The 922746-nt window shown below is 45.8% G+C and carries 833 protein-coding genes, 4 tRNA genes, 1 other RNA gene, 3 pseudogenes, 2 riboswitches and 1 other annotated feature (2 of these 844 running past the window's edge); of the genes and pseudogenes, 682 read left to right on the forward strand and 159 right to left on the reverse strand.

The window, feature by feature from the left end; all coding sequences use genetic code 11:
* The 4 genes from MHB85_RS08715 to MHB85_RS08730 form a co-directional block, all read left to right on the forward strand.
* On the forward strand, positions 1 to 668 hold the 3' end of the coding sequence (locus MHB85_RS08715) for an ABC transporter ATP-binding protein (protein WP_341072779.1). The gene continues 871 nt to the left of window position 1, outside the view; the window shows 668 of its 1539 coding nt (coding positions 872-1539); the start codon falls outside the window, past its left edge; the stop codon is at positions 666 to 668.
* The gene (locus MHB85_RS08720; RefSeq protein WP_036610168.1) at positions 661 to 1740 is read left to right on the forward strand and encodes an ABC transporter permease; all 1080 of its coding nucleotides are present in this window, start codon (positions 661 to 663) and stop codon (positions 1738 to 1740) included. The genes MHB85_RS08715 and MHB85_RS08720 overlap by 8 nt, the downstream gene beginning before the upstream one ends.
* A complete protein-coding gene (locus MHB85_RS08725; RefSeq protein WP_091014847.1) occupies positions 1741 to 2703 on the forward strand; it encodes an ABC transporter permease in 963 nt (320 codons plus the stop codon).
* 217 nt (positions 2704 to 2920) lie between these two features.
* Positions 2921 to 3310: a hypothetical protein gene (locus MHB85_RS08730; protein ID WP_047842246.1), complete on the forward strand. Its 390-nt coding sequence runs from the start codon at positions 2921 to 2923 to the stop codon at positions 3308 to 3310.
* 6 nt (positions 3311 to 3316) lie between these two features.
* Here the strand turns inward: MHB85_RS08730 and MHB85_RS08735 are convergent, their stop codons facing one another.
* Positions 3317 to 3760 (reverse strand): GNAT family N-acetyltransferase, encoded by a 444-nt coding sequence (locus tag MHB85_RS08735; protein ID WP_237176231.1) that lies wholly within the window; start codon positions 3758 to 3760, stop codon positions 3317 to 3319.
* A gap of 604 nt (positions 3761 to 4364) precedes the next feature.
* Here MHB85_RS08735 and ilvB point away from each other — a divergent pair.
* The 4 genes from ilvB to MHB85_RS08755 all read left to right on the forward strand — a co-directional run bounded on the left by ilvB (position 4365) and on the right by MHB85_RS08755 (position 9530).
* Positions 4365 to 6116, forward strand: a complete 1752-nt coding sequence (gene ilvB / locus MHB85_RS08740) for a biosynthetic-type acetolactate synthase large subunit (protein ID WP_036610160.1) — start codon at positions 4365 to 4367, stop codon at positions 6114 to 6116.
* On the forward strand, positions 6113 to 6595 hold the full coding sequence (gene ilvN, locus MHB85_RS08745) for an acetolactate synthase small subunit (RefSeq protein WP_024628317.1): 483 nt from the start codon (positions 6113 to 6115) through the stop codon (positions 6593 to 6595). The genes ilvB and ilvN overlap by 4 nt, the downstream gene beginning before the upstream one ends.
* A gap of 261 nt (positions 6596 to 6856) precedes the next feature.
* Positions 6857 to 7849: a ketol-acid reductoisomerase gene (ilvC, locus tag MHB85_RS08750; RefSeq protein ID WP_036669754.1), complete on the forward strand. Its 993-nt coding sequence runs from the start codon at positions 6857 to 6859 to the stop codon at positions 7847 to 7849.
* A gap of 139 nt (positions 7850 to 7988) precedes the next feature.
* Entirely contained in the window at positions 7989 to 9530 is a 1542-nt protein-coding gene (locus MHB85_RS08755) for a 2-isopropylmalate synthase (protein WP_017689653.1), read from the forward strand.
* A 260-nt stretch (positions 9531 to 9790) separates the two neighbouring features.
* Here MHB85_RS08755 and MHB85_RS08760 read toward each other — a convergent pair whose 3' ends face one another.
* On the reverse strand, positions 9791 to 10771 hold the full coding sequence (locus MHB85_RS08760; RefSeq protein ID WP_105597944.1) for an aldo/keto reductase: 981 nt from the start codon (positions 10769 to 10771) through the stop codon (positions 9791 to 9793).
* A 233-nt stretch (positions 10772 to 11004) separates the two neighbouring features.
* Between MHB85_RS08760 and leuB the strand changes: the two genes are divergently transcribed.
* The 14 genes from leuB (at position 11005) to MHB85_RS08830 (ending at position 31680) form a co-directional block, all read left to right on the forward strand.
* Complete coding sequence (gene leuB / locus MHB85_RS08765; RefSeq protein WP_017689651.1) at positions 11005 to 12090, forward strand: 3-isopropylmalate dehydrogenase; 1086 nt, start codon at positions 11005 to 11007, stop codon at positions 12088 to 12090.
* 277 nt (positions 12091 to 12367) lie between these two features.
* Positions 12368 to 12907 carry a peroxiredoxin gene (locus MHB85_RS08770; protein ID WP_036610146.1) on the forward strand — a complete coding sequence of 180 codons (540 nt, stop codon included), beginning with the start codon at positions 12368 to 12370 and terminating at the stop codon, positions 12905 to 12907.
* Positions 12908 to 13263: 356 nt separating this feature from the next.
* Positions 13264 to 13680 (forward strand): hypothetical protein, encoded by a 417-nt coding sequence (locus MHB85_RS08775; RefSeq protein ID WP_017689649.1) that lies wholly within the window; start codon positions 13264 to 13266, stop codon positions 13678 to 13680.
* A gap of 447 nt (positions 13681 to 14127) precedes the next feature.
* Positions 14128 to 15234, forward strand: coding sequence for a PAS domain-containing sensor histidine kinase (locus tag MHB85_RS08780; RefSeq protein WP_091014840.1), 1107 nt, complete (start codon positions 14128 to 14130; stop codon positions 15232 to 15234).
* A gap of 121 nt (positions 15235 to 15355) precedes the next feature.
* Entirely contained in the window at positions 15356 to 16321 is a 966-nt protein-coding gene (locus MHB85_RS08785) for an AAA family ATPase (protein WP_017689647.1), read from the forward strand.
* 4 nt (positions 16322 to 16325) lie between these two features.
* On the forward strand, positions 16326 to 17441 hold the full coding sequence (locus tag MHB85_RS08790; protein ID WP_341072781.1) for a DUF58 domain-containing protein: 1116 nt from the start codon (positions 16326 to 16328) through the stop codon (positions 17439 to 17441).
* Complete coding sequence (locus tag MHB85_RS08795) at positions 17438 to 18751, forward strand: DUF4129 domain-containing protein (RefSeq protein ID WP_341072782.1); 1314 nt, start codon at positions 17438 to 17440, stop codon at positions 18749 to 18751. The genes MHB85_RS08790 and MHB85_RS08795 overlap by 4 nt, the downstream gene beginning before the upstream one ends.
* An 83-nt stretch (positions 18752 to 18834) precedes the next feature.
* Positions 18835 to 19791 carry an aldolase catalytic domain-containing protein gene (locus MHB85_RS08800; protein ID WP_047842252.1) on the forward strand — a complete coding sequence of 319 codons (957 nt, stop codon included), beginning with the start codon at positions 18835 to 18837 and terminating at the stop codon, positions 19789 to 19791.
* 287 nt (positions 19792 to 20078) lie between these two features.
* The gene (locus MHB85_RS08805) at positions 20079 to 22205 is read left to right on the forward strand and encodes a bifunctional diguanylate cyclase/phosphodiesterase (RefSeq protein ID WP_091014835.1); all 2127 of its coding nucleotides are present in this window, start codon (positions 20079 to 20081) and stop codon (positions 22203 to 22205) included.
* A gap of 159 nt (positions 22206 to 22364) precedes the next feature.
* Positions 22365 to 22435, forward strand: a tRNA-Gly gene (locus MHB85_RS08810).
* A 520-nt stretch (positions 22436 to 22955) separates the two neighbouring features.
* Entirely contained in the window at positions 22956 to 24848 is a 1893-nt protein-coding gene (gene abc-f, locus MHB85_RS08815) for a ribosomal protection-like ABC-F family protein (RefSeq protein ID WP_341072784.1), read from the forward strand.
* A gap of 414 nt (positions 24849 to 25262) precedes the next feature.
* Positions 25263 to 26297 carry a phenylalanine--tRNA ligase subunit alpha gene (pheS, locus tag MHB85_RS08820; protein WP_017689641.1) on the forward strand — a complete coding sequence of 345 codons (1035 nt, stop codon included), beginning with the start codon at positions 25263 to 25265 and terminating at the stop codon, positions 26295 to 26297.
* Between the two features lie 82 nt (positions 26298 to 26379).
* A complete protein-coding gene (pheT, locus tag MHB85_RS08825; protein ID WP_192134676.1) occupies positions 26380 to 28833 on the forward strand; it encodes a phenylalanine--tRNA ligase subunit beta in 2454 nt (817 codons plus the stop codon).
* Between the two features lie 138 nt (positions 28834 to 28971).
* Positions 28972 to 31680 (forward strand): hypothetical protein, encoded by a 2709-nt coding sequence (locus MHB85_RS08830; protein WP_341072786.1) that lies wholly within the window; start codon positions 28972 to 28974, stop codon positions 31678 to 31680.
* Between the two features lie 104 nt (positions 31681 to 31784).
* Here MHB85_RS08830 and MHB85_RS08835 read toward each other — a convergent pair whose 3' ends face one another.
* Positions 31785 to 32177, reverse strand: coding sequence for a cytochrome c oxidase subunit II (locus MHB85_RS08835; protein WP_047842258.1), 393 nt, complete (start codon positions 32175 to 32177; stop codon positions 31785 to 31787).
* Positions 32178 to 32397: 220 nt separating this feature from the next.
* Positions 32398 to 32757 carry a phage holin family protein gene (locus MHB85_RS08840; RefSeq protein WP_036610114.1) on the reverse strand — a complete coding sequence of 120 codons (360 nt, stop codon included), beginning with the start codon at positions 32755 to 32757 and terminating at the stop codon, positions 32398 to 32400.
* 188 nt (positions 32758 to 32945) lie between these two features.
* On the opposite strand from MHB85_RS08840, the gene MHB85_RS08845 reads away from it, so the two are divergent.
* The 4 genes from MHB85_RS08845 to MHB85_RS08860 all read left to right on the forward strand — a co-directional run bounded on the left by MHB85_RS08845 (position 32946) and on the right by MHB85_RS08860 (position 37833).
* On the forward strand, positions 32946 to 35312 hold the full coding sequence (locus MHB85_RS08845) for an endonuclease MutS2 (RefSeq protein WP_047842259.1): 2367 nt from the start codon (positions 32946 to 32948) through the stop codon (positions 35310 to 35312).
* A 50-nt stretch (positions 35313 to 35362) separates the two neighbouring features.
* The gene (locus MHB85_RS08850) at positions 35363 to 35803 is read left to right on the forward strand and encodes a DUF350 domain-containing protein (RefSeq protein WP_082219034.1); all 441 of its coding nucleotides are present in this window, start codon (positions 35363 to 35365) and stop codon (positions 35801 to 35803) included.
* 119 nt (positions 35804 to 35922) lie between these two features.
* Complete coding sequence (locus tag MHB85_RS08855; RefSeq protein WP_036669791.1) at positions 35923 to 36489, forward strand: hypothetical protein; 567 nt, start codon at positions 35923 to 35925, stop codon at positions 36487 to 36489.
* Positions 36490 to 36618: 129 nt separating this feature from the next.
* A complete protein-coding gene (locus MHB85_RS08860; RefSeq protein WP_076252435.1) occupies positions 36619 to 37833 on the forward strand; it encodes an MFS transporter in 1215 nt (404 codons plus the stop codon).
* Between the two features lie 95 nt (positions 37834 to 37928).
* On the opposite strand, the gene MHB85_RS08865 is transcribed toward MHB85_RS08860, so the two are convergent.
* A complete protein-coding gene (locus MHB85_RS08865; protein WP_341072787.1) occupies positions 37929 to 39149 on the reverse strand; it encodes an NAD(P)/FAD-dependent oxidoreductase in 1221 nt (406 codons plus the stop codon).
* A gap of 97 nt (positions 39150 to 39246) precedes the next feature.
* Between MHB85_RS08865 and MHB85_RS08870 the strand changes: the two genes are divergently transcribed.
* The 7 genes from MHB85_RS08870 (at position 39247) to MHB85_RS08900 (ending at position 43513) form a co-directional block, all read left to right on the forward strand.
* The gene (locus MHB85_RS08870; RefSeq protein WP_341072788.1) at positions 39247 to 39480 is read left to right on the forward strand and encodes a hypothetical protein; all 234 of its coding nucleotides are present in this window, start codon (positions 39247 to 39249) and stop codon (positions 39478 to 39480) included.
* Positions 39481 to 39525: 45 nt separating this feature from the next.
* Complete coding sequence (locus tag MHB85_RS08875) at positions 39526 to 39921, forward strand: spore coat protein (RefSeq protein ID WP_047842263.1); 396 nt, start codon at positions 39526 to 39528, stop codon at positions 39919 to 39921.
* Positions 39922 to 40081: 160 nt separating this feature from the next.
* On the forward strand, positions 40082 to 40582 hold the full coding sequence (locus tag MHB85_RS08880) for an Lrp/AsnC family transcriptional regulator (RefSeq protein ID WP_024628343.1): 501 nt from the start codon (positions 40082 to 40084) through the stop codon (positions 40580 to 40582).
* A gap of 13 nt (positions 40583 to 40595) precedes the next feature.
* Positions 40596 to 41804 carry an aminotransferase class I/II-fold pyridoxal phosphate-dependent enzyme gene (locus MHB85_RS08885; protein WP_341072790.1) on the forward strand — a complete coding sequence of 403 codons (1209 nt, stop codon included), beginning with the start codon at positions 40596 to 40598 and terminating at the stop codon, positions 41802 to 41804.
* Between the two features lie 187 nt (positions 41805 to 41991).
* The gene (locus MHB85_RS08890) at positions 41992 to 42213 is read left to right on the forward strand and encodes an aspartyl-phosphate phosphatase Spo0E family protein (protein ID WP_176872852.1); all 222 of its coding nucleotides are present in this window, start codon (positions 41992 to 41994) and stop codon (positions 42211 to 42213) included.
* A 168-nt stretch (positions 42214 to 42381) separates the two neighbouring features.
* Entirely contained in the window at positions 42382 to 42933 is a 552-nt protein-coding gene (locus tag MHB85_RS08895; protein ID WP_307414228.1) for a hypothetical protein, read from the forward strand.
* A 37-nt stretch (positions 42934 to 42970) separates the two neighbouring features.
* The gene (locus MHB85_RS08900; protein WP_017689625.1) at positions 42971 to 43513 is read left to right on the forward strand and encodes a bifunctional adenosylcobinamide kinase/adenosylcobinamide-phosphate guanylyltransferase; all 543 of its coding nucleotides are present in this window, start codon (positions 42971 to 42973) and stop codon (positions 43511 to 43513) included.
* A gap of 85 nt (positions 43514 to 43598) precedes the next feature.
* Here the strand turns inward: MHB85_RS08900 and MHB85_RS08905 are convergent, their stop codons facing one another.
* On the reverse strand, positions 43599 to 44210 hold the full coding sequence (locus MHB85_RS08905; RefSeq protein WP_074094303.1) for a DedA family protein: 612 nt from the start codon (positions 44208 to 44210) through the stop codon (positions 43599 to 43601).
* A 148-nt stretch (positions 44211 to 44358) separates the two neighbouring features.
* Here MHB85_RS08905 and MHB85_RS08910 point away from each other — a divergent pair, with 148 nt between their 5' ends.
* From MHB85_RS08910 to MHB85_RS08945, 8 genes are all read left to right on the forward strand, one after another.
* Positions 44359 to 44934: a cob(I)yrinic acid a,c-diamide adenosyltransferase gene (locus tag MHB85_RS08910; RefSeq protein WP_036610088.1), complete on the forward strand. Its 576-nt coding sequence runs from the start codon at positions 44359 to 44361 to the stop codon at positions 44932 to 44934.
* Complete coding sequence (locus MHB85_RS08915; RefSeq protein WP_341072791.1) at positions 44931 to 45914, forward strand: RluA family pseudouridine synthase; 984 nt, start codon at positions 44931 to 44933, stop codon at positions 45912 to 45914. The genes MHB85_RS08910 and MHB85_RS08915 overlap by 4 nt, the downstream gene beginning before the upstream one ends.
* Positions 45915 to 46317: 403 nt before the next feature.
* The gene (locus tag MHB85_RS08920; RefSeq protein WP_091014717.1) at positions 46318 to 46683 is read left to right on the forward strand and encodes an arsenate reductase family protein; all 366 of its coding nucleotides are present in this window, start codon (positions 46318 to 46320) and stop codon (positions 46681 to 46683) included.
* A gap of 139 nt (positions 46684 to 46822) precedes the next feature.
* On the forward strand, positions 46823 to 47716 hold the full coding sequence (locus MHB85_RS08925; protein ID WP_253507003.1) for a 5'-3' exonuclease: 894 nt from the start codon (positions 46823 to 46825) through the stop codon (positions 47714 to 47716).
* Positions 47717 to 47721: 5 nt separating this feature from the next.
* Positions 47722 to 48828 carry a phosphodiester glycosidase family protein gene (locus MHB85_RS08930; protein WP_301291341.1) on the forward strand — a complete coding sequence of 369 codons (1107 nt, stop codon included), beginning with the start codon at positions 47722 to 47724 and terminating at the stop codon, positions 48826 to 48828.
* A gap of 30 nt (positions 48829 to 48858) precedes the next feature.
* A complete protein-coding gene (locus MHB85_RS08935; protein WP_341072792.1) occupies positions 48859 to 49545 on the forward strand; it encodes an MOSC domain-containing protein in 687 nt (228 codons plus the stop codon).
* Between the two features lie 72 nt (positions 49546 to 49617).
* Positions 49618 to 50496, forward strand: a complete 879-nt coding sequence (locus tag MHB85_RS08940) for an ROK family protein (RefSeq protein WP_047842269.1) — start codon at positions 49618 to 49620, stop codon at positions 50494 to 50496.
* 177 nt (positions 50497 to 50673) lie between these two features.
* Positions 50674 to 51675 carry an HRDC domain-containing protein gene (locus MHB85_RS08945; protein ID WP_076252426.1) on the forward strand — a complete coding sequence of 334 codons (1002 nt, stop codon included), beginning with the start codon at positions 50674 to 50676 and terminating at the stop codon, positions 51673 to 51675.
* 70 nt (positions 51676 to 51745) lie between these two features.
* Here the strand turns inward: MHB85_RS08945 and corA are convergent, their stop codons facing one another.
* A complete protein-coding gene (corA, locus tag MHB85_RS08950) occupies positions 51746 to 52681 on the reverse strand; it encodes a magnesium/cobalt transporter CorA (RefSeq protein WP_047842270.1) in 936 nt (311 codons plus the stop codon).
* 451 nt (positions 52682 to 53132) lie between these two features.
* A riboswitch (SAM riboswitch) is annotated at positions 53133 to 53256 on the forward strand.
* Positions 53257 to 53492: 236 nt separating this feature from the next.
* Between corA and metA the strand changes: the two genes are divergently transcribed.
* From metA to MHB85_RS08980, 6 genes are all read left to right on the forward strand, one after another.
* Positions 53493 to 54410: a homoserine O-acetyltransferase MetA gene (metA, locus tag MHB85_RS08955; protein ID WP_036610071.1), complete on the forward strand. Its 918-nt coding sequence runs from the start codon at positions 53493 to 53495 to the stop codon at positions 54408 to 54410.
* 24 nt (positions 54411 to 54434) lie between these two features.
* The gene (locus MHB85_RS08960) at positions 54435 to 55622 is read left to right on the forward strand and encodes a PLP-dependent transferase (protein ID WP_036669806.1); all 1188 of its coding nucleotides are present in this window, start codon (positions 54435 to 54437) and stop codon (positions 55620 to 55622) included.
* Positions 55619 to 56791, forward strand: coding sequence for a trans-sulfuration enzyme family protein (locus MHB85_RS08965; protein ID WP_036669808.1), 1173 nt, complete (start codon positions 55619 to 55621; stop codon positions 56789 to 56791). Before MHB85_RS08960 ends, MHB85_RS08965 begins: the two co-directional genes overlap by 4 nt.
* Positions 56792 to 57032: 241 nt before the next feature.
* Positions 57033 to 58169: a cyclic dehypoxanthinyl futalosine synthase gene (gene mqnC, locus MHB85_RS08970; RefSeq protein WP_036611015.1), complete on the forward strand. Its 1137-nt coding sequence runs from the start codon at positions 57033 to 57035 to the stop codon at positions 58167 to 58169.
* A 233-nt stretch (positions 58170 to 58402) separates the two neighbouring features.
* Entirely contained in the window at positions 58403 to 59380 is a 978-nt protein-coding gene (locus MHB85_RS08975; RefSeq protein WP_341072793.1) for an aldo/keto reductase, read from the forward strand.
* Positions 59377 to 60390 (forward strand): zinc-binding alcohol dehydrogenase family protein, encoded by a 1014-nt coding sequence (locus MHB85_RS08980; RefSeq protein ID WP_341072794.1) that lies wholly within the window; start codon positions 59377 to 59379, stop codon positions 60388 to 60390. Before MHB85_RS08975 ends, MHB85_RS08980 begins: the two co-directional genes overlap by 4 nt.
* 85 nt (positions 60391 to 60475) lie before the next feature.
* On the opposite strand, the gene MHB85_RS08985 is transcribed toward MHB85_RS08980, so the two are convergent.
* From MHB85_RS08985 to MHB85_RS09000, 4 genes are all read right to left on the reverse strand, one after another.
* On the reverse strand, positions 60476 to 61381 hold the full coding sequence (locus MHB85_RS08985; protein WP_051447155.1) for a YitT family protein: 906 nt from the start codon (positions 61379 to 61381) through the stop codon (positions 60476 to 60478).
* Between the two features lie 113 nt (positions 61382 to 61494).
* Complete coding sequence (locus MHB85_RS08990) at positions 61495 to 62733, reverse strand: cation:proton antiporter (RefSeq protein WP_036610060.1); 1239 nt, start codon at positions 62731 to 62733, stop codon at positions 61495 to 61497.
* Positions 62734 to 62737: 4 nt separating this feature from the next.
* Complete coding sequence (locus MHB85_RS08995) at positions 62738 to 63232, reverse strand: cation:proton antiporter regulatory subunit (protein WP_192134686.1); 495 nt, start codon at positions 63230 to 63232, stop codon at positions 62738 to 62740.
* 294 nt (positions 63233 to 63526) lie between these two features.
* Positions 63527 to 63931, reverse strand: coding sequence for a hypothetical protein (locus MHB85_RS09000; protein ID WP_091014699.1), 405 nt, complete (start codon positions 63929 to 63931; stop codon positions 63527 to 63529).
* 171 nt (positions 63932 to 64102) lie between these two features.
* Here MHB85_RS09000 and MHB85_RS09005 point away from each other — a divergent pair, with 171 nt between their 5' ends.
* The 16 genes from MHB85_RS09005 to MHB85_RS09080 all read left to right on the forward strand — a co-directional run bounded on the left by MHB85_RS09005 (position 64103) and on the right by MHB85_RS09080 (position 82353).
* Positions 64103 to 65056 carry a putative sporulation protein YtxC gene (locus MHB85_RS09005; RefSeq protein ID WP_091014698.1) on the forward strand — a complete coding sequence of 318 codons (954 nt, stop codon included), beginning with the start codon at positions 64103 to 64105 and terminating at the stop codon, positions 65054 to 65056.
* 414 nt (positions 65057 to 65470) lie between these two features.
* Entirely contained in the window at positions 65471 to 67408 is a 1938-nt protein-coding gene (thrS, locus tag MHB85_RS09010; RefSeq protein ID WP_091014697.1) for a threonine--tRNA ligase, read from the forward strand.
* Between the two features lie 177 nt (positions 67409 to 67585).
* The gene (locus MHB85_RS09015; RefSeq protein WP_341072795.1) at positions 67586 to 68377 is read left to right on the forward strand and encodes a 3D domain-containing protein; all 792 of its coding nucleotides are present in this window, start codon (positions 67586 to 67588) and stop codon (positions 68375 to 68377) included.
* A 111-nt stretch (positions 68378 to 68488) separates the two neighbouring features.
* Complete coding sequence (locus MHB85_RS09020; protein WP_091014696.1) at positions 68489 to 68704, forward strand: hypothetical protein; 216 nt, start codon at positions 68489 to 68491, stop codon at positions 68702 to 68704.
* A gap of 198 nt (positions 68705 to 68902) precedes the next feature.
* Positions 68903 to 69931 carry a cell wall-active antibiotics response protein LiaF gene (gene liaF, locus MHB85_RS09025; RefSeq protein WP_192134689.1) on the forward strand — a complete coding sequence of 343 codons (1029 nt, stop codon included), beginning with the start codon at positions 68903 to 68905 and terminating at the stop codon, positions 69929 to 69931.
* Between the two features lie 3 nt (positions 69932 to 69934).
* Positions 69935 to 70960, forward strand: a complete 1026-nt coding sequence (locus MHB85_RS09030) for a HAMP domain-containing sensor histidine kinase (protein ID WP_091014695.1) — start codon at positions 69935 to 69937, stop codon at positions 70958 to 70960.
* Between the two features lie 18 nt (positions 70961 to 70978).
* The gene (locus MHB85_RS09035; protein ID WP_192134691.1) at positions 70979 to 71641 is read left to right on the forward strand and encodes a response regulator; all 663 of its coding nucleotides are present in this window, start codon (positions 70979 to 70981) and stop codon (positions 71639 to 71641) included.
* Positions 71642 to 71789: 148 nt separating this feature from the next.
* Entirely contained in the window at positions 71790 to 73454 is a 1665-nt protein-coding gene (locus MHB85_RS09040; protein WP_091014685.1) for a S1C family serine protease, read from the forward strand.
* A gap of 176 nt (positions 73455 to 73630) precedes the next feature.
* Positions 73631 to 74320, forward strand: coding sequence for a response regulator transcription factor (locus MHB85_RS09045; protein WP_091014684.1), 690 nt, complete (start codon positions 73631 to 73633; stop codon positions 74318 to 74320).
* Between the two features lies 1 nt (position 74321).
* Positions 74322 to 75782, forward strand: coding sequence for a sensor histidine kinase (locus MHB85_RS09050; protein WP_105598005.1), 1461 nt, complete (start codon positions 74322 to 74324; stop codon positions 75780 to 75782).
* Between the two features lie 67 nt (positions 75783 to 75849).
* The gene (locus MHB85_RS09055) at positions 75850 to 76803 is read left to right on the forward strand and encodes a 4-hydroxy-3-methylbut-2-enyl diphosphate reductase (protein WP_076327038.1); all 954 of its coding nucleotides are present in this window, start codon (positions 75850 to 75852) and stop codon (positions 76801 to 76803) included.
* 290 nt (positions 76804 to 77093) lie between these two features.
* Positions 77094 to 78158, forward strand: coding sequence for a 3-deoxy-7-phosphoheptulonate synthase (gene aroF / locus MHB85_RS09060; RefSeq protein WP_036610039.1), 1065 nt, complete (start codon positions 77094 to 77096; stop codon positions 78156 to 78158).
* 413 nt (positions 78159 to 78571) lie between these two features.
* Positions 78572 to 79996, forward strand: a complete 1425-nt coding sequence (gene glnA, locus MHB85_RS09065; protein ID WP_091014681.1) for a type I glutamate--ammonia ligase — start codon at positions 78572 to 78574, stop codon at positions 79994 to 79996.
* A 239-nt stretch (positions 79997 to 80235) separates the two neighbouring features.
* On the forward strand, positions 80236 to 81324 hold the full coding sequence (serC, locus tag MHB85_RS09070) for a 3-phosphoserine/phosphohydroxythreonine transaminase (protein WP_105598007.1): 1089 nt from the start codon (positions 80236 to 80238) through the stop codon (positions 81322 to 81324).
* A 139-nt stretch (positions 81325 to 81463) separates the two neighbouring features.
* Complete coding sequence (trmL, locus tag MHB85_RS09075; protein ID WP_017689589.1) at positions 81464 to 81931, forward strand: tRNA (uridine(34)/cytosine(34)/5-carboxymethylaminomethyluridine(34)-2'-O)-methyltransferase TrmL; 468 nt, start codon at positions 81464 to 81466, stop codon at positions 81929 to 81931.
* Positions 81932 to 82098: 167 nt separating this feature from the next.
* Positions 82099 to 82353, forward strand: coding sequence for an AbrB/MazE/SpoVT family DNA-binding domain-containing protein (locus tag MHB85_RS09080; RefSeq protein WP_036610032.1), 255 nt, complete (start codon positions 82099 to 82101; stop codon positions 82351 to 82353).
* Positions 82354 to 82453: 100 nt separating this feature from the next.
* Here the strand turns inward: MHB85_RS09080 and MHB85_RS09085 are convergent, their stop codons facing one another.
* A complete protein-coding gene (locus MHB85_RS09085) occupies positions 82454 to 83371 on the reverse strand; it encodes a serine hydrolase domain-containing protein (protein WP_192134695.1) in 918 nt (305 codons plus the stop codon).
* A gap of 473 nt (positions 83372 to 83844) precedes the next feature.
* On the opposite strand from MHB85_RS09085, the gene MHB85_RS09090 reads away from it, so the two are divergent.
* The 6 genes from MHB85_RS09090 (at position 83845) to MHB85_RS09115 (ending at position 91511) form a co-directional block, all read left to right on the forward strand.
* A complete protein-coding gene (locus MHB85_RS09090) occupies positions 83845 to 84609 on the forward strand; it encodes an alpha/beta hydrolase (protein ID WP_091014675.1) in 765 nt (254 codons plus the stop codon).
* Positions 84610 to 84620: 11 nt separating this feature from the next.
* On the forward strand, positions 84621 to 85580 hold the full coding sequence (locus tag MHB85_RS09095; protein ID WP_017689585.1) for an ABC transporter permease: 960 nt from the start codon (positions 84621 to 84623) through the stop codon (positions 85578 to 85580).
* Between the two features lie 18 nt (positions 85581 to 85598).
* Entirely contained in the window at positions 85599 to 86501 is a 903-nt protein-coding gene (locus MHB85_RS09100) for a carbohydrate ABC transporter permease (RefSeq protein ID WP_036610027.1), read from the forward strand.
* Positions 86502 to 86554: 53 nt separating this feature from the next.
* Complete coding sequence (locus MHB85_RS09105) at positions 86555 to 88150, forward strand: ABC transporter substrate-binding protein (protein ID WP_192134697.1); 1596 nt, start codon at positions 86555 to 86557, stop codon at positions 88148 to 88150.
* A gap of 98 nt (positions 88151 to 88248) precedes the next feature.
* Entirely contained in the window at positions 88249 to 90417 is a 2169-nt protein-coding gene (bglX, locus tag MHB85_RS09110) for a beta-glucosidase BglX (RefSeq protein ID WP_192134699.1), read from the forward strand.
* 77 nt (positions 90418 to 90494) lie between these two features.
* Positions 90495 to 91511, forward strand: a complete 1017-nt coding sequence (locus tag MHB85_RS09115) for a LacI family DNA-binding transcriptional regulator (protein ID WP_091014664.1) — start codon at positions 90495 to 90497, stop codon at positions 91509 to 91511.
* Positions 91512 to 91813: 302 nt separating this feature from the next.
* Here MHB85_RS09115 and MHB85_RS09120 read toward each other — a convergent pair whose 3' ends face one another.
* A complete protein-coding gene (locus MHB85_RS09120; RefSeq protein ID WP_192134701.1) occupies positions 91814 to 92878 on the reverse strand; it encodes a phosphodiester glycosidase family protein in 1065 nt (354 codons plus the stop codon).
* Complete coding sequence (locus MHB85_RS09125) at positions 92875 to 93285, reverse strand: uroporphyrinogen-III C-methyltransferase (RefSeq protein ID WP_091014659.1); 411 nt, start codon at positions 93283 to 93285, stop codon at positions 92875 to 92877. The genes MHB85_RS09120 and MHB85_RS09125 overlap by 4 nt, the downstream gene beginning before the upstream one ends.
* Positions 93286 to 93724: 439 nt before the next feature.
* Between MHB85_RS09125 and MHB85_RS09130 the strand changes: the two genes are divergently transcribed.
* The 3 genes from MHB85_RS09130 (at position 93725) to MHB85_RS09140 (ending at position 96559) form a co-directional block, all read left to right on the forward strand.
* A complete protein-coding gene (locus MHB85_RS09130) occupies positions 93725 to 94381 on the forward strand; it encodes a response regulator transcription factor (RefSeq protein ID WP_091014657.1) in 657 nt (218 codons plus the stop codon).
* Positions 94382 to 94517: 136 nt separating this feature from the next.
* Entirely contained in the window at positions 94518 to 95741 is a 1224-nt protein-coding gene (locus MHB85_RS09135; RefSeq protein WP_036610015.1) for an aminotransferase-like domain-containing protein, read from the forward strand.
* Between the two features lie 191 nt (positions 95742 to 95932).
* Positions 95933 to 96559: an FMN-dependent NADH-azoreductase gene (locus MHB85_RS09140; RefSeq protein WP_091014655.1), complete on the forward strand. Its 627-nt coding sequence runs from the start codon at positions 95933 to 95935 to the stop codon at positions 96557 to 96559.
* Positions 96560 to 96672: 113 nt separating this feature from the next.
* Here the strand turns inward: MHB85_RS09140 and MHB85_RS09145 are convergent, their stop codons facing one another.
* Positions 96673 to 97518, reverse strand: a complete 846-nt coding sequence (locus MHB85_RS09145) for a DUF2161 domain-containing phosphodiesterase (RefSeq protein WP_192134703.1) — start codon at positions 97516 to 97518, stop codon at positions 96673 to 96675.
* A gap of 361 nt (positions 97519 to 97879) precedes the next feature.
* Between MHB85_RS09145 and MHB85_RS09150 the strand changes: the two genes are divergently transcribed.
* From MHB85_RS09150 to MHB85_RS09170, 5 genes are all read left to right on the forward strand, one after another.
* Positions 97880 to 99775, forward strand: a complete 1896-nt coding sequence (locus MHB85_RS09150) for a PrkA family serine protein kinase (RefSeq protein WP_036610009.1) — start codon at positions 97880 to 97882, stop codon at positions 99773 to 99775.
* Positions 99776 to 100019: 244 nt separating this feature from the next.
* A complete protein-coding gene (locus MHB85_RS09155) occupies positions 100020 to 101027 on the forward strand; it encodes a globin-coupled sensor protein (RefSeq protein ID WP_091014650.1) in 1008 nt (335 codons plus the stop codon).
* 129 nt (positions 101028 to 101156) lie between these two features.
* A complete protein-coding gene (locus MHB85_RS09160) occupies positions 101157 to 102161 on the forward strand; it encodes a LacI family DNA-binding transcriptional regulator (RefSeq protein ID WP_091014649.1) in 1005 nt (334 codons plus the stop codon).
* Between the two features lie 273 nt (positions 102162 to 102434).
* The gene (locus MHB85_RS09165; RefSeq protein WP_192134705.1) at positions 102435 to 105257 is read left to right on the forward strand and encodes an endo-1,4-beta-xylanase; all 2823 of its coding nucleotides are present in this window, start codon (positions 102435 to 102437) and stop codon (positions 105255 to 105257) included.
* 265 nt (positions 105258 to 105522) lie between these two features.
* Positions 105523 to 108003 (forward strand): EAL domain-containing protein, encoded by a 2481-nt coding sequence (locus tag MHB85_RS09170; RefSeq protein WP_192134707.1) that lies wholly within the window; start codon positions 105523 to 105525, stop codon positions 108001 to 108003.
* Between the two features lie 136 nt (positions 108004 to 108139).
* On the opposite strand, the gene MHB85_RS09175 is transcribed toward MHB85_RS09170, so the two are convergent.
* On the reverse strand, positions 108140 to 109576 hold the full coding sequence (locus MHB85_RS09175) for a SpoVR family protein (protein ID WP_192134708.1): 1437 nt from the start codon (positions 109574 to 109576) through the stop codon (positions 108140 to 108142).
* Positions 109573 to 110742 carry a sporulation protein YhbH gene (gene yhbH, locus MHB85_RS09180; protein ID WP_036609998.1) on the reverse strand — a complete coding sequence of 390 codons (1170 nt, stop codon included), beginning with the start codon at positions 110740 to 110742 and terminating at the stop codon, positions 109573 to 109575. The genes MHB85_RS09175 and yhbH overlap by 4 nt, the downstream gene beginning before the upstream one ends.
* A 310-nt stretch (positions 110743 to 111052) precedes the next feature.
* On the opposite strand from yhbH, the gene MHB85_RS09185 reads away from it, so the two are divergent.
* The 10 genes from MHB85_RS09185 to MHB85_RS09230 all read left to right on the forward strand — a co-directional run bounded on the left by MHB85_RS09185 (position 111053) and on the right by MHB85_RS09230 (position 121270).
* Positions 111053 to 112387, forward strand: coding sequence for an MFS transporter (locus tag MHB85_RS09185; protein ID WP_192134710.1), 1335 nt, complete (start codon positions 111053 to 111055; stop codon positions 112385 to 112387).
* Between the two features lie 423 nt (positions 112388 to 112810).
* Positions 112811 to 114079: a sulfotransferase family protein gene (locus MHB85_RS09190; protein WP_105598019.1), complete on the forward strand. Its 1269-nt coding sequence runs from the start codon at positions 112811 to 112813 to the stop codon at positions 114077 to 114079.
* Positions 114076 to 116007 carry an asparagine synthase-related protein gene (locus MHB85_RS09195; RefSeq protein WP_091014639.1) on the forward strand — a complete coding sequence of 644 codons (1932 nt, stop codon included), beginning with the start codon at positions 114076 to 114078 and terminating at the stop codon, positions 116005 to 116007. The genes MHB85_RS09190 and MHB85_RS09195 overlap by 4 nt, the downstream gene beginning before the upstream one ends.
* A gap of 65 nt (positions 116008 to 116072) precedes the next feature.
* On the forward strand, positions 116073 to 116207 hold the full coding sequence (locus MHB85_RS09200) for a paeninodin family lasso peptide (RefSeq protein ID WP_105598020.1): 135 nt from the start codon (positions 116073 to 116075) through the stop codon (positions 116205 to 116207).
* A gap of 53 nt (positions 116208 to 116260) precedes the next feature.
* Positions 116261 to 116398 (forward strand): paeninodin family lasso peptide, encoded by a 138-nt coding sequence (locus tag MHB85_RS09205; protein ID WP_174806426.1) that lies wholly within the window; start codon positions 116261 to 116263, stop codon positions 116396 to 116398.
* A 138-nt stretch (positions 116399 to 116536) separates the two neighbouring features.
* Positions 116537 to 117484, forward strand: a complete 948-nt coding sequence (locus tag MHB85_RS09210) for an aldolase (protein WP_192134712.1) — start codon at positions 116537 to 116539, stop codon at positions 117482 to 117484.
* Positions 117481 to 117780 (forward strand): lasso peptide biosynthesis PqqD family chaperone, encoded by a 300-nt coding sequence (locus MHB85_RS09215; RefSeq protein ID WP_017689560.1) that lies wholly within the window; start codon positions 117481 to 117483, stop codon positions 117778 to 117780. Before MHB85_RS09210 ends, MHB85_RS09215 begins: the two co-directional genes overlap by 4 nt.
* 4 nt (positions 117781 to 117784) lie before the next feature.
* Entirely contained in the window at positions 117785 to 118267 is a 483-nt protein-coding gene (locus tag MHB85_RS09220; RefSeq protein ID WP_091014637.1) for a lasso peptide biosynthesis B2 protein, read from the forward strand.
* Positions 118268 to 118319: 52 nt separating this feature from the next.
* Positions 118320 to 119453, forward strand: coding sequence for a nucleotidyltransferase domain-containing protein (locus MHB85_RS09225; protein WP_244661066.1), 1134 nt, complete (start codon positions 118320 to 118322; stop codon positions 119451 to 119453).
* 20 nt (positions 119454 to 119473) lie between these two features.
* On the forward strand, positions 119474 to 121270 hold the full coding sequence (locus MHB85_RS09230; protein WP_223199905.1) for an ABC transporter ATP-binding protein: 1797 nt from the start codon (positions 119474 to 119476) through the stop codon (positions 121268 to 121270).
* A 173-nt stretch (positions 121271 to 121443) separates the two neighbouring features.
* Here the strand turns inward: MHB85_RS09230 and cysC are convergent, their stop codons facing one another.
* Positions 121444 to 122082, reverse strand: a complete 639-nt coding sequence (gene cysC / locus MHB85_RS09235; protein WP_091014633.1) for an adenylyl-sulfate kinase — start codon at positions 122080 to 122082, stop codon at positions 121444 to 121446.
* Positions 122083 to 122289: 207 nt separating this feature from the next.
* Between cysC and MHB85_RS09240 the strand changes: the two genes are divergently transcribed.
* Positions 122290 to 122700 (forward strand): hypothetical protein, encoded by a 411-nt coding sequence (locus MHB85_RS09240; RefSeq protein ID WP_091014632.1) that lies wholly within the window; start codon positions 122290 to 122292, stop codon positions 122698 to 122700.
* Between the two features lie 96 nt (positions 122701 to 122796).
* Positions 122797 to 123576, forward strand: coding sequence for a delta-lactam-biosynthetic de-N-acetylase (gene pdaA / locus MHB85_RS09245; RefSeq protein WP_192134714.1), 780 nt, complete (start codon positions 122797 to 122799; stop codon positions 123574 to 123576).
* Between the two features lie 191 nt (positions 123577 to 123767).
* Here the strand turns inward: pdaA and MHB85_RS09250 are convergent, their stop codons facing one another.
* The gene (locus MHB85_RS09250) at positions 123768 to 124616 is read right to left on the reverse strand and encodes a DegV family protein (protein ID WP_192134716.1); all 849 of its coding nucleotides are present in this window, start codon (positions 124614 to 124616) and stop codon (positions 123768 to 123770) included.
* Positions 124617 to 124721: 105 nt separating this feature from the next.
* Positions 124722 to 125192 carry a hypothetical protein gene (locus tag MHB85_RS09255; protein ID WP_091014627.1) on the reverse strand — a complete coding sequence of 157 codons (471 nt, stop codon included), beginning with the start codon at positions 125190 to 125192 and terminating at the stop codon, positions 124722 to 124724.
* 328 nt (positions 125193 to 125520) lie between these two features.
* Between MHB85_RS09255 and MHB85_RS09260 the strand changes: the two genes are divergently transcribed.
* Positions 125521 to 125907, forward strand: a complete 387-nt coding sequence (locus MHB85_RS09260) for a DUF423 domain-containing protein (RefSeq protein WP_091014626.1) — start codon at positions 125521 to 125523, stop codon at positions 125905 to 125907.
* 124 nt (positions 125908 to 126031) lie between these two features.
* Here the strand turns inward: MHB85_RS09260 and MHB85_RS09265 are convergent, their stop codons facing one another.
* Positions 126032 to 126604, reverse strand: a complete 573-nt coding sequence (locus MHB85_RS09265) for a hypothetical protein (protein WP_091014625.1) — start codon at positions 126602 to 126604, stop codon at positions 126032 to 126034.
* 269 nt (positions 126605 to 126873) lie between these two features.
* On the opposite strand from MHB85_RS09265, the gene MHB85_RS09270 reads away from it, so the two are divergent.
* The 15 genes from MHB85_RS09270 to MHB85_RS09340 all read left to right on the forward strand — a co-directional run bounded on the left by MHB85_RS09270 (position 126874) and on the right by MHB85_RS09340 (position 144914).
* Entirely contained in the window at positions 126874 to 129594 is a 2721-nt protein-coding gene (locus MHB85_RS09270) for an RNA dependent RNA polymerase (protein ID WP_192134718.1), read from the forward strand.
* Positions 129591 to 130349: a hypothetical protein gene (locus tag MHB85_RS09275; RefSeq protein WP_192134720.1), complete on the forward strand. Its 759-nt coding sequence runs from the start codon at positions 129591 to 129593 to the stop codon at positions 130347 to 130349. Before MHB85_RS09270 ends, MHB85_RS09275 begins: the two co-directional genes overlap by 4 nt.
* A gap of 146 nt (positions 130350 to 130495) precedes the next feature.
* Positions 130496 to 131257 carry a hypothetical protein gene (locus MHB85_RS09280; RefSeq protein ID WP_192134722.1) on the forward strand — a complete coding sequence of 254 codons (762 nt, stop codon included), beginning with the start codon at positions 130496 to 130498 and terminating at the stop codon, positions 131255 to 131257.
* A 20-nt stretch (positions 131258 to 131277) separates the two neighbouring features.
* Entirely contained in the window at positions 131278 to 131820 is a 543-nt protein-coding gene (locus MHB85_RS09285; RefSeq protein WP_192134724.1) for a hypothetical protein, read from the forward strand.
* A 64-nt stretch (positions 131821 to 131884) separates the two neighbouring features.
* Positions 131885 to 132505, forward strand: a complete 621-nt coding sequence (locus tag MHB85_RS09290; protein WP_192134806.1) for a hypothetical protein — start codon at positions 131885 to 131887, stop codon at positions 132503 to 132505.
* Positions 132506 to 132538: 33 nt separating this feature from the next.
* A complete protein-coding gene (locus MHB85_RS09295) occupies positions 132539 to 133111 on the forward strand; it encodes a hypothetical protein (protein WP_192134726.1) in 573 nt (190 codons plus the stop codon).
* Between the two features lie 4 nt (positions 133112 to 133115).
* Positions 133116 to 133802 (forward strand): hypothetical protein, encoded by a 687-nt coding sequence (locus MHB85_RS09300; protein ID WP_192134728.1) that lies wholly within the window; start codon positions 133116 to 133118, stop codon positions 133800 to 133802.
* A 2-nt stretch (positions 133803 to 133804) separates the two neighbouring features.
* Complete coding sequence (locus MHB85_RS09305; protein ID WP_192134730.1) at positions 133805 to 135982, forward strand: discoidin domain-containing protein; 2178 nt, start codon at positions 133805 to 133807, stop codon at positions 135980 to 135982.
* Positions 135983 to 136047: 65 nt separating this feature from the next.
* Complete coding sequence (locus MHB85_RS09310) at positions 136048 to 137358, forward strand: laminin G domain-containing protein (RefSeq protein WP_192134731.1); 1311 nt, start codon at positions 136048 to 136050, stop codon at positions 137356 to 137358.
* Between the two features lie 59 nt (positions 137359 to 137417).
* On the forward strand, positions 137418 to 138584 hold the full coding sequence (locus MHB85_RS09315; RefSeq protein WP_192134733.1) for a discoidin domain-containing protein: 1167 nt from the start codon (positions 137418 to 137420) through the stop codon (positions 138582 to 138584).
* A gap of 59 nt (positions 138585 to 138643) precedes the next feature.
* Positions 138644 to 139882, forward strand: coding sequence for an SPRY domain-containing protein (locus MHB85_RS09320; protein ID WP_206759577.1), 1239 nt, complete (start codon positions 138644 to 138646; stop codon positions 139880 to 139882).
* 261 nt (positions 139883 to 140143) lie between these two features.
* The gene (locus MHB85_RS09325; RefSeq protein ID WP_341072796.1) at positions 140144 to 142018 is read left to right on the forward strand and encodes a hypothetical protein; all 1875 of its coding nucleotides are present in this window, start codon (positions 140144 to 140146) and stop codon (positions 142016 to 142018) included.
* An 11-nt stretch (positions 142019 to 142029) separates the two neighbouring features.
* A complete protein-coding gene (locus tag MHB85_RS09330) occupies positions 142030 to 143988 on the forward strand; it encodes a DNRLRE domain-containing protein (RefSeq protein WP_341072799.1) in 1959 nt (652 codons plus the stop codon).
* A 139-nt stretch (positions 143989 to 144127) separates the two neighbouring features.
* On the forward strand, positions 144128 to 144397 hold the full coding sequence (locus MHB85_RS09335; RefSeq protein ID WP_146117065.1) for a hypothetical protein: 270 nt from the start codon (positions 144128 to 144130) through the stop codon (positions 144395 to 144397).
* A 214-nt stretch (positions 144398 to 144611) separates the two neighbouring features.
* Positions 144612 to 144914 (forward strand): YunC family protein, encoded by a 303-nt coding sequence (locus MHB85_RS09340; RefSeq protein WP_341074213.1) that lies wholly within the window; start codon positions 144612 to 144614, stop codon positions 144912 to 144914.
* 127 nt (positions 144915 to 145041) lie between these two features.
* Here the strand turns inward: MHB85_RS09340 and mtnA are convergent, their stop codons facing one another.
* Together mtnA and mtnK are read right to left on the reverse strand one after the other, a co-directional pair.
* Positions 145042 to 146115 (reverse strand): S-methyl-5-thioribose-1-phosphate isomerase, encoded by a 1074-nt coding sequence (gene mtnA / locus MHB85_RS09345; RefSeq protein ID WP_341072801.1) that lies wholly within the window; start codon positions 146113 to 146115, stop codon positions 145042 to 145044.
* Between the two features lie 23 nt (positions 146116 to 146138).
* Positions 146139 to 147356, reverse strand: coding sequence for an S-methyl-5-thioribose kinase (mtnK, locus tag MHB85_RS09350; protein ID WP_210107625.1), 1218 nt, complete (start codon positions 147354 to 147356; stop codon positions 146139 to 146141).
* A gap of 296 nt (positions 147357 to 147652) precedes the next feature.
* Here mtnK and MHB85_RS09355 point away from each other — a divergent pair, with 296 nt between their 5' ends.
* The 10 genes from MHB85_RS09355 to MHB85_RS09400 all read left to right on the forward strand — a co-directional run bounded on the left by MHB85_RS09355 (position 147653) and on the right by MHB85_RS09400 (position 157222).
* Positions 147653 to 148114 carry a Dps family protein gene (locus MHB85_RS09355; protein WP_017689542.1) on the forward strand — a complete coding sequence of 154 codons (462 nt, stop codon included), beginning with the start codon at positions 147653 to 147655 and terminating at the stop codon, positions 148112 to 148114.
* 124 nt (positions 148115 to 148238) lie between these two features.
* Positions 148239 to 148814, forward strand: a complete 576-nt coding sequence (locus MHB85_RS09360; RefSeq protein WP_017689541.1) for a DUF1802 family protein — start codon at positions 148239 to 148241, stop codon at positions 148812 to 148814.
* Positions 148815 to 149182: 368 nt separating this feature from the next.
* Complete coding sequence (gene sufC / locus MHB85_RS09365) at positions 149183 to 149965, forward strand: Fe-S cluster assembly ATPase SufC (protein WP_036609931.1); 783 nt, start codon at positions 149183 to 149185, stop codon at positions 149963 to 149965.
* Positions 149966 to 149990: 25 nt separating this feature from the next.
* The gene (gene sufD / locus MHB85_RS09370) at positions 149991 to 151295 is read left to right on the forward strand and encodes a Fe-S cluster assembly protein SufD (RefSeq protein ID WP_091032628.1); all 1305 of its coding nucleotides are present in this window, start codon (positions 149991 to 149993) and stop codon (positions 151293 to 151295) included.
* A complete protein-coding gene (locus MHB85_RS09375; protein ID WP_091014616.1) occupies positions 151292 to 152512 on the forward strand; it encodes a cysteine desulfurase in 1221 nt (406 codons plus the stop codon). The genes sufD and MHB85_RS09375 overlap by 4 nt, the downstream gene beginning before the upstream one ends.
* Entirely contained in the window at positions 152502 to 152933 is a 432-nt protein-coding gene (sufU, locus tag MHB85_RS09380; RefSeq protein ID WP_017689537.1) for a Fe-S cluster assembly sulfur transfer protein SufU, read from the forward strand. The genes MHB85_RS09375 and sufU overlap by 11 nt, the downstream gene beginning before the upstream one ends.
* Positions 152934 to 152953: 20 nt before the next feature.
* Positions 152954 to 154351 carry a Fe-S cluster assembly protein SufB gene (gene sufB / locus MHB85_RS09385; RefSeq protein WP_036669904.1) on the forward strand — a complete coding sequence of 466 codons (1398 nt, stop codon included), beginning with the start codon at positions 152954 to 152956 and terminating at the stop codon, positions 154349 to 154351.
* Between the two features lie 299 nt (positions 154352 to 154650).
* Positions 154651 to 156003: a jacalin-like lectin gene (locus tag MHB85_RS09390; RefSeq protein ID WP_341072803.1), complete on the forward strand. Its 1353-nt coding sequence runs from the start codon at positions 154651 to 154653 to the stop codon at positions 156001 to 156003.
* 208 nt (positions 156004 to 156211) lie between these two features.
* Positions 156212 to 156931, forward strand: coding sequence for a M23 family metallopeptidase (locus MHB85_RS09395; protein WP_341072805.1), 720 nt, complete (start codon positions 156212 to 156214; stop codon positions 156929 to 156931).
* A gap of 150 nt (positions 156932 to 157081) precedes the next feature.
* On the forward strand, positions 157082 to 157222 hold the full coding sequence (locus tag MHB85_RS09400) for a hypothetical protein (protein ID WP_017689533.1): 141 nt from the start codon (positions 157082 to 157084) through the stop codon (positions 157220 to 157222).
* Between the two features lie 132 nt (positions 157223 to 157354).
* Here the strand turns inward: MHB85_RS09400 and MHB85_RS09405 are convergent, their stop codons facing one another.
* Complete coding sequence (locus MHB85_RS09405; RefSeq protein WP_091014614.1) at positions 157355 to 158404, reverse strand: HD-GYP domain-containing protein; 1050 nt, start codon at positions 158402 to 158404, stop codon at positions 157355 to 157357.
* 123 nt (positions 158405 to 158527) lie between these two features.
* Positions 158528 to 159274 (reverse strand): molybdenum cofactor biosynthesis protein, encoded by a 747-nt coding sequence (locus MHB85_RS09410; RefSeq protein WP_341072807.1) that lies wholly within the window; start codon positions 159272 to 159274, stop codon positions 158528 to 158530.
* A 120-nt stretch (positions 159275 to 159394) separates the two neighbouring features.
* Here MHB85_RS09410 and MHB85_RS09415 point away from each other — a divergent pair, with 120 nt between their 5' ends.
* The 8 genes from MHB85_RS09415 to MHB85_RS09450 all read left to right on the forward strand — a co-directional run bounded on the left by MHB85_RS09415 (position 159395) and on the right by MHB85_RS09450 (position 166619).
* Positions 159395 to 160825 carry a bifunctional metallophosphatase/5'-nucleotidase gene (locus MHB85_RS09415; protein WP_341072810.1) on the forward strand — a complete coding sequence of 477 codons (1431 nt, stop codon included), beginning with the start codon at positions 159395 to 159397 and terminating at the stop codon, positions 160823 to 160825.
* A 73-nt stretch (positions 160826 to 160898) separates the two neighbouring features.
* Positions 160899 to 162020: an HD domain-containing phosphohydrolase gene (locus tag MHB85_RS09420; protein ID WP_192134750.1), complete on the forward strand. Its 1122-nt coding sequence runs from the start codon at positions 160899 to 160901 to the stop codon at positions 162018 to 162020.
* A gap of 220 nt (positions 162021 to 162240) precedes the next feature.
* On the forward strand, positions 162241 to 163377 hold the full coding sequence (gene yfkAB, locus MHB85_RS09425) for a radical SAM/CxCxxxxC motif protein YfkAB (RefSeq protein ID WP_091014610.1): 1137 nt from the start codon (positions 162241 to 162243) through the stop codon (positions 163375 to 163377).
* A gap of 46 nt (positions 163378 to 163423) precedes the next feature.
* Positions 163424 to 164776 carry a hemolysin family protein gene (locus tag MHB85_RS09430; RefSeq protein ID WP_192134752.1) on the forward strand — a complete coding sequence of 451 codons (1353 nt, stop codon included), beginning with the start codon at positions 163424 to 163426 and terminating at the stop codon, positions 164774 to 164776.
* A gap of 171 nt (positions 164777 to 164947) precedes the next feature.
* Positions 164948 to 165187: a spore coat associated protein CotJA gene (locus tag MHB85_RS09435; protein WP_091014608.1), complete on the forward strand. Its 240-nt coding sequence runs from the start codon at positions 164948 to 164950 to the stop codon at positions 165185 to 165187.
* Complete coding sequence (locus tag MHB85_RS09440) at positions 165177 to 165452, forward strand: spore coat protein CotJB (RefSeq protein WP_091014607.1); 276 nt, start codon at positions 165177 to 165179, stop codon at positions 165450 to 165452. Before MHB85_RS09435 ends, MHB85_RS09440 begins: the two co-directional genes overlap by 11 nt.
* Positions 165453 to 165546: 94 nt before the next feature.
* Positions 165547 to 166116: a manganese catalase family protein gene (locus MHB85_RS09445; protein WP_091014606.1), complete on the forward strand. Its 570-nt coding sequence runs from the start codon at positions 165547 to 165549 to the stop codon at positions 166114 to 166116.
* Between the two features lie 194 nt (positions 166117 to 166310).
* Positions 166311 to 166619 carry a hypothetical protein gene (locus MHB85_RS09450; RefSeq protein ID WP_105598047.1) on the forward strand — a complete coding sequence of 103 codons (309 nt, stop codon included), beginning with the start codon at positions 166311 to 166313 and terminating at the stop codon, positions 166617 to 166619.
* A gap of 161 nt (positions 166620 to 166780) precedes the next feature.
* Here MHB85_RS09450 and MHB85_RS09455 read toward each other — a convergent pair whose 3' ends face one another.
* The 5 genes from MHB85_RS09455 to MHB85_RS09475 form a co-directional block, all read right to left on the reverse strand.
* Positions 166781 to 167842 (reverse strand): YrpD family protein, encoded by a 1062-nt coding sequence (locus MHB85_RS09455; protein ID WP_192134754.1) that lies wholly within the window; start codon positions 167840 to 167842, stop codon positions 166781 to 166783.
* 295 nt (positions 167843 to 168137) lie between these two features.
* Positions 168138 to 169130, reverse strand: a complete 993-nt coding sequence (locus tag MHB85_RS09460; RefSeq protein ID WP_192134756.1) for a 3-oxoacyl-[acyl-carrier-protein] synthase III C-terminal domain-containing protein — start codon at positions 169128 to 169130, stop codon at positions 168138 to 168140.
* Positions 169131 to 169184: 54 nt separating this feature from the next.
* Entirely contained in the window at positions 169185 to 169535 is a 351-nt protein-coding gene (locus MHB85_RS09465) for a hypothetical protein (protein ID WP_036609902.1), read from the reverse strand.
* A gap of 187 nt (positions 169536 to 169722) precedes the next feature.
* Complete coding sequence (locus tag MHB85_RS09470) at positions 169723 to 170091, reverse strand: carboxymuconolactone decarboxylase family protein (RefSeq protein WP_192134759.1); 369 nt, start codon at positions 170089 to 170091, stop codon at positions 169723 to 169725.
* 12 nt (positions 170092 to 170103) lie between these two features.
* A complete protein-coding gene (locus MHB85_RS09475; protein WP_341072813.1) occupies positions 170104 to 171735 on the reverse strand; it encodes a thiamine pyrophosphate-binding protein in 1632 nt (543 codons plus the stop codon).
* A gap of 411 nt (positions 171736 to 172146) precedes the next feature.
* Between MHB85_RS09475 and MHB85_RS09480 the strand changes: the two genes are divergently transcribed.
* Positions 172147 to 173118 carry a Gfo/Idh/MocA family protein gene (locus MHB85_RS09480; protein WP_341072814.1) on the forward strand — a complete coding sequence of 324 codons (972 nt, stop codon included), beginning with the start codon at positions 172147 to 172149 and terminating at the stop codon, positions 173116 to 173118.
* Between the two features lie 179 nt (positions 173119 to 173297).
* On the opposite strand, the gene MHB85_RS09485 is transcribed toward MHB85_RS09480, so the two are convergent.
* Positions 173298 to 175016, reverse strand: a complete 1719-nt coding sequence (locus MHB85_RS09485; protein WP_341072817.1) for a methyl-accepting chemotaxis protein — start codon at positions 175014 to 175016, stop codon at positions 173298 to 173300.
* Positions 175017 to 175308: 292 nt separating this feature from the next.
* On the opposite strand from MHB85_RS09485, the gene MHB85_RS09490 reads away from it, so the two are divergent.
* The 8 genes from MHB85_RS09490 to MHB85_RS09525 all read left to right on the forward strand — a co-directional run bounded on the left by MHB85_RS09490 (position 175309) and on the right by MHB85_RS09525 (position 185311).
* The gene (locus MHB85_RS09490; RefSeq protein ID WP_341072819.1) at positions 175309 to 175995 is read left to right on the forward strand and encodes an HAD family hydrolase; all 687 of its coding nucleotides are present in this window, start codon (positions 175309 to 175311) and stop codon (positions 175993 to 175995) included.
* Between the two features lie 207 nt (positions 175996 to 176202).
* Positions 176203 to 177093: a carbohydrate ABC transporter permease gene (locus tag MHB85_RS09495; RefSeq protein WP_091014599.1), complete on the forward strand. Its 891-nt coding sequence runs from the start codon at positions 176203 to 176205 to the stop codon at positions 177091 to 177093.
* Positions 177094 to 177115: 22 nt separating this feature from the next.
* Positions 177116 to 177985, forward strand: a complete 870-nt coding sequence (locus MHB85_RS09500) for a carbohydrate ABC transporter permease (RefSeq protein ID WP_076327005.1) — start codon at positions 177116 to 177118, stop codon at positions 177983 to 177985.
* Between the two features lie 104 nt (positions 177986 to 178089).
* Positions 178090 to 179841, forward strand: a complete 1752-nt coding sequence (locus MHB85_RS09505) for a sensor histidine kinase (protein ID WP_341072821.1) — start codon at positions 178090 to 178092, stop codon at positions 179839 to 179841.
* A gap of 11 nt (positions 179842 to 179852) precedes the next feature.
* Complete coding sequence (locus MHB85_RS09510) at positions 179853 to 181457, forward strand: helix-turn-helix domain-containing protein (RefSeq protein ID WP_341072823.1); 1605 nt, start codon at positions 179853 to 179855, stop codon at positions 181455 to 181457.
* Between the two features lie 134 nt (positions 181458 to 181591).
* A complete protein-coding gene (locus tag MHB85_RS09515; protein WP_105598053.1) occupies positions 181592 to 182989 on the forward strand; it encodes an ABC transporter substrate-binding protein in 1398 nt (465 codons plus the stop codon).
* 67 nt (positions 182990 to 183056) lie between these two features.
* Positions 183057 to 183392, forward strand: a complete 336-nt coding sequence (locus tag MHB85_RS09520; RefSeq protein ID WP_036669940.1) for a cupin domain-containing protein — start codon at positions 183057 to 183059, stop codon at positions 183390 to 183392.
* Positions 183389 to 185311, forward strand: a complete 1923-nt coding sequence (locus MHB85_RS09525; RefSeq protein ID WP_341072826.1) for an alginate lyase family protein — start codon at positions 183389 to 183391, stop codon at positions 185309 to 185311. Before MHB85_RS09520 ends, MHB85_RS09525 begins: the two co-directional genes overlap by 4 nt.
* A 63-nt stretch (positions 185312 to 185374) precedes the next feature.
* Here the strand turns inward: MHB85_RS09525 and MHB85_RS09530 are convergent, their stop codons facing one another.
* The 5 genes from MHB85_RS09530 to MHB85_RS09550 are packed head-to-tail and all read right to left on the reverse strand — an operon-like array spanning position 185375 to position 191737.
* The gene (locus MHB85_RS09530) at positions 185375 to 186553 is read right to left on the reverse strand and encodes a YheC/YheD family endospore coat-associated protein (protein WP_341072827.1); all 1179 of its coding nucleotides are present in this window, start codon (positions 186551 to 186553) and stop codon (positions 185375 to 185377) included.
* Between the two features lie 35 nt (positions 186554 to 186588).
* Positions 186589 to 187695, reverse strand: a complete 1107-nt coding sequence (locus MHB85_RS09535; protein WP_341074214.1) for a YheC/YheD family endospore coat-associated protein — start codon at positions 187693 to 187695, stop codon at positions 186589 to 186591.
* Positions 187695 to 189068, reverse strand: coding sequence for a YheC/YheD family endospore coat-associated protein (locus MHB85_RS09540; RefSeq protein ID WP_339183650.1), 1374 nt, complete (start codon positions 189066 to 189068; stop codon positions 187695 to 187697). Before MHB85_RS09540 ends, MHB85_RS09535 begins: the two co-directional genes overlap by 1 nt.
* Before the next feature lie 60 nt (positions 189069 to 189128).
* Entirely contained in the window at positions 189129 to 190319 is a 1191-nt protein-coding gene (locus MHB85_RS09545; RefSeq protein WP_341072829.1) for a YheC/YheD family endospore coat-associated protein, read from the reverse strand.
* Positions 190320 to 190369: 50 nt separating this feature from the next.
* Complete coding sequence (locus MHB85_RS09550) at positions 190370 to 191737, reverse strand: YheC/YheD family endospore coat-associated protein (protein ID WP_074094376.1); 1368 nt, start codon at positions 191735 to 191737, stop codon at positions 190370 to 190372.
* A gap of 236 nt (positions 191738 to 191973) precedes the next feature.
* Between MHB85_RS09550 and MHB85_RS09555 the strand changes: the two genes are divergently transcribed.
* The 3 genes from MHB85_RS09555 (at position 191974) to MHB85_RS09565 (ending at position 194299) form a co-directional block, all read left to right on the forward strand.
* Positions 191974 to 192321 (forward strand): YlbF family regulator, encoded by a 348-nt coding sequence (locus tag MHB85_RS09555; protein ID WP_036609862.1) that lies wholly within the window; start codon positions 191974 to 191976, stop codon positions 192319 to 192321.
* 113 nt (positions 192322 to 192434) lie between these two features.
* Positions 192435 to 192719 carry a hypothetical protein gene (locus MHB85_RS09560; protein WP_085981456.1) on the forward strand — a complete coding sequence of 95 codons (285 nt, stop codon included), beginning with the start codon at positions 192435 to 192437 and terminating at the stop codon, positions 192717 to 192719.
* Between the two features lie 245 nt (positions 192720 to 192964).
* The gene (locus MHB85_RS09565) at positions 192965 to 194299 is read left to right on the forward strand and encodes a DRTGG domain-containing protein (RefSeq protein WP_341072831.1); all 1335 of its coding nucleotides are present in this window, start codon (positions 192965 to 192967) and stop codon (positions 194297 to 194299) included.
* A 143-nt stretch (positions 194300 to 194442) separates the two neighbouring features.
* Here the strand turns inward: MHB85_RS09565 and MHB85_RS09570 are convergent, their stop codons facing one another.
* The 3 genes from MHB85_RS09570 to MHB85_RS09580 all read right to left on the reverse strand — a co-directional run bounded on the left by MHB85_RS09570 (position 194443) and on the right by MHB85_RS09580 (position 195706).
* Positions 194443 to 194784 carry a YtpI family protein gene (locus tag MHB85_RS09570; RefSeq protein WP_091014581.1) on the reverse strand — a complete coding sequence of 114 codons (342 nt, stop codon included), beginning with the start codon at positions 194782 to 194784 and terminating at the stop codon, positions 194443 to 194445.
* An 82-nt stretch (positions 194785 to 194866) separates the two neighbouring features.
* Complete coding sequence (locus tag MHB85_RS09575; RefSeq protein ID WP_017689500.1) at positions 194867 to 195355, reverse strand: hypothetical protein; 489 nt, start codon at positions 195353 to 195355, stop codon at positions 194867 to 194869.
* A 21-nt stretch (positions 195356 to 195376) separates the two neighbouring features.
* The gene (locus tag MHB85_RS09580; protein WP_026081169.1) at positions 195377 to 195706 is read right to left on the reverse strand and encodes a YtrH family sporulation protein; all 330 of its coding nucleotides are present in this window, start codon (positions 195704 to 195706) and stop codon (positions 195377 to 195379) included.
* A gap of 266 nt (positions 195707 to 195972) precedes the next feature.
* Between MHB85_RS09580 and MHB85_RS09585 the strand changes: the two genes are divergently transcribed.
* The 8 genes from MHB85_RS09585 (at position 195973) to MHB85_RS09620 (ending at position 206291) form a co-directional block, all read left to right on the forward strand.
* Complete coding sequence (locus MHB85_RS09585; protein ID WP_341072832.1) at positions 195973 to 200106, forward strand: DNA polymerase III subunit alpha; 4134 nt, start codon at positions 195973 to 195975, stop codon at positions 200104 to 200106.
* 312 nt (positions 200107 to 200418) lie between these two features.
* The gene (locus MHB85_RS09590; RefSeq protein WP_036609851.1) at positions 200419 to 200910 is read left to right on the forward strand and encodes a phosphatidylglycerophosphatase A family protein; all 492 of its coding nucleotides are present in this window, start codon (positions 200419 to 200421) and stop codon (positions 200908 to 200910) included.
* A gap of 284 nt (positions 200911 to 201194) precedes the next feature.
* Positions 201195 to 201383, forward strand: coding sequence for a hypothetical protein (locus tag MHB85_RS09595; protein ID WP_017689496.1), 189 nt, complete (start codon positions 201195 to 201197; stop codon positions 201381 to 201383).
* 405 nt (positions 201384 to 201788) lie between these two features.
* Positions 201789 to 202682: an acetyl-CoA carboxylase, carboxyltransferase subunit beta gene (gene accD, locus MHB85_RS09600; protein WP_036609844.1), complete on the forward strand. Its 894-nt coding sequence runs from the start codon at positions 201789 to 201791 to the stop codon at positions 202680 to 202682.
* On the forward strand, positions 202683 to 203714 hold the full coding sequence (locus MHB85_RS09605; protein WP_210107639.1) for an acetyl-CoA carboxylase carboxyltransferase subunit alpha: 1032 nt from the start codon (positions 202683 to 202685) through the stop codon (positions 203712 to 203714).
* 105 nt (positions 203715 to 203819) lie between these two features.
* On the forward strand, positions 203820 to 205247 hold the full coding sequence (gene pyk, locus MHB85_RS09610) for a pyruvate kinase (RefSeq protein WP_017689492.1): 1428 nt from the start codon (positions 203820 to 203822) through the stop codon (positions 205245 to 205247).
* 101 nt (positions 205248 to 205348) lie between these two features.
* Positions 205349 to 205885, forward strand: a complete 537-nt coding sequence (locus tag MHB85_RS09615) for an acyl-CoA thioesterase (protein WP_105598058.1) — start codon at positions 205349 to 205351, stop codon at positions 205883 to 205885.
* A 7-nt stretch (positions 205886 to 205892) separates the two neighbouring features.
* On the forward strand, positions 205893 to 206291 hold the full coding sequence (locus MHB85_RS09620; RefSeq protein ID WP_091014578.1) for an FxsA family protein: 399 nt from the start codon (positions 205893 to 205895) through the stop codon (positions 206289 to 206291).
* A 101-nt stretch (positions 206292 to 206392) separates the two neighbouring features.
* On the opposite strand, the gene ytvI is transcribed toward MHB85_RS09620, so the two are convergent.
* Positions 206393 to 207511: a sporulation integral membrane protein YtvI gene (gene ytvI, locus MHB85_RS09625; RefSeq protein ID WP_341072834.1), complete on the reverse strand. Its 1119-nt coding sequence runs from the start codon at positions 207509 to 207511 to the stop codon at positions 206393 to 206395.
* A 530-nt stretch (positions 207512 to 208041) separates the two neighbouring features.
* Here ytvI and citZ point away from each other — a divergent pair.
* The 4 genes from citZ (at position 208042) to MHB85_RS09645 (ending at position 212112) form a co-directional block, all read left to right on the forward strand.
* Complete coding sequence (gene citZ / locus MHB85_RS09630) at positions 208042 to 209154, forward strand: citrate synthase (RefSeq protein ID WP_017689488.1); 1113 nt, start codon at positions 208042 to 208044, stop codon at positions 209152 to 209154.
* Positions 209155 to 209301: 147 nt separating this feature from the next.
* Entirely contained in the window at positions 209302 to 210594 is a 1293-nt protein-coding gene (gene icd, locus MHB85_RS09635) for an NADP-dependent isocitrate dehydrogenase (protein WP_036609828.1), read from the forward strand.
* Positions 210595 to 210609: 15 nt separating this feature from the next.
* Positions 210610 to 211551 (forward strand): malate dehydrogenase, encoded by a 942-nt coding sequence (mdh, locus tag MHB85_RS09640; RefSeq protein WP_036609827.1) that lies wholly within the window; start codon positions 210610 to 210612, stop codon positions 211549 to 211551.
* 135 nt (positions 211552 to 211686) lie between these two features.
* Positions 211687 to 212112, forward strand: coding sequence for a hypothetical protein (locus MHB85_RS09645; RefSeq protein ID WP_017689485.1), 426 nt, complete (start codon positions 211687 to 211689; stop codon positions 212110 to 212112).
* A gap of 268 nt (positions 212113 to 212380) precedes the next feature.
* On the opposite strand, the gene MHB85_RS09650 is transcribed toward MHB85_RS09645, so the two are convergent.
* On the reverse strand, positions 212381 to 213940 hold the full coding sequence (locus tag MHB85_RS09650) for a histidine kinase N-terminal 7TM domain-containing diguanylate cyclase (protein WP_341072836.1): 1560 nt from the start codon (positions 213938 to 213940) through the stop codon (positions 212381 to 212383).
* 406 nt (positions 213941 to 214346) lie between these two features.
* Between MHB85_RS09650 and MHB85_RS09655 the strand changes: the two genes are divergently transcribed.
* The 12 genes from MHB85_RS09655 to MHB85_RS09710 all read left to right on the forward strand — a co-directional run bounded on the left by MHB85_RS09655 (position 214347) and on the right by MHB85_RS09710 (position 227491).
* Entirely contained in the window at positions 214347 to 215219 is an 873-nt protein-coding gene (locus MHB85_RS09655) for an SDR family oxidoreductase (protein WP_210107641.1), read from the forward strand.
* A gap of 252 nt (positions 215220 to 215471) precedes the next feature.
* On the forward strand, positions 215472 to 215819 hold the full coding sequence (locus MHB85_RS09660) for a cupin domain-containing protein (RefSeq protein WP_341072837.1): 348 nt from the start codon (positions 215472 to 215474) through the stop codon (positions 215817 to 215819).
* A 43-nt stretch (positions 215820 to 215862) separates the two neighbouring features.
* Positions 215863 to 217683 carry a two-component system histidine kinase PnpS gene (gene pnpS, locus MHB85_RS09665; protein WP_091014573.1) on the forward strand — a complete coding sequence of 607 codons (1821 nt, stop codon included), beginning with the start codon at positions 215863 to 215865 and terminating at the stop codon, positions 217681 to 217683.
* Positions 217684 to 217799: 116 nt separating this feature from the next.
* A complete protein-coding gene (locus tag MHB85_RS09670) occupies positions 217800 to 218528 on the forward strand; it encodes a response regulator transcription factor (RefSeq protein WP_091032528.1) in 729 nt (242 codons plus the stop codon).
* Positions 218529 to 218680: 152 nt separating this feature from the next.
* Positions 218681 to 219862 (forward strand): methyl-accepting chemotaxis protein, encoded by a 1182-nt coding sequence (locus tag MHB85_RS09675; RefSeq protein ID WP_091014572.1) that lies wholly within the window; start codon positions 218681 to 218683, stop codon positions 219860 to 219862.
* Positions 219863 to 220089: 227 nt separating this feature from the next.
* Positions 220090 to 220845 (forward strand): phosphate ABC transporter ATP-binding protein PstB, encoded by a 756-nt coding sequence (gene pstB, locus MHB85_RS09680; RefSeq protein WP_076209092.1) that lies wholly within the window; start codon positions 220090 to 220092, stop codon positions 220843 to 220845.
* 63 nt (positions 220846 to 220908) lie between these two features.
* A complete protein-coding gene (gene phoU / locus MHB85_RS09685; RefSeq protein WP_017689478.1) occupies positions 220909 to 221568 on the forward strand; it encodes a phosphate signaling complex protein PhoU in 660 nt (219 codons plus the stop codon).
* 234 nt (positions 221569 to 221802) lie between these two features.
* Positions 221803 to 224457 carry a DNA polymerase I gene (polA, locus tag MHB85_RS09690; protein WP_341072838.1) on the forward strand — a complete coding sequence of 885 codons (2655 nt, stop codon included), beginning with the start codon at positions 221803 to 221805 and terminating at the stop codon, positions 224455 to 224457.
* Between the two features lie 118 nt (positions 224458 to 224575).
* On the forward strand, positions 224576 to 225403 hold the full coding sequence (gene mutM, locus MHB85_RS09695; RefSeq protein WP_341072839.1) for a DNA-formamidopyrimidine glycosylase: 828 nt from the start codon (positions 224576 to 224578) through the stop codon (positions 225401 to 225403).
* 142 nt (positions 225404 to 225545) lie between these two features.
* A complete protein-coding gene (locus MHB85_RS09700) occupies positions 225546 to 226325 on the forward strand; it encodes a manganese efflux pump (RefSeq protein WP_262928150.1) in 780 nt (259 codons plus the stop codon).
* 9 nt (positions 226326 to 226334) lie between these two features.
* Positions 226335 to 226931, forward strand: a complete 597-nt coding sequence (gene coaE / locus MHB85_RS09705; protein ID WP_091014566.1) for a dephospho-CoA kinase — start codon at positions 226335 to 226337, stop codon at positions 226929 to 226931.
* Positions 226928 to 227491, forward strand: coding sequence for a lytic transglycosylase domain-containing protein (locus tag MHB85_RS09710; protein ID WP_062833563.1), 564 nt, complete (start codon positions 226928 to 226930; stop codon positions 227489 to 227491). Before coaE ends, MHB85_RS09710 begins: the two co-directional genes overlap by 4 nt.
* An 82-nt stretch (positions 227492 to 227573) precedes the next feature.
* Here MHB85_RS09710 and MHB85_RS09715 read toward each other — a convergent pair whose 3' ends face one another.
* The gene (locus MHB85_RS09715) at positions 227574 to 227795 is read right to left on the reverse strand and encodes an alpha/beta-type small acid-soluble spore protein (protein ID WP_017689472.1); all 222 of its coding nucleotides are present in this window, start codon (positions 227793 to 227795) and stop codon (positions 227574 to 227576) included.
* Between the two features lie 115 nt (positions 227796 to 227910).
* On the opposite strand from MHB85_RS09715, the gene nrdR reads away from it, so the two are divergent.
* Positions 227911 to 228378 carry a transcriptional regulator NrdR gene (nrdR, locus tag MHB85_RS09720; protein WP_091014564.1) on the forward strand — a complete coding sequence of 156 codons (468 nt, stop codon included), beginning with the start codon at positions 227911 to 227913 and terminating at the stop codon, positions 228376 to 228378.
* A 185-nt stretch (positions 228379 to 228563) separates the two neighbouring features.
* A tRNA-Ala gene (locus MHB85_RS09725) sits at positions 228564 to 228636 on the forward strand.
* A gap of 219 nt (positions 228637 to 228855) precedes the next feature.
* On the opposite strand, the gene MHB85_RS09730 is transcribed toward MHB85_RS09725, so the two are convergent.
* Positions 228856 to 232485 (reverse strand): S-layer homology domain-containing protein, encoded by a 3630-nt coding sequence (locus MHB85_RS09730; protein ID WP_341072841.1) that lies wholly within the window; start codon positions 232483 to 232485, stop codon positions 228856 to 228858.
* A 473-nt stretch (positions 232486 to 232958) separates the two neighbouring features.
* Between MHB85_RS09730 and MHB85_RS09735 the strand changes: the two genes are divergently transcribed.
* A complete protein-coding gene (locus MHB85_RS09735) occupies positions 232959 to 241238 on the forward strand; it encodes an immunoglobulin-like domain-containing protein (protein WP_341072842.1) in 8280 nt (2759 codons plus the stop codon).
* A gap of 104 nt (positions 241239 to 241342) precedes the next feature.
* On the opposite strand, the gene MHB85_RS09740 is transcribed toward MHB85_RS09735, so the two are convergent.
* Positions 241343 to 242281, reverse strand: coding sequence for an FAD:protein FMN transferase (locus MHB85_RS09740; protein WP_341072844.1), 939 nt, complete (start codon positions 242279 to 242281; stop codon positions 241343 to 241345).
* Between the two features lie 9 nt (positions 242282 to 242290).
* The gene (locus MHB85_RS09745) at positions 242291 to 243220 is read right to left on the reverse strand and encodes a LysR family transcriptional regulator (RefSeq protein ID WP_341072846.1); all 930 of its coding nucleotides are present in this window, start codon (positions 243218 to 243220) and stop codon (positions 242291 to 242293) included.
* 182 nt (positions 243221 to 243402) lie between these two features.
* Between MHB85_RS09745 and MHB85_RS09750 the strand changes: the two genes are divergently transcribed.
* Both MHB85_RS09750 and MHB85_RS09755 read left to right on the forward strand, forming a co-directional pair.
* Entirely contained in the window at positions 243403 to 244017 is a 615-nt protein-coding gene (locus MHB85_RS09750) for an NADPH-dependent FMN reductase (RefSeq protein WP_341072848.1), read from the forward strand.
* Positions 244018 to 244032: 15 nt separating this feature from the next.
* The gene (locus tag MHB85_RS09755) at positions 244033 to 246459 is read left to right on the forward strand and encodes a flavocytochrome c (RefSeq protein WP_341072850.1); all 2427 of its coding nucleotides are present in this window, start codon (positions 244033 to 244035) and stop codon (positions 246457 to 246459) included.
* A gap of 153 nt (positions 246460 to 246612) precedes the next feature.
* On the opposite strand, the gene pdxR is transcribed toward MHB85_RS09755, so the two are convergent.
* Positions 246613 to 248028 carry a MocR-like pyridoxine biosynthesis transcription factor PdxR gene (gene pdxR, locus MHB85_RS09760; RefSeq protein WP_192132524.1) on the reverse strand — a complete coding sequence of 472 codons (1416 nt, stop codon included), beginning with the start codon at positions 248026 to 248028 and terminating at the stop codon, positions 246613 to 246615.
* A gap of 152 nt (positions 248029 to 248180) precedes the next feature.
* Between pdxR and MHB85_RS09765 the strand changes: the two genes are divergently transcribed.
* The 6 genes from MHB85_RS09765 to MHB85_RS09790 all read left to right on the forward strand — a co-directional run bounded on the left by MHB85_RS09765 (position 248181) and on the right by MHB85_RS09790 (position 256501).
* A complete protein-coding gene (locus tag MHB85_RS09765; RefSeq protein WP_197997738.1) occupies positions 248181 to 249230 on the forward strand; it encodes an LLM class oxidoreductase in 1050 nt (349 codons plus the stop codon).
* 461 nt (positions 249231 to 249691) lie between these two features.
* Positions 249692 to 250501 carry an alpha/beta hydrolase gene (locus MHB85_RS09770; RefSeq protein ID WP_341072852.1) on the forward strand — a complete coding sequence of 270 codons (810 nt, stop codon included), beginning with the start codon at positions 249692 to 249694 and terminating at the stop codon, positions 250499 to 250501.
* Between the two features lie 46 nt (positions 250502 to 250547).
* Complete coding sequence (locus tag MHB85_RS09775) at positions 250548 to 251075, forward strand: MarR family winged helix-turn-helix transcriptional regulator (protein ID WP_192132521.1); 528 nt, start codon at positions 250548 to 250550, stop codon at positions 251073 to 251075.
* Positions 251076 to 251266: 191 nt separating this feature from the next.
* Complete coding sequence (locus MHB85_RS09780; protein WP_341072854.1) at positions 251267 to 252616, forward strand: FAD-binding oxidoreductase; 1350 nt, start codon at positions 251267 to 251269, stop codon at positions 252614 to 252616.
* A gap of 185 nt (positions 252617 to 252801) precedes the next feature.
* On the forward strand, positions 252802 to 255489 hold the full coding sequence (locus MHB85_RS09785; protein WP_341072855.1) for a LuxR C-terminal-related transcriptional regulator: 2688 nt from the start codon (positions 252802 to 252804) through the stop codon (positions 255487 to 255489).
* Positions 255490 to 255580: 91 nt separating this feature from the next.
* Entirely contained in the window at positions 255581 to 256501 is a 921-nt protein-coding gene (locus MHB85_RS09790) for an NAD(P)-dependent alcohol dehydrogenase (protein ID WP_341072857.1), read from the forward strand.
* A gap of 210 nt (positions 256502 to 256711) precedes the next feature.
* On the opposite strand, the gene MHB85_RS09795 is transcribed toward MHB85_RS09790, so the two are convergent.
* The 3 genes from MHB85_RS09795 to MHB85_RS09805 all read right to left on the reverse strand — a co-directional run bounded on the left by MHB85_RS09795 (position 256712) and on the right by MHB85_RS09805 (position 258203).
* Positions 256712 to 257008 carry a putative quinol monooxygenase gene (locus MHB85_RS09795; RefSeq protein WP_192132513.1) on the reverse strand — a complete coding sequence of 99 codons (297 nt, stop codon included), beginning with the start codon at positions 257006 to 257008 and terminating at the stop codon, positions 256712 to 256714.
* A 97-nt stretch (positions 257009 to 257105) separates the two neighbouring features.
* The gene (locus MHB85_RS09800) at positions 257106 to 257756 is read right to left on the reverse strand and encodes a nitroreductase family protein (protein ID WP_341072859.1); all 651 of its coding nucleotides are present in this window, start codon (positions 257754 to 257756) and stop codon (positions 257106 to 257108) included.
* Between the two features lie 27 nt (positions 257757 to 257783).
* On the reverse strand, positions 257784 to 258203 hold the full coding sequence (locus MHB85_RS09805) for a MarR family winged helix-turn-helix transcriptional regulator (protein WP_017689456.1): 420 nt from the start codon (positions 258201 to 258203) through the stop codon (positions 257784 to 257786).
* A 419-nt stretch (positions 258204 to 258622) separates the two neighbouring features.
* Here MHB85_RS09805 and MHB85_RS09810 point away from each other — a divergent pair, with 419 nt between their 5' ends.
* The 11 genes from MHB85_RS09810 (at position 258623) to MHB85_RS09860 (ending at position 269796) form a co-directional block, all read left to right on the forward strand.
* Positions 258623 to 260644, forward strand: a complete 2022-nt coding sequence (locus MHB85_RS09810; RefSeq protein ID WP_091017619.1) for an AraC family transcriptional regulator — start codon at positions 258623 to 258625, stop codon at positions 260642 to 260644.
* A gap of 51 nt (positions 260645 to 260695) precedes the next feature.
* On the forward strand, positions 260696 to 262297 hold the full coding sequence (locus tag MHB85_RS09815) for a helix-turn-helix domain-containing protein (RefSeq protein WP_091017618.1): 1602 nt from the start codon (positions 260696 to 260698) through the stop codon (positions 262295 to 262297).
* A gap of 108 nt (positions 262298 to 262405) precedes the next feature.
* Positions 262406 to 263386, forward strand: coding sequence for an ABC transporter substrate-binding protein (locus MHB85_RS09820; protein WP_091017616.1), 981 nt, complete (start codon positions 262406 to 262408; stop codon positions 263384 to 263386).
* On the forward strand, positions 263387 to 264199 hold the full coding sequence (locus MHB85_RS09825) for a hypothetical protein (protein ID WP_091017614.1): 813 nt from the start codon (positions 263387 to 263389) through the stop codon (positions 264197 to 264199).
* Positions 264200 to 264434: 235 nt separating this feature from the next.
* Entirely contained in the window at positions 264435 to 264956 is a 522-nt protein-coding gene (locus tag MHB85_RS09830) for a TetR/AcrR family transcriptional regulator (protein WP_076318384.1), read from the forward strand.
* A gap of 119 nt (positions 264957 to 265075) precedes the next feature.
* A complete protein-coding gene (locus MHB85_RS09835; RefSeq protein ID WP_192132564.1) occupies positions 265076 to 266029 on the forward strand; it encodes an NAD-dependent epimerase/dehydratase family protein in 954 nt (317 codons plus the stop codon).
* Positions 266030 to 266379: 350 nt separating this feature from the next.
* A complete protein-coding gene (locus MHB85_RS09840) occupies positions 266380 to 266814 on the forward strand; it encodes a hypothetical protein (RefSeq protein ID WP_192132505.1) in 435 nt (144 codons plus the stop codon).
* A gap of 35 nt (positions 266815 to 266849) precedes the next feature.
* The gene (locus MHB85_RS09845; protein ID WP_192132503.1) at positions 266850 to 267074 is read left to right on the forward strand and encodes a hypothetical protein; all 225 of its coding nucleotides are present in this window, start codon (positions 266850 to 266852) and stop codon (positions 267072 to 267074) included.
* A gap of 111 nt (positions 267075 to 267185) precedes the next feature.
* Positions 267186 to 267425 carry a DUF896 domain-containing protein gene (locus MHB85_RS09850; protein ID WP_192132501.1) on the forward strand — a complete coding sequence of 80 codons (240 nt, stop codon included), beginning with the start codon at positions 267186 to 267188 and terminating at the stop codon, positions 267423 to 267425.
* Positions 267426 to 267745: 320 nt separating this feature from the next.
* A complete protein-coding gene (locus tag MHB85_RS09855) occupies positions 267746 to 269176 on the forward strand; it encodes an NAD(P)-binding domain-containing protein (protein WP_192132500.1) in 1431 nt (476 codons plus the stop codon).
* A gap of 170 nt (positions 269177 to 269346) precedes the next feature.
* Complete coding sequence (locus MHB85_RS09860) at positions 269347 to 269796, forward strand: hypothetical protein (RefSeq protein WP_192132498.1); 450 nt, start codon at positions 269347 to 269349, stop codon at positions 269794 to 269796.
* A 148-nt stretch (positions 269797 to 269944) separates the two neighbouring features.
* Here the strand turns inward: MHB85_RS09860 and MHB85_RS09865 are convergent, their stop codons facing one another.
* Positions 269945 to 270628 (reverse strand): G1 family glutamic endopeptidase, encoded by a 684-nt coding sequence (locus MHB85_RS09865; RefSeq protein WP_192132496.1) that lies wholly within the window; start codon positions 270626 to 270628, stop codon positions 269945 to 269947.
* 191 nt (positions 270629 to 270819) lie between these two features.
* Here MHB85_RS09865 and MHB85_RS09870 point away from each other — a divergent pair, with 191 nt between their 5' ends.
* The 4 genes from MHB85_RS09870 to MHB85_RS09885 all read left to right on the forward strand — a co-directional run bounded on the left by MHB85_RS09870 (position 270820) and on the right by MHB85_RS09885 (position 275526).
* Complete coding sequence (locus MHB85_RS09870) at positions 270820 to 271566, forward strand: DeoR/GlpR family DNA-binding transcription regulator (RefSeq protein ID WP_017689448.1); 747 nt, start codon at positions 270820 to 270822, stop codon at positions 271564 to 271566.
* Positions 271567 to 271568: 2 nt separating this feature from the next.
* Entirely contained in the window at positions 271569 to 272480 is a 912-nt protein-coding gene (gene pfkB, locus MHB85_RS09875; RefSeq protein ID WP_192132494.1) for a 1-phosphofructokinase, read from the forward strand.
* 90 nt (positions 272481 to 272570) lie between these two features.
* The gene (locus tag MHB85_RS09880; protein ID WP_192132492.1) at positions 272571 to 274538 is read left to right on the forward strand and encodes a PTS fructose transporter subunit IIABC; all 1968 of its coding nucleotides are present in this window, start codon (positions 272571 to 272573) and stop codon (positions 274536 to 274538) included.
* A 199-nt stretch (positions 274539 to 274737) separates the two neighbouring features.
* Positions 274738 to 275526 (forward strand): class I SAM-dependent methyltransferase, encoded by a 789-nt coding sequence (locus MHB85_RS09885; RefSeq protein WP_192132490.1) that lies wholly within the window; start codon positions 274738 to 274740, stop codon positions 275524 to 275526.
* A 142-nt stretch (positions 275527 to 275668) separates the two neighbouring features.
* On the opposite strand, the pseudogene MHB85_RS09890 reads toward MHB85_RS09885, so the two are convergent.
* The 4 genes and pseudogenes from MHB85_RS09890 to MHB85_RS09905 form a co-directional block, all read right to left on the reverse strand.
* Positions 275669 to 276808, reverse strand: a pseudogene (locus tag MHB85_RS09890) (zinc-dependent alcohol dehydrogenase).
* A 79-nt stretch (positions 276809 to 276887) separates the two neighbouring features.
* Positions 276888 to 278051: an oxalate decarboxylase family bicupin gene (locus MHB85_RS09895; RefSeq protein WP_091017597.1), complete on the reverse strand. Its 1164-nt coding sequence runs from the start codon at positions 278049 to 278051 to the stop codon at positions 276888 to 276890.
* A 170-nt stretch (positions 278052 to 278221) separates the two neighbouring features.
* Positions 278222 to 278341 (reverse strand): FCD domain-containing protein, encoded by a 120-nt coding sequence (locus MHB85_RS09900; RefSeq protein ID WP_192132562.1) that lies wholly within the window; start codon positions 278339 to 278341, stop codon positions 278222 to 278224.
* A gap of 43 nt (positions 278342 to 278384) precedes the next feature.
* A complete protein-coding gene (locus MHB85_RS09905; protein ID WP_091017595.1) occupies positions 278385 to 279263 on the reverse strand; it encodes an SDR family NAD(P)-dependent oxidoreductase in 879 nt (292 codons plus the stop codon).
* A 172-nt stretch (positions 279264 to 279435) separates the two neighbouring features.
* Between MHB85_RS09905 and MHB85_RS09910 the strand changes: the two genes are divergently transcribed.
* The 6 genes from MHB85_RS09910 to MHB85_RS09935 all read left to right on the forward strand — a co-directional run bounded on the left by MHB85_RS09910 (position 279436) and on the right by MHB85_RS09935 (position 286973).
* Entirely contained in the window at positions 279436 to 279870 is a 435-nt protein-coding gene (locus MHB85_RS09910; protein ID WP_047842344.1) for a MerR family transcriptional regulator, read from the forward strand.
* A 244-nt stretch (positions 279871 to 280114) separates the two neighbouring features.
* The gene (locus MHB85_RS09915; protein ID WP_341072861.1) at positions 280115 to 282718 is read left to right on the forward strand and encodes a tetratricopeptide repeat protein; all 2604 of its coding nucleotides are present in this window, start codon (positions 280115 to 280117) and stop codon (positions 282716 to 282718) included.
* Positions 282702 to 283385 (forward strand): DUF1266 domain-containing protein, encoded by a 684-nt coding sequence (locus MHB85_RS09920; protein WP_179198561.1) that lies wholly within the window; start codon positions 282702 to 282704, stop codon positions 283383 to 283385. The genes MHB85_RS09915 and MHB85_RS09920 overlap by 17 nt, the downstream gene beginning before the upstream one ends.
* A 4-nt stretch (positions 283386 to 283389) precedes the next feature.
* Positions 283390 to 284292: a LysR family transcriptional regulator gene (locus MHB85_RS09925; protein ID WP_192132486.1), complete on the forward strand. Its 903-nt coding sequence runs from the start codon at positions 283390 to 283392 to the stop codon at positions 284290 to 284292.
* Positions 284293 to 284415: 123 nt separating this feature from the next.
* Positions 284416 to 285192 (forward strand): spermidine synthase, encoded by a 777-nt coding sequence (locus MHB85_RS09930; RefSeq protein ID WP_197997737.1) that lies wholly within the window; start codon positions 284416 to 284418, stop codon positions 285190 to 285192.
* A 269-nt stretch (positions 285193 to 285461) separates the two neighbouring features.
* The gene (locus MHB85_RS09935) at positions 285462 to 286973 is read left to right on the forward strand and encodes a sensor domain-containing diguanylate cyclase (protein ID WP_341072863.1); all 1512 of its coding nucleotides are present in this window, start codon (positions 285462 to 285464) and stop codon (positions 286971 to 286973) included.
* 50 nt (positions 286974 to 287023) lie between these two features.
* Here MHB85_RS09935 and MHB85_RS09940 read toward each other — a convergent pair whose 3' ends face one another.
* Together MHB85_RS09940 and MHB85_RS09945 are read right to left on the reverse strand one after the other, a co-directional pair.
* Complete coding sequence (locus tag MHB85_RS09940) at positions 287024 to 287386, reverse strand: winged helix-turn-helix transcriptional regulator (protein ID WP_017689435.1); 363 nt, start codon at positions 287384 to 287386, stop codon at positions 287024 to 287026.
* Between the two features lie 223 nt (positions 287387 to 287609).
* The gene (locus tag MHB85_RS09945; protein ID WP_192132482.1) at positions 287610 to 288602 is read right to left on the reverse strand and encodes a Gfo/Idh/MocA family protein; all 993 of its coding nucleotides are present in this window, start codon (positions 288600 to 288602) and stop codon (positions 287610 to 287612) included.
* A gap of 222 nt (positions 288603 to 288824) precedes the next feature.
* Here MHB85_RS09945 and MHB85_RS09950 point away from each other — a divergent pair.
* Positions 288825 to 288909, forward strand: a tRNA-Leu gene (locus MHB85_RS09950).
* Between the two features lie 106 nt (positions 288910 to 289015).
* Here MHB85_RS09950 and MHB85_RS09955 read toward each other — a convergent pair.
* Positions 289016 to 289201 carry a hypothetical protein gene (locus MHB85_RS09955; protein WP_036609735.1) on the reverse strand — a complete coding sequence of 62 codons (186 nt, stop codon included), beginning with the start codon at positions 289199 to 289201 and terminating at the stop codon, positions 289016 to 289018.
* Positions 289202 to 289359: 158 nt separating this feature from the next.
* Between MHB85_RS09955 and MHB85_RS09960 the strand changes: the two genes are divergently transcribed.
* Positions 289360 to 290514: a sn-glycerol-1-phosphate dehydrogenase gene (locus MHB85_RS09960; RefSeq protein ID WP_341072866.1), complete on the forward strand. Its 1155-nt coding sequence runs from the start codon at positions 289360 to 289362 to the stop codon at positions 290512 to 290514.
* Between the two features lie 223 nt (positions 290515 to 290737).
* Here MHB85_RS09960 and MHB85_RS09965 read toward each other — a convergent pair whose 3' ends face one another.
* Positions 290738 to 291334: a helix-turn-helix domain-containing protein gene (locus tag MHB85_RS09965; RefSeq protein ID WP_017689431.1), complete on the reverse strand. Its 597-nt coding sequence runs from the start codon at positions 291332 to 291334 to the stop codon at positions 290738 to 290740.
* A gap of 448 nt (positions 291335 to 291782) precedes the next feature.
* Between MHB85_RS09965 and MHB85_RS09970 the strand changes: the two are divergent.
* The 10 genes and pseudogenes from MHB85_RS09970 to MHB85_RS10015 form a co-directional block, all read left to right on the forward strand.
* Positions 291783 to 292166 (forward strand): annotated as a pseudogene (locus tag MHB85_RS09970) (phage holin family protein); the annotation flags it as partial.
* A 285-nt stretch (positions 292167 to 292451) separates the two neighbouring features.
* Positions 292452 to 292739: a Dabb family protein gene (locus MHB85_RS09975; protein ID WP_017689429.1), complete on the forward strand. Its 288-nt coding sequence runs from the start codon at positions 292452 to 292454 to the stop codon at positions 292737 to 292739.
* A 173-nt stretch (positions 292740 to 292912) separates the two neighbouring features.
* The gene (locus tag MHB85_RS09980) at positions 292913 to 293374 is read left to right on the forward strand and encodes a DUF86 domain-containing protein (protein WP_076318399.1); all 462 of its coding nucleotides are present in this window, start codon (positions 292913 to 292915) and stop codon (positions 293372 to 293374) included.
* 10 nt (positions 293375 to 293384) lie between these two features.
* On the forward strand, positions 293385 to 294299 hold the full coding sequence (locus tag MHB85_RS09985; protein ID WP_341072869.1) for a DUF4261 domain-containing protein: 915 nt from the start codon (positions 293385 to 293387) through the stop codon (positions 294297 to 294299).
* 185 nt (positions 294300 to 294484) lie between these two features.
* Positions 294485 to 294862, forward strand: a complete 378-nt coding sequence (locus MHB85_RS09990; RefSeq protein WP_341072870.1) for a YtxH domain-containing protein — start codon at positions 294485 to 294487, stop codon at positions 294860 to 294862.
* A 219-nt stretch (positions 294863 to 295081) separates the two neighbouring features.
* The gene (racE, locus tag MHB85_RS09995) at positions 295082 to 295891 is read left to right on the forward strand and encodes a glutamate racemase (protein WP_076209504.1); all 810 of its coding nucleotides are present in this window, start codon (positions 295082 to 295084) and stop codon (positions 295889 to 295891) included.
* Positions 295892 to 296118: 227 nt separating this feature from the next.
* Positions 296119 to 297330 (forward strand): M14 family metallopeptidase, encoded by a 1212-nt coding sequence (locus MHB85_RS10000; RefSeq protein ID WP_105598100.1) that lies wholly within the window; start codon positions 296119 to 296121, stop codon positions 297328 to 297330.
* Between the two features lie 196 nt (positions 297331 to 297526).
* On the forward strand, positions 297527 to 297784 hold the full coding sequence (locus MHB85_RS10005) for a hypothetical protein (RefSeq protein ID WP_036670081.1): 258 nt from the start codon (positions 297527 to 297529) through the stop codon (positions 297782 to 297784).
* A gap of 142 nt (positions 297785 to 297926) precedes the next feature.
* Entirely contained in the window at positions 297927 to 298229 is a 303-nt protein-coding gene (locus MHB85_RS10010) for a heme biosynthesis protein HemY (protein ID WP_036670085.1), read from the forward strand.
* Positions 298230 to 298250: 21 nt separating this feature from the next.
* The gene (locus MHB85_RS10015) at positions 298251 to 298472 is read left to right on the forward strand and encodes a DUF1450 domain-containing protein (RefSeq protein ID WP_017689421.1); all 222 of its coding nucleotides are present in this window, start codon (positions 298251 to 298253) and stop codon (positions 298470 to 298472) included.
* A 100-nt stretch (positions 298473 to 298572) separates the two neighbouring features.
* Here the strand turns inward: MHB85_RS10015 and MHB85_RS10020 are convergent, their stop codons facing one another.
* Positions 298573 to 298971, reverse strand: a complete 399-nt coding sequence (locus MHB85_RS10020; protein ID WP_091017569.1) for a hypothetical protein — start codon at positions 298969 to 298971, stop codon at positions 298573 to 298575.
* Positions 298972 to 299121: 150 nt separating this feature from the next.
* On the opposite strand from MHB85_RS10020, the gene MHB85_RS10025 reads away from it, so the two are divergent.
* Positions 299122 to 299403, forward strand: coding sequence for a hypothetical protein (locus MHB85_RS10025; protein ID WP_091017568.1), 282 nt, complete (start codon positions 299122 to 299124; stop codon positions 299401 to 299403).
* A 179-nt stretch (positions 299404 to 299582) separates the two neighbouring features.
* The gene (locus MHB85_RS10030; RefSeq protein ID WP_091017566.1) at positions 299583 to 300413 is read left to right on the forward strand and encodes an aldo/keto reductase; all 831 of its coding nucleotides are present in this window, start codon (positions 299583 to 299585) and stop codon (positions 300411 to 300413) included.
* A gap of 352 nt (positions 300414 to 300765) precedes the next feature.
* On the opposite strand, the gene MHB85_RS10035 is transcribed toward MHB85_RS10030, so the two are convergent.
* The 4 genes from MHB85_RS10035 to MHB85_RS10050 all read right to left on the reverse strand — a co-directional run bounded on the left by MHB85_RS10035 (position 300766) and on the right by MHB85_RS10050 (position 305444).
* Positions 300766 to 301491: a DsbA family oxidoreductase gene (locus MHB85_RS10035; protein ID WP_341072871.1), complete on the reverse strand. Its 726-nt coding sequence runs from the start codon at positions 301489 to 301491 to the stop codon at positions 300766 to 300768.
* 84 nt (positions 301492 to 301575) lie between these two features.
* Complete coding sequence (locus MHB85_RS10040) at positions 301576 to 302001, reverse strand: cytidine deaminase (protein WP_341072873.1); 426 nt, start codon at positions 301999 to 302001, stop codon at positions 301576 to 301578.
* A 74-nt stretch (positions 302002 to 302075) separates the two neighbouring features.
* Positions 302076 to 304076 carry an LTA synthase family protein gene (locus MHB85_RS10045; protein ID WP_341072875.1) on the reverse strand — a complete coding sequence of 667 codons (2001 nt, stop codon included), beginning with the start codon at positions 304074 to 304076 and terminating at the stop codon, positions 302076 to 302078.
* A 213-nt stretch (positions 304077 to 304289) separates the two neighbouring features.
* The gene (locus MHB85_RS10050) at positions 304290 to 305444 is read right to left on the reverse strand and encodes a THUMP domain-containing class I SAM-dependent RNA methyltransferase (protein ID WP_091017560.1); all 1155 of its coding nucleotides are present in this window, start codon (positions 305442 to 305444) and stop codon (positions 304290 to 304292) included.
* Positions 305445 to 305683: 239 nt separating this feature from the next.
* Between MHB85_RS10050 and MHB85_RS10055 the strand changes: the two genes are divergently transcribed.
* A complete protein-coding gene (locus MHB85_RS10055) occupies positions 305684 to 306316 on the forward strand; it encodes an O-methyltransferase (protein WP_341072877.1) in 633 nt (210 codons plus the stop codon).
* A gap of 187 nt (positions 306317 to 306503) precedes the next feature.
* On the opposite strand, the gene MHB85_RS10060 is transcribed toward MHB85_RS10055, so the two are convergent.
* The gene (locus MHB85_RS10060) at positions 306504 to 307715 is read right to left on the reverse strand and encodes an asparaginase (RefSeq protein ID WP_289391907.1); all 1212 of its coding nucleotides are present in this window, start codon (positions 307713 to 307715) and stop codon (positions 306504 to 306506) included.
* 486 nt (positions 307716 to 308201) lie between these two features.
* Between MHB85_RS10060 and MHB85_RS10065 the strand changes: the two genes are divergently transcribed.
* Positions 308202 to 309404, forward strand: a complete 1203-nt coding sequence (locus MHB85_RS10065; protein ID WP_091017556.1) for a cytochrome P450 — start codon at positions 308202 to 308204, stop codon at positions 309402 to 309404.
* Between the two features lie 100 nt (positions 309405 to 309504).
* Here the strand turns inward: MHB85_RS10065 and MHB85_RS10070 are convergent, their stop codons facing one another.
* Positions 309505 to 310716, reverse strand: coding sequence for an MFS transporter (locus tag MHB85_RS10070; protein ID WP_091017554.1), 1212 nt, complete (start codon positions 310714 to 310716; stop codon positions 309505 to 309507).
* A gap of 204 nt (positions 310717 to 310920) precedes the next feature.
* On the opposite strand from MHB85_RS10070, the gene hemE reads away from it, so the two are divergent.
* From hemE to MHB85_RS10100, 6 genes are all read left to right on the forward strand, one after another.
* The gene (gene hemE, locus MHB85_RS10075) at positions 310921 to 311985 is read left to right on the forward strand and encodes a uroporphyrinogen decarboxylase (protein WP_074094433.1); all 1065 of its coding nucleotides are present in this window, start codon (positions 310921 to 310923) and stop codon (positions 311983 to 311985) included.
* Positions 311978 to 312928 (forward strand): ferrochelatase, encoded by a 951-nt coding sequence (gene hemH / locus MHB85_RS10080; protein ID WP_036609705.1) that lies wholly within the window; start codon positions 311978 to 311980, stop codon positions 312926 to 312928. Before hemE ends, hemH begins: the two co-directional genes overlap by 8 nt.
* Positions 312928 to 314352 carry a protoporphyrinogen oxidase gene (gene hemY / locus MHB85_RS10085; protein ID WP_091017551.1) on the forward strand — a complete coding sequence of 475 codons (1425 nt, stop codon included), beginning with the start codon at positions 312928 to 312930 and terminating at the stop codon, positions 314350 to 314352. Before hemH ends, hemY begins: the two co-directional genes overlap by 1 nt.
* A gap of 181 nt (positions 314353 to 314533) precedes the next feature.
* Positions 314534 to 315949, forward strand: coding sequence for a CapA family protein (locus MHB85_RS10090; protein ID WP_091017549.1), 1416 nt, complete (start codon positions 314534 to 314536; stop codon positions 315947 to 315949).
* A gap of 24 nt (positions 315950 to 315973) precedes the next feature.
* The gene (locus MHB85_RS10095; RefSeq protein ID WP_091017547.1) at positions 315974 to 316726 is read left to right on the forward strand and encodes a glycerophosphodiester phosphodiesterase; all 753 of its coding nucleotides are present in this window, start codon (positions 315974 to 315976) and stop codon (positions 316724 to 316726) included.
* Positions 316727 to 316772: 46 nt separating this feature from the next.
* Positions 316773 to 317405, forward strand: a complete 633-nt coding sequence (locus MHB85_RS10100; protein ID WP_105598105.1) for a fumarylacetoacetate hydrolase family protein — start codon at positions 316773 to 316775, stop codon at positions 317403 to 317405.
* A gap of 123 nt (positions 317406 to 317528) precedes the next feature.
* Here MHB85_RS10100 and MHB85_RS10105 read toward each other — a convergent pair whose 3' ends face one another.
* Positions 317529 to 317936: a hypothetical protein gene (locus tag MHB85_RS10105; protein WP_105598106.1), complete on the reverse strand. Its 408-nt coding sequence runs from the start codon at positions 317934 to 317936 to the stop codon at positions 317529 to 317531.
* A 384-nt stretch (positions 317937 to 318320) separates the two neighbouring features.
* Between MHB85_RS10105 and MHB85_RS10110 the strand changes: the two genes are divergently transcribed.
* The 9 genes from MHB85_RS10110 to MHB85_RS10150 all read left to right on the forward strand — a co-directional run bounded on the left by MHB85_RS10110 (position 318321) and on the right by MHB85_RS10150 (position 327773).
* Positions 318321 to 318878, forward strand: coding sequence for a MarR family winged helix-turn-helix transcriptional regulator (locus MHB85_RS10110; RefSeq protein ID WP_105598107.1), 558 nt, complete (start codon positions 318321 to 318323; stop codon positions 318876 to 318878).
* Positions 318879 to 318937: 59 nt separating this feature from the next.
* Positions 318938 to 320386: an aryl-sulfate sulfotransferase gene (locus MHB85_RS10115; protein WP_105598108.1), complete on the forward strand. Its 1449-nt coding sequence runs from the start codon at positions 318938 to 318940 to the stop codon at positions 320384 to 320386.
* A gap of 12 nt (positions 320387 to 320398) precedes the next feature.
* The gene (locus MHB85_RS10120; protein WP_105598109.1) at positions 320399 to 321454 is read left to right on the forward strand and encodes an ABC transporter substrate-binding protein; all 1056 of its coding nucleotides are present in this window, start codon (positions 320399 to 320401) and stop codon (positions 321452 to 321454) included.
* A 27-nt stretch (positions 321455 to 321481) separates the two neighbouring features.
* The gene (locus tag MHB85_RS10125) at positions 321482 to 322258 is read left to right on the forward strand and encodes an ABC transporter ATP-binding protein (protein ID WP_074094443.1); all 777 of its coding nucleotides are present in this window, start codon (positions 321482 to 321484) and stop codon (positions 322256 to 322258) included.
* Positions 322259 to 322275: 17 nt separating this feature from the next.
* Positions 322276 to 323049, forward strand: a complete 774-nt coding sequence (locus MHB85_RS10130; RefSeq protein ID WP_091017536.1) for an ABC transporter permease — start codon at positions 322276 to 322278, stop codon at positions 323047 to 323049.
* A 228-nt stretch (positions 323050 to 323277) separates the two neighbouring features.
* Positions 323278 to 324087, forward strand: coding sequence for a DUF92 domain-containing protein (locus MHB85_RS10135; RefSeq protein ID WP_105598110.1), 810 nt, complete (start codon positions 323278 to 323280; stop codon positions 324085 to 324087).
* 12 nt (positions 324088 to 324099) lie between these two features.
* The gene (locus tag MHB85_RS10140; protein ID WP_017689402.1) at positions 324100 to 324678 is read left to right on the forward strand and encodes a TetR/AcrR family transcriptional regulator; all 579 of its coding nucleotides are present in this window, start codon (positions 324100 to 324102) and stop codon (positions 324676 to 324678) included.
* Positions 324679 to 324738: 60 nt separating this feature from the next.
* Positions 324739 to 326670 carry an ABC-F family ATP-binding cassette domain-containing protein gene (locus tag MHB85_RS10145; protein WP_105598111.1) on the forward strand — a complete coding sequence of 644 codons (1932 nt, stop codon included), beginning with the start codon at positions 324739 to 324741 and terminating at the stop codon, positions 326668 to 326670.
* A 164-nt stretch (positions 326671 to 326834) separates the two neighbouring features.
* Positions 326835 to 327773: a hypothetical protein gene (locus tag MHB85_RS10150; protein WP_105598112.1), complete on the forward strand. Its 939-nt coding sequence runs from the start codon at positions 326835 to 326837 to the stop codon at positions 327771 to 327773.
* A gap of 109 nt (positions 327774 to 327882) precedes the next feature.
* On the opposite strand, the gene MHB85_RS10155 is transcribed toward MHB85_RS10150, so the two are convergent.
* From MHB85_RS10155 to MHB85_RS10175, 5 genes are all read right to left on the reverse strand, one after another.
* The gene (locus MHB85_RS10155) at positions 327883 to 328923 is read right to left on the reverse strand and encodes a M42 family metallopeptidase (protein ID WP_105598113.1); all 1041 of its coding nucleotides are present in this window, start codon (positions 328921 to 328923) and stop codon (positions 327883 to 327885) included.
* Positions 328924 to 329036: 113 nt separating this feature from the next.
* Positions 329037 to 329417, reverse strand: a complete 381-nt coding sequence (locus MHB85_RS10160) for a LapA family protein (RefSeq protein WP_105598114.1) — start codon at positions 329415 to 329417, stop codon at positions 329037 to 329039.
* Between the two features lie 133 nt (positions 329418 to 329550).
* A complete protein-coding gene (gene pepF, locus MHB85_RS10165; RefSeq protein WP_091017526.1) occupies positions 329551 to 331341 on the reverse strand; it encodes an oligoendopeptidase F in 1791 nt (596 codons plus the stop codon).
* Between the two features lie 213 nt (positions 331342 to 331554).
* Positions 331555 to 331740: a hypothetical protein gene (locus MHB85_RS10170; protein ID WP_036609669.1), complete on the reverse strand. Its 186-nt coding sequence runs from the start codon at positions 331738 to 331740 to the stop codon at positions 331555 to 331557.
* 3 nt (positions 331741 to 331743) lie between these two features.
* Complete coding sequence (locus MHB85_RS10175; protein ID WP_017689395.1) at positions 331744 to 331977, reverse strand: hypothetical protein; 234 nt, start codon at positions 331975 to 331977, stop codon at positions 331744 to 331746.
* A gap of 162 nt (positions 331978 to 332139) precedes the next feature.
* Between MHB85_RS10175 and MHB85_RS10180 the strand changes: the two genes are divergently transcribed.
* Positions 332140 to 332337 (forward strand): cold shock domain-containing protein, encoded by a 198-nt coding sequence (locus tag MHB85_RS10180; RefSeq protein WP_017689394.1) that lies wholly within the window; start codon positions 332140 to 332142, stop codon positions 332335 to 332337.
* Between the two features lie 154 nt (positions 332338 to 332491).
* On the opposite strand, the gene MHB85_RS10185 is transcribed toward MHB85_RS10180, so the two are convergent.
* Both MHB85_RS10185 and MHB85_RS10190 read right to left on the reverse strand, forming a co-directional pair.
* A complete protein-coding gene (locus tag MHB85_RS10185; protein WP_074094449.1) occupies positions 332492 to 333664 on the reverse strand; it encodes an MFS transporter in 1173 nt (390 codons plus the stop codon).
* A gap of 40 nt (positions 333665 to 333704) precedes the next feature.
* Positions 333705 to 335045 (reverse strand): multi antimicrobial extrusion protein MatE, encoded by a 1341-nt coding sequence (locus tag MHB85_RS10190; protein ID WP_105598115.1) that lies wholly within the window; start codon positions 335043 to 335045, stop codon positions 333705 to 333707.
* A 179-nt stretch (positions 335046 to 335224) separates the two neighbouring features.
* On the opposite strand from MHB85_RS10190, the gene MHB85_RS10195 reads away from it, so the two are divergent.
* Both MHB85_RS10195 and pfkA read left to right on the forward strand, forming a co-directional pair.
* Positions 335225 to 336304, forward strand: a complete 1080-nt coding sequence (locus MHB85_RS10195) for a tetraprenyl-beta-curcumene synthase family protein (RefSeq protein ID WP_017689390.1) — start codon at positions 335225 to 335227, stop codon at positions 336302 to 336304.
* A gap of 53 nt (positions 336305 to 336357) precedes the next feature.
* Entirely contained in the window at positions 336358 to 337329 is a 972-nt protein-coding gene (pfkA, locus tag MHB85_RS10200; RefSeq protein ID WP_036609663.1) for a 6-phosphofructokinase, read from the forward strand.
* 77 nt (positions 337330 to 337406) lie between these two features.
* Here the strand turns inward: pfkA and MHB85_RS10205 are convergent, their stop codons facing one another.
* From MHB85_RS10205 to MHB85_RS10220, 4 genes are all read right to left on the reverse strand, one after another.
* The gene (locus MHB85_RS10205; RefSeq protein ID WP_105598456.1) at positions 337407 to 338759 is read right to left on the reverse strand and encodes an MATE family efflux transporter; all 1353 of its coding nucleotides are present in this window, start codon (positions 338757 to 338759) and stop codon (positions 337407 to 337409) included.
* 203 nt (positions 338760 to 338962) lie between these two features.
* A complete protein-coding gene (locus MHB85_RS10210) occupies positions 338963 to 340144 on the reverse strand; it encodes a putative glycoside hydrolase (protein WP_105598116.1) in 1182 nt (393 codons plus the stop codon).
* Positions 340145 to 340307: 163 nt separating this feature from the next.
* Positions 340308 to 340496, reverse strand: a complete 189-nt coding sequence (locus MHB85_RS10215) for a hypothetical protein (RefSeq protein ID WP_029880762.1) — start codon at positions 340494 to 340496, stop codon at positions 340308 to 340310.
* Between the two features lie 174 nt (positions 340497 to 340670).
* A complete protein-coding gene (locus MHB85_RS10220) occupies positions 340671 to 341492 on the reverse strand; it encodes a YitT family protein (protein WP_091017520.1) in 822 nt (273 codons plus the stop codon).
* Positions 341493 to 341797: 305 nt separating this feature from the next.
* On the opposite strand from MHB85_RS10220, the gene MHB85_RS10225 reads away from it, so the two are divergent.
* The 4 genes from MHB85_RS10225 (at position 341798) to MHB85_RS10240 (ending at position 345243) form a co-directional block, all read left to right on the forward strand.
* Positions 341798 to 343393 (forward strand): DEAD/DEAH box helicase, encoded by a 1596-nt coding sequence (locus MHB85_RS10225; RefSeq protein ID WP_091017518.1) that lies wholly within the window; start codon positions 341798 to 341800, stop codon positions 343391 to 343393.
* Positions 343394 to 343612: 219 nt separating this feature from the next.
* Positions 343613 to 344425 carry a YesL family protein gene (locus MHB85_RS10230; RefSeq protein WP_017689383.1) on the forward strand — a complete coding sequence of 271 codons (813 nt, stop codon included), beginning with the start codon at positions 343613 to 343615 and terminating at the stop codon, positions 344423 to 344425.
* A gap of 51 nt (positions 344426 to 344476) precedes the next feature.
* Positions 344477 to 344668, forward strand: a non-coding RNA gene (ssrS, locus tag MHB85_RS10235) — 6S RNA.
* Positions 344669 to 344850: 182 nt separating this feature from the next.
* The gene (locus MHB85_RS10240) at positions 344851 to 345243 is read left to right on the forward strand and encodes a DUF1499 domain-containing protein (RefSeq protein WP_017689382.1); all 393 of its coding nucleotides are present in this window, start codon (positions 344851 to 344853) and stop codon (positions 345241 to 345243) included.
* Positions 345244 to 345314: 71 nt separating this feature from the next.
* Here the strand turns inward: MHB85_RS10240 and tpx are convergent, their stop codons facing one another.
* Positions 345315 to 345833, reverse strand: a complete 519-nt coding sequence (tpx, locus tag MHB85_RS10245) for a thiol peroxidase (protein ID WP_091017517.1) — start codon at positions 345831 to 345833, stop codon at positions 345315 to 345317.
* Positions 345834 to 345981: 148 nt separating this feature from the next.
* Here tpx and MHB85_RS10250 point away from each other — a divergent pair, with 148 nt between their 5' ends.
* Both MHB85_RS10250 and MHB85_RS10255 read left to right on the forward strand, forming a co-directional pair.
* Positions 345982 to 346608 carry a rhomboid family intramembrane serine protease gene (locus tag MHB85_RS10250; protein ID WP_036609651.1) on the forward strand — a complete coding sequence of 209 codons (627 nt, stop codon included), beginning with the start codon at positions 345982 to 345984 and terminating at the stop codon, positions 346606 to 346608.
* 70 nt (positions 346609 to 346678) lie between these two features.
* Positions 346679 to 347590, forward strand: a complete 912-nt coding sequence (locus MHB85_RS10255; protein WP_062833647.1) for a LysR family transcriptional regulator — start codon at positions 346679 to 346681, stop codon at positions 347588 to 347590.
* A gap of 36 nt (positions 347591 to 347626) precedes the next feature.
* Here MHB85_RS10255 and MHB85_RS10260 read toward each other — a convergent pair whose 3' ends face one another.
* Complete coding sequence (locus MHB85_RS10260; RefSeq protein ID WP_036609646.1) at positions 347627 to 348307, reverse strand: zinc metallopeptidase; 681 nt, start codon at positions 348305 to 348307, stop codon at positions 347627 to 347629.
* 28 nt (positions 348308 to 348335) lie between these two features.
* The gene (locus tag MHB85_RS10265; RefSeq protein ID WP_017689377.1) at positions 348336 to 348764 is read right to left on the reverse strand and encodes a MerR family transcriptional regulator; all 429 of its coding nucleotides are present in this window, start codon (positions 348762 to 348764) and stop codon (positions 348336 to 348338) included.
* A gap of 351 nt (positions 348765 to 349115) precedes the next feature.
* On the opposite strand from MHB85_RS10265, the gene MHB85_RS10270 reads away from it, so the two are divergent.
* From MHB85_RS10270 to MHB85_RS10280, 3 genes are read left to right on the forward strand one after another with little or no spacing between them, the layout of a single operon-like run.
* Positions 349116 to 350516, forward strand: coding sequence for an ammonium transporter (locus MHB85_RS10270; protein WP_074094452.1), 1401 nt, complete (start codon positions 349116 to 349118; stop codon positions 350514 to 350516).
* A gap of 41 nt (positions 350517 to 350557) precedes the next feature.
* Positions 350558 to 351643 carry a DUF294 nucleotidyltransferase-like domain-containing protein gene (locus MHB85_RS10275; protein ID WP_397376328.1) on the forward strand — a complete coding sequence of 362 codons (1086 nt, stop codon included), beginning with the start codon at positions 350558 to 350560 and terminating at the stop codon, positions 351641 to 351643.
* Positions 351640 to 352377 carry an exonuclease domain-containing protein gene (locus MHB85_RS10280; protein WP_091017513.1) on the forward strand — a complete coding sequence of 246 codons (738 nt, stop codon included), beginning with the start codon at positions 351640 to 351642 and terminating at the stop codon, positions 352375 to 352377. The genes MHB85_RS10275 and MHB85_RS10280 overlap by 4 nt, the downstream gene beginning before the upstream one ends.
* Here MHB85_RS10280 and MHB85_RS10285 read toward each other — a convergent pair.
* Positions 352363 to 352854 (reverse strand): M67 family metallopeptidase, encoded by a 492-nt coding sequence (locus MHB85_RS10285; protein WP_105598118.1) that lies wholly within the window; start codon positions 352852 to 352854, stop codon positions 352363 to 352365. The two genes, MHB85_RS10280 and MHB85_RS10285, sit on opposite strands and share 15 nt — an antisense overlap.
* 226 nt (positions 352855 to 353080) lie before the next feature.
* On the opposite strand from MHB85_RS10285, the gene MHB85_RS10290 reads away from it, so the two are divergent.
* Entirely contained in the window at positions 353081 to 353632 is a 552-nt protein-coding gene (locus tag MHB85_RS10290; protein WP_105598119.1) for a TlpA family protein disulfide reductase, read from the forward strand.
* 119 nt (positions 353633 to 353751) lie between these two features.
* Here MHB85_RS10290 and cimA read toward each other — a convergent pair whose 3' ends face one another.
* A complete protein-coding gene (gene cimA, locus MHB85_RS10295; protein WP_105598120.1) occupies positions 353752 to 355371 on the reverse strand; it encodes a citramalate synthase in 1620 nt (539 codons plus the stop codon).
* A gap of 531 nt (positions 355372 to 355902) precedes the next feature.
* Between cimA and MHB85_RS10300 the strand changes: the two genes are divergently transcribed.
* The 3 genes from MHB85_RS10300 (at position 355903) to MHB85_RS10310 (ending at position 359223) form a co-directional block, all read left to right on the forward strand.
* On the forward strand, positions 355903 to 357204 hold the full coding sequence (locus tag MHB85_RS10300) for a DNA polymerase IV (protein WP_091017506.1): 1302 nt from the start codon (positions 355903 to 355905) through the stop codon (positions 357202 to 357204).
* Between the two features lie 117 nt (positions 357205 to 357321).
* Positions 357322 to 357564, forward strand: coding sequence for a ferredoxin (locus MHB85_RS10305; RefSeq protein ID WP_017689369.1), 243 nt, complete (start codon positions 357322 to 357324; stop codon positions 357562 to 357564).
* A gap of 216 nt (positions 357565 to 357780) precedes the next feature.
* Positions 357781 to 359223 (forward strand): L,D-transpeptidase family protein, encoded by a 1443-nt coding sequence (locus MHB85_RS10310; protein WP_105598121.1) that lies wholly within the window; start codon positions 357781 to 357783, stop codon positions 359221 to 359223.
* 41 nt (positions 359224 to 359264) lie between these two features.
* On the opposite strand, the gene MHB85_RS10315 is transcribed toward MHB85_RS10310, so the two are convergent.
* Positions 359265 to 359402, reverse strand: coding sequence for a hypothetical protein (locus MHB85_RS10315; RefSeq protein WP_017689367.1), 138 nt, complete (start codon positions 359400 to 359402; stop codon positions 359265 to 359267).
* 255 nt (positions 359403 to 359657) lie between these two features.
* On the opposite strand from MHB85_RS10315, the gene MHB85_RS10320 reads away from it, so the two are divergent.
* The 3 genes from MHB85_RS10320 to MHB85_RS10330 all read left to right on the forward strand — a co-directional run bounded on the left by MHB85_RS10320 (position 359658) and on the right by MHB85_RS10330 (position 362175).
* Positions 359658 to 360755 (forward strand): quinone-dependent dihydroorotate dehydrogenase, encoded by a 1098-nt coding sequence (locus tag MHB85_RS10320; protein ID WP_192132460.1) that lies wholly within the window; start codon positions 359658 to 359660, stop codon positions 360753 to 360755.
* 135 nt (positions 360756 to 360890) lie between these two features.
* A complete protein-coding gene (locus tag MHB85_RS10325) occupies positions 360891 to 361706 on the forward strand; it encodes a GTP pyrophosphokinase (protein WP_036609636.1) in 816 nt (271 codons plus the stop codon).
* Positions 361693 to 362175 (forward strand): DUF309 domain-containing protein, encoded by a 483-nt coding sequence (locus MHB85_RS10330; RefSeq protein ID WP_192132458.1) that lies wholly within the window; start codon positions 361693 to 361695, stop codon positions 362173 to 362175. Before MHB85_RS10325 ends, MHB85_RS10330 begins: the two co-directional genes overlap by 14 nt.
* A gap of 217 nt (positions 362176 to 362392) precedes the next feature.
* Here the strand turns inward: MHB85_RS10330 and MHB85_RS10335 are convergent, their stop codons facing one another.
* Positions 362393 to 362941 (reverse strand): thioredoxin family protein, encoded by a 549-nt coding sequence (locus tag MHB85_RS10335; protein WP_047842389.1) that lies wholly within the window; start codon positions 362939 to 362941, stop codon positions 362393 to 362395.
* A 221-nt stretch (positions 362942 to 363162) separates the two neighbouring features.
* On the opposite strand from MHB85_RS10335, the gene MHB85_RS10340 reads away from it, so the two are divergent.
* The 6 genes from MHB85_RS10340 to MHB85_RS10365 all read left to right on the forward strand — a co-directional run bounded on the left by MHB85_RS10340 (position 363163) and on the right by MHB85_RS10365 (position 370058).
* Positions 363163 to 364860 carry an RsmB/NOP family class I SAM-dependent RNA methyltransferase gene (locus tag MHB85_RS10340; RefSeq protein ID WP_105598124.1) on the forward strand — a complete coding sequence of 566 codons (1698 nt, stop codon included), beginning with the start codon at positions 363163 to 363165 and terminating at the stop codon, positions 364858 to 364860.
* Complete coding sequence (locus MHB85_RS10345; RefSeq protein ID WP_091017495.1) at positions 364857 to 365603, forward strand: pseudouridine synthase; 747 nt, start codon at positions 364857 to 364859, stop codon at positions 365601 to 365603. Before MHB85_RS10340 ends, MHB85_RS10345 begins: the two co-directional genes overlap by 4 nt.
* 422 nt (positions 365604 to 366025) lie before the next feature.
* Complete coding sequence (locus MHB85_RS10350) at positions 366026 to 366829, forward strand: Cof-type HAD-IIB family hydrolase (protein ID WP_192132454.1); 804 nt, start codon at positions 366026 to 366028, stop codon at positions 366827 to 366829.
* A gap of 97 nt (positions 366830 to 366926) precedes the next feature.
* Positions 366927 to 367967, forward strand: a complete 1041-nt coding sequence (locus MHB85_RS10355; protein ID WP_105598128.1) for a hypothetical protein — start codon at positions 366927 to 366929, stop codon at positions 367965 to 367967.
* Positions 367968 to 368075: 108 nt separating this feature from the next.
* Positions 368076 to 368624, forward strand: coding sequence for a GNAT family N-acetyltransferase (locus tag MHB85_RS10360; RefSeq protein ID WP_105598129.1), 549 nt, complete (start codon positions 368076 to 368078; stop codon positions 368622 to 368624).
* 303 nt (positions 368625 to 368927) lie between these two features.
* Positions 368928 to 370058 carry a glycosyltransferase family 4 protein gene (locus MHB85_RS10365; protein WP_091017490.1) on the forward strand — a complete coding sequence of 377 codons (1131 nt, stop codon included), beginning with the start codon at positions 368928 to 368930 and terminating at the stop codon, positions 370056 to 370058.
* Between the two features lie 129 nt (positions 370059 to 370187).
* On the opposite strand, the gene MHB85_RS10370 is transcribed toward MHB85_RS10365, so the two are convergent.
* Positions 370188 to 371243 (reverse strand): YkvI family membrane protein, encoded by a 1056-nt coding sequence (locus MHB85_RS10370; protein ID WP_192132452.1) that lies wholly within the window; start codon positions 371241 to 371243, stop codon positions 370188 to 370190.
* A gap of 204 nt (positions 371244 to 371447) precedes the next feature.
* Between MHB85_RS10370 and MHB85_RS10375 the strand changes: the two genes are divergently transcribed.
* The 4 genes from MHB85_RS10375 to MHB85_RS10390 all read left to right on the forward strand — a co-directional run bounded on the left by MHB85_RS10375 (position 371448) and on the right by MHB85_RS10390 (position 373267).
* Positions 371448 to 372029 carry a xanthine phosphoribosyltransferase gene (locus tag MHB85_RS10375; RefSeq protein ID WP_036609617.1) on the forward strand — a complete coding sequence of 194 codons (582 nt, stop codon included), beginning with the start codon at positions 371448 to 371450 and terminating at the stop codon, positions 372027 to 372029.
* Between the two features lie 97 nt (positions 372030 to 372126).
* Positions 372127 to 372456 (forward strand): hypothetical protein, encoded by a 330-nt coding sequence (locus tag MHB85_RS10380; protein ID WP_036609615.1) that lies wholly within the window; start codon positions 372127 to 372129, stop codon positions 372454 to 372456.
* A gap of 119 nt (positions 372457 to 372575) precedes the next feature.
* Positions 372576 to 372794 (forward strand): hypothetical protein, encoded by a 219-nt coding sequence (locus tag MHB85_RS10385; protein WP_091017488.1) that lies wholly within the window; start codon positions 372576 to 372578, stop codon positions 372792 to 372794.
* 143 nt (positions 372795 to 372937) lie between these two features.
* Entirely contained in the window at positions 372938 to 373267 is a 330-nt protein-coding gene (locus MHB85_RS10390; protein ID WP_091017487.1) for a carboxymuconolactone decarboxylase family protein, read from the forward strand.
* A 75-nt stretch (positions 373268 to 373342) separates the two neighbouring features.
* Here the strand turns inward: MHB85_RS10390 and MHB85_RS10395 are convergent, their stop codons facing one another.
* Positions 373343 to 373807 (reverse strand): C40 family peptidase, encoded by a 465-nt coding sequence (locus MHB85_RS10395; protein WP_036609611.1) that lies wholly within the window; start codon positions 373805 to 373807, stop codon positions 373343 to 373345.
* 5 nt (positions 373808 to 373812) lie between these two features.
* A riboswitch (cyclic di-AMP (ydaO/yuaA leader) is annotated at positions 373813 to 373944 on the reverse strand.
* A gap of 398 nt (positions 373945 to 374342) precedes the next feature.
* On the opposite strand from MHB85_RS10395, the gene pelA reads away from it, so the two are divergent.
* Together pelA and MHB85_RS10405 are read left to right on the forward strand one after the other, a co-directional pair.
* A complete protein-coding gene (gene pelA, locus MHB85_RS10400) occupies positions 374343 to 375305 on the forward strand; it encodes a pectate lyase (protein ID WP_341072879.1) in 963 nt (320 codons plus the stop codon).
* 173 nt (positions 375306 to 375478) lie between these two features.
* Positions 375479 to 375562 (forward strand) — tRNA-Leu (locus MHB85_RS10405).
* A gap of 138 nt (positions 375563 to 375700) precedes the next feature.
* Here MHB85_RS10405 and MHB85_RS10410 read toward each other — a convergent pair.
* Entirely contained in the window at positions 375701 to 377395 is a 1695-nt protein-coding gene (locus MHB85_RS10410) for a carbohydrate-binding protein (RefSeq protein ID WP_197997732.1), read from the reverse strand.
* A 454-nt stretch (positions 377396 to 377849) separates the two neighbouring features.
* Between MHB85_RS10410 and MHB85_RS10415 the strand changes: the two genes are divergently transcribed.
* Positions 377850 to 378644, forward strand: coding sequence for a divergent polysaccharide deacetylase family protein (locus tag MHB85_RS10415; protein WP_445739056.1), 795 nt, complete (start codon positions 377850 to 377852; stop codon positions 378642 to 378644).
* Here the strand turns inward: MHB85_RS10415 and MHB85_RS10420 are convergent.
* Positions 378619 to 379362, reverse strand: a complete 744-nt coding sequence (locus MHB85_RS10420) for an N-acetylmuramoyl-L-alanine amidase family protein (RefSeq protein WP_341072881.1) — start codon at positions 379360 to 379362, stop codon at positions 378619 to 378621. The two genes, MHB85_RS10415 and MHB85_RS10420, sit on opposite strands and share 26 nt — an antisense overlap.
* 195 nt (positions 379363 to 379557) lie before the next feature.
* On the opposite strand from MHB85_RS10420, the gene MHB85_RS10425 reads away from it, so the two are divergent.
* The gene (locus tag MHB85_RS10425) at positions 379558 to 379776 is read left to right on the forward strand and encodes a YqzE family protein (protein ID WP_036609606.1); all 219 of its coding nucleotides are present in this window, start codon (positions 379558 to 379560) and stop codon (positions 379774 to 379776) included.
* Between the two features lie 134 nt (positions 379777 to 379910).
* Here MHB85_RS10425 and MHB85_RS10430 read toward each other — a convergent pair whose 3' ends face one another.
* From MHB85_RS10430 to MHB85_RS10440, 3 genes are all read right to left on the reverse strand, one after another.
* Positions 379911 to 380861 carry a hypothetical protein gene (locus MHB85_RS10430; RefSeq protein WP_341072883.1) on the reverse strand — a complete coding sequence of 317 codons (951 nt, stop codon included), beginning with the start codon at positions 380859 to 380861 and terminating at the stop codon, positions 379911 to 379913.
* Between the two features lie 221 nt (positions 380862 to 381082).
* Positions 381083 to 382276 carry a YqhG family protein gene (locus MHB85_RS10435; RefSeq protein ID WP_341072885.1) on the reverse strand — a complete coding sequence of 398 codons (1194 nt, stop codon included), beginning with the start codon at positions 382274 to 382276 and terminating at the stop codon, positions 381083 to 381085.
* Positions 382277 to 382279: 3 nt separating this feature from the next.
* The gene (locus MHB85_RS10440) at positions 382280 to 384043 is read right to left on the reverse strand and encodes a DEAD/DEAH box helicase (RefSeq protein ID WP_091017478.1); all 1764 of its coding nucleotides are present in this window, start codon (positions 384041 to 384043) and stop codon (positions 382280 to 382282) included.
* Positions 384044 to 384606: 563 nt separating this feature from the next.
* Here MHB85_RS10440 and MHB85_RS10445 point away from each other — a divergent pair.
* Positions 384607 to 387246, forward strand: coding sequence for an adenosylcobalamin-dependent ribonucleoside-diphosphate reductase (locus MHB85_RS10445; RefSeq protein ID WP_341072888.1), 2640 nt, complete (start codon positions 384607 to 384609; stop codon positions 387244 to 387246).
* 81 nt (positions 387247 to 387327) lie between these two features.
* On the opposite strand, the gene catA is transcribed toward MHB85_RS10445, so the two are convergent.
* Positions 387328 to 387975: a type A chloramphenicol O-acetyltransferase gene (catA, locus tag MHB85_RS10450; RefSeq protein WP_341072890.1), complete on the reverse strand. Its 648-nt coding sequence runs from the start codon at positions 387973 to 387975 to the stop codon at positions 387328 to 387330.
* A 231-nt stretch (positions 387976 to 388206) separates the two neighbouring features.
* Between catA and MHB85_RS10455 the strand changes: the two genes are divergently transcribed.
* The 9 genes from MHB85_RS10455 (at position 388207) to MHB85_RS10495 (ending at position 401390) form a co-directional block, all read left to right on the forward strand.
* Positions 388207 to 388767 (forward strand): flavin reductase family protein, encoded by a 561-nt coding sequence (locus tag MHB85_RS10455; RefSeq protein ID WP_076318443.1) that lies wholly within the window; start codon positions 388207 to 388209, stop codon positions 388765 to 388767.
* Between the two features lie 574 nt (positions 388768 to 389341).
* On the forward strand, positions 389342 to 391435 hold the full coding sequence (locus tag MHB85_RS10460; RefSeq protein WP_341072893.1) for an acyltransferase family protein: 2094 nt from the start codon (positions 389342 to 389344) through the stop codon (positions 391433 to 391435).
* A gap of 257 nt (positions 391436 to 391692) precedes the next feature.
* A complete protein-coding gene (locus MHB85_RS10465) occupies positions 391693 to 393006 on the forward strand; it encodes an extracellular solute-binding protein (RefSeq protein WP_338593681.1) in 1314 nt (437 codons plus the stop codon).
* 101 nt (positions 393007 to 393107) lie between these two features.
* Positions 393108 to 393989, forward strand: coding sequence for a carbohydrate ABC transporter permease (locus MHB85_RS10470; RefSeq protein WP_091017467.1), 882 nt, complete (start codon positions 393108 to 393110; stop codon positions 393987 to 393989).
* A gap of 15 nt (positions 393990 to 394004) precedes the next feature.
* Positions 394005 to 394880, forward strand: a complete 876-nt coding sequence (locus MHB85_RS10475) for a carbohydrate ABC transporter permease (protein ID WP_091017465.1) — start codon at positions 394005 to 394007, stop codon at positions 394878 to 394880.
* A 30-nt stretch (positions 394881 to 394910) separates the two neighbouring features.
* Positions 394911 to 396692 carry a cache domain-containing sensor histidine kinase gene (locus MHB85_RS10480; RefSeq protein ID WP_192132444.1) on the forward strand — a complete coding sequence of 594 codons (1782 nt, stop codon included), beginning with the start codon at positions 394911 to 394913 and terminating at the stop codon, positions 396690 to 396692.
* Positions 396689 to 398275, forward strand: a complete 1587-nt coding sequence (locus tag MHB85_RS10485; protein ID WP_192132442.1) for a helix-turn-helix domain-containing protein — start codon at positions 396689 to 396691, stop codon at positions 398273 to 398275. The genes MHB85_RS10480 and MHB85_RS10485 overlap by 4 nt, the downstream gene beginning before the upstream one ends.
* A 91-nt stretch (positions 398276 to 398366) precedes the next feature.
* Positions 398367 to 400943, forward strand: a complete 2577-nt coding sequence (locus MHB85_RS10490) for a beta-mannosidase (RefSeq protein ID WP_192132440.1) — start codon at positions 398367 to 398369, stop codon at positions 400941 to 400943.
* Positions 400944 to 401162: 219 nt separating this feature from the next.
* Entirely contained in the window at positions 401163 to 401390 is a 228-nt protein-coding gene (locus MHB85_RS10495; protein ID WP_192132439.1) for a hypothetical protein, read from the forward strand.
* A gap of 118 nt (positions 401391 to 401508) precedes the next feature.
* On the opposite strand, the gene MHB85_RS10500 is transcribed toward MHB85_RS10495, so the two are convergent.
* Positions 401509 to 402624 carry an FAD-dependent monooxygenase gene (locus tag MHB85_RS10500; RefSeq protein WP_192132437.1) on the reverse strand — a complete coding sequence of 372 codons (1116 nt, stop codon included), beginning with the start codon at positions 402622 to 402624 and terminating at the stop codon, positions 401509 to 401511.
* 271 nt (positions 402625 to 402895) lie between these two features.
* Between MHB85_RS10500 and MHB85_RS10505 the strand changes: the two genes are divergently transcribed.
* Entirely contained in the window at positions 402896 to 403378 is a 483-nt protein-coding gene (locus tag MHB85_RS10505) for a MarR family winged helix-turn-helix transcriptional regulator (protein WP_036609579.1), read from the forward strand.
* A 96-nt stretch (positions 403379 to 403474) separates the two neighbouring features.
* On the opposite strand, the gene MHB85_RS10510 is transcribed toward MHB85_RS10505, so the two are convergent.
* Positions 403475 to 403774, reverse strand: a complete 300-nt coding sequence (locus MHB85_RS10510; RefSeq protein ID WP_192132435.1) for a hypothetical protein — start codon at positions 403772 to 403774, stop codon at positions 403475 to 403477.
* A 403-nt stretch (positions 403775 to 404177) separates the two neighbouring features.
* Between MHB85_RS10510 and MHB85_RS10515 the strand changes: the two genes are divergently transcribed.
* The 5 genes from MHB85_RS10515 (at position 404178) to MHB85_RS10535 (ending at position 409127) form a co-directional block, all read left to right on the forward strand.
* Positions 404178 to 406202, forward strand: coding sequence for a Na+/H+ antiporter (locus MHB85_RS10515; protein WP_149846505.1), 2025 nt, complete (start codon positions 404178 to 404180; stop codon positions 406200 to 406202).
* 108 nt (positions 406203 to 406310) lie between these two features.
* Positions 406311 to 407249 (forward strand): aldo/keto reductase, encoded by a 939-nt coding sequence (locus MHB85_RS10520; protein ID WP_149846506.1) that lies wholly within the window; start codon positions 406311 to 406313, stop codon positions 407247 to 407249.
* A 66-nt stretch (positions 407250 to 407315) separates the two neighbouring features.
* Positions 407316 to 408104, forward strand: a complete 789-nt coding sequence (locus tag MHB85_RS10525) for a polysaccharide deacetylase family protein (RefSeq protein ID WP_105598146.1) — start codon at positions 407316 to 407318, stop codon at positions 408102 to 408104.
* Between the two features lie 214 nt (positions 408105 to 408318).
* On the forward strand, positions 408319 to 408525 hold the full coding sequence (locus MHB85_RS10530) for a YwbE family protein (RefSeq protein ID WP_026081155.1): 207 nt from the start codon (positions 408319 to 408321) through the stop codon (positions 408523 to 408525).
* A gap of 2 nt (positions 408526 to 408527) precedes the next feature.
* Positions 408528 to 409127 (forward strand): DUF4269 domain-containing protein, encoded by a 600-nt coding sequence (locus tag MHB85_RS10535; RefSeq protein ID WP_341072895.1) that lies wholly within the window; start codon positions 408528 to 408530, stop codon positions 409125 to 409127.
* Between the two features lie 23 nt (positions 409128 to 409150).
* Here the strand turns inward: MHB85_RS10535 and MHB85_RS10540 are convergent, their stop codons facing one another.
* Positions 409151 to 410593, reverse strand: a complete 1443-nt coding sequence (locus MHB85_RS10540; RefSeq protein WP_192132431.1) for a hypothetical protein — start codon at positions 410591 to 410593, stop codon at positions 409151 to 409153.
* A gap of 342 nt (positions 410594 to 410935) precedes the next feature.
* On the opposite strand from MHB85_RS10540, the gene MHB85_RS10545 reads away from it, so the two are divergent.
* The 20 genes from MHB85_RS10545 to MHB85_RS10640 all read left to right on the forward strand — a co-directional run bounded on the left by MHB85_RS10545 (position 410936) and on the right by MHB85_RS10640 (position 440447).
* Positions 410936 to 412735, forward strand: a complete 1800-nt coding sequence (locus MHB85_RS10545; RefSeq protein ID WP_192132429.1) for a sensor histidine kinase — start codon at positions 410936 to 410938, stop codon at positions 412733 to 412735.
* Positions 412710 to 414323, forward strand: a complete 1614-nt coding sequence (locus MHB85_RS10550) for a response regulator transcription factor (RefSeq protein ID WP_192132427.1) — start codon at positions 412710 to 412712, stop codon at positions 414321 to 414323. The genes MHB85_RS10545 and MHB85_RS10550 overlap by 26 nt, the downstream gene beginning before the upstream one ends.
* Positions 414324 to 414503: 180 nt before the next feature.
* Positions 414504 to 415490, forward strand: coding sequence for an ABC transporter permease (locus MHB85_RS10555; protein WP_179198557.1), 987 nt, complete (start codon positions 414504 to 414506; stop codon positions 415488 to 415490).
* Positions 415491 to 415507: 17 nt separating this feature from the next.
* Positions 415508 to 416416: a carbohydrate ABC transporter permease gene (locus tag MHB85_RS10560; RefSeq protein ID WP_017689303.1), complete on the forward strand. Its 909-nt coding sequence runs from the start codon at positions 415508 to 415510 to the stop codon at positions 416414 to 416416.
* A 133-nt stretch (positions 416417 to 416549) separates the two neighbouring features.
* On the forward strand, positions 416550 to 418082 hold the full coding sequence (locus tag MHB85_RS10565) for an ABC transporter substrate-binding protein (RefSeq protein WP_192132425.1): 1533 nt from the start codon (positions 416550 to 416552) through the stop codon (positions 418080 to 418082).
* A 176-nt stretch (positions 418083 to 418258) separates the two neighbouring features.
* Positions 418259 to 418957: a hypothetical protein gene (locus MHB85_RS10570; RefSeq protein ID WP_192132423.1), complete on the forward strand. Its 699-nt coding sequence runs from the start codon at positions 418259 to 418261 to the stop codon at positions 418955 to 418957.
* Positions 418958 to 419256: 299 nt separating this feature from the next.
* Positions 419257 to 421011, forward strand: a complete 1755-nt coding sequence (locus tag MHB85_RS10575; protein WP_091017437.1) for a sensor histidine kinase — start codon at positions 419257 to 419259, stop codon at positions 421009 to 421011.
* A 73-nt stretch (positions 421012 to 421084) separates the two neighbouring features.
* The gene (locus tag MHB85_RS10580) at positions 421085 to 422713 is read left to right on the forward strand and encodes a response regulator (protein ID WP_192132421.1); all 1629 of its coding nucleotides are present in this window, start codon (positions 421085 to 421087) and stop codon (positions 422711 to 422713) included.
* 123 nt (positions 422714 to 422836) lie between these two features.
* The gene (locus MHB85_RS10585) at positions 422837 to 424522 is read left to right on the forward strand and encodes an extracellular solute-binding protein (protein WP_091017433.1); all 1686 of its coding nucleotides are present in this window, start codon (positions 422837 to 422839) and stop codon (positions 424520 to 424522) included.
* Positions 424523 to 424711: 189 nt separating this feature from the next.
* On the forward strand, positions 424712 to 425602 hold the full coding sequence (locus MHB85_RS10590) for an ABC transporter permease (RefSeq protein ID WP_074094500.1): 891 nt from the start codon (positions 424712 to 424714) through the stop codon (positions 425600 to 425602).
* 29 nt (positions 425603 to 425631) lie between these two features.
* Positions 425632 to 426510, forward strand: a complete 879-nt coding sequence (locus MHB85_RS10595; RefSeq protein ID WP_091017431.1) for a carbohydrate ABC transporter permease — start codon at positions 425632 to 425634, stop codon at positions 426508 to 426510.
* Positions 426511 to 426542: 32 nt separating this feature from the next.
* A complete protein-coding gene (locus MHB85_RS10600) occupies positions 426543 to 427628 on the forward strand; it encodes a glycoside hydrolase family 53 protein (RefSeq protein ID WP_341072897.1) in 1086 nt (361 codons plus the stop codon).
* Positions 427629 to 427719: 91 nt separating this feature from the next.
* Positions 427720 to 429792, forward strand: coding sequence for a beta-galactosidase (locus MHB85_RS10605; protein ID WP_274599261.1), 2073 nt, complete (start codon positions 427720 to 427722; stop codon positions 429790 to 429792).
* A gap of 210 nt (positions 429793 to 430002) precedes the next feature.
* The gene (locus tag MHB85_RS10610; RefSeq protein WP_091017428.1) at positions 430003 to 431442 is read left to right on the forward strand and encodes an NAD-dependent malic enzyme; all 1440 of its coding nucleotides are present in this window, start codon (positions 430003 to 430005) and stop codon (positions 431440 to 431442) included.
* Between the two features lies 1 nt (position 431443).
* On the forward strand, positions 431444 to 432166 hold the full coding sequence (locus tag MHB85_RS10615; protein ID WP_222215546.1) for an HD domain-containing protein: 723 nt from the start codon (positions 431444 to 431446) through the stop codon (positions 432164 to 432166).
* A 299-nt stretch (positions 432167 to 432465) separates the two neighbouring features.
* A complete protein-coding gene (locus MHB85_RS10620; RefSeq protein ID WP_017689291.1) occupies positions 432466 to 433533 on the forward strand; it encodes an FUSC family protein in 1068 nt (355 codons plus the stop codon).
* A 355-nt stretch (positions 433534 to 433888) separates the two neighbouring features.
* Positions 433889 to 434350: a pyridoxamine 5'-phosphate oxidase family protein gene (locus MHB85_RS10625; RefSeq protein ID WP_222215547.1), complete on the forward strand. Its 462-nt coding sequence runs from the start codon at positions 433889 to 433891 to the stop codon at positions 434348 to 434350.
* A gap of 244 nt (positions 434351 to 434594) precedes the next feature.
* Positions 434595 to 436970, forward strand: coding sequence for an RNA polymerase recycling motor HelD (gene helD, locus MHB85_RS10630; protein ID WP_341072899.1), 2376 nt, complete (start codon positions 434595 to 434597; stop codon positions 436968 to 436970).
* Between the two features lie 311 nt (positions 436971 to 437281).
* Positions 437282 to 439141, forward strand: a complete 1860-nt coding sequence (locus MHB85_RS10635) for an adenine deaminase (protein ID WP_192132411.1) — start codon at positions 437282 to 437284, stop codon at positions 439139 to 439141.
* 385 nt (positions 439142 to 439526) lie between these two features.
* The gene (locus MHB85_RS10640) at positions 439527 to 440447 is read left to right on the forward strand and encodes a hypothetical protein (RefSeq protein WP_192132409.1); all 921 of its coding nucleotides are present in this window, start codon (positions 439527 to 439529) and stop codon (positions 440445 to 440447) included.
* A gap of 167 nt (positions 440448 to 440614) precedes the next feature.
* On the opposite strand, the gene MHB85_RS10645 is transcribed toward MHB85_RS10640, so the two are convergent.
* A complete protein-coding gene (locus MHB85_RS10645) occupies positions 440615 to 441535 on the reverse strand; it encodes an AraC family transcriptional regulator (RefSeq protein WP_192132407.1) in 921 nt (306 codons plus the stop codon).
* 172 nt (positions 441536 to 441707) lie between these two features.
* On the opposite strand from MHB85_RS10645, the gene yicI reads away from it, so the two are divergent.
* The 5 genes from yicI to MHB85_RS10670 all read left to right on the forward strand — a co-directional run bounded on the left by yicI (position 441708) and on the right by MHB85_RS10670 (position 449230).
* Positions 441708 to 444026, forward strand: a complete 2319-nt coding sequence (yicI, locus tag MHB85_RS10650) for an alpha-xylosidase (protein ID WP_105598160.1) — start codon at positions 441708 to 441710, stop codon at positions 444024 to 444026.
* Between the two features lie 75 nt (positions 444027 to 444101).
* The gene (locus MHB85_RS10655) at positions 444102 to 445112 is read left to right on the forward strand and encodes a phosphotransferase family protein (RefSeq protein WP_105598161.1); all 1011 of its coding nucleotides are present in this window, start codon (positions 444102 to 444104) and stop codon (positions 445110 to 445112) included.
* Between the two features lie 19 nt (positions 445113 to 445131).
* Positions 445132 to 445326 (forward strand): glycoside hydrolase family 3 N-terminal domain-containing protein, encoded by a 195-nt coding sequence (locus MHB85_RS10660; RefSeq protein ID WP_192132401.1) that lies wholly within the window; start codon positions 445132 to 445134, stop codon positions 445324 to 445326.
* On the forward strand, positions 445292 to 447769 hold the full coding sequence (locus MHB85_RS10665) for a glycoside hydrolase family 3 C-terminal domain-containing protein (RefSeq protein ID WP_341072901.1): 2478 nt from the start codon (positions 445292 to 445294) through the stop codon (positions 447767 to 447769). The genes MHB85_RS10660 and MHB85_RS10665 overlap by 35 nt, the downstream gene beginning before the upstream one ends.
* 159 nt (positions 447770 to 447928) lie before the next feature.
* Entirely contained in the window at positions 447929 to 449230 is a 1302-nt protein-coding gene (locus tag MHB85_RS10670) for an MFS transporter (RefSeq protein ID WP_105598163.1), read from the forward strand.
* 164 nt (positions 449231 to 449394) lie between these two features.
* Here the strand turns inward: MHB85_RS10670 and MHB85_RS10675 are convergent, their stop codons facing one another.
* Positions 449395 to 450738 (reverse strand): MFS transporter, encoded by a 1344-nt coding sequence (locus MHB85_RS10675; protein WP_105598164.1) that lies wholly within the window; start codon positions 450736 to 450738, stop codon positions 449395 to 449397.
* A gap of 30 nt (positions 450739 to 450768) precedes the next feature.
* Positions 450769 to 451191, reverse strand: coding sequence for a MarR family winged helix-turn-helix transcriptional regulator (locus tag MHB85_RS10680; protein ID WP_017689281.1), 423 nt, complete (start codon positions 451189 to 451191; stop codon positions 450769 to 450771).
* 255 nt (positions 451192 to 451446) lie between these two features.
* On the opposite strand from MHB85_RS10680, the gene MHB85_RS10685 reads away from it, so the two are divergent.
* The 3 genes from MHB85_RS10685 to MHB85_RS10695 all read left to right on the forward strand — a co-directional run bounded on the left by MHB85_RS10685 (position 451447) and on the right by MHB85_RS10695 (position 453386).
* A complete protein-coding gene (locus MHB85_RS10685) occupies positions 451447 to 451920 on the forward strand; it encodes an RbsD/FucU family protein (protein ID WP_036609525.1) in 474 nt (157 codons plus the stop codon).
* A 267-nt stretch (positions 451921 to 452187) separates the two neighbouring features.
* Positions 452188 to 452688 (forward strand): GNAT family N-acetyltransferase, encoded by a 501-nt coding sequence (locus tag MHB85_RS10690; RefSeq protein WP_091017402.1) that lies wholly within the window; start codon positions 452188 to 452190, stop codon positions 452686 to 452688.
* Positions 452689 to 452765: 77 nt separating this feature from the next.
* Positions 452766 to 453386, forward strand: a complete 621-nt coding sequence (locus MHB85_RS10695; RefSeq protein WP_244660935.1) for a TraX family protein — start codon at positions 452766 to 452768, stop codon at positions 453384 to 453386.
* Positions 453387 to 453501: 115 nt separating this feature from the next.
* Here the strand turns inward: MHB85_RS10695 and MHB85_RS10700 are convergent, their stop codons facing one another.
* Both MHB85_RS10700 and MHB85_RS10705 read right to left on the reverse strand, forming a co-directional pair.
* On the reverse strand, positions 453502 to 457176 hold the full coding sequence (locus MHB85_RS10700; RefSeq protein ID WP_197997759.1) for a non-ribosomal peptide synthetase family protein: 3675 nt from the start codon (positions 457174 to 457176) through the stop codon (positions 453502 to 453504).
* 79 nt (positions 457177 to 457255) lie between these two features.
* Positions 457256 to 458998 (reverse strand): methyl-accepting chemotaxis protein, encoded by a 1743-nt coding sequence (locus tag MHB85_RS10705; RefSeq protein WP_091017767.1) that lies wholly within the window; start codon positions 458996 to 458998, stop codon positions 457256 to 457258.
* 509 nt (positions 458999 to 459507) lie between these two features.
* On the opposite strand from MHB85_RS10705, the gene rpiA reads away from it, so the two are divergent.
* The 13 genes from rpiA to MHB85_RS10770 all read left to right on the forward strand — a co-directional run bounded on the left by rpiA (position 459508) and on the right by MHB85_RS10770 (position 473621).
* Positions 459508 to 460179 (forward strand): ribose-5-phosphate isomerase RpiA, encoded by a 672-nt coding sequence (gene rpiA, locus MHB85_RS10710; RefSeq protein WP_091017399.1) that lies wholly within the window; start codon positions 459508 to 459510, stop codon positions 460177 to 460179.
* 25 nt (positions 460180 to 460204) lie between these two features.
* A complete protein-coding gene (locus MHB85_RS10715; RefSeq protein WP_244660934.1) occupies positions 460205 to 460804 on the forward strand; it encodes a GNAT family N-acetyltransferase in 600 nt (199 codons plus the stop codon).
* 15 nt (positions 460805 to 460819) lie between these two features.
* A complete protein-coding gene (locus tag MHB85_RS10720) occupies positions 460820 to 461281 on the forward strand; it encodes a MarR family winged helix-turn-helix transcriptional regulator (RefSeq protein ID WP_091017397.1) in 462 nt (153 codons plus the stop codon).
* Positions 461282 to 461562: 281 nt separating this feature from the next.
* Entirely contained in the window at positions 461563 to 462657 is a 1095-nt protein-coding gene (locus tag MHB85_RS10725; RefSeq protein WP_105598167.1) for a cobalamin B12-binding domain-containing protein, read from the forward strand.
* 15 nt (positions 462658 to 462672) lie between these two features.
* A complete protein-coding gene (locus MHB85_RS10730; RefSeq protein WP_244660953.1) occupies positions 462673 to 464382 on the forward strand; it encodes an ATP-binding protein in 1710 nt (569 codons plus the stop codon).
* A gap of 36 nt (positions 464383 to 464418) precedes the next feature.
* Positions 464419 to 465396 carry an alpha/beta hydrolase gene (locus MHB85_RS10735; RefSeq protein ID WP_105598169.1) on the forward strand — a complete coding sequence of 326 codons (978 nt, stop codon included), beginning with the start codon at positions 464419 to 464421 and terminating at the stop codon, positions 465394 to 465396.
* Between the two features lie 127 nt (positions 465397 to 465523).
* Positions 465524 to 466237, forward strand: a complete 714-nt coding sequence (locus tag MHB85_RS10740; protein WP_105598170.1) for a class I SAM-dependent methyltransferase — start codon at positions 465524 to 465526, stop codon at positions 466235 to 466237.
* A gap of 68 nt (positions 466238 to 466305) precedes the next feature.
* Positions 466306 to 467292, forward strand: coding sequence for a BadF/BadG/BcrA/BcrD ATPase family protein (locus tag MHB85_RS10745; RefSeq protein ID WP_341072902.1), 987 nt, complete (start codon positions 466306 to 466308; stop codon positions 467290 to 467292).
* A gap of 63 nt (positions 467293 to 467355) precedes the next feature.
* The gene (locus tag MHB85_RS10750) at positions 467356 to 467793 is read left to right on the forward strand and encodes a GNAT family N-acetyltransferase (RefSeq protein ID WP_091017388.1); all 438 of its coding nucleotides are present in this window, start codon (positions 467356 to 467358) and stop codon (positions 467791 to 467793) included.
* Between the two features lie 219 nt (positions 467794 to 468012).
* Positions 468013 to 468471, forward strand: a complete 459-nt coding sequence (locus MHB85_RS10755) for a MarR family winged helix-turn-helix transcriptional regulator (RefSeq protein ID WP_091017386.1) — start codon at positions 468013 to 468015, stop codon at positions 468469 to 468471.
* The gene (locus tag MHB85_RS10760) at positions 468468 to 471635 is read left to right on the forward strand and encodes an MMPL/RND family transporter (protein WP_091017384.1); all 3168 of its coding nucleotides are present in this window, start codon (positions 468468 to 468470) and stop codon (positions 471633 to 471635) included. The genes MHB85_RS10755 and MHB85_RS10760 overlap by 4 nt, the downstream gene beginning before the upstream one ends.
* Positions 471636 to 471840: 205 nt before the next feature.
* Positions 471841 to 472467 (forward strand): GDSL-type esterase/lipase family protein, encoded by a 627-nt coding sequence (locus MHB85_RS10765; RefSeq protein WP_017689264.1) that lies wholly within the window; start codon positions 471841 to 471843, stop codon positions 472465 to 472467.
* A 92-nt stretch (positions 472468 to 472559) separates the two neighbouring features.
* Positions 472560 to 473621, forward strand: a complete 1062-nt coding sequence (locus tag MHB85_RS10770; protein WP_192132389.1) for a phosphotransferase — start codon at positions 472560 to 472562, stop codon at positions 473619 to 473621.
* Positions 473622 to 473734: 113 nt separating this feature from the next.
* Here the strand turns inward: MHB85_RS10770 and MHB85_RS10775 are convergent, their stop codons facing one another.
* The 4 genes from MHB85_RS10775 to MHB85_RS10790 form a co-directional block, all read right to left on the reverse strand.
* Positions 473735 to 474412, reverse strand: a complete 678-nt coding sequence (locus tag MHB85_RS10775) for a tetratricopeptide repeat protein (protein WP_091017381.1) — start codon at positions 474410 to 474412, stop codon at positions 473735 to 473737.
* A gap of 14 nt (positions 474413 to 474426) precedes the next feature.
* Complete coding sequence (locus MHB85_RS10780) at positions 474427 to 476187, reverse strand: translation factor GTPase family protein (protein WP_341074215.1); 1761 nt, start codon at positions 476185 to 476187, stop codon at positions 474427 to 474429.
* 4 nt (positions 476188 to 476191) lie between these two features.
* Positions 476192 to 476416, reverse strand: coding sequence for a GTP-binding protein (locus MHB85_RS10785; protein ID WP_341072903.1), 225 nt, complete (start codon positions 476414 to 476416; stop codon positions 476192 to 476194).
* 141 nt (positions 476417 to 476557) lie between these two features.
* Positions 476558 to 477433, reverse strand: a complete 876-nt coding sequence (locus tag MHB85_RS10790; RefSeq protein ID WP_192132385.1) for an AraC family transcriptional regulator — start codon at positions 477431 to 477433, stop codon at positions 476558 to 476560.
* Between the two features lie 191 nt (positions 477434 to 477624).
* On the opposite strand from MHB85_RS10790, the gene MHB85_RS10795 reads away from it, so the two are divergent.
* Both MHB85_RS10795 and MHB85_RS10800 read left to right on the forward strand, forming a co-directional pair.
* Positions 477625 to 479142 (forward strand): tagaturonate reductase, encoded by a 1518-nt coding sequence (locus MHB85_RS10795; protein WP_192132383.1) that lies wholly within the window; start codon positions 477625 to 477627, stop codon positions 479140 to 479142.
* On the forward strand, positions 479139 to 480653 hold the full coding sequence (locus MHB85_RS10800) for a UxaA family hydrolase (RefSeq protein ID WP_192132381.1): 1515 nt from the start codon (positions 479139 to 479141) through the stop codon (positions 480651 to 480653). Before MHB85_RS10795 ends, MHB85_RS10800 begins: the two co-directional genes overlap by 4 nt.
* Before the next feature lie 101 nt (positions 480654 to 480754).
* Here MHB85_RS10800 and MHB85_RS10805 read toward each other — a convergent pair whose 3' ends face one another.
* From MHB85_RS10805 to MHB85_RS10815, 3 genes are all read right to left on the reverse strand, one after another.
* A complete protein-coding gene (locus tag MHB85_RS10805; RefSeq protein WP_192132379.1) occupies positions 480755 to 481441 on the reverse strand; it encodes an AlkZ-related protein in 687 nt (228 codons plus the stop codon).
* A gap of 34 nt (positions 481442 to 481475) precedes the next feature.
* Complete coding sequence (locus MHB85_RS10810; protein ID WP_192132377.1) at positions 481476 to 482432, reverse strand: helix-turn-helix transcriptional regulator; 957 nt, start codon at positions 482430 to 482432, stop codon at positions 481476 to 481478.
* 438 nt (positions 482433 to 482870) lie between these two features.
* The gene (locus tag MHB85_RS10815; RefSeq protein ID WP_192132374.1) at positions 482871 to 484898 is read right to left on the reverse strand and encodes a beta-galactosidase; all 2028 of its coding nucleotides are present in this window, start codon (positions 484896 to 484898) and stop codon (positions 482871 to 482873) included.
* A 128-nt stretch (positions 484899 to 485026) separates the two neighbouring features.
* Between MHB85_RS10815 and MHB85_RS10820 the strand changes: the two genes are divergently transcribed.
* From MHB85_RS10820 to coaD, 17 genes are all read left to right on the forward strand, one after another.
* Positions 485027 to 485860 carry an AraC family transcriptional regulator gene (locus MHB85_RS10820; RefSeq protein ID WP_192132373.1) on the forward strand — a complete coding sequence of 278 codons (834 nt, stop codon included), beginning with the start codon at positions 485027 to 485029 and terminating at the stop codon, positions 485858 to 485860.
* A 143-nt stretch (positions 485861 to 486003) separates the two neighbouring features.
* The gene (locus MHB85_RS10825; RefSeq protein WP_192132371.1) at positions 486004 to 486792 is read left to right on the forward strand and encodes an alpha/beta hydrolase; all 789 of its coding nucleotides are present in this window, start codon (positions 486004 to 486006) and stop codon (positions 486790 to 486792) included.
* Positions 486793 to 486876: 84 nt separating this feature from the next.
* Positions 486877 to 487542 carry an SGNH/GDSL hydrolase family protein gene (locus MHB85_RS10830; RefSeq protein WP_047842445.1) on the forward strand — a complete coding sequence of 222 codons (666 nt, stop codon included), beginning with the start codon at positions 486877 to 486879 and terminating at the stop codon, positions 487540 to 487542.
* A 12-nt stretch (positions 487543 to 487554) separates the two neighbouring features.
* Positions 487555 to 488436 carry an SMP-30/gluconolactonase/LRE family protein gene (locus MHB85_RS10835; RefSeq protein ID WP_192132368.1) on the forward strand — a complete coding sequence of 294 codons (882 nt, stop codon included), beginning with the start codon at positions 487555 to 487557 and terminating at the stop codon, positions 488434 to 488436.
* Between the two features lie 265 nt (positions 488437 to 488701).
* A complete protein-coding gene (locus MHB85_RS10840) occupies positions 488702 to 489040 on the forward strand; it encodes a VOC family protein (protein ID WP_192132552.1) in 339 nt (112 codons plus the stop codon).
* Positions 489041 to 489359: 319 nt separating this feature from the next.
* Complete coding sequence (locus MHB85_RS10845) at positions 489360 to 492428, forward strand: X2-like carbohydrate binding domain-containing protein (protein ID WP_445739031.1); 3069 nt, start codon at positions 489360 to 489362, stop codon at positions 492426 to 492428.
* 271 nt (positions 492429 to 492699) lie between these two features.
* Entirely contained in the window at positions 492700 to 494247 is a 1548-nt protein-coding gene (locus tag MHB85_RS10850; RefSeq protein ID WP_091017361.1) for a response regulator transcription factor, read from the forward strand.
* Positions 494248 to 494265: 18 nt separating this feature from the next.
* Positions 494266 to 496035, forward strand: coding sequence for a cache domain-containing sensor histidine kinase (locus MHB85_RS10855; RefSeq protein WP_341072904.1), 1770 nt, complete (start codon positions 494266 to 494268; stop codon positions 496033 to 496035).
* 352 nt (positions 496036 to 496387) lie between these two features.
* The gene (locus MHB85_RS10860) at positions 496388 to 497671 is read left to right on the forward strand and encodes an extracellular solute-binding protein (RefSeq protein ID WP_223199980.1); all 1284 of its coding nucleotides are present in this window, start codon (positions 496388 to 496390) and stop codon (positions 497669 to 497671) included.
* Positions 497672 to 497812: 141 nt separating this feature from the next.
* Positions 497813 to 498703, forward strand: coding sequence for a carbohydrate ABC transporter permease (locus tag MHB85_RS10865; protein WP_036610887.1), 891 nt, complete (start codon positions 497813 to 497815; stop codon positions 498701 to 498703).
* Positions 498696 to 499526, forward strand: a complete 831-nt coding sequence (locus MHB85_RS10870) for a carbohydrate ABC transporter permease (RefSeq protein ID WP_036609483.1) — start codon at positions 498696 to 498698, stop codon at positions 499524 to 499526. Before MHB85_RS10865 ends, MHB85_RS10870 begins: the two co-directional genes overlap by 8 nt.
* 157 nt (positions 499527 to 499683) lie before the next feature.
* Positions 499684 to 502731, forward strand: coding sequence for a glycoside hydrolase family 2 TIM barrel-domain containing protein (locus MHB85_RS10875; protein ID WP_341072906.1), 3048 nt, complete (start codon positions 499684 to 499686; stop codon positions 502729 to 502731).
* Between the two features lie 171 nt (positions 502732 to 502902).
* Positions 502903 to 503208, forward strand: a complete 306-nt coding sequence (locus MHB85_RS10880; RefSeq protein ID WP_017689244.1) for a hypothetical protein — start codon at positions 502903 to 502905, stop codon at positions 503206 to 503208.
* A gap of 116 nt (positions 503209 to 503324) precedes the next feature.
* On the forward strand, positions 503325 to 503600 hold the full coding sequence (locus MHB85_RS10885) for a hypothetical protein (protein ID WP_341072908.1): 276 nt from the start codon (positions 503325 to 503327) through the stop codon (positions 503598 to 503600).
* A 126-nt stretch (positions 503601 to 503726) separates the two neighbouring features.
* Positions 503727 to 504161, forward strand: coding sequence for a hypothetical protein (locus MHB85_RS10890; RefSeq protein ID WP_192132366.1), 435 nt, complete (start codon positions 503727 to 503729; stop codon positions 504159 to 504161).
* Between the two features lie 302 nt (positions 504162 to 504463).
* Positions 504464 to 505072, forward strand: coding sequence for a 16S rRNA (guanine(966)-N(2))-methyltransferase RsmD (gene rsmD, locus MHB85_RS10895; protein ID WP_210107767.1), 609 nt, complete (start codon positions 504464 to 504466; stop codon positions 505070 to 505072).
* 1 nt (position 505073) lies between these two features.
* Entirely contained in the window at positions 505074 to 505580 is a 507-nt protein-coding gene (coaD, locus tag MHB85_RS10900; protein WP_341074217.1) for a pantetheine-phosphate adenylyltransferase, read from the forward strand.
* On the opposite strand, the gene MHB85_RS10905 is transcribed toward coaD, so the two are convergent.
* The gene (locus MHB85_RS10905) at positions 505558 to 506904 is read right to left on the reverse strand and encodes a nucleoside recognition domain-containing protein (protein WP_091017349.1); all 1347 of its coding nucleotides are present in this window, start codon (positions 506902 to 506904) and stop codon (positions 505558 to 505560) included. The two genes, coaD and MHB85_RS10905, sit on opposite strands and share 23 nt — an antisense overlap.
* A 313-nt stretch (positions 506905 to 507217) precedes the next feature.
* Here MHB85_RS10905 and MHB85_RS10910 point away from each other — a divergent pair, with 313 nt between their 5' ends.
* Positions 507218 to 508258 (forward strand): SepM family pheromone-processing serine protease, encoded by a 1041-nt coding sequence (locus MHB85_RS10910; protein ID WP_091017346.1) that lies wholly within the window; start codon positions 507218 to 507220, stop codon positions 508256 to 508258.
* A gap of 337 nt (positions 508259 to 508595) precedes the next feature.
* Here MHB85_RS10910 and MHB85_RS10915 read toward each other — a convergent pair whose 3' ends face one another.
* Positions 508596 to 509828 (reverse strand): nucleotidyltransferase, encoded by a 1233-nt coding sequence (locus MHB85_RS10915; protein ID WP_091017345.1) that lies wholly within the window; start codon positions 509826 to 509828, stop codon positions 508596 to 508598.
* A 218-nt stretch (positions 509829 to 510046) separates the two neighbouring features.
* Positions 510047 to 511282 (reverse strand): NO-inducible flavohemoprotein, encoded by a 1236-nt coding sequence (hmpA, locus tag MHB85_RS10920; RefSeq protein ID WP_091017343.1) that lies wholly within the window; start codon positions 511280 to 511282, stop codon positions 510047 to 510049.
* A 463-nt stretch (positions 511283 to 511745) separates the two neighbouring features.
* On the opposite strand from hmpA, the gene MHB85_RS10925 reads away from it, so the two are divergent.
* From MHB85_RS10925 to MHB85_RS11025, 21 genes are all read left to right on the forward strand, one after another.
* Positions 511746 to 512252 (forward strand): YceD family protein, encoded by a 507-nt coding sequence (locus MHB85_RS10925; RefSeq protein ID WP_341072910.1) that lies wholly within the window; start codon positions 511746 to 511748, stop codon positions 512250 to 512252.
* 67 nt (positions 512253 to 512319) lie between these two features.
* A complete protein-coding gene (rpmF, locus tag MHB85_RS10930; protein WP_017689233.1) occupies positions 512320 to 512493 on the forward strand; it encodes a 50S ribosomal protein L32 in 174 nt (57 codons plus the stop codon).
* Between the two features lie 372 nt (positions 512494 to 512865).
* Positions 512866 to 513414 (forward strand): transcription factor FapR, encoded by a 549-nt coding sequence (gene fapR, locus MHB85_RS10935; protein WP_047842457.1) that lies wholly within the window; start codon positions 512866 to 512868, stop codon positions 513412 to 513414.
* Entirely contained in the window at positions 513411 to 514406 is a 996-nt protein-coding gene (gene plsX, locus MHB85_RS10940) for a phosphate acyltransferase PlsX (protein WP_017689231.1), read from the forward strand. Before fapR ends, plsX begins: the two co-directional genes overlap by 4 nt.
* 8 nt (positions 514407 to 514414) lie before the next feature.
* Positions 514415 to 515404: a beta-ketoacyl-ACP synthase III gene (locus tag MHB85_RS10945; protein WP_036610885.1), complete on the forward strand. Its 990-nt coding sequence runs from the start codon at positions 514415 to 514417 to the stop codon at positions 515402 to 515404.
* Positions 515405 to 515429: 25 nt separating this feature from the next.
* Positions 515430 to 516362, forward strand: coding sequence for an ACP S-malonyltransferase (fabD, locus tag MHB85_RS10950; RefSeq protein WP_091017342.1), 933 nt, complete (start codon positions 515430 to 515432; stop codon positions 516360 to 516362).
* 37 nt (positions 516363 to 516399) lie between these two features.
* The gene (gene fabG, locus MHB85_RS10955; RefSeq protein WP_017689228.1) at positions 516400 to 517149 is read left to right on the forward strand and encodes a 3-oxoacyl-[acyl-carrier-protein] reductase; all 750 of its coding nucleotides are present in this window, start codon (positions 516400 to 516402) and stop codon (positions 517147 to 517149) included.
* 152 nt (positions 517150 to 517301) lie between these two features.
* Positions 517302 to 517535 carry an acyl carrier protein gene (gene acpP / locus MHB85_RS10960; RefSeq protein WP_024630176.1) on the forward strand — a complete coding sequence of 78 codons (234 nt, stop codon included), beginning with the start codon at positions 517302 to 517304 and terminating at the stop codon, positions 517533 to 517535.
* A 177-nt stretch (positions 517536 to 517712) separates the two neighbouring features.
* Positions 517713 to 518951 (forward strand): beta-ketoacyl-ACP synthase II, encoded by a 1239-nt coding sequence (gene fabF, locus MHB85_RS10965; protein WP_062833763.1) that lies wholly within the window; start codon positions 517713 to 517715, stop codon positions 518949 to 518951.
* A gap of 13 nt (positions 518952 to 518964) precedes the next feature.
* The gene (gene rnc / locus MHB85_RS10970) at positions 518965 to 519669 is read left to right on the forward strand and encodes a ribonuclease III (protein ID WP_036670338.1); all 705 of its coding nucleotides are present in this window, start codon (positions 518965 to 518967) and stop codon (positions 519667 to 519669) included.
* A gap of 218 nt (positions 519670 to 519887) precedes the next feature.
* Positions 519888 to 523457: a chromosome segregation protein SMC gene (smc, locus tag MHB85_RS10975; RefSeq protein ID WP_091017340.1), complete on the forward strand. Its 3570-nt coding sequence runs from the start codon at positions 519888 to 519890 to the stop codon at positions 523455 to 523457.
* 108 nt (positions 523458 to 523565) lie between these two features.
* Positions 523566 to 524579 carry a signal recognition particle-docking protein FtsY gene (gene ftsY, locus MHB85_RS10980; protein WP_091017338.1) on the forward strand — a complete coding sequence of 338 codons (1014 nt, stop codon included), beginning with the start codon at positions 523566 to 523568 and terminating at the stop codon, positions 524577 to 524579.
* Positions 524580 to 524725: 146 nt separating this feature from the next.
* Positions 524726 to 525373 (forward strand): PAQR family membrane homeostasis protein TrhA, encoded by a 648-nt coding sequence (gene trhA, locus MHB85_RS10985; protein ID WP_017689222.1) that lies wholly within the window; start codon positions 524726 to 524728, stop codon positions 525371 to 525373.
* A 261-nt stretch (positions 525374 to 525634) separates the two neighbouring features.
* The gene (gene ylxM / locus MHB85_RS10990; protein ID WP_017689221.1) at positions 525635 to 525985 is read left to right on the forward strand and encodes a YlxM family DNA-binding protein; all 351 of its coding nucleotides are present in this window, start codon (positions 525635 to 525637) and stop codon (positions 525983 to 525985) included.
* A gap of 63 nt (positions 525986 to 526048) precedes the next feature.
* Positions 526049 to 527425 carry a signal recognition particle protein gene (gene ffh, locus MHB85_RS10995; RefSeq protein ID WP_062833767.1) on the forward strand — a complete coding sequence of 459 codons (1377 nt, stop codon included), beginning with the start codon at positions 526049 to 526051 and terminating at the stop codon, positions 527423 to 527425.
* Between the two features lie 53 nt (positions 527426 to 527478).
* Positions 527479 to 527751, forward strand: coding sequence for a 30S ribosomal protein S16 (gene rpsP, locus MHB85_RS11000; protein ID WP_017689219.1), 273 nt, complete (start codon positions 527479 to 527481; stop codon positions 527749 to 527751).
* Between the two features lie 23 nt (positions 527752 to 527774).
* Positions 527775 to 528005 carry a KH domain-containing protein gene (locus tag MHB85_RS11005; RefSeq protein ID WP_024630185.1) on the forward strand — a complete coding sequence of 77 codons (231 nt, stop codon included), beginning with the start codon at positions 527775 to 527777 and terminating at the stop codon, positions 528003 to 528005.
* A 340-nt stretch (positions 528006 to 528345) separates the two neighbouring features.
* Entirely contained in the window at positions 528346 to 528858 is a 513-nt protein-coding gene (gene rimM, locus MHB85_RS11010; RefSeq protein ID WP_091017336.1) for a ribosome maturation factor RimM, read from the forward strand.
* A gap of 1 nt (position 528859) precedes the next feature.
* The gene (trmD, locus tag MHB85_RS11015; RefSeq protein ID WP_091017334.1) at positions 528860 to 529627 is read left to right on the forward strand and encodes a tRNA (guanosine(37)-N1)-methyltransferase TrmD; all 768 of its coding nucleotides are present in this window, start codon (positions 528860 to 528862) and stop codon (positions 529625 to 529627) included.
* A 188-nt stretch (positions 529628 to 529815) separates the two neighbouring features.
* Positions 529816 to 530190: a VOC family protein gene (locus tag MHB85_RS11020; protein ID WP_091017332.1), complete on the forward strand. Its 375-nt coding sequence runs from the start codon at positions 529816 to 529818 to the stop codon at positions 530188 to 530190.
* A gap of 151 nt (positions 530191 to 530341) precedes the next feature.
* The gene (locus MHB85_RS11025) at positions 530342 to 531589 is read left to right on the forward strand and encodes a hypothetical protein (RefSeq protein ID WP_091017330.1); all 1248 of its coding nucleotides are present in this window, start codon (positions 530342 to 530344) and stop codon (positions 531587 to 531589) included.
* A 3-nt stretch (positions 531590 to 531592) separates the two neighbouring features.
* On the opposite strand, the gene MHB85_RS11030 is transcribed toward MHB85_RS11025, so the two are convergent.
* Complete coding sequence (locus tag MHB85_RS11030; RefSeq protein WP_091017328.1) at positions 531593 to 532558, reverse strand: polysaccharide deacetylase family protein; 966 nt, start codon at positions 532556 to 532558, stop codon at positions 531593 to 531595.
* Between the two features lie 349 nt (positions 532559 to 532907).
* Here MHB85_RS11030 and rplS point away from each other — a divergent pair, with 349 nt between their 5' ends.
* From rplS to MHB85_RS11080, 10 genes are all read left to right on the forward strand, one after another.
* Positions 532908 to 533249: a 50S ribosomal protein L19 gene (rplS, locus tag MHB85_RS11035; RefSeq protein ID WP_017689212.1), complete on the forward strand. Its 342-nt coding sequence runs from the start codon at positions 532908 to 532910 to the stop codon at positions 533247 to 533249.
* Positions 533250 to 533606: 357 nt separating this feature from the next.
* A complete protein-coding gene (gene lepB / locus MHB85_RS11040) occupies positions 533607 to 534227 on the forward strand; it encodes a signal peptidase I (protein ID WP_047842465.1) in 621 nt (206 codons plus the stop codon).
* A 30-nt stretch (positions 534228 to 534257) separates the two neighbouring features.
* Complete coding sequence (gene ylqF / locus MHB85_RS11045; protein ID WP_036670353.1) at positions 534258 to 535121, forward strand: ribosome biogenesis GTPase YlqF; 864 nt, start codon at positions 534258 to 534260, stop codon at positions 535119 to 535121.
* 465 nt (positions 535122 to 535586) lie between these two features.
* Positions 535587 to 536288, forward strand: coding sequence for a ribonuclease HII (locus MHB85_RS11050; RefSeq protein WP_091017327.1), 702 nt, complete (start codon positions 535587 to 535589; stop codon positions 536286 to 536288).
* Positions 536289 to 536333: 45 nt separating this feature from the next.
* Positions 536334 to 538376, forward strand: a complete 2043-nt coding sequence (locus tag MHB85_RS11055; RefSeq protein ID WP_341072913.1) for a DNA ligase — start codon at positions 536334 to 536336, stop codon at positions 538374 to 538376.
* A complete protein-coding gene (locus MHB85_RS11060; RefSeq protein WP_091017323.1) occupies positions 538373 to 538684 on the forward strand; it encodes an EscU/YscU/HrcU family type III secretion system export apparatus switch protein in 312 nt (103 codons plus the stop codon). The genes MHB85_RS11055 and MHB85_RS11060 overlap by 4 nt, the downstream gene beginning before the upstream one ends.
* Complete coding sequence (locus tag MHB85_RS11065; protein ID WP_091017321.1) at positions 538678 to 539076, forward strand: YraN family protein; 399 nt, start codon at positions 538678 to 538680, stop codon at positions 539074 to 539076. The genes MHB85_RS11060 and MHB85_RS11065 overlap by 7 nt, the downstream gene beginning before the upstream one ends.
* Before the next feature lie 321 nt (positions 539077 to 539397).
* Positions 539398 to 539559, forward strand: a complete 162-nt coding sequence (locus MHB85_RS11070) for a paeninodin family lasso peptide (protein WP_139331839.1) — start codon at positions 539398 to 539400, stop codon at positions 539557 to 539559.
* A 60-nt stretch (positions 539560 to 539619) separates the two neighbouring features.
* Positions 539620 to 540804 carry a carboxypeptidase-like regulatory domain-containing protein gene (locus MHB85_RS11075; protein ID WP_192132345.1) on the forward strand — a complete coding sequence of 395 codons (1185 nt, stop codon included), beginning with the start codon at positions 539620 to 539622 and terminating at the stop codon, positions 540802 to 540804.
* A 285-nt stretch (positions 540805 to 541089) separates the two neighbouring features.
* A complete protein-coding gene (locus MHB85_RS11080) occupies positions 541090 to 541641 on the forward strand; it encodes a nitroreductase family protein (RefSeq protein ID WP_105598201.1) in 552 nt (183 codons plus the stop codon).
* A 250-nt stretch (positions 541642 to 541891) separates the two neighbouring features.
* Here the strand turns inward: MHB85_RS11080 and MHB85_RS11085 are convergent, their stop codons facing one another.
* The gene (locus tag MHB85_RS11085; protein WP_341072915.1) at positions 541892 to 543502 is read right to left on the reverse strand and encodes a YifB family Mg chelatase-like AAA ATPase; all 1611 of its coding nucleotides are present in this window, start codon (positions 543500 to 543502) and stop codon (positions 541892 to 541894) included.
* Between the two features lie 479 nt (positions 543503 to 543981).
* Between MHB85_RS11085 and MHB85_RS11090 the strand changes: the two genes are divergently transcribed.
* The 105 genes from MHB85_RS11090 (at position 543982) to MHB85_RS11610 (ending at position 651453) form a co-directional block, all read left to right on the forward strand.
* Positions 543982 to 544437: a MarR family winged helix-turn-helix transcriptional regulator gene (locus MHB85_RS11090; protein ID WP_036609387.1), complete on the forward strand. Its 456-nt coding sequence runs from the start codon at positions 543982 to 543984 to the stop codon at positions 544435 to 544437.
* Between the two features lie 242 nt (positions 544438 to 544679).
* Positions 544680 to 545840, forward strand: coding sequence for an ADP-forming succinate--CoA ligase subunit beta (sucC, locus tag MHB85_RS11095; RefSeq protein ID WP_036609384.1), 1161 nt, complete (start codon positions 544680 to 544682; stop codon positions 545838 to 545840).
* A 63-nt stretch (positions 545841 to 545903) separates the two neighbouring features.
* Positions 545904 to 546833 carry a succinate--CoA ligase subunit alpha gene (sucD, locus tag MHB85_RS11100; RefSeq protein WP_192132343.1) on the forward strand — a complete coding sequence of 310 codons (930 nt, stop codon included), beginning with the start codon at positions 545904 to 545906 and terminating at the stop codon, positions 546831 to 546833.
* Positions 546834 to 547077: 244 nt separating this feature from the next.
* Positions 547078 to 548208 (forward strand): DNA-processing protein DprA, encoded by a 1131-nt coding sequence (gene dprA, locus MHB85_RS11105; RefSeq protein WP_192132340.1) that lies wholly within the window; start codon positions 547078 to 547080, stop codon positions 548206 to 548208.
* 116 nt (positions 548209 to 548324) lie between these two features.
* Positions 548325 to 550424 (forward strand): type I DNA topoisomerase, encoded by a 2100-nt coding sequence (gene topA / locus MHB85_RS11110; RefSeq protein WP_047842473.1) that lies wholly within the window; start codon positions 548325 to 548327, stop codon positions 550422 to 550424.
* Positions 550425 to 550480: 56 nt separating this feature from the next.
* Positions 550481 to 551824, forward strand: coding sequence for an FADH(2)-oxidizing methylenetetrahydrofolate--tRNA-(uracil(54)-C(5))-methyltransferase TrmFO (gene trmFO / locus MHB85_RS11115; RefSeq protein WP_370511405.1), 1344 nt, complete (start codon positions 550481 to 550483; stop codon positions 551822 to 551824).
* A 26-nt stretch (positions 551825 to 551850) separates the two neighbouring features.
* Positions 551851 to 552393 carry an ATP-dependent protease subunit HslV gene (gene hslV / locus MHB85_RS11120; protein ID WP_076208907.1) on the forward strand — a complete coding sequence of 181 codons (543 nt, stop codon included), beginning with the start codon at positions 551851 to 551853 and terminating at the stop codon, positions 552391 to 552393.
* A 116-nt stretch (positions 552394 to 552509) separates the two neighbouring features.
* On the forward strand, positions 552510 to 553910 hold the full coding sequence (gene hslU, locus MHB85_RS11125) for an ATP-dependent protease ATPase subunit HslU (RefSeq protein WP_036609375.1): 1401 nt from the start codon (positions 552510 to 552512) through the stop codon (positions 553908 to 553910).
* A gap of 980 nt (positions 553911 to 554890) precedes the next feature.
* Positions 554891 to 555298 carry a flagellar basal body rod protein FlgB gene (gene flgB, locus MHB85_RS11130; protein ID WP_076208905.1) on the forward strand — a complete coding sequence of 136 codons (408 nt, stop codon included), beginning with the start codon at positions 554891 to 554893 and terminating at the stop codon, positions 555296 to 555298.
* A gap of 6 nt (positions 555299 to 555304) precedes the next feature.
* Positions 555305 to 555754, forward strand: a complete 450-nt coding sequence (flgC, locus tag MHB85_RS11135) for a flagellar basal body rod protein FlgC (RefSeq protein WP_017689191.1) — start codon at positions 555305 to 555307, stop codon at positions 555752 to 555754.
* Between the two features lie 58 nt (positions 555755 to 555812).
* On the forward strand, positions 555813 to 556124 hold the full coding sequence (gene fliE, locus MHB85_RS11140; protein ID WP_017689190.1) for a flagellar hook-basal body complex protein FliE: 312 nt from the start codon (positions 555813 to 555815) through the stop codon (positions 556122 to 556124).
* 137 nt (positions 556125 to 556261) lie between these two features.
* Positions 556262 to 557845 carry a flagellar basal-body MS-ring/collar protein FliF gene (gene fliF / locus MHB85_RS11145; RefSeq protein WP_091017304.1) on the forward strand — a complete coding sequence of 528 codons (1584 nt, stop codon included), beginning with the start codon at positions 556262 to 556264 and terminating at the stop codon, positions 557843 to 557845.
* Between the two features lie 11 nt (positions 557846 to 557856).
* On the forward strand, positions 557857 to 558873 hold the full coding sequence (fliG, locus tag MHB85_RS11150; protein WP_047842476.1) for a flagellar motor switch protein FliG: 1017 nt from the start codon (positions 557857 to 557859) through the stop codon (positions 558871 to 558873).
* Complete coding sequence (locus tag MHB85_RS11155) at positions 558866 to 559729, forward strand: FliH/SctL family protein (protein WP_192132338.1); 864 nt, start codon at positions 558866 to 558868, stop codon at positions 559727 to 559729. The genes fliG and MHB85_RS11155 overlap by 8 nt, the downstream gene beginning before the upstream one ends.
* The gene (gene fliI / locus MHB85_RS11160) at positions 559716 to 561035 is read left to right on the forward strand and encodes a flagellar protein export ATPase FliI (RefSeq protein WP_036609365.1); all 1320 of its coding nucleotides are present in this window, start codon (positions 559716 to 559718) and stop codon (positions 561033 to 561035) included. The genes MHB85_RS11155 and fliI overlap by 14 nt, the downstream gene beginning before the upstream one ends.
* An 11-nt stretch (positions 561036 to 561046) precedes the next feature.
* A complete protein-coding gene (gene fliJ, locus MHB85_RS11165; protein ID WP_036670362.1) occupies positions 561047 to 561499 on the forward strand; it encodes a flagellar export protein FliJ in 453 nt (150 codons plus the stop codon).
* Positions 561500 to 561542: 43 nt separating this feature from the next.
* A complete protein-coding gene (locus MHB85_RS11170) occupies positions 561543 to 562484 on the forward strand; it encodes a MotE family protein (RefSeq protein ID WP_192132336.1) in 942 nt (313 codons plus the stop codon).
* A gap of 39 nt (positions 562485 to 562523) precedes the next feature.
* A complete protein-coding gene (locus MHB85_RS11175; RefSeq protein WP_192132334.1) occupies positions 562524 to 563912 on the forward strand; it encodes a flagellar hook-length control protein FliK in 1389 nt (462 codons plus the stop codon).
* Between the two features lie 19 nt (positions 563913 to 563931).
* A complete protein-coding gene (locus tag MHB85_RS11180) occupies positions 563932 to 564489 on the forward strand; it encodes a flagellar hook capping FlgD N-terminal domain-containing protein (RefSeq protein WP_192132332.1) in 558 nt (185 codons plus the stop codon).
* A complete protein-coding gene (locus MHB85_RS11185; RefSeq protein ID WP_047842481.1) occupies positions 564486 to 564869 on the forward strand; it encodes a TIGR02530 family flagellar biosynthesis protein in 384 nt (127 codons plus the stop codon). Before MHB85_RS11180 ends, MHB85_RS11185 begins: the two co-directional genes overlap by 4 nt.
* A gap of 81 nt (positions 564870 to 564950) precedes the next feature.
* A complete protein-coding gene (gene flgG, locus MHB85_RS11190) occupies positions 564951 to 565766 on the forward strand; it encodes a flagellar basal body rod protein FlgG (RefSeq protein WP_091017297.1) in 816 nt (271 codons plus the stop codon).
* Between the two features lie 68 nt (positions 565767 to 565834).
* Positions 565835 to 566056, forward strand: a complete 222-nt coding sequence (locus MHB85_RS11195) for a flagellar FlbD family protein (RefSeq protein WP_017689179.1) — start codon at positions 565835 to 565837, stop codon at positions 566054 to 566056.
* On the forward strand, positions 566056 to 566517 hold the full coding sequence (locus MHB85_RS11200; RefSeq protein WP_091017295.1) for a flagellar basal body-associated FliL family protein: 462 nt from the start codon (positions 566056 to 566058) through the stop codon (positions 566515 to 566517). Before MHB85_RS11195 ends, MHB85_RS11200 begins: the two co-directional genes overlap by 1 nt.
* A gap of 40 nt (positions 566518 to 566557) precedes the next feature.
* Complete coding sequence (gene fliM, locus MHB85_RS11205; RefSeq protein ID WP_074094566.1) at positions 566558 to 567556, forward strand: flagellar motor switch protein FliM; 999 nt, start codon at positions 566558 to 566560, stop codon at positions 567554 to 567556.
* Entirely contained in the window at positions 567546 to 568820 is a 1275-nt protein-coding gene (fliY, locus tag MHB85_RS11210; RefSeq protein ID WP_341072918.1) for a flagellar motor switch phosphatase FliY, read from the forward strand. The genes fliM and fliY overlap by 11 nt, the downstream gene beginning before the upstream one ends.
* Before the next feature lie 28 nt (positions 568821 to 568848).
* Positions 568849 to 569214: a response regulator gene (locus MHB85_RS11215; protein ID WP_017689175.1), complete on the forward strand. Its 366-nt coding sequence runs from the start codon at positions 568849 to 568851 to the stop codon at positions 569212 to 569214.
* 11 nt (positions 569215 to 569225) lie between these two features.
* The gene (locus tag MHB85_RS11220; RefSeq protein WP_091017292.1) at positions 569226 to 569762 is read left to right on the forward strand and encodes a flagellar biosynthetic protein FliO; all 537 of its coding nucleotides are present in this window, start codon (positions 569226 to 569228) and stop codon (positions 569760 to 569762) included.
* Entirely contained in the window at positions 569759 to 570514 is a 756-nt protein-coding gene (fliP, locus tag MHB85_RS11225; RefSeq protein ID WP_036609355.1) for a flagellar type III secretion system pore protein FliP, read from the forward strand. The genes MHB85_RS11220 and fliP overlap by 4 nt, the downstream gene beginning before the upstream one ends.
* A gap of 25 nt (positions 570515 to 570539) precedes the next feature.
* Entirely contained in the window at positions 570540 to 570809 is a 270-nt protein-coding gene (fliQ, locus tag MHB85_RS11230; protein ID WP_017689172.1) for a flagellar biosynthesis protein FliQ, read from the forward strand.
* 10 nt (positions 570810 to 570819) lie between these two features.
* Positions 570820 to 571608 (forward strand): flagellar biosynthetic protein FliR, encoded by a 789-nt coding sequence (fliR, locus tag MHB85_RS11235; protein ID WP_017689171.1) that lies wholly within the window; start codon positions 570820 to 570822, stop codon positions 571606 to 571608.
* Between the two features lie 23 nt (positions 571609 to 571631).
* Entirely contained in the window at positions 571632 to 572714 is a 1083-nt protein-coding gene (gene flhB, locus MHB85_RS11240; RefSeq protein WP_188310541.1) for a flagellar biosynthesis protein FlhB, read from the forward strand.
* A 25-nt stretch (positions 572715 to 572739) separates the two neighbouring features.
* On the forward strand, positions 572740 to 574773 hold the full coding sequence (gene flhA, locus MHB85_RS11245; RefSeq protein ID WP_091017288.1) for a flagellar biosynthesis protein FlhA: 2034 nt from the start codon (positions 572740 to 572742) through the stop codon (positions 574771 to 574773).
* On the forward strand, positions 574770 to 576122 hold the full coding sequence (gene flhF / locus MHB85_RS11250; RefSeq protein ID WP_091017286.1) for a flagellar biosynthesis protein FlhF: 1353 nt from the start codon (positions 574770 to 574772) through the stop codon (positions 576120 to 576122). Before flhA ends, flhF begins: the two co-directional genes overlap by 4 nt.
* The gene (locus tag MHB85_RS11255) at positions 576119 to 577006 is read left to right on the forward strand and encodes a MinD/ParA family protein (protein ID WP_091017284.1); all 888 of its coding nucleotides are present in this window, start codon (positions 576119 to 576121) and stop codon (positions 577004 to 577006) included. Before flhF ends, MHB85_RS11255 begins: the two co-directional genes overlap by 4 nt.
* Positions 577007 to 577038: 32 nt before the next feature.
* Positions 577039 to 578481, forward strand: coding sequence for a protein-glutamate methylesterase/protein-glutamine glutaminase (locus MHB85_RS11260; protein WP_091017282.1), 1443 nt, complete (start codon positions 577039 to 577041; stop codon positions 578479 to 578481).
* Positions 578482 to 578513: 32 nt separating this feature from the next.
* Positions 578514 to 580586: a chemotaxis protein CheA gene (locus MHB85_RS11265; RefSeq protein ID WP_192132329.1), complete on the forward strand. Its 2073-nt coding sequence runs from the start codon at positions 578514 to 578516 to the stop codon at positions 580584 to 580586.
* Positions 580587 to 580627: 41 nt separating this feature from the next.
* A complete protein-coding gene (locus MHB85_RS11270; protein ID WP_036609340.1) occupies positions 580628 to 581089 on the forward strand; it encodes a chemotaxis protein CheW in 462 nt (153 codons plus the stop codon).
* Between the two features lie 10 nt (positions 581090 to 581099).
* A complete protein-coding gene (locus tag MHB85_RS11275; protein ID WP_091017763.1) occupies positions 581100 to 581720 on the forward strand; it encodes a chemotaxis protein CheC in 621 nt (206 codons plus the stop codon).
* Positions 581713 to 582210 (forward strand): chemotaxis protein CheD, encoded by a 498-nt coding sequence (locus tag MHB85_RS11280; RefSeq protein ID WP_017689162.1) that lies wholly within the window; start codon positions 581713 to 581715, stop codon positions 582208 to 582210. Before MHB85_RS11275 ends, MHB85_RS11280 begins: the two co-directional genes overlap by 8 nt.
* A 4-nt stretch (positions 582211 to 582214) precedes the next feature.
* Positions 582215 to 582658: a hypothetical protein gene (locus tag MHB85_RS11285; protein ID WP_091017278.1), complete on the forward strand. Its 444-nt coding sequence runs from the start codon at positions 582215 to 582217 to the stop codon at positions 582656 to 582658.
* A gap of 15 nt (positions 582659 to 582673) precedes the next feature.
* Positions 582674 to 583462, forward strand: a complete 789-nt coding sequence (locus tag MHB85_RS11290; protein WP_017689160.1) for a FliA/WhiG family RNA polymerase sigma factor — start codon at positions 582674 to 582676, stop codon at positions 583460 to 583462.
* 62 nt (positions 583463 to 583524) lie between these two features.
* Positions 583525 to 584934: a DUF342 domain-containing protein gene (locus MHB85_RS11295; RefSeq protein WP_192132327.1), complete on the forward strand. Its 1410-nt coding sequence runs from the start codon at positions 583525 to 583527 to the stop codon at positions 584932 to 584934.
* A gap of 52 nt (positions 584935 to 584986) precedes the next feature.
* Positions 584987 to 585301: a hypothetical protein gene (locus MHB85_RS11300; RefSeq protein WP_036609332.1), complete on the forward strand. Its 315-nt coding sequence runs from the start codon at positions 584987 to 584989 to the stop codon at positions 585299 to 585301.
* Positions 585302 to 585366: 65 nt separating this feature from the next.
* A complete protein-coding gene (locus MHB85_RS11305; RefSeq protein WP_192132325.1) occupies positions 585367 to 585951 on the forward strand; it encodes a hypothetical protein in 585 nt (194 codons plus the stop codon).
* Between the two features lie 3 nt (positions 585952 to 585954).
* Positions 585955 to 586581 carry an endolytic transglycosylase MltG gene (locus tag MHB85_RS11310; protein ID WP_192132322.1) on the forward strand — a complete coding sequence of 209 codons (627 nt, stop codon included), beginning with the start codon at positions 585955 to 585957 and terminating at the stop codon, positions 586579 to 586581.
* A 294-nt stretch (positions 586582 to 586875) separates the two neighbouring features.
* On the forward strand, positions 586876 to 587574 hold the full coding sequence (rpsB, locus tag MHB85_RS11315; protein WP_047842496.1) for a 30S ribosomal protein S2: 699 nt from the start codon (positions 586876 to 586878) through the stop codon (positions 587572 to 587574).
* 115 nt (positions 587575 to 587689) lie between these two features.
* Entirely contained in the window at positions 587690 to 588340 is a 651-nt protein-coding gene (gene tsf, locus MHB85_RS11320) for a translation elongation factor Ts (protein ID WP_036609326.1), read from the forward strand.
* Positions 588341 to 588572: 232 nt separating this feature from the next.
* Entirely contained in the window at positions 588573 to 589301 is a 729-nt protein-coding gene (gene pyrH / locus MHB85_RS11325) for a UMP kinase (protein WP_017689153.1), read from the forward strand.
* The gene (frr, locus tag MHB85_RS11330) at positions 589301 to 589855 is read left to right on the forward strand and encodes a ribosome recycling factor (protein WP_017689152.1); all 555 of its coding nucleotides are present in this window, start codon (positions 589301 to 589303) and stop codon (positions 589853 to 589855) included. Before pyrH ends, frr begins: the two co-directional genes overlap by 1 nt.
* A gap of 89 nt (positions 589856 to 589944) precedes the next feature.
* Positions 589945 to 590712 (forward strand): isoprenyl transferase, encoded by a 768-nt coding sequence (locus MHB85_RS11335; protein ID WP_192132320.1) that lies wholly within the window; start codon positions 589945 to 589947, stop codon positions 590710 to 590712.
* 16 nt (positions 590713 to 590728) lie between these two features.
* Complete coding sequence (locus tag MHB85_RS11340; RefSeq protein ID WP_047842497.1) at positions 590729 to 591523, forward strand: phosphatidate cytidylyltransferase; 795 nt, start codon at positions 590729 to 590731, stop codon at positions 591521 to 591523.
* 70 nt (positions 591524 to 591593) lie between these two features.
* Positions 591594 to 592733, forward strand: coding sequence for a 1-deoxy-D-xylulose-5-phosphate reductoisomerase (locus MHB85_RS11345; protein WP_105598216.1), 1140 nt, complete (start codon positions 591594 to 591596; stop codon positions 592731 to 592733).
* Positions 592734 to 592846: 113 nt separating this feature from the next.
* Positions 592847 to 594118 carry an RIP metalloprotease RseP gene (gene rseP, locus MHB85_RS11350; protein ID WP_091017268.1) on the forward strand — a complete coding sequence of 424 codons (1272 nt, stop codon included), beginning with the start codon at positions 592847 to 592849 and terminating at the stop codon, positions 594116 to 594118.
* Between the two features lie 62 nt (positions 594119 to 594180).
* On the forward strand, positions 594181 to 595635 hold the full coding sequence (gene proS / locus MHB85_RS11355) for a proline--tRNA ligase (protein WP_091017266.1): 1455 nt from the start codon (positions 594181 to 594183) through the stop codon (positions 595633 to 595635).
* Between the two features lie 151 nt (positions 595636 to 595786).
* On the forward strand, positions 595787 to 600106 hold the full coding sequence (locus tag MHB85_RS11360; RefSeq protein WP_192132318.1) for a PolC-type DNA polymerase III: 4320 nt from the start codon (positions 595787 to 595789) through the stop codon (positions 600104 to 600106).
* A gap of 256 nt (positions 600107 to 600362) precedes the next feature.
* Complete coding sequence (gene rimP, locus MHB85_RS11365) at positions 600363 to 600824, forward strand: ribosome maturation factor RimP (RefSeq protein WP_091017262.1); 462 nt, start codon at positions 600363 to 600365, stop codon at positions 600822 to 600824.
* Positions 600825 to 600947: 123 nt separating this feature from the next.
* Positions 600948 to 602045 (forward strand): transcription termination factor NusA, encoded by a 1098-nt coding sequence (gene nusA, locus MHB85_RS11370; RefSeq protein WP_062833827.1) that lies wholly within the window; start codon positions 600948 to 600950, stop codon positions 602043 to 602045.
* 25 nt (positions 602046 to 602070) lie between these two features.
* Positions 602071 to 602376 (forward strand): RNase P modulator RnpM, encoded by a 306-nt coding sequence (gene rnpM, locus MHB85_RS11375; RefSeq protein WP_017689143.1) that lies wholly within the window; start codon positions 602071 to 602073, stop codon positions 602374 to 602376.
* Positions 602369 to 602698, forward strand: a complete 330-nt coding sequence (locus MHB85_RS11380) for a L7Ae/L30e/S12e/Gadd45 family ribosomal protein (protein WP_017689142.1) — start codon at positions 602369 to 602371, stop codon at positions 602696 to 602698. Before rnpM ends, MHB85_RS11380 begins: the two co-directional genes overlap by 8 nt.
* Positions 602691 to 605276 carry a translation initiation factor IF-2 gene (infB, locus tag MHB85_RS11385; protein WP_192132316.1) on the forward strand — a complete coding sequence of 862 codons (2586 nt, stop codon included), beginning with the start codon at positions 602691 to 602693 and terminating at the stop codon, positions 605274 to 605276. The genes MHB85_RS11380 and infB overlap by 8 nt, the downstream gene beginning before the upstream one ends.
* Before the next feature lie 25 nt (positions 605277 to 605301).
* Positions 605302 to 605661: a 30S ribosome-binding factor RbfA gene (gene rbfA / locus MHB85_RS11390; protein WP_017689140.1), complete on the forward strand. Its 360-nt coding sequence runs from the start codon at positions 605302 to 605304 to the stop codon at positions 605659 to 605661.
* Positions 605662 to 605680: 19 nt separating this feature from the next.
* Positions 605681 to 606658 (forward strand): DHH family phosphoesterase, encoded by a 978-nt coding sequence (locus MHB85_RS11395; protein ID WP_192132314.1) that lies wholly within the window; start codon positions 605681 to 605683, stop codon positions 606656 to 606658.
* Positions 606652 to 607575, forward strand: coding sequence for a tRNA pseudouridine(55) synthase TruB (truB, locus tag MHB85_RS11400; protein ID WP_192132312.1), 924 nt, complete (start codon positions 606652 to 606654; stop codon positions 607573 to 607575). The genes MHB85_RS11395 and truB overlap by 7 nt, the downstream gene beginning before the upstream one ends.
* A 70-nt stretch (positions 607576 to 607645) precedes the next feature.
* Positions 607646 to 608584, forward strand: coding sequence for a bifunctional riboflavin kinase/FAD synthetase (locus tag MHB85_RS11405; RefSeq protein ID WP_062835982.1), 939 nt, complete (start codon positions 607646 to 607648; stop codon positions 608582 to 608584).
* A 47-nt stretch (positions 608585 to 608631) separates the two neighbouring features.
* On the forward strand, positions 608632 to 608766 hold the full coding sequence (locus tag MHB85_RS11410) for a hypothetical protein (RefSeq protein WP_256719971.1): 135 nt from the start codon (positions 608632 to 608634) through the stop codon (positions 608764 to 608766).
* Positions 608744 to 609013, forward strand: a complete 270-nt coding sequence (gene rpsO / locus MHB85_RS11415; RefSeq protein ID WP_036609297.1) for a 30S ribosomal protein S15 — start codon at positions 608744 to 608746, stop codon at positions 609011 to 609013. Before MHB85_RS11410 ends, rpsO begins: the two co-directional genes overlap by 23 nt.
* 259 nt (positions 609014 to 609272) lie before the next feature.
* Positions 609273 to 611375, forward strand: coding sequence for a polyribonucleotide nucleotidyltransferase (pnp, locus tag MHB85_RS11420; protein WP_091017255.1), 2103 nt, complete (start codon positions 609273 to 609275; stop codon positions 611373 to 611375).
* 175 nt (positions 611376 to 611550) lie between these two features.
* Positions 611551 to 612546 (forward strand): polysaccharide deacetylase family protein, encoded by a 996-nt coding sequence (locus MHB85_RS11425; RefSeq protein ID WP_192132310.1) that lies wholly within the window; start codon positions 611551 to 611553, stop codon positions 612544 to 612546.
* A gap of 99 nt (positions 612547 to 612645) precedes the next feature.
* Positions 612646 to 613929 carry a M16 family metallopeptidase gene (locus MHB85_RS11430; protein WP_105598220.1) on the forward strand — a complete coding sequence of 428 codons (1284 nt, stop codon included), beginning with the start codon at positions 612646 to 612648 and terminating at the stop codon, positions 613927 to 613929.
* On the forward strand, positions 613889 to 614335 hold the full coding sequence (dut, locus tag MHB85_RS11435; protein WP_017689132.1) for a dUTP diphosphatase: 447 nt from the start codon (positions 613889 to 613891) through the stop codon (positions 614333 to 614335). The genes MHB85_RS11430 and dut overlap by 41 nt, the downstream gene beginning before the upstream one ends.
* Before the next feature lie 157 nt (positions 614336 to 614492).
* A complete protein-coding gene (gene dpsA / locus MHB85_RS11440; RefSeq protein ID WP_076208873.1) occupies positions 614493 to 615392 on the forward strand; it encodes a dipicolinate synthase subunit DpsA in 900 nt (299 codons plus the stop codon).
* A complete protein-coding gene (locus tag MHB85_RS11445; protein WP_062833836.1) occupies positions 615389 to 615985 on the forward strand; it encodes a dipicolinate synthase subunit B in 597 nt (198 codons plus the stop codon). Before dpsA ends, MHB85_RS11445 begins: the two co-directional genes overlap by 4 nt.
* Positions 615986 to 616361: 376 nt before the next feature.
* A complete protein-coding gene (dapG, locus tag MHB85_RS11450; protein ID WP_017689129.1) occupies positions 616362 to 617579 on the forward strand; it encodes an aspartate kinase in 1218 nt (405 codons plus the stop codon).
* A 47-nt stretch (positions 617580 to 617626) separates the two neighbouring features.
* Entirely contained in the window at positions 617627 to 618505 is an 879-nt protein-coding gene (gene dapA, locus MHB85_RS11455; RefSeq protein WP_091017250.1) for a 4-hydroxy-tetrahydrodipicolinate synthase, read from the forward strand.
* A 475-nt stretch (positions 618506 to 618980) separates the two neighbouring features.
* Positions 618981 to 620660 (forward strand): ribonuclease J, encoded by a 1680-nt coding sequence (locus tag MHB85_RS11460; RefSeq protein ID WP_076208870.1) that lies wholly within the window; start codon positions 618981 to 618983, stop codon positions 620658 to 620660.
* A 221-nt stretch (positions 620661 to 620881) separates the two neighbouring features.
* Entirely contained in the window at positions 620882 to 621655 is a 774-nt protein-coding gene (locus MHB85_RS11465; protein WP_146117090.1) for a ClpP family protease, read from the forward strand.
* The gene (locus tag MHB85_RS11470; RefSeq protein ID WP_192132308.1) at positions 621652 to 621882 is read left to right on the forward strand and encodes a YlzJ-like family protein; all 231 of its coding nucleotides are present in this window, start codon (positions 621652 to 621654) and stop codon (positions 621880 to 621882) included. The genes MHB85_RS11465 and MHB85_RS11470 overlap by 4 nt, the downstream gene beginning before the upstream one ends.
* A gap of 90 nt (positions 621883 to 621972) precedes the next feature.
* On the forward strand, positions 621973 to 624708 hold the full coding sequence (locus MHB85_RS11475; protein ID WP_192132306.1) for an FtsK/SpoIIIE family DNA translocase: 2736 nt from the start codon (positions 621973 to 621975) through the stop codon (positions 624706 to 624708).
* 198 nt (positions 624709 to 624906) lie between these two features.
* Positions 624907 to 625734, forward strand: a complete 828-nt coding sequence (gene sleB / locus MHB85_RS11480) for a spore cortex-lytic enzyme (RefSeq protein ID WP_091017245.1) — start codon at positions 624907 to 624909, stop codon at positions 625732 to 625734.
* A 126-nt stretch (positions 625735 to 625860) separates the two neighbouring features.
* Entirely contained in the window at positions 625861 to 627141 is a 1281-nt protein-coding gene (gene yfmF / locus MHB85_RS11485; RefSeq protein ID WP_192132304.1) for an EF-P 5-aminopentanol modification-associated protein YfmF, read from the forward strand.
* 3 nt (positions 627142 to 627144) lie between these two features.
* Positions 627145 to 628425 carry an EF-P 5-aminopentanol modification-associated protein YfmH gene (yfmH, locus tag MHB85_RS11490; RefSeq protein ID WP_192132302.1) on the forward strand — a complete coding sequence of 427 codons (1281 nt, stop codon included), beginning with the start codon at positions 627145 to 627147 and terminating at the stop codon, positions 628423 to 628425.
* A gap of 1 nt (position 628426) precedes the next feature.
* Positions 628427 to 629197 (forward strand): elongation factor P 5-aminopentanone reductase, encoded by a 771-nt coding sequence (gene ymfI / locus MHB85_RS11495; protein WP_036670413.1) that lies wholly within the window; start codon positions 628427 to 628429, stop codon positions 629195 to 629197.
* Positions 629198 to 629360: 163 nt separating this feature from the next.
* A complete protein-coding gene (locus MHB85_RS11500) occupies positions 629361 to 629624 on the forward strand; it encodes a DUF3243 domain-containing protein (protein ID WP_017689119.1) in 264 nt (87 codons plus the stop codon).
* A 197-nt stretch (positions 629625 to 629821) separates the two neighbouring features.
* Entirely contained in the window at positions 629822 to 630589 is a 768-nt protein-coding gene (locus MHB85_RS11505; protein WP_036609270.1) for a DUF3388 domain-containing protein, read from the forward strand.
* Positions 630590 to 630655: 66 nt separating this feature from the next.
* The gene (locus MHB85_RS11510; RefSeq protein ID WP_091017240.1) at positions 630656 to 631717 is read left to right on the forward strand and encodes a helix-turn-helix domain-containing protein; all 1062 of its coding nucleotides are present in this window, start codon (positions 630656 to 630658) and stop codon (positions 631715 to 631717) included.
* 37 nt (positions 631718 to 631754) lie between these two features.
* Positions 631755 to 631955 carry a hypothetical protein gene (locus MHB85_RS11515; protein ID WP_133384340.1) on the forward strand — a complete coding sequence of 67 codons (201 nt, stop codon included), beginning with the start codon at positions 631755 to 631757 and terminating at the stop codon, positions 631953 to 631955.
* Positions 631956 to 632110: 155 nt separating this feature from the next.
* Complete coding sequence (locus tag MHB85_RS11520; RefSeq protein ID WP_047842512.1) at positions 632111 to 632602, forward strand: YajQ family cyclic di-GMP-binding protein; 492 nt, start codon at positions 632111 to 632113, stop codon at positions 632600 to 632602.
* 320 nt (positions 632603 to 632922) lie between these two features.
* Entirely contained in the window at positions 632923 to 633510 is a 588-nt protein-coding gene (pgsA, locus tag MHB85_RS11525; protein WP_017689114.1) for a CDP-diacylglycerol--glycerol-3-phosphate 3-phosphatidyltransferase, read from the forward strand.
* 107 nt (positions 633511 to 633617) lie between these two features.
* The gene (locus MHB85_RS11530; RefSeq protein ID WP_192132300.1) at positions 633618 to 634874 is read left to right on the forward strand and encodes a competence/damage-inducible protein A; all 1257 of its coding nucleotides are present in this window, start codon (positions 633618 to 633620) and stop codon (positions 634872 to 634874) included.
* 242 nt (positions 634875 to 635116) lie between these two features.
* Positions 635117 to 636181 (forward strand): recombinase RecA, encoded by a 1065-nt coding sequence (gene recA / locus MHB85_RS11535; protein ID WP_091017235.1) that lies wholly within the window; start codon positions 635117 to 635119, stop codon positions 636179 to 636181.
* 296 nt (positions 636182 to 636477) lie between these two features.
* On the forward strand, positions 636478 to 637215 hold the full coding sequence (locus MHB85_RS11540) for a regulatory protein RecX (RefSeq protein ID WP_091017233.1): 738 nt from the start codon (positions 636478 to 636480) through the stop codon (positions 637213 to 637215).
* A gap of 310 nt (positions 637216 to 637525) precedes the next feature.
* Positions 637526 to 639067, forward strand: coding sequence for a ribonuclease Y (gene rny, locus MHB85_RS11545; protein ID WP_036670418.1), 1542 nt, complete (start codon positions 637526 to 637528; stop codon positions 639065 to 639067).
* A gap of 154 nt (positions 639068 to 639221) precedes the next feature.
* The gene (locus MHB85_RS11550; protein WP_017689109.1) at positions 639222 to 640016 is read left to right on the forward strand and encodes a TIGR00282 family metallophosphoesterase; all 795 of its coding nucleotides are present in this window, start codon (positions 639222 to 639224) and stop codon (positions 640014 to 640016) included.
* A gap of 117 nt (positions 640017 to 640133) precedes the next feature.
* Positions 640134 to 640394 carry a stage V sporulation protein S gene (locus MHB85_RS11555; RefSeq protein ID WP_007430104.1) on the forward strand — a complete coding sequence of 87 codons (261 nt, stop codon included), beginning with the start codon at positions 640134 to 640136 and terminating at the stop codon, positions 640392 to 640394.
* An 86-nt stretch (positions 640395 to 640480) separates the two neighbouring features.
* Positions 640481 to 641482, forward strand: coding sequence for a dipeptidase (locus tag MHB85_RS11560; protein ID WP_445739032.1), 1002 nt, complete (start codon positions 640481 to 640483; stop codon positions 641480 to 641482).
* Between the two features lie 193 nt (positions 641483 to 641675).
* Complete coding sequence (gene pduL, locus MHB85_RS11565; RefSeq protein ID WP_017689107.1) at positions 641676 to 642248, forward strand: phosphate propanoyltransferase; 573 nt, start codon at positions 641676 to 641678, stop codon at positions 642246 to 642248.
* 311 nt (positions 642249 to 642559) lie between these two features.
* On the forward strand, positions 642560 to 644116 hold the full coding sequence (gene miaB / locus MHB85_RS11570) for a tRNA (N6-isopentenyl adenosine(37)-C2)-methylthiotransferase MiaB (RefSeq protein ID WP_091017231.1): 1557 nt from the start codon (positions 642560 to 642562) through the stop codon (positions 644114 to 644116).
* Between the two features lie 306 nt (positions 644117 to 644422).
* The gene (locus MHB85_RS11575) at positions 644423 to 644836 is read left to right on the forward strand and encodes a RicAFT regulatory complex protein RicA family protein (RefSeq protein ID WP_197997748.1); all 414 of its coding nucleotides are present in this window, start codon (positions 644423 to 644425) and stop codon (positions 644834 to 644836) included.
* Between the two features lie 209 nt (positions 644837 to 645045).
* On the forward strand, positions 645046 to 645450 hold the full coding sequence (locus MHB85_RS11580; protein ID WP_091017230.1) for a PaaI family thioesterase: 405 nt from the start codon (positions 645046 to 645048) through the stop codon (positions 645448 to 645450).
* Between the two features lie 78 nt (positions 645451 to 645528).
* Positions 645529 to 646332 (forward strand): NUDIX hydrolase, encoded by an 804-nt coding sequence (locus MHB85_RS11585; protein ID WP_036609248.1) that lies wholly within the window; start codon positions 645529 to 645531, stop codon positions 646330 to 646332.
* A gap of 67 nt (positions 646333 to 646399) precedes the next feature.
* Entirely contained in the window at positions 646400 to 646957 is a 558-nt protein-coding gene (locus MHB85_RS11590) for a cysteine hydrolase family protein (protein ID WP_091017228.1), read from the forward strand.
* A 199-nt stretch (positions 646958 to 647156) separates the two neighbouring features.
* Positions 647157 to 648611: a nicotinate phosphoribosyltransferase gene (locus MHB85_RS11595; RefSeq protein WP_091017227.1), complete on the forward strand. Its 1455-nt coding sequence runs from the start codon at positions 647157 to 647159 to the stop codon at positions 648609 to 648611.
* A 428-nt stretch (positions 648612 to 649039) separates the two neighbouring features.
* The gene (locus MHB85_RS11600) at positions 649040 to 649693 is read left to right on the forward strand and encodes a hypothetical protein (protein ID WP_192132298.1); all 654 of its coding nucleotides are present in this window, start codon (positions 649040 to 649042) and stop codon (positions 649691 to 649693) included.
* Between the two features lie 111 nt (positions 649694 to 649804).
* Positions 649805 to 650824, forward strand: coding sequence for an oxidoreductase (locus MHB85_RS11605; RefSeq protein ID WP_192132296.1), 1020 nt, complete (start codon positions 649805 to 649807; stop codon positions 650822 to 650824).
* A gap of 116 nt (positions 650825 to 650940) precedes the next feature.
* Positions 650941 to 651453 (forward strand): hypothetical protein, encoded by a 513-nt coding sequence (locus MHB85_RS11610; protein ID WP_192132294.1) that lies wholly within the window; start codon positions 650941 to 650943, stop codon positions 651451 to 651453.
* Positions 651454 to 651521: 68 nt separating this feature from the next.
* Here the strand turns inward: MHB85_RS11610 and MHB85_RS11615 are convergent, their stop codons facing one another.
* Positions 651522 to 652040, reverse strand: a complete 519-nt coding sequence (locus MHB85_RS11615) for a MogA/MoaB family molybdenum cofactor biosynthesis protein (protein ID WP_091017221.1) — start codon at positions 652038 to 652040, stop codon at positions 651522 to 651524.
* A 171-nt stretch (positions 652041 to 652211) separates the two neighbouring features.
* Here MHB85_RS11615 and MHB85_RS11620 point away from each other — a divergent pair, with 171 nt between their 5' ends.
* The 7 genes from MHB85_RS11620 (at position 652212) to MHB85_RS11650 (ending at position 659042) form a co-directional block, all read left to right on the forward strand.
* Positions 652212 to 653330 (forward strand): CobW family GTP-binding protein, encoded by a 1119-nt coding sequence (locus MHB85_RS11620; RefSeq protein ID WP_192132292.1) that lies wholly within the window; start codon positions 652212 to 652214, stop codon positions 653328 to 653330.
* A 73-nt stretch (positions 653331 to 653403) separates the two neighbouring features.
* Positions 653404 to 653739: a four-helix bundle copper-binding protein gene (locus tag MHB85_RS11625; protein ID WP_036609230.1), complete on the forward strand. Its 336-nt coding sequence runs from the start codon at positions 653404 to 653406 to the stop codon at positions 653737 to 653739.
* Between the two features lie 179 nt (positions 653740 to 653918).
* Positions 653919 to 654211, forward strand: a binding site (T-box leader).
* A gap of 64 nt (positions 654212 to 654275) precedes the next feature.
* Entirely contained in the window at positions 654276 to 656006 is a 1731-nt protein-coding gene (argS, locus tag MHB85_RS11630) for an arginine--tRNA ligase (RefSeq protein WP_091017218.1), read from the forward strand.
* Positions 656007 to 656011: 5 nt separating this feature from the next.
* The gene (locus tag MHB85_RS11635; RefSeq protein ID WP_192132290.1) at positions 656012 to 657067 is read left to right on the forward strand and encodes an ATP-binding cassette domain-containing protein; all 1056 of its coding nucleotides are present in this window, start codon (positions 656012 to 656014) and stop codon (positions 657065 to 657067) included.
* Entirely contained in the window at positions 657064 to 657774 is a 711-nt protein-coding gene (locus MHB85_RS11640) for a hypothetical protein (protein ID WP_192132288.1), read from the forward strand. Before MHB85_RS11635 ends, MHB85_RS11640 begins: the two co-directional genes overlap by 4 nt.
* A gap of 99 nt (positions 657775 to 657873) precedes the next feature.
* Positions 657874 to 658419, forward strand: a complete 546-nt coding sequence (locus tag MHB85_RS11645; RefSeq protein WP_053061520.1) for a hypothetical protein — start codon at positions 657874 to 657876, stop codon at positions 658417 to 658419.
* A complete protein-coding gene (locus MHB85_RS11650) occupies positions 658416 to 659042 on the forward strand; it encodes a YdcF family protein (protein ID WP_192132286.1) in 627 nt (208 codons plus the stop codon). The genes MHB85_RS11645 and MHB85_RS11650 overlap by 4 nt, the downstream gene beginning before the upstream one ends.
* A 184-nt stretch (positions 659043 to 659226) precedes the next feature.
* On the opposite strand, the gene MHB85_RS11655 is transcribed toward MHB85_RS11650, so the two are convergent.
* Both MHB85_RS11655 and MHB85_RS11660 read right to left on the reverse strand, forming a co-directional pair.
* Positions 659227 to 661317 carry an ABC transporter ATP-binding protein gene (locus MHB85_RS11655; protein WP_192132284.1) on the reverse strand — a complete coding sequence of 697 codons (2091 nt, stop codon included), beginning with the start codon at positions 661315 to 661317 and terminating at the stop codon, positions 659227 to 659229.
* A 12-nt stretch (positions 661318 to 661329) separates the two neighbouring features.
* A complete protein-coding gene (locus MHB85_RS11660; RefSeq protein ID WP_105598235.1) occupies positions 661330 to 663075 on the reverse strand; it encodes an ABC transporter ATP-binding protein in 1746 nt (581 codons plus the stop codon).
* Between the two features lie 485 nt (positions 663076 to 663560).
* On the opposite strand from MHB85_RS11660, the gene MHB85_RS11665 reads away from it, so the two are divergent.
* Together MHB85_RS11665 and MHB85_RS11670 are read left to right on the forward strand one after the other, a co-directional pair.
* Positions 663561 to 663857, forward strand: coding sequence for a HesB/YadR/YfhF family protein (locus MHB85_RS11665; RefSeq protein ID WP_036609218.1), 297 nt, complete (start codon positions 663561 to 663563; stop codon positions 663855 to 663857).
* Between the two features lie 56 nt (positions 663858 to 663913).
* The gene (locus tag MHB85_RS11670) at positions 663914 to 664363 is read left to right on the forward strand and encodes an NUDIX domain-containing protein (RefSeq protein ID WP_105598236.1); all 450 of its coding nucleotides are present in this window, start codon (positions 663914 to 663916) and stop codon (positions 664361 to 664363) included.
* Between the two features lie 98 nt (positions 664364 to 664461).
* Here MHB85_RS11670 and MHB85_RS11675 read toward each other — a convergent pair whose 3' ends face one another.
* From MHB85_RS11675 to MHB85_RS11685, 3 genes are all read right to left on the reverse strand, one after another.
* Positions 664462 to 664974 carry a hypothetical protein gene (locus tag MHB85_RS11675; RefSeq protein ID WP_036609214.1) on the reverse strand — a complete coding sequence of 171 codons (513 nt, stop codon included), beginning with the start codon at positions 664972 to 664974 and terminating at the stop codon, positions 664462 to 664464.
* A 192-nt stretch (positions 664975 to 665166) separates the two neighbouring features.
* The gene (locus MHB85_RS11680; RefSeq protein WP_036609212.1) at positions 665167 to 665610 is read right to left on the reverse strand and encodes a DUF441 domain-containing protein; all 444 of its coding nucleotides are present in this window, start codon (positions 665608 to 665610) and stop codon (positions 665167 to 665169) included.
* A 5-nt stretch (positions 665611 to 665615) separates the two neighbouring features.
* Positions 665616 to 666614 (reverse strand): YpdA family putative bacillithiol disulfide reductase, encoded by a 999-nt coding sequence (locus MHB85_RS11685; RefSeq protein WP_192132282.1) that lies wholly within the window; start codon positions 666612 to 666614, stop codon positions 665616 to 665618.
* A gap of 178 nt (positions 666615 to 666792) precedes the next feature.
* Between MHB85_RS11685 and MHB85_RS11690 the strand changes: the two genes are divergently transcribed.
* The 6 genes from MHB85_RS11690 to MHB85_RS11715 all read left to right on the forward strand — a co-directional run bounded on the left by MHB85_RS11690 (position 666793) and on the right by MHB85_RS11715 (position 672291).
* On the forward strand, positions 666793 to 667386 hold the full coding sequence (locus MHB85_RS11690) for a DUF2087 domain-containing protein (RefSeq protein WP_076249781.1): 594 nt from the start codon (positions 666793 to 666795) through the stop codon (positions 667384 to 667386).
* 447 nt (positions 667387 to 667833) lie between these two features.
* On the forward strand, positions 667834 to 668943 hold the full coding sequence (gene rsgA / locus MHB85_RS11695; protein ID WP_192132280.1) for a ribosome small subunit-dependent GTPase A: 1110 nt from the start codon (positions 667834 to 667836) through the stop codon (positions 668941 to 668943).
* A gap of 56 nt (positions 668944 to 668999) precedes the next feature.
* A complete protein-coding gene (locus MHB85_RS11700) occupies positions 669000 to 669338 on the forward strand; it encodes a L,D-transpeptidase (protein WP_091017202.1) in 339 nt (112 codons plus the stop codon).
* 371 nt (positions 669339 to 669709) lie between these two features.
* On the forward strand, positions 669710 to 670249 hold the full coding sequence (locus MHB85_RS11705) for a GNAT family N-acetyltransferase (RefSeq protein ID WP_192132278.1): 540 nt from the start codon (positions 669710 to 669712) through the stop codon (positions 670247 to 670249).
* 169 nt (positions 670250 to 670418) lie between these two features.
* A complete protein-coding gene (locus MHB85_RS11710) occupies positions 670419 to 671894 on the forward strand; it encodes an aldehyde dehydrogenase family protein (RefSeq protein WP_091017198.1) in 1476 nt (491 codons plus the stop codon).
* A 244-nt stretch (positions 671895 to 672138) separates the two neighbouring features.
* Entirely contained in the window at positions 672139 to 672291 is a 153-nt protein-coding gene (locus MHB85_RS11715; RefSeq protein WP_164783094.1) for a hypothetical protein, read from the forward strand.
* A gap of 122 nt (positions 672292 to 672413) precedes the next feature.
* Here MHB85_RS11715 and MHB85_RS11720 read toward each other — a convergent pair whose 3' ends face one another.
* Positions 672414 to 672653 (reverse strand): hypothetical protein, encoded by a 240-nt coding sequence (locus MHB85_RS11720; protein WP_074094612.1) that lies wholly within the window; start codon positions 672651 to 672653, stop codon positions 672414 to 672416.
* 422 nt (positions 672654 to 673075) lie between these two features.
* Here MHB85_RS11720 and MHB85_RS11725 point away from each other — a divergent pair, with 422 nt between their 5' ends.
* The 11 genes from MHB85_RS11725 to MHB85_RS11775 all read left to right on the forward strand — a co-directional run bounded on the left by MHB85_RS11725 (position 673076) and on the right by MHB85_RS11775 (position 688330).
* Positions 673076 to 673396: a hypothetical protein gene (locus MHB85_RS11725; protein WP_074094613.1), complete on the forward strand. Its 321-nt coding sequence runs from the start codon at positions 673076 to 673078 to the stop codon at positions 673394 to 673396.
* A 54-nt stretch (positions 673397 to 673450) separates the two neighbouring features.
* Positions 673451 to 677455 (forward strand): type VII secretion protein EssC, encoded by a 4005-nt coding sequence (gene essC, locus MHB85_RS11730; protein ID WP_341072921.1) that lies wholly within the window; start codon positions 673451 to 673453, stop codon positions 677453 to 677455.
* A gap of 16 nt (positions 677456 to 677471) precedes the next feature.
* The gene (locus MHB85_RS11735; protein ID WP_091017195.1) at positions 677472 to 678302 is read left to right on the forward strand and encodes a hypothetical protein; all 831 of its coding nucleotides are present in this window, start codon (positions 677472 to 677474) and stop codon (positions 678300 to 678302) included.
* A 6-nt stretch (positions 678303 to 678308) separates the two neighbouring features.
* Positions 678309 to 678857 carry a WXG100 family type VII secretion target gene (locus tag MHB85_RS11740; RefSeq protein ID WP_017689072.1) on the forward strand — a complete coding sequence of 183 codons (549 nt, stop codon included), beginning with the start codon at positions 678309 to 678311 and terminating at the stop codon, positions 678855 to 678857.
* Positions 678858 to 679043: 186 nt separating this feature from the next.
* Positions 679044 to 679319: a WXG100 family type VII secretion target gene (locus MHB85_RS11745; RefSeq protein ID WP_017689071.1), complete on the forward strand. Its 276-nt coding sequence runs from the start codon at positions 679044 to 679046 to the stop codon at positions 679317 to 679319.
* Between the two features lie 158 nt (positions 679320 to 679477).
* Entirely contained in the window at positions 679478 to 681553 is a 2076-nt protein-coding gene (locus tag MHB85_RS11750; RefSeq protein ID WP_192132275.1) for a hypothetical protein, read from the forward strand.
* Between the two features lie 32 nt (positions 681554 to 681585).
* The gene (locus tag MHB85_RS11755; RefSeq protein ID WP_017689069.1) at positions 681586 to 682338 is read left to right on the forward strand and encodes a vWA domain-containing protein; all 753 of its coding nucleotides are present in this window, start codon (positions 681586 to 681588) and stop codon (positions 682336 to 682338) included.
* A gap of 10 nt (positions 682339 to 682348) precedes the next feature.
* Positions 682349 to 683191, forward strand: a complete 843-nt coding sequence (locus MHB85_RS11760) for a protein phosphatase 2C domain-containing protein (RefSeq protein WP_091017192.1) — start codon at positions 682349 to 682351, stop codon at positions 683189 to 683191.
* Positions 683192 to 683376: 185 nt separating this feature from the next.
* Positions 683377 to 684183, forward strand: coding sequence for an SDR family oxidoreductase (locus MHB85_RS11765; protein ID WP_091017190.1), 807 nt, complete (start codon positions 683377 to 683379; stop codon positions 684181 to 684183).
* 153 nt (positions 684184 to 684336) lie between these two features.
* On the forward strand, positions 684337 to 686856 hold the full coding sequence (gene hrpB / locus MHB85_RS11770; protein ID WP_341072924.1) for an ATP-dependent helicase HrpB: 2520 nt from the start codon (positions 684337 to 684339) through the stop codon (positions 686854 to 686856).
* A gap of 868 nt (positions 686857 to 687724) precedes the next feature.
* Positions 687725 to 688330 (forward strand): general stress protein, encoded by a 606-nt coding sequence (locus MHB85_RS11775; RefSeq protein ID WP_017689064.1) that lies wholly within the window; start codon positions 687725 to 687727, stop codon positions 688328 to 688330.
* 177 nt (positions 688331 to 688507) lie between these two features.
* On the opposite strand, the gene MHB85_RS11780 is transcribed toward MHB85_RS11775, so the two are convergent.
* Positions 688508 to 688900: a YidH family protein gene (locus MHB85_RS11780; protein ID WP_341072926.1), complete on the reverse strand. Its 393-nt coding sequence runs from the start codon at positions 688898 to 688900 to the stop codon at positions 688508 to 688510.
* A gap of 72 nt (positions 688901 to 688972) precedes the next feature.
* Between MHB85_RS11780 and MHB85_RS11785 the strand changes: the two genes are divergently transcribed.
* The 7 genes from MHB85_RS11785 (at position 688973) to MHB85_RS11815 (ending at position 695263) form a co-directional block, all read left to right on the forward strand.
* Positions 688973 to 690121, forward strand: coding sequence for an acyltransferase (locus MHB85_RS11785; RefSeq protein ID WP_341072928.1), 1149 nt, complete (start codon positions 688973 to 688975; stop codon positions 690119 to 690121).
* A 384-nt stretch (positions 690122 to 690505) separates the two neighbouring features.
* On the forward strand, positions 690506 to 690880 hold the full coding sequence (locus MHB85_RS11790) for a helix-turn-helix transcriptional regulator (RefSeq protein WP_036609188.1): 375 nt from the start codon (positions 690506 to 690508) through the stop codon (positions 690878 to 690880).
* Positions 690881 to 690882: 2 nt separating this feature from the next.
* Positions 690883 to 691890 carry a Gfo/Idh/MocA family protein gene (locus tag MHB85_RS11795; RefSeq protein ID WP_076318555.1) on the forward strand — a complete coding sequence of 336 codons (1008 nt, stop codon included), beginning with the start codon at positions 690883 to 690885 and terminating at the stop codon, positions 691888 to 691890.
* 263 nt (positions 691891 to 692153) lie between these two features.
* Positions 692154 to 692594, forward strand: a complete 441-nt coding sequence (locus MHB85_RS11800; RefSeq protein ID WP_341072931.1) for a ribonuclease — start codon at positions 692154 to 692156, stop codon at positions 692592 to 692594.
* A 14-nt stretch (positions 692595 to 692608) separates the two neighbouring features.
* Complete coding sequence (locus MHB85_RS11805) at positions 692609 to 692884, forward strand: barstar family protein (protein WP_105598244.1); 276 nt, start codon at positions 692609 to 692611, stop codon at positions 692882 to 692884.
* A gap of 261 nt (positions 692885 to 693145) precedes the next feature.
* Positions 693146 to 694435 (forward strand): MFS transporter, encoded by a 1290-nt coding sequence (locus MHB85_RS11810; RefSeq protein ID WP_341072933.1) that lies wholly within the window; start codon positions 693146 to 693148, stop codon positions 694433 to 694435.
* Positions 694436 to 694570: 135 nt separating this feature from the next.
* Complete coding sequence (locus MHB85_RS11815) at positions 694571 to 695263, forward strand: ArsR/SmtB family transcription factor (RefSeq protein WP_091017179.1); 693 nt, start codon at positions 694571 to 694573, stop codon at positions 695261 to 695263.
* Between the two features lie 192 nt (positions 695264 to 695455).
* On the opposite strand, the gene MHB85_RS11820 is transcribed toward MHB85_RS11815, so the two are convergent.
* Positions 695456 to 696022 (reverse strand): TraR/DksA C4-type zinc finger protein, encoded by a 567-nt coding sequence (locus MHB85_RS11820; protein ID WP_091017177.1) that lies wholly within the window; start codon positions 696020 to 696022, stop codon positions 695456 to 695458.
* A gap of 199 nt (positions 696023 to 696221) precedes the next feature.
* Between MHB85_RS11820 and MHB85_RS11825 the strand changes: the two genes are divergently transcribed.
* From MHB85_RS11825 to MHB85_RS11950, 26 genes are all read left to right on the forward strand, one after another.
* Positions 696222 to 696599 carry a DivIVA domain-containing protein gene (locus tag MHB85_RS11825; protein WP_017689054.1) on the forward strand — a complete coding sequence of 126 codons (378 nt, stop codon included), beginning with the start codon at positions 696222 to 696224 and terminating at the stop codon, positions 696597 to 696599.
* A gap of 42 nt (positions 696600 to 696641) precedes the next feature.
* Positions 696642 to 697076 (forward strand): Rrf2 family transcriptional regulator, encoded by a 435-nt coding sequence (locus MHB85_RS11830; RefSeq protein WP_149846528.1) that lies wholly within the window; start codon positions 696642 to 696644, stop codon positions 697074 to 697076.
* 34 nt (positions 697077 to 697110) lie between these two features.
* Positions 697111 to 697608 carry a metallophosphoesterase family protein gene (locus MHB85_RS11835; RefSeq protein WP_341072935.1) on the forward strand — a complete coding sequence of 166 codons (498 nt, stop codon included), beginning with the start codon at positions 697111 to 697113 and terminating at the stop codon, positions 697606 to 697608.
* Positions 697609 to 697863: 255 nt separating this feature from the next.
* Positions 697864 to 698778 carry a sugar phosphate isomerase/epimerase family protein gene (locus tag MHB85_RS11840; RefSeq protein ID WP_341074218.1) on the forward strand — a complete coding sequence of 305 codons (915 nt, stop codon included), beginning with the start codon at positions 697864 to 697866 and terminating at the stop codon, positions 698776 to 698778.
* Entirely contained in the window at positions 698775 to 699947 is a 1173-nt protein-coding gene (locus MHB85_RS11845) for a Gfo/Idh/MocA family protein (protein ID WP_192132262.1), read from the forward strand. Before MHB85_RS11840 ends, MHB85_RS11845 begins: the two co-directional genes overlap by 4 nt.
* A 62-nt stretch (positions 699948 to 700009) precedes the next feature.
* Positions 700010 to 701107, forward strand: a complete 1098-nt coding sequence (locus tag MHB85_RS11850; protein ID WP_192132260.1) for a Gfo/Idh/MocA family protein — start codon at positions 700010 to 700012, stop codon at positions 701105 to 701107.
* Positions 701108 to 701409: 302 nt separating this feature from the next.
* Complete coding sequence (locus tag MHB85_RS11855) at positions 701410 to 701913, forward strand: NUDIX domain-containing protein (protein WP_105598251.1); 504 nt, start codon at positions 701410 to 701412, stop codon at positions 701911 to 701913.
* 264 nt (positions 701914 to 702177) lie between these two features.
* The gene (locus MHB85_RS11860) at positions 702178 to 702687 is read left to right on the forward strand and encodes a GNAT family N-acetyltransferase (RefSeq protein WP_192132259.1); all 510 of its coding nucleotides are present in this window, start codon (positions 702178 to 702180) and stop codon (positions 702685 to 702687) included.
* A 176-nt stretch (positions 702688 to 702863) separates the two neighbouring features.
* Entirely contained in the window at positions 702864 to 703586 is a 723-nt protein-coding gene (locus MHB85_RS11865) for an alpha/beta hydrolase family protein (protein WP_341072936.1), read from the forward strand.
* Between the two features lie 516 nt (positions 703587 to 704102).
* Positions 704103 to 704489, forward strand: a complete 387-nt coding sequence (locus MHB85_RS11870) for a hypothetical protein (RefSeq protein WP_341072938.1) — start codon at positions 704103 to 704105, stop codon at positions 704487 to 704489.
* 473 nt (positions 704490 to 704962) lie between these two features.
* The gene (locus MHB85_RS11875; protein WP_192132252.1) at positions 704963 to 705340 is read left to right on the forward strand and encodes a hypothetical protein; all 378 of its coding nucleotides are present in this window, start codon (positions 704963 to 704965) and stop codon (positions 705338 to 705340) included.
* Positions 705341 to 705534: 194 nt separating this feature from the next.
* Entirely contained in the window at positions 705535 to 705774 is a 240-nt protein-coding gene (locus MHB85_RS11880; protein WP_192132250.1) for a hypothetical protein, read from the forward strand.
* 99 nt (positions 705775 to 705873) lie between these two features.
* Positions 705874 to 706065, forward strand: a complete 192-nt coding sequence (locus MHB85_RS11885; RefSeq protein WP_341072940.1) for a hypothetical protein — start codon at positions 705874 to 705876, stop codon at positions 706063 to 706065.
* A 386-nt stretch (positions 706066 to 706451) separates the two neighbouring features.
* Positions 706452 to 707006: a hypothetical protein gene (locus tag MHB85_RS11890; protein ID WP_179198553.1), complete on the forward strand. Its 555-nt coding sequence runs from the start codon at positions 706452 to 706454 to the stop codon at positions 707004 to 707006.
* Positions 707007 to 707290: 284 nt separating this feature from the next.
* Positions 707291 to 707917, forward strand: coding sequence for a Type 1 glutamine amidotransferase-like domain-containing protein (locus tag MHB85_RS11895; RefSeq protein WP_192132245.1), 627 nt, complete (start codon positions 707291 to 707293; stop codon positions 707915 to 707917).
* Between the two features lie 214 nt (positions 707918 to 708131).
* Complete coding sequence (locus MHB85_RS11900) at positions 708132 to 708911, forward strand: Cof-type HAD-IIB family hydrolase (protein ID WP_341072941.1); 780 nt, start codon at positions 708132 to 708134, stop codon at positions 708909 to 708911.
* Positions 708912 to 709111: 200 nt separating this feature from the next.
* A complete protein-coding gene (locus MHB85_RS11905) occupies positions 709112 to 709870 on the forward strand; it encodes a nucleotidyltransferase (RefSeq protein WP_192132241.1) in 759 nt (252 codons plus the stop codon).
* 37 nt (positions 709871 to 709907) lie between these two features.
* A complete protein-coding gene (locus MHB85_RS11910) occupies positions 709908 to 710372 on the forward strand; it encodes a VOC family protein (protein WP_192132239.1) in 465 nt (154 codons plus the stop codon).
* Positions 710373 to 710562: 190 nt separating this feature from the next.
* The gene (locus MHB85_RS11915) at positions 710563 to 711195 is read left to right on the forward strand and encodes a hypothetical protein (RefSeq protein ID WP_192132238.1); all 633 of its coding nucleotides are present in this window, start codon (positions 710563 to 710565) and stop codon (positions 711193 to 711195) included.
* A 136-nt stretch (positions 711196 to 711331) separates the two neighbouring features.
* Positions 711332 to 712132, forward strand: coding sequence for an inositol monophosphatase family protein (locus MHB85_RS11920; RefSeq protein WP_192132236.1), 801 nt, complete (start codon positions 711332 to 711334; stop codon positions 712130 to 712132).
* A 217-nt stretch (positions 712133 to 712349) separates the two neighbouring features.
* On the forward strand, positions 712350 to 712925 hold the full coding sequence (locus MHB85_RS11925; protein WP_192132234.1) for a dihydrofolate reductase family protein: 576 nt from the start codon (positions 712350 to 712352) through the stop codon (positions 712923 to 712925).
* Between the two features lie 115 nt (positions 712926 to 713040).
* Positions 713041 to 714087: a phosphotransferase gene (locus MHB85_RS11930; protein ID WP_192132231.1), complete on the forward strand. Its 1047-nt coding sequence runs from the start codon at positions 713041 to 713043 to the stop codon at positions 714085 to 714087.
* Between the two features lie 107 nt (positions 714088 to 714194).
* The gene (locus MHB85_RS11935) at positions 714195 to 714740 is read left to right on the forward strand and encodes a GrpB family protein (RefSeq protein ID WP_192132229.1); all 546 of its coding nucleotides are present in this window, start codon (positions 714195 to 714197) and stop codon (positions 714738 to 714740) included.
* 172 nt (positions 714741 to 714912) lie between these two features.
* Entirely contained in the window at positions 714913 to 715143 is a 231-nt protein-coding gene (locus tag MHB85_RS11940) for a hypothetical protein (protein ID WP_244660932.1), read from the forward strand.
* Positions 715124 to 715570, forward strand: coding sequence for a lysozyme inhibitor LprI family protein (locus MHB85_RS11945; RefSeq protein WP_244660931.1), 447 nt, complete (start codon positions 715124 to 715126; stop codon positions 715568 to 715570). The genes MHB85_RS11940 and MHB85_RS11945 overlap by 20 nt, the downstream gene beginning before the upstream one ends.
* Before the next feature lie 245 nt (positions 715571 to 715815).
* Positions 715816 to 716307 (forward strand): GNAT family N-acetyltransferase, encoded by a 492-nt coding sequence (locus MHB85_RS11950; RefSeq protein ID WP_192132227.1) that lies wholly within the window; start codon positions 715816 to 715818, stop codon positions 716305 to 716307.
* 40 nt (positions 716308 to 716347) lie between these two features.
* Here the strand turns inward: MHB85_RS11950 and MHB85_RS11955 are convergent, their stop codons facing one another.
* A complete protein-coding gene (locus tag MHB85_RS11955) occupies positions 716348 to 716602 on the reverse strand; it encodes a hypothetical protein (RefSeq protein WP_244660944.1) in 255 nt (84 codons plus the stop codon).
* Between the two features lie 57 nt (positions 716603 to 716659).
* Between MHB85_RS11955 and MHB85_RS11960 the strand changes: the two genes are divergently transcribed.
* From MHB85_RS11960 to MHB85_RS12025, 14 genes are all read left to right on the forward strand, one after another.
* Complete coding sequence (locus MHB85_RS11960; protein WP_192132225.1) at positions 716660 to 716881, forward strand: helix-turn-helix domain-containing protein; 222 nt, start codon at positions 716660 to 716662, stop codon at positions 716879 to 716881.
* 185 nt (positions 716882 to 717066) lie between these two features.
* Complete coding sequence (locus MHB85_RS11965) at positions 717067 to 717468, forward strand: GNAT family N-acetyltransferase (protein WP_192132223.1); 402 nt, start codon at positions 717067 to 717069, stop codon at positions 717466 to 717468.
* A gap of 120 nt (positions 717469 to 717588) precedes the next feature.
* The gene (locus MHB85_RS11970) at positions 717589 to 717990 is read left to right on the forward strand and encodes an NUDIX hydrolase (protein WP_105598261.1); all 402 of its coding nucleotides are present in this window, start codon (positions 717589 to 717591) and stop codon (positions 717988 to 717990) included.
* Between the two features lie 664 nt (positions 717991 to 718654).
* The gene (locus MHB85_RS11975) at positions 718655 to 718921 is read left to right on the forward strand and encodes a DinB family protein (protein WP_341074219.1); all 267 of its coding nucleotides are present in this window, start codon (positions 718655 to 718657) and stop codon (positions 718919 to 718921) included.
* 34 nt (positions 718922 to 718955) lie between these two features.
* The gene (locus MHB85_RS11980) at positions 718956 to 719351 is read left to right on the forward strand and encodes a VOC family protein (protein ID WP_192132221.1); all 396 of its coding nucleotides are present in this window, start codon (positions 718956 to 718958) and stop codon (positions 719349 to 719351) included.
* A 52-nt stretch (positions 719352 to 719403) separates the two neighbouring features.
* Entirely contained in the window at positions 719404 to 719991 is a 588-nt protein-coding gene (locus tag MHB85_RS11985; RefSeq protein ID WP_341072943.1) for a helicase, read from the forward strand.
* Positions 719992 to 719997: 6 nt separating this feature from the next.
* Complete coding sequence (locus tag MHB85_RS11990) at positions 719998 to 720654, forward strand: DUF4367 domain-containing protein (protein ID WP_341072945.1); 657 nt, start codon at positions 719998 to 720000, stop codon at positions 720652 to 720654.
* A 30-nt stretch (positions 720655 to 720684) separates the two neighbouring features.
* Positions 720685 to 721167 carry a DinB family protein gene (locus MHB85_RS11995; protein WP_192132215.1) on the forward strand — a complete coding sequence of 161 codons (483 nt, stop codon included), beginning with the start codon at positions 720685 to 720687 and terminating at the stop codon, positions 721165 to 721167.
* Positions 721168 to 721221: 54 nt separating this feature from the next.
* Positions 721222 to 721761: a phosphotransferase-like protein gene (locus tag MHB85_RS12000; protein WP_091017117.1), complete on the forward strand. Its 540-nt coding sequence runs from the start codon at positions 721222 to 721224 to the stop codon at positions 721759 to 721761.
* Between the two features lie 143 nt (positions 721762 to 721904).
* The gene (locus MHB85_RS12005) at positions 721905 to 722279 is read left to right on the forward strand and encodes an AAC(3) family N-acetyltransferase (protein ID WP_091017115.1); all 375 of its coding nucleotides are present in this window, start codon (positions 721905 to 721907) and stop codon (positions 722277 to 722279) included.
* A gap of 28 nt (positions 722280 to 722307) precedes the next feature.
* Positions 722308 to 722640 (forward strand): AAC(3) family N-acetyltransferase, encoded by a 333-nt coding sequence (locus MHB85_RS12010; protein ID WP_179198550.1) that lies wholly within the window; start codon positions 722308 to 722310, stop codon positions 722638 to 722640.
* A gap of 35 nt (positions 722641 to 722675) precedes the next feature.
* A complete protein-coding gene (locus MHB85_RS12015) occupies positions 722676 to 723155 on the forward strand; it encodes a DinB family protein (RefSeq protein WP_179198549.1) in 480 nt (159 codons plus the stop codon).
* An 85-nt stretch (positions 723156 to 723240) separates the two neighbouring features.
* Entirely contained in the window at positions 723241 to 724176 is a 936-nt protein-coding gene (locus MHB85_RS12020; RefSeq protein WP_091017110.1) for an acetamidase/formamidase family protein, read from the forward strand.
* Between the two features lie 48 nt (positions 724177 to 724224).
* Positions 724225 to 724806 (forward strand): HAD-IA family hydrolase, encoded by a 582-nt coding sequence (locus MHB85_RS12025; protein ID WP_179198548.1) that lies wholly within the window; start codon positions 724225 to 724227, stop codon positions 724804 to 724806.
* Positions 724807 to 724819: 13 nt separating this feature from the next.
* On the opposite strand, the gene MHB85_RS12030 is transcribed toward MHB85_RS12025, so the two are convergent.
* Positions 724820 to 725269 carry a DUF1569 domain-containing protein gene (locus MHB85_RS12030; protein ID WP_091017106.1) on the reverse strand — a complete coding sequence of 150 codons (450 nt, stop codon included), beginning with the start codon at positions 725267 to 725269 and terminating at the stop codon, positions 724820 to 724822.
* Positions 725270 to 725426: 157 nt separating this feature from the next.
* On the opposite strand from MHB85_RS12030, the gene MHB85_RS12035 reads away from it, so the two are divergent.
* The 7 genes from MHB85_RS12035 (at position 725427) to MHB85_RS12065 (ending at position 730534) form a co-directional block, all read left to right on the forward strand.
* Entirely contained in the window at positions 725427 to 726203 is a 777-nt protein-coding gene (locus MHB85_RS12035) for a class I SAM-dependent methyltransferase (RefSeq protein ID WP_179198547.1), read from the forward strand.
* Between the two features lie 119 nt (positions 726204 to 726322).
* Positions 726323 to 727072: a methyltransferase domain-containing protein gene (locus tag MHB85_RS12040; protein WP_256975162.1), complete on the forward strand. Its 750-nt coding sequence runs from the start codon at positions 726323 to 726325 to the stop codon at positions 727070 to 727072.
* A 90-nt stretch (positions 727073 to 727162) separates the two neighbouring features.
* Positions 727163 to 728023 carry a hypothetical protein gene (locus MHB85_RS12045; protein WP_091017100.1) on the forward strand — a complete coding sequence of 287 codons (861 nt, stop codon included), beginning with the start codon at positions 727163 to 727165 and terminating at the stop codon, positions 728021 to 728023.
* 143 nt (positions 728024 to 728166) lie between these two features.
* Complete coding sequence (locus MHB85_RS12050; RefSeq protein ID WP_341072947.1) at positions 728167 to 728994, forward strand: phosphotransferase family protein; 828 nt, start codon at positions 728167 to 728169, stop codon at positions 728992 to 728994.
* A gap of 167 nt (positions 728995 to 729161) precedes the next feature.
* A complete protein-coding gene (locus tag MHB85_RS12055) occupies positions 729162 to 729608 on the forward strand; it encodes a GNAT family N-acetyltransferase (protein ID WP_341072949.1) in 447 nt (148 codons plus the stop codon).
* Between the two features lie 45 nt (positions 729609 to 729653).
* Positions 729654 to 729971, forward strand: a complete 318-nt coding sequence (locus tag MHB85_RS12060; protein ID WP_210107841.1) for a hypothetical protein — start codon at positions 729654 to 729656, stop codon at positions 729969 to 729971.
* A 38-nt stretch (positions 729972 to 730009) separates the two neighbouring features.
* A complete protein-coding gene (locus tag MHB85_RS12065) occupies positions 730010 to 730534 on the forward strand; it encodes a GNAT family N-acetyltransferase (RefSeq protein WP_210107842.1) in 525 nt (174 codons plus the stop codon).
* 452 nt (positions 730535 to 730986) lie between these two features.
* On the opposite strand, the gene MHB85_RS12070 is transcribed toward MHB85_RS12065, so the two are convergent.
* From MHB85_RS12070 to MHB85_RS12080, 3 genes are read right to left on the reverse strand one after another with little or no spacing between them, the layout of a single operon-like run.
* Positions 730987 to 731952, reverse strand: coding sequence for a sugar ABC transporter substrate-binding protein (locus MHB85_RS12070; RefSeq protein WP_341072951.1), 966 nt, complete (start codon positions 731950 to 731952; stop codon positions 730987 to 730989).
* Positions 731945 to 733534, reverse strand: a complete 1590-nt coding sequence (locus tag MHB85_RS12075; protein ID WP_341074220.1) for a response regulator — start codon at positions 733532 to 733534, stop codon at positions 731945 to 731947. Before MHB85_RS12075 ends, MHB85_RS12070 begins: the two co-directional genes overlap by 8 nt.
* 5 nt (positions 733535 to 733539) lie before the next feature.
* Positions 733540 to 735351 (reverse strand): cache domain-containing sensor histidine kinase, encoded by a 1812-nt coding sequence (locus tag MHB85_RS12080; RefSeq protein ID WP_341072953.1) that lies wholly within the window; start codon positions 735349 to 735351, stop codon positions 733540 to 733542.
* Between the two features lie 242 nt (positions 735352 to 735593).
* On the opposite strand from MHB85_RS12080, the gene MHB85_RS12085 reads away from it, so the two are divergent.
* The 32 genes and pseudogenes from MHB85_RS12085 to bglB all read left to right on the forward strand — a co-directional run bounded on the left by MHB85_RS12085 (position 735594) and on the right by bglB (position 763954).
* Positions 735594 to 736616, forward strand: a complete 1023-nt coding sequence (locus tag MHB85_RS12085) for an ABC transporter substrate-binding protein (RefSeq protein WP_341072955.1) — start codon at positions 735594 to 735596, stop codon at positions 736614 to 736616.
* A gap of 85 nt (positions 736617 to 736701) precedes the next feature.
* Positions 736702 to 738213, forward strand: a complete 1512-nt coding sequence (locus MHB85_RS12090; protein WP_341072956.1) for a sugar ABC transporter ATP-binding protein — start codon at positions 736702 to 736704, stop codon at positions 738211 to 738213.
* A gap of 4 nt (positions 738214 to 738217) precedes the next feature.
* Complete coding sequence (locus MHB85_RS12095; RefSeq protein ID WP_341072958.1) at positions 738218 to 739261, forward strand: ABC transporter permease; 1044 nt, start codon at positions 738218 to 738220, stop codon at positions 739259 to 739261.
* Entirely contained in the window at positions 739251 to 740225 is a 975-nt protein-coding gene (gene yjfF / locus MHB85_RS12100; protein ID WP_341072960.1) for a galactofuranose ABC transporter, permease protein YjfF, read from the forward strand. The genes MHB85_RS12095 and yjfF overlap by 11 nt, the downstream gene beginning before the upstream one ends.
* A gap of 108 nt (positions 740226 to 740333) precedes the next feature.
* A complete protein-coding gene (locus MHB85_RS12105; protein WP_341072962.1) occupies positions 740334 to 741389 on the forward strand; it encodes an ABC transporter substrate-binding protein in 1056 nt (351 codons plus the stop codon).
* Between the two features lie 220 nt (positions 741390 to 741609).
* The gene (locus MHB85_RS12110; RefSeq protein WP_091017077.1) at positions 741610 to 742674 is read left to right on the forward strand and encodes a polysaccharide deacetylase family protein; all 1065 of its coding nucleotides are present in this window, start codon (positions 741610 to 741612) and stop codon (positions 742672 to 742674) included.
* Positions 742675 to 742865: 191 nt separating this feature from the next.
* Positions 742866 to 743426, forward strand: a complete 561-nt coding sequence (locus MHB85_RS12115) for an AAA family ATPase (protein WP_341072964.1) — start codon at positions 742866 to 742868, stop codon at positions 743424 to 743426.
* Positions 743416 to 743901 carry a GNAT family N-acetyltransferase gene (locus tag MHB85_RS12120; protein ID WP_341074221.1) on the forward strand — a complete coding sequence of 162 codons (486 nt, stop codon included), beginning with the start codon at positions 743416 to 743418 and terminating at the stop codon, positions 743899 to 743901. The genes MHB85_RS12115 and MHB85_RS12120 overlap by 11 nt, the downstream gene beginning before the upstream one ends.
* Before the next feature lie 12 nt (positions 743902 to 743913).
* Positions 743914 to 744444: an AAA family ATPase gene (locus MHB85_RS12125; protein ID WP_341072966.1), complete on the forward strand. Its 531-nt coding sequence runs from the start codon at positions 743914 to 743916 to the stop codon at positions 744442 to 744444.
* Between the two features lie 73 nt (positions 744445 to 744517).
* Positions 744518 to 745060 carry a GNAT family N-acetyltransferase gene (locus MHB85_RS12130; protein ID WP_341072968.1) on the forward strand — a complete coding sequence of 181 codons (543 nt, stop codon included), beginning with the start codon at positions 744518 to 744520 and terminating at the stop codon, positions 745058 to 745060.
* A 116-nt stretch (positions 745061 to 745176) separates the two neighbouring features.
* A complete protein-coding gene (locus MHB85_RS12135) occupies positions 745177 to 745665 on the forward strand; it encodes a DUF2691 family protein (RefSeq protein ID WP_341072971.1) in 489 nt (162 codons plus the stop codon).
* A gap of 474 nt (positions 745666 to 746139) precedes the next feature.
* Positions 746140 to 746827, forward strand: a pseudogene (locus MHB85_RS12140) (methyltransferase).
* A gap of 37 nt (positions 746828 to 746864) precedes the next feature.
* A complete protein-coding gene (locus MHB85_RS12145; protein WP_091017067.1) occupies positions 746865 to 747242 on the forward strand; it encodes an NIPSNAP family protein in 378 nt (125 codons plus the stop codon).
* A 4-nt stretch (positions 747243 to 747246) separates the two neighbouring features.
* Positions 747247 to 747747 carry a GNAT family N-acetyltransferase gene (locus MHB85_RS12150; protein ID WP_223199920.1) on the forward strand — a complete coding sequence of 167 codons (501 nt, stop codon included), beginning with the start codon at positions 747247 to 747249 and terminating at the stop codon, positions 747745 to 747747.
* 2 nt (positions 747748 to 747749) lie between these two features.
* On the forward strand, positions 747750 to 747974 hold the full coding sequence (locus MHB85_RS12155) for a GNAT family N-acetyltransferase (RefSeq protein WP_341072973.1): 225 nt from the start codon (positions 747750 to 747752) through the stop codon (positions 747972 to 747974).
* Positions 747971 to 748540 carry a hypothetical protein gene (locus tag MHB85_RS12160; protein ID WP_341072974.1) on the forward strand — a complete coding sequence of 190 codons (570 nt, stop codon included), beginning with the start codon at positions 747971 to 747973 and terminating at the stop codon, positions 748538 to 748540. Before MHB85_RS12155 ends, MHB85_RS12160 begins: the two co-directional genes overlap by 4 nt.
* A complete protein-coding gene (locus MHB85_RS12165; protein WP_341072975.1) occupies positions 748534 to 748995 on the forward strand; it encodes a GNAT family N-acetyltransferase in 462 nt (153 codons plus the stop codon). Before MHB85_RS12160 ends, MHB85_RS12165 begins: the two co-directional genes overlap by 7 nt.
* A gap of 153 nt (positions 748996 to 749148) precedes the next feature.
* Complete coding sequence (locus MHB85_RS12170; protein WP_341072976.1) at positions 749149 to 749616, forward strand: NUDIX domain-containing protein; 468 nt, start codon at positions 749149 to 749151, stop codon at positions 749614 to 749616.
* Positions 749617 to 749995: 379 nt separating this feature from the next.
* A complete protein-coding gene (locus tag MHB85_RS12175) occupies positions 749996 to 750511 on the forward strand; it encodes a GNAT family N-acetyltransferase (protein ID WP_317451998.1) in 516 nt (171 codons plus the stop codon).
* Positions 750508 to 751143 carry a hypothetical protein gene (locus tag MHB85_RS12180; protein ID WP_105598303.1) on the forward strand — a complete coding sequence of 212 codons (636 nt, stop codon included), beginning with the start codon at positions 750508 to 750510 and terminating at the stop codon, positions 751141 to 751143. The genes MHB85_RS12175 and MHB85_RS12180 overlap by 4 nt, the downstream gene beginning before the upstream one ends.
* A 50-nt stretch (positions 751144 to 751193) precedes the next feature.
* Entirely contained in the window at positions 751194 to 752222 is a 1029-nt protein-coding gene (locus tag MHB85_RS12185) for an alpha/beta fold hydrolase (RefSeq protein ID WP_341072978.1), read from the forward strand.
* Positions 752223 to 752248: 26 nt separating this feature from the next.
* Complete coding sequence (locus MHB85_RS12190) at positions 752249 to 752665, forward strand: hypothetical protein (protein WP_341072979.1); 417 nt, start codon at positions 752249 to 752251, stop codon at positions 752663 to 752665.
* A gap of 207 nt (positions 752666 to 752872) precedes the next feature.
* Positions 752873 to 754060, forward strand: coding sequence for a glycoside hydrolase family 5 protein (locus tag MHB85_RS12195; protein ID WP_149846550.1), 1188 nt, complete (start codon positions 752873 to 752875; stop codon positions 754058 to 754060).
* A gap of 204 nt (positions 754061 to 754264) precedes the next feature.
* Positions 754265 to 754804: a GNAT family N-acetyltransferase gene (locus MHB85_RS12200; protein ID WP_149846551.1), complete on the forward strand. Its 540-nt coding sequence runs from the start codon at positions 754265 to 754267 to the stop codon at positions 754802 to 754804.
* A 163-nt stretch (positions 754805 to 754967) separates the two neighbouring features.
* On the forward strand, positions 754968 to 755243 hold the full coding sequence (locus MHB85_RS12205; RefSeq protein ID WP_149846552.1) for a hypothetical protein: 276 nt from the start codon (positions 754968 to 754970) through the stop codon (positions 755241 to 755243).
* An 11-nt stretch (positions 755244 to 755254) separates the two neighbouring features.
* On the forward strand, positions 755255 to 756055 hold the full coding sequence (locus MHB85_RS12210) for a phosphotransferase (RefSeq protein ID WP_317451999.1): 801 nt from the start codon (positions 755255 to 755257) through the stop codon (positions 756053 to 756055).
* Between the two features lie 235 nt (positions 756056 to 756290).
* A complete protein-coding gene (locus MHB85_RS12215) occupies positions 756291 to 757172 on the forward strand; it encodes an AraC family transcriptional regulator (RefSeq protein WP_036609061.1) in 882 nt (293 codons plus the stop codon).
* A 22-nt stretch (positions 757173 to 757194) separates the two neighbouring features.
* Complete coding sequence (locus tag MHB85_RS12220) at positions 757195 to 758466, forward strand: ABC transporter substrate-binding protein (RefSeq protein ID WP_341072981.1); 1272 nt, start codon at positions 757195 to 757197, stop codon at positions 758464 to 758466.
* Positions 758467 to 758557: 91 nt separating this feature from the next.
* Complete coding sequence (locus MHB85_RS12225) at positions 758558 to 759463, forward strand: carbohydrate ABC transporter permease (RefSeq protein WP_105598307.1); 906 nt, start codon at positions 758558 to 758560, stop codon at positions 759461 to 759463.
* Positions 759464 to 759468: 5 nt separating this feature from the next.
* The gene (locus MHB85_RS12230; protein ID WP_373419856.1) at positions 759469 to 760287 is read left to right on the forward strand and encodes a carbohydrate ABC transporter permease; all 819 of its coding nucleotides are present in this window, start codon (positions 759469 to 759471) and stop codon (positions 760285 to 760287) included.
* A gap of 5 nt (positions 760288 to 760292) precedes the next feature.
* Positions 760293 to 762848, forward strand: coding sequence for a hypothetical protein (locus MHB85_RS12235; RefSeq protein WP_341072982.1), 2556 nt, complete (start codon positions 760293 to 760295; stop codon positions 762846 to 762848).
* Between the two features lie 35 nt (positions 762849 to 762883).
* Positions 762884 to 763954, forward strand: coding sequence for a beta-galactosidase BglB (gene bglB, locus MHB85_RS12240; protein ID WP_091017036.1), 1071 nt, complete (start codon positions 762884 to 762886; stop codon positions 763952 to 763954).
* A 59-nt stretch (positions 763955 to 764013) separates the two neighbouring features.
* Here the strand turns inward: bglB and MHB85_RS12245 are convergent, their stop codons facing one another.
* A complete protein-coding gene (locus MHB85_RS12245) occupies positions 764014 to 766263 on the reverse strand; it encodes an FAD-dependent oxidoreductase (RefSeq protein ID WP_091017034.1) in 2250 nt (749 codons plus the stop codon).
* A gap of 152 nt (positions 766264 to 766415) precedes the next feature.
* Between MHB85_RS12245 and MHB85_RS12250 the strand changes: the two genes are divergently transcribed.
* The 12 genes from MHB85_RS12250 (at position 766416) to MHB85_RS12305 (ending at position 779203) form a co-directional block, all read left to right on the forward strand.
* Positions 766416 to 767183: a helix-turn-helix domain-containing protein gene (locus tag MHB85_RS12250; RefSeq protein ID WP_091017033.1), complete on the forward strand. Its 768-nt coding sequence runs from the start codon at positions 766416 to 766418 to the stop codon at positions 767181 to 767183.
* Between the two features lie 210 nt (positions 767184 to 767393).
* Complete coding sequence (locus tag MHB85_RS12255) at positions 767394 to 769214, forward strand: cache domain-containing sensor histidine kinase (RefSeq protein WP_091017031.1); 1821 nt, start codon at positions 767394 to 767396, stop codon at positions 769212 to 769214.
* Between the two features lie 23 nt (positions 769215 to 769237).
* Positions 769238 to 770089: a response regulator transcription factor gene (locus MHB85_RS12260; RefSeq protein ID WP_091017029.1), complete on the forward strand. Its 852-nt coding sequence runs from the start codon at positions 769238 to 769240 to the stop codon at positions 770087 to 770089.
* A gap of 168 nt (positions 770090 to 770257) precedes the next feature.
* Positions 770258 to 771574: an ABC transporter substrate-binding protein gene (locus MHB85_RS12265; RefSeq protein WP_091017027.1), complete on the forward strand. Its 1317-nt coding sequence runs from the start codon at positions 770258 to 770260 to the stop codon at positions 771572 to 771574.
* Between the two features lie 208 nt (positions 771575 to 771782).
* A complete protein-coding gene (locus MHB85_RS12270; RefSeq protein ID WP_341072983.1) occupies positions 771783 to 772664 on the forward strand; it encodes a carbohydrate ABC transporter permease in 882 nt (293 codons plus the stop codon).
* A gap of 17 nt (positions 772665 to 772681) precedes the next feature.
* Positions 772682 to 773578: a carbohydrate ABC transporter permease gene (locus MHB85_RS12275; protein ID WP_223199923.1), complete on the forward strand. Its 897-nt coding sequence runs from the start codon at positions 772682 to 772684 to the stop codon at positions 773576 to 773578.
* Positions 773579 to 773764: 186 nt separating this feature from the next.
* Complete coding sequence (locus MHB85_RS12280) at positions 773765 to 774313, forward strand: glutathione peroxidase (protein ID WP_091017021.1); 549 nt, start codon at positions 773765 to 773767, stop codon at positions 774311 to 774313.
* Positions 774314 to 774378: 65 nt separating this feature from the next.
* The gene (locus MHB85_RS12285; RefSeq protein WP_223199924.1) at positions 774379 to 775242 is read left to right on the forward strand and encodes an AraC family transcriptional regulator; all 864 of its coding nucleotides are present in this window, start codon (positions 774379 to 774381) and stop codon (positions 775240 to 775242) included.
* Between the two features lie 136 nt (positions 775243 to 775378).
* Complete coding sequence (locus tag MHB85_RS12290) at positions 775379 to 775633, forward strand: hypothetical protein (RefSeq protein ID WP_091017016.1); 255 nt, start codon at positions 775379 to 775381, stop codon at positions 775631 to 775633.
* Positions 775634 to 775779: 146 nt separating this feature from the next.
* The gene (locus MHB85_RS12295; protein ID WP_036670536.1) at positions 775780 to 776379 is read left to right on the forward strand and encodes a nitroreductase family protein; all 600 of its coding nucleotides are present in this window, start codon (positions 775780 to 775782) and stop codon (positions 776377 to 776379) included.
* A 93-nt stretch (positions 776380 to 776472) separates the two neighbouring features.
* A complete protein-coding gene (locus MHB85_RS12300) occupies positions 776473 to 778104 on the forward strand; it encodes an S-layer homology domain-containing protein (protein ID WP_223199925.1) in 1632 nt (543 codons plus the stop codon).
* Between the two features lie 181 nt (positions 778105 to 778285).
* On the forward strand, positions 778286 to 779203 hold the full coding sequence (locus MHB85_RS12305; RefSeq protein WP_091017013.1) for an NAD(P)/FAD-dependent oxidoreductase: 918 nt from the start codon (positions 778286 to 778288) through the stop codon (positions 779201 to 779203).
* A 121-nt stretch (positions 779204 to 779324) separates the two neighbouring features.
* Here the strand turns inward: MHB85_RS12305 and MHB85_RS12310 are convergent, their stop codons facing one another.
* Positions 779325 to 779534 (reverse strand): hypothetical protein, encoded by a 210-nt coding sequence (locus tag MHB85_RS12310; protein ID WP_091017011.1) that lies wholly within the window; start codon positions 779532 to 779534, stop codon positions 779325 to 779327.
* Positions 779535 to 779781: 247 nt separating this feature from the next.
* Between MHB85_RS12310 and MHB85_RS12315 the strand changes: the two genes are divergently transcribed.
* The 5 genes from MHB85_RS12315 to MHB85_RS12335 all read left to right on the forward strand — a co-directional run bounded on the left by MHB85_RS12315 (position 779782) and on the right by MHB85_RS12335 (position 783156).
* Positions 779782 to 780135: a DUF3243 domain-containing protein gene (locus MHB85_RS12315; protein ID WP_091017009.1), complete on the forward strand. Its 354-nt coding sequence runs from the start codon at positions 779782 to 779784 to the stop codon at positions 780133 to 780135.
* 293 nt (positions 780136 to 780428) lie between these two features.
* Entirely contained in the window at positions 780429 to 780995 is a 567-nt protein-coding gene (locus MHB85_RS12320; RefSeq protein WP_036609022.1) for a hypothetical protein, read from the forward strand.
* 157 nt (positions 780996 to 781152) lie between these two features.
* Complete coding sequence (gene cyoE / locus MHB85_RS12325) at positions 781153 to 782010, forward strand: heme o synthase (protein WP_047842615.1); 858 nt, start codon at positions 781153 to 781155, stop codon at positions 782008 to 782010.
* A gap of 426 nt (positions 782011 to 782436) precedes the next feature.
* Complete coding sequence (locus MHB85_RS12330; protein WP_105598317.1) at positions 782437 to 782919, forward strand: tetratricopeptide repeat protein; 483 nt, start codon at positions 782437 to 782439, stop codon at positions 782917 to 782919.
* A 30-nt stretch (positions 782920 to 782949) separates the two neighbouring features.
* The gene (locus tag MHB85_RS12335) at positions 782950 to 783156 is read left to right on the forward strand and encodes a hypothetical protein (RefSeq protein ID WP_091017005.1); all 207 of its coding nucleotides are present in this window, start codon (positions 782950 to 782952) and stop codon (positions 783154 to 783156) included.
* A 37-nt stretch (positions 783157 to 783193) separates the two neighbouring features.
* Here the strand turns inward: MHB85_RS12335 and MHB85_RS12340 are convergent, their stop codons facing one another.
* Positions 783194 to 784069 (reverse strand): LysR family transcriptional regulator, encoded by an 876-nt coding sequence (locus MHB85_RS12340; RefSeq protein ID WP_307543201.1) that lies wholly within the window; start codon positions 784067 to 784069, stop codon positions 783194 to 783196.
* A 165-nt stretch (positions 784070 to 784234) separates the two neighbouring features.
* Between MHB85_RS12340 and MHB85_RS12345 the strand changes: the two genes are divergently transcribed.
* The 10 genes from MHB85_RS12345 (at position 784235) to MHB85_RS12390 (ending at position 796239) form a co-directional block, all read left to right on the forward strand.
* Positions 784235 to 785182 (forward strand): DMT family transporter, encoded by a 948-nt coding sequence (locus MHB85_RS12345; RefSeq protein WP_091017003.1) that lies wholly within the window; start codon positions 784235 to 784237, stop codon positions 785180 to 785182.
* Between the two features lie 189 nt (positions 785183 to 785371).
* Complete coding sequence (locus MHB85_RS12350) at positions 785372 to 786403, forward strand: LacI family DNA-binding transcriptional regulator (protein ID WP_341072984.1); 1032 nt, start codon at positions 785372 to 785374, stop codon at positions 786401 to 786403.
* A gap of 246 nt (positions 786404 to 786649) precedes the next feature.
* Entirely contained in the window at positions 786650 to 789199 is a 2550-nt protein-coding gene (locus MHB85_RS12355) for a beta-mannosidase (RefSeq protein WP_341072985.1), read from the forward strand.
* Positions 789200 to 789365: 166 nt separating this feature from the next.
* A complete protein-coding gene (locus MHB85_RS12360; protein ID WP_341072986.1) occupies positions 789366 to 789809 on the forward strand; it encodes a stalk domain-containing protein in 444 nt (147 codons plus the stop codon).
* Between the two features lie 77 nt (positions 789810 to 789886).
* Complete coding sequence (locus MHB85_RS12365; protein ID WP_017688950.1) at positions 789887 to 790591, forward strand: response regulator transcription factor; 705 nt, start codon at positions 789887 to 789889, stop codon at positions 790589 to 790591.
* The gene (locus tag MHB85_RS12370) at positions 790588 to 791628 is read left to right on the forward strand and encodes a sensor histidine kinase (RefSeq protein WP_091016995.1); all 1041 of its coding nucleotides are present in this window, start codon (positions 790588 to 790590) and stop codon (positions 791626 to 791628) included. Before MHB85_RS12365 ends, MHB85_RS12370 begins: the two co-directional genes overlap by 4 nt.
* A 34-nt stretch (positions 791629 to 791662) precedes the next feature.
* Positions 791663 to 792388 (forward strand): cytochrome c biogenesis CcdA family protein, encoded by a 726-nt coding sequence (locus MHB85_RS12375; protein ID WP_223199926.1) that lies wholly within the window; start codon positions 791663 to 791665, stop codon positions 792386 to 792388.
* Between the two features lie 18 nt (positions 792389 to 792406).
* On the forward strand, positions 792407 to 792988 hold the full coding sequence (locus MHB85_RS12380) for a redoxin family protein (RefSeq protein WP_341072987.1): 582 nt from the start codon (positions 792407 to 792409) through the stop codon (positions 792986 to 792988).
* Between the two features lie 16 nt (positions 792989 to 793004).
* Complete coding sequence (gene msrB / locus MHB85_RS12385; RefSeq protein ID WP_341072988.1) at positions 793005 to 794093, forward strand: peptide-methionine (R)-S-oxide reductase MsrB; 1089 nt, start codon at positions 793005 to 793007, stop codon at positions 794091 to 794093.
* Between the two features lie 235 nt (positions 794094 to 794328).
* Positions 794329 to 796239 carry an AraC family transcriptional regulator gene (locus MHB85_RS12390; protein ID WP_341072989.1) on the forward strand — a complete coding sequence of 637 codons (1911 nt, stop codon included), beginning with the start codon at positions 794329 to 794331 and terminating at the stop codon, positions 796237 to 796239.
* A gap of 134 nt (positions 796240 to 796373) precedes the next feature.
* On the opposite strand, the gene MHB85_RS12395 is transcribed toward MHB85_RS12390, so the two are convergent.
* Positions 796374 to 797045, reverse strand: coding sequence for a hypothetical protein (locus MHB85_RS12395; protein WP_341072990.1), 672 nt, complete (start codon positions 797043 to 797045; stop codon positions 796374 to 796376).
* A gap of 44 nt (positions 797046 to 797089) precedes the next feature.
* Positions 797090 to 797611 (reverse strand): hypothetical protein, encoded by a 522-nt coding sequence (locus MHB85_RS12400; RefSeq protein ID WP_341072991.1) that lies wholly within the window; start codon positions 797609 to 797611, stop codon positions 797090 to 797092.
* A 228-nt stretch (positions 797612 to 797839) separates the two neighbouring features.
* Between MHB85_RS12400 and MHB85_RS12405 the strand changes: the two genes are divergently transcribed.
* From MHB85_RS12405 to MHB85_RS12425, 5 genes are all read left to right on the forward strand, one after another.
* The gene (locus tag MHB85_RS12405; RefSeq protein WP_036608866.1) at positions 797840 to 798517 is read left to right on the forward strand and encodes an SOS response-associated peptidase; all 678 of its coding nucleotides are present in this window, start codon (positions 797840 to 797842) and stop codon (positions 798515 to 798517) included.
* A gap of 206 nt (positions 798518 to 798723) precedes the next feature.
* A complete protein-coding gene (locus tag MHB85_RS12410) occupies positions 798724 to 799854 on the forward strand; it encodes an NADH-dependent flavin oxidoreductase (RefSeq protein WP_341072992.1) in 1131 nt (376 codons plus the stop codon).
* Positions 799855 to 799991: 137 nt separating this feature from the next.
* On the forward strand, positions 799992 to 800759 hold the full coding sequence (locus MHB85_RS12415; RefSeq protein ID WP_105598331.1) for a DeoR/GlpR family DNA-binding transcription regulator: 768 nt from the start codon (positions 799992 to 799994) through the stop codon (positions 800757 to 800759).
* Positions 800760 to 800779: 20 nt separating this feature from the next.
* Entirely contained in the window at positions 800780 to 801238 is a 459-nt protein-coding gene (locus MHB85_RS12420) for an OsmC family protein (RefSeq protein ID WP_192132148.1), read from the forward strand.
* 58 nt (positions 801239 to 801296) lie between these two features.
* Positions 801297 to 801887 (forward strand): DUF2062 domain-containing protein, encoded by a 591-nt coding sequence (locus MHB85_RS12425; RefSeq protein WP_036670565.1) that lies wholly within the window; start codon positions 801297 to 801299, stop codon positions 801885 to 801887.
* On the opposite strand, the gene MHB85_RS12430 is transcribed toward MHB85_RS12425, so the two are convergent.
* Positions 801865 to 802794, reverse strand: coding sequence for an AEC family transporter (locus tag MHB85_RS12430; RefSeq protein WP_105598333.1), 930 nt, complete (start codon positions 802792 to 802794; stop codon positions 801865 to 801867). The two genes, MHB85_RS12425 and MHB85_RS12430, sit on opposite strands and share 23 nt — an antisense overlap.
* A gap of 215 nt (positions 802795 to 803009) precedes the next feature.
* Here MHB85_RS12430 and MHB85_RS12435 point away from each other — a divergent pair, with 215 nt between their 5' ends.
* The 13 genes from MHB85_RS12435 to MHB85_RS12495 all read left to right on the forward strand — a co-directional run bounded on the left by MHB85_RS12435 (position 803010) and on the right by MHB85_RS12495 (position 819024).
* Complete coding sequence (locus MHB85_RS12435) at positions 803010 to 804092, forward strand: lactonase family protein (protein ID WP_192132146.1); 1083 nt, start codon at positions 803010 to 803012, stop codon at positions 804090 to 804092.
* 386 nt (positions 804093 to 804478) lie between these two features.
* The gene (gene hxlA / locus MHB85_RS12440) at positions 804479 to 805111 is read left to right on the forward strand and encodes a 3-hexulose-6-phosphate synthase (protein ID WP_036670570.1); all 633 of its coding nucleotides are present in this window, start codon (positions 804479 to 804481) and stop codon (positions 805109 to 805111) included.
* A gap of 4 nt (positions 805112 to 805115) precedes the next feature.
* Entirely contained in the window at positions 805116 to 805679 is a 564-nt protein-coding gene (gene hxlB, locus MHB85_RS12445) for a 6-phospho-3-hexuloisomerase (RefSeq protein WP_105598336.1), read from the forward strand.
* A gap of 259 nt (positions 805680 to 805938) precedes the next feature.
* Positions 805939 to 806298, forward strand: coding sequence for a winged helix-turn-helix transcriptional regulator (locus MHB85_RS12450; protein WP_062833989.1), 360 nt, complete (start codon positions 805939 to 805941; stop codon positions 806296 to 806298).
* A 499-nt stretch (positions 806299 to 806797) separates the two neighbouring features.
* Positions 806798 to 808600: an oligoendopeptidase F gene (pepF, locus tag MHB85_RS12455; protein ID WP_192132144.1), complete on the forward strand. Its 1803-nt coding sequence runs from the start codon at positions 806798 to 806800 to the stop codon at positions 808598 to 808600.
* A gap of 136 nt (positions 808601 to 808736) precedes the next feature.
* Positions 808737 to 809225 (forward strand): DUF2500 domain-containing protein, encoded by a 489-nt coding sequence (locus MHB85_RS12460; RefSeq protein ID WP_341072993.1) that lies wholly within the window; start codon positions 808737 to 808739, stop codon positions 809223 to 809225.
* Positions 809226 to 809460: 235 nt separating this feature from the next.
* On the forward strand, positions 809461 to 810954 hold the full coding sequence (locus MHB85_RS12465; protein WP_091016971.1) for a rhamnulokinase: 1494 nt from the start codon (positions 809461 to 809463) through the stop codon (positions 810952 to 810954).
* A gap of 1 nt (position 810955) precedes the next feature.
* Positions 810956 to 811717, forward strand: coding sequence for a DeoR/GlpR family DNA-binding transcription regulator (locus tag MHB85_RS12470; RefSeq protein ID WP_341072995.1), 762 nt, complete (start codon positions 810956 to 810958; stop codon positions 811715 to 811717).
* Positions 811718 to 811820: 103 nt separating this feature from the next.
* The gene (locus MHB85_RS12475) at positions 811821 to 812549 is read left to right on the forward strand and encodes a (Fe-S)-binding protein (protein WP_017688927.1); all 729 of its coding nucleotides are present in this window, start codon (positions 811821 to 811823) and stop codon (positions 812547 to 812549) included.
* Complete coding sequence (locus tag MHB85_RS12480) at positions 812546 to 814066, forward strand: LutB/LldF family L-lactate oxidation iron-sulfur protein (RefSeq protein ID WP_341072997.1); 1521 nt, start codon at positions 812546 to 812548, stop codon at positions 814064 to 814066. The genes MHB85_RS12475 and MHB85_RS12480 overlap by 4 nt, the downstream gene beginning before the upstream one ends.
* Positions 814056 to 814781, forward strand: coding sequence for a LutC/YkgG family protein (locus MHB85_RS12485; RefSeq protein ID WP_091016967.1), 726 nt, complete (start codon positions 814056 to 814058; stop codon positions 814779 to 814781). Before MHB85_RS12480 ends, MHB85_RS12485 begins: the two co-directional genes overlap by 11 nt.
* 215 nt (positions 814782 to 814996) lie before the next feature.
* Positions 814997 to 815551, forward strand: coding sequence for a glutathione peroxidase (locus tag MHB85_RS12490; protein ID WP_341072998.1), 555 nt, complete (start codon positions 814997 to 814999; stop codon positions 815549 to 815551).
* Positions 815552 to 815850: 299 nt separating this feature from the next.
* Positions 815851 to 819024, forward strand: a complete 3174-nt coding sequence (locus MHB85_RS12495) for a bifunctional cytochrome P450/NADPH--P450 reductase (RefSeq protein WP_341073000.1) — start codon at positions 815851 to 815853, stop codon at positions 819022 to 819024.
* A gap of 199 nt (positions 819025 to 819223) precedes the next feature.
* Here the strand turns inward: MHB85_RS12495 and MHB85_RS12500 are convergent, their stop codons facing one another.
* A complete protein-coding gene (locus MHB85_RS12500) occupies positions 819224 to 819646 on the reverse strand; it encodes a hypothetical protein (RefSeq protein ID WP_091016962.1) in 423 nt (140 codons plus the stop codon).
* Between the two features lie 124 nt (positions 819647 to 819770).
* On the opposite strand from MHB85_RS12500, the gene MHB85_RS12505 reads away from it, so the two are divergent.
* Positions 819771 to 820115: a hypothetical protein gene (locus MHB85_RS12505; RefSeq protein ID WP_341073001.1), complete on the forward strand. Its 345-nt coding sequence runs from the start codon at positions 819771 to 819773 to the stop codon at positions 820113 to 820115.
* A gap of 171 nt (positions 820116 to 820286) precedes the next feature.
* On the opposite strand, the gene MHB85_RS12510 is transcribed toward MHB85_RS12505, so the two are convergent.
* The 7 genes from MHB85_RS12510 to MHB85_RS12540 all read right to left on the reverse strand — a co-directional run bounded on the left by MHB85_RS12510 (position 820287) and on the right by MHB85_RS12540 (position 829972).
* Positions 820287 to 821942 carry an MGH1-like glycoside hydrolase domain-containing protein gene (locus tag MHB85_RS12510; RefSeq protein WP_341073002.1) on the reverse strand — a complete coding sequence of 552 codons (1656 nt, stop codon included), beginning with the start codon at positions 821940 to 821942 and terminating at the stop codon, positions 820287 to 820289.
* Positions 821943 to 821971: 29 nt separating this feature from the next.
* Positions 821972 to 823300 (reverse strand): ABC transporter substrate-binding protein, encoded by a 1329-nt coding sequence (locus tag MHB85_RS12515; RefSeq protein WP_210107891.1) that lies wholly within the window; start codon positions 823298 to 823300, stop codon positions 821972 to 821974.
* 39 nt (positions 823301 to 823339) lie between these two features.
* The gene (locus MHB85_RS12520) at positions 823340 to 824179 is read right to left on the reverse strand and encodes a carbohydrate ABC transporter permease (RefSeq protein WP_341073003.1); all 840 of its coding nucleotides are present in this window, start codon (positions 824177 to 824179) and stop codon (positions 823340 to 823342) included.
* A 5-nt stretch (positions 824180 to 824184) separates the two neighbouring features.
* Entirely contained in the window at positions 824185 to 825099 is a 915-nt protein-coding gene (locus tag MHB85_RS12525; RefSeq protein ID WP_341074222.1) for a carbohydrate ABC transporter permease, read from the reverse strand.
* Between the two features lie 116 nt (positions 825100 to 825215).
* The gene (locus MHB85_RS12530) at positions 825216 to 826772 is read right to left on the reverse strand and encodes a response regulator (RefSeq protein ID WP_341073004.1); all 1557 of its coding nucleotides are present in this window, start codon (positions 826770 to 826772) and stop codon (positions 825216 to 825218) included.
* The gene (locus MHB85_RS12535) at positions 826747 to 828564 is read right to left on the reverse strand and encodes a sensor histidine kinase (protein ID WP_341073005.1); all 1818 of its coding nucleotides are present in this window, start codon (positions 828562 to 828564) and stop codon (positions 826747 to 826749) included. The genes MHB85_RS12530 and MHB85_RS12535 overlap by 26 nt, the downstream gene beginning before the upstream one ends.
* A 118-nt stretch (positions 828565 to 828682) precedes the next feature.
* Positions 828683 to 829972 carry a Gfo/Idh/MocA family oxidoreductase gene (locus MHB85_RS12540; protein ID WP_091016948.1) on the reverse strand — a complete coding sequence of 430 codons (1290 nt, stop codon included), beginning with the start codon at positions 829970 to 829972 and terminating at the stop codon, positions 828683 to 828685.
* A 127-nt stretch (positions 829973 to 830099) separates the two neighbouring features.
* Here MHB85_RS12540 and MHB85_RS12545 point away from each other — a divergent pair, with 127 nt between their 5' ends.
* The 18 genes from MHB85_RS12545 to infC all read left to right on the forward strand — a co-directional run bounded on the left by MHB85_RS12545 (position 830100) and on the right by infC (position 849847).
* Positions 830100 to 831002, forward strand: coding sequence for an AraC family transcriptional regulator (locus tag MHB85_RS12545; RefSeq protein WP_341073006.1), 903 nt, complete (start codon positions 830100 to 830102; stop codon positions 831000 to 831002).
* A complete protein-coding gene (locus MHB85_RS12550; protein WP_091016945.1) occupies positions 830999 to 831445 on the forward strand; it encodes a RidA family protein in 447 nt (148 codons plus the stop codon). The genes MHB85_RS12545 and MHB85_RS12550 overlap by 4 nt, the downstream gene beginning before the upstream one ends.
* 8 nt (positions 831446 to 831453) lie before the next feature.
* Positions 831454 to 832044 (forward strand): GNAT family N-acetyltransferase, encoded by a 591-nt coding sequence (locus MHB85_RS12555; protein ID WP_091016943.1) that lies wholly within the window; start codon positions 831454 to 831456, stop codon positions 832042 to 832044.
* A 116-nt stretch (positions 832045 to 832160) separates the two neighbouring features.
* Positions 832161 to 832391, forward strand: a complete 231-nt coding sequence (locus tag MHB85_RS12560) for a phosphotransferase (RefSeq protein WP_091016942.1) — start codon at positions 832161 to 832163, stop codon at positions 832389 to 832391.
* Positions 832392 to 832433: 42 nt separating this feature from the next.
* Positions 832434 to 834656 carry a class I SAM-dependent methyltransferase gene (locus MHB85_RS12565; RefSeq protein ID WP_341073007.1) on the forward strand — a complete coding sequence of 741 codons (2223 nt, stop codon included), beginning with the start codon at positions 832434 to 832436 and terminating at the stop codon, positions 834654 to 834656.
* Complete coding sequence (locus MHB85_RS12570; RefSeq protein ID WP_341073009.1) at positions 834656 to 835231, forward strand: histidine phosphatase family protein; 576 nt, start codon at positions 834656 to 834658, stop codon at positions 835229 to 835231. The genes MHB85_RS12565 and MHB85_RS12570 overlap by 1 nt, the downstream gene beginning before the upstream one ends.
* A gap of 59 nt (positions 835232 to 835290) precedes the next feature.
* On the forward strand, positions 835291 to 835953 hold the full coding sequence (locus MHB85_RS12575; RefSeq protein WP_210107897.1) for a 3'-5' exonuclease: 663 nt from the start codon (positions 835291 to 835293) through the stop codon (positions 835951 to 835953).
* Positions 835954 to 835975: 22 nt separating this feature from the next.
* Entirely contained in the window at positions 835976 to 836350 is a 375-nt protein-coding gene (locus tag MHB85_RS12580) for a hypothetical protein (RefSeq protein WP_091016937.1), read from the forward strand.
* A gap of 179 nt (positions 836351 to 836529) precedes the next feature.
* Positions 836530 to 837534 carry an ABC transporter substrate-binding protein gene (locus tag MHB85_RS12585; protein WP_341074223.1) on the forward strand — a complete coding sequence of 335 codons (1005 nt, stop codon included), beginning with the start codon at positions 836530 to 836532 and terminating at the stop codon, positions 837532 to 837534.
* A 294-nt stretch (positions 837535 to 837828) separates the two neighbouring features.
* Positions 837829 to 839307 carry an AraC family transcriptional regulator gene (locus MHB85_RS12590; RefSeq protein ID WP_341073011.1) on the forward strand — a complete coding sequence of 493 codons (1479 nt, stop codon included), beginning with the start codon at positions 837829 to 837831 and terminating at the stop codon, positions 839305 to 839307.
* A gap of 131 nt (positions 839308 to 839438) precedes the next feature.
* Positions 839439 to 839759: a hypothetical protein gene (locus MHB85_RS12595; protein ID WP_192132113.1), complete on the forward strand. Its 321-nt coding sequence runs from the start codon at positions 839439 to 839441 to the stop codon at positions 839757 to 839759.
* A gap of 183 nt (positions 839760 to 839942) precedes the next feature.
* Positions 839943 to 841037: a fibronectin type III domain-containing protein gene (locus MHB85_RS12600; RefSeq protein ID WP_341073012.1), complete on the forward strand. Its 1095-nt coding sequence runs from the start codon at positions 839943 to 839945 to the stop codon at positions 841035 to 841037.
* 262 nt (positions 841038 to 841299) lie between these two features.
* Entirely contained in the window at positions 841300 to 843672 is a 2373-nt protein-coding gene (locus tag MHB85_RS12605) for a putative PEP-binding protein (protein ID WP_192132111.1), read from the forward strand.
* A gap of 115 nt (positions 843673 to 843787) precedes the next feature.
* Positions 843788 to 845725 carry an LTA synthase family protein gene (locus MHB85_RS12610; RefSeq protein WP_192132109.1) on the forward strand — a complete coding sequence of 646 codons (1938 nt, stop codon included), beginning with the start codon at positions 843788 to 843790 and terminating at the stop codon, positions 845723 to 845725.
* A 234-nt stretch (positions 845726 to 845959) separates the two neighbouring features.
* Complete coding sequence (locus MHB85_RS12615; RefSeq protein WP_091016929.1) at positions 845960 to 846967, forward strand: LLM class flavin-dependent oxidoreductase; 1008 nt, start codon at positions 845960 to 845962, stop codon at positions 846965 to 846967.
* Between the two features lie 99 nt (positions 846968 to 847066).
* Positions 847067 to 847819, forward strand: coding sequence for a metallophosphoesterase family protein (locus tag MHB85_RS12620; RefSeq protein ID WP_091016927.1), 753 nt, complete (start codon positions 847067 to 847069; stop codon positions 847817 to 847819).
* A gap of 483 nt (positions 847820 to 848302) precedes the next feature.
* Positions 848303 to 849235 (forward strand): manganese-dependent inorganic pyrophosphatase, encoded by a 933-nt coding sequence (locus tag MHB85_RS12625; protein WP_091016924.1) that lies wholly within the window; start codon positions 848303 to 848305, stop codon positions 849233 to 849235.
* A 120-nt stretch (positions 849236 to 849355) separates the two neighbouring features.
* A complete protein-coding gene (gene infC, locus MHB85_RS12630; protein WP_192132107.1) occupies positions 849356 to 849847 on the forward strand; it encodes a translation initiation factor IF-3 in 492 nt (163 codons plus the stop codon).
* 185 nt (positions 849848 to 850032) lie between these two features.
* Here infC and MHB85_RS12635 read toward each other — a convergent pair whose 3' ends face one another.
* Positions 850033 to 850857, reverse strand: coding sequence for a protein-glutamine gamma-glutamyltransferase (locus MHB85_RS12635; RefSeq protein WP_341073013.1), 825 nt, complete (start codon positions 850855 to 850857; stop codon positions 850033 to 850035).
* 272 nt (positions 850858 to 851129) lie between these two features.
* On the opposite strand from MHB85_RS12635, the gene MHB85_RS12640 reads away from it, so the two are divergent.
* A complete protein-coding gene (locus MHB85_RS12640; RefSeq protein ID WP_179198542.1) occupies positions 851130 to 853877 on the forward strand; it encodes a PAS domain-containing hybrid sensor histidine kinase/response regulator in 2748 nt (915 codons plus the stop codon).
* A 49-nt stretch (positions 853878 to 853926) separates the two neighbouring features.
* On the opposite strand, the gene MHB85_RS12645 is transcribed toward MHB85_RS12640, so the two are convergent.
* Both MHB85_RS12645 and MHB85_RS12650 read right to left on the reverse strand, forming a co-directional pair.
* Positions 853927 to 854139: a hypothetical protein gene (locus MHB85_RS12645; protein WP_017688899.1), complete on the reverse strand. Its 213-nt coding sequence runs from the start codon at positions 854137 to 854139 to the stop codon at positions 853927 to 853929.
* Between the two features lie 119 nt (positions 854140 to 854258).
* Positions 854259 to 855014, reverse strand: coding sequence for a DUF3153 domain-containing protein (locus MHB85_RS12650; RefSeq protein ID WP_206759550.1), 756 nt, complete (start codon positions 855012 to 855014; stop codon positions 854259 to 854261).
* A gap of 606 nt (positions 855015 to 855620) precedes the next feature.
* On the opposite strand from MHB85_RS12650, the gene MHB85_RS12655 reads away from it, so the two are divergent.
* From MHB85_RS12655 to MHB85_RS12725, 15 genes are all read left to right on the forward strand, one after another.
* A complete protein-coding gene (locus tag MHB85_RS12655) occupies positions 855621 to 857315 on the forward strand; it encodes a M3 family oligoendopeptidase (protein ID WP_341073014.1) in 1695 nt (564 codons plus the stop codon).
* 250 nt (positions 857316 to 857565) lie between these two features.
* Positions 857566 to 858717: an iron-containing alcohol dehydrogenase gene (locus tag MHB85_RS12660; protein WP_091016916.1), complete on the forward strand. Its 1152-nt coding sequence runs from the start codon at positions 857566 to 857568 to the stop codon at positions 858715 to 858717.
* 565 nt (positions 858718 to 859282) lie between these two features.
* Positions 859283 to 860452, forward strand: a complete 1170-nt coding sequence (locus MHB85_RS12665) for a glucose-1-phosphate adenylyltransferase (protein ID WP_274599260.1) — start codon at positions 859283 to 859285, stop codon at positions 860450 to 860452.
* 26 nt (positions 860453 to 860478) lie between these two features.
* On the forward strand, positions 860479 to 861582 hold the full coding sequence (glgD, locus tag MHB85_RS12670; protein WP_341073015.1) for a glucose-1-phosphate adenylyltransferase subunit GlgD: 1104 nt from the start codon (positions 860479 to 860481) through the stop codon (positions 861580 to 861582).
* Positions 861583 to 861940: 358 nt separating this feature from the next.
* Positions 861941 to 864373 (forward strand): glycogen/starch/alpha-glucan phosphorylase, encoded by a 2433-nt coding sequence (locus MHB85_RS12675; RefSeq protein WP_341073016.1) that lies wholly within the window; start codon positions 861941 to 861943, stop codon positions 864371 to 864373.
* Positions 864374 to 864638: 265 nt separating this feature from the next.
* On the forward strand, positions 864639 to 865508 hold the full coding sequence (locus tag MHB85_RS12680; RefSeq protein ID WP_091016912.1) for an effector binding domain-containing protein: 870 nt from the start codon (positions 864639 to 864641) through the stop codon (positions 865506 to 865508).
* A gap of 41 nt (positions 865509 to 865549) precedes the next feature.
* Positions 865550 to 866008: a VanZ family protein gene (locus tag MHB85_RS12685; RefSeq protein ID WP_091016910.1), complete on the forward strand. Its 459-nt coding sequence runs from the start codon at positions 865550 to 865552 to the stop codon at positions 866006 to 866008.
* A gap of 330 nt (positions 866009 to 866338) precedes the next feature.
* On the forward strand, positions 866339 to 868030 hold the full coding sequence (locus tag MHB85_RS12690) for a glycoside hydrolase family 13 protein (protein WP_341073018.1): 1692 nt from the start codon (positions 866339 to 866341) through the stop codon (positions 868028 to 868030).
* A gap of 96 nt (positions 868031 to 868126) precedes the next feature.
* On the forward strand, positions 868127 to 868819 hold the full coding sequence (locus tag MHB85_RS12695; protein WP_341073020.1) for a metal-dependent hydrolase: 693 nt from the start codon (positions 868127 to 868129) through the stop codon (positions 868817 to 868819).
* Between the two features lie 238 nt (positions 868820 to 869057).
* Complete coding sequence (gene dctA, locus MHB85_RS12700; protein ID WP_192132021.1) at positions 869058 to 870413, forward strand: C4-dicarboxylate transporter DctA; 1356 nt, start codon at positions 869058 to 869060, stop codon at positions 870411 to 870413.
* Between the two features lie 365 nt (positions 870414 to 870778).
* The gene (treC, locus tag MHB85_RS12705; protein ID WP_192132023.1) at positions 870779 to 872500 is read left to right on the forward strand and encodes an alpha,alpha-phosphotrehalase; all 1722 of its coding nucleotides are present in this window, start codon (positions 870779 to 870781) and stop codon (positions 872498 to 872500) included.
* 28 nt (positions 872501 to 872528) lie between these two features.
* Positions 872529 to 874547, forward strand: a complete 2019-nt coding sequence (gene treP / locus MHB85_RS12710) for a PTS system trehalose-specific EIIBC component (protein ID WP_192132025.1) — start codon at positions 872529 to 872531, stop codon at positions 874545 to 874547.
* A 222-nt stretch (positions 874548 to 874769) separates the two neighbouring features.
* On the forward strand, positions 874770 to 875618 hold the full coding sequence (locus MHB85_RS12715) for a chemotaxis protein (protein ID WP_091016899.1): 849 nt from the start codon (positions 874770 to 874772) through the stop codon (positions 875616 to 875618).
* A 79-nt stretch (positions 875619 to 875697) separates the two neighbouring features.
* Entirely contained in the window at positions 875698 to 875976 is a 279-nt protein-coding gene (locus MHB85_RS12720) for a YkgJ family cysteine cluster protein (protein WP_192132026.1), read from the forward strand.
* Positions 875977 to 876052: 76 nt separating this feature from the next.
* On the forward strand, positions 876053 to 876256 hold the full coding sequence (locus tag MHB85_RS12725) for a hypothetical protein (protein WP_017688872.1): 204 nt from the start codon (positions 876053 to 876055) through the stop codon (positions 876254 to 876256).
* An 85-nt stretch (positions 876257 to 876341) separates the two neighbouring features.
* Here the strand turns inward: MHB85_RS12725 and MHB85_RS12730 are convergent, their stop codons facing one another.
* From MHB85_RS12730 to MHB85_RS12740, 3 genes are all read right to left on the reverse strand, one after another.
* Positions 876342 to 876701, reverse strand: coding sequence for an AbrB family transcriptional regulator (locus MHB85_RS12730; RefSeq protein ID WP_192132028.1), 360 nt, complete (start codon positions 876699 to 876701; stop codon positions 876342 to 876344).
* A 4-nt stretch (positions 876702 to 876705) separates the two neighbouring features.
* Positions 876706 to 878016 carry an MFS transporter gene (locus MHB85_RS12735; RefSeq protein ID WP_341073021.1) on the reverse strand — a complete coding sequence of 437 codons (1311 nt, stop codon included), beginning with the start codon at positions 878014 to 878016 and terminating at the stop codon, positions 876706 to 876708.
* 77 nt (positions 878017 to 878093) lie between these two features.
* Entirely contained in the window at positions 878094 to 878798 is a 705-nt protein-coding gene (locus tag MHB85_RS12740; protein ID WP_341073022.1) for an O-methyltransferase, read from the reverse strand.
* Between the two features lie 138 nt (positions 878799 to 878936).
* Here MHB85_RS12740 and MHB85_RS12745 point away from each other — a divergent pair, with 138 nt between their 5' ends.
* On the forward strand, positions 878937 to 879833 hold the full coding sequence (locus MHB85_RS12745) for a LysR family transcriptional regulator (protein WP_192132032.1): 897 nt from the start codon (positions 878937 to 878939) through the stop codon (positions 879831 to 879833).
* A gap of 127 nt (positions 879834 to 879960) precedes the next feature.
* Here MHB85_RS12745 and MHB85_RS12750 read toward each other — a convergent pair whose 3' ends face one another.
* A complete protein-coding gene (locus MHB85_RS12750) occupies positions 879961 to 880677 on the reverse strand; it encodes a YoaK family protein (RefSeq protein WP_192132035.1) in 717 nt (238 codons plus the stop codon).
* 85 nt (positions 880678 to 880762) lie between these two features.
* Positions 880763 to 881641: a prolyl oligopeptidase family serine peptidase gene (locus MHB85_RS12755; RefSeq protein WP_091017721.1), complete on the reverse strand. Its 879-nt coding sequence runs from the start codon at positions 881639 to 881641 to the stop codon at positions 880763 to 880765.
* Positions 881642 to 881886: 245 nt separating this feature from the next.
* Between MHB85_RS12755 and MHB85_RS12760 the strand changes: the two genes are divergently transcribed.
* Positions 881887 to 882630, forward strand: a complete 744-nt coding sequence (locus MHB85_RS12760; RefSeq protein ID WP_105598476.1) for a GTP pyrophosphokinase — start codon at positions 881887 to 881889, stop codon at positions 882628 to 882630.
* 6 nt (positions 882631 to 882636) lie between these two features.
* Positions 882637 to 883872 (forward strand): multidrug effflux MFS transporter, encoded by a 1236-nt coding sequence (locus MHB85_RS12765; protein WP_192132037.1) that lies wholly within the window; start codon positions 882637 to 882639, stop codon positions 883870 to 883872.
* Between the two features lie 138 nt (positions 883873 to 884010).
* On the opposite strand, the gene MHB85_RS12770 is transcribed toward MHB85_RS12765, so the two are convergent.
* Positions 884011 to 884619, reverse strand: coding sequence for a hypothetical protein (locus MHB85_RS12770; RefSeq protein WP_341073023.1), 609 nt, complete (start codon positions 884617 to 884619; stop codon positions 884011 to 884013).
* Positions 884620 to 884914: 295 nt separating this feature from the next.
* On the opposite strand from MHB85_RS12770, the gene MHB85_RS12775 reads away from it, so the two are divergent.
* The 6 genes from MHB85_RS12775 to MHB85_RS12800 all read left to right on the forward strand — a co-directional run bounded on the left by MHB85_RS12775 (position 884915) and on the right by MHB85_RS12800 (position 892863).
* Positions 884915 to 885886, forward strand: a complete 972-nt coding sequence (locus MHB85_RS12775; protein WP_341073024.1) for an iron-hydroxamate ABC transporter substrate-binding protein — start codon at positions 884915 to 884917, stop codon at positions 885884 to 885886.
* 165 nt (positions 885887 to 886051) lie between these two features.
* Positions 886052 to 886672 (forward strand): flavin reductase family protein, encoded by a 621-nt coding sequence (locus tag MHB85_RS12780; RefSeq protein WP_341073025.1) that lies wholly within the window; start codon positions 886052 to 886054, stop codon positions 886670 to 886672.
* A 241-nt stretch (positions 886673 to 886913) separates the two neighbouring features.
* Positions 886914 to 888068, forward strand: coding sequence for a type III polyketide synthase (locus MHB85_RS12785; protein WP_341073026.1), 1155 nt, complete (start codon positions 886914 to 886916; stop codon positions 888066 to 888068).
* Between the two features lie 113 nt (positions 888069 to 888181).
* Positions 888182 to 890428 carry an MMPL family transporter gene (locus MHB85_RS12790; protein ID WP_341073027.1) on the forward strand — a complete coding sequence of 749 codons (2247 nt, stop codon included), beginning with the start codon at positions 888182 to 888184 and terminating at the stop codon, positions 890426 to 890428.
* A gap of 191 nt (positions 890429 to 890619) precedes the next feature.
* Positions 890620 to 891639, forward strand: coding sequence for a dienelactone hydrolase family protein (locus MHB85_RS12795; protein ID WP_341073028.1), 1020 nt, complete (start codon positions 890620 to 890622; stop codon positions 891637 to 891639).
* 108 nt (positions 891640 to 891747) lie between these two features.
* Positions 891748 to 892863: a rhamnogalacturonan acetylesterase gene (locus MHB85_RS12800; RefSeq protein ID WP_341074225.1), complete on the forward strand. Its 1116-nt coding sequence runs from the start codon at positions 891748 to 891750 to the stop codon at positions 892861 to 892863.
* Positions 892864 to 892991: 128 nt separating this feature from the next.
* On the opposite strand, the gene mnhG is transcribed toward MHB85_RS12800, so the two are convergent.
* Genes mnhG through MHB85_RS12830 form a run of 6 tightly spaced genes read right to left on the reverse strand, consistent with a single transcriptional unit; the run spans position 892992 to position 898900 of the window.
* Positions 892992 to 893384 carry a monovalent cation/H(+) antiporter subunit G gene (gene mnhG, locus MHB85_RS12805; protein ID WP_074094788.1) on the reverse strand — a complete coding sequence of 131 codons (393 nt, stop codon included), beginning with the start codon at positions 893382 to 893384 and terminating at the stop codon, positions 892992 to 892994.
* Entirely contained in the window at positions 893368 to 893652 is a 285-nt protein-coding gene (locus tag MHB85_RS12810; protein WP_017688855.1) for a Na(+)/H(+) antiporter subunit F1, read from the reverse strand. The genes mnhG and MHB85_RS12810 overlap by 17 nt, the downstream gene beginning before the upstream one ends.
* Positions 893652 to 894128 carry a Na+/H+ antiporter subunit E gene (locus tag MHB85_RS12815; protein WP_105598383.1) on the reverse strand — a complete coding sequence of 159 codons (477 nt, stop codon included), beginning with the start codon at positions 894126 to 894128 and terminating at the stop codon, positions 893652 to 893654. The genes MHB85_RS12810 and MHB85_RS12815 overlap by 1 nt, the downstream gene beginning before the upstream one ends.
* A gap of 6 nt (positions 894129 to 894134) precedes the next feature.
* Positions 894135 to 895613: a Na+/H+ antiporter subunit D gene (locus MHB85_RS12820; RefSeq protein ID WP_341073029.1), complete on the reverse strand. Its 1479-nt coding sequence runs from the start codon at positions 895611 to 895613 to the stop codon at positions 894135 to 894137.
* On the reverse strand, positions 895606 to 895944 hold the full coding sequence (locus MHB85_RS12825) for a Na(+)/H(+) antiporter subunit C (RefSeq protein WP_036670645.1): 339 nt from the start codon (positions 895942 to 895944) through the stop codon (positions 895606 to 895608). Before MHB85_RS12825 ends, MHB85_RS12820 begins: the two co-directional genes overlap by 8 nt.
* 1 nt (position 895945) lies before the next feature.
* Complete coding sequence (locus tag MHB85_RS12830) at positions 895946 to 898900, reverse strand: Na+/H+ antiporter subunit A (protein ID WP_105598477.1); 2955 nt, start codon at positions 898898 to 898900, stop codon at positions 895946 to 895948.
* A gap of 301 nt (positions 898901 to 899201) precedes the next feature.
* Here MHB85_RS12830 and MHB85_RS12835 point away from each other — a divergent pair, with 301 nt between their 5' ends.
* Both MHB85_RS12835 and MHB85_RS12840 read left to right on the forward strand, forming a co-directional pair.
* The gene (locus tag MHB85_RS12835; protein ID WP_192132056.1) at positions 899202 to 900842 is read left to right on the forward strand and encodes a sensor domain-containing diguanylate cyclase; all 1641 of its coding nucleotides are present in this window, start codon (positions 899202 to 899204) and stop codon (positions 900840 to 900842) included.
* Positions 900843 to 900913: 71 nt separating this feature from the next.
* A complete protein-coding gene (locus MHB85_RS12840) occupies positions 900914 to 901435 on the forward strand; it encodes a hypothetical protein (protein WP_192132059.1) in 522 nt (173 codons plus the stop codon).
* Positions 901436 to 901537: 102 nt separating this feature from the next.
* Here MHB85_RS12840 and MHB85_RS12845 read toward each other — a convergent pair whose 3' ends face one another.
* The gene (locus MHB85_RS12845; RefSeq protein WP_192132061.1) at positions 901538 to 902677 is read right to left on the reverse strand and encodes a GGDEF domain-containing protein; all 1140 of its coding nucleotides are present in this window, start codon (positions 902675 to 902677) and stop codon (positions 901538 to 901540) included.
* Between the two features lie 232 nt (positions 902678 to 902909).
* Here MHB85_RS12845 and MHB85_RS12850 point away from each other — a divergent pair, with 232 nt between their 5' ends.
* The 7 genes from MHB85_RS12850 to MHB85_RS12880 all read left to right on the forward strand — a co-directional run bounded on the left by MHB85_RS12850 (position 902910) and on the right by MHB85_RS12880 (position 914764).
* Complete coding sequence (locus MHB85_RS12850; protein WP_105598388.1) at positions 902910 to 909620, forward strand: DUF7507 domain-containing protein; 6711 nt, start codon at positions 902910 to 902912, stop codon at positions 909618 to 909620.
* Positions 909617 to 911308 (forward strand): DUF11 domain-containing protein, encoded by a 1692-nt coding sequence (locus MHB85_RS12855; RefSeq protein ID WP_192132063.1) that lies wholly within the window; start codon positions 909617 to 909619, stop codon positions 911306 to 911308. Before MHB85_RS12850 ends, MHB85_RS12855 begins: the two co-directional genes overlap by 4 nt.
* Before the next feature lie 153 nt (positions 911309 to 911461).
* Complete coding sequence (locus MHB85_RS12860) at positions 911462 to 911719, forward strand: YolD-like family protein (RefSeq protein WP_036608707.1); 258 nt, start codon at positions 911462 to 911464, stop codon at positions 911717 to 911719.
* 100 nt (positions 911720 to 911819) lie between these two features.
* Entirely contained in the window at positions 911820 to 911939 is a 120-nt protein-coding gene (locus MHB85_RS12865) for a hypothetical protein (protein ID WP_017688846.1), read from the forward strand.
* A gap of 156 nt (positions 911940 to 912095) precedes the next feature.
* On the forward strand, positions 912096 to 912599 hold the full coding sequence (locus tag MHB85_RS12870) for a ferritin (protein ID WP_036608705.1): 504 nt from the start codon (positions 912096 to 912098) through the stop codon (positions 912597 to 912599).
* A gap of 471 nt (positions 912600 to 913070) precedes the next feature.
* Positions 913071 to 913811, forward strand: coding sequence for a polysaccharide deacetylase family protein (locus MHB85_RS12875; protein WP_192132065.1), 741 nt, complete (start codon positions 913071 to 913073; stop codon positions 913809 to 913811).
* A gap of 44 nt (positions 913812 to 913855) precedes the next feature.
* A complete protein-coding gene (locus tag MHB85_RS12880; RefSeq protein ID WP_192132067.1) occupies positions 913856 to 914764 on the forward strand; it encodes a hypothetical protein in 909 nt (302 codons plus the stop codon).
* Between the two features lie 151 nt (positions 914765 to 914915).
* On the opposite strand, the gene MHB85_RS12885 is transcribed toward MHB85_RS12880, so the two are convergent.
* The 3 genes from MHB85_RS12885 to MHB85_RS12895 form a co-directional block, all read right to left on the reverse strand.
* Entirely contained in the window at positions 914916 to 915515 is a 600-nt protein-coding gene (locus tag MHB85_RS12885; protein ID WP_036608692.1) for a response regulator transcription factor, read from the reverse strand.
* Positions 915512 to 916660 carry a sensor histidine kinase gene (locus MHB85_RS12890; RefSeq protein ID WP_105598392.1) on the reverse strand — a complete coding sequence of 383 codons (1149 nt, stop codon included), beginning with the start codon at positions 916658 to 916660 and terminating at the stop codon, positions 915512 to 915514. Before MHB85_RS12890 ends, MHB85_RS12885 begins: the two co-directional genes overlap by 4 nt.
* An 87-nt stretch (positions 916661 to 916747) precedes the next feature.
* Complete coding sequence (locus tag MHB85_RS12895) at positions 916748 to 917806, reverse strand: fatty acid desaturase (RefSeq protein ID WP_091016855.1); 1059 nt, start codon at positions 917804 to 917806, stop codon at positions 916748 to 916750.
* 374 nt (positions 917807 to 918180) lie between these two features.
* On the opposite strand from MHB85_RS12895, the gene MHB85_RS12900 reads away from it, so the two are divergent.
* From MHB85_RS12900 to MHB85_RS12915, 4 genes are all read left to right on the forward strand, one after another.
* Positions 918181 to 919020, forward strand: coding sequence for a YitT family protein (locus MHB85_RS12900; protein ID WP_062834072.1), 840 nt, complete (start codon positions 918181 to 918183; stop codon positions 919018 to 919020).
* Between the two features lie 537 nt (positions 919021 to 919557).
* Positions 919558 to 920769: an ROK family transcriptional regulator gene (locus MHB85_RS12905; protein WP_105598394.1), complete on the forward strand. Its 1212-nt coding sequence runs from the start codon at positions 919558 to 919560 to the stop codon at positions 920767 to 920769.
* 36 nt (positions 920770 to 920805) lie between these two features.
* On the forward strand, positions 920806 to 921864 hold the full coding sequence (locus tag MHB85_RS12910; protein WP_105598395.1) for an ROK family protein: 1059 nt from the start codon (positions 920806 to 920808) through the stop codon (positions 921862 to 921864).
* A 43-nt stretch (positions 921865 to 921907) separates the two neighbouring features.
* Positions 921908 to 922746, forward strand: partial view of an MFS transporter gene (locus MHB85_RS12915; RefSeq protein WP_223199933.1) — the 5' portion only. It continues 385 nt past the right edge of the window; the window shows 839 of its 1224 coding nt (coding positions 1-839); the start codon lies at positions 921908 to 921910; its stop codon lies beyond the right edge, outside the window.

Raw genomic sequence — 922746 nt, forward strand, 5'->3', positions numbered from 1 at the left:
TCGCAGGCGTGGATGGTAACGGTCAAAGCGAACTGATTGAAGCCCTTACCGGACTTCGTAAAGTCGACAGTGGTTCAATTCTTTTGGAGGGCAAGGAGCTGTCCAATCATTCTCCGCGCCATATCTCGGAGTCGGGTGTAGCCCACATTCCGGAAGATCGACATAAACACGGACTTGTACTTGATTTTTCAGTGAGCGAAAATATCGTTCTGGAATCGTATTATAAAGCACCATACACCCGTAAAGGGTTCCTTAACTTCGATGCCATCAAACAGCAGGCGAAGCGGCTTGTTGAGGCATTTGACGTGCGTACACCAAGCATCGAGACCAAAGCTCGGTCCTTGTCCGGAGGAAACCAGCAAAAGGCCATTATCGCCCGTGAGGTAGATAAAAACCCTGAACTGCTTATTGCTGCGCAACCAACACGTGGTTTGGATGTAGGGGCTATTGAGTTCGTGCAAAAGCAACTGATTGCACAGCGCGATCAAGGGAAGGCTGTTCTGCTGATTTCATTTGAGCTTGATGAGATTATCAATGTATCTGACCGAATTGCTGTTATTTATGAAGGCCAGATCGTTGGCGAGGTGCTGCCGGAAGAAACCAATGACAGGGAGCTCGGCTTGATGATGGCGGGCAGCACCCAAAAGAGAGGTACTGCGCATGAATAACGTATTGAAATGGTTTACCCGAGATTCATTTATTTTGCCTGTAGTAGCTATTATTATGGGTCTTATTCTCGGTGGAGTTGTCATGCTGATTGGTGGCTACAATCCAATTGAAGCCTATGGTGCACTGTTCACCAAGGTATTTGGTGACATGTACAACTTTGGTGAAGCAGTACGGGAAATGACACCACTAATTATGACTGGACTTGCATTTGCATTTGCATCCCGTGCAGGGTTGTTTAATATCGGGGGAGAAGGTCAATTTCTCGTTGGTATGACCGCTGCAACATTTGTTGGTGTTAAATTTGCAGGTTTGCCGATCTACCTTCATGCGCCACTGGCTTTGATTGCCGGTGCATTGTTTGGTGGTCTGTGGGCCGCTATTGCTGGTTATCTGAAGGCGGCACGTGGGGTCAATGAAGTTATCAGCAGTATCATGTTGAACTGGATTGGTCTATATCTCGCCAACCTTATCGTTCGCCAATTCTTGCTGTTGAAGGGCGAGAATCGTTCCGTGGATATCAGCGAATCGGCTTCGATTAGTTTGACATGGCTTTCTGAGCTGATGGGCAATTCCCGTGTACACATGGGGACGTTGATTGCCCTTGTGATGGCTGTGCTCTTTTATATCTATATGTGGAAAACAAAACAAGGTTATGAAATCCGTGCGGTAGGTTACAACCCTAATGCGGCTGAATATGCAGGTATGCATGTTAACCGGAATATCGTAAAAGCGATGTTTATCAGTGGTATGCTTGCCGGTCTTGGTGGTGCATTCCAGGTTCTTGGTGTGTTCCAATACCAAACCGTAATGTCGGGTTCACCAGGAACAGGCTTTGACGGAATTGCAGTTGCCCTGATTGGTTTGAATCATCCGTTTGGGGTGTTATTGGGGGCAGTGTTGTTTGGTACCCTCACGTACGGATCTGCAGGTATGAGTTTTGCTGCGGATGTTCCGCCTGAGATTATTCGGATTGTGATCGGTTCGATTATCTTCTTCATTGCGGCACAAGGCATCGTGCGCTGGATACTTAAACCGTTCTATTCGAAGCGTAAGAAAGAGAAGGTGTTGTAGATGGACTTGTTGACAATTGGGCAAATTATCAATACGACGCTTGTCTTTGCTACGGCATTGATTTTTGCATCACTCGGCGGAATTTTTTCGGAAAAATCAGGTGTAACCAACCTTGGACTTGAAGGTTTTATGGTCTTTGGTGCCTTTGCAGCTGGAATCGGGGCGCATTATGCTCAAGAAGCGGGCATGGGAGGAACGACATCGGCCTGGATGGGGGTTTTGCTTGCGATTGTATTGGGCGTACTGGTATCTCTGATTCATGCCGTTGCGTCTATCACATTTAAGGCAGACCAGATTATCAGTGGTATCGTCATTAACTTTTTGGCAGCAGGAAGTACGTTGTACTTGGTTAAACTGTTGTTTGAAGGTTCTGGTGATTCACCGTTGGTTCAAGGCTTCAGCAAGTTTGATGTGCCATTGTTGAAAGACATTCCTTTGCTTGGAGAAGCCTTCTTCAAGAACGTATATCCAACGACATATCTGGCCATTCTGTTCGTATTCCTGACGTATTACATCATGTTCAAAACGCCATTTGGTCTGCGCCTTCGTTCTGTAGGTGAACATCCAAGTGCGGCTGATACGGTTGGTGTTAAAGTGCTTCGTTATCGCTATATTGGCGTTATGATCAGTGGTGCGCTTGCGGCCATTGGTGGAGCTGCGATTACGTTGACGACTACGGGTACATTCTCACACAATACGGTTTCCGGCCAAGGTTATATTGCCATTGCAGCTATGATCTTTGGTAAGTGGAATCCGATTGGTGCCTTTGGTGCGGCTGTCTTCTTTGGATTCTCACAAGCGATCCGAAATTATGTACAGTTGTTTGAATGGTCACAAAGTATTCCCCAGGAAATTATTTTTATGTTGCCTTACCTGCTTACCATCATCGTTCTCGTTGCAGCGGTTGGACGTTCTTCGGCTCCGTCTGCACTCGGTGAAGCATATGATCCGGGTAAAAGGTAACAACCTTTTCCATATCAGTTTAGCTATTCAGAGTTTTGACAAAGGGCCCGCCTTATGCGGGCCTTTTTTTGTTTTCTTGAGCGTCACAAAGCCGCTTTTTGACGTTTAACTTGGTTCTCGTGCAGATACCCATATTTTCAGGTAGGGACAAAGAAACAGGCGAATTCAGTGATGGACGAATACACTGTTTTGAACGATCCGAGGAGGAGGGGAAAGTATGAAACAACAAGTTACGCGTGATGAAGCGATGAAATTAATAGGCAAAAATATTGTTGCAATCAAAAAAGACGGCACTCGGGTTACGGGAAAGCTGTTGAAAGTATCGGGCAACAAACTGGTACTCAAGCGTTTGAATGGCAAAAAAGTACGTACAAAAGCGATTCTGCCACTGGTATTGTTTGATCTGCTCGCTATTGCCACACTGCCTTATGCTTATGGAGGTGGTCCCGGCTTCGGTCCCGGATATGGACCTGGACCAAAACCAGGCCCTGGATATGGTCCAGGCTACGGACCGGGATATGGACCTGGAGGACCTGGTGGCGGATATGGACCTGGTCCTGGATTCGGCCCTTATGGTCCAGGTCCACGCCCACCAGGATTTTTCTAGGACATTCTATAATGTTTTTTCCAATTCGTAGCAGCGGCTGATCATGATGTATCGAATCGCGCTGTATCCATTTTTTTGATAAAACTGAAGTCCTTTGGTATTTCCCTCATCCACCATCACTTTAGATCTTCGACAACCCCTGGATGCCGCAAAGCTCTCTGCTTTGAGCAACAAAGTTTGCCCGTATCGTTTGCGTTGTTCTTTCGGACTAACGGCCATCATATCGACATATAGCAATTCCCCATGCATGAGAAAATGGATGAATGCCACAGCAGCTTTGTCTGGCTCCGGCGAGACAACAAAGGTCATGCCCCTGTTCATTCGCAGGGGTATTTCTTTGCGGATTTTATTTATTTCCTTTTCGCTCATATGGGATAAAGGAACAAGTTGAGTGTCAATCAGCTTCATGATGGCGCCATCATCCAGCTTGGATGTGCGTTGCCGAATCACCATGCGGAGCCTCCTTTCAGGACCAGTCGTGCTGCTCGTATATCCTATGCCCGAAGCAAGATAAAAGGTGACTGAATGAAGCGCTGGGATTAGGGCAACCTTATAGGCTGGAGAGGGAGGAAGGAAGGTTCTCTGAATTTTTATGCAAAACAGGTATTGACTTATCGGTTGGAGGAATCATATAATGTTCCTAACATTTAACGAGAATATTTCATCGGCTATGAAGAGGACGAAGTTTTAAGGGCTCTTTTGCTCAGAGAGTGGCTGGAATTGCTGAAACCACCACCATTATCCCTTATATACGAGCTCACCTCGGAGCTGTTTTCCTGAAAAGCACTGGATGTCACTCCTTTCGCGTATTAGGGAAAATCGTATGTCTGCGTTACAGACAACAGGTATGGGAAACGACTATGTTCGTTTGAGCTATTCGTTTTGTTGTACCTGGTAAGGTCCGTTATTGCGAAATTTCGGGCAAAGTTGGGTGGTACCACGGAAGCGATAACCTTTCGTCCCTCGCAAGCATGAACTTGTTTGCAGGGGATGGAAGGTTTTTTTTGTAACTTTAAATGTCAGAATGGTGTAAATTCCGAGAGGAGGATGACTAATGGGAGCTCAAATTCCAGAAGTACGATCGACAGATGAATTACGTGAAAAATGGATGAAGCCGGAGGTCATTAGCGGTTCCGAGATTCTGCTGAGAAGCTTGTTGCTTGAAGGTGTGGATTGCGTATTTGGTTACCCGGGTGGCGCGGTGTTGTACATTTACGATGCAATGTATGGTTTCGAGGATTTCAAACACGTCTTAACCCGTCACGAACAAGGTGCAATTCATGCAGCTGACGGATATGCACGTGCAAGCGGCAAAGTTGGTGTTTGTATCGCTACCTCCGGGCCGGGAGCAACCAATCTGGTTACTGGAATAGCCACGGCATATATGGATTCTGTGCCGCTGGTTGTCATTACGGGAAATGTTAATTCCAGCCTGATCGGCTCGGATGCTTTTCAGGAAGCGGATATTACCGGGATTACAATGCCGATCACCAAACACAGCTATCTGGTAAAAGATGTTAAGGATTTGTCGAGTATCATTCATGAGGCGTTCCATATTGCCAACACTGGCCGTAAAGGTCCTGTACTGATAGACATCCCGAAAGATGTATCAGCCAACAAAACCTTGTTTGAACCAAGTACTGAACCTGTTACATTAAGAGGGTACAATCCACGGACAGTACCAAACAAACTGCAGGTTGACCGTTTGGCTCAGGCCATTCAGGAAGCAGAACGTCCAATGATTCTGGCTGGTGGCGGTGTGGTATACTCGGGAGGACATGAAGAACTGTTCGAGTTTGTTGAGAAGACAGGCATTCCAATTACGACTACTCTCCTTGGTCTAGGCGCATTCCCAAGTGGGCATGAACTATGGACAGGGATGCCAGGAATGCACGGAACATACACATCCAACCTGGCCATCCAACAGTCGGATCTGCTGATTAATATCGGCGCACGATTCGATGATCGGGTAACAGGCAAGCTGGACGGATTCGCTCCACATGCCAAAATCGTTCATATCGATATTGATCCGGCTGAGATTGGTAAAAACATTGCAACTGATATTCCAATCGTTGGTGATGTGAAGACCGTACTTGAAATAGCCAACAAAGAAGTTGGACGTGCAGAGCGTGCAGATGCATGGAGAGACCAGATCAAACAGTGGAAACAAGAGAAGCCGTACAGCTATACGGATTCAGACGAAGTGCTGAAACCGCAGTGGGTTGTTGAAATGTTGAATGATACAACCAAAGGTGAAGCAATTGTGACTACGGATGTGGGACAACATCAGATGTGGGCGGCACAGTATTACAAGTTTAATCAACCACGTTCATGGGTAACTTCGGGTGGTCTCGGAACGATGGGCTTTGGATTCCCTTCTGCAATTGGTGCTCAGATGGCCAATCCGGACAGACTCGTTATCTCCATTAACGGTGACGGCGGAATGCAGATGTGTTCCCAAGAACTCGCAATCTGTGCTATTAACAATATACCGGTAAAAATTGTGATCATTAACAATCAGGTACTCGGAATGGTTCGCCAATGGCAGGAACTCATCTATGAGAACCGGTACAGCCACATTGATCTGGCAGGAAGTCCGGATTTTGTAAAACTGGCTGAAGCATATGGTGTGAAAGGATTGCGTGCAACGAATAAAGAAGAAGCAGCGCGTGCTTGGCAGGAAGCTTTGGATACACCAGGACCAGTCGTTGTAGAATTCGTAGTACGCAAGGATGAAAATGTGTACCCAATGGTTCCGCAGGGAGCAACAATTGATCAAATGCTGATGGGGGATGCTGACGAATGATTAGACATACGATTTCAATATTGGTAAACGATCAGCCAGGCGTCCTTCAGCGGGTATCAGGGTTGTTCGGTCGACGCGGATTTAACATTGAGAGCATTACAGTAGGTCAATCGGAAGAACCTGGACTCTCCCGGATGGTTATTGTCACCATTGGTGACGATAAAACGCTGGAGCAGATAGAGAAACAATTGTACAAAATCATCGATGTTATTAAAGTGGTTGATTTCAGCCTGAAACCGATGGTAGCCCGTGAACTTGCTTTGATTAAAGTGAAAGCAGAGCCTTCCGAGCGTCCTGAAATTCTGGGTGTGGTAGAAACATTCCGCGCATCGGTTGTAGATGTTGGTCCAGGCAGCCTGATCGTACAAGTAGTCGGAGATACGGACAAAATTGATGCTATGATTGAATTGCTCAAGCCATATGGCATTCGCGAATTGTCCCGTACAGGCATTACTGCATTGGTACGCGGCAACGTATAAAGCTATAATGAATGAAGAGGGACGGCGGTTAGCTAACATATACAGTTGATCTTATGTGAGTGTCAGTCCCTTTACAGTTGTAATTTAACATTTTAGTGATGTAACGCTTGAAAATATAGCTACATTCCCGCATTAATGGGCGGGTGTCTGAACGGATCGGATCAGACCAGAGATGCTTTTGACACTCCAAGCGAGTCGGTCCCTTGAGACACCCGCTCATTAATGAAGGGTTCTTTACAATACAAAGGAGGACTTATAAACATGCCAGTAACTACTTATTATGAACAGGATGCAGAGCTTAACGTATTGAAAGGAAAAACGATCGCGGTAATCGGTTATGGTAGCCAGGGCCACGCCCAAGCTCAAAACCTTCGTGATAGCGGATTGAATGTAGTCATCGGACTTCGTGAAGGTAAATCCTTCGACACTGCAAAAAATGACGGATTTGAAGTTCTGTCCCCGGCTGAAGCAACAAGCCGTGCAGATGTAGTTCAAATCTTGCTGCCAGACGAAACTCAAGCTTCTGTATACAAAAACGAAATCGAACCAAACCTGAAAGAAGGCGCTGCATTGCTCTTCTCACACGGTTTCAACGTTCATTTCGGTCAAATCGTTGCTCCAAAAAACAGCGATGTATTGCTGGTAGCTCCTAAGTCCCCTGGTCACATGGTACGTCGTACTTATGTGGAAGGTTTTGGTGTACCAGGCCTGATCGCGATTGAGCAAGATGCAACGGGTAAAGCTAAAGAAATCGGTTTGGCTTATGCTAAAGGTATCGGTTGTACACGCGCAGGGGTTATCGAAACTTCCTTCCGTGAAGAAACAGAAACAGATCTTTTCGGTGAGCAAGCTGTTCTGTGTGGTGGCGTGAGTGCATTGGTAAAAGCTGGATTCGAAACATTGACAGAAGCGGGTTACGCTCCTGAAATGGCATATTTCGAATGTCTGCACGAGCTGAAGCTGATCGTTGACATGATGTATGAAGGCGGACTTTCAAGCATGCGTGATTCCATCAGTAACACAGCTGAGTACGGTGACTATGTAACTGGACCTCGCGTTGTAACTGAAGATACGAAGAAAGCAATGAAAGAAGTGCTGACGGATATCCAACAAGGTAAATTCGCACGCGACTTCATTCTGGAAAACCAATCCGGACGTGCATTCCTGACAGCAACTCGTCGTAACGAAGCTGAACACCCAATCGAAGTGGTTGGCGGACAATTGCGTGAGATGATGCACTGGATCAAGAAGTAAGCATTAACTTCTAGAACATGCATTTTAAGGTATTCAAGTAAACTTAGAGCTTTAACTGGGAATAGCGGCCGTGCTTATGCGTGAGCCGCTATTGCTGGTTCAGAGAAACATATAATAACAAGTACAGGAGGTGCGAAGCGTGCGTAAAATCTATGTATTTGACACAACGCTGCGTGATGGAGAGCAATCCCCGGGAGTCAATCTGAACACTCGTGAAAAGGTGGAAATTGCCCATCAGCTCGAGCGGCTTGGCATTGACCGGATGGAAGCGGGTTTCCCGGCGGCATCTCCAGGTGACCTGGCAGCTGTCAATGCAGTAGCAAATGCGGTCAAAAATGTGACTGTAATTGGCTTGTCCCGTTCCAGAGAGCAAGACATTGATGCGGTTAAGGAAGCACTTAAAGGTGCACAGGACCCGTGTATTCACGTTTTCCTGGCAACTTCACCTATTCACCGCCAACATAAATTGCGCATGGACAAAGCTCAGGTACTGGATACAGCTCGTTCCGCAATTCGTTATGCGAAGAAAACATTTTCGAAGATCGAATTCTCCCTTGAGGATGCAGGTCGTACCGAGTATGATTTCCTCGTGGAAATGGTGAATATGGCTGTTGAAGAAGGTGCAGCCGTCGTGAATATTCCGGATACGGTTGGTTACCTGAGCCCATATGAATACGGAAACATTTTCAAACATCTCAAGGAGAATGTACACGGTATTGAAAAGGTACAGCTGAGTGCCCACTGTCATAATGACTTGGGTATGGCGACGGCCAATACACTTGCTGCCATTCTCAACGGAGCCGATCAGATCGAAGGTACGATCAATGGCATCGGTGAACGTGCGGGGAACACGGCGATCGAGGAAATTGCTATGGCACTGGAGACACGTCAGGAATTTTTCCAGGCAAAAACATCGCTGCAGCTGTCTGAAATTGCACGGACCAGTCGTTTGGTTAGTCGTTTGACAGGTATGGTTGTGCCTGGAAACAAAGCCATTGTTGGGGCAAATGCCTTCGCACATGAATCCGGCATTCACCAGGACGGCATGCTGAAGGAAAAAACAACGTATGAGATTATGACTCCAGAGTCCATCGGTCTGAAGGAAAGCAAGCTTGTACTGGGTAAACATTCTGGTCGGCATGCCTTCCGTGAGCGGTTGATTGATCTGGGATATGAGCTGGAAGAAGAAGCATTGAATCGGGCTTTCGCCCAGTTCAAAGATCTGGCTGATAAGAAAAAAGAAGTTACTGACGAAGATCTGCTTGCCGTAATCGAAGAGAAATTGCAGGATGCACCTGAGGTGTATAAACTGGAATCCATCTTCGTAACGTACGGAGATGAATCGGTACCAACGGCCAAAGTCCGCATTGCAACGCTTGACGGGGATACGCTTGAGAAGCAAGCAGAGGGTAATGGATCGGTAGATGCAATCTACAATGCGATTGACCAAGTGAGTGGGGAAGACGTAACGTTGTCTGACTACTCCATCAAATCGGTAACGCATGGTAAGGATGCATTGGGTGAAGTACATGTTGTGCTGACTCAGAATCAGGTTTCGGTACAAGGACGCGGCGTAAGCACAGATATATTGGGTGCAAGTGCACGTGCCTATGTAGACGGCCTGAATCAATTGATTGAGAAGCGCAAGACATATACGAACCGTGTAAACGTTAACCTGTAGGCTCCGATGCAAGAAGCACGCACCCTTCATTGAACTGAACTATAAGCCGAGACACATGTATGCTGCTAGAATAATCAATCTTTAATTTAATTGATTTAGTAGATCGTTTCGGCTTACTTTGCTCCGTTCAGTGAGGGACGTAAAGAGTCTGACTCTCCTGTGGAGGGTCAGACTCTTTTGCTTGTATTTATATAATTATGGCAGTGAAACACAGTGAATATTTTACGGTTATCATCACATTGACTTACGCTATCAAGCTATTACCACGCGTATGCATTAGGTGCATGTCCACCTGGACCTGGGAAAATCTCATCCAGACGTTTGAGCACAGCTTCATCCAATGTCACGTCCAGACATTTGAGTGCGGTCTCAAACTGCTCCAGCGTACGTGGTCCGATAATCGGGGCGGTCACTGCAGGATTGGCTGCAACCCATGCTAAAGCCACCGTATCCTGTGGTTCACCGAGATCACGACACAGTGTGGCAAAGTCTTCAAGCTGAGTTTGCTGCTGCTCGATCCGTCCAGCGATCCCCCCGCTGCGTGTTCCTTCCACCTTCTGCAGAGCGTTACGTCCCAGTAAACCACCATCCAGTGGACTCCATGGAATGACGCCGAGGCCCAGCTCTTTGGCAGCGGGCAGTACTTCCAACTCAGGCAAACGACAGTTGAGACTATATTTATGTTGTTCGGAAACCAGGCCGAGGAAATGACGATTTTTGGCTTCGCTTTGAGCGATTGCAATCTGCCATGCAGCAAAGTTACTTGATCCTACATAACCGATTTTACCCTGATGAACGGCATTCTCGAACGCACCCCACAGCTCATCCCATGATATGGCAGGGTCTACATGATGCATCTGGTACAGCTCAATATGATCGGTCTGTAAGCGGCGGAGGGAACCCTCGAGATGCCGTCTGATTTTGTAGGCGGAGAGGCCAGCTTCGTTGTTGGGACCATCTGTATCATCATGCATGGAGCCGTAGACTTTGGTGGCCAGAACGACTTTCTCACGTCTGCCACCACCCTGGTTGAACCAGCGTCCGATAATTTCTTCGGTAAGACCGGAATTCTCACCCCAGCCATAGATGTTAGCGGTATCAAAAAAGTTCACGCCTGCATCAAGTGCTGCGTCCATAATTCGAAAAGCTTCTTTTTCATCTGTAGCAGGCCCAAAATTCATGGTACCGAGACAGATTCGGCTGACCTTGAGGCCTGATTTACCCAAATACGAATATTGCATGTTGCTTATCCCTCCTGCGTACCTGATTTGAATTCAGCTATATTTTAACCCAGCCGGGAGGTCAGAACAACTTGGAAAGGCCAATCTCTATTGGCTTATAGGTAAAATCTATTAAAGTCATAGATTGTATATCTTGGTCAAATGACCTTGGAATATGATACAAAAGAGAGAGTTAATATGAGACGTTACTTTATGAATAATTAATGAATGAAATATAAGGAGTGGACAACCCAATGGCAGACGTAAAAAAAATTGCAGTTATTGCAGGTGACGGAATCGGCCCTGAAGTCGTAGCTGAGGCTGAGAAAGTTCTTAAACGTACGGAGGAAGTATTCGGTTATCGTTTTGAGACAGAGCATGCCCTGTTTGGTGGAATCGCGATTGATGAGAAGGGTACACCTCTTCCTGAAGAAACACTGAGCGTATGTAAAAGTGCAGATGCAGTTCTGCTTGGAGCGGTTGGTGGTCCTAAATGGGATAACAACAGCAAAGAGCTTCGCCCGGAAACAGGCCTGCTGGGTATTCGAAAAGCACTTGGATTGTTCTCCAATCTGCGTCCGGCTGTTGTATTTGATTGCCTGAAGGATGCTTCAACTCTGAAGCCTGAAGTACTGGAAGGTACAGATCTGATGGTGGTACGTGAATTGACAGGTGGGATCTACTTCGGAGAGAAGTTCAGACGTGAAAGTGCACAGGGCGAAGAGGCTGTGGATACATGTGCATATAATGTAACAGAAGTGGAGCGGATCGTTCGTCAGGCATTCGAAATTGCGCAAGGACGTCGCAAAAAGCTGGCTTCTGTAGACAAAGCCAACGTATTGGAAACTTCCCGTCTCTGGCGTGAAGTTGTGAACCGGGTAGCACCGGATTATCCGGATGTTGAATTGGAGCATGTACTGGTAGACAACTGCGCAATGCAATTGCTGCGTCGTCCGTCCAGCTTCGATGTCATCGTAACGGAAAACATGTTTGGAGATATCTTGAGTGATGAAGCAGCTATGCTGACAGGTTCCATCGGTATGCTTGCATCTGCTTCACTGGGAGAGGGCAGCTTCGGACTCTATGAACCGGTACATGGTTCCGCACCGGATATCGCAGGTCAAGGCCTCGCTAATCCGATTGCAACCATTCTCTCTTTGGCGTTGATGTTCCGTACAACCTTTGGTTATGCAGAAGGTGCGGATGCCATTGAAGCAGCTGTGTCGGATGTATTGAACGCAGGACACCGGACAAGTGATATTGCTGTAGACAAGAGCACAGCGATCAGCACGACCGAAATGGGCGATTTGATCGTGGCGGCTATTCAGAAACAGGCGTAATTATATTACCAACTACAGGCAGCCCTTTGTTTCCAGTTATGGAATGTACAGAGGGCTGTTCATTTATCATTTTTGCCACGTAAAATCCTTATTTATAATGATTATAAAAAAATAATGTTTATAATCTTGACTTTGGGAAGTCCGGATGATAACATTTTACTTGTACTTGTTATCAAGGTTCAAATCATTTTAATTACAGGAAAAGCGTACGCGTTTTTCTTGATGATGAGCAATCCGCAAGGTTGCTTACATAATCCCAAAGGAGGAATTTTTAGTTATGGCAGAACGTTTGGTAGGTAGACCAGCACCGGATTTCGCAATGGAAACAGTATCGGGAGACGGACAAGACTTTGGTTCCGTTAAACTGTCCGATTATCGTGGCAAATGGCTTGTATTCTTCTTTTATCCTTTGGACTTCACATTTGTGTGCCCAACTGAAATTACAGCTTTGAGCGTTGCTTCCGAGCAATTCAAAGCTTTGGATACAGAAATCCTTGGCGTGAGCGTAGACTCCGTACACAGCCACAAAGCATGGATCAACACACCTGTAGACAGCAATGGTCTGGGCCAATTGAACTTCCCATTGGCTTCCGATATCACGAAGCAAGTGGCTAAAGATTACGGCGTTCTGATCGAAGAAGAAGGCGTAGCATTGCGCGGTTTGTTCATCATCGATCCAGAAGGCGAATTGAAATATCAAGTGGTTAACCACAACGATGTAGGCCGTAGTGTTGAAGAAACACTTCGCGTACTGCAAGCACTGCAATCCGGCGGATTGTGTGCAATGAACTGGAAACCAGGCGACACTAACCTGTAAGCCAGATTAACTTGAACGGTTTTTGTTCAAGCCCTCATCCCGTTAGGGATTGAGGGCTTTTTGCACCCTTTTGGCTGAAGTTATCACGAAGTTAATTAAAAGTGTTTGAACAAGCAGCTAAGCGTGTTAATAATATATTAGAAGAAAGTCTTCTTTTTATCTGTTGAAAGAGGAATTGATGGCCTTTAAGGCGAATAGGGTATGGAAACCCGGTAAATATTCCGGTGCTCTGCATTTATAATCTGTACATGAATGTGATACACTGATGGAACTATTCCTTTTCGGAAGTGCTGTAAGTGTACGGGATGGCATTTTAACAAAAAAGTCCCGGCACGTAATAAGGAGGGTGAACAAAAATGAGTTACTGTTGTGGGGCAAGTATGGTTGGAACGAAGGGCACGCTGAAGCATTACCGCACCCAGGTTCATAATGTTCCCCTGCTGTTTTGCCCGGTGTGTCACCGGGTCGAGGTGCATTATAAAGTGGAAAACGAATACGAAATTCTGGCTGAATATGCGCATGGAGACGGTGCATCCGAGATCGACTTTCAAGATTATGTTACAGAAGATGAGGATGCCATTTTCGAAAACTGTGTAAACCGTGAGAGCGAGGATGCCATGGTCATTGTACAGCGCCAGATTGATATGGCTCTGGACCTGCTCAGGCTCGCCAAGGAAACCAAAGACGAGAAGTGGGAAAGCGAACTTAAACGTCGATTAGCTGTGATGAGTCAGCGCAGACTGAAAATTCAGCATAATAAGACCGGACTATAGATGATCTCGGATATATCACCAATTAAAGATATTAAAAACGAAGCTGATTTGCCTATTGGGTGAAACGGCTTCGTTTTTGTGCTGTATTCTGGAACTAATTCGAGGTTTTTTTTAAAATAATTTCCATTCGACACTTTCTCCGATTGACTCTCTTCTATAAACTTGTCTATGATAAAAACAGACTTGCAAAAGAGGCGGAGCAAAAAATGTTCGTGTTTGGGAATAGGAGAAGGTCAGAATGGGACAAACGTATATGATTTTCCGGATCGACTGTTGGTTACCGGGAATAGACCAGCTTGAGTTCCGGCCATGCCATCCATATTTTCGGCTCAGCCCCCCAACGAAAGGGCACCGGTAATGAAAAATAAAATCGGCCCTTCCTGTTTCTGTGATGATATGATGTCCGAATGGCAAGTTTATCATTTACGTGAAAAGGAGGAACCTGACATGATTAGTGAATTTCAGGATACAGTGCCTCAACCAACGAATGGATTCCCGCCTGTGCATCTGGATAACAACAAGTACGAGAATGTACTGGAACATCTGGATAGCGGTATTATGTTGTTTGACAGTCACGGTGTATTGACGTTTATTAACGTTCAGATGGCAAAGTTGTTGGAACTTCCAAGAAGTCTGTTGAGCGGCTGCACCCTGATGCAAATGCTGCATCATCCACAGATGAGCCGATTCAAGAAAAAGAAAATTTTACGTATCTATCGGGAAACTATTTTTCACCGTAAGCGCTATCATGAATTGATTGATGAATACGGAAGGCATTGGCTGGTTACTGTGACGTACGGTGATCAGATGGATGGCGACTTCTTGTTCAGCGTCAAAGATGTATCTGATTATAAACAAATTGAACAGACCGCTTATCAAAATGACAAACTTGCGATGCTGGGGCGAATTTCAGCATCTATTGCTCATGAAATTCGTAATCCGTTGACTGCAATCCGTGGGTTCATCCAACTGCTCAGGCCCCATTTGCTGCAGCTCGGCAAAGACGAGTACGCTCGAATCATACTGACGGAGATTGATCGGGCGAATGACATCATCTACGAATTTTTGAATTCTTCCAAACCGTCAGCTCCACAGAAGACCGTGATATCCGTCGACTCTTTGCTCAAAGAGGTGGTCTTGCTGACCGAAAGCGAAGGTTTGATGAAGGGATGCGAGATCGTACTGGATGAAGGGGATGCCCCGTTGAATGTATCCATTGATGTCAAACAGATTAAGCAGGTTATTTTGAATATGGTGAAAAACGCAATGGATGCCATTGAGGAAGTCGGCGAAGAACATACGGGTCTAATTCGAATATCTACCGCCACGGAAAACAAGTTCGTGCAGATCTCCATCGCGGATAACGGTCATGGAATGGACCATAATACGCTTGTACGTCTGTTTGATCCATTCTTCACGACCAAGGAGAGCGGAACGGGGCTTGGACTTTCGGTGAGTTACCGAATCATCAAGAACCATGGAGGCACCATCTCTGTGGATAGCAAAAAGGGCGAAGGCACGCGGTTTATAATTATGTTACCCTTGGTATATTGAGAAAAGCGTGGAGTTAAGGAGTTGGCCATTTGCCAACTCCTTTGTTTTATGTTGCCAATAACGGTTATAGTTAGTAATGAATGCGAATACATAAGCTCCATAACGGAAGGATGAGATGCAGATGGAAATCCAAGGAATGGAACGAATGAATCAACAACTGATGGATCACGTGGGAAAAGTGATTGTGGGAAAAGAGCATACGATAGAGCTGGTAATGACAGCGATCATAGCGTCAGGACATGTGCTGCTGGAGGATGTGCCGGGTACCGGAAAAACGATGCTTGCCAAATCGGTAGCCTCTTCATTGGACTGCACATTCCAACGGATACAGTTTACACCGGACTTGCTGCCCTCGGACTTAACAGGGATTCATTTTTTTAATCAAAAAGAAGGGGATTTTGAATTTCGACCCGGCCCCTTGTTTGCCAATCTTGTACTAGCCGATGAGATTAACCGGGCTACACCGCGTACACAATCAAGTTTGCTGGAGTGTATGGAAGAGCGCCAGATCAGTATCGATGGTTCAACGAGACAGCTGGAACGGCCATTCATCGTTATCGCCACCCAGAATCCTGTAGATAACCAGGGGACTTTTCCGCTACCTGAAGCGCAGATGGATCGTTTTATGATGAAAATTCGCATGGGTTATCCAAGCAGTGAAGAGAGTGTAGAAATTTTGAGACGTACGGTAGCCAGTCGTTCTGTTGATGATCTCTCGGCAGTGATCAGTCGTGAAGAACTTTTGAAGGCGCAGGATACGTATAAAACAGTGCAAATCAACGAAGATTTGCTACGATATATCATTCAGTTAACCGAAGCAACAAGGCAACATCCCGAGCTCTCGCTTGGCGTAAGTCCACGAGGGGCTCAGGCATTACTCAAGGCAAGTCAGGCATGGGCTGCACTGCATGGCAGAGACTTTGTGTTGCCTGATGATATTAAAGTACTGGCGGAACCTGTGCTGGCGCACCGACTGGTATTCCGTAACCGGATTAGACAACAAGAGGGCTTGGCGGAGCGTATCATCCAGGAACTTCTGAATCAGACAGAAGTGCCTACGGAGAATCTCGCTACAAGCGGGCGTTAATCTTATGGCATTATTATGGCTTGTCCTTGTTGGAGGCATTGTCGTTGTTATACATGGTGTGTGGTTTGGACGACCTGCACTGCGAAAACTCAGGTACAGCAGACAATTCAGCAAGCTGCGTTGTTACGCTGGAGATGAACTTGAGATGGTGGAGACGATATCAAATGAGAAACGAGTCTCCGTACCTTGGCTCAGACTTGAATCGATGATGCCAGTGTCGTTTGTATTTCGTTCCGGTTCAGGTATGGATATTAGTCAAGGCGAAATCTATCAGAACCATAAGAGTATTTTTACGTTAAAACCGTTTACTCGTATTACGCGCAAGCATCCTTTTACATGTACTCAGCGTGGGATTTATCCATTAAATACAGCAACGATGACAGGTGGGGATCTCTTTGGTGTGTGGCGTTCCACCAAACCGATTCCTTTGCAAATGTCTATGATCGTGTATCCTTCATTAGTGAATACAGAGGATCTTCCTGCAATTTATCAGGTATGGCAGGGAGAAGTGGAAGTATCACGATGGATCGTTGAAGATCCTTTCTTGATCCTGGGTGTTCGGCCTTATGGTGCAGGCGACCCCATGAATCGTATTCACTGGAAAGCGAGTGCACGTACAGGTGAATTACAAGTCTACAAGCAGGGATGGACGGCTGATCCGCAATCCTGGATTGTAGTCAACATTCAGGAATCTGCAGATATGTGGAGTGTTGTTACTCGACCGGAAAAGATTGAACGGGCACTTCGTTACGCTGCCACGGCTGCAGTGGATGCCATCGGTAGAGGGTTGCCAGCAGGTTTCGCCCATAATGGTTATCATGTGGGTGGAGGCCGCGATACCCTTCGGATTGAGCCGGATTATGGCACCCCCCATCTGGAACGGTTACTGGAAGCTATGGCTGAGACAGAGTTGAAATGCATGGTGCCCATGGAGCAATTCCTGAATGATGAAGTACGTCTGAATGAAGAAGCACAGCAAATCCGCAGCTATCTGCTGATTACATCCTATGTATCTGCCGCTATGGAGCACGAGATTGCACGTCTGCACGAACAAGGACATCGTGTAACAATTCTCCCGGTAGAGGACGTGAAGGGTAATACAAAGGCGGTGAGTGCATGAGGAACAGAACGGTAGCGACGACCACAGGACTCATAGCGATGCTTGCCGTCTTGATGTCTGGCATATACCTTTTTCCGATATTTACGCTTGCTTCATTCTACGCAATGGAACATTTGCCGTACACATTATTCATCCTGGTTGTTCTTGTAGGTTGGTTGGGACAGTTCATTCAACATAAAATTCCAGGTTTTAGCGAGAAAAGTACACTCATTCGTGGACTAGCGGCACTCGTCATAGGATTTCTCTTCGCACTCGTTGTTGGGATGAGCCTTATTCTCCCGTTGCCGGATATCATCACATTGGTACTGTGTGGAGTCATCTCGGCTTATGCAGGTCTGACCTTCCAGCCAGTCTTTCATTCTGTGTTGTTATGGCGCTTGCAGATTATGGGCGTAATCAGTGCAATCGTGCTTATGATTGCTTCGAATTCGTTGGAATTCATGCAGCCGATACAAACCTACACTGTATGGATCTATATTGCGGGAGTGATCAGCTTTGCCTTTTGGCTGGTTGGACGATATATGCTGCAACTGGATCAGGCCATACTCAATGATGACAAGAGAAGATTGGTATTAAGAGATTTTGCACGTGCGAATCATCAGCGGTTCATGTGGATGTTTATTGTTATCGTTGCGATTGGTGCTTTCCCAAGTCTGGCTGCCTGGCTGGGGCCGCTGCGTGACAGCTTGCTCGCATGGATCAGGGGATGGTTTGGTCCGATTTCCGGCGAGGAGCCACGATTACCAATGGACAACCCCAATCAGCCGCTAAATATACCGAATGACTGGAGAGAGCCGCCATCCGAGCCCTCAGTCTTCTGGAACATCCTCGGGTGGGTAGTGATGTGTGCTGTAGCCGGAGCAATCCTGTGGCTGCTTCTGAGGTTGGGTCAAAAAACGATAAACAGACTTATGGATCGATTCAAGGGGATGTTACAACCAGGTGAAAAGAAGGCAGAACCACGGACGGAGTATATCGATGTCAGTGAGACACTTGATGCGCCAGCAAAAGTCCGAAAGAATTGGTTTCGGAAGAAAGAAGCGCCACCTGCACAGGATGCTGAACGTGTTCGGTATTACTATCGGACTTGGATTGAAAGAGCCGCTCATCGAGGCGTGGAAATACAGGGGACGCACACTCCGCTGGAGGTTGCACAGACTATTATTCAGAATGGTATGAAGGTAGAAGAAGATGAGCTGTCTGCGAGACTGCCAGATACGTATAATGCCGTTCGTTATGGAGAGAAAGCTCCCGATCGTTCCGATATGGTTGAGATTGACCGAATCTGGAGATCTTATCGAAGTAAATAAGTCCGGAATCCCTTTACTTTTCTTGTCACGTTCAAGTATCATGAGAGGAATACACAAGTTGGTCAGAAAAGGAGCAGACATTAATGAAGACAAATCATTGCAAAATTGTAGATTGTACGATCCGTGATGGCGGATTGGTGAATAATTGGGACTTTAGCGTGGACTTTGTTCAACAGCTGTATGCTGGATTGAATGAAGCTGGCGTTGATTATATGGAAATTGGATATAAGAACTCTCCGAAGTTGCTTAAAGGTGCCGAGGAAGCAGGACCGTGGCGTTTCCTGAACGATGATTTCCTGCGTAAAGTTATTCCTCAAAAAGGAAATACCAAACTGTCTGCACTGGTTGACGTTGGACGTGTGGACGAAAATGATATCTTGCCTCGTAGTGAGAGCATGCTGGATCTGATCCGGGTTGCCTGCTACAGCAAAGATGTGGACAAGGCACTTGCACTGGTTCAAACATTCCATGATCGTGGATATGAAACTACACTTAATATTATGGCACTCTCCAATGTTATGGAGAATGAATTGCTGGAAGCATTTGAATTGATCAAAGAAAGCGCTGTGGATGTTGTTTACATTGTAGACTCCTACGGTAGCTTGGACCATAATGATGTGAAATATCTGGTAGAGAAGTTCAAGACTCACTTGCCTAACAAACGTCTTGGTGTTCACACACATAATAATATGCAACTTGCGTTTTCTAACACATTGGTTGCGGCAGAACTTGGCGTCGAACTGCTTGATGCTTCTGTGTATGGTATGGGCCGTGCTGCTGGAAACTGTCCAACCGAATTGCTCGTAGCTCATCTGAAAGGAACAAAATACAATCTGCGTCCAGTACTTGGTGTATTGGAACAGTTGATGGTTCCACTGAGAGAAAAAGAAGAATGGGGTTACATTCTGCCTTACATGATTACAGGCGCGTTGGACGAGCATCCACGTTCAGCGATGGCGATTCGCTCATCGGAAGACAAGGATAAGGTTGTTGATTTCTATGATAAATTAACAACACCAGAAGTGAATTTTGATAAGTAATATAGTCTGAAATACAGTTGCGAAATAGGAAAACATGGACTCTAACTGGAGATCCATGTTTTTTTAGTTCTTAATGCCTTGTTTTTCTCTATATTTATGAATAAATATTCCTAGGAGTAACTATTTTTTAGTTCACGTATACAAAATTAAATGTTATTATGTACCAGATAGCATGTGTATGCATGTGAATTGAACGTTGGTTAATATTTTTTTGTCGAATCGTGTAGTAAGCTGTTAAGTTTGGTTAATGTAATTCAGGATAGGTGATCCCGGGAAGGAAAACACGCATGAAGGTTAATCTGCAAGATCAGAGAAAAATAAGTTGGGTCGCTGTATGCGGCTTATTGTGTTTCCTCGCAAGTCAATGGTTTCGTTCTTCTTCAAGCTCTGATCTGACCATATCGGGTTACCCGGTTTTGACACTCTTGGGTGGATTTGCTGCGGCAGCAGCTTGTATCGGCATCTATAATCAAAGCTGGTTGTTTCGGACACAGAAGCTAACCCTTCGGAGGACAGTATTGACCACACTTTTTTTATTGATTGGTCTGTTTGAACTGGTTCATATCGTTTCATTTGCAGAAGAGATTCCAAATGGAGCCATGATGGAATCGGATTTCTCCTTAATGATGTCAACCATGGGATCTTTGGTATGTTCTGTAGGTTTACTGCTCGTGTATACCTTAAATGAGAAAGAAATTGCATTACCACGCAAATTCTTACTGTTCAGTGGGACATTGGGTACCTTTGTTATTTTGTACATACTGGCTATTCAGGAATGGAGTATGTTGCCAAGTATGCTTGATGGAGATGTGCTTGGTGGAATCTTCACCCGCGTTCATTTTATGGTTGGATTGCTCTATGGCATTATTGCAGTTCTTTTGTTTGTACAATGGAAAAAAACCAAAGATGGTGATCTACCAACCATTCTGTGTGGCATTCTGTGTTTCTTTTTTGGTGAATGTTATTTTGTTTCAGCAACTGGGGTGAACGATCTCAATTTGCTGTTAGGATTGCTGAGTAATTGTATGGCCTATTTTTTCATTCAAAAAGGGCTGTATACGTCCGTAGTGGACACGCCTTTCCTGCAACAGCAGGTCGCGGAAGCCAAGATGAACTATATTGCTCATCATGATGATGTAACGGGACTTCCAAACCGTCGTCGCCTTTCACAGCGGTTGAAAAAGATGATGGATGATGCCGTGGTGGAGGAACAGCTTGTTGGTGTACTGGTCCTGAATATTAATCGGTTCAAAACCATTAATGATTCGCTCGGACAGCAAGCAGCTAACCGGGTTTTGCGTCAGGTAGGCCAACGACTGAAACATTTGTCACTTCCAGGAGAAGAAGTCTTTGGATTGGGCAGAGATGAGTTTGCATTAACGATGACAGATTTCAGTTCAACCGATACAGCATTGCGTCGGACAAGATCCATATTGCAACTTTTTGAGAAGCCGGTCTTGGTTGATGGCAATGAGTATCATCTTACACTTGGAATCGGGATGGCCATTTTCCCACATGATGGCGAGTCACCACTGGAGATTATTCAGAATGCCGATACGGCTTTGCACAGTGCTAAGGAACAAGGAATGGAACTGAATCGTTTTGCCCATGCGATGCAGATGAAGGCACAGGAGCGTTTGCAGCTTGAGAATGATCTGCGCAAGGCGTTGGATCGAGGTCAGTTCTACCTGGTTTACCAGCCGCAGGTTAATCTGCAAAGTGGGCTAATCGTTGGCATGGAAGCCTTGGTGCGTTGGCAGCATCCGCAGCGAGGCCCGGTATCTCCGGCGGAATTTATTCCTCTGGCAGAAGAGAGTGGGCTCATTGTGCCACTTGGCGAATGGGTGCTTCGTGAAGCGTGTGCACAGAACAAACAGTGGCAGGAAGCCGGTTATCGTAAACTGTGTGTTTCGGTGAATCTGTCGATGAGACAATTCAGGCATTCCCATTTGTTGGACAATATCAATGGCATTCTCAAAGAGACGGGACTAGAGCCTGTATGGCTTGAACTGGAGATTACAGAGAGCATGACATTTGACAAAGACCGGTCATTCGAACAGTTGCGCAAAATCAAAGAAATTGGTGTGCATATCAGTATTGATGATTTTGGAACGGGATACAGCTCGTTGCACTATCTGAAGGATCTGCCGATTGATCGACTCAAAATTGACCGTTCATTCGTGAATGAAGTCATGGAGGACAGCAATAACGCCGCGATCGTATCTACCATCACTTCAATGGCACATCATTTACAACTGAAAGTCACAGCTGAGGGCGTGGAGAACGAAGATCAGATGGTCTTTCTTCGCAATCAACACTGTCACGAGGCTCAGGGTTATTTCTTCAGCAAACCGATTAAAGCCGCTGAATTTGAAAAGCAGTTTTTGAGAGATGTGGATAAGCCTACAGGCTAGGGAACAGCGGGGGTGCGAGGGTGCTCCTGCTTTTTTTGATGGATTCGTAATGAAAAAAATGGGAAATATGACTTGCATGCTATAGAGGATCATGGTATATTATTATTTGTAAAATCACTGTTAAATTCCTAAGGAACTTAACAATAAATCTTCAATCATGCGGGTGTAGTTCAATGGTAGAACTTTAGCCTTCCAAGCTAATAGCGTGGGTTCGATTCCCATCACCCGCTTAACGAAGCAGTACCGGAGTCCTTGCGATGCAGGGGCTTTTTTCTATTGCGCTAAAGGAAATCTCGTCGTAATAACGAGTAGAAGGTTGTTTTGTCATCGGAGTGGCGAGTAAGTAAGTATTCTTTAGTTTAATTTATATAACCTTTGCTTTTTTACAATGATCTGGTACAATAACGGAGAAATTGATACTACACATGAATGAGAGGTAACCATACGTCCCATGAAGTAAAACACATGAATTGAACCCCAGTTAACTGCAGACGGTTTTATGACGCAGTCAGCCAGAGCGGCTGAGCAATGAGGGGATTCGTGTGTCCAAATTCAGCTATGGGAAAAGGTATGGAACAAGTAAGCCTTGAAGGTTTACGTGTACCCTGTGTTTGGGGTTTCTTTGTTCATGCCGTAGCTTACCTTAGATCTGTCTTTGAATGCTTGATCCAACCCTGAATTGCCAAACCGCCGGCTGATGCCAGCGGTTTTTTTTATTCAGCAAAAAGGATGCAGGAAGGATGAGGCCTCATGATGACATTGGTACGCTTACATGAAGTATCAAAAGAGTGGAACGGTAATGAATTGTTTACAGGATTGAATTTGGAGATTAATGAGGGCGAGCGACTCGCTATTTTGGGTCGCAACGGATGCGGCAAGACAACGTTGTTACGCATCATTTTGGGTGAGGAGCATGGTGGTGGACGGATTGAACGTCATATCCCTCAGCAGGAATGGGGGTTCATGCGCCAGCGCTCGGAGATTGGGGCCGGGATGAATGTACTGGATGCGGTCCGGCGTGAGAGCGGTCAGATCTATGAAGTAAAACGGAACTTGGAAGAACTGGAACAACGTCTGAGCATCAGCACTGAAGCGGATGAAGAGCTGCTTGCAGCTTATACACAAGTGATGGAGCAATATGAACAGTTGAACGGTTATATGTGGGAGACTGAGGTAGAGAAAGTACTGACTCGCCTTGGATTATCTGCAGAGCATTGGAGTAGATCCTATCATTCCTTGAGCGGTGGACAAAAAACAAAGGCTCGTTTGGCGGGACTGCTTGTCAGCAAACCCAGATTCCTGATTCTGGATGAACCGACGAATCATCTGGATGAGGGAAGCATGCGCTGGCTTGAAGAGTGGTTATCCTCATATGAAGGTACGCTGTTATTTGTATCACACGATCGTACGTTTATTGATCAGGTAGCAACAGGAGTCATTGAGTTCAGTCCAGATGCATTGACCAAATACAAGGGCGGATATTCCGACTACAAGCTCCACAAAGAGCGAGAATTACGCGAACAGGAAACGATCTACCGCAGGCAGGAATTGGAACGTAAGGCGCTGGAAGAAACGATTCGGAATTATCAGGAATGGTTCCATAAAGCGCATAATTCGGCAACCGATGTGGAGGTGAAGATCACCCAGAGCTTCTACAAGGCCAAAGCCAACAAAAATATTTCACGATACCATGCGAAACAAAAACAGCTGGAACGTTTGGAGCGGGAACGGGTGGATAAACCTCGTGAAGCTGCAAAGTTGAACATGGAATTACAGATGAATCCACTGGCTGCACGCCAGCTTCTTGCGCTGGAAGAAGTGAGTTTTTCATACACGGGTAATGAGCCAGTGCTTCGCAACCTTCGAATCACTGTTGAACGTGGAGACCGTCTTGCCGTAAGAGGCCCCAATGGAACAGGAAAAACTACACTGTTGAAGCTGATGATTGGTGAGCTGGAACCTTCGCAAGGCAAGGTCACACGGCATCCACAGCTGAGAATCGGTTACTTTTCACAGGAACTGGAGGGACTTCCCGAGCATCTGACCCTGCTGGACAGCTTGCTTACCCTTCCATCCATGACACAAAGTGCGGCACGGACCATTCTGGGATGTTTTCTGTTTTCCAGAGATGATGTGTTCAAGCGCATTGGGGATTTGAGCATGGGAGAAAAGTGCAGAGTGGCATTTTTGAGATTGTATTTTGGCGGAGCAAATCTGCTAGTGCTGGACGAACCGACGAACTATCTGGACATTGATACCCAGGAAGTCATGGAGAATGTATTAAAACAGGCTTCAGGTGCTTTGGTGCTTGTATCCCATGACCGGATGCTGACAAAGACACTCGCGAATCGATTGTGCGATCTGGAGGCTGGAGGCACAACAACTTTGTTTGAAGGAGGCGTGTCGGATTGGGAGCAGTCAAGCAAACTTCGGAAGCATGCGCTGGAGACCCGGGAATTCGATGACGAGAGGTTGCGATTGGAGATGCGCCTGTCGGAGTTGCTGTCTCCTGTGAGCAATGCTGGAAAAGACATTCTGACACAGCGCGAGCAATCGAATGAGCGAGCAATCGAGGCAGCTGAGATTCGCGAAATCCAGCAGCGCCTAAAACAATTGAAAGATAAGGGTGCAAGCATAAATTAGAACATGGACGGCTTGCTATTTCGATCTATTTTGCATATAATTATGAACGATCATCGATGATTATATCGATATGGGTTTAACTAACAAGTAAACGTGATGATGGAGATAAGTAAGCAGTGCCTCTGGACAGGGAGGAAGCGCCGTAGATTGAGAGCGTTTCTGTAGAACAAGGCTGCCGAAATTCACTCCGAAGCGGTTCCCTGAACCTGTTTGTGTGCAGACACAGAGGCAACAGTAGGGGCAAACGGTTAACGGTCGTTATTCCGTACAAAGTGAGACAGAACCGGTTGCAGGCCAGAAGGGCCACGCAGCAATGGATGTCTAACAAGGGTGGTACCACGGTCTTTTCGTCCCTTCAGGGGAGAGAAGGCCTTTTTTTGTTGCAAAAACACCACAAAAAGGGGGCAATTACACATGAAAGAACGATTAGAGGCATTGAAGATCGAAGCGCTGGAGCAGTTGTCTGGTGTGAATGATCCGCAGACGCTCGGTGATCTGCGTGTAAAGTATTTGGGGAAAAAGGGTGCATTAACTGAAATTTTGCGCGGTATGGGTGCACTTAGTGCGGAGGAACGTCCAGTTATTGGTCAAGTAGCCAATGATGTTCGGGCTGCCATTGAGGAAGTCATCGACAGCAAGCAGGATCAGTTCCAGAAGGAAGAGACGGCGAAGCGTCTGCAATCCGAGAAAATTGATGTGACTCTGCCAGGACGTCGTGGACGTCAAGGCGGACTGCATCCACTGACCAAAGTGGTACAGGAGATCGAAGATATTTTCATCGGTATGGGATACCGCGTTGCGGAAGGTCCTGAAGTCGAAATGGATTATTACAATTTTGAAGCATTGAATCTACCGAAGAATCACCCGGCGCGCGATATGCAGGATTCCTTCTATGTTACCGAAGACTTGTTGATGCGTACCCATACATCGCCGGTTCAAGTACGTACCATGCAGAGCATGAAGGGCGAAGTGCCTGTCAAAGTCATCTGCCCAGGTAAAGTATACCGCCGTGATGACGACGATGCGACGCACTCTTTCCAATTCAACCAGGTTGAAGGGTTGGTCATTAGCGAAAACATTCGTATGAGCGATCTGAAAGGGACCCTGCTGCAATTCGTGCGCGAAATGTTCGGTTCCCACACGGAAATTCGTCTGCGTCCAAGTTTCTTCCCGTTCACAGAGCCAAGTGCGGAAGTGGATGTAACCTGTGTACAATGTGGCGGCAGCGGCTGTCGCGTATGTAAGCAAACAGGCTGGCTTGAGATTTTGGGGGGCGGTATGGTTCACCCGAAAGTACTGGAAATGGGTGGTTATGATCCGGAGAAATACAGTGGTTTCGCATTTGGTATGGGCGTAGAGCGTATCGCGATGCTGAAGTACGGTGTTGATGATATCCGTCACTTCTACAATAGCGATCTGACCTTCCTGAAGCAATTCGGACGGCTATAACTTTAAGACAAGAAAGATTAACCATATAGAGCAAGCAAATGAACTGGGAACACCAATTTATAGATGAAGGAAGTGAACGTCCATGAGAGTATCGACAGATTGGCTGTCTGATTATATTTCCCTTGAAGGTGTGACGCCACAGGAATTGGCGGAGAAAATCACCCGTGCGGGTGTCGAAATTGATGTAGTGGAGAACCGCAACAAGGGCGTGAATAAAGTTGTTGTAGGTTATGTGAAGAGCAAGGAGAAACACCCGGATGCAGACAAACTGAATGTATGTGTCATCGATGCCGGCCAGGAAGAAGATCTGCAGATCGTGTGTGGTGCGAAAAATGTGGATGCAGGCCAAAAAGTAGTCGTAGCACTGGTTGGAGCGAAGCTCCCTGGTGGAATGGATATCAAAAAAGCCAAACTGCGCGGTGTTGTCTCCCTTGGCATGATCTGTTCCGCCAAAGAGCTGGGCATGAACGACAAATTGCTTCCCAAAGATCAGCAGGAAGGTATTCTCGTTCTGCCGGAACAAACGGAGGTTGGCACGCCAATCAGCCAGGTTCTTGGTCTCGACGATCATGTGCTTGAACTGGACCTGACACCGAACCGTTCCGACTGTCTCAGCATGCGTGGTGTTGCCTATGAGGTGGGTGCCATTCTGGGTCGTGAAGTGAAGCTGCCAAGTCCCAAAGACCAACTGGTTGAAATTGGTGATGTAGCCGCGAATCATATCTCTGTAGAGATTAAGGCACAGGAGCAATGCAGTCACTATGCAGCTCGTTATGTAACTGGCATTAAGCTGGTTGCTTCCCCGCTGTGGATGCAAAACCGTCTCATGGCGGCAGGTGTTCGCCCAATCAATAACATCGTTGATATCACGAACTATGTCATGCTGGAATACGGTCAACCGCTACATGCATTCGATGCGGATAAGCTGGAAAAGGGCCATATTGAAGTGCGGATGGCCAACGAAGGCGAAACGATTGTTACGCTGGATGGACAGGAGCGCAAGCTGGAGCCGCACATGTTGCTCATCACGGATGGAGTGAAACCTGTAGCCATCGCTGGGGTTATGGGTGGCGAGAATTCCGAGGTATCGGAAGGCACGGTGAATCTGCTCTTGGAGTCCGCCAAGTTCGACGGCGGGACCGTTCGGAAAACGTCGCGCCAACTGGGGCTGCGTTCCGAAGCAAGCATGCGTTTTGAGAAGGAAGTAGACCCGGGTGCGGTGATTACGGCTTTGGATCGTGCGGCTGAACTGATTCAGCGTTATGCTGAAGGTGAAGTGCACCAAGGAATCGTGGAAGCTGGAGCAGAAGCTGCGGAGAAACGTGTAATTCAATTGTCGCTGGACCGACTGAATCGTTATCTGGGAACGGATCTGTCTTTGCTTGAGGTAAAAACGATCTTCGCTCGCTTGCACTTTGCATGTGGTGATGCTGATCAAGGATTGCTGGATGTGGAAGTGCCAACACGCAGAGGGGACATTACGCTCGATGTAGACTTGTTTGAAGAGATTGCACGCCTGTACGGATACGACAACATTCCAACCACATGGATTGAAGGACCCACGACTCCAGGGGCATATACACGCTCTCAAGCGATGCGTCGCACGATTCGTGGATTGCTCTCAGGCAGTGGCTGGCAGGAAATGATCAGTTACTCCTTTGTGCACCCGGATAAAGCGACCCTGTTCCCGGCGTTGACACAAGGAAGTAAAGCCGTGAAACTCGCGATGCCTATGAGCGAGGACCGCAGTGTGCTTCGTACGAGTATTTTGCCACAAATGCTGGATGCAGCGGTGTATAACATGAACCGTAAACAGGATTCACTGGCTGTATTTGAAGTGGGCAATGTGTTCTTCACCGAAGAAGATCAGTTGACCAAACAACCGCATGAAATCCCAGTACTGGGGCTGCTGCTCACCGGGAATCGTGCAAGCCAGCAGTGGAATGTTGGAGCGGAGAAAGTAGACTTCTTCGATCTGAAAGGTGCTCTTGAGCATCTGTTCGCCTATGTGGGGCTTGAACAACGCATTCGCTTGGTAGCAAACAGCCCTGAAGGATTCCATCCGGGACGTTCCGCATCGGTTTACCTGGAAGGTAAGGATGGCGGGGAAGGCACATTGATCGGTACATTGGGTCAATTGCATCCGGAACTGCAACAGCAGTATGATCTGAATGATGTGTACATCGCAGAGATTGCACTTGAATCGATCTACAGCGAAGCAGACGCTGACATTCGTTATCGTGAGCTTCCGCGTTTCCCAGCCATGGAACGTGATATCGCGGTTGTTGTGAATGAGGATGTTGAAGCTGGAGATATGCTGCGCGCCATTCGTGAATCGGCGGGTGAATTGTTACAAAACGTACAGGTATTCGATGTGTTTACTGGCAGTAAACTGGGTGAAAACAAGAAGAGCGTGGCGATGGCACTGGTATACCGGAATCGTGAACGTACACTCACCGATGAGGAAGTTACTGAAGTTCATGCCCGTGTAGTGGCTCGTCTGGAAGAGCAATTCGGAGCGGAATTGCGTAAATAGGACAAAAGAAGATTTTTTGAACAAAGATTAGCAGGAATTGTTTGAAGTCACATCGAATCCTTAGCATTAGAGGATCGATGTGACTTTTTTGTGATTACAGCTTAGAATCAACATACAGACTTGAAGGAGGGCACAACTGTGACTACACCTGATCGTACACGCGTCACCGTAGAGATCTACGGGACTTCCTATAAACTGGTTGGCAGCAGTGCCGACTATATGAAACAAGTAGCTAACCTGGTAGATGAGCGTATGGGCGCAATCTCCAAGCAAAATTCCCGTCTGGATACTCCGCGTATTGCGGTACTGGCGGCTGTACATATGGCTGAACAGTCTCTTCAGACTCAGGAAATCCGTAATGAACTGAAGATGCTTACTGGAGAACGTACAGAACTGAGAAACGAATTGAATCGGTTAAACGCCATACAAAATGAACATCAACAAGAATTGGAACGTCGTGACCAGGCTCTTGCTGATTTGCAACAGCTGAAGATTGAAGCAGAGCAGGCGTTGCAAAAGTCCGAATCGGACAAAAATTCAGAGATAGCCAAGTTGAATAAGCTGCTGGAGCAAGAACGCGCTCAAGCAACGGAGCGAGTGCAGAAATTGCAGGCCCAAGCGACAGCACAACTGAAGGAAGCAGAAGCCAAGGGAACGAAACAGCTGAAGGAAATGGAAGAGAAAGCGGCTAACCAGCTTAAAAATGCACAGGCACAGGCTGCTTCCCAGCTCAAAGAAGCTCAGAACCGTTCTGCAGCCGAATTGCAGCAGGCGCAGGCCAAAGCTGCGGCGCAATATAAAGAGTTGCAGGACAAGACTGCAGCTCAATTAAAAGAAGCCGAAAGCCGTGCCGTTGCAGAACGTCAACAGATTGAAGCCAAGGCTGCGCAGCAGGTCCAGACAGCCAAGGAAGAAGCCGAGTCGGCCATTTTGTCCGAGTTGGAGCAGGCAGAGAGCAATCTGAAGAAAGCTCAGGAAGAAGCAGCGCTGCAATATAACGAACTTCAGCAACAGATGGAACTTCGTCTTCAACAGGCTGAAGAAAAAGCGCTGCAACAGACACAAGAGCTCACGGATCAGGCGAATCAGGAACGGTCTGCCATACAGGAACAAGCGGAGCAGAAGCGCCTGACTGAGATAAATCAGTTGAATGCGGAGTTCAAGGCGTTATCCGAGCAGTTGGAACTCGAATGGATGGAGAAAGAAGCAGCCTTCGAGGAACAATTGCAGCAAGCCAAGGAAGCAGCAGCGTCCCAAGCGAAAGAAGCCGAAGCGGCGGCAGAGGCCTTGTTGCAAGAAGAACAGGGCAAGCTCAAACAGCAACTTGAGGAACAACGTAAACAGGCGGAGACTCGACTATTAGATGTCGAAGAGCAATTAGAAGAAGTGATGACCCAGCTCATCAGTGCACAGGACATGGTTGCAGAGCAAGAACAGCAGCTTCAGCATGAGCGTGGTCAATTGGAATCGTTACGTCATGAGCATGGGGTCCGTAAACAGGAACAGGAAGTTCAGACTCGCCGAATTACGGAACTGGAGCAACAACTGGAGCAGTTGAAAGAGGACCGTTCCCAGTTGCAGGAGCTTCTGCGTGAAACGGAACAGGCTGCCCAGCAATCCCGTGATTCACAGGAACAATGGAAGCAGAAGTATAATGAAACTGTGGATAGAGAAACCTCTCTCACAGCACAGCTACGCAAACTTCAGGAGCAACATGCACAGCTTGAACAGGAAGCCCAAAAGCTTCGTGAGGCTGAAGTGAAGTCGGAAGAGGAACAGCGCAGACTGCATAAAGTGCTTGAACAGGCTCATGCTGCGGTGCGTACATTGCAGAATGAGATCGGCACGCTTACGGAACGTGAGCAGTCCTTGAAGGATCTTGCTGAGCAGCGATTGGCTGAGATCGGAGACCTGGAGAATCAGATTCTTGAAGTTGCTGAACAAAATGAAACGTTGGAGTCTGGTGTGCAATCCCTTCATGATGAATTGTCCGTGGTGAAGGAAGAGTCTCGTTTCAACCATGAAGAGGCTGTGCAATACCAGAAGGATGCAGAGCTTTTGGAAGAGAAACGCAATCAGCTTGAAGGTGAGCTAAATGTTGTTCGGGAAGAGCTGAATCGACTTCAGGATAACTATAAACAAATCCGTAATGATTACAGTGATGCATTACAACGTGAAGAGAATTACAGTTCCAAGCTGGATGAACTGAGCAAGGAGAAACAGGAGATTGTGAACGCACTTGAAGAAGCAAGTCAATCTTCAGCTAAACTTTCCGAGCGTTACTCTGAGCAAGAGAACCGGCTAGCCCAGACTGAGGAAGAAGCGTTGGAGTGGCAGATCAAATACGAAGAGCTGTCAGCCGAACAGGCCGAGTTGGCATCCCGTCTGGAACAGTTGACGAGACGTGAAGAAGAACTTCGCTCAAGTGTTGAACAAGCAGAGCAGAACGACCAGGTGTGGCAACGCCGTGCAGATGAATGGGCGGCTCAGGAACAATCCTGGCAGGAACGCTGGGCTGCACTTGAGAATGAACTGACGGTTTGGAAGAGAGAAAGTGCGGCAAGTAGTGAGTTGCTGGAGGGACTGGAGCAAGAACGACAGCAGCTGGACAAGTTACGTGCAGAAGCGACCCAAGAGAAAGAGATCATGGAAACTGAACTGCTTGAGATGGGGGAGCGTTACGAACTAGCGGCCAATCAATTACGTTTGTTACAGGTTGAACGTGAAATGGAGCAGGAGAAGGCAGAGCAGCTGAACACGGAATATCGTCAGTTGCATGATGAATATACGAAATTGCAGACGGAATATAACGAATGGATTGAATTGATTGAACAGGACCAGACCTAGCGGAATGAATGCAGCAGAACTGGCTCGTGGGCAACGTACTCTGGTACAATTTGTTATACTAAAGAAGGAGCTCCCGTCGCTGCGGGGGCTCCTTGTCTTGAATACTATTCTTCAACGATAATTTTGGAGATCATGCTGCTGTGTCCTGAACCGCAGAAGACAGAACAGGACATTTCAAACTCACCAACTTTGTCCGGGGTTATGACTTTGGAGCTATTTCTGGTATCCAGTTGAAGATTCAGCTCAGGCACCAGGATACCGTGATTTCCGTTTTCATTTTTATAAACAATGTTAACGGGAACGCCTTTTTTAAGATGGTACTCAGGTTGATCGAATTCATAGTTACTCGCCTTGATGACCAATTCTTCACTGGCTGTAACTCCAGCATCAGCATCGGATCCATTGCTGCCAGATTCTGCGGACTGTTTCACTCCTCCACATGCAGTGAGGACCAGAATTAACATACAGGCAGCAAGCCATGTTATGCCTTTCTTCATCATGTGCCTCCTTAAAGCGTGATATGGATAAAATTTGAATGATTGCTCCAGTCATCATACCGCAATATGTGGATGCCTGTACACGCTGCGTATGTCGTTTTTTTGAAAATTGTACGTGTACGGCAGAGCGTGTGCACTGCCTGAATGAAATAAACCCCTTCCGGCCCAGGGCCTTCAGAGGTTTAGGAGAATACATGGGGACGTTAAGGTGAAGTGGAGATTAACTTTTGGAGCTTCGTCCGGCATCAAAAGGGGTGGATACCGGGATGAAGAGATCGATAATCCCGATAACCAGCGCAGCGAGAATGGCACCGAGCAGGCTGACTTCAACATGATCTACAACATATTGACCAAGCCAAATCACCAGTGCGCTAACGATAAATCCGACAATACCGCGACCAAACGGGTTGACTCTTTTGCCGAAGATACCTTCAACGATCCAGCCGAGCAGGGCAATGACAAGAGCAAGCAACAGAGCGCTCCAGAAGCCACCAACGGCGAATCCGGGAACGATCCAGCTGACCACCATTAATACAATTGCAGCGATGACAAATCGCACGACATGTCCCAGGAAATTCATGGTGTTTACCTCCTTTTATTCGGATTGAACTGAGCAGGGCAACTCCAAGGGGGATGGAGAGGTTGCACAATCCTGACACCTGTAGTTTGTGGTGTTATGGTTGAAGTTATGTGTGGAAGGATTCGTTAAATAGCGTAAGAAAGTTTCTTTCGTTATAATACAGATATAGTTTGGAAGGAGTTGTACACTTGGACACGAAAATTTTACACACACTGGAATATCGCAAAATTTTAAATACATTGCTTAGCTTTGCCCAGACGACCATGGGAAAAAAGAAAGCGGAGCAACTTGAACCAAGCAGTGAACTTGAAGAAGTGAAGCGGTTGCTGCAGCAAACCGATGAAGCCTTCACATTTGATCGCCTGAAAGGCTCACCGTCGTTTGGGGGAATTGTAGATATTACGGCTTCCATCAAACGTGCTGAAATTGGAGGCACACTTAACCCTCACGAACTTTTGGGAATATCCAATACAACCTTTGCAGCGCGGCGATTGAAACGTCAGATTGGTACTTTGCATGAAGATGAGCCCATCGAATCATTGTTCTATATCAGTGATCAACTGTCAGAGCAAAAAACGCTTGAGGATGCCATCAAAATCTGTATTGACGACAATGCAGAGGTTGCCGACAGTGCAAGCGTAACGTTGGCGCAGATTCGTCGTGAGCTGCGAGGCGGAGAAGCGCGGATTCGCGAAAAACTGGATTCCATGATTCGATCCTCTACCGTATCCAAGATGCTTCAGGATCAGCTCATCACCATCAGAGGAGACCGTTTTGTTATCCCGGTGAAAGCTGAATATCGTTCGTACTTTGGCGGGATTGTGCACGATCAATCCGGTTCGGGTGCGACATTGTTCATTGAGCCGGAATCGATTGTTGCAATGAACAACAAATTACGTGAAACCCGGATTCGGGAAGAACGCGAAATAGAAATTATTTTGCAGAAATTGACGGCACTTGTCAGTGAGCAGGGAGAGTGGCTGTTGTATGATGTCGACTTGCTGGGATCACTTGATTTTATCTTTGCCAAAGCACGTCTGGCTCGTGAACTGAAAGCAACATTGCCTCGCATGAATGACCGCGGGTTCCTGAAGCTCAAGAAAGGCCGTCATCCACTGATTCCGATTGAAAACGTAGTTCCAATTGACATAGAGTTGGGCAATGATTATACATCCATTATCGTGACAGGTCCCAATACGGGTGGTAAAACGGTAACGCTCAAAACAATTGGATTGCTGAGCCTGATGGCCATGTCCGGTTTATTTGTTCCGGCTGAGGATGGCAGTCAGTTATGTGTATTTGATGCGATCTATGCAGACATTGGGGACGAGCAGAGTATCGAGCAGAATCTGAGTACTTTCTCCAGTCATATGACCAACATCATTCGTATTCTGAAAAACATGACACCAAAAAGTTTGGTATTACTCGATGAACTTGGCGCAGGGACAGATCCGGCTGAAGGTTCCGCACTGGCGATCTCCATGCTGGAGCATATGCACCGGACGGGATGTCGCATGGTTGCAACCACTCACTACAGTGAACTGAAAGCATACGCATATGAGCGTAAAGGTGTCATTAATGCCAGCATGGAATTTGACATCAACACACTGAGTCCAACCTATCGCCTTCTGGTGGGTGTACCTGGACGAAGTAATGCATTTGCCATTGCAGAGCGACTGGGACTGCCGGGTTACATTCTCGACTACGCCCGTGGCGAAGTGAAGGAAGAGGATCAACGGATTGAACACATGATTGCTTCTCTTGAAGAGAACCGTCTTACGGCTGAACAAGAGCGTGAGAAGGCAGAGAGCTTGCGCCAGGATATGGAGAAATTACGCAGTCGTCATCAGACCGAACTGGAGAAGCTGGAACAGCAGCGTGATCGCCGGATTGAAAAAGCAGAAGAAGATGCACGCAGCATTGTGGACAAGGCTCGCGCGGAAGCTGAGAAGATTATAGCAGATCTTCGCCTGTTGGCTATGGAAGAAGGTGCTTCTGTGAAGGAGCACAAACTCATTGCTGCCCGCAAACAGCTGGACGAGGCTGAACCGGAGAAACGCAGAAAAACGGTCAAAAAAACGGCAACAGCGCCGAAGACTCGTGCTATCGGTCCTGGTGATGAAGTGCTTGTCTACAGTTTGAATCAAAAAGGCCATGTTGTAGAGATGGCGGGCAGCAAAGACGCTATGGTACAACTGGGGATTATGAAAATGAAAGTGTCCCTGGATGACTTGGAACTGCAGCAATCGGCTCCCGCAGCCAAACCAAAGCAAAAACCGGTAACGGGTATGAAGCGCACACGTGATGACAATGTGAAAAGTGAATTGGATCTGCGTGGTACCAACCTGGAAGAAGCCCTGATGGAGACAGACCGGTTCATTGATGAAGCTTTCCTTGCCAACCTGGGCCAAGTTTATATTATTCATGGTAAAGGTACAGGAATTTTACGTTCCGGTATTCAGGATTACCTGCGTAAGCATAAACATATAAAAAGCTACCGGCTGGGCAATTACGGAGAAGGCGGTAACGGTGTGACCGTCGCAGAATTGGAATAGCCGGTCCATGAATCAATGATATTCTGCGACCTTATTCATGAAGGTCGCAGATGGGGAGAGGGGAACGGTGCGTGATAGAAAGCATTGACCAATTGCTGTCTCATCCCTTGGGGATGGTACTCGGTTTTTTCTCGGTAGCGATTATGGAGCTGCTCGTATTTCTGGCTTGTTTCGAACTGGTGACTAAGTATAAATGCTGGACGGAGATCAAGAAGGGCAATGTGGCCGTTGCGATGGCTACAGGAGGTAAGATCTTCGGGATCTGCAACGTATTGCGGTTCTGCATACAAGCGAAATCTTCGGTGTATGAAGCCATGACGTGGTCATTTGTAGGGTTTATCCTTCTGCTCATTGCCTACTTTTTGTTCGAATTCCTGACACCCGTGTTCTCCATTGATAAGGAGATCGAATCGGATAACCGAGCTGTCGGATTGATATCCATGATTATTTCAGTCTCGCTGTCGTTTGTAATTGGCGCGAGCATTATCTAGGGGGACCGGTCATGAAGATATTGATACGAATTCTGTTTGCGGCATCGATCGTGTTTTTTGCCATCGGTGTCATCTATGTAATGAATACATGATTATATGAAAGAGAAAGGTTGATCAATATGGAAACAACAGTATGCCCTTGGTGTCAGACGGAGATTGTATGGGATGAGGAGCTCGGTCCTGAAGAAGAGTGTCCTTATTGCCACAATGAGTTAAAAGGATACCGTACACTCAACATTAACATCGATGATGAAGAGAACGATGAAGCTGAGGACGACATCTATGATGTAGACGATGTAACGAACGAGAAACAGACTACGGATCTTTCGGATCTGTGGGGGGATGAAGTTGAACTCAAATTGCCGGAGTTGCGAACGTTAACCAAATACGCGGATGAAGGTAATGATCTCATTCAGTATGAACAAGGTGTACAGAAGCAACTTGATCATCAGGAAGAAGTACCAGAGTGCCCGAATTGCCGCGAATTCATGATTCTCGCAGGTACACAAGCTGCAACGCAGGATAACTTCACACCAGTTGCTAACGCAGCTTCAGGCGAAGGGTCACTATTGGCATCACCGTTTAAAGTATTGACCTATGTATGCTCGGGATGTTTCCAAGTTCAATACAGTCTGTCTGAGGAAGATCGTCTGCGTCTGATCAAGAACCTGAGTACGCAGGAATAAACATTTCGGAGATTCTAACCAATTTCATAGCAATCCTGAAGATTCATCATGTTTTCCTCTTGCTTGGGGCACGTTAACCCTAAGACCTACCTGTACATAGTTCACTTCAGGTGGATGAAGGAGGAGCAGATGAAGATTACTTTAGGCCGACAATCCATTCTGCTTTTGGGCGTGAATGGATTGTTTGCGTTAGCCGGAGCGCTGTCGGGAACCTTTTTGAATGTGTTTCTGTGGAAAAGCCGTCCGGATTATGCCATGTTGGGGTGGTTCACTCTCAGCCAGCAATTGGCCATTGGACTGACATTCTGGCTTGCTGGCAAATGGGTCAAGGAACACAATAAAATGAGTGCACTACGACTAGGTACTGCGCTGTCCGGCATATTTTATATGATAGTCCTCTGGGCTGGGTCCAAAGCTGTAGACTGGATATGGCCTCTGGGTATGCTACTAGGTTGTTCCTTGGGGTTATTCTGGATTGCATTTAATGTTGTGTATTTTGAAATAACGGATCGGGAAAACAGGGATCTATTCAATGGCTGGGTCGGGTTACTTGGTTCGATGACAGGAATTATAGGTCCATGGTTCTCCGGTCTGATTATTACTCGCATGACAGACAACACAGGATATCGGCTCATCTTCACGGTATCACTCGTTATTTATGTCATAGCAGTAGTTTTTAGTTTTTTTCTGAAAAAAAGAAAGGTGAGCGGTACATACCGCTGGTCGGAACCTTGGATACAGTTATCCAAGCGGGATAGTCCCTGGAGGACCTTAGGTTTGGGTTTATTCGCTCAGGGTGCACGTGAAGGTGTCTTTGCCTTCCTGATTGCACTGCTTGTATATTTGGCTACCGCACAGGAGTACAAATTGGGGCAGTTCTCACTCATCACTTCTGCTGTGGCACTAGTAAGTTATTGGGCAGCCGGGAAATGGTTCAAACCACAGTATAGATCAAAAGGCATGTTCATTGGAGCCCTCATTCTGCTTGTTGTGCTTCTTCCTCTTCTCTGGAAAGTGACCTATGGGACGCTGTTAATCATGGGGATTGGGAGTGCTGTTGCGATGCCGTTATATGTATTACCGATGATATCAGCGGGATTCGACATGATGGGCACAAGTGGCGAAAATGTGGAGAAAAGGGTTGAACTTGTCGTTTTGAGAGAGTTATGCCTGATGCTTGGCAGACTATGTGGGTTGGCCATATTTATTGTGACGGTCTTAAATGCTCCGTCTCTACGCATGTTAACCTGGCTTATTATTGTCCTCGGTGCTTCTCCGCTAATTGGATGGATCTTTATGCGCAAGTTATTGAACCGAACGGAAGGGCAAGAGCCCACGGCTTAGCAGGCTTCCCAATATATAAACAGGGTACAGCGACGGGAAAAGAGAACTTTCCGTGTGCTGTACCCTATTTGTAGTTGTATTGATTCAGTTGTTGGTTATACAGGAGATGGTTTACTTGTACGTGTGAGAGAGAACAGATCCATATCAGGGTTTTGTTTGCCAGTAATAGCATCCACAATTAAGGAAGCAGCAATCATGCTGTATACGGTTCCGTTACCTCCATATCCTTCTACAAAATATGAATGCGGATAATCGGGATGTGTACCGATCAGGGGGAGGCCATCATTCGTATTACCAAACACAGCGCCCCAGGCATAATCGACTTCAAGATCATCTAAAGGGAAATAGGAACGGACCTCTTCCAGGAGTGTATCTCCCCGGTGTTTTGAACGTATTTCACGTTGATCCTCTCGAGGTGTTTCTTCATCCAAACCGCCTGCGATGATTCTTCCGTCCGGTGTTGTTCGCATATACAAATATGGGCGAGCTGTCTCCCAAATCATGCTGTGTTCAAACCATTCACTAAGATCAGACAACGGTTTGGTAGCAATCGCGTAGGTCGTTTTCAGATAGGCTCCGCGATCCTTTTTGATGTCCTGTGTCTCGTAACCGGCAGCAAATATGACTTTCTTGGCACGGATTTTACCGTTGGCAGTGTGGCAGACTACACCATCTTCATCGTATTCACAGTGTATCATCTCCGTCTGACCATAGATTCGAGCGCCACGCTTATTGGCGGATTCAAACAAGGCATGAACAAAACGATAGGGGTTCACTTCCGCATCTCCCATGGTGTACAGTGCAGCGGGTTTGCTGAAGGGGAAATGCTGGCTTATTTTGTCGGCATCCCACAGTTCAGCTTCAAAACCATAACGCTTCAAGGTCTGATATTCTTCCTCCAATAGGGCCACATCATCTTCACTGCTCGCAAAACAAAGACTTGTTCGTGGGATAAACCAAGGGTCTGTATCCAGGCTGTCTGCAATTTGAGCAAGTTGTTTCATGGCTTCACGACAAAGCTCATAAAAACGTACGCCTTTTGCTTCACCAAAAGTGTGGATACATGAGGTTAGTGTCTTGTCATTGGTGTATTGTAAAAGACCTGTATTGGCAGAACTGCTGCCGTTGGCAATGTCTCGCTTATCAATCACAACAGTGTTAACACCCTGTTCCGTGAGTAGTTTAGATGTCAATGCGCCCCCCATGCCCCCACCAATGATGAGGCAGTCACAAGAGATGTCTTCTTGCAGAGCAGAATAATTAAATGTTGAATTGAAAGTGGAGGGCCAGAAAGGTGTGCCATAGACCAGATCCATTAGAAACATCTCCTTTATAATTTAAATTTGTATACTTTTGTGTGACCGGGTTAACAATAATTGCGCATAAACTTTATGCCGAGGAGGCCATCGAAACATGCAGAATCATACTATGCAAGCGCTGAGTCCCAAGGAATTGAACTACATTGCGGATTCTATCACCAATGAAGAACTGCTGATTAAGCAGTGTGCAGCCACAGCTTCCATCACACATAATCCGCAAATTCAACAGGCGCTGAATCATTATGTTCGCTCACATGAGCAGCATCTGAATACTCTTGTCAATGCGTTACAGCAACATCAATCTCTTGCACCAGCGCAATCACAGTAAAGTTCAAAACATGACAAGTTATTTCAAAGTATAGGAGGAAAATACGTGTACACTCAATCTTTGTCATCTGGTGGAAATTTTATGCAGGAGCAGGATCTGCTGAAGTCGATTCTTGCAGATTTAAGACGAACCTCACGCGAATATACGACTGCGACAACGGAAGCTTCCTGCCCCATGACACGTCGAATGTTCACAGACCTGACGAACGATACCCTAAGATTACAAGGGGAACTGTTCAATCTGATGCAGCAAAACAACATGTATTCTGTCTCATCCAAGGCACTTCGTCAGGATGTGGACAAGCAAATTCAGTCCGCCCACCAGACCCAACAAAAGTGTCAGCAGTTCATTCAGGAAAAGAATACGCAGAACAGTTCATATAGCCAAGCTCCTAATGTGCCTCAGCATCAACCGAATTACGGTAACCCTTATTACATGTAACCTTTGCAAAAGAGGTTTGAAGCACCTAATGGTAAAGGACCATACCACCGCTTGCCTGAATTCAGGGCAGGCGGTCTTTTGTCTATGCATCAACGTCAAATTCATGTAATATAAGTATTAATTCATTTTCAGGAACCTGGATGATGCTGGAGGGAAAACCATGAAAGATTTGAACGATCTGCAATTAAAAGTTCTGGATCTGCTGAAGGAAGACGCGAGAAGGACTCCCGCACTGCTGTCGACGCTGCTGGGGGAGTCGGAAGACAAGATTAAGAACGCCGTGGCACAGCTAGAACAAGACCACGTCATCGTGAAATACGCAACCGTCGTGAACTGGAGTAAAATAGATGATGAGAAAGTAACGGCCCTGATTGAGGTGCAGATCACGCCGGAGCGTGGTCGTGGTTTTGAAGGGATTGCCGAACGCATTTATCTCTATCCGCAAGTGAAGTCCGTATATCTCATGTCTGGTGCATACGATCTGCTCGTTGAAGTGGAAGGTGGCAACCTGCGTGAAGTCGCTAATTTTGTGTCGGAGAAACTGTCTCCGATAGACTCTGTACTTTCAACCAAAACGAATTTTATTCTTAAAAAATATAAGCAGGACGGGATTATCTTTGAAGACCATCAGGAAGACAACCGTCTCATGATCTCGCCGTAAAGGAAGATGTGTCATGATAGTGAATGAACAGACAACCGGGAACAACAAGAAAATGACATCTTATCTGGCACCCCTCGTGCAGCAGATACCTCCATCCGGAATTCGTAAATTTTTTGATCTGGTTGGAGACAACAAGGATATTATCACTTTGGGTGTGGGTGAACCTGATTTTGTTACCCCTTGGCATATGCGTGAAGCTTGTGTATACTCGCTGGAAAGAGGTATGACCAGTTACACATCCAACGCAGGTATGCCGAAGTTGAGAGAAGCCATTAGTGAATATCTGGATGCTCAGTTTGATACCAAATACGATCCCAAGGATGAGATTATTGTTACCGTGGGTGGCAGTGAAGCGATTGACTTGGCTTTGCGCGCATTAATCGTACCTGGCGACGAGATTCTCATTCCTGAACCTTCGTACGTGGCGTATTCACCAATCGCTTCAATCGGTGGCGGTATACCAGTTGGTGTTGATACCTATGCGAAAGATCAGTTCAAGTTAACGGCCGAAGCACTTGAAGCTGGTATCACACCGAAGTCGAAAGTGGTTATTCTGTGTTATCCGAGTAATCCCACTGGAGCCATCATGACGTATGAAGAGTGGCTGCCTATTGCTGAAGTGATTAAAAAGCATGATCTGATTGTGATCGCGGATGAAATTTACGCTGAATTGACGTATACGCAAAAACATGTTAGCTTTGCAGCTATCCCTGACATGAAGGAGCGGACCATTCTCGTAAGCGGGTTTTCAAAGGCTTTTGCAATGACAGGTTGGCGGATTGGGTACATGTGTGGTCATCCTGAGCTTATTGCAGCCATGCTCAAAATCCATCAGTATACGGTAATGTGTGCGCCGGCCATGGGTCAGGTTGCTGCACTTGAGGCGTTGACGAATGGTTTGGGTGAGAAAGATCGGATGGTAGAATCGTATAATCAGCGTAGACGTTTAATTGTGCAGGGATTCAGGGATATTGGACTTGATTGTCATGAACCTCAGGGAGCATTCTATGCATTCCCGAGCATTCAAAAGACGGGTATGAGTTCCGACCTGTTTGCTGAGCGATTGTTAACGGAAAATAAAGTGGCTGCTGTTCCGGGTAATGTTTTTGGCCCTCAGGGTGAAGGCTTCTTGCGTTGTTCTTATGCTACTTCTGTAACCCAATTAAATGAAGCTTTGGAACGAATCGGAAACTTTGTTTACAAATTGCAAAAAGAGGGTTAATACTAAAGTAGAATCTTTTTACAAATGTGACATTTTTATTATTGAAAAAAATAACTTTCTTTTACAAAATAATGTGATATAATTTCAATTTGAAATAAGTTTTCATAAATTTGGAAACCATTTTTCCAAGGAGGGGTTAGCTTTGTTTTGTGTTGAATATGATTTACCGACGAATCGTGGGCACTATCTGGCAGAAGGCGATCATGGCGACCGATGGTCGGTGAAACCCGATAACGCATCTTTGCATGACATTTCCTTGGAAGATGAAATTCATATGCTTCGTCGCAAGATGGAACAGATCTTCCTCGAAGAGAAATCATTCACATCCGATATTGTAATTGAAATCAGCAGTTTGCTGGATTTAAAGATTAATGAATATATGAAGGCTAACCCGATTAAAGGAAAATAACGTTTATGCTGTAGTGAAACGTTTCATTAATCGAATTCGAAAGGGAGACCTGAGAGGGTCTTCTTTTTTTGTGTGTAAAGGCAGGGTGATCCCCCGATAAGGCAGGTTATTTTTTTGCGTGGAACAATTGTGATATATTGGACATAGGAGACTAAAGGGGGAACTGGAATGAAGAGATTTTGGGGGCTTACTGCAATCATTTCTATCGTTTTTCTGCTTGCTGGTTGTGGAGGTAAAGATGGTTTTTCCATTTTCATCATTGATAACCAAGGAAATCCATCTGTAATCTCAGAACAGTTACAGGCCAATCTGCAACAGAAACTGGGTGAGGAACCCAAGGTGGAAGTGATCACCAGTGCGATGTATGATGTTCAGAAAATTATGGTAGAGTATGCGGCTGGAGGACATGATATTTTCATTTTGCCTGAGTCCGACATGAAACAATACGGAAGTAATGGCTCCAATGTTCCGCTGGATGATACCTTTGATCCCAAGATGTTTGAACGGGGTGTATTTGAGGGTGGAGTATTGGTAGAGAAGGGTGAAGGAGATGAAGGTTCAGACATCAAGCAAGAATCACATCTTTACGGCATTCCACTTGAAGATATGAAAATGTTTAAAGATGTAGAATATGCTGCGAGCAATTTGTTCGCCACCATTCCAGTGTCATCTTCCAATGTCGAAGAATCCAAAAAAGTGCTGAAGGCGCTGACAGAGTAAAGAAAATTCAGAATGGCTATGGAAGGAGGGAAGCGGATTGCTGATTACGGTCACAGGCGGCATAGGTAGTGGTAAAACCCGGTTTGCCCTCAAGTACGCAGCCGGGATTAGCCGGGAGGGTGTATATTTATCCACCGGTGATCATGATCCCGTTATTCCCGAATTGCCATCCGCTCATTATCGTGCCATTCATGCCGGGAACGGTCAGCATCTGACAGAGGTGATCACCCAGATTAATCGGGAATCCAATCTGTTTTTGGCGGATCAGCGAATTGTAATTGTAGACAGTCTGACCTCCTGGATGGCTGCCGGTTTCAGGGCAACAGAGGATCTGGATCATCAGCGTTCAGAGACACAGCTTTTGCTTGATGCATTATTGTCTTATCAGGGGAAGTTGCTTGTGATTACCAATGAAATGCATGGTACATTGCATCCTACCGAGGAAGAACGAATATTTACAGCGAGAATGGCTTCGGTTAATCGGATGCTGCAGATACATGCTGAAAAGATGTACTTGCTGGTATCTGGTCTGGCTATCGATCTTAAGAGTCAGGGCATGCGAAATGAAGATGAACGATAGCGAGATGACATAAACGGGTGACATAAAGAAGCCTCCTTAACCACGAATTGGTGGCGAGGAGGCTTTATTTATTAAGCTATCCTTTTTATTTCTGCTTTTTGCTACGTCTGATCCACCAGATGATACATCCGATGACAATGATGGCCAGAATGACATACACTACAATGGAATAGACGTCCATAAAGTGCAAAATGCTCTCCCATGATGCGCCAAGCGCAGCACCAACGCAGACAAGAATGACATTCCAGATCAATGTACCAATGGTTGTAAAGAGAAGGAATAAACCAAATTTCATATTGGACATGCCTGCGGGAATGGAGATAAGACTACGAACGAGGGGAACCATTCGGCAGAATAATACGGTCCACATGCCATATTTGTCAAACCATGCGTCGACACGGTGAATATCCTCTTTTTTGATGCGCAGAACATGTCCCCAGCGTTCCACAATTTTCTCAAGGCGTTCGACGTCAATGAGTAGACCAATACCATACAGGATCACAGCACCAAGGACAGAACCAATAGTTGCAGCGATAATAACTCCTGGAATAGTGAGACTGGTATAGGTGGTCATGAATCCGCCAAACGGCAAGATGATTTCGGATGGAATCGGGGGAAATACGTTCTCAAGAGCAATAATGAGTGCAATGCCTATGTAGCCGTATTGTTCCATGAAATCGGTTATCCAGTTTTGCATAATCGTCTCCTTTACTTTTGGTTTCCTTTGATTTGTCGTATACTCGGCAGAGCACACCAATTCTTATATACGTGTAAAGCGATAGACGGGTTTCTGAAAAAATGGCATTCCCGTATTCATTATTATATTACCAATTGGAGGGATAACGATGGGCATATATACACGAACAGGTGACGAAGGACAGACTTCGGTCATCGGTGGACGCGTCATCAAGGATGATGACCGGGTTGAGGCTTATGGCACGATTGATGAGTTGAACTGTTTTGTAGGCCAGGCGATCAGCCTTATTGACTCGGCTCAAGGGGAATTTGAAGATCTGCGTGAACATCTGCTGGAAGTTCAGCAGGAACTGTTTGATTGCGGATCGGATCTGGCCTTTGTGAAGATTAGTGAGACCAAATATAAGGTGAGAGATGAAATGGTCACACGTCTGGAACAATGGATCGACCAGTATGATGCAGAGAATCCAAAAGTGGAACGATTCATTATTCCAGGTGGCAGTCAGCTGTCCTCTGCTCTTCATGTGTGCCGTACTGTATGTCGTCGCGCAGAGCGTCGCACGGTAACACTTGGACAACATACAGATATTAATCCGTCTGTACGACGGTATCTAAACCGACTGTCTGATTACTTCTTCGTGGTTGCACGGACAGCCAACGCGAGACAACAGGTGGCGGATATTGAATATGTGCGGAGCAAAAAAGTCTTCCGCCGCAAAGAATGAGCCAGTATTATTCGCCGATTGTCTACACGGTGACCGAACAAGAAGATGGCTGGCTGCTGAAGACCGTGCTTCAGCGCCGGCTGCTGGTGTCGCGTAAGCTTTTGTCCAAAATTAAGTTGACGGAGCAAGGTGTCATGCTTAATGGAGAGCGCGTGTACATTAGCGTCAAGGTAGCTGCGGGTGATGTCGTTGAAGTTCGGATGGAGCAAGAGGAATCGGATGATATTTTGCCTGAGCCTATTCCCTTTACCGTTCTGTATGAAGATGAGCACTTGCTTATTGTCAACAAGGATGCGGGCATCATCGTTCATCCGACACATGGACATTATACAGGTACTTTGGCAAATGGCGTTGTTCATTACTGGAAAACCAAGGGCGAGCGCTTTCGGTTTAGACCGATTCATCGCCTTGATCAGGAAACGTCAGGTGTTCTCGCCATAGCCAAGAACCCTTATGTCCATCAACATGTCTCTGAACAGATGATTGCAGGAACAGTGGACAAGAAATATATTGCACTTGTGCACGGCAGTCCTGTCCCGGAACAGGGGGCAGTAGATGGCCCGATCGATCGCGATCCTGAAGAGCCACACCGCCGAATCGTAACACCTGATGGCTACGCTGCAAGAACGTTGTACACGACCGTAACACGTTGGTCAGGGGGCAGCGCCAGTGCGATAAGCCTCAAGCTGGAAAGTGGCAGAACCCATCAGATCAGGGTACATATGACGTCCATCGGCTGCCCGTTGATAGGTGATCGAATGTACAAGACACTACCTGTGCATGAGATCGATGAGCAGACCATGGCTGTTCGAGAAGAACGGGACAGCTGGATCGAACGCCAGGCATTACATGCCTGTGAGCTGACGTTTGAACATCCCATTCTACAGGAACGCATAACGTTCCAAGCTCCTTTCCCAGCAGATATGGCCGCGCTAGAGAAGCGTTTGAATGATGAGGCAGCTCCCAGAGAAGAACTGTAGGAAGCTGCGACGGGGCTCTTAGTTTTGCACCTCGTAGCGCAGTTTCCTGCACGGCCTGTCCTGTTTGGAGTTCAACGCTGTTTGTCTTACCCTTGTGAGGGATGCTTAATGCACCCGAACAACATGCCGTAGGCTAATCTTTATGGTTCTATGGTTAATGTATTGATGTTTACCAATTTGATGTTAAATATTTCAAGAATTCAAATCTCAAAAGTTTTTAAGGATACAAAAGCTGTAAGATTTTGATCCGAAAAAATATAGCCGAATGTGAGTTTTTGATCTCATTCGCAAAAGTCAGTAAAATTACATGGCGATGGTATCGATTTGGAGCGACTTTTGGATTTGCGAAGCAAACCAAGGGAAGCGAGAAGTCGATACCGGAGCATTTGGAGGAACACATACCATGAGTAACTTAAAAGTATATCAATATGCCAAATGCGGCACATGCCGCAAAGCTGTAAAATGGCTTGAAGCTCAAGGACATGAGCTGGAGTTAATCCCTATTTTTGACTCACCGCCATCAGAATCTGAACTAACAGAACTCATCCAAAAGAGCGGGCTGGAAGTGAAAAAGTTCTTTAATACGAGTGGGGAAGTATACAAAGAACAACAATTGAAGGACAAGCTTCCAGGCATGTCCGATGATGAACAGATTCGTTTATTGGCTTCCAATGGTCGTCTGATCAAACGTCCGATCGTTACGGATGGAGAAAAGGTGACGGTTGGATTCAAGGAAGAAACGTACGAGCAGGAATGGAATAACGCATAAACGCGCTGAATATCAGCCTTGAATTGTTCAAAATTCAGGGCTTTTTTGGCTGAACGATGGTTGGCGGAACTATGCTATAATGATAGAATTAGTTTCGATATTTTATATGCTAGATTTAGATAGGAGAGAACAAATTCAAGTGAATCAACGTAATGAACCTACTTTGTTGCTGGTAGACGGTATGGCGGTGTTGTTCCGTGCTTTTTATGCGACATCTGCAAGCGGATATATCAGACGTACAAAGGCAGGAGTGCCTACCAACGCAGTCTACGGATTTATCCGTTATTTCTGGGATGCGGTTCAGACTTTTGGGCCAAGTCATGTCGTATGTTGTTGGGATATGGGCGGTAAGACGTTCCGCGGTGAAGAATATGCAGCCTACAAAGGCAACCGGGCCGAAGCTCCGGATGACCTGATTCCCCAATTTGCTCTGATTCGTGAAGTCATGGATAGCCTGGGTATTCCGAATATAGGTGCACAAGGATTCGAAGCCGACGATTGTATCGGGACGCTTGCGAAGTATTATACCGAAGAGACCGATATGAATGTTATGGTACTGACGGGTGACCACGACATGTTGCAACTGATTAATGACCGCACAAGTATCATTATTATGAAAAAAGGCCATGGCAACTACATGGTGTACAACCCTGAAACGCTCATGGCAGAGAAACAACTGACACCTCGTCAAGTGATTGATATGAAGGGTCTGATGGGAGATGCCAGCGACAATTATCCCGGAGTACGGGGAATTGGTGAGAAAACAGCGTTGAAGCTTGTACAGGAATACGGCTCCATTGAAGGGATTTTGAGCAACATGGATAAACTGACCCCTTCGGTGCGTAACAAGATTGAGAATGATCTGGACATGCTTCATCTGTCCCGCAAACTGGCAGAGATTCATTGTGCTGTTCCGGTTGCCTGTGCGCTGGATATCTGTGAATTGCGTCTTGATCCGGATATGGTGATGGACAAGTTTGAACAACTTGAGATGAAGAGCCTTGGCTCTTGGATGGGAGTGGCAATAGGGTGAGCAACATGAAGAACGTACGAACAGGCAAAAAGTGGTGGACAGGGGCTATGGCCCTTGTCCTGGCCTTGCCCGTAATTCTTTCGGGAGCAGTAAGTGCACCACAGACAGTGGATGCCAAAGCAGCAATTAGCACCAAAGTACAGAAAGTAAAAGCAGCAGGACGTAATTTTACCGTACAGACCGTTTCGATTCCAAAGGGAACACCGGTTACCGTGGGACTAGCGAAGAAGCAAGTTGGCCAGACGGCAACATTGCCATCGATTGTGAAAGCCTATGGTGCGCAAGCAGCCATTAACGGAGCATTTTTTGAAGCATACAACGGAGCACCAGATCCATACGGTATGTTAATAGCAAATGGTAAGGTCATACATATTGGAAGATACGGAACATCCATCGGATTTAAGGAAGACGGCTCGGCGATCATGGATTCACTTCAGGTGAGTTTGACAGGTAAAGTAACGGATACAAAAGGTAAATCACGCAGTTGGTATGCAACCTTTATTAATCGAACACCTTCAGCGAACGCAAGCATTACGATGCTGTATACGCCTGAACGAGGTGCCACAGTCGGATTCAAAGGTGGCACTGCGGTTGTCATGGAGAAAGGTATCGTGACCAAAAAAGTGCCCAATACCAATGTAGCGATCCCTAAGAATGGCTCGGTACTGGTCTTCACAGGTAATCAGAAGTCTTCTTCGGACCGTTTCACCGTTGGTTCGACCGTAGAAATGAATTATAAGTATACGAACGCAGCAGGCAAAGAGATCCCTTGGCAAGATGTAGTGACTGCTGTTGGGGCAGGACCCCGTCTGGTAAAAGACGGTAAGGTAGCTGTCAATCCGACGAGCGAAGGTTTCAAGGATGCCAAGATTCTTAATGCTTCCGGAGCCAGAAGTGGTATTGCGATCATGGCGGACGGTTCTGTTATGCTGGCTACCGTTTCCGGAGCAACAATCAAGGAGTGGGCAGCGGTGATGCAGAAGCTTGGCGCCAAACAGGCCATGAATCTGGATGGCGGTGCTTCCTCGGGTATGTATGCCGGGGGCAAAATGCTGACTTCTCCAGGTCGGCTCTTGAGTAATACACTCGTATTTGGCGGCTCTGTGCGTTAAAAGAAAGTGATTATAGGAGGTATGACGCAAATGACACTCACATCTGATCGAAAGCCAGGGGAGGGCAATACAGCTGTTCTGGCCATTAATGTAGGACTGCCGCGGCCGCTCCCTGGGCAGAAGCGTGAAGTGCTGAGCGGCATTGTGAAACATCCTGTATCCGACGCGGTTTTCCTGTCATTCACTGGAATGACAGGGGACGCGCAGGCGGATCTGGTGCATCATGGCGGCCCTGACAAAGCCGTTTGTGTATACGATTACAGTCGTTATCCGGTGCTCGAACAACTGATGGATCGCAAGCTGGATTGGGGAGCTTGTGGAGAAAATCTGACGGTTGAAGGCTGTGCCGAAGAAGACGTACGGATTGGTGATGTGTACGAGTTGGGCGAAGCCACAGTGCAGGTCAGTCAGCCCAGACAACCTTGCTTCAAGCTGGGTGCGAGGTATGACTATAAGGAGCTACCTGTTTATTTTCAGGAGAGTGGATATACCGGCTTTTACTTTCGTGTACTGCAAGAAGGTGAGGTAAGGCCTTCATCGATATTTCGACGGATCAGCACCGATCCAGCCTCAATGACGGTTCTTGAAGCCAATCGAATCATGCATCAGGGGAAAGAAAATGTCGAAGGTATTCAGACGTTGCTGGCCATTCCTGCGCTGTCAGACAGCTGGAGGCAAACGTTAATGAAACGATTGTCCAAGCTGGAGAACAAGTAGCAGGGTAATTATCGTGTCATCAAGTAAAGCAATTCGAATTCCTTTTTAAACTAACTTGGGAGTGTGACTAACATGACGATCTTAGGCGCAATTGAAGCAGGCGGAACCAAATTTGTATGTGGTATTGGCACAGAAAACGGAGAAGTTCTGGAACGCGTAAGTTTTCCAACAACAACACCGGAAGAGACCATGGCTCAAGTGATTTCATTTTTTGAAGGCAAAGGCATTGAAGCTCTGGGTGTAGGTTCATTCGGTCCGATTGATCCGATTGAAGGAAGCCCAACATATGGCTATATCACAACAACACCTAAACCACATTGGGGACAGTATAACGTGATTGGCAAGCTCAAGGAGCATTTTGATGTGCCGATGACATTTGATACGGATGTGAATGGTGCGGCACTTGGAGAAGCAACCTGGGGCGCTGCACAAGGTCTTGAGAGCTGTCTGTATATCACTGTGGGTACAGGTATTGGTGCAGGTGCTGTGGTTGGCGGTAAAATGGTCCATGGATTGTCACATCCAGAGATGGGACATATCATTGTACGCAGACATCCGGAGGATACATACGAGGGTTTCTGTCCGTATCATGGTGACTGCCTCGAAGGCCTTGCAGCTGGCCCAGCTATTAACAAACGTTGGGAGCAACCGGCTTATGAACTGCCTGCAGATCATAAAGCTTGGGAGATCGAAGCACATTACCTGGCACACGCCCTGATGAACTATGTTCTGATTCTCTCTCCGCAGAAAATTGTCATGGGTGGCGGAGTAATGAAGCAGGAGCACCTGTTCCCGATGGTTCGTAGCAAACTGCAGGAGTTGCTGGCTGGATACGTTCAGCATCCGGCACTTCAATCCGACATTGACCAGTATGTTGTTTCACCAGGACTTGGTGACAATGCGGGTCTGTGTGGTTCACTGGCGCTTGCCAAGTTGGCATTGAATAAGTAGGTCATTAGGGATTGACGAATTTTACCATTGTGGTATGATATGGGCAACAGCATAGTACGGTTAATGAGGAAGCACCTCTCTTGCATGGATTTTGCAGGAGGGGTGTTTTTTTTTGTGCTGCCTATAGGTAGCATCTTTAACTCGTATAAGCTGAATATTCAAAGGGAGGGAACGAAAATGGAAGTCATTTTCATGAACAGATTGTCCAGAATGTCAGATCAGAATGCAGAGTATGCACAGTTATGGATTGGGGAAGAGGAAGATAGTTGGCAGCTGGGATGGAGTCGCTACGAGGAAGGAGAGCGTGAGGACAGCATCTGGTATGAAGGGACTTCTTGGGAGGAGCTGCTTCATATTTACCGTCATCAGCTTGCCATACAGATGAGTGAGGGGTACCGACCGCAGTTGCAGGGGTTATTTCATGAGAATGATGATCTGAAGTCACGCAGTTATGGTGGACAGCGGCTCCATTGTTACAGTGAGTTATACGGCAATGAGCAATTATATACGGATCTGTGCACATGGCGCAGGAAGAGAGCTGTGTCTGACCGGAAGGCGCCGTATTTTATTGCAACGAATCGTCTGTTGCGTTTGATCAGTGCCTTTGTTCCGCAATCGCTGGATGAACTGATGCAACTTCCGGGCGTAGGAGAGAGCAAAGCAACTGAGTATGGTACGGAATGGATGGAGATTACAACCGGACTGGAGCGTTCAACGACATTCCCGCTGGACTGGGTATACACGGCGCTGAAGGAAGAAGAGTATGAGAGTTGGTTATACAAGCAGAGAGAGCAGAAGTATAAGCAGGAACTTGATAAGTTCACCACGCGTAAGCAGGTGCTTGAAGGCATGAAGGAAGGGTATACGTTAGAGGAGATTGTTAATCGATCCGGATTATCCCGACGCGAGTTGGTTGAGCTGTTAGAGGCACTGGATCATGAAGGTTATGACACCGATTGTCTTCTTGATGTGGAGCTGGCAGTGATGCCAGAGAACGAACAAGAGGCCGTATGGAGTGCGTATGAGGAGCTGGGAGATACGTTCCTGAAGCCAGTATTACATAAGGTGTATGGAGGAGAGAAACCCGATGGAGGAAGTCTGGAGCAGGTCTATGAAAGGCTGCGCATGATTCGAATCCGCTTCCGTCGGCACGCAGAGACAGAGAAGAATGTTGGTTAATAATCAGAAATGAAAAAAGACGAGGCGTTTCTCCCGGAGGAGCGCTTCGTCTTCGTTATTTCATACGAGTTCATACCCAGTCTTTCTTGCGGAAAATGAAGAACATGCTCAGGCCCAGGGTAACCATTAGGCCAATCACAACAAAATAGCTGTATTTCCAGTTAAGCTCTGGCATATTCGTAAAGTTCATGCCGTATATACCGGTAATGACCGTCAGCGGCATGAAGACCGTGGTAATGGCGGTAAATACACGCATGATTTCATTCGCCCGGTTCGCAATACTGGATTGGTAGGCTTCTCGCAAGTTGCCCATCAGGTCGCGATAAGTCTCAAAGGTTTCAGATATTTTTACAGCATTCTCATAGATGTCACTGAAATACTTTTGCAGTTGATCATCGATGAGACGCAGATCTTTTTTGTTCAAGGTGTTAATGACCTCTTTCTGAGGTCCAAGGACTTTTTTCAGCCACAGAATCTCACTGCGCAGCCCGATGATCTCATTCAGATGTGACTTTTTGGTATGCATCAGAATGTCTTCCTCAAGCTTCTCGATCCGTGCTTCAATTCGGTCACCTACGGTGAAATAATTATCAACAATCAAGTCAACCAGCAAATAAAGCAGACGATCCGGTGTACTGATTTCCTGTTCCCACAGGATGGGTTTCAGTGTGCGCAATTCGCTTACCTTGTGCTTGGTAACACTAATAATGAAATGTCTGCCGAGGAATAAGTTGACCGCACGTAGAAATATCTCTTCATCATCAAAACGGATGCTATTAATCACAATAAAATAATGGTTCTCATAAATTTCAATCTTCGGACGTTGTTCTTCGTCACTAAGACAGTCTTCCACAGCCAGATCATGCATCAAGAACAGCGGCTGAAGTACCGCCAAATCGTCTACGTCTGCATCAATCCAGTAAAATCCTTCCGCTGGTGGAGTCAGCGCCTGCTGAATATCGTCCACCGGAATAAATACACCGTTGTTTACCAACCGGATTTTCATCGTTAATCTACTCCTTCTGCACCCGCCAACTTGGCGGATATTATCATTATGGGCGCAAAAAGAACAAATCAGCCGGTCGGCAGCGGAGCCTGGAGATCAGGGCTGCGTTCACTATATAATCAAACGGAAGTCACGTCCCGCTGCCGGCATGCTGATGTCAATTCTCTATGCAGTTTGTCGGAATTCGGCTGCCAGTCAGGCCTCGGGTCGCCATCCATTTAATATGTCACCTCTCACATAAGGGTTTATAACACCTTGTTTAGTATACCGCTGGTACAAGGTGCTTTCAAGCGCAAAAATGTGTCTATTTCGCGCCCTGAGGCAGTGTATGACAACGGATGATGAACGGTTCCGATCTGGGAAGCAGACATCGAACTGCATCTTGACGTGAGGGCATTAATGTAATAAAGTAGACGGTGAACCATATTTAATTACAATCTAATACAGCGAAATCTTATCAAGAGTAGGTGGAGGGACTGGCCCGATGAAACCCGGCAACCGGCGGTATACCGCACGGTGCTAATTCTTGCAGCGACTAAGTGTCAAGTGGCACTGTTGTAACTGAGAGATGAGAGAGGCGCATATCTTTTTTACATATGACCTTTCTCGAAATCCGAGGAAGGTCTTTGTTATATGCCCCGACTTCTCAGCAGTGATTTTCGCTAAGGAACTTGAGGTTGTTTGTAACGTTGGATGAAAGAGCAATTCAATGTTTTTACAAGCTCAAGGCAGTCTATAACTGTATTGATGTGAAGACATCAAGCCAGGGGTGGCTGCATCTATCTATGCACAAGGAGGAGTTAGACTTACTATGCCAATCAAAATACCCGATACTCTACCAGCAAAAGAAGTACTTGAAGGAGAGAATATCTTCGTCATGGATGAAACTTCTGCATATCAGCAGGATATTCGTCCACTCCGTATCGCTATATTAAACCTGATGCCCACAAAGGAAACGACCGAAACACAATTGCTTCGTCTGGTGGGAAACACGCCTATTCAGGTGGATGTCGTTCTCGTACATCCCAAATCCCATACGTCGAAGAATACGTCTCAGGAGTATTTGGATCTGTTCTATAAAACCTTTGATGAGATTGAGCACCGCCGTTTCGATGGAATGATTATTACGGGTGCCCCGGTGGAACAAATGGATTTCGAAGACGTGAACTATTGGAATGAAATCCAGGAGATCTTCGAATGGACCAAAACCAATGTGACTTCAACCCTCCACATATGTTGGGCTTCCCAGGCAGGTTTATACCATCATTTTGACGTACCCAAGGTTGCACTTGATGAAAAGTGTTTTGGCGTTTTCCCACATACCATCAATAAACCACATGTTCCATTGTTGCGTGGATTCGATGAAGTATTCAACGTTCCACATTCCCGTCATACGGAAGTGAGACGCGAAGATATTGAAAAGAATGAGAATTTAGAGATTTTGGCTGAATCCGAGGAAGCGGGGATCTTCCTGGTTGCTACCAAAGACGGCAAACAGATTTTTGCCACAGGACATGCCGAGTATGACCCGTTCTCATTAAAGTGGGAGTATGACCGGGATGCAGCCAAAGGTTTGGATATCGCATTGCCTAGACATTATTATCCGAATGACGACCCTTCCCGTGTGCCACCAGCTACTTGGCGCGCTCATGCCAACTTATTATTCTCTAACTGGCTCAATTACTATGTGTATCAAGAAACACCTTACGATATTGGCCCGCAAATCTAATCGAGATTACAGGAGGATGCAGCAATGGAAGACAACAACAAGTTGAAAATCGAAAGCCGCTTAGCACAAATTGGGTCCATCAATGAACCGGTAACAGGCGCCATTAACTTTCCGATCTATCAATCCACTGCGTTTCGCCACCCGAAGCTTGGACAAAGCACGGGGTTTGATTATATTCGTACCACTAATCCAACCCGTAAAGTGTTGGAAGAAGCCGCTGCAGCGCTGGAGTCCGGTGATGCAGGGTTTGCCTGTAGCTCGGGAATGGCCGCGCTGCAAACGATCTTTGCCATGTTTGGTCAAGGGGATCATCTGATTGTATCGCTGGATCTGTATGGTGGAACCTATCGTCTGCTGGAACGTATTCTGTCCCGTTTCGGCGTAACTGCTAGTTATGTGGACACGAATGACCTGGCAGCACTGGAGAAGGTTCGTCAACCGAATACAAAAGCTGTATTTATTGAGACACCAACCAATCCACTGATGATGATCACCGATGTGGAAGCCGTTGCTTCCTGGGCGAAAAGTTACAACCTGTTGACCATTGTTGACAACACGTTGTTGACTCCATTTTTCCAACGTCCGATTGAACTGGGTGCCGATATCATCATTCATAGCGCTACCAAATATCTGGGCGGACATAATGATGTGCTCGCCGGACTAATTATTACCAAAGGTGAGGCGTTATCTGCTGAGATGGCGTTCCTGCATAATTCCATTGGAGCGGTATTATCTCCAAGTGACTCCTACCAGTTGATGAAAGGTATGAAAACGCTGGCTCTTCGCATGGAGCGTCATGAGCACAATGCACTTACTATTGCCAAATACTTGCTTGAGCACCCAGCGGTGGTTGAAGTGTATCATCCAGGTCTATCCGATCATCCGGGGTATGAGATACAGAACAAACAATCCACGGGTAACACAGGTATCTTCTCTTTCAAAGTGAAGGATGCACGTTATGTTGAACCGTTGCTACGTCATATCCAACTCATTGCTTTTGCCGAAAGTCTCGGCGGAGTTGAATCACTCATGACTTATCCGGCAGTACAGACTCATGCGGATATTCCGCTTGAAATTCGTGAAGCCGTAGGTGTGGATGACCGTCTGCTCCGGTTCTCCGTAGGCATTGAACATGCAGATGATCTGATTGCAGATCTCGGCAATGCTCTGACAGCTGCACAACAGGAAGTGGAAGGAGGAGTGCACTCATGAGTGAGTCCAACAACAAGCCCAATTCCGAGTTGAAATTTGATACCAAGTTACTCCATTTTGGCGATGAGATTGACAAAACGACTGGAGCCTCCAGTGTACCGATCTATCAAGCATCAACATTCCATCATTTTGATATCTTCAATCCGCCTCAACATGATTACAGTCGTTCGGGTAATCCGACACGTCAGGCTCTGGAAGATTACATCACATTGCTGGAGGGCGGCGCACGAGGCTTTGCCTATTCTTCGGGGATGGCTGCGATCTCAAGCGTGTTCATGATGTTCTCCGCAGGGGATCACATGATTGTAACGGAAGATGTATATGGAGGTACGTATCGTTTGCTTACTTCCATATTAAGCCGTATGCAGATCGAGACAACCTTTGTAGACATGACCAATATAGATGAAGTAAAAGCGGCACTCAAGCCAAACACCAAGGCAGTTTATATGGAAACACCGTCCAACCCTACACTGCGAATTACGGATATCGCTGCTGTAACTGACTGGTCGAAGGAACATGACCTGATCACAATTCTGGATAACACCTTTATGACACCGTACTATCAGCGTCCAATTGAGCTTGGTGTGGACATCGTCGTACATAGTGCTACGAAGTTTCTCGGAGGTCACAGTGATGTACTGGCAGGGTTAGCCGTTGCTCGCACGGAATCACTTGGCGTACAACTAAAACAGTTGCAAAATGGACTTGGAACTGTACTCGGGGCACAAGAATCCTGGCTTCTGATGCGCGGGATGAAAACCTTGGGGGCTCGCATGGCTCATAGTGAACGGAGTACAGCCAAACTGGCGGCATGGCTTAATGAACGCAGTGATATTACCGCTGTCTTTTATCCTGGACTGGAGGATCATCCGGGCCGTGAGGCACATGAGCGCCAGTCCACAGGATATGGAGCTGTCGTTTCTTTTGACGTCGGTTCAGGTGATCGTGCAAAAGCAGTTCTTAACCGGGTGAAGCTCCCCATTGTTGCTGTAAGCTTGGGAGCTGTGGAGAGTATTCTGTCCTACCCAGCGATGATGTCTCATGCGGCAATGCCGGCTGAGGTTCGCCGTGACCGTGGCATTACAGATGGGTTGCTGCGCTTCTCCGTAGGTCTGGAAGATATCGAAGATCTGATTGTAGATTTGGAGCAAGCACTTCAGGAATCCTAACAAAAGTGGATGCCCGAATACGCCGATGCGTATCACTTAAGTTCGAACTAATTCTTTTCCATATGTAAAAATTTTTACTTATTTTTAAAGCACCTGTACATAAGGTGCTTTTTTTCACATGTAACCTGTGTTACGATATGTGGAGTACAGAAATACGATGTTGCCACCAGAACTTGCTTCTCTTGAACAAGTTGGGACGGATCGTTATATAATTTCTCTTCATGAGGGAGGCTTTTTTACGATGAGTACGGTAGACCGTATCTTAGATAAAGCCCTTCGGGGCGAACGTTTGGACTTGGAAGACACGATTCAGTTATTTGAATCCAATGAAGTGGACAAAATCGGGGCAGCTGCTAATGTCATTATGAAACGCATGCACCCTGAACCATACAGAACATTTGTAATTGGGCGTAACGTCAACTACACAAACGTGTGTGATGTGTACTGCCGTTTTTGTGCTTTCTACCGCAGACCTGGTTCGGATGAAGGTTATGTGCTTCCGGACGAAGTGATTTTCCAGAAGATTCAGGAAACGGAAGATGTGAATGGTACCGAGATTTTGATGCAAGGTGGAACGAATCCAAACTTGCCTTTCAGCTATTATACAGACCTGTTGAAAGCCATCAAAGAGCGTTTCCCAAACATCACGATGCACTCTTTCTCCCCAGCGGAGATTATGAAAATGGTTGAAGTATCCGATGGCCTTACATTGGAAGAAGTTGTTCGTGCCATTCACGAAGCTGGACTGGATTCCTTGCCTGGCGGCGGCGCTGAAATTCTGGATGACCGCACACGTCGGAAGATCAGCCGCTTGAAAGGTTCATGGCGTGATTGGATGGACGTTATGCAAACTGCACACCGCATCGGTATGAACACCACGGCAACGATGGTTATCGGACTTGGTGAATCGATGGAAGAGCGTGCATTACACTTGCTCCGTGTACGTGAAGCTCAGGACGAATGTATTGCGAACAAGTATGACTCCGAAGGTTTCCTGGCATTCATTCCTTGGACCTTCCAGCCAGACAATACCAACCTTAAGCTGGAGCGTCAGACTCCGGAAGAGTACTTGAAGACTGTAGCCATCAGCCGACTGGTGCTGGATAATATCAAGAACATTCAATCCTCTTGGGTAACCATGGGTCCTGAGATCGGTAAGAAGTCGCTTGAATTTGGTTGTAATGACTTCGGTAGCACGATGATTGAAGAGAACGTTGTATCTGCTGCTGGTGCAACTTACAAAGTTAACATTGAATCCATTCTGCGTTTGATTCGAGAGTCCGGTTATATTCCGGCACAACGTAACACCCGATACGAGATTGTGCGCATGTTCGACGAAGAAAATGCCGTACATGAAGATTTCGTAATGCAGAACTAATTCTAATTAATTCAATACTACTCTTTATAAACTTTGATCGTTAGATAAGTATTTATGAAGCCAAGCCCGCTGACTACTCCGTTTGGAGAGACGGCGGGTTTTTTGATTTCTTTCTGCGGTTCGAGGTCATCAAACAGTACATGTTACGCAATTGGCGATATTTTATATTGAAATTGAACTGTTACAATGAAAGGGAACTTGTGTAGTCAGACACGCTGGAAGGGGTTAAACCGATGAAGAGAAGAATACTTGGCAAGACGGAACTGGACGTACCTGTATTGAGTTTTGGAGCATCCTCACTCGGTTCTGTATTTCGTAACATTGACCGGGACGAAGGGATTCGCACTGTACATGCGGCCGTAGATGCGGGGATGAATTACATAGACGTTTCGCCTTACTACGGGCTGACAAAAGCGGAGTCCGTGTTGGGTGAAGCCATCCATAGCTTGCCGCGCAGTTCATATATGTTATCAACCAAAGCCGGACGGTATGGGGAAAATGAGTTTGATTTTTCACGTCAGCGGATTCTGGATAGCGTGCAAGAGAGCCTGGATCGACTGCATACAGACTATATCGACATTCTGTTCCTGCATGATATTGAATTTGTGCCAGCAGAGATCATCGTAGAAGAAGCCTTTCCAACGTTGCTGCGTCTGAAAGAGCAGGGAGTTATACGACATGCGGGCATTTGTGGATTGCCCTTACCGTTGTTCGAGAAGGTTCTGCCACAGATCGATGCGGATGCAATCATCTCGTATTGTCATTATTCATTGAATGATACCTCATTATTATCGTTATTGCCCCTGTTGGAAAAAAAAGAAATTGGCCTCGTCAATGCTTCGCCTCTTTCTATGGGCTTGTTGAGTACCCGAGGGGCTCCTGCCTGGCATCCGGCAGATGATCGGGTGAAAGAGCTCTGCCTGAAGGCTGCCCGCTTCTGTGCAGAACAAGGCAGTGACATTGCCAAGTTGGCCGTGCAATTCTCCACGTCGAATCAACGAATTCCGACAACACTGGTGAGCAGTGCCAGCCAGCGCAATATCCTCAATAATGCAGCCTGGATAGAGGAACCGATGGATCAGAGCCTGCTGGATGAAGTGCTGCGCATTCTGGCTCCATTGCATAACGAGACGTGGTCAAGCGGAAGACCTGAATATAATACGAAGCCAAGCAACACGACAGCAGAAGCATCTAAGGGGGAACTACGATGAGAGCCATTGTATGTGAAGAAATAGATCAATTGAAGCTCCAGGACCTGCCTCAACCGGAACGAGCAGAAGGAGAGGCGTTGGTTGCCATTCGGCGGATTGGGATCTGTGGAACGGATCTGCATGCGTACAAAGGCAACCAGCCATTCTTTACCTATCCTCGTGTTCTGGGTCATGAACTGGCGGCTGTTATTGAAGAAATCGGTCCGAACGAGGCAGGATTACAGCCTGGGGATCAGGTAAGTATTATTCCGTATCTGCACTGCGGTCACTGTATTGCATGTCGCAGTGGAAAAACCAATTGTTGTGCGTCCATGCAAGTCATGGGTGTGCACGTAGACGGAGGCATGAGAGAAAAAATCAGCGTGCCTGTCTCACATCTGCTCTCAGCAGAAGGTTTGACGCTGGATGAGACGGCAATGGTAGAACCATTAAGCATTGGAGCCCATGCCGTCAGAAGAGCAGGAATTAAACCTGGTGAGCATGTGGTTGTGATTGGAGCTGGCCCCATTGGATTGGGTGTGATGGCATTCGCCAAACAGGCTGGAGCGCGTGTTATTGCCGTTGATCGTAATCTGGACAGGCTGGAGCTTAGCCGGACTTGGGCTGGAGCGGATGACCTAGTACAGGCCAATGAACATACTGTACAACAAGTGGCTGAAATTACGGGAGGCGACTATGCTACAGCTGTCTTCGATGCAACAGGTAACGTGAATTCCATGAATGAGGCCATTCAATATGTGGCGCATAGTGGTCAACTCATTTTTGTTGGACTGGTGAAAGCGGATATTACCTTTCATGACCCCGAATTTCACAAGCGGGAGATGAGTATCCTGGGCAGTCGAAACGCAACCCGTGAAGATTTTGAACAGGTCCTGTCGACCTTGCGTCAAAAGAAACTAAGTATGGATGGGTACATCACACACCGAGTGGAATTTGATGAGTTACCTACTGCAATAGATCAATGGTTATTGCCAGATTCACATGTAGTCAAAGCCATCGTTGAGCTATAATAACAAGTAAGTCTGATAACAGAAAAAAACGCTCTCTGACCTTGTTGAACAAAACTGTTCATCCATAGGGTAAGAGAGCGTTTTTTTATTTTTCCGGATTCGTTACAATACCCGCATGTGGATCAATGTGACGCACAATGGACTTTAACCAGATCATCTCCAGCACATGTACCTCATAATAAAGTGCACCCGGGATTTGCCTGATCCATCCTTCCGCCATCGCGAGTTGTGTTGAGTCAGAAGTGGCTTCCAGAATTCCAGGTTCACGGCGTAGCCGTTTGCGTACAGCTTTTTCAACTTGAGAGCTTTGTGTGGTCAATATGCATACTTTGCGTTTGGAAGAGAAGCCCCTGAACGCAATGTACACCATTTCATAAGCAATAAGATAGGCGATTACAGAATACATCGCTTGGTCCCAGCCAAAGACAACACCAGCGGCTGTCAGTATCAACAAGTTAAGCAGCATGATTATTTTTTCGATAAGCATCCGTTTTCCGCTAAATACACGTTCAGGTGGGCGGGAAGACGGATCACCGATTTCCAGCGTATCCAGTGTCCCGCCATACCGTACGACGAGCCCAATTCCGAGTCCGAGGCATAATCCGCCAAACATGGCGGCAGCCAGCGGATGCTCTACAAGTGGCGGCATGGGATGAAGCACAATGGCACCGATCGAAAAGACAACCAGACCTAGAACAGTAACCAGTACAAATTTCTTCTGCACAATCTTGTAAGACAGAAATATAAACGGCACATTGAATAAAAATAGGAACAATCCAATCCTCATTTCGGTCCAGTGGGCGAAGAGTGAGGAAATGCCTGTAATGCCTCCAATAATAATCTTATTGGGGTGTAAGAACAATTCAAGTCCCACGGAGGCCAGAATTCCGCCCGCAATAACGAGAAACAGGTTTAACCAGCGGCGGGTAGACGATATCCTGGTCTTGGCGGTGTTTGGCACCGGATTAGCCGATATCAGAGGTGCTTTCATAGGTCATCCTCCTTAGTGCGGCTTTCGAGCCATTCTCCCTGGGTTAGTCACAGAAAGATCGGCGTAAGAGCCGCGAAGTACGTTAGTATGTCTGTTCTGTACAGACATAGGTGTTATCCTTCTTTCTGCAGCACCTTTGGTTCTTCTTTCTTTTTCCGAGGATCTTTGAACTTGAATATTTTATCCAATAAACGGAATACATGTTTGGACTCTTTGGTTAATAAAGGACCCAGAATGGCCAGAATTAGGACATACAGCGCGGCAAACGGTTGAATCATTGGTAACAGTCCCCCGGCTTTACCCATGTTGGCCAAGATGATGGAAAACTCACCCCGTGACACAATGGTTAATCCAATATTCGCCGATGCTTTGGGTGATAGTCCTGCACTGCGCCCGGCCAGCATACCCGCCAGGAAGTTACCGAACAATGTAATAACAACTGCAATCAGAGCTAACCATACGGCATCGCCACCCAAGGACAACGGATCAATGGACAATCCAAAGCTGAAGAAGAAGATGGCTCCGAAGAAGTCACGGAACGGTAGAATCAAGTGCTCAATCCGTTTTGCATGTTCTGTTTCAGCAAGCACCAGACCAACCAGTAATGCACCAATCGCTTCGGCAACATGAATAGTTTCAGAGAAACCAGCTACCAGGAACAAGGCTCCGAATACAACGAGAGAGAATAGCTCATTCGAGCGAATTTTAAGCAATTTGTTTAGTAGCGGTGTTGCTTTGCGTCCAAGGATAATCACGATAAGCATGAATCCGAGGGCAATAAGTGCAGACATGATGACGCCTCCGATGGAGGATGAATCACTAAGCACAAGTCCGGACAAGATCGAGATATATACAGCGAGGAATACATCTTCGAACATGATAATACCCAATATCATCTCTGTTTCCGGATTGGCCGTTCGTTTCAAATCAACGAGTACCTTGGCCACAATGGCACTGGAAGAGATGGTAGTTATACCTGCGATAATAAGTGCTTCTGCAACTGGGAAACCGGACACAAAACCGAATATTAATCCCAGCGTAAAGTTAATGCCGATGTAGATCGAGCCGCCAACTGCAATAGAGCGACCCGATTTAATTAAACGACCTACCGAGAATTCAAGTCCAAGGTAGAAGAGAAGGAACAGGATACCGATCCGACCCATAAATTCAATAAAAGGCTGACTCTCAATAAAACGGAAGTCCAGATGCCAGATTTTCATGGCATGTGGCCCCACGGCCATCCCGATCAGAATATAAAATGGAACGACCGAAAATCTTAGTTTTGCCGATAAAAGGCCGGCTGCTGCAATGAGAACAAGGGCCAGACCTACTTCGAATATCAAATGATCCATCTATTTACCCCCTTCCAGTCAGGAGGAGGGATTTAAACAGTTTCTGCTGATTGCGTTCGCCAACGGCTACCACCGTGGATTCTGCACTGATAACTACCTCCGGACCTGGGCTGATATGTTTTTTGTGATTTTTCTCTACAACGGCGATAACCGTTGCCCCAGAGTTTTGACGTACGTCCAATTCACCGATGGATTTACCGATACTTCCGAAGGAGGGTTCGATTTTGTACCACTCGATAATCAGGTCGTTAAACGTTACTTCAATATTTTCAAGCTGCTTTGGTTTGTAAGTTAATCCGCCAACAATAGCAGCAATCTGTCGTGCTTCGTAATCGTCAAGTGTGATCATCGAGATGCTTTGATCGGGATCATCATACTCAAAGTGGTACATTTCCCGGCGACCGTCATCGTGAATAATAATGACAATTTTATCACCGCTGCTTGTTTCAATCTGAAATTTTTTGCCGATTCCCGGCAAGTCTGTTTCGCGTACATCCATGGATTGTTGCCTCCTTATAATTAGGGGCTGGCCACAGAAGACAGGCTTATTTCCCGAAAATGATTAATCTGCTGCTCAAGGGAACATCAAAAGATACGGGTAAACAGAGCCAGAAATTCCTGACACAGCCATATGATTTGAATTTGTCGGTGTGGGTACAACAAAAATAGGTACTGTTATAAACATGGGTTTATCTAACGTGTGCTAAAAGGGTTATAAGTTATGCACAAGCACACCGTCTTTAAATACAGAGGTGTCTCCATGCAAAAGCAACCTGTAAATACGTCGCAACGGCTAGTGAAGAGCGTTCACGTACTTAGGTGCTATAGGGGTGAGGGATACATACATGCTGGTAAACTTAATAGGTAGCAGAAATAATTTGCGTTTAAACAGACAATACCACGGTTTAAAGGACAGACCCGTTGTAGGGATTCGCAGCATCAATAACAATGCGAGGACAAGAAAGACAGGCTTATTATGCGTAACCGCAATCAGCTTGGACATGACTTGTGGGTATTTGCGAATGACAGATTTCTGCTGGGATTCGGGTATTTGCAACAGCACTTCCTTGTTGGAAGTTGCTTCTACAGACACCCCAACGGCAGATTCGGTCTGCATTGGAATAGGGAAGCACAAGGCTTGGAAAACGCACAAAATGATAATGATAGTGTAGTGGAGTATTCTAGGTTGTTGTCTCATTTTGGCTTCCCTCCTTTCCCGTGAAACATACTGTTATTAAAATAATAACACATTTTTGTCTTAACTCCAAACCTCTTCATAATATACTGAGAAATCATGACACGCTTTCCATCAATCCGCTTCGTATATCCCCATCGGCCTTGCCATATACTTTGAACAGGAAGGAAAGGAGTGATTCTTGTGGAACTGTTTGCTGTATGGACCGATGTATCGGGGCAAGAGGAAGCGGATCAATTTTATCGTTGTGTCAAGGAAAAAACCAAAGGTTTACATATAAGTAAAAGAGGATTTCGGCTCACCTTCAAACATAATGATGGAAGAGCAACCTGGGTGTGCAGAGGGAATGAGAATCACGAAGACTTCCAGCAATGGCTTCCCCGGATCAGTGATCTGCTCTCCCTTGGACTCGCCGACTTCATTATGGAGACACAAGAACGGAGCATGGTGGAGGATATGATCGCCAAGGCGTGTTCTGTCATGGATGAGCATGAAGTGGAAAAGGTCAATCGAATCTGCATGCCACTTCTATTAAATGGTGATCTGGATCAGCCCGGACTTCGGGAGCGCCGCCGTACTACGTTAGCCAGTGGACTACGGCAGGATCTGGAGGATGTTCACTTTTTTCACCTTGAAGGCATTATCAATTTCCGTATACGGCCATATAAGCAGGAACTTCAGGAGTTAGTGGAGTATGCGCTGGATGAATTTTGGATGGATCGGCAGTATGAAGAGTTTATGGGACTGTTAAAATATTTTGTGTTTTTTCAAGAAGCCAAAGTACCTCTGGTTCATCTTGTACACAAGGGAATGCATGAATTTCAGGTGCTGGATGCTGGACTTAATCTGTTACCCGTGCAAAAGGATGAACAGGTTGTTGTTGAAATGCCGGGTCTGGAACTGGAGATGGATATCGAAGATATGATTGTAAGTACACTCATCTCCATCTCTCCTGAGAAGGTCATGCTCCATACAAGCACCCCGGATCTGCCAATCATCTCGACCATATGCCAGATCTTTGAAGACAAAGTGCAAATATGTCATCATTGCCCGGAATGCGAAGTGCTGCGCTCAGGATTGTTGACAGGTCTTGACGCAAGTGATCTCGGCAATTATAATAACTGTTGATCCATGAATTTTTTATGTGAACCATTGAACCAAAAGCGTTGACAAAGACAACAACCACACGCAAGATCGGTGCAGAGAGAGGAACCAAGGCTGAAATTTCCTCCGGATATCACGTATGGTTTACCCCTTTGTAGCTGCAATTTTGAAAGTGGAGTTAGAATATCGCCTTTATTGGGATTATCCGCGAGTAAGGATCTGCCGGGTCATGCCCGTTATCGTCATGCCAATGAGGGCTGTATTTCCGAATATGGATGAATCAGCTGAATTAGGGTGGAACCACGAGTATATATCACTCGTCCCTTTGCCGGGACGGGTGTTTTTTGCGTTCCTTTGCAAAATGACTGGAATAGCAATAGATAATCAGTCCATAAATATCTGGACACGAAGGTTACATTAACAGGAGGAATGAGACAAATGGCAGTGAACATTAAATTACCGGATGGTTCGGTACGTGAGTACGCGGATGGCAGCACGATTGAGGACGTAGCCGCTTCAATTAGCAGCGGATTGCGCAAAAATGCCGTAGCCGGCAAGTTGGATGGTATCGTGGTGGACTTGTCCACAACACTTCATGAGGGAGCATTGGTGGAGATCGTAACTCTGGATTCACCAGAAGGACTTGAAGTGATGCGTCATAGTACAGCTCACTTGATGGCTCAAGCAGTGAAACGTTTATATGGTAACAAAGAGGTACGCCTCGGTATCGGCCCTGTCATTGAAGATGGTTTCTACTATGATATGGACCTCGAACATGCGCTCAATCCTGAAGATCTGCAAAAGATCGAGAAGGAAATGGAACGTATTGTGAATGAGAACTTGCCAATTGTACGTAAGGAAGTTAGCCGCGAGGACGCGATCAAAACGTTCGAAGAAGTGGGCGATCCTTACAAACTTGAGTTGATTCGTGATTTGCCAGCGGACAGCGTGATTACGATTTATGAGCAAGGTGAATTCTTCGACTTGTGTCGTGGTCCTCACGTACCATCAACTAGCAAAATCAAAGTGTTCAAACTGATGAATGTAGCGGGTGCTTACTGGCGTGGAGATAGCAAAAACAAAATGCTTCAACGTATCTATGGTACGGCTTTTGTGAAAAAAGCACAGCTGGACGAGCATCTGCACTTCCTCGAAGAAGCTCGCAAAAGGGATCACCGTAAGTTAGGTAAAGAGCTGGAAATGTTCACATTCTCCCAACTGGTCGGTCAAGGCCTGCCAATCTGGTTGCCTAACGGTGCGAAGCTGCGCCGTACTCTGGAGCGTTATATTGTGGATCTGGAAGAAAGCCTGGGATACCAGCATGTATACACACCGGTTCTAGGTAACGTGGAATTGTACAAAACATCTGGCCACTGGGAGCACTACCAGGAAGATATGTTCCCAAAAATGGTTATGGATAACGAGGAACTCGTTCTCCGTCCAATGAACTGTCCTCACCATATGATGGTGTACAAGTCCAGCATGCACAGCTACCGTGATCTGCCAATCCGTATTGCAGAGCTTGGTATGATGCACCGTTATGAAATGTCGGGGGCATTAACAGGTCTGCACCGCGTACGTGCAATGACACTGAACGACTCACACATTTTTGCACGCCCGGATCAGATCAAAGAAGAGTTCGCTCGTGTTATCGAGTTGATTCAAACCGTGTACAAGGATTTCGGTATTAACGAATACCGTTTCCGTCTGTCCTATCGCGATCCGAAGGATACCGAGAAATACTTCCAGAACGACGAGATGTGGGAGATGTCCCAACGCATGCTGCGTGAAGTTGTGGAAGAACTTGACCTTCCTTTCTATGAAGCTGAAGGTGAAGCGGCGTTCTACGGTCCGAAACTGGATGTTCAGATCAAAACAGCCCTGGGCAAAGAAGAGACATTGTCTACAGTTCAACTGGACTTCCTGTTGCCTGAGCGCTTTGAACTTGAATATGTGGGAGATGACGGACAGAAACATCGTCCGGTTGTTATTCACCGGGGTGTAATTAGTACAATGGAACGTTTCACAGCATTCTTGCTGGAAAACTTTGCAGGAGCTTTCCCATTGTGGTTGTCTCCGGTACAGGCAAAAGTGATCCCGGTATCCGGAAACTTCGACGATTATGCGCGTGAAGTGGAAGCGAAGCTGAAACGTGCGGGAATCTCTGCGGAAGCCGATCTGCGGAATGAGAAGCTTGGATATAAAATCCGTGAGGCGCAGCTTGAGAAAATGCCTTATATGTTTGTTGTCGGTGAGAATGAGCGTAATGCAGAAGCAGTATCCGTACGTAAGCGTGGAGAAGGCGATTTGGGCATGAAACCGGTCGATGAAATTATCGCTCAACTGAAAGAAGAAATTGCAACACGTTTGGTATAAAATGAACAAATGATCTATTAGATAACCAGTGCATAAATTGTGCTGATCACTCTGCATAACGCCTGGATAACATGGGATTGACCTATGTTATTCAGGCGTTTTTTCGTAGTGTTTGCAGTAAAAAGTATAGATTAATTGCTTTTTGGAAAACCTTTGCAGTGAGGGGGAGGTTATACAATGAAAAAGCAATTCTCAATTCAAAAGAAACATATACGGGGTTTATTGGTTAGCTGTGCGATGTTCGCCGGGATGATGATTAACCTGAATCAGGCGGATGCCTATACATTTGAAGAGGAAAGTACAGTACTGCATGTCGAGAGTCAGAGCAGCGGCAGTGAAGTCCTGATTAATGAAACTTCGAACAAGTCTGATCAAAAATTTCCAGAACAGGTCAGCCATCAATACAGCGATGAGGCCCAGCTGACTACCATGGTGTATATGGCTTTATTGTGGTCACCACAACCAATGGTCATTCCAAGACGTGAGCTTCCAGAGAAACAAGTGGCAGATCCGTCTATGCCGGTGCTTGCTCCGCGGTCAGAACAAATCCTGGGTACACAAAAGGTTACAGCAACGGGATATACGGCAGGTGTAGAGTCTACAGGAAAAGGACCAAAACATCCTCAATACGGAATTACGTATTCTGGTGTAAAAGTACGTCGTGATAAAGAAACAGTTTCCACGATTGCAGCTGATCCAAAATTGTTCCCGATGGGTTCCATTCTGTACATTCCGGGCTATGGTTACGGAATTGTTGCAGATACTGGTTCAGCGATCAAAGGCAATAAAATCGATCTGTATTTCCCGACAACCAAGCAAGTGTACAAAGAGTGGGGCAAAAAGGATGTGGAGGTACAGGTGATCAGGCAAGGCGCTGGAAAGTGTACAGAAAAGATGCTCAGCGAGTTGGCCGATGCAATCGACGTGTACAAATCCGTACCGGATTCGTGGTTGGACAAGGCCATTTAATTTCACATGGTCAAATGAATAACTGAAGTGCTCTCTCCACATAATACTGACTGGGGACGAACCCCGCGGTGCAGCAATGCATCGTAAATATGAAGAGAGAGGTGATTCGTTGTGGCTAAAAAATCACAAGGGTTCCAAACGCCAAACGAGAAGTACAATGCAGAGTTTGGAGAAGAGAATGCAGCAGCAAAAGTGAAGCAATCCGCTCAAAACAAAGTACAAGATAATTTCCAAACACCTGATGAAAAATACAATGCCGAGTTCGGTGTAGAAAACACAGGCCAAACTGGCCAAGGTCAAGGCAAAGCATCAAAATACAAAAAATAATTGAAGATTCATTAATCAAATGATGATTCAGCACCCTGGAGCACCAGCTCCGGGGTGTTTTACATATGCGAAGTTTTTTACATTAATATCCTCCCATCTCAGTCTCGAGACCGAGATGAATTCCACCTGCCGCCGCTGTTCTCATTGTCTTGTCTGAGTTACACTGGATACATAATACAGACAAAGGAGACATGGGTGATGAAACGATCGACGCGTGACCGCTGGTGGGTTGGCATACCTCTTATTGCTATTGGTGCGATGATCTTGTTCAGACAATTGGGATATGACATTGATGTAGGATATATTTTCAGAACATATTGGCCGTTATTTCTAATCTGGTGGGGGGTCAAAGGAATCTCCGAGATTCGTCGCAACGGGGGTTACGCCTTTATTGGACCCGTAATTGTACTGGCGATTGGTGGTTACTTTCTTGCCCGTAACCTGGGATGGATTGATTACTCCATGGGAGAGTTCATTCGTTATCTGATCCCGGTTATGCTGATTGGCGGAGGATTGTTTGTACTGATTGGGCCACGACGTCGTGATCGGAAACATCATGACAAGATGCAGCCACCTCCAGCACCTGAGCAACCTTATAAACCGTTGGCTCCGGAGGATCTGGAGATGCCGTCATCGTTTGACGAACAGTTCGAGAAAACATTTGGCAAACCAAAACAGGAACAGAAGAATGATGCACATGGCCCTCATTTCACAGGATCAACGGATTCATCATCACAAGAGCATCAATATAAGAAGAAACATCAATCGTATAACTCTAATGATACCGGATATGGAGAACATTATGATGATGGCTACGGAAATGGTTATGGGGATTATGGCAATGGCAATACCATTAACAAATCGGCTTTCATCGGGGATCTGTACATGGGGCAGGAAGTTTTCTCGTTAAAACCAATGAACATCTCGGCTTTTATCGGAGATACCGTAATTGATTTGACCAAAGCACAGATTCCATACGGTGAGACAAAGATTGTTATTTCTTCATTTATTGGGGATGTGAAAGTATTTGTTCCAGAAGATATGGATCTGGGTGTGACGGTGACGACAAATTCCTTCATTGGAGATATGTCACTGTTGAACCAGAAACGTGGCGGATTCCTGAGTAGTGCCCAGGCTGAAACTGCCCATTACCATGAAGCAAGCAAAAAGGTACGGATTATTGTAAGTGTGTTTATCGGAGACGTCAAAGTGAATAAGGTGGGTTAACGCATGATTCGAACAATTCTCAAAGCTAATAAATGGGAACTGATGATGTATTTTGCGCTAACTGGTCTGATTACGCTGGGCGGATTCTATCTATTGTATGGAGAGGTGTTGATGGGGGCTGGTCGTCAGCGGGCATGGACCTATGTGGCCGTTGTTGTGCTGGCCACCGTTATCACCGGATATATCGCTGCATTACGACTTCAGCGCAAGATCGACCTGCTTGATCTCAACATGTTGAAAGTGTCCAAGGGTAATCTGGCGGTGCGCATGCCTGAAGCGGATGACGCTTCGTTTGGTCGTGTCTACCAGGAGTTCAATGTCATGATGGATTCGATTGAGAAAAAGATGAGACTGCTTCAGCGTCTCGGTGAGCAGGAAGTCATTGAGAAGGAGCAAGCTTCGGAGCAGGCTGTGCTTGAAGAGCGCAAACGAATGGCAAGGGACCTCCATGACACGGTTAGCCAGCAGCTGTTTGCCATGCATATGTCGGCTTCGTCTTTACCTCGTCTGCTGGAGATGAATCCGGAACATGGTGGTAAAGTACTGGACCAGTTAATCCAGATGTCACATATTGCACAGCGTCAGATGCGAGGACTGATTGCTCAGCTTCGACCGGTGGAGCTGGAAGGGCGTGACCTCACCGCAGCACTGGATAGCTGGTTTCCTGATTATTGCAGGCAGAATGGTCTTAAAGGTGTTAAAGAGCTGGAACTGGATGGCGGAATCTCGGATGCCATTGAGCACCAGCTGTTTCTTGTTATTCAGGAGGCAGTTGCCAATGTCGTGAAGCATGCAGAGGCAGGGGTGGTCAGTCTGTCCATACGGGAAAGTGAACATCAGATTAGCATGAGCATCAGCGATGATGGTCAGGGATTTTTGCAGCAAGCGGAGCGTCCGGGTTCATACGGGTTATCTACCATGCGTGAACGGGCGGAGAAGCTTGGGGGGCAAGTTCAGATTATATCGAAACCGGGAGCGGGAACGACGGTGCGGGTATTGATCCCGAAATTCCCGAACGTTCCTGAGTGAACCAGAGGGGGAGACTGAATGAGTGGTAAAGTAAACGTGATGATTGTGGATGACCATGATATGGTGCGCATGGGGTTGAAAACATATCTGATGCTGGAACCAACTTTTCATGTGATGGGAGAAGCGGGCCACGGGAAGGATGCGCTTGATCAGTTACGTAAGTTAAATGATAGTGAAATGCCGGACCTGATCCTGATGGATCTGATGATGCCGATAATGAATGGCGCTGAAGCAACAAAAGCCATCATGACTGAATTTCCAGGGATGAAAATTGTAATGCTCACCAGTTTCCTGGAGGATGATCTGGTTGTGCAAGCGATTGAAGCGGGTGCGGTAAGTTATGTACTGAAGACAGTCTCTGCTGAAGAACTGATCTATGCTCTGCAAGGGGCCTATAGAGGCATGCCTGTTATGACAGGTGATGTGTCGCAGGCGTTAACCCGGGGAATCAGACAACGTACAGCAAGAGAGAGTGAATCCGGTCTGACTGAACGGGAGAAGGAAGTGCTGCTGCTTATTGCAGAGGGAAAGACCAACAAAGATATCGGAGAAGAATTACATATCAGTATCAAAACCGTCAAAACACATGTAAGTAACCTGCTGATGAAATGTGAAATGGACGATCGTACACAATTGGCCATCTATGCGCATCGTCAGGGTTGGGTGAAAACGAAAGGGTAAAATGCTGTCGTGACGGGGAACAGAGTCTATTCTTACGTGCTTTTATCTCCTTTTTAATTGTTTTTAAGGTACGGTTAAGGTTTAAAGTACAAAATAAGGACAGTTAAAGAATATCTCTTGGGAATAAGAGATTGGGAGGTAGAGAGGCATGGACGAACGCAACTATAGATCGAACCGTCAAGACGAGGAAAACGAAACCAAACAAACGGAGAACCGCAATTCTTCCGGAACGGACGAATCCTCCTATTATTATTCTTATGGACCTTTTCAGTCCGTGAATCAGGAAGATACAGCAAATCACATGGGAAGCAATAATCAACGTGAAGAAGGAAATGTAGAGATTACAAAACCTGATCCGGTGAGACCCGTACCTACTTACTATAATAGTGAATCATCTGAACAAGCGAAGAGATCATCAGCAGGCGGTGGAAACGGCTCAGGTAACGGTGGAGATCAAGGGAATGGCGGCAAAGGCAACTGGAACTATAATAACCGCAAACCGCGTTCTTCCGTAAGATCACTTCTATTTTCCTTTATTGCCGGTATGCTGGTCATCACCGTTCTCATGTACACAGCTGACAGAACAAACATGTTCACACCGGAGACGGCACTTACGAACACGGACAATCAAAGTTCAGGACAGGAAGCATCCACAAACACAGGCGGAGGCAACAATGTCACAGCGTCGTTACTGCCAACAGGCAAAGAAGATGTTTCTTCCGTAGTGACGAGTACAAGTCCAGCAGTCGTCAAAATCGAAACACTCGCGAAGCAGTCCTCACGTACAGGATTGGGTCAGGGTGGATCAAACACAAGTGATCCGTTGTACCAATACTTCTTTGGTAATGGCGGTGGAACGGAAGGCAATCAAGGCCAAAGCCAGCAACCACAAAGTAGTAATCAGCTTGTACCTATGGGCATTGGTTCCGGGTTCATTTTTGACAAAGAAGGATATATCCTGACGAATCAACACGTTGTTCAGGGTGCAGACGTAATCCAGGTAACCCTGGAGAACAACAGCAAGCCTTATGAAGCTAAACTGCTGGGAAGCAGCTTTGATCTGGATTTGGCTGTATTGAAAATTGAGAAAAACAGTGGTGACGATGCGTTCCCTGTAGCTCCACTGGGTGATTCCAACAGTACCCAAGTCGGTGAATGGCTTGTAGCTATTGGTAACCCGGAAGGATTTGAACACACCGTTACAGCAGGTGTACTGAGTGCCAAAGAACGTACAATCAGCATTCCAGATGAAGAAACAGGAAAAACACGTGAGTACAGCCATTTGCTGCAAACCGATGCTTCGATTAATCCGGGTAACTCCGGTGGTCCGTTGCTTAACCTGAATGGGGAAGTTATCGGAATGAACGTTGCAGTAAGCGCAGATGCACAGGGAATTGGTTTTGCAATCCCATCGAGCGTCATCTCTGAAGCCGTTAAATATCTCAAAGAGAACAAAGAAGTTCCCAAAGAGCCAGTACCATTTATCGGCGCGTCTCTGATGGCTCTTACGCCTGAAGTTGCTAAACAAATGGGAACAGATGTTACCGAAGGTTCAGTGGTAGCCAGCACGATCTTCCAATCACCGGCTTACCAAGCAGATCTTCGTGCATATGACATCATCACAGGTGCCAACGGTACGCCGTACGCCACAAGTCAGGATCTGATTGATTTTATCAAGAAACAGGAAATCGGCAGTGAAGTTACACTGAATGTGGTGCGTGATGGTAAGAAAATGGATCTGAAAATCAAAATCGGCAACAAAAATGATTTTGATACTTCACAAACAACAGATACACAACAGCAGCAACCATAAATATCGGGCAAGGATTAACAGAACGGAAGGGATTGAAGGCCCTTCCGTTTTTTTGCCCTGATTGAGCAAGGTTACAATGGACCAGTACGGATTGGAGACCGCCTACTTGAAGATGCAGATTGTGCTTCTGCCTGTTACAATGGGATAAAACGTTAGGAAAAAGGAGAAAGACCACCATGCGCTCAACTATTTTGATTGTCGATGATGACGAAAAAATTGTGTCCATGCTTCGCCGGGGGCTGGCTTTTGAAGGATATGAGGTACAGACGGCTTCCAATGGAGCCGAAGGCCTCAGCAAACTGATGGACAAGGAACCGGACATCGTTGTGCTGGATGTGATGATGCCGCAGATTGACGGATTTGAGGTATGTCGCAGATTGAGAGAAGCAGGCAGCAAAGTGCCTGTGCTAATGCTGACGGCCAAGGATGAAGTACAGAGCCGGGTGACCGGACTGGACACAGGAGCCGATGACTACCTTGTAAAACCTTTTGCGCTGGAAGAATTATTGGCACGTGTCCGCGCATTGCTCCGCCGAAAGTCTGATAGTGGGGGCACGCCGGACAACCGCTTAATGTATGAAGATATCATTTTGGACAATGACTCACGCGAAGTTTTGCGAGATGGGCAGCGTCTGGAGCTGACTGCCAAAGAATTCGAGCTGTTGAATCTGTTCATGCAAAATCCAAGACGGGTCCTATCTCGCGATCTGATTATGGATAAAATCTGGGGTTATGATTACAGCGGCGAATCTAACGTGCTCGAAGTGTACATTGCCATGCTCAGACAGAAGACCGAAGAATACGGTGGCAAGCGTCTAATCCAGACCATCCGGGGAGCCGGCTATATCCTGAGAGGTGACTCCTGATATGTCCATCCGGTTAAGACTAACCGCATGGTATTCTGGCATTTTGGCGGCTGTGCTTATTTTTTGGGGCGTTGTAATCTATGCCTTTGTGTATTTTAACTCCTATCAGGAAGTCGAACAGCAACTGAAAGTGAAGAGTACCCGGATTACGGAGCAGATCGGTGTTAATCCTCTTTCACAGTCGTTGGATCTGGACCCATTTACAGAGAGTCAGCTTCAGGAGGCACAAATCTATATTCAACTCTGGGATTATCAGAGTCGCTCAGGCAGAATTTCGGGTAATATGGAGAAACTGCAGATTCAGTTTCCGGTATTAAAAGCCAATGAGATACTTAAAAAGCGAGGCATATCCAAGATCTATGTGGATGGAACGCCGTTTCTGGTGAATCAGCTCCCCCTTTCTCTTCAGGGAACCAATGAAGTACGTGGAATTCTTCAGGTTGGTGCGAATGTAAGTTCACAAGAGCGCTTGCTGGAAGCGTTGCTTAATATTTTAGTTTTTGGCTGGCTGGTAGCGATGGCATTGGCTATAACCTCAGGCCTTGTGCTGGCCCGCAAGTCGATGCGTCCGCTCGTGACTGTCATTGATGCCGCCAATCAGATTCAATCTGGAGATGACTTAAGTGTACGTATTCAATATGCTGGGCCGAAGGATGAGATTGGGCGTCTGATTGAAACGGTGAATAATATGCTTGAACGTACAGAATTGTCATTCCGTGGTTTGGAGGAGACAAATGCTGCCCAGCGCCGCTTTGTATCCGATGCATCGCATGAACTGCGTACGCCGCTGACCACCATTCGCGGGAACGTAGACTTCCTGAAGAAGCTGTGGGATCAGGAGGGAACCGACCGACCGAATCTGGATGAGGAGACTGTCAAGCAAATGTCGCTGGAAGCCATTGAAGACATGGCGGACGAGGGAAAACGTATGAGCAGGCTGATCAGCGACATGTTATCGCTGGCGAGAGCGGATACGGGTCAGAAAATTGAACTGAATCCGATCCCGCTGCAGATACTCGTACAGGAAGTGGCACGCAGAGCACAATTTCTGGATCGTCAGGCAGACTGGCTTCCAGGAGATTTTTCCATCCTTAACGGCATTTATGTGAACGGTAGCAAGGACTATCTGCAACAGATGTTGTTTATTTTCATTGAAAATGCGTTTAAATACACACCTGAAGGCTCTGTGACGCTGGATGCCGTATTATACAAAGGTCAGGTGGGACTACGCATCAGCGACACCGGTATTGGGATGGATCGGGACGAAGTGCCGTTCATCTTTGATCGCTTCTATCGGGCAGACGAATCCCGCGGGGCTACACCGGGCATAGGTCTGGGACTTTCGATTGCGAAGTGGATTATTGAGGAACACCATGGATCGGTTGAGGTTGTGACCAGACGTGGAGAAGGAACCACCTTTATTATCTGGTTGCCGGTTGTCTTTGCTCCGCCTATCGAATAAAGGTATAATAGACAGGACTGCAATTACATCGGCAACGTTGCCGAGAAAGAAAGCGGGTGGCAACCAAGTGGAAGTACTACGAATTTCGCCGCGGGGATATTGTTACGGCGTTGTGGATGCGATGGTGCTCGCGCGTCAAGCGGCACGCAATCTGGATTTACCACGACCTATTTATATATTGGGTATGATTGTGCATAACCAACATGTGACGGATTCCTTTGAAGATGAAGGTATTATTACATTGGATGGTCCGAACCGGATGGATATTTTGAGCCAAGTGGAGAGTGGCACGATTATTTTCACAGCTCATGGTGTATCTCCTGAAGTGCGCAAGTTGGCACGGGACAAAGGATTGACAACAGTGGATGCAACATGCCCTGATGTCACCAAGACCCATGATCTCATTCGGGAGAAGACGGCAGAGGGTTATCAGATCATCTATATCGGCAAAAGGAATCATCCTGAACCAGAAGGTGCCGTTGGTGTTGCACCAGATCTTGTTCATCTGATCGAGAAGGAAGAAGAGATCGAAGAACTGAACGTATCTCCAGGCAAAATCCTTATTACGAATCAGACCACGATGAGCCAGTGGGATATCAAACACATCATGAGCCGTCTGCTAGAGAAGTTTCCGGGCGCAGAGATTCATAATGAGATTTGCCTTGCAACTCAGGTTCGTCAGGAAGCTGTCGCGGAACAGGCAGGTCAAGCGGACCTGGTTATCGTGGTGGGTGATCCTCGCAGCAATAACTCTAACCGTCTGGCACAAGTGTCGGAGGAGATTGCGGGTGTTACGGCCTACCGTGTATCTGATGTTTCCGAGATTCAGCAAGAATGGCTCAAAGGTGTAAATAAGGTGGCGGTTACTTCGGGTGCATCAACACCAACACCGATCACGAAGGAAGTCATCCTTTACCTGGAGCAGTATGAACATGACAAGCCGGAGACGTGGGAGATCAAACGTACCGTGAACATGAGCAAACTGTTGCCTCCAGTTAGAGAAAAAACACGTACACCTTAGGGCAAAGGAAATGTAAAAGTAAGTCTAAGTGTATGTGAGTTAAAAACGAGATGTGAATGAGAAGAATCCTGTTATGCAGATCCGAATGTCGGAGCCTGTGGAGCAGGATTCTTTTTGTATATGGATAAGGAATGTGTACCTTGACGCAATAAGATAACTATGGTATATTCACTTTAACGGATAAAAGCTTAAAAGCGAACAAGCGTTTAAGCGCGACAGAGTTTTTATGTTTAATCAGACGCACGTTAAGAAATTATGGTGCTCTCATACAAGGAAGGATGGGAATTAATATGATCGTTATTGCAGGCAAAGCTACACCGGAGGAACAGATTCAGGATATCGTTGCAGTTATTGAAAAAGAAGGGCTTCAGGTGCATATCTCTCGCGGAGAGGATCGTACTATCATTGGTTTGATTGGCAAAGTTGAACCTAAAATGCAAGAGCATCTTCGCCAAATGAAAGGTGTCGAGAATGTTGTGAAAATCTCGAAATCCTACAAATTGGCAAGCCGTGACTTCCATCCGGAAGATACGGTGATCTCCATCAAAGGTGTGGATATCGGCGGAAAAGAACTTGTCGTCATGGGTGGACCATGTGCAGTTGAATCCGCTGCGCAGATTGATGAGATTGCGGGGCTTGTGAAAGCTGCTGGTGGGCAAGTGTTACGTGGTGGTGCATTCAAGCCGCGTACAGGTCCTTACAGCTTCCAGGGAACGGGCGTAGAGGGATTGATCATGATGGCGGAAGCAGGCAAGAAACATGATCTGCTGACCATTACAGAAGTCATGACACCTGAGTATGTGGATATTTGCGCCGAGTACGCAGATATTCTGCAAGTAGGTACACGTAACATGCAGAACTTTGACCTGCTCCGCAAATTGGGCGAGTGTGGCAAACCGGTATTGTTGAAACGTGGCTTCAGTGCGACATACGATGAATTGTTGAATGCGGCTGAATACATTCTTGCGGGTGGTAACCCAAATGTCATGCTGTGTGAACGTGGTATTCGTACGTTTGAATCCTACACACGGAATACGCTGGATCTGTCCGCGATCCCTGTTCTGCAGTCTCTCAGCCATTTGCCGGTTATTTCTGACCCGAGCCATGGTACTGGACGACGTGAACTGGTGGAACCGATGACAAAAGCTTCCGTTGCTGCGGGTGCCAATGGCCTGATCATTGAAATGCATACCGATCCGGATAACTCCATGACAGGAGACGGTGTGCAATCCTTGTTCCCTGACCAATTCGCCAACCTGTTGCAGGATCTGGAGAAATTGGCACCAATCGTGGGTAAATCATTCAGCACAGCCAAACAACCGGCAGAATTTTTCCCGGCACGTGTAGGCGTGTAATAAGAATTTCATAGTCAAGGTCTGGATTATCATCCGGGCATCTCATCTGGTCTCGTTCATTGCAACGGAAACAGATAGATGCTCGGTTTTTTGCATATTTTGCAGTTTTGAACGTATTTATTAATCAATAGTGATAAGAAACATTTATGATGTGAAGTTTTTTCCATGATTTAGGATAAAAAAGGGGTCGCTTTACCGCATTAAACCAGTTAAATGTATATGAAACTAGTTGTTATATGAATTTTTGTTATTTATAAAATGTGAGTATAGCTAACATACTCGCAAAAAATACCTTACATAAGTATTGACGATGTCAGGTTTTAAAATTTATAATGACGACAGAAAAAAATTCGAATTTAGACATTTTCTTAGTGGGGTTGTTTAATGTTCGGAATATTTGGGAGGACGAATACATGTCGGTTGAAAACGTATTGAAATCAATTCAAGAGAACAACATCGAGTGGGTAGATTTTCGTTTTGTAGATTTAGCTGGTCGTGCACATCACATTTCCTTGCCAGCTTCGGCTGTTGATGCAGACACGTTCGCAAATGGAGTAGCTTTTGACGGTTCTTCTATCCAAGGTTTCCGCGGAATTGAAGAGTCCGATATGGTTATGATGCCAGACCCTGAAGCGACTTATGTCGATCCGTTCACTGCACACCCTACATTGAATGTTATGTGTGATATCTTCACTCCGGATGGCGAGCGTTATGAGCGTGACCCACGCAGCATCGCTGTTAAAGCAGAAGCTTATTTGCAAGAGAGCGGTGTAGGTACAGCGGCATTCTTCGCACCTGAATCCGAGTTCTTCATCTTCGACGATGTACGTTATGAGAGCGGCACGAACAGCTCCTCTTACTATGTAGATTCCGAAGAAGCTTCATGGAACACTAACCGCAAAGAAGAAGGCGGAAACCTGGGTTTCAAAGTTCGCACTAAAGGTGGATATGTTCCAGTAGCGCCAGTGGATACACAACAAGATATTCGTAGCGAAATGTGTCGCCTTTTGGAAGAAGCAGGCCTGTCGATTGAGCGTCATCACCATGAAGTGGCGACAGCGGGTCAAGCTGAAATCAACTTCCGTTTTGATACACTGAAGAAAACAGCAGATAACCTGCTTGCATACAAATACATCGTGCACAACACTGCACGTCAATATGGTAAAGTAGCAACATTCATGCCAAAACCATTGTTCGGTGATAATGGTAGCGGAATGCACGTTCACCAATCTATCTTTGATGGCGATTCCCCATTGTTCTATGACAAAGCGGGATATGCTAACCTGAGTGAAATGGCATTGCACTACATCGGAGGTATCTTGTACCATGCTCCGGCACTGATCGCTTTGACTAACCCTAGTACAAACTCATTCAAACGTCTTGTACCTGGTTACGAAGCACCAGTTAACCTGGTTTACTCCAAAGGTAACCGTTCCGCAGCAGTTCGTATTCCGGTTGCAGCTGTGACACCAAAAGGTTGTCGTATCGAGTTCCGTACACCAGACTCCACAGCTAACCCATACTTGGCATTCTCCGCAATGTTGATGGCTGGTCTGGATGGAATCAAACGCAAAATCAACCCAACTGAGCTTGGATATGGTCCGCTCGATAAAAACATCTATGACCTGTCTGATGCAGATAAAGAAAACATCCGCAGTGTGCCAGCTTCCCTCGAAGAAGCACTTGATGCATTGGCAGCTGATAACGAGTTCTTGACTGAAGGCGGCGTATTCACAAAAGAATTCATTGAAAACTACATCAACCTCAAACGTGATGAAGCGAAAGCAGTAGCGATTCGCATTCATCCGCACGAGTACAGCCTCTACTTCGACTGCTAATCGGTCGGGGTCGGAACAGTTTTTGTTCCAACTTAAAGCCTCCGGGACACGCTCTCGGAGGCTTTTCCTTGAATTAAACAATGTAGTGCTTTAACTTTGCAGGGTGATAAAGGAATTTGATGACCTGAATTCAACACTTCAGTGCATATTGCCCTTGAAGCAGATAGAGAATACTGATATCATAGCGATAATATTCACCTAATATGTCAGAGTTACGGATGGAAAGGGCGGGGGACTTTGTGACAAAAAGAGCGTATAATTTTAATGCAGGACCTGCGGCGTTGCCACTTGAGGTACTGGAGCGTGCACAGGCGGAATTTGTAGATTTTCGTAATACAGGCATGTCGATTATGGAGATGTCTCACCGTGGAGCGGTGTACGAGTCTGTACATAATGAAGCTCAGGAGCGCTTGTTGTCGCTTCTAGGCAATCCAAAAGGATACAAGGTTCTCTTTCTGCAGGGCGGTGCAAGCACTCAGTTCGCGATGTTGCCAATGAACCTGCTCGGTGCAGGGCAGACTGCAAGTTACGTGATGACTGGCAGCTGGGCCAAAAAGGCTCTGTCTGAGGCGAAGTTGATCGGCGAGACACATGTTGCTGCATCTTCAGAAGCAGAGAAGTTTATGAAATTGCCGGACGTTTCGAATCTGAGTTTGCCAGAACGTACGGCTTATGTACATCTGACTTCCAACGAAACAATTGAAGGTACGCAATTCAAGTCGTTCCCGGATACCGGTTCAGTACCTCTGATTGCGGACATGTCGAGTGATATTTTCTGTAAACCATTTGATCTTAATCAGTTCGGCATGATCTACGCGGGTGCACAGAAGAACCTGGGTCCATCCGGAATTACGGTTGTAATTGCTCGTGAGGAACTGGTGAGCGATTCGCCTAAAACGATTCCAACCATGCTTCGTTACAGCACACATGTAGATAACAACTCCCTGTACAATACGCCGCCATCCTTCTCGGTATATATGGTGAATGAAGTATTGAAATGGATTGAAGAACAGGGCGGACTGGCTGGTATTGAGCAAAAAAATACGAAAAAAGCGGAATTGCTCTATAACACAATTGACGCTTCCGGCGATTTCTACCGTGGTTGTGTGGAAACAGAAGATCGTTCCCTGATGAATGTAACCTTCCGTCTTGCTTCTGAGGAACTGGAGAAAAAGTTCATCAAGGCATCAGAGGAAGAAGGATTTGTAGGTCTGAAAGGACATCGCAGTGTGGGTGGTCTCCGTGCCTCCATTTATAATGCTGCTCCTTATGAGAGTGTTAAGGCACTGACAGACTTTATGAGCCACTTCCAGAAGATAAATGGATAATTAAGTATAGGTACGGTGTAATGGACCTTCGTGTCTAATCCTGTGTCTTACCAGAGCCTTCCACATTGACGTGTGGAGGGCTTTTCTTTAAGATTAGAGGGTTGTCGTCAACATGAAATGAAAAGGAGATTGAACACATATGGCTTTACACATCGTTCTGGTTGAACCAGAGATTCCGGCGAACACAGGCAATATTTCGCGTACTTGTGCGGCAACCGGTACCCATCTGCATCTCGTACGTCCACTTGGATTTCGAACAGATGATGCTACATTGAAACGTGCAGGGCTGGACTACTGGCATGCTGTTCATATTGAATACCACGACTCATTTGCTGAGGTTCAGGAAAAATATCCGGAAGGTCGTTTCTTCTACGCAACTACGAAGGCCAAGAACCGATACAGTGATTTTAATTTTCAGGATGGAGATTTCCTCGTGTTTGGTAAAGAGACTAAAGGCCTGCCACCTGAATTAATTGCTGCGAATCCCGATACATGCATGAAAATGCCAATGACTGGTGACGTTAGATCATTAAATCTGTCCAATTCGGCAGCAATTATTGTATATGAAGCGTTGCGCCAGCTCAATTTCCCGGGGTTAGAAGGATAAATTGAGGTTATAAATGACGGCTAGAATTCGGTAAAAAAACATTTTTCAAAAAAAAGGACAAAAAATGTTTATTTCCAGCAGGATTCGACAAAATCTTGGCGAATCTATAAACATAGTACAAATGTACCTAGAAATTTAGAGTAAGATAGGAGAGGTGTGCCGTAGCTATGAAGCCAGCTGGAGTAGTTCGCAAAGTTGACCAATTAGGTAGGATCGTATTGCCTAAATCTTTGCGTAAAAGGTATCAAATGAATGAGGGAGATCCTGTAGAAATCTTAGTACAAGGGGACCATATTATCTTGGAGAGATATCGTCCAAAATGTATTTTCTGCGGATCCATCGAGGAAGTCAACGAGTTCAAAGAGCGTTACATATGCGCACAATGTTTAGATGAAATGACTCAGCTTCCACAACACGGATAAGAAATAACGTCATGGGGTCCATTGACCCCGTGGCGTTTTTTTTGTTTTATTATCAATTGGATGGCATAATTGCAAATTGAAAAAAGATAAAATAAGTAGACTAACGCTGGGTGTAAAGGGGTAAAACCTCATTCCAGACGGCATTCAGGATGCCTTGCATATTTTCTTCCTCACTATTAATACATATGACAGCTTCCTTTGAGGGAATTACGATACACAACTGACCATAGGCGCCATCGGCGCGGTAAGCATCATGGGAACACATCCAGAACTGATACCCGTAACCTTTTCCCCAATCACCGTCTCCAGTCGTTTCGATCTGCTGGGACGTAGCCTGTCGAATCCAATCCGCAGGAACAAGCTGTCTGCCCTCCCAAAAGCCCTCCTGCAGCAGTAACTGTCCAAATCGACTCAGTTCCTCATTACTTATCCAAAGACCTGCACAGCCAAGTGTTACGCCGAGTGGAGAGGTTTCCCACTCTACATCATGGATGCCAAGTGGATCAAATAACCGTGGAGTCAGGTAATCTTTCACGGTTTGGCCGGTAGCAGCCTGTAGCATGGCTGAGATCATAAATGTATCCCCACTGCTATAGGTAAATTGTTCTCCAGGTACCCGGTCCAGAGGCAGAGACATATAATATTTCGCCCAGTCCTTTTCGGTCAATGAAGCTCGCTCATCAGCCCAAAGAGGGGGAGAGTCATGACCCGAAGACATTCGGAGAAGATCACGTAGTTTCAATTCCTGCGGCGATGGGAGATTGCGCTGTGCAGAGGGTACCTGATCATAAGAGAAATAATCACCAAGTGTCGCATCCAGATGTATCAGACCTTCTTCAAGCGCAAGACCAACGGCCATACACGTGAAGGATTTACTGATGGAATGTTGTACCCTGCGCTGATCCTTATCCCGGTCCCAATGGGCAAGCAGATGCCCTTTTTGTAATATACGAATGGAAAAAACGTTCAATTGTTGCTCCGTAATCGAATGAATGAAACCTTTGAGTTGCTCAGACATATTAACCTCCCTAATATCAGGTGAAACCTGAGTAAAATCGGTTGGTGAAACGTTTCCGTAATTTGAATGCAAAATCAGAACCCATGTTAGTATAAACCTGGTTTGGTGTCAATTAAAGTTGTAATAGCACTTACTAAATTTTCATATTTTCGTAATAATAGTGTCTTTGGACGCAAATTTAGACTTAAAAGAGCATTTTTTCGAGAAAAAAACGCGAAATTTGTAAAAAGGTTATTGACAGGATTTACTCATCGGGCTTATGATTTATTCGAAACGATTCGAAGAAATCGCTTCCACATTAAAAGTGTTGTAATGAAGTCCATGTGAATCAACGTTGGCTATGTTTTGAAACGATTCGAGAAAATCGTTTCGATAACCCATCGTAATACAAGGGAATCTACAACAGCCTGCAATCCAACGCCAGAGAAACGAATGAGTAAAGACAGCAGGCGATGATGAGAGGGGTTACATTTATGGCACATATAACGATCGAAACTGGATCGCCAACCTTATGCATGAATACCAGCATACATGTTGTGTCCAGTGACTCCGGAGAGACTTCAGGCGGTACACTATATCTGTTGCACGGGGCAGGCGATAATGCGAGTACCTGGCAGCGGTTAACCACAATTGAGATGTATGCAGCGCAATATGGCTGTACTATCATTATGCCGGAAGCGAATCGAAGCTATTACACCGATATGGAATACGGCCTGAATTACTTCCACTACATCACTCAGGAGTTACCTGAAATATGCAAGCGTCTGCTCAATCTGAATCCTGATCCGGAGAAAACATACGTCGCCGGTTTATCCATGGGTGGATATGGTGCACTGAAATGTGGACTAACTTATCCAGAGCGATATCGCAAAGTAGTGTCCCTATCCGGCGTAACGGATATCCAGACACGACTCCATGATCCCCATATGCCAGCGACCATGATCAAGGAAATGAAAGCGGTTTTTGGAGAATGTTTACAGGTAAAAGCCGATCAGGATATTTACGCACTGTCGGCCAAGCTGCTTGAACAGGGTGTTCCTTTACCGGATATCCTCAGTTGCTGTGGCGATAGTGACCCCTTCGTAGAGATGAATCGCGACTATGCGAGATACATGCAAGGGACTGCCTTTGATTTTCGGTATGTGGAGACGCCGGGGGCTCATGAATGGAAATTTTGGGAGCACCACCTGAGAACAATGTTTGATTTTCTGTACAACGACAAGACCATAGTAGAGTGAGGAGATGCAATGTGAAACCTGCAGCCGAAGGACCTAGCAAAAAGCTGAAGGGAAACGTGAAGGGCAATTCGCTCTGGACTGAAATCTGGAAGCACCGAATGACATACACCCTGCTTATTCCGGGGCTTGTCTGGCTAATTCTGTTTGCCTACATGCCGATGGGTGGCCTGTCTCTGGCATTCAAAGATTACAAGGCCAACCTGGGCATCTGGGGAAGTCCATGGAGCGGATTCGAGAATTTCAAATATGTTTTCCGTGATCCAACCTTTATCGATGCAGTATGGCGTACGCTGTACATCAATATTCTGAAACTGATTATTCAGTTCCCGTTCCCGATCATTCTGGCGCTGTTGCTGAATGAATTGCGGATGCGCAGAGGGAAAAAATTGTTCCAAACCGTTCTTACATTCCCGCACTTCCTGTCCTGGATCATCGTATCCGGGGTAGTCATCAATGTGCTGGCATATGACGGACTGGTAAACAGCGCGCTCGGATTACTCGGATTGCCAACGATTAACTTCCTGGGGTCTGAATCCAACTTTGTACCAATGTTGCTGTTAACTGATATTTGGAAATCAAGTGGATGGGGCGCGATTATATTCCTGGCTGCCATTTCCGGTATTGATCAGGATCAGTATGAATCAGCACAGATTGACGGGGCTTCCCGTATGCAACAGATGTTCAAAATTACTTTACCGAACATCCTTCCAACCATCACAATCATGTTTATTCTCTCGGTTGGTGGATTGATGTCTTCCGGGTTTGACCAGATCTTCAACTTGGCAAATGCCGCTACCAAAAATGTATCGGAAGTACTCGATGTATATATCTATCGGATTACGTTCCAGTCATCTACCGATTTCTCATTCTCGACAGCGGTCAGCTTGTTCCGTTCCCTGGTGAATATGGCCTTGCTGCTTCTTGCTGACAGATTTGCCAAGTGGCTTGGCGGAGACGGTTTGTTCCGATAAGAGAGGAGGAAAAATGAGATGAGCAAGAAAGCTAACAAAAAACCGAGAATTGGTACAGAAAAAATGACACTTCTCGATTACATTATTTTCGCCGTATTATTAGTGCTTGCCCTGATGATCCTGATTCCGTTCTGGAATGTCATCATGATTTCATTTGCGACACAAAAAGAATATGCTGACAATCCATTTTTGATGTTCCCTAAAGAATGGACATTGGATTCCTACAAGGCATTGTTCGCTGACGGAACGATTCTGACGGGGTACAAAAATACAATTATATTGCTAGTCATCGGCTTGCCACTCAGCTTGTTCCTGACAACAAGCATGGCATATGGCCTTAGTCGCAACAAATTTCCGTTTAAGAAGTTTCTCTTTTTCCTGGTATTGTTCACCATGATCTTTAATGGTGGTATCGTACCGCTGTACCTGATCATGAAATCACTTCATCTTACAGGTACGCTGTGGTCCGTTATCCTGGCGGGAAGCTTCAGTGCGTTTAACATGATTCTGATGATGAACTACTTCTACACCTTGCCTGAATCGCTGATGGAATCGGCGAGACTGGATGGAGCAGGAGAGTGGAGAATTTTGTTCTCCGTTGTTCTTCCGCTTGCTACACCAATTATGGCTACAATCACGTTGTTCTACGGTGTGGCTTACTGGAACAGTTGGTATGATGCGATGATATTCCTTCGAAAAGCGGATCAGTTACCGCTCCAGAATGTACTCCGAAATATTATCGTGACATCTACGACGAATGCATCCAATGCATCCAGTGTGGATGCTGCCCAGGCAAGCAACTTCTCAATGGGCATGAAGATGGCGGCCGTATTTGTCACCATGGTACCAATTATGTGTTTCTTCCCAATGCTGCAAAAACACTTTGCCAAAGGGGTATTAACAGGGGCAATCAAAACCTGATATACGTATAGGATTTTGTATCAAAATTCAACACAAAAACATGGGGGTAAAACATGAAAACGAAGAAAAAGTTGTCAGTAAGAGCTCTCTTTGCCATCACGCTTAGTGTAGTTATACTGATGGTGACCGCTTGTTCCAGTCAAGGAGCTTCAGGTGGTAACGAAAAAGATGCAGAGGGAAATTACAAAGACAACCTGACCATCTCTGTAGCTAACCTGACAGAAATCAAAAACGGGAACCTGGATAATGACTTCCACAAGTTCTGGACAGACAAATTTAATTTAACATGGGACTACAACTATATCGATTGGGATTCATGGGGCGAGAAGCTTCGTCTGTGGATCAACTCTGGCGACTTGCCGGATGTAGCGGTATGGAACTACGTACATGGCGATGCCATTAACAGCATTGAACAAGGTTTGTTCTACAAATTCCCGGATGACTGGAAAGAACGCTGGCCTAACGTGGCAGCAGCTTACAATTTGACGGGTCTTGGAGACAAGTTGGAAGAATTGACAGGTGGAACATATGTCCTGCCTAGACCAATCTATTTCGAGAACAAACCGGCTGACCCACTCACGAACCAAATTGGTGTCATTGCGCTTCGTAAAGACTGGGCTGAAGCAGTTGGTTTTGAACTGAAAGATGCTTATACAACAACCGAATTGAACGAATATGCTGCGCTAGTGAAAGAAAAAGATCCAGGCAAAGTGGGTAACAAACTTGTACCTCTGTCCTACAATGCGGCAGATGCCATGACAAACATGATTATGCCAAACAGTGTGCATGCCATGACTGACTCTCCGTTCTACAAAGGTGAAGATGGTAAGTTTCACTGGGGACCAGCAGATCCTGAAACGCTGACAGGACTTAAATTGATGCAAAAAGCCTATAAAGATGGACTGCTCAATCCTGAGTTCTACACATGGAAAAACAATGAAGGTCAAAACAACTTCAAAGTAACAGGTACAGCTGCTGTAACAAGTCTGGGCGGACTGGCTTCGTACAGACAAGGTCTGGATTCCGATATGAAAAAAAATCTGGGTGTAGATAGTGATGAACTGGTACACACAGCAATCGTAGTAGGCGATGACGGTAAATACCGTAACATGGAGCAAGCCAACTTCTGGTCGGCATTGATCTTCAATCCAGAAATTAGTGACGAGAAATTCGAACGGATCATGGATCTGATCGATTACTCCGCAACAAAAGAAGGACAGTTGCTCATCAACATGGGCTTTGAAGGAAAAGATTGGAAATATGATGAAAACAACGAACTCGTTAGCTTGTTGCCAGAAGGAACGGTATTGGAAGATAAATATCCAGCACGTTTCGAAGGTCTGTATCTGCTCGGTGACGACTTCAGTGTTGTAAACCCTGCAATCAAAAAAGATTACCGTGATAGAGCCGTTAAATTGTTCGAAGAAAAAGCAAAACTTGGTACAGAAGGCAAATCGCTTGCACCATACGATTGGGATGTCAACCTGTACGATTCCAAAGCTAAGAGTCAGGCTTCATTCGACTACCAGAATGAATATGCCAACTTGATCCTCAAAAACGGAGATCTAGAGGCAAACTGGAAAGAATGGGTAAACAGTAAAATGTCCCTGGTTCAACCTTATCTGGATGAGCTAAACGATAAATTCTAGTAATCATTCAGTAATTAATTTTGAACCCGGTGCGCGGTCTCTCCCCGAACGCAGCCGGGTTCTTTATTTCAACAACTTGTAGTGGAGGATATGATCAGATGAATAACGAGCAGTTGTTAGACCTGGTAAAACAGATGACGTTGGAGGAAAAAACAGCTCAGCTTCTTCAGTTAACTGCCAACTTCTATGAAGGAACAAATGTTGAAGGTCAGATCACAGGGCCGATGGAAGAGATGGGAATTACGGAGCAGTCCGTGGATGCCAGTGGGTCCATTCTGGGATTGTCGGGTGCGCAGGCCATCATTGATGTACAGCAAGCTTATATGAAAAAAAGCCGTTTGGGCATTCCGCTTTTGTTCATGGCTGACGTAGTTCATGGATTCAAAACCATTTTCCCGATTCCATTGGCGATCGGTTGTTCATGGGACACAGAACTGGCTGAGAAAAGTGCTGAAATTGCAGCACGTGAATCAGCTGTATCCGGTTTGCATGTTACCTTTGCACCGATGGTGGATCTGGTTCGTGACCCGCGCTGGGGTCGTGTGATGGAAACAACAGGAGAAGACCCTTATCTGAACAGCTTGTTTGCGGCTGCGTTTGTACGTGGATATCAGGGCGACAGCTTGAAGGATGAGCCAGATCGTCTTGCAGCCTGTGTTAAACACTTTGCGGCTTATGGAGCGGCTGAGGGTGGTCGGGATTACAATACGGTGGACATGTCTGAGCGTAACTTGCGTGAGTACTATTTGCCGGCGTACAAAGCAGCGTTGGATGCGGGTGTGGAGATGGTCATGACTTCGTTCAATACGGTTGACGGTATTCCGGCAAGTGGCAATGAGAAGTTAATGCGCGGCATTTTGCGTGACGAGTGGGGCTTTGATGGTGTATTGATCTCGGACTGGGCTTCCATTCGCGAAATGATTGCGCATGGTGCTGCGGAAGATGATCGTGAAGCGGCATATCGTGCCATTCGCGCAGGAGTAGATATGGAGATGATGACACCTTGTTATGTGCATCATTTGCCTGAACTGATTGAGAGTGGTGAAGTGGATGAGAAACTCATTGATGAAGCCGTTCTGCGAATTCTGCAACTGAAAGAAAAGCTGGGATTGTTTGATAACCCACTTCGTGCAGCTGATCCTGAACGTGAACGTGAGATTGTATTCTCCAAAGAGCACCGTCAGGTATCGTACGAACTGGCAACAAAATCAGCTGTTCTGTTGAAGAATGATGACAGCGTGCTTCCACTTCAACCTGACGCTAATGTAGCCCTTATTGGTCCTTTTGCACAGAGTCCTGATATTCTGGGCTGGTGGTCCTGTGAAGGAGTTAAGGAAGATGCAGTCAAGCTCGGAACAGCTCTGCAAGAACGCCTGACGAAGGATGGAAAAGTTCAATTTGCTCAAGGCAGTAATGTTCATACGATTACAGCTGAGCAGATTGCGGAAGCCCTTGAAGTGGCAAGCAAAGCAGATCTGATTGTCCTCGCTCTTGGTGAAGACTCCGAGATGAGTGGAGAAGGTGGATCACGCACGGATATTCGTCTGCCAGCAGCCCAATTGGAATTGGTTAAACAGCTCAAAGCAGCGGGAAAACCGATTGCCAGCGTTATTTTCAACGGCCGTCCATTGGATCTGCATGGTGTAATCGATGAATCGGATGCCGTTCTTGAAGCCTGGTTCCCAGGTAGTGAAGGCGGAGCAGCAATCGCAGATGTTCTGACAGGTGTAGTGAATCCATCTGCACGTCTGACGATGTCTTTCCCGCAGTCCGTAGGTCAGATTCCGGTCTATTACAACCATTTCAATACAGGTCGTCCGCTGAACCCGGAGAAGACGGAAGAACGTTATGTCTCCAAATACATTGACAGCCCGAATGAACCTTTGCTTCCGTTCGGTTATGGTCTCTCATACACTTCGTTCTCTTATGGTGATCTTGAAGTGTCAAGTAACGAGATGACTGCCGAAGAGTCCCTGAGCATTCAAGTACGTGTAACGAACACGGGTGAGCGCGCAGGCGTGGAGACCGTTCAGTTGTACGTTCGTGATGTAACGGGTGAAGTCGTTCGTCCTATGCGTGAGCTGAAAGGATATGTGAAACTTGCACTGGCGCCAGGCGAGAGTGGTACAGCCACGTTTACGTTAAATGAAGAACAGCTTCGTTATCACCATTCTGACTTAAGCTACCGCAGTGATCGAGGCGAGTTCCATATTCTCGTGGGTGCAAACAGTCGGGATACTCAGAAGAAATCATTCAGACTTGTTTAATCCGATGAATGGAAAGAGTAATGTGTCAGGCCTTTTGTTATGGAAGGCCTGATGAACATAACAGGGGAGCGAAAAATGTGGTCAGTATCAAGGATATCGCCAAACAGGCGGGAGTTTCCATCTCTACTGTGTCATATGCGCTGAATGGCAGCAACAAAGTGACCGATGAGACGAGTTCCAAAATTTTGGCCATTGCCAAAGAACTGAACTATGTTCCAAATGCCGCAGCAAGAACACTGAAGAAGAGGGAATCCAAAATTCTAGGTGTATTCTTGACCGATTTTAGAGGAGATGTGTATGGGGACTTGCTGAGTGGCATGAAATCCGTATGTAATGCTCAAGGTTATGACCTGATCGTGTGCAGTGGTAAACAATCCCATCGCATGCTTCCAGAGAGGATGATTGATGGTGCGATCATTCTGGATCATACGTTTGCAAGTGAGGAACTGATGCAGTACGCCGATCGTGGGCACAAAATCGTTGTATTGGACCGTGAGATGGATCATCCCAACATTAATCAGGTTCTGCTGGATAACAAAGCCGGGGCGACACTTGCGATGGAACATCTTATTGAACAGGGACATAAGAAAATCTATGTGGTGACAGGGCCGGAAGGTTCGTTTGACTCTGTGCAGCGGTTAAAGGCTGTGAGACAGGTTGCGGAACGTGAAGCCGATGTGGAATGGATTGAGATCACGGGAGATTTTGAGAAGAGTGGTGGAGAACAAGCCGCAGAACAGATTGTACAGGTGTATGATGGACCCGCAGCGGTATTCTGCCTCAATGATGAGATGGCTATTGGCTTGTGTGATCGTCTGGCAGACAGTGCACTTGGTATTGGTCAGGAGATTGATGTCATCGGATTCGACAATATTGAATTGAGCAAATACGTCCAGCCGAGATTGGCAAGTATTGATTATTCCAAGCGCAAGTGGGGATCGCTCGCTGCTGAACAATTGATCAAAATTATTGCTGGAGAACCCGTCGATCATGAACGAATTTATGTGACATTAGTTGAGGGTGGGTCGGTGAGTGGGCCTATTCCGTCTGATTCGGTTATATCCATGCGGAATGACCGGGCGGTTAGCTATTGATCCCGAATACAGCAAGAGACAAGGCTTAGAAGAATCGAATCATTCTTTTAAGCCTTGTCTCTTGCTATTTCGAGGATGAAGCAATAGAAAGAAAAAGCCTCTCCAGAGAGAGGCTTGGCCTTTACAAGCCTTTTGTTTTGTCATTGTTGTAGGATGAAGTGAGAATGCCTGTAATGAAGAGAGTCAATACGATTGCAATAATCCAGAATGTCAGTGAAAATGACATGCCCTTCGCACCTCCTGCACAAGCTCATTTTCTTCTATTATAACCATTATAGGTAGAAAAGAAATGCTTCACCCTATTATTTGTAAAATAAAAAGTGTGTGGGCACCGGTCTGAGGTTGCCATCTGAAGGGTTATTCACAACCCGATTATTCAGAATAAGCGAGGATGATCCGCCGCCATCCAGATTATAGGCGTCGATCACCCCAAGCTTGTACAACCGCCCTTGCAGCTCTTCAAGGGTAGCACCGGAACTTCCGCCCTCATTATATCCGTCAACTACAATAATCAATAACTGATCATCCTTATAATTGCCAATGACTGTACGTGGTGCTCGTTTGGGTGATACTTTCCATTTGGCAGGAATTGTGGTTTTACGCCCATTCTTTAGCAGCACCGGAACAAACGTAGCCCCAAATTGCGGTTGCAGGCGATCCAGTGAGTTTTTGTCGAAGAACTTGCCTCCGACCAGTTTGCCGGTATCGTTAAGTCCTACAAAAAACAGATCTTTGAAACTGGCCTGGAAACCGTTCACGTACTTCCCGTCCATGACGGTTGTGCTAAGTGGATAACGTTTGCCGCCACTGTCAGCAAATCCACCTGCGTTAATTCCGGCAATTGCACCGTTACGCTTCACAGCCTGCATGGTCGTCTCAGAACGCCCAGGTTCACTGTCTAGAGCCATCTGCATGGCTGTAGGGTCTTTTAGCTTGATCTTCATGGCATAGCCCTTATAGCTGCCAGGATTCACTCTGTACATTTCAATCGTTAGCCGGTCACTGTCTACCCGTTCAAATGGAACGCCAAGCTTGGATGAAATCCGTTTGTTGTAAATCGTTTCCGGACGATCCGCCTGGGCAGAAGCCTTCTGCACAAGTGTAGACATCGTACTTGTTGTTTTATTATAGAGCTGTGTCGTTCTTTTAATAGAAGAAGAAGTCTGGACAGCAGCATCTTTTGCCCCCGCAAGCTCTTGGCTAATTGCTTGGGTCCGGGGTGTAATCGTATCCTTTGACAGTTCGGTCGGCGTCAAACCTCCGGGTTCAAGTGGAGGACGAAGCAGCAGCAGGCATATTATCAATCCAACAAAAGGAGCGAGTGCAAGCATAAAAAAACGATTAACCTGTTTGACGGGTGTAATCATTTGAGCAGGTCCATCTTTTTCTGGAGTGTCTCCAGTTGTTTTTTGACTTCGCTCAGCTGGGTATACAGTTTGTTGCTGTTATCCGTTTTGTCACTTGCATTATCCTTGGTGAAAGTCAGCAATTCATTAAAGGATTGAACCTGTCCCTGCAGGTTTTCTACTTCCTTTGATATCGTTGTTAGCTGATTTTCGTAGTCGGTTTTTAGCGCTGCGATCTGCTGCTGATTATGGGCTTGAAGCTGATTAATCATCTGTTGCTGGAGATGGTTACTATAATAGTAGGTTCCAACGACTCCTAGTGCAATGAGAACAATCCACATTACCAGAAACAGCTTGATTGAAGATCCAGCCTTGCCTTTGGCGCTCCGGGTGTGATGGATGTCAGAGGACGGGGCAGATGGTTTCATATCATCACTCCTGGTCATTAATAGGTACAAAAAAATTTCCAGTCCTCATTCTATCATGCCCCTATTGATTACGCAAAAATGAAATTCTTTACTTAATAGAGTAAAAAGAGATTGCATCGGAAGGAAGTCCTAGGATACAATTTCTTATAGATGCAATAAGTAGGAACTTTGGGCAGGTTTTTCGACTTTTTTAGATAGAAATGCAGGAAGTTTATACTATATTTTGACCTTTCCGGGGATGGGAAGATGGACGTTATGGTGTTTTTATAACAAAATACAGTGAAAATAGAGCTTTTTTATCGGCTGCCTCCTGTATTTTTCTGTTTTTCGACATAATCCGACCTATGCTTCTTCTATACTCGGATTGTCGCATAGACGATGAAATCATCATGGCAGAATTTAAAAGTTATTTGTCCAATACATAACAGGGGGAACAACAATGAAAAAAGTATGGCAGGTGGTCATCATAGATATCCACCCCACCAGCATGCTCGGTACAAAATTGATTTTGGAAGAGCAGCAAGATCTGACGGTACGTGGCATGACTTCGACCGGAACAGAAGGGCTCGATCTGGTGAATATTCACCAGCCTGATCTGATTCTGATGGATTATCGTCTTCCAGAGGGACAGGCAGATCAATATATTGCCCAGATGAAGAATCTGTCACCTCACAGTCACATCATCATTCTGACGGATGAAGACAATGTGAAGCTGTTTCGTCATCTGATGAGTCTTGGTGCAAGCGGCATGTTATCCAAACAGGCTTCCCCTAGCCAGCTGATTCATCTGATCTCTGGGTTACGTGAGGGTCATGTGTCCATTCCATTGGCGTGGTTAAACAGTGCGGAGTGGGCGCAACCTGTGGAATCTCCGACAGAATCACGTGTCATTGAATTAACAGAAACCGAAACTTTTATCATGGAAAGAATTGTTCAGGGTGTAACCTATGATAAAATAGCGAATGAGATCAACGTTAGCAGACGTTCCATTGATAATTACCTGCGTAAAATATACGTGAAGCTGGAAGTAAGCAGTAGAGCGCAGGCCATTGAACGTTATGCCTTGCACGCAAGACAAGTGAAGACGGGATCCTGACGAAACAGGTTTGTTCTTCCCATGATCACAACAGTTCGGTATGCATCCGGTCATATTCGATGGCGAGCAGGAATAGGTTGTAGGGCTGCGGACTGCGAGTACAGTTTCGGAATAGGGATGAAAGGGGAACGGATCGATGAAATATTTCTTTGCTTCCCGTACCAACAGGCTTTTGTCGTCACCACTGAGGGATATACGTGAGATGTCTGGCAGGGATTATTTCATTTCTCTGGCAGAAGAATTGCCTGCGGAGGAGTTGTTTCCTTTCAAATTGTTGGAAGAAGCAGCGGTGTCTGTCTTTAGTTCAGGCCCCTCCGCATTGCAATATGGAGAGCCAGCAGGCTACACACCCCTAAGAGAGTGGTTGAACAAAGACTGGAATGCACGCAAAGGCATACGAACGGTACCCGAGCAGATTCTGTTGACCACTGGTACCCAGCAGGCCATCGATCTGGTGATGCGTCTATTGCTTGAGCCAGGAGATTCTGTACTGGTTGAACATCCCACATCTCCAGGCTGTCTTGAGGTTTTGGAGATGCAAGGAGCCAAGATTGTGCCCGTAATGGGTGATCGGGACGGCATACTGCCAGACCTTTTGGAGCATCACATGCAGCAGGTTAGACCGAAGCTGCTTTTTGCTGCACCCAGTTTCTCAAATCCGACCGGTGCTTTGTGGAGTATGGAGCGGCGGGAGGCTGTCCTTGAGCTGTGTTCGCGCTATGGTGTACTGCTTGTGGAAGATGATTCTTACGGAGAGCTCCATTTCGATGGCCTTGAGCCAACGGAATTCTATCGTAAATATCCTTCACTCTTTGCACTGGATACTGCCGATCAGGGTGGACATGTTCTCTACATTGGTTCATTCAGCAAAACAGTAGCGCCCGCTCTTCGAACCGGATGGGCCGCTGGACATCCTGCGCTGATTCAGGCAATGGCCTCGGTTAAACGAATTGCAGATGGTCAGTCCAGTCCGATGAATCAGCGGCTGTTGTATCAATTGCTTGCTCATTCCCCTTTTCGTTGGAGTGATCACTTATCCATGTTGAATCGGGAGTACAAGACAAGGCTCAAGCTGATGCTTGAACTGTTGAAAAGACCGGGCTGGAAAGGGTGTCAGTACAACATTCCAGAGGGCGGAATGTATCTATGGGTACAGTTGCCGGAAGGATTGGATAGTGGCGCTTTGCTTAAAGCGGCTTTGCCCAAAGGTGTATCTTTTCTTCCTGGATCACTATGCTCCACAGGTGTACAGGATCAACGTTACATCCGATTGAACTTTAGCCATCCGGGCAGGGATGAATTGCTTCTTGGCATGAACCTGATTAGTGAAGCCATTTCCGAATTTACGGCTCGTAGCTAAGTCAGATCAAAAATAGATTTTGTAGCAAAAATAAAAATTGGTTCATGACCAAAGTGATTACGTTATTGCATCCACTAACATTTTTATATATAATATGAATTAATGAGTTGTTGGTTTCTTTATATAAGCTACAATGGTGGCCAGTTCAGGAAAAGCACTCATATATTTTATCTAACGGGGGAAAATTCAACATGTCTAATATTTTATTTGTTAAAGCAAATGACCGTCCTGCAGATCAAGCAGTCAGCGTTAAATTGTACGATGCATTCTTGAGCGCATACAAAGAGTCCCACCCAGGTGACACAGTTACTGAGTTGGATCTCTACAATACAGAATTCCCATTCTATGGTAACACTGCTATCACAGGTACTTACAAAGCAGCTAACGGTTTTGAACTGACAGCTGACGAGCAAAAAGCAGCTGCACTTGCAACACAATTGCAAGATCAATTCCTGGCAGCTGACAAAGTTGTATTTGCATTCCCACTGTGGAACTTCACTGTTCCAGCTCCATTGGTAAACTACATTGCTTACCTGAGCCAAGCTGGTAAAACATTCAAATACACTGCTGAAGGTCCTGTAGGACTTGCTGGCGACAAAAAAGTAGCTTTGCTTAACGCACGTGGTGGCGTTTATTCCGAAGGCCCAATGGCAGCTGCTGAAATGTCCCTGAACTTCCTGAAAACAGTTCTCGGCTTGTGGGGCATTCAAAACCCTGAAGTAGTTATCGTTGAAGGACATAATGCTTCTGCAGATCGTGCTGAAGAAATCGTTACTGCAGGTCTGAAATTGGCTTCCGAAGTAGCAGTAAAATTCTAATAACAATCTTCTATATAGAACACATCAAAACACCTGTAGTCTCCAGTGGAGATTACAGGTGTTTTTTTTGCATTCTCATTTTTTTCACATCCGTTACTTCAGATGATTCCAGTTTAGATCCTGCCTGTATTTTTTAAGTAAAACTCCGCTGATTCAGCAATGTGTGCAAGGTCGTCCTTATTTTCACCAGATACAGAATACGTTACATCGAGTTCATTAATGGTTCGTTCAATCATATCATTATCCTCAAGCATGTGTGCATGCTCGGTTAACGCCTGTACTCCCTTAATTGTCAGAATATACTTTCCACGGGAGAGGCGTTCAAACCAGCCATAATAGTTTTTTTGCAGAATAGCTGCTGCAGACCCTACGCCTGTCTGTCTGGCAAGGTTGGCCGGAGAGGCTTCTCCGTTTGTCCGCAGAGCGGATGCGACACGTAAAGCCTTCTCACGATATGCTGTGACCAGCTGTCTGCGTGTGCTGCCTCCCGTATTGTAGTCTCCACTGCGTTCGTCGAATTCCTTGAGCAATCGTTTCCGTCGAACGCCGCTTTTGCGGGCAACTTGATTGGCGCTAGTAGGGGGCGTCTGGGCGGAAGGTTCGCACAGTACATCAATCAGGGGAGCTTTGGTTTTGTAAAATGTGACAGTCAGCAGCCCCAGACCAAGTTGTCTGCATAGTGCAGCCAGTTCGCTCCAGCGCTGGTTCACAGCTCCGCGTTTACTGCGATTGCGCTCGACGGCCAGATACACGAACGGGCTAAGCTTCAAGCGCTGCATACCCTGTAACAACAGGGAGAGGTTAAATGTTTTTTTCATCTCCACAATGAGTGGTTCGTCCTGGTCCGATCTGACCCCTACGAGGTCACAATGTCTGACTTCCGCTTTGACGTCGAAGCCACGCTGCTCGAAGAAAGCCTTCACAGGCGAATATAATTCGGTTTCGTATTTTACTGCCATCGTCCGTGCTCCTTTCCAGAAGTGGCCTGTCTCTGACCAGGTGTTGTCCGTTATCCTGAATTTAGAACCCTCATTATATCATATTCGTTCTTTTTTTTCTGAAGGCACAAGATGTCTGATAGAACAGGGAAAAGCCAAAATTCGAAGCGGTTGATTGAAAAAAAGAGGTCAACTTATCCGAATTGCCGCATAGGTATGTAATACACTTTTCACAACAAAACAAGACGTTTGGACAGAGGGTGGCGGGACTACACAGGACCGCAAGATTGGTATTCAAGCAGGAGCCGCAATTCTATTGATTTCTTCATACCATTCGGAATGGTTGACAATCACACTAAAGGAGCCATGGGAGGTACCAAGCATGAATATTTTTGAACGCGTTGCGGAACATCGGGCAGAGAGTGACCGTTTGACATGGAACGGAACATTTGAAGATTATATTGCACTGCTGAGAGAGGACCCGACTCCGGCAATGACGGCTCACGCCAGAGTGTATGAGATGATTGAATCGTTTGGCGTGGAAGAAGTAGGTGGGCATAAGCGGTACAAGTTTTTTGAACAGGAGATCTTTGGACTGGATCGTTCGATTGAAAAGCTGGTTGAAGAATACTTCCACTCGGCTGCACGTCGTCTGGATGTACGTAAACGGATTTTGCTCCTGATGGGTCCCGTAAGTGGAGGGAAATCGACGCTGGTGACGCTGCTGAAGCGGGGGCTTGAACAGTTCTCGCGGACAGAGAAAGGTGCCATATACGCCATTGATGGATGCCCGATGCATGAGGAACCGCTGCATCTGATTCCACTGGAGCTTCGTCCTGAAGTGGAAAAGGAAATTGGAGTCCGTATTGAGGGTAACCTTTGCCCATCCTGCCAGATGAGACTGCGTACCGAATACGGTGGTGATATCAGCAAGGTGCCGGTGGAACGGGTCATTGTTTCCGAAGATAATCGCGTGGGAATAGGAACGTTCAGTCCATCCGATCCGAAATCACAGGATATTGCCGATCTGACGGGGAGTATCGACTTCTCCACCATTACCGAGTTTGGTTCCGAATCCGATCCACGTGCCTATCGTTTTGATGGGGAGTTGAACAAGGCAAACCGTGGACTGATGGAGTTCCAGGAGATGTTGAAATGTGATGAGAAATTCCTCTGGAATCTACTGTCGCTCACGCAGGAAGGGAACTTCAAAGCAGGACGTTTCGCCTTAATCAGTGCGGATGAAATGATTGTGGCGCATACGAATGAATCGGAGTATAAGTCTTTTATCTCCAACAAGAAGAATGAAGCACTGCAATCCCGGATGATTGTCATGCCGATTCCGTACAATCTGAAAGTGTCCGAGGAAGAGAAAATCTATGCCAAGCTCATTCAGCAAAGTGACATGAAGCATGTTCATATTGCACCGCATGCACTGCGGACTGCAGCCATTTTTTCCATACTTACCCGCTTGAAGGAAACGAAAAAACAAGGCATGGATCTCGTTAAAAAGATGCGCATGTATGATGGTGAAGAAGTGGAAGGATACAAAGAAGCCGATCTTCGGGAGATGCAAAATGAGTATTTGGATGAAGGAATGTCCGGCATTGATCCACGGTATGTCATTAACCGGATCTCCAGTGCTTTGATCAAGCAAAATCTTCAGTGCATTAACGCGCTGGACATTCTGCGGGCGATCAAGGATGGTCTGGACCAGCATGCCTCGATCACGAAGGAAGAGCGGGAGCGTTATCTGAACTTTATCGCTCTTGCACGCAAGGAGTATGATGAATTGGCCAAGAAGGAAGTGCAGAAAGCATTTGTGTACTCATTCGAGGAATCCGCAAGAACATTATTCGAGAATTACCTCGATAACATCGAAGCATTCTGCAACTGGTCCAAGATTCGTGACCCGCTCACGGATGAAGAGATGGACCCGGATGAGCGTCTGATGCGATCCATTGAGGAACAGATCGGGATCTCCGAGAATGCAAAGAAAGCGTTCAGAGAAGAGATTCTGATCCGAATCTCGGCATACTCCCGCAAGGAGCGCAAGTTCGAATACAGCAGCCATGACCGTTTGCGTGAAGCGATTGAGAAGAAGTTGTTCACCGATCTGAAAGACATCGTCAAGATCACAACCTCAACCAAAACACCGGATGCAACACAATTGAAACGTATGAATGAAGTCATTAAACGCTTAATTGAGGAACATGGATATACCGCAGCCAGCGCGAATGAACTGTTACGTTATGTGGGCAGTTTGCTTAATCGCTAATCGGCAACAAACCATTCCGGATCAGGCTCCTGATGTCTGCTGTGAGGCTCCTTCACAGCAGGGTCAGGGCCTTTTTAATTACATGAAGGTCCATATTAGTCTAAAAAGCTGACAAATAGGGTTAATTTTAAAGAGAATTAGTTCTAATGGTATATGTATATTTAGGTATTTTAGTCTATAATCAATACATATATTTACAATTTAAAGTAATTTAGTGTTTATTAAGGAGCTGACTGAACCAGATATGAGTAGTATTTCCGCAACAAGACAGAAGCAACTTGATTACATGGGATTAACCGCAGGGGATCTAAAACTGCTTGCCGATCATCGGCCTGTTTTTAAAAAAGTCGTTAATGAAGTAGTAGATCATTTCTACAATCATGTGGGAAATTATCCTGAATTGGTAGATCTGATCGCTCGATTCTCTACCATTGATCGTCTAAAAGAAACACAGAAGATGTACTGGTTATCGATGACAGATGGAATCGTGGACGACGCATATATTGAGCAACGGATTGCAATTGGGCTAGTGCATTCCCGTATTGGCCTGTCCGAAGATTATTATCTGGGTACCTATATGGTATACCTTGATATTGCAACGAGCATATTCCAACAGGTTATCCCTGATTCCTGGCATCTTGTTATTCAGGCGCTCAGCAAAATGTTTAATCTGGATTCACAGCTTGTCCTTGAGGCATATGAGAAGAAAGAAAAAGAAAAGTTACATCAGCTTGCCGATGACCAACAGCATACATTGCACGCGATTACGCAGATTACCCAAGAGCTTACAGGCATGATTAGTGAATTAAATGAGAGTGCAATGGCTATATCGAGTGTAGCCAAAGAAACAGCGGCTTCTCAGGATCAGGCCCAAGTTCTGCTCACCGAATTGACAGGGGAGATCCAGCAGATTGGAAAAATGGGTGAACTCATTCGCGAGATATCGGATCAGAGTCATCTTGTCGGTCTGAATGCAGCGATTGAAGCTGCTCATGCAGGAGAGTTCGGACGTGGCTTCGAAGTAGTCGCTAGTGAGGTGCGCAAGCTTGCAGCCAGTTCCCGGGATGCCCAGGGGAAGATTCAGTCTAATCTGGAGCAGATCATGAAGAAACTGAGCAGTGTGCAGCAGGAGTCGGATCATACGTCCAGAGGGGCACGTAGCCAAGCTTCACGCTCGGCTGAACTCGCTGTATTCGCAACAACAATGGAGAAACTGTCTCTGGATTTGAAGAATCTGGAACAGCAGGAATAGAGCTTAAAAGCATTAGGAACCTTCCATACCGTTTCAGGCTGTTTTAAGCTATAATGGGTAGACAAACCTGCCGATGTTATAGAAAATGCAGCCGGAGACAGGGGATTCGAAAGAGGTTGAGGTGATCAGATGGCTTCTATCCATGATGTAGCCAAGGAAGCGGGAGTATCTGTTGCAACCGTTTCCAAAGTAATAAACGATTATCCTGATGTAAGTGAAAAAACACGCAAAAAAGTCAATATAGCCATCGAATTATTGAAATATCAACCCAATGTGGTCGCACGTGGACTTGTCAAACGCCGTTCATGGACGGTGGGAGTGCTGTTAACAGTTCCGTTTACGAACCCTTTTGTGTCGGAGTTGCTGGAAGGGATCAAGACAGCGCTGGAGAACAGTGGATATGACCTGGTCCGGTTGTCTACTCGATTCGATGATCCGGCGTACTCGTTTATCAAACATTGCCGCAGTCGTAATGTGGATGGCGTTGTGGTATTCGGGGAAGGCAGAGAAAACGCGAGTATTCAGGAACTGGTGGATGCAGAAATTCCAACGATGTTTGTTGATACGGACATGTTGGGCAAACGTGCTGGTTACATTACTACGGATAACGCGAACGGGATCTCGATGGGTGTCAAACATCTGCATGAGCTTGGGCACCGCAAAATTGCCTATATCTCAGGGACACTTGGACCTGCAGTAGCCAATCTGCGATTGGAAGGATATCGGGAAGGGCTGCGAGAATGCGGCATCCCATATTCTACGGTATATCTGGAAGTCTGCGATTACTCATTCGACGGGGGGAGCAAGGCTGCCCGGAGATTGCTGGCACTTCAGGACCAACCAACGGGAATTGTCTGTGCTTCAGACATGTCTGCCTTTGGTGCGATTCATGAAATTGAAAAGCATGGACTGAGTGTACCAGAAGATATCTCGGTTGTCGGGTTCGATAACACGTATTATGCTGAGGTATTCAAACCGGGGTTGACCACGGTGAATCAGAATATCTATTCTATTGGCATTAAGTCCATCGAATATCTGATTGCCATGATCGAGAATCCATCTTATTCTCCTCCTGTGGTGACGGAACCTTCCAATCTGGTCGTCCGTCAGACGACAGCACCCTTAAAATCCTAAAAATGTAAATAGTAAAGATGTTTACGCGAAGCACAGCTAATAAGCTGTGCTTTTTGTCGTTCTATATCTAACTTGGAAACATATGGTTAATGGAGTGATGCAAGTCCTATAGTTTAACGGGTAAACAAAGTTTACTGGCAATCGTATAATGAAAGTGCTTACAATTTTCTGTCCATTAGCATCTATCCATCCTGAATAACGATCTTGTAAAAGGCTGGCACATGGCAGAGCAAAGGTTATTCTTCACAAACAACGAACCAAGGAGGAGATCGGATGCATTTGAGAAAATGGTGGAGCTTGTGCTTGTCGGCTGTATTGATCTTCAGTTTGTTCCCAAGTGTGGGAACAGGAGGGACACGTGCTGCGGCTGCGGACGTTAAGACTGGCGATGATGGAGTACTGTTCGAGGCTAATTTTGAAGATGGTGTGTTGGGACAATGGCGTCCACGTGCGAGTGAAAAGCTTGATATCGTAGCGCAAGCAGGTCACGACAGTACACGCAGCCTGAGAACCTCTTCCCGTACCGAAACGTTCCATGGACCCTTAATTGAAGTCATAGACCATGTACAGAAGGGCAGCACGGTTCATATTTCGTTTTGGGCCATGTACGATGAAGGACCGGACAGTCAGGTCATCAACGGTTCACTGGAGAAAGAGTACAATAACGACGCTTCAAGTCGAGAATATGCTACGTTTGCCTCTGCAACTCTGAACAAGGGACAGTGGAAAAAAATCGAGGCAGATGTGGTGATCCCTGGAGAAAATAGCGGCATCACCGGATTCCGCATGTATGCAGAGACACCTTGGAAGACGTCAGCGGAAGTGACGCCGGCGGATACGATTACTTTTTACGTGGATGATGTACTGATCACGGAAGCCGAAAAAATTGAAATAGAGCCGAACATTCCGAATCTAGTGGATGTTGTGGGACAACACTATGCAATGGGAGCGGCAATCGACCAGTCTGCACTGGATGCGGAAGATCCGCATTCCCAACTGTTGACGAAACATTTTAATAGTATTACAGCTGGAAACTTTATGAAAATGGATGCGATGCAACCTCAGGAAGGACAGTTTGTCTGGTCAGAGACAGATCGCCTGGTGAAGTTTGCCGAAGCAAATGATATGGAAATCAGAGGTCATACGCTGTTATGGCATAGTCAGGTGCCGGACTGGTTCTTTACCGATCCGAATGATGCTTCCAAACCTGCCACGCGGGAACAGTTGCTTGCACGGATGAAAACCCATATTCAAACCATCGTTACCCGGTACAAAGGAAAGGTTCATACATGGGATGTCGTCAATGAAGTCATCGCGGACGGAGGCGGCTTGCGGAATGAGGCCAGTAATTCCAAGTGGAGAGATATTATTGGGGATGTAGATGGCGACGGAGATGACAGTGATTACATTGAGCTGGCTTTCCGATATGCACGTGAGGCTGACCCTGATGCTGTACTGGTTATTAATGACTATGGAATGGAGGGCAATGGAAACAAGGTGAATGATATGGTGAAGCTTGTAGAGAAGCTGCTTGCCAAAGGAACACCGATTGATGCGGTTGGATTCCAGATGCATGTGTCGATGTACGGACCGGATGTAAAGCTCATTCGTGAGGCTTTTGAGAAAGTGATTGCTCTTGGTGTGAATGTACAGGTTACGGAGCTGGACGTTTCGATCTATTCAAGTAATTCTGAACTGGAGATGCCTGTCACAGATGAATTAATGTTGCAACAAGCTTACCGTTATCGTGAACTGTTCGACCTGTTTGACGAGTTGGGAAAACGCGGCGTAATGGACAGTGTTACCGTTTGGGGACTTGCGGATGATGGTACATGGCTTGACAACCATCCAGTTAAAGGACGCAAAGATGCACCATTGTTGTTTGATCGTAAATTGAAAGCAAAACCGGCCTATTGGGCACTGGTGGATGCTACCACTCTTCCGATCTATCGTAATGAATGGACAGCATTGAAGGCCAGCCCTTCTTTCCCGAATCACAAAGGACAGGAAGATATTCTTTGGGGTGCTGTGAAAGGACTCGAAATTAATCACCTGGCAGATGGTACATCTGCGGTTACGGGTGAGGCTCGTATGATGTGGGATGCGAAAAAGGTGAATTTACGAGTGGAAGTGAAGGACACCACACGTCGCAAAGGGGATCAGGTGCAGGTTTTCCTCGCGGAAGAAGTCAAGGGGACAGGCGCTGCAACTGCTGAAGCTGATCTGTCAGCCAAGAAGAAAAATCCGCCGTCTGCAAATGGTCAATATACATTTAAACGGGATGGCGGTAAAGGCAAAGATAAAAATACTTACAACGTACAGGAGACAAAAACCGGTTATGTTGTATACGCATCACTGCCTATGTCAGCTGCTTTACTTACCGAAGGCCAGGTCTTGTCTCTGGATTTTCGGATTACGGATGAATATGCTGCTGGAAAGACAGCGACCATTGTTTGGAATGATATTTCCAATCAACAGCCCGACAAACCAGCCAACCGGGGCAAACTGAAGCTCGGTTCTGTCTTGAAACAAACCAAGGTCACTTATGGCAAACCTGTAATTGATGCGAAAAAGGATAACGTCTGGAAAAAGGCTGCATCTGTTAAAACGGATGTCTGGGTGGTCGGAAACTCCGGTGCAACGGTGACTGCACAACTGTTATGGGATGAGAAATACCTGTACGTATTGGCAGATGTGAAAGATCCTTTGCGAAGCAAATTAAGCTCTAATGCACATGAGCAGGATTCGATCGAGATTTTTATCGACCCGAGCAAAGATCAGACAACATTTTATCAGGAGGATGACGCCCAGTACCGGGTCAATTTTGATAATGAGACTTCTTTTGGAGGAAATGCACGGAAAGAAAGTTTCAAATCAGCTACCCGATTAACAAGCGGAGGGTATACAGTTGAAGTGGCAATCCCACTAGATAGCGTTCGTGCTGAAGAGCAAAGATGGATTGGGTTTGATCTTCAAGTTAATGATGATGGCGCGGGAGATGGCAAGCGAAGCAGTGTGTCCATCTGGAGCGATTCATCAGGTAATTCTTATCAAGATACTTCCGGTTTTGGCAGTCTGTTACTGACTCGTAAATAGAATATTTAGTTGCGAATTAGAATATGAGAATGTTAGCTATTCAAGATTGTATATCTGGAAATAAGTGTTGATTTTAAAGGCTGGGACGTTTAGACTATATACATTCAAATAAACGGGTTCCAATGTATGATAACGGCTTCAACTAAGTCTGTTGTCACGAGTCAAATGATGCGGAGGGAGTGCCTGTCATCCAGACAGCGCACTCGCTTCTTTTTTACATTTTTGCATACATACGAAGCATTTCCCGGTTGAAAGGACAGAGTGAGTGGAGCACCTACATGGTACGTACAACTTAGAACTTGTTATTTTATCCTATATTATTGCATCGTTAGCTTCGTACGCAGCCCTTGACCTTGCAGGCCGTGTAAGTCAGGCTAGCGGAATGGCGCGGAATGTATGGCTTACCTGCGGTGCATTCTCAATGGGGCTGGGAATCTGGTCCATGCATTTCGTAGGTATGCTGGCTTTTGTTCTGCCTACGCAAGTCTCCTATTCTACCGGTAAGGTTGTTTTATCTGTTCTACTCGCTATTGTTGCATCGGGGGTGGCCTTGAACATTGCGGGTAGACAAACGGGCAGGATAAGCAAGCTGATGATTGCTGGAGTACTGATGACAGCAGGGATCAGCTCGATGCATTATGTGGGAATGGCAGCGATGTCAACTCCGGTTACGTATGAACCAGGCAGAGTGGTATTATCCATTCTGATTGCAGCACTTGCTTCCTTTGCGGCATTGTGGCTCATGTTTTACTTCCGTTATCATCAATCAAGACATACCTGGGTTTACAAGATGGGCAGCGGTCTCATTATGGGTATTGGAATCTCTGGCATGCATTATACCGGGATGTCAGCCGCACATTTCCATCATTCACATGGCTCGATGGTAAGTTCAGGGATGCAGATTGAGCCAGGCATTCTCGCCTATTTGATCGCATCGGGCACATTTATTGCTTTGGGCTTGACGTTGTTCGGCATATTTATCAATCAGCGAATGTCACAGAAAGATCGACGGATTCATGAGAATGAGCAATGGTATCAGGCCCTGTATCATAACCATTCGGATGCCATTATTTCAGTGGACAAGGAAGGTATTGTCAAAGGTATTAATGCTGCGGTAACAACAATCACCGGTTATCCTGAAACAAGGGTCATGGATCGCTCCATTGATGAAATTGTTCAGCAGATCGATATAGAATGGATCAGTGAATTCGATTCAATCGATTGGGATGATCATAAGCTGGAGCAGGCGCATTATATGGCTAAGATGAGAGATATACAGGGTGAACTTCTGGATCTTAGTATTGTTGTGGTTCCTGTAGTCATTGATGGTAACCATGTGGGAAGCCACATTCTGATCAAGGATATTACGGAGGAGAAACAGGCTCAGGAGAAGATTCGTCACCAAGCTTTGCATGATCCGTTGACGGGGTTGCCCAATCGGCGCAAGTTGGATGATGTGCTGGCTTGTACGATTAACGATTCAGCAGAAAAAGGGAATTCTTTTGCGGTTATGGTGATGGATATAGATCGTTTCAAGATGATTAATGACTCGTTGGGACACTCCATTGGAGATGTATTTCTAAGAGAAGTCAGCAACCGGATCATGAAAGCCATAGAATCTTCGGATCCCTTAGCTATGGAGAATGTCATGCTGGCCCGGATGGGCGGGGACGAGTTCACACTCGTTGTGACCCAGGATCAAGCGACAGAAGTAAGAGTGGCAGAACTTGCAAAACAGATTGTTGAAGCCATTCAGTTACCTTATCGACTGAAGGAGAATGATTTTTACGTAACCGCCAGCATTGGAATTGCGATGTACCCGGATCATGGAGTTGGCGTGGATGCTTTGCTGAAACATGCGGACTCCGCCATGTATGAAGTGAAGAAAAACGGTAAAAATGGTTTCCAATTCTACACTGCCCAACTGGATTCGGAACTATATGAACGCATTGAGCTGGAGGGTTATCTTCGTAAAGCGTTGGAACGCGATGAGATGGTCCTGTACTATCAACCACAGATTCGTACCGAGGATAGCCGCATGATTGGTGTGGAGGCTCTTATACGTTGGAACCATCCACTCAAAGGACTGCTCGCACCCAATGTGTTCATTCCGCTTGCAGAAGAGACAGGTATGATCTATGAGATTGGCAAATGGACGCTGCGCGAAGCATGCAGGCAGATGAAGCTCTGGCATGCCAGCGGTGGGCCGCTCATTCCGGTATCGGTAAACTTGTCCAGCCAGCAGTTCCATCAATCGAATTTGGTAGAACAGGTCAAGAACGCACTCTTGGAGACAGGGCTGGAGGCACGGTACCTGGAGCTGGAGATTACAGAGAGCATGATGATGGATGCCACGGTCTCTACGGCAATTCTGAATGAACTTAACGCACTGGGTGTCAAGATCAGCCTGGATGATTTCGGGACGGGATACAGTTCACTGAGTTATCTGAAGCATTTCCCGATTCACAAGCTCAAGATTGATCGTTCGTTTGTGACGGACATTACAGAGAGTCACAGCGATCAAGCCATTGTGGCGACCATTATATCGATGGCACAGAATCTCAAGATGGAAGTCATTGCGGAAGGCATTGAGACGAAAGGCCAACTGGATATTCTGATGCAGAATGATTGCCGGGAGATTCAGGGATATTATTTCAGTCGCCCACTGCCGGCAAGTGAAGTGGAGCATGATTTTTTTGTACCGCTGCGATTGCAGGGGAATGGTGCACCACCGGTACCATCCTAATTTTATGTATGCCAAGCGGCAAGTCCCCGTGTATGTCGGGAGCTTGCCGCTTTTTTTGTTTTTTTATGGTATGTCGCCATTCTTCATACGTGATACGAAGGTTCTCTTTTTTAAAAAGGAAAGGATTGTTGGAACCTCACATAAACTTGCGGTGGTGTTTCTTGCCATCATACGTAAACCAGATCGGTTTATCCTCGACACGTGTCTCCACATGTACGGTACGTCCCCAGAGGCGATACAGATAAGGCAGGGTGCGTTCCATATATTTCAGATCCAACTCAATGCCTTCATATTGATGTTTCAGCACGAGTTCCCCTGTCCGCAGATAATCGGCATCCTGTACAACCAGATAGGGTGATCCCCCGTTGACACGTGAAAATACGAGCTGATCCCGTATGTTTTCCCAGGACTTGTCGGTGATTTTCCAGTCCGGTCCTTTTTTCTCAAATACGTAGAGGTCCAGATCCTCGGTTAATTGCTTGGTCATGTAGTTGCGGATAAAGGAGGTATCGGAATCGAACTCACGCACCTCGAACATTTTGGCACGACCTTGACCGGGTTTACGGCCCCAACGATCCTGTTCTTCCCGGGTTGGGTTATCCCAGCGCCGTTCAATATCCTCGAAAATCTTCAGTCCCAGATAATACGGATTCAGACTTTGTTTGGATGGCTGCACCACGGAGGAGTTAAGTTTGGCAAATTCGATCGTATCCTCACTGTTCAGATCGAGCTCACGTATAATGCGTTGATGCCAGTAGGATGCCCAGCCTTCATTCATGATTTTCGTTTCCATCTGTGGCCAGAAATAAAGCATCTCTTCACGCATCATACTCATGATATCCCGCTGCCAGTCGGTCAACACTTCCGAGAATTCCTGAATAAACCACATGACATCCTTCTCCGGTTCAGGGGGAAAGTGATGGACCTGTATGCCTTCGGCCGGTTTTTCTTCGGTCTTCACATCATCAAGCGACCATAAATCATCATAGCGGCCTTCCGGCTTGGGTGCTTTCTCACCGCGCTGCTCCCGCATTTTCATCTCCATATAACGTTGTTTGTCCAAATGGCGGGGTTTAATCAGCTGTGGGTCCACATGTTCCTGAATTGCGATCACGGCATCGATAAAGGCTTCAACCGCTTCCGTTCCGTACTCCATCTCATAATTGCTGATCCGATCCGCCGTAGCAGCCATACTTTCGACCATATTACGGTTGGATTTGGAGAAGCGGGCATTGTTTTTGAAAAAATCGCAGTGTGCCAGGACGTGGGCTACGATCAATTTGTTCTGAATCAGGGAATTGCCATCCAGCAGGAAGGCATAACAAGGGTTGGAATTGATGACAAGCTCATAAATTTTGCTGAGCCCAAAATCGTACTGCATTTTCATCTTATGAAATGTTTTACCAAAGCTCCAGTGACTGAATCTGGTAGGCATGCCGTAGGCTCCAAATGTATAAATAATATCCGATGGGCAGATTTCGTACCGCATGGGGTAATAGTCCAGACCAAAACCATTGGCAATCTCCATAATCTCGGCAATAGCGTATTCTAGGTCGCGGATCTCATCTGTCATCTAACGCTGCCTCCTTCCCGTTTCTGGAAAAAGCTGCGCAAAGCTTTGTACACTTCGCCTTTTTCTTTGATCACATAATACATGAACTGATCCATTTTGATATGACGATAAGCCGACATCAGTGTACTGCTGCGGTTGTACTGATTCACTTCGCCGTATCCAAACATATTGCTACGCTTCATTAACTCCCCGATCAGCTTCACACACCGTTCGTTATCCGAGGTCAGATTATCCCCATCAGAGAAGTGGAAGGGGTAGATGTTGTAGCTGGAAGGTGGATATCGGCTGTCAATAATATCCAGCGCCTTCATATATACAGAGGAGCAAATCGTACCTCCGCTCTCGCCACGGGTAAAGAATTCTTCTTCGGTAACTTCCTTGGCTTCTGTATGATGGGCGAGGAAAACAATCTCAACTTTCTCATACTGACGGCGTAGAAAACGGGTCATCCAGAAGAAAAAGCTGCGCGCGCAGTATTTCTCAAAAGAACCCATGGACCCGGATGTATCCATCATGGCAATGATAACGGCATTGGATTGTGGAATGATTTTGTCTTCCCATGTCTTGTAGCGCAGGTCATCCGGACTGATGTGATGGATACCTGGCGTACCGGTCGTTGCATTGCGACGCAGATTCTCCAAAATGGTACGTTTCTTGTCAATATTGGACTGCATGCCTTTTTTGCGAATATCGTTGAATACCACCGTATGTGTCTCAATCAGGTCTTTGTCTTTCTGCTTCAGATCGGGTAATTCCAGCTCAGCGAAGAGCATATCTTCCAATTCCTCAATACTCACTTCGGCTTCCACAATATCATGACCAGGCTGATCGCCAGCTTTTTCGCCTTTGCCGGGTTTCTGAGAAGCAGAGGGATCACGACCGATGACGTCTCCGACCTGACTGTCACCGTCTCCTTGACCAACATGTTTTTGCTTCTGGTAGTTATACACAAAACGGTACTCATCCAGACTGCGGATTGGTACCTTGATGATTTGTTTTCCATCAGACATGATGATGTTTTCTTCCGTAATCAGATCAGGCAGATTCTGTTTGATGACATCTTTCACCTTTTGCTGATGGCGTTGTTGGTCCTGGTACCCTTTGCGGTGAAGCGACCAATCTTCCTTCGACACGACGAACGAGTAAGGCTGGTGTGAATTTGACATGTAGGCACCCCCATTGATTACGCGGCACAGTTTGGCCTGTCGGTAATTAAGTATATTCACGGGCGAGGACGATATGTGATGAGAGTGGATATAAAATGATACAATTACGCAAGTTCACCTCAGAGGTAAGGTGAGTCGTAAGAACAGAATTGCTCCATTTTTTACAGAAACAGTGAACAAGTGTGATATCCTTCCTATACAATAGGAGAAGTACATCTACTCCATTTCTAGCTTCATTCCTTTTCTCGATACTGAAAACCAGATTTCATGAACACGATCCAATAGAGATGCATGTAAAGGAAGGATTCATGTGAATAAAAAGGCGATCAAGGCTTGGATTATGTATGATTGGGCCAATTCGGCTTATGCGACAACTGTACTGGCGGCAGTACTGCCCGTATTCTATGCTTCGGTGGCTGCCGCAACGCTGGATACGGATACCGCGGCTTCCTATCTGGCCTATACCCATTCCATTGGCATGTTGTTCGTAGCTCTGCTAACACCGTTGCTAGGCACACTGGCTGATTTGTCAGGACGGAAAGGCGACTTCCTGCGTGTATTTGCAATTATAGGCGTCCTTGCTACATTGGGATTCAGCGCAATCGGTGAAGGGGACTGGTTCCTTGCTTCCGCGTTGCTGGTCATATCTACGATCGGTTTTGCAGGTGGTAACACCTTTTACGATGCAATGCTGCCGGATCTGGTACCCGTGGAACGAAGGGACATGATATCCTCCAAAGGTTATGCCTATGGTTATATTGGAGGAGGTTTGTTGCTTGCGGTGAACCTGCTGATGATTCAGCAACCGGGCTGGTTCGGGATGAGCAGTACACTGGCAGGCACAAGACTTGCGTTTATCTCCGTCTCGTTGTGGTGGTTGCTGTTCTCCATACCGATCTTTCGCCATGCTCCGAGACGGCCTGCTTCACCGGACATGCCCGGCTCGTGGAGAAGGTATACTGCGGTGGGCGTGCGCAGACTGCGGCAGACCTTTCGTCAGATGCGGCGTTTTCCCCAGTTAATCCGCATGCTGGTGGCTTTCTGGTTTTTTAATGACGGTATTAATACCATCATTCTGATGGCTACCATCTATGGAACAAGTATAGGCATAGGCACAGCCGACCTGATGCTCGCGCTACTGTTAACCCAGTTCATCGGTTTCCCATGCACTTTGTTACTGGGAGCGTGGGCACAGCGTTGGGGAGCAAAGCAGGTATTAATCGTTAGCTTATCGGTCTACATATGTATTGTGATTCTAGGTTATTTCATGACACAAGCGATCCACTTCTATGTACTCGCCGGGTTGGTTGGTGTCGTGCAGGGTGTGAGTCAATCCACAGCGCGTTCCCTGTTTAGCAATCTGATGCCGGCAGGCAGAACAGGAGAGTATTTTGGTTTTGTGAATATTACAGGCAAATTCTCTGCGATCTTTGGTCCATTTGTGTTTGGTTATGTTGGGCAGATCACGGGTTCCACGCGTTGGGGTATTCTGTCGCTCATCTTCTTTTTCGTCGCGGGAATTGCTGTATTGTTAACCGTGAAGGTACAGAAGGGGATGCAGGATGCTACACAGGCAGATCAGGAAGAAGAGCGAAATGGGAGTGTTGGAGCTCCTGGGAAAAGTTCAAATGTAAGGTTTACCTGATGGTTGTTCACCCGGTTTCATATTAAGTTTCTCAACGGATTACGTATGGCTTCAGGCATTGTTCCTCACAGAACATGTCTGGAGCTTATTCGCGTTTGTGCAATCAGAACATAATTGATCATGAATAAGTGCTTAAATGACAGACAACAGAATACAGTGAAAGAGTATGAATTTATGAAAAGGTGAAAATAAAAGATTGACATGATACATTTTGTATCATAGAGTAAAACTATAAATACATATTGTATCTGAGAGTTGTCGAATGTAACCAAGTGTTTTGCTTCATTCCCGGGTGAACTTTCGACGGAGTATTGCAAAACGCTGACCTATAGCGTGCATATTACTCGTTTTGCCAAACACAAAGGTAGAGTCTGGTCTATCCCAGCTACATATTTATACTAATGAACAGAGGAGAGGCTGCCATTGATCGATGCTCAAGGTAACGGACTTGTTTTCTTACTATGTGTTCCCCGCAGTGGTAGTTCCTTATCCACCGTCATGCTGCAAAATCATAGTCGTATATTTGCCACCCAGGAAATGTGGTTTCTGATGAATCTTGTCGATTTGAACAAAGCTGATTCACGTGCTTATGGTGGCAGCTCCATCATTCGTCAGTTCTACAATGCCATGGTATCTGAGGATGTCTTCGAAAAGGCGTGCAGAAGTTTTGCTCTTGAGATCTATAATGGATTCCTGGAAGGGAGCGGAGCAGACTTCATCGTTGATAAATCTCCACGATACTATTACATGCTGGAATGGCTGGATCGTCTGTTCCCTCAGTCCAAGCGCATTCATCTCCAGCGTAATCCTCTGGCCATAGCAGCATCATTCAAAAAGGTAAACCGCCACACAGGAGAAGGATTCGACCTGACTCATAGTCTGCAGAGCCCCAAATTAAATATGAAATCTGTAGATCTTACACTGGGTATGCTCCGCTTGAATGAGTATTTTGCCGAACCACATTCCAATGCATATGAATTGCAATATGAACGATTGGTTTCCAATCCTCAGGAAGAACTCGAGAAACTATGCGCGTTTCTGGGAATTCGATATGAACAGGGTATGGAGCAGTATGGACAGTTTCTGGACAGTGCCAAGTCTGACATGTTCTACAGTATGGGCGTGGGTGATCCATTCCTCTCTTCGCATCAAAAGGCACATCAGGGTTCTGTTAACAACTGGAAAAACATATTAGAACCGCATGAAGTTGAACTGTATTGCCGTGTGATGGGGGCAGATCTGTTCCACCGGATGGGATACAGTGAACAGCTGGCAGAAGCCGAACAATGGACGGGTGTACATTATGATGCAAGTCCGGATCAAGAGGTCATTGATCGAATCACGCATCAGTTGACAGCAGCGACAGGTTGCCAGTGGCAACCGCAATACCGAATGCAACCGGCAGATTCTGTCGTACATGATCCGCTTGGCAATCTTAATGACCAAGTTGTCGAGGAACCGGAAAAGATAGATCCCACACTGGCTGCACTGGCAACGATCAGACAGCTGCAAGCCGCATTACGGGCGGCGGATCATCGTCTTGAACGGGGTTACAGTGAGCGAGAACGCTTGAAAGTCCAGCTGGCTTCTGCTCAAAGCAAAATACAGCGTATCAAATCATGGGTACCATTTGGTCACCAGATCAGCGCCTGGGCTTCACAGCGCAAGATTCTACGGGGAGGCAAGTCATGAGCGCCATAGCAGGAATTGTACACAACGATGGTCAGCAGGCGCTATGGGAAGACAGCTGGCGTCTGTACGCAAGCCTGGGGCATGTCCCTGCGGATACAACAGGGGTGTGGAAAGGCAACGAGGCGTTCCTCAGCTGTCATGCCCAATGGATTACACCGGAATCGGTTAGCGAGAAGTTGCCTTTATATGATGAGGAAAGTGGTCTGACCATCACGGCAGATGCCATTCTGGATAACCGGGAACAACTGGCTGATCAACTACAGATATCCAGAGCTGAACTGGCAATGTTGGCGGATAGTGAACTGATCCTGCGTGCCTATCAACGCTGGGGAGACGATGTGGCTGTCCGATTGCTGGGGGATTTTGTATTCGCGATATGGGATGAGCGGAATCGAAAACTGTATGCAGCGAGAGACATTACAGGCATGAGAGCTTTTTATTACCGACATGATGGTTCACGTTTTGCTTTCTGCACACTCATGAATCCGTTGCTTGGGCTTGAAGGGGTACATAAAGAACTTGATGAGACTTGGCTGTCCGAATTCCTTGCCATTCCTGACATGCATGATTCAGCAGATATCAATTCGACCGTATATCGGGGAATAAGCCAACTGCCTTCTGCACATACACTTGTCTTTCGGGATGGGAGACTGGAACTGAAGCAATATCATCGCTGGAATGAAGTCGAACCTCTGAGGCTTAAATCCGATGGTGAGTATGTAGAAGCGTTTCGGGAGGTCTTTGGGCAGGCGGTTGGATCGCGATTGCGAACTCACAGGCAGGTGGCTGCTGCTTTAAGTGGCGGACTGGACTCGGGAGCCGTGGTTGGTTTTGCTTCCGGAACACTGAGAAGTCAGGGCAAACGGCTGCAGGCCTATAGTTATGTTCCCGTACCGGATTTCACAGATTATACGTCGAAAACGTTGCTCGCAGACGAACGGCCCTTCATACGTTCAACCATTAATCATGTCGGCAATATCACAGAGAACTACCTTGATTTTGAAGGCAGAAGTCCACTCAGTGAAGTAGATACCTGGCTCGACATTATGGAAATGCCCTATAAATACTTTGAAAATTCATTCTGGATTCGCGGATTCTATGAAAAAGCGAGCCAGCAAGATGCAGGCATCCTGCTCACAGGCGCACGTGGTAATTTCACGATCTCCTGGGGGCCGGCTCTGGATTATTACGCCAGTCTACTGAAAAGTGGCCGCTGGTATCGCTGGTTCCGTGAGATGCAGCAGTATAGTGAGCGGACCGGAATGCCCTTCTCCCGTATAGCTAAGATCACCGGGAAAAAGGCATATCCGGAGTGGTTCAAGGCTCAGTCCAAAGGAGCAAGCCAGGCCGCGTCCGTGCAGTTGATCCATCCTGATTTTGCTCAAAGAACAGGTGTACTGGAAAGACTCAAATCCATTATTGTTTTGCAGGGCGGTGCCCAGGCTGATGCACTCAAAGTACGTGCCGAGAAATTCAATAACCTGGCTATTGCGAACAAAAACGGTGCTGTAGCTACAAAATGTTCTCTGCGTTACCGCGCTTGGGAACGTGATCCGACAAGTGATGCCAGAGTCATCCGGTTCTGTTTGTCCGTTCCGATTGAACAATATGTGAAACAAGGGACGGATCGTTCATTGATTCGCCGGGCTACTTCACCGGAGTTGCCTGACAAGGTCAGATTGAATCAACGGGTACGGGGTGTGCAGCCTGCAGATTGGTTACATCGCATCATTCCGAATTGGGATGCCTTTACGGCTGAGTTACGTGCTTTGTGTTCTGACAGCAAGGTTGCTGGCATATTAAACACGGAGCGTATCAAGTCTGCCCTGGCCAATTTTCCGAGTCCAAGACCTGAACTTGCTTCGCATCCAGATCTGCGATTGATGATGCATAGTCTGATCGTCTATCGGTTCATTCGGAAATTCTGATATAGCCCGGTGAACTGTGGGCCCGGCTTTTCCTTACATTTGACTCATGATAGGAGGTGAATACGATGCAAAGGGAAAAAAAGGAATGGCAAGAACCAGCACTGGAAATATTGGAAGTCAACCAAACAATGGCGGGCACAGGTTACAAACATATTGACTGGGTTACGGTTCACGATGCGGATCTCTACGGAACTAGTTAGAAAGCTTTACCATATGCCATCATACTTAGAACTGCGAAAAGGAGGTGAATACGATGCAAATGGAAAAAAAGGAATGGCAAGCACCAGCTCTTGAAGTGTTGGAAGTCAATCAAACAATGGCCGGTACTGGCTACAGACAAATTGACTGGATCACGGTTCACGATGCGGATCTGTACGATCCAACTTCCTAAGTTATTTAGTTCCAAAATGTGTCATCATACTTAAAGGGCGGAAATGCAACAAATCCAGCTTTTCGCCTCCGCCCTTATATTGAGCAACATGAATATAAGGGCTTTTTTTACATTTTATTACGAAGGAGGCGTCGTTCATTGTTAGCTGTGCATTATGTGGCGTATGGTCTGCGCTGGTCGAGCCAAATTCGAATGCCTGAACTACAGATTGCACCCAAGGATGCGGAGACTGATTTTGATGTCGTGGATGTGCACATCGAGTCTTCAGATCTGACCCCATTGTGGGAGGATTGGGATGTAGGCAACGACAACTTTGTGGCACGGGATGGCAGCCTTTTTTTCAAAATCGAAGATGCAGGCCTGTTTCTAATGGAGCATGGAAAGCGTATCATTGTATCCCCTCAGCCTGGAGCGGACGAGAAAAAGGTCAGATTATTCATCCTGGGCACATGTATGGCTGTCATTATGATGCAGCGTGGTATTCTTCCATTGCATGGCAGTGCTGTGGTTATTGATGGCTGGGCTTACGCATTTGTCGGACATTCGGGGGCAGGAAAATCGACGTTGTCGGCTGCACTGGCATCACGTGGGTATCCGCTTCTCACCGATGATGTTGTCGCACTGACCTGGGATGCCGGGGGAAGAGCCATCGTATCACCTGGTTATCCGCAGCAGAAATTGTGGCAGCCCAGTCTGGATGGTTTCGGCATGAAGGAACAGGATTATGCCACGGTTCACGCAGAGATTACGAAGTATGCGATACCTGTTCAGCACTATTTTCATGAGATGGCCGTACCACTTGGTGGAATATTCGAACTTGCTCCCCAACCGGAAGAAAACCAAACATCTGTTCAACTGGTTGAAGTGACGGGGCTAGAACGACTGCATCTGTTATGCTCGCATACGTTCCGTGGTGGACTCGTTGCAAGACAGGGGCTGGCACAATGGTTGTTTGAGACGGCTTCAAGACTTTCAGCAAGTGTGGAGATTGGCAGATTGGTCAGAACGGGTGCTGAGTTTACAGCATTTGAGATGGTGGATCGGATCACAGATCATATACGTAAAGGAGTGCATACAGGACAATGACAGCGACTACGCCGATGAATGTGGAAGACCGGGTAACCCGGAAGGAAGGCAATCTGGTCAGTGATATGGGCAGTGAGAAAGTCATGATGAGCATTAGCTCTGGAAAATACTACAATCTGGGGAGTACCGGTGGACGAATCTGGGACCTGATCGCAGAAGAACGCACGCTGGGTGAAGTTGTTGAGGTACTTGCTGCGGAGTACGAGATTGAGCCAGATGTATGTCGTGAGCAGGTGGTGCAATTCCTGGAACATCTGTCCCGTGAAGGTTTAATCGACGTTACTCGCGGAGTGTAGAATCATGTTGCGAAAAATAAAGGCTTATCTCTCGCTCCCGCGGTCAATGCGTCGACTGGTATGGGAGGCCTATATCCTCCTTGGCTGGGCACGCATACAGAAGGCTATGCCATTTGCCAAAATCGCGCCAGGGCTGGGTACGCCTATGGTAGAAACACCGATGACAGGACTTGATCGCAGCGAGGTCATTACTATACGGAATATTTCCAAAGCGATTTCGCTCGCCAGCAAATATACGTTATGGGAAAGCCGCTGCCTTGTAATGGCGATTGCCGGGATGAAGATGCTTGAGCGACGCAAGATAGAGAGTACGTTATATATGGGGACTGCGCGGAATAAGCAAGGACATATGATGGCTCATGCCTGGCTGCGAAGTGGTAAATTGATCGTGACCGGAGCTGATACTATGGACCAATATACGGTTGTCGGTGTGTTTGGCAAACGGTGTCCGGAGAAGGGATCTGGGGAGATTGTCTATGATACATGAAAGTGAACTCTATTCATCAGGGTTTCCAAAGGAGCTTAAGCTGATTTTGAGCATGATTAGAGGTGATCTGACGGCTCTATCCCCTGAAGAACTCAAGGCGGGTTTGCAAGGAACCGATTGGCAGCTCTTTCTGCGGCTTGTCTATCATCACCGCTTATACTCTGTCCTTTATTTGAAAATGAAAGAATTGAACTCTGCAATCATTCCTGCAGATGTTATGGAGAGTCTGAGACAACAATATACGGTCAATACGTTCCGCATGTTACATCTGACAGCTGAAATGGAACAGGTTTGTGGAGCTTTTCGTGAACGCGGTATCCGCAATATTACACTAAAGGGACCAGCGCTCGCCCATGATCTCTATGGCGATGTATCCATGCGAACCTCCAAAGACCTGGATATCCTGATTCCGTTTGATGATGTGGAAGCAGCTGAAGGCATTCTGGCTACCCTCGGATACGTATCCAAGGAAGGGGAGCGGGCACCTACGGTGCGCAGCTGGAAATGGCGGGAACATCATATCTGTTACACCCATCCGGTCAAAAGGACTCAAGTGGAGATCCATTGGCGCCTGAACCCGGATTCGGGCAAAGAAACCGATTTTGAATTGCTGTGGAAACGCAGCCGGTTCAGTTCATACACACAGACACCTGTCCGTATGCTTGAACAAGAAGATCTATGGGCCTATCTCGTAACCCATGGTGCACGACACGGCTGGTTCAGACTGCGCTGGTTACTGGATATCGACCAGATGATCCGCAGCATGCCACTTGATGTGAAGAAATTAGAGAGACGTCTGAAAGCGGAGGGACGTTTATCGATCGGTTCGCAGGCTCTTCACTTAGCCTCAGATCTGTTGAATACGTCGCTGGATGTAGAGTACAGGTCCTTGATGTCCTTGAGTGACCGTACAGGCAAGCGATTAGCCAACGAAGGTGCAAAGTTCATGAACGACATGCTGGAAAGTCCGGCTGATATGAAGTCTTATCCATCGTATCTGTTTAAACTTCGAAGTACAAAACAGAAATGGTTTTTCTTTATTGAGCGTTTATATCCAAGTACATGGGATGTGGATCAATTGCCACTTCCACGTTCTTTGTTTTTTCTATACTTTCCGTTACGTCCGTTTCTCTGGTTCTGGCGGCGAATTAAAAGGTATACGGTGACGGAAAGGGGTAAAGTATGATCTCGGAATTAAGGTATTTCATGCGAAAGTTGCATCATGTCACGGGGCCCATTTTATATTGGAATCTGCTAGGGATGATCTGTATCAGTCTCATGGAAGGGATCGGTATCTACATGCTTGTTCCGATGCTGAGTCTGATTGGCATATTTGAGATGGGCTCCACAGGCTTAAACATTCCCTGGCTTGGCGAGGTGTTGAATCGTTTTTCTGATAATAGCCAATTGTTACTCGTATTGTTCACCTTTGTGTTGATTGTCTCCGGACAGGCCTGGATGCAACGTCTCCAGACGATCCGCAATACTCGAATCCAGCAGCAATTTGTACGAACGCTGCGCATGGAAACCTATGCTGCTATTATTATGGCGCAGTGGTCATTTTTTCTCCAAAAACGAAAATCCGATTTCAACCATATATTAACGACTGAACTTGCACGTGTGAGCCAGGGAACGAGCATTATGCTGCAAATGGCAGCCTCTCTGATCTTTACGGGTATTCAGATCGGTCTTGCTTTCTGGTTATCCGCCAAATTGACGGCACTTGTGCTGGTCTGTGGATTGTTATTATTTATCGTCTTACGAAAATTCGTCAAGCGGGCCAAGCAGATCGGAGACCAGACCTCTGAATTCTCACAAAGTTATTATAACGGCATTACCGAGCATTTTAACGGCATTAAAGATATTAAGAGCAATATGCTTGAGCGCTCACACATGAACTGGTTTGAGCGCATGTGCAGACAGATAGAACGCAATGTCATTCAATTTAGCCAATTAAACAGTGGGACACAGCTGATTCACCGGATGTCCGCGGCAATCATCATTGCGGCATTCATCTATCTTTCTCTCCGTGTAATGACGGTGCCACCCGCAAGTCTGCTGCTCATTATCCTTATCTTTTCCCGGTTATGGCCAAGGTTTACGGCGATTCAGTCCAATCTGGAGTACATCAGCTCCATGCTGCCTGCATTTCGGGTAGTCAGAGAACTGCAAGCGCAGACGGCGAAAAGTCGTGAGATTAGTGCAGAGATTGCTTCGGCAGGAGACGTTGGAACTGATGGGATTCAACCTATGGAACTGAAGGAATCTATCACCTGTGAGGATGTCTGCTATCGCTATGAGGGAAGTGATGCGTACTCATTGAGAAATGTGCACGCTTCGATTCCAGCAAGGGGTATGACCGCAATTGTGGGGAAATCCGGAGCAGGCAAGAGCACGCTGATAGATCTGATTATGGGCCTCGTAAGGCCTGAATCTGGTCGTATTCTGATTGACGGAGTGCCTCTGTCAGAAGAACGATTATTGAGCTGGCGAAGTTCCATCGGATATGTCTCCCAGGACCCATTCCTGTTTCATACGAGTATTCGTGAGAATCTGCGTCTTGTTGATCCAAATGCAAGTGAAGAACAGATGTGGCAGGCTTTGCAATTTTCCTCCTCTGCGGCATTTGTACGGAAGTTGCCTCAGGGTCTGGATACGATCATTGGTGATCGGGGTATTCGTCTATCCGGGGGTGAACGTCAGCGATTGGTGCTTGCCCGGGCTATGCTGCGTAATCCTTCTGTATTGGTACTGGATGAAGCAACGAGTGCGCTGGACAGTGAGAATGAACAGTACATTCATGAGGCGTTAGAACGGCTAAAAGGACATGTGACCATTATCGTGATTGCACACCGATTGTCCACGATACGGACGGCAGATCGTGTAATTGTGCTTGATGAAGGTCGGGTGATTCAAGAAGGCGGGTACCAGCAGTTATCTACAGATCCGGTAGGGACGTTCAGAAAGCTTCTTAATATGCAAGCGGGTGTCGTGGGGCAGTAAGTGAGTAAGTAAGTGAGTGGACATTAGAAGACGTTCAAACGCGATGGTAGAGCATGTGTATCTTCTTCTCTGTATTCATTTATTGATGGTATAACCAGCAATGGGTTCACGTAAAAGAGGCGCGCCACGATGGGCGCGCCTTTCATGTTGGTGGTTCGTATATTGACCAAGGATTAATGAACAACAGCTGTTTTCGTAGGAAGCGGCAGTTGAAGAGCACCGATCTGCTCCAAATGCTGTACGATCTCTTGCACGGCTTCCTCAATGGACCATTGCTCTGTATCGATAATAAATGAAGGAGATATTGGTACATCATAGGGGGCGGAAATGCCTGTGAAATGCGGGATATCACCATTGCGGGCTTTTTTGTATAGACCCTTGGGATCACGACGCTCACATTCTTGAATTGAACAGCGCACATAGATTTCAATGAAATCATCTGGTTCAAATAACTGTCTAACCATCTCCCGATCCTGTTCATGAGGAGAGATAAAAGCCGAAAGTACAAACAACCCGGCATCTACCATTAACTTCGATACTTCTCCAATTCGCCGCAAATTTTCTTGACGATCCCCTGTTGTAAAACCGAGATCACGGTTCAGTCCATGACGTACATTATCCCCGTCCAGAACATAACAGCGTACGCCTTGGTCGTAAAGATACTGCTCCAGGGCAAATGCAAGGGATGACTTTCCTGCACCTGATAACCCGGTGAACCAGATGGCACGACTACGGTGCCCATTATGTTTCTCCCGGTCCTGTCTGTTGATGCTGGATGATTGCCAGGTTATATTGCGCTCTTCCTTCGACATGAGTATCCCGCCTTTTCCCTACCATGATATGTATAATATTTTAACATATTTACAAGATTATAGCACCTTACAGATTTCTTCAAAATAAGCGTGAATCGACAAAATATCGGGTATAGATGTAGTACATACATAAGCATTATGCATATATCCAAGGAGTTTTTTGCATGAAATGATGTAAAATGCTCACATCGCAGGAGGAACAATGTCATGAACGAAAACATACAAAACATACAAGTTGGATTCAAATGCCCGGATTGCCATCAGGAGGTTCGAGTGGAATTTATAGATGAACAGGTCAGCACAGTTCGTTGTAAAGGTTGTGACAGAGCGTACACCCTTTTGAAGCCAACCATTGGTGATGAAATTCTTCTGGATTGGGAACAGGAGGCGTTATATCACAAGCTGAGAGCAGAACGATCTGAACTGGATAATCATAATATGTCTGCCTTGATTATCAAAGTTATCGAGTTGCTTACATGGCGTGATCGGGGAGATGGACAAACTCGTGCCATACAGACCGTGAGGGAATGGCTTGCCTCCAGTGGCAAACCCCAGACCTTGCTTGAATTGTTCTATCAATCTCCGCCACAACCTGAAAATAAACGTTTTGATCGTTAAGGATTTACATACATTAGCTGTTCCTGTGGCATATTACCTGAAGGTGTTCGTGTGTGCAAACGACTAACCGAATTTTCAGGAACAGGAGCGGATGGAATGAAGCGAATGGTTCTATATATACTGGTGACACTGTTATCCATCAGTATGGTGCCGGCACTGACTGAAGCATCACCGGTTACCGGAGCGTATCACTTTGGCTTCAAAAAAAGTCAAAACGGTCAACTGCCCTCCATTGATCAGGAAGGCTTTAAATCGATCTTACAACATAACGATGCCATTTTCCTGGGGGATACGAAGCAAAAGGAGTTGTATCTCACGTTTGATAACGGGTATGAGAATGGATTCACACCTGCCATACTGGATGTTTTGCGTACCAAAAAGGTGCCAGCGGCTTTCTTTGTGACAGGTCATTATCTGAAAGATCAGCCTGAGTTGGTCAAACGTATGGCGGCTGAAGGTCATATTGTCGGTAATCATTCATGGAGTCATCCGGATATGACCCGCATCTCCAATGAAAAGCTTAGAGAGGAACTTGAGAAGGTCAAGTCAGAGGTCAATCGGTTGACGGGTCAACAAGCGCCCTTTTTACGCCCACCGCGCGGGATTTTTAACAATCGTACGCTTGCAGAGAGTCATGCTCAGGGTTATGTGAATGTGTTCTGGTCTGTTGCTTATAAAGATTGGGATACCAATGTGCAGCGTGGCGCACAATATGCTCATCAACAGGTGTTGAAACAACTCCATCCGGGCGCTGTCATTTTGCTTCATTCGGTATCCAAAGATAACACGGAAGCTCTGGGTTCCATTATTGATGAGGCCCGCAAGCAAGGATATGCATTCAAAAGTCTGAATGATCTGCGGACCAAAAATTATTGATCTGTATCGTAATGAACAATGGACCAAACGTAAGTCATCAAAAAATTTAGCGAAATATTAAAGGGCATCCTGAGCGATTAAGCTCGGAATGCCCTTTTTAGTTATAACGGTATGCCAGTCCAAGTATGGATGTACCACATACAGATCCAGAAGAAAGGATTGGGTAATACGATACGATGTAACGTGTAATACTATAAAACAGTATTATAGATGATTCCAATTGTTTTCGGGCCGCAATGACTGCATACTACACAACCAGCAGTGGTTAGTTCAACTCGGGCACCGGTTTGTTCCTGCAAAGACTTCTGCAAGTCAAGCGCATCCTCTTCAGCCATGGTGTGCACAACAATCAGCAGGTCTGGATCGATCTGATCCTTATGGCTGAGCGTATTATTCAGCATTTGTTCCAGAGCTTTCTCCCGTTTGCCGCGCACTTTATAGGCAGGTGCCATCTTGCCATCCGTTACCCGGATGACAGGACGAATCTTGAGCAGGCTTCCAATCAGGTTCTGCATGCCCGAACAGCGTCCGCCTTTATGCAGATACTCCAGTGTATCGATGACAAACTCCGTGCGTACATTTGATTTCATTGCCTCAATCAGGTGTGTAATCTGATTCAGCGTCTGACCTTTTTCGGCTGCATACACAGCTTTCATCACCATAAGAGCAATTCCTGATGAAAGATTCTTTGAGTCAATGACCGAAATTCGACCTTCCGGGAACTCGGAACTCGCTAGTCGTGCATTTTGATAGGTAGAAGAAAGTTCAGAAGATAAGCTGATATATAAAATCTCATCCCCTTGATCTATGTAAGGTTGAAATGCCGTTATGAAGTCAGCGGGGGAAGGTGCAGCTGTTTTGGGGAGACGCCCATCTTGGCTAACACGTTCATATAGCTGTTCAGGTTTAATCTCAGCACCGTCTTTCAGTGATTCTTCACCGAACACGACATATAAAGGGATGATTCCGATATCGTGCTGCTGGATCCATTCTGGAGCCAGATCACTTGTGCTGTCCGCAAAAATTTTGATTCGTGACATGTCAATCTCCTTTAAAAACAATGATTTTGGCAAAAAATATAGATTATACTTATGTGTAAACCCATTCATTTTAATTATAAGGAAACATGACGCTGATGCAAAGCGTTACATCAGCGTCATGCCTACCAAGATAAGTCCAACGAATAACAGAATCATGATCCCATTTAATATGGTTCCGATAATGGCAAAAACTTTCTTTCGATTCTTGAGGACAAGACCAATAATTCCGACGATGCCTCCGGCCAAATTGAGAATCAGGCAGACCAGAATGGCTAATGAAGCCAGAACCACTGCTGGATGCAAGGCGATCTCTTCTGTCTGCAACGGGGTGAGAACTCCGATGGACTCGTTTACAGCCATTGTGGCAATAAAGAATATCAGAATATAACCCAAGATTGCAACCAATCCAATAACAAAGCTGGCGATCCCAGGTCCGGAATGTTTCAGTGGTATCATTGGTTGCCTCTCATGATCTGGCGGGTAGGCTTCATACCCATTGTTATTGTATGGATCTGCATGGCCAGGGTTCTGATCCGTGTTGTTATAACCTGAATTATAGGAATCACGATTATCCATAATGTTGACTTGCCTCCCTTAATCATCGTACTGAGTGTTATTAACCTAATCGATGAGTAATTACTAGCTTCATCCCATCTTCTCGGTACTAAAAACCAATCTTTTTGAAATTGCACTTAAAATACAACGATTACATACCTGTTTACTTTTCCATAAATATCGATAAAAATCAAGGATTTACGCTTGTTTCCTACAATTTATAGGGCAGGGATAGAATTGTTAAGTATAAACAGACATATGATCTTTGAAGCTCCACCCCGACTGGTAAAGGAGGAGGGGATTCGCTACAATAATAGGAGGAAGAGTTGAATTAAGGGAGAGAACTTATATGCAACGAAGATGGATGATGCTTGGAGCTGTAATGACCATGCTATCAGTGGCGATAGGTGCGTTTGGTGCTCACATGCTCAAGGATACGATTGGACCGGCGGCCATAGCTACATATGAGACAGGTGTGCAATATCATATGATTCATGCATTGGCTTTGCTCATTATTGGCTTGACCGCTGGTCAACTTGGAGGATCTACAAAACTGAAGTGGGCAGCACGTTTGTTGTTTATCGGAATTATCGTGTTCTCAGGCAGCTTGTATGTGCTTAGTATTTCTGGCATCAAGATTCTGGGTGCTATCACACCGATTGGTGGGGTAGCCTTCATAGCCGGATGGTTGTTATTGGCATTAGATGTATGGCAGCGAGGTAAGGATCGCTCCTGATCGGTCCAAACAAATCTCGGAGGGTTCAATCCTGCATGAACCATAGAACTAAAAAAGCAACTTGCGTTAGAATGTTCCGTCATTCTAACGCAAGTTGCTTTTTGTTTTAATCCGATGAAGTTAGTTACAGAAACTCATCGATTTCATTGGTTCGGAACGTATACACTTGTTTTTCATCGACATGGTAGATGCTCACAATACTGGTATCACGATCAAAATTCAGAATACGGCAAGGAATGCTCTGATGTTTACCGTTCTTGTTATTGACAACAATACGGGTGAGTTTATTCTCTTTAATGAGCGTGTCAATCCACGCGTCAAACGAGTTTCCATCGGAAACATTGGATGTTTGGGTGGCAGGCTTTTTCTCGCTAACCGGTTTTTCTTGTTGATTCTGTGTTTTGACTGGAGCAGGTGAGGCAGGTGTCTGAGCTGCAGTGGACGCCTTCTGTGCTGCGTTGGCTTTTTTGCGTTCGTTGTGAAGTGTGACGAAAGAGTCCTTCTTGGACTGGAGTGTCGCTTCAATAATTTTGCCTAGCTCTATGCCGGATTGAATCCGAAAGTCCGCAATTTGTTCTTCATTGTTTATGAACTCCAACAGGGACTGCAGTGCCAATGCATTTGAGCGGCTCTTAATAAGTATATCGACATTAAATAAAAAGCCGATGTCCTCTTGATTGGATAAGGTTTCTTTCATTCATCCCAGCCCCGTTAAAAAGTATGTCAGCTCAAAAAAACGCTTCAATTCACTATATCATTAAAAAGGAAATTATCATAGTGCTAGAGACGCAGAAATATGCCGATTCGAAATGAATCGAGTCCCGGAGTGTCCCTTGATTTCTCCCCAGAATAGAACAAATAATCTTCTTTTTTCATCCCCTGATCGTCCTGTTTGCCTGCGTCAGTCATGCGGGTCTACTCTATAATTTATTTAATCAGGACAGGAATCAACAGGGGGAATCGGGAATGGGCAATGCATATCAGGATCGATTGAGATACGTTTATAAAATTACATCTTCCAGAATTAGAAAAGCGGATTATAATCTGCATCTTACTTATCAAGAAGCGACAGTAAATGGAGAAGTGGCATCTATTGGAAACCATCAGGTATTTCGTTTTATCGATCGTATTCGAGGCTATAAGGAGAGGGAACAAGATCTGGCTAGAATCAAGCTGGAAATAGAGCGATTAAAAACCTTGAAAACCAATGCTGAACATAAAAGAGCAATGAAGAAATTGCATGAAGAACTGAAAAATCTGAAGTTTGCCGATGATTACTTGCTGTTGGTCATTGAAAATAATAAAGACTATGACCGGCTGAATTCATCGAAATCCTTCTCTGTTAACGGCAAAAAATATAAGCGGTTATTGGCTACGACAGGTGGAGCCAAAAGTTCGACAGTCATCTATGTGAGTGAGGATATTCATCCGCTGTTGGAGAAAAGATTGAATAACGGCAGAGATCCCAATAAAGAGCTGGTTCCTGCCAAACTGGAGGCATATAAGGCCCTGGCTTGCAGTACAAGCACGCCTGTGTCACATCCGGAACGGGTACTGGTTGTTCATGATTGTATAACTGAATTTGGCGCAGATATTATTCAGATTGATGATACCGAGACAGAATACCCTCGCATTGAGAGTAGGAAAAATGAGCCTATTCAGATGAATATGAGTGACGGATTTGGTCTTATCTCTCCTGCACTTAGTGAACGATGGGCAACCGAGCTGGGACATGCATATATCCCGGGTGGATTTTGTATTCGTAATAGCTTCTGTAAAGGGATGGTATTTACATTTGATTATCACGAATTTGCAGATCGAGTTGCAGGCAATTATATGGTGGACGATGCCTGGGGTAATCCTGTGGATATTCGTGAGGTAGACCTGATCATCACAACGTCCATGCTCAAACTATGGAGCTCATACAACAGTATCGATGATTACCTGTTATGTTGCGGTTATTATGGCTACACGTTCAGTGTAACGAAGGTTACACCCGAAGAACTGGAGGATGAGCGTCATTTAAATTACCAGTTTATTCAGTCACTCCAATTGGATGATAACGAGATTGGTGAACTTATTCGTCCCACGATAGACTCGATTAAAGATGTACTAGGTGAAGACTATCGCAAGGCACTGTTATTTCTCAAAGGAATTCACATCCATGAGAACGATTATAGAAATAGTCCAGATGATTATATTAAAGGGTTGATGGTAGACCGACGACTTATAGATGATCCTTTTGTGCGAAGCAAAATTCATACCTTAATACGTAAACGAATGAATGAAGCCAAGATCGGAGTTCTAAGAGTGAAAGGCAATTTCAGCATTATAGCTGGCGATCCCTATACATTGTGTCAGAGCATATTTGGTTTGCCTTTAACAGGATTGCTGAGTTCAGGTGAGTTCTACTCCAAATATTGGAACGGACGCCATGTGGACCGTGTAGCTTGCTTCAGAGCTCCGATGACTTGTCATAACAATATCAAGGTGCTTCGTTTTCAAAATACAGATGAGATGCAGCATTGGTATCGTTATATGAACACGGTCACGATCTTAAATTCATGGGATACGACGACGCATTCCTTAAATGGTGCAGATATGGATAGTGATCAGGTCTTAACTACAGACAATCACACAATTCTTGGGGCTATTCAGGAGCTTGATGCGATTGTATGTGTACAGAAAACCTCAGCCCAAAAAATTCCGGATGAAAAGGATCTAATTCAGGCCAACAAAGACAGCTTTGGTGATCTGATCGGTTTTACAACGAACAAAATTACGTCGATGTTCGATATTTTAGCCAATTATGAGGAGCAAAGTGCAGAATATCAGGAAATGATGTACCGAATTCAATGTGGTCAGCATTATCAACAAAATGCCATTGATCAGGCCAAAGGTATTGAATGCAAAAAAATGCCGAAGCACTGGTATGATATTCGCGCTGCGGTAACGGACGAGTCTGCCTTGAAAATGGTAGCACACAAGAAGCCTTATTTTTTCATATACAATGACCCGGAACAGAAAAAAGAATATACCACCTATATAGAAAAAACGAGTCAGAAGTGCTTGCAGTTATTTGGCATGACTGTGGATGAGTTGTATTCGAGGAAGGAGCTATCTCCGGAGCAGGAACAGTTCCTGGCACAGTATGAACAGAGAATGCCTGTATCCACAGCACCTTCTGTGATGAACCGGTTATGCCATCAAGTGGAAGATGAGTTCAACAAGTTAAAGTTAAATCAGAATGAAAGTCCGTTTGATCATACGATATTGATGAGTACCAAGAAATATTCCCAGGCTCGTTACAAAGAGATTCAACGATTATATCAGATCCATAACGAAGAATTACGTAGTTATATGACTAACTTGCGCAAGAGTAAGGTGAAAAAGGAAGAAAGATCTGCCCGATGGCAGTTGTTTGTTTCACGCTTTAAGGAGCAGGCGCTGGAGATCTGTAATAACGAAGAAGATCTGTGCAATATGATTGTGGACATGTGTTATCGAAATGTCGAGAAATCGAAGCAATTTGTATGGGATGTGTCGGGAGATCAGATTATTCGCAATCTGTTGCATAGCAATGAACACATCGTCCATTATCCGGTTAGAGACCCGGACGGCGATATTGAGTATGCCGGAAGAACCTTTAAAATGACCCAAATGCATGTGAAGGAGCAGCGCCCTTGAAAATCATTCTAAATGAACGTCATCATGCCGAGCAAGCAATTGCACATGGGAAAATGGATAAGAAGCCAACCAAAACGTTGATTTGTTTAGCTAAATACGGGCTTGAACAGGGGAAGAACGCTGAAGATGCATATGCGTTGTTAAATCAGTTTATGACCAAGTATTATCCAGACTACAATGCTGTCCAGTGGGATACATTTCTCAATCGGATCATTAAGCAGTCGCAGAAGTATATCAAGATAAGGGAGGAGACAAGCAAGAGCACGCTAATCGAGATTGATCATGTACCTGTAACACTCGAAGAACTTCAAAAGATCAAACAACTTAAAAGTAAACGACTCGAGAAATTGGCCTTTGTTTTACTGGTCTACAGCAAGATTAATAATCGAATCAATGAAAATGATACGTACTGGATTAATAATGAATGGAAAGAAATCTACGGTGATAGTCAAATGGCCGTAAGCAAAAAAGATCAGGGGTTATTGGTACACAAACTTATTCAGTTAGGGTACCTCAAAGAAAGTCAACGCGTCGATTCAACTAACGTACAGGTTTTGTTCGCTGCGGAGCATGGTGAGGTTGCCTTCCAGTTAGTTCGCTTCGATGACTTTGTGTTGGAGTACTCTCGCTGGAAAGGAGAAAATATCAAAAATTGTACCGTATGCGGAAAACGGATGCTGGCAAAATCGAACCGAATGAAATACTGCAAGGAATGCAAGAAAGCCGGTAATTATCCCATTAGAAAACTTCTTTAAAGCTAGACACAGCAATGCTTTGCATGGTTGTTCAAGAATTTCTTTAATGATAAGCCAGAGACAGGTTTCCTAGTTATGGGGGAGGTATCAACTTGGAAACAGTCTTATGAAGAAAATATGCTACATAACGCTTAGGTAGGTGAATTATGTCAAATGGGATAACTTTAGCACATGTAGAGTCATTAATTAGAGAAGCGGTGAAACATAGCAGTCCGGGACAGCCTGGGGACACTGGCGAAACTGAACTCGCCATCAAGCGTGCACTGGAGGCAGCTAGCGAAGCCTTGCAAGCTGCCGGAAAAGCAAAAGAGGCTTATCAAACGACTCGACTTGTGTACCAGAGTCCAGTTGCTGATTTTGAGGAGTTAAGTGTGCAGTACCCTTCTCCTGAAATAGGCTGGACGGTACAAACGTATAAGGATGGCAAGAGATATCGATATGACGGTAAGGCATGGGTAGAGATTGATGTATTTGGTCAAAACCTTCAGGTGGTTAATTCCGATGTGGATGGGCTCATGAGTACAGCTGAACACTTGAAATTAAATGAGATTCCATTGGAAGTACAGGATCGTGTTATGGTCTTTTGCAAAGAATCACGGGTTTACCCGGAAGTACTGGGGATTTTAGCCCCTTTTCCATTCGATGGCGAGATTTTACATGTAAAGGGCTACTGTGGAGTTTCTGGAGATACTGCAACTGAAATAAGAATTGAACGATCCAAGGATCTCATTCACTGGCAGGATGTGATGGGGAGTTCACTGAAGTTTGAAGTGCATCAACATCAAGATGACGGTGAGGCTACATTTGGGTTGAAAAAAGTGGAGGCGGGAGATATCTTCAGAATCAACATCATCGAAGCAGGTTCAAACATTCAACATCTTACGATTCAATTAACGATCAGAACATAAATAAAAGGAGATGGAATATAATGACACAACCGATTATTACATGGATGGACGCAACACACAGCAAGGAGATTGTAGCACCGTTTGATTATGGTGTTATTGATGCAGATACCAAAAGTGAAATTCGTATTTTTAATGTGTGGAACAATAAGAATGGTGCTTCGGACGTATCTAAAATGGAAGATTGCACGATTACAACGCGAGATATGACTGGTGGTACTGGAGACACGGAGGCTCATGATGTAGAAGTGGTGAAGAATAACTGGTTCCACGTTCAGGTTGATTCCTTGGGAGAGACAGATTTGGAAGAAGAAAGTTCTCGTATCGGCAGGGATTTTTCCAAACCCATTGGAACAACAGGCAAGACAACCAAAGATTATACAGGAACCGCTTATGCAACACCATTTGCACCGGGACCGAAAGAAATCCTGGGCGTGAGTAACAATGGAAATCCTCAAGATGCGGCTGGTAACTATGTGACCCTTTCCATTCAATGTGTAGTACCGCTGAATGCAAAAAGTGGCAAGCAACAGTTCAAAAAACGTATCTCCTATCGTTACGTGTAAAAAAGAAATAATTATGTGGACAGGCTATTGCAGCCTGTCCTTTTTATTAAAAGGGGGAAATGCTGTGATTCTAGGTAATACACAATTTACACGCTCACCTGTATCTCAAGCTTATGTATGGATTGCTGATTACTATGATGGTACTTATTTAAGCGAATTCGATTTGCAGACACAACAATCAAACAGTTTTTATAAAATTAACAAGGAAAAGATGGTCTCTTTCGGATTGATCGGGCAAGGATCTCACGTGTATCACAACGTTGCCAACGGTGTATTTCATATTAATGCGGATAGGTACTCTATATCATACGTATGTGACGATCAAGAATACCCGCTAACAGGTAGGACCTTTCTATATAGTGACATTATTCAGTTCAAGAATGTTTCTTCAGATGTGAACATGAGTGGCCACTCAGGTCCTGGGGGCTCAGGGGCTTTCAATAATACAATTGAATGTTTTAATTTCGGATACAAAAAAACAATGAATTTGAATGATGTGCAGATTAACTTTCAGTGTGTGTGTTCACTGCCTTTGAAAGAAACGGCCTTTCTCCAAATTAAAATTACCTCAGATCAGGACCTGCCTGGGCAATTGGTTATTCGTAAAAATGGCTTTGTCATAGATCAAATCATAGCTCCTCTGAAGGCAAATCATGCAGGAATCATAAACTGGGACATTCGTTGAGTTGGATTTTGAGATGAGATAGGTGGTGAAAGTATGGCGATTCAAGAAATTGCATTAGATATAGATCTATCTGTAGGTATTTTTCAAGATACGATATTCGAGGATCAGAAATTGAAATTAAGAGAGTTGAGTCAGGATGCGGACGGGAATTCAATCTATCCAGCTAATGGATCTTGGGAGTCCACCGCGATTCGAATTCAGGACAAAATCGCTTCATTTAAAGGTGTGGCTGCAAGTGTAGACGCATTGGGAGGAGCATCATTCAAAATCTACTGGAGTACATCTGAGGATGGCTTTGAGTGGGGGGCGTATGAGGAAATTTTAGCAGATGTGACTGCCCCTAAACCTCCTGCAAAGTATGCGAAGGTGAAAATTGAGATTGTTACTGAGAAAGAATATTCGAATTTCTACATAGACGATTTTAATCAGAAGGGGAAATACAGTAATCCCTTTATTGAAAGTGAATCGGGTTCACTGGGTTTAAAGAAAATATATCAATTGAACATGGAACGAGCCTTGGATACTCCAACAGGGATGGTGCTAAGTCAGAAGGTTGAAAAAGTGAAATTCAAGAAATTAGATAGGATTAGAGTGAGTAAGGGGTGATTTTATGGCAGTTCCAGCGACTACAGGGCAGTTAAGAGAAAAACTTTCTGAGATGGAGATCGGAGATTATATTGTCTGGAAGTACGACAATACAATAAGTGGATACATTTTCGGAGGAAGTACGGCGGGTTATACAGAAATTCCGCTAACAGGAAATCCATTAGCCAGTATGCCTCTGAAATATTTCTGGTATGCCATCAAAGTGGATAAAAGTTTGTTAATAGCAGATAGAATTGTAAGTAACTCGATAACGTGGGATTGGTTAAATTCCAATAAGTTCGTCGAAGGTTCGCCACGCATTATAAGTGAAACATCAGGTGTTGTGCGTTGCCCAAGTGGGGGTGTTGCATATGCCGATTCTAGTGGAAATAAAGTTTTAACTACAACTAATACAGGGTATGGAGCTTGGCCTACGATAAATGAGTGGGATACATATGTTGTTAAATTCCCAATGAATAAGATTCTTTCTGGAAAATCATTGAATGATGTATGGAACTTTAAGTGCATGACATGGTGTGAAGAAACGACAATATCTCTATCTGGAACAGTACCCGGAGGCTGGACAACGGGTGGCAGAACAGTGCGTTCTGAAAATACAACAAACAGCAAAGATAGATTTTGGAGTACAGCTTCCAATTACTCCAATGTAGCAGTGGGCTTTCGTCCGGTATTTGAATATAAGGAGGTGTAATGATGGCAGCTGTAGGAGATCAAATAAAAGAACCGGAGGCAGGATGGAGGCGCTATGATGATACACATTCAGGATTTAAGTATACAGGAAGTTGGTACAAAGTAACTGGAGATAAGTATTTTAATGGCAGTGTGAATGTAACAACCAAAGCCGCAGATAACAACTATGTTTCATTTAGTTTTTATGGAACGAAGATTAGGATTATATCTGACATTGCACAAGATAGGCATTCTGATAATACGATTACTGTAGATAGTGTAACTGAATCATTTAATACATACAAATCGGGAACTGCTGTATTAAATGCAATCGTCTATGAAAAAACGAACTTAACCCTTGGATTTCACACAGTTACAATTACAGTAGGGCATAATCGTACTAACTTCATCATGGATGCTATAGATATTAATGAGTCAGGCTATCTGAGCGGATACGCTCTAACTTCTCCAGAAACAGGTTGGAAGAGGTATGATGATAATATATCCTCAATTAAATATGTTGGAAGTTTCATTAACGGTGTTGGTGCTGGTGCATACAATGGATACTCTAATTACACTTCAACAATAGGTGACAAAATTGTTTTTGACTTTGAAGGAACTAAACTTAGAATAATTGTAGCAAGATATACCAATCGAAGTGATTTAGTCGAAGTTTATGTGGATGGCGAGTTGCATGGGACGCATTCACAATTAGGGTCAGAGCTTGCACAGACGCTTCAGGTTGAAATTGTTGGATTAACCCAAGCAAGACATCGAGTGGAAATTGTCAACAAGGCCAGCGAATCAGCGACAAATGCAAAGACAACCTTTATGGCGCTTGATGCCATAGATATTAATTCTGATGGTAGATTATTTCACCCTGATGAAGTCACAAGCATAATTGGGCTTGAAGTTGGGAAGCGTATCAGATGTCATTTCCAAGCTTCTACTTCTGGTGTGTTGGGTACATTTAGTGGCTTAGGGAAGGAAAATTCCTCGTTTATACCCACATCAGGTTCTATCTCTACTCCAAATGGAGACTTTTATTTTATAGTAGTTGAAAATTGGAATGGAGATTTAAGATTAATCGCAGATAGAAATGTACAGAATCTAATCAGTTGGGATGCTCTTAATAAGGATGGTATGGTATATGGTGTAGATACTATCTTTGAAAGAGAGTTAACTCCAACAGAGCTACAGGGGACTCCCTTTGCAAGTACTTCACTTGATGCATCAAGAACACCGGACAAAGCATTTGATGGAATAGTTTCAAGTAGTTCAATCTATTGGTATAGTGATGCTGTGGCAAGTGTTCAATGGATAGGATATGATTTTGGAGCAGGGAAGGAAAGGGTTATAAGTAGAATTGGATTATATGGATTTAGTCACACATATAACTACTCTCCTAAAAATTTCATCATTCAAGGAAGCAACGATAACGCTAATTGGATAGACTTCAGAACAGTAATTGATTCAGGTGTTTCGGCAGGAGTAAGCAGTACTTTCGATTTTAATAACGATAATGCGTTTCGTTATTATAGGATCTATGTAACAGAATCCTATAGAACTGCAACTGTAGGTGTTGTTAATACAGGTCTTGCAGAGTTTAAATTTTGGGAGTCAGACCCAATCATCACCACTAAGCCGTTATCAATTAGACTTTTAACTGGTGGCATATCTCCTACAGACAAAGATAACGAGTGGGATAAGTATATTGTGGGTTCTACGTTGGATGGTAAGATAACAGCAGGAGAAAACAGTCTATGGAATTGGCATGGCATGGCATCGTGGACTTCTACAACTAATATTGCTGGCTCAACTCATAGAACTGGACGAGGTGGTATTAGTGTGGGGTCGAGTGGATATAATCCAACTTCTTATACGACATTAGCTACTGCTACTGGTTTTAGACCAATGATAATGTTACCAAATCTGCTTATGATAAAGCACTTTTTAAATAGTGATGGATCGTATAAGAAGTACGAAGTAGACAATGCAACGTGGAAGACAATATCCGCAACTTTGCCTTCGGAAGAAACTTTTATTAATGATGGAATGGATGATTTATCGGTATTAGATAGGAAAGACGAAAATATCGTTCAAACCATGACTGCTAATGGATCACTTGGATCAGGTAAGTTGTTCAAGGCAAGTATTGATTTGAACAAGTACTTTGAAATAACAAAAATAATTGTGAAGTAGGGCTTGAATGTTCTACTTCTTTTTGTTTGTAAAATAATGATTTTAATTAGAAAGGAGATGGGTTAATGGCTGGAAAATCAAAGCCCAACATATTAAATCTAGGACAAGAAGCTTCATATCAAGTACTTTCACTGGTGGGGTCTCAAGGTTCAGGTGGAACAGTGCAGTTGCCCGGTTTGTTTGATGGAAATAATCCAAATGAATGGAACACTCTGAAAGTAATGTATTGGCAGACTGCGGATAACTTCATTGAGATAAATATATCAACTCCAAAAGTGAATATTTGGAGATCAGGAACCACTAGCTGGAAGCAATACATAGGCTCATTAAAAATTAAGTATTGGAATGGATCGTCATATGTAGATGTAACAAATAATTATCTTCAAACAGTGACTCAGATTGCTGAAACACAGTGGGAGAAAACTATATTGGATCTTCCATCGGGACGATATAGATTTGAATATGGAACTGCATTTAGATTGGATTCCGAATGGTTCATTGAAACTGCAATTTCAAGTAGAATCTTACTTTCATCAGGTGATAAATATTATTCGATTACTGAAAATCAAGGCGCGCACTTCGGAACTGATTCTAATATATTGATAAGCCCTGCAAGCAAATACATGAGAAACAATCATGGAACCGCCATAATGTTTCGCATTAAAACTATGGAATCAACTGGTCAACTATTCAGAAGTCGGAATGATACAGGAGTAATTTACACTATACAACTTAATCAAGGAGGATTTTATGTATCACTGGCAGGAGCCAGCAATGGGACATTGCAATCAGCTAAAACTGTAAATGATGGATTATGGCACGATGTCGTGGTTTATTTTCAAACAACTAGAAATAGTTCTGGAAACACAATGCATATTTATATCGATGATCTCACAAACCCTGACGCTACTCGGACTAGTATGGGACAAGCCAGTCAAATTGCTGACAGCGGAACAATGCATATTGGCAGTGGTTCAGGCAACACAAATCTAAAAGATATCATTTTTGTTAGCGGATATGACTCTGGAACTGGGGAGCAATATCAATTGGAGAGATACGACAATATCACAAGGAAAATGAGCGCGTTCTATCGATTTGAACAAAAACTAGAAAATAATGTTGTTATAAATACTATAGGAAGCGAAGACTATGGCATAGCAACCAATGTTACCATTGAAGTTCCTATAGTAAAAATGTTAGACGATGTAAACGAGAGCGCCATTATGAAGTATGGCATAGATGGTGGAATTGAACTAACATCGTTTGAAGAAATGCACGATATCTCCACTAATACAAAGTCAGTAGGATCAGGCAAAACCTTTGAACACACAATTGATATGTCAAAGCGCCGAGTGGACAGTGTTTCGCTTGGTTAAATTTACGAGGAGCACATCTATACGGTATGTTCTATTTGTTTTTGAAAGGAGATGATTTAATGGCTATTCCGAAGTTGTATGGAGAAAACATTATCCCTATTATGACAAGTAATTCAACATTAGGTTACACGTCGAGTGCGAGTAGTTACTTCGGATCAGGAAATGACCCATTTGTGGCGTTTAACGAGTCTAATAGTGAATGGGCAACACGCGGAGTTACAGGTTGGATTGCGATTATGTTACGACAATCTAAGAAGGTAGAAAAATATTCACTGTTAGCGACAACTGGTTCCACTATAACTGCTGCACCTAAGAATTGGACTTTTGAAGGTTCCAATGATGGAACTAATTGGACTGTACTGGATAAGCAAAATAATCAAATTTTCGCTAAAAGTGAGAAAAAGAATTATGAGATAGAAAATCAGATTAGCTATACCAGATACAGATTAAATATTACAGCAAACAGCGGGTACTCTAGTTTCACTCTTGTTGGTCGTCTGGAATTGTATGAAAGAGCATTTTACAACAAATTCTTGATTTCATTAGAAGATAATCATTATTCAGTTTCACCCTTAAAGCATAGCGACAGCACTGTAATTTCAAAGATGACATCCAATACAGCTCCTTCGGGTGTGGCAAGTGCAAGTAGCACGAACAGCCCATCATTTCCTTATAGGGCATTTGACGGAGATGCTAGTGGAACGTGGTATGCTACAGCATCATTTCCAATAACTTTACAGTATGAGTTTGCTCAGCCGAGACTTATTGGGAAATACTCATTGATTGGATACACAACCGAAAACAATTCTAAAACGTGGAAATTTGAGGGTTCAAATGATGGGGTTCATTGGATAACTTTGGACGAACAAATAAATCAGATTAATTGGACACTTGGAGAGGTCAGAAGCTTTTCATTTAAAAATACAACCAGTTTTAAAATTTATAGAATTAATATATCTAGCAATAATGGTGGTAGTATAATACAGGTTGCAGAATTGTTAATGTATGAAATATTGGAATTTCCCAAAATGAAGTTTTTAGATACTATGTCAGAATTAAACTTCTTGAATTATGGGCGCAACACTAAAGATGAAATAGATATGCATTTTGAATTAGAGATACGTTCATTTCAAAATAGCAACAATAGTATATTAGGGTCAGGAAAAATATTTAAACACAACATGGACAGGTCTAAGCATCAAGTACACAAGATTATATTAGGCTAGATTTTATGAGTACATCTATATGGGGTGTTCAATTTATTTTGAAAGGAGATGCTCCAATTATGGAAATAATCTCAGTTACATTAAACCCGAACGATATGGGTTCTGGATTCACGTTATCTAATGGTAACCTCACCATAGTCACCTCAACTGATTATCGTGCTATTCGTGCTACACACGGTAAGTCAAATGGTAAATGGTATTGGGAGGTTAAATATGATGCTGGAGTAAAAAACGTTCATATTGGAGTATCCAACAAATCATTCTCTTTAACAGGGAATATTGTTGCAGATAGCTCAATGTGGAGAACTTATTATGGGAATAGCGGCAACAAGTATCCAGAAAATTCAGCATATAGTACAGTATGGGATGTTGGGAATGTTGTGGGTGTTGCACTTGATCTTAACAAAGGAACATTAGAGTTTTTTAAGAATGGTGTTAGTATCGGCGTTAGTCACACTAATGTAAAGGAATTAGGAGAAGTTTATCCCACTTTGGGATCATTTAGTTCAAATAGTAAAACTGTAACAATCAATTTTGGTGCGAGTCCTTTTGCATATAGCGTTCCTAGTGGATATAAAGCTTACAATTTGGTGTACTCTTATAAGTTCTTGATTTCGTCAGAGGGCCAGCACTACAGCATTACAAATAAATACAAAGATAATGCTATTCCTGCCATGACATCTAGTACTAGTCCAAACGGTATTGCTGATGCAAGTTCGTTTTATACAACATTTTACCCATGGAAAGCATTTGATAGAATTGTTGATCCAAATGGATGGGTTGCTAATATCAATGTTCTAACTGGATGGTTAAGTTATGAATTTGATTCAGCTAAAACAATCTGCGCCTATTCAATTCAAGCAGGAACCACTCCTGTAAACAGACCTCCAAAAACTTGGACATTTGAGGGTTGGAATGGATCAGAATGGACTGTATTAGACTCAAGAATGAATGAACCAAACTTTGCGGGAGAGGAATATCGTCTCTACGAGTTTACAAATAAAGTTGCTTATAAAAAATACAGGATCAATGTAACTGCCAATCAAGGCGCGGGAGACTTCTTGGCGATTGGTGATTTAGGTATGTATGAACTTGATAAATACATATCTTCCGTAGACAATTTGGAAGCGAGTTTCCTTAAACATGGACTGGATAAAGGAATGATTATTGACCTAGAAGATGAATTCAGCGAAAGAAGGTCGTTGGTTAAAGATAGTGAAAAAATTGGTCCAGGGAAAGTCTTCAAACAAAAAATCAACACAACTGAAATCCCAATCAAGAAAGCATCAATTACATGAGCTAATAAAATGAACTATATATTTAGAATATAGAAGGGGGATGAGATAATGGCAACTTTAGGTCAAGCACTACCGCTTCCAGAAGAGGGTTGGAAAAGGTACGATGATACGAGCGATATTTTCAAGTACTCTAGTGGATTCGTTTTCTCTCCAAACGCTGTATATTACAACGGAACTTCTAGGCTTTCATCGTCAATAAATTCAACCGTAGAGTTCCAATTTGAAGGTACTAAGATTAGAATAATTGGTAACAGTCATAATATGGGATCATCTAATATCTCTATTATGATTGATGGAGTTACTGAAATTTACAGCCAATATAACCAAAAATCGGTCCTCCAGCAAGTATTGTTATACGAAAAAACATTAAGTAGAGGGATTCACACAGTTAAAATAACAACAAATGACGCTTCTTACGTTCTTTTTGATGCAATAGATATTTATGATAAGAAATACTATAATACACTTTTTCATTTTAGTGGGTCATATTACTATTATTCAAATGCATGGAACAAGATATCTAACAGTACACCAACGGAGCAAGATTACATTGACTATGGGATGGACGACATCTCCACCATACCTGAATCAGTATGGTTACAACTCACTGGCGAAGTTGAACTGTGTTACTACACGGATGACCTAACAAAAACAGAAGCCTCCTTCAACATCGAAACCGAACCCTTCACTCTTGAAGAGGAATGGGCAGACAAGGATATTGAAGTGCTTTATTATACTGATGATCCAACAATAACAGAATCGGTAGTTTCAATTGAAACTGATCCCTTTACCCTAGCCCAAGAATGGGAAGACAAAGAGATAAAAATCATTGAATACACTGATGACCCAAATCAAACCGAATCAACGATTACAATTGAAACTGAACCTTTTACCATCTATGACGAATTAGGTGACAGTGTAGATGTTCTATACTACACGGACGATCCATCCAAAACATCAGCGGAACTGAATATTACAGCTAACTACTCCCCATTGGATGAACTTGAGGGAGATTTTGATGTGGTTACGTGGACGAATGATGAAGAGGTAATTGCCGGTAATCGGGACATGATGCTAACGTATCACGCGCTACCGTTTGAGCAATTAATTGTGCAAGCAACAGACATAGCACTCTATGGAGATCTGAAAAAGATTGTCGCTACGAAAGTAACGGAGAACAGTCCGGAAGGTACATTAAGAATGGCTGCTTCGTTCGACTCAGGGCTCACATGGAAGACATACCGTTTCAACAAGTGGTTCGATATGGATATGAAGGATATAACCTTATTCAAAAGAAAAGGAATGAATCTGGACACACTCAACGCGATCCCTGAAAAGGATCTAATCGGTTTAACACGAATCGCCTATTATTTCGATAGCAGTAAGCATTATGAAAACAGCTATTTGCTTGACGAAGTGAAGATGGTCGTTGATGCACCGCGACATGCAGTGGAGTTTAGAGATATGTCACTGCAACTGTTAAACACCACGGCCACAATCAATCTGACCTTCTCTGGTAACAAACTTACAGGTGTGCTGGATGATGCAGATCAGGGCAAGGTTAAATACCGCGTCTTGTTGAACGGTAAAACGTATTATCCGGCGGATGGAAATTTTACGCGATTAGTAGCTTCACCATTCAATATTGAACTCAATATCGACGAGAGAAATGTTAATTTTGGCGTAGAGAATATATTGAAGGTTGAATTTCAGGACTATTGGGGTGCCGTAGAATCCAGGGAAACCAAGTTTATCGGATCGTATTCTGGATTAATGTTTATGGATGAGTCTGGAGATTTCCTTTCAGATACCTTTGGCGGAATTTTGAAGCAACTCGATTATGGGGTGATCATTGCCGGACAGACGACGTTAACGAAGAAAGTCAGAATCAAAAACATGCTCGGATATGCTGTGGATCATGTATACCTGGAGATGGATAAGAAATTCGAAACGGACGGTGTTGAAGTCCAATTATCCAGACAGGCCGATCCGTTTCTTCCAATCGATTATCTGACCTATGGTCTGATCCAACCGGAGGATAGCATCGATTTTTATATTCGCATCGCAACGGATATTCATGCCAAGCCGAACCCGAATGGTAATTTTGAAATGAAGGTCACAGCAGACCGTGTATAGCTCTCAATACAATGAGACAGGAAGTGAGTGGAATTAATAACGGGGAGACTCTATTAGATAGTGTTATACATATTAAAAGTCCGGAAAATCGTTTTGCAGCAAAGTATATCCTGTACAATCAGGTGCATGAAGAACTGCCTTCGACCCTAATAGCTGCTACAAGAAAAGTGTCCGAGATCGTATCCAGTGTCTCCGTACGTGTCAGACGGTCACAGGAATTGAGCAATTCGCTATATGTAATGTACAGGTCGCAAGGGGATCTGAGCGCAATCATTCAAGCGGCATCCAAAGTTGATCTTGAAGGCATGTTGTACGTTCGGCCACATAACCGTGCACACGGCAAATATGAATTACTGGAAGCACCGCGTGTAACTGTTAATCTTAAACCTCTTGCTGATGCAACCACGCGAAGTCAAAGTCACTTGCAGACGATTAACTTTGGTGATACACAGCGCATGATGATCGGCAGAGATGAGATGGAGCAATTCGAATCGTTTATACATTTCGGTGATCTGGATACCAGAATACCTGATCTGTTATATTTGGAAGAAGCTAAATTGAGGTTGTATTACACAGGAACCCTGGCACCTGGAGCACACATTGAGCTGCATCAGCCGGATACATTGTGGCGGGAGTACGGAATTACGTATGCAAACAGACCTCATTCCATTCAGCTCTTATCGTCCAGTTATGTCATTAATACGACTGAACGTTATATTGAGTTTGATATGATGGGATTACTGAAAATGTGGAGAGAAGATAATCTTTCAAATGTTGGAATGATTATTCAGTCTAGTGGTAACACGCCGATTTATTTCAACACTCGTGAGTCTTCCAAACCACCTGTTTTGCAGATTAGATATATTACTTCTCAAATCTATTCCATTGGTCGAACCGAAATTGAAAGTGAAGTTTTTATTTATGGTGTAGGCCGCAAGGATATAGCTTCAACGTTAGTTGTGCACAGTGATATTGGGCTAGATTGGCTCAAATCTCAGTTGTACGTCCATCGTTATGAGGATTACATGCATCATGATATACCTCAAGTCATCGCGGTCAGCCGTCCGGACCTGGATATAGATCTGACAATAGCTAAACGTATAGATGCAGAACTGGATTCGAACATTTCTATTATTGAAAGTAGAACAGAAGAGAAGGCAACATGGGTTGCTGTTTCTAAACCCGAGCTTCATTCGCAGTTCATTACTGCTATACGAACAACTAAGGATACAGACGGTAATCTTGCGGTTAGAACAGGTCTGGACGACGAAAAAACTGTAGAACTCGCAGTCTCTCATCCTGACTTATCTTCAGTTATTACGGTAGATAGACAAATGTCTCTGGTCAGTATGTTAACGATATCACAATTGTTTGAAGATGAACGGGTTACGAGTCTAATTGTATCCATACCTGATCTTCATGCTTCATTGGAAGTCTCCAATTATATAAAAGCAACTTCAACGTTGGGGTCTTTGCTAACGGTCATGTACGACGGTGATTCGACTGTCATTTCGGAGATTAAGGTTAATAAGCCTGATCTGAATAGTGTTCTTCAAGTCAGAGCATTAGATCATGATGAGAGAGCAGGGAGTCTTGAGATTCCTTATTTGGAAGAACAGCCTGGGCAATTATATATCTCCAGACCTGATGTACTTTCCAGCATTGAGGTCAAGTACATGGATGTATTGGATGGCCACATTAGTATCAAAGAAAGAGAATACTTGGACGGCTATCTTCAGGTGCGAGAGTGGAAGGCTATGCAGTCTACGGTAGATGTGAGACAGATTGAGGATATGGCTACTGAAATGACAATTTCCAAGCCTGATCTGGCGGCTTATGTCCAACCGAGAGTTATTGCGAATGAAGAGTTAGATTCGATCACAAGTATCCGTAAACGGGATGCCAGTGACTTAGTGACCACAGTAATTGTGAAGAGTCCAGGGAATCAAGCGTATTTTTACATTTTATAAAATGAGTTAACTATATAAGGGGGCATTGGCCCTCTTTTTTTTGCGTTTAGGCTCTTGCCCAACTCTAAGCATCTGTACTTTATTATGTAACAGTCCTCTTCTCGTTATGATACAATGTGTTCATCACATATATTAAGGAATGAAGACCATGCGTCAAGAGGACAGCATATTTGAACAGATTATGAAGCAGAAGAGGTTGAAGCCGATCAAGCCTGAAACCAATAGACTTCGATTCAAATCAATACATAAAAAGAAACTAGCTCAGGAGCAATTAAGTGAATTGGATGTCCAGTTCAAAAAGTCGGTTGCTGATTCAATAGACCGCAGTGTACTTCATAGACGTGTACTGGGAATTAGAAGAGAGTTAACGGAGATAAGACGATTAAAGAATGATGAGCATACGTTTTAAGGAAGGGCCACTTTGACTCACTTTGGGTGAGGTGGCTTTTTATATTCCAACTAAAGCATTTATCTACAATCTAAGTCTGCGAGAAGAATTACCAACAATATATTTGAACTGTAAGTACCTACATTTTCTCAAACACGGCAGGTGTCCACACGACAATCCAGAATGAGGCATACAATTATCGTGACCTGTGGAAGAGGAGGTGGATCGGGAAATTATGGTGACGATGGAGCCCATTATAGTTGGAGAGCATGTATTGGTTGGGGTAGAAGTCAAGCTACCGAAAACAACGTTGTTGACCATTAACACATCCAAAGGATATATCATGTGCGGAGCACTCGACGTGGGATTACTTAATGAGAAGCTCGGGGATCGCAAAATTATTGCGGCTCGAGCGGTTGGTGTGCGTACACTAGAGCAATTGTTGCATGCACCTATGGAGTTGGTGACAACAGAAGCCGAGGCCATGGGCATTACGGTTGGCATGACGGGTGTAGAGGCTTTGTTGAAAATGATCTAAGCACTAACAAAAGGGCTCCCCATGTGGGAAGCCCTTCTTTAGCGTCTTAGCGTTCTAATACAGAGCCGGGCACATCAGTAGCTACTAGCTCTATACACGAACTTTTTTCTTGAATACTCTTATTAAATTAAGCTTCTTCCTTCGCGAACAAGGCAGCCAAATTTTCTTGGAAAGGTGCGCGAACAACGCCTTTTTCCGTGATAATAGCTGTTACATATTCGTTAGGCGTTACGTCAAATGCTGGATTATATACTTTAACACCTTGCGGCGCTGTACGTTTACCAAATCCTTCGGTCACTTCTTCCGCAGCGCGTTCCTCAATCGGAATGAGGTCCCCGGATGGAGTGGACAAGTCGATAGTCGACAATGGGCTCGCTACATAGAACGGAATATTGTGAGCCTTGGCAAGCACGGCCACGCTGTATGTTCCGATTTTGTTAGCTACGTCACCGTTAGCTGCAACACGATCCGTTCCGACGATAACAGCTTGAATCCAGCCTTTGGACATCACCATGCCTGCCATGTTATCACAGAGCAGCGTAACGTCTATGCCGGCTTGCTGTAGCTCAAAAGCAGTCAGGCGTGCACCCTGAAGTACGGGACGAGTTTCGTCTGCAAATACTTTCAGGTGAATGCCACGTTCCTGTGCGAGATACATTGGAGCAGTTGCCGTACCATATTTCGCAGTAGCCAGTCCACCTGCATTACAGTGAGTGAGTACACCCATACCATCTTCGAATAAAGGCAGTGCATTCTCGCCGATCATGCGGCATACTTCTTCGTCTTCCTTCTGAATTAACAGAGCTTCTACTTCAAGAGCATCATTGCCCTCATCCAGACTCAGGCCGGATTCAACGACCTCATTTGCTTTTTGCATCATGCGATCCAGTGCCCAGAAAAGGTTCACCGCTGTTGGACGGGAAGTAGCCAGATGAGCACATATGGATTTTACGTGGTCCAACCAACCTTGAACGGTTGTTCCGTCATATGATTTGGCACCCAATACAACACCAAATGCAGCAGCAATACCAATCGCTGGAGCACCGCGTACTTTCATGGAGTGGATGGATTCCCATACTTCCTCGGGTGTATATAATTTCAACATGAGGATCGTTTCGGGTAGCATACGCTGGTCAAGCATTTCAAGCTTATCCTTTTTCCAGATGAGAGAGGACAGAGGCTGATATTCAGGGGTTGTCATGGGTGATTCCTCCGTTCCTTATGTTAAGCCTTAGTAGTAGTAACGGCTGTGGATACAATATCCATTACTTCGCCGATGGTATTCAAGCGACGATTGTTCTTGATCAATGCTTTACCAATGGACAACGCTTTACGCTGAGCATGTTCACGTTCAGTCGCATTTGGAATGGTATCTATATCTGCCACGTGAGCGAGTCCCACGATACGACGAACCATTTTGGCACCTGCAAAGCCGATCGAGTCTCTGAACAATTGTTGCACATACAGATCCTGATAGCCTGGCGTTTTTGCCATCGGATCAACGAGGTCGTGAACCCAGAGGGCACGGAAACGAGATTCGAATTCAGTCCATACATCACGAACCATATTCAGCATAAGCGTCTCACGCTCACGCAAAGCAGTCTCATCCTGAATCCATCCTGGCAGGGATGAGTAATTCAAGAGCAGGTTCGCAAGGACTGCACCAACATCAAATCCCATGGGGCCGTAATATGCAAATTCGGGATCAATGACCTTGGTTGATTCAGGTGTAACAAAAATACTTCCTGTATGCAGATCTCCATGAAGCAGTGCCTGCCCGTGTGTCAGGAATTTTTCCCGTAGTAATGCCACTTCAAGGTGAAGTTCTCCATCTGTGCGAAGGGCTTCAGCCTCGTCTTCAATGGAAGCATCATAATTATTTTTCTCGGCGATCCGATAGGGTTCATCAAAGATCAGATCCTCCGTTATTTTGCATTGGTCCGGATTAATGAATCTGCCCTGTTTTTCCTTCTTCAATTGCTGATCCATGCCCAAGTCGGATGTGAAGAACAGCGTTCTTGCCATGAATTCCCCAATATGCTGTGCAAAAAGAGGATAGGAAACACCTTCGATCAAGCCTTTGCGCATGATCACATGATCACTCAGATCTTCCATAACCGTTAACGCGAGGTCATCATCGTAATGATACACTTCGGGTACCATACCTGGACACAGACGATACTCTTCCTGAAGAATCTCACGTTCAATGCGGGCACGTACCAGAGAGAGCGGCCATGATTCTCCAACCACTTTCGCATAAGGAAGCGCCTGTTTGATAATGATACTTTTATCGGAGTTCTGATCCGTGATGTGGAAAACCAAATTCAGATTGCCGTCGCCGATCTCGTGACAATCCAGATTTGCATCTGCCGCAAATGGACCCGGTAATGTTTTGGCCAGTTCAATTGCATCCTGGGGGGTAAACGGGCGATATTGGGACAAAGGTGCCACCTCCATATATATGAAGAAACAGGAAAACCCACTTCTTTGCTTGGTATATGTCAGTATATCGGAAATAACGCGGTTTTTGAACTTTTTTTTGAGACAAGTCAAGTCGATCCTGATTCGAACTTCCGGTTCAAGGGTAAAAACAAATAGGCCGGACGGTTGAGAGAAACGCCGTTAACAAGCCTCTTCACTACATGTGGTGACACATTATTAACTCTCTGTTATGCATTGCGGGACAACCTGCTTACCACGGCATGACAGACTAATTTTAAATAAAGGATGGGATTAATATGGCTACAAAAAACAAAACAGATCAAGCAAAATCGGTGGAACAAGTACTTAATCGTCAGGTAGCTAATCTGAACGTATTGTATGTTAAAATCCATAACTATCACTGGTACGTTAAGGGACCTAACTTCTTCACGTTGCATGTGAAATTCGAAGAGTTCTACAACGAAGTTACAGTACAAATGGATGAAATCGCAGAGCGTATCCTTACGCTGAAAGGTAGCCCAGCGGCTACAATGAAAGAGTATCTGGAGCTTTCCTCTATCCAAGAAGCAGCAGGTGGAGAAGACGCAAAAACAATGGTTCAAAACCTGATCGAGGACTTCGCTACACTTTCGAATGAATATCAGGAAGGTATCGAAGTTGCAGATGCAGCTGAAGATCAACCGACATCCGATATGCTGACAGGTTTCAAGGCTGACCTTGAGAAACACATGTGGATGCTTCGCTCTTTCCTGGGTTAATATAGCCAAGATTTTGCCTAATACAAATGGTCTCTTACGTAAGCTTTCTGAGCCCGGATCATGTTGTCAGAAACGCACTGAGCGTCTATACTGCTGACAAGAACGATAGGGGAGGGAACCGCTTATGTTAGAACCAACGATACCGGCTTTAAAAGAATGGGCATCTGCAATCAAAGCACTGGAAACGGGTCGCCAGATTATGGTGATGCGCAAAGGTGGTATTGTAGAGGAAACCCGACATTTTGAGCTGAAAAGTCCGGCGTTTTACCTGTATCCGACTTATGAACATCAGCGTAAAGAACTGATTAAGTCCTCGGATCAATCCTATGTTGAAGAATCACTGGCCGAATGGGTGCCCGAAGCTTCGACAATCCGTATTACTGCATATGCCGAAGTAACGCAGGATCTGGAGATACGAGATCAGGAGATGCTGGATCGACTTCTTGACTTTCATATGTGGACAGCGGATTTTGCCGAAGACCGTTTGAAATGGAAACGCAAAGATCCGCTCCATGTATTGATTTTACGTGTGTACCTTTTGAAAGAACCGATGGAAATCCCCGTACTGCCTGAATATAATGGTTGCCGTTCATGGATTTCTATTCCGAATGGTCCGGTGCCGCGCGAAATGACGCCGGTGGTGGACGTTGCGGATTTTGACGAACAGGTACAGAAGATTAACGAGATGCTCAAATTGTAAATGGTTAACAGAGGGACTTGTCCATAATTTGGATAAGTCCTTTTTTTAGATTAGTATACAGCAGAGGACATAAAAGCTTGAATTGCCGTGATTTTTCTCACTGTACATTTCTGCGCAAGATGTTTTCTGATTTGATTCAATTTGTCTTTTAATATAGAATCAGAAAGAATAATGTTTCCTGTAAGGACCAACGTTCTTAGGAAATGACTTGATTATCATTGAGAATCAGTTTAGAATTATTCTAAAGTGTTCTTGCTTTGAAGATTCGAGTACAAGAGAAATTCAGGGGAAGCCCTGTTCAGATATAATAGGCGCTTTTTCGTTTTCGACAACAACATCAATTTAATCAATGGAGGGAAACAATACACATGGCTACGAATTTCGTCATTGAAGGTCTGAAAGCGACGATCGAAGGTAAGGAAATCCTGAAAGGCATCAACCTGGAAATGAAAGGTGGAGAAATCCACGCAATCATGGGACCAAACGGAACAGGTAAATCCACTCTGGCTTCTGCCTTGATGGGTCACCCTAAATATGAAGTAACAGACGGTAAAATTACGCTTGATGGTGAAGATGTATTGGATATGGCTGTAGATGAGCGCGCACGTGCAGGTCTCTTCCTGGCTATGCAATACCCAAGTGAAATTGCAGGTGTTACGAACTCCGACTTCTTGCGTAGTGCAATTAACGCACGTCGTGGCGAAGGTAACGAGATCTCCCTGATCAAGTTCATTCGTCAAATGGAAGGTAAAATGAAAGAACTCGACATGAACCCTGAGTTCGCTCACCGTTACCTGAATGAAGGTTTCTCCGGTGGTGAGAAAAAACGTAACGAGATTCTGCAAATGATGCTGCTTGATCCGAAAATCGTAGTACTTGATGAAATTGACTCCGGTCTGGACATCGATGCTTTGAAAATCGTGGCTGACGGTGTGAACGCTATGAAGAGCGAAGACCGTGGCTTCCTGATCATCACTCACTATCAACGTCTGTTGAACTACATTACGCCTGACTATGTTCACGTAATGATGCAAGGTCGTATCGTGAAATCCGGCGGACCTGAATTGGCTCACCGTCTGGAAGCGGAAGGGTATGACTGGGTAAAGGCAGAGCTGGGAATTACAGACGAAACTGTAGGCCAAGAAGCGTAAAGACAAAACGGAGGAGGATTAATTAATGACTACACAAACAATTCTTCCGGTTGAATCTGAAGCGCTTCGCGCCTTGTCGGAAAGCAACAATGAACCCGGCTGGTTGACCGAACAGCGGCTCGAAGCTTTAAAGCTTGCGAGCGGGCTTGCGCTTCCTAAACTGGAAAAACAAAAAATTGAACGCTGGAATGTCAGCGAGTACGGAACATATAAAACAAGTGAAGCTATTTCTTCTTTGACAGAAGTACCTGCTTCTATCAAAGATCTAGTTCAGGATCAAGCTGAAGGCAGTCTGGTTATCCAGCGCAATTCCGGTACGGTATACTCCAAGGTGTCTGCTGATCTGGCAGCAAAAGGAGTCATCTTCACGGATCTGGCTACAGCGGTTCGCGAACACGGCGATTTGGTAAAACCATATCTGAACACAGCGGTGAAAGCGGATGAGCATTCTCTCGCTGCATTGCATGCGGCACTTTGGAATGGCGGGGTCTTCCTGTATGTTCCGAAAAATGTCGAAATCGAAGTACCACTGCAAGCAGTGTTGCTTACAGATGACGCATCGGCAACGTTTGCACCTCACGTGCTTGTGGTTGCAGAAGCAAACAGTTCAGTAACTTATGTTGATAACTATGTATCTGGCGAATTGTCCGCACCTGTTTTCCATAATGGTGTTGTGGAAGTATTCGCAAAATCTGGTGCTAAAGTACGTTTCGCATCGGTTCATCAACTGAGTGTAAATGTAACGGATGTTTCATTCCGTCGTGCAGTGTTGGAGAATGATGCTTCCATCGAGTGGATTGTAGGCGAAATGAATAATGGCGACACAGCCAGCAACACGATGACTGTGCTTAAAGGTAATGGATCAAGTTCTGATTCCAAAGTCATCGCTGTAGGTTCCGGTTCGCAGAAAATCAACTACACCACAGAAGCTCGTCACTTCGGCAAGAATACACCAAGTCAGATGATTACACGTGCAGTTATGCGTGAAGAAGCTTCTGCAATCATTAACGGAATCACGAAGATTGAGAAAGGCGCTACCAAAGCCGATGGACAGCAGACAGAGAAAGTGTTGATGCTGAGCCCTAAAGCACGTGGAGATGCGAACCCAATCCTCCTTATTGATGAAGATGATGTAACAGCAGGTCACGCGGCTTCTGTTGGTCAAGTCAATGCCGAGCAGATTCATTACTTGATGTCGCGCGGAATTAACCGTACGGATGCCGAACGCCTGATCATCTATGGCTTCCTGGCTCCGGTGGTGGCGGATATTCCTCTGGAAGCACTGCGCACCCAATTGCAGTCCCTGATTGAGAAGAAGCTGGGACAATGAACCCGTCCATTCGCGAGCAGTTCCCGATCCTCCACCAGGAAATCAACGGACACCCGCTCGTATATTTAGATAGTGCTGCAACTTCACAAAAGCCTCGTGCTGTGATTGAAGCGGTTAAACATTATTATGAGTATGAGAATTCCAACGTACATCGTGGTGTTCATACCCTTGGAAGCCGTGCAACGGACGCTTACGAAGGCGCACGTGAGAAGGTAGCCAAGTTTATCAATGCACGTAGTACACAAGAGATTATCTTTACCCGCGGGACAACGACAGCCCTGAATCTGGTGGCTTCATCATACGCCCGCGCCAATTGCAAAGAAGGCGATGAAATTGTTATCACGCAAATGGAGCACCATAGTAATCTGATTCCTTGGCAGCAAGTTGCCAAGGAGACAGGTGCAACATTGAAATACATTCCGCTTCAGCCTGACGGTCATATTGAATTGGCTGATGTCGAGAAGACGATTACGAACAATACTAAAATTGTAGCAATCGCTTATGTATCCAATGTTATGGGTCTGATCCATCCTGTGAAACAAATTGCTGAAATTGCACACCGCAATGGTGCTGTCATCGTTGTTGATGGCGCACAAAGCACACCTCACATGAAGGTGGACGTTCAGGATCTGGACTGTGATTTTTATGCATTATCCGGTCATAAAATGTGCGGACCAACCGGAATCGGTGCACTCTACGGCAAAAAGGCGCTGCTGGAGTCCATGGAACCCATTGAGTTCGGTGGTGAAATGATTGATGATGTGGGTCTGTACGAATCCAACTGGAAAGAGCTTCCCTGGAAGTTCGAAGGCGGAACCCCGATTATCGCAGGTGCGGTAGGGTTGGGAGCTGCCATTGATTTTCTGGAGCAGATTGGTATGGATGAGATCGCACATCATGAGAGTGTGCTGGCAGCTTATGCAACAGAACGTCTGTCGGAAATTGATGGGTTAACGATCTATGGCCCAGCCAAGCGGCATGTGGGTGTTGTTACCTTTAACCTGGGTGATGTTCATCCGCATGATGTGGCAACCGTACTGGATGCGAGTGGCGTAGCTATTCGTGCCGGACACCATTGCTGTCAACCGCTAATGCGCTGGCTTGAAGTTAGCTCAACAGCTCGTGCCAGCTTCTATCTATACAATAACGAACAAGATGTAGATCGGCTTGTCAGCGCCTTAATCCAGACAAAGGAGTATTTTGGCGATGCAACTTGATGATCTGTACAGACGTGTTATAATGGACCACTACAAAAACCCGCGTAACCGCGGAACATTTGATAATGACGCTGTCACGGTGAATTTGAACAATCCAACGTGCGGCGACCGGATTTCACTGCAAATTTTGCTGAAAGACGGAATCGTCCAGGAAGCCAAATATACGGGTGAAGGCTGCTCCATCAGCATGTCGTCTGCATCGATGATGACAGAGGCCGTCAAAGGCAAAACGATGGAACAGGCACTCGATATCGCTAACCGTTTTTCCTCACTGATGAAAGGTGAAGAAGTCGATTTCGACGATTATGAAGATCTCGAAGCCCTATCCGGTGTGAACAAGTTCCCTGCACGCATCAAATGTGCCACTCTGGCCTGGAATGCATTACGCAAAGGGATTGACGAAGAGAACAAAGTACAATAACGATAGGGAGGTAGAGCAAGATGGCTAAAAAAGCACCAGAAATGGAAGAATACAAATATGGTTTTCGCGACGAGCACAAATCCATCTTTCAAACCGGTAAAGGTCTGACTGCAGAAGTGGTTACCGAGATTTCCAAGATTAAGAACGAACCGGAATGGATGTTGGAATTCCGTTTGAAATCCCTGAAACAATTCGAAAAGATGCCAATGCCGAAATGGGGCGGAGATCTCGACGGATTGGATTTCAATGAAATTCAGTATTATGTGCGTGCTTCGGAGAAACAAGGTAAAACATGGGAGGAAGTTCCTTCTGAAATCAAGGAAACTTTTGATAAATTAGGTATCCCTGAAGCAGAGCAAAAGTTCCTTGCGGGTGTATCGGCTCAGTATGAGTCCGAGGTTGTATACCACAACATGCAAAAGGAATTGGAAGACCAAGGTGTAATCTTCATGGATACCGACACGGCTCTCAGAGAGCATCCGGAAATCCTGCGTGAATATTTTGCAACAGTTATTCCACCAGCAGATAACAAATTTGCTGCATTGAATAGTGCGGTTTGGTCCGGAGGAAGCTTTATCTACGTGCCTAAAGGCGTTAAATGTGAAGTGCCTCTGCAAGCCTACTTCCGGATTAACTCCGAGAATATGGGACAATTTGAGCGTACACTCATCATTGCGGACGAAGACAGCTTCGTTCACTATGTAGAGGGCTGTACAGCTCCAATCTACAGCACGAACTCACTGCACAGTGCGGTTGTTGAGATCATCTGTAAGAAAAATGCTCGTGTTCGTTACACAACCATTCAAAACTGGGCACCAAACATCTACAACCTCGTTACGAAACGTGCGGTTGCAGAAGAAAATGCAACGATGGAATGGGTCGATGGTAACATCGGTTCCAAACTGACGATGAAATATCCAGCGGTTGTACTGAAAGGCCGTGGAGCTAAAGGTTCCGTACTTTCCATCGCTGTAGCTGGTAAAAACCAGCATCAGGATGCAGGTGCGAAAATGATCCACTTGGCTCCGGATACAACATCTACGATTGTATCCAAGTCCATCAGTAAACATGGTGGTAAAGTAACGTACCGTGGTTTGGCTTCCTTTGGACGTCAAGCTGAGGGCGCGAAATCCAACATCAAGTGTGATACACTCATTCTCGATAATGAGTCCACATCGGATACAATTCCTTACAATGAAATCATGAATGATAACATCATGCTGGAGCATGAAGCTACAGTCTCCAAAGTGTCTGAGGATCAACTCTTCTACCTGATGAGCCGTGGTCTGACTGATGCAGAAGCAACACAGATGATTATCATGGGCTTCATTGAGCCATTCACGAAGGAATTGCCAATGGAATACGCCGTTGAGATGAATAGATTGATCAAGTTCGAAATGGAAGGCTCTATTGGTTAATCCAATGCAGCGCCTTTCGAAGCCGTAAAGCTAAACCTAGCTGCTGATGTTAAGCGGTAGATATAGTTTCATGTGATCAAATACCCTCTAGAGCAGACTTTTTAAAAAGTCTCTCTAGGGGGTATTTTTATTCAAAATAATCTGGGGATAACAGCGATCAGAAGGTTATTCTGTCATCGGAGTGGCAAGCGGAAATATTCTTTAGTTCAAATTGTATATTTACAAATGAATAGACCAGCGTTATTCTCCCATTAATGAATATTACATATATTTGAATTGATTAAAATATAAGGGGGTATATGATACGAAGAAGTATAGTTAAAAAAGGAGCAGCCTTGGTATTGTCTTCTGTTGTTGCCTTAACGAGCTCTCCGTTATTTTTATCAACGGCGAGTGCTGCAGAAGGTGGATCGGTATCGGGTTCATTCAAGGTACTTAGTTACAATGTAGGTGGCCTTCCGGACCTAGTATCCAGCTCCAACCCCAAGGAGTACACCGTTCAGATTTCCCCAAAATTAAATGACTATGACATCATTAATGTGCAAGAGGATTTTAATTATCATAATGAGCTGATATCCCAAGTCACTCTGCCGTATTTGACGACAACAAGCGGAATTGCGGGTTTTGGTAGTGGGTTGAACAGTCTGTCCCAATATCCATTCCGTGACTTGAAACGTATTACCTGGGATAAGCGATCTGGTCTTTTTGACAATGGAAGTGATGAATTGACTCCAAAAGGATTTACAGCAGCTACATATGAGATCACACCTCAGGTGAAAGTGGACGTGTACAACTTGCATGCGGACGCAGGTAGCGATGATAAATCGCTTGAGGCCAGACGAGATAATATCAGACAACTCTCCAATTACATAAAGGAGCACTCGGACGGGAACGCTGTTATCGTATTCGGGGATACCAATACACGGTACACCCGTGCGGCTGACAATATAGAGTTGCTCATGTCTGAGAATGGTTTAAGAGATCCGTGGATCGATTTGATTCGAGGTGGGAGTATTCCCGCTGATGGAGACGCCCTTATGGATGCAAGCAATTTAAATGGACCCAACTATGAGATAGTGGACAAAATTTTGTATCGCGGGAGTAAAGCGTTGTCCCTTAATGCACAGAGCTATCGCCTAGAAAATCAAACGTTTGTTGACCCGAGTGGAAAGCAACTCTCCGATCATTATCCGATTACAGCGGAATTTGTGTACAGCACATCTTCTCAGTACCAACTAAGTTCAACAATCGGAGGATCTGGAGGAACTGGGTTTAATGATCTGAATCAGATTCCCGATGCCAGACCTAGCTCAGTAGTGCTTAATTCAGGCAACCGTGTAGACGGCATTTCAACGCTGTACAGGGATGGAACGAATCTGGCACATGGTGGTCAATCCAACATTGCCACACTGAACTTGGCAGACGGAGAGTACTTAACCGAGGCAACAATTGGTCAGGGGACACGTAATGGAGATAAACGGATCTTTTACGTGGAGTTGTCCACCAATCTTGGGAATAAAGTTGAAGGCGGACAAAAGACCTCGGATCAAATCAAACTTGAGGCACCAGCAGGGTGGTATATAGCCGGATTTTATGGAAGAGCAGGACAGGAATTGGATCAGCTGGGGGTCATCTACAGACCTCTGAATTAGGAGTGTGTAGTGGTGGAAATAAAACATAGTATATGTAACTGATAGAGGAATCATATTAGCATAGCGCGCCGCTTGGGATATACGTTGGAGAGACCATTTGGTTTCCCTAATAATATTCTGAGCGGTATTTTTGTGGAATAAAATAAGACCATTAGCACAAGCCATTTCATAGATTTTAGCATTTAATGATAGAAAAGGATGTGAGTGTATGAGCGTGAACCCTTTCGAGGGATATCGGATTACAAGTTCATTCGGCTATCGAATTCATCCTATTCATGGTGGACAGACATTTCACCGCGGAATTGATCTCGTGACAGAGCCTTGGAATGGCCCCGTCTATGCCTTTATGGAAGGTAGGGTACGTTTTGCTTCCGAAGGAGTTACAGGCTCCGGATTCGGCGGTTACGGGCTTACAGTTGCCCTTCAAGATCATCGTGGCTACTTGCATTGTTATGCTCACCTTTCGCGGATTGCTGTAATCGTTGGGCAGCGTGTGGAGCGAGGGCAGCTTATCGGTAATCAGGGAAGCACGGGTCAGAGTACCGGCCCGCATGTACATTATGAGATTCGTAAAACAAGTGCACCATCTTACGGTTATACAGCCAGCGAAGATGGTGTGACGGAACCGGGTGCATATCTACAGGCCGAATACGGAACTGCATCTCAGGAACAGGAGGCTCCGCCGATGACCAATGAGCAGAAGAAAGTGTTTGAAGCCATGCGGAAAACGCTGGAGATTCAAGGGCAATGGATTCAGCAACAGGAGCAACTTTCCAATATGGATTGTCCCGCATGGGCGCAGCAAGCATTTGATTATTATCGACCGTTTATTATGAATGACAAAGGCAGTTATGAATTTTGGAGATTACTGGTTATCATGTACCGCAAGGAAAAAGGCATCCAGGTTCATTCGGAGTCCGACATATAGATCTCTGCAAAGAACAGGGAATAACAAAAGGCTAACCCACTCAGGTAGATGCAGACAGACAACCATTTATCGATTGTTGCCTGTTCGCCCGGTTCATTCTACCGGAAACGTCATATGTTAGGGTATACCTGATGAAGAGGAGGCAATCACATGAGCGAAGTAGGATATGGCTGTGGTGGCAACGTAGGCGGAGTAGGCGGCGTTGGCGGATACAATATGTTCACAAACACTGGTGCAATCTTGGTACTGTTCATTCTGTTGGTTATCATCACAAAAGCATTCTGCGTGTAATCCAACATGATCGAATCGGAATAGACAAAAGGGAAGCCGATTATGGCTTCCCTTTTGTCATATGCCAACCTGTGAGTTGGTTATTTCAGTTACTGTGGGGTTCTTCGTATACATGCTGTGTACAATGAACAGTTACTGTACATAAATCTCAACGATAGCAATATCTCTTTCTTTCGCTAAATCGATAAAGGCCGTAGAGGTCTGAACGAGTGGTCGGAAATAATCCGCAGGATTATTCATGACAATGAGTCCCGTCTGACCCGTGGTGAGCAGAACCCTTTTACCGATAAAATTAGGCAGCATGTGCTTGATCAGTTCCTGCGTTGCTTCAGCATTTAACTGACCAAAGCTGAGACTGTACAGCTCACACAGAACAGAAATCAGTTCCTGTTTGGTCTGGTATACCCGATTCGTCGTCATGGCGCTGTAAACGTCTGCTACAGCAGTAATACGGGCATATGGGTGGATTTCGTCTCCTCGCAGTCCATGAGGATAACCACTTCCATCCTCGCGCTCATGATGTTGAAGTGCAACCATTGCCAGAATTTCATCCTGCGTGGATTCTTTAATGATATCGTACCCATAGAATGTGTGTTTCTTCATTTCGTCAAATTCTTCCGTGGTCAATTTACCAGGTTTATGTAAAATCTCAGAAGGAATCTTGGACTTGCCGATATCATGAAGATATCCTGCTTTGGCTACCGTTAGACATTCCTCGGGGTTGTAACCCATCCAGCCGGCGATATAAAAAGCGAGCATCCCGACTTGCAATGAATGGTTGTAGGTATAATCGCTATCCCCGTCCAGCATAAGCAACAAGGAGACAACATCTTTTTGCTTTTCCAACTGTTCTGTTAGGGTAAACAAAATCTCATCGACCTGTGTCTCATCAATAAAACCCTTCTCCATCGCTTGTTGAAATAGAGATTCAGTACCTTTGATCGTATCGTTAAACAAGTTAGTTAACAGACGGGATTGATCGGAAGGTAAGGTTTGTGCATCAGAGTGTAGGTCGGATGTTGTGTGTTCTACATCTGCGTACTCGATTCCATGTTGCAACAGTTTGGATAGGTCATCTTCACTGAGGGTGGAACCTTTCATCAGCATGTGGAGACCCGAACTGTTGTATACATCATTTTTTAACAGGTCACCCGGTTTAAGATCAGTAACATGCACTCTCACGTATAAACCACCTTTTCTCGACTAATATCGACACATATAATTATAATAACAAGAAAAAAATGGGTTGACAACGACTTATTTACTATTAACCCACTCTGCCTAAAAGGTGTAAAGACTCATTATTTAGTTCTCCATGGGGTTCCATGGTCCTAATTGATGTCCCTTCCATTCAGATCCATCTTCCCAAATTTCCTTTTTCCAGATCGGAACGGTCTGTTTGAGTCTCTCTATGGCGTAACGGCTTGCATCATAACAGTCGTTGCGATGAGGCGAGGAAACGGCAATGACTACACTAATCTCTGCCACATCCACTTTGCCAATTCGGTGACTGATTGCACATAACACACCAGGCCAGCGATCCGAGATTTCTACACCAATGGCTGCCATCTGAGAAAGAGCCATCGGCACATAGGCCTCGTATTCAAGATGAACGGTGCGCTGTTCACCGGTCATTTCACGAGTTGTACCTACAAAAGTAAGAGCTGCGCCGTGATTCGGGGTAATCACTAGCGCCGTTGTTGCTTCCACGGACAAAGTGGATTCTGTAATTAGAAATAAGCCATCTCCAGTCCGATGCTCTGGAACCGTAGAGCGAAGCTGTTCATCGGATATATCCGTACCATCACCTCCAGAGACGGGAGGGATCAACGCAAGTTCATCTTCTGAGCTAAGTATAGTATCGGCAGGAGCATACTGTTGGTTAACTGCCAAAAAGGATGTCCTTATCTGAGAAGCTGCCTCCGGGTAGGCCAGACTCAGTTTTTCTTTTAAATCGGCAGCGGTTGGAATGTCTCCAATGTACTCAAACTCCAGAAGGGATGTATTTAAACGTTCTGCAATGCCTGCAAATAGTTGAATTGTCAATTTCATGGATATGACTCACCTCTTTTTGATCTCTAAACCCTATAAATATATCATAACGACGCGGAAAATGTTATGCTTATCCATTAGAAGAATGAACGTTTATTGAAGAGCAGGGGAGGCGGTGTGATGAGCACCAGGGAGAAGCAAACGTTAACGATTCTGCACACCAACGACATTCATAGCCACTTCGGCTCCATGAGCACCATCGCCGCTATGATCAATGAGGAACGTGACCAAGGTGGCAACTTTCTTGTATTGGATATCGGCGATCATATGGACCGGATGGCCGTTGAGACAGAAGGGACGCTGGGGACGGCTAATGTTGATGTTATTAACCTGACGGGCTACGACGCCATTACAATCGGCAACAACGAAGGACTAACCTTTACGCCAGATCAGCTCTCACAGTCCTACGCTGGACTTCTGTGTCCTGTGGTATGCAGCAATGTTGTGGAGCAAGATACTGGACTTGCGCCAGTGTGGATGAAACCTTCTCTGATTGTGGAGAAAGGTCCATTTCGCGTTGGTCTGCTGGGGGCAACGGCCCCTTTTACCACGTTTTACGAATTGCTCGGGTGGGATGTTCTGGACCCTGTGGAGTCATTAAGAGCTCAAGTGGAAGCATTACGTGATGAAGTGGATGTAGTGGTTATTCTTTCACATCTGGGGCTTTCGACGGATCGGAGACTGGCAGAGCAGATTACTGGAATTGATGTTATTCTCGGTGGACATACCCATCATGTTCTCGAAGAACCCTTAGTCATTGGTCAGACCGTGCTGGGCGCAGCCGGGAAATTTGGTCAATGGCTTGGGAAAGTGGTTCTGGAACGAACAAGTGTGGGAGAACCTCTCCAACTGGTAAGTAGCGGTTGTATGGCTGCCAAGAGTATATTACTGGATGATCAGGTCGCGCTGGCAATCGCTACGAATCGTACGGAGGCTGAAAGGACACTCAATCAGACGGCAGTGATAACGGATCGGGTGCTGCCCATCACGTATGACCGGGAATCCCCGTTTGCAACCTTGCTTGCACAAGCTGTACGTCATTTCACGGGGGCACAGCTGTCTCTGGTGAATGCAGGTCAGCTTCTCGGAGATCTTCCACAAGGTAATATTACAAAAGGAATGTTGCATTCCCTATGTCCATCTCCTATAAATGCTTGTACAATATGCTTGAGTGGAAGTCATATTCGTGAAGCACTTGAGCAGTCCTTGTTGGACGAGTTTTCAGGTAAGCCCATTGTGGGATTTGGTTTTCGTGGTCATATTCTAGGCACGTTATGTATGGACGGAATGGAAGTTCAATACAATCCAGATGCGCCAGCCTATGAGAAGATCCAGGCCATATCCATCAATGGGGAGCCTATGGACGAACAATGTGAGTATATCGTTGGGACACTGGACATGTTTACGTTCAATGTGGGGTATCCCCCTCTTGCTCATGGAACCCGTACGCTCTATCATCTTCCGGAATTCATACGCGATTTGCTGGAAACGGAAATAAAACGACCAGGGGCTCTGGACGACAGCCTGCGAGCCCGCTGGCATCAAAGCTAAATTTAAAGTACTTGCCTTCTGCTGAAGCGGCGGCTAGTGGTAATTACATCTACGGAGCGGGAGAGGATAGGCTGTGCGTTTAGTACATATAAACTTATTGCAGCCTGGCATGAAGCTGGGGAAACGTATTTATAGTGAAGAAGGCCTTGTATTACTTAGTGAAGATGTAGAGCTAACCAATCGATTGATTGGACGCCTTAAGGATCTCGGAGTCGGTTATGTGTATATTAAAGATGCTGCGACAGAGGACATCATCGTTCCTGAAATGTTGCAGGAAGAGACCCGAAGGAAAGCACTGGTCGAGATCAAACAGCAATTTCAGAGCATGTCGGGAATGAAAACGAAGAATCGGATTCCTCATTTCGGTAAAGCGCTTAGTGGTGTGATGAATGCGATTCTGGAGGACATCGGCAGCCAAAAGGAAGCCATGATTATGCTGATGGACATGAACTCCAGTGATTTTGACCTATATAACCATTCTCTGAATGTATGTGTGTACACGCTGGTTCTTGGTGTCGCTTCGGGTTATACACGCCAGCAATTAATGGAGATTGGTCTGGGCGCTTTGTTGCATGATATCGGCAAAACACAGATTGCACCAGAAATTTTGCATAAACCTTCCAGATTGAGTGACGAGGAATTCAAAATCATTCAGCAGCACACTACATATGGACACCGTATTCTCAAAGATGAACCAGGTATACCGCTTCTATCCGCGCATTGTGCATTGCAGCACCATGAACGAATTGATGGCAGTGGATATCCCTTTGGGCTAAAGGATAAAGAGATTCATGAGTATGCCAAATGGATTGCTCTTGCTGATTCGTATGATGCCATGACAACGAATCGAGTCTACAAGCAAGCCTTGCTGCCACATCAGGCCGTAGAGGTGCTGTATACGGGCTCAGGAACGCTTTATGAACAACGAATGCTGGAGAGATTCAGGGATTGTGTAGCGATCTACCCCGTGGGTCTATCGGTCACGCTCAGTACGGGAGAGGTCGGGGTGGTCGCAGCGATTCATCCACGTGTTCCTCAACGTCCACTTATCCGGGTGCTCAAGGATGCCGACGGCCAGACCTTATCTTCGCCCTACGAAATTAACCTGTCTACAGCACTGTCTGTGATGATCACAGGTGTAGAGGGTGTGGAGGATACACCTTCAGCGGCTCAAAGTGAACAGGTGGAAAGCTGAACAACTTGAAAGATGATTAGCGCTCATGTCGTAATATCCGGACCGTTTCGTAACTCGGTCCAGAGTTGCCTGAGCGTTTTTTGTCATGTAATGGACAGGGTCTGCGTATGCCGGAGCATTCAAAATTGTGCTATGATAAAAGATAACTCCAAAAAGAGAAACACAAGGTATGATGTAAATAAAACTTTTTAGGTTAATAAAAGGAATAAGGTGAAGAACAATGACCATGCTAAACTCAGGATCGGTACAACCGATGCCTTTATCGCCAACGAATGATCCATGGGATCCGATCGGCTCTTTGCGTACATATGGACGCCATGTGCTGACCAGTGTAGAAATGACCGTGACACATCTGTGCAATATGAGATGTGAGCATTGTGCCGTGGGAGATATGCTTACGATGCGTGAGGCGCCGGCTCTTCCGCTCCCTCTGATGCTGAAACGGTTGGATGAAGTGGAGCATCTGCAGACGATTAGTCTGACGGGTGGCGAGCCAAGCTTTAGCCAGAAAACAGTGGATGAGATGATTATCCCGCTGCTCAAATATGCCAAGGAACGTGGAATTCGTTCCCAGATCAATTCGAATTTAACGCTGGATATCAGTCGATATGAGCAACTTTTACCTTATCTGGACGTTATGCATATCTCATTCAACTATCTGAATGCTGACGATTTCCATCAAGTTGGATTTGCGAATAGTGGCAGACCTGTGAAACGTGAAGTCGCGGTGAAGATGTATGAGAAAATGATTGAAAATTCACGCAAACTGAGTGAAGCAGGCATGTTTATCTCTGCGGAGTCGATGATTAACTTCCGTACACACGACAAGCTGGATGGTATTCACCAATTGATTCGTGAGATGGGCTGTGTTCGTCATGAAGTGCATCCGATGTATAATTCGAACTTTGCTTCGTCACTGCCCGTGTTATCACTGGATCATATGAGAGCAGCGATTCATCGTTTGCTTGATGTGCGTGACAAAGATATGTGGATGTTATTCGGGACCCTGCCATTCTTCGCGTGCAGTGCAGCAGAGCAGGATCGGGAACTGATCAACCGTTTATACAGCGAACCAAATGTGACGGTACGTAACGATCCGGACGGACGCAACCGCGTTAACGTTAACATGTTCACGGGTAATGTGTATGTGACGGATTTTGCGGATATCCCGGCGTTTGGCAACATTCGTGATCGTAAACTGGATGAAGTGTTCCATGAATGGTCAGCTGAACATCCGTTGAATCAAACGGTCAATTGCCATTGCGATATTGCATCCTGTTGCGGACCAAACCTGCTAGTGGCAGATATGTATTACAAGGGTGTAGATTTCAAATCGAGAAAGGCAATCACACGTTGATATTCCAGGTGTATTCCTGAAATAGATAGAAAAGGGGAGTTTCAACTTGGATATTCATACCGAATTTCATCTTGGACAGCTGGTATTTAATCTGGTCTGTGTCTTTTTGCTCGTATTTTTGAATGGCGTATTTGTTGCAGCGGAATTTTCCCTTGTGAAAGTAAGGCAAACACGTTTAACTCAATTGCAGAGTGAAGGAAACCGTTTGGCTGGTTATGCACTGAAGGTGAATAGTAAACTGGATTCCTATCTATCGGCAACTCAGTTCGGGATTACGCTGACATCGCTTGGACTCGGGTGGCTGGGAGAACCGGCCATCTCCGAATTGCTCGTTGAGCCACTCATGTTTAAACTTGGTGTAGGAGATACAGGGCTTATTTCGACCGTGTCGGTCATTATCGGTTTCTGTATCATTACGTTTCTGCATATTGTGTTGGGTGAGCTTGCACCTAAATCGTTAGCTATTCAAAAAACAGACGGAGTGGCATTGTTTTTATCTGCGCCTTTGCTGTTGTTCTACAAAATCTTCTTCCCGTTCATCTGGGTACTGAATGTATCGGCCAATGCATTGCTGCGTCTGGCGGGTATCGAACCTGCCAGTGAAGGCGAAGCTCACTCGGAAGATGAACTTCGTATTCTGATGAAGCAGAGTGCTAAAAGTGGTGTCATCGATAAAGATGAGATCAAACTGATGGACAATATCTTTGATTTCTCCGATATGTTGGCACGTGAAGTCATGCTGCCACGCACAGACATGGATTGTCTGTACACACATATGTCTTTGGAAGAGAACCTGGAGATCATTAATGCAACCAAACATTCCCGGTATCCCGTAGCAGTAGAAGACAAGGATGAGATCATTGGATTTATACACATCACCGATCTGTTGCTGGCTAAACCGGAGCAACAACATGATCTGGCTTTACTCGTCCGTCCAATCTTAAACGTTCCTGAATCCATGGAAATCAGCCATGTGCTGCGTCTGATGCAGAAGAAACATTCTCAGATGACGCTGGTTGTGGATGAATATGGCGGCACAGCTGGATTGCTGACTGCGGAAGAAATTCTGGAAGAGATCGTTGGAGACTTGTATGACGAGTTTGAGGATGAGCGTCCGCATATGGAACGCAGTGGAGATTCCTTTTCCATTGATGGTCGTTCGCTTATTGAAGAAGTTCATAAGTGGACCGGAGCCATCATTGAGGATGAAGAAGTGGATACCATTGGCGGATGGCTTTTTAAAGAGCTTGGAGGTAGTCCAGCCAAGGGCAAAACTCGGGAGCTGAATGGATACGTCTTTGAAGTGGAAGAGTCTTCTCGTTTGCGGATTACTCGGGTTCGAGTGTTCAAGCAATCTGTTCCTCAAGACATGAATTCGGAAGATCAGTCATCACAATAAATAGACCTCTGAAAGTACCGCCTCTGTGGTGGATTTTCAGAGGTTTTTTTTGATGTGTCAGCTAAAAGGGGATTAACTTACGGAACAGAAACATATGGATATAGAGACGGGAAACAATCGTTTGAAATGTATGTTGCATACAAGTAAACCTTGAGAAAGGAGCGTAGTTCTATGAAAGATCCGCAGCTTCGTGCTTATGTCCCGTTTGTGGGACCGTTTGATCCTTGTCCACCCGTAAAAATTCGAACGTATCTGGTTCCTCCGCAATTATTTATTCCATTTCAACCTATGGGTTGGCCGCAGTACAGCCCGGCAGAAGCCTTAAGAATTGGAACGTTGTGGCCTGCATTATACAGCCCTTATACACCAGCAAGATCGAAAGGGAGGAAGGTGGAATCGGATGGAGCCTGAAGTGCCCAAAGCCTGTGATGCAAGGTATTATGAGCTGTTAGAGGAGCTCCAGGCACTGGACTTTGTATTAGTTGAGCTGAATCTGTATCTGGACACCCATCCGGGGGATTTTCAGAGTATTGAACAGTACAACAAATTCAGTCAGGAGCGCATGAGAGTTGCACATGAATTTCAACAATTGTACGGACCGCTGATGAACTTTGGTCATGCATTCTCCAAATATCCATGGGAATGGTCACAGACACCGTGGCCATGGCAAGTGTGAAACAATCTCCTCGGGTTTCCGTGCAAAATTGCCACGCCGGGGACTCGGGGAATATGCCAGCAAGATTGATTTGATTCAAAAAGGAGGGCTCTGCATGTGGGTGTATGAGAAAAAATTGCAGTATCCTGTTCGGGTTAGCAAATGTGATCCTCATATGGCAAAATTGCTGGCTGAACAATATGGAGGAGCGGATGGTGAGTTGGCAGCAGCTCTGCGGTATTTGAACCAGCGGTATACAATTCCAGACAAGATTATCGGGCTGCTGAACGACATAGGCACGGAGGAGTTTGCTCACCTTGAGATGATTGCCACCATGATCTACAAGTTAACAAAGGACGCGTCAGTGGAGCAACTAGAAGAAGCGGGCCTCGGGCCTAACTATGCTCAGCGCGATTCTGCTTTATTTTACACGAATTCCTCAGGTGTACCTTTTACTGCAGCATACATTGCTTCGAAGGGTGATCCTATTGCGGATTTGTACGAGGATATTGCGGCAGAAGAGAAAGCCCGGGCTACATATCAATGGTTAATCGATCTGACCGATGACGTAGATCTGCAGGATAGTCTGAAGTTTCTGCGGGAACGGGAGATCGTGCATTCCTTACGTTTCCGGGAGGCTGTGGAGATTCTGAAAGACGATCGGGATACGAAGAAAATTTTCTGAATATTTGATATAGAGGCAGAAGTTCAGCAGTCCAGTAGGGCTGCTTTTTTGTATGAAAAGATAATAAAATTAAATAAAAAATTTTTAAGATTAAATTACATATAATAATATAATTTACAAATATTGTTGTTAAATACACTGACATATTATACACTGAAATTGTAGTTAAAAACTCTATTAAGGAGATGATCATTTTGAGACTTAGTAAAGTTCTTATGTTGACTGCATGTTCCTTTATTCTGACCACTTCCATTTCAAGTGGAGGCGTGTCTGCGGCAACTATCCAACCGAATACCAGTACAAGTGTATCAGACGTAGTAACTCCTATGCTTGAAAGTAAACCTTTTACTGTGGTTCATTATTACCCTGTAGGTTTTGGAGTACCAAAATATCTTACGGACTATAAAACGCCAGACGGTTATGTAGGCACCTTGGTGTTGGTTAGTTATCATACGGTGGATGGAATTGTTGCTGCTAGATACGATGGGACCGTTTACAGATAATCAGAAATGGTAGATTAAACTTCGTCTTCAGATTCTTATAACAACGATTTTATAAAAGTTTTAAAAGTAGCAGTTCTCAAGATTGAATAATCTTGAAACTGCTACTTTTTATTCAGAACATCTTTTTTAGTTAAATAAATACTACATCAATTAAATAGATACTACAGTTGTATGCTGACGGTTTCTTCACCAGGGCTTACATAATTAACACTTACTTTATTGGAAGGCACAGAGTGATATCCTCCGGTTTGTCCACTGCCCCAGCTGCTATATATCAGATTGCTTCCTGAATAGTAGCCTACAGTGATATCGTGCCAGCGCACATTTTTAATGGTTGAACCTGTGTTCATATTCTCGGGTTTTTGACCAATGGTGGTCATTCGTTTTACTCTCATCCCTATACCGCTTTTATCCCAGCCACTTACCCCGCTTCTTACAATCGTCGTTGTTAGTTGTTCGCCAGTCGTTGTGATTCCTGATACTGCCAACGTACATTCATTGGGATTAGTCACATAAAATTTCATATAGATGTCCTGATTTGAACGATAGCGAGTATTACTCGGAACCATCGATCCATTTGCTAGCGTCGTGGGGGACCAATTATCAAAGGCTGTGCTGTATTGTAAACCTGCATCTATCCCATTTCCGTTAGATCCCCAACCTCCCAAGTATACATAAGGAACATCTGTCGAAACATTACCTTTTACGTAAGGGGCACCTGGGATGGTTACATACGTACTTAACCAGTTGTATCCATTATTTGAGAAAACTCTTCGATAAGGACCGGAACCTCCGCTTGGATTAGGTACTTCGGCAGCGGGCGAAATTTGTGTGTCATCTTTAACGGCAGATGCTGAAAAATCATTCGTGGGTACTCCAGGACCGACAAGTTCTTTTCCGGATGCACTTTCATAGATATTGTTCTCAACCAGATCATATACTTCTGTCGTCTCTTTAAGTTCCGACTTGTTAGAGTAAATGACACCGTCTTCTGCGACATAGATGACATTTTCTCGATCTTCTTCGTCGAGCCGGGCCATCACGTCAGCAATGACTTCTCGCTCATTTCCTGTGATTGATGAATCGATATTGACTTCGATACTTTTTTTTAGTTCGTTGTTCATGGTGATCGTGTCCATATTACCATCTGCGAATACAAGATTGAATGGAGTTAATAACAAAGCTAAGGATAATAATGAAGTTAGCGATTTTCTTATCTTCAATCTAAAAACTCCTCTCTCAAATGGAATGTGTGTTGAATAACTAGCAATGAATTTTTAACTACGTCGAATGCAGCAACTCAGGATAATGGTAGATCGTACTTGAACATAAACATCTCCTTTTATGGATGTTAATTACTACTAAATAATATCTTTTGTGTAATAATATGTAAGTGACTATTTTCACAATAAAAGGTAATAAATCTTAAATGAACGTAATAGGTGGAAAATGGAGAGACAAAAAACCATCCCCAGTAGTGGTACCAGAGATGGTTTTATTGGATTTTGAAGTGTATAACTAGTATTCAACCACCATGGCAACATTTTGCCATCCGGCTCCGACGGTCCAGAATAACACTTTGTCACCACGCTGAATCTGCCCGTTTGTAACCGCTCGATGCAAGGCAATGAACGGACTGCTGGTTGAGGTATATCCGAACTCATCTCCGATATAGACAGCAATGTCATCACCGATGCCGACGTTCTCGGATACTGCGCGAATGTTACTAATAGATAGCTGGGAGAAGCAGGCGGCTTTGATCTCGTCTGGTCCAATCTCGTTACGTGTCAGCAAAGTACGAATGGACTCGGAAGCGGCATCCACACAGATGGAATCATCAAATGGGATGAATTTCACATGAAAGGCACCCGCATCTACACCTGTTTTGCCCAATTTCGCCAAGCCTTCTGCAGGAAAAAGAGAATTACCATACACACAGGTATCCGTCTGATAGATGGAATCAATGAAACCGACAGCATGTTCATCCCGCTCTACAATAACCGCCGCTGCTGCATCACCGAAATTGGCAAAGTATACGGGATCATCTGGACTGGCATGAGGAGCCACGTAATCGGAGCCGATGATTAATGCCCGGCGAATTCGAGGATTGCCCAGCATCTGCCGGCTAACCTGTTCGAAAGCAGCGGTCATGCCTGCACAGTTCGCGTTACTGTCAATACAGATCGTGTGAGAAGCTCCGTTAATCAGGCGATGGATCATCAGGGAATTCGTAGGAAAGATGTATTCTGGCGTTTGGCTTGCATAAGCAATCAGATCAATATCTGCACCGGTGAGTCCGGTTTTCTCCAGTAGATTACTGGTTGCCTCATAGGCCATGCTTAGTGAATTTTCGTCATCGTTGTCAATTTTATAACGTGTATCACGACCAAGTGCCTGTAACAATCCACGAATATCTACACCTCTTGCATCAAAATGTTCAATATAAAAATCATTGTGCACCTTGGTTGCTGGATGATAGATATCGATATCTACAATACGAATTCCGGCCATCTTCATTCTCCTCTTGAGCGGAAGGGTGAATACACAGCTTGTCCGCCTGGTTTATTAAGTGGTAACGGTAGATATGATTTCGAGATTGTCCAGACCGACTGACCGGCCGAGCCGGGACAATTGCATTTTTAGAATCGCGTTGTTCTCGAGGGTCAACACGACTTTTTTATATTCATCTTTTTTGAACAATTGAAGGCAGCCTTCCAGAAGAGGAACAATCTCCGGAGCAGTAACATTCAACTTTTTGCAATCGATGTTCAGGTCATACTCCTTGGTGTTAATAGAAGCGATCGTATCCTGATAGGCCGAGATGGAACGCAAACCGTCTTCTTGAGAGAAAGAACCCTCCAGTTCAATGTTTAACACCTTGTTTGGAACGTCAGTCTTCAGAATGAAATTTCCCATGTTTGATCTCTCTCCTTTAAATGAGTTAAGGCTATCCTGCTAATGGATACACAGCCCCATAGGGCCTCTGCTGAAAGCTTCTAAGATGAGAGCTGGTTCGAAGGATAATTTAACCATATTATAAAGGTAGGAATGTAAAAAGATCAATAAAAAAGTCGAATCATGTATAAAAATGTAGAAAAGTGAATTACTGTATTTCGTCCAAGGTGACAAGCAAAATATTAAATGCACTTATAATGCGTGGAGCACCCACACATGGTGCCAGATGTAGCAATATTCCCTTGAGCTGATCCACCGTCACTCCCACGCTCAGAGCCATGGTGTAATGCACCCCTAATTGTTCATACTGGCCTTGGGTGATCAACGAAGAGATGATAGCAACTTCCTTCCATTGATCCGAAATCGTGGTGCGCTGAAAAATATCCCCGTATGCCGTCCCCATAATAAATTCCGACAATTCGGGAAAATGTTCTTTGATGGGGGCGAGGGCTCTTGCACCGTACTCCCCAGAAAGCTTCGCGAAACGGTCTAGTCCCTGAGTTACATGTTCACTCATGATCTGCTCCTCCTAATTCAAAGTTACGGTGCGGTGAGCCGTGGGTGGAATTTCATCTCGATCGGTCAGAAGCTCAATAACAGTTACCTGATTCAACGTCTGGGCTGTGTTCAGCGCAGATGAGAACTCAGCAAGAGTTTCTGCTCGAAACGCAACTGCACCGAGAGATTCGGCGAATTTGGCTGCATCCATAGGAACTTCGTATAAAGTACCATCGATTCTGCCCGTTGTTTTTTCCATTCCTTTGAGTGCCATGTCCAGTTGTTTGTTGTTAACAACAATGAAGATGACGTTCAGATTGTTGCATACCGCGGTATGGATCTCCGTCCCAAGCATCATGAAACATCCATCCCCGGTGATACATACAACGGTCTCTTCAGGTGAAGCGGCCTTTGCACCTATCGCCATACCAATGGCGTTCCCCATGCAGGCAAAGTAAGCGTCAAACACAAAGCTGCCTGGTTTCTTGACTTTATAGCGCTGGACCGCATGAAATCCATGGCTGCCATCATCAACAAACAGCTTATGATCGTACGGAAGCAGATCACTCATTCCGTCTAGCACAGAAGCCAGAGACAGTTGGGGGAGATCTGGTAAAGGGACCGTGTAATCCATGGGTGCAGTGGTTCTCACAGGAGTAGGGAGGTCTTCTAATGTGCCCAGCAAATATTGCAGGTTGTCCTTCAAATCACCGGTGATATGTAAGGTTTGAGCGCTCAGAATCTTGCCTACAAATGTAGGATCAGCGTCAAATTGAATGAGGTGTACCGGATGATGTTCAGGCTTCAGATTGCAGAGGGTCATGTCACTTAGACGTGAACCGAGTACGATATAAAGGTCACTTTGGTTCAACATGTCGTCTGCATGCGGGAAACCTCCAACACCACAAGGTCCATGGTACAGGGGATGGTCCCACGCAATCGCTCCTTTTCCACCAGGAGTAGTAATGACGGGAATGTTGAACGATTCGGCCAATTGAAGCAATTCATCATGGGCTCTGGCGCGACTTACACCTTTACCAGCAATAATTAAAGGGCGGTTGGATTGTTGAATGAGAGGAAAAATGCGATTCAGATTAGTTACGCTAAACAGAGGTTCCGGTTCGGGAATAACAATCCGGCATTGGAATAACAATTCCGTCTGTACGTCAAAAGGAATACAGAGGTGAACAGGGCCTTTATTAGGGCCGAGTGCAATGGAAAGGGCATGATTCAGCAGTGTGCCGAAGTGATCTCCACGCTCAACCAGTTTGCTGAATAGCGTAGCAGGTCTGAACATTTCGGCCAGATCAGCCAGATAGGAAGAAGAATCCTGACACTGGGGGAGCCCCAGTTCCTGAATGGATTGATGACCCGTAATAAACAGTACAGGCAGATTGTTGGCCTTTGCATGGGCTGCTGCAGTAAGCAGATTGGTTCCGCCTGGACCGGATGTGGCAAAGGCAACGCCGAGTTTACCTGTCTGTAATGCATAACCGGATGCGGCAAAACCTGAGCTGGATTCATGACGGCCTGGAATGAACTCTAATCCGTAATCCACCATTTTCAGTACAGCAGGACAGATGGATTTACCAATAATACCAAAGACATGAGTAACGCCTAGATTACGCAGAGTTTCTGCCAAATAGTCCGCAACTGTTCTCATGCGGGACACCTCGCTTCATGAAATAGGTTATTAGAACCATACGCATATTCCATTTATTGAATGCAAGTTACAGTCTAAGGTTGTAAGAGGAAATATTCATTGTTATTAGGAAGAGTATCTTTTTTTGTGGTTTTTTGTCAACCTGTTTTTATGAGTCTGAATTCCTGATTCTTAAGTTGGTAACGCTTTAAGTGTTGCTGGATAAAGTGAAAATAATTGGTTATATATCCCTGCAACGAATTACCCAATCGCAACGGAATTACAAATAATGTAAAATGATGACTGTAAATGAAGAATTTCAGCCTCTAATAGCAACTTGAAAGCTAGAGGTTTATTTTTTTTCGTAACAACGCATCGCATTCGCAATTCTTTGCTTTCTGCTATACTGGAAAGGAATTGGGAGGGGATGGGATGACAGTCATCAAGATGGCTCTGATTGGGCTGGGTAAAATGGGATTACATATGGTTCATCTAATCGAGAATACAAAGATGGATACAAAGATTGAGATTGTAGCGGTGTGTGATGCGAATGAGGACGGTTTGGCGTCTTTTGCAGCTTCTCATCGGGGAGTTAGGACGTATACGGATTACAAGCAATTGATGAATGAACATCAGATTGATCTGCTGTATATTGCAGTTCCGCCTAAATTTCATTACCCTGTTGTCATGGAAGCACTGGAACGCAAAATTCATGTATTCTGCGAGAAACCACTTGCCAATAGTGTAGAAGAAGCCAAAAAGATGCTGGATGCAGCAGAGCAGGCTGGCGTAGTTCATGCCATCCACTTCTCTATGCCGCATGAACCTTCCGTGCTGAAGTTGCAAGAGATGATTGAGCAGTGTACAGTGGGGGCCATTCGCAAAATAGATCTCATTTTGCAATTCCCGCAGTGGCCACGATCATGGCAACAGAATGCATGGATTACGAGCCGGGAACAGGGTGGATTTATTCTTGAAGTGGGGATTCACTGGATTCATATGATTCAAAAGGTGTTTGGAGCCATCCGGGTAGTGAGCACTCAGGTTCAATATCCTGAGAATGGAGACTGTGAACTAGAAGTACAGGCTGCAATGGAACTGGAAGACGGGACTCGAATTCAGTTAAATGGCATCTCTCAATTTGCGGGGGAAGAACGTGTATCCATGGTGGTGTACGGCACAGAAGGCACGATTGCCCTGGAAAATTGGGAAGATTTGAAGACGGGTCTGGTGGGGGAACCACTGTCTCCAATAGAAGTGCTTGAATCCGCCAGTGAATTGCCGGTTCTTAAACATGTTATTGCCCGTATACAGGGCAAACCAGCTAAGATATATGATTTTAACGATGGGTATCAGGCACAATTGATACTGGAAGCGCTACGGAACACGGAACAATCGAGATAAGAAAAGGAGTGTTTAGGTTTTTTCATATGAGGTGCCCGGTGCACCTTTTCCTGATTCAGCTCTCCTTAACACAAAGAAGCATTGCAGAGGCTCGGGTGAGTCTGTCTGCGATGCTTCTTTCCTTTGATATATGCTCATGATACAGCTATTTAGATACTCGATTACTAGGTTGAGTCGGATTATGCAAGCTTGAATCGCTTAACCAGCTGATCAAGTGCATCGGACATTTCATTCAACTGCTTGGACGTGTCAGACATTTCCTGCAGAGAAGCAAGTTGTTCCTCCGTCATCGCAGATACTTCTTCTGTAGCTGATGCAGTATCTTCCACAACAGCCGATACTTCATTGATGGACCTCATCACAGCCTCACTACCGGAAGTTAACTCCTCGACAACAGTAGATACCTCCAGAACTTCACCACTGAGATTATGAATATGCTGAGTAATAGTTGAAAAAGCATTACCTGCATCCTCAATGGTCCGCAACCCTTCATTCACATGTAGAGTGCTCTCATCAACCACCTGCACCGTACTTTGAACACCTGCTACCACGGTTTCCAATATACTTGTAATCTCTTTGGCTGATGTTGCACTTTGGTCTGCAAGATTACGAATTTCCGCAGCAACGACAGCGAAGCCGCGTCCATTTTCGCCAGCGCGGGCAGCTTCGATTCCAGCGTTAAGTGCAAGCAGATTGGTTTGTCTCGCAATACCCGACATTGAATCTGCAATGTTGATCACTTGATCAGACATCTTCGAAATTTCATTAATGGCTTCCTGTACAGAGAGGAAGGATTGCTCAATGGAACTCATTTTACCTACAGCATTATCAATGCGCTGTTGCCCATCCACAGCAATGGATTCGGTACGAACCGCACGGCCTGCCACGTCACTTGCCGAGGAGGCGACACGATTAAGCCCGTTGAGGGATTGCTGCATCGCAGCTACCATGGTTTGCGTAAGAGCAACCTGTTCATCAGCGCCTTCAGCCACGCGTTCCATGGCAGTGGCAACTTCTTTTCCTGCAAGATGGCTATCGGCAACCCCTTTATCCAATCGATCCGAAGCTGTGCTCAGAATCATGGCATTGCTTTGAACGTCCAGCATCATTTGCTGCAAACCAGTGAGCATTGTATTGGCTGCCTCCGCGAGTTCACGAGTTTCGTCTTTCATTGGCGTAGCGATTCTCAGTGTCAGGTCACCATTGGAAGAACCGATGTCATTCAATGCCTGCTTTACGGTACGAATGTTTCTAACAATGGCACGTGACAGGACCAAAGCAGTAATGAACGAGATAATGGCCACAACGATAAGTGCCCCATACAGTTCCAAGTTCAGTAGTGTGTTTTTTTGCTTCAGTGCTTCTGTACGGTTATAGGTTAACGTATGCTCGTTGGTTCGAAACGTATCGAGAGCAGTCCGAATCTGGTCCATGTCTCTTTTACCTGGATCATCTGCGAAAAAATCTCGAATGGCCTGTGTATTATTGGCTTGGCGAAGGGCGACCATAGGTTCACCAGCGACCTGGACCCAGTTCTCCATATTAGTATGTATGTCTTCCAAAAGTGCAAGTTGAGCCGGATTATCCGAAATTAAAGCAGCAAGTTCATCTCTGAGTGTAATAAGTTGCGCTTTTCCTTGGGTGTAGGGATCGAGATAATTGTCCTGACCCGTGATGATGTAACCGCGTTGACCTGTTTCCATATCTACCATGTTTCTTTCGAGTTCATAGGTGAGGGCATGTACCCTCATATCGTGATCGACCAGAAAATCCAGTTCCCGTTGGAGCTGACTTGTGCTGTTCTGAATCAGCAGGATGCAACCAGCCAGTACAGCCAGTACGAGTAAATATCCTAATCCGATCTTATAAAAAATCTTAAAGGTCTTACGCTTTTTCATGTTTGTTATTCCTCTCTATGGGGTATATGTAGTTGTCGAAAAAAGCGGAAATGTCATAATGGTAGGTCTTTAGATTAGGTGTCTAAAGCACTATTTTTTAGTATTATACGTAAAGAATGTTCTTTTGTATATAGTTTGTTTAACTATTATATAACGTTTGGCCTACTGTGTATAAGGTTAGAGTTAATGATGTTTACAATCGTTGGTTTACACGTTCAAACGTTATGTTTATCATGGGAAGGGAACGATTCCAATTACACATACATATCCCAATCCGAAAGGAACATTGGACATGACTAAAGAGAAGATATTGCTCAAACCGGAAGCGATGATTTTTGACATGGATGGTACGCTATTCCAGACAGAGACCCTGTTGTTGCCAGCTTACCAGCAACTATTTGATACATTGCGTGCCGAAGGGCATTTTGAAGGAGAAACTCCACCCGAGGAACGCATGCTGGGAAGTTTGGGCATGTTGCTCGAAGATATATGGAAAGTGGTTATGCCTGAGGCATCGGAAGCGGCGCATCGTCGTGCAGACGAACTGCTGCTCCAACTGGAGATTGAGGGGCTTGATCAAGGAAGTTCCCAATTGTATCCGGGTGTGAAAGAAACGCTGCAAGCACTAAAACAACAAGGAGTGCGTCTTTTTGTCGCAAGTAATGGGCTGGAGGACTATGTGAAGGGTGTGGCATTTGCACACGAGATTATGCCTTTCTTTGAAGGGGTATACAGTGCAGGCCAATACAAGACTCCCTCCAAGATTAATCTGGTGCAGATCCTGCTTGAGAAACATCGTATTCAGGACGCATGGATGGTAGGGGATCGCTCTTCTGATGTGGAAGCGGGTAAAATGAACGGTCAGGCGGTCATCGGCTGTGCCTATGCCGGGTTCGGACGTGATGAGGAGCTTGCAGGCTCAGATGTGCTCATCTCTGATTTTACAGAACTGCTGCGTCTGTATGATGAAGCAGAGTAGCCTCTACGCTGTATAAGTATACTGAGAGATTTAAGATTACGAACCACATGATATAAACCTGTAGACTCAACGGAAATTCGTTGAATACAGGTTTTTTTGTATGATCATGCAGTCACATTCTCCCCTGTAGAAAGTTGATTTCCCTATCCCGCTTTCCTTCATATTCCCTCTATACTTCATTCAAAAGCTATAGGGGGTCCGATTCTGGTGAAACCATCCAAAATACATGCCTATATGTTCATCTTTCCAAGTCTTTTTTTAACTGTTGTATTCGGGATCTATCCGCTGTTATGGGCGCTGCGTTACATGTTCTATGATTATCAAGGCATCGGGACACCTGTCTTCATCGGGCTTGATAATTTTGGACGCATTTTGCGTGACGGCCAATTCTGGGATTCTGTAGGCAACACGGGTGTGTATGCCCTGGGCAAACTCGTCGTTACAATTCCACTATCGTTAACTCTGGCGATTATTCTGAATCGTAAATGGAGAGGGCGATCCCTCTTTAGGGCGATCTATTATCTTCCCACTATTTTTAGCGCTTCGGTCATGGCGATTGTATTTTTTATTATTTTCAACTCTTATAACGGAATATTGAACCAATTGCTGCTTAAGTATCATGTGATCTCCGAATCCATTAGCTGGCTGGGGGCTGAACATGCCATGTTAACAACCATCATCATCGCCATCTGGGGGGCTGTGGGCAACTATATGTTGTTGTTCATTGCGGGTCTTCAGAGCATTCCTGAAGAGTTATATGAGGCGGCATCGCTGGATGGAGCGAGTGAGTTTCAGAAACTGCGGAATGTAACGATTCCGTTGCTGGGTCCTGTCTTGCAGATGATCATCATGCTGGCAATTACCACGGCGCTGAAAGGTTACGAGAGTATTATGGTGCTGACGGAAGGGGGACCGTATGGCAAAACAGAGGTGATGTATCTGTATTTGTTCAAACTGTTGTTTCCCGTGTCGGCTGACACACAATCACTCCAGCAGCTCGGATATGGCAGTGCAGTCGGTTTCACAACGGCTCTCATCGTAGGGGCTGTGACGCTCATTTATTTCCGGATATCCAAAAAGCTCAATGATGTCTATTAATCCCATTCAGGAGGAAACGATGATGACTCAAAACGTACTTGCTCCCTCAGGGTCTCCCCAACTCATTCGCTGGACCAAGCGAACGGTACTTTGGCTGTTTTTGATCGCAATCGCTCTGCTGTCGCTGTTCCCCATCATACTTGTATTGCTCGGTTCCTTCAAAACAAACCAGGAATTGACCGGAGGAGCCACCATCTGGCCGAAGATTTGGCAGTTCTCCAACTATGCTCAGGCTTGGAAAACCGCCAATTTTTCGGGTTTTACGATGAACAGCGTGTTTGTTAGCATAAGTACAACAGTTGGTACGTTGCTGGTAGCTTCGATGTCAGCCTACGCTGTGGATCGAGTGAATTTCAAAGGGAAAAAGGGGTACACCCTGCTCATGGCATCCACTCTGTTTATTTCCATAGGCGCAGTTGTGCTGCGTCCGCAATTTGACCTCATGGTCAAGCTGGGGCTGAATACCACGTTGTGGGGCGTTATTATTATACTGATCAGCGCACACGCTGCCACATACTTTATTCTGATTGGATTCTTCAAGAGCATCCCGCGCGAACTGGATGAAGCGGCGATGATTGATGGCTGTAATTTTTTCACCACATACTGGCGAATTATTCTTCCGCTCCTGCGGCCCGGACTCGCCGTTGCAGGTCTGGGTGTATTCCAGAGTTCTTGGAATGAATATATTCTTCCATTTGTGTTCACCATGAGCAATCCGGACTTGCAGACTTTGCCGGTTGGGCTGGCTAATCTGCGATATGGCATCGGAGCTGCGGCTGAGGTCCAACTGATGATGGCCGGAGCCTGTCTGTCCATTTTGCCGCTGCTTATCGTTTATATTTTTGCCAACAAATCATTCATGCAGGTGACCTTGGGAGCTGTGAAAGGATAGGCGTGAGCACAATCATGGAAACGGTTTTACGGGTAATTCCACTGTGCTATACTCATTTTAATTCACAGCGGACGGGCCAAGCCGTGTTCAAGGAGCGAGCGCCGATGATATTCGACTTTTATAAAATGTCCCTGAAAAAAAGAATACAGCTGTTGTACATTTTTCTTGTAGTCTTGTGCATCAGTGTGACCGGGATATGCTCTTATCTCTTTGCTGCACGAAGCATTGAGCAGAATGCACTTGAACTGAAACAAAGCATTCTGAACAAATCAGTGCAGGTTATGGATGAACATCTAAGGCACATTGTTGTATCCTCTTTTTCTTTTATGCTTAATGAAACGTTCACCCAGGTCATGAAGGACGTGGGAAAAAATAACACATCTCATTATTATCAGAATCTCTCGCTGCTGCAAACGTCGTTTGCGCAATTGAAGCTCGTAGAGCCACTGATTGATACCGCTTATCTGACAACACCCATCGGTGATTTTTTCTCGACCAAAGATTTTCCGAATCGTAATAACTCGTTCGACAGGGAATACGGACGCTACGTGAAGCTGCAAGGCTGGAATACGATGTGGTTTGGTTCACATCAGAGTCAGTTATTCCAATCCCAAGGAAATGTGTTATCTCTGTTGCTCAAACCCATTGTGATCGATAATCATACCTATTCGAATGTATATATGGTCGTCAATATGAAGGAAGAGGCGATGCGAGACATTCTGACGCAGGATCTCATGAATAACCAGATTCAACTGTTTTTGCTGCACAAAAACGGAAATGAAGTCATTCGGCCCAGGTCCCGAAATTACGATTTCATTATGGAGCCTGACTTTACCCAACAGTTTAGCCGTGACGATGCTGGGAATTTCATCTACAGGAACGATCAGGGGGAGGACATGCTTGTTAACTACTCGGCATTGTCGATGAACGAGGATTGGGTCATGGTAAGTGTACAGTCCAAGACTGACTTGTTGTCCCCCCTACAAAAGATACGCTGGCTGATCATCCTGATTATGTTGTTTTGCATTTTACTCGCACTCGGGTTGTCCAGGCTGCTGGCCTCCGCTCTGCTGAAGCCACTGAACAAATTGCGACGCCTAATGGTTGAGGTGGAGTCCAATGATCTGGATGTACGGTTTCGCAGCAAGTATGACGATGAAGTCAGCGCCGTAGGGCATCGTTTCAATCGGATGTTGGACCAGATTCAGATTCTGTTTGAAGAAGTACGGACAACGGAGCAAGACAAACGGCGGTTTGAAGTCAAGGCGCTTCAGGCGCAGGTTGATCCTCATTTCCTCTACAATACGCTTAATACGATGTTCTGGAAAAGTGAGAGCGGAGAGAAGAAGGATGTAAGTGAGATGATCGTTTCCTTATCCTTGTTATTCCGTCTAGGTCTGAATGATGGCAAAGACATCACCAGTGTGGAGCAGGAGATCAAACATGTCGAACAATACATGCAGCTTCAGCAAAAATGTTATGAGGATCTGTTCATTTATCGGATTGAGGTGGGGGACCCGTCTTGTTACGCTGTCGATATTTTAAAAATATTGCTCCAGCCCTTGGTCGAGAATTCCATCCTGCATGGATTCAATGACAAAGAAGATTTGGGCGTTATCCTGATCCGCATTGATCGTCAGGGTGACACACTACGGCTGGAGGTGGCTGACAATGGATGTGGTATGGATGTAGCCAGTATCTATGCTGAGGATGCTCGTGACGGGGGACGCAAAGGTTATGCCCTATCCAATCTCCATGGCAGATTAAGCCTGCACTATGGGGATGTGGCCTCGATTGTATTTCATAGCAGTACAGATGTAGGGACAACAGTTGTTATCACGATTCCGATCACCTGAGGAGGGGCAGTATGGGCCAATTGACGATGTGTGTTATGGATGATATCCAGGCAGTTGTAAAGGGCATATCTTCAACTATTCCGTGGGAAGATCATCAGGTTCGGATTGTAGGCACGGCGAATAATGGAGAGCGCGGTTGGTCCTTGTTGCTGGAGCAGCAACCCGACATCGTGATTAGTGATATCCGGATGCCCAAGTTGAGCGGGCTGGAGCTAATGAAGCGGGCATTGGATGCCGGACTGCGAGCCAAATTTATTTTCATCAGTGGTTATTCGGATTTCCAATATGCACAGGAGGCCATCAAGCTGGGTGCATCCGATTATTTGCTCAAACCGTTTACCCCTGAAGAAATACTCGGTGCGGTGTTGAAGGTAAGACAGGTGATTAAGGAAGAACTGGCACAGTGCAAACAGTTGGAACAGTTGGAGCAGAAGGTGGAGAGCAGCAGCCAGTACGAGCGTCACAGCTATCTACTGGGATTGTTGCGTCATGAAATCGGGGGATTCCTGAATGAAAGTCGCTGGAACGAGCTGCATATTGATCTCGATTCATCCAATCTTCTCGTCATGGTCATCGAGGTGGATGGATATACGCGATATGGTTACACGATGCATCTGGATGCCGAAATCGTTCCTTTTGCGGTCCAAAATATTATGGGAGAAACCATAAACCGCTATACCAAGGGCGTTGTTTTACGGGAAAACCGATACCGGCTCGCAGCCATATTTAACACACCAAGCCACATAGATGTCTCCGAGCTACTGGAGCAATGCCGCCAAAATGTGGAGCGATTCAGCAAAAAAACAGTCTCGATTGGTGTTGGTACAATTGCCCGCAGACCACAGGAAGTCTGGACGTCCTACGCACATGCAGATCAGGCGATATCCTATCGTTTTTACAGTGAAGGAAATTGCATCCTCAAGTTCGCTGAACTGGAGAATCAGGCCTGTGTGGCTCCGGTGTATCCTTTGGAGAAGGAGAAAGAGCTTTTTTACGCACTCAAATGTGGTAATGAGAGTACCTGTCACCGCATCATTGATGAAATTCTCGAAGAATGGCAGGTCTCCGAAGGTTTTCCCGAGCCGCTCACGATGATTCGTTTGCTGTCTGGATTGGCTTTTGCCATCTATCGTGCCTTTTGTGATGAGATTACAGCAGAGGAACGCTTGCGTCTGGAGGCCGACCTGACAGTGCTTGAGGCGATGCGTTCCTTGACGTTTGAGGGCTGGAGGGGATATATCAAGCATTTTAGCAGTATGGGTTGTGAGATTATGGACAAAAAACGACTCACCGATGTCAAACAGGCGATTAGCAAAGCGCAGGAATATATCAGTCTGAATCTTGCAGAAAATCTGACGCTGCATGCCTGTGCCCAATCCGTGCATTTAAGTCCAAGTTACTTTGCCAATGCCTTCAAAAAGGAAACCGGCATAACGCCGATTCAATATATTACCAAGATGAGGATGGAAAAAGCAAAAGAGTTGCTGGTTGCAGGTGTACAGGTGCAAGAGATCTGCCAGAGGCTGGGTTATGAGGACAGGCCTTATTTCAGCGGTTTGTTCAAGAAATATTGCGGCATGACGCCAACCTGCTTCCGGCAAATGTATGAGAACTGAAAACAGATACGGATCGTCATTTTTCCCACCATGCAAAGTCAGAATGTCCCTCACCTCCATGAAAGCGTAGCGATTATCATTACGTTAACGGATAACCAAACGGGTTGTCCAGACAAGCATAAGGGGGCATATCAATGGTTAAAAAGTGGATGGTGACTACGCTAAGTGCATTACTGGCGCTAAGTTTGGCAGGTTGTTCTGCTGACAGTGGTACTTCGGCAAATAGCGAATCGGGGACGAGCGGGGAAAATGCCGGAGGGAAAACCAAAATCATATATTGGACACCGGACCGCCATGATGCTGATTTTATGAAATCCAAGATCGATGAGTTCAACCAGACGAACAAGGACAACATTGAAGTGGAGATGACCGTGATGGGGGACAACTATCCACAAGCGGTCGATATTGCTTTTGCCAGCAAGCAGGCACCCGATGTGCTGCAAGTTAATGATTTTCAGACGTATTATCAGAAGGGGTATCTCGCCCCGATCGATGGATATATGAGTGATGAGATGAAAGCCGTATTTAAAGACAGCTTGATTGAAAATAAAAACACGATTGATGGAAAAATATATTCCCTCCCCAATACAGGGCAGGTCTGGCGACTTGTGTATAACAAGGATATTTTCAAAATGGCAGGGATCGAGAGCCCGCCAAAAACGTTGGCTGAGTTGGTTGCAGATGCCAAAAAAATTACCGAAGCTGGTAAAAGTGAAGGCATCTATGGCTTTGCCAGCCCGTTCAAGAGCAGCAGCGGCTTCTGGAGAGCAGCCAATACGATTGCAGGTGCAAGCAATAATGTTGGTATCGATGGTTACAACTACAAGACTGGCCAATTTGATTTTGGGATGTACAAGGATATTGCAATGGCACTTCGCCAGATGAATCAGGATGGCAGCATGCTGCCAGGGGTTGAAAGTCTGGACATCGATCCGCTCAGAGCCCAGTTTGCTCAAGGCAAAATCGGAATGTACATTAACCACTCCGGTGAACCAGGGGTATATAAAGATCAGTTTCCTACAAAAGAAAATTGGGCAGCCGCTCCTGTGCCAACAAATGATGGAACAATCAAGGGCGCTTCACAAGTCATCGGGGGCTCCTACATCGGCATCAATGCAGATTCTGCCAACAAGGAAGCGGCATGGAAGTTTATGGCGTATGTGTACAGCACAGATCTTCAGAGTGAATACTACGAAAAAGGATACGGAATCTCACTGATTCCTGCTGTATTAAGCTCTGACAAAAAACCAAGCATTCCGGGCATTGAAGGTTTCCTGCCCAAACGTTATGATGCCATTTTCCCGGCAAATCCAAGTGTGGTGACCGAGAGTTCACTGGAAGGCACCAAATGGGGTGAGGCTTTCTCAATCTTTGTATTCACGGGTGGCGATCTCGATGCTGTGATCAAAGATCTGGATACAAGGTACAATGCGGCTCTGGAGAAAACCAAAGCGGCAGGGTTGACCAACATAACTGCTGATCCTTCGTTTGATTCTTCCAAACTTCAGGGTAAATTGTCCACAGAAGACTAATAAACGTTCATAGCGGCCGTGGTTTAACTACTTCGGTCGCTTATTCACAAGGAAAGGGGAAAGCAAAATGATTATTAATCATGCGTCTATCGATGCACATATCGTGAACGAAACGAGTTCCCGCAAGATCTTGGGTATGGGCGGTACCTTAATGATGGTGGAGGTTACCTTTGCTAAAGGTGGTATTGGAGAAGTTCACTCCCATGATGCGCACGAGCAGGTCAGTTATATCGTCAAAGGCAGCTTTGAGGTTCAGGTCGGTGAAGAAACTCGCATCTTAAAAGCAGGAGACAGCTTTTATGCCGGCTTTAACGTCCCGCATGGGGTCAAGGCACTGGAGGACTCCGTCATTCTGGATGTATTTACCCCGTTCCGTCAGGATTTCCTTGAGGCATCCCAATGAGCGATTTTTACCTTTCGGCAACGGATCTGCAACGGGTTGCCCAATATTATGAAAAACATTTTCCGGAAGAAGCCCGAAATTCGCTCACGATTGCCAATCGTGCCATTCTGAATGAATTTATCGTTCCTTATACCAACGATCTGAATCGCTGGATTCCGATGGGGACACCTGTGGACTGGCTTCACAACCCGACCAATGATCTGGAGTTCACATGGGGCATCAATCGACACTGGCATATGCTCGATCTGGGCAAGGCGTATCTGATGAAGGGCAATCCGCTATATGTAACAGCATTTATTGACCACTTCCGTAGCTGGAGACAGCAAAACCCGGTACCTGTAAATCTGGTTTACGACGAGGCTGTGTTCTTTCAAAAACCCGGTCCGTGGCGCCTGCTGGAGACGGGACTACGTGTACAGTCCTGGATATCGGCATATAAATATATGGAAGCGAGTTCACTGATAGACGAAGGATTTCAGGCGGAGTTTCGACAAGGTCTGGACGAGCACGCCGAGTTTTTGACCCGTTACCTCGGCAGCACGGAAATCAATCATGCCATTATGCATATGCAAGGGTTATTCATGATTGCTACGTTCTACCACCAGCACCCGCGAAGTCCATACTGGCGTCAAGTGGCGATGGAACGTCTTGAGCTGTGTTTGCTGCATCAGTTGGGTGAAGAAGGAATACAGGTTGAACTGACAACACATTACCACAATGCCAGCATCGAGATGTTTGGCACGCCTTATCGGTTGGGCGAGATTTCAGGGCATCCTTTCTCGGCATGGTATGCCCGCTGTCTGCGCCAAATGACTGCATTCACCGAGGCGCTGATCCGACCAGATCATCAGTCTACCGGTATTGGTGATTCGGATTGGGTTGGCGATGGACGACAACGACTGACCTTGCTTGGCGCGATCCTGGACGATGATGATTTGATGGCTCGCGGAACGGATAGCTCGGAGTGTCTCTGGTTGCTGGGTGTGGAGAAATATGAGCGATGCCTCCGACTACAGGCTTCTTCTTCTCCGGCGTTGTCGACCCGAGCTTTCCCGCAGACAGGATATTATGTCATGAGGGACAAGTATCAATATCTTTTTTTTGATGCGGCTGCCATGGGCGGAGCACACGGACATGCCGATGCGCTGAATGTGGAGTGGATGTGGAAGAACCAGCTTTTCTTCACGGACACCGGACGTTATACGTATGAAGAAGGGAAATGGCGTCGGTACTTCAAAAGTACGCGGGCGCACAATACCGTCACGGTGGATGGTCTGGATCAGACACCCTATCTCTCCACACAGCAATGGGGTGAACCGGAGGCTCAGGCCACAACGTTACGTTGGGAGAGCAATGACAGCTATCACTTCATTGATGCTTCGCAGGATGGATATACGCATTTGTCAGATCCAGTTACACATCGTCGGTGGATGCTGGCAGGGGTGGAAACCCCTATACTACTCATTGTGGATTGGCTGGAGGCTGAAGCAGAGCATACTTTGGAGCAACGTTTTCACCTGCATCCGCAAACGGATATTGCGTTGAGGATCAATGAAGCTGGAGAAATGACGGCGGATATGAGCTATGAGGCATCCTCTATAACGCTGACGATGCAATGGGTTACGGCAGGCATGGGAAAGGGAGCCTTCGCGTTGACGGAGCAGCCCGGCTGGGTATCTGAGGTGTATGGCTCCAAGTCGGAAACATCGGTCATCCAGGGCAAGGCTGATTTCTCGGGTAAAGTGGGTATTCTGACGTTGTGCCTGCCCGCGGATCATACAGACCAGGTTACACGTGTTACCACATGCCAACTGGAACCTGACCTGATGAGATTGTCATTATCTTATGTGCAAGGTGAGGAAAAAGGGTATATTGTGATTGACAACGACACGCTGCAATGGACGAAAGAACAGAAATAAAAAACAGTAAAGCAGGAGCAAATGCTCGCACTTGGCGAACATAGACTCCTGCTTTTTCTTCACTCACTTGGCTTTCCTTTTTCTTTTTACTCTGGGTGATTTTTGCGTAATGGGCCTGGGGATGGCTGGCTTTCTGGCCGTTCCGGGAGGTCTGTTGCGATATACCCATAAGGCATACTCCAGCGGCTGAGTGATGGCTTTATAATAGATATCCCGCTCCCCGATGCGAGCGAATACTTCACGTGCAGGTTTGGGGTTAACTTCAAGCAGGTAGATACGCCCGCTTCTATCAATCGCCAAATCCAGTGCCAACTCACATAGGTCCCCATACGTATCTTCCAGAAACGAAGCAACATCAATGCCGAATTTCTCTGCAGTTGTGTTAATTTCTGCTCGGAGGTCGTCATCTTCGATCCATTGCTTCATGAGTCGGTCCATCGCTATTGCCTGACCGCCGCCATGCAGATTGGAGGTCACGCTTTTTTCTGCACCCATGCGTCCAGCACATCCAGTAAGCTTCCATTGTCCTTCACCGTTCTTCTGAACGAGCATGCGATAATCATGCACACGTCCATTCGGAAGCTGAAGTTGAATGCCCTTTTGTACAAGATACTTGTCTTTCATGTTCCAGTGCTGGAGCAACGCGCCAAGTCGTGATAAATGAACTTTACGTGGAGTGATGATACGACGCTTCTGATCCCGCCCCTGAACAAGCACCGTATTAGCCTCGCTACTGCTGCGTTCAATGCGCAGAATACCACGTCCACCTGTTCCATTAATGGGTTTGAGATAAACCAGAGAAGAAACTTTGAGCATCCGGTTTACATCGGACATATCCTGAAATAGAGCGGTTTCCGGCAGGTGTTCACGAAAGTTAGCTTTTTGTAAAAGGGTCTGGTGGATGGTCCATTTATTGCGCAGTGGCCTGTTCAGAAAGAGCAGATGCCCATATTTCTCGCGAAAAGCAAGCAATTGCTGGAACCTTCGGTTACGCTGAATTCGGCAGCGATCAAAGATCAGGTCCGGGAATGATCGCCACTCCCTGGACCAGCCTTTTCCTTCATGAAAAACCATGGCTTCAATTTGTTTGCCGCCGGGGTGTACGTCGGCTGGTGTGAATACATAGATATCGAGTCCCCGCTTGCGCCCTTCAAGAATCATTCTGCGATAAACGCTTCGTTCTTCAAGAGCGCGATGTTCATTTAAGTACAACGTCATAATGCCCAGAACAGGTGAGGACACAAACAATCACCTTCTTTTTGCAGTATTCCTGTCTATCATCGTTTGGACTGACGGGCAAGATAAGCGCTGTAGTGAAATATACGTTCCAATGATCGCCGTCTGATCTGTGGTTCATCAAACTTCATGGGCTTTGCATTGGCTTCGAAGAACCAGAGTTCCCCCAGGTCATCAATGCCCAGATCCATGGACATTTCTCCGAGCGTGTAACCTGATCCCCGTTCTACCTGTCTTGCAATCATTAATGAAGTGGATTTCACACGTTTCATCAGGGTTGTTGACATTTCTTCGCCAAAAAGCTCGGTCAGCAGCTTCTCAGGGTCTTCTACGCTCCCGCCGCGCGGCACATGAGTTGTAATGCTGCGGGAGCCAGCAAGTCTCGCTCCTACACCGGTTACGCTCCATTGGCCCTTGCTGTTCTTTTGTACAAGAACACGCAGATCGAAGGGGCGTTTACGAGAGGATGCCAGTTCAATGCCTTGTTGCATGATATAGGGCGTAAGTCCGGTTTCTTTGCGAATTCGTGCCCATAACTTGGCAAGTGTAGATGCTTTATAGGTCGTGCTCCTACGTGTGGTTTGTATTTTGAGTCGATAGGGAAGCCGTTCTTTTTCCTGGAATTTAAGCATCATGATTCCTTTGCCAGCTTTGCCGCTCTCGGGCTTGAGGTACAGATAGGGATACGCCCGTAGAACGGCACCCAGAGAAGAAGCGCTTCGCATCCGCCGAGTATAAGGGATCAGTTGCTGAGTCGATTTGGATTTCTTAAGCCATTCGAACAGATCCCATTTGTTGAAAAAGAATGGGTTATACAGTTCGATTCCTGATTGCATGCATTCGTCAATTTTACGCTGCACGGAAGGTTTTCCTTCGTCCTCCCGGTTGGGAATACGATTGTACAGAACATGGGGAAGGGGGAAAGGTTGTGAAACCCACTTTCCACTCCCCTTGTTGTACGTGTATCCTTTTACGGTGGGGCCACTCACGTTCAAATCCCGTACAGTTACAATGTACACCACGTATCCCATGCTCTCGCCTGTTTGTAAGATATCCTGAAAATTTTGATGATTTCCCCTGAACATGCGCTGTTTATCATGCATGGTCAAAACAGCAATGACAGGTTTGAAATCATCATGAAGGGTCATCAAATCTCTTCCTTCTTCCGGAACTTGCTCAAATACAGGCAGTGTTCCAAGATGTGCTCCACCGACGATTTGCCCTCCACCCGGAGTGAAGGGTGACGGAAAATGGAGCGCCCGGGTTTGGCGTTCGCTTCGAACATCCATACATGTTCCTCCTGATCAATGCCCAGATCAAAGCCAATCTCACCAATCAGATGCTGGTGCTGGGTTTCAATCGCCTGGGCCAGTGTAATAGCGACGGATTTGGCATGCTGAAGAACTTCTCCCGCACGATCGCCGAAGTTGCGACTGAGCGCCTGCTCAGGAGTCATTAGGGAGCCGCCATTTTTGATGTGTGTTGTGACGCTGCCACGTCCTGCCTTTTTGGCTCCAATCCCGACAACAACCCATTGATTGTTACCATTTTTGTGCATGTGAAAACGAAAATCAATTGGACACTCATCAATCTCAATTAGACGTATTCCCTGCTGAACTACATATCCGCGTAGCTGTTTGCCATGTCTTCCCTGAAGCATGCGCATCAGACTGTTGAAGGACCCAAAACGCAGGAGTGCATTACCGCCTTTTTTGCGATAACGTGCGAAATATCCACGTTTGGGCGAATAAGTCAGGCGGTAGATCCCGTTCCCCAGACTTCCTGCAGTAGGCTTATAGTAGACGAACTGATGGCGTTCCAACATTTCCTTCATCTGTTCAACGGACGGATTGGTAATTGATTCAGGGATATACCTTCCGGCTGTTGGTTCATTCTCCAGCAATGTATAGATATCCGATTTGTTGAAGAAGCTCCAGTTGAAAAAAGGAATTTTCCGACGGATAAATCGTTCCCGCAGTTGGTTAATGGCTGGTGAGAAATCTGAACGACGGCTGGGTAACCGGTTGTAGACAACATCGGGCAGAGGTACCGTTCTCCGGGTAAAGCTTCCGTTATCATTCAGAAAAAAACCGGATACCGTCTCATTCTGCCAATTGATATCCCGGGGAGTAAAGGCATAAATATAGGATTTTCGGCTGCCCTCACGGAGTAACTGTTTAATGAAACCAGTACGGGAACCGAATGGATTCGTGCTCGTCGCAGGCCCATCAGAGAGTACGCCGATCAGTGGACCTAACTGGACCTCATCATTTTGCAAATTCCGGAGATAAATACTTCCCCGTTTGGGAACGTTCATCATATTACGGATACCTGAAGCGAGATACAGATGTTTACCTGCTTTTTTGATTGGTTTTATCGTTGCAGGTACCCGGTCACGCCCGAAGCGAAGGTGCACCGTTTTTTTGCCGGACAGGTTGAGGCTCTTCATTAAAGCGTTGGATACATAAACCACTTTATCCGGTTGCTTGGTGAAATGCAGATTGCAAAAGGTCAAACTCATGATTTATCCTCCTATCCTGAAAAGATCCTTGGGCTCCATGGCAAGCGGGCGCTGCGGGCCTCAGCCGCCGTGAATCGGGATGGGTTTCAGGCCAGCTTTGCTGGATGTATTCGGCAATTTCATTGGACGAATGACGTCCGTGAGAACATGTTGTTGCAACAGATAACGGGCATAGGCAAGCGGCCGGGTATAAGTCAGGGTATGCATGCGTCGGTCGCCCGCTTCTGCGAATGAGGTGCGGCCTGGTTTGGAGTTGACTTCAATTAGCCAGAGTTGGCCCGCTGCATCTGCTCCGAAATCAAGCCCCAATTCGGCTAACCTGCCGAAACGGCTTTCCAGCAGGGTGGGGATAAGAGTAGCAGTCTGCCGGATGCTCTTCAGCAGAGTTTCCGTGCGGATCGTTCCATATCGCTGGAGCAGATATGCGTGGGCAGGATATGCTTTACCCCCACCGTGAAGATTGGACGTGAGTGAACCTTCAGGTCCTTCCCGTACCATACATCCGGTAAGTGTCCAGCGACCTTGCCCATTCTTTTGCATTAGAGCCCGTATGTCGAATGCTCTTCCATGATGGCTAAGCTCCAGATATGGCTGCACGATCATCTTACGCTCAGCCTGATGTAATGCTAGCCAGGAAGATACAGCCTGGGTATGGTTGAATGTAAGAAAAAAGGGTTCATTGTCCTTGTTACGCCCCTCCACGACCCATGTGGATGGGGTCGCTCCCTGAGACAGGCGAAAGGTATTTTTGCCATGAGTCCCGGATACCGGTTTGAAGAACAGTCCTTTGGGCCAACGGTCTAGCCATGTTTCCCAAGGAATATGCGATCCGATCCGGGTTGTGGGAGCAAGTTGAGACCTCAATTCAGGATTTCGGGACAACACACGATGTACCTCCCATTTTCCTGGAAGGGAAGCAGACCAATAACGGTGTTGATCTGTGCCGTTGGTTGGTATCCATTCCTTAAGCTGTTGTCTGACGTACCTGGAGATAGGGCGAAGACAACGATCCATAATGAGATCGACTGCAGGAACAGGTACCGAATTCCACTTCCCTTGATGATAGACATATCCCCATTGAAGAGGGAGATGGACTGCATCATTCGATATCGGGATCACAATAATCTGAAGGGCGTATAGCATACTCCCCAAACTGAGACGACGGCAGAAAAGTTCATCTGTAAAGGGAGGTGAGCCTTCGGTTGCACGTACCAGAATGGCCAGTGTCTTGGTATGAGATGATGGAAACATTACGCTGCACCTCTCCTCTATCAGATTTGTTTCCAATAAGGAATAACTTTTCAAAAACCCGCCAAGTACGTAGAGTATTCAAGCATGGCTTTGACGGAAGGGCGGATCTTGCTCTCACTCAGTGGTGTATTATCATTCTTGGATGGTTTGGAGTTTACTTCGAGCAGCCATACGCGCCCAGTGGTGTCCAGAGCCAGATCAATACCAAGTTCACCAAAATGAGCAGGGATGGCACTCTCGATCCCTTTTGCGATATCCAGTGCTGCGGTGTGTAATCCTGCATATGCGGAAGCTTTGGCTGATCCAGACAACTGTGTTTTGGCAACAGCATCCTTGACGGTGCTAAGACTTCCACCCCGTGCCAGATTGGATACGTAGTGACTCCCGCCCGCAATCCGGGCGACGATGGAGGTTACACTCCATTTACCTGTACGGTTTTTTTGCACGAGCGCACGGAAATCCACGGGTCTGCCACTGTTGTCAATGAGAGTCAGCCCTTGTTGGATCTGATATCGCGTTGTTTTCATTTTCCCCGACATACTGGCATACAGTTTATCCAGAGAAGTATACGTTTGTTTCCGGGTACCCCCGACACCCGTCGCCAGAGTCAGGAAGCTTCCGTCCGTCTGACGTGAGACCCGGATGATCCCTTTGCCTAAAGAACCGCGTACGGGCTTCAGAAATACAACCGGATGTCGGTTGCACATCGTCTTGAGCATGGCGGACGTCTTGAGTAAATGAGACTCGGGAAGAACTCGTTTAAGCGTTGAAATGGACTTGAGTGCGTCAAACACTTCGTTTTTGTCCAGAAACTTTTCATTGAAGGTTTGCGTACCGTAGAGCGATTTTACTTCTTTCATAAAATGCTGTACGCTAGGTTTGTTCTCAAGCTTGCGGGACGTTAGCCGGTTATTGACGACGTCTGCTACAGGCAGAACAGTCTTTTTCCAGCCGTCATCATACACCCAGCCTTTCATATAACCCGTTACCGCTCCAATATCCTCCGGTGTGAAAAAGGATACATAGGCGCCTTGCTTACGGCAGGCGTTCACCAGTTCTTGACAGAACATCGTGATGGAGCCAAAGGGCCGATCGGGCTGATCGGGATAATCCTGGCTAACCAGTACACTGATGTAGGGTCCAAGGCGAAGCGTACGGCTGGCTGAACGATAGGATACCCTCAGGACCGAACGTGGAACGAGACCGGTCTTGCTGGCAACTGTCTGATTGATGCGCAGCCCGTCATACCTTGGTACCGGAATAACAGTGACTTCGCGGCGGAAAGAGCCAAATTGCAGCTGAAGCGGCCTTCCTGAAGGGATTTTAAGCGCCTTAAGCACCCCTTCGCCCAGCATGATGACGTCGTCCTGCAGGATGCCCGAGCCGGTAACCTGAATCGTTACTTTTTTAGTGGACATCACGGATCTCCTTCCGGGCGGCAACTTGATGTCTGATCTCGAAGTTGAACGGCATCTGAACATGGCATGTGCTTCATCATATGAGGACATATAACCCTTGGTGATTGACCCATATGGATTAAATGCATTTGATTTAAGGCAGGTTATAGATGGCCTGTTTCAGATCGTCCTTGTTTGACAGGAGAGAAAAGCGTGTATTAACACGGATGAACAAACCAATCTGAGGAGGAATAATAGTGAACATTTATGACAAAGCCAATGATTTGGCCAAAGCACTGAGAGAAAGCAGCGAGGTGGAAGAGATTACTTCCGCGATGAAGCTGATTGAAGCTGATCCGGATGCAAAAGCAATGCTGGATAACTTCCGTGATCAACAAATGGAATTGCAACAACGTATGATGAGCGGGGATATGCCAGCTCCGGATGAGATGGAGAAAATGGAGAAACTGTTTGAAGTACTGAGCTTGAATCTGAACATCCGTCGCTTGTTTGATGCGGAGCGTCGCCTTAGTGTCATCATTGAAGACGTGAATAAAATTATTGCTGATAGTCTGGGTCATCTGTACGGTGGCGCTGAAGCGTAAAAAGGTAGTTCAAAAAGGTTGTCTTGTTTTTTTACCTGAACCTTTCATATTGGCTCCTTATCGTTCATAGACTAGACATATAGAGTCGATCAAGAACGAAGGAGCTGTGAATGGTGAAGAGGTTGAAAAAAGCAAAACATGTGATCTATCTGCTTATTGCGTTGTCGATGCTGGTCATTGCACTGCCGCGGATTTCCTTTGCTGGAGGAATGGACTGGGTTAATATTTTTGGCATCGTATGGGTGCTGTTCTCTTTATTAATCGTTGGTGCACATCTGCATTTTATTCTCGGTGTGGATGAAGAGAAGAAGCGTGCACTGGAAGCCGTTCGCCGGGCGAAGCTGCGGCAGTGGGAGATGAAACTGCTGGACAAGCAGGAGCGGAGCGAGTCTGTATAAGGTGTGGAAATACATTCTGCACGTCAGGGCCAACAGCGTTGGTTCTGCCTCTGGAATAAGACCGGATTACCTTGCGCATAAGGGGTCCGGTCTTTTTGGTATATAACGGATTAGCGTACAGCATGGAAGAGTGAACTCATTCGGTGCCATTCCCCTGAGAGCGGGATAGGATATGGGGTTATTTTCCTAAAGCCGTGTTATAATAGATACAGTATAGTACAGATGCATCTTCGGGGGTGGTACAGTTGGACGGACAGGAAGAGAACGTAACGAAGCATGAACAGTTACTTCAACATATTGAACAACTGAAGGTTGGCAGCAAAATATCAGTACGTGGACTTGCACGGGAGTTGGGTGTAAGTGAAGGGACAGCATATCGTGCGGTGAAAGAGGCGGAGAACTTCGGGCTGGTCGTGACCAAAGAACGAATTGGAACGGTGCGGATCGAGAAGAGACCTCGGGGCATGTCGGAACAGTTGACCTTTGCTGATGTTGTGACCATTGTGGAAGGCCATGTGCTGGGGGGGAGCGAAGGTCTCGCCAAACCGCTGCACAAGTATGTGATTGGTGCGATGAAAGAACAGGCAATGGCCCGTTATATTGACGCTGGAAGCTTGCTGATTGTGGGTAACCGTGAAGATGCTCACTCGCTTGCCCTCGAACAAGGAGCGGGCGTGTTGATTACGGGTGGTTTTGGGACAAGTCGTGAAGTAAGAATTATGGCTGACGAGCTTGGGCTACCGATTATTTCATCCAGACATGATACATTCACGGTGGCTTCGATGATTAACCGTGCGATCTTCGACCGGCTGATTAAGAAAAAAATTATGCTTGTTGAGGATATCATTGGTCAGAAACCTCGCTTGCAGGTATTGAAGGTGACCAGTTCAGCCGCAGATTTTCATATGTTGGTTTCAGAGACGGGTGAACATCGCTTTCCAGTCGTGGATGAATGGAACCGGGTCATCGGCATTGTGAGTCTGAAGGATGTCAGTGAGCTGAAAGAAGATCAAAGTATTGAGAAATGCGTGGTACGCCGCCCGATTACGGCTTCATTGCAGACATCTCTTGCTTCTGCTGCCCAGATTATGACTTGGGAAGGAATCGATTTTCTGCCAATCGTGGATCGGAACCGCAAACTGATTGCGTCCGTCACACGCAAGGAAGTGCTTCAGGCCATGCGGGATGCACAGAAGCAGCCACAACTGGGAGAGACGTTTGATCATCTGATCTGGAACGGGTTTGCCGAGGAGCGCGGTGAACAGAACGAATTGTTATTTCACGGATTCATCATTCCTCAGATGGCAACGGATCTGGGTACGATCTCCGAAGGTGTTCTGTTGAATGTGATGACTCAGGCTGGCCGACGGGCAGCGTGGGATGTTACAGGGAACGACCATGTGGTGGATAATGTAACGACGTATTTTGTTCGACCGGTTCAGATTGAGGATCAGATCCTGGTTCGACCGTTAATTCTGGAAACCAGTCGTCGAACGTGCAAAATGGACATTGTGGTTACCCGTGAAGGCAGTGTGGTATGCAAAGCGGTAATGACATTGCAGTCGATTGACCATGCCTAGCAGGGTACGTTGCCTGGGCATAGACAAAGAGAGTACTCCCTGATCGAGAAGCTCTGCCGGGTTGCGCTGTCGCGCGGTTCTGGCTTCGCTTAATGAAGGGAAGTACTCTCTTTTTGCAGACAGAACGATAACACATCAACGAATCATGCAGATTGTCCGGAGGTTTTACCTGATCCATTACTGGACCGTTGTTGAAGCCTCGCATAATAACTGCGGTTACGTATTCCGGCAAATACATTATACGCACCCATAATCAGAAATAGCGCTTCCACAACCACAGATAAAGTGGAACCCGTGAAGACAAACATCAGGATCAGCGCAAGCACAACAAGCATGCCACCCATCCAGATATTTGTCCACGAACGGTACAGACCGGCGCTGGCAGCATCCGAACTTCTGTGTGAACGAATACTGTTCAAGGCTGCAAAAACCATGGTAACAGCAAAGATGGCGATTAGAGCATATTTGAGTACATCAATGAACACAAAGACGCAGCTCCTTTTCTGGAAAGCATTTACTGCCCTTATTGTACCATGCAGAGATGCAGACAAGGGCAGTTTTTTGCTGTTACGCAGGAACGTGCATGCGAATCTGTACCCAAACTTGCAGTACCCCTTCCATAACTAGCATCGTTTTGACCTGAACGGTGTACTCCTTTTCCCTGACCGAGTACACTTTCTGATTCAGCATGATTCGCGTCATTTTGCTGTACTCATCAATGTTGAATACATCTCTGCCCCGAAGTACCTCAAGTTCGTCTCCGAGCTTCTGTAACATCACTTTCAGAGAAGCCTCGTCTGGTCCCTTATCCGATTCTTCTGCACGGACCTTGATTTCCTTGATAACGGTTTGGCGTTTACTGTATTTTTTCAGCGTTTTGATATCCTCCTCATTCTGATGCAGCTGAAGCTGCAGCTCCTGATTGTTCAGCCACAACGCATTGTAACTCAGGTGAAATACGCCGTTGTAGACGACACATCCAGCGATCATTCCCAGAACAAACACAGCGGTCATTCGCATCAGCGGGCGGTAACGGGAAAATGGCGGAATTCTCATGAACGCTGTTCCTGTCTCATATTAGCTCCGGCCTCCGCCGCACACCCATTTCACCAGCTCGGTTCCCATATGAGCGCCCATAAAAGCAGAGATCAAATACAGGATTTGTTTGACCGCCGGAGACAGGTTACCATCCAGGAAATTGCTCTCGATGACACGCATGGGATCTATTGTGCCGCCGACAGCGGCTGCGAGTGCCCATATCTTTATTTTCCCAGAAATATCGAGCATCGTCTGTGTCGGAGGCTGAAGAGAGATCACTGCTCCAATACCTCCGATCATCGCGCCGCCCAGCACGATTCCAAACGCAATAAAGAAATCAAGAATGGCTTTGGACAAAAATGTGCTCACTGGCAACACCCCTTTCAGACCTAGCAGCACACCTCCTGTCTTTGGTCTGTCACAGGGGGAGCGGCTTGTACTTCTATTGTATGGGCGTGCCCCCGAACGTTATGATAAAATAGAATAATAAAGTCTCCTTTTAAGAGGTTGTTACAAATTCTAATAAAGAGACTCCATTTTTTATTTATTTAATTCATATATATGAGATAGATAGGGTAGCAGACGGATCAGAAGATCGATGCTGCGACTATCTGCGGCGAAAGGAAGAAAAAAACATGAGTTCTTTTGTGCATTTGCACGTTCACAGCGAATACAGTTTGCTGGACGGCGCTGCGCGTATTCCGGATCTCGTGAATAAGGCTGCAGATCTCGGAATGACGACACTTGCGCTGACCGACCATGGCGTGATGTATGGTGCAATTCCTTTTTATAAAGCATGTATGGAGCGAGGCATCAAGCCGATTATAGGGTGCGAGGCATACATGACAGCAGGGTCCCGCAAAGAGCGGGGAAGCCGCAAGGATCAACCGATTCATCACTTGATTTTGCTGGCCAAAAATATGACGGGTTACCGTAATTTGATGAAATTGTGCTCCATTGGACATCTCGAAGGTTTTCATTACAAACCCCGTGTAGATATGGAAAGTCTGGCTGCCCATCACGAAGGCATTATCTGTCTAAGTGCGTGTCTGGGTGGTGAAGTACCACAACATTTGCTGCATGGAAGAGAAGAAGAGGCGAGACGTGCGGCGTTACGCTACAAAAATATCTTTGGTGACGACTTCTATCTGGAACTTCAGGATCATGGGCTTTCCGAGCAAAAAAGGGTAAATCCGCAGTTGATCAAACTGGCTGCTGAGCTGGAGATCCCGCTTGTAGCGACCAATGATGCGCATTACCTGTCGGAAGAGGATGCTGAGCTTCAGGATGTGCTGATCTGTATCGGAACGGGCAAGACGGTGGATGATGAGAATCGGCTCCGAATTGGAACCAATCAGCTCTATCTGAAAAGTGAAGAAGAGATGGCTCGTTTGTTTCCTCATGTACCGGAAGCTCTGGAAAATACCGTTCGCATTGCGGATTCCTGTGAGTTGAAGCTGGAATTCGGCAAATCAATTTTGCCGGAATACAGACCGCTTCCTGATGGACTCAGCCCTTCGGCGTATCTGCGTCAGCTGTGCGAAGAAGGAATGGAGGAGCGTTATGCGCAGTCCACGCGTTGGACAGATGCGGAGCTTCGATCCGAACTCGAACAACGATTGGCGTATGAGCTGGGTATAATCGACAGCATGGGATTCTCGGATTATTTCCTGATTGTTTGGGATTTTATCGCCTATGCGCATAAACAAGGCATTGTTACTGGACCGGGCCGGGGCTCCTCGGCAGGTAGTCTGGTAGCGTACACTTTGCATATTACCGATGTTGATCCGATGAAATATAATCTGCTCTTCGAACGATTCCTGAATCCCGAGCGGATCTCCATGCCTGATATAGATATTGACTTCAGCGATGAGCGGCGGGATGAGGTCATTGATTATGTCGCTCATAAATATGGCAAAGCCCATGTCGCCCAAATTATTACGTTTGGAACGATGGCTGCTCGGGCGGCCGTGCGTGATGTTGGACGTGCACTGAATGTGCCTTACGGCGAAGTGGACAAGGCTGCAAAGCTGATTCCAGCGCAGCTCGGCATTAACATCGAGCGGGCCATGGAAGCTACACCTGAACTGAAGGCGCTGTATGAAACCAAGCCTAAGACACGTGAGCTGCTGGATATGGCGATGAAGGTCGAGGGCATGCCACGTCATGCTTCGACGCATGCTGCGGGAGTGGTTATCTCCCGTGACCCGCTGACCGATGCGGTGCCACTTCAGGAGGGCAGTGAAGGGACAGCGTTAACCCAGTATTCCATGGAAAACCTGGAGTCTATTGGGTTGCTTAAGATGGACTTTCTTGGTTTGCGTACCCTCTCAATCATTGAGCGGTGTGTACGCTGGATTGGGGAACATGGAGAAATTCCGGACTTCCGTCTTATTCCCGATGATGATCCGTTAACGTACGAGATGCTTGGGCGAGGGGACACGATGGGCATATTCCAACTGGAATCTGCCGGGGTACGCCGTGTGCTGAAAGAGATGAAGCCAAGTAGTTTTGAAGATGTAATCTCTGTACTTGCCTTGTACCGTCCGGGTCCGATGGAGTTCATATCTAAATACATTCAGGGCAAGCATGGACAGATTGAAGTGGATTACCCCCATGTGGATCTCGAGCCTATCCTGAAAGATACGTACGGCATCATCGTGTATCAGGAACAGATCATGCAGATAGCCTCCCGGATGGCGGGTTTCTCGCTGGGTGAGGCAGATTTGCTCCGCAGAGCGGTCTCCAAGAAGAAACGGGAAGTGCTGGATCTGGAGCGTGGACACTTTGTACAAGGTAGCCTGAAACAAGGGTATAGCGAAGAAGAGGCAGACCTGGTCTATGATATGATCGTCAAGTTTGCCAACTATGGCTTCCCGCGTGCTCATGCCGCAGCATATGGTGTGCTTGCGTTCCAGACGGCGTATCTGAAGGCGCATTATCCGGTTCATTTTATGGCATCCATGTTAACAGCTGTAATGGGCAGTCATCGGAAAGTGGCAGAGTACGTAGTGGAATGTCGGCGTATGGACATGGAGGTGCTTCCGCCGGATGTGAATGAGAGCGGTATTCTGTTTACACCTGTATTTATGCCGTCCGGCAGCGCAGGAGCCGGGGATCAGAGCAGCGCATCGCAGCAGACTGCGGGAGCAGATGCCAAGAGTGACGCCGGAAGCCCTTCCCAAGAACATGCAGCGAATGGTAACGGGAGTTCCTTCAGGGAAGATCGCGTTCATGAGCATAATGGGCATTCGGAACAAGCAGAATATGGTGAAGCACCTCTGCCGGATGATCCCGGTCCTGGACCCGATGAGGACAGTGGTGGATATGATTGGCAGGCAGCGACAACCATGCCTGAGGCATCCGACAACCGGAAGGAACCGGGATTGGTGGCGGCTTCTTCATTGGAAAATGGTAATGACGAAGGACAAGAAGCGTCTTCCTCTCACGAGGAGCATGGGGAACTGTCCTCTGCGGAGAAGAACGTTGCAGTGTCTAATGATAGTCCGGATGAGGAAAAATTAACGGGTGCAATACGATTTGGTCTGGCGGCTGTGAAAAATGTTGGTACCCAGGCAATGGAAAGCATTATGATCGTAAGGCAGGAGAGACCGTTCGACAGTTTGCTCGATTTTTGTCGTCGTGTGGATCTGCGTGTATGCAACAAACGTGTGATTGAATCGCTGATCCAGGCTGGAGCTTTTGACACATTACCTGGGCACCGGGCCCAATTGCTGGCGATGCTGGATGAGACTGTTGAGGCGGCTCTGAAATGGCGCAAGGAACGTGAGGATCTGCAGATTCAATTGTTCGACTTTGTTGAGACGCCAAACTGGGAGATTGAATATCCGGAAATTCCTCCTTATTCCTCAGGGCAGCAACTGGAGCTAGAGCGAGAGTTGTTAGGTTTGTATCTCTCTGGGCATCCGCTGGATGACTATGAAGATGTGCTGGAATCGAGTGGGGCTGACCGGATCATGGAGCTGACCGAGGCTGCAGACGACACGATGACCGTCGCTGCGGGTATGGTTGTGTCCGTGAAGTCGATTACGACGAAACAGGGCAAAGCTATGGCGTTCATGGAGCTGGAAGACCAGATTGAACGCTGTGAAGTGGTTCTCTTTCCCGAGGTATGGCGGCGTAGCCAGCAGCATGTCGGGAAAGGTGAACTGCTCGTCGTGCGTGCCAAAGTGCAGCAGCAGGACGAAGGGTTTAAGCTGCTGGCTGAGGAAGTGGTGCCGTTGTCACCGGCGGCACTGGAGCAGCAGCTGCGCAGCCGCGACCGGCGCGTCAAGCCCGGCAGCGGCAGCTCTTCGCGCCCGGCGCAGGCGGCTTCGCCGCGGCAGCCAGCGGGCGCAGGAGCCGAAGCGCAGCGCAGCAGCGCAGGCGGGGATGCTTCCGGTGCGCGTAGCAGCGGGAGCCAAGGCTCGGCAGCGACGCGCAGCGGTGCAGCGGGCGCAGCCACGGCGGCGGCTTCCCGCCCTGGCGGTGCCGCTGAGGCGGCAGGCAGCCCGGCGCAGAGCCGCGAACCGCGGGCTGTGGAGCAGCGGGTGTTCGTGAAGATTGCCCCGCATGCGGAGAAGCCTGAGCTTCTGGCACGTCTGAAGCAGCTGCTTCAGGAGCATCCCGGACCTGTGGCGACAGTGCTCTTCTATGAGCAGCAGCAGAAGCTGCTTGCGCTGAGTGATGCCTACCGGATTAAGCCATCACCAACTTTGTTCTCCGATATGGAGAAAATGCTGGGTGAAGGTACGGTCAAGATTAAATAAAAGACTGTCCCGTGTAATTGATGGTTCTTATTCCATAAAAAAAACCTGTTTAGCTCAATGCTGAACAGGTTTTTTTTTGATTATTTTAGTGCGAGCGCGGTTCACTGACGACAGGGTTTAAACAAACAAATTACAGACTTTTTATAGACCAGCTACAGACCAGAGCGGAATGTACAATCCTGCAACATGTCCAGGGTGCGACTGGTCTTAACCATCCGCACATTTTATGAACATTTTAACAGGTTGCTGCATACACTTGAGAACACCGAAGGACCTCGCGGTCCTCGGGGGATTGATGCGGGAGGTCGAGATATGTCATATGAAATCGTAGAAGCCATGCTGGCCCGGCGGGGTGTACGGATTGATGCAATCGCAGCAATTGTATACCGTCTGCAAAAAGGGTACCACCCCGAACTGACCTTGGACGACTGTGTAACCAGCGTGAAATCCGTTCTGCAGAAACGAGAGGTGCAATATACGCTCTATACGGGTATTGCTCTCGACGAACTTGCAGAGAAAAAGCTCTTGCCCCAACCGTTACAGGCTATTATGGAAGCGGATGAATCCCTGTATGGAGTGGACGAGACTCTGGCCCTCGGCATTACTCATGTGTATGGTATGATTGGTTTAACCAGCTTTGGTTACCTGGATAAAGAAAAAATAGGTGTAATTCATGATTTGAACGAACACACAACAGCCATTCATGTCTTTTTGGATGATCTGGTCGCAGGGGTGGCCGCTGCGGCTTCTGCCCGGATTGCACACAAAAATATTAAAGCCAAAAAATACCCCTCAGACCTTTAACCCCCTGTATTTCCATGCTTGTCTGTTATGGTCAATCTAATGGCTCATATGAAGGTCTTCAAGGGCGGCTGACGCTGCCCTGATAAGCTTGCGGCTGCTTATGGAAGAGGTATGAACAAGAAGATTTCGTCAACCATATGAGTTATTCGTGGGGGACTAATGTCCCTCATGATCCCAAATTCTCCCCAAAGGTCCCGAACCCTTTCTTGCAGAAAAAAAGTGAGGTATGTTATCATTAGTCCAATATACGGGCTCTGAACATTAGCTTAGGGGGCGGACAAGGCATGTGGACGGTGATTTACATTGCACCGACAGCAAAGGTTGCGGACAAGATCAAGACCAAGCTTTCGGAAGAAGGTTTTCTGGTACAGACCCGTCCCATCAGTTTATCCAAGCAGCAATTTGAGATTCGCGTCCCTTCTGGGGAATTGGAAGAGGTCCAGGAAGTGCTGAATTCCATTTTGCATTCCTGATTTGTTCGACATCAACGTGCCTTGGCAGATGAAGAAGTACCATCGGTACATAAGGGACTAATCGCGTAAGCGGAGAGAGGAATCGACTTGCATGTATTGTATGCTGCTGTCCTTCCTTCTTTTTTTGTTAGGACAAGGACCGACCTGGTTGCTCCCGGAGACCCTACCAAGATAGATTCAAACATCGGCGCAACAATCTTTCGGTTTTTGCAGGTAACATCAATCGTGCTGACAGAAGCCGGTGATCCTTGCCCTGTACCGGCGGATTTTTTTGTTGTGAATGCTGGACAAGGCCCATGGCAGCGTGTGGGTCGTAAGCGGTTTACCGTAGCACGCGGATGAAGCTGCCACAAGCAGCGATCTGCAGGTTGCGGCCATCAAATCAACGGCTGGAGAGGTGTAGTTGTGTTCAAAGATATATTCCAGAAGAAACGGAAGTACGCTACCATACCTTCCGAGCGTGCACTTCCCGGCGAAGGCCAGGAAGTCCTAGAACGCCCAAAACGTGAAATACCTGAAGGGCTTATGAACAAGTGCAGCAAATGCGGCACGATTCAATATAGCAAGGAATTGGAGAAAAATCTGAAAGTATGTCCTGCCTGCGGTTACCATATGCGTCTTAACGCTATGGAGCGCATTGCTATGGTACTTGATGATCAAGGATTTGTTGAATTTGATGCTGATATGATATCGGTTGATCCACTTGGCTTTCCTGGATATAGCAACAAACTGGAACAACAGCGCCTGAAATCAGGTCTTAAGGAAGCTGTAATTACGGGGGAAGGAACCATTGATGGCCTGCCTGTAGTTGTGGCTGTCATGAGCTTTGATTTCTTCACAGGCAGCATGGGTTCTGTTGTAGGGGAGAAAATTACCCGTGCCATTGAGCATGCCACAGAAAAACGGTTACCATTGATTATTTTTTCAACATCAGGTGGTGCCCGGATGCAAGAGAGTATTCTCAGTCTCATGCAAATGGCCAAAACAAGCGCAGCTTTATCCCGTTTGGATGAACAGGGCGGGCTGTACATTTCGGTCATTACGGACCCAACGACAGGTGGAGTCTCGGCAAGTTTTGCGAGCCTGGGCGATATTAATATTGCCGAACCTGGCGCTGTATTTGGTTTTGCCGGCAGAATCGTTATCGAACAGACCATCCGTCAGAAGTTACCTGATGATTTCCAAACGGCTGAATTTAATATGCAACATGGTCAGTTGGACATGGTTGTGCACCGGAAAGAGCTTCGGGCCACTCTTGGCAAGCTTCTGGATATGCATAGTGAAAAAGGAGGGGTCTAAATGGCGGGTGAGTTGCCATATGAAGCGCCTCTGGTTGAGATGCGCAAAAAGATTGATGAACTCGTACAGTTTGGACAGGAAAAAGGGATCGACTTCACGGACGAGATTGCCCGCCTGGAAGAACGTTACCATAGACTTGAAGAAGAGATCTACACTGGCATAACAGCAGCTCAGAAGATGCATCTGGCCCGTCATCAGCAGCGCCCAACGGCGCTGGACCTGATCCAGCTGATATTTACGGACTTCATTGAGCTGCACGGTGATCGCATGTTCGGAGACGATCTTGCGGTTGTTGGCGGACTTGCCAAGTTGAATGGAAAGACAGTAACGGTAATCGGACAACAGCGGGGGAAAGACACGAAGGATAATATCGCCCGCTTTTTCGGTAGCGCTCATCCAGAAGGTTTCCGAAAAGGACTGCGTCTGATGAAACAAGCGAACAAATTTGGCCGTCCTATTATTACATTTATTGATACTAAAGGGGCGTATCCGGGTAATACTGCAGAAGAGAGAGGTCAATCGGAAGCGATTGCTCGCAACCTGATGGAAATGGCGAAGCTATCGGTTCCTGTTATTGTTGTGGTCATCGGCGAAGGTGGAAGCGGCGGTGCCCTCGCTATGGCTGTGGGTAATCGTGTGTTGATGCTGGAACATGCGATCTATTCTGCAATCTCTCCGAACGGCGCTGCTTCTATTCTCTGGAAGGATGCATCCAAGGCAGATCAGGCGGCTGAAGCAATGAAAATAACAGCCAAAGACCTGCTGGAGATGGAAGTCATTGAAGAGATTGTCCCTGAGCCACGCGGCGGTGCTCATCGGGATTATGAAGCGTCTGCTGCTTTCATCAGTGAAGCTTTGGTCCGTCATCTCGACGATATGAAGGGTTGGAGCGGGGATCAACTGAAACAGGATCGTTATGAGAAATTCCGTAAAATTGGATCGGTCACGTTTGAACCTCAAGCATCCATTGAAACGCCTCAAGAGCTTGTAGAAGTCGATGTTGCGAGTAATTTGTCGGGAAATGCTGAATAATGTGACGAATTTCCTATACAAATGAGCAAAAGTATAGTAAATTTAATAGTTGGAAAAAGAAAAATAGATAAAGAGTAATACCTTTAAAATCGGAGGAAACCCAAAATGCGTAAAACGAAAATTGTATGTACCATTGGTCCATCCAGTGAATCTCTGGAGAATACCAAAAAATTGATTATGGCCGGTATGAATGTGGCCCGTCTGAACTTCTCCCACGGTGATTTCGATGAGCACGGCGGACGGATCATTGCGATTCGCCAAGCATGCGAAGAGTTGAACAAAACAGTAGCGATTCTGCTGGACACCAAAGGACCGGAAATTCGGACAGGTAAACTCGAAGTTGAACCAATTGAATTGGTTCAAGACGAGTACATCACTTTGACAACAGAAGAAATTCTGGGCACCAAAGAACGTCTTTCCATTACGTATACAGATCTTCCGAATGATGTTGAACCGGGATCTACAATTCTGATCGACGACGGTCTGATCGGACTGACTGTGGTGGAAGTGCAAGGCACCGAGATCAAATGCCGTATCGTTAACGGCGGATCGATCAAAAGCAAAAAAGGTGTTAACGTTCCGGGCGTTGCTATTTCTCTGCCGGGTATCACCGAAAAAGACGCTAACGATATCGTATTTGGTATCGAACAAGGTGTCGATTTCATCGCGGCTTCTTTTGTACGTAAAGCAAGTGACGTACTTGAGATTCGTGAATTGCTTGAAAAACACAATGCTGGACATATCCAAATCATCTCCAAAATCGAAAACCAACAAGGTGTCGATAACCTCGACGAAATCCTTGAAGTGTCTGACGGCCTGATGGTTGCTCGTGGAGACCTGGGTGTTGAGATTCCTGCGGAAGAAGTACCATTGGTACAAAAACGCATGATCCAAAAATGTAACGTTGCAGGTAAACCGGTTATCACAGCAACACAAATGCTGGATTCCATGCAGCGTAACCCGCGTCCAACACGTGCGGAAGCAAGTGACGTGGCGAATGCGATCTTCGACGGTACGGACGCAATCATGTTGTCCGGTGAGACAGCTGCGGGTAAATACCCGGTTGAATCTGTTCTGACTATGTCCCGTATTGCTGAAAAAGCAGAATCTGCTCTGCCTTACCAAGAGTTGTACCTGAAACAACGTGTTGCTCAACAAACAACAGTTACAGAAGCAATCAGCCAATCGGTTGCTCTCCAAGCTCAAGATTTGAACGCAAAAGCGATCATCACTTCGACTGAATCAGGACACACTGCACGCATGATTTCCAAGTATCGTCCAGAATCTCCGATTATCGCTGTGACAACGGAAGACAGAACTTCCCGTCGTTTGGCTCTGGCTTGGGGTGTAACTCCTGTCAAAGGAAGACTGGTTGATTCCACGGATGCTTTGTTCGAAAACGCAATTGAAGGCGGCGTAAAATCCGGACTTGTTAAAGAAGGAGACCTGGTTGTGATCACAGCAGGTGTACCTTTGGGTCGTTCCGGTTCTACCAACCTGATTAAAGTAAGCCAAATTCCAAACAACGCTTAATAGCGTCTTGGATGGAGAAGCAACAGGAAAGAAGCAATGGGGCGTTCTTGTCCCGTTGCTTTTTTTCCATCTTATTGACACTTTGCAGCGAGGTAACACGTATGAATGTTAGAGCGAAGGAGGCCGATCACGTGCGAGAACAGAGCAATGGCAGCTGGTATGCGGCACGTCTTCGTGTACGCTATCAAGAAAGTGACCAGATGGGCGTGGTTTACCACGCGAACTATTTGAATTGGTTTGAAATCGGTCGAACTGAGATGATTCGCCAAATGGGGTATACATATCGTAAAATAGAGGAACAGGGGTTACTGCTTCCCGTAACCGGACTGGATGTGAAGTATCACAAGCCTGCCCGATATGATGATGAGATTATCATTTTCACCCGTATTGCTGCATTTAGTGGTCTGCGACTGAATTATGAGTATGACGTAAGACGCATGTCTGAAGAACCTGATGAGCATATGGCGATTGGAGAACGGGTATGGTCAACTGATGAATCGCTCCCTGGAGAACGGCTAGTTACAGGTTCTACCCAGCATGTGTGGGTAAATGGAGACTGGAAGCCAGTTCGGCTGGATAAGGCAGCCTCTGAGCTATACAGCGCGCTTGAAAAGGTGTGGCTTTCGGGAAAGGGGTAATACGTCAATGCGAAAATGGATGTGGGCTTTACTCTTAATCATTCCGGTGATTGAATTATTTGGTTTTATTCTGATGAGTGACTGGTTCGGAGCCGGAAAGACATTGCTTCTCATGATTCTCACGTCCTTGATTGGTATAGCAATGTTGCAGTTTGAAGGGCGAAAAGTACTTGTGGACGCCAAATCCGAGATGGAGCGTGGCAAGGTACCTGGCAGAAAAATGGTCGATGGTCTTTTTATTTTTGTCGGTGGTTTCTTGCTCTTGATTCCAGGTTTTGTAACGGATCTGATCGGGTTTACACTGATATTTCCATTAACACGTCCGGTTTACCGTCTGTTCTTCCTGGGATGGCTGGAGAAAAAAATGAAAAGTGGAAAAATTACGTTTTATCGTCGTCCGAAATGAAACACCAGTTGTTATGCATAATGGAAAAAGGCTCCGCTCACCAGATGATTTCTGTTGAACGAAGCCTTTTCTATTTTCCTGGGTGCTCATAAGATGATGCCTCATCGGACACGTCCGTTGATGATATACGTTCTGAGGTCGCGTAATACGTTAGCCCGATTGAACGCATCAAGAATCACGAGACTGACAGGGCCAATGATCAAGCCCAGAACACCAAACAACTTCAAACCTACAAACATGCCAACCAGCGTGGCAAGTGGGTCGAGCCCTACACTGCTTGCAAGTACCTTCGGTTCAATAATCTGACGGGCGATCAGTAAGATCAGATAGATAATACTAATGCCAATACCCAGATACAGATCCCCATTCATAAAGAGGTACGCTGCCCAAGGCACCATGATAAGGCCAACACCCAGATAAGGAAGCAAGTCGACCAAACCAATCATCAGAGCGATGGTGAAGGCTGAATTAACTTGCAATATTAGCAGTCCAATCATGACGAATAGTGCTGTAATCGAGATCATGATCAATTGTGCTCTTGCGTATCCAAACAATGCCTTCTTAAGGTCGGTCCATATGTCGGATATTGGCTTTCGAATGGAAGAGGGTACCCATCCCGATACGGTGATGTTGTGCCTGGTCCAGCTTTTGCTAATGAAGAATGTAGACAACAGAACAACGATTAATACCGCGCCCATGTTAGGCAGGGAAGTCAGCAGACTCAGAACCATGTTGAAAAATCCGGTGACCAGATCTGTGACGGCTGTACCCACCGTTTCAGTTGTTTTACTAATATTGCTGTTGATGGTTTCCTGGTAGTTGGGATTTTCCTTGTAAAATTCATTGATCTGCGCAGTCAAACTTTGAATGGTGTCATTCTGGGTCCAGCGCACAAACGTGTCCTTGATCTCATCAACATGAAGATCAAAGCTTGTCGTAAGTGAAATGACTTCTTTTACCATGCGGGTAATCGCCGCAGACAGCACCACCGCAATGGCTCCAAAATAAAGGATCAGTGAAAGAGTCACAGCCAGCCAGCGCGGGAATCGTGCTCGATGCTGAAGCAGTTTCACTAAAGGATTCATGGCATAGGCGATAATCCAGGCAATCGCAAAAGGGTACAAAAGCGGGAACAGCAAGTATATGGCAACGGCGATCAGAACGGCCGCAATGATAACCCATAAGCCCCGGAGCAGGCGTTTCATTATTATTCTATCCAAGCATCAACTCTCCTTAGTTCAATTAAGCCGACCTATGTATGATCCATGAAGCAGTATTAAAAATAGATGGCTATCTTAATTAATATAGAGCATTTACAAGGTTTTGAAACGCCGGGATGTTACCAGATCTTGTTCAAAAGCGGACTTTTGAACAAGATCTACGAGGATTCTTTCTTTTGCCTAGAGTATGCCTTAGTATTACAGAATATAGCAATAGAAAGTTCTTCATACGACAGGATTGGTTAAAAAACATTAAATGTCAACCTTGTTTTTGTAAAGGCTTTCAAAAATGCTTTATCAGTCCGATAAAGAAGTTTGATGTGCGAATGAACTCTCATCATGTTCACATAAACGACAAAATCCAGTATGATGTTATAAGTAAATACCGATTGACAGATAGGAAAACCGTAGTTTGAAATATTTGTTAATTTTAAAATGAAAATGTTTACAAAAAGAGAATAGGTGCATTTTGGCACTTATATGACACTCTGGAATGGTTCCTGATTTCGCTTATTAAAGGAGAGATGTATATGACAGCTACCAAAGGTCTGGAAGGCATCGTTGCAACAACCTCTTCGATCAGTTCTATTGTAGACGGTGTGCTTACATACCGTGGTTACGATATCGACGATTTGGCTGAACATGCCAGCTTTGAAGAAGTTGCCTATTTGTTGTGGTTTGGTAAATTGCCAACAACAGATGAACTGAAATCCCTTCGTAAAAGCCTGAGCGATTACGCGCCGATTCCGAGCGAGTTGATTGCACAAATCCAATTGTATCCGAAAAACGTCAGTACCATGGCAGCACTTCGTTCCGCTGTCTCTGCACTTGCACTGTACGATGAGCAAGCGGATGAGATGACAACGGAAGCGAATGAGAACAAAGCGGTTAAGTTGCAAGCACAGTTGCCAACGATTGTGGCAGCCATCGCCCGTATCCGTCAGGGCAAAGAACCTGTGGCTCCAAAAGAAGGCGCTTCCATCGCAGAGAACTTTTTATATATGATGACTGGTGAAGAACCATCCGAGACCGCAGTGAAAGCATTGGATCAAGCCCTTGTCCTGCATGCGGATCACGAGTTAAACGCTTCGACATTTGCAGCCCGTGTAACGGTTGCTACGCTGTCAGATATCTATTCCGGTGTGACTTCCGCCATTGGCGCACTGAAGGGACCACTGCATGGTGGTGCTAATGAAGCCGTTATGAAAATGTTGAATGAGATCGGTACGCCTGATCGTCTTGAAGCGGCAATTCAGGAAAAACTGAATAATCGTGAAAAAATCATGGGCTTTGGACATCGGGTGTACAAAAACGGTGATCCACGCGCCAAACATCTACAGAAGATGTCCAAGGAACTTGGCGAGATGAACAATGATACGCGTTTGTATGATATGTCTGTGAAGATCGAGGAACTGGTAACAGGACAAAAAGGACTGAAGCCTAACGTAGACTTCTATTCTGCTTCTGTATATACCCAACTGGAGATCGAACAGGAATTGTTCACTCCGATCTTTGCGATCAGCCGGGTTTCTGGATGGACTGCTCATATTTTGGAACAGCTTGCGGACAATCGCATTATTCGTCCACGTGCGGAGTACACTGGCCCTACAGAACAGAAATACGTTTCTATTGAACTTCGCTAATAGCCGCAAAAACAGTATAATAATATAGACGAGGTGAAGGGTTGGAAAGCAGAGGCGTTATTGGCTTGAGCTCTCAGGACCCTTCTCTCAACAAGACTAGTGGTATGATGAATACTGCATATACGAAACCTAGGAGGAATTTTAACTATGAAATTAGAAAAATTTGCTCACCCAACTGAAGGCGAAAAAATCCAAATTGATAACGGTACACTTCAAGTACCTAGTAATCCAATCATTCCATTTATCGAAGGTGACGGTACAGGCCGTGATATCTGGAAAGCTTCCAAACGTGTATTGGATGCAGCTGTTGAAAAAGCTTATGATGGCAACAAAAAAATCGCATGGTATGAAGTGTTTGCTGGACAAAAAGCATTCGATACATACGGTGAGTGGTTGCCGAATGATACACTGGAAGCCATTCGTGAGTATATCGTAGCGATCAAAGGACCATTGACTACGCCAATCGGTGGAGGTATTCGTTCCCTGAACGTAGCCCTGCGTCAAGAGCTTGACCTGTACACATGCTTGCGTCCTGTTCGTTATTTCGACGGTGTACCTTCTCCGGTTAAACGTCCTGAGTTGGTAGATATGGTCATTTTCCGTGAGAATACGGAAGATATCTATGCAGGAATCGAGTATGCTGAAGGTTCTGAAGAAGTGAAAAAAGTGATCCAGTTCCTGCAACAGGAGATGGGTGCTAACAAAATCCGTTTCCCTGAGACTTCCGGTATTGGTATCAAACCAGTTTCTTCCGAAGGTTCGAAACGTCTGGTACGTGCAGCAGTGCAGTACGCAATTGACCATAACCGTAAGACAGTTACATTGGTACACAAAGGTAATATCATGAAATTCACAGAAGGTGCCTTCAAAAACTGGGGATATGAAGTGGCTGAAGAAGAGTTCGCTGACAAAGTATTCACATGGGCACAATACGACATCATCAAAGAAAACGAAGGTACAGATGCAGCGAATGCAGCACAAAAAGCTGCTGAAGATGCTGGTAAAATCATCGTAAAAGATGCGATTGCCGATATCGCTCTGCAACAAGTATTGACTCGTCCAGGCGAATTTGATGTTATCGCAACATTGAACCTGAACGGTGACTATCTGTCCGATGCACTTGCAGCGCAAGTTGGCGGAATTGGTATCGCTCCTGGAGCGAACATCAACTACGTAACAGGACATGCTATCTTCGAAGCAACTCACGGTACTGCACCTAAATACGCTGACAAAGATGTCGTGAACCCTGGTTCCGTTATTCTGTCCGGAGTAATGTTGCTTGAGCACTTGGGATGGCAAGAAGCAGCTAACCTGATCTACAAAGGTATGGAAACATCCATTAACAATAAAACAGTAACGTATGACTTTGCACGTCTGATGGACGGCGCTACTGAAGTGAAATGTTCTGAATTCGCGGATCAAATCATTAAAAACCTGTAAGGGGAGATGTGAATCTTGACTATTCAGCGCAAAAAAATCACAGTAGTCGGCGCCGGTTTTACCGGTGCTACGACCGCATTAATGCTTGCCCAAAAAGAACTCGGGGATGTTGTGCTGGTTGATATTCCTCAACTGGAAAACCCGACGAAGGGGAAAGCACTCGATATGATGGAAGCAAGTCCTGTTCAAGGATTTGACAGTCATATCGTCGGTACTTCCAACTACGAAGATACTGCAGGTTCTGAGATTGTAATCATTACCGCTGGTATCGCCCGTAAACCGGGTATGAGCCGCGACGATCTGGTCAATACGAATGCGGGTATCGTGAAGTCCGTTTGTGAAAATGTGAAAAAATATTGCCCTGATTCCATCGTCATTATTCTAAGCAACCCGGTGGATGCGATGACTTATGCAGCTTATCAGACCCTTGGTTTTCCTAAAAACCGTGTTATCGGTCAGTCAGGTGTTCTGGATACAGCACGTTATTGTACCTTCATTGCGCAAGAGTTGAACGTATCTGTTGAAGATGTTCGTGGATTCGTTCTTGGTGGTCACGGAGACGACATGGTGCCACTCGTTCGTTATTCGAGCGTAGGTGGTATTCCGATTGACACACTGATTCCTGCAGACCGCATTGAGTCCATTGTTCAACGCACACGTGTAGGCGGTGGTGAGATTGTGAATCTGCTTGGTAACGGCAGTGCATATTACGCACCGGCGGCTTCACTTGTTCAGATGACGGAAGCGATTTTGAAGGACAAGAAACGTATCATTCCAGTGATCGCTTATCTTGAAGGTGAATATGGCTACAATGATCTGTTCCTCGGTGTACCAACCATTCTGGGTGGTAACGGCATTGAGAAAATATTCGAACTTGACCTGACTGCGGAAGAAAAAGCAGGATTGGACAAATCAGCTGATTCGGTTCGCAACGTCATTTCGGTAGTAAACCTGTAAGTTTGAAAACTTTTTGAACAGAAGCCAAAAGAAAACCTCCGGTAAACCCGGAGGTTTTCTTTTCTTTGGATAAGATCCCCAGTATAATGGGATGTGATGTATAGCACACCGAAAATGTTGAGGAGGATGAAAATTTTGACAATGATTATGTATTTGCTCCATATTGTTGGAGCACTGGCGATGGGATTCTATTTGATTCTGCCATTTGTGGTCGGTAAAATCCGTACCTTGAATGCTGCAGCACAAGAGGGAGCCTTTGCATCGCTTCGTTCTTTGAACAAAGTCGCGCAGTATGGACTTGTAATCCAACTTTTAACGGGTGGTTACCTGATGACAAAAGGTGAGTATTCTCATGTCTGGATGGCTGTCGTTGTTGTTCTGCTCTTGGCTATTGCGGCTATTGGAGGAATTATGGGTAAACCGCTGCGACTCGCTGCAGAAGGTGTGAAAAACAAGCGCGATGTCGGTCCTGAGCAAAGCAAGATCCGTATGTTCAGTACACTTCTGGCTGTATTCTTGCTAATCATGGTGTACCTGATGGTGAATAATCAGGTGATCTAAGTGCGTTGTGGACGGTTAATCCACCCTACTAAGATGTATTGTTAGTTGTTGGTTAAGCGTTTGCAGACGTAATTAGGACAAGCCGGATGATATGTAAGATGGTGTTTCATTGAAACAAATGAAAAATAGACAGCCTCATTGGCTGTCTATTTTTTTGTTATTACCAGGGTGATGAGATTAGCAGTTCTCGGTTTATTTGAACTGGAACTATAGGAATCACTACCATACATAACAGCATGCATATTCCATCAGACACGGTCTACATTGGTTAGGTTGAACTCACAGTATACGCACGCACTGCATTTCGACCATTGCGCTTGGATTCGTACAAGGCAGTATCAGCGTCGCGTAATAAGGACTCCAGCGAATCTGACCCTCCATTGTACTGGGCAATACCAAAGCTTGAGGTCAGTGTAATAGGCACTCCCTTAACATCTAGAGGGTCATTCAATAAGGCAACTCTCAGTTGCTCGGCAAGCTTCTCGGCTTCTTGAAGCGAGGTATTCGGAAGAGCGATGACAAACTCTTCTCCTCCATAACGAGCGAACAACATCTCAGGTCGCAAAAAACGATTACATACGGAGACTACATGAATGAGGGCCTGATCGCCAACATCATGACCGTACGTATCGTTGATGCGTTTAAAGTAATCAATATCAAATAAAATAAATGAAACAGGTTGCAGATTAAGTTGAGCTTCCCTCAACATTTTCCGCCCCTTATGCAAAAATTGAGTGCGATTATAGATTTTGGTCAGACCATCAAAATAAGCCAGTTGTTTGAGTTGTTCTTGCAAGAAGCGTTGTTCCGTGATATCAATGAGCATAATCAGACTACCTACAATCTGTGCATCCTTGTTATACACGTAAGATGTCCTGACCTGATAACAGACGGTCTCTCCATTTAACTGCCAGTACAGATCGGTTTGCAATCCTTCTTTGTGATAATCAACTGGGAACGTCTCTCCAGCAAGATTAAGCCATATATCATCCAAGAGTTGGCCAACCATGGTTGTATTAAGCTCTGGCAACATGTCACGCAGAGATCTATTGTAATCAACGAGTCGATTGGAACTATCCAGTACAATAACCCCTTCACGCATGCTCTCGAAAATACTGTCTTTGGCGATGGGTACGATGGTCAGGAGACGAGAGGATAGAATGGCCCAAATATACATGGCAGAGGTAATACACATGAGTACGGGTACGGGGTCCATCCCGCCAGGAGTCAAACCAAGCAAATACAGAAAAGCTGCGACCATAGGAATAATCTGTGAAGTAATCAGAGTCAGCAATTGACGACGGTACATTTTCTTGGTGTGTTTCCATTGTGCAATCAGAATGAGGCAGGCACATAACAGACAGGAGAACGTGAATGCACCGTGTACAACATACCATTGACCTACTGCAATATCCATCAGAGGAACTGGACTATCTACTCTCAGCCATACTTTTTTATAAAAAAGATGATGATAGTCATTGGTTGCAACCATAACTAAAGTAATGGAAGGGATTACAAACAATGCGGCAGTTACCTTTTGGGATAACGTTTTTCCTGTGTACTTTATCATCAACATGAGACCAAGGGATGCGGAGAAAGGCATGCCTATATACTCCACGGTAGTCCAGAACTTCATTTGCTCCAGTGTGTTACTGGCCAGCTCAATCGCATAACCAAAAGTGTATATGGAGAGTGCTGCTGTGTAGAGAATGAATATTTTGGAGCTGGGGATTTCGGATCTTCTGAAATAGGTATATAAACACAAAAAGACATTCAGCACGGCTGAAGTGGCTACGAGTGTTATATATGAATTAATATGCGATTCCATTGTCAGGTCTCCATGTTAGGTAGAATGATCAAACCAATAAAAATGAGAGTTAAAACACATCAGTATACTGTACATTGTACATCAGCCCAAGCAGCTTAGGAATACACTTTGTATCATGAAACAGTCTAATTTCGAATAAATTTCGAATTTTGGCAAAACAGGCATTGAAGAAAATCGGTTGTTTGATATCCAAAGAGAGTGGTAAATAACGAATAGAAGGTAGGACGCTGATAGAGACAGCACACTGAGGCTTAAGTTGCTGTTCATCGCAGAAGAATAATCTGAACTGTTCATGCCATCCTACAGAATGAGACTTTTTCAGAGAACGAAAGACAAGGAAGGACACAGTTGAAGTCCATGTCTTCTGTAATCCAAATATGTTCACATTTTGAGAGGAGAATGTTAGATGTCAACCAATACACAACAAAATCAAAAAACAATGCCAGCACAGCACCAGGATCAACGCCCCGGAATTGAATCGGAGATGCATCCCAGACCGGAGTTTGAAAAGCCTGAATACAAGGCAGCAGGTAAACTGACGGGTAAGGTAGCGCTCATTACAGGGGGGGACAGTGGGATCGGACGTGCTGTTGCTGTTACGTATGCCAAGGAAGGCGCGGATGTCGCCATTGTATATCTGAACGAGCACGAAGATGCCAAGGAAACGAAGCGTCAGGTCGAACAGGAAGGACGCAAGTGCATCATGATAGCCGGAGATATTGGTGATGATGCCTTTGCGAAGAAGACGGTTCAGCAGACAGTGGATGAACTGGGCAAACTGGACATTGTCGTGAATAACGCTGCAGAACAGCACCCACAACAGAATCTGGAGGATATTACGCCAGAACAACTGGAGCGAACATTCCGTACCAATATCTTCGGTATGTTCTATGTGACGCAGGCAGCCCTGCCACATCTGAAGAAGGGCAGTACGATTATTAACACGACATCCATCACAGCCTATCGCGGGAGCCCGACCCTGCTTGATTATTCCTCTACCAAAGGAGCTATCACTTCGTTCACACGTTCTCTGTCGATGAATGTGATTGAGAAGGGGATCCGTGTGAATGCCGTTGCACCAGGTCCGATCTGGACACCGCTCATTCCATCCACCTTTGATGAGAAAAAGGTAAGCGAGTTCGGTGCAACGCAACCGATGAAGCGACCGGGACAACCGGATGAACTGGCTCCAGCCTATGTATATCTTGCTTCAGATGATTCCTCGTATGTGAGCGGACAGGTAATGCATGTGAACGGCGGTGAAGTGGTAAACGGGTAATTCTTTAAGATGCTTTCGGAATTCGTATAGGATTGAATATATAGAGAGACGTATCGCATTCAGCAAGGCTGAGCGGTGCGTCTTTTTTATATCAGGGGAATGTGCAAGTTTAAGATGCGGTTAGCAGCTGTTTACAAAAGTCTGTATCTGCGTTGATACAACTATGATATTGTACGAATAGCCTTGCTGACTGGAATCTCCCTAATCTGTGATATGATAGATCGAGCAATTATACTCGGAGGGATAAGTCATATGAAAATGAGCAAACAGAATGCAGCGCATTATATATGGGGTGCACAGTGCGATGGCTGGCACCTTGTTCAAAACGATAAATTGAGCATCATTCATGAGCGAATGCCTGCAGGAACGGCTGAAACACGACATTACCATTCGGTAAGCCGTCAGTTTTTTTTCATCCTCAGCGGTGAAGCATGTATGGAACTTAATGGTGAAATGTTCGTGCTGAAAACCCATGAAGGAATAGAGATTGCCCCCGGAATGCCGCATCAAATGATGAATCGCAGCAACGAAGAAGTGGAGTTTCTTGTTATTTCCAATCCAGGCACCCGTGGGGACCGAATTGAACTGGATTCAAGGTAGAGCAAGACATAAGATGTTAATCTGATTATAAAGGAAGAGATAGATGAGACCGTTTCGAATTCGCCTTGCCATCATTATGATGGTGCTGATCGGTGTATCCGTCATTGTAGCTGGATATACGATGGGCAGAGTGTTTAAAACTACGCATATAACCGCATTGGAGCAAACCATGGTACGCGAGATTAATTTGCTCAAAGCCACTTTTCCATTTCATGATGCAAGTGATCCAACCTCGGAAGCCACGCGAAAGTATTATTCAGATCGAGCGCTGGAACTGGATCGACTGACGGATTCCCGTGTAACCTTCATCAATAAAGACGGCATGGTCATTGGAGATTCCGAGAGTGATCCGGCATCGATGGATAATCACTTGAACCGTGAGGAGATTAAGGGTGCCGTCGGAGATGGATACGGGCAATCCATACGTTACAGTGAGACATTGGGACAAGACATGCTGTATGTAGCGCTACCTGTGAATTCGGATCAAAGTGACATGATTGAAATGCCCAGCGGCAAATTTGATGGCTACATCCGCCTTTCAATGAGTCTGCATGCGGTTGATCAGGGCCTCCAGCGTGGTTGGATGATTATGTTTGCTGCACTTGGACTACTGTTCTTAATTGTCGCGTTTGTCAGTTATCGGGTTGCACGCGGACTAACCTCCCCGATTGAGCATATTACAAAAGTGGCTCATCGGATCACCAAGCTGGAATACGATGCGAGAGTTGATGTAACGCGTAGAGATGAGATCGGACAGTTGGGGCTTGCGATCAACGGAATGGCAGACAGCTTGCAGTCCCAGCTGAAGACGATTCGTGACAATGAAGCGTTGCTACAGAGTGTCCTTGCTAACATGACTGGAGGCATTGTCATGATCGATGCAGGGCAGTCCATTGCATTGGTTAATCGGGAAGCGGAGCGTATGCTTGGTATTCAGGCAGGAAAGGTTACGAGTAAGCCTTATACTGAATTGAAGAGACACTACGAATTAACACGTACCATTGAAGAGAGTGTTGCATTGAAAGAACGGATGCATGAAGAAGTGAGTGTGTTCAACCCGGAGGAAAAACTGATCCGTATTGATGGCGTACCGATGTCCGAAGATGATGGTAGTTATCGAGGCATGTTGTTCCTGTTGCAGGACGTGACGGCGATTCGCCGATTGGAGTCGATGCGCAGTGAGTTTGTCGCGAATGTCTCACATGAGCTCAAGACACCTGTTGCTGCGGTCAAGGGCTTTGCCGAAACGTTGCTCAGTGGCGGGGTACAGGATAAGGAAACGGAGCGTTCATTCCTGAAAATCATCTATGATGAAGGAGATCGACTTAACCGATTAATTGGGGATATTCTGGAGTTATCCAAAATTGAATCGAAACGCGCACCGCTGCAATGTTCACCTGTTCATGTACACTCTTTCTTCGAAATGGTGCTGGGCACCTTGTCCAAGGTGGCGGAGAAAAAGCAGATTCGTCTGGAAATGCATGTTCCGGAGGAACTGTACATTGAAGCGGATGAGGACAAGATGAAGCAGATTTTCATCAATCTGTTATCCAACGGAATCAATTATACCCCCGATGGTGGACGAGTGAAGTTACAGGTGACGATGGATAACGATGATGAAGTTGTCTTTGCGGTGTCGGATACCGGAATTGGCATACCGAAAAAAGATTTGCCGCGGATCTTCGAACGGTTCTATCGAGTTGACAAAGGCAGATCCCGTAATTCAGGGGGCACAGGTCTTGGGCTTTCCATCGTTAAACATCTGGTGGAACTGCATCATGGCAAATTGTCTGTAGAGAGTGAGCTGGGCATGGGGACAACGTTCCGTGTGATCCTTCCATTCATTCAGGAAGAAGAGATGTAGGCGTCTGGTATCAAAATGTAAAAAGGTTGTATTGTTTTACACCGCGTTAACAAATTAGTGCTATGATAGAAAAAGTGTTGTGGCAACAGACAACCTATGAAGAGAGAAGGGGTATCATGGCACAGCGTTTACTAGTTATTGAAGATGAACCTACATTATCAAGATTACTCACGTATAACCTGACACAGGAAGGTTATGACGTTACGGCAGAGGATCACGGATCTGCAGGATATGATCGGGCCTTGTCCCAGGAATTTGATCTCATTTTGCTGGATCTGATGCTTCCGGGCATGAATGGTCTGGACATTCTGAACAAGTTAAGAATACAAGGTGTAAGTACACCGGTTATCATTCTGACGGCCAAGAACGGTGAAGCCGAGGTTGTACAGGGACTGAAATCGGGTGCCGATGATTATATTACCAAACCATTTGGTGTATCTGAGTTATTAGCCCGAGTAGATGCGGTATTAAGACGTTATTCCAATGGCGAAGATTTACCACAGCTTGAGGACAAAGATGGCTCACGAATTATTCTGGGAGAGCTGGAGATCTATCCTTTGAAATATGAAGTGACACTGGGTGGACAATCCATCAGTCTGCGTCCGAAAGAGTTTGAAGTACTTCTATATTTGGCCAAAAAGCCAGGTGTGGTGCTGACACGGGATGATCTGATGAACGCAGTGTGGGGCTTCGATTATATCGGAGGTCAACGAACCGTGGATGTTCACGTCAGTTCATTACGTAAAAAGCTGGAGCTGGACCCGGAATCGGTTCATATTGATTCCATTCGTGGTGTAGGTTATAAATTGGTTGTCAAAAGAAAAACTCCCCATCATTCAAGTTAGCAATGATCGGGGAGTTTTATTTTACGTTCATTTAACATAAAGGAAGATTTTTCTTTACGTAGAGGGAGTAGCATGGACTTATCTGAGTGATACTTTATACCTACATAATCCACCTCAAGACGGAGGTATTACGTAAAGGAGATTGCGCATTTATGCCCATGTTGCTCGAAGTGAAACCTGACCACCCTCATGTTGTTTTACATAATGAAGATATAGCGACACCCGAACAGCAGCCTCATGAAGTAAAGGTGGTTGCTGAAGAACCTGTAATCCATTTGCATGACTATTATCGTCAGGTACCTGTCGCCGGAGTCCATACCACCTGTGGAGAAGCTGCCGCGATGATGAATCAGGATCAGGAACACCCATGTATTGTACTGTGTGATGAGCAGATGAAACCTACTGGATTGTTAATGCGAGAGACGTTATATCGGATGTTAAATGGCCGTTTTGCCGCAGATCTATTCTACCGTAAGCCGGTCAAACAAGTAGTGAATACATCTCCCGTTATTGCAGATATTCAAATGGAAGCCTCAACGATTATTGATATTGCACTTGGACGGGATGAACAGCATTTCTACGATTGTCTGCTGGTTACGGACCAAGGCAGACTGCTTGGTGTGCTGACGATGCGTGACGTAATGTCGCTATCTCGCAGATTGCAACAGGCTGTTACGGAAGAGCGCATACGTACAGTAACCGAGAGTAGACAGGAGATATCCAGAATCAACGATGCGGTCACCAAGCTGGTGAATGCAGCGAATCAGACCGTTCATGAGGCCCGTGAGATCATGGCATTGTCCAAGCAGGGCGAAGAGAGTTTGAAGCACGTTGATGCTTCCTATAACCGGGTACATCAGCATATGGAGAGTCAAGGTCAACATGCGGATCACATGCTGAATTCGATCAAAACAGGCTCAGGCATGGCACAATCCATTCGCTCCCTGGCAGATCAAAGTGGTCTCCTCGCCCTGAATGCTTCCATCGAAGCAGCTCATGCTGGTGAATATGGACGAGGTTTTCAGATTGTTGCAGGTGAGATTCGAGCGCTCGCAAAACAGACCCGTGAGGTTGCGGGGAACATGTCTTCATTGTTAGAGAATATTGGTGGATTGACCCTTCAGACTGTTGAACTGGTTAAGGCAAGCGGAGCGGAGATTGACGACAGTTCGGTGCATGTCACCGCAGGGGGAGCAACGTTCCGACAACTGAACAGTGCGGTGAGAGATTTGTCTCGTATAGCAGAGGAGATCGCCATGGAAGGCGGGAAAGCTGGAGAAGTTGCAGAGCACATTCGTACGAAGCTGGATGAGATGGTTTCAAATAGTGAGTAATATAAAGTAGTCAATAAGGCAGACATCAGGAATCAGATTGATCCATCAAGCAGATCATGAAGGTTAAGGATGTCTTTTTTACATTCCGTTAACATGAAAGTGATACTGTTTTTACAATGAAAGGGTAGGATATTATAGATGGCCGAGCAGCGATGAATGATTATCAGTATCGGTCTCAACGTAAAGGGAGTTTCCGTGTCCCTGCAGCGAAGGAGAAGTGAACATCCATGAAGGACCTCATTCACATTGAAAATCTTAATTTATATTATGATACGCATCACGCGCTTAAAAATATATCGATGGATCTGCCGGAAAAAACCGTTACTGCGTTCATCGGGCCGTCAGGTTGTGGTAAATCGACATTGCTTCGCACGTTAAACCGGATGAATGACATGATTCCGGGTGTTCGTGTGGAAGGACAGGTTATGCTGAGTGGCTCCGATATCTACAGTAACGAGATTGAAGTGGAGACACTGCGCAAACGAGTTGGCATGGTGTTCCAACAACCGAACCCTTTTCCAAAATCCATATACGATAACGTCGCTTATGGACCGCGCTTGCACGGGGTAACCCAAAAGGCTGAACTGGATCAGTTGGTGGAACAAAGTCTTGTCCATGCTGCCCTATGGGATGAAGTGAAGGATGTTTTGAAAAAGTCGGCACTTAGTTTGTCTGGCGGACAACAACAGCGTCTCTGTATTGCGCGGGCGCTGGCTGTACAGCCTGACGTTCTGCTGATGGATGAAGCAACGTCTGCACTCGACCCGATCTCCACATTGAAGATTGAGGAGCTGGTGAAGGAATTGCATCACAAGTACACGATCGTTATGGTTACCCACAATATGCACCAGGCGGCACGGGTATCTGGACGCACGGTATTTTTCCTGAATGGTGAAGTGGTGGAGGCAGCTGATACGGAGACGTTATTCTCCACACCGCAAGATTCCCGGACCGAGGATTATATATCTGGAAGGTTCGGTTAAGCGAGCTGAATTGGAATGATCCCGGCATACCCGGAGATGATGGATAAGGAGGACATGAAATCTATGATTCGCAGAAAAGAATTTGATCAGGAGCTTGAAGAGCTGCGTACCTTGCTCAAACAAATGGGTGAACATGTAGGAGCAGCATTGGATGGTGCTATTGAGAGTTTACAAACGATGAACGCGGAGAAAGCTCAGGTCATCATCAAGAATGATGCGAATCTGAATGCCCTTGAAGACAAAATTATGGAACTTGGCTCCAAACTGATCATCACACAACAGCCGGTGGCGAAGGATCTCAGACGTATTATCGTGGCATTCAAAATTTCCAGTGATCTGGAGCGTATGGGAGATCTTGCGCTCGATGTGGCAAAGGTGACACTTCGGATGGATGGACAGAAGCTGATTAAACCTCTGGTGGATATCCCGCAAATGGCAGAAATCGTGAAATCCATGATTGATGAATCCATTGAATCTTTCCTGAAAGAAAACACAGATCTGGCCTATAAAATGGCTCAAACGGACGATCAGGTCGATCAACTGTACAGCCACATGATCAGTGATCTCTACACGTTAATGACAGAGCATCCTAATCAGGCTTCACAGGCTATGCTGCTGATGATGGTTGGACGTTACATTGAACGTATTGGCGATCATGCAACCAATATTGGTGAGAGCACGGTGTACCTGGTGACAGGTAAACGTCCGGATCTGAATCAATAGGAAGAGCATTACTTTGGAATTGGGGAATCAGTGCTGATTAAGTAATGCAATCATATGAATGGAAAAGGACTTTCTCTCAGGTAGACTGTGTACAGCTGTCTGCGGAGAAGGTTCTTTTTTGCAATTAAAAATGATGTGAAAGAGGCTATTCTTTTTGATGTGACAGGTGGGTATGGTATCATGAGAGTAGATGTAAATTGAAGAGGTTGACCATATAATACGCGAGGTGCTGGAATGGACAAGTTTATTCTCATAGATGGAAATAGCATTATTTACAGGGCGTTTTTTGCAATGCCGCCTCTGACCAACTCGAAAGGTCTGCATACCAATGCGGTATATGGCTTCACCACGATGCTGCTGAGATTGCTTGAAGAGCATAAGCCTACACATGTTATGGTTGCATTTGATGCAGGCAAAATCACGTTCCGTCACGAAGGGTATCAGGAATACAAGGGTGGACGGGAGAAAACACCACCCGAGTTGTCAGAGCAATTCCCTTTGCTTAAAGAACTGCTGAAAGGACTTGGCATCGCTCAGTTTGAGCTGGCTGGATTCGAAGCGGATGACATCATCGGAACGTTAACCAAACGCGCAGATGAAGCGGGCAGACAGGTGCTCGTTGTATCGGGTGACAAAGATATGTTGCAGCTCGCCTCCGAACATGTACATATCGGGCTGACGCGCAAAGGGGTAACCGATATTGAGCTGTATGATCCTGCTCAGATTAAGGAGCGTTATGGTCTGACGCCGCTGCAAATCATTGATCTCAAGGGCCTGATGGGCGATGCGTCCGATAATATTCCGGGTATTCCCGGGGTCGGAGAGAAAACAGCGTTGAAGCTGCTGCACCAGTTCGGATCGGTAGAGGATGTGCTGAACGGTACAAGTGAGCTGAAAGGCAAGATGAAAGAAAAGATCGAGGCCCATGCCGAAGATGCTCGGATGAGCAAACAACTCGCGACGATTCACCGGGAAGTTCCGCTGGAGCAGACGTGGGAGGATATGCAATTTGCTGGTTTAAAAGAAGAACATGCTGGCCCTGCATTGGCGAAGCTGGAATTCAAATCCTTGCTCGAACGCCTGTCGTTCAGTGGCAGCATTGGTTCTGAACAGGAAGCGGTCCCTGCTGCCGAGGTGGAGTCTTCCATAGCAACAGAGGACAACATAAGCGAGCTGTTCAGTTCCCTCGATTCCATTGATGTCCTCCATGTGGAGACACACGGTGATAACCCGCATCAGGCGAAACTGATTGGACTAGCTGTAGGTTCTGCTGGAACATATACGTTCATATCTCCCGAATTGCTTCATTCCGAGGCAGCGGCTCCGGTGCGGGCATGGCTTGGTAATTCAGACCAGCCAAAGCGCGGGTATGATCTTCATCGTGTTGACCTAGCCCTGCATGCGCATGGCATTGAATTCGCTGGTGCGTCATTTGATGTACAACTGGCTGCGTATTTGCTTGATCCAACGGAATCCAACCAGACGATTAGTGGACTCACGACCAAGTATGGTCTGCCGTCACTTGTGGAGGACGACACGGTTATGGGCAAAGGGGCCAAGTACAAAGTACCCGAAGCAACTGTGCTGGGCGATTTCCTCTGCCGGAAAGCTGCTGCCGTGGCAGCGATTATTCCGCTTCAGGAACAGGCGCTGGAGGGCGATGAGATGAACTCACTTTTCCACGAGCTGGAGATGCCGTTGTCGCGAATTCTGGCAGATATGGAGAAGCAGGGGATTAAGGCTAACACAGCCGATCTGCAGGCGCTGGGAAGTGAATTTGAAGAGCATATCAGCAGACTCATGGCTGAAATCTACAAGTTGTCAGGGACAGAATTCAATCTGAATTCACCGAAGCAACTGGGTGAGATTTTATTTGATAGACTAGCCTTGCCAGTGGTGAAAAAAACAAAAACGGGCTATTCCACAGATGCTGAAGTATTGGAGAAATTGGCTCCTTATAATGATGTGGTTAAGCATATTCTGCAATATCGTCAGCTTGCCAAGTTGCAATCCACTTATGTGGAAGGATTACTCAAAGAGATATCCGATCGGGATGGCAAGGTGCATACGTATTATCGTCAGACCATTGCTGCAACAGGACGACTTAGCAGTCAATTCCCGAACTTGCAGAACATTCCGATTCGGATGGAAGAAGGTCGCAAAATCCGGAAGGTATTTGTCCCTTCCGAACCCGGATGGTCCATTTTGGCGGCAGACTATTCCCAGATTGAACTGCGTGTTCTGGCACATATTTCGGATGATGAGCGCTTGAAGGAAGCATTTGTCAACGATATGGATATTCATACAAAGACCGCTTCGGATGTATTCGGCGTGAAGCCTGAAGATGTGGATGGGGATATGCGTCGTTCCGCCAAGGCAGTTAACTTTGGTATCGTGTATGGAATAAGTGATTATGGCTTGTCACAGAACCTGCATATTACACGTAAAGAGGCTGCCCAGTTTATTGATCAGTATTTTGAAGTGTTCCAGGGTGTCCGCCGATATATGGATGACATTGTGAAGGAAGCTCGTCAGGATGGTTACGTCAAAACGCTGTTGGAACGACGTCGTTACCTGCCAGAGATTAATGCCAGTAACTTCAATCTGCGTTCCTTCGCAGAGCGTACGGCGATGAATACACCGATTCAGGGAACAGCGGCAGATATCATCAAGCTGGCCATGGTACAGATGGATGAAGCGCTGCGGGAACGCGAGTTGAAGAGTCGTATGTTGCTTCAGGTGCACGATGAACTTGTATTCGAAGTGCCTGCGGATGAATTGGAACTGATGAAAGAGTTAGTGCCTTCTGTTATGGAAAAAGCATTGGAACTGTCGGTTCCGCTGAAAGCAGAAGTCAGCTTCGGTGATAACTGGTACGAAGCGAAATAAATCAAGCGCCGCGCGGTTTTTCCGGTATTTTACAAAAGGCCTTTCCATGTATGCGATATAAGAAAAGGGTCCCGCTGAGCGTCATCTTCCGTTATAATATAGGGGAGGTGAGAACATCATGCCGGAATTACCGGAAGTCGAAACAGTCAGAAGAACATTGAATCAACTTATTGTGGGCAAAACGATTGATCATGTTACCGTTAGCTTGCCGCGGATTATTCAGCGGCCGGACGACATAGATGCATTTGCAATGGAACTCGCGGGACATACCGTCATTGGGGTGGAGCGCCGCGGCAAGTTTTTGCGTATTTTGCTGGACGGGCTGGTGCTTGTCTCCCATCTGCGGATGGAAGGAAGGTACGGTGTGTACGAGCAGCATGAAGATGTGGAGAAACATACACATGTGATCTTCCATTTTAATGATGGTACGGAATTGCGTTATAAGGACGTGCGTCAGTTCGGTACGATGCATCTGTTTAATGCACGTGAGGAACTGGTGTCCAAACCTTTGCTGAAGCTGGGACTGGAGCCGCTTGATCCAGCCTTTACGGTAACTGCATTCCGCGAGGCGGTTGGCAAGCGTACAACCAAAATCAAGGCTGTACTTTTAAATCAGGCATATGTGGTTGGTATCGGGAATATTTATGTGGACGAGGCTTTATTTCGCGCAGGTATCCATCCCGAGACCATCGCCAAGACACTGACTGAAGCTCAGTTAACGGTACTCCATGAAGCGATTGTGGCTACGTTGCAAGATGCAGTGAATGCAGGTGGATCTTCCATTAAGTCCTATGTGAATGGACAGGGTGAGATGGGGATGTTCCAGCATCAACTGAAAATCTATGGACGCAAATCAGAACCTTGTACAACTTGTGGTACGTTAATTGAAAAAACGGTGGTTGGTGGCCGTGGCACGCATTTTTGTCCGAACTGTCAGCTGCTGTAACATGAACTGAATGAACGAAATGATGAAATCATAGCACCCTTGGATTCCTCCCTCCATATACTGATATGGCAGAAATAAGCGGGCGTATACCCATACTGGCATCTTCAGTTGGCACGAGTACCGCACAGAGGAGGAGTCCGGGGTGCTGCATCATTTTATTTCATTGCTGGCGCTTGCTTTGGCGCTTAGTTTAGATGGTTTTGGAGTCGGGATTACATATGGGTTACGGAGGACTAAGATTCCCCTGTTATCTATCGCTGTTATTTCGATCTGTTCGGGATTGGTTATTGCCTTGTCGATGCAAGTTGGTGTGCTGTTGTCCCATGTCGTGTCACCGGATATCGCTTCCATTGTGGGCGCCGTTATATTAATAGGCATTGGTGCATGGTCACTGTTGCAACTTATTCGAAAGCAAGGAAAAGAACAGCTGGAAACAGGCATCGTAACGGTTGAGGGAGCAGGAGAAACAACGGTTAATGCGCTGGGGAAAAACGTACAAGGGACGCTGCCGGATTCCAAGGGCAGGAATCAGGTACTTGCACTGGATCTGGAGCAATCGGCTTCGGGTGATTCTCTCGAACGAATGGTATTTACACTGGAGCTGCGTAAGCTGGGGGTCGTCATTCAGATCCTTCGCAGCCCTTCCAAGGCGGATATGGATAACTCGGGAAGTATATCTGCTCAGGAAGCGATGTGGCTTGGTATTGCCCTGTCTCTGGATGCGTTTGGAGCAGGTTTGGGAGCGGCACTTCTGGGATTCCCTACACTATGGACAGCACTCATTATTGCACTGTTTAGTGGGGCGTTTCTGTCACTCGGCATGAAGGTTGGACTACGATTCTCAGCCCTGCGCTGGATGCGAAGACTATCTGTATTGCCAGCACTATTGTTAATGATTATGGGAATAATGAAGTTGTTATGAGGTGAAACGATGAATATAGGCTTAACCGGCGGGATCGCGACAGGCAAAAGTAGTGTTTCCGCCTATCTCGCCAGTAAGGGAGCGTTGCTCATCGATGCAGACGTTATTGCCCGGGAAGTTATGATGCCCGGGCATCCCGTGTTGGCCGCCGCTGTTAAGCGGTTTGGACAAGCCATACTGAACGAAGATGGAACACTGGATCGGAAAAAGCTTGGAAGTATTGTTTTTCAACAACCTGAGGAACGAAAGGCACTTGAGGCTATTACACATCCGGCGATCCGAAGAGAGATGCGCGAACGGGCTGCTGCATACGAATTGCAACATCCGGATAAACTTGTGGTGTCTGATATTCCTTTGCTGTACGAATCGGGTCTGGAGGATGGTTTCGAGGAAGTCATGGTTGTATATGTTCCAAGATTAGTGCAACGAGATCGATTGATGAGTCGGGATGGAATGACTGCAGCACAGGCTGAGACCCGGATGGATGTACAGATGGATATTGAGCGCAAAAAACAGCTGGCAGACATTGTCATCGATAACAGCGGTTTATGGACTGAGACGGAGCAGCAAATTGACTCATATCTACAGCGTAAGGGTTTGTTATGAAAATATTGCGTAAGAAACGTGTCCTGCTGTTGATGTTTGTGTCCTTTGTATTGGTGTTGTTTCTGAATACAAACTGGATGGCATGGTTCTATCCCATTCATTATAAGGAAGAGATCCGTGCCCAATCTCAGAGTTATGAGGTTGATCCGTTTCTGATTGCTTCCATTATCAAGGTGGAGACCAATTTTAAGACAAGCAAGGAATCCAAACGAGGTGCCATTGGGCTCATGCAACTGATGCCGGACACGGCTAACTGGATATTGGAACAAGCCAAAATTCCCGACACTTCGCTGGAGGAATTGAAGCACGAGCCTGAACGCAATATTCAATTAGGCACATGGTATCTGCGGAATCTGTCCGATCAATTCGATGGCAATGAAGCAGTGATGATCGCTGCCTATAATGCGGGACCAGGCAAAGTAAACAGTTGGCTTAGAGATGGTGTATGGGATGGCTCGTTCGATACAGTGAAAGATATTCCGTTTGGTGAGACGCGTCACTATGTACAAAGGGTCATTTACTATTATAATCAGTATGTAAAGATCTATAATACGTTCTAAGTATATAAGTAGAAGCACAGAGCAGGCCGGTTATTCACCGGCCGCTCCATGCTCCTCTGTGTAGCGTATTACGATGCAGATATTATTGGTATTGACCTGCCAATTGCTGTTCTGCAATTGTTACCAGACGCTTCGTGATGTATCCACCGATCGAACCGTTCTCGTAAGAAGTCATGTTACCTTGGTATCCGTCTTGTGGGATGCTGATTCCGAGTTCTTGAGCAACTTCATATTTCATTTGCTCGAGTGCTGCGGAAGCTTTAGTTACCACCAGGTTGTTGGAGTTACCGTTGCTTTGTGCCATTGCTGTTCACCTCCTCGTGAGTTGGTAAAAGTATTATGTCTCGGCAATGCATTTTTCATTACAAAATCAAGACAGGGAATATGTGGTAAAAGTAAAACGTGGGAAGTGATCTGATTTGAAGTGTCCTTATTGCGGTTATATGGGTACCAAAGTGCTTGATTCGCGTCCGGCCAACGAAGCAAAGTCCATTCGTCGTCGCCGTGAGTGTGAGCAGTGTGCCCGAAGATTCACAACGTTTGAGATGATTGAGGAGACTCCACTTATCGTCATTAAGAAAGATGGCAGTCGTGAAGAGTTCAGCCGGGACAAAATTCTCCGCGGGCTTATTCGTGCCTGTGAGAAACGTCCAGTCTCCGTTGAGACGCTGGAGATGATGGTATCTGAAGTGGAGAAATCTCTGCGTAATACAGCTGATGCTGAAGTGGAGAGTCGCCAGATTGGTGAACTATTGATGGAACAGTTGTTTCCAGTCGATGAAGTGGCATATGTTCGTTTCGCGTCGGTATATCGCCAGTTCAAAGATATCAATATGTTCATGAAAGAACTGAAATCCCTGTTGTCCAAAGACGTTCTGGAGGATTAGTGAAGTTGGTAATGGGAGAAGAGCAGTCTGGAGTTCCAGTCCGTGTGTGCCAGTGAAATCGGTTGTTCTTCTCCAATCACTTTGGATCTTGAAAAATTGATTGACAGCGAAAGCTGGATTTTATATGATATAGGAGTCGCCTGTGGAACGTAGCAGTGTTGGACAAGTTATCTATTTCATATCCTGGGGCCTTAGCTCAGCTGGGAGAGCGCATCGCTGGCAGCGATGAGGTCAGGGGTTCGATCCCCCTAGGCTCCATTATTAAGAACGCCATCACATTATTGTGATGGCGTTTTTTGTGGTGAAATAAATCAGACACATGCATTAATTAATTAATTAAGTAGAATTTTTGGACTTGGGGACGAGCTTGGGGACGAATCTTCTAGACGTCAAAAAAAGAATAGTTTGAAAACAAGGAGACCCTTCCGGCTAGATATTGTCCAGCCGGGAGGGGTCACCTTAATTCTGTATACGCTTTCAATTAGCCAGATATTCAACGAAACGTTCAGCGATTGTGGCTACTTCGGCGCGGGTGGCGGTGGCTTTGGGAGCAAAAAAGTTGCCCGGTTTGCCTAATACAATGCCGTTGCCTTGCAGCGCCTGAACGGCCTCCAACGCCCAGGAGCTGATCTCACTCTGATCCGTGAAGGACATAGAGTTGCTTTCAGGTATCTCATAGCCCTTGTACTTCATGTAATTGTACAGTATCACCAGCATCTGCTCGCGCGTCATCGGTGAATTGGGGTCAAACAGGTCTGCGTTTGTACCGTTGACTATGCCTTTTTCGGCCGCCCACTCGGCTGCCGCCGTGTACCACTGTCCGTCCTTCACGTCGCTAAAGCGGGAACTCGTGTAGCTGGAAAGGTTTACATTCTCAAGATTGGCCAGTACCTGCACGAACATTGCACGCGTCATTGCGGTGCCCGGTGAGAACGTCGTGGACGTCGTGCCGTTGAAAAGATCGTAAGTGTAGACGAAATTTATATCGTTGTAGAACCATTCGTGCATGTTGGCATCCGTGAAAGGATTGCCTGATATCACGAGGAAACCCAGTGGGGTGGCGTCATCAAACGCCAGCTCCGTACCCTCACGGATGTTCAGCGATATGCCGTTGTCTAAGCCGACTCTTGCGCCGCTTGGTCCTACCACAACCGCTCCGCCGCTCCGTATCTTCGATCCGCCGTGGAAATACACCTGGTTGCCGTTTGATAGGTTCACATGCGCGTCTTTGCCGCCTATTGTGACCGTACCGTCGCTCGCGATCGTCGAGCCGCCCGAAATGGTCACTGTGCTGTTGCCGCCGGGTAGTGTCACTTCGGCGCTCTTGTCTGCTGGAATACTTACCTTCCCGTTTGAGTCTATCGTTGTGCCTTCGGGTACCTTGATCTTCGTCCCGCCTTTGGTCGTAATCTCGCCGCCGCCTGGCAGGGTGGTGTTGCCGTTTTTGTCTGTGACCGCGGGTTTATCCTTCGGTGTATTCACTGTGTAGGTCGACTTCGACGTTTCAGCGTCTGTCCCGGTGCCCGTATTGTTGGTGTTGTGTGTATTACCACTGTTGCTTGTATTACCGGTGTTGCCCGTATTGCCTGTAGTGCCACCAGAACCAGGCACGGTAGGAGTTTTTTGAGACGTCGGCATCGCCGTCAAGCTGATCTCCGCGCCGTCGCCCTTCGCGTTCACCGCGATGATGGTGAAGTTGTAGCCTTGGCCGTTTGTCAGATTGTTGAAGGTATATTTGGTCTCCGCCGCATCCAATGCAACCGGTGTTACATTGCCATACCATACCTTGTAGCCCAATATCGAGCTGCCACCATCGTCAGCAGGAGCATTCCAGCTCAATGTGACCTGTCCGTCACCCGCTGTCGCTTTGAAGCCACTCGGTGCACCAGGCACGGACGGTTTTCTCTGTGCGAACATCCAATCAAAGACATCTGTGTAGTTGTTGTTCCAAGCTGGCAAGTTAGAGGACTGCGCCGTAGGTGCCATACTCCAAGTTCCCATAGTGATCTGGTTATAAAGAACCGCCGCTTCAACTTCATGCGCTATATAATCAGCCAGAACAGGTGTGTTGGCAGGATTCGGCCTCAGATTCGGCTGATCAAACTGATTGTAGGGCCACGTAAGTGCCTCATTACTCTCAAAGCGCGAAGCCCTCGCGTTGATCATTTTCGGCATATTGTTATTGATAAAGTTATTGAGGTTAGTCTGGTAGCCTCCGACATTATGAGCATTTAAAAACATCCAATAGGCCAGGTTGTAGTGAGCGTCATTGTCCTTAGCGTTCGGTGAACCGCTTACCGGGGCCATAGGTGCGGCGGCAGCGAAGAAGCCAGGGTAGCTGTTAACTAAGTTGTTCGTATACTGGCCGCCCCAGGAGAAGCCTGCTGCGTAAACACGGTTAGGGTCTACTTCGCCGCTGGCAATCAGGGCGTCTATGACCTTCTTAACATTCTCTGTGGAGGGAACAGATACGCCATTATAGGAAATATTCAGAACATGGCTGGCGTACTTATCGGGATTTTGCTCCATCTTTTTCATTAAAGCGACGGAGCCGTTGGCGGATTTCATGGCAGCTTTTTGGTCTGTCGCAGCGTTTGTGCCGCCGCGTGACATGCCGTGGGTATATACATAGAGGGGCAATCCTTTCATCACGTTATCTCCGTCATCCTTGTGAAGGTAGAGTGAACGATTGACCGAATTGTCCGTGAATGTTGTAAATTTATCAAGGATCGGATTCACAACTTTTTCCTGTTCAAAAACTACGTTGTGAAGCGGATTCCCTTCTGTCAGTACGATCTCACCCTTTTGAGTAATGTTGTAAACCTGCTTTGTCGAGTTGCTACTACCATCCAGCGTTGTACTGCCGCCGCTCTCTGAATAAAACTCAGACTCAACAACGATGTAACGACCGCTCGCCAGTCCGTCCTGATAATCTGGTGAATGGCTAATCGGCCCCACATAGCCGCGTACCTTCGGTTCATCATTAGCATACACCCTTGTGATCTTGCGTGGTCCTTCAAAGGTCACTGCTTCGCCGTTCAGGGTCGTGTTCCTAGCCGATAAGGCAAACAAGTCTGGATTAAGCGCGGAGCCTAACGCCGCCTTCCCCTCGCCTAAATCAATGATAACAGCCGTTGTGTACTCGCCACTGGCAAAGTTGTCATTCCATACAATAAAGGGAAGTATCCCCGCGTCCGGATCGTTTTTGAATGTCACATGAATGGCATGATCAGCCTCAATATTCGTAAAGGTATAAGTGCCAGCAGATAGAGTCAAGGTCTCGCCGTCTACTGTTACGGTATCCACAATTTTGCCGTAATCGGGGGTAAACGTAATTTCTTTGTCAGAGCCCCGATCTACTCTCAGAACATCGCCGGGTGGGTTCGACATGATTGAGCCGCCCGGTCCCGCAGTGGCGGTGATTGAAAATCTGGTGTCCACTTCATTGGCTGAAGTGAGCTGCAGGCTGTCTGTAAATGAATCAGAGCTGGTATAAGCTGCGTCTGGAACTCCAAAAGAGGAAACGACTTCATAGCGGTCACCGCCGTTTTCCGTCGAGTTATTGATGTAAACCTCAAAGGTAAGCTTTCCCTCCTCAAAGGCCAGGGTTCTTTTTGGTATTCTCATTTCCACGATGTATCCGGTTTCCGTGATCTGGGTCCATGCAGCCCTGCCTGGAGCGGCCTGCCCTGAAAACACACCCGTCGAGCTGACTCGCCATTGATTTGAGCCGCTGGTTCCGGTATCAACATAAAACTCCAGGCTGTCATACCGATGATCTGCGCCAGCTCCCTGATATAGATTACTGTCATTCACAACTACGTGGGCATACAGGTAGTCATGATCCCAAAGGATTCTGGCTGTGCCCGTGGCATGGGGTCTCGGGTCGGTGGGTACCGTGCTTTTGTTGATGTGATGCTCCATGGTTTGGTCCCAGAGGGGATCATTTGCCCCGAGTTCGGGAGTTCCAAAAATGGCGGTGGGTGTTTCATTCGCTTCTGCGTTCTCGATGTTGTCAGTGGCGGCAGCATAGCTGTTAGGCATTAGCGACGCCACCATGACCAAGCAACAGAGGAATGCGAGCATTCTGCTAAATCGTTTTGGCATAAATGAAAATCCTCCTTATTTTTTCGATCCGGTTCGCCCACGGCTTACCGGCATCTTATTCGGACACGTTGTCAATATGACAAGCGCCCAACTATATATATTAAGTTTATCAGGAGTTAAATCCTTTAATTTACACATAAACCATACGTATACATCCAGAACGGCAGAGATGCCGTTTTATTGTTTTGATAATCTTGTACGCATTTGTGCATGTAGATTGCTTCATATGAATGGTGTTGCAGTCTGCATTCATTTCAAATTGCAATAAAAAAATCCACCTTATGAACAAGAAACTACATTGAATTGGAATGGTGGAAGACGTAATATGAGAAGAAATGTAAGCGCATTCATTCCAGGGTGTTTCTTTAACTCCTTGAACGAGTTGGTCTTGTTTTAAAGCTGGAATAAGGATTGCGTGCTTTTGAATATTAAACGAGGGGAAGAATGCTATGCTAAAGCGGATTTCAATCATAATGTTAGCTTTACTATTGACCTTCAGTAACTGTTTGAGTCTTGTTCTGCCATTTAACAATCAAGCTTCAGCGGACCCCATAACACCAACGATGTTGGCACAGTATCCATTGCTTGAGGATGTACAGGATACATCCGGTAATGGCAAACATGGAACGGCAGTAGGAAACATTACGTATGCTGATGGTCTTACTTTACCTGGAGGAACAGACAGTACTACGAACTACGTGCAGCTTCCTACTGGATTGTTTGATCATCAAGAAAATACAACGATTTCTGTATGGATCAAGAGTAATACGGGAAGCGGGAACTACTCCGCATTATTCTACGGTACGCCAGCAGCTGAAAATAAATTGCCAACGAATTACTGGATGTTTAATCCATCGAATCCAAGTGGTGATTTTAAGTCCGTATTTACGGATCGCAATAATATTGACCAGCCTTGGACGACAGAGGTAGGCGTATCAGGCACTTCTACGTCACAGTACGAAGGTCAATGGGTTCATTATACAACGGTCATTACAGAACGCTCTATTACAGGTTACATTAACGGTGTAAGTATCGGCACGGCCGCCAAAGAGAAAACAACAGCAGACTTTGGTACGGATTTGCAAGCTTACATCGGTCGCTCCAATTATCTAGGGGATGCTACTTTTGCAGGTAGCTTTCAAGATTTAAGAATTTACGGAGAGGCACTAAGTAGTGAATATATCGCTGAAGTATATGAACAATCATTTAATGAAAAGCAAGTACAACAAGGCAAATTAGAGCTAACGTTAGGTGATGTATCTGCCGTGACAGAATCTCTTGAACTTCCTTCTGCCAATAAGTATGGCGCATTGATATCATGGACTTCCAGTGATGAAAGTGCGATTAGTCCAACCGGGGAAGTGTTCTTACGAGAAATGGAGCAACAAGTGACGTTAACTGCAACCATTTCTTTAGGTGGAAGCCAGGCAACGAAGGAGTTCGTGGTTACCTTACCACCTAAGGATGACTCTACTCAGCAGATTGCCGTTAAAGGTGTTTCGCTTAATGAATCTGCACTTGTTTTATCCATGGGGGACAGCGAGACATTAGTGGCTACAATTTCACCTTCAAATGCAAACAATAAAAGAGTCGTCTGGACATCTAGTGACTCAAGTGTAGCGGTTGTCAATTCAACGGGTGAAGTTACAGCGGTTAGTGATGGTGATGCCACAATTACGGTACAGACTGAAGATGGAGCGTTTACAGCTACATCAGCCGTTACCGTTAAGGGAAAATCACTCAAAGATGATCTTATTCTTCATTACGACATGAAAACGACTACAGAAGTAGACGGTCAACTCGTACTAAAGGATGTTGCCAACAAGGAAGTTACATTCGACGGGGTATTTAAAAATCCAAACAATGGACAATTCATTTCAAATAGTGAAGTTGGCTTTATTTCCTTTAATGGTGGAAGCTCTACATCGAACAGTGGGTATGTTGAGATTCCTAAGGGCTCCAATGGACTAGATTTATTACAAGGTCTGAATGAAATTACCGTATCTTCCATCGTAAACTGGACGAATGATGGTACGAATCGCTGGATTTTTGGTTTGGGTACGGTGTTAACGCCTGAAACGAACAAATATTTTTTTGTAACCCCACGTCACGGTAGTGGATCAGGCAATATGATTGCTACAGGTATATCCAAAAATGGCTGGCCGAACGAAGCATTAGTTACAGGTAGCGCAAACTCCAACCTGATCGGTGGACAGTGGAAGCATGTAACAGTTTCCTTCTCCGAAGCTAGCAACAAGATGACATTATTCGTGGATGGAGCTAAGGTTGCTTCAGGTAATACGAAGGGACTAAAGCTGTCAGACATTATTAATCCGGATGCTACGTTCTCTGGCTTTATCGGTAAGTCCATCTTCGCCAACGATCCATATTTTCAAGGTAGCATGGCTGATTTCCAAGTATATGATCGTGCGTTGACGGAGCAGGAAATGAGCGAGTTATATCAACAAGAAGCAGCAACTCACATCTCCAAAATACGTCAGCTCACTGTTGATGATGCAGCGAATCAACTTGACATGGGTCATTACTTAGACGAGGCAGATCAGAGTGCTGACAAGATAACGAGAAACGTTAATTTACCAACAAACGGTAAAAATGGCGTAAACATCACTTGGAGTTCTAGTCATCCTACTGTCATTTCTAACAGTGGCACTGTACAACGTCCGGCTGTTCAAGCAGGTGATGTTCAAGCAGAGCTTACGGCTACTTTAACGTATCAAGGCGTATCTATAACTGCTGTATTCCCGGTTACTATCTTGAAGCAATTCGATGATCAGCAGAAGGTTGATCTGGACGCTGAACAATTAGAGATCTACAATGCGGACAATGTTAAAGGCAACTTACGTCTTGTCACTACAGGTGAACAAGGCTCCACCATTACATGGACATCCAGCAGGCCGGCGGTTGTTAAAGGAACGGCTGAAGCGGCTGGTAACGCTACACAATTAGGCTGGGTGAGCCGTCAAGCTACGGATATACCCGTTACGCTAATCGCTACTATTACGAATGGTGCAGCTTCTAAAGAGCTAACGTTTAACGTTACAATTAAAAAAGCAGCTGCACCAGTACAGCCTGATGCGTACTTCTTTGCATACTTTACAGGTGAGTATGAGGGCGGTGAAGAGATCTCCTTTGCTACAGCGGAAGATCCATTGTTCTGGAAAGCGCTGAATAATGGGAAGTCGATCCTGCAATCGGATATGGGTGAAAAAGGACTTCGTGATCCATTCGTTATTCGGTCAGCAGAAGGTGATAAGTTCTATATGCTGGCAACCGATTTGAAAATGGGCGAAAGTACAGATTTTGATCAGGCTCAAATTACGGGCAGTCATTACATGATGGTTTGGGAGTCAGAGGATCTCGTGAACTGGAGCGAGCAGCGAATGATCAAGGTGGCTCCTAAAACTGGAGGAAATACGTGGGCGCCAGAAGCGATCTATGATCCGGTAACTGGAGAGTATATTGTATTCTGGGCATCATCAATGAAAAACACAGAGACATATGGTGATTATAACGGAAGACCTGCAGGTCAGTACAATGTGATGTACTACGCGACAACACGAGATTTCTACACGTTTTCTGAGCCCAAGGTCATGATTGATGAGTCACTTCCGACCATTGATACAACGTTTATTGAGCATAATGATATGTTGTATCGATTCACCAAGTCAGAAGTGAATACGAAAGTGTATGTGGAGAAAGTACCAAATTTCTACTATGACAAGGATGGTATTGATGAGAATGGCCTTCAATACAACGCTGTTCCGGGTACGCGTGATAACAAACTTGGCTTGATCGGAAAAAATGGGAACAACGAAGGACAAACGATTTTCAAGGATATTCATGAAAACAAATGGTATCTGTTCCTTGATTCATGGCCATATCATGTACGATATACAACAGATCTGGATAGTAGCACGCAATATATAAACAATGTGTTAAGTAGTGATCAATATGCACTTCCGCCAGGACCACGACACGGGACGGTGATTCCAATTACACGTGCGGAGTATGATGCATTGCAAGAGAAGTATGCATGGAAAGGTCCAGCACCATCAACAGACCCGGTTGTACATTACTCATTTGATGCAAATACAGTGAATGGTACAACGTTGAATGACATTTCTGGTAATGGTCATCACGCAACACTCGTAGGTGGAGCAACGATTAATGAAGAGGATCGCATCGGTAAAACGGGTGGTGCATTAGAGCTTAATGGATCAACAGGATATGTGAAGCTGCCAGATCACTTGATTCAATCCTTGAATCTGGAGAAGGCTACGTTCTCAACATGGGTTCAAATGGATAAAAATCAAGCCAATCAAAGAATATTTGATTTTGCTTCCGAAACAGGCAGACAGGTTAACCGCAACACCATGTACTTGAGTACACAAGGGGATACAGGTAGTCTGGAGTTCGCTGTCGTAACCCCTTTTACAGAGAAATTTAGCAATGACAGCACGAAACTAGGATCAGATTATAAATATGCAGTGAGAAATGCTGGACTTTTACCAACGAAGACTTGGCAGCATGTTGCTATTACAATGGATGAATTTGATGCCGTTTTGTACGTGAATGGTCAAGAGGTTAAACGCAGATCTACATTTAACGTGGAGCCGAGAATGTTACTGGAAACAACGATGAATTATATTGGTAAATCGAGAAACAGCTCTCATAATCTATTTGATGGTAAACTGGATGATTTCCGTATCTATAATCGTGCATTATCTGTTGAAGAGATTGCAACTTTAGCTAATGAAGACGTTACTCCTCCAGTAGAGCAGCCGTCTGGGGCAGAACTCATTCTCCACTACGATATGAATGATATCGATGGTGCGACGGTTGTTGACCAAACAGGAAAGTTTAATGGAAAATGGATGAATCCGTCTAAAGCAGAATGGATTAGTAAACAAGATGCGGGTGTACTAAGCTTTACTGGTGGCACAACTAACTCCTATGTTGAGCTGCCACAAGGAGTTCTCGATGGATTAACGGATATCACCGTTTCATCCATTGTAAACTGGAGCGGTAAAAACGCTGCGGAGTGGTTATATGCATTAGGAAGACCAAACAGTAATACGCACTATACGTATTTCACACCACGTTATAATGCTAACGGTCTAGCCCGGTTGGGTATCGCGACGAATGCCTGGAATAATGAGTCTTCAGCTTCGACCACGGGCTTAAAGAATAATGAATGGAAAGTCGTTACGACGGTTGTTTCAGGTACAGATGGTACACTAACGCTTTATATTGATGGAGTTCCTGTTGCATCAGGCTCTACGAATGGAATGACATTAGAACAAATAAAAAATAATTCAGGCAGTAGTGGAAACATTGGTAAGTCATTCTATACAGATGATCCATACTTCGGCGGGTTGATTGCAGACTTCCAAATCTATGATGGTGCTATGACTGTTGCGGATATTAAATCACTTAAGGCTCAGGCAGATCAGAAGATTGCTTTACTGGAGGGCATGCTTGTATCGGCTGCGACAGAGAAATTAACGATTGATGATCTTCTTGCCTCGAATACATCAAAAGATGAGATTATAAGCAATGTAACTTTGCCAACATCAGGTGCTTATGGCACAACAATAAGCTGGACTTCGGATAAGGGGAATGTAATCTCAACTACAGGTGCCGTAACCAGACCAGCGAACGCAACTGGCGATCAAGTTGTAACGTTAACAGCAGTATTTACAGATGGTACAGAGACAGATCGCAAAACCTTTACGTTGATGGTTAAGGCATTGCCAAGCGATGCCACTTCTGTAGATGAAGCAAAAGCAGCGCTAGTCGTTCATAACATTAGTGATGTTAGAGGTCATCTCTCATTACCGGAATCTGGACTATATGGAACAACCATTACTTGGACTTCTGTTCAGCCAAATGTCATTTCAGTGACTGGTGAAGTACAACGTCCGGCACACGGTAGTGGAGATGTAGACGTGAAGCTTACAGCTACGATTACATTAAATTCAGCATCCACTACAAAGGAATTTATGGCGAAGGTGAAGGAACGGCCTGCTGATGAAAAATATGCGGGATACTTCTTCACATATTTCACTGGAGAAGGTAGCTCAACAGGCGAGCAAGTTCACTTTGCACTAAGTAACGGCAATGATCCGTTGAACTGGCGAGAATTGAATAATGGTAAACCTGTATTGACCTCTACCTTAGGGGAGAAGGGAGTACGTGATCCATTCATTATTCGTTCGCCTGAAGGTGACAAGTTCTACATGATCGCTACCGATCTGAAAATTAACGGCAATGGTAACTGGGGCAGAGCACAGACATGGGGCAGTCGTTCCATTATGGTGTGGGAATCGAATGATCTGGTCAACTGGACAGATCAACGCATGGTAGAGGTTGCACCGGAAGAAGCGGGTAATACATGGGCACCAGAAATTATGTACGACAAAACAACTGGTGAATATATCGTATTCTGGGCTTCAAGAATGTTTGATGATGCATCCCATACAGGTAGTGCATATCAAAAAATGATGTATAGCAAGACAAGAGATTTCTATACGTTTACTGAACCGAAAGTATATTTGGATTATGGATACTCCATCATTGACACAACGATGATTGAGCATGATGGAAAAGTGTATCGATTTACGAAGGATGAGCAGGACAACGGAGCTTCTGCTCCATTTGGCAAGATGGTTTTCCAAGAGGTTGGTAACTCGATCTTAGATCCAGCCTTCAAGATGATTAATCAAGGTGTGGGTAACATGAAATGGGTTGAGGGTCCAACGATCTTTAAATCAAATACAGATGAAAAATGGTATTTATTCGTGGATGAGTTTGGTGGAAGAGGTTATCTTCCATTCGAGACCACCAATCTTGCATCAGGTGTCTGGACATTATCTTCTAACTACAATTTACCCGCTAGTCCGCGTCACGGAACGGTAATTCCCATTACACAACGTGAGTATGATGCACTTAGTGGGAAGAACGTACCCGTTAGTGGAATTAGCTTGGACAAAACGACATTGTCAATCGTAGAAGGTCAATCTGGGCAATTGACAGCTACCGTGTTACCAGCTAATGCAACGAAAAAAGCAGTAACCTGGAATTCTAACAATCCAGCTGTAGCCACTGTAAGTGCGACAGGTCAAGTAACAGCTGTGGCACCAGGAACAGCAAGCATTACAGTAACTACAGAAGATGGTGGGTTTTCATCCAGCGCTACAGTAACAGTAACACCATTGGTAGAACCGACTGCACCAGGAGAAGTGACAAGACCAAGTGTAACAGCAGGTAATCAGAAGCTGACTTTGAAATGGAGTAATCCTGATGACAGCGATCTGGTTGCCATTAAGATTACAGGTCTTGGAAATACAGAGTTTAAGACGGTAACGCTGAATCATGCGACTAGCAGTTATGAAGTCACGGGACTTGCGAATGGTACGCGTTATGAATTCCGTATTACTACGGTAAACGCAGCTGGAAATGAATCCGCAGGGGTTGTGGTGTCAGGAACACCACAAGCACCAAGCAGTGGTGATGGAAATGGTGGCGGTAACATCCCTGCACCTACAGCACCAACAGCTCCAGGTGGAAATGAGCCAGTGGTCATGGACAACGGTCAAATAAACATTAAGCCAGTCGCAAGTGAGAACGGTGCTTCTATCGTGAAGTTAAGTGCAGATACGGTGAAACGTGCGCTTGATCAAACGACAGGCGGTAAGCTGCAAGTACGAGTTGATGGTGATCAAAGCTTGAATGAGCTAACGATTGAGCTAGCAATAGATGCAAGCTTAACAAGTGGAACGTCTACGGTAGATCGCATCGAGATCAACACTGGCTCTGCAGTCGTAACCGTGGCAACCGAACTGCTTGGAACAGGAACAAGTGCAGGGAAATCGTTAGGATTGGTGCTTAAGAAAATAGCAGCTAATCAACTGTCAGCTAGTGCACAAGCTCAGCTGAACGGTGAGGTCGTTTACGATATCGAGTTAACGATTGACGGTAAGAAACTTACAGAGTTTGATGGCAGAGATGATCTCGTGATTGAATTGCCATACACACTAAAGGCTAACGAAAATCCAAACAACGTCGTCGTATACGATGTGAAGGACAACGGAGAGCTACGAGTGGTGACGAATGGTAAATACAATGCAGCGACAGGAAAAGTAGAGTTCAAGCCAACGTATGCAAGCAAGTATACGGTAGCGTATGTTGCAACGAGCTTTAAGGATGTGACCCAAGACTGGGCGAAGGACGCGATCTCAGCATTGGGAGCAAGAGGCATTGTGAAGGGTATGGGCGACGGCGAGTTTAATCCGAATGGTCAAGTGACAAGAGCAGAATTCATCACCATGCTGATGAATATGTTGGAGCTATCAGATGAGAACGCAACGACAAGTTTTAGTGATGTGAAGCCAGGAGAATGGTACCATGGAAATATCGCAACCGCGCAGAAGCTGGGGATTGTGAACGGGAAACCAAATGGACGATTCGGAGTTCATGAGAACATTACGCGAGAAGATATGGCGGTTATGGTATACAAGGCGATCCAGATTAAGGAACTAGCGTTAGCAAGTGGTGAAGCTACTGCTTTCAAGGATGAAGCAAGCATCGCAAACTATGCGAAGCAAGCGGTAGAGGCAATACAGGGAGCAGGCATAATCAACGGTGTAGGTAACGATGAGTTTGCACCGAAGAAGAATGCCAGCCGCGCAGAAGCAGCAGTGATGATCTATAATTTGTTAGGTTTGATGTAGACACGCGCTTCTTGCATCAAGGAATAACAAAGCCAAAAACGTTACCACTTCTTGTGGTAGCGTTTTTTTGCATACCTTTACCTAGCATCAACGATCTTATTACTTTAGCTTGATATCGGCTCAATTCTTCCCCTAAGATTGTCGGTGTAGGCCAGTTCACCATCTGTAGTGATGACGGCAGCTTCGATATGTGTCAATTGATTTGCTTTATGAATAATGGATACCGCATCTAACCCAAACAATTCTGTTGTATAGATGTCGCAGTCCAGCGATCTATCCGCAATAATTGTTAAAGAAGCGATATTACTTTCGATCGGATATCCTGTTTTACTGCTGAATATATGATGGTACTGCTGGCCTTGCTTTTCTAAAACGCGCTCATATATGCCAGAGGTAACGACGGATTGCTCCCTGACGCTAACGAGTGCGGCTGCATTGCCTCTGGGTAAAAAGGGGTTCTGTATTCCCACGTTCCAGTGACTAGAACCGGAGGGGGAATCCCCATGAACCAAAACATTGCCGCCCATATCAACCATAGCTGATGCAGCTCCGTTTTTCTTAAAAAATGACATAACTTGATCAGCAAAATAACCTTTAGCGATCGCTCCAAGGTCGATTTCCATGCCCTTTTTGAATAAATGAACCGTTTGCAGCTCATCGTCAAGCTGTATATGCTCCGGATTTAAGAGCTCCAGCACTGATTTAATCTCGGTATCGTCCGGCACATGTGCCTCGTGAAAACCAATTCTCCACAATTTGATCAAAGGCCCTATCGCAATATTTAAAAATGAATCTTTATTCAGGCTGTGTTCTTTGCCTATCTTAATAAGATCATATAGTTCCTTGTCTACTCTAAGCGGATGTGATGCGGCTTCTTTTTTTAGCATGGCAAGCTGCGATTGCTCACTGTTGGCACTGAACACTTGTTCATAACGGACAAGCATATTCACGGCTTCCTCGGCAAGCTCTTCAGCATCTGTACCCTCGATATAGAGGGATATGTTCGTTCCCATGAGCGGTATCGTTCTCGTAAAAGATTTCATGACAGCCTCCTATATTGCACATTGTTGTCCGTGATTGAGAAACGTATGGATGAGGTCATGATCCACGCTATTCAGCTTTTTTTCTCCATGATGGGCTATAAAATAATCCAGACTCATTTTCTCTACAGGGATTGGATAGATGTTGTATTCCGAAGGGCACTCCTTGATATGGATGCTTTCAGGCACAAAGGTCAGTCCTAAATTATGCTTTGCAAGCTTGAGTACAGTGTAGATTTCATTGCTTTCCATAACGATATTAGGCTGTACCTTGTAGACACTGAGCAATTGATCAATCTGTTTTCGGATTGCCGAACCCTTGGACGTTAGAATAAGCTTTTGGTTCAAAATGGTGCTGATCTCAATCGTGCCCTCCGGGATGACTGCAACATTCTCTTGATATAATTCGCAGCAACGCGGAATGATGGCTTGGTAACTGTGCCTGCCCCAGTTAAACGAGTTCAAGTTAGGGGAGATACTGCTTGAATTTTGCCCGATCCAGAAGTCCAGCTCATTATTTTGGAGACGTTTCTCATTTTTTTCAGGTAAATCCTCGACAAGATTAATTTTATAAGCAGGATGAATTTCCAGAAAATCTGGTAAAAAAAGAGGCGTTAAGTAAGAACCAAGGCTGGGAAGGATTCCGATCCGTATCACCTTATTGCCAATATCCGATACATATGAGATTTCCCTTATAAGCTTGGCGTAGCTATGTTCGAGTGACGTTAGGTATTGATAATATATTTTCCCCTGCTCGGTTAATCGGTACGGAAGTTTGTTGCGAGTGATCAGCTCACAGCCCAATTCAATTTCGATTTTCTTGATAACCTTTGTGAGGTAGGGCTGAGATATGTAAAGGGATTGAGCAGCCCGGCTATAGTTACTGTATTTCAATAGGCTGTCAATGTAACACAAGATATCCTGCGATTCCAATTTAGACATGTACCTCACCCTTTTGTGAAAAAAGTAACAAACTTTGAATTTGAGGTGATTATAACAAATTAGTTATCAAACTGCAATGAATAACTATTAGATCATTTGAGCTTTGATATGTTAGAGTTAGGCCGAAAGAACGAGTCTGACATGTACGAACATCATCTTCGAATGACAGAGAGGGGATTACGATGAATTATTTAGCTATTGTGGGTACCAATTCGGATGTGTCAACTAACCGCATGTTGCTTCAATTTATGCAAAAGCATTTTTCGAGTGAGGCCCAGATTGATTTATATGAAATTAAGGATTTACCTGCGTTCATTGAAAAAGATGAAATAGAGGATGCTGAAGTTGATATTCCTGTGAAGGTACAAGACTTATTAGATCAAATCTCTAAAGCGAAAGGTGTCATTATCGCTACTCCTGAGTACGATCATGCAATCCCTGCCGTTCTGAAAAGTGCGCTGGAATGGATCAGTTACACGACTCAAACCTTGAAAGACAAGCCGGTTCTGATTGTGGGTGCTTCACATGGTGCACTCGGTTCTTCCAGGGCACAAGCGCATCTTAGACAAATCCTGGATTCGCCTGAGCTTGGTGCAAGAATGATGCCTAGCAGCGAGTTTCTTTTGGGAAAATCACAGGGTGCATTTGATAGCGGTGGTAATCTCATTGACGCTGACAAAGTAACGGAGCTTGAGGAAATCTTCAATGAGTTTGTTTTGTTTACGGAGATCACTACGGAACTGCTATCAAAAAGGACGTTGAAGAAAAAAACGAAAAAATTTTCCTGGCAAGAGTAGGGGGGGCTAATCACAATGAAAATCATAGCGATCGTTGGCACAAATGCAAAGAAATCGTATAATCGCAAGCTGCTTCAATTCATACAAAAGCATTTTGAGTCCAGAGCAGCCATTGAAATCCTCGATATTACAGATGTTCCGATGTTTAATCAGTCCGATAACCAAACAAACAGTGCAATTATACAATCGTTTAATGAAAAAATTATGGCAAGTGATGGTGTTATTATTGCGACTCCAGAATACAACCATTCCATCCCTTCATCTCTTAAGAGTCTGCTTGAATGGTTGAGCTTTGAAATCCATCCGCTGGCTGGAAAACCCGTGATGATCATAGGCGCGTCACAGGGAACACAAGGTTCCTCGCGTGCACAGCTGCATCTTCGTCAAATTCTGGATGCACCAGGTGTCGAAGCTAACGTGATGCCAGGGTATGAATTTTTGCTTGGCAGCGCACATAAAGCATTTGACGAATCAGGCAACCTGAACAATGAAGGAACGATTGATTTCCTGGAAACATGTTTCCTGCGGTTCCTTCGGTTTGCCAAAATTTCAAATCAGCTCAACGAAGAAGAGGAGTTTACCTATAGACCTGGTATGTATGAGATCAATGCCATAGGTCACAGTGGCAATCTGCCGATGAAGGTATCCTTTAGTGAAAATAGAATTGAAAGCATCGATATCGATTCGAAGGGTGAAACCGAAGGCATCGCCGATGTTGTTTTTGTAAGAATTCCGAATAAAATCATTGAGGGACAGACGCTGAATGTAGATGCTCTCTCAGGTGCTTCTGAAACCAGTAATGCTGTCATCAATGGTGTAGCCAAAGCGGTTAAGCTTGCCGGAGTGAACCCCGACATCCTGAAAAGACGTCCAAAACCTGCCAGCAGCCAGATGAGGGATGACGAAGAATATACTTGCGATGTGGTCGTTGTAGGTGGAGGTGGCGCAGGACTTAGTGCTGCTGCTACAGCTTTACAACAAGGAGCAAGTGCGATTGTACTTGAGAAATATCCTGCTGTTGGGGGAAATACGATCCGCTCAGGTGGTCCTGTCAATGCTGCAGATCCAATATGGCAACAACAGTTCACTGAGAATCCAGGGGAAAGACAGACGATTGAGAATTTATTAAGTACCGATGAGAGCTTGATCCATCCGGAATATATCGATGATTTCCATGCACTCAAAGAAGAGTTTACTGCGTATCAGGAAAAGTCCGGCACAGAAAAGGCTTATTTATTCGACTCCCCACTTCTTCACAGAATGCAAACGTATTTCGGGGGCAAACGAACGGACCTGAATGGAAACATGATCTATGGACAGTACGATCTGGTCAAAGTACTTACAGACCGTGCCTTGGAAAGTGTAACGTGGCTAGAGGATATCGGGGTTGAGTATGATAAAAGTATCGTATTTGCTCCAGTGGGTGCCCTTTGGCGTCGTGGCCATAAACCTGTCAAAAGTTATGGCTCTGCATTTATCATTGCACTTAGCAAATATGTAGAAGAGAATAGAGGACAAATTATTACAGATAGCCCAGTCAAACAATTGATCATCGAAGATGGAAAAATTGCAGGTGTTATCGCAACGGGTGTAAATGGTCAGAAAATCACCGTTCATGCCAAAGCGGTTGTGCTTGCTAGCGGCGGTTTTGGTGCTAATACACAGATGCTCAAGGAATATAACACGTACTGGAGCCATATTGACGATGATATCAAAACAACGAACTCCTATGCGATGACTGGGGATGGAATATCGCTTGGTAAGAGTGCAGGAGCAGCACTGACAGGCATGGGCTTCACTCAAATGATGCCTGTAGCCGACCCGGAAACGGGCGAACTCTTCAGTGGACTGCAAGTGCCGCCTGAAAACTTTGTCATTGTTAACAAAAAGGGGGAACGGTTCGTTAACGAATTCTCTGGCAGAGATGTCTTAACGAAAGCGGCTATTGAGCAAGGGAGTTTATTTTACCTGATTGCGGATGACGAGATCAAGAAAACCGCAGCAAACACAAGCCAGGAAAAGATAGATCAGCAAGTAGAAGCGGGTACTCTGTTTAGAGCCGATACGTTAGAAGAGCTGGCTGTGAAAATTAATATGGACCCTCAGGTTCTTAGAACTACCATTGATAAGTATAACTCTTATGTGGATGCGGGCTTTGATCCGGAGTTCCATAAGGATACGTTTAGCTTAAAAGTCGAGAAGTCTCCATTCTACGCTACGCCTAGAAAACCGGCGGTTCACCATACCATGGGTGGAATTAAGATCGACACCCAAACCCGCGTATTGGATGAAAACGGTCAGCCGATTGCACATCTGTATGCCGCTGGAGAAGTTGCAGGAGGTATACATGCAGGCAACCGTTTAGGCGGTAATGCCTTGACGGATATCTTTACTTTTGGACGGATCGCAGGTAAGACTGCTGTGGATGAGATGAACAAATGAAAAAAATGTATTTAAAGAAATATAGCTTCCTCCGAGTATAATATGCTCTCATATTTTAATGAAACCCGCTAAACACAGGGATTTCCGAGTGTTTAGCGGGTTTTTCCGATGTGGAAATGGTTTGGTTTTGTAGTCGTGGTCACACGAATGTTCTCAGACCCCAAACCAAGCCCGGTGAAGGGCGTATACACCTACTGTAATATCCTCAATACTCAATCCACCAAAACCAATCTGAACCATGGATTTCTCCGCTTGAGCTGGTTGCGCCCAAAAGGGGGATACCGGGTAGACCTGGACACCTTCCTTCTCAGCAGTAGCAATCAGCTTGTGTTCATCCATTCCATTATGTACACGCAACAAAATATGAAGTCCTGCATCCTCACCAATGATGGTAACTTGAGCACCCATCATCTTCTGAATCATTGAAATGAGTGTGAATTGCTTCTGTCGATATACCTTTCTCATCTTGCGAATATGGGCTTCCCAATGTCCATTACTCATAAACAGCTCTAAGGTATTCTGCTGAAAATGAGAGACCGTTTGATCATATAATCGGTAGTCTTGTTTACGGTGTAGCTCTACCATGGCCTGTGGTAGAACCATATACGCAATTCGTAATGAAGGAAGAAGGCACTTTGAAAATGTTCCCAGGTAAACGGTTCGCTGTTGAGTATCCAGGCTTTGCAAAGAAGGTATCGGTTTGCCGACATATCTGAACTCACTATCATAATCGTCCTCAATAATGATCCCATTCTGTTCTGTTGCCCATTTCAGTAATTGCATTCTCTTGGCGAGCGGCATGACCATTCCATAGGGGAACTGATGTGACGGTGTAATGTAGACGATGCGGGAATTGCTTTCGTATAACTTATGGATATGAAGTCCATCTGCTTCTAGCGGAATAGGGTGAATGTTTAGACCTTTATGTTGAAAAACCGTCCGAACACCGTCATATCCCGGGTCTTCCATCGCGATACCATGACTAACGTCACCTATTAAGCCAGATAACACACCGAGCAGGTATTGAACACCAGCTCCAATGATAATTTGATCGGGTGAACAATTTACTCCCCTAGAACTGTGCAGGTAATTTGCAATTTCAGAACGAAGTCTCGGTTCGCCAAGAGGATCGCCATACGAGAACAACTTCATTTGATTCTGGAGCAAGCTCTGATTGGATAACTTGCGCCAAGTGGCAAATGGAAAATGCTCAGCATCTACGTCACCATAACGAAAATTGTATCGAATCTCTGGGCTATCCTGAATACTGTTTTCCAACCACTCCTTACTCACTACATGGGACAAGGGCAATGCTTCCAGCTTCAAATCCATTATGTATAAGCCACTTCTAGGTCTGCTCTGGACATAACCTTCCGCTAATAACTGTTGATACGCCATATCCACTGTATTACGGCTAATGTGGAGGTGGCTGGATAGTGAGCGAATAGAGGGAAGTCGAGAATCGGCTGGTAACTTTCCGTTCAAAATATCTTTTTTAATATAGTTATAAAGCTGAGCGTATAACGGATCTCCAGACTCTCTGTTCAACAATAATGTCAACTCAATCATGTTAATCCTCCTCGTTGCCAAAACTGACCCTGTTATTTTGTCGAGAGTTGTCACTACTTATGGGGTCAATTGATGGTTACAATTATATCAGTTCCGGTCGAATTGAAAAGATATCAGTACACTGGATTACTATTGTTGTAGGAGGAGAAGGAATGAACAAACCTATAGATGTTATGGAACGAATAGAAAATCCGTCAACACAAGCGGTGGAAAACTTTAATCAACACCCTGGTTTCCGCCGTATGTTTGCCCCAGACCAATTAACAATAGGGCTGTTTTTACCACTTCAATTTTATAAAGGACACATGGATGTTCTAAAAGGACAAGCTGACCTCGTGGAAAGCATTGATCAACGCAATTTTGCAGCCGTATGGGTGCGAGATGTCCCTTTATTTGATCCTGGCTTTGGAGATGCTGGACAAGTATTTGATCCATTTGTCTATCTAGCCTATCTTGCTGCAAGAACCCAAAACGTCTCCCTAGTAACAGGAAGCGCAATCTTCACGCTTCGCCATCCGATTGATTTAGCCAAGGCAGCTGCATCCATTGATGTACTTTCGGGCGGACGACTTGTGTTAGGGATTGCTTCTGGCGACCGACCTGCCGAGTTTCCGGCTTATGGGATAGATGGGGAGCTTCGTGATGTGCGATTCCGGGAGACGGTGGAGTTTTTTCGTGAGCTTATACAGGATAGAACTGGCGCAATTCAATCTTCTCTTGGTCAATTGAAAGGACTTGAATTGCTCCCGAAACCCGCAGCTGGTGGTATTCCGCTCGTTGTGACGGGCTCAAGCAGGCAGTCTTTAGATTGGATTGCGGAGAACAGTGACGGCTGGCTCACGTATCCCGAAGCAACGGCAAACGAATCCGGTCCTCAGATGCTTGGTCATAAGATTAGTGCCTGGCGTGAAAAAATACCTAATGGCATGTTCAAGCCGCATATGACCAACGAATGGATTGATCTTGTGGAAGATGTCAATTATCCTCGAACACCGCTTCGTGGCGGGTACATATTACGTACAGGTCGGGCAGGTTTGATTCAGCTTTTGGAGGAATGGCGATCAGTCGGCGTTAATCATGCTGCACTAGGCATTCATTTTTCGAGTCGGCCTCCTGCTGAGGTGATTCAGGAGTTGGCAGAGGAAGTATTGCCGCTCTTTCCCACGCATGTGGGTCCGAAGCCGTTGTTTACAGGGTGGTAGAGCATAAAATTGTTGCCTGATGACACAGATGGCTTTTCTCCGTATTTCTGTTCACGATGAGAAGAGTATCGATCCGCTGACAGCGATGAGGTCAGGGGTTCGATCCCCTAGGTACCATAACGAAAAAGACGTCATTACGAAATATATTATGACGTTTTTTCGTTATGGATTGTTCAGGTAGCGAATGCGTAGCTTAGTCCGCGTGCGTGCATGAAGCTGTAAATCGACTCGATACAGCAGATCAGGGATGATGCCAAAGGTATGACATGCTCTTTATGTAAACGCTTTAATTAAATATAGACAAGGGATGCCGACGGTGATAATATTGTTTCTATAAGAAACAATATTGTTATTATAAAACATAATTATAAGGACTTCATTCTTAAGTACACGAATAACGCCCTGTACTAAAAAATTTAATTGTTTGGTGCTTGAGCGTAGCGAGAGGGATGGGAAATATTATGAGTATAATTGAAACAACAATCGAATCTTTTGACAGCACTCGCCTATATTCTAGTAAAAATTTAGTTAGTGATGCGAAGGCAGCTGTAGTTATTGTTCACGGACTAGCTGAGCATGCAGGGCGCTACGATTATTTGACAGAGAAGCTGAATCAGCGCGGGTTTAGCGTGTATCGCTTCGATCATCGGGGTCATGCCAGATCCGAGGGACAGCGTACGTTCTATAAAGAGTTTGATCATCTTATTGAAGATGTTCATGTCATTGTCGAGGCGGCATTGCAAGAAAGCGGCAATCTTCCGCTGTTTGTTATCGGACATAGCATGGGCGGCTTCGCAAGCTCGTCTTTTGGAACGAAATATCCAGGCAAGGTTAAAGGTATCGTGTTATCCGGAGCGCTCACTCGTTACAATACAAAAGTTGCCGGAGAACTGCCGATGGATCTTCCTACAGGCACGTATTTCCCGAATGAGCTGGGCAGTGGCGTATGTAGTGATCCCGCAGTTGTATCCGCTTACGCGAATGACCCACTGGTTGAAAAACAAATCTCTGTAGATTTATTTAATAGTCTGGGAAATGGCATAACATGGCTGAAGGAGAACGCCAAGCAATTTACAGATCCCGTACTTGTTCTGCATGGAGCAAATGATGGACTGGTCAGCGAAAAGGATTCCCGTGACTTTTACGGCGATATCGCTTCAACGGATAAAACACTCAAAATTTATGCTCATCTGATGCATGAGATATTTAATGAACCGACTCGTGATGAGGTTATTGAAGAAGCAATTACATGGATTGAAAAACGGATCTGATTTCAGTAGAGTAAGAGAGAGAATCTGAATATGAAAGGGATTACGCATGAAATTAGATTGGATGGGCGACCATCGGGAACTGATTGAGAAAATTATCAAATACGGTAATGCGTACTCGAACACCTATAAGCTGCAGCGAAGTTATGGTACAGACATGATGTTCTCGGCTTCACAGATTCAGACGCTGGAATACATTCTGGAAGCCGAGGACAAGGAAGAGAAGATGTCGGAGATGGCCGCACGCCTGGGCGTAAGCCGCAGTACATTTTCCAAGAACGTGAAGAATCTGACGGAAAAAGGCCTGCTCGAAAAATTTCATTTAAGCGGTAACCGCAAAGACATTTACGTCAAACCTTCGGAGAAAGGTCGCGAAGTATATGTGAAGTATACCGAATTTGTAAGGGAGCTTTGCTTTGATGAGATTTTCAAGTATGCAGATCAGATTTCAGGAGCGGATAAGCAGAACTTTGTTCGCATCATGGATCTGTTTGCCGACGTGCTCGTCTGGTATGGTGAAAAAGAACAGGAAGCGCGCAAGTTAATCAGAATTGATTCCAATTTGGGCAGCGACTAGTATCGAGATAAAAGGGATTTTCCTCAAGGCTGTTCTGTGGCCTGAAAGGGAAATTCCTTTTTGCTTCCTCCGAAACATGAACTTTGGAATTAAGGCACCAGCCCATTCCCTCCGCGAATGTCCGTCATACAGTATAGAGTGCTTGATGCAGCAGAGGCTGTAGGACAATTATTCAGCAGGGAGTGGGATGTGTGAAATCATCAACGAAACTGACCGGACGAGTGATCTTCAAAGGTGATCCGGGATATGAAGCGGCGCGCAAGAACTGGGACCCGCATACCGACAAATATCCTAAAGTTTTTGTTTTTGCCCAACGGACAAAGGATGTATCCAACGCTATCCGATGGGCTCGTGAGAATAATGTGCCGATCCGGCCGCGGAGCGGTAGACACGCGCTTGAAGTGAACCTTTCACAGGTGAATGGCGGAATTGTGATTGATGTGAGTGATCTGAATTCGATCAAGCTTGATAAAAAAAATGGAACCGTCGTTGTAGGAACAGGCAACCGGGTAGGAAGAATTGCGAATACCCTCGCCAAGCAAGGATTCATCGCTCCTTTTGGTGACAGCCCTACAGTTGGAATCGGTGGGATTACGTTAGGCGGGGGAATTGGACCTCTCCAGCGTACCATAGGTCTCATCAGTGATAACTTGCTTGAAGTGGAAATGGTGGATGCCAACGGAAAAGTCATTCGGGCGAATAAAAATCTTAATGCAGATCTCTTTTGGGCCTCACGTGGTGGGGGTGGTGGTAACTTCGGAGTATATACCCGTTACAAATTCAAAGTGCGCCGGGCACCAGCGAAGGCTACTGTATTTAAAATTACCTGGCCATGGGCTCAATTCGAGAAGGTACTCAAAGTATGGCAGAAGTGGGCTCCCTCGGTAAACACGAGACTGGGCAGTGAATTGTCCATCGGACCGAAAAAGGGTGGAAATGTTATGATGGAGGGACTGTTCCTAGGCTCTAAAACAGAGGCCCTCCGATTATTGCAGCCAATGATTAGTGTCGGTACGCCGACGGGCTCCACGGTTCGTTTGTTGCCTTACACGGAAGTTGTGAAGTTCTTATTGCAGCCTGACCCGATTCAAAAGCAAAGATTCAGTAACCAGTTCTCCTCCGGTTTCGGAAGAAAACCATTTCCTGATAAGGCCATCAAAACGATGCGGGCATTTTTGGAGAATCTGGAAGAGGGGCCTGGCGGATTCTATTTCCTGAACTGGGGAGGAGCGGTAAGTCGCAAATCACCTCGATCAACCGCATTTTTCTGGCGGAAAGAGAAGTTCTATGTGGAATGGACCAGTACGTGGATCAAACCATCCCATGCCGCTAAAAATATTGCACTCGCTCGTAATACTCGCAAGAAATTACAACCATACATTGTCGGTTCCTATATCAACGTTCCAGACCAAGGAATCAAAAATTCCGGTCCAGTGTACTATGGAGCCAACTATGCCAGACTGCGGAGAGTCAAAGCCAAGTATGATCCGAAAAATGTGTTTAACAATCCGCAAAGCATCACGCCGGCTCGGAGAGCGTAAGGTAGAGCCATCCATTTTTACTAGCAGCTAGTGCTAATCAGAAGTTAAATTCATCTATGTATTACTGATAATAAAGACACGTCTTTTATGGCGTGTCTTATTGATTTTTATGGTAGTATAGATGCCAAAACGATATATGAAACGATACAGTTGCTGTTCGAGACCCTTAAATGGAGGTATTGCTCATGTATGCACCGATCTTATCTACGAAATTAACCATTCCAGTTCAGCGCTCTCATGTAGTGGATCGTCCCCGCCTGTATGTCCGTTTCGGCGAGGGGATGCACGCTAAACTCATACTGGTCTCTGCTCCTGCAGGATCAGGAAAAACACTACTAGTTAATCAATGGGTTAAGTCTTCCTCTTTAGATACAGCTTGGCTCTCGCTGGAAGAAGCAGATAACGATCCTTCGCGTTTTTTGACATATCTATGTGCTTCGTTACAGACGATTGTCCCCAAGCTTGCTGAAGGAATGATGGGATTTGTTCAATCTTCCGAGCCGCTACCTATCGAGACCATTATTACATACCTTCTTAATGAAGTTTCTGAAATAACCAATCATTTTATACTTGTTCTGGATGATTATCATCTCATGACTTCAGAAGTGATCAATCAAGCGCTGGTCTACTTACTGAGGCACATGCCCCCGCATATGCATATCGTCATGACTACGCGTCGGCAACCCAAGTTACCTTTGGCTCGACTGCGGGCAAGAGGGGAATTGATTGAAATACGTGGTAGTGATCTGCGTTTTACTTCTGCCGAAAGCAGTGAGTTTTTGGATCGGGTCATGGGATTGAAACTTTCAGAGGAACATGTTGCTCTCCTTGAAAAGCGAACAGAAGGCTGGGTTGCCGGGTTGCAGCTAGCGGCCTTATCCGTGCAGGGTTCTTCTGATCCGAATCACTTTATGGAAACGTTCAGTGGCAGGGACCCATTTGTACTGGACTATCTAATGGAAGAAATATTACAAGGGCTAACCGAACAGGTACAGAACTTTTTGTTGAAAACGTGCATGTTGGATCGATTATGCGGTTTATTGTGTGATGCGATCCTTGATATAGATGAACCAAAGGAACATGAATCCGTTGATTTTACCGGACAGGACATGTTGGAGTGGCTGGAGCAAGCCAATCTTTTCATCGTTCCCTTGGACAATGAAAGGCGATGGTATCGTTACCATCATCTGTTTGCAGATTTATTGCGTAAAAGAGTACACCAGAATTCAAATTACGCCGGCACAGCTGAGACCGATCTGTCTATTACTGAGATACATAAGCGAGCGAGCTTCTGGTATGAGAAGCATCAAATGGAGCTGGAGGCTTTCAATCATGCTGTAGCTGCGGCAGATACTCATCGGGCATCGGATCTGTTGGAAGGTAAAGGTATGCCACTTCTTTTTCGCGGAGGTGCTGTTCCTGCCTTGCAATGGTTGAATTCACTATCCTCAGCAGAAATGGATTCAATACCTTCCCTTTGGGTGATGCATGCGGCTGCGTTATTAGTGTCAGGACATATGATAGACGTGGAACCCAAGTTGCAATCTGCTGAACAAGCGCTACAAGATATGGGCCCCGAGCAGATCGATTCTGATCTGATCGGACATATCGCTTCCATCCGAGCCACGCTGGCTGTCAGCCGGCATGATGCGGATACAATTATTACGGAGTCACTTCGAGCACTCAAATATTTGCATCCTCATAATTTGCCCATTCGTGCAGCAACAGCTTGGACATTAGGATATGCATACCAGCTTCAGGGAAAACGTGTGGAAGCCGAATTGTCCTACGAGGAATCATTATTGAACAGTACCAGGATCGGACATCATATCATCACGATGATGGCGACACTGGGCGTGGGGAATATACAGGAATCCAACAACCAGCTACACTTGGCGGCTGAAGCCTATCAGCAGGTGGTACATATGGCAGGTAAACCACCGCTACCCATTGCTTGTGAAGCCCATTTGGGTCTGGCGCGAGTTCATTATGAATGGAATAACCTTGATGTGGCGATGTTACACGCTCAACAGAGTGTGCAGTTGGCACATCAATTTGTCCAAACGGACAGGGTTGTTGCAAGTGAGTTATGGCTCGCTCGAGTGACGCTTGCGAAGGCGGATCTTCATAAAGCCGCTATCATGTTAGATAGAATCAACGAAAGGGCCCAACGGTTAAATTTTACAAAGGCGATCCCTGATATTACTGCTGCATACGTTCTTGTGCTCCTTCGTCAGGGCGATCTGAAAAAAGCAATGCGATTATCATGGGACAGAAATCATGCGCTTAGTCAGGCCAGAGTATTGTTGAAGCAGGGGAACACCGTGGAGGCACTTGGTATTATGGAATCCTGTCTTCGCTTGGCCATAACCAAAGGCTTCAAGGATGAACAGCTCAAGGCAACAATCCTTCTGGCGGCTATCCATAAGGAACATGGAAATAGAACACAAGCTATCGAGTTCCTGACTGAGGCCATGACGATGGCAGAGCCAGCAGGCTTCATTCGTGTATTTGTAGACGAAGGTGTTGTTGTGCACAACCTTTTGAAGAGGATAACAGCACGCGGTGACTCACGTTTATATCTGCTTCAATTATTGGCTGCATTTGAAGCTGAGGACAACAGAATAGAAATGATTTCGGAAGAAACAAATGTATATCCGTACGTTTCTGAACTGCGAATTGATACGCTAAGCGTGAGAGAGCTCGAAGTATTACATCTCATTGCGCAGGGAAGATCCAATCAGGAGATTAGTGAGATACTTCATATTGCACTGCCTACCGTGAAAGGACATAACCGGATTATTTTTGACAAAATGCAGGTGAAGCGACGAACCGAAGCAGTGGCAAAAGCGCGTGAATGGAAGCTCCTGTAACTTGTTATTCACGAACGATACTTTAGTATCTAGGGGCCGAACCCACTTCCCGATATACTGTTGGCAAACAGGAATATGTGGAGGGAAAGATATGAGAGCTATCATATGTACAAAGTATGGATCACCAGATGTGTTGCAACTTAAAGACATAGCGAAGCCATCACCTAAAGATCATGAGATTCAGATTAAAATACACGCAACAACTGTAACATCGGGGGACTGCAGAGTTCGTGGTTCCAATGTTCCGTTTCTGTACTGGGTACCGATGCGTCTTTTTTTGGGATTCCGAAAACCTCGAAATTCGGTCCTGGGCGTAGAGTTGGCAGGAGAAGTTACGGCGATTGGCAAGGAAGTAAAGCAATTTAAGTTAGGTGATCAGGTGTATGCCATCAATGGATTGTCTTTTGGTGCCCATGCTCAGTATATATGTCTCTCCGAAGAGGATCCAGTTGCTCTGAAACCCTTCAACGCAACGTATGAGGAAGCAGCAGCAATTCCGTTTGGTGGAACTACGGCCTTATATTTTCTGCGCAAAGGAAACATTAAACGGGGAATGAAAGTGCTCATCTATGGAGCTTCGGGAGCCGTAGGAACTGCTGCTGTACAGCTTGCGAAATATTTTGGAGCAGAAGTAACGGGGGTATGCAGTACAACGAATGTGGAGTTCGCGAAGTCACTTGGTGCCGAGCATGTTATAGATTATATGAAGGAAGACTTTACAAAAACAAGTCAGCGGTATGATCTGATATTGGATGCAGTTGGCAAAGTCTCGAAAGGTCAATGTCGGCACCTATTGGCACCTAACGGTACATATGTCACTGTTGAGGGGCAAGGCATCGCAAGGGTCACTGCAAAGGATCTGATACTTCTAAAAGAGTTGATGGAGGCTGGTGAGATGCAAGCGGTGATTGACAGACGTTTTGCCTTGGAGCAAATTCAGGAAGCTTATCGTTATGTGGAAACAGGGCGAAAGAGGGGAAATGTCGTGATTACGGTCAAACATGAGAACTAATTGGCAGTGTGTCCTTTTTGAGTTGGAACGGAACCTAACGTCGCACAATTAGCCAACCTATTGCAAACAGTCCTTATGAGATACACTAGGCCACAAAGTAACTGTGAATCTGAAGTGAACACATTTTCAAAGAAATCAAGAAGCTGCCCTCGGTCATATGACCAAGAGCAGCTTCTTCACATGTTAGATACGCATGGCAGTTAATGAGCATTAAGCTTTAACTTGTTCTCCAGCAAATACTTCCACGTTCATTGGAGCGGCCATGAATGCTGCTGCTTGTTGAACAAAAGCTTGGAAATGTGTACTTGTGTTGTGGGAAGCTGTAGCAGCTTCATCTTTCCACAGCTCGATCATCGTGTATTGTTGTTCTTGTTCTGTGCTTTTTGCCAGGTCGTAGCTGATGTTACCTTCTTCTTGACGTGTTGCAGCAATCAGTTCTTTCGCAGCTGCGAGGAATGCTTGCTCTTGGTCCGGTTTAACTTGCAGATGAGCGTGAATGATAATCATAATGTATAACCTCCATATTGTGTTTGTTTGGAATGTGTTAAGAATGTATGCTTATTGACCAGTATAATCGTGACTTACAGGGAAACCGTCCCTGATATTATGCCCAAGTTGTGATTGTTTCTACTGGCAGACGGTAGGAAGGATGACCTTCTTTGGCTGATTTACCGATCGAGATCAACATAACCGGTTGATAACGCTCTTTGTCCATGCCAAATGCTTCTGCAATTTGATCTTTCTCATAACCACCGATTGGGTTGGTGTCATAACCATGAGCACGTGCAGCAAGCATCAATTGCATGGAAGCAAGGCCAGCATCGATCAGGTTAACGTCACGAAGATCGGAAGCAGCCATCTTTTCGTAATAAGGCATTACAGTTTTGAGCTGCATATCCTTAATGTCTTGTGGCATGTAACCAAGTTCTACAGCTTTACCAAAAATCTCATCCATGTATTCAACGTTGTTCATATCAATGAATACGCCAATAACAGCGGCAGAAGTCAAAACCTGATTTTGATTGAATCTTGCAAGAGGCGCAAGCTTTTCTTTGCCTTCAGCTGTATCTACAACCAGAAAACGCCAAGGCTGCAAATTGATCGAAGATGGTGCACGGGAAGCTTCTGACAGAATTTCAGTCATTTCTTCACGGCTGATTTTCACTTCAGGATCGTAAAGCTTCACAGAACGGCGACCGTAGGTAATTTCGTTGAAATCATTGGTTTTTTGGAATTTGCTTTGAATTGTATTCATGCATGGATCTCTCCTCTATATATGGGTTTAGAAATTGTTGTGCATACGTTCCAGGAAATCGGCGAGTGACTGAACTTCGTCTTCACTGAAATCCTGTAAAATCTGGTTGATAAAATTAGTCTTCTCAGCTTTGTAGCCTTCAATCTGCTTCCGACCGTGGTCCGTCAGACGAACAAAAGTGACCCGATTATCATCGGGGTTCTTACGTCTTGTAACCATCAGGTCTGCCTCAAGCTGTTTTAAGTGGCGTGTTATCGCAGCACTATCAATGTTAATGATTTTCTGCAGCATGGATTGGTTAATCTCATCGACCTGATCCAGCTCATGCAGAATTTCAAAGCGAGAGGAACTGATACCCGTACAGCGTTCGAACTTGGGACTGATTTTGTTGCCCAACACGTTCAGCAGGTTGATGATCTGTTCTTCTTTGGAAACAATACGTGTCATGACTAGACCTCCCGGGTGAATCTGAATCATGAACAACGGCGTATGTTAACCAATGATTAATGTTGCAGTATACAATGCCATTGCCTAATGATTATTTGGATGCTCTCGATCATTGATGTATCAATATTTGATGCGTCAATCATTGATGGCTCAATTAATATATCATGCCGTTTATGATTTTGCAACAGCTTAGAAAATGTTGCTGATGCTGGCGCTATTTTCCCGCTACGTATACATTACAGTCCGTATAGGGTGTCCAAATGTATAAGTTAATATTGATTATTTATGTTATTGAGAATTGTTATCAACTATTTTATAATAAAATGAAATGTACATGATGAACGAAATTAACAGGCAGTTCATAACAGCAGCAAAAAGGTATGTCGATGTAGCATGGCAGGAGGGAAAGTACAGCGGAGATGAATTTGAATGATCACATCAGGTTGTGGAATCATGTTTTTGTCAAAATACTGGATGTACGCCAAAACGCTTTGCATCCTGGGGAGAAGCTGAAGAATTATCAACTACCAGCGAGTACCTATCTGTATATCACCGACGGAAGTGCACGGATACGAATGGATCAACACAGATACATCGTGGAGGGATTCCACATCATTCATGGAGGCAAGCAGGCGTATTTAAACATGGAGACGGATTCGGGCGTGGTGTATTATATGATTTTGTACAAAGCCATTCTGGCCTTGCCCTGTGGGATGGAAATTCAGCATCTGATGGACCATGAACGTCCGTTTCAGGACCAATATGCACTCGTACCAACCCATCCGCTGCACATGTATCAGTGTATGGAGGAATTGAAGCAGGAGTGGGAGCAGTCTACCAAACTCGCAAAGTTACATGCCAAAACCTTATTTCATCAATGGGTATATTCTTTGTTGGCAGACGTACACGAACAATCCATTCAGACACATAAACCGGATACGGTCACACAGGCTATTGATTATATGAATGCTCATCTGCACGAACCCATAGCTCTTGATGTAATGGCAGAAGCATTGGAATGCAGCGTGGGGCACTTGTCCAGATTGTTCAAGCAAAAGTTGAACATCAGTCCCATCCAATATCTTGGCCAGATCCGAATGGAGAGGGCTGCACATCTTCTGGTGCATACGGGTGCTACGTTGCAACAGATTGCAGAGCAAGTCGGTTATCCAGATGCACATTCACTAAGTCGCAGTTTCAAAAAAATCAAAGGACTATCACCAATTCGTTACAAAAAAGGTCTAAGCCAACGGTTACATAACTCAAAAAAGGCATTGGCAATGAACCAAAAGCAAGATTTGCCCAGTGTGATGCAAGAAAATGCCCTTCATCCGCTACATCCCTCTTTATATAATGATATTGATTATCAATATCAAAAGAATGTTGGAGGGGAATTACTGATGCAAGGAAAATTCAAAATGACAGCAGTAAGCATGATGCTGTGTCTCACATTACTACTCGCGGCCTGTTCCAGTCCTGCACCGTCTGCAAGTGGTACGCAAACAGAGACTAACGCGGCTACTACACAATCGGGTAACCAGGTAACGGAGGCAGGGAAATCGACTGCTCAACCAGAGACACGGACGGTTTCTACATTGAGAGGAGATGTGGTGATTCCGGCCAACCCGCAGCGTGTTGCTTCGGATCAATATATGGGGTACCTGCTGAAACTGGGCATTGTACCGGTTGGTGTAAGAACATTTATGCTGAACGAAGGATGGATTGAAAAGTCTGGCATTGCTGCTGATGTTATAGCGGGTATTGAGGATTTGGGAGGAGAGTTTCCAATGAATCTGGAGAAGTTAGTGTCACTTGAGCCGGATCTTATCATCGGTTCCATTGATAAAAATATTGAGGATTACGAAAAAATTGCAACGACTGTCTTTTTACCTTATTGGGAAGGCGATAAAACGTCTGGCCCACTGGAAAAGCTGCGCCGAATTGCTGGTGTTTTTGGAAAAGAGAAGGAAGCAGAGCAATGGATCACGACATATGAAGAGAATATCGAAGAGACTAAGAAGCAGATTGCTGGTGTAATTAAAGAAGGCGAGACCGTATCGATTATACAAATAGGGTACAAAGCGTTGTATGTACTTGGTGCAGAAGGCGGGAACTATGGTAGTTCCACGATCTATGAGATGCTGAAACTGCCTCCAACTCAGCAAGCACTCGAAATGAAGGATGGATTCGAGACGATCTCCCTTGAAGTACTGCCTGAGTATATGGGAGACCATATCTTCTTATATGGTTCGGGTAGTGAGGACGCCAAAGAGATCCTGAACAGCGAGGTTTGGAAACGTCTGCCCGCTGTGCAGAAAGGACAAGTCTACGCCTATGGTTCCTTGGATGGTACAGAGGATGAGTTTGTCATGGAAGATCCCTATTCACTGGAGTTGCAGTTGGATAGTATAAAGAATTTACTATTGGGAGCTGAAAAATAGAGTGTGATCAGTTCACATAGAATCGGATCAGAACAGGGAGGGGACGTGAGCATGGAGGAAAATGATTGGATCAAACAACTGGAGCAACTACATTTCTCTGCTGTCCACGTCTGCCATTACTCTAGCAATCCGCGGGCTGTACAGCGTCGGATCTGGAAAAGGTTCGCCATTTGCAGGGTCATCGTTGGCAAGGGATCTTTGTCTATGGATAACATTGTACATACGGTATCTCAAGACGAGTGGTTTTTGTTGAAGCCAGGAATGCATGTGGAGTTTCAGACAGATATGGAAGCCCCCGTCCGATATCAGATCATTTTATTTTCCTGTGTGACACTTACCCGAAGCCGGAATGCTTGGCATAGCGATGCAGTTGATTTTCCTGTGACGGGCAAACTTAATGTTCCTTCCAATACACGTGATATTCAGGAGATGATGGATACCCTGGTGAGTGGAAAACACTCGTTTACGAGTCTGGAAAAGACGCGCAGGAAACATCTTTTGCATCAGTTGTTGATTCAGTTAATGATGCACGTGAATGAAGCAGCTCCCCCTGTAGCGGGGATGGATTTGGCACTTGAATATATGACGAATCAGTATATGGAAGACATTCGAATTGATCAGATGGCCCGCATGGCAGGGCTTAGTGTGAATCATTTTATAAGAACATTCAAACGACAAATAAATATGACCCCGATTGAATATATACTGAAGCTACGTATGACAAAGGCCAAACAGTTGTTATTTTCTTCAGATAAAATCAAGGAAATTGCGGAGCAAGTGGGTTATAAGGACGAGCACTATTTCAGCAGAGTCTTTAAGAAAAACGAAGGAATCGCCCCAACGTTGTATATGAAAAATAAAGTGAATCGCATTGCCACCTTATATTACGGGTTGGACGATTATGTGATAACGCTCGGTTTGAGGCCAGTATCCGCTTTATCCTATGGTCAGAGGGTGGCTCGTCATGTTGCCATACCTGCGCTTCAAGCACACAGTCATCAGGGGGTTATCCTGGATAGCTTCAATCAGAACTATGATGATTTGAGGCGAGTCCAACCGGACCTGATCATTACGAGTGATCGTTTGGAACCAAATGACTCACTGCATCGTATCGCGCCTACCACCATGCTGGAGCACACCAACCATTTTGGGGAAAGACTTCTGTATATGGCGGACATTATGGGCCGCACCGAACAGGCTGTACAGTGGATAGAACAACATGCTGAACTGAGTCGGGTTCTTCGAGGGCGTATTCAATCCAGGTGGGGGAAACAGAGTGCCATGTTCATCCGAGTGACTTCTCATTTCTACCGAATGTATGGATTGAACAACCAGACAGGTGCCCTATTGTATGATGATCTGGGATTTTATTTGCCTCGTGATTTTCCGGAACAACAGTGGGCTGTAGAGAGTAAAGTTAGCGATTTGCAGTTATACGACGTGGATCATGTGTTTGTAATGGTCGATCCCACAGAAGAGGCACGTGCTCAACTGAGGCAATTACAGCAATCCAGTGCATGGTTGGCATTAAAGGCTGTTCAAGAAGGCCATGTATATAATGCAGGAGATATTTTTTTCAAAACGCTGGGTCCAACCGGACGCATGTGGGCCATGCGATATGTGGCAGAGCAACTTGGGGTTACCTTACGGTGATATTGTGCAAGAGAAGAGAGTGGAATAATCCATGGTAAGCCTGTATGCTTTTCCCTACTATAGTGATAATGATTATTATTATTAAATAGCAGAGGGGATTTACTACAAATGGTAAGACAGAGAGCAGCAACGATGATACTGTTGGCCCTGCTTGTGCTCGTTCTGACGGCATGTAGCAAGGCATCAGAAGTAACGGAAGCAACGCCTCCGCAACAGGATACACCTGTGGAAGAGAGTGGTACGCAAACGATTGAGCATCTTAAAGGAACAGCGGTTGTACCGCAAAAGATAGAGCGTATGGTGGTATTATCTGCTGCTTACATCGATCACATGTTGACGATTGGTGAGAAACCAGCAGGCGTTAATGTAGAAGTTCGTTACGGAGGAGATTATTTGCCTTACCTTGCAGATCAGCTTGCCGGCGTTCCAACGGTAGGGTCGGCAGATAGTCCTAACCTGGAGGCTATCCTTCAGATTGATCCGGATGTCATCGTTATTGAGAGTCGAACTGCGGAGAGTATGTATGATCAGTTGGAGAAAATCGCTCCGACGATTGTACTTGGTACTGAATGGCTGGATTATGCTGATGATACAACCTATTGGACACAGGATCTGTTGACCATTGCCGGGATGTACAACAAAGTGGATCTGGCAAAAGAAAAGATAGCCGAGGTAGAGCAGCAGGCGAAGCAATTAAAAGCGAAGATCGAACAACTGGATCAAAAAAAGTTGGCTTATCTGCGTGTAAGAGAGAAGACCTTGCAAATATACGCGGCAAAAGGACATCCAACCAACACACTTTTATATGATGATCTTGGATTTGTGCCAACGACTGTGACACCTGCCGAACAACGTGAGGACTTATCCATGGAGAAAATAGCAGATGTGGATGCTGATTTTGTAATTCTGGAGATTGACCCGAATGCCGATGAGTATTTAAACAACATCAATGCAAGCTCACTCTGGAAGGGAGTACCGGCTGTTGGTGCAGATCAGGTCTATACGACAGACTCGTTCTGGTTGTTTAAGGGCTGGGGAGCGATTGGGCGAAGCGAGATTATCAACGAAGTTGAAGAGATGATTCAATAGATGAGACGTTATCCAAGACATGACTATTTAGAGATGTCGGAAGCGATACAGCAATTTTTTGTGACGACGATCCGAGTGGACTGCGATGATTCCAAGTATCCTTTCCGTGTGAAGGATCTGCTGAATGAAGAGAAACGAAACTTGATACTGCGTGAACAGGCTATGCAGCAAGGGCTTCAACTGGGAGGCAAAGGAAGTGTGGCCGTTGGTACACTTTTTGCTAAGCGTTACTCCGTATTTGTTATGTCCGTAATCTCAGCATTCAGTCTATACGATACGATACTTAGCATTGCAGACGATGATGTGCGGTTTGAATTGAATGGAGCAGGTGGCATGCGATATGAGACTCGGCTGAAGAGCACCTTTCTGGAGGGTGGAGATCCTGTTCAGCGCAGATCAGAGAGCGGCTTGCTCAAGAAGAGAATGCTGTTACATCTTGAACCCGTTCTGCGAGCAGTAGCCGTTAGTACAGGAGCGAGCGATAAGGTGATGTGGTCTCTAGTTGCCCATAATGTGCAACAATTGTATGAACGAATGATCAATGATCAGAGCATATGGAAGACGGATCAGCGGCTTGAACAGATCAAGGAAGATCAAAGCATATGGTTTGACGAACAAAATGAAAATGCATTTACATTTGCCATGAAGCTGAATCGCTTTGATCACCCCGAGTGGCAAGGACAGCCGTTCTTGATACGTCGATATTGTTGTTTGGCTTATCAAGTTGGAGACGGCAGTCATACACATGGTTATTGCAACAGTTGTCCGAAGCTGGATTCGGATTCCCGATTGAGCAAACTTCTCCAGCAGTGAACAGACACTCTTGTACCGTATGGTACGAATCTGTTTGAGACAATCCATGTTCTCTTCGGTTTCCAATGGGTAGAATCTAGGATCAACAAGCTACACAACCTGCAGCGGCTTGAGCCAGCGTCTGCGGGTTTGTTGGCTTTGTACAGGGTCACGATACCTTTGCATTGAGGGATAGTATTCGTTATACTACAAGCTATTGATCAATTAATCACTAACTATTGGAGGACGAATTACCATGGCTAAAGATACAGCAGCGTCGGTTAACCGGCGAAATGATATTATCTCTGCAGCAATTGACGTCTTCGCGGAAATTGGCTATTATCGTGCGACTACAGCCCAGGTGGCTGAACGGGCACAGATCTCACAGCCGTATATATTTCGTTTTTTCAAAACAAAAGAAGCTTTATTATTAACTGCAATTGAGGTCTCATGGACACGGGTGATTGATTCGTTTCGAATTGTGGTTGAGACGGCGACACCAGATCAGTTAGAGAATGATCTCATTGAAGCCTACGATAAGATTCTGGAATCGCACAAGAGCGAAATCTTGCTTCAGATGCAGGCGCAAACGATCCGGGAGGAAGTCATTCGTCAGGCCATGCAAAAAGGCATTAGTGATGTACGAAGCATGGTATTGGAAGCTTTCACCGTTGCAGGAATTGCTGAACCGCTAAAAAGAACCATGATTTTTCTGGCAATCGGGATGTTGTGTAATGTATCCAATGCACTGGATATGCCGGAGCTGAAGGAGCGATAGAGAGGGAGGAAAAATCCCTTTTTGAATTTTAGTTATTGATCAATCACTAAATATGGGTTATATTGTTTTCAGATAAGTAATTGATCAATCACTAAATGGATGAAAGAGGTCGATGTATGATGAAAAGAGCTATTGTGATTGGAGCCACAGGTGGAACAGGTGCAGCAATTACGGAAGAATTGATTAGACGGGGTATTTTTACAATTGCATTTGGGCGATCCCGTCAAAAACTGGAGCAACTTGCGGTAAAGTTGGGATCTCCAGATCACCTGCAAATCGCAGTGGGAGATGCATTTCGGTCGGATGATATTATCGCTGCTTCCCTAGAAACGGATGTCATGTTTCATTGTGCGAATGTCCCGTATAACGAGATGGAAAGCAGGCTAATTCCGCTGGGCGAATCCGTGATGGCGGCGGCAGAACACTTGGGTCTTAACGTGGTTGTAATAGACGGAATCTACCCTTATGGTAGAAGACAAATGAGCGAGGTAACGGAAGAACATCCGAAGCAGCCACATACCCGAAAAGGCAAGACACGACTTGCCTATGAACAGATGTTATTCAGCACAAGATGGAGCAGAGCTCAGGTGATGATTGTTCGCTTGCCAGACTATTATGGCCCATCGGCTAATCAAGCTTCCTATCTGGGTTCAACCCTTGAAGCGATAGCAAAAAGTAAGATGGCTTTTTTTATCGGAAATATGAAGGTACCCAGAGAGTACATCTATTTACCGGATGCTGCAGTCATGGTGGTGGAGCTGGCTAGCAGAGAGATGACGTATGGACAGAATTGGAACATTCCTGGATCGGGGATCATCTCGGGTCATGACATCGTGCGATTGGCACAGAAGGCTGCGGGAAGAAACAAACCTGTGATGGCGTTAGGAAAAATAGGGTTGTCGTTAATTGGACTAGGTGTACCCGTTATGAAAGAAATTGTAGAAATGTTATATCTGACGGAGGAACCCCTGATCTTGAGTAGACAGAAATATGAGGAACGGATTGGCCCGGTTGTGGCAACATCTTTTGAAGAAGGAATTGCGTTGACGATTAAGGAGTTGCAGGGGGAGTAGAGGGGAATATATTTTTTAGAGAAAAGTAATTGATTGATCACTAACCGTGAAGGTTTTATAGGTATATTGAATAGGGGCGCACAAAGCTAGTCCAGGGCATAGAGTGTACTATTGTAAAATGCGGGGATTTGACGTGGTGTACAAGGAGGGGGGATTCTCTTGTGAGCGGTATATCCAAAAGGAAACGCAAAATTTCCTCAATCAGTACAGGTAAACGGAAAGCAAAAAAATCAAAAAAGCACTCTATCCCAAAGAAGAAGAGTAAGTCTTGTAAGAAAAGCAGACGTAAATGCAAAAAAAAGAAAAGCCACAGGATTCCTTTCCTTCGCGGCCCACGGGGTTATCGGGGAATGAGAGGATTCACTGGAGCAACAGGCGCTACTGGGTTAACCGGAGATCCTGGGTATCCCCGCATATGGGGAGCAACCAGTTTAATAGGACGGACCGGAGTAACTGGAACCACGGGAAGTACCGGAATAACTGGAGTCACAGGTGCAAAAGGAGCTACCGGACTGACTGGTGTCACTGGGGAAACGGGTCTAACAGGATTCACAGGCGCGATGGGACCGACTGGATCGACTGGGGCGACAGGAGCAACCGGAATTACAGGTATCTCGGGAGCGACTGGCGTAACCGGAACGACAGATGTTACTGGAGAAACAGGGTTCACAGGACTGACGGGAGTGACCGGGGCCACTGGTGTTGCTGGGGAGACCGGTCTAACAGGGAACACAGGTGTAACGGGATCTACCGGTTTGACTGGTCCAACAGGAGAGACAGGCTAACAGGTATAACTGGAGCTATTGGAAGTACGGGTACGATGGGAATAACTGGTGTTACAGGTGCAACCGGAGTTAGTGGCATAACAGGAATTGCTGGTGTAACTGGCACGACAGGACTCACCGGGGCGTTGGCGGTAGAAGTGGCATTGAATGCGGGAGATGTGATTGGACTGTTCTATGCTGCTAACGGGCTAACGGTTACGTTGAACATGGGCAGTGGTTCTACAAATGGCATTGTGTGGTCTGTGCATGAGATCACCTAAAAAATTCTCAACGGGTGGAGCCTATGGACAAATTCGTAAAATTGTAATAAGTTAGTTTGAAGATATTCGAAATATCTTTTGGAAATTGGACTAACAAGTGAGGTGGATTGCATGATTCCTATTTTGGGACGCATTAACGAATTAAGTCGAAAACAACGCAGCAGCGTCGGACTGACGAAAGCAGAAAAAGGCGAGCAGCAGGAGCTTAGAAAACAATATTTGCAGGCTATTCGAGGTCAGGTACTGACAACCATGCTGGCAGTATCCGTTGTGGACCCGCTGGGTCATGATGTGACCCCTGAGAAATTAACCAATGAAAAATTGCAGCGCCGTGAACAGGCCGGCCAATAGCATTCCTTTAATAAGACAGACCAAGGTTACATCTTGGTCTGTCTTTTTTTTCTGTAAAGCATCCGTTCAGCAGGAACTGCATCAATAATCCAATTTAGGTTTCGTGCGAATTAACAAGCATGTCAGTTATTTTTAGTGTTGGTGACAATAAAGCTGCCGCGAACTTCAAATCATCTCTGATAACTCATATAATAACGCTAATATATTTTAGGAATACAAGATGAAATCACAATTCTCCTCAATATAACTCACAACAATATCACATCCAATAATCAAAGAAAGAATAGTTCATATATGTATCTCGAAAGGGTTGATGAATCATGAGCCTGGAAGCTTTGAATGAACGTGTGAAGAATGATCTGACTTATTTGTCATTTGGTAGCGCGAACTGGGTACGTCCAAGAGAACATGCAGATGGTCGTGTTTATGATGTCGTCATTGTGGGTGGAGGCCAGAGTGGATTAGGGGCGGCATTTGGACTTCTTCGTGAACGGATCTCCAATATTGTCGTCATTGACGAGAATGCATCAGGGCTTGAGGGACCTTGGGAGACTTATGCACGTATGGTAACTTTGCGCACACCCAAGCATCTGACTTCCATCGATTTGGGTATACCCTCGTTAACCTTTCGCTCATGGTGGGAAGCACAGGTTGGGCCCGAAGGTTGGGAAGAGGTAGACAAGATCCCGCGTGGAGACTGGATGAATTATTTGCGCTGGTATCGGGAAGTATTGAAGCTGCCTGTGCTTAATGAGGTGAAATTGACGCTGGTTGAGCCTATGGAGAACGGAATACATCGACTTCATGTGAACAAGGCAGGAAATCAGATGGATGTTATACTTGCTCGCAAAGTCGTGTTTGCTACGGGAATACAAGGTGGTGGAGAGTGGCATGTGCCATCCATGATTGCCGATAGATTACCTCGGGATCGGTATGCCCATACGTCTGAAGCGATTGATTTTGATCGGTTAAAAGGTAAAAGAATTGCTGTACTTGGCGGCGGTGCTTCTGCATTCGATAATGCCAGTTATGCCCTTGCCACCGGTGTGGCGGAGGCTCATGTATTTGTACGGCGGGAACAACTGCCAAGTATTAATCCCATTCGTCAAATGGAACAATCCGGTATGATCGAGCGATACCATGCTCTTCCGGTTGCTGATAAATATGAAGTGATCTCTCATTTCTTCAAATTCAATCAACCCCCAACCAATGATACGTTTAATCGTGCGGCAGCCTGGCCTGGTTTCGAGTTGCATCTGAACGCTCCATGGCTGAGTGTGGAAGCGACGGAGCAAGGCGCGATTGTGCACACGGCAAAGGGAGCATTTACGTTTGATTTTCTAATTATTAGCACAGGTTTGCTTAGTGATCCGGCACTCCGTCCTGAACTGAAGCTTGTGGAGCCATACATCGCGCGCTGGAAGGACTGTTACCAGGCTCCGCCAGAGCATCGCAATGCATTGCTGGATGCACATCCTTACCTGAGTTCCGGGTTTGCAATGACAAGCAGGAGTGAACAAGGTGAGAAACCGTTGCACGGACTGTTTGTATTTAATTACTCTGCACTTGCCAGCTGCGGTCTGTCGGCATCGGCAATATCGGGGACCAAGAGTGCGGTGCCCAAACTGGTCACTGCCATAGCGGATCAATTGTTCCTCGATGATCGGGAGATTATTTTGCAGCAATTCTATGCGTATGAAGAACAGGAATTTACGGCTACATGGGTGAAAAGTGGTGCTCTCGCTGAGTAATTGCACTCTATAATATTGCGAACGTGTGGCATCTGATGCTGCACGTTTTTTTGTTTTTCATATGATGAAGGTTACACTTGCCTTTAATTTGTTGTAAAATGTCGGTTGGAACATGTTAAAGGCAGGGATAATAGATGAATGAAATGAACTATGAACAATTTAGAGCCCATTTGAAGAAAGCGTCGCGTAAACGAAATGTACCTTTGATTAAGATCGTAGCATTTCAAGAGAAATACATGAAGATTGAAGAAGTTCAATTTTACGATGTGGAACAAAATCATATGAGTGTTCGGGCCTGCAATACGTTGTGGATGCATCTGGAGAATAAATCTTTCCGTAATATGGTGTCCCAACATTTGCAATTTTATAGAGATATGGAGAACCTGGGTCGGCATTCCTTTGAGAATCTGATCAAAGAACTATATGATACGTCTGTTCCTGTGCTGCTCGATTACAATCCCGCTCATTATTACACCTCGGGACAACTCGCTGAGATTCTGGTCATGGACGAGGAGAGGCTGATTGAACAATTGGAGATGGGCCGCTTCAAAGGGGCTTTTATTAATGAGGATGGCAAATGGCTTAAACCAAAACCAGATGAAATGGTTGTAGAGCCATAAACGCCATACATTTCCCATGTAAAAGCAAAATCCTGCAACGCCACGCATCAAGCGCTGGAGGCTGCAGGATTTTTGATGGAGATACAAGGGCCGCGAAATACCAACTACAAGAACATGAAGTAAATAACTTCATTCAATCGTTGAATACTCAAGTGTTGCGACGAACTGTAAATCCATCTTTGCACCGATTAGGGGCGCCAGGGATTGAGACGATACCTCGTCCTTGGACCATAATCCCTTTTTGAGGGGTACAAAAAGCAGGAGACTGTCCATTCAATCGGCACATGTTGAAGGTTACGGGGGTAAGCCGTGCCATGGAGGCAATGGAGCTCCCTACAGTGGGGGCTTCAACAATCCACTCCGCAGAGGACTGCGGACCCGAATAATACTGAATGGTGCGGAAAGTCCAGCCTAGCGTTAGATTAGAGAGAGTAATGCACCAGGTTTTGGGTGTTAGTTTGGCGATGACTGCCCGAATGCGATGACCAGGGGCAACGGGATGTGGAATGATGGTCTCGGCGTCAGGAAGGATCTCCCACCAGGCATAATAGCTGGGCTTGCCTTGAATCCAGTCGTGACCTGTTCCGGTCTGAATGAGACTGCTGTTCTCGAAACCATCAATTCCAATCCATGCGGATGAATATGTGTTACGTGTACTAGGTAGAACGTAGGGGACAGTCCATTCCGCTGAGATGCGACGGTATTGGTTCTGTGTTCCTGTGCGAGCATAACCGCTCCAATTGGAGGAGATCCATCCAAAACGAGGAGAGGAAACCTTCTTTTTCTGATGCAGGGCGCAAGGTTTGCGACGTTTGTGTGGGTGGTCTGTCATCAGGTCACCACCTTCGATAAAATAGGGACTAGATTATCAGATGCGCGTTCAGGAGTCAGGGAAAGGGACAATTGGACAAGAAAATAAGTCGAAAGATGCGATTTTTTTTGAATGTTTTTAAATTATTTTGAATGAAAGTGGTTGTTTTTTGAGTGAATTATGATACTATAGAAGCAGTTGGAGGAATGAAGATGCTGACTGAAGAACGATATGCTGCAATTATAGAGCGCTTACATTTACAGGGAATTGTGAAATTGCAAGAGCTTGTTGATGTGTTGGGTGCTTCTGAATCAACGATTAGGCGTGACTTGATCGATCTGGAGAGTCGTCAGATGCTCAAACGCATCCACGGCGGTGCCGCACTGGTGAATGAAAAAACGCTGGAACCGGGCATGGAAGAAAAAACGTTCAAAAACATTCAACAAAAAACGACGATTGCCCGTTTGGCTGCACAGGAGATCGAAAATGGCGAATGCATTTATCTGGATGCAGGAACGACAACGTTAGCCATGATTCCTTTTATTGAAGCTAAAGACGTAACGGTTGTTACCAACGGACTTTCACATGTTGAGGCTTTGGTAAGCAAGCGTATTCGCAGTTATTTGCTCGGAGGTATGATGAAAATTCATACAAAAGCAGTCATTGGCAGTATCGCATTACAGAACATGGATAATTTCCGTTTTGATAAATGTTTTCTTGGAAGCAACGGAGTTGATCCCGAAATGGGGTATACAACACCGGATCCGGAGGAAGCCTTGATTAAAAGGCGTGCACATCAATTGTCGGGAAAATCTTATGTGCTGGCTGATTCCAGCAAAATAGGGGAAATTACTTTTGCCAAATTGTTTGATTTGGAGGAGGCCGATTTGATTACTGAGCAGATGCCAGAACATTGGCGGCCTGGAATCGCCCAGAAAACTAAAATAATTGAGGGATAACGATGATATATACGATAACACTTAACCCGTCCATTGATTACATCGTGGAAGTGGATGAGCTGAAGCTTGGCGGATTGAATCGAATGAATCGGGATTTGAAGCTCCCTGGCGGCAAAGGCATTAATGTCTCTCGCATACTGAATCAACTTGGAGCAGATAACACGGCCATTGGTTTCCTTGGTGGATTTACTGGACGTTTCATTAATGACAAGTTGCAAGAAGATAACATTCGGACAGACTTTGTTACGATTACAGACGATACTCGCATTAACATCAAGTTGAAGCATGGAGAAGAGACAGAGATTAATGGTCTTGGACCTGCAATAAGTGCCGAAGAGGCCGAGCAGTTGCTTCACAAATTGTCTTCGTTGGAAAAAGGAGATATTGTCATTCTCTCCGGAAGTGTACCGCCTTCACTTGGAACGGATTTTTATGATCGTCTCATTAAAGTATGCAAGCAAACAGGTGCTGAATTTGTAATTGATACAACTGGCCCTGCGTTAATGGAAGCTCTTGAACATGCACCATTGCTGGTGAAGCCAAATCATCATGAATTGGCTGAACTGTTCGGTGTAACGATTGATACTCGCGAGGAACTGGTGTTATACGGGCGTAAGTTGCTGGAAGCCGGTGCTAAACATGTGTTGATCTCCATGGCAGGTGAGGGTGCGCTATTTATTACCAAAGCGGAAGTTCATCATGCAAATGTGCCAAAAGGCATTGTGAAAAACTCAGTTGGTGCAGGTGACTCCATGATTGGCGGATTCGTAGGTTCCTATGTACAGAGCGGAGATTTGCTGGAAGCTTTCCGCACAGGGGTTGCATCTGGAAGCGCAACTGCGTTCTCAGATGATCTGGCAACACGTGAATTGATTGATGAATTGCGTAATCAAGTAACCATTACGACGATTTAGCCTAACAGCCATATAAAAGGTTTTTACTGTAATTGTAATGTAGTGAGGCCTGCCTAGGCAGGCCGACTGAACTTAAGGGAGTGTACCAAGATGAGAATAACAGACTTGATGATCCAGGAAACGATGATCATGGACCTGCAAGCCTCAACCAAAGATGAGGCTATTGATGAACTAATTGCAAGCCTGAACCGAAGCGGACGAATCAATGATCCGGTCCTGTTCAAGGAAATGATCTATAAAAGAGAAGCTGAATCCAGCACGGGTATCGGTGGCGGAATTGCAATGCCACATGCCAAAACAACAGCAGTGAACGAACCAACAGTTGTATTTGCCAAGAGTAGAAAAGGGCTTGATTTTGAAGCGTTGGACGATCAGCCAGCTCATGTGTTCTTCATGATTGCGGCTCCAGAAGGCGCAGGTAATACCCATCTGCGTACGCTTGCAGCTCTTTCCAGGTTGTTGATTGATAGCGATTTCATCTCACAATTGATGAGTACAGATACACCTGCCGAAGTTAGTGCATTGTTTGATGCCAAACAGGTTGAAGCAGCTGAGAAGGAAGCAGCCAAAGAAAAAGCAAAAGCTGAAAAAGCAGCAAATGCCGCATCCACTTCTACTACTGGTCAGCAACAGAATACTTCTGGTGTGATTGTAGGTAATGCCAATTCGGAAGATTTTGTTGTTGCAGTTACAGCCTGTCCAACCGGTATAGCGCATACGTTTATGGCTGAGGATGCACTTAAAAAGAAAGCTCAGGAAATGGGCATTAATATTCGCGTAGAGACCAACGGTTCCGAAGGAGCACAGAATGTTCTCACTGCTGATGAGATCGCTCGTGCTAAAGGGGTTATCGTTGCCGCAGACAAAAATGTGGAGATGGCACGTTTCGATGGCAAACCGGTATTGCAAAGACCGGTGAGTGATGGAATCCGTAAATCCGAAGAGCTGATTCGCAAGGCCGTTAACGGTGATGCACCGATCTATCGCAGCCAAGGCGGAAATGCCAAGGAAGAGGGCGCAAGCGCTGGCAAAATCAGTGTAGGTAGCAAAATCTATAAAGATCTGATGAATGGTATCTCGCATATGCTGCCATTCGTTGTAGGTGGCGGTATTCTGCTAGCAATCTCCTTCTTGTTCGAACAGCTTGCTAGCCCTGAGAATCCGATTGTGCAACTGCTTCAAACGATCGGTGGCGGAACAGGTGCGTTCCACTTCCTGATTCCGGTACTTGCCGGATTTATCGCGATGAGTATTGGTGATCGCCCGGCCCTGATGCCTGGTATGGTCGGTGGATTGATGGCGGTTAACTCAAACGCCGGTTTCCTTGGTGGTTTGGCTGCCGGTTTCCTGGCGGGTTATGTCGTTATTGGTCTCCGTAAGTTGTTCAAAGGATTGCCAAAAGCGATTGATGGCTTGAAACCAATCTTGCTTTATCCGGTATTTGGCTTGCTGATCGTGGGTGCAATCAGTTTCTATGTCTTTGATCCAATCTTTGGTTCCCTGAACACTTGGCTTGTAGATGCACTTGGTAACTTGGGTACAGGTAATGCGGTATTGTTGGGCTTGTTGCTTGGCGGTATGATGTCCATCGATATGGGTGGACCGTTCAACAAAGCGGCTTACACGTTCGCTATCGGCGTATTCACATCCAGTGGTAACACAGACGGTGCATGGATGGCAGCGGTTATGGCAGGCGGTATGGTACCTCCTCTGGCGATTGCACTTGCAACAACGTTCTTCAAATCCAAATTTACGGAGCAAGAACGCAAATCAGGCCTGACTAACTATGTACTTGGATTCTCTTTCATTACAGAAGGTGCAATTCCATTTGCTGCGGCTGATCCATTGCGTGTATTGACTTCTTGTATTCTGGGTTCCGCTGTTGCTGGAGGATTGACACAACTGTGGAGCATTAATGTACCAGCTCCGCATGGAGGGATCTTTGTTGCAGCACTGGCGAACCACGCATTATTGTTCCTGCTCGCTGTTGCGATTGGTTCAGTGATCTCCGGTCTGATTCTGGGACTGTGGAAGAAGTCACCAACGCTTGTGAAGTAATAAATATAAAAAACATCTCCTGGGTGAAATTCACTTGGGGGATGTTTTTTATTTCAGCTTTTTTGTTAGGTAGTGGAAAGTTTCCTCCGGATTTGTGTAAAATGCTTATTTAGCTTTTACATTCATGTGTGGTAAAATAAATATAATTATATTTTGAAACTATGTTTCGTCTAATGAAACTTATGCAGGAGGAATTGGAATGTCTGATGTAATCAAAAGTCAGGTGCAGAAGCAGTTTGCGAAAAATGCAGGTAAATATGTGACGAGTTCGGGGCATGCCAGAGGTGAGGATCTCGCATTGCTCGTGGCTTCATCTCAAGCCACTCCGGATATGAACATGCTGGATATCGCCACTGGAGGAGGGCATGTCGCTAATGCATTGGCTCCACTTGTTCAGCGGGTGACAGCCCTCGATCTAACGGAAGAAATGCTTCAGGTAGCTGAAGCATTTATCCAGGGCAATGGACACCGTAATGTAGATTTTGTTGTCGGGGATGCAGAGAAGCTACCATTCGATGATGATATCTATGACCTTGTAACCTGCCGAATCGCTGCTCACCATTTTCCGGACGTTTCTTTGTTTGTTCATGAGGCATTACGCGTTATGAAGCCCGGTGGAAGGTTGTTATTCATTGACAACGTGGCACCTGAACGGGATGAGAATGACCAGTTTTACAATGAAGTAGAGAAGTGCCGAGATGCAAGCCATGTTCGAGCATGGCGCAAGACGGAATGGATTCATATGCTGGAGTACGCGGGCTTCCGAATGGAAATGATGGTTTCCTTCCAGAAGCGCTTTAAGTTTGAAGAGTGGTGTAACCGTGCGGCACTGCCGGAACGGGAGAGGAGGGAACTTGAAGCAAGTATGTTGAGTGCACCGTCCATCATCAGAAAATTTTTCGATTTTGAAGTGACAGCGAATGGGAAGCTCGATAGCTTCCAAGGAGAAAGTGTATATATCCAAGCGATTAAGCCGACTCATGTCTGATTCGATAGAGCAAACCATTAAGGTTAGCAGGTTATGAACGAGTAGAAGGATGAATGACAATAAAATAAATAAAACAAGCAGAGTACCTTGAACAGGTAGTTCTGCTTGTTTTATTCTGCAAATTTATAGTCAAAGCGACGGTTCAGGGTTTTAGTATAACTTTGGTACATTCGTCTTCATGATCGTTGAAAATGCGATACGCATCGCTTGCATTCTCTAGTGGAATCCGATGGGAGATGATCTCGGTTGGATCAAATTCACCAGCAGTGATTTTGCGGAACAATTCAGGCATGTAATGTATAACAGGAGCTTGTCCCATTTTAAGATTGATATTGCGTTCAAACAGATTGCCTAACGGAAACATGTTTTAGGAAGAGCCATATACACCCGTAAGTTGGAGTGTACCGAATTTGCGGATTGCTTTCATGCCGATTTCAATCGCACTCAGTGAACCGCCATGAAGTTTCAGCTTCTGTCCGATCTCCTCCAGCGTGGTTTTTTTACCATCCATACCTACACAGTCGATAACAACGTCGGTTCCGCCTTGTGTAATCTCGCGAATGTGCTCACCCATATCATCGTAATCTTCGAAATTAAAGATCTCTGCATCGTTCAAACGTTTGGCTTTCTCCAGTCGATAGGGCAGACGATCCACAGCAATAACGCGTTTGGCACCTTTCATCCAGGCGAACTTCTGCGTCATCAACCCAATGGGTCCGCTACCGAGTACAGTGACCGTATCTCCCGGTTTAACCCCGGCATTCTCGACGCTCCAGTAAGCGGTTGGAAGAACATCGGATAGGAACAATAAGGCTTCATCTTCCAGTTCACAGGATTCCGGAATCACAAACGGAGTGAAGTTCCCGTAGGGAACACGCAATAATTCCGCCTGACCTCCAGGGTGGTTTCCGTAACGCTCGGTGAACCCAAAATAACCACCTGTATGAATATCGGGATTGCCATTGGAATTATCGCATTGGCTCTCCATGTCATGATTGCAATAGAAGCATTCACCACAAGCGATGTTAAAAGGCAGGACCACACGGTCCCCCTTCTTCACACGTGTCACTTCAGGACCTACTTCTTCCACAATGCCCATCGGTTCATGACCGATAACGTAATCTTTGGCAGCAGGCAAGGCTCCCTGATAAATATGCAGATCCGATCCACATATAGCTGTAGAAGTAATACGAACGATAATGTCATCCTTCTGTTGCAGTTTGGGATCTTCAACCTCTTTGACTTGAATGTCCTTGATTCCCTGAAACGTAACGGCTCTCATCTTTCATATTCCTCCTTATATAGTGGGATTCTCTGACAATTACCCCATTTCAGCATAAATGATAGATATACATACTAAATTAAACGACAGGCCATTTTAATTTACGCAAGGCATTGAGCAACTCAGGCGGCGCATTCAGATTGTCACGGACCAGATCCCGCGGGGTTAACGCCATCCACTGATTCAGTGATACATCCTCAAATCGATCACTTCGGAATATCTCCAAAAACCATAAAGTGTCTGTGCCGGTATTTTGTATGTAGTGTCCCATTGCGACAGGAACATATCCGACATCCCCAGCCCGATAGTCAAATGTACGAGCAATGCCATTGCCTCCAAACACAGTCATTCTCCCTTGTCCTGTCAGATAATATTGCCATTCATCCGCATTGGGATGCCAGTGCAGCTCACGCATGGCGCCAGGTCGGATCTCAACGAGTGCTGCTGCAACGGTAGTTGAGATGGGGAAGTTAGTGGAGTCTACGATCCGCACGCTTCCGCCGGGTGTGATGAGCGGTTCTTGAGCCAGCAACCGGTGTTTGAATGTGAGAGGAACGGTACCATATGGCGACTGAACTTCCTGGCTCTCGATGGAACCCGGGACGGTATCTTGGAAAATGTAGACCTGTTCCTTCGGCATCGACTGAAAAGCGGATTCGGGCACGCCGAAATTGACAGACAATACCTCTGGTGGGGTATGGGCAAACCAATCCGATATGGATAATGTATTCAGATCGGAGAAGGACCCGTCATCAAACACAAGCAGAAATTCACAACCATCCTCCAGTCCCTGAATGGAATGGGGTAGACCTTTTGGGAAAAACCAGAGATCGCCAGGTCCGACATCCGCAATAAAATTACGTCCGTTCTGATCTACCGAAGTGATTCTTGCCGTTCCCCAGATCATATAAGCCCACTCAGATTGTTGGTGCCAGTGCAATTCTCGTACACCTCCCGGTGTCAGGCTCATGTTCACACCAGCCAGTGTAGTGGCAATAGGGAGATCCCGTACGGTGATTTCACGTGACCAACCCCCATGGTTCAATTGCATATGCGTATCGGAAAAAGACATTTTTAGATTGGGCAATAACCCGTTATCGGTTACCGGAGGTACCAGCATATCGGGGTTCTGTATATCTCTCATGACGTCTCTGGGTCCCAGATCAGGTCCTCCAGCGCCATCACTGCGAATGGGTTGCGGGATAATAAATGGTTTTTCGTTAGGTTGCTGTCCTTTGGTCATTGAGTGATCCCTCCAGATTCAGTGGCATGTCACACGCGACATGGTATCGTTATGTCTACACCTATGAATCAGGGCCTGGATAATATGAGGGACAAACGACAAAAAAGACATGACCGCATGCGGTCACGTCTTTACACGTAGTGAGAAGGTTGAATAATCCATGAATCCGGTTATCGAATCAGATGAAGGCAGAATTCCAGATCGGATTGAAGATGCTCTTTCATCAGTCGTTCGGCAGCCTGCCCGACATGTGCCTTGATCGCTTCACAAATCTGATGATGCTCTTCAATGAGGGAGGGGCGCTGATAATATAGTGCTCAACAACCATTATGATTAAGATGGGCTGGTTGTGGTCTTCCCAGACTGCGTTGTATGAAAATGCTGCTCGTAGATCTCGTTTACCCGATGGAGAACGGCAGGACCTTGCTCTGTGAAACGAAGTGCTGTCGCTTTATTTTTCACCAGAAATGTACCGGATTCATGTCTGCTGGGTGATAAAGCCGCACTGTAGAGCAATGAAGCACCATGACTTGGATGGGGAAAGAACCATCTCATAATAGGTTTGATATAGAAGGGCAGGCCGGATGTTTTGTTGCCCCTTAGCGTATTATTTCCACCGGGATCTACGCTTAGCAGTTGTATGCCATTCGCTTTGGCAGACTTGGCAACCTCACGTGTCCATAGAGATAGACCGAGCTTCGAAGTGGCATAGGGACCAAACAGCTTTTTGAATTCAGTTGGACGTTCCAGGATATTTAGATCAAATTGTTTGACCATACTGAACGCGGTGGTGGAAGTATTGACGACTGTTTTCATCTGTCCTTTGAGCAATAGCTCCACTAATTCCATGTAGATGATGTAAGGGACTACAGTTTGAAGTTCAAAGTGCAGTTCATGCCCCTGATCAGAGAAACGAAGCTCCGAAGCGCTGCCACCCGCATTGTTAAACAAGACATCAATTGAATCGGTATCGGATTTAATCTGATCCAGTGCAGTCCTCAGACTGTCGTAGTTGGTCAGATTAGCCTGAACCCAACGGAGCTGGCCTGAACGTAAGGCGTTCTGAATATCGGTATCCTCGGATGGGAAAGCAGAACGGTTGAGACCGATTACCTGCCATTCTTCAGCCAGTAACTTGCGTGTCAGTTCAAGACCAATTCCTGACGTTGAACCTGTGATGAGAGCGGTGCGAAGCTGATTTTGTATATTCATATATACCTCCAGATAGAATGGGATTACAGAACGAATCTGTATGCTGCGCTCATTCTATAACTTGGAGTCGACTCCAAGTCAAGGGGTGTTAGGGTGGAAGGGATCATGCTTGACTTGGAGTCAGCTCCAAGTTGTAATATGGAGAGAAATAAATATGGAGGAGGCCCATATGATGAGTGAGAATGAAGTATTCTCCATTAAAGAAACGTCAGAACAGGCCGGATTATCGGAAGATACAATTCGTTATTATGAGAAGATTGGGCTGCTTCCCCGAGCTGAACGCAAAGCCAATCGCCATCGGGTATATCGCTCGGAGGATATCCATACGATGAAGTTGATCACTTGCCTGAAAAAAACAGGGATGTCTCTGGAGGAAATGAAGCCTTATTTACAAATGTCCATGGATTCCGATCTCGCCGATTTCCCGGATGAACGGGAGATGCTTGTGAATCACCGGAAGAAAGTTGAAGCACAGATTGCTTCGCTACAACAAGTCGTTGATTTTATCGATGAGAAGTTGGAAAAACGAAGTATGTACCCTGATGAATGTCCTATTACCGGGGAGAACCAGATGTCTGTTTTTGAAAAACAGAACCTATTCTCTTGATGGCGCAGCTGCCTATTTGAATCCGAAAACCCACGTCATGATGACGCGGGTCTTTTTGCTGTTTCTAGCATTTAATATCGAGTGTATGGCCAGGTTATTAGATATCACTTTTTACGGAGAGGGTTGTCTGAAAAGAAGCTTAATGAAGCAGGGATATGATATATTAAAGAGCAATGTTACATTTTTTTGATAGCAACCACATCTGCAGATTGAGAAGAATTCCAGATAAGAGAGGAACGACAGCATGGATTACTGGGGAATACTTGGTATAGAGCCTACTGAAGATTTAAATGCGATTAGACGGGCTTATTCATTACGGTTAAAACAAAATCATCCAGAAGAGAATCCTGAAGGTTTCAAGGAACTTAGAGCAGCTTACGAGCAAGCTAGAGAGATTGCGTCAACAGGTTCAATTCAACCGATACATGTTGAGTCTGATGATGATCCTACTCACCACTTCACGGAAGATACGCAGGATTTAGCTCAAGGTATACATATCGAAGACTTACATATAACTCCTCCACAGCGGGAAGACCCGCTGCGTGAAGCTGTAAATCATTTTCTGGAGAGAACGATTAGACTTTATGAAGATTTTGACTCACGCATTCGTTACGATCTATGGGTGAACCTTGTAGAGGATGAGCAATTCTGGAGCATTCAGGTTCGGGAAAGACTACACAGCGAATTGTTAGATGTTTTGGCAGAACGAAGCTGGCTGCCTGGTATGGTTTGGAAATTATTAGATGATACGTTTGGCTGGATGGACAATGAACTGGAGTTAAGCGAGCGATTTTCTTCCTCGTTTCTAAATCACATTCGTTACCAAAGTCAAAGTTTATATGATTTGCAGCTTGAATATTTACACCAAGCGGCAGCAGCTGGTTTGGAGATCGACGATTATTTATATTTTCGTGAATTCGCAAGACGTGCACTCATTCATCAAGACTTGGACACAGCGCACGAGATGTTGGGCAAAGCTTACGCCATGTATGAACAAGACCCTGTGTTACTGCGCTTGATTGCGTTATATTCGATGAACGTTGAGGATTGGGAGACTGCGCTCCACATGTACTCCAGGCTTGCAGTTATACTATCGAATGAGCCTCAAATTCTCCGTCACTTGGCAGACATGTTACTGAAGTGTGGACATGTGGAAGAAGCGTTATCCATCAACATGCAGTTGTCGGAGGCAACTGAAGCGATGATCTATAGTCCTGCTTTATCATCTGCAGCGCAGTGTCTAATCCAGTTGGGTAGAAATAATGAAGCCATGGCTGTATATGAGGCAGCGTTAGAACGATTCCCAGCGGACTTGGAACTACGAACTCGTCTATGGCATGTACGGCATGAATATGAGCAAGAACGCATGACGATTTTGGAAGAGGAGCTTCAAAATGACAACCCTCCTGGAACGGAACAGATCGAGGAACTGATTGAGCTTTACCGTATAAGGAAACAATCAGACAAGGTAATATCCATGGTTGAAGGATTTGGATCAGAAGTACTGTTAAGCAGTAATGCTTGGTTTTTGGCTGCTCAAATGGCATACGATGTTGATCTAAAACTTGCTTTACACTACATTAATCAGTCTGTCACAAGGGCTAAAGAAGAGGTCTTTGTTCACCAAGAGGCTTTGTACTTACGCATAAAGGTCAATTATAATCTAGATCATTATGAGGCAGTAATCTCAGACGGTCTTATTCTGAAAGAACACATGGCAGAAGAGCCGGGAGTTTATTTTTATCTCGGGGAATCCTATCGTATGCTTGAAGAATATGAACAGGCGATCTTGAACTATTTGCAGGCAAAAACATTAAATGGGGGCGCAGGCTACGAATTTGGATTAGCTTTCAGTTACTATAATTTAGAAAAGTATGATAAGGCTATAACGTGCTTTGAGACTTATATGAATGAAGGTAATGAAAGTGCTGATCTCTATCACTACCTTGGCATCTCGTATATGAATGTAGAGCGATTCGAGGATGCTGTTCAGTGTTTCCAAGCTTGTTTACGTATCGAGAGTTATCCGAGCACACTTTATCATCTATTTACAGCCTACAGAGGACAAGCCAAGATTGATCTTGCATTGTCTACCATTGAACAATATTTGGAGACTGGGGACACTGCGTATCAAAATGAAGCTCTTGGTGCAGCAGCGGATCTCCATTTTGATAGAAAGAACTGGACCACTGCTCATGATTTCTTCTTAGCGCTTCACAAAAAGATACCGGAGGTTTCTTTATTAACAAAAATGATTGCTGTTTGCCTCCTTGCGGATCGTAAGTTTGAGGAGGCAGCAAAATGGATTCTGAAGATTCAGGATCACGAGCCTAATAATCCGTGGGCGCTTTTACAGATGATTCGCATCTTTGCCGAACTCAAGCAGTGGGATGAGTTGGACAGCGCTATGGTGCATTATTATAAAACAGTAGAACCTGCCAAGATTGATGGTTACAGCTATTATTATGGGGGCTTACATCTATATCAGGCACGTAAATACGATGTCGCTCGCAAAATGTTGACCCGAGCTTACGAGTTTGGTTTGCGGGGGGATACATGCAGTTTACTGAGTTTATCCTATATGCATCTTGGTCAAGGAGAGTTGGCACTTGTGTATGCCAGAGAGGCTGTGGCAGACCGGCCTGATCATCCGGATTACCTTGCACGTCTGCAGGATATGGAAGAGCGTCTGAGTCAACGGGGAGCCTGGTTTAATAAGCTGAAGTTCAATATATTCCAGATGGGATTGAAACAAACGGTACCACTTCAATTCCCTGATCTTTTGAATGATGAAGAGCTCAGACCGTATTATAACGTGGAGGTATTCAACGATGTATTCTTTGCTTGATGCAAGACAACAGTGGACACTGGCAGCGGGAGCTATTTTACTTGAGGCAAATGCTTTGGAATTCGCCACAGGGTATGATATTGAACGATTGGATGGGAAAAGGGAAGGCATCATTGAAATGTTTGGTCGAGCATGGAGTATTCGGGACGAGCAGTCATTTCATCAGCAAATGGAAAGTTTTCGAGAAGGAAGCGGGCACCATGATAAATTTGATCAACGCAGGGCGTTATTGTCTGTAATGACTCATCAGGAGCAGGAAAACTACATCCTTGGTTTGGAGGATGAGACGATCAGAACCCAATTGAGGGCCATCCAACTCTATGACAGTCGCCTGAATGCGGCAAGCATCAGCGCCTGGGACTGGGGAAGAGCCATATCAATTACACGGATGGCGATGCAGGTCGGTTATGTAGATGAGAAGACAGCATGGACTTTTATGTATGAAATGGCGCAGCGGATTCAAAAAGCGTATTCAAGTTGGACGGAATTCGGACTTGCCTATCTCATAGGACGTCAGTATGGGTATGAAGAATTGGAGACGGAGTCAGCCCTGGAGCACTTTTCGCTTGTAGAGCATTTGTTCGAACGGGCAGACAGTCCATGGAATGTACTTCCGTGGGAAGAAGCAACTGTTGGTCTGCCTGTTGAACCAGAAAGAGAGGGATAAGACCTTGACCCTACAACAATTAAAATATGTAATTGAAGTTGCCACACGCGGCTCTATGAATGAAGCGGCCAAACGCCTGTTTATCTCGCAACCCAGCCTTTCGAATGCCATTCGGGATCTGGAGCAGGAGTTGCAAATTACCATTTTTGAACGTACCAATAAGGGAATATCTTTGTCTAAAGAAGGCGTTGAGTTTCTAAGCTACGCACGTCAGGTGGTAGAACAAGCTGAGTTGCTGGAGAATCGTTATCTGAACGCCAAGCCATCTCCGCAGCATTTCTCTGTATCGACACAGCATTATGCGTTTGCGGTGAATGCCTTTGTTCGTCTGGTACAGCAGTATGGTCAGGATGAATACGAGTTGGCACTTCGGGAGACAAAGACCTACGAGATTATTCAGGACGTGAAAAGCCTGCGCAGTGAAATTGGCATCCTGTATTTGAATGAGTTCAATGCCAAGGTGATTAACAAATTGTTAAAAGATGCGGGGCTGGTTTTCACCAGCTTGTTCACAGCCAAGCCCCATATCTTTATCAGTGTGAAGAACCCACTGGCGAAACAAGAGTCAGTTGCAATCGAGCAACTGCAGGATTATCCGTACTTGTCATTTGATCAGGGTGAGTACAATTCCTTTCATTTTTCCGAAGAGATCCTAAGTACGTTATCTCACCCCAAAAGCATACAGGTCAATGACCGCGCAACATTGTTTAACCTATTGATTGGTCTGAATGGTTATACGATCTCTACGGGTGTACTTAGCGCTGATCTGAATGGAGACGAGATCATTCCTGTACCGCTGGAATGTGAGGAATCCATTAATGTAGGGTGGATAAGCCACAAGAGCACTTCTCTCTCCAATCTGGGCGTGGAATATGTCCAGGCTCTGCATGAGGCCATAGGGTCTTAGAAGTGTTAGATGGTTCATCAAAAGGCCGTTTCCGTATGAGTCGGAACGGTTTTTTTGTTGTACTATGACCTTTCAAGTATATAGGGTGGAATGTTGTCATCCCGTGTAATAGAATGAAGGTATATGTCGAAAAGGCTTAAGAGATTGAAGGGAGAACGGTTAGTGAGAGTTCTGTATCGGAATAAAAGTGAACAGCATGAGCTGACGGTATATGATACCAAAAAGCTTTATGGAGAGAAGGGCCAGTTTCGTGTATTAGAATTCTCCAACGCAGCTGTGCAGGGAGCCATGGATCTGGATGAGCCTAACCGGGTGGTGTTGGAGTATCCGAGAGCGATGGTGCATTTAATGGAACGGAATGATCCTAAGTTTGATACCGTATTTGTGGTGGGACATGGTATTGGCACATTGCCAACCTACTTGTCTGATCGTCAGGTAAAAGTAGCTGAGCTTGACGCAGAGGTCGTGGAGTTGAGTCAAACCTTTTTTGGATATGAGGGAAGTCCTGTGCTCATCGGGGATGGTCGTGAATTATTAGGCCAGGAACCCGCTGCGACATATGATTATATTATTATTGATGCCTTTACGGCAACGGGTACACCCGAGCAGTTTATATCCAGTGATTTTTTTGCCATGGTCAAGGACAAGCTGGACTCGGACGGAGCTGTGATCCTTAATGTGTTTGGGCGTGCGGGCAACGATCGGCTTGTCAATGCGATCTATACGACACTTCAGGCACAGTTTGCCTATACACGTGCATTCGCATTACCTACAGAAACAGCGGATGAAGTTCAAAATCGCATTTTAATGGGTAGTCATCACCCGATCGAATTTCAGGTTCGTCAGATGGCAGGGTTTGTTGAACAAGAGCCAGAAGAAGGATATATCATTGTCGATTAGGGCGATCCTGAACAGTGATTCTTCCAGGGAAAGTAAAATGTCATTAAATCGTCAATCTTACGATGTAATTGTTAAGATTTCTCAAATTCTTTATTTGATCTTAACAACTTTTGTATAAGATAGAAGGAATATGCCTTTTCATGAAAATCCGGGGGAAGTAAACGATGATTGCACAGATCAAGAGATATAGATTACGAAAAAAAATAAAAAACATCAAGAAGATCAGCCTCACGGCTTTACTCGGTGGGTTGGTCACTATTTCAGTTATAATGACATTGACCCTCATGGTCATCTCATCTTATACATCTCAGAAACAGTCACTCATTGATAACACCCTTTCGCTAAACTATGCAAGCGCTGTGCAAATGAGCCAAACGCTGGATTCGCTTTTTTATTCCATGCAGGAGAGCTTGAAATATGCAGCCAATTATTTCCCGGATATGGATCAGTCCAATACAAAAGAGTTGAATTCCACATTAGATTTGGTTCGCAATAGCAGTAATTTTTTTAATTCCGTTTCTTTGGTAGATAAAGCGGGAGTAATCAGGTCTACCTCACCTTACTCACAGGCTAGTGTAGGTCACCATGTTAGTTCCCATGCAGCAAAAGAAGCGGTTAAATTGAGGACTTCGTATATCTCCGAAGCGTACCAGACACCCAGAACGAAACGCAGAATTGTATTTGTTAGTGAACCGATCTTTGATTCGGCAGGGGAGTACCAAGGAACAATCGGTGGAAATATCTTTTTGCAGGAAAATAATATATTGAGTCTGTCTTTTGGCAGTCAGCTCAAGACAAGTAATGGTTCCTACTTTTTTATTGTGGATAAGAAGGGCACTTTGTTATTTCACCCAAACACCAACCGAATTGGTGAAAATGTCAGTAAAAATGAAGTGGTGCAAAAGCTGCTAGTAAACAAGCACGGTAAAGAACAATACAAAAATCTGGCAGGTGTGGATTCGCTTGCAGGTTATTACAAAGTTCCATCAACAGACTGGGGCGTCGTAATCGTGTCTCCAACCCAAACGGTGTACGATCAGTTGAATCATCATATCCGTATGTTGTTGCTGTACACCTCAGTGCCTTTCCTGATCCTGACCCTTATTGTGGTTCGGGTTGCACGCAAGCTGGCCAGTCCTTTTGCTATGCTGGCTGATTTGGTGAATCAGGTCGATAAGGGACAAGTGGATCTACCGGTGATGAAACCTCACTGGAATAGAGAGGCAGACCTTCTAACAAGAGCAGTTGTTGGCGCATTGGCGAACTTTAGGAAACAGACAAACCAGCTTGTCTATGATGCCAGAACAGATGTTTTAACAGGTATGAACAATCGCAGAACCTTCGAAGAAGTTATTCAGGAATGGATTCAGGATGAGGCGCCATTCTCCATTATTGTTCTGGATATCGACCGCTTCAAGTCCATTAATGATACATTCGGTCATCATGCTGGGGATGAAGTGTTGAAACACATTGCCAATATCATTCAATTGTCTGTTCGACCAGAAGATGTCTGCGCACGGTTTGGTGGAGAGGAATTTGTAGTCTTGTTAAGAAATTCCGAGTCTAACGTAGCTTTTGAGATTGCTGAACGTATCCGAATAACGGTCGAAGAAAGCGTATTGCCTATAGATCGTTCCGTCACCATCTCGGCTGGAATTGCTGAATATCCGAAACACTCCACAACATCCACAGAACTGTTTCACTTGGCGGATAATGCACTGTATCAAGCGAAGGAAGAGGGGCGTAACCGTACGGTTACGATCCAAACGGTTATTAAATAAGCAAGCAAAGAAGCTGTTCCCTAAAAACTAGGAACAGCTTCTTTTGTGTTTTATACCTCTTGTGAGGATCTGGCCAGAACCTCATTTGTATACGTTTCTCCCCAATCTCGCATGCTGAAGATGATCGGCCGTAACGTTTCACCAAATGGTGTGAGGGAATACTCCACTTTAGGTGGGATCTGGGGGTATATTTCACGATGAACAATTCCGCTGCCTTCCAACTCTCGAAGTTGCAGGGTGAGCATACGCTGGGTAATGTCAGGAAACAATTTTCGGATCTCGTTAAATCTCAAAGGACCGGAGAATAAATGATACAAAATGGCACCTTTCCATTTGCCTCCGATCACACTGAGGGTAACTTCCACGGAACAGCCGTATGGCGCGGGACATAGCTTGGTAGCGTCCTTTTTCATTATAAGTACACCTCCACTTTAGGGTGATTTTCTATGGTATCTATTTGGGTGGTTATATTTCATAAAGTACGTATAGTTCATGAAAGAGCATATCACTTATGATGCAGATTATAAACCCTAATTGTAGTCGAAGGCAGATGTGTTGATGTCTATAAGATAAAAAAGAGCCCCGGTTTCAGGCTCTTCTCTGGATGTATAAAATATGAGGATGAGCGTATATACGCTACTTCAGTGACGATAGAATGGAGTCACATAGAGCCATCGTTGCAATATTATCCTTGGCGCTGGAATGTGGGACAGTCTGATTCTGGCAACACGCGATAAAGTGCACCATTTCACCAACAAACCCGCGTAGATAAAGGTCGCGAGAAGCTCCTGACATAGGAGATCCGGAAGGTGTATATACAGTATCTTGCTCCTCGAGAGATTTCCAGGGAAGGCTGGTCGATCTTCGGGATTGATGGACAGTAAGTGTGTTGATATCTTCAGCTGACGCAAATCCGTTGTCAAAGGTGACGAGTACACTTTCACTCTCCCGTGACCAAGCGCTCATGCCGGTAAAATAAGCGCTGCCTACTACGTTATTCTCAAAAACAAGGGAAATGCTTTGATTAATGTGTTCCCCATCCTTCACGGTTGTGCCTGTAACCCGTATTACTTCTCCGAATAAGTAACGCATCAGATCGACCATATGTATGGCAGCGAGCTTCATGAACTGTTCCTCATCCTTGCAAAATGGGGTGCTGTCTACAGCGAATTTCATCTGGAATGAACGTACCTTACCTAGCGAACCACTATCAATGAGCTCCTTCAGCTTCATGTATACGGGAGCATAACGTTTCATAAAACCGACCATGACAACGACGCCGCCTTGCTCGGCAGCCTCTGCTACAGCTGCTGCTTCCGCTGCATTCCATCCGAGTGGCTTATCCACGTATACATTCTTACCAGCTCGAATGCATTCAAGGACAAGAGCGGTCTGATCAACAGGCTGGGCGACCACCACGACTCCGTCACAAGTTTCCTGCTGTAACATAAGCCCAGCGTTATCATACGCTTTTCCGTTGCTGCCAAATCGCAGCAGAGCTGCTTCAGAGCGTTCCATACTGCGTGTGGCAATGGCCTGGATCTGCGCTCCGGCTTCAACAACAGAAGGGTAAATATTCGTGGATGCATGAAACCCGGCACCGATAAAGCACAGATGGGTTGTTTTCAAGGTGGATCTCTCCTTCATTTTTGCATTTGTATGGATGGTATATTTGTTTAATGCTACGATAGGGTGTTTGAAGTTGAGAAAAAAGGACATATGTCCTATTCTTGAATGAATAAAAAAGAAGTTGCATTTTTATTTTGGAGCATGTATACTCTGAATTACGGTAAAACAAGGAATTGCTTCACCGGAATGCTTTTCATCGATGGATGAGGAGATACATATTATGCGGTCGTGGCGGAATTGGCAGACGCGCACGGTTCAGGTCCGTGTGGGCTAACCCCCCGTGGAGGTTCGAGTCCTCTCGACCGCATCTAACCAAAAAAGGTTCGTGAGTTGCTCTAGGGCAACTCACGAACCTTTTTTGGTTTTGTGGATCATTCGTGTGAAGCCTGCATTTTGCTATCAGCATGCTAATGCTAATGTTGCCGCTGGCGCAGAATGACTGCCGTGATGATCCCGGCAATGGCTCCTGCAATACCAAATAGCGTAACACTGGCAACCACTTCAACCGACTGGAGACGAAACAAAAAAGCGATACCACTGCCAAAAGTGGTTCCGGCCAGAAATCCGAGCGAAATTCCTAATTCTTTCGTTAATTTCATTGCTTCACCTACTTGGAAATGTGAGATATGGATTTGCAAATATTGGGTATAGGCAGTAAAGTGTGATCAGGAAAATCATCACATTTTATTTCCTTTTTTATCTTGTGGTTTTAACCCGTTAATTATGCATGATATCTCATATGGGAGGGTAAGAGCGAATGAATATGAACGAACGAATTGCAGCATGGAATGAGGAAGCACAGCAGTGTGCTTGCGGTCATCAACACCGGGTGGTGGATATGCTGATACATCTGGAAGCTGGGGCCATTCAGAGGTTACCGGGTTATTTGTCTGAGCAAGGATATCGTCAGGTGACGGTTGTTTATGATCAACATACGTTTCGGGCCGCTGGATCTGATGTATTGAGCAGTATTCGCGAAGCGGGAATGCATGTGGATGAGATCGCTCTACCGGAGAATCGGACGGGGGATATCATTGCGGATGAAGCAGCTATTGTACAGGTCATGTTGGGTGTGAAACTGGAAAGTCAGGCTGTAATTGCGGTGGGCTCAGGTACCATTCATGATCTGGTGAGATTTGTTTGTTCCAAAATGAACAAGCCCTTTCTGTCCATACCGACAGCGGCTTCAGTGGATGGGTTTACCTCTGCGGGTGCACCCTTAATTGTAAGCGGCGTCAAACAAACATTTCAGGCTGTTCCGCCAGAGGCTATCTTTGCCGATCTGGATATTCTGGAGCAAGCCCCGCAAGTGATGACAGCTGCCGGATTCGGAGATATGCTTGGTAAATATACTTCACTTGCAGACTGGATTGTTTCTCGTGAACTGGGCGGAGAACCGTTCTGTCCAGTTGCTTATCGGATGACAGAAGAAGCGCTGAATACCTGCATAGATCATGTACAAGCTATTGCGGAGGGGCGAGCAGAGGGAGTAGCTGTGTTAATGGACGCATTAATTGTTTCCGGTATCTCCATGCTGATCATTGACCATTCCCGTCCGGCATCCGGAGGTGAGCATCATCTATCTCACATCTTGGAGATGGATCTGATGCAAGCGGGAGAAAGACCGGTTCTGCATGGTGCCAAAGTTGGCGTAGCTTGTGCATTGCTTACGGTGAAATATAAAGAGGTTGCACAGACATCGGGTGAACCGGTGTTTGGGATATATGACCAATTGCCGGAGGCCTCTCAGCTCATTGCATGGTTGGAACAAGTAGGTGGACCTGTGACTACTGAGCAACTCGGTGTAACCCCGGAGATGGTGGAACATGCATTCAACACAGCGCATACGCTTCGTCCTCGATATACCGGATTGAGATATATCAATGAAGTGTTGAACACGAGGTTAGGATGACCTTTTAGAGAAGATGGTCATGACGAAATGCATAAACTTAGCTTGTAGCCGGCTGTGATGGCTCTTTTTGGGAGCAAAAAACGAAAAAGGGTAGGTTATCTGACATTTCTGATGGAATAGCCAGAACAGTGCTTCAAGTCCGAGAGAGAAGGCATGCATTTTATTTTAAAAAAGGCTCTGGCCTCCCTATGGGGAGATCAGAGCCTTTTGGCTGTTCGCTTATTTAGTTGTTGCGACGATCTTTCAAGATGACATCTGCGAACAAAATAGTTTTCGGTATACGGAAAAATTGCTCCGCTTGTTCCTGAAACGCAGCAGAAGGCAGTGTTCCCTGATGCAGCCATTTGCGGAAAGTGCCGGGATGAACCCCGATCCAGTGGCTGACATCTGTCACCGACAGATCATGGACCATACACAAGCCTGTCAAAATACGGTTACTAACCGGAGAACGGGTCACCGTACGCTTCATGAAGCGAGATGACTCGGGTTGACATATGACAGGGCTATTACGCACAACTTCTTCATTGAAGAGAATATGACGCGGGTAGCCGAGTAATTGGCAAGTCTTGTCCAGATTGGTACTGCCGGGTATCCGTCCTTCATATACCCACGCACTGACACTGCGTGAAGAGATGGAGAGGTCTTCAGCAAGCTGGGACAACTTGATATCATTGGCCATCAGCACGGCAAGAAGAACACGATTGCGGATTTGACAGCGTGTCGGTTTTCGGAATCGTTTAACACGGACGCCTTTTCCCAAGTATTTACGGTTGATCAGAGACCACGCCTGGATGGAATGTTGTTCTGGTTGATTAGGCATATTTCCTCCGATTTTTTTTAACCAAATACTACAATAAACAACGGGGTACTTTCAAGTGCCGGGACTACCGGTTACAAATGCGTCAATGCGTGAATTCACGATAAAGAGGGAACTACGAACTAGACCATGCGCAATTCACATCCTAGTATATTCCTAGATTACAATGTTTCACTAAAAATGAAGGGAGAAATTGAACAGGAATAAAAATAATATAGTTCTAATTGCTTATTACTAGGTCTAAAGAACTTTTATCTGTTTTTTGTTGATATGATGCGGTTTATTTCCCTGAATTCCCCAAAAGCATGTGATTTTCGTTCTCCTGTTGCGAAGAGGATGTGCACAAATCTGAAATGATAAATCCGCATGTTCAGCATGACATGTGACCTGTCAAATCTCTTACTTTTACATATATTGTATGATACTCAAGTGTAAGGGAGAGGTGAGGAACGTGCATCTATCTGTGAATACCTTTGCTGTCATCTCGGGAGCATTTGTTACGTTTGCTTTTGGCGGATGGGATCAATTGCTGAGCCTGCTCGCGGTCGCGATGGCTGTGGATTATGTAACAGGTTTGGCAGCGGCGGTAAGAACAGGTGCCGGGTTGAATAGCAACATTGGATTCTGGGGGATTGCTCGCAAAGGGCTCATGCTGACGGTTGTTTTGCTTGCTCATCGAATTGATCTGATCATGGGAACCGATTTTATCAAAGGCGGAGCTATTTATTTCTATCTGGTGAATGAACTCATTTCGATTACCGAGAATTATGCCAAAATCGGTCTTCCATTGCCTGCAAAGCTCAGACAGGCCATTGCAGTGTTGAAGAAACAGGAGGATCAGGAGTATCTGGCGAATCGTGAATGGTCCAAACCGCAGCCAACCGCGGACAACACCAAGCAGCAGGCTGAAACAGGACAAACTTTGCAGGATGACTCTACGAAACAGACGGAGGATGGATCGCAAAAGAAATCCGAATCGAAGGGAAACGGTTCGGATTAGTTTTTCTTATCAAGAGAACGTTTCCAAGTATCCTTTCGTAATAGAGAACGTTATGATATATTTTGGATACATGAAAATTCATTCATTTCTACTATTATATTAAACGAGGTGTTTGCCCAGATGATAAAACATATTGTCCTGTTCAAAATGAAAGATCGCTCAGCAGAAAGTATTGAAGCTGCAGCTCAGGTGCTTCGCAATCTGGAAGGTAAAATTGATGTCCTGGTTTCACTTGAAATCGGGATTGATGTGCTTCGCTCGGAGAGATCGTTCGACATTTCACTCACAGCGGAGTTTGCTTCACTGGAGGATCTCCAGGCGTATCAGGTACACCCGCTTCATCAGGAAGTTATCAAGTACATGAACGAAGTCAGAGAACAGTCAATTGCAGTGGACTACGAAATCTGATCTGTCATTCAAACTACGTTGAGATAAAGGGGACTCTGCATGAGCGATTTAAGAGACGTTATGGAATTTCTATATATTTTTGTTGTGTTTCTAATCGCTTGTCCTGTGATGATATTCTGGCTTAAGCGAAGAGGGAAACGGAACCGATAACTCACTGAACGGGAAGTGAACGAATGTATTATGTGAACAGAGAACAGATTGCCCGCCGGCTTGCTGCTGTACCGGAAGTAGCTGAAGGGCTTCGCGGGGCAGCAGAAGCTTGGGACGGCAGTCTCATGCTGGGGATGGTACAGGAACGGTGTCTTCACCTGGCGATCGAGATTGTTACCGATGTGGGAAGTTATCTAATTGACGGTTTCATCATGAGAGATGCGAGCAGCTATGATGATATTATTCAGATTAATTATGAAGAAAAGGTTTTTGATAATCCGACCTATGAGATATTGCGTCAGCTTGTCACGTTACGCAAGCCACTGGTGCAGGATTATTACACTTGGGAGCGGTCTGAGCTCCATCCGCTTAGCGTAGAGTTGCCGAGTATACTTGAACATTTTACTACTCAGGTTAGCGCCTACGTGGAAAAAGAACTTGGTCCTTTCAATACGGCACAGGCCGAGGGACAGCGTAAGGAATGAGGGAAATCGCATGACAAATGAATCAAAAGAATTCAATGAAGCAAATACTGAAAGTAAAGAAACAAATGAATCACCGTCCGGATTCCATCCGGTGTATATGGTTGAACTTTTGTTCCGGGAACGTCCAGAGGTGAATCGCCTGCGTTTGCAGGAAGCAATGATTCGCCATACAGGACAAGTCCGACTGGATGTGAAACAAGAGAGCGGAGGGCAAAAGCATGAGATGCTTGTCTTCTATCATCTGGACCATAAGGTATCCTTTCAAGAAGGGGATATCCCTGCTCAGACTTGCATGCTTCCTGTGAATGAAATCGCAGATCGTGCTCGCTTTGGCGGTGCTCTGCAACAAGCATGGCATTGGCCGGAAGTGGGACAGGTTGTAGAAGCTTCGCAGTACTCCATCCGGATACATGATATGTTCACGGCTGCCATGCCTCGTAAGCAGCGCCTAGAGCTGTTTCAAAAGACTGTACTGGCAATCATGGAAAGTATGACCTGCGACGCGCTGTATTGGTATGGCAGTGACAAGCTCGTTGAACCGGAAGCATATACGCAAGCTCAGGAACGTGAGGAACATCTGTATGCAGCCATGAACGTTCGAATGTATCAAGCCGGAGGTACAGAGGAACAGCGCGGGTTGGTCATGGATACCGTGGGATTATCTGCGCTGGGTGTACCTGATGTCCAGTGTCACTTCGTCGGTCTTGATCCGGATACGGTGGCTCAGACCTTACTGGGTGCAGCGTATTACATATTTGATCAGGGGGATGTTCTGCAAGATGGACAGACGCTGGGTTCTTCAGGTGGACGTCGCTGGCGGTGTGAACATCAGGCGGCATTGATTGCACCGGGACGTTATGTGATTGATTTGGACCCGGGGGATGAGCATGCTGCGGCTAATCTCGAGCCGGCTCGTCAGAACTGAGTTTAAGTCAAGTCATCTGCATCCATTCAAAAATGGCGTTCAGATTATTTTTAACATCTGGAGTGTCAAGCCAAGCCTGTGCTGCTTATAATGCATCAACAGAGTAGGCATTCGCCCGGATGGCTGAGCGACAGACCGTTGCTTCTGATCCGGTACTTAAACAATAGTAAAGGGAGAGATGTGACGTGAAGGATTCTAACAAAAGTTTGTTGTGGGGAGCTCTTATTGGCTCCGTGGTTGGTTCAGTAACGGCATTATTGCTGGCACCAAAATCGGGACGTGAACTTCGTCAGGATATTACAGAAGGTGCTCGTCAGGTATCGGAGAAAGGTCAGGAACTGGCTGGTATCGTGGGTGAACAAAGTTCCCAGATCGTATCCAAAGTTAAAGAGACCGCAGATGTCGTGATTCAGGATATTCAATCCTGGCGCAATTGCGCTGAAGGAAAAGAAATTCGCATATCGGCAGCCATTGTTGATAACGAGATTGATAAAGCAGCTGATGAACCCGGAATTGACATTGTAGCGAAGCTTCCTGTGGATGAGTCCAAGGACGACAACTAAGCAATGCTTGATAAGCAGGCTTTCCTCTTTTTAGAGGAGAGCCTGCTTTGTTGCGTGTCCACACATAGGTGACGTAGCGCGGGGATTTAATTTGAACCCTGCGATGAAATCGGGTAAGATGTAGGTACCTTTTTGCCGGAATGTTCATACGGTAGGAAGAAAGCTCTGAGAAACAATCGTTTTGAGAACCAATTCAATGAAGAAGGAAGCGGTGTGTTCGTGCAGCAAGCAATCGCTATATTAGACTCCGGTGTGGGGGGATTGACCGTCGCCAAGGAAGTGATGCGTCAGCTCCCGCGGGAAAAGATCATTTATTTTGGGGATACTGCCCGGACACCGTACGGACCCCGTTCGTCCGAACAAGTAAAACAATTTACGGAACAAATCGTTGATTTCTTGATCCAATTCGATCCGAAGGTTATCGTTATCGCCTGTAACACAGCAACAGCAGCCGCGCTGGAGTATATCCGTGCCAAGGTGAATGTGCCTGTCATTGGTGTTATACATCCGGGTGCGCGGGCCGCAATCACAGCGACACGTACAGGACGTATTGGTGTGATTGGTACCACGGGTACCATAGGTAGTGGGGCTTATACATCGGCACTCAAACAGTTGTCTCCCTATATTGATGTGGTCAGTCAGGCTTGTCCGGCGCTGGTGCCGTTGGTGGAACAAGGTGAATTTCGTTCCGAGCACACGACACATACGGTGGAGCAATCATTGGGCGAGATCAAACAACAGCCAATCGATTGTCTTATTCTGGGTTGTACGCATTATCCCTTTCTCATGGACACGATTCAGGAAGTTATGGGGCAGGAAGTGAAGTTAATCAGTTCAGCAGATGAAACGGCACGTGAAATCAGTACGATTTTATATGATAAACGAAAGCTGGCCAGTGGGGATGAGACCCCGGTGCATCAATTTTTCTGCACGGGTGACCCGCGAATGTTCCAGAATATCACCCGTCGATGGTTGGGGGAGCAGATCTCCAAGACCCCTGTTGTCTGGCAGGTAACGCAATTATCATAGTTATACTCAAATTATGCATGAATAAGACTTTTAATTAATGTATTTTGGTTGTGGACTATCTCGGAACTGTGAAGTTCCGGGATTTTTGTCGTCATTATGCATTAACAGGAGATAAACATGATTCTTGTCACATGACGGACAACCTGACCTGCATACATATGTTACAGACACAAAATTGGTCAGAACTGGACAGGAGACCTGTCTTTTCCTGTGGAAAGGAGAACAACATGGATCTACAGTGGATTATCGTTCAGCGGGGAGATACGTTGCCGCGAATTGCGTCAGCACACCATATGACCAAAGAGTTACTTGCTGCACTGAACCCGGAAGTGGCTTCCCAGCCTTACTTGCTGGCAGGTCAGATGCTGCGTATTGTCCCCGGGACAGGTCGCAGATACGCTGTACCGCCTGGAGAAAGTGTAGGGGAGATTGCAGAGAGATTTGGTCTGGACGAAGAGGTGTTGCGCCAGGCCAATCCCGAAATCACCAATATAACCGACTGGGTTGGTCGCTGTATTCATATTCCGGCTTCGAATGGAAAAACTATTGTAAAGATTCAGGGAGAGTATGGTTATCGAGAATTAATCAGGGATATAGACAAGCTGGAGAATCAATACCCTTTTATCGAAACAGGGTCCATTGGAACAAGTGTCATGGGGAAGTCGCTGCCTTATTTGCGTATTGGGCAAGGGTCGAGACATATCCATGTTAATGCTTCCGTTCATGCGAATGAGTGGTTGACAACAGCAGTTCTGATGAAGTTTATTGAAGAGTATGCCGAGGCGTATGGTGCGCATAGGGCATGGCATCAATACCAGACAGAACGCTGGATGCAAGAGACGACACTCTGGGCCGTGCCGATGGTTAATCCGGACGGGGTCGAACTGGTTCAGGAAGGTGTGGTCAATCAGCATCCACATGCACAGCAGTTGTTAACCTGGAATGCGGACAGATCACATTTTACCCATTGGAAGGCCAACATCAGAGGGGTGGATCTGAATGATCAATTTCCAGCCCATTGGGATGAAGAGGCAGCGAGAAGAGGTATAACCTCACCTGGCCCCAGGGATTATGCGGGGACAGCGCCATTGACAGAACCGGAGGCACAGGCGCTTGCGCAGTGGACGCAGCAACATACATTTGATGTGGTTGTATCCCTGCATAGTCAGGGACAGGAGATCTATTGGAACTACCGTGATCTGGAACCTAGAGAGAGTGGACCGCTGTCGCGTAGACTTGCCAAAGCTTCAGGTTACAAGGCGGTGAAGCTTGGTGGCAGTGATGCCGGATACAAGGACTGGTTTATTCAAGATTTCGGTAGACCGGGCTTCACGGTAGAAGTTGGATTGGGTGTTAATCCCCTTCCCGTAGAGCAGTTTGATGATATTTGTATAGAAGTGGGAATGTTGTTGGCTGAACTGTTATCCAATGGACAATGAGGCAAGACCCCGAATGACGAAGGTGTGAAACTTAACAGTAGATCATTCGTATAACAGGAACGGACGCTATGAGCGACGTTCCGTTTTTATTATTTTTGATAATGGCATGTCACGTCATTCGTTCTGAATGGTTTTCGAACGGGTAATGATGGATGTGCCGTTTCGGCGACATATACAATTATACGGAGGGATTCAAATGAAGTGGAGAAGACTGCTGTCGTTCAAACGATGGACACAAGTTTTCAAAAGGCTCCCCCGGCTGCTCCGGGCTCCGCAGATTCCTTTGGGAGAAAAGTTGTTGTTTATTATTCCGGCGCTGTTATACTGGGTACTTCCTGACGTCATGCCGTTTATGCCCATCGATGATATCGGGGTCACTTTGATTCTGATGAACTGGTTTGTAAGCCGGGCAGAACGTAAATATCCTGTGCTTCAGGAGGGGACACCTTCTTAATTTGCGGCCCAATGGATCGTTTTAACAATGAATTCGCATCAATGTTATTGCGAAGAGCGGTAACTTTCTTTACAATAGATGCTGTAGTTTAAGAATGCTGAAATTGTTGAAACCTGCAATTACAATATAGGAGATGAAGAGAATGAACTGCAAAATTACGCGTAATGCTGCTAAAGTATTGAAGCTTGAATTGGACAAGCCGGAGAACGAAGGAAAAAAACTGCGCGTTGTTATCACACATGCACATGGTGACCATGCTCACTACGGACTTGATCTCGACACACCAAAAGAAAATGATACAGTTGTATCTACCGATAAAGAGATTGATGTCATTCTCGCGAATGATCAGCCTTTGTTGAACGGTGTAAAAATTGATTATCTCTACTTCCCGGAAGAGGGATTTGTTATTACGAATCCGTCCCAAGGCAATCACGGCGACCACTAAGGGCGCGAAGAAGGGGAACTCATGGCTAACGATATCCGCGTATGCGAAAAGTGTAATCATGTTCGACTGAAATCGATTGTGCCCAAGCTGCAAAAAATGGCTCCAGATACGGAGATCAAGATTGGGTGCAAATCCTATTGCGGTCCTTGCGCGAAACGTGCATTTGTCTTTATTAATGGTCGGTATATCAGTGCGCCGACTGAAGAAGAAGTGCTCGCCAAAGTTGCAAAGTTCGTCAAGTAATAGGATATAACAAGATGAGTGGAGAAAACTGTTCACACATCAGAAAGGAGGGGCTGCGTGCCTCTCCTTTTTTTGCGTTTGGGTGGCAATTAAGGCTGCTTTAAAATGCGGCATCCTCCATCATTTCGATAATTTGAAAGGTATTTTCTTGAATTTCAATGGCGATGACGGTATTATCCTTTTTCAGAAAATGTACATTTCCCATTCGTTTTTCCTCCAGTTCTACCCAACCTGTATCCGCTAACTTCTGAAAATAATCCATTGGTGGGTATAGTCCTTGCTCACCCCCAATATGTTTCAGTTCATACTTAGCGCCTTTTTTAAGGTTGAGATCATCGGAATAAGTTATGTTTTCAATAAGCTTTGCATTGGTTGGAACCGGGATGTCTGAATTAATGGATGATCCCGTATATCCTTCTATCTCATATGTTGCAGGAGTACAGCCTTGTACCCAAATGAGCAAGGGCAACATACAGAGCGTCAGTAATATTTTCTTCAAATGAATTCCTCCCGACTCAGCATGTTTACCTAATAAACGTAGCGGAATCAATTAAAGTTACGATAAAATCACAAAAGAAGAATAAGGAAGGCTTGCGTTATCCATCCTAAAGGGGTAACAGGAACATGATAATCCCAAGGAGGAATACTCATGCCGAAGCGTTATGATTCCAGTTTGCAAGCCGATACCACCGTATCTCAGGCGCAAAATGCGGTGAACAAGCTTCATTATGCTGTATCTCAGGCCCTGTCACACCCGACAGCACAAACCATAGTACAGGCGGAACGTCGTCTGGCACATACGGAGCAGGCAATGCGTCAAGCAGAGCTTTCGCTCGGAGGACAAGGGGTTGAGTTGGCAGAAGAGATGTTCATCGAGGAGAAGAGAAGATTGAATTCAATCCAGAGTCAGCACGGTCAAGGGAATTTATAACGTTCCTGTCACATCAGAACCCGCAGGGCAGCAATGCTTTGCGGGTTTTTTATATCTTTTGCAACGACTCTTGATCCATGGGTTTACTCCGACAGTATGTCGAATGGTCGCTTAAAATTCTGTGAGAAGGTTAATAGAACAAGAGCAGGCAAAATTCCATACGGGAGGGGAGGTACAGAATGACAAAACATATTACAGATTGTACGATTCTGAACAACGGAGTAACGATGCCATGGCTAGGATTTGGAACATATAAAGCAAAAGGTAAGGAAGTACAACAGGCGGTTGAGACCGCTTTGGAGGTTGGATATCGCAGTATTGATACCGCGTCCATCTATGGCAATGAAGAAGAAGTGGGACAAGCTATTGCAAGCAGTGGTGTTGCCCGTAACGAACTGTTTGTGACGACCAAGCTCTGGAACGAGGATCAGGGATTTGATTCAACGTTGAGAGCATTTGAAGCCAGTCAGAAGGCACTGGGACTGAATGTGATTGATCTTTACTTAATTCACTGGCCTGGCAGAGACCAGTATAAGGAGACGTGGAGAGCATTCGAACGTCTATATAGCGAAGGAAGCATCCGTGCGATTGGTGTGAGTAACTTTCAAGTTCACCATTTGCAAGATATCATAAATGAGGGTGGAACGGTGCCTGCGGTAAATCAGGTAGAGCTGCATCCGGGTCTGATCCAGCAGGAACTTCAGGATTTCTGCGGGGCCCAGGGAATTCAGCTGGAGGCATGGAGTCCTATTATGAAAGGCAAGCTTAACCAAGAGTCCACCCTCAAAGCGCTGGCCCAGAAATATGGGAAAACGCCAGCACAGATCATTCTGCGCTGGGACATTCAGAATCAGATTGTGACGATTCCGAAGTCCGTTACCCCGGAGCGTATTCGTGAGAATGCTGACATCTTTGACTTTGAATTGACACCGGATGAGTTGAGACAAATTGATGCACTGGATTCAGATAAGCGGACGGGTCCACATCCGGATCAACTGTTCTGGGATTAAGTGGGTGGCGCTAATTGAATACAAGTGTTTGATGAACTACTTGTGTTTGTTCCGGTTACGTAATCGTTCATCGTGGATTAAAAATGTAGTATAATCGGTCACGATAAGATACTACGTGTGCAGAACAATCTTTCGATCGCCGTTATCCCCGGATTTTTGAAAATTTCTATATTAAGGTAGAAATCCGGTGATAAATGCGAGCGCTCCGCTTCTCCAGCTTTGTTCTGCCCACTCCGTTTTCGTGAAAATTATAAATTCATCTTTAGGTGGGTAGGTAATTAAAATGCAGGTAAAAAAGCAGCAGGATCAGGGAGTATCCCCTGATCCTGCTGCTTTTTGTGTGTGAATTGGTTTAATTTTTTTTCGGAACTTCGCAGCCGTCATCTGTGCAGACGCCGCTGCCGTCAGCTTCGGTTGTATTGGACTCAACCATGGTGAACGGGGAACGCTCGTCCCAAGCTTTCTGAATAGCGTCCAGGAACACCTCGTCCGGCTGAGCGCCTGACACGGCGAACTTGCGGTCGAATACAAAGAACGGTACACCGCGGATGCCGAGTTGCTCGCCTTCTGCTTGGTCAGCACGGACATTGTCGGTAAATTTATCACTGGAGAGCACTGCCGTAGCTGCGTCACGATCGAGGCCTACTTCTTCTGCTAACTGAGCCAACACTTCAGTGTCGCCGGAGTGTTTACCTTCAATAAACACAGCTTGGAAGATCCGTTCACTCAGTTCAAGCGCTTTGCCTTGTGTATCCGCCCAGTGTGTCAATCGGTGAGCTGAGAAGGAGTTCGTAGGGATCATGGCATCGATATTGTATTCCAGTCCTGCCGTGCGAGCATTGGCATTCATCTGGGCATTCATACCTTTGGCCTGTTCCACGCTCATATTATATTTGTCAGCCAGATATTCCGAATTGGTTTTACCTGGGTTCAATGCAGCATTTGGATCAAGCTCAAAGCTTTTGAATTGCAGCTTCACTTCATCACGGTGTGGAAACTGTTCCAATACATTCTCCAAGCGGCGTTTGCCGATATAACAGAAAGGGCACAGAAAATCAGACCATATCTCAATATTCATTATGTTAAACCTCCATTATCCTTTTAGTTGAAACTAATATAGTTACAATTATAAAGCCACTTTCTATAATTCGCAAGGAGATTGCTATTTATCCCGATATGCCTTGGACCAATGATAAGGCTGGATCTCACTCAGTCTCTTGAAGACCAGTTGACCAGAAGGATCGTATACGGCAGCTTTGACTTCTTCGCCCCAGTAAAATAATCGTTCCTGGCATACACCGCAAGGTGTAAGGACCTTAAATTCTGAATGCTCGTCATCACGAGCGATACAGAGGGAGTGGGTGACACGTTCGTTCAATTTGTGGGCTTCCAGATAAGCTCCTGTTTCCATACATAGATGCGTGGCATCGTTGATGACCTCTGGAGCTACACTAATCAGCAGGGAGCCCGCTTCGGTATAGACGGCACTCGCACCGCCCCATCCCTGAGGATAACGTTGCTTCACAAATTTTGCGGCTGCATCGAACAATTTTTGTTCAATATTAAGTGGTTCAGTGTGTGATGTCATGTAATGAGAATTCCCCTTTTAAATCCAATTCAATTCATTTGGTTTATTTGTTGTGCCTGTCATTACGATTTTGCTCATTGCGATGTTGCTGTTGAACTGTCTTCCTCTCGAAAGCGCTGAATCAAATCATAGGTAATGACCGTGTCCGAGACATGCAATCGCTTGGTTGCTTCATCATGAGCGGGACGACAAGCGTTGATATCTGTTTTGTCACGTGTGGACAGGTCATAACAAGCGCCGCTCTCGTAGATATAATCATCCGATGGAATATAGAATACAGAACCATCCGAGAATGCGCCATTACGTAGCACTACCGTACGTGCAGACCCGTCATATACGTCGTTACCCATATGATAATAGGACTGGTCGGACACCCCGAGCAGATGCAGCACGGATGGCGTGATGTCCAGTTGTCCCGAAGGTTCGTCGAAGGTTCCAGCCGCTGCTCCATCCGGTAAATGCACCAGCAGGGGGACCTCGTTCATGATCTGGGCCATATCCAGTTCATTCAATGAGCGTCCCAGGAACTGCTCGTATTGTGATTGTTCCTTGATCGAGTTGTCGTGGTCCCCGTAGAACATAAATATGGTATTTTCCCATAATCCCCGATTTTTCAGATCCTCCACCATTTTGCCGAGCGCCGAATCCACGTAATGTACGGATTGCAGATAGTTACCAAACATGGTTCCCTGAAACTCGCCTACATCCAGTTGTTGTTTTTCTTTCGGCAATGCATACGGATGATGACTGCTGAGTGTAATGAGGAAGGAATAGAACGGTTCGGTCACCTCACTACTCATTTTCTCAACGGATTGGCGGAAAAAGGATTCATCAGACAGGGACCAGCCAAGCGGGTCATCCTGTACAAAATCATTTTTACTATAAAACTTGTCGTACTTCATGTTCTGATACATCGTATACCGATTCCAGAAGCCGCTCTCATAAGCGTGAAATACGTTGGTGCTGTACCCGTTGTCCTTCAGGATAGAAGGGAGGGAATCATACGTATGGTCTGCATACCGTACAAAGGCCGAACCAACCGGAAGTGGATGTAGGGAAATGTTTGCTCCAAAATCGGCATCAGACGTTCTGCCCTGACCTGTCTGGTGATAAAAGTGACTATAATACTGGCTTTCCTTCATCAGTTCATTAAAATGGGGTGTGATCTCCTGACCGCCAATGCTCTGGCCAATCATGAAGTTCATAAAAGCCTCACCCTGGACAATGATCACATTGCTGTCTTTATATTTGCCAAACAAGGCATCATTCTGTGGGGCAGCTCCTTGCCTTTCAGCGAAGAACGCTTTTGCTTGCTCAACATCAGCGGGTTCAGCCTCTGGCCCGGAACCGATGTGGTCTTTGGCATAGTTGTACAGATCATAACCGTGAAAAGCGAGCAGTCCAGTCACATTGTACATGGATACATTCCACCAGTTGTTATCGAACAGGCCTTTGGCCCATGTTTTGCTGTAAAAATAAATCGGGCCAACGGCGAGTCCCAGCCCTAGCACAAGGGCAATGCTGCCAGCCGTGAGACGGCGGCGCAACCGTGTCTTGCCATCGTTATGCGAATAACTCCCGTAACCAGTAACAGATGTACTGGAGCGCTTCGAACGGTAACGTCTGCTGAACAGTACGATAGCTGCGAACGGAATGACGACAAGCCAGTCCGCAAAGAACCAGAGATCACTTGTGTAGATCAATGTAGCGATGCTGTCCCCCAATGCGTCAACTTGTCTGGCCTGCAACAATACCGGAATGGTCAAGAAATCCTGGAAATAGCGATAATACACCATATCGGCGTAGATTAGTGCGGTAAGCAGCAGGTTAAGGACCGCGAGAGACACGATCATGCCTCTACGTGGCAGCAACCAGGTCCAGAAGGACAAGAGTAGTAAAGATCCAATGGCAATGACTTTATCCAGCAGTCCCATCGTAATGTTATAAGCGTGAAGATTGTGATGGAGCCACATGAGTTTGAGCAGCATGAGCACAAGAAAAATAAGATATAACGTTAATGGATGATATAGAAGCCCGCGTGGCATGGAGCTGCGCGTAGGCCGAGTGACAACCATATGTATGTCCCCCTTGCTTTTGTTGTTTTGTTATCGGAATGTAAAATAGGGCTCCATCCATTATAGCGTGGCCTCATGTGTTTTCAACTATGCCTCAGAAGAATTGATTTCTGCGGAAGTGAAGGTCGATGAAGGAGAATTCATATGACCAGAAAAGCGCACAAAAAAAGCGCCCCGGCCATGGGTGGCTGGAGCACTTTGTATTTGGAACAATTATGAAGATTGTGGTGTTTTATTTCGTGGAGGCAGTGGGCCCAAATACTGATAGTATTGGGTTTCAATGCGTCCGTTGAACAACTTGCGACGTTTGTCTGCCTTATGACCGAAATACTCCTCAAAAGCTTTGGTCGACGTGATTGCAAAAAAGGACCATGTTGGCATGTCGAGGTAACTGCGCCCTAATGAGCGGAGCAACTTCTGAACTTCTTTTTCTTCACTCAAACGTTCACCATATGGGGGATTGGTAATGATAACACCATATTCACCCTGTGGTCTTGCGCGATGCGCAGGCAGAACGCTGACTTCAATGTCTTTAGCAAAGCCTGCGCTCTTGATTGCAGCCTGAGCTACTTCAATCGCTTCCGGATCAATGTCGCTGCCCGAGATTTGTAACGGGATATCGTCACGTACAGCATCGAATGCTTCTTCACGCGCCTGTTCCCATAATTCTTCAGGAATGACAGCCCAGTCCTCAGAGTTGAAGGTCCGACGAAGTCCTGGTGCAATGTTCCAGCCGATCATAGCGGCTTCGATCAGCATTGTGCCTGATCCACAGCATGGGTCATAGAATGGACGGGATACATTCCAGCGGCTGAGCTGAATAAGAGCTGCAGCAAGTGTTTCTTTGAGTGGCGCTTCGGTAACGAGTTTACGATAACCCCGTTTATGAAGACCCGGTCCCGTTGTATCTAAAGTAAGCAGGGCGCGATCGTTCAGCAGAATGACCTCAATTACATAACGAGACCCGTCCTCTGGGAACCACTCTGTGTCATAAGTCAGTTTCAGTTTCTCTACGATTGCTTTTTTCACGATCCCTTGTGATGCAGGCACACTGCTTAACTGAGATTTTTGAGAGCGACCTTCTACAGGGAATTCGCCGTCGGCTGGAATCCACTCTTCCCATGGAAGTGCTTTGGTGCCTTCAAACAATTCGTCAAATGTAGTAGCAGGGAATTCACCCATTTTCACCAATACGCGGTCCGAACTTCTCAGCCACAGATTACAACGGCATATATCAATATAATCTCCTGTAAAGAAAACCCGGCCGTTGTCGATCGTAACATCTTCATACCCCAGTTGCTTCAGTTCCCGGGCAACAACAGCCTCGAGTCCCATCGCTGAGGTTGCAATCAATTGCAATTGAGCCATGTGATTCATTTCAACTCCATTTCAAGCTGGAGAAGGGAAATCCTTCTCTCTGCTGTATAGTAACGGTGCGGCCTTGCCGCTTTCCGTGAAAAAACTTACAATGAGAAATGCGGTGAACGTATGCATTCCTCTTTCGAGGTGATGCACCAGTCAACCGCCTGTGTTGATAACAAACATTTATTATAGAACATTGGCATCCATATGGAAAGCAGTCCAAGTGTCCAAGGAGGATTTTAGTGGTGAATCTGACCCCTGATGAATATGTAAATCAATTATTTCAAGAGGATGAGCTTTTGCTGAAAGTGAAAGAGGCTATCCGTTCGAACGGTATGCCGGAAGTTTCGGTGGCTGCGGCATACGGACGATTGCTCACGTTTCTAGCGAAGACCTCCAAAGCAGAAGCTGCGCTCGAAATCGGCGTGCTGGGCGGTTACAGTGGGATCTGCATTGCACGCGGATTGCGTGAGAATGGAACCCTGACTTCGCTGGAACTGAGAGAGGAATATGCGGCAATGGCGCGTGGTCATCTGGAAGAAGGCAGTTTTGGCGAAAGGGTAGAGTACCGCATTGGTCCGGCCGCAGATAGCCTGGAACAATTGGAGCAGGAGGGTCGCACATTCGATTTCTTCTTTATTGACGCAGATAAGGAGAATTATCCGGTATATCTTGACTATGCCATTAAGCTGGCCCGGCCAGGTGCGGTCATTGTAGGTGATAATTGTTTCCTGCGTGGTCGTACGCTGAATCCGGACAAGCAGGGACCGGCTGTGCTTGCTGTTCGTCGCTTCAATGAACAGATGGCGAGTGACCCGCGCCTGGTGACGACCATGTTGCCGGACTACGATGGGCTCGTACTTGCCTGGGTGAAGTGAAAGTGGATATTTCCTAAAGATAAAACTCCGATGGAACACGATCTCACGCTTTTATGTTTGTGAGGGGGATCGTGATTCTGTTCGGAGTTTCTAAAAACACACAAAGAAAGAGATGACAACATTTTGAAGGACAGAAAATGTGTCGTCTCTTTCTTTGTGTTTACAGATATCTTTGTAGTAGTTCTATTTATACTTCAGGTGTTCCGTACGTTTCGAACCATTTTTTGATGGTGTCAAAATCATCACTGAAGGACAAGCCCAGCATCAATAATACACGAGCTTGTTGTGGACTCAGGTTGTCGCCTGCAATGATACCTTTGCCGCCGCCATACACACTTCCTGAACCCGTCCGAGTGGTGGTCACAAAGATGACACCTTCTTCAATGGCTTTGGTACGAGCTTGTCCCATAGCTCTGGATATACCGCCAGCTCCGGTACCGGAAGTCACGATTCCTTTGGCACCGCTGCTCACGAATCCTTCAATGGCTCCGCCGCCAGCTTCTTGGTACGAGATCGCGATTTCTACTTTGGCCAGATCTGCCTTTGTGATTTTACTTAGATCAAATACGGGCTTTGCTGTGCCTTCAGGTTTCAACGCACGTGCAGGAGCGCGATAGATTCGAATGTTTTCTTCATCAATATATCCTACAGCGCCGAGCATCGGCGTTTCAAACGTATCTGTCCGATAATCATTTGTCTTGGTTACACCACGAGCAAGCTGGATTGTGTCATTCAACATGAGTACAGTGCCAAATGAAGTGGTACGACCACTGCCTGCAAGCTTGATTGCGTTGTACAGATTGGCTTGAGCGTCAGAACCGATGACAGTCCATGGACGCATGGAGCCTGTGATCACGACCGGTTTGTCACTCTGAACCGTCATATCGAGGAAATAAGCGATTTCCTCCATTGTATCTGTACCCGTGGTAACGACAACACTGTCATACGTTGCCAGAGCTTTGTCTACCGTCTGCGACAAGTCATAGAGGTCGGCCATGCTATAGGAACCTGAACCTGAATTTCCGAATTGGAGTGTGCTAACATCAGCAATCTTCTGTTTATCCGGTAAGGCGTCTACCATCTCTCCAATGGGAAGTGTACCTGCCTTATAATTCTGGAAGCTGGTGGCGTCCTCGGATTGACCGGCAATCGTTCCGCCAGTTCCGATCACCAATACATTAGGAAGTGCAGATTGCTTGGAAGAGTCTGGTATTGCAGGGATGGAAGTATTGCGAGCCGGAGTAGTAGTTGCTGTCTGAACAGCACCTGTTGTGCCTTTCACCTCTACCGTAGCTGCGTGCGCGGCGTAGGTTCCAATGGGGGACAACGAGATGGTCAATGCTGTTAAAGCTGCGGTACTCCATACGGCCCAGGGACGAAGATTGGATGTTTTACTCATGAATAGCACTCTCCTTCAAGTAAGTGTGATGTTAAGTTTGTTAAGAAGAATATGTATACCATTTCAGATTGATTGTATTTTATGTTAAGTAATATGACAAATAAAGATAATGATAGAGTAATCGGTTACATTCATAGATAATTAGAGTAAAGTGATTGTTTATAAGGGATTATGAAAGATTATTCATTTTAATTGAGAGAGAAAATATCTAAGTTTAGTAGTTTGGAAGAAGATGAATCCTTTTTGGTGTTAATTAAAATAACATGATGAGTCTTTTGTCCTGATAAAATGAAGCATTTTAATAAAAGAATGTCGAATTGGGACGCATATCAGAAGTAGGTAACAGAATAAGAGGATGATAGTAACGCATATTAGGTAATGGGGATCAATTACGGTCTAAAGAGTGGTTTCGTTATAGAGTTATGTTTATAATAGGGGTGATTAACATATGTAAATAAATATATAATATTGATTGGAGGAGAAACGATGAAACAGGCACCGAGAAAGTATGCAAATTACATTCCGATTCGGGAACTGGAGACTTTGGAAGAGAGGTTACTTCCCTTCAAGGTGTATGCAGAACTTCGTGATAACACTCCAGTCCGATATGATGAGCATCGAGAATGTTGGGATGTTTTCGGGTATGAAGATGTGAAGTACGTTCTGAAAAATCCCAAACTGTTCTCTTCTGCACGTGATCGTGCCAATACGAGCATGTTGACGACAGACCCTCCCAAACACAAACAGCTGCGTGATCTGGTGAACCAGGCGTTTACACCCAAGGCAATTGAAGCATTGGCTCCGCGTATTCAGGAAATCACAGATGAGTTAATTGCTCCACACCTGTCAGAAGGACATATGGAACTTATTGATGACCTTGCAACACCATTGCCCGTCATTGTCATTGCGGAATTGATCGGAGTCCCTGCGGCGGATCGTCAAAAGTTCAAAGACTGGTCTGATGTATTGGTGAAAGGCGCACGTGACGATAGTGAGCAGGCCTTCCAGGAGTTATTGGAGGAGAAAAAAAGAAATATGCAGGAGTTGCATATCTATTTCACTGGCATTATGGAAGAACGTCGGTTGCAGCCAGAGGATGATCTGATCTCATTACTGCTTGCTGCGGAGATTGATGGTCAGAAATTGACTGCAGATGAAGTGGTAGGCTTCTGTATTCTTCTACTTGCTGCCGGTAATGAAACAACAACCAACCTGATTACCAATGCGGTTCGTATCCTATCCGAACAACCTGAGCTACAACAGGAGTTGCGCGAACATCCTGAACGGATTACTTCTGCGATTGAAGAGACGCTGCGATATTATCCGCCAATTGTCGCGATTGGGCGGGTCGCCAAGGAAACTGTAGAGTTGAATGGTCAGACGATTCAAGCTGGAGAGCAGGTGATTTCCTGGGTTGGAGCTGCTAATCGGGACAGTGCCCAATTTGAACACCCGGAAGATTTCATCTCTGATCGCAAGCCGAACAGACATATGGGCTTTGGTTTTGGCATTCATTTTTGTTTGGGTGCACCACTCGCTCGATTGGAGGCAAGGGTAGTTCTTCATACATTGCTTCAGCACATGGGAAACATTCAACTTGTGCCGGGAACGGCTCTGGAACCGATACAAAGTGCTTTTGTATTTGGTGTGAAACATTATCCGATACAATTCAATCTAATAAATAAATGATGAATGGCGCATGAATGACAAAAGCCGCTCTCAGGCCAATTAGGCGCTGGAAGCGGCTTTTTCAAATGGAAAAGTAAGATGGACTAAAATGGATAGGGAATCAGGATTCCCGAATAGAAGCAGGTTTGTTATACAATTTGAATCGGACCCAAACCATATTAAGCAGCAGCAGTCCGCCAGAGACGATAAACAGACCTTCGATCCCGATGAATCCTGCCATAAAACCTCCAATGATCGCTCCAAGCATGTTGCCTAACGCAAGGGTACTCGTATTAAAACTGAATGCACGGCTGATCATGCTATCGGATGTATAGGAACGGATCAAGGCATTAACGCTCGGAAGCAGGCCACCCATGAATACACCCATCATGAAACGAACAACAATGAGCTGCCACACGGTCTGAACAAATGCCTGCGGAATAAGCATGAGTCCTGTTCCAATGAGTGAGAACGTAAGTACCTTGTGAGGACCAATCCGGTCACTCAGCTTCCCGAGAATCGGAGACATAGCCATATTGGATAGTCCCGTAACTGCACCGACCATTCCTGCCCAGAAGGCCACATTTACATCCGAAGCATGCAATTTTTGCACATACAGCGGCAAGAGTGACATGGGGCTGATCATTGCAAACTGCAACAGGAACGTCACAGCAAACAGTGCGGGCAGTTGAGGTGACTTGTTCAATTCCTTCAGACCGGACAATACGGATTGTGCCGGCAGTTTGGCTGCTTCTTGACGGTCAAACTTCTCTCTCACCAGGAACATGGCGAGCATGGAAGCAACAAAGATCAGTCCACCTGTAATGTAGAAAATGGGGCGGAAGCCTACCGCATCCGCTAACAAGCCACCAATGAGTGGACCCAGAATTGTGCCGGCAACCTGCCCGGACTGACTGATTCCCATAGCGAAACCCATGCGGTCTTTCGGCGTGGTACCCGATATCAGTGCAACAGCCGCAGGATTGAACCCGGAGATTGTACCGTTAAGCAAACGCAATAAGAGAAGCTGCCAGGGATTCTGTGCCAGACCCATAAGGGCAATTACGATGGCCATCCCGAATCCCGAACGAAGCAGCATAACTTTACGACCATACTTGTCCGATAACTTACCCCACAGCGGTTGAAACAAAAATGAGGTGAGGAAATTGGCTGCAAAAATAAATCCCGCCCAAATGCCAATTTCATGTTCGCCAACAACGCCAAGATCTCTTGCGAGATAAAGAGACAAAAATGGGGTAATCATGGTCATGCCCGAATTGACCAAAAATTGTCCGAACCAAAGCACAATGAGGTTTACTTTCCACGTTTTCAAAGTGCTTTCACTTCCTTTCAAAGATATTTCTGTAATTCTCAAAAAAACACCATTCTTTCATTATAACATAATTGGCATATGAGGGATGGGTGTAAGGAATGTCATAGTATTGTCACGTAGAACGCATCTGCATGTGGTTGTTACGGCTGTTTAAAAAGGGCATAATGGTAATTATGAGTCCAAAAACTATTGGAGGCTTCTTACATGAGCTATAATGATCGACTGATTCGGGCAAGTTTCAAACAACAGGTAGACCGTGTCCCGGTATGGTACATGCGTCAAGCTGGACGTTACGATCCTGAATATCGCAAAATTAAAGAAAAGTACTCCTTGCTAGAAATCTGCAAACAACCCGAGCTGGCGGCTGAAGTTACACTTATGCCGGTACGCAAACTTGGTGTAGATGCGGCTATTTTGTATTCCGATATTATGAATCCGGTTGCCTCTCTGGGCATTGATTTTGACATTGTAAAAAATATTGGTCCAGTTATTGATAATCCTATTCGGTCTGCTGCAGATGTGGATCGGCTACGTCCCATCGACGTAGAAGGAGATCTGTCACATATTCTGGAAACCATTCGAATTCTGGATAAGGAGCTTGATGTGCCTCTTATTACGTTTGCGGGCGCACCATTCACGATTGCGAGTTATCTGATTGAAGGCCGACCTTCGAAAGGTTATATCCGCACCAAAACGATGATGTACAGCGAGCCTGAGGTGTGGCACAAGCTGATGCAGAAGCTTGGTGATATGGTTATTACATATGTCCGTGCGCATATTGCGAATGGCGGTAAGGCATTTCAGTTGTTTGACAGCTGGGTTGGAGCACTTTCTCCCAAAGACTTCAGAACATATGTGTTGCCTACGATTACCCGTATCTTTACCGAATTATCGGATTTGAATGTACCGAAGATTTATTTCCCTGGTGTTGCATCCGGTGAGTTGTTGCCAGCACTGCATAATCTGCAAGCCGATGTGATTGGACTGGACTGGAGAGTATCCATTTCGGAAGGGCGTCAACGTCTTGGTGGCAAGTTTGCAGTACAGGGTAACCTGGACCCATATTTGCTGACTGCCCCAATGGAACTGATTAAAGAGCAAGCCAAAGTGATTATTGACGAAGGAATCAAGGAGCCGGGATATATTTTCAACCTCGGACACGGATTATTTCCTGAAGCATCGCTAGAGAAGCTCAGAGAACTAACGGCGTATATTCATGAATATTCTGCCGAAGCAATGAAGACTGGAGTGACGGTAACCAATGACTAATACTGTAGGTGTACTGGTGATGTCGTATGGCACACCAGAAAATATGGAGAGTGTTGAAGCGTATTACACACATATCCGCAGAGGACGTCCGCCTGAACCGGAGCAATTGAAGGAACTGACGGATCGTTATGAAGCGATTGTTGGCGGTGTGTTCCCCCTTCGGGAGAACACAGACAATCAGGTCAAGGCCCTTCAAGAGACATTAAACCGCGATGAGCGTGGCACTGATGTGGAATTCCGTTGTTATCAAGGACTGAAGCATGCTTATCCGTTTATTGAGGATGGCGTGGAGCAGATGGCGAAGGATGGAATTCAGACAGCGATTGGTATTGTACTGGCTCCTCACTTTTCCACGATGAGTGTAGGCAGTTATATCAAACGTGCGCGTGAAAAAGCAGAAGAGCTGGGCGTTCATATGTCCTTTATTGAGAGTTATCATCTGCATCCGAAGTTAATCCAGGCGTTGTCCACACGTGTCAGTGCCAAGTTGGATGCGTTCGAAGAAGCTGGAGCAAAACGCGGAGATGTGAAGGTGTTGTTTAGTGCGCACAGTCTGCCGGCACGTATTGTGGAGATGGGTGATCCATACCCGCAACAATTGCTGGAAACTTCGGAAGTGATTGCCTCACGTGTAGGCATAACCAATTGGCAATTTACGTGGCAGAGTGCCGGACGAACAGCTGAGCCTTGGCTTGGACCGGATATTCTGGATACGTTACAGGAGCTTTCTCGTGAACAGGTAGAGGATGTACTTGTGGCACCAATCGGGTTTGTCTCGGATCATCTCGAAGTACTCTATGATCTCGATATTGAGGCCAAATCGATTGCCAAAGAAATTGATATGCGCCTGATGCGTATTGATTCTCTCAATAGCGATCCTCTATACATGGAGACATTAAGCGACGTTATTATAAGCCAATGGCAGCAAGGGTCGGATGAGTAATGGGTGATAAGAAACGCCGTGTTGTTGTCGTCGGCGGTGGCCTTACCGGCCTCAGCGCGGCATTTTATATCCGCAAGCATTACCGGGAAGCGGGCGTTGAACCCGTGATTACTTTGGTTGAGAAAAGTTCGTCCATGGGAGGCATGATTGAGACACTGCACCGGGATGGATTTGTGATTGAAAAAGGGCCCGATTCCTTCCTGGCTCGCAAAACAGCAATGATTGATCTTGCCAAAGAATTGGAGATCGATCATGAGCTGGTCAGTCAGAATCCGGAGTCGAAGAAAACGTATATCATGCAACGTGGCAAGCTTCATCCTATGCCAGCAGGACTTGTTCTCGGTATCCCGACAGAACTAAGACCATTCCTGAGAAGTGGTCTGGTCTCTCCGGCAGGCAAACTGCGGGCGTTGATGGATTTTGTCATCCCGCCACGTCGTACAACAGAGGATGAATCGCTCGGTTATATGATTGAACGTCGTCTTGGAGCAGAAGTGCTGGAGAACTTGACGGAACCACTGCTCGCAGGAATCTATGCAGGTGATATGCGGCGATTGAGCCTCCAGGCTACCTTCCCGCAGTTCGGCGAAGTAGAGCGCGATTACGGCAGCTTGATTCGGGGCATGATGACTGGCCGGAAACCGGCTGAGACGCATACCGGAACCAAACGGAGCGCTTTTCTGAACTTTCGTCAGGGACTGCAGAGTCTTGTTCATGCACTCGTCCATGAGTTGCAGGATGTGGATCAACGTCTGAACACCGCGGTGAAGTCACTGCAACGTCTTGATGGCACGCAGACCAGATATCATGTTGAGCTGGAAAATGGTGAAATGCTTGAAGCGGATGATGTAGTGGTTACTGTGCCGACATATGTCGCGTCAGATCTGTTGAAGCCTCATGTGGATACAGCGGCACTGGATGCGATTAACTATGTATCTGTGGCCAATGTAGTGCTCGCTTTTGAGAAAAAAGAGGTGGAGCATGTATTCGACGGATCGGGTTTCCTCGTTCCGCGGAAAGAGGGTCGGAATATTACGGCTTGTACGTGGACATCGACCAAATGGCTGCATACCAGCCCGGACGATAAAGTACTGCTCCGCTGTTATGTCGGTCGCTCGGGTGACGAACAGAACGTAGAGCTTCCAGACGAAGCGTTGACGGATCTGGTTCTCAAAGATTTGAGAGAGACGATGGGTATCGAAGCGGTGCCGATCTTCTCCGAGATTACAAGGCTTCGTAAATCCATGCCTCAGTATCCGGTGGGACACCTCCAACATATTGCTTCCCTGCGTGAGGAACTTGGCAGCAAGTTACCGGGTGTGTACATTGCAGGTGCAGGTTATGAGGGCGTAGGCTTGCCGGATTGCATCAAACAAGCGAAGGAAATGTCTATTTTGGCAACACAGGCGCTTGTAGCAGATTAAGTACAGCAAGAGAGCTGTCTCACCGTAGAATTATCTACTGGAGAGATGGCTTTTTTCATATGAAGATCTAGAAGCTAAGCGAGTTAATCCCCTTTCAATCGATGCAGTTCCAAGGAAAGATGGAAATCCAGAATATGCCTGATATAATGGTATGTATGGCTGTGAAGAAGAGGAGTTGCTTATGTATCCCCCAAGATCAGATCGAAGTGTAGAGAGAAAAAAAAGAAAGCGCACCCGTGATAGAATCATCTGGACAATTAATCTTTTATTGATCATGACAATTGGTCTGGTGGGCATTTTTTATGTGATTAACACACGTCAGCAACAGGCAGACCAGCCGGTGAAGCAGCAAATTGTTGATCAGGATCAGCCTTCCATTGGAGACGATGCCAAAGGCGGGGATCAAGTAAGTTCTCCAGACTCGGAGGAGTCTGATGAGACTCCGGAAGAAGACGCCGAAGCAACGAATGAAGAAACAACAGCAGATGCAGGTGAGCCATCTGGCGTAGCGACCCCAGACACTTCAGGCAATACCAATAGTGAGAAATCAGAATCCGGAACGAAAAAACCTGCGGCAACTTCGACTCCGTCCGGCACCAAGGGAAATGCAGGTGCGGATAAGGAAACAGGGGCATCGAAACCTACCAATTCAGCGAAGGATGTCACGATTAACTTTGTTGGCGATATTCAATTCTCGGGCAAAGTTGCTGAATTGCTGGATAAGAACGGTTATGACTATCCCTTTGTCAAACTCGGCAGATTATTCAAGGATGATGATCTTACCATCGGCAACTTGGAGACTCCGATAACCCAAGGTGGTACTGGTGCAGCTGACAAAACGTATGTATACAAATCTTCGCCCAAAGCATTGGCGGCAATGGCCTCTGCGGGTTTTGATGCTGTCAATTTGGCTAACAATCATATTCTGGATCAGGGTGTAGAGGGTTTGGTAGATACGTTAACCTATCTCAAGGAATATGGCATAGCTCACACTGGGGCCGGTATGAACAGGGATGAAGCCTATGCACCAGCGTATCTGGAACGCAAAGGCATGAAGATTGCATTGCTTGGGTTCTCCCGAGTTGTACCGGAAACGAGTTGGAAGGCTGAGGGCAATCGGGCTGGCGTGGCTGAAGCCTATGATTCCACAGGAGCGGTCAAAGCGATCCAGGAGGCCCGTAAGAAGGCTGATCTGGTAATCGTGGTTGCTCACTGGGGCGAGGAACGTGTAAGTACTCCGAACAGTGACCAGACCCGATTGGCTCATGAGTTTGTCGATGCCGGCGCAGATCTGGTCATAGGTGGTCATCCTCATGTGTTGCAAGGGTTGGAGTATTATAAGGGGAAATGGATTGCATACAGTACGGGGAATTTCATTTTCTCCAGATCAACAACCGAAGAGACATGGAAAACGGCGGTATTTCAGGCACGCTGTAGTGCTGATGCAGCTTGCAGCATGAAAGTCATCCCTTATGAGGCCGGGCTTGGTCAGGCCATTCCAATGATTGATGAGGCAAACAAACTGCTGCTGCAACAGATGGCAAAGCTCTCGCCAGGCATTCGATATGATGGAAATGGAGTCGCTTCGCCAAATTAATAACCTTTTTGAGGAGGGAATCGAATGAACAACCTTTGTGTAGCGCACCGTGGATTTTCTTCTATTGCACCAGAGAATACGATGGCTGCGTTTCTAATGGCCATGGAACGGCCTGAAGTTCAGTGGATGGAGCTGGATGTGCAGTTGTCGCGTGATGGTGTGCCAGTAATCATTCATGATTTTACAGTGGATCGCACCACGAATGGAAAGGGTCTGGTTCGGGAAACCGATTGGGCAGATCTGCAACGTTTGGATGCCGGAGCATGGAAAAACAAGTCTTACAAAGGCGAACGCATTCCGGCGCTAAGTGAATTGTTAGATCGCTCGTGCGGCAGAGTACGTTTGAACATTGAACTGAAAACGCAGGGAGACATGTACCCGGGTCTGCCTGCGGCTGTTATACATGAAGTGAGAAAAAGACATATGCAAAATGATGTTGTAATCACCTCATTTGAACCAGCCGCTCTGATCGAAGTGAAGAAACTTGCACCGGAGATCCAGACGGGGCTGATTATCGATGCACGACCAGGTGATCTGTTAACTGCCCTGCAGCAGATGAATTGTACATTTCTCTCGATTGGATACACCAATGTAGACAAATCCTTAATGAACGATATGCGGAGTGCAGGCATTCGGGTGATGGCTTGGACAGTAGATGACAAGACCATTATGAAGAAACTGGCCGCAGTTGATCCAGAACTCATGTTATGTACGAACCGTCCTGACGTATGGGAGCTGGCATTTCAGGAGACGAGCAGCCGATTCTTCAGACCGTAATTACCCTAAATGCACTATTGAATCCAATAAAGGTGGTAATATACCCATGTTGACTAACATTCGCAACGTATACTGTGTAGGACGCAATTATAAACTTCATGCGGAAGAATTGGGCAACGCGGTTCCGGATGAACCAATGATCTTTATGAAACCTTCTCATGCAGTCGTGCCCCTGAGTGGTGAAACGCTTGAATTGCCTGCTACCAAGGGTGAAGTTCACTATGAAGCTGAGCTTGTCGTGCAGATCGGCCGGGGTTATGAGCCAGGTATGGCGGTAGATGAGCTGGTGGATGCGTATGCGTTTGGTATTGATTTTACGTTACGTGACGTACAGTCCGTGATTAAGAAAAAGGGCCACCCTTGGACAGCGGCCAAAGGATTCAAAAATTCGGCTCCGGTTACTGCATTTCAGGCGTTCCCGGGGGCGGCAGCTTTACTTGAGAAAGACTTTACATTGACCAAAAATGGTGAGGAAGTCCAGCGTGGTAACATTCGTAACATGATCTTCAGTTTACAAGATATTGTGGATTATGTAGGTCACCATTACGGCCTGGGGCCGGGCGATGTCATTTTTACAGGAACACCGGAAGGTGTTGGACCAACTCAAGCAGGAGATGTGCTCGAACTGGCATGGGACGGCGAATCCTTGGGTACATGCACGATTGGGGCAGCGCAGTAAGGATTACACATCATACCTGCTTGAGAAGAATAGGGTACAAGAAAGGGGCGTGCATACGCTCCTTTTTGCTGTGTTATCGCGGATATATGGTCTATACCTTCATCGTACGGATACGCTACTAAGTTACGCCAAGCTGTATGTTGTATTTGCGCTCTGTGTGACCAACTCTTCCAGTTCGGTTTGTTGTGCAGCATGTTGCTCCGAGCTGATACTTCCATTTGCGAGTCGCTCATCCAACTGCTCCCTGAGCTGCCTTACTTGTATAGCAATGACCTCATCCAAATTCCCGTTGTTTTCTTCCGTAATCGTCCTCAGTGATTTGCCGTTATACAGCTCCTGATACAGATGCTCTTCTGAAGGCTGATTCAGAGCGCTGAGTAGCTCGTCACTGCTTCCCTCATGAGTATCCAGGTCAACGATGGACCATTTAGCAGTAGGTATGGGGGAGATGGCGGATTGGCCCCATGCTGTTCCAGCGAAGGACATGGTGACAATCATTGTGCCTATAATAATGACTCTTTTCATGTTCATATGGATAATCCTCATTTCTGTAGTTGAGTACGAACTGAATCGTAGCTTGTCGTTGATGTAGTTGTAGATGTTTCGATCTGAGAATAGTGTAAACGGGAAACCTGAAGTGAAACTTAAAACAGGATAAGTAATTTAGCCCGACAGAGAACGACCGTAAAAGAAGATCACTAATATAATTCGCACTTGACAGGTTGGGTTAGTTGGTTATATGATGATCTCAATTATTTTAATACTTATTAAATGAACAGTGAACTAATTTGAATTGAAAAATAAATCGAGCTGATTGGACCACCAAAGGCTCCCGGGACTACTCCACTATGGAATGTCCGCGGGGGCCTTTTTTTGTTCGCTGTTGAAGTTTCAAACGATCAAGGAGGTTATGGAATGAGTGATAGGGACTGGGAAGCGTTGGAGCGGACGGATTGGTTATTTCGCAAAATGGTCAGACGATTCGTCAAGGAGCGGGATCGCATCTCTGTAGAAGGCATCAGCCTGCCGGGTATGCTTATCCTGCACAAGATCATTCGTGAGGGAGAACAGCGGCTTGGAGATCTGGCAGAACAGTTGGACTTCACATCGGGTGCCATTACAGCTCTGACCGATAAGTTGGAGAAAAAGGGACTCACCATCCGCAGACGAAAGGAAGACGACCGCCGGACGGTTTTGCTGGACATCACATCCAGCGGGCGGGAGATGTATGCGAGAAACAGCAATATCGGTGCCCGATGTATCACGCTTCTGTTTGAGGGGTTTACGAGTGAGGAACTGGAGCAGCAAAGTCGATTCTACGAGCGGGTAGTAGCGAATCTGGAGGGATTCTCGGACACGGTGCTGGAATTGGCGGAGAACAACGGGATACAAGAACATGATCGGTCCTCCACAATTAACCTTGAGCAGAAGCAGCGGGACAATACCGGGAAGAGTAACTATCTCAGTTATTGAGGTTGGGTCACAGTAACGACATTTGATATACCACAAACATTCTAGGGGAGAGATGGTCAATGGGACACTCAACAATATATCCAACTGGAGCGACGTTATACAATCCGGACAAAGCTTGGGGCGGTTATACCGTTTATCAGGCAGGTGAGGAAGGCGTAGTGTTGATCGATATGAATGGCAAGGAGGTTCACCTGTGGAAAGGATTATTAGGTTTTCCGGCCAAAATATTACCTGGCGGCTACGTGCTGGGCAGTACAGGTCGGAGAGATCCGAAGTTCGGTATTCAGGATAATGTCGATCTGGTTCAGGTGGATTGGGACGGCAACATTGTATGGAAATACAATAGCTACGAACACATCGAAGATCCGGGGTATGAGCCACTATGGTATGCCCGCCAGCATCATGATTATCAGCGTGAGGGTAATCCGGTAGGTTATTATGCACCTGGGCTTGCACCGAAGACGAAGAGTGGTAAAACACTTATCCTGGCTCACAAAAATGTGAGTAACCCGCAAATTTCAGATAAGCCATTGCTTGATGACGCCATTATTGAAGTGGATTGGGAGGGGAAGGTACTTTGGGAATGGCTGCCTAACGAGCACTTTGAAGAATTAGGTTTTGATGAAGCGGCTCGAAATGTTCTGTTCCGTGATCCGAATACACGTTCTTTCGGTCATTTGGGTGGTGGTGTGGGTGACTGGTTACATATTAATTCTGCTTCTTATGTTGGACCCAACCGCTTCTATGAAGACGGAGACGAACGGTTCCACCCCGACAATATTATCTGGGATGCAAGAGAGGCCAATATAATCGCTATTACAGACAGGCAGAGCGGAAAAATCGTATGGAGACTGGGCCCCGACTATACTTCAACTGAAGCGAAGCACATTGGCACAATTATCGGGCAGCATCATGCACATATCATTCCTCAGGGCCTTCCTGGAGAAGGGAACTTGCTTGTATTCGACAATGGCGGCTGGGCAGGTTACGGCCTTCCGAATCCGGCTTCCCCATTTGGATTAAAACATGCGATTCGGGATCACTCTCGTGTGCTGGAGATTAACCCGGTCACTCTGGAGATTGTCTGGCAGTATACCTCGGCAGAAGCAGGTTTCTCGGTTCCGACGGATTCTTATAAATTTTATAGCCCATACATCAGTTCCGCCCAGCGTTTACCTAACGGCAACACCTTGATAACCGAAGGTTCCAATGGCAGATTGTTCGAAGTGACAGCGGAGCATGAGCTGGTCTGGGAGTATGTCTCCCCGTACACGGATGGGCGGAATACCAATATGGTCTATCGCTCGTATCGAGTTCCTTATCAGTGGGTTCCACAGTTGGAGAAACCGCAGGAAGTTGCCATCGAAGCCATTGATGTCTCCACCTACAGGGTACCGGGAGCAGCACCCAAAGGTTCTGCATCCATCGTGAGCGTAGAGACAACTCTTCCATTTGTGGAGGGTGCAGCCTGTGTGGCAACGTCGGATGAAGGCAAGTCGGGTGGTTAAGCGTCAAGAATCATGACTAGATCGAATGGGGTGTATATTGTGAGAGTACCATCCATAATTACCGGCGTATTGATATTATTCCTGGCTACGGCACTCATATTATCCGGATGCAGTTCAAACGCAGCAGGATCTGGAGCAAAAGACGCTACCGGCAAGAATACCGATAATGTAAAAATTCGAATTGCAGATACAAGTACGAACCCAACGTTCAGGGTAGCCATTGCAAAAGGTTTTTTTGAAAACCGGGGCATAGATGCAGAGAGTATTACGTTTGGCTCACCGGCTGAAGGTGTAAATGCACTATTTATCAAACAGGTTGATATTGCGTACGGGGCGGACTTCCCTGTATTGAATGCTCTGGCTAAAGGGGAATATTCAGTCATCGCTTCTGCAGGCCAGACTACGGATGAAGCGGCAGCCGCCTGGAAGCTGTATGCAAGGGATGATATTCAGAGTGGAGCAGATTTGAAAGGCAAGAAAGTGAGTTTCATTCGAGGCACATTTATTCCATATCTATGGGATGAATATTTGAAAGATCAGGGGGTGGCGCTGAGTGATGTGACGCAAATTGGTCAGGGGGCTTTTGATGAAGCCTACATCGCACTGAAACAGGGAGACCTTGATGCCGCTTGGGTCATAGGTTCCGCGTTAACCGATAAATTCGATGCACTCGAAGGAGTACATCAGCTGACGGATATGTCTCAGACGCCTATACGCCTTGGTATGGGACTGGTATCAAGTAATGAATTCATCCAGGCAAACCCTGAAAAGATAAGTGACTTCCTTGCTGCGCTGGATGAAGCATCCACGTATGCCCAAGCGCATCCTGAAGAGGTTGCCGATCTGATGTATCAAGAGACCAAACAGCCTAAAGATGCCACGTTGAAAGATCTTCCGATCAATCCATGGGAAGTTGGATTTACGCAGGCTGCTTATGATAGTTTGGCGGGTCAGAAGCAATATATGGTGGACATTGGAATCATCGAACAGGATTTTGATCTCGACACCAAACTCAATCTGACTTCTCTCCAGCAGGCGTTTCCGAAAAAAGTGACATATAGTAAATAATTCTTATTGAAATGGGAGGTGTCCGTTATGTCCTTACCTGCAACTCAGCATACCATTCATATTGAACAGCTTCGGAAAACGTATCATGCCCCGACCAATGGGGATGTACATTATATCATTAAGGATGTCGATCTGGTTATCAAGGGAGGGGAGTTCTTTGTCCTGCTTGGTCCCAGTGGGTGCGGGAAGTCAACGCTGCTGAATATGATCGCGGGTTTCATCTCCAAGTCAGGTGGACAGCTCAAGGTGGACAACAAGGAGATCGACAGACCGGGCAGGGATCGGGCAATGGTATTCCAGCAGGCGGATTCTTCTCTCTTTCCATGGCTAACTGTGAGGGAAAATGTTGAATTCGGACTTCGAATGTCCAAGGTCCCTAAGACACAACGACGTGAGATCTCTGATCGATACATCCAGCTTGTGGGACTGAGTGCTCATGAGGGGAAATTTCCGAAAGAGCTCTCGGGTGGCATGAAGCAGCGGGTTCAATTGGCTCGGGTACTTGCGAATGACTCGGCGATCTTGCTGATGGATGAGCCATTCGGTGCGCTGGACGCGATGACACGGCGGACGATGCAGAAGGAACTGGTGAATATTTGGAAAGAAACTCATAAGACCGTTATCTTTGTCACCCACGATATTCAGGAGGCGTTATTGCTTGGTGAGCGCATAGGCATTATGTCCGTAGGTCCGTCTTCGAATATAACGGATATTTACCACAATACGTTACCTTACCCGAGGAACATCGCCTCGTCTGAGTTCAACACCCTGTATGACCGAATTCAAGGCCACTTTGAAGAATAACTGAGGTGATATGTAAGATGAAATGGTTGGAGAAAAAATGGGTGTCTATCCCGCTTCTATGGGTAACGGTCATCTTAATTTGGCAACTTGGCGCCCTAATCTATGGGCCTGACGTAATCCCTGGTCCGTGGCACACGATCCTGGGAGCACGAGAACTGATAGCTGACGGTACGCTGATGGAGTATATCGGAATCAGCTTCACTCGTGTACTGGCGGGCTGGGTACTCGGAAGCATCATTGCTATTCCGGTAGGGCTGATTATTGGCAAGGTGCATATCATCCGGCTGTTCGCCGAGCCATTCCTTAACTTTATACGTTTTATCCCGCCGATCGCCTTTATTACCTTATTCCTGGTGTGGTTTGGTATTGGAGAGCAATCCAAGATCGCACTCATTATGTACGCAACCTTCTTCATAGTTGTGTTGAATACACTGACAGGTGTGCTCTCCGTCGAAGAGGACAAAATCCGGTCGGCCCGCAGTATGGGAGCCAATGAACGGCAGATTCTGCTGCATGTGATTGTTCCGGCGACAACCCCGTATATCTTCACGGGTGTGCGACTGGCGATGGGAACTTCGTATATGGCCATCATCGGTGCTGAGATGATTGCCTCGAATGAGGGAGTGGGTTACTTAATCTGGAATTCCAGACTCTTTTTCCGAACAGATTGGATCTTTGTCGGACTGATTTCCCTGGGTTTTATGGGATTCCTGACGGATCGATTGTTCAACTGGTTTGGTCGCAGAGTACTCTACCGATATGGGGTCATTGGCGGAGCGAAGAGGGTCTAAATTAGGACATAGGAACATTGAATTCCAGACGTTACTTGAAGAGGGGAGTTATCCTGTTTTAACGTTTGATCAATAACCTGTTTTGGTACTTCTACACGAGGCCAAAACAGGTTTTTTGTGTGCTGTCGTAAGGAGTTTCGGCATTGGGATCAAACCGTGGTATAATTGAATTTCAAAAATACAATAAACGTCATGCGGGCTGTACATACGCTGCATGCAGGAGACATTATGGATTGGATTATTGGCGCCGTATGCGCTTCTATGGTGGCAGGTGCTGCCTATGCGAAAAAGTCGCTAACCTTGTCTGGCTGCCTGGCAGCCATCATGATGGGAACGATATATTACGGAGCGGGTAACCTGTTCTGGTTTGGCACGTTATTGTTGTTTTTCATTACTTCAACGTTGCTCTCCAGGTTTCGTAAAGATCGGAAGCAGGAGCTGGAGAAATCCTATGCCAAGTCAGGAAATCGGGATGCAGGACAAGTGATGGCTAATGGTGGAATGGGTATGTTCCTATGTCTGGGATACTGGATATTTCCACATCCGGCATGGGTGTATGCTTTCATTGGTGTAATGGCTACCGTTACATCGGATACATGGGCAACCGAAATTGGGAGTCTCAGTCGCAAGCCGCCGCGCTCTGTGTTCACGTGGAAGGTACTTACGCCAGGTGCTTCAGGAGGTGTTTCACTTCTTGGCACCGTGGCTGCAGCCGTAGGCGGGGCTTTGATTGGTGCGGGAGCATTCTTGTTTTCCTGGATCGCCGGGATCGAAGGGTTTGGTCTGTTTAGTTGGACTTTTGTCGGTCTTGTAGGCGGGTTGGCAGGGGCTTTTGCTGATTCCTATCTGGGTGCAACGTTGCAGATGATGTATCGTTGTACGGTGTGTGGCCGTGAAGTTGAGGTACATGAACATTGTGGGCATCCAACGGTTCGGGCTCGTGGCTGGGCATGGATGAGTAACGACCTGGTGAACGTGCTTAGCTCAGTGATCGGCGGATGTGTGGCGATTGGTTTAGGTAACATTTTGGCGTTGTAAGGGGGAGTACATTTGAGCACGGTACAGGGAGACAAATCGGAGGCTATTTTGGATGCGGCCTATGGTATTTTTGGCTCGAAAGGTTTTTATGAGACGAAAATGTCTGATATAGCAGACGAAGCCGGCATCGCAAAAGGCACCATTTATTTATATTTCAAAAGCAAGGAACAATTATTTATCGCAGTATCCAAGCGGGACTGTAACAGCTTTATTAGCCGCCTGGAATATGCTTTGAACTCACATGAGAACACAGGTGATAAACTTGGAGCAATAGCCAAGACTCACCTTACGTATTATTATGAGCGCCGCAATCATACCAAGCTCTTTTTTATGGCACCCAATAATGATCCGGACCTGATGAAATTCATGAAGGCATTCATGAATCAATACATGAGTATGGTGTGTGAGGTATTGGAAAGTGCAAGTGTACCTGAGCCTGTATTGCTCGCTGAAGCCTACATTGGAATTCTGGACCGGCTGAAGATGGATATCATGTTAAATCCGGAGTTTAATGAGGAACATCTGAACAAACGAATTGCTTTTGCAGCAGCATTGTTTCTGGACGGATGCCGCTCTTTTTTACAAGTTTAAAGTTAGTGCGCGGATGTACGTAATGTTGAATATTAATTTACAGAGAAGTGGGTACGAGCAATGAACATAATGACGGTAGAGCAAATTGCAAAAAGTTATGGCGAAAAAATATTGTTCAAGGACGCTTCATTTGGCATGGCTGATCAGGACAAGATTGGTGTCGTTGGGGTAAATGGAACCGGTAAATCCACGTTTTTGCGTGTGATATCTGGCATGGAACCTGCAGATGCGGGACAGATCTCGATCGGTAATGATGTACGAATTCAGTTCCTGGCGCAAAATCCAGACTTCAATCCGGATAATACAGTACTGCAACAAGTATTCGAAGGTGACAGCCTGGAAATGAAGACCGTGCGAGAATATACGGAAACGATGGAATTATTGGAACTGAATTCGTCCGATCCAGCGTTGCAAGAGCGGTTATTACGTTTGAATCAGCAAATGGAGCAGCTTCAGCTCTGGCAGATGGAGAGTGAAGCGAAGAGCATTTTGTCCAAGCTGGGTATTCGTCAATTCGATGCACTGATGGGCACATTGTCTGGCGGACAACGCAAAAGGGTAGCACTTGCTGCTGCACTAATTCATCCTTGTGAACTGCTCATTCTGGATGAGCCGACGAACCATATTGATAATGATTCGGTCGTATGGCTCGAGCAGTACTTGCAGAAGCGCCGCGGTGCACTGCTTATGATTACGCATGATCGGTATTTCCTGGATCGTGTGGCGAATGTCATGCTGGAATTGGATCATGGACGTTTGTTCCGGTATGAAGCCAACTATACACGCTTTCTGGAACTGAAAGCGGAGCGTGAAGAACGGGAAGCCTCTTCCGAACAGAAGCGTAAGAACTTGCTTCGGACAGAGCTTGCATGGATTCGTCGTGGTGCCAAGGCACGGACGACGAAACAAAAAGCGAGAATTGATCGCTTCGAACAACTCAAAGACCAACAAGGAGTCCAGCGCTCGGGTTCATTGGAAGTATCGGTTGGCTCCACTCGTTTGGGTAAAAAGATTCTGGAGATCGAGCATCTTTCCAAATCCGTGGGTGGCCGCACGCTCATCGAAGATCTGAGTTATATTGCCGTACCTGGAGATCGGGTAGGGATTGTCGGACCGAACGGTAGTGGTAAGTCCACGTTGCTTCAGATGATATCTGGCAAGCTGGAACCTGATGCAGGTGTGGTTGACGTTGGTCCTACGGTCAATCTGGGTTATTTCACACAGGAACATCAGGAGATGGACGAATCTCTTCGTGTCATAGAGTATATTAAAGAAGTGGCCGAGAATGTGAAAACGGCCGATGGCTCTCTGATTACAGCATCCCAGATGCTGGAGCGGTTCCTGTTTACCCCGGCATCCCAGTGGACGCCAATCTCGCGTCTTTCTGGTGGAGAGAAGCGTCGCCTGTATCTGCTGCGTGTGCTGATGGCTGCGCCGAATGTATTGCTGCTGGATGAGCCGACGAATGATCTGGACATCCAGACACTCGCTGTACTGGAAGACTACCTGGATGATTTCCCCGGTGTTGTCTTTGTCGTATCCCATGATCGCTATTTCCTTGATCGTACTGTGGATAAAGTGCTGTCTTTTGAGGGCAACGGTGCTGTACGTGTACACGTCGGCGACTACAGTGAATATGCGGAATGGATGCTGAAAAATGCGCCTGGAGCTAATCAAGAGAGTGACACAGGAGCGGCGAAGGTGAAGCAGTCATCGGAGAAAGCGACGCCTGCTGTGTCAGCGGCCAAACCGAAGTTGAAATTTAGCTTCAAGGAGCAACGTGAATACGACCAGATTGATGAAAATATTGAGAAGGCTGAAGCCAATCTTGTCCGGATTAACAAAGAGATGGAAGAGTCATTTAGTGATTCTGCCCGTCTGCAGGAGTTGATGGCGGAGCAGGTTGAGGCTGAACGTCATCTGGATGAATTGATGGAACGCTGGACCGTTCTGAATGAACTTGCAGAGCAGATTGAGCAGAGCAAGTCTTAATTTATAACTAAACATCGCCCTTTCTTTCTATAGTGACTTTATGTCGCATTGGAGAAAAGGGCGATTTTTTTGTCTGCGAATTTGCGATTTTATGTGAAACGTTCTGTATGTTCATTACGTTGTATAAGTAAAGAATTCCATAGAAGGGAGAGAACACCACACTCATGTATAAGGAAATTAATGAACAGTTGGCAGTGCTCAAGGAAAAGGGGAGAATTTACGAGAAATGGACCAAACGTCTGGAGAAGCTGCAAACGGAGGAAAGCGAATGGGAAGCAAAGGTAAAGCGTCGTCTGGAGCATCTCCAGAAGGAGCAGAAGGATGTTGATCGACTGAACAGTATGACATTGTCGGCATTTTTCTATCAACTGATTGGCAAGAAGACAGAACGGCTGGAGAAGGAAGAGCTGGAACTCATGGAGAGCAAGGCTGCATACGACACTGCTTGTCGCATGTTACAAGACGTACAGGAGCAACGAATTCATGTGGAGCAGGAGTTGGAGGGCGGGCGGCATTATCAATACTGGCAAAGCGATTACAACGCGCTGTGGGGGAAGAAGGAAGGTCGACTGCTGGACCAGGATGCGGAATTGCAACAGATGGCTGAGAATCGGGAACATCTGGCAAGTGAGCTTCAGGAACTGGATGAAGCTTTCCGGGAGGGGGAATACCTGGTCTATGCCCTTGAACGTGCCGAGAAGGCTTTGTCTTCGGCAGGTAATTGGGGTGTATATGACATGATGGGTGGTGGAGTGATCTCCACACATATCAAGCGAGGACGAATGGATGACGCTCAGGTCGCCATCATGGATGCAGGTAAGCGTCTACGACGTTTCCAGAAGGAGTTGGAGGATGTAGAGATGGCTGTACACGCGGATCTGCATCTGGGAGGTCTGCTTTCATTCGCAGACTATTTCTTCGATAACCTCTTCGTGGACTGGATGGTTCAGGACAAAATTCGCAAAGCCGAACGTCAGGTGAAGGATGGACTGAGTGCCGTTCGGAAAACCATGCATGTGTTAAGAAATGAAATGCGTGACCATAAGGCAGAGTTAGAGATATTGGATCGTAAGTATCATGCATATGTCGAACAGGCAGATTAAAAGAAATGACAACAAAGGCCCCTTCCAAGCACACCGAATTGTGTGCTTGGAAGGGGCCTTCTGCTTAGACGAACATGCCATGATAATTTCGTCGATCAATGATTCTTTTTTATTTGGTTGTAATGTAGGCTGTGAGCAATCGTGCTGTATTCAGGACAGCATCCTTATGTGTACGCTCCATGGAATGAGATGCGTGAACTCCAGGACCGATCAGTGCTGCACGGATATTGTTTCCTCCGCGCAATGCTGCGCTGCCATCTGAGCCATAGTGGGGATAAATGTCCACGACGTAATCCATTCCATCTTGTTTGGCCAGTTCAATGAGACGACTGGTCATATCGTAGTCATAAGGGCCAGAAGAATCTTTGGCACATATGGAAACGTCAGTTTCTTTACAGCTCAGGTCATCACCCATGGCTCCCATGTCTACAGCGATCATTTCACTGATTTCCGCAGGGATATACGATGCGCCATGTCCAACTTCTTCATAGTTCGAGATAAGCAGAGAGACGTTATGTAATGGTTTCCAGCCTTCTCGATGTGCAGACTCAAGGATGCCGAAGAGGGCTGCCACGCTGGCTTTGTCGTCCAGATGACGTGATTTGATATAACCACTCGGCGTGATGACTGCGCGAGCATCAAAGGAGATAAAGTCACCGACAGAGATCCCGAGTTTCAACACATCTTCCTTGGAGGAGACAACTTCATCGATTCGAACTTCCATATGGCTCTCGGTCCGTTCAAATGTGCGTGCATCCGGATAGACGTGTACAGACGGATGAAGGGAGAGAATGGTGCCTGTGTATGTCTTTCCATCCCGTGTATGGATGGTGCAATATTCGTTTTCGATACTTTGCATCGAAAACCCACCGACAGAGGTAAGCTTCAATGTGCCATAGGATGTAACCGAGCGAACCATGGCCCCTAGCGTATCTACGTGAGCGCTTAAAGCAATTGTCTTGGAAGAGTCCTGTCCGGGCAATGTAAGCACCGCACCGCCCTTGTTATTCAGCTCACAGGCGATGCCCAGTGCTGCTGCTTCCTTCCGGATCATCTCGATAATATGATGTGTGTAACCACTTGGGCTTGGTGTATCCAGCAATTTTTTCAGGAAAGACAGAACGTATGATTCATCAATTGTAAAACTCATTGTGTAATTTCCTCCTCGGATCGTGGGTATGGTGTGAAACAAAATACAGCCTGTCTGGGGGAGAGAATGTGATACTAACATTCCTGACTCGCCAGCAGGCTGTCTCTGATTGGTTACAGTGTTCCCGTAGGGTTTCCTTTGCGCTGACTCTGGATCGAATCATTCTCCAATAGGCTGTTGGGTTCATTTGAGTCAAGCGAATCCATCGTTTTGAAAGAATCGAGTGAAGATTGGCTTGTCGCGGAACTTTCCAATTCAGATACACGCAATTTCAGTTGTTTATTTTCACGTTGCAGTCTGTATTGGCGATAAATGCCATATGACCCTACAATAATTCCACCGATCAGGGTACAGCCGAGAATGAGCAAAATCAGCGGGATTTGTACCGTGTTAAATAACAGGTTGACTTGTACGGAATCCACATTAATGACCGCAAAGATTCCCGTGAGCAGTGCAAAAACAAGACCTGCTATGAGTGCCCATTGCATTTTCATGGTGTTGCCTCCTTGTTGAACAATTGAGAACTAGATATGCATTACCCAATATTCGGGTATGTTGCATCTTGCAATGATGATAAAATCCCCTGCCCAAACGGGCAAGGGATGCAGGTCACATGGAAAGACAACCTTATTTGGTTAGCTGCTCCATCTGTTCAATCAATTCCTTGAACACACTCATAGCTTCACGAATTGGCTGTGGTGTAGACATATCCACACCAGCTTTTTTCAGAATGTTGATGGAGTAATCACTGCCACCGCTCTTCAGGAAGCCAAGATATCGGTCAACCGCCGGTTGGCCCTCTTCCAGGATTTGCTTGGAAAAGCTTGTCGCTGCGGAGAAGCCTGTAGCATATTTGTAAACGTAGAAGCTGTTATAGAAGTGGGGAATACGAGCCCATTCCATTTCAATTTCTTTGTCGACAGCCATGCCTTCTCCGTGATATTTAACGTTCAGATCATAATAGATCTCGGATAACAATTGTGGTGTTAATGCGTCACCTTGTTCCGCACGTTCATGAATGATTTTCTCGAATTCAGCAAACATGGTCTGACGGAATACCGTTGTACGGAATTGGTCGGCATAATAGGTTAACAGATACAATTTTTCCTTTGGATCTGTTGATTTGTTAAGCAGGTAATCCATGAGCAACGCTTCGTTGGTCGTGGATGCAACCTCTGCCAGGAAGATGGTGTACTGGGCATCACGATACGGAAGTGTTGTATCCGAGTAATGTGAATGCAAAGCGTGACCCATTTCATGTGCGAGTGTGAACATGCTGTTCAGGTTATCTTTGTGATTCAACAAGACATACGGGTGAGTGCCATAAGCGCCCCAGGCATATGCGCCAGAACGTTTATTTTCATTCTCATATATATCGATCCAGCGGTTATCATATCCAGTCTGCAATGCGTCAGCATAGTCCTTGCCGAGTGGTTTCAGACCATCTTTGACCGTTTGTTTCGCTTCCTCATAGGTAATATCCATTTTGTATTCGTCTACGAGTGGAGCGAACAGATCGTACATGTGCAATTGATCCACACCCAGCAACTTTTTGCGCAGGTCCATATAACGATGCAATAACGGAAGGCTCTCGTGAATGGTGTCTACCAGATTGGTATACACATCCGTTGGGATGTTATCTCCATATAGGGACATTTCCATCACGGAAGGGTACTTCCGAACATTAGCATAGAACATATTTTTGGTTACATTTGCGTTCAAGGCAGCGGCAATTGTGTTCTTCTGTTTAGCATAGGTTTCGTATACCGCTTTGAAGGCACGTTCGCGAACTTCACGGTTAGGGTTCTCCAGGAACTGAATGTAGCTGCCGTGTGTCAGCTCGACTTCCTTACCATGTTCATCCTTGATTCTTGGAAACTTGAGATCGGCGTTATTCAGCATGCTGAAGATGGTCTGTGGTGCTTGTGAAAGGTTGCCTACCTGTGCAAGCAAAGCCTCTTCAGCTTGGCTAAGAACATGGGCTTTTTCGCGTTTCATCTCTTCCAGCGTAAATGTATAAGCAGAGAGTTTTTCGTTCGCAATAAATGCGTCCAACTGATCATCAGGCAGGGAAAGAATCTCCGGTGTGACAAAAGAAAGTGCTTCACCAACCCGTACGCCTAATTTCTGGGCTTTTTGGGACAGGTTTTGATATGTAGGATTAGCTGTGTCTTCATCTTGATGCATGCGTGCGTACACAAAGAGGCGTTCTATTTTGAGGCTGATCTCATCTTCGAATTCGAAGCAAGATTTGAGTACATCAGGTTGATTCAGTTTGCCTTGGAATTCGGAGGCCTTCTTGGTCAAAGACGATACTTCTTCATATTCTTGATCCCAGGCTTTCTGATCGGCAAATAAATCTTCCAGTTTCCAGCTATGTTCAGCTGGCACCTCGGAACGTTTCAATAATTGACTCATGGAAATCCTCCTTTGATGATCTGATGAATGGTTGGACGAAGCTGCCTTCGTCTCGCTTGCCTGTGCGGAGAGAGACGAAGGAATCAGACTAAGTACCAGGATAACAGATAGCGATTTCTGGTATTTCAACGGCCTTCCTCCTTACGATACGAATAATCTCGTATAGTATGACCTTAGGCACGTTGAAATATTTGAATATTTGGGTCCCCTTGATTAGGCTCCCATGTTATACAGAAAATAAACGATCAGGAAAAAGGCGAAACAAATGAGCAGGGTAGCAATAAGCGCCATTCCGCGTCTCAGTCGATCCGGGATGGAATTGCGTCCCAGAATAAGCACAATACCAAGGGAGAAGGCAAGGATAATAAAGATGACGACATTGCTAGAGTCAAGCTGCATGGGTTAGACCCCTTTGAAGGCAGCCATCAATTGACGCCATTCATCCTCACGGTTCTCAAAGTCTGCTTTTGGGAAACGGCGTTCAGCCCAGTGCATTAATGCAGGACGGCTTAGGAAAGTATGGCATTCTTCGCCCCACTCTTCCGAAATTTCTCGCAGTACGAGATATTTGCCTTGAACTTCTACGGTCATCATATTCCACTTGTCTGTTTTGTATATTTCATGTTTTTTTATCATAGGTAGTCTCCAAACTAACGGTTTTGGTAAAATGATACCGTACCCTACGATTCAAAGCAAATTTTTTCGACATTTATGGAAAGATAAATTGCAAAATGGAAGCCCATACAGTATAATAAAGGTATTCGCCATAGATGGCGATATTTTTAGGAGGTTTTTCATTTGAAAGGTACAGTTAAATGGTTTAACGCAGAAAAAGGCTATGGCTTTATTTCAGTTGAAGGCGGCGAGGACGTATTCGTACATTTCTCCGCAATCCAAGGAGATGGCTTCAAAACATTGGAAGAAGGTCAAGCGGTAGAATTCGAAATCACTGATGGAAACCGTGGTCCTCAAGCAGCTAACGTAAACAAACTGTAAGAATTTTTCCGGTCAACGGACTTCTTATATATGATAAATTTATAGCTGAATATTAAGAACCTAAGCACAGTCCCCCAAGGGAGGCTGTGCTTTTTTTGATTCTAAAATTTTCAGTGTAAATAACGGTTGAATACGGTGTATGTTCCCTGTGTGTTCAGGAGACGCGATTGGTCATGCTGGACCATAACTTCAATCCGAAACCGATCAGTGCAGCCAGGGAGAAAGCCATAGCGGTGAGATAGAAGGTTTGTCTGCCTGCATGTTCCAGCAGCAGTCCGCCTAACGTTCCGCTAAGAAGTCCCGAAGCACTGGACCAGACAATGGTGAACAAAGCCATACCCGTAGCTCTGTAGCCGTCCGGAACTAGGCGAATGATATAGCGGACCGCCGTAACGTAGAAAATACCAAAGGTCACACTGTGCATCGTCTGAATTGCAACGACAGCTGCTGGTGTATCGGATATGGACATGAGAAGCAAACGAACCGTATACATCAGTGCAGCAAAAGCGATTAGCGGCAGTTCTTTATAACGGTTTCCATACTTGCTGAGAAGTAGAAATATGGGGATTTCACTTACGGAAGAGATCAGCAAAGACCAGCCGATCAGCCCCTCGCTGGCACCCAAATCTTTTAGCGTGATGGTAAGAAATGCTTCGTTCATGCGATGTCCCATGGCAAGCAAAAATACACAGCCAAAAAAAGTAAGCACATCTCTGCGTTTCAGAATAGCCCATAACCCCGATAGATCCATTTTGCTACTGCTCCCCGAAGGTTGATCCTTCAATTGAAAACTGATCAATAGTGTAGTTGCAGCAAGACCAACGCAGACCCAAATTGTCCATGCTGGACCAAAAGATCCAAGGAAATACCCGATACTTAATGCAAAGAAGGCATAACCGATCGATCCGAAGACTCGAATGGAAGTGAAATTTCGGCCGTACTTGCTGGCCGTTGTAATGGCCATCGTATCGGAGAGAGGATAGACCGGATAATAGAAAAAGTAAAACAGGGTCACGAGTACAAATACCTGACCGAAAGTTGTTGCATTGGCGAGCATGATCCCTGTGATCAATTGACCACCAAGCAGAATGATCATCACTTTACGTACCGTTTGGTATCGGTCGCTGGCCATGCTCCAGAACATATTGGAGAACACAGAGATGAGGGGGCCAATTCCGTAGAGATATCCAATCTCAGCCCGACTGAAGCCCAGATGACTGAAGTAAAGCTGGAAGTAGGATACCACCAGAACGGTGGAACCAAAGATGGTGAACATGAGAGCCCGGAGCCAGTTCTGATCCGGGCGGGCGTTGTGACTTAATTTCATGATGAGAGACTCCAATCCTGATAACAATTCAATGATTTTATTACCCTTTCAGGGATGTTGATTTACGGGCTTTCGGCACGGACATCGTAGGTTCTTGCTTCGTGCGCCGGATGACAAGCCAGACAATGATGAGTTCGGCGAGCAGGCCAAGGGATTGGGCAACAGCGCCAATCATGCCGTTCCACGCAGGAAAGATACTAACCAGTATAAGCAGCACAATTACTGTGCAGATTGCATTCGCAGTTTGCGAACGAAACATCGTTTTTGTCTGACCGCGAAGCAGAATGAGGCCATTGCTGAAATCCAGAAAAGGGAAGATCAGCGGAAATAAGACGAACGCACGCAGTGTCCACAGACTTTGTTGCAAAAGTTCGCCCTGAACGCTCATGACATTTTCGAGTACCCATGGTCCCAAGGGGGTATAGGCAATCGACACCATCATCGCAAACGGAATAAATCCGGTGACAAGTGCGAATTTTCGTACCAGTTTGGCGTTCACAAGGTAGAAATTCAGCACGATCTGATGGATGTATGTAAAGAAGCTTAGCATCAACTGCATCAGACTGCTTGCTATGGCAAAGGACGAAATGGCTAGTGCGATCCCGGTCGTTTTGCCCAGTACAATGTTAATAACCGGTCCTATGAACAGCGCTACAAAGCTGGATAACAGCAGTGGCTTATAAAAGCGAAATACGTCTCCCTTGCTCTCGACGGGATGATCCTCAAGCTTGGCTGGCATCTTGCGCTTGATGCTGTTTCCTTCCAGAAAGCTGACGAGCGCTTCAATCATCATGCCCGCAGCAAAAATGATAGCGCCTACACGTCCACTGTCAATGCTGTCTGTGTATATGAAATAGAGGGAAAGGCCGTACATGCCGGCTAAACGGAATACCATACCGATGGTTAACCACTTGGTGCGGTTATTCGTAATGATGATCCCCTGATAGATGTTGCGGATCACTGAAAAGATACTCACATACATGAGAATTTCATATACGTCGATGACTTTGGTCAGCAGATCCGGACTTACACCAAACAGGTATTTGAACACCCCGGTACCAACGGGAGAGTATACGATGAGAAACCCAATGAGAAGCACACAGGCAAGAAATATTTTGGTCACAAACGTGAGGGCCTGAAAGGAAAGGCGATCGCGAACCAGTGCGGAACAGGTTTGCCGCAGCAGGGTGGAGGGGCGTTCCGTGAGGGTTAACAAGCTACCGGCGATGGCATAGCTGGCAATAACCGTCTCGGGATGAGCGGAACGTGCTAATGTGCTGTTTATGATGACGTGAGAAATGGTGACGAGAGAGGCGGAAATGCCAAGTGGCACAAAAAAAGAAAATAACCGTCTCCACGAAAGTGATTCACTTGACGACATGTCAACGACTCCTTTGATGGATGAAATATGCCTAGTATATCACAAAGTTTTGGGCGCGGATGCGATTTTTTATGCGGAATATGCGGCAGATCATTTGTACAATTAAGGGGATCATATTATAATAGGAATGGTTAAAAATCGCTCTAATACGTATTCAACCAAGTGGAGGCACATTTATTTTGAGCCAATCAAATCGAAAACGTCATCAATATCCGCGTGGACCGCTGGCATTGATGAGAGGGGTGTACAAATACACCATTCCGGAAACACGGAAGGCACTGAATGGATGGCGTGCTCAAGCTGAGGCGATTCCGAATGAGGAATTGCGTACACAGGCACTTGCCAGTCTGAAGGATAAACAGTTTCACTGTGAAGGCGGAACCGTCTACGCATTAGCTGATTTGCCCAACAGGCACATTCTGATTCCGCTGATCGTTTCATATCAAACTATTAGTGATTATTTGGACAATCTGTGCGACCGCAGCACGTCGATGGACCCGGATGACTTTCGTCTTCTCCATCAATCCATGCTTGATGCGGTAGATCCCGAAGCAATTCCCGTCAATTATTATGCCCTCCGTGAGGAGCAGGATGACGGCGGATATCTGCGGAATCTGGTGACCACATGTCAGGAACTGACCCGTCAGTTACCAGGCTATACGTCCGCCAAGCCCCAAATTCAGGATCTGGCAGGCCTATACACGGACCTGCAGGTATATAAGCATATCAAGCCGGAACTGAGAGAAACGGCACTGCTCGAATGGTGGTCGGAGCATCGTCATCGCACACCTCAGTTTCGTTGGAACGAATTTGCTGCTGCAACTGGCTCTACACTGGGCGTTTTCATGCTGTTTCTGGCTGCGAGTGACGATCAGTTGACTGAAGAGCAAGCGGCCTCGATCCACACGGCCTATTTCCCACATGTATGCGCATTGCACATTATGCTCGATTATTTAATTGATCAGGATGAGGACCGCATCGGGGGAGATCTCAACTTCTGCAATTATTATGAGAATGTGGAGACCATGCTGGACCGAATTGCTTTTATTGTGGAGATGGCACGCAGTGATGTACAGAAGATTCCGGGAAGCTCCTTTCACCGGATGATCATCGAAGGACTGATTGCCATTTACCTGTCTGATCCCAAAGTCAGCGAACAACAGGAAGTTCGCGTCGTATCCAAACGTCTGCTGAAAAATAGTCCGATCACAAGAATATTTTTCTTCATTTTCAGTCGCTGGATACGGAAAAATATGTAAGTCAGGTGTGATATTGCGGAGCCTGAAGTGAAACTAGAGGAGGAAGAAACATCATGACAGCAGTAAAGAAAATCGCAGTATTAACGAGCGGTGGTGATTCACAGGGGATGAACGCGGCTGTTCGTGCGGTTGTTCGCAGCGGACTGTTTCACGGTCTCGAAGTATTTGGAGTTCAACGTGGATACCAGGGTCTTTTGAATAATGACATTTTCCCAATGGATTTGCGGAGTGTAGGGGATATCATCCAACGTGGGGGAACGGTTCTTCAATCGGCACGTTGCAAGGAGTTCTATACCGCTGAAGGTCAGCAAAAAGGTGCGGACATTTTGCGTGCGCGTGGCATTGACGGTCTGGTTGTTATCGGTGGAGATGGTTCCTACAACGGAGCGAATAAACTGAGCAAACTGGGCATTAATACCATGGGTCTGCCAGGAACGATTGATAACGATGTTTCATTCACCGACTATACCATCGGATTTGATACAGCTGTAAGCATAGTAGTTGATGCAGTAAACAAATTACGTGATACGATGTCTTCACACGAACGTTCTTCCATCGTTGAAGTTATGGGTCGCCACTGTGGAGATATCGCGCTGCATGCCGGACTTGCTTCGGGTGCTGAAACGATTCTTGTCCCAGAAGTTCCATTTGATATGGACGAAGTAGCAGATCGGATGAAAGCTAACTTTGCACATGGCAAACGTCACAGTATTATCATCGTTGCAGAAGGCGTAGGCAAAGGTGAGGATGTAGCAAAAGAACTGATGGAACGTTGCCCAACGTATGAGCCGCGTGTAACCGTTCTGGGTCACATTCAGCGTGGGGGTACGCCAACTCCATTCGACCGTAACCTGGCAAGCCGTTTAGGTGACTTCGCTGTTCGCAGTCTGATCGCAGGCGAGACAGACAAAGGTTGTGGCATTATCAAGGGTGAGCTTACCCTGACGGATATTGATAAAGTGGTTAACACAAAAAAAGATTTCGATATGGTGACTTACGAGCTTGCACAACGTTTGTCCCAATAATTCGATTCATAAGCAAAAAGAGCACAGTCCCGTGGATTGTGCTCTTTTTGTTGTTTCACGGAGTGAGTATATCGATGTTACGCCTTACGGAGTGCCGCTTGTTTTTGTACCAAGAAGAGTCTCCAGAGAAGCGCTGTTGCTCCTACAGCAAGGCCGGCAATGAGTCCAATCCAGTATCCGAAGGCACCGAGTGAAGTATACGTAGCTGTTAGGTAACCTACAGGCAGGCCAATAATCCAATACGCTATGAACGTAATGATCAGTGCCGGATTAACATCTTTGTAGCCACGCAATGCTCCTTGGGTCGGTGTGGCAATCGCATCCGAGATCTGAAAGAAAATGGCGTAGATGAGGAAATGCTGCGTAAGTGCAATGACCTCTCGATCGTTTGAATACACGCCTGCAATCTGTTCGCCGAACACAATCAACACGATCGCTGTCAGCAGTGAGAGCCCGATGGCTCCACCAATTCCAAGCAGACTGTATTGTCTGGCATCTCTCAGACGCCCCGCACCTGCCTCATAACCCACAAGGATCGTAAGAGCCATACATATGCTCACAGGCAACATGTAGAGCGTAGAAGCGAAATTCAGCGCCGCCTGGTGGGCAGCAATTGTTGTGGTATCGAAACGGCTCATCATTAAAGTCACAGCAGCGAAGATGGACGTTTCGAAAAAAGTCGCGAATCCGATGGGCACTCCAATCTGGAGTAACTCTTTCCATTTGGACAATGATACACGGGTCCATCGACGGAAAATGCCATATTGGGCGAAAGGTTCGACCCGATGGACAAAAAAGAGACTAATAAGAAAGATCAGCCAGTATGTACATGCTGTAGCAACTCCAGCGCCAACACCGCCCAATTGTGGAAAGCCCCAGCGGCCGAATATCAGCAGATAATTTAGAATGATGTTAACGGGCAGGGAAACCAACGTAATGAACATCGTAGTCCGTGTCTGGCCAAGTGCATCCATGAAGCTGCGCAGCACCGTATATCCGAAGAGCGGGATAATGCCAAAAGCGAGTGCACACAAAAAATAGAAGGCAACTTGGGCAACCCGGGGCTCTAGAGGCATTCCGTTCAGTATAGGGCCAAGTAACAACGCCCCGGCTCCGATAACGACTAGACTGACTGCAATCCCTAGATACAACGCCTGGATGACGTTATACCCGATCTGATCATTACGTTTGGAACCTAACAGATGGGAAACGACAGGTGTAATACCGATCAGAATCCCGCTTAGTCCGGTTTGAACTGGCATCCACAGACTTGTGCCGATTGCGACGCCTGCAAGGTCGGCCGGAGAAAACTTGCCTGACATATTGGTGTCGAAGAACGACATGGAAGAGAGGGCGATTTGAGTGGTAAAGATGGGCAAAAATATAATCAGGAATTGCTTCACTTTTTGGGAAAAACTTGTTGTGTTCATGTTCACTGGCAGTGCCTCGCTATTCTAAAGAGATGTCATCCAAGTGTCATATCTGGACAGCTATTTATTGTAGTGGATTTTGTTCAATTTGAATAGGGACAGAAGCAGAGTGGGGCAGTCAGAGAAAAATGAACACCAAAAAACCTCGCTCCGCTTCAAGCAGAACGAGGTTGGATGAAATGAGAAGTATGAAAGAGTGCGGATTACTTATATTGTACACCTGATGTATAACGGTTGGACGCATTCCAGAGCAGATATTCATGCACATCCATGTCCTTCATCGCTCTAATCTGGTCTTCCACTTGTTTCTTGCCATACTTGATATAATGCCCACTGCCCAGCCAGCTTGCTGTGAAGTCCTGAATCCACGGACGAATGACGGGTTTGAGTTCTTTGGTAGGGTCTAGTTTCTTGTGTGTATCTTCCATTGAACCCTTGATGGTTGTGTAAGGATCTTTGTCAGGGTCCTTGACTCCATACCAGCCAGTAGAATAGTGACTAGGGTATACCATCGGTGAGATCACGTCCACGTTTTCGGATATTTTAACAAAATCCTGTCCAATGCCCTCAGCCGCAGGTACAGAAGCGGCGTAACCGAAAATATCAACCGAGACCCGAACACCTAGCGGGGCCAACTCCTTGCGTGCATATTGCACGAATTCAGCTACAACATCCACTCGTGACTTGTCGGATTTGGTATATTTCAGGACATCGGCTCGAGTTTCGAATCCTTCCGGGAAACGAACGTAGTCAAATTGAATCTCTTTAAATCCAAGCTTGGCAGCTTCCTTGGCAATCTCAATGTTATAGTCCCATACTTCCTTGCTGTACGGATTCACAAAGCTGTCGCCTTTGCCATTGGCCCAGACAGATCCATCCTTGTTGCGGAAGGAGAGCTCCGGATTTTTCTTGGCAAGAATCGTATCTTTGAATACAACGACACGTGCAATCGGGTAGACCTCATGTTTTTGCAATCGTTTCATCAAGGCATCGATATCCCGAATAAAAGGTTGGGATTTACCCATTTTCTGAAGCGCTTTGTTTTCTGTGGGATAAGTTATGTATCCGAGATCGTCTTTGATATCAATGACCATGGCATTCAGTTCTGTACTGTCTGTCAGTTCCAACAATTCTTTCATACGTTCGCCGCCAGCGCTGTAGGCTGTGACATAAATACCTTTGACCACAGGTGCGTCAGGTTGAGGATCCATTTTGGCAGGTGGGTTATCGGCATCAATAACGACCTGATCTTTTTGAGATTGGATGATTGCAGTGTTAAAACTGTTGGTTAACGATTGGAACTGGGGATTTCCCTGATCCGCCACTGCGGGGGCACCACCAAAGCTTCCAAAGGCCATAGCCAGTAAAGCCCAAAACATGTTCATTCATTTCCACTCCCTTATGTGTGCATTCCATGTATGAATTATACATTAAAGCCTCTGGGCTTTTAACCATATTAAGCAAGTAATGAAACACATGGAAAAAATGAAAACCGCTTCCTGCTGAGGAAATCCTCTGCAAGAAGCGGCGTGATCAATCTGAAAAAAATTATTGAATGTAAATCTCATTTTGATGCTCACAAATACTGTACTGAATGATTTCCATTGCGTCTCCCTGTTCCAGGATGCCCAGCCCATCCCGGAGGACTATCAGTGAGTCGAGTTCATTCGGTTTCAAGAAAGGGAGCATTTCCGGGCACCATCTGTTGACAATCTCAAACAGTTTTACCGTTTCCATATCCACAATAATCACCCTTTCCTACTCGAATTCCAAAATGGTAAGTCATTCGGCGCGATTCGGGAAAGCATATGGCCTGTGAAATTGAAGGGTTGAACCTGCTATACAACATATTTAGGAGCCGTACACCGTTATTATACCACAATGTTGTGAATTGTTAACCGTACAGGTGTCTCAACTTCTGCGAAATGAACCCATAACACCAACCGTTTCCACAATGTTAACAAAAGCGTTTGGATCTGTATCCTTGATAATACGTTTAATTTCAACCAACTCGTAGCGGGTGGTAACGGTCATGAGCATGTCCTTCTCAATATCCGTGTATGCTCCCTGAGTCTTAATTTTGGTAACTCCACGAGGCCGAACAAGTAATTTTTTTAACATGGCTTCGGTTTCGTTTGTAATAATGTACAGCGTTACTTTGACGTGACTGATATGAATCAGATCAAGCACTTTGCCTGTAATGTAAATGGATACCATGGAGGCCAAGGCTGTATTCCAATTGTCACTCAGGTATCCTGCAAGCATAATAATCGAACCGTTCATGCCAGCCATTACCGTACCAATCGGAAAGTCTCGTTTACGCGTGAAAATGGACCCAACAATGTCGAGTCCTCCTGTGGAGCCACCGACTCGGAAGGAAACGCCAGTGCCCATTCCAATAAGCACACCGCCAAAAACAGAACTAAGTAAAGGGTCTGTTGCCACAGCAAAAACAGGCAGAAGCGCAATGAACCAGGAAGTGGCTGCTACCGAAAGAATACTTAATGTAATGAAGCGTCGTCCAAGAATAAACCAACCTGCAATGAGCAGGGGAATGTTAAGAACAAAATACATTATACTAAGATTCAACGTTGTAAAATAACCCAGAAGCATTGAAATACCGGACACCCCGCCGCTTAAAAGCTGATGGGGGACCAAAAACCAGTTAAAGCCGCAGGCAATAGCTGCAGCACCCAAAATGATCACTAAAGAGTGCCAAATTATTTTGGGCAATTTAATCACCTCATTTATATTTAAAACCAGATTGCTGGTAATCTTGAATTGTTTTGTGATATAATAATTTGTGGATATTCTTGAGTAGGAAACTTTTCCTAAATGGAGCAATAAAATTTTGAAATGTTTCAAACACATGTATGTAGTTTTAGTCTTATGTTGGGGACCCATTCATGGAATTATATTCGTTAGTGAAAATAATTTGTCCCGTTGGGATACCCTATAAATATTAACGCTACTTAAGAATACAGACAACAAAGTGGATTGTCCACCATGTCCACCATATAAAAGGAGCATGAATAATTTTGACAAATTTAAACTTTACAGATTTCAATCTTGAACCACTGGTGCTGCAAGCCATCACTGAGCTCGGGTTTGAAGAAGCAACACCGATCCAATCCAAAGCGATTCCTTTGGCACTCGAAGGCAGAGATTTGATTGGTCAAGCTCAAACAGGTACGGGTAAAACAGCTGCATTCGGTATTCCGTTGATCAGCAAAATCACAAAAAGTGACGAGAAAATCCGCGCCCTTATTATGGCACCTACACGTGAACTTGCAATTCAAGTTGCTGAAGAGATCGAAAAACTTACTCGCTTCAAAGGTCTTCGCTCCCTGCCAATCTACGGCGGACAAGATATCGTGCGTCAAATCCGTGCACTGAAAAGAAAACCACAAATCATCATTGGTACACCTGGACGTCTCCTTGACCACATCAACCGCAAAACAATCAAACTAGATGATGTACAAACTGTTGTACTGGATGAAGCAGATGAAATGCTCGACATGGGTTTCATGGAGGATATCCAATCCATCCTGAAACAAGTTCCAGACGAGCGCCAAACGATGCTGTTCTCAGCAACAATGCCTCCTAACATTCAAAAATTGGCACAACAATTCTTGAACAATCCTGAACACATTTCTGTGATTCCGAAACATGTTAGTGCACCATTGATTGACCAATCCTATATCGAAGTACCTGAGCGTCAAAAATTCGAAGCATTGAGCCGTTTGTTGGATATGGAATCTCCTGAACTGGCGATCGTATTCGGACGTACAAAACGTCGTGTTGACGAATTGGCTGAAGCTTTGCAAAAACGTGGATATTCTGCAGACGGTCTTCATGGTGACTTGTCCCAGAATCAACGTGATGCGGTAATGCGTAAGTTCCGTGACGGCAGCATTGACGTACTCGTTGCAACAGACGTGGCTGCACGTGGTCTCGACGTATCTGGTGTAACTCACGTTGTTAACTTTGACCTTCCGCAAGATCCGGAGAGCTATGTTCACCGTATCGGTCGTACAGGTCGTGCGGGTAAAGAGGGTGCTGCTTGGTCCTTCGTTACACCGCGTGAGATTGATCACTTGCACTTCATCGAGCGTGTAACACGTCACCGTATTCCACGTAAACCACTGCCAACAATGGCAGAGGCGGTTGAAGGTAAACAACGTTTGACAGCAGAGCGCTTGCTGGAAATCGTACAATCAGGCGAACTGAACGAATACAAAGGTATTGCGATTCAAATGCTTGAGCAATATGATTCTGTTCAACTGTTGTCGGCTGCACTGAAGCTCCTGACAGGTGACAAGAAAGATGCTCAAGTTGATCTGACTCCTGAAGACCCAATCCGTGCAAAACGTCGTAAACCGGATGTTCGATCTGGCGGACGTAAACCATCGGGTTACAGCGGTAACCGCACAAGTGGTAGCGGCGGCAGTGGTGGTGGTTACAACCGCGATCGCAACAGCAGTGGCGGCGGACGTGGCGGTTACAACCGTGATCGTAACAGCGGCAGCAGCACTGGCGGTGGAAGCAGAGAAGGTGGTTACAACCGTGACCGCAAACCGCGTCCAAGCAGTAACGAAGGACGTCGTCCAGCGAAAGATTCTTCTTTCGAGTAATATAAACGTATGATCTGATAAATGGAGCGGGCAACTGCTCCATTTTTTTATTTTCAAAGCGCCTGCAATCATTTTATTTCACTGTCAGAAGTGGCCAGAAGCGCTAGCTAAGGACAATGACGATCTCTTTTCGGGAAGTACTGGCTTTTCCTATCTATAATAAGGTATATTAATATTAGACTTAAGGTAATTCGCAAGGCTGCAGAGGAGGAGAAATGTTTGGAATTTAAAGGAGCTATGGGTGGGATCTACCGGCTTACAGAGTGGATTACGAGACTGGCCGCAACCAATCTGTTGTGGGCTATTTGTTCGTCTCCGTTCTTGTTTTTCTTGATTATGAAACTGCTCGTGATGCAGCAGAACCTCGCAAACGAATCATTGCAAATGAACTGGGCTATAGCTATTGTGGCACCGCTTACACTGTTCCCGGCGACTTCGGCGCTGTTTACGGTTGTTCGTAAATGGAATATGGGCGATACGGATGTTCCGATCTTCCGTACTTTCTTTGTAGGTTACAAGGAAAACTACAAGCAAAGTTTAATTGGGGGCATTTTTTACACACTGCTGTTCGCGATTATGTATCTGGATTACACCGTGTACATGACGCAGTTCCGCAATATGCAGCTCGTGGGAATCATCATGTTAGTACTGCTTCTCTTGTTATTCGTATCACTCTTTAACTTTTTCTCGATGGTTGTACACTATCATATGTCCATCGGACTTATTATCAAAAACGCGGTATTGCTTACGCTGATCAGACCATTCCGTGTATTTTCCACATTGCTGGGAAGTGGATTGCTGTTCTACATCGGTTTCCGTTATCCGGTCTTGTTTGTTTTCTTCATTATCAGTATCATTGCTTGGTTTGCTTTCTTTAACTTCTACGCAACCTTCAACAAGATGCAGGAGCAGATGGAGAAGATGCAACTCAAGAAGGAAGAAGAGGAAGCTGCTGCGCTGGCTGAACAATCAGCAGAGAATGGTGAAACATCTGAGCCATCAGACGACAAAAACATTACATTGCAAAAATAAAACATGATGGATCGCCATTTACTTTTTACACAGTTAGGGATATAATAATTGTACATCCTGCGATGTACGTTTCGGTTATTCGTTGTTTTGAACCAATGATGATGTCTTCGGGAGATCAACACAGAATGTTGCTGAAAAGCCCTGTCTATACGACATGGGGACTTCAAAAAGCATTTTTGCGGTCACCCACCTGCCAAGCAGGTTCATAAGACAATGTAGCCGGACGGCATAGGCGGGTTCCTAAATCTTCATGTACAGCACCCTGACTTTTCCTCTTTAGAAGGAATTTCAGGGTGTTTTTAAGTTGTGATGAATGTTTTTGATTGGTTTTACGATAAATATGATGCTTGCCCTTTTGTTACTACTTGAACAATGTTACACTAAGATACATAAATGGAACGGTTACATTCAAAGGAGGAAGGGTCTTGACCTTAAAGAGAACGCTCGTCGGTATCATCCGCAGCATGGAGGGGACCAGCGATCGAGCCAAGGATCCCAAATTAAAAACACGGTATTATAACTTATCCAAAGACAGAGCCTGGGAAGAGGTCTCTTCGACACTCAAAAAGATTCCGGGTTATAAAGTGCTGCATGAAGTGCCTTCTGTTGGAGAAGTTATTCTGGAGAAGCGGACTACCTTTGGACGGACGATGGATATTACAGTTTCCATTATCTCGGTAAGTCCTGTTCGCAGTGCGGTGGATATGTATTCAGCTTCTCGTGGTTCACTTGGAGACTTGGGTTCCAATTATCGCACGATTATGAACTTATTCTCTGTACTGGATAAAAAGCTAAGCAAGTATAAAGCAAATGATTGAAATAGATGATAAATAACAAAAGCGAGTGAAGGTTAACCTTCCTCGCTTTTGTTCTGAACGTATGATAACTTCTACAGCAAAGCTTTTACAGCAGCAATTGCTTGTTCGAAGTTAGGGGAGTCTGTCATTTCAGGCAAATACTCCACATATGTAATCCGGTCTTGGGCATCCAAAACAAAAATGGAGCGCATGTCGAGTTGGAATTCTTTGATCAGAACGCCGTAGTCTTCACCGAAAGAACGTGTTTTGTAGTCTGACAATGTAACTACGCGGTCAACACCAGCTGCTCCACACCAACGGGCTTGAGCGAACGGAAGGTCAACGCTTACTGTCAAGACAACAACATTGTCTCCGAGATCTCCAGCTTCCACGTTGAAACGACGAGTTTGCGCATCGCATACGCCAGTATCCAGGGAAGGAACAACGCTGATTAATTTGATTTTGCCTGCGAAGTCTTTCAGGGAAGCATCCTCAACCAGGTTCTTGCTCAGTGTAAAATCAGGTGCTTGATCGCCCACTTTCAGTTCGGGTCCGATCAATGTAATAGGGTTGCCTTTAAATGTGGCTGCGCCTGTACGTTCTTGTGTCATAATAATGTTCCTCCTTATAAATTGGTGATCCGTGCCAAAATCCATTATAATCTTTTATGAAAGGCATTGTCCAATTCGGACATGTACCATTACGATGGATCAGAGATGTAAGTCCGATCTGAACAGGGTGGAGTGAAAGAAGAAATTTATGATATTTATTCGCTATGAGAACTGGAAAGGTTATTTGAAGTATTTCCCTTTGACGTCGCTTTTTTTAATTGCCAATGTAGTCATGTTTATTGTGTTAACGGTGAACGGTGGATCAACAAACAATATGGTGCTGCTGAAATTCGGGGCACTTACGAATCATGAACTGTTCGCGCATGAATGGTGGCGTTACATTACATCCATGTTCCTGCATGCGGGCTTCAGTCATTTATTGTTTAACAGCTTTGCGTTAATCGTATTTGCACCACCAATGGAGCGGTTGCTCGGGTCGGTAAGGTATGGTGTATTGTACCTGGGTGGCGGTGTATTGGGTAATATTCTTGCTGTTGCGTGGTACAACTCGGTTGGGAGTATTACCATATCGGTAGGGGCTTCAGGAGCGATCTATGCCGTCTATGGTGCATTCCTGTATGTAGCGCTGTTTCAGCGAACGATGATGGACGAGGCTTCGCGCAAAACGATGTACACGTTGCTTTTGTTCGGGATCATATTCTCTTTCGCCATGTCAGGCATCAACTGGATGGCTCACCTTGGCGGATTGTTGGGTGGATTCTTTATTTACGGACTGTTGATCAGATTGTGGAAACCCCGCAGCTTAAAGAGGTAGTCAGAACGTTCTCAAGATGGAATGCAATCCAGGATAAGTAGGGTATAACAGATTGGAGCGATCAGGACGAGTGGAATTAAGACAGTTGCATTACTTTTTGAAAGTGGCACAGAAGGAACATGTAACACAGGCTGCTGAAGAGTTGCATGTGGCACAGTCGGCGGTGAGTCGTCAGATTCATCAGCTGGAAGAAGAGCTGGGCGTGGACCTTTTTATGCAAAAGGGGCGGAACCTGCAGTTGACTGCAGTGGGACAGCTTTTTTGCAAACGAATTGAAGGTATATTAAAAGATTTGGACAAGGCAGTCGGGGAAGTTCATGAGTTTCTTGATCCGGAGCATGGGGAGATTCGAATTGGATTCCCTCATAGCCTGGGGATTCATCTCATTCCTTCCGTTGTGGCTGCTTTCCGTCAGCGTTACCCTAACGTGAAATTCAGATTCAAGCAGGGGATGTTCCCTACACTGATTCGTGATGTGTTATCTGGAGAAGTAGACTTGGCATTTATTTCTCCTTTTCCAGAGAAGCATGATCAAGTAGATGGTGATATTGTACTCACAGAAGAATTGCATGCGATCCTTCCTCCCAATCACCCGTTAGCTGGTGAAGAGACCATTGCGCTTGAACAACTCAAGGATGATAAATTTGTATTGTTTAGCAAAGGTTATTCTCTTCGTCCTATTGTGTGGCATGCCTGTCTGGAAGCTGGTTTTACACCCAAGATCGCTTTTGAAGGGGAAGAGACCGACACCATCCGCGGATTGGTTGCTGCGGGCATGGGGGTCAGTCTGCTACCTGAGATGGCGCTATTCCAGACCAATCCTTTGCAACCGGCACATGTGGCCATCTCCCATCCCAAAGTAACACGGACCATCGGGTTAATTCACCGTGCGGATGACAAACTGCCGCTGGTTGCCCAGTCCTTTCGTTCATTTTTGCTTCATTATTTCGGTTTACAACAAAACAATACCCCATCCGATTGACGGTGGGGTATTGTTTTTGTTGTATTAGGTATCCAATTAATCGCGGCTGTTGAAGATTCCGATATAACGAATCAACTCAAGCAGTGAGATCAACGCTGCAGCAACGTAAGTCAAGGCTGCGGCATTCAGAACCTTTGCAACACCTTTTTCTTCTTCGTTACGGATGTACCCTTCGGATACCATAATCTCTCTAGCGCGATTACTTGCATTGAACTCAACCGGTAAAGTGATGAGTTGGAATGCTACAGTTACGGAGAAGAAGATGATACCGATACCTACAAGGTTCATGGCATTGAAGATGAATCCTGCAATCAACAGGAATGGAGCTAATCCGGATGCAAAGTTCACAATTGGGAAGATCCGGTGACGTAGTGCCAGCATCGGATAACTTTCTTTATGCTGAATGGCGTGGCCAACTTCATGACACGCTACCGAAACAGCTGAGATTGAGTTTTCATAATATACTGGTTCTGATAAACGTACAACCCGATTGATCGGATCATAGTGATCAGAGAGCGTACCGCGTACAGGTTCAATTGGAACATCGTGCAGGCCGTTAGCATCAAGCATCTGGCGAGCGGCATCGTAACCAGTCATTCCGTTCTGGTTCGGTACCTCCGACCAACGTCTAAACGTACCTTTAACGCGAAATTGCGCCCATAAAGAGAGCAAAAAGGCGATAATGATCAATACGAACATACCGTTATTAAAACTCATATTCATTCCTCCGCTTTCTAAGAATAAGCTACATCATGGTGTTCTCAAGCAAGATTTTTAGTGCCTCCATTGTACCGGCACTTTTGGTGAGGAGTCCTGCCATCATTTTACGTGCTTGTACAGGTTTCATCTCTCCAAGTAGCGGTTTGAGTTCGTTAACCTCTCGCTCAAGTTGTTGTACATGAAGCTCCAGTGTTGTCAATTTGCTGGCAACTTGTTCTTCTGTACTAACCAGACGCCACTTTTCAAGAGATTGCTTAATCTCGTCGAGACTATACTTCTCTTGTTTCATCTGTACAATACGTTCAAGCCTCGTTAAAGTTTCATTACTATAGAGACGATAATTTTTTTGTGTACGTTCTTCGGGAGCGATTAGTCCAAGCTTCGTGTAATAATCAATCGTCCGTTCACTAACACCAGCGGTCTTGGCAAGTTCGCCAATCCGAAAAAGTTTCATATCCCCAATGATATTCACCTCGCTTGCAAGTTCAAATGTAGGGAATTGTAGTTTCCACTTGTGAATTTCTAGACTACGCCCAATTTTCTTACTAATAAGTATGATACATGATCTTTAACCGTACAGTCAAACGTTATGCTTTGGCAATCAGCATACTGCATTTCTATATCTATGTACTCATAGAATGTGATTATGTACTTAAGTGCAAGAAAAAGACGTATGACTTTATTCCCAGAAATATTTTTCAGTTTTGATGAAAATACTCTTGTCAACTTTCCTCTCTTCTGCTTATAATGACATTAAGAGTTTCACGTTATGTGAAGAAACTTAACATAAGAGGGAGTGGGGTATATGAGAAAGAAATGGTTGGTTTCCGTGTTAGTAATGCTTACTTTGTTCGCTTTTCCGGTCAGCGCATTTGCGGCTGCGGAGGGTCCGACTAACATTGAACTTCAAAGTGGTTTGAACTCAGCCTTTACGTTTTTGGCTGTTGTACTCGTGTTCTTGATGCAAGGGGGATTTGCTTTACTCGAAGCGGGTTCAACACGAATGAAGAATGCAGGACACATTGCGGGTAAGACCATCCTGACACTGGGAATTTCAGTTATTGCCTTCTGGGCTTTGGGTTTTGGTCTTGGTTTCGGTAATGGTAACAGCTTCTTTGGAACAACAGGATTCTTCCTGAGTGGTGACAAGATGGCTGCTTCCTTCGAATCACTGGCTTTCTCCGATGTTCCACTGACTATTAAATTCGTATTTCACCTCGCCTTTGCGGCGGTATCTCTGGCCATTGCCTGCGGTGGTATGGCTGAACGTGCAAAGATGAGCGTATATATTGTTTTCGGTACTCTTTATACCATTATCATGTATCCGGTTGTTGCTCACTGGGTATGGGGCGGCGGCTGGTTGGCTGAGCTGGGTATGCAAGACTTTGCAGGATCGACGGTTGTTCACTTGACTGGTGCGACTGCAGCATTGGTAGCTACCATCTTGTTGAAACCACGTATTGGTAAATATAACAAAGACGGAAAACCTAACATCATTCCAGGTCACAACCAAGTGTATTCCGTACTCGGGGTTATTATCCTCTGGATCGGTTGGTTCGGATTCAACCCAGGTAGTACATTATCTGCCATGGGGGATGGGTTCTTCGGTTATGTTGCATTAACTACTAACGTAGCTGCTGCAGCTGGTGGTGTTGCTGCGCTGTTGATCTCATGGGCAGTACTTGGTAAGTCTGATATTCCTAGCATGTTAAACGGTGTGCTTGCGGCACTCGTTGCGATTACAGGAGCATGTGCATTCGTTGAACCTTGGGCAGCGCTGGTTATCGGTGCTCTGGCGGGTATCATCACATTCTTCACAGCACAGTACTTCGATCGTAAAGGAATTGACGATCCAATCTACGCTTTCTCCGTGCATGGTATTGCTGGTATGTGGGGTGCGATCTCCACGGGCTTGTTCGCTACTCCTGAACTTGCCGAGAATGCTGGTGTAGGTCAAGCGGGTCTGTTCTATGGCGGTGGATTCCACCAATTGGGCGTACAGCTTCTCGGTCTGGCAGGTGCTTTTGCCTTCGTACTGGTCATGTCCTTCATTATTCTGGGTGGAATGAAAGCGATCATGGGCATCCGTGTTACTGAAGAAGAAGAAACAATGGGTCTGGATATCAGTGAGCACGGTACTTACGGATACCCTGAACAAATGAAAAATGTAGATTCTAAATCCAATGGTGGTACGTTCAGCTCCTGAGGTGAATGATGCTGAATCATGCTTCAAGGAGGCTGGACATGATGGAACCCATCTCGTATACAAACTATTCCTGGTCTTATCAGGGAATCGATGGTGCGGTGTCTTCTCAAGAACTGCGCCAGGAACGTGTAATATTACAGAACGAGCTCCAGGAATTGTTGTCCGCTTCCTTGTCGCCGATCGAGTGGTACCAAACGGTAAATGAACTGCATGACCGGATTGCACGGAAAGCAGTAGAGTTATGCATTCAGGGGATGGTTGAGGAAGGCTTCGGCCAACCTCCCGTCCCCTATGCCTTTATCGTATTTGGCAGTTCCGGCAGGGAAGAAGCAACGTTATGGAGTGATCAGGATAATGGCATGATCATTAGCGATACTCCGCATGAAGGTAAAGAGGAATATTTTGCTCAGCTCGGACAGCGAATGACGGATATGTTAGAAGAGCTTGGTTACGCCAAGTGCGAAGGTAAAGTCATGTGCTCTGAGCCACTCTGGAGAAAAACACTGGCCTCATGGAAACAACAATTAGCAGATTGGAGCTCGGATCTGAATTGGGAGCCTGTTCGTAATCTGATTATTGCTTCAGACATGCGTTTTGTTGCAGGTGAGCAAAGTCTGGCGGAGGAATGGATCACGAGTTTTTATGAAAAGTTCAGACTGATTCCTGAACTTTCGGATGCAGTTCTTCGCAATACGGTTAAACATAAAGCTACATTAAATGTACTTGGACGTGTGGTCACAGAACGATTTGGTGAACATGCAGGCGGATTTGATGTTAAGTATGGTTTGTACATTCCGCTGGTGAACAGTGCTCGTTATTTGGCTTTGCAACATGGGATCAAGGAGTCATCTACGTTAAAAAGAATGGAGAGACTGACTTCGCTTGAAGCTGTTCCATTTACATTACTGGATGCATGTCAGCGGGCCTTCTTGGCTGCTTTGAAATTTCGCCGAAGTACACCGGTTGTCATACAAGGGGATTTGCAACATAGCAGTGGGTTCCTGGATGAGAAACAGATGAAACAAAAGCAAATTCATTATGAGCTCAGGGATACGCTCGGGTTGGTACGACGAGTGCATCGTGCTTTGCAAAGACAGTTGCGTTTTGCAGAAAGGAGACGTCCATGAGAGAGCCGGCAAGGGGCAATACAGGATTCTGGAATTCGCTGCGTCAGGGAGGGGTTCCTTCCGCCATCGCTTCCATTATGGGAGCCCCTACGGCGCAACACATGGCGTTTATCCGTTCGATGATGAGAGATCAGCGCAGACCTGAGGTTCTGCATACACCTCTAAATGAGCTGGACGCAGTTGTATTTGATCTGGAAACGACGGGATTTTCGCCCCAGCATGGGGATGAGATTATCTCATTTGGTGCGGTCCGTATACATGGTGGTGTGGTACTGGAAGGGGAGCAGTTCTATACGGTGGTGCAGTCCAAGACTGCGGTTCCGGAACATATTACTGAACTTACAGGTATTACGCAGGAGATGACGCTGGACGCACCGACTTTGCTGGAAGGGCTGCATGATTTCATGTCTTTTGTAGGTGGAAATGTTCTGATTGCACACGCAAGTGCGCATGACCGAGCTTTTCTGAATGCCGCTCTGTGGCGGACTTCAAAGGTAAGGTTGACACATCGTTTAATCGATACGATGATGTTGGCCCGCTGGCTTGAACCAAGCAGGCCGGGGTATGGTCTGGATGAATTGCTGGAATCCAGAGGGATTCCGATCTATGGGCGGCACCATGCACTGGAAGATTCAAAAATGACTGCACAGTTATGGTCCTGCTACTTGGAGGACATGACTCGTAAAAATGTGGAGACCTTGGGTGATCTGTATACCCAGCTAAGTCACGCATAACGGAACGGGAAACAGATTGTATGAAGGCACAACACGTTGTGCCTGATCCTGCGATTCCTTCGAGGATTCAATCAGATAACCGTTCAGATGCATATGAGATCGCAACCCGCTTGTTAGGTCGGGTGAGCCGATGAGGTACATCTGAAGTAAACCGGCGAAGGCCGGAAGAGCTTGCATGTCCTCTACGGATGGAACAGGCCTTGTCTGCGGATGAGAATGGAAGATACCAATGAGCTTGGGCTCGGAGAATACGCACCGAATCCATTCGGCATCGTCCAGAGTAAAATGGTGCAGCGGGTCAGGTGCTACGTTACGAATGGGCTGAAACCGACTGATTCGTATACCGCCCGCTGCGGTTTCACCCAGCATAACCCCGCAGGCTTCTTGCGGCAGCGAAAGGAACATGTGCTTTGACATCTCTTGTTCTACGGAAGAAGGGATGTAGATGGCGTTTTGCTGCCCGTGAAGTGCTGCCATTTGTATTCACCCCTCTCTCTTTGGCTCCTGCTATGGCAGGAGTCCTTTTTCATTTTATTTTCTGTAATGCGGATTGTAAAATTTTAAAGGAAAAGGGTACAATAATAAAGAGAACATTTGGGAATCATGTTCTGGTGAACTGTAATAGAGCGTGATAAACACTTAGCATGTGCAGAAATTACGGTTTCAGTTTCAATGTGCTAATTATATAAAAGGGTGGCGGGTTATGAAACGAAACATATACATACTCCTTGGTGTTGTCTTGCTGGTTGGTATTGCACTGGCCCAGAATGCGGGTGACGGCATTACAGCCGTCTTTAAGCAGGAAGAACCCATGCCTACAGAGACGGGGCCTCGTGCGGGTCTTCTGGCGCCCGCTTTTTCTCTGACAGCAATGGATGGGAAGACGTACAGTGTGGGTGGTGCCAAAGATAAGGGCACGTTCGTCAGTTTCTGGGCATCCTGGTGTGAGCCGTGTAAACAGGAAGCTCCTGAGCTGAACAAAATGGCTGCAAAATACAAGGATAAGCTTGACATGTATGGGGTTAATGTAACGTCATACGATAAACTCAAAGATGCCAAAGCTTTTGTGGATGAGTACCAACTGAATTTCCCTATTCCCTTGGATGAGAAGGGGACTGTGTATGCTCAATACAATGGAGTCGCTTTTCCAACGAACGTTCTGATTGATTCCAGAGGCGTTATACAGGAGATTGTTCTGGGCATATTACCTGAGAAAGAGTTGGAACGTAAGATTAAAAAGTTAATTGCGAATTAATTTTCATGTAAACAAAGAAGCCTCTGCATCCATGAATCATGGGTACAGAGGCTTCTTTATATTTTCCGGGAAATAAGCGTTAAGAGTTTGTTCAAAAAATGCTCTTTTGAATATATACTTTAGTGGTTGCTTATCCCATGAGCAGGAATAGGGAGTGTGCCCGGCTCATCCTGTAATTTTTCTTGAAGCAACGCATAGCGGAAACTGTGTACGAGCGCTTCCCAACTTGCTTCAATTACGTTCTCGGATACACCGACAGTGTTCCATGTGTTTTCCGTATTTTTGGATTCGATCAATACACGAACTTTGGCAGCTGTGGCATCCTTCTCATCCAGAACACGCACTTTGTAGTCCGACAGATGCATGTTGGCAAGCGAAGGGAAGTATTGCACCAGCGCTTTCCGAAGGGCGTTATCGAGTGCGTTAACCGGACCATTGCCCTCAGCAGCGGTATAAGCGCTTGTTCCAGCGATATTCACTTTGACAAAAGCTTCAGAAACAACGGATTTGCCCGCTGTTTTCTCCACAAGCATTTTGAATGATTCAAACGTGAACAATTCTTTCATGTCACCGTTTGCTTCACGAATTAACAATTCAAGCGAAGCATCTGCACCTTCGAACTGGTAACCCTGATGCTCCAGGTCTTTGATCTTCTCAATAATCTGACGTGAATTGGCATTGCTTGGATCGAACTCAAGCCCCAGTTCCTGTGCTTTGGATACAATGTTACTTTGTCCGGCAAGTTCAGAGACCAGCACACGTTGTTTGTTACCAACCAGTTCAGGCACGATGTGTTCATAGGTACGTGAATCCCGCAGGATGGCAGAGACGTGAATTCCACCTTTGTGAGCAAAAGCAGCATTGCCGACATAAGGCTGATTAATCGGCATATTCACATTGGCAATCTCGCTAACATAACGAGCCACGTTTGTAAGTTGTCTCATGGAATCTTCAGTAACACATTCATAGCCAAGTTTCAGTTGCAGGTTCGGGATAATGGATGCGAGATTGGCGTTACCGCAACGCTCTCCATAACCGTTCATCGTTCCTTGCACCTGACGGGCTCCGGCTTGTACAGCGCTGAGTGTGTTGGCCACAGCCAGTTCACAATCATTATGTGTATGGATGCCGAGATGGGCATGAGGCAGGCTTCTATGCAGTGTGGATACGATCTCGTGCACCTCGTTTGGCATCGTCCCCCCGTTGGTATCACACATGACGAGCCAGTCCGCTCCTGCCTCGTGGGCCTTGGTCAAGACCGCTTGAGCATACTCCGGGTTATGTTTGAATCCGTCAAAGAAGTGTTCTGCATCAAAGATGACTTCCATACCATTCTGTTTCAGATAGGCGATGGAATCATAGATCATGGACAAGTTTTCTTCCAATGTAGTTTGCAAAGCGGTATGCACATGGAAGTCCCATGATTTACCGACCAGGGTTGCAGCCTGAGCACCAGATTCGATCATGCGCTTCAGGTTGGCGTCTTCACTAGCAACGCTGCCTTTACGGCGGGTACTGCCAAAAGCAACAACCTTTGCGTTCAGGTTTAATTCCTTGACTCTTTTGAAAAACTCAATGTCCTTGGTATTGCTGCCGGGAATTCCGCCTTCAATATAATGTACACCCAGGTCATCAAGCTTCTTGGCAATTTTGAGTTTGTCGTCTGCCGATAAGCTGACACCCTCCCCTTGTGTGCCGTCACGTAAAGTCGTATCGAAGATGGAAATGGCCTTTGACATGAAGATCCTCCTTTGAGATAAAGCGCTCTTTTAAAAGTATGGATTGTAAGTTGGGAAAAGCTGTTAAGTACGTTAGTGGACGAATCCTTCGATTCGGCAACGCTACACTGTGTTAAACTGGGTGCGCTGATTTGTCCTAAAATCGTCAATTTGTATAATTAATTATTATATCACCATTATAGCCAAATGCTACATCGAAATCGCAGTATCATGTAACAATTAACGGATTTTAGAGAAAAAAGAAGGATGTTAATCATAATCCGGATGTATGTTATAATCTATTATTGAGTTTTAATTGGAATATATGGAAGAAAAGGAGGGCTTATTTTGAGTTTTGTATGGGAAAATACGGTTATTGCCCTGGTCACTTTGATATTTTTTGTGAGTGTAGGCTGGTTGATTATTCGGTCTCTGATCAGATCTCGCAGAAAATAAATGTTCGTGACTGAATTAACATAACGGGTTTGATATACTATAGAAGAAAGAAATTCGTTTCATTAATTAGTGTGCAAGAAAGGGCGGGGGTTCATGATGTCTTCAGACGGCAATCCTCCAGCGAATGTGGATCAATACTATCCTACAGCCGGACGGGTGATTCTGCATGTCGATATGAATGCTTTCTACTGCTCTGTACATGAAGCCGAGGAACCAGATTTATATAGAGGAAAAGCAACGGCCGTTGCGGGCAGCAGTGAACTGCGAAAGGGTGTAATTGTAACCTGCTCATATGCCGCTCGTAATCGAGGCATCTCAACAGGAATGGTTGTCCACCAAGCCTTGAAAAAGTGCCCTGATCTCATTGTGATTCGTCCTGATTTTCATTTATATCGTCAATATTCAAGAGCTTTCATGCAGATTGCGTATAGTTATACCCCTCAACTTGAGGCAACGTCCATTGATGAATGTTATCTTGATATTACAGGGTCAAGGCAATTCGGGAATCCAATGGAGATTGCGGAGAGCATTCAGCGTAGAATCAAGGATGAATTGGGGCTGCCATGTTCCATTGGCATTGCCCCCAATAAATTATTGGCAAAAATGGCTTCGGATCTGAAAAAACCAAACGGTATCTCCATTCTACGTATGAGGGACGTACCCCGGATTCTTTGGCACAGGCCATGTAACGAGATGTTTGGCATTGGCAAAAAAACGGCTGAAAAGCTGAAAAAACTGGGCATTGAAACGATTGGTCAATTGGCCAAGTCGGATGAGAACATGTTGACCGAACTATTCGGAGTTAATGGAGCATGGCTCAAAAATTCTGCGAATGGCATTAACCATTCCGCAGTTCACGCGGAACGGGAAGCCAATAAATCCATTGGACATACAACCACTTTACCGGCGGATGTATCGGATATGAATGAGATTCATCGTGTGTTCCTCAATATAAGTGACCAGGTAGCCAGAAGATTGCGTAAGCACGAAATGTTCAGCCAGGGTATTCAGATTACGATCCGCACACCGGATATGAAGACAATCACCCGATCACGTTTAATGGAAGTTCCTACGGAGGATGCAACGGTCATTTACCGTGAGGCCTGTAAACTATTTGAGAAGCATTGGGGTAGTGGCAAGCCTGTACGCATGCTGGGTGTGACACTTCAGAACCTGATTCCGAGAGAAGAATCCGCTGTGCAGATGGACTTGTTTGAATATGAGCAGAAGCCCAAGAAGGACAATCTGATTCGGATTATGGATCAGTTACGTGATAAATTTGGTGAGAATGCTGTTGTGACCGCCGGCATGCTTGGAGACGATCCTTCCGTGCTGCTTCGGAATCATAAAGTGCGCGGTACATCCCTGCAAAAAGATAACTTGCAAAGTCTTGATTAAATAAGGGATAATAGAGACTTGTGGTTGCAAAATGATTTGTAATTATCCTTACTTTGGTTTAATATGTTTCTAGATAAAAACACTGTACGTTTTGAATTTTAGGAGGAGAGAATGTAAATGAGTAAATATACTTGGGTTGAAAAAGACACATGCATCGCATGTGGCGCTTGTGGAGCAACGGCTCCAGACATCTACGATTATGATGATGAAGGTTTGGCTGAAGTTATCTTTGACGGCGATGCTAACCATGGTGTCAAAGCTATTCCAGACGACTTGTTTGACGATATGCAGGATGCATGCGATGGCTGCCCTACAGATTCAATCAAAGTAGCGGATGAGCCTTTCAATAAAGAAGGCTAAGGTTTTCTCACTAAACATACAGCACTTTCTTTTGTCTTAACGACAAGGGAAGGTGCTTTTTTGCATTCATTTAAATGTGATTATCCGACTATGGATCAAGGACGAACATTGTCGAACCCCCTTTTTTCCACCGGGTACTCAAGTCCTATGGATTCAACGCCTGGTTATGCCGATATATAATGATATACGGAAAAAGGCGAAATAGTGGAGGATCGGATGCAAAATACTCATCTAAGGACATATGTTAAGAAACATCCCGACAATAAAATGGCTTGGTACTTGCTCGGAAAGGAGTATTTGGGCGAAGGACAGGAGGCCAAAGCTAACTATTGCTTTCAGCAAGCGGGCGAGGTTTATGAGGCATTTGAACGCAGTAAAGCTCCTGCGGACATCTGGGTAGACTATCAGGAGAAACTAGTGGAGATGTCTGTGCAAAAAGAGAAAAAACAACGTAGACGCAAAATGTGGCTTACGTTGTTCATGCTGCTTGTGCTGGCAGGTCTGCCACCTGCGGACGCTCCGGGTTTCAGTCGTGAAGCGACCGACGCACTGTCAGCAGCACTGGAATCCACAGATGACATCGCAGCGCCTGTAGAAGCGAATAAACAGGTTGGAACTGTATCCATTGCGCCAAGCAATGTGTTCACTGCTGCGGCATTTGGTGGAGGTAATCATGGCGAGGCTGCGCTCGCAGCTGCCTGGTCTGGGTCTGGTCCAAAAGTAGAGACCTCTGCTGTACTGGGTATGCAAACCTCGGATGACTGGTCTTTATGGAAGCGAAATATGCCTGTGAAATACATAGTACAAACCAATACAAGCGGGAAATTAACTGCACAGAGTTATGATGCCAAGCAATGTAACTGTGAACCTCCTGAAATTACACCGAAAATCAAAAAGATGTCCTTGGCGTGGACCGCCAAGCAGGAAGCAGCTGCATCATTATCAAGTGCAATCGTTGCCTATCGCAAAAAAAATGACGCTTGGCCCAAGAGTGTAACGCAAATGGCTCAGCCATTTCCGAACAATATTCTGGGAGAGACTGCGTCAGGGATGACCGAGATGTTTCCGAAGCTGTTAGCTTTGCATCAAGGAAAGGCACAGGAAGGGAAGAGCGATTCGAGTGGTAAAGAGAATGGTTCAACGACCTCGAATTCGTCTCAAGGCAACAATGCCGCTTTTGCAGATACGCTGGGAGGTCAGCCTTTTTTGCAGGAGCCGCTGGAGATTGTCATTGATAAGGATAAACATAAACTTGCATTAATCAGTGGGGATACGATTGTTCGGATGTATGATGTGGGACTTGGCGGTGATCGCACACCGGAGGGGTCATTTGTCATTACAGATAAAGTGGTCAATCCGAATGGACGCTCGAACGGGGAGTTCGGAAGCAGAGGTATGCAGCTCTCGAATACGAATTATGCCATCCATGGGACCAACGAGCCAGACAGTATCGGACTGGATGAGTCCCTTGGATGTGTGAGAATGCGTACGGGAGATGTAGAAGAGTTATTCGCTCTTGCTCCGCAAGGCACTCCGGTACGCATTGGAGAAGATGTACTGCCAGATCTGACGCTTGTTCCAGAAGCAAAGCAGCGTTATCAGCATACGCTTGTTCCAAAGCAGAATAATCCGAACAAAACGTATCACTGGCTGAATTGATCTGTTGATATGTAGAATCAGATGGATTCAGCCTGAATCATCTACATGTTGGCAATAATGATAAGAGCACCAATGATGATGATCAAGCCACCTACACTGGCTGCTGTCCATGCAATGGCTTTGCGATTCACTTCTTCTTTCTTTTGCTGTAATGCAGGTGGTTTACGTTTGGGAGCCATGAGTTATTCCTCCTTATTTGGAATAGAACTGGTGTAGAGTAACCATGCTCTCATTGTAAAGAATTCAACTCGTCATTACCAGTGGGCGGGTGGATTTCTTGTGAGCATTTTGTATTATTCGATTTGTGCTGTCTATGCGCAAACTACTTTCCTTTTTAATAAGAAACAGATAGACTTGTGTGTAGAGTGTTTTTTTACATATGAAAAGACGGACAACGGCTTTTTGGCGTACCGGACCAGAACGGAGTGAGTGATTTGTTATACAGAAGTCTTGCTAAACCTTTGTTGTTCAAAATGGACCCTGAACAGGCCCATCATCTGATTATTGGCGGCCTTAGTGGCGTGGGTAGCATCCGTCCGGTTCCTTCCGGACTGCGTGTGATGTACGGCGTTCGGGAAACGTTTGATCTGGCTGTTGACATGTTTGGGTGTCATTTCCCTACACCTGTTGGTCTGGCTGCGGGGCTGGACAAAAACGGGCAGGCCGTAACGGGCTTTTCTTCCATCGGATTTGGATTCATGGAAGTGGGAACCGTGACACCACTTGCACAACCAGGTAACGATCAACCACGGCTGTTCCGTTTGCCTCCAGATGAGGCGTTGGTGAACCGAATGGGCTTCAACAATCTTGGTGCGGAAGCCATGGCAGGTGAATTGGCACGTCTACAGAATCGGCGTATTCCAGTGGCTGTTAACATCGGCAAAAATAAGGCAACGTCTAATGAGGAAGCTCACTTGGACTATTCGAAGTGCATTCAGGCACTATACGATTATGCTGATCTGTTCGTGGTTAATATCAGTTCACCAAATACACCGGATTTGCGTAATCTGCAACATGGGAATGAATTGAAGGAACTGCTCGCTGCGGTTATGAACGAGATGAACGTGCAGCATGCACGAGCGGGCGGAGCGACCAAATCCGTTCTGGTGAAGATCGCACCGGATGTGAATGATCAGGAACTTGAATATATGGTTCGAACCATTGCAGACAGCGGTGTTGCTGGCATTATTGCTACGAACACAACCATCAGTCGTACAGGACTTTCCCACCAACATGCAAAAGAGACTGGCGGTCTGAGCGGTAAACCTCTACGTGACCGTTCAACGGAGATTATTCGCCAGATCTATCGCCAGACCGAAGGCAAACTTCCGATTATCGGTTCAGGTGGCATTTTCACAAGTGAGGATGCATACGAGAAAATTAAAGCCGGAGCAAGCTTGGTCGAAATATATACAGCATTGATCTATGAAGGACCTGAGGTGAATCGGCGCATTCATGCTGGACTGCGTGAGTTGCTGCGCAAGGACGGTTATCGTCATATCTCTGAAGCGGTTGGTGCGGAGCATCGTTAAGAAGGAATGTGAATCCCCGGAATGAAAATATAGAAGCATGGGAAGAGCGTAAAATGGTTCGGGACTCTTCCCCCCACCAAACATCATGTATAATGGAATAGAACAGGGGACGCTATAGAGACAGGAGGCATAAGCATGGACGGTAGAGACTGGGGTACATTTTTACTTCCTTATGAACAAGCGGTAGAGGAATTGAAAGTCAAGTTTAAGACAATGCGAGCGGAACTGAAGAAACGGGAAGAGTATGCCCCGATTGAATTCGTTACCGGTCGTGTCAAAAAAATATCCAGTATTCTGGAGAAATCCAGACGACTGAATGTGTCGCTTGATGACGTGGAAACAGGCATTGAGGATATTGCAGGTATCCGCATTATGTGCCAGTTCGTGGATGATATCCGCCGGGTTGCCGAGTATATTCGAGGCCGTAAGGATCTCACGGTGCTCATTGAGAAAGATTACATTACGAATTTCAAAGAGAGCGGCTATCGTAGCTTTCATATGATTATTGAGTATCCCGTTCAGACGGCTCTCGGACAAAAGAAAGTTTTGGCCGAGATACAGATCCGGACACTTGCCATGAATTTCTGGGCTACCATTGAACATTCGCTGAGTTACAAGTTTCGGGAAGGGTTACCTGATGAGATGAGAACCAGGCTGAAAAAAACGGCTGAGGCCGCGTTTATACTGGACAACGAGATGTCTGCAATTCGTCTACAGATTTTGGAGGCGCAGAAGGCGTTTGAGGATGATTCCAATATCGTGTCAAGAACATTGAATATCATTCATCAATTATACTTCTACCACCTTGTCAGTGAAGCAATTGAAGCACAGAAGCGATTTAACGATTACTGGGAACGTCATGATATGGAAGGACTCAAAGACTTGCTGGATGACGTGAAGAAACTTCTGAACAACGCCAGAAAGGGCGAAAACCCGGATGAGCATCTATGAGCCACTGTACGTTGACTACTTAATCTACTTCAATCGGGATCAGGATTATTTCGAGTGCCATGAGGTGCTGGAAGAATTGTGGCTTGAACGTAGTCGGGATTCGCTCTATAAAGGGTTGTTACAAATTGCAGTTGGTTTATACCACTTCAGGAATGGCAATCTCCGCGGAGGAAAGATGATGTTACAGAGCTCACTTGATCTTCTGGAACCTTATCCTGCTACGATTCTGGGCATTGACCTTGGGGCTTTGGTACGGGATGTACAGGAAATCGTGAAGCAACTGTCCCAATCAGATGTTCAGTCTGTGACTTACAGGGATTTGTCCATACGAATTGTTGATGAGGTCTTAGAACAAGAGATATCTAGAAGATCGCTTGAGCTAAAACCTAATATTCCGCAGCGCCGGAGTCCTACCAGAGGGCGAATATACGAAGAGAAGATGAAGGCGATGGATCAGAGTAACAGTTGAACCGTAATCAGCATTAACATTCAAATGAGCATCCCATGGATATGAAGTTCCATGGTTATGAAACACCCCGACGATTCCTGTAAAGGGAACGATCGGGGTGTTTTTGAATGTTGCGTTATATTCAGATGATTGCAAGTGGCACAGCCTGTCCTTCAACAGAACGTTTCTGGTGATACAAGTGCCTGATTGTAGATACTTGTGAAAACGGAACTATCAGTTAGCTTGCCGAAGGAGCGGCGCTGCCTTTATATTTTTGGAAAAATTGTTTGTAATCATCCAGCGTGTAGCCCTGGTCACTGCCATTCTCTTGCAGTCCGCCAACCATACGGTCTTTCTCGACACCAGCCTCATAATAGACGAGTGTAGGTGTGAACTCGATATTGTAATCGGTCCATCCTGCTTCGAATTCACGCAGATTGAACTGTGGAAGCTCAATACCTTCACTGTCAACGAGTGGCATCAACTGAGGTGTTGTGGCACGGCAGTGCGAGCAGTCGGAAGCAAAGAAATAAACAAAAAAGCTGTCTTTGTTATCGATTTTGGCTTTGAGATCAGTGGGTACAATAATTTGTTGATAGTTGGGATCACTCAGTAGCTCCCTTGTAGCTGGATTAAGCTTGGAAGCAGCAATGCCATAAGCATTTTCCACTGAATCCATCTGTTTCTTGGATTGCTGGTCTACGACAACCAGTGCTGCAATCATAATGATTAAAATACCCAGGAAAATAAGGATCGCAGCACTTTTCTTTTTCTTCTTGGATTTCATTGGACATCCCCCATCGATCATATCGAAATATAGTTTGGGCAAAAATAAAGGTTGGGATAATATGCATAAACACCCGAATTTTTGCTCAGGAATCAATCTACTTGCCATTATACTACATTACACGCTGTAGTGGAATAGATACGATATGATAGGAAAGCAAAGCTTGGATATGATAAAATGAAACGATATTGCAATCTTACGAAGACAGGATGAGTGGGAATATGGGTGTAAAGTTACCTTTGATATTTGCTGAGCGAATGAAAAGTTTGCTGGGTGATGAGTTTGAACAATTTATGAAATCTTATGAACAGTCTCCTCATGCGGGACTGAGAGTGAATACGCTAAAAATATCGATGGAACAATTCGATGAGATTGCTCCGTTTGATCTAAGACCTATTCCGTGGTGTGAGACAGGATTCTATGTACCTCATGGTGTTAAACCGGGGCTGCACCCTTATTATCATGCAGGCCTGTATTATATACAGGAACCAAGTGCAATGGCTCCAGTTGAATTATTGCAGGTTGAGCCTGGAGATCGTGTGCTTGATCTGTGTGCTGCTCCGGGAGGGAAAACAACACAGATTGCTGCAAAGCTGCAAGGCAAGGGTGTACTTGTGACGAACGATATCCATGCTGAACGCACGAAAGCGCTAGCCAAGAACGTGGAATTGTACGGGGTGCGTAACGCGGTTGTTTTGAATGAGTCACCAGAGCGGATCGCGAATGCATTTCCTCATTATTTTGACAAAGTATTAATTGATGCGCCTTGCTCAGGTGAAGGCATGTTCCGCAAGGATGAAGACATGGTGAAATCGTGGGAACATCATTCGGTGGAAAAATGTGTGCTCATGCAGCGGGATATCTTGGAGACTGCGGCACGATTGCTGGCCCCGGGAGGAACCATCGTATATTCGACATGTACCTTTGCGCCGGAGGAAAATGAAGCGATGATTGCGGAGTTCCTGAATGTAAACCGTGATTTCGTAGTAATGGACATTCCTGAAGAGACAGGGTTCGCAACAGGACGTCCGGAATGGGTACGTCAGATGATGCCGGAGAAGGCAGAAGAGACAAAAGATGTGTTGGATCTAACGCGTGGTACGGCAAGATTGTGGCCTCACCTTTTGGAAGGAGAGGGACATTATGTCGCTGTATTGCAGCATCGTGCAGGGCAAGGATTACAAACAGATCAACCTGGAGTAGTTAAAGAAGGAGCAATGGAGTATGGACAGGTCGTGGATGTGTCCAGGATTGAAGTAGAGGGGAACAAGGATCACTCTATTGCTGCTTCTTCAATTGCTATGACCAAGGCTGATCGAAAAAAGGAACGTTTATTGCGAATCGAATCCCGAGAGTCCCATGACAGACAGGCTGGCGGCGGCAAGAATTCGGGTAAACAGGGCAAAAAAGGTAAAGATCACGGTGGACGTAAATCGGAACGGGGTCAGGGACGCGGAGCTGATCCGGCAAGTATTGATCCGGTTGCGATCTACAGTCAGTTTATGAAAGAACAATTGGAGATTGAGTTAACTGGAGAGACGGTATGTTATGGAGATCGGGTGTATCAATCATCGGTTGGTGCAGCTCGGTTGGAGGGACTGAAAGTCATTCGTCCAGGCTGGTTTATGGGAACGATCAAGAATGGACGATTTGTTCCGTCCCATCCGCTTGCCTGTGCTCTGAATGCATTTGAAGCACGGCGAAGCGTAAATCTGTCATCCGCTGATGGCGAAGCCGTGAGATACCTCAAGGGTGAAACGTTAAATATTGAAGAAGAACGAGTGGTGCTCAAGGCGGATACGGTTGCCAAAGGGTACGTTCTTGTATGTGTAGATGGTTATGCCGCTGGCTGGGGAAAATGGCTGGATGGTGTACTGAAGAATGAATATCCGGCAGGGTGGAGGTGGACATCGGTATGAGTGGAAAAGGGAAACAAACGCTGCGTCTGGACAAAATATTAAGCCATATGGGTGTGGGAACACGAAGTGAACTCAAAAGGATGGTGAAACAAGGCAGAATCCATGTGGACGGCAAAGCGGTGAAAGACAGCGGTGTACAGGTGAATCCCGAGGTCAACGTCATTGAAGCCGATGGCGAGCGGATTATGTATCGGGAGATGATCTATCTGATGCTGCATAAACCTCCGGGTGTTGTGTCTGCTACCGAGGACAACAGAGATAAGACGGTACTGGATCTGCTGCGCAAAGAGGATCGGGTGTTCAATCCTTTTCCTGTGGGACGACTGGATAAGGATACGGAGGGACTGCTCATTCTTACGAATGACGGTCCACTTGCCCATGATCTGTTATCTCCACGCAAGCATGTGCCCAAAACCTATGAAGCCCGTGTTCTGGGAAACGTGGATGAAGCGGATGTGCAACGTTTCAATGCGGGCATTCAATTGGATGACGGATACGAGACATTGCCTGCTGAGCTGACTATACTTGGCCGGGAAGAGACCGAAGAAGGCACGATCTCGTCGATCTCGCTTATTATTCACGAAGGGAAATTTCATCAGGTGAAACGTATGTTTCAGGCGGTAGGCAAGCGAGTGATCTATCTGAAACGCGTTGCCATGGGTGAGCTTGAATTAGCTTCCGATCTTGCGATCGGAAGCTATCGTGAACTAACCGCAGATGAGTTGAACCTTCTGCGGAAGTAAGAGCTCCCGTCCTTCGCGAAGCGGAGCAGGGAGTCGTGGAGGGAGGCGAAGCCCCGATACGAACGCCGAAGGCGAGAAGGCTCCCGTTCTTCACGAAGCGGAGCAGGGAGCCGTGGAGGGAGGCGAAGCCCCGGTACTAACCGCCGAAGGCGAGAAAGCTCCCGTTCTTCACGAAGTGAAGCAGGGAGCCGGGCAGAAAGCGAAGCCCTGCCCGAAATGGTCCCGGTTAAGCTTGGGCGGGATCGCCGCTGAAAAGCGGTGTTCCCGGCAACAAGCGTTCCTACGCCAACCGTTACATAGCAAGCCCCGACCTACCACCGATGAGCAAGACGGGAGTCCAGAGGGCAGAGCTCTCTGGGGCCCTCCCTCGGAAGGGAGGGTTTGGGTGGGTGCGATTACTACAGAGATGAGGATGAAGCCAGATGACTTATAAATTAATTGCACTTGATGTAGATGGAACATTGCTGAATGATCATCATGAACTTACCGAATGGACTCAGGAGACCTTGATCCAAGCTTCCCGTCAGGGAGCAGAGATTGTCCTGTGTTCAGGTAGAGGTCCTGCCAACACGATTCCTTTTATGGAGCAGATGGGACTGGATGGATATGTGATTACACATAATGGTGCTGTAACTGCACAGGTAGATACTCGTGAGGTGGTTCATCACTTTGCATTAGATGGACAGGGACTGGAGCCGATCATATCCTACTGTCGAACCAATGGAGTACATTTTGACATCAATACGGCATTTGGTCTGTATGTGGATCAACCAGAAGGTCTCGGGTTGCAGGTGCGTGAGATGTATTACAACTTTATGGCAGAGCCAATGAAGTTACCCAAGTGGGTTGACATGACAGAACCGCTGGCGAAGTTCACTGCATTTGGACCAATTGAACAGATGGATGCCGTGCTTCAGGAGTGGTCTACCTGGAATCTGCCTTATTATATGACACGCAGTGGTGATTTTTTTATTGACCTGATGCATCCCGAAGCGTCCAAAGGCGCTGCACTTAAAAGACTTGCCGAATCCAAAGGAATCATGCCTTCGGAGATTATGGCGATTGGCAACTACTTCAATGATATTACGATGCTGACTTTTGCGGGCAAAGGCATTGCCATGGATAACTCACCGGACGAGGTGAAAGCTGCTGCGGACGAGGTTACACTCTCCAATAATGAGCAGGGTGTGGCACACGCAATGCAAAAATATGTGTTATCCGTCTAACCTTACATCTTATATCTGAAATGCGCGCTTTCCTCATAATCTACCGTCCTTAGGGACATCCTAAGAGAATAACGTTAGGAATGGAGGAGGACACGTGATGAAATATGATGTGGAATTGGTTGCCGACCTGCGGACATCAGGTGGAGAAGTACAGGACGTGATGGTCAATGGTCAATATGCAGGCTCACTGTTCCTTGTGTTCAGAGAAGGAGATCGTTTATCTGGTAGTCTACAGATCGAGCAGGAGTCTCTGCCAGATGATACAGAGCAACGTATCGTGGAAAAAGTGCATGCCTATGTCCAATCTCTTGCAGATGCGTTGGAAGCTGCGTATTATGAAGTGCTGGTTAGTTGTGGCTCATTACATTCGGTGTTGCATAAGCCTGAGTCAGAGACAATGTGGCCGTCTGAAGAGATGAATCATGACGAAGGCAGCTATGACGATATAGACAGCAGTGGAAGTAAGGTAATACCTGTGTCACAAACCGAATCGTTTACATATGAAGATCGGGATCAGGTTCTGGAGATGGAAATGGTAAGCGCAGGACGCAGCATATCGACGTATATATTCAATGATGTCGAAGGGCAGGAACTTGCAGAAGCTTCCTTAAAACAATATGGCGCTGATGTACAAGGTGAAATACACTGGTATGACGAGCCGGAAGAGAATCAATTGGAAGCTGCGGCAGAGTTGCTGGTCAGAGAGCTGGATGAAGATATCATCGATACGATTACAATCCGCATGTGGCATCAGGGCAACGAACTCGAAACGCTAGAGTGGGTACATCGCGATTTCTCCGAGGAATTTGAGGATACCGATGAATCGGATCTGGATGAGTTGGAAGCTGCTGAAGAAACATGTTATGTCATGCTAAAGCGTAAGGATCGGGAGTTCCGGGTATATGAGCTGTTTCTTCAGGAGCGAGGTGGATTGCCTGTGGGAACAGCAACTATAGACACTTCTCATTCGGATCTTACGGGATACATTGATTACGAGGTTACTGGTACCAGCATGCAACGAAAGAATCTGGTCGAAGTGTTGATGCAGGAGTTGGACAAGGAAATGAAGTTTGACACCTTGCACCTGACGATGTTGTATCGAAATCAGATTATTGATGAAGCCAGAATAGATGGGTAAAGGGCAACCGCCTTTTACCTTTTTTTTTGTTCTCATTTTGACGAAAAATCCATTTCCCGGTATAGTACCATTAGTTTAAAAGAGATCAGGAAGCGGAGGAGAACAATGATGCACTCATTCAGGATCAATAGCGAATATATTAACGATGGTTTTCAAGCGGTTCAGGCGAATCCTGAAGATAGGGAGGATGTGATGTCGCTTCTGGTGGAGACAGCCGAATGGTTACAGAGTCAAGGTTCTTCCCAATGGAACGCTTTGCTTAAAGGTGAAGATTCACATGATACGGCAGGGGCGATTCGCCGTGGGGATGTGTTTGTATTTAAAAAGGGGGCGGACGTAGCGGGGATGGTCATTCTTTTGGTTCAGCCAAGTCCTTGGGATATTCATCTTTGGGGTTCAAAAGCTTATGCCGAAGATGGCGCAATTTATCTGCATCGGCTAGCGATTCGAAGAAAATATGCTCAGAGCGGTCTGGGACGGTCCATTTTGCAATGGTCCAGCAGCGGGATACATTTTGAAGGCAAACATACTGTTCGGTTAGATTGCGGAGCGGGCAATGCTACGTTGAACGCCTTTTACGCGCGGAACGGGTATACTTTTTTGGGAGAGACCGATGGTTACAGTACATATGAGAAGCCCGTGCAGCCACTGAGCTGAGAATTCGGACTGTCCAATGGAAAGATTGACGACAATCGCGAGGAGTTGACTGCTGGTTTAAAGATTTTGCTTCTGAGTGGCACGTTTCATGAATATGTTGTATATACGAGTTGGTGAAAAAAAGCTTAGTCAGTTTTGCTTTGAATGAGCGGTTTAAATAGCCAAAAGTTTGCAGTATCTTTCGTAATATAGATGTTCCGGCTTCGCTATGTCATAATGGATACTATAGCCGTATCCAGATATAAATGGATCATGAATGAAGATGCATTGAAAGAACGTAAGTTAAAAAGGGGGAAACTAACGGTGAAATTGCTGCAGGCGCTTTTCTTTCCTCCGGAGCAGCCCGGAGGTGTATCCTCTATGATTCCGTATATGCAAGAGAGATTTACAGCCCCGAGGTGGGAAATGGATCTGTTCTCGTTGCCAAAGCGAATTCGCAACAAGGGCAGAGAGGAAGTTCATTTCGAAACGTTTGACTGGACGGAATATCAGGATAGTCCTGTTGTCCAAAAATATATTCAAACCTATCGTGATTATCTTTGGTGGACCAAACTGCGTATTCAGAAGCCTTATGATCTGATCCATGCCCACCACCCAATTGCAGGACTTGCGATGAGAACGGTTTTCCCGGATACACCCCTCATTCAGACGATTCACTCCAGTTATGAACGAGAATTAATACTTAATGGACGCATTGAAACGGATGGACCGGAGCATCGATTCCTGCTTGCGATATATGGTGAGCTGGAACACCAGGCAGAGCGTCTCTTAACGGTGTCGGATTCGTTCCGTCGTTATCTGGCGCCCTACGTGAAGGAACCTGATGTCATCGGTGTGATTCCCAATGGATTTGATGAGAAGCGGTTTAAGCCGATTCCTCATGATAATGCGATACCACAACTGGTCACGGTATGTCGGCTTGTTCCGGCGAAAGGGTTGGATATTCTTTTCAAAGCCTGTGCGGAACTGAAGGGCCGAGGTCATGATTATGTGTTACATATTATTGGAGATGGACCGATTCGTCCTGATCTGGAAGAATTGGCACAGCGATTGGGGATCTATAATGAGACCATCTTTTATGGTTACACACTGCACCCTGAGGAATTCATGCCATTCTTTGATATTTTTGTACTTCCTTCACGGGCAGAAGCATTTGGTTCCGTCTTCGCTGAAGCGGCGCTGAGTTGTCTTGCCCTTGTGGGTACGGATGTAGGTGGTATACCGGAACAGATCGAGAACGGTAGCAATGGGTTGCTTGTACCGGCAGAAGATCCTTCTGCATTGGCTGAAGCGCTTGAAAAGGTGATGCTGGACCCGGCTTATCGTTATGAACTTGCCCGTTCAGCGTGTGAAAAAGCCAAAACACATTACTCGCTCGGCAGATCGGTCAATGAGTTGAAGAAGATGTATTTACAGTTTCCCAGCAAGGCCTAAAAGAGAGAGCAAAAAGTGCGAGCCGCTGTGCTAAACAGCGGCTTTTTTTTCATGCAAAAGGAAGGCGCATGAGTGATGAATTATGGTATGAAGCAAACGGATGCTCATATTCATGAAGTACATCACCATTTATATATTTTTGCGTCCACGGAAGGCACCCCAGCGGTTTAATACCAATTTGGCTGCCCAGAACAGTGCCAAACTTCCGAAGATAGGATAAAGGATGGATAGTAGAGAACTGAATCCAAACTGACTGAGTGAGTAACACAGCAGCATAATGGTTAATGTAATGAAACGGGGATGAATGCGTATATGTTGTCTGAGTTGCAAGGTCATGCCGTAGATATCGGCAACAAATGTACTGAATATTTCCATGAAAATAAGGGATACATATACAGATTGTACTGCCCATCCAAGTTGAAAGGCAATGCTGCCCATCGGAATTTCGAATTGGATGATGCCGGGCATCTGTGCTGACATGGCAAAATGAGCTGCCATCAGCATGAAACCTACGCCAATTCCACCCAATACTCCGCCCCACTTCAGCACATTCCGACTGCGAATCTGGTTGCCAACGGGCACAAGAACAGCTTGAGCTAACGCCAGATTGAACGAACTATACAACAATGGAGACAGCCATACTTGAATAGGGTTTGAGTCTGTCGTCAATGTGATGAATCGGGAAGCTCCTGGATGATGGATGGTACTAGTGATCATGAGCAGAGATAACAGCAGCATCATGGGCACGACGATGCTATTCATTTGAAGGATAGCCTGGATGCCCCGACCGAGAAGCAGATATGTCCCTACAAGTGTGACGATCAGACCGGTCTGATAATGCAAACCTAGATGTTCGACAAAGACGGAACCTGCTCCGGCAAGCATGACGCTGTTCACGCCAATGAGAATGAGAAGGGTCACCCAGGTGATCCATTTGCCCGCCTTGGGCCCGAATAAATGTTTGTTCAGGTCCTCATAAGAGCGGGACCCGGTATCGTGAGCGATCAGCATCATTTTGGTACCTAACCAGACAAAGAGCATGGTGGATAAGCCTATGGTGATGGTGGCCCATTTGCCATACTGGGTAAAAAACTGCAAAATTTCCTGCCCTGTAGCGAAGCCGGCTCCGACAACCGTTCCGATGTATGTAAATGCGATCTGCAGCACCCGAAATGCCTGTTTCATGTGTTTCCCCTCTCAGGCCCCTGTATAGTTTGGACATGCGGGTACCATGGTACAAGGTATGCTTGACCCACGAAAGTCATGACAATCGATAATGAGCTTTGGCTTGAATTGCTTCTCAAGGACAGCGCCCAGGCAATTTCGCTTGAACTTATAGATAGATATATGATACTTTTACCTCATAGGATAGGCTTGGGAGGTCAAATCATGGAATTATTGAAACAACGAATTTTACAAGAAGGTGTGGTTATCTCGGATCAAGTATTAAAGCTGGATGGTCTGTTGAACCACCAGATTGATCCTGCATTAACGATGGAGATGGGACGTGAGTTTGCTGCCCGTTTTCGTGAAAGTGGAGTAACTCGGGTAATCACGGTAGAATCCTCAGGGATTCCGGTTGCGTTTGCCGCAGCCTATGAACTTGGGGTGCCCCTTGTATTCGCCCGTCGTAAAAAAACACTTCTGGCTGATCCTGATGCTTACTGTGAACGTGTACCGTCCTTTACCAAAGGAATTGTAACTGACATTATGGTATCCCGCGAGTTCATTCATGAGAATGACCGCATTTTGTTCATTGATGATATTATTGCCAATGGAGATGCGGCTCGTGGCGTCATCAAAATTATTGAGCGTTCTGGCGCGGAACTCGTCGGATTCGGCGTTGTGGTCGAGAAAAGTTTCCAGGCAGGGGCACGCACGATTCGTGAACAGGGTATTCCGGTGGAAGCCTTGGTACGCATTCGTTCCCTGAACGATGGAACAGTACAATTTGACGATAACGAAATGTGACATTTTAAAGGAATAGGGCCTATTTTTTGAACTATGCCTTTGCATGACCGCCGATTTCATTTATAATGGGGTTATGTTAGGGAGAGGAGGCAACACCATGGGGAACCAACCGGCAACAGAACAATTTTTTAATGATAAGCTGGCGGAATCGAAAGTTCATTTTGAACGTGCCCTAGATTGTAAACATACGGAATTCGATGACCTTTATCCCTATATGATTGAACATCCTCAATTTTTCTGGTACAAACGCTATGTTGCCTGGTCAGAATTACTGACGATTGTAGGCTTGTGCGAAGAGTTGTCCTTCTCTTGGAAAGAACAATTTACACCGCATCAAGTGGAGTACCTTGAAGAACGTGTGATGTCCGCCAAAGTGCTTGATTTTTGGTTCGAGAAGAACGACAGCAAAGAGCACGCGCAGCGGTAACTTTCAGTCGGGACATAATTTCGAATGACATGACAGTCTAATACAGTCACGTGAGACCTAAATGACATTTCATTTAGGTCTCTTTTTGTAAATAAATTTGGAATATAGGAGCCATGCGAATGATTAGTGATACAGAATTGGACGCCCTGCGTCTGTCAGGTGAGAAAGTTAGAGTAGTACGGGACGAGCTGGAATCGAACGATGTAACCGGGATTGTTGTTGCCTGGGATGGCGAGCAGGTACTTATCCGACGTCAGAATCGACGTGTAGTTAAGCTGGATCGCAGTTACAAATATCAGCTGTTCAGCGAGCCGCGCCAGAGTCCACTTAGTGAGTAATAGCTTATGATTATGGCAGAGCCATGAGCGTTTAAATGTTTGGAATTACCATGATATCTTGGCATAATTGGCTCACTCGGGAGAGAAGATAGGTACAGTGAGGAAGATCTGTAACTATAAGCCGAGAGGGTGTGCTACAAGCCATGACATTGATGAATGATAAAGTTCATGCCTACAAGGATCAGATTGGAGCATTAAGCGATGTACTGCCAGGTGTGGTGAAGTCGTATCATGAGTTTACCGGAGAATGTTTCCAACCTGGCGTGATTGATGCCAAGACAAAACAGCTAATTGCGCTTGGGATTGGATTATTCGCCAACAATGAGGTATGTACCTTCTACCATGTAGAAGAAGCCCGTGCCAAGGGAGCAACAGATCAGGAGATTATGGAGACCGTTGCGGTGGCCGGAGCTGTTGGAGGAGGACATGCCCTCTCTCAGGGTGCGATGCGAGTGCAGAAGGCGCTGAATTAGTAAGCGATGCAACATACATTTTTCTAAGTACAAAAAAGGCATCCGGTTAATAACCGATGCCTTTTTGTATGTGAATTACATTTTACCTAACATTTTATCATACATAAACTGTCCAGTTACCCGACGTGCTGTTACGTAACGATCATTGAAGTATGGATTCGATAACTTCGTGATGCTTACACCTTTACTGCTGGAGGCATGAGCGAATTGTCCGCCGCCGATATATACACCTGTATGTGAAATGCCTTTGCCTGTTGTATTAAAGAACACCAGATCACCTGTCCGAACATTGCTCTTGGATACTGGCGTACCTGCTTTGGCTTGCTGCTGAGAAGTACGTGGCAATTCAATGCTGTATTTGTTGAAAAGATATCTCATAAAACCAGAACAGTCGAAGCCGGCTACAGTCGTGCCACCCCATTTGTAAGGAATACCTGTCATGTTGTTCACTACGGAGTTGATACTGCTTGCCTCTGTGCTTGTTGCCCCGGATGTAAATAATACAGCTGCTCCAAAAATGGAGATAATCAGTTTTTTCAAAATCAATGTTCTCCCTTCGATGCCTACGGAGTTAGCTAAGGGTTCGGTAGAAGGTTCCCTATATTTCCTATGTATAAGAATAATTCACCCAAATTGGTTCCCCCGTTTTCAAACATGAAACTCGGCAATGAATAATTAAGTTTTTGTAACTATTTGAAACTATATTGCATAAATGCGTAATTGTCAAACCCATTTAAAACCCTTCGTAATACCTCAATGTTAGCGGAATTAAGGTTTTTATATGAAAGAAGGGATCAAGTTTGGGTACCATTCATGACAAAAACGTCATTATTGGTTCGTTTAAGACGAATTTGGATAAATAAATAGGTTTGTCATGAGTTAAAAGAACTATCCCGTTATGTAGAATTAGAGAGATTATATTCATTAAGTTGCATATATTGACAAAAATCGATTTTTTGCATATTATCTGATTATCCAATCCACATATTGGATTAAAATTGATTTTATTATGCGATAATTACGCGTTTCATAAGTAAAGTAGAAGTGGAAGATTTATAAAAACGAACATAGGAGAGTGTTACATTTGAAAGCAAAGAAAATAATTACTTTTGTCCTGGCATGTACGATGGTGTTCTCAGCAGTTGGAATGGCAGTTCTCCCTGTAGGGACGGTATCTGCTGCGGATGCTTCAGGTACTACAGCGAGTATTTCTGATATTTTGAAGAACCAGCTCCCGGATGGAGGTTGGAGAAAAGATTATAAACAGACAAGTGGAGAGTGGGCGAAGTCCACGATAGACAACAAGGCTACATACTCAGAAATTAGAAGATTGGCGAAGGAATTTAAAAAGACGAATGATCCCCGATACTCCACAGCTGCAATCAAAGGGATTAACTTTTTGATCAACATGCAGTATTCAAACGGCGGATGGCCACAAGTTTACCAAAGCTCCGGATATCACAAGCATATCACTTACAATGATGATGCCATGATTAACGTAATGATCATGCTGGATGAAGTAGCAGCACGCAAAGGTGATTTCTCGTTTATAGACAGCACACTTGCTAACCGTAGTAAAAATTCAGTTGCCAAAGGTGTGGAGGCGATTTTGAATACACAGGTCGTTTCAGGTGGTAAGCTGACAGCTTGGGGACAACAACATGATTCCAGTTCCCTTAAACCAGCGAGCGCAAGAATCTACGAAGTGCCATCGCTGACAGCTGGAGAGAGTGTAACGATTGTTAAATTTCTGAAAACCAGATCTGCTAACGCTAAAATTACCGCATCCATTAAAGGAGCGGAGGCTTGGTTTAACAAGGTGAAAATTACGGGGTACAAATATGAAAGAGCTAATGGAGATAGTAAAATTATCGCTGATTCCAAAGCTGCACCAATTTGGGCACGCTTCTATGAGATAGGAACAGATAAACCAATCTTTATTGGTCGTGACGGGGTAGTTAAATACAAATTAAGTGATATTGATAAAGAAAGAAGAGGCGGGTATGCATGGTATGGCAACTGGCCTTCCAAGCTGTAAATTGTAGTATGCTTCCGTTTTAATGAACCAAACTCTTAGTAGTTAAAGGTAAAGCCTGAATCGACATGGACGTCTGGTTCGGGCTTTATTGTTATTATTTTCAGTGTTGACATGATAGATTCCACATGATATATTACTTCTTGTCGCCGATATTGATCACGGAGATACAATATGCGGTCGTGGCGGAATTGGCAGACGCGCACGGTTCAGGTCCGTGTGGGCTAACCCCCGTGGAGGTTCGAGTCCTCTCGACCGCATCTAATAAAAAGACTCCTTAAGCGTTAGCTTAAGGAGTCTTTTTTTGCATTTTTTGATATAACACTAGATTTAGTATCCAACAGGTTAGTGTTTAGCTGCACGTACAGCAAATGTCTTCCATCAGCCATACGGAACGTTTATTGTGCTGCGGTAACATTAACGCTGTCAATATTTGGTCCTTCCGATCCAGTGGTAACCACTTTCAATGTATTGGTCCCCGTGTTCATGGGGACCTGTATTGTTTTTTCAACCCAAGTGGACCAGCTTCCCGTTGCCGGAAAGGGGTCGTTGCTAATGACTTTGGTTCCGTTCACAAAAATGTCGAGGTTACGGGTTCCGCTTTCCAGCGCATAACGAAACTTTACGTTTTTAGTACCTGTAATTGTGTTATTAATACCGTTCCATTGAATGGCTGAACCAGTCATCGCATTGAAGTTAACATACCCGGAGCCAGTGTAACCAGGGTAGATCGTTTCAATGGTAGCATCCGTAAGAGTTGTTCCGGTCTCGGCTTCATAAGTAGTGCCGCTGCCTGTATTTCCGCCGTTATTCCCGCCAGTAATGTTGGCAACAAACGTTGTTACGCTCTGAGCCGGGAGCTGTGCCGAGAAGGCCCCATTGGATACGTTAAGCGAGGCCCCGCTTGCCAGGTTACGACTGCTGTCCGTAACCCAAGAAGACACCGTGGAGGCATTACCATTCTGCAGAACGAATTTTTGGCTTGTTGCCGAAGTTCCACGGTTAATTGCTACGACAACGACCTTGTTATCCCCTTTGTAGGCAGAAACAAATGTGTTTGTATCCGGATTTTTCGTTGCATCGACCCGCAGGTAGCCAGGACGTACAAATTTGGAGAAATGGGCCATATTATATCCGCGTTTGCTTATGGTACCGTCTTCTTTCATCGGACCATACTGTCTGCGGATGTACCACCACACATAGGCCTGGAAATCACCTTCCACCATGGCATTGTGCATGTGATAGGAAACGTCTAATGCTTCAGGCCAGCGGTCTGCTGAGTTGTTGTCACTGTTCGGAACATACACCTCAGTCATCCACAGTTCTTTGCCGGCTCCTTTTTGCTTAAAGAGAGGGTAGGCAAAATTGGAAATCTGGGTTCCATACGTATGTGCTCCCAGAATGTCCATGTTGGCAAGTGCCTGCGGATCATTCAGGATGGGGTCGGATATGTTCTTTAAGTACTGGAAGGATTCAGGCGCCATGACTTTGGTACCTTGAATGGACCCGGCATTTTCTTTCATGAAACGAAGAATTTCTTGTGGAGTCCACCAGGTCCAGTCATGAGCATAATCCGGTTCATTTTGCACAGAAATGGCATACAGATCTACGCCGTTATTTTTCATATAGGTTACAAAATCATTCAGATGTTGCGCATATGCGGCATATTTGTCGTATTTCAGACGTTTGGCATTGGTGTCCCCATTGCGGTTGAACGTTTCCACCATGCTGCTCGGAGGATTCCATGGGGAGGCAAATACGATAGCCCCCTTCTCAATAGCGCGTTTCGCTGTGGCAACTTCACGATACCAGTTATTGGAATCTGGATCAACGTAGATCCTGAGAATTGAGAAGCCTAACTGATTCTGGTCATTACCAAAAGCAGTTTCACGTTGAGCGGGAGTCAGATCACCAATCCAGGCAGGAAGGTTAATGCCCCCAAAGCCCTTGATCAGCTGTTTTTCCGAGGACAAATTAATGTTGGCATCGTTGGCTGCTGACACATTTGTCGGGGTTAACATCAAAGGCAGGGCTGTTAAACAGGCCAAAAGAACATTAATCGTCTTTTTTAGTTTGAATTTCACTACTTTCATCCTCCTCGATAGTGGTAAATGGTTACATAGAGAAACCGCGACCAGAAAAACAAACAAGAATAGCGGATTGTCTGGCATTTATTTTATGTAAACCCTTTCAAAACCTCCTTCCATAAATCATAGGAAAGAAATGCAGCACATAAGCTCTTTCATTTGTTGATTCTACTAAATAATTCCTAAACTGAAAACCTGACAAATTACAGTATTTTTTCTAATTAATCTCTATTTTCTAACTGTTCAATGACAGTTCTTGTCTGAATGCTAAGGAAGAAACGGGAATGATGGAGATCTTCACTTGAGATAGAGGTCTTCAAGGGCGGGGATATTATCATTAAGGAAGGCTTTGGCTTACATATTCCTCCCTTCATTATCAAACAATGAGATCACAGAAGTTACAGGGGAGGGAATCATGATGAAGGTACAGAGAAAGAATTATCGATTCATTGCAGGTATCATGGCATTATTGATTGTGTTTTACGCAGGCTTATCGGCAGGAGGGCCTACAGCGGCAGCTTCAGAGTCCCCATCGAATCATAAACGGTTAGCAATTATCATCGATGACGTCGGAAATGACATGAAGGGAACGGCAGAGATTCTTGCGATGCCAGTTAAACTAACGGTAGCGGTTATGCCCTTTTTGCCAACAACAAAGAAAGATGCGATAGCTGCACATGAAAAGGGGATGGATGTGATTGTGCATATGCCCATGGAACCCAAGAAAGGAAGACCTGAGTGGTTGGGCCCGGGTGCAATCACATCCAATCTGACAGATGAAGAAGTACGGGAACGTGTGGAGAAAGCGATTGATGATGTGCCCCACGCCATTGGCATGAACAATCACATGGGTTCTAAAATAACGTCCGACAAACGCATCATGTCCATTGTGCTCGATGTATGCAAGGAGCGGGGCCTGTTCTTTGTCGACAGCCGTACGAACTTTCGCTCCGTGGTGGGGGAACTGGCCATATCCAGAAATATGCCACCTGTAGGTAATGACATTTTCCTGGATGATCAAAACTCCAAGCAACACATTCGCAAGCAACTGGACCTGGCTGCTCAGCGTGCGATCGATAAGGATACCTGTGTTGTCATTGGTCATGTCGGTCATTCAGGGATGAACACATCCGCAGTAATTCGTGAATCCGTCTCCCGTCTGCAAAATCAGGTTCAATTTGTTGGAATCGGTGATCTGGTTCGAGATGTGTGGCAATGGCAATCTGCTCCTACACTACCGACAGATAATAAATAATTCCATTGGCAATGGACTGGGCGATTCGTTTTTGCTCAGCGGGGTCACTCATTCTGGCTCGATCTGCCGCATTGCTCAAAAATCCGGTTTCGACGATGACGGCAGGTTGCTTCACGTAATTCAATATATAAAAGGGCTTGCCCCATACGACCCCGTGCTCCGTTCCGTACAACTTGTTCATGGCATCCTGAATGGATTGGGCCAGCAAATAACTCCTGCCTTCTTTCTGGTGCAGTACCACCGGGCCGTGTGCTGTCGATCGGGGACTCCAGTTCGCATGAATGCTGACCACGATATCTGTACTTACTTCTTCGCTAAGGCTTTTACGTTGGGCAAGATCTCTGGTATGACGGGAGCGGCTGTTCAGCCAGCGGTTCTCATCACTAAGTGCATAATCACCCAGTCGATTGATGATAACGGCATAACCTTTGCTGCGAAGCAGGAGATAGACCTTTTGGCTAATGGCCAGATTGATATCTTTTTCCAGCACACCTTGGGCTGACGTACCACCGTCAATACCGCCATGGCCTACATCGAGCAGGATAACGGGTGCTGCAAAGGCATGATGACTTGAGCGATAAGCATCTCCATCGGTCACTGGCAGCATGGATGGACTGTTCTGGGACGGGTTTGCTTTTCCATAAGCGACATGGGGCAGCAGGGGAAGGCAATGGAAGCTGATTAACAAGGCTACCGAAGCGGTCAGCAGCTTATGCATGGGAATACACACTCCTTCATGAAATAGGTATCGAATGCAGATTAACGACTCGTTGGATACCTTTGGCATTAGACTGTGCATTCTGAGGGTTTTCATACTTCTTTCAATAAAAAAATGTTTAACCAGTACACATCCTGCACACAATAGAACTATCGTAAGCTCCGCGAATGTGCAGGAGCGAAGGAGGCAGATGTTATGGCCAAAAGTGATGAATTGGTAAAATACATTACGCAGCGGGTTGTTCATTATATCGATACGCCGAAGGATGAGCGGAAAGGACGAACAAAAAGGAAAGAGCCGTGGGCGATGAAATGGTTTGGTATGATCCCTTTCGCTGTTTCCCTGTGGGTGGGGAAAAAGGAAAAAGAATTCGATACACAGTCTCATAAACGAAGTTCTTCGGGTAAAGGGTGACTATCGCTTACCTATTTCACTAATGTAAAGCAAAAAGACGCAATCCCTTAATAAATATGGGAAGGCGTCTTATTTGTTGTCGATGTTTATAGTTTTACACGTTATCTGACTGTATGTTAAGAATTTGCTGATGATCAAGGATTTAAGAGGTAAAAATGGCCATCTTGCTGCAATGTACTCAAAGGGATAAAACGTTGAATGGATGATTTTCCACCTAGCGCTACATATAGAATGGACTCTGCTTCCTGATCTGTATGCCACAGCTGATAACCGCTAACGGGTAAAGGACCGCCGTATACGATATTACGATCACCCGCTGAGAAAACAATCCCTTGATTCTCCCCGTGTTGTATTACATCTTGTGCCCGGTCGGCAGCAACAGGCTTGGCGGTAATCCACAACAGATTGTCAGCCGGATTAAAGACGGGTCTGAGATAAAATGGATCGACTGATAAAGATGGCGTTGTGGACAAATCAGTTATGCTGGCAGAGATCTGTTTGGAATCAGCCTCCAGTAGGTTCAGGAACTCTGACGGTAGTACATCTCCGTTCGTAGCATCAATATAAAGTGCAGGTTGACTAGGTTGTTCCACTTTCCAATATGCCAGCAGGGGAAGAGCATAACCAAGATGAAGCTCTCCTCCGACAGCAAGTAATGCCTCAAGGTTCACATGTTGTCGATCTAAGGCTTGTCCAAGAAGTTCATTGTTGTATGGTGACTGTTCTCCTTGACCATATTCACTAAGCATCATCTGTCCCTGTTCTGTGGCGGTAATAATCATGTATCCGATAGGTTTACCCTCAAATGCAGCTTGCACCAGCCAGCTATGTGTACCCGGCCCCAGAGGATAGAAGTCCAGGTCGGCGTTCTTCCAATTTGCTTCGGCGTTAGCCGTACCGAGTGTAACTGCTTGTTGCTCTGCAAATCGTTGCACAGCAGCGGGAGCTAGCTTGTCATTCTGGAATGCATGATGTTCGGGACTATATTCTGTGGATGATTCGGGGGACAGCGAAGACGCTTTTTGTTCCTCTGCATTGGCTATCGACCAAAAAGAGAATAGGGCAAGACAACTGAGCAAGCCCAAGGTTATACAGGTTGTTTTCCGAGCGTTGTTCCAACATGTATGAAAGAATCGTTTCAAATTTACACCTACTTTTCATTTATCCGTTACCTGAGCGGGTTCTAGTTTCATTCTAGGGGACAGGCTATGCAAAGGATGCTGCAACCTGTCGGGCAGCTGATCATGAATAAACACTACTTTTGCCAGCATTTGCAGGAAAAGTAGTGTCTTCGTCTATCTTTCGTTTATCTTAAGTGAAACATGCCGCTGCTAATGGCAGTCACTTTCACTTTGGGTTCATATTGCCAGATCATCTCGGTCCGGCGTGTCTCATACTGCAGTTTCATAGCCTCACGATCGATTACCGCCTGTTTTGCTTTCTCTTCTTCGGCATCTGTCTCGGAGTCGATCGGTACTGCAGCTTCTGCCGCCAGTTCTACATCTGCTCCAATGGGTTTAGCGTTCTTTATATCCACAACTTTTTTCAGTGGTGCAGGTGGAGTGCGGTCAGAATGGGCATTCTCCGTGTCTGAGGTTACGTTACCTGGTGATTCTACCTCAGGTGTATCTTCTCGGAGTACCGCTTCATAATAGGTGTCCAAGACGTCCAGCTCCAGATCAAGCCGCTCTTGGGCTTTCTCTGCCCAGCTATAATCGAGTTCCAGCAAGCGGTTCGTCAAATGAGATTCCAGAGCAGCTCCGGCATCAAATAACGAAACTTTAGCTGTCTGTACATGCATGTTCTCCGCAAGCCTCGGACTGAGATCACGTCGGTTCAGCTTAGTGCCGAATTTTTCTATAATTTCACCCGAGCGAAGGGAGATGCCGAGAAAATGCAATTCCTCCCGTTTCAAATCACAGGCGAATTCCACTTTGAAACAGACACCAAGCCAAGGCTCATATACAGCTGGAGCTGTAGCCCGCAATTGTCGTTTGGCAGCCTGTTCGAACAGGTTTACGAAGGCACCGCCTTCACGGGCAGCGCCGAAAATCTGCTGGAGTCTGCGACTGCCGTACACCACTTCTTCACGCAATATGCGTCCTGGCCCCAGCTGTGGCAGTGATGGCGTAATACCGAAGTAACGGCCTAAAATAGTTTCTTTTGGTGGCTCGCCTTGAGGACTGCCATTGTTTACGCCATTCGTTCCATCCGGATTAGGTACAACAGGAGGTGACGCTTGCGCAGCTTTGGCTTCTTCTGCTTCAATGGCCTGCTGATAACTGTCAGGATCAAATATAAATGTAAAGGACATCGTCTCAGCGGGTGCTCCGGTTCGTTCCACAAACCCCCAATAATAGGGGCGATTGGTCAACGCTTTGTCTGCCTCAGGCGAGAGTTTGACTGTAACATGGGCAGGGGAACGCTCCATAATTTGACAATCCAGTGCTTCCAGATAGGTGAGAACATAAGCCTGCACTTCATGGGGAGACATGGTCATGAGTTAGCTACCTCCTTTGCGAAGATCCAACAACCCGGATACGGCAGGCCCTTCATCTGAAACCTCACGTTGAATAGAGTTCAACGATTGTCCAAGTGAATCCATTTTGCGGCGAATATCTTCATCAGTTTGTGATTCCAACATGATTTTGTACAAACTTTTCTCAATAGACTCCTTCTTCTCCAGCCGTTCCAGAATGACATCCAAGCCGCCGATCACCATCTCAAACATATTGATCTTCTCATGCAGCAAATTCAAAATATGTTCCTCTATGGTTCCAGTCGTGGATAAATTGAAGATGTTCACGTCATTTTGCTGTCCCAGCCGGTGTACCCGACCGATCCGCTGCTCTACCCGCATAGGGTTCCAAGGCAGATCAAAGTTGATCATATGATGGCAAAATTGCAGATTAATGCCTTCACCACCCGCTTCGGTTGCAATCATGGCCTGCACACGCCCGCGGAAGAGATCCATCATCCAGTCTTTTTTGCCTCGATTCATGCCACCCCGGTAGGGTACAGCCGTAAGCCCATTGTTGCGGAAATAGTTTAGCAGATACTCCTGCGTGGCCCGGTATTCGGTGAAGATAATTACTTTTTCATTCATGTTCCGAACCAGCTCCATCGTTTTCTCCGCTTTGGTATTCTCCTTGATCGCTTTAATATGGGCAACGAGTTCCCAAATCTTGTCCCGAAGGGGAGAGTCCAGCGGAAGTTTCTTCGACAGATTCACCAGCGTCACGAATACAGCATCTCGACTGCTGCACACTTCACGCTGCAATGTAACAAGGGAGAGCATGCTGCTCAGATTGCCGCCAGCTTCTTGGTACTGGTCTTTAACAAAGGAAGTCACGCCATCATAAAGCGCTTGTTCTTCGGGCGATAGTTGCAGATTCACGTTGGAGACGTTCCGTTTGGTAAATTGAACGGGGCCTTCGCCGCGGCGGTTACGAATCATGACTTTGGATAACTCGTTCTTAAGCTGTTCCTGATTTTTCGGAACCCGTTTGTCTACAACAAAGTTGGCCGCAAAGTCACCCTGACGGCCCAGTTGACCGGGCTTCAGCAGGTTGATCAGATTGAACAACTCGCTCATATCGTTCTGCACAGGTGTAGCTGTGAGCAGCAGACAATACTTTTTGCGCAATTTCAGCATGAATTGATAGTTGGTTGTTTTCTTGTTTTTGAGCTTATGGGCCTCGTCAATAATGATCATGTCGTAATCGGTATTCAGCAGCATATCTTTATGCGGGTCACGTTTGGCTGTATCCATGGAAGCAACAACCACTTCATTCTGCCAGGAATAGGCCTTTTTCTGGGCAATGGCAGGGATGCCAAATTTCGAATTCAACTCCCGTACCCATTGCAGCACAAGAGACGCTGGCACGAGAATGAGTACCTTGGATACGAGACCCCGAACCATATATTCTTTCAGAATGAGACCAGCTTCAATGGTTTTGCCAAGACCCACCTCATCGGCGAGAATGGCCCGGCCTGACATTTCAAATAATACTCTGCGTGCAGTGTCCATCTGGTGAGGGAGTGGAGTGAGGCCTTGCAGATGCTTGAGACATTGGATCTCGTCAAAATTGGGAATCAGATTGGTCTCTTCGGCTTGAATGCCCAGTTGAAAGAGTCGGTAATCTCCCCAAGGGCCTCCTTTATCCAGTCGTGATTCCAACTGATTAATCCAGCTTCGATCGAATTCCAGTGGAACGGGCAGCTCGGCTACAGGTTGATTCGTGTGGTGCGGGTTTTTCCGGTTCATGATGCTTCCTCCCCTGCCATACGTGATGACGTTTTATTCGTAGGTAATAGTATGGACGAATGAGAGGCAGTTCATAACTATACAAGTTGAACTACAGTTTATTTGCACGAACACTACGATGACAGAACAATCTTCCAATCGCTGTTATCCCCAGATTTCTTTGATTCCCTTTTCTGGAGGGGAAATCCGGTGATAGCGTATGCTTTCGATGCAGCTTTCTTTCAGAAAGCTTTTAGGCGAACGCTTCGCTTTTTCAGTTTTTTTTTGTCCTCTCCGTTGATGTGCAAATGATTAGTTTAACTTATATTGAACCCAGAAATTTAGTAAAGGCACATGTTTTTTTGTCCCAAAAAATTCACAGGTTTTGTATGCGTGAGTCTAAGGGTGTGTGAAGAAGCTTGTCCGAGCAGGAGAGTCTAAAAAATAAGGTCTGTGATAAAAGTCATATAGAAAATCAATATATGGTGTAATATACTGGTTTTATATCACTATATGTGGTGTTTCATCATAATTTACTTTTATAGTGAAAATGGAGCTTTATACCGGGGAGGTTGAATGCAGCGATGAAATCAAACCAACGATCGTACCAATTAGAAGGACTTAGCGAAAAAATATTTTTGGACCGATACGCCTGGAAGGATGCTGACTCGAATCATGCCAAGGTCGGAGATGTGGTACTGGTATTAACAAAGGATGATCCCAAGTTCCCAACCAAGGAAGTGGGCGAAATTATAGAACGTCAGGGTCAGCTCGTACAGGTAAGGACTCGAAGCGGAGAGATCATCGAGACCAGCGTGGAGAAACTGACACTCAATATCGAAAAAACACCGGAAGAGATGTGGAGCCGGCTTGCCAAAGCCATGGCCTCTGTTGAATCCACAGCAGATCAGCGGGCAACGTGGGAGTCCAAGTTCCACTCCGTGTTGGAGGATTGGAAGTTAGTACCCGGAGGGCGTATTGCTGCGGGAGCGGGGGCAAGCGATGAGCTGACACTTTTCAATTGTTATGTCATTCCGTCTCCGCAGGACAGTCGGGGTGGCATCATGAAGACCTTGACCGAGATGACGGAGATTATGGCACGTGGGGGAGGCGTGGGCATTAATTTGTCTTCTTTGCGTCCTCGCCGAGCGGTGGTGAAAGGTGTTAACGGATCATCCAGCGGCTCCGTATCGTGGGGAGGATTGTTCAGTTATACGACGGGACTGATTGAACAGGGCGGAAGCCGCCGGGGTGCACTCATGCTGATGATGAATGACTGGCATCCGGATGTGCTTGATTTTATTACCGTGAAACAAACAATGGGGCAGGTGACCAATGCCAATCTGTCTGTATGTGTGAGCAACGCCTTTATGGAGGCTGTCAAGCAGGACGGAGATTGGGATTTGGTTTTCCCCGATACGAACGATCCAGACTACGACACCGAGTGGAACGGGGATATGCAGCAGTGGAAAGCCGCAGGTCATTCGGTGGTACACTATCGAACGCTGAAGGCTCGCGAAATCTGGCATACCATTATTGAATCAGCCTGGAAATCGGCAGAGCCTGGTGTGGTTTTCATGGAGTACTATAACCAGATGTCCAACAGCTGGTACTTTAATCCGATCATCTGTACTAATCCTTGCGGTGAACAAGGCCTGCCTGGCTGGGGTGTATGTAATCTGTCAGCGATCAATCTGTCCAAATTCTATGATGAAACGAATCATGATGTGGCATGGGATGAACTGGCGGAAACCACTCGCATCTCGGCTAGATTTTTGGACAATGTCATCGATGCAACACCATATCATTTTGAGGAAAACAGACTGAATCAGCAACGTGAACGCCGGGTTGGGCTTGGCACGATGGGACTGGCAGAGCTAATGATTAAGCTGCGTATAAGGTACGGCAGTCCTGAATCCCTTGAATTTCTGGATAAACTGTATGGATTCATGGCGAAGGAGGCCTATCTGGCATCGGCAGAGATTGCAGCAGAGAAGGGAGCTTTCCCAGCTTTCGAAGCTGAACCGTACTTACAGAGTGGATTCATGAAAAACATGGTTGCAACGTACCCTGAAGTAGGAGAGGCCATTCGCAAACAGGGCATTCGAAATGTCACACTGATCACACAGGCGCCAACGGGAAGTACAGGTACGATGGTGGGCACATCAACAGGGATTGAACCGTATTTCGCCTTCAAGTATTTCCGTCAAAGCCGTCTAGGTTATGATGAACAGTTCGTACCCATTGCGCAAGATTGGCTGGATGAACATCCGGGTGAAGCTTTACCAGACTATTATGTGACAGCGATGGATCTGTCGGCTGAGAATCACATCCGGGTGCAGGCTGCGATTCAGCAATGGGTGGATAGTTCGATCTCAAAGACGGCCAACTGTCCGGCTGATTTTACGGTGAAGGATACGGCTGAGCTATACGAACTGGCCTTCGACCTTGGCTGTAAGGGAGTAACGATATATCGCGACGGCAGCAGGGATGTGCAGGTGTTGTCCACGTCGAAGAAGGAAGAGACCCATTCCGAAGATCAGAACACGGCGGAAGCAAAAGAGAAGACGGACGTATCTGCAATAGATAACCCGAATAATATACGAGGGCAGGCAGGTGTTGAAGCGTTCAGTAGCGAGGTTGATGTTGAGACTCTTTCTTCTGATCAAGCCCCTTCTTCTGCTACAGTGCTGGATAAACAATACAGAAGCCGTCCTCAAGTACTGCGCGGTGCGACATACAAAATCAATACGCCATTCGGGATGGCTTACATTACGATCAACGATCTGGAGGGAACGCCGGGTGAGATCTTCCTGAACGTGGGCAAAGCGGGATCGGACGTGTTTGCCATGGCTGAGGCACTCGGTCGAGTATGCTCTCTGTTCCTGCGATACGGAGATCATGGGCACAAGGTTGAACTGTTGATCAAACATCTCAAGGGAATTGGTGGTTCGGGAGCGATTGGCTTCGGAGCCAACCGGGTGGAATCGATTGCTGATGCCGTCGCCAAAGCATTGGAAAGTCATGTACAGAGCGATGTGCAGGAGAACGAAACTAGAGCATTACAAGAACAGAATCAAGTGGAGAGCACGTATCCAACAGTGGAAGATCAGAAAACCTTTACCGAATCGAGAGATTTATGCCCTTCATGCGGCTCGGCATCCCTGATGAATGTGGAAGGTTGCAAAACATGCAGCAACTGTGGGTACAGTAAGTGCAATTAAATACCTTTTGAAAAAAGAGAAAAAGAAAGGCACTCCTGACTCCATTACGAAGTCAGGAATGCCTTTTCGTCATTTAGCTAACTAACACCAATCCTGGCATCGATCTGCAAGTGATTGCAGTTCATTAAATAAAACGCCAGCATGGTAGCCGTCGCACACGGCGTGATGTAACTGAACGGATAAGGGAAGATATACTTGATCGTTTTGTTGAACATATTTCCCCATCGTGAAAATAGGCAACAAGTAGGTTCCTTCATTGTAAATATTCAGATTAAATCCAGTAAAGTTCACCCAGGGAATGCTGGAAACGGGAAATGTATTTGGCGGTTCATTGGGTTTGGCAACAAATTGTTTGTGATCTTTGTAATTCTTCATATCTTCCAGATAACGAATGTGGAATGTCTCGAAATCTTCATGGAATGTCGTCCAGATCGTTGAGAAACTCTTGTCGTCCTCATGAAAAATCGTATAACTCGGAGACATTTCGTCCCAGTAGCCCAATCTCCCCTCGGCATCAAAACAGGTTCGGAATTCCCTGTGTGCATTGACGACCGTAGAGATCATATGAATAAGAGCGGGATAGAACTTCAATCCTTTAAGCTTCAGTGCGTTGATCAATAGAGTGATATCCAGATTAGCAGTTATGCTGTAAGTACATCTGACCTGATTCAAGTAGTGGTCAAAGTATGGCTTTCGATCCCACTGATCTAACACGATTGAATTAAACATAAGTTATAACCTCCTAAATTTGAATATTGCCTTCATTTAGAAGGTATATTTGACTGATTTGACCATATCCTATCACATTCCCAGTATCGTATTTTTAGAAATTGACCATCTCAGTATAACATGATACTGAATGTGTCGCTTATAGCGAAATCCTCTGCAAAACGCTTTTTCAACCAGATTTTTTACTTTATAATTAAAGTTGTGTTTATAACGAAGAAGAGAGGGGATTAGATGCGTCAGCCGATAGAAGAACCCATATTTTATTCTTATCCTGGAATGGTAGCGGTGGTGACTTCACGTCATGAGGGAGTCCAGAATGTGATGGCGTCCGGATGGCATACATACATCGGATCATCACCAGGCGTATATGGCATCTCCCTTCGTAAGGAAACATACTCCTATGAACTCATTGAGAAGAGCGGCGTATTCGGTGTTCATTTCCTGCCAGGTCATCGATCGGAGTGGATTCAAGCTGCAGGAACGTTCAGTGGGAGAGATACGGACAAATTCACAAGATTCGGCATTCCGTATGAGGAAGGAATCAAGGTAAGTGTACCCATTTTGACAGATGCTTATTTTGCTTATGAATGCAAGGTTATGGAGATTACGACATATGGTGACCATGAATGGATTGCAGGCGAAGTATTGCAGCGATATCAGGATCAGAAGTACTTTCTGGAGAATGGAATGGTTGATCTGGAGAAGTTGCAAATCCCAATGTACACAGGGCGTTCAGCATACCGGATCATGGATGCGAGGACAGAAGAAAAGATTCACCCGTTCCACCTCTAGGGTCCTAGGCAAGAAGAAGCAATTATGAGCAAAACTTTCAATCCGGTCTGACATAGGTTTATAATGGATATTGGCTGCTGAGCAAGTCGGCAGCCTTTTGTTATGAATTCAATTGTTTCAATCGATGTGTGCGTGGGTATGCTGGTTTGCGCAAGCGGGACAGGTAATTTTAGCCACTCGATGAAAAGTACTATATTTAACGACAAAATTAGAGTATGATTTTACAGCTATATGAGCTGGCAGGAAAGGTTACATCGGTTTAATCGTTTGTAACTATTCCTGTAAAGTATGAGGCTTATTTCGGGCGTATAATGCTAAACGTGAACTCACGAATGAATATAAAGAATATTTTAATAATTAAACTTAATGGACAGGCAACTCGTCTTCTTTAAGATTATAGAATTCACACAGAATGTCGCATCATCGGATCGTGCTTCAAACAGAAGCTTTTCTTATGTTGTAAATGAAAGATGGAAGGTGCAATACGTATGTTAATGACAACCAGAATGATCAGGAGTTCCTTTATGCCCCCAACACCGATGTTGTTGACTCACAGTAACAAGGAGGGGCATGCATGTCACAATCGTTAAATCGTAAGAGACATATGAACGGACTTGACGGCTTGCGAGCCATCGCTGTACTTGCGGTAATCGCGTATCATCTGAATTTGGATTTTATTCCGGGCGGACTGCTCGGTGTAGGTATATTCTTTGTTCTCTCGGGATATTTGATTACAGATATTCTCGTGTCACAGTGGCAGGAACATGGACGCATTTCACTCGGTGATTTCTGGGTAAGACGGGTAAGGCGTTTGCTTCCAGGCATGCTGACCATGACAGCTGTGGTGATGATCTGGTTGGCTTGTACCGACCCGTCCCGGCTTGCTGCGCTTCGTGGTGATATCGTTTCGGGTGTATTATACATAAGCAATTGGTGGTATATCTTTCACAACGTTTCCTATTTCGAAAGTTTTGGCCCTCCATCACCGTTTGGACATTTCTGGTCACTGGCTGTGGAAGAGCAATTTTATCTTATATGGCCTCTTCTACTGATCGCAGCAATCGTAGTGTTCAAAAGAAAGGGATGGCTGGTCGTCTTCATTGTCGTCGCAGCTGAATTGTCTGCTGGCGCAATGGCCATCATGTATAATCCGGATCTGGACCCGAGCCGTGTATATTATGGAACAGACACGCGGGCATTCGCACTTCTTGCCGGTGCTGCTCTTGCCGTGGTGTGGCCTAGTCGCAAGCTGTCGAACTCTCTGTCTGGCATGAACAGGCTTGTGCTCGATGTGTCGGGACTTGCTGCGCTTGCTTTGTTAATCTACATGATGTTGAACAGCAGTGAATATGATCCGTTTCTGTATCAAGGGGGCATGGTGCTTCAGGCTATTGCAACAACGTTGCTGGTAGCGGTGTTGGCTCACCCATCGTCTTTCCTGGCACGTATCATTGGCGCGAAGCCATTACGCTGGATCGGAGAGCGATCCTACGGATTATATCTGTGGCATTATCCTGTCATTCTGTTAACCAATCCCGCGGTGGATACGGGAGGAGCACATCCTGTACGAATCATTTTACAGGTTGCTGCAACGGTTGTACTGGCCTCATTGTCCCTTAAATATATTGAAAATCCGATTCGGTACAACGGATTCCGTGATTCTTGGTCCCGATTATGGGGAAGAGGGCGGTCAACGATCGGTATACGTAACGTATGGTGGAAGCGGGCAGGCCTGTTGATGACGATTCTGTTGTTGTCCTATACGGTATCTCAGATGATGGTCTCACATGCAGCGAACTCTGACTCCCATTCGGTATCGATGTCCAACACATTGAATGGAGAGAATTCCGTAGTGGAGGAACAGGGACAGGATGTGTTGCCAGCTATTACAGCGACGTTAGGCTCTGGTCAAAAGAACGATGCTCATACCCATAAACCGGAAGCAGGGACGAAAGATGATCCGGGGAAAAACGAGAAGCCAACAGGAGAGTCTGCTCCAGACTCAAAACCTGACGACCAAGACAATGCAGTGAATGCTGGCAAGGACGGTCAGTCTGAAGATAAGCCGGCTGATGACTCCGTGACTAACGAGAATGATACACCAGATGACGCTGGAGCGAATCAATCCGATAATACGGATCATACAGATGATGCACCTGATTCATCTCAGGACAATGAAGAAACGGCTCCTCCTGCCCAGGATGGCAAGGTTCATTATACCGTCATTGGAGATTCGGTGATTTTGGATGCAAAACCGTATCTGGAGCAAAGTATATCGGGAGTGTATGTGGACGGACATGTCGGTCGTCAGATGTGGCAGGCAGGTGATGTATTGGAAGGTCTGAAGCAAAACAACCAAATGGGCAGCAAAGTGGTGCTGGAGCTCGGGACGAATGGTTCCTTTAACTCCAAAAACTTGAATGCTGTGCTTGATTATCTGAAGGATGAGGATCACGTATATCTGGTTACTGTGCGTGTACCTCGTCCGTGGGAAAGAACGGTGAACAGGGCTTTGAATGAGGCAGCATCCAAATACAGCAATGTCTCGTTGATTGACTGGAACAGTGCAAGTGAGGGACATGACGAATATTTTGAAAAAGACGGCGTACATCTCACTACGCAAGGGTCCGAAGCTTTTGCAGATCTGGTGAAAAACAGTATCCAATAATACGCAATCCATATTTAATACGATTTAGCACTTATTCATTATATATAGCCTGGGTTGAAGCTACCGACGGCTGCAACAAGAAAGAGCTCTCATTGTGAGGGCTCTTTTTAGTTGTTATGAACAATAAGTCAGCAAAGTAAGTTCCAAACAGGGGAACCGATATTTTTCACCCCTGCATCCGTGGATCGTCACCTTACGGTATGATAGCGTTAACATTTACAATAAGTGTATTCAAATCGCCGAGGGGGATTATAGAGATGTTGAAAAAATGGCTTTCGGGTTTCCTGGCAATAACGTTGTTCTCCATTATTCTGGCTGGCTGTGCTGGCGGGGACACTTCAGAAGGAGGCAGTGGCAATGACAAAGTAACCGTCACTCTCTGGCACAACTGGACCGGACAGGATGCAAAGGCGGTTGCGATGCGCAAAATAATTGAAGATTTTCGTGCGGCGCATCCAGATATTGAAGTTGTGGATGAAGGCCTGCCAACAGATGGTCTCAAAACCCGGCTTCGTACGGTGGCAGCTGCCAACGAGATGCCAGACCTGTTCGTGATGTGGCCGGATGCCATGACAAAGGAATTTGTGAAAGGGGATCTGTTACAGCCCATTAATACCGAGCTGGACGCAAAGCCGGAGTGGAAAGACAACTTCATCCCGAATGCATTGGACGGATACACCGTAGACGGGAATATCTACTCCGTGCCGATGAATCTGGCGCCAAGTTCCTTCATTTATTACAATGAAGCTTTGTTCAAACAGTACAACGTAAAAGTGCCTGAGACATGGGCGGAACTGGAACAAGCGATTGCTACTTTTAATCAAAATAAAGTCATTCCCATGGCACTTGGCAACAAGGCCAACTGGGTAGCTCAATCAACGATATTCAGTACACTGGCTGATCGGATTACCGGCACAGACTGGTTCCTGAAAGCGACAGCACAAGAGGGTGCAAGCTTTACCGATCCGCAATTTATTGAAGCCTTGAACAAGATGCAGGAGCTTGGCAACACCAAGGCATTCCAGGATGGATTCAACAGTATCGATGAGACACAGATGATGCAGCTTTATTTCCAAGGTAAGGCAGCGATGGTCATGAACGGCGGATGGGCCTTGGCAAATCTGGTGAACAATGCACCTGAAGAGGTGTTGAACAACACACATATTACGATTCTTCCTCCAGTGGACGGAGGTCAGGGTGAACCAAGAACAACATCCGGTGTAGTAGGAACCGGGTTGGGTGTAAGTAAAAAGCTGAGCGGTGCACAAAAAGAGGCAGCGATGGAGCTGTTCTACGCGCTGGCAGGACCAGATGGCCAGAAGGCCACATTGGATAGCAGCACATTGGTGAGTTACAAGATTGATCTGGACAAAACCAAAGCACATCCATTGTTCGTAGAATTATATGATTTAATGCAGGAAGTGAAGATCACGCCAGTATACGATTCCAAGCTGGGATCAGCAACGGTTGAGGTTATTAATAATGCATTGCAAGAGTTGCTTATGGGTGGCAAGGCTGAAGACATTGCGGCCAAAATTCAGGCGGCTCAAGCCAATGCAGTTAGTCAGTAACCATTCGTTAAAACCCCTTCCCGGCAGGGGAGGGGTTTTAAGTATGAATGGGATAGTCAGTTGCAAGTCGGTAAAGGCATTTATGGAAGGGAAGTGAACAGATGAACGCACTGCGCAGTCGGCGTTTTATTATGCTGGGGCTGGCCCCGGCAGTCATCATTTATGCATTGTTTGTATTTGTACCGGTCGTGTGGTCGGCATACTACGGTTTCTTCAACTGGTCCGGCATTGGCGCATCCAAATATATTGGTGTGGATAATTACATTGAGATCTGGCATGATCCTGTGTTCTGGCGGGCACTGAAAAATAACGTTATTTTTGTGTTGGCATCGGTATTTGGACAAATTCCGTTAGCGCTGATGCTGGCGGTCATATTACACAAAAGCAATCCGTTACAGCGGTTTCTGCGTTCAGCCGTATTTCTACCGATGGTGTTATCCACTGTCGTTATCGGTATGATCTGGCAGTATATCTATCATCCGCAGATCGGGATATTGAACTTTCTGCTGGACGCACTGGGGCTTGAAAGTTGGAAGCTGCAATGGCTGTCCGATGACAAGATTGCAATTTTCTCATTGGTACCGCCGCTGCTCTGGAGTTTTGTCGGGTTGTATCTAATTATCTTCATCTCGGCGCTACAGAATATTCCCGGCGAGATTCATGATGCTGCCAAAATAGACGGGGCTTCAGGAATCCGGAAGCTGGTATCCGTCTCTTTGCCCATGATCTGGGGTACGGTTCAGGTAGCAATTATTCTATGTATTTCGGGTAGTCTGAAATCCTTCGATCTGGTCTACATCATGACCAAGGGTGGTCCGGCACATGCGACAGAACTGCTTGCAACGTATATGTACAATTCAACCTTTACAACATACCGATATGGTTTTGGTAGTGCAATCTCAACAACCATCGTACTGATCTCCCTGCTGCTGATCGGAACAAGCCAGTGGCTAACCAGTCGCAAACGAAAAGAGAATCAATAGAGAGGAGGAGTTATCATGCAAGTGACACCTGTATCCATGCCATCACCACGAAGCGGCTCGGGCCATCCGATTCGTCGCCTACGTAGCGGAATTGTTTGGACGCTGCTAACGGTCTATGGTATTTTAACATTGTATCCGTTCTACTGGCTCGTGATTAGTGCATTCAAAACAAATGAAGATTTTTATAGCCGGCCCTTTGGACTGCCGGAAAACTGGAATGTTGCCAATTTCAGCAATGCATGGGAAAGCTCCAGGCTGGGGACCGCTTTTGGCAATTCACTAATTGTATCGGTTGGATCACTTATTCTGACGCTGTTTATTGCAGCGCTGGCTTCATTCATCCTGGCCCGTTTCCAGTTTCGCTGGAAAGGGTTAATCATGACCTTCTTTGTTGTTGGCATGCTCATTCCGATCCATAGTACACTTGTCCCCTTATTTATTTTAATGAAACAGATGTCCCTGCTAAATACGTACTGGGCCTTAATATTACCTTATACGGCTTTTGCATTGCCTACGGCAATTTTTGTGCTTACTGCTTATCTGACAAGTGTTCCACGTGATATTGAAGAAGCAGCTTTTATTGATGGAACAGGACTTTGGGGGCTGTTTACCCGGATCATGTTACCCATGTCCGTACCTGCGTTGTCAACGGTTACGATCCTGAGTTTCTTGCATGCGTGGAATGACTTTTCATTTGCGCTTGTATTCATCAACAAAACCGGATTGAAAACGTTACCGCTGGCCATTGCGAACTTTGCGGATGGGTATCAAACCGATTACGGATTAACGCTTGCTGCCATGACTCTGTCGGTCATTCCAACCATTATCTTGTATCTCGTATTCCAGGAACAGGTTATGAAAGGTATGACAGCCGGAGCTGTCAAAGGGTAAGCGAAAGCGCATCCAGAGGAGGAGAAACGTTTGGCACGCTGGCTCACATCTTCGTTACAAAGGAAGCTATCCGTCGTTGTGACGGCTTCAATGATTGTGCCTTTGCTGGCCTTGGGCCTGTTTGCCTTTCTAATCTCTTCCCGCATCACAGAGCAAAAAACAAAGCTGTCCGGCATGGATACGCTGAAACAGGTAGAGGCCAATCTTCGTTATATGTTGCAGGATGCCGAGAATCTCTCCATTTTCCTGATTGGAGAACGGGACATCCAGCAGTATCTTAGCCATAATGAAGATCATGAGCTGGACCGGGTGGATATTTTGGGCAGGATGACCAATCTGGCAGCTTCCAAGAAATATATTGCGAACATCGCCATATATCCAAGCCGATTCGATGCCACATTGTCTACGGCTACCTGGTATGAATCCAATAATTCAAGCTTATCTTATCCACCAGTGCCGAGCGGAGAAGCAGTGAAAAAATGGACGGGGGTATATCCGGTCCAGAATTATGCGGGTATACAAAATGTGATCACATTGGTTCGGCCGATTCGCAGTATCCATGATTATCGACCCATTGGCTGGTTAGCCATTAGTCTGGATGAGAAGGCCATATCCAAGGGATGGGCCGCTCTGGGATTAGGCAGAGGGCAAGGCAGACTGGAGCTCATCGGCAGTTCTGGAGAAATTCTGTCTTCGATGGACAAATCCCGGCTTGGACTTAAGCTGGAAGGTGTCGAACCAGGGATTTCGACGTTAATTCAGGATGGCGGTAGCGGAACCACCACGTATGGCAGTGGTGACGATAAACGGACGTTGCTCTATTATCCGGAAGAATTGACGGGGTGGACGTTGGTTGGAACGGTTCCTTATGACCAGTACAAGTCGGAGAATCGGTACATTCTTATTCTTACCGGCTGCGCCGTTGCGATGTCTGCTGTGATCAGTGCTGGCTTGGTCTGGTTTACGGTGCGGCGTGTGACGAGGCCGCTTCGTGTGCTTACCCGGCATCTGTCCCGAATTGATCCGGAACGTCCGCTTCCTTTGTTTCGATCTGAAAGTGATGACGAGATTGGCAGGCTTGGGGAGAGTTACAATCTGCTCGGTGCACATATTCAGTTATTGAAGGAAGAGGTTATTCGAGGTGAAGCTCGCAAAAAAGAAGCGGATCTTAGAGTGCTTCAGGCGCAGATTAACCCGCACTTTCTGTATAACACGCTCTCTTCAATTCACTGGATTGCCTTGATGTCTGAAGAGAAGCGGATTGCGGATATGGTTGAGGGCCTGAGTGATTTTCTGCGTATCAGCTTGAACAATGGTCAGGATTACTGCCCTGTGGAACAGGAGATCGCTCATATTCGCCATTATGTGCGTGTGCAGTCGATTCGTTTCCCTGATCAATTTGTGTTGCATTATATCGTAGATCCAGCGCTTGAGAAACGAATGATGCTGAAGCTATTGCTGCAACCGCTTGTTGAGAACGCCATGATTCATGGCATTCAGCCCAAAGCAGGCGTGGGCACCATCACCATAATGATTCGCAAGGACCCGGATAATGAACAGATGAATGTGCTGGTGCTGGATGATGGTGTTGGCATGGAGCCGGACAGACTGGAGCAATTAAGAATAAGCATTAGGGAATGGAAGGGAAAACAGCCGGGAAAACAGCTAAACCAAGGCGGTTATGGGCTCTGCAATGTAAATGAGAGGCTGCTGCTCCATTATGGAGTGAATGCACAGCTTGAAGTAGACAGCAGGGTTGGGGGAGGTACCCGGATTTCGTTTTCCATTCCAATCTTGGAGGGTTCGCCATGAGACTATTAATTGTTGATGATGAAGTGATTATCCGTACAGGGCTTGCCAGCGTTATCGCTTGGCATGAACTCGGAATTGAACTTCTTCAACCTGCTGCCTCGGCAGAGGAGGCGTTAACACGCATGGCAGAGGAACGTCCGCATATCCTGATGACGGATATTCGGATGACAGGCAGATCGGGGCTGGAACTGGCAGAAGAGGGACTGCGATTGTTACCTGAGCTGGAGGTCATTATTCTGTCCGGATACGATGACTTTTCTTATGCGCAGCAGGCGATACGCCAAGGGGTTACAGATTATCTGCTCAAAACAAGCAAGCCGGAAGAGATCATCAAGACCGTATTACAGGCCAAACAACGGATCACGGAACGTTGGGCAGAGAAGTCCAGAGAGGGACAGCTTATGCGGGAGAATCGGGAGCGGTTATTTGCTGGTTGGATCATTGACGGTGACACCGCTTGGGGCCAATTTCCTTCGTTTTTGCGTTCTGATGCTGGAATAGAGGCAGCGAATGATGGTCTTGATGATGAACAGATTCGCAGACAAGTCATTGTACTTCGAGCAGAGGGTTGGGATCGATCCTCGGATGCACTATTACGATTTGCGGTGCAGAATACCCTGGAGGATATGCTACCGGGTGCCATTGCGCATATAGAGAAACAGCAAATTATATGTGTAGTTTCATGGCCGCCTGTGGAACAGGAATATCCGTTCAAGCTGGAGAGTGCATTACGTCGGGTGGAGCAATTACTGAAGTGTACTCTGCGTGCAGCAGTAGGTCTGCCTGTGCGTGGATATGCAGATCTGCACGAAAGCTACCGAACGGCTTCAACTGCTTTCCGATATCGAGGTTTGATGGATGATAAAGTATGGCATTATGAGCACGTTCAGGAGCGCAAAGGTGGTAAAACTGTACTTACGCATGAAGAAGAGACCACACTTGGTTCAATATTGTTAGATAATGATTCAGTGAGGTTAACGACATGGACGCGTGAACTGGTGGCTAATCTGACTACAGAACCGGAGGTCACGCCAGAATCGTTCAGTGCTTGTCTGCACTCTGCGGTCATTGCAGGTCATCGCTGGCTTACCCGTACAATGCGAGCGACAGGGCGTGAAGAAACCACAAGGCTTGAACCCTGGTTGCCGGAACCGGATGCCGAAGCTGTAGATCTTGGGGATATGTTGTTCCACCATCTGTATGGTCTGATGCATGTCTATCATAGCCGAATGGGTCAGGGACAGGCTGCCCATGTGCAAAAGGCTATTGGTTATATTGAATCATCACTGGCACAGGACATTAATCTGCAGCAGGTAGCTGGACATGTTCATTTGCATCCGGGTCACCTGAGTGAACTTTTTAAAAAAGAAATGGGTGTGACCTTTGGAGATTTTGTCACCGATATGCGTATCCGAAGAGCGATGGATATGCTCGCGGTGTCTCCAGCGAAGGTCAGTGAAGTCGCTGCTATCAGCGGCTACGAAGACGTGAAATATTTTAGCAGGCTGTTCAAAAAACATACCGGCAAGACCCCGAGTGAATATCGAGAAGAGGCGCTGTCGTTCAAACCTTCGGGAAGTTAGAAATGAGCAGACCAGGCAGCATGTCTTGCATTTCTGCCAAACGTTTTCGATAGGGTATTACTCAGGGTTATTGGAGAGTGAGGGTGTATTAATGAAGATCCATAGTTCAAGTCAGGATTTATCGGGACAATGGAAAATACAGCATTTTGAAGTTGGAGAGAAACGGGCAATGGATGTGGCAGCTGCTGCGCTGGATGACCGTTTTTGGATCGGGGCTGAAGTGCCTGGGGATGTACATGCTGCACTTATTGAGCGCAGTATTATTGATCCGCCCTATTACGGACATAATGATGCCAAAAGTCGCTGGATTGAACAAAAGGAATGGTGGTACCGCACAACCTTCAATCTGATGAGAGATACAGAGAGCGAGGAGCACTTTGAATTGGTGTTCGAAGGATTGGATACGTTTGCAACGGTTTACGTGAACGGCCATGAGGTCGGGAAAACGGCCAATATGCTCATGTCACATACGTTTAATGTAACGTCACTGGTACGGAGCGGCTGGAATACGATTGCTGTCAAGTTTGACCCGCTTCACCTGCATCACCGGGACAAAGAAACCTTCGACTGGTCCTCGTATACGAAGGAACGGCCATGGCTGCGCAAAGCAGCGATGAACTTTGGCTGGGACTGGGGTCCACGTATGGTTACAGTGGGGATCTGGGGTGCGGTAAGGCTGGAAAAACGAACAATCGCCAAGCTGGAAAATGTGTATGCTCGTACGGAATCAGTCAGTACAGAGCTGGCTGTCTTACATGTCACGGCGGATGTGAAGTCGGTCTTGTCTTACCGTAGCAGACAGAAACGTGAGCAGGCTGTGGTTGCGACCTGTAATGTTCGTCTGTTGGATCGCAGCGGACACGAGGCGGCATGTGCCACTGAACTACCTCTAGAAGGTTATAAGGCAGATACCACATTAAACATTACGTCACCTCAGTTATGGTGGACTCATGATCTGGGTGAGCCGTATCTGTATACACTGGAGGTTACATTATACGCAGATGGCGTTGAGGTGGATCGTTATAGCGAGCCCTATGGGTTACGAACGATTGAGCTGGCTCTTCACAATGAACGGGGTGAAGATACATTTACGTTTATTCTGAACGGAGTCAAAGTATATGCCAAGGGTGCCAACTGGATTCCGGCTGATCATCTGATTGGTGCCATCCCAAACTCCCGGTATCGTGAGCTTGTCGAGCTGTCGGTGGAAGGGCATATGAACATGTTGCGTGTCTGGGCTGGTGGTATATATGAGAAGGATGTCTTCTACGATGAGTGTGATCGGCAAGGAGTGTTGGTGTGGCAGGATTTTGCATTCGCGAACGCACTGTTCCCGGATTTCAATCGTGATTTCATGGATAATGTACGGCAAGAGGTAGAAAACAATGTCCTGCGCCTGCGTAACCGTGCCTCGCTTGCCCTCTGGTGTGGGAATAATGAAATAGATTGGCTCTATGATATGAAGTCTGCAAGTGGAGATATTACCAGTCCGTTCTACGGCGAACTTATCTATCATGAACTGATCCCTGAAGTGCTGGATCGCTTGGATCTGTCCCGTCCGTACTGGCCTTCTTCGCCGTTCGGGGATAGTAATGGTCAGGACGCGAATGATCCCGATGTCGGGGATCGTCACAACTGGCAGGTATGGCATGGCTCGGTCTATCCAAGGAAGCATGGAGAGCCGCCGTTGCTGGACTATAGTATTGAAGGTGTGACGTTCAAAAATTACAAAAAGGATCATGCGCTTTTCAGCAGTGAATTTGGTATGCATGCCTCGGCCAATCGTTACACGCTGGAGAAAAATATGCCCGCAGGGCAGTTTTACTGGGGCAGTCCGGAGATGGCCTACCGTAACAAGGATACCAATCACCAGAAAGGTATTCTGCTGATGGAGGGTTATACAGGCATTCCGCAAAATATAGAAGAATACATGAACTATTCCATGTTGACTCAAGCAGAAGGATTGCGCTATGGAATAGAACATTTCCGGCGCATCAATCACCGTAACAGCGGTGCGCTCGTGTGGCAACTGAATGATAGCTGGCCGGGTACAAGCTGGTCCATGATCGACTATGAACTGCTGCCGAAGGCATCCTTTTATTACGGGAAAATATTCTTTCATCCTGTCCTGTTGTCATTGGAGCATGAGCCGGGTGAACCGCTTGCGTTGTGGGTCGTGAACGATACACGGGACGTCTTGAAAGGTCAGCTGCTGCTCAATGTCTATGAATTGCATGGAGAGAAGATCTACTCCAGCTCACATGCTGTTGAAGTGACATCTCAATCCGCATTGTGTATTGCCGAAATAACTGAAGTAGAGGTGTTACAGGGCAGACGTGCGGAGGAAGTAATGGTTGAGTTGGTATCCGAAGGATTTGCGGCACAGAGCAATCGGTACTTCTTGCGTGATCCTAAGGATGTGACGTTGCCAGAGTCGCAATTGAGCGTACATGTGAATGAAGAGGAACAGTCTGTAACGGTTACGGCCAGTGGTGCGATTGCACGATTGGTGAAGCTGGAGCTTCCCCTTGGGCGTGTCCGATTCAGTGACAATTATTTTGATCTGCTCCCCGGTGAGAGCCGAACAGTGAGACTTCGTCATCCAGAGCAAACGTCTCTGCCTCTGACGGAACTTCGAGTTAGTGCCATGAACGGCAGAGAAGGATAAAATAATAACAGACTTCGATTCTTATTCGAGGTTCAAGGTTCATGGTGGTAATCCTGAGCAGGAATGCCACCTTTTTTACTTTTGCAGCAGGGTGAGTTCCTGTCGTTGTGTCAGGTGACCTTGGCCTTATTCCACAAGCGAAACTTCCAATCGGGTTCACATCTTGAATCGTTAAGGTTAGAATGATATAGAGAAATCGTTTTCAAAGGAGGTGGATTCATGTCATTTGTCTTTTACCCGGAGATGGTTATATTCATTCTGATGTTGATCCTGCTGATTATTGGTATTGTATATATCGTTCGTAAAAGCAAACAAGTATTGCACCGTTTAAGCAATCTGGAGAAAGCAGTATATGAAAAAGATAACATCTCATCCTATCCGAAGGACGTTGATACTGTACAAGAAGCACCCAGAGAAGACACGTTTGCTCCACGCAAACGAAAATGAAGAAGGACACGGAATTACATAAAAAAGATAAACCAACAAACCAAACAGCCGATTCTTCTCTAATGAGGAAGTGATCGGCTGTTTGGGCATATAGGCATTTTATCAGTATTAACTGGGTTTAGAGAAAGGATTCATAACGCTGTTGGAAAGAGGATTCCATCTCCACTTGTCGAGCAAGTTGCTGCTGTACCTTTGCACCGCGAATCGTCTGAAGTTCCTGAAGTTGTGCAGTGGAACTGAATTGATCTGCAGCCATTTGGACAAGTAATTCGGAGAGCACATCCGCATCTTCGAGCGCGGCATTAAGTCCAAACGCACCGGTTGGGGTCATGGTATGAGCGGCATCACCGATGAGTACAACATTGTCCTGTGCCCACGATTGGCAATAGCTGCTTTCGACAGATAACAGAACAAAATCACTCCAGCTCTGAATATTGGCAGCTACAGAATCAGACAGGCAAGGAAAAGCAGATACAAGTTTATCTACAAAAGGAGCAATCGGCTGCTCTCGCAGCTTGGAGTAAGCTCCCTCGGGAATGTTCCACCCAATCTGAACATAACCGCCGAACTGTGAGAAGAGTGCGAGCTGTTGACCATCCATGCTGGCCATCCGAACAGCGGGTTCCCAACCTACGGGTGCCGGAATGCGTGCCCAGAGCAGATCATACCCGTGCTTGCGAATCTCCGGGGTCATACCGGAATGTTTGCGTACCGCAGAGTATCTGCCATCAGCACCAACAATTACAGATGCTTCAATGGAGGCAGGAACGCCGTTCCGCCGAATGTTAATACCTACGACCTGGCCGTTCTTGTCTCGTAACAAACCGGTCATAATCGTATTGAATAGTACTTGTTTATATGAACTGTGCTGCTGAGCATGCGACACGATGGCTTCCAGGAGATGATCTTGGGGTACATGAATACCAACATGAGATTCTCCATTGCCGGGTGATACCGTATGAATAATCTGCCCATTTTCCCAATACTGAATCTGTTCCAAGAGCAGCGCTCCGCGTTCCTGAATGAGGGAATAGAGGCCGTGTTTATTCAAAATGGCTTCGCCATCCACATTGAGCAACTCCCCGCGAAAAGACTTGTGCAGGTGGGGCTGCCGCTCAATGAGCATCGTGGAGATTCCTTGTTGATTCAGTAAATAAGAAAGCAAAGCACCGCCAGGACCTGCGCCGACGATGCAAACATCTGTTTTGAGTTGAGATTGTATATTCTGATTCATGTGCATAAGTCCCTTGCATTATAATGGTGACGCTTTATTTACTTTATAACAACAGATTTATTAAAATCATTAAGTAACTAAAAGTAACTTTAAGGATATAGGTTATTATAAACAAACTCGTTGCCATAATGCAATAGGTGAAACCCGAAATAAAACAAGAGTGTGGCAGTCAACGATAGAGTGTCGGATACAAGCGCATTTTTCACAAACATCATAGTGTAAATATGCTACAATATAAGGTAGGTTATGATGAAAGGCAGGAGGAACGTTTATGAGCCCGGATACGGAGCGAAACTCTCAATTGGCAAATGTAGATCAATTGTTGGAGGCCTTCTTCAGATATAAAAATAAAGTATTGGATCAGCAGCAGAAGACCGAAACCAACTGTAAACTGAATCCGACAAAAAGTCATATATTGGGCATGATTTTACGTGAAAAACGCTGCATGGCGGTTGATGTGGCCAGACAACTCAGTTTGTCTTCCGGCGCAACCACCATTGTACTGAATCAACTGGAGACGGAAGGGTTGATCCAGCGGGTGCGCAGTGAAGAAGATCGGAGAATTGTGTGGCTGTCCTTAACGGATGAAGGCGCACAGCTTGCCAAGACACTTAATGCGAATCGCGGCCGAATGACGTGGGAATTGTTGCAAGCACTTTCCGAAGAGGAGCAACAGCAGATGTTTGGCATGTTGAAGAAAATTGAACTGAAACTGCTGGAGAACATGAAGTCGTTTGAGCAGATCCACCGGTAGTCCATATATGACTTGATCCTTGAAGACGTCAGTCCTCATGAGTTCGTCCCTAATTGCGGAGGGGTGAGCCTTGAAGACTGGCGTTTTTGAGTTTGTTCATAAATGAAAGCGAACCACATGATCCGTCATGCCTTCTTGGATCAAAATTTCTTTTTGCTTGCTGCCCATCAGGTCAAAGTGGGGAAAGGGCTGCCGCCGATGAATGTATCGCGGGTCCAGCCCATGATCGTTGCACCAACGCTCGAGACGTTCCAGATCTGCACAGCCAACTTTGGTGACACCGGTGATGTCGGGGAATCGGTTGTCAATCCAGAAATGAGTGAGGTACGCAATCTCACCCCGAGCCACTTGTTCCTTCCACGCAGCAAGCTCTTGTCGTTTAATTCCAAATGCCATAGATGCAAGTTCCTTTCCGAAGGGTATTGTCCTTAGCATATTGTAACATCTTATATACAGGATCCATCAGAATTCTTCAATCTATATAAGTTAACTAAAGATTATTTACACTGACACTACGATGACAGAATAACCTTCCAATCGCTGTTATCCCCAGATTTTTTTGATTCCCTTTTCTAAAGGGGAAAATCCGGGGATAAAGGCGAACGCTTCGCTTTTTCAGGTTTTTTCTGTCCTCTCCGTTATCGTGTAAATGAATAGTTCAACTTATATAGACTAGTCTGAGAGCAGTTGAATGGGTATATGAATATGACAACATTTTTATAATAAAGGTTGGATTATGTTAAAATAAACCTATACAACAAAGGTTTCACCACTTCTATAGCGGAAAGGGATTGTCATCATGGAAATATTTATTGCCGTACTTGTGTTACTGGTCCTGATCGGTTTATCCAATATTTTAAACCGGTTTGTACCCTTTATTCCCATTCCGCTCATTCAAATCGTGCTTGGTGTAGCTATAGCTTTGCTTCCTGCAGGTGTTCACCTGCCGTTGAATCCGGAATTGTTCTTTGTACTGTTCATCGCACCTTTGTTATACAACGATGGTAAGCGAACGCCAAGGAATGAATTATGGAATCTGCGTGCACCGATACTTCTGCTTGCACTAGGGCTTGTATTCGTGACAGTAGTCGTGGCGGGATATGCCATTCACTGGCTGATTCCTTCGATTCCGTTACCTGCTGCTTTTGCTCTTGCAGCCATATTGTCCCCGACAGATGCAGTGGCCGTTGGCGCCATGGCAGGGCGAGTACATTTGCCCAAAGGCATACATAGACTTCTTGAAGGTGAAGCATTAATGAATGATGCATCCGGCCTGGTCGCCTTCAAATTCGCAATTGCAGCCACAGTTACAGGTGTATTTTCCCTGGCGAATGCAACTTTTAGTTTTATTCTGATTGCGATTGGCGGGCTTCTTGTCGGGGCCTTGTTATCTTTTCTGTTAATCAGGCTAGGGGTATGGATCCGTAGACTGGGCATGGAAGATGTGACAATTCACATGCTGCTGCAAATCCTGACGCCATTTATCATCTATCTGGTGAGTGAAGAAATTGGGGTATCAGGTATTCTTGCGGTAGTGGCAGGCGGTATTATCCACGCCATTGAGCGTGACCGTGCTGAATCGGTTCAGTTGAAAATGCAGGTGGTATCTGCGAGCACATGGTCAGTCATTTTATTTATACTAAATGGTCTGGTGTTTGTTATTCTGGGTGTACAGGTCCCGGATGTGTTGAGTACCATATTTGAAAATGTTTCGTTTAATAATCTGCAGGTGTTGGGATATGTAGGCTTGATCTCGGTGCTACTGCTGGTTCTGCGCTTTCTCTGGATCTATCTGTTCTGGCAAGGGAATGAATGGTTGCGTACCCAATCCTCTATAGGCAGTCCCAGATTCAAGGATATTACGATCATTTCCCTCTCTGGGGTGCGGGGGGCTGTAACATTGGCGGGTGCGTTCTCCATTCCTTATGTGCTTCAGGATGGATCACCTTTCCCTGAACGGGATCTGATTATTTTCCTCGCGGCAGGAGTTATCCTCTTCTCCCTGATTGCGGCAAGCGTGTTTCTTCCGGTTCTGGCCAAGGACGATGGGAAATCCACAGAAGAAACACCGCAGAAGTCAGAACGAAAGGCACATGACATTATGCTGAATGCGGCAATACGAGCTGTCAAATCCGAAATGAACGATGAGAACAAAGCTGCCGCTCTCGCGGTTGTCTCCGACTTGTCCAAGTACATCAGACAGGCCGCAGGTCAGCTTACCGCCGATAAACGCAAAGATATTCAGAAACAAGAAACGGCTATTAACCTGATTGCCACCCGTGCGGAACGTAAAGAAGTTGAAGTAATGTTGGACGAAAATGCAATTGCTTCTGATGCGGCCTTCAAATGTGACAGCTGGTTGGATCGCAAGGAAATGATGCTGGCGAATCGCGCAAACACTCAGTTCATGACTTCGATCAGCGAGATCGGGCGTGTGTTAGGACATCTGTTCACCAACCGGTCCCAGAAGCCGAATCAACCATTCATGCTAGAAAATGCAGAACTGTTCCGTCAGGTGAAGTTACGTACCTCTGAATCGGCAATTAAGGCCATTCGTGCCCATATGAATGATGGGAATCGAGTCGTCGCACTGTCGGTCATTGCCAAGTATGAGCGTGTAATTGCCAAATTGCGCACCTGGAACCAGGGTAAAACGGAAGATCCGTTTAATCAGGAGAAATTGGAGTTGCAGATGGTGGCCATTCAGGAACAGCGTAATACGGTTCAACAGCTGTATGAAAACGGCGAAATCACCCGTGATGTGGCTGCGAAACTTCGTCGGTTTATTAACGACGTTGAAGCGACTGCGCTGAAAAACACCTAATCCGATAAATCCGATATTTTAAATATGCTAAACGGTTTGATATAATATGGACAAGAAAGACATCACAACTAAATTGTACTTATTCGATCAGTGAAGGAGAGATGAGACATGGCAGAACAACAAATTCGGTTGGGTAAAACGGATCTGGTCGTGAATCCCATTGGACTGGGTGCGAATGCAGTAGGCGGACATAATATCTATCCGGACATGCTGAATGATGAGACGGGTAAGGAAGTGGTTCGTACAGCTTTGAAACAAGGTATTAACTTTGTGGATACGGCATACATCTATGGACCTGAGCATTCCGAACGACTGATCGGCGAAGTATTGAAGGAAACCGGTCAGCGGCAGAATATCATCATTGCGACCAAGGCAGCTCATAAATTGGTGGATGGCAAGATTGTCATGGATAACTCACCTGCTTTTCTGAAAACAGCCGTGGATGAGGCGTTGAAACGTCTGCAAACCGATTACATTGATCTGTTCTACATCCACTTTCCGGATGAACATACGCCTAAGGATGAAGCGGTAGATGCGTTAAAACAATTAAAAGACGCTGGTAAAATCCGCGCCATTGGCGTATCTAATTTCTCCATTGATCAGTTGCGTGAAGCCAACAAGGACGGGCATGTAGACGTACTGCAATCTGAATATAATCTGTTCAAAAGAGATGCGGAGAAAGAGCTGTTGCCGTATACGGCTGAGCATAACATTTCTTTTGTGCCCTATTTCCCACTGGCTGCGGGACTGCTGGGCGGTAAATATAATCGCAATACAACCTTTCAGGATGGACGGGCGAAGAACCCGCTGTTTACAGGTGAAGCTTTCATTGAAAATTTGGATAAAGTTGAGCAACTGCGCAGCATGGCACAATCCAAGGATGTTGAGGTCGCTCATCTGGTTCTGGCCTGGTACCTGACACAGCCTTCCATTGATGCATTGATTCCGGGTGCCAAACGACCGGAACAGGTCATTAACAATATGCAAACATTAAATGTGGAATTAACTGCTGAGGAAATTGCAGTCGTGGATCAGATCTTTCGTTAATGAGTTCGGGTGAATCGGGAAATGCTAACAGGGAGTTTACGTATGAAGACAAAGTGAGGACACCACATGAACCTGAAGGCAGCCCGAGTCATCGGAATGTTCACGCTAATTATTTTGCTGGGTAGCAGTTCTGCCTATGCGAAGCCTGTACAGAAGAACCGTCAGTATTATGAGGAACGAGGAGAGATAGTGTGGGAAGTTCCCACACAGGATAAACTCATCGCCCTTACCTTTGATGATGGACCAGATCCGATTCAGACTCCGCAGATTCTGGCTTTGCTTCAGCAGTATCATGCCAAAGGAACTTTTTTTGTACTTGGCAAATGGGCAGATAAATTTCCTGAACTGATTAAGCAGGAACAGCTCGAAGGGCATGAAATCGCCAACCATACGTATGCGCATACGTATGCAGTTCGATCAACACGTGCGGACAAGTACATGAATGATATGAACGAAGCAGAAAGTTCCATTATTAAAGCTGGTGCGGAGCGTCCCCTGTTGTTCAGGCCACCGGGCGGCTATTACAATGACATGGTCATCCAGGCTGCCAAACAAAAAGGGTATACCATTGTACTCTGGTCTTGGCATCAGGATACACGGGACTGGGCTTCTCCAGGTGTATCGGCTATCGTTAACAAAGTGTTGAAGAATGCACGTAATGGGGATATTGTACTCTTCCATGATAAGGTGGAAGGCAAGTCCCATACGGTAGCTGCACTCAAAACAATCCTGCCGAAGTTACAGCAGCAGGGGTACCAATTCGTTACGGTGTCTGAGCTGCTTGCTGTGAAGGCACGCGAAGCCGCGAAGGATGGAACTTCGCCTTCGTCTATTTTAAAGCATGTGCAGCCCTGAACATGGTAATCCAATTAGAAACCGAAGGTCTCAGTTGAAGAGACCTTCGGTTTCTTTATCTTGGTCTTCATATCAAACATGGAATCAGGCGTAGGAGGTTATTGCCGTGTCCCTTTTGTTTTGAAACCAAAACGTCTACAATAGATGGAGCTTTGTGTTTAAGGGTTATATAGTATACAAGATATGAATTACGACATAGAGGAGAGTGAACGTATTGAATGGACAACAACGTGTAAATATTAAGCCAGGTCTGGAAGTGGACATTGTGCTGAAGCAGGATCAAGCTACAGGTAAGCTGACACGTGGTATTGTAAAGGATCTGTTAACCAAGTCACCTACGCATCCACACGGAATCAAAGTACGACTGACGAGTGGTCAAGTGGGACGTGTGAAACAGGTCATTACAGGAGGCTCGAACTAACTGTGGCCCAAAATGGGGAGATGAGTACTACCGCAGAAGTAATGGCACATCTGGCTTCGGGCAATACACGTCAGCAGGACGCCTATTATGTGTTACAGAGTAGTGGATTGCTCGAAATATTAGCTGACTATCATCCGTATCCAGCAGGAACGGTACCAATTGATATTGATATTCCGGGCAGTGATCTGGATCTGCTGTGTTATGCAGAGGATCTGGATGTGTTTGAAGCCGAGATGTACAATCGAATCGGAGCCGTTGCTGAATTTCAATGTGTACGTGGTGGGGATCTTCCAGACCAACGTCCTTATGTGACTTGTCATTTGCAAGTGGGACATTGGCCTGTGGAGATTTTTGCCCAATCCGTGCCGGTTAATAGGCAGAATGCATACCTACATATGATTGTGGAGTGGAGATTGTTACAACTTTGGGGAGACGCGGGGCACCGTGAGATCCGCAGACTGAAACAGGCAGGGTGGAAGACGGAGCCTGCATTTGCTTCTGTACTTGGATTACAGGGAGATCCATATGTGGACATGCTGCATCTGGCCGAGATGAAGCGAGAAGATCTCTGGAACTGGGCGCGTTTACGAACGTTTTTTTGAACGGATTAGCATTTAACCTTTGGTCAGATCAGAAAGATGGCTACAATTGTTGTTACCGTAAGTCCCAGCAGTACAGGCTTCAGGTTGCGTCTTGCAAGTTCAAAAGGATTGACTCCGCAGATTGCAGCAGCAGGAATCAATGCCCATGGAATCAAGGTTCCGCCACCTACCCATATAGCTGCAACCTGACCGAGTGCTGTCAGCACAGGTGCGGAATCTGCCGATCCTGCAAACATGGACGCAATCGAGCCAACCAGGGATATCCCCGAGAACCCCGAACCATCCATTCCGGTAACTGCTCCGGTCACCGTCATTGTAATGGCGCCCACCGTATCATTCAATGGCACTAGACCAGCAAGTGCGACCCCTAGATCATTCACGATCCCGTGTGAACCTTCAGGAAGAGGGTTGATGAACAACTCCGTAATCGCAGCATCTCCCAGATAAAAAAATGCGGCTATGGGAATAACCGGTCCAAACACCTTGAAACCAAACTGAAATCCTTCTATTAAATAGTTGGTCGTTTCCTCTGGTCCCGCATGTCGATGTGCGGCAAGGGTAACGGCAATCAGTATAACGACAGCAGTTCCGCCAATCAGAGCTGTTGCATCGCCGCCTTGCAATTTCAATACAAACATCAGAATCACATCAACTGCGAATAACAGAGGAATAAGCAGAGCGAACGCCTTTTGCAAACGGGGTGACATGACTTGACGTTGAACAGGCTGATCAGTGGGCAGGGAGGTGGACACAGCTTCTGATGAGGAAGAAGGTTCCGTGCTCAGGGTACCTGATATAGCGTTTGGGGAATGAACAGGTGAGCCTGATTTCATCTCTTTGCGCAGTATCCAGAAGGCTGTAAGTGTAGATACGGTGCCCATGACAATGACCAGAGGTATGCTGGCCGTCATGACGGAAGTAACGGGTATACCCGCCGCATCAGCTGTAAGTTTGGGAGCCCCCTGAATAATGTAATCTCCAGACAGTGCAATCCCATGTCCGAACAGGTTCATGGCAATAGCAGCTCCAATCGGAGGAAGACCTACACGCACGGCTACAGGAAGCAGTACTGCACCGACGAGTGCTACGGCCGGGGATGGCCAGAAAAATAGCGATACGACCATCATGATCAATCCAATACCCCAATACGCGACCTGAGGAGAACGGATAAACCGGGTGACAGGTGTTACCATGACCTCATTAATGCCTGTTCTGATCAGAACACGGCTCATTGCCACAATAATCGAGATGATGAAGATCGTACTCAACAATTCTTTTGTTGCATAGATAAAACTGCTGAAGATCCCAGCAACTGACCCGCTTAAGGTTTCGGTTGCCAGAAGTCCAATGGTCATAATACCCGCGACACAGATGATGGTGGTGTCCCTGCGCCGGATCATTACAGCAATAATCAAGACGATAAATGCCAGATAGACATAGTGTAACGCAGTGAGTTGAATATTCATCGAACAGGCCTCCCTACATCCTGGTGACTAACCCGAGGAGTGATATATCGTATGCATGTCAAGATCGGGCGTTCGTGGAGTCCGGGGCTTGCCGCAGCATTTATTTTTAGGGAGAAGCTTCAGAGTAATAAATGAAGGATTTATTTTACAACTGGAGAATTTATTACAACATGAAACTTGTTACTCTTGAAATTGGAGCGGATGAAAGTCACCAGAATTGATATGTGAAGGTCACGTGACCCCATAGACAATGGCAAGCAGGGGTGATTACAATAAACATGCCATCATAAGGAAGAAAATAGAAAAACTATGTTGAACTAAAAGGGCGGGAATCCATAATCCATGAATTTTATCCGTTCACTTCGTTTTAAATTTATAGTGGGTCTTACATTGATCATGCTGCCATTATTCATGCTGCTTTATTACAACAACGTCTACGCGATGAAAGTTGTACGTGACAAAGTATCCCTCACCAATATGAATCATCTCGCCAAGAGTGTGGAGCAGAATGAACGTGTATTACAGGAGACAAATCGGTATTTATATAGTCTGGGTGAGCGGGATCCGGATATTATCTCTCTGTTTTTTCTGAAATACGGCAGCGGTGATTATATCATTGCAAAGCAACGGATTATGAACAAATTCATGACAGATATCGGTTTTTATAATCTAATCGATTCTTTTTTTCTATATGATGCCGTGAATGATGATCTGCTGCTCGCCACTTCAGGCAATTATGATGTCAAAAAGTCGGTTGTGCAGGAGAGTATGCCAGTCCAGATGCAGCAATTGGAAGGGGATATCCAGAAGCCGGAATGGAGCATCGTGCGTGGCGGGACGTGGAATGCGCTGGTGAAAACGGTGCGAATCAACCAGCAGTTCTATGCAGGTGCACTTGTTGATATGAATGCACTGAATCATACACAACAATTCACTGAATCCGGAGATCGGGGAGGCGCAGTCATTGTTGGAACAGACGGTGGGGCACTATCGGATTCCACATTAAATACTGCACAGATTCAGCTGGCTGCAGCGCATCTTCCCGGCCTGAAGAATCCGTATCAGGTTATCTCTGAAGTTGTGAACAAGGGAGAAGCACGTCAATATTTGATGCTGGGTATTGCCTCGGCCATGTCCGAGATGAATTATATCGTGCTGCTGCCTGAGGAAGACATGATGCGTAACCTCCCGTTTTTCCAGCAGATCATTCGTCTGCTTCCCATTGGTGCGGCAGTAATTCTGGTTACTGCACTGATCTTTTTGCGGCATCTGTTATTCCGCCCGATGAATGCGTTAATCCGAGGCATGAGAAGGGTGAGCCGTGGAGATCTCGATGTGAAGCTGGACCCGCCATCTTCCTCGGAACTTGAATTTATGACACGAAGTTTCAATCAAATGACCAGTGAGATCAGGCATCTGAAGATTGATGTGTATGAGGAACAGCTGCGGACGCGGGAGGCAGAGTTCAAACAACTGCAGATGCAGATCAATCCTCACTTTTACCTGAATTCGCTCAATATTATTCATAGTCTGGCTTCCTTGCAAAAGCATGAGTTGGTGCAGCAGATGGCTGGTCATCTGGCCGATTATTTTCGATTCAGTCTGCGTGCAGGCAAACGTGTTATTCGTCTGGATGAAGAGCTCGAGCACATTCGTCATTACTTAGAAATTCAAAAGCTGAGGTTTCCAAGCAGATTCGATTTTGAACTGGATGTCGAACCGAATCTGGGACATTATTTGATTCCGCCATTAACCATTCAGCCTTTTGTAGAGAATGCCATTATTCATGGATTTCAGCGCCGGACACAAGCATTTGTCATTCGGATCGTGGCGCGCCTCGGTGAGAAGTCGTCCGGTCAGATCGATGGGACGGTGCTTCAACTGATGATTGTGGACAATGGTGTCGGATTTGAAGAGGAGTTGTTGGGGCGTCTGCAACATGGTCAATACGCTGAAGACCCGAGTGGACAGCATATCGGTATATGGAACGTGGCTCATCGGCTTTTAGTAAAGTATGGTGATCAGGCCAGTTTGCAGTTTGGCAATGAGGTGGATCATGGCGCCAAAGTCATCATTGATTTACCCGCTCAGACCGAAGAGGAAGAAGGGGGAGCCTATGCGGAACCTGTTGATCGTGGATGATGAAGTGTATGCATTACAAGCAATGGTGGAAGGAGTCGATTGGCAAGCAGCAGGTATTGACCAGGTATACAGTGCTGGTGATGCCGAAGAGGCAAGAAAGATTTTAAGGGCAGATGCTATCGATATCATGATCTGTGATATCGAGATGCCCGGTGAAACAGGGCTTGACCTGCAAAGCTGGGTGTTGAAACATGATCCAGGCATACTGACCATTTTCCTGACAGGGCATGCTTTATTCGATTATGCTCAGACAGCCATTAAGCTAAACAGCTTTGATTATGTGTTGAAGCCGGCTCCAGCTGATCAATTGATTAAGGTAGTAACTCAGGCAGTGGAAAAGATCAAGGATGGAGAGCAGCGTACCCGTACCAACGAAGTTTATGAGACCGTATACAAACGCTGGAAAACCCATAAACCGCTGCTGACGGAACGCTTTTGGAAAGATGCCATCTCTCAGCGTATCACGTTAACCGAACAACGGTTGCAAGAGCTCGCAGAACTGTATGGTGCCGAGATTGATCCGCAGGCTCGTGTGTTACCCATTGTGATCTCAGTAGAGGAATGGGTGCGTGATTTTGATTTGCGTGACGAAGAGGTATTGGAATATGCCCTTCGTAATGCAGCCAAAGAGATGTTACTTGGCGACAAACCCGGTGAGGTGTTTCAGGATCAAAGTGGATTAAATATTGTGCTTGCTTATGAGCAAGATGGCATCATTCCGAGTGCGAGCGAAGTGGCACAACGTTGTCAGGGGTATATTCAGGAATGTGGTACGTATTTCTACTGTCGGTTGTCCTGTTATGTTGGTGCCCCGGTTGCTGTAACTGAGCTGCAAGGCATGTTAAATGAACTGATGGATATGGAACGTCGCAATATTAAGGAGCTTGAAGAAGTTTTTGTCTATGATGAGCGGGGAAGAGATCAGGAAGATCGCTTTTTGCCTATTCCATGGTTTTCGGAATTATCCATTCTTTTTGAGACGGGTAAAGTAGGGGATTTGCGAGAACGTGTGGATGAGATTTTTGAGTTGCTTGCTGCCCAGGAGAGATTGTCTCCTGAAATGCTGCATCTCTACTATCATGCCATGCTGCATGTGGTCTATCCGCTGCTTCATCAGAAAAACGTATCAATACGCAGTCTATATCCGGGTGAACGGGAGCCGGAAGAGGGTATGGTGACAAGGTCGTTGCCGCAGTTGAAGCAATGGACGTCTGATCTGATTGATCGTGTTATCCCGGTGTTGTACCCGGACGATCATAGCCCCATGACCATTGTGGATCAGTTGTGTGTTTATATTGAAACTCATATTGGTGAAGAACTTATGCGAGAGGAACTTGCAGCTTTTGCCGGATTCAATCCTGCTTATCTATCCCGTCTGTTTCGGAAAGAGAAGGGCATGTCCCTATCTGAGTTTATCCTGCAGGGCAGAGTAGCCAGAGCGAAGACATTGCTGTCCCAGTCCACCGTCAAAGTGACGGATATCGCTGGCAAGGTGGGGTACTATAATTACTCGCATTTCACCAAAATGTTCAAAAAGTGCACGGGTATAACGCCACAGGAGTTTCGAAAACAGTCACGTACCGTATAGTTCAGGGCGCAGCATGCTGCGTCTTTTGTTTTTTTTGGTACTAAAGTCATAATTTGATAAGTCAACAGGTCACCACAGCAGATAGAGGTCTTACTCGCCCCGCCGTATACTTGAACCACAGGAGCCGCAACGGAGCTTCATCCTGAGGAAGAATTCAAGAGGAGTGAGGGAGAACAAGTTATGAAGACACAACCCCAGGCGGGTAAGGGAGTACGGATATCGGAAATACCGGGAGAAACAGTCCGAAAGCGCAAGTCTGTGTGGCACAATCTTGGCAAATTCAAGGTGCTGTATCTCATGTTCTTGCCAGGTGTCCTGTTTCTGCTGGTGAACAACTATATGCCGATGTTCGGCGTTCTGATCGCATTCAAAAATGTAAACTATGCTGATGGTATTTGGGGTAGCCCATGGAGTGGATGGGACAATTTTAAATATTTGTTCTCCACCAGTGATGCATGGGAAATTACCCGAAATACACTCGCGTATAACACGGTGTTCATTGCACTAAATCTCTTAGTAGGTGTCGGGCTTGCTATTCTGCTCAATGAAGTGAAGAACAAGGCAATGTCCAAGTTATATCAATCACTTATGCTATTACCGTATTTCCTGTCCATGATTGTGGTCAGTTATCTGGTACTGGCTTTCCTGGGCAAGGATTCAGGCTTCATGAACTCAACGATTCTGCAGATGTTCGGTGGTCAGCCGATCGACTGGTATTCAGAGCCGAAGTATTGGCCGTATATTTTGCCACTGGTGAACACATGGAAGAATATTGGATATTATGCCGTCATTTATCTGGCAGCTGTCGTAGGTATCGATGAAGAATATTATGAAGCAGCTGTGCTTGATGGTGCAACCAAATGGCATCAGATACGCTTCATTACCATTCCGTTTCTCGTCCCATTAATCGTCATTATGACGTTATTGCAAATTGGCCGTATATTTTATGCAGACTTCAGTCTGTTCTATCAGGTTCCATTGGAATCGGGAGCGCTGTTCCCTGTAACGAATGTACTGGATACCTACGTATATCGTACGTTCCTTATCGGTGGAGATATCGGGATGTCATCAGCAGCCGGTCTATACCAAGCAATCGTTGGATTTGTGCTGGTTCTTGTATCCAATACCATCGTAAGGCGAATAGATAAAGATAATGCATTATTTTGAGAGGAGGCAAGTCAGCTGTGAAATCACGTGATCCACTAGCCGTATCGAAGCGTTCCGCATCCGTTATTCATGCGATGTTTCTATTCTATGCCATTGCCTGTATCGTGCCGATCCTGCTTGTCTTCGCCATCTCATTTTCGGACGAGACAACTGTAATTGCCAATGGATATAAGCTTATTCCAGAGAAATTCAGCCTGACGGCTTATGAGTTTCTGTTCAGAGATATGGATCAGATCATTCACTCGTATGGTATATCCTTTATCGTTACCGTTGTAGGTACCATTACGAGTGTTGCGCTGACCGCATTGTATGCGTATCCGCTCTCACGGAGAGATCTGCCTTACCGGGGCTGGTTCGCCTTTTTCATCTTCTTCACAATGTTGTTCAATGGGGGTCTGGTACCTTGGTACCTGGTCTATGTCAACGTATTGGATCTGAAAAACTCCCTACTGGCACTCATTATGCCGCTACTGCTATCCCCATTCTTTGTACTGGTCATGCGTACATTCTTTGCGAACTCCATTCCGGTGTCTATTCTGGAATCGGCTCGGATTGATGGTGCGGGAGAATTGAGAACGTTTGCACGTATCGTGCTTCCGCTCTCTCTTCCCGTAATGGCAACCGTCGCGTTGTTCAGTACATTGAATTACTGGAATGACTGGTACCTTAGCATGATTTTTATATCAGATAACCGGACGATCAGCCTTCAGTACCTTATGTACCGGACGCTGCTCGATATTCAATATTTAACAACCAACTCCAACGTCTCTTCACAGATTTCGTCGCAGGGTGGATTGCTCAATCTGCCTAACAAAACTCTGCAAATGGCGATGGCTGTGGTCGGTATTGGTCCAATTGTACTGGCATATCCGTTCTTCCAGCGTTATTTCATCAAAGGTCTTACGGTTGGCGCTGTGAAGGGATAACTCTGAACCGGTTAGCGGAGTGGGCAAGGTAAATGAAGATGGACTGAAAGGGCATATACAGAAGTAGTTATCGGTTTAATTGTGAATTGGGGAATTCGGTTGTATGGTTCAACACATGACAGGAGGGGTTCAATTGGTTAGATCATTAAAGGTATGGTCACGCATGATGGCAACGGTTATGGCGCTGAGCCTGGTGCTGGCTGCTTGCTCATCAGACAAGGGTGGAACAACAACACCTGGCGCAGAAGGCGGAGGAGCAAGTGAAGGTGGGGGCAAACCCTATGAAGTGACACTGTTCTACCCAGGGACACCACAGAAGGATGTCGCTCTGGTGGAAGCCGAGATTAACAAAAAGATGGAACCGAAGATCGGAGCCACGCTTAAGATCAATGCGATTGACTGGGGGCAATGGGATAACAAGCTGAATCTCATGATTTCTTCAGGTGAAAAATCAGACATTATCTTCACAGCAGCTTGGCAGAACTACACGGTGAATGTAGCTAAAGGGGCATTCTTGCCCTTGAATGAACTGCTTGATGCACATGGTCAGGATATTAAGAAAAACCTGGACCCTGCCTTTCTGGAAGGTTCCCAGGTAGACGGCGTGAATTACGGCGTTCCTACGAATAAGGAACTTGCTGCCACACGTGGTGTGTTGGTACGTAAAGATCTGGCTGACAAGTATAAGCTGGACCTGACAGCTGTAAAGACATGGGCTGATCTGGAGCCACTTCTCAAAACAATCAAGGAAAACGAGCCAGCTATCACACCATTCTATATGTCCAACACCAATGGTAACGGGCTGTTGGAGAATCTGGATTGGGATTATCTCGGTGATGCTTCCGTACCTGGAGTCATCTCCAAAACAGCAGGCGGAACAACGGTGCTGAATGAAGTGGAGACCCCTGAATTCAAAGAAGCGGCCGAACTCGCCCGCAAATGGTATCAAGCAGGATATATCAATAGTGATGCTGCTACGTCCAATGTGTTCCCGAAAGACCAGGCGAAGGCTGGAAAAGCGTTTCTCTGGACCGATGGCATGAAGCCAGGCAAGGATAAAGAAGAAGAAGGGTATGTGGGTTTCCCACTGACTCAGATTGAGATGACACAGCCGACAATCACGACGGGTGATGCGTCTGGAGCGATGCTTGCAATCTCCCGTTCTTCCGAACAACCGGAGAAAGCGATGCAGGTGATTAACCTGCTGCATTCCGACAAGGAAATTAACAACTTGCTGAACTTCGGAATTGAAGGTACTCATTATGTGAAAAAAGACGGACAGGATAATATCATTGCTCTCCCTGATGGCGTAGATGCCAACAGTCGTACCTATAACCCTGGTGCCCAATGGCAGCTTGGTAACCAGTTCCTGAACTTCCTCTGGGATAATGAAGATCCACAGAAATGGGAGAAGTTCAAAGAGTTTAACGCCAAAGGTGTGAAGTCGCCAGCACTGGGCTTTACATTCAACAGCCAATCTGTCAAAAATGAAATTGCGGCGGTCAACAACGTGAACAAACAGTTCAAGCCGGGTATGACATCGGGCGCCGTTGATCCAAATGAGATGATTCCGAAATATCTGGAGAAATTGAAAGCAGCGGGAATTGATAAAATTATTGCAGCCAAACAGGAACAACTTGATGCATTCCTTGCCAAAAGTAAATAATCATTAGCTATGATCGAGGGACTTGTGATCTGCAAGCTCTTGTCGATGGCAAATATGGAGGACGTTTTCGGTGAACAACCGAAGACGTTCTTTTTATTGTTGTTTTTTGATTTGGATTGTTAATCATAAATAGGAAAAATATGATATAATAAGGTGGTTGATTAGGGGGTGTTCGTGTGTCGAGAACCAGACTTGTGTTCTCAGGGGCTTTATTGCTATTTGCTATCATCTTTACATTTAACCATCATCTTGGTTTTTCTGTTGGGGATACCATGCTGTCAGCAATAGGTATATCACCGTATACTACGTCTTATTTAAGTGGTGTACATATCACACTTTTCCTAGGATTGGGGATCTTCGCTTGCGGCTTCTACCTTACACGCAAAGAAATCGGGAAATCATTCCCCGGTCTTGCAAAAGGGTTATGGATCTTAGTTATCGCTATCGTTTTCAGTTACTCGTACATGACGGATAAATTCATGTATGTAGCCAAGTGGGGAGCTACAGGCATTAATGCGGTATCCTATGTACAGAATGCAAGCTCTTGTACCTTTAACGTGCTAAAAACGGGTGAGACCCGAGCAACCTGTGACCTGACACTCAAAAATTACGGCAGAGATTCCGTATCCGCCGTGTTATTGCCTGATCTCGCACGCAGTTATAAGTTTAAGGACGATCCACTATTGGAAGCTTTGCAGTCTGTCCAATTAAGGCCCGTACATGTTGAGATTGAACGTCATGGAACGTTTACAGGTAAGTTGGAGTTTTATGGGAAAGCGGAATCCCCTCTGTTCGTCAATGGGAAACTTATGGATATTGTGCTGGATGTAGGCGTGGATGGAGCGAATACGGTATTTGATTACGATATTCCATAGTTGATATTTTTATAGAAAAAAAGAATAATTACATAAACAGAAGTGGAATAAGGTTTGATTCGAATAGAAAGATTAAAGATATATACTGAAATTAGATAGAGAGCTGGCTAATCGCTGGCTCTTTTTGTGCGTGGAAGTTGCATTTAGTGCAGAAATATTGGTTTTATCTCCTTCCCCCTTGAATTGGTAACGCTTACGCTAGATAATGAATTGGTTTGTCTCAAAAAAATAGTTTGTCTTTAGCGCTTACATCATTACAATTAATGTCACGACAAATTAAGACAAGGTGAGATGAAAAGATGTCATATCGGACAAACCTGTTTTCCAAAATGGTCATTCTTATTCTGATTATGCTGATTCCTGTAGTGCTTTTGTACTGGTACTCCAATCACAAAACAACAGCTGTTCTCAGAGATGAGTTAAATCGATCGAATAGTAACCAGCTTGAATTTTTCCAAAATCAAGTGAACACACACATCGAACTGTTATCCTCATGGCCGAATCTGCTCATACATGATCCTGATATTGCCAGCTTCAAGCGAATCTATGCGGACAGTAACTACTTTGATCTGGATGCGATCAACCTGGTCAAACGTATTCAGAATAAGCTGAGTATTCAGGAAAGCTCATCCAATTGGGCCACGAAATTATATCTGTATTCTCCTTCGCTTGGCAGGGTGGTTTCCGAAAGGGACGCACGTTCTTACGATAAAGAAGCGCTAAGGGAAAATATCAGTTCCGGCTGGGATGTACGCAAAATTCAGGATGGGGAAGATGATCGGTTCATGTTTAGCTGGATTACGGTATCTCCATACGGTATTAAAGACCCGGCTAATAATGCGGAAACGATTATTAAACTGGAGTTTGACAGTGATAACATTCGGGATATGCTGGATAAATTCAAGGACGATGGCAGGCATGATCCCTTCTATTTCCGTGAAGAATCGGGTGTTATCTATAACCGGACGTCAGATCGTTCATTAACGAATCAGTTGATGGAAGAACTCTCCATCCATAAACTTCAGGACGTTGATAATCGTACAGTGGTGATCGGGAACGAGCCTTACATGGTCAACACGGTGAAATCCAGTACAACAGGCTGGTATTTGGTGGACTATATGCCGCTATCAGATATTCTGAAGCCCATTCATCAATCCAATATGCTGTTCTATTCTTCCATGATTTGTTTGTTGTTAATGAGTTTTGGTGTGGCGTATTTGTTCTATGTTCAGGTGCAGGTACCAGTGAAACAACTCATTCGCGGGTTCCAGCGGTTGAAGCAGGAAGATTATTCCGTGAGGATTAAGCCAAAGGGCCGCAATGAATTCAGTTTCCTGTCCGAACGTTTCAACTTGATGGTGGAGCAGATCCAGCAGTTATTTGAACACGTTTACTTGGAACAGATTCATGTGCGTGAAGCCCGGTTGAAGCAGCTGCAATCGCAGATTAACCCGCACTTTTTCTATAATTGTTTCTCCTTCATTACAAGTATGGCGAAACTCAAGCGTATGGACGCTGTTGTAGCAATGTCGCATAATCTATCGCGATATTATCGCTATACAACAAGACAGGAGCGGGACGTGGTACCGCTGACAGAAGAGATTGAATTTGTCAGCTGTTATCTGGAGATCCAACGGATGCGTATGGACCGGATTCATTACAAGATTGATCTGTCTGATGAGATGTTAAGACAGGAGGTACCGCCACTCATCGTGCAACCATTGGTGGAGAATGCAGTGATTCACGGCATCGAAGCGGACGCGGAAGCAGGAGAAATAAGAGTATCCGGGGAAAAACAGGGCGGTGTCATGGTTCTTGTGGTAGAGGATGATGGGCAAGGCATGACGCAGGAGGCACGTGAGGCGCTTCTGAGTAAGCTCAGGGGAACGATGGATCAGGAGATGGGCTGTGGCCTGTGGAATGTGAATCAGCGACTCCAGCTTCGATATGGGGAGCAGGCTGGGCTTGATATAACGGAATCGGAACTTGGCGGGTTACGCGTTACACTGTCATGGCCTGCCGAGCAGGAGTTTCTTCTGGAGAATGAAGGATAAGCACTTGGAATGTGTAGCGCATGATGCACGATGGAATCCATTTGCAGAATGAACGAAATAGGGAGTGAATCACTTGATTGATATATTGCTGGTAGATGATGAGACATACGTAACAGAAAGTCTGGAACTTACGATCCCCTGGGGAGAGCTTGGAGTAACGACCGTGCTGCGTGCCGCATCCGGTAAGGAAGCGTTGGAGATTATGGAGGAAAATGCAGTAGATATCGTAGTTACCGATATTCGCATGCCTGGCATGTCAGGACTGGATCTCATTGCAGAGGTAAGCAAGCGTTGGTCTCATATCCGCTGTATTTTACTAACGGGTCACAGTGATTTTGATTATGCTAAAAAAGCCATTCAATTGCAGGCAGCGGATTATATCCTGAAACCCGTAAACGATGATGAGTTTATGGGATCGGTGTCGGCAGCCATCACGTCTCTTCGCGATGAGTGGGATGAATTTGATAAATATCACCGGCTTTTATACAGTCGGAAGTCTGACTATAAGATTTTACGAGAAAATCTTATGCATGATCTGCTGCTAGGACGTGAGATCACGGCGCGGGCGCTTCGGGAACAACTGCAACAATATGAGATTCATATTGATCCGGAACAATCGGCTGTGATGATGCTGATTCGCCTTACAGGACGCTTCTCATCAATGGACCAGCAGTCTCTGGATCTGATGGATTTTGCGGTAGGTAATATTGCAGAGGAAGTACTCGGAGAGCAATTTAACGTGTGGTTTGGTCGCGGACCCCATGAGTGTCTGGTTATGTTCTTGCAGAATCAAGATCAGATCGTAGCTCCGCAGATGGACTTGGAGACGTTGAGAATCTCAGCTGAAACTTTCCGTGAGCATGTCATTCGATATTTACAGGGAGATCTGTCCATGGTCGTTACACCGTCATTTCCCTTTAATGAGTTGACAGCAGCTTATCGAAAAAGTCTGGGTTCGCTTGTCCTTTCAGGACCGGAAGAACACAAGATTATATATATGGACATGGATCAGGCACTCAGCAAAAGACCAGAGAATGATGCGACGCAGGCTCTCGAAGAGCTGTACAAACCGCCTGTACTTCCTCAATTGCTTGAGACCAAGCAATGGGAAGCGGCAGCGCGTAAGCTGAACGCGGTCTTTGACGCGGCAGGACAGGTTCGATTGTCCAGAGAACATGTGTATGAGATGTATCTGTCGGTAACCAATGCATTTATGTATATCGCCCATAAACAGGGGCATCTGGTGCATGAGATTGATCATGCGGGATTCGATCTGCTCCTTGCTCATCAGTTGATTCAATCCCCCGAGAAGCTGCGGCGCTGGGCAACCGAGATGCTGGCGAAGCTTCAGGAAGAGTTGTCCGATCAGGAAGGTGTGCAGAGCCGCAGACATGTGATCAAGCAGGTTCAGGAGTTGGTTACAAGAGATACAGGACAGGATCTGTCAGTGAAGATGATTGCGGACAAGGTATATTTACACCCCGTATATCTATCGAAAATTTACAAGGCAGAGACAGGGGAAGGTCTTGGGGACTACATGATTCGTATGCGCATGGAACGTGCTCTGTATCTGCTTAAGAATAGCAATAAAAAAATATACGAGATTACGAGTGAACTTGGCTATCAAAATCCGCAATATTTCAGCAAAATGTTCAAAAAACATTATGGTATGACACCCAATGAATTTCGGGATCAGGCATAATTACAACAACATTCCAGAATATAGGTTGGCAAAGGTGCAGAAATCTTGATTTCGTATCATAGGCTCAAAGGCCTGGTCAGCCTATAATGAAAGGGTAACCAAAACGATTTAAGGGGGAACAACATGAGAGCGCAATCAACGAAAAAGAGATTCTTGACGCTTCTCGCTACAACGCTGAGTCTAACTGTCGTTCTTGCAGGATGTTCAGGAGGCAGTGGGGGCGGAGATAGTGCAACACCAAGTACATCTGGAACCCAAAACGAATACAAAGAAAAGTATGATCCGGAAGTAACCATTACAACAGCATGGGGAATTGACCCTGAGCTGAAGTTTAAAAATGGCGAATCCATGGAAAATAACGTGGCTACCAAGTGGGCCAAAGATCAATTCGGGATTAATATTAGCTCGCTCTGGTCTGTAACGGATACGAATGGCGCATTTGCAACCAAACTTCGCCTGGCGATGTCTTCTGGTCAAGATATGCCTGAAATTGTAACGGTGGGTGACAACTTGCTTGCTCAGGATCTGATTGATTCCGGCATGTATCAGGAAGTTGGTCCACTGTTCGACAAATATGCTTCAGACACATGGAAAAAAGCGATGGAGCAAGATCCTAACGTATGGAACCAATATAGCCGTGATGGTAAAAGAATGGGTATCCCTGTTCTGGACTATGCATACAACAATGATTACTTGCTCTGGATTCGTCAGGACTGGCTGGATAAGCTGAAGCTGGAAGCTCCAAAAACAATCGATGAGCTGGAAACCGTTATGGAAGCTTTCAAAAACAATAACCCGGACGGTTTGGCTCCTGAAAAAGTCACTCCGCTCAGCATTGGTTTCAAAACATCCATGAATACATGGATGGGAGACCCATCCTGGATTTTCGGAGCATATGGAACATTACCGTTCCAATGGAATCTGGCTGCGGATGGCAAGCTGGAGTATGGTTCCATCAATCCCGGTATGAAGCAAGGTTTGGTCAAATTGAGCGAATGGCTTAAAAAGGGGTATATCCCACAGGAAGCAGCGCTATGGGATGAGAACAAAACAGCAGAGCCCGCAGTTGCAGGAACCGCCGGCATTATCCCAGGTCCTTACTGGATGAGTGGATGGCCGTTGACTGACACAGTGAAGAATTCGCCTGGTGCCGTTTGGAAACCGATTGAAATTCCAACGGGTCCTGAAGGTAAAGCAATGCGTCATGGAACACAATTCGTAAACGGTGTTACGTTGATCAAAGCAGATATGGAACACCCTGAGGCGTTCTTCACGTATCAGAACTACCTGTTTGACAATTATGCTGATCCTGCACCGGGTAGCCCGTATGATAACGGTCTATTCGACGGATATGACTACCAGCTGGACGCGAACGGAAAACAGAAAAAGCCAGACGAAATTGATGGCGGATATGTCAATGTCGTACGTTACCTGTTAGTTCGTGATGGTGCACGTATTCCAGATGCACAGATGAAAGCATTGCTTAATTTGGCTGATGGCAAAGAGCCTGAAAGCAAGCTGGAAAAAGACGTGGCCGTAAACTATGGACCAGAAACTCCTGCAGCAGCGAAAGTGTTGCTGAGCCAAGAAGAAATTTCCTTCAAAAACATGTTCACAGGTCCAACAACACAGACGATGAAATCCAAGTTGGACTATTTGAATAAAATCGAGAATCAAGCATTTAACGAAATTATCTATGGCAAAAATCCGGCGGATGCGTTTGATACCTTTGTACAAACGTGGAAATCGGGTGGTGGTGACCAAATCACGCAAGAGGTTAACGAATGGTATGACAGTGTGAAAAAATAGTTACAAGCAGCGCTCAGACGACTAACGTCTGGGCGCTTTTTTTGTTTATTCAAGTTAAGGCAAAGTGGTTGAATTTGTGCCATTTATATTGCTTTTATGTGCTGTTTGGGCCCCATAAAAGGTTGATATAATCGCATTATAAGCCACTCAGGGAGTACTTGAGTAGGAAGAAATACAGGGGGAGCAATCATGAGAACTTTGAAACGCACTTGGCCATTCCACGTTATGCTGTTGCCAGCCATTATCTTTCTGATTATCTTCAGTTATGTGCCTATGGGCGGGATCATTATGGCATTCCAGAACTACAAGCCATGGCTTGGGATTAGCGGTTCTGAATGGGTTGGGCTGGACAATTTTAGATATCTGTTTGAACGTGAAGACAGCTTACAGGTCATCTGGAACACATTGATTATTGCTGTACTTAAACTGATTTTTAATTTATTTGTTCCATTTGTTTTTGCCATTCTTTTGAATGAGGTTCGCAAGATGGCTATACAGCGAACGATCCAAACACTTGTCTATTTACCTCACTTCTTGTCCTGGGTCATTCTGGGCGGGATTTTGATAGATCTGTTGTCAACAGGCGGCTTGGTTAACCGGGTTCTGGGAACCTTTGGACTCGGGCCATATTTCTTCCTTGGAGACAACAGTTGGTTCCGATCTACGGTCATTCTGACAGATGTGTGGAAAGAATTTGGCTATAACATGATTGTCTTTCTGGCTGCCCTTGCCGGAATTAATCCAGCATTGTACGAAGCAGCGGAAATTGACGGAGCAGGACGCTGGAAACAGACACTGCACATTACAATTCCTTCACTTGTGCCGATGCTGATGGTTGTAGGAACACTGGCACTTGGTAACGTACTGAATGCCGGATTTGACCAGATTTTCAACTTGTATAACCCGCTCGTATATCAAACGGGTGACATCATTGATACATTCGTATATCGTTCCGCAATGCAAAATGGTGAGATGGGCTTTGCAACGGCGATCGGATTATTCAAATCGGTTATTAGCATGATCTTGATTCTTGTATCTTACAGCTTAGCCAAAAAATACGCTGGATACCGCATATTCTAAACGAATGAACAGAGAAAGAAGGGACCACGATGTATCATAAATCATTGCCTTATCGCGTGTTTAATATAGTCAATACCTGCTTTCTGATTCTAATTGCCATCATGTGTATCATACCGATGGTTCATGTACTGGCGGTATCCTTTAGTACAAAGGCTGCTGCCGATGCAAATTTGGTCAATCTCTGGCCTGTAGGTTTCTCCCTTGAGGCATACAAAAAGACAATGAACAATCCAATTTTCTTGAACTCGCTCTGGATCTCACTGTTACGTACAGTGATTGGTACAGCTATCACCTTGCTGATTACGTTCCTGGCGGCGTATCCGTTGTCCAAAGAAAATAGTGAGTTCAAGGGCAGAACGATTTACTCCTGGATTTTTGTGTTTAGCATGATTTTCAATGGAGGGCTGGTTCCATTCTATATGGTTATCCAGAAGATCGGGTTGATGGATTCCTTCTGGGTACTTGTACTCCCGGGGGCGGTTAATACATTCCTTGTCATCCTGATGCTGAACTTCTTCCGTGGTATTCCAAAAGAGCTGGAGGAAGCAGCGCTGATGGATGGAGCTAACCATTTCAGAACATTGTTCAGTATCTTCCTTCCCATTTCGATGCCGTCCATTGCAACCATTGCATTGTTCAGTATGGTGTTCCACTGGAATTCCTGGTTTGATGGCCTGCTCTATATGAATAACGCCAAGGATTACCCACTTGCTACATTTATGCAAACAGTCATTATTGGACGTGACATGAGTAGCATGAGCATGAATCCCAAAGAGATGGAATCTCTCTCTCAAACTACGGTAAGGGCAGCTCAGATCTTCATCGGAAGTGCACCGATCTTGATTGTGTATCCTTTCCTGCAACGTTTCTTTGTCAAAGGTATGACGTTGGGCTCAGTTAAAGGCTGAGCCTGTACCCCAAATTAATGGAGGTTGATACAGTGAGCAATTTGACGGAAAAGACATTCATTCTGGGAATGGATGTGTCCTTTATGGATGAAATCGAACAGCATGGCGGGAGTTATAGTGATGTGGATGGCAAGGAACAAGACTTGCTGTCCATCCTGAAGATTAATGACGCTAACGCGATACGACTTCGAATCTGGAATGATCCTGTTGGTGGATTCTGCAATCTGGAGCGGACGGTGGAGGTAGCCAAACGGATCAAGGAACAGGGGTTGAAATTTTTGCTGGATTTCCATTATTCTGATCGCTGGGCTGATCCAGCCAATCAATGGAAGCCGAAAGCATGGGAGAATCTGTCCTATGAAGAGCTTCAACGTGCGGTATGCATGTATACGGCTGACGTTCTGAGAACGTTGAAGGAACACGATGCGCTTCCAGACATGGTGCAGGTGGGCAACGAGATTACCCCAGGCATGTTATGGAATGAGGGACGTGTTGGTGGAGAAGAGCATGATACGGATGAACAGTGGGAGCGTTTTGCCGGCCTTGTGAAGTACGGAATTGCTGCGGTCAAATCCGTTGACGCGGATATTCAGATTATGATACATATTGATCGTGGTGGAGATAACGCCGAGAGCCGCAAGTTTTACGATCGCTTTGAAGCACTGGGTGTGGAGTTTGATATCATTGGTCTCTCATATTACCCTTGGTGGCATGGCACACTTGATGCGTTACGTGACAATCTTCATGATTTGGCTGAGCGTTATGGCAAACCTGTCAATGTAGTTGAAACCGCTTATCCATGGACGCTGGAGCAGCCGGAAGGTATCGAATGGATTTTCAATCAGGAAGATATGTTGTTACCAGGATACCCTGCAAGTGTAGAGGGACAGACCAAATATCTGAAGGATTTATTGCAGATTATCCGCGAAGTTCCTGGTGGTTTGGGGCACGGATTCTATTATTGGGAACCTGCCTGGATACCAAGTAAAGAAGAATGGTCCGTCGGGCACCCGAATAACTGGGGCAACCTCACCATGTTTGATTTTAAAGGTCGCAAGTTGGAATCGTTTACAGCACTTGCTACTGTTGAAGAATCAGATGTCGTGACATACGTATAATCTAGCGTAATACGTATCGTCTGTGAAGTCGTTGTTATCGTTATCGTATATAAACTAAAAAAACAGTAATTAAAGCAAGGGAGTTGTCCTTATGACATACAAATTTCCACCTGTAAGTTCCAAAGCCCCGCACATGTTGCATGGCGCAGACTATAACCCGGAGCAATGGCTCCGCTATCCTGAAGTTCTGGAAGAAGATATTCGCTTGATGAAGCTTGCCAAGTGTAACGTGATGTCCATTGGTATCTTCTCGTGGGTGTCCCTTGAGCCGGAAGAGGGTGTATACACGTTCGAATGGCTGGATCAGGTTTTGGATCGTTTTGCAGCAAACGGTATCTATGCATTCCTCGCTACACCAAGTGGCGCTAGACCTGCTTGGATGTCCGCGAAGTACCCGGAAGTGCTCCGCGTATCCGAGAAGCGTGTCCGCAATCTGCATGGTTTCCGTCACAACCATTGTTATACTTCCCCGGTATACCGTGAGAAGGTTACTGCGATCAACACAAAACTGGCAGAGCGTTATTCGGATCATCCGGCTGTAATCGGCTGGCATATCTCAAACGAATTCGGCGGAGACTGTCATTGTGATTATTGTCAGGAAGCGTTCCGTGGTTGGGTTCAGAATAAGTATAAAACACTCGATGAACTGAATCATTCGTGGTGGACCACATTCTGGAGCCATACGGTTACAGAATGGAGTCAAGTGGAATCTCCTGCTCCACACGGTGAGACACAGGTACACGCAATGAATCTGGACTGGCGCCGTTTCGTTACGGATCAGACAGCTGATTTTATCGTCCATGAAACGAAACCATTGAAAGCTCAGAATCCCGATCTGCCAGTCACAACAAACCTGATGGAATTCTATGGCGGTCTGAACTATTGGAAGTTCGCTGATATTCTGGATTTCCTCTCTTGGGACAGTTATCCCACTTGGCATGATGCAGATGACGACGCGAAACAGGCATCCCGTATCGCAATGATGCATGACATCGTTCGTTCCATCAAAGGCGGTCAGCCGTTCTTGCTGATGGAGAGTACTCCAAGTTCGACGAATTGGCAAGATGTCAGCAAGCTGAAAAAACCGGGCATGCATTTGCTCTCTTCTCTCCAGGCTGTAGCACACGGTTCCGATAGTGTTCAGTATTTCCAGTGGAGAAAGAGCCGGGGGTCCAGTGAGAAACTTCATGGTGCGGTGGTAGACCATGTAGGAACGGAACATACGCGTGTATTCCAAGATGTCACCGACGTAGGAACGGCACTTGAAGGCATGGAAGCCATTGTAGGAACAGCGGTTCCAGCAGAAGTTGCAATTATATTCGATTGGGAAAACCGTTGGGCTGTTAATGATTCACAGGGTCCACGCAATATCGGTGTGAAGTATGAGCAGACCGTGGAAGAGCATTACGAAGCGTTTTGGAAAAAAGGAGTCGCTGTAGACGTTATCGATATGGATGCAGATCTGTCCAAGTACAAGTTGTTGATTGCTCCAATGCTCTATCTGGTACGTGAAGGTGTCGGGGAACGCATTGAGAAGTTTGTAGAACAAGGCGGTACGTTTGTAGCAACTTACTGGTCTGGTATTGTTAACGAAAACGATCTGTGTTTCCTGGGTGGATTCCCGGGCCCACTTCGTAAGACACTTGGCATCTGGTCCGAGGAAATTGACGGATTGCATGACCGTGATCTGAACGGAATCATTCCGGAGAAGGGCAATGAGCTTCAGCTCAATACAGCGTATGATGCAATTGAACTGTGTGATCTGATTCATCTGGAAGGCGCGAAGTCCCTGGCTACGTACCGTTCTGACTTTTATGCCGGACGTCCGGCATTGACGGTTAACCAGTTAGGTTCAGGAAAAGCATATTATGTAGCGACACGTCTGAAAGCACCATTCTATGATGATTTCTATGCGAAACTAATCGCTGACCTGAACATTGAGCGTGGACTTGAAACCGAGTTGCCTGCCGGAACAACGGCACATACACGTACAGATGGTACAACAGATTATGTGTTTGTACAGAACTACACGCCAGATGAGAAGCTGATTGAACTAGATGGACAGTCCTATACCGATCTGCTCAGTGGTGATGCCGTGGAAGCAAGTCTCAGCTTGAAGCCATATGACATTTGTGTTCTGCGCAGACCGGCTGCCCGGAAATAATATAAGTTCTATATGCTACTAAATGAATGAAGTTAGTATTGAGAAAAGATGCCCTGAACGCCTGCATTGGTGTTCAGGGCATCTTTTTTTATTTTATGTATTTGGCTGTTGAACGACTTTTTCTGGACAAGATAAAGGATAAACGTGTCCGCGTAGCGAAGACAAACACGTAACATGTAACTCAAGACTTTCAGTCTGGGAGGAATGGAAATGAATCAAAGAAATCTGGATGGTAACAGCATTATTATTCGACTGGAAATGACAACTAAGGATATCAAGTTTGGCGAAGTGGCTTCGGCCATCTCGGAAGCTGGGGGAGACATCATTGCCATCGACGTGATTTCCACCAATCAGGATGTAAGCGTACGCGACTTGACGGTCGCCGTTACAGATGCACAAGATAACAGTAAAATTATAGAAGGTGTGCGCCAGCTTAAAGGTGTGTCCATTATTAATGTATCGGATCGGACGTTCCTGCTTCATCTGGGCGGTAAGATCGAAGTAACACCAAAGACCCCGATTCAAAACCGGGAAGATCTGTCACGTGTGTACACTCCGGATGTGGCTCGTGTATGTTCAGCCATTTCAGAAGAACCCGGTAAAGCCTTCTCATTGACAATTAAACGGAATACAGTGGCCGTCATATCGGATGGCAGTGCCGTACTTGGACTTGGTAATATTGGTCCTCGTGCAGCGATGCCCGTCATGGAAGGTAAAGCGATGTTATTCAAACAGTTTGCAGGTGTGGATGCTTTCCCAATCTGCCTGGACACACAGGATACCGAGGAAATCATACGTACTGTGAAAGCGATATCACCTGGTTTTGGCGGCATTAATCTGGAGGATATCTCATCACCGCGCTGTTTCGAGATTGAACGTCGTCTGAATGAGGAATTGGACATTCCTGTATTTCATGATGACCAGCATGGCACAGCGGTTGTGTTATATGCCGGTCTGATCAATGCGCTCAAACTGGTGGGCAAGTCCATTGAAGATGTGAAGATTGTGGTCTGCGGTATTGGTGCAGCAGGTGTAGCTTGCAGCAACATATTATTGTCCGCGGGAGCCAGCCGGCTTATAGGTGTCGATCGTGAGGGTGCGATTGTACGGACACAAACCTATGAGAATGAAGTCTGGAGTGATTATGCAGCTCGTACAAACCCGGAACTGGAAACCGGATCGCTGCGTGATGTCATTCGTGGAGCCGATGTGTTCATTGGCCTGTCCCGCGGTAATCTGTTAACTCGCGAAGATGTGCAGACCATGGCAGAAGATCCAATCGTGTTTGCAATGGCAAACCCGGTACCTGAGATTATGCCTGCCTTGGTGGAAGACATTGTGGCTGTAATGGCAACAGGACGATCCGATTATCCGAATCAGATCAACAACGTGTTATGTTTCCCGGGCATCTTCAGGGCAGTTCTGGATTGCCGAGCCACCGAAATTAATGAAGAAATGAAGCTGGCAGCCGCGCAAGCGATTGCATCGGCCATTACGGATGAAGAGCGTACACGTTATTATATTATTCCGAGTGTGTTCAATGATAAAGTAGTCAAATCGATGCGCAGTCGCGTAATTGAAGCAGCTGTTAAGACGGGTGTAGCTCGGCGTATTCCTCGTGAACAGGCCCGTGAAGGCGGGGAATCGTAAGATGTCAGAGAACCCTCTTCAACCTGGCGGGAATCTGCAAGAATTAGGGCACATGCATAATATAGATGGAATAACGGCAGGAGAGGCTGTTCTGCGCGCCGCCCGATCCTTTGTTCAAGGGGACTCATCCAAGCATAGTGATGGTCATGACTGGCCGCACATTGAACGGGTAACCGCACTTGCGGTTGAACTCGCTCACCGCATGGGTGCAGATCCATTTGTCTGCGAACTGGCTGCTTTATTACATGATGTACCGGATGAGAAGCTGAATGAGAGCTTGGAAGCCGGGATGGCCAAACTGAATGACTGGCTGGATACCCAGCCTCTTGACCCGGATATACGTAATAAGGTTGTGGGTATTATTAGCACCATCTCATATGCGGGAGGCCAGCGTCCTGCGGTCAGTTCGCTTGAAGCACAGGTTGTTCAGGATGCGGATCGACTGGATGCAATGGGTGCGATTGGGATTGCGCGAACCTTTGCCTTTTCAGGCGCCAGAGGGCGCGAGATGTACGATCCGTCCCTTCCTCCACGGGAGCAGATGACCCGTGAGGAATATCGCAATGGGCGCAGCACAACGATAAATCACTTTTACGAGAAGTTGTTCAAGCTCAAGGATCTGATGAATACCTCCTATGGCAAGGAGCTGGCGGAACAGCGTCATGATTATATGGTGCAGTTTGTGGACCAGTTCAAAAGGGAATGGGAGGGCACGGACCGTTAGGCAGGCATAATAAGCATGAGTATTCCACAGAGGTATAATAAGTAACAGAGGCGAATCTTTGAAGTGGAGAAATCCATTTTGAAGATTTGCTTCTTTTTGGGTTAATAATGTGTATTAACATACATAAAGAAATCAATTTCATAATACCTCTGACTTATGACATGGCAACGGAAGACCTTACATGGTACAATAAATCGTTCTCCTGAATGAATTCAGGCAAAAAAAGAAATATGGGGTAATAATGAACATGATTATCAAATGTAAAATTTCAGGTTCGGTAAAGAGGAGGGGTCACCACCATGTCGTTTGGTGCACGTGTACTTAAGACGGGGATCGCGGTCACGCTTGCCTTGTACCTAAGCAGCCTGTTCTTGAACCCGCAATCTCCCGTGCCTGCCGCAATCGCGGCTATATTCGCCATGCAGCCTTCCATCTATCGTTCCTGGAAATACTTCCTGGATCAATTGCAAACAACCACGCTGGGAGCTATTGTCGCCCTGGTGGGGGGCATGGTGTTGTCCAATGAGCCAATCGCCGTTGGATTAATTATTGTACTTGTCATCATGATCTGTCTTAAATTGAATATGGGTGAAACGGTTGGACTGACACTGGTCACGGTTGTATCCATTATGGAAGCCTCGGGTGACTGGCATTTTGCACTCAATCGTTTTCTGTTGACACTGGTTGGTATTGTATCGGCGTTTCTCATCAACATTACGGTATTTCCTCCGAAACCGAAGGTTCAGTTCGTGAAGCAGATCCATAGTGTATTCAGCGGTATGTCGTTACTTCTGCGAACCTCGATCTCGGATGAGATCAAGGAAGTTGTATTCCGGGAGGAGAAAAGCAACCTTGGTGGTTCCATTAAGTCTCTGTCCGACAAGTATAACTTGTTCGAAGAGGAACAGAAAAAGATGAAACGTTCGAAATTCAGCGAAACTCGTCAGATGGTGGTCTACAAACAAATGCTGCTGAGTCTGCAAAAAGGATATGAGGTGCTGGATTCGGTGGAACGCCACTATTTCCAGGCACCGCGGACAACGGCCATGGATCAGTTTTTTGACTCACATCTTGAACTGGTTATCAAATTCCATGAGCATGCACTGCTCAAGTTCGAGGATAAGCTGAAACCTAATGGGGAAGAAGCCGCACAGTTTGTATTGGATAATGACCGTTTCATGGAGCAGGCGATCACCCAGTTTGATATCGACAAGGAAGGGATGTTACGATTGTCGATCGTGGCTGCTGCAATTTATGATTACGGATATCAACTGGAACGTTTGAATCGACTTGCCGAACATGTGCATAGCGCCAGTGAAGACAAAGAATCACAGGACAAAATTTTGAATTGGCTTAAGTGGCCTTAAGTGCGAGTTCAAAAAGGCTGGTTTTCAGTACCGAGAAGATGGAATGAAGCTAGAAATGGAGTAGCGGAGCGTAGGAAGACTACGTGAGCAACTACAATGTTTCCGAAGGAAACATACTTCGTAAGCGTCTGCTTATTCGGCTGAATTTCATATTCGATGCTGATGATGCCGTTAGGCATGATTCGTAATCAAAAGTAGACTTTTTGAACAACCTCTCTAAGTGCGAATTGCGCACCTGCTTGGCGATCATATACAATGTAGTTACAACATTGCCCGGACCATCGTGTCCGGGTTGTTTTGTCATACATAGGGCTGAAGCGCATGAATGATTTTTAACGAACTGAGGGATAGAGACATGATTATAGAGGAACTGGACGCTGAACTAATGGAATGGTTGAGTGGGACAAATCTGGAGCATAAACAGCATGAAGCCATGCAACTGCTGACCGTATCTGAGGATCAATGGCCGCATCAGGCGATGATTAGTATGGGAGAAGTGATTGCGCTAAATCCGCAGCAACTTAGACTTGCTTTATGGCCAGGTACACAGACCAGTATGAACATGAGCAATACAGGCAAGGCTACCTTGATTACGGTTCAAGGACATCGATTGCTGCATATCCGTATAGAAGTAGAACGGTTGCCTGAGATTAAGGGGGCTGTTCATCCGAGAGATCGTTTTGAAGCACAAGTGCTTCAGGTACGTGTGGATCACGCGCCATATGCGGAGATCACTTCAGGAATAACCTTTCAATTAAAAGATGAACTTGGAGCAATTACACGCTGGAAAGAGACGATTGAAGAATTACGAAAGTAGGCAGGAGTTGCCAAGTCAGTTGAGGACCCGGTGATTGGGTAATAATGAAGAAGAAAACAACAAAAAACGCCTCCGCTTGCATCGGGACGTTGTCACTGGTACAATAAAAAATGGTTTTCAGAAAATTAGAACTAATTAACATATAATTAAAATGTTTACTTTCTAATAATTATACCATTGCCTTTTCGGGCTTGTCAAATGGGATTTTGAGGACACAATCCGGGGAAAGAGGGGCTATTAACATATGAGTACAGATCAGCAATGGAATGAGGAACAACAACGGGTCAACACCGTGACCGATCAGATTGAACGCAAGATCACAACGTTAGAAGATGAAGTAGGCTCCTTCCGTGACGAAGTGGTTGGAATGAGAAAAGACTTTTGGGACGAAGTCACGATGAACTTTAGTGAAGCGGACGATGTCGGAGAGACATCAACCAGCATGCGGCAGCAGTCACAGGTACTATCCGATCGGGAGCGCAGCCATCTTAATACAGCGGCTGCGTTGGACAAAATGAAACGACTGCATCACTCACCATATTTCGGCCGCATTGATTTCAAGGAAGACGGGTATCCAAATGCTGAACGCATTTATCTGGGCATTGCATCGTTGCTGGATGAGAAGGAAGAATCTTTTCTGGTCTACGACTGGCGTGCGCCGATCTCTAACCTGTATTATGACGGAGCACCGGGTCCAATCACGTATCATACACCCAGTGGAGAGATCAGCGGTGATATCGAGATGAAGCGGCAGTTTGTCATTCGGGACGGACGTATCCGGTTTATGTTTGACACGGGGGTTACGATTGGCGATGAGTTATTGCAGGCCGTGCTCAGTCGAACTTCGGATGCACAGATGAAGAGTATTGTAGCGACCATTCAGAAGGAGCAAAACCGGATTATCCGTAATGACCGGACACGCATGCTCATTGTGCAAGGCGCAGCCGGCAGTGGCAAAACATCCGCGGCGCTCCAGCGTGTAGCATATCTTCTCTATAAATACCGCGAGCATCTGCAAGCGGATCAGATGGTTCTTTTTTCACCAAATCCGATGTTCAACAGTTATGTCTCCACGGTACTGCCTGAGCTTGGGGAGGAAAACATGTTGCAGACGACCTTCCAGGAGTATTTGGAGCGCCGTTTGGGTCGTGAATATCAACTGGAAGATCCGTTTATTCAACTCGAATATGTACTTACAGGGACGGAAGATCCCGATTACGATGTGCGCATGTCCAGCATTCGGTTCAAGTCATCCGAATCTTTCCTGAAGGTGATTACACGTTATAAGGAAAGCATGTTGTCAGGTGGCATGAAATTCAAGCCGGTTCGCTTCCAGGGCCGAGCGATTGTCACGTCAGATGCTATGGCTGAGAAATTCTATAGTTTCGAATCGTCCGTTAAGCTGGTGAGTCGACTGGAGATGTTACGGGACTGGATGCTGAAAGAACTGTCTGCCTTTGGTAAAGGTGAACTGGATGCGCCTTGGGTTGATCAGCAGCTTGATCTAATGGAGCCGGAGGATCTGCAACGTGCGTATCAACGGTTGAAGCGCAAGCAAAAAGGAAAGACGCATACGTTTAATGACTTCGAGCAGGAAAGAGAAATTCTGGCACGCATGGTGGTCAGTGACCGACTCAAACCTTTGCGAAAATGGATTAAGTCCTTACGATTCGTTGATATAAGACAATTATATGCACATCTGTTCAACGATCAGGCTCAGATGGAGCGATTGCTGGGTGATGAAGCGCTGCCTGCTCAATGGGATGAAATCTGTAAGATGACTTTACGCAGGTTGAAGCTTCAGGAGTTGGCATATGAAGATATTACGCCATATTTGTACTTGCGTGAGCTTATGCTTGGATTCCATATTAACTCCAATATTCGCCATGTCATTATTGATGAAGCCCAGGATTATTCTGCGTTTCAGTTGGCATTTATGAAGAGGTTGTTCCCACGGGCGAAAATAACAGCACTCGGTGACTTTAATCAGGCCATCTATGCCCACTCTTCAGTGCTGAGTGGAACAGGACCTTTGACTAACCTGTACGGTCCAGACAATACAGAGGTCATTGAGCTGACCAGAAGTTATCGATCTACTCGGGAGATCGTGGAGTTTACCCGTGGCATGGTGCCTGGTGGGGAAGAGATTATTCCATTTAACCGTAGCGGCGAGAAGCCTAAAGTGATTGTTTCTTCGGATGCCGAGCGTCATATGAACGTCATCACGACAGATCTCAAACACTTGATTGAGGAAGGGTATGAATCAGTTGCAGTGATCTGCAAGACCGCCGAAGAGAGCAGAGACGTACATGCTGCATTGAGTAAGACGCTGCCCACAGCACCGAAGTTAATCAAGAAAACGACGCTGGCTTTTGAACAGGGTGTTCATGTCATCCCGGCGTATCTGGCCAAAGGTGTGGAATTCGATGCTGTCCTGATCTATGACGGCTCTGCGGAGCAGTATGCTCAGGAGCATGAACGCAAGTTGTTCTATACGGCTTGCACACGAGCGATGCATCTGCTACACGTTTACTGCGTGGGCACACCGAGTCCGTTCATTACCGCCCAGTCGGAAGAATGGTATGATCTTGGCAAGGTGTCTGCTGCGCAAGTGGACTGACATATCACATTCATGTGCATGAAGAAGGCTTCCGTTCAGTGGAACGGGAGTCTTTCTGTATATGATACATATATCGGGAAGAAGCTAACTTCACGAGGGAAGTATACATGATGAGATTCCAGCCATATAGGTGATCATATGAAATGAAAATACCTAACGTGAATTCGTGAGGATTGGGTTCTGTGGATAAATATGACTCCATAATTTGTATTGATGCACAATGGATGTAATTTTTCTTTACACCTGAAGTCCGGACTCATATAATCGTAACAATATATTTTTTTGGATCGTTTATTAAAGGAGGCAACAAAATGAACAAACCATCTTTTGAACGGCCACTTATGGCTGATTGTGTACCTGATCTGGTCGCTACAGCACGGGGAGATTTGCCAGCGACTTTGGTCATTCGGGGAGGTACGCTGGTAAACGTGATATCGGGTGAGATTTTGCCGGAGATGTCCATAGCCGTACAGGGAGCTCGAATCGCTTATGTTGGTAAAGATGTAAGCCACACCATTGGAGAACATACCCGGATTATTGAAGCAAACGGTAAGTATATCGCTCCTGGTTTGCTGGATGGACACTGCCATATTGAAAGTACACAGATGAAAGTAACCGAGTTTGCGAGAGCGGTATTGCCTTCAGGCACAACCGGAGGTTTCTTTGATCCACATGAGATCTCTAACGTGCTTGGTCTGAAAGGTCTGAGACTGATGCTGGATGAAGCACGGACCACACCGATGGCAGCCTATATGCAGGTGGCTTCCTGTGTGCCTTCCACTCATCCAGGACTGGAGACAACAGGTGCTTATATCGGGCCTGAAGAGGTAGCTGAGGCTCTTTCCTGGGGTCCGGACATGATTGGCCTTGGTGAAGTGATGAACTTCCCTGGGGTAGTCTATGGGGACGAGACGATGATCGGTGAGATACAGGCGACCCTCCGGGCAGGTAAAGTGGCTGACGGTCACTTTACCTGGGCTGCAGATGACTGGCGTCTGCCAGCGTATGCAGCGAGTGGCGTTACAGGGGATCATGAATGTGTGACCAAGGAAGATGTGGTTGAACGTCTGCGACTCGGGATGTACGCGAAGATGCGCCAAGGTTCGGCATGGCATGATGTAGCCGAGACGATCAAAGCCTGTACCGAGCTTGGACTGGATACACGCCGGATGATGCTGGTGACCGATGACCGAAGCTCTGAATCCCTGCTCAAAGAAGGACATATGGATTTTGTTGTTCGTCTCGCAATCTCCCAAGGGGTGAAGCCGGTTACGGCTTTCCAGATGGCAACCATTAACACGGCTGAGCGCTTTGGTGTTGCGCGCGATATTGGTGCGGTTATTCCGGGCAATATAGCTGATATTATTCTGCTGGACGGCCGATTGGCTGATGTACGTGTGGGCATGACAATTGCTGCCGGGCAAGTAGTAGCCGAGAACGGGAAAATGACCGCGGTATGGGACAGTTTCACGTATCCGGAGGAAGCACTGAACACGGTGAAGTTAGAAGCAAATATTCAGCCAGAAGATCTGAAGCTTGCTGCACCGATTCAAGAGGGCACGATTGGTGCCAAAATCATTCATGTGACAGAGAACCATGTGGATACAAAGGAGAAACACCTGCCTGTTAGAGTAGAGAACGAGAAGGTTGTGGTTTCAACTTCAGGGGAAGTATGCAAAATTGCGGTATTGGAGCGTCACAAACAAACCGGGAATCGAGCGGTAGCGCTTGTTGGAGGCATCGGTTTCACATCCCCTGCAGCGATTGCGATGACGGTTGCTCATGATAGTCACAACCTGTTGATTATCGGTAATGATGATGCCCTGATGGCCGAAGCCGGTAACCATGTCATTCGTATGCAGGGCGGGGTCGCCGTGGTAACGGCAGCAGGTGTAACCGAATTCCCGCTGCGGATTGCAGGTTTGATGTCAACCGAGCCATTCGAAGTCGTTGCAGCGCAATCGGCAGCAGTCAGTGAAGCTTTACAGTCCGCAGGATGTACGTTGAATAATGCGTTCATGACGCTTTCGTTGCTCGCGCTGGTTGTGATTCCAGAATTACGTTTGTCCGACAAGGGGCTTGTGCGGATTTCGGCAGAAGGTATTGAACTGGTGTCACTTTTCGATGAAGTGGTTGACAATACACCGGTAGCTCCATGGGGTAATGAATGAACGGAAATGTCGACTAGACATCATTAAATAGGGTTCCATATAAAGCCGCCTTAGGGCGGTTTTTTGGTGTGTTTTGAGAGAAAACGCTTTCTAGGTCTTCTGGAGCTTGGTGTACATATGGCAATAATGACTGAAGTCATGCTGGAATAAGGATTGAATTTGAAAATAATGAATAATTGTGACTTTTGAACTATACATACAGAACTACGAATTCCCGAAATATAGTTATATGATTCTTTCGTAGTGAGTCTTAAAGATGATATTGCATATAAAAGCAATTCAAATTCGTCGTACGTAATAAGTATCCATTAAATGAATATGAAACGACATAATTTCATCCAGATTTGCACGTCAGAGCTGATAACTTCAGAGGGAGTGTACAAATATGAAAAGCAAAAGGGGTTACCGTTTTATCTTATTACTGAGTTGTTTGATCCTGTGTGCGAGTACAGCCTGTTCTTCCAAAGCCATTGCGGATGGTTCAGTCGACAGTTATGCAACGATTCATGGAGAACTTGATGTGCCAGTGAGAGCGACTTGGGTATGGGATACCACCCAGATCCGAAGTAATCCTCAAGAAGTGTTAAATTACGCTACAGCGAACAAGATCAATACGATCTATCTGCAGTTGAACCGGGATATAAAGATTCCTGAGTATAAAAGTTTTATCCGCCAGGCGAGAGCCAAGAATATTGCGGTGGACGTCATGGATGGAAGATCAGCCTGGGGGTTGACGGAAAGTCGGGAGCAGATTGCATCTTTCCTGGACTGGATCGAGGCATATCAAGCGCAGGCATTGTCCAATGAGAAATTTGCTGGTATTCATCTAGATATTGAGCCACATGTGCACCCACAATGGAAAATCAATCAGGGCAGTGTAATTTCCCAGTGGCAAGGAAATGTGGAGTACATTGTTGAGCGAGCATCACGGATGAAAATGCCGGTAGCGGCTGATCTGCCTTTCTGGCTCGATAACTACAAAATTCCGGGTTCCACGATGGCCGTAAGCAGTTGGATGATTCGCAAGTTTGATTCCATCACGATTATGGCTTACCGCGATACAGCAGCTGCAATCTATAGTGTAGCGAAGGATGAACTTGCAGAAGCAGCTCTACTTGGCAAGACGATCTCAATCGCCGTGGAAACAAAGCAAAGCAAGGAAGGTGACTTCATTACTTTTTATGAAGAGGGATCTGCTTATATGGAAGCACAATTAAAGTTGGTCGAAAAAATGGCTTCAGTACATGCGTCCTTTAATGGGTTCTCCGTACATGAGTACACTTCATGGAAGACGCTGAAAAAGTGAGGCCAATGTTAAGCTTCAAAGCGTAAGGCTGATAGCAGCGAGTGAGATGAGTTCTAACTGAGCCAGTGTGGCTCAGATCAGAGCGTTATCTTACTCGTTGGCTGGAAAGTTGATAAAAAAGATAAAGAAGGTGTTTGCAGCTGAATAGCTGTGAGCACCTTCTTCTTTTATACCTGAACCAAGGCAGATTCCATGGCTACGTTCTCATAGAACAATTTGCGATACTGTGATGGTGTGGTGGCTTTATGCTTTTTAAATGTAGTGATGAAGTAGCTTAGATGCTCAAAACCCACATCCATGGCGATATCAACAATTTTGTGATCCGTATTCTCAAGCTGAACGCAGGCCTGTTGAACGCGGTAATAGTTAATGTAATCAACCGGGGTTTTCTGCACCATCTGTTTGAAGAAACGGCAGAAGTGTCCTTCGCTCATATTGGCTTCATCGGCCAGTTCTTTCAGCTTCAATGGTTCAGGATAACGCTTGTGGATATAGCCGAGCACGGATTTCAGGCGCTCTACCTTGTCATGACTCCCTGTAGCGATGGTGCCTTTGAGCGGAGCAGGTCTCATATGTTCGAACATACGGGCAAATATGAGATACAGGTACGCTTTCGTTGACATTTCACACGTTTCTGTTCCGGCAGCGTGGTCAGCGAATATGCGTTGCAGGTGATCCAGAATTTCTTGTCCCCAATCCTCATCTGCCTTGATATGAAAAGGGAGGATCACGGTTTTACGCACCAGTGGACCGATGAATTTCTCCTGTACCGTATCGAAGGTGCGGCTTCCAAGCAGCTCCGGATTAAATACAATGGAAGAGAATACACAGGGAATATCACCTTTCAGATAACCTGCATGAATCTCACCTCGATTGATAAAAATCGCTTCTCCAGCTTGAACCTCAATGGTGTTCATATCAATCTGAAAGACCGCACAGCCCTGAGTAACCATGGTGAACTCCATTTCATCATGCCAGTGGCAATCCAGAATGCTATCGCCGTTCAGCTGTTGTATATCGGGGTACACACTGACTGGATACATGGCATTGCCGTGAATTCGGTCTTCGCGTAATCGTTCACGTTCCATATCAACGCCTCCTTTTACTTCATTTTTAATGTAATCGTTTCCAAAGTTTGGTGTTGATGTTCAAGAATCGGATGGTTATTATCAAAATCGTGATATATTTAGTCAAAATAAGAGAAGAAATTCATTATTAATATCAATATTATTATAGTATAACCAAAGGGGGAAAGAAAACATGAAATTTACTGATGGATTCTGGATGACTCGTGAAGGGTACCAGATTCAAAACCCGACTGACATTCGTGATATTGTACAAAAAGATAATTCTTTGACCGTATATGCGGCAACTAAATATATTCGCAGCAAAGGCGACACGTTGAACGGTACATTGCTTAAAGCAACATACAGCTCACCTATGCCAAACGTTATTCGTGTAACCTTGAATCACCATAAAGGCGGAGTGAAAAAAGGGCCTGTATTTGAGCTCAACACGCAAGATGCAAACGTTGACATCTCGAAAAATGAACAAGACGCAGTTTTGAAAAGCGGTAACCTGGAAGTTCAAATCGACAAAACAAACGGTTGGGACGTTAGCTTCCTATATGGAGGAAAGCGTATTACAGGTAGTGGTCAAAGAGCGGCTGGTTATATTACAGGTCCAAGCAAGGAAGCGTACTTCCGCGAGCAGCTTGATCTCGGTATTGGTGAATATGTTTACGGACTCGGTGAGCGCTTCACACCGTTTGTTAAGAATGGCCAAATCGTCGATACCTGGAATGAGGACGGCGGTACAAGCAGTGAGCAGTCATATAAAAACATTCCGTTCTACTTGTCCAATAAAGGATATGGTGTATTTGTAAACCATCCGGAACGCGTATCCTATGAGATTGCATCTGAAAATGTATCCAAAGTTCAATTCAGCGTAGAAGGAGAGACTCTGGAGTACTTCATTATCGGCGGTGACAATCCAAAGGATGTACTTGATAATTATACGAAATTGACAGGTAAACCAGCACTTCCACCAGCATGGACATTTGGTCTGTGGCTGACAACTTCATTCACAACGGATTATGATGAAGCAACGGTTAACCATTTTGTAGATGGTATGGCTGAACGTGATCTTCCGCTGTCTGTATTCCACTTTGACTGCTTCTGGATGAAGGAATACCAATGGTCTGATTTCGTCTGGGATGAAGCGATGTTCCCGGATCCGGAAGGCATGCTTGCACGTCTGAAAGAAAAGGGCCTCAAAATCTGTGCTTGGATCAATCCATATATTGCAGAAAAATCCTACTTGTTCGATGAAGGTATGGAGAACGGTTATCTGGTCAAAACAGCCGATGGTAGCGTATGGCAATGGGATATGTGGCAAGCAGGTATGGCTCTGGTTGACTTCACGAATCCGGATGCTGTGAATTGGTATAAGAGTAAGCTCGAAGTCCTGCTTGATCAAGGTGTAGATTCCTTCAAGACCGACTTCGGCGAAAGAATTCCGACAGATGTCGTGTACTTCGATGGTTCTGATCCGGTTAAAATGCACAACTATTATACACAACTGTATAACAAAGCTGTATTTGAATTGCTCGAAGAGAAGATTGGCAAAAACGAAGCTGCTCTGTTTGCACGTTCCGCAACAGCAGGTGGTCAACAGTTCCCGGTTCACTGGGGTGGTGACTGTTCTTCCACGTATGAATCCATGGCTGAATCGCTTCGCGGTGGCCTGTCACTGGGGCTTTCCGGTTTCGGATTCTGGAGCCATGATATCAGTGGTTTTGAAAGCACAGCGAGCCCTGACGTATACAAACGCTGGGTACAATTCGGACTTTTATCTTCACACAGCCGCCTGCATGGCAGCACTTCGTATCGTGTGCCTTGGCTGTTTGACGAGGAATCCGTGGACGTTGTTCGTGATTTTACCAAACTCAAAATCAGCCTGATGCCGTACCTGTACAATTCTGCGGTAGAGTCAACGGTAAAAGGTATTCCGATGATGCGCGCTATGCTGCTGGACTTCCCAGAGGACCCAACAACATACAGCCTGGATACGCAATACATGTTTGGTGACTCGATTTTGGTGGCTCCAATCTTCAACAAGGAAGGCGATGTGCGTTATTACCTGCCTGAAGGAACTTGGACGAACTATCTGACAGGAGCGAAAGTACAAGGTGGACGCTGGATCAGTGAAAACCATGACTTCAAAACACTGCCAATGATGGTCAAACCAAACAGCTTGATCGCTGTGGGTGCGGTGGATAACAAACCGGATTACGACTTTGCAAATGATGTATCTCTGCACTTGTTCGAGCTGGCTGATGGTCAAACGGCTCAAGCTGTCGTTGTGAACCAAGCTGCTGAACAGGAGCTAACAGTTAACGTTACACGTAATGGATCAGTGCTGGATGTTCGTGCTGAAGGTGCAGGTAAACCTTGGAACATCGTGCTTCGTGGTATTGAAAGTGTATCCAGCGTTGAAGGTGGTTCCCAAATGTCTGGTGCAACGGGTGTTGTTGTTACGGCAGCAACAGGTGCAAGCGCGCTTACAATCCAACTGTAAAATGATATAGTAGAAGAAAAGGACGGTGCCGAAAGGTGCCGTCTGTTTGTCTACGATGATAGGAGATTGAATGAAATGAGTACAATGAATTCCGGTTTGCACTGCACGATATCAGCAGAGATGCTGCATCAACTGGTAGAGATTAATTTTGGAAGCGATACCAAAGTGAAGGAGTTTGGTCTCCTGCAAGGTGGACTTTTTAATACAACTTATCGGATTCACCTTGAACATACATCCTATGCGGATGTGATTTTACGTTTGGCTCCAGAGCGGGGAGAGATGGCGGCTGGTTCTGCGAGTGACCCACTCTTTTCTTTTGAACGTACGATGATGGCGGCTGAACCGATTGTGTATGAATATTACCGTAAGGCAGGCATTCCTGCTCCCAACATTATCGCCTGTGATGATAGCGGATCCATCATTCCGAGAACGTACATGTTTATGGAGTTTATTCCAAGTAAGCAGCTGGATCACGCATCAATTTCAGACATAGACAAAGAGCGATTGTATCATCAGCTTGGCGTCTATACCGCCATCATGCATCAGATCGAGGGGGCATCGTTTGGGTGGCCGCTGGGAGATGGGACGATTAGAGGCTCGGATCAATGGTCCGAGGTGCTGCACTCTTTTGCAGAAGAAACGGCACTTAAAGCGGCACAAGTCAATTATATGTCAGGTGTGGGAGAAGAGATCGCTGCTATTTTCATCCAAAATAAAGATTTATTTGATCATGTGACCCGTCCGGTACTCGTTCATAATGACCTGTGGGAAGCAAATGTGCTTGTTCATCAGGAAAAGGGTGAGCTAAACATTGCGGCCATCATTGATGGAGATCGTTCCATGTTTGCCGACAGGGAGTTTGAAGCCATATTGTCAACAGAATCAGCGGCTTTTCATGAAGGATATGATCGTCCACTGGACTCATCCGCTGAAGGACAGGCACGCAGGCTTGCGTACCGAATACTGTCTTCGTATTTTAATGCCTACGTTCATGAACATCAGGTCAATCAACCTGAAGATGGTCAGAAGTATCGCCAGCGTACGCTGGATTTACTGGAGCAATGGAAGCAACTTGGACTTCACTAATTCGTAGGAGGAATGAAGGATGAAGGAGTATCATCAATACCCGATGTGGGATGCGTCACAACGTGACCCACGCTGGGGCAGAACGGAAGAGGGATATGGCGAGGACCCGGTCCTCACGGGAGAAATGTCGGCAGCTCTCGTCAAAGGTATGCAGGGAAATGATCCTTTTTATCTGAAAAATGGTCGCAACATTAAAACACTTTTTTGCCAATAATAATGAGAAAGATCGGCTGAATTGTTCATCCAGCATCGATCCGCGCAATCTGCGGGAATATTATTTAAAAGCATTTGAGACACCATTTGTGGAAGGTGGAGCCTTGTCCATGATGACAGCTTACAATTCCATCAATGGTACACCTGCCATTGAAAGTCCATATGTGAATGATGTGGTTAAGGGTGAGTGGGCGATGCCTGGGTTTATTGTATGTGATGGCGGAGACCTGTCACAGACGGTGAACTATCATGGTTATCACACCAGTCATGCCGAATCAGCAGCAGGTGCGTTGAAGGCAGGAGTGGATTGTCTTACGGATGAAGTTGATCTTGTTGTATCTGCTCTGGAAGAGGCTCTTGATCAGGATCTGTTGGAGATCGCTGATTTGAACCGAGCAATTCGTAACATCTTCGGTGTGCGAATGCGACTTGGACAACTGGATCAGTCGGGACGGAACCCGTATGCCTCCATACCCGAGTCTGTACTATGTGCACCAGAACACGCCAAACTTAGTTATCGTGCCGCTGCCGAATCCATTGTTTTACTCCAAAATGACGGATTGCTTCCCTTGAAGCCAGAAGCATTACAGAAAATTAGTGTGATTGGACCCCTTTCCGATGTTGTCTATACCGATTGGTACAGTGGCACACTGCCTTATCGTGTATCCGTCCTCGATGGATTGCGTAATCGACTACCTCATTCAGACATAACGTATTCAGATGGGAATGACCGTATTCAGCTGAAGACAACAGACGGTCAGGTTATAACCTTGGGTGCGGAAGGTACGCTCGTCGCTGTACCGGAGGATAGTGCACCTGCAGCCGCCCAGTTTGTACATCAGGATTGGGGCTCGGGAAGTCATACGCTGAGAAGTGTGAACAATCATCGATACGTTAGTTTAACCGAGCAAGGCATCTATCAGGCAAACGCACCGGAGATTGGTGGCTGGTTTGTGAAGGAAGTTGTTCGCATAGATCCTCTAACGGATGGAAGTAACACCTTGCGGACGTGGAACGGTATTCCGGTTGGACTGAGCGAATATCAGGGACAGGCTGCTGTATCACCACCACGGCCACAAGGAGAACAAACTACAGCTACAAGTACAACTCAGGACAATGTGAGTGCCTCTGGACACGCAAGTCAATCACCAGGCAATACACAGATACCTTCTGCATTCAATATTGATATTGTGACCAGCGGAATACAACAAGCCGTAGAAGCTGCACGTAGCAGTCAGGCATCTGTCGTTGTTGTTGGCAACAGCCCATATATCAACGGCAAAGAAGAAATTGACCGCCCAAGTCTGCTGCTTCCGCCGAGTCAGGTCGAGCTTGTCAAAGCCGTGTGTGAAGCCAATCCCAATACGGTGGTTGTCATTATGGGCAGTTATCCATTTGCCTTGCAGGAGTTGAAAGGTATTGCCCGCGCAATCGTTTATATGACACATGCTGGTCAGGAATTGGGTAATGCGCTTGCAGATGTGCTGTTAGGTTATTATGCCCCGGCAGGCAGATTGAATATGACATGGTATGAAGACGAATCACAGCTTCCTGACATGATGGATTATGACATCATTCAGAATGGCATGACTTATATGTATCATGAAGGACCGGTTCAATATGCATTTGGTCATGGCCTGACGTATTCCGAATTCGAATACGAAGCGATTCGTGTAAATCGTAGTGCTCCGGTGGAAGACACCACCACAGATCAATTAAAGATTGAAGTGGAGATACACAACACAGGTGAACGTGACAGTGATGAAGTCGTACAGATCTATGGATCTTCCTATACCTCCCGAGTGAAACGTGCTCAGAAGCAACTGCTTGCTTTCCGTCGTGTTCATGTCAAAGCAGGGACGCGTGTTACGATAAGTTTAGAAGTCCCTGTTCAGAAGCTGGCGCTATGGGATGTTACCCGAGATCGATACTGCCTGGAGACATCGACCTGGGCCATGCTGGCAGGGCGTTCTTCTGCAGATATACGTCAGTCGGCTGATATTGAAATTGAAGGTGAGACGATTCCGGATCGTCCGCTGCACTTGCTTACCTTTGCCGAGAATTACGATGTTTGTAGAGGTGTTCTGTTGGATGAATGTCTGGAAGGACGTTCGGCAGTTCGGGCAATTAACCAGGAAGAACCTTTATATCGAGATGGTCAGTCATCCTGGATCGCTTTCAACCATAATGCTGTTCAGGAAGTACAAGGATTTGAAGCCAGAGTGGCAGCTTATGGGGAAGAGGGCAGACTTGAGATTCGTTCTGGAGGACTGGAGGGCGAACTGCTTGGTGTGTGTGAGGTTTCTGGACCTGGTGGCAGTGTGAATGGAAAAGATATCAAGTGGACAACGGTCCAGTGTTCGCTTGAGGCGCCCCATAAGGTGAATGAGCTGTATATTATTTTCAAAGGTGGAGCAGCGTTGCGCCACTTTAGATTGTTGTAGTTGTAGACATCATGAACCAAAGGAGCTGTCTTGCATAAATTCGTGCAGGCAGCTTATTTGTGTGAACAAGCGGTAACATCCAGCATGTCCTGAATAATCAACCTCCGAAACAAGCACAATAATGCTGTTGTGTGTAGAATCTGTAAAGGTGGTTGTGGTATGAACGATAAAAAGTGGGACCTCGTCGCACTTGCTTCCATCCCTTTAATTATGACCTTGGGTAACTCCATGCTTATACCGATCCTGCCACAGATTGAACGTGAGTTGAAGGTATCTGCATTCAAGGTCAGTATGCTTATTACAGTCTACGCTGTAGTTGCCATTCTGCTTATTCCACTCGCAGGATACTTGTCGGATCGTTTTGGCAGAAAAGCAGTCATTATTCCCAGCCTTATCATTGCAGCCGTCGGGGGTGCTGTAGCTGGTGTGGCTGCATGGATTCTGAACGGAAATATAGCTTACTGGACCATATTAGGTGGCAGGTTATTACAGGGGGTTGGAGCAGCGGGGGCATTCCCGATTGTGATACCTTTGGTTGGGGACATGTTCAATGATGAAGATCAGGTATCTAAAAGTCTGGGAATCATTGAAACTTCGAATACATTTGGCAAAGTGTTAAGTCCAATTCTGGGAGCAGCACTGGCTGTGTGGTTATGGTACCTACCATTTATGGCTATTCCCGTTCTATGTGTTCTTTCGCTGATCCTGGTTATTTTCTTGGTGAAAACACCCAAGAAAAAAGAAAAACCGCCCACCTTTACAGAATTTGTGGCTTCCATTAAAGATGTACTAAAAGAAAAAGGACGATGGTTGTACGCCTTGTTTGCGATCGGTGGAATTTGTATGTTTATTCTTTTTGGTGTGCTGTATTATCTTTCCGAGACATTGGAGAGCGAGTTCGCCATGAAGGGCATTGTAAAAGGTCTCGTGCTTGCCATTCCGCTAGCGGCACTGTGTCTTTTTTCCTTTTTCGCAGGAAAGTGGATCGGAAAGAGTAAGCCTCGTATGAAGTGGATCGGATTTGCAGGTCTTTTTCTTGTAACTGTTTCGCTGGGTGTTATTGGAGTTTTCGATAATATCTACGTTGTCGTAGGTCTATTCACATTGGGAAGTGCGGGAATAGGGGCAACCTTACCATGTCTGGATGCTCTAATTACTGAGGGTGTGGACAAAAAGCAGCGAGGTACGATTACGGCTTTGTTCAGTAGCATGCGATTCATCGGTGTATCACTCGGCCCACCTGTTGTTTCTTTACTCATTGGCAAACAACATTTTTTGCTTTTTGGTGTGCTTGCCGCTTCTGCAGCTGTAGGAGGACTACTTACATTATTTGCAGTTAAGCCGGATAAGGGAGACCAACCTACTTCAGGAAGCGGACAGAAACAGGACGAACGACACATCGAGCGAATCGAGCCAAGTAGAGGGTATGCTCCTATAAGGCGCAAGAAAAGTCCATTTTAAATAGAAGGTTCTGTATGCTACGTTCATTCCCAAGCTGTCGTAAGCTTATTAGATCTTCAGATCTGTTCCAATAAAAAACGCGTTTACGCCTAAGAAAGCGGATGAATTTGCTTTCTCGGTGTAAACGCGTTTCTCGTTTCTATGAGCAGAATGACCTTAACCAATCATTCGTGTTTACTTATATTCGACTGGCTAGTTTCGGTGTTTCCAGCTCCAGATTCTGAATCCTTGTTCTGATCTTGAGGTGGTTCCGTTGCAGGGATATGAGTATGAGCGAGCAGAGCATGAGGTTCAATGGAGAAGCTGCCGCTTCGTTTTCCCTGAATCAGATATATAAGCAAGAACAGAATCATAAACATCACGGAATAACGATACATATCGGTATAACTGGTCATCGCCGCAATGGCGCCGAGAAGAAGGGCACCGGTCGCAATCCCCAGATCCAGCGAGTTCAAAAACATGCCGTTAGCCATACCCCGTTGAGTAGGAGATACAACTTGAATCATCCAGGTCTGCAGAGACGACTGCATGGAACCATAACCGATTCCGTAGATAAAGGCAGCGATGAACAGGACAGACATGGAGGTTGCATAAGAGAGCAGAATGAGGCCGACAGCAACGAATATTGCTCCTGGAATGAGCAGTGCTTTTGGACCTTTATTGTCATAGATCCGCCCTGCAAATGGTCTAACCAATAACACGGCGAGTGCATTGAACAAAAAGAACAGCGCAGGATTGGCCAGATTGGCTTCCTTACCATACAAAACGATGAATCCGACAAGCCCACCATAGGTGATGGATAATAGGCAATTCAGCACACTGGGCAGAATCAGCTTGCGGTTGAAAGGGGTCTTCTGTTTCGGGTTGGACCCTGAAGCACTTGTTGTGGCTTGTGGCATGATGGTTGTACTGTTATCGGTTCTGACTGCTTTTTTGCGTGTCAGCGAATAACTCAGTGGATAGATCACAGCGAGGACACCCGCAGTACATAACATCAGGGTTACAAATCCAGCGCCCTGGAGCAGAGTGACCCCAATGATTGGCCCCATAGACATAGCCAGACTAGTCGATAGACCAAAGTAACCCATACCTTCACCCATTCGTTTGACGGGCACAATATCCGAGGCCATCGTTGGAAAAGCGGTACTGCTCATACCAAACCCGATACCAAACAACATTCTCAGCAACAAGAGCACAGCTATACCGGCAGCAAAATAATAGCCGAGTGTTGCTAGCAGGGCTACGGACAGACCTATATAGATCATGGCGTTACGAAGACCCTTCTCCAGTGCTTTCGCGGAATAGAGACGGGCTGCTATGGCACTTAGTGCAAACAGACAGGTGAATAAACTTACTTCAAACGCATTGGCGTGAAATCGCTCCTGAACGTAAGACGGAAGCGGAGAGACAATCATGTGCAGTTGCAAGAACAACAAGAAGTTGCACAGCATCAGCAGTATAAAATCGGTAGTCCATAGTCTAACTTGTTGTGTAGATTGTTCTTTCATGATGATGTATTCCCCCTGAGTTGTGATTCATTACAAGTTGCGGTTAATGAGGGAAAGAGTATGTTTAAATGCTTCCATCTGGTCTTCGGATATACCTTCAGCAAGTTCTTTATTCATTTCTCTTTCAATCGGAACGAGGATATCAATTAACGCTTTGCCTTCCGTGGTGAGATATAACAGATAGGCTCTGCGATCCTGTTCGCTGGTCCGGCGTTCTACCCAGCCTTTTTTCTCAAGCAGATCAATGATCCGCGCAGTGGTGGGTTGGTCTTTGAAGACACGTGCAGCGAGTTCCTTCTGATTAACACCTTCACCGCGGTCAACATTAAAGAGAACAGAAAATTGCTCTGTCGTAATATCATAAGGTTTGAATCGTGTTGCAAGTAAAGCTACAGCTTTACGATGTGTGAAACCCAGCATGAATCCAACAGATTGTTCCAGTGTATAGTCCATGTGATTGCTAGACCTCGCTTCCATAATAAAATGTCCCAATTAATTAGTTGTTATAACAACTATATGTCAAACAAGTATTTTTGTCAAAATGAAATATTCTCATATCGAACTTACAGGTGCGCTGTGCAATGATCCAAAAATCCTGTTAGAATAGTGATGAAACCGCTTTTATATAATCGATTTCCAGCGTGCTTGAAGGATGGAGAAAACCAATTTGCTCTAACTGATGTTGGAGATGAACAAGGAGAGCTGTGTATGCTAAAGAATATACCCGCAATAATACCTCCAGAGTTACTCAAAATCATGTCCGAAATGGGTCATGGAGACGAGTTGGTTCTGGCGGATGGCAATTTCCCCGCAGCCAGTCATGCCAAGCGACTGGTACGCTGTGATGCACTGGGAGTCGTTGAACTGCTGGATGCCATCCTGCAATTATATCCACTGGATACCTATGCTGAGCGTCCCGCTGCTGTCATGCAGGTTGTGAAAGGGGATCAGGTGATCCCGATCATATGGGAAGACTACCGCCGATTGATTGAAGAATACGAAGGCATTACGGATGCTTTTGATCATGAAGAACGATTTGATTTTTATAAACGGGCTTCGAATGCCTATGTGATTGTTGCAACTGGTGAGCGAGCGCAATACGCCAATCTGATTTTGAAGAAAGGCGTCATTTTCCCCGATGCTGATCCTGGTCAGGAACAGCAGAATGCTGAATCGAACTGAATAATTACGGCGACGGAGCAGTGGATGCTTTGGTCGCCTTTTTATTTTTACCAATACGGAGTTAATATAACAAAACGTACAGAATTGGCATGGACTAGATAAGCACGATGCAATCTAGAAGCGCGCATGAACGTTTGTCAGATCACTGCTGAAGATACTACAAACTTTGATGCAGATGATGAATGGGGAAAATGAAAGGACTGTTTTACAATTGGAAGAAATACAAACGAGGAGACGATGGTCTCTATCCCAGAGGAGTTGAGTGAAATGCAGCACGGAATCAGACAAGCGGGTCTTCCTGATTGTAACGAAGTGGGACAATTGTTCAATGAGTACAGGATGTTCTACAACCAAAATGCTGACATTGAGGCAGCACATCAGTATATTAGAGAACGAATGGAACGCCATGAATCGGTGATTTTGGTAGCAGAAACAGATGCCGAAAGTGATCATGGGACAGATGAAAGTAATGGTATGTCACTCTCGAATGGCTTTATTTGTACAGGATTCGTTCAGCTGTATCCCAGTTTCAGTTCGGTATCGATGGGGCCTGTCTGGGTGCTTAATGATCTATATGTGCATCCGGATTATCGTCAGCAAGGCATTGCCAGGAAGCTCTTGCAAGCAGCCAAACAATTGGCATCTGAGCGAGGAGTTCTTCGTATATCACTCTCAACCGAGTTAAGTAACAAACAAGCACAAGCTTTATATGAATCCGAAGGATATGCACAGGATACCAAATTCATGTATTATGAACTTAATGTATAGGAGGTTGCTCAAAAAGACGCACTATATGAATGAATGGCACACTCGTGTCGTCGGCAACAAGGGAGGGGAGTCACAACATGATGCAGTGGATTGCCATGATCACAATGTTAATTGATCATATAGGGGCTGTCTTTTTTCCACATATTATAGAGTTGAGGATCATAGGTCGTATCGCTTTTCCAATTTATGCTTTTGCAGTGTATATCGGTTATAAACATACACGAGACGTACAAAAATACATATGGCGGCTGTTCTGGATTGCAATCATATCACAGGTGCCGTTCATGGCGGCGTTTAATCATTATTCTCTGAACGTGGTATGGACATTGTGGTCAGCCCTGTTGGTATTATTCGTTATCGATAAAATGCCATCCAAACTACTGCGGATTCCGATTGTCATTGGAGCAGGATTGTTTATGGAAATTAGCCAGATGGATTACGGGATGTACGGGTTGTTATTGGTTCTGTTATTCCGTTATTTCCAGGGTCCTGTACTTGTCGTGGCACATGTCTTGTTAAATGCACTATATCTTCTGCTGCATAACAGCTCTGTGCAAATGTATAGTGTGCTCGCAACCGCCGGCATTGCTATTGCTCAGTATTACCAGGCGGGTTTCCGTATGAAGGGGCCGCGTTGGGTCTGGCGTTATTTCTATCCAGCTCATCTTGCCATCATTGCAATTATCCGATGGGTCTAAAAGAATGACTCGAAAATGCGAAGAAAAGAAGCCATCTTATCGTCAGTGAATGATGATAGATGGCTTCTCTTTATGTGACCTTATTTATTAATTAAATGCTAGTGATAAAGTGAACTTACTCCATTGCTGTAGAAGTGCCGTTATGGCGCCGGATTGCAGACGGGAAATATCCAATCTGAACGGCATAGTCTAACATGGCGGAGATGAAGTGATCATCTGTTTTTGCACATGAGATGCCAGCAGGTTCCACATAAGCTGTTGTGACAGGGCAAGCATAGACATATGCTGAGTCCTTCGCGCCGTCGCCTTCAAGCTGTGCAATAGCCAACTGAAGAGCTTCCGGCTCTTTGCTGATGCTGGCATCGAACAACCAACGTGTGTAATCCGCGAATGGTAGCGTTTCAACTTCGTAACCAGCCCGATTCACAGAAAGGATCAGCTCATCATAGCGGATGGGCTCCGGATTACAGATGTGGAATACACGACCGGCGGTATCCTGACGTAAGGCCAAATGAACGATAGCTTCACTTGCATAGTTGATCGGTGTAAAATCAACCATCCAGTCAGCCGCAGGAGCCTTGCCGAGCAATAACATCGCTTTGATCATACGATAAAAGGCGTTGCTATCAATATTGGACTGGAAGCGTCCAGTTTCGGAGTGGCAAGTGAGATTACCTGCACGATAGATGCTGACAGGTACACCTTGCTCGGCGGCAATCATGAGCACTTTCTCGGCTTCAAGCTTACTGTCCGAATACAGGTTGTCCACATGCAAATCAGCCGGGAACCGATCATATTGCAGGGAAGATTCCCATTGTCCGCTGAGTGCCAGATCTTCCGGAATACCCATCGTGGATACATGGTGGAAGGAAGCACCAGGTTTGCTGCGAATCAGATCCAGTAAAGCCACCGTTCCTTCCACGTTTGTTTTGGCGAACTGATCGGCATCGCCAAAATGACGTACGTCTGCAGCGCAGTGGATGACACGGTCAATTCGATCCTGAACATAAGCCGTTTGTTCAGCGGACAGACCGAGATTAGGTTGTTCGAGATCCCCTTCAATAATCTCCACACGAGTGGAGAGCTGGTCAGTCAGTTGTTTGCCGAAATAACCTTCCAGCACGTTAGTCAAACGTTCCATTGCAGTTATTCCATTGGATGGTCGACGAACGAGGGTGTAGATTCGTGTACTGGAATTCAGAATTAACTGTTGCAGCACATGAGAGCCCAGATAACCAGTCGCTCCGGTCAGTAACACATGCTCAGGTTCACGAATGAGTGGATACCCTAACTGGGTTGTTAACTCCACAGGGTGTTCGGATAATTGTGTAATCATACCATCGGTCACCACTGAATCCGTAACTTCTGCAGCACTGAGAGACAATACTTCCACACGACGAGCGAGAGCGCGGACTGTTTTCTCGGCAAAGAAGTCGGCAATTTTCAGCTGTGGATAATGTGGCTTCAGAATGACCAGTACATGAATGACCCGGAGTGAATCACCACCAATATTGAAGAAACTGTCTTCGACACCGAAGTCATCGTGCTGAAGGATTTCTTTCCATGCGTCCAGGATAATGGATTCCGTCTCCGTCTCAGGCATGACCCGGTCAGGGCGATCTTCATATCGTTCCACATGAGGCAGGGATACCATCGCTTTGCGATTGATTTTTCCAGTTGGGGCAATCGGCATTTCATCCAGCTGACAGATCCACTTTGGTACAAAATAAGAAGGTAGTTTCTCCGTCAGTTCTGCTTTGATGTCCGAAACAGAGAGGGTACTGCCATCTTTCGATGTAAAGTAACCAACCAGCATATTTTGTCCATCGGATTCTTTCTTCGGAATGACGGCAACGTTCTGGATCTGATCAAGCCGTGCAAAGTGATCTTCAATCTCCCCGATCTCAATCCGGTGACCACGAATTTTTAGCTGTGAGTCACTACGACCGACATATTCCAGTAACCCGGTATCCAGCAATTTGGCAATATCGCCAGATTTGTAGATTTTCTCACCTATCGCAAACGGGTTCTCAATGAATGCTTGCTCTGTACGTTCTGGCTGATTCAGATAACCTTTGGCCAATGCAGGGGTAGCAATATATACCTCACCAGGTACACCTGCCGGACAGAGCTGTTGTTCTTCATTCACAATGTATACTTTGTAGTTATGAATCGGTTTACCGATAGGGATGTTCACCACATGTTCGGGAACCTGCTCACTGATGCGGTGAGTAGTTGTGGCTACTGTACATTCGGTAGGTCCGTACACATTGACAATATCAATCTGGTTTCCGAATTTGCGCTGGAAGGCACGAACTTGTTCACCATAGAGCGCTTCTCCGGCTACAGTAATGATTCTGACTTTGGCCAGCTTGTGGAAACCTTCATCGGATAAGTAGGAAGCAAGCTGATTGAAGAAAATCGTAGGCAGTATCGTAATGATGTTTGTTCCTGTCCGTTCAATTGCACTTGCGAATTCTTCTACGGATACCCGTTCTTCCGCAGACAACAGATATAATTCTGCTCCATAGAACAAGGCGCCAATGGTATCCCACACGGAAGCATCAAAGCTGTATGTAGCAAACTGAGTTAATACATCACCTGGTTGAATGTCACAATCACGCTGAACCACACTGCCAAGATTGGTTACACCCCGGTGGGCAATCAGTGCACCTTTGGGTTTACCGGTCGACCCTGACGTGTAGATAATATACGCAAGATCATCTGGCTGAATATCCAGATTGGGATTACTTGCTGCAAATCCGGCTAAACGACCATCCACAGCGAGAATCTGACGGACCGTAGCTATACTGGAGAATAAGCTGGAAGCTTGGGCATAAGAAGCCTCTGTTGTCAGCACGAATGAGGACGCCGTATCTTCCACGATATAACTGTTACGTTCTTGTGGATGCTCAGGATCGATCGGAACATATGCACCACCTGCCTTCAGAATACCAAGAAGGGAGATGATGGTCTCCAGACTTCGATCCATAAAGATACTCACGAATTCACCTTTCTGCAATCCATTGGATAACAGAACACGTGCAACCTGATTAGCTCGTTCATTCAATTCCCTGTACGTATAACTTTTGGATGGCGATGTTATCGCCGGTGAATCCGGATATGCCGCGGCCGTTGCTTCGAACCAGCCATGAACCGTCTGATTCTCTGGTTCGAGAACGGAAGTATCATTCATTTCACGGTAAAGCAATCGATCTGAGGCGGAAAGAATATCTACAGTACCGATTGCTTTCTCACCGTCACGCACAAGGGCGAGTAGAAGAGTCTGATAATATTCTGCATATCTCAGCACGGTAGACTCTTTTAACAGTGAACTATCATAGAACAGATCGAGGATGAGCATGTTTTGATCACCTCGAACGTTCCAATTTAATATTTGAGGAGCTTGAGGCAACTGAACACTATTCAGCATAAAAAACGATTCAGGGTATCCACCGTTTTGCAACGTGTATTCAATCTTGAGCTGCTCTGAAACCTGATGACATAGTTGGCTGAAGGTCAATTTCCCCTGAATCTGTAATGAAAGATAGGATGCTGCCTGATCGGGAGAAAGTATACCTATGGCAAGTTCCTGTTCAGCTGACAATCGGAATAACAAGGCTGCATAAGCTGAGAGGAGTACCGGGTACACCATCTGTTCTCCATACTTCTGTTTAAGTTCACGGCTCAGAGAAGCATGTAATGTGATTTGAGCAGACTGATAAGAGAATGATTGTTGACGTCGCCCAAAATCCAGTGGAATCTGCAGAACGGGCAAGCTAGATTCCATGGAATGGGAAGAAGATGGTTGGTTTTCAATCACTTCAGTTATTCCTCCTTGGTTCAAACCGAATGTTTGTGGATTTGAATTATTGTTTGCTTACATTGAAATGAGAGATCAATTCTTGGAGTTCCTCAGACATGGTATTAAGACGTGTGGAGGAGTCTACCAGTGTAATCAAAGATGCTTTTTGCTCATCAACAGATGAGGAAATTTGTTCACTGCTGTTTGCTGTCTTACTTACGCTTGAAGACAAGTCGTCCGCTGTAGCGGTCATTTCCTCCGTACCCGCAGAGATTTCTTCCGTCGCGCTTGATACTTCCTGAATCTGATTAGATACTTTTTTCGCTGCTTCTAAAATATCTTCGAAAAGTTGTCCTGTTTGATCGGCTACGCTGAGTCCTGTATCTACTTCTGACGTACCTTGTTCCATTGCACGTACAGCTTGTTTAATTCCAGCTTGAATCTCTTGGATCAATACGCCAACCTGGCTGGTCGCTTGTTCAGACTGCTCGGCAAGTTTACGTACTTCACCTGCAACAACTGCAAATCCTCTTCCTTCTTCACCAACACGAGCTGCTTCAATGGAAGCATTAAGAGCAAGCAAGTTAGTCTGGCTGGAGATACCCGAGATGATATTGAGAATATCACCGATTTCCTGTGAACGACTCTCCAGAACCTCAATGGCAGAAGCGGTATTCTTAACTGATTCCGTAATCAGATTCATCTGTTCAGATACCTGACGGACAACGCTGTTACCTTGTTGTGAACGACGTTCCATCTCATAGGCTTCATCCGCTACACTTGCCGAGCTGCTGGCAATCGTCTGGATTACGGTAGCCATCTCGGACATGGCCCGTGCACTATCCCGGGTTGCCTGTTCCTGTGAACGAATGTTGGAAGTGATTTGAGTCACATTATTATTGATAGAATCTGCATTCTCACTGTTGCGCTCGGAAACTTCATATAGCTCTTTGGCAGACTGATTTACTTCTTGTGATGTGATTTGCACTTTAACGATAGTATCGTTGATTTTGCGAACCATGGTGTTGAACTTCTCATTAACGAGTCCCAGATCGTCTTTTCCTGTCGGAATGTTGACATTCAAATTACCCCGACTCACGTCATCAATTCCTTTGATCAAGTGACGGATAGGGGAGAGTGTGTTTTTAACGACAAGGTATTGGATAATCAGGAATAACAGCAAGAAGGCCACAAGGATGATAATTCCGTTTTTGAGCAAGGAGTTTAGTCCCGCGGGTACGGCTGATGCATCTGCATCAATGGCAAAATATGAGAAAATCTTACCGTTGCTGTCTTTGATTGGATATGCAATGGTTGTCCAAGTTCCGAAATCATCGGAATAAAATGTTGTGAATGTTGGGCGATCCGTATTAAGCATTTCTTTCAGTGCATTGGCTACAACGACCGGCTGCTCATACATGTCACCAATATTTACGTTCTCACTTTGAAAAGCCTCTCTTAGGTTGGTCGGCATCGCTACAAGGGAAGTTAATCTCTTGTTATCGCCACCGAGCTCAACACCGAAGATGTAGGCTTGTGCAATGTTAGGATAATATTCTTGCATCTCATCGAAATACGCTCGTAATTTCGTTTGTGTTGCTCCATCATAGCTACCTTCCGCAATAGCAGCTTGTACCTCGGTAGGATTGATATCTTCAGCCCACTTTTTGGTAATCTGTTCCACCTGTCCATGCAGTTGATCAACAAGAACTGTTTTTTGAAAATAGTAACTGCTTGCGATAAGTGCTACCCCGATGATAACGATATTCGTAAATGAGAGTAACAAATTTTTGGAGAAAAACGACATGCTTTTCCAACTTAATGATTTCACTAAATTCCACTCCTGATCTTCTTTAAATTAAGAAACTTTAGGGTTGCATTGGTACAGTGAACTAGATCATTCCGTGATCCCCTCCAAAGGAAATTTATGCGACCATGGTCTTGGTTTATCAGTCGCTTTCGTAGAGACTTATGTACCGTATGAACCATAGGTGTCTAATTATTAAAACACATCTATAATTAATATGTCGTATAAAATGTCGTTAAATTGAATAGTATCGTTAAATTTTTTTTAATATTTTACGTATTTATGGACATATCAGATGGTTTATAGGTATTTAGAACTGTTTATTTTAAAATTTCCCATTTTTTAGCTTCATTCTGTATTCTATAACATGGTGGGTAAAAATACATCCTTCAACAAAACAAAAATATGATGCAAAGATGCAACATAAGGCACGGATATACATCGGAAGCGGTTTTATCTATAATAACTACATATGCATTTCTCAAATTATGAGCAGCGGGGGTTTATAGATGAATCTTAAACAGATAGCAGCAGAGCGTGCGGCAGAATATGTTGAAGATGGAATGAAGGTTGGATTGGGTACAGGTTCAACAGCTTATTATGCCATCTGCCGGATCGGTGAGCGGGTACGTGATGGATTAAACATTCAAGCGGTTGCCACTTCAGAGGCTTCGGACAAGCTTGCTCGTGAATGGGGGATTCCCATTGTCCCATTTGACCAGATTGGACGTCTGGATCTGACCATTGATGGCGCTGATGAAGTGGATCCCGAATTTAACCTGATTAAAGGGGGCGGCGGGGCTCTTTTGCGTGAGAAAATCGTGGCGGCCAATAGTGACAAATTGATTATTGTAGCGGATGGCAGCAAAGCCGTGCAAAAGTTGGGGAAATTCCCGCTTCCAGTTGAGGTGGTTCCATTTGCTTCGGAGTGGACCTTCCAGGCGCTCGAAAAATTGGGGTGTCAACCACAGTGGCGGATGGATGGACAGCAACGTTATCTGACAGACAACGGAAACCTGATAGCGGATTGTCATATGGAAGCGATTGATCACGCTGCGAACCTTAATGTTCAATTGAACATGTTACCAGGTGTTGTGGATAACGGACTATTTGTGGATATGGCTAGCACAGTCATTCTTGCCAACGCGGACGGCAGTATCGAAGAGCTTCATCGTTCTTAATATGGAAGAGGGTGCGTTGCATTTCATGAAAGAACTACCAATCGTGGATGGTGAACTTGTACTCAGGTGTGTGGAGAAACAGGATCTGAAAGAACTCTATGAATTGATCTATAGTGATGATGTACCTGAATGGAAGCAATGGGATGCACCCTATTACCCACTTAAACACGAAAGTTATGAAAGTTTTGAACAAGGTATGCTCAAACGTATGGATGTAGATGCAGGCGATTCCAAACCCGTTTCAATCCGTATTATTGAATCCGACAGACAAATTGTGGGTACAATCAGCTATTACATAGAAGATGAGTTATCCATGTGGCTGGAAATGGGGATTGTAATATACAGATCTGTCCAGTGGGGACGCGGGGTTGGCACACGCTCACTTGTCATGTGGTCAAGTCATTTGTTCGAACAGATGCCTTTGGTTCGGGTTGGATTGACTACTTGGTCTGGTAATGAACGTATGATGCGTGCGGCTGCAAAAGCCGGATTACAAGTAGAGGGGCGAATGCGGAAGTGTCGTATCGTTCGCGGGCAGTACTATGATTCAATTCGTATGGGGATGCTCCGTGAGGAGTGGGAGCAGAGGCTGGCCCCTCATACGAGCCTAAATGTAAACAACTGATGGAGGATTATTGAAATGCCGAACACGGAGGACAACCGGGAACTGTCTTTACAATTATTTGTGGTTCTTGCTCGTGCCTACAATTCTGTGACCTCACGTTCCAATCGGGACATCCAGAGTCATGGTCTGAATACGACAGAATTTGGCGTGCTTGACTTGTTATATCATAAGGGACCACAGGCATTGCAAAAGATTGGTGAGAAGGTGTTAATGTCCAGTGGTAATATTACCTATGTTGTAGATAAGTTACAAAATAAAAATCTGCTGTTTCGTCGGCCATCCAAGGAAGATCGGCGTGTCATTTACGCTGAATTAACCGAGGAAGGAAGACAGTTGTTCACACAGATATTTCCTCAACATCACCAGGTTATCATTGATGCTTTGGAGGGACTTGACCCTTCCGAGAAAGTGGATGCGATTAAGATGTTGAAGAAGCTGGGACTGGCGGCAGAAGGGAAAACTGACTTGCGTTCATAACGCAGGTCAGTTTTTTTGTGGAACCTTAAAGTACAGTATACTGGCTGACTTACTTGCAAGGCCCTCCATAATATAGGAAGATTATTCTATACATGCATGGCGTTAAACACATGATCATCAGGAATTCATGTATAATGGAACAGAACTTTTAAGAGCGGAATGGATGGATTGGAACAAGTAGAAGAACCTATCCCGATTGCAAGTGAGCTAACATCGATCTCATTCTGGATTAGTCACGAATGATGATGGAGATGTGATGCGGGTAGAGGAGGGGTGCATCTATGAGTCATCAAGAAGCAGGTGAACGTTTACTCCAGGAATCGGGGAACTTAGCTGACAAAATAACGGAGAAACAGTATCTCAGACAGCCCGATTTACTTGAGCGATTTGGTGAGAACGGAAAAATGCGAACCAAACAGGATTCTCAGTATAGCTTGAACTATTTGGCAGAAAGTGCACTCGTACAGAGTCCAGGCCTGTTTACTCATTATATTGCCTGGCTGAAAGTTCTACTTGAAGGTTATAAGGTATCACAAGAAGACCTGGCGATTAATCTCAATCTGATTAGAGAGACATTGGAAGAAGAATTTGACCATCCGTCAAAGGCGCTTCTGCTCGATTATCTGGATATGGGAATATATAGAACAACACAATTGGAGTCACAGGCGGGTTACATCAACGAATCCATGCCATATGGAGATGCTGCGCAATCGTACTTGCAGTGTTTGCTTGAGAATAAACGGAAAGAAGCATTCGAAATCATTGAAGCTCAGTTAGAAGCTGGGGTGACGATTCGTGATATTTATCGATATATTTTTCAGCCTACCCAATATGAAGTTGGGCGATTGTGGCAATGCCATCGAATCAGTGTGGGGCAAGAACACTTTTGTACGGCAGCGACTCAGTCATTCATATCACGTCTCTATTCTCGCTGGTTGATTCATACAGGTCAGGGTAAAAGGTTGGTTGCCACCTGTGTAGGCAGTGAACAACATGAGATCGGACTGCGTATGCTCACAGATGTGTTCGAGATGGAAGGCTGGGATACGCACTATCTGGGAGCCAATGTTCCTAATGGAAGTGTAGTCGAGGCTATAGAGCGCTATCAGGGGGATGTTGTTGCGATTTCAGTTACGATGACGTATCACCTTCATCTGGCCAAAGAATTGATTCAACTTATTCGTCATCATCCGGCAACGGCACATGTGAAGATTATGGTCGGGGGATATCCTTTTAATATTGATCAGGATTTGTGGAAAACGATAGGAGCCGACGGTTATGCTCCGGGAGCCGATGAGGCAGTTGCGGTTGCAGAACAATTATTGGCTCAGCCAGCTACATGCAATCATCTGGATCTGGATATGGTTAGGGATTAGGAGAGGGATGATGTGATGTCTAATGAGAGCGGAGAGATACAGAGGCTACGCAGAACGATTGAGCAGTTATCGGATCAGATGATCCGAAGCAAAGAGCAAGAGGAACGGACACTTGCGGAATTCTCGGAGATGAATAATGAACTGGTGACACTCCATCGTCTGCTTGCAAAGAACAATAACAGTCTTGAAGCTGCACGTCAGCAAGCAGTAGATGCAGGTGATTCAAAAATCGCATTTATTGCAGGCATCAGTCATGATTTTCGTACGCCATTAAATGGCATATTGGGGATGGCTGAGATGCTGAAGTTGTCTCCATTGTCTGAAGAACAGGAAAATTCCGTTTCCGTTATACAGGATGCTGCCAAACTGCTGCTTAAGCTGATTCAGGATCTTCTGGATCTGTCCAAACTTGAGGCGGGGCAGATGCGACTTGAACTGGGAGAAGTGGACCTTCAAGAGACGATAAACTATATTGTTCGTTTGCTCGAACCCCAAGTCAGAAAGAACGGAAATCAGTTATCGATAGACTGTGACCCCAGAATCTCTACTCTTCTTGAAGGGGATTCAACGAGGATTACACAGATACTGATCAATCTGATTCAGAATGCGAACAAATTCACATCAAAAGGAACGGTGCGGATACGAGTCACCCTTATGAAAGATGATGAGATTACACAAATGATCCGACTTGAAGTCGAAGACACGGGGATTGGTATCTCGGAAGAAGATCAGAATCAGTTATTTCAACCCTACGTGCAGACTGAACGAGGTCGCTCAAGTGAGTATGGAGGAACGGGCCTTGGATTATCGATCTGCAGGTCGCTCGTTACACTGATGGAAGGTCAGATTGGAGTAGACAGTCAGGAGGGTGAAGGATCAACATTCTGGTTCGAACTTACACTTGGTAAGAAAGACGGTAACCAGTCCGCTAACCAGTTTGTTGCTTCCGCTCAAGAGCATCAGGGGCGTGATATGGATGATGAAGCTCCTTCTATATCTGTATTGCTAGCCGATGATAATGTTATCAACCGGCAGCTTGTTATGTTGCAACTCAAAAAACTGGGAATAACCCAAGTGGACGCTGTAGTGAATGGGGAAGAGGCAATAGCTGCTTTTCTCAGCAAAAAATACAGTTTGATTCTCATGGATTATATGATGCCATTGATGGACGGTTTACAGGCAACACGCAAAATCCGCTCGATAGAAATGGATGAAATGCGTCATACCACACCAATCATTGCAATGACAGGTAATGTCATGCAGGGAGAGAAAGACAAGTGTATGGAAGCCGGGATGAATGACTTTATTGGCAAACCCTTCACGCTGGAAATTCTGAGTAAGATGATCGAGAAGTGGCAGCAATCTTCCGAACCGACCGAGGTACTAAATATGAGCATCGTACATGAGATTGCGGAATTAAACACCGATGGTGATCGTACACTCCTTGGTATGTTGTTGGACATGTATCGTACCGATACACCTGGTAAAATTGAGGTGCTGCGCAGACATATTGTGTCCGGTGACCATGTTGCTGCAACCGAGGTAGCCCATGATCTGAAATCAGGGAGCTTGAGCCTAGGGATTCGTTATTTATCAACTTTGTTTGCCCGGATAGAGCAGTTCGCGAAGGAAGGTCAATCACGGAAGGCAGAACCATTGCTGGATGCTTTGTTACCCGCCTATCAAGCAGCATGTGAGTCACTTCAACGAGTAAGTAAAGATTGAACATATCTTAATAAGGAAAGAGGGTAGAACTCGTTCATGTTATTCTACGTACTTGCAGCACTAGTACTGATCGTTCTTGCTCTTTTATCGGCTGGTGGGCTTTATTTTTTCAAAACGGCCATTCGCCGTACCCCAAAAACGTTTTTGGTGGATAATCCAAATCTGATGCCTGAACCGGACAATGAAATCATCAGTAGTGCTTCTGATCTGAAGTGGCTGGATGCTCAGCCTACAGAAGAGATATCTCTTCAATCACATGATGGATTAAAACTGTATGGTACATGGGTCGGTTCCAATAAAGGGTCGGATCAGACGGTTATTCTGGCACATGGTTATTCGGGGAAAGGTAGAGAAATGGCTGGTTTTGCCCGATTTTATGCTGAAAAACATGGGTATAACGTGTTAATGCCGGATGATCGGGGTCACGGCCGCAGCGAAGGTGACATCATCGGTTTTGGCTGGTTAGATCGGAAGGATTATGTCCAGTGGAGCAACTGGGTGCTTGAAAAAGTGGGTACAAAAGGGGAAATCTTATTGCACGGCATATCCATGGGAGGAGCAACCGTACTGATGACAGGTGGTGAAGCCCTGCCGACTCAGGTTAAAGCGATTGTGTCTGATTGTGCATATACATCCGTGGAAGAAGAACTGACGTTCCAGTTAAAGCAATTATACAAGCTTCCTGCATTTCCGTTTATACCTGTCACAAGTCTGATCTCCCGGTGGAAAGCAGGGTATTCCTTCAGAGAGGCTTCGGCACTCAAGCAACTTGCCAAAGTTAACGTTCCCGTGTTATTCATCCACGGTGAGGCTGATACGTTTGTACCGACCGAAATGGTATACAGGTTGTATGAAGCTTGCCCAACCAAAAAGGAATTGCTGACCGTCCCCCGTGCGGGTCATGGCACAGCGTTTCAAGTTGATCGCACTGGATATGAGGCGGCACTGGAATCCTTTATGAAGAAAAATCTGTTGCCTTCGTGCTTCGTACCTGAAAGTTCAGAGGCCAAGTAATGCGATGACCTTGTGTTTATAGGTATGCCCATGATCAAGGGGGCGCGGCGTTTAATTGATTTTTTTGTGACAATCTGGGTATTAAGTAGAAGATGCAAATCATTTACTAAACGATGGGGGTATCTTGATGGGAAACGAACAATTTGAGGCTGCACGAAAAGCAGAGGCAGGTTATCATTCCAACTTCTATCAGAATAATGAATTATTCGCCTCCGGTACCTGGATGTCGAGGCCCATGCCTATGGTGATGGATATGCTGGAACGTTTACTTACTCACAAGGAGGAATTGCGTGTCCTCGATCTGGGATGCGGAGTTGGGAGACATACGATACCGATTGCACAGCGCCTTGCAAAAACGAACAGTGAAGTCATCGGTGTGGATTTACTGGATGAGGCCGTAGATGGACTTCGCAAGTATGCGAAAGAATATCAGGTTGATCATATCGTGCAGGCAGTGAAAGCAGATGTTGAACATTATGCTATGGAGCCAAACTATTTTGATTATATCGCTGCTTGTTCTTGTCTGGAACATGTTTCCAATAAGCAAGCCTTTATGGAAGCGATAGACCGGTTACAGGCCGGAACTCGTACAGGGGGCATTCATTGTATTACCATGAGTACCAATGTGGAGGAAAAAGAAATCAATACAGGCAAGGAGATTAAACCATTAATTGAGCTGAACCTGCCCACAGCCGAGGCGATTGCTATACTGGAGGATGCCTACAAAGGCTGGAATATTCTGCTTCAGGAACACGTTACACAGACGATTGAAGAGGAAAAGTATGATGAACCGACACAATTTCGTTGTGAACTGCTTCGTTTCGCTGTGCAAAAGCAATAAATTCTCTGCCGGGACCTGACAATGGACCCGGCAGTCTTAATGTGTGGTCTGAAGGGAGATCGTTAAGGATGAATACATATGTAATAGGGATGGATGGAGGAGGGAGTTACACGCGTGTGGCTGTCGCAGATCAGAACGGGAAGATTTTATCCTATGTACAAAAGAATGGTTGCAACCGCTATCACGATACCAATGCTGAGCAAAATGTGCTGGAGGGTATCGCTGAAGCGATAACTGAAGCCGGGCTCAAGTCGAGTCAGATCGCCTCCATTCAGGCAGGGATGGCAGGCTTGAATGAGCCTGAAGATACAGTTTGGGCGGAGGCATTACTCGCTCGTACGGGGATTACAGGCAGGATCAGTGCGGTAAACGATACACACATCGCACATACAGCGGCCTTCGACGGTGAGCCAGGCATTGTCGCTATTGGAGGAACAGGATCTCTGATCCTTGGCAGAACCGAACAGGGAGCTTGGCTCCGCAACGATCAGTTCGGTCATTATGCGCCGACAGCAGCACGTTTTTTAGCTTATGACACAGTGCATTCCATCCTCGCGGGGCGTTATGGGCCGCAGGACCAAGCTTGGATTGAGCAGGTGTTGAAATATTGGAATGTTGCCTCAATTCTAGAGCTCGCTGCGCTGGGGATAGCCGGTTTTGCCGAAAATAAACAGGCGACCAACCGGAAATTTGGTCAGATGGCGTCTATGGTGACGGAAGCTGCTGCCCGGAATATTCCCCTCGCAGTTAGGGTGTGCGACTCGGCTGCCGATACGGCCGTTGTGGGGATCCTCATGCTGGCGTACTGTTTCGACCAGCCCACAGTGTCCATGACGCTTACCGGAAGCTGTCTGAGTTCACCATATATGGTGAAGGCTGTTCAGAAAGGACTGGATGTTGCTTACAGGCCCGATGGGAAAAGAATTCAGTACATAACCAGTGACTTGTTGGCAGTTGGGGGCGCACTGCTGGATGCTTATCATTTGGCGCAGATCAACGTATCGGATAACATCTCAACTGTGCTTCAATCGGAGCTGAATCGGCACACGACTTGAACTTTTAGAGGCTAACGACTACAATACGATAACGGAAACAAGCAAGGTATAGGAGGAATCAAGGTGTTAATTAATCTGAAATCACGCATACGGGAGCCGGAAGTACAGGAATTGCTGTCCTATTCGGTCTTTCCTGATCCGGATCACTTGAACCGTGCGTTGCAACAATATGTAGAGAAAGACGAACTGCAGATGGCCGGTTACGAAGATGAGGGACAATTGATCGGTCTCATTGGATATGAGAAGACAGGAACCAGTGAGGTTACCATTCATCATATCTCGGTTTTGCCTGAAAACCGCTTTAAAAATTATGGACGTGGTATGATCTCACAACTGTTGGCAACATACAATCCCGATAGACTGATCGCTGAGACGGAGCTGGAAGCCGTCGAGTTTTATCGGAATACGGGGTTCGTGGTATATAGTCTGGGTGAATTATACCCAGGTGTGGAGCGATTCCGTTGTGTGCTTGAAAAAGAGGAAGATACAGACGAAGAGTAGCACAGAGGCATTTTATTACTTTAAGAAATATATGGATTATAATCATTACAGGATGTTGGATTTGGCAATAAGCTGAGTCGGACGTCCTGTTTTTTTGTCGTTTTCATCTAAAAAGCAGGAAAAAAGTATTGCTTTGTGAGATTGTTTCATTATAGAATAGTTTCACAGAAGAATAGTTCGTTAAGTGAACTATATAGATTCGGGAAAGGAGAATGAAAAATGAATACACCGGATGCTAAAAGTTTGGTGAACCGCTATTTGGATGCTTCCTTTCTGGTCAATAAGCGGTTTGATACCCGGATACGTGAACAAGTGGGGCAGACCATAACGACCGATCAGTTCTGCGCACTTCGTCTGATTGAAGAGAAACCTTCCTGCACACCCTCTGATCTGGCAGAGCTTCTGTGCATAGGCAAGAGCAGCATTACCGCTTTGGTCAACAAGCTGGTGGATCGCGATCTGGTCCATCGCGCCGGGGATGAGCGTGACCGCCGTGTTGTATATCTGACACTGACGGATACCGGACGACAGGTATACAGGGAAACAGAACAGGAAATACAGCAGATTCTGGAGCCGTATCTGGTTCATTTTAAACCGGAAGAGGTTCGAATTTTCATTGAATCTTTTGAGAAGCTTGCAGCTTTGCTAACGCATGAAGGAGGACAGGAGAACGAATGAGAGCGATACTAAAAGCAAGATGGTGGTTAATGGGGCTATGGGTTGTTGTAGCTGCCGTGTTGATGTTTACCGCCCCTAACATGAGTGAACTGATTCGGGAAAAGGGACAGTTTTCGGTTCCGGAAGGGTACTCTTCCACCCAGGCAGCAGCAATTTTGAATGAAGCTGCAGCGCAAAAGGGAGAACAGCAAGGCAGCCAGATCGCTCTTGTATTTTATAATCCGGAAGGTCTGGGTACCACGGGGAAACAAGAGGCAGAGAAGGCTGTTAAAAACTTGGAGGCCGACAAGGAGAAGCTGGGCATTCTGTCCATTCTGGAACCTTTCTCTCAGCCTGAACTTTCAGAGAAGATGATCTCAGCTGATGGCAAAACGATTCTTACATCGCTATCCATTGATCAGGGAGATCGTACGGTCAAGGAAATGCGGGAAGACCTGAATGAAGCATTGAAGTCCGTCAATGTGGAGCACTACATAACCGGTAAAGGTCTGATTGATGAGGACACCATTGAGAGTTCCCAAGAGGGGCTTAAGAAATCGGAATATATTACCGTTGTCTTTATTTTGCTCATTCTGTTCCTGGTCTTCCGTTCGTTTGTAGCTCCGTTTGTCCCGCTGCTGACGGTGGGGATCAGTTACATTGTATCGCAACAGATTGTTGCATTCCTGGTGGATGGGATGGACTTCCCGATATCCACATTTACGCAGATCTTTATGGTCGCCGTCATGTTTGGGATTGGTACGGATTACTGCATCCTGTTGATCAGTCGGTTCAAGGAAGAACTGGCTCATCATGAGAATACGTGGGATGCCATCATTGCGACCTATCGTACTGCCGGTAAAACGGTACTCTTCTCAGCACTAGCTGTGCTGGTTGGATTCATTGCGATCGGATTTGCCCAGTTTATGTTGTACCGCTCTGCGGTTGCCGTAGCTGTAGGTATTGCTGTGATGATGCTCGCCTTGGTGACCATCGTACCATTCTTCATGGCGGTGCTGGGCAAGAAGTTATTCTGGCCGTCGAAGGGTTCACTTGAACATGCGGAGAGCAAGATCTATGGTGCAGCTGGTCGCTTTTCACTTAAACGTCCATGGGCTGCGCTGCTCATCGTTGCAGCGGTCTGTGTGCCTCTTCTGGCAACCTACGATGGCAAACTGTCGTTCAACAGTCTCGATGAGATTGGCGAGAAATATGATTCCGTAAAAGCATTTAACATTATCTCTGACAGCTTCGGTCCGGGTGAATCGCTGCCGGGTCAGATCGTCATCCAGAACGATGAAGCGATGGATAATGCAAAGTATATGGCCGTTGCCGAGAAAATTAGCCGGGAAGTAGAGAAAGTAGCCGGAGTCTCTGGTGTCCGTAGTATGACACGACCTACGGGGGATGAGATTAAAGATTTTGAAGTTACACAGCAAGTCGGAACATTATCGGATGGACTGGGTGAAGGCAAGACGGGTCTGGACAAAATCCGTGATGGTCTGAGTGAAGCCAGCAGTCAGCTAAGTAAAAATGAACCACAGTTAAAAGAAGCTGCTGATGGAGCAGGTGAACTTACTAAAGGAACCTCCCAGTTGCAATCGGGTATCACGCAACTCAGTCAGGGACTTGGGCAGATTGAAAAAGGCATTCGAGATGGTTCCGCAGGTGCAGGGGATCTGAAAGCAGGACTCCAGCAAGCGAAAACGAGTGCAGATCAGCTTGCGCAGGCGAACAATCAGTTGCTTGAAGCCTATCGTCAGGCGGGAGCAGGGGTCGCTGCGCTGGGGGATGGAACCCGCGAACTGGAACAACAGCTGAACGGGGTTTCAACAGCCCTAACGAGTCTGTCCGAATCCTTCACAGCACTTGAAGAGCGTTATCCTGAATTGCAGCAAGATGCTGATTACCAGCGTATCAAAGGCACGATTGGTGAAACCGGTTCTGGCACAGCGCAGCTTGCTCAAGGTTTGGGTCAGATTAAGACCAAGCTTGGAGAAGCCGCAGCTGGAATTAATCAGGCCAATGAAGGGTTTGCCTCCGCAGCAGCCGGACAAAAGGCACTTTCCGATGGCCTGAGCCAGATTGTAACGGGAATCGGTCAGTTGCAATCCGGTCTCAAACAGGCTGCGGATGGTCAGGGTAAAGTGATTAGCGAAATTCCTTCCATTCAGGATGGACTTGGCCAGCTTCAGGGTGGTCAGGAGAAAATTCAGCAAGGCTTCTCCGATCTGAGTGGTCAGCTGACACAACTGACAGATGGATTGAATCAAAGTGTCGATGGTATTAAACAGGTATCCGGGGGACTGGATTCGGCACAGGATTATCTGACCCAACTGCAAAATTCACCTGATTCGGATCTGGCAGGCTGGTACGTTCCTGAAGAAGCACTGAACAACAAAGACTTCACACAGGTGTTTGATACGTATCTGTCCGAAGATCGGAAAACGATGACGATTGATGTTATTTTCGCCGAAAATCCATACGGCACAGAAGCCATTGATCGTGTTCCTGACATTGAGGCGGCAGTACATCGCGCGGTACAAGGCAGTACGCTTGAAAAAGCAGACATCGCCGTAGGTGGCGTTACGAGTACGTTTGCAGATCTGCAGGAGATCTCGAATAACGACTATACACGTACTGTAATGTTGATGCTGGCGGGTACATTCATTATTCTGGTTGTGCTGCTTCGCTCGGTCATTATGCCATTGTATCTGATCGTTTCCTTATTACTGGCTTATTTCACATCGATGGCTTTAACCGAAGTGATCTTTGTTAATATCCTCGGATTTGCAGGCATCAGCTGGGTTACTCCGTTCTTCGGATTTGTCATGCTGATTGCACTTGGTGTGGATTATAGCATCTTCCTGATGGACCGTTTCAATGAGAACAAAGGCATGAAGGTACAGGATGCGATGTTGTACGCGATGAAGAACATGGGAACCGTCATTTTATCTGCAGCGGTCATTCTGAGCGGTACATTTGCTGCGATGTATCCATCCGGTGTTCTCTCGATGATGCAGATTGCCACAGTAGTCCTTAGCGGACTGATCTTGTACTCTCTGCTGTTCCTGCCATTCTTCGTCCCAGTGATGGTGAAGATGTTTGGCCGGGCCAACTGGTGGCCGTTCCCGAACAAGGAACAATCAGATTCCGTTGATTCGGATCGAACCATAGGCATGTAATGCATTGCAATGGATTAGGCTCTGCCGCGTTATGCGGCAGGGCTTTTTTCTTTTTCTTCCTCTACAGAGAAGAAATATGGTTTTATGCAGCAAAAGAAAGGTACATGCCTAAGGACACCATCCCGCGCCTTGTCTTGCCTCTCATCATAAGATATAGAGCAGTTCATTATTGTTCAGAGACATCACAGCAGAGAGGGGCGACGGGATGGTATATCGATATGTGGCTATAGGAGATTCATTAACGGTAGGTACAGGAGCGTTGCTGGGCACCGGCTTTGTTCCTTTATATCGGCGAATGGCAGAAATGAATGTTCGTACGTTTGTATCCATGGAAAATATGGGCGTAAATGGACTGACGTCGGGGGAAATGTTGCAGATGATCTCTTCGCATCCCCGAGTGCGGCAATCGCTCCGTGAAGCGGATATCATTACCATATCTATTGGCGGGAATGATCTGATTCGTACGTTCAAAGCAAGTAATGGCATTCCAAATGCCAGCAAAATGACACAGGTGCTCGGAGAAACCCGCAGTAATGTATCCCAGATCATGCGGCACATTCGGCAGTTAAAGGGTAACCATGAGTATATGGTCCGATCCATCGGATTGTACAACCCGTATCCACAAGCGACGGAAGCTGCCTACTGGGTGCGCCAATATAATTCGTTTTTGAATGGAGCGGGATCAGGCAACTATGCGTGTGCTCAGGTGTATGACAGGTTTGAAGGTCGTGAGCGTGAACTGTTGTTCTGGGACAGAGTGCATCCCAATGCAAGAGGATATCGTGTCATTGCAGAGCAGCTTAATCGGACGGGATATTATCCGTTCTCTTGATCACTTTGGAACAGAACTAGACCGAGCGATGGACTTCCTTTAAGATAAATAGAAGACAGTTCCATTTTGTGAGATAAAGGGGTTAATTTTTGGTGCAAAATATCGATTCCGGTTTCCTCCATCCTTCAGAGCAGCAACGTATATCCGAAGTGTTGGCCTCATATGGTTTCACATCGGACTGGAAAGGTGAGCGTGGAAAGGGTGGGATGAATAATTCTACCTACATGCTCCATATAGACGGGACGAGTTACGTCATGAGACAATATGAGACACATAATGATCCGATGAAAATCACCTTTGAACACGAGGTGTTGGAAGCCCTCCAACATTCGAACTTTAAGTTTGATACTCCTTCACCTGTTAGACTGTTATCTGGCGAGGGAGATACATTCCTTCCTGTAAAAGATCCCCTCACAGGTCATACCAAAATTGCAACGCTGTTTCATTATCGGGAAGGTGTCAATCCCATCTGGCATAAGCCAGACCAATTATTTGGCCTCGGTAAAGCGGCGGGGGCCCTGTCTTCTGTTATGGCAACGCTGGATATACCCCTTGATCCTGTATATCCACCGTACTATCGAATTCAGGATTCGTATCCGCTCTGTTCACCAGAACGATTATTACAGCTATGTGCATCGCCGCCGGAGCAATTGGTCGCATGTGCGCATGAGCTGAAACAACTGAGGGATGGGCTACCAGATCTGTTTGAAGCTCTGCGGGGAATGGAACAGTTGCCGCATCAATTGGTCCATGGAGACGTGAATGCTTCGAATGTATTGGCAGATCAGCAGGATGGTGAAATCTGTGCCATTTTGGATTTTGAATTTGCGACATGGGATTTGCGGGTCATGGAGTTAGCTGTTCCAATGTCTGACCTTCTGACCATGGACAAGAGTGAAGATTGGATGTGGCAGGCACAGGAGGGACTGATCAGGGGATTTCGGGAACAGGTCAGCCTGGAACCGGAAGAGTTGCTGGCCATACCTCGATTGATTTTGCTGCGCAGTCTGGATGTGGTCATGCATTTCATCAGTCGGATGTTTGAAGGTACAGATGAGCCGGAAGTGGCTGTGGAGCAGATTGTGAAACTCAAACTGCGGATGGACTGGATGCGTCTTCATGAAGAACGACTGCGTGAGATATTGGTGTATTAATATCGTTGTTAAGAATAAAGTGCACTGGTTCTGCTCATACGAGGGCAGAGATCAGTGCACTTTTATTGGTTAGCAGAGTGATATATGCAAATTACAGCGCATAGCGGATGAAATTATAATCCACGTTTGCGGAACCAACTGCGGACAGCCCAGCGGCGCTCCTGACGTTTCTTGTATTTGGGTAACGAACGATAGACGTTCAACGATTGCTCGTAAGCCTGCTTCGCGTCTGCATTGCGCCCAAGGGAACGGTGAACCGAGCCAAGCAGATAATAAGCTTCACTGGAAGAGGAATGAATCTCCTGAAACTGATGCACATAATCCAGCGCTTTGTCCTCATGCGTATCTTTGAAGGCTCCAGCAAGGGTTAGGTATGGACGTCCGTACTTGACTCTGGGGTTGATCTCGAGGGCTTGCAAAATATGACGTTCGCCTTTTTCGATGTTGCCCAGATGAAGCTCAGTCGTTCCTAGTGCCTCCCAATACTCAGCCGATTGTTCGTATGGGCGCTCCAATTCAAGCAATAACGTATGTGCCTCATTGTAACGCTTGCGCTCAATCAGCAGGCGAGCCAGCTCCAGCTTGGAAGAAACTTCATTGGGGCTCATAGCAAGTTGTTGCCGAAGCCGGGAGATGTTACGCATACGTTTCAGAGGTTTCGTGAAGCTTGGGAATACGCCAACATAGCGACGATCCAGGAAATACAGTATAACGAGTAAAATGAGGATGGCAATGAACGGATTACCTACAATCCGCCATAGAAGGCCAAAGATAAGAAATTTAATAAGCACAGGTTCAACTCCATTTATGATGTAATCGCGTTTCGTACACTTAAAATATACTTCGATTGATCCAGTGGGTTAACTCCTCTGCGCTTGCGAGCATGAGTCACATCCGTAGGACAATCCTGATATCCGGCAAACGAAGTCGTAAGCACCCCGCGGCCACTTGTCTCGGAACGCAGTTTCACCGGATAATCCATTGAGGTGGCAAGAGGCATAACTCCTTCAATAATACAACGTCCGCTACCAATGACGGGGGCTTCGAAGGTTGCCCGCATATGTACCAGATCGCTAAGGGCCTTACCACCGTATTCTTCGGGGACCGTCAGCCGGAACTGAAGAAGGGGTTCCAGCAACGTGGTACCTGTTCTCGACAATCCATCCATGATTCCCATAGGCGTGGCTACAACAAAATCCAGCGGATGTGTATGCCAGACATGATGTTCCCCTTCTACCAGCGTGATGCGCAGATCGGTTACTTCCCAACCGAGCATACCTTGAGACAAGGCTTCCGGAATACGTCGTTCAACTTCATTTTGATAACGTAATAGCAGATCGTCTGTCCTTACGGTCGAGGCATAGATCAGACCGCTTCCGCGAGGCAAAGGTTCAATCTTGAAGCGGAGGACGGCCCAGCAGGGCTTAGGCATCGTATAGGCGATGTAACCTTCTCCGGCTGTACGGGGTGTCTCCTTATAGATGACGGATGGCGGATCAAACACGACATCCAATCCGAAACGACTCAGCAACAGGCTGGATAAAATCTCAAGCTGAATGGTTCCCATGACCTTGAGATGCAGTTCTCGTTCCTCCGGCAACCATTGCAGGTCGAGTAAGGGATCTTCATCCGTCAACTCTTGCAATGCTGCAACAAGATCGGGGTACTGTGCCGGGTCCTTGCCATGTACTTGTACGGTCAGCAAAGGTACAGCCATCTGTGGCAGAGGAGGTACACCCTCAGGATTGCCGATAATGTCACCCACATGTGTGTCACTCAGTCCGTACAGCACAGCAATCTGTCCCGCGTGAACGGCACCGGTATCCGCCCATTTCCGTCCATCCATGCGGCGAATCTGTGTCACTTTCTCTTCAAGCTCCCGCGTCGAATTATGGATGGTATCCCGATTGTGTAAGCTGCCACCATACATACGGACGTAAGCCGTGCGTCCCATTGTGCGGTCACGTTCAATCTTGAACACAACACCCGATACGGGAGAATCCACAGGTTGGGCAGGTGGCGGCAGAAAAGCAAGGACCGCGTCCAGCAATGCCGTGACGCCAATTCCTTTGCCGGAAGCACCATAACACACGGGGAAAAGCTCACCCTGATGCACATACCGCAGGAATGCTTCATTCAGATCCCTTTGCGATAACGGAGTCTCCTGGATGTAGGCTTCCATGACCTCTTCGTCCAGCTCGGCAAGTATCTCGACCAGACCTGGAATGGAAGGTGTCCCATCGGACAGAGAATCTTGATTCGGGTTCCATAGGGAGTCGATGCCATGAAATGAATCTTCATGGAGCTGATACGTTTGGATTTCGCATGCGAAAGGGGACAGGGTGGAACGAATCTGCTCCATGACTGCTGGGGCAGATGCGCCAATCCGATCCATTTTATTAATATAAATGATGGTTGGGATGCGAAGTGAACGAAGGGCATGCCAGATGGCTTCACTCTGGGACTGAATGCCTTCAACTGCCGACAGAATGAGAATAGCGCCATCCATTACCCGTAGCGTTCGTTCTACTTCGGAGCTAAAATCAATGTGACCAGGCGTATCAATGAGGTCAAATGATGGTGTTCTTCCAGATCAGAGAGGTCATGGCTGCCTGAACGGATATGCCACGTTCTTTCTCAATGTCCAGGGAGTCTGTGGCTGTTGTTCCATCATCTACACGTCCCGGACTGCGGACGACACCACTCTCAAATAACATATGCTCGGTGGTTGTTGTTTTCCCCGCATCCACATGGGCGAAGATGCCAATATTCCTGCGATTCAATTCGTTTAACATGGAATGCTAAGCTCCTCTGACAACGGAATGCAATGTTTCCGACAAGTAATAATCCAGATTATCATACCACATCTTCCATATGGAAGAATATGTGGATATATATGATTAGATCCAGGAACCTACGTCCAGTCTGGTTCTATTTTAACGAGAACTGTTCATGGTTCTGCGGTATGCTGCGGGGGTTGTACCGGTTAATTTTTTGAATTGACGGTAAAAATGGGGCAGACTGTCGAACCCGCAAGCATCGGCAACGGCTGCCATCGTCTCATCACCTTGGGCCAGATGCTCTTTCGCCATAATAACCCTTCGTGCTAATGCATAATCCGTTAGAGTCATACCCGTGTATCGTTTGAATGCACGACTGAAATGGGCAGGGGATACAGAGGCGTACTGCGCCAGTTCAGGGAGGGACAGGCCACTCCGAAGGTTATCGTCAATATGAGAGATCGTAGAAGAGAGCCATGAGGGACCCGGAGCGGATTTACCAGGATTCGCAGGTCCCGCTGCTTCCAGACGTTCCAGAAAAATGAGTAACAGTTGCAGTCTTAACAGGGCCGCATGTGCGCTTAGATGATGACCGAGCTGGAATTCGGTCTGAATATCATCAATGAGGGCGGCCACCTCTGATTGCTCCTCTGTGTTCAAATGCCTCTTATACACACGTTGTTTACGACAACGTTCAAACAGGCTTAGCAAGGAAGAAGCAGCGCCTCCGGCGGTCGATGCCAGTAAGCCCGGGCTGAAGAACAATGCGGAAGATGTGACAGGATTGCCTGCATCCGGCAAGGCTCGATGAACCGTGCTGCCCGGTATAATGAACAGATCGCCTTCCTGCATATTCTCAAGTCCTGTATCAATAAAGATGCTTCCCTGTCCACGATATACATAGATAATTTCATGCCAGTCGTGAAGGTGATCTGGCAACTCGTTCTGAGGGGATTTGGTGTCGCTGTACACCAGGCGGAACGGAATACCGGATTCTGCTTGAATAGTGGTGCGAACAGGTGAACGTTCCATAAAGCTCCTTTCCAGACGATCGTCTTCAACGGGATGTTATACCTGGTCATGAGAGAGTATATTTACCGCAATATAAGCAATTTAATTTCCTTTTATTGATGATACAATGAATTTAAAGCGTTTACAATAAAAGGGTGCAGAGCCTTCGAGCTGCATTCCGACAGTACAAATAATCGATGAGGTGAGTGTCCATGTCGGCAAGCACGAAACGGCCAAGGTTGAAGCTGAATTTACTGGGGAGCGATGGTCAGCGCAAGTGCAAGGAGATTATGGAGCGTCCCGTGAAGGTTTTGCAGATTGGAGAAGGTAATTTCTTGCGGGGATTTGCAGACTGGATGCTTCATGAGAGTGCCAGACAAGGCAAATTCCATGGAAGTGTAGCCGTTACCCAACCACGACCGGGAGGCAAAGCCAAGCTGGAGCAGATTCGTGATCAGGACGGATTATATACGATGATTACGCGTGGTCTGTCTCAAGGAAAGCCAGTTGAGCGGACAGAGTTGATCTCCATTTTCTCACAGTGTATCAATCCGTATGAGGAATGGGATGCCTTTCTGAACTTGGCGGAACTGCCTTCACTTGAGTTCGTTATTTCCAATACAACCGAATCAGGATTGAAATATATGCAGACAGATTATATCGAGGGTGAACCGGTCCAATCATTTCCGGGGAAATTAACGGTTTTCCTGCATCAGCGATATTTGAAATTTGATGGTGATCCATCCAGAGGTTTGATTCATCTGCCATGCGAGCTGCTTGAACGCAATGGTGATGTGCTGCGCAGTTGTGTCCTCCGTCATAGTGAGGATTATGGGTATTCGGATGGTTTCCGTTCATGGATCGAGAACCATAATCACTTCTTGAATAATCTGGTAGATCGAATCGTAACAGGTGCGCCGACCCAGGAGGAAGCTGATTCCCTGACAAATCGCTGGGGGTATGAGGACCAGTTGATTAATACGGCAGAGCCATATCATTTCTGGGCCATTCAGGGTGATGAATCATTGGACAAAAAACTTCCTCTCAAGCAGGCAGGTCTCAATGTACATTGGGTGAAAGATCTGAAGCCTTTTCAGGTACGCAAGGTTCGTATTTTGAATGGGGCGCATACCTTAATGTCATCCCTCGGCATTCTGCAAGGCAAGCAGCATGTGAGAGAAACGATGGAAGATCCACATTTTGGCACATGGATCAGGGAAGCTGTTCATCAGGAGATCGTGCCTGCTCTGGATATGCCCGATCATCAGCTGGACCAGTATGCAGAAGAAGTGTTCGAACGGTTCCTTAACCCATATATTGATCACAAATTGCAAGATATTGCTTTGAATACGATCGGAAAATTCAAGGTGCGTGTGCTGCCTACACTTTTGTCTTACGAGCAAAATCAGGGAAGTTGGCCAGAACGATTAATTCATGGATTTGCTGGATTATTGTGTCTCTATCGTCCGGTAAATACGCCAGAAGGTTACAAGGCACAACGACTGAATGGGGAAGATATTCTGCTGCGGGATGACCCGGATGTCCTGGCTGCTTTGGCTGCACACTGGGAAGGTTATGACACGCTTAACAGGAATCAGAAGCAACTGGATGACCGGGTAGCGGCTGTGTTGTCGGATACCTTGATCTGGGGCGAAAATCTGGATGCAAGAGAAGGACTGCGTGCAGCACTTGTTAATGAAATCGGTTTGTTGGAAGGTGAAGGGAAATGAACACAACAAGTACAATCAATGACTGGATTGCCATTCAACCACAGGATGACGTCATTATAGCGCTTCGGGATTATGCCAAAGGAGAACAAATTACACTACCAGAGGGAGTTTCTTTTAATTTGCTGGATGACGTGCCCAAAGGGCATAAGATTGCTGTGCATACGCTGGCACCGGGCGATGATGTGATGAAGTATGGTTTCTCCATCGGGATTGCCCAAGAGCAGATCGAGCAGGGAAGCTGGATTCATAGTCACAATCTGAAGACGGGTCTGCACGGATTGCTTGAATATGAGTACCAACCGGGAGTCCAGATTCAGACAGACATGCCTCCGGAACATCTGTGCTCATTCGATGGATATTTGCGTCCCAATGGTGAAGCAGGTATCCGTAATGAGATCTGGATTGTCAATACGGTCGGGTGTATCAATAAAGTGTGTGAAGCTTTGGCACGTATGGGTCAGTCCCAGTTTGGAAGCCGGATAGATGGTGTATTTCACTTTCCACATCCATTCGGGTGCTCACAGCTTGGTGATGATCTGAAGTATACACAACAGTTGCTGGCCTCCTTGGTGGAGCATCCGAATGCAGGAGGCGTGCTCGTCATCGGTCTGGGCTGTGAGAACAATCAGGTCGATGAATTCCGTGAGTGTATTGCTCCGGAATACCGCGGCAAAGTACGGTTTCTCAAAGCACAGGAAACGGATGACGAGCTTGAGGAAGGGCTTCGACTGATGGAAGAACTTGTGGAGATCGCTGAACATGAACAACGGCAGCCGCTTCCGCTCAGCAAACTCAAAATTGGTTTGAAGTGTGGTGGTTCCGATGGTTTATCTGGCATTACAGCCAATCCACTGGTCGGTGCTGTTGCTGATATGTTGGTTGCTGCCGGGGGTACGGCTATTCTGACGGAAGTTCCGGAGATGTTTGGTGCGGAGACGATCTTAATGAACCGAGCTGCCAATGAGCAGGTATTTCACGATTTGGTGGACCTTGTGAACGGCTTCAAGCAATATTTTGTTAACCATGGCCAGAACATCTATGAGAATCCTTCACCTGGGAATAAGGCTGGTGGCATCACAACACTAGAGGAAAAGTCACTTGGATGTACGCAAAAGGGAGGACGTTCTTCCGTTGTCGACGTTCTGCGCTATGGCAAACGTGTAACTCAAACCGGTCTGAACATTGTAGAAGCACCTGGTAATGATCTGGTGTCTGTAACGGCACTGTCTGCGGCGGGTGCCCATATTGTGCTCTTCACAACAGGGCGGGGGACTCCCTTCGGAGGTCCGGTACCTACCGTCAAGATTGCGACCCAATCCGATCTGGCGAATCGCAAAAAACACTGGATTGATTTCAACGCAGGCCAGCTGTTGGAGGGGCAGACGATGGATGAGGTGAAAGTACAGCTGTTCAGCCAACTGATTGACATTGCTTCCGGACGGTCACACACACTCAGTGAGCAGCATGGATTCCGGGAAATTGCCATATTCAAGGATGGCGTAATTCTCTAAATCCATTGTCGATGGGTGCTGTTAATCGTCTGGGTTACATTATATGGTGAACCACAGCCAATTCCGGTTGAAATTTGCACGACAACCGGAATTGGCTTTATTTAGATTCCACGGATGCCAAGTGCTTTGGTAATACTTGATAATGCGGCGGATGATGCGTGTTGCTGCAGTTGCGTAACCAGCAGTTCACGTGCTTCTACTGCGCTGCCTTCAAATGGCTTAATGTCATGACGTTGCATCCAGTGATCTGCGGTTTCATATGCGGAGCTGTTCCATGCAACTTTGCCTTCTGCGAGCCCCTCTTTTTCTTTGGTTCCACTGATCACAATGGCTGCACAGCCCTGAAGGTCCAGAAGTCCACGGTCAAATGTTTTTTTGTCCTCTTTTGCCCCGAAACCGGCTTGTGATCGCAAGGCACGTCCATCAATGCCTTCCTGTTCTGCAACTAACGCATGGAGTTTGAACGCTTCACGGGAGAGCAGACCCGCTTCATACTGTTCCTTGATGGTTCTGGAGTCAGCAAGCAGTCGGTGTACCCAAGGGAAGTATTCAGATGAGACAAGAAGCGCTTTCTTTTTGATAAATTTTCCATATGCAGCAATGCCCTCCTCAGCCAGGCGTGAACGCCATAACCAGGGATCGAATTCATCATCCTTGTGCCAATTTTCTTTGGGGGTTAGCGATGATAGAGAAGGATATTCGGCAAATAGTGGAGCCAGAGGCAGCAGCCCTATAGACTGGATACGCTGTACTGCTTCTTCGTACGTTATAACGGCTTCATATGTCATGATATCAGTAGGCTCCTTTTTTTGTGTAGTCAAGCTACGACTTGGTTGAAGCAAGGTATCTCCGGCTTACTTCCTCGGCATGCTGACGAATCTCACTGCGAAGTTGGAGGGGTTCGATCACTTCGGCTTCACGTCCCAATCGGTAAAAGAATCGTACGGCCCAGTCCCATTCCCCTGGAGGACAAAGGAATGATAATTCCCAGAGATCCGGGGCAATTTCAATCATCTTTTCACCAATATGCTCGTCCTGTTCGGCTTCAATCATTCCCCGATAACTCAGTTGTGCCTTAACCAGGGTTGGCGGCTGTTCTGGAGGGATCGGCTTGCTCTGCTGTTGATCCACCTGTTCGTTAAGCACCTGTGCATCCTTTGGTTCGATCGCTTTGACATCGATAATTCGGTCAACCCGGAACAGACGCTGTTCACCATGTTCGAGGGAATATGCTTCACAGTACCAGAAGCCGGAGGAAGCATATACCCGTGTGGGACAGATATGCAACCATCGCTGACGCGATACGGAGCGATACAGCACACTGAGCCACCCGTGTTCGGGTATGCATGCCAGCAATGCGTCCAGATGAGGAAGAATGTAATTGCGGTCTGGAATATGATGATGCAGCTGTTTGAGCATGGGATCAATTCGCGACATAATATCATCCGGAATGATGGCCTTAACTTTGTTCATCAGGGTCCAGCGTTTCTCATGAAAGGGTGTGTCGGCGTAGCGACTTAGACCTTCAAGAGCGAATAGGAGCGTCGCTGCTTCTACCGGGTCCAGCTGTAATGGGGGTAATACGTAACCCTCCATCAGTCTGAAACCGCCTCCCGGACCGGAAATGGCAATAATGGGCACATTCATCTCGGAGAGGGACTGAATATCCCGAAGAATCGTGCGACGGGAAACTTCAAATTTCTCACCTAATGAGTGTGCCGTTTCGTGACCATGCTGTAATGCCATTACGATGGCAGCAAGCCGATTTGTTCTGTTCATGTCAGCCACTCCGTTTCGATCTGCGCCGCCGGAAAGTGAAGTCGTAGTTATATTTCTATTGTAACAAAGAATAAGTGACATCATGAGTGTCACCAATATTTGAACTGTTCATTATTTTATAATGGATCAGCATCAGGATTCACAAGCATGTTCCGGCAGGCTTTGTTAAAATGTGTTTCTCGTCCAATTCGCTTTGCATACTGATATTTCCTTCTATCAAAAATACCACAGATCATGCCAAAAACCCGCATCCGGTGTAGATGGATACGGGAAGTAGCAGCTTTTGGCTTACAGAAGACGATAAAGGTCTGAAATCTATACCAATATCCTCGCTGAAGACAATAACAAGTATAAAAGGAATGAATATGTGACACTTTGTATCACGGGTATTTCTATCACATTATATTATTCCGAATGATTTCAATGAAGTGAAATCGCTTATTTCATTTCGAGCAGTTGCACTCCACGGGCTTCAATCTCAACACTTCCCGAAAGCTCACGATTGGTGAGCAGATCATGTGCTTTAGCTGTTCCCAGATCATAGGATTGCGTGGTTGCGTTATGGTTCATGACAAACAGGTACGGTTTACCTTCTTTGGTTCGTGCGCTTACTTCAACACCTTCTGGTGTCTCAAGCAAGGACTCTACGTTCTTGGCTGCTGCAAGCTGTCCCAGCAAACCATCCAGGAAGCGCTCATCCGGGTCGGATGCAACGTACCAGGCTTCACCTTGACCAAAGGTATTACGTGTAACAACAGGCATGCCTTTATAAAAGTCGTCTCCATACTCCGCGATGACTTCGGCTCCTTCACTGTGCAGCAGGTCACACAGCATGCCGCAACCATACTCTCCTTGAAGATCACCGTACGTTTCTTTGAGGACAATGCGGTTCTTTTGCTCAGGCAGCAGGGCATCGATCTCTTCCACCCAGATTCCGAGCAGTTTACGGAGTTCTCCCGGATATCCACCTGTAGTCACGAGATCGTTCTCGTTCACAATGCCACTGAAGAAGGTCGTCAGGAATGTTCCACCTGCTTCAACATACTTCTCCAGTTTGGTGGCAAACCCTGGTTTTACCATGTAAAGGACAGGGGCAAGGACAATGTCGTATTTGCTTATATCCGTATCCACACTGATGATATCTACCTGGATGTTGCGACGGAAGAAGGCTGCATAGTATTTATGGATCTGATCCACATAGTTCAGGGCAACCGTAGGTCCGCTTGATTTTTCGATGGCCCACCAGTTATCCCAGTCGAACACAATCGCTACTTTGGATTCAACAGATGCATCCAGCGTGGTATCTCCAAGGATCTGCAATTCCTTACCCAACTCAGCGACTTCGCGGAATACACGTGTGTTCTCATGCCCAGCATGCTCAATAACTGCACCATGATACTTCTCACAGGCACCGATGGAGCGGCGAAGCTGGAAGAACATAATGGTATCGGCCCCGTGCGCAACAGATTGATAACTCCACAGACGCATGACACCTGGACGTTTCAGTGAGTTATACGGCTGCCAGTTCTGCTGACTTGGTGTTTGCTCCATCAGCATGAACGGTTGACCATCCTTCAATCCGCGCATAAGGTCATGAGCCATTGCCGTGAAGCTGACAGGAGTGGCGAGACCAGGATAACTGTCCCAGGAGACGATATCCAAATATTTTGCCCATTTGAAATAGTCCAATTGTTTGAAGAATCCCATCAGATTGGTAGTAACGACGGAGTCCGGAATATGTTTTTTGATCGCATCGTATTCCAACAGATAACAATCCAGCATGCCGTCGGAGTTGAAGCGAGAGTAGTCCAGCGAGATGCCCTGGAACGTTGAATTATTGTTACCCCAATGTTCGCTCAGGTTGCTTGGTAATACAATCTCGTCCCAATCGTAGAAGGTATGCCCCCAGAAATTTGTGTTCCATGCTTTGTTGACCTGTTCCAGAGTCTGATAGCGTTCTTTCAGATACACGCGGAACGCTTTCTCACAGTTGTCACAGTAACACTCACCGCCATATTCATTGGAAATGTGCCATACGAGAACCGCAGGGTGATCCTTGTATCGTTCGGCCAGTTTATCTGCAATCTTCTCAGCGTATTTGCGATAGGTCGGGCTGTTGGGACAGGAATTATGGCGCCCACCGAATTTGCGTTTGCGTCCATCGGCATCCACACGAAGCACGTCTGGATATTTCTTCGCCATCCAGGCCGGATGGGCAGCCGTACTCGTTGCAAGGCATATATAGACACCATTTTCATATAAACGATTAATTAGTTGGTCGAGTTCTTCAAAACGGTAAGTAACTTCATCAGGCTGAATCAGTGCCCATGAAAATACGTTGATTGTGGCAATATCAATGCCTGCCAATTGGAACATGCGCAGGTCTTCAAGGTGGGTTTCGTGATCCCACTGTTCCGGGTTATAATCGCCCCCGTAGAACATTTTGGGCAGTTTGCTGCTAATCAATGTGTTCACCTCTTGTATAAGAATAATCCTATACTATATGATACATATGACTTTTAAAATATAATAAAAGTAATGACTCATATAAGAATACGGAAGTTTATTTCAGCTTATACCCAAGGAGGCATCCCATGTTTATCTCCCCCCGACATCAACGATATTTCATGACATCACGTGATCAGCCGCTGCCCCTTTATATTGAGAGCCTGGGTTATAACGGCAATCAGGAGAAGGTGTCAAGACCTGTGGGGTATCCCTGTTACCACTGGCTTCAGACCGTGAAGGGAGCCGGAGAATTCAAGTTTGCCGGGTCCACGGTCATACTGGGGGAAGCATCAGGTATTTTGCTGCCACCGAATGAACCGCATGAATATGTGCGCGCCCAAGGAGAGTGGGAGACCCTTTATATTACATTTGGCGGTTCCCAGTGTCCGGCAATCTTGGAGCCACTTAGTCTGGGTGAAGCGGCGTTCCATCAGTGGGAGCAGAGCAGTCCGTTCAACGATTACGGCCAGGAAGTGCTGAATTCAATCAGAAGTGATCAGGATTTGTCGGGACTCGAGGCGTCAGCGGATATATACCGATTTTTGATTTTGCTCAAAAAACATGGCATGACGGGCAATCGGTCTTCGATCTCTCATGCCGTGGAGAGACTCGCTCCGCTCATTGCATTCATGGAACAGCATTATGCGAATCCTGAGATTGGTCTCGAACATATGGCTGACGTCACGGGGATCTCATCCAGACATCTGAACACCTTGTTCAAGCAGTCCTTTGGCATGACAGCCTACAGTTATTTCATTTTGCTGCGCATTCGCAAAGCCAAGGAAATCATGACCGCAGACCATAGACCCACGATTAGAGAAACTGCAGTTAGGGTAGGGTTTCGCGATGCAAGCCATTTTGTAGCAACCTTTCGCAGGATTGAGGGGGTGACTCCTGAACAGTTCCGTAATTTGTACTAACATGTACCCAAATGAACAAAAAGTGATGCCAGGAAGGTATTGATGCGTTAGGGTCATTACCGTTATGATGGTATCGATTCCTGAGATTCGAAAACGTTTAAACGGACCCATGTATCCGTTCTATTTGGAGAGGATGATTGAAGATGACAACAACGATACCCTTATGGGATCATGCTGCACCATATGCAGCCCAGGGCCATGAAGACGAAATGCCACATTTGATTCCATTTATTCACCCTGGTTCAGAGAGCGCTGTCATTGTGTGTCCAGGTGGCGGTTATGGATTTTTGGCTGATCATGAAGGTGCTCCAATAGCTGAATTGATGAACCGTGCAGGTATAAGTGCATTTGTCCTGAAATATCGGGTGGCGCCTCACCAGCATCCTGCACCGATAACAGATGGTCAGCGTGCCATACGTTATGTTCGTGCGCATGCTGAGCAGTATGGTATCAACCCTGCCAAGATTGCAGTACTCGGTTTCTCCGCAGGCGGACATCTCACAGCAACATTGGGAACGCTATATGACGAGGGACAACCGGATCATGAGGACCTCATTGAACGCCAGAGTTCACGCCCGGACCGAGTTATTCTCTGTTATCCGGTCATTACGATGGAGTCCTATGGACATGCCGGTTCCCGTGAGAATTTGCTTGGGTCTGATGCGTCTGCCGAGCAGATCAAGGCTTTCAGTGCGGAGCAGCAGGTGAGAGCGGATGCTCCTGAAGCGTTCATCTGGCACACCAGCGCTGACCAGGCAGTGCCTGTAGAGAATAGCTTGCGTTACGCACTTGCATTGGGTGAGCATGGCATTCCCTATGATTTGCACGTTTTTGAAAAAGGTTCACATGGTCTTGGATTGGCTGAGGACAACCATGCGATTCGGGTATGGTCGGATCTGTGTCTCACATGGCTCAAGAATCAAGGCTGGTAATTTTTCTGGCCGGTATCAAGTGAACGGTCCTGACTAATCGAGTAATCCGTATATTAGCGCTTTGAAGCGAAGGAGAAAATAACGATGAAATTGCAAAAAAACGACAAGCTTTTGTTTATCGGGGATTCGATTACAGATTGCGGTCGGGAGCATCCTGTAGGTGAAGGCAGTTCAGGTCTGGGCCATGGTTACGTAGCGCAAGTGTATGCCCTCTTGCGGTCCATCTATCCGGAATTGATGTTGCGTGTCCAAAATGTGGGTAATGGTGGAAATACGATTCGTGATCTGAAACAGCGCTGGGATCGTGATGTGCTTGACCTTAAACCGGACTGGCTGACGATCATGATTGGCATTAATGATGTATGGCGTCAGTTCGACAACCCATTGTCAACAGACTCACATGTGTTTCTTGAAGAATACGAATCCACATTGCGTGAACTGGTGGCTTCGGTTCGTCCCAACCTGAAAGGTCTGGTACTAATGACGCCTTATTATCTTGAGGCCAATCCGGAAGATCCGATGCGGGCAACGATGGATATCTACGGAGAAGCGGTACGCAGGGTAGCCAGTGAGTATGATGCGGTGTATGTGGATACACAGGCTGCATTTGCTCCATTTTGGGATCATTTCTATACGTCTGTGTTGACTTATGACCGGGTACATCCAGATGCAACGGGCCATATGGTACTGTCCAAAGCATTCTTGGATGCCATCGGATTCGAATGGTCAGGCGGCGTCAAATCTGAATAAGGACGTGATGGCATGAGCGACGTAACTGTAGCAGTACAAACCCCGGCATTACTGGGGGAAGGACCAAGCTGGGATGCGGAGAACAATCGATTATTGTGGGTAGATATTGAAAGCTTTAAGGTGCATGTGTATGATCCGGCTACAGGGCAGGATCAGGCTTATGATGTCGGTGAACATGTCGGGGCTGTTGTTCCCTATCGTGGTGACGAAGTTTTGGTTGCTTTACGCAGTGGATTCCATACGTATCACTTGCATACGGGTGAGCTGCATGCCATTGAGGACCCCGAACAAGATAAGGATACCAATCGTTTTAATGATGGAAAATGTGATGCGAAGGGCCGCTTCTGGGCAGGCACGATGAGCATGAATAATGAAAGCAAAGCCGGATCGTTGTATTGTTTGGAGCAAGGGCAACCCGTTCGCACAATGGTACAAGGTGTGTCTACATCCAACGGCCTGGGCTGGAGTCCGGATCGGCAGACCATGTATTACATTGATACCCCGACACGTTCTATTGACCGGTTTGATTTTGATCTGACGGCAGGTACGATACAAAATCGGACAAGTGTCATTCACATACCGGAGGAATTCGGTTTTCCGGATGGGATGACGGTTGATGGTGAGGGCATGCTGTGGGTTGCGCACTGGGGCGGAGGAAGAGTCACTCGCTGGAACCCGCATACATCAGAACTGTTGCAACAGATCGAGGTGCCGGCAGATCAGGTAACATCCTGCTGTTTTGGTGGACCGGATCTCGAAGAGTTATACATTACAACAGCACGTATAGGGATTAAGGAAGAACGTCTGAAAGAGACACCGGATGCGGGCTCACTTTTTGTCATCAGACCGGGGGTTAAAGGGCAGGAGACTCACACTTATGGTAGCCAGAAATAAACAGGAGCCTATGTAGTGAACCTTAGTGAACTTCTGTCTTGTTTGCCAGGTAAGATACGATTTCATTTTTTAATCTTATATAAAATGTACAAAGGTGCTGCTCTAACAGCATCTTTTTTTGATTTAGATTATCGTCTGTATAGAACAAAAATAAAACGACTTTTCATTAAAGTAACGGACCAAATAGTTCCATTATGTGGTATTATTTGGATTGAAGATAAAACTCTACGGAGGACGTATTAAATATGTAGGAAAGGGTGTAATTATGAAATTAAATCATCTGAACCTAACAGTTACTGATGTTCCAGCTGCTCGCGAGTTTTTAGAGACTTATTTTGGTATGACATGTGAAGGTACGAGAGGAAACGCATTTGCAGTTATGTTTGATGATGAAGGTTTTATTCTCACCCTAATGAAGGGTAAAAACGTACTCTATCCAATGACTTTTCATATCGGATTTCCCCAACCGACCGAACAAGAGGTTGACAGGATATATAGACTTTTGAAAGACAATGGTTTTGAAGTAGACGCACCTAAGCATGCACACGGTTATACTTTTTATGTTGAAGCCCCTGGTGGATTTACTGTTGAAGTCTTGTGTTAATCTATATCCCATTGAAGTCGCTATTTTAGCGGCTTTTTTGTTGTATAAACAAGTTTAAACACTGAAAAAAATTTACAAAAATCGGAATTTCGACAGAGGGGTTTGGAGATTGCCAGCGAATGTTATTTATTGAAAGTATTATCCAGATAACCACGAATCAAGAACAATTATGTAAGCGCTTAACGATATGACTGGAAGGGGGTGAGGCTTCTTGTATCAAGGGATGCATTGATTCGTCTGGCACGCCATCATCAGCACGATGAGACAGCGGGGATAGACCGAAATGCAGTAACGAAGTAGAAGAGGAGGATAAGTTGATATGAGAACGTTTATGGGGAAATTGCGAATGATGAGCCTGACGGTTGCCGTAGTAACCGCCTCGCTGGGAGGACTTGCTGGAACAACAGCGGCGGCACCAAGTGAAGCTTATGAGTGGAAAAATGTGGTGACGGGTGCAGGAGGCGGGTTTGTACCGGGCATTATTTTCAACGAGTCGGAAAAGGATCTGATCTATGCCCGTACAGATATCGGGGGAGCCTATCGCTGGAATGCGGCTGACGAGAGGTGGATACCCTTAACGGATTTTGTCGGCTGGGATGACTGGAACAAGAATGGTGTGGACGCACTGGCTACGGACCCAGTTGATCCTGATCGGGTGTATATGGCAGTTGGGACGTATACGAATTCGTGGGACCAAAATAATGGCTCCATCTTGCGCTCTACGGACCGGGGAGATACATGGCAGACCACAACACTTCCGTTCAAAGTTGGCGGCAACATGCCGGGACGTTCAATGGGAGAACGTCTGACCGTGGACCCAAATGATAACAGTATTCTGTATTTCGGTGCACGAAGTGGTCATGGGTTATGGAAAAGTACCGATTACGGTGTGACCTGGAACGAAGTCACAAGCTTCCCGAATCCGGGAAATTATGTGCAAGATCCTTCGAATGAATATACCAGTGACATCGTAGGTCTGGCATGGATTACGTTTGACAAAACAACAGGTTCGGCAGGGCAAGCAACCCAGACCATCTATGTGGGTGTTGCGGATAAAGCTCAAAGCGTGTATCGCAGCACAAATGGCGGCCTGACCTGGTCAGCTGTTGCTGGTCAACCTACAGGTTATCTCCCGCATCATGGTGTGTTTGATTCAGACGGCAGCCTCTATATTACCTACAGCGATGGTGTTGGACCGTATGATGGGGCAAAAGGTGACGTGTGGAAACTGAATACGTCGACAGGTGTCTGGACCAACATCAGCCCTGTTCCAAGCAGCAGCACGGATAATTATTTTGGATATGGCGGATTGGCTGTTGATGCTCAGAATCCCGGTACATTGATGGTTGCGACATTGAATTCCTGGTGGCCTGATGCCACGTTGTTCCGCAGTACAGATGGCGGAGCGACGTGGACACGCATATGGGAATTTGATGGATATCCGAACCGGAAGTTACGGTATACACAGGATATTTCGGCAGCGCCATGGCTCACATTTGGTACCAATCCTGCCCCACCCGAAACAACCCCGAAACTGGGCTGGATGATCGGTGATCTGGAGATTGATCCGTTTGATTCGGATCGCATGATGTATGGAACAGGTGCTACGATCTATGGAACGAAGAATCTGACAGACTGGGATGATGATGAAAAAATCAATATTTCAGTGATGGCGAAGGGGGTTGAGGAGATTGCCGTACTGGATCTGATTAGCCCGCCAAGTGGTGCACATTTGATAAGCGGGGTGGGGGATGTCTCCGGATTCCGTCATAACAATCTGGACCAGGCGCCAGCTACCATATTTACGAGCCCGAACTATTCTTCCACAGAAAGTCTGGATTTTGCAGAGTTAAGTCCAAATACGATGGTTCGCGTAGGTAAAGCAGATTATGCTGCTGATCCAAATGCAAAATCCATTGGTTTGTCGAGTGATGGGGGGACTACGTGGTATAAGGCCAATGCAGAACCTGCCGGCACAACCGGAGGGGGGACTGTAGCCATCTCTGCGAATGGTAACCGACTCGTATGGAGCACGTCAGATAAAGGTGTACATTATTCGACTGGCGGCAATTCATGGACGGCAAGTACGGGCATACCTGCACAGGCGAAAGTGATTTCGGATCGTGTGAATCCAAACAAATTTTATGGATTTGCAGCGGGTAAAATCTATGTGAGTGTGAACGGTGGTGCTACTTTCACGGCATCATCTGCGACCGGACTTCCGATGGAAGGAAATGCCGATCTGGATGCCGTTCCAGGTGTCGAAGGCGAACTCTGGTTTGCAGGTGGTAGTGAGGAAGAAGGTCCTTATGGATTATGGCATTCCACAGATTCAGGAGCGACATTCACAAAGCTTGCCAATGTAGAGGAAGCAGATAGTATCGGATTTGGTAAAGCGGCCCCTGGGCAGAGCGTTGTTGCGTTATACACGGTTGCACAGATCGATGGAACACGTGGATTCTTCCGCTCCGATGACGGTGGTGCCAATTGGGTTCGTATCAATGATGATCAGCATCAGTATGCTCGTGTAACCACAATTACGGGTGATCCGCGTTTGTATGGAAGAGTATATCTCGGAACAAATGGCCGCGGAATTTTGTATGCTGACCGTGTTGGAGGTAACAATGGCGGGGGTACTCCAGTGACCAACTCTGCGATTACACCGGTTACATCCGAATTTGATCGCAAAGCAGGCAATCAGGTTAATATTCCAGTCACGTTAACACTTAACGGCAATACACTTGCATCCATCCGTAACGGGAATGCAACGCTGGTTCCAGGTACAGATTACACGTTGACAGGCAATGAGGTCGTATTAAGTAAAAACTACCTGGCTTCACTGCCAAATGGCGCAGCGACGCTAACCTTTCAATTCAGTGCAGGCGACCCTGCGACCTTGAATCTGCTCATTAAAGACACGACAGCTGCACCTGTTGGAACCATACGCATTGAGATGTTTAACAGCAACACTTCAGCGACGGGCAGCTCGATTAGTCCCAAATTTAAACTGACAAACACAGGTACTACAGCCATGAATCTGTCTGATGTGAAAATCAGATACTATTACACGATAAATGGTGAACAGCCTCAGAACTTCTTCGCTGACTGGGCGACAGCTGGCAGTTCGAATGTAACAGGCACGTTCAGTGCACTCAATCCAGCTCGGACAGGTGCTGACCACGTGCTTGAGATTGGATTCACAGCTTCCGCTGGAACTCTGAGTGCAGGACAAAGCACGGAAATCCATACGCGCATCTCCAAGAACAATTGGACCAACTATACGCAAACGGATGATTATTCTTTTGCAGGTAGTCAGACTTCCTATACGGACTGGTCCAAAGTCACCGGTTATATCGCGGGAAGTCTCCAATGGGGAATTGAACCATAAGTGAGTGATTTAATGAAATAAAGGATTGAAATAGGGGTCCTGATTCGCCAGATGATCAAATGGCGAGTCGGGGCTTCTTATTTTGTCGAAATATAGTGTAAACTATAGATAGTTACCATTGCTTAAAGGATCGTTTTAGGATATAAAAAGATGTACAATTAATTTGAAATTAATGTAACCGCTAACACTGGAAAGTGTTTATAACCGATATATAATAGTTGGTATAGCCTGTACAGATATAGAGGAAAGATTAGACAAGGGGGTCGCGATCATGAACCGGTTGTGCAAGGTGCTGATTGTTGACGATGAGTTTCTGGTAAGACAGGGCATAAAGCACCATATGAACTGGGAAGCGGAAGGATTTATCATTGTGGGTGAAGCTTCCAACGGTGAAGAAGGATTACAGCAGGTGAACCTGTTAAAACCGGATATTGTGATCACCGACATTGTCATGCCTGTCATGGATGGCGAAACGTTTGTCCGTACACTAAAAGCCAGTAATCCGCAGATTGAAGTTATTGTACTTAGCAGCTTCAGTGAATTCGAGTATGTACGTTCAACGCTTCAGCACGGGGCAGCCGATTATATACTGAAACCCAAGCTGGATACAAATGAATTATTGCAAGTCCTTCAACGCACAGCGGGTAAAATTCCGGAGCTACAGTTTGAGCCGTCGCACGATGGCTGGAGACTGGGGCAATTGATGGAGAAGATGCTGTCCGGATTTACACTGGATGAAGATAGCGAAATGCCGATCATTCGAGATACCTTTCCGTATGAATCCTTTCGCTTGCTGGTGTATAAACCCGTGGGTGCTGGAGGGAATCCGCTGAAGATGGATCAGGAACAGATTGAATCCAAGCTCCGCAGTGATCTGCCTGAAGTAGAATGTGCAATGGTTCCCGCAGAGGGTACATTACCTGTGATGCTCCTTAATGTCGATCCTGCGAGAGATGAATGGATGCTTGAACGGATCAGACAGTTGGCCAGTGAAAATGTAGCAGGAGAAGGCAGTCCTGGTTGGGTGCTTAGTGAAAGCTTTACTTCATTTGAACAGATGGGTGTTGTTTACCGGGAACGCCTGATTAAGCTGATTGAATATCGTTTCTATTATAAGGATCGACCAATCCTGGTGTATGGTGAACTGCCTCCAATGCATCCCGCAGGTTACCAGTTTAATGTGAATATGTTTTTGCAGCATGTGAAGCGTAACCGGGTCGAAGCGGCAAGGGAGTATTTACAGGATCATGCAAAAACACTTGGACGGGATTATATTGCCGATGTGTTTGAGATCAAATCATTTCTCGGTAACTTGATCTTCAACGTGACCATTACCCTCGCAGATATGGATGTCCAGTCTGCCGGGCTGGAAGAGAGCAAATATACGTATTTTAAAAATGTGGACGGGGCTTCAAGCCTGGACGAAGTCATGACTGTGCTTGACCAATTCATGACGGAAGTTCAGGAGTGCACCGTTGGTGCGGGTGGAAAACGAAGTGATCCCAACATGAAGATGCTGCTGGATTACATGCATGAGCACTTTGATCAGCCGCTCGGGCTTGCTGAAGTAGCCAAGCACTTTCATTTTAATCCATCGTATTTATCCAGTTATTTTTCATCTCACAAAAAAGAAGGATTTAATGAATACTTAAACAAAATTCGGATTGAAAAAGCCGAGGAACTGCTCCGATCCGATGATGTAACGATCTCTGAGATTAGCAGTATGGTAGGTTATTCCGATCATAGTTACTTTTGCAAAGTATTCAAAAAATTCACCGGATTATCACCAAGCCGATACCGGCGCAAATTCTGGGCATAAAGTCAGAAGGATAAGATCATGAAGAAATGGATGAACCAATTATCTCGTCTCGGATTGTTTCCTAAGTTGTTTCTGGTTATGGTGGTCAGTATTGTCCTTGTTTCTGTACTCATCTTATGGACGACCATTCACATGTCAACCAATCTGTTTACTGAGACGTTCAGTATCACAAACTCCAAGGTGCTTAATCAGATCAAAACAAATTTTGAATCCTTTAATGAGGCCATTGCTGCCGTATCGAATAATGTGACGCAGAGTGGATCGATCCGAGGATTCCTGTCCGAAGGAGATGCCGATTCCCTCACGATGGCCAAATCCTTCTATAATATGAGGGAAACGATGGATCGAATTCAATCCATCACAGAATCCTACGAAGTTGGGATAACAATTATCGGGATTAATGGACGGAGCTATTCCACGAATCGTGCTCACCTTGAGTTGTCCGTGGATGAATTGAAGCAGGAGCCAATTACGATGGAAGCCGCTGAGACGCCGAGTCGTCTTATCTTTGATGTTTACCAAAACGAGGCAACGCTTGGGAGTCAGCAGATGATCTCTGCGACGAAAGCGTTGACGGACCGAACACGTGGCCGGATATACGGTACGCTTTATGTCACGATGAGAGAAGACATATTCCGGCAATTTTACAGCAGCTTTACAAGTCGTGGCAATGATGTGGTCATTATGAATGAAAAAGGTGAGATTGTATCATCGAATCGTGAAGACTGGATCGGAACAACTCAGCTGGATTTGTTATCGTATGCCCGGGATATGAACAACAACTCTCCGAGAAGTATTAATGCTCGTGTGATGGATCAGGATAGCGTTGTGCTATCCGAGTATTTACCGTTCTATCGGTTTTATATTGTCAATGTCGTGGATAAGGATCTGGCGATGGGTCAACTTATCGATATGAAGACGGTTGCCCTGATCTGTGCAGCTATCGTTGTAGGAGCACTCATCCTTGTGTTTCTCATCACCAGCCAGATTACCAAGTCACTGCGCAGACTTGTGAAGCAGATGTCCAACATTACAAAAAGTGATCTGGACAACTATATTCCGGTGAGCGGAAGCTACGAGAGCAGGCAGCTTGGTCATGCTTACAATTACATGCTTGATGAACTGCATGATTATGTGGATCAGTTAGTACAGACACAGCATGAACAACGGAATGCAGAGCTTGCGGCATTACAGAGTCAGATTAATCCTCACTTCTTGTACAATACACTTGCATCTGTCAAAGTTCTTGTGCAACAAGGCAACAAAGACAGGGCTGCGGAGACGATTAATGCATTAATTGGATTGTTGCAAAATACGATCAGTGATGTGAGTCAGACTGTTACAGTGGAACAAGAAGTCGAGAATTTGAAAAATTATGTCTTCATTAATCACGTCAGATATGGTGGCCGGATTAAAGCAGCTTTCTACGTTGCTCCGGATTGTACACACTATCATGTACCCAAACTGGTGATCCAGCCGTTTATCGAGAATGCATTTTTCCATGGATTCATCAAGAAAGAAACGGGTACGATTCATGTCATGGTTTCCAGAGCGGGAGAATCACTCATCTGTGAGATTATGGACAACGGGGATGGAATTGAAGGACTTGTCATGGGAGAAACGTTGCCCAATCCAAAGAACAATCGTCAACTATTCAGTGGTATCGGTATTCGCAATGTCCATGACCGTATTGAGTTATTATATGGTTCACCTTATGGTGTCACCATTATGAGTACGGTTAGGGAAGGAACGAGAGTCACCGTTACACTACCTTTAATCACGAGTTGAATCGAAACCCGATTCGATTAAATACACTTAAAATCGAGATCCTTCGCTTCTGTTTTCTACAGAGTCGGGGGATTTTCACGTGTCAGAGGTAAAGCGGGTGAAATCATTTTTGTACTATTTCAAGATCAAGAAATTACAAAATCAAAAGAAATTACAAAAAACCAAATTTAATGCAAACGGTTTCTGTAAAGGTTTTCATTGTGGCAATAAGATGACAAATCCGCACAAAATTATTACTAACGAATGGAGATATGGGAATGATAAGATGAATACATCGAAAGCAACCGCTTTCAGAAAACGCAAACAAATTACACACAAAGAGGTCGAAGGGGAGTTGAATGTTTTGAAAAAAATGTGGGTATTGATGCTCGTTACAGTACTGCTGTTGTCCGCATGTTCATCCGGTGGCGGAGGTAAATCCGCTAGTGGTGGTGACGAAAAAACAAACGAAATCACGGTCTGGGCTTGGGACAAAGCTTTTAACGTAGCTGCAATGGAAACAGCAAAAGAAGCATATCAAAAAGCAAATCCTGATGTGAAAATCAACATCATTGAATACGCTCAAGCTGATATCATTCAGAAACTGAACACAGGTCTTAACTCCGGAACTGCCAGCGGTCTTCCAAACGTAGTTCTGATTGAAGACTATCGTTCACAAAGCTTCCTGAATGCATATCCTGATGCGTTCAAAGATCTGTCTTCCAGTATCACGGCTTCCGATTTTGCAGATTACAAACTCGGACCAACAGCGTTTGATGGCAAACAATACGGAGTACCATTTGACTCCGGCGTTGCTGGTTTGTACTACAGAACAGATCTGCTGGAGCAAGCTGGCTACAAAGCAGCTGACCTGCAAGACATCACTTGGGATGACTACATCCAAATTGGTAAAGACGTAAAAGCTAAAACAGGTAAAGAGCTTCTTTCTCTTGACCCGAATGACCTTGGTTTGATTCGTATGATGATCCAAACTGCAGGTAAATGGTATTCCGCAGAAGATGGTAAAACACCTGACATTGCTAATAATGCTGCTCTGAAAGAAGCGTTTATTACTTACAAAGCAATGATGGATGCCAACATTGTTAAATTGCACTCTGACTGGAGTCAATTCGTTGCGAACGCCAATAACGGTAGCGTAGCAACAATTCCTACAGGTAACTGGTTCTCACCATCTGTACGTCAAGAAGCTTCCCAATCCGGTAAATGGGCTGTAGCTCCAATGCCAAAAATGGCTGGTCAACCAAACTCTGTTCACGCATCCAACTTGGGTGGTAGCTCTTGGTATGTTATGAACAACGTTCCTGGTGCAGATCAAGCAGCTGATTTTGTAGCAAAAACATTTGGTTCTGACAAACAATTGTATCAAGATCTGTTGAACAACATCGGCGCAATTGGTACGTACAAACCAGCAGTTGATGGTGACGCGTATGCCAAAGCAGACGAGTACTTCGGCGGACAAAAAATCTTCACAGACTTTGCGAATTGGACGAAAGAAATTCCAAGCGTAAACTATGGTATCAACACATATGCCATTGAAGATATTCTGGTTGTAGAAATGCAAGCATTCCTGAACGGTAAATCAATCGATGACGTTCTGGCTGATGCACAAAAACAAGCTGAAGCACAATTAAACTAAGATACCCAAGGTAACTTATAGAACCCTAGGAAACATCGGAGCCGTCTCCCACGTCCGGCGCAAGTCGAACCGGATATGGCGAGAGGCTCCGTGGGTTCTACCCATGTTCCATGGAGAGAGAGGAGCCATACTGTGAAAGCCATGAATACAGGAGACAGTCTCCAAAAGAAAAATAATTTGACTGGATGGGCTTTTGTTTTGCTGGCTGTTGTCGGGATTGTTGCATTTTACTTCTACCCGATGATTCAAGCGCTGCTCTTATCGTTCAAGTCTGGTGTAGGAGCCAATCTTGAATTTTCGGGCCTTTCTAACTACAAAAGATTGTTAGTTGATACAACATTCCGTACAGCATTATCGAATACTTTTATCTACTTGATTATTCAAGTGCCTGTAATGATTATTCTTGGTTTGTTTATTTCCGTATTGCTGAATGACAGCACACTACGTTTCCGGAGCTTCTTCCGTACAGCGATTTTCTTGCCTTGTGTAACTTCATTGGTAGCGTACTCTGTTGTATTCAAATATTTGTTCGCACCAGATGGAATGGTGAATCAATTCCTGATGGGCTTGCACATTATTGGCGATCCAATTCAATGGATCACAGACCCGTTCTGGGCTAAAATTACGATCATAATCGCCGTTACTTGGCGTTGGACCGGATATAACATGATTTTCTATCTGTCATCCCTGCAAAACATCGATCAATCGATCTATGAAGCTGCAAGAATTGACGGAGCGAATGCTTTTACACAATTCTTCAAAATCACTGTACCTTTGCTTAAACCGATTATCCTTTTCACGTCCATCACATCAACGATTGGTACATTGCAAATCTTCGATGAGATTATGAATATTACCAAAGGTGGTCCAGGTAATGCGACCATGTCGATTTCACAATACATCTACAACCTTTCGTTCAAATATTCACCGGACTTCGGTTATGCAGCAACAGTGTCGTATTCCATCGTAATCTTGATTATTGTATTGTCCATCATCCAGTTTAAAGTGGCAGGTGATAATAAAAATGGCTAAAGCTAAAGCAAAACGGATTTTCACGTATGTGTTCCTATCCATCGTCGCCTTTGTATCCATTTTCCCTTTCTTCTGGATGCTGGTCAGTTCAACGAATGCATCTGTCGATGTAACGAAAGGCAGATTGTTACCGGGTTCAGCTTTCATTGATAACTTCAACAAACTGATTGATTCGACAAATCTGGTACAGGCTCTCGGAAACTCGGCGATTATCTCTGTAGTCTCCACTCTCTTGGCACTGTTTATTGGTTCCATGGCAGGTTATGGCTTCGAGGTATATCGCACGAAGTCTCGTGACATTGTGTTTAATATCCTGTTGTTATCCATGATGATCCCGTTTGCAGCGATCATGGTACCACTGTATCGTATGTTTGCAACAATCTCGGGAGTTGCACCGGTTATCGGAATCAACACGATGGCAGCAGTGATCTTGCCAACCATCGCAACAGCGTTCCTGATCTTTTTCTTCCGTCAGAACACCAAAATGTTCCCGAAAGACTTGCTGGAAGCTGGACGTATTGATGGTTTGAGTGAACTCGGCATCTTCTTGAAGATCTATATGCCAACCATGAAAACAACATATGCAGCGGCAGCAATCATTACATTCATGAGTAGCTGGAACAACTATCTGTGGCCACTCATTGTATTGCAAACACCTGACCAACAAACGATTCCACTGTTGATCTCAAATCTGGGTGCTGGTTATTCTCCGGATTACGGAGTAATCATGACAGCAATCGTGATTGCAACACTGCCTACAGCAATCGTTTTCTTCATCATGCAGAAACATTTTGTTGCAGGTATGGTAGGTTCCGTGAAGTAATGAAAACAGCATAATCCGTGCAAATGACGGATGCAGGAAAGAAGAGAGGGCGCTGTTATGGCGTACCTCTGTCTTTTTTGTTTATGTAAAGCAAAAGGAAATCCAGCGTAAACCTTGAATAAGTCAAACTATAACGTTTTAAAGGGAGAGAGAGCCGATGAAAGCAACAAAGGCAGATATCAACTGGTTGGGGGACGTAAGTGTATTTGAGGTGAACCGTCTTCATGCCTATTCCGATCACCGTTACTACCAAACAATGGACGAGGCTGTAGGTTCAGGCGCGATGTCCATGCGTTATGATCTGAATGGTACGTGGAAATTCAACTATGCAATTCGTCCAGACAGCCGTTCTGAGTTTTTCTATACATCCGATTTTTCCAGTGAAGGCTGGGATGATATTGAAGTTCCGGGGCATATCCAACTTCAAGGATACGGACAGATTCAATATGTAAATACACAATATCCTTGGGATGGCTTGAACGACATTCGTCCACCAGCATTACCACAGGATAAAAATCCGGTTGGAAGTTACATTCGCACATTCCACCTGCCGACAGGTTGGGAGTCGAATCCGGTATATATTTCTTTCCAAGGTGTAGAGTCTGCATTCTATGTATGGCTTAATGGACAATTCGTAGGGTACGGGGAGGACAGCTTCACGCCATCTGATTTTGACCTGACACCATTCCTTCAGGATGGAGAGAACAAACTCGCGGTTGAGGTGTATCAACGCAGCACAGGCAGCTGGCTGGAAGACCAGGATTTCTGGCGTTTCTCCGGCATTTTCAGAGATGTGTATCTGTATACCGTCCCGACAGCACACGTACGTGATGTTCATGTTCGCACAGATCTGGACAAGTCCTATACCAACGGTACGTTGCAAGTGGATCTGAAGCTGGAAGGAAAAGCGGTTGCAGGAGCACGTGTAGAGGCTGAACTTCGCGATCGTGAAGGTAATACCGTTAAAACGTTTGAATCCAAAGTTAACGATGGACAAGTAAGTCTTCGGGAAGATATTGGTACAGTGAATCTGTGGAGCGCAGAGATTCCATACTTGTATCGTCTTTATATTCGTGTATATGATGCTGCGGGTACACTGGTTGAGGTTGTTCCTCAAGCCGTTGGTTTCCGTACATTTGAAATGATCGATAAAGTGATGCACATCAACGGTAAACGTATCGTATTCAAAGGTGTGAATCGCCATGAGTTCAACCCGCGTCGTGGACGTGCGGTTACGAAGGAAGATATGCTGTGGGATGTTCGTACGATCAAACAGAACAACATGAATGCCGTACGTACGTCACACTATCCAAACCAAAGTCTTTGGTATGAGTTGTGTGATGAATACGGACTTTATGTTATTGACGAGATGAACCTGGAGACACACGGATCTTGGCAGAAACTTGGCGCCGTTGAGCCTTCATGGGTTATTCCAGGTGACAAACCGGAGTGGCATGATATCGTTATGGACCGCGCTGTATCCATGGTGGAGCGTGACAAAAACCATCCGTCCATTCTGATCTGGTCTTGTGGTAATGAATCACATGGTGGTGAAGTCATCTACAAAGTATCCCAATACTTCAAATCGGCTGATCCAACACGTCTGGTACATTATGAAGGTGTATTCCATGATCGCCGTTTCGATGAAACAAGTGATATGGAGACTCGCATGTATGCCAAACCGGCGGACATTGAGGAATTCCTGAATGCAAACCCGACGAAACCTTATATTAGCTGTGAGTACATGCATGCCATGGGTAACTCTATTGGCGGTATGCACAAATATACGGAGTTGGAAGACAAATATCCGATGTATCAAGGTGGATTCATCTGGGATTACATCGACCAATCCATTTATAAAAAAGATCGTTACGGCAAAGAGTTCCTCGCTTATGGTGGAGATTTCGGTGATCGTCCATCAGACTATTCGTTCTGTGGCAACGGTATTGTCCATGCTGATCGTAAAGTAACTGCGAAAATGCAGGAGGTTAAATTCCTGTACCAGAACATCAAGCTGTTCCCGGATCGTGAAGGCGTCAAAATCGTAAACGGTAATCTGTTCGCAGATACATCTGTATTGGAACTGGTATACAGCCTGGAGCGTGAGGGACATGAAGTGCTGCGTGGAACATTGGAAGTGAACGTGGATGCGCAAAGCGAGACAGTAGTTAAGCTTCCGCTGGGTACAGAATCCCTGGTGGGCGGCGAGTACGCTGTGAACACCGCATTTGTGTTAAAAGAAGCTACACTGTGGGCTGACAAAGGCGAAGAAGTGGCATTTGGACAGTTTATTTTCACACAGGATCAGGTAAATGATGCAGCCCAGACGGACCTGAACCTTGTAAGTGATGTACAAGTGGTTGAAGGTGACGTTAACATCGGTGTTCGTGCTGGCAAAACGCATGCGCTGTTCTCCAAACAGTTTGGCACACTGGTTTCCCTAAAATTGTCCGGTCGTGAGACCATTGCTGTACCACCTGCACCGCTCTTCTGGCGTGCAATGACGGATAATGACAAAGGAATGGCGATGGGCTTCGAACTGGGTGCCTGGTATGCAGCGAGCCTGATGCCACGTTCTGTAGAGTGGAAAGCGGAACAGAAACCGGATCAATACCGGATCGAGTTCACGTACAAGCTCAACATTTCGGAGGATGTACAAGTGAAAGTGGTCTATACTGTACATGCAGATGGAAGCGTGCGTGTGCATAATACGTACAAAGGTACAGCTGGATTGCCTAACCTGCCAATCCATGCATTGTCCTTCAGAACATCACCTGACTTCGAAAACGTGGAATGGCTCGCGATGGGACCCGAAGAAAACTATGCAGACCGCGCATTTGGCGCACGTCTAGGCATCCATGGCAGCAAGGTAGCTGATACTGTAGCTCCATATCTGGTACCACAGGAATCGGGCAACCGTACTGGCGTTCGTTGGGCCAAATTGACAGACAACGCGGGACGTGGCTTCAAAATTGAGGCATCTGGAACTCCGGTTGAGCTGAATGTATCACCATATACAGCATTTGAGCTGGAGAACGCACAACATGCGTACGAATTGCCTCCTGTGCACTATACGGTCGTGACTGTAGCGGGTAAACAAATGGGTGTTGGCGGTGATGACAGCTGGGGTGCTCCGGTTCATCCAGAATACCTGATCCCTTCGGACGGCGAACTGACATTTGAATTTGTTATTCGTGCACTGTAAGTAAAAGGATCGTACAGAATAAAGAATGTATTCTATTAAGAACAGAGGTCTTCGCTCATCGGAGGCCTCTGTTTTGTTATGTCAACGAACAGCTTGAGAGGCTTTATATGAAACCGTTCTCTCTCCAACCTCGTAATGTACGAGACAGGAAACATAAGAGGGGGGTTCAAGATGAGTAAAAAAGCAAAGACAGGTATATGGGTGACGGTGTTGGTCTTCTTGGGTATCATTGTTGGATGTTTCATATGGTATTTCAATACCGCTTCAGGTGAACGTGCACTCAAAACGATGAGGTCCAATAACTCGGGTGGCCTGGAGAGGGTTGTTAAAGTGTACAGCAATAATGGTGAATTGATTCAGACCTATGATGGCAAGATTGACGTGGAAGATACGGAATACGGCAATAAAGTATTATTTGATCTCAATGGGAAACGTGTCGTGATCTATAATGCAACGATTGTTGTTGAAGAGAAGTAAAGCGTAAATTGCCAGTCTTGACGAAGCGCTGGTTTGGAATTGGGATAACACCTTATCTCTTATATGGTAAAATTAAGGGAATAATATAAGGGTCGGGTGAGATTTTTATGGTGGATATGTACCTCATAATCCTTGTTGCTATCTTGGGAATGATCCTGTTCTATAGCTTTATCGCTTATTTCTTGATTCGCTTTATTTCAAAAAAAGCATTCAAGCTGACGTTAACCAAATATGAAATGATGGAGATTATGACTTGGCTTGCTGTGCTGTTTATCACCTTCATGATGATTAAGAATGGTTCGATTAATCTTCTCTTACCGGTTGTTCTACTTATCATTCCATTGATCAATTTACGACTTTCCAATCGAAAACATCGAGAGCCGAACTCGTAAGGCCTTGCTACGTTGGGGTAAGGCACAAGAAGGATGAACATAGGAAAGGTTGACGGAGATTACATCACTAGTCAACCTTTTTCAGTTGCATTATGAATGGTGAAAATGAATGGGAGGAGTTCAATAATGATCTTCGGAAAGTCAACGGATACTTCAGGTTTAACGCAGGTTGCCAATCTGTCGGATGAGCTGCAGCCTGTTTTTGATAAAGTAAAAAGCAAGTATCAAGTCGTTGATATAGAACTCTTCTTTGTTTTCAGGTGCCTTCCTGAAGAATACGAGAGAAGGTCCACAGTCAGGCATGTGAAGAAGGAGAATGTCATCTATTTTGATCTGGTGGTCAGTGAGGATCGGTATAAGACATTAAGCAAAAGCAAACAACGGTATGTGTTAAGCCATGAGTTTTATGCTTTTTTGAGTGAAAAGATTATGAAATACAAGATTGAACATCTAGATTCAAATGAATTTATCGCAAATATGGGCATGTGGCTGAGGGAGATCGGATGGTTACAGACCGAAGAGGAAGCCGAAATAAGTGATTTTGAAGAAAAATATAACTAACATAATAAATGAAAACTTAAACAACAAAAAGAAGCCCTCTTTCGAGAGCTTCTTTTTCATGGGAGAGGAGAAACCGGACGAAGAGCTTATGGGGAAACGTAAGTCTTCTCCGCGGTTGTCTACGACACTTGTGATGTCGATAATTATAGAATCGCCCGATTGTTTCCTTTTTATACATATGCGTCAACAATTCGTCAACAATTTTCCAAGGGAAATGAAGACCGCACATTTTTCAAACTGAACCCGAGTGTGGTACGATAGTCGTATCAATAAACTTACATAGAGAAAAGGTGACTCGTCAAGTGAGAGTGGTATCTGGGAGTGCGAAAGGCAGGCCTCTGAAGGCTGTTCCTGGCACGGGTACGCGGCCAACCACCGACAAGGTGAAGGAAGCGTTATTTAGCATGGTTGGTCCTTATTTTGAGGGCGGCACAGCATTGGATCTGTTTGCAGGCAGTGGAGGTCTCGGTATTGAGGCGCTGAGCCGCGGCATGGACAAGGCTGTTTTTGTTGATTTGGAATCAAAAAGTATTGAAGTTATCCGCATGAATCTGAAGGCGACCAAGCTGGAAGACCAGGCGGCTGTATATCGTAATGATGCAGGTCGGGCATTGAAGGCACTCGCCAAGCGAGGCACAACGTTTGATCTGGTGTTTCTGGACCCGCCATATCGCATGAAAAACGGGCACGAGTTGATGTTAACCATGCACGAACTGGAACTTCTGGAACCCGAAGCAACCATCGTGCTTGAATATGAATCCAAACATGATTACCCTGAGCAATTCGGCCCGTTTGAACAAACGCGCAAGGCTTTGTATGGGGAGACGGCAGTATCCATCTATTATTATGCGCCAGAAGCAGTTGAAGATGGAGAATCCATTACACTGGAAGAGGAGGCTCCTCATGACTGAAATGATACATCGACAGGAACGGATCGCCGTATATCCTGGAAGTTTTGATCCCGTAACGATGGGGCATTTGGATATTATCGCCAGAGCGTCGAAGCAATTTGATCGCGTCATTGTGGCTGTGTTGAACAATATGGGCAAAAATCCGCTGTTTACGGTGGAGGAACGCAAGGAACTGATTACGGAAGTAACCCGCCATCTACCGAATGTCGAAGTGGACAGTTTCCGCGATCTGACAGCCAATTATGTCCGGCAAAAGGAAGCTCAGGTCATCGTTCGTGGTATACGCTCGGTAACTGATTTTGAATACGAGTTGCAATTGGCGTCGACTAACAGCAAGTTGAATCCGGATGCGGAAACGATATTTATGATGACCAATCCGAAGTATTCCTATTTAAGTTCCAGCATCGTCAAAGAAATCGCTCATTATCATGGAGATGTTACAGATCTTGTCTCACCTGAAGTGGAAGCTGCGCTCCGTCAGAAAATCAGCGAGAAAACCGGCGGTTAAACCAGAAGGTAAGACCCGAGAGACTAACCATGACTGCAAGAAGTAACGCAAGACCCATGCATGCAGCAGGGAAGACACTCCAAATGGTGTTGATCGTGTATGTGTTACCTGGACTATGTATGAGTAGCCAACCAAATGGTGTTGAGAGGTCTTGCTCTGCATTCGTCTGTAATGTGGTCCAGACTTCTGTGCTATAACGGCTGAACGGCATCCATAGGAACAGACTGATGAAAAAGGCGATGAATCCATGAGTCAGACGAACTCCAGCAAAGTACAACATCGATTTGCTGCCCGGACCAGTTGTTTTCAGGACAGTAGAGACTTGCAGATGGGAGCATAAACCACCCCATCCAAGAACGGCTGCAAGTAGAGATATGAGCAGCATGGGTGTTAATGAAGTCTGGCTCAAATGATAGGTGCCGAGGTGAAGCTCGAAGAAGGCTGGCCACAGCGCAGCAGAGGACCCGGGAGTCAGATAAAGGGAGACCAACCGGATAAATACGGCAAAACCGATCATGTATCCCCCAGTCATCATTAAGGTCTGCACAGCTTGGGATACGGTGTCACCGAGCAGTTTGCCAAATCCTCTTCCATCACGACGATGGGCTTCTCTGGCTGCAATCATCATATCGGACCATATACTGCGTCGTTTGGACGTTGCGTGGTGGGGTGTAGATGAGCGACTTATGGAACTTACAGGACTTGCAGGGCTTGCAAGCTGAGAATGAAAAGAGTTGTTATCTGCTTGCGCGGCTGTGGAGCCAACCCTGTTTGTCTGGTTACCCGGTGCTGGCAGGAGGCGTGTGGCAAGAATGGCAGCAATCCAGCCGCTGATCCAGTGGACCACGAGTAAAAAATATCCGGCCGCTGGCTGGTGGAGAAAAGCAGCACCAACGACCAAAATGATCATCATTGGATTGGCAAAATGAGATGCCGCCGCAAGGACAACCGCCTGCTTGGCGGTAATTTGTCTATCCTGAAATAAACGGGATACCGCATCTGCTCCTGCGGGGAATCCGCCGCACATGCCAACGGCAATCGCCAGACCTGCGTTGCCTGGGAGTCTGAACCAGCGTTGCATTAACGGTCCAAGCAAGGCGCCGATCGCGTGGGTGAAACCAAACGCAGTGAGCATTTGGGATAACATGAGGAACGGGAGCATGGCAGGGAAGATTATTTTCCACCATATATCCAGACCTTGAATAGAGGCGTCAAACGCTTCTTTGGGGGACGCAACTACCGCAATGACCAACATTAAAGCGCCGGTGCTTAGGATTATCGTTCGTAACGGGCCAGAATCTCTAACCTCGCTCTGTAATGTCATCGTTTCACCTCATATCAGATAACGCCGATTTGGCATCTGAATCGTAATGGACGGCCGAATGACGCCCGAAGGGCGGTTCGGCCTTGACCGGACAGGCTATTGTATACAGCGGCCTATCCGGCCTGTACCATTGTATGCACAAGGACCAGAGTGTTAGACTTGAAAAAATGATTAAACAAGATCAGCTGAGTATCTGCATTACAAAGAGCGTGAATCCAACCGGAGAATCGAAGTATTCACAAGGTGGAATTACGATCGCTGATTAGTGTAGAATTCGGCTTGTATAGAGATACAAAGAACGGAGGCTCATGTGATGAATCGGATTCGGAAATCTGGCGGATTCAGAGCTTCGATCTTTGTGATCGTGGTGGCTCTGGTCGTCTATGTTGCTGTGTACATGCCAACGCCGTATATCATATATATGCCTGGCAGTGCAGATGAAGTAAAACCAATGGTAACCGTTAAGGGTGGAGACCAGGAAGAACGCGGTGTGTTCATGATGACAACCGTGTCGGCAACATATGCCAATGTGTTTTTGCTAGGAACCTCTCTGTTCAATAAAAATGCTCAAGTGGATAAAAAGGAAGACCGACTGCGCGGCAAAAGCGAAGCGGAATACTCTGCCGAACAGGTATGGTTCATGAGTGACTCACAATCCTCCGCAATGGAGGCTGCATATGAGCAGGCTGATGTGGCTTACTCTATTGTACCTGAACATATCTTTGTATTTGGACTGTCCGAAGACCCAAAACCGGAAGGAGATATTGCTCCGGGCGATATTATTCTGGGAGTGAATGGAACAGCTACGCCGGATAATACGGTGCTTTCTGCCCAGTTAAAAGATAAAAAGGTCGGAGATACAGTCGAAATGCAACTGGAACGTGGTGGAGAGACCATTAGCCGGGACGTGAAACTGATTCAGGTAAAAGACAATAAAACAGGTGAAATCCGCCCGGGACTCGGAGTAATGATTGGTACGGTTCAGAAGGTGAAAGCGGAAGATCCGGACAAACAGATCTCCTTCACCGATACTCAGGTTGGTGGTCCGTCTGCCGGCTTGATGTTTACGTTGGAGATCTATAACCAGTTAACTCCTGGAGATCTGACCAAGGGGCATCGAATTGCGGGTACAGGTACCATTACCAAGGACGGTGTGGTGGGTGCCATTGGTGGTGTAGTACACAAGATAGTAGCCGCTGATCGAAAAGAAGCGGAGATCTTCTTTGTACCTAAGGATAACTATAAGGAAGCAGCAGCCAAGGCTGAACAGATCGGCACCAAAATGAAACTTGTGCCTGTGAGCACGGTGGATGATGCGCTGGCTTATTTGAAAACCTTGTCCGTGAAATCATAGGTTATAATCGGGCCGGAAGAGATCGAGCCAACGTTGAACCGCATGAATAAAGAATGGATGAAATCGGAATAATTGATTACAGTGGAATGAAGTGTGATCAAGAGATTTGAGAAGATTAACAGATTTACAAGACTCAAAGGGGTAGAGATACCTAAAAAATTTAAGAGAACTAGAGAAGTGAATAAGGGAATCCCCTTGTTGCGAGGTGCCTGAGCGGCGCGCAGCAAGGGGATTTTTTTAATTGTATAGTTTAGTTTTCAGTAGTCGACATGAATGACCTGTTTGATGATGGAATATAAAGCTCCTTAGGAAATGAAGCTTTGTGGTCCAAAGCGGATTACAGTCTCACAGGCGACTCATAGTAGTCACTGAACATCTTGCGTGTGTCCCTATGCTCGCAAGCGAGCCCATACGCAACCTGAGCTTGTATATCCAGTTCAAGTTGATTGTGTGTGAACGTCGACGGTTTCAGCACAACAGGAAGCGATGCAGTCTTCTTCATTTGTTTAAGCAGGCTCTGCCCTTGAGCATTAAATCCGAGGACTCGTAGATATCCGGGGCCGGCAGCCAATTGCTCTGGTGAACACTCGGCTTTGGTGTGATTCAGGAGCAGGTGGGCGAGCATACGCTGGAGTTTGGTGCGTGTGTATCGTTTGGTCTTCAGTGCATTCAGGAGTGCTTCGACTGAAGGCTCCGGGAGCTGAGCGAGTGCACGGCTCAGTCGGTGTTCCAGGCCTTCAGTGACTTCGGCGATGCGTTCCAGCTCGGAGGCACGGCGGGTGGCCGCGAGGTGCAACAGCGGCTGTGCAAAGCGCTCCCAGTGTATGGGAGCGCGCCCTTCCTGCCATTCGCGATGCAGAATGGCAAGGGTTGCCGCCGGCACGTATGGCGCGGCGGCGTTGGGTCCGTCCGCCATCAGCAGACGGCGGACGGCTGTGGCACTGGCGATCGCCCCCGGCCCGGGCGTCGCCTCATGATACTCGGCACCGGTACGCGCCGCCGTAAAGGGCTGGATCGCACTGCCAAGTCGTTGCAGCGCGATCAGGTAGTGCAGCCCAAGCGAATTGTTGGGCTGCTCCAGCAGTGCAGCGGCGTCGTGAGCATCGACGCCGCCGGGCGCCAGCGCTGCCGCCGCGCCTGCGTACGCGGCGGGGTAGCTGGCGCCTTCCCGCAGGCGGCGCGCGATGTCCTCGCGCATCCCTGCGGGCTCCACAGCCAGCACGCGCGCAATGCGCTGCAGGCTGTCCAGGTCGCCGGACTCGCTGCCAAAGCAGAGCGAGTCCACAACGCCGGTGCGGTGCAGCAGCGATACCGCGCCGAAGGCAAACCACTCGGCCGGTTGGACCGCGTACGCAACCGGCAGTTCAAGCACGAGATCCGCGCCTGCGTGCAGCGCCATCTCGGTGCGCGCCCTTTTACCCACGATGGCGGGTTCGCCACGCTGGAGAAAAGGGCCGCTCATAACTGCGACAACTGCGTTTGCGCCGCTTAGCCGCCGAGCTTCCTGCAAATGATAGACATGCCCATTGTGCAAGGGGTTATATTCAACAATGACGCCTACGGCTCTCATGATTAGACGTACTCCTTTCAATTGGATAACCGAGTATGTATAACATCCATTCCATCATAGGGGATGACATGTATTAGATCAAATCATGCACCTATTCAGACAAGAAAAAGCACAAATCCGACATCAACGGATGTCAGACTGTGCCTGCAAATTTATTGTATATTACAGATTTTTCGATCATCGGAGAACGGCTTCTTCATCTGAATAAATCAGCACGTTTAGACACTTTCCGGAGCGGGAGATAGACTTGCTTTCGGCCCAAAAAATTCATAATGAATGTTGTCCGTCGCAACACCGAGTGCCTGAAGTTCCGTATACACTGCCCGCATGAACGAAACCGGCCCACACAGATAATAGGTGGCATCCAGTTCATCAATCACTTGACGAAGCCAGGTGGCATCCATATAACCTTCCTTATGAAAATACTCATTTTCACGATCAGCATCCTCAGGTTGAGTATAACAATAATAAGCTTTAACGCCCTGATTACGTTTGGCCAGACTGTCCACATAATCACGGAACGCGTGAGATTGACCATTGGGACTTGAATGCAAAAATGTAATGGTGCGATTTTCATTCAAGTTAACCAGCGTATTTAACATACTGATCATGGGCGTTAAGCCAACACCACCACTCAGGAGAACAACAGGCCGTTTATCGTCTGCATTCAGCGTGAAGTCGCCAGCAGGAGCGGATAGCTCCACAAGACTGCCTTCTTCAATGTGATCGTGGAGATACGTGGATATAACTCCGTCAGGGCGCTCTAATACACCTCGCTCACGTTTAACGGAAATGCGATAGTAGGGTTTACCCGGGGTATCTGAAAGGCTATACTGACGAATCTGGGTAAATGACTGTGCCTCTGGTTTGATTTTGATACTGATGTATTGTCCCGGTTCATAACTGGCAATGGGCTGACTATCATCTGGAACGAGGTAAAAGGACGTGATGACTTCACTTTCCTGCACTTTCTTGGCAACCTTGAAGGTACGGAACCCTTCCCAGCCACCCGTCTGGTTTTCCGCTTCTGTATACATGTTCTGTTCGATCCCGATAAAGGCATCTGCAATGACATTGTAGGCTTCACCCCACGCCGTGATAATTTCATCCGTTGCCGCGTCTCCAAGTACATCTTTGATGGCTTGAAGCAGATAGGTGCCAACAATCGCATATTGCTCGGGAACGATACCCAGGCTGCGATGTTTATGTGCAACTTGCCGGACGGCAGGCAGGATGGAGGACAGATTATCGATATGCAGGGCAGCGGTGTATACCATATTGGCGAGGGCGGCTTGCTGTCGTCCTTGTTTCTGATTTGCGTGATTGAAAATATTCAGTAGTTCCGGATGAGCTGTGAACATCGTTTCATAGAAATGGCGTGTGATCGCTTCGCCGTGGACTTCAAGTACGGGTACTGTAGATTTAATCACTCTAATGGTGTGCTCGCTTAACATACATTTTCCCTCCCGATATGATATGAAATAGTTGGATAATAAATCGGTCATGGAGCTGATCGTGTTTCGGTTTATAGCAAGTATAGATAGGGGACAAGCGGGTCTGTGTGATATAGATCACACTAAACGTTAACGAAATGTGACCGGTGTTTGCAAGGAACTACAACTAAAATGACGACTTGTGATTTATCTTGAAGTGAGTCTATAATAGACCAGATGGAGTAAACGTCTGTGCGGTCAGTGTTTTTAAAAAGGGTGTAAAGTTAAAAGTGTTGACAAACGTCTTGAAAAATCGGTATAATGATTTTTGTTTGTTAAGTCAATTTCATAATACTTTTAACGAAGATTCGTCAGAATACATACAGTCAGGATTTATTGCTTTACAAAAGCAGGCTTGACCTGTATAACTGTCGTGAAACGTTTGATACGAATTATGAAATTGGTTTCGTTTGGAGTGATGGAAATGTTAATGCCATTTCGCAAAGTGGCTACCAGTGATGGTCCCCTGAAGTTTAACGAACAGTGGGAGATTAAGGAACTGGTTTCTAACCGACAAGATATCACAGCCGTTACCCCGCTGACTGCGGACTTATCTGCAGAATTCAGAGAAGGTGACGTTGTGGATGTTCATGGCAAGCTGACTGCAGGAGTGGACATGTTGTGCTCCCGTTGTCTTAAGCCAATCAATGAACATTTTCATATTGATTTTCATGAGCAATTCAAGCAGGGAAAACAGCCAAAGGAATTACACGAAGACGATGATACGCTCTATGTGGATGGAGATAGCGTTGATCTGAAGGGTTATGCCGAGGAAGCTTTTCTGCTGGATCTTCCGTTTATACCGCTATGTAGCGATACATGCAAAGGGTTATGCCCTAAGTGTGGCCATGAGCTGAACGAAGGTGACTGTGGTTGTGATAACGAGGTTATCGATCCGCGGCTTGCAGGGCTCAAGGATTTTTTTAAATGAGCATGATTGAAAATCGAACATTTTAAGACTACCTGCAAAGGTTGATTTTGATAAGGAGGTGGGAATAATGGCAGTACCTCAACGGAGAACGTCCAAGACGCGTCGCGACAAACGTCGCACTCACTTTAAATTGGCTGTACCGGGCATGGTGAAATGTGAACAATGTGGCGAACTTAAACTTAGTCACCACGTGTGCAAAGTGTGCGGAACGTACAAAGCAAGAGAGATCATCTCTCAATAATAGTTTGACATTAAGTAGCACTTCATTTCGATGAGGTGCTACTTTTTTTGGATTAGAGAGTGCAGGTAGAGTGAGCTAACAAGCATGAAATCCTTGCACCAGAAGGGTGAATTGTTTTTGTTAGGCCAGTCTTTCTTTTTGACACGGGATGAGATATACTATAGTTTAGTACCAGGTTCTAAGATTTGACGTTACATATAGATGAACCATAATCCGTTTGAGAACGACCCTGGTGACCAGGGATGCAACTATAGAAGCAACACGAAAGAATGGTTGAACTGGCCGGACGGGACGGTTCCGTAAACGATACAGCGGGGGGTGTCAGGCATCGAACGTGTACCGAAAAGACAGAGGCAACAGCAGTTAACCAAAATGATAGAAGAGAACCCGTTTGTGACGGATCAGGAACTTACACGCCAATTGAAGGTGAGTATTCAGACGATTCGTCTTGACAGGCTGGAACTTGGAATACCCGAACTTCGGGAGCGGATGAAACTGATGGCAGAGCTCTCGTATGATCAGGTACGCTCGTTGCCCTTGCATGAGATTATCGGTGATATTGTGGATCTGCAACTGGATAAGAGCGGGATTTCCCTGTTTGAGATTAAGGAAGAACACGTGTTTTCCAGAACAGGGATTGCACGCGGACACTATGTCTTTGCACAGGCTAACTCCTTGGCTGTAGCCATTATTAATGACGAGATCGCGTTGACTGCATCAGCAGACATTCGCTTTGTCCGTTCGGTTCATTTGGGAGAGAAATGTATTGCAAAGGCTTATGTGAGATCGATTCCGGGTCAAAAGGGCAAAGCCAAAGTGGAAGTATTCACTTATGTAGGTGAAGAAATGGTGTTTCAAGGCAACTTTGTAATCTACCATTCAGGTGGAGAAGACAGCGGAGAAGGAGGTCATTTGGAATGAAAATCGTCATTGATGCCATGGGAGGTGACAATGCACCTGCATCAACGGTAGAAGGTGCGATTGCCGCAGCCACGGAATGGGCGGATACACAGATCGTCCTGATCGGCGATGAAGCCAAGCTGGAGCCTCTTTTGAGTCAGTCAGGTGTGAGACCTGCTAATCTTACGGTCCGGCATGCTTCCGAAGTTATTGGTTCGGATGATGAACCCGTCAAAGCAGTGCGTCGCAAAAAGGATGCCTCCATGGTGGTCGCAGGCCGCATGCTGAAAGAGGGCGAAGCGGACGCGATGATCTCGGCGGGCAATACTGGAGCTTTGATGACAGCGGGTTTGCTTGTTGTAGGTCGCATGGAAGGCATTGAACGTCCGGCGCTTGCACCTATGATTCCAACGATTGATGATGTAGGTGTGCTTGCGCTGGATCTTGGAGCGAATATGGATGCCAAACCGGAGCACCTTGCACAATATGGTCTGATGGGCAGTTTGTATCGGCAAAAAGTACAGGGCATTGAGTCCCCGCGAGTGGGCTTGCTTAATGTAGGAACAGAGCCAGGCAAGGGAAATGAGTTAACCAAACATGCATACCCTTTACTTGAACAACTCCCAATTCGTTTTGTCGGTAATGTTGAGGCACGTGATGTGCTGACTGGTGCTTGTGATGTGCTTGTATGTGACGGTTTTGCAGGGAATATCCTGCTGAAGTCGCTGGAAGGCACAGCAGGTGCCATTTTCGCCTTGCTTAAGGAACAATTTTCATCTTCTCTCAAAAGTAAACTGGCTGCAGCTGTACTAATGCCTGAGCTGCGTGGGTTGAAACGAAAGCTGGATTATACGGAGCATGGCGGAGCGCCACTCCTCGGTTTGAGCAGACTGGTTGTGAAAAGTCATGGATCTGCTGATGGCAATGCCATCAAAAATGCTGTGCGCCAAGCTCGGATTGCAGTGCAGAATCAGCTGGTAGAGAGCATATCTAAGGAAATTAGCGGGAAGTGAGTGACGATATGAATAATTTGCGCCCAGTAGGGATTATTGGTACAGGGAAATATGTGCCTGAGAAAATTTTGACAAATAGCGATCTGGAGAAAATGGTCGATACCAATGACGAGTGGATCGTCAGTCGTACGGGAATCAAAGAGCGTCACATCGCTGCACCCGATCAGGCAACTTCTGATCTGGCATATGAGGCGGCTATTAAAGCCCTTGAATCTGCAGGCATGACAGGCAGTGATCTTGATCTGATCATTGTTGCAACGATTACTCCGGATTCTTCGTTCCCATCGACAGCCTGCATTTTGCAGGACAAATTGGGTGCAAAAGGTGCTGCGGCATTTGATCTGTCGGCTGCTTGTTCCGGATTTGTATACGGTTTGGCTAGTGCTACGAGCTTCATCCAAAGCGGTATGTACAACAATGCACTTGTTATTGGAGCGGACTGCTTGTCTCGTATTACGGATTATACAGATCGTAACACATGTGTCCTCTTTGGGGACGGAGCAGGCGCGGTAGTCGTAGGTGAAGTTCCGGAAGGTCGCGGATTCAAAGCGTTCGATCTCGGTGCCGAAGGTGCTGGCGGTAGTCTTCTTCAGATGGAAGGCGGCGGTTCCCGACTGCCTGCTACTGCAGAGACCGTTGAAAATAAAAAGCATTACATCAACATGAACGGTCGTGAAGTGTTTAAGTTTGCGGTACGTGTCATGGGGACGGCTACCATTGAGGTATTACGCAAGGCTGGTATGGAGCGTACGGATGTGGATCTGTTTGTTCCTCACCAAGCGAATATTCGAATTATCCAATCTGCGATGCAACGCCTTGAACTTCCTGAAGAAAAGGTTGTAGTCAACGTGGATAAGTATGCAAACACATCGGCTGCTTCCATCCCGCTTGCTTTGGTAGAAGCAGCAGAAGAAGGTCGCATGAAAGCCGGAGATACCGTTCTGATGGTTGGATTCGGTGGCGGTTTGACATGGGGTGCATCGGTACTCGTTTGGTAAAATAGACATCTGGGAGATGAATGAGATGGGTAAAATAGCATTTGTATTTCCCGGACAGGGATCACAGGCTGTAGGCATGGCCAAGGACGCGTATGAGTCCGTGCCTGCGGCAACCGAGATTTTTCGCACAGCAGATGAAACATTGGGTTTCTCGCTGAGCACCCTTGTATTTGAAGGACCGGAGACCGAGTTGAAACAGACATCAAATACACAACCGGCTCTGTTGACAGCAAGTATTGCCTTGCTAGAAGCTTTCAAAGAAAAAGGAATTCAGCCTGACTATACGGCTGGACACAGTCTGGGAGAATACAGTGCACTGGTGGCAGCGGGCGTTCTTTCGTTTGCTGACGCAGTGAGCACTGTGCGGGCACGTGGTCAGTATATGGAACAGGCAGTACCGGGTGGACAAGGAGCGATGGCTGCTGTGTTGGGTGCAGATCGGGAAGCGCTGGGGGTGCTTTGCCGTGACGTATCTGAAAGTGGTCATGCGGTTGAACTTGCCAACATTAATTGTCCGGGACAAATCGTCATTTCTGGTGTGAAGGAGGGCGTAGCTGCTGTCGCGGAACGAGTGAAAGAAGCAGGCGGTAAACGCGCTATTGCATTGGAAGTAAGCGGTCCGTTCCACTCTTCATTGATGAGGGGGGCAGCTGATAAGCTGGAAGAGAAACTGAAAACAGTTACGTTCTCACCGGCAGCGGTCCCTGTAGTCGCTAATGTGACTGCAAGACCTGCAGAGGATGGACAGGTTCAGGATTTGTTGACAGCTCAGGTCTATTCTCCTGTATTATGGGAAGACAGTGTGACATGGCTTATTGAGCAAGGCGTGGATACGTTCATTGAGATTGGATCTGGCAGTGTATTGACCGGTTTGATTAAAAAAACAGATAAAACCGTAAAACTGTACAATGTGAACAGTCTTGAAACGCTCGAAGCAACGACAAGTGCGTTGAAGTGATTAGCAGGGATTAGATTTGGGGAAAGGAGGAATGATTATGTCTAAACCATTAGAAGGTAAAAATGCACTCGTTACCGGGGCATCCCGGGGCATTGGACGCAGTATTGCACTGGCACTTGCAGAAGCTGGAGCGAACGTAGCTGTGAATTATGCGGGTAGCCAAGCGGCAGCTGAGGAAGTGGCGGAAGCGATTCGTGCCAAAGGAGTCAAGGCGATTACACTTCAAGCCAATGTTGGCCTGATGGATGAAGCTGAACAAATGGTCAAAGCTACACTCGAAGCATGGGGCAACGTTGATATTCTGGTGAACAATGCTGGTATTACCCGTGATAATCTGATCATGCGTATGAAAGAGGAAGAATTCGATCAGGTTATTGAAACCAATCTCAAAGGTGTGTTTAACTGCCTTAAGGCGGTTACACGTCCAATGATGAAACAACGGTCGGGAAGAATTATCAATATCTCCTCGGTTGTAGGTGTGCTCGGTAATGCTGGACAAGCGAACTATGTTGCTGCCAAAGCAGGAGTCATTGGCCTGACAAAGGCATCTGCTCGTGAACTGGCTTCTCGTGGAATCACAGTCAACTGTGTTGCACCAGGTTTCATTGAGACGGATATGACAAAAGAGTTGTCCCAAGAGCTGGTGGACGGTATGCTAAGTGGTATTCCGTTGTCCCGTCTGGGTCAGCCGGATGAAATCGCTGGTGTAGTCACGTTCCTGGCTTCACAGGCTTCATCTTATATGACAGGGCAGACGTTGCATGTCGATGGTGGCATGTACATGTAATTCTTCCCGGACTTGAACAATAGTCGGGGAACAGGCGCTGGACGATCCGAAATGCCGGAAAAAGGCCGGGTTCCCCGGCCGGGAGCCGCATATGTCTTCTATGGCATTTTGCCTGCGATTCTCGTATAATACCAAAGAAGGAGGTGAACCGGATGTCCGATGTATTGGAGCGTGTAAAACGCATCGTCGTCGACCGCTTGGGCGCAGACGAAGCTGAAGTTACACTTGAAGCATCTTTCAAAGAAGATTTGGGTGCTGATTCTTTGGATGTAGTGGAATTGGTCATGGAATTGGAAGATGAATTTGATTTGGAAATCTCTGATGAAGATGCAGAAAAAATCACGACCGTAGGTGAAGTTGTAAACTACATACAATCTCATACCTAAAGTCATTTTTAGTCCCGCACATGTTTTCGAACAGGCGGGACTTCTCATCATTCATTGGTTTTTCTCATTCCGCAAGCAGCTCTACTCAAACAGGCCTATCTTGGTTGAATAGATGTCTGTTTGCGGATATTCCCACAAAATACTTGCGTAATGCAGTCGATATAGAGGTGACTCGGTTTGAAACAAAGAGTAGTAATTACCGGAATGGGCGTAATGACATCGCTCGGAAAAGATTTGGAAACGTTCTGGGGCAGTTTAATGGCAGGAAAGTCCGGAATTTCTCAGATTGAGGCGTTTGATGTTAGTGAATACACGACACAGATTGCAGCCGAGATCAAGGATTTCAACCCGGAAGAATATATGGATCGCAAGGATGCTCGCAAAATGGACCGTTTTGTACAGTTCGCTGTGGCAGCCGGCTTCAAAGCCGTTGAAGACAGTGGTCTGAAAATTAACGAGAATATTGATGCAGAGCGTTTCGGTGTATCTATCGGATCAGGTATTGGTGGATTGGGTACGTGGGAGGACCAACATAATGCATTGTTGCAAAAAGGTCCAAAACGGGTAAGCCCATTCTTTATTCCCATGATGATCTCCAACATGGCTTCAGGCCAAATGTCCATTTCCCTTGGTGCCAAAGGTCCTAACATTAATGTTGTTACCGCTTGTGCAACAGGTACACACTCCATCGGAGATTCCTTCAAGCTGATTGCCAATGGTGATGCAGATGCCATGATCTGTGGTGGTGCGGAAGCAACAATCAGACCAACGGGTCTTGCAGGGTTCTGTGCGATGCGCGCAATGTCTACACGTAATGATGATCCTGCGAAGTCAAGCCGTCCTTTTGATACAGAACGTGATGGGTTTGTTATGGGCGAAGGCGCTGGTGTTCTGATCCTGGAATCCCTGGAGCATGCTCAAAAACGTGGTGCACGCATTTATGGTGAAGTGATCGGTTACGGTCTGACAGGTGATGCACATCACATGACAGAACCAGATCCGGACGGAGCGGCACGTTGCATGAAGATGGCACTTCGTAATGCGGGCATTGAGCCTGAAGAAGTGGACTACATTAATGCACACGGAACTTCGACGCCTGTAGGCGACAGATCCGAAACGCTTGCGATCAAAAAGGCGTTTGGTGATCATGCGTACAAGCTCGCCGTGAGTTCCACTAAGTCCATGACGGGCCACATGCTTGGCGCTGCTGGTGGTGTAGAAGCGGTTATCTGCGGATTGTCACTGACACATCAGACACTGGCTCCAACGATTAACCTGGAAAATCAGGACCCGGAATGTGATCTGGATTATGTACCAAATGTTCCACGTCAAACCAAAGTTAATATTGCCATGTCCAATTCATTTGGATTCGGCGGTCACAATGCCACCATTATTCTCAAAAAATTTGAAGCATAAGGGGCTAGTTCGTTTGAGTGAAGATCTGAAGCAGTTACAACATAAACTTCAAATCAAATTTGACAACAGGCAGCTTTTAAAACAAGCGTTTACCCATGCTTCTTATGTAAACGAACACCGGTTCAGTCAGCATCAGGACAACGAGCGCCTGGAGTTTCTGGGCGATGCCGTGCTGGAACTGACTGTATCGGAGTACTTGTATCATTTGTATCCTAACCGTCCGGAAGGTGAATTAACTAAGCTGCGGGCATCCATTGTCTGTGAGCCTTCCCTCGTCAAATTTGCTGAAGCGTTGGGTTTTGGGCAGTATGTACTTCTTGGTAAAGGTGAGGAACTAACTGGAGGACGGACACGGCCGGCTCTGCTGGCAGATGTGTTTGAATCTTTCATTGGTGCATTGTATCTGGATCAGGGGCTTGCGCCTGTTCGGACATTTCTTGATCAGCATGTCTTCCCATTAATCGTATTGGGCAGCAAGCTGCAAATGAGTGATTACAAAACGGAACTGCAGGAACTTACTCAGCATCACAATATGGGAGCTTTGGAATACCGTATCGTTGAGGAACGGGGACCTGCCCATGAACGTGAGTTTGTCTCGGAGGTCCATATGGGTCAAGAAAGGCTTGGCAGAGGTACAGGACGTTCCAAAAAGGAAGCGGAACAACAGGCTGCATCTGCAGCACTTGATCGACTGAAGCTTCCGGAAGCCGGAGCTTAACCGATAGCGCATAGACAAACGAAGAGCAAAGAGCAGCCCGCGGGTCCGCCCCGGCGGAAGTAATCGGCCGGACTGCTTTTTGCTCTTTTTTTTGTAAAGAGGTTCAGGGGGAGTTAGCCTGATCGTTAACTAGATAAATGAACTTTATTTCAGTTCAATTTATTTAGGCGCTGGAAGGCAATACTTGAAATTTGCAAGAGGAGGTGACGAGAAACCCTATGTTTTTAAAACGGATTGAATTGGGTGGATTCAAGTCATTCGCCGACAAAACGGAGATGGAGTTCGTTCGTGGCATTACGGCTGTTGTAGGTCCGAACGGAAGTGGAAAGAGTAATATATCGGACGGAATCCGCTGGGTTCTGGGGGAACAAAGTGCCAAGTCACTGCGTGGTGGCAAGATGGAAGATATCATCTTTGCAGGCAGTGACGCACGGAAGGCCGTTAATTTCGGTGAAGTGTCGCTAACGCTTGATAACGAGGATCACGCACTTGCATTGGATTTCGGTGAGGTGACGGTGACTCGTCGTGTACATCGCAGCGGAGATAGTGAATATTTTATTAACAAACAATCTTGTCGTTTGAAGGATATCACGGAGTTGTTTATGGATACCGGCATTGGTAAGGAAGCCTACTCGATTATTGGACAGGGGCGAATCGAAGAGATTCTGAGTACCCGTTCAGAGGATCGTAGAGGCATCTTTGAAGAAGCTTCAGGTATTGTTAAATATAAATCCCGCAAGCGGGATGCGACGCGCAAACTGGATGAGACCGAGCAGAATTTGCTGCGGATTCATGATCTGGTGACTGAACTTGAAGATCAGATTGGACCGCTAAAGGAACAATCGGAGAAAGCGATCCACTATAAAGAACTTCGTTCACAGCTCAAATCGCAGGAAATTTCCATGTATGTGTACCAGATCGAACAGATTCATGCTTCCTGGAGTAAGGCAAATGAGCGCCTGCAATCGCTAAAACAGGAAGAGGTTGGACTCGCAGCGATTGTCTCTACCCATGATGCCAAGCTGGAAAATGATCGGAATGCGCTGCGTATCCTGGAAACAGAGACAGAGCAACTGCAAGCCGCCTTATTGCAATTCAGTGAAGCGACAGAAAAAAGTGAAGGACTTGGAGAATTGCTCAAGGAGCGCTCCCACCATCTGCAAACAAATCAGGAGCAGCTCAAAGTAACACTTGCTGCCAGTGAAGAGAGACATCGCGAACGGGAAACCGAGCTGCTTGCACTGCGTGAGAAGTTTGGCAAACTTGATCTCGAACTGAATGATGTGAGAAATCAGTTGTCCCAGGAAGAAGCCAAACTCATCGGTGTTACAGGTGGCATTAGTCAACAGCAAGAGGAAAGCCTCAAAGGCAATTTGCTGGAACTGATGAATCAGATGGCTCAGACACGCAATGAAATTCGTTATGTGGATCAGCAGAAAGAAACGCTGGAGCGCAGAATGAATCGCGCGGCTGAAGAATCAGGCAAATGGGAAGATCAGAAGGAGACACTGGAGAGTCGCAAAGCGGACATTGAGAAAAAAGTTGTTCGTTTGGGCAAAGAAATCAGTGATCTACGTGGTGGCTACATTACGGAAAGTGAACGACTCCAGTCGCTGCAGAAGCTGCTCGAAGAAAGTCGGGGTACGGTCCGTAAATGGGAACAGAAGCGTGAAGCTCAAGTTTCCCGCCGCGATACGATGAAAGAGATGCAGGATGATTTTGACGGATTCATGCTGGGTGTCAAAGAGGTCCTCAAGGCTTCACGTAAAGGTACGCTGAGCGGTGTTCATGGAGCTGTGGCTGAACTCGTAAAAGTTCCCGAGAAGATCGAACTTGCGGTAGAAACAGCAATGGGAGCGTCCTTGCAACATGTAGTCATGGAAAATGAATCAGTTTCCAGACAGGCAATTGCTTTTCTGAAGCAACGCCAGTTGGGGCGTGCAACGTTCCTGCCTCTGGATGTCATTCGTCCTCGTGCCATTGGAGCGGCTGAACGTTCCATGATCGAAGGTATGGAGGGTTTTGTGGGGATTGGTGCTGATCTTGTACAATTCGAATCCAAGTACGCTTCAATCATTGGCAGTCTGTTAGGTAATGTTATTATTGCCGAAACGTTGGAGGTCGCCAATAAAATTGCGGCTCGCTGTCAGTATCGTTTCCGGGTTGTGACGCTTGAAGGTGACGTGGTCAATGCGGGTGGTTCCATGACAGGTGGTAGCCAGCACAAGAAAAATGTGAGTCTGCTCAGCCGGAAACGGCAGCTGGACCAGCTCGACCAGGATATTCTGGATACGGAAAATCAGATCGTGAAACTGCATCGCAGTGTGGATGATGTAAAAGTTCAACTGGAGCAGTGTCAGGACAAACTGGATGAACTTCGTCAGTCCGGTGATGATACCCGAAATGCAGAACAGCAGGCTTCGATGGAAATGAAACAGGTAGAGCATGAGCTTCGCCATGTGCTTGAACAGGTTGCCGTTGCCGGGCAGGAGAAGAGCGGCTTTACCGAAGAGATCAAAGAGCTGGATATGGCACGTATCGTCGCTGTGAAGAAGCTGGAGCAGCTTGAAGAGGAAGAAAAAGCGACTCATCGTGCCATTCATGCAGCCGAGTTTGCTCGGAAAGCCAATGAATCCGCGAAGGAAGAATTGCAGAGCCAACTCACCGAATTGAAAGTGCGCGAAGGCAAGCTTGATCAGGAGCGATTCTCCAATGGAGAACAATTGCGACGTCTGGAGCGGGAAGTAGAGTCGCTGGTGAAAGATCTTCGTCAGAATCGCACGTTGCTGGCTTCGATGGAAGCAGATCTCAAGAAAACACAGACCGAGAGTGTTAAACAGATTGAAGATCTGAACCAGTATAAGCTGAAAAAAGCGGAAGCTTCTCAGGAGCTGGACTTCAAACGTGCTGCCCGAAGTGAGTTGTCGAAAAAGCTTGAGCTTGCCGAGAGCGAAACGAAGGAACAGCGCACGCAGTTAAAAGCTGTGGAAGAACAGATGCGACAGACGGAAATTTCCGTGAACCGGCTGGATGTTGAGCTGGAAAATATACTGCGAAAACTGACGGATGAATACGAACTGGGCTATGAACTGGCCAAAGAGCGTTATCCTGTGCCAGAAGACGTGGAGCATACACAGGCAGAGGTACAGAAGCTGAAGCGCAGTATATCGGCCCTGGGTGATGTGAACCTGGGAGCGATTGAGGAGTTCCAGCGAGTCAATGAGCGATACGAGTTCCTGAGTGAACAGAAGAATGACCTGGTTGAAGCTAAAACAACGTTGTACCAGGTTATTCGGGAAATGGAAGACGAGATGGCGAAGCGATTCAAGATCACGTTTGATGCCATCCGCCGTGAGTTCGGTACCGTGTTTAGCAAGCTGTTTGGCGGGGGACGTGCTGACCTTGTTCTGATGGACCCGGAGCGCTTGCTTGAAACGGGAATAGATATCGTGGCTCAGCCACCAGGCAAGAAACTGCAAAACCTGCAACTGTTATCCGGTGGGGAGCGGGCTTTGACGGCGATGGCTTTATTATTTGCTATTCTGCATGTGAAACCAGTACCATTCTGCGTGTTGGATGAAGTAGAGGCAGCACTGGACGAAGCTAACGTGGTACGTTTTGCCCAGTACTTGCGTGAATTCTCCGAACAGACACAGTTTATCGTTGTTACCCATCGTAAAGGTACGATGGAAGAGGCAGATGTGCTGTACGGTGTTACAATGGAAGAGGGCGGAGTATCCAAGCTTGTTTCGGTTAAACTGGAAGATGAGGAAGCAGTAATTGCCTGATCTGATCCAAACCTGCGAGACAAACGAACTCATTGTAATCATTGATAATCATTCAGATTGAGCATTTTTGCAGAAGCGCTTAGATTATGGACACGATGGAGGGGCTTTATGAGTTTTTTTAAAAAGCTGAGAGACAGCATTGCAAGCAAAACGGAGTCGGTCACCAAACAGTTCAAGGATGGATTGGAAAAGACACGTAAAGGGTTAGTGGAAAAAGTGTCGGATCTCGTAATCCGCCGCAAAAAAATCGATGAAGAGTTCTATGAAGAACTGGAAGAGATTTTGATCGGAGCAGATGTTGGCGTGAATACAGTCATGAATCTGATCGAAGACCTGCGCGTTGAGGTGAAAAAACGCAAAATTGAGGACGCGGCTGAGCTGCAGCCTGTATTGTCCGAGAAACTGACGGGTCTTCTTCGCGGTGAACAGAATAACGAATTGAAAATGAATCCGAATGGCATTACCGTTATTTTGTTCGTTGGCGTTAACGGTGTTGGTAAAACAACAACGATTGGCAAGTTGGCACATCGATTTAAACAACAAGGTAAAAAAGTCATCATGGCAGCTGGAGATACGTTCCGTGCCGGAGCCATCGAACAGCTGGAAGTATGGGGACAACGTGCCGGTGTCGATGTGATCAAACAGCAATCTGGTTCTGATCCAGCAGCGGTTATGTATGATGCGGTACAGGCAGCGAAACAACGGGGTGCGGATGTTCTGCTCTGTGATACAGCAGGTCGTTTGCAAAACAAATCGAACCTGATGGACGAGCTTAACAAGATCTATCGTGTCATTCAGCGTGAAATTCCGGATGCTCCGCATGAAGTACTGATGGTACTGGATGCAACAACAGGTCAAAATGCTTTAAACCAGGCTAAACTTTTCGGTGAGAAAAGCGGTGTAACTGGCCTCGTACTGACGAAACTGGATGGAACGGCCAAAGGGGGGATCGTTGTTGCGATCCGTCAGGAGCTGGACTTACCTGTGAAGCTCGTAGGACTGGGTGAGAAGATTGATGATCTGCAGCCGTTTGATTCTGAGCAATTTGTGCATGCTTTGTTCGCCGGATTGATCCAGGAACAGCCAGCGGAAAGTGCTGAAGAAGAGGAAGCTAATTCCTAGAATCATTAATAATAGGATGAATTAATAATGTTAACCGTATTGCCAGTGATATACGTGATAAGTGTCACGTGTAATGTCACTGGCAATACGTGTATAATGGAGGAATAAAGCAGGCAATGTTAAAGGGTTAGAAAGGACGGTTGAAAATGGCCAATACGTATACCTATTCTCGCCGTGAAGAAGTCGCCAATGCGGTGACACATGGAATCGGCGCTGCACTCAGTGTAGCTGCACTGGTGATATTGATTGTATTTTCAAGTATGAAAGGCACGGCTTGGCATGTGGTCAGTTTCACGATCTACGGAATCACCATGCTGTTGCTCTATACAAGCTCTACACTCGTGCATGCATGGAAAGATGGAAAAGTGAAAGATTTATTTGAGATTTTCGATCATTCTTCCATTTATTTGTTTATTGCGGGATCGTACACTCCGCTTTTGTTTATTGCTGTTCGCGGTACACTTGGATGGACCCTGTTCGGTATAATCTGGGGTATCGCATTATTCGGCGTGATCTTTAAGGCGTTTTTTACGAAAAAGTTTCTATTCATGTCCACGATTTTCTATATTGCGATGGGCTGGCTCATCGTTATTGCCTGGCAACCGCTTATGGCTGCCATTCCTACAGGCGGCATTGTGCTGCTGGTTGCTGGAGGCCTGATGTATACACTGGGTACGCTCTTTTATGTATGGCGTGGTTTTCCGTACCACCATGCGATTTGGCATCTCTTTGTGCTGGCAGGCAGTATTCTTCATTTCTTTATGGTACTGCTGTACCTGACACCACTTCGTTAGAACACCATAAACGGATGCATCTCCACGGACTGAGATGCATTCGTTTTTTCTTCTACATCGAGGTGGGTCGCAGGGATACAGATAGAATTTGCTTGTAGTGAAAAAGGTATAAACCGCCCGTTAAACATCGAAATAACATATCATCAGAGCTGTTTTTATTGTGACAAGTATTTTTGCTTGACAACCTGATTTGTTTTAGGTATTATTAGGAACGTTGCAAGAGTGTAAAGTGTTTTTCCTTGACGAAGGGAGTGCCCCGATGTGAGTCAAGAAAATCGGCTTGAGAAGACAAACCGGATTAACTTGCTGTTTGCTTTTTATGAATTGTTACTTACCGAGAAACAGCAGACTTTTCTAAAGTATTACTTTCATGACGATTTCTCACTTGGTGAAATTGCAGCCGAGTTTGAGATCAGCCGCCAGGCGGTATACGAGCATATCAAGCGTGCCGAACAAGTGCTGGAAAATTACGAAAGCAAGCTGGGCTTGCTGGAAAAGCATGAACGGCGTAATCGCAATCTTGAAGATTTGCAAAATGCATTGGAACGCGCAGGCGTCTCCATTGATAACAACAAACAAATACACGATATCGTTGCTCAGCTTAGTGAATGAAGAATTGGCTGAGCGGAACGGATCGGTCTTGAAAACAGTATTAAAGCTTAAGGAGGTGGGATCATGGCATTTGAAGGATTAACGACCCGATTACAGAATGTGTTCAGCAAGCTGCGCGGCAAAGGCAAGGTGTCTGATGAAGATGTAGCCGAGGCTATGCGCGAGGTACGTCTGGCATTGCTCGAAGCGGATGTAAACTTCAAAGTGGTCAAGGAATTCATCGCCAAGGTGAAAGAGAAGGCTGTTGGCAAAGAAGTGATGGAGAGCTTCACGCCAGGAATGGTCATCATCGACATCGTTAACAAGGAACTAACGGATTTGATGGGTGGAAGCCAAGCAAAACTGGCTAAAGCGAACAAACCGCCTACGGTGCTGATGATGGTTGGTTTGCAGGGTGCTGGTAAAACAACCACATCGGGTAAACTGGCTAAAATGCTGCAAAAGCAAAACAGCAGACCATTGCTTGTTGCAGGAGATATTTATCGTCCGGCAGCGATCAAACAGTTGCAAGTACTTGGCGAGCAGATCAAAGCGCCGGTATTCACACTGGGAGATCAGACAAGCCCTGTTGAGATCGCACGTCAAGGTCTTCAACATGCCAAAGATAACGGTAATGACTATGTCATTATCGATACAGCTGGACGTCTGCATGTTGATGAAGAACTGATGGAAGAACTTCGCCAGATTCACAGCGTAGTGAATCCGGATGAAGTACTGCTTGTCGTAGACAGCATGACAGGTCAGGATGCGGTTAACGTAGCAGAACACTTTAACCAGCAGCTTAATCTGACCGGGGTTGTCCTGACAAAGCTGGATGGAGATACTCGTGGTGGTGCTGCGCTTTCTGTCAAAGCAGTTACGGGTTGTCCAATCAAGTTTGCTTCCCTTGGAGAGAAACTTGACGCTTTGGAGCCGTTCCACCCGGAACGTATGGCTTCACGGATCCTCGGTATGGGTGATATGTTATCTCTGATTGAGAAAGCACAATTAAACATTGATACCGATAAAGCCAAGGAAATGGAACGGAAGATGCGTAATGCAGAATTCACGTTTGAAGATTTCCTGGAGCAGATGGATCAGGTGAAAAAGCTGGGACCAATCGACCAGATCATGGATATGATTCCCGGCATGGGCAAGATGAAACAAGCCAAGGATCTGAAGGTTGATGATAAACAGATGGGCCGGATCGAAGCGATCGTTTACTCAATGACGACCGAGGAGAAACGTAACCCGGACATGATCAACCATAGCCGCCGGAAGCGTATTGCTACCGGAAGCGGAACATCTCTGGCTGAAGTAAATCGTCTGATCAAACAGTTTGATGAGATGCGCCGCATGATGAAACAGTTCTCGGATATGATGGGACCTAAAGGCGGTAAAAATAAAGCGATGAAGCAGCTTAAAGGTATGGGTAAAGGAATGAAGTTTCCTTTCCGTTGATTTAAGCAAAGCTGGATCATATACAGATTTCATTGAAGGAGGTGAATTTTCAAATGGCAGTTCGTATTCGTCTGAAACGTATGGGTGCTCACAAAGCTCCTTTCTACCGCGTAGTGGTATCGGATTCCCGTTCCCCACGTGACGGTCGTTTTATCGAGGAGATCGGTTACTACAACCCGGTTGAACAACCGGCTGTTGTTAAGATCGATGAAGATAAAGCATTGGCATGGCTTCAAAACGGTGCACAAGCATCTGACACTGTCCGCAACTTGCTTAGCAAAGCGGGCGTGATGAAGAAGTTCCACGAGTCTAAATTATCTAAATAAAGTGCTGATTCGGAGGGTCATCTATGGAAGAATTAGTAAGCATAATTGCTAAGGCTTTAGTCGATCATCCGGAAGATGTGGCGGTTCGGACGGTTGAGAAAGACCGGCTTGTCGTTTATGAGTTAACCGTTCATCCTGACGATGTCGGGAAGGTAATTGGTAAACAGGGACGAATCGCGAAATCACTTCGTACGGTCGTCACATCAGCAGCAGTTAAGATGGATAAACGGGTTACCGTTGATATCATATCTTAAAGATATACGAAAGGGGGTTAGGATGCATGTCCTAGCCCCTTTTCGTGCATGCTGAAACTAATATGTTAGACTAGATATTATAATGTATTAAATTTTGGGTTATGAGTGACTTCGGAGCAGTACAGGGGACGGAATCGATTCTGGAGAAGCGTTAGCGCTCGCCTTAAAGCTTTCTGAAAGAAAGCTACATCGGAAGCATACGCTATCACCTCATTTTCACCTTTTAAAGCAATTTTCAAAATGAGGGGGTAACAGCGATCGAAAGAACGAACCGTCGCCGGAACGGCTGTACCAGAGTCGAGGTACCTGTTTAATTTGATTTAATTTTATAGGAGGATTTATGGCAGAGTTTATGAATGTAGGTAAAATCGTTAATACGCATGGAATTCGCGGTGAGGTGAGAATCATGCCTATAACCGATTTCCCAGAAGTGCGTTTCGCGAAAAATGCAGAGTTGTTTTTCTTTACACCAGATAATCATCCCGTCATAGTTAACGTGGAATCTGCACGTTTGCATAAGAATATGTATATTCTTCGTCTGAAAGAGTATGGCAATATTAATGAAGTAGAGAAGTTTAAGGGCGGCATGGCCAAAGTGTTGAAAGAGAATCTGGCTGAATTGGAGGAAGGTGAATACTACTTCCATCAAATCGTTGGGTGTTCGGTTATCACCGAAGAGGGTGAAACGCTTGGAACCATCTCTGAAATTTTGACTCCGGGTGCCAATGATGTATGGGTTGTCAAAACGCCTGCAGGTAAAGAAGTGCTGATTCCCGTTATTGATGATGTAGTACTTGATGTGGACATCGAAAAGAAGCAAGTGAAGATTCACCTGATGGAAGGGCTGCTGTAACATGAAAGTGGATGTATTAACGCTATTTCCGGAGATGTTTGACGGTGTGTTCGGAGCAAGCATTCTGGGTAAAGCTCAAACGAAGGGGCTCGTATCCCTTGGTGCAACCAACTTCCGTAATTATGCGACCAATAAACATAATACAGTAGATGATGCTCCTTACGGTGGGGGTGGGGGCATGGTGCTGAAACCAGATCCGATCTTTGCTGCTGTAGAAGATGTTCTGGAGCAACGCGGAGAAGCTGCGGCATCGATGAAATCTCCACGTATCATTCTAATGTGTCCGCAAGGTGAGACGTTTACACAGAAAAAAGCAGAAGAACTTGTGCAAGAAGATCATCTGATTTTTATATGTGGACATTATGAAGGTTACGATGAGCGTATCCGCGAATTTCTCGTGACGGATGAACTATCCATTGGTGATTACGTACTCACGGGTGGGGAGTTACCTGCTATGGTTGCGATCGACAGTATCGTACGTCTTATACCCGGTGTGCTTGGCAATGAGACAAGTGCTGTGACGGATTCATTCAGTACTGGACTCCTCGAATATCCACACTACACACGTCCACCCGAGTTTAGGGGCATGAAAGTACCGGATATGCTGTTGTCGGGACATCATCTGAACATTGAGGCATGGCGCAGAGAACAGTCGTTGCTTCGTACGCTGGAGCGCAGACCGGAGATGTTGGAAAAGGCCGATTTGACGGATAAAGAACGTATTTGGTTGAAAAAGATACGCCCGAACCGTAAAGATAGCACAGAGTAAGTATATGTATCGTATAAACACGTAAATATTATTTTCCAGAGTTCGAAAAGGCCGACCTTGATACCAAAGGTTGGCTTTTTTTTGTGTACATTGAAAAGAATACTGGATTTTCATTAGTATATTTTATAAAATGTAAGTATAAATAATGAAACTGAGTTTCATCAAATGAAACAAAAGGAGGTGTATGAATGACTTACAATATTATTGGTCTTGATCATATTCAGCTCGCGGCACCTGAAGGTTGTAAAGCGGAGGCACGTCATTTTTTCAATAACCTGTTAGGCTGGACGGAGATTCCCAAACCTGAAATTCTGAGAAAACGGGGTGGTGTATGGTTCGAGTGTGGCAGACACCAAGTGCATATTGGAGTACAAAAAGATTTTATTCCCGCCACAAAAGCTCATCCGGCATTTCATGTACAACATTTGGATCAGTTGCGTGATCATCTCATTCATAACCAAATTCATATTGTCGATGACGAAGCAAGAGCAGATGAAGGAGTAAGACGTTTCTATATAAATGATCCTTTTGGCAATCGCCTTGAGTTTTTAGAGTGGGTTTAAAATCATTCATTTAAATGGTTTAATTACGTAGGCACTTTATTGCAGATTTGAACTTTTTTGCATGATTCTAAATAGGGTTGTAAAAGAAAGGGATTTTCTTTATGGTGAACTCAGCTGGAATTGAATATAAAGATAGCTGAGGAGGAAGGTTATGAATCATCAGCCTTATGAAATCGCGAGAGTAGATATTAGCCAAGCTGGAGAACGCTGCAAAATGCTTTTGGGAGATCTAAATGGGGATGGCAGACTTGAGATGTTGCTGGTACAGGCAGATGGGGGTATAGACGATCGGTATGTCCCACATCAGGTATGTTGTTTGACTGCGTTTGATCTGGAAGGAACATTACTATGGCAGGTTGGAACTCCTGATCCGGATGCAGGTGGTCCGGGTTCAGACTATCCCGCTCAGATCGCAGATTGGGATGGAGATGAAAATAATGAAGTTTTGTGTGTCATGGACAAACAATTTCTCGTGTTGGATGGCCGGACCGGAGAGATCAAAGAAACACGTGATCTGCCAGGGGATGAAGCACATGACTGCATTATTCTCGCCAACCTGACGGGTAACCAGCAGAAAATGGACATTATATTGAAAGACCGCTATAGGACGTTATGGGCACTCGACCATGATTTTAATTTGTTATGGAAGCATGAAGGGAATCCGGGACATTTTCCATGGGTATATGACATCGATGGAGATGGGAAAGATGAAGTGATGGCCGGATATGACATGCTGGATCATGATGGGACGTTGTTATGGTCTTGTCATAATCTCGAGGATCATGCTGACTGTATATGGTTTGGAGACGTTGACGGTGATGGGCAAGTTGAGGTTGTCATTGGTGGCAGTGTTACGGTCATGATGGACCGCTATGGTAATGAGAAGTGGCGTTATGAAGATTCGATTGAATCACAGCATATTGCATTGGGTCATTTTTGTACTGGAATGGAAGGTTTACAGATTGCAGGCCTGGACCGGATTGTCCGAGGGGATGAGCATGGTAAGGATGGAATGTTCATGCTGGATAGCGCAGGGCAAGAAATTTGGAAAGAAAATCGCGCGACTCGGGGCTGGTTAACCATTATAGAGCCTGTGTGTAACTGGGATGAGGGTGGACTCGATTATATTTTGGCGTATCGCAGAGGTGGAGATGTGTTGCCTTCTTTGGTAGATGGAGATATGAAAACGGTTACTGAATTCCCGAAAGAGGGATATGCGGTGCATGCAGACCTGGTTCAGACGGGGAAAGAACAGATCATTATCTATGACGCAGAGGAAGCGGTGATGTATTCCAGCTCTCCGATGACATTATCACTTACCGATGCAAAAAGAGCCAAGCCACAGCTTAAAATGCTGTATAGCTCGACTCTGTATCCGGGCGGTGAAGTTAAAATCTAGATTTTACTGGTCATTCTCCGATGCAGATAATTCGTTCTGCGGACTGGATTCGGGTTGAAGCAAGATCGCCAAATCAGTACCTGTCGTGACCGTCAAGCGAGGCAGCTTCATGGGATGATCTCCTGGATGCACAAATCCAGACTTTACGGTAAAGGCCATGCGATATCCATGTTGCTGTAACTTGTAGATCATCTGTGTACTGGTATAACCAAAAGGATAGGCCAGATAAGGTGTGTCTATTCCGGTTTGCTTCATATGCTGGATATCATCATCCAGAAGACTGGTGTCCAGACCGACAGGAACACTGTTACCACAGCGCATAAATCCCTTGTGATGCAGGTTATAGGTATGGCTGTTAAATTCAAATACATCAGTTGCTGCCTGCATCTCTGGTTTGGAGATGAAACTGTTAATTGCGGGCTCAAATTCCGAAGGTTGATCTTGAATTTTACTGCCTATGACAAACAGCGAGGCATGAAAATTATATTTTTGAAGCACAGGGTAAGCTAATGTATAATTGTTCTGGTATCCATCATCAAAGGTAATCACAATGGATTTCTGTGGCAGGGAAATCTTCCCGCTAACATATTGCTCAAGCTGATCCAGTGTAATCGTGCGGTAGCCTTCATCATGCAGGTATTTCATATTTTGCTCAAAATCCTCCAGATTAATGATGGATTTATTATCTGTCTCGTGATTATTCAATTTGGGCTCTATGTAATGATACATCAGTACAGGTACTTCTGTAGCAGTACCTTGTTCAATCCTGAAGGTAGAACGATCCAGCGCAGATTGGTTGGAGAAGTCAGTGTGTGACAGCTCGAATGCTTTGCGTTTGACTATGTCCCAGGATGTGCAGGCTTTGTGTGACAGTGCATTCGTTGGGTGAGTTACGGCATATGAATATAGTGTAATGGAGCATGTGAGCATGGCGAGTAGGACAAGTGTGATCTTTTTCCAATATTTCATAAGTCTGGGTATTCTCCTTTTAAAGTGGTCAATAAGTTATATCATAGACGATATTACTACACTGGAAGTTACAGTTTTTTTTCCTGTATCAGGTTGACTTGCAGATTAGAGCGTTGATTCACTATCCATATGGGAGAATGTATTTTAGGATGAAGTTAACATGTGATGGATGAGTTTCAGAGTGGCAGATTGAACAATAGGCATTTGTTTAAATTCTCTTGTGTTTTGATATGCTGCGTGATACAATAAGTCTGTTATGTGGAATACGGCGGTCCTCTATGGATGATGAAGGAGACAAGGTGATCTCTGGAAGAAGTATGAACGCCTGTATGGAAGGAGGGAGTCATAGATGAATATCGTTCAAGCGATTACACAAGAACAACTTCGCAAGGATCTTCCGAGTTTTCGTCCTGGTGACACTTTGAAAGTGCACGTTAAGGTAATCGAGGGAACTCGCGAACGTATCCAATTGTTCGAAGGTGTTGTGATTAAACGCCGTGGTGGTGGAATCAGTGAGACTTTTACAGTTCGTAAAATTTCTTACGGTGTAGGTGTGGAAAGAGCTTTCCCGCTTCATTCCCCTAAAATCGATAGAATCGAAGTGGCTCGCCGTGGTAAAGTTCGTCGTGCGAAGCTTTATTATCTTCGTGAACTACGCGGTAAAGCAGCGAGAATTAAAGAAATTCGTTAATATAACGGATACCGGGAAGGGCTTGGAGACAAGCCCTTTTCGTTTTTGTCCGGGAAAAGTTGAACCGGAGGTACACTTCCGAGTAAAATGGTATGGCAACACATGCGGTGAATAGTCCGGGAGGCTTGTAAAGTCAGTTATTGAAGTGCGTGTTCAAAAGACCGGTTTCAGTACCGACTTTTTGAACAACCTCTTGAAGGCATTTGAATTGTGGATTAAATGTACTGTAATGCTTGGTGAAAGATTACATAACTGATGTGAATGTTTTGTATCCATCCATTGAGTTATTGGAACGATACAGAATGCTGGATGTGTGTACTGCTATAAACATGTACTGTGAAGAGAGGAAGATCTTGAATGGAACAAGAAGTTCAACATGACCAGGGCAATCCTGCCGAAGAGAAAAATAGTCGATCCAAAAAAGCCAAAAATGAAATTGTTGAATGGCTTAAAGCTATTGTTATCGCATTAGTTCTTGTCATTCTCATTCGGTGGTTGCTCTTCAAACCGTTTGTTGTGGACGGTCCGTCCATGCAGCCGAACTTTGAAACGGGTGAACGTGTGATTGTCAACGAAATCTTATATGATATCAGAGAACCGAAGCGCGGTGAAGTTATCGTCTTCCACGTACCATCCGAAGGTCGAGATTTCATTAAACGTGTTATTGCTGTAGAAGGTGATACCGTTGAGGTTCAAGACGATACCGTGATGGTTAACGGTAAAAAGGTTGATGAAACGTATATTCAAGGAGCCATTGATGCAGCTGAAGCAAATGGTGGAACCTATAACGTGAAGGATTTCCCGAATGAACAGTTCCCTGATGGCAAAGTGCCGGCAGGTCATGTGTTTGTCATGGGAGATAACCGTCCAAATAGTACAGACAGCCGTATGATCGGTTATGTTTCGTTAAAAGATATTATTGGTCGTGCAGATGTGATTTTCTGGCCGATCGGTGAGATCAAGTGGATCAACCACTGAAATTGAAGTAAATAATGAGGTGAAGACAAGTTGACGATACAATGGTTTCCAGGTCATATGACTCGAGCCAGACGCCAGATTCAGGATAAGTTAAAGCTCATCGACGTGGTCATCGAACTATTGGATGCCCGTCTGCCTGTCTCCAGCCGTAATCCAATGATTGATGAAATATTGCTGGATAAACCCCGGATGATTTTGTTGAACAAATCGGATTTGGCAGATGCAAAAGTGACGCAAGAATGGATTGAATATTTCAAAAAAGAAGGAATTACCGCTTTTCCTGTAGATGCTTCGACGGGAACGAATGTTAAAGATATTCCCGTTCAGGCCAAGCTTCTTCTTAAAGAAAAAATTGATCGTCAAATTGCCAAAGGGATTAATCCTCGTGCGGTTCGCGGGTTGATCGTAGGGATTCCCAATGTAGGTAAATCAACACTGATTAACCGACTGGCTGGACGGAGTATTGCGTTAACAGGAGATCGTCCTGGTGTGACGAAGGGGCAACAGTGGATCAAAGTTGGCAAAGAAATGGAGTTATTGGATACTCCGGGTATTCTTTGGCCCAAGTTCGAAGATCAAAATGTAGGTTATCGTCTTGCCGTAACAGGTGCAATCAAAGAGGAAATTTTGAATGCAGAGGATATCGCCTTTTTTGGAATCAGCTACCTGATGCGTTATTACTGGGACGCTCTTGAAGAGAGATACGGACTTCAGGAGTTCTCCAAAGATGCAGATGATTCAGACAGTGTTATTGCGATTATGGAACAAGTCGGTCGTATCCGTGGATGTGTTGTAAGCGGTGGACGCATTGATCTGGAAAAGGCATCACGAGCATTTCTGCGTGAACTGCGAGCGGGAAAAATGGGACGTTTTTCTATGGAAGCTCCCTATTAAAAAAATGGACTCTACACGATGAAGATCATTATCTTCATTTGTTCATTTCATATATACAAGTGCCGAAAGAAGCGGCCGTTACCGGATTACCGGGAGCGGTCGTTTTTTTGTGTATACAAACGCGGAAGAAGAGCTGGAACATACGTCGAAAACGATAAAATGGAAGAGGATTGAAGAACAGTACGCTTTATGGAATTGGCTGACCTATATATCAGGTGCATCTAATTCGTGCTATGATGAATGGTGGTGCAATTTAAATTAGACGAGGTCTGATATATTCAATTTAAACCATCAAATACCGATAAATGAAGACATAACTATCTTTATTATTGTAAACCTCAAGGAAAAGTTTTGCTGTGAGAGACAGGTTGTACAGAACAAAAGACAGAGGATCTGCGTCTATATTATAAAAAAGTTGTAAGTGATACGCATGCTGAAAATGCGTGGGTAGAGGAGATGAGTATTATGTTTGAAAATAATGAAGAGATCGGGTTGAATCTACTGGATACACCGATTGGACCAAAGAAGAAAAAAGAAGCCAGTGAACCTCGAGACCTGTTGCTCTACGAGCGGGAGTATTGGGACAGTGGATTTGAACGTATTGCTGGCATTGATGAGGTAGGACGGGGCTGTTTGTTTGGGGATGTTGTTGCAGCGGCGGTTATTTTACCGAAGGATCTTATCCTGGAAGGTGTGAATGACTCCAAGAAATTAACGGAGAAAAAACGAGATGCATTATATGACATCATTATGGAAAAAGCGCTGGCGGTAGGTATCGGGTACGCGGATGCAGAGACAATTGATCGGCTTAACATCAAGCAGGCTGCGAGACTTGCGATGAAACGAGCTGTTGAAGCATTGGGAGAAACTCCTGATTATATGCTGGTGGATGCCGAGAAGGTGGATGTAAATGTACCTCAACTATCCATCATTAAAGGTGACGCTAATAGTCAATCGATCGCAGCGGCATCTATTATTGCCAAGGTAACGCGAGATCGGCTGTGTAAGGAAGAATGGGATACGTTATATCCGGAATATGGTTTGTCGATACATAAAGGATATGCAACAAAAGTTCATCGGGAGCAAATTATGGCATTGGGGGCAACCCCGATGCATCGGCGCAGTTTTCTGGGCAACCTGCTTGGAGAGCAACAATCGTTGTTTTAACACAGGTTTGAAGAAAGGAGGGGGAGAGATTTGAATATCGGTTCCATGATAAAGGGATTAATGGGAGATAGTAAGCCCGGCAATGCCAAACCGCTTGAATTAAAGGAAGGTCAGGTGGTTCGTGGCTCCGTCGTTAGTGTATCCGATGATGGAGGAGAAGCAGTTCTGCAGATTCAAGGTGTGCAAGTGCGCGCCAAGTTGGAGACTCCACTCCGTCCGGGTGAGACCACGTTGCTTCAAGTGCAGCCTCCAGGTGAAAATGGCATAACGGTAATGAAACCTATGACGGGTGCACTTGCTGAGCTGCCACAAGCTTCGCTGAACAACCTGCTTAAGGATGTAGGACTGCCGGATACAAAAGGGAACCGGGAGCTGTTACTTGCCATGCAGCGTAGCGGATTGCCGCTAACGAAGGATAATGTGGCTATGGTCCAGAATATGATGACTGCCAAACCCGCACAGGTTCCTGTGGAAGAATGGGTGCAGGCGACGGGGATTGCTTTTCAGCGTGGTCTTCCGGTTACGGCGGAAACAGTAAAAGGATTACACCAGACGGTGTTTGGCCCCCCTCTGCACCAGTTGTTAAGTGGGTTGGCTGACCAGTTGGAAACGATGCTTACTCAAACTACAGGTAAACCGGTATTGCCTGGAGAACAATCTGCTGCGATGAAACCAGCAGTCATGGCTGGTGCACCTGTTGTGCCGAATGCATCACAGGCGGAAGAAGGATTGGTTGCATCAAGCAATGGTCGTCAGGTGACTGGAACCGGAACGCCTGCTTTGTCGACGCAACAAGGACAAACGGCATTGGCAGGATCTATATCCATGACGGATGGCGGGGCAGAGGATGCAGGTACTGCGGTGAAAGGAAACCTGCAGACTGGCGCAGGGGCAGGAAATGCTGAAGCCGGGGCAAAGGCAGTTGCCAGCAGCGTTGAAACGGCTGGCAAAGGGGGCGCAGGTATTCCGTCTGGAACCGGAATACCTGGGGAGAGCCCGCGCGGAGCTGACGCGGGCCAAGTCGGGAGCCGCCCGGGTACACCGGGGGCGGCAGCTGAATCTGTGGCTGGCCGTGTAATTACAGGCCAGCCTGAAACAGGCGCGGCCGGGCGGACTGACGGCCGCGCTGAAACGCCTGCTGCTGCGGGGACGCCGTCCGCAGCAGGCCAGGCGGCGCCAGCAGCGCCTACGGCAGCGCAGCTGGCGCCCAAGCTGCTGGCGCTGCTGGACGCCCTGCGCAGCGCGTCCACTGCCGCACCGGCACAGCCTGGTGCGGCAGCACAGGCCGCCCCTGCATCGCAGGGCGGCCAGGCGGCTGCGGCTGCCGGAGGCGTGCCGCAGCCGTTGCCAGCCGGCGCTGATGCGCCGCCGGCTGGCGGTAATGCCGCAGCACCTGCGGGAGCTGCGGCAGTGCACGCGCCTGTCACCCACGAGGGGGACCCGTGGGTGGGGCGCGTGCTGAAGCTGCTCGGTGCGGAGCACGAGCAGCAGGCCGTTCACGGCGCGGCAGCGCAGCCGCGCGTGGGGGATGCGGCGAGTCCGGCGAATGCGGACACGCTGAAGGGCTTGCTGCTGCAGCTTGCCAGCAGCGAAGGTGCACCGGCGGCGCTTAAGGATGCCGCCGGACAGGCCGTGCAGTATCTGACAGGTCAGCAGTTATTGCTGACGACAGATCGCAGTGCTACCTTTGCACAGATGCACTGGTTTATTCCGATCACTGGACCGGACGGGGAAGAAACGGCGTCTGTTCAGATTCAATCACGTCGTGGACCTCGTGGAGAGCTGGATGCGTCCAACTGCCGTCTATGGTTTGATCTGGACATGAAAAGTCTTGGGCCTACTCTGGTAGATGTCCATGTGGTTAATAACATTGTCAGTCTGCGTGTATTGAATGATCGCGAAGGAATGGGACCGCTCCTGGAGAGCGGACGAGAGGTCATCCATCAGGCATTGGACAAGCTGGGCTATCAACTGCTGACCTTCAAGGCGGAAACGTGGCCTGTGGGCCAGGAGCCGGGCGCGGAGCGGAAAATGACGGCCTCGGATTATAGTCCTGAACGTTACAAAGGGGTGGACTTGAAGGTATGAAAGACGAGTCGTCACAACCGGACCTGCTCTCCAAAAAGGCGGTTGCCCTAAAATATGTTCCTGGAGAGAGTGAAGCACCTGTTGTTATAGCTAAGGGGCGCGGTAAAGTGGCAGAAGCCATTCTGGATAAAGCCAGAGAAAACGGCGTGGCAGTTCAGGAGGATGCAGCACTTGTGGAGGTACTCTCCAAGTTGGATCTGGATGAACAGATTCCGGCAGAACTGTATCAACTGGTCGCAGAGGTGCTAACGTACGTCTACCGTGCAGATCGAATGGCCTCAGGACGTGAGGAAAATGAGTCATGGTAGACCGTAGATTGGGTCAGGAGCCAGGATTAAAGCTCACACGACAGCAGAAAGGCCGATTAGGTGAAGAGGCTGCCTGTCAATGGTTGCGAGAGAACGATTATCGGATCATTAGACAGAACTGGCGTTGCCGTAGCGGTGAAATTGACATCATTGCTTCCTGCGAGGGTCTGATTGTCTTTGTAGAAGTAAGAAGCAGAAGTGGAGCCGCTCAGTACGGTACACCTCAGGAATCGGTTGATATGCGTAAAATGCAGCAGGTGCGTTCAACCGCATCCGTTTATTTGCAAATGACGGGAGAGACGGAACTTCAGATCCGTTTTGATGTAATTGCCGTAATGCTCGATCAAGCAGGAAAACCTGTCTCTGTGAATCATATTGTTAATGCTTTTTAAGAATTACACTCAAAGTTATTGCTATATTAATTGATACGAATTGTATCTTTTTGATGTGAGTTGGTCAGTGATTTCGAAGTACAAGTTTAATTATGTCTTATCTTCGCATTCGTTTTAGTTTTAAAATTAGTTAATATACTAAAGCCGTAGTTCCTCTTTATACAGGAACTGCGGCTTTTTTTTGATTTAACTATGAAATCATTAAACAGAGGATAGAGCATTGATAATAAAATCATTGTATTTCAGAAATTTATAGATACAAAATGTATCATTTGTAATAAACTAAGAAAGTTGAAATTTAAAGAGAGGTTGGTGGGATGTATGAAAGAGCTTCAGAATACTTCGAACAACACAGTAAAACAAGTATGGGAGTGCCCTCGGATGGAAGTGCTGGATATCAGCGAGACCATGAACGGTGGACAGGGGATTTGGCAATATGTTTGGGACGGAGAATTCTGGAAGCTTGAACTTATGGTCAGTTAATTTAAGAGGTTAAAGAGGAATGTTTGATCAATAAAATAAATGGTGAGGTGTAGTGAGAAGATGCAGACAAGTATCAAATGGATCATTCGACTAAGTACACTATCTTTATGTTTCATTTTGTTTGGAATCATGTATTCCGGAGTTTCTTATGCAGCGGATCCGTCTAGCCAGGCAAAAATATCAGGTAAAGTTACTGATCTCGAAGGGTTTCCTATCCAAGATGCAACAATCAAGTATTCCCTTAGATATCAAGGGGAAGAAACTGAAAAAAGCGTAAAGACAGATGGCACTGGAAATTATTCCATACTTGAGTCTGTCCAGGATTATACGGAAATTAGTTTTATAATTGAAGCAGAGGGCTATGTGACAGACAGGCACCGTAATACCTACTATTTGTCAGAAGGAGAACAGATTCTGGTTAATTTCGAGCTATATGAACCTTCTACGATTGTAGGGTCTGTAACCGATCAAACAGGCAAACCGATTCCAGATGCCTTGGTCAAAGTAACAGGAGCCTTGGATCGCCCGGTTAAAACAGATCAGCAAGGCCGTTATGCCGTTACTGGGCTTGATTTTGACTACAATCCGAACATTGCGATCTGGGTAGATTCTGCGGATTATATGCTTTATGAACAGGATCGATTGAATGTTCAGGCTGGAAAAACCTTAATCGTAGATGTTGTTTTGACAGAAGCCGCACATGTGCGGGGGAAAGTAGTAGATGAGGCGGGCAATCCAGTAAGTGGAGCTAAAGTGAATGCCGGAGGCTCGGCAACAACAACAACAACGGATGCTCAAGGAAATTATTTCATAAAGCGCGTGCCAACAGGCACCAGAACAATAACGGGGGAAGCAGCAGGATACTTAAAATCTACTCAGAACGTTACCTTCGTACAAGGAGATCATAATACGTTTAATATCGTACTTAAGAAAGATGCAGATATTACACCTCCAGTAACCAAGTACAGATTAGTTCCTATTACAGATACTGTGAATGGGAAAATATACATCAAAGGATTTACATTCAGACTTCAGGCAACGGACGAAGTCAAAGGTTCGGGTGTAAAAACAACGCAATATCGAATCAATGGGGGAGCATGGGAGACTTATGAAGGACCCGTCAAGTTTTATGCCCCTGATGTCAAGGTGGTAGAGTACTACAGTACAGATGTTGCAGGTAACCAAGAGAAGTATAACAAAATGGATTTTGTTAATGGCACATTTGAAGGCGCAGGCTCATATTGATTCATCATTGATGTGATTTTTGAATAGTATTAAGATGCTAAATTAATTAGACGGCTCCGACATGATGATCGCCCTCGGTAGATCAGTATTCGGAGCCGTCTTTACCATTTTTAATGCCTGTAGCCCTAGGAGTCGACGCCTTCCCTTTGAATCTCGTGAACAGAAGGGTGTATAATCAAGGATGTAATCTGGAGTTTTAATCTTTGATTTGTCATAAACGAATTGTTCCAGACCGTAACCCATCGTTAGGGTTACAAATCATATTATAAACAGGAGGTACGGCCGATGAGTAAAGCTACGAAAACAATAAATGAAGTCAGAAATGCGATTCAAAACCGTCGTACGGTGAAAAAATTCAAAAAAGAAGCTGTTCCTACACAGCAGATTATAGAATTGCTGGACACCGCAGTCTGGGCTCCTAACCATAAACTGCGTGAACCTTGGAGATTTTTATTGTTTACCGGGAATGGACGGAAGAAACTGGCTGAGGCTATTGATGCAGAAATGGGAGAAGATAACAAATTCTCAGCCAATATTATGCAAGTTCCATCCGTTATGCTTGTCGTGCTGGAAGAAGATCCAAGACAGAATATCTGGGACGAAGACTTCGCTGCAGTCAGTGCATTGGTCCAGAACTTTATGCTTGCAGCCTGGAGTGAAGACATTGGAACGTTCTGGGTGACCAAGCCATTCTTGTACGCTCCCAAATTCCGCAAACCGCTTGGAATAGAGGCGGGAGAGAAGATTGTAGGCATGATTTATATGGGATACCCTGATGTTATTCCTTCTGCCAAAGAACGCACACCAGCTAAGGACAAACTCACTCTTTTTGAATAATAAATTGTTAAATTATTGTAGACCTTAGCTATATACGATCCCCTTATGTTACAGGGAAATTTACGTACAAGTACCTTTCTTCACAGAAGAGAAGGGCTTGTACGTTTTTTGTCATGTTGGCGTATCCGCATTGTAGAATCTGCATAAGAAATCTTTCTCGATCTTCCTCTGCTGTCTGCAGTTTCATGCCCATTTCACTGCCTTTAGGTAAATTGGCCTGTTCTTTCCTCCATATGCTTCAAAAATAGCTTCAAAATAAATTAAGATCCAGTTGACGATACTGGATGGCTTCAGCCACATGAGCTGTCACAATTTCACCTTCATGGTCCAGATCGGCAATGGTCTGTGCCATCTTGATAATCCGATCATGTGCACGCATGCTCAGGTTTAACGTTTGCAGCGTTTGCTCTAACAGTTGCTCTGCCTCTTGGGGGAGATGGATCGTTCGTCGCAAAAGCGTGCCCGAAAGCTGGCTATTCCAACGAACGGAACTTTTGGCATAACGTGTAGCCTGAATTAGATGAGCATGGATCACTTTTGCCTGCATTTCTTCAGAGGAAGGGGAAGCAGCAGACTTGCGCCACTCGCCTGGTGGAGGAACCTCAACCTGAAGATCAATACGGTCCAGCAGTGGTCCTGAAATTTTGGCTCGGTATGCGGCAACACGGGCTGGACTACATATGCAGCGTTGCTCCTCCGAATGAGCGGACAAATATCCGCAGGGACAGGGATTCATGGAACATGCTAGCATGAACTGGGCCGGAAAGGTGAATGCAGCGCGTGCCCGACTAATTGTCACTGTGCGATCCTCTAACGGTTGCCTTAATACCTCCAGCACTTGGCGCTGGAATTCAGGTAATTCATCCAGAAACAATATGCCCCGATGGGCAAGGCTCACTTCACCCGGTTTTGGGATACCACCGCCTCCAATCAGACCAGAGGTGGATATTGTATGGTGAGGGGAGCGAAAAGGTCTATCTGCAATCAGGCCTTGAGGCGCTTCTTTCAATTTGCCTGCGGCACTTAATACTTTGGTTACTTCTAACGCTTCATCTTCTGACAAAGGAGGAAGGATGGAAGGCAGACGTTTGATTAACATCGTTTTGCCCGTGCCTGGCGGTCCAACGAGGAGTATGTTATGCATGCCAGCTGCAGCAATCATAAGCGCGCGTTTTACATGGTGTTGCCCCAGAACATCGCTATAGTCGTCTGCAAATAATGGTGTTTGTCTCGGCTTCCTATCCGACATCTTATGAGTCTTATCAGTTATAGGAGCAGCGAGGTGTGCATAATTTTTCAACACGACTGGTCCTGCATTCGAATTATTTGGTATTCCCACTGAACTAGCGGGTTGATCTGGGTTTTCTGGAGCAATATCTTGTAAATGACGAATGCCAAACACCTGGATACCTCGAATCAGTGACGCTTCCTCCACGTTATCCAAAGGCAAAAGCACGGAAGTAAAGCCTTGTCGTTTGGCCAGATGCACCATGGATAAAATGCCGGGCACGGACCTGATCGAACCGTCCAACGCGAGTTCGCCAACCACTAGTGTCCGTTCCTGGGGAGGCAGTACAAGCTGGCCGCTTGTCATGAGTAAACCAATAGCAATAGCTAGGTCAAAGGAGGATCCCTCCTTGCGCAGATCAGCGGGGGCCAGATTGATTGTGATCCGCTGTAAAGGATACTGATATCCGCAGTTTTTAATCGCTGCACGGACACGTTCAACGGCCTCACGAATGGCTGAATCCGGTAATCCGATGATGGACGTCTGTGGCAGACCATTGGATAAATCGGTTTCCACCTTGATCAGAACGCCATCGATTCCGTACAAACACGCACTGTGTAATTTTCCGTACATAACAAAGAAACACCTCACTCGATTCTTGACTCCGCATAATACGGGTCAGTCTACGAATTAAGGTGCTTCCTCAGCTTCTACTAAGCATTTTATATAAAAGGAATCATGGAGTCAACCTGTCATTATAATTGCTGCAGTCATCTTTCCTGATCCCTGAATTTTATTTCTGGAAGGAAATCATTAAATTACTTTGGCGAAAATGGTTACGTATAAACTTTCATTATGTTTATTAGATTTGACTCGAGAAAGCGTGAATCTGTTCGATGGACTTATCTATTATTGTTGTTAAATCATGGGGATGAACTGCTGATTATCTAATCATATTTATGTTTTACACAATATAATTTATCATAATTAAATTGATTAGTAAAATCATTTGTGCTCAATTATTCTGTTTTTTTTCTATTTTGTGATAGTATAGAACTATAGTTCCTGTGTTATAAGGAATAGAATGCACAATAGGCAGGTGAGAAAGACATATGCAGACTGACAGTTTGAAGCTGGATAACCAATTATGCTTTGCCATATATGCTTGTTCACGTGAGATTACGAAGATGTACCAGCCTTATCTGGAGGTGCTCGGCGTAACGTATTCCCAGTATTTGGTGTTGATGGTTTTGTGGGAACGTGAAGAATGTACGGTTAAAGAGATCGGGGAGGCTCTCTATCTCGATTCGGGAACGTTGACACCACTTCTCAAACGTTTGCAGTCAGCAGGACTTATTAATCGCGAACGCTCGGCTCAGGATGAACGAAAAGTATTAATTACACTAACCGACTCGGGCCGTGAGTTGCGGAACAAGGCATTATCCATACCTGAATCCATTCAGGGAGATGCGTGTTTGAACAGTACAGAGTTTGAAACATTGCTGGGTCAGTTCAAAGGATTGCTGGAGAAAGTTCACGAAACCAACACGAACGCAGCCAAAAAATAAAATGTAGTTTTACATCAAGGAAACCTCAGTTTTTAGCTGAGGTTTTTCCATATATACCCAAGCATTCACAATATGGGATCATACTCATATCAAAATACTGTCTATTAAACATTAATTTTTTAAGGAAAGCGTTTTAAAAACGTGTTACAATGAATTGGGTTTAAGTGAAAATAGTCAACATTTGTCTTTTGTTAGTCTACCAACCCGCCTTGTTGCAGTCATGTTGATAGGAGGATTCGAGAATGAATATCCATGAATATCAAGGAAAAGAAGTACTGAAACAGTATGGAGTTACCGTTCCAAACGGAAAGGTTGCTTATACAGTCGATGAAGCGGTTGCGGCCGCAGAGGCATTGGGCAGTCCGGTGACTGTTGTTAAAGCGCAAATTCACGCAGGTGGCCGGGGTAAAGCCGGCGGCGTAAAAGTGGCAAAGAGTACGGATGAAGTTCGTGCCTATGCTTCCGAAATTCTGGGCAAAGTATTGGTAACACACCAGACTGGACCAGAAGGCAAAGAAGTGAAACGTCTTCTGATTGAAGAAGGATGCGATATCCGCAAAGAGTATTATGTGGGTGTTGTTGTGGACCGTGCCACAGGCCGTGTAGTTATGATGGCTTCCGAAGAAGGCGGTACTGAGATTGAAGAAGTAGCTGAAGCTACACCTGAGAAAATTTTCAAAGAAATCATTGACCCTGCCATTGGATTGCAAGTGTTCCAGGCCCGTAAACTGGCTTACAGCATTAAGATTCCGAATGAACTGGTGAACAAAGCTGTTAAGTTCATGCTCGCGCTGTACACTGCATTTGTCGAAAAAGATTGCTCTATTGCCGAGATCAATCCTCTCGTTGTTACCGGAGATGGAAACGTTATCGCGCTAGATGCAAAATTGAACTTTGACTCCAACGCCCTGTTCCGTCATAAAGACATTTTGGAACTGCGTGACCTGGATGAAGAGGATGAAAAAGAAATCGAAGCTTCCAAATACGACCTCAGCTACATAGCACTTGATGGCAACATCGGCTGTATGGTCAATGGTGCGGGACTTGCGATGGCAACGATGGACATTATCAAATACTACGGTGGAGACCCGGCCAACTTCCTTGACGTTGGGGGCGGTGCGACAACGGAGAAGGTGACTGAAGCATTTAAGATCATCTTGTCCGATGCCAAAGTAGCTGGGATCTTCGTTAACATCTTCGGTGGCATCATGCGCTGTGATGTTATCGCCAATGGTGTTGTTGAAGCCGCGAAGCAGCTTGGCCTGACCAAACCGCTGGTTGTTCGTCTTGAAGGAACTAACGTGGAGCTTGGCAAACGTATTCTGGGTGAATCTGGCCTGAATATCGTTCCTGCTGATTCCATGGCCGATGGTGCACAGAAAATTGTTGCCCTCGTAAAATAAGTTCATTCCTTAGTACCGGAGCTGTCCGGGAATTGAAAAATAACCGTAAGGATGTGAAGCAACGTGAGTATTTTGATCGATAAAAATACAAAAGTCATTACGCAAGGCATTACGGGTTCAACGGGAATGTTCCACACGAAGGGCGCATTGGACTACGGAACCCAGATGGTAGGCGGAGTTACACCGGGTAAAGGCGGAACTAATGTGGATATCACGTTGGAAGACGGCACAGTAGCTAGTCTGCCGGTGTTCAACACTGTGCAGGAAGCGAAGGAGGCTACAGGCGCAACAGCGAGCGTCATTTACGTTCCTCCTGCATTTGCAGCAGATTCCATTATGGAAGCTGTTGATGCTGAGCTGGACCTCGTAATCTGTATTACAGAAGGTATTCCGGTTCTTGACATGATCAAGGTTGACCGCTTCATGGAAGGTAAAAAAACCGTCCTGATCGGACCAAACTGTCCAGGTGTCATTACACCAGGCGAATGTAAAATCGGTATCATGCCTGGTTATATCCATATGGCAGGGCACGTAGGCGTTGTTTCCCGTAGTGGAACACTTACCTATGAAGCCGTTCATCAACTGACGACACGTGGCATTGGACAATCTTCTGCTGTAGGAATCGGGGGAGACCCTGTAAAAGGCTCCGAGTTCATTGATATCCTCAAACGGTTCAATGAAGATCCACAGACTCATGCGGTCATCATGATTGGTGAGATTGGTGGTACAGCTGAAGAGGATGCTGCAGATTGGGTACGTGAAAACATGACCAAACCGGTTGTTGGCTTTATCGGTGGCGTAACAGCGCCTCCAGGCAAACGGATGGGCCATGCTGGCGCTATTATCTCTGGCGGTAAAGGTACAGCCAAAGAGAAAATTGCGAAGCTGGAATCATGTGGAATCAAAGTAGCACCAACTCCTGCTGAGATGGGTTCAACTTTGGTGAGTGTACTTGAGGAACGCGGTATTTTGAATTTGTGCACGACACATTAATTCTTTTTCGTTATAATAGAAGAAACGGCTCGGAAATGATTTATTTCTGGTAGACCGACTATTATGGTTACGGAAAAGGTAAGCAACCTTTTGTCCTTGAACAGGGCGAAGGGTTGCTTTTTTGCGTTTTTTTTACGGGAAAAGGGGGAGGAATTGTCTCTCATCTGCGTAAACGCTTGCATTCCGTGGTCACTTAACACACAATATGAGGGAAGATCTCTTCCCACTTTGGGAGGTTTATGGTATGGAAGAACGATGGATCTTGTTTGGGTTGCATGAGATGGAGGGTATTGGCAAGAAAACAATCTCGAAACTGATTTTGGGACAACATGAATTAACCGAACTATTGAATTATGGGGAAAACGACTGGGTCGCAGCAGGCTTGCGCAAAGATCAGGCTGCCCGTTTGGCTAGCCAATTTACTATCGACTGGATTGAGAGTAAAAGAGAACACGTTTACAATCAGGGGATAGAGGTTATTACTTATCTGGATCAGAATTATCCCATATTAATGAAGGAAACCGTTCAGCCTCCCTGGGTAATGTATGCTCGAGGGGATGTTAGTTTGCTACACGATTCGTCTATTGCCATGGTGGGAACTCGTATGCCAACCGTGTATGGACGCAAAGTTGGGGAAAAGCTTGCAGAGCAATTATGCAATGCAGGACTGACGATTGTAAGCGGGCTTGCCCGCGGTATTGATAGCGTATGTCATGAGGCAGTACTACGTGCAAAGGGAAAAACGATCGCAGTATTCGGAACAGGGATTGATAATATATACCCTCCCGAAAATACAAGTCTCGCTGAGCGAATCGCGGAGACGGGGCTGCTTTTGTCGGAGTATCCACCAGGTACGAGAGCGCGCCAGGGATTATTTCCGGAACGGAATCGAATCATTGCCGGTCTGACACTGGGAACATTGGTTGTTGAGGCTGACATTCGCAGTGGTTCACTCATTACAGCAGATGCTGCGCTTGAAGCAGGCAGGGATGTATTTGCAGTCCCTGGACCTATTACATCGCCGAAAAGTCGGGGAGCACACAATCTTATCCGTCAAGGGGCCAAATTGGTCACTTGTGCAGCAGATGTATTGGAAGAGTATCGATTGGGCTTGCCAAATGCAGAACAACTTCCTTACAATAGAGGACGTTCGACCGAAACAACCGAGCCTTCCGGGCGAGGGATATTCGCTGAGGTTAAGCTCTCTCCAGATGAACAACGCGTGATTTATCTGTTGGAACAGGGAGAACAATCATTGGATCAAATGGTTGAGCTGCTTGGTTGGGATTTTGGACATTTGCATTCAGTTCTGTTATCTTTAATCATAAAAAAGCAGATTAGCCAATTACCAGGCACTAAATACGCGAGGGTATGACGAAGCTACAACCTACGTAGTGCGTGGAAATATATAATTAGCAGAAGTTATTAACTATGCATAAGCTTACAGAAACAGTTTCATGACAGTTTCATGACTGAGAGGAGGATGAACCTATGGCGGATGCACTCGTAATCGTGGAGTCGCCCTCAAAGGCGAAGACGATAGGCAAATATTTAGGCAGCAAGTTCATCGTAAAAGCTTCGATGGGGCATATTCGCGATTTGCCAAAGAGTCAGATCGGCGTTGAGGTAGAGAATGATTTTAATCCGAAATATATTACGATCCGCGGCAAAGGTTCAATTCTGAAAGAACTGAAGGATGCACGTAAGAAAGTGAAAAAAGTGTATCTCGCAGCTGACCCGGATCGCGAAGGTGAGGCTATCGCATGGCATTTAGCCCATGCCCTTGAACTGGACGATACGGCAGATTGCCGGGTAGTATTTAATGAAATTACAAAACAGGCGGTCAAAGATGCGTTCAAAACGCCGCGGAAAATCAATATGGATTTGGTTAACGCGCAGCAGGCAAGACGTATTCTGGATCGGCTCGTTGGATATAAAATTAGTCCGTTATTATGGAAGAAAGTGAAAAAAGGTTTGTCAGCAGGCCGAGTTCAGTCCGTGGCTGTTAAAATCATTTTAGATCGTGAAAATGAAATTGATGATTTTGAGCCGGAAGAATACTGGAGCATTACCGCCAAACTGACAGCAGACGGCAATCCGTTTGAAGCCAAGTTTCATAAACTGAACGGGGCCAAAACAGAGCTGGGCAGTGAAGCGGAAGTGCAAGCGATCCTGAAACAGATCGAAGGTGCAGACTTTACGATCAAGGAAGTTAAAGAGAAAGAACGGAGCCGTAACCCCTCCGCCCCGTTTACGACAAGTTCTCTGCAACAGGAAGCGGCACGTAAATTGAATTTCAGAGCTTCCAAGACGATGTCGGTCGCCCAACAACTATATGAAGGTGTAGACCTTGGAAAAGAAGGCACAGTAGGTCTCATCACGTATATGCGTACGGACTCCACACGAATTGCGGCATCTGCACAAGAAGAAGCCAAAGAATATATCGTTGGTAAGTATGGTGAGCCATTTGCACCTGAGACTCCACGAAACTATTCCAAAAAAGCAGCTAATGCTCAGGATGCGCATGAAGCGATTCGTCCAACTTCAATTCTGCGTGACCCTGACTCAATCAAGTCATTCATGAGTCGCGATCAGTTCCGGTTGTATAAACTGGTATGGGAACGTTTTGTAGCGAGCCAGATGTCTTCGGCTATTCTGGACACACTCTCTGTAGATATTGCTGCGGGGGACACCATTTTCCGTGCAGCAGGTTCGAAGGTACGATTCCAAGGTTTCATGAAGGTATATGTTGAAGGAAACGACGATGGTACAACTGATGAAGATCGTCTGCTGCCTCCGTTGAAAAGTGGAGATGTGCTTGAGAAGCAGGAGATTGAGCCAAAACAGCATTTTACACAACCGCCACCCCGATATACGGAGGCAAGGTTGGTTAAGACGCTTGAGGAGTTGGGTATAGGGCGTCCGAGTACATATGCGCCAACACTGGAGACCATTCAGAAGCGCGGATATGTTGCAATTGAGGAAAAGAAATTCATGCCAACGGAGCTTGGTGAACTGGTCATCGAACAGATGGAAGAGTTTTTCCCGGAAATCCTGAATGTAGAATTTACCGCAAACATGGAAGGTGATCTTGACCATGTGGAGGAAGGTTCGGAGGATTGGGTCAAAGTACTCGCAGAATTCTATGAATCTTTTGAGAAACGGCTTGAATTTGCGGAAGAAGAAATGAAAGAAATCGAGATTGAAGACGAAGTATCGGATGAGATCTGTGAGAAGTGCGGCAAACCGCTGGTTTATAAACTCGGACGTTTTGGCAAGTTTCTTGCGTGCTCTGGCTTCCCTGATTGCCGGAATACCAAACCGATTATCAAGGATATCGGCGTGACTTGTCCGAAGTGTAAGGAAGGTCATGTTGTAGAGCGTCGTAGTAAAAAAGGACGTATTTTCTACGGTTGTGACAAATATCCTGAATGTGATTTTGTCTCATGGGACAGACCTTCAGCTAAACCATGTCCAAGTTGCGGATCGCTAATGATTGAAAAGCGGAACAAAAAGGGAGCACGATTGCAGTGTACTTCATGTGATCATCAGGAGCCGGTGGATGAACCGGATGACGAATCAGCAGATTAGTATATATGTGAATCAATTCAATTATAGTGAAATATGAAATTGCTTTATGGGGGTAAATGATTTTGACGAATGAACAACAAGTAACCGTTATTGGTGCCGGGCTGGCAGGAACAGAAGCGGCCTGGCAGATTGCAAGTCGCGGCGTACGCGTAAAATTATACGAGATGAGACCTGTTGTGAAAACGCCAGCTCATCATACGGATAAATTTGCAGAACTGGTATGTAGCAATTCGCTGCGTGCGAATGGATTGACCAATGCAGTGGGTGTGTTAAAAGAAGAAATGAGAATGCTCAATTCTCTTGTATTGTCAGCAGCAGACAAACATGCGGTTCCCGCAGGTGGGGCACTTGCTGTGGACCGGGATGGATTTTCAGGTGAGATTACATCCACGTTGCACCAGCATCCGCTCATCGAAGTGGTGAATGAGGAACTAACTTCTTTGCCGGAAGATGGCATCGTTGTTGTTGCAACGGGACCGCTGACTTCACCTGCATTGTCTGAGCAAATCAAGGCACTAATGGGGGAAGAGTATTTCTACTTCTATGACGCAGCTGCACCGATCATCGAAAAAGATTCAATTGATATGAATAAAGTGTATCTGGCTTCCCGTTATGATAAGGGTGAAGCGGCATATCTGAACTGTCCGATGACAGAAGAAGAGTTTGATGTCTTCTATGAAGCTCTCATTACTGCTGAAGTCGCTCAATTAAAAGAGTTTGAGAAAGAAATCTACTTTGAAGGCTGTATGCCAATCGAAGTGATGATGAAACGGGGAAAACAGACGGCTCTGTTTGGTCCAATGAAACCGGTAGGTCTGGTTAATCCTCATACAGGAGAGTTGCCACATGCGGTTGTTCAGCTTAGACAGGACAATGCAGCTGGAACCCTGTATAACTTGGTGGGCTTCCAAACGCATCTGAAGTGGGGAGAACAGAAACGTGTCTTTTCTCTTATTCCTGGACTTGAAAATGCAGAATTTGTTCGTTATGGCGTAATGCACCGAAATACATTTATTAACTCTCCTAAACTGCTTCTTCCGACGTATCAGTTTAAAGAGCGTCCTAACCTGTTCTTTGCAGGTCAGATGACGGGTGTAGAAGGATATGTGGAATCTGCTGCATCAGGGCTGATTGCCGGCATGAACGCAGCCAAAGCAGCACTTGGGCAGGAACTGGTGGTATTGCCGGTAGAAACAACACTTGGCAGTATGGCTCAGTATATTACAACTGCTGACTTCAAGCACTTCCAACCAATGAACGCAAACTTTGGTTTGTTGCCGAAGCTTGAAACGAAAATCCGTAACAAAAAGGAAAAAAATGAAGCTCTTGCACAGCGTGCACTGGATGGCATCACTAGTTTTGCTGCGGCAGAAGGTCTAACTGTTCCAGAACGCGTATAAATTATTCGTGGGAGGATGCTGATATCATGGATATGTCATTTCATGCTACAACGATCTGTGCTGTTCGTCATAATGGTAAGGCAGCAATCGCAGGAGATGGTCAGGTGACCATGGGCCAAAGTGTTGTGATGAAGAATACAGCCAAGAAGGTAAGACGTTTGTACCGCGGACAGGTTGTTGCTGGCTTTGCTGGTTCTGTGGCGGATGCGATCACCCTGTTTGAGAAATTCGAAGGTAAGCTGGAGGAGCACCATGGTAACTTGCAGCGTGCCGCGGTAGAGCTTGCCAAGGATTGGCGTCAGGATCGGATCTTGCGTAAGCTTGAGGCGCTCTTGATTGTGATGGACAAATCAGGTATGCTGCTCATTTCAGGCGGCGGGGAGATTATCGAACCGGATGATGACGTTATTGCTATCGGATCAGGTGGAAACTTTGCCTTATCTGCTGCGCGTGCGTTGAAACGTCATGCAGTAAACCTGGAAGCGAAAGATATTGCGCGTGAATCGCTTCAGATTGCATCGGAGTTATGTGTATATACCAATAGTAATATTATTGTAGAAGAGTTATAAGCCAAAGAAATCTCCCGTAGTGGAGCATGATTCTGTAATCTGCTCCAGGACGTCTAGGGGATTCTTTGTCCTTGTTAGGAAAAATAAATTCAACATACTGGTAGGAGGGAAGCAATATGAATACTCAAGCGTTAACACCGAGACAGATTGTTGCAGAGCTTGACAAGTATATTGTAGGTCAAAAGAAAGCTAAAAAATCGGTAGCGGTAGCTCTTCGTAATCGTTATCGGCGTAGCCTTTTGCCTGAGCACACTCAGGACGACATTGTGCCTAAAAATATCTTGATGATTGGACCTACCGGTGTGGGTAAAACGGAAATCGCTCGTCGCCTCGCTAAACTGGTAGGTGCGCCATTTGTGAAAGTGGAAGCTACCAAGTTCACGGAAGTAGGTTACGTTGGCCGTGACGTTGAATCGATGGTGCGTGATCTGATTGAGACATCATTGCGGATGGTGAAGTTGGAGCGGACTGAAAAAGTGAAGGACAAAGCTGAAGAAGCCGCCAATGAGCGAATTGTACATATTTTGGCTCCTTCACAGTCCAAGTCCAAGAGTCAGCGTAATCCCTTTGAGATGATCTTTGGTAATAATGGCAACAACGTTCAGGAACAGGATGAGCCAGAACCGGATACTGGGGTTGCCGAACGCCGCCGTAAGATCAAGTTTGATCTGTTGTCCGGCAAGTTGGAGGATGACATCATTGAGATTGATGTCGAAGACACTGCGCCTAACATGATGGACATGTTTGCTGGACAAGGTAATGATCAGATGGGCATGAATATGCAGGAGATGTTTGGCAGCCTCTTACCTCGTCGTACGAAAAAGCGCAAGCTCGCTATTAAAGAAGCGCGCAAAGTGTTGACCCAGGAAGAAGCAGGCAAATTGATCGATATGGATGATGTTACACAAGAATCCATTCGTCGAGCAGAGCAGACAGGTATCATTTTCATAGATGAAATTGACAAGGTTGCCAGTCAAGGGCGCGGTAGTGGTCCTGATGTATCCCGTGAGGGTGTGCAACGTGACATATTGCCTATCGTAGAGGGCTCTACAGTAATGACGAAATATGGCCCTGTCAAAACGGATTATATCCTGTTTATGGCAGCTGGCGCATTCCATGTCGCCAAACCCTCTGATCTCATTCCCGAGCTTCAGGGACGCTTCCCAATTCGTGTGGAACTAAGCAGTCTAACACTGGAGGAGTTTGTATCCATTCTGACTGAACCCCAAAATGCACTGACCAAGCAGTATGTTGATCTGTTGCGGACAGAGAATATTGAGATTGAGTTCTCGGATGAGGCCATTCGCGAGATTGCCAAATTGGCTGAATCCGTCAATCAAAATACAGAAAATATAGGCGCTCGTCGATTGCATACGATTCTTGAAAAGCTTTTGGAGGATTTATCCTTTGAGGCACCTGAGCTTACACTGGAACGTATGGTTATCACTCCTGAGTATGTCCGGGAGAAATTAAATGATATTGCGCTTGATCGTGATTTGAGTCAGTATATCCTGTAACATGGGACTAGCAACGTAGTTGTTAAAATGATGTTATAAATGAACGGTATGCAAGAGAGTAGAGAACATTTGTGTGATCGACAAAGGGAAGCAATCCTTTAGCGATTCATAGAGGCCCTCTTACTTGACGCATATCGTTTATTTTTGTTTCCATCTAAAGGATTTTGAAGTTACAACCGATAAAAGATGTGTGGTTGTTATACGGATCGACAAAACCTAGGACTTGTGCCGCATGTATACGAAGTTAAAACCTATCGGAGTGATAATTATTCTTCGTTTCAATACCCAACGATTCCCATTAAAAGGATTTTCCTTATTCCAAGTCTGGTCATCGGTTTAGTCGATAGATTGGTAAATGTTGCGTAAATGCGCAAAATTATGAATTGTAGAAAAGTGTGAAGCCACTAATTGTTTTCTTAAAATTAAAATATAGAGACTCTACTTAATTGTTAAGAAAGTGTTGTGTAGGAAGGACGAGTTTTCTTCATTCTTGAAAGATAATTTGTCAATTGATTAATATACAGCTTTGTATGTATACCTATCGTATTGTCCATAAACCCTTAGTATAACAGCAAAAAATTCTAACATTATCAACTATGAAATATTCGGAAATATACATAATTACGGGCGTTGTAAGCTCATGTTGAGACTTGAAAGTTTTTTTTTATTTTAAGAATGTTTAAGAACAATAAGGGAGAGTATTAACATACTTTTGTTTTGGGCCCGAACATTTACGAAAAAATTCATAATTTGCAGAAAATACACAAAAAGCCCCGTCTTTCAGAAAAGATAGGGCTTTTTTCTTATTGTAATATATCCCAAACTCGAAGAAACTTATGTTATACGACAACATCAGAGTTAATTCTACTTAAGTCCTAGAAAACCGTGTAAAGACGAATGTTTTTGTCGAAAAAACATAAGAATTTTCAAGGGAAAAGATTCAATCTTTTTCCATTACTTCTAAAGAGAGGAGGGGGATTGTGAATCTTTTAAACGATATCAGCTTTAAAAGATTGCAAGGTGCACTCGATGCGTCCAATATCAGACAACGAACGATTGCTGACAACATCGCGAACGCCGATACCCCGTATTTCAAGCGCTCGAACGTTTCTTTTGAAGAAATGTTGCAAGGGCAAATGAATGGAGATATGCCTGTTCTTAAGGGTAAAGTAACTGATGCAAGGCATTTTGTCATAGGTCCTTCCTCTTCCGTACCAACGCCAGTAGTTAATATGGACCAGTCAACTTCCATGAATAACAACGAAAACAATGTCGATATAGACAGGGAAATGAGTCTTCTGGCGGAGAATCAGTTGCGTTATAACGCTTATATTCAGCAAGTGAACGAACAAATTAAAATCATGCGTGTTGGCGTGGAAGGGAGATAACCTAAATTGAACATTAGTAATAGTTTTAGTATCAGTAGCTCAGCGCTGACAGCCCAACGGTTGCGGATGGACGTTATATCTTCCAACATTGCCAACGCAGAGACGACGCGCGCGAGCGTATCCAATGGTGAAGCGGTCCCTTACAAACGTAAAATGGTTGTGCTTGAGCCGAATAAAACGTCATTTGGTACGATGCTGCAAAATCAGATGAGAGGTAGCGGTTCAGGAGATGGCGTAAGAGTAACGGAGATTCGCGAGGATCAGTCACCTTTGAAGCCTGTGTATGACCCTTCTCATCCGGATGCAAACGCAGAAGGATATGTATTTATGCCTAATGTGGATATTGCGAAAGAAATGGTTGACATGATTTCTGCCTCGCGTTCCTATGAAGCAAACGTAACAGCACTGAATTCAACCAAAGCGATGATCTCCAAAGCTTTGGAGATTGGAAGATAATCTGCTTTGAGATGAAAATAAGAAAAATACAAACCAGGGATGAAGGGGAGGGACATTAATGATTCAGAACAACATGTTTAGCACACAGGGGATACAACCGCTACAGATGAAGAGTGCAACCGAAAGTAAGCCTTCTACACCAGCCGAAACCATTCAGAGCTTCGGTACATACTTACAGAATGCATTAGGGTCCGTTGCAGCACAGGAGGCTCAATCGCATGAAATGTCGAATCAATTTTTGGTCGGCAAAGCGAATGTGGATCAGGTGATGATTGCTTCAGAACAGGCCTTGTTAAGCCTACAACTCACAACTCAAGTCCGAAACAAAGTGGTCGAAGCATACCAGGAAGTTATGCGAACGCAGTTATAAAATAACCTACTTGCGCTTCGATAATAGCGCTGATCATTACAACAAAGCAGCTGCGATGCTGCTCCTGATCGTCAACCTATGAAACGGCTGGGGTTGAGTAAGGACAGACTAAGCAAAGTTTCGGATGGGGTGACAGAGTGAATGAGAGAATTGCCCAGTACAGGGATAAGGCATCCCAGTATTGGAATAGTTTTAGCAAAAAGCAAAAAGTATTATTTATTTCCACCTTCCTGTTTCTGATTTTGGCTGCAGTTGTACTCACGATGCAATTGTCAAAAACGGAATATGAAGTTGCTTTTACAGATTTGAATGCAAGTGATTCAGCGGGCGTAATCAGTTATCTCGATTCATCTAGCATTCCATACAAATTAAGTTCAGATGGCAAGACCATATCTGTACCGAGTACAAGTGTTGCAATTGCAAAGGTGAACGTTGGATCTCAAGGGATTATTCAGAATGGTTCATTAGGATATAAGTCATTCGAGGAGTCATCATCCCCCATCGGGATGACGGATAAAGAGTTTGATGTAAAGTACAACAACGCTATAAACGGAGAAGTTGAACAGTTACTTCAGCGGATGCAAGGGATACAGGATGCTAAAGTACTGGTTAATATGCCGAAAGATAACATCTTTGCTGGTTTAGAAGAACAAGACAAAGCATCAGCATCGGTAGCTCTCCAATTCAAACCGGGTTATCACCCAAATCAGGCAGCGGTAGATGGATACTTTAACTTGGTCAAAACTGCAATTCCTAATCTGCCTGTTGAGAATATCACGATTACAAACACAGATGAAGCAGAATTGATTCCAACTGCCCGAGGTGGCAGTGGCGGGTTGTCTTCCGAAGTTCAAGAGAACATGGCACTACAGAAAAAGTTTGAAAACGATGTCCGTAATAACGTGAAGCAATTCCTTTCCCAGATTGTAGGCGAAGACAAAGTTAATGTTTTGGTAGCCTCCAAGCTTAATTTTGACAAAGAAACACGTAAGGAAAATCTGGTCACACCTGTTGATGTAGATAATATGAAAGGCATCGAGATCAGTGTGCAGGAGATTCAAAAGAGCTACACTGGCGCAAGCAATCCCACAGGTGGTGTTGCTGGCACAGGACAAGAGGAAGTTCCGGGTTACCCATCATCTGATGCAGCCGGTAACTCTACCTCTGAAGAATCATCAAGTACTATAAACTACGATGTTAATCGAATCGCCAAGGATATCATTTCCAGTCCGTATACTGTAAAAGACTTAACCATTAATGTTGCAGTTGAACCACCGAATGGAGAAACAGAATTACAGGGACCGGTTCAGGACGCAATTGAGAACATTTTGGTTAACATTGTTCGTGCTTCACTGGCAGACTCAGGCACTATAATAAGTGACGCCGATCTGACAAAGAAAGTTTCAGTCATGTCACAAGGATTCCAGTCTGCCTCTGCAGACAATACAGGTTTCCAGCTTTCCTCAACGATGATGTGGGGTGGAGGCGCACTCATAGCGGCATTGATCGCAGCGGTAGTTATTTTGTTAGTACGCCGTCGCCGCAAACAAAACGAAGTCGAAGAAGAAGAGATTCCTCTTCCAATAGCAACAGAGTTCCCGTCCATTACGCTGGACAGTGTAACGAACGAAAGTCAGGTGCGCAAACAATTGGAGAGTTTGGCCAAGAAAAAGCCAGACGAATTCGTCAATCTGCTGCGTACATGGCTGGCTGACGAATAGAGGTGAACGCATTGGCGAAGGCAAGCAGTCAAGGTTTGACTGGAAGACAAAAAGCAGCAATTTTGTTGATTACATTAGGTCCGGAAGTATCGGCTCAGATCTTCAAACATCTGCGTGACGAGGAGATTGAGCAACTGACGTTGGAGATTGCCAACGTTCGCAAGGTTGATTCTTCCGAAAAGGACATGATCATGGCCGAGTTTCACCAGATCTGTCTGGCGCAGGAATATATCTCTCAGGGCGGTATCAATTATGCGAGAGAAATCCTGGAGAAAGCTCTGGGTTCTTCAAAAGCACTTGAAGTCATTAACCGTTTGACAGCTACGCTGCAAGTCAGACCGTTTGACTTTGCACGCAAAGCGGATCCGAACCAAATTTTGAACTTTATTCAGAATGAAAGCCCGCAAACGATTGCCCTGGTTCTGTCTTACCTGCAATTCGAACAGGCAGCAGCGATTCTATCATCCTTGCCACAAGAGAAACAGGCAGATGTCGCTCGCCGGGTGGCTGTTATGGATAGTACTTCGCCGGAAGTCATCTCTCAAGTGGAGCGGGTTCTGGAACAGAAACTATCTTCTACCGTAACGCAGGATTACACGAATGCGGGTGGTATTGAATCGATCGTTCAGATTCTGAACGGAGTCGATCGGGGTACAGAGCGTACCATTTTGGACTCGCTCGAGATTCAGGATCCTGAGCTTGCAGAGGAAATCAAAAAACGCATGTTTGTATTCGAAGATATCGTCAATGTGGATGATCGTTCGATTCAGCGCATTATTCGGGATATCGACAACGCAGATTTGCAGCTGGCACTCAAAGTGGCAAGCGAAGAAGTTCGGGATGCCGTGTTCCGGAATATGTCGAAACGGATGTCCGAGACATTCAAAGAAGAGATGGAATTCATGGGACCTGTGCGATTGCGTGATGTTGAGGAAGCTCAGACACGTATCGTAGGAACGATACGCAGATTGGAAGAAGCCGGTGAGATCATTATCGCACGCGGTGGAGGAGATGATATCATTGTCTAATTTGATTAAGTCTTTCCAGTATGTACCCGTTGATGACCGTAAAAAACTTGAAAATCATCATCATTATGGTGGTGCTGAGGAGTCAGAAACGGAATTATACGGTGATAGTGCTGAAGATTCTGAAGCAGAAACGCTTCAAGCACGCGTGGACGAAGAAACACAACGTCTTACCGCAGAGATGCTGGAAGATGCCAAGGAGTTTGCAGAAAAGCAAGTACGTGAAGCTTCAGAAGAGGCAGAGCGCATGCTTCAAGAGGCCCGTGAACAGATCGACAGCTGGTGGCAGGAACAACGACAACAGGATGAACATCTGACTGAAGCGCTTCGTTCACAAGGTTTCCAACAGGGTTTTGAAGAAGGCAAAGTACAAGCTGAACTGGATCTCCAGGTGCAGATCGAAAAGATGATGATTGAAGCCCAGGAAGTGCTCAAGGAAGCTTATGTAGCTAAAGATCAGATCATTCAGGAAGCCGAACCGTTCCTCGTGGAACTCGCTTGCGGGATCGCTGAGAAGGTCATTGATAAGCAACTTACCATTGAACCCGATCATACATTGGAACTGATTCGTCAGAGTTTGTCACGTAAACGGGAGCAGGGTTTGATCACACTCTGTGTGGCACCTGATCAGTTTTCATTTGTACAGGCAGCTCGTGAAGAATTATCTCTGTCCATTGACTCTCAGGCAGAATTGCAGATTTTGCCTGATTCAACGGTCAAAGATAAGGGTTGTGTCATTCGTTCTTCGTTCGGAAGTGTAGATGCGAGAATTGATACACAGCTTGCTGAGATAAAAAAAGAACTGGTCCGCATAGCACTTGAGGATGAGGAGCGAAAAAATCAACATGAAGGTTCTTAGTTCACAGCGATATATGGAACATTTGCGCCAATTCGATCCTGTTCGTATTAACGGCAAAGTTACTCAGGTCATTGGTCTTATGGTGGAGTCAGAAGGGCCAGATGCAAGTATCGGTGACGTATGTTATATCTATCCTGGTAAATCGGCCAAACCTCTACAAGCCGAAGTTGTTGGGTTTCGAGATAACAAAGTGCTGCTTATGCCACTGGGTGAACTTCAATCCATTGGTCCTGGTTGCGATGTAGTAGGTACGGGTAAACCACTCGGCGTTCAGGTAGGCTCCGAATTGCTCGGTAAAGTGCTGGACGGACTTGGGCAGCCGCTAGACGGTTCCCTTCTCCCATCCAGAATGCCGATGTATTCTACCTCCAATACTCCGGTTAATCCAATGGATCGTCCACGTGTACTTGAAACGATGGGTGTTGGTGTAAGAGCTATCGACGGATTGTTGACCGTAGGTAAGGGACAGCGTGTAGGTATTTTTGCCGGTTCTGGTGTTGGTAAGAGTACGTTGATGGGCATGATCGCTCGGAATACGGCAGCAGATGTCAATGTCATCGCGCTTGTAGGTGAGCGTGGACGTGAGGTTCGCGACTTTATCGAACGGGATCTGGGTCCAGAAGGACTGGAACGCTCCGTAGTCATTGTTGCAACTTCAGATCAGCCTGCCCTGATTCGGATTAAGGGAGCAGTTATTGCGACCACTATTGCAGAGTATTTCCGAGATCGTGGAATGAATGTGATGCTCATGATGGATTCGGTAACCCGATATGCGATGGCACAAAGGGAAGTGGGTCTGGCCGTAGGTGAACCTCCGGCAATGAGAGGATATACGCCATCGGTTTTTGCAAGTTTGCCCAAACTGCTTGAACGGGCGGGTACAGGACCTACCGGTTCGATTACAGCCTTTTACACCGTTCTGGTCGATGGGGATGACATGAATGAACCGATCGCGGATGCGGTAAGGGGTATTCTGGATGGACACATTGTGTTAAATCGATCCATTGCAAATAAGGGTCATTTTCCAGCGATTGATGTGCTAGCCAGCATAAGCCGTGTTATGAAGGATATTGCTCCGGAAGAGCAGTTGGAAGCCGTTAATAATATGAAACGTTTGATGGCTGTGTACAAAGAATCGGAAGATTTGATCAATATTGGAGCTTACCAGCGGGGATCAAATGCAGCCATAGATGAATCGATAGACCAGATTGATAGTATATGGAACTTTACCAAGCAGAAAGTCGACGAGAAAGTCACTTTAAGTGAAGTACAGGAACGTTTGATTCTTGAATTTGCAAGGAGATGAATGGGTAAACGATGAAATTTCGATATCATTTCCAGAAAGTTGTTGACCTGAAGAGTAATGAAAAAACACAGGCAGAGTGGATGTTATCCACAGCGATCGGTAAACTTCAGACGGAGGAAGAACATCTGATACAACTTCTTAATGATAGAAGTAATCTGATCGGCATTATCCAATCTGCTACGGAAAATACAGCGTCTGTAAACAGTCTGCAGGAGATGCAGCGTTATGTACATCACCTTGACGAGTGCATTTCACGCAAAAACAGTGATGTTAAACATGCTCAGGTCAATGTGCAACGGAATCAGACGTTTCTGAACGGTAAGATGGTTGATGAAAAAGTATGGCTTGGAGCGAGAGACAAGGCAAAAATCAAATTTCAGCAGGAGATGCTCCTCCGGGAACAGAACGATCTGGACGAGATGGCTACTGTACGCTTCGCTGCCAAAGCCGGACGCGCGAATTGATGTGAGCCGGACGCGAAGTTGTCTCGTGAAGGAGGAATGAACGATGGCTGTTAAAGATGATAGCGACATGGAAAAAGAGTCGGGAGGCGGTTGGGAAAAATTTCTCATGATTTCAATCCCGATTGTATTCACCGTAGTATTGCTAGGTGTACTACTAACGCTATTTAATGTAGATATTCGTAATAATTTGTTTGAATTCGCCAATAAGATACCGGTAGTCAAGGAATGGGTACCTGATCCTGTATTGGATCCGGAGAAGGAGAAGCTGGAGAAGAGCGAGCAGCAGGTTGAAAGTGCTGAAGCCACAATCGAAAAGCTGAAATCCCAAGTAACCGCCAAAGAAACAGAGCTCAAGGCAGCACAGGAAGCAACAACAACCGAAGCAAAGAAGGCCAGGGACCTTCAGAAGAAGTTGGATGATGCGGAAAAAGCGGCTGAAACGGCTACAGCAGCAACGCCCGAAACGGAATCTGATTATCAGAAACAAATCAAGGATTTGGCTAAAATGTATGCTGACATGAGCCCAAGCAAAGCAGCACCGATTTTGCAAAATATGACGAATGAGGAAATGGTATTGTTGTTGAATGCCATGCAGTCATCTGCTCGGACCAAGGTGCTTGAAAAGATGGACCCGAAAACAGCAGCCGACGTCACTATGATGATGAAGGATGCTAAACCGTCCGGGGATCTGGCACTGGATGCGCTGCAATCCAGATTGAAGAAAGAAACCGCAGCAACTTCAACTGCATCCACAACCACTAGCAAAAACCTGGATAAAAACCAGCTTAGTCAAACATTTGCTTCGATGTCTGCTTCAAGTGGTGCCAAGCTATTATTGGAAACATACAAGTTAAGTCCTGACAAAACATTGACCATCCTGAATTCAGTAGATGATGCAACACGCTCTCAATTGCTTGAGAACATGTCTTCAGAGGACTCGGTTGAAACTGCAAAAATTTTGAACAGATTAATGGGTAACAAGTAGAGTTGATTACACTGTATAACCGAGAGGAGGTGAAAATAAATGTCGATTGTATATCAAATGGCATCCACAGCATCTGCAAAAGCAACGGGAGCAGGTCAGACGACTGGAGCACAATCGAAAGGTTCAGCTGCAGGTGCTATCGGTGAATTTCTCCAAACTCTTGCACAATCGTTATCTGGAGGAAACACAGAAGGTGATAGTTCAAGCGCTACTGGAAGTTTAACTGCCAATCCGTTGGTGATTTCCTTTGCTACAAGTGAAGAAGGAGAAGCGGCATCAATCACGGCTGTACTGAATTCGTTGTTCACGGACTTGGATGTGCTTGACGAAGCTTTGGAAAATGACCCAGCTCTGCTTGCAGGTTTGCAAACTCTGATCCAACAGATGTATACACAATTAAGTAATCCTTCAGGTACTAATGCAGAAGGTTCCGACGAGTCTTCGAACGGAGCGGAAAGCATAAAAACAGTACCCGCAATTGAATTGTCGCAGCATCCGGCAGCAGTACGTTTTGTTCTGCAAGATATGCTTACACAATTAGTAGCTGGAATGAATGATCCTGAGAGTAACGTTGCGAAGAACGCTCCTGAATTCAAACATTTGTTACAATCTCTGCAGAGTCAGCTTCAAGAGGCTGGAGTGGATACCACTAGTAACAAAGGATGGACTGAACTGAAATCCATACTGGATACATTGACTGCAGTTAAGGATCAGACTGCACAGGTCGCTCCAAGTACTTCGCTTCAAACATCCAAACAGGATTCGGTCGTACCACAAGTTCTTGTTGCGGCAGTGGCGAATTCTGGAACCCAGGTGAAAGCTGAGGCTGAGACAACATCTGCTTCAAATGCAGGTGGAGAAGTGGAACACTCAACCATCATTACTGCAGGAGAGCTGTCCTTGCGTTCATCAGGTACAACAGTAGGAAAACCGGCTGAACCTGTAATGCAAACATCACAGTTTGCCAAGGAAATGACACAGTTTGTTGTTAACAAGCTGGATATTGTCCAGCAAAAAGGATTTTCCGAGGCAACCATCTCACTTCGGCCTGAGCATCTAGGTAAATTGGATGTTCAAATTACCTTGCAGAACGGGCAGTTGGTTGCACGGTTTATGACTGAGCATACGATGGCTAAAGACATGCTTGAACAACAAATGACGCAGCTGCGTTCTTCACTTCAAGCCCAGGGAATTCAAGTGGAACGACTTGAGGTTACCCAGAACAGTTCAATCGGATCACAGATGTATCAGGACGGAGGCCGTCAGCCGGGAAGTAACTCTCAACAACAACGCCGTTCGCGTGAGCGTGAGGAACAATCGGATGATGCTATAGCTACAGCAGGGGTTCAAGAAGAATTGCGTAACTGGCGTAGCGAGCAAGTCGAAGGAAATGAATTACAGAGAGATACGTTTAGTGCTAAGGCTTAAACAGAAATGAGGTGAGCATATGGCTAATGAAATTGTCTCAACGAATAATACCTGGCCGAACTATTCGGCAGCCAATAAAGCAACCACAAGTGCTGCAACAAAAGAATTGGGTAAAGATCAGTTTCTAAAAATCCTGATTACCCAGTTGCAAAATCAAGACCCGATGCAGCCGATGGAGGATAAGGAATTTATCGCTCAAATGGCACAGTTCAGCTCCGTGGAACAATTGGTCAATATTTCTACGCAGCTTAAAACATTGAACCAGTCCCTTGGTGCTGTATCCGGCATGATTGGCATGGAGGTAAGTTGGCTTTCTTCTAATAAAGATGATAACGGAACTCTTCGTCAGGGTATTGTAGATTCCATCATTGTAAGAGATAGCGTCCAATACGCAAAAGTAGGCAACGACGAGATTAAGCTGGATGAGATCATTCAGGTGAATTATCCAAAACAGGCAGAAGAGAGCCAAACTCGGGTACAGAACGTTCAGGATGTAACCCCTGAAACGAACGAGAGCCAGGAAGTTGAATCATCTGCTGAAACGGGTGATACGGAAGATAGCGGGAAAACGATATGAGTGATCGCATAACGGTTGGACAATTATACGCAGGCCCGATTACACCGAATATGCTTCAAAGACCCAAAACGGGAGAAGCTTCGGCTATACCCGAAAAACCTTTTGCAAAGGTGCTGGAAGATAATCTTCTGAAATTGAGCAATCATGCTGCCAAACGATTGGAACAGCGTGGTATTGAACTCAAGACTGAGCAAATGGAACAGATTGGTTCTGCTTTGGACAAAGCTGCTGCCAAAGGAGCCAAAGAGTCGTTGATTTTAATGCAGGATATGGCTTTTATCGTCAATGTCAAAAATCGTACTGTGGTTACAGCTATGGATAGTGAGAGCATGAAGGATAATGTGTTCACTCAGATTGATAGTGCCGTAATCATTTCTTAACCGGCTGGCCCTTCTCGGGAGCCGGAATGCCGCTGACCGACTGATGCGGTAACCAAATGAAGACTGGGAGGATTTTTAAAAATGATAAAATCAATGTACTCAGGCGTTTCCGGGATGCGGGGTTTCCAAACAAAACTCGACGTAATTGGTAACAATATTGCGAACGTAAACACGGTTGGCTTCAAAGGCAGTCGGGTTATGTTCAAAGATATTATGAGCCAAACAACGGCAGGGGTAACTGCCCCTGGCGATGCAAGTGGTGGTGTCAATGCGAAACAAATCGGTCTTGGTGTAACGGTAGGTTCAATTGATACGCTGCATCTGGCAGGTAGCCCAATGACAACGAATAATCCAACAGATCTTCGGATTAATGGAGATGGATTCTTCTTGGTACGTTTGAGTGAAGATCAGGAAGTACCTTACCTGACTCGTGCGGGGGATTTTCATGTGGATGCTGCACGTAACCTTTTGACATCGGATGGATTGTTTGTTCTGGATAACGGTGGCGGAAATATTACCATTCCAGATGACGTCGTTTCCTTTACGATTGGTCAGGATGGAACGATTAACCAGACCATGGCAGACGGAACTATCGAAGCGGGAGCACAACTTGGTATCGGAAAAGTGGTCAATCCAGAAGGTCTTGAGAAAATTGGGGGCAACTTGTACCGTATGACAGCAAACGCGAATCCGGATGGGGCACTGGAACCATTGACAGCGAACAGTGCTGAGGACGGAACGGGAGCAATCATTGCTGGACAGCTCGAAATGTCTAATGTGGATCTGACCGGTGAATTTACTGAGATGATCGTAGCTCAGCGTGGATTCCAGGCCAACTCCCGGATCATTACAACGTCGGATGAAATACTTCAGGAAGTTGTTAACCTGAAACGTTAATAGCTGATTAATGAATTTTTAAAACGTGGGGGAGCTTGCTCCTCCCACTCTGATCAAGGGGGCTTAGCATGATTTCGGTTACGCGGTTAAATGGTTCTCCCATGTGGTTAAATGCGCTGATGGTTGAAATTGTGGAAGAGACGCCGGATACGTATATTACTCTGGTAACTGGAAAGAGACTGATTGTGCTTGAAAAAGCCGCTGACGTTATTTCCAAAATTAAAGATTACAACCGTGAAATCGGGGTTCAGGCAGCCACTATTAAAGTGCAGCAAACGGAGGAATCCTGATGAAAAAAATGATGCCCTGGCTTGCAACAATGTTGCTGGCGATAACACTCATTGTGGTGGTTGTGTTTGTATTTATGCAAGGACAGAACGGGAATAAGGACGACACACATACGGCGGCAGCTTCAGAAGCCAAGAAGATGACTGCGGATGAGATTGTAGAAGTTTCCTCTGAGCTTGGAGAAATTAAAACCAATTTGGCTGATACAGATCATGTTATTGTCGTTAGCTTCTCATTCAAGTTGGCTGACGTAAAAGCCAAGGAAGATTTCGAGAAAATTAAAGAAATTGTCGTAAAACCGATTATCATTCAGACGCTTGCAGATACGAAGTCTGATGAACTGGCTACAGCAAAGGGTCGGATACTATTTAATGAGAAATTAACAGGTCTTATTAATGAAGCTTTACCAGAAAGTAATTTAAGTAGTACGAGCTTTTCATCCATTGTGATAGCAACGATGTAAATGAACAGAACATGCTGTAGACCTGTAAGGGGGTGAGAACATGGTGGATGTATTATCACAAAATGAGATTGACGCCCTATTAGCAGCCCTTTCCTCTGGTGAGATGGATGCTGAGGAATTGAAGAAGGAAGAAACTCAGAAAAAAATCAGATCGTACGATTTTAAGCGGGCAGTGCGTTTTTCCAAAGACCATATCAGAAGCTTGACTCGTATTCACGAAAACTTTGCACGCTTTCTCACCACTTATTTTTCAGCCCAACTGCGGACGTTCGTTCAAATCAATGTCGTTCAGGTCGAACAGTTGCCTTATGATGAGTTTATCCGTTCTATTCCTAAGATGACGATATTGAACATTTTTGAAGCGGAGCCACTACAGGGACGAATGGTGATGGAAGTCCATCCAAACGTGGGATATGCGATGTTGGATCGCCTGCTTGGTGGAACCGGAACTGCTCCAACCAAGATCGCATCGATGACGGAGATTGAGACGACCATCATGGAGCGGATATTCAGCCGAGCATTTGAAAGTTTGCAGGAAGCATGGAAGACTGTGTTGGATATTTCCCCAAGGATGGAAGCGCTCGAGACCAATCCGCAATTTATGCAGATTGTATCTCCCAATGAGACCATTGCTCTGATCTCGCTCAGTACCAAAATTGGTGACACGACAGGCATGATCAATCTATGTATACCGCATGTCGTTCTTGAACCTATTATGTCACGGTTGTCAACTCATCAGTGGTTTGTTTCGGAGAAGAAAACGAGAGCTCCGGAGGAGTATGATGCTCTAAAAGAGCGTGTGAACAAAGCCAAGTTACCAATCGTTGCGGAATTGGGAGAATCGAGAATTTCAATTGCAGAATTTCTGGGTTTGTCCGTTGGTGATGTCATTACGTTGAACAAACCAGTTGATGAGGGACTTTCCATTAAAGTGGGTGACAAACTGAAATACATGGGCAGTCCGGGGACAATCAAAGACCGTGTGGCTGTGCAAATAGACAAGATTGTCACCGAAGGAGTTGAAGAATTTGACGAGTAAGGATTATTTATCCCAAGAAGAAATCGATGCTTTGCTCAGGCAATCGGAATCGATAAACAGCTCTGAACCCGCTGAAAAGACGGTTGATGATTTTTTGACCGAGCTGGAGCAGGATGCCTTGGGGGAGATTGGTAACATTACATTTGGTAGCGCGGCAACAGCCTTATCCACGCTATTAGGCCTCAAAGTAGATATTACAACACCTAAAGTTTCTATTATTAGTCGAACGCAGTTTGAAGAAGCTTTTCCTAAGCCGCATGTTGCTGTTCATGTGAATTACGTGGATGGATTCGAAGGCATTAACTCACTTGTTATCAAGAAGAGAGATGCTCAAGTCATCGCTGATTTGATGCTGGGTGGCGAAGGAAATCCGGTCGATGAAGAACTGAATGAAATCCATATTAGTGCAGTACAGGAAGCAATGAACCAGATGATGGGTTCCTCTGCAACCTCAATGTCCACCATTTTTAATCGTTTTGTGAATATTTCCCCTCCAGGAATCGATATTCTCAATCTGGAGAGTGGAGAGGGTGTAAGTAATCTTCCAGCAGATGAGACCCTTATCCAAGTTTCATTTCGTTTGTTAATCGGGGATCTGATCGATTCCAATCTGATGCAGTTGCTTCCAGTACATTTTGCCAAAAACATGGTAGATATGCTGATTGGAGGCGCTCAGGAGTCAACTGCAAGCGCACCAGTGGCATCAACACCTGAACCTGCGCCAGCAGCTGTACCAGCAACGCCACCACCGGTTGCGGAGCAGCCGCCCGTTCAGCACCAACAGGCTCCACAGGCTCCACAACAACCTGCGCAGGACTATAACGGATATGGACAGGCCCCGATGGGTATGCCTCAAGGAATGCCGCCACAGCAGCCGTATGGCACGCCACCGCAGCAACCTTATGGTGCACCTCAACATTACGGTGGAATGCCAAATAGGAATGTTAACGTACAACCAGTTCAATTCGCCAATTTGCAAAATGGGGCGTATGGTCAGGTAGACGAAAACAATTTGAATTTATTGATGGACATTCCCCTTAAAGTCACCGTAGAATTAGGAAGGACCCAGAAGCAAATTAAAGATATTTTGGAACTGTCACAGGGTTCGATTGTCGAACTGGATAAGTTAGCCGGGGAACCTGTCGATATTTTGGTAAATAACAAACTGATCGCCAAGGGAGAAGTTGTCGTTATTGACGAAAACTTTGGTGTTCGTGTTATAGATATCGTTAGCCAATGGGACCGAATTCAGAAATTACAATAAGCACAATTTAGGGAGGACTTGAATCAAGATGGCAAACCGAATTTTAGTCGTAGACGACGCTGCATTTATGAGAATGATGATCCGGGACATTTTGTCCAAAAATGGATATGAGGTTGTTGGTGAGGCTCAGGATGGCTCACAAGCAATTGAGAAATTTAAAGAGCTTCGTCCGGATCTGATCACAATGGATATTACGATGCCTGAGATGGACGGCATTGCAGCTTTGAAAGAAATCAAGAAGATTGATGCTAACGCTAAAGTAATTATGTGCTCCGCGATGGGTCAACAAGCGATGGTAATCGACGCTATTCAAGCAGGTGCCAAAGACTTTATCGTTAAACCGTTCCAATCTGACCGCGTTATCGAAGCGATCAGCAAGACACTGGGCGTTTAAGAGACATGATGATGGCTCAGGGTGATATTCCAGGAGGAGCTGGCGTGGGAAGTAATTATTATTTACAGCTTGTATGGGTGATTGTTGTCCTGGCCGTCATCCTGGCCCTTATTGTTTACCTGATCCGTTTTCTAAACAAACGGAATCAGCAAATGTTCCGGCACGGCACAATTCGTACCCTGGGTGGAGTTGGACTGGGGCAAAACAAGTCGTTGCAAATTATGGAAATTGGTGGATGTGTATATCTGCTTGGTGTAGGTGAAGACATCCAGTTGATAGATAAGGTTTCGGATCTGGAAGAGGCCCAAAGAATCATTGATTCCTTTGAACGAGATGCTGCTGCACAACAAGGAAATCTCTCACCTCTCATTGCCAAGCTGACAAAACGTTTCCGTAGAGAAGAACCGCCGCGGGAAATGGAACTAGAGGACACAACTTCTTTTCACGAAATGTTTGAATCCAAACTTCGGCAGATGCCTAACCGTAAAGAGAAGATGGAAAAGCTCCTGGATAAAGACAATACTACAGATCGGTCGAGGGATTCATGAAGAAAAAGATTTGGTTAGCGTGTTGTTTATTAGGACTTATCAGTCTGGCATCTGTAACGGTTGCCTTTGCCGAACCCATTCCGAATATTGATATTCAGATTGGAAACGGTGATGGAGGGACGCCAAGTACGAGTTCACTGTCCATCATTCTGTTAATTACGGTGCTTAGTATTGCTCCAGCAATGCTTGTACTGATGACCAGTTTTACTCGGATTGTGATTGTGCTCGGTTTTATACGTACATCTTTGGGTACACAACAAATGCCACCCAATCAGGTGCTGGTCGGTTTGGCGCTATTTCTGACACTTTTCATTATGTCGCCGACATTGTCTTCCATAAATCAGGTAGCGCTTCAGCCCTATCTCCAGGGAGAGCTAACGCAAACCGAGGCACTTGAAAAAGCAGCGGATCCCATGAAGAAATTTATGTTTAGTCACACCAGAGAAAAAGATCTTCTGCTGTTTATGAAGTACAATCAGACTGAACAACCAAAGACCTATCAGGATATCCCAATTACTGTTATGGTGCCGGCATATGTAATCAGTGAGTTGAAGACAGCATTCCAGATGGGGTTTATGATTTTTATTCCGTTTCTGGTTATAGACATTGTTGTCGCGAGTACACTCATGGCAATGGGGATGATGATGCTTCCGCCGGTCATGATCTCATTACCTTTCAAAATACTGCTCTTTGTCCTTGTGGATGGGTGGTATCTGGTTGTCAAGTCACTGTTACTGAGTTTTAACACTTGATCCGGAAAGTTAAAGGAGGACGGTCATGACTTCGGAATTTATTATCGGTCTGGCCGGGAAAGCGGTATACACGTCATTGCTGGCCAGTGCACCCATGCTTATACTAGCTCTGGTTGTAGGACTTGCAATCAGTATTTTTCAAGCGACAACTCAAATTCAGGAACAAACATTAGCTTTTGTACCCAAGATTGTTGCCGTACTTCTGTCAGTACTTTTGTTTGGACCTTGGATCTTAAATATCTTGGTCGATTTTACGTTCAACATTCTCGATAATCTATACAGATACATAGGGTAGGCTTTAGCAGATGGAGACATTGTTGCAAAGTTTCCCTGTCGCTCTGCTTATGTTTTGTCGAATCACATCATTTTTTGTAACTGCGCCAGTTTTTTCGGCTCGAAATGTGCCGACTTCAGTTAAAATTGGTATCTCTGCATTTGTCACATTGTCTGTCTATCTGATTTACGGAATAGACCAGACCGTACCCACCGATCTGAGCTATGTTTTATTGATCATCAGAGAGATTCTAATTGGCCTGCTTTTAGGTTTTGTGGCTTATCTTTTGATGACGGCTGTTCAGACTGCGGGAACCTTTATCGATCTACAGATCGGTTTTGGTATGGCCAATGTATATGATCCAATGACAGGTGCTTCAGCGCCACTTACGGGTAACTTGAAGTATGCATTTGCTATGCTTCTGTTTCTGACGATGAATGGACACCATTATTTGCTGGATGCGATCGTTTACAGTTACCGGTGGGTACCATTATCGAATGTGTTTTTCCTACGGTTGGCAGATGGAAGTATTGCTGAATTTTTGATTCAGACCTTAGGTCAATCATTTATGCTGGCTTTTCAGATGTCGGCTCCGATTGTAGTTGCGTTGTTTTTGACGGATGTTGGATTAGGTTTTTTGGCCAAAACTGCTCCTCAATTTAATGTATTTGCAGTTGGGTTGCCGCTTAAGTTACTCGTTGGTCTTGCTATTTTGCTTTTGCTGGTTCCCAGTTTCTCCTTTGTATTTAGTCAATTGTTCGAAGCGATATTCAGATCGATGGAAAAATTGCTTGGAACCATTGGACAAAGGCCCGGCTGAGTGAAACGGAGGAAAAGACACAAATGAAACTTCAACTCGACCTCCAGTTGTTTTCAGGGGAGAAGACGGAGAAAGCTACCCCGAAAAAGAGACAGGATACACGAAAAAAAGGACAGATTGTCAAAAGCGCTGAACTATCTGGCGCATCCATTCTCCTAATCGTGTTTTTGATCATGATGGTATTCAGCAATTACTATAAAGAACGTATAGTTCGTCTGTTTACAGATATCTTCATCAATCGATTGAGTATGGATATCACCGGAGAGAATGTGATGGCGCTTATGATGCGCTATGGCATTGAAGTTTTGTTATTGATCGCTCCCGTTTTGCTGGGTGCGTTACTGGTTGCTTTGATCGTTAACTACATGCAAGTTGGTTTTCTTCTTGTAGGGGAAGGTTTGAAGCCAAAACTTGAGAAACTGGACCCGATTAAAGGTTTCAAAAATATATTCTCTCTCCGCTCATTAGTGGAATTTGCTAAATCCATTTTGAAAATGTCGATTATCGGTTATCTCGTTTACAGTACAATTAAGGGCTACCAGTCAGATATTGCTTCACTTTCTCATTTTTCATTGGATGCTATTTTACATTTCGCTGCGTCGATCACTTTAAGTCTTGGGATCAAGATTGCAGTGGCATTAATGATACTTGCGATATTTGATTACATGTATCAGAAGTATGACCATGAGAAGAAGATTCGTATGTCCAAGCAAGACATCAAAGACGAGTACAAGAAAATGGAAGGTGATCCGCTGATCAAAGGTAAAATCCGGGAACGCCAGCGTCGTATGGCAATGCAGCGTATGATGCAGGAAGTGCCGAATGCGGATGTAATCATCACGAACCCGACCCACTTTGCGGTTGCGCTAAAGTATGAAGGTTCCGAGATGGAGGCACCACAGATTATTGCCAAAGGTCAGGATTATGTCGCCTTGCGTATTAAGGAAATTGCCAAAGAAAACGGTGTTATTACGATGGAAAACAAGCCGCTGGCACGGGCATTGTTCCAGAGAGCCGAGATTGGTGACGCTATACCGGCCGATTTGTTTCAAGCGGTAGCTGAAGTGCTGGCTTATGTATATAAACTAAAGGGCAGAACGAAATAAAAGGGGATCGGAGGCCGTACATTCATTGAAGATTAAAGATATAGCTGTCCTTGCGGGTATCATTGGCATTGTGTTAATGATGATTCTCCCGATCCCGCCCTGGCTGTTGGACTTGTTGCTCGTCGTCAACATTTCAATTGCACTGATGATACTCCTTGTTGCCATGAACAGCAAAGAAGCGTTGCAGTTTTCTATTTTTCCAGCTTTGCTGTTGATCACTACACTATTCCGACTGGCACTGAACATTTCGACAACCAAGCTAATCCTTGGTGATGGGGATGCGGGAGCCGTAGTTGCTACCTTTGGTAGCTGGATTGCTGGAGGGCAAATTGCAATTGGATTTATCGTGTTTTTGATCCTCGTTGTTGTTCAGTTTATCGTTATTACAAAGGGGTCTGAGCGCGTAGCTGAAGTTGCTGCCCGATTCACCCTCGATGCGATGCCTGGTAAACAAATGAGTATCGATGCGGATCTGAATGCGGGTCTAATCAACGAGCAACAAGCTCGTGAGCGTCGTTCCAAAATTGAACGTGAAGCCGATTTCTATGGAGCGATGGATGGGGCAAGTAAATTCGTAAAAGGTGACGCAATTGCAAGTATTATCATCCTCCTGATCAATCTCATAGGTGGGTTCATTATCGGTATGACTGTGCATGGGATGGCTTTTGCAGATGCAATGTCAACGTACTCTGTACTGACTATCGGAGATGGATTGGTAAGCCAAATCCCGGCTCTGCTTATTTCCACAGCAGCAGGACTTATCGTCACCAGAGCGTCTTCAGAAGGAAACCTGGCAGATGATATTACGGGGCAACTGTTTACATATCCAATACTAATTTATATCGTAGCTTTCGTTATTGCCATGCTCGGTTTCTTCACACCCATTCATGTTATTACTACGCTTCCGTTGGCAGGTGTGTTGGCATATGCCGCGTGGCGTATGCAGAATAATCTGAATTTGAAACAAGTAGCGGAAGAACAGTTGGAAGAAGAACAGCAGATTGAAGAGGTTAGAAGTCCTGAAAGTGTAATTAACCTGCTTCAGGTGGACCCTATTGAGTTTGAATTTGGTTATGGTTTAATCCCGCTTGCTGATAATCAGCAGGGTGGGGACTTATTGGATCGGATCATTATGATTCGGAGGCAGTGTGCTCTTGAACTGGGGTTAGTCGTTCCGGTCATACGGATTCGAGATAATATCCAGCTCAGACCCAATGAGTATGTTATCAAAATCAAGGGTAATGTGGTAGGTGGCGGAGAACTGTTGTTGAATCATTACCTTGCCATGAGTCCTGGCTATGATGAGGAGTCTGTAACAGGTATTGAAACGACGGAACCTGCTTTTGGACTTCCAGCACTATGGATTGATGAAGTAACCAAAGACAGAGCCGAACTTGCAGGATATACGGTCGTTGATCCGCCTTCCGTTGTGGCTACACATCTGACGGAACTGATTAAGAAACATGCGCATGAGTTACTTGGAAGACAAGAGACAAAAGCACTTGTGGATAATCTCAGAGAGAACTATTCTGCCCTTGTGGATGAACTGATCCCTTCTCTACTTTCCATTGGTGATGTACAGAAAGTGCTTGCTAAGTTATTGCGTGAGAAAATATCTATTCGGGATATGGTGACCATCTTCGAGACACTGGCTGACTATGGTACGTATACGAAAGATCCTGATGTGCTGACTGAATACGTCAGACAATCCCTCTCGCGTCAGATTACTCAGCAGTTCTCACAGAAAGGTGAGACACTTCGAGTGATCACGGTTGGACCTGGTCTTGAGAAGAAAATTGCTGAAAGTGTGCAACAATCGGATCAAGGCAGTTATCTTGCGTTAGACCCTGTTTCTACACAAAGTGTATATCAGAAGCTCAGTGAACAAGTAAACCGTTTGATTCAATCAGGTCAACAACCTGTTGTATTAACTTCTCCAACCATTCGGATGTATCTGCGTCAGGTTATTGAACGTACTATGCAGGACATTCCTGTGCTTTCCTACAGCGAGTTGGAGCCGAATGTTGAAATTCAAAGTATCGGGGTGGTGAACTTATGAGAGTAAAACAATACGTTGTTGAGACCATGCCCGAAGCTATGCTTCAAATTCGCAAAGACCTGGGAAGTGATGCTGTTATTCTGTCCACCAAAGAGATTAAGGTGGGCGGAGTGATGGGAATGTTTCGAAAAAAAAGGATTGAAGTTGTAGCTGCAGTGGATAAGGAAGAAAACAAGCAAACAACAAAGCCAGTACAAAATCAATTCACACCTGTACCTCGTGCATTTGTACCTGAGGCTTATCGGCAAACAGCTCGTTCGTTTGTTGCGGCTTCTGATGAGTCGGCTACAACGAATACAGCTGATCAAAGTGTACAGGACCAATCTGCTGCTGCTCCGTCTGTGTTTGAATCGCGTAATATCGGTTCAGACATAGACAGCAGCTCAGGTTCTTCGAGCATGGATCATAAACCGCGACCGCAAGGGGCGGATTTTTCGGGTTCAACAACTGGTCCAAAGCCAACAGGTTCAGACCTGCAGCAGGATAAGTTGATGACTGAATTGCAGGATCTTAAACAAATGGTGACCAGGCTTTCAAAGCAAGGTACTTCTGCAGACCCTGTGCCAGAGGAACTGCAACCGATCCGAGAGCGTTTGACAGAACAAGATGTCTGGCCTGAAGTATGGGAATCCTGGTTTGATTCAATTCAAGCAAAATGGTCTGAGGATGGATTGAAAGAACAGGATGTAGAACAAGCGGTGAAACTTGAGGTCATGCACTTTTTGGAGCAACGTATTGAAGAAGGCATTCTTCCAACCACTCGAATCGTCTATGTAGCTGGACCAACCGGTGTAGGGAAAACTACGACGATTGCAAAATTGGCTGCTGAACAAATGTTCAAAAAACAGCGTAAAGTTGGATTCATTACATCAGACACGTATCGGATCTCGGCGGTAGAACAGCTTAGAACATATGCTTCTATACTGAATGTTCCACTTGAGGTGGTACAATCGCCCGGTGATACACAACGTGCCATTTCTCGATTAGAGAATTGTGATTTGATCTTTATGGATACAGCGGGTAGAAACTACAGAAATGAATTACTTGTTTCAGAACTGCAAAGTTTGCTTGCTCCTGTAGAGAATAGCGAAACCTTTCTGGTCATGAGCATGACTTCCAAAAGCGCTGATATGGTGCAGATCACGGAACATTTCAGTAAATATGGACTGGATAAGGTGATTTTTACCAAAATGGATGAGACTGGGAGTTGCGGTCCGCTATTTAACTTGTTACACCGTTTTCCACTCAAGCTCGCATATGTGGCAAATGGACAAAATGTTCCGGACGATTTGTTGAAACCAGATGCAGATTCGTTGTCTAAACAGTTGCTGGGAGAATGGTCACAATGAAGGATCAGGCAGCTGCACTTCGAAGTATGGTCTCCGCGCCATTGGAATTGGAAGGCATTGAGCGAGATATTCGATCCTCGAAAATCATTACTGTGGCCAGTGGTAAGGGAGGTGTTGGTAAATCCAATTTCACACTGAACTTTGCCTTGGCGTTGCAGGCTTTGGGGCAAAAGGTACTTGTATTTGATGCTGATATTGGAATGGCTAATATTGATGTTCTTATGGGTACGTCTTCTTCCTATAATCTTTACCACCTGTTGTACCGACAAAAAACCATAAGGGAAATCATACAACTGGGTGCCAGTGGCTTGCCTTACATTGCTGGAGGATCGGGCATGAAAGAGTTGTTCTCATTGTCAGATCGTGATCTGGAGTTTTTCGCCAGTCAAGTCGAGGATATTGCCCAGGAAATGGATTATGTCATCTTTGACACTGGGGCAGGACTCTCCAGAGAGAATATGAAGTTCATCGGTGCTGCTGATGAATGCCTGATTATAACTACACCTGAACCGACTTCAATAACCGATGCTTATGCTTTAGTCAAAGTTATGCACGGCCAGGAAAATGCTACGCCCTTTCGGATGATCGTTAACCGGGTGGAAGACGAACGAGAAGCGGAACGGGTGGCAGAAAAAATAGCTGGAGTGGCGAGGCGGTTTTTGCAGACGGATATTCCGCTGCTTGGGTATATTTCAGAAGACGCCCAGGTAGTCAAGGCGGTTAAAAGGCAAATGCCCTATAGTCTGGCTTATCCGAATGCCAAAGCCTCTAAAGATATAGAGAAACTTGCTCTTCGTTATCTGGCTGTACCTGCAACTCCGGGATCCGGAACCTTGACAGGAATCAGGGGATTTATGAATAAGTGGCTTAAACGGACAACGTGATTTCTGAATAAAGGAAACAGGGGTGACACAACATGGCGGCGTATCAAGTATTGGTTGTCGATGATTCCGCTTTTATGCGTAAGATTGTTACGGATTTGATCCAAGCGGATCCGGAATTCAAGGTTACGGCAACGGCATCAAACGGTAGAGAAGCGATTCAAAAATCACTAGAATTGAAACCCGATATTATTACAATGGACGTTGAGATGCCCGAAATGAATGGGTTGGATGCATTAAAATCAATTATGAAGGAATCTTTCGTTCCTGTGATTATGCTCTCTGGTATCAATGAACAAGGCATGAAAGAAACCATTATGGCGCTTGAAGCTGGGGCATTTGACTTCATTCGCAAACCATCTATTTCACATGACCAGGATATTGCTCAAGTTGGTAAAGCCTTGGTTGAACGCATGCGAGCTGCGATGAATGAGATCAAAAGAAAAGCTGATCGTGAGTTATCCATGAAAAATAGAGACATGTTGCGAGGAGCAGTTGCTCCCCCAACTCAGCCATTGCAGAAAGAACTGCCGGCCAGGGATCGAGCGGAGCCCGTGAAAAAAACGATCGAATCTGTCGAGACGATTCAACGCTCTATTCGAGAGCGGACTGAAGCCTTTCAGGCCAAAGCAAAGAAACCCATTGAACCATTGTCACCTTCAAAACCAGATCGCGTAGAGAATAAACCGGAGCCTTTGCCAAAAGCTGAGCGTAATTTGGGGGCGAAGGCAGAAAAAGCAGTGAGGTCAGCTAATCCAGTACAGACTCCAAAGGAAGTTCGACTACCTAATGCAGCTAGAGTGGCAGCTGATCAAATAGCGGCAACTTCTGCCTCTGCAAAAGCCAAGGATGTAATCAAGCCTAATCCTGTTCCCAAAGGTGGAGGGGGGCTGGAAGGACCATTCAACAAACTTGTGGCAATAGGTTGTTCTACGGGTGGACCGAGGGCTCTCAAAACTTTGCTTGAGCAGTTGCCTGCTGATTTGCCTGCACCGGTCATTATTGTGCAGCATATGCCGCCCAATTTCACACGTTCTTTGGCTCAACGATTGAATACATTCAGTCCACTGCATGTGGTTGAAGCTGAAGATGGAATGGTTCTGAAAAAAGGAACCGCCTATATAGCACCCGGTGGATTCCATGTGAAAGTTAACAAAACAGCAGACGGGAAGTTTATTGTGAAATTGACTGAAGACCAACCAGTGAATGGACATAGACCTTCAGTGGATACGATGTTTGAGTCACTTCTGCCGTTTACATCTTTACAAAGGCATCTTGTTTTGCTAACGGGAATGGGAAGTGATGGAGCACGTATGATGAAGAGATTATACGAAGCTGGAGTTACATCAACCTTTGCCGAGAATGAAGAAACATGTGTTGTATATGGTATGCCGCGCTCTGCTGTAGAGCTGCAATGCGTTCGTCATCTTCTGCCATTGCAGGAGATTGCTTCTAAACTAGTTCAAGCAGTGAAATAACGGAGTGTAACTCACGGAGGAGGTGCCTCACAATGGACATGAACCAATATTTATCCATGTTTATTGATGAGTCTAATGATCATCTGCAATCGCTTAACGAAAACATGCTTCAACTTGAAGGCAATCCGGAAGACCTGGGCATAGTTCAGGTTATATTCCGCTCTGCTCATACCTTGAAGGGTATGGCAGCAACTATGGGCTTTGAAGATTTGGCATCACTTACACATAAAATGGAAAATGTGTTGGATCTGGTTCGTAATGAGAAATTGAAAATGCAGGATTTCATTTTTGATACCATGTTCAAGAGTCTGGACGCTTTGGAAACCATGGTTCAGGATATTACCGAAGGTGGACAAGGTAAAGCAGATGTGTCGTCAATCGTAGCTTCACTTCAAGCCATTGAAAATGGTGAAATGACAAACGGAAATGGACCTGTTACAGAAACAAACAAGCCGGCTAACGCTTCAATCTCTTCGGCTGTGGAGCTGGATGAATTCCAATATTCAGTGCTGGATCAGTCGATCGCCGAAGGTCATCGTGTGTTCTACGTGGATGTGCTTGTTAGCGAGCATAGCCAGTTAAAAGGTGTACGGGCTTATATGGTCTTTGATATGCTGGAACGTTCGGGTGAAGTCGTTAAGGCTTACCCATCCGTTCAGGATATTGAGCAGGAGAAGTTTGAGCGCAGTTTCTCGTTGTATTACATAACAACTAAAGAGGCGCACGAACTGGAAGAAGGCATCATGAGTATCTCTGAGATTGAAAGTGCAAAGCTCATTCAACTGGATCAGGAGACTCTTCAGCAGATGGCTAATCAGGTAGCAGCTACAGTTGAAGCGCCACCCGCACCAACAGCTTTAGCTGAGGTTGCTTCGCCGGATAAGAATTCTGTACCCAAAGAAGAAACCACAACGGCACCAGCTAAAACAGCTGCACCGAAGCAAGCTGCTGCACCTTCACGTACCATTCGTGTGGATATTGAACGTCTCGACGTATTGATGAACCTGTTCAGTGAATTGTTGATTGACCGTTCACGTCTGGAGCAACTGGCGAGTGAGACAGGCAACAATGATTTATCCGATACAGTAGCTCATTTAAGTCGAGTTAGCACAGATTTGCAAAATATTGTACTGAAATTGCGGATGGTTCCGGTAGATACCGTATTTAATCGATTCCCGCGCATGATCCGTGATCTGGCTAAGACACTTGATAAAAAAATCGATCTGGTGATTACAGGTGCTGAGACGGAACTGGATCGTACGGTAATTGATGAGATTGGTGATCCGCTTGTGCATTTACTGCGTAACGCGGTTGACCATGGTGTGGAATCCATTGCAGAGCGTGTAGCTGCAGGTAAACCAGAGATGGGTACAGTAAACCTGCGTGCCTTCCACAGTGGAAATCACGTATTTATCGAGATTGAAGATGATGGTAAAGGTATCTATCGCGACAAGCTTTTGAAAACAGCGATCAAACGTGGTGTTGTTACCGAAGAACAAGGTGCCAAGATGAGTGATGATGAAGTGAATCAACTGTTGTTCGCACCTGGTTTTAGTACTGCTGATATTATCTCGGATATCTCTGGCCGGGGCGTTGGCTTGGATGTAGTAAAATCGAAGATCACTTCGCTTGGCGGTAATGTAACGATTCATTCAACTCCAGGCAAAGGCACGAACTTCTCTGTTCAGCTTCCGTTGACACTATCCATTATTGCTGCAATGCTTGTACGACTTGGTTCAGAGAAATATGCTGTTCCGTTGTCCTCCATTGTAGAGACGGCCATTGTACAACGTGAGCAAGTTCGTAATATTCACGGCAATAAAATGATCACGTTCCGTGAGTCACTGATTCCGTACTTGTCTTTGAGCGAAGTATTCTCTGTACCGGATTTCAATGACGCTGATGAGCAAGAAACAGAAATTGTCGTGATTCGTAAAGGCGACCGTCTTGCAGCCGTAGCTGTTGAAGAATTTATTGGACAAAGTGAGATTGTTCTCAAATCAATGGGAACCTATCTTCCTGCTATTGAAGGAATCTCTGGAGCAACCATTCTCGGAGATGGACAAGTAGCCCTGATTCTTGATCCTAATGCATTTATTAAATAAGCATAGAGCTAAGTCTTACATTTAATAGGGAGGTTTTTTATATGGAAGAAGAGTTGAAAGTCATCGTCTTTAAATTGGGTTCCGAAGAGTATGGTATTGAGGTAGACAAGGTTCAGACGATTGAGCGCATGATGCCAATTACCCGTGTTCCCAAGACACTTTCCTTTGTAAAAGGAGTTATTAATCTACGCGGTGTTGTAATTCCAGTCATTGATCTGCGCGGTCGTTTCTCCCTTCCGGAAACGGAATACACGGATCAGACTCGTATTGTTATCGTAGGTGTAGACGACATGCAAGTTGGCTTTATCGTAGATTCTGCCAATGATGTTATTGATATCAAGAGCAGTGCGATCGATAGCCCACCAGAAGTGGTTGGCGGCGTCAAGGCGAGATACTTGCGAGGTGTTGCTAAATTGGAGGATTCACGCTTGTTGATCATGCTCAACCTAAACGAAGTATTAAATAAAAGCGAGATTGTACAGCTGGAAAGTGTTGAGGGCTAGTACCGTGGAGATGTTCAACCGATTTGAGGTATTCCAGATGGATGTGCTCAAAGAGGTCGGTAACATTGGAGCAGGCAACGCCGCAACGGCGTTGTCTCAACTCCTCAACAGACCGATTGACATGGGTGTACCTACAGTACAAATGCTCCCTTTTGAAGAAGTTGCCGAAAAAGTGGGCGGAGATGAACGCATCGTAGTGACCGTGTTTCTTCGTGTAGAAGGCGAAGCACCGGGAAATCTTTTCTTTATGATGACACCAGAGGCTGCTAAAATGTTGTTGAATAGACTTGCCGGGTTTGATCTGAAAGAAGGACTCGATTTTACAGATATGGAACAATCAGCGCTTTCCGAGATTGGAAATATTTTGGCTGGATCCTATCTTTCTTCTCTGGCAGATTTCACGAAGTTGTCTATGTATCCAACTGTCCCTGGACTTGCCATCGACATGGCAGGTGCCATTCTAAGTTATGGCTTGCTGCAATTTGGCGAGATGGGTGACGCTGCATTGTTGATTGACACATCTTTCTTTGAAGGTGAAGATCAAGTTGAGGGTCAGTTTTTCCTCATTCCGGATCCACCATCCTTTGCAAAGATATTTGAATCGCTAGGGGTGCCACTGAGCCATGATTGAGGACAAAAGCGTCGTTAAAGTCGGTATGGCGGATTTAAACATCGCTCATCTTCCTGGTGTAATCCGTACGACTGGCTTGGGTTCGTGTGTGGGATTAACAATGTATGACCCACATTTGAAGCTGGCTGGAATGGCGCATGTCATGCTTCCTACTTCAGAGATCGCCCGTGAAGGGAAACTGAACACTGCGAAATATGCGGATACGGCGTTGCCTGAGCTTTTGGAAAAGATGATTAAACTAGGCGCTTCACACTCACGTATTGTGTCTAAAATGGCCGGAGGCTCTCAGATGTTTGCCTTTGCTGGCGCTGGAGATACAATGCGTATTGGACCAAGGAATGCAGATTCTTGTCGAGAGTGGCTTCAAAAACTCAATATCCCTCTTCTAGCAGAAGATACGGGTGGGAATTATGGACGAACGATTGAGATGGATTGTGAAACTGGACTTTTGACTATTCGAAGCGTACAAATGGGTGTAAAGGAACTATAAGACTATGATAGGAAACTACCGCATTAATCTTGGAGCAGGCATCGTTGGGTTTATTCTTACTTTTTTTGTAGCATACAGCAGCAATGTGCTGATGACCAGTTTAATTCGCGGATTGATCGGATTCGTAGCCTGGTTTGTCCTTGCATATGGTTTACGCTGGGGATTGGGATTGCTGCTGAACCCTCAGATCGAGGGAAATGGGTATGGTTATGATTCACCAAGTGCTCAAGATCAAAGAGGTTCACAGGTGGACATTAAAATCGAAGACGATGGACAAGAGCTGAATGATTTGCTCAAGAATGGACAGAACGCTTCATCTGGGGACGATCTTCCGCCATCTGAGACGAAAGCTCCAACGGGATTCGCCCCTTTGGATCCGCCTAAACTTGTCCGGACCAAGGATCCGGAGGAATTGGCGCAGGCCGTTCGTCACCTGACAGACAAATAAGGAGGGTGAAAGCAATTGAACGAGCGTAAAGCTTCACATTTGAACCATTCTGATCTGTGGGAAAAGTGGAAAGAACATGGAGATCTTGAAGCCAAGAAAACTTTGATTGAAAAGTATCTTCATATTGTAAATTATGTATCCGGTCGACTGGCTGTTGGTTTGCCCAAAAATGTTCCCAAGGATGACTTGGAAAGCAATGGAGTTATGGGTTTAATTGATGCATTGGAGAAGTTCGACTATGAACGTGGTCTGCAATTTGAAACTTATGCATCATGGAGGGTCCGCGGAGCCATTCTTGACGGTCTGCGTCAAGGTGATTGGGTTCCGCGTTCTGTGCGTGAGAAGGCCAAGCGAATTGAAGACGCCTATCAACAGCTGGAACAAAGTTATCTCAGGTCTGTTAGTGATGAGGAAATGAGCGAGTACTTGGACGTATCCACTAAAGATTTTCAACATATGCTTCAGGAAGTGGCAGTCATGTCACTTTGCTCGCTGGAGGATCCAATTCGTGAAGAAGAGTCTGAGACTCGTCTGTCTTTGATGGTGGATGAGAAAGCCAAAAATCCGGATTATAAAGTGAATGAGTTTTATTTGAAGGAAGCTTTGGTGCAAGGGCTTGACAAGTTGACGGTAAAAGAGAGAACGGTTGTTTCACTATTGTATTACGAAGATCTTTCTCTTAGTGAAATTGCTGAGGTTATGTCCCTTTCTCCGTCTCGTATATCCCAGTTACATTCCAAGGCAATATTACGATTACGCGGCACGTTGGACAAACAGAAAGATTTGTTGATGCGTAAAGATTAATAGAGAGAAGTAATATCATTGGAGTTTGGGGAGTGGAAAGTCTAAAAGGGGGAAGAATTGCGGTGACACAGCGGACTGCTTTGGAACAATGTTTAAACATTGTTTTATCGGACGACAAATGCACAGCCTACCTTGAATTTTCCAAAGAGGAAGAAGGCTTTGCCTGCACGATTGATGAACTTGAACAATTTGTGGCGGACAAGGGCATCAGACAAGGTGTATCGCGAGAGGCATTATTACTTTTTGTGAGCAACCCTGAAACCTATTTAAAAGATAAATACAAGATTGCCGAAGGTATCGCTCCCATTCAGGGAACAGATGGATTCATCAAGATTCTGGTTGGAATGGACGATACGAACGAACGACGACCGCTCGAATCGGAAGATGGAACTGTCGATTACAAAGAAGTGACCCGGTTAAACAATGTCCGTAGTGGCCAGATCATTGCAGAGCGGATCGCTCCTAGCGATGGCATACCAGGCAGGGCAGTAACGGGTGAGGAAATTCCTTATCGTCCGGGAAAAGAAGCTCGGTTTAAAGTTGGGAAAAACGTTGTGATTAACCCGGATGGTTCTGCGATGTATGCTGCACTGGATGGGCTGGTTACCAAAACGGACGGTAACAAACTGAATGTGTTTCCTGTTTATGAAGTCAATGGTGATGTTGACTACAATAACGGTAATATCGACTTTGTAGGCACAGTTGTCATACGAGGCAATGTACTTACCGGATTTAAAGTAAAAGCAGCAGGTGACATTCGTGTCGTCGGAGGTGTCGAAGGAGCTGAACTGGAAGCAGGCGGCTCAATCGAAATTACCGGTGGTATTATTGGTTATAACAAAGGACTGGTACAAGCAGGCCATAATGTTAAATGTACTTTCATTCAAGAAGGCAACGTAGATGCCGGTGAAGATGTTCTGGTTTCCCAAAGTATTATGCACTCCAATATTCGTGCTGGCCACGGTGTCATCTGTGCGGGAACCAAGGGTCTTATTGTTGGTGGCTCGATCCAGGCTGGTCAGAACGTCTCAGCGCGTGTTGTGGGCAACAGCATGTCCACGGTCACTTCCATTGAAGTTGGTGTGCTACCAAAGTTGCGTAACGAACTCAATGATTTGCGCAAGGAAGTCAGAGAGCAGATGGATTCCTTGGACAAAACGAAGAAAGCTTTGACATTGCTGGATCAATTAGCTGCCGCTGGACAACTAACTCCAGATAAGATGTCGATGCGAATCAAGCTGAATGCTACGCAGAAATCTGCTCTTCGTATAAGTGAAGAAACGAAAATGCGTATCTTTGAAATTGAAAAGGCACTTGAAGATACAAGTAAGGCTCGTGTTGATATTCTGAAGATGATTTATGGAGGCTCTAAAATAGTTATCGGCAGATACACGAAATTTATTAAAGATCCAGTGAGTCGAATTTCATTTTATTATCACGATGGTGATATTACGATGGTTCCATACGTTTAAGTACAGCATTCAGTCACAGGAAGAAATCCATTCGAAACCGTGAGGTGAGCGTATGAGTTTCAAAGCAGTGGAGTTGCAGATTGCGGTACCACGAACAAGTGAAGCGGGACGTTATCAAAGTGAAGCCCAACAGCGACCGATTACGGATCAGAATCTTTTGGCAGAGCAAACGTCGAAAGAAGCAAATGAAGCAAGGCAACGAAGTGAAGCAATGGACGAAACTTCACAGACTTCGGTGCGTGATGGTCATAACCATGATGGGGATCAGCAGAGTGGTTCCGATGGACAGGAGACTGCTCAGGCTCAAGAAACTGTCAAACCTGCAGAGCACCCGTACAAAGGTAAACACATAGATTTGTCATTATAATAGATGGTTGTTATAGACATGAAGCCTTGCGCACCGATGGTTGAATCAGAAGGAGAGAACCCAATTTGTCACCATGGATCATTATTGTCATATTAGGGGGCTGCGCCATCGCCTACGCTTATATTATGCCTCGGAAAAACAAGGCGCAAGAGCCCGGGCATCAATTGGTGCAGGAGATGGAATCTACGCTTGAACATTACATGACCGAGATCGAAAATGATAATGATGCTCTTATTCAACGTGTGGCTGAAATGAAGGGAGAAGCGACAGCAGCAGATCAACGTATGCAATTGCAACTTCAGGAATTACAGCAGCGGTTGGATCAGCTGGAACAGAGCAAAAAGAACGAACCTGTCGCATCAACTGTGCCACACTCAGGTAATGTACCTGTGCAAGCCTCCGAAGGTTTGCAAGCTCAAGCGCTCGTGAAAAGTGTACAAGCAGAGGCGGCCCAGCAGGCGTTAGAAGCAGACCTACAGATCAGCAAGGTTGAAACTTTGCCTGAGCGTGAATCGATTAAAGATAGATACCCAGAACTCTTTAATTTACATGCTGAGGGTAAATCGATGGATGCCATATCCAAGCAGACAGGCATTCAGCGTGGTGAGGTACAGTTAATACTTCAATTGGCAGAACGGGAGGAAAGCTAAGTCATGGACAAGCGATCCTTATGGATTGGTCTGGGGAGCGGCATGATTATTGGTGCAGTTTTGCTTCAACTGGCCACAGTCGGACAAAATGCATTATCGGATAGTAATCTGGCCCCTGAGCAGACTGCCAATATGACCAAAGAACAGCTTGAAACAGCGGCGAAAAGCCTGGATATGAAGGTGGTCGGTTCTGAAGAGGATTTGTACACAGAAGCTGAGTGGATAGAGAAGAAAAAGCAGGAAAGCAGTGAGTTGCAAGGGGAAACAGCAACACCACCTGAGACAGTAACCTCTACGGAAACACCTGCAGAGCCTGAGAAGCCACAAGAGCCTACTGCAAGTGAAGGTGAAGGGCAGAAAGAGATAACTGAGCCGAAGACAACAGAACCTGTAACGCCGAGCAATCCGAAAGGCGCAACAGTATCATTCAAAGTACGTTCAGGCAATAGCCTTGCGATCGTTGCAGCAAACCTAAAAACCGCGGGAATCGTAGATGATGCTCAAGCATTCATAAAGGCTGGCAAGGCTGAGCGAATCAATACCAAAATCCAGGTGGGTACCTATGCGCTTGAAAAAGGGGAAAGTTTCAAATCCATTATCGCAAAAATTACGAAAGAACCGTCAAACTGAGCATGCTCGGACAGGACGGTTTTTGCGTATTAAACGGTACATTTTCAAAGCTTGATAATAATTAGCTCTGAGTTACATATCAAGTTTAAATGATTCGATACTAGCAAAAAATGAAAAGTAGATTTTAGCTTCAAAGACTGTTGCATCGGACAGTCAGTTATGCTATATTAGATAACGGTGTTAAAACACACGCATGTGCTAATTTTGTTGAGGGTGCTTTCCTTATGGAGAGTCTTGGCGAAAAATGATGCCGGCGGAGGACACAATAAAAACCATATTAGGAGGTGTGTGAAGATGGCAGTAATCTCCATGAAGCAGCTTCTCGAAGCTGGGGTACACTTCGGTCACCAAACTCGTCGTTGGAACCCAAAAATGGATCGTTATATCTTCACTGAAAGAAACGGAATTTATATCATCGACTTGCAAAAGACGGTGAAAAAAGTCGAAGAGGCTTACAACTTCGTTAAAGGAATCGCAGGAGAGAATGGTACAATTCTTTTCGTGGGTACTAAGAAACAAGCTCAAGATTCCGTTAAAGAAGAAGCTGAACGTGCTGGTCAATTTTACATTAACCAACGCTGGCTTGGCGGTACCCTGACTAACTTCCAAACTATTCAAAAACGTATTGATCGTTTGAAACAGTTGGAAGCTTGGGAAGAAGACGGTACATTCGCTGTATTGCCTAAAAAAGAAGTTATCTTGCTTCGCAAAGAAAAAGATCGTCTGGAGAAATTCTTGGGCGGTATTAAAAATATGAAAGGCCTGCCAAGCGCCCTGTTCATCATCGATCCACGCAAAGAGCGCATCGCTGTTGCGGAAGCTCGCAAATTGGGTATCCCAATTGTTGGTATCGTTGATACTAACTGCGATCCGGATGAGATCGATTATGTTATCCCAGGTAATGACGACGCGATCCGCGCTGTTAAATTGCTGACAGGTAAAATGGCTGATGCTGTAATCGAAGCTAACCAAGGCGAAGAAACTTCCGCTTAATAGATTCGAACATATGTTATAAACTAAATGAAAAGGGTGGTTGGCAGGTGGATAACCTCTCACTGCCCTTTTTTTAGAGTGTACGTACAATACTTAATGTTGGAGGGAATTTATAATGGCAGTTAATGCGAGTGCAGTAAAAGAACTTCGCGAAAGAACGGGCGCTGGTATGCTCGATTGCAAAAAAGCACTGGAAGAAGCAAACGGTGATGTAACAAAAGCAGCTGAATTGTTGCGTGAGAAAGGTCTTTCTGCAGCAGCAAGCAAAGCAGGCCGTGCAGCAACTGAAGGCGTTGTTGAATCTTACATCCACGCTGGTGGACGTATTGGTGTCTTGGTTGAAGTTAACTGTGAAACAGACTTCGTTGGTAAAACGGATCAATTTAAGGATTTCGTTAAAGATGTAGCTATGCAAATTGCTGCAGCTAATCCTAAATTCGTTACACGCGAAGAAGTTCCTGCAGATGAGCTGGAAAAAGAAAAAGAAATCCTGAAAGCTCAAGCTCTTAACGAAGGCAAACCAGAAAAAATCATTGAAAAAATGGTTGAAGGCCGTATCGGTAAATACTACGAAGAGTACTGCCTGCTGGAACAAACTTTCGTTAAAGATCCAGACAAAACGATCTCTCAATTGCTGAACGAAAAAATCAGCCAAATTGGTGAAAACATCTCCATCCGTCGTTTCGTTCGTTACGAACTGGGTGAAGGTCTAGAGAAAAAAGTAGACAACTTCGTAGAAGAAGTAATGTCCCAAGTAAACAAATAAGACGGTTTCTATAAACCGGCGAGCAGAATTGATTTTCGAAGATATAAGAATGATGAAACTTCGAAGCGTAAACTCCCTTATATCTCAGGAAAACAATGCCTTACCGGTTAAACGTTTTTCCTAAAAGAGCGGAACACAACTGTGTTCCTTTCTTTTTAAGCAGGAGGCCATGCGCGAGAAGTTTTGTTGGTTGAACACCAAGCGTGTTCGATTCAAAGTGGAGGGTGAATAATTGGAACAGCCAGTATTTAAACGTGTTGTCTTAAAGGTCAGCGGAGAATCTCTTTCCGGTCAAAACGGCTACGGTATTGATGCAGATACGATCTCGTCGATTGCCCAACAGGTAAAAGAGGTTGTTGCACTTGGTGTACAGGTTGCTATTGTATGTGGCGGCGGAAACATCTGGCGTGGAATTGCCGGTAGTGAAAACGGCATTGATCGTGCAACTGCCGATTATATGGGTATGCTGGCGACAGTAATGAATTCGCTGGCACTGCAGGATGCTTTGGAACAGATTGAAGTGCCTACGCGTGTACAGACATCTATTGCAATGCAACAGATTGCAGAGCCTTATATTCGTCGTAGAGCTATTCGCCATCTGGAGAAAGGCCGGGTCGTTATTTTTGCAGCAGGTACAGGTAACCCGTTCTTTTCCACGGATACAACAGCAGCACTGCGCGCAGCGGAGATTGAAGCAGAAGTTATCTTGATGGCCAAAAATAAAGTTGATGGTGTATACTCAGCAGATCCGTTTAAGGACAGTACAGCTGTGAAATTTGATCAGTTGACTTACATGGATATTCTTAACAAAGACCTTGGTGTAATGGATTCGACGGCATCCTCGCTTTGTAAGGACAACAACATCCCGTTGATCGTATTTGCCATTACTGAACAAGGTAACATCAAACGTGTTGTTCTGGGCGAACGCATCGGAACAATCGTTAAAGGGAGTGTAGATTAATGCCACAAGCGGTTAAACAACATGCCGAAGAGCGTATGGAAAAGGCAATTCAAGCATTGCGTCGTGACCTGGCTACTTTGCGTGCAGGCCGCGCAACTCCAGCTCTTCTGGACCGAATTCAGGTAGAGTATTATGGAGCAATGACGCCATTGAATCAACTCGCTAATATCAGTACTCCGGATTCCCGTACACTGATGATTCAGCCTTGGGACAAATCCTCCATGGGTGACATCGAGCGTGCCATCATGAAATCGGATCTGGGTCTTACTCCAGCCAATGATGGCAGCATGATCCGTTTGTCTATTCCGGCATTGACGGAAGAACGAAGAGCGGAACTTGTTAAGCTGACCAAGAAGTTCGGTGAAGAAGGTAAAGTAGCGATTCGTAACATTCGCCGTGATGCGAATGATGACATCAAGAAAATGGAAAAGTCAGATATTTCCGAGGATGAATCCCGGAGACATCAGGACGATATCCAAAAATCGACCGACAAGTTTATTGCTGAAGTCGATAAGGTACTCGCTGCCAAAGAAAAAGAAATTATGGAAGTGTAAGACAAGCGCAGCCCCTCCAATACGGTGGGGTTTTGTCTCTTTTTCCAAGCTTCAGATAAAGAAACTTCAGGGATTTTGGAGGAACAGGAATGATCAAACGGGTTCGGTCGTGGTGGAATGGGGCTGACAAGCAGGAAACGCTGACTATATCCGAGGACAATATCCCGCAGCACGTCGCCATCATCATGGACGGCAATGGACGATGGGCCAAACGTTTGGGACTCCCGCGTATAGCCGGGCACCAAAATGGCATGAAGGCGGTCAAACGTGCGACCATCGCGGCGGATGAACTGGGCATCAAATATCTGACGATGTACGCTTTTTCGACAGAAAACTGGACGCGTCCAAAAGAAGAAGTGGATTTTCTGATGCGACTTCCGCAAGAATTTCTGGCTATAGAGCTGGATGAACTTATAGAAAAAAATGTGCGCATTCGCATGATGGGGCAAGAGGAACATTTACCTTCTCATACCATCAATGCCTTGCGGGAAGCCATTCGTCTTACGGAACATAATACAGGTCTCGTTTTGAACTTTGCAATGAACTATGGAAGTCGTCGTGAAATGACGGACTGTGTTAAACAGATCGCTCTGCAGGTGAAGTCGGGGGAACTATCGGCAGAGGACATAACACCTGAACTCATTGATAAAAATATGCTGACGGTTGACATGCCTGATCCGGATCTGCTGATCCGGACGAGCGGAGAGTTGAGATTAAGCAACTTTATGCTTTGGCAGCTTGCATATAGTGAATTATGGTTTACGGATATATACTGGCCCGAATTTGGCAAAAAGCATTTGCTTGAAGCAGTAGCCGAATATCAGCGCAGAACAAGGCGTTACGGCGGTTTGAAATAGATGGAGGATGAAGCCGTTGAAACAGCGATTAACGACAGGAATCATAGCAGGTGTGTTGTTTTTAGGTTTTTGCATGCTGGGCGGACCCTGGTACCATGGTTTGGTATTGCTTATGGCTCTCATCGGTTATTATGAATTTGTTAAAATGACCGGGGTGATGCCTTTTTCAGGTGTGGCCCTGATTGGATATGCTGGTGTTTTTGCCATTGTGTTTCCTTGGGAAATGCTGTGGGAGGCAAGACCGCTATCCTTATTTCAGGTCATCTGGATAGTAATGCTTGTACTGATGACAGCTTCGGTTGTTACTAAAAATAAGGTTCCCGTGAATACAGTGGCCATGCTTTTCCTCGGCGTGTTGTATATAGGGATCGGTTTCTATTACATTGCAGAATCCAGACATCTGCTTCATGGGTTGTTCTGGACGTTCCTGTTGCTGGGTTCCATATGGGCCAGTGATGCAGGAGCTTATTTTGTAGGGAAACTCATTGGTAAAAACAAACTGTGGCCTTCCATCAGTCCAAACAAGACTATAGAGGGCGCACTGGGTGGCATCGTAATTGCAATTGTTACTTCTGTCATTTTTGCATTAGTATCAGATGGTTTGCTTTCCTGGCAGAGAGCGATTGTAATCGGAATTGCCTGTGCAGTTGTAGGTCAAATGGGTGACTTGATCCAGTCTGCATACAAACGTGTATATAATATCAAGGATTCAGGCAGTCTTCTCCCTGGGCATGGAGGCATTCTTGATCGGTGCGACAGCTGGATTGTTGTTTTTCCATTCGTACATATACTAATGCTACTGCCCTACTAAAGAAGAACATGAGTCTGAGATAACAGCATTGTTCGCCGTAGGCATTGGATAATTAAAGATGAGGTGCAGCATGAAAAAAATTGCGATTCTCGGGTCAACCGGTTCCATTGGAACCCAGACACTGGATGTAGTTGACATGCATCCAGAACTCTTTCAAGTGGAGGGACTGGCTGCCGGAGGCAATACAGACCTGCTGATCGAACAAACCAAACGTTACCGGCCGAAGAAGGTATCGGTGGGGTCCAAAGAACTGGCGGAGAAGGTAGCTCCACATTTGCCAGCAGGAACGCAACTATTTTATGGCAACGAAGGACTCGTAGAAGTTGCGGCAGGAACCGATGCACATACGGTTGTTACAGCGGTGGTGGGCAGTGTCGGATTGGAGTCAACGCTTGCTGCCATAGACGCAGGCAAACAGATCGGACTGGCCAACAAGGAGACATTGATTACAGCCGGGCATATCGTTACGACAAGAGCGGCTGCCAAAGGAGTCTCTTTACTGCCCGTTGATAGTGAGCACTCTGCCATTTTCCAATGCTTAAATGGTGAAAACAGAGAACGCCTGACAGGCATCACGCTCACCGCTTCAGGTGGATCATTCCGTGATCTTACCCGTGAACAGTTGAAGAACGTGACTATAGAGGATGCGCTTAAACATCCGAATTGGTCAATGGGCTCCAAAATCACGATAGACTCGGCAACGATGGTTAACAAGGGACTTGAGGTCATTGAAGCACATTGGTTATTTGGTCTTCGATATGATCAGATTAATGTATTGCTTCACCCGGAGAGTGTTATTCATTCATATGTGGAATTTGATGACACAAGCATCATCGCACAACTGGGGAATCCGGATATGCGAGTTCCAATTCAATATGCACTGACTTACCCTGACCGCTTGCCATCACCGGCACAGCGTCTGTCTCTTGCTCAAGCTGGGAAATTACATTTCCGTGAGATGGATATGGAACGGTTCCCGTGTTTAAGAATGGCGTATGAGTGTGGTAAAATGGGAGGAACCGCAACAACGGCGTTTAATGCAGCCAACGAGGTTGCTGTAGCCCGTTTCTTGCGTAAAGAGATTTCATTCCTTAAAATAGAAGATATTATTGCTTCTGTGCTGGAAGCACACCACAATGTGGACGAGCCTGATCTGCAGGAGATCGCACGTTGTGATCAGGAGAGCCGTAAGCTTGCGGCCAGTCTGTAATCTCTTTTTTCATAACAAATTGGAAGAAGTGATTCTCTTGTGCGGCATCAGAGAATAATGATAATCTAGAGGGACAGACTGCGGTATGTGCCGTGAAGGAGGATGGATAGGGATTGGAAACCATACAAGTGGTATTTCTAACGGTGCTCATGTTCTTTGTCATCGTGACGGTTCATGAATGGGGGCATTATTATTTTGCCAAACGCGCCGGTATTCTTGTACGGGAGTTTGCGATCGGTTTTGGTCCCAAATTGTTCTCATATAAAAGAAACGAGACCCAGTTTACATTGCGTTTGTTGCCTTTTGGTGGATATGCACGGATGGCAGGGGAAGATCCGGAACTGGTAGAGATCCAGGAAGGACAGACCATTGCGGTAAGATCAGCGGATGACCAGGTGAAGATGATCTATCTGGACCAGCTGGATAACCGTAAAAATGTAATACGTGGTGAAGTCATCTCCATTGATATGGAGAGAGCGTTGAAGCTTCAACTCGATGTAGATGGAGAGATTCAGGAGTATCGTATACATCCCCAAGCGATGTTGGTAAGTCGTGGTAAACAAACGCAGATTGCACCGAAAGATCGTCAATTCGGCAGCAAAACCGTTGGACAGCGTGCATTAGCTATTTTTGCGGGCCCACTCATGAACTTTATCTTGGCCTTTGTGCTGTTTGCTGTATATGCGCAGATGGCAGGAGTTCCGGTGGAAAACCCGAAGAATCTTGAAATTGGTGAAGTGCTTGAAGGTGGGGCAGCTGATCAGGCGAACCTGCAAAAGGGCGATATTATCGAAACCATCAATGGTACTGCAATTGGTACGGATTCACAAAAAATGGTGTCCATGATTGCCGATTCCAAAGACAAGCCGATGGAATGGACGCTGCGCCGGGGTTCGGATACGTTTAATATAACGATTACTCCACGCGCTGTAGAAGGACAAGAGGGCGGTAAAGTGGGAATCGTACCTACGTTACCAACCCGATCTGTTGGATTTGTAGAGACATTTAAAGTTTCAGGCGTGGCCATGGTTGATACAACCAAAATAATATTTGAAGGTTTTAAACATTTGATCAATCAGTTCAACATGGATGATATTGGTGGCCCAGTTCGTACATTTGAAGTGACAGGGCAAATTGCTAAACAAGGGATTGAACAGTTAACGAGATGGGCAGCAATTCTGAGTCTGTACCTTGGGATTTTTAACCTGCTACCAATACCTGCACTGGACGGCAGCCGTCTGGTATTTTTGGGAATTGAAGCGCTGCGCGGCAGACCTGTTGATCCCAATCGCGAAGGCATGGTGCATTTCATCGGATTTGCGATGTTGTTTGTGTTGATGCTGGCAGTAACTTACAATGATATATTACGTTTAATTAACGGATAATTACGGTTGGACTACGCTCTGAACATTCAGAGATAGTCGTTATGGGAGGACGCTGGAGTCTTATGTCAAAGGAAAATGATAAACAGTTCGTGACTGAAATCACACCACAGGGTGAGGATTTCTCACGCTGGTACATTGATGTTATCAAAAAAGCTGATCTCATGGACTATGCACCCGTACGCGGTTGTATTGTGTTCAAACCAGACGGTTTTGAAATCTGGGAACATATTAAGGATGAGTTGGATCGTCGTTTCCGGGAAACGGGTCATCGCAACGCATACTTCCCGATGTTCATTCCTGAGAGCTTCTTTCAAAAGGAAAAAGAGCACGTGGAAGGTTTTAACCCTGAATTACCATGGGTTACGGAAGCTGGCGGAGAGAAACTGGAAGAACGTCTGGCAATCCGTCCTACATCCGAAACGATTATTGGTCACATGTATTCCAAGTGGATTCAGTCTTATCGGGATCTTCCGGTACTGATCAACCAGTGGGCTAACGTAGTTCGTTGGGAAAAAAGAACGTTGCCTTTCCTTCGCACAAGTGAGTTCCTGTGGCAGGAAGGTCATACAGCGCATGAGACGGAAGAAGAAGCACGTGAAGAAACGATGAAAATGCTAGAGATTTATCGTGAAGTGGTTGAGGAATACTTGGCTATTCCTGTAATTGTAGGTCAGAAAACCAAGTCCGAGAAGTTTGCGGGTGCGGTGGATACGTACTCGATTGAAGCCATGATGAAGGATGGACGTGCAGTACAAGCAGGTACATCTCACTACATGGGGACGAACTTTGCAAAAGCATTTGAAATCCAGTATCTTAGCCGGAATAATGTGCTCGAGCTGGCTTACACCACTTCATGGGGAGTAAGCACACGTTTGATCGGTGCATTAATTATGGTTCACGGAGATGACCGTGGTCTCGTACTTCCTCCTAAGGTAGCACCGACACAAGTGGTCATGATTCCAATTGGACCTCCGAAAACGCGTGATGCTGTTGTTGGGCGTGCAGATGAGTTGTTCACTGAGTTGAAAAAAGCTGGAGTCCGTGTGAAAATGGATGATCGCAGCGATGTTCGCCCAGGTTGGAAGTTCAATGAATACGAGATGCGCGGTGTTCCGATTCGTCTGGAGATTGGTCCACGTGATATGGAAAATGGCGTTTGTGTACTCGTATCACGCATCACAGGTGAGAAGAAAGTGGTAGAACAAGCAAACCTGGTAGAAGAGATCCAGGCTATGCTGACACAGATCCAGGTAGATATGTTAGAGCGTGCTCGCACATTTATGTCGGATAACTTCTACTCCGTGGATACACTCGATGAGATGAAAGAACTGATGGAAAATAAACGCGGGTTTACACTGGCTGGATGGTGCGGTTCAGAAGCTTGCGAAGATAAAGTAAGAGAAGTCACTGGTGCAACAAGCCGGAACATTCCGTTCCAGCCTGCGGAAGAAAAGCATACGTGCCTGGCTTGTGGTGAAAAGGCTGAACACACGGTTGTGTTTGCAAGAGCGTATTAAGTCAGGATAACCTGACGAAGAGCACTTTTTCACCAGTTGAGTAATGAATGAGAGCTTCTGTCGGATAAAATGAGTCGGTGCGAGTTCGGATCGGTGACATTTTTGAATGCAGGGGCTTTTCATGCTTTAAGGGGGTACAAGGAGGAACACGATGAGCGGATTCGAGGAGAAGAGAAAACGGTTTGAGTTGTTGATGAAACAGGCAGAGCTTCCGGCTGGTCTGTTAGAGCCCTATTTTTTGGATGGATGGATTGAACAAGTAGAGACCAATCGAAGTAATCGGGAATGGAATATTCTGATTGCAAAGGATACGTTGGTACCCGCTCCAATCTATCGCACATTTTGCCTGCATATTCAAGAGAAGATGAATCATATCGCCAAAATTTCATTTGGCTTCAAATACACGGACCAAGTACAAAATGGTGATATCGTCAGTGAATATTGGAATTTGTTTCTGGAGTGGGTTACCCGTGAGATTCCATCTGTAAATGGTTGGATGAACCGGACAACCTTTGAATGTGAAGAGGATCTTCTACAACTGACAATGAGTGATGCTACGTCGATGGAATTGGCTCGTAAGAAACAGATTGATCAAGCTATTACAAAATTCTATGAAAAATACTTTCATCTACCTCTTCGCATCAAGATGCAAGTGGGTGAAGTGGGAAGCAATAAAGAGGCCATGGAACAGTTCCAGGCCCAAAAACGTGTAGAAGAACTTGAGGTCATCGAGAAGATGATGAGTGAAGTGGACACAGAAATCCCGGTGGATGAGGAGCAGGGTGATCTGCGTTTGCAAATGGGTTATGACATCAAGGAGCCAGCAGTACCCATGCAGGAAATCCAGGATGAAGAGAAAAAGGTCACGCTTCAAGGTTCAGTGTTTGGACTGGATCGAAAAGAATTGCGAAACGGAAATACGTTGTTTACCTTCTACCTGACCGACTTCACGGATTCCATGCAAATGAAGATGTTTGCCAAAACAAAAGAGGATGTTAAAATTCTCAGTTTGTTGGCTAACGGTAAATGGGTAAAAGTGCGTGGTCGTGTAGAGTATGACCGGTTTATGCAAATTCCTGAGCTCGCCATGATTCCTTCGGATTTGATTGAAGTTAAAGCACCGCCGTCTCGCAAAGATAATGCACCAGAGAAACGGGTGGAGTTCCATTTGCACTCTACAATGAGTACGATGGATGCTGTAACTTCAATCGACAAATACGTGAAAATGGCAGCCGAGTGGGGACATAAGGCGATTGCTGTCACTGATCATGGTGGGGTGCAGGTATATCCCGAGGCTTCCAAGGCTGCTAAGAAAAACGGGATTAAGATGATCTACGGCCTTGAGGCCAATGTCGTGAATGACTCTGTTGCCGTTGTAATGGCTCCTCAGCCATTGGATCTCCAAACAGCGACATACATCGTATTTGATATCGAGACCACAGGTTTGTCGGTAACACAGAACAAAATCATTGAGATTGCAGCCGTGAAGATGCAAGACGGTAAAGAAATCGACCGGTTTGCAACGTTTGTGAATCCGCATGAACGCATTCCCTACAACATTCAGCAGTTGACCAATATTAATGATGACATGGTAAAAGACGCACCTGAGCTGGAGCCTGTTATCCGTGATTTTGTGCAGTTTGCTGGTGATGGTGTGCTTGTTGCGCATAATGCACGCTTTGACATGGGCTTTATCCAGGCTTCTCTGAAGCAAATTGGATTGCCAGAGCTTCCTAACCCGGTCCTTGACACATTGGAACTGGCGAGATTGTTATTTCCAAAAAACAAGAACCACCGTCTGAATACGATGGCTGATAAATATAAGGTTGGACTCGAAAGTCATCACCGTGCCATTGATGATACGGTTGCACTCGCGGGTATACTGATCGGATTATTAAATGATGCTGCTCAGATGAAAGGATTAACGAGACTTGATCGCTTGAACGATTATGTAGGTGTCGACTTGTCGAATACAAGACCTTTCCATTGTGGCATCTATGCATTGAATGATGTCGGTAAGAAAAATCTATATAAGCTGGTATCTCTCTCTCATACGGAGCATTTCAAGCGGGTACCGTGCATTCCCAAATCAAAACTGATAAATTTGCGTGAAGGTCTTGTTATTATATCGGGCTGTGAAAAAGGGGAGTTTTTCGAAGCGGTGCTTAACAAATCGCTCGAAGAAGCGGAAGAGATCGCTGAGTTCTATGACATACTGGAGATTCAACCACTTACGATGTATATGCATTTGGTGGATAAAGGGTTGGTATCTACACCCGAAGAAATCAAAACAGCGATCCGTAAAGTCATTGATATAGGTGCGAAACTTAATAAACCGGTCATAGCTACAGGTAACGTGCACTATTTGGAACCACGTGACAAGTTATATCGGGATATCACCATTCACGGAATTACAGGTTTTAGTCCACTCAAAGATCAACGTAAACCGGATGCACATTTTAGAACGACGGAGGAAATGCTGGAAGAGTTCCAGTTTCTGGGCCAAGATAAAGCTTACGAAGTCGTTGTTACAAATACGGTAGAGTTATCTGATCGATTTGAGGAAATTAAGTTATTCCCGGACAAACTGTTTACTCCGATTCTGGAAGGTGCGGACGAAGAAATCCGTAATACCTGCTATAACACTGCCAAGTCCATCTATGGCGAGGAATTACCAGAAGTAATCGTGGCACGACTAGAGAAAGAGCTCATTCCAATTATTAAATACGGTTTTTCTGCCAACTATCTGATTTCGGAGCGCTTGGTTAAAAAATCGAATCAGGATGGTTATCTCGTAGGTTCGCGGGGATCGGTAGGCTCCTCTGTTGTTGCTACATTCCTGGGTATATCCGAGGTTAATCCACTACCTGCTCATTATATTTGCGTAAATTCAGAATGCAAACACAGCGAGTGGTTCCTGGACGGCAGCGTTCGGAGTGGATTTGACCTTCCAGAGAAAGAGTGTCCGGATTGTGGTGGCACACTTAAAGGAGAAGGCCAGGATATTCCGTTTGAGACCTTCCTTGGGTTTAAAGGAGATAAAGTTCCCGATATTGACTTGAACTTCTCTGGAGATTATCAACCTCACGCACATAACTACACGAAAGTGCTATTTAGTGAGAAAAGTGTTTTCCGTGCGGGGACCATTGGTACGGTGGCTGAGAAAACAGCATTTGGTTTTGCCAAGAAGTATGAGGAACAGCATCAAAAGAAATGGCGTGGAGCTGAATTGAATCGTTTGGCCTCTGGCTGTACTGGGGTGAAACGGAGTACTGGACAGCATCCTGGCGGTATTGTCGTGGTACCTGATTATATCGAAGTCGAAGACGTTACACCTGTTCAGTTTCCGGCTGACGACGTTAATGCGGAGTGGAAAACGACACACTTTGATTATCATGCTTTTGAAGAGAACTTGCTGAAACTTGATATTCTGGGGCACGATGACCCAACGATGATGCGGATGTTGCAGGATTTGACAGGTGTCGATCCAACAACCATTCCGATGAATGATCCGAAAGTCATGAGCATGTTTAACTCAACCGAAGCTCTGGGTGTTACACCGGAACAGATTAGGTCGCCAGTCGCGACGTTTGGCGTGCCAGAGATGGGGACGAAGTTTGTACGTCAGATGCTTGTTGAATCCCAGCCGACGTCTTTTGCCGATTTACTTCAGATTTCCGGATTGTCCCATGGTACAGGGGTATGGCTTGGAAATGCTCAGGATCTGATTAAGAACGGAACGTGTAACATTAAGACGGTAATTGGTTGTCGGGATGACATTATGTTATTCCTGATTTATAAAACGGGAATGGACGCAAGTCTGGCATTTAAGATTACCGAGAGTGTTCGTAAGGGACGGGGTCTACCACAGGAATGGATTGACGAGATGAAAAATTGTAAAGTGCCTCAATGGTACATTGATTCTTGTCTCAAAATCCAGTACATGTTCCCGAAGGCTCACGCGGCCGCTTATGTTATTTCGGCAGTACGTACGGCATTCTTCAAGCTGTATCATCCGATTGAATATTACGCAACTTACTTTACCGTTCGGGCGGATGAGATTGATATCGAACTCATGTGTCAGGGATACGACGCGATCTATCGCAAAATTACGGAAATTGAGCAATTAGGTTTCCAGGCACCTCCAAAAGAGAAAAACATGTTACCTGTCCTGGAAATGGGTCTGGAAATGGCAGCGCGCGGATTCTCGCTGAAATCCATTGACTTATACCGTTCGGAAGCGACAAAGTTCATCGTTGACGGAAAAACACTAATCCCTCCATTTTCGGCGTTGGCAGGAATCGGGGATAATGCTGCTCGCAATATTGCTGCAGCACGTGATCATGGTGAGTTTCTATCGGTTGAGGACTTCCAGCAGAAGTCGAAAGCAAGTAAGACCATTGTTGAACTCCTGTCGAATATGGGATGTTTCCGTGGTTTGCCAGAGAGCAATCAGCTTTCCCTTTTCTAGGATTGAATTTGGATCTAACCTTAGCGATTGTTGGGGGAACGTAATTTTTCCTTCATTAGTAAGTAAACTGCCTGAAGCATCGCTTACTTGTCACTATTACCAGACTATGTTATAATTTTTGAAGTGAACGAGATAGTACGAATTTCTAAAGAGTGGGGAAACCCACTCTTTAGTCTTTGGTATACAAGAATCTTGGGTATTGAATAATCTGCCAGTGCTTTTTTGCTGGTGTAACCTAAGTTGGAGGTTATTGGTTTTGAGCACAACGAACATTAAATCTACCGTGGAAGAAATGATCCAACCCTACTTGAACGAACAAGGCTTCGAGCTGGTTGACATCGAATACGTCAAAGAAGGCAGCAACTGGTTTTTACGGGTGTATGTCGACAAAGAGGGTGGCATCGACATCGACGATTGTGTCTTGATCAGCGAAAAGCTGAGCGCCAAGCTGGATGAGAACGATCCGATTCCAACCATCTATTTCCTTGAAGTGTCTTCTCCCGGTGCGGAGCGTCCACTGAAAAAACCTGAGGACGTTACCAAATCTGTAGGCAAAAATGTTTTTGTTACAACCTACGAGCCGGTGAACGGATTGAAGGAATTTGAAGGCAAGCTGCTTTCCTTTGATGACGGGGAACTCGTGATCGAAGCAGGCAAAAAACAGCATGCCATTTCTTATGATAAGGTTGCCAGTGCGCGCCTAGCTATTTTGTTTTAAGTGCCTTGTTCACTTTATTAATGAAAAAGACACATCTCACGATAACGGCAAGGTGCTCATGAGTTCAGAGCCTTTCGCCGTTTTACGTATGAGATGCCATGTTTGAAAGGGGGATCAACATTCATGAGTATGGATTTTATTGAAGCAATGAATGAATTGGAACGGGAAAAAGGGATCAGCAAGGATGTGCTGTTTGAAGCGATCGAGGCTGCACTAATTTCCAGCTACAAGCGGAATTTCAACACGGCCCAGAATGTGCGTGTTGACATGAACCGTAATACGGGAGTTATTCGGGTGTATGCCCGTAAATTGATCGTGGAAGAAGTCCTGGATTCACGTACCGAAATTTCATTGCCTGCTGCACGAGAAATCAACCCACACTTCCAGCTGGAAGATATTGCGGAGATTGAAGTTACGCCGCGTGATTTCGGACGTATCGCGGCACAAACTGCCAAACAGGTAGTGACCCAGCGGATTCGTGAAGCCGAACGCGGCCTGATCTACAACGCTTTCGTAGATAAGGAAGAAGATATCGTTACGGGAGTGGTGCAGCGTCAGGATTTGCGCAATATCTACATCGATCTGGGCAAAATCGAAGCGGCTTTACCGCTGACCGAATTGATGCCGAACGAGAAGTTTGTTCATGGTGACCGTATTAAGGCGTATATCACCAAGGTCGAGAATACGACAAAAGGGCCGCAAATCATTTTGTCCCGTACCCATCCGGGCCTCTTGAAACGTCTCTTTGAACTGGAAGTGCCTGAGATCTTTGACGGTGTAGTTGAAATTCGCTCCGTCGCTCGCGAAGCAGGGTTCCGCTCCAAGATTGCCGTTCATTCCCGCAACGAGGAAGTTGATCCAGTTGGATCTTGTGTAGGTCCTAAGGGAATGCGCGTGCAGACCATTGTGGGTGAGCTGCGCGGTGAAAAAATCGACATCGTTCGTTTCTCCGATCAGGTAGACGAATATGTTGCTAATGCACTGAGTCCTTCCAAAGTATTGGAAGTTCATGTATTTGAGGAAGAAAAGATGGCTCGGGTTATCGTTCCGGACTATCAACTGTCGCTCGCAATTGGTATCAAAGGCCAAAATGCCAGATTAGCAGCCAAATTAACCGGCTGGAAAATCGACATTAAGAGCGAGAGCCAGGCGGAACAGGAATTCGGCAGAGAAAAAGATTCTTCTTCTGAAATGCATCAGGATTCCGTCTCCGTCGACTAAAGTAAAGTACGGGGGGCGCTGACGTATGAAACCAAAAAAAGTGCCGCTGCGCAAATGTGTGGCATGCCAAGAAATGATGCCCAAAAAGCAGCTGATTCGCATTGTTAAAACGCCAGAGGATGAAGTGCTGATCGATTTGACTGGCAAAAAATCCGGACGTGGTGCCTATTTATGCGGCAAAGAGTCCTGTTTTAAGCTCGCACTCAAAAACCGGGCTTTGGATCGGGCGTTAAAAGGCAAAGTCTCACCTGAAATTTACGAGCAATTAGCAGCTGACTTCATTGCGGTTGAGGATGAATTCAAAGCAGCACAGGAGCGTGAACATGACTAATATTAAAACGCTGTCTTATTTGGGACTCTCTATGCGTGCAGGTAAACTTGTAACAGGTGAAGAAATTGTACTTAAAGCGATCCGTTCTTCCGAAGCTAAAATGGTTATTGTTGCGGGTGACGCCTCAGCCAATACACAAAAGAAATTTCGCGATAAATGCGGAACTTATAAGGTTCCTCTGTTGATCGGATTTGACCGGGATAGCCTGGGATCAAGTATCGGTAAAGACACGCGTGTTGTTCTTGCAGTAACGGATCGAGGGTTTGCAAAAATGATCTCCAAGCAAGTCGGTATAATGTCGGAGGTGGAGTATATTGAGTAAACAGGAAAACAAGGATAAATTGCGAGTTTATGAATATGCGAAGTCCCTTAATATGAGTAGTAAAGAAATTATAACCATTCTTAAAAAGCTGGAAATTCCCGTAAACAATCATATGAGTGTCATGGAGAATGGTTCAGTCGGTAAGGTGGAACAATTTTTTAAAGATATAAAATCCACTGCTGCTTCGAAACAAGGCAACGATGCAAAACCAGTTGCTATTTCGGCAGTGCGCAGTGACAAACCAGTGGACAGCAACCAGCCGGCCGGCGGAGTGAACACGCCGAAGAGCAGTAACCCATCCGGTAGTCCCGTACAAACAAAAATACAACAGGAAAAGCAGGTAGGTATGAACAATAGACCAAATTCCAACAATAACAATGGCACCCAAAGACCCAGCGGCCAAGACAGCCGCAACAGAACGAACTCTTCCCAAGGCTCAAGCCAAGGAGGACAGTCAACTAACCGTCCAAGACCAGCTCAAGGTGGACAAAGCAGTACTGCATCCCGTCCGCAAGGAACGGGTCAACGTCCGAATAACAGCGGTGGCGGTCAAGTAAGAACTTCAGGCCCTAACAGCGGTGGTAATACAGGTACTGCTGGCAACCGTAGCGGTGGCCAAGGTCAGAGCCAAGGACAAGGCCAACGTAGAAGCGGCCCAGGTGGTACTACTGGCAACAACAACAATAGTGGTAACCGTTCGAACAGCGGTGGCGGTGGACGTCGTTATGATGACAACCGTGGCGGCAACTTCCGTGGTAACCGTGGTGGCAAGAATAACCGCAACAGAAATCAACAACAGTACCAACAACGTGAGAAAATTGATAACACACCTAAGAAAATCATCGTTCGTGGTGATATGACCGTTGGTGAAACAGCGAAGTTGCTCCATAAGGATGCTTCCGAAGTTATCAAAAAGCTCATCGCTATGGGCGTTATGGCAACAATCAACCAAGAACTTGATATCGAAACGATCCTTCTGCTTTCAGGTGAATTCGGTGTTGAGGTTGAAGTGAAGATTGTGCTTGAAGATGACCGTTTCGAAACACTGGAAGAGAATGATGATGCTGCTGACTTGCAGGCTCGTCCACCAGTAGTTACGATCATGGGTCACGTTGACCATGGTAAAACTACTTTGCTGGATGCTATTCGTTCCACGAATGTATCCGATGGCGAAGCAGGCGGAATCACGCAACATATCGGTGCATATCAAGTTGAAATTAACAACAAAAAGATCACGTTCCTGGATACTCCGGGTCACGAAGCGTTTACAGCGATGCGTGCACGTGGCGCACAAGTTACGGATATGACGATTATTGTCGTAGCTGCGGATGACGGTGTTATGCCACAGACCATTGAGGCGATTAACCATGCCAAAGCTGCAGGGCTACCAATCATCGTGGCTGTCAATAAAATTGACAAGCCGGGCGCTGATCCAGACAAAGTGAAACAAGAATTAACCAGCTATGAACTCGTTCCTGAAGAGTGGGGCGGAGATACCATCTTTGTTAACGTGTCAGCGAAACAAAGAATGGGTCTGGAAGGTCTGCTTGAAATGATTCTGCTGGTTGCAGAAGTGAACGAATACAAAGCGAACCCGGACAAACGTGCCCGTGGTACAGTGATTGAAGCCGAACTGGATAAAGGACGTGGCCCAGTTGCACGTATCCTCGTACAGCACGGTACATTGAAAGTCGGCGATGCTTTCGTTGCAGGTAACTGCTTCGGTCGTGTTCGTGCGATGGTCAATGACAAAGGTCGAAAATTGAAAGAAGCTGGACCTTCAACACCTGTAGAAATCACAGGTCTGACTGAAGTTCCAGGTGCGGGAGATCCATTCATGGTGTTTGAAGATGAGCGCAAAGCGCGTTCCATCGCTGACAAACGTTCGATCACGCAACGTGAATCCGATCTGGGTACGCATACTCGTGTGACGTTGGATGATCTGTTCCAGCACATCAAAGATGGCGAGATCAAAGATCTGAACGTAATCATCAAAGGTGATGTACAAGGTTCCGTTGAAGCATTGAAAGGTTCCCTTGCGAAGATCGAAGTTGAAGGTGTACGCGTGAAAATTATTCATAGCGGCGCTGGTGCAATCACAGAATCCGACATCATTTTAGCTGCAGCATCCAATGCTATCGTGATCGGTTTCAACGTTCGTCCTGATAACCAGGCGAAATCAACTGCAGATCAAGAGCAAGTAGACATTCGTCTGCATCGCGTGATCTACAGTGTTATCGAAGAAATTGAACAAGCGATGAAAGGTATGCTTGATCCGATCTACAAAGAGAAAGTTATCGGTCATGCTGAAGTTCGTAGCACGTTCTCCATCAGTAAAGTGGGTACCATCGCTGGTTGTATGGTTACCTCGGGTAAAATTACGCGTTCTGCGGAAGCACGCCTGATTCGTGATGGCATCGTCCTTTACGAAGGTAAGCTGGATTCCCTGAAACGTTATAAAGATGATGCCAAAGAAGTAGCACAAGGTTACGAGTGCGGTATCACACTTGATAAATATAATGATCTCAAAGAAGGCGACGTTATCGAAGCTTTCATTATGGAGACAGTCCAACGATAAGCAAGGAAGCATGAGGTGAACAACGATGGCTAAGATTCGTACAGGTAGAGTGGGCGAGCAGATCAAGAAAGAAATAAGTCTGCTCATCCAGTCTGAACTGAAAGATCCACGTATCGGCTTTATTACGGTAACGGGAGTCGAAGTGACAGGAGACTTGTCGCAAGCCAAAGTTTATCTGAGTGTCTTCGGTGAGCAGGAACAAAAAGATAACACGCTCAAAGCTCTGGCAAAAGCAAATGGATTTTTGCGTTCCGAGCTGGGCAAACGTATCCGGTTCCGGCATGTTCCCGAGTTGATATTTAAGATTGACGAATCCATCGCTTATGGCAGCCGAATTGAGAAGCTGCTTGGCGATATTGGTTCCGACAAGAACGAATCCCAGTAACAGAATAGAGGAGACGGCAATGCACACTTATGAACAGGCGCTCCAGGCCGGAAAGCAATTTCTGCTGGAGCATGATGATTACCTGGTCGTGTCGCATGTACAGCCGGACGGTGACGCAGTCAGCTCGACAGTAACGGTGGGCTGGCTGCTGTCATGTCTGGGTAAGACATTCACGATGATTAATGAAGGTGAAATCCCGCATCGCATGCAATTTTTGTGGGAAGCAGGCAACATTGTGAACATGACCGAACAACCACCGCAGCGAAAATATAAAGCTGTTATCTGTGTGGATTGTGCAGACTTTGCCAGAGTAGGTTTGACACGTCATTATTTCGAAGACGATGCTGTTATCTTGAATATTGATCATCACCCTACAAATGATGCTTATGGTACAGTTAACATCATTAAGTCAGATGCTGCTGCAACGGCTGAAATCTTGTTCGATTTTCTTAACCTGTTCCAAGTAACATGGGATAAAGATGTTGCGACGGCAGTTTATACAGGATTGCTTACGGATACAGGTGGATTCCGCTATGCCAACACCAGCCCAAATGTAATGACAACGGCCTCCAGACTGCTTGAACATGGCGTGGATGGTCCCTATCTCGCCCAGACCTTGTTGGAGCAGGTGACTCTTCCGCAAGTTCGGATTTTGAATCAGGCACTATCAAGCCTGCAGATGACAGATGATGGAAAGATAGCCTGGGTTGTTATTACACCAGATGATATGGTGGCTTGTGGAGCAGCTAATGAAGATCTTGAAGGGGTAGTGAACTATCCGCGCAACATTCAGGGCGTGGAAGTTGGTATCTTTTTCAAAGTCATCAACGAGAATGCAGTCAAGGTTTCTTTGCGTTCAGCTGGTAAGATTGATGTTGCTGCACTAGCACAGACCTTTGGCGGAGGCGGGCATGTGCTCGCAGCCGGATGTCGTCTGGAAGGCAGACTTGATGATATTATCCCAAAAGTACTGAAGCAGGTGAATTCGCAATGGTAAAGCCATTTGAAGGTGTACTTCCGGTATATAAACCGGCGGGATTTACTTCTCATGATGTTGTAGCCAAAATGCGTCGCATTCTCAAAATGAAGCGCATTGGGCACACAGGCACACTGGACCCACAAGTTACAGGTGTTCTGCCGCTCTGTCTTGGACGGGCGACACGTGTGGTGGAGTACATGCAGGAGCTTCCGAAAGAATATCTGGCTACGCTGAGATTGGGACTGTCTACTGACACAGAGGATATGACAGGGGAAGTCATTGAGCGGGCTGAAACGACTGTGGAAGTAACACAGGAACAGGTTCAACAGGTGCTTGAGCAGTTTCTGGGCACGATCTCACAGGTACCACCTATGTATTCTGCGGTAAAGGTAGATGGCAAACGTCTTTATGAGCTTGCTCGTGAAGGTAAGACGGTAGAGCGTAAGAGCCGTGAGGTCACAATCTATGAGCTCGAACTTACTGGAATTGAGACTCAGGGTGAGACCACCGATATATCCTTCCGGGCCTTATGTTCAAAAGGTACTTATATTCGGACATTGTGTGTAGACATTGGGCGGCAACTCGGATATCCATCCACCATGGTTCAACTGGAGCGTACGATATCTGCAGGTATCTCAGCAGATCATTGTCTTCGTATTGAAGAAGTGGAACAACTTATGGCTGAGGGAACTTTGGCGGAGGCGCTGATTCCTGTTGACGAGGCTATTGCTTCGATTCCGGCCCACAAGGTTGGAGATGAACAGGCCAAAGGAGCACTTCAAGGTCAGAAACTGTCTGCACGTCTTTTGGAACCGCCTGTAGAGCAACCTGGTTTGCTGCGGTTGTATGCTCAGGATGGTACGTTTCTGGGGATATTTGAACGGGATGAACTAAAACCAACGGTAAGGGCAGTTAAAGTCTTTTTGCCGGAATAAAGAGGTTTCGGGCTTGGAGTTGTGGTGATGCTCAAGCTTGGCCTATCTAGTGAAATGCAGGTGAATGATTGTGAAAACCGTAATGCTAACCTATCCGCAGACGTTACATTCGACTGAGCTGAGCACACTGCCCCAAGTGCTTGCGATTGGTCAATTCGACGGACTGCATCTCGGACATGCAAGTGTCATTTTATCAGCTGTCCGCATTGCGCGGGAAACGGGCATGCAGGCAGCGGTCATGACCTTTCATCCACATCCGAAGGAAGTTATGCGCAAAGGGGATTACGAGGGTTATTTAACTCCCTTGAGAGATAAAGAAGACATCTTGGCAGGAATGGGCGTTGATGTACTCTATGTGGTGGAGTTCAATGAAGATTTCTCACGGTTGACGCCGCAACAATTCGTACACGACTTGTTGATTCCTCTTCAGACACGAACAGCGGTGGTGGGTTTTGACTTCCGTTTTGGTCACAAGGGTGCAGGGGATGAACAACTTCTTCGTACTTTGGGAGAAGGAGAGATGACGGTGGAAACCGTTCCTCCTTTCTTGTTAAATGGTGAAAAAGTGAGCAGCTCTCTCATTCGTGGCCTGTTGAAGCGTGGGGAGATGGATGAGGCCAGTCAGTGGCTTGGCCGACCTTACAGCATCAGGGGAACCGTCATTCACGGGGAGAAGCGTGGACGAACGATTGGATTTCCTACAGCCAACCTTGAACTCACGGATCATTACGTTACCCCGTCTAAGGGTGTTTACGCTGTTCGTGTGCAGTATGGTGAACAGGAATTGCACGGCGTAATGAATCTGGGTGTGAAACCTACGTTTCACGAAAGCGGGATGAAACCTACGTTTGAAGTGCACCTGCTTGATTTTGATGGACACTTGTATGACCAGGAACTAAAGGTTGAGCTCGTTCACTATATTCGTGCAGAACGAAAGTTTGACTCCATTGATGCATTGATTAGCCAGATTCGTGAAGATGCATTAACTGCCGGCCGCCTGTTATCTTAAAGGTTCAGGATTAAATGCATGTTTAGATTTACTTTAACTAGGCAATTATGATATACTGTACTACGTTGTCGATTGAGACAACATTAACCTTGGCTTGGTTGCTTGCTCTCACCGGCGGTGACGAGGCTAATGGCGATTATATTGAAGGAGGTGAACAGGATGGCATTGACTCAAGAACGTAAACAACAATTGATCGACGAGCACAAAACTCACGAGTCCGATACAGGATCTCCAGAGGTGCAAGTTGCTATCCTTACGGAAAACATCACAAGTTTGACAAACCACTTGCGTACGCATAAGAAAGACCACCACTCACGTCGTGGACTTTTGAAAATGGTAGGTCAACGTCGTAAGCTTTTGGCTTATGTGAAAAACAAAGATGTTAAACGTTACAGCGCACTGATCGAAAAACTCGGATTGCGTCGTTAATTATCGTACATGTTTTCAAAATCAACCTGGCTGTTATCCGTCATTCTTTTGTCTAAAAGGACAAGCGGAACTTACAGCCGGGTTGTTTTGTAGATGAACATGTTGCCATATATTTGTAGATGGGGCTCCGTGAGGAGCTTTTGTTGTGCAGGTTAGCATGTTGAAAGTTCCATACATAGCTAATGAATGCAGGACAAGCAGGAAATACTGTGAATATGCAGAATCCATTGAATTAGGAACGATTAAAAGGAGGGGTTTCATGGAACAGCGTGTTGAAATGCAGCTTGGTGGAAGAAAGCTTACGCTTGAGACCGGGCGTTTGGCCAAGCAGGCTAATGCTGCCGTTAAGGTAACATACGGGGATACCGTGGTATTGTGTACCGTGACAGCATCAAGTGAGCCGAAAGATCTGGACTTTTTCCCATTAACGGTGAACTATGAAGAAAGATTGTACGCCGTAGGTAAAATCCCGGGAGGATTTATTAAACGTGAAGGCAGACCGAGTGAGAAAGCGATTCTTTCAAGCCGTCTGACAGACCGTCCAATTCGTCCTTTGTTCCCGGAAGGCTTCCGGAATGATGTACAAGTTCTGAATATCGTTATGAGTGTGGATCAGGATTGCGAACCGCAGATCGCTGCAATGATTGGTACATCAGCAGCATTGAGCATTTCGGATGTTCCATTCAGCGGACCGATTGGTGGCGTGAAAGTGGGTCGTATTGATGGCGAGTTCATCATTAACCCAACGATTGCACAGCTTGAAGTCAGTGATATTGAACTGGTCGTTGCAGGGACCAAAAATGCCATCATGATGGTTGAGGCCGAAGCTAACGAAGTGCCGGAAGAAGTGATGCTCGAAGCAATCATGTTTGGACATGATGAGATCCAAAATATTATTGCTGTAATCGAACAACTTGTACAAGTTGCTGGAAAAGAAAAAATGGCTGTTAAGTTGCGTACCGTTAATGCTGAAGTTAACAGCAGTGTGCGTGAATTCGCGAGCGCTCGTCTGGTCGAAGCGGTTAAAATCGCTGAGAAGCATGCTCGTCAAGATGCAATCGATGTAGTGAATGACGAAACCGTTGCTCACTTTGAAGAAAAATATATTGAAAGTCCGGAATTGTTCAAAGACGTGAAGGAAGTTCTGCACGACATCGTCAAAGAAGAAGTCCGCCGTTTGATCACGCATGATAAAGTTCGTCCGGATGGACGTGGACTTGATGAAATTCGCCCAATTGAATGTGATACATCTCTGCTGCCACGTGCACATGGTACAGGACTGTTTACGCGCGGTCAAACGCAAGCACTTAGCGTTTGTACACTTGGTGCACTGGGTGATGTTCAGATTTTGGACGGAATCAGTCTTGAAGAAACGAAACGTTTCATGCATCACTATAACTTCCCACCATTCAGCGTAGGCGAAGCGCGTCCATTGCGTGCTCCGGGTCGTCGCGAAATCGGACATGGTGCATTGGGTGAGCGCGCTCTTTCCAAAGTGATCCCTTCCGAAACGGATTTCCCGTACACGATTCGTTTGGTATCTGAAGTTCTGGAATCCAACGGATCATCATCTCAGGCAAGTATCTGTGCCAGCACTTTAGCTATGATGGATGCAGGTGTTCCAATCAAAGCTCCGGTTGCGGGTGTGGCTATGGGTCTGATCAAAGATGGTGACCATGTATCCATTCTGAGTGATATTCAGGGTATGGAAGATCACCTGGGTGACATGGACTTCAAGGTAGCAGGAACACCTGAAGGTGTAACCGCGATTCAAATGGACATTAAAATTGCTGGTATTAATCGTCAAATTTTGTCTGATGCATTGGCGCAAGCCAAAGAAGGTCGTATGCACATTTTGGGCAAAATGAACGAAATTTTGAAAACTCCACGTGAGCAGTTATCACAATATGCACCTAAAATTACAACGATGCATATCAATCCGGACAAAATCCGTGATGTGATCGGTGCAGGTGGTAAAATTATCAATAAAATCATCGAAGAAACCGGTGTTAAAATTGATATTGAACAGGATGGACGTGTCTTTATCGCTTCTTCCAACCAGGAGATGAATGATAAAGCCAAAGCGATCATCGAAGGTATTGTGCGCGAAGTATTGGTCGGCGAGATTTATGTCGGCAAAGTAAAACGCGTAGAGAAATTCGGTGCATTTGTTGAAGTACTTCCGAACAAAGAAGGTCTGGTACACATCTCGCAACTGTCAACTGAACGTGTTGCCAAAGTGGAAGATGTTGTAGCTATCGGTGATTCCATTACGGTAAAAGTAACGGAAATTGACCCACAAGGTCGAATCAACTTGTCCCGTAAAGCAGTTTTGACTGCTGAAGCTCCGGCTCAATCCTAGGATACCGAAGCGACAGGTTATAAATGGATAGATTGAATGAAGAGACAGAATGTGAATTTCTGGCTCTTTTTTTAACGTTTAAATATGTAAAGCAAGGATGAAACCATGGCTTAGCATTCATATTTTTGCCCTTGTCCTCATATGATGGGGACAAAGACGGCGGGAGGATGGAGCTGTGGGAAACCAATCCAAAAAGCTGGCGGCTGTTCTGGCGGGTGTGACTGCGGTCATATTGATCGGACAAGTTGGCAGTGTACGTACATACATTACGGAGATCCGTGATGGGCCAGGTACGCAAAATGCTTTTGATATGTTTAAGGAGGCAACGGGAGAAGATGCGCTGTTGTCTGCGATTCGGGATAAAGCGGCTGAAACGAAAATTGCTCCGGTGAATGCCAGAGTGGATCGGGTATGGAAAGCGATTCCTGGTTATAATGGCATGGAGATTGATGTGGAAGCGACATACCGTAAGGCGCTGAGTGGAACGTTGAATACCAAAATAGCGTATGTCTACCGTCAGATTGAGCCGGAGATTCAGCTTAAAGATTTGGGTGCACATCCGATCTATCGGGGCAATGCAAACAAACCGATGGTTTCTTTTATGATTAATGTGGCCTGGGGGAACGAGTACATTAAACCGATGCTGGATACGCTTGATGCCGAGAAAGTGAAGGCTACTTTTTTTCTGGATGGAAGTTGGTTAAGCAAAAACGTTGAACTGGCCAAAGAAATTCAGAAACGTGGGCATGAGATGTCCAACCATGCATATTCTCACCCTAATATGAGTCGATTGAGCGCAGAACGGGCCAAGCTGGAAATTAGCAAAACCCAGGATCTGCTCCATAAAACACTGGGTGTAGAGAATCGTTGGTTTGCTCCGCCTTCCGGTGACTTTAATCAGAAGACCGTTGACATTGCTTCATCCATGGGACTGCAAACCGTGTTATGGACAGTAGATACTGTGGATTGGCGTAAGCCAAGCCCGGATGCTGTTGTTGCCAAAATTGCTAAAAATACCGAGGCAGGCACATTAATTCTAATGCACCCTACAGCTGCTTCTTCGGGAGCTTTAAAGGGCATGATTCAATCCATACGGGCCAAAGGTCTGGTGATCGGAACAGTAAGTGAGACGCTGTCTTCTGAACGTGTAAATACCCCTGCGGTTGAGTGAACGTTATTTTTTTGTTAATATCAAACAGTTGGAACCAAATGTCGATTTCAATTTCAAGGTTGAGATCAAGGCAATTATAGAGATGTAGGAGGGCCAACCATGAAAAAAATTCAGCTGGGCAATGGCCTCAGAGTTGTCATGGAACAGATACCGACCTGCCGTTCTGTGTCTTTCGGAATATGGGTCAAGACAGGTTCGCGCAATGAGCAACCTGCAAGTAACGGAGTATCACATTTTATTGAACACATGTTATTCAAGGGAACAGATCGTTATGATGCCAAGGCGATTGCGGAGCAGTTCGATGCGATTGGCGGTAACGTGAATGCATTCACTTCCAAAGAATACACGTGTTATTATGCTAAAGTGTTGGATGAACATTTGCCGATTGCGGTTGATGTATTGTCTGATATGTTTTTCCGCTCCAAAATGGATGATGGTGAATTGATCAAGGAGAAAAACGTCATTCTGGAAGAAATCTCGATGTATGAAGATACGCCTGATGATATGGTTCATGATCTGATGGCCTTGGCTGCCTATGGTGAGCATCCACTCGCATACCCAATCCTGGGTACGGAAGAGCGTCTCAAAGCGATGGATTCCAGTCATCTGCGTGCATATATGAAGCAGCACTACACGATTGAGAACACGGTCATTAGTATCGCGGGTAATATTGATGACAGTGTAATCGATCTGATGGAGAAACATTTTGGTGCTTTTGATGTAAATGGAGTAACGGAAGCAGTCACGATGCCAGCCTTCCAAAGCGGACAGCTCTTTCACAAAAAGAAAACGGAACAGAATCATATCTGTATCTCGTTCCCGGGCTGTAAAATCGGAGATCCCCTGCAATTCGCTATGGTTGTTCTGAATAACGCCATTGGTGGAGGCATGAGCTCCAGACTGTTCCAGGAAATTCGTGAGAAACGGGGTCTTGCGTACTCCGTGTATTCCTATCATAGTTCTCATGCGGACAGCGGACTGTTCACGATATACGCGGGTACAGCACCGAAACAGACCAAAGAAGTGCTTGATCTGACCAAAGAGGTTCTACGCGACTTGGCTGTAAACGGCTTGTCCGAAGATGAGCTTCGTAAAGGAAAAGAACAGCTGAAAGGTAGCTTGATTCTGAGTTTGGAAAGCACAGGCAGTCGTATGAATCGTCTGGGTAAAAACGAACTCATGTTGGGCAGACACCATACGCTGGATGAAATGATCACCAAAATTGAGCAAGTTACCATGGACGATATTAACGCGGTACTTGATCTGATGTTTGCTGAACCATTTGCACTTGCTATGGTTGGCGCTTCAGATAAGACGATCGCTGGATTGAGAAGGGATGATTTTGTTGCATTACGTTCAAATACAGAAACTGCCGGGCAATGAAGATATTAAACTGCCTCAAAAAATGTCGGAGCTGGCATCCGGCTTTGATGTAGTAGCTGCACTTCAGGAAGATGTTGTATTGCAGCCGGGTCAGCGTACGCTGATTCCTACCGGACTTGCGATGGCAATGCCAGCTGGATTGGAAGCACAGATTCGTCCTCGGAGCGGACTGGCTTTCAAACATGGTATTACTTGCCTCAACACACCGGGGACCATTGATGCGGATTATCGCGGAGAAGTTAAAGTTCTGTTGATTAATCTGGGTCAGGAACCGTTCACGATTGTACGGGGAGAGCGCATCGCACAGATCGTCTTCCAGACCGTGCCTGCGGTTGAATTGACGGAAGTGAATGAACTATCGGAAACGGTACGTGGTGAAGGCGGATTCGGTCATACCGGGAAATAAGCAACGTAAATATACTCATTCTTTAGAGTCGTCCCTGACAGGGGCGGCTCTTTTTTACATTCGAGAAACGGAAGGAGGAATGAAATTATTGTTTTCACCCCCCTGTGGGCCCCTGCATACGATAAGGCATACATGTGGTGAAAGGAGTGACGTCCCGATGCTGACCGGAGTCCGGATTGTAGTCCTGGGCGGAGATGCGCGGCAGCTTGAAGTCATTCAAAAGTGCGCTGAGCTGGATGCAACGGTAAGTGTAGTGGGTTTCGATAAAATAGAGCGTTCCATTCCAGGGATTGAGCACCAGGAACTGGAGGATGAAGTGTTTGCTTCCGCAGATGTACTGGTACTACCTGTCGTCGGTTGCGATGACCAGGGAAAAGTAAGTACTTCGTTCAGTGACACACCGATCTATTTGAAAAAGGAACATATTGCAGCATTACCGGAGCATTGTATTGTGTTCACAGGTATGGCAAAGCCGTTCTTGCGCGAACTTTGTCTTGAAAATGGGCTGCGACTTGTTGAAGTACTTGATCGTGATGATATTGCACTTTACAACTCTATTCCAACAGCTGAGGGAGCCATCGCCATAGCTATTCGGGAGACGGACTTCACAATCCATGGTTCGGAATGCATTGTGCTTGGCATTGGTCGAACAGGATTCACAATGGCCAAAACACTGCAGGGACTTGGAGCAAATGTACGGGTGGGAATCAGGCGGGAAGAGGATGCTGCCCGCGCTACAATAATGGGCTGGAAGCCTTTCATGACAACGGATTTGGCCGCTCAAACCGGGGAAGTTGACTTGCTTTTTAATACGATACCGACTATGATAATCACAGCACAAATCCTGTCCAGAATGCCGCAAAAGGCTGTCATTATCGACCTCGCATCCGCTCCTGGCGGCTGTGATTTCAGGTATGCCGACAAACGCGGTATCAAAGCGCTACTTGCGCCTGGCCTCCCCGGCATTGTTGCTCCCAAAACGGCTGGCGGCATTATTGCCGACGCGTTGATCCGTTTGCTTTTGGAAGAACAGAACGCACGGGAGGTTAAATCATGAACTGGCAGGGAAAAACGGTAGGTTATGCAATTACGGGTTCTCATTGTACGTTTGAAGAGGTTATGCCGGTAATTAGCCGCTTCGTAGCTGAAGGTGCCAACGTCATTCCGATTATTTCGAATTCGGTTCTGACGACGGATACACGCTTTGGTACGGCGCAAAATTGGCAAAAACAGTTGAAAGATATAACAGGTAATGATATCATTTCTACAATTGTTGAAGCGGAGCCACTAGGGCCTTCCAAGCTGCTTGATGTGCTGGTTATTGCTCCATGCACAGGGAATACAACAAGCAAGCTGGCTAATGCGATGACCGACAGTCCAGTGCTAATGGCAGCCAAAGCGCAGATGCGCAATCAGCGTCCGCTTGTGCTCGCGATTTCCACGAATGACGGTCTGGGCTTGAATGCTGCGAATATCGCCAAATTGCTCGTGGCTAAATACTTGTATTTTGTGCCATTTGGGCAAGACGATCCAGTGAAAAAACCAAACTCGTTAGTCGCCAAAATGGAATTGATTCCAGAGGCTTGCTGGAGTGCTCTTGAGGGCAAACAGTTGCAGCCGATGATTGTGGAGCGTTCTTCACAGGCTTGATGGAACAATGATTCGGTGACAACGTTTATGCGCTTGGAGAAATGAAGAAGGGTTCGAGAGACAAAGAAAATCATGGGGGACGATATGCTGGATTGAACAGCTACTATGTCCACGTTCCTGTCTATAAGGCATTCCTGCTTGCGGGCAGTACAGGTTAAGCAAGCGGGAGAGGTCTATTGTGAATGTATGCGTCATGACCTCGCTAACAACCGCGACCTTTGATTTGCGATTGTCCCAGACAATTACAAGAAAAGGGAGCGGCATGGAATGCCGTATAAAATGCTGAAATTATCGCATCAGAACGCTCCCTAGAGTGATCCATTTGTTGATTTGACCCGTGTCCAGTCTTCTTGCGTACACAAATGGAGGAATAAAGATGCGTATCATGGTACAGAAATTCGGAGGCACGTCTCTCTCCACTGTTCAGGCGAGAGAGCATGTGCTCCGTCACGTTAAACGTGAACTTGAAGCAGGATTGAGTCTGGTCATCGTTGTGTCTGCGATGGGACGCCGCGGCGAGCCATATGCGACTGATACGTTGCTGGACTGGGCTGCACAGAACGGAAACGCACTATCCGCACGCGAAAAGGATTTACTGCTGTGCTGTGGTGAAATCATATCTGCGACAACGTTGAGCAGTTTACTCGAACATGAAGGCATTCCAACTACAGTGCTGACCGGTGCACAAGCAGGTTTTGTGACGGACGACAATTTCGGGAATGCCCGGATATTGGATGTCCGTCCTGTTCGTGTGTTGGAGCAGCTTCAACTCGGCCGTGTCGTCGTTGTAACCGGATTCCAGGGGCAGACAGAGAACGGAGACTTCACAACACTGGGTCGTGGGGGAAGCGATACGTCTGCTACAGCTCTGGGTGCAGCATTACGTGCTGAAATGGTGGATATCTACACAGATGTGAACGGGATACTTACCGCTGATCCGCGAATTGTTGAGGATGCACGTCCACTGACTGTTGTGAGTTATGCAGAGATCTGTAACATGGCTCACCACGGGGCCAAGGTAATCCATCCACGTGCGGTTGAGATTGCGATGCAATCCCAGATTCCAGTACGGGTAAGATCTACTTTTGCAGACACGGAAGGAACGCTGGTTACGCATCCGGAAGGATTCCAGGATGTGCAGACAGGCATTGTTGACCGTTATGTAACAGGCATTGCCTACGTGAGCAATGTAACGCAAATTACGGTGGATGTGCCTGGTGGTGCAGATCGATTGCAACTAAAAGTGTTCAAAACCATGGCTGAGAATTCAATCAGCGTTGATTTTATTAATGTTACCCCCTCGGGAGTTGTCTATACGGTTTTTGACAGTGATTCCGAGAAAGCCATACAGGTATTGCAGGAGATAGGTCTCAAGCCACAAAGCCTGTCCGGTTGTGCCAAAGTGTCCGTCATTGGCGGAGGCATTAATGGTGTACCTGGAATCATGGCTCGAATCGTGGAGTCCTTGACACTGGCAGACATTCAGATCCTGCAATCGGCAGATTCGAATACAACGATCTGGGTACTCGTAAAAAAAGAAGATATGGTTCAGGCCCTGAGGGCACTTCACGCCTCATTCGAACTTCATTTGTAAATAACTGAAGTTAGAGGAGCCAAACCTGTTTTGAAGGAGGAATCGAATTGGACTTTGGAAGATTGATTACAGCAATGGTCACTCCGTTCAATGAACAAGGAGAGATTCATTGGGAGGAAACGGCACGTCTAATCGACTATCTAATTGTAGATCAAAAGTCGGAGACGCTTGTGGTTTCTGGAACAACAGGGGAGTCTCCAACACTTAGTGATACTGAGAAAGTTCAATTATTCGAATTTGCAGTGAAACATGCGGCCGGTCGGTGCAAAATTATAGCCGGAACGGGAAGCAATAACACGGCACATTCCATCCATTTGACACAGGAAGCTGAACGTGCCGGAGTGGATGGCATATTGTTGGTTGTTCCGTATTACAACAAACCTAGCCAAGAAGGTTTGTTCAAACATTTTGAAGCGATTGCAGGCTCCACCACGCTGCCAATTATGCTCTACAACGTGCCTGGGCGTACTGTAACCAGCCTGTCAGCAGAGACAACGCTTCGTCTTGCACAGATTCCTAACATCGTCGCTACGAAGGAATGTGCGTCTATGGAGCAGGTTACTTTGATTGCAGCAAGTGCTCCAGAAAATTTCAGAGTTTATTCCGGTGATGATGCTTCAGGCTTACCAGCGATTGCGGTTGGAGCACATGGAATTGTCAGCGTAGCCAGTCATGTCGTAGGGGCAGAAATGAAGAAAATGATTGACGCCTTCTATGGCGGAGCACCTCTTCAGGCTGCTCAGATTCATCAGCAGTTGTTCCCGGTGTTCAAAGGCCTGTTTGAGTGTCCACAGCCTCTACCAAACCCCGTAGCGGTGAAATATGCGCTGACATTGCGTGGTCTAGACGTTGGTTCCGTACGATTGCCACTTATTCCGCCAACGGAAGAGGAGCAGGTTTATATCAAAGGTTTGCTTAATTTGTAATCATTTTGGTTGTATATGGACTATTTTATTAATCATGGAAATATCATTCAGATCAGCAAAAGAACCGCTCCTCTTCGTAGAGGCTGCGGTTCTTTTTTTACGAGTAATGTGAGGTTTCTTTTCCACTGCCAAGGGGAAACCTACAGGTTAACGAGAGAGTGACTTGTTTTTTTTGTTTTTAATCATGTATAATGATGTCAAGTGACTGGGTGCGGTATTTTTTTGAAATTGAAAGCGACATCGTTTCGTGGTGTAGCTTTGCGGTGAAAAAGGAAGGAACGGCTAAGAGGGAATTTCAACTCCAACATGTTGGTCAAAGGGAATAACTTCGAAGAACTTCTTCCAAATATCGTGAATAAAGGTGTTCTTTTGCATTCATCCCGATAGGTGGGTATGTGATGTATGGACTACTTTTCTTAACTTACAATAAATAATAAGGTACGACGTCCAACTACCATAGGAGGTTTAGATTCATTTGTCTAAGAAAAATAATAACGATAAACTGATGATTTTTGCTTTGGGCGGCGTAGGCGAGATTGGTAAAAATATGTACGTCATCCAATACGCCAACGACATTGTAGTCGTAGATGCTGGTCTTAAATTCCCGGAAGAAGATATGCTTGGTATTGATATTGTCATCCCTGACATTTCTTACCTGACTGAGAACCGTGACAAAGTAAGAGGAATCATCCTTACTCACGGACATGAGGATCACATTGGTGGTCTGCCATATGTTCTCAAACATCTGAATGTCCCTGTATACGGAACAAGACTTACGCTTGGACTTGTAGAAAACAAGTTGAAAGAAGCGAATTTGCTGGGTGAAACAAAACGTATTCTGATTGATGCTGATTCCGAGATCCAACTTGGATCTGTTTTGAAAGCATCCTTCTTCGCTACTAACCATAGTATTCCGGATTCTGTTGGTGTATGTGTCGAAACACCGGAAGGTGCAGTTGTTCACACAGGTGACTTCAAATTCGACCATACTCCAGTCAATGGTCAATATGCAGATCTTCAGCGTATGGCACAGATCGGAACAAATGGCGTATTAGCGCTGTTGTCCGACAGTACGAACGCTGAAAAACCTGGATTCACACCATCGGAGAAAAATGTGGGTATCGTGCTGGAAGATATTTTCCGTAAAGCAAGTCAACGTGTTGTTGTAGCGACATTTGCTTCCAACGTACACCGTATCCAACAGGTGATCAATGCAGCAGAAGTGACTGGACGTAAAGTTGCAGTTATCGGACGCAGCATGGTGAATGTGGTTGGTATTGCTTCAGAACTGGGTTATCTTGAGATTCCGGATGGCATGATCATTGAACCTGAAGAAGTAGGCAAGATGGCAGCTGATCGTGTCGTGATTCTCTGCACAGGAAGTCAAGGAGAGCCAATGTCAGCACTGACACGTATGGCTCGTTCCACACACCGTAAAGTGGACATCCTGCCAGGTGACACCGTCATTATCGCAGCAACACCTGTTCCAGGTAATGAAAAATATGTAGGCCGTACGATTGATGAACTGTTCCGTCTGGGTGCTAACGTGCATTACAGCGGTGCTAACAGTGGCGTCCACGTATCTGGTCACGGTAGCCAGGAAGAGCTGAAACTGATGCTCAACCTGATGAAACCTAAATTCTTCTTGCCAATTCACGGTGAATTCCGTATGCAGCGTCGCCACGCGGTTCTTGCTGAATCTGTAGGGGTAGAACCTGAGAACATTTTCATCACGGATATCGGTGAAGTGATTGAAATTCAAGGTGGAGCAGCACGTAGAGCAGGTAAAGTTACTGCAGGTAATGTGTTGATCGACGGCCTGGGTGTAGGCGATGTGGGTAACATTGTACTTCGTGACCGCAAATTGTTGTCACAAGATGGTATCCTTGTTGTTGTGGTAACACTGAGCAAACAGGATGGAAAAATTGTTTCCGGTCCTGACATCATCTCTCGCGGATTTGTGTATGTACGTGAATCGGAAGGACTACTGGATGAGGCCAACCGGATCGTTAGCAGCACATTGCAGAAGTTAATGAGTGAGAACGTTAACGAGTGGGCTTCACTCAAAACAAATGTTAAAGATGCACTGGGACGCTTCCTGTATGAGCAAACTCGTCGTAGACCGATGATTCTGCCAATCATTATGGAAGTTTAAAATAAGCTAAACAAAAACATATATTCAGGCACACAGTCGCCCCTTCTCTACGAGTAATATTGGACGGTTCCTCGTAGAGAAGGGGCTTTTTTTGCGTTTTCAGGAAGATCTGCAATAGCGTCAATATGTGAAGCAATTTGATGTAGCGGGTATAAGGCGGTTGGAAAAATCCCCATACTAAGGAAATACATTAAATGTTTCTGGAGAAGGGGATTATTAAAATGAATGAACGTATGAATGACAAGCAGACGTCAAGATCCAATCAACCGGAAGTTGAAGCACCGGAGATTCCGATTCAGGAGGACAAGGCCATCTCTCCTGTGACAGAGACTATTCAGCAGTTTGGGCAGACACAGTCGCCTGCAGGTGAATCGAATATTTTCTGTATGACCATTATTGGACAGGTCGAAGGGCATTTGATTTTGCCACCACAAAATAAAACAACAAAGTATGAGCATATCATTCCACAGCTGGTGGCCGCAGAACAAAATCAGCGTATTGAAGGTATACTAATCATTTTGAACACGGTAGGTGGAGATGTAGAGGCGGGTCTGGCCATTGCAGAGATGATTGCTTCTCTAAGCAAACCTACGGTGACTGTGGTCATTGGAGGCGGGCATAGCATTGGAGTACCGATTGCTGTAGCTTCAACATATTCCCTGATTGCCGGAAGTGCAACGATGACGATCCATCCGATTCGGATGAACGGCCTTGTCATTGGTGTACCTCAAACGTTTGAGTATATGGAGAAAATGCAGGAGAGGGTTGTTCGGTTCGTGACTTCTCATTCGAATATCTCTGAAGAGATGTTCAAAGAACTGATGTTTAAGACCGGTGAGTTAAATCGGGATATTGGTACAGCTGTAGGAAGCGCAGATGCAGTGAAATATGGATTGATGGATGCAGTAGGCGGAATTGGGCAGGCTATTACTCAGTTAAATCAGCTCATAGGAGACAAGAGACAGACTCTGCAAGCGGGAGGTTATACCCAATGACATTATATACAGTGATGCCCCCGGAACAACTCTGGTCGGGAATGTGGAAAGAGGACGAAGATACAAAGGAGATCAAGATGAATGGTTTATTGATGCAGGTGAGACCTGTTAATGACAATGAAGCCGTTATTGTACGTTTGCTGGATTGTCCACTTGAAGCCTATCTCAATGCTGCTAATATGCCCGGTTCGACCATTCCGCTTTCGGGTAACTTGGGATCAGCATAACGCGACGAATTCAGACAAATTGAGCAGAAAAAGAACATATGTACGGATTATATTTGTATGGTATAATATTCTTCTGGGGGTGACCTGATTTTGGCCAGAAGAAAAAAGAGGAAAAAAAAGGGCGCTGGTTTTAGTGGCGTTTTAAAATATGAAATTTACGGGATTGTGCTTATTACCCTTGCTGTCATAGCATTATCGGGTGAAGCCACCGTTGGACGTTCGCTTTCCAAGATGTTCGGACTGATGCTTGGTAAGTTTTATTTTGCGATTCCACTTGTTGGTATTTATTATGGTCTCATGGTGATGATTCACCGGAAATGGCCGAGTGGCTGGACCACACGCAAGACAGGACTTGTTTTGCTGGTCTTTGCCTTAACTCTGATGAGCACTGTCTCTGCAATGCACCAGAAGCTCATTCCGGTTGGTGCGCTTGAGCCTGGTGCTGTGATTACACAGGTACATAATGATATGCAAACCGAGTTGCTAACCCCTGCTGCGCCAGGGGAGAGGGACTCCATGCTTAACAAGGACATCAGTGGTGGTTATCTCGGAGCTGGGCAATTTGCTCTTTTCCTGTGGCTGTTTGGCAGCCTTGGGGCGAGACTCATCATGATTGTCATGTTTATCATCAGTTTTATGCTGATTACGAGTCTATCTTATGTGGATTTGATACGAATATTCCGTACCAAGATCTGGGATGCCGGGAGTTCGATGTACAAAAAGCTGGAGTCTAGACCCACTTCACGTTCTTCTTCAGCATCTGATGGAAGGAAGAAAGGTAACGCTCGTAAAGTGGTGCCTGTTCCTGTTGAAGATGACGAAGACGAGTATGAGGATGAATTAGAGGAACAGCATCTGCCAAAACGAAAAGCGCCCATCTTCTTCCAACTTTTCGGAAAATGGGGAGCTAAACGGGAACAGGCGACATCAGAACGTGAAATGGATGAGGTCGATTCGGCAGAAACAGAACAAATTTTATACCGCGCCGAACAAGATCATAATCTAGAGGCTTGGCAGGATGCAACAGAAGACGTAGCGAACAAATCAGCTTCATCACGTGTTCCTGTTCAGGCTAAACCTAATTCAGCGCCGATCATTCGAGACTTTTTTGAGCACGTCAGAACAGAAGAGGCAAGCATTGAAGATGATCTGGACGATGCTTACCCTTTCCCGGATAATCTGTCCGATCCAAACGTAGTACAACAGGGCGAGCATGCCATTAAAATAACGGATGAACTGGTAGAGACGGAGTGGTCTGCATCCGATACGGGTACAAACGGGGTGAATGCTGTGGATGAGATTCAGAGTGGAGAAGAAGTAACTAATGATGCACAGGGAACAGATACTCCAACTCCTGAAGGGCAGAACACACAACCGGTGAAACCACCACCGCCACCTCCTAAGCCGTACAAGCTGCCATCATTCCGTCTCCTTGCCAAGCCGAACAATGGGGGCAAGGCGGGTGACCAGAAGGATTATATGCAGACAGCACGCAAGCTGGAAGCTACACTGGAGAGTTTCGGTGTTCGTGCCAAAGTGCTTGAAGTAGTCCGGGGCCCTGCCGTTACAAGGTATGAAATTCAACCTGATATTGGTGTTAAAGTCAGCAGAATTGTCAGTCTAACTGATGATATCGCGTTGGCTCTGGCGGCAAAGGATATTCGGATGGAAGCACCGATCCCCGGAAAGTCTGCGATTGGTATCGAAGTACCTAATGGTGAAGTATCCGTTGTAACGATGCGGGAAGTAATGGAGACAGCAACGTTCCAGGATGCAGAATCCAAAGTGACCATTGCATTTGGCCGAGATATCTCGGGTCAGACGATTATTGGTAACTTGGCTCGTATGCCCCATTTGCTGGTCGCGGGTGCTACGGGTTCTGGTAAGTCGGTGTGTATTAACGGAATTATTACCAGCATATTGTACAAAGCCAAGCCGGATGAAGTGAAGTTCCTGATGGTCGATCCCAAGATGGTTGAGTTGAACGTATATAACGGAATTCCACATCTGATGGCGCCAGTAGTAACTGATCCTAAACGAGCGTCACTTGCTCTCAAAAAGATTGTGGTTGAGATGGAGAAACGATATGAACTGTTCTCCAAATCAGGCACGCGTAACGTCGAGGGTTACAATAATCTGATGAAAGATAATCCTGCGGCTGTTCTGCCTTATATCGTTGTCATTGTGGATGAGCTTGCAGATCTGATGATGGTTGCTGCCGGAGATGTGGAGGATGCCATCGCACGACTCGCTCAGATGGCTCGTGCAGCCGGAATCCATCTGATTATTGCCACACAACGTCCTTCTGTTGACGTTATTACCGGAGTAATCAAGGCTAACATTCCATCGCGGATTGCCTTCGGCGTATCCTCCCAAGTCGATTCCCGAACGATTCTGGATATGGGTGGGGCTGAGAAACTGTTGGGCCGTGGAGACATGTTGTTCATGCCAATGGGCGCATCAAAACCGGTTCGTGTACAAGGTGCATTTATGAGCGATGAAGAAGTCGAGAATATTGTAAACTACGTACGTGGTCAAGGTGAAGCGCAGTATGATGAGTCCATTGTACCTGAAGTGGATGATTCCATTCAGGCAGCAGAGGAAGTACAAGATGAGTTATATGAGCAAGCTGTACAGATTATTTTGGAGGCAAAACAAGCTTCAGTCTCCCTGCTGCAACGTCGTATGCGGGTTGGTTACACACGTGCAGCGCGTTTAATTGACTCCATGGAAGCTCGTGGTGTAATCGGTCCTTATGAGGGCAGCAAACCAAGAGAAGTACTGGTTTCACTTGAACAGTATCAGCAGAATAAAATAAGCTCATAGTGTAACATGTAACATGGTTACAACGAATTATTTAAGCCCTCAACCGTATTGGTTGAGGGCTTTTTGCTTGCTCAGCAGACTGAAGTTTTGCCATCTACTCCAAAGATCGGATGATTTGGTGCATAGGAAACAAGCCGGCTTGTCATAATAACCTTAGCGATTCTGTTAATCCCACAAGAGAAAGGTAGAGCACAGTCGATGCGAAAAATGAACCTATGGCTTTTCACTGCTATTTTGCTGATATCCGCATTGGGAATTCGTTATTTGCTTCCTGGGAATACAGCAACTGAAAGTTCAGCCGAGCGTACACCGCAGGTAGAAGAAAAGGCCTTGCCTACGTTTAGCAGCAATACAGTGAAATATGGAAGTTACGGTCAGGATGTATATGAGCTTCAGGGGCGTCTGAAGTACCTGGGATTTTACAATGGTAAAATCGACAGTAATTTTGGCAGCAGCACACTGAAATCCGTTAAATGGTTTCAATCCGAGTTTGGCATGAAGGCAGATGGTGTGGTTGGAGCAGAGACCAAACTCAAGCTGTACAATGCGTCAACCAAATGGTCGCCAACAGAGCCGCCGTTACACAAGGAATCCTCAGGTGGGGGTGGAGACAGCAACAATACCGCCGATAAAGAGCAAGACAATATGGGATCTGCCAATGCCCTTGGTCTCTCAGAGAATGAACTCAAGATTATGGCTAACGCTGTATATGGTGAAGCCCGGGGTGAACCGTTTGAAGGTCAAGTCGCAGTAGCAGCAGTAATTCTGAATCGCGTAAATTCACCAAGCTTTCCGAGTACACCTTCTGGTGTGATTTTTCAACCAGGTGCATTTACGGCTGTAGCGGACGGACAGATCTATCTGGAACCAAACGCACAAGCCAAAAAGGCAGTCGAGCAGGCCTTAAATGGATGGGATCCGTCCGGTGGATGTCTCTATTATTTTAACCCGAAGACAGCAACATCCAAATGGATCTGGACCCGTCCACAAGTGAAAACAATCGGACAGCATATCTTTTGTATGTGATGATGTTGGAAGCAACCAGAAGGCGTGACTTCGGTTGCTTCTTGCCTTTTGAATGGGTTAAAATGGTTGTTACGTTTAGCTTAATACGATTGCATGATAAATGACGCCGTAAAGGGGTTTTGACATTTGAATACATCAGGATTCGAACGAGGTAGCAAGAGAGAGTTTCGTATACATGTGCTTCCGACTAAACGTTTTAAAACGTTTGCTATATCGCTATATGCAGGAGTTCCCTTACGGGAAGATACAGTAACCAAAGTAGCGCTGACACCTTTTGTTCTGCGACGGGGCACGGAGTCCTATCCGGAAACAACGCAATTTCGTGAGCAACTGGAGCATCTGTATGGAGCAGGTTTTGGTTTTGACGTCTATAAACGCGGGGATTACCAGATTGTACAGTTCCGAATGGATACCATTAATGATTCCTTTGTTGGAGGAGATGAGCAGCTACTGGATCGTTCATTTGCCTTCCTTGGAGAGGTTCTTACACGACCTGTACAGGAGAATGGACATTTCAGGACGTCTTATGTACAAGCAGAGCGAGAGACTGTTCGCAAAAAGCTGGAGTCCATCGTGAATGATAAAATGCGCTATGCCGCTGAACGCAGTATTGAGGAAATGTGCAAGAATGAGCCGTACCGTCTTCACCCACTGGGTGAGCGAAAGGATCTGCCCGGGATTGAGCCCGACACACTGACTGCGTCTTATCAGGAGTGGCTGCAGCAGGCGAGTATGGATCTTTACGTGGTAGGGGATACGACACTGGAGGAGGTCGAGAACCTTGTTCAGCGTCATTTCAATGTAAATCGAACGTCCTCCTCTGATTACCAGACACAGGCAGCGCTTCGAGGAGATAAGGAAGTGGAGACCGTTGTTGAGCGACTGAATGTGAGTCAGGGAAAACTTAATATGGGACTCCGCACATCTATCACTTATGGAGATTCTCAGTATGCTGCAGCACTACTGTACAACGGGATTCTCGGTGGTTATCCTCATTCCAAACTGTTTGTCAATGTTCGTGAAAAAGAAAGCCTGGCGTATTACGCGTCTTCACGATATGACGGACATAAGGGCATTGCAACGATTCAATCCGGGATTGAAATCCCTAATTATGAGAAGGCCGTCACGATCATCAAACAGCAGCTGGAAGAAATGAAAAGCGGTACAATCAGTGATCTGGAAATGTCCCAGACCAAAGCAATGATCCGTAACCTGCTTAAGGAAATGCAGGATTCTGCTTTTGAGATGATCGCTTATGACTTCAATCGACAGTTGTCTGGCAAAGAAAGAACGGCTGAAGAACTGTTGGCTCAGGTAGAACATATTAGCAAGGAAGATGTGCGTGAGGCGGCAGAACAATTCCGTCTGGATACGATTTATTTCTTGCGGGATGAGAAGGAGGAATAATCGGTGGAGAGCATTCGGTATGAGCATTTGCAGGAGACACTATATTACGAAGTAATGGATAACGGACTGCATGTCTATATTTTGCCAAAACCGGGATTCCAGAAAACGTATGCTACGTTTGCAACCAAGTATGGATCGGTGGATAATCATTTTCAGGTTGAAGGACAGGAAGAAGTTAAGGTTCCGGATGGGATTGCCCATTTTCTGGAGCATAAAATGTTCGAAGAACCAACAGGCGATATTTTTGCCACGTTTGCATCTCATGGTGCTTCAGCTAACGCATTTACGAGCTTTGATCAGACGGTTTATTTGTTTTCAGCGACCGAACATGTGAATGAAAATATACAAACATTAGTCGACTTTGTGCAAAATCCTTACTTCACGGATCAAAATGTGGAAAAGGAAAAAGGCATCATTGGACAGGAAATTGACATGTATGCTGATAATCCAGATTGGCGTGTTTATTTTGGATTGATCGAAGCCATGTATCAGAAACATCCGGTGCATATCGATATTGCAGGAACGGTGGAATCTATCCGTACGATTACCAAAGAGATGTTATATGAGTGTTATAACACCTTTTATCACCCGAGTAATATGCTCTTGTTTGTGGTGGGTGGTGTAGATCCACAAGAAGTCATTGATATGGTTCGATCGAACCAGAAGCGTAAGAATTATAAGCCACAGGGGAGTATTCAACGTTTCTTCGAACCGGAGCCTGAGCAAGTAGGAGAAGCCAGACGGGAAGCGAAACTGGCTGTTTCACTGCCCAAATGTCTGTTTGGATTCAAGGAGTCGGACGTTGGACTTACCGGGGAACAATTGTTACGGCGAGATATGACAACGCAGCTGATGATGGATCTTTTGTTTGGCTCAAGCACACGATTATTTCAGAAGCTCTACGATGAAGATCTGATCTCCGACAGCTTTGGACATGAGTATAACAGTTCACCGCAATATGCGTTTTCAGCCATTGGTGGTGATACAAAAGACCCGGATCAACTGCTCGGGCGTATACGTGAAGAAGTGGATGCCATTGTAGAAAAAGGGTTTGAATCCCCGGATTTTGAACGTGCACGCAAAAAGAAAATAGGCGGATATTTGCGTATGCTTAATTCTCCGGAGAACATTGCGCATGAATTTACACGTCAGCAATTCCGTGGCGGTGATTTTTTCAATATGCTCCCGCTCTATGAATCGATTACACTGGAAGATGTAAATCTCAGACTGAGAGAGCATATTCGCTGGGATCAACTGGCTGTATCGCTAGTCGTGAGTCCTTGATATGGAGAGGGGAACAGGACAATTGAAGGCAATCGGGGAAATGACTGTACTGGTAACTGGAGCAAGCGGTGGCATTGGAGCGGCTATCGCAGAACGCTTTGCCAGAGTGGGAATGAATGTTGTTATACACTATATGAAATCGCATGAAGCAGCGAATGAAGCCGCCAGACGGTGCATGGAACAGGGCAGTGGAAAAATCATGACCGTGTCTGCGGATCTTCGCAGCCGGGAACAGATTGAGCGCATGCGTGAGAAGCTCGAGTCGCATAATCTCATGCCAGATATTCTTGTGAACAATGCAGGAATCTCGCACTATGGGATGTTGGCTGATGTTACAGAGGAGATCTGGGATGAAGTGATGGCAATTAACCTCAAAGGCACGTTTATGTGTACACAGGAAATGATGCCTCACATGATCTCCCAAAGGTATGGCCGAATCATTAATGTATCGTCGATCTGGGGACTGTCTGGTGCTTCTTGTGAGGTGCTGTATTCCACAACCAAGGGTGGGGTGAATGCATTTACCAAAGCGCTTGCGAAAGAACTCGCACCTTCCGGAGTAACCGTAAATGCGGTTGCTCCTGGCGCCGTTCAGACATCCATGCTGAGCCATCTGGATCAGAGTGAACTGAAGATGCTGGAAGAGGAAATTCCGGCAGGAAGACTTGCTCAACCTGATGAAATCTCATCATTGGTTTATTTTCTGGCTCTCCCTGAATCGGGTTATATCAATGGGCAGATCATCAGTCCAAATGGCGGTTGGTTAACGTAAAAAGCAAGAAAAACTTGACTGGCTGTGAACAAAACAGGTGAAGGTTGCTGAGAAGCAGTCGTCTTCCGGATTATTTTCAAAATGCTCGTATATAAAATGCCTCGAAAGCACATATTACAACTGTTGATTTTAAATCTCATGCGTCATCTAAGGAGGATTTATCATGTCAACAGAAAAAACAGTGCTCTCCAGTTTTGACACATGGAAGAAGTTCCTGGGTGACCGCGTACTGCAAGCAGAGAAGATGGGGATGAGTGAAGAAACCATCAACAAACTTGCGTATGAAATCGGCGACTTCCTTGATGAGAAAGTCGATCCGGCGAACCATTCCAACCGGGCATTGAAAGAGTTATGGGATGTCGGCGATGCAGATGAGCGTCGTACGATTGCGTGCCTGATGGTCAAATTGGCCAAACAAAACGCATAAGATTACAGATGAAGAGCTCCCGCAAGGGGGCTTTTCTCTAATGATTACAAACGGATTACAGAGCTGTTCTTGTAATTCATTTTCATTTTATATATCATTAACGTGACCCATTTTTAGAAGATGTCTCAGATTGTTGTCCAGTGGACACGTTCTGTTGCTGTCGAATAATGTGGAATAATGCATTACGGGGTGTTGAAATGGAATCTAAACAATGGTACATGGAATATAAAATACATAAGAACAGACCCGGTTTGTTAGGCGATATTGCCTCTATGCTGGGGATGCTTGAAGTGAATATATTGACCATTAACGGTGTTGAAGGCAAAACTCGAGGCATGCTCCTTGAATCGGATGATGATGAAAAAATCCGCTTGCTTGGTGAAATGCTTGGCAAAGTAAACAGCATCACCGTATCGGCTTTGCGTCAACCTAAATTGGTGGATATTTTGGCCGTGCGTCATGGCAGATACATTGACCGTGACTCGGATGATCGCAAGACATTTCGTTTTACTCGAGATGAACTTGGGTTACTTGTGGACTTTTTGGGTGAAGTATTTAAGAGGGAAGGCAATCAGGTCATCGGTTTGCGCGGAATGCCTCGTGTTGGTAAAACGGAGTCTATTATTGCGGGCAGCGTATGTGCAATGAAGCGATGGACGTTTGTTTCCTCCACACTTCTTCGTCAGACGATAAGGAGTCAAATGTCCGAAGACGAATTGAACCCGAACAATGTCTTCATCATTGACGGAATTGTAAGTACGATTCGTTCCAGCGAGCGGCATTACAATTTGTTGCAAGATATTATGTCGATGCCAAGTACCAAAGTTATTGAACATCCGGATATTTTTGTACAGGAATCCGAATATGATTTTAATGATTTTGATATTATTATTGAATTGCGTAACATTCCCAATGAAGAGATTATTTATGATACGTTTACGGCTAGCTACACCGACGAATTGTAAGGAACCGTACGGAATCATGAAATAGATTAGCAACAACTCAAGAGATAAACATAAGGAGGAGATGGCATGTCTGAACTGGGTCAGCAGTTAAGGGAGGCCCGGCTGCAAAAAGGGATGAGTCTTGACGATGTACAGGAAATGACAAAAATTCGCAAGAGGTATCTGGAGGCCATAGAAGCAGGAGACTATAAAGTGCTGCCGGGTAGCTTCTATGTGCGTGCTTTCATCAAAACCTATGCGGAGACCGTGGGACTGAACCCTGATGAGCTGCTGGAGGGACACAAAAAAGACGTACCCGAAGAAGAAACGGAAGCAACGATGGAACCGGTTATTCAGAAGCGTTCCAGCCGTCCGGTTGAGCGTAGTAATCGGTGGATGTCTGTCGCGCTGATGTGGACATTCCCTGTTTTGATCGTAGTACTGTTGTATGTATACGTGGTGTATAACAATGGTGATGAATCAGATAATCCGGGTCTTGATCAGGTCAAAATTACAGACAGTCAACAACAGCCTGAGGATAAACCGGATCCACCTGCCGACAACGGACAGGCATCTAATCCGCCTGCGACAGATTCAGGTACTGACGGTACTGGTAAGGGCGACGCTGGCGGTAATGGTGGCGGTACAGACACGGAAGGACAGACGGACGGTCAAACTGATGGCCAAACTGATGGTCAAACCGACGGACAAACGGGAGAAAATCAGGAAGAACCGACAGACAATTCACCGTCTAATGTGACTGTTGCAGAAGATGGGAAATCAGGAAATATTACGAACTTTAAAGTTAACGGTAGTGCAGGGCAACCTGTAACGGTTACGATCAAAGCAACAGGTCATAGCTGGCTGGAAGTGTACAAAGGCGAAAACTCCAGTGGAGAGAAGTTGGAGTATGGTAACACAGCCGAAGGTGACAGCTATACCTTTGAGTTGGATAGTACAGGCATGTATATTAAGTCCGGTTACGCTGCAGCGACCACGATTGAGGTTGGCGGGCAAGTTGTAACGGATGGCAAGGCGACCAATCGAATCCGTCTGAAGCTTGGTGAAGACAGTAGTAACACTACTTCTTCCACAGGTGTTGAAAATGGATCAACGGACGGCACAGGGGGTACCACGGGTAGCGAATAACCGGGTCAACTGCAGGAGACAATAATCGTGTCTTAACTTGCAGTTAACTTTTGGTGAAGTGAGGTGGATGGCTGTGACAGTCAGCTGGATCGTAACAGGTTTAGGGATCATTGTCAGCCTCCTGGGTTATTACCTGACTCCAAGTGCTTGGGGTTACGGAATATTGGGTTTTGGACTTGCACATGTACTTTTGGGTGTGCTCGATATGTTCAGACAGCCCAACCGCAGCCGCTATTAGGTTGGAAGCTGGACCAGCAAGCATTTTTGGCAGCCACTTGAAGTGGAAGCCAAAAATGCTTTTTTCTTTGTGTAAAATAGCTAGAAATTAGACTTTTGCTTAGGGTATCCTCTATAATGTTACAGTACATACGATTAACTGAAAGGGTGACTGGTTTGAGCTCAGAAAATTCATTTGATATCGTGTCCAAAATGGACTTGCAAGAACTGACAAATGCCGTTACACAAACCGAGAAAGAAATTGGCGCTCGTTATGACTTCAAGGGCAGCAAGAGCAGCCTGAAACTGGATAAGGATGCGTTAACGATCGTATCTGATGATGAGACCAAACTCAAGGCTGTCATTGACGTGCTGCAATCCAAAATGGCGAAGCGTGGTCTACCATTGAAAAACATTGATTACGCAAAGGTAGAGCCAGCGTCTTCTGGTACAGTCCGCCAGCGTTTGAATTTTAAACAGGGGATTGATCAGGACATCGCCAAGAAAATCAATATTCTGATTCGGGATTCCAAGATGAAGGTGAAGAGTCAGATTCAGGGAGATCAACTTCGGGTAACTGGTAAGAGTAAAAATGATTTGCAAGCTGTCATGCAGCTGCTAAATGGTGCTAACCTACCTTTGGATTTGCAATATACAAATTTCAAGTAATATGGCCTTTCTGTAGCAAAAGTGTTTTTTTGACACGGTATTGGGCGTATATTATACTAAGTGTGCATTGCTGGCAGTCAAGCATCAAGTCCAGTCCTCATCGTTTGCTGACTTTGTGAAAAGCAGTACATCTTCTGGAAGTCACCGGAACGTTTAAAGCGTTTTGCTTTTGAGCGGTTGACTTTATTTTTTGCGTTTCTACATAGTGGGATCATGTTAATCTGGATTGACATTGAAACTGTACATTTCATGTTCCGGATGATGATAACGGGATTATGATGATTGTTTGGAGTAATGGAGGATATGAGGGAGGGCGTCTTGTGAATTTACCCAACCGGATTACGCTTGCACGAATTTGCTTAATCCCTTTTTTGATGGTGTTCCTGCTCGTGGATTTTCCATTTTATCCAGAGCCGTTGCAGCTTGGAAGCTTGTCGCTTCCGTATAATCAACTGATTGCTGCTGTTATTTTTATCATCGCCGCAAGCACAGATGGAATTGACGGATACCTTGCGCGGAAAAATAACATGGTTACCAATCTGGGGAAACTGCTCGATCCACTCGCAGACAAGTTGCTGGTTACTGCAGTTTTGATCTCGCTTGTGGAGATGGGCAAGCTGGATTCCTGGATTGCAGTTGTGATTATTAGTCGTGAATTTGCAGTTACCGGCTTGCGTCAAATTGCATTGCTGGATGGTTCGGTTGTTGCCGCAAGTGCTTGGGGCAAGCTGAAGACTGTAGTGCAGATTGTGGCGATTGTGCTGTTGCTGTTGAACAATTTCCCGTTTTCATACACGGGTATTCACGTCGATATTATCGCGGTATGGGCAGCAGCGCTTATTACTATCTGGTCGGGTATCGATTACTTTATCAAAAACAAAAATTTGCTTCATTTAACAAAAGCATAATGGTTTGTTCTTAAATGGGTAATCATGAAGGAAGCATTGGGTCAGGGGCAATAGGAAATTATCCTATTGCCCTTTGATCACTCACCACGTGTACAGGAGGATGCTCAATGAAGGCAGAAATCATTGCAGTTGGCACAGAGCTACTGCTTGGACAAATCGTCAATACCAATGCCAGATACCTATCCCGTGAATTGGCTGCGATGGGGATCGATGTATATTTCCAAACGGTGGTTGGGGATAACCTGAATCGACTTAGTGAAGCTATTCGCATTGCGCAGGGCCGTGCAGACGTTATTTTATTTTCCGGTGGCATCGGACCTACCCAAGATGATCTGACCAAGGATGCGCTCGCAGCTGTTCTTAACCGGAAACTGCATACAGATCGAATGGCGATGGACAAAATTGAGAGCTTTTTCAGAGATCGTAATGTGGACATGACAGAGAATAACCGACGTCAGGCGATCGTTATTGATGGAGGAACACCTCTGGCCAATGAAACGGGCCTTGCGGCAGGAAATGCGATTTCTGACAATGACAAATATTATGTCGTGATGCCTGGACCACCTAAAGAGTTGATTCCAATGTTTGAACAGGAAGTCAAACCTTGGCTGTTCCAGCATGTACTCACAGAAGAGATGCCGATCTATTCCCGAATGCTCAAATTCGCAGGTATTGGTGAATCTGCTCTGGAAGATCGACTATTGGATCTGATTGACGCGCAGACAGACCCTACGATTGCTCCTTACGCGAGCGAAGGTGAAGTTACGGTACGTGTCTCCACGAAGGCTGCGAGTGAGGGAGAGGCGAAGCTGAAGCTGGATGCGATGGAAGTTCAGATTCGCGAGCGTTTGACAGAACATCTCTACGCGAACGAGGATGTGCCTATAGAGTACACGATTGTAACCATGATGTCTGACATGGGGCTGACGCTCAGCGCTGCTGAGAGCTGTACAGGGGGGCTTGTCATGCAAAGTCTGACCTCTGTACCCGGAAGTGCGTCAATGCTCAAAGGTGGAATTGTTTGTTACTCCAATGAAATTAAAGAAAAGCTGCTGAATGTGCCTCATGATTATCTGGAAGGTGAAGATGCACCTGGAGCGGTAAGTCCAGAGGTTGCAAAAGTGCTTGCTGAGCAGGTCCGCATGATTGGCGATGCTGATTTTGGCTTGGCTGTTACCGGTGTAGCTGGACCGGGATATTCGGAACGTAAACCACCCGGACTTGTCTTCATCGCTCTTGCTGAACGTGGAAAAGAGACGGAGATTCATGAGCTGCGTATTAATGGGAATCGTGAGACAGTTCGCATTCGTTCAGCCAAAGCGATTCTCTATCGCTTATGGCAAAAACTTGTGGCGATGGATTGATTAGTTAATAGCTTCGATTGCATTTACAGTTCCAAGCAAGTATAATTAAGGAAGACGGAAGAACCGTAGAATTAGGCTTTACAGCCTTGTTTACGGTTCTTTTTTCTGTTTAATGGAAAGTTTCCTTGAGGAAGAGGCGCCTCGGCCTTCACAAAAAAACGAATGTATGTTCGAAAAAAAGCTTGGCAAACGTGTTAAAACAAGGTATCATTATCTTATAAACAGTAAAGGGTGTGAGCTTATTGTCAGACCGTCGTGCCGCGCTTGATATGGCGCTCCGTCAAATAGAGAAGCAATTTGGTAAAGGATCCATCATGAAACTGGGTGAGTCCACTCATATGAATGTGGAAATTATTCCCAGCGGTTCCTTGGCTTTGGATATTGCATTAGGAACAGGCGGCTTGCCTAAAGGCCGTATTGTTGAAATATATGGACCTGAGTCTTCGGGTAAAACAACCGTAGCATTGCATGCTATCGCTGAAGTACAACGAGCGGGTGGACAAGCTGCATTTATCGATGCCGAGCATGCTCTTGACCCACAATACGCAAGCAAACTTGGTGTTAATATTGATGAATTGCTTCTGTCTCAGCCAGATACGGGTGAGCAAGGGCTGGAAATTGCAGAAGCTCTTGTACGCAGTGGTGCAGTAGATATCGTTGTTATTGACTCTGTAGCCGCATTGGTTCCAAAAGCAGAGATTGAAGGCGAAATGGGCGATTCACACGTTGGTTTGCAAGCGCGTTTGATGTCTCAGGCGCTGCGTAAACTGTCTGGTGCAATCAGCAAATCCAAAACAATCGCAATCTTCATTAACCAGCTTCGTGAGAAAGTCGGCGTTATGTTTGGTAACCCGGAAACAACACCTGGTGGTCGTGCTCTGAAGTTTTATTCCACAGTACGTCTGGATGTGCGTCGTATTGAGAGTATCAAATCAGGCAATGACATGATTGGTAACCGTACTCGTATTAAAGTTGTGAAAAACAAAGTGGCACCTCCGTTTAAACAAGCGGAAGTGGATATCATGTATGGCGAGGGTATTTCGAGAGAAGGCAGTATCATTGACATTGGTACAGAGCTGGACATCGTTAATAAAAGTGGTGCATGGTACTCCTACGAAGGCGAGCGTTTAGGACAAGGTCGTGAGAACGCAAAGCAGTTCATGAAAGAGCATAAAGATATTGCTGACATCATTGAACAAAAAATTCGTGTAGCCAGTAACTTGGTTACTGCAGTTCCTGCGCCAACTACTGAAGAGCAACAAAAAGAAGCAGCAGAAGAACAAGAATTGTTTGAAATCAACGAGTAATCTCTCAAAACCTCCCATGTAGGGAGGACCCTGAGGGTGTTCCCCTCTGGACTCCGTAAACTTGCCTGATTGAGCTTGGCTCGATTTGGATAAGGAATTATGGTGGGAGTGCTCTCGGTGTCCAACAGCCCCTGTCCCAATGGACAGGGGCTGTTGGCACGCTGACTGTCAGAGATAACTGTGGAGATAAAGGCCGGGCTGACTTCCCGGCCTTTTGTATTATTAGTGTTCTTTGTCTTATGTGAAGATGTGCTTGGCGTAGTCAGAATGAAAATGTTATGAAAGGGGAGACCTGAATGGATCAACATGACGAGGATTTGTATGAAGAAGCAGAACAGGATGGCCTATCCCAATTTCCGGACAACGAAGAACTTATTATTACACGTGTAGAACGAACGAAGAGCAGGCAAGCTCGTTATCGAATCACTTTTGGTATCCACTCTATTACGGTTCTTGAAGATGTGATGATTAAATACAGGATGACTCAAGGTAATACGTTTATGAAGAAGGATCTGGAGGAAATCATTGTAGCTGACGAGCGACAGCGGACGTATGCACAGTCTCTGCGCTTTTTGGAGCATAAACCGCGCACACGCCATGAATTAAGTCAGAAACTTCGTCAGAAGGAGTTTGCTGCACCTTTGATTGAAGAGGCGCTGGATCGGCTTGAGCGGGAGAACCTGGTGGATGACGATCTATTTGCGAAGGAATGGACAAGACAGCGTATGGAGGGCAAGCGGAAGGGAAAACTGTGGATAAGGCAAGAGCTACGTCAAAAGGGCATTGCCAATGATCTCATTGTTGAGGCACTAGAAGGGATCAGTACAGATGCGGAATTTGAGACTGCCTTGAGTGCAGGACGCAAAAAATGGAATCAGGTCAAAGGGGACGTCAAAGAGAAGAAAAATAAAACGCTTCCCTTCCTAATGAGACGTGGTTTTTCAATGGATATGGTGCGCCGGGTCGTGAATTGTTTAATTGAAGAAGATGAGGCTGGGGACTCTGAAGATGACGAAGCGTTGTTATGGGATTAGCAGCCTAGAGTCTCTATACTGCATTCTCTTGACAATTTCTTTCGTCAAATACTAAAATGGACATGAGTCTGTAAGAAATGGACAACCCTTTTTCCTTCCAAAAAAGCGGTTTCGGTTTCTTAAGATTTATACCATTCTTAATTATGGGTTCGCTGGAAACAGTGAATAGTACGTGGAAACATGTACATGTGAAATGAAAATCGGCGGGGGATCGCCGTGAGTATTCGTTATTCCCAAACATATGTAAGGTTTGAAAACTGCAAATTGACCCAAGGAATGCCTTGGAGGAACCAACGAGGAGGTGAACAGTATGGAAATTGCAATCACGATCGCTCTCGTTGCAGCCGCGCTATTCATTGGGTTCGGAGTAGGATATTTTATTCGCAAATCTCTTGCAGAGGCTAAAATCTCTAGTGCGGAACAAGCTGCCGTACAAATCGTGGAGAACGCGAAGAAAGAGGCAGAAGCACTGAAGAAAGAAACGGTGCTGGAGGCGAAGGATGAAATCCATCGCATTCGTGCTGAAGCTGAAAAAGACACTCGTGAACGTCGGAATGAAATTCAACGACAAGAAAGACGATTGTTGCAAAAAGAAGAGTCGCTGGATAAAAAATTGGAATCACTCGAACGTAAAGAAGAGCAAGTGGCTAACAAAGAGAAACGAATTGATGAGACTCAGCAGCAGATCGAAATGATTTACAAAAACCAGGTGACAGAGTTGGAACGTATATCCAACCTCACCATGGAAGACGCACGCAGTATCATACTGTCCAACGTAGAACAGGAAGTTCGTCATGAGACGGCTCAAATGATCAAGGACATTGAACAACAGGCGAAGGAAGAAGCGGACAAAAAGTCCCGCGAGATTATTACACTCGCCATCCAACGCTGTGCGGCTGACCACGTAGCGGAAACAACGGTATCTGTTGTTACCCTGCCAAATGAAGAAATGAAAGGCCGGATTATCGGTCGTGAAGGACGTAACATCCGTGCGCTTGAAACCCTTACAGGGATTGACCTCATTATCGATGATACGCCAGAAGCTGTTATTCTGTCGGGCTTTGACCCGATTCGCCGTGAAATCGCCCGTACTGCCCTGGAGAAACTGGTGGCTGATGGACGTATTCACCCGGCACGGATTGAAGAGATGGTTGAGAAATCCCGCAAAGAAGTGGATGAGCGCATCCGTGAATACGGTGAGCAAGCCACCTTTGAAGTGGGCGTGCATGGTCTGCATCCGGATCTGATCAAAATTTTGGGCCGGTTGAAGTTCCGTACAAGTTACGGTCAAAACGTCTTGAAACATTCCATGGAAGTCGCTTATCTGGCTGGACTGATGGCTGGCGAACTCGGAGAAGACGTAACTCTGGCAAGACGTGCAGGTCTATTGCATGACATCGGTAAAGCGCTGGATCACGAAGTGGAAGGATCACACGTCGAAATTGGCGTGGAACTGGCGAAGAAATACAAAGAACATCCGGTTGTAATCAACAGTATCGCGTCCCATCACGGAGATTGCGAAGCGACTTCGGTCATTGCCATGTTGGTTGGCGCAGCAGATGCGCTCTCCGCAGCAAGACCAGGCGCACGCCGCGAAACGCTGGAAACGTATATCAAACGACTGGAGAAGCTGGAAGAAATCTCAGAATCCTTCGAAGGTGTCGAGAAATCGTACGCCATTCAGGCCGGACGCGAAGTTCGCGTTATGGTACAGCCTGAGAAGATCGATGATGCTGAAGCCTTCCGCTTAGCCCGTGACATCACGAAGATGATTGAGAATGAACTCGACTATCCGGGTCACATCAAAGTCACCGTCATCCGGGAAACCCGTGCGGTTGAATACGCAAAATAGAGCAATACGGAAAAGTGGCCGCGGTAGTGGGCCACTTTTCCTGTTGATAGCCTGTTAAAAGGCAACTATACATTATGGAGCATAAGATAGAGTCCTGCAAAGGTTCAACATTTGAAAAAAGAGAACTTTGCAGGAATTGAGGAGGCAGTAATCAGTGAAAGTTTTGTTTATTGGTGACATTGTAGGCAACGTGGGACGTAAGGCATTAAAGGAAAATTTACCGTACCTAAAATCGAAGTATAAGCCACATGTGGTGATTGTGAATGGTGAAAATGCGGCAGCAGGTCGCGGCATTACCGGTGCAATCGCAAATGAGTTTTTCAACTGGGGTGTACATGGTATTACACTTGGTAATCATACTTGGGACAATAAGGATATTTTTGATTTTATAGATGATGAGCCCCGCATGATTCGTCCAGCGAACTTTCCACCAGGCACACCAGGGCGAGGATACACGGTTGTCAAAGGCGAAGGAAAAGAACTGGCGATTGTCAATCTGCAAGGAAGAACGTTCCTGCCTGCTCTGGATTGTCCATTCCGTGTAGCTGATGAAATTGTAGATGAGCTGCGCCAAGACCATAAATGTATTTTGGTCGATATGCATGCGGAAGCAACGTCAGAAAAGATTGCCATGGGATGGCATCTGGATGGACGTGCGTCTCTCGTTGTAGGTACACATACGCATGTACAGAGTAATGATGATCGGATTTTGCCTGGAGGAACGGCTTACTTGACGGATGCAGGCATGGTAGGGCCTCGTGACGGTATATTGGGTATGGAGCGTGAGGCCGTGCTGCGTAAGTTCTACACCCAGCTACCTGTACGTTTTGTTGTAGATGATGGAAAATGGCACTTCCATGGTGTTTTTGTTGAAATTGATGAAGCAACAGGTGCGGCAACACGCATCGAAAAAATTCGTCTGATGGAGGACGAGTGGCGCATGGAATAGGGGCATTGTCCCAATTTGCAGGGAAACCCGTCTAAAAAGAAGGAATTTTTTTGCCTCCCGCGAATAACATCTAGTAAGTGGAAACAAACTTTCAACATTCCCAGGGAGGTACTTACCATGGATGTATTAAAAGTTTCAGCAAAGTCCAATCCTAATTCTGTAGCCGGCGCTCTTGCAGGGGTTCTTCGTGAACGTGGAAATGCTGAACTGCAGGCAATTGGAGCGGGAGCACTGAACCAAGCCATTAAAGCGGTAGCGATAGCCCGGGGATTTGTAGCACCAAGCGGAGTTGACCTGATTTGTATTCCAGCTTTTACAGACATTGTGATCGACGGCGAGGACCGAACGGCCATTAAGCTGATTGTGGAGCCCAGATAATACATGCAGTATGCATTGAACCTGTTTACGATGTAGACAGGTTTTTTTGCGTTTTCTTAGCAATAACATATTGAGGAGGGTTTAAGATGTCCATGTCTGATTGGCATGTAGCTGATTTTCACTGTGATGCACTGAGCAAAATTTTGATGCAGCCTGCTCTTTCTTTTGAAGATGCTCCACAACTGGATGTGAATTTGCAACGCTTGAAAGAGGGGAAAGTAGGGTTGCAGGCGTTCGCCATCTATTTACCCGAAGTACTTGGCAGAGGCAAGTTTGAACATGTCATGGGGCAGTTGGAGATTTATCGTAGACGTGTGGAGAGAAGTCAGGAGCGGCTTGGCGGCACACAGACGTTGTTATGGCGTGAACAGGTGGCTCAGGTGGGGCAAACAGAGGGGCCGTGGGGATTAATCACACTGGAGGGTGTGGACGGCCTGGAGGGCAACCTGTTCTATCTGGAGTTATGTTATCAGATGGGCGTTCGAATAATTGGACTAACGTGGAATTATGCCAATTGGGCGGCTGACGGAGTCATGGAGAAGCGTGGGGCAGGTCTGACCGAGAAAGGGAAAGAACTGGTGCACCAGTGTAATGAAATCGGAATGCTGTTGGATGTGTCACATCTGACAGAGAAAGGTTTCTGGGAACTGGCTGACTTGAGCACACGTCCTTTTATCGCCTCCCATTCCAACAGTTATAGCGTATGTCCCCATGTGCGTAATCTGAAAGATGATCAGATTCAGGCTATCATTGCCCGGGAAGGGCGGATTGGACTGACGTTTGTACCCTGGTTTGTAAAGCAGGAGGGTGAGGTACGTATAGAAGATCTGCTGCCTCATATTGAGCAATTCTGTTCTCTAGGCGGGCAGCACCATCTGATGATGGGGTCTGATTTTGATGGAATTTCAACGTATATTCAGAAACTTGAACATTCAGGACATTATCCGAGACTGATGGAAATCCTGCTCAAACATTATGATGAACATCTGGTTCGTGGCTGGTTGTGGGGGAATGCAATGAGTTATCTGGGGGAACACTTGCCAGAGAGCAATCCGAAGATGCAGATGAAGGGGAATTCTATGAAATAGTGAACTGGTGTGTGCGTTGAAGGGGTTGAATTGGAACTTGTTTTCCAAATAAAGGAGGGGAATGATGGTGAAATAAGTGTATTTCATGAATTTTCACCAGTTCGTTTTCATTTCACTCCAAAAAGGGGTATAATACCATTGGATTGTTAAGAGCCTGAGTACAGGCCATAGATAAACAAGGAGTGAATTTACAATGAGTAAAACAGTACCTGTGGGCGTATCTGCCCGTCACATTCATGTATCCCAAGAGCACGTTGAAATTTTGTTTGGCAAAGGTTATGAACTGACTGAATTTAAACCTCTGTCCCAACCTGGCCAATACGCTGCTAACGAAACTGTAGCGGTAATTGGTTCGAAAGGACAGTTTGATAAAGTGCGCATCCTTGGACCTGTTCGCCCTGAAACGCAACTGGAGATCTCCATGACAGATTCATTTGCGATTGGTGTTAAAGCACCTGTACGTGAATCTGGAAGCATTGAAGGTACACCAGGAATCACAATTAAAGGTCCTGCTGGCGAAGTAACGATTGATAAAGGTGTTATCGTTGCTGCTCGTCACATTCACTTCCATACTTCTGATGCTGCTAAATGGGGTATTGAGGACAAACAAATGTTGAAAGTTCGTCTGGGTGGAGATCGCGGTCTTGTACTGGAAAATGTACTGGCTCGTGTATCCGATTCTTTCGCACTGGACATGCATATTGATACAGATGAAGCTAACGCTGCTGGCGCTCGTAATGGGGACACTGCTGAAATCATCGATTAATGACATGTATAGCTTCAGCCCCCAATTTTGGCGGTCTGAATAACATATAAACCTGAGCACAGCCAACAGGGGCCGGTTAATTCCAGCCCTGACGGCAAGGCTCAGGTTTTTGTGTTTTCTGAGTGCTCTTCTGAGCATGGCATGTTTCGGATTAGACGAAGGGAGATGCGCTTTGGATGTGGAACTACAGCCCAATTCATGCTATAATTTGCTGTAATGCTCTTTTAATGTTCCAAGCAAGTAATTCACGTGGAACAGGGATGAATGAACGATTTTTTATTAATAGAGGCTGTAAGGAGTGACCGAAGGAAATGGCTAAAGACTCAAAAAAGGATTACTCCCAATATTTTGATTTCTCCGATGCCAAAGTAATTTCGCAAGATGAATTCAGCAAAAAGATAAGAATCCGGGGCCGTGAGATTAACATCAAATCGGAACCCAATCATCGTCAGGAGAAACAGCGGGGCAAGGAAGACGTCCAGGTGCTTTACGAAAATGCCGTTCCCGATGAACTGAAAAACATAGGGAAAGGCAAACATTATATTGTATATACGTATGGATGTCAGATGAACGAGCATGACTCGGAGACCATCAAAGGACTTCTAGAGTCTATGGGATATCAGGCTACAGAGGATCGCAAAGAGGCTGATATTATTCTGCTCAACACATGTGCCATACGAGAAAATGCGGAAGATAAAGTATTTGGTGAGCTTGGTCACCTGAAAACGCTAAAACTCGAACGTCCGGGATTGTTACTTGGTGTATGCGGGTGTATGTCCCAAGAAGAAGGCGTCGTCAACCGAATCATGCAGAAGCATGGCTTTGTGGATATGATCTTTGGTACACATAATGTGCATCGACTGCCACATCTAATCCAGGAAGCGCTGTTCAGCAAAGAAATGGTTGTTGAGGTATGGTCCAAGGAAGGCGACATTATTGAGAACCTGCCGAAGAAACGTGAGGGTATGCGCGGCTGGGTGAACATTATGTATGGCTGCGACAAATTCTGTACATATTGCATCGTTCCGTTCACGCGGGGCAAAGAACGCAGTCGTCGTCCGGAAGATGTCATTGCCGAAGTACGTGATTTGGCACGACAAGGCTTTAAGGAGATCACGCTTCTTGGTCAAAATGTGAATGCGTACGGCAAGGATTTCACCGACCTGAACTACAGTTTTGGTGACTTGATGGATGCCATTCGCCTAATTGATATTCCGCGAGTACGGTTTACAACCAGTCACCCACGTGACTTTGATGACCGCTTGATTGAAGTACTGGCCAAGGGCGGAAATTTGGTAGAGCACATTCATCTACCGGTGCAATCTGGCAGTTCGGAAGTACTCAAACGTATGAGCCGCAAGTATAACCGGGAACACTATCTGAAACTGGCTGACAAAATTAAAAAGGCCATCCCGGATGTTGTGTTGACAACGGATATTATTGTTGGTTTTCCAGGGGAAACGGAAGAACAGTTTGAAGATACACTTTCCCTTGTCCGTGAAGTAGGGTATGATTTTGCCTATACCTTTATTTATTCCCCGCGTGAAGGTACACCGGCTGCAGTGATGGAAGATAACGTACCGATGGAAGTGAAGAAGGAACGTTTGAAGCGCTTGAACGAAACGATCAACGAATACAGCCACCGAAGCAATGAAGAGCAACGCGGCAAAATCGTTGAAGTGCTCGTTGAAGGCGAGAGCAAACGGAATTCCGAAGTTCTGGCAGGACGTACGCGCAGCAACAAGCTGGTGCATTTTGAAGGACCTAAAGATTTGATCGGTACTTTCGTACAAGTGGAAATCACCGATCCGATGACTTTTTATATTCGGGGCAACCTGCTCTCAGAGCCGGTAGCTGCCAATCAGTAATACACACACACAAATAAGATGAGAATTTTGGGGTTCAATATCAGGTTCGGACATTTGCGCAAGTAGCGGAGGGGACGGAATCGGTCTGTAGAAGCGAAGCGTTCGCCTTTGTCTCCGGATTTTAACCTTAAACAATTGTAATCAGAAAAATCCGGAGACAACAGCGATCAAAAGAACGATCCGTTCCCGCAGCGGTCATGGAGCAGACGTTTGAACTCATTTGAGCCCAGGTTCTCATCTTATATCATCTCATAGAATGGAGCGATTTCAGTGGCGCAGGAAGAAGTGCAGTACAACCATTATGGAATGCCAACCTACGATACGCGCAATCTGGTCATACGCGACGACATTATGGGAAAAGCCAAAGAATTGGCTGATATGCTCGGAACGAGTGAGGAAGTTAGACAGTTTCAACAGGCTGAAACCAAAATTCGGGATCATGAGCGCATCCAGCAGTTGATTGCAACGATTAAGAAAAAACAAAAAGAGATTGTTGCTTTTGAAAGCTTCAAAAATGTGGAGATGGTCAGCAAAATTGAACAGGAAATTGAAGATCTGCAAAGCGAACTGGACAGTATTCCATTGGTTACGGAATTCCAGCAGAGTCAGAGCGACATCAACTACTTGCTTCAACTCGTGATTTCGGTAATCCGGGATACAGTTTCCGAAAAAGTAAACGTGGAGGCTGGAACGGATTCACCTCCGACCAGTTGCGGTTAAATGACGGAAGGGTGCGGACGCTGTCCGCGCCTTTTTTGACATTGCATAACTGTTAACGTGGAGTGGCTATCGCCAAGTACTCGGAATATAATTCCAAGCAAAGCTCCACGCTGTGGGGTTATTTTGTGTGGCGTAGCTGATTTTTAATGATAAAGGCACATGACATCAAGAGAGCTTGATACGTACAGTAAATAAAGGAGAAATGAATAATGAGTATTTTGGACAAAATGGTGGAAGACGGAGACGGACGATTCTGGGGATTTCTCGGCTGTCGTTATATTAAAGGAGACGGCAAAGAAGTACAGATCGCGTTGACAGCAGGCGAACATCATACCAACTCCATGGGGATTATACATGGGGGTGTACTGACTTCACTGATGGACCAAGCGATGGGGATGGTTGCAACAGCAGCAATGGAAGTAGATGGCTGTGTGACAACGAATCTGAACGTACATTTTCTCGCACCGATGAGACAAGGGGAATTAACGGTGACGGCTACGGTACTACATCAGGCTGGACGCAGTGTTACGACTCAATCGGAGGTTCGTGATGCATCGGGCACGTTGGGATGTATGGCTACGGCGACATTCCGCATAGCACGCCCGAGAACGTAACGCACGAATCCTACGGTTGACAAAAGATATTATTGTGTCATAATGAAATTATCAAAATGAAAATAGTCGGTGGTGCCCATGAGCGAAAACTACGAACACTTCAATGCAGAGAGCGACGAACAAGCAGCACGTGCTTATAGTTCCCAAAAATATCGTACCCCCGATGGTGTTCCTGCGGATATCGTTATGTTCACCTTGACCAAGCGGGAACGCAAGACAGTGACCAAGACACTTCCCATTCGGGAACTGAAAGTGATGCTGATCAAGCGCAAAGGCTGGCCTTTTGCAGGTAGATGGGCATTACCCGGTGGTTTTTGTCAGGAGAATGAATCCATCTACGGAGCAGCAAAGCGTGAGCTGATGGAAGAGACAGGTGTAGACGGTGGACATCTGGAGTACTTGAATGTATACAGTCAGCCGGGTCGTGACCCGAGGGGCTGGATTATTTCTCACGCATTTTTCGCGCTTGTGGAAGAATGGATGCTGGATCAACGCCAAGCAGCAGATGATGCCGAAGATGTTGGATTGTTCACCATTCAGGAGGCGCTGCAAGAATTGGAACTGGCCTTTGATCACAGAACAATCATCGAAGATGCTTATCGACGTATTCAACAGCAGATGCTGGAAACGACGATTGCTCGTCAGTTCCTGCCACGTGATTTTACATTAAGTGAATTATATCAGGTTATTCAAAGTGTTGTACCGGATTTTGAAGAACCAAACTTCATTCGCAAGATTACGTCTACCCGCAGTCGTAAAGGCATTGTGGAAGAGGTACGGGATGAAGAGGGGAACTTGGTGAGTTCCAACCAGTACTCGCAGCGTCCGGCGCAGCTATATCGTTTTACAGAACTCGTACCACGACTTTCCATCTATACGTAATAAGGCGTAGGTGCGTCAATTGGATTGAATCAGAATCAACCATTTCTGGGATAAGGGAGTGTTGACGATGAAAGCACTGATTGTCATTGATTTTACGAAGGATTTTGTGACAGGTTCTTTGCCTGTAGGTCAGCCGGCAGTAGAGATCGAAGAGACGATTGCAGCTGTAACCGAGGCCTATTGTAAGAACAAACATGAGGTAATCATGGCTGTGGATCTGCACGAAGAAAATGATCCGTACCACCCGGAGACTGTACTTTTCCCACCTCATAACATCAGAAATACGGAGGGAAGACAGTTATATGGACGTCTTGCCCAAGTGATGGAAGAACGAAAAACTGATATTCGGTGGATGGATAAGACGAGATATAGTGCATTCTGTGGGACCGATCTGGAACTCAGACTGCGTGCACGTGGTATTACGGATATTGCACTGATTGGGGTATGTACGGATATTTGTATATTGCATACCGCAGTGGATGCTTACAATAAAGGTTTTCATATTACGGTATATGAAGATGCTGTTGCCAGCTTTAATCCGGCAGGACATGAATGGGCGCTAGGACATTTTCGTTCCAGCCTGGGTGCTTCGGTGGTTAAGGCGAGTGAGACAGTCCTTGCGTAATTTAATCGATAATCCTGTTGGGTTGACCTCCCTGTTAGGAACCGGATGAATGTGGTGAATGGTGTATAGAGTTTTGTTACGGGAGACTTGTTTGTTTAATACGGATGAACAGAATCATGAAGAATAAGTCTCCATATGTTAACCCGTGTCCACAGATGAAACCTGGGGGCACGAGCGGAAGTCAGAGAGGATGAGACAAATGCAGACAACTAGCCTGGCTTTACATACGGATAAATATCAGATCAATATGATGTACGCCCATTGGGTGAATGGTACTCACAAGCGGAAGGCGGTATTTGAAGCCTATTTCCGTAAGCTTCCTTTTGGCAACGGATATGCGGTATTTGCCGGATTAGAACGGATTGTGAACTACATCAGCCAGCTTCGGTTTACGATGGACGACATCAAATTTTTATCCAAACAAGAGGAAAATTACGATCCGGTCTTTCTGGAAGAGTTGCTCCAGTTTTCATTTCAGGGGACGATTCATTCCATGAAGGAGGGCGCAATTGTTTTCCCTGACGAACCGCTCATTCGGGTAGAAGGCTCCATTATGGAGACACAATTGGTGGAGACGGCGATACTTAACTTCATGAATTATCAGACGTTGATTGCAACCAAGGCTTCGCGGATCAAACAGGTGGCACAACAGGATACGTTGCTCGAATTCGGTACACGGCGTGCACAGGAAGCGGATGCTGCCATCTGGGGCGCACGAGCTTCGTATGTAGCAGGCTTCCATGCAACGTCCAACATGCTGGCCGGAGAGCGCTTCGGAATCCCAACAGCAGGTACACACGCCCATTCCTGGGTACAGAGCTTTATGAGTGAACAGGAGGCGTTTGACGTGTATGCCAAAGTGTTGCCTGATCAGGTTACATTATTGGTTGATACCTTTGACACGTTGAACAGTGGAGTACCTCACGCCATCAAGACAGCCAAGAAGTTGGAGAGCCAAGGCAAAAAGATGAATGCTATTCGTCTGGACAGCGGTGACCTTGCGTACTTGTCGATTCAGGCGCGTCAGATGCTGGATGAGGCTGGGCTGGATTATGTGAAAATTGTAGCATCCAATGATTTGGATGAAAATACGATTTTCAACCTGAAAGCTCAAGGAGCACGGATAGATACATGGGGTGTTGGTACACAGTTGATTACGGCTTCTGACCAGCCATCTTTGGGTGGAGTGTACAAATTGGTGGAGCGTGAAGTGGACGGTGCCATGCTGCCTACGATCAAAATATCTGCCAATCCTGAAAAGGTGTCCACTCCAGGTAAAAAGGAAGTGTTCCGGATCATTGATCCGAAACATGGCAAAGCGATTGCAGATTATATCTGCTATCCAGATGAAGAGCAGCCGCTACAGGGCGGACCGCTCAAGCTGTTCAACCCGCTACACCCTTACCTGAAAAAGACGGTTACCCGCTACGAAGCGGTCAATATGCTGGAGCCAATCTTTGTGAATGGACGCAAAGTGTATGAACTGCCTAATCTGGATGAGATTCGGGCGTACCACCGGGAACAGATGAACCTCTTCTGGCCGGAATACCAACGGAAACTGAACCCGGAGATCTACCGTGTGAACATCAGCCCTGCGGCATGGAATATGAAGCAGAAGCTCATTGCGGAACATGTGAAATCCACAGAGGAATGATCTACACATAAGAATTACAAAGAGGCATAACCAGTGAGGGATACTGGCTTATGCCTTTTTGATGCCTATAAAATGTATACGTTCTTAGCGGATTTGAACGATTCAATGATCGCAAGCAAAATTTCCCGCTATACGCGTTCTGTCTTCTGTGAAAGTACGTCGATAGTTGATAGACTTTATTCTTATATGATCCCGATGAGATGGACCAGGGATGTAAGAAATCTCATGGACAGACTGCCCAGGTAGCAGGCTATACTGGAATTTGTCTTGTTCAGTTCGAGAGGTTGTTCAAAAATAGACTTTTGAACATGTATTTACAGGGGGAACAGCAGTTATTATTTCTCGGGAAAGCGCAGGAGACGCCAAATTCTGCAACTATTGATTCAATCCTGCAGCTGCAGGGGATGAAAGTAAGAGGAGGTGCAGACATGAGATGGATACTAGGACTGGTCTGGATCGCTTTTATTGCCTATGCATTGTTGTTGGCACCGGGGCAGTCACCTGGAAGTGATCCGATTTTCAAAGAACTGATTACCATGCAAAGCAAAGAACCTTGGTTACTTACGGTATTTTCGTGGTTAGGTATTTTCCCGGCAGTTTATACTTGTATGCTGTTAAGAACATCTGTGAAAGAACGAGGTGGCCGTGTACCGGCTTGGCCTTTTGTTATACTTTCTTTCGGACTTGGTGCTTTTGCCCTGCTTCCCTATTATGCATGGTCATCGTCCGCAAATAGAGCTTCGGGTTACGCAAGCTTGCACTTTGGTCGTCAGCGGGAGTCGGAAATTGGACGGGTAGCAGCTCATAAGTTGACGCATGTAGTCCTTCTGCTGTTGACGCTGGGTACGGCATTCTATGCCGTGACGCAAGGTCATCCGGATGAATATATGGACGCGTTCAAGCAATCTGCCTTTGTACATATCATGACGATTGATTTTGTACTGCTGACCTTGCTTTCCGTGATTGCGATATACAGGGATGCCAAAGGCAGTCGACGTTCACCAGCTTGGGCCGCGGCAGGCATCATCCCTATTGTGGGTCCGCTAATCTATCTGTTGACGCTCAGGAGAGACAGAGCTTGATCATCAACATCTGAAGAATCCAGAAGTAAAAGGTAGCCGTTAAGCCTGAATACGAACAATTCATGTGCTTAATGGAAAAATATATAAAATCCAAATAAGGAGTGGCTATTGATGAAAAACCATTTTAACGCATATGTTGTCCGTAAAGAAGAACAGGGAGGAGTGAAAGCTGCTATAGAGCAACTGAAGAAGGAAGATCTGCCAAATGGAGATGTAACGGTACAGGTGCAATATTCCAGTGTCAATTATAAAGACGGACTCGCGACTCTTGAGAAGGGTGGTGTCGTTCGTGAATACCCCATGGTACCTGGAATCGATCTGGCAGGAACGGTAGAGGAATCGGTCAGTGGACGTTTTGCACCGGGAGATCGGGTGATCAGTACAGGGTTTGAACCAGGGGTATCCCATTATGGGGGTTACAGTGAGTATGCTCGTCTGCGCAGTGAATGGCTGGTGCCTCTGCCACCGGGTCTCAGTGAGAAAGAAGCCATGGCAATTGGAACCGCAGGATTTACGGCTGCACTTTCGGTAGATGCGCTGTTACAGGCTGGAATGACACCGGCGATGGGCAAGGTTCTGGTTACGGGTGCAACGGGTGGCGTTGGCAGTATGGCAGTTGCGATTCTGGCGAAACTTGGCTTTGAAGTAACAGCCAGCACAGGCAAGAAGGAGCGGGAGGAGCCTTTGCTTCTAAACTTGGGGGCCTCAGAGGTTATTACTCGTGAAGAAGCCGATGCTCCAGCTAAAGGAGCCATGGGTAAACAGCTATGGGCGGGAGTAATTGATCCAACAGGAGGCCCGGCTCTCGCGGAGCGATTGAAACAGATTCAATACGGAGGAGCGGTTGCGGTATCCGGGTTAACTGGAGGCGCAGCTTTTGAATCGACGGTACTTCCATTTATTTTGCGTGGTATCCAGCTTATTGGTATAGACTCTGTATATTGTCCGATGGAACGTCGGGAACGGGTATGGAAACTGCTCGGCGGAGAATGGAAACCGGAGCGCGCGCTGGAACTGGGAATCCGCGAAATTTCTCTGGACCAGTTGCCTCATACGCTTGAGACGATACTCCAAGGCGGTGCGGTAGGTCGGACTGTGGTCAATACAATATCAGATCTGCCATCCGCATAAGTTTCCAAGTCCTAAGACATGCTAATTCTACCTGATTGGGTCACAGTACATGTGACTGGAAAGGAAGGATTGGCATGTGTTTTGATAGAAAAGGACGAAGTCTGGTTCGAAGAACAATGAAGTCGATACTTGTAAGTGGTGTGTTGATCACAAGTGTCTGGTCCCTGGTGGCTTGTTCGGCATCATCCATTGAGCAGGAGCGGAAGGTCTACACCCGTGAAGCAACAGATGAAGGAAATGTGCGGGCACAGAGTCAGGGACACGGATTAAACGGTGAATTGGTGAGTGAGATCAGTAAGAGTTTTGAAGCAAAAGGCATTCAGCTGATGAATAATATGTCTGCCGATGACGGGCATGGTGGGATCTCTTATATGTATTTGTTGAATGGAAGTGGCAGACACATCGTGAAAGTCCATATTTTCAGTGATGCAGCTACCCGGGCGGCCAGCATGAAACAAATGTATAGTGAGAATCGTGATGAGGCTGTCTTGGAGAATGCGCTTGGCCGGACAACGATTCGCAGCAAAGGATACGTCTCACTTGTTTATACAGCTTCGGGTGGGGAAAAGGACAAGTATGAACAGGATGTTATGCAGGTGTTCCAACATGTGCTGGGGCAAATAAGGTAAGTTGAGCGAGATCCCCTTCGCACTTTATTATACAGCTGAAAATAAACCCGAAAAACCCGTCTGATCTTTCAGACGGGTTTATATATTTCACGCATCACATGCCGCAGCTCAGGCAAAATGAGTTTTTCCATGGCCAATTTGACAGCTCCTTTGGAGCCCGGCATGGAGAAGACGGCTGTGCGTCCAATCGTTCCGGCGACGGCTCTGCTCAGGATGGCAGCGGAACCGATATCCTCGGTGTAACTGAGAAAACGGAAGATCTCACCAAAGCCCGGAAGTTCCTTGTCGAGTAGCGAGGATACCGCTTCGTAGGTTGTATCTCGGGGTGCAATCCCTGTTCCCCCGCTGAGCAGCACGGCTTCGATATCATCACGAACAGCTGCATCTTGCAGGATGCTTCGAATGTTCTCCGTTTCATCTGGAGTGATGATGTATTCAACAATCTGATAACCCGCTTCACTCAGAAGCTGGTGCATGAGCTGGCCACTGGTATCGGTGTCTTTGGTGCGTGTGTCCGACACTGTAACAATCATGCACGATACCGTGGTCGGAGCTTCCTGGCGATGTTGTTCCACTGAATTAGTCATGAAACTTCCTCCTTCAATCAACATGTCCTCATAGCATAGACCATCCGTTAGAATCAGGCAATGTACTGGGGAAGAGTTGAACCTTATTGCACAACGAATGCGGGATGGTGTACACTCGCTAGATATAGATAGATCAGGTAACAAGAAGGACAATCAGAGAGGTGTATACGCATGAATGAAACGATTTTAAAAGAACAATCCATACCTGTATATATACTGTCAGGTTTTTTGGGGAGTGGCAAAACAACACTGCTTGTTCAGTTGATCGAACATTGGCAACAGCAGGGTTTGCGTCCCGCAGTGGTCATGAATGAGTTAGGCGAAGTCAATCTGGATGGTCAGATTGTGGATTCCACCGTTCCAATGACAGAGATGTTAGGTGGCTGCATCTGTTGTACCGTACGTGGTGACTTGGGATTGCAACTTGCTGATCTCGTTCAAGAGGAATCACCGGATGTGATCGTTATTGAAGCAACCGGTGCGGCAAATCCAATGGAGATTCTGGATGCGGTAACGGAAACCTCGCTCTACATGCGACTGGAACTGAAAAGTCTCATTACCGTTGTGGATGCGGCACATCTATCTGGTTTGTATCAGGAGCAGAAGGGGCAGACCTTTAAACTGATGCAGGAGCAGATTCGCTGTGCGTCTGTGCTTCTCTTGAACAAAACGGATCGGGTGAGCGCACAGGAACTGAAGGATCTGGAACAGCTTTTGGCAAAATGGAATGGCTTCGCACCTGTAATCCCTACAGTCAAATGTGAGGTGGAGATGGATCTGTTGCTTCGCAGTGGGGCAGACGTGCATGTACGTGATTCAGCTTCTGAAGCAGGTAAGCCAGCTCACCAAGAGCATCATGTGCATACGGAAACCTGTGGTACACATGGCTGCAATCATGGACATGAACATACTGATCATACAGTCCAAGGCGATGATACGAATACTGACGCATCCCATAGCCCTGTCCATGCCCACAGTCACGAGCATTCCGCTCCTCATGCATCACACGAACATGTCATGGTATATACGCATTATTTCAGTCAACCGGTGAACAGCGAGGCGTTTGAACAATTTTTATCCGCATTGCCACGTGATGTGTATCGAGCAAAAGGCATTTTATCGTTTAGTGACACGGCGAGTCGCTTCTGGTTCCAGTATGCCTACCGTGAATCGGACTACATGAAGATCACACCTCAGGGAGATGTCCCTAATGTTGCTGTGTTTATAGGTGAACATTTTGACCAAACTGTCATTCGTGACCAATTACTGGAATTGGAAGCGATAAAGTAGGTTAGATGATTCAATATTCCTCCGAACTGGGTATTAAGATGCATAGCAAACTTTGCCTGGGAGGTAACTTTAAATGACACAACAACAATATCAACAATGTATCGATGCTTGCCTGGAGTGCATGAATGCATGCAACGTATGTTACATATCGAGTCTGAAAGAATATGATCTGGCAATGTTGCGTGATTGCATTCGTTTGAATCGGGAATGTGCGGAGATCTGCAGTTTTGCTGCACAAGCGATGACACGTGGAAGTGATTTCATTGCTGAAATATGCGAATTGTGTGTGAAAGCTTGTGAAGCTTGCGCCGCAGAGTGTGGCAAACACCACCATGATCACTGCCAAGCATGTGCAGAGGCTTGCCGCAGATGTGCAGAAGCTTGCCGATTGATGGCAGCAGTAGCGTAAATATTATTTCACTGGAATATATAATTAAAACAGATAATGACCGTTGTCCCCTAAGGGAAGGCAGTGAACACAAGCATCTGAGACGATGTGCCTATGTGTTGCCTTTCAGTAGGGGATTTTTAATGCAGGTTGCCAAGTCTGATCGTGGTATGTATAATGATGGCAATGAATTGAAATGAAGAATATCAATGATCGGGAGAGTAGCCAGATCCATACATGACAGCGAGCCGGGAGAGGTGGAAGCCGGTATGACATGACCTGAGTGAACCGCACCCGTGAGATGGTTATCCGAAAAGATGTACGTATCCCAATTGGGGATAGGCCAGATCTGTCTGAGGGTAACCCGGCTTGCGACCGTTATACGCATCGAGCGGAACAGGTTCTACGGGTATGCATGTTGATGCATATGAAGAGCAGCCTGTTCACCTAGAGTGGTACCGCGGGAACTGTTAAGTCAGCTCTCGTCTCTTATGTAGAGACGAGAGCTTTTTTGTGTTTATTTTTAGCCACTAATGAATGGATAAGGAGTGTTAGACATGTTGATGAAGCAGGCTGCGGCCGATATTGCCCCTTTAACGGGATTGAATGAACAAGAGGTTATGAGATTATTGGAAGTTCCACCACAAGCGGAGATGGGTGATGCAGCATTCCCTTGTTTTGCATTGGCGAAGTCATTAAAAAAAGCACCGGCAGTCATTGCCACTGAGCTCGCAACGGGATTACAGGCATCTGGAATTGAAGCGACTCCCGCCGGGCCGTATGTAAATATCCGTTTCAATCGGGAGAAGCTCGCGCCGAATCTGCTGAAAGAACTGGGGAATGCGGCATTTGGTAAGCTTCAGCTTGGTCAAGGTTCGCGTGTTGTGATTGATATGTCTTCCCCTAACATCGCAAAACCCTTCGGAATCGGACATTTGCGTTCTACTGTAATCGGTGCAGCACTGTATCGGTTGTATAACGAAGCAGGTTATACCTCCGTAAGTGTGAATCATCTGGGAGACTGGGGAACCCAGTTTGGCAAGCAGATCGCAGCATACAAACGGTGGGGCAATGATGAAGCGCTGCAGGCAGACCCGATCCGTACTTCTCTGGAGCTGTACGTGCGCTTCCACGATGAGGCGGAGAACGATCCTTCACTGGAGATTGAGGCACGCGAGTGGTTCCGCAAGCTGGAGCAAGGAGATGATGAGGCACAGCGGTTATGGGCATTCTTTGTGGAAGTGAGCATGAAGGAATTCAACCGGATGTATGAACGTCTGAATGTACAGTTCGACCATACGCTGGGAGAGAGCTTTTACAATGACAAGATGGGCGCAGTGGTTGAAGAACTCAAGACAAAAGGTTTACTTGAAGAGAGTGACGGAGCACTCGTGGTACGCTTAGAGGATGAGAACATGCCCCCGTGTCTGATTATCAAAAAAGATGGAACAACGATCTATCCTACACGGGATTTGGCTACGGCGGTTTATCGTCATGAGGTGATGAAGGCAGATCGGTTGTTATACGTGGTCGGAGGCGAGCAGAAGTTACATTTCCGTCAGGTATTTGCGGTCCTATCCCGGATGGGTCATGAATGGTCTGCGAAGTGTGAACATATCCCGTTTGGCCTAATGCGTTTTGAGGGACGGAAAATGTCTACCCGCCGCGGTAAAGTTGTCTTTTTGCAGGAAGTGTTGGATGAGGCAGTTGCTCGTGCTTTGCAGATTATTCAGGAGAAAAACCCGAATCTGGAGAACCCTCAGAAGGTGGCTGAGGCTGTTGGTGTAGGTGCCATTGTCTTCGGTGATCTGCGGAATAATCGGTTAAACGATGTGGACTTCTCCCTGGAAGATGCCGTGAGTTTTGAAGGGGAGACCGGACCTTATGTGCAATACACCCATGCTCGGATTCAAAGTGTGCTTGCCAAGGCAGAAGAGGCGATCCGTATGGGAAATGAAAACCCATTGACTAAACCCAACCTTGCGGAAGGTGAGAATAACACAGAAACCACTTCATCCCTTATCGGAGATACCTCATGGGCATTGCTGAAACTGCTTGGTGATTATCCCGAGTATCTGGAAAAAGCAATTCATCGGAATGAGCCTTCGGTCATTGCCAAATATACAATAGATGTCGCTCAAGCGTTCAACCGCTTCTATCACGCCGAACGGATTGCGGATGCGTCATCTGATGTAAGATCCTTCCGGGTGGCATTGGCCAAACGGACTGCCGAACGACTCGCGTACAGTTTACATTTGCTAGGTGTGCAGGCCCCGGAACGGATGTGATCCCAATGACATGGAGTACACGTGGTATTTTCAAGAAGTCGGATCAAGCTACACCAGACTCATCAGTCCGAGGTATATTGCTTCAACAAGTGAGCAAGCGATTAGGTCATGCTCAGGTACTGAATCAAATTAATCTGGAAGTGAAACAGGGTGAATGTGCTGTGCTTGTTGGCAGAAACGGCTCGGGAAAAAGCACGTTGCTACGTATGTTGGCAGGTATTTTGTTACCCGATACAGGATCGATCCAGCGCACAATGAAGGGTTCTGATGGGTATGCAGTAGATGGCCTGCCACGTTTACCCTTTACATCTAGGGAGTACTTGTGGGACATGGGACGGATTCGGGGCATTCGCCCCGAAGAACTACGTGGGCGGATAAGAGAACTTAGTGAACTTTTATATCTGGATACCGCGATCGATCAGAAGTTACCCCTATTATCCAAGGGCACATTGCAAAAAGTGAATTTGATTCAGGCCCTGTTACCTGGACCGGGTGGTCTCTTGCTGTTGGATGAACCGTTGTCTGGCTTGGATATTCCAGCTCAAGAGGGCATTGTATCCTTATTGGGGCAATGGAAGGATGAAGGGACATCCATCGTTACAGCTTGTCATGAACCGTTGCTTATTGAACGTTTGGCAGACCAGGTGATTGTGTTGAAGAAAGGCCGCGTGCTCCGCTACTGGAGTCGTGAAGATATACTACAAGCTGGCGAACCCGCTGTACGTATTCAAAGTCTGACGAAAGCTGGAGAAGATCTGGCTAACGATCTATCGATTGTACAACAACCGGGAATACTGTCTTTGGTTCGTAATACAAGCTCGAAGAAATCCAATTCTTGGTTGTGGGATTGGAAAATAGTTCAACAATCAACAGATGATGTCCTCAAAAGAATTTTGGCATCCGGAGGTTCGGTTGTCTCTGTACAACAGGAGGAAAGTCAATTACATATGGAAAGTCTGCTGGAAGGACAACATCCAGCTGTACATGCGAGTCGTGGAGGTATCACGGAATCTGTGGACTTAAGCTCTTCCATGGATGATGCGGGGGGAGAAGTCGAATGATCTATCTAACCCGATATTTGTTAAGGCACCACATTCGCTCACAGAAATATTTTGCACCGGTTATCTTTTATATCATCTCCATGCTGCTAATTTATTCCTACAAACCCAACCCTATTGCCGACAGTTACAGCGTTACGGCTATGCTGTTATTTCTGGCAGCTGCTTGGCTCGGAGTAATGGTGATGAATACGGAATCTGCAAAGCAGGTTCAATTACTCGTCCTACATATAGGAAGCAGGCGTAAGGTTGTAATAAGTCAATTTATCTGTGCCTGGATCATGCTAATCATGCTCACCGCAATCACTGTGCTGTATCCCGTGTTCGCGGGAATGTTCGAGAGACAACTCACAGGTGAGGAGTGGATGATGACTTGGTTAGGACATCTGGGGTTATCACTGCTGGGATTAGGCATTAGTGTATTCTTTCAAAAATCGTACATTCCCTTGCTTAGTCGCAGTATGCCTGCCCTCATTATTGTATTATTACTATCGTTTATCCAAGGTTCCTTAAGCGAACGTTTGCCTGAATCGTTAGATTGGATCGGCCGTATTCTTCCACCAGCCTTTTATCTGGTTCGTGAGATGATGTTATTTGATGAATCCAAGATGAACTCTTTTGTTTCGGTTACGCTGTGGACTGTGATCTATGCATTAGCGTTACTAATCATCCATGTGTGGCTGTCCGGGAGAAGAGATCTGCGGGGTTAGAAGACGCGCTTCCCGATAACTTGAATGTTGCTCTTGGTTTGGTTAGGATAGAGGGACATGGAATGGATAGCATCGTACGGTTGAAGGAGGCGCTCGCATATGCAAAATACAGATATCCAGAATGGTGACATGCTGGACAGCGAACACTCCAGGGAATTGTTTGCCTATTACGGATTGGCCGTGTACTACGGGCAGGCGCTTGAACAGCAGCTGGTCAATCTGATTTTATTAATGAAAATGTCTCAGGGCAAGGCTGTGTCTGAAGAAGACCTGGAAGATCTGTACGAACGAAAGATGAGCAGTTCACTGGGGCAGCTCATTCACGAAGTACGTCATCATTTTACATTCTCTGAGGAAGAGACTCGCCAATTGAATGAATTATGGCAGCAACGTAACCGTATCGTACATCATTATTTCAAGGAACGAATTCACGAGACATTCAGTCCGGAAGGACGCTCACGCATGATTAAGGAATTGGAGGATTTCAAAGACCGTGCACAGGAGTTGGAGATCCGTCTTCAGCAATATACGGGTGCCTGGATTGCAGAGCTTGGTCTGGATGCCGAATCCGCAGCAGCTCTGCAAACGCTGGAGCGTATGCATACCGAGAGTATGCAGGCAAGGGCTTTGGAAGAGGATGAATGACAAGCAGACGGATAACAAAACGCTGGATATTAATTATAACTCTGGCTGTACTATTAGTCGGAATCCTATGGACTGTGGTTACCGCAGTACGTATATCTGCATTTACGGATGAGGATTCATCGAGGATATCGGATGCAGCAATCATTCTGGGTGCAGCCGTGGAGGGGGATAACCCTTCACCTGTATTTCGTGAACGCATCGAACACGGGATTGAATTATACCGTCAGGGTACAGTTCGTAATCTGCTTTTCACAGGTGGATCAAGTGGTGATGGAGAACATACAGAAGCTGAAGTTGGTCAAAAGTATGCTATCGCACATGGAGTAGATCCTGCGGACATTCGCATAGAGACCAAATCCAGAATTACCGAGGAGAATCTGTTCAATTCAATTCCAATTGGTGAACAGGCCGGTTATCACACCTATACGATTGTGAGTGATCCGCTGCATATGAAACGGGCCATGAAGCTGACTGCCGGGCTGGGTATGGATGCCGTACCATCTCCGACACGAACAACGGCGTATCGAACCTGGCGCAGCAAGTTTCCTTTTCTCGCAAGGGAGACTGTGATGTACATGGGATATACGATCAAGGGATGGATAGACAATCCGCAGCAGCCATGAGGTTGCACGCGGGTTGTTTTTTTGTCTGGACGAAATAACAGTAACCGAACATGCCTCCAGATGAAAATACGAAAAAAACGATCTACACCGCAAACCCTAAGGTAGCTGTGTAGATCGATTTTTGTTTTGCTGTTGAGTACATCATTTTTGGTTGGTTACTTAAAGAGCTTTCTGTTTTACACTGTTATGCATTGCCTCCGACAAAGGAGGTTGAGGTTGGAATGATCTCACCCGACGGATTCTCGCTGGTTGCACTCGCTGCTGCTTGCGCACCTTGCTGAAGCTGATACATCTTATAATAGCGGCCTTTAAGCTCCATCAGTTCATCATGTGCACCCTGCTCAACGATGCGCCCGCGATGCAGAACCAAAATCTGATCTGCTGAACGAATAGTGGAGAGACGGTGAGCAATGATGAAGGTGGTACGTCCTTTTTTGAGGACTTCAAGTGCATTCTGAATGAGTGCTTCCGTTTCCGTATCAATATTGGCAGTCGCTTCATCCAGAATGAGGATGGCCGGATCAAATGCGAGTGCACGAGCGAAGGAGATTAACTGACGCTGACCAGCGGACAATGTGCTTCCTTTTTCAATGACAGGTTCGTCAAAGCCTTGAGGCAAATGAGCCAGTATACGTTCGGCTCCTACATCACGCAGCGCCTGTTCAATTCGTTCACGGGAGATCTTCTCATCGCCAAGACTGACGTTGGAAGCAATGGTGCCTGTGAACAGATACGGGTCCTGTAATACAATCCCCATATGCTCGCGAATCCACTGTTTAGGCAGATCTTTGACGTTCTGACCGTCAATCGTGATCTTGCCTTTTTGCGGATCATAGAACCGGAATAGCAGGTTGATGATTGAGCTTTTACCCGAACCGGTGTGGCCGACCAGAGCGACTGTCTGACCTTGGGATGCTTTGAACGAGATATTGTTAAGCACGTAATCTTTTTTATAGGCAAAGGATACATCATCGAAGACAACATTCCCTTTGTATCTTGGCATGGAGCCATCGGTTACAGCTTCTCCCTTTTCATCCATCAGCTCAAAGACACGCCCAGCAGATACGAGGGAGGAGTCCAGGTTCGCGAGCTGATTCACCATGCCGGTAATTGGCTGGAACAAACGGCCCAGAACATCAACGAAGGCATACAGAACACCCAGGGAGATAATACTTGTGCCATCAAGCACACTGGAACCGAAGTACCACAGGACCACCGCAAAGGCGATATTCCGTAATACGTTAACCAGGTTGTGTGAGGTGAAGGCATTCAGGTTCAGCATTTTGTTCTGGTGTTTCATATAGTCATCATTCAGATCTTCGAATTCCTGTTTGGTTTGTTTCTGATGGCGGAATACGCGGATAATGGACATCCCCTGAATGGACTCGTTAATGATTGCATTGATCTCACTCAGTCGGGATCGAATGATCGTGTTGTAACGAGTGGCGAATTTGCGATAGAGCACAATCCATGTAATGAGCATCGGCACAACGAATAATGAGATTAGACCCAGGCGAACATCAAGCAGGAAGAGTGCGACATACACACCTGTAATCGTGATGATTCCTGAGAAAAAGTTCGAAAGAACGGCAACGAACAGATCCTTGACGGCTTCTGTATCGTTTGTGACCCGAGATACAACTTTACCTGCGGGCAGGTTATCAAAAAAGTGCACCGGCAGTCGCTGAATATGGGCATACACATCGTTACGCAGTCTTTGAATAACCTTGTTGGCCGAGGATTGCAGCCAGAAAGTTTTACCAAACTCCATAATGACCGAGATCACGAGGAAGATCATGTAATACACAATTAATTGATAGATGCTGGGCATCTCCGGTTTGTAAAAAGCAAACAGTTCACCAGCGGACAGGGGGGTTGCCGCATATTGGCCTGTTACCTCACCTGCGCGTGTAACCGTGAGGGTTCCATCCGTATATGTGCGGTCCCCGTCAGGTGCATTGACTGGTTCGTTTACAAAATAAAAACTTCTGCCGGCTTGTAATACCCGCACTTCGGAACCTTTGTTTTCATCCGGTTCGAACAAACCTTCGCGTTTGTAATTCTTACCGTTGTAAACTGCGGCTTCATCTGAAGCTGTCGTCTCATAGAAAGGCTGCTCAATCGCGAGCAAGTGATTGTCAATCATGGATTTGGCGATGAACGGCCCGGCAAGCTCGGCCGCAACACCAATAGTAAGCATAATTAATGCAGCGATAAATGTTCCTTTGGCTTTCAAGGCGTAATCAAGCAGCCTTTTGCCTGTATTAGACTTCAATGAATTGACCTCCTACGTGGACAGATTGGACTCGACCTGTTGCCGTTCATACTGTTCACGGTACCAGCCGTTCATGGCTAACAATTCCTGGTGAGTGCCTTCTTCCGTAATTTTCCCGTGCTCCAGTACGATGATTCGGTCAGCATGTTCAATAGCAGACAGGCGATGAGTCGAGATCAGCGTGGTTTTGCTCGAGCGTTTGTTGCGTATATTTTCAATAATTTTGGCTTCAGTACGTGCATCGACCGCAGATAAGGCATCATCAAGGATCAGGATATCAGGATTAGCAATAAAGGCACGCGCCAGCGAAACCCGCTGTTTCTGTCCGCCGGACAGAGAGATTCCTTTTTCACCAACGAGTGTATCCAGTCCATCGGACAAGGTTCCCAGATCCCCGTCAAAAGCGGCGGTACGAATGGCTTCCATGATGACTTCATCACTGGCCCCAGGTTTACCAAATTGAATGTTTTGACGAACTGATTTGGAGAACAGAACTTGTTCCTGTGGTACGTACCCGATCCAGCTGTGCAAGTCATCTTTGGCGATATCCTGAATCGGATGACCCGAGATGCTTAATGTGCCCGAACCGGCAGGGTATTCATGAAGCAGTTGTTTGAGCAAAGTAGACTTACCGCTACCCGTACGACCCACAACACCCAATGTTTGACCCCGTCGTAGCGAAAAGCTGATATGACTGAGATTGTCGACAGTTGAACTTGGGTAACGGAATGTAACATCCTGCATCGCAATTTCTTCCGGATTCGTAACGTGGGCAGGTTGCTCCACATCTTGTACGGCAGGTTCTACCGATAAAGTCTCGTTGACCCGATCAAGCGAAGCGCTACCACGTTGCATCAGGTTAATTAATTCGCCGATGGCAAACATGGGCCAGATCATCATCCCCAGGTACATGTTAAACGATACGAGATCCCCCAGGGTAATTTCATTATGAAATACAAGATATATGCCGTAGGCAAGTGCAATCACATAACTGAGTCCAACGAAGAGCCGGATGGTGGGTTCGAATAGGGCATCCATTCTGGCAACAGCCAGGTTTTTGCGATACACATCTTCGGTCACGTCGGCGAACCGTTTCTCGTCCAGACGTTCCTGCACATAAGCACGCACGACACGAATCCCGGCGATGGATTCCAGCACCTGGTCGTTCATATCTCCGAATGCATCCTGTGCCAGGGTGTAACGTTGATGTACAGCTTTACCATAGATCATCATGGCAATGGCGATAAAAGGTAATGGCAGGATTGCCGCCAAGGTCAGTTTCCAACTGACCAGGAAACCCATCGCGAACAATACGGTGGCCAGAAAGGCTGTAGAGTCTGTTAAGGTCAGCATGCCGAAGCCTGCTGTAGTAGCAATGGATCGAAGATCATTGGTGGCCCGAGCCATCAAATCTCCTGTTCTGTTTTTCTCAAAAAAGGGAGGAGTCATCCGTAACAAGTGGTCCATAAAGCGTGAACGAAGCAGCCGCTCCACCAGATTGGCACCACCAAACAGTTTGTGCATCCAAACGTATGTAACCAGATAGATAATGATGACCGTTCCCAGAATAAGCAAAATATAACGGGTAAGTGAGGTGCCGGTAATGGAACCGCGCACAATCTCGTCGATGGCATTACCAAGAAGACGAGGAGGCAGCAGTTCGGCAATGCCCACCAGAATAAGCAAGATGACACCGGTTAGGTATCGTTTGCGTTCCAGCCGGAAGAACCAGGCCAGGTTTTTAAGTACAGAGAACAAGTGTTATCCCTTCCTTTCGATGTCTGAGAAATGCAGATTCCGTTCATGTATGCCGAAATGTACCCACAAAAAAAGACATACCGCACGCAGGCGGTATGTCTTCATATCATCATACGGCAGCATGGCTCAGAGAACAGAGCCGCCACCATATATAAGTTCGATTGTGAGTAAACATTACAGAGATTTTAATGAAAGATCGCCTGTCATGCCGACTTATGAACGGAATAATGATTTCGGGTGTGCTCCGGTATTTAGTTGTGTGCTGAATTGACCAATCATATGTTTGTTAAACACCGTAATCACCCTTTCTTTTTTTGGAAATAAATACAATGTAGACCTCGTATGTTTGCATCTTAACACCGGTTTTTACAATCTGTCAAACATTTTTCACAATTTATTTTGTCTTTATGTGGTCACTCGGGTTTGTATTCAAGTCCCTGTAGAGATATGATGGAACATATATATACAGAAGGAGCTGACACCAAATGAGTACCATACATGTATCCGATCAAGCTGCTCGCTGGTACAAGGAAGAGCTGAATTTGAACGAGGGAGACAGCATTCGATTTTTTGCCCGTTATAGCTCTGGCGGAGGTCTTCACCCTGGATTTTCGCTAGGTATTGCTGTGGAGAAACCAAGACATCCTGCGGATCAAACCGAAGTATCGGGGATTCAATTCTTTATGGAAGATCACGATTATTGGTATCTGAAAGGGCACCAACTGCATGTGGATATCGTTGATGAAGGTCAGGATATCGAATATCGTTATACTGAAGTCTAAGCAATAGATGGATTACAGGTCGCCACCGGCTTCCGAGTAGGAGGAGGGGATAAGCAGTGAATCTGCCAGCACGAGATTTGGCCCAGTATATCGCGAAACGCTCTCATATTGTTGTAAAGGCGGCTGTGTGGGCTGAGAACGAACAAGGTGAATTACTGCTGATTCAGCATGCTGAACACGGTCACTGGCGGTTGCCAGCAGGTGAGATGCGCCCGGGTGAGGCTATTGAAGATGCTGCACATCGGGAGTTATGGGAAGAGACAGGTTGGACTGCTGATACCATGACACTGGAAGGCCTCTATTCGGGGCCAGACCTTCGGTATCTGCATTCAAGCGGAGATGAAGAGTATTATGTCATTGCTCTGTTCCGGACAGTGATCATTCAGGATGACCTTGTGGAGTCGCGTGTAAATAGTGATGCAGGTCTGAAGTTTTTTGCGCTGGAGTCGTTACCACCTCTGAATCAGATTAGCCGAATCCTGTTAGCGCGGGATATTGCAGAATAAAATAAGTGTTGACGCAAAAAAATGACCTTGGCATGCACGATAAAGTGGATGCCAAGGTCATTTTTTGAAAAATCCGATTCAGGTGCTCAGAGTATGAATTACACCTGATCCAGTGGTTCATCATCCATCGCAAAATCAAAATCATCAATATCGAATACCTGCACAGGTGATTCAGACTCAATAATACGTGCAATCAGTTCAACCTGATCGGTGAGAATCGGGATACTCAGACGCTGAGATGTCAGCAACAGTTCTGTCTCAATGGGATCGAAATACTCCCCGTACTGTGCCGTATCTATTGCGTTGATAATGGCAATGGATACTTGGTCACCAAATAAAATGGAGGGGCTTTTGGCCCATGGAACAAGTAACGCACGCTCTATTTTTTTCTTATTCAGCGGTTCCTCGAAATAAGAAATCATTTCATTGATTTTGGATTTCACATGCTGATCATCTGCCGGGTTATCCATCATGGGATCAGGACTGGTCTGGAATTCATATAGCTCAAGGATGGTGGTATAAGGAACAATATATTCAACAGGCGCGGGCGGCGCTAGCAATTGACCGTAAATGGCCACCATCACGGCTTCTGTAATAAACTGACGTGACATGGTTCCTTAATCCTCCTGCGCCATTAATAGTTGCAAAGTGAATCTATATTTCATGCAACAGCATAACCACAATGTGGATTATTCTGTTGTAGACTCGTGTACATAATTTGCATGAATAGAAGTATATCACACAACGGTGGGAAATACAGCCAATCTGCATAGCATGTCAGGTTACAACTATCACAACTTGAATCAGGATTTGCCCAGTAGCAATGATAAAATTCCCGCCGCAATCAATGGACCCACAGGTACACCCTTGAATAGGGCAACCCCAAGTACCGTTCCGATTAACAGCCCTGCAACGACAGTTGGCTGTGTACCCATCAACGTAGCGCCACGTCCTCCGAGATATGCCACCAGTAATCCTACGCCAATGGCGAGTAGTGATTTCCAGTGCAGGAAAGACTCACCGATCGTCTGCAGACTCATCTTGCCACTGGCAAGAGGTGCCATCACGCCAATGGTCAGAATGATAATGCCCAGTGTAAGTCCGTATTTTTCAAGCCATGGAAATGCCTGATTCAGGTTCAGGACTCGTAGCAACAACAGAAATACCATCGCTACGGTCACAGGTGTGTTGCTGCTGATAATTCCGAGAGCCGCAAATACGAGCAACAGCAGGGAAGTCATATCCATTGTTTTCATTTCCCTTCAGTCTGTCCACGTTGTTTGCTAACGATATGTTCCGCAATGTAACGTCCATGCCAGCGCCCGGATTCAATAAAGACTTCATTGGCATTACGCCCCGAAGCGATGACTCCGCCCACATATACACCAGGTACGCTGCTTTCCATCGTTTGTGCATCATATAGAGGTTTATCCATATCATCAGACATCTCCACACCTACCGACGTGAGTAGTTGACGATCTGGACGGAAACCGGTCATGGCCAGTACGAAGTCATTATCCAGTTCCCGAGTGGAACCATCCGTGTGTATCAGACGAATCGAATCATCGAGTATTTCATTCACGCGTGATTCCAGGTGGAGTGTGATATGACCTTTTGTCACCATGCTCTCGAATAGCGGGCGTACCCATGGTTTAATATGCTGGGACAGACCACTGCCGCGATAAACCATATCAATATGTGCTCCGACCCGAACCAGTTCCATGGCCGCATCCACGGCTGAGTTGCTTCCGCCAATAATGGCGACACGTGTACGGGTATAAGGGTGGGCTTCCCGGAAGTAGTGGGTTACCTTATCTTTATCTTCTCCAGGGATGCCCAGATAGTTAGGATGGTCAAAATAACCGGTAGCTACAACTACATTGCGTCCAGCATGTACGATGGCTTCCCCGCGGCGATTGAGCGTATGTACCTCAAACGTACCATCATCCTTGCGTTTAATTTCACGGGCTTCCTCATAGTTATGAACACGCAGACCAAAATGTTCGGCTACCCTGCGATAATAGGCAAGTGCTTCATAACGAAACGGTTTATCATTAGGTGTGCTGAACGGAACGTTTCCGATCTCAAGCAGCGGGGCTGTGCTGAAAAACTGCATATGGGTTGGATACAGATAAATAGATTGAACGATATTGTATTTCTCAACGATCACAGCGGACAGTCCCAGCCGCTCACATTCAATGGCAGCAGACAGACCGCATGGGCCTCCGCCGATAATAATGACATCTTCCATGTTCTTAATCCTCCTTATTTCAAGCAATATAATCCTACCGTAAATAACGAGCCAATGCCAGTTCAAGCGTGGAGTTTAATTAGACAAGCTTACTTGAAACCAAAGGAGTTGACGTGTTGAGAAGAAAAGACTAATATCAAATTAGATGTATATCTAATTGAAAGCGAGATGAACGATGATGCAGCTGGAGAAAATTGTGGCTTATCATAAAGCGTTGGCTGACCCGACCCGGCTTCGCATGCTGCTGTTGTTGGCACAGGGTGAACTGCACGGACAGGCACTTGCCGAGCGGCTGAATCTGTCACAGCCAACCGTGACACATCATGCATCCAAGCTAAGAGAGGCGGCGCTGATTAAGGAACGACGGGAGAAAAATACAGTGTATTTCACACTCAATCCTTCGTTTATCCGCGAGAATGCACAGGCTTCGGTTGATTTTATCTTTAATCGAGAGGAGGTTGCGGATATGAGTGATGTGAATGAAACATTGAAAGCGTCGGTCATGAGAAATTTTTTCTCCAAAGATGGGCGACTGCGTCAGATTCCGGCTCAATACAAGAAAAAACTGATTGTACTTGGTCATCTGGTCGAGCAGCTTGAATTTGGCCGGAAGTATACGGAGAAAGAAATCAATACATTTATAAAGCAATACCATGAAGACTTTGCAACGATTCGGCGAGAATTTATTATGCATCAGTTCATGTATCGCGAAGAGGAGATCTATGAATTGAATCCGAAGGAAATGTGGACACGCTGGGATCAGGTCAAATAGAGTAGCGTTTGGTAAAAAAAATTGGGCTTGACAACTGTAAAGCTCAGTGTGTAACATAATGGATAATTCTACAAGGGAGGCGATTGTTTATGACAAACTTAAATGCAGTATACGTTAATTTGAATATGAACAGCGTCTCCGGAACGGATCAAAGCATGTAATTTTGCGTTAGCTGGGTAGCAGTATCCATTGTAACGTGAAGTATGTCATGCTCAGATGAAGCCACGGGTGACGCACCCGTGGCTTTTTTGTTTGCCAATAAAAGGGTGTTCCTGAATGGTTTATATCGGAGGGTTAAGTATTCTATCCGGTAGATCTGCAAGAAGGGACGATCTCTGATTCGGTTAACTACTTATTGCCACGGGTGTATTTCTACTCGTGGTTTTTTGTTTTGATCTGAACCGGAGATGATTGTTCAATCGGCTTGAACGAAGTAAACAACTTATTTTGGGAGGAATTTTTATTTTAGATAACCATATTGAGAAGTACGGCTGGTCAGCAAAGTGGCAGGAACTGTGGCAAGAGACAGGGATGGAAGAGCAGGAGAAAAAGCCAGCCAGAATTATCGCAGACCATGGACATCTGCAACGTCTGATTACAGAAGAGGGCGAATGCTGGGGGAGAATTTCGGGCCGAATGCGTCATGATAGTCTGGAGAGCAGCTTGGTACCAGCGGTTGGAGATTGGGTGGCGATTACAGGCCAGGCAGGTGAAGAAGCAATTATTCACCATCTGGTGCCACGTCGGAGCAGGGTATCGAGACAGGCGGCAGGTCCGGTGACCAAGGAACAATTAATCGCCTCAAACGTAGATACACTGTTGATCGTGGCTGCACTTAATCATGATTTCAACCTCAGACGACTCGAAAGATACGTGATGATGGCTTGGAATGGTGGCGTAAGGCCAGTCATTGTCTTGAGCAAAAGTGATCTGTGCAACAATGTGGAAGAACAGATCAGAAATGTAGAAGGGATTGCTCCAGGCGTTGAAGTGCTTGCAATATCTGCAGTGGAGGGTCAAGGCAAATCCTTATTGGAACGATATTTGCAGCCAGGGCTGACTGTTGCGCTGACAGGATCTTCTGGCAGTGGCAAGTCTACGCTGGTGAACTGGATGATGGGTGAGGATGTGCAGCTTACACAATCCGTCCGCGAGGGAGACAGCCGTGGGAGACATACGACAACACACCGGGAGATGTTTGTACTACCCCAGGGAGCCGTATTGATCGATACTCCAGGAATGCGTGAGCTTAATCTCTGGGATGAGGGCAATGATGGGCTGTCGCATGCGTTTGGAGAAATTGAAGAACTTGCGGCCACGTGCAGATTTCTGGATTGCAGCCATACACAGGAAGCTGGATGTGCAGTGAAAGAGGCCATACAGGATGGTTCATTGGATGAAAAAAGATTGAATAATTATCTGAAGATGCAGAAGGAATTGCAATATCAGCAACGCAAGGAAGAAGTGGCATCCAGAAGGCGTACCGCCTCCAGCAAACCGGCCAATAGTCGTAAACCCAAGCACTCCCGTAGTGTGAAAGAGTGGGAGGAAGCCTGAAATCAGGCGGGCATCATCCGGTATCTTGCATAAGATAGGTCAGGAGGGATGTCATTATGCCAGATTACAGGATTATTGTAGATCTGTCTGACCACATGTTATATCTTCTGGATGGCAATCAGGTGATTAAGGGCTATCCCGTGGGCACCGGCAAGATGCTCACACAGACTCCAAACGGGGAGTTCACTATTATTAACAAACAATCCAATCCGGGTGGGCCATTTGGCGTGTTGTGGATGGGGCTGTCTGCTCCCCATTATGGGATACACGGAACCAATGAGCCTTGGTCTATTGGCAAATCCGTCTCCCATGGTTGTATACGCATGTACAACTCGGATGTACTGGATTTGTCTTCCAAGGTATCTGTAGGCACGAGAGTAACGATCCGGCCCTAGGGCCGGATTTTACTTCATGAAAGGTAGTTCAAAAAGTCCGCTTTTGATTACGAATCATGCCTAGCGGCGTGATCAGCATCGAATATGAAATTCAGCCGAAATAAGCGGGAGGCTTACGAAGTATGTTTCCGAAGGAAACATTTTGGTTGCTCACGTAGTTTTCCCTACGCTCCGCTACTCCATTTCTAGCTTCATTCCATCTTCGTGGTACTTAAAACCAGACTTTTTGAACACGTATTATAAGGTTAAGATAGCCAGTTACCAAATAAGTTTTACAGCCAGGACTAAAGTGGGTTAATTTGGAATTAAAGAAAGAAGAACATATAATATGGTAAAGCTGCGGCGGTTACGAGAGAAAGTGAGTGATAGCGATGCTGATCAGGCGGGCGCGTGAAGGGGATGCGCAAGGAATAGCCCATGTACATACAGAGAGTTGGAAAACAACGTATCGGGGAATTGTGCCTGACGATTTTTTGGATCATTTGACTACAGAATCAAGATTGTCTCAGTGGGAGAAGACTATTCGTTCTGGCGAAAAGGATCAGATCCTGGTGGTAGCTGAACAGGATCATGGGAACATTGTCGGATTTGCTTGTGGGGGTAAGGAGCGTAAAGGCAAATTACCTTATGATGGAGAGTTGTACGCTATATATTTGCTGAAGGAAGTGCAACAAACGGGGATAGGTCAGCAACTGGCGACACTTGTCGTTCATCATCTGCAGACCCACAATATGAAACGTTTGATCATATGGGCTTTGGAGCGAAATTCAGCTTGTCGCTTTTATGAAAAGATGGGAGGCACTCCAGTCCAAACACAGTCCCTCCGCATTGGTGGTCAAGATCTGATCGAAGTTGGCTACGGATGGGAAGACTTAAGCCTCTTTGGAGAGAAGAGCCTGCCCGACTGTTGAAAGACGTTCAGATGGCGAGAGAATAGTGTGGGTTGTGTTGTTTCCTTAAACTTTAAAAATGGAATAGCTAATTCAGGTCTTCACGTTTGCGTAATTCTGAACAAGGTTAATGATGTATTACACCGTTGTGCAGGTGTGACATTTAATCTTGATCAGGAGGCGTATTCACATGACTTTAATGGACACTGAACATACAACATGGACGAAACAATATATTAATGGCAGCTGGGTAGATGGCTCCGGTGAGAAAACAATGGAGAATATCAATCCTTATTCGGGAGAAGTTATTGCTACATGGCGCTCTTCCAATAAGAAAGACATAGATAAGGCTTATGAGTCAGCTCAGAAAAATTCGATTGAATGGGCGAAGTCATTACCTGCTGCGAAAGAAGAGGTATTGCGTAAAGTTTCATCCCTGATGACGGAGCGGAAAGAGGAGATCATTCAACTGTTGATCACGGAATCCGGGAGTACCCGAATCAAATCGGAGGCGGAGTTTGCAGCGGCTAAACGCATTGTGGACGAAGCAGCATCTTTTCCTTATCGCATGAAGGGTGAGATCATCCCGTCCAATACCCCTGGCAAAGAGAACCGTGTGGTTCGTGAGCCGAAGGGAGTGATTGGAGTTATCGGGCCATGGAACTTCCCTTTGCATCTATGCCTGCGATCTGTAGCTCCAGCAATTGCTCTTGGTAATGGTGTGGTGATTAAACCAGCATCGGATACTCCGATTACGGCAGGGTGGCTTATTGCCGATTTGTTTGAACAGGCTGGTCTGCCTGAGGGCGTGCTGAATGTCGTTGCGGGAAGTGGCAGCGAGATCGGAGATTACTTTGTCGCTCATCCGGTTCCCAAAGTAATTTCATTCACGGGTTCCACAGAAGTTGGACAAGGGATCGGTAAACTGGCGGGTGAACATTTAAAAGAAACGGCACTGGAACTAGGTGGCAACAACGCCATGGTTGTGCTGGAAGATGCGGACATTGAACGTGCTGCCGAAGCGGCGGTCTTTGGTAAGTTTCTGCATCAGGGACAGATCTGCATGGCTCTGAATCGTATCATTGTGCATACCGATATTTACGACCAATTCGTCGAATCATTTGTTGCCAAAACGAAGAATGTCCAGGCAGGTGATCCAGCGGATGCCAAAACACTCGTGGGTCCTCTCATTCGGGAAAAAGAGGTAGAACGATTGCTGGAGCTTGTGAACAAAACCAAGGGCGAAGGCGCACAGTTAATGCTCGGGGGGACCAGTCAAGGCAGCGTGCTGTCTCCTACTGTACTTGCCGATGTTAAACCTGAACAGGATATCGTGCAGCAGGAATTATTTGGCCCAGTAGCAGTGATCATGAAGGCTCATGATGAGCAGGAAGCTGTACGTTTGGCGAATGATACTCCTTATGGACTTAGTGGTTCGGTATTCACCAAAGATCTGAATCGAGGATATCAGGTTGCCCAGCGCATTGAATCGGGTATGGTGCATGTAAATGATCAGTCTGTGAACGATGAAGCGCATGTGATGTTTGGCGGTGAAAAAGCTTCAGGGATTGGACGTTTCGGTGGGGACTGGGCCATTGAAAAGTTTACACGTACTCGTTGGATCAGTATTCAGCACCAATATCGGGAATATCCGGGAGTGAAATAAGTCGAAAAAGAGTGAACTAGCAGGAGCATTTATGAATGATTAGAGTGGGTTACAAAAAAACGACAAATCATGCGAAAGCCCGTCTCCAGCTTGGTGGGACGGGCTTTTTGCACAATTTTACACCTCAGCAAAATACGGCTTAATATAAGAGTGGATAAGCTGTTTGGGGCTGACGCTATCTGGTTATTTATGGATACACGGAAAAATCGATCCGTAAATCCAATGGCAAAGGGGCTTTAAATTCATGTCCATTGACCGCTTTATTCTGAGGAAACTGAATACCTGTCAGGAAGAACATACACGTGCCAATTTGGTTCGGCTGTTTGTCATTCGTATTCGTAAAGCCGAGATTGCGGAAGAACATGATGCCGCCTATGTCCTGAGCAAACTGCACTGAGTGATGGCTGACAATAATTGCGATCCGCTGTTAACGTGTATACAACTCAAAAAAGGAAGCTTGTCTATAACGACAGCTTCCTTTTTCATGTCTTGTAATAAATGTGTCTTGGTTGACTCCTTTTAATATAAGGATAAAGCAAGGGAGTCGTTTTCACTTCGACTGTGGAGAATGGCTTCTCCATTAACAATCTCAATACTAATTAAAGAATGCAGACATTTTTGAATGGCGCGTTTACCGTTGCTAATTTTATGCTCAAGAGCACTGCTAAGCAATCTTAATGTCTTCTGCATAGGTTGTTTGTTTTCTTGATTAAAATATACAGGGATTGATTTGTTTTGAAAGGTTATTAGGGTTCTCACTTGAAATCACCTCACGGTTGTTATTTCATACAGCTAATATTAAATTCCAATGCTTAAAATTACCTTAAAATCAGCTTATGAAAACATAAAGGTGGGTAATGTTTGAAAAGTGTTCACAATTCAATTGTGAGCGAAGGAATAAAAGTCCTGAAAAACGTAACTTAATTACCATTTAAATGGAACAAAAAACGATAGTTTTCGTATCCTCGCAATATTTAATTGCATAACTGCCACGAAAGTTCTGAGTCGAATGTACGATATTTTAATATATACGTGGGTCATATGTAACAAAATTACAGGTGGTACATTGCAAACGGGGTGTTTATGTAAGAAAATAGGGTTGATATAACGATTCATTCTCTTTTTTTTGATTTAATCTGACATTAGGACAATTTACATATGAGACCATGGGAGGGATTCGGATGATTCTAACCGTGTATTCCGGCCGCGAGGAAGGAGAATGGTTCGACATCGATGTTCCGGATGAATGCACCATTGAACATTTGAAGACATTACTCGGCGTTCGCATTTTTGGACAGGCACCGGGAGACGGCATTCAGTACATCCTTGAAGCCAAGTTTCCGGAAGGTTTGTGGTTCTCTCCGCAGAACGCACAGCAATTAATGGAAACAGGGCTGCGACAAGGCAGTTGCGTACGTGTCCAGCGGGCTTTTTCAACGACTTCGGAAGAAGCGCCTGTATATGGAAGACGTTCATTGTTTCAACAGGACAGCAACGAATAGGGCTTTTGAACGTATACATTCATTATTGAACGAACTAAAGGAGGTCTTCTCTTCGTGAATGTGTTATATCAGCGTTCTCCAAGAATGACACCGGTTCTCAAGGAAGAGAGACTCGAAATACTCAGGCCTCCAACAGAACCGAGCAAACCCACGTTTTCCATGATATCCATTATTGTGCCGATCATGATGACTATGGTCAGCATTGGTTTCTACGTATATATCAATATGACCGGCAAAATGGGCAACAGCAATTATATGATGTTTCAGATGATGACGGTCATGATGATGCTTACTTCTTACACCATTCCATTCTTCGTGTATCTGAGCAACAAGAAATCATATCGCAAAAAATTGGAAGAACGAAAAACAATGTATCTTGCCCAACTGGACAAACACCGGGAAGAACTGAAAGAAGCTCAGGCGGAGCAAGTGAAGAGCCTGTACGAAATTCACGGTGATCCGGGTGTATGTCTTCAAGTGGTGAAGAACCGGAACAGTTCCTTGTGGGAGCGTTCACCAGAGGATGATGATTTCCTTCAGGTGCGCATTGGAACGGGAGAGATTCCATTCCGCATCAAACTTCAGGTTCCGCGGATTGATGGTTACGAGAAGGATGAGCTGATTGAAGCTGCCCATGAACTTGCGGCTGAATTCCAGACGGTACCGGATGCTTCCATTACATTACCTTTGTTCCAATCGAAAGTTATGGGACTTGTCGGCGATCGGGAGGAAGTACTTGCTTCCCTGCGAGTCATCATCTCACAACTGACGGTACGCCATTCCCCGGATGAACTGAAGCTTGCTGCTTTCTATGAAGAAAAGGACAGCAAGGAATGGGACTGGCTTCGCTGGATGCCCCATATCTGGGATGAAGACCAAGGACAACGCTATATGGCCGACAGGCACAGCGGTGCGCATCAATTGGCGGACAGCTTGTTTTCCGTGTTGAACCGGCGTCGTAACAATAAGGAAGACCGCTACAAGAAAAGTGTACAAACGCCGTGTTACGTTGTGATTCTCTCCGATACGCAATTGATTGAAGAAGAACCGTTACTTCCGCTGCTGTTGGAGTCGGCTCATGACATTGATGTATGTACCATCATACTGGCTAATCGCAAGGAGTCTCTACCGATGCATTGTCAGTTGATTATGGATGCCTCCAAAGGCAAAGGGGTGTATATCAAAAAAACGGAAGATGCGGATGTTATACAACAAATGTACAAGCCTGATGTGATCTCGAAGGAGATGGCAGAGGCGCTTTCCCGTTATATGTCACCGATCCGCTTAAAGCGGTCATCTGCTTCAGATATCCCGCAAGTGCTTCCGTTATTCGATATGCTGAGTACATCACGTGTGGAAGATCTGGATGTGGTGTCCAGGTGGGGACAGACGAGATATCCTGACACGCTGCCCGTACCGATGGGTGTACGAGCTGGCGGCAAAAAAATTGCGATAAACCTGCATGACAAAATTGAACGTCAGGGTCATGGTCCCCATGGTCTGATTGCAGGTACAACCGGTTCAGGTAAAAGTGAAGTCATCCAGTCCATCGTTGCTTCACTCGCTGCTGAATTCCATCCACATGATCTGGCTTTCATGCTGATTGACTATAAAGGTGGCGGTATGTCCAATACATTTGTTGATCTGCCTCATGTGGTAGGGACGATCACCAATCTAGATGGGAATCTGATCGAGCGGGCGAATATCTCACTTCGTGCCGAACTGGTCAGAAGGCAAAAAATATTAAATGATGCGGGAAACCTCCAGCATATTGATGAATATTACAAGATTCTGCGTTCCAGACATGAACAGCCACTGCCACATCTGGTTATTATCATTGACGAGTTTGCTCAATTGAAGCGGGACCAGCCGGAGTTCATGGATGAATTGATCAGTATCGCGGCCATTGGCCGGACACTTGGGGTTCATCTAATTCTGGCAACCCAAAAGCCAGCTGGTGTTGTGGACGATAAAATATGGAGTAATTCGCGCTTCCGGATCTGCCTTCGCGTACAGAGTGAGGGAGATAGCAGGGATATGATCAAGATTCCAAATGCTGCCTGGATTACAAAGCCTGGTCGTGGATATTTCCAGGTTGGTAGTGATGAAGTGTTTGAAGAAATGCAATTCGCCTGGAGTGGTGCACCTTATAACCAGCAGGAGGATTCAACAACAGTATTGCCTGTTATGGAAGTGCGCCTGAACGGTAAGCGGGAGCCTCTGTTAACTGGAGAGCGCAGAGCTGTTCTCAAAGGTGAAGATGTTCCGAAACAGCTTCAGGTATTTATTGATTATGTTGCGCAATCTGCAGCTGATGCGGGTATCCGTCGTTTGCCAGGACCATGGTTGCCACCTTTACCAGAGACACTGGAATGGGACGGTCTTCAGGACTGGCAGGAAGAAGAAAATCGGGATCTGCTGCTTGATGGCGGGGCGAGTGGTCTGAAACCACTGGTTGGTTTGCTGGATGATCTCCCTAATCAGCGCCAACAACCGCTCGCATTGCCTGTGGATCAAGGACATCTGGTCGTGTACGGCATGCCAGGACTGGGCAAAACAACATTTGTTCAGACCTTGCTTATGTCTTTGGCCCGTTCCCATAGAACTGAACCTTGGCATGGTTACATTATCGACATGGGCCGCATGATGAAGGACTTTGCAGCACTACCTCAGATTGGTGGCGTGATGATGGCGGAAGAGGAAGACCGGATCAAACGGTTATTCCGCTATATTCTCAAGCTGTCAGCACAACGCAAAGATATCATCTCGGAGGCGGGGGTTAAAACGATTTCGGCCTACCGCCGGACAGCTCACGCGGCTGTTCCGCAGGTTGTGGTCGTTATCGATGGTTATCTTTCATTCCGCAATGCCTATCCGGAAGAGAATGAACTTCTGGAGACGATCCTGCGTGAAGGCGGAAGTCTGGGTATCACCTTTGTGCTCACCGCCAATCGGGTAACAGATGTATTTGAAAAATTCAGAAGTAATATTCCCAATGCGGTTTCATTTGAGTTATCCGATCCAAGCGATTATTATTATGCCGTGGGAAGACCTTCCAAGGCGCCAAGCCAACTTCCGCCAGGAAGAGGTCTGGTCAAAGGGCAAGTGCCTCCGTTAATGTTCCAGGCGGCATTACCATCTTCAGGGGCAGATGAGGGCAAGCGTTCATCTGAACTGCGCCGTACGATTGCTGAGATTCGCCAAGGCTGGACAGGGGAAGAAGCGCCGCAGATTGCTCCACTTCCGGAAGAGATCAAACTCAAGGATCTACTCATTCGGACAGGATCATATGGTCAGGCGTGGGATACATCGTCTATAACTGTCCCTGTGGGACTGCTTACGGATGATCTGGAACCATTCGAGCTTAATCTGCGTGAAGGTCCGCATTTCATGGTAACGAGTCCGATGGAAGGCGGCAAAACGACATTTTTATTGACATGGATGTTATCACTGGCTTATCATGCTTCTCCGGCAGATGTGCAAATATACACAGTAGATATGCGTTATGGCTCAGGTGGGCTGGGGGAAATCAGCAGTTTGCCCCATGTCCGTGGACATGTATCGCGAGAAGAACAGCTTGCACCTGTCATTCAACAGTTGTACGATGAAGTTCTGAAAAGAGGCGAGATTTCCGGTGGACCGGAACTTGTGCTCGTCATCGACGATGCGGACACCTTGTCCAAGCAGCTAAACGATTTTAATGTAAAAGATCAATTGGGAGCGATTGTTCGTCAAGGAAGGGATCGCGGTGTACATGTGATTCTGTCCGGGGTTCCGGCAGACTTCCCGACCTTCGGTTCTGACTGGGTAACGGATGTGAAGGCTTCCCAGAGCGGAATGCTGTTCGGGACTTTAGACCCTAACGATCTCTCGTTCTTCCGTATACCTTATTCCGAATCTGGAGGTAGTTCAGGTGGGCTGAAGGTACTGCCTCCGGGTCAAGGTTATTATGTAAAACGTAAATATTCCAGGGTTAAAGGTGCAGTTCCATGTGATGACAGCTGGAAAATGACCGATTGGATTTCTGAAATTCGTGACCGATGGCATGTTGTAGTTTGAGGGGAGGTGGCTCATAATGTTGACGGTTCATGATTCTAAGCAAAAGGTAGTCACGTTGCAAACAAAGGAACTTTTTTTCCTGGCTGGTATTCTCGGTTCAGACCGACTGCTTGGTGTAGAAGATCCGTTTCGCGGCTATATGGCTGAGGATATCGCGAGGGAGTGGGAGCGTGTCAAAACCTCTCTGCTTGACAAAGGATATCTGATTCGGGATCAGGATACCGATGAGCTGATCATGACACCGACCGTTTTCTCCAGGGTAGCCATTGCCGGATTGTCCGACAGAGCTTGTTGGATTCGCTACACGATCAACGGCAAGTCGTATGAGAGTTATATACATTGCACGGATGAGCGGGTCGTTGAAGTTTCCCGTGTTGACGACGTACCGGACTCGTTCCGGCTCAGCGATCTGGGAAGTGTTCGTGAAGCCATCGATGTTCTGATAGAGCGGATGAAATGGAGCGGCCATTCTCCTGCGGAGAAACCGGCCCTAATGTGCTCCAAGAAAAAATTTTATGATGTCATGAATGAGCTCGAAAACAGCGGAGTACAGACCGTAGCAGCGGAACTCGAACAGGAGACAAGTGATCCTGAGGGCTCACTTGCACTGGCACGCTGTCTGGTGGGTAAGGAGTCAGACGGGGAGCTCAGGTTGCTTGTATGGAATGAAGACGGGTGGAAGTCGCAGTCGGCAGCCTTTGCTGCAAGTGCGGTATCCAACTGGTTGTTCCGGATGAGCACTGCGGCTTCAGATGATTGGCTTGTTGCAGCACTAACGACTAGAGAACAGTTTCACGAGATGCTGCTGGACTGGCTTAAACAGCCTGCAGGGGAAGAGGAAAGGTGATGGTAAATGCGCATTCGTGTGGAACCGGATGTGCTTCGGGCACTGAGCAAGCAGATTCAGTATGCAGCGGAGCAAATACAGCAAAAGATGACAGTGTTGGATCAGGCGATTCATTCGCTGGAGTGGGAGGTTGAATCCCGCGCAGCGGTGATGAATGAATGGAATCACAGTAAACGACTGGGCGAGGATGCGCTGCGTCGATTAATGGACTTAAGCGTACAGCTGGGACGCAAAGCGTTGTTATTCCAGCAGGCAGACATGGAGTATCGTTCCGTGCTGAGTCATGTGAACACAGCCTATGGTAATGCGGTCAATATGCTGAATGTTCTTCAGAACAATCGTACAGGAGAAATCATGCCTGCACATTCTGCAACTGTAGCTGTAGTATCCGATCCCCTTTCCGCAATGGCGGCCGTATATCGTGTACAGGATGCCGCTCCGCCTGATGGCTCCCCGGCTACACTGGTGCAGGCTATGCAGCCTGAGCCTGTAGCATGGAGATTCACAGATCCTTCCTTTCGGGGAAGAAGAGGGACCGAGCCTGTGGTTTCCTGAACAGGGTGAATGAAAGTAACAGCAGAAAGTGAATCTTTTTTTGTAAATAGGCTGTTAGGAGAAGTTTCAAATGCTAAAAATGGGGTAAATAGGATTAGGTCCTTCGGCTTTTGTCCGATCGATCCTGGTATAGTACAATTTGAACAAGTAAAAAATTAATTGCACAAACCAAGGAGGAATTTACAAATGGCAGGACGTATTTTAGTTACCCCAGAGCAGCTTGATCAGGTTTCCAACCAATTTAAACAAAGCGGTGAGCAAAGTCAGCAAATCGTATCTACATTGACTCAATCCATCACAAGCATGGAAGGACAATGGGAAGGTATGACAAAGCAACGCTTCTTCCAAGAGTTCCAAGAAGCTAGCAAACAAATGCAATCATTCGTTCAAACGCTGAACAGCATCAGCGCTGAACTTACAGCTATTGCTAACAAATTCCGTACAGCTGACCAAGCTCGTTAATCTGCTTTACATAGATCAGGCCGATGTGAAGTCTGATTTCGTCCTGAATTATAGGTGGATAGCAAGCTGAAGATGTACAACTACAGCAAAAACCGGGCGTTGTCACAACACCCGGTTTTTGCTGCAACTATGACACTAGGACAGAGAGAGGGATAAGCATGTCTTTTCAACCAAATCCCGGGGATGAAGTGGTGATTAACGACATTGCCTATACGATTGGGCAACATCCGGCAGCGCCGGGTCTGGCTTATGCCCAAGCCGGAAGGCAGGGGATTGTTTATCAGTTAATACCCCGTAATGGTTCCGTTCATGGGGCCAAAGCACTAAAAGTCTTTTTTCCTAAATTCCGTATTCCGGCTATGGTATATCAGTCTGAGCATATGGAGTCTTATAGTGAACTGCCAGGTTTGCAGGTATGCAAGCGTGATGTGCTCACTCCGGAAAGAAACGGAGCGCTCATTGGAAAACATCCCGATCTGTTATATGCGGTGTTGATGCCATGGGTGCAAGGTCAGACCTGGTTCGATGTGATCAGTGATCAGAGACAGTTGACGGCTGAAGAGAGCTTGAAGCTGGCCAGAGCACTTGCTGGAACAGGTTCGGCTATGGAACAACGTGGACTGGCTCATTGCGATATGTCCGCTCCCAATGTAATGATTCCGTTTTTTTCCGAAGTGGAGAACCTGGGGAAGACGTCTGCGGTAGAACTTGTGGATGTCGAGCAGATGTACGGTTCCAAGATGGATCGTCCGGATGCCCTGCTTGCCGGGTCACCCGGTTATGCAGCCCATCGAACAGTGCACAGCGGTTTGTGGAGTTCATATGCTGACCGATTTGCAGGAGCTGTTATCATTGCTGAAATGTTAAGCTGGTCAGACCCTGTGATTGTAGAGAAGGCGTGGGGCGAAAGTTATTTTGACCAGCATGAAATGCAAACAGTGAGTGAACGGTATTATGCGATGCGGGAGTCCCTTGAGAAGCGTTGGGGTTCCAAACTGTCAGATCTGTTCATTCGAGCTTGGGAAAGTCACGATTTGAGCAGCTGTCCGACGTTTGGTGAGTGGTATGTTGCATTGGCTGCGGTAAACGTGGATCAGGCCAATGCGGCGGTTGCTGCGACATCGGAAGAAGCAGCTACCAATTCGTCCGAAGCTGATGTGAATCTGAAAAAGAGCTCAGAACCAGTAAATGAACCGGTGAATACGCAAGACGGGAACCGTCCCCAAACGCCGCACTCTCCAGATCAGGAAGCGGTTGTGAATCGTCTGTTCCTGCAAGCAAGAGCCCTGGAGGATGAAGATAAACCGGCTGCAGCACTGGAAGTGTACCGCTCTCTTTATCATTTTATTCCTCATAACAGCGCGATGCAGATGGAAGTCGAGGCTGCAATCAAGGAACTGGATGCCAAGCTTAATCCAAAAGAAGACACAGACAAGCCCGTACCTGTGCCATTCTACAGATCCAAAAAGTTCATGATTTCCTCCGCTGTGCTTATTGTATTGCTGGCAGGTGGCGTGCCAACGGTCAAAATACTCGCCGATCAGGCAGAGGTAAAACAGAAAGAACAGCTGGAAGCCACACGACTGGCAGATATCAAAGCTGCGGAAGAGGCGGAAGCAGCAAAGGCAGCTGCGCTCAAACAGCAGGAAGAACAAGAGAAACAAAAGGCCGCAGATGCTGCAAAACTGGACGCAGAGGAAAAGAAAAAGCTCGCTGAAGCCAAGCAGAAGGCAGCTGATGCAAAGAAAAAAGAAGAAGAACGTAAGGCGTTACAGGCCAAATACGACAAACAGGCGAAATATGAGGCCTTTCTGGTGAAGCAGGAGCAGCAGAAGAAAGAAGCTGCTAAGAGAGCACAGCAGGAGAAGTACGATAAACAGGCAAAATATGAAGCTTATCTGGTCTGGAAAAAAGAGAATGATGCCAAGCTTGCAAAACAGGAAGCGGAGCGTAAAGCGGCAGCTGAAGTTAAACGTCAACAGGAGATTGCTCAGAAAGCAGCTCTGAAGAAAAAACGTGCCCAGAATGTGGTCACGCTGATTGCTCATTACAATAAGACGTATAACGCGCAAAAAGGCAGAAAAATTGAAAATGCGGAAGCGTATGCCCGTGATTTCAAAAATCTTTACAATACCGATGCTTCCTATTTCAAAGGTGTCGGCAAAGTGGCCGCTCGAATGAGCGCCATTAACAAATTCCTGAGCAACACTAATTATACGTTGCCCAACTTATAAATAACGTGAACGATGGAGGTGACCCACCCTAGATGAACTACACGATTCAAGCATCACAGCGTACACCTGCACTTATTATATATTTAATTGATATTAGCGCCTCCATGAACATGGTTCTGGAAAATCGTCGACGGATTGACGTCGTCTATGATGCCCTATCTCTCGCGATCCGCCAAATGGTATTTCGCTCTACCAAGGGAAATCGTCTGACACCTCGCTATCGTATAGCCATATTGGCTTACAGCGATGATGTATATGACTTGTTGAACGGAATCAAAGGGATTGACGAGATCGCTGCAGTTGGTTCTTTGCCTGACCTGACTCCGAGACGCTTTTCCGATTCTGCGAAGGCTTTTCTACAGGCGGAAAAGATTCTACAGGCCGAAATTCCGAATATGCAGGATTGTCCTGCGCCACTTGTATGCCACATGACCGATGGGGTAGCCACAGGTGAAGATCCCGAACCTATTGCAAAAAGAATTATGGGTATGAGTGTACCAGACGGCAATGTACTGGTGGAAAATATTTTTATATCCGATCATCTGCTGGAAGGTCCAATTGCTGAACCCAGAAGATGGAAGGGAATCTCTTCGGAAACGAATCTACAGGATGAGCATGGAGAGAAGCTGCGGAATATGTCATCCGTCCTGCCCGAAAGTTATCGGGAAATGCTTGTTGAAGCTGATTATTTGCTTGCACCCGGTGCACTCATGATGCTGCCAGGTACCTGTGCAGAATTGGTATCAATCGGGTTCCAGATGTCCGCTGCTACGCCTGTTAGATAGGAGGGGAATCATGAGAGCGATGCGTTTGGCAACATTGTCTGCTGGAGATAAGGGGGGCCATGCCGAGCAACGGCATGGCAACTTTCGCTATGTTAGTGTACAGACGGGAGAACAGCCACTAACCCGCTATCAGGGTACATTTAAGTGCAGATATGGTTATGGCAGAGCGGCTGAGACGGTACATCAGGGAGATACCGGACAGGACTTTGCTGCGGTACGTATGAAAGGAAATATCTGCAATTTTGTATTGTGTGATGGGGTAGGCATGAGTTACCTGGGCGATTTTGCAGCGCGTTTTCTGGGGAATGCTTTGCTGGATTGGTTGGAAACGACGCAACACCCGACAGAAGAGGGCGTGGAGCGTCTTCTCCATGATCTAACCCTTCCTGCATCTCAGCAGTTGGAGAAATTACAGCCACTGGAAAGTTCCCCTTTGTTGCTGCGTGAAGTGTTGATGGAAAAGCGAAGTCGGGGCAGTCAGGCCATGTATGTGTGTGGACGGATCGAGCTTACGGGAGGTGGCCGCAAAAGCCGTGTATGGTTAGCGTGGCAAGGAGATTCCCGTATTCGCCTTTGGCGTAATGGTCAGGAACAGTCTGAATTATTTCAGACTCACTGCAAGACAAATGAGCGTTGGTCTACACTTGAAGGGCCTGTTGGTGGTAAGCCGCACATCTGCGAGATGAAAGGGTCGGCAGGAGATTCACTGCGACTCCAGTTATATACGGATGGACTGAACGACCTGGATGCCATTCAAGCCTATGTCCCGGATGAACACATTCAGGTACTGCTGGATGCTACACATACCGGCGGACTTGAAGATGATGCCGCTTTCATTGAGCTGGAATGGTGAGTGCGGGATATCAAGTTGTGGATCGATCCTGCTGAAGCTGTGACAGCGGCGAAGATCAACTGTGAAAAAACTTGTTGATGTTGATTTAAAAGACACTCTTTTTGGGTAATCTTGTGAAGAATTGGCTAATGAAAGCTTGAATGTACATTCTTACATAATTGCTAATCAAAGGAGTGGAATGGATAATGACACAACATAACGGTAAGTCACGGTTCCAAGGCAAGGTTGCGATTATTACCGGAGCAGGCTCCGGGATTGGGAAAGCCACTGCGGTCAAGCTGGCTAAAGAGGGTGCACATGTTGCATTGTTTGATCTGGTGAATGATCGGATCTCGGAAACGGAAGCAGAGATTAATGCGCTGCACCCCGGTGCGGCAAGAGCATTTGATGTAGACATTTCTGACCCGGCACGTGTGGAAAAGGCTGTACTGGAAACCGTTGAGTTATTCGGCGGTTTGGATATCGTTTTTGCCAATGCGGGCATTAACGGAGTATCGGCACCCATTGAGGAAATTCAGGTTGAAGATTGGCAACAGATTATTACAACCAACCTGAATGGTACATTTTTCACCGTAAAATATGCTTTGCCTCACGTTAAGAAACGGGGTGGCGGCAGCATTATCATTACAAGTTCGATTAACGGCAATCAACGCTTCTCAAGCTTTGGCATGTCGGCGTACAGCACGTCCAAGGCAGGACAGGTTGCTTTTGCCAAGATGGCTGCGCTTGAACTGGCGAAGTTCAAGATACGTGTGAACGTAATCTGCCCAGGAGCGATTGCGACAAATATCGATCAAAGTACGGTCAAAACGGATGATCTGCAACAGATCATTATTCCGATGGAGTTCCCGGAAGGACAGCAACCACTTGCGGACGGGCCGGGTCAGCCGGAACATGTTGCCGATCTGGTAAGTTTCCTCGCATCGTCCGAATCCAGACATATTACGGGAGCAGAGATCGTCATTGATGGTGCCGAATCATTGCTCAGCTAAGTGAGCATTCTGGATAAATTTCATTTTTACTAAGGCGTGTCTTAGGGTGTGTCTGCGATAGTCGTTCCTCTGGAACGGCTTTTTTTGTTATAATGCTAACATTCGAATAGAGATACTGAAGAGCAGTAGGGTACATTCATTAGGAGTGATCATATGCATATAGAGTTACCGATACAAGAGGTTATTCCTGAGTTAAGACAGTTATTTCGGGATCAAGATACAGGTGTGTTAATTGCAGAGCCAGGAGCGGGAAAAACGACTGTTGTACCGCTGGCTTTGCTGGAGGAGCCGTGGGTTGCGGGACGGAAAATCATTATGCTGGAACCTCGAAGGCTGGCTGCGCGTTCGGCTGCATCGAGACTGGCGGCTACACTAGGGGAAAAGGCGGGTCAGACTGTAGGATATCGTGTACGCATGGATACCCGGGTGAGTCAGGCGACGCGTATTGAAGTTGTGACGGAAGGCGTATTGACCCGAATGTTGCAGCAGGATCAGGGACTTGAAGACACGGCGATGATTATATTCGATGAATTCCATGAGCGTCACTTACATGGGGATTTGGGTTTGGCTCTGGCATTGGAATCCCGAGCGATGTTACGTCCAGACTTGAAATTGCTGGTGATGTCGGCGACCCTCGATTCTGTTCCCGTCTGTGCATTGCTTGGCGAAGGTACAAAATCAATTCACTGTCCCGGGCGAACGTTTCCGGTGGAAACACGATATGTATCGAGACCAACAGCCATGCCACTGGAACAATTCACGGCTCAGACGGTGCACAGGGCATTAGCCGAACAGGAGGGGGACGTGCTTGTTTTCCTTCCTGGCGCAAAAGAGATACATCGTACAGAACGGGAGTTATGGAATGGTTCTCTTCCCGAACATGTGAAAGTTCATTCCCTGTATGGCAGTATGCCCGTGGAACAACAGGATGAGGCCATACGCCCGGCAGCTGAGGGCTCGCGCAAGGTGGTCTTATCCACCTCCATTGCGGAATCCAGTCTCACACTCGCTGGAGTTAAAATTGTGGTGGATGCAGGGTTGAGTCGTGCATCGGCATTTTCGCCGCGCACGGGTATGAGCCGGCTTGTCACCCTGCCGGTGTCCAAGGCGTCAGCCGATCAACGGCGGGGTCGTGCAGGGCGAATTGCCCCGGGGGTGTGTTACCGGCTATGGAGCGAGGAGGTTCATGGGGGGCTGCCTGAGGCAGCTCGCCCGGAGATCACCTCCGCGGATCTTGCGCCGCTGGCGTTGGAGCTTGCCGTCTGGGGTGTCCAGTCCCCAGCAGAGCTGCAATGGCTGGACACCCCGCCTGACGCCGCCTACGGCCAGGCACAGGCGCTGCTGCGCCAGCTGGGCGGCCTGGACGACGCAGGCCGCATCACGCCCTTCGGGCGGCGGATGAACACGCTTGGCGTGCATCCGCGACTGGCCAGCATGCTGCTCCGCGCAGCGGAGCTTGGGCTGGCCAGCTACGCCAGCATGCTGGCGGCACTGCTGCAGGAGCCTGCCGGCCTCCGCAGCAGTGGCAGTGCGGGCGCGGGCACGGACCTCCGCCCGCGCGTAGAGGCGCTGCTGACCGCGGACAGCAGCGGTATGCCGCAAGCGGCAGCGGCTGTCGCAGACGGCGCGGCCGTGCGGCGCATGCTCCAGGAGAGCCGCCAGCTGCGCTCGGCGCTCGGCCCGGCGGCCGATCCGGTAAGGCCGGATGAGGACAGCTGCGGACTGCTACTGTCCTTCGCCTATCCGGACCGGATCGGGCAACGCCGGGAGGACGGCCGCTATCTGCTGAGCAGCGGCCGCGGCGTACGGCTCGCAGCGACAGAATCGCTGAGCCGTTCAGCGTATCTGGTCGCAGCCGAGGCAGACGACCAGGGCGCAGATGCGCGCATCCTGCTGGCTGCGCCGTTGCAGGAGCAGACATTGGTGCAGGCAGCTCAGCACCTGCTGCAAGATGAAGTGCAAGTGGCCTGGGATTCTAATACCCGCAGCGTGCGAGCACATAAGAGACTTCGTATTGGAGCCCTTGTGATGAAAGAGAGCAGTATTGCACAGCCACCTGAAGATCAGGTGCTGGAAGCACTATTAACCGGAATTCGAATGGAAGGGCTGGATTGTCTGCCCTGGACAAAAACATCCAGACAACTTGCGGACAGGCTGCGGTTCCTGCATCTCCATCTACCTGAGTGGCCCGACCTGATCGAAGATGATCTGACCGAAGAGTTGGCAGAACATCTTACCCCTTATCTGACAGGCATGCGTTCGGCAGCCGACCTGAAGAGATTGTCGATGCAAGATGTATTACTGGGTGGCCTGAGCTGGACGCAACGACAACAACTGGACGATGAAGCTCCGACGCATATACAGGTGCCCAGTGGTTCGCGTATTCCCGTGGACTACAGTCGTCCAGAAGACCCGGCGCTGGCGGTAAGATTACAGGAGATGTTTGGACAACAGGAGACACCGCGTATAGCGGGTGGGCGAGTCCCGTTGACAATCCACCTATTATCACCGGCTCAGCGACCTGTACAGGTCACACGTGACTTGGCGAATTTCTGGCGAGAGACGTACTTTGACGTCAAAAAAGACCTGAAAGGTCGTTATCCGAAGCACTACTGGCCGGATAATCCACTTGAAGCGGTCGCCACAAATCGGGCCAAACCAAGGGGGAAATAGATGAATGATTTCGTTTTTTCAGATATCAACGATTGGGTTCTCAAAGGGCGCTCTTCATCAGGCTCAGACTCTCCTGAACAACCTTAAGTTTTGTAGCTGACCGAATCATTCTCTGCCTTAAAGAGTCATCCTCTAACCAGGACGTGTCTCAAAACTCGCTAACATGCAACTTTTACTGCCTTTTCGACCCATGTTAGTCACTTTGCCTTTTCGCTTCATGCTGCGTTACTTTCCCCTTGACGTGCTCCGGCACGCCTACCAAAAACATCCGGCATGGAACGAGAATTCAGCAAAAACTGCTTCTTTTGAGGTTGAAGGCGCGCCACAGAGCGTGTCCTCAACCTGCCGAAAGCCGGAGTGTAACTGAACGTGCCGGGGGCTGAACATGGAGCAGAATCATGGAGCGGAGCGCTAACGAACTTGTGACGTCTTATTCAGCGACTTAAAAGCGCCCGCAGTATTCTAGGGAATCTGAAACACGCTATATTTGAATAACCAGCCGTTTAAAACGGGTTTTTCAGGTGATTTTGGTTAATAACGTGTCTCATGTTCCTTACAAACTAAAATGAGGACCCGAAGGCTAAATAAGACGTCCTCGGTTCCTTAGAAAATCGCCTGGGACAATCCGCCAGGATCAGGCAACTTGTAATTCAAGATGTTTTGGACGCCCACGTCCTTCAACGTAGAGCATGCCTGACAACGTATTACATGCCTGAGTTGAACGCATACTCTGATGAGGATTAAAAAGGAGTGAACCTCAGCGTTTTTTTACTATCAGCACATACGATATTGACTTGCAAGCGTTTGAAAGAAACGAAGGCGGGTAATAACATAACGAACCACTCAATCAGATGAGGAGGGATTCATTATGCAAAAGAAAATCGTAGGTGTGTTTAATACAGAACGTGAAGCATCGCAAGCTATCGAGGGTCTGAAGGCACAAGGATTCACTTCAGACGAAATCTCCGTTGTTACACAAGATCGGGATGAACTGAAGGCAATTCGGGAAGAGACAGGTACCAAAGCCCCTGAAGGCGTGGCTGCAGGTGCAGCAACAGGTGGTGTACTTGGTGGCGTAGCTGGTCTGCTCGCAGGTATCGGTGCACTGGCTATACCCGGTATAGGACCGATTCTGGCCGCAGGCCCCATTGCAGCAGCATTTACCGGTGCAGCTGTAGGTGCGGGAGCTGGTGGACTGGTGGGTGGACTGGTAGGTCTTGGTATTCCGGAAGAGGACGCTAAACAGTATGAGGAGTATGTACAGAATGGTAAGATCCTGCTGCTCGTAGATTCTACGGATCGGGACTCCGATGTGTACGATGTATTCAGTGGCAACAGCCAGCTTAACCGGGACAGAGCCGAAGCAGCTCATCGCGGAGATGTGCCAGCCGAACGTCCTGATCTGGATATGGAAGAACGCAGATTGGAAGCCCAAAACAAGGCAGCGCGATTCGGTAACAATACATTCCTGTAATCTTGCCGCAAATATAATCGATATGAAATAAAACCCAATGACTTAATATCTGTAAAATGGAATGACATATATGATCCACCAGATGGTCATTAGCCGGTTTCCTTAAGGGAAGCCGGCTTTTGTCCCTGTGTTGCATATGGGTGGGTGTCAATAATGTCGGATGGTGTTTTTACCCAGTCAAGCAGGGAATAACAATACATATAACAGTACAGCTAAAGCGAGTCCAATCACCAGTAGCATCCATGTGAGAAACCGAATTAAACCGGTCGATGCCTGAAACGTCTGTTCATTGATTTGTGTACGCTTCCGATGATAGGCTGTTGCCGAATACACAATGATGGATATGCCGCCAATCAGAGAAGTGATACCCGTAATAATCGCCGCAATATGTGCAAGTTGATCATACGCCGACGAATTGAAGCCAAATCCGGCAGCAAGAAAGCCGATGCCCGCCATGGCAATACCGGTGCGTACCCAAGCCAGAAAAGTTCGCTCGTTAGCTAGATGTTGTTGGACATACTTGGAATCGGTAGTGGTTCGGTCTTTGTCTGTTAACGAAATGTGAATCAACCCCGTTCATTAGATATACGGCTTCATTGTACGTTGTTTTTATTGCAAAACCAAGAAAAGGAGTCTGAATGTATGCCTCGCAAAGAACGAATTACAGAAATAGAGAGTTTAAGGGGAATCGCCTTTGCCGCAGTGGTTCTCCAGCATTCCATCGCACATTTCTCTCTGGTCCCGGAAACGAGACTGGAGGATGGGGTGTTACTGGCCATACTGCTGATGCTCTCCAAATTTGCCGTTCCTTTATTCATATTCATAACAGGTATGGTGCTGTTTTATAACACGGGAGACAAGCTGCATTACGGCAAGTTTATGAGAAAAAGAGTAAACGACGTGATCGTGCCTTATCTCATCTGGTCACTCATTTATTTTACACTTGCACCGCGGGGTTGGACCGGATTTGGATGGAATGACATCCCAGACCTGGGTCTGAAGTTGCTTACGGGCAAAACGACTTCACACTTTTGGTACATCATTATGTTGATTCAGTTTTATCTGTTATTTCCGCTCTTTTTGCGAGCCATTCGTTATGTATATAACCGATATGAGGCCAAGGGGCGCTTAATCGCATTATTGATTTCTGGTGTGGTGTATCTGGTGCTTGCAGATCAATTAAGAAACATCGCCAAGTTCATGGAATGGCTGAATATCCCGGTCCTGACAGATGCTTTTACAACGTATGCAGATCGGAATTTCCTCTATTTCTTTATTTATTTTGTGCTTGGTGCCGCAGCGGGGTTATCCGTGCAGCACTGGAATGAATGGATTCATCGATTACGCTGGATATACTGGACGGTGTTTATTGTTCTGGGTCTGCGGTTTACATATCTATTAATGCTGGAGTTTCAGAAGCCGGAAGGAATCAAAATTACGTTTTACACAGTCAGCTTGATCCGCCCTGATATGGCACTCTTTCTGATCGCTTCCATTATGGTCATGTACCAGTTGGCCGGAAAACTTCATAACCTCAGGGCTACACGATTGCTGGGATGGATTGGTGGTGTATCGTATGGCGGTTATCTGATGCATATGTTGATGCTGCGGTATAGCTACATTCCGGATGAACTGTTTTATGTGGCAATGGGCTGGAACCCTGTCGTTCGAATGACCATCACCTGGTTGCTCGCTCTTACATTATCCTGTGTACTGACATGGCTTATCTCTCGTATAAGCTGGGGCAAATGGATTGTGGGAACCGTACCGAAGTCTGTCCGCGATAAATGAATCCATCAACATATGAAAAATTCATAATAGATCACCACAGCCGCACAGGAATGTACGGGAGTACGAGAGTATACAAACACAAGATACAGGAGCACAGGTATTACAGCTTTTGCACAGACTCTCTTGTCATTAAAATTCGATCTCACGACTCCATGAGCCCTGAAATAAACAACTTTTGAATAACAATTAAAATTTCATTACATGAAAAATTCACAACAGAAAACCTTTTTCCGTGCTTCCCCCAGCTTAACGCGTATTCACACGATTTCTTTCTCACCTTCTTTAAAGATGGATAAAAGGCAGACCAAGCGGAGAAAGATGGCAGAACCCGAACATAAGTTTTATAATACTAGATATATAGGTTCTGACAGGAGGGGAATGAACGTGGCTTTTATGATTGCGCAGCGGGCATTTATCAAGCTGTATCTGATTACGATGGTTGAACAGCACAGGGGGTATGGTTACGAGATGCTGGAGGCGATGAAGCAGGAATTCAAAGACTACGGTTATGTACCACCCCAGAGCGAGGTATATCGGGCACTGCATGAATTGGTCCAGCAAGGTGTTTTTTATCGCACGAAGAAGCTGAAGGGCAATGATCCAAAGGTCGATTTTCAGGAAATCGTTTTATATCATTTCACGGATGATGGTGCGGAGAAAGCTGAGTTATACAAGAAACAGGTCAAAACGGATCTGGATCGTTGTCTCGGCATGTTACACAAGGCAGAAGAGGACAATTACGGTACGAAAGGAAGATGAGCATGAACAGACAGTTACAGTGGGGAGTACTCGGTACGTCAACCATTGCCAAAAATGCAGTCATTCCGGCGATCCAGCAGTCTGAACGTGGTGAGGTGTTGGCGATTGCCAGCCGTAGCAAGGAAAAAGCGGAAACCCTTGCCGAAGAACTGGGCATTGCCAGATCATATGGCAGTTATGAAGAGCTCATCGCTGATCCGGACATTGAAGCTGTCTATATTCCTTTGCCTAACCATATGCACAAAGAATGGACCATCAAAGCGGCACAGGCTGGCAAACATGTGTTGTGTGAGAAACCAGCTGCCCTGAATGCTGATGAATCGGCAGAAATGATTGAGGTATGTCATCAGCATGGCGTTCTTTTTGCAGAAGCGATTATGTATCGATATCATCCCAAGCACAGACGTGTGCAAGAGATTATAGCTAGTGGAGAGATTGGCATTGTCAGAGCCATCCATGGTAACTTTACCTGTAATACCGCTGATGACAAGGAAAATGTAAGGTTCAAAAGAGAGATGGGCGGCGGATCATTATTTGATCTTGGCGTGTATCCGATCTCGGCAGCCCGGATGTATCTGGGACAGGAACCGGAAGCGGTGACAGTTCACGCTCTATTCTCGGACGAGCATGATGGCGTGGATATGATGGCGTCGGGACTGGTAGAATTTCCGAATTCGGTAGCTTTAACTTTTGACTGTGGCATGTGGGCTTCAGGTCGAGCGGAGATGGAGATTCTCGGGACGGAAGGGCGGATTGAACTGCCAAAAGTGTTTGGCTGGGAAAACAGTGATATTCCACCTCAGATTATTGTACACACGGATTCGGTCAGCCGTGAGGAGCGTGTATCGGTGTCGAATTCCTATGTGCTCCAGGTAGAGACGTTTGCAACGGCTGTGCTTGAAGGAGAGGCCTTACCTTTCAGTCCGGAAAATACCATTCAAAACATGCGCGTTATTGATGCATGCCTGGAATCGGCTCGAACTCGTCAACGTGTGCAACTGATCGATTAGGTCAGTTCAGTTTAAACATACTAGAAAAGTAGACTCCATCTTCAGGGATGAGAGTCTTTTTTATGTCTTAAAATGTTACAATTATAATATTTTACAATTTAAACGTCTTCATTTGATATTTCTACCAAAATGATGTGATATAAATAGTCATGAGATGACTTGTTTACTATAATCTAGCAGAACGTAACACTAGAAAGTTATAGCTTGCAGTATGCATATCGTGACAACGTTCATCTACTTTGAGGGATCGGGAGGCCGGATTGATGAAAAAGTTGATATCCACCGCATTACTGGCATTGTTGTTAACGTTTGTTTTCCTCACAGGATCACAGTTCACTCCAGTCGCACAGCAGAAGGCATCTGCTGCAACATGTACCATCATCAATACGTTTACAGGTGTAGCAAACTATTTGAGTGCAAACGGAACGTTGCCATGTAACTTTATTACCAAATCACAGGCAACAGGACTCGGCTGGGTAGCGTCAAAAGGAAACTTGGCTGTAGTGGCTCCTGGAAAAAGCATCGGTGGGGACACATTTGGCAATCGGGAGGGACTTCTGCCTTCGGCCAGCGGACGTATATGGCGCGAAGCGGATATTAACTATACTTCCGGCTTCCGTAATTCGGATCGGATTGTGTATTCCAATGATGGACTTATCTACAAAACGACAGATCACTATGCATCATTTACACGTTTGAAATAGAGGAAGGAGCAGCCATGATTACCGTGATTCTGGATGGAGAAGACTTTGCGAGTAGCGCTGAACTTCATCAACAATTAAAGGACAAGCTGAAACTGCCTGATTTTTATGGCGGTAATCTCGACGCTCTGTGGGATTGCCTGACGGGTACGATTGAACTTCCACTAGAGCTAAAATGGACCAACTACCAAATCAGCGAAGAACGACTGGGGAATGAAGCAGGCCGGGTACGCGATTTGATGTTGGAGGTACAGGCTGAACAGGCTGGATTTCAATTGAGTGTTGAGAAGTAGGCAGTAAATAAAGGCAGTTCTGATACAATCTGTCCAGCCGAGCAGACCACTTGTGGTCTGTTTTTTTTGTGTTATAGGAGGTTGTCCAAAAAGGTTGTTCAGAAAGTCCTTGTGTTGATTACGAATCATCTGAAAGAAGAGCGAGATTTTACTTTTCTTCCTTATCGTTAAAATTATTTTCACGGAGGTATTGATTTTTGCATAACTTACGTTAAAATAAAATTAACATGAAAAATATTTTAACGCCGGGGAGTGGAATTCATGAACGATAACACAGCAGTTGGCAAGCAAGGTATGGGTGAGTTAATACGAATCAGACCGTATATGCAATTTATGCTTAGTAAAGTGGTATCCAGATTTGGTGATTCGATTGACTCGATTGCCTACAGTTGGATGGTATACATTCTAACCGGTTCGAAAGTGTTGATGGGTACGTTGCTGGCGGTGAATTTTTTGCCCAATATCCTTCTGGGTCTGTTCGCCGGGGCTTTGGTTGATCGCATGTCTCCCAAAAAAGTGATTGTGATTACGAATACGGGGCGCGGGTTGTTGGTGGGTATTACAGCTCTGCTGTTTGGATTGGGCCAACTTGAAGTCTGGCATCTGTTTGTCATGACAATTCTGAATTCTTTGCTGGAATGCTTCACTAGTCCTGCGGAAGTATCAAGTGTCCCCCGATTGCTTCCCCCATCAATGCTGCTTTCGGGTAATGCGATGTCCTCTTCCGCAACCCGAGTGGCCGAACTCGCAGGACTTGCAGTGGCTGGTGCCCTTATTGCTACAATAGGCATTGCCTGGACGATCCTGATTGATGCGGGGTTGTTTGCGCTAAGTGCTTTAATTATGAGCCGAGTGGGCTATCCTGAAGGTTCAACATCTGCTAACAATGAAGATAAAACAACAATGGAAATAGATTCTCTTCCATCCGACAAAAGTAGCATATTCTCCGAAATGGCGGAAGCTTTTCATTTTCTCCGTAAACATGCCTTATTGTTAATTGTCTCCATCCTGTTTGCCTTCGTTAATTTCTGCCTGATGCCGTTTAATGTTCTCCGTACACCCTATGTCATTGAAACGTTGCATGCTGGCGCTGGGGGATTAAGTCTGCTGAGTGGGCTGATGGTGGGAGGTATGTTGCTTAGCGGTGTATGGTTGACACAAAGGGGAGCGGATTATCGTAAAAGTGTGCTGGTCATCAGCGGTATTGTCATGTTGGGTCTCAGTTATGCGATGACGGCACTACCCGCTTATATGACTTCCTTCCAACTGCCGGTTGCAGCGGCCTTTTGTCTACTGATGGGTATGGGGATTCCGCTGGCTACAACACCGCTGGCAACCTATCTTATGGAAGTTACCCCTTCGGAGATGCTGGGCAGAGTGTATGCCCTTCAGAGTATGCTCGTCTTGAGTGTTGCACCACTTGGGAGTCTGGTTTCGGGAGCACTTGCAGATTGGATGACCATGCCTGTTCTTTTTATCGTCTTTGGGATTATGCTTGCCATGTCCGCAGGTATGCTGTTATTTAGCAAAAGCTTTCGGAGTGCGATGTGAAGGATATTTAGAAAGAAACATGATCTGATTTTTTGATAACATGTCATCGCCAGCTTACTTTGACCGAAGTCCTGACGCAGCGGTATAATAGAGATATCGATGGACAACAGGTACCCCGGAAATGAGGATACAGGGATGGCGCACAAGGTTCTTTCAACAATTGAAGAAATTAAAATCTACTCCGATCCTTATCGGATACAGATTATGAATATGTTTAACAAGCAGGGCAGACCATCCACTGTCAAAGAGATCGCCGACCAGATGGGTGAGGTGCCAGCCAAAGTTCACTATCATGTAAAAAAGCTGGAGAAAATTGGTCTGCTGACGATCGTTTCCACACGTGAGATTAATGGGATTATCGCAAAATATTATGAACCATTCACCGGAGAGATCCATCTCCGGCATGAAGATGAAGACAAGGAAAACTCACCATTGAAACAGGTGTTTCGGTCCGAGACGCTCAAATTATTAAATGAGATGTTCGAACAGAGTCGTCAGCGATTCATGCATCAGGCGGAAAACGAAGACCGAATGTTTCTCTCGGACATTACGCTGTATGCCACCCGAGACGAAGTAGAGGAGTTGTATAAAAACATCATAAAACTCTGTGAACCCTATACAACAAAAGAGAATCGACAAGGGGAACATGAGGTCTTTCAGTTATTTTCAGCACTTTCTAAACCTATAGTGAAAATACCTGCTTCCAAGACAGATGCAAAAGAGAAAAAGAAAGCTACGTCTGATAAGGGCAAATCAACTCCGAAAACCTCTCGATCTGTGTCGAAGCGGCAGGGATCTGCATCATCTGGTCGTGAGTCGGAAGAATAAACGGATGGAATACATGGGTTCAGCCTTATCACTGGAAGCCAAGTAACCGCAAACGTGAGAGACTGCTTAGGAGAAAACTAGAAAAAGCCGCCCAATGGCGGCTTTTTAATGCGTGATAAGGAAGGCTAATGGTGGAGTAGCCTAGTGAATCCAATTCAATTTTGACGCCTACCGTTTCAGTTCATAACGAAGTTACATGTTCTCATCGTAGCCCTTCACATCACGTTTGGCTGCGGTTGCGGGGGAATTAGATGTGCCATATTCTTCGACAGCTTCCCAGGCATCTGCGTTGTCGAACTTGCCGGCCCGCTGCTGTCTTCCTTCCCCAGCACCACTCGGAGGCATGGTCATCACTTCTTCTTCAACGGGCCGATCGTTGCTGATTTCCCGGTTAGGTGTGTCGTCAATACAGTAAGCGGTATAGGGGATAGCTTCAAGTCGTTCGAAGGGAATATCTTCGCCGCACGTTACACAGGTTCCATATGTACCTTGTTCCATACGTTCCAATGCATCATTCACTTGATTGAATTCGTCTGTTAATGTATCGTCGATCGCCAGATCACGGCTACGTTCAAATGTTTCTGTACCGGCATCTGCCGGATGATTATCATAGGAGGACAGCTCTCCAGTTGAATCTTTCAGCGACTGGGCCGGAGCACCGTCTTCCATGCTGGATTCAAAATGGCGCTGCAAGTTTTCACGTTGCTCCAAAAGGGCGTTTTTCAGTATTTGATGTTGATCTTTAGTTAATGTACTCATAAGGACTTGCTCCTTTCCCGTTGTGGGGTGTAGTGAGTCTTTACCCGAAATGGATGAAAAGCAATCATTTTCGTGAGGAATAGGGCTGTATCGTTTTATATCTGACGGATTATGTGTTATAAAAAATAGAGAGAGAAAATGCCGTATGTTCTTCACAGGAAATAGAAACACGGCTTGGCTTATAATGGAGGTTGTCAATATGGATGAACATATGAAACGAAGATTGGATAAACAGAGACAATTGTTTAAACAATTGGGAGTGCAGCTAGATGCGTTATCGATACATGAAAAACAATTTAATTATAAACTTCGTGGTTATGATCCGGATGAGGTAGATGCTTATCTTGACCTAGTCATCAAAGATTACGAACGTTTCTATGCCAATATTGCAGATCTGATGGACAAATGGCAAGAACAGCAGTTAACGATCCGAGATCTCAAGTCGTCCGCGAAACCGGTGGAAGATCCAACCAAGATTGATCGCAAACAGCTGGATGATATTGTGAAACAACTGGAATATAGTGTGCGACAGCTCAAGATCAGAGCACGTCCCGAGAAGGATCTGTTCTCTGAATAAAATCAGCATGACTAGGATTATATTAAATAAAGGTGGTTAATCATGAGTACTCATTTTTCGGTCAGTGTGCATTGTTTGTTGTTATTGTCACTCAGCGCGCCTGAACGAATCACGTCTGCACATATTGCAGGTAGCGTGAATACCAACCCTGTCGTCGTCAGACGTATACTGGGCGGGCTGAAAAAGGCAGGATTAGTGAACTCTTCTCCTGGAACAAGAGGTTTCTACCTGGCGAAGCCATCAAGTGAAATCACATTAGACATGATCTATCAGGCTGCGAAGGACGAAGGTCCATTGTTCCCGATTCACGGCAATTGTAACCCGGATTGTGAAGTGGGCTTGCATATAGACAGCTTGCTGACCAATCTGTATCAGGTTGCGGAGTCCAAGGTGGAGCAATTCTTCGCATCCATTACCCTTGAAGATATGGAACGTTCCAGTTCCCAGATGTTAGCTGTCCCATCGCAGTCAGAGTAGATTGTAATAAGACGAAGGAAAGGTGGGTTGTTATATGAAAATTGTAGTCATCTCTGATACGCATTTATCTCGTAAATCACGCAAGTTACCGACTCAGCTCCTTAATGTATTGCCGAGTGCGGATCTCATTCTTCATGCCGGTGACTGGTCGGATTGGAGCGTATACCCATTGCTTAGTGAGTATGCACCAGTTGAAGGGGTAGCTGGTAATACGGACCCGTCCGAAATCGCTGAAAAACTGGGATATTCCCATATTGTTGAAGTGGAAGGACTTCGTCTGGGTCTTGTACACGGTCATCTGGGATCAAAGGGTACGGAGCAGAATGCAATTCATACCTTTGCAGGCCAGCATGTGGATGCTGTGATTTACGGACACTCACACATCCCGGTGATGCATACCGTCGACAACACGCTGGTATTTAATCCGGGATCACCTACAGATCGGCGTTTCCAGAAACAATACTCATTTGGCATCATGACAATAGATCAGGGGAAACTACAGGCTGAACACGTGTTCTTTGATCGGGATTAGAGAGATATGATTTCATCCTATATATAGTTATGGTACAAGACATCTTTGAACAGAATTGAATTCTGTTCCAGAGATGTCTTTTTTTGATTTTTGATCACATCATTCTCTTGAGAAGTTATCTCTGAATGGGGAATGTGCTCTGTTCGTTATCTGTCATTCATCTGTTGGCGTTTTCCCCTATGGTGACGTTCAGTGGAGTGATACAATGCCTTTACGACATGAAATGAATACGTTTACATAAGGAGATGGATCATGATGAAACTGTCTGTATTCACCGTGGCTACCCCTGATCTGAATGCGGAAGAATTGGCATCGGCTGCGGCTGCAGCGGGGATTGATGGAATTGAGTGGAGATTCCGTGGAATTCCTGAAGATGCTATGTCTGAAGAACCATCTTACTGGAGGAATAATCGATGCTCCGTAGATCCGAGCCGCTGGGAAGAACAGGTTCCTGTTTTTCGTGAAGCAGCGTTAGGGCAAGGTAGAAAATCCATCGCACTTGTACCGTATCTGAACTGTGGAGATCTGTCTGCCACCGAGCAGGCGTTTCAGGCTGCAGCTGGGTTAGGAGCATCTATGATGCGTGTGGGTGTTCCTGGATATGATCGCAAGACCAGTTATCCTGAGTTGTATCGTCAAGCCGTTGATTACCTGAGTGAAGTACAAGATCTGGCCAAACAGTACAACGTCAAGGCGACTGTAGAGACGCATCACCTGACAATTGCACCGACGGCATCGCTGGCCTATCGGCTTGTGCAATCGCTCGACCCGCTGCATGTGGGTGTATTGTACGATCCAGGCAATATGGTGCATGAAGGCTATGAGAATCATCGGATGGGGCTTGAGCTGCTAGGTCCGTATCTCGCTCATGTGCATGTGAAAAATGCCGGGTGGTTTGAACCAGAAACGAAAGATTCGCAAAAGGCTAATATGACTGGGAAGAGTAGCGGATTGGCTCTGAATACAGCCTGGAAATGTAAATGGACCCCCCTGACTGAAGGCATGGTCGATTGGGTACAGATGGTGCGGGATCTTCGTGCCGTCGGGTATGAAGGATATTACGGCATTGAGGACTTTAGTGGAGCCTTGGAATCCAAGGCGATGTTACAGCATTTTGCAGACGTTTTTGCCGAAATTGAGCGTCGTGTGGACGAGGAGGAGCAGTCATGAGTATCGTACGAGTAGCGGTGATTGGTATTGGAAACATGGGAGCAGCTCATGCCAGAACATTGGTTGCCGGAGAAGTACCGGGTGCAGAATTGGTCGCCGTATGTGATGTAAGAAGAGAGATGGAGAGCTGGGTATCCAGTCATCTTCCGGCTACGGTCACCTATTGGCAGGATGCTGAGCAGATGATGGCTTCGGGCACGATTGATGCAGTCATTATTGCAACGCCGCATTATGACCATCCGGAACAGGCCATTCAGGCTTTCCAGCATGGCTTGCATGTCATGATCGAGAAGCCAGCCGGTGTGTATACGAAACAGGTACGCAAGATGAATGAAGCGGCCGCAGCCAGCGGTAAAGTTTTTTCCATGATGTACAACCAGCGGACCAACCCACTCTACATTAAACTGAGAGACTTGATTGCGTCGGGGGAACTGGGAGAGGTACGTCGTACCAACTGGATTATTACGAACTGGTACCGATCCCAGAGTTACTATGATTCCGGCGGCTGGCGGGCAACTTGGGCAGGGGAAGGTGGCGGTGTACTGATTAACCAGGACCCCCATCAGTTGGATCTGTGGCAGTGGACCATTGGCATGATGCCGGTGCGAATGCGTGCTTTCTGTTCGTTTGGCAAGTATCGGAATATTGAAGTGGAAGATGATGTAACGGCTTATGTGGAGTATGAAAATGGCGCAACAGGTGTGTTCGTAACCACGACAGGTGAAGCACCAGGTACCAATCGATTCGAGGTTAACGGAGACCGAGGTAAAATCGTGATCGAAGATGGAAAACTTACGTTCTGGCGACTTCGAGAATCTGAGCCGGAATTCAATCAGCGGTTTACCGGAGGTTTTGGACAGCCAGAATGCTGGAAGTGTGAGGTTCCGATTACAGGTGTGGAAACGGGTCACCCGGGTCTGATTCGTAACTGGGTTGATGCGATTCGTACAGGCGTACCACTTATTGCTCCCGGTGAGGATGGTATACACGGATTAACATTGTCGAATGCGATGTTGCTGTCTACCTGGACGGATAACTGGGTGAATCTGCCGATCGATGAGGATCTGTTCTATGAGCATCTGCAGGAACGCATTGCTGGATCAACGACGAAGAAAGACAAGGCATTCAGTGGCAGTCAACCTGCTGATTTGAGTCAGACGTTTAAATGAAGACGATTTGTTATATAAGACGAGTTCATGTAATCATAATTTTATAATAAGGATGGGATGACATGGCTAAAGACGGAATGTTTTATGCACCAAAAAGTGTTACAAAAGAGGTCGTATGTGGTCAGGGTGAATTCACCATTGCTGCTGTTGCGCTGGATCACGGGCATATTTACGGCATGGTTGGAGGATTGTTGGACGCTGGAGCTACCCTCAAGTGGGTATATGATCCGGACCCGGCGAAGGTAGAGGCATTTCAAAAGCAGTTCCCACAGGCTCAAGCCGCTGGATCTGAAGAGGAAGTGCTTGCAGATGATGAGGTGTTATTGGTGGCGAGTGCAGCGATCACTTCAGATCGTGCGCCGCTTGGCATGAGAGTGCTAGCCGCAGGAAAGGACTATTTTACAGACAAAGCCCCGTTTACCACGCTGGAGCAATTAAAGCTTGCACGAGAAGAAGTGAAGCGAACAGGCAAAAAGTACATGGTGTATTACAGTGAAAGACTGCATGTGGAAAGTGCGATTTATGCCGGACAACTCATTGAACAGGGAGCAATCGGCAAAGTAGTGCAAGTTATGGGTACAGGCCCGCATCGCTTAAATGCCGGAGGAAGACCCGACTGGTTCTTCAAGCATGAGCAGTATGGCGGCATTCTCTGTGATATCGGGAGTCACCAGATCGAACAATTTCTGACGTTTGCATCATGTACGGACGCTGAGGTAGGGTTCAGTCGTGTGCATAACTTCAATCACCCGCAGTTCCCAGAATTGGAAGACTTCGGCGAAGCCTCTCTGATCGGGGATAACGGAGCTTCCGGTTACTTCCGAGTGGACTGGTTCACACCGGATGGTCTGGGCACATGGGGCGATGGGCGTACCGTTATTCTGGGAACGGACGGTTATATCGAGCTGCGGAAGTATATCGATGTAGCGAGAGAGCCGGAAGGTGATCAAGTCTATCTGGTAAACCATGAGGGCGAGTTTAGATACAGTGTAAAAGGCAAGGTCGGTTATCCTTTCTTCGGCCAACTCATTCGCGATTGTCTGGATCGTACCGAGACCGCCATGACACAGGAACATGCATTCAAAGCGGCAGAACTCTGCCTGATTGCACAGCATAAAGCGATGAGCGAGCGCGTGGTGTGGAGTAGCGGAGCGAAGTAAATGTTTTAGGTGAAGGAGAGCACAGGTTGATCACGGAAGATTATCGGCAATTCTTCTATAGTTGAGTGAGGAAAGAGCAGCCCAAATGTTAAACTGCATCCTACGTGTTAGTTATGGCTAACATATAGTACAGTTTACTCGGGCTGCTTTTTTGAGTACATTCGTGACTTCGCAGATGGATTAATCTGGGTTATATTATATGTAGTTCCGATATTCGTTAAAAAGAGAGGTATTTACGAAGTTCGTAGATATGATGTTATGAGAAAGTGATGTAGACATTGTATAGAGGGAGATTATTCTAGATGATTCGAAATACAGTAAGAGCATTGATTATTCAGAAAGACAATCTTTTATTAATAAAGAAAAGGAGAGCAAATATAGGTATTTATTATGTACTACCTGGAGGAGCTCAAGAAGAGAACGAAACATTGGAACAGGCGTTAAGTCGCGAGTGTATGGAAGAACTGGGTATTGAAATATCGAGTAGTAGGTTAGTTTGTGTAAGAGAATACATATCGCGCAATCATGAATACTCTTTCATAATGAAGGAAGTTCATTCTATTGATTTTATTTATGAGTGCAACAATCAATTCCTAAATAATGAATTAAGAAGCCTACAAGCTGATGTTGGACAGGTTGGGATTGAATGGTTACCCATTAATGAAATTAAGAGGACAGTGTATAGGCTAGAAGAATCTTTAGAACATTATAAATTTCCTAGAACAACCAATGAATTCTTTAAAGAATATTTTTCGGATCAAGTAATAAAACCATATTCTAGCGTAATATTTGAAAGTAATCCATAGAAGACATCACCATCTCATAACACCATATTCACGCATCGGGCATTCGCCCTCGGTCGCCAGGAGAGATTTCGGGGAAGCTGAATCAGGCGTCAACCCTGCACTGGCTAAGTCCGTCGGACCCGCGCTTACGCGCTTAAGCCAGTGAGGGTTCGTGAATACACAACGTTATAGGAAATCAGCAAAAAACTAAAGGTGTATATGAAACCAGAATGGAAAAACATATACATAAAATAAATAAGAAATTTCAGACAGAGGAGAAATAACATGTTAGAGATCTTGAGAGTTCCATATGAAGATAAAATGATCTTAAACAGTTTGATCCAGTTCTACAGATATGACTCAAGTGAATTTGATGGACATGAATTGACTAATCATGGAGTTTATCTTTACAAGTATCTAGATCATCAATGGACAGATGACTATCGTAAGCCATTTTACTTAAAAATTAATGGAGAACTGGCTGGCTTCGTACTTGTTTTAACAGATGTTCCTAAAGAGTATGTAAAAGCAAGTACAGCAACTCAGACAAATGTAATTAGTGATTTTTTTATAATGCGCAAATTCAGAAATAAGGGATATGGAAAAGAAGTAGCCCATTTTATTTTTAATACCTATAAAGGGATATGGGAAATACGACAGACTCCACAAAATAGGCCAGCAAATCTATTTTGGAACAAGGTAATTAACGAGTTTACAGGTGGGAAGTACGAAGAAGTTATTTTAAACAATGAAAGCTGGAATGGACCTGTTCAAGTATTTCAAATGAAAGAATAGATGCTAGGGTACTCGTAGAAGCTGCTGACATCCTATAACATAATATTCACGCTGCGGGGCATCTGCCCTTGGTCCGGCATAAGCCGGACACTCGACATGCGTCGAGTCGTGAATACAGGAACGTTTTACGTAATTACTGCAAATTTATAAAATGATAAAAACACATTGGAGAGCATATGAATAATTTTCTTGAAAGCAGCATTGCAGGGATTCCTTGTATACAGATCAATTCTAGTAATGAATCCAAAGGTGTAATTCTTCTGTATCATGGCTGGGTTTCAAGCATTAATGATTACGTGTTCCTTGGATCATTGATTTCTAGTTGGGGTTACATGGTGATCATTCCTGAGATCCCGCATCATGGAGCCAGAGGGAAACTTAATTATTTCGATCCATTAGAGTTACAACAATATTATTGGAGTGTCGTTGTTCAGGCTGTGGACGAAGCACGGCAAATTATTTCTGAATTAAATGATAATATAGTTGCGGTTATTGGACATTCCGAAGGCGGGTTTATCGCTGGAGGTATTTTCGCGAATAACGTAGGTATTAAATCTGCAATTGTAATAAACGGTTCTTGTGCTTGGGTGAGATTTGAAGAACATATATGTGAACTAGAAGGAAGAGAACCTTGGAGATTAATAGATAGGGACAGAATCAGGAAGTTTGATCCAGTGTCCTCACTAGAATACATGCGGGGTAGATCAATGCTGATTTTACATGGAGCAGAAGATACCACAATATCAATAATGAGCCAGAGATACTTCATGCATATAATTAGGGAAGAGAATCTATTAAATTCAGTAAAATTCGTTGAGTACTCTAGGGTTAATCATCATATTACTCTAAGTATGTTAGAAGAGGCTAAGCGTTGGTTATTAGAACAAAGTGACATCTGAAAGTGATTCAGTGAAGGCAGTAACTACGTATAACACAATATTCACGCATCGGGCATTCGCCCGCGGTCCGGCACGAAGTGAGAAGAGGATTCGAGGAGGCAATTCAGTTTCAGGGAAGCGGAATCAGCGGACACATCCGCACCGTCTAATCGCATCGCGGCCTGTTCCTGGCGGAGCCTTAAGTCGGTGGGACGTCGTGAATACGAGAACGTTATACGCAACCCCTTAAGAATGTTAAACCATGCAACCATTTAATAACAAATAATAAATATAGGTGAAAGAATACATTTACAGCGTAGCAGTTGAAACCAGGATGAACGGAATATTAGAAGGTGTACCATATAACAATAAATTTCTACATCGTTAGTTATGCTCCTTGGTCATCAAGAGGAATACCAGAGAAGCGGATTCATAATAAAGTGCAAACTAAAAATATCTCTATTATGCGAAAGAGAGGATCAAATGAAATATCATTTTGGTTTTTCATGGAAGGGTCTGATCATCTTTTTATTGCCAATGATACCAAATATATTTTATTTTCTAATTCCTGCGTCAGATATATCAGGAAACAATGCAAATAGCCATTTTATTTTAGATGTTTTGGAGCACGGAAGTCAGGCGATATTTTTCTTTCTTCTGATATTTGTTGTAAGAAAACAAGCATCTGAAATGCGATGTCCGTATATAATTGGTATGGCAATAATGTTGATTTTTTATTATGGGCTATGGATATTGTATTTTACAGGCAATGCAAACTCGATTATTTTTTTGGGGATGGCCGTTCTCCCGGTAGTATATTTTATATTAGCTGAGATTTGGCTTCGAAATTATCTGGCTATTATACCAACAGTACTTTTTGGTATTGTGCATGTCATTAATACATATTTGTCTATTGCGAATTAAAGGGAGGACAACAATTCTCTTAAATTTTGATTGTGCGTTCAACATGTATTCTATTTCAAGGATTAAGTCCCGAATGGTGAAGGCGTACGAGAGTAAATGAGGGGATCTTTCCTATGCGGAAACGGATTTGATAGGAGCAAATGATAGAACCAAAAGATAAAACACGTAAAGACATATTAAATACATAAAACACACAAGACATATAAGGATGTGGAATCGAAGAAGGGGCAGCGTATAACAATGCATTTTTGCTTCGTCGCTGACGCTCCTCGGTCTTCAAGAGGGATTTCGGAGAAGTGGAATCAGGCGACACATCAACCAGCTAAGTGGCAAAGCTACCCGAACCTCCGGTCCTTAAGCCGTTTGGACGTCAGAAATGCGCAACGCTATACGCAATACCCTAAAGTCAAGAAGAAAAACTAAAGAACAATAAAAAGAAGAAACATAATAAAACTTAAATGAAGGTGATAATTATGAAAGAATGGGACTATAGTAAGCCTTGGTTCCATGGCTCGCCATTATTTCTAAATGAATTACTAGTCGGAAGCACAATAACTCAGGATCGAGAGTTAGCAAGAATCTTTTCACACAAACCATCTATTGTTGCTTTTGATGAGAATGGCGCAAGATTTCATAATGGCAAGTTATGTGGATACATTTACATAATTGATGAAGAAATTATAAGTGAAGATGTTTATCCACATCCAGAAACTACTATGAAACCTGGTGAAGAATGGCTCATAAAAAGAGGATTAAAAGTACGAAAGATAGATGAGACGAGAACAAGAGCGGAAGAACAACTTTCTGAGGAAGAGGAGTTAGAGTTATTAAAAAAGCTAAATAACAGATAGCTCATAGCTTGTTCGCAGAAGAAGTTACTGCGTATAACAATATATTCACGCCTCGTGCCATTCGGCCCTGGGTCAGGCAGGGGCATTGGGAGCAGCCGGACAACCCTGCACTGGCTAAGTCCGTCAGACCCGGCTGTAGCCCTTAAGCCAGTGAGGGTTCGTGAATACAAGAACGTTATCTGTAAGATTGAAAAATGATTAAAACTGTAAAAAGAAAAAGTATATATTATCTAATTATAGAGTTAATTCAATTGCAACGTTCTGTTGCTAGAGGGGAAGTGATCAAGGTGCTAATTTTGATCCTGCTTATAATTATTGTTATGGGAGTAGCAATCATAGATGGGAGATTAAAAAAGAAACTTGAAAATGATAAAAGAATTATTGAAAGATTAGATGTGTTAATTAATGAAGTGAGAGATATCCGTAAAAAATAGAGAAATAATAATCACAAAAGAAAATAAAGGTTTATTGTTAATTGTAAATCGCTAAAACCTATCAAATTCAAATCAGATGGAAAATGGGATTAAGTGGACTTGTTTACAAAAGGCACAAACGATTTCTTTTTTTATCAGGGATGCATTTCTAACGGACAACTGATTAGTAGTAATGAAGAAAGTATAGAACTTCAATTCTTCAATCCTGATGAAATGCCTGATTTATTTAATCAGCAACATACTGATGCTTTTAATGATTTCAGGACTCAAAGAGTAGAAGTATTTAGATAGAATTAGAATAAAGTCTTAGGGGTGAAGGCAGATTCGAAGACGACTGATCCATAACATAACATTCACGCTACTGGCGTCAGCCCTTGGCCTGGCATCCGCCGTACACTCGACATGTGTCGAGTCGTGAATACAGGAACGTAAGGTGAAATTCAGCAGAATGCTAAAAACTTTATCAAATCGAAGGAATAGATAACAACACCTGAATGGAAATAAAAGTGATATAGATCAGTTAAGGAGATCGTTTGGTTGGTTCGAGTTCCAAAATGTCTAAACTTTTCTTCAAAACAAACAAGTTTTTGTATGATGTCGACCCATTTCCTCCAGGTTACCTTGTAACAATCAGAAATGGCTTCATTAAAGCACTGAAGCGAAAGGAATATATAAACATGAACAATTCCCTCCTGAAACTTCGAAAGAAATTTATCTTAATAATAGTGATTATAGATATAATTTGGTTATTTTCATTTATCATCAATTATGATATTACTATATTCAAAAAAAGTAACTTTGTAATGCCTATCATACTACACATCATTTTATTTTTTTGGTTAGGCTATAAAAGTAAAGGAAGAAAGCTAATTCTTTTTGTTGTTTTGATTATTTTTTCTTCTCTTCTTTTGATTAAGTATTCATTTGCTCCAGTATTTGATCCATACAGCTACGAACATCTGCATATCCCTGGCCCTGGGCATTATAGTGAAGTTATAGTTGAACATCGAGCTAATCTGCTGGATCAAGGCATTACACAGTATCGTGTCTACCAAACGAAGTTTTGGGGTTTATTCTTAACTGAGTTAACGACTAAGGAAGTTGTGATAGAAGAGCCACATGACTTATATCTTTCCCAAGAAGATATTTTTGATTTCTCTGCTCCAAAATGGACGAGAGGGACAGTTAGCTTTGATACCTATAAAGGAAAACTTACTTTCAAGCTTAAATGACTGAACATAAAATCCAAAATATTTATGAATTGGATTACTTCAAGAAGGTGCTATGGAAAGGCATTAGGATAGGGACATAAGGATGATTTTAAATGAGAACTCAAAGAAGCTCCCAACATCACCTACCATAATATTCATGCTGCGGACATTCGTCCTTTGTCCGGCATTTGCCGGACACTCAGCATACGCCGAGTCCTGAATACAGGAACATTAGCAGAAACCAAGGGATGCCTTAATTAAATTACAAAGACTAGAAAAATTATTATTTAAGGACGGGGATTTCAATGAGTAGCTTGTTACTAACCTCTTGTGGTTTTTATACTGAAGATATTAAAAATCAATTTCTGGATTTTATTGATGGAGATATTTCTCAATTAAAAGTCTCAATTATTACAACAGCATCCCCTAGAAAAGAAACTAATAGATATGCACAAAGAGCAATGCAAGAGTTTAAGGACATGGGATTTCAACATATCAATTTTGTAGATATTGAATTTGATGACCCGCAAATTCTCTTACATAGAAATGTTATATATATCAATGGTGGAAATCCATTTACATTATTGTATTACGCGAAGAAAAGTGGTGCTGATGAAGTTATTAAAACACTGGCTGCACAGAATGTAATTATAGTTGGTGTAAGTGCTGGAACTTTATTACTGGGCCCGAATATTAACATTGTGGATTTCTTTACTCCACAGATGAACACAATGAATTTATCGGATTTTAAAGCATTAGGTGTAACCGACAAGCTTATTTTTCCTCACTATGATCGAGAGGACATATTTAAAGATAGTACTAATAAAACAATTGAAGAGAGAATAATAGAATTTGAATCCAATGAGAACTGTAAGGTGACAAGGCTTAAAGATGAAGAATATATTTCAATCTTAATAAACCAAGCACATTGAATCGAAGAATTCCCTGAAATCTTGCTAACACTGTATTCACGCTGCTGTACTACGCCCCTTGGGCTCCCAGTGGGATTTCGAGGAAGTAGCGTCCAGCAGACACAACTCCTGTGAGGCTAACTCTTCGACTTAGTCGCTCCTTTAAGCCTCACGGGTCGTGAATACAACAACGTTAGATAAAATAACGAAGAAGTTTATATTGGGAGTTGATTCATTGAAGTATTCAACTGTAGTTCTTGACTTGGACGGAACATTATTAAATTCAAAGAAAGAAGTATCTAAAAGAAACGTAGATGCGGTCTTATCTTGTTATCAGAAAGGAATGAGAATAATATTTGCAACAGCTCGACCGCCTAGGGCGGTAAATTGGTTGCTTCCACAAGGATTAGTAGATATCGGGGCTTTTGTATATTACAACGGAGCTCAAGTGATATGTAAGGAAACCAAGATAGAAATTAATGAAACAATCCCTGCTAATGTAACTACAGAAATTCTTGATTACTGTTTGAAGTGTGACCCTCAAATTGAGCTGACTATGGAAGTGAAGGATGAGTGGTTTAGTTTAAGAGAGCTTGATTATATTGGCTCAATGGACACACAATCAAACCCCATAGTAAAACCCTTAAAAGAATTAAAGCAATATGATGCTACGAAGATACTTCTGACTGGCAATAATCACAATTCTGGATTGTTTGAAAAATTCGAGGGTAGAGTGAATATACTAATTACGGATAATAATAAATTAGTACAAATCATGCCTCTTATGGCATCTAAGGAAATGGCAATTACTAAACTCTGTGAATTGTATAATGCAGAATTGGATTCCGTTATTGTATTTGGTGATGATCATAATGATGTAGGCCTCTTTAAGATGGCGGGATATTCTATTGCTATGGGAAATGCGATTAGGGAATTGAAGGAAATCGCTGATGAAATAACCGTTAATAATGATGAAAACGGTGTTGCTGTAAGTCTAGAAAGATTTTGTGGGTAACTTAAGGTTACTTTATCTCACAGTACATTCATACACCGTCGCACTTGCTCCTCGGTCGCCAAGAAGGATATCGGAGAAGTGGATTAAGGCGACACATTCAATCAACTAAGTCTATTGCCCGTTCCCTACGGTAAGCTGCTTGAACGTCAGGAATACAAAAACGTTAGCCGAATGAAGTTCTTATTTTAGGAGGAGTCTATATGATATTAGAAAAAGTTATAAATAGAATTGCAATACAAAGTGAATATAAGGATTTGGTTGATAAGTATGTGGATCGTATACTTTACGAATTCAAAGATAAGATTCATAGCATTTATATGTGTGGCTCGATTCCCAAAGGAACGGCTAAACCTTTTAAGTCAGATTCAGACTTTACTATTGTATGTGCAAATCCCGAAGATATTGATTACGAAAGATTGTCAATGATTAAAGACAGGCTTTTGGAAGAATATCCATTCGTCACTAAGATGGATACGATCATTTGCTCGATTGATGATGTATTAAGTAGACCGAACGATTGGGGTTTTTGGATTAAGATCATTTGTGTTTGTATACATGGGGAGGATATTGGTGAAAAAGTACCCCCGATCATAATTTCTCCAGAATTCATTTTAGACTTAAATACAGATACCAAGGAGGAAGTAGATCGTGTACATCGTTCACTTTCTAATGTTAGTGATCACGCAATGAAAACTAGATATATTAAAGGTTACTCTAAGAGATTAATTCGTGCATTATACTCTTTGGTTTTAGAAGATACAGGGGTATGGGAAGACGAAATCATTAAGATGAAGAATGCTATATTAAACTATTGCGATATTGACTCCGCTTTAGTTGAGTATCTTTATGCTTGTTACTTGGATAGCGATGTATCTGTTGAAGAGTTTCTGGAAATCGCAGATGAAGTATATAGCTATTTTGAGAACGCCTTAAATAAAATGGCTGCCTCCAGAAATTAATCCAACCCCTAAGCCTTCTGGACGGAAAGGAGAAAGAATGATACTTGGGTTGTATGAAGCGCATTTACCAGTGAGTAACTTACATCAATCAATTGAATTTTATTCTAAATTAGGATTAGAGCTGGCCTGGAGAGATGAAGATACAGCTTTCTTCTGGATTGAAAAAGAAAAGAGTTGGGTCGGTCTATGGCAAGGTGAAGAGTATCTCACTTCTTATCATCCATCATTAAGGCATATAGCATTTCGAGTGAGTTATGAAGATCTTCGAGACAGTGTGAAATGGCTTCAATCAATTGAAATAGAGCCAGTTCCATTTGGGAAGAGAGTTTCAATAGATCCTTTTGTTAGGCCTAATCAGGGAAATGCTTCGGTCTACTTCAATGATCCAGATGGAAATAGTTTAGAATTAATGTGTTTTGTAAGTGTACCTGAAAACTTTAAAAATATATCCGATAAATTATCAATCGAAGAATGGGAAGACCTTTTGAAAGCAAAAAACTAAAGAACCTATCGGGGGATTTTAAAAAAAGTAACAACATCAGCTAACATAATATTCAAGCAGCGGCTCCTCACGGAGCCTTGGTCTGCTAGCATATTTTGTGGAAGCGCTTCACCGAACCCTTTAAACTAATGTTGAACGTTATGATTACAGGAACGTTAGGTAAAATAATGGTTAGTGAGAGGAGAATTGAATGCATATTAGAGGAGTAATTCTTGAGGGGTACTCAAATGCCGGGAAGACTTCAGTATTAAAAGCGATTAAACGTTATCAATCACAAGAAGAATCCTCAGAACGGAGCGTAGTTATTCTTGGAGAACATTATTCTCAAATTTTGAATAATAAATATGGAGAATATGTGAGTCTAACGCGAGAAGAACACATTGAGTTACTTAAAGAGCGGGTTGAAATGCTAAAGAAACTTAACGATTGGGCAATTCAACTTGGTCCTGCATCTAGAGGATCTAGGGGACTATTTTATGTTCTGGAGAGGTTTCACTTAAATCATAGAGCTGCATTTGCAGATTCGGATTTGGATGAGATAAATAAAATAGAAGAACAGCTTGAGTCTTTAAACGCCAGGTGTATTTTGCTTACAATCTCGCCCGAAGTCGTAGAAGAAAGAATCAAAAGCAGACAATCCGAAGAATGGATCTATAAAACAGAAGAAGAAGTAAGATCGTCGGTAAATGAATTATTAAAAGTCCAAAATGTATTAAGACATCAAGCTCAAATCTCAAGAGTGCCAACAATCGAAATCAATACAGACGGTAAGGATTGGGATGAGTATGTAAGGGTAATCATGGAGGGCCACGACATTGCCTAACCAAATGTTTAAGCATCGTCGCTAGTGCTCCATGGTCGGGTAGAAACTATAAACAGAAGAATGTATCCAGCCAGTCGTCGTGAACACAAAATGTTAGATGAAATCAGTTAAAATCAAAATCAATATGAGGTGCGTAATGGATCGTAAGATTATTCAAACCGCAAAAGAGATTGCGATAAGAATTATTCGCGAAGCAGGTCTAATCTCTAAAGAAAAGTTTGATAACTTTGTTGAACTGAGATCTAAAGATGAATTTGGGGATGTAGTTACTGAAGTAGATCATATCTGTGAAGAAATCATCATCAAACAAATACAAGACGTATTTCCAAATCATCAGATACACAGTGAAGAGGCAGGGCTTATCGGAACTAAGCACGATTGGTTATGGTTAATTGATCCTTTAGATGGAACTAATAATTTTGCAATTGGTTTACCTGTTTTTTCGATATCAATTACCTTAATGTACAAAAGAGAGCCTGTTCTTGGAGTGGTCTATGAACCTCTAACAGAACGTTTATTTGTATCTGTTATTGGTGAAGGGGCAAGCTGTAATAATCGACAAATACAAATGAAGAGTAACCCGAATATTTTCAAAGGAAATATAGGTTGGATTCAAGGTCACAGAGTACAAAACGACCCACAAGCAGTAAAACTAAGACAATACATTGATATTAGATTTAAACGAATGTTAAGATTATGGGCTCCAACGCTTCAATGGTGTATGTTGGCCAAAGGAGATATTGATGGAATTGTTCTGTACAATTCTGAAGGTGATGACTTGTATTCAGGTATCTTAATGGTGAAGGAAGCGGGGGGACTTGTTATAGATTTTGAAGGAAATAAGTTTAATGGAATGAAAGAAGAACCTTATTTAATTGCATGTCACCCGAACCATAAAGAGGAATTGTTGAAAATTGTAAGAGAAGGATTGAGTTAATGTTACAAGCAACTGACTTCATCTAATATTATATCCATGTATCGGGGCTTACGCTCCTTGATCATTCCGATGTATAATTATAGGAATATTTCTGATGACATCCGAGCCGACCTAAGATAAGAGCTATCTAAGGTCGGCTCGGGTCGTGAATATAGGAACGTTAGATGAATATCTTGTATTCAATACATTACATCATATTAATAAAGGAGATCTGAAAATGAGAAAACTCGTTTTATTTCTGCACGCTTCACTTGATGGGTTTGTAGAAGGGCCGAACGGTGAAATGGACATTGGCTGGGTTTCCTACGATGCTGATTTGGAGAAACACGCACAAGAAGTTTTGAGTACTGCCGACACTGTCCTTTGGGGACGTGGAACTTATCAGATGATGTATAATTACTGGCCATCTGTGTCTTCAGACCCATCAGCTTCACCGTATGAACGGAATCATGCCGAGTGGATCGAAAAGACAGCCAAAATCATATTTTCCACAACGCTGGAGAAAGTGGAATGGAACAATTCCAGACTGGTGAAAGAAGATGTCGAGGAAGAGATTAGGAACCTCAAACAGCAGCCAGGCAAGGATATGGTAATCCTAGGCAGTCCAAGGTTTGCACACCATGTGATGGGTCTTGATCTAATCGATGAGTACAAAATCACAGTTTCTCCTGCCCTGATCGGTAGCGGTTTGCCATTGTTTCAAGGACTACAAGAGAAGACCAATCTTAAACTTATTGAAAATAAAACTTTCAAGTCGGGAGCTATTGGTCTCTGCTATCAGGTGGTTAGATGACTCCTCGTAAAGTAGTTGCATCACCCAACGGGACTTACTAACGGGCAGACACCTCCTACTAGGATAAGTCTTAGACCCGGTGGTTGATACTACCTTTAAGTAGTCTCTCGAGTGCATGAATACAACAACGTTATCTGGAATCAAGGCAAAAAAAAAATATCTGAAAGATGGTGAAGTGATGAGTAGTATGTATACTGAATCCGTACAAAACGATATTATGAAAGATATCGAAACAAAATATGGATGGATTGTACATGCAGTTGAACCAAACTATCTGGGTTATGGTAATTTAAAGTGGATTATGACAACTGAGATTGGGCCCATCTTTGTTAAACAATATTGCAAGATAAGGTATCGACGCGGATTAGATGGGGTTAAAGAAGCACTAAAGTATCAACATCTTATGCATCTTGATGGGATTCCTTGTCAGCCAATATATAGTTTCAACAGTGAGTATATTCATACCACATCATCCGGGGAGGACTATATGATTTCTGGTGTTAGTACTGGAAATTTAATAGAAGCAGGGCAATTAAACAGCCTTCAGATGTATAGTCTTGGTGAAGCTACTGGTCGTATGCATATGTGGATGAATATACATATGCCAAAATTACCATCCTTACAATGGGAGTTGCCTTCAAAGGCAAAGATGTTTGAAAAGATACAAACCAATCTAAATGAAATGAAAAAAGTGACTAATAAAAGATACATAGAAGCGGTACAGAAACAAAGAATTATTCTTGAAAAATTAGATTTGGATATATTTAATGAGTGTGCTAAAGGTTGGGCGCATTGGGATATGCATGTCGACAATTTATTATTTTACGAAGATAGGCTAGAAGATATTTTAGATTTTGATAGACTACACTACGTATATTCAGATTTCGACATTTCCCGCGCGATACTCTCAAGTGCACTTTTAGATGACGGGAAATTAAATGTTGAGTCAACTAGGGCATATATTGATGGTTATAGAATTCATACTAATCTTACGATTGAACAGTTGGTACTATCGATTAAATTAACTTGGTACAAAGAGTTTAAGTGGGTACATGAAAAGTTTAGTCAAGATAAAGCTATGAGTCGGTTTATCGAAGAAATGATTTGGATAGGGAATGAGTGGGAAAATCTCGAAGAGATATTCACAACTATCTTTAAATAATGATTGTGGGTTAATTGGAGGAAGGTATTATCTTAAGCCTCTCGGGTTCAAAGGAACATTATCGGAAATATTCGTAAATACTTTATTTTTTGCGGGGGATCTCAAGGATGCGTATAAAGTCAATAATTATTGAAGATTACAACAATGAATGGCCTGAAATGTTTTTTGATCTGAAATCTATCTTAGAACATAGACTCGGGGATCTAGTACTTAGAATCGAGCACGTTGGTAGTACTGCAGTACCTGGACTAGCGGCAAAACCTATTTTAGATATTGATGTAGTAATTGATTCTATGGCATTGCTCCCAGATGTAATTCAAGGATTAGAAAGTTTAGGTTACGATCATGAAGGGAATTTGGGTGTTGAGAACAGAGAAGCTTTTGCAAGGAAAGATGCAAATGTTCCCTATAGTATAGTGAAAATACAGAAACCTGAACATCATCTATATGTTTGTAATAAAGAGAGTAAAGAGTTATTAAGACATATTTCCTTCAGAGATACATTAATTAGCAATCCTGAATTTGTAGTCGAATATGCCAATTTAAAGAAAGAACTTGCTATTAAATATAGAGAAAATCGCCAGTCTTATACGGATGGGAAGACCGAATTTGTAAATAAAGTTCTTAATAAATGTGAAATAATTTGTAGGTAGTTCAATTGGCTAAGACATCCGCTAACAAATTTTCACACTCGCGAGGCTAATGCGCCTTGGTCTTCCAGAGATATTTCGAGGAAGTCGTATCAGACAGACAACTCCTACGAGGCTGAGTCTTTGACCCAGTCGCGATACAGTAACTTTATGCGCCATTAAAGGAGATTCGTTTATGAAAGGTAAGATACTCTTATTATTTTTTATTACGATAGTGTTTTCATCTTGCCAAAATAGTAGTCAATCGACTACCTTGAACAGCGAAACTAAATCAATAATGAATTCTGAACTGCCTCCTGAAGCAGTGAGTACAGGTGATGGAACAGAATTAAAAGAAATAACGGAAGGTCTATCAGATACTGCTAACAATAAAAAAAATATTACCCATGAGCATTGGGAACCTTGATTTAAAAGGAGAATTTTATGATGAAATGCTTCGAAATCCTATAGATCATGATTATGAAGTGGAATTTAATGAGGCTCAAAATTCAAAAGAGATTATTACAACAATGGGATGGGGGGCGTTGGAAAGCAAATATACAGAGATTTGGGATAAAGAGTTGAATCAAATATATAAAGAGCTTCTTTCTAAGTTGGATGAAGAACCAGGAGAAGCACTAATTGAATCGCAGAAAGAATGGTTACAGTATCACTTAAGGGAAACAAAATTTGTTGAGAAGAAATTTATTAATAATGGTTACCTAGGATCACAAGGATCGGTAAGCCTAGGCACGGTTATACGGGAGAGAATTAGGGAAAGAACAATGCAATTATTTGAATATCGATATTTGTTAGATGGTGAAGTTGAGTTTCTATACCAAAGTAAAAAATAGAGTTGGAATCTGGATCGAAGGTGTTAGGTGATGCTTCGAAGTCAGTAACGGCATATAACAATGTATTCAAGCTGCGGGGATGCCAGGCCTTGGTCGCCTGCGAAGTTTCGATGAAGTGAATCCAGACGACACATTGAGTTTACTTAAGATAAGAGCTATCTAAGGAGAATCAAAGTCAGGAATGGACATACGTTAGATGAAACCACGAAATGCATTGAAAAAAACAAAAGGAGTTAGATGCAAATATGGAATTAAAACTTGTCCCAGTAAATCCTGAAGATAAAAGTATACTAATTAATTTATATGAATTGTACGAGTATGACTTCAGTAAATATACAGGTCGAGATATAGATAGAAACGGAAAATTTGAAGTAAACATAGATTATTATTGGGAAGGCGACGAAAGATGGAATCCATTTTTTATAGAAAGAGCAGGTATAATCGTTGGTTTTATAGTAGTCCTTTTTGAGAATATGGATACTGATCCAGATCCGACGCATGTGATATACGATTTTATGGTTTTACAGAAATACAGAAGATCGGGCATAGGTCGTAAAGCAGCAATAGAAGCATTTAAGATGTACAAAGCGAATTGGAAGATTTCGCAAATGGAGAGCAATCTTCCGGCAAGGACCTTTTGGAGAAGTGTAATAGAAGGTTTTAAAGGAACTAATTACACTGAACACTATGTACAAGATCAAAAAAAATATATACAAGAATTTACTACAAGAAATTAAAGGCATTGCGGGCTAATTCAGTACAGCATCACTAACCCTCTTATATATTAGAATTCTGCAATTCACTAAATAGTTGTAGGGCATCTTTGAAACCTTGTATGTAGATACTTCTTTCTAAGATGGATTGGAGTGAGATTTGTGCGTCTTCGTAAAGAAAAACTGTATGTTGAAGTTGATCGGGCAAAGCATCACGAAGTGTTTTAAAATATTCATCTCTCTCAGCAGAAAGCTGAGTGTACTCCCTATGACACTCCAGAAGCTTAGTATAGAGCAAATCTAAACGTATCCTTATCAGTGGTTCTGTTGATGATTGCTAATATGAAAGATAAGATAGAATTATGGAGGGGAAAAGATGAACATAATCAAGTGTAGTATACGAGAACTCATGGCGGAACATCGAATAGATGATATAACAGAATTGATGGCAAAATCGGGCTTAAGTCGGAATTCGATCAATAAGCTCTATAGGGAAACAAATATAGAAACAACAAAGCTGGAAACCTTACTCAAGCTATGCGATACATTTAATTGTAAATTATCTGATTTGATTGAATACGTACCAGGAGAAAAATAAATCGTGAAGGTCAATTCTAGAAGCGATTCCATCCTATAACATAATATTCAAGCATTGCTCCTTCGGAGCCTGGGGCTGCGATGGATTTTGAGAAGATTTTCAGCTGACAACCCCCTTTGGGTTTCATTATTACAGAAACGTTGTCCAATACTCCCAAAAAAAACAACAAGCATAGGAGCAATATTATGACTATCATTTTCAAAGAAGTAAAAGACATTGATACACAAGCAATTCAAGAACTGTTTCACTCTGTGGAATGGAAATCAGGAGATTTCCCAGAAGATCTGAGACAAGCAATAAACAACTCACATACGGTTATTACTGCATGGGATGGTACCAAATTAATTGGCTTAATAAATGCATTGTCTGACGGCGTGATGACAGTATATTTTCATTACATGTTAGTACACAAAGAATATCAATCATTAGGAATTGGAAAGAGAATGATGGAACAAATGCTTAGTCGATATTCTAATATCAAAACAAAAGTGCTTATATCCTATGATAGTGCAGAAAAATTCTATGGATTATTTGGATTTAAGCCAGAAGAAGGCACAAAAGCCATGTTTATTTCAGATATGGTATAGCATTTTGGGAGTTTATCAAAGAAGTTGGGATCATCAGATAACAACACTTTTCAGTTCTAGGCATTTAGCATAGCCATTAGAGGAAGAGTGGTTATATAAACCAACATAGGAGGAATTAGAATGAAATTTATCGTTTCTGCTAGTGTAATCGTTCTCAATGAACATAATGAGATTTTACTCATGAAAGGTCGAAGAGGCTGGGAAATGCCTCAAGGTTGTGTTGAAGAAGGAGAGACTATTAGGCAGGCAGCAGTACGAGAAGTGAAAGAGGAAACAGGGATTGACATTGAATTAATTAAATTTTGTGGTTTGTATCAGAACATAACGCGCGGCGTATGCAACAATATATTTACTGGAAAACCGATTGGTGGAGCTTTAACTACCAGTGATGAAAGTGAAGAGGTGGGCTACTTTACTTTAGAAGAAGCTGGGCAAATGATAACATGGGGGAATTTCTATGACAGAATTCACAATGCATTAGATGAGAAAAGTCATCCTTTTTTGATTGAATTTTCAGAATAAGGGCAATCATTAGATCACAATATATTCACTTATCGGGTTTACTCCCTCTGTCCGAAGACGAGATCTCGATAAATTAGAGAAAATATACTCCACATGACACTCCACAAGCTCTACATTATGGTAGATTCCATCTTAAAAGGTGCTCCTCTCATGGTTGGTGATGTTCTAAACAAACACCATTCTACCATAGATAGGAGCTCTTTTTATATGATTTTACCTTCGTAACTCAGGTTTAATTGCGCTAGTTTTCTTATTAGGATATAGATATAAGAGTAGGTTAATATAAGGAGCAGCCTGAAAATAAAGGTTGCTTCTTTTTTCACTTTTACACTTCGCAAATGGAACATTGTGGGTTATATTGGATATCATTTGGTTCTATAGTAGGGAAATGGAGGTATTCAGCCTTGGATGAAAATATACGCTTTCCGATCGGACACTTTGAGCCAAGTCTTAACACCACTAATGAGGACCGAGTTCACATTATAGGTCAAATTCCCGGAATTACGAAGACCTTAAAAGAGATTACACAACATCTCAATGCTGATCAACTCTGTACTCCTTATCGTGAAGGCGGTTGGACAATCACACAGATTGTGCACCACCTTGCGGACAATGACATGAACGCTTATATCAGATTTAAGAGAGCTTGACTGAAGATGAACCGATGGCAAGCTCATATCGAGAGGATTTATGGGCATCATTAGATGATTACAGGAGTGCGCCCATTGAAGATTCAATTTTGCTGATGGAAATACTACACAAGCGATTTCTCTCGCTGTTGTATGGTTTACATCGGGATCAGTTTAGACGAAAACTCCGAACAGAAGTGTTAGGTACAATTACACTGGATATCGCGATTCAAAGATTTGTATGGCATGGTCAGCATCATATTGCTCAAATTAAATCTTGTATAACATCGCAAGGGTGGTAGGGTCTTATACACATCTCAAGTGTGGAGGTAACATATGGGTAATGGAAGGATTCTGGGCATTGCATATAATGTGATTCCAGTGAAAGAGTTAGAAGTGTCAGCTGCCTGGTTCGTAAAACATTTTGGATTTAACATTCGCCACCAACGCGAAGGATATTTGAGTTTATCTCGGGGTGATCGCCCAATTTTGGACTTGATCCAAAGCGATAATGAAACACGAGCGACATTTGAAATTCATCAGAGAAAGAGATGGGTCATTACATTTTTCACTGATGATATTGCTGCTTTACATAACTATTTAACATCAGAGAATGTGAAAGTAGGGGATATTAGTGATGAGGGACACTATGGGAAGTTTTTTGTGTTAGAAGATTTGGACGGCAACATATTTGATGTGTGGGAACACCATGATTGTGAATTGAATTTTTAATGAGGAACTTTGGTCAGCTACTATCATTTACCGAGGGTTTAGGGGGATACGAATGTTGATTGAAGACGAGAAAATATATCCTGACTGTTCAGTTGAAATAAGAATAGTAGACGTTGGCGGCTTAACAAAGCCACAGCTTAGTCAGAAATTGGACCAACACTCTATTTTATTGAATAAATATGGAAAACAGTTGTTAAATGATGAGAGATTTATAGTCTCCAATACAAAGCAAAGCTTGCAAACGGTTGAGTTGACCGTCAGACAACTTGGATTTTCGGATGGTGCTACAACTCTCCAGTTATTTCGAAGAGCAAATGAACTTGGGTTGGATTGTTGTCCGGTTGAGTTAGGACCTTATCTAAGACTGCAATATTTGGATCAGCCCGAGATAGTTTCTACCCATATTTCAGAGGAGAGGAAAGCTCCGTCCGGCTCCATTACTATAGCATCTGAAGCCCTTACAGAGGATATTGATTTTCCAAAAGGTTTTTATCTCAGACGAATAAACGACGAGTTTTGGTTACGAGGATATCTTGCGGACCATCTACATGTATGGAGTCCTCATGATCGCTTTATCTTCTGCAGGGCTCAGCTTCTATTATATGAGGATCAGGAAGATGTTTTGAAAGGAAAGGAGTGAAGATCAATGGATATCAAAAACAAAAGCGGAGATGTGCTTGGGAAAATTCAAATTGAATCCTTACGCAAAGATAGTGCGATTGACCGGATCGTCATTGACTTAAAGCCTGGTGAGGGGAAGGCGATTTATACCGCAGATGCTACAGAGAACCAATTCACGCAACAGACCAATTATGCAGCCATTCCATGGGAAGACGGGTTGGAACAATTGCAGAAATTTTATTCTCCATGGCAGCCGAAATTTCCGATCGATTCTGATATCGATGCCATTCATGTGTTTTATGGATTTGATAATCTAACTCCGCAAGAAATCGATGAAATGATTGAAGAAAGTAACAGGTTAGGCAGAAATGTAGTGATACGAGACCTGAAGCCCAATAAGAAGGTTGTGGGCATCAGCATCACGTATAAAGAATACGGTGGTTATAAACTTAACATTTTCGGGACAACAAAAAGCCGGATCGCATTGCCTGATCATGATGGTACTAAGGTTAAACAGGTAGCCTTACGTGGCGTCGAAGCATTTTATATTTTCAATAACGAAACTTCCCAATTGATATGGATCGAAGAGGATGTGCATGGGAAGGCACTGCAATACGAGATCATTGGCAGAAATATGTCAGAAGATCTTGTGATGAAGATTGCGAATTCAATGAACGGATAAATTTTATATTATTTTGAGTGAGGTGCTACGATGAGTTACAAAGCTATTCTCATAGACCAATTAAATGCCTGTTATCATGATCAGAGCTGGTTTACTCCACTTCATGATATGTTGACAGACCTCAATGCTGCGGAAGCCGCTTATGTAAAGAATGAGGGAGAGCATTCCATTTGGGCGATCGTCAATCATCTTATTTTCTGGAATGAGAGGTGGCTTGAGAGATATGTTGCCGAACAGGTCGACGGGCTGCATTCAGTGAATAATGAGGATACATTTGACATAGATCCGTCTAACCTGAACGATGTGGAGTGGCGCAAGACACTACATAGACTGAAAACCGTTTTTAGTGATTGGAACAGGGCACTCGAAGATAGCGATGAACATAAATTGACCCGTGAAATTCCTTCCTATTTTAACGCGCCCTGGTGGGGAGTTGTATCGAATCTATGCATTCATAATGCCTATCATATTGGCCAGATCATGCTGCTCAAAAAATCAATGAAACACACGTAGTACACGCTGTATTGCGTTTACAAAATTATACTTAAGCAAAGGAAGATGACTTTCATGGAAAAAGGCAAAATTATATTTTTGAACGGTGTAACGAGCTCTGGTAAAACTTCAATTGTAGAGGCGATGCAATCATACGATGATCCGTTTTTCTATGTGGTCGCTAATGATCTTTTTGAAAATACGATCGGTGATAAACATCTTCAGACGGATTACTGGAAGTATCTGAGTGAAGCGATTGTAATGATGTATCATACGGCAAAAGTATTCTCAGACCATGGCAAGCATGTTCTGATCGATGGCATACTGGTTGAAAGAAAAGAGCTCGCGCCGCATTATGAACAAGTCAAACAGATTTTTGAAGGGTATCCACTGGATATCGTTGAGTTATATTGCCCTCTCGACATCTGTCGTCAGCGTAACATTGAGCGTGGTGATCGCAGAGAAGAGCAATCGGATGAGCAACATCAAATTATGGCCAAACACATCCACTATAGCTATTCGATTGATACAAGTATGAACACACCCGAAGAATGTGCGGAGAGGATTATTGCAGCACTGTTCAAGACCAATCATGAACCATTGAAAAATATATAAAGATGATATTTCGAAACTGTAGTGGAATCGATATCTAGTAACAACTTTGTCTGCTTTGGTCTGGAGGATTAAAGGAGGAATTCAATGGAATTACAAAAAACACTCTGATTAATGATTTAAGACGATTAGGTATTAAGAAGGGCATGACGATAATCGTTCATTCCTCCTTCAAAGCAACAGGTAAGGTTATAGGCGGCCCGGTAAGTGTTATTTTAGCTCTGGAAGAAGCCGTTGGAACCAATGGAACCATTGTCATGCCCACTCAAACAGAACATCTTTGTGAACCTTCAGAGCATGACGCGAACCTGTCTTCAGAGGAAATTGAGTTCATCAAAGACAATATGCCTATTTATTATCCTGACTTAACACCAACCTCGTATATGGGCATCATTCCTGAGGTGTTTCGGAGGCAAGATGGTGTGTTTCGAAGCTCACATCCGCACATGTCTTTTGCTGCCTGGGGGAAAGAGGCAAAACGGATAACGGAAGATCACAACTTGCATTATACATTTAAATGAGAAATCTCCGTTAGGAAAAATCTATGATTTGAGTGGATACATTCTGTTACTTGGTGCACCTACAAATAGTAACACCTCCCTGCACCTGGCCGAATATAAACAGCAGAATACATTTGTTAAGCCAAAAGTCTGGGGAGTAAAAATGCTGGTGGATGGACTTGAACAATGGACTACATACGATGATATTAACAATGAATCGGATGATTTTGAATTAATTTTTAATGAGTTTAAGATCCAGACTAACGCTGTTACCGAAGGAATGGTAGGGAACGCTGTGAGTTATATGATACCCCAAAGAGAGATGGTTGATTATGCTTTGGGATGGATGAATCGGAACCGAAGAGAACATATAGGGCAGTGAATCATCTCAAAAAGAAAGAAGGGGGAAATGTAATCATGACCAAAGAGATTGAAGATTTGCTTCAAACTTTTGAAGAATGGGCGTTGTTTGCTAAGACGATGAATCATCTTGAAGAGAAGACCTGGAATTCGAGCTTGGAAGAAGGGAAATGGACGATAAAATCAATCGTAAGTCATATCATGTTATGGGACCGATATTTTTACAAGGAAGCGATTGAGAAGATTGCGCTGAAGCAGGAAGTTACGTTGAAACATATCAATTTTGAAGAGTTTAATCGAAAAGCTATTGAGTACGGGAACCGAACAGAGACGTCCGAAATCGTAAATAAGGCTATCACGTACCGCCATAAAATTATGAATGACATTCGAGGGTTAGCGCAAGAACAGCTTCATCAGACGTATTTGGACGCAGAAGGGAACGTATTTTATATTCCGCAATACCTTAAAGATTTTATATGGCATGACCAGCATCATATGCAACCGTTGAAGAAATATCTTTCCAACCTTGAAGCGTAAAGGATTGCAGGCAGGGGGCGGAACGTAATACAGCATGTTGCTTGCTTTGAATATAATATGTATCCCAAACTAGGGAGGGATTGTAGTGAGTACTCATAAAATTGAATTAACTCAGGCAAATCTGATCGGTTCATTTACCAATGAGGTAACTCCCATATTGAGCGTGAAATCTGGTGACTCCATTCGTTTTCAGACGCTGGATGCGGGCTGGGGAACGGGTGTGAGTTATGAGGAACGCAAGAAACCTTTTGATCGACAAGGTGAAAAAGATGGAGGTCATGCCTTAATCGGTCCGATCTATATCGAAGAGGCGAAGCAAGGACAGACGTTGGAGATTGTTTTCAATGAGATCGTACCCGGGAGATACGGGTTTACTTCTGCTGGCGGATATCCGAACTGGCAGAACCAGAAGTTACATCTAACAGAGGTTGAAGAACTGTCGCTGAATTGGACACTTGATCGTCAAACGATGAATGGAACCTGTGAAATAAAAGGAAAGTCCTTCACTGTATCTCTCTCGCCGTTTATGGGTGTAGTGGGCATGCCGCCAGAGTCACGAGGGATTCATACAACATGGCCGCCTCGCTATTGTGGAGGAAACATCGACTGCAAGGAACTGGTGCAGGGAAGTAAATTATATTTACCTATTCCCGTAGACGGAGGTTATCTCGCAATTGGTGATGGTCATGCACGGCAGGGGGACGGTGAAGTCAGCTGTCAGGCCATTGAATGTCCGATGGAGCTTGTCGATATCACGATCAACGTGATTAATGATATGATTTTAACCAATCCTCGTGCACATACGCCATCCGGCTGGATTACCTTCGGTTTTCATGAAGATCTGAATGAGGCTACGGTTCAAGCATTAGACGGAATGCTCCATCTGATTGGTGAGTTGTACGGACTAGATCGAGTGGAAGCGATTGCACTTGGAAGCGCGGTAATTGACCTGCGTATCACCCAAATTGTGAATGGCGTTAAGGGTGTGCATGCTGTCCTTCCACATGATGCTTTTAAGTAACTTGAGCCCCGTTATACGTCGTATTAGATGAACTTGGGAGTCGATAAAATGAGAGGCAGACCACAGATCGTTTTAGATATCGCAGGGGTTTTGTTAAGTAATATGTCATTGACGTGCTGGAGAGATATGATTCAGGAAACCAACCTATCGGCAGCATCCTTGAAAGTACATTTTACAGGAATCAAGCGACAGCTCTGGACAGGAATAATGCGAGAAGAAGAGTTCTGGCAATCGTTGAATCAGGCTTATCCCGAATTATCAATAAGCCGAGCGAAGGACATCTTAACCAATTCAATTGTTCCCTTACCAGCGGCTCAATACCTTGAGCGATGGAGTGAGTTTGCCGATATCCATCTGCTCAGCAATCATTGTAAGGAGTGGATTGAGCCGAATCTGAACCGTTTAAGCTTATTTACCAAAAGTATAACCATCTCTAATCAAGTGGGTTTATGCAAGCCTGAGATTGAGATATATCAACGGGTCGAGACTTTCCTGGCAACTGGAGAAGAGGTTCTATTTATAGATGATAAAGAGAAAAATTTACATTCGGCTAAGCTACTTGGTTGGAAGACTTTACTGGCTGACGAAGCAGGAGATTGGGTTAATGAAGTTGAGTCATTGCTAATTTAGACGGTAAATAACCCTAAACTCCAAATTGCTTTAGATGATGATCTAAATGCTTGTATATGCCTTTACCCCATTGATCGGCTGTTAATTTTCCGAAGAAGGGATGGGGGTGGCGCGAGAATTTTTCTGAAGTACCTTGTTTAAAGATATTAATCTGCTGCTCGAGTTTTTCTTTTTCTGTTATAAAGTGTCGTTGGTCATCAATAATGATTGTCGGGATCGTAGACATATTATGGGGTAAGGGCTTGTCATTATAAAACATTGGTTTGGCGAACCGTCCTATAAGTCTCCCAAGTAATCCTCTAGGTGGAAAAGCATTTCCTAAGGGGATATCATGAAATGCTGAACAGTGAGCCAGCATTTGAGAGACCTGCATCGTGCCCCATTTAGGGATGGAATTTTCACTAAGTTGATCCATGCGCTCTGTAATTTCAGCGGCATTTATCGTATCAAATATACTTTTCACAAGAACACCTCAGTCCTTCAAGATATATAATTTGAACTTGAACTATCATCATTCTATTATTGAAAGGTTTATCCTCTTACTATCAAGAATAATAAAATATGGTAAGATTAGTCAATGTATTATGGGAAAATCACAATTGAAATCGGAGGATGCGAACTTGGAAAATAAGGAAACATTTAATCTCGTAGCAGATGAATATGAACGATATAGACCTGTCTATCCGAGTGAAATGTTTGATGATATTTTTACATATCTGAATCTTAATAAAGAGGATTCCATTCTTGAGATTGGCTGCGGAACGGGACAGGCAACAAGCGGATTGGTGAGCAAGGATTATACAAACATCACCTGTATTGAATTAGGCAGTAACTTGGCACAGTTCACCGCAGACAAATTCAAGTCATATCCATCGATTCAAGTAATCAACACTTCCTTTGAGGAATGGAATAACGAAGGAAAGCGATTTCAATTGATTGTGTCAGGAACGGCCTTTCACTTCATTGATCCAGAAGTAGGTTACAACCGGGCTTGGGAATTGCTAGAGAATACAGGCGGCATTGGACTTTTCTGGACGATTCATGTACCGGTCTATGACCCGCTGCACAATGAAATTCGTTCCCACTACACAGCATTAGCCCCTCATTTGGATGATTCTCAATATCCTTCGCCAGATGAAGTTATCCAGGAGCGTAAAGAAATAACAGAAAAATCAGGCTTGTTCGCGGATATTACGGTTAAGGAGTATAACTGGATACAGTCCTGTTCCAGCGAAGAATATGTCGCTTTATTAAATACCAATTCCAAACATCAGCAGCTTTCTATTGATGTTCGGCGTTCACTTCTGGAGCGAGTCAAAGATTCCATTGATGCTGCAGGTGGAACGATAGAGAAACAACATAAGGTTGCTCTTTTTCTAGGGAAGAAAAAGGTCTAAGAATATATGTTTTTATTATTCTACTTAAGAACAGGAGAGAATATATGTGTGATCCGCGTTCAACATACAGTATCCAAACGGCAGTGTTAAGTTTACAAGAGGAATTAGAGAGGTTAAAGATGCAGGCGGTAATGGGGTGGTCCAAAGAATTCCGAAATCTGGAGTGGTATGGTTTGAAAAATGGAATGCGTGTATTGGAGGTCGGAAGCGGACCAGGTTACATCACAGAGCAATTATTGAACAGTCTGCCGGACAGCGAGCTTACCTCGCTTGAGATTGATCGTTCACTGCAAGCACAAGCCAAAGAACGGCTGAAAGATATTCCTTCCAAGCGATTACAATTTGTAGAATCTTCCATCTACCAGATGGATCTGCCTGATGATTCTTTTGATTTTGTAGTGGCAAGACTTATCTTCCTTCACTTGAACAATCCTGACGAAGCTGCAAAAGAGATATATCGTGTACTGAAACCTGGCGGCCGTCTTGCCATTATTGATGTGGATGACGGCGTTTTTGGAGCGGTGAATCCTGATGTTCCTGCTTTGCATACGGTATTAATGAAAATTTCGAATTATGTGGCACAACACGGCGGTAATCGTTTAATTGGTAGAAGTCTGCCGCGTCTCCTTTCTGAGAACGGATACATCGATGTCGACATTGATTCTGTCCTTCAACATAGTGATCTGTTAGGCATAGAGGGGTTTAAGCAGCAGTTTAATCTTGATCGTTTTGTACATTTTGCTGAAAAAGGTGTGATCAGTTCGGAGGAATTTGCTCAGCTGCAACAGGCTTCTGAAGCGATAAATCATTCGCCGGAAGCCTATGCCATGATGAATTTCATTACAGCTTGCGGCACGAAGCCATTGTAAGAACTGTGTACGTTTGAATTAAGCTTTACTTGCTCGGTGCTCGGACACTGTCTATGACAGACTAAGCTTCCTAAGAGACGGAGGATGGGAATGAATATCGCTCAAGCTTTCCAGGAAACTGTAGTGCAAGGAGATCATCAAGGTATGATTGATTTGCTGAAAAAATATGAACAATCCAGCAAGCTATCTGTCAATGAACGAGGTTGGGTCTACTGGAATGTTTCCGATGGTTATGCCTTGTTAAGAGAGCCGGAACTGCTTTATGCCAATCACTGGGAATTCTTCGAATGGGGAAAAGAAAATCTCGCCCCGGAGCAGTTACACTGGATCGTTTCGGATTCGACACAAGCGTTGTCATTATCTCTGGGGAACTACTTTAATTATTGGATGGATTGGTACCAATATGCTTGTGATCATGCCCCGAAGTTGGATACCAACCGAGGTGTTCGATTCGAAAGCCATCGGGCTTTGGGTGGTTCGCTTTGGGTTTTGGAGAGATACAGTGAAATGAACAGTGTGCTTGAAAATATGAACCAGCTTATACAAGAAGATGATTCATGGTCCAATATTCTTTTTGCCCGGATTACATACAACAAACAGCGTCTGGTCTATCTGTATCATACCGCGGATTTTGCGGGAGTCGAAGCTCTTGTAAACGAAACGATGGACTGGATTGATGAAATCAATGATAGAGCACTACGGATTTCAAGAAAAGATGAAGTGGTCGGCAGCTGGGAGGATATTAATGTCTCCAGAAATTCGCTGAGAGATATCAACATTGCGTTAAACAATTTGGCTAGTATTTTAACGGATATCGAAAGGTATGAGGAAAGTGTGAATTTGTTTATCCAGATACAGGAACGTGGTCACCACATGAATGCATATGGTTTTTCCAAATGGATATATTCGATCTGGAAGACAAGAGGGCTGAGGCAGTTAACGATGCATTAGCAGTTGCCTCTTATGAAATAGCTGACCTTGTGAAACATACTCCTAAACTATTAGAGATCAAAGATTAGGTTTGAGGTTGTATAAAAGAGGACTGAACTGCAAGGACTAAGAAAGAAGGAATGCATGAAGTGAACTATGACATCTTGTTAAACAGATTTCCGAATGTGAACATTGTTAAACTAACAGGTGGTTATACCAATACGACCCTTTTACTTGAGGGAACTGATCCGCAAATGATAGCTAAAATCTATCATGTAGAGAATACAGATGCAAGGACAGAAATAAGCTCGCTAACGTTGTTAAATCATTCTGGCGTGACTCCGCGAGTGCATGATTGCTTTGAAAAAGAAAACTGGCTGTTTGTTATGATGGATTACGTTCCAGGAATAAACGCACAGATGCTGCTGGATGAAGACGGACTTGACCAAGGCAGGAAAATTTATGAGCAGCTTGGTATATATCTCGCCAGAGACGTGCACTCCATCAAACGATATGATTGCGAAGCAGAGTTGCCAGTCATAACGAAGTCCGCTGTTGATGTGGAGGAACTTGAGTTTGTACCCTCCGGAATCAAAAGCATGGTAAAAGAAGTGTTGGACATTTCCAATCATGGGGAGCAAACTCTGATTCACGGAGATTACGGACCGCATAATGTCATGTTATCCAACGATTCAATGTTCATTTTGGACTGGGAGTGGGCAGGGTGGGGCAATCCGTTGTTTGATATCGCATGGGTGGTGTGGTTTGTGCATCTTCATTATCCTCACATGGCAAAGGATCTGTCAGAAGTCTTCTTAGATGCATATACAGAACGTACAGATATTGAAGTAACAAATGATCTAATTAGGGCATATTCCACATCCAAAGTAATACAGATCATAAACCGAATCAAGAATGCTCATCCAGATGTACATAGGGAATGGCTGCGCAGATTAGAATGGACACTGCAAGCGAGCTTTGGCAAGGCTTAATCGGAAAATTTCATGAAACGTTGAAAGGAGTGATGTGATATGAGAAACAATACAAATCTGAGTAGAAGAAATAAAGTTGCCAGAGGTGTTTTTGTCTAACGCAGAGGACCCAAGAAGGGTTTCGAGGAATTCCTCTGTGTAATTTTCACTAGGAGGAGTTTCAATCTATGATTCATTTAAAACGTGTGTCGGTGGATAATTGGTATGCATGTACTCAACTGAATGTAACGGAAGAACAGAAAAAAAGTTTTCCCGTGCCGGTTGTATATTGGATTGCTGAATCCAAGGTTGTGACCGATTTTCGACCCATGGCCATCTATGTTGATTCGGAACTGGTTGGTTTTGCTGTGTACTCAGATAAGCCAGATCATGAGGATAACTATTGGCTTCTTGCGCTAATGATAGATACCAAATATCAGGGCAGAGGTTATGGAAGAGAATCGCTTAAGAAGTTGAGTGATCTAATGAAAGAATCGCTGAATTGCAAATGCATCATGATTGGACACAGGCCGGAAAATGGTATCGCCGGGAAGCTGTATGAATCATTTGGTTTTCACCGAGTAAGTGAAGGGTTGATTGATGGCGAAGTTGTTCGGCTTCTAAGATGCGAGTAGTGCCGAAAAACACGCGATTTGGATTGTAAAGGAGGTAGCTTTTCTTTGAAGCATGTACACATTATTTTCTCATTACTCTTTATCATGTTAGGCATTGTGATTATTACAATCTCGAAAATGATTGAAGAGGTAATTCCCAAGTTAGGGTATGCAGCATTCCAGTCAGCAGCAGCTGGAAGTTATACTCCGAGTGATTATCAAGTGAATTTTGCACTGAATTATTGGATAGGCGCGATATGCGTTTTGGGTGGAGTTATCTGTTTATTAGCTAGAATGAATTGGGTTCAGAACTCCATTCGTGAAATGAATATAAGAAACAAAGCGTTTGATGAAACTCATGCCGACACAAGAGAACTGAAATAGGCTATGATATGACATAAAAAAAGAAAGGGCAGATCAATATGATTACATTCCAATACTTTGAACCGGAAGATTTTGATCAACTAATCGAATGGAGTGGAGATGAAGCGTTTCTGCTCCAGTGGGCTGGCCCGCAGTTCCATTATCCACTTTCCAAGGAACAGCTAGCGGATTATTTGCAAGGTGCGAATGATAAGAACACTTCGAATAAGTTCATTTATAAAGTGATGGATGAATCAACTCAGGAGATTGTGGGTCATATTGCTCTTGGCGGTATCGATCGCTATAATCGTTCAGGACGTATTGGTAAGGTGCTTCTTGGCAAGCCGTATCAGGGTAAAGGCTATGGGAAGCAAATGATCGATGAGGCACTTCGAATTGGATTTGAAGAGGAGAAGTTACACCGGATCAGTCTGGGTGTGTTTGATTTTAATGTCTCAGCCATCCGATGTTATGAAAAAGCGGGCTTTGTACGAGAAGGACTTATTCGTGATGCGAGAAGACATGAAGATACATTCTGGAATCTTATCGAGATGAGCATATTAGAAAACGAATGGAAGAAATAGCTTCTCAAAAGGACTCATCATACTTGAGAGGAGGGTTACCCTCTCGTCATGCTGAACATACTGAAAAAGCTGACTTTTTGGTTTGTTATTTTCTCGCTAACCGTATGTTTTATTAATCTATCAGGGAACGATGATAAGAATATTCTGATTTATCTAACGAATCCTATAAATCCGTTGCTGAATGACTGGTTGACCAAAATAAATACGAATCCAGAGACGACTTCATTTTTCAGGCCGTTGATATACTTGTTCCATTTGATTTTTTGGGGAGGAGTGGGGCTCATCCTCGATCGGGTCATTATGAAGCTTAAGCGTAATAGGTAGATATGAGCAACTCTCAGAAAAAGGTCATCTTTCTTGAGAAACACTTCGATGAACGGATGTAATAACTACGTGTACGAAAATTTAAAAGGTACTGTCCTCCTGTCATTTTCATGACAGAGGACAGTACCTTATTTACTTCCTTCCTGATTGATTACAATGATCCCCGTATCAATAAATTCCTGCACGGGCAAACCGTCGCTGGCGAGTAACAAGGTCTCCATCATTTTGGCACCCCAGACTCCTTCATTCTGTGAGATAACGGCAGACAATTGACCGTTGAGCAACCCGTTTTCACTGGTCGGGCTATCACCGAACGCGATTAAATGCCGGTTAAGGCCTTTCGCTTTCCAGATCAGGGTAGAGGCAGAGACGGATACAAAATCGAGTCCGATAATTGCATTGAAGTGAGGGTGAGCTTGAATCATGTTCTCCATATCGGACATGGCTTGATCTTCATTCCCTTGATGATAACGAACCTCCATGATTTCGATGTCTGTTTCACTACGGATATAATCAATAAATCCATTAAGCCGCTGTTGCAAACCTTGCATCTCCTCCAAGCCGTTCTCGACAAGAATCATACCTTGATTATGCAGGAGTCGTGTAGTCGTCATCGCGAACTGCTGGCCAGTGCGATAGTTATCGGCGCCCACATAAGCGATTCGATGACTGGATGGGACATCTGACTCAAATGTAATGACAGGAATACCCGCAGCTTGGGCTGCATCAATAACGGGTGTAAGTGCAGCAGCATCCACAGGAGAAATAGCTATCCCGTCCACATGCTGTTTGATCATATTCTCCATGATACGGATCTGTTGTTCGGTATTGGCTTCATCAGGTGCGTTTACAATTAACGTAATATTGTGTTTCCCTGCATACTCCGTTGCATCCTTCGTGATCATCTCATAGGTTGGATACGTCATTGGATAGATAATACCGAAAGTTTTGCTCGCTGCAGATTTCTCTACAGGTGAAGTCGCAGGAAGTGTTGCAGCCATCTGCTGTGGACGAATGTTTGCCGAACCGAATGAAATGATCATCGGGAACACAAGTATTAGTGTAAGTAAAAGTGCAAATCTGGCTTTATTCATACATTGGCTCTTTTCTCATATCTGATGGTCTGGTCTGCGATGCCTCGGTCCCTTGAGTTCGGTATTCTCTTGGTGTAAAACCTGTTGTTTTCTTGAATATATTAGAAAAATAGTGAGAGTCATTGTAACCAACTTTGTAAGCAACCTCAAAGGTTTTGTTGTTGGTTGTTTTCAGCAGCTCCTTGGCTTTGCCGATTCGAATCTGGGTTAGATACTCCGTTATCGTTTGACCAGTTTCCTGACTGAAAATCTTGCTTAGATGACTTGGACTGATTCTGACGTGTGCAGAAATCATCTTCAACGAGACCTGTTCGTTATTGTATTCACGAGATACATAGGCTTTCACCTGATCAATGACATCACTGTATTTTCCGGAGCAGGCTGCTCTTCTCCGCCATAACAGGTTAAGCAGGGAACACAGATATTGGGTGCAATCCTCCCAGCACGTAATCTTCCGGATCGTCTGCTGCAGGGAAGTGATGTTCTCATCCGAATGGTCACTCATGCGGAACAGCTGATTCGCAAGCCGAAACGACTCTAGCGTAAGATCATTCAACAGATAGAAGCCATACGAGGAGGACTTCCAGTCGAAGGACTGTAATGGAGCGGCAAACTCTTGCACAAAATGGTCACGCAGATTGGGGCTGCCGATTTTGAGGAATTCAAGAAAAGAATTCCTGTCGAGAAAAAGAGTCGTGTGCTCATCCGGGTTGATTTCACGTAGAGAAGCTCTGTTCTGAAGGGTGAGCCGGGTAATATATTTATCCTCCTCCGCTTCCAGATACGAGACATGAATTCCTTGCAGACGCTCCTGTTGACTGCCAATGCCCAGAATAATATTACATTTGAACATATGTTCAAGTTCCATACGAACCCGCCCGCGAAGCTGCTCCAGATATACGGATATGCTGTCATCGGAGTGATACTTGAGCAGAAGCACCAACTCGGTTCGGCTTCGAATATAAGGAAGAAGTTCAACGTGGGGATCACGAGTTTCCTCCAGTATGGGAAGTAGCTTCTTCATCAGGGATTCCGGGTCCCGGGAATCATCTGTTAATCGAACGTCGATAATGACAATGGTATAATACCTGGCCGAGAGAGGAAGTGAGAGTTGTTTGGCTGATTCAATTGCATCGGTTGTACCGATGAGTCCTCCGCACAGATCGGCCAGCAGTTTTTCTTTGGTGATCGTCCGGTTTGTCATGCGTTGATGTTCTTCATCCATTTGTTTGCTGACCTTATGCAGCATTTGGATTAGCTCTGCTGCACTAATGGGCTTTAGACAGTACTCGGTCACCCCAAGTCGGATGGCCTCCTGGGCATAGCTGAATTCGTCATGACCACTCATGATAATGATTTTGATATCAGGTTGTTGAGTGCGAACGATGGAGGTCAGTTCCAATCCGTTCATAAATGGCATTTTGATATCTGTAATCAAAATATCCGGAGCCCACTCATGAATTAAAGGTAACGCAAGCTCGCCGTCGGGTGCATCCCCGCAGTAGTGAAAACCTTCCTTTTCCCAATCGATGCAGCTCCGTATATTCTCCCGAATTCCAATTTCGTCATCCACGATCATCACCTTTTTCAACGGTTAACCTCCTTGCTTTTGGGGATACGAATCATAAATGTGCTGCCTTCCATATACGTACTTTCCATTTCAACACCATAAGATGGTCCAAAATATAGTCGAATCCGGTGATGTACATTGAGCAGACCGAATCCGCCTTCCTGCTCGTCATCTTGGGGTGAACGGGAAGCGGCCGGCTTCTCCAGCTCTTCACGTAATTGTGCCAATCGATCCGCAGACATGCCAATTCCGTTGTCCTGTACGGTGAGAATGATGCTATTGTCCTCTACATATCCGTGTATGGATATCAGCCCTTGACCGCGTTTGTTCTTGATCCCATGATAGAGCGCGTTTTCAATCAAGGGCTGCAGCGTCATTTTCAAAATGGGATAATCCTGAAGCTCACGATCAACGCTGATCTCGTAGGTGAGAATATCGTGGTACCTCATCTGTTGAATAACCAAGTAACTCCGTGCATGTTCAAGCTCGGTTTGAATGGATACCCAGTCGAATCCTTTGTTCAGACTCAAACGAAAGAACTTCGAGAGGGCTTGCACAAGTTTGATTACATTTTCTTTTTTCTCTGCTTCAGCCATCCATAAAATAGACTCCAACGTGTTATACAGGAAATGAGGGTTGATTTGAGCTTGCAGCGTACGTAGTTCAGCTATTTTCACCTGTTCATTCTCCCGGATGCTCTTTTCGATTAGCATTTTGAGCTTATCCAGCATCACGTTGAAGCTTTTGCCCAGATCAGCAATTTCGTCCGAGCCGTGTGGTGTGACTTTGGCTTCCAAGTAACCGTTTGCAGCTTTACGCATCTTGTTCATCAGAATTTGGATGGGAAGAATCAGTCGATTATTCAGGAAAAAATATAATGATATTGCAAAGAAGGCACTTAACAAAACCGTGATGATGATCAATTGGCGAATGCTATTGGCCTCTGCAATGATTTCCTGATAAGGAGCTACCCCGATCATTTTCCATCCGGTCTGTTTTGAGGTGCTGTATACAACAAACTGGGGCTTGGATCCTGCAGACAGAATAAAGCTGTCTTGCTGTAGATGTAAAGGGACCGATCGGATCTGATCCATCATGGTTATGGATGCCGTGGTGGCATCCGGCCTGAAGAGTGTATTTCCGTGTTGATCACTAATATAGAAAAAACCGGAATCCTTAATGGGGGTATTCGTCAAAAAATCATCAATGAACGAATCATTTAAATCAATTACTATGAACCCGATGACCTCATGTGTAATTCTCTCTTTGACCGTGGTTATAATTGAAAGCGCATTCTGTTTAGAGTAAGCAAACCCATCCAGCCTGTTATATTCGGCATAGGCTGCAGAATGAGGAATGCGCAGAATGGCATCCGGATACTGTATCAGATACTTGAAGTACGGGTTACGCAGCGGATTTCGTTCCAGCTTGAACACGCCTTTTCGTTCACTTATGCCTTTTCCATAAAAATTCACGAACGAGATATTAAGTACCTTGTCATACTTGTAGGTTTCCCGATAAAGATTGTATGTCTGAAGGATGGCTTTGGCTTCCGGGTAGGACTCCGATTGAGAATACAGATATTGAAGCACTTGCGGGTTCTTGCCCAGTTCGAGTAGCCGTTCCGTATCCTCAAACAAGATGTCAATGTTCCTGGCAAGCTGGTCGGCAACCAGCTGTGTCGAGGCCTTGTTATGATTGGATACGACCGTATAAGATTTGTGGTAAGAAATCAATCCAACCACGATCAGTGGTACTGAACTGAGGATGATAAACATGCTGAGTAATTTAAGCCTGAGGCTTGAAGCTATCCATTGAATGAGTTTCAACGTATTCCACTCCATCTGAAGGGATCAAAAATGTATCATTAGTATAACATGATTTTCTAATATGTAAGAGAATCGCTAAATACTACACAATTAAACAAAGAAATTACACTTTTTAAACTCTATTTTTTGAAATTACTAAATTATTACATAAAAAAAGTATGAGACTCCATATAAGCTCGTAATGAAAGCGTTCTATAATGTGGTCACACCACAAGGTGAAACGAAAAAGGGAGGATCACAACATGCGAACCAAAAAAAAGTGGGGACTTGCCCTAACATTGGCTATGGTGATGCTGGTCAGCACGGCATGTAGCAGTACCAATGGAGGAGCAGGCTCCGATAATGAAACTTCAACGAGTGGGAATGGCAGTACACCTGCCAGCGCCAAAACAATTACGCTTGGTTTTTCGCAGGTTGGTGCGGAGAGTGGTTGGCGTTCGGCGAATACCAAGTCGATTCAGGATTCAGCCAAAGAAGCGGGTTATGATTTGAAATTCTCCGATGCACAGCAGAAGCAGGAAAATCAAATTAAAGCTTTGCGATCCTTCATACAACAGAAGGTGACGGTGATCGCTTTTTCCCCTGTTGTAGAATCCGGTTGGGATACCGTATTGAAGGAAGCGAAGGATGCAGGAATTCCCGTGATTTTGACGGACCGTGCTGTGGATTCGCCGGATAAAACCCTCTACAAAACCTTTATTGGCTCCGACTTTGTAGAAGAAGGACGCAAAGCAGGTCAGTGGCTGAGTGACCAATACAAGGACACACAAGACGAGATCAACATTGTTGAGCTGCAGGGTACAACAGGCTCCGCACCAGCGAATGACCGTCAAGAGGGCTTTATGGAATTGATTGCTTCCAATTCGAAGCTTAAAGTGATTGCTTCACAATCGGGTGACTTTACACGTGCCAAAGGCAAAGAAGTCATGCAAGCTTTCCTCAAAGCACATAAAAAAATAGATGTTCTCTATGCACATAATGACGATATGGCACTTGGTGCAATTCAGGCCATCGAAGCGGCAGGATTGAAACCAGGCGTAGATATTACCATTATCTCTGTGGATGCCGTGAAGGATGGGATGCAGGCTGCTGCTGATGGCAAAATCAACTTTATCGTTGAATGTAATCCGTTGTTAGGACCTCAATTAATGGAAGCGGTTCAATCGGTAGTAGACGGGAAAGACATCGAACCCCGAATCGTTACGGATGAGACGACCTTCACATCGGAGCAAGCCAAAGAAGCATTGCCAACACGCGAATATTAAAAGCAGATTCGTATAACACCGAAAAGTCATTTTTCGACCAGGCTGTCGCTAAATGACTTTTTTCCATAACAAAGGAGAGGGTTATATGGCCGAGCAAGCACCCATTTTGCAAATGACAGGCATCACCAAACAATTTCCCGGGGTTAAAGCGCTGTCCAGCGTCAGCTTTCGCTTGTTTCCGGGCGAGATTCATGCCTTGATGGGTGAGAACGGAGCGGGGAAGTCGACGCTTATTAAAGTTTTGACCGGCGTTTATTCCATTGATGAAGGAACGGTAAGCATGGATAACCGGGATCTTTCGATCTCCGGTCCGCCTGAAGCGCAAAAGGCGGGAATCAGTACCGTTTACCAGGAGGTAAATCTCTGTCCCAACTTAACGGTTGCTGAGAATATTTTCATCGGGCGGGAACCCATGCGATTTGGCAAAATCAATTGGAAACAAATGAACAAAGATGCGGAGAACATTCTGCGAGACAGATTACATCTGTCTATCGACGTTAAGGCTCCTTTACAGACCTACTCGGTCGCGATGCAACAACTGATTGCAATTGCAAGAGCACTCAGCATCTCGGCCAAAGTGCTCATATTGGATGAACCCACATCCAGTCTGGACAAAAACGAGGTTCAGCAACTGTTTCGTATTATGCACAAATTAAAGAGTGAAGGTCTCGCAATTCTTTTTGTTACTCATTTTCTTGATCAGGTATACGAAATGTCGGATCGTCTAACGGTGCTCCGTAACGGGGAATTGGAAGGAGAGTACATAGCCGCAGAACTTCCACGCATGGAACTGGTGCTCAAGATGATCGGCAAGGAGCTCGAGGTGCTTGAGGAGCTTCCGAAGGAAGCGGATGCTGCCCAGGCGGAGTCGGGAGAACTGTTAATTACCGCTAAGGCACTTGGACGCAAAGGAGCAATTGAGCCTTTTGATCTGGACATTCGCAAGGGAGAAGTCGTGGGCTTGGCTGGGTTATTGGGGTCTGGTCGTACCGAGATCGCTCGCCTTTTCTTTGGTGCAGATCGTTCAGATGTAGGCAAGCTGCTCGTTGTAGATACAGGAAGTACGGTCAAGTCGCCGCGTCATGCAATTGATCAGAATATTGCTTTTTGCTCCGAGAACCGTAAAACCGAAGGCATAATCGATGATCTGACCATCCGGGAGAACATTATTCTGGCTTTACAAGCGACACGAGGTTGGTCCAAACCAATTTCACGCAAGAAACAGGATGAGATCGCCGAAAAGTACATCAACCTGTTAAATATCCATCCGAAAAACCCGGAGCATTTAATTAAAAATCTGAGTGGCGGTAATCAGCAAAAGGTGTTGCTTGCACGGTGGCTGCTGATGAACCCCGATCTGTTGATTCTCGATGAACCTACGCGTGGAATTGATATCGGTGCCAAGACTGAAATACAGAAGCTGGTGCTCTCTCTGTCGAAGCAGGGCATGGCCGTGCTGTTCATTTCGTCCGAGCTGGAAGAAGTGATTCGTGTCAGCCACCGGATTGCTGTAATCCGGGACCGCAAAAAAGTGAAAGAACTTAGCGGGGATCAGATCCATCAACAGCAAATCATGAAAGCAATGGCAGGAGGTTAAAGAGATGGCGGGCAAGATGCGTAAACATCATTTGTTTTGGCCGTTATGTATGCTTGGTTTACTTTTAATCTTTAATTTGCTGTACTCTCCGGATTTCTTCTCCCTCGTCATGCGTGAAGGGAATCTGTATGGCAGCTTGATTGATATTCTCAATTTTGGAGCGCCTTTAATTCTGGTATCGATCGGTATGACACTGGTGATTGCGACCGGAGGTATCGACTTGTCCGTGGGCTCCATTGTAGCGATCTCCGGTGCTGTGGCTTGTATGAGCATCAGCAGAGGAGTAGATCAGAGTTCGCTTTGGCTTGTGTTGGGTGCACTTGGATTATCTATAGGTCTCTCACTGATCTTGGGCATATGGAACGGGGCGCTGGTTTCGGTTGCCCGAATCCAGCCCATTATTGCAACGCTTATCCTGATGGTAGCCGGACGTGGGATTGCGCAATTAATTACGAGTGGACAGATTATTACGGTATCCAATGCAAACTACACCTATATCGGGGCAGGTTCGTTTGCAGCATTACCGTTTTCCATCTTCATCGTATTAACTGTGCTGCTTGTTGCCTTATTGCTGACGAGAAAAACGGCACTGGGACTGTTTATTGAATCGGTTGGAAGTAACGCAAACGCGAGCCAACTGGCAGGTATTCGTTCAAAAACGGTTATTCTCACGGTATATGTCTTCTGTGGTCTGTGTGCCGGCATTGCCGGGCTTATTCTCAGCTCGAATGTATCCAGTGCGGATGGAAATAACGCAGGTCTGTGGTATGAACTTGATGCCATTCTTGCGGTAGTCATCGGGGGGACTTCACTCAATGGTGGTCGTTTCTATCTCATGGGTACCGTCGTTGGAGCACTTATTATCCAAACCTTAACAACAACGATCTATATGATTGGCGTTCCGCCAGAAGTTACGTTGGTTGTTAAAGCTTTTGTTGTATTAGCCGTATGTTTGATTCAATCTGATTCCTTTCGCAATTCCATGGTGATCCGTTGGAAAAAACGGAAATATCCAGCCGAACAGGGGGTTAACCGCCATGTTTCTTAATCGTAAGTTTCTCCCGATCTTTGTCACTTTCGGCTTGCTGGCCGTGATGTTTGCCATAGGGTCTTTCAGGTACACGGGGTTCTTCTCCACACAGGTCCTGCTTAATCTTCTCATTGATAACGCATTTCTGATTATCACGGCAATTGGCATGACCTTTGTCATTGTATCAGGAGGAATCGACCTGTCGGTTGGTTCTGTCATAGCGCTGACAACTATTATTAGCGCAAGTCTGGTGGAGAAGCAGGGCTGGTCACCTGCCATCGTTATACCGATGGTGCTTGTTATGGGTGCGTTATTTGGCACAGTCATGGGGGCTATAATTCATTATTTTAAAATTCAGCCCTTCATTGTGACGCTGGCCGGTATGTTTTTGGCGCGTGGGCTGTGTTATGTCATCAGTCTCGACACCATTACCATTACAAATCCATTTTACACACAGGTAGCACAGGCGAAAATTTCCCTGCCAGGGGGCAGCTTTGTCTCTATTAATGTGATTATTGCTCTGGTGATTCTACTGCTCGCGATCTACCTGGCACATTACACCCGGTTCGGGCGCAACGTTTACGCCCTTGGCGGAAGCGAGCAATCCGCGCTGCTCATGGGATTGCCGGTTGCACGTACCAAAATCCTGGTGTACACGTTCAGCGGTTTGTGCTCCGCGCTTGCCGGTGTTGTCTTCACCTTCTATATGTTATCGGGTTATGGATTACACGCCATGGGTCTTGAACTCGATACCATTGCGGCTGTTGTGATCGGAGGTACCTTGTTAACAGGTGGTGTGGGGTACGTGGCGGGAACCTTTATTGGTGTATTGATCCAGGGGGCTATCCAAACTATAATTAGCTTCGAAGGCACGCTAAGCTCATGGTGGACCAAGATTGTGATTGGCCTAATGTTGTTTGTTTTTATTTTATTCCAACGACTGCTTAGCGGGCGGCGAGTATCCTCGAAATCACTGCATTAAGTGGATCGAATGAAATGAAATTGCACACAAATACCGACACAATTATATAACTAGATGTGCTCTGCATCGGGGGCAGCAGAGACTAACATGGAGATGGGAGATGCGTGAATGAGAAGACATATGATCGGGTTGCATTTGTTCATACTGCTACTGCTGCTTGTCGGTTGTACAACACCTGAGTCTGAATCTGTGTCTCCTCCCATCTCGTCTAACAACTTGGAAACTCTCCCATCTGTTGAGGAATGGATAGAATCAGCGGTAGCAAGGGATACCTCTACGAAACCGATTGTCTTGGGTTTTTCTCAACTGGGTAGAGAGAGTGCCTGGCGTCTGGCAAACTCCACGTCTATCCGGAATGCTGCGGCAGAATCGGGAATCTCCCTTGTAATAAAAAATGCAGAACAGTCTCAGACGAAACAGTTCGAGGCTGTTCGGTCGTTCATCAGGCAAAAGGTGGATGTCATTGCCATTGCACCGGTCGTGGAATCGGGCTGGGATGGTATTCTTCAGGAGGCCAGGGATGCAGGTATACCTGTGATCATCGTAGACCGGTCAGTTGATGTTAAAGACACTTCACTTTTTGTGACAACGATTGGCTCGGACTTTTATGAGGAAGGTGTGAAGGCTGGGAAGTACATTCAGGATCGGATGCGAAATCATCCGGGTTTGATACGGATTGCCGAACTGCAAGGCACGAGTGGTTCTACACCCTCTATCCAGCGTGGTGAGGGCTTTAGAAGCATTTTCGACACCAGAGCAGATATCATCTTCTCACAAAGTGCTCCTGCCGATTTTACGGAGGACAATGGCAAACATGTGATGAAAGAATTCCTTCAGGTCCCGGAAGATGAACGGCCGCAGGTTCTTTTTGCCCATAATGATGAAATGGCTTTTGGCGCCATACAAGCGATTGAAGAAGCTGGGCTGAAGCCGGGAGAGGACATTATCATTGTTTCGGTGGACGGCTCCCGCAAAGCACTTGAAATTCTAGCCAATGGGAAAATCAACGCTGTGGTGGAATGTAACCCGCTGCTCGGTCCTCAGCTTATGCAGGCTACAAAAGAAATTATTGCAGGGCGTACACTCCCGAAGCGCATGGCACCCCCGGAGGACATTTTTACACAGGAGAGTGCTAGACGGGAGATGTACAACAGGCGATTCTAGAATATGCGAAAAAATAGAACATTTTGGATAAAATTCAATTTACTTTAAATAAACTTATCGTTTATACTGAACTCACCTTGAACTAAAGTTCTTTTCTATGAGAAAAGACGTAGCGGTTTGCATACTTTTGAAAGCGCTTTTTTTCGAGGGGTGAAAGTTCGATAAAGAGAGGGAGTGTAAAAGGTATTATGCTGTCAATATATTATGAGGAGGTAATTTTATGTTCAAAGTAAAGCTGGCAAAGGTGGTAATATCTCTCGCACTTTTCGGTACCTTGTTTTCTATTCCAGGGGTGCCCAATGCTCGTGCTGCAGATGCAAGTTGTCCGAATGGTTATGTAGGTCTGACGTTTGATGATGGCCCATCTGGAAATACAACAAACATGCTTAACGCGTTGAAGCAGGCGGGCTTACGGGCAACGATGTTCAATGTTGGACAAAATGCACAAAATAATAAATCTCTGGTTACTGCACAGGTGGCAGCTGGGATGTGGATTGGCAATCATTCCTATACACATCCAAACATGACTACATTAAACAGTTCTCAGATGTCGTCAGAGATTACTCGGACACAGCAGACGATCCAGTCCATTACCGGAAGTTCACCTAAACTGTTCAGACCTCCTTACGGTGCGACAAATGCGACTTTGAAATCCGTTGTGAGCCAAAACGGCCTGAAGGAAGTACTGTGGAACGTAGATTCCCAAGACTGGAATGGTGCCAGCGCAGCCCAGATCGTGGCAGCTGTGAACACGATGAAAAGTGGTGACGTCATTCTAATGCATGATCAGTACCAGACGACACTTCAAGCCATTCCACAGATTGCACAAAATCTGAAGAATCGTGGCCTTTGCTCCGGCATGATCTCACCGACGACAGGTCGGGCAGTCGCTCCTGATGGCAGCACCACCAATCCCCCAGGTACGTCAACAAAAGTAGAAGCCGAGAATATGACCAAAGGTGGACAATACACCGGCAATATCAGTTCTCCTTTCAATGGCGTGGTCCTTTATGCCAACAATGATTTGGTTAAATACACTCAGAATTTTGCAACGAGCACTCATAATTTCTCGCTTCGTGGAGCTTCAAACAATGCCAACATGGCTAGAGTGGATTTGAAGATTGGAGGACAGACCAAGGGGACCTTTTACTTTGGCGGGAGTTCACCAGCGGTCTATACCCTGAATAATATCAGCCATGGAACGGGAAATCAGGTCATTGAGTTGGTTGTAACAGCCGATGACGGGACATGGGATATGTACATCGATTACTTGGAAATACATTAACAAGCTTAAGGCTGATTGAAAAATAATGCACTATGATGAACTCCCGTTGGGTTGACCCAATGGGAGTTCATCATGTTTTTGGCCATTTTGTAACACAAAAGTGGAAGGAAAACATTTATAATGGATCAAATTGTATGTGAAGAATCTGGTTTCTATTGAAAAATTTCATTGAATAGAAGTGGAGTGATCAAATGATCATCATGATTAACGGAGCGTTTGGTTCGGGAAAAACTTCAGCAGCAGAAGCACTCCAACCTTTGATTGCAAACAGTATGATCTACGATCCTGAAGAAATAGGTTATATGCTGAGAAAACTTCTTCCGGAGAATTGTAGAGAGGAAAGGGAACGTACGGATGATTTTCAAGATATAGATCTATGGAAAAACCTAACCGTAAAGACGGCAAGAGAAGTAAAGCAGAAATACAACAAACACTTAATTGTCCCCATGACCATCTATAAAGAGGAAAACTTTAATTACATTTATAACGGGTTAAAAGAGATCGATCAGGACATTCATCATTTTTGCCTTACGGCTACAGAAGAGACGATTTATCATCGTTTGGCTAAACGCGGAGATGAATATGGAGGCTGGCAGTATCAACAAGCACCAAAGTGTGTTGAAGCTTTCAAGGATGAACAATTTCAAACTCACATTATTACCGATCATCTGGAGACACGTGAAATCATCGAAATTATTTTGAAGAAAATGAACCGAAGAGGATGGAACCTAATTGACGACTGTGACTTTTGAAGAGGTAACCGAACAACACCTCCCTGAAATTAGAAAGATTTATAACTATTATGTAATGAATACAACGATTTCGTTTCATACGGAGGAATTAGATCTTGATCAGATTAAATCCTCTGTGATGAACAAGGATACACGGTATAAAACTTACGTAATTCTTGAAAACAATCAAATGATGGGTTATGTTCTGATCACCCAGTATAAGAGTAAACAGGCATATGACATTTGCGGTGAAGTCACCATATATTTAAAGCCCGATATTTTGGGAAAAGGCTTGGGGAAACAAGCACTACGTTTTATTGAGAAGGTTGCAAAAGAACAAGGATTCCATACCTTAATTGCGACGATTTGCATGGAGAATACAAGAAGTAAAACATTATTTGAGAGAAATGGTTACGAACAATGTGCTCTGTTTAAAGAGATTGGATATAAATTTGATAGAAAGCTGGATATTGGAAGTTTCCAAAAGATATTGTAAGGAGAATACGAAATGAGTAAAAACCTATATATTATATCTGGCCCCCCTGGAGTAGGGAAATCTACAACTTCAAAGCTGCTAGTTCAGACTTTAGATAAAAGTGCATACATTTCTGGAGATGCGGTTAGTCACTTTCCGGTCAAAGGGCGAGGTAAACCCTGGCTTGATAAGGATACAAACGACTTAACTTGGAAAAATATATCTAGTCTGGTGAAAAACTTATTGGATTATAACTACGATGTAGTGCTGGATTATGTGGCCTTTCCGGAAGACATTGATGGATTAATGACAGAATTGGCAGACTATCATGTTCGCATAATCTATGTTGTATTGATGGTTGATCGTCAAACCATTATTCGTAGAGACCGTCTAAGAGCAGAAGAATATCAAATGAAAGAAAGAAGTATAATTCTGCTGGATGAGTTTGAAAATCATCCGGATCTGAAAGTAGATAACAAGCTGTATACTAATCATTTTACAGAAGAACAATTACCTGAAATAGTGAGTGAAATTATAAATAATGAGAAATATCGAGTGAAGTAATTACTTTGTTACTATGCTACGAATTGTAAAAATGCAAGAGAGTTGAATAACCAATTCGTTGGGGGGATTATCGATGTCTCGTATTTATGGAGAAAGAATTGTGTTAAGAGAATACCAGGACTCTGATGTGGATTACATCAAACAATGGGTGAACGACCCAGAGATCACAGGGACATTATCAGATAATTTTTTGTATCCTCATTCGAGTTATGAGACAGAAGTCTTTTTCAGGACAATGGTTGAAGGCAAGTCTTCAAATAAAAGTTTTATTATCGGATTAAAGGATTCGCTAGATTATATAGGTCAGATTGATTTGTACAAAATTGATTATAAAAACCGCTTTGCATGTTTAGCAATTGTAATAGGGAGAAAAGAATTTTTGGGTAAAGGTTATGGGAGTGAAGCAATCCGTGTACTACAGAAGTTTGTCTTCGAAGAGCTGAATTTAAACAGATTAGAACTTGAAGTGTACGAGTATAATGAGACTGCTTACAAATGTTATTTAAAATGTGGCTTTAAAGAAGAAGGAAGATACAGAAAGAAGATATATAAAAAGGGGAAATACTGGGATAGTGTTTGCATGAGTATCTTAAAAACTGAATATGAGCAGTCATAGTCTCCAGAGGCATAAAATTGGAATGTCAATATCAATAGCTTTGTGCAGTTGTATTCTTTATTAATTTCGATTACGTTTGTAATCCAAAAATCAAAAGATTAATGTACTAATTATATATGCGTAAAAAGGGTGAGCAGATGAACAGAGGAATACGTTTTGAAATACCAAATACCTATGGACGCTTTCTTGGGGAGACTTTAAAACCAATGGAGGTATCTAATTTCGATTGGTTTATTGGTGGAGAAGAATCCTATTTCATTGAGGGTGATACGTTAGGGGATGATCTTTTTCCGGATATGATTATTGGTATGAGTGGAGAAGAATTACAGAAGATTATTGATACCAACGAGTATTATTTAATATTTGCGAATTTAAAAGCATTTCCAAAAGGCACACAAATAACAGATGTAATCACCTATGAAGATTATGTGGAGAGTGAGTGTCAGATGGTGCTTCTTGTGATCGATAGTATCTACGTCACGGTTTATTGTAAAGATCTAGAAAAAGTCGAGGAATTATATAATCATATAAATAGACAGGGATTTGAATCTCTCGAATATTTAACGGATGAGAATGATACGAGGTCAAAACTATCGGTCTGGTGATAAAGGAGCATGGGATTAACTGTTAAGGTTTGATAGACCATCCCATGTATACGTTGCTATGCGTCAACATAGGGTTGAGTTTAGTGTTAGGTGTTAAACGCTAACGAAACTGACACCTCTTATTTGGGGATTTGAAACGCCTTTCGAAATCTAAGGAATCTGAGACACGCTATACCAGAAAAAATATCCTTTTGTAGCGTTTTTGTCAGATGATTTTGAGAAATAAGATGTCTCATGTTCCTTACAATTTTAAAAGAGGACGTGAAGGCCGAATAAGATGTCCTGTGTTTCTTAGAAAATCTCCTGGCCATTCGCCAGCAACATACAACTTGAACTTCGGGAGTTTTCGAACGGTACGCTGGTACCTATTTTCGTTTTGGTTGCCTGAGTTTGAAGGAACACGCTGGTCACGTTTCCTCGTGGAATTTGACTGTTTATGAATACGATTACATCATATGAAGGAGGGATTTCACCTTGTCTGACTACTATTGGGATGACCAAATTGAATATCTTAGAAATACGCGGTGGCTATATTATAACGATGATTATCTTGAGTTGAAGCTGCTTCCTTTATTACCGGAAGGATCAACTTATACCGGATTAGACAAAGGTAAGGAATTGATTAAGCAGGCCAATGACAGAGTTGATCACCATTCTTCAGAAGATGATCGAAAGTCTAGTAGATGAGGGTAGAATGATATGTTTTGAACCTCATTGGATCGCAAATATGTCAAACTATGAATTACATGGACTTGAACAATCCAAAAATATTCAGCTCGGTATTCTCCAAACATTTTTCGAGGAGGATAGCAAAAGGAATAGTCAAGATGGAAATATCGGTATAAAGATTCCAATCCTGCTTAGCCAACTTGGCTTGAGAAATGTAGAATGCCGGGTGAGTGACAAGGTTAACTTCTTAGATCAACACATGGCAGATTCGGATAAGGAAAAGCTTTTTCATGCATTAAAAGAAGAAGGACTGGGACAAGAACCGAATGACAGACATGAAGGAGTTACTCATTTGATGGAAAGAGGACTGAATTCAGAAGAAGCGAATAGAGAATATGAAGCAGAGAGTGTATTTGCTAGGAAGTTTAATGAAAACTCATGGTTAACTTACGCTCCAAACATGAAAATTACATCGGGAATTGTGACGAGATAAGTGTATTGTTTCTAATACTCATAAGGAGGTACAGAGGATGATATATAGGAGAAAAACCTATGTTATTGCGACTTCTTTTGTAGAAGAGTTTAATGCTCTATTTAATGATGTTTTGCTGCCATCCCAGTTGAAATACGGATCAAGACTTATTGGAAGATGGCATACACCAATCGATGATGAAACCAGTGAAATTTTTGCGATGTGGGAATACGACACCCTTGAACAATACGAAGAGATTGAGAAAAATATAAAATCAGATACAGAACACGTAGAGCGAGTTCAAGCGCGGTTTGATCAGATCGGAAGACATCGGTATAAAGAAGTATTTCGAGAAGAAATTAGGCAAGCATTTTTCACATCAACAGTAGATCGCGAACAAACGATTTTGAAGAGAAATATAAGAAAAAGGAGATGAAAGTATGATAGAGACAGAACGACTTATATTTCGGAAATATACTAAAAATGATTTTGATTTACTTTTTGAGATGACACGTGAGCCAAATATGATGAAATTTATAAGACATGGAGGACCTTGGACGAAGGAAGAAACCATGCAAAGCCTGGAAAAGTTCATCAACTGGAATAAAGACGATAAAGGGCTGTTTCTCGCATTTAATAAAGAGGATAACAAGTTAATTGGAACCTCTGGACTGATTCCTCAAATCATTGAAGGCAATGATGAGCATGAAGTTGGTTACTGGGTTATTGAGCAATATTGGGGAATGGGTTACGGATATGAACAAGCAAAAGCGTGGAAAGAATATGGCATGGATTACTTGAAGCAGAAAAGATTAATATCTCTAATTCAACATGGCAATGTGGGTTCTATGAAAGTCGCGCAAAGGAATGGCATGAAACATGAGAAGGACGTGGACATAATAGGGAAAAATGTAGCAGTATACTCGATTGAGGTGAAGTGAATATGACTCCATTTCCTGAACTAGAAACCAAAAGATTGCTGTTAAGAGAGATTAAACAGAGTGATTCCCAAGACATATTTCAAATTTTTTCTTCAGATGAAGTTACAAAGTTCTACGATGTAGAAAGTTTTACAAATATGAAACAAGCAGAAGAACTCATACAAAGATGGAATGAACGATTCCAGAATGGTCACAACTATGCATTTTTGAAGAAAGAATATGTATGAGAATACGAATTATTGGATCTTGCGGGAGTGGGAAATCAACATTAGCCAAAGAATTGTCGGATAACTACGGTATTCCGTCCTATGAATTGGACAATCTCATATGGGACAGAAGCGCCGAAAATCTGAGATATCCTGAAAGTTTTAGGGATGAATCCTTCCAATCTATTGTCAGTTCAGAAGCTTGGATCATAGAAGGAGTGCAGTGCAAAGATTGGACCATAAAGTCCATCCAGGAAGCAGATTTGATTTTTGTATTAAATCCAAATGTGTTCATTAGAGATTATCGGATTATAAAGAGGTTTGTATTGTCCAGAACGGGATTGCAACCGTGGAATTACAAGCAGTCATTCAAGGACTTATGCAAGATGATTGTGAAGTGGAACCATCAATATAATATAGGTGCAGCCATAGATGTGATTAACAAAAACCATAAGACTGCAACAATCACGAAGAATAAAAAACAAGCGATACAGTTGATTGAACATCAATTGGAAGCGGTTGTAAGTGAGAGTGAAAAGAGCGTTAGAATTAATCAAGGATTGTCGAGAGAGGAGGTGCAGTGTTGAATATAAAAATACTACCAGTCTCACGAGAGAATTGGGAAGAGGCGCTGAAGATCTCTTTGTATAAACACCAAGCGTCATTAGTTCCATCTGTTATTGAGGGAATCGCTTACGCCTATATAAAACCGTGGGATGAAGCATTTGATCCTTACGTACTCGAGATCGATGGGAAGATATTTGGTTTCTTTTATCTGAGTTATACTCCAGATAGTACAGATAATTACTGGATTGGTGGTTTTCAAATCGATAAATCCTATCAAGGTAAAGGAATGGGAAAACTCGCTTTAAGAGCCATTCTAGATTACATTACGAAACTGCATCCGTTGTGCAAGGTTATTTCATTAACGGTTGAACGGGATAACGAAATAGCACAGAATTTGTATAAGAGCATGTCTTTCATTAGTGAGAACAGAACCAATTCAGATGATGAAGTGATCTACAGGTTGGCAATGAAATGAAAGACTCAACATTTCAGAGGGCAGTATATCTTTGTTAACCAAGATCGAGGATTGGTTCGGTATTCACAACGATTATATCGATAATAGCTTGTTACCACTTTAGTGGTTTAACAATTATATATTGAAAGAATAGTTGTTTACGGGAGAGATAACATGAGCCAATGGTTTGATCTAGATGGACTTGATCCAGAGTTAATCAAATTTGCAGTGATAATCGCTAAATATAACCATAAATTCATCATTATCAAAAATAGGAAAAGAGGAGGTTGGGAAATCCCAGGAGGCAACAAAGAAATAGGGGAAACACTTTTACACACGGCAAGTCGAGAACTCTATGAAGAGACAGGGGCAGTACGCTTCGAATTAATACCTTATGGTGTATATGAATGGAATGGGAGCTTTGGTATGGTTTCTTATGCTGAGGTTAAATTGCTGGAGAGCTTACCGGAGTCTGAAATTGATGAAATAAAGCTTGTGGATGTATTACCTGAAGGGATGAACTTCGGAGATATGTTTTATCGTTTCTCAGACAGATGGGATGGACTTGAGAACTATGAGCTTAAGAAATACACCATTGAAATAAATCATTTGAATGAGTTACCAGTAATTAAAATAAGCTAGTTTTAGTTGGAGGAACTCTATTTTGAAACTAAAGGAGATGAAAAGAATTAGTGAATAAGAATAAGGGACTCATCATGTCACTATTACTTTTATTGCTTTTAATTTTGTTATGGGATTCCTTTCGAACTTCAATTTTTGAAGCAGTTACTGTTCAAAAGATTAGTGAAAATGAAATGACTGTAATTAATTTTAATAATCTTGAAAGAACAATAGCCGTTCCAATGGATATGTCTAAACTAATTGAAGAGAACAAGGAATACACTGTTTTGTACGATAAAAGGATCTTTGATAAATACAGACTTCGATCAATAAAGCCATAGGATTTTAGAAATAACTTAGGAAAGGATGGATGGAAACGACCATGATAACGTATAGAACGTTGACCCTTGATGATGTGAATCAGCTGCAGGAAATAGATCGCTCGGAACATATTGATCTCATCTATGAAATGAGAGAGAACCGATTGGTTGAGCTTGAACAAAATCATGAGTGCTCAAACTGGGATGAGATGCTTTTGAAAGAGATTCAAAATCGATATGTCTATGAATTAGAACAAGGTGGCATGGCATATGGCGCGTTTGCTGACGATCAATTAATCGGATTTGGTGTGCTGGCACATCAACTTAGAGGAAGAGAACAAAATCAATTACAAGTTGACTTGATGTATGTCTCACGCGGGTACAGAAGACAAGGTATTGGAAAACGTATTTTAAACCAATTAGGTGAAGAGGCTAAGAAACTTGGCGCACAGTATCTGTATATTTCCTCCACAGAGACGAGATCGGCAGTATCCTTTTACAGAAGCCAGGGCAGCCAGATTACTAGTGAGATTGATCATGAACTTTATGACAAAGAGCCGAAAGATATACACATGATAAAGGAGCTGGGCACATGACAACGGTTGGGATACTCGGAACCATTCATAATCCAGAACTCAGAGAGCGATATCATTGTTCCCTTTCTCTTTACAAGGATGTGATTACTGAGTTTAAACCAGATCTCATTTGTGGTGAAGTTCATCCGCAGAGTTGGTTGAGGTATCTGAAGGACAAACATGATAGAGGATACTGGGGAGAACCAGCCAGTGAGTATTGGGAATTGGTCTTCCCTTTATGCGAGGAGCATAACATCCCATTTGTCCCTATAGATTGGTTTGAATTGGATGTGTGGAATGCTTTTGATCCATTCAACGGTTATTCGGGCGTGGAACGCCAAGAACTTGAACAACAGGATGATCATTGGTTTGCGGAGCAAATGGAGACGTATCAGTTTGGCGAGATTCCTTTTAATTCGAAGGAGTTCGATCGTGTAACCAGACAAAAGTATGAATGGTTGCATCAGGTAAACGCGAAGGCACAGAACTTTCGATGGGTGGTCCGTAATCAGATTATGATTCAAAGAGTCAAAAATACAATTGAAGCTCATCCAGGAAAACGAATCCTCTGTATCGTAGGAGCCGATCACAATTACATCTTCCAAGAAGAGCTGATGATAGAACCCGTTGAATTGTTGTATCCGTTACGATAAAGGAACCGTTGGTAGAATTACAAATGAAACTTATATTTAAGGAGCATTACATGCGCAAAAAAATACGTAAAACACTCAAATACAGCATACTTAGTATTATTTTAATGGTTATAGTAGCTCTGATATTTCCCACATGGACACCGAAAATTAAAGGTGAAAACAGCATTAGCATGTTAGAGCAGGTCGAAATTAACGGTACAGGGCATGAAGTCATGATCAGAGGTGTTGATCGGACTAACCCTATCCTGATTTTTGTGCATGGTGGGCCGGGATGCTCGGAGATTCCATACGTAAGGAAGTATCAGAAAGAGCTTGAGCAATACTTCACGGTGGTGCATTATGATCAACGTGGGAGTGGGAAGTCCTATCACTTTTTTGAGGATTACTCAAATCTAACAACAGATGTATTAGTAGATGATTTGTTAGCGTTAAGGGATTATGTATCTAAAGAGTTAGGTCAAGAGAAGGTTATATTAATCGGTCATTCATTTGGTACATACATCGGGATGAAAGCTGCGGCTAAAGCACCCACTCAGTTTCACGCTTATATAGGCATTGGACAGATGGCTAATACACTTCAGAGCGAACTGGAAAGTTTGGAGTACACGTACGAGCAAGCGAAACAAGCCGGTAATGCAGAGGACGTTAAAAAACTGGAGCTAATTCGCAGCTCGATCGAGCAAGGAAAGGACCTTACGCCTAGAATTTTGTTGCAAAAGTACGGTGGTGCAGCCAGGCTCATCCATGAGAATAGAGATTATATTTCAGGATTCCTTTTAAATCCCGAATACAATGGGCTGGATATGATTCGCTTTTATTCAGGGATGTTCAGTTCACAAGACATCTTACTGAAGGAAGCATTTGATCAAAATTTACCTGATATTGTTGATCATCTGGAGATTCCTACCTATTTTGTAACGGGTAAATATGATTATATGACTACTGCGAATGCAGCACGTGATTATTTTGACGTATTGGTTGCACCGATCAAAGACTTCATTGTTTTCAACGAGTCGGCGCATTACCCACAGTTTGAAGAGAAAGAAAAATTCGTAAAGTGGTTAAATGAGCTATTTTAATATGCATGGAGAGGAGCAAGATCATATTGTTAAATGATTTCATTGAGCTTGAAGAAGAGCGTGATGAGAGTTACCGGTGTTACACTCTGCAAAATACAGTGCAAATATTTGAACATTGCATACAGGATGAGGATTTAAATGACGTCCGAATATATGTGTCCACTAATACACCGTTAGTTTCAATTGATGATAAAATAGAAGATTACATTAAGTGGTTTTCAACTTGTGAGACTGTCTTTCGAGAATATTATGAGAATGAACTTCAGGAAAAAGTACATCAGAATTGGTTTAATGAGATTGAAGTCTATCGTGTAGATATCACATTTAACAGTATAGCCGACTACGGCGCAACAATATCTTGCGGAGATAATATCCTGCGCGATCACATCATGATTATCGATTTTGATAGAGAACAAATCCAAGCAATTAAATTAAACGGATAGATGGATTATTTTGTAGTAAATAGTCAAAAAAGAGCAATAAAGATATCGCTTTATTTTCCATATATGTGTTATTATGTTGATGCCAGACGAAATTTTCATTTGTTTGATCGATAGGAAAGGAGGCGCGAATTCTCGAATCATTCAATCTGAATCAATAGATTAACTGCACTGCTTGTTAAAAATAATAGAATAAGCGGAGGTATGGTTATGTTCAAAAAATGGAAGAAATTCAGCATCAGCAGCTTGGCGCTTGTGTTAGTGGCTGCCGTGGCTTTTACCGGATGGAGCCCTAAAGCATCAGCAGCAGACGCTTCGCAAGTGGTGGCTGAGATGGGTGCAGGTTGGAATCTGGGCAATCAGCTGGAAGCAGCGGTAAATGGCACACCGAGTGAGACAGCTTGGGGCAATCCTACGGTGACTCCGGCGCTGATCCAAAAAGTGAAAGCTGCGGGTTTCAAGTCTATTCGTATTCCCATCTCCTATTTGAATAACATTGGAAGCGCTCCCAATTATACGATTAATGCGGCATGGTTGAATCGAATTCAGCAAGTTGTGGATTATGCGTACAATGAAGGTATGTATGTCATCATCAATATTCATGGTGATGGGTATAATTCCGTACAGGGTGGATGGCTGCTTGTGAATGGTGGCAATCAGACTGCCATTAAGGAAAAATATAAGAAAGTGTGGCAGCAGATTGCCACCAAGTTTAGCAACTACAATGATCGCCTTATTTTCGAATCCATGAACGAAGTTTTTGATGGCAACTATGGTAATCCGAACTCGGCGTATTACGCCAACCTGAATGCTTACAATCAGATCTTTGTGGATACGGTTCGTCAAACTGGAGGCAACAACAATGCCAGATGGTTGCTGATTCCAGGTTGGAATACCAATATTGACTTCACCGTTGGTAATTATGGCTTTGTGCTCCCGACAGATAATTTCAGATCCTCAGCAATTCCTAGTTCGCAGAAGAGAATCATGATCTCGGCACACTATTACTCTCCGTGGGATTTTGCAGGTGAGGAAAACGGTAATATCACGCAGTGGGGTGCAACAGCAACGAATCCTGCCAAAAGGTCTACTTGGGGACAAGAGGATTACCTGGAATCGCAGTTCAAGTCCATGTACGATAAATTTGTGACTCAAGGCTATCCTGTAGTGATTGGTGAATTCGGTTCGATTGATAAAACGTCGTACGATTCCAGCAACAATGTGTATCGCGCCGCTTACGCCAAAGCAGTTACAGCAAAAGCCAAGAAATACAAAATGGTTCCTGTTTATTGGGATAACGGGCATAACGGTCAACATGGATTCGCATTGTTTAACCGTTCGAACAATACCGTGACTCAGCAAAGTATCATTAATGCGATCATGCAAGGTATGCAATAGTTTACTGTCTATCTGTATCCGTGTAAACGGCGTGTTCCTTCAAAAGGGACATGCCGTTTTTTATGCTACCCGAAGATAAATTTAAACAACATTTACCAATGCATTTTACATAAGCGACATACAGAATTCATTAAATCCCACAATAGCTTTTATATACTTAATTTGCTTGATATAGCGAACTAAAAGGACTAGGTGGTAGACAGAATGTTAAAAAAACGTGATTTGCAGGAATGCCATTCACTGTACAGCTTAATGATGGACCCCGCAGTTTTTCCCTACGTTCGTTATGCATGCCAATCGTATGAGGAATATCTATTCCTGACCAAACAATTGATGGCTGAAGAAGAACAAAAAACGGTGATTTCCCGAACGATTTTGAATGAAACAGGGCAGCCTATTGGAACCATTGATCTATATCATATTGAGCATCAAACCGGTTTTTTAGCCACTTGGATCGGATCACCGTTTTTTGGAAATGGGTATAGCCAAAGAGCCAAATCAGCCTTTTTTGTTGAATTGTTTCTGGAACATGGGATTGAAACGGTATTTATGAAGATACGCAAGCAGAATATAAGATCCAGAAAAGCGGTACAAAAACTGCCTTATGTGAAGTTAGCCAATGATGTGTATCCAGATGTATATCAACGGATTAATATGAATGAACAGATGTATGATCTGTATTATGTTGGACGGTCAGCCTTTTTCCAAAATAGTATGGATCTGCACCAAGTGGTAGCTACGTAACTTATTCAGAGAGCGTCAATAGCGGCGTCAGTGATGACGCCGCTATTTGATATGATATAGGAACGGACTGTTAATATAACATGCAGGAATATAGACTAGAGAATCGAAAGACATTAAGTAGATAACCTCATAAAAAGTGGACGGTTAATCAAGGAGGCATGAAATGAATAATATTAACAAGATTTTGGGTGTAGTCCTCATGCTTGGCAGTGTGTTTATTTCAACGATGGAGAGAATTTCAACACGAGTCTCTGTCGCTATAGTAGAAGCAGGATACGCTTCAGGAGGGACCAGCGTACCCCAGTTTGCTCAGATGAACGAGCATTCAACAGGTTTACTCGTATACTTCATGTTCTTCGTTGGATTCATACTATTGGTCTCGGGATTCCCAGGGAGTTATAAGAAAAATCGTAATCATGGGCATAACAAGGAAGTTTAGCTTGAGGAGGGATGAAAGTGGCCAAGCAGGAGGAAGTGTTATCGGGAGGTAATGTGAATCAGGTTGTCCGAATAGGTGAGACGGTTCGCAGGCATGCGAAACCAAATCCATATGTGATTGAATTGCTTTTACATCTCGAAAAAGTTGGTTATGATCACGCCCCTCGATTTCTGGGAATAGATGAACAGGGGCGAGAAACGCTCTCTTACCTCGAAGGCATCGTTCCAGGCAATGACTACCCTGATCTAGAAGAATATATGTGGTCAGACGAATCTTTGATTGAAGTCGCGAAACTGTTGAGAAGTTACCATGATGCGACGGTTGGATTTACAACAACATCAGTATCAACGAACAGATATCCAGGCATAACTGAAGATGAAGTTGTATGTCATAACGATTTTGCGCCGTATAATGTGGTGTACAAGGATGGCCGTCCTCAAGGCATTATTGATTTTGATATGGCGGGTCCGGGTCCGCGAATGTGGGATATCGCCTATGTCTTGTATACATCCATTCCACTTGCAGATTTCTCACCAGAGATGGACGGAAAGGGTGTAATGCCATACGCCAGCCAGGCGCACGGAACTGTTCGAAAAGAACGGATTGCCTTATTCATGTCTACGTACGGGCTGAGTGTTCCAGCAGATTTGAAGGATTGGGTCATATCCCGTATCCGTTTCATGTGTAAAACACTGACTGATCGTGCGGCTGATGGAGATGTCGCTTTTATGAAGATGGTCGAAGGGGGTCATCTGGCCCACTATGAGAAAGAAGTCATTTTTCTTGAAAACCATTGGGATGAATGGGTTTGAAAGGTAATGCTAATGGACCGCATGATAGCCTACGGGCTGGACAGCGGTTTTTTTGTTTCCAGCTTCGAATCCCTATGAATTCCATTCTAATCATTTTCAACAATTGTGATCAACAATACAGCAATATAGTTCAGATTAGATCGAAATAACTGTGATACAATTCATTGTAAAGCGCTATCATTGTAAATTATTAAACTATATTGCTTTTTATATTCTGGGAAGGGAGATCTTACTGATGCTAACCATACACACCCCGACGAATATTGCTTTGCAGGAAAATGAAGTTTATGTGCGATCAGAAGCAGATAATTTTCAGGATGAATGGCCTGTTCATACGCATAATGGGTATGAGATACATTATTTTATTCAAGGAGATGCAACCTTTTTAATCGGTGACCGAATATATAAGCCGTTGCCTGGAGATATGTTTATATTCAGAGGCGGTGTGCCCCACCGAATCAATCCTTCAAGAGAAATGGTGTACAAGCGAAGTTTTGTCAATTTCACGGAATTATTGCTTTTGGACATGCTTGCTGTCAGTCAGTTAGAGAATCTGATGTCCATATTCCGTCATCCCAATGGGTTATTGGTGCATTGGCCTCCGGAGGAGCGTGAGTATATCACAGCTATTTTTAAGGGAATCAAGGAGGAGATGGGGGCAGGAAATACAGGGTACAAAACAATGGTCAAATTGAGTCTTACCCAATTGCTACTGCGGATTTACCGGAAAACAACCAGTGAGCAATCCGCCAATCCTATCTTATGTTCTTCCCAGAAGCAGACAAGCGTAAGTCGGGTTCTTCATTATTTAAACCAGAATTATACGGAGAATGTTTCATTGGATGAACTGTCCAAAACACTCCATTTGAATAAATACTACATTTGTCATTCTTTCAAAGAGACGACGGGATATACCATAAGCAACTATGTTATACGGAAAAGAGTTGCAGAGGCCAAAAAATTGTTGCTGTCTACGGATGCACCGATTTTGTCCATATCTGAGACGTTAGGTTTTAACACACCTGTATATTTTAGCAGGGCCTTTAAACAATATGTGGGTGTATCACCACAGTTATTCCGTAAAAGTGAATTGCTCAACGAAGCCAAAATTCATTAGAACCTTCCAAGGAGATGTTGATATGACAAGAAGAACAACGTTTAAGCTCATCACTAGCATGGTATTGGTCATGTTACTCATCGTATTAACTGCTTGCGGAAATTCAGGTACCAATGCTAATCCAAAACAAACAACCCTGGATTTCCTGTGGTTCTCTGATGGCAAAGAAGGAGAGGTCATCAAGGAAATCATTAAAGATTATGAGCAGACCAATACCAAGGTTAAAATCAACCTGATTGAAGTTGGCTTCAAGGATATCCAAACCAAATTAAAAACCATGTTATCCGGTGGAAAGCCACCTGCCCTGAGCCGGGTCACGGATACCGGATCATTTGCTAATCAGGCGGTTGATCTAACACCTTACGTGGACAATGCGGACCAATTCGAGGATCAATTTATTGACTCACTTAAACCATATTATGTTATTAATGACAAACTGGTAGCGGCGCCTATGGATGTTACAGCGAATGGGCTTATTTATAACAAAACCTTATTTGATAAAGCTGGCGTCAAAGTACCGACCTCTCCTAACCAAGTATGGACGTGGGATGAATACACAGCTGCGTTAAAAGAGGTTATGGACAAAGGCGGAGCACGTTATGGCATGGTATGGGATGTCACACCGCATAGATGGTCCACTCTTTTGTATCAGAATGGCGGAAGCATCTTAACAGAGGATGGCACTGCGGCAGCGATTAACAATGAAGCCGGAATCCGTAGCATGGAGCAATTCAAGCAGCTTCATCAAGAAGGGATCATGCCCGAATCCGTATGGCTCGGAGGGGAAAATCCGAACAACCTGTTCCGTTCCGGGACGGTGGCTACCCACTGGGCTGGTAACTGGATGATCAGCAATTACAAGGATATCACCGATTTTGAATGGGGAGTCACCTACATGCCAAAAGGAACACAACGTTCTTCCGTACCAGGCGGGAAGTTTCTGATGGCTTTCAAAGGCAGCGGATATGAGCAGGAGGCGGCAGAATTTATTGAATACTTAACGTCCAAAGAAGTGAATTCAAAATATAATCAGGAGTCATTGTTTATGAGTCCACGGAAGGACAGCGCTGTCCTGAATTATGAATTTGGCAAGGAGATGTTTGAAATCTTCGCTGATGAACTGAAGAACAGTTCGCCTCTTGCAGCTAATGACTGGTCCAGACAGACCATTATATCCAAAATTACAACGGACCTGAAAAATAATATTGTTGAGGTTCTATCCGATGAGGCAACTCCGCAGGAGGCGCTGGATCGAACAGCCAAACTGATTAACGAGGCTATTGGCAGTCAATAAACGTAATGCCATGTGGTTCATTCGTATTCGGGGGCTTAGCGATTCCTGTGAAGCCTCCCTTTCGAATAACGCATAAGGAAGGGGCAAGCAGATGAGTGAAGGACAACGATTAAACAGGAATACGCTGGCAAAACAGAACAGGAAGCTCGTTATTGCTCCTTATCTGTTTATATTACCCAATCTCCTGATCTTTGGAACTTTTATCGTATTTCCCTCTTTATTGGGCCTCTATTATTCCTTCCATGTCTATGATGGATTGAACCCAATGAAGTTCAACGGGCTGGACAATTACATCAAAATTATAGGAGATCGGGAATTTTGGTCGACCATCGGACGAACGGGGATTTATGCAGCAATTGTTGTCCCACTAATATATGCAGCAGCGCTCGGCATTGCTTTGCTGCTTGCGCGCGAGATTAGAATGCGCGGTTTCTTCAGGGCCGTATTTTACTGGCCGACCATGATTTCTTACATTATCGTAGGCTTGACCTGGAAGTGGATTTTCGGAGATTCATTTGGCATTTTGAATCATCTGCTAACCGTGGTTGGTGTGGAACCTGTCGGCTTTTTAACCTCTTCCTTTTGGGCAAATACGGCTGTAATCATCGCGACAGTATGGTCACGTGCAGGCTTTTTCATGGTCATTTTTATCGCGGGTTTGCAGGCTATACCTACGGATTATTATGAGGCTGCCCGCTTGGACGGGGCTACGGGAATGAAGGTGTTTCGCTATATCACGCTCCCGCTTTTGAAGCCCACAAGCTTGCTTGTTGTTATGCTGACTCTGATTGACGCGTTCAAAGCATTTCCACTTATGTTTGCGCTTACAGGTGGTGGGCCGGGCAAAGATACCACCTATATTGTTCAATATATTTATGAGATTGGCTTTAACAGACAGGAGCTCGGTCTGGCCAGTGCCATGTCGGTGATGCTGTTTATCCTTATTGGTGGATTCTCGGCTCTGCAATTCCGTCTATCGAAAGGAGGGGCTACGTAATGGTAATGAAGCCTATGGTCAAAGTTGTCATCTACAGTATGTTAACTGTTGCTGCAGTGGTGTGGCTCCTGCCTGTCCTGTGGGTCGTGATTTCTTCTCTGAAAACGAATAGCGATCTATACAGCTTCCCTCCCAAGTTGTGGCCGCAGCCCGTCACCTTTGAGCATTTCAAGGCGGCATTCAGCAAAGGTGATTTTGGCTTATATTTTATGAATAGTACGATCGTAACGGTGTCCTCAACGCTGCTGCTGTTATTGATTAATTCCATGGCAGGCTTTGCACTCGCGAAGTACCGCTTCCGCGGAAGCTCGATCATATTAATTGCTTTTATCTCAACACTTATGATTCCGATTGAGGTAATCATGATTCCTATATTCAAGGTGCTGAGCGCACTGGGGATGTATAATAGCCTGCTCGCGATTATTATCCCGCCAGCAGCAACCCCGACAGGTGTGTTCCTTATGCGCCAGTATTTGTTGAGCGTACCGGACGAGCTGTTGGAAGCTGCCCGAATGGATGGCGCGGGCGAATGGAAAATTTACTGGAGTATTATTCTTCCGATAGCGAAGCCGATTCTTGCGGTGCTCGCAATCTTCTCCTTCATGTGGAGATGGGATGATTTTGTATGGCCGTTAATTGCGATTAGTGACCCATCGAAATATACGATTCAGCTTGCGCTTTCTAATTTTATTGGTGAATACAACGTGGATTGGGGAAGTTTGCTTGCGATGTCCGTCATCACGATGCTTCCGGTACTGATTGTTTTTATGGTTTTCCAGCGATATTTTGTCAGCGGTATGATTACTTCAGGAATGAAAGGATGAGTTGAATGTCAGATACCACCCGAAGTGGGATGGATACCTTGAATTATAAACCTATGAAATTAGGTCACAATCAGGTCATTAATCATTGGATGATCAGCGGCATATATACGAAGCCTGTTGCATTTGTTCCAACAACGATGGAGGGAGATATTAATGATTGGCTAATCGATGGTTTTGCCATTCATGAGAATCCATGCAGAAAGGAATTTGTAGAACATAGGAGAACGCAGCCTATGAACCGATTTTTTGATCAATGGAGCGAGTTTCCTAGCCCGGGAGACGACTTCGTTGGAGAAGAGAACGGAATGCCTTGGGCACTGTATTCTCCTTGGAATAATCCACGGGTGGAGCAATCAGGATTTTGGTTTGTACCGACACATCTGCGCAGTTACGCGGCGACAAGACTGATTTCTCCGACTGCTCATACCGCCTCTTTGCAGATTAAGACCTATGGCAGTCTGACGTTGTGGGTGAATGGGGAAATGGTAACGGACTTTGCACCACTCACGCGTAACAAGGAACAGGAAATCGTTATTAAAGCTGAACTTGTAGGCGGAATCAATGAGATCTATGCCTGCTGGGAGGATCTGGCTGAGCGGGATACGATGTATGCTTTTGCGGTGGAATACCTGGGCGACGAGGAATTGGTGATTTCCCTGCCTATTGCTCCTCATTTGGCGGAGTCTGTGAGATCCGCAGAGGAAGCCCTCGAACAGGCTTATTTTCCTTCGGATCTCTTCAGAGGTGAGCAGATTAAGCTTAAGCTGCCGCTTCCCTTACCGGACATCGTTAGAGAGGTTGATATTCAGTATGGCAATTTTTTTGATGGCACCGAAAATAAGACGATACAGATAGCCGAAAAGGAAACGGACCTGGTCCTGGCGCATACGAATCAACTCGGTCATCATTACGTATACTTCACACTGTCTATTTCAGTTTCAAATGTTGTACTAACCAAGAAGTTTGGCTGCCAATCCTATGATACCAGCTATGATGAGGCTGCTCAGCAAGCTGCGGATATTGAAGCCCGCAAATCCCTGGCTCTGCAATGCATTGCCGAGAAGGGCAGTCCCAATATTCATAAGGCCATCGCCATGCTCAAAACAGGAGGTAATCTGCAAGAAGCAGAGAGCATTTTGCTTGATGGTGTGGAAGGGATTGAGCAACGAAAGGATTGCAGTGACTTCTATCTGGTGGGGCTGTTCCGTCTTTGGAGAGATGAGCGAAATAGTGGTCTGTTCAGTGAATCGTTCTGGGATCGGGTAAAAGCAAGCATTCTGGGCTATCGATACTGGATTGATGAACCTGGCGATGATGTGATGTGGTTCTTCAGTGAGAACCATGCCTTGTTGTTCCATACCAATGAACTGTTAGCCGGACAATTGTTTGGAGATAAAACATTCAGCAACAGTGGTGAATCCGGTGGAGTCCATCGTCAAAAAGCAGAGCAGAGGCTTGCATTATGGTTTGAGCGCTTTTTGGATGAAGGATTGGCAGAATGGAATTCAAGTGCATACATTCCGATTGATGCGGTTGGGCTATTGCATATCTATGAGTTTGCCCATAATGAACAGCTCAGGCAGCAAGCCAAAAAGGCAATGGACCTGTTATTCTATTATATTACCGTTCAGATGCATCAAGGAGTCTTGTCCACAACGTTTGGGCGCAGCTATGAGAAGGAACTGCTGGGTGGTTATGCAGCGGGAACCACTTCAATGTGCTGGATCGCTTATGGCGTTGGCAATGTAAACAATTATTCAATAAGCAATGTTGCCTTGAGTTTATCGGATTACAGTCCTCCAGCAGCATATCAGGAGCATCTCTTGCTTGGGGAGAATCAGCAATTGGTGTTCGCCAATCAGCAGGGCAAGGGAGGTTACGCCAAGCTCTATCACTGTCGGACTAAGGAATACTCCTTATCCTCAATCATTCGCTTCCGCCCAGGCAAGCCAGGTTATCAGGAGCATGTCCAGCATTTATCTCTGTCACCTGAGGCGCTGATCTGGGTGAATCATCCGGCAGAAATATACAAGCATGGGGATGGTCGACCTTGCTTCTGGGCTGGGAATGGGATATTGCCCGATGTTGTTCAGCATGAGGGGATCGCTTTGATGATGTTTGATATTCCTGCGGATAACAACTCTGACTGGACACATGCTTATTTTCCTACTCACTCCTTCACGGAATGGGTAAGGCATGAGAACTGGCATTTTGCTCGTTTGGATAAGGGGTATGCAGCTATATATGCGGCTAACGGGACGAGTATGGAGAGCAACGGGGTGACAAGAGAACGTGAGCTTATTTCCCCTGGTTTGCGTAACGCCTGGATTATAAGAGCAGGAAGCGAACAGCAATTCGGGTCATTTGACGCTTTTATCAACCAAGTTCGTTCTTCAAGCCCGCAATTCGACAGTCAAGTTTTAACTCTCACTCTAATAGACCCGGTATATGGTCCAATTCGATGGGGAATGAACAAGCCTTTTCATATTCAAGAAGAGGAAATCGTACATGACGGTCATGGAGTGAAGGGACAACTGAAGTTACTGGACATGGAGCGCTGAATCGTGTGCAAGAAACCAAGGGAGTGATAACCAACATGCTGAATCAAATGGTGCTGCAGGAGAGAATAAGCAAGGTATCTCAAGCGATGGAGTCTATGAAAAACACAAGCATCAATGAACAGTTTCCCATCGGACTAATCGACATACATCTATGGGAATGGCCGCAAGGTGTCGGTCTGTATGGCTTGCTTCAGCTCCATGAGGCAACGAAAGATCCTAAAGTGCTGGAATTTCTCGAATCATGGTACAATGCAAGGCTGATGGAAGGATTACCAGAAAAAAATGTGAACACCTGCGCTCCGCTCCTTACTTTGATTTCACTATGCGAGCTGACCGGAAACAAAGAGTACGAACATGTTTGTGAGGAGTGGAGCAGTTGGATCATGGACGGACTGCTGCGAACCGGAGATGGTGCGTTTCAACATATGATCACGGGAGATGCCAATGATGGTCAAATTCTGATTGATACTTTGTTTATGACGGTGCTATTTTTGGCCAAGGCAGGGGTATACTTCAAGAAACCCGACATGGTGGAAGAAGCCAAACGACAGTTCCTTGTGCATATCAAATATCTATATAACAAGAAAACCGGATTGTTCTATCATGGCTGGGATTTCAACGAAAATCATAATTATGGTGCTGTTCATTGGGGAAGAGGCAATGCATGGTATACGGCGGGAGTTATGGATTTCCTGAATATCATTCCGATCGAAGACGGGCTAAAGGCCTATCTGCTGGATACAGCAACCGCTCAAGTCAGAGCACTGAGCAAGCTTCAGGGTGAGGATGGCATGTGGCACACTGTGCTGGATGATCCAACCTCTTACAAAGAAACCTCGGCAACAGCAGCGATTGGATACGGCATTCTCAAGGGAATCCGGTATGGATACCTGGATGAATCCTATCGCCAGAATGGCTTGAGTGCGCTTGAAGCGGTGTTGAAACAAATTGATGATCACGGAGTTGTACAGCAGGTGTCCTATGGTACTCCTGTGGGGCAGGATGCTCAGTTTTATAAAGATATAGCGATCAGTCCGATGGGCTATGGACAAGCACTTACGTTGTTTATCCTGATTGAGGGCTTGCGGGTTCCAACCGCCGAATAGAATAAGGCGGACTTGTACGGAGGATGGGGGATACAGTTTCCTGTATCCTCCTTTTTGTTTTAGTAAGCTCGAATCTCGATTAATTCGGCATATCTGCTGCCATTTGTGGCATCAATTATAATTCTCAGAGCCTTAGCTGACATAGGCACATCCAGGCGATGAACGACTTTTCTTCTGCGGTTTTCAGTAACGTTGATAATGTCGATCCACTCGCCAGACGGAGCCAATACCTCGACTCGATAATCACGCACCAGCTCAGGCATCACGCGGAATGTTGTGTGATGGTGATGCAAATTAACCAGATCCTCGTTCACATCATCATTAAACGTCAAGTGCAGTTCAGCCAAGGTTTGTGGCTCTTCCCATATCAGTTGTACCCATTGAGGCTTGCCAGACTGCATCGGCTGCGACATCCACTGCTGCGGCCCACCGTAAGGGCGATGATAACCGTTGATCGTGTTGTCCGATGAATAGGCCGAAGTCTCAGAGAGGGTACGACAGCAGAATGGCTGACGCGCCAACCCCTGCATGGACCATAATACGACAGGCTGATCCGTGGCATGATCCTCCAGATTTTTGGACACGTGGTTTTCTTCTGTTTTGAAGAAGATCAGCACCCCGCTGTGTGCTTCTGTCGAATGATAGAGTGAGACGGCTTTATTGGAGCGGATGATCATAAAAGCATTCTGTGGTTCTTCCGGTCGCCATTCGAGCGGCAGCTTCACCCACTGCGCAGTTCCTGTTGTAACGTTAACAGTCGCCGTAACTTGTAACGAATGCGGGACGTAGTTCTCCTTACGCCCCGTATCCCACAGCTCTACCGTCAGCGCGGTATCGCTGGATGCATCCAGCAGCAGCTCCAGGCCGCTGAGCACTGGATGCACAGGCAGCAGCAGGGCAACATCCGTACCCAGCGGGTACGTCTCGCCAGGCTGCTCAAGGGCGATGCCCGTCAGCGTGCTGGAGGCTGTAACCTTGGCACGCCGGGCTAGATCCAGCTCATCGTGGCTGCGCACCCCGATGATGGAAGCGTCCTGCCGCAGCAACGTCTGCTGCAGGACCGCCAGATGCCTCGCGTGCAACTCGCGCGGCGACACCCCCATGGCCGCGCAGAGCGCCGCGCCCGTACCCGCGGCTTCGCCGATGACCGCGCATGTGGCCATGACGCGGGTTGTGCCGAAGGCGACATGTGATGCACTGATGTCGCGCCCGGCCATGAGCATATTCCGCACATTTGCGGAATACAGCGAGCGGAACGGCACGTGATATATGCCATCGGCATGCATATGCTTAGAGCCGCTCGCTTCGGCATACATGCCCTGCGGGGGATGCAGGTCAATGGACCAGCCGCCAAAGGCAACGGCATCCGGGAACTCCCGCTGGCTGATAATATCGTTCTGGGTGAGCACATAGTCACCCGTGAAGCGGCGGTACTCCCTTTTGCCAGGCAGAGAACCAATCCACTCCAGCGTCATATGGTCGGCATCAAACTTACCGGAATTCTTGATATAGTCCCAGATCCCGTAGATCACGGACCACAGTTCATCACGGATCAGCTCATTGTCGTGTACGGTGTCATGTTCCCCGCCCCATTCAATCCACCAGTAATGACAACCGGAATCCCCGCTGCGAATGACCCGGCGAATCGGAATGCTGGTCTGTGTAATATCCTTTGCAAAAGAAGGGGGGATATAACGGACAGGCGCACCAGCATCCTTGGTATAAAAGAGAAGTGTACTGCCCAGCGTGATCTGATCAGCCACCTCCGGTGCCCACTCTTCGCCATATTCGCTGCGGGCTTCCCGACCGAGTGCAAACTTGGCACCAGCCAGAAAGCCAACCAGTCCATCGCCCGTACAGTCCAGATAGATCTGACTTTCGAATCGGATTTTGCGCTCAGAACCCATCATCCACCCGGTAACAGAGGTGATCATGCGTTCATCTCCATCCCCAGTGGCCTCGACTTCATGTACATCCGTGTTCAGGTACAGGCGGATGTTGGATTCAGCTCGAACGGCTTCCAGAATGATCAGGTCCCAGAGATAAGGATTGCCCTCTGGATTACGATACTGATTCTCTACAAACAGTTCCCCCATGATGCCCGTCTCGCGGGCATAGCGGTTAATTCCGTGGGCGGTAGCGCCGCAGACCCATACGCGTACTTCACTGCTGGAATTGCCGCCGAGCACAGGACGATTCTGCACCAGCGCGACCTGTTGGCCCAGCCGGGCAGCAGATATGGCAGCGCATACGCCAGCAAGCCCGCCCCCGATGACGGTGATATCCGGTGTAACGAGTTCATGCTTCATACGAACACCTCTCTCATTGAATATGGATAAGCCTTAGCTAAGATTTCTTGTTTCATATCTATAATTTCATATTAGTTCTATATATTTACTTTTCAAATACACTATATTATCATCGAGCATATACTTTATTTCATAACAAAGGCAGGTGTGTCATGGAGCTTCTTAATCACATCTACTGGAAGAAGAAAGCTGAATTTGCTCTGGCAGAAGATATCTACGACGCTTGGGTCGTCTTTGCCGTGGAAGAGGGCGTATTTCGTTACGAGATTGACGGGCAGACCGGAGAGGCGGGTTTTGCTGATCTGGTGTTGTGCCCACCCCGCGTTCCTTTTCGCAGAGAGACAGTAACCCCGCTGACATTTCACTATATGTTGTTCCGTTGTAACTCCGCAGAGGATGAGAGTCTCCTGCCGCCAATCGGAAAATCTCTCATTAATGATACGAAGCGTCTGGCATCAACATATGCCTACCTGCGTCTGGCGAGTGAGGACAACGATGAGGCTACAAAAGGATGGAAAACTCATCTGATGTTGGATTTGTGGCGGCTGTATCAATGGGAGCGCAGACAGAGCGGGCTAATGGAAACCAAGTTCACGGAGGATGCCCTCATGGCTGAAGCGGCGGTATTGTTGGAGGAGTGGGCAGGAGAGGCGGTCAGTCTCCGAATGTTGGCCCAACATTTGGCTTTGAGTCCAGTCCAGCTCACCCGAAGGTTCCGGGAAGCCTTTCAAGAGACACCATCCGATTATCTGAAAGCGATTCGTCTCAAAAAGGCAAAAGCCTTGCTGGCAGATAGCCGTCTGACCCTCACGCAGATAGCTGAGAGATGTGGATATGAGAACGGATTTTATCTGAGCCGCGTATTTTCGTCCACCATAGGAATCAGTCCCTCGGAGTATCGGCGAAGACATCAAGTATGAGGTTATCGGTCTCGTCCATCTAGCCATCCATCCATTCATTCACTCACTCACTCATTCATTCTTGCTTTCACCAATAGAACATATCTGTGTAGTTCACATGAATGCAGGCAACGAATATCACAAATCCATGCAAATCATTCGACTCCGGCTGTAAATGGCAGGCAGGTGCTATAATGGGGTCATTAATTGTAGGGGAGCGAGCACTAAGGAATGAAGAAGCCAAATTGGAAAAGTTGGTTGCCACAGCGGCTCAGATACCGCCTGTTCGGTGCATTTGTGGTGTTGATTCTTTTACCGTTCAGTGCATTGAATGTCTACAATTATCAGCAGATTGAATCGCTGGTCGAGCAGAAAATCAGTGAGCAGAGCCATGAGCAACTAGTCCAGATGTACCGCTCTTTGGAGGACCAGATGAGCATTGCCTTCAAAACGCTCATTTTTCTGGAACAGGATTCCGCGGTAAGAAGTGTGCTAACCTCCCCGGACAGCCGTACGCCGCTGGAGAACAAGTCGCTGGTAGAAGAAAAGTTCAAGATGATCAACAACAGTTTCTTCCTATATAACCCTTCGGTGTACTTTACCTTGCTGGATTTTCATGATAGCGTTTACACTTCGTATTTGCCCAAAAAAGCACTGACTTATGGCCCCTATCTGGAACAATTCCGCGAACGTTTGGGGGAAATAACCATTCCAAAAGGCGGTACGGATTCACACTCGCTTCAACCGGAAGAACTTTTCTATCGCTGGGATGCACGGGATTCTAACCCTGTGCTCCGAGAGTTATCCTCCAGCCCATATCTGTTGTCGCTGTATGCTTACATGAAAGATAGCGGCGGCAAGCGATACGGGCTGGCACGAATTAGCATTGATTATTCCTACTGGTTCCAGACCATGCTGAAGGATTCCCAGACTAACCAAGAGTATTACCTTATTACAGGTAGTGGAGAGACCATCGCCAGTTCATCCAAAACATCGGTGCTTTCCCCGGAGGTTACGCGTGAAATAGCTCTTCATCCGGCACAGGCTTATCTGACTGATCCAGCCTCGGATACGCTGATTAACTACGTGTACATTGAATCACTGGACTGGTATATGGTGAATCGCATTCCGCTGTCCATTCTGTTTACAGAGATATCCGAGCTTAAACAACGTTACTTTCTGACCTTTTTTGGCTTCACAGGAGCATTTGTAGTGATGGCTTTTATGATCTCGGCAACGTTCACGCGCCCCTTGTCGCACTTACAGAATAAGATGAGGGAGGTTGTCCGCAAAAACCTCAAGATTCGTATTCCCGAAGGCCGCAGCCGTGGGGAAGTGCTGGAACTGACACGCACGTTCAATACGATGCTGGATGATGCCAATCAGATGATCAACAGACTCAAGGCGGAGGAACGCCAGAAGGAAGCGGTACATTTTCATATGCTCCTGGCCCAGATGAATCCGCACTTTCTCCTGAATACATTGAATACAATGAAATGGAGCGCGATCCGCAGCGGGAATGAAGAGATCTCCGAGATGTGTGTTTCCTTGGGCAAATTACTGGAGGTCAGCCTGAATTCACAGGTCGAATTGGTATATCTGAAGGATGAGATCGAGTTGGTTCAAGCCTACCTTCATATTCAGCGGATTCGTTACCGCGATAGCTTTGAGGTGACTTGTGAATTTGACGATAAACTGGAATATGCGCTGGTGCCCAAGCTGAGCTTGCAGCCACTTGTGGAGAATGCCATTCACCACGGTGTCGGGCCACTGGAACATCTTGGTCAGATCCGCATCGGAATTTACAGGCAAGACACCGGAAAGCTGATGCTGGAGGTGGCAGACAACGGAATTGGAATGGAGGAATCCCGGCGTTTGCAAATGACCCGCACACGTCCGGGGATCGGCCTGTCTAACCTTAAGGAACGATTGCGGTTATTGTTCAAAGGCCAAAGTGAACTTGAAGTGATTGATACCAAGCCTGGGACATTAGTGAGGTTCAGCATTCCTTTTTTATTGTCGACGCCTTACGTACAGAAGCGATCAGACTAGCGCACTGGAGAGGGGAATCTGGCATGTGGAAAGTATTACTTGTGGAAGATGAAGTATTTGTACGTGAGTCGGTGCGAGAGATTATTTCCTGGGAAGAGCTGGGCTTCACGGTCATCGGGGAATCCGGTAACGGGACCGAAGCGCTGGCGATGATTATACAGGATACACCGGATCTGGTACTGACCGATATTGTCATGCCAGGTATGGATGGTCTGGAATTACTCAAACAGACCCGTCAGGCCGGGTTAAAAACCAAGTTTGTCATGCTCACCTGTATGGGGGAGTTCGAATATGTACGCCGTGCAATGGAATACGGGGCTTCCAATTATATTCTGAAACTGTCCATGAGTGTGAATTCACTGCGTGATACACTCCGTAAAGTAAGTGCAGAACTGGGAGCTTCGACTGAAGCCCTGACAGAGACAGATCATCATCAAGTGCCACCTTCCACACCGGTTCCCACATCAACGCCTGTTTCGCCTGATTCTCTTACGGTCTCTTCTGCGCCCCCGTCTGATACGGATCTTCCATTTACACCTGTTCGTGAGCCGATTGTGAAACATCCGGAGATTAGCAAAATAATTCATTATATCGGGCAGCATTACGACCAGGACATTACCGTCAAATCCATGTCACGATATGTGATGATGGGTGAGAATTATGTGAGTGCTTTGTTCAAAAAGAAAACCGGCCATACCCTGATTCACTACTTGCACGGGGTACGGATGGAGAAAGCGGCTGAATACTTGCGTGAGACGGATCTTCCTGTACAGGAGATTGGTTACCGGGTAGGATTCGGAAGCGATAATTATTTTATCAAAATATTCAAGCGTTGGACCGGTTGCACGCCCAGCCAGTATCGTCATCGTTCGTGACTCACAGGATGAGTAGAAGGAATATGTGTACCGAGTGCTCAGGCAAGCACAAGTAAATCCGTATTTTTGTTCAATCCGAATCATGGATATGTATCTTATGAACCCAGCAAGGTCCCTGCTACGATGTAACGGAAGGTACACTTCAATTCAGGGAGGTCATGGGACCAGATGAGAATCAAAAAAGGATTAACGGGATTAATCGTAGGTGCGCTGATGCTGGGCTTGCTTGCCGGCTGTGTTGGTAAAAATGAGACGAACGGTGGGGATAACGGAGGTGGAGCGGCAGGGGGAAAAGTGAAGCTCACCATGTGGGGCGCGGTGCCGCCCGAGAATGGTCCACAGGAGGTGGTAGATACCTGGAATGCGGAGCATCCTGATATTCAGGTTGAATATGTGCGGTTTGTGAATGATGATGATGGCAACCTGAAGCTGGATACGGCGCTGTCCACCGGGCAGAACGTCGATCTGTATGTCAACTATACCCTCACGAATCTGGATAAACGCATCAAGGGTGGGACAGCACTGGATCTGGGTGAGTTCACTGATTACAACATTGATGAGAAAATGGGTGAAGATGCGGCTTCCTGGAAAGTGGACGGAAAATATTACGGGATGCCAACCAAGAAAAACGCTGCCTTTTTCGCACTAAATATGAAAGCGCTTGATCAGGCCGGACTGAGTGTTCCAAAAGCCTGGACTTGGGATGAAGCCCGTGAATATGCACTTAAGCTGAAGGCTTCTGGCTTCAAGTACGGATTGGTGCAGCATACCGCTTCCTATGTAGACCCGCTCGATTCCGTTCTGGTGAAGAACGGCTATGTTAAGGCAGACGGTACTTCCAACCTCGATGATCCACTTGTTACCAAATGGCTGGAGACATTGAACGGAATGATGAAGGAGGATGCAACCACCCCTCCGCTCGGAGAGCAGTTGACTTCCAAAATGCCGGTGGAAAACATGTTCCTTGGCGGTGAGTCTGCCATGATTAATATCGGCGAATGGCTGATCCGCACATCAAACAATATGACCGAGTTCCCGCGGGATTGGAAAATCGCCTTTGCCCCTGTACCAAGACTGGCTGCACAAGAAGCAGATATGGTGAAGAGCGGGGGACTTGGTGACTTTATTGCGATCAATTCCAAGTCGAAAAATAAAGAAGCCGCATGGGAGTTCCTGAAATGGTACGCCGATGGGGGAATGATGCCGATGGCTGCGGGTGGACGTTTGCCTTCCTCGAATGCGGTTGATCAACAGACTGCCATTGATCATCTGCTGGGCGATTATGCCGATTCTTATGATAAGGAGTCACTGGAATTTGTGTTGTATGGTGACGAGACACCTACGTTTGTCCGCAGCATTGCGCAGGAAGTGGTTGATCTGCGTGCACAGGAGTATGAAAAGTTCTTCCTCGGTAACCAGACTGCCGAAGTAACGGTACAGAACATGGTCAAACGCCATAATGACTGGCTGAAGCAGAATCAATAGAATGCAAAAGTAATAAGTCCAAAGACCGTCCCTAATGGGGCGGTTTTTTGTATATAAGTAATAGAACAATTCCATGTTGTTTTCCTCCGAAAGTCACTGCCGAAATACATAGTTCTGTGATATCAGGTACAGGGTTATGTTCCTTAAATGTTAGAGGACATCTTGTTATGCTTAATTCCAGAACAGATGTTAAGGAGTGGGGGAGCATATGCATAAATCCTGGATGAAACGACAGAGCAGGCTCGGGTATTTGTTTATTGGGCCCAATATGATTGGCGTGCTGTTGTTTTTTATTATACCGGCTATCTATTCATTCTATCTCATGTTCACCGATTACAAATTCATGAGCCCTGAGACACATTTTGTGGGGCTGGACAATATCCGCCGAATGTTCAATGATGATCTGTTTGGGGTGGCGCTGCGAAATACATTTGTATTTCTGTTAGCGGTTCCAGTATCGATGGGGTTGGCATTTATCGTGGCTGTAGCATTGAACAAGTCGGTGTACTGGCAAAAAACACTGCGCGCCCTCTATTTCATGCCCTATATCACCAGCGGTGTTGCCATCGCCTTTGTCTGGATGCTGCTGTTCCAGCCAACGTCGGGGCCAATTAATGGTTTCTTGCGCGGAATCGGTATTGCGAACCCACCCGGATGGTTATCAACAACCGAGTGGTCCATGTATGCGATCGATATCATCTGGATTTGGTTCATGCTGGGGTACAACATGATTATTTATTTAGCAGCTCTGCAGGAGATCCCGGAGGAATTAGTTGAGGCCGCTAAGATTGATGGAGCCCGCCCTTGGCAGACCATTCGTCAAGTGATTTGGCCGCTTGTGAGCCCAACTACCTTTTTGCTGCTGATTACAGGACTGATTATGACGATCAAAAACTTTGGTATTATTCAGGCGATTACTCAGGGTGGGCCGGGAAACAGTACAACGGTGTTGTCGCTGTTTATCTACCAGAATGCCTTCCGATATTACGAGATGGGATATGCTGCTGCCATTAGCTGGGCGCTCTTTGCCATCATCATGGTCTTCACAGTAATGCAGTGGCTCGGACAGAAACGTTGGGTTCACTATTAAGGAGGGAAGGGATCGGTATGGAGAAACCAATTGCCACGAACGCGAAGCCCACAGCTCCGCATGTACCTAAAGGTAAAGTCCGCATGGAGTCCTTGACCCAGATTCGAAAAATCATACTGACAATTCTGATGTCCGGGTTTGCTTTGCTGATGATCATGCCGTTCATCTGGATGATTAGCACGTCGTTTAAATCTCCTGCGGACGTATTCACCTATCCCATCCAATGGATACCCTCCAGCCTGAACTGGGAGCATCACATTAAGGTCTGGAGCGGAGCGGATACCTTTGCCACCTATTATCTGAACTCGTTGAAAATATCACTAATTAGCACGATCGGAGCTGTGTTTCTCTCGGCGTTTGCAGCTTATGGCTTCGCAAGGATTCAATTCAAAGGACGGGAGACACTGTTCCTCATCTATCTCTCGATGATGATGGTGCCTCCGCAGGTGCTCTTTGTGCCCAAGTTCCTCATGTTCGAATGGGTCGGCATCTATAATACGCATTGGGCCTTGATTCTGCCCGGAATGTTCACGATCTTTGGGGTGTTTATGCTGCGGCAATTCTTCCTGTCGGTGCCATCAGAGATTTCGGAAGCGGCGTTCATCGACGGTGCCGGTCACCTGCGCATATTTTTCAGGCTGATTCTGCCCTTGGCTAAGCCAGCGCTGGCTACACTTGCGATCATTGATTTCTCCTGGCACTGGAATGACTATGAGAATGCGCTTGTGTTCCTCATCGACAAAGACCTGTATACCGTGCCGCTCGGACTGCAGAACTTTATTCTGGAGAACAATGTGGATTACAACGGCATGATGGCCGCTGCCACGGCAGGCATTATTCCGATGATCATCGTTTTTCTGGTGGGGCAGCATTATATTATCCAGGGCGTGGCCGGAAGTGCCGTGAAGGGCTGAAGCTGCTGTCACTGCAATCCATCAAATACCCCTTTTGCTGAACGAAGAAATCTTCGCGGCAGAAGGGTTTTCTGTTGAAAGGGAGAATAACGATCTTTCCGCAATACAATAGTTCAAACTTCGTATATAATATAAAATCATATGATGCTGTATGACTACATAACTATCGCGAGGTGCACTAGACTTATGCCAACCATCTACGACTTTACCGTAACCAGAACCAGTGGAGAGCGTTTCCCACTCTATCAATATGAAGGAAAACCTGTGCTCATCGTAAACACGGCAAGTAAATGTAAATATACGCACCAGTTTGATGACATGCAGAAGCTGTATGACCAGTACAAGGATCAAGGACTTCAGATTATTGGTTTCCCATGCAACCAGTTTGCAGAGCAAGAGCCTGGAAGCAGTTCGGAAGCAGAATCCTTCTGCCAGATTAACTATGGTGTGAAATTTCCGATGTTCTCCAAATTGGACGTGAATGGAGAAGGGGCGCACCCTCTCTACGACTTTTTGAAAAAATCAGGGCCTTTTGCTGGCTTTGATGAAACCGATATACAGGCCAAACTATTGAAATTGATGGTGTCCGATAAAGCACCAGAATGGTTACATGGAGATGCAATCAAATGGAATTTCACGAAATTCCTGATTGATGCAGAGGGTCGTGTGGTCAGACGCTTCGAACCTATCGATTCCATCGATGAGATTCAAGAGAGTATTAAACAGCTTCTATAATTTCACTTTGATATCTCATACAGGGGTATGACACGAATCGTTTCCCTCTTCCGAACAGGAGGTGCATGAATGTGCCGAGCATGATGCAATTTAGTGCTTCACTGGAGTATAGTTACCGATCCACCAGCACGTTTAACCCAGGCAAGTCAGATGGATTCCATTCACATCCACATTATGAGATTTATTATTTTCATGACGGAGAATGTACCTATATCATAGGAGATCGGGTATATAACCTGGAGCCGGGTGATCTGGTGTTAATGCATGGCTTGACCCTTCACCGACCACATCCGAAGCCAGGCAGTGCTTACGAGCGAAGCACACTGCATTTTGATCCGTCTGCCATTCGCAGCAGCCTGCATCCGGACCGTATGGTTGAGGTCCTGAGACCATTTGAAGAACTCAGAAACTGTCGGGTCAATCTGAAGGGAGATAACCGCTCTGAATTTGAAGCTCTATTGCATGATCTTCATCGTCTGTCTCAAAGTCAGAGCAATTTCAGGCAAGAGCGAATGAATGTCAGACTGTGTGATCTGTTGTATTTTGTAGCAGAGATCTGCCAGGGTGATGTCCAGGAACAACTTCCCTCATCGGAGAGGGAGCGGCATGTCCAACACATTATTCGTTATGTGGATACGCATTATATGAAGGACATTGGTCTGGATGATCTGGCACTGGAATTACATCTATCCAAACCGTATCTGGCAGGCATGTTTAAGGAAATGACAGGTTTGACAATATTCAAATACCTGTATGACCGTCGCATCAATCAGGCGAAGCTTTTGTTTCAGTTCCAGCCTGAGATCACCGTGACAGAAGCAAGTCGATTGTCCGGTTTCAAGCGCCTTTCGCATTTTAGTCGGATGTTCAAACAAAGTGTGGGATGTTCGCCTGATCTTTACCGTACCCAATTGCATCGCCAATCATAGAAGTCGTCTTTGAGCTGACCAGCTTGTCTGGTTGGCTTTTTTTGTTGATTTTCGTTTGAGGAATGCATCCCACTGTGTTTAGAGGACACGCAGAACAGGTAAAGAAAGGTAATGAACCCAGAGGAGGCGAATATGAATGAAACAGCGCACACCGGATCAGAATAACAGTGATACCCAACAGGAACAATCCCGTGACAATCCTGAACAATATAAGACAGAGCACGAAAGTCTGCTTGACCGACATGAAGAAGAACAGACTGTAGATCCAATTCCGATGGAAGATCTGAATATGGAAGCTCAGGAAGAGAAGAATAAAGATCAGACAAAAAGCAACTCGTCTACGGAAGAGAAATACCGGGCGGATTATCGCAAAAAGACGGGCGAAGGATAATTCCAATTGTTGTTTTGGGCAAACTTGTTGAAATATTTTCGGTGAATGTATATTTAGTGAAAATAAATTAGTTTGTTGACTAATGTAGGTTACTATATTATAGTTACTATGTTGGCAGTTGAAAAAAATTTGGGAGGCGAATAAGAATGACAACTTTTTTTGATGCGTTGAAAAACAGAAGATCTTATTATGGAATCAGCAAGGAATCTACAATTTCGGATGCTAAAATCCAGGAAATCGTAGAAGAAGCGGTGAAATATACACCAACTTCCTTTAACTCACAAACATCCCGTGCCGTTGTATTGCTCGGTGAACAACATGATAAATTGTGGAATCACACAGAAGAAATTTTGCGTGAAGTAGTAGGCAATGAAGAAGCCTTCAAATCCACAGCAGAAAAAATGACTGGATTCCGCAGCGGATATGGTACGGTTCTCTTCTTCGAAGATAACAATGCGATCGCACAGCTTCAACAAAATTTTGCAGCTTATGCAGATAACTTCCCAATCTGGGCTAACCAATCCAACGGTATGTTGCAACTGGTAATCTGGACTGCTCTGGAACAAGAAGGTCTGGGTGCATCTTTGCAGCACTACAACCCGTTGATTGACGAGAAAGTGAAGCAAGAATGGAACATTCCTGAGAACTGGAGATTGATCGCTCAAATGCCATTTGGTAAACCAACGGCAGCACCGGGTGAGAAAGAATTCCAACCAATTGAAGAGCGCGTAAAAGTACACAAGTAAGCTTCGCATTCCCAACATTTAACCACATACGGCCTCGCTTCAATTTGATACGATGATAGTTGATCGTAATCCAATGAAGCGAGGCTTTTTAATGTGAATAATAGATTAAAAGACATAACGAACCAACGGATATGGAAAATGGCTTTATGCGGGTTATTAACCCTTGGATCGGTGGCTGGATACGGCTCTACTGTTCAGGCTGCAACCGTGCAGCAACAGTTTCAGGATACACGCACCAGTTATGCGAAGGATGCCATTACACATCTGGTGAACAAAGGCATTGCTGCCGGTACGTCAGAGACTACGTTTGAACCGAAGAAAGCTGTTACTCGTGCAGAATTTGCGACGTTTGCGGTGAGATTACTAGGTTTAAAGCCCGTTAAAAATAATATAAATCCCTATCAGGATATAAACATGAATGCTTGGTATTACGGCAACGTTGCTGCCATGACGAATCTTTTTATTCTGGAGGGTAAGGGTCAGGGAACGTTCCAGCCTAATGCCTCCATTACGCGCGAAGAAGCGGCTGCCCTTCTTGTTCGAATGTTGAAACAACAACCCGTAGAGACCTCGCTCTTATCTTCAACGTATTTTGACGCAGCGGATATCTCGGACTGGGCACGTCCATATGTTCAGACGGTATATCAACTTGGACTAATGCGGGGAAGTGGAGGCGTGTTCCGACCACATGACCAGGTAACGCGAGAAGAAGCAGCCGTAATGCTCGATGCCATTTTACAAAAGAAAACATGGTCTGAGCAGTTACAACGTGGGGATGAACTTGGCGTTCAGTTGGGCTGGCAATATAACTCCACTACTGCTGAATTCAAGAAGCAAGTGGAACAGTCTGAAGTGAATACACTCGTCCCACGCTGGTTTTTCCTGAACAGCAGTATGAAAGTAACGGATCACGCAGACCCGGCATTGATCTCCTGGGCATCCGCCACCGGCAGGCAGCTATGGCCATTACTTGGGAATCGTTCCGATTCGGCACTTACGCATCAGATGTTATCCAGCTCAGCCAACCGAGCGGCAGTGATCTCACAGGTAGCCGCTTATGTCAAAACCTATAAACTGGACGGCATTAATGTGGACTTCGAGAATGTTGATCCGGCGGATCGTGAAGGTCTGACGGCATTTGTCACCTCTTTGACGGCTACGTTGCACGCACTGGGTGCAGTTGTTTCTGTGGATGTATCGCCAGACCTGGGTACTGATTGGACGGATGCATTTGATTATGCCAAACTGGGCGCTGTATCGGATTATATGGTGCTGATGGGATACGAGGAACACTGGAGCGGTGATCCGAAAGCAGGATCAGTGGCTTCTCTTCCATGGGTGGAAAAGGCTTTGGATACCATGCTCTCTGAGGTGGTACGTGCTAAAACAATTTTGGCCCTTCCGCTGTATACACGAGACTGGTCTTCAGTGAATCCAGCAACCAGCTCTTGGGACATTACATTGGCAGACCAGGGAATGCGTGCGCATGCTACGGGATCTGTAAGACGATGGGATGCAAGTCTGGTTCAATATATTATCGGGTACAACAGTAATGGTAAGCCAAGATATATATGGGCAGAGGATAGTCGTTCGTTATCAGCCAAAGTGTTAATGAGTGAGCAACGGCAAATCGCTGGACTGGCTTACTGGTATATGGGCGGCGAAACAGCCGATGTATGGAACGCCATTTCAAATGCTTCGCGATTTGAATCGTATAACTTCTAAGCAATCATGAATCTTATAGACCCAAACTCATCGTGATTCCGGCGGATGGTTTGGGTCTGTTTGTTTTGGTATAAGATAAGCAATATGAGGAATCGTTTAAGCTTGGCTGAACGGTTTAATGTATAGAAGGACAAACAATTTAATTAAATTAGATAAATGGAAGTTCAGGAGGAGAAGGAGCATGCGAGAGGTTGATTGCATAATTGTAGGTGGAGGGCTCGCAGGGCTTCAGGCAGCCATTCAGCTTGGACGTTATTCAGCTCATCAGGTGTTGGTAATCGACGCGGGAGAAGGCAGATCGACGTTGTGCCGGACTTATCATAATATCCTCGGTTTCCCCGATGGGGTATCCGGTGAAGAGCTTAGAGAACGAGGCAGGATGCAGGCAGAGCGGACCGGTGTATCTTTTGAGAAAGACCGTATTGTTAAAGCAGGACGTCATGGAGAGAAGATCCAATTGTTCGGTACTTCAGGAACTGAATATAGGAGCAAAACCGTGTTATTGGCAACGGGGCTCACGGATAGAGTTCCGGACATTCCGGGACTAACCCCTACGCTGGGTCGAACAGTGTATGTCTGCCCTGATTGCGATGGTTATGAGATTCAGGATCAACGTACGGTACTATTGGGATCTGGCGAACCAGGTGCCAATATGGCGATGATATTAATTCAGCGTACGAATGATCTGTTATATATCAATCATGAGCAGGCTCCCATATCTGCAGAGCTGCATCGCAGCATGAAAGAGGCGGGAGTTCGTTATCTGGAAGCGGCTGTTCAGGAAGTACAACAGATTGAGGATGGCCATATCACCGGTGTTCTGACCGAGGATGGACAGATCTTTGAGTCGGAGCGTGGATTTATCGCATTTGGAGGCAATCGTGTACACTATGAACTGGCGGAGCAGCTGGGAGCTGTAATCGCAGATAATAAACATGTGGAAGCTGATCCGCGCAGCTTGCAGGCAGCGACGAATGTGTGGATTGCCGGGGATCTGGGCCTGCACGCAGAACAAGCAACCGTTGCGATGGGTGAAGGTTCCATTGCCGCGATCTGGATTCATAAGGCGTTACAGCAGATGACAAAGGATTCACGTTGAACCTCACCTTCAAATATGAGGTTGATTATTTAATTGTTCATTACCAAAAAGTCCTCCCAAGCCATATATGTGGCAGGAGGACTTTTTGAGCTATCTTTTGCTAGGGAGAAAAGGATTACGCTTATTTGTCTGATGAATCCGTTGACTTGGAAGATGACGTCTTGTCCTTCGAGTCATGGGAGAAGTCTTTGCGAATGTTGTCCACGATATCGCCAACCACGCCTTCAATCATATCGGTTGGTCCGGGATTATTTTTGTCTGGATGGATAACGGTATTCACTCCTGGTTCAAGTTCATCATTTTTCTTCTCATGTTTGGTTTTATCACGCATGGGATATCCCTCCTGGTTCAATATTGTATAAGGTGTTCATTAACATATCCAAACACCGTTACGTATATGTAAACGATTAACCGCTGTAGTTCTTTTGAAACGTGTACTTGCTCATATATAGAAGATATATACAGAATTGAACGTACTGATTAAACTTCTGCAATACGTTTATATTATAGATAACCAATGAGTATTAAGTTTAAAGCTTAATAACAATAAACAAACTATTATACAGGAGGTTATTCAAATGAATGAAGAAAATCATGTAATCCATAAAGATGGTCAGGTTTCAACGGACAAGGTGGACAATGCAATCGAAAAGATTGCACCGGAAGAGAGAGAACAGATTTTACAAAACTTTGATGCATTCAAAGAATACCTGGGTAAACGAATTGCGATGGGCGAGTCTATCGGATTAAGTGAAGAACAGATGGCTAAAATTGCCCAGAAAGTAGCAGACCATCTGGCTGCGAACGAAGAGCCTCGTAACCGTGAAGAAAAACTGCTTCAGGAGCTGTGGAATGTCGGCAAGGAAGATGAACGTCACATGCTGGCTCATATGCTCGTTCGTTTGGCACAAGACTCCACAACCAATCATTAAAATTAACATGTATGCATAAGCATAATATTCATGAACAAACATAAGAATCTTATGCTAGTCAATAACCTCTGAATGGCGATGCCTTCAGGGGTTATTGCCGTTTACGGAGACTACAGACACGAGTGATGACGCACATTGTAACTATTTTTAATCTGGCTGATACTTTTATAATCCCTGTTCCAAGTATGATAGGAAAAGAAAGAACGTTGGAATCGATAGTTCACATGAGCGTTTGAGAAGCAAGACTTCCGGTTAAGGAATAGTAACGTTCATATTAAGGAGAGATGTTACCTATGAAGAACGCGACAAAACAATGGAAACTAGGAATGATCGGTGCAGTTGTTGCTTTACTTGGCATGATTGTGCTGACTACATATTTACTTACCCCTGCGAATGCTCAAGGTAGTACGGATGCTCAACAACCTTCTGCGAAAGAAGCTCAAGTTGCAAACTCCGAGATGTTTACAGCCTATGTTGAAGGTATGCATATAGAAGACGGCAAATTGTTTATGACAGTGGACAAGATTGGCTGGTATCAGGGTGAAGAGGCCGATGCGATTTTTGCACAGCGCAATCCGGAAGCGGGTATAGATGGTGCTCCAGATGGTTACTATATTGTCAACGATAGCAAAGAGCAGGAACAAGTTGAGGTTAGTGCCAATGCTGAAGTATTGATGCAGTTGTATGATCGGGATGGTACGATGCAGGGCGCAGACATTCAGTGGAATGAACCTGTGACATTATCCAAGTTCGAATCGTTATATGAGAATACCCGTATTCTTGATCTGTCCGTATTCCCGTATCATCTGACGGTGCAGGACGGAAAAGTTACTAAAATTGTGCAACAATACATCCCATAAAATAAGATGAAATTCATCATTCAAGCATTCCTCCTGTTCATTGGAACGGTGAGGGATGCTTTTTGGTTATGACAAATTCATGAAAGCGATTGTAATTAATGGTAGGTACATGTATCATTATTGGAATGGCGTTTTTACATAGTTCAGGAGGAGCCTCATGCTTAAAGACATGATTGCATTAACTAAGCCCGGACTTCTAAGGTTAAATGTGTTTGCGGTGGCGGTAGGATTCTGGGTAGCTTCAAAATGGGATATCAACTGGTTATCTCTGCTCATGGTCGTGATTGGATCAACTTTGGTTATTGCTTCAGCTTGTGTTATCAACAATTATTGGGATCGTGAATTGGACCAAAAGATGGAGCGCACCAAAAAAAGGATGGATTACATTAACCATCTGAAGCCAGGGTTTGTACTTGGCTATGGCATTATCCTTGGTGTTGTGGGACTAGCAGTACTGTATCTCCTGGTGAATCCGTTATCAGGCTGGATGGCACTGCTTGGATGGTTCGCTTACATCGTGATTTACACGATGTGGTTGAAACGCAGTTCAACGTGGAGCACGTCGCTCGGTGGAATTGCAGGAGCGATGCCGCCTGTCATCGGTTATACGTCTGTAACCAATGAGATTGATGCAGGTGCCTGGTTGCTGTTTGCACTATTATTCTTGTGGCAACCACCACACTTCTGGTCATTGGGTATTCGCCGGGTAGAGGAGTATCGTGCTGCGGGCTTCCCGTTATTGCCAGTGGTTAAAGGGGTGAAACGCACCAAGTTTCAGATGATTCCTTATGTTTTTCTGCTGCTTCCTGCTGTATTTCTGTTGTATTATTACGACTACGTAGGTCTGGTATTTCTGATTGTATCTCTGGTCGGTGGACTGATCTGGTTTGTGCATACACTTAGCGGACTGAAGACACAGGATGATGAGAAGTGGGCAAAAGTGAACTTTCTGATCTCGGTGAACTATCTCATGCTCGTATTTATTGTCATGGTAGCGAATACGGTATGGTCTTAATTAGACGATGAACAGATCATTTTCAGAGAGATTTCAGCTTAAGCTATATAAATTGAACTAAACATTTACACAAAACGGAGAGGACAGAAAGAACCTGAAGAAGCGAAAGCGTTCGCCTAAAAGCTTTCTGAAAGAAAGCTGCATCGAAAGCATACGCTTATCCCCGGCTTTTCACCTTTGTTAAAATGATTCGAAAAATCCGGGGATAACAGCGATCAGAAGGTTGTTCTGTCATCGAAGTGTCCAGTAGAAATATGCTTTAGTCCATTTTTTATAACAGGCTGCATCGAATGAAAAAGCACACTAGGGAATAGCGTTTGGACAACCTTGAGTTGTTACAACATATTCTCCGGTGTGCTTTTTTGGTATAATCAAACAATTAAATAATATATGTGGGAATTATAATGCAAGATGGGAAGTGACAGCATGAGTAATTTGGAACAGGCCGTACAATGGAGACAAGGAGGTAAGGTGCAGGAAGCGATTGAACTACTGCAAGAGATTACAGTCCAGGAACCCGAGAATGCGAATGTCTGGTATCAGCTGGCTTGGGCGCATGATTCACTTGGGTTAGAGCGAGAAGCTGTTCCGCATTATGAGAAGGCACTGAGTCTTGGACTTTCTGATGAGGACAGGGCAGGTGCAATACTTGGACTAGGCAGTACATATCGAACGCTTGGACAGTATGAGCAGGCAAAGGCTTGGTTTGAAACGGGCATGAAAGAATTCCCGGCGTACCGGGAATTTGAGGTTTTCTATGCCATGGTGCTCTATAATCTGGGTGAACATGCAGAAGCGATGCAAAGACTGCTCGTACAACTCGCGGACACATCGAGTGATAAGAGAATAAACGACTATAACCGAGCAATCCGTTACTACGCAGATCAGCTGGATCGGGTGTGGGAATAGATCGAATACACAGAAAAGGGAGATGGATGAATGAACTCCAATCAAGATCTGAAACAGGTGAATGAAAGGTTGGATCAAATTGAGAAAAAGCTGGATAACCTGGGAGGTAGCCAGCAGAACAAACGCTCACCTGGCGTACGCTTCCTGATTGGTTTTGGCATCACGATTGCGGTTATATTTATACTGCTGCTGACTCTTGGTGTTATACAATTTGTGAGTAACGCGAGTAACGGATAGAAAAAGTTGATGACGACAGGTAATGAGTTCTCCAAAGTTACATAGCCGGGCCGAGCCACTGTTGCACCTCTTCAATGAAACGCCGCGTAGCTGGCGATAGATTAACCAAAGACGGGCAGGCCATGCCAATCGTACGATAAGGATCTCCAGTTAGTGGCACGAGCGCGAGCGAATCAGTATGATTTTGAAGTACCATTTCCGGCAGCAAACTGATTCCGAGACCATTCCGGACCATCGCCATGATAGCTTGATCTTCGGCTACTTCATAGACGACATTAAGCTTGGCCGCATGCTGCCGGATCAGTCGTTCAATCTCGTTATCTCCGCCCCACTTGGGCAGAATAAAGGGTTGCTCCAGCAGAATATCAAATGAAACAGACTCCTCTGAGGCGAGAGGATGATCCAGCGGCAGGATGCACATCATCCTGTCTTTTTGTAATGGAATGGTCTCAAAAGGCGATGAATCGCCGAGAGACAGAAATCCGAGATCGATGGCACCTCCAGCCAGCCAGCCCTCAATCTCAGCATAATCGCCTTCCCACAGCTTGATCTCAATTCCCGGGTGACGCAGGCGAAATTGTTTCAGGATGCCCGGCAACCATTGTGTGGAGACACTGGCGAACGTACCAATACGCACGGTACCAATCTCTGCGCCGCGAATGAGGGAGATTTCCTGGTTCATCAGTTCCGTCCAGCGCAGAATCTCACGTGTGTATCCCAGAATGCGTTCCCCTTCAGCAGTAACCCGCACACCGGAGCGGCCGCGATGGAGCAGGGAGAAACCACATTCTGTCTCAAGACTTGCGATGGCATGGCTGACTGCGGATTGGGTGATGTTTAATGCTTCAGCTGCTTTGGTGAGACTGCCATATTCCACAACGGTATTCAATATTTCGTATTTGATCAGTGACATGAATGGCTCCGTTCCTTCCTATTTTAAATACATGAGTTTATTTCATATAATACATTATAAATATTCATTTTTATAATGCAAAGAGATCGTTTATACTTGCCAAGGCGAGTTAGTTTGACGCACGATCACACAGCTCAGAATACATAGAATGAAGGTTGAAGCAAGATGAATGGTGTACAGGTTAATCAAGGTCAGGCAACAAGAAGAGCGGACATCCAGATGCTGCTCGCAACGGTCATATGGGGATCATCCTATCTGTTTATGAAATCGGGCCTAGAGTCCATGCAAGAATTGAATCTGGTCGCATTTCGTTTTGGAATTGCCTTTATTGCGGCAGGACTTCTTTTTCATCGGCGGTTGTTTAAGATGGATCGAAGAACACTTGTGGCAGGAGCGATTATGGGGACAGCTTTATTTGCTGCATTTGTATTTATCACCTATGGTGTACAACGAACAACGACATCCCAAGCGGGATTCTTGATAAGTTTGGCCGTTATATTTGTACCGATCCTGACGACCATCCAGCATCGTCGTATGCCGGACAAACGATTGACGCTCAGTATCCTGGTTGCAGTTACCGGGCTTGGCTTGCTGACGCTTCAACATGAGCTTAGTCTGCACACGGGAGATATTCTATGCATCCTAGCAGCACTTGTGTATGCCATCTATATAATGATTGCTGGCAAGTTCACACCGAAGCATGATCCACTAACATTGGGAACAGTTCAATTGGGTGTTGCGGCGATGTGGGGAATTGCAGCTACATTTATGCTGGAAACGCCACGTATGCCCGATACGGCTGAATCCTGGGCAGCCATTCTTGGCTTAGGTGTTTTGTGTAGCGGCTTGGGGTACATTCTGCAGACTCTCGCGCAGCGTCATGCTTCTCCTACAAGAACAAGTCTGATTTTTTCACTCGAACCACTGTTTGCAGCAGCATTTGCATTTACCTTTCAAGGGGAATCGCTAACGTTGCAAGGGTATACGGGAGCAGCTTTGATGTTGGTTGGTGTTCTCATCACAGAGATCAAACTTCCACAGCCTATCTTCTGGCGCAGAAAACGCCCGGTTTTACAGCCGGAACTGGGTGATCGCGGAGCACCAGGCGTATAATTGGCGGACAAAGGGTCCTTTCGTCATCTTCTATGGAAGGTGGGGAGAGGGCCTTTTTTGGTTATGTTGCACACCTTGTGAAACAGATAAACAACTACCTAACAACAACAGAATAACATAACCTTGTTTTGTTGATTTTTGTTTTTTATGCTACACTGAATGGAAAATTAGGAAAAACGGGTGAGTAGGATGGCCAAAAGAGTAACGATGCAGCAAATTGCGGATGCTGCGGGGGTGTCCAAATTCGCAGTCTCCCGTGCGCTGACGGGCAAGCCTGGTGTGAGTGAGCATACACGCGAGATGATTGTCAGAACGGCGGGGCAGCTTGGGTATTTCAGAACTGAGTCTAAGCGTTATCCGGGGGAGACACAGATATCAACGGAGATGAAGCCAGAAGCGGAGCGACAAGGTACCATATTGATTTTGTTTCCCAACATTCGTTCTCAGAATCGAGCTTCCTTATACTGGGGGCCTGTGTTTGAGGGCATTTCTGAGAGGTTGAATGAGAAGGGTATGGATATTTTAACGCTGACAGAACCCTCTTCAGATCGGATGTTCTCGGTCCTTAATCCCGAAGCAATCAGCGGAGTCATTACCGTGGGCACCATCTCGACATCGGTATTGCTGGAGATTTACAGACTGCGTATTCCGCTTGTCATGGTGGACCATGAAGACCCTGCCATATACGCAGACTCGGTTTTTACGGACAATATGAAATGTATGAAAGAACTCGTTCTCATGCTCGTTGGAAAAGGGTACAGAAGGTTCCAGTTTGCCGGGCAACTGCCCGATGCGGCAAGTTTCAGAGAACGCTGGCTTGGATATCGTACGGTGCTGGAAGAGAAACAGTTGGAGGGGGAACAGCAAGAAGGCTTGCTGGAACCAGAGTATGATCAGATCCAGAGATCCATTGCTGAAATGGAGCTGGAGGATATCCCTGAAGTTATCGTGTGTGCAAATGACCATACAGCTGTCATTGTCATTCAGGCACTCCAAAGTCGAGGCATTCAGGTGCCCGAACGTTGTGCCGTAACCGGATTTGACAATACGCAGACGGATGAACCCATTCTTGCTTCGGTACATATTAACAAAGAGAATCTGGGAACGAGAGCAGTAGATCAGCTGTTGTGGCGGATCAAACATCTCGATGAACCTTATGAACGCAAGCTGATCTATTCGGAATTAATCATTCGTGAGGAGTATAACGCCAGTATAGAGTAATGGGATATGAACTTACGGCCTATTTTAACAATGATCAAACGGGTAAATGAAATCAGGTGAAAGACATGGAGAGGTTAGAGCTTCATGTCTTTTTGTTATGCAGAAACTATTTAATAAATTAAATTACAAAACAGATTGACTATAAGAAGCATATCGTGTTAATTTTGTTTTGTAAGTTATTTGTTTTTATAATAACAAAACCTAACAAAATAATGTTTACCAACTCTAACAACAATGGAGGCTGTCATGAGCACAATACAATCACATGTTTTTCAGAATTGGACGTTCAAGGCTTGCGAAGATCAAGAGTGGATGCCGGCTCAGGTGCCCGGCTGTGTGCATACAGATTTGCTGAAGCTGGGCAAGATTCCAGATCCTTTTTATGGAACAAACGAGAAGGAAGTACAATGGATTGATAAGATAGATTGGGAATATCAGACGGAATTTGACGTTGCCGAAGGGTTGTTCTCTCAGGAACATCTGGAACTGGTGTTTGATGGTCTGGATACATATGCGGATGTGTATGTGAATGAGGTGCATGTGTTATCAGCAGATAATATGTTCCGAGTATGGAAGGCAGATGTAAAGGCTGTATTGAAGGAGAACGGCAACATTCTCCGAATACGTTTTCGGTCTCCAATTGAGGAAGATCTGCCGAAGCTGGAGAAGCTCGGATATGCATTACCTGCATCCAATGATCAGTCCGATGTTGGCGGACTTGGCGACAAGAGAGTAAGTATTTTTGCACGTAAAGCCCCGTATCACTATGGTTGGGACTGGGGTCCGCGTTTTGTAACCAGTGGGATCTGGCGTGAAGCACGTCTTGAAGGTTGGACACAGGTACGAATCAATGATGTGTATATCCAGCAAAATGAAGTAAGCGCTACCTCAGCTTCATTAACTGCTGTTGTGGAAGTTGAGACATCACAAGCGGTAGATACGATTATTCGTATCGGCGCAGATGGACAGAGATGGGAAAGATCCGTATCGCTACAACCCGGAACTCAGACTGTGGAGATTCCAATCTCCATGGATGAACCGAAACTGTGGTGGAGCCGTGGGCTTGGTGATCCGCATATGTACACCTTCCTTACCGAAGTGCTTCAAGGTGAGCGAGCTGTGGCTGAATCTACAGTGAAGACTGGGCTTCGTTCCATTCGGCTGGTACGTGACAAAGATGAAGCAGGAGCATCCTTTTACTTTGAACTAAATGGTGTTGCGGTCTTTGCCAAAGGGGCCAACCACATTCCAAATGATAGCTTCATCACTGAAATTACTCATGAACGTTATCGTCATGAGATCGTATCCGCAGCCGAGTCCAATATGAATATGTTGCGTGTGTGGGGTGGCGGAATCTATGAGCAGGATGTGTTCTACGAACTGTGTGATGAATACGGAATTCTGGTATGGCAAGACTTCATGTTTGCATGCAGCATGTATCCAGGAGATGAAGCGTTCCTGAACAGTGTGAGACATGAGGCGATTGATAATGTGAAACGTCTGCGCAACCATCCAAGTATTGCACTCTGGTGTGGGAACAACGAGATTGATTCGGCTTGGGCTCACTATGTTGAGAATGGTGGATGGGGTTGGAAAAAAGAATTTACTGCCGACCAGCGTGAGAGCATCTGGGCCGATTACGAAGCCATCTTCCATGATCTGCTGCCAGAAGTGGTTGAAGCGTATGCTCCAGGTGTGGATTACTGGCCTTCCTCACCACTGGTATCCCTGACAGGAGATGAGAAGCAGCATGCGCACCCGTCCACAGCCGAAGGGGATATCCACTACTGGGGCGTGTGGCACAATGTAGAACCTTTCGAAAACTATAACGTGCATGTGGGTCGTTTCATGAGTGAATACGGATTCCAGTCTTTCCCGGAGTACAAGTCAGTACGCACTTACGCGGAAGAAGAAGATCTGGCTCTGGAATCGGAAGTCATGCTTGCACATCAAAAGAATGGGGCGGGCAATCGTCTGATCAAACAGTACATGGATATGTACATGCATGAATCGAAGGACTTCCCATCGTTCCTGTATATGAGCCAGGTGCTTCAGGCGGAAGCGATGAAGACGGCCATTGAAGCGCACCGTCGCCGCAAACCATTCTGCATGGGCACACTTTACTGGCAAATGAATGACTGCTGGCCGGTGGCTTCATGGGCAGGTATGGACTACCTTGGTCGTTGGAAAGCATTGCAATATTATGCAAAACGTAGCTTCAGCGATGTGTTGGTATCGGTAGATGGAACAAAAGAAGATACAACAGATATATACATCATCTCGGATCAATTACAACCTGTAAAAGGGCAGTTACAGATTCGTTTGCTCGGGTTCGATGGAACGGTGCATCGTGATGAAACACATGACGTGACCTTGGCACCTAATACAGGTGATCAAGTGCTGTCATTACGTAACGTGGAGTGGCTTGAAGGTCATGATACAGCTAACACGCTGCTGCGCCTGGATCTGAAACAGGAAGGTGCGGCGAATATCGTACAGGAACACTATTTTGTACCTTCCAAAGACCTTGCTCTGCAGCCTGCAAACATCAATGTAAGTGGGGGAGCGGATGAGAACGGCGTTCATCTGGTACTGGAAAGTGATGTGCTTGCTAAACAGGTATGGCTATCTTCGGATGTGGAGGGTGTCTTCTCGGATAACTTCTTCGACTTGATTCCTGGCATTCCGGTGAAGGTGCAGTTCACTTCCAGAGAGGGTTTGCAGTCTAATGATGTGATATCAAATCCGGGACCGATCGAGGTTCGATCCATGATTGATTTTATTCGTTTGACCTAGAAGACACGGTTGGAGTCTCTCGTAAGAGAGATTTCAACCGTTTTTTTATTGAAACCGGACTCCATTTATATATCGTAATGGTTTCGTAATACTTCGCTTAGAGAATCGTAAGCTGTCTTGCTTATTGTAATCCATGTAAGTAATAAACGAATGGAGAGTGATAAGAATGATGAAAACGAATAAGAGCAAAAAAGTGATGGTAGCAGCGGTATTGATAATGTCTATGGCCTTTTCTGGATTGGCAAGTGCTGCAGATATGAAAACGATTAAAAAGGATGGCATGGAGCTTGTTCAATTGAGACAGGCAGCCAAAATGTATGATTACAGCATTATGTGGGACAGCAAGGACAGATCTGTAACTTTGATGTATATGGGCAAAATGGACGACAAGATGATGAAAGACGACAACATGATGGAAGACGACATGATGATGGAAGACACGATGATGCCTGCGGGAAAAACGATTAAATTGTGGATTGGATCGAAAAAAATCATGGTAGACGGTATGCAAGTTAACTTAAAATCGATGCCTGTCATCCATGAAGGGAATTCGTATGCGGCTGAGTCTGTAATTAAACAATACATGATGCCAGCCATGGGAATGAAGTAATTTAAGGGCTAAGCATCGCCATCACCATATGATATGATTGGCTCAAATGTATTTTCTGGAATATGGGGTGGGTTCGTTTGAATGAATGTGTACTGGTTGCTGATGATGATACGAATATTACGGACGTTTGTCGCAGGTATCTGGAACGGGAAGGTTATCTTGTCGTGACGGCTAAGGATGGTTTGGAGGCTATAGAGCTGTGGCACAGCCAAACGCCAAGCTTGATTGTGCTCGACCTGATGATGCCACATAAGAATGGTTGGGAAGTATGCAACGAGATTCGGCAAACTGAGGATGTGCCCATTGTAATGCTGACGGCCCGTGGTGAGGAACAGGACCGTCTGATGGGACTGACGATGGGGGCGGATGATTATCTGACCAAACCATTCAGTCCAAGAGAACTCGTCTTACGTGTGAAGGCAATCCTGCGGAGAATGCGAATTGCGCAGGCATCACCTGTTACAACATCTGAATATACGATCAATTATGAAGGGCTTACCATTGATTTTACCAAGCGTGAAGTGCACATCAGCGGGCAGGCCATTGAATTGACCGTTACAGAGTTTGAGATGTTGTATTTGCTGGCAAGTCACCCGGGTCAGGTGTTCTCCCGTAATCAGATGTTAAGCAAGATTTGGGATTTTAGCTATGAGGGAGATACAACAACGGTGACTGTACATGTTCGGAGACTACGAGAGAAGATCGAACAGAATCCTTCTGATCCAAAATATATTAAAACAGTTTGGGGTATAGGCTACAAGTTTGCGGGTGGCAGTTCATGAAACTTCGCACATACTTGGTGTTGTCCAGTCTCACAGGCATTGGCGTATTATTAATTTGTTTGTTCATCAGTTATTCCAAAATGCTGCTTACGATCGAACAATTGTATTGGTTATCGGCTATAACGGCAGGGGTAGGCTTACTTTCATTTATTCTTCAATATTTGCTGACTAAGCCATTAGAGAAATCAATTGCGCGAATTACACAGCAGACGATCCGAATTGCCGAAGGGGATTTCCATACGGAAGTCCCTCTCATCGGTACGCAGGAATTTAAGCTCCTGGCACAGCAATTTAATGAAATGAGTTCCAAGTTGAAGGAAAGCTTTGATCATCTGCATCACTCAGAAACCGCGAGACGAGAGTTGATCGCCAATGTTTCCCATGATTTACGGACTCCCTTGGCATCCATTCAGTCATTCGTCGAAGCGTTGGAGGATGATGTCATTAAGGATAAAGAAACCTTTCAACGTTACCTGAACACGATACGACTTGAGACGAAGCGTTTGGGAGGGCTTATTCAAGATTTGTTCGAATTATCCAGCCTGGAAGCGCAAGGGGAGGTATTTGAGCCTCAGCCTTGTCACGTCGATGAGTTGCTGCTCAGTACGTTGGAGAGTTTTTCGTTTCATCTCGCCGAGAAAACGCTGAACGTTGAAATCGATTTGCCCGATAAATTACCAGCCGCGGTCATGATGCCTGCACAAATGAAGCGGGTCCTTTCCAATTTGCTGCAAAATGCCATTCAATACTCTCCTATTGAAGGAAAAATTATTCTGGCTGCCGAAGAGAAGGGGCCGTTTATACGAATTTCAGTTACAGATGAAGGGGAAGGCATTGAAGCGGAGGAAACTTCGCGTATATTTGAACGTTTTTATCGAATTGACAAATCACGTAGTAAGAGCAATGGGGGGGCCGGGCTTGGCCTTGCTATCGCTCAATCGATTGTGGAACTCCATGGTGGCGAGATCGGGGTTCAGAGTACAAAAGGAGAAGGAAGCTGCTTCTGGTTCACGCTTCCGATCTACGTCAGTCGTTAACCTTGGTTAATCAAACGTAGTATTTATTCAGGTGGTGAATGACTTGACCAGTGATTTGGTTTTTCTTTTCGGCGTTTTTGGTGCAGGATTGTTATCGTTTTTTGCGCCATGTATTCTGCCGCTGATCCCGGTATATGTGTCTTATCTATCCGGAAGTATGGTCAACGGTACGAATCAGCAGCAGCCTGACACCAACTCGGTTCGGTTGAGGTCCACACTTGTTTTGCGGACATTTTTATTTGTTCTTGGGCTGTCCCTGGTATTTGTTTTACTCGGTTTTGGTTCCGGCATCGTTGGTAATTTGATCTCAAGTCCTGTGTTTATTGCCATCTGCGGAGCCATCGTGGTGCTTTTTGGGATTTATCAAACCGGGTTGATCCGACTATCCTGGCTGGAACGGGAGAGAAAGCTGTCAAACGATCAAGCCAAACGGGGAGGGTATGTCGGAGCGTTCCTGTTGGGTCTGACGTTTAGTTTTGGCTGGACGCCTTGTATCGGGCCTGTGCTGGCTGCCATTCTTGGTATCGCCGCAGGAGAAGGCTCTCCACTGTATGGCGGGTTTCTCATGTTCCTGTATACCCTTGGATTAGCGATTCCTTTCCTGATTCTGTCCGTTTTTTCGGAATATGTTATGAAGCGGATACGTGGTTTATACAGATATATGGGTGTCATCAAAATAACTTCCGGCTGTATTCTTATTGTCATGGGACTACTGTTAATGACAGACCGACTAAACAACTTGGTGACCTGGTTTCAATAATCATTGGAGGAATTTGGTATGAAGACGGCACGGAAATGGATGTTATCTGTAATCGTATTTGCTGGAGTCCTGTTGATCTTGAGCGCATGTGGATCACAGCAAACTGAATCAAAACAAACGGGGTCATCATCAACCCCGGCATCAACATCCGATATGAGTTCGTCAATCATGATGAACAAGGGAGAGACGGCTCCTGAATTTTCATTGCTTGATCTGAAAGGAAACACGGTTGGACTTTCTGATATTCAAGGCAAGAAAGTGTATGTGAAATACTGGGCTTCCTGGTGCTCCATCTGCCTTGCGGGTTTGGAAGACCTGAACAATCTGGCTGGTCAAAACAATGATTTTCAAGTCATTACGATTGTGACGCCAGACTACAAAGGAGAGAAATCCTCCCAAGCGTTTACCGAATGGTTTGACCAACAGCCATATGATAACATAACTGTCCTTTTGGATGAGAAAGGTGTATGGGCCAAGAAATTTGGCGTAAGAGCATATCCTAGTTCCTTTTATATTGGCTCTGATGGTATTTTAGCGAAATCGCAGCCAGGGCATGCATCTAATGAACAGATCATGGAATCATTACAAGAGATTTTGTGAGAAGGGAGGAAGTGTCATGAAAAGGACGCTGCTCGGCTTGTTCCTCCTTGTTATAGCGATCGTTGTGTCTGCTTGTGGAAACAGGGCTGAGAGCCATTCATCCTCATCTTCGATATCCACTCAACCTGTCAAGGCATCGAGTGTCTCCGAGGAAAACCTGAGTAACCTGTACTTGGCAGGAGGCTGTTTCTGGGGTGTGGAGGCATATATGGCTCGTATTCCAGGGGTTCAGGATGTGACTTCCGGTTATGCCAACGGTGAAGGAGAGAATCCAACCTATGAGGATGTTATTCGCGGAGACCAGGGGTTTGCGGAGACTGTTCATGTAAAATATGATCCGCAGCAAGTATCTTTGCAGAAATTGCTGGAATCTTATTTTCGAGTAATTGATCCTACCAGCTTGAATAAGCAGGGCAATGATCGTGGCGTTCAGTATCGGACTGGAATATATTATTCGTTGCCTGAAGATGCCAAAATCATCGAGCAAGCTGTAGAGGCAGAGCAAGCAAAATATGACCAATCCATCGTAACGGAGGTAATGCCTCTGCAGAATTATTATTTGGCGGAGGAGTACCATCAGGATTATTTGGAAAAAAATCCGAACGGATATTGTCACATTGATATGACTGTTCTGGATGACCTGGAGATTGGAATTGATCCGGCTCAATATCCACGTCCAACAGATGAGCAATTAAAGGAACGATTAACAGACGAACAGTATGCGGTCACGGTAAACAATGATACGGAGCATGCATTCAGTAACGAATACTGGGATAATGAGGAGCCCGGTCTGTATGTGGATATTGCAACGGGAGAGCCGTTATTCACCAGCCGGGATAAGTATAATTCCGGTTGCGGGTGGCCGAGTTTTACAAAACCGATTGTACCTGAGGTTGTTACCTATACAACGGATACGAGCTTTGGGATGGAACGCACGGAGGTACGAAGCCGGGCAGGTGACATCCACCTCGGTCATGTGTTCGATGATGGTCCCGAAGATCGTGGCGGCAAACGTTACTGTATTAACAGTGCTTCGATCCGCTTTATTCCCTTAGATAAGATGGAGGAAGAAAGATACGGGTATTTACTGTCTTTTGTCGAGTAGAGAAGGGTAGCTGACTTTATCAAAATATAATAACGCCATAATTTAGAACGGTTGAGATCTCTCTATGAGGGATTTCGACCGTTTTTTATTCTGAGGCATCTAACAAAAACGGAGGTAGGCTTCTAAGATGGTTCCATCATTGTTATAATTGATAATCATTATCAATTATGGGTAGGCTTCTGGTCACAATGCCAAGGTATTGTGTGTGTTTGATCGCTTAGGAGAGGGAGTTTATATGGGAATTCAGAATGACATCAAGCTGTGGGATCAGGTACAGGTTCGCGTGCTTGATGTGCGTCTTATATCACTCGCAACACACGAGTTCATACGCAATTATGTGTTACCAACCAGCGCATTTGTGTATGTTCAAGGCAGAGGCCAGGTCTGGCTGGATGAAGAGGTATGGACTACAAACCAGTTCTTGCTGCTGCATGGGGGAAAAGGAAGACGTCTGACACTTGAAGCGACAGGGGCTGTGGAGGTACATCTGATTTTGTACAAATCAACCTTGCCCTCCAACGTGCTTGTGGAGTACCGAATGATGTTGAACCAGCGTAATCCGTTTGAAGAGTCCTGGGCGACAGTGCCGGATCAAACACTTGAGCTACGTGAGCTTGTGCGGAATATACATGAATGCTGGTCAGGGCAGGAGCGAGTGAGCAAAATTCAGGTCAAAGTGTATTTCTTTCAACTGGTACAGCTTGTCTTGTTACAGCGGAGTCGCATGTTTAACGAAGTTCAACAGCCTTCGCTTACCGATCAGGTTTTGCGATATATCAAAGCTCATTACCGGGAATCGATCTCACTTGATTTGCTTGCCCAGTCCTTGAGTTACAGTCCGCAATATTTATCACGCAAATTCAAGGAACAGACGGGATGTACACCGACAGAATATGTGATTCGGTTACGAATGGCTGAGGCAAGGAGTCTGCTTGCGTCCACAGAAGCTTCATTACAGGAGATTGCTGCGTATGTGGGTTATATGGACCCGTTTTATTTCAATCGTATATTCAAAAAAGAGACCGGTATCACACCCGGGCAATATCGGACGAAACAGCAGGAAAACTCGAAATCAGTTTCAAAAAGTACATTAAATGCAACAAATGAATCCATTGTAACAGGAGGGGATGAACGTTATCCTTTAATTGATGATGATAATCATTATCAACATAAGGGAGATGAGGAAATCAACATGTTTAACCATTTTAAATCAGCGATCATGTCGCTTGCGCTTGTACTCACATTGAGTGCTTGTGGAACAGCCCAGCAGGGGGCAGAAACATCCGAAGTTGCGGCTGAACCCGAACAACCGGCAGTAGCGGAAACCCAAATGGTAAATACGACCTTTGGCGAGGTAGAGATTCCTGCACATCCGGAGCGTGTTGCTGCTATTGATTATCTGGGAACGGTGCTTGCTCTTGGTGTCAAACCGATTGGTGGAGGACAATTTCTGATGAACAGCCCTTATCTGGAAGGCCACTTGGATGGTCTTGAGACCATAGGGGACTCCGTTGAACAATTGATGGAGCTGGAACCTGATCTTATTATTACATTGAATCCGGACAAGGCGGCTTATGAGAAATATAGCAAGATTGCTCCGACCGTTTCGATCGCATCCATCACATTCCCGACACTTAAGGATGAAGTGAACTATTTCGGTAAAGTCCTTGGCAAAGGAGCGGAAGCAGAGAAGTGGCTGGCTGATTTTGATGAGGAGATTGCTAAAATTAAGCAGGAAGTGCAGAGCGTTGTTCCAGCTGATACTACATTCTCCGTTATGCAGGAATATGATCGCCAAGTCTTCATTTTTGGCAATCAGTCGGGCCGGGGAGGACGTAACATCTACGAATTGCTTGGTTTGCAAGCACCAAAGAACATTCCATCCGAGTTGATGCAGGGCGCTTATCATGAATTCTCCATAGAACTGCTCTCCAAATATGCCGGAGATTACATTGTGCTGACCAGCAAGTCTCAGTTGAAAGACCTTCAGGCAGATCCGATCTGGGGTTCATTACCTGCTATCAAAAATGGAAAAGTATACATATGGACGGAAGAACAATCCTGGTTCCGTGACCCTATCGCCTTGTTGAAACAGACTCAGGATCTGGCTGAATGGATTATTGAACTTAATACACCGTCTAAGTAAGAAACTCCAAAAAAACCGTGCTTCCCAGTTTGCTGAGCAGCACGGTTTTCATATTTCTATGTAGGACTGAAAAGTAGAAGGGGATTAGCTGCCTGTAGGCAGATGAAGTAACAGTGTGATTACCGTATAAGAGTTTATTCGCTCTTTTGTTCGTTTTGAATTTCTTGCAGATCCTCCAGCTGGAGTGTAAGGTCATTCTCGGGGTTTGCACTAGCAATGACTTCTGACTGTGATTGTTGCTGACCTGGCTGATTCGACTTGGCGGCAGGTTTGATCACGTAGAGACTTTGAACGGAGTTGAGCAGGCTGGCAGGGGTGTCTTCATACGTTTCCAGGAAGAGTACATAGTCTTTGGTAGGAATCAGCTTGAGGTTGTCATCATTAAAAATCTCGGTGTTGCCAAGTTGTCCGCCAAGTTGCTTCACTTCAAGTTTTTCCCCGGCAGTGTAACCGCCCTTATAGGATTCAGCGACCTGAATCGTGTGGATCGTATAGATTTTGTCAAAAGAAGATGGATCTCCGCCCGGATCGGACGCGGGGTTTAACTCGTTTTCATTGGCAGCACCGGTAACTTGTACGATATCGTTTAAAGCTTCCACACGAGTCTCAACAACACTGCCTTTCACAATGGCATTTGCTCTCTCGGACAGGTCGCCAATGCTGGCATAACTCGGGTAATCTTCAGAAGCAATAATGGTCATGGGTGCATCGGATGGGGACGCGGTAGGTGTAACAGAAGAACATCCAACAGCAGATAAAATGAAAATGGAAGAGAGAAGCAGCGTTAATACTCGATTTTTGTTCATGGATAGGAATCCTCCTTGGATTTTTGGGATAAGTACGTAACGGATTAGTATTTGGATTTTACGTTATTGATATCAAAGGTTTGAGGTTGGGTCATGGAATTGCGGTTACGGGAGTAAGACATAATGGAAGGACTGTTTGTTGTCGGGTTGTCACCGAGCCAGATGGAGTGTCCGAGTTCGTGGACAAATACGCTTTGAATGAAGTTGGATAAGTTGGTTGCGTCAGGGGTGATGGTGGATGCATTGAGTTCGATGCGGAAGCTTACGACTTGACTGCCGGATAAGGAGGCGTAGTTGACACCATATGCTGTATTATTGAAGTTTCCTGCGGTGATGGTGTTTGGGGAGTTACTTGTTTTGGTGAATTTAACTTTGGCACCTGCATTGTTCCAGTTGGTAAGGGAAGCGTCCATGGGAGTCTGCCATGCGGAGGCGTAATTATACGTACGAATGGGGATGGTGGTGCTGGGATAACCGTAGGTTAGAAAGGTTGCCGCATAGATGGTACTGCCAAACATCGCAATCGCTGAGAACAACATGATGCTCATCAAAAACTTCCTTTTCATACTTAAAACCTCCAATAAATGTATTTTATTCTCTATCATAGTAACAAGGAATAGTTGAGTTGAAATGAGTCCGAGGTCGTTGTTTTTGTCGTGAAAAACATGAAATAACTCTTGATCAGACCCTAATGGTGTCAAAATAAGTCATTTTCTGTTCGATATGCATGCATAATTTCCCTGAAATAACAAACAATACGTTCAACTTCTCACAGGGAAAGGTAGTGCTTGAGCATGTGTAACCGTTTTTCATTGGCAGCCGATTTGGACGATGTCAGAGATCATTTCAAGATTCAGCGAGTGATGTATTATTATAAAAACCGATACAATATCAGCCCAACCCAGCATACGCCAATTATTTTGCATCAGGATGGTGAGCGTGTATTGGATGAGTTCCGGTGGGGGTTCATTCCATTCTGGGGTCGTGATGCCGTTAACGCGAATCTCATGACGGTACATGAGAATCCTTCCTATTACAAACTGGTAGAGACCAAGCGTTGCGTCATTCCTTGCAATGGATTATATTACTGGCGGCAAGAAGGCAAGAAAAGTTATGCGGTTCGTGTTGTCATGCCAGATCGCGGTCTGTTCGGCATAGCTGGGTTATACGAAGTATGGAGAGATACACGGAAAGAGCCGCTTCGTACCTGCACGATGCTTATGACAGGCGCGAACATGGTTACACGCGAGTTTGGCAGTAAAATGCCGGCGATCCTCTCCGAAGAAGAGATCAACACTTGGCTTGACCCGGCCAATACACGGGTGACTCAATTGTTACCGCTATTGAAATCGTATAACAGTACAGAGATGAATCTGTATCCAGTCACCCCAATGGTCGCCAACGATGAACACGACTGTTACGAGTGTGTAGAAGAGATGGATCAGAAGCTGGCTTACGTTCGGAGTTTCTGAATATCCTTTGGATAGAGTGAAGGACTTTGGATAGAATGAAGAAGATTAAGGGGCTGAGAGTCTGGAGACACTCTGCTCTTTTTTTTCCTTTCTGAAAATGAAAAGTTGCAATTGCAAAGAAACGTAACTATAATCATTACAGTAAGAGAACGCACATATTCATATATCTATTAAAAGAGATATTTATAATCAGGAGGGAACCACGAATGAATCCAAAGTTTAACCAGATGTTTGAACAAGTTTCACTGCCGACTGGTATTACACTGAAAAACCGTATCGTGCTCGCTCCCATGACTCATATGTCCTCGAATGCTGATGGTACGATATCCGACGCTGAACTTGCTTATTATGCACGTCGCACCGGTGGTGCTGGCATGTCAATTACGGCTGTAGGGCATGTAACAGAGACGGGCATTGGTTTCCCGGCTCAATTTGGTGTTTATGACGACCGCTTCATTCCTGGTCTGAAAAAACTGGCTGACACTATGAAACAACAAGGCTCCGTAGCTGTATTGCAAATTTTCCATGCGGGCCGTTTGACGCCTGAACAAGCTGTACCTGCGGGTCAAGTGGTTGCTCCTAGTGCGGTTGCAAGTGAGCGTCCGGGATCTCCTGAACCAAGAGAATTGACGGATGCCGAGATTACTTCCATTATCAAAGACTTTGGTGAAGCGACACGTCGTGCAATTGAAGCTGGCTTTGATGGTGTTGAGATTCACGGTGCTAATGGTTATCTGATCCAGCAATTCTTCTCCCCGCATTCCAACCGACGTGAAGACCGCTTTGGCGGAAGTGTGGAGAAACGTCTGACATTCCCGCTTGCTGTTGTGGATGAGATTCAGAAAGTGGTTGCCGAACATACCAAACTGCCGTTCATCATTGGTTACCGTTTCTCCCCGGAAGAGCCGGAAACACCGGGACTCACGATGGAAGATACGTATGCACTGGTGGATGCGCTTAAAGATAAAAACCTGGATTACCTGCACGTTTCCTTGAACGAATTCTGGTCCAAGCCAAGACGTGGCGAAGCAGATACACGTTCAAGAATGGAATTCATCCTGGATCGTGTGAACGGTAAATTGCCTGTGATCGGCGTAGGTTCAATTCATACGGCAGATCAGGCCGCTGAGGCGCTCCAAACGGGAGTACCACTACTTGCCATTGGACGTGAGCTGATTATTGAACCGGATTGGGTTGAGAAGATCGAGAGCGGACGGGAAGAAGACATTGAAACGATTCTGACCAAATCCGATCAGGAACGTCTGGTTATCCCTGACGGGTTGTGGAATGCAATCATCCACACACCGGGCTGGTTCCCTATGGCAGAAGATAAATAATATACACTTCAGAACTGGAATGGAGGGGGCGAAAGCTCCCTCTTTTTGCACATGGTCCAAATTCTCCTTGTCATCGCTCTGTGGTATGATGGATGAACAGGATCAACTGGATAATCAACGGTTTGGAGTGAAGAAATATGCTCGTAGCTGAACGGTATGAGAAAATAGTGGAATGGGTGGATACGCAAGGCAGTATGCGTGTGACCGAACTTAGTGAGCGCTGCGGGGTGACGGAAGAGACGATACGTCGTGATCTGGACAAGCTCGAACAGGCGGGCAGGCTCAGAAGGTCCCATGGCGGGGCGGTCAGCGTAAAATACAAGGAAGAGTTACAGTCGGAGATTCCGTATCCGGAACGTGCTGTAGCCCATGCAGAAGAGAAGCGCAGAATTGCAAGCGAAGCGGTGAAAATGGTGGAACCCGGCGACCGGATTGCTCTGGATGCAAGTACAACTGCGTGGTATATGGCGGCAGGATTGCCGAACATTCCATTGACCGTATTAACCAATTCGATAAAAGTGGCCGCAGAGCTGAGTAACAAGGAGCAGATTCGTGTGATTGCCACAGGTGGGCAATTGGCTTCGAAGTCACTTTCTTTTGTAGGACCTCTCGCGGAACGTTCGTTGGATGCGTATCATGTCGATAAAGTGTTTTTGTCTTGCAAAGGGGTGCATCTGACCAAAGGCATCAGTGAGTCAAATGAATTACAGGCCTTGGTGAAGCAGAAAATGATCCAGATTGCGGATGAAGTCATATTACTTGCAGATTCCAGCAAATTTAATATACAGGCATTTACCAGAGTCGCTGAGATGAGCAGTGTGGCAAAAGTGATTACAGATCAGGGTGTAGATGAAGAGCAAGTTAGCGCATTGATTGAGCAGAATATTACGTGTATACGTGTGTAAATAAGAAAGGAATGAATATCATGAAACATCCTTTTCATCTGAAAGCGGTATGGAATGGTGGGCGTAACAGTGAGGGAACAATCGATGCAGGTGGATTAAAAACGGTCATATCGATTCCGAAGGATATGGGCGGACCCGGTACGGGAACTAACCCGGACGAGATGCTGCTGGGTGCAGCCTCCACCTGTTACCTGATCACACTGGCAGCGATGCTGGAGCGTTCGGATATTACGCCGGATGAATTGACGCTTGAATCGGAAGCAACGGTAGATGTTACGAATAACGTATTTACGTACGAACGGATCGTACATAGACCCCGGATTGTACTCAGCCAAGATGCTTCAGAGGCGGATCTGACCAAGGCTGAGCGCCTGGCGCATAAGGCTGAATCATCCTGTATGATCTCCCGAGCGGTGGCAGGTAATGTCCAGATGGAGACACAACCGGTCATTGTTACTACAGGAGCTAACGCGGTGTGATATACTGAAGAATAGACGATTCAAGTTGTCATTTGTGTAAAATAAGGAGTAATTCGGTATGAACACACAGAAGCGCAAGACTAACCGCTGGGTACGTTTAACACGTGCTATGAAGCTGAATTTTCTCAAATTGTTACGTGCTCCCGGAGGTGCCCATAAAGTATCTACCGGATTTGCCATAGGGTTCGGACTGGAACTGATCGTGATCTCGACCGCTTCCCTGATATATCTCGTATTTTATCCAATTGTGCGATTGTCTGGGGGTTCGGTGCCAGCAGCGATTGTTGGTAATGTGATCGGGAAACTTACGTTTTTACCTATTATCCTGATGCCGCTCGCGAAACAAATTGGCTCATGGATATTGCCTGCTCACAGCATGGGACAGGGACCGGTACATGAGAGTGCATTCATGGAGCTGTTTCGGGGGAACTGGTCGGCCGTGAGTGAATTGTTGCTTGGTGGACTGGATATTCTGGCGGGTATGTCCGTGTTTGGTGTCATTTTAGGTGTGATATCGTACTTTGTCGTGAAATTTTTCTACGTCAGAGCGCTCAACCGGCGTTATGAACGCCGGCTGGAGAAACGCCGACAAGCGGATATCGCTTCGGTATCACCTCCGGTGTTAATCAGGAAGCCATCACAATCATAATGGGCAGCATGAACATGGATGCAGCAGTTGTCCACAGAATGCAGCGCGATACAAACTGCGGTGAAGCATTGAACTGTTCAGCCAAAATAACGGCGTTCACTGCGGTGGGCATGGATGCGAGGATCAGCAGCACACTGAACAACGTACCTTCGACCTGAAGAGCGGTCAGAATCAGCCAGGAGAGGATTGGCGCAGCTGCGAGACGCACCACAAGTCCGGTCCAGAAGGCTCGGCGTACATTGGGCAACCAAGGCACCGTTGCCCCTTTGGGTCTGAGCATCTGTGCTCCCAGAATGGCGAGAACGACAGGAGAGTAACCCATAGCCAGCATGGCAATCCCTCCATCCAGTGCTTCAGGCAGGCTCAGATTGGACGCACGCAGCGCAATGGCGATGCCAGCAGCATAGATGGATGGCATGCGGAAAACGGACAGAATCGCATTTTTTACGGTGAATTCGGATCTCGCGGCAAAAAAGATACCTACCGTATTAACAATAATCATCTGTCCAATAACGTAGACAGAAGCCTTGTCCAGTCCAAGCTGACCAAAGGCAAGCAGTACAAGCGGGAGCCCGTAATTCACGCAGTTCGTAAACGTGGAGACGAGGGTGAGACCCGCTTTTTCGCTTGCACCCAGACGGAAAATCCGGCTTAACAGCTCGGCGAGTGCCCACAGGGCAATCAGATTAATAATAGAGAACCAGAACGTGCTGGTGACGTCCGTCCAGGTAATCTCTGCATGCAGCAATGTATTGAAGATGAGCGCAGGGCTCAAAATATAAAGGGAAAAGGTCGAGAGCGACCGGGTATCCCAATTCTTGAAGCGTTTTAACAGAATACCTCCAATCACGGGAAGTGAGATCGGCAGGAACACATGGTATAACGTGAGTAAAAATGAGTGAAGCAATGCAATTCAGTCCCTTCTGGATGAAAAACTGATCTTATCATAGCAGAAGATGCATCTCATATGAATGGATATCAGTATGATCATGTTGTTGTAATCGCCTTGTTTAACTAAGGATTTCCCTGCTGGGCAGCGACAGCGGATTGCTATTTTGATATGGCAGATTTATTATAGAAGAGGTGCAACAAGATTACATACACATAGAGGAGGAAACTGTAATGAGTGAATCAAAACGCTTGCTCGTACTTGCTGGCTCTTACGCTGAAGCGGAAAATGAGGGCATTTATGCATATGAATTGAATGAGGATACAGGCAGCTTGTCCAAGCTTGACGGCATCGCGGGCGTGAAAAACCCAACGTTTGTCAACGTGGATACTGAGGGTAACAAACTGTATGCGATTGGTGAAACAGCGTCAGTTGAAGGCAACAAAATGTCTGAAGCGGTAGCTCTGAGCATTGATCCTTCTACAGGAAAATTATCGTTGCTGAACCGGAATAACTCCATTTCAGCTCCGCCATGTCACATCCAGCGTGACCCTTCCGGCAAATACTTGATTCTCTCCAGCTACCACGGTGGTCTGGTAGGTCTGCAAGCCTTGACGGATAACGGTGAAGTTGGAGCGCTTCTGGACGAGAAGAAACATGAAGGACAAGGTGCGCATCCTGAACGTCAGGACAAGCCACATGTTCACTCCGCATTCTTCAGCCCGGATGGTAAATACATGATGGTACAGGATCTGGGCGCGGATAACATTGCGATCTATTCCATCGATGCAGACAAAAATGAACTTGTGCTGCACAGTGAAACCAAAACACATCCGGGAGCAGGCCCACGTCACTTGGCGTTCCATCCGAATGGTCAATTCGCTTATGTGATCAACGAAGTGGATTCTTCCATTACTTCGTTCAAATATGATGCAGCAGCGGGTACGTTGACTGAATTGTCTACAGTATCCACTCTGCCTGATGGATATGATGGCAAAGAGAATACAACAGCGGAAATCACCGTTTCCAATGATGGACGTTATGTATATGGTTCTAACCGTGGACATGACAGCATCGTTGTATTTGCAGTAGATGCAGACAAAGGTCACCTGACACTGGTTGAGCATGTATCTGCTGAAGGTGAGCACCCACGTCATTTTGCTCTGACACCTAACGGCAAATTGCTGATCGCAGCTAACCGTGATACGAACAACCTCGTGACATTCACGGTGGATCAGGAGAGCGGCCGTCTGAAATACACAGGTCACAGCACAGGTGTATCCAAGCCGGTATGCGTGAAACCAGTATATCTGTAAAATGATAAATTTCTAAACCAGCCCTGGCTGGATTGAAAATGATAACGATGATAAAGATAAAGACTCTGCCAGGTGGCGGGGTCTTTTCTATTGAATATCTTATTGGATGATTAGGCTGCTGCTCTGCTGTAAGCGGGTGGATTGGAATAGAGGATTAATTCTATATTTGATTCACCTAACAACGAAAGATTATCAATAGTATCTCCCAAGTAACTACCCCACTTCAAAGTGCGTACTTCCTGAATGGATAGTCAGGGTCTACAATGAGTGAGTAGCCAAAAACAAACACTGCATGCATCTGAACAGACCAATTGGTGCAGGCTAAATATCTGATTATTATTTTTACAGGAACGAATCATACTTGAACAACAAAGGAGAAATAAATGATGAAATTGCAATTGGCGCTCGACTTGGTAAATATCCCTGAAGGTATCGCACTGGTTAAAGAGGTTGAACAATATATTGATATCGTTGAGATTGGTACACCAATCGTTATTAATGAAGGTTTGCACGCGGTAAAAGCGATGAAAGAAGCATTCCCTAATCTGCAAGTTCTTGCAGACCTTAAAATCATGGACGCTGGTGGTTATGAAATCATGAAAGCTGCTGAAGCTGGTGCGGATCTGATCACTGTGCTTGGGGCAACCAATGACAGCACGATCAAAGGTGCAGTAGCAGAAGCGAAGAAACAAAACAAACAAGTTCTTGTGGACATGATCAATGTGCCTAACCTTGAACAACGTGCTCGTGAAATTGATGCGCTTGGCGTAGATTACATCTGTGTACACACAGGTTATGACCTGCAAGCTGAAGGACAAAGCCCGTTCGAAGATCTGCAAACGATCAAAGCTGCTGTGAAAAATGCTAAAACGGCTGTCGCTGGTGGAATCAAGCTGGAAACATTGCCAGAAGTGATTAAAGCACAACCGGATCTGGTTATTGTAGGCGGCGGTATCACAGGACAAGCAGACAAAGCGGCAGTTGCAGCTGAAATGCAACGTCTTGTTAAACAAGGGTAAGCAGATGGGCAAAACACAGTACGCAGCTGACATCTTGAAGGAGCTGGAACGTACGTTAAGCCAGATCGATGATGCAGAGATGCAAGCGATGGCTGAACACATTCTGGCTGCGGAACAGATTTTTGTAGCAGGAGCAGGCCGGTCAGGACTTATGGGAAAGGCTTTTGCCATGAGACTGATGCAGATGGGGCTTCGTGTATATGTGGTGGGCGAGACCGTTACACCCGGGATCAGCTCGAAGGATTTCCTCTTGCTGTGCTCTGGCTCAGGAGAGACAGGCAGTCTCGCAGCGATGGCTAAGAAGGCTAGTCAAGCAGGAGCACCTGTCGGCCTGATTACGATCAAGCCAGAGTCCACGATTGGTCAATTGGCAACTACGGTAGTGCGCCTTCCGGCTTCAGCCAAAGAGGACACAGCGACTTCCGGAGCGGAAGTAACCATCCAGCCAATGGGCTCGCTGTTTGAACAGGGACTGTTAATCGGCATGGATGCTCTCATCCTTACGATGATGGAAATGAAGGGTATGACCGGAGCGGATATGTTTGGCCGCCACGCGAACCTGGAATAGTGAATAGATGAAAGACCGGAATCCTTTGATCATGAAGGGTTCTGGTCTTTTCTGCGATACATATCTGTATAGGTTTTATCCGTGATTTACAGTTAAACTTTGCATCCCGACCAGGCTGTAGTAGAATTAATAGATAGCTGTATCGAATGAATGTACTTATTACATCATGCATGGAGCGGAAAGCTTCCCTCGTGTGAAGTGTCCCCGTGATATGTGTAATATACGCGATATAAGATTGAAGATGAGGGGGCTCGGAGCCATGGCAGCCGAAGTCAAGGAACGGATTAATCTGAAAGAAATCAACTGTGAGAAGGAATTGACGCTTGCGGTAATTGGTGGCAAATGGAAACTGATTATTTTGTGGCATTTGGGTCTGGAAGGCACCAAACGTTTCAGTGAGCTGAAACGCCTAATCCCTCATATTACCCAGAAGATGCTGACCAACCAGCTTCGTGAGCTGGAGGAAGACAAGCTGATTGAGCGCAAGGTGTATGCAGAGGTCCCTCCTCGGGTGGAATATACGTTGACAGATCACGGCCAGAGCCTGATGCCTGTGCTGCACGCAATGTATAACTGGGGTAAAAATTACGGTGAAAATGTAATCTGGAAAGAAAGCTAAATAGTAAGATTTACAATGAACCGCCGGAAAATGGATACTTCCATAACCAGCGGTTTTTTAGTTACTTTTAAACCATGGTCACATGAGCAAAAGTTTATACGAAACGTAGGGGACAGAAATAGCTAGAAGAAGCGGAGCTAAAAGCTTTCTGAAAGAAAGCTACATCGGAAGCATACGCCTCGCCTTTTTCCAGATGCCCCTTTTATATAGATTGAACTAAACATTCACACGAGAACGTAGAGGACAGAAAGAACCTGAAGAAGCGGAGCGTTCGCCTTTATCACCGGATTTTCACCTTTATAAAATTGAATCAAAAAATTAGGGGATAACAGCGATCGGAAGGTTGTTCTGTCATCGGAGTGGTAAGTGTGAATATTCTTTAGTCCAATCTATACTCTCCTGAACCAAAAGTCTCATTATTTGCAAATGTCATGTATACATAAACCGATTATGATACGATGAGAGATATTGGAAAATACAAGGAGGATGACAACTAAAGATGGAAAAAATACGTACACGTGCTGAGGTAGATCAGGAATCCACATGGGATCTGAGAGACTTGTTTGTAACCGATGTAGAGTGGGAGCAGGAACTTCGATCACTTCCTAAGGCTGCTGCCCAGATTGAAACATTCAAAGGACGTCTGGGCGAAGGCGCTGAACAATTGCTGGCTTGTCTGGATGCGCGTGAAGCTTTGCAGGAGCGTATCGGCAAGACAGCTTCTTATGCTCGACTGAAGCAGTCAGAGGACAGCACCAATCCGGTCAATATTGAGAATTCGGCCAAGGCAGGAGATATCCTATCAAATCTGTCGTCATCCTTGTCTTTTGTCAATTCGGAGATCGTTGATCTGCCGGAGGGAACCGTTGAACGTTACCTTGCAGAACTTCCGGGATTGCAGCCGTATGCTCGGAGTTTGGAGCGTTTGATTCGAGAAAAAGCACATCGGCTTACCCCAGAGACCGAGAAGGTACTCGCTTCACTAGGAGAGGTACTGGATTCGCCATATCGTATCTATCTGCGCGGTAAACTGGCAGACATGACGTTTGACGATGCTCTCGATGAAGAAGACAATAATCGGCCACTGTCCTGGTCATTCTATGAAAATAATTATGAGATGTCATCCGATACCAAGCTGCGCCGCTCTGCTTATGCTGCGTTCAGCTCGACATTAAATGATTACAAAAATACGTTTGCAGAAGGTTATGCAACCGAAGTGAAGAAGCAAGTTGTGTTATCCAGGCTGCGTGGTTACGACGATGTTACAGATATGCTTCTTAGCCCACAGCAAGTAAGCAAAGAGATGTACAATAATATTCTGGATATTATCCAGCAGGAACTCGCACCTCATATGCGCAGACTGGCCGCTCTCAAGAAACGTGAGCTGGGTCTGGACAAGCTGATGTTCTGTGATCTGAAGGCCCCGCTTGATCCTGAATTTAGCCCTGCCATTACATATGATGAGGCGTGCACACTCATCCGAGAAGCACTTGATGTGCTTGGGCCAGAGTATGGCGAGATCGTAGAGCGCGCATTCAGTGAACGCTGGGTGGATTACGCAGATAATGCAGGCAAATCCACAGGGGCATTTTGTTCCTCTATATATGGTTCACACTCCTATATCTTGATCTCATGGGCGAACAATATGCGCGGAGCATTTACACTTGCCCATGAAGTGGGACATGCAGGCCACTTTATGCTTGCGGGACGTTACCAACGGCTCACGAATACAAGACCATCACTTTATTTCATTGAGGCACCATCGACCATGAATGAAATGCTGCTGGCAGATCATCTGTTGAAGCGTTCCGATAATCCGAGAATGCGTCGTTGGGTCATTTTGCAACTGTTGAATACGTATTACCATAACTTCGTTACGCATCTACTGGAAGGTGAATTGCAGCGCAGGGTATATGCACTCGCAACTAATGATGAGCCGATTACGGCGAAGACGTTAAGTCAGCTCAAAGGGGACATCCTCTCTGAATTCTGGGGACCTGATCTGGTGATTGATGAAGGGGCCAAGCTCACGTGGATGAGACAACCTCATTATTATATGGGACTGTATCCATATACCTATGCGGCAGGTTTGACCGCTTCCACAGCGGCAGCACAGCAGATTCGGGAAGAAGGACAGCCGGCGGTAGATCGCTGGCTTGAAGCACTCAAAGCCGGTGGAAGTCTCACGCCGCAGGAGTTAATGAAGCTTGCAGGTGTCGATATGTCCGGACCCGAGCCGATTCGCTCTGCGGTTGCTTATGTCGGCAGTCTGGTCGACGAACTTGAACGTCTGTATTCCTGATCTGGTTCATATAGTATATGGACAAGGCAGAACGGGTTGTCTGCATGCACCGCCTTCCTTGCGTGGGGGCGGTGCATCTTATTTTGCAAGGGGAAAGGAACGATGATGAATGGCGTTAACGAGCGTGTCCTCATCGATGGGCCAATTAAGCGTGGACGGCTTTGGTGTGTTTGACGACATGAGTGGAGTACCGGGTTTTGAAGGCAATCAGGGTGGTTTTTTTTCGGGATTGAATGAGTTTGGTGCCATGGGTGCGTTTGCTTCCATTTTTATTGGTGCCGTATTTCTTATTGTTGCGGGTGTGATTGTATATGCCATCATCTCAGGGGTACGCACATGGTCATCGAATAACGCAGCGGCCTTGTTAACCCTGCACTCAACGGTGGTGGCCAAACGAACGGAAGTATCAGGTGGCAGCGGGGATAGCAGTGCGACTACCCGGTATTATGTTACATTTGAATTCGACAATGGGGAGCGCGCTGAACTAATTGTTGGCGGAAACCATTATGGCATGATGGTGGAAAATGATCGAGGGATGCTGACGTATCAAGGGACACGTTTCAAGCATTTTGAGAGAGATGTACAGCCCCAGTCGGGAGTAAACAATGGTCAATTTTATACGTAAAACAAGAACTGCGGCTCCTCCCAAGTGGGAGAGAGTCGTTTTTGGTATACCCAAAAGAAAGAAAAACCGAAGGGTATTCAAACGCTTACAATGGTGATATACTCGTAAAATAAAGTAAAACAGTATCAAACAAAAACAAACAAACAATAAATACAGCATAAAGTACAGGATTACGGACTGAAATAAGAGATGCCGTTTGGAAAATAGGATGGGTTCGAAAGGTTGGTGAAGCGCGGTGAGTGTGCTGGCTTATGATTTGGGCGCTGGGAGCGGGAGAGCGCTACTAGGACATCTGAATGATCGAGGGATCGAAACGAGCGAAATTCATCGGTTCAAGAATGAACCAGTGAAGGTTGGCGAGCGGATGCACTGGGATATTCTGCGTTTGCATCATGAATTGTTGCAAGGGCTTACTCTTGTGAAACAGCAGGGAGAACAGCCGGAGAGCCTGGGGATCGATTCCTGGGGCGTTGATTTTGGTCTGCTTGGCAGTAATGGTGAGCTTCTGGGTAACCCGTATCATTACCGTGATACACAGTTTAACGGCATGATGGATCAGGTACGCCAAGAACTGAGCTCTCAGCGAATCTTTGAACGTACAGGGATTCAGTTTCTTAGCTTTAATACCCTGTATCAGTTGGCAACCCTTCAACGTAGCGGTTCTCCGCTTCTTCATGAAGCAGAGCGGTTTCTCATGATTCCGGATCTGCTTCGATATTTCCTGACGGGAGAAGCCGTGAATGAGTTCACCAATGCCACGACAACACAATTATATAATCCATCGGAGGGTCAATGGGACGGTGAGTTGCTGAAGCATATTCGCATTTCGGAGAAACTCTTTGGTGAAGCGGTGATGCCTGGCACCCGTGTTGGACAATTGCGCAGTAGCATCTGTAACGACCTTGGCCTTTCTCCTATACCTGTGATCGCCGTTGCGGAGCATGATACGGGTTCAGCCGTTGTGGCTGTTCCTGCAACGGAACGTTCATTTGCTTACTTGAGCTGTGGAACCTGGTCCCTGATGGGTACGGAGATAGATCATCCTGCGGTAAGTAGCCAGAGTCTGGCTTTGAACTTCACGAATGAAGGCGGGGCGGGCGGAACATTCCGTCTGTTGAAGAACATTATGGGCTTATGGATTTTGCAGGAAAGCATGCGGGAGTGGGACCGCCAAGGGCAGGGAATTAGCTATGATGCGTTATTGGCGAAGGCGGAACAGGTGGCTCCATTTGCCAGTTTGTTTGATCCGGATGATGAACTGTTTATGCCAGCAGGAGATATGACGACGCGTATACGTCAGTATTGCCGTGATACAGGGCAAGTGGTGCCAGAAGATCAGGGGGCTATTGCCCGGGCAATTCTGGAAAGTCTTGCATTGAAGTATAGAAGAGTCCTGGGATGGACGGAACAATTATCGGGACAGACGTTCAACGGATTGCATATGGTCGGAGGAGGTATCCAGAACCGCCTGTTATGTCAGTGGACTGCAAATTCCATTGGCAAGCCGGTATGGGCAGGTCCGGCAGAGGGAAGTGCCATCGGGAATATGGCCGTGCAATGGATGGCGAGTGGAGCTTTTAAAGATATCTGGGAGGCCCGTAAGGCCATTCGTGATTCATTTCCGGTAACAGTGTATGAGCCGCAGGACGGATCAATCTGGGAAGATGCTTACGGCAGATTTCTGCGTGTGACGGCTTCATCTAATTCACAAGCGGGGAGTGAGGTGTAACATGCTGGCAGCCGAGCGGTATGACCGAATTGTGGAGATGGTGAATGTAAAGGGCAGTATGCGTGTATCCGAGCTTAGTGAGCACTGCCGGGTGACGGAGGAAACCATCCGGCGTGACCTGGATCGGCTGGAACAGGCAGGCCGACTACGCCGATCTCACGGTGGTGCAGTGAGTGTGAAGGAAGATCAACCGGAGATCCCTTACCGGATCAGGGAGACAACACATGCGGAAGAGAAAAAGCGGATTGCACAAGCGGCTCTGGCGATGATTAATCCGGGTGATCGCATTCTGTTGGATGCGAGCACAACGGCAGGTTATATGGCAGCGAACATGCCGGATTTCCCGCTGACGGTTTTAACCAACTCGATTCAAATCGCCACTGAACTTAGCAGCCGTGACAAGGTTGAGGTCATCTCAACAGGGGGCCAGTTGGCATCTCGCTCGTTGTCTTTTGTTGGGCCGCTCGCGGAGCGTTCTCTGGAAACGTATCACGTGGATAAAATGTTCATGTCGTGCAAAGGTGTACATCTCGAAGGTGGCGGAATCAGTGAATCCAATGAACTCCAGGCAAGGCTGAAGCAGAAGATGGTTGGCATATCCGATCAGGTCATCTTACTTGCCGATGCCAGTAAATTTGGTGTCCGTGCTTTTGCCCGGGTATCCGGGTTAAATGCAGTCCATACGATCGTTACCGATCAGCCATTGGAGGCTGAACAGACAGACCGTTTGAGCGGATACGATATTGGAATCATCACGGTTTAAACCGATCGGAAGGTTATTCTGTCATCGGAGTGTTCATTGTAAATATTCTTATTCAATATTTTTAGTCAATCATCTACTAATCAGTTAATAGGAGCGTGTATTTATGAAGGTCTCCTTATTCATTACCTGCCTCAGCGATGCCATCTATCCCCGAGTGGGGGAGGCCATGGTCAGATTGCTCGCCGCTCATGGCGTTCGGTTGGATTTTCCACCGGTTCAGACCTGCTGCGGTCAGCCTTCCTACAATAGCGGGTACTGGGATGAGACTCGGGTAGCGGCCAAGACAATTCTTGAAGCATTTGACGACAGTGATTTTGTGGTATGTCCTTCCGGATCGTGTACGTATATGATTCATCATTATCCTGAGCTGTTCGCGGATGAACCAGTATGGTTAGAGAAGGCAAAACGATTGGAAGCCAAAGCCTATGAGTTTACTCAATTCCTCGTTCAAGTACTCGGGATAACCGATCTGGGCGCACATTTTCCGCACAAAGTAACCTATCATCCATCCTGTCATGGCAGCCGTCTGCTGGGTGTAAAGGATGAACCGATGGCATTGCTATCCCAAGTAAAGGGACTGGAATTGGTTCCACTGCCGTTTGCTGAGGATTGCTGCGGGTTTGGGGGTACGTTTGCCATTAAAATGTCCGATATTTCGGGAGCGATGGTGACGGAGAAAGTTGATCATGTCAAAGAGACCCAAGCCGAAGTGCTGGTTGGTCTGGACATGGCCTGTCTGATGAATATCGCAGGTAATCTGCGTTATCGGAATGAACCGGTGCGTGTGATGCATCTGGCGGAACTACTGTATGAGGGGGTGCGAACAGGATGAGCCAACCGGGAGTTATGGATACTACGGTCAAAGAACGTGCCGGACTGGCCTTGAATGATGATTTTCTGCGTAAAGCGGTCAAATTCACAACAGAACGATTGCGTAACGGGAAGAAGTCGGCCTCAGAAGAACATGGAAACTGGGATGAATGGCGGGAACGTGGACGTCAGATTCGTCTGCATACCATTGCACATCTGGATTATTATCTGAATGAATTTGTGAATAACGCCCGTGCGAACGGGGTCCATATTCATTTTGCAGATACATCGGTAGAAGCAGCGGCGATTGCACTCGATATTGCGGCTCACAAGCAGGCGTCTACAGTGGTAAAGTCCAAATCGATGGTGTCGGAGGAAGTACATCTGAATCATGTGCTGGAGTCGGCGGGCATTGAAGCTATCGAGACCGACCTGGGTGAATACATCATACAGTTGGCAGGCGAGGCCCCATCTCATATTGTCATTCCAGCCATCCATAAGAACCGCTATCAGATTGCAGAGTTGTTATCCAAGGAAGCGGGTGAAATTCTGGAGCCGGACACAACGGTACTTGCCGGATTTGTTCGCAAAAAGCTGCGCGAGAAATTCCTTGAAGCAGATATCGGCATGACCGGCTGCAATTTTGCGATTGCAGAGACAGGTTCCATGGTTTTGTTCGAAAATGAAGGCAATGCCCGTATGGTATCCACTGTTCCAAAAACGCAGATTACACTGATGGGCATGGAGCGGATCATCCCGTCGTGGACGGATCTGGAGGTCATGGCAACCTTGTTGCCACGCTCCGCAACAGGTCAGAAATTAACGATGTACATGTCAGGCATCACAGGTCCTCGCCGAACAGCGGATGCGGATGGACCGGATGAAATGCACATTATTATCGTGGACAACGGTCGATCCTTACAGCTCGGTGATCCTGAATTCCAGGAGTTGCTGAATTGTATTCGCTGTGGTGCTTGTCTGAATGCTTGCCCGGTATATCGTCATATTGGAGGTCATGCCTACGGTGGAACATACAGTGGTCCGATTGGCGCAGTACTGACTCCTGCACTCAATGGCAACATTGATGAATGGAACGATATTGCGGGTGCTTCGAGTCTGTGCGGAGCCTGTTATGAAGCATGTCCAGTTAAAATTCCATTGCATGATATGCTCGTTTATCTACGCAGGCGTAAAGTGGAAGACGGTCATGGAAACAAAATGGAGAGCATGGGCATGAAGGGTTTTGCTGCCGTTGTATCCAATTCCAAACGTTTCAGTGCGGCCATACGTATGGGACAGATTGGGCAGAAGGCAATTGTACGCAACAACGGCATTTCTCTCAAGCTGGGTCCACTCAAAGGCTGGAACAATTATCGGGTTGCGCCAAGTCTCGCCAAGAAATCCTTCCGGCAACAATGGAACAAGCTGGATCAGGAACTGAACGAGGAGCAACAAGCCATGGATTCTTCCGTTCGCAGCCGTATGGAGCAGATTATTCGTGAACGAGAAGAAGGGGAGGGGAAGAAGCATGGTCACTGAACATCAGCAATGGCTTGCACAATTGGAGAAGAAGTCCATTGAGAAACAGGAGCAGTTTATGAATGACATTGCTTCGAAATTGAGAAGACCAAGGCAACGCCAAGCGCCGACCCAACCCTTTCGGGGAGCACCCGACTTTTGGACTGAATTGGAATGGGATGAAGAGAAGCGTATTCAAGCATTCACCGATAATTTTGTGAGTGTAGGAGCCCACATTGCCCGGGTTCAGAACATGGAAGAAGTGTCTCAATTTATTGCTAACAAATCTCATGAACTGAGTGCCAAATATATCATCCGTCAAAATGAAGAGGCGCTTGAGGATCTCGGTTTGGAAGCGCAGCTCCCGGATGTACAGATCTCAGTCTGGAATAGTCAAGCCGATGAGAACTGGAAGGCTCGTGCAGCTGAGGCTGATATCGGTGTGGTCATGGCGGATTATGCAACAGCATACACAGGCTCGGTTACTGTACTTTCTTCACCGGAAAAAGGTCGCTCGGTCAGTCTGTTGCCTACGGTACTCATCATCATTATTCCAGTGGACCGACTGTACACCAGACTGGGGGAGACGCTGGATCGATTTGACGAAGCGGGAAGAGAGAATCTTCCGGCAGGTATCCACTTTATTTCAGGGCCAAGCCGCTCTTCCGATATTGAAAATGATTTAACCATTGGCGTACACGGACCAGGGATTGTATATGGTTTAATTATGGGTTAACGGTGTGCTGAGTGTGATGGCACATTATGATTTTGATAACTGTCCGAGATGCAGTATTTGACTGCTGAGGGCAGTTTTTTATTTGGTCTACTATAGTTAAAAACTATTAAAATTATATTAATTATATATTTCACCTATTAATAATGGAGGTGTATAATCCATCTCAAGAGAGAATTCATATGAGATACAAAAGTAAAAGAGGAGGATGAATACAGATGACTATATTTTCTTACCAAGTTCCGTTTATGGAGGCACACAACGGTGATTTTGCTGCTTTTAAAGGGAAGGTTCTGCTTATTGTGAATACAGCAAGTCGGTGTAGCTACGCCCGGCAATTCAGTGAACTTCAGCAGATGTATGAGAAATATGGTGATCAGGGGCTGGAGATTCTGGCGTTCCCTTGTAATCAGTTTAACGACAAAGAACCTGGCAGTAGCGTTGAGATTGCCGAGTATTGCAGGAGTCAGTTTCAGATCTCCTTTCCGATCCTCGAGAAGGTTGAGGTCGTTGGGCAATTCATGCATCCTTTGTTCCGTTATCTGATTGAAGAAGCGCCATTTCAAGGTTATAATCTGGACACGAAAGAAGGACAGTGGATGGACACCTTTGTGAAGGAGAAGCATCCAGAATTGTACCAAGGAGACAGGATCAAATGGAATTTCACCAAATTCCTGGTTGACCGCAGCGGGAACGTCCATGGCCGTTATGAAACGACAGTTGCTCCATTAGAGATGGAGTCGGCTATTCAGATTCTGTTAAAGAAATCATAAGTATATCTTAATCCCTGTCCTGAGGTCCTATGACTTTGGGACTGTTGAAGATTGGAACTGGAAATGTTAGGGTAAAAGAAGATAACGAAGTCCTCCATTTTTTTTATTCAAAAATGACCAATATACCATTTCAGTCAGTTGGTTCTTTGTTGGCTTTATCGTTATCTGGATGAAATATGAAAAAGTGCAAAAAATAACTTGAATCTGTTGATCTGAAGAGTAAGTGTAATCGCGTCTGTAAATCAAGTCATTATTTTGTAGTTGTAGAACTCTTAACTTGGAAAGAAGGAGTGAGTGTCATGCCACCATTTTCAGTGCCTCAACCGAAAACATTTGGCCCACTGGGCAATTTGCCGCAATTGAACTTTGAAGAGCCGGTGCAGTCCCTGGTGAAACTGGCTGAAGAATATGGACCGATCTTTCGTATGGAGTACCCCGGGCGAAGTGAATTGTATATTTCCGGTCACAAACTGGTCGCCGAGGTAACGGATGAATCCAAATTCGACAAACGTGTGTGGGCACCCCTTGCGAAGGTTCGTGCTTTTGCAGGAGATGGGCTATTTACGAGTTGGACCGAGGAGCCGAATTGGAAAAAAGCCCATAACGTACTGCTGCCAAGTTTCAGTCAACGTGCCATGCAGGGATATCACAACAAAATGATTGATCTGGCTGTGCAGCTGGTTCAGAAATGGTCACGATTGAACCCGGATGAGACGGTTAACGTTCCGGATGATATGACACGTCTTACGCTCGACACGATTGGACTCTGTGGGTTCAACTATCGGTTTAATAGCTTCTACCGGGAAGAACCACATCCATTCATTACGAGTATGGTCCGTGCATTGGATGAATCCATGAGTTCATTGCAGCGACTGCGTCTGCAAGACAAGCTGATGATCACCAAAAAGAAACAGTTTGAACAGGATATCCGTTCCATGTTCTCTTTGGTGGATCACATTATTGCCGAGCGTAAAGAGAAACCGCAGGAAGGCGCAGATGATCTGTTGTCCCACATGCTCAGCGGCAAGGACCCGGAGACAGGAGAAACGCTGGATGATGAGAATATCCGTTATCAGATTATTACATTCCTGATTGCTGGACATGAGACCACAAGTGGACTGTTATCCTTCGCCGTTTATTATCTGATGAAGAATCCGGATACGCTGGCTAAAGCTCAAGCTGAGGTGGATCAGATACTAAAAGATCCGGTTCCCACGTACAACCAGGTTCGCAATCTGAAGTACGTTCGTATGGTTTTGAATGAAGCATTGCGCTTATGGCCTACGGCCCCGGCATTTTCTCTGTATGCAAAAGAGGACACGGTACTTGCGGGTCAATATCCTTTGCAAAAAGGAGACAGCGTCAGTGTACTTATTCCCAAGCTGCATCGTGACCGCGAAGCCTGGGGAGACGACGTAGAGGAATTCCGCCCGGAACGGTTCGAAGATCCGAGCAAAGTGCCGCATGATGCCTATAAACCTTTTGGTAATGGTCAACGGGCCTGTATTGGTCAGCAGTTTGCACTTCAGGAAGCAACGCTGGTACTGGGCATGGTGTTGAAGCATTTTGACTTCATCGATCATTCTGATTATCAGTTAAAGGTGAAAGAAACGCTGACGCTCAAACCGGATAACTTCACCATTCGGGTACGTGCGCGTGGGGGCCAGCCCGTCATGGCGGTTCCAGGTGTAGCGGTCGAAGAACCGAAGCCGGTTGCCAAAAGAACGGAGCCGGATGCAGCGAATGCCCACCACACACCGATGCTTGTTCTGTACGGTTCCAATCTGGGCACGGCGGAAGGCATTGCACGTGAAATTGCCGATACCGCCAGATATCAGGGATTCCGCAGTGAGGTTGCTGCGCTGGATGATCGTGTTGGCAAACTGCCAAAGGAAGGTGCCGTCATTATTGTCAGTGCATCCTATAACGGTCAGCCGCCAAGTAATGCCAAGATGTTTGTCGAGTGGATCGAACATGCAGATGCGAATGAATTCAAAGGTGTGCGTTTCGCGGTTCTTGGATGCGGTGACCACAACTGGGCAAGCACCTATCAGCGTATTCCGCGTTTAATCGATGAACAGTTATCTTCCAGAGGAGCAGAGCGGTTATCACCGCTGGGTGAGTCAGATGCCAGTGGAGATTTCGAGAAACAGGTGGGGGATTGGACAGAGCAATTATGGCCGGATCTCGCACGAACGATGGGACTGAAACTGAACACAAGCTCCAATAGCGAACGCAGTTCACTATCTGTACAGTTTGTCAGTGGGCTCGCCGTAACACCGCTTGCGGATACGTATGATGCTCATGTGGCAGAAGTGCTAGAGAACAGGGAGCTTCACGACGCGGGCAGTGAACGCAGCACACGTCACCTGGAGATTAAATTGCCTGAAGGCATAACCTACAAGGAAGGGGATCACCTGGGCATTCTGCCGCAGAATCCACCGGAACTTGTGGAACGTGTACTTCGTCGATACGGGTTTACCGGAACGGAGCATCTCGTTCTGGATGCATCCGGTCGGAGTGCCGCACATCTACCATTGCATCAACCGGTTAACCTGTATGATCTGCTCAGTCATAGCGTCGAGCTTCAGGAGGCGGCAACTCGTGCGCAGTTGAGAGAAATGGCAGCATACACCGTATGTCCACCGCATAAGAAGGAACTTGAAGCGCTGCTTGATGAATCTGTGTATATGGATGAAGTGCGGAATAAACGGATCTCCATGCTGGATTATCTGGTGAAATATGAGGCATGTGAACTGCCGTTTGAGCGTTTCCTTGAATTACTGCCTTCATTAAAAGCCAGATATTATTCGATCTCCAGTTCACCGCGTGTGCAACCCGATCAAGCGAGTATTACGGTCAGTGTTGTGCGTGCCCCGGCATGGAGTGGACAGGGAGAATACAGAGGTATTGCTTCCAACTATCTGGCTAACCTGAAGTCGGGTGACGAGATCGTGATGTTCACGCGGACACCGGAATCCGGGTTCCAACTGCCGGAGGATACACAGGTTCCCGTCATCATGGTAGGCCCGGGTACAGGGGTTGCTCCATTCCGAGGTTTCTTGCAGGCAAGGCATGTATTGAAGGAACAAGGTCAAGAGGTTGGCGAAGCCCATCTGTACTTTGGATGCCGGAATCCCGAGCATGATTATCTGTACAAAAATGAATTGGAAGCAGCCCAGCAAGAAGGGCTTGTGAAGCTTCATACGGCCTTCTCCCGTGTAGACGGGGAGGAGAAATGTTATGTACAGCATCTGATGAGAGACGATGCTCAGCATCTGATTCCTTTGTTTGAAGAGGGTGCGCATCTGTATATCTGCGGTGATGGCAGCAAGATGGCACCTGATGTGGAAGCTACACTCCAGCAGGCATACGCTGATATTCATGGCAAGTCCGCGAAGGAAGCAGAAGATTGGCTCAATCAGCTTCAGCAGGAAGGTCGTTATGCCAAGGATGTATGGACAGGAATCTGATGTACACATGTGAAGGGTCAGCTTGATCCTTAACTGGCTGAGCGGTGAGATACAGAAGCAGTTCTGTTCTCACCGCTTTTTGACATAAAATGATTCTTCAGCAGATGAGTGGTTGCATGGGTTATAATTATATATTGGAAGGGAGCACCCGTATGCAGACATTTGGGAACCATTGTATGGCTTGCGAAAAGAACCAGCTTTACTTCCGCCTGCAAGGCCGTTTCAGGTTTTTTCTTCCGGTGGTTGGCCGATAGATCGACTCGATGCTGGAAAGAGGAAATAAAATACGGGAAGGGACTCTGCCTTTTCCCTGAAGTTCAAGATAATCCAGTCCCACGCCCACCAGTCTGATATTGTTAAATGCATTCCTGGAAGGGAAAGTCGTGCGGATTCCCACTCGGACGCCTCGCCGTGTTCGAGGAATATCAAATACCCGAATGGAATTCAGACTGAGTGGAATGAATAACTGACGGTTTACTTTGATAAATTGCCTTGGATAGACACGACGAATACGTCCCGGTTCCAACCCGGAGAGTGGAGTATTCAGTTCTGCAAGGTGCCCCTGGAGTTGTGCCAGGCGCTGCTGAAGTGTTTTTCCAGTATGGAGATGCTGCCAGCTCATAAGTATTCCTCCGTTCGCCATTTGTACCTAGTATATGAAGGAACGGGGTAGGAAGGTGTACGTTTGATAGCCCATGTTCGTTACGGCTAACGGGGTTTCATTTTATAATAGAGGAGTGATTCAAATGATCGTAGAGATGTATAAAGACCTCATTCAGGATGAGCGTGGTAATTATTATCTGGCAGTACAGATGGATGGCAATGAGCTTACACTCGTTAATGCATTCGTCGAAGCGGCATTCACACCTGAACTGATCTACAATGAAGAGTTCCGTGCCAAGCATAAGGAGATGGAAGGCGGGTTTGTAGGCAAAATTGCGATGGACCTGCTAAGGCACGATGTGGTCATGGGGATGAAGCAAATCGACCGAAAACTGTTGAACCTGTCAGAAGTTGAGCAGCAGTTCACGGTAAATTATATTGATACGATTGAATTTTATCGTCATCTGGCGTGGCAACGGAAGGTGTAAGGTAAACTCATCTCCTCTGTAACCAGAGCGAGAATGATTTCCGCAGTGGCAGTCAATTTCTATCTTGTGTCCTTATGAATAAGAAATAAAGAAATGTAAACACGCAAAAGGGAAAAGCGCAAGTGCAGGGGCAGTAAACCTCCGCAACTTGCGCTTTTTGCATACAAACCATTAACGATACGTAGGATAGATGATGCCAATATCGCGCTCGGTTTTCAAATTTCCATCAGCATAACGCTGCATTTCATTTCCTTTGATCTGAATCGGAATGCGCTTTCCTTGATAGTAAAGCTCTCCCTCGACGGTGCGGACGCTCATTCCAATTACGCCTTCCAGATGTCCACTATGATCCGTCACCAGTCGAATCCCTGACGGGCCATCCAGATGAACCTTGCCTTCCAGATATACCGTCATGCGATCAGGGGTGTTGACCAATTCATATCCTACTCCGTTGACTTTTCGGCTATAAGCCGTGTTGCCAGATACGACCTCGCCATGATCCATATCGATAGGGAGTAGACCGGTAAACCAGAGCTGATTCGATCCAACAGGCATAATTCCGCATAAACGCTCCACATAATCGAGAAGACAAAGGATAGTAGGTGAGTAAGTCTCGGTAAAACCTTGTTCGCCGGTCCATGGGCTGAGTACCTGACCAAAACGCTTATCTTTGGACAGAGCGGACAAGATAGGCTGCATTATCCAGGTTAGCTCCACATATCGATGATGGTACTCAAATGCGTGTGGTGCCCGAATCAGACTCAGAAAATTGGATGCGCCTCCCCAACTGTTATAGGAGGAAAAGGGATCGAATCGGGGATCATCCATTGAGATTGATGTAAAAGGATATTTTGCGAAAAACTTGCTTGTATTCAACAAGTACCGACGCAGTAGATTATCGAACAATTCACGCTCGCCCACCTCGCAGGCCATCACGCGGAGCAGCACATCGGATTGCACTCTGACGAATTCGTCATTGCGATCCCGATCATAGAAGAACATATCCTGTTCGTCGTAACAATAACGAAATAGACTTTCCAGGCTGGACTCGGCTTTGCCTTTCCAATCCGTTCCCGACTCCCCCAGCTCCTCAGCCATGCGGGACAGATACATGCGCTGACAATAGATATTGGCGGTCAGATCTGGTGCCAAAAAAGGCAGAATTGGAGAATCCGGGTGATAGGCAGAAGCATCATTCATATAAGGTGTATCCGGAACATGCCAGAACCGGGGGGATAAGTCATGTCCGGTGTCAAACGTACTGAAGGCCTCTACACAGCCGCTTCCTCGGGTATTACGGTTGCGGGCAATCCACTCATCGTAACGAACCATAGCCTTGTACATGGTGCTCAGGAAAGGCGACTGCTTGCCATGATTGTCATGAAGCTGATAGTGGTTCCATACACTGCGTGCCAGTGGAGTGACCAATTGGATTTGCCGGAAAGAGGGCCCGTTTGCCGTAAGTTTATACGGAAGCAATCCATCATCTCTTTGCTGCTCGGCTAATGCGAGGTACGTTGTTTCGGACACGGAAGGAAGCAGGCGAGACAGCAGCTCCGCATTGATGGTACCTGTACTCTCTAACCAACATCCCAGATAGATGCCACCTTCTTGTAAAATGGGATCGCTGTCTCCCATGGGCAGGATGCAAGCAAGCAATTTTTCCACTGCTGCATAATACGTAGCTTCCATTCGTCCGCCCGATGCTGCAAACCGGACACCCGACGCATGCCATTCCTGTAATAATTGCTGATCTTCCGGTTTAACAGGCTGAACTTGATCCATGATCGACATGTTGCGCAGCCGATTCAGTATCTCTTCTGTCATATGTTCCTCCTCACAGATTCTGTTTCTGGTTATTGATTCGATTCAAAAATACGAACGGTTCCGTTATAGAAGTCGGAGACAGCTTGCTCTACACTTTTTCGTCCAAATCCGATCTCTTGATTTGTCGTCTGAGCTAACTTGGAGAACTCTGCAAATCCCGGAGGATTGTAACTCACCTCAAAAGGTTCAGTCTTCGTAGCTTCAGAGACAAGATTTGTATAGTTATAGACAATCTCCTCCACAGGGCCTGCACCTTCCTGAAGAAGAGTACGATTGGCTTCCGTAACGGGCACGCCGCGGTCATTACCGAGGATTTTGGCTGCCTCAGGATCATGAATCCAGAAGTCCATTAACATTGCCACTTCCTTCGGATGTTTGGTATTTGCGTAACCTGATAATCCCTGACTCGACTCAAATACAACACCCGTTCCCTTAGGACCTCGTGGTACAGGGAGAAGAACCAAAGGGTCTTCCGTCAAGCTCTGGAATGCAGCGAGCTGGTTGGATGGCAGTAGAGTCATGGCTGCTTTGCCTGTGATCAACAGGGATTTACTGGTATCATCATGCGGGTTGGATACCTGCAATTCCGGTGTGACTACACCGCCGGATGCCGAAGTCTTTTCCCAATACTGGAACCATTCCAGAATGTCTTCCTTGGCGAATCCAAGTGTGCCATTTTTCATGTCATATAGTTGTTTACCCCGTTGTTTTAGATAAATATCCATCCCGTCGACGGTGAAATTATAGGTTCCATAGAAGCCGTCCCCGAGTTTGTCGGATAACTCCTTGCTGATGGCGGCATAGTCCGCCCAGTCCCAATCGGAAGCTGGCAAAGGCACGCCGGCTTTCTCAAAGAGTGCCTTGTTAACAATAATTCCCCGTGCGTTGGCACCGGCAGAAATATGTTGCAGCTTCCCGTCGAGACGTCCGTATTCGATCATAGTTTCATCCATACCATCCAGATTCAGTTCGTTGCCAACATATGGGTCTAGGTTAAGGAGGACATCTTTTTTGGCATAATCAACGACATTTCCACCGAGGAAAAAGATATCCGGTGCTGTGCCTGATGCCAACTGGGTATTCAGCTTGTCGAAATATCCAGAGGAGGGTGCAAATTCACCTGAAATTTTAATGTCCGGATGTTTCGCCTGAAAGATCTTCAGGGCTTCATTCGTAATATCTGCCCGTTTCTGGTCACCCCACCACATGATGCGAAGTTCGACCTGTCCGCCCTCGGTAGTTCCATTGTTATTACCATCGTCTGTATTATCAGTAGCACCCGTATGGTCTGTTCCAGAGCAAGCTGTTACGAATAACAAAAGTGAAGTGATTATACCGATCATGAAACGCTTGAACATGGTGAATCCCCCTGACTATGGATAATGAGAAACGTGTTGTTACTTCAGACCTGTTGTCGCAATGCCTTCAAGGAAATATCGCTGAAACAGTAAAAAGATGATGGTCACGGGAAGCAGTGACAGGGTAGACATGGCGAGTAATGCGCCCCAATCGGATTGTCCTGACGGATCGAAGAGAGAGCGGATGCCCAGCTGCACGGTGAACAGATCAATTTTGCTCAGATAGATCATCTGGCTGAAAAAGTCATCCCAGCTCCACAGGAAGGTGAAGATCGCTGTTGTAATCAGTGCCGGAACGAGCAGAGGCACTACGATTCTGAAAAAAATCTGTGATTGCCCGCAACCGTCAATGGTTGCACTCTCGTCCAGTTCCCGCGGTATACCGCGTATGAATTGAACCATGAGCAAGATGAAGAAGGAATCCTGCGCGAGCCACTTGGGCAGAATCAGCGGGAAATACGTATTAATCCATTGAAGCTCATTATAGAGAATGTACTGGGGCACCAGAGTAACATGGTAAGGCAACATAATCGTGATCAACATCATGCTGAACCACAGCCCTTTGAATCTGAACTTCAATCTGGAGAAAGCAAAGGCTGCAAGGGAACAGGAGATCACATTACCCAGCACACTCATGACCGAGATCAGAACGGAGTTGCCGAAGAAACGCCCAAAGGAGATGCCCTGCAGACCTTTCCAGCCGTTAATATAGTGCTCCAGCGTGAAGCTGGTTGGGAAAAGATTGCCACTGGTGAAAATGAGATGGTTCGGTTTAAACGAACTGAGAATTAACCATAGTACAGGATATAACATCAGCAGACCGAAAAGTATAATGGCGGCATGCCTCCCGGCCTGAACCAGTTGTCGTTTGATTGGCATATGCATTACCTCCCCTCCTGATTATCCCCGTAGAACACCCAAAATCGGGATGTAACAAAGACGATTGCGGTGAATACTCCGATAATGACCAACATGATCCAAGCCAGAGCCGAAGCATAACCCATATCAAAGAACGAGAAACCTTTCAGATACAGGTACAAGGTATAGAACATTGTTGCATCGAGTGGACCCCCGCGGCCATCTCCGATCACGTAAGCGGGTGTAAACGCCTGGAATGAATTGATCATGCTCATGATCAGGTTAAAAAAGATAACGGGGGAGAGCATGGGCAGGGTGATTCCGAAAAATTGACGTATCTTTCCCGCCCCATCGACATCGGAAGCTTCATATAAGTCTGCCGGGATCTGTTTCAGACCCGCAAGAAAGATAACCATGGCAGATCCGAATTGCCACACGGATAGCGTGATTATGGTATAGACTACATAGTCCGGATGCGCAATCCAGGATGGTCCCGAGATACCAAACCAGCTTAAAAACTGATTGACCAATCCATTCCCCTCAAAAAGTTGCCGCCAGACGATTGCAATCGCGACGCTGCCACCCAAGAGGGAAGGGATGTAATATACGGTCCGGTAGATGCCGAGGGCTCGAATTCCTTTGTTCAGCGCCATTGCCACCAGTAGAGCAAAGGCAAGCCTTAGTGGGACAGATAAAAAAACATAATAAAATGTGAGCCCCAAGGACCTGCGAAAAGTATCGTCATCGGTAAAAATGTGAACATAGTTGCTAAGTCCGGTCCAAGTCGGTGATGACAGCAGATTGAATTTGGTCATGGATAAGTATAGGGACGCAATCATCGGTCCCAGTGTCAGACAGAAGAGTCCGATCAGCCAGGGCAGAAGAAACAAGTAGGCTGTGGTATTCTGCTGACCGTATAAGGGCTTGGTCTGTTTTTTCATCATGTGCCTCCCTTCTGCATGGATAAAATTCATGGTTACCCACTGTGAATCCGCTTACAACATGCGGCGTTCACTTGGTAACCACATCATACCGGGGAAGGGGAGAAGCTTGAATCTTATTTCTTCGGATCATGGTTATCGATTTTTTCGGAATGCTGCAACCGATAGTCTGAAGGACTCATGTTGAACATTCTTTTGAATTTCGAACTGAAATAACTTGGCGAACTGAAACCTGTCAGCTCAGTAATATCCCATACGGTTAATTGAGTATCCTTCAGCAGTTGCAAGGCATGTTTCATCCGAACGCCCGTCATATATTGAACAAAAGAGGTACCTGCCCCTTCCTTAAACAATTCGGAGAAATAGGTAGGGTAATAGTTGAATCGTTCAGCGAGTAACGTCAACGTGAGCTCCTGCATATAGTTCTCTTCGATATATCGCTTGGCTGACTCTATAACCGTTCCATCCCCATTTTCCGAAGGAAGTTGTCGACCCAGGAAGTCTTGAGCCCATTGCATTAATAAGCGTTCTGCTTGATCTGGCGTCTTAAGCCACAGTATCCATTCCGGGGCCATAGGATAATCCATCAACAGTGAAATTTGAAAAATACTTCGTGTCATTCGGGAGGGAGAGAGCTGGAATGCCTCGTGAATCTCCTTGTGGATGATGCTGCGGAAGGAGTCCAGTTCCCCACGAATGAGGCAGCGATGCAGCGTACGTATCGTTTCTTCAGGCAGTAATGGACTATAGTCTGTTCCTGCCTGAGGGTTCAGCCTGCTGCCAGCCCGTTCAGCTGAATTCCAAGCCAGAAGGGAATGGATATAACCTTCTTTCCAGTGCTCAAGTCTAGATACAGATCGTCCAATCCCAACCCTAATATTCATGGAAAAAACGGATGCCGTAAGTTCCGCGAGCTGCTGGATGAATTCGTGTTGAACACCGTCTGGTGTCATGAAATGCATGATCCCTGCGTGTGCCGGATCATGAAATACCTGGACAATGTCTGAATCAGACTGGGCGATTTCATAACATACCATCTCAAAAGGAAGATGCATGTGCTCGTGTAAGCGATCTTCTCGAAGATCCTGCTTGTCCGAGTGACTCATACTGGCGGTGATGAAACAGACCTTCTGATCCTGCCATGATTCGAGATGGAACAATCTCAGCCGTTCTGGCATGGAGGAAGGCGGTAGGCGATTGCCTTTGACGAGATCAAGAAGGAAACGTTCTTTCATTTCCCGGTAATACTGAGAGAGTCGCCATTGCAACAATTCGGAATCGCCTCGCACTTTACGTTGTTCATCCAGATCCGCTTTGATTTTGACTAAAGTGGCTTTTAGTTCATCCCGGGTTACAGGCTTCAGTAAATAATCCATGACCTGGCTACGGACACCTGCTCTGGCATATTGAAAATCTTCATAACCCGTGATAATAACAATCTGAATGGAAGGATTATAACTGCGGCAGACATCCAATAATCGGACGCCATTCATAACAGGCATATTCATATCGGTAATCAACAAGTCAAAATGTTCAGATTGTAAAAGTTCATCCGCTTCGATCCCGTTAGACGCTTCTCCTGTTATGGCAAAGCCCATGCCATGCCAATCGACTTTCAATTTCAACCCTTCGCGAACTTCAATCTCGTCATCTGCGATTAATACGTTGTACATCATATTCCTCCTGTACGGGTAGAATCAGTTCTATACATGCGCCACTGCTCTCATCGTTCTTCATATGAACCGTGAACAAGGCACCATAATGCAGGCGGCAACGAGCAATCACATTGCCAAGTCCAATATGCCAGCCTTCATTAAGCAATATGGATTCCAATGAGGGGGAAGCATCAGGGTGATGCATTTTATGGATTATCTCTGTTGGAATACCCGGTCCGTTGTCTGAAACGCGGATATGCAGACGATCATACAGTCGGTTGATCCGTATTTGTACCTGAGCTGTCGTCTGATGCTGGAAGCTGTATTTCACTGCATTTTCAATAAGTGGTTGAAGAATAAACTTGATGATGACCACGGAGTTCAGTGTGCCATCCTTTGTTATCGAAATGTCGAGCTTATGACCGAAACGAGTCTGCAAAATGGAGATATAACGCTGCACATAATCCAGCTCTTCGGTTAGGGGAACACGGTCGTCATTGGTGTTGATAGAAAAGCGCATCATTTTACCCAAATCCTCAATGACCTGAACCGTATCATCCGTTCGGCGCTGAATGGCAAGACTGCTTACCAGCTCCAGAGTATTAAACATAAAATGTGGATTAATCTGTATGAGAAGTGCCTTGTACTCTGCTTGCTGGCGAAGAAGTTTCAGTTCAAATTCATTCTGGATATGCTGCCGCAGCTGACTGATCATATAACGGAAGGTAAAGATGACATAACTGATCTCACTCTTTACATTTTTATCTGGAGGCAGAAGTGAATCCGCTTGGTCAAAAGCCCCTCGTTGAACCTGTCTCATCGCCAGCACCAGTCTGGTCAAAGGTTTGGTTACACCATGGGATAACCATGCAGCCGCCAAGAGGGAGACCAGAATCAGGACAATTGTCACCACCACAATCGTGCTTTGAAGCTTATGGAGAGAAAGATACATTTCCTTTTCCGGTGCCAGACCCGCCAACATCCAGCCGGTACGCCCCAGTTTCTTGAATACAAGGATGTCTCGCTGTCCTTCATGGTTGGTGAGGTATGCCACACCGGATTTGAGCGGGCTGTTTCGAAACCGATCGATCTCTGCGGTAGCTACAGCACCTAACGCGTCTACCTGCTGTGACAGAATGGGATTCCCTTGCTCGCCCAGTAGAAAAATAGTGCTATTCTCCGCAAGATGTATGCGACGGAGCGGTTCCAGAAAATAGGATTCACTGACATTCACCTTCATGACACTCTGCGCTGTAGCATGATGAAAGGTGCCAATGGGCATCAGCAGACTGACCACCGGGTTACCATGATCTCTGACACGTTCATGTTGATCGGTGTGTGCAGGTAACCAGCGTTCCCCCAACGTGTAGAAATTCGTATACCAGGATTCTTGTACAAAGGCAGGGTCATATGTTACCTGATTCTCGCTGCCAATTCGCAGTCCATTCCGTCGATAGATGGATACATCCGAGATACTGGTGTAACTGTTGGTTGCCTGAGTGAGAAAACGGCTCATCGCGAGGTTGGCCAACATCTTTTCTCCTTCCGGCAGGTTCGGATCACCGATCGCGTTATCCCAGTTTTTGCTCGTATCACTATTGAAAACAAGAGAGGCGGCGTCATAGATCTGCATCTGCACCATATCTACGTATGAACCGTATTCCTCCATTTTCTCAAGAGCAGAGGATTCGATGTAAGAGCGAATGACCGTGCGAGATTCCTTGAAGAGCAGGTAGGAGAGTGTACCAAAAGCGAGGACAAACAGGACAACGATAAAGGCAATCAGGCGGTTTTTTAAAGAGAAGAACATGGATTTCCTCCTTCTACCGAGTCAACTTGTGTGCAGGTTAATTATAAAAATATAAAAAAGACTGCGTGATATGCGCAGCCTTTAAAAAGATTAATAATGTAGTGAAGACCTGGGAGACTTAGAACCGAACCAGATTATTGACGTTGACAGGCAAGCCTGTGGCAATGGCACGATTGGCCGCAATCCCAGTCAGAATGGATCTGGCACCGTCCACGTGATTAGCAGCACGATGGAACGGATCTTCTACAGGCTCTCCAAACAGATCATTCAGCAGAACCGGGTCACCTCCGCCATGTCCACCTGCTTTTTCTTCCACTTCAACCTCATATGGCGCACCGAACATCGGAAGGACCCGCAACGTTTTACCGATCAGAGCACCTTCTTTACTTTTGTCACCTAATGAATTGACATAGGATTGTTCCACAATGTTCATCTCAATCCGGCCTTTGGTGCCGTTAATGGCAATACGGTAACCTTCCCATGGCTGATAGGCAACGAGGGAGTACGTCAGAATGGCTTTGCTCCGATACTTCACAAGAACACCCATTGTATCCTCAATGTTGATACCATCCCCAAATACACTCTGATCCCGCTGATAACCATCTTCTGATTCGGCATCCAGATACATGGACTTCATATGTGCGTCTGAATCCAAATGCAGTGCAAAAGGATCTTCCTTCGCGATCGGGTTGCCAGTTGCTCGATTGTAGAACTGCGTTACACCACGTTCTTCTGCGTTTTCTCTGCCGTAAAACATCAGATCACCGAATGCAAACACGGTCTCCGGTTGCGAGCCGATCCAGAAATTCACCAAATCGAAGTGATGGGTGGATTTGTGAACGAGCAGTCCTCCGCTGTTACGCTTGTCCCGATGCCAACGGCGGAAATAATCTGCCCCGTGGCGGGTATTCAGCAGCCATTCAAAGTGAACGGACGTGACTTTTCCGATGGTATCATTCAGAATAAGTTCCCGAATCTTCGTATGGTGCGGCGCATAACGGTAGTTAAAGGTAACTCTGACGTTCTGGCCAGTGCGCTTGACTGCATCCAGGATGTCCTGGCATTTCTCCTCATCGATCGTCATTGGTTTCTCGGTGACAACGTCACAACCCAGTTCCATCGCGCGAATGATGTACTTGTGATGGGTACGGTCAACGCTGGTTACGATGACATAGTCAGGCTTCTCGTTCTCAATCATCTGATCAAACTGATCCGCAGGATAGGTGGGTACCTCTGGATAATCGTACTTTTCCTTCAGCAGTTGATTCGCGTAATTCATACGGACTTGATTTATATCACAAAAGCCGACAAGCTCGGAAGTATCCCTGTAATCCCGGGTTAATGCACCATAAAAGAATTCCGCACGGCCGCCGGTTCCGACTAATACATAACGTTTCTTGTTACTCATGTCTATCGCCTCCTTGAATATAGCTTTAGACTATAACAAGGGAGTACTTCTTTCGCCGCATTTTATGCGTAACCGCTTTCAAATGCCGCATATTTTGCTATAATTTATGGAAAGGAGAGAGGCCGACATGACAGAACCTTTCAGTGCAGATTTTCATGATCCCACGGATTTACTACATATTGAATATGATCGTCGCATTGGATATTTCTCGATGACGGATGACCACCTGCATGATCATTATGAGTTGTATTACCTGTTGTCTGGCGAGCGTATCTATTTCATCAAGGATCGGACCTATCGGGTAAAGGCTGGTGACCTGGTGTTTGTTGACCGCAATACGGTTCATAAAACATTGGAGAGCGGCATGCCCGACCATGAGCGGATGGTGCTGTATGTGAAGCCTGAGCTTTTTGCAGCCATGGCTATTTCAACGGAGTTAGTCGAAGCTTTGAAGGAGCCCTTCTGCTGGGAGATTCCTATTATAAGGTTTCCTTCACAGGTCACGGAGGTATTGGAGCGGATGGTGAGCGAAATGGTGGATGAAATGCTTCGTCCCCAGCCGGGAAGTAACCTGTTGCTTCGTCACCGGGCTATTGAATTGTTGCTGCAAGCCTATCGTAATCAGCACCTGGGCAGGTTATGCTCCGATGATCGTGAGCCGGTGCTTCATCCCAAGACACAGGCCGTCGTGCGTTACCTGAATGAGAACTATCAGAAGCCACTGACATTACCGGAGGTGGCGGGTATGTTTCGCATTAGTCCGCATTATCTGAGTCGATTGTTCAAACAAACAACGGGGTTTACCTTTAGTGATTATCTGAATCTGTTACGGGTGAAGGAAGCACAGCGTTTGCTGCGAGAAAGTGAGGAATCCATTACGGATATTGCATGGCTTGCCGGATTCAGTAACTTCTCTCATTTTGGCAAAATGTTCAAGCGTACTGTTCAGGTAGCACCAAGAGTCTACAGGCAGGAATATAAGGAGTCAGGTTCCGTTAGAACCCTAAAAGAAGGAGAGAATATACGATGATTGAAACGAGATTGAATGAACTGGGGATCATTTTGCCACAGGCCAGCGCCCCCGCAGCAAAATATGCGAATGCCGTTATTGTCAATGGAATCATGTATGTATCCGGTAAAGGACCAGATATCCCCGAACGTGGCAAGCTGGGATCAGACTTTACAACAGAACAGGGATATGATTTTGCCCGGAATGCCGGACTGGAGGTGCTCGCTGTCGTTCGAGATGTGCTGGGTTCACTGGATCGGGTGAAGAGAGTGGTTAAAGTGCAAGGCTTCATCAATGCGTCCGCTTCGTATCAGGAACATCATAAAGTGCTGAATGGATTCTCGGATCTGATGATGGAGGTATTCGGGGAACAAGGAGTGCACGCCCGTTCAGTATTCGGTGCAGTGTCCGTGAGGGACAATTTGCCCCTGATTATTGATTCCATATTTCAGGTGGAGGAGTAGGTATAACCATGACAGAGTTGTCTTCATTTAATCCGATCATGTTAATGATACCCGAGAGCTTTCATACGGAACGCCTCACGATTCGAGCACCGCAGTGGGGGGATGGCACAGCCGTTAATGAAGCCGTCCGTGAGAGTGCGGAGCAGCTGCGGTTGTGGTTACCTTTTGCAGAGAAAATCCCTTCATTGGAAGAGTCTGAAGTGACTGTTCGCAAAGCAAGGCTGCAATATCTGGAGCGTACCGACATGATGTTACATTTGCGTGATAGACATACGGATGAATTCGTAGGTAGCAGCGGGTTACATCGCATTGACTGGAATGCACGCTGTTTTGAGATCGGTTACTGGATTCGAACATCGCGAGCTGGTGAGGGTTTGATGACGGAAGCGGTGAGAGGTATTGAGCGATTTGCCATTACTCATCTGGAGGCGAACCGGCTGGAGATCCGCTGTGATGCCCGCAATGTGCGAAGTGCCAAAGTAGCGGAACGAGCGGGTTATACACTGGAAGGTATACTGCGCAAGAGGCGGCGGGACAGTACAGGTACGCTGGTTGATTGTATGGTTTTCTCCAAAGTCAGAGGCAGTGAGTTCGAGTAAAGGGAGGGTAGATATGGAGCGAATTGGTCAGGGAAGAACTGCGGCAATCTATGCGTATTCGAACGAGCACATTATGAAGTTATATCGAATGGATTTTCCACTCGAAGCAGTCTAGAATGAATACAACATTGCCTGATCAACAGCAGATCTATCATGGCGATTTTCCCCCCGATAATGTTATGCTCAAAGAGGCCCGCGACTCGTACTGGGTTATCGATTGGATGACTGGCATGGCGGGAGATCCCGCGGGTGATGTGTCTCAAAGCTGGGTAATATTAATGAGCGACACATTGTCGGGAGATACAGAGTCAGTTATACAATCGTTCAACTTCTATAAACGAATCTAACTATATTATATAAAAAGGTAGAGAAAGAGAGGGGACTAATTCATGCTGCATTCATTAAAGGCCATACAATCATATAAGTCAGGTAACACGCCGGAAGCCCAGCAGCAATGGCTGCAACTGCTGGCAGCAGCAGAGAAGCCCCATATTAACCTGGAGCGCATTCATTCCATTGCCGAACTTGAGGGAACAAATCCGGTGCTGGAATACACCGAGCGTACACTTCACGTACTGGAAAAGCTTCAGGTTTCTTTTTGGGTGCGAGAAATACTGGAGGACGTATTAATCTGGTCAGAGACGGCGAAGGCAGGATCACGGGAGCAGCGGCGGGTATGGCAAAAGCAGGGCGTTAACTTGTTTGTACACAATGTGGGGTCGGCTCAGTTATATGATCTATACGCAGGCGCAGAGCACCTGGATAATGACATCGGTAAGACCAAGGAGACGAGTATAAATCAACATGGTTCTCCGGGCGATTCCTTAAGTAAGAATGCGGATATAAGCGAGCATGATACGCTGAATACACACACTCCAAGGCATGAGATTATACGTACTCTAATTGCTACGCATGGACTTATTGGTCAATACATACGCGGAGAGATTCCATTTGCCGAGAATGCTTCGCTCCACGCCTTAATCGTCAAAGGATGGCTTAGTACAGATGAACTGCACACCATACTGATGGCATTAAATGAGTGCATTATTGCAGGTGTTGATCCAGCGTTATGGAATCAGGTTCAGGCTGAGGTGCAGCGCATTATAGACTGGATTATCGTTGGACCGGATCATGAAGACTGGAGCGTGAAGGAACGGTTATCCCGCTTAAGAAGTTCATCCATTCGGCAGGGAGAAGCTATGGATACGGCTTACGCCAAGCTCCAAACGGAACTGGATGTGGAACAGGCGCTGGCTCCGCTGGCTCATCGCACATTATGGTATGTGGAGTCGGCCATGCAGGATTTTTCGTTGCAGGAGATGGTGAAAGTGTTCCTGTTGACGCTTCGCAGCGAGAGTATGAATCCCACATCCATGGAGAGCCGATCTGAAATCGTTCGCCATATCAGCTTCGAACCATTAATGAATACGATGTATTACGATTACAAAGGCGTCAAGAAGCTCAATATTTACAAGAAACGAATGATTGAAAAATATTTGGAACAGTATTCGTGGGAACAGATTACGGCAGGGGATCAGATCGTCTATCCCCATCTAACCCATCGCATTGAGCGTCATGCGGATCTGCCGGATACACTGTTTGTGACCTTTGAATTTTCTCCAGCGGCAGAGAAGCTGATTGCATTCTGTATTGAAGCGGAAAAGTCGCCGTTATACGAGAAGGCTGTACTGCTGTTATTTGACCTGTTCGGATTGCGCCGGGATGCCTATGACCGCTTCCACAACGAAGAAACGTATTTGTCCGATATGAACAGCTCCGGTGATTACAAAAAAGTACTGCTCGACTACATCGTTGGTAAACGGGTACTTGATATTGGCCCAGGTGGAGGGATTCTGCTGGATCTGATTGAGCAGGAAAAACCGGAAGTGGAGCCGATTGGTATCGATATCTCAGCCAATGTCATTGAAGCGCTGGAGCGCAAAAAACAGCGTGAAGGACATCGCTGGCAAGTCATGAAGGGCGATGCCCTGCAACTGGAGCAATATGTGCAGCCAGGCACAGTGGATACGGTTATTTTCTCATCCATTCTGCATGAGTTATATTCATATATTGAACTGGACGGTCGAAGATTTAATTCCGATACGGTTGTGGCAGCGCTGAGAAGTTCATTCCGTGTACTGTCACCTGGAGGAAGAATTCTGATTAGGGATGGTATCATGAGTGAACCGGAGGCACAGAAGCGCCGTATTCGTTTCCTGGAAGCGGATGGGATGCGCTGGCTGGAGCGGTATGCAGAGGATTTTCAGGGGCGTGCAATTCAATATGAGCGGATCTCAGACAACGAAGTAGAGATGCCGATCAACGATGCGATGGAATTTCTCTATACCTATACGTGGGGGGAAGAGGCATACGTGCATGAAATTCAGGAGCAGTTCGGTATTTTTACACCGACCGACTATAAGAACTGTATTCTAGAAGCGCTAGGCGAACAAGCCGAGATGATCATCTTCGAACATTTCCTTCAGGACGGTTATACGGAAGCACTTGGAGAACGAATGATCTTCATGAAGGAAGATGGCTCCCCTGCGCCTTTGCCAGACAGTACCTGCCTGATTGTCATTGAGAAGAAGAAAGGATTAGCGGATGGATGATGAGTGAGGCCAGTACGTTTTTGTATTTTGTCAGACATGCGGAGTCTCGATATGTTGAAGGACAGGAACGCGAGCGTGGACTGACAGAACAAGGTCATCAAGATGCGGGAACGGTTGCCAGTCTGCTGCAAGGGGAGCAGATTCAACTGTTCTATTCCAGCCCTTACAGGCGAGCAGTGGATACAATTCAGATTCTGGCAGATCGGTCAGGTGGAATTGTGGTGACAGAGGAAGATCTGCGTGAACGCCAGTTATCGAGTTCGGATGTGAAGCATGATAATTTTCGTGAAGCCAAGCAGCAGTTGTACCGTGATCCTACGTATGCGTATTCAGGTGGGGAGTCTGGTGAACAGGCTCGCTCAAGGGCAGTAGCGGTAATCGAGAAAATTTTGGATAAACATGCGGGTCACAAGGTAGTCATCGGAACCCATGGAGATGTAATGACGCTTATTTTTCAACACTATGATGCTTCCTACGGTTACGATTTCTGGGAGAAGACTACGATGCCGGATATCTATAAGCTGCAGTTTGATGGAACGCGCAAGTTGGTCCAGGTCACGCGGTTGTGGGAGTGACAGGTTAATATATGAGAAATGCATTACCAGAATGATAGTGGGGAGGAGTGAGTTGGCGGATGAAAATTACGCTTTTGCCTGATACATACTTTGTTGAAAATCTAAGCGTATCTTCATTACAGGATAGAATGTACTGCATATTTGATCTCGAAGGGACGGGAATTAATCCTGTGGTGGAGAGTGTGACACAATTTGGTGCGATGCACTACCAAAGAGGTCAACAATGTAATACAACATTTTCTTCATTTGCACGTGCGGACAAACCTATACCAGAAGCTGTGGCGAAATTAACAGGCATTTCGAATGAGGATATGGTAGAGGCTCCGTCGTTCGTAGAAGCATTTCAGGAATTTCAGAAATTTATTGGTGATAACGTTCTTGTGACACAAGCCGGATATGAATATGACCTGCCCATCTTGAAGCGGCATTGTGATGAGTATGGTCTCCCGATGTTGACTAACCCGGTATTGGATACAAAAGCAATGTTCACTTACATTCATCCTGAGATTACCGAGGTCGTCTCTACGGATTTTCTGATTCGGTATTATGATCTGAATACAGATGGAATTCACAGGCACAATGCTTTGGCAGATTGTGGTGTGATTGCTCGTATCTTTGAAAGTATCCTTAGCGAATATGAGGAACTTCAATTGGATCATTTTACAGCCGATCCTAATCGAATGATGAAGCGTTTTGTTATACCTGAGATGTATCTGACATGATGATGAACTGGAGGGGAGATCAATGAGCAGAACGGATGTGGAGAAGCTACTCTTGGATCTTAACGAGGGACGGATTCTGACCCAGCAGACATTCGAAGGATTGGATGTGGAAGTTTACCTGGATGAAAGGGACGCCTCTGCATTTGCTGACGAGTGGATGCAAGCTTTTGAACGGTGGGCTCAAGATACTGCGGTGGCTGAAGAAGAGGTGCTGCGGGCATGCAGGGAACAGGCGTTCAAACAGACCTTGGCTCTCACCGGCGAACCTGAGTTAGCGGGGTATGTGAGTGATGATATTGGTTTAATTGGTGCTGCACTGTTACAGGGTACGGCGAATGATTCCTTTGTGGATCAACTGTTGGAAAGTTATCGACAAGGTAGGTTGCCCCTGCGTTAAGCGGGGGGAGGACCAACAAGGGTGTTTTCGTTTGTATAAAAAAACAGCATCAAATGTACATTGTGGGTCGGATGAGGCATAAGGTACAATTCACCTAAGCAATCGATGAGAATGATAATCATTATATGTGGAATATTCTCACGGTTACATCAACAGATCACATAGGGGTGAAGGGTAACATGGTAGGTTTAGTTAAAGGTTTCAAAGGGTGGACGATTACATTACTGCTCATGGGTCTGGTTATTTCAGGGTGTAGTACAAATACCGCTACGAATGCGGAACAGACTCCTGCAACTGAAACTGAAAGTGCAGCTTCTGGAGAAAATACTTCTGGAAACGAGACAGAGCCTGCGACACGGGTTGTACAGGATGAATTTGGAGATGTGACGATTCCGGTTCAACCACAGCGGATTGCTGGAATATATGTGGAAGATTATCTGAAGGCGCTCGATATTACACCTGTAGTGCAGTGGTATAATCCGATGTGGGGTGTACAGGATTATTTAGGACTGGATGTTCCGAAATTTGATACTACGGGGAGTATTGAAGCTTTGTTGGAGTATGATCCGGATCTCATCATTGTAGATGGTGGGGTAGATATGGAGAAATATGAGATGTACTCCAAGGTGGCACCGACGTATCGTCTGCCTGAGAGCGTACTGCAGGATTCGAACCAAATTCTAAAAACCATTGCCGATGTTGTAGGTAAGCCGGACAAGGGTGAAGAAGTTGCTGCGGCATTCGGAGCCAAGGTTGCAGATGCGAAGGCGAAGTTGCAGGAAGCGGTTGGAGACGAGAGTGTCGCAGTTGTCCGGCTGAATGTTAACGATGACACACTGGCGTTGTTCGGTGTGAAAAATCGATTTACCGGATTTATTTATTCCGAGCTTGGCCTAACACCTCATCCTCTGGTTAACAAGATGGAAGAATACCAGGAAATTATGTCTGAAGAGGCCGTGCCGCAACTTGATGCAGATCATCTTATTGTGTTCCCTTCCAATGGAGAATGGTCATCTCCCGAGAACAAGGAAGCCTTGAAGGTACTTGACAGCAAATTGTGGAAATCTCTTCCGGCCGTTAAGAACAATCAAGTGTACATCATGGAAAGATCACAATGGCAATCAGGTGCGATTACAGCAAATTCCATGAAAATTGATGATCTCTTGGAAAAAATGACTCCATAAGAATAATCCCATAAGAAAGAAAGTTCTTCAGTCAGGGTTGAAGAGCTTTCTTTTTTCGTATACACTATTTTAAATGATAATAATTCTCAGTTAAGGACGATGAACATGTGCCACACCATAATACAACTGATCCCCAAGCCTTGGCTATGCTCACTTCAGCATATGGAATACGTAGATCACCATCAATCTCATATCGATAAACGTTTGTTATACAGGATGTCGTCCTCCCACTCTATATTGGTTGTAACGTCTGGGAAAGGTTCAATAGTTTGCTCAGATCAGGAATCTCATCATTTGCAAAAAGGAATGATTATGTTTGTTCCTGCTGGAACATCCATTAAGGTAGAAGGCTCTCCTTGGACAGAAAGTGAATTGCAGTATTATAAGCTTGATCTGATGATGGCTGAGTTGAAAGAAGAGACTTCGAACGCGTTGTCTAGTAGAAACATGGAGGAGCAGCAGGAACTTCCCCAAAGTCCAGATTCTCCGACATTATTACCGCTTATTCAACTCAGCTACAGTCCGTGGAGTTCCTGTCTGGAAGCCTTGGAACAAATACTACGTCAACAGGTCACTGGCGATTGGCTGGAGCAATGGGAGGTACAGCTTCGTTTCCAGGAGTGGTTCCGAGCCTTGTTTCGCCAGAGTGTCCCCGAAACAGAAGTACCCGATGACCGTGCCCGTCTTCAAAGTTCAATTCGTTATATTGGCGACCACTATGATCAGACGATAACCGTGGATGAGCTTGCGGCAGATATTGGTCTAACCAGAGCCAGCTACACTCGGCAATTCAAAAAAATCACGGGCAAGCTCCCGCTTGAATATGTAAATGCGGTTCGACTGGAGCGCTCGAAGCAACTATTGCAGCTGACGGATGATCGCATCCATGAGATAGCTCAGAATGTGGGATTCAGCAGCGAATATTATTTTGGCCGCCGATTTAAGCAATATGCTGGTATTTCACCTGGGTTATACCGCCGTCATCACCGTCAAGAGGTTCGTGTCTTTGCTCCGTATCTGGAGGACTTTGTGTTGGCTCTTGGCGTAAAACCTGTACTGCAATGCTCCCATCATTCTTGGGGGAGACAGCATTATTTGGGATTGGATGATGTACCCGAATTCGATGTAAGCGAGCAGGATGCTCAATTTAATGTGGGTAATATACCGGACTTTATCATGCTGAACAAGGGATATGATCGATGGAATCTGGACCGTTTCGAGCAGGTAGCACCTACATTTTACGTAGATCATCTGGGAGAGGACTGGCGCTCCATTTTAAGATCGACAGCCGATGTGTTAGGGAAGGTGAATCGGGTTCAAGATGTGATTGGTGCGTATGAGGACAAGGCAATGGAAGCTAAGAGTCGGTTAGCACGTTATATGCGTGGCCAGACGGTAGCTTTTTTGCGTATATCTGCTTCTGATATTACTCTCTATGGGGACCAGCAGGGTTACGTTGGCCCTGTAATTTATCAGGATCTTGGATTGATTCCGCATTCCCGTGTGCAGCAATGGACAAGACAAGAGCGGAGGATTTCCATTGGATTGGAGCAGTTAAGTCAACTTGATGCGGATCACTTGTTAATTACATTTGACACTGGAAATTCTGCCAAACCTGGAGATGAGCGCGAACTGCTCGACAGGGACGAATGGAAACGCCTGCCTGCGGTGAAGAGTGGCAATGTGTATGAGGTGGATTTCATGTCATGGATGAACTACGGTGTGATCTCTCATGGGAAGAAGATTGAGGATATACTGCGGTTTATGGCTTGAGGGATGGGAGCTAAAACTACAAACAAGCTGCTTTCAATAATTAAATTAAACTCTAAGCAAAATCAAAAAATGGCCCACTAATCTGATTTACTGTATGATATAGGAAAAATGAACTGGAGAATAGACATCCTATGAAGAAAAAAATCTGGGCCTCACTTTTAGTAATAGTTGTTATTGGGATGGTTCCTGTTACAGAGGTACCGAGGACTACGGTTGCCGAATCGCATGAAATTTTGGCTGAAGATCTTCCTGAAAGCTTACGATATGATTCTAACCATCCAGATATAATTTATGTGAAGGATTGTGGGGTCTTCGAGAAAGTTGATTCGAGTTTAATAGATTACGGTGAAGAAGAAGTTGTGGTCGATGATATACAAAAGGTAACAGATAAAACGAATGTAATTGTTGCTTATGAAGCGATTTACGTCAAAAAGGTGAATGGGAATAGCTAATTGATTAGATAACAATATGGAGCGCAAGGAGAGATTTATGCTTCTTGGGCTTTTTTAATATCCAATAAAAAATAAAATTTCAAGAATTTAACTGAATTTTATAGATGAGCAAGTTTATGTTTAGACACATGAACATATATACACTAAAGTGAGTTTGTACATAAACACTTTAGGAGGATTCATGTGAAAACAACATTGTTCAAGAAGGTCGGATTATTGATTGGAGCATTTATTTTTACAATTAGTTTTACATCTACTTTAGGGGTACATGCTGCGGTAGATTATAGTGGCGGGCTCATGGATAAGATGGTAATGACACTTAGCGATACTGAAAGCAAAGGGAGTAAATCTACATATGCACTAACAGATAATAATGAGGCTACAAGTGCGATTATAGAAAAATGGAACACTCCATCTACAGCAGTAGATCATGCGGTTGGAATCTTTAATGGAGCAGTTACAGCGAATGCTATCCGTGTAAAAGCAGATTTTGATGTTTCCGTTGGTTTATTCGATTCCACTGGAAAAGCGATTTTACCGACGTATTGGTACACAGTAAAAGCAGATCAGGCTGATGGAAGATTAATTTATCTTCCTACAACGTACAAAGGAATAACAAAAGTAAACTTGTTTAATTACTCTAATACACGGACAGTCAGTGTTTCCGAGTTTCAGCTGTATAATATCACACCTCCAACTAATCCGTTAAATCTCGAAGCATCTGCAGAAGAATCATCCATAGGATTGACATGGAATGAGACAGCAACGGCAACCAGTTACACGATTAAAAGATCAACTACAGCAAATGGGCCATATATAGCAGTGGCAACTGGCATAACCAAGGCCAATTATAAAGATTCAGATGTAACTCCAGGTACGATCTACTATTACGTAGTAACTGGTGTTAATCCTGTTGGTGAAGGTGTTAACTCAAACGAAGCTTCGGCTATTATTGAGAGCAATGGGCAGATTGATCCTGAACCAGAGCAACCAACCACACCAGAACCAGAAGAACCTACAATTCCGGAACAACCGGAGGAACCGTCCACTAACCGTGCTATCTTTGTCATTACCATGACAACGGGTTTGGAAAAAGAATTCGACCTAAGCATGAAAGAAGTAAATGATTTTATCAACTGGTATGAAGTCAAACAAGCAGGAAGTGGAAAAGCTTCGTTTGCGATTGATAAACACGACAACAACAAAGGGCCTTTCAAGAGTCGGAAGGATTATATCCTGTTTGATCGAGTGCTGACGTTTGAGGTAAGTGAATACTAAAAAATATGAAGTTCCATCAGCATAGCTGAAGGGGCTTCTTTTTGTTCAATTTGATAAATGAGCGAATGCAATTGCCAGAATCAGCTTAGATTCATCTCATTTTAGTGTAGCGTTTACAAAAAAACAGGATAACGAGCACAAAATGCAAAAGCGGATGTCCTTGACTGAACGATTGTGACATACCATTAGAATGAAGGCTGATCTGTAACGCAGGGATTGAAGTCTTCAAGCATAGCCATGAATGGCGGATGGGAGAGCTGTAATGACAAAACGGGTAATTCTGTTGGAAGAAGGTACGGCAGAGATGAAGGGGCTAATGGGCAGTATAGGGGCTGATCTTGCAGAACTTATCCATGCAGGGTGGTCTGTCCCAGCCGGATTTGTGGTCACAACGGAATGCTGTCGCGAGTTCTGTACCCGTCTTGGACATCTTTCCGGTGAAGGAGAGGAAGAGATTATTAACGCGATCCGGCATCTGGAACAGCAAACCGGGAAGTTCTTCGGACATTCGGAGAATCCGCTACTACTCGCGGTACGTACGGACCAGGATCGAGCCTCAGCAACTGCGACACAATCACTGCTCAATGTTGGTCTGAATGATGTTACTGTAGAAGGACTCGCACGTCAAACCGGTGATCGGTTGTATGCACTCCAATGTTATTCAGATTACTTAGAGGAATATGGACAGCTGGTATATGCAATTCCGTCTGAATTTTTCACAGAAATATCGAGTCATGTCAAGGGTCGGGATGAAACGGAACTTGAATTAACCATTACCGAATTTAAATATTTAATTGAAGCGAAGGGGCGTAACCCTTTTCCTCAAGATGTTCAAATTCAATTCAAAGAAGCAGTACGTGCGGTATATCATCCACAGTGTGTTGAAGCATCCAGATCTCAGAAAGAGATCGTGCGTAAATCATATTACATCTCTTCGGAGCAAAGCGCTCCTGTTCTTATACAGACGATGATACATGGAAAATGTGGAGAATCAAGCGGGACCGGAACAATATATACGTGTAACCCACTTACAGGAGAAAAGGGAATTACAGGACAATATGTCCCTACCGGGAACGCGAGCCAAACAGATCACGGCTTGGAGCGTTTAAGGAAAGACCAACCTGAGCTGTACACAAGTTTGCTGGAGATAGGTAGCCAGTTGGAGACGCATAAGGGAGAAGTGCAGGAAATCACCTTTGTGATTGAATCCGGCGCGTTGTATGTTGTGCAGACCCAGCCCGCCCGATTATCCTCAACAGCCACGCTGAGGAGTACTGTGGATTTTGTCCATGAAGGACTCATCACCAAGGAGGATGCACTTCTTCGTATCCAACCTGGGCATATCATGGAAGTGTTGAAGCGACACTACACAGATTCTAACAGAGAAGTGAGCAATGGACATCTGCCCATACAGATCCAGCCAGTAACTAATGATGAATGTCCAGCTTATAACAACTCAGATTCACTTTTATCAGCAGATCTGCAACTACTGCTCAATTGGGCTGATGAAGTGAAAGAGTTGAAGGTACTGGCCAATGTAGATCATCCACAGGATGCCATGACATCAAGGCTACTAGGGGCTGAGGGAATAGGTCTGTGCCGGACGGAGAACATGCTGTTATCACCTGCGCGGTTACCATTTGTACAAAAAATGATCTTGGCAGACAGTGAATCTGAACGCAGGCGTGGTTTGGAGCGTCTGTTGCCGATGCAGCAGTCTGATTTTGAACAAATATTCGAAGCGATGGATGGATACCCGGTAACGATACGTTTGCTCGATTCGCCGTTGCATGAACTGTTACCGGATCTGGGAGTATTGGAGAAACGGCGCGAGTGGTTACAAGCAGAGGAGTGGCAGGAGCAAAAAGACCATCAGAATGAACTGGAGGAACTGGAGCGCGTAATTCGCAGAGTCAGTGAATTGCATGAACATAATCCGACATTGGGGCAACAGGCTTGTCGGCTGAGTACGGTGTTCCCGGAGATTGTTGATATGCAGCTGGAAGCGATTTTCCGAGCAGCGGTGATAGGCATCCGACAAGGATGGTGGGTGCGTCCCGAGATTATGATCCCGCAGATCGGTCATGTGCATGAACTTCAGGTGATGAGAGATCTGGTGGATCATGTGGCGGACCAGGTGCTTGGTGAGGAGAAGCGGCATTGTCACTATAGAGTGGGGGCGATGATCGAAGCTCCGAGAGCGGCGCTGACGGCGACTCACATTGCTCGCCAGGCTGACTTTTTCTCGTTTGGCACGGATGAGCTGACAGAGATGACATTTGGATATAGCCGCCATGAAGCGGAGAAGCGGCTCCTTCTCCTTCAGCGTGATACGGACTCTCGTATGGTAACGAATAATCCATTTCATGTGTTGGACATTGAGGGAGTCGGCCAACTGGTGGAGATGGCGGTAGTCCAAGGTCGAATTCGAAAACCTCATCTGAAAACAGGGATCTGTGGAGAAAATGTTGTGGACCTGGAGTCAATTACGTTCTGCCACCGTATTGGACTGGATTACGTAAGCTGTTTGCCTGAACAGATCCCTTATGCACGAATTGCTGCTGCACAAGCAGCCATTAAGGCACAGAGAGAGGGAGCAGACACACAGAACACGGATATTTCTACAATTGCGTAACGCTCACCCTGTCCTACACGGAACTTCCATGGAATAGCAACCAGAAAACTGTTATACTGAAATATGCGTTTTGTAAAATGAACGTAAAATTTCAGGGTAAGGGTTGAAAGCGACCATGTATAATTCCAAAAATGAACGAACTTCATCACGGACCTTATTCGCCGTGTTATTCATTGTAATGCTGCTGAAGCTGTCACTGCTGCGATATTTCTTTTTTCAGGGTCTGTCCGGCATCGGTCTGTTAACTGACGCATTAGGCGTACTAACTGTGGTATGCCTGCTGGATCTGATCGTGCCCAAAGGCTGGAAGCGAGCAGTATACGGAGGATTTAATATTCTGTTTTCTCTGGTGCTGTTCGCGGCTACGTTGTATAACGTCCATTTTAGTTCGGTACCAACCTATACCGCGCTAAGTGAGCTGGGGCAAGTTGCCCAAGTAAGGGGAAGTATCGGACCACTGGTACGACCGGAGCACTTTCTGTTTTTTGCAGACATCGTACTGGCATTGCCAATATGGTTGATTATGCGCAGACGTGCTGGCGGGCGCAACCACATCAGTTACCGCGATAGCGGTTTGACGTTTGGTAGAATTCGCAGACGTTACTGGGGCAAACTCGGCGTTGCGCTTACCGCTGCATTCTGCATCGTGCTGTCTGGCAGTTTTATTGTCAAAGGTGAAACGATTGATAACGAATTAGTTCGTGCTGAGAATCTCGGTTTCCTGAACTATCAAGTATCGTCGGCCATTCTGACGAGCAAAGAGAATGAGGCCATTGCGAATGGAAACATTAACGAAACCATTGCCAAGATCAATGAGCTGGTTAGCCGGTATCCGTATCAGGATAAACCAAGTGACGGCACAGCCGTGAAGGCCAAATATTTTGGTCAGGCGAAGGGCAGCAATCTGATTGTATTGCAACTGGAGTCCTTTCAGAATTTCCCGATTAATGCTTCCTTAGATGGTCAGGAGTTAACGCCGGTATTGAATAATCTGGCCAAAGAAAGCTATTATTTCTCTCATTTCTTCCAACAGATAGGACAGGGAAATACTTCGGACGCTGAGTTCATGTCGAACACGTCTATCTATCCAACCGGAGTTGTTCCCATGTCAGCAGGGTATAGTGACCGTGAACTGCCGAGTCTTCCCAAGTTATTAGGAAAAGAGGGATATGAGTCCGAGACGTACCACGTCAATGACGTCACCTTCTGGAACCGGAACAAGATGTATCCGGCACTCGGATTCACTCGTTACTTCGACAAGCCCAGCTTCAAAAACGACAGATTCAATGACTTTGGGCCATCGGATGAAGAGTTGTACCGTGTAGGTATGGAAAAAATGACTTCGCATCAGGCTGCGAATCAGCCGTTCTATGCTCAGTTCATAACGGCATCGAGCCACTCGCCGTTTACGGTTCCCGCTGATCGTGCACGGATCACGATTCCAGCGACCATCACGAACAAACTGCTTCACGATTATCTGCAAGCAATCAACTATACGGACTATGCCATCGGTCAACTCATTAATGAGTTGAAGGCGAACGGATTATGGGATAACACTACTTTAGTGCTCTACGGAGACCACTTTGGTCTGCCAGCTGACGAAGAGATTACACAGCAGATTCAGGCCAATCTGGGCGTCCCTTATGACGGTAAAGTAAGTCGATTCAACATTCCGTTAATGATTCATACGCCGAAACAGACCAAAGGGCAAGTGATTGAGCAGCCAGGCGGTCAGTTGGATATGTTGCCAACGATTATGAACTTGATGGGTGTTTCGCTTCAGGATGAGAAATTCACTGCCTTCGGACATGATTTGCTCAACATGGACCACAATGCCTTCGGTATCCGGTATTACTTGCCGACAGGTTCATTTGTCAACGATGATATTATGTTTATCCCGGGTGCGGGCTTTGACGATGGAACGGCCTACTCCCTAAAAACATATGAACCGGTAACGGATTTGGAACCGTATCGTTCCGATTATGAACATGTGCTCAGCCTGATGAAACTGTCTGACGAGTATGTGAAGTTGTTACCGAAACGTGCACCATAAATCAATTTTTCTGCAATAGGTCAGATCAAAAACGTCACCAGTTCAAAAGCTGGTGGCGTTTTTTGCATGTTTCTTGCACAAGTGTGGTAATAAAGAGAATAACTAAAGTTTGAAACTGTAATAATTAATGTTACAATGGAATGAGCAAGAATGAAGTGAGCAAAAGCGCGTAATATTCGCAGATCTCATATTCACAGTTCTTATGAACCTAACAGACGAGAGGATTGAATATATATGAAACTGAGTGTACTCGAACACGGACATATCAATGAAGGACGAACTGTACAGGATACGTTGCAGGAAACGGTGAAACTCGCACAACATGCGGATCAATTGGGGTACTCCCGTTTCTGGATGTCGGAGCATCACGGTAGTGGTGCACTGTCTTTCTCCAGTCCTGAAGTTATGATTGCACATGTGGCTGCACATACGGATCGAATTCGCGTAGGTTCCGGTGGCGTTATGCTACCTCACTATAGTGCCTATAAGGTTGCAGAGAATTTCCGTCTGCTGGAAGCTCTGCATCCGGGACGGATTGACCTTGGGATTGGCAGAGCACCGGGAGGCATGCCAATTGCCAGCAGAGCACTGAATGAAGGCAAATCATCGAATGTACAATTTTTTCCGCAACAGATCGCGGATCTGGGCGGATACTTCCACGAGCAGTTGCCTGAGGATCATCGGTTTGCATCTCTGGTAGCCGGACCATCGGTTCCCACGGTACCAGAAGTGTGGTTGCTGGGTTCAAGCTCCGAAGGTGCGAGAATTGCTGCTGCGCAAGGGACGTCCTATGCGTTTGCCCAATTCTTCGGTACACCAGGCGGCGAAGAAGCAATGAAGCATTACCGCAGACATTTCAAGCCGTCCATCCTGAATGACAAACCACATTCAATGATTGCTGTCTCGGCATTCTGCGCGGAGACAGAGGAAGAAGCGGCTGAACTTGCGCGCAGCAATGAACTTTTCTTCTTACGCCTTGGACGAGGTCTTGAACAAAGTTCCTTCCCATCTCTGGAGACGGTAAACAACTATCCATACACAGCGATGGAGATGGAACAGATCCGTCAACGTCGTTCTTTTTCCATCGTGGGAACACCGGATCAGGTGAAAGACAAAATTACCGCAATGGCAGAACGCCATGAAGCAGATGAAGTCATTATTGCATCAGCGGTTCATTCGTTTGAAGCACGTCTGCGCTCATTCGGCTTGATTGCTGAAGCCTTTGGACTCAAGCAGGACTAATGGTAAGCAAGCGGGAATAACTACTCTAAACAGACTGGAATCTTGCTCATGCAAGGTTCCGGTTATACTCTTGCGTGATCAGGGAGAGGAGAGATTCACATGCGCAGATGTGTCATTAGTGATATTCATGGCTGTTACGATGAATTTAATGCATTGCTTAAGCTCGCAGATTATAATCCGCAGCAGGATGAATTGATTTTACTCGGTGATTATGTCGATCGCGGTCCAAGCAGCAAACAGGTCATCGAACAGATTATGCAGCTTCAGCAACAGCACCATATTATGGTGATCAAAGGCAATCACGATGCCATGATGGTGAAGGCGCTTACCCAGGATGTTGAGCAATATGATCAACATTGGATTCGTAATGGCGGACTACAGACGATGGCAAGTTATCTGGATCTGGAGCTTACTTATGATGAGCAACAGATCGATTGGGAAGCTTATGCTGAAGCCAAAAAGTGGATACGTACACACTATGAACACCATCTTCGTTTTCTGGAACAGCTTCCGCTGGTGTACGAAATTCCGGGTTATATTTTTGTGCATGCCGGGATCAACCCGGATATCGAGGATTGGAGAAGCCAGTCCGAGCGGGACTTTATTTGGATTCGTGAATCATTCTATTCCAGACCAACGACGATTAGAGAGACGGTCGTATTTGGACACACCCCCGTGAAGCATTTGCATGATGAGACAGGCATTTGGTTTGACCCGAGCGGAGACAAAATTGGCATTGATGGTGGTTGTGCCTACGGAGCACAATTGAACCTGCTGGAGATTAGCGAAGACGGCAGTCTACAGACCTTTTTTGTACGGCAAGGGCAGAGCGCTGAAGAGCCTGAGATGTAATATTTTCGTTGGACATCAGATTTCGTATGCTAATTTATAAGGTTGTACGATGGAATAAATAGGATACATATCATATCGACTTGAGGGGAATGAACCAAGTTTAGCTATTTTTCCAAAATGACTTGCCTGAGAATAATTTGCAATTAATTCGCTGTAAAGGGATTGGAATTTAGCCTTATTAGCGCTATAATCAGTAGGGTGTGATTAAAATATGACATATATTTTCTATATAAGTTCAACTAAACTTTTTACACGAGAACGGAGAGGACAGAAAAAAGCTGGAGAAGCGGAGCGTTCGCCTGAAAGCTTTCTGAAAGAAAGCTGCATCGGAAGCGTATGCTTATCACTGGATTTTCGCTTTAACAAGGGAATCAAAAAATCTGGGGACAACAGCGATCGGAAGGTTATTCTGTCATCGGAGTGGCAAGTGTAAACATCTTTGGTTAAACTTATATAAATCAGAATTGACGGAGGGCTATGAATATGGAAAAAGCGTTAATCTTCGGTCACAAAAATCCCGACACGGATACGATCTGTTCGGCAATCGCCTATGCGGATCTCAAAACAAAATTGGGTCAGGACGTTGAAGCTGTTCGTCTCGGCGAAGTCAATGGTGAAACCCAGTTTGCACTGGATCAATTCAAAATTGCTGCACCACGTCTGATTAAAACCGCTGCAAATGAAGTAAACAAAGTTATTCTGGTTGACCACAACGAGCGTCAGCAAAGTGTAAGCGATATTGAGGAAGTAACTGTTGTTGAAGTTATCGACCATCACCGTATTGCTAACTTTGAGACAAGCGGACCTCTGTATTTCCGTGCAGAGCCTGTAGGTTGTACAGCAACCATTTTGAATAAAATGTACAAAGAAAATGGCATCGAAGTGAGTGCGCCGATTGCTGGCTTGATGTTGTCTGCCATTATCTCCGATTCCCTGTTGTTCAAATCCCCGACTTGCACAGAGCAGGACATAGCCGCTGCACGTGAACTGGCTGCCATTGCTGGTGTAGATGCAGACAGCTATGGTCTCGACATGCTGAAAGCCGGCGCGGATCTGAGCCAAAAAACAATTGCTGAACTGATTTCCCTGGATGCCAAAGAATTCGTAATGGGTCAATCCAAAGTGGAAATTGCACAGGTTAACGCTGTAGATGTGAATGATGTTCTCGTGAAGCAACCTGAGCTTGAAGCAGCCATTGAAGCAATCATTTCCAGCAAAGGTCTCGACCTGTTTGTATTTGTCGTAACAGACATTCTGAACAACGATTCCGTAGCTCTGGCATATGGTACATCCACTAAAGCTGTGGAGAAAGCCTACAATGTGACGCTGTCTAATAGCAGAGCGCTCTTGAAAGGCGTAGTATCACGCAAATCACAAATCGTACCAGTTCTGACGGAAGCATTCAACACACTGTAAATCAAACCGATTGGCGTATTTGTACGCTGATATGTATTACAAATAAGTAGCAACACCATCCTAGCCTGCTCTGATCCGTAAATGGTCAGGACAGGCTTTTGATGTAGAGGAGGAAGAATCATGATCAAAAATGAAAAGATCAAAGCAGCCGAAGTGCAGCTGACCGGCCTGAATGGTGAAGATCTGGGTGTCATGTCCACGCAGGAAGCACTTCTACTCGCGAAGCAGCATAAGGTAGATCTGGTGTGCTTGTCCTTGATGACAAGTCCACCGCCATGCAAGCTGATTGGAGCTGGAGCGGCCAAAGAGGAAGCGCAGCAGGCGAAGAAAAAAGCGAGTAAATCCCCCGATAAACGTAAAGTAAAGGAAATTCGCTTGAACCTTGCGATGGAGGATCATGACCGGGATACGAAGCAATCTCAAGCGGAGCGCATTCTGAAGAAGGGTGATTCGGTAAAACTCGTCATCCAGGTGCATGGAGCTAAAGAAGGAGTTGCAGGCAAGGAGTGGGCTGAACAACTGAGCAAATCGCTAGCTGAATTCGGTAGCAAAACGACAGGTGTTCAGGTAAGTGGTAAACAGGTTGTTGTGCAACTGGACCCTAATGTGTAAACTGCTTGGAGCGATCCTCGATGTAGCACAAAGGTAAGGAATGTCGATACAGTAATGATCTTTTAGATGTAAAGAAAGCCCAATGAGGTGGCAGGCTAACTGCTGCTGTATTGGGCTTGTTTGTCATCACTTGGATTGAGGTATTGTTCACAATTTAATGCAAAAGCCGTTTCTGTTCCAGTAGTTCAGCTGCGTAAATAACGGCTGCCACCAAGAAGTACATATAACTGCCCAGGTAATACAGGCGTGGAACCAGCGGCCATATTATTCTGGCTGTTTTTGGCGAATCGGGATAAATAAAAGAAGTCCGGATAGATCACCATATCCATTAAGTAGGCGGAGACCCGGCTACCTGGAACGCGGAACTGATTCAGGGTACGTATAATTTCTTCGCCGCGTGCAATACCAATGCCATGACCATAATACCAGTTCTCACGCAGCATGAACGTATTCTCTCCCTGCCACTCGGGGGTTTCCGGAGAAACATCCGGATTTTTGAAATACAGCACATCTCCTGGCAGGGCGGTTTCGCTACCGTTTTTTTCGGTTAATCGCAGGTCACTGTCATAATGCCAGTCAAAGAGTAACAGATTTCGAAACAGGGAATTAAAGGCGTCTTCGCGAATGCTTCTCAGCACGCCACCATACAGCACAATAACGGTAGCTGTTGCACATTCAAAGGCATATAAGTGTCCATTCCTCCAGATATCCCGGATACCGTCGGCGGGGGTCACGTTTGATCTTAGCTCGAACCCACCCTCCGCATTACGATTCCAGAAGGCAGGATTACATCTGGATTTTTCAAAGGATGCAAAACTCACACCGCTTCGATCCAATCCTTCCGCTGCATCCACGAGAGAGCCCCTCAAGTCCCACTCAAAACGAAGATGATCCATGGATTGGTACACATACCTTGTAGGACGATCCTGTAGTTGCTGTAACCAATACCATTCAAAATCAGACCATTCCGAGCGGTTCAGCAGGGCGGGTTGATTTGCGACAATGATCATGATCCATAACCTCCGTTCCTATTCGAATATTCAACATTGTATAATCGGGAGAGCACGGGTATTGTGTAGTATATGACGTGATGTGTTCGAATTGGTATGTACATAATGAAAGTTGTCAGCATCCAAAATTAAAAATGTCGATTCATGCAGGAATTTTGTCCGATCTCGTTTATCAATCATGGCATTTGGGGTAGTACTCTATAGATGAAGTTATGTTCAGGTCGATCTATTCATACGGAATACATTCAGATTCTTATAAAGGAGGACATGTAATGTCGAAATCCATTACAGAGAGCCGATCTCTGTTCGAACAATTGTATACGCACGCACCAATCGGCATTGCTGTCGCATCGCATGTAAATGGACGGTGGTTGCAGCTTAATCCTGCATTTTGCGAGATGCTTGCATACAGTGAAGATGAACTGCTCGATACTTCAGTTGTACATATGATCTACGAAGAAGATCTGCACATGGAGGAATTCCGCAGCAAATTCTGGGAAATGACCCATAAAACAAGTGAGATGTACGAGACGGAGGTTCGCCTGAAACGCAAGGACGGTTCGTTATTATGGGCAACCATTAGAGCTTGCATCGTACGGGATGAAACGAGTGGTGAACCTTTGTATCTGCTCGTACAAGCTGCTGATATTACGAAACAAAAAGATGCAGAGGAAATCCTCATTGTGCAACGTAAGCAATTGGAAGAGAGCAGTCGCATCTCTCGCCTGCTCGCGGAGTCTTCACTGGACTTGATTGCAATACATGATGCCGATTCCAGTCGTACATTTAAATATGTATCGAATGCATGTAAAAACATGTTGGGCTATGAGCCAGAAGAAATTATAGGTAAGCCGGGAACATTTGTTATCTATCCGGAGGATGTGCCTTTGGTTGAAGCGTACGTAGAAGAGCAGAGAAAGGGGCTGGCTCCCAAACGGATCAGTTATCGCCTGTTACATAAGGATGGATCTACGGTATGGGCAGATACAATTACACACTATGTATATGACAGTGCAGGTGAATTGATGGAGATCGTCGCCGTAACACGGGATATCACAGCCAGCCAGCAACAACAGTTAAGCATGCAGGAGTACAGATCGTTATTTGACTGTAATCCCCTAGGTGTGGCTTCTCTTGATCTGGAAGGGAATTTGCTGAAAGCCAATATGGGTCAGGAACAGTTGACAGGACACACCAAGGAGGAGCTGCTCAGTCGGCCTTTTGATCACCTCATTGATCCTGTGGATCTGGAGAAGACTCGATATCATTTTGAGGAAACGGTGAAGGGCACTGCACAGAGCTACGAGATAGGCTTGATCCACAAAAATGGACAGCGAATTGAAACCAATGTGATTAATGTTCCTATTATACTTGAGGAAAAGGTTGTAGGAGTCTATGGGATTACCAGTGATATTACAGAGTCCAAACGTTATGTTGAAGAAATCGAAAATCTTAGTTATGAACGGGCATTGATTTTGAATGGCATGTCTGAGGGTGTTATTGGACTGGACCTGGAAGGGAATCTGAACTTTGCCAATCCGGCCGCTGCGGAGATCATGAACTTCTGTCCAAGTGAAATGAACGGCAAACCTCTTGAACAGATGATGATCCAGATGCAGAGCGAAGGTATCCCTTACCCATCCAAGGATACACCCATTCTACAGGCTGTTCGTGAGGGACGAGGTCTGCCGCGTACCGAATCCGTTTTTTGGAGGCAGGATGGGTCAAGTTTCCTGGCGGAGTTCCAGTTGAAGCCGATTATTGATCAGGGTAGAACCCGCGGAGCAGTGATGGTTTTCCGTGATATGACATCTGTTAAGGACATCATACGTGCCAAAGAAGCAGCAGAGGATGCAGACCGAGCAAAGTCCGAGTTTCTCGCCATCATGAGTCATGAGCTTCGTACGCCATTAAATGGCATCATGGGCATGGCCCATCTGTTAATGGAAACCGAGCTGGATGATGAACAGAAAGGTTTTGCGGAAATCATGATTGATAGCGGCGAATCCCTGTTGTACATTTTGAACGAAATTTTGGATTTCAGCAAAATCGAAGCAGGCAAAATGGATCTTGAGCGCGCACCTGTAGATATTAAGACGATGTTGGGTGGGGTGATCGAGCTGTTTGCACTGAAGGCCTCAGAGAAAAATATTGAACTCTATTGTGAAGTGTCGGATCACATTCCTGAACGCATTCGAGGGGATGAGACACGAATCCGGCAGATTTTGATTAATCTGGTGGGTAACGCTGTTAAATTCACAGAGCAGGGCCGTATTAAGGTGAGCGTAGGTGCTGATTACTCAGATGAGCATGGTCAGGATAACCTGATGTTGACCTTTAAGGTGAGAGATACGGGGATCGGCATTCCAATAGAAAAGCAGCATCAATTGTTCCAATCCTTCTCACAGCTTGATCCGGCCATCAATCGTAAGTTTGGCGGGACAGGTCTGGGCCTTGCGATCAGCAAAAAACTGGTGGAATTAATGGGCGGAGCGATTGGCGTACAGAGTGAGATCGGTGAGGGGGCAGAATTCCAGTTCACCCTCGTAGTGGAGCAGTGGTTAGAGGAAAGTATCGACCCGATTGAAATCACCACAAATGAGGATTTGCAATTGGATCGAGCTAGTCTTGCCCACGACATCAAAATTTTGATTGCTGAGGATCAAGCGGTCAACAGTCATCTGTTGGAGGAGATGCTGCGCAAGTTTGGCGGAGTCTGTGATATCGTTGAGAATGGTGCACAGGCCGTCGATTCATTGAACCAGGTTCAATATGACCTGGTGTTTATGGATATTCAAATGCCAGTTATGGATGGGATTGAAGCGACCTGCCACATCAGACAGAGCCGCCCAGACATACCGGTTATTGCAGCGATTACAGCTTTTGCAGGCGCTGGTGACCGTGAGGAGTGTCTGAAATGCGGGATGCAGGACTTTATCAGCAAACCGTTTCATTCCACGGAGATTAGCCGCGTACTGAATACATGGGTTCCATATATTCGCTCTCAAAGGGTAACGTAACAGAAAAATAACCTGTGCCTTGAATTCAAGGTACAGGTTATTCTGTCATTTACGACCAGCCTCCGATTAAACCGGAGAGAGTCACACATTCGTCATCTTCCAAATCTGCAATCAGAGTGAGTTCTTCGTTGTCTTGTGGATCAACGGAGAATAATTCACGGCGTCCGTCCTCATGCACAATAATGACTAACTGATGGCCGCCCTTTGTATCAAACTGGTACTTAACTCCGATACCAGGTAGTGGGCATTCGCGGATATTCATGAAACCTGTCACCTCTTTAGCTTTGCTTAATGAAAAAATTAACCGTTCACACAGTACGGATGTATTCTACTATCCATAACACCGTTTGGCAAGTCACAAATAAAATTGGTGTGAAGGAATTAATTTTTTCCGTGATGTGATCTTGCACTATGGCGCTGTCTGGCCCGTCTGCGACGAACAAAAAACCAAATAAGCAGAGCAACGATTAATAATAGGCCAATGACTGCAATGATGATGATGTTCCGGATATTGGGAACCTGTACAGTCAGATCCAGTTTATTCATCTGGAGGGGGGAAACGTGCCAAATAAGCGTTTTTCCGCCATCCTCCACCTGATCTGCATTGGAATCGGCTGCCTTGATGGGCAAAGACAACTTAAAGTCAAAGTTAACATCTTTTAACAAGAGGTTTTTAAGAAAGCTAGGCACCTTGTTCATTTGATTTTTGATCTCACCATCGGGCATGGATTCCATGAGATCCGCTTCTGCTGTAATGTGCATCTTGGAAGTGAAGAAGCCGGGTGAAGTTGATTGTTCAACTTTGATCCCTTGTGGTAACTCGGATGTATCAAAGCTGGTCGTATTGTTTTTTTCAAAATGAGTGGTCGCTGTGAGTTGCTTCTGATCGCCCTGTTCCGAAACCTCTGCCTGGAAGTTATTTCGATTCAATGCATCTGCGATCAGAGGCATGAGATTGTCTTGTCCAATTTTTCCAAGAGCGGAGTTCTTTACGTTGAGATTGAGATCCAGATCCGTTGATCCATCCATATTCACCGTTAGATGGGCTTCTCCATCAGCACAGGCGGATAAAATCGATAACATAAGGGCTAATAAAACAGTAAGAAATAGCTGACGTAAGGGGATGCGAGTTGACATGTCTTTCAACCTTTCTGCGTAAAAATCCAAATTCCATTTCATAGAAGTATAGTATACACCGTAAGCACGGCGGATGAAACTTTGAACCGTGCAGTGAGGTACGTATGATTTAGTGTGATCGGGGAAATAATCCATTTATTAAAATTAAAGATTTCGTATTTTTGTCAATGTTCGGTCAATTCAAACGGCGCTTCACCGTGTACACTAGTAGTAGTGTGATGAATATACGGAAGCAGGGAGGTTACATTCATGACATATATCATTATTATGGCTGTTATTATGGTCGTGGGCATGGTCGGAATGGGCTGGTTCTATCAGATTATGGATAAAGACCAAAGCTAGTATTGTTTAAATGTGAAAAGAAGAGAGACAACCTATAAGCTGGCTTCGCTAACGCGAGGCGGGCTTATTTGTGTGGGGAAAAATTTTGAGGCACTGACCTTACATTAGCACGTAATATTTGTAACCATTCATGTTGTACAATTTGACCGATGGACAAATATTTTTCGTAAAGATGGGATTTTTTAGCTGCTCTTTTGTATAATAGGGGGTAGTTTAACTCGGGATACTCTCGAGATTCTGCCAAACAGGAAAGGGTGTACATAAATGAAATTTAGTGAGTATACGTATACACGTCCGAATCTGGAACACATCAAGACATCTTTCCGTGAGCTGTTGAGCGGTTTTGAAGCTGCGGCAACGGTTGAAGAACAGAGTGGGTTCATGGATCAGATTAACACGCTGCGCAGTGATTTTGAGACACAAGCCCAATTGGTCTACATCCGTCATTCCATTGATACCAATGATGAGTTTTACAAGGCGGAGAACGAATTTCTGGACGAGAATGCACCCATTGTGCAGGAATATATTACGGATTTTTACCGTGCACTGGTTAACTCCAAATTCCGCAATGAATTGGAACAAAAATGGGGTTCACAGCTGTTCCAGCTGGCGGATCTTTCACTGAAAACATTCAGCCCGGAGATTATTGAAGAACTCCAGAAGGAGAACAAACTTTCCACAGAATACAATCAGTTGATTGCATCGGCCAAAATTCCGTTCGAAGGTGAAGAGCGCACGTTGCCACAGTTGCATCCATTTGAATTGTCCACGGATCGCTCCATGCGGGAGCGTGCTTCGGAAGCCAGATACACTTTCATGGCTGAACATGAAGCTGAATTCGATCGCATTTACGATGAACTGGTTAAAGTACGTACACAGATCGCGAAGAAACTGGGTTATCCAAGCTATGTCGAACTCGGCTATGATCGCATGAACCGTACGGATTACAACGCAGAGATGGTTGCCAACTTCCGTGCGCAAGTTCGTGATTATATCGTACCTGTGGCGACCAAGCTCAGAGAGCGTCAGCGTAATCGGATCGATGTGGATACGTTGTATTATTACGATCAGGGCTTCAGCTTCAAGACGGGTAACCCGACACCTAAGGGTGACGCGGACTGGATTATTGATAATGGTAAAAAAATGTACGCTGAATTATCACCAGAGACAGATGCATTTTTCCAGATGATGACCGAAAACGAGCTTATGGATCTGGTAAGCAAAAAAGGTAAACAGGGCGGCGGATATTGTACGTTCCTGAACGATTACAAAGTGCCGTTTATCTTCTCCAACTTCAACGGTACCTCCGGTGATATTGATGTGTTGACACATGAAGCAGGTCATGCTTTCCAGGTGTATGAGAGCCGTGATTTTGCAGTGCCTGAATACAACTGGCCGACATATGAATCGGCTGAAATTCATTCCATGAGTATGGAGTTATTCACATGGCCGTGGATGCAGTTGTTTTTCAAGGAAGATACGGACAAGTACAAGTTTGATCACCTGTCTTCTGGTCTGTTGTTCATTCCGTATGGTGTAGCTGTGGATGAATTCCAGCATTTTGTGTATGCGAACCCGGATGCAACTCCAACGGAGCGCAAGCAGGCTTGGCGCAACATTGAGAAGACCTATCTGCCACACATCAATTACAAAGATAATGCGTATTTGGAGCAAGGTGGTTTCTGGCATAAACAGGGTCATATTTTCTCATCGCCATTCTATTACATTGACTATACGTTAGCACAAATCTGTGCATTCCAGTTCTGGAAACGCAGCAATGAGGACATGAAGTCCGCATGGGCCGACTATCTGACATTGTGCAAAGCGGGAGGAAGCCTGTCCTTCACCGGATTGGTTGAATTGGCTGGATTGAACTCTCCATTCGAGGATGGTTGTGTATCCTCCGTAATTGGCGATATTGAGGCATGGCTTGACGGTGTGAACGATAAGGCGCTGTAAGCTTTCGTAAGGATAAGGATGTTTCAATGAAAGTACCTTCGTAAGGTATAAGTAGTGGATAAAGCTTTAAAATTGATAGGCAAGACGGCTTGGATACCTTCGGGTGTCTGGGTCGTCTTTTTCATTACGGGTAAAAATCAACCTCCAGTGTAACATTTATCGGATTCATTGTGATTTATTTCACTATATCTGAAAACGGATTCAGTTACAATGGAGATAGTAAATCAGGGGTTACAGGAGGCTGGTTCAGATGGCAACACATGCATATTATGTTCCGCCCGTGAACTTGATGGGTAGAGGGTGTTTACAGGAAGCCGGTCAGATGATTGAACAGATGGGTATCCGCAAAGCGTTGGTCGTAAGTGATCGTCAATTGATTGCTTCAGGCGTTGCAGAGCAGGTACTGTCTATATTAAGAAAATCAGGGTTAGACTATGTCGTATATGATGAGGTTCAGCCTAATCCAACATGTCAGAATGTACATGACGGACTTCGAGTATTCCAGGATCATGGCTGTGACGCCATTATATCGATAGGCGGAGGTTCACCGCAGGATGCTGCCAAAGGCATTGGCATTGTAGCTACCAACGGTGGGCATATCCGTGAATATGAAGGATTTCATCAATCGAAACATAAGTCCGTGCCACTTGTGGCTGTAAACACAACGGCTGGCACATCGAGCGAGGTGACAATAAACTACGTGATTACAGATGAGGAACGTAAAGTGAAGATGGTAATGGTGGACCGCAATAGTCTGGTCTCCCTGTCGGTTAATGATCCGGAGCTGATGCTCAGCAAACCTGCAAGTCTCACAGCGGCCACAGGAATGGATGCGTTGACCCATGCCGTAGAAGCGATGGTTACACCGGGTGGATTTACAGTGACAAGTGCGACAGCTGCAGCAGCTGTTGAACTGATCTTTGAATACTTGCCAAGAGCCGTGAGAGACGGCAGTGATCTGGAAGCGCGGGAACATATGACCTATGCGTGTTTCCTTGGCGGGATTGCTTTTAATAATGCGGGTCTGGGTTATGTTCATGCGATGGCGCATCAACTGGGTGGCGTATATGATCTGCCGCACGGTGTGTGTAACGCAATGTTACTCCCCTATGTGGAAGAGTTAAACGCCAAGCATGTACCCGGCAAATTCCGTCATATTGCTAAGGCAATTGGTATGGATGTGAAAGGCAGAAGCGATGAGGAGTGCTCAGATTACGTCATTGAGGCCATACGTCAGCTATCAAAGGAAGTCGGGATCCCTGAGAAACTGTCTGAACTGGGTGTAAAAGATCCCGATGTGGAACTGCTTGCCGATAACGCGATGAAAGATGCATGTGCACCCGGCAATCCCTATCAACCGTCCAAGGATGAAGTGATGGAGCTGTTTCGCAAAATTATATAGACTGATTCAGAAACGGATACACTAAAGTACGATCCTGTTGAAGCTAGAGGATCATGGACCAAGCAGGGTCAGAATAACAGACAAAATGAGCCGGGATCGAAAGTCGGCTTTTTTGTCATGTGGACTCATTCTTTTTACTTATTTTTCCACTTAATGATTGCACAATAACTAAAGGAGTTTGATTCCCTTTTATCGAATACAATATGAATAACAGCGGCACGAGAAAGGGTAATTTCACCCGCAACTTGATGTCGATGTTTTCCAGTAAGATTCCCCAGTCCGTTTCGTGTTTAATGTTAAATAGGAGTAGTCTATTACATTGTTCACGAGCTACACCTTAAGTTCTGCATCTAACATTCACCTCTGTAAGGCAGTCAAGCAATTCTACACCAGCATCATCTCTATTTCAGGCTTTACAATCCAAAAAGTTTAACTGCAACAAGATTCACCGGTTACACATCTGTACAGCATGCTCCTAATCAAGACAACAGTGTCCACACAACAGAATATCGATTATGGGCTCTGAAATGAATCAGAACGAATGCACGTGGAGGAGGCTGTAATGATGGCGAAAAAAGAAGTTGTAGCGATGCTACTTGCCGGAGGGCAAGGTAAGAGGTTAAAAGGATTAACGAAATCACTGGCTAAGCCAGCAGTATATTTTGGCGGTACGTACCGGATTATTGATTTTCCGCTAAGTAACTGCTCTAACTCGGGTATTGATACAGTGGGCGTATTAACTCAATATGAACCACTTGTCCTGCACTCCTATATTGGTATCGGCAGTGACTGGGATCTGGACCGTAAAAATGGCGGAGTATACGTACTTCCTCCCCATGAACGTGAAGACGGAAGCAGTTGGTACCGTGGAACAGCAGATGCCATCTTCCGTAACCTGAACTTTATTGAACAATTCGATCCTGAGCATGTGCTCATTCTGTCAGGAGATCATATCTATAAGATGGACTACGAAAAAATGCTCCAGTATCACAAAGATAAAGATGCGGATTGCACCATATCGGTCATTGATGTCTCATTGGAAGAAGCCAGCCGATTCGGGGTGCTGAACACCAACGATGACTATAGCATCTATGAATTTGAAGAAAAACCTCCTGAGCCCAAGAGCACACTGGCTTCCATGGGTATCTATCTCTTCAAGTGGGATGTACTGAAACGTTTCCTGATCCAGGATGAACAACAGGCATCCACCTCCTATGATTTTGGTAAAGATATTATTCCTTTGTTGCTTGAAAACGAAAAATCCTTATATGCATATCCATTCGAAGGTTATTGGAAAGACGTAGGTACCATTCGCAGTCTGTGGGAATCCAATATGGACCTGTTAGACGAAGACACACCATTTAATCTGAATGATCCGGACTGGCGTATTTTCACACGTAATCCGAACCAACCTGCACAATATATCTCACCTTCGGGCAAGGTACGGAATTGTATTATTAGTGAAGGCACAGTAGTGCATGGTGAGGTCAACCATTCTGTTCTGTTCTACGGAATTGAAGTTGGTGAGAACAGTGCTGTCATCGATTCGGTGATCATGCCAAGAGTGAAAATCGGGCAAAATGTACGCATTTATCGAGCTATTATCGCAGAAGGATTGGTTATTCCCGATGGAACACAGATTTCGCCTGCACCGGAAGATGAGAGTGATATATTGCTCGTGGATCAGGAAGAACTGGAACGTCAGCTTCGCCAAGGAATAACCAGCAAGGCCTAATTGAAGTCAAAAGGACGGTGCATGCGATGAAACAATTGATTGGAGTTATTAACCTTGACCATGAACTTGAGGAATTGAAGGAATTGACGTACTTTCGCTGCGGAGCCGCGGTGCCTTATGCCGGGCGTTACCGTCTGATCGATTTTGTACTATCCAATATGATGAATGCAGGAATCGAGAGTATTGGTGTGTTTGTCCGTCGCAAGTATCGCTCTCTGATGGACCATCTTGGTGACGGTAAGCCTTGGGATTTGGATCGCAAGCATGGGGGCATGTTTATTTTGCCACCAGACTGGAACGATCCAACAGATACATCACAAGGTGATTTGCAGCATTTCCATAACAATTTGGACTTTTTCCACAGAGGGGCAGGGCAATATGTTGTGCATGCGGGCAGTCGCCATGTAACCAAAGCAGACCTCCAGGATGTCTACAAGTATCACATCAGTAAAGGAGCTGACGTTACACTGGTCTGCAAAAAGGTAGATCAGCTGCTTCCTGAGCATGACGCCTGTGTCAAAGTTGATCATGACGGTGACGGTAACGTGGTGGACATTCACCAAAGCGCTAATCACCCGAATATATATACAGAAATTTTCATCATGGAAAAAGAATTGTTCTTGCGCCAGGTGCAGCGTTGTATTGATCATGGCGAGAGCCATTTCTTCCGGGATGTGATTCAAAAAAATCCGGATGGATTGAATATCGCTGCCTATGCATATGATGGCTATCACGCAGTCATCAATTCCATTGACAGTTATTATCGTAACAGTATGGATCTGCTGAACACAGGGCAATATGAACAACTGTTCAAGGAAGATCCGATCCAGACCAAAATTAAATACGAAGCGCCTGCCAAATACCTGGATACCGCCGATGTTAAACATTCACTTCTCGCGAATGGCTGCATTGTGGGTGGAGAGGTGGAGGACAGCATTTTGTTCCGTGGTGTACAGGTGGCCAAGGGTGCCAAAATAAAAGGTTCCATCATCATGCAGAAATGTTACATTGGTGAGGGGACGGTCCTTGAGAATGTCATTCTCGATAAAGACGTGAGGCTGACCGGAGGACAGACGCTGATCGGCGACCCGTCGAATCCATACATTTTAGCGAAAAGTACTATTATCTAATGCCCACACGTAACCGATATCTTCTATAAATATATATAAAATAAAAATCCTGTAGGATGGATTTAAGGTTCATACACTTTCTAAGCATCGGGCCACTGCTAGAGCTCCCTCATACGTGCAAACGTAGTGGAGGAGACGAAATCGATTCTGAAGAAGCGAAGCGTTCGCCTTTATCCCCGGATTTCCCCTTTTAAAAAAGGAATCAAAAAAATCTGGGGATAACAGCGATCATAAGAACGATTCGTCACCGGAACGGGCTTTTAGCCGAAAGTGTAGCACTTAAAGGTTTGGCACTCATGTGCAACTGAGTGTATGAACCGCCACCATCCTGCAGGATTTCCCCGGGAGGAACCTACTTTTGTTTGACAACAAAGAAACGTTCAAGAGTATATTTACACGGAATCTGGTCAGCAAATTGGGCAAACCGATTGAAGAAGCAACACAGGAAGACGTGTACCACGTACTGGGAAGCATGATTCGTGAATATGCAGGCCAGGATTGGGCAGCGTCGAATCAGGGGTTCAAGCAGCGCCAGGATAAACAGGTCTATTACTTCTCGCTGGAATTCCTGATTGGACGTCTGCTCGGGAACAATCTGCTGAATGTGAATGAATTGGAATTGGTGCGTGACAGTTTAGCTGAGCTGGGCTTCTCCTTGGAAGAGATAGAAGAACAGGAGGCGGATGCAGGACTCGGTAATGGAGGTCTGGGACGACTTGCTGCCTGTTTCCTGGATTCACTTGCATCACTCCGATATGCAGGACATGGTTGCGGGATTCGTTATAAATACGGTTTGTTTGAGCAAAAAATCATCAATGGTAATCAGGTAGAGTTACCCGACAATTGGCTGGATAAGGGCAATGAATGGGAAGTCCGCCGTCCAGACAAAAAGGTGGAAGTACAGTTCTGGGGCCGGGTAGAAGCTCATGAGCAGGATGGAGAATATCAGTTTGTTACAAAAGATGCCGAATCGGTTGTCGCCATTCCCTATGACGTGCCTGTCATCGGTTATGGTGAAACCCATGTGAACACATTGCGTCTATGGAGTGCCGAGCCAAAGCGCGAGACTTCACTCGACACCCCTTCGAACTATTACGGCTATCTGGATTATAGCCGTTCGGTTGAATCGATCTCGGAGTTTTTATATCCAGATGATTCCCAGTACGAAGGAAAGTTGCTGCGCTTGAAGCAGCAATACTTCATGTGCTCAGCAGGTGTACAGAGCGCCTTGCGTACGTTCAACAAGCTGGAGCTACCATATGATCGTTTGCCAGATAAAGTGGCCTTCCACATTAATGACACGCATCCAACCTTGGTTATACCAGAACTGATGCGCATCCTGATTGATGTGAAGGGGTACGGCTGGGATGAAGCATGGGATATCACAACCCGTACTGTATCGTATACCAATCATACAACGCTTAGTGAGGCGCTTGAGAAGTGGCCTGTATCCATGATCAGCAGGCTGCTGCCACGAATCTACATGATTATTGAAGAGATCAATAAACGCTTCTGTGGCATGCTGCTGGACCGGTATCCGGGAGATCAGGATCGCATAGGGCATTTGGCGATTGTTGCAAACGATCAGGTACGGATGGCGCATTTGGCGATTGCAGGCAGTCATAGCGTGAATGGTGTTGCTGCTTTGCATACAGAGATTTTGAAAGAGCGCGAGATGGCTCCGTTCTATGAACTTTATCCAGAGCGTTTCAATAATAAAACCAATGGTATCACCCATCGCCGCTGGTTGATACATGCCAATCCAAAACTGTCGGATCTGATTACGGATACAATCGGTAACGATTGGATAACAGAGCCGGGCAAGCTGGACCTGTTGGCTGGCTTTGCGGATAATACATCATTCCAAGAGCAGTTCCGTTTGATTAAGCGGGATAACAAGGAGCGGCTTGCTGCGTATATTCTGGGTCATACCGGGACAGCAGTGAATCCGGATTCCATCTTTGATGTACAGGTGAAGAGGCTGCACGGGTACAAACGTCAACTGTTGAACATTCTGCATGTTATGCATCTGTATAACCGGCTTAAGAATGATGCTTCGTTTGATATGGTGCCACGTACGTTCATCTTTGGTGCCAAGGCAGCGCCGAGTTATTATTTTGCCAAGAAAATTATTAAGCTGATCAACACCGTGGCTGACACAGTGAATCGGGATGCGGCCGTAAATGACCGCTTGAAGGTATTTTTCCTCGAAAATTATTCCGTCTCTCTCGCAGAGAAGATCATTCCCGCTGCCGATGTTAGTGAACAGATCTCAACCGCAGGCAAGGAAGCTTCCGGTACGGGCAACATGAAGTTTATGATGAACGGTGCTTTAACGATTGGCACGATGGATGGAGCCAACGTGGAGATGGCGGAGCAGGTTGGGGAAGAAAATATGTTCATCTACGGTCTGCGTGCAGACGAAGTGCTTGAGTATTATCGTTCGGGCAGCTATCGTCCGAATGAGATTGTGCAGCACGATGAACGCATTCGCGAGGTTGTGGAGCAATTAGTGCATCCAGGTGCATTCTGTTATCGTGATGGGGAGTTCTGGGATATTTATGACTCCTTGCTGGCCCATGGTGACGAATACTTTGTATTGCGTGATTTTGCTGCTTATGCTGACGCGCATGCTGCGATTGACCAGGCGTATCGGGATATTCCGGGCTGGACCCGGAAAGCGATATTAAACACGGCTCATTCCGGCATATTCTCAAGTGATCGTACCATTAGTGAGTATGCGACAGATATCTGGGGTATTCACCCCGTGTCCGGGAACTGGAAAGGGTAAGAATAGATTGTTAAACAAACAAATCCCCTTGTTCACAAGAGCCATCTCTGCTGGTAAATCAACCAGCGTAGAGAGCATCTCCTTGTAGAACAAGGGGATTTTTGGCATACAGTGTTTCATAGTATCATTCAACTTGAAGAGAACCGCAACTCGCGTATCTTTCATCATACAAGTTCGCACACAAAATCAAAAAAGTGAACTGGATCTCAGTCATACTACATAAGAAGTCGTTTGATATTTTGAATTAGATAGGGGAGCCGTCACTATGGATCATTACACACAAATTCAGCTTGCTATTGAGTATTTGGAGCAGCATTTGCAAGATGATTTTAATATCAGAGAGACGTCCGCTGCTGCGAACTTTTCGGCGTTTCATTTTCAGCGTTTATTCCAGGCGATCACCGGATTTACGGTACTTGAATATGTGCGCAGACGAAGATTAACGGAAGCTGCAGGGATGCTGCGGGGCACATCGGAAGGCATATTGGACATTGCGATGAGCTTTGGCTATCAATCCCAGGAGGCCTTCACCCGTGCATTTTCAACCTACTTTGGAATGACACCCGCGAAGCTGCGTAAGCTGGAAGCGGAGCAGTTGTCTCTTTTGAAGATGCAACAGAGCATTGATTTTAATGATTATCGAACTTCACTTGGTGGAACATTCCACATGAACACACCCCGTCTGGTCACATTGGCACCGAACTGGATCATCGGCTATGAATATAAGACCAACCTGAATGACAATCAGCATTATGCTGAAATACCCGGATTTTATCACGATTTTGGCATGGAACAAAAATTCATGGCAATCCCGGAGAGGACACGCCCTGATATGGCTTACGGTGTGGCCTGTCATTTTGAAGAGGATGGAGCATTTTCTTTTATTGTGGGTGAAGAAAGCAGTGGAGCATCCCAGGTACTTGAACCCGGTTTTACTTCGATTGAAATTCCGGGCGGCTTGTATGCAGAGTTCACCGTGGAAGGCTCCGGGCAGGATATTCGGAAAATGATCTATGGCAGTTGGTTGCCTCAGTCGAACTATGAACGTAGGGAAGGGCCGGACTTTGAAGTGACGGATGTCTGGAAATCGACCCCTGAACAACTGGACATGAAGATCTATATCCCGTTAAAATAGACCTTACCGCTTCGCGGAAATCAAGGTCGGAGGACGGATGGATGAGCGAAAAGTCGTGGCTCCACTCCAAGTGGATGCTGACCATTGTTGCTTGTATGGCAGTGCTCTATATACTGATTATGGGCATTTTACTGTTTGTCAGTGGACGAACACCTAGCATGTATTATCAATATAATCTCGTACCCTTCGAGACGATTCGTCCACTTCTTATGGAGAGGGAGAGGTACAATACAGATACCTGGGTCAAAAACCTGTTTGGCAATATCGTATTGTTCATTCCGCTGGGCATTTGGATCCCATGGTTGTTTCGGAGGTGCCGCACATTCCTGACATTTACATCTACAGTTGTTTTGCTTCTGCTGGGTGTCGAGGTCACACAGTTGATTACACGTGTAGGTTCGTTTGATGTGGATGACATTATTCTGAACACGATCGGTGCCTGGATAGGTTACGCCGGATATAAGTTAGTCTTATGTTCACAAAAAAGGACTCGGAATTGAACCGCAGATCGCGGTCCATGACCGGGTCTTTTTTGCATAAGAACCCTTTCTAATGTTTACAAGGGAATCATTTCGGATAAAACATATTAACGGCTTAATATAGTGAACAGAGATTATATATAAATTGAACTAAACATTTACACGAAACGGAGAGGACAGAAATAACCTGAAGAAGCAATCAGCGTTCGCCTTTATACCCGGATTTCCCCCTTATAAGAGGAATTCATAAAATCTGGTGATAACAGCGGTCGGAAGGTCATTCTGTCATCGGAGTATCCAGTGTAAATATGCTTTAGTTCAATTTATATATTGGATAAAGATGAGAGCGAGGTGGGCGATATCGTTTGGTGGAAAGAGAGTGTGGTATACCAGATTTACCCGAGCAGCTTTAAAGATTCGGACGGGGATGGATATGGCGACTTGCAGGGAATCTATGAGAAGCTTGATTATTTGGAGAATTTGGGCGTAGATGTGATCTGGCTCTGTCCCATTTATGATTCACCAGGACATGATAACGGATATGATATCCGGGATTACTACGGCATTTTACGCAAGTATGGCACGATGGAGGATTTTGATCGATTATTGGCAGAGGCCCACAAGCGTGGTCTCAAGATCATGATGGACCTGGTGCTGAATCATACGTCGGATGAACATGCGTGGTTTGCTGAATCGCGTTCATCAAAGATGAATCCGAAACGGGATTATTATATTTGGCGTTCAGGCAAAAATGGGCAGGTGCCGAATAATTGGGAGTCCTATTTTGGGGGTTCGGTGTGGAAGCATGATCCCGAGACAAATGAATATTATCTGCATCTGTATTCGGAACAGCAACCGGATCTCAACTGGAACAATGCACAGATGGCAGAAGAGATGTATGAGATGGTGCATTGGTGGCTGGAAAAAGGGGTAGACGGATTCCGTTTCGATGCAGTAGCGCATATCGCCAAGGCAGAGGGTCTGCCAAGTGCACACAATCCGGATAATCTGCCGGTGGTTCCAGCGTATCAGCTCTTTTCCAATCTGGAACAGGTACACTCCATCCTGAAGAAACTGAATAACATGATCCTGAAACCCTACGGACCCATGACGGTTGGCGAGACTTCAGGGCTTGGACCTGAGCAGGCCTTGGCTTATGTGGGAACGGATCGTGATGAGCTTAATATGGTATTCCAGTTTGAGCATATGTTTATCGATGCTAAATCCTCCGGAATTGGTAAATGGAACTATAAGGAATGGAAATTGACAGATCTCAAAGAAATCATGAGCCGGTGGCAAACGGTTTTGCATGGTAGAGGCTGGAACGCCAATTATATGGGGAACCATGATCAGCCACGTCCGGTTTCCCGTTTTGGTGATGACGGTAAATATCGGGTGCGTTCTGCTCAGATGCTGGCGACATGGATGCTTACACTCGAAGGGACCCCCTACATCTATCAAGGAGAAGAGATCGGCATGACCAATGTCGCTTTCCCGAATATCGAACAATACCGGGACATCGAGACCAAAAATTATTTCAATCATTACATTGGTCAAGGTAAATCAAAGCATGAAGTTATGCAGGCGATTTGGCTGAAGAGTCGCGATAATGCCCGCACGCCGATGCAATGGGATGAGACGGAACACGCAGGGTTTACCCAGGGTCAGCCGTGGATTCAGGTGAATGATAATTATCCTGAGATTAATGTGGCTGATGCCGAAAGTGATCCGCAATCCATTTTGCATTATTACCGTAAGTTAATTGCGCTTCGCAAACAACATAAAGTGCTTATCTATGGCGCGTATGAATTGCTATTGCCGGATGATCCGGATATCTATGCCTATACCCGAACGCTGGAAGATGAGCAGATGCTGGTCATTCTGAATTTCCGTGGGCATGAGCCTGAGATGCACTGGCCGGAAGGCTGGAATTCCGAGCATGTCAAGCTGATCAGCAGCAATGTAAGCAGACGATATTCTACCGATGAAGGTGCGATTCAGCTTCAGCCGTATGAAGCAAGAGTATATCGTAAGCAGCGGTGAGACGGAGGCTAGCATGATTTTGCGTTGGTGAAGAGCTATGATTTATAATAAATAGTGGTTTCAAATAATCAAAACATATGTTGGGAGGAATCCGAGTTGTTGAATATTACGTTCCATGGTCACTCCAGTGTACAGCTGGGCACAGAAGAAAAGTCACTGATCATTGATCCCTTCCTGCGTGGCAACGAGCTTGCCGTCACGAAGCCTGAAGATATTAAGACCGATGTTGTGTTGCTGACACATGCACATATGGATCACATCCTAGATGCTGAACCTATTGCCAAAGCGAATAACGCCAAAGTTGTGGCTATTGTGGAATTGGCTACATATATGTCCTGGAAAGGTCTGGATACACTCGGCATGAACATGGGCGGAACGGTAGATCTTGATTTTGCTCAAGCCAAAATGATTCAGGCGTTCCATACTTCCGGGATTGTGCTCGAAGAAGAACAACGGATCATGTATGCAGGTTTGCCTGCTGGATATATCATTACTATTGGTGGTAAAACGATTTTGCATGCCGGAGACACAAGTCTCTTCGGGGATATGAAAATGATCGGTGATCGTCATGATATCGATGTTGCCTTCTTGCCGATTGGTGGACATTTCACCATGGGACCTGAGGATGCACTGCAAGCGGCCGAATGGTTTAATGCCAAACTGACCATTCCGGTTCATTATGATACATTCCCGGTGATTCGTCAGGATGCGGAACACTTCGTGCAACAACTGGCTGCAAAAGGGTTGGAAGGACGTGTGCTGGCCCCGGGAGAATCTATTACCCTGTGATGCACATTTAACCCCTGTTCAATAAAAAATGGATTTATGGATAAAGACGAATATCACGTCAAGATAACTGACGTGATATTCGTCTTTTTTCGGTTCCAGGTTCAATTTTCACCGATAGAGTTGGTACAAATGACAAAAACATTGTAATTCCATTGTTGAACTCTCGTTTAGAATGATATAAAAAGTTACACGGAAACCAAACGGAAATCCGAATTGACCGCAAACAGGGGGAGTGTTCATGTCATTTATGAAATCATTATTTTTTCAAATTATTGTAGCGGTAATCATCGGGATTGGCGTTGGCATTCTGTGGCCGGATCTGGGTAGCTTGCTGCAACCGCTCGGAACAGGGTTCATTAAATTGATCAAGATGATCATCGCACCACTGATTTTCATGGTGATTGTAACAGGCATTGCCAAGATCGGTGATCTGAAGTCGGTAGGTCGCATCGGGCTGAAAGCTATCGTGTGGTTCGAGATTGCAACTACAGTGGCGCTGGTACTTGGATTGGGAACAGCCAATCTGCTTCGCCCCGGTGCCGGAATGAACGTGGACCCTTCAACCATAGATGCAAGCGGCATTGAAGCAAAAACCAATGGTTCCGAGTTACCGCATACGGTAGACTTTATCATGAATATTATTCCGACAAGTGTTGTAGATGCCTTTGCACAAAATGCACTTCTGCAAGTACTGCTCGTGGCATGCCTGTTCGGGGTTGCACTGGCAGCAACCGAGAGTAAGGCAAAAGAGAATGTACTGACGCTGATTGAGAACCTGCTCGGAATTGTGTTCCGCATCATTGGTTATATCATGAACCTAGCACCGATTGGTGCATTTGGAGCCATGGCCTATACGGTTGGTGCCTATGGAGCTTCCACATTATCATCCTTTGGTCTGCTAATTCTGGCATGTTACGGCGCAGCACTGCTGTTTCTGGTCATGCTGGCATTGGCTGCCTGGTGGATTACCGGGCTAAATTTCCTGCAATTTGTGAAATATACCCGTTCTGAAGTGATGCTGGCGATTGGAACCGGATCATCGGAAGTGGTGATGCCACGCATGATGGACAAACTAACCAAGGCGGGTTGTGATCGTGCGGTTGTGGGGCTTGTGGTACCGACGGGGTACTCGTTTAATCTGGATGGCGCTTCAATCTATTTATCGTTGGCAACGGTTTTTGTTGCTCAGGCCGTAGGGATTGAACTGACCTTGATGCAGCAAATTACGATTTTACTGGTGTTGATGTTAAGTTCCAAAGGCATGGCAGGAGTGCCTGGCTCCGCATTCTTGGCCCTGTCTGCAACGGCAGTGGCTGTCAATGCTTTTCCGGTAGCAGCGGTTGCTCTACTGCTTGGTGCAGATCGATTCATGGATACAATGCGTGTATTCACCAACCTGATGGGCAACTGTGTCGCAGCATTTGTGGTGGCAAAATGGGAAGGTCTGCTGGATCAGAAGCGAATGCGTGCCGTACTCTCTGGTGAGATCAGTGTTGCTGAACTGGAAAGGGAAGAGCAAGCTGCACTATCTTTATTGAAGTTGAATATGCAGGAAAAACAAGGGAAAGCCTTAGTTTCACCGGAGATGTCGTAAGAAGCGTGGCTCCGCTGTGGTGATTAAGTCAAGACAACAACTTTATAATAACAATCCATTACAACAGTAAAAAAACAGTAGAATACATTTAAAAAGTTCAACCAAGTTAGACCGTCTGTTGCCCGCACCAATGGTGGGAAGAACAGACGGTTTCTTGTTGTCTCAATACAGATATCATTGGGTTCACGAACGCAGGTTCCAAAATAAATGTTACAGAGGAAAGATTTATGGGGAATGTGTAGAAGAGGCGAAGAATATACATATTATAGTTTCAACTTGTATATACATGTTTACTTATGTAATATAGATATGAAGTTAGCCGAGAACATCACATAAGAGCATTACAATTTATTGGAGGCGTTAACATGAGTTCTAATAACACAACTCCGTCATCTTGGTGGAAGACATCAACGGTGTATCAGGTATATCCGAAGAGTTTTAATGATACAACTGGATCGGGTACTGGAGATATTCGTGGATTAACCGAGAAGCTTGATTATTTGCAGCATCTGGGTATCGATATTGTGTGGTTGCAGCCGGTATATGTATCCCCGCAGCATGATAATGGATATGACGTAGCGGACTATTACCGGATTAATCCGGATTATGGGACGATGGAGGATTTTGACGAACTGTTGAAAGGTCTGAAGGCTCGTGATATGAAACTCATGATTGATATCGTGGTGAATCACTCCTCAACCGATCATGAGTGGTTCCAACAATCCCGTTCTTCCAAGGATAATCCGTATCGGGATTATTATATTTGGAAAGATCCTGCCCCGGATGGTGGTGTGCCGAACAACTGGCAATCCAAGTTCGGTGGACCTGCTTGGCAGTTCGATGAACAGACGGGACAATATTTCCTGACTTTATTTGATAAAACGCAGGCAGATCTGAATTGGGAGAATGAAGAAGTACGCAAAGCTGTACGGGATATGATCAAGTTCTGGGCCGAAAAAGGTGTGGATGGTTTCCGTATGGACGTGATTAACCTGATCTCCAAAGATCAGCGTTTCCCTGATGATGATGGCAGCGTGTCACCGGGTGATGGACGCAAATACTACACGGATGGACCGCGTGTGCATGAGTACATCACCGAGATGTACGATGAAGTATTCGGGCCTTACAACATGGTGACGGTAGGGGAAATGTCTTCCACAACACTGGAACATTGTATCCAATATTCGAACCCGGCTTCCCGGGAGTTTTCAATGACGTTTAACTTCCATCACCTGAAAGTGGATTATCCGAATGGTCAGAAGTGGGAACTGATGCCGTATGATTTTGAAGCGATGAAACAGCTCTTCAGTGAGTGGCAGACAGGCATGCAGGCCGGTGGAGGCTGGAACGCGCTGTTCCTGAATAACCATGATCAGCCACGAGCACTGTCCCGATTTGCTGATGATGGTGACTATCGTGCCGAGAGTGCCAAGATGCTTGCAACAACGATACACGGAATGCAAGGTACACCTTATGTCTACCAGGGAGAGGAGATCGGCATGCCGAATCCGGTCTGGAATGACGTTAGCGAGTTCCGTGATATCGAATCGACGAACATGTACCGCCTGCTTCAGGAAGAACGAGGCAAATCCGCTGAAGAAGCATTCCAAATCGTGAAGGAGCGTTCCCGGGACAACTCCCGCACACCGATGCAGTGGAATGGAAGTAAGAACGCCGGATTTACTACCGGAACACCTTGGCTGAAGGTGGATGAGCGGTATCCTTCGATTCACGTGGAACAGCAGCTGGCTGATCCAGATTCGATCTACTACCACTACCGCAAATTGATTGCCCTGCGTAAACAGTTTAACGTGCTGATCGACGGTCTGTATGAACGATTGGACGATGCACACCCGGATGTATTCGCGTACGCACGGACCAATGGAAGTGAAACCCTGATTGTTGTATCCAACTTCAGTAAACGAGACGTTACGTTCTCGCTGCCGGAAGCGGTCTGGAATGATCACATTGCAGGCAAATCAGCAGAGTTACTCATAGGAAATACGGAGGCAACCCCTGCGCTGACGCAGGAAATCTCTCTCAGTCCGTATGCATCCTATATGTGGCTTGTGCCACAACAGGACTAATCACATTTTATAAATAGGAAGTGACACTATGGCAATTGATAAAAAACAGGTTGAGGAGATCGTCCGGGCAGTCGGTGGCAAAGAGAATATTGAAGCTGCTACACACTGTGTTACACGACTCCGGTTTGCCCTGTATGATGAGAGTAAAGTGGATACTGAAAGTCTGGATCAGAATGATCTGGTTAAAGGACAGTTCTCTTCCCAAGGACAATTCCAGGTCGTTATTGGGCCTGGTCTGGTGGATAAGGTCTATGATGAGATGATTCAGATTACCGGGGGAGATCGTTCTTCCAAGGATGATGTGAAGGCGGTTGCTGGTAAAAAGCAAAATCCAATTCAGCGAGCGATTAAAACACTCTCGGATATTTTCATTCCAATCTTGCCAGCAATCATTACGGCAGGACTTTTGCTCGGGATTAACAATATTCTGACAGGTCCAGGTATTTTCTTTGATGGAAAATCGCTAGTGGATGTTTATCCAGCCTGGAAGGATCTTGCGTCCATTATTAATACGATCGCAAGTACAGCCTTCACGTTCCTGCCGGCTCTAATCGGTTGGGCAGCTGTAAAAAGGTTCGGCGGCAGTCCGCTGCTCGGGATTGTGCTTGGTCTCATTCTGGTACATCCCGATCTGCTGAGTGCATATGGTTATGCTGATGCCGTAAATGAAGGTACAGTGCCAACATGGAATTTGTTTGGTTGGGAGATTGAGAAGATCGGTTATCAAGGGCAGGTTCTGCCGGTACTGGTATCGGCCTATCTGCTTGCGAAGATGGAAATTTTCCTGAATAAAAGGGTACATGATTCAATTAAACTGCTGGTCGTTGCACCAGTCACGTTGCTGATTACCGGATTCCTTGCATTTACGATTATTGGACCGGTTACATTTGCTATTGCAAATGCAATCACTTCAGGCCTGATCTATGTATACGATTCCTACGCGGCGCTGGGTGGTCTGATCTACGGTGGTCTATACGCTTTGCTCGTTATCACCGGTATGCATCACACGTTCCTTGCGGTGGATGTTCAGCTCATTGGTAGTCAGGGCGGTACGTTCCTGTGGCCGATGCTGGCATTGTCCAACATCGCACAGGGTTCGGCGGCACTTGCGATGATGCTTGTCTTGCGTGAGAAGAAAATGAGAGGACTTGCAGCAACGTCCTCGGTGTCGGCCTTCCTCGGGGTAACCGAGCCGGCGATCTTTGGTGTTAACATCCGTTACCGTTATCCATTTATCTTTGGTATGATCGGTTCCGCGATTGGTGGTGTGTTGCTGACGATGAATAATGTTCAGGCAACCTCCATCGGTGTAGGTGGCGTACCGGGATTCCTGTCGATTTTCCCTAACAAATGGGGCGTCTTCTTCATCGGCATGGCGATTGTCCTGGTTGTACCATTTGTACTGACCGTCCTTTTTGGCAGAGCCAAACTGAGAAAAGAAGATCGTAATGAAAGTAATGAAACCGTTGCTGAGCCTAAAGCGGCTACATCGCAGTCCGCTTCGGGTGTTACCTCTTCAACTACAAAAACAGATCCAAACCAGCGCACACGTAGTGCAGCTCAAGTAGGGGACGAAGCAGTGAATACGCTGGAAATCATGGCGCCATTAACAGGTCAGGCCGTATCACTGGAGCAAGTACCAGATCCGGCTTTTGCCGAGAAACAGATGGGTGAAGGTGTAGCGATTGAACCTTCCGGCAACGTTGTTGTTGCCCCGTTTGATGCTCAGGTAGCTCATGTAATCAAAAGTAAACATGCGGTGATTCTTGAACACGCAAGTGGATTACAAGTTCTGATCCATGTCGGGATTAATACAGTATCCCTCAAGGGTGAAGGCTTCAACATGCATGTGGAAGCTGGCGAGCATGTAAAGGCTGGACAAAAACTGTTGGAGTTTGATCGTAAGGTAATTGAAGATGCGGGATACCCGCTGATTACACCGATTATCATTCCAGATGGTCAAGATATGGTTGAACGGGTGGAAGTCACCACAGGTGATGTTACATCTAATCAAAATGGTGTGTTGAAGGTTCATCTGAAAGGTTAATTGAATACAACAACAAGAAGGGGCTGCATGATGCGCAGCTCCTTTTTGCTGTATGATCGTTATTTTCATGGTTATCATGGTAAACTGTATATAAAATGGAAGAATCACATTTTTAAAATAATGGTGGTTGGAAAGGTTCTAACAAAGCAAGCTTCAGGCATGTTCGAGTCGTGGCGTTCATATGGTGGAGAAAGAGTTCCTAGATCGATGAGGAGGAGAGCCATGACACGTATTGCGGTGATGGTCATTCATGGGCTGGGTATGCGGAAGGATGGGTACGCGGACAAGCTGATTGCTTGTTTGCATAAGGAATTGGACAAGGTGATGGTCTTGCCTGGAGCCTCTAAACAGATGGTGGATATCGAACCTGTATATTGGGCGGATGTATTTGAGGAGCGGGAAGAGGCTCTCTTTCAACAGCTCGTCAGCTCTCCGGGATTGAACTTTCAGGCGTTGCGCCGATTTGTAATCCATTACCTGGCTGATGCGGTTGCATATCAACCTGTGGAAAATCAAGGCCATAACTATGATGCCGTACATCGAACGTTGAATCAGGCGATGCATACCCTTGCACAGCGTAACGGACCCGAAGCTCCGCTCTGTGTGGTTGCCCATAGTTTGGGTGCCGTAATCGCCAGTAACTTCTTCTACGATCTGCAATATCCGTCCAGTCGTGTTCCTGAAGTTGTGGATGTGAACTCGGCTTTGGAGCGGGGCGACACCCTGACCAATTTTTACTCGTTTGGTACAACCCTGCCCTTATGGAGTTTGCGTTACCATGACTTTAGTTGCCCAATTCAGGTGCCCTCTTCCCATGTGAATCACTATTATGCCGGGCTGGAAGGGGAATGGGTGAACTTCTACGATCGGGATGATATTCTGGGTTATCCATTACGCCCCATTGATCCCGCTTATGAGAAAGCGGTTAAAGAAGACATTGAAGTGAACTCTGGCGGCGTGGCGATGAGTTGGAATCCGCTAAGTCATGGGGGGTATTTTTCGAATCGAAGCATGAATCGGAGAATGGCTCAGGGGCTCGCTCGAACCTGGACCTGGATAAATCGCTCATAATTAAGAGGTAGTTCAAAAACTGAAAATCGGTCTTTTTGAACATGTATTGTAAGTGTATTGAAATTAGGAGGGTATATGTATGGAATGCAGGACAGGCTGTGCCGCATGTTGTATCGCGATTTCCATATCATCACCGATACCGGGCATGGCTCATGGCAAGCCGGCAGGTGTACGTTGTGTGCAGCTTACGAATGATAATCGCTGCGGAATTTTTGGCCAAAAAGATCGTCCTGCGGTATGCAGTGGATTGCAAGCTGAGGAAGAGATGTGTGGTAGCACCGATCAGGAAGCATTTGATATTCTAACCTGGTTGGAGCAAGAAACTGCACCGACCGTGATTGCGCCGAAAGTAGTTTAAGTGACTTGTTTTAATTAATTAGGATAATTATACTTAATATGGAAGATGGTCGATCTAGAGAGGAGATGCGAATATAATGGGGCTTGTTAAACGTTTTGTATTGGTTGTTGTGAATATGATCGGAGAGTTATGGATGGGCTTTTACCGACGTAACTCGGATTATTATGATCATCAGACTTCGGAGTCCAAAAGTAAGATTGGCTATTATGCATTCATTATTGGGGCAACAGTGGTTACGGTGGGCATTGTAGGCTGGATGTACAACCGAATTTATTCATAAGTAGTCATTATACTTAAAATTGAATGAGGCCAAATGCTGAAGATGAGTCTGTACAAATAAAAGAGAGTATCCGCAGGATGTGACATCAAATGGATACTCTTTTTGGCATGGAATCACGCAGGAATATGATCATACTCATCACGTTTAAGAGGGAGGCTGGCAGGCTGGGTGTGTGCATCGTTGTGCTTAATTGAACGACACATATGACAATCATGGGACCCAGCATAAAGGTCGTCGGAAATCGGAGTTTGCGTGCAACCCATGCACCCGTTTCACAGAGCGGAGCATAGAGAAGAATCTCGGGGAAAAGGGTTTCCCACGTTGCTACGTCAAGAGATTCAGGTATGCATCCAGGTTCAATGAAGGATTCATGTTCATGTGGGACCACTCCTGGTGATGAGATACGTTGCGTTATCTGTGGAACAACCAGACTGCTACTGTTCAACTCATTAAGATCCTGCGAGAGCCCTAGCGGAAGGTTTGGGTTCTCTGAGCATTACAAAGTACATCAGTGATGAAATAACGTATAGACAGCCTGTGATGCTGAAAGTGATCGCGTAACCCCAGTATGTTCCATATGTGGTGACCAGATAGGATTGAACAGGTCCCATGGTCGCCCAACCAATCATAAACGAGGTCTGCATCAGTGAATTGGCAATGCCGCGGCGTTTGTCCGAGATCCGATCCACCAGTATGGCTGAATGAATGGGATTGGCTGCGTTCATCAATGCTTGTCTGAACAAGAAACTGAGCGAAGCGATGAACAACAGATTGGTGAAACCTGTTAATAGAAGGAAGGGCAGCGACATGACCTGGAAAATGACAACGGCTCTTACGCTTCCGACCTTTGCTGCCAGGGTAGGACCAATCAGCATGGATACAATCGTCATAATCTGACCAAGTGCAATCAGTAAGCTCATGCCGCTGAGAGAAACCGAGAACCGATTGGTGAAATACAGATTCAAATACGGTACAACCAGTCCGGAACCTAATCCAATTAACAACTGAGTCACTATAAACTGACCAATCAGTCGGGAATCTTTTTTCTTGGTGATCGAATCATTCGTGTTGGCGGTATTCGTCAAACTTTCTTTTAGATTTGTATTGGGTTGAAGATCTGATTGTGCCGGAATGGTTGTCTGCGGAGCAGCCTTGCCTTCGGTTACAAATAACAGTGGAATAAACGCAGCCAGTGTTGCTGCACCACCGACAAATAAAACCGTCTGCAATCCGGTCACTTTGGCGAGTCCTGCCGTATGTAACAAATCTGCAAATACGCCGCCACCCAGGCTACCAAGAACCTGGGAAGCGAGCACAAGGGATGAATAATAACTGAACATCTTCAGCCGCTGGCTTTTTTTGACGTTTTCCGCCAGATAAGGAATGGCCAATACTTGGAATACCCCAGCGAAAAGGCCAGAAAATACCGCGAACCAAATCAGTCCTGTAGCTGAATAATCGAAGGAGCGTCCGATTAGAAAGATTCCGCTGAATAATGCCCCGGTAATGAGTAATCGCTTGCGGCTGAACAGATCACCGCATAGACCGATAGGAACAAACATAATGGCTGTTGCGAGTGATTGAATACTTACAATCTGGCCGTTCATTGTATCATTATAGCCCAGACCCTGAATGTACAGATTGTACAAGACAGAGAACATGCCATTTCCGATCTGATACAGAATGCTAGCCAGGAAAAACAGTTGAATATTGCGGGACCAGCCGCGAATTTCATCATTAATATGTTGTAAAACTCTCAAGTGGTTCCCCCCAGTCTGCCTGTGCAGTGATTCCAGTTTAACAGGAAAGGGGAATTTGCGGAAGAATTGACCACTGTTTATTTTGGTTCAGGGGCATCAATCACACGAGCAATGACGAATCCATCGTAACCTTTGCTACCGACGGTTTGCAGTGCTGTAGCTTCAAGCCGAGGGTGATCCGCGATCAACTGCAGGAATGATCGAACACCTTGAACTCTAGGGTCTGTGCTGTCTGTGCGGATCACTTCACCGTCCCTGACGATATTATCACCAATAATAAGACTTCCCGGCCGAGTCAGTCGCAGGGCCCATCTCAGATAATCGGGATTACTCGGTTTGTCAGCATCGATGAAGATCATATCAAACGGTTCCCTGTATTCTTCCTGAACATCGGGAAGGGTGGTTAGGGCAGGACCAACTCTCAGGTCTACCTTGTGCAACAGTCCTGCTCGTGTGAGATTGGCTCGAGCCAAGTCTGCATGGTGTGATTCCGATTCCAGGGAGACGATACGTCCGTGTTCAGGCAGCGCTCTTGCCATCCAGATGGTACTGTATCCACCTAATGTGCCGATTTCAAGTACACGGGATGCGCCTTGGATTTGCAGCAGGAGCTGAAGCAGCTTTCCTTGATTTGGTGTTACGTCATGTGCAGGGAGTCCAGCTTCGGCATTGCTTTGCAGTGTATGTTCCAGCAGGGAATCTGATGGAATCAGCAGATCATTCATGTAGTCGTCGACTTGAGTCCAGGTATGCTGTAGGTTGGTCGTATTTATATTATTCATCTTCACATGTTCCTTTCCTTGTTTCATGTATTGGATTTCATATTTCAACTATAAATGGAGTGGATATATAAATAAAATATATATTATGTATGTTAATATAACTTTAGATTATGTAATTGACGTGGAAGAGGTGTAAACATGAATCTGCATGGATTACGATTATTTCATGCCATTGTGAGATATGGCGGGGTCACTCGTGCCGCAGAGGAACTAAATATTAGTCAGCCTGCGGTATCTTCTCAGGTGAAGAAATTTGAACGTGAATTAGGAATCCAGCTTTTTGTTTCGGAGGGAAGAAGACTGGTGCTTACGGATGCGGGGATACAGTTAACAGGATATGCGGAACGTCTGTTCATGCTGGAGCAGGATGTTGAGAATTTTGTGCAGGATTTTCGGGAGGGCAAGAAAGGACTGATCCGTCTTACAGCAACCTACTTGCCTTCGAATTTTCTGTTGCCGGTCTGGATTGCGCGGTTTAAGCAAATGCACGAGGATGTGGAGATTGTTGTGAGCACAACCAACACCCGGATGGCATTTGACCAGTTGCTTCGTTATGAGGCAGAGATTGCAGTGTATGGTGGAAGTGGCATTACACATGCGGGTGTCCAATGGGATGAATTGTTTGACGATGAGATGTGGTTTGTTGTGCACCCTGACCATCCGTATGCGGGAAAAGAAATCGAGCTGCATGAGATGATGGCAGAACCGTTCATCATGCGCGAAGAAGGCAGTGCCACGCGTGAGAGACTCGTTTCCCTTTGCACTACAAATAACCTGGCCGCTCCCCGCATTGCGCTTCAGTTCAACGGGCTGAACGAAACGATTAGTGCGGTGAAGGCAGGTTATGGGGCCAACTTTATATCTTCTTTGGTTGTGAACGAAGATGTGCAGCAAGGCAGGCTGGCACGTGTGTTTGTTCGAGGTATACAGCTGAGAAATACGGTTGCTGTATGTACACGAGCCGGGGAGGTATTATCACCTGCTGCACAGCATCTTGTCAAGCTTATCCGCCAAGAGGCGTCTTTGATGAAATAAATAGCGTGATTGTACTTAAAATAACTTAAAATAACTTAAAATATGTGTTTAAAAAGACCAGTTTTCAGTACCCTAAAGCGGACTTTTGAACAGCCTTTTAAAAATGAATGGGTTGCTTCTTCAACTATTAACTTTCGCTTTGTTGTGATGTTCCCCATGCATGTAATCGGGCGTATAGGGTTACGCCGCCAATGATCAGGACAGGAATCCAGACTGCAATCATGGGCACACGGTGGAATAACAATGCGGCTGCAATGACGCCGATCAAATAGATGACAACAGCACCTGCACGAAGGTAGGAGTCTGTGGACAAGGCTTTGGCTAACGATCGGATATTGGCATGTCGCAGCTTTTTGAGGATGCTTACGGTATCCTCAACCACAGCGGCCAAATTATTGGTGAGCACAGTTGTTGAGATGCCAGCAATGCCAATGCGGCGTGCCGCAGTTGTTTGCATCCCCATTGCAACGGCTAGGATGACAATTAACAGATAAGACAGTTGTTCTGAAAATGGACTAATCATGGCGATGGCGAACAGCAGGAGCAATATGCTTTCAACAGTAAATACGGCTGTGACCTTGGAGGACCAGCCATTTTTGGTCTGCACATGTCCAACCATATGTGCTGCAATGGCATTGCCGGCAATAAAACCAATGAGAGCAAGCAATGACCGAATTACAACAAATTCCTGAGCACGGGCAATGGCAATACCCAACAAAACAATATTTCCCGTCATATTGGCTGTGAGCACATGCCCCAGTCCCAGATATCCGATCAGATCCACCATTCCGGCAGACATACAGAGAAGCAGCATGGCGTATTTTTGGAGGGTGCTTTGATTCATCCTATCCGTCCTTTCAAAAAAACGTAGCCCCTCTAGTATACAGCCATAACCCATGCTTCTTCAAAATGAATTCATAGTGCAAGATTTAAGGTGCAGCGAGCCAATCAAACATATTGTTCACTGCTGACTCATGTATTTTCTCGTGAAAATGATGATCCTGCCCGCCATAAGCGTGAAATGTGACATCCGCACCTCGGCGCTTAAGCCAGTGATACATTCGGGTTCCATGGCTATAGTTCACCTGTGTATCTGATGTACCATGCATGATCAGCACCGGACAAGATAGTTTGTTCGCTTTGGATAAGGGAGAACGGGCGAGATAAGCTTCCGGAGCTGTGCGAGGGGAACCACCTAATACCCGCTTCAATGTGCGCCTCAGGTCGGTTCGCTCATGGTAAGTGCGTTCCACATCGGCGACACCGCTCCAAAGAACTAACTTATGTACTTTGTCCGGTCCCTCATTATAGGCAGTTGCGGTATGTACAGCATTAATGGCCCCACGTGAGAACCCCATTAACGATATCCGTGTCCGGTCGACAAAAGGTAAACGCTGCATCAACCGGTATGCGGCATGCACATCTTCGACATCTTTCCCGCCATACTCGTCACGGCCTTCACCACCTTCGTTGCCACGATAGGATGGGGCGAACACGATATAACCTTTATGTACAAATTGCTCAAGCCAAACGGTATTTACCCCGCCATAGCTGCCAAGTCCGCCGCGACAATAGATCAGCACAGGCCATTGTTCCGGTATATTATCCGTATCATGCATTGTTGCAGAAGGGTAGTGGCTGGCGAGTGGTTGCAAATGTAGAGATGTATGTATTGAAGCGAATTTCGGAAAGGCAGAGGAGACAGAGTCGAAATGAGAAGTTTCATATGTCGTGATATCAGGTAATGAACAACCTTGTGGCAGGTATAAATAAGCTTTAACCCGAAGTGTATCGGATGAATACGTCACTTGATAGAGCAGGAAAATCAACCTCTTTCATCGGTAATAACAGGCCAAATGACAGGGATGTTTCTATAGGATGCACGTAAAATAAGTTCCCATACCTTCCACGCTGGATCGCCAGCCCAAATGTGAGAAATTCGTTTATTGGCTCCATATGATTTATAATGGTTCAGGAGACATGTGGATTGACCGCTTGTTCTCATATTCATAAAACTAATTTTAGTGTGCAGAAAGAAAGGGAGAAAGCCATGATGAACGCTCCACATCCAATCGATCAATTCAAGAAATTCAAATATGAAATTACCAGATTTATGATGATCTATAAATTTGCTCTGGATCAAATGGAGACCAAGATTGAAGTCCTGAAGGAAGAATTCCAGTCTCTGCATGATTACAGTCCAATTGAGCATACAAAGTCCAGACTGAAATCTCCTGAGAGCATTATGAACAAGATGTTCCGCAAAAATCATGAGTTAACATTTGAGAGCATCAAGCAAAATATCAAGGATATCGCCGGGGTACGGATTACATGTTCCTTTATCTCGGATATCTATCGCATTAAGGATATGCTGTGCAACCAGAGTGATCTGCGTGTACTGGAGGTCAAAGACTACATCGAGAATCCAAAGCCAAACGGCTACCAAAGCCTTCACCTTCTGGTGGAAGTGCCTGTGTACATGTCCAATGGTGAGGAACGAGCATGTGTGGAGATCCAGATCCGTACAATCGCGATGGATTTCTGGGCGAGTCTGGAGCATAAGATTTTTTATAAATACAATAAGGATGTTCCCGAGCATTTGACCAAGGAACTGAAAAGTGCGGCAGATTCGGCAAATGCACTGGATCAACAGATGGAGCGACTTCACCGGGAAATTCAGGAGATTAAGGACGCCGATAACGAGCGGGATGAAGAAGAGTTGCGCCGTATTATTATTAACAATCAACAGTTCACACTGCCGTCCAACCTGCTCAAGCTACTGGGTAGCGGAGAGTAATATTTGATGAAGAGTACAATGGCTTCATTGAACACAAACTCCACATCCCGTGTACGGATGGCTTTAATTCTGGGGACGTTGTCGGCCTTCGGGCCGTTGTCCCTGGATATGTATTTACCCGCATTACCTACACTGGCTGATGAGTTTGGTTCATCTACTTCGTATGCTCAACTCAGTCTGACGGCGTGTATGATTGGACTTGCGGTTGGACAGTTGCTTGCCGGACCTCTAAGTGATGTACGTGGTCGGCGAACACCGCTCATTGCAGGACTTGTGCTCTATACTATCGCCTCCATACTTTGCCTGGTCAGCCCGACGATGGGCTCTTTTGTTGTGCTGCGGTTCATTCAGGGTGTAGCTGGAGCGGCAGGGATTGTCATCTCGCGCGCAATCGTCAGAGACGTATATTCAGGCCCGGAACTGACACGGTTCTTCTCCCTGTTGATGCTGATTAACGGCGTAGCCCCGATTGCTGCACCGATCATTGGTGGACAAATGTTGACATATACGTCATGGCACGGCGTATTTATTTTGCTTAGCCTCATCGGTATTCTGACGCTGTTGGCTGTTATTTTCGGCCTTGGAGAGACATTGCCCTCCAACCGCAGATCAAGCGGGGGATTGAAACAGACCCTGATTACGTTTCGGCAAATCGCAGGGGATCGTCAGTTTATGGGTTATGCGTTAACCCAGGGGTTCGTAGCCGCTGGCATGTTTGCCTACATATCCGGTTCACCGTTTGTGCTTCAGAAGATATACGGGGTATCGCCGCAAATATTCAGTGTTTGCTTTGCCATAAACGGGCTTGGTATTATTCTGGCCAGTCAGGTTGCCGGCAGACTTGCAGGTAAGGTATCTGAGACCCGGCTGTTAATCGCGGGGCTGCTAACCGCGGCGCTCGGAGGAACTTCACTGCTCATCGCCATTCTGGCTGAGGGTAATCTAATCTCTGTACTGATTCCGTTATTTCTGGTGGTATCCAGTGTTGGGTTGGTCAATACCGCGTCCTTCGCCTTGGCGATGGCCAATCAGGAGAAATCGGCAGGCAGTGCGTCTGCGCTTATTGGTGTGATGACGTTCCTGTTCGGTGGTATTGTCGCTCCCCTCGTAGGTCTCGGGGGAGAAGGCACAGCTGTGCCAATGGGAATCGTTATCGGGTGTGCTGATCTCGGTGCCTTGGTGATTTACTTCCTAATGGTCAGTAGAGGCAGGAAGCGCCAGAACGATCAAGTGTTGAGTTAAATGTACTGATTCTGAACACCTTGCGTTTATGGAGTCTTAAAATAGTGTAAAGTTATTTTGGGTTAAAGAACGAACAAGAGCCTCACTTGGAAGGAATTATGCTTCCAAGTGAGGCTCTTGCTGTAGGTAAGGACAAGTTTAGCAGAGCGCAAACAAAATTTGTGTATTGGACAGTATACCTGGCGTGAGGAATGGATAGAAGTACCCTACCACAAAACCAAACAGATTGATGGCAGGCCACATCAGGTACACATCATTGTATGTGAAGACAAGAGACCACCGGTTGTAGCAAAAGTTGGGCAGTGCACGTTCTTCGTTTTCTCGAGGTGCCGCTGCACCCGTCTGTGCAAATTGCACAGCTTGAGTAAGACTTTGCGGCTGTTGCTGGAGGAAGAGCGGAAGCAGACCCGGGCTGCTTTTGATCAGGTTATACAGAAAAATCATCTCTGCCGGAGGCTGACCTACCGGCCGGGGATAGGCACTAAGCAGCGTCGGCAGATTGCCTTGTGCCAGTTGCGCAGGTACGCCCGGTGCTGTACCCGGAATTGTACCCGGAATGCCTCCAGGGATATATGGACCGGGTCCTCCACCTGGAATGTATGGAGGATAGGAGCCTTGACCGCCAGGTATACCAGGAAACGTTGGACCACCCGGTGTGCCGCCACCGCCACCGCTTGGGAACAGTGGAGGCAATTGAAAGGAACGGTCTTCTCCATAACTTAGATAAGGGTTATATTCGTAATACATGTACAGAACATCCTTCCTGTCGTCGTATTCTGCATTTAGCATATGGCGGCATCCGCCTATAGGTGAATCTCGCCAAGAAGATTTTATATGATCCACTCGGGACATAATCGGATTGACAACTGGACTGATAACAATTATCATTGTCAATGGAAATGGTCAAATGTACATGCGGATATTATATGTATCAATAATAGTATCAATATTTTTGAACATTAAAATCTGTCACAATAACGCCGAATAAGGTGTTCATAATGAAATGAGAGGGGTTAACAAATTGCTTAAGAATAATAGAAAGATGATCATGCTTCTGATTACGGTGATGGTTATGTCCATCTGGTTGGCAGCGTGTGGAGCGAAGCCGGCAGAGAACGGAGCAGCAGGAGAGAACGATACAGCAACGGAGACAGAGACGCAAACAGAAGCCCCGACAGAACGCACATTGACAGATGCAATGGGACACAAAGTAACCATCCCGGCTAATCCGGAGCGTGTCATCGCGTCTTATCTTGAAGACAATTTGGTAACACTAGGTGTTAAGCCAGTTGCTCAGTGGTCGGTAGCCAACGGAATCCAGGAATATCTGCAAAAAGATCTGAATGGTATCCCGACGATTGCTTTTGATCTGCCTTTTGAAGCGGTAACAAGTTTTAACCCGGATCTGATTATTGTTGGTTCTGAAAGTGTGGTTGAAGGAGAAAAATACGAACAGTACAGTAAAATTGCACCTACTTATGTACTTGGCGATGAGATCAATAGCGACTGGCGTAAAACGTTACTGAAAATCGGTGAGATTTTGAATAAGAGTGATGAAGCGCAAAAAGCGCTGGATGATTACGAAGTTAAAGCTACAGAAATCAAGGAAAAGATCAATAACGTTACAGGTGGAACAAAATCAGCAGCGGCCATATGGTTGGTTAGCGGCAAGTTCTTTATTGTAAGTGACAACGTATCAAGTGGAGAAGTAATGTACAAAGAACTTGGACTTCTAGAGCCTGAAGTTGTAAAAGAAATCTCTGCCAATGCAACAGGTAACTGGTCTTCCATCTCTATGGAGAAGCTGGCGGAAATGGATGTAGACTACTTGTTCTTTGTTAATAGTGATGCAGGTACTGGAGCGGAAGCACTGAAAGATCCAGTGTGGCAAAGTATCCCGGCTGTGAAAAATGGCAATTTGTTTGAATTCACCCGGTCCAGCAGCTGGTTGTACAGCGGAGTTCAAGCGAACCTTCAAATTATGGAAGACATTCAGAACAGTATTGTTAAATAAGAAATAGTCGATATGAAAAAGCATGTTTCTACTTCCTGGTGCAATAGGCACCAGGGAGTTTTTTTGTTAATTCAGCATTTTACGTTATATAATAAATATGAGTGTGTGATCGTGTCTTGATGTGAATTGACACTTGTTACACGAGCAGGGAAGGGGATATTACATATGTATACATTGGATCCACGTGAAATAACGGGAAGAGATAACTATAAACTGATGAGTGGTTCGGTGGTGCCACGTCCAATTGCTTTTGTGACAACACGTTCAGATGAGAATGATGTAATCAATGCAGCGCCTTTCAGTTTCTTCAATGTGGTCAGTTCGGACCCACCGCTGTTATCCATATCCATTGCACGTAAAGACGGCATTATGAAAGATACTGCACGTAATGTACTTGCTCATCAAGAACTGGTCGTGCATATATGTGATGAAGCAATCATAGCAGAAGTAAATGAGACAGCAGCTATCCTTGAACCCCATGAAAGTGAGCTTGAACGGACGAAACTGTCTACAGTGCCAAGTACAAAGGTCACCGTGCCAGGAATAAAGGAAGCACTTATCCGGATGGAGTGTGAGCTGTATCAGCACATTCCCATTACCAACGATGATGGCAAACCGATGAGTGATCTGTTGCTGGTACGCATAGTGCAGTATCATTTCAGCGAACAAGTCTATAATCCGGAGAAGGGGTATATCCTGATGGATCATTTGAAACCAGTCAGCCGACTTGCGGGTAATGATTATGCCAAGCTCGGAGAGAGATTCACCATAATTCGACCTGAATAGTTATGAAAGATCCTATATGTAATTTGTGAAAGGGTTTAACCCTGTTGATAAAGGCGGACAACACATGCGAAACTCGCATAGGTTGTCCGCCTTTTGTTGTGATATGAACATAAACGGGACAGGGAGTGAATAGACTTGTACTATATCCTGCACATTTCTATATGAACCTATTTGATATATAGGATGTTTAAAAAGCCCACTTTTGATTACGAAAGACAAGACTATATAGGGGGTTAAGCCGATGAACCAGCTTGAGGAAAGTACAGGGGCAAGTATTATGGGAATAGGAACTGCGTGGCCTGCCCACCGTATTGAGCAAAAGGATGTATCTGCCCGTCTCGCACAAGCGCTGGAACATGAGCCGGATGCGAGAAGGTGGGCCAAACGAATCTTTAATCAGTGCGGTGTGGAAACTCGGTATACGTGTGAACCGAATCTGCTTGAGCCTGTTGATTCTTGCAGATATTTACCCTTTACCAATGCGGAGGAGGTCCCGACTACAGCCGAGCGTATGGCAAAATACAAAGCTGCTGCTGTTCCCCTTGGTCTGGAAGCGGCCGGACAGGCCCTTCAGGATGCAGACATATCCTCAACGGAACTTACACATCTCATTACGGTGAGTTGCACGGGGCAATTCCTGCCCGGACTTGATGTTCGGCTGATCCAGCAGCTTGAACTTTCACCGCAGATCAACCGGATTCCACTGGTGTTTCAAGGATGTGCAGCCGGTCTGAAGGCGATCCAACTGGCGAATTCCATTGTAACGACAGATCAGAAGGCTACGGTTCTCATCGTGTGTGTGGAACTATGTACACTTCACTTTCAGCCATCTGCCAAACGGGACGACCTGTATGCTGCATCGTTCTTCGGAGATGGCGCCTCTGCCTGTGTTATTGGTGCGTCTGGAACAGACCGCAATGAATGTTTTCGACTGGCCCGAGGGCACTCAACGCTGCTCCCGGATTGTGCAGAAGAAATGATCTGGGAAGTGGGCAATACAGGCTTTGATCTCTACCTGTCACCACAGATTCCCAAGCTGCTTGGTTTGCATCTCGGTCCAGAGGTAGAACGATTGCTCGAGGGGAGCGGTTTACCGGAAATATGGGCGATACATCCGGGAGGCAGAGGCATCGTGGATGCCGTTCAGAAGCTGTATCAGTTGACAGATGAGCAGGTCTCCTACAGCCGAAACATCCTGCGGGATTATGGCAACCTGTCGTCCGTGACGATTCTTTTTGTTCTTCAAGCCATCCGCGAGGATTATAGACAGAAGGAAGAACATTCCAGTGGGATCGCGCTGGCCTTTGGCCCGGGACTGACAGCAGAGTTACTTCCGTTTACATACATCCCTGCCCCCATAGCGAACAGAACACCTGTGAATCATGGCATCCAATAGTTCGCGAACCCGAGTGAAGGAGATATACACCCCAAGTGGTTGAATGTGCTTATGATCTTACCCTTACCGATGAATATAATCGAATACTAATCTGATCGCAGAGGAGCTTAGGTATGGGTTATCGCAGACTTGCTGCCTTCATCAGCCGATATCCGCGGTTCATTATTCTCTGCTGGGTATTTATCATCGGGATGTCAGCGGTCTGGGCATGGAAGTTACCTGACATTGTTCAGGATCACGGATTAAAACGGGTTCACGGGGATGCGCAAGCGGTTGGACTTGTTCTGGAGGAAGAATTCAGATCTCCTGCTGATCCGGTTATTCTGGTTTTTGAGAAAAAGGAAAATACCTCACCGTTACAGTTCCGGCAGTGGATCAAGGATCGTCTGACACAGGTTCAAGTGTTGCCTGCGGTAACTTCTATCACATCCCCTCTGGATGTTAGCGAAAGGGGGACGTTTCAAGACCATAGGGCATATGCCCTTGTGAAAATGGATGTACCTGCACATCAGATGGGTCCCCCACTGGAGCAGTTGCGCGCCGTGCTGGCAACAGACGGTCCAGGTACGGTGCAATTGACTGGAAAGGCAGTCGTGCAGCAGGATGTCAATCATCTGAGCTTTCGTGATCTGGAACGGGCAGAGATGGTGGGACTGCCGATTGCCCTGATCGTTTTGTGTTTTGCATTCAGGGGGCTATATGCCGCGTTGATTGCTGTCATGATGGGGATCAGTGCTGTGATTATCGCTATGGGAGTCACGTCACTCATTGGTTATCATCTGGAATTGTCCAACTTTATCATTAATGTGATTCCCATGGTGGGCATGGCACTGAGTATAGACTTTGCCCTGATCATTCTGAGCAGGTACAGGGAAGAAGTTCAGCGGGCCTATGAAGATGAAGGCAAAGCTAACGTTACGGGCAGCAGCCTGGATATGCAGAGCGAGATTTTGCGAAGCAAGATTCTTCAGCAAACATTACGTACAGCAGGCAGAGCGGTGTTGTTCTCAGCAGCTTGCGTGCTCCTTGGGCTGCTGGGTTTGCTCTGGATCAGATTGCCGATGTTTCTGAGTGTCTCCTTGGGAGCCATTATTGTTCTGCTCCTATCGTTACTATTAAATGTTACGCTGCTGCCAGCTCTGCTATCACTGTCTGCGAATGGTGTATTCAGGCGAAAGTTAGTCCATTGGTTACCTAGAGGTTCAGTCTGGCATCGATGGTCAGCGATGGTCATGAAACGACCAGTCAGTATGGCCATTGGAGGTACGGTTGTGCTGCTCCTGTGTGTTTATCCAGTAACCCGGCTGGAACTGTCCGTCCCGGATGCTTCTTCACTGCCAGAGAGAATGGAGTCCCGCCAAGCAGCAGAGCAGTTGCAATATGATCTGGGGCAAAAGAATACCTCCGCCATCGAGATCGTGATTGGCGGACAGCAGGAACTGTTGACTGCCTCTCACTGGCAGATGGCCCACAACAAAGCCCGTCAGCTACTGCAGGACTCAGGCGTATTGAGCATTGTTTCACCATGGGGCCTATTACAGCCGAATCAAAATGGCTCGCAGAGCATTTTTCAAATTCCACCGTCGGCGCTCACTCCTTCCATAGAAGGCAAGGAGTCAACCAGGACGACATGGCTGCGTTCAACGGTCTCTGATCATTCGATTCGATTGATAGCCACGGTGCACGGGGAGCCTGGTTCGGAACAGGTTGCAGACTGGCTGGAACGAATGAGGAAGAGCGATTATACACTTGGTTCCACCAACGTAAAACTACGTTATGGCGGGGAAGCTGCCGAGCAGGTTGAAATCATGCAGGAAGTCACAAGTCAACTGCCCAAAGTGCTAGTATTTGTAGTGGTATCCAATTATCTTGTGTTACTGGCAGCATTCAGATCTCTGCTCATACCAATCAAGGCAATTTTGATGAATCTGCTTAGCTTAGCCGCTTCATTTGGCATATTGGTGTGGGTGTTTAATGAAGGACATCTGGGGATGGAAACGTCAGCCATTGCCATTATGATTCCTGTATTCATTGCAGGATTGGTGTTTGGCATATCCATGGATTATGGTGTGTTTATGCTGAGCCGTATTCAGGAAGTGTATAGACGAACCGGAGACAGTGATGTGGCTGTCCAACAGGGATTAGCTTCTACAGGCCGTCTGGTTACCTCCGCAGCGGCCATTCTGCTTGCGGTGACCGTGCCGTTTGCTTTTGCTGAAGTCGCAGGTGTGAGGCAGTTAGGGATCGGAATCACGGCAGCGGTGTTGATTGACGTTACGTTGATCCGGCTAATACTGGTACCTGCATTGATGAAATTAATGGGCAGGTGGAACTGGTGGTTGCCAGGGCAGATAAAATGAAGGGTATTTCCGTAACCTGTCTTCAGGTTGGAGATATCCTTTTTTTGGCTAGAAATCGTGTGATTCCATTCAAAACAGGCAAACATGTTCAATTCATGGGTGACATCAATGTTCTATAATGGATGGGATTAATTCCATATGACAGTCTTATATCTACGTTATCCTACGAAAAACAGGAGGGACACAGGCCCATGTCTGATATTGAAGCCTATCTACAACAACAAACGAATCTTCGTGGTCGTTCCGCGTATCATGCAGATCAACCCCTGGAGTTATGGCGCAATCAGTTACGTACACGTGTGAAAGAACGGCTGGGCGGTTTTCCCACGATGGCGGCCGCGCTGAATCCTGTCTTACTGGAGCGCATTACATGTGACGGATATATTCGGGAGCGAATTGAAATTACGACCTATGCAGGACTTCGCATGCCAGTGTATTTATTAATTCCGGGTGATGGAAGCATTACCGAAAACAAGAGACCTGCTATCGTTGCTTGTCATGGGCATGGCTATGGTAGCCGGGAGATCTCTGGCATGGAACCGGATGGTTCACCACGGACTGGAGAGCCCGGATTACACAAGGATTTTGCAGTAGCGCTTGTGAAGCGTGGATATGTGGTTGCGGCTCCAGAGCTGCTCGGGTTCGGTGATCGAAGACTGGCAGAGGACCGCGATGCGCCACCAGGGGTAAGCTCTTGTACGAAGATTGCGGCGCATCTGCTCATGGTGGGGAAGACTCTCGCCGCTCATAGGGTGTATGAAACAACACGTGTACTGGATTATGTATCGACTCGGCCAGAAGTGGATTCGGAGCGAATTGGAAGCATGGGTATCTCGGGAGGTGGACTGGTGACCGCATTTACAGCCGCGTTGGATGAACGGTTCAGGGCAACTGTGGTAAGCGGTTATGCAAATACATTCCAGGGCAGCATATTGGATCGGAACCATTGTCTGGACAACTATGTGCCAGGTATCCTGCGTGAAGCGGAATTGCCGGATCTCATCGGCCTGATTGTGCCTAGGCCACTTTTTATTGAAGCCGGAAGTGATGATCAGGTGTTCCCAATCCATGCAGCGAAAGAGGCGTATGCCCGTTTGACACATATATATGAGCAGGCGGGAGCATCAGAATCACTGGATGCGGATTTCTTTACAGGTGGACATGAGATTAGCGGAGCTAAGGCTTATGACTGGCTTGATCAAGTTCTGTGAAGTTGTGGATCGTGCACCAATATAATTCTGATTCGAGAGGAGAATTCAGTGATGAAATGGTCAATATCGGTAAAGCTTCTGCTCTGTTTTGTTCTGTTTGCAAGTACAATGGGCATCGGTCTGGGAAGCAATGAAGGGCAAGTCGCCGTAGCGGCAACGGACAATTACAGATTTGATTTTGGTTCGGGTGCTGTTGAGAACGGTTACACAGGGGTGTCCGCAGGAGATGCCTATACGCCTACGAAAGGTTATGGCTTCAACACACCTGCACAGATGAGGAATGTGTCTGCCTCAGGAAGCGGGGTTAAGAGTGACGCTGTGCAGTTTCTGACGTACGGCACCAAGAGCACCAATACCTTCAATGTGAATCTGTCCAATGGCCTATATGAAGTTAAAGTGGTCCTTGGCAATACTGCCAGAGCCAGCGTGGCTGCAGAAGGTGTCTACCAGATCATCAATATGACGGGCAACGGGGCAACGGACCAGTTTCAAATTCCGGTGACTGACGGGCAATTAAACCTGCTGGTTACAGAAGGAAAGACAGGTACGGCCTTCACACTTAGTGCACTTGAAATCCGGAAGTTATCCAATCAGACCGTTACCAACCGCACGATCTACATTGGTGGTGATTCAACAGTTTGTAATTACTATCCGCTGGGTAGCAGTGTACAAGGAGGTTGGGGACAGCTGTTTCCGTTTTATGTGAACAATTCCACCTTCCAGGTTCGAAATATGGCGTCAAGTGGTCAATTTGCGAGAGGTTTCCGCGATGATGGTCAGATGGAAGCGATTCTGAAGTATATCAAGCCGGGAGACTATTTTATTTTGCAATTTGGAATTAACGATACCAATGCCAAGAATAATACAACGGAGGCGCAGTTCAAAGAGATTATGCGGGATATGGTGCGTCTGGCGAAAAACAAAGGAGCAACGGTTATCCTCTCCACGCCTCAGGGCCGGGCAACAGACTTTAATACAGCGAATGTACATCAAGCGGAGAACCGCTGGTACAATCAATCCACACGTGCACTCGCTCAGGAAGAGGGGGTTACCCTTCTTGAACTGAATAAGTTAAGTTCTGCCTATTTCACTTCAATTGGTCCTGCGGCAACACTTGCTCTGTATATGACAGGGGATAGTCTGCATCCGAATCGTCAAGGGGCTGCGGAGCTTGCACGTATTGTGGCTGCGGATCTAAGAAGACAGGGATTGAATGGATTCTGACTTTACTACTTAATCAGTCTGCATAATCAGTGTTGATCCGTGTATGAAAAATAAAAAAATACCCCCGGGAACATGCCGCGAAACGGGCGGCTGATCCTTGGGGGTATTTGTTATGCCCAGGCTGGGGATTACTCCATCATGTCCTTGGCTTCATGGTTCACCTTTTTACCTTTTAACAAGGGTTCCAGTTCATCTTGCACGCTCTGCTCCCAGAGTGGCACATCTGTGCGATAGGCGGCCCGTCCGTTCAGATGTCCGGCGACAGGAGCCGTAATGAATACAAACAGAATACCTAGCAACAAGCGGGCACTGATATAGTTATCGAAGTACCAGAAGTAGAAAAATGTAGCGCTTAGTACACAGAACACACCAAGTGTCATACTTTTGGTTGCGGCATGGGCACGTAGATATACATCAGGCAGACGGATAAGTCCGAATGCACTGAGTGCACTGAGTAGTGCACCGAGCAGTACGAGTAAACCTATAGCGGTTTCAGTGGTTACCTTAACGATCTCCATCATTTTTGAATACCGCCCCCCGTTCAATATAACGTGCAAATGCCACTGTACTTAGAAAAGCCAGAATGCCAATCAGCAAGATGATATCCAGATAGGCCTGGGTTTGCAACATCATCGACAGTACGGCAACGATAGCAATCACATTGATGCCAATGGTATCCAATGCTGTAATCCGATCAGCCATGGATGGTCCCCGAAGCACCCTGTACAAGCACCCTAGTATGGCTAAGGAGAGAATGAGCAATGAGATGAACAACAGTGAGGATAACATTAACGCGTCACCTCCATAATTGCTTTTTCGAATGTGTTTTGAATATTATCTCTCATTTTCTGTTCATCCTTGATATCCAGCGCGTGGATAAACAGTTTGCGTTGATTACCCGAGATCTCAAGTGGCAGAGAACCTGGTGTTAATGAAATAAGCAGACAGAGCAGGGTGACCTCCCAATCCGAGGACAATTGAGTTTTATACGTAAAAATACCGGGCCTTATGTCGAGCTTGGGCTTGATAATCTGGCGTATAACCTCAATGCTGGCTCGCACCAGTTCCTTGAACAGCAGTGCAATCAGTTTGAAGATGGCCCAGACTCGAACAATATAGAAGCGCTGGGGGAAGAATCTGCGCATCCCCCCGATGAGAAGCAGTCCGAGCAGGTAACCTATGAGAAAACCAACACCATTCCAGGCGTTGTTCAGAAACATCCATACAAAAGCAATAATAAGATTCAGTACAATCTGAAAGGCCATAGACATCTACTCCTTCAATACGGCATCAATATAAATATTGGGATGCAGTAGAATATCGCCTGCGCGGGAGGTCAATTGGAACATGCCTTCAGCCCCCACACCCATTACGATGATGAATACAAACAGAATTCCGGCAGGAATCAGCAGGCCGTTCACCGCGTAAGGGCGTCTTACAACCCCGGCAGGCGGTTCACCCCAGAACGCTTGTATGAAGATGCGCAGTACCGAATATAACATTAATAAGCTGGAGAGCACCGCAATGCCGGTCAGACCATACAAGCCTGCCTGCAAGCCACCTTCAAAGAGAAGCAACTTCCCCGGAAAACCACTGAATGGAGGCAAGCCCGCCAAGGCAAGTGCACTAATGAAAAACATCCAGCCGAGCAGCGGATAGCGATGGATCAGCCCGCCCATGTTGTCCAGTTTGGATGTTCCTGCAACAGCGATCAAGGCACCGCCGAGCAGGAAGAGCAATGTTTTGATCAACATGTCATGCAGCATGTAGAAGAGCAGACCTTCCAGCGCAGGGCGACTGGCTGAAGCCATACCAAAAGCGACAAAACCTACACCTGCGACCACGTTGTAGATGAGAATTTTGTTCACATCGCGGTAGGAGATCGCACCGATGACACCAAGGACCATCGTAGCACCAGCCATCCATCCGATCAGGGTATGGAAGAAATCAGGATCATGATAGAAGATCAGTGTGAATGTTCGCACAATCGCGTACAAGCCAACCTTGGTAAGCAATCCTGCGAACAATGCAGTGACGACGGCAGGTGGTGCCGCATAAGAGCCCGACAACCAGAAGAACAGGAACAGCCCGGCCTTGATGCTAAATACGATCAGAAAGAGAACAGCAATTAAGGTAATGACTCCGCTCTGTCCCACTTCAGCAATTTTGACGGACAAGTCTGCCATGTTCAGTGTGCCAGTTATGGAGTAGAGGAAGCCGATGGAAGCGACAAAAAGAGCTGAAGAAACGATGTTAATCAAGACATATTTAATCGTTTCCCGAAGCTGTCTTTCCGTACCACCCAATACAATCAGTGCATAGGAAGAGATGAGCATCAGTTCAAAGCAAACAAATAGGTTGAACAAATCTCCGGTTAGGAATGAACCGTTAACTCCTGCAATCAGAAAATGGAAGAACGGATAGAAGTGATGTTCTTCTCGCTCCTTGTTCACACTGCGGAATGCATAAAGCAGACAAGCCAGCGCAATGATGGAAGCAGCAACAACAAGCAAGGCAGACACCATGTCAGCTACTAGCACAATGCCATAGGGAGGTGCCCATCCGCCCATATTAAGCGTTAGTACTCCATTTTGAGTCACACGAGTAATGAGTATCGTCGAGACCGCTGCTGTAAACAAAAGTCCGATGACACTAATGATCCGTTGGATATTTGTCTTTCGGAAAAAGAGCAAAGCCAGAACACCTGTAACCAAAGGCAACAGAATTGGCAGAACGACGAGATTATTCATATGGGCGCCCCCTTACTTCTTCCATATCGTCTGTTTTTAACTTCAGATAAGAACGATAGGAGAGAACAAAGAAGAACGCAGTGAGTCCAAAATTAATTACAATTGAAGTTAGTATCAAAGCCTGAGGAAGAGGATCGACATAACGTTCAGCCATCTCCCCAAGCAGTGGTGGTGCCCCGGTTTTGAGACGTGACATGGTGATCAAGAGCAGATGCACGCCATGGGTTAGTATGGACATGCCAAGTACGATACGGAGCAGGCTCCGCGACAAGATTAAAAAGACGGCAACCGCAAACAGAATGCCAACGGCTACGCACATTAATATTTCCATATCAGCGATCCTCCCCGATCTGTAGAATGATGGTCATGGTGACACCCAGGACAGCGAGATACACGCCAAGATCAAACAGCATGGCCGTGGCGAGTTCTGTCTCTCCCAGCAAAGGAAGTTCGAAATAACCGAAGGTTTGGCTTAAGAATGGAACTCCGAATATAAATGAACCTGCACCTGTCAGTAACGCTATACCCAATCCGATCCCTGTTAGAACACGGAAGTCAACGGGTAACGCTTTGCGTATCGTATCTGTACTGAATGCCAGGGCAATCAATACGAGCGCCGCAGCTGTTACCAAGCCGCCGATGAAACCTCCGCCCGGATTGTGGTGTCCTGCAAAGAACAGGTGCATGGCAAATGTCAGAATGATGAACACAACGACCTTGGTGGTCGTTTGCAGCAATACATCATTACTCTGCAAGGGTACAGTATCCCAGGAGGATGAGCTCCGTTCCCGGTTACCATACTTTTTCGTATTGTCCGCTTCATCATCCAGAGCAGGTTCGGAATCCTGACTTTCGTCCTTCTTACGGAACTTCAAGCGAGCTCCCAGATCTTTTGCTTCGAGGTTCAGATTAATCATGGAGTAGATGGATAGTGAAGCAACGCCAAGCACCATAATCTCCAATAACGTATCGAAGCCACGGAAATCAACCAATAAGACGTTCACGACATTTTTACCACCCGCAGACTCATACGCTTCCTGAAGGAAAAAGGTAGAAATGCTGTCCAGTGATGCTGTTCCGCTTGCAGCTAGAGCTACAAAGGTCATCACAACTCCGACTGCAATCGCTACGATCATATTTACCGTGAGATAACTGCGGCTTGATTTGCCACGTTGCAATTCAGGCAGATGGTAGAAGCAAAGCAGGAACAATGCAACGGATACGGTCTCAACAATCATCTGTGTCAATGCCAGATCCGGCGCCCGGAAGAGTACAAACAGCAGGGTTACGATGTAACCAACCGCGCCCGTCATAATGACTGCCGACAGTCTGTTTTTGGCAAAAGGAATTGAAACCGCAGCACCGATGAGCGTGACTAGCAGAACGACCTCATAAAATGAGAAAGGTGCATTGCCCTGCAGATTCCAGGTGATATTCTCTCCTGAACGGAAGAAGGCATAGACCAACAAGGCGACCGTGAATGAAAAAATGTAAACCAGATAATTACGGACCGAGCCATTCATATAGGCTTCCGTCCATTTGCGTGCATAATGCTGGAGATTATCCAATACAACATGGTACATATTGTTAATGGTTAATCCTTGTGGATAGTGCTCATAAATATTCCTCCATCGTGGCAACAGCTTGTAGAGAGTGATTCCGAGAATCACAACTCCGATCGTCATAATCAGTTCCGGAGTCCATCCATGCCACAGGGAGAAATGTACATCGAAGCGCTCATTCCCATTCAAGAGGGATGGAAGCACAGCGGCCATGGCCGGTTCAATCAGTGATCCGGCCAGCAGATTCGGGAAGAGTCCGAATACAACGACAAGAACACCTAGAACAACGGGCGGAATGAGCATACCAGCGGGCGCTTCGTGCAGCTTCTCGGCAGGGATCTCGCTTTGGCTACGACCGAGGAATGTTTTGAACACGATAATAAGCGCATAGATCAGGGTAAACACACTTGCAAGCCAAGCGAATACCGGCAATAGAACACTCCAGGACCCAAGTCCAAAGATTCGCAGATGCGTGACTTCCACCATCGCCTGGAAGAATAGCTCCTTGCTCAGGAATCCGTTGAACGGCGGAATACCCGCCATGGCAAGTGAACCGATCAATGCCACGGTGAATGTAATTGGCATGAATGAAGCAAGTCCACCGAGCTTCCGAATGTCACGTGTACCCGTTTCATGATCAACAATCCCTACGACCATGAACAGAGCGGCCTTGAAGGTCGCATGATTAAACAGGTGAAGCAGCGCAGCGGTTATTGCCACGGTGTACATCGCAGAGGACTCGCCATATCCGAAGTAGAGAGCAGCAGATCCAACCCCTAACAGGGACATGATCAGACCAAGTTGAGAGATGGTCGAATAGGCGAGAATCGCTTTGAGATCGTTTTTTTTCACCGCCAGGAATGATCCATAACACAAAGTCAGAAGACCAACGCCAGTAACGAGCCAGAACCAGAGTCCCTGTCCACCGAAGATCGGTGTAAACCGGGCCACAACGTACAGTCCGGCCTTGACCATGGTGGCTGAGTGAAGATAGGCACTAACAGGTGTTGGAGCTTCCATGGCATCCGGCAACCAGATATGAAACGGGAACTGAGCTGACTTGGTGAAAGCTCCAATCAGGATCAAGATAAGTGCGGGTAGAAATAGTGCGCTTTCCTGAAACTGACCCAATCCTGCAATGGTTGCACGAATACTGAACGTTCCGGTAATGAGATACATCATCATGAATCCGGTAAGCATGGCGAAACCGCCAAATACCGTAATCAGGAATGATTTTTGTGCTCCTGAAGTCGAGGCTTTACGTTTGTAATGGAATGCAATCAACAGGAACGACGTAATACTGGTCAATTCCCAGAATCCGTAGAGCACGATCATATTATCAGACAACACCACGCCCAACATGGCTCCCATGAACATCAACAGATACAGGTAGAAACGGTTCAGCGCTTCTTTCATATCCATGTAGAAGATGGAGTAGAGAACAACGAGGACACCGATTCCGGTGATTAGCAGTGTCAACATGAGGCTCAGACCGTCCAGATAAAGGTTAAATCCAATGTCCAGTGAAGGAATCCACGGGATATTTCCGGCTACGGTATTGCGCTGTGACACAGCGGGTATGAGACTCGCAAAGTATACAAATAATAGTGCCGGGACAAGGAGAACCGGCCATCCCAAATGGTTTTTACGGAAGAAACGATGCAGCATGGCAAGAAGAATGCCAGCGGCAAAAGGCAGAATAACAGCAACATGAAGCAGGCTCAACATTACACCCCCAATGTTTAGTATTTCGATTACTCTCTCTGTGACATACAGGCGCATGATCCTTTGAAGGATATGCTTGCTCTCTATATTCATAACCCAAGTATGTATATACAGAATCGTGTCTATTCTTTGAATGGAAGAAACACGGTGAAGATTTCAGTATAATATTGTATGGGCATGTATAATAAAAAAACACACAAGTTCCGATAAATATGAAAACGATTAGGTGACATTCCGTGTACTCTTTACAGCATAGTTATGTTGAAAAGCAAGATGGTTTCACCGTGTAATGGAGGAAATAATGTCATTCAAAATTAGAACTGTGCTTACTGTCATCTTTGCTGTGTTATCCTTGCTGGTTACTCTGACGATTGGGTCTATTTTTAGCCAAAAGTCATTTGTTGCTGTAGAGACTGAGATTGGTCACTCGCTTACAGGCACGGCCTCACAGGCTTCGGACAAGCTGGATCGATTCATGTCCGCTCGCGCGGGTGAACTGGACCTGCTGGGTCAAATGGCTTCGTTGGAAGATGGATTTCAACCTGATGAGATTCAGATGCTGCTGGATCAGTTACAAGATAGCTTTCCCTCATTCTCATGGGTTGGATTCATGGACCCGAAGGGAAAAGTGTTAGCTGCCACGGATGGTATCTTGCTTGGGGAAAATTTATCAGAGCGACCTGTGTATCAGGAGGGAATCAAGGGTAAATTCATTGGAGATGTGCATAATGCAGTACTTCTTGCCAAGCTGCTTCCGAATCCAACGGAAGAGCCGTTGCAATTTGTTGATATCAGTTTTCCGCTGAAGGATAGCAAGGGACATATTCAGGGTGTGCTCGCTGCACATTTAAGTTGGGAATGGGCGAAGGAAGTCGAAGAGTCCGTGCTTGCCCCATTGAAAAGGGAAGAAAAAGACATTGAGTTCTTTATCGTAAGCAAAAAGGAACGTACAGTGCTGTTGGGGCCGAAGGAATGGATCGGTAAACCGTTGGCATTGCCCGGCATCGAAGAGGCCCAGCGCAACAAAAGCAGCTGGTCCATTGAAGAGTGGCCAGATGGTAAGGAATATGTGACAGGATTTGCCTACAGCCAGGGTCATCTGGATTATCCCGGATTAGGCTGGACCGTAGTCATTCGTCAAGTCAAGTCATCTGCTTTTGCTTCTGTGTTTGACCTGATGTGGTTTAATGTGTGGTCGGGACTCGCCGTTACCGTACTGTTTGCACTGATTGGCTGGTTTGTCTCACGTCTGATCTCTGCCCCACTTGTGCGTCTTACCAGAGTAGCCAATCGACTGCGTGCAGGGGAAGAGCTTGAAATTCCTGCGATTAAAGGGATTAAGGAGATTGAAGTGTTGTCCCGTTCGCTTCGGGATATGCTGACCTCTCTTATGAATAAAAACTCGGAGCTGGTCGTGATGCAGAATCTGGCGCATTTTGATCAGTTGACTAGTCTGCCGAATCGCACTGCCCTAGAAGTGTATCTGGAGGAGTCTCTGGAGACTGAAAGTGAAAATCACACGCTGACTTTTCTCTATCTGGATCTCGATGGATTCAAACGGGTCAACGATACACTTGGACATCAAACTGGAGATGTGCTACTACAGAAAGTGGCCCAGCGACTGTCTGCTCTTGGTCAGGAGAAGGGTATAACGGTCCGATTGGGCGGAGATGAATTCCTGATTGTACTTCAGTCTGTTGGAAGTCATCCGAGGGAAGAAGCCATGGCTTATGCAGAAGCCATCATTCAAAGTCTGAACAAGCCGTTTATTATCGAATACGAGCGAATTCGAATTGGATGTAGCATTGGAGGTGCTGAGTATCCAACCAACAGCGACAATCCAAGTGAGATTATCCGGATGGCGGACGAAGCTTTGTATGAGTCCAAACGTGCAGGCAAGAACAGAATGACATTTTATTCCGAGTTGAAGCAGGATCGTTAGCGTATAATAATATTAGCTCGGTTATCCCAATCACCTTTGTACGAATGTGGCTATAGACAAGGAGGGGTGAAATGTCTGGAAAATATACAACTGTACCTTATGGTTATGAGCCACCTGTGGCCAGCCGCAAAGGCACACTGACTTTTTATGACTCGTTTGAACATGTGACCGATGAGCAACTTGAACGCGCCGCTGCAAAGGCGGACACTCGTTCATTCATACAGCTTGTGCTGTATCCTTTACACGAGAGCACGTTTAAACGAATGAGCAAGGATACGATACAGGCATATTACAAAAGAGAAGACCGCCTGCATGATTGGCGTCGGGAACATCCAACTTCACGTATACGTGTGGAGGGGCTTGAGGGCAAGAGAAAGAAATATACACCTGTGGATAGCGCTCTGCGTCATATTACTGCGGAATATCCAGCCCCTCACTTTCTTTATTTGACGATAGAGATGGCAAATCTGTTTGCTTCATTTGATTCCTTCAAGGATTGGATCAAAGAGCTGCGTCTCATCATTGACGGATCGTCCGAATACCTGCATCCGATGCTGGAGCAAAATCGTCATCGCTGGGAATGGGCGGAATGAAAACATAGACGTATGAAGAAGATCGGCCTGCTGATCATATTCGACCCAAAAAAAGTTGTGTTGTACAGACCGGAATTCCGGTGTACAGCACAACTTTTTTATTTATATTTTCTCTACGAAGGACGAAGTCAGGTCAAGTGATGTTACGGTTTTATTTTTACCTGTTCGTTTGGCGGCATACAGACAGGTATCCACTTCCTCGAACAATTTGTCTTTGGTTAGATTAGGGCTGTAGCTTTTGAGACCGATACTTACGGTGATGGAAGCTCCTTCAAGTTCCAGATGGCCCATCAGGGCAATCTTCTGACGAATCTGTTCCACCAAGGCATAGGCCTGCTTGAAAGATTGCTCAAACATCAATAAGGCGAACTCTTCGCCTCCGTACCGTGCTGCAATATCACTTGAGGTAATGGTTTCCTGAATGATCAGGGACACTTTCTCCAGAATGATGTCTCCAACCCGATGACCATACGTATCATTAATGGATTTGAAGTCATCAATATCGATCAGGGCCAGATGCATACTCATGCCACTGTTGGCATACTCAAATGCTTTTTCATAATAATCCTTGAATGAGCTTTGATTATAAAGGTTGGTTAAACCGTCTGTTTTGGACTGTTTGGTCATAATGGCATTTCGCACAATAAGGTCCTGCTTGGCAAGCATGCTGGCCTGAAGATCATCAAGCACCTCAACGCCGCTGGTTACGATAACCTGTGCTACATATGTACCTAGGATTAGAAAAGCAGGAATGGATACCATGTCAAATGAAGACAGGTACAACCGGTAGGCCGGATCGAACAAAACCAGAAAGTAACCAGTCATCTGCATCAGAAAGACAATCCAGACTCTCTTTTTACTGAAGAACAGCACCGAAGCAAAGATGGGCAACAGACAGATTGCTAATATAATCCGAATGTCATAATTGACATGAATAATTGTCCAGGCGATAACCGTGCTGGCTATAGACATGGTGTAAAAGGAATATGAACTGAAGCGCCGATCAACCCAACTTGCGAACAAAATGCATGAACTGCTGACGGCCGTAGGCCAGAACAGGACATTCATCAAGAAATCTATCGGTGTACGATCATACTCCAGAAACAGGAAACAGCCAATCTGAATGGCGAAATGTGCAATGATGACTATCCAGTAGGCATGGAGCATTTTTTGAATCCATTTGGAATGTTTGAACTCGTACTCTGTTGGAATGTGGCTATTGTGCGTATGGAAACCTTTCATATATCACCGCTGACTGCATCATAATGGTACGACAGAATTACTCTCGTATAAGATAATTATAAATCACAATGAACAAAACGCAAATGTGTTTAACTGTTATGTGAGAACAAGACTCACATAATTTTCGAGTTATCACAAACTTTTTATGGAGGACAAACAAAACTCAACAATACACTCATAGACTATATACATGGCTCCGTTCCATATGTAGGAAATCATTGATGAAGGGGAGGTGATCTTCATTCCTCTTGTCGTTCGTTCAACCGTTAATGCTACGGGAGCAATTACATTTACAGGAAATACGCTTGGACTGAGTCGTTCAGAAACGGCGGGAGTACCCGGAACACAGGATAGTATTGGAGGTTTTACCACAACCAACACCAGCGTCCAATACGGCACCTACCCACTGGGGACCACAAGCTTGTATCAGAGTAACAGTTCCGCTGCTATCCTTGTTCTTCCTGCGGGAAGTACCGTTCTGTATGCGGAATTAATCTGGGGCGGAAGTTATATCAATGGAACTGTCAATCTGAGCTCAGCGATCAACAATCCGGTAACGTTCACTACCCCTGCAGGTTCATTCAGTGTTACACCTGACCCGGTGACTTACAATCAGTTTGATCTGGGTAACAACGCCGCAGGTTATGTACGTTCCGCCAATGTGACGACACTTGTACAAAATGGGGGAGCAGGTACATATATCACCGGAGCAGTGGTAGGGACTATAGTTATTACAAATGATTCCACGGCCAATCATGCGGGATGGACACTTGGCGTTATTTATCAGAATCCCAATCTCCCTTTTCGCAACATGTCTTTGCGTGCAGGCGGCGTACTTGTGCAATCCACTTCACCACCGGTCGTAACAACATTGACTGGATTCGCCACCCCCCTCTCCGGTGTACTCGGAGGAAGAGCGCTGTTCAGTGCCCAGGAAGGTGACGCGAACCGGACTGGAGATCAGGCATTATTCGGGCCAACCTCAGCTACATCGGTTGCTTTGTCCGGGCCCAATAATCTGGCTGCGAACTTTTTTGCATCCCAAATCAATGGGGATACGGGAGCGCTTAACACAACAGGGACTTTCGGAACACGAAACCAGACTAACGGGGCCCCAGGCACCAATATTATCGGTGGACGACAAGGCTGGGATATTACCAATGTGGATGTATCTGCGAGACTGATTAACAACCAGTCTTCTGCTGTGTTAACGCTGACGACCTCGGGGGATGCCTACATTGTCAATGCCAATGCGATTCAGGTGGATATCAATGCGCCCAAAATTACAGTGGCCAAGGCATCCGTTGCCTCCGGCGCGGTGGCGGGAGATAGTGTTCTCTATACTGTTACCGTCAGCAATGCAGGTACAGCCAGTGCGGCCAGCGTTGTGTTATCCGATTCACTGCCTGCAGGGCTTACCTTCATTCCAGGGAGTGTAACGGTCGCAGGGATACCCCGCCCAACACTCGATGTGACCGCAGGCATTCCGCTGGGTTCATTAAACCTGTCCAGCAGCATCGTAGTCACCTATCGTGCGCTCATTGGTCAGGATGCAAGCATATTGCAGCTGGTGAATTCAGCGAATGCCGCTTTTACATTTCAAAGTGTGGCAGGGGGGGCAGTGATTACGGGAGTTATTCCGTCCAATAACTCCACCCTTACTGTTTATTCGCCAAACCTGTCCGTTGTGAAATCGGCGAGTACCACCAATGCCACGGTGGGTGACCTGGTTACCTATACACTCCAAGTGAACAACGGAGGGAATGTTGCTGCCAACGTTACATTGAGGGATAACATACCAAGTGGTAGCTCATATGTAGCAGGCAGCTTTCGTCTGAATGGAAATGTGATTGCTGGTGCCAATCCGGTTACTGGCGTTAATCTGGGGAGCCTCGCGGCAGGAAGTGCCAATACCGTGACCTTTCAGGTGCTTGTAACAAGCTTGCCGACACCGCCGACTCTTGTGGATCAGGCTACGGCTTCTTATTCCTTTAATTCACCTGATGGTCGGACGATCACGGGAAACATCGCCTCGAATACCTTAACGATCCCGGTAACATTGCCCAATGTGACCACGGTAAAATCAGCATCCGTTACCGATGTTGCAGTCGGGGAGACCTTCACGTACACCATAGTTACTACCAACAGCGGTATTCAGGTGATTAACAATGTGGTACTTACAGATGCGCTCCCTGCTGGAACAACCTTTGTTTCTGGCAGTGCAACCGTAAGAGGAACTGTCGTACCGTCTGCGAATCCGAGCAGTGGCATCTCTATTGGGACATTGGCGGCCGGAAGTTCTGCAACGGTGACGTTTCAGGTGAATGTGCAGTCTCTTCCTGCTTCAGGTTCTTTAGTTAATCGAGCGGTAGTGTCCTATAGCTCTGGTTCGTTCACGGGCATTTCCAACTCCAATTCCATTACAACCCCTGTATACCAAGCCGTTGTCGGTATCAACAAGTCGGCAAGCCAAACCAATGCGACACTGGGGGATCAGATTGCATACACACTTGCAGTCACGAACAGTGGAAACATAGCGACTCAAGTGAATGTGACCGATACGATTCCAGCGGGGCTGACGTTTGTCCCGGATTCGGTAACCGTGAATGGTACTGCGCGTCCGGGAACCAGCCCCTTAACCGGTATAACGCTGGGCAGTCTCTCGCCAGGTGCTACGGCAACGGTCGTATTTCGCGCAACACTGAGTACACTTCCATCTCCGCCAACACTGGAGAATCAGGGTACCGCAACTTATACGTACCAGCTTCCCAGCGGACGGAATCTCTCAGGGTCAAGTCAATCCAATATCGTTCGAATACCTGCATCGGCCCCTAATATTTCGATTAGCAAAACGGTAAACACACCTGATGCGACTGTAGGTGACATCCTTACCTATACCGTTATTGCAACCAATGCCGGAATTAGTGCGGTCCAAAATCTGGTGATTTCGGATGCACCATCCGGCTCTGAATTTGTCCCGGGTAGTGTCACGATTAATGGATCTGCTGTTACAAGCGCAAGCCCCGTTGCGGGAATCGCAGTGGGTACATTGAATAGCTCAAGCAGTGTAACTGTGACCTATCAGACCCGGGTGAATTCTGTTCCATCCACAGGTTTGGTTAGTAACCGGGCCAATGCAGCATTTACATCAGGCAGTTTTAATGGTGTTTCTTCTTCCATATCGGTAAATACCCCCATATTTCTGCCAGTGGTTCAAGTGGTGAAGTCAGCAAGTACAACAAGTTTGACGGTAGGAGATACGTTTAATTACACCATCCAAATTAACAATACAGGTAATATAGCTGCAACGGTTACCTTGACAGATCCCATTCCAGCAGGAGCGGTATTCAGCACAAATAGTGTCATTATTAATGGCGTACCTACACCTGGGGTCAGCCCGGATGTAGGGATCAGTCTAGGAGAGATTGCTGCGGGCACAGGTGCAACGGTCACTTTTGTTGCGACGGTTACCAGTTTGCCAGATGCAAGGCAGTTAATTAATCAGGCGGTTGCTTCGTTTGCTTACACGCTTCCAAGTGGGAGAACGATTGCCGGATTCTCGTCATCCAACACCATCACTATTCCTGTCTCTCTACCCAATGTAACGATTGTCAACAGTGACAATGTAGAGTACGGCGTAGTCGGGGATGTCATTCGATACACGTCTGTTATTCGTAATAACGGCACAGTAGCCGTTAATAATGTGGTATATGTCAATCCTCTTCCTTCGAATACCCCATTTGTACCCGGAAGTGTCATTGTGAACGGGACTTCGTTCCCGCTCTCCAATCCGACCGCCGGCATTCCAATCGGTACGTTGGCTCCAGGAGCCGAGGTTACCGTAACTTTTGAGGTGACGATTACCATGCCGATTCCTTCGCAGATTAACAATCAGTCGACGGTCAGCTTCACATCCGGTTCATTTTCAGGGTCATCATCGTCCAATACCACTCAGACTCCGGTCATACAACCGCAGATTTCACTTGTCAAAACGGCAAATACCGTAAATGCGACCGTAGGTGATACGGTTGTATACACAGTAACGGTTAGCAACACAGGCAATCTGGAGGCAAATGTTACCCTGACAGATACCATTCCCGCTGCGACTACTTTAGTACCCAACAGTGTGGTTGTATCCGGTGTGCCACAGCCAGGAGCGACGCCAGCAGCAGGCATTCCGATAGGTATTGTAGCAGCGGGGGCGACAGCTGTTGTCACGTTTGCCGTTGTTGTGGATTCACTTCCATCTCCGCAGCAGCTTAGCAACTTTGCTACATCATCCTTTACATTTACACCTCCAGATGGGCGGACGTTGACTGGCTCAGCCACTTCGAATACACTCACGTTCCCGGTCTCGTCACCAAACGTCGCTGTTGTCAAAAGCACAGCTTCCACCGCGGCTACGGTAGGCGATACGGTGACCTATTCCATTCTAGTGACCAACAGCGGAATTGCACCGGTGAGCAATATTCAGTTTTCAGACCCGATTCCAGCTGGATCCTCCTTTGTTACAGGGAGTGTCACAGTGAATGGGGTTGCGCAACCCGGAGCCAATCCGGCAGGTGGGGTACCCCTTGGTACATTGGGGCCCGGAACGTCCGCGACGGTCACATTCAGTATCCGTGTCGACGCGATCCCGCCAAGTGATCAGTTGAGCAATCGCTCTACGGTCAGTTTTACCTCAGGTACATTCTCAAGCACAACCTTTTCAAATACTGTGGTCACTCCGGTGTACCAGCCTATTCTTTCAGCACAAAAAACAGCCAGTACACAAAATGCTACCGTTGGGGATACAGTCAGCTACACGATAACCGTGAACAATCAGGGAAACTTTGGAGCCCAGATTAACCTGACAGATAACCTTCCAGCCGGAACCATCCTTGTTCCAAATAGCGTTATTGTAAACGGTCAACCGCTGCCAGCAGGAAATCCAGCAACGGGCATCCCCGCAGGCAACGTGGCTCCCGGAGCTACGACCACCATTACCTTTTCAGTGGTTGTTGATACGCTGCCAAGTCCGCAACAACTGGTGAATCAGGCTTCTGTAGCTCTATCATATACATTGCCGGATGGGCGGAACATCACGGAGTCTGTTCTATCCAATGTGTTGACCATTACCGTATCGGCACCGGATGTCGATGTCGTCAAATCCACAACTTCAACGGCGGTATCAGTTGGTGATATCGTAACGTATAGCATCGCTGTAACCAATAACGGAATTGCAACGGTCAACAATGTGGTTTTCACGGATGCAGTGCCGACAAGTACCGTTCTTGCGCCAACTGGCGTGTTTGTTGATGGTGTTCTGCGCCCTGGTGCCAATCCTTCTACGGGAATAACGCTTGGTTCCATCGCACCTGGCGTTACGGTAACCGTTGTATTTAGTGTGCAGGTTACGGCGCTCCCGGCAAGTGCAGTGTTAAACAATCAGTCCACGGTCAGTTTTACATCAGGGGTTTTCTCAGCGACCACATTCTCCAATACGGTTACAACTCCGGTCTTTCAACCTATTCTGGCGGCAGTGAAAACGGGAGATCAGACGATAGCAACGGTAGGGGATACCGTTGTGTACAGCATCGCCATCTCCAATACCGGGAACTATGGGGCATCCGTCACGTTGACCGATACCATTCCGGCAGGAACAGAGCTTGTTCCAAATAGCGTTATTATTAACGGGGCTTCAGCACCAGGTGCAGATCCGGCTTCGGGTATTCCGCTTGGTGTCGTTTCCACAACAACTCTAGTTACCTTCTCCGTTGTGATTGTGACGTTACCTTTGAGCCAGTCCATCACCAATCAGGCTTCTGCTACATTTTCGTATACATTGCCTGATGGAAGAACACTTGGAGGCACGATTACGTCCAACGCACTCAACATTCAAGTATCTGCTCCGAATGTCAGCGTTGTGAAGACCACTCCGGTGAGTGATGCTGTGGTGGGCGATACGATCGTATACGAGATGGTTGTGACCAATGAAGGAATTGACCCGGTAAACAACATTGTGATCACCGATCCGATTAACCCAGCCACCACATTTGTTGCTGGCAGCGTCTTGGTAGATGGCGTTCCACGGGCCTTGGCAAACCCTGCGCTGGGCATAGCCCTTGGTAGTTTAGCCCCTGGAGCATCGATAGCGGTATCGTATGCAGTGCGGGTCAATACGCTTCCAACACCACCACAAGTGAGCAGTCAGTCTTCCGTAAGTTTCACATCGGGTGTTTTCTCGGGAGCAGCGTATTCCAATACGGTTGTAACACCAATCTATCAGCCGATTATTGCCGTAACCAAAACAGGGAGCACCTCCAATGCAACGATTGGTGACACCATCACCTATTCTTTTGCCATTAACAATAGCGGGAATCTGGATGCAAGTTTGACATTAACGGACAATATACCGAATGGAGCCGTACTGCTTCCCAACAGTGTTCTGATTGATGGTGTTCCACAGCCAGGTGCCAATCCGGAGACGGGTATCGTTGTGGGTTCCATACCGTCCGGAGGTACGGTTATTGTAACGGTTACCCTCGAAGTGACTGTAGATTCGTTGCCGCAGGATCAGCAACTCGTTAACCAGGCGGTGGCCAACTATACATTTAGTCCACCCGATGGCCGTCTGTTGACAGGGACGGTATCCTCCAATGTTCTGGTGATTCCGGTATCTGCACCAAATGTGACTGTTGTCAAAAGCACAAGTGCGGTTGATGCCGTTGTCGGCGATGTGATCACCTATACGGTTGTAGTAACCAATAGCGGCATTGAAGTGGTAAATAATGTGGTCATGGTTGACCCGGTACCTGTCGGTACAGTATTTGTGCCAGGAAGTGTTACGGTGGATGGTGTGCCAAGACCAACAGGGAATCCGAATACAGGTATCACACTTGGATCGATTGCTGCGGGTGCTTCCGTTACGGTTACATTCAGAGTAGAGGTTGTGGTGATATGAGCCAATCTTCCGGTCCGTTGTCCCACTGGCTAAAGAATCAGTCCCTGGTTCGATTCAGCTCGGGTGCGACTGAACTGGAACAGGTATCCTATTCGAATACGGTTGTAACACCGTGGATCGGCCCCAGGCTTGAAGTCAGAAAAGTCTGCAATGTCACGGAGGCTGCCTTGGGGCAGTCTCTTATCTACCATGTTGAAATTGTTAACACCGGAAATCTTCCGGCCCTAGTGTACCTATTGGATCAGCTATCTGCAGAGACGGCACTGCTTCCCAATAGTGTACTGCGTGATGGTATTCCGTTACCGGGAGCATCACCGGAGAGTGGATTGCCTCCAGCTGAAATCGAGCCCGGAGCCACGTTGCGATACCACTTCCAAGTTGTAATCTTACGTTTACCTGAGACACTGAAGCTGCTGAATCAGGCACAGGTTAACTATGAGTTTTTGACACCGGAAGGCAGAACGGTTACGGGTATGGAACAATCCAATATCGTGGAGGTCAATCTGGTCTCATCCCGGCTGGAGATCTCCTTTCAGGCGGATCACATCTATACCTTCTCAGGGGATATTGTCATGTACACCGTTATCGTGAGCAATCCGGGTTTTATTGCAGCCACGAATGCCCAAGTAACGATTTCTTTGCCACAGGGAATTGTTTTTATACCAGCGAGTGTCATCGTAGATGAAATGTTTGCGCCACAAGTAACGCCTGATACGGGCATACAACTTGGAGAGATTTTGCCCGGAAGCTCAATTCGGATACAATATCGGGTTCAGGTTATTGGGGGAAGCGATGCGAATGGAATATCAAGTGTAGCTGTACTGTCATATATCTCGGCAGGACAGCAGGAGACGCTTTACTCCAATCAGGTTACTCTGGAAGTGTTACAGCCACAGGTCTCTGTGGTGAAAAGTGTGCTCCCGGTAACGGCCACATTGGGTGATGCCGTCCAATATAATATTACCATCTCCAATGCAAGCAGTTATGCGGTGGATGGAACTCTCCTGGATGTACTGCGAACAGGTGTAACATTTGTCGAAGGCAGTCTGCGCTGGAATGGGGTTAAACGTCCCGGAACCAATCTGGCTAAAGGGCTTAATCTGGGGACGTTGACAGCCCGGTCGGTTCTGAATATTCAGTTCGAAGCGAAACTTCCAGATCGAGATGAATCGATGCCTGATGACTACAGGTATGTGAATCATGCTAGCCTGATGTATACATTTCGATTGCCAGATTCACGGTCAGTGCAGCGGATGATTACATCTAATGAAGCTGTGGTCGAATTGAAAGCGCCGATAATTCAGGCTTACGTTCAAGTGACACCCACATTGGTCGAGCAGGGAGGTACCGTCACTTTTCAGGTACGTGTGGGGAATACAGGCAATTTGCCGGCACGTGTACAACTTGGGAGCATTTTACCTGAGGGTGCCAGATGGCTTGGGCAAGCTACGGGTGAGATCCAATTGAGCTTACCAGAGTATTCCACACCACGGGTTCTGCATGTGGGCGTGATTGAGCCTGAAACGGAAAAGAACATCTCGTATGTAGCGAAGTTAGCTTCTGAGAAGACGGGGACGCTGCAAGGAGCCTTGATTGCTCGGTACACGTATGAATGGAATGGACAAAAACGGGCTGGCGAAACCCGATCGAATGAGTACAGCATCATTGTGGAGTATGGAGAAGAATAGGAGGTATCACGGTTAACGGTAACTTGCCTGAGGAATTTGCTTATTCTGGTTGCCATGAGATTACACGAACGTAAATGAATGGTATACTAATTGAATATGAACTCGGCAATCAACCCGTGGAATCGGGACGTCGGAGTAGAGGAGGCAGCCACATTGGCAAAAGCAAAAGTAGCAAAAAGACCTACACGGGATGAATTCGAACTTGAAGAGTTGGGAAATCAACTAGTTGAAGCTTTTCGGGAACGTTCGGAAGTACTGTTGACCGTATGGGGTAAGGAAGATCAGGTGCAAGGAGTCATCGTCAAAATGGACTCCCGTACACGACTTGTGCATGTAGAGTATACCGAAGAAGAGTTCACAGCGAAGGTGCCTTTTCTGGATATCATGCGTGTGCAATCTCCCCGGTACTGAACGAAAAAAAACAGCTTTTGAATAATTAGGGCATCCGCCCTGTCAAAGTCGTTCTTCCTGCATAAGATAACCCATACCTGTTGCAGAGGAGGTACGGTCAATGAGCGAAGTATTAGGTGGAGAAACAAGAGGCTACGGATACGGAGGTTTCACTTCTGTAGGTGCCATTCTGGTTCTGTTCATCCTGTTGGTTATCATCTCCAAAGCGTTCTTGGTATAATTGCATATCTCTAAAGAATGAAAGAAGCTCTGCCATTGCGGCAGAGCTTTTTTGTACGTTCAGTCCTTGGCGAATTTTGTAGAAAATCGGTGTAAGTCCTGCTGACGTTATGTTAGAATATAACCATCCCTAGAGAAAGAAAGAGGTGTTTTGATTATGAGCCAAACGTTAACAGAATCTTTAAATGAACAGATGAACTTTGAGTTTTATTCTGCTCATGTATATCTGGCTATGGCAGCCTATTGTTCCAGCAAAAGTCTGGATGGATTTGCGAACTTCTTCATCGTGCAAGCGGAAGAGGAGCGATTCCATGGCATGAAAATATACAAATTCCTGAATGATCGTGGACAACGTGCCACACTTGAGGCTTTGCCAGAACCGAAGAATGAATATGCTTCGATGCTGGATGTATTTGAGCATGGTTATGCTCATGAACAGCAAAACACGAAAAAATTCTACAATCTGGCTGACATCGCTCTGAATGAACGTGAACATGCAACGATGTATTTCCTGAAATGGTTCATTGATGAGCAGGTTGAAGAGGAAGCTTTGTTTGACAATATTATTCAGAAGCTGCGCCGCATTGAAAAAGACAGCAATGCCTTCTACATGCTGGATGCCGAGTTTGGCAAACGTTCGTTCACTGCTCCTGCTGAATAAATGCACGTAGGGACTCGATAAGATTCCAGCGTCAAAACACCATTTACATACAGCATGAGGTAATGATCCTGAAAGCAATGGGGGCAATCTCCTTGCAAGGGATGATGGTTTGATGCCATATGCTGATTGAAGACAAAGAAGCCTGCACTTGTGCAGGTTTTTTTGCATGCATAGATATTTAATGATTGTATTGATTTGCTTGAATTGGAGTAAAGGTCTATCAAAATTCTGAATGTGGGTAATAGAGGATATGTCACATTTGATCTATCCTGACGGGATCTTATTTTGCGCAAATCTATCAAATTCGTATTAAATTTTAGGTTTATCTGACAAAAGTGTAACTCTACCGTAGCCTTTGGAGCGAGAACAGGAGCCACTATCTTTGATAGTATTAGGATTAATCGCCAAGGGATGAAGGTAGAAAAACATGGACACCCGGGGAAATATAACACACAAGGGAGACTTTTAATTATGCTACATATTCGTAAATCTATCATGGTCACACTTGCTATTTTACTAATCATTCCACTATTATTGCCGCAGTCGGTATCTGCCAAATCAGCTGCATCCAAGGATGGTGCAAGCAAACAAAATTCAAAGATTATATACCTGACGTTTGATGATGGGCCAACCGCTCATACGGGTCAGTTACTGGATATTCTGGACCAATATCATGCGAAGGCAACGTTTTTCATGCTGGGACCTCAAATGGAGCAATTTCAGAAGGCTACCAAACGAATCGTAGCTGACGGGCATGGATTGGGTCTGCATGGTGTGACTCACGTTCCAGGCAAATTCTATAAATCTACATATAGCGGATTGAAAGAGATGCAACAGGCCAATGCAAGTCTGAACAAGGTTGCCGGAGTTAAAACAAGTCTCGTGCGGACGCCATATGGTAGTAAACCTTATCTCAAATCGGCATTCCGTAATGTACTGCTGGGCCAAGGTGGATTCCATCTATGGGATTGGAATGTCGACTCGGAAGACTGGAAATACAAGAAAGATCACCAGAAAGTCTATAACAGTGTAATGAAACAGATCCACAATGTGCAAAAGAGCGGAACAACACCTGTTGTGCTTATGCACGACCAGGAAGCAACGCTGAAAGTATTACCGCAAGTGTTAAAAACTTTGAAGGCAGAAGGGTATCGTTTTGAAGTATTAAGCAAAAAAGTGCAGCCGGTTAACTTCTGGAACGACAAGCGTTAATCTTTTTAATTTTTAGCTTGGCTACAACGAAGGAGGTACACATCATGAAGAAACAACCATTATGGATCACGATTCCAGTAACGACAGCCGTTTTACTTGCTCTGGCAGGATGTGGCGGACCGGATTCAAATGCAGCATCATCAGAGAATAGTTCTTCATCAACGACAACAGTCGGTGAGCAGACCGAGACCGGCAGTGGTGGTGCTGATTTCTCTAATGAAAATGAAACAGGAACCAAAGAGAATACGGGCACAACAGATAATGAAGACACATCTGGATCCAAGACAAATGACAACCAAGTTGCCACTGGTCAATCAGGTGTGAATGATGTGATCAAGCAAGTTCGCAACCAGTTGAAGATGAAGGATGCGGCGTTACCCACTTCATTCACATTGGACAAGGGTACATCTTTGAGTGCAGCAATACTGTCAAATACTGCTGATGCATTTAAGGTGAACTTCTATGCTACCACTCAGTCTGTTGCCATTAATGATCAATCTTTAACGGCATCCGACAGTAAGATTCCTGTACTGGCTACCTATGAAGTGAAGACCTATAAGGACCCGAATCAGCCAGAAATTTTCCCTGAGACGGACCTGAAAGATATTCCAGCAGATATGGCTGTGGATCTGGGACATGGCATCAAAGGTATGAGTGAAGGTGCCGCAGGCAGTCAATATCTGACTTGGCAAGAAGGTAGATGGACGCTGGAAATTCGTTCGGTATCCGAAGATGAAATGAATAATCCGGGCATAGCGAAGAAAATGGTGGAGTACCTGGAGTCACATACCTTGCCGGTACCCAAAGATAAAGGGTATATCAAGGTTGAATATCCAAGTGGTGGACAGTCTGTTCATGTAACGATCTCATGGCAGGACGGTAACCAAATTCATCAGCTAATGACCGATCGAGTGCCATTGGAAGCTCTTGGTTTGGTTGTATCTGTGAAATAAATCTTGAGTGTGGGATGGTTACGATACACCTAAAAAAAGCTTGGCCCAGGAAGAAATTGCTGGGCCAAGCTTTTTATTTTGAGCATGTTATCGCAGCTTATGCAGCCGGGGTACATGCTTATTTTTGTTTCAATGGGTTAAAGCGGTGCTTTCATTTGAACCACCCTTTTTCCTTGGAGCGAGTGATGGCCTCAATGCGGTTACTGGCATTTAACTTGTTGAGAATAATGGAGATGTAGTTACGCACCGTGCCCGTTGTGATGAACAGATGCCCGGCGATTTCCTTGGTGTTTTTCCCATCTGCCATGAGGCCTAGTACGGCATTCTCCCGTTCTGTCAGGGGGTTTTCTTCTACATAAGCTTCATCTACCAAGTCGGGAGCGAAGATGCGTCTGCCATTCATAACTTGGCGGATCGACTCGGCAAGTTCTTCAATTGGACTGTCTTTGAGCAGGTAACCACGGACACCGCCCTTCAGGGCACGTTCGAAATATCCGGTCCGGGCAAAAGTGGTCAGGATAATGACCTTACAGCTCATTCCTTTGAGTTCTTCTGCGGCTTCAAGGCCGCTTTTCACGGGCATTTCTATATCCATCAGACAGATGTCTGGTGCAAGCTCCTGGACAAGGGCAAGGGCTTCCTGGCCGTTGCTGGCACGTCCGACAACTTCCATATCTTCCTCCAGATTGAGGAGGGAGGACAAGGCGCCGAGCATCATGCGCTGATCTTCCGCGATTACAATTCTAATCATGATTCTGCCTCCTTTATCGGTTTGCGAACGAGTTTCGGAACATGAATAATGATCGCTGTACCCGGGATGTCTGCCGCAGAGCGAATATCCAGACAACCGTTCACAAATTCAAGTCGTTCCTTCATGCCCAAAATTCCTGTTCCGCGCCGATCCTGTTTGCGAGTTCGTTCTATTCCAACACCGTTATCTTGAACGGTTAATACATTATCCGCTAGTGTTTCTTTGATGATGATAGTACAGGTTGTTGCCTGACTGTGTTTGACGACATTCGTGACAGCTTCTTTCAAGCACATACCGAGCACATTTTCATTTAATTGTGACGTATCCTGTAATTTCGGATTACCTTCCAGCACAAATTCAATCGAAGCGGCCTTCAGAATCTGCTCCGCCCGGAACAGTTCATCGACCAATTGTGTACCACGCATGGTGGTGACCATTTCCCGGACTTCCTTCAGAGCTGTACTTGCCGTTTGTCTGAGGTCGTTCAATTCGATCTCGGCCTGATCGGGATTATTGCGGAGCAGCCGTCTCGCCAAATCGGTTTTCAGACCGATCAGAGAGAGCTTCTGTCCAAGTGTATCGTGCAGGTCACGAGCGATACGCTGGCGTTCTTCCATTTTTACGAGATCATCAAGTCGCTTGTTCGCATTCTCCAATTGGCCTTCCAAATGTTCAGTTTTGTTTTTGTTATACGTACTGATGGGAAGCAGAATGGAGGCCATCAAACTGATGAATACAAACGGGAGTTGGCTCACGAGCAGAGAACTCTGATTAATGAAACCGTAATTAATGGTTACGAAACTGGCTCCCAGGTTCACCGAATAGAGGGTGAAGAAACCGGCTTTATTTTTAATATTCCCAATAAAAAAAGCAAGAAACAATGAGAAATAGGCATAATCATAGGCAATAGTCATCGTAATGGATATGGCAATAAGTAGTCCAATCCACATGTACACCTGCCAGCCCTTGGTGATGAAGGCGAGCAGATAACAGACGAAGAAAACGAGGATGATGATGATGCCAGTTACCAACGTCCATAATTTGGAATATTGTGAAATGAAATAGAAGGGCAGGATGAAAAAGGCGAGCCACACATAAAGATTCAATCCTGTCTTTTTATAAAAATTTTGCATCCACTTTTGAATGTAATTCTCCTCCTTGCACTTGTACTCAACTTTAGCATGACTGTAGCATGACTATAGCTTGAACACAAGAAAACGAATCCGACAGAGTTAAGGCTTCTCTGTCAGACCCGCTGGATTGGTTACTCGGATAGGCGGTTGAACATACGGCTTGCGGGACAAGTTTTTGAGCTGTCTGAAGCTAATAAACTGTTTAGAATCTTCATCCCACAGACGGAAGCGCAGGGCAACCAAACTGGAACGTAGTGTAATAGTAGTTGCTTTTTGCAAAGGTGGTGTTGCGTTATGTGCTTCTTCCAAGAAATAGTTAGGTACACGTGGGCTCAAGTGATGCACATGGTGAAACCCGATATTACCACTGATCCATTGCAATAATTTTGGCAATTTGTAATAAGAACTGCCTTCAACAGCTGCTTTTACATAACTCCACTCATCTTCATGTTCAAAATACGTCTCTTCGAACTGATGTTGGACGTAGAACAACCAGATACCAAAGAAACCGGAGAAGAAGAAGATAGGTGCCTGCACCATTACAAAAGCCTGCCATCCGACTAACCAGGACATGAATGCATAGAGCACTACGATCAATACGGTAGTCAGGTGTGTATTGATACGTTCTTTACGTCTAGCACCTTTGCGGTTAAAACGATAAGCCAACAGGAACACGTAAATGGGTCCGATACAAAACAATACAAACGGGTTACGATAAATCCGATAGAAGAGACGACCCCAAGGAGAAGCTGCTTTGTATTCGTCGACCGTCATAACCCAGATATCACCTACACCACGTTTGTCAAGATTACTGCTTGTTGCGTGATGGATAGAATGCTCGTTTTTCCACTGCTGATAGGGTGTAACTGTCAATACACCAGTAATGGTACCGAGAATATCATTGGCGCGTTTGCTCTTGAAGAATGAACCATGACAGCAGTCATGGAAAATAATAAAGGTCCGCAGTACAAATCCGGATGCCACCAAGGCAATCGGGAAGGTCAGCCAGTAGGAAACCGATAAGCTAAAGTAAGCTGCAGCCCATAACAAGAAGAGCGGGAGCAATGTATTGATTAACTGGCGGATACTTAGTCTGAGATCATTTTTTTCGTAAGGGGTAACTTCTTTTTTTAAGGCCATTTCTTTTGATCTGTTCATAAAATTGTGTCCTCCTTCGATCGTTATAACTGTAATCAGCTACAACTTGGCGTTTCCCGCTAGACTTTCCTGTAGGAAGCGTTTTTATCATTGTAAAACAATCCGAACATGACAGTAAGTCATAAACGTCAGCCTTCTGTAATGACGAATATCAATGACGGACCATGACATTTGTCATGGGTGTATGATACTCAATAGCTCTGCAGCAGACAGAAGAGCAGGTTTTACTAATTCCTTTGCACAAATTACGCAACAATTTGTATTATGTATACAAATTTTGTTGTGAGCATGGTAAAATCTATCCTTGAGTGATTATGACAACTTATGAGACGGGTCGATTAGGTTGAATTCTGATGGATTGGATGGAATGCATAATGAAGAAACGAATTACGGATATCCTATTTATTATGGCAGGTGCATTTCTGTTTGCACTGGCGGTGAACCTGTTTGTCATACCGAACGATTTGGCTGAAGGCGGCGTCACAGGTATCACGATTATTTTGTATTACCTGTTTGAATGGTCCCCTGGACTGATGAACTTGATCCTGAACGGCATTTTGTTAATTGTGGGATATCGGTTTCTTGACAAAACGACTACGGTATATACGATTATTGCGGTGGTATTCAACTCTTTGTTCCTGCACCTGACGGAGAGTTGGACGATTGCATCGGATGAACTCTGGATCAATACCATTTTTGCCGGAGTATTTGCCGGTCTGGGTATTGGCTTGATTGTTAGAGTAGGAGGCACAACGGCGGGAACAGTGATCCTGGCCCGACTTGCCAACAAATATCTGGATTGGAATATCAGTTATGGACTTCTGTTCTTTGATCTGATTGTGGCTTTCTCCTCATATTTCATCATTGGACCACAAGGATTAATGTGTACAATTGTCTTGCTGTTTGTTGGAACCAAAACAATGGAGTTCATTATTGAAGGGCTCAATCCGAAAAAAGCAGTCATGATTATCTCTTCCAAACAGGATGAAATCGCGAAGCAAGTCATTGAGAAGATGGATCGCGGAGTAACCGTCCTGTCCGGTCATGGCTATTACACAAAAAATAAGAAAGAAATTCTATACATTGTGATTAGCAAGCAGGAAGTTTCTATGCTGAAGAAGATTGTACGAGCAGAAGATGAGATTGCTTTTATCACCATTCATGATGTGCGTGATGTTTTCGGTGAAGGATTTATTGAACTCTCCAAAACTTGATGAATATGTATATAAGGAAGAAAGGAGTTGCGGTGAAATATCACCGCAACTTTTTTGATAGGTTAATGGTATCCGGTATTAATCTAGTTCAATAAGAAAGAACCCTTCTCCAAAGAGAAGGGCAAAAGAGTATTAGTAATGTCTTCTTTTTTTGACTTCACAATATTCAACAGTGACATGACAATGTTTTTTACACTTTGTAGGGACATATTTAACTTTGGTAACACAGGTTTTCGTAATTTTTTTGTAAAAACACTTTGGTCTTGGATGATGACACTTATGATGTTTTCTATACATATTAAAACCTCCCTGATCGTGATAAGGTATTCTATGAGCGTGTCACTGTTTCGGAAATGTATAAACGTCTATTATTGTATAATAATCCCTTTATTAGGCTTTTGTGTTATAGATGGAGGTGTAGTTCTTTCTACTAAAAGAGTGCAATGACAAAAAGCTGTACACCCACCAAACACGATGATATATTGAATTTAATCAATTTGTTAATAAACCTAACTAACTATAAAAGGAGGCGATAACATGGCTGGCACACCGCAGTATATCCGCAATCTGAATGAAAATCTCATTATGGATGCCCTCATAACTCAGGGAACCATGTCGAGAGCGGATATCAGCCGTCAGACAGGACTTAGTAAACCAACGGTGTCTCAGGCGGTCGAACATCTGATTAACCGTAATCTGGTAAGGGAAATGGGGCCAGCTGACAACGCTCAGGGTCGAAAAGCAACGCTCATTCGTTTCAATGAAACGGCTTATTATGTCTGTGGCATAGATATCGGCGCAACACGTATTCGGATTGCATTATCCGATCTGAATGGAGAGATCATCGCCTATCGGACACATCCCATGGTTGTCCAAGAAGCTCATGAGCGAACAGATTCGACAGCGACGATGCCGGAGCTTCTTCGAAGCCATATGAACGAACTGCTTGATGAAAATCATCTGAACTGGGATCAGATTCAGTGCATCGGGTTCGGTATACCAGGCGTAGTGCTGCCTGGATCAGGGCGTATCCATCGTATTGTGGACCCTTTAGCGGGTCTGGAAGAAGCTTTCTCTCTAGAGTCGTTGTCAGGAGCTTTTCCCTGTGAAGTGATTCTGGAAAATGATGTGAATCTTGCGGCGCTTGGGGAGTATCGGAGTGGTGCAGCAGCAGAATATCCCTTGTTTGTTTTTTTCTCCATCGGTACAGGGACGGGTGCTGGCATCATGGTACATGGCCAATTGCTTCGAGGTTTAGGCGGCTTAACTGGAGAGATCGCAGAGATGCTGGTGGACGATGGCCGGCGTCTGGAGGAAGTGCTGTCCGCTGATGGTCTGATGCAACTGGCGAAAGATTATCAAGATCAGCATGATGAACTATTATTGGAGGTTGCTGATTCGGGTGCAGATGATCTTCACAGACACCTGACTCCCGAGAAGTTATTTGAAGCTGCACGCAGTGGAGAAGTAGAGGCGTTAGACATTCTACAACAATACAGCCAGAAGATTGCTTCCGCTCTGCGGCAGATTAGCGTTGTGCTTGCCCCAGATCTCATTGTGCTTGGCGGAGGTATAGGAGGGAACGGTGATGTGTTATTGCCTTTACTGAGGCAGATCATCTCTGAGCAATTCCCGGTGCAACCACAGTTAATCTGTTCCAAGCTTGGTGAGCAAGCTGTTGTTACTGGTGCAGTGCAGGTAGCCATACAACAAACGATGCTGAACCTTCAGCAGGAAGCCATGGATTAAGACATTGGATATACAACATGTGAGGAGGGAAAAGGTATGACAGAATCCGTGAAAAACGTAAGTAATAATTATCATTCCAATCAGGATGGTACGGTTGGAGGTGATCCATCCGGCTGGATTGCAGGTATTGACATTGGAGGCACCAAAACATTAATGCTCTTGTCATCACAAAAGGCTGGAAATGAAGTTCATGAACGAATCTTGCCTACGCTTGCCAGTGATCAGCCGGATGAGTTCTTCCGATGGTTATTCGCTGAATTGGAAACATTCTGCCGCGAAGTTGGATGCAGTCTGGATCAACTTAACGGTGCAGGTTTGGGATTCCCTGGTGTGATTCTGCAAGAGGAGGGAATACTGCGAAATGCTCCGGCTTTTCAGTGGCCTGAGCTAGATATTCGCCCTGTTATTGCGAAGTATTACAGAGGGAATATCATGTTGGATAATGATGTGAATATGGCCGCAATGGGAGAGTATGATCAAGGGGCAGCACAGGGACATCAACACTGTGTAATGGTCACGGTTGGAACAGGCATTGGATCTGCTCTTATCCTGAATGGACAGCTCTATAGCGGCCAGAATGGAGCAGCAGGTGAGATTGGGCATTTCATTGCAGGTGAGGAAGGGCTTCATACCGGTTATGTTGCGGATGCGGATTCCTTTGGCGTATTTGAGCAAGTGACTTCAGGTACGGGAATTACCGAACAGGCGAGGCGTTATTTTGCTGCTGGAAAGGGAAGTTCCTTATCCCTGATCATGAGTCTGGCAGGAGGGGAAGCGGAACAGATTGAAGCCAGGCATGTATTCAAAGCAGCCGAGTCGGGTGATCTTGCCGCCCTGGAGATTCTGGAACTACCCATGCGTTATATGGCTAGAGGTCTGGCGAATATTACGGCTTTACTCAATCCTTCCATTATAGTGATCGGTGGTGGCGTGGCTGCATCCAACCCATCCTATTATCTAAATGAAGTGCGCACACGCCTCCAACGTTACACCGTTCTGCCTACACTTTTAGCTGTAGCTGAACTGGGGAACAAAGCAGGAGCAATCGGGGCATTGGCTGCAATCAGGTCGAGTCTAGCGCACACATATCAATAGAGAATAGGTCAAGCTACTATAGAATTAAAGGATGGAGATCCGGATGAGAAGTAGACATATGAAGGCTTACACAGAGAAAACAAAAGCCGATTCCAATGATGCAAAACGTGTTTTACTCCAATTGCAGGGCCTATATCTGTTTATGGGGCTTGCCGGGGGGATGTTTAACCCGTACATTAATCCCATATTGGTAACACAAGGGTTTTCCAGTAAAGAAACCGGATTTATTATGGCGTTTGGCACACTTGTATCCATTATTCTTCAACCTATATGGGGAATTCTGGTAGATAAGTTTAAAAAGACACGGTTCGTACTGGTGATAAGCCTGCTTGTTCCTGCATCGTTAGCGTATTTCTACAATATTCAAGTGTACTTTATATTAATATTGATTTATACTTTATGCACTATATTCCAAGTGACTCAAATACCCGTGGCTGACTCCTATGCGGTTACAGCCGCGAGAGCCGCGAACACCTCATATGGCATGATCCGACTCTTCGGCAGCATAGGAACGGGAGTTGGTGGATTTGCCGCAGGGATGTATCTCTCCCAGTTTTCCATTCACATGTTATGGCTGCCATTTCTCCTGTTTAACATTCTGAGCGCTATACTGGCAAGTACACTCCCCCGGCAGACGAGCATATCCTCGTCCTCGGTAACCTTCTCCGTAGGTTTGGCAAGATTGCTCCGAAACCGGACATTCCTTCTATTTCTAACAGGTTGTTTCCTGGTTAACCAAACGCTCACTGCGTTTAACTCCTTTTTTGTTATTTCATTTCAAATGGCTGGTGGTTCGGTGACCATGACGGGTACAGCACTGTTGCTGGCGTCAATTACTAATGTTCCATCCATGTTGGCAGCGGCATTCATACTCCGAAAATG

The organism is Paenibacillus sp. FSL K6-4396, from assembly GCF_038002525.1.
GTDB lineage: Bacteria > Bacillota > Bacilli > Paenibacillales > Paenibacillaceae > Paenibacillus > Paenibacillus amylolyticus_B.

Coding starts and splice junctions, on each gene's coding strand:
- MHB85_RS08720 (WP_036610168.1), top strand. CDS start 661: ATGAATAACGTATTGAAATGGTTTACCCGAGATTCATTTATTTTGCCT.
- MHB85_RS08725 (WP_091014847.1), top strand. CDS start 1,741: ATGGACTTGTTGACAATTGGGCAAATTATCAATACGACGCTTGTCTTT.
- MHB85_RS08730 (WP_047842246.1), top strand. CDS start 2,921: ATGAAACAACAAGTTACGCGTGATGAAGCGATGAAATTAATAGGCAAA.
- ilvB (WP_036610160.1), top strand. CDS start 4,365: ATGGGAGCTCAAATTCCAGAAGTACGATCGACAGATGAATTACGTGAA.
- ilvN (WP_024628317.1), top strand. CDS start 6,113: ATGATTAGACATACGATTTCAATATTGGTAAACGATCAGCCAGGCGTC.
- ilvC (WP_036669754.1), top strand. CDS start 6,857: ATGCCAGTAACTACTTATTATGAACAGGATGCAGAGCTTAACGTATTG.
- MHB85_RS08760 (WP_105597944.1), bottom strand. CDS start 10,771: ATGCAATATTCGTATTTGGGTAAATCAGGCCTCAAGGTCAGCCGAATC.
- leuB (WP_017689651.1), top strand. CDS start 11,005: ATGGCAGACGTAAAAAAAATTGCAGTTATTGCAGGTGACGGAATCGGC.
- MHB85_RS08770 (WP_036610146.1), top strand. CDS start 12,368: ATGGCAGAACGTTTGGTAGGTAGACCAGCACCGGATTTCGCAATGGAA.
- MHB85_RS08775 (WP_017689649.1), top strand. CDS start 13,264: ATGAGTTACTGTTGTGGGGCAAGTATGGTTGGAACGAAGGGCACGCTG.
- MHB85_RS08780 (WP_091014840.1), top strand. CDS start 14,128: ATGATTAGTGAATTTCAGGATACAGTGCCTCAACCAACGAATGGATTC.
- MHB85_RS08785 (WP_017689647.1), top strand. CDS start 15,356: ATGGAAATCCAAGGAATGGAACGAATGAATCAACAACTGATGGATCAC.
- MHB85_RS08790 (WP_341072781.1), top strand. CDS start 16,326: ATGGCATTATTATGGCTTGTCCTTGTTGGAGGCATTGTCGTTGTTATA.
- MHB85_RS08795 (WP_341072782.1), top strand. CDS start 17,438: ATGAGGAACAGAACGGTAGCGACGACCACAGGACTCATAGCGATGCTT.
- MHB85_RS08800 (WP_047842252.1), top strand. CDS start 18,835: ATGAAGACAAATCATTGCAAAATTGTAGATTGTACGATCCGTGATGGC.
- MHB85_RS08805 (WP_091014835.1), top strand. CDS start 20,079: ATGAAGGTTAATCTGCAAGATCAGAGAAAAATAAGTTGGGTCGCTGTA.
- abc-f (WP_341072784.1), top strand. CDS start 22,956: ATGATGACATTGGTACGCTTACATGAAGTATCAAAAGAGTGGAACGGT.
- pheS (WP_017689641.1), top strand. CDS start 25,263: ATGAAAGAACGATTAGAGGCATTGAAGATCGAAGCGCTGGAGCAGTTG.
- pheT (WP_192134676.1), top strand. CDS start 26,380: ATGAGAGTATCGACAGATTGGCTGTCTGATTATATTTCCCTTGAAGGT.
- MHB85_RS08835 (WP_047842258.1), bottom strand. CDS start 32,177: ATGAAGAAAGGCATAACATGGCTTGCTGCCTGTATGTTAATTCTGGTC.
- MHB85_RS08840 (WP_036610114.1), bottom strand. CDS start 32,757: ATGAATTTCCTGGGACATGTCGTGCGATTTGTCATCGCTGCAATTGTA.
- MHB85_RS08850 (WP_082219034.1), top strand. CDS start 35,363: ATGGGGAGAGGGGAACGGTGCGTGATAGAAAGCATTGACCAATTGCTG.
- MHB85_RS08855 (WP_036669791.1), top strand. CDS start 35,923: ATGGAAACAACAGTATGCCCTTGGTGTCAGACGGAGATTGTATGGGAT.
- MHB85_RS08860 (WP_076252435.1), top strand. CDS start 36,619: ATGAAGATTACTTTAGGCCGACAATCCATTCTGCTTTTGGGCGTGAAT.
- MHB85_RS08865 (WP_341072787.1), bottom strand. CDS start 39,149: ATGGATCTGGTCTATGGCACACCTTTCTGGCCCTCCACTTTCAATTCA.
- MHB85_RS08870 (WP_341072788.1), top strand. CDS start 39,247: ATGCAGAATCATACTATGCAAGCGCTGAGTCCCAAGGAATTGAACTAC.
- MHB85_RS08880 (WP_024628343.1), top strand. CDS start 40,082: ATGAAAGATTTGAACGATCTGCAATTAAAAGTTCTGGATCTGCTGAAG.
- MHB85_RS08885 (WP_341072790.1), top strand. CDS start 40,596: ATGATAGTGAATGAACAGACAACCGGGAACAACAAGAAAATGACATCT.
- MHB85_RS08895 (WP_307414228.1), top strand. CDS start 42,382: ATGAAGAGATTTTGGGGGCTTACTGCAATCATTTCTATCGTTTTTCTG.
- MHB85_RS08905 (WP_074094303.1), bottom strand. CDS start 44,210: ATGCAAAACTGGATAACCGATTTCATGGAACAATACGGCTACATAGGC.
- MHB85_RS08910 (WP_036610088.1), top strand. CDS start 44,359: ATGGGCATATATACACGAACAGGTGACGAAGGACAGACTTCGGTCATC.
- MHB85_RS08915 (WP_341072791.1), top strand. CDS start 44,931: ATGAGCCAGTATTATTCGCCGATTGTCTACACGGTGACCGAACAAGAA.
- MHB85_RS08920 (WP_091014717.1), top strand. CDS start 46,318: ATGAGTAACTTAAAAGTATATCAATATGCCAAATGCGGCACATGCCGC.
- MHB85_RS08930 (WP_301291341.1), top strand. CDS start 47,722: ATGAAGAACGTACGAACAGGCAAAAAGTGGTGGACAGGGGCTATGGCC.
- MHB85_RS08935 (WP_341072792.1), top strand. CDS start 48,859: ATGACACTCACATCTGATCGAAAGCCAGGGGAGGGCAATACAGCTGTT.
- MHB85_RS08940 (WP_047842269.1), top strand. CDS start 49,618: ATGACGATCTTAGGCGCAATTGAAGCAGGCGGAACCAAATTTGTATGT.
- MHB85_RS08945 (WP_076252426.1), top strand. CDS start 50,674: ATGGAAGTCATTTTCATGAACAGATTGTCCAGAATGTCAGATCAGAAT.
- corA (WP_047842270.1), bottom strand. CDS start 52,681: ATGAAAATCCGGTTGGTAAACAACGGTGTATTTATTCCGGTGGACGAT.
- metA (WP_036610071.1), top strand. CDS start 53,493: ATGCCAATCAAAATACCCGATACTCTACCAGCAAAAGAAGTACTTGAA.
- MHB85_RS08960 (WP_036669806.1), top strand. CDS start 54,435: ATGGAAGACAACAACAAGTTGAAAATCGAAAGCCGCTTAGCACAAATT.
- MHB85_RS08965 (WP_036669808.1), top strand. CDS start 55,619: ATGAGTGAGTCCAACAACAAGCCCAATTCCGAGTTGAAATTTGATACC.
- mqnC (WP_036611015.1), top strand. CDS start 57,033: ATGAGTACGGTAGACCGTATCTTAGATAAAGCCCTTCGGGGCGAACGT.
- MHB85_RS08975 (WP_341072793.1), top strand. CDS start 58,403: ATGAAGAGAAGAATACTTGGCAAGACGGAACTGGACGTACCTGTATTG.
- MHB85_RS08980 (WP_341072794.1), top strand. CDS start 59,377: ATGAGAGCCATTGTATGTGAAGAAATAGATCAATTGAAGCTCCAGGAC.
- MHB85_RS08985 (WP_051447155.1), bottom strand. CDS start 61,381: ATGAAAGCACCTCTGATATCGGCTAATCCGGTGCCAAACACCGCCAAG.
- MHB85_RS08990 (WP_036610060.1), bottom strand. CDS start 62,733: ATGGATCATTTGATATTCGAAGTAGGTCTGGCCCTTGTTCTCATTGCA.
- MHB85_RS08995 (WP_192134686.1), bottom strand. CDS start 63,232: ATGGATGTACGCGAAACAGACTTGCCGGGAATCGGCAAAAAATTTCAG.
- MHB85_RS09000 (WP_091014699.1), bottom strand. CDS start 63,931: ATGAGACAACAACCTAGAATACTCCACTACACTATCATTATCATTTTG.
- thrS (WP_091014697.1), top strand. CDS start 65,471: ATGGCAGTGAACATTAAATTACCGGATGGTTCGGTACGTGAGTACGCG.
- MHB85_RS09015 (WP_341072795.1), top strand. CDS start 67,586: ATGAAAAAGCAATTCTCAATTCAAAAGAAACATATACGGGGTTTATTG.
- liaF (WP_192134689.1), top strand. CDS start 68,903: ATGAAACGATCGACGCGTGACCGCTGGTGGGTTGGCATACCTCTTATT.
- MHB85_RS09030 (WP_091014695.1), top strand. CDS start 69,935: ATGATTCGAACAATTCTCAAAGCTAATAAATGGGAACTGATGATGTAT.
- MHB85_RS09035 (WP_192134691.1), top strand. CDS start 70,979: ATGAGTGGTAAAGTAAACGTGATGATTGTGGATGACCATGATATGGTG.
- MHB85_RS09040 (WP_091014685.1), top strand. CDS start 71,790: ATGGACGAACGCAACTATAGATCGAACCGTCAAGACGAGGAAAACGAA.
- MHB85_RS09045 (WP_091014684.1), top strand. CDS start 73,631: ATGCGCTCAACTATTTTGATTGTCGATGATGACGAAAAAATTGTGTCC.
- MHB85_RS09050 (WP_105598005.1), top strand. CDS start 74,322: ATGTCCATCCGGTTAAGACTAACCGCATGGTATTCTGGCATTTTGGCG.
- aroF (WP_036610039.1), top strand. CDS start 77,094: ATGATCGTTATTGCAGGCAAAGCTACACCGGAGGAACAGATTCAGGAT.
- glnA (WP_091014681.1), top strand. CDS start 78,572: ATGTCGGTTGAAAACGTATTGAAATCAATTCAAGAGAACAACATCGAG.
- trmL (WP_017689589.1), top strand. CDS start 81,464: ATGGCTTTACACATCGTTCTGGTTGAACCAGAGATTCCGGCGAACACA.
- MHB85_RS09080 (WP_036610032.1), top strand. CDS start 82,099: ATGAAGCCAGCTGGAGTAGTTCGCAAAGTTGACCAATTAGGTAGGATC.
- MHB85_RS09085 (WP_192134695.1), bottom strand. CDS start 83,371: ATGTCTGAGCAACTCAAAGGTTTCATTCATTCGATTACGGAGCAACAA.
- MHB85_RS09090 (WP_091014675.1), top strand. CDS start 83,845: ATGGCACATATAACGATCGAAACTGGATCGCCAACCTTATGCATGAAT.
- MHB85_RS09100 (WP_036610027.1), top strand. CDS start 85,599: ATGAGCAAGAAAGCTAACAAAAAACCGAGAATTGGTACAGAAAAAATG.
- MHB85_RS09105 (WP_192134697.1), top strand. CDS start 86,555: ATGAAAACGAAGAAAAAGTTGTCAGTAAGAGCTCTCTTTGCCATCACG.
- bglX (WP_192134699.1), top strand. CDS start 88,249: ATGAATAACGAGCAGTTGTTAGACCTGGTAAAACAGATGACGTTGGAG.
- MHB85_RS09120 (WP_192134701.1), bottom strand. CDS start 92,878: ATGATTACACCCGTCAAACAGGTTAATCGTTTTTTTATGCTTGCACTC.
- MHB85_RS09125 (WP_091014659.1), bottom strand. CDS start 93,285: ATGAAACCATCTGCCCCGTCCTCTGACATCCATCACACCCGGAGCGCC.
- MHB85_RS09130 (WP_091014657.1), top strand. CDS start 93,725: ATGAAAAAAGTATGGCAGGTGGTCATCATAGATATCCACCCCACCAGC.
- MHB85_RS09135 (WP_036610015.1), top strand. CDS start 94,518: ATGAAATATTTCTTTGCTTCCCGTACCAACAGGCTTTTGTCGTCACCA.
- MHB85_RS09140 (WP_091014655.1), top strand. CDS start 95,933: ATGTCTAATATTTTATTTGTTAAAGCAAATGACCGTCCTGCAGATCAA.
- MHB85_RS09145 (WP_192134703.1), bottom strand. CDS start 97,518: ATGGCAGTAAAATACGAAACCGAATTATATTCGCCTGTGAAGGCTTTC.
- MHB85_RS09150 (WP_036610009.1), top strand. CDS start 97,880: ATGAATATTTTTGAACGCGTTGCGGAACATCGGGCAGAGAGTGACCGT.
- MHB85_RS09155 (WP_091014650.1), top strand. CDS start 100,020: ATGAGTAGTATTTCCGCAACAAGACAGAAGCAACTTGATTACATGGGA.
- MHB85_RS09160 (WP_091014649.1), top strand. CDS start 101,157: ATGGCTTCTATCCATGATGTAGCCAAGGAAGCGGGAGTATCTGTTGCA.
- MHB85_RS09165 (WP_192134705.1), top strand. CDS start 102,435: ATGCATTTGAGAAAATGGTGGAGCTTGTGCTTGTCGGCTGTATTGATC.
- MHB85_RS09175 (WP_192134708.1), bottom strand. CDS start 109,576: ATGACAGATGAGATCCGCGACCTAGAATACGCTATTGCCGAGATTATG.
- yhbH (WP_036609998.1), bottom strand. CDS start 110,742: ATGTCAAATTCACACCAGCCTTACTCGTTCGTCGTGTCGAAGGAAGAT.
- MHB85_RS09195 (WP_091014639.1), top strand. CDS start 114,076: ATGAGCGCCATAGCAGGAATTGTACACAACGATGGTCAGCAGGCGCTA.
- MHB85_RS09200 (WP_105598020.1), top strand. CDS start 116,073: ATGCAAAGGGAAAAAAAGGAATGGCAAGAACCAGCACTGGAAATATTG.
- MHB85_RS09205 (WP_174806426.1), top strand. CDS start 116,261: ATGCAAATGGAAAAAAAGGAATGGCAAGCACCAGCTCTTGAAGTGTTG.
- MHB85_RS09215 (WP_017689560.1), top strand. CDS start 117,481: ATGACAGCGACTACGCCGATGAATGTGGAAGACCGGGTAACCCGGAAG.
- MHB85_RS09220 (WP_091014637.1), top strand. CDS start 117,785: ATGTTGCGAAAAATAAAGGCTTATCTCTCGCTCCCGCGGTCAATGCGT.
- MHB85_RS09225 (WP_244661066.1), top strand. CDS start 118,320: ATGATTAGAGGTGATCTGACGGCTCTATCCCCTGAAGAACTCAAGGCG.
- MHB85_RS09230 (WP_223199905.1), top strand. CDS start 119,474: ATGCGAAAGTTGCATCATGTCACGGGGCCCATTTTATATTGGAATCTG.
- cysC (WP_091014633.1), bottom strand. CDS start 122,082: ATGTCGAAGGAAGAGCGCAATATAACCTGGCAATCATCCAGCATCAAC.
- MHB85_RS09240 (WP_091014632.1), top strand. CDS start 122,290: ATGAACGAAAACATACAAAACATACAAGTTGGATTCAAATGCCCGGAT.
- pdaA (WP_192134714.1), top strand. CDS start 122,797: ATGAAGCGAATGGTTCTATATATACTGGTGACACTGTTATCCATCAGT.
- MHB85_RS09250 (WP_192134716.1), bottom strand. CDS start 124,616: ATGTCACGAATCAAAATTTTTGCGGACAGCACAAGTGATCTGGCTCCA.
- MHB85_RS09255 (WP_091014627.1), bottom strand. CDS start 125,192: ATGGATAATCGTGATTCCTATAATTCAGGTTATAACAACACGGATCAG.
- MHB85_RS09260 (WP_091014626.1), top strand. CDS start 125,521: ATGCAACGAAGATGGATGATGCTTGGAGCTGTAATGACCATGCTATCA.
- MHB85_RS09265 (WP_091014625.1), bottom strand. CDS start 126,604: ATGAAAGAAACCTTATCCAATCAAGAGGACATCGGCTTTTTATTTAAT.
- MHB85_RS09270 (WP_192134718.1), top strand. CDS start 126,874: ATGGGCAATGCATATCAGGATCGATTGAGATACGTTTATAAAATTACA.
- MHB85_RS09280 (WP_192134722.1), top strand. CDS start 130,496: ATGTCAAATGGGATAACTTTAGCACATGTAGAGTCATTAATTAGAGAA.
- MHB85_RS09285 (WP_192134724.1), top strand. CDS start 131,278: ATGACACAACCGATTATTACATGGATGGACGCAACACACAGCAAGGAG.
- MHB85_RS09295 (WP_192134726.1), top strand. CDS start 132,539: ATGGCGATTCAAGAAATTGCATTAGATATAGATCTATCTGTAGGTATT.
- MHB85_RS09300 (WP_192134728.1), top strand. CDS start 133,116: ATGGCAGTTCCAGCGACTACAGGGCAGTTAAGAGAAAAACTTTCTGAG.
- MHB85_RS09305 (WP_192134730.1), top strand. CDS start 133,805: ATGGCAGCTGTAGGAGATCAAATAAAAGAACCGGAGGCAGGATGGAGG.
- MHB85_RS09310 (WP_192134731.1), top strand. CDS start 136,048: ATGGCTGGAAAATCAAAGCCCAACATATTAAATCTAGGACAAGAAGCT.
- MHB85_RS09315 (WP_192134733.1), top strand. CDS start 137,418: ATGGCTATTCCGAAGTTGTATGGAGAAAACATTATCCCTATTATGACA.
- MHB85_RS09320 (WP_206759577.1), top strand. CDS start 138,644: ATGGAAATAATCTCAGTTACATTAAACCCGAACGATATGGGTTCTGGA.
- MHB85_RS09325 (WP_341072796.1), top strand. CDS start 140,144: ATGGGATCATCTAATATCTCTATTATGATTGATGGAGTTACTGAAATT.
- MHB85_RS09330 (WP_341072799.1), top strand. CDS start 142,030: ATGAGACAGGAAGTGAGTGGAATTAATAACGGGGAGACTCTATTAGAT.
- MHB85_RS09335 (WP_146117065.1), top strand. CDS start 144,128: ATGAAGACCATGCGTCAAGAGGACAGCATATTTGAACAGATTATGAAG.
- MHB85_RS09340 (WP_341074213.1), top strand. CDS start 144,612: ATGGTGACGATGGAGCCCATTATAGTTGGAGAGCATGTATTGGTTGGG.
- mtnA (WP_341072801.1), bottom strand. CDS start 146,115: ATGACAACCCCTGAATATCAGCCTCTGTCCTCTCTCATCTGGAAAAAG.
- MHB85_RS09355 (WP_017689542.1), top strand. CDS start 147,653: ATGGCTACAAAAAACAAAACAGATCAAGCAAAATCGGTGGAACAAGTA.
- MHB85_RS09360 (WP_017689541.1), top strand. CDS start 148,239: ATGTTAGAACCAACGATACCGGCTTTAAAAGAATGGGCATCTGCAATC.
- sufC (WP_036609931.1), top strand. CDS start 149,183: ATGGCTACGAATTTCGTCATTGAAGGTCTGAAAGCGACGATCGAAGGT.
- sufD (WP_091032628.1), top strand. CDS start 149,991: ATGACTACACAAACAATTCTTCCGGTTGAATCTGAAGCGCTTCGCGCC.
- MHB85_RS09375 (WP_091014616.1), top strand. CDS start 151,292: ATGAACCCGTCCATTCGCGAGCAGTTCCCGATCCTCCACCAGGAAATC.
- sufU (WP_017689537.1), top strand. CDS start 152,502: ATGCAACTTGATGATCTGTACAGACGTGTTATAATGGACCACTACAAA.
- sufB (WP_036669904.1), top strand. CDS start 152,954: ATGGCTAAAAAAGCACCAGAAATGGAAGAATACAAATATGGTTTTCGC.
- MHB85_RS09390 (WP_341072803.1), top strand. CDS start 154,651: ATGATACGAAGAAGTATAGTTAAAAAAGGAGCAGCCTTGGTATTGTCT.
- MHB85_RS09395 (WP_341072805.1), top strand. CDS start 156,212: ATGAGCGTGAACCCTTTCGAGGGATATCGGATTACAAGTTCATTCGGC.
- MHB85_RS09400 (WP_017689533.1), top strand. CDS start 157,082: ATGAGCGAAGTAGGATATGGCTGTGGTGGCAACGTAGGCGGAGTAGGC.
- MHB85_RS09410 (WP_341072807.1), bottom strand. CDS start 159,274: ATGAAATTGACAATTCAACTATTTGCAGGCATTGCAGAACGTTTAAAT.
- MHB85_RS09415 (WP_341072810.1), top strand. CDS start 159,395: ATGAGCACCAGGGAGAAGCAAACGTTAACGATTCTGCACACCAACGAC.
- yfkAB (WP_091014610.1), top strand. CDS start 162,241: ATGACCATGCTAAACTCAGGATCGGTACAACCGATGCCTTTATCGCCA.
- MHB85_RS09435 (WP_091014608.1), top strand. CDS start 164,948: ATGAAAGATCCGCAGCTTCGTGCTTATGTCCCGTTTGTGGGACCGTTT.
- MHB85_RS09440 (WP_091014607.1), top strand. CDS start 165,177: ATGGAGCCTGAAGTGCCCAAAGCCTGTGATGCAAGGTATTATGAGCTG.
- MHB85_RS09445 (WP_091014606.1), top strand. CDS start 165,547: ATGTGGGTGTATGAGAAAAAATTGCAGTATCCTGTTCGGGTTAGCAAA.
- MHB85_RS09460 (WP_192134756.1), bottom strand. CDS start 169,130: ATGGCCGGAATTCGTATTGTAGATATCGATATCTATCATCCAGCAACC.
- MHB85_RS09465 (WP_036609902.1), bottom strand. CDS start 169,535: ATGGGAAATTTCATTCTGAAGACTGACGTTCCAAACAAGGTGTTAAAC.
- MHB85_RS09470 (WP_192134759.1), bottom strand. CDS start 170,091: ATGAGTGAACATGTAACTCAGGGACTAGACCGTTTCGCGAAGCTTTCT.
- MHB85_RS09475 (WP_341072813.1), bottom strand. CDS start 171,735: ATGAGAACAGTTGCGGACTATTTGGCAGAAACTCTGCGTAATCTAGGC.
- MHB85_RS09480 (WP_341072814.1), top strand. CDS start 172,147: ATGACAGTCATCAAGATGGCTCTGATTGGGCTGGGTAAAATGGGATTA.
- MHB85_RS09485 (WP_341072817.1), bottom strand. CDS start 175,016: ATGAAAAAGCGTAAGACCTTTAAGATTTTTTATAAGATCGGATTAGGA.
- MHB85_RS09490 (WP_341072819.1), top strand. CDS start 175,309: ATGACTAAAGAGAAGATATTGCTCAAACCGGAAGCGATGATTTTTGAC.
- MHB85_RS09500 (WP_076327005.1), top strand. CDS start 177,116: ATGACTCAAAACGTACTTGCTCCCTCAGGGTCTCCCCAACTCATTCGC.
- MHB85_RS09505 (WP_341072821.1), top strand. CDS start 178,090: ATGATATTCGACTTTTATAAAATGTCCCTGAAAAAAAGAATACAGCTG.
- MHB85_RS09510 (WP_341072823.1), top strand. CDS start 179,853: ATGGGCCAATTGACGATGTGTGTTATGGATGATATCCAGGCAGTTGTA.
- MHB85_RS09515 (WP_105598053.1), top strand. CDS start 181,592: ATGGTTAAAAAGTGGATGGTGACTACGCTAAGTGCATTACTGGCGCTA.
- MHB85_RS09520 (WP_036669940.1), top strand. CDS start 183,057: ATGATTATTAATCATGCGTCTATCGATGCACATATCGTGAACGAAACG.
- MHB85_RS09525 (WP_341072826.1), top strand. CDS start 183,389: ATGAGCGATTTTTACCTTTCGGCAACGGATCTGCAACGGGTTGCCCAA.
- MHB85_RS09535 (WP_341074214.1), bottom strand. CDS start 187,695: ATGACCCTTCATGATGATTTCAAACCTGTCATTGCTGTTTTGACCATG.
- MHB85_RS09540 (WP_339183650.1), bottom strand. CDS start 189,068: ATGAGTTTGACCTTTTGCAATCTGCATTTCACCAAGCAACCGGATAAA.
- MHB85_RS09545 (WP_341072829.1), bottom strand. CDS start 190,319: ATGTTTCCATCATCTCATACCAAGACACTGGCCATTCTGGTACGTGCA.
- MHB85_RS09550 (WP_074094376.1), bottom strand. CDS start 191,737: ATGTCCACTAAAAAAGTAACGATTCAGGTTACCGGCTCGGGCATCCTG.
- MHB85_RS09575 (WP_017689500.1), bottom strand. CDS start 195,355: ATGAGAATTCCGCCATTTTCCCGTTACCGCCCGCTGATGCGAATGACC.
- MHB85_RS09585 (WP_341072832.1), top strand. CDS start 195,973: ATGAGTTCTTTTGTGCATTTGCACGTTCACAGCGAATACAGTTTGCTG.
- MHB85_RS09590 (WP_036609851.1), top strand. CDS start 200,419: ATGTCATATGAAATCGTAGAAGCCATGCTGGCCCGGCGGGGTGTACGG.
- MHB85_RS09595 (WP_017689496.1), top strand. CDS start 201,195: ATGTGGACGGTGATTTACATTGCACCGACAGCAAAGGTTGCGGACAAG.
- MHB85_RS09605 (WP_210107639.1), top strand. CDS start 202,683: ATGGCGGGTGAGTTGCCATATGAAGCGCCTCTGGTTGAGATGCGCAAA.
- pyk (WP_017689492.1), top strand. CDS start 203,820: ATGCGTAAAACGAAAATTGTATGTACCATTGGTCCATCCAGTGAATCT.
- MHB85_RS09615 (WP_105598058.1), top strand. CDS start 205,349: ATGAATGTTAGAGCGAAGGAGGCCGATCACGTGCGAGAACAGAGCAAT.
- MHB85_RS09620 (WP_091014578.1), top strand. CDS start 205,893: ATGCGAAAATGGATGTGGGCTTTACTCTTAATCATTCCGGTGATTGAA.
- citZ (WP_017689488.1), top strand. CDS start 208,042: ATGACAGCTACCAAAGGTCTGGAAGGCATCGTTGCAACAACCTCTTCG.
- icd (WP_036609828.1), top strand. CDS start 209,302: ATGAAATTAGAAAAATTTGCTCACCCAACTGAAGGCGAAAAAATCCAA.
- MHB85_RS09650 (WP_341072836.1), bottom strand. CDS start 213,940: ATGGAATCGCATATTAATTCATATATAACACTCGTAGCCACTTCAGCC.
- MHB85_RS09655 (WP_210107641.1), top strand. CDS start 214,347: ATGTCAACCAATACACAACAAAATCAAAAAACAATGCCAGCACAGCAC.
- MHB85_RS09660 (WP_341072837.1), top strand. CDS start 215,472: ATGAAAATGAGCAAACAGAATGCAGCGCATTATATATGGGGTGCACAG.
- pnpS (WP_091014573.1), top strand. CDS start 215,863: ATGAGACCGTTTCGAATTCGCCTTGCCATCATTATGATGGTGCTGATC.
- MHB85_RS09670 (WP_091032528.1), top strand. CDS start 217,800: ATGGCACAGCGTTTACTAGTTATTGAAGATGAACCTACATTATCAAGA.
- MHB85_RS09675 (WP_091014572.1), top strand. CDS start 218,681: ATGCCCATGTTGCTCGAAGTGAAACCTGACCACCCTCATGTTGTTTTA.
- pstB (WP_076209092.1), top strand. CDS start 220,090: ATGAAGGACCTCATTCACATTGAAAATCTTAATTTATATTATGATACG.
- phoU (WP_017689478.1), top strand. CDS start 220,909: ATGATTCGCAGAAAAGAATTTGATCAGGAGCTTGAAGAGCTGCGTACC.
- polA (WP_341072838.1), top strand. CDS start 221,803: ATGGACAAGTTTATTCTCATAGATGGAAATAGCATTATTTACAGGGCG.
- mutM (WP_341072839.1), top strand. CDS start 224,576: ATGCCGGAATTACCGGAAGTCGAAACAGTCAGAAGAACATTGAATCAA.
- coaE (WP_091014566.1), top strand. CDS start 226,335: ATGAATATAGGCTTAACCGGCGGGATCGCGACAGGCAAAAGTAGTGTT.
- MHB85_RS09710 (WP_062833563.1), top strand. CDS start 226,928: ATGAAAATATTGCGTAAGAAACGTGTCCTGCTGTTGATGTTTGTGTCC.
- MHB85_RS09715 (WP_017689472.1), bottom strand. CDS start 227,795: ATGGCACAAAGCAACGGTAACTCCAACAACCTGGTGGTAACTAAAGCT.
- MHB85_RS09730 (WP_341072841.1), bottom strand. CDS start 232,485: ATGCCAAAACGATTTAGCAGAATGCTCGCATTCCTCTGTTGCTTGGTC.
- MHB85_RS09735 (WP_341072842.1), top strand. CDS start 232,959: ATGTTAGCTTTACTATTGACCTTCAGTAACTGTTTGAGTCTTGTTCTG.
- MHB85_RS09740 (WP_341072844.1), bottom strand. CDS start 242,281: ATGAAATCTTTTACGAGAACGATACCGCTCATGGGAACGAACATATCC.
- MHB85_RS09745 (WP_341072846.1), bottom strand. CDS start 243,220: ATGTCTAAATTGGAATCGCAGGATATCTTGTGTTACATTGACAGCCTA.
- MHB85_RS09750 (WP_341072848.1), top strand. CDS start 243,403: ATGAATTATTTAGCTATTGTGGGTACCAATTCGGATGTGTCAACTAAC.
- MHB85_RS09755 (WP_341072850.1), top strand. CDS start 244,033: ATGAAAATCATAGCGATCGTTGGCACAAATGCAAAGAAATCGTATAAT.
- pdxR (WP_192132524.1), bottom strand. CDS start 248,028: ATGATTGAGTTGACATTATTGTTGAACAGAGAGTCTGGAGATCCGTTA.
- MHB85_RS09765 (WP_197997738.1), top strand. CDS start 248,181: ATGAACAAACCTATAGATGTTATGGAACGAATAGAAAATCCGTCAACA.
- MHB85_RS09770 (WP_341072852.1), top strand. CDS start 249,692: ATGAGTATAATTGAAACAACAATCGAATCTTTTGACAGCACTCGCCTA.
- MHB85_RS09775 (WP_192132521.1), top strand. CDS start 250,548: ATGAAATTAGATTGGATGGGCGACCATCGGGAACTGATTGAGAAAATT.
- MHB85_RS09785 (WP_341072855.1), top strand. CDS start 252,802: ATGTATGCACCGATCTTATCTACGAAATTAACCATTCCAGTTCAGCGC.
- MHB85_RS09790 (WP_341072857.1), top strand. CDS start 255,581: ATGAGAGCTATCATATGTACAAAGTATGGATCACCAGATGTGTTGCAA.
- MHB85_RS09795 (WP_192132513.1), bottom strand. CDS start 257,008: ATGATTATCATTCACGCTCATCTGCAAGTTAAACCGGACCAAGAGCAA.
- MHB85_RS09800 (WP_341072859.1), bottom strand. CDS start 257,756: ATGAATACAATTCAAAGCAAATTCCAAAAAACCAATGATTTCAACGAA.
- MHB85_RS09805 (WP_017689456.1), bottom strand. CDS start 258,203: ATGACACGTATTGTTTCCAAAGAAGAACAGATCATCAACCTGCTGAAC.
- MHB85_RS09810 (WP_091017619.1), top strand. CDS start 258,623: ATGAATTTGAATGATCACATCAGGTTGTGGAATCATGTTTTTGTCAAA.
- MHB85_RS09815 (WP_091017618.1), top strand. CDS start 260,696: ATGGAGGAAAATGATTGGATCAAACAACTGGAGCAACTACATTTCTCT.
- MHB85_RS09820 (WP_091017616.1), top strand. CDS start 262,406: ATGGTAAGACAGAGAGCAGCAACGATGATACTGTTGGCCCTGCTTGTG.
- MHB85_RS09825 (WP_091017614.1), top strand. CDS start 263,387: ATGAGACGTTATCCAAGACATGACTATTTAGAGATGTCGGAAGCGATA.
- MHB85_RS09830 (WP_076318384.1), top strand. CDS start 264,435: ATGGCTAAAGATACAGCAGCGTCGGTTAACCGGCGAAATGATATTATC.
- MHB85_RS09835 (WP_192132564.1), top strand. CDS start 265,076: ATGAAAAGAGCTATTGTGATTGGAGCCACAGGTGGAACAGGTGCAGCA.
- MHB85_RS09840 (WP_192132505.1), top strand. CDS start 266,380: ATGAGAGGATTCACTGGAGCAACAGGCGCTACTGGGTTAACCGGAGAT.
- MHB85_RS09845 (WP_192132503.1), top strand. CDS start 266,850: ATGGGAATAACTGGTGTTACAGGTGCAACCGGAGTTAGTGGCATAACA.
- MHB85_RS09850 (WP_192132501.1), top strand. CDS start 267,186: ATGATTCCTATTTTGGGACGCATTAACGAATTAAGTCGAAAACAACGC.
- MHB85_RS09855 (WP_192132500.1), top strand. CDS start 267,746: ATGAGCCTGGAAGCTTTGAATGAACGTGTGAAGAATGATCTGACTTAT.
- MHB85_RS09865 (WP_192132496.1), bottom strand. CDS start 270,628: ATGACAGACCACCCACACAAACGTCGCAAACCTTGCGCCCTGCATCAG.
- MHB85_RS09870 (WP_017689448.1), top strand. CDS start 270,820: ATGCTGACTGAAGAACGATATGCTGCAATTATAGAGCGCTTACATTTA.
- pfkB (WP_192132494.1), top strand. CDS start 271,569: ATGATATATACGATAACACTTAACCCGTCCATTGATTACATCGTGGAA.
- MHB85_RS09880 (WP_192132492.1), top strand. CDS start 272,571: ATGAGAATAACAGACTTGATGATCCAGGAAACGATGATCATGGACCTG.
- MHB85_RS09885 (WP_192132490.1), top strand. CDS start 274,738: ATGTCTGATGTAATCAAAAGTCAGGTGCAGAAGCAGTTTGCGAAAAAT.
- MHB85_RS09895 (WP_091017597.1), bottom strand. CDS start 278,051: ATGACCAAAGGACAGCAACCTAACGAAAAACCATTTATTATCCCGCAA.
- MHB85_RS09905 (WP_091017595.1), bottom strand. CDS start 279,263: ATGAATATACAAAATCAGCTTCGCACCGCTCTCATCACAGGTTCAACG.
- MHB85_RS09910 (WP_047842344.1), top strand. CDS start 279,436: ATGAGTGAGAATGAAGTATTCTCCATTAAAGAAACGTCAGAACAGGCC.
- MHB85_RS09915 (WP_341072861.1), top strand. CDS start 280,115: ATGGATTACTGGGGAATACTTGGTATAGAGCCTACTGAAGATTTAAAT.
- MHB85_RS09920 (WP_179198561.1), top strand. CDS start 282,702: ATGTATTCTTTGCTTGATGCAAGACAACAGTGGACACTGGCAGCGGGA.
- MHB85_RS09930 (WP_197997737.1), top strand. CDS start 284,416: ATGTCGAAAAGGCTTAAGAGATTGAAGGGAGAACGGTTAGTGAGAGTT.
- MHB85_RS09935 (WP_341072863.1), top strand. CDS start 285,462: ATGACATTGACCCTCATGGTCATCTCATCTTATACATCTCAGAAACAG.
- MHB85_RS09940 (WP_017689435.1), bottom strand. CDS start 287,386: ATGAAAAAGGACGCTACCAAGCTATGTCCCGCGCCATACGGCTGTTCC.
- MHB85_RS09955 (WP_036609735.1), bottom strand. CDS start 289,201: ATGAAATTAACGAAAGAATTAGGAATTTCGCTCGGATTTCTGGCCGGA.
- MHB85_RS09960 (WP_341072866.1), top strand. CDS start 289,360: ATGAATATGAACGAACGAATTGCAGCATGGAATGAGGAAGCACAGCAG.
- MHB85_RS09965 (WP_017689431.1), bottom strand. CDS start 291,334: ATGCCTAATCAACCAGAACAACATTCCATCCAGGCGTGGTCTCTGATC.
- MHB85_RS09975 (WP_017689429.1), top strand. CDS start 292,452: ATGATAAAACATATTGTCCTGTTCAAAATGAAAGATCGCTCAGCAGAA.
- MHB85_RS09980 (WP_076318399.1), top strand. CDS start 292,913: ATGTATTATGTGAACAGAGAACAGATTGCCCGCCGGCTTGCTGCTGTA.
- MHB85_RS09985 (WP_341072869.1), top strand. CDS start 293,385: ATGACAAATGAATCAAAAGAATTCAATGAAGCAAATACTGAAAGTAAA.
- MHB85_RS10000 (WP_105598100.1), top strand. CDS start 296,119: ATGGATCTACAGTGGATTATCGTTCAGCGGGGAGATACGTTGCCGCGA.
- MHB85_RS10005 (WP_036670081.1), top strand. CDS start 297,527: ATGAAGTGGAGAAGACTGCTGTCGTTCAAACGATGGACACAAGTTTTC.
- MHB85_RS10010 (WP_036670085.1), top strand. CDS start 297,927: ATGAACTGCAAAATTACGCGTAATGCTGCTAAAGTATTGAAGCTTGAA.
- MHB85_RS10015 (WP_017689421.1), top strand. CDS start 298,251: ATGGCTAACGATATCCGCGTATGCGAAAAGTGTAATCATGTTCGACTG.
- MHB85_RS10025 (WP_091017568.1), top strand. CDS start 299,122: ATGCCGAAGCGTTATGATTCCAGTTTGCAAGCCGATACCACCGTATCT.
- MHB85_RS10030 (WP_091017566.1), top strand. CDS start 299,583: ATGACAAAACATATTACAGATTGTACGATTCTGAACAACGGAGTAACG.
- MHB85_RS10035 (WP_341072871.1), bottom strand. CDS start 301,491: ATGAATATTGAGATATGGTCTGATTTTCTGTGCCCTTTCTGTTATATC.
- MHB85_RS10040 (WP_341072873.1), bottom strand. CDS start 302,001: ATGACATCACACACTGAACCACTTAATATTGAACAAAAATTGTTCGAT.
- MHB85_RS10045 (WP_341072875.1), bottom strand. CDS start 304,076: ATGGTTGTCACTCGGCCTACGCGCAGCTCCATGCCACGCGGGCTTCTA.
- MHB85_RS10050 (WP_091017560.1), bottom strand. CDS start 305,444: ATGGCTCAATTGCAATTGATTGCAACCTCAGCGATGGGACTCGAGGCT.
- MHB85_RS10060 (WP_289391907.1), bottom strand. CDS start 307,715: ATGAGTAAAACATCCAATCTTCGTCCCTGGGCCGTATGGAGTACCGCA.
- MHB85_RS10065 (WP_091017556.1), top strand. CDS start 308,202: ATGAAACAGGCACCGAGAAAGTATGCAAATTACATTCCGATTCGGGAA.
- hemE (WP_074094433.1), top strand. CDS start 310,921: ATGAGCTATAATGATCGACTGATTCGGGCAAGTTTCAAACAACAGGTA.
- hemH (WP_036609705.1), top strand. CDS start 311,978: ATGACTAATACTGTAGGTGTACTGGTGATGTCGTATGGCACACCAGAA.
- hemY (WP_091017551.1), top strand. CDS start 312,928: ATGGGTGATAAGAAACGCCGTGTTGTTGTCGTCGGCGGTGGCCTTACC.
- MHB85_RS10090 (WP_091017549.1), top strand. CDS start 314,534: ATGTATCCCCCAAGATCAGATCGAAGTGTAGAGAGAAAAAAAAGAAAG.
- MHB85_RS10095 (WP_091017547.1), top strand. CDS start 315,974: ATGAACAACCTTTGTGTAGCGCACCGTGGATTTTCTTCTATTGCACCA.
- MHB85_RS10100 (WP_105598105.1), top strand. CDS start 316,773: ATGTTGACTAACATTCGCAACGTATACTGTGTAGGACGCAATTATAAA.
- MHB85_RS10105 (WP_105598106.1), bottom strand. CDS start 317,936: ATGAACATGAAAAGAGTCATTATTATAGGCACAATGATTGTCACCATG.
- MHB85_RS10110 (WP_105598107.1), top strand. CDS start 318,321: ATGAGTGATAGGGACTGGGAAGCGTTGGAGCGGACGGATTGGTTATTT.
- MHB85_RS10115 (WP_105598108.1), top strand. CDS start 318,938: ATGGGACACTCAACAATATATCCAACTGGAGCGACGTTATACAATCCG.
- MHB85_RS10120 (WP_105598109.1), top strand. CDS start 320,399: ATGACTAGATCGAATGGGGTGTATATTGTGAGAGTACCATCCATAATT.
- MHB85_RS10125 (WP_074094443.1), top strand. CDS start 321,482: ATGTCCTTACCTGCAACTCAGCATACCATTCATATTGAACAGCTTCGG.
- MHB85_RS10130 (WP_091017536.1), top strand. CDS start 322,276: ATGAAATGGTTGGAGAAAAAATGGGTGTCTATCCCGCTTCTATGGGTA.
- MHB85_RS10135 (WP_105598110.1), top strand. CDS start 323,278: ATGGATTGGATTATTGGCGCCGTATGCGCTTCTATGGTGGCAGGTGCT.
- MHB85_RS10145 (WP_105598111.1), top strand. CDS start 324,739: ATGAACATAATGACGGTAGAGCAAATTGCAAAAAGTTATGGCGAAAAA.
- MHB85_RS10150 (WP_105598112.1), top strand. CDS start 326,835: ATGTATAAGGAAATTAATGAACAGTTGGCAGTGCTCAAGGAAAAGGGG.
- MHB85_RS10155 (WP_105598113.1), bottom strand. CDS start 328,923: ATGAGTTTTACAATTGATGAATCATACGTTCTGTCTTTCCTGAAAAAA.
- MHB85_RS10160 (WP_105598114.1), bottom strand. CDS start 329,417: ATGAAAATGCAATGGGCACTCATAGCAGGTCTTGTTTTTGCACTGCTC.
- pepF (WP_091017526.1), bottom strand. CDS start 331,341: ATGAGTCAATTATTGAAACGTTCCGAGGTGCCAGCTGAACATAGCTGG.
- MHB85_RS10170 (WP_036609669.1), bottom strand. CDS start 331,740: ATGCAGCTTGACTCTAGCAATGTCGTCATCTTTATTATCCTTGCCTTC.
- MHB85_RS10175 (WP_017689395.1), bottom strand. CDS start 331,977: ATGATAAAAAAACATGAAATATACAAAACAGACAAGTGGAATATGATG.
- MHB85_RS10185 (WP_074094449.1), bottom strand. CDS start 333,664: ATGAAATTAAGTCACAACGCCCGCCCGGATCAGAACTGGCTCCGGGCT.
- MHB85_RS10190 (WP_105598115.1), bottom strand. CDS start 335,045: ATGTCGTCAAGTGAATCACTTTCGTGGAGACGGTTATTTTCTTTTTTT.
- pfkA (WP_036609663.1), top strand. CDS start 336,358: ATGACAGCAGTAAAGAAAATCGCAGTATTAACGAGCGGTGGTGATTCA.
- MHB85_RS10205 (WP_105598456.1), bottom strand. CDS start 338,759: ATGAACACAACAAGTTTTTCCCAAAAAGTGAAGCAATTCCTGATTATA.
- MHB85_RS10210 (WP_105598116.1), bottom strand. CDS start 340,144: ATGAACATGTTTTGGGCTTTACTGGCTATGGCCTTTGGAAGCTTTGGT.
- MHB85_RS10215 (WP_029880762.1), bottom strand. CDS start 340,496: ATGGAAACGGTAAAACTGTTTGAGATTGTCAACAGATGGTGCCCGGAA.
- tpx (WP_091017517.1), bottom strand. CDS start 345,833: ATGACACAAGAACGTACAGGCGCAGCCACATTTAAAGGCAACCCTATT.
- MHB85_RS10250 (WP_036609651.1), top strand. CDS start 345,982: ATGATATTTATTCGCTATGAGAACTGGAAAGGTTATTTGAAGTATTTC.
- MHB85_RS10260 (WP_036609646.1), bottom strand. CDS start 348,307: ATGAGTTTTAATAACGGTATGTTCGTATTGATCATTATCGCCTTTTTG.
- MHB85_RS10265 (WP_017689377.1), bottom strand. CDS start 348,764: ATGAAACTTTTTCGGATTGGCGAACTTGCCAAGACCGCTGGTGTTAGT.
- MHB85_RS10270 (WP_074094452.1), top strand. CDS start 349,116: ATGAGAAAGAAATGGTTGGTTTCCGTGTTAGTAATGCTTACTTTGTTC.
- MHB85_RS10275 (WP_397376328.1), top strand. CDS start 350,558: ATGGAACCCATCTCGTATACAAACTATTCCTGGTCTTATCAGGGAATC.
- MHB85_RS10280 (WP_091017513.1), top strand. CDS start 351,640: ATGAGAGAGCCGGCAAGGGGCAATACAGGATTCTGGAATTCGCTGCGT.
- MHB85_RS10285 (WP_105598118.1), bottom strand. CDS start 352,854: ATGGCAGCACTTCACGGGCAGCAAAACGCCATCTACATCCCTTCTTCC.
- MHB85_RS10290 (WP_105598119.1), top strand. CDS start 353,081: ATGAAACGAAACATATACATACTCCTTGGTGTTGTCTTGCTGGTTGGT.
- cimA (WP_105598120.1), bottom strand. CDS start 355,371: ATGTCAAAGGCCATTTCCATCTTCGATACGACTTTACGTGACGGCACA.
- MHB85_RS10300 (WP_091017506.1), top strand. CDS start 355,903: ATGTCTTCAGACGGCAATCCTCCAGCGAATGTGGATCAATACTATCCT.
- MHB85_RS10305 (WP_017689369.1), top strand. CDS start 357,322: ATGAGTAAATATACTTGGGTTGAAAAAGACACATGCATCGCATGTGGC.
- MHB85_RS10310 (WP_105598121.1), top strand. CDS start 357,781: ATGCAAAATACTCATCTAAGGACATATGTTAAGAAACATCCCGACAAT.
- MHB85_RS10315 (WP_017689367.1), bottom strand. CDS start 359,402: ATGGCTCCCAAACGTAAACCACCTGCATTACAGCAAAAGAAAGAAGAA.
- MHB85_RS10325 (WP_036609636.1), top strand. CDS start 360,891: ATGGACGGTAGAGACTGGGGTACATTTTTACTTCCTTATGAACAAGCG.
- MHB85_RS10330 (WP_192132458.1), top strand. CDS start 361,693: ATGAGCATCTATGAGCCACTGTACGTTGACTACTTAATCTACTTCAAT.
- MHB85_RS10335 (WP_047842389.1), bottom strand. CDS start 362,941: ATGAAATCCAAGAAGAAAAAGAAAAGTGCTGCGATCCTTATTTTCCTG.
- MHB85_RS10340 (WP_105598124.1), top strand. CDS start 363,163: ATGGGTGTAAAGTTACCTTTGATATTTGCTGAGCGAATGAAAAGTTTG.
- MHB85_RS10345 (WP_091017495.1), top strand. CDS start 364,857: ATGAGTGGAAAAGGGAAACAAACGCTGCGTCTGGACAAAATATTAAGC.
- MHB85_RS10350 (WP_192132454.1), top strand. CDS start 366,026: ATGACTTATAAATTAATTGCACTTGATGTAGATGGAACATTGCTGAAT.
- MHB85_RS10355 (WP_105598128.1), top strand. CDS start 366,927: ATGAAATATGATGTGGAATTGGTTGCCGACCTGCGGACATCAGGTGGA.
- MHB85_RS10360 (WP_105598129.1), top strand. CDS start 368,076: ATGCACTCATTCAGGATCAATAGCGAATATATTAACGATGGTTTTCAA.
- MHB85_RS10370 (WP_192132452.1), bottom strand. CDS start 371,243: ATGAAACAGGCATTTCGGGTGCTGCAGATCGCATTTACATACATCGGA.
- MHB85_RS10375 (WP_036609617.1), top strand. CDS start 371,448: ATGGAATTATTGAAACAACGAATTTTACAAGAAGGTGTGGTTATCTCG.
- MHB85_RS10380 (WP_036609615.1), top strand. CDS start 372,127: ATGGGGAACCAACCGGCAACAGAACAATTTTTTAATGATAAGCTGGCG.
- MHB85_RS10385 (WP_091017488.1), top strand. CDS start 372,576: ATGATTAGTGATACAGAATTGGACGCCCTGCGTCTGTCAGGTGAGAAA.
- MHB85_RS10390 (WP_091017487.1), top strand. CDS start 372,938: ATGACATTGATGAATGATAAAGTTCATGCCTACAAGGATCAGATTGGA.
- MHB85_RS10410 (WP_197997732.1), bottom strand. CDS start 377,395: ATGAAAGTAGTGAAATTCAAACTAAAAAAGACGATTAATGTTCTTTTG.
- MHB85_RS10415 (WP_445739056.1), top strand. CDS start 377,850: ATGGCATTATTGATTGTGTTTTACGCAGGCTTATCGGCAGGAGGGCCT.
- MHB85_RS10420 (WP_341072881.1), bottom strand. CDS start 379,362: ATGCATAAGCTGCTGACCGCTTCGGTAGCCTTGTTAATCAGCTTCCAT.
- MHB85_RS10425 (WP_036609606.1), top strand. CDS start 379,558: ATGGCCAAAAGTGATGAATTGGTAAAATACATTACGCAGCGGGTTGTT.
- MHB85_RS10435 (WP_341072885.1), bottom strand. CDS start 382,276: ATGACCATGTCTCCCCATGAAGTGCAGGCTTATGTTCTCACCTATCTG.
- MHB85_RS10440 (WP_091017478.1), bottom strand. CDS start 384,043: ATGAACCGGAAAAACCCGCACCACACGAATCAACCTGTAGCCGAGCTG.
- MHB85_RS10445 (WP_341072888.1), top strand. CDS start 384,607: ATGAAATCAAACCAACGATCGTACCAATTAGAAGGACTTAGCGAAAAA.
- catA (WP_341072890.1), bottom strand. CDS start 387,975: ATGTTTAATTCAATCGTGTTAGATCAGTGGGATCGAAAGCCATACTTT.
- MHB85_RS10455 (WP_076318443.1), top strand. CDS start 388,207: ATGCGTCAGCCGATAGAAGAACCCATATTTTATTCTTATCCTGGAATG.
- MHB85_RS10460 (WP_341072893.1), top strand. CDS start 389,342: ATGTCACAATCGTTAAATCGTAAGAGACATATGAACGGACTTGACGGC.
- MHB85_RS10465 (WP_338593681.1), top strand. CDS start 391,693: ATGTTGAAAAAATGGCTTTCGGGTTTCCTGGCAATAACGTTGTTCTCC.
- MHB85_RS10470 (WP_091017467.1), top strand. CDS start 393,108: ATGAACGCACTGCGCAGTCGGCGTTTTATTATGCTGGGGCTGGCCCCG.
- MHB85_RS10475 (WP_091017465.1), top strand. CDS start 394,005: ATGCAAGTGACACCTGTATCCATGCCATCACCACGAAGCGGCTCGGGC.
- MHB85_RS10485 (WP_192132442.1), top strand. CDS start 396,689: ATGAGACTATTAATTGTTGATGATGAAGTGATTATCCGTACAGGGCTT.
- MHB85_RS10490 (WP_192132440.1), top strand. CDS start 398,367: ATGAAGATCCATAGTTCAAGTCAGGATTTATCGGGACAATGGAAAATA.
- MHB85_RS10495 (WP_192132439.1), top strand. CDS start 401,163: ATGTCATTTGTCTTTTACCCGGAGATGGTTATATTCATTCTGATGTTG.
- MHB85_RS10500 (WP_192132437.1), bottom strand. CDS start 402,624: ATGAATCAGAATATACAATCTCAACTCAAAACAGATGTTTGCATCGTC.
- MHB85_RS10505 (WP_036609579.1), top strand. CDS start 402,896: ATGAGCCCGGATACGGAGCGAAACTCTCAATTGGCAAATGTAGATCAA.
- MHB85_RS10510 (WP_192132435.1), bottom strand. CDS start 403,774: ATGGCATTTGGAATTAAACGACAAGAGCTTGCTGCGTGGAAGGAACAA.
- MHB85_RS10515 (WP_149846505.1), top strand. CDS start 404,178: ATGGAAATATTTATTGCCGTACTTGTGTTACTGGTCCTGATCGGTTTA.
- MHB85_RS10520 (WP_149846506.1), top strand. CDS start 406,311: ATGGCAGAACAACAAATTCGGTTGGGTAAAACGGATCTGGTCGTGAAT.
- MHB85_RS10525 (WP_105598146.1), top strand. CDS start 407,316: ATGAACCTGAAGGCAGCCCGAGTCATCGGAATGTTCACGCTAATTATT.
- MHB85_RS10540 (WP_192132431.1), bottom strand. CDS start 410,593: ATGAATATTCAACTCACTGCGTTACACTATGTCTATCTGGCATTTATC.
- MHB85_RS10545 (WP_192132429.1), top strand. CDS start 410,936: ATGAATTTTATCCGTTCACTTCGTTTTAAATTTATAGTGGGTCTTACA.
- MHB85_RS10550 (WP_192132427.1), top strand. CDS start 412,710: ATGCGGAACCTGTTGATCGTGGATGATGAAGTGTATGCATTACAAGCA.
- MHB85_RS10555 (WP_179198557.1), top strand. CDS start 414,504: ATGAAGACACAACCCCAGGCGGGTAAGGGAGTACGGATATCGGAAATA.
- MHB85_RS10575 (WP_091017437.1), top strand. CDS start 419,257: ATGTCATATCGGACAAACCTGTTTTCCAAAATGGTCATTCTTATTCTG.
- MHB85_RS10585 (WP_091017433.1), top strand. CDS start 422,837: ATGAGAGCGCAATCAACGAAAAAGAGATTCTTGACGCTTCTCGCTACA.
- MHB85_RS10590 (WP_074094500.1), top strand. CDS start 424,712: ATGAGAACTTTGAAACGCACTTGGCCATTCCACGTTATGCTGTTGCCA.
- MHB85_RS10595 (WP_091017431.1), top strand. CDS start 425,632: ATGTATCATAAATCATTGCCTTATCGCGTGTTTAATATAGTCAATACC.
- MHB85_RS10605 (WP_274599261.1), top strand. CDS start 427,720: ATGACATACAAATTTCCACCTGTAAGTTCCAAAGCCCCGCACATGTTG.
- MHB85_RS10610 (WP_091017428.1), top strand. CDS start 430,003: ATGAATCAAAGAAATCTGGATGGTAACAGCATTATTATTCGACTGGAA.
- MHB85_RS10615 (WP_222215546.1), top strand. CDS start 431,444: ATGTCAGAGAACCCTCTTCAACCTGGCGGGAATCTGCAAGAATTAGGG.
- MHB85_RS10620 (WP_017689291.1), top strand. CDS start 432,466: ATGTCGTTTGGTGCACGTGTACTTAAGACGGGGATCGCGGTCACGCTT.
- MHB85_RS10625 (WP_222215547.1), top strand. CDS start 433,889: ATGATTATAGAGGAACTGGACGCTGAACTAATGGAATGGTTGAGTGGG.
- helD (WP_341072899.1), top strand. CDS start 434,595: ATGAGTACAGATCAGCAATGGAATGAGGAACAACAACGGGTCAACACC.
- MHB85_RS10635 (WP_192132411.1), top strand. CDS start 437,282: ATGAACAAACCATCTTTTGAACGGCCACTTATGGCTGATTGTGTACCT.
- MHB85_RS10640 (WP_192132409.1), top strand. CDS start 439,527: ATGAAAAGCAAAAGGGGTTACCGTTTTATCTTATTACTGAGTTGTTTG.
- MHB85_RS10645 (WP_192132407.1), bottom strand. CDS start 441,535: ATGGAACGTGAACGATTACGCGAAGACCGAATTCACGGCAATGCCATG.
- yicI (WP_105598160.1), top strand. CDS start 441,708: ATGAAATTTACTGATGGATTCTGGATGACTCGTGAAGGGTACCAGATT.
- MHB85_RS10655 (WP_105598161.1), top strand. CDS start 444,102: ATGAGTACAATGAATTCCGGTTTGCACTGCACGATATCAGCAGAGATG.
- MHB85_RS10660 (WP_192132401.1), top strand. CDS start 445,132: ATGAAGGAGTATCATCAATACCCGATGTGGGATGCGTCACAACGTGAC.
- MHB85_RS10665 (WP_341072901.1), top strand. CDS start 445,292: ATGGTCGCAACATTAAAACACTTTTTTGCCAATAATAATGAGAAAGAT.
- MHB85_RS10670 (WP_105598163.1), top strand. CDS start 447,929: ATGAACGATAAAAAGTGGGACCTCGTCGCACTTGCTTCCATCCCTTTA.
- MHB85_RS10675 (WP_105598164.1), bottom strand. CDS start 450,738: ATGAAAGAACAATCTACACAACAAGTTAGACTATGGACTACCGATTTT.
- MHB85_RS10680 (WP_017689281.1), bottom strand. CDS start 451,191: ATGGACTATACACTGGAACAATCTGTTGGATTCATGCTGGGTTTCACA.
- MHB85_RS10685 (WP_036609525.1), top strand. CDS start 451,447: ATGCTAAAGAATATACCCGCAATAATACCTCCAGAGTTACTCAAAATC.
- MHB85_RS10690 (WP_091017402.1), top strand. CDS start 452,188: ATGCAGCACGGAATCAGACAAGCGGGTCTTCCTGATTGTAACGAAGTG.
- MHB85_RS10695 (WP_244660935.1), top strand. CDS start 452,766: ATGATGCAGTGGATTGCCATGATCACAATGTTAATTGATCATATAGGG.
- MHB85_RS10700 (WP_197997759.1), bottom strand. CDS start 457,176: ATGGAATCTAGCTTGCCCGTTCTGCAGATTCCACTGGATTTTGGGCGA.
- MHB85_RS10705 (WP_091017767.1), bottom strand. CDS start 458,998: ATGTCGTTTTTCTCCAAAAATTTGTTACTCTCATTTACGAATATCGTT.
- rpiA (WP_091017399.1), top strand. CDS start 459,508: ATGAATCTTAAACAGATAGCAGCAGAGCGTGCGGCAGAATATGTTGAA.
- MHB85_RS10715 (WP_244660934.1), top strand. CDS start 460,205: ATGAAAGAACTACCAATCGTGGATGGTGAACTTGTACTCAGGTGTGTG.
- MHB85_RS10720 (WP_091017397.1), top strand. CDS start 460,820: ATGCCGAACACGGAGGACAACCGGGAACTGTCTTTACAATTATTTGTG.
- MHB85_RS10725 (WP_105598167.1), top strand. CDS start 461,563: ATGAGTCATCAAGAAGCAGGTGAACGTTTACTCCAGGAATCGGGGAAC.
- MHB85_RS10730 (WP_244660953.1), top strand. CDS start 462,673: ATGTCTAATGAGAGCGGAGAGATACAGAGGCTACGCAGAACGATTGAG.
- MHB85_RS10735 (WP_105598169.1), top strand. CDS start 464,419: ATGTTATTCTACGTACTTGCAGCACTAGTACTGATCGTTCTTGCTCTT.
- MHB85_RS10740 (WP_105598170.1), top strand. CDS start 465,524: ATGGGAAACGAACAATTTGAGGCTGCACGAAAAGCAGAGGCAGGTTAT.
- MHB85_RS10745 (WP_341072902.1), top strand. CDS start 466,306: ATGAATACATATGTAATAGGGATGGATGGAGGAGGGAGTTACACGCGT.
- MHB85_RS10755 (WP_091017386.1), top strand. CDS start 468,013: ATGAATACACCGGATGCTAAAAGTTTGGTGAACCGCTATTTGGATGCT.
- MHB85_RS10760 (WP_091017384.1), top strand. CDS start 468,468: ATGAGAGCGATACTAAAAGCAAGATGGTGGTTAATGGGGCTATGGGTT.
- MHB85_RS10765 (WP_017689264.1), top strand. CDS start 471,841: ATGGTATATCGATATGTGGCTATAGGAGATTCATTAACGGTAGGTACA.
- MHB85_RS10785 (WP_341072903.1), bottom strand. CDS start 476,416: ATGTTAAACGAATTGAATCGCAGGAATATTGGCATCTTCGCCCATGTG.
- MHB85_RS10790 (WP_192132385.1), bottom strand. CDS start 477,433: ATGGAACGTTCACCTGTTCGCACCACTATTCAAGCAGAATCCGGTATT.
- MHB85_RS10795 (WP_192132383.1), top strand. CDS start 477,625: ATGTCGGCAAGCACGAAACGGCCAAGGTTGAAGCTGAATTTACTGGGG.
- MHB85_RS10800 (WP_192132381.1), top strand. CDS start 479,139: ATGAACACAACAAGTACAATCAATGACTGGATTGCCATTCAACCACAG.
- MHB85_RS10805 (WP_192132379.1), bottom strand. CDS start 481,441: ATGACATATGAAGCCGTTATAACGTACGAAGAAGCAGTACAGCGTATC.
- MHB85_RS10810 (WP_192132377.1), bottom strand. CDS start 482,432: ATGAACAGAACAAATCGGCTTGCTGCCATCGTAATGGCATTACAGCAT.
- MHB85_RS10820 (WP_192132373.1), top strand. CDS start 485,027: ATGTTTATCTCCCCCCGACATCAACGATATTTCATGACATCACGTGAT.
- MHB85_RS10825 (WP_192132371.1), top strand. CDS start 486,004: ATGACAACAACGATACCCTTATGGGATCATGCTGCACCATATGCAGCC.
- MHB85_RS10830 (WP_047842445.1), top strand. CDS start 486,877: ATGAAATTGCAAAAAAACGACAAGCTTTTGTTTATCGGGGATTCGATT.
- MHB85_RS10835 (WP_192132368.1), top strand. CDS start 487,555: ATGAGCGACGTAACTGTAGCAGTACAAACCCCGGCATTACTGGGGGAA.
- MHB85_RS10840 (WP_192132552.1), top strand. CDS start 488,702: ATGAAATTAAATCATCTGAACCTAACAGTTACTGATGTTCCAGCTGCT.
- MHB85_RS10845 (WP_445739031.1), top strand. CDS start 489,360: ATGAGAACGTTTATGGGGAAATTGCGAATGATGAGCCTGACGGTTGCC.
- MHB85_RS10850 (WP_091017361.1), top strand. CDS start 492,700: ATGAACCGGTTGTGCAAGGTGCTGATTGTTGACGATGAGTTTCTGGTA.
- MHB85_RS10855 (WP_341072904.1), top strand. CDS start 494,266: ATGAAGAAATGGATGAACCAATTATCTCGTCTCGGATTGTTTCCTAAG.
- MHB85_RS10860 (WP_223199980.1), top strand. CDS start 496,388: ATGTGGGTATTGATGCTCGTTACAGTACTGCTGTTGTCCGCATGTTCA.
- MHB85_RS10865 (WP_036610887.1), top strand. CDS start 497,813: ATGAATACAGGAGACAGTCTCCAAAAGAAAAATAATTTGACTGGATGG.
- MHB85_RS10870 (WP_036609483.1), top strand. CDS start 498,696: ATGGCTAAAGCTAAAGCAAAACGGATTTTCACGTATGTGTTCCTATCC.
- MHB85_RS10875 (WP_341072906.1), top strand. CDS start 499,684: ATGAAAGCAACAAAGGCAGATATCAACTGGTTGGGGGACGTAAGTGTA.
- MHB85_RS10880 (WP_017689244.1), top strand. CDS start 502,903: ATGAGTAAAAAAGCAAAGACAGGTATATGGGTGACGGTGTTGGTCTTC.
- MHB85_RS10885 (WP_341072908.1), top strand. CDS start 503,325: ATGTACCTCATAATCCTTGTTGCTATCTTGGGAATGATCCTGTTCTAT.
- MHB85_RS10890 (WP_192132366.1), top strand. CDS start 503,727: ATGATCTTCGGAAAGTCAACGGATACTTCAGGTTTAACGCAGGTTGCC.
- coaD (WP_341074217.1), top strand. CDS start 505,074: ATGATACATCGACAGGAACGGATCGCCGTATATCCTGGAAGTTTTGAT.
- MHB85_RS10905 (WP_091017349.1), bottom strand. CDS start 506,904: ATGACATTACAGAGCGAGGTTAGAGATTCTGGCCCGTTACGAACGATA.
- MHB85_RS10910 (WP_091017346.1), top strand. CDS start 507,218: ATGAATCGGATTCGGAAATCTGGCGGATTCAGAGCTTCGATCTTTGTG.
- MHB85_RS10915 (WP_091017345.1), bottom strand. CDS start 509,828: ATGAGAGCCGTAGGCGTCATTGTTGAATATAACCCCTTGCACAATGGG.
- hmpA (WP_091017343.1), bottom strand. CDS start 511,282: ATGTTAAGCGAGCACACCATTAGAGTGATTAAATCTACAGTACCCGTA.
- MHB85_RS10925 (WP_341072910.1), top strand. CDS start 511,746: ATGTTAATGCCATTTCGCAAAGTGGCTACCAGTGATGGTCCCCTGAAG.
- rpmF (WP_017689233.1), top strand. CDS start 512,320: ATGGCAGTACCTCAACGGAGAACGTCCAAGACGCGTCGCGACAAACGT.
- fapR (WP_047842457.1), top strand. CDS start 512,866: ATGATAGAAGAGAACCCGTTTGTGACGGATCAGGAACTTACACGCCAA.
- plsX (WP_017689231.1), top strand. CDS start 513,411: ATGAAAATCGTCATTGATGCCATGGGAGGTGACAATGCACCTGCATCA.
- MHB85_RS10945 (WP_036610885.1), top strand. CDS start 514,415: ATGAATAATTTGCGCCCAGTAGGGATTATTGGTACAGGGAAATATGTG.
- fabD (WP_091017342.1), top strand. CDS start 515,430: ATGGGTAAAATAGCATTTGTATTTCCCGGACAGGGATCACAGGCTGTA.
- fabG (WP_017689228.1), top strand. CDS start 516,400: ATGTCTAAACCATTAGAAGGTAAAAATGCACTCGTTACCGGGGCATCC.
- acpP (WP_024630176.1), top strand. CDS start 517,302: ATGTCCGATGTATTGGAGCGTGTAAAACGCATCGTCGTCGACCGCTTG.
- smc (WP_091017340.1), top strand. CDS start 519,888: ATGTTTTTAAAACGGATTGAATTGGGTGGATTCAAGTCATTCGCCGAC.
- ftsY (WP_091017338.1), top strand. CDS start 523,566: ATGAGTTTTTTTAAAAAGCTGAGAGACAGCATTGCAAGCAAAACGGAG.
- trhA (WP_017689222.1), top strand. CDS start 524,726: ATGGCCAATACGTATACCTATTCTCGCCGTGAAGAAGTCGCCAATGCG.
- ffh (WP_062833767.1), top strand. CDS start 526,049: ATGGCATTTGAAGGATTAACGACCCGATTACAGAATGTGTTCAGCAAG.
- rpsP (WP_017689219.1), top strand. CDS start 527,479: ATGGCAGTTCGTATTCGTCTGAAACGTATGGGTGCTCACAAAGCTCCT.
- MHB85_RS11005 (WP_024630185.1), top strand. CDS start 527,775: ATGGAAGAATTAGTAAGCATAATTGCTAAGGCTTTAGTCGATCATCCG.
- rimM (WP_091017336.1), top strand. CDS start 528,346: ATGGCAGAGTTTATGAATGTAGGTAAAATCGTTAATACGCATGGAATT.
- trmD (WP_091017334.1), top strand. CDS start 528,860: ATGAAAGTGGATGTATTAACGCTATTTCCGGAGATGTTTGACGGTGTG.
- MHB85_RS11020 (WP_091017332.1), top strand. CDS start 529,816: ATGACTTACAATATTATTGGTCTTGATCATATTCAGCTCGCGGCACCT.
- MHB85_RS11025 (WP_091017330.1), top strand. CDS start 530,342: ATGAATCATCAGCCTTATGAAATCGCGAGAGTAGATATTAGCCAAGCT.
- MHB85_RS11030 (WP_091017328.1), bottom strand. CDS start 532,558: ATGAAATATTGGAAAAAGATCACACTTGTCCTACTCGCCATGCTCACA.
- rplS (WP_017689212.1), top strand. CDS start 532,908: ATGAATATCGTTCAAGCGATTACACAAGAACAACTTCGCAAGGATCTT.
- lepB (WP_047842465.1), top strand. CDS start 533,607: ATGGAACAAGAAGTTCAACATGACCAGGGCAATCCTGCCGAAGAGAAA.
- MHB85_RS11050 (WP_091017327.1), top strand. CDS start 535,587: ATGTTTGAAAATAATGAAGAGATCGGGTTGAATCTACTGGATACACCG.
- MHB85_RS11055 (WP_341072913.1), top strand. CDS start 536,334: ATGATAAAGGGATTAATGGGAGATAGTAAGCCCGGCAATGCCAAACCG.
- MHB85_RS11060 (WP_091017323.1), top strand. CDS start 538,373: ATGAAAGACGAGTCGTCACAACCGGACCTGCTCTCCAAAAAGGCGGTT.
- MHB85_RS11065 (WP_091017321.1), top strand. CDS start 538,678: ATGGTAGACCGTAGATTGGGTCAGGAGCCAGGATTAAAGCTCACACGA.
- MHB85_RS11070 (WP_139331839.1), top strand. CDS start 539,398: ATGAAAGAGCTTCAGAATACTTCGAACAACACAGTAAAACAAGTATGG.
- MHB85_RS11075 (WP_192132345.1), top strand. CDS start 539,620: ATGCAGACAAGTATCAAATGGATCATTCGACTAAGTACACTATCTTTA.
- MHB85_RS11080 (WP_105598201.1), top strand. CDS start 541,090: ATGAGTAAAGCTACGAAAACAATAAATGAAGTCAGAAATGCGATTCAA.
- MHB85_RS11085 (WP_341072915.1), bottom strand. CDS start 543,502: ATGTACGGAAAATTACACAGTGCGTGTTTGTACGGAATCGATGGCGTT.
- MHB85_RS11090 (WP_036609387.1), top strand. CDS start 543,982: ATGCAGACTGACAGTTTGAAGCTGGATAACCAATTATGCTTTGCCATA.
- sucC (WP_036609384.1), top strand. CDS start 544,680: ATGAATATCCATGAATATCAAGGAAAAGAAGTACTGAAACAGTATGGA.
- dprA (WP_192132340.1), top strand. CDS start 547,078: ATGGAAGAACGATGGATCTTGTTTGGGTTGCATGAGATGGAGGGTATT.
- topA (WP_047842473.1), top strand. CDS start 548,325: ATGGCGGATGCACTCGTAATCGTGGAGTCGCCCTCAAAGGCGAAGACG.
- trmFO (WP_370511405.1), top strand. CDS start 550,481: ATGATTTTGACGAATGAACAACAAGTAACCGTTATTGGTGCCGGGCTG.
- hslV (WP_076208907.1), top strand. CDS start 551,851: ATGGATATGTCATTTCATGCTACAACGATCTGTGCTGTTCGTCATAAT.
- hslU (WP_036609375.1), top strand. CDS start 552,510: ATGAATACTCAAGCGTTAACACCGAGACAGATTGTTGCAGAGCTTGAC.
- fliE (WP_017689190.1), top strand. CDS start 555,813: ATGATTCAGAACAACATGTTTAGCACACAGGGGATACAACCGCTACAG.
- fliI (WP_036609365.1), top strand. CDS start 559,716: ATGAAGGTTCTTAGTTCACAGCGATATATGGAACATTTGCGCCAATTC.
- fliJ (WP_036670362.1), top strand. CDS start 561,047: ATGAAATTTCGATATCATTTCCAGAAAGTTGTTGACCTGAAGAGTAAT.
- MHB85_RS11170 (WP_192132336.1), top strand. CDS start 561,543: ATGGCTGTTAAAGATGATAGCGACATGGAAAAAGAGTCGGGAGGCGGT.
- MHB85_RS11175 (WP_192132334.1), top strand. CDS start 562,524: ATGTCGATTGTATATCAAATGGCATCCACAGCATCTGCAAAAGCAACG.
- MHB85_RS11180 (WP_192132332.1), top strand. CDS start 563,932: ATGGCTAATGAAATTGTCTCAACGAATAATACCTGGCCGAACTATTCG.
- MHB85_RS11185 (WP_047842481.1), top strand. CDS start 564,486: ATGAGTGATCGCATAACGGTTGGACAATTATACGCAGGCCCGATTACA.
- flgG (WP_091017297.1), top strand. CDS start 564,951: ATGATAAAATCAATGTACTCAGGCGTTTCCGGGATGCGGGGTTTCCAA.
- MHB85_RS11195 (WP_017689179.1), top strand. CDS start 565,835: ATGATTTCGGTTACGCGGTTAAATGGTTCTCCCATGTGGTTAAATGCG.
- MHB85_RS11200 (WP_091017295.1), top strand. CDS start 566,056: ATGAAAAAAATGATGCCCTGGCTTGCAACAATGTTGCTGGCGATAACA.
- fliM (WP_074094566.1), top strand. CDS start 566,558: ATGGTGGATGTATTATCACAAAATGAGATTGACGCCCTATTAGCAGCC.
- MHB85_RS11215 (WP_017689175.1), top strand. CDS start 568,849: ATGGCAAACCGAATTTTAGTCGTAGACGACGCTGCATTTATGAGAATG.
- MHB85_RS11220 (WP_091017292.1), top strand. CDS start 569,226: ATGGCTCAGGGTGATATTCCAGGAGGAGCTGGCGTGGGAAGTAATTAT.
- fliP (WP_036609355.1), top strand. CDS start 569,759: ATGAAGAAAAAGATTTGGTTAGCGTGTTGTTTATTAGGACTTATCAGT.
- fliQ (WP_017689172.1), top strand. CDS start 570,540: ATGACTTCGGAATTTATTATCGGTCTGGCCGGGAAAGCGGTATACACG.
- fliR (WP_017689171.1), top strand. CDS start 570,820: ATGGAGACATTGTTGCAAAGTTTCCCTGTCGCTCTGCTTATGTTTTGT.
- flhB (WP_188310541.1), top strand. CDS start 571,632: ATGAAACTTCAACTCGACCTCCAGTTGTTTTCAGGGGAGAAGACGGAG.
- flhF (WP_091017286.1), top strand. CDS start 574,770: ATGAGAGTAAAACAATACGTTGTTGAGACCATGCCCGAAGCTATGCTT.
- MHB85_RS11255 (WP_091017284.1), top strand. CDS start 576,119: ATGAAGGATCAGGCAGCTGCACTTCGAAGTATGGTCTCCGCGCCATTG.
- MHB85_RS11260 (WP_091017282.1), top strand. CDS start 577,039: ATGGCGGCGTATCAAGTATTGGTTGTCGATGATTCCGCTTTTATGCGT.
- MHB85_RS11265 (WP_192132329.1), top strand. CDS start 578,514: ATGGACATGAACCAATATTTATCCATGTTTATTGATGAGTCTAATGAT.
- MHB85_RS11270 (WP_036609340.1), top strand. CDS start 580,628: ATGGAAGAAGAGTTGAAAGTCATCGTCTTTAAATTGGGTTCCGAAGAG.
- MHB85_RS11275 (WP_091017763.1), top strand. CDS start 581,100: ATGTTCAACCGATTTGAGGTATTCCAGATGGATGTGCTCAAAGAGGTC.
- MHB85_RS11280 (WP_017689162.1), top strand. CDS start 581,713: ATGATTGAGGACAAAAGCGTCGTTAAAGTCGGTATGGCGGATTTAAAC.
- MHB85_RS11285 (WP_091017278.1), top strand. CDS start 582,215: ATGATAGGAAACTACCGCATTAATCTTGGAGCAGGCATCGTTGGGTTT.
- MHB85_RS11300 (WP_036609332.1), top strand. CDS start 584,987: ATGAGTTTCAAAGCAGTGGAGTTGCAGATTGCGGTACCACGAACAAGT.
- MHB85_RS11310 (WP_192132322.1), top strand. CDS start 585,955: ATGGACAAGCGATCCTTATGGATTGGTCTGGGGAGCGGCATGATTATT.
- rpsB (WP_047842496.1), top strand. CDS start 586,876: ATGGCAGTAATCTCCATGAAGCAGCTTCTCGAAGCTGGGGTACACTTC.
- tsf (WP_036609326.1), top strand. CDS start 587,690: ATGGCAGTTAATGCGAGTGCAGTAAAAGAACTTCGCGAAAGAACGGGC.
- frr (WP_017689152.1), top strand. CDS start 589,301: ATGCCACAAGCGGTTAAACAACATGCCGAAGAGCGTATGGAAAAGGCA.
- MHB85_RS11335 (WP_192132320.1), top strand. CDS start 589,945: ATGATCAAACGGGTTCGGTCGTGGTGGAATGGGGCTGACAAGCAGGAA.
- MHB85_RS11345 (WP_105598216.1), top strand. CDS start 591,594: ATGAAAAAAATTGCGATTCTCGGGTCAACCGGTTCCATTGGAACCCAG.
- proS (WP_091017266.1), top strand. CDS start 594,181: ATGTCAAAGGAAAATGATAAACAGTTCGTGACTGAAATCACACCACAG.
- MHB85_RS11360 (WP_192132318.1), top strand. CDS start 595,787: ATGAGCGGATTCGAGGAGAAGAGAAAACGGTTTGAGTTGTTGATGAAA.
- nusA (WP_062833827.1), top strand. CDS start 600,948: ATGAGTATGGATTTTATTGAAGCAATGAATGAATTGGAACGGGAAAAA.
- rnpM (WP_017689143.1), top strand. CDS start 602,071: ATGAAACCAAAAAAAGTGCCGCTGCGCAAATGTGTGGCATGCCAAGAA.
- MHB85_RS11380 (WP_017689142.1), top strand. CDS start 602,369: ATGACTAATATTAAAACGCTGTCTTATTTGGGACTCTCTATGCGTGCA.
- rbfA (WP_017689140.1), top strand. CDS start 605,302: ATGGCTAAGATTCGTACAGGTAGAGTGGGCGAGCAGATCAAGAAAGAA.
- MHB85_RS11395 (WP_192132314.1), top strand. CDS start 605,681: ATGCACACTTATGAACAGGCGCTCCAGGCCGGAAAGCAATTTCTGCTG.
- truB (WP_192132312.1), top strand. CDS start 606,652: ATGGTAAAGCCATTTGAAGGTGTACTTCCGGTATATAAACCGGCGGGA.
- MHB85_RS11410 (WP_256719971.1), top strand. CDS start 608,632: ATGATATACTGTACTACGTTGTCGATTGAGACAACATTAACCTTGGCT.
- rpsO (WP_036609297.1), top strand. CDS start 608,744: ATGGCATTGACTCAAGAACGTAAACAACAATTGATCGACGAGCACAAA.
- pnp (WP_091017255.1), top strand. CDS start 609,273: ATGGAACAGCGTGTTGAAATGCAGCTTGGTGGAAGAAAGCTTACGCTT.
- MHB85_RS11430 (WP_105598220.1), top strand. CDS start 612,646: ATGAAAAAAATTCAGCTGGGCAATGGCCTCAGAGTTGTCATGGAACAG.
- dpsA (WP_076208873.1), top strand. CDS start 614,493: ATGCTGACCGGAGTCCGGATTGTAGTCCTGGGCGGAGATGCGCGGCAG.
- MHB85_RS11445 (WP_062833836.1), top strand. CDS start 615,389: ATGAACTGGCAGGGAAAAACGGTAGGTTATGCAATTACGGGTTCTCAT.
- dapG (WP_017689129.1), top strand. CDS start 616,362: ATGCGTATCATGGTACAGAAATTCGGAGGCACGTCTCTCTCCACTGTT.
- MHB85_RS11465 (WP_146117090.1), top strand. CDS start 620,882: ATGAATGAACGTATGAATGACAAGCAGACGTCAAGATCCAATCAACCG.
- MHB85_RS11470 (WP_192132308.1), top strand. CDS start 621,652: ATGACATTATATACAGTGATGCCCCCGGAACAACTCTGGTCGGGAATG.
- sleB (WP_091017245.1), top strand. CDS start 624,907: ATGCGAAAAATGAACCTATGGCTTTTCACTGCTATTTTGCTGATATCC.
- ymfI (WP_036670413.1), top strand. CDS start 628,427: ATGGAGAGGGGAACAGGACAATTGAAGGCAATCGGGGAAATGACTGTA.
- MHB85_RS11500 (WP_017689119.1), top strand. CDS start 629,361: ATGTCAACAGAAAAAACAGTGCTCTCCAGTTTTGACACATGGAAGAAG.
- MHB85_RS11505 (WP_036609270.1), top strand. CDS start 629,822: ATGGAATCTAAACAATGGTACATGGAATATAAAATACATAAGAACAGA.
- MHB85_RS11510 (WP_091017240.1), top strand. CDS start 630,656: ATGTCTGAACTGGGTCAGCAGTTAAGGGAGGCCCGGCTGCAAAAAGGG.
- MHB85_RS11530 (WP_192132300.1), top strand. CDS start 633,618: ATGAAGGCAGAAATCATTGCAGTTGGCACAGAGCTACTGCTTGGACAA.
- MHB85_RS11540 (WP_091017233.1), top strand. CDS start 636,478: ATGGATCAACATGACGAGGATTTGTATGAAGAAGCAGAACAGGATGGC.
- rny (WP_036670418.1), top strand. CDS start 637,526: ATGGAAATTGCAATCACGATCGCTCTCGTTGCAGCCGCGCTATTCATT.
- MHB85_RS11555 (WP_007430104.1), top strand. CDS start 640,134: ATGGATGTATTAAAAGTTTCAGCAAAGTCCAATCCTAATTCTGTAGCC.
- MHB85_RS11560 (WP_445739032.1), top strand. CDS start 640,481: ATGTCCATGTCTGATTGGCATGTAGCTGATTTTCACTGTGATGCACTG.
- pduL (WP_017689107.1), top strand. CDS start 641,676: ATGAGTAAAACAGTACCTGTGGGCGTATCTGCCCGTCACATTCATGTA.
- miaB (WP_091017231.1), top strand. CDS start 642,560: ATGGCTAAAGACTCAAAAAAGGATTACTCCCAATATTTTGATTTCTCC.
- MHB85_RS11575 (WP_197997748.1), top strand. CDS start 644,423: ATGCCAACCTACGATACGCGCAATCTGGTCATACGCGACGACATTATG.
- MHB85_RS11580 (WP_091017230.1), top strand. CDS start 645,046: ATGAGTATTTTGGACAAAATGGTGGAAGACGGAGACGGACGATTCTGG.
- MHB85_RS11585 (WP_036609248.1), top strand. CDS start 645,529: ATGAGCGAAAACTACGAACACTTCAATGCAGAGAGCGACGAACAAGCA.
- MHB85_RS11590 (WP_091017228.1), top strand. CDS start 646,400: ATGAAAGCACTGATTGTCATTGATTTTACGAAGGATTTTGTGACAGGT.
- MHB85_RS11595 (WP_091017227.1), top strand. CDS start 647,157: ATGCAGACAACTAGCCTGGCTTTACATACGGATAAATATCAGATCAAT.
- MHB85_RS11600 (WP_192132298.1), top strand. CDS start 649,040: ATGAGATGGATACTAGGACTGGTCTGGATCGCTTTTATTGCCTATGCA.
- MHB85_RS11605 (WP_192132296.1), top strand. CDS start 649,805: ATGAAAAACCATTTTAACGCATATGTTGTCCGTAAAGAAGAACAGGGA.
- MHB85_RS11610 (WP_192132294.1), top strand. CDS start 650,941: ATGAAGTCGATACTTGTAAGTGGTGTGTTGATCACAAGTGTCTGGTCC.
- MHB85_RS11615 (WP_091017221.1), bottom strand. CDS start 652,040: ATGACTAATTCAGTGGAACAACATCGCCAGGAAGCTCCGACCACGGTA.
- MHB85_RS11620 (WP_192132292.1), top strand. CDS start 652,212: ATGAATGAAACGATTTTAAAAGAACAATCCATACCTGTATATATACTG.
- MHB85_RS11625 (WP_036609230.1), top strand. CDS start 653,404: ATGACACAACAACAATATCAACAATGTATCGATGCTTGCCTGGAGTGC.
- argS (WP_091017218.1), top strand. CDS start 654,276: ATGTTGATGAAGCAGGCTGCGGCCGATATTGCCCCTTTAACGGGATTG.
- MHB85_RS11635 (WP_192132290.1), top strand. CDS start 656,012: ATGACATGGAGTACACGTGGTATTTTCAAGAAGTCGGATCAAGCTACA.
- MHB85_RS11640 (WP_192132288.1), top strand. CDS start 657,064: ATGATCTATCTAACCCGATATTTGTTAAGGCACCACATTCGCTCACAG.
- MHB85_RS11645 (WP_053061520.1), top strand. CDS start 657,874: ATGCAAAATACAGATATCCAGAATGGTGACATGCTGGACAGCGAACAC.
- MHB85_RS11650 (WP_192132286.1), top strand. CDS start 658,416: ATGACAAGCAGACGGATAACAAAACGCTGGATATTAATTATAACTCTG.
- MHB85_RS11665 (WP_036609218.1), top strand. CDS start 663,561: ATGAGTACCATACATGTATCCGATCAAGCTGCTCGCTGGTACAAGGAA.
- MHB85_RS11675 (WP_036609214.1), bottom strand. CDS start 664,974: ATGTCACGTCAGTTTATTACAGAAGCCGTGATGGTGGCCATTTACGGT.
- MHB85_RS11680 (WP_036609212.1), bottom strand. CDS start 665,610: ATGGATATGACTTCCCTGCTGTTGCTCGTATTTGCGGCTCTCGGAATT.
- MHB85_RS11685 (WP_192132282.1), bottom strand. CDS start 666,614: ATGGAAGATGTCATTATTATCGGCGGAGGCCCATGCGGTCTGTCTGCT.
- MHB85_RS11690 (WP_076249781.1), top strand. CDS start 666,793: ATGCAGCTGGAGAAAATTGTGGCTTATCATAAAGCGTTGGCTGACCCG.
- MHB85_RS11700 (WP_091017202.1), top strand. CDS start 669,000: ATGCCAGATTACAGGATTATTGTAGATCTGTCTGACCACATGTTATAT.
- MHB85_RS11705 (WP_192132278.1), top strand. CDS start 669,710: ATGCTGATCAGGCGGGCGCGTGAAGGGGATGCGCAAGGAATAGCCCAT.
- MHB85_RS11710 (WP_091017198.1), top strand. CDS start 670,419: ATGACTTTAATGGACACTGAACATACAACATGGACGAAACAATATATT.
- MHB85_RS11715 (WP_164783094.1), top strand. CDS start 672,139: ATGTCCATTGACCGCTTTATTCTGAGGAAACTGAATACCTGTCAGGAA.
- MHB85_RS11725 (WP_074094613.1), top strand. CDS start 673,076: ATGATTCTAACCGTGTATTCCGGCCGCGAGGAAGGAGAATGGTTCGAC.
- MHB85_RS11735 (WP_091017195.1), top strand. CDS start 677,472: ATGTTGACGGTTCATGATTCTAAGCAAAAGGTAGTCACGTTGCAAACA.
- MHB85_RS11740 (WP_017689072.1), top strand. CDS start 678,309: ATGCGCATTCGTGTGGAACCGGATGTGCTTCGGGCACTGAGCAAGCAG.
- MHB85_RS11745 (WP_017689071.1), top strand. CDS start 679,044: ATGGCAGGACGTATTTTAGTTACCCCAGAGCAGCTTGATCAGGTTTCC.
- MHB85_RS11750 (WP_192132275.1), top strand. CDS start 679,478: ATGTCTTTTCAACCAAATCCCGGGGATGAAGTGGTGATTAACGACATT.
- MHB85_RS11755 (WP_017689069.1), top strand. CDS start 681,586: ATGAACTACACGATTCAAGCATCACAGCGTACACCTGCACTTATTATA.
- MHB85_RS11760 (WP_091017192.1), top strand. CDS start 682,349: ATGAGAGCGATGCGTTTGGCAACATTGTCTGCTGGAGATAAGGGGGGC.
- MHB85_RS11765 (WP_091017190.1), top strand. CDS start 683,377: ATGACACAACATAACGGTAAGTCACGGTTCCAAGGCAAGGTTGCGATT.
- hrpB (WP_341072924.1), top strand. CDS start 684,337: ATGCATATAGAGTTACCGATACAAGAGGTTATTCCTGAGTTAAGACAG.
- MHB85_RS11775 (WP_017689064.1), top strand. CDS start 687,725: ATGCAAAAGAAAATCGTAGGTGTGTTTAATACAGAACGTGAAGCATCG.
- MHB85_RS11785 (WP_341072928.1), top strand. CDS start 688,973: ATGCCTCGCAAAGAACGAATTACAGAAATAGAGAGTTTAAGGGGAATC.
- MHB85_RS11795 (WP_076318555.1), top strand. CDS start 690,883: ATGAACAGACAGTTACAGTGGGGAGTACTCGGTACGTCAACCATTGCC.
- MHB85_RS11800 (WP_341072931.1), top strand. CDS start 692,154: ATGAAAAAGTTGATATCCACCGCATTACTGGCATTGTTGTTAACGTTT.
- MHB85_RS11805 (WP_105598244.1), top strand. CDS start 692,609: ATGATTACCGTGATTCTGGATGGAGAAGACTTTGCGAGTAGCGCTGAA.
- MHB85_RS11810 (WP_341072933.1), top strand. CDS start 693,146: ATGAACGATAACACAGCAGTTGGCAAGCAAGGTATGGGTGAGTTAATA.
- MHB85_RS11815 (WP_091017179.1), top strand. CDS start 694,571: ATGGCGCACAAGGTTCTTTCAACAATTGAAGAAATTAAAATCTACTCC.
- MHB85_RS11820 (WP_091017177.1), bottom strand. CDS start 696,022: ATGAGTACATTAACTAAAGATCAACATCAAATACTGAAAAACGCCCTT.
- MHB85_RS11825 (WP_017689054.1), top strand. CDS start 696,222: ATGGATGAACATATGAAACGAAGATTGGATAAACAGAGACAATTGTTT.
- MHB85_RS11830 (WP_149846528.1), top strand. CDS start 696,642: ATGAGTACTCATTTTTCGGTCAGTGTGCATTGTTTGTTGTTATTGTCA.
- MHB85_RS11835 (WP_341072935.1), top strand. CDS start 697,111: ATGAAAATTGTAGTCATCTCTGATACGCATTTATCTCGTAAATCACGC.
- MHB85_RS11840 (WP_341074218.1), top strand. CDS start 697,864: ATGAAACTGTCTGTATTCACCGTGGCTACCCCTGATCTGAATGCGGAA.
- MHB85_RS11845 (WP_192132262.1), top strand. CDS start 698,775: ATGAGTATCGTACGAGTAGCGGTGATTGGTATTGGAAACATGGGAGCA.
- MHB85_RS11850 (WP_192132260.1), top strand. CDS start 700,010: ATGGCTAAAGACGGAATGTTTTATGCACCAAAAAGTGTTACAAAAGAG.
- MHB85_RS11855 (WP_105598251.1), top strand. CDS start 701,410: ATGATTCGAAATACAGTAAGAGCATTGATTATTCAGAAAGACAATCTT.
- MHB85_RS11860 (WP_192132259.1), top strand. CDS start 702,178: ATGTTAGAGATCTTGAGAGTTCCATATGAAGATAAAATGATCTTAAAC.
- MHB85_RS11865 (WP_341072936.1), top strand. CDS start 702,864: ATGAATAATTTTCTTGAAAGCAGCATTGCAGGGATTCCTTGTATACAG.
- MHB85_RS11870 (WP_341072938.1), top strand. CDS start 704,103: ATGATACCAAATATATTTTATTTTCTAATTCCTGCGTCAGATATATCA.
- MHB85_RS11875 (WP_192132252.1), top strand. CDS start 704,963: ATGAAAGAATGGGACTATAGTAAGCCTTGGTTCCATGGCTCGCCATTA.
- MHB85_RS11880 (WP_192132250.1), top strand. CDS start 705,535: ATGATTAAAACTGTAAAAAGAAAAAGTATATATTATCTAATTATAGAG.
- MHB85_RS11890 (WP_179198553.1), top strand. CDS start 706,452: ATGAACAATTCCCTCCTGAAACTTCGAAAGAAATTTATCTTAATAATA.
- MHB85_RS11895 (WP_192132245.1), top strand. CDS start 707,291: ATGAGTAGCTTGTTACTAACCTCTTGTGGTTTTTATACTGAAGATATT.
- MHB85_RS11905 (WP_192132241.1), top strand. CDS start 709,112: ATGATATTAGAAAAAGTTATAAATAGAATTGCAATACAAAGTGAATAT.
- MHB85_RS11910 (WP_192132239.1), top strand. CDS start 709,908: ATGATACTTGGGTTGTATGAAGCGCATTTACCAGTGAGTAACTTACAT.
- MHB85_RS11915 (WP_192132238.1), top strand. CDS start 710,563: ATGCATATTAGAGGAGTAATTCTTGAGGGGTACTCAAATGCCGGGAAG.
- MHB85_RS11920 (WP_192132236.1), top strand. CDS start 711,332: ATGGATCGTAAGATTATTCAAACCGCAAAAGAGATTGCGATAAGAATT.
- MHB85_RS11925 (WP_192132234.1), top strand. CDS start 712,350: ATGAGAAAACTCGTTTTATTTCTGCACGCTTCACTTGATGGGTTTGTA.
- MHB85_RS11930 (WP_192132231.1), top strand. CDS start 713,041: ATGAATACAACAACGTTATCTGGAATCAAGGCAAAAAAAAAATATCTG.
- MHB85_RS11935 (WP_192132229.1), top strand. CDS start 714,195: ATGCGTATAAAGTCAATAATTATTGAAGATTACAACAATGAATGGCCT.
- MHB85_RS11940 (WP_244660932.1), top strand. CDS start 714,913: ATGAAAGGTAAGATACTCTTATTATTTTTTATTACGATAGTGTTTTCA.
- MHB85_RS11945 (WP_244660931.1), top strand. CDS start 715,124: ATGAGCATTGGGAACCTTGATTTAAAAGGAGAATTTTATGATGAAATG.
- MHB85_RS11950 (WP_192132227.1), top strand. CDS start 715,816: ATGGAATTAAAACTTGTCCCAGTAAATCCTGAAGATAAAAGTATACTA.
- MHB85_RS11960 (WP_192132225.1), top strand. CDS start 716,660: ATGAACATAATCAAGTGTAGTATACGAGAACTCATGGCGGAACATCGA.
- MHB85_RS11965 (WP_192132223.1), top strand. CDS start 717,067: ATGACTATCATTTTCAAAGAAGTAAAAGACATTGATACACAAGCAATT.
- MHB85_RS11970 (WP_105598261.1), top strand. CDS start 717,589: ATGAAATTTATCGTTTCTGCTAGTGTAATCGTTCTCAATGAACATAAT.
- MHB85_RS11975 (WP_341074219.1), top strand. CDS start 718,655: ATGGCAAGCTCATATCGAGAGGATTTATGGGCATCATTAGATGATTAC.
- MHB85_RS11980 (WP_192132221.1), top strand. CDS start 718,956: ATGGGTAATGGAAGGATTCTGGGCATTGCATATAATGTGATTCCAGTG.
- MHB85_RS11985 (WP_341072943.1), top strand. CDS start 719,404: ATGTTGATTGAAGACGAGAAAATATATCCTGACTGTTCAGTTGAAATA.
- MHB85_RS11990 (WP_341072945.1), top strand. CDS start 719,998: ATGGATATCAAAAACAAAAGCGGAGATGTGCTTGGGAAAATTCAAATT.
- MHB85_RS11995 (WP_192132215.1), top strand. CDS start 720,685: ATGAGTTACAAAGCTATTCTCATAGACCAATTAAATGCCTGTTATCAT.
- MHB85_RS12000 (WP_091017117.1), top strand. CDS start 721,222: ATGGAAAAAGGCAAAATTATATTTTTGAACGGTGTAACGAGCTCTGGT.
- MHB85_RS12005 (WP_091017115.1), top strand. CDS start 721,905: ATGACGATAATCGTTCATTCCTCCTTCAAAGCAACAGGTAAGGTTATA.
- MHB85_RS12015 (WP_179198549.1), top strand. CDS start 722,676: ATGACCAAAGAGATTGAAGATTTGCTTCAAACTTTTGAAGAATGGGCG.
- MHB85_RS12025 (WP_179198548.1), top strand. CDS start 724,225: ATGAGAGGCAGACCACAGATCGTTTTAGATATCGCAGGGGTTTTGTTA.
- MHB85_RS12040 (WP_256975162.1), top strand. CDS start 726,323: ATGCAGGCGGTAATGGGGTGGTCCAAAGAATTCCGAAATCTGGAGTGG.
- MHB85_RS12045 (WP_091017100.1), top strand. CDS start 727,163: ATGAATATCGCTCAAGCTTTCCAGGAAACTGTAGTGCAAGGAGATCAT.
- MHB85_RS12055 (WP_341072949.1), top strand. CDS start 729,162: ATGATTCATTTAAAACGTGTGTCGGTGGATAATTGGTATGCATGTACT.
- MHB85_RS12065 (WP_210107842.1), top strand. CDS start 730,010: ATGATTACATTCCAATACTTTGAACCGGAAGATTTTGATCAACTAATC.
- MHB85_RS12070 (WP_341072951.1), bottom strand. CDS start 731,952: ATGAATAAAGCCAGATTTGCACTTTTACTTACACTAATACTTGTGTTC.
- MHB85_RS12085 (WP_341072955.1), top strand. CDS start 735,594: ATGCGAACCAAAAAAAAGTGGGGACTTGCCCTAACATTGGCTATGGTG.
- MHB85_RS12090 (WP_341072956.1), top strand. CDS start 736,702: ATGGCCGAGCAAGCACCCATTTTGCAAATGACAGGCATCACCAAACAA.
- MHB85_RS12095 (WP_341072958.1), top strand. CDS start 738,218: ATGGCGGGCAAGATGCGTAAACATCATTTGTTTTGGCCGTTATGTATG.
- yjfF (WP_341072960.1), top strand. CDS start 739,251: ATGTTTCTTAATCGTAAGTTTCTCCCGATCTTTGTCACTTTCGGCTTG.
- MHB85_RS12105 (WP_341072962.1), top strand. CDS start 740,334: ATGAGAAGACATATGATCGGGTTGCATTTGTTCATACTGCTACTGCTG.
- MHB85_RS12110 (WP_091017077.1), top strand. CDS start 741,610: ATGTTCAAAGTAAAGCTGGCAAAGGTGGTAATATCTCTCGCACTTTTC.
- MHB85_RS12115 (WP_341072964.1), top strand. CDS start 742,866: ATGATCATCATGATTAACGGAGCGTTTGGTTCGGGAAAAACTTCAGCA.
- MHB85_RS12125 (WP_341072966.1), top strand. CDS start 743,914: ATGAGTAAAAACCTATATATTATATCTGGCCCCCCTGGAGTAGGGAAA.
- MHB85_RS12130 (WP_341072968.1), top strand. CDS start 744,518: ATGTCTCGTATTTATGGAGAAAGAATTGTGTTAAGAGAATACCAGGAC.
- MHB85_RS12135 (WP_341072971.1), top strand. CDS start 745,177: ATGCGTAAAAAGGGTGAGCAGATGAACAGAGGAATACGTTTTGAAATA.
- MHB85_RS12145 (WP_091017067.1), top strand. CDS start 746,865: ATGATATATAGGAGAAAAACCTATGTTATTGCGACTTCTTTTGTAGAA.
- MHB85_RS12150 (WP_223199920.1), top strand. CDS start 747,247: ATGATAGAGACAGAACGACTTATATTTCGGAAATATACTAAAAATGAT.
- MHB85_RS12155 (WP_341072973.1), top strand. CDS start 747,750: ATGACTCCATTTCCTGAACTAGAAACCAAAAGATTGCTGTTAAGAGAG.
- MHB85_RS12160 (WP_341072974.1), top strand. CDS start 747,971: ATGAGAATACGAATTATTGGATCTTGCGGGAGTGGGAAATCAACATTA.
- MHB85_RS12170 (WP_341072976.1), top strand. CDS start 749,149: ATGAGCCAATGGTTTGATCTAGATGGACTTGATCCAGAGTTAATCAAA.
- MHB85_RS12180 (WP_105598303.1), top strand. CDS start 750,508: ATGACAACGGTTGGGATACTCGGAACCATTCATAATCCAGAACTCAGA.
- MHB85_RS12185 (WP_341072978.1), top strand. CDS start 751,194: ATGCGCAAAAAAATACGTAAAACACTCAAATACAGCATACTTAGTATT.
- MHB85_RS12195 (WP_149846550.1), top strand. CDS start 752,873: ATGTTCAAAAAATGGAAGAAATTCAGCATCAGCAGCTTGGCGCTTGTG.
- MHB85_RS12200 (WP_149846551.1), top strand. CDS start 754,265: ATGTTAAAAAAACGTGATTTGCAGGAATGCCATTCACTGTACAGCTTA.
- MHB85_RS12205 (WP_149846552.1), top strand. CDS start 754,968: ATGAATAATATTAACAAGATTTTGGGTGTAGTCCTCATGCTTGGCAGT.
- MHB85_RS12210 (WP_317451999.1), top strand. CDS start 755,255: ATGAAAGTGGCCAAGCAGGAGGAAGTGTTATCGGGAGGTAATGTGAAT.
- MHB85_RS12215 (WP_036609061.1), top strand. CDS start 756,291: ATGCTAACCATACACACCCCGACGAATATTGCTTTGCAGGAAAATGAA.
- MHB85_RS12220 (WP_341072981.1), top strand. CDS start 757,195: ATGACAAGAAGAACAACGTTTAAGCTCATCACTAGCATGGTATTGGTC.
- MHB85_RS12225 (WP_105598307.1), top strand. CDS start 758,558: ATGAGTGAAGGACAACGATTAAACAGGAATACGCTGGCAAAACAGAAC.
- MHB85_RS12230 (WP_373419856.1), top strand. CDS start 759,469: ATGAAGCCTATGGTCAAAGTTGTCATCTACAGTATGTTAACTGTTGCT.
- MHB85_RS12235 (WP_341072982.1), top strand. CDS start 760,293: ATGTCAGATACCACCCGAAGTGGGATGGATACCTTGAATTATAAACCT.
- bglB (WP_091017036.1), top strand. CDS start 762,884: ATGCTGAATCAAATGGTGCTGCAGGAGAGAATAAGCAAGGTATCTCAA.
- MHB85_RS12245 (WP_091017034.1), bottom strand. CDS start 766,263: ATGAAGCATGAACTCGTTACACCGGATATCACCGTCATCGGGGGCGGG.
- MHB85_RS12250 (WP_091017033.1), top strand. CDS start 766,416: ATGGAGCTTCTTAATCACATCTACTGGAAGAAGAAAGCTGAATTTGCT.
- MHB85_RS12255 (WP_091017031.1), top strand. CDS start 767,394: ATGAAGAAGCCAAATTGGAAAAGTTGGTTGCCACAGCGGCTCAGATAC.
- MHB85_RS12260 (WP_091017029.1), top strand. CDS start 769,238: ATGTGGAAAGTATTACTTGTGGAAGATGAAGTATTTGTACGTGAGTCG.
- MHB85_RS12265 (WP_091017027.1), top strand. CDS start 770,258: ATGAGAATCAAAAAAGGATTAACGGGATTAATCGTAGGTGCGCTGATG.
- MHB85_RS12270 (WP_341072983.1), top strand. CDS start 771,783: ATGCATAAATCCTGGATGAAACGACAGAGCAGGCTCGGGTATTTGTTT.
- MHB85_RS12275 (WP_223199923.1), top strand. CDS start 772,682: ATGGAGAAACCAATTGCCACGAACGCGAAGCCCACAGCTCCGCATGTA.
- MHB85_RS12280 (WP_091017021.1), top strand. CDS start 773,765: ATGCCAACCATCTACGACTTTACCGTAACCAGAACCAGTGGAGAGCGT.
- MHB85_RS12285 (WP_223199924.1), top strand. CDS start 774,379: ATGAATGTGCCGAGCATGATGCAATTTAGTGCTTCACTGGAGTATAGT.
- MHB85_RS12290 (WP_091017016.1), top strand. CDS start 775,379: ATGAAACAGCGCACACCGGATCAGAATAACAGTGATACCCAACAGGAA.
- MHB85_RS12295 (WP_036670536.1), top strand. CDS start 775,780: ATGACAACTTTTTTTGATGCGTTGAAAAACAGAAGATCTTATTATGGA.
- MHB85_RS12305 (WP_091017013.1), top strand. CDS start 778,286: ATGCGAGAGGTTGATTGCATAATTGTAGGTGGAGGGCTCGCAGGGCTT.
- MHB85_RS12310 (WP_091017011.1), bottom strand. CDS start 779,534: ATGCGTGATAAAACCAAACATGAGAAGAAAAATGATGAACTTGAACCA.
- MHB85_RS12315 (WP_091017009.1), top strand. CDS start 779,782: ATGAATGAAGAAAATCATGTAATCCATAAAGATGGTCAGGTTTCAACG.
- MHB85_RS12320 (WP_036609022.1), top strand. CDS start 780,429: ATGAAGAACGCGACAAAACAATGGAAACTAGGAATGATCGGTGCAGTT.
- cyoE (WP_047842615.1), top strand. CDS start 781,153: ATGCTTAAAGACATGATTGCATTAACTAAGCCCGGACTTCTAAGGTTA.
- MHB85_RS12330 (WP_105598317.1), top strand. CDS start 782,437: ATGAGTAATTTGGAACAGGCCGTACAATGGAGACAAGGAGGTAAGGTG.
- MHB85_RS12335 (WP_091017005.1), top strand. CDS start 782,950: ATGAACTCCAATCAAGATCTGAAACAGGTGAATGAAAGGTTGGATCAA.
- MHB85_RS12340 (WP_307543201.1), bottom strand. CDS start 784,069: ATGTCACTGATCAAATACGAAATATTGAATACCGTTGTGGAATATGGC.
- MHB85_RS12345 (WP_091017003.1), top strand. CDS start 784,235: ATGAATGGTGTACAGGTTAATCAAGGTCAGGCAACAAGAAGAGCGGAC.
- MHB85_RS12350 (WP_341072984.1), top strand. CDS start 785,372: ATGGCCAAAAGAGTAACGATGCAGCAAATTGCGGATGCTGCGGGGGTG.
- MHB85_RS12355 (WP_341072985.1), top strand. CDS start 786,650: ATGAGCACAATACAATCACATGTTTTTCAGAATTGGACGTTCAAGGCT.
- MHB85_RS12360 (WP_341072986.1), top strand. CDS start 789,366: ATGATGAAAACGAATAAGAGCAAAAAAGTGATGGTAGCAGCGGTATTG.
- MHB85_RS12370 (WP_091016995.1), top strand. CDS start 790,588: ATGAAACTTCGCACATACTTGGTGTTGTCCAGTCTCACAGGCATTGGC.
- MHB85_RS12380 (WP_341072987.1), top strand. CDS start 792,407: ATGAAGACGGCACGGAAATGGATGTTATCTGTAATCGTATTTGCTGGA.
- msrB (WP_341072988.1), top strand. CDS start 793,005: ATGAAAAGGACGCTGCTCGGCTTGTTCCTCCTTGTTATAGCGATCGTT.
- MHB85_RS12390 (WP_341072989.1), top strand. CDS start 794,329: ATGGGAATTCAGAATGACATCAAGCTGTGGGATCAGGTACAGGTTCGC.
- MHB85_RS12395 (WP_341072990.1), bottom strand. CDS start 797,045: ATGAACAAAAATCGAGTATTAACGCTGCTTCTCTCTTCCATTTTCATT.
- MHB85_RS12400 (WP_341072991.1), bottom strand. CDS start 797,611: ATGAAAAGGAAGTTTTTGATGAGCATCATGTTGTTCTCAGCGATTGCG.
- MHB85_RS12405 (WP_036608866.1), top strand. CDS start 797,840: ATGTGTAACCGTTTTTCATTGGCAGCCGATTTGGACGATGTCAGAGAT.
- MHB85_RS12410 (WP_341072992.1), top strand. CDS start 798,724: ATGAATCCAAAGTTTAACCAGATGTTTGAACAAGTTTCACTGCCGACT.
- MHB85_RS12415 (WP_105598331.1), top strand. CDS start 799,992: ATGCTCGTAGCTGAACGGTATGAGAAAATAGTGGAATGGGTGGATACG.
- MHB85_RS12420 (WP_192132148.1), top strand. CDS start 800,780: ATGAAACATCCTTTTCATCTGAAAGCGGTATGGAATGGTGGGCGTAAC.
- MHB85_RS12425 (WP_036670565.1), top strand. CDS start 801,297: ATGAACACACAGAAGCGCAAGACTAACCGCTGGGTACGTTTAACACGT.
- MHB85_RS12435 (WP_192132146.1), top strand. CDS start 803,010: ATGAGTGAATCAAAACGCTTGCTCGTACTTGCTGGCTCTTACGCTGAA.
- hxlA (WP_036670570.1), top strand. CDS start 804,479: ATGAAATTGCAATTGGCGCTCGACTTGGTAAATATCCCTGAAGGTATC.
- hxlB (WP_105598336.1), top strand. CDS start 805,116: ATGGGCAAAACACAGTACGCAGCTGACATCTTGAAGGAGCTGGAACGT.
- MHB85_RS12450 (WP_062833989.1), top strand. CDS start 805,939: ATGGCAGCCGAAGTCAAGGAACGGATTAATCTGAAAGAAATCAACTGT.
- pepF (WP_192132144.1), top strand. CDS start 806,798: ATGGAAAAAATACGTACACGTGCTGAGGTAGATCAGGAATCCACATGG.
- MHB85_RS12460 (WP_341072993.1), top strand. CDS start 808,737: ATGGGCCAATTAAGCGTGGACGGCTTTGGTGTGTTTGACGACATGAGT.
- MHB85_RS12470 (WP_341072995.1), top strand. CDS start 810,956: ATGCTGGCAGCCGAGCGGTATGACCGAATTGTGGAGATGGTGAATGTA.
- MHB85_RS12475 (WP_017688927.1), top strand. CDS start 811,821: ATGAAGGTCTCCTTATTCATTACCTGCCTCAGCGATGCCATCTATCCC.
- MHB85_RS12480 (WP_341072997.1), top strand. CDS start 812,546: ATGAGCCAACCGGGAGTTATGGATACTACGGTCAAAGAACGTGCCGGA.
- MHB85_RS12485 (WP_091016967.1), top strand. CDS start 814,056: ATGGTCACTGAACATCAGCAATGGCTTGCACAATTGGAGAAGAAGTCC.
- MHB85_RS12490 (WP_341072998.1), top strand. CDS start 814,997: ATGACTATATTTTCTTACCAAGTTCCGTTTATGGAGGCACACAACGGT.
- MHB85_RS12495 (WP_341073000.1), top strand. CDS start 815,851: ATGCCACCATTTTCAGTGCCTCAACCGAAAACATTTGGCCCACTGGGC.
- MHB85_RS12500 (WP_091016962.1), bottom strand. CDS start 819,646: ATGAGCTGGCAGCATCTCCATACTGGAAAAACACTTCAGCAGCGCCTG.
- MHB85_RS12505 (WP_341073001.1), top strand. CDS start 819,771: ATGATCGTAGAGATGTATAAAGACCTCATTCAGGATGAGCGTGGTAAT.
- MHB85_RS12510 (WP_341073002.1), bottom strand. CDS start 821,942: ATGACAGAAGAGATACTGAATCGGCTGCGCAACATGTCGATCATGGAT.
- MHB85_RS12515 (WP_210107891.1), bottom strand. CDS start 823,300: ATGTTCAAGCGTTTCATGATCGGTATAATCACTTCACTTTTGTTATTC.
- MHB85_RS12520 (WP_341073003.1), bottom strand. CDS start 824,179: ATGCCAATCAAACGACAACTGGTTCAGGCCGGGAGGCATGCCGCCATT.
- MHB85_RS12525 (WP_341074222.1), bottom strand. CDS start 825,099: ATGAAAAAACAGACCAAGCCCTTATACGGTCAGCAGAATACCACAGCC.
- MHB85_RS12530 (WP_341073004.1), bottom strand. CDS start 826,772: ATGTACAACGTATTAATCGCAGATGACGAGATTGAAGTTCGCGAAGGG.
- MHB85_RS12535 (WP_341073005.1), bottom strand. CDS start 828,564: ATGTTCTTCTCTTTAAAAAACCGCCTGATTGCCTTTATCGTTGTCCTG.
- MHB85_RS12540 (WP_091016948.1), bottom strand. CDS start 829,972: ATGAGTAACAAGAAACGTTATGTATTAGTCGGAACCGGCGGCCGTGCG.
- MHB85_RS12545 (WP_341073006.1), top strand. CDS start 830,100: ATGACAGAACCTTTCAGTGCAGATTTTCATGATCCCACGGATTTACTA.
- MHB85_RS12550 (WP_091016945.1), top strand. CDS start 830,999: ATGATTGAAACGAGATTGAATGAACTGGGGATCATTTTGCCACAGGCC.
- MHB85_RS12555 (WP_091016943.1), top strand. CDS start 831,454: ATGACAGAGTTGTCTTCATTTAATCCGATCATGTTAATGATACCCGAG.
- MHB85_RS12560 (WP_091016942.1), top strand. CDS start 832,161: ATGAATACAACATTGCCTGATCAACAGCAGATCTATCATGGCGATTTT.
- MHB85_RS12565 (WP_341073007.1), top strand. CDS start 832,434: ATGCTGCATTCATTAAAGGCCATACAATCATATAAGTCAGGTAACACG.
- MHB85_RS12570 (WP_341073009.1), top strand. CDS start 834,656: ATGAGTGAGGCCAGTACGTTTTTGTATTTTGTCAGACATGCGGAGTCT.
- MHB85_RS12575 (WP_210107897.1), top strand. CDS start 835,291: ATGAAAATTACGCTTTTGCCTGATACATACTTTGTTGAAAATCTAAGC.
- MHB85_RS12580 (WP_091016937.1), top strand. CDS start 835,976: ATGAGCAGAACGGATGTGGAGAAGCTACTCTTGGATCTTAACGAGGGA.
- MHB85_RS12585 (WP_341074223.1), top strand. CDS start 836,530: ATGGTAGGTTTAGTTAAAGGTTTCAAAGGGTGGACGATTACATTACTG.
- MHB85_RS12595 (WP_192132113.1), top strand. CDS start 839,439: ATGAAGAAAAAAATCTGGGCCTCACTTTTAGTAATAGTTGTTATTGGG.
- MHB85_RS12605 (WP_192132111.1), top strand. CDS start 841,300: ATGACAAAACGGGTAATTCTGTTGGAAGAAGGTACGGCAGAGATGAAG.
- MHB85_RS12610 (WP_192132109.1), top strand. CDS start 843,788: ATGTATAATTCCAAAAATGAACGAACTTCATCACGGACCTTATTCGCC.
- MHB85_RS12615 (WP_091016929.1), top strand. CDS start 845,960: ATGAAACTGAGTGTACTCGAACACGGACATATCAATGAAGGACGAACT.
- MHB85_RS12620 (WP_091016927.1), top strand. CDS start 847,067: ATGCGCAGATGTGTCATTAGTGATATTCATGGCTGTTACGATGAATTT.
- MHB85_RS12625 (WP_091016924.1), top strand. CDS start 848,303: ATGGAAAAAGCGTTAATCTTCGGTCACAAAAATCCCGACACGGATACG.
- infC (WP_192132107.1), top strand. CDS start 849,356: ATGATCAAAAATGAAAAGATCAAAGCAGCCGAAGTGCAGCTGACCGGC.
- MHB85_RS12635 (WP_341073013.1), bottom strand. CDS start 850,857: ATGATCATTGTCGCAAATCAACCCGCCCTGCTGAACCGCTCGGAATGG.
- MHB85_RS12640 (WP_179198542.1), top strand. CDS start 851,130: ATGTCGAAATCCATTACAGAGAGCCGATCTCTGTTCGAACAATTGTAT.
- MHB85_RS12645 (WP_017688899.1), bottom strand. CDS start 854,139: ATGAATATCCGCGAATGCCCACTACCTGGTATCGGAGTTAAGTACCAG.
- MHB85_RS12650 (WP_206759550.1), bottom strand. CDS start 855,014: ATGTCAACTCGCATCCCCTTACGTCAGCTATTTCTTACTGTTTTATTA.
- MHB85_RS12655 (WP_341073014.1), top strand. CDS start 855,621: ATGAAATTTAGTGAGTATACGTATACACGTCCGAATCTGGAACACATC.
- MHB85_RS12660 (WP_091016916.1), top strand. CDS start 857,566: ATGGCAACACATGCATATTATGTTCCGCCCGTGAACTTGATGGGTAGA.
- MHB85_RS12665 (WP_274599260.1), top strand. CDS start 859,283: ATGGCGAAAAAAGAAGTTGTAGCGATGCTACTTGCCGGAGGGCAAGGT.
- glgD (WP_341073015.1), top strand. CDS start 860,479: ATGAAACAATTGATTGGAGTTATTAACCTTGACCATGAACTTGAGGAA.
- MHB85_RS12680 (WP_091016912.1), top strand. CDS start 864,639: ATGGATCATTACACACAAATTCAGCTTGCTATTGAGTATTTGGAGCAG.
- MHB85_RS12685 (WP_091016910.1), top strand. CDS start 865,550: ATGAGCGAAAAGTCGTGGCTCCACTCCAAGTGGATGCTGACCATTGTT.
- dctA (WP_192132021.1), top strand. CDS start 869,058: ATGTCATTTATGAAATCATTATTTTTTCAAATTATTGTAGCGGTAATC.
- treC (WP_192132023.1), top strand. CDS start 870,779: ATGAGTTCTAATAACACAACTCCGTCATCTTGGTGGAAGACATCAACG.
- treP (WP_192132025.1), top strand. CDS start 872,529: ATGGCAATTGATAAAAAACAGGTTGAGGAGATCGTCCGGGCAGTCGGT.
- MHB85_RS12715 (WP_091016899.1), top strand. CDS start 874,770: ATGACACGTATTGCGGTGATGGTCATTCATGGGCTGGGTATGCGGAAG.
- MHB85_RS12720 (WP_192132026.1), top strand. CDS start 875,698: ATGGAATGCAGGACAGGCTGTGCCGCATGTTGTATCGCGATTTCCATA.
- MHB85_RS12725 (WP_017688872.1), top strand. CDS start 876,053: ATGGGGCTTGTTAAACGTTTTGTATTGGTTGTTGTGAATATGATCGGA.
- MHB85_RS12740 (WP_341073022.1), bottom strand. CDS start 878,798: ATGAATAATATAAATACGACCAACCTACAGCATACCTGGACTCAAGTC.
- MHB85_RS12745 (WP_192132032.1), top strand. CDS start 878,937: ATGAATCTGCATGGATTACGATTATTTCATGCCATTGTGAGATATGGC.
- MHB85_RS12750 (WP_192132035.1), bottom strand. CDS start 880,677: ATGAATCAAAGCACCCTCCAAAAATACGCCATGCTGCTTCTCTGTATG.
- MHB85_RS12760 (WP_105598476.1), top strand. CDS start 881,887: ATGAACGCTCCACATCCAATCGATCAATTCAAGAAATTCAAATATGAA.
- MHB85_RS12765 (WP_192132037.1), top strand. CDS start 882,637: ATGAAGAGTACAATGGCTTCATTGAACACAAACTCCACATCCCGTGTA.
- MHB85_RS12770 (WP_341073023.1), bottom strand. CDS start 884,619: ATGTATTACGAATATAACCCTTATCTAAGTTATGGAGAAGACCGTTCC.
- MHB85_RS12775 (WP_341073024.1), top strand. CDS start 884,915: ATGATCATGCTTCTGATTACGGTGATGGTTATGTCCATCTGGTTGGCA.
- MHB85_RS12780 (WP_341073025.1), top strand. CDS start 886,052: ATGTATACATTGGATCCACGTGAAATAACGGGAAGAGATAACTATAAA.
- MHB85_RS12785 (WP_341073026.1), top strand. CDS start 886,914: ATGAACCAGCTTGAGGAAAGTACAGGGGCAAGTATTATGGGAATAGGA.
- MHB85_RS12790 (WP_341073027.1), top strand. CDS start 888,182: ATGGGTTATCGCAGACTTGCTGCCTTCATCAGCCGATATCCGCGGTTC.
- MHB85_RS12795 (WP_341073028.1), top strand. CDS start 890,620: ATGTCTGATATTGAAGCCTATCTACAACAACAAACGAATCTTCGTGGT.
- MHB85_RS12800 (WP_341074225.1), top strand. CDS start 891,748: ATGGGCATCGGTCTGGGAAGCAATGAAGGGCAAGTCGCCGTAGCGGCA.
- mnhG (WP_074094788.1), bottom strand. CDS start 893,384: ATGATGGAGATCGTTAAGGTAACCACTGAAACCGCTATAGGTTTACTC.
- MHB85_RS12810 (WP_017688855.1), bottom strand. CDS start 893,652: ATGTTATCCTCACTGTTGTTCATCTCATTGCTCATTCTCTCCTTAGCC.
- MHB85_RS12815 (WP_105598383.1), bottom strand. CDS start 894,128: ATGGCCTTTCAGATTGTACTGAATCTTATTATTGCTTTTGTATGGATG.
- MHB85_RS12820 (WP_341073029.1), bottom strand. CDS start 895,613: ATGAATAATCTCGTCGTTCTGCCAATTCTGTTGCCTTTGGTTACAGGT.
- MHB85_RS12825 (WP_036670645.1), bottom strand. CDS start 895,944: ATGGAAATATTAATGTGCGTAGCCGTTGGCATTCTGTTTGCGGTTGCC.
- MHB85_RS12835 (WP_192132056.1), top strand. CDS start 899,202: ATGTCATTCAAAATTAGAACTGTGCTTACTGTCATCTTTGCTGTGTTA.
- MHB85_RS12840 (WP_192132059.1), top strand. CDS start 900,914: ATGTCTGGAAAATATACAACTGTACCTTATGGTTATGAGCCACCTGTG.
- MHB85_RS12845 (WP_192132061.1), bottom strand. CDS start 902,677: ATGAAAGGTTTCCATACGCACAATAGCCACATTCCAACAGAGTACGAG.
- MHB85_RS12855 (WP_192132063.1), top strand. CDS start 909,617: ATGAGCCAATCTTCCGGTCCGTTGTCCCACTGGCTAAAGAATCAGTCC.
- MHB85_RS12865 (WP_017688846.1), top strand. CDS start 911,820: ATGAGCGAAGTATTAGGTGGAGAAACAAGAGGCTACGGATACGGAGGT.
- MHB85_RS12870 (WP_036608705.1), top strand. CDS start 912,096: ATGAGCCAAACGTTAACAGAATCTTTAAATGAACAGATGAACTTTGAG.
- MHB85_RS12875 (WP_192132065.1), top strand. CDS start 913,071: ATGCTACATATTCGTAAATCTATCATGGTCACACTTGCTATTTTACTA.
- MHB85_RS12880 (WP_192132067.1), top strand. CDS start 913,856: ATGAAGAAACAACCATTATGGATCACGATTCCAGTAACGACAGCCGTT.
- MHB85_RS12885 (WP_036608692.1), bottom strand. CDS start 915,515: ATGATTAGAATTGTAATCGCGGAAGATCAGCGCATGATGCTCGGCGCC.
- MHB85_RS12895 (WP_091016855.1), bottom strand. CDS start 917,806: ATGAACAGATCAAAAGAAATGGCCTTAAAAAAAGAAGTTACCCCTTAC.
- MHB85_RS12900 (WP_062834072.1), top strand. CDS start 918,181: ATGAAGAAACGAATTACGGATATCCTATTTATTATGGCAGGTGCATTT.
- MHB85_RS12905 (WP_105598394.1), top strand. CDS start 919,558: ATGGCTGGCACACCGCAGTATATCCGCAATCTGAATGAAAATCTCATT.
- MHB85_RS12910 (WP_105598395.1), top strand. CDS start 920,806: ATGACAGAATCCGTGAAAAACGTAAGTAATAATTATCATTCCAATCAG.